The 922,746-nt window shown below is 46.5% G+C and carries 862 protein-coding genes, 17 tRNA genes, 6 rRNA genes, 1 other RNA gene, 41 pseudogenes, 5 riboswitches and 1 other annotated feature (2 of these 933 running past the window's edge); of the genes and pseudogenes, 711 read left to right on the top strand and 216 right to left on the bottom strand.

The annotated features are described in order from the left end of the window. The 3 genes in view from LBPC_RS13575 to LBPC_RS13565 are tightly spaced (each overlapping or abutting the next) and all read left to right on the top strand, a layout consistent with a single transcriptional unit that may run on beyond the window. A protein-coding gene (locus tag LBPC_RS13575; RefSeq protein WP_003567901.1) for a PTS galactitol transporter subunit IIC crosses the window boundary here: on the top strand, positions 1-899 show its 3' portion. 694 nt of this gene lie to the left of the window's left edge; the window shows 899 of its 1,593 coding nt (coding positions 695-1,593); its start codon lies off the left edge, out of view; it ends in the stop codon at positions 897-899. Then, positions 892-1,128: a hypothetical protein gene (locus tag LBPC_RS13570; protein WP_003567899.1), complete on the top strand. Its 237-nt coding sequence runs from the start codon at positions 892-894 to the stop codon at positions 1,126-1,128. Before LBPC_RS13575 ends, LBPC_RS13570 begins: the two co-directional genes overlap by 8 nt. Then, a complete protein-coding gene (locus tag LBPC_RS13565; RefSeq protein ID WP_003662576.1) occupies positions 1,125-1,853 on the top strand; it encodes a class II aldolase/adducin family protein in 729 nt (242 codons plus the stop codon). The genes LBPC_RS13570 and LBPC_RS13565 overlap by 4 nt, the downstream gene beginning before the upstream one ends. A gap of 257 nt (positions 1,854-2,110) precedes the next feature. Here LBPC_RS13565 and LBPC_RS13560 read toward each other — a convergent pair whose 3' ends face one another. After that, positions 2,111-2,836 carry a GntR family transcriptional regulator gene (locus LBPC_RS13560; RefSeq protein WP_003567895.1) on the bottom strand — a complete coding sequence of 242 codons (726 nt, stop codon included), beginning with the start codon at positions 2,834-2,836 and terminating at the stop codon, positions 2,111-2,113. Positions 2,837-3,061: 225 nt separating this feature from the next. On the opposite strand from LBPC_RS13560, the gene LBPC_RS13555 reads away from it, so the two are divergent. The 16 genes and pseudogenes from LBPC_RS13555 to LBPC_RS13480 all read left to right on the top strand — a co-directional run bounded on the left by LBPC_RS13555 (position 3,062) and on the right by LBPC_RS13480 (position 19,741). After that, positions 3,062-4,387 carry a PTS sugar transporter subunit IIC gene (locus tag LBPC_RS13555; RefSeq protein WP_016365850.1) on the top strand — a complete coding sequence of 442 codons (1,326 nt, stop codon included), beginning with the start codon at positions 3,062-3,064 and terminating at the stop codon, positions 4,385-4,387. A gap of 48 nt (positions 4,388-4,435) precedes the next feature. Beyond that, the gene (locus LBPC_RS13550) at positions 4,436-7,075 is read left to right on the top strand and encodes a glycoside hydrolase family 38 N-terminal domain-containing protein (protein ID WP_003662581.1); all 2,640 of its coding nucleotides are present in this window, start codon (positions 4,436-4,438) and stop codon (positions 7,073-7,075) included. Further along, a pseudogene (locus LBPC_RS13545) lies at positions 7,072-7,779 on the top strand (glycoside hydrolase family 125 protein); the annotation flags it as partial. The gene LBPC_RS13550 and the pseudogene LBPC_RS13545, both read left to right, overlap by 4 nt. Before the next feature lie 100 nt (positions 7,780-7,879). Then, complete coding sequence (locus LBPC_RS13540; protein ID WP_041091378.1) at positions 7,880-8,896, top strand: IS30 family transposase; 1,017 nt, start codon at positions 7,880-7,882, stop codon at positions 8,894-8,896. A 60-nt stretch (positions 8,897-8,956) separates the two neighbouring features. Beyond that, positions 8,957-9,559 (top strand): annotated as a pseudogene (locus LBPC_RS13535) (glycoside hydrolase family 125 protein); the annotation flags it as partial. Beyond that, positions 9,556-10,431, top strand: coding sequence for an ROK family protein (locus LBPC_RS13530; RefSeq protein WP_003662587.1), 876 nt, complete (start codon positions 9,556-9,558; stop codon positions 10,429-10,431). The pseudogene LBPC_RS13535 and the gene LBPC_RS13530, both read left to right, overlap by 4 nt. Positions 10,432-10,505: 74 nt before the next feature. Next, positions 10,506-11,936 (top strand): glycoside hydrolase family 1 protein, encoded by a 1,431-nt coding sequence (locus LBPC_RS13525; RefSeq protein ID WP_003662588.1) that lies wholly within the window; start codon positions 10,506-10,508, stop codon positions 11,934-11,936. After that, positions 11,929-12,243: a PTS sugar transporter subunit IIB gene (locus tag LBPC_RS13520; RefSeq protein ID WP_003567884.1), complete on the top strand. Its 315-nt coding sequence runs from the start codon at positions 11,929-11,931 to the stop codon at positions 12,241-12,243. The genes LBPC_RS13525 and LBPC_RS13520 overlap by 8 nt, the downstream gene beginning before the upstream one ends. Before the next feature lie 83 nt (positions 12,244-12,326). Next, entirely contained in the window at positions 12,327-12,641 is a 315-nt protein-coding gene (locus LBPC_RS13515; RefSeq protein ID WP_003662589.1) for a PTS lactose/cellobiose transporter subunit IIA, read from the top strand. Positions 12,642-12,860: 219 nt separating this feature from the next. After that, positions 12,861-14,900 (top strand): BglG family transcription antiterminator, encoded by a 2,040-nt coding sequence (locus LBPC_RS13510; RefSeq protein WP_003662590.1) that lies wholly within the window; start codon positions 12,861-12,863, stop codon positions 14,898-14,900. A 123-nt stretch (positions 14,901-15,023) separates the two neighbouring features. Continuing rightward, the gene (locus LBPC_RS13505) at positions 15,024-15,650 is read left to right on the top strand and encodes a bifunctional 4-hydroxy-2-oxoglutarate aldolase/2-dehydro-3-deoxy-phosphogluconate aldolase (RefSeq protein WP_025376308.1); all 627 of its coding nucleotides are present in this window, start codon (positions 15,024-15,026) and stop codon (positions 15,648-15,650) included. 15 nt (positions 15,651-15,665) lie between these two features. Further along, positions 15,666-16,133, top strand: coding sequence for a PTS sugar transporter subunit IIA (locus LBPC_RS13500; RefSeq protein ID WP_003662592.1), 468 nt, complete (start codon positions 15,666-15,668; stop codon positions 16,131-16,133). Between the two features lie 50 nt (positions 16,134-16,183). Beyond that, a complete protein-coding gene (locus LBPC_RS13495; RefSeq protein ID WP_003662593.1) occupies positions 16,184-16,471 on the top strand; it encodes a PTS sugar transporter subunit IIB in 288 nt (95 codons plus the stop codon). A 56-nt stretch (positions 16,472-16,527) separates the two neighbouring features. Further along, entirely contained in the window at positions 16,528-17,904 is a 1,377-nt protein-coding gene (locus LBPC_RS13490; protein ID WP_003603524.1) for a PTS galactitol transporter subunit IIC, read from the top strand. A 37-nt stretch (positions 17,905-17,941) separates the two neighbouring features. Further along, positions 17,942-19,087, top strand: a complete 1,146-nt coding sequence (dgoD, locus tag LBPC_RS13485) for a galactonate dehydratase (RefSeq protein ID WP_004271180.1) — start codon at positions 17,942-17,944, stop codon at positions 19,085-19,087. A gap of 51 nt (positions 19,088-19,138) precedes the next feature. Next, positions 19,139-19,741, top strand: coding sequence for a hypothetical protein (locus LBPC_RS13480; RefSeq protein WP_003567866.1), 603 nt, complete (start codon positions 19,139-19,141; stop codon positions 19,739-19,741). A gap of 88 nt (positions 19,742-19,829) precedes the next feature. Here LBPC_RS13480 and LBPC_RS17115 read toward each other — a convergent pair whose 3' ends face one another. Together LBPC_RS17115 and mazE are read right to left on the bottom strand one after the other, a co-directional pair. Further along, entirely contained in the window at positions 19,830-20,000 is a 171-nt protein-coding gene (locus tag LBPC_RS17115) for a hypothetical protein (protein WP_003603520.1), read from the bottom strand. A 24-nt stretch (positions 20,001-20,024) separates the two neighbouring features. Continuing rightward, positions 20,025-20,267 carry a type II toxin-antitoxin system PemI/MazE family antitoxin gene (gene mazE / locus LBPC_RS13475; protein ID WP_003567861.1) on the bottom strand — a complete coding sequence of 81 codons (243 nt, stop codon included), beginning with the start codon at positions 20,265-20,267 and terminating at the stop codon, positions 20,025-20,027. Positions 20,268-20,640: 373 nt separating this feature from the next. Between mazE and LBPC_RS13470 the strand changes: the two genes are divergently transcribed. The 3 genes from LBPC_RS13470 (at position 20,641) to glpK (ending at position 24,309) form a co-directional block, all read left to right on the top strand. Next, positions 20,641-20,754 (top strand): putative holin-like toxin, encoded by a 114-nt coding sequence (locus LBPC_RS13470; protein ID WP_025376307.1) that lies wholly within the window; start codon positions 20,641-20,643, stop codon positions 20,752-20,754. Positions 20,755-20,991: 237 nt separating this feature from the next. Beyond that, a complete protein-coding gene (locus tag LBPC_RS13465; protein WP_003577790.1) occupies positions 20,992-22,194 on the top strand; it encodes an IS110 family RNA-guided transposase in 1,203 nt (400 codons plus the stop codon). A 600-nt stretch (positions 22,195-22,794) separates the two neighbouring features. After that, complete coding sequence (glpK, locus tag LBPC_RS13455) at positions 22,795-24,309, top strand: glycerol kinase GlpK (protein WP_003662599.1); 1,515 nt, start codon at positions 22,795-22,797, stop codon at positions 24,307-24,309. A 104-nt stretch (positions 24,310-24,413) separates the two neighbouring features. Here glpK and LBPC_RS13450 read toward each other — a convergent pair whose 3' ends face one another. Further along, positions 24,414-25,166 carry a MurR/RpiR family transcriptional regulator gene (locus tag LBPC_RS13450; protein WP_003567854.1) on the bottom strand — a complete coding sequence of 251 codons (753 nt, stop codon included), beginning with the start codon at positions 25,164-25,166 and terminating at the stop codon, positions 24,414-24,416. Between the two features lie 125 nt (positions 25,167-25,291). On the opposite strand from LBPC_RS13450, the gene pfkB reads away from it, so the two are divergent. From pfkB to LBPC_RS13435, 4 genes are all read left to right on the top strand, one after another. Next, positions 25,292-26,221 carry a 1-phosphofructokinase gene (pfkB, locus tag LBPC_RS13445; protein WP_003662604.1) on the top strand — a complete coding sequence of 310 codons (930 nt, stop codon included), beginning with the start codon at positions 25,292-25,294 and terminating at the stop codon, positions 26,219-26,221. 3 nt (positions 26,222-26,224) lie between these two features. Next, positions 26,225-28,207, top strand: coding sequence for a fructose-specific PTS transporter subunit EIIC (locus LBPC_RS13440; RefSeq protein ID WP_003662605.1), 1,983 nt, complete (start codon positions 26,225-26,227; stop codon positions 28,205-28,207). 48 nt (positions 28,208-28,255) lie between these two features. Next, on the top strand, positions 28,256-28,594 hold the full coding sequence (locus LBPC_RS17315) for a hypothetical protein (protein WP_080543873.1): 339 nt from the start codon (positions 28,256-28,258) through the stop codon (positions 28,592-28,594). A 319-nt stretch (positions 28,595-28,913) separates the two neighbouring features. Continuing rightward, positions 28,914-29,387 (top strand): DUF7679 family protein, encoded by a 474-nt coding sequence (locus LBPC_RS13435; protein WP_003567848.1) that lies wholly within the window; start codon positions 28,914-28,916, stop codon positions 29,385-29,387. Between the two features lie 156 nt (positions 29,388-29,543). Here the strand turns inward: LBPC_RS13435 and LBPC_RS13430 are convergent, their stop codons facing one another. Beyond that, entirely contained in the window at positions 29,544-30,242 is a 699-nt protein-coding gene (locus LBPC_RS13430; protein ID WP_003662610.1) for a DUF554 domain-containing protein, read from the bottom strand. Positions 30,243-30,641: 399 nt separating this feature from the next. On the opposite strand from LBPC_RS13430, the gene recA reads away from it, so the two are divergent. Further along, a complete protein-coding gene (recA, locus tag LBPC_RS13425; protein WP_016365408.1) occupies positions 30,642-31,835 on the top strand; it encodes a recombinase RecA in 1,194 nt (397 codons plus the stop codon). 304 nt (positions 31,836-32,139) lie between these two features. Here recA and LBPC_RS13420 read toward each other — a convergent pair whose 3' ends face one another. Continuing rightward, on the bottom strand, positions 32,140-33,342 hold the full coding sequence (locus LBPC_RS13420; RefSeq protein ID WP_016383391.1) for an aminotransferase-like domain-containing protein: 1,203 nt from the start codon (positions 33,340-33,342) through the stop codon (positions 32,140-32,142). A gap of 249 nt (positions 33,343-33,591) precedes the next feature. On the opposite strand from LBPC_RS13420, the gene LBPC_RS13415 reads away from it, so the two are divergent. Continuing rightward, the gene (locus LBPC_RS13415) at positions 33,592-34,494 is read left to right on the top strand and encodes a LysR family transcriptional regulator (RefSeq protein ID WP_003567840.1); all 903 of its coding nucleotides are present in this window, start codon (positions 33,592-33,594) and stop codon (positions 34,492-34,494) included. Between the two features lie 5 nt (positions 34,495-34,499). Here the strand turns inward: LBPC_RS13415 and LBPC_RS13410 are convergent, their stop codons facing one another. Then, a complete protein-coding gene (locus LBPC_RS13410) occupies positions 34,500-34,982 on the bottom strand; it encodes a ribonuclease H family protein (protein ID WP_003567838.1) in 483 nt (160 codons plus the stop codon). Positions 34,983-35,078: 96 nt separating this feature from the next. On the opposite strand from LBPC_RS13410, the gene LBPC_RS13405 reads away from it, so the two are divergent. Both LBPC_RS13405 and LBPC_RS13400 read left to right on the top strand, forming a co-directional pair. Then, positions 35,079-35,891 (top strand): Cof-type HAD-IIB family hydrolase, encoded by an 813-nt coding sequence (locus LBPC_RS13405; RefSeq protein WP_003662615.1) that lies wholly within the window; start codon positions 35,079-35,081, stop codon positions 35,889-35,891. Positions 35,892-35,935: 44 nt separating this feature from the next. Continuing rightward, complete coding sequence (locus LBPC_RS13400) at positions 35,936-36,622, top strand: histidine phosphatase family protein (RefSeq protein ID WP_003662616.1); 687 nt, start codon at positions 35,936-35,938, stop codon at positions 36,620-36,622. A gap of 5 nt (positions 36,623-36,627) precedes the next feature. On the opposite strand, the gene LBPC_RS13395 is transcribed toward LBPC_RS13400, so the two are convergent. Further along, positions 36,628-37,305 carry a YoaK family protein gene (locus LBPC_RS13395; RefSeq protein WP_003567831.1) on the bottom strand — a complete coding sequence of 226 codons (678 nt, stop codon included), beginning with the start codon at positions 37,303-37,305 and terminating at the stop codon, positions 36,628-36,630. Between LBPC_RS13395 and LBPC_RS17310 the strand changes: the two genes are divergently transcribed. Then, positions 37,304-37,510 carry a hypothetical protein gene (locus LBPC_RS17310; protein WP_003662619.1) on the top strand — a complete coding sequence of 69 codons (207 nt, stop codon included), beginning with the start codon at positions 37,304-37,306 and terminating at the stop codon, positions 37,508-37,510. The two genes, LBPC_RS13395 and LBPC_RS17310, sit on opposite strands and share 2 nt — an antisense overlap. 83 nt (positions 37,511-37,593) lie before the next feature. Here the strand turns inward: LBPC_RS17310 and LBPC_RS13385 are convergent, their stop codons facing one another. Beyond that, a complete protein-coding gene (locus LBPC_RS13385; RefSeq protein WP_003567829.1) occupies positions 37,594-37,857 on the bottom strand; it encodes a hypothetical protein in 264 nt (87 codons plus the stop codon). Between the two features lie 307 nt (positions 37,858-38,164). On the opposite strand from LBPC_RS13385, the gene LBPC_RS13380 reads away from it, so the two are divergent. The 3 genes from LBPC_RS13380 to LBPC_RS13370 all read left to right on the top strand — a co-directional run bounded on the left by LBPC_RS13380 (position 38,165) and on the right by LBPC_RS13370 (position 40,690). After that, entirely contained in the window at positions 38,165-38,509 is a 345-nt protein-coding gene (locus LBPC_RS13380) for a hypothetical protein (protein ID WP_003567827.1), read from the top strand. A gap of 62 nt (positions 38,510-38,571) precedes the next feature. Further along, complete coding sequence (locus LBPC_RS13375; RefSeq protein ID WP_003662620.1) at positions 38,572-39,384, top strand: Cof-type HAD-IIB family hydrolase; 813 nt, start codon at positions 38,572-38,574, stop codon at positions 39,382-39,384. 301 nt (positions 39,385-39,685) lie between these two features. Continuing rightward, a complete protein-coding gene (locus tag LBPC_RS13370; RefSeq protein ID WP_003662622.1) occupies positions 39,686-40,690 on the top strand; it encodes an aldo/keto reductase in 1,005 nt (334 codons plus the stop codon). A gap of 64 nt (positions 40,691-40,754) precedes the next feature. On the opposite strand, the gene LBPC_RS13365 is transcribed toward LBPC_RS13370, so the two are convergent. Both LBPC_RS13365 and LBPC_RS13360 read right to left on the bottom strand, forming a co-directional pair. Then, positions 40,755-43,283, bottom strand: coding sequence for an excinuclease ABC subunit UvrA (locus LBPC_RS13365; RefSeq protein ID WP_003662623.1), 2,529 nt, complete (start codon positions 43,281-43,283; stop codon positions 40,755-40,757). A gap of 212 nt (positions 43,284-43,495) precedes the next feature. Further along, entirely contained in the window at positions 43,496-43,912 is a 417-nt protein-coding gene (locus LBPC_RS13360) for a MarR family transcriptional regulator (protein WP_032781163.1), read from the bottom strand. Between the two features lie 127 nt (positions 43,913-44,039). Between LBPC_RS13360 and LBPC_RS13355 the strand changes: the two genes are divergently transcribed. The 4 genes from LBPC_RS13355 (at position 44,040) to LBPC_RS13340 (ending at position 47,289) form a co-directional block, all read left to right on the top strand. Beyond that, positions 44,040-44,714 (top strand): HD domain-containing protein, encoded by a 675-nt coding sequence (locus LBPC_RS13355; RefSeq protein ID WP_003662625.1) that lies wholly within the window; start codon positions 44,040-44,042, stop codon positions 44,712-44,714. A 164-nt stretch (positions 44,715-44,878) separates the two neighbouring features. After that, a tRNA-Thr gene (locus LBPC_RS13350) sits at positions 44,879-44,951 on the top strand. Between the two features lie 286 nt (positions 44,952-45,237). Beyond that, the gene (locus LBPC_RS13345; protein ID WP_003662626.1) at positions 45,238-45,882 is read left to right on the top strand and encodes a CPBP family intramembrane glutamic endopeptidase; all 645 of its coding nucleotides are present in this window, start codon (positions 45,238-45,240) and stop codon (positions 45,880-45,882) included. Positions 45,883-46,317: 435 nt separating this feature from the next. Next, positions 46,318-47,289 (top strand): TDT family transporter, encoded by a 972-nt coding sequence (locus tag LBPC_RS13340; RefSeq protein ID WP_016376196.1) that lies wholly within the window; start codon positions 46,318-46,320, stop codon positions 47,287-47,289. 24 nt (positions 47,290-47,313) lie between these two features. Here LBPC_RS13340 and LBPC_RS13335 read toward each other — a convergent pair whose 3' ends face one another. Then, positions 47,314-48,147 carry a LysR family transcriptional regulator gene (locus LBPC_RS13335; RefSeq protein ID WP_003662629.1) on the bottom strand — a complete coding sequence of 278 codons (834 nt, stop codon included), beginning with the start codon at positions 48,145-48,147 and terminating at the stop codon, positions 47,314-47,316. 139 nt (positions 48,148-48,286) lie between these two features. Then, the gene (helD, locus tag LBPC_RS13330) at positions 48,287-50,575 is read right to left on the bottom strand and encodes an RNA polymerase recycling motor HelD (protein WP_003662631.1); all 2,289 of its coding nucleotides are present in this window, start codon (positions 50,573-50,575) and stop codon (positions 48,287-48,289) included. Positions 50,576-51,108: 533 nt separating this feature from the next. Here helD (LBPC_RS13330) and LBPC_RS13325 point away from each other — a divergent pair. The 7 genes from LBPC_RS13325 to LBPC_RS13295 all read left to right on the top strand — a co-directional run bounded on the left by LBPC_RS13325 (position 51,109) and on the right by LBPC_RS13295 (position 59,721). Then, positions 51,109-52,641 carry an ABC transporter permease/substrate-binding protein gene (locus LBPC_RS13325; protein ID WP_003662634.1) on the top strand — a complete coding sequence of 511 codons (1,533 nt, stop codon included), beginning with the start codon at positions 51,109-51,111 and terminating at the stop codon, positions 52,639-52,641. Beyond that, positions 52,641-53,600, top strand: a complete 960-nt coding sequence (locus tag LBPC_RS13320) for an ABC transporter ATP-binding protein (RefSeq protein ID WP_003662635.1) — start codon at positions 52,641-52,643, stop codon at positions 53,598-53,600. The genes LBPC_RS13325 and LBPC_RS13320 overlap by 1 nt, the downstream gene beginning before the upstream one ends. Before the next feature lie 5 nt (positions 53,601-53,605). Next, a complete protein-coding gene (locus tag LBPC_RS13315; RefSeq protein WP_016383395.1) occupies positions 53,606-54,931 on the top strand; it encodes a dihydrolipoyl dehydrogenase family protein in 1,326 nt (441 codons plus the stop codon). Positions 54,932-55,471: 540 nt separating this feature from the next. Continuing rightward, positions 55,472-56,488, top strand: coding sequence for a tryptophan--tRNA ligase (trpS, locus tag LBPC_RS13310; RefSeq protein WP_003567794.1), 1,017 nt, complete (start codon positions 55,472-55,474; stop codon positions 56,486-56,488). Between the two features lie 185 nt (positions 56,489-56,673). Then, entirely contained in the window at positions 56,674-57,282 is a 609-nt protein-coding gene (locus LBPC_RS13305) for a LemA family protein (RefSeq protein WP_003567793.1), read from the top strand. 8 nt (positions 57,283-57,290) lie between these two features. Further along, entirely contained in the window at positions 57,291-58,151 is an 861-nt protein-coding gene (locus LBPC_RS13300) for a TPM domain-containing protein (RefSeq protein ID WP_003571520.1), read from the top strand. 214 nt (positions 58,152-58,365) lie between these two features. Beyond that, positions 58,366-59,721: an MATE family efflux transporter gene (locus LBPC_RS13295; protein ID WP_003662637.1), complete on the top strand. Its 1,356-nt coding sequence runs from the start codon at positions 58,366-58,368 to the stop codon at positions 59,719-59,721. Positions 59,722-60,028: 307 nt separating this feature from the next. Here the strand turns inward: LBPC_RS13295 and LBPC_RS13290 are convergent, their stop codons facing one another. The 3 genes from LBPC_RS13290 to LBPC_RS13280 form a co-directional block, all read right to left on the bottom strand. Continuing rightward, the gene (locus LBPC_RS13290; protein WP_003662638.1) at positions 60,029-60,529 is read right to left on the bottom strand and encodes a GNAT family N-acetyltransferase; all 501 of its coding nucleotides are present in this window, start codon (positions 60,527-60,529) and stop codon (positions 60,029-60,031) included. Positions 60,530-60,551: 22 nt separating this feature from the next. Next, a complete protein-coding gene (locus LBPC_RS13285) occupies positions 60,552-61,376 on the bottom strand; it encodes a class I SAM-dependent methyltransferase (protein WP_003662639.1) in 825 nt (274 codons plus the stop codon). Between the two features lie 289 nt (positions 61,377-61,665). Next, positions 61,666-62,598, bottom strand: coding sequence for an aldo/keto reductase (locus LBPC_RS13280; protein ID WP_016365437.1), 933 nt, complete (start codon positions 62,596-62,598; stop codon positions 61,666-61,668). Positions 62,599-62,984: 386 nt separating this feature from the next. Between LBPC_RS13280 and LBPC_RS13270 the strand changes: the two genes are divergently transcribed. The 5 genes from LBPC_RS13270 (at position 62,985) to LBPC_RS13250 (ending at position 69,125) form a co-directional block, all read left to right on the top strand. Next, positions 62,985-64,514, top strand: coding sequence for a Ppx/GppA phosphatase family protein (locus tag LBPC_RS13270; protein WP_016365436.1), 1,530 nt, complete (start codon positions 62,985-62,987; stop codon positions 64,512-64,514). Next, positions 64,511-66,673, top strand: coding sequence for an RNA degradosome polyphosphate kinase (locus LBPC_RS13265; RefSeq protein ID WP_003585697.1), 2,163 nt, complete (start codon positions 64,511-64,513; stop codon positions 66,671-66,673). Before LBPC_RS13270 ends, LBPC_RS13265 begins: the two co-directional genes overlap by 4 nt. Next, positions 66,670-67,611: an exopolyphosphatase gene (gene ppx, locus LBPC_RS13260; RefSeq protein WP_003567778.1), complete on the top strand. Its 942-nt coding sequence runs from the start codon at positions 66,670-66,672 to the stop codon at positions 67,609-67,611. The genes LBPC_RS13265 and ppx overlap by 4 nt, the downstream gene beginning before the upstream one ends. Before the next feature lie 217 nt (positions 67,612-67,828). Beyond that, a complete protein-coding gene (locus LBPC_RS13255) occupies positions 67,829-68,812 on the top strand; it encodes a DUF1002 domain-containing protein (protein WP_003567776.1) in 984 nt (327 codons plus the stop codon). A 34-nt stretch (positions 68,813-68,846) separates the two neighbouring features. Then, positions 68,847-69,125, top strand: coding sequence for a hypothetical protein (locus LBPC_RS13250; protein WP_003581148.1), 279 nt, complete (start codon positions 68,847-68,849; stop codon positions 69,123-69,125). Between the two features lie 75 nt (positions 69,126-69,200). Here the strand turns inward: LBPC_RS13250 and LBPC_RS13245 are convergent, their stop codons facing one another. Beyond that, entirely contained in the window at positions 69,201-69,710 is a 510-nt protein-coding gene (locus tag LBPC_RS13245; protein WP_003662644.1) for a YbhB/YbcL family Raf kinase inhibitor-like protein, read from the bottom strand. A 251-nt stretch (positions 69,711-69,961) separates the two neighbouring features. On the opposite strand from LBPC_RS13245, the gene LBPC_RS13240 reads away from it, so the two are divergent. After that, positions 69,962-70,888 carry a hypothetical protein gene (locus LBPC_RS13240; RefSeq protein WP_016365433.1) on the top strand — a complete coding sequence of 309 codons (927 nt, stop codon included), beginning with the start codon at positions 69,962-69,964 and terminating at the stop codon, positions 70,886-70,888. Here the strand turns inward: LBPC_RS13240 and LBPC_RS17100 are convergent. Beyond that, entirely contained in the window at positions 70,885-71,031 is a 147-nt protein-coding gene (locus tag LBPC_RS17100; protein WP_003567770.1) for a hypothetical protein, read from the bottom strand. The genes LBPC_RS13240 and LBPC_RS17100 overlap by 4 nt on opposite strands. A gap of 283 nt (positions 71,032-71,314) precedes the next feature. On the opposite strand from LBPC_RS17100, the gene LBPC_RS13230 reads away from it, so the two are divergent. The 7 genes from LBPC_RS13230 to metG all read left to right on the top strand — a co-directional run bounded on the left by LBPC_RS13230 (position 71,315) and on the right by metG (position 78,217). Next, on the top strand, positions 71,315-72,007 hold the full coding sequence (locus LBPC_RS13230) for an NAD-dependent protein deacylase (RefSeq protein ID WP_032781164.1): 693 nt from the start codon (positions 71,315-71,317) through the stop codon (positions 72,005-72,007). Between the two features lie 91 nt (positions 72,008-72,098). Continuing rightward, complete coding sequence (locus LBPC_RS13225) at positions 72,099-72,707, top strand: TMEM175 family protein (protein ID WP_003662651.1); 609 nt, start codon at positions 72,099-72,101, stop codon at positions 72,705-72,707. 27 nt (positions 72,708-72,734) lie between these two features. Next, positions 72,735-73,640, top strand: a complete 906-nt coding sequence (locus LBPC_RS13220) for a lactate/malate family dehydrogenase (RefSeq protein WP_003567764.1) — start codon at positions 72,735-72,737, stop codon at positions 73,638-73,640. Between the two features lie 144 nt (positions 73,641-73,784). Then, positions 73,785-74,264, top strand: coding sequence for an NUDIX hydrolase (locus tag LBPC_RS13215; protein ID WP_003662653.1), 480 nt, complete (start codon positions 73,785-73,787; stop codon positions 74,262-74,264). Then, complete coding sequence (locus LBPC_RS13210; protein WP_032781173.1) at positions 74,257-75,069, top strand: DUF72 domain-containing protein; 813 nt, start codon at positions 74,257-74,259, stop codon at positions 75,067-75,069. Before LBPC_RS13215 ends, LBPC_RS13210 begins: the two co-directional genes overlap by 8 nt. A 208-nt stretch (positions 75,070-75,277) precedes the next feature. Further along, positions 75,278-76,156 carry a proline iminopeptidase gene (gene pepI / locus LBPC_RS13205; RefSeq protein ID WP_003567758.1) on the top strand — a complete coding sequence of 293 codons (879 nt, stop codon included), beginning with the start codon at positions 75,278-75,280 and terminating at the stop codon, positions 76,154-76,156. Positions 76,157-76,234: 78 nt separating this feature from the next. Then, positions 76,235-78,217 (top strand): methionine--tRNA ligase, encoded by a 1,983-nt coding sequence (metG, locus tag LBPC_RS13200; RefSeq protein ID WP_003662657.1) that lies wholly within the window; start codon positions 76,235-76,237, stop codon positions 78,215-78,217. 117 nt (positions 78,218-78,334) lie between these two features. On the opposite strand, the gene LBPC_RS13195 is transcribed toward metG, so the two are convergent. The 6 genes from LBPC_RS13195 to LBPC_RS13170 form a co-directional block, all read right to left on the bottom strand. Further along, positions 78,335-80,251, bottom strand: coding sequence for an ABC transporter ATP-binding protein (locus tag LBPC_RS13195; protein ID WP_003662658.1), 1,917 nt, complete (start codon positions 80,249-80,251; stop codon positions 78,335-78,337). Further along, entirely contained in the window at positions 80,238-82,064 is a 1,827-nt protein-coding gene (locus tag LBPC_RS13190; protein WP_003662659.1) for an ABC transporter ATP-binding protein, read from the bottom strand. Before LBPC_RS13190 ends, LBPC_RS13195 begins: the two co-directional genes overlap by 14 nt. Before the next feature lie 53 nt (positions 82,065-82,117). Further along, positions 82,118-83,029, bottom strand: a complete 912-nt coding sequence (locus tag LBPC_RS13185; RefSeq protein WP_003662661.1) for a sensor histidine kinase — start codon at positions 83,027-83,029, stop codon at positions 82,118-82,120. Beyond that, positions 83,016-83,720, bottom strand: a complete 705-nt coding sequence (locus tag LBPC_RS13180) for a LytR/AlgR family response regulator transcription factor (protein WP_003662662.1) — start codon at positions 83,718-83,720, stop codon at positions 83,016-83,018. Before LBPC_RS13180 ends, LBPC_RS13185 begins: the two co-directional genes overlap by 14 nt. A gap of 192 nt (positions 83,721-83,912) precedes the next feature. Further along, positions 83,913-84,794 (bottom strand): aldose 1-epimerase family protein, encoded by an 882-nt coding sequence (locus tag LBPC_RS13175; protein WP_003589002.1) that lies wholly within the window; start codon positions 84,792-84,794, stop codon positions 83,913-83,915. Between the two features lie 191 nt (positions 84,795-84,985). After that, positions 84,986-85,984, bottom strand: a complete 999-nt coding sequence (locus tag LBPC_RS13170) for a tagatose 1,6-diphosphate aldolase (protein ID WP_003662664.1) — start codon at positions 85,982-85,984, stop codon at positions 84,986-84,988. Between the two features lie 218 nt (positions 85,985-86,202). Here LBPC_RS13170 and LBPC_RS13165 point away from each other — a divergent pair, with 218 nt between their 5' ends. From LBPC_RS13165 to LBPC_RS13135, 7 genes are all read left to right on the top strand, one after another. Further along, positions 86,203-86,685, top strand: a complete 483-nt coding sequence (locus LBPC_RS13165) for a PTS sugar transporter subunit IIA (RefSeq protein ID WP_003662666.1) — start codon at positions 86,203-86,205, stop codon at positions 86,683-86,685. A gap of 17 nt (positions 86,686-86,702) precedes the next feature. Beyond that, positions 86,703-87,482, top strand: coding sequence for a TatD family hydrolase (locus LBPC_RS13160; RefSeq protein WP_003662667.1), 780 nt, complete (start codon positions 86,703-86,705; stop codon positions 87,480-87,482). After that, the gene (rnmV, locus tag LBPC_RS13155) at positions 87,479-88,048 is read left to right on the top strand and encodes a ribonuclease M5 (RefSeq protein WP_003567738.1); all 570 of its coding nucleotides are present in this window, start codon (positions 87,479-87,481) and stop codon (positions 88,046-88,048) included. The genes LBPC_RS13160 and rnmV overlap by 4 nt, the downstream gene beginning before the upstream one ends. Next, entirely contained in the window at positions 88,035-88,931 is an 897-nt protein-coding gene (gene rsmA / locus LBPC_RS13150) for a 16S rRNA (adenine(1518)-N(6)/adenine(1519)-N(6))-dimethyltransferase RsmA (protein ID WP_003599962.1), read from the top strand. The genes rnmV and rsmA overlap by 14 nt, the downstream gene beginning before the upstream one ends. Positions 88,932-89,048: 117 nt before the next feature. Further along, complete coding sequence (locus tag LBPC_RS13145; RefSeq protein ID WP_003567734.1) at positions 89,049-89,300, top strand: Veg family protein; 252 nt, start codon at positions 89,049-89,051, stop codon at positions 89,298-89,300. A gap of 255 nt (positions 89,301-89,555) precedes the next feature. Continuing rightward, on the top strand, positions 89,556-90,434 hold the full coding sequence (gene ispE / locus LBPC_RS13140) for a 4-(cytidine 5'-diphospho)-2-C-methyl-D-erythritol kinase (protein WP_016377366.1): 879 nt from the start codon (positions 89,556-89,558) through the stop codon (positions 90,432-90,434). A gap of 54 nt (positions 90,435-90,488) precedes the next feature. After that, a complete protein-coding gene (locus LBPC_RS13135; protein WP_003567730.1) occupies positions 90,489-91,367 on the top strand; it encodes a cation diffusion facilitator family transporter in 879 nt (292 codons plus the stop codon). 89 nt (positions 91,368-91,456) lie between these two features. Here LBPC_RS13135 and LBPC_RS13130 read toward each other — a convergent pair whose 3' ends face one another. Together LBPC_RS13130 and LBPC_RS13125 are read right to left on the bottom strand one after the other, a co-directional pair. Further along, positions 91,457-92,218, bottom strand: coding sequence for an ABC transporter permease (locus tag LBPC_RS13130; protein ID WP_003567728.1), 762 nt, complete (start codon positions 92,216-92,218; stop codon positions 91,457-91,459). Next, positions 92,211-92,861 (bottom strand): ABC transporter ATP-binding protein, encoded by a 651-nt coding sequence (locus LBPC_RS13125; protein ID WP_003662676.1) that lies wholly within the window; start codon positions 92,859-92,861, stop codon positions 92,211-92,213. The genes LBPC_RS13130 and LBPC_RS13125 overlap by 8 nt, the downstream gene beginning before the upstream one ends. Positions 92,862-93,094: 233 nt before the next feature. Here LBPC_RS13125 and purR point away from each other — a divergent pair, with 233 nt between their 5' ends. From purR to LBPC_RS13100, 5 genes and pseudogenes are all read left to right on the top strand, one after another. Further along, complete coding sequence (gene purR / locus LBPC_RS13120) at positions 93,095-93,943, top strand: pur operon repressor (protein WP_003567724.1); 849 nt, start codon at positions 93,095-93,097, stop codon at positions 93,941-93,943. Continuing rightward, a pseudogene (locus tag LBPC_RS13115) lies at positions 93,940-95,133 on the top strand (VanZ family protein). The gene purR and the pseudogene LBPC_RS13115 overlap by 4 nt, the downstream one beginning before the upstream one ends. A 139-nt stretch (positions 95,134-95,272) precedes the next feature. Further along, positions 95,273-96,661 carry a bifunctional UDP-N-acetylglucosamine diphosphorylase/glucosamine-1-phosphate N-acetyltransferase GlmU gene (gene glmU, locus LBPC_RS13110; protein ID WP_003581112.1) on the top strand — a complete coding sequence of 463 codons (1,389 nt, stop codon included), beginning with the start codon at positions 95,273-95,275 and terminating at the stop codon, positions 96,659-96,661. Positions 96,662-96,758: 97 nt separating this feature from the next. Further along, positions 96,759-97,733, top strand: coding sequence for a ribose-phosphate diphosphokinase (locus LBPC_RS13105; RefSeq protein ID WP_003567718.1), 975 nt, complete (start codon positions 96,759-96,761; stop codon positions 97,731-97,733). Positions 97,734-98,028: 295 nt separating this feature from the next. Then, complete coding sequence (locus LBPC_RS13100; RefSeq protein ID WP_016365539.1) at positions 98,029-98,367, top strand: ASCH domain-containing protein; 339 nt, start codon at positions 98,029-98,031, stop codon at positions 98,365-98,367. Between the two features lie 161 nt (positions 98,368-98,528). On the opposite strand, the pseudogene LBPC_RS13095 reads toward LBPC_RS13100, so the two are convergent. The 3 genes and pseudogenes from LBPC_RS13095 to LBPC_RS13085 all read right to left on the bottom strand — a co-directional run. Next, a pseudogene (locus tag LBPC_RS13095) lies at positions 98,529-99,029 on the bottom strand (hypothetical protein); the annotation flags it as partial. A 181-nt stretch (positions 99,030-99,210) separates the two neighbouring features. Further along, on the bottom strand, positions 99,211-99,582 hold the full coding sequence (mscL, locus tag LBPC_RS13090; protein WP_003571482.1) for a large-conductance mechanosensitive channel protein MscL: 372 nt from the start codon (positions 99,580-99,582) through the stop codon (positions 99,211-99,213). Positions 99,583-99,644: 62 nt separating this feature from the next. Further along, positions 99,645-100,703, bottom strand: a complete 1,059-nt coding sequence (locus LBPC_RS13085; RefSeq protein ID WP_003662685.1) for a YdcF family protein — start codon at positions 100,701-100,703, stop codon at positions 99,645-99,647. A gap of 71 nt (positions 100,704-100,774) precedes the next feature. On the opposite strand from LBPC_RS13085, the gene LBPC_RS13080 reads away from it, so the two are divergent. Continuing rightward, a complete protein-coding gene (locus LBPC_RS13080; protein ID WP_003567704.1) occupies positions 100,775-101,227 on the top strand; it encodes an NUDIX hydrolase in 453 nt (150 codons plus the stop codon). A gap of 8 nt (positions 101,228-101,235) precedes the next feature. Here the strand turns inward: LBPC_RS13080 and LBPC_RS13075 are convergent, their stop codons facing one another. After that, positions 101,236-102,588 carry an HD domain-containing protein gene (locus tag LBPC_RS13075; protein ID WP_003576490.1) on the bottom strand — a complete coding sequence of 451 codons (1,353 nt, stop codon included), beginning with the start codon at positions 102,586-102,588 and terminating at the stop codon, positions 101,236-101,238. Next, positions 102,578-103,426, bottom strand: coding sequence for a lipoate--protein ligase family protein (locus tag LBPC_RS13070; RefSeq protein ID WP_003662687.1), 849 nt, complete (start codon positions 103,424-103,426; stop codon positions 102,578-102,580). The genes LBPC_RS13075 and LBPC_RS13070 overlap by 11 nt, the downstream gene beginning before the upstream one ends. A gap of 180 nt (positions 103,427-103,606) precedes the next feature. Between LBPC_RS13070 and LBPC_RS13065 the strand changes: the two genes are divergently transcribed. From LBPC_RS13065 to LBPC_RS13040, 6 genes are all read left to right on the top strand, one after another. Further along, complete coding sequence (locus LBPC_RS13065) at positions 103,607-104,053, top strand: YwiB family protein (protein WP_003567697.1); 447 nt, start codon at positions 103,607-103,609, stop codon at positions 104,051-104,053. A gap of 52 nt (positions 104,054-104,105) precedes the next feature. Beyond that, positions 104,106-104,777, top strand: a complete 672-nt coding sequence (gene rpoE, locus LBPC_RS13060; protein WP_003658743.1) for a DNA-directed RNA polymerase subunit delta — start codon at positions 104,106-104,108, stop codon at positions 104,775-104,777. 417 nt (positions 104,778-105,194) lie between these two features. Continuing rightward, on the top strand, positions 105,195-106,076 hold the full coding sequence (locus LBPC_RS13055; protein ID WP_016365606.1) for a TMEM175 family protein: 882 nt from the start codon (positions 105,195-105,197) through the stop codon (positions 106,074-106,076). Between the two features lie 239 nt (positions 106,077-106,315). Continuing rightward, positions 106,316-107,920, top strand: coding sequence for a CTP synthase (locus tag LBPC_RS13050; RefSeq protein WP_003662689.1), 1,605 nt, complete (start codon positions 106,316-106,318; stop codon positions 107,918-107,920). Positions 107,921-108,308: 388 nt separating this feature from the next. Further along, entirely contained in the window at positions 108,309-109,568 is a 1,260-nt protein-coding gene (locus tag LBPC_RS13045) for a UDP-N-acetylglucosamine 1-carboxyvinyltransferase (RefSeq protein ID WP_003567689.1), read from the top strand. A gap of 95 nt (positions 109,569-109,663) precedes the next feature. Further along, a complete protein-coding gene (locus LBPC_RS13040) occupies positions 109,664-109,915 on the top strand; it encodes a type B 50S ribosomal protein L31 (RefSeq protein ID WP_003567687.1) in 252 nt (83 codons plus the stop codon). Positions 109,916-110,296: 381 nt separating this feature from the next. Here LBPC_RS13040 and LBPC_RS13035 read toward each other — a convergent pair whose 3' ends face one another. Beyond that, entirely contained in the window at positions 110,297-110,725 is a 429-nt protein-coding gene (locus LBPC_RS13035) for a hypothetical protein (RefSeq protein ID WP_003567685.1), read from the bottom strand. A gap of 99 nt (positions 110,726-110,824) precedes the next feature. Between LBPC_RS13035 and LBPC_RS13030 the strand changes: the two genes are divergently transcribed. Beyond that, positions 110,825-111,502, top strand: coding sequence for a DUF2238 domain-containing protein (locus tag LBPC_RS13030; RefSeq protein WP_003567683.1), 678 nt, complete (start codon positions 110,825-110,827; stop codon positions 111,500-111,502). On the opposite strand, the gene LBPC_RS13025 is transcribed toward LBPC_RS13030, so the two are convergent. Continuing rightward, a complete protein-coding gene (locus LBPC_RS13025) occupies positions 111,499-112,146 on the bottom strand; it encodes a hypothetical protein (RefSeq protein WP_003662690.1) in 648 nt (215 codons plus the stop codon). The two genes, LBPC_RS13030 and LBPC_RS13025, sit on opposite strands and share 4 nt — an antisense overlap. 503 nt (positions 112,147-112,649) lie before the next feature. Between LBPC_RS13025 and LBPC_RS13020 the strand changes: the two genes are divergently transcribed. From LBPC_RS13020 to LBPC_RS12970, 11 genes are all read left to right on the top strand, one after another. After that, positions 112,650-113,414 (top strand): hypothetical protein, encoded by a 765-nt coding sequence (locus LBPC_RS13020; protein WP_032781166.1) that lies wholly within the window; start codon positions 112,650-112,652, stop codon positions 113,412-113,414. Positions 113,415-113,474: 60 nt separating this feature from the next. Beyond that, positions 113,475-114,863, top strand: a complete 1,389-nt coding sequence (locus LBPC_RS13015; protein ID WP_003662693.1) for a UDP-N-acetylmuramoyl-tripeptide--D-alanyl-D-alanine ligase — start codon at positions 113,475-113,477, stop codon at positions 114,861-114,863. A 30-nt stretch (positions 114,864-114,893) separates the two neighbouring features. Further along, positions 114,894-115,037 (top strand): hypothetical protein, encoded by a 144-nt coding sequence (locus LBPC_RS17090; RefSeq protein WP_003567673.1) that lies wholly within the window; start codon positions 114,894-114,896, stop codon positions 115,035-115,037. Between the two features lie 125 nt (positions 115,038-115,162). Next, complete coding sequence (gene cshA, locus LBPC_RS13005; protein ID WP_003567670.1) at positions 115,163-116,671, top strand: degradosome RNA helicase CshA; 1,509 nt, start codon at positions 115,163-115,165, stop codon at positions 116,669-116,671. A 169-nt stretch (positions 116,672-116,840) separates the two neighbouring features. Then, positions 116,841-117,215, top strand: a complete 375-nt coding sequence (acpS, locus tag LBPC_RS13000) for a holo-ACP synthase (RefSeq protein WP_003567669.1) — start codon at positions 116,841-116,843, stop codon at positions 117,213-117,215. Beyond that, the gene (alr, locus tag LBPC_RS12995) at positions 117,202-118,338 is read left to right on the top strand and encodes an alanine racemase (protein WP_003662696.1); all 1,137 of its coding nucleotides are present in this window, start codon (positions 117,202-117,204) and stop codon (positions 118,336-118,338) included. Before acpS ends, alr begins: the two co-directional genes overlap by 14 nt. Positions 118,339-118,405: 67 nt before the next feature. Beyond that, positions 118,406-118,654, top strand: a complete 249-nt coding sequence (locus LBPC_RS12990; protein ID WP_003567665.1) for an antitoxin — start codon at positions 118,406-118,408, stop codon at positions 118,652-118,654. A gap of 19 nt (positions 118,655-118,673) precedes the next feature. After that, the gene (locus tag LBPC_RS12985; protein ID WP_003567661.1) at positions 118,674-119,057 is read left to right on the top strand and encodes a type II toxin-antitoxin system PemK/MazF family toxin; all 384 of its coding nucleotides are present in this window, start codon (positions 118,674-118,676) and stop codon (positions 119,055-119,057) included. Between the two features lie 183 nt (positions 119,058-119,240). Further along, entirely contained in the window at positions 119,241-119,762 is a 522-nt protein-coding gene (locus LBPC_RS12980) for a QueT transporter family protein (protein ID WP_003662697.1), read from the top strand. A 273-nt stretch (positions 119,763-120,035) separates the two neighbouring features. After that, positions 120,036-124,493, top strand: coding sequence for a glutamate synthase large subunit (gene gltB / locus LBPC_RS12975; protein WP_003662699.1), 4,458 nt, complete (start codon positions 120,036-120,038; stop codon positions 124,491-124,493). Positions 124,494-124,628: 135 nt separating this feature from the next. Next, the gene (locus LBPC_RS12970) at positions 124,629-126,062 is read left to right on the top strand and encodes a glutamate synthase subunit beta (protein WP_003662700.1); all 1,434 of its coding nucleotides are present in this window, start codon (positions 124,629-124,631) and stop codon (positions 126,060-126,062) included. Between the two features lie 128 nt (positions 126,063-126,190). Here the strand turns inward: LBPC_RS12970 and LBPC_RS12965 are convergent, their stop codons facing one another. The 5 genes and pseudogenes from LBPC_RS12965 to LBPC_RS12950 all read right to left on the bottom strand — a co-directional run bounded on the left by LBPC_RS12965 (position 126,191) and on the right by LBPC_RS12950 (position 131,121). Then, on the bottom strand, positions 126,191-126,895 hold the full coding sequence (locus LBPC_RS12965) for a L,D-transpeptidase (RefSeq protein WP_003567652.1): 705 nt from the start codon (positions 126,893-126,895) through the stop codon (positions 126,191-126,193). 275 nt (positions 126,896-127,170) lie between these two features. Continuing rightward, positions 127,171-127,836: pseudogene (gene cbpA, locus LBPC_RS12960) on the bottom strand (cyclic di-AMP binding protein CbpA). A gap of 168 nt (positions 127,837-128,004) precedes the next feature. Next, a pseudogene (locus LBPC_RS17305) lies at positions 128,005-128,163 on the bottom strand (NAD(P)H-dependent oxidoreductase); the annotation flags it as partial. Positions 128,164-128,337: 174 nt separating this feature from the next. Then, a complete protein-coding gene (locus LBPC_RS12955; protein WP_003571470.1) occupies positions 128,338-129,708 on the bottom strand; it encodes a L,D-transpeptidase family protein in 1,371 nt (456 codons plus the stop codon). Positions 129,709-130,113: 405 nt separating this feature from the next. Then, on the bottom strand, positions 130,114-131,121 hold the full coding sequence (locus tag LBPC_RS12950) for an L-lactate dehydrogenase (RefSeq protein WP_003662706.1): 1,008 nt from the start codon (positions 131,119-131,121) through the stop codon (positions 130,114-130,116). A gap of 754 nt (positions 131,122-131,875) precedes the next feature. On the opposite strand from LBPC_RS12950, the gene pth reads away from it, so the two are divergent. The 35 genes and pseudogenes from pth (at position 131,876) to rpoC (ending at position 170,868) form a co-directional block, all read left to right on the top strand. Beyond that, positions 131,876-132,433, top strand: coding sequence for an aminoacyl-tRNA hydrolase (gene pth / locus LBPC_RS12945; protein ID WP_003567642.1), 558 nt, complete (start codon positions 131,876-131,878; stop codon positions 132,431-132,433). Positions 132,434-132,505: 72 nt separating this feature from the next. Further along, positions 132,506-136,030: a transcription-repair coupling factor gene (gene mfd / locus LBPC_RS12940; RefSeq protein WP_003662708.1), complete on the top strand. Its 3,525-nt coding sequence runs from the start codon at positions 132,506-132,508 to the stop codon at positions 136,028-136,030. A gap of 120 nt (positions 136,031-136,150) precedes the next feature. Beyond that, positions 136,151-137,728 carry a putative polysaccharide biosynthesis protein gene (locus LBPC_RS12935; RefSeq protein WP_003662709.1) on the top strand — a complete coding sequence of 526 codons (1,578 nt, stop codon included), beginning with the start codon at positions 136,151-136,153 and terminating at the stop codon, positions 137,726-137,728. Between the two features lie 3 nt (positions 137,729-137,731). Beyond that, positions 137,732-137,995 carry an RNA-binding S4 domain-containing protein gene (locus LBPC_RS12930; RefSeq protein WP_003567635.1) on the top strand — a complete coding sequence of 88 codons (264 nt, stop codon included), beginning with the start codon at positions 137,732-137,734 and terminating at the stop codon, positions 137,993-137,995. A 99-nt stretch (positions 137,996-138,094) separates the two neighbouring features. After that, positions 138,095-138,496 (top strand): FtsB family cell division protein, encoded by a 402-nt coding sequence (locus LBPC_RS12925; RefSeq protein WP_003567632.1) that lies wholly within the window; start codon positions 138,095-138,097, stop codon positions 138,494-138,496. A gap of 231 nt (positions 138,497-138,727) precedes the next feature. Continuing rightward, on the top strand, positions 138,728-139,213 hold the full coding sequence (locus LBPC_RS12920) for a S1 domain-containing RNA-binding protein (RefSeq protein ID WP_003567630.1): 486 nt from the start codon (positions 138,728-138,730) through the stop codon (positions 139,211-139,213). A gap of 77 nt (positions 139,214-139,290) precedes the next feature. Next, positions 139,291-140,601 (top strand): tRNA lysidine(34) synthetase TilS, encoded by a 1,311-nt coding sequence (tilS, locus tag LBPC_RS12915; protein WP_003606035.1) that lies wholly within the window; start codon positions 139,291-139,293, stop codon positions 140,599-140,601. Then, positions 140,598-141,143 carry a hypoxanthine phosphoribosyltransferase gene (gene hpt, locus LBPC_RS12910; protein WP_003567626.1) on the top strand — a complete coding sequence of 182 codons (546 nt, stop codon included), beginning with the start codon at positions 140,598-140,600 and terminating at the stop codon, positions 141,141-141,143. Before tilS ends, hpt begins: the two co-directional genes overlap by 4 nt. A 61-nt stretch (positions 141,144-141,204) precedes the next feature. Further along, entirely contained in the window at positions 141,205-143,352 is a 2,148-nt protein-coding gene (ftsH, locus tag LBPC_RS12905) for an ATP-dependent zinc metalloprotease FtsH (protein ID WP_003662715.1), read from the top strand. Positions 143,353-143,780: 428 nt separating this feature from the next. Beyond that, positions 143,781-144,416: pseudogene (locus LBPC_RS12900) on the top strand (L-type lectin family protein); the annotation flags it as partial. 111 nt (positions 144,417-144,527) lie between these two features. After that, positions 144,528-145,448 (top strand): IS30 family transposase, encoded by a 921-nt coding sequence (locus tag LBPC_RS12895; RefSeq protein WP_003574021.1) that lies wholly within the window; start codon positions 144,528-144,530, stop codon positions 145,446-145,448. Positions 145,449-145,470: 22 nt separating this feature from the next. Beyond that, positions 145,471-146,634: pseudogene (locus LBPC_RS12890) on the top strand (WxL domain-containing protein); the annotation flags it as partial. 12 nt (positions 146,635-146,646) lie between these two features. Beyond that, positions 146,647-147,679, top strand: a pseudogene (locus tag LBPC_RS16610) (WxLIP family cell surface protein). Next, complete coding sequence (locus LBPC_RS12880) at positions 147,652-148,734, top strand: WxL protein peptidoglycan domain-containing protein (RefSeq protein ID WP_016376448.1); 1,083 nt, start codon at positions 147,652-147,654, stop codon at positions 148,732-148,734. Before LBPC_RS16610 ends, LBPC_RS12880 begins: the two are co-directional and overlap by 28 nt. A gap of 219 nt (positions 148,735-148,953) precedes the next feature. Then, positions 148,954-149,853 (top strand): WxL domain-containing protein, encoded by a 900-nt coding sequence (locus LBPC_RS12875; protein WP_003662725.1) that lies wholly within the window; start codon positions 148,954-148,956, stop codon positions 149,851-149,853. A gap of 256 nt (positions 149,854-150,109) precedes the next feature. Further along, positions 150,110-150,994 (top strand): Hsp33 family molecular chaperone HslO, encoded by an 885-nt coding sequence (hslO, locus tag LBPC_RS12870; protein WP_003576457.1) that lies wholly within the window; start codon positions 150,110-150,112, stop codon positions 150,992-150,994. Positions 150,995-151,056: 62 nt separating this feature from the next. Continuing rightward, positions 151,057-152,058, top strand: coding sequence for a tRNA dihydrouridine synthase DusB (gene dusB, locus LBPC_RS12865; protein WP_003576455.1), 1,002 nt, complete (start codon positions 151,057-151,059; stop codon positions 152,056-152,058). A 139-nt stretch (positions 152,059-152,197) separates the two neighbouring features. Further along, entirely contained in the window at positions 152,198-153,694 is a 1,497-nt protein-coding gene (gene lysS, locus LBPC_RS12860; RefSeq protein WP_003658719.1) for a lysine--tRNA ligase, read from the top strand. A 416-nt stretch (positions 153,695-154,110) separates the two neighbouring features. Continuing rightward, positions 154,111-155,680: ribosomal RNA gene (locus tag LBPC_RS12855) — 16S ribosomal RNA — on the top strand. A gap of 86 nt (positions 155,681-155,766) precedes the next feature. Beyond that, positions 155,767-155,840, top strand: a tRNA-Ile gene (locus LBPC_RS12850). A gap of 34 nt (positions 155,841-155,874) precedes the next feature. After that, positions 155,875-155,947, top strand: a tRNA-Ala gene (locus tag LBPC_RS12845). Between the two features lie 160 nt (positions 155,948-156,107). Beyond that, a 23S ribosomal RNA gene (locus LBPC_RS12840) occupies positions 156,108-159,025 on the top strand. Positions 159,026-159,223: 198 nt separating this feature from the next. Continuing rightward, positions 159,224-159,340: ribosomal RNA gene (gene rrf, locus LBPC_RS12835) — 5S ribosomal RNA — on the top strand. Together the 16S, 23S and 5S rRNA genes with 10 tRNA genes alongside form the textbook arrangement of a ribosomal RNA operon. Positions 159,341-159,348: 8 nt before the next feature. Further along, positions 159,349-159,421: transfer RNA gene (locus tag LBPC_RS12830), tRNA-Val, on the top strand. Between the two features lie 2 nt (positions 159,422-159,423). Continuing rightward, positions 159,424-159,496, top strand: a tRNA-Lys gene (locus LBPC_RS12825). 17 nt (positions 159,497-159,513) lie between these two features. Next, positions 159,514-159,596, top strand: a tRNA-Leu gene (locus tag LBPC_RS12820). A 75-nt stretch (positions 159,597-159,671) separates the two neighbouring features. Then, a tRNA-Gly gene (locus LBPC_RS12815) sits at positions 159,672-159,743 on the top strand. Between the two features lie 11 nt (positions 159,744-159,754). Further along, a tRNA-Leu gene (locus LBPC_RS12810) sits at positions 159,755-159,840 on the top strand. Between the two features lie 11 nt (positions 159,841-159,851). Next, a tRNA-Arg gene (locus LBPC_RS12805) sits at positions 159,852-159,925 on the top strand. A gap of 49 nt (positions 159,926-159,974) precedes the next feature. Then, positions 159,975-160,046, top strand: a tRNA-Gly gene (locus LBPC_RS12800). A gap of 4 nt (positions 160,047-160,050) precedes the next feature. Next, positions 160,051-160,124: transfer RNA gene (locus tag LBPC_RS12795), tRNA-Pro, on the top strand. Between the two features lie 125 nt (positions 160,125-160,249). Continuing rightward, positions 160,250-160,717, top strand: coding sequence for a CtsR family transcriptional regulator (locus LBPC_RS12790; protein WP_003567591.1), 468 nt, complete (start codon positions 160,250-160,252; stop codon positions 160,715-160,717). A gap of 39 nt (positions 160,718-160,756) precedes the next feature. After that, complete coding sequence (locus tag LBPC_RS12785) at positions 160,757-163,264, top strand: ATP-dependent Clp protease ATP-binding subunit (RefSeq protein ID WP_003662979.1); 2,508 nt, start codon at positions 160,757-160,759, stop codon at positions 163,262-163,264. Positions 163,265-163,593: 329 nt separating this feature from the next. Further along, positions 163,594-167,193 carry a DNA-directed RNA polymerase subunit beta gene (gene rpoB, locus LBPC_RS12780; protein ID WP_003567588.1) on the top strand — a complete coding sequence of 1,200 codons (3,600 nt, stop codon included), beginning with the start codon at positions 163,594-163,596 and terminating at the stop codon, positions 167,191-167,193. 12 nt (positions 167,194-167,205) lie between these two features. Next, complete coding sequence (rpoC, locus tag LBPC_RS12775; RefSeq protein WP_013246086.1) at positions 167,206-170,868, top strand: DNA-directed RNA polymerase subunit beta'; 3,663 nt, start codon at positions 167,206-167,208, stop codon at positions 170,866-170,868. A gap of 190 nt (positions 170,869-171,058) precedes the next feature. Here rpoC and LBPC_RS12770 read toward each other — a convergent pair. From LBPC_RS12770 to LBPC_RS16600, 3 genes and pseudogenes are all read right to left on the bottom strand, one after another. Then, positions 171,059-171,436, bottom strand: a pseudogene (locus tag LBPC_RS12770) (peptidase); the annotation flags it as partial. Positions 171,437-171,494: 58 nt separating this feature from the next. Next, complete coding sequence (locus LBPC_RS12765) at positions 171,495-172,511, bottom strand: IS30 family transposase (protein WP_011674639.1); 1,017 nt, start codon at positions 172,509-172,511, stop codon at positions 171,495-171,497. Positions 172,512-172,613: 102 nt separating this feature from the next. Next, positions 172,614-172,778: pseudogene (locus LBPC_RS16600) on the bottom strand (peptidase); the annotation flags it as partial. 354 nt (positions 172,779-173,132) lie between these two features. Here LBPC_RS16600 and LBPC_RS16850 point away from each other — a divergent pair. The 6 genes and pseudogenes from LBPC_RS16850 (at position 173,133) to ahpC (ending at position 187,376) form a co-directional block, all read left to right on the top strand. After that, positions 173,133-181,308 (top strand): annotated as a pseudogene (locus tag LBPC_RS16850) (SpaA isopeptide-forming pilin-related protein). A 731-nt stretch (positions 181,309-182,039) separates the two neighbouring features. Next, the gene (gene rpsL / locus LBPC_RS12755) at positions 182,040-182,456 is read left to right on the top strand and encodes a 30S ribosomal protein S12 (RefSeq protein ID WP_003567580.1); all 417 of its coding nucleotides are present in this window, start codon (positions 182,040-182,042) and stop codon (positions 182,454-182,456) included. Between the two features lie 197 nt (positions 182,457-182,653). Continuing rightward, positions 182,654-183,124 carry a 30S ribosomal protein S7 gene (rpsG, locus tag LBPC_RS12750; protein ID WP_003567577.1) on the top strand — a complete coding sequence of 157 codons (471 nt, stop codon included), beginning with the start codon at positions 182,654-182,656 and terminating at the stop codon, positions 183,122-183,124. Positions 183,125-183,213: 89 nt separating this feature from the next. Then, on the top strand, positions 183,214-185,316 hold the full coding sequence (fusA, locus tag LBPC_RS12745) for an elongation factor G (RefSeq protein ID WP_003585667.1): 2,103 nt from the start codon (positions 183,214-183,216) through the stop codon (positions 185,314-185,316). A gap of 182 nt (positions 185,317-185,498) precedes the next feature. Next, positions 185,499-186,533 (top strand): helix-turn-helix transcriptional regulator, encoded by a 1,035-nt coding sequence (locus tag LBPC_RS12740; RefSeq protein ID WP_003591912.1) that lies wholly within the window; start codon positions 185,499-185,501, stop codon positions 186,531-186,533. A gap of 279 nt (positions 186,534-186,812) precedes the next feature. Continuing rightward, positions 186,813-187,376 (top strand): alkyl hydroperoxide reductase subunit C, encoded by a 564-nt coding sequence (gene ahpC / locus LBPC_RS12735; RefSeq protein WP_003567571.1) that lies wholly within the window; start codon positions 186,813-186,815, stop codon positions 187,374-187,376. A 142-nt stretch (positions 187,377-187,518) separates the two neighbouring features. Here the strand turns inward: ahpC and psiE are convergent, their stop codons facing one another. Further along, positions 187,519-187,956 (bottom strand): phosphate-starvation-inducible protein PsiE, encoded by a 438-nt coding sequence (gene psiE / locus LBPC_RS12730; RefSeq protein WP_003567569.1) that lies wholly within the window; start codon positions 187,954-187,956, stop codon positions 187,519-187,521. Positions 187,957-188,280: 324 nt separating this feature from the next. Here psiE and rpsJ point away from each other — a divergent pair, with 324 nt between their 5' ends. The 34 genes and pseudogenes from rpsJ to truA all read left to right on the top strand — a co-directional run bounded on the left by rpsJ (position 188,281) and on the right by truA (position 206,736). Continuing rightward, complete coding sequence (gene rpsJ / locus LBPC_RS12725) at positions 188,281-188,589, top strand: 30S ribosomal protein S10 (RefSeq protein ID WP_003567567.1); 309 nt, start codon at positions 188,281-188,283, stop codon at positions 188,587-188,589. 25 nt (positions 188,590-188,614) lie between these two features. Beyond that, positions 188,615-189,247 (top strand): 50S ribosomal protein L3, encoded by a 633-nt coding sequence (gene rplC / locus LBPC_RS12720; RefSeq protein WP_003567566.1) that lies wholly within the window; start codon positions 188,615-188,617, stop codon positions 189,245-189,247. Between the two features lie 22 nt (positions 189,248-189,269). Beyond that, positions 189,270-189,893, top strand: a complete 624-nt coding sequence (gene rplD / locus LBPC_RS12715; protein WP_003567564.1) for a 50S ribosomal protein L4 — start codon at positions 189,270-189,272, stop codon at positions 189,891-189,893. Beyond that, complete coding sequence (gene rplW, locus LBPC_RS12710) at positions 189,893-190,195, top strand: 50S ribosomal protein L23 (protein WP_003567562.1); 303 nt, start codon at positions 189,893-189,895, stop codon at positions 190,193-190,195. Before rplD ends, rplW begins: the two co-directional genes overlap by 1 nt. A gap of 28 nt (positions 190,196-190,223) precedes the next feature. After that, positions 190,224-191,060, top strand: a complete 837-nt coding sequence (gene rplB / locus LBPC_RS12705) for a 50S ribosomal protein L2 (protein WP_003576419.1) — start codon at positions 190,224-190,226, stop codon at positions 191,058-191,060. A 39-nt stretch (positions 191,061-191,099) separates the two neighbouring features. Next, positions 191,100-191,381, top strand: coding sequence for a 30S ribosomal protein S19 (gene rpsS, locus LBPC_RS12700; RefSeq protein ID WP_003567557.1), 282 nt, complete (start codon positions 191,100-191,102; stop codon positions 191,379-191,381). A 17-nt stretch (positions 191,382-191,398) separates the two neighbouring features. Continuing rightward, positions 191,399-191,752, top strand: coding sequence for a 50S ribosomal protein L22 (gene rplV / locus LBPC_RS12695; protein ID WP_003567555.1), 354 nt, complete (start codon positions 191,399-191,401; stop codon positions 191,750-191,752). A gap of 13 nt (positions 191,753-191,765) precedes the next feature. Then, a complete protein-coding gene (gene rpsC, locus LBPC_RS12690; RefSeq protein WP_003663000.1) occupies positions 191,766-192,428 on the top strand; it encodes a 30S ribosomal protein S3 in 663 nt (220 codons plus the stop codon). Positions 192,429-192,431: 3 nt separating this feature from the next. Further along, positions 192,432-192,866 carry a 50S ribosomal protein L16 gene (gene rplP, locus LBPC_RS12685; protein WP_003567551.1) on the top strand — a complete coding sequence of 145 codons (435 nt, stop codon included), beginning with the start codon at positions 192,432-192,434 and terminating at the stop codon, positions 192,864-192,866. Beyond that, positions 192,856-193,050 (top strand): 50S ribosomal protein L29, encoded by a 195-nt coding sequence (gene rpmC, locus LBPC_RS12680; protein ID WP_003567550.1) that lies wholly within the window; start codon positions 192,856-192,858, stop codon positions 193,048-193,050. The genes rplP and rpmC overlap by 11 nt, the downstream gene beginning before the upstream one ends. A 20-nt stretch (positions 193,051-193,070) precedes the next feature. After that, complete coding sequence (gene rpsQ, locus LBPC_RS12675; protein WP_003567548.1) at positions 193,071-193,334, top strand: 30S ribosomal protein S17; 264 nt, start codon at positions 193,071-193,073, stop codon at positions 193,332-193,334. A 31-nt stretch (positions 193,335-193,365) separates the two neighbouring features. Continuing rightward, positions 193,366-193,734, top strand: a complete 369-nt coding sequence (rplN, locus tag LBPC_RS12670) for a 50S ribosomal protein L14 (RefSeq protein WP_003567546.1) — start codon at positions 193,366-193,368, stop codon at positions 193,732-193,734. Between the two features lie 29 nt (positions 193,735-193,763). Further along, complete coding sequence (gene rplX, locus LBPC_RS12665) at positions 193,764-194,075, top strand: 50S ribosomal protein L24 (protein ID WP_003567544.1); 312 nt, start codon at positions 193,764-193,766, stop codon at positions 194,073-194,075. A gap of 24 nt (positions 194,076-194,099) precedes the next feature. Beyond that, on the top strand, positions 194,100-194,642 hold the full coding sequence (gene rplE, locus LBPC_RS12660; RefSeq protein WP_003567542.1) for a 50S ribosomal protein L5: 543 nt from the start codon (positions 194,100-194,102) through the stop codon (positions 194,640-194,642). A 14-nt stretch (positions 194,643-194,656) separates the two neighbouring features. After that, positions 194,657-194,842: a type Z 30S ribosomal protein S14 gene (locus LBPC_RS15965; RefSeq protein ID WP_003567540.1), complete on the top strand. Its 186-nt coding sequence runs from the start codon at positions 194,657-194,659 to the stop codon at positions 194,840-194,842. A gap of 25 nt (positions 194,843-194,867) precedes the next feature. Further along, entirely contained in the window at positions 194,868-195,266 is a 399-nt protein-coding gene (gene rpsH / locus LBPC_RS12655; RefSeq protein ID WP_003567538.1) for a 30S ribosomal protein S8, read from the top strand. 30 nt (positions 195,267-195,296) lie between these two features. Beyond that, positions 195,297-195,827 (top strand): 50S ribosomal protein L6, encoded by a 531-nt coding sequence (rplF, locus tag LBPC_RS12650; protein WP_003567536.1) that lies wholly within the window; start codon positions 195,297-195,299, stop codon positions 195,825-195,827. Positions 195,828-195,864: 37 nt separating this feature from the next. Beyond that, positions 195,865-196,224, top strand: a complete 360-nt coding sequence (rplR, locus tag LBPC_RS12645) for a 50S ribosomal protein L18 (RefSeq protein ID WP_003567533.1) — start codon at positions 195,865-195,867, stop codon at positions 196,222-196,224. A gap of 22 nt (positions 196,225-196,246) precedes the next feature. Continuing rightward, positions 196,247-196,750 carry a 30S ribosomal protein S5 gene (gene rpsE, locus LBPC_RS12640; protein WP_003567531.1) on the top strand — a complete coding sequence of 168 codons (504 nt, stop codon included), beginning with the start codon at positions 196,247-196,249 and terminating at the stop codon, positions 196,748-196,750. Positions 196,751-196,761: 11 nt separating this feature from the next. Further along, the gene (gene rpmD, locus LBPC_RS12635; RefSeq protein WP_003567529.1) at positions 196,762-196,947 is read left to right on the top strand and encodes a 50S ribosomal protein L30; all 186 of its coding nucleotides are present in this window, start codon (positions 196,762-196,764) and stop codon (positions 196,945-196,947) included. 33 nt (positions 196,948-196,980) lie between these two features. Next, entirely contained in the window at positions 196,981-197,421 is a 441-nt protein-coding gene (gene rplO, locus LBPC_RS12630; RefSeq protein WP_003567527.1) for a 50S ribosomal protein L15, read from the top strand. Further along, positions 197,421-198,746, top strand: a complete 1,326-nt coding sequence (secY, locus tag LBPC_RS12625) for a preprotein translocase subunit SecY (RefSeq protein ID WP_003567525.1) — start codon at positions 197,421-197,423, stop codon at positions 198,744-198,746. Before rplO ends, secY begins: the two co-directional genes overlap by 1 nt. Positions 198,747-198,893: 147 nt before the next feature. After that, complete coding sequence (locus LBPC_RS12620; protein ID WP_003567523.1) at positions 198,894-199,550, top strand: adenylate kinase; 657 nt, start codon at positions 198,894-198,896, stop codon at positions 199,548-199,550. 143 nt (positions 199,551-199,693) lie between these two features. Further along, on the top strand, positions 199,694-199,912 hold the full coding sequence (gene infA, locus LBPC_RS12615; RefSeq protein ID WP_003567521.1) for a translation initiation factor IF-1: 219 nt from the start codon (positions 199,694-199,696) through the stop codon (positions 199,910-199,912). 27 nt (positions 199,913-199,939) lie between these two features. Continuing rightward, on the top strand, positions 199,940-200,056 hold the full coding sequence (rpmJ, locus tag LBPC_RS15960; protein WP_003567518.1) for a 50S ribosomal protein L36: 117 nt from the start codon (positions 199,940-199,942) through the stop codon (positions 200,054-200,056). A 33-nt stretch (positions 200,057-200,089) separates the two neighbouring features. Next, a complete protein-coding gene (gene rpsM, locus LBPC_RS12610; protein ID WP_003567516.1) occupies positions 200,090-200,455 on the top strand; it encodes a 30S ribosomal protein S13 in 366 nt (121 codons plus the stop codon). A 20-nt stretch (positions 200,456-200,475) separates the two neighbouring features. Continuing rightward, positions 200,476-200,865, top strand: coding sequence for a 30S ribosomal protein S11 (rpsK, locus tag LBPC_RS12605; RefSeq protein WP_003567514.1), 390 nt, complete (start codon positions 200,476-200,478; stop codon positions 200,863-200,865). Positions 200,866-200,939: 74 nt separating this feature from the next. After that, positions 200,940-201,878, top strand: coding sequence for a DNA-directed RNA polymerase subunit alpha (locus LBPC_RS12600; protein WP_003567511.1), 939 nt, complete (start codon positions 200,940-200,942; stop codon positions 201,876-201,878). A gap of 21 nt (positions 201,879-201,899) precedes the next feature. After that, entirely contained in the window at positions 201,900-202,283 is a 384-nt protein-coding gene (gene rplQ / locus LBPC_RS12595; protein ID WP_003567509.1) for a 50S ribosomal protein L17, read from the top strand. A gap of 415 nt (positions 202,284-202,698) precedes the next feature. Next, a pseudogene (locus LBPC_RS12590) lies at positions 202,699-203,370 on the top strand (hypothetical protein). Positions 203,371-203,513: 143 nt separating this feature from the next. Beyond that, positions 203,514-204,350: an energy-coupling factor ABC transporter ATP-binding protein gene (locus LBPC_RS12585; RefSeq protein WP_016383468.1), complete on the top strand. Its 837-nt coding sequence runs from the start codon at positions 203,514-203,516 to the stop codon at positions 204,348-204,350. Next, the gene (locus tag LBPC_RS12580; RefSeq protein WP_032781264.1) at positions 204,326-205,192 is read left to right on the top strand and encodes an energy-coupling factor ABC transporter ATP-binding protein; all 867 of its coding nucleotides are present in this window, start codon (positions 204,326-204,328) and stop codon (positions 205,190-205,192) included. The genes LBPC_RS12585 and LBPC_RS12580 overlap by 25 nt, the downstream gene beginning before the upstream one ends. Continuing rightward, positions 205,185-205,979 (top strand): energy-coupling factor transporter transmembrane component T family protein, encoded by a 795-nt coding sequence (locus LBPC_RS12575; protein ID WP_003567501.1) that lies wholly within the window; start codon positions 205,185-205,187, stop codon positions 205,977-205,979. Before LBPC_RS12580 ends, LBPC_RS12575 begins: the two co-directional genes overlap by 8 nt. Before the next feature lie 13 nt (positions 205,980-205,992). Further along, the gene (gene truA, locus LBPC_RS12570) at positions 205,993-206,736 is read left to right on the top strand and encodes a tRNA pseudouridine(38-40) synthase TruA (RefSeq protein WP_003567500.1); all 744 of its coding nucleotides are present in this window, start codon (positions 205,993-205,995) and stop codon (positions 206,734-206,736) included. A 94-nt stretch (positions 206,737-206,830) separates the two neighbouring features. On the opposite strand, the gene LBPC_RS12565 is transcribed toward truA, so the two are convergent. The 4 genes from LBPC_RS12565 to LBPC_RS12550 all read right to left on the bottom strand — a co-directional run bounded on the left by LBPC_RS12565 (position 206,831) and on the right by LBPC_RS12550 (position 210,036). Next, positions 206,831-207,592 carry a MerR family transcriptional regulator gene (locus tag LBPC_RS12565; RefSeq protein ID WP_003663015.1) on the bottom strand — a complete coding sequence of 254 codons (762 nt, stop codon included), beginning with the start codon at positions 207,590-207,592 and terminating at the stop codon, positions 206,831-206,833. A gap of 279 nt (positions 207,593-207,871) precedes the next feature. Then, on the bottom strand, positions 207,872-208,093 hold the full coding sequence (locus LBPC_RS12560; RefSeq protein WP_003567496.1) for a P8 family protein: 222 nt from the start codon (positions 208,091-208,093) through the stop codon (positions 207,872-207,874). Between the two features lie 172 nt (positions 208,094-208,265). Beyond that, positions 208,266-208,976, bottom strand: a complete 711-nt coding sequence (locus LBPC_RS12555; RefSeq protein WP_016377405.1) for an ABC transporter ATP-binding protein — start codon at positions 208,974-208,976, stop codon at positions 208,266-208,268. A 1-nt stretch (position 208,977) separates the two neighbouring features. Further along, on the bottom strand, positions 208,978-210,036 hold the full coding sequence (locus LBPC_RS12550) for an FtsX-like permease family protein (protein ID WP_003663018.1): 1,059 nt from the start codon (positions 210,034-210,036) through the stop codon (positions 208,978-208,980). Positions 210,037-210,116: 80 nt separating this feature from the next. On the opposite strand from LBPC_RS12550, the gene LBPC_RS12545 reads away from it, so the two are divergent. The 3 genes from LBPC_RS12545 to rpsI all read left to right on the top strand — a co-directional run bounded on the left by LBPC_RS12545 (position 210,117) and on the right by rpsI (position 211,824). After that, positions 210,117-210,728 carry a TetR/AcrR family transcriptional regulator gene (locus LBPC_RS12545; RefSeq protein WP_003663019.1) on the top strand — a complete coding sequence of 204 codons (612 nt, stop codon included), beginning with the start codon at positions 210,117-210,119 and terminating at the stop codon, positions 210,726-210,728. Between the two features lie 243 nt (positions 210,729-210,971). Further along, positions 210,972-211,418: a 50S ribosomal protein L13 gene (rplM, locus tag LBPC_RS12540; protein WP_003567485.1), complete on the top strand. Its 447-nt coding sequence runs from the start codon at positions 210,972-210,974 to the stop codon at positions 211,416-211,418. A 13-nt stretch (positions 211,419-211,431) separates the two neighbouring features. Continuing rightward, positions 211,432-211,824 (top strand): 30S ribosomal protein S9, encoded by a 393-nt coding sequence (rpsI, locus tag LBPC_RS12535; protein ID WP_003567483.1) that lies wholly within the window; start codon positions 211,432-211,434, stop codon positions 211,822-211,824. Positions 211,825-212,017: 193 nt separating this feature from the next. Here rpsI and LBPC_RS12530 read toward each other — a convergent pair whose 3' ends face one another. Together LBPC_RS12530 and LBPC_RS12525 are read right to left on the bottom strand one after the other, a co-directional pair. Further along, on the bottom strand, positions 212,018-213,286 hold the full coding sequence (locus LBPC_RS12530) for a site-specific integrase (RefSeq protein WP_003663021.1): 1,269 nt from the start codon (positions 213,284-213,286) through the stop codon (positions 212,018-212,020). A 128-nt stretch (positions 213,287-213,414) separates the two neighbouring features. Then, a complete protein-coding gene (locus LBPC_RS12525; RefSeq protein ID WP_003663023.1) occupies positions 213,415-213,720 on the bottom strand; it encodes a MerR family transcriptional regulator in 306 nt (101 codons plus the stop codon). A 254-nt stretch (positions 213,721-213,974) separates the two neighbouring features. Here LBPC_RS12525 and LBPC_RS12520 point away from each other — a divergent pair, with 254 nt between their 5' ends. The 33 genes from LBPC_RS12520 to LBPC_RS12365 all read left to right on the top strand — a co-directional run bounded on the left by LBPC_RS12520 (position 213,975) and on the right by LBPC_RS12365 (position 245,113). After that, complete coding sequence (locus LBPC_RS12520; protein ID WP_003663025.1) at positions 213,975-214,400, top strand: sigma-70 family RNA polymerase sigma factor; 426 nt, start codon at positions 213,975-213,977, stop codon at positions 214,398-214,400. Beyond that, positions 214,400-214,624 carry a helix-turn-helix domain-containing protein gene (locus LBPC_RS12515; RefSeq protein WP_003663026.1) on the top strand — a complete coding sequence of 75 codons (225 nt, stop codon included), beginning with the start codon at positions 214,400-214,402 and terminating at the stop codon, positions 214,622-214,624. The genes LBPC_RS12520 and LBPC_RS12515 overlap by 1 nt, the downstream gene beginning before the upstream one ends. Positions 214,625-214,747: 123 nt before the next feature. Next, complete coding sequence (locus LBPC_RS12510; RefSeq protein ID WP_003663027.1) at positions 214,748-215,050, top strand: hypothetical protein; 303 nt, start codon at positions 214,748-214,750, stop codon at positions 215,048-215,050. Between the two features lie 10 nt (positions 215,051-215,060). Next, positions 215,061-215,228, top strand: a complete 168-nt coding sequence (locus LBPC_RS17080) for a hypothetical protein (protein ID WP_167595909.1) — start codon at positions 215,061-215,063, stop codon at positions 215,226-215,228. Between the two features lie 762 nt (positions 215,229-215,990). Further along, positions 215,991-216,221: a hypothetical protein gene (locus LBPC_RS12500; protein WP_003663028.1), complete on the top strand. Its 231-nt coding sequence runs from the start codon at positions 215,991-215,993 to the stop codon at positions 216,219-216,221. Between the two features lie 2 nt (positions 216,222-216,223). Continuing rightward, positions 216,224-216,562: a hypothetical protein gene (locus LBPC_RS12495; protein WP_003663029.1), complete on the top strand. Its 339-nt coding sequence runs from the start codon at positions 216,224-216,226 to the stop codon at positions 216,560-216,562. A 507-nt stretch (positions 216,563-217,069) separates the two neighbouring features. Beyond that, a complete protein-coding gene (locus tag LBPC_RS12490) occupies positions 217,070-217,849 on the top strand; it encodes a hypothetical protein (protein ID WP_032781267.1) in 780 nt (259 codons plus the stop codon). A 133-nt stretch (positions 217,850-217,982) separates the two neighbouring features. Continuing rightward, entirely contained in the window at positions 217,983-218,645 is a 663-nt protein-coding gene (locus LBPC_RS12485; protein ID WP_158000688.1) for a sortase, read from the top strand. Positions 218,646-218,731: 86 nt separating this feature from the next. After that, a complete protein-coding gene (locus LBPC_RS12480; RefSeq protein ID WP_003663032.1) occupies positions 218,732-220,699 on the top strand; it encodes a thioester domain-containing protein in 1,968 nt (655 codons plus the stop codon). After that, entirely contained in the window at positions 220,700-222,751 is a 2,052-nt protein-coding gene (locus tag LBPC_RS12475) for a SpaA isopeptide-forming pilin-related protein (protein WP_003663033.1), read from the top strand. 3 nt (positions 222,752-222,754) lie between these two features. After that, positions 222,755-223,591, top strand: a complete 837-nt coding sequence (locus tag LBPC_RS12470; RefSeq protein WP_003663034.1) for a class C sortase — start codon at positions 222,755-222,757, stop codon at positions 223,589-223,591. Then, a complete protein-coding gene (locus LBPC_RS12465; protein ID WP_003663035.1) occupies positions 223,578-224,441 on the top strand; it encodes a pilin N-terminal domain-containing protein in 864 nt (287 codons plus the stop codon). The genes LBPC_RS12470 and LBPC_RS12465 overlap by 14 nt, the downstream gene beginning before the upstream one ends. 215 nt (positions 224,442-224,656) lie before the next feature. Beyond that, positions 224,657-224,884 carry a hypothetical protein gene (locus tag LBPC_RS12460; RefSeq protein WP_003663036.1) on the top strand — a complete coding sequence of 76 codons (228 nt, stop codon included), beginning with the start codon at positions 224,657-224,659 and terminating at the stop codon, positions 224,882-224,884. Then, positions 224,877-225,095, top strand: a complete 219-nt coding sequence (locus LBPC_RS12455; protein WP_003663037.1) for a hypothetical protein — start codon at positions 224,877-224,879, stop codon at positions 225,093-225,095. The genes LBPC_RS12460 and LBPC_RS12455 overlap by 8 nt, the downstream gene beginning before the upstream one ends. A gap of 16 nt (positions 225,096-225,111) precedes the next feature. Continuing rightward, complete coding sequence (locus tag LBPC_RS12450) at positions 225,112-226,401, top strand: hypothetical protein (RefSeq protein WP_016363131.1); 1,290 nt, start codon at positions 225,112-225,114, stop codon at positions 226,399-226,401. A 5-nt stretch (positions 226,402-226,406) separates the two neighbouring features. Then, on the top strand, positions 226,407-227,855 hold the full coding sequence (locus LBPC_RS12445) for an immunoglobulin-like domain-containing protein (RefSeq protein ID WP_003663040.1): 1,449 nt from the start codon (positions 226,407-226,409) through the stop codon (positions 227,853-227,855). A gap of 65 nt (positions 227,856-227,920) precedes the next feature. Next, entirely contained in the window at positions 227,921-228,391 is a 471-nt protein-coding gene (locus LBPC_RS12440; protein WP_003663042.1) for a single-stranded DNA-binding protein, read from the top strand. 9 nt (positions 228,392-228,400) lie between these two features. Then, the gene (locus LBPC_RS12435) at positions 228,401-228,631 is read left to right on the top strand and encodes a hypothetical protein (RefSeq protein ID WP_003663044.1); all 231 of its coding nucleotides are present in this window, start codon (positions 228,401-228,403) and stop codon (positions 228,629-228,631) included. Positions 228,632-228,633: 2 nt separating this feature from the next. Continuing rightward, positions 228,634-229,782, top strand: a complete 1,149-nt coding sequence (locus tag LBPC_RS12430) for an ArdC-like ssDNA-binding domain-containing protein (RefSeq protein WP_003663046.1) — start codon at positions 228,634-228,636, stop codon at positions 229,780-229,782. 5 nt (positions 229,783-229,787) lie between these two features. Beyond that, positions 229,788-230,378, top strand: a complete 591-nt coding sequence (locus LBPC_RS12425; protein ID WP_016363420.1) for a hypothetical protein — start codon at positions 229,788-229,790, stop codon at positions 230,376-230,378. Positions 230,379-230,524: 146 nt separating this feature from the next. Continuing rightward, positions 230,525-230,608 (top strand): putative holin-like toxin, encoded by an 84-nt coding sequence (locus tag LBPC_RS17300; RefSeq protein WP_225420736.1) that lies wholly within the window; start codon positions 230,525-230,527, stop codon positions 230,606-230,608. Positions 230,609-230,867: 259 nt separating this feature from the next. After that, positions 230,868-233,417, top strand: a complete 2,550-nt coding sequence (locus tag LBPC_RS12420; RefSeq protein ID WP_003663049.1) for a VirD4-like conjugal transfer protein, CD1115 family — start codon at positions 230,868-230,870, stop codon at positions 233,415-233,417. 10 nt (positions 233,418-233,427) lie between these two features. Next, the gene (locus LBPC_RS12415; protein WP_225441061.1) at positions 233,428-235,827 is read left to right on the top strand and encodes a pLS20_p028 family conjugation system transmembrane protein; all 2,400 of its coding nucleotides are present in this window, start codon (positions 233,428-233,430) and stop codon (positions 235,825-235,827) included. Between the two features lie 11 nt (positions 235,828-235,838). Then, positions 235,839-236,174: a hypothetical protein gene (locus LBPC_RS12410; protein WP_003663052.1), complete on the top strand. Its 336-nt coding sequence runs from the start codon at positions 235,839-235,841 to the stop codon at positions 236,172-236,174. After that, complete coding sequence (locus LBPC_RS12405; RefSeq protein WP_003663053.1) at positions 236,161-236,757, top strand: hypothetical protein; 597 nt, start codon at positions 236,161-236,163, stop codon at positions 236,755-236,757. The genes LBPC_RS12410 and LBPC_RS12405 overlap by 14 nt, the downstream gene beginning before the upstream one ends. Continuing rightward, the gene (locus LBPC_RS12400) at positions 236,741-238,654 is read left to right on the top strand and encodes an ATP-binding protein (protein ID WP_003663054.1); all 1,914 of its coding nucleotides are present in this window, start codon (positions 236,741-236,743) and stop codon (positions 238,652-238,654) included. The genes LBPC_RS12405 and LBPC_RS12400 overlap by 17 nt, the downstream gene beginning before the upstream one ends. Next, positions 238,654-239,631, top strand: coding sequence for a CHAP domain-containing protein (locus LBPC_RS12395; RefSeq protein ID WP_003663056.1), 978 nt, complete (start codon positions 238,654-238,656; stop codon positions 239,629-239,631). The genes LBPC_RS12400 and LBPC_RS12395 overlap by 1 nt, the downstream gene beginning before the upstream one ends. Positions 239,632-239,640: 9 nt before the next feature. Then, positions 239,641-240,267 carry a hypothetical protein gene (locus LBPC_RS12390; RefSeq protein WP_003663058.1) on the top strand — a complete coding sequence of 209 codons (627 nt, stop codon included), beginning with the start codon at positions 239,641-239,643 and terminating at the stop codon, positions 240,265-240,267. A gap of 17 nt (positions 240,268-240,284) precedes the next feature. Continuing rightward, the gene (locus LBPC_RS12385) at positions 240,285-241,097 is read left to right on the top strand and encodes a hypothetical protein (protein ID WP_003663060.1); all 813 of its coding nucleotides are present in this window, start codon (positions 240,285-240,287) and stop codon (positions 241,095-241,097) included. A gap of 407 nt (positions 241,098-241,504) precedes the next feature. After that, positions 241,505-241,756 (top strand): hypothetical protein, encoded by a 252-nt coding sequence (locus tag LBPC_RS12380; protein WP_016363418.1) that lies wholly within the window; start codon positions 241,505-241,507, stop codon positions 241,754-241,756. Between the two features lie 2 nt (positions 241,757-241,758). Next, positions 241,759-242,196, top strand: coding sequence for a hypothetical protein (locus LBPC_RS12375; RefSeq protein ID WP_225441058.1), 438 nt, complete (start codon positions 241,759-241,761; stop codon positions 242,194-242,196). A gap of 2 nt (positions 242,197-242,198) precedes the next feature. Beyond that, positions 242,199-243,458, top strand: a complete 1,260-nt coding sequence (gene mobP2, locus LBPC_RS12370) for a MobP2 family relaxase (protein ID WP_003663069.1) — start codon at positions 242,199-242,201, stop codon at positions 243,456-243,458. Positions 243,459-243,499: 41 nt separating this feature from the next. After that, entirely contained in the window at positions 243,500-245,113 is a 1,614-nt protein-coding gene (locus LBPC_RS12365; protein ID WP_003663070.1) for a DUF3991 domain-containing protein, read from the top strand. A 236-nt stretch (positions 245,114-245,349) separates the two neighbouring features. On the opposite strand, the gene LBPC_RS12360 is transcribed toward LBPC_RS12365, so the two are convergent. The 8 genes from LBPC_RS12360 to LBPC_RS12320 form a co-directional block, all read right to left on the bottom strand. Continuing rightward, entirely contained in the window at positions 245,350-245,721 is a 372-nt protein-coding gene (locus LBPC_RS12360) for a hypothetical protein (protein WP_003663072.1), read from the bottom strand. Positions 245,722-245,738: 17 nt separating this feature from the next. Then, positions 245,739-246,005, bottom strand: coding sequence for a hypothetical protein (locus LBPC_RS12355; RefSeq protein ID WP_003663073.1), 267 nt, complete (start codon positions 246,003-246,005; stop codon positions 245,739-245,741). Between the two features lies 1 nt (position 246,006). Beyond that, on the bottom strand, positions 246,007-246,423 hold the full coding sequence (locus LBPC_RS12350) for a hypothetical protein (protein ID WP_003663075.1): 417 nt from the start codon (positions 246,421-246,423) through the stop codon (positions 246,007-246,009). 71 nt (positions 246,424-246,494) lie between these two features. Continuing rightward, positions 246,495-246,734: a hypothetical protein gene (locus LBPC_RS12345; RefSeq protein WP_003663077.1), complete on the bottom strand. Its 240-nt coding sequence runs from the start codon at positions 246,732-246,734 to the stop codon at positions 246,495-246,497. A gap of 87 nt (positions 246,735-246,821) precedes the next feature. Next, positions 246,822-247,067: a hypothetical protein gene (locus LBPC_RS12340; protein ID WP_003663079.1), complete on the bottom strand. Its 246-nt coding sequence runs from the start codon at positions 247,065-247,067 to the stop codon at positions 246,822-246,824. An 826-nt stretch (positions 247,068-247,893) separates the two neighbouring features. After that, positions 247,894-248,283 carry a hypothetical protein gene (locus LBPC_RS12330; protein WP_003663083.1) on the bottom strand — a complete coding sequence of 130 codons (390 nt, stop codon included), beginning with the start codon at positions 248,281-248,283 and terminating at the stop codon, positions 247,894-247,896. A gap of 602 nt (positions 248,284-248,885) precedes the next feature. After that, complete coding sequence (locus tag LBPC_RS12325; RefSeq protein ID WP_041091597.1) at positions 248,886-250,292, bottom strand: IS5 family transposase; 1,407 nt, start codon at positions 250,290-250,292, stop codon at positions 248,886-248,888. A 139-nt stretch (positions 250,293-250,431) separates the two neighbouring features. Then, entirely contained in the window at positions 250,432-251,847 is a 1,416-nt protein-coding gene (locus tag LBPC_RS12320) for an IS5 family transposase (protein ID WP_003663085.1), read from the bottom strand. A 271-nt stretch (positions 251,848-252,118) separates the two neighbouring features. Here LBPC_RS12320 and pssD point away from each other — a divergent pair, with 271 nt between their 5' ends. From pssD to LBPC_RS12250, 14 genes are all read left to right on the top strand, one after another. Further along, positions 252,119-252,568: a PssD/Cps14F family polysaccharide biosynthesis glycosyltransferase gene (pssD, locus tag LBPC_RS12315; protein ID WP_032781270.1), complete on the top strand. Its 450-nt coding sequence runs from the start codon at positions 252,119-252,121 to the stop codon at positions 252,566-252,568. 13 nt (positions 252,569-252,581) lie between these two features. Beyond that, entirely contained in the window at positions 252,582-253,082 is a 501-nt protein-coding gene (locus LBPC_RS12310; protein WP_003663089.1) for a glycosyltransferase, read from the top strand. 227 nt (positions 253,083-253,309) lie between these two features. After that, positions 253,310-254,203 (top strand): glycosyltransferase, encoded by an 894-nt coding sequence (locus LBPC_RS12305; protein WP_016363483.1) that lies wholly within the window; start codon positions 253,310-253,312, stop codon positions 254,201-254,203. A gap of 17 nt (positions 254,204-254,220) precedes the next feature. Further along, positions 254,221-255,204, top strand: a complete 984-nt coding sequence (locus LBPC_RS12300; protein WP_003663093.1) for a glycosyltransferase family 2 protein — start codon at positions 254,221-254,223, stop codon at positions 255,202-255,204. 5 nt (positions 255,205-255,209) lie between these two features. Beyond that, the gene (locus tag LBPC_RS12295) at positions 255,210-256,370 is read left to right on the top strand and encodes a hypothetical protein (RefSeq protein ID WP_016363482.1); all 1,161 of its coding nucleotides are present in this window, start codon (positions 255,210-255,212) and stop codon (positions 256,368-256,370) included. After that, on the top strand, positions 256,367-257,182 hold the full coding sequence (locus tag LBPC_RS12290; RefSeq protein ID WP_003663097.1) for a glycosyltransferase family 32 protein: 816 nt from the start codon (positions 256,367-256,369) through the stop codon (positions 257,180-257,182). The genes LBPC_RS12295 and LBPC_RS12290 overlap by 4 nt, the downstream gene beginning before the upstream one ends. Before the next feature lie 49 nt (positions 257,183-257,231). Then, positions 257,232-258,362, top strand: coding sequence for a polysaccharide pyruvyl transferase family protein (locus tag LBPC_RS12285; protein WP_003663099.1), 1,131 nt, complete (start codon positions 257,232-257,234; stop codon positions 258,360-258,362). Further along, complete coding sequence (locus tag LBPC_RS12280) at positions 258,355-260,091, top strand: thiamine pyrophosphate-binding protein (protein WP_003663100.1); 1,737 nt, start codon at positions 258,355-258,357, stop codon at positions 260,089-260,091. The genes LBPC_RS12285 and LBPC_RS12280 overlap by 8 nt, the downstream gene beginning before the upstream one ends. A 63-nt stretch (positions 260,092-260,154) precedes the next feature. Next, positions 260,155-261,582, top strand: a complete 1,428-nt coding sequence (locus tag LBPC_RS12275) for a lipopolysaccharide biosynthesis protein (RefSeq protein WP_003663102.1) — start codon at positions 260,155-260,157, stop codon at positions 261,580-261,582. A 10-nt stretch (positions 261,583-261,592) separates the two neighbouring features. Further along, positions 261,593-262,468 carry a glucose-1-phosphate thymidylyltransferase RfbA gene (rfbA, locus tag LBPC_RS12270; RefSeq protein ID WP_003663104.1) on the top strand — a complete coding sequence of 292 codons (876 nt, stop codon included), beginning with the start codon at positions 261,593-261,595 and terminating at the stop codon, positions 262,466-262,468. Positions 262,469-262,507: 39 nt separating this feature from the next. Further along, complete coding sequence (rfbC, locus tag LBPC_RS12265) at positions 262,508-263,080, top strand: dTDP-4-dehydrorhamnose 3,5-epimerase (protein WP_016363480.1); 573 nt, start codon at positions 262,508-262,510, stop codon at positions 263,078-263,080. Positions 263,081-263,082: 2 nt separating this feature from the next. Beyond that, entirely contained in the window at positions 263,083-264,108 is a 1,026-nt protein-coding gene (rfbB, locus tag LBPC_RS12260) for a dTDP-glucose 4,6-dehydratase (RefSeq protein ID WP_003663107.1), read from the top strand. A 75-nt stretch (positions 264,109-264,183) separates the two neighbouring features. Beyond that, entirely contained in the window at positions 264,184-265,026 is an 843-nt protein-coding gene (gene rfbD, locus LBPC_RS12255) for a dTDP-4-dehydrorhamnose reductase (RefSeq protein ID WP_003663109.1), read from the top strand. A 25-nt stretch (positions 265,027-265,051) separates the two neighbouring features. Then, positions 265,052-266,167, top strand: coding sequence for an NAD-dependent epimerase/dehydratase family protein (locus LBPC_RS12250; protein WP_003663110.1), 1,116 nt, complete (start codon positions 265,052-265,054; stop codon positions 266,165-266,167). A gap of 123 nt (positions 266,168-266,290) precedes the next feature. Here LBPC_RS12250 and LBPC_RS12245 read toward each other — a convergent pair whose 3' ends face one another. Beyond that, positions 266,291-267,709: an IS5-like element ISLrh3 family transposase gene (locus tag LBPC_RS12245; protein WP_041091594.1), complete on the bottom strand. Its 1,419-nt coding sequence runs from the start codon at positions 267,707-267,709 to the stop codon at positions 266,291-266,293. Positions 267,710-268,099: 390 nt separating this feature from the next. On the opposite strand from LBPC_RS12245, the pseudogene LBPC_RS12240 reads away from it, so the two are divergent. The 9 genes and pseudogenes from LBPC_RS12240 to LBPC_RS12205 all read left to right on the top strand — a co-directional run. Further along, positions 268,100-268,600 (top strand): annotated as a pseudogene (locus tag LBPC_RS12240) (transposase); the annotation flags it as partial. A gap of 131 nt (positions 268,601-268,731) precedes the next feature. Beyond that, on the top strand, positions 268,732-270,150 hold the full coding sequence (locus LBPC_RS12235; RefSeq protein WP_003662893.1) for an IS5 family transposase: 1,419 nt from the start codon (positions 268,732-268,734) through the stop codon (positions 270,148-270,150). 11 nt (positions 270,151-270,161) lie between these two features. Continuing rightward, positions 270,162-271,076 (top strand): annotated as a pseudogene (locus LBPC_RS12230) (transposase); the annotation flags it as partial. Between the two features lie 16 nt (positions 271,077-271,092). After that, positions 271,093-271,314 (top strand): annotated as a pseudogene (locus LBPC_RS16585) (UDP-glucose 4-epimerase GalE); the annotation flags it as partial. A 20-nt stretch (positions 271,315-271,334) separates the two neighbouring features. Further along, positions 271,335-271,586 carry a hypothetical protein gene (locus LBPC_RS12225; RefSeq protein WP_003663150.1) on the top strand — a complete coding sequence of 84 codons (252 nt, stop codon included), beginning with the start codon at positions 271,335-271,337 and terminating at the stop codon, positions 271,584-271,586. Between the two features lie 277 nt (positions 271,587-271,863). Further along, positions 271,864-273,399 (top strand): IS21 family transposase, encoded by a 1,536-nt coding sequence (istA, locus tag LBPC_RS12220; RefSeq protein ID WP_003663190.1) that lies wholly within the window; start codon positions 271,864-271,866, stop codon positions 273,397-273,399. Further along, the gene (istB, locus tag LBPC_RS12215; RefSeq protein ID WP_003663191.1) at positions 273,399-274,157 is read left to right on the top strand and encodes an IS21-like element helper ATPase IstB; all 759 of its coding nucleotides are present in this window, start codon (positions 273,399-273,401) and stop codon (positions 274,155-274,157) included. Before istA (LBPC_RS12220) ends, istB (LBPC_RS12215) begins: the two co-directional genes overlap by 1 nt. Further along, on the top strand, positions 274,154-274,360 hold the full coding sequence (locus LBPC_RS12210; RefSeq protein WP_003663192.1) for a hypothetical protein: 207 nt from the start codon (positions 274,154-274,156) through the stop codon (positions 274,358-274,360). Before istB (LBPC_RS12215) ends, LBPC_RS12210 begins: the two co-directional genes overlap by 4 nt. A 143-nt stretch (positions 274,361-274,503) precedes the next feature. Continuing rightward, a pseudogene (locus tag LBPC_RS12205) lies at positions 274,504-275,943 on the top strand (IS3 family transposase); the annotation flags it as partial. Positions 275,944-276,201: 258 nt separating this feature from the next. Here LBPC_RS12205 and LBPC_RS12200 read toward each other — a convergent pair. Beyond that, complete coding sequence (locus LBPC_RS12200; RefSeq protein ID WP_003663152.1) at positions 276,202-277,725, bottom strand: primase C-terminal domain-containing protein; 1,524 nt, start codon at positions 277,723-277,725, stop codon at positions 276,202-276,204. A gap of 637 nt (positions 277,726-278,362) precedes the next feature. Here LBPC_RS12200 and LBPC_RS12195 point away from each other — a divergent pair. Then, positions 278,363-279,361 carry an IS30 family transposase gene (locus LBPC_RS12195; protein ID WP_016377049.1) on the top strand — a complete coding sequence of 333 codons (999 nt, stop codon included), beginning with the start codon at positions 278,363-278,365 and terminating at the stop codon, positions 279,359-279,361. 111 nt (positions 279,362-279,472) lie between these two features. On the opposite strand, the gene LBPC_RS12190 is transcribed toward LBPC_RS12195, so the two are convergent. After that, positions 279,473-279,796 carry a hypothetical protein gene (locus LBPC_RS12190; protein ID WP_003567474.1) on the bottom strand — a complete coding sequence of 108 codons (324 nt, stop codon included), beginning with the start codon at positions 279,794-279,796 and terminating at the stop codon, positions 279,473-279,475. Between the two features lie 153 nt (positions 279,797-279,949). Next, a complete protein-coding gene (locus LBPC_RS12185) occupies positions 279,950-280,870 on the bottom strand; it encodes an IS30 family transposase (RefSeq protein ID WP_144340480.1) in 921 nt (306 codons plus the stop codon). A gap of 209 nt (positions 280,871-281,079) precedes the next feature. On the opposite strand from LBPC_RS12185, the gene LBPC_RS17465 reads away from it, so the two are divergent. Further along, positions 281,080-281,328, top strand: a complete 249-nt coding sequence (locus tag LBPC_RS17465) for a hypothetical protein (protein ID WP_016383783.1) — start codon at positions 281,080-281,082, stop codon at positions 281,326-281,328. Between the two features lie 589 nt (positions 281,329-281,917). Here the strand turns inward: LBPC_RS17465 and LBPC_RS12175 are convergent. Further along, on the bottom strand, positions 281,918-282,934 hold the full coding sequence (locus LBPC_RS12175; RefSeq protein WP_019728331.1) for an IS30 family transposase: 1,017 nt from the start codon (positions 282,932-282,934) through the stop codon (positions 281,918-281,920). 113 nt (positions 282,935-283,047) lie between these two features. Between LBPC_RS12175 and LBPC_RS12170 the strand changes: the two genes are divergently transcribed. The 8 genes from LBPC_RS12170 to LBPC_RS12135 all read left to right on the top strand — a co-directional run bounded on the left by LBPC_RS12170 (position 283,048) and on the right by LBPC_RS12135 (position 290,984). Next, complete coding sequence (locus LBPC_RS12170; RefSeq protein WP_060473860.1) at positions 283,048-283,944, top strand: ABC transporter ATP-binding protein; 897 nt, start codon at positions 283,048-283,050, stop codon at positions 283,942-283,944. Beyond that, on the top strand, positions 283,941-284,711 hold the full coding sequence (locus LBPC_RS12165) for an ABC transporter permease (protein ID WP_003661686.1): 771 nt from the start codon (positions 283,941-283,943) through the stop codon (positions 284,709-284,711). Before LBPC_RS12170 ends, LBPC_RS12165 begins: the two co-directional genes overlap by 4 nt. A gap of 3 nt (positions 284,712-284,714) precedes the next feature. Beyond that, positions 284,715-285,494 (top strand): ABC transporter permease, encoded by a 780-nt coding sequence (locus LBPC_RS12160; RefSeq protein ID WP_003661688.1) that lies wholly within the window; start codon positions 284,715-284,717, stop codon positions 285,492-285,494. 294 nt (positions 285,495-285,788) lie between these two features. After that, positions 285,789-286,604, top strand: coding sequence for an ABC transporter permease subunit (locus LBPC_RS12155; RefSeq protein ID WP_016383785.1), 816 nt, complete (start codon positions 285,789-285,791; stop codon positions 286,602-286,604). Next, entirely contained in the window at positions 286,601-287,302 is a 702-nt protein-coding gene (locus LBPC_RS12150) for an ABC transporter ATP-binding protein (protein ID WP_003661692.1), read from the top strand. The genes LBPC_RS12155 and LBPC_RS12150 overlap by 4 nt, the downstream gene beginning before the upstream one ends. Then, complete coding sequence (locus LBPC_RS12145; protein WP_003661693.1) at positions 287,299-288,531, top strand: acyltransferase; 1,233 nt, start codon at positions 287,299-287,301, stop codon at positions 288,529-288,531. The genes LBPC_RS12150 and LBPC_RS12145 overlap by 4 nt, the downstream gene beginning before the upstream one ends. Next, positions 288,488-290,020, top strand: a complete 1,533-nt coding sequence (locus LBPC_RS12140) for an AMP-binding protein (protein WP_003661694.1) — start codon at positions 288,488-288,490, stop codon at positions 290,018-290,020. Before LBPC_RS12145 ends, LBPC_RS12140 begins: the two co-directional genes overlap by 44 nt. Further along, positions 290,010-290,984: an aliphatic sulfonate ABC transporter substrate-binding protein gene (locus tag LBPC_RS12135; protein WP_003567455.1), complete on the top strand. Its 975-nt coding sequence runs from the start codon at positions 290,010-290,012 to the stop codon at positions 290,982-290,984. Before LBPC_RS12140 ends, LBPC_RS12135 begins: the two co-directional genes overlap by 11 nt. A gap of 378 nt (positions 290,985-291,362) precedes the next feature. On the opposite strand, the gene phnE (LBPC_RS12125) is transcribed toward LBPC_RS12135, so the two are convergent. The 5 genes and pseudogenes from phnE (LBPC_RS12125) to LBPC_RS12105 form a co-directional block, all read right to left on the bottom strand. Beyond that, the gene (phnE, locus tag LBPC_RS12125; protein ID WP_003567453.1) at positions 291,363-292,166 is read right to left on the bottom strand and encodes a phosphonate ABC transporter, permease protein PhnE; all 804 of its coding nucleotides are present in this window, start codon (positions 292,164-292,166) and stop codon (positions 291,363-291,365) included. Next, on the bottom strand, positions 292,163-292,945 hold the full coding sequence (phnE, locus tag LBPC_RS12120; RefSeq protein WP_003661698.1) for a phosphonate ABC transporter, permease protein PhnE: 783 nt from the start codon (positions 292,943-292,945) through the stop codon (positions 292,163-292,165). Before phnE (LBPC_RS12120) ends, phnE (LBPC_RS12125) begins: the two co-directional genes overlap by 4 nt. Beyond that, complete coding sequence (gene phnC, locus LBPC_RS12115) at positions 292,945-293,718, bottom strand: phosphonate ABC transporter ATP-binding protein (protein WP_003567449.1); 774 nt, start codon at positions 293,716-293,718, stop codon at positions 292,945-292,947. Before phnC ends, phnE (LBPC_RS12120) begins: the two co-directional genes overlap by 1 nt. Before the next feature lie 59 nt (positions 293,719-293,777). Continuing rightward, a complete protein-coding gene (locus LBPC_RS12110) occupies positions 293,778-294,725 on the bottom strand; it encodes a phosphate/phosphite/phosphonate ABC transporter substrate-binding protein (RefSeq protein WP_003567447.1) in 948 nt (315 codons plus the stop codon). A gap of 465 nt (positions 294,726-295,190) precedes the next feature. Further along, positions 295,191-295,367: pseudogene (locus tag LBPC_RS12105) on the bottom strand (phosphopyruvate hydratase); the annotation flags it as partial. 58 nt (positions 295,368-295,425) lie between these two features. Next, a riboswitch (Fluoride riboswitch) is annotated at positions 295,426-295,490 on the bottom strand. 721 nt (positions 295,491-296,211) lie between these two features. Further along, positions 296,212-296,266: riboswitch (Fluoride riboswitch) on the top strand. Between the two features lie 154 nt (positions 296,267-296,420). On the opposite strand from LBPC_RS12105, the gene LBPC_RS12100 reads away from it, so the two are divergent. The 3 genes from LBPC_RS12100 to LBPC_RS12090 all read left to right on the top strand — a co-directional run bounded on the left by LBPC_RS12100 (position 296,421) and on the right by LBPC_RS12090 (position 298,543). Continuing rightward, positions 296,421-296,831, top strand: coding sequence for a fluoride efflux transporter FluC (locus LBPC_RS12100; protein WP_003567441.1), 411 nt, complete (start codon positions 296,421-296,423; stop codon positions 296,829-296,831). Beyond that, on the top strand, positions 296,825-297,181 hold the full coding sequence (locus tag LBPC_RS12095) for a fluoride efflux transporter FluC (protein ID WP_003661703.1): 357 nt from the start codon (positions 296,825-296,827) through the stop codon (positions 297,179-297,181). The genes LBPC_RS12100 and LBPC_RS12095 overlap by 7 nt, the downstream gene beginning before the upstream one ends. A 441-nt stretch (positions 297,182-297,622) precedes the next feature. Continuing rightward, entirely contained in the window at positions 297,623-298,543 is a 921-nt protein-coding gene (locus LBPC_RS12090) for an IS30 family transposase (protein ID WP_003574021.1), read from the top strand. A gap of 77 nt (positions 298,544-298,620) precedes the next feature. Here the strand turns inward: LBPC_RS12090 and LBPC_RS17070 are convergent, their stop codons facing one another. Beyond that, positions 298,621-298,785, bottom strand: coding sequence for a hypothetical protein (locus tag LBPC_RS17070; RefSeq protein WP_003576369.1), 165 nt, complete (start codon positions 298,783-298,785; stop codon positions 298,621-298,623). Between the two features lie 1,187 nt (positions 298,786-299,972). Here LBPC_RS17070 and LBPC_RS12080 point away from each other — a divergent pair. The 3 genes from LBPC_RS12080 to LBPC_RS17460 all read left to right on the top strand — a co-directional run bounded on the left by LBPC_RS12080 (position 299,973) and on the right by LBPC_RS17460 (position 303,809). After that, positions 299,973-301,160 carry a hypothetical protein gene (locus LBPC_RS12080; protein ID WP_016383967.1) on the top strand — a complete coding sequence of 396 codons (1,188 nt, stop codon included), beginning with the start codon at positions 299,973-299,975 and terminating at the stop codon, positions 301,158-301,160. Between the two features lie 174 nt (positions 301,161-301,334). Then, positions 301,335-303,467 carry an SEC10/PgrA surface exclusion domain-containing protein gene (locus LBPC_RS12075; protein ID WP_032781088.1) on the top strand — a complete coding sequence of 711 codons (2,133 nt, stop codon included), beginning with the start codon at positions 301,335-301,337 and terminating at the stop codon, positions 303,465-303,467. Between the two features lie 159 nt (positions 303,468-303,626). After that, positions 303,627-303,809 carry a hypothetical protein gene (locus LBPC_RS17460; RefSeq protein ID WP_003661708.1) on the top strand — a complete coding sequence of 61 codons (183 nt, stop codon included), beginning with the start codon at positions 303,627-303,629 and terminating at the stop codon, positions 303,807-303,809. Positions 303,810-304,072: 263 nt separating this feature from the next. On the opposite strand, the gene LBPC_RS17065 is transcribed toward LBPC_RS17460, so the two are convergent. The 3 genes from LBPC_RS17065 to LBPC_RS12055 all read right to left on the bottom strand — a co-directional run bounded on the left by LBPC_RS17065 (position 304,073) and on the right by LBPC_RS12055 (position 307,350). Continuing rightward, the gene (locus tag LBPC_RS17065; protein WP_003567431.1) at positions 304,073-304,222 is read right to left on the bottom strand and encodes a hypothetical protein; all 150 of its coding nucleotides are present in this window, start codon (positions 304,220-304,222) and stop codon (positions 304,073-304,075) included. A gap of 242 nt (positions 304,223-304,464) precedes the next feature. Continuing rightward, positions 304,465-305,367, bottom strand: coding sequence for a metal ABC transporter solute-binding protein (locus LBPC_RS12060; RefSeq protein WP_003661709.1), 903 nt, complete (start codon positions 305,365-305,367; stop codon positions 304,465-304,467). A 147-nt stretch (positions 305,368-305,514) separates the two neighbouring features. Beyond that, the gene (locus tag LBPC_RS12055; RefSeq protein WP_003661711.1) at positions 305,515-307,350 is read right to left on the bottom strand and encodes a SpaA isopeptide-forming pilin-related protein; all 1,836 of its coding nucleotides are present in this window, start codon (positions 307,348-307,350) and stop codon (positions 305,515-305,517) included. A gap of 262 nt (positions 307,351-307,612) precedes the next feature. Between LBPC_RS12055 and LBPC_RS12050 the strand changes: the two genes are divergently transcribed. Both LBPC_RS12050 and LBPC_RS12045 read left to right on the top strand, forming a co-directional pair. After that, a complete protein-coding gene (locus LBPC_RS12050) occupies positions 307,613-308,137 on the top strand; it encodes a hypothetical protein (RefSeq protein WP_003599857.1) in 525 nt (174 codons plus the stop codon). A 156-nt stretch (positions 308,138-308,293) separates the two neighbouring features. Next, entirely contained in the window at positions 308,294-308,926 is a 633-nt protein-coding gene (locus tag LBPC_RS12045; protein WP_003661717.1) for an NUDIX hydrolase N-terminal domain-containing protein, read from the top strand. Between the two features lie 117 nt (positions 308,927-309,043). Here the strand turns inward: LBPC_RS12045 and LBPC_RS12040 are convergent, their stop codons facing one another. Together LBPC_RS12040 and LBPC_RS12035 are read right to left on the bottom strand one after the other, a co-directional pair. Next, positions 309,044-309,685: an SDR family oxidoreductase gene (locus LBPC_RS12040; protein ID WP_032781090.1), complete on the bottom strand. Its 642-nt coding sequence runs from the start codon at positions 309,683-309,685 to the stop codon at positions 309,044-309,046. Positions 309,686-309,923: 238 nt separating this feature from the next. Then, positions 309,924-310,841 carry a metal ABC transporter solute-binding protein gene (locus LBPC_RS12035; RefSeq protein ID WP_003576335.1) on the bottom strand — a complete coding sequence of 306 codons (918 nt, stop codon included), beginning with the start codon at positions 310,839-310,841 and terminating at the stop codon, positions 309,924-309,926. 200 nt (positions 310,842-311,041) lie between these two features. On the opposite strand from LBPC_RS12035, the gene LBPC_RS12030 reads away from it, so the two are divergent. From LBPC_RS12030 to LBPC_RS12005, 6 genes are all read left to right on the top strand, one after another. After that, entirely contained in the window at positions 311,042-311,161 is a 120-nt protein-coding gene (locus tag LBPC_RS12030) for a putative metal homeostasis protein (protein ID WP_003567418.1), read from the top strand. Positions 311,162-311,249: 88 nt separating this feature from the next. Continuing rightward, entirely contained in the window at positions 311,250-311,519 is a 270-nt protein-coding gene (rpsN, locus tag LBPC_RS12025) for a 30S ribosomal protein S14 (RefSeq protein WP_003567416.1), read from the top strand. 200 nt (positions 311,520-311,719) lie between these two features. Then, positions 311,720-313,186 (top strand): aldehyde dehydrogenase, encoded by a 1,467-nt coding sequence (gene aldA, locus LBPC_RS12020; protein WP_003661721.1) that lies wholly within the window; start codon positions 311,720-311,722, stop codon positions 313,184-313,186. 275 nt (positions 313,187-313,461) lie between these two features. After that, on the top strand, positions 313,462-314,205 hold the full coding sequence (locus LBPC_RS12015; RefSeq protein WP_003567413.1) for a metal ABC transporter ATP-binding protein: 744 nt from the start codon (positions 313,462-313,464) through the stop codon (positions 314,203-314,205). Then, entirely contained in the window at positions 314,202-315,098 is an 897-nt protein-coding gene (locus tag LBPC_RS12010; protein ID WP_003567411.1) for a metal ABC transporter permease, read from the top strand. The genes LBPC_RS12015 and LBPC_RS12010 overlap by 4 nt, the downstream gene beginning before the upstream one ends. Next, positions 315,095-316,036 (top strand): metal ABC transporter solute-binding protein, Zn/Mn family, encoded by a 942-nt coding sequence (locus LBPC_RS12005; protein ID WP_003567408.1) that lies wholly within the window; start codon positions 315,095-315,097, stop codon positions 316,034-316,036. Before LBPC_RS12010 ends, LBPC_RS12005 begins: the two co-directional genes overlap by 4 nt. A 119-nt stretch (positions 316,037-316,155) precedes the next feature. On the opposite strand, the gene LBPC_RS12000 is transcribed toward LBPC_RS12005, so the two are convergent. The 3 genes from LBPC_RS12000 to LBPC_RS11990 form a co-directional block, all read right to left on the bottom strand. Then, positions 316,156-316,488 carry an ArsR/SmtB family transcription factor gene (locus tag LBPC_RS12000; RefSeq protein ID WP_003599840.1) on the bottom strand — a complete coding sequence of 111 codons (333 nt, stop codon included), beginning with the start codon at positions 316,486-316,488 and terminating at the stop codon, positions 316,156-316,158. A 20-nt stretch (positions 316,489-316,508) separates the two neighbouring features. Then, on the bottom strand, positions 316,509-317,147 hold the full coding sequence (locus tag LBPC_RS11995) for a cation efflux transmembrane domain-containing protein (protein ID WP_003599837.1): 639 nt from the start codon (positions 317,145-317,147) through the stop codon (positions 316,509-316,511). Between the two features lie 128 nt (positions 317,148-317,275). Then, entirely contained in the window at positions 317,276-317,467 is a 192-nt protein-coding gene (locus LBPC_RS11990) for a hypothetical protein (RefSeq protein ID WP_003567401.1), read from the bottom strand. A gap of 126 nt (positions 317,468-317,593) precedes the next feature. On the opposite strand from LBPC_RS11990, the gene LBPC_RS11985 reads away from it, so the two are divergent. Both LBPC_RS11985 and LBPC_RS11980 read left to right on the top strand, forming a co-directional pair. Continuing rightward, positions 317,594-319,123: a multicopper oxidase family protein gene (locus LBPC_RS11985; protein ID WP_003599835.1), complete on the top strand. Its 1,530-nt coding sequence runs from the start codon at positions 317,594-317,596 to the stop codon at positions 319,121-319,123. A gap of 39 nt (positions 319,124-319,162) precedes the next feature. Beyond that, positions 319,163-320,536, top strand: coding sequence for an MFS transporter (locus LBPC_RS11980; protein ID WP_003599833.1), 1,374 nt, complete (start codon positions 319,163-319,165; stop codon positions 320,534-320,536). A gap of 153 nt (positions 320,537-320,689) precedes the next feature. On the opposite strand, the gene LBPC_RS17060 is transcribed toward LBPC_RS11980, so the two are convergent. Both LBPC_RS17060 and LBPC_RS11970 read right to left on the bottom strand, forming a co-directional pair. Next, positions 320,690-321,055, bottom strand: a complete 366-nt coding sequence (locus tag LBPC_RS17060; protein WP_003580900.1) for a hypothetical protein — start codon at positions 321,053-321,055, stop codon at positions 320,690-320,692. 299 nt (positions 321,056-321,354) lie between these two features. After that, positions 321,355-324,072, bottom strand: coding sequence for an HAD-IC family P-type ATPase (locus LBPC_RS11970; protein WP_003603333.1), 2,718 nt, complete (start codon positions 324,070-324,072; stop codon positions 321,355-321,357). A 387-nt stretch (positions 324,073-324,459) separates the two neighbouring features. Here LBPC_RS11970 and LBPC_RS11965 point away from each other — a divergent pair, with 387 nt between their 5' ends. The 3 genes from LBPC_RS11965 to LBPC_RS11950 all read left to right on the top strand — a co-directional run bounded on the left by LBPC_RS11965 (position 324,460) and on the right by LBPC_RS11950 (position 328,626). Continuing rightward, positions 324,460-326,067, top strand: a complete 1,608-nt coding sequence (locus LBPC_RS11965; protein ID WP_003599829.1) for an Nramp family divalent metal transporter — start codon at positions 324,460-324,462, stop codon at positions 326,065-326,067. A 291-nt stretch (positions 326,068-326,358) separates the two neighbouring features. Then, a complete protein-coding gene (locus LBPC_RS11955) occupies positions 326,359-327,117 on the top strand; it encodes a hypothetical protein (protein ID WP_003599827.1) in 759 nt (252 codons plus the stop codon). A 132-nt stretch (positions 327,118-327,249) separates the two neighbouring features. Continuing rightward, positions 327,250-328,626 (top strand): class II fumarate hydratase, encoded by a 1,377-nt coding sequence (locus LBPC_RS11950; protein ID WP_016365497.1) that lies wholly within the window; start codon positions 327,250-327,252, stop codon positions 328,624-328,626. A gap of 175 nt (positions 328,627-328,801) precedes the next feature. Here LBPC_RS11950 and LBPC_RS11945 read toward each other — a convergent pair whose 3' ends face one another. Together LBPC_RS11945 and LBPC_RS11940 are read right to left on the bottom strand one after the other, a co-directional pair. Beyond that, on the bottom strand, positions 328,802-329,965 hold the full coding sequence (locus LBPC_RS11945) for an NADH-dependent flavin oxidoreductase (protein ID WP_003661736.1): 1,164 nt from the start codon (positions 329,963-329,965) through the stop codon (positions 328,802-328,804). Positions 329,966-329,990: 25 nt separating this feature from the next. Continuing rightward, a complete protein-coding gene (locus LBPC_RS11940) occupies positions 329,991-330,725 on the bottom strand; it encodes an SDR family oxidoreductase (RefSeq protein WP_016365947.1) in 735 nt (244 codons plus the stop codon). Positions 330,726-330,929: 204 nt separating this feature from the next. Here LBPC_RS11940 and LBPC_RS11935 point away from each other — a divergent pair, with 204 nt between their 5' ends. Continuing rightward, on the top strand, positions 330,930-331,883 hold the full coding sequence (locus LBPC_RS11935) for an aldo/keto reductase (protein ID WP_003599822.1): 954 nt from the start codon (positions 330,930-330,932) through the stop codon (positions 331,881-331,883). Between the two features lie 151 nt (positions 331,884-332,034). Here LBPC_RS11935 and LBPC_RS11930 read toward each other — a convergent pair whose 3' ends face one another. After that, a complete protein-coding gene (locus tag LBPC_RS11930) occupies positions 332,035-332,442 on the bottom strand; it encodes a type II toxin-antitoxin system death-on-curing family toxin (RefSeq protein ID WP_003603324.1) in 408 nt (135 codons plus the stop codon). A 1-nt stretch (position 332,443) separates the two neighbouring features. Next, the gene (locus LBPC_RS11925) at positions 332,444-332,698 is read right to left on the bottom strand and encodes an AbrB/MazE/SpoVT family DNA-binding domain-containing protein (RefSeq protein WP_003661740.1); all 255 of its coding nucleotides are present in this window, start codon (positions 332,696-332,698) and stop codon (positions 332,444-332,446) included. Between the two features lie 151 nt (positions 332,699-332,849). Between LBPC_RS11925 and LBPC_RS17415 the strand changes: the two are divergent. From LBPC_RS17415 to LBPC_RS11895, 8 genes and pseudogenes are all read left to right on the top strand, one after another. Next, a pseudogene (locus LBPC_RS17415) lies at positions 332,850-332,969 on the top strand (maltose acetyltransferase domain-containing protein); the annotation flags it as partial. 111 nt (positions 332,970-333,080) lie between these two features. Further along, entirely contained in the window at positions 333,081-334,001 is a 921-nt protein-coding gene (locus LBPC_RS11920; protein ID WP_003574021.1) for an IS30 family transposase, read from the top strand. Positions 334,002-334,015: 14 nt separating this feature from the next. Further along, positions 334,016-334,501, top strand: a pseudogene (locus LBPC_RS11915) (sugar O-acetyltransferase); the annotation flags it as partial. 118 nt (positions 334,502-334,619) lie between these two features. Continuing rightward, positions 334,620-334,955: a bacteriocin immunity family protein gene (locus tag LBPC_RS11910; protein WP_003599812.1), complete on the top strand. Its 336-nt coding sequence runs from the start codon at positions 334,620-334,622 to the stop codon at positions 334,953-334,955. Between the two features lie 313 nt (positions 334,956-335,268). Next, the gene (locus tag LBPC_RS11905) at positions 335,269-335,460 is read left to right on the top strand and encodes a hypothetical protein (RefSeq protein WP_016365872.1); all 192 of its coding nucleotides are present in this window, start codon (positions 335,269-335,271) and stop codon (positions 335,458-335,460) included. Between the two features lie 251 nt (positions 335,461-335,711). Further along, positions 335,712-336,044 carry a hypothetical protein gene (locus LBPC_RS11900; protein ID WP_003599808.1) on the top strand — a complete coding sequence of 111 codons (333 nt, stop codon included), beginning with the start codon at positions 335,712-335,714 and terminating at the stop codon, positions 336,042-336,044. 115 nt (positions 336,045-336,159) lie between these two features. Next, positions 336,160-336,318: a hypothetical protein gene (locus LBPC_RS17055; protein ID WP_167595908.1), complete on the top strand. Its 159-nt coding sequence runs from the start codon at positions 336,160-336,162 to the stop codon at positions 336,316-336,318. A gap of 283 nt (positions 336,319-336,601) precedes the next feature. Continuing rightward, positions 336,602-337,414, top strand: coding sequence for a CPBP family intramembrane glutamic endopeptidase (locus LBPC_RS11895; RefSeq protein ID WP_032781092.1), 813 nt, complete (start codon positions 336,602-336,604; stop codon positions 337,412-337,414). An 801-nt stretch (positions 337,415-338,215) separates the two neighbouring features. Here LBPC_RS11895 and LBPC_RS11885 read toward each other — a convergent pair. Next, positions 338,216-338,440 carry a hypothetical protein gene (locus LBPC_RS11885; protein ID WP_003567359.1) on the bottom strand — a complete coding sequence of 75 codons (225 nt, stop codon included), beginning with the start codon at positions 338,438-338,440 and terminating at the stop codon, positions 338,216-338,218. A 321-nt stretch (positions 338,441-338,761) separates the two neighbouring features. Between LBPC_RS11885 and LBPC_RS16840 the strand changes: the two genes are divergently transcribed. The 3 genes from LBPC_RS16840 (at position 338,762) to LBPC_RS11870 (ending at position 340,429) form a co-directional block, all read left to right on the top strand. Next, complete coding sequence (locus tag LBPC_RS16840; protein WP_016365869.1) at positions 338,762-338,935, top strand: ComC/BlpC family leader-containing pheromone/bacteriocin; 174 nt, start codon at positions 338,762-338,764, stop codon at positions 338,933-338,935. A 38-nt stretch (positions 338,936-338,973) separates the two neighbouring features. Continuing rightward, positions 338,974-339,147, top strand: coding sequence for a bacteriocin (locus tag LBPC_RS11875; protein ID WP_003599800.1), 174 nt, complete (start codon positions 338,974-338,976; stop codon positions 339,145-339,147). A 361-nt stretch (positions 339,148-339,508) separates the two neighbouring features. Further along, the gene (locus LBPC_RS11870; RefSeq protein ID WP_003574021.1) at positions 339,509-340,429 is read left to right on the top strand and encodes an IS30 family transposase; all 921 of its coding nucleotides are present in this window, start codon (positions 339,509-339,511) and stop codon (positions 340,427-340,429) included. A gap of 46 nt (positions 340,430-340,475) precedes the next feature. On the opposite strand, the gene LBPC_RS11865 is transcribed toward LBPC_RS11870, so the two are convergent. Then, positions 340,476-340,715, bottom strand: coding sequence for a hypothetical protein (locus tag LBPC_RS11865; RefSeq protein WP_003603311.1), 240 nt, complete (start codon positions 340,713-340,715; stop codon positions 340,476-340,478). Between the two features lie 546 nt (positions 340,716-341,261). Here LBPC_RS11865 and LBPC_RS11860 point away from each other — a divergent pair. Beyond that, on the top strand, positions 341,262-341,459 hold the full coding sequence (locus LBPC_RS11860) for a hypothetical protein (protein ID WP_003661762.1): 198 nt from the start codon (positions 341,262-341,264) through the stop codon (positions 341,457-341,459). A 361-nt stretch (positions 341,460-341,820) separates the two neighbouring features. Here the strand turns inward: LBPC_RS11860 and LBPC_RS11855 are convergent, their stop codons facing one another. Together LBPC_RS11855 and LBPC_RS11850 are read right to left on the bottom strand one after the other, a co-directional pair. Further along, the gene (locus tag LBPC_RS11855; protein WP_003567351.1) at positions 341,821-342,627 is read right to left on the bottom strand and encodes a LytR/AlgR family response regulator transcription factor; all 807 of its coding nucleotides are present in this window, start codon (positions 342,625-342,627) and stop codon (positions 341,821-341,823) included. A 4-nt stretch (positions 342,628-342,631) separates the two neighbouring features. Further along, positions 342,632-343,750 (bottom strand): GHKL domain-containing protein, encoded by a 1,119-nt coding sequence (locus LBPC_RS11850; protein WP_032775417.1) that lies wholly within the window; start codon positions 343,748-343,750, stop codon positions 342,632-342,634. A 368-nt stretch (positions 343,751-344,118) separates the two neighbouring features. Here LBPC_RS11850 and LBPC_RS11845 point away from each other — a divergent pair, with 368 nt between their 5' ends. The 3 genes from LBPC_RS11845 (at position 344,119) to LBPC_RS11835 (ending at position 348,304) form a co-directional block, all read left to right on the top strand. Next, positions 344,119-344,256 (top strand): bacteriocin-like peptide, LSEI_2386 family, encoded by a 138-nt coding sequence (locus LBPC_RS11845; RefSeq protein WP_003571414.1) that lies wholly within the window; start codon positions 344,119-344,121, stop codon positions 344,254-344,256. 465 nt (positions 344,257-344,721) lie between these two features. After that, the gene (locus LBPC_RS11840; RefSeq protein WP_016383809.1) at positions 344,722-346,914 is read left to right on the top strand and encodes a peptide cleavage/export ABC transporter; all 2,193 of its coding nucleotides are present in this window, start codon (positions 344,722-344,724) and stop codon (positions 346,912-346,914) included. Between the two features lie 10 nt (positions 346,915-346,924). After that, positions 346,925-348,304, top strand: a complete 1,380-nt coding sequence (locus LBPC_RS11835) for a bacteriocin secretion accessory protein (RefSeq protein WP_016366046.1) — start codon at positions 346,925-346,927, stop codon at positions 348,302-348,304. 213 nt (positions 348,305-348,517) lie between these two features. On the opposite strand, the gene LBPC_RS11830 is transcribed toward LBPC_RS11835, so the two are convergent. Next, positions 348,518-349,534, bottom strand: coding sequence for an IS30 family transposase (locus LBPC_RS11830; RefSeq protein ID WP_003596308.1), 1,017 nt, complete (start codon positions 349,532-349,534; stop codon positions 348,518-348,520). 135 nt (positions 349,535-349,669) lie between these two features. Between LBPC_RS11830 and LBPC_RS15895 the strand changes: the two are divergent. From LBPC_RS15895 to LBPC_RS11800, 6 genes and pseudogenes are all read left to right on the top strand, one after another. Further along, positions 349,670-350,019: pseudogene (locus LBPC_RS15895) on the top strand (hypothetical protein). Between the two features lie 72 nt (positions 350,020-350,091). Next, the gene (locus LBPC_RS11820) at positions 350,092-350,403 is read left to right on the top strand and encodes a hypothetical protein (protein WP_003580849.1); all 312 of its coding nucleotides are present in this window, start codon (positions 350,092-350,094) and stop codon (positions 350,401-350,403) included. A gap of 305 nt (positions 350,404-350,708) precedes the next feature. Then, a complete protein-coding gene (locus tag LBPC_RS11815; protein ID WP_003567335.1) occupies positions 350,709-352,064 on the top strand; it encodes a threonine/serine exporter family protein in 1,356 nt (451 codons plus the stop codon). A gap of 100 nt (positions 352,065-352,164) precedes the next feature. Then, positions 352,165-352,459 (top strand): annotated as a pseudogene (locus LBPC_RS11810) (bacteriocin immunity family protein). A gap of 192 nt (positions 352,460-352,651) precedes the next feature. After that, positions 352,652-352,936, top strand: a complete 285-nt coding sequence (locus tag LBPC_RS11805) for a bacteriocin immunity protein (RefSeq protein ID WP_003599758.1) — start codon at positions 352,652-352,654, stop codon at positions 352,934-352,936. 23 nt (positions 352,937-352,959) lie between these two features. Beyond that, the gene (locus LBPC_RS11800; RefSeq protein WP_003567328.1) at positions 352,960-353,238 is read left to right on the top strand and encodes a bacteriocin immunity protein; all 279 of its coding nucleotides are present in this window, start codon (positions 352,960-352,962) and stop codon (positions 353,236-353,238) included. Between the two features lie 44 nt (positions 353,239-353,282). On the opposite strand, the gene LBPC_RS11795 is transcribed toward LBPC_RS11800, so the two are convergent. The 5 genes from LBPC_RS11795 to LBPC_RS11775 all read right to left on the bottom strand — a co-directional run bounded on the left by LBPC_RS11795 (position 353,283) and on the right by LBPC_RS11775 (position 357,329). Continuing rightward, on the bottom strand, positions 353,283-354,071 hold the full coding sequence (locus tag LBPC_RS11795) for a hypothetical protein (RefSeq protein WP_003661773.1): 789 nt from the start codon (positions 354,069-354,071) through the stop codon (positions 353,283-353,285). Between the two features lie 52 nt (positions 354,072-354,123). After that, positions 354,124-354,912 (bottom strand): hypothetical protein, encoded by a 789-nt coding sequence (locus LBPC_RS11790; RefSeq protein ID WP_003599757.1) that lies wholly within the window; start codon positions 354,910-354,912, stop codon positions 354,124-354,126. Further along, on the bottom strand, positions 354,909-355,238 hold the full coding sequence (locus tag LBPC_RS11785) for a PadR family transcriptional regulator (protein WP_003567322.1): 330 nt from the start codon (positions 355,236-355,238) through the stop codon (positions 354,909-354,911). The genes LBPC_RS11790 and LBPC_RS11785 overlap by 4 nt, the downstream gene beginning before the upstream one ends. A 135-nt stretch (positions 355,239-355,373) precedes the next feature. Next, positions 355,374-356,003: a helix-turn-helix domain-containing protein gene (locus LBPC_RS11780; protein WP_003599756.1), complete on the bottom strand. Its 630-nt coding sequence runs from the start codon at positions 356,001-356,003 to the stop codon at positions 355,374-355,376. Positions 356,004-356,273: 270 nt separating this feature from the next. Continuing rightward, positions 356,274-357,329 carry an Mbeg1-like protein gene (locus LBPC_RS11775; protein ID WP_003661774.1) on the bottom strand — a complete coding sequence of 352 codons (1,056 nt, stop codon included), beginning with the start codon at positions 357,327-357,329 and terminating at the stop codon, positions 356,274-356,276. 208 nt (positions 357,330-357,537) lie between these two features. Here LBPC_RS11775 and LBPC_RS11770 point away from each other — a divergent pair, with 208 nt between their 5' ends. The 11 genes and pseudogenes from LBPC_RS11770 to LBPC_RS11725 all read left to right on the top strand — a co-directional run bounded on the left by LBPC_RS11770 (position 357,538) and on the right by LBPC_RS11725 (position 371,510). Then, complete coding sequence (locus LBPC_RS11770; RefSeq protein WP_016365506.1) at positions 357,538-358,734, top strand: DUF2075 domain-containing protein; 1,197 nt, start codon at positions 357,538-357,540, stop codon at positions 358,732-358,734. A 94-nt stretch (positions 358,735-358,828) separates the two neighbouring features. Next, positions 358,829-359,386, top strand: coding sequence for a hypothetical protein (locus LBPC_RS11765; RefSeq protein WP_003580832.1), 558 nt, complete (start codon positions 358,829-358,831; stop codon positions 359,384-359,386). A gap of 277 nt (positions 359,387-359,663) precedes the next feature. Further along, positions 359,664-362,669 (top strand): SpaA isopeptide-forming pilin-related protein, encoded by a 3,006-nt coding sequence (locus tag LBPC_RS11760; RefSeq protein ID WP_041091585.1) that lies wholly within the window; start codon positions 359,664-359,666, stop codon positions 362,667-362,669. A 1-nt stretch (position 362,670) separates the two neighbouring features. Then, complete coding sequence (locus LBPC_RS11755; RefSeq protein WP_003661777.1) at positions 362,671-363,993, top strand: pilin N-terminal domain-containing protein; 1,323 nt, start codon at positions 362,671-362,673, stop codon at positions 363,991-363,993. Next, the gene (locus LBPC_RS11750) at positions 363,990-365,549 is read left to right on the top strand and encodes a SpaH/EbpB family LPXTG-anchored major pilin (RefSeq protein WP_003661779.1); all 1,560 of its coding nucleotides are present in this window, start codon (positions 363,990-363,992) and stop codon (positions 365,547-365,549) included. The genes LBPC_RS11755 and LBPC_RS11750 overlap by 4 nt, the downstream gene beginning before the upstream one ends. Positions 365,550-365,555: 6 nt before the next feature. Next, a pseudogene (locus LBPC_RS11745) lies at positions 365,556-366,383 on the top strand (class C sortase). Positions 366,384-366,618: 235 nt separating this feature from the next. After that, positions 366,619-367,842 carry a hypothetical protein gene (locus LBPC_RS11740; protein WP_003661784.1) on the top strand — a complete coding sequence of 408 codons (1,224 nt, stop codon included), beginning with the start codon at positions 366,619-366,621 and terminating at the stop codon, positions 367,840-367,842. A gap of 188 nt (positions 367,843-368,030) precedes the next feature. Further along, on the top strand, positions 368,031-368,567 hold the full coding sequence (locus LBPC_RS11735; protein WP_003571396.1) for a hypothetical protein: 537 nt from the start codon (positions 368,031-368,033) through the stop codon (positions 368,565-368,567). Between the two features lie 253 nt (positions 368,568-368,820). After that, positions 368,821-369,015, top strand: a pseudogene (locus tag LBPC_RS15880) (hypothetical protein). A 316-nt stretch (positions 369,016-369,331) separates the two neighbouring features. After that, entirely contained in the window at positions 369,332-370,165 is an 834-nt protein-coding gene (gene proB / locus LBPC_RS11730) for a glutamate 5-kinase (protein WP_003599730.1), read from the top strand. Positions 370,166-370,253: 88 nt separating this feature from the next. Beyond that, complete coding sequence (locus LBPC_RS11725) at positions 370,254-371,510, top strand: glutamate-5-semialdehyde dehydrogenase (protein ID WP_003599729.1); 1,257 nt, start codon at positions 370,254-370,256, stop codon at positions 371,508-371,510. A gap of 78 nt (positions 371,511-371,588) precedes the next feature. Here LBPC_RS11725 and LBPC_RS11720 read toward each other — a convergent pair whose 3' ends face one another. Further along, positions 371,589-372,821, bottom strand: coding sequence for an MFS transporter (locus tag LBPC_RS11720; RefSeq protein WP_003567292.1), 1,233 nt, complete (start codon positions 372,819-372,821; stop codon positions 371,589-371,591). Positions 372,822-373,148: 327 nt separating this feature from the next. Between LBPC_RS11720 and LBPC_RS11715 the strand changes: the two genes are divergently transcribed. From LBPC_RS11715 to LBPC_RS11695, 5 genes are all read left to right on the top strand, one after another. Further along, complete coding sequence (locus tag LBPC_RS11715; RefSeq protein WP_003567290.1) at positions 373,149-373,400, top strand: hypothetical protein; 252 nt, start codon at positions 373,149-373,151, stop codon at positions 373,398-373,400. A 224-nt stretch (positions 373,401-373,624) separates the two neighbouring features. Continuing rightward, positions 373,625-373,831, top strand: coding sequence for a hypothetical protein (locus LBPC_RS11710; RefSeq protein WP_003567288.1), 207 nt, complete (start codon positions 373,625-373,627; stop codon positions 373,829-373,831). 70 nt (positions 373,832-373,901) lie between these two features. Next, complete coding sequence (locus LBPC_RS11705; RefSeq protein ID WP_003567286.1) at positions 373,902-374,159, top strand: hypothetical protein; 258 nt, start codon at positions 373,902-373,904, stop codon at positions 374,157-374,159. Positions 374,160-374,291: 132 nt separating this feature from the next. Continuing rightward, the gene (locus LBPC_RS11700) at positions 374,292-374,498 is read left to right on the top strand and encodes a CsbD family protein (protein ID WP_003567284.1); all 207 of its coding nucleotides are present in this window, start codon (positions 374,292-374,294) and stop codon (positions 374,496-374,498) included. Positions 374,499-374,685: 187 nt separating this feature from the next. Beyond that, positions 374,686-375,801: a lactate oxidase gene (locus LBPC_RS11695; protein ID WP_003588738.1), complete on the top strand. Its 1,116-nt coding sequence runs from the start codon at positions 374,686-374,688 to the stop codon at positions 375,799-375,801. Between the two features lie 190 nt (positions 375,802-375,991). Here the strand turns inward: LBPC_RS11695 and LBPC_RS11690 are convergent, their stop codons facing one another. Next, positions 375,992-376,276 (bottom strand): chromosome partitioning protein ParB, encoded by a 285-nt coding sequence (locus tag LBPC_RS11690; protein WP_003567280.1) that lies wholly within the window; start codon positions 376,274-376,276, stop codon positions 375,992-375,994. 13 nt (positions 376,277-376,289) lie between these two features. Continuing rightward, positions 376,290-377,411 carry a low temperature requirement protein A gene (locus LBPC_RS11685; RefSeq protein WP_003599717.1) on the bottom strand — a complete coding sequence of 374 codons (1,122 nt, stop codon included), beginning with the start codon at positions 377,409-377,411 and terminating at the stop codon, positions 376,290-376,292. A 509-nt stretch (positions 377,412-377,920) separates the two neighbouring features. Here LBPC_RS11685 and LBPC_RS11680 point away from each other — a divergent pair. Then, positions 377,921-378,592 (top strand): 2,3-bisphosphoglycerate-dependent phosphoglycerate mutase, encoded by a 672-nt coding sequence (locus tag LBPC_RS11680; protein WP_003661795.1) that lies wholly within the window; start codon positions 377,921-377,923, stop codon positions 378,590-378,592. A 79-nt stretch (positions 378,593-378,671) separates the two neighbouring features. On the opposite strand, the pseudogene LBPC_RS17295 reads toward LBPC_RS11680, so the two are convergent. Next, positions 378,672-378,870, bottom strand: a pseudogene (locus tag LBPC_RS17295) (hypothetical protein). Between the two features lie 221 nt (positions 378,871-379,091). Here LBPC_RS17295 and LBPC_RS11675 point away from each other — a divergent pair. Further along, positions 379,092-379,715 carry a CBS domain-containing protein gene (locus tag LBPC_RS11675; protein ID WP_003576237.1) on the top strand — a complete coding sequence of 208 codons (624 nt, stop codon included), beginning with the start codon at positions 379,092-379,094 and terminating at the stop codon, positions 379,713-379,715. 161 nt (positions 379,716-379,876) lie between these two features. Beyond that, entirely contained in the window at positions 379,877-382,507 is a 2,631-nt protein-coding gene (gene ppdK, locus LBPC_RS11670; RefSeq protein WP_032781094.1) for a pyruvate, phosphate dikinase, read from the top strand. A gap of 156 nt (positions 382,508-382,663) precedes the next feature. On the opposite strand, the gene LBPC_RS11665 is transcribed toward ppdK, so the two are convergent. The 6 genes from LBPC_RS11665 to LBPC_RS11640 form a co-directional block, all read right to left on the bottom strand. Further along, entirely contained in the window at positions 382,664-384,718 is a 2,055-nt protein-coding gene (locus LBPC_RS11665; RefSeq protein WP_003599714.1) for a KUP/HAK/KT family potassium transporter, read from the bottom strand. 161 nt (positions 384,719-384,879) lie between these two features. Continuing rightward, positions 384,880-385,758 (bottom strand): ATP-binding cassette domain-containing protein, encoded by an 879-nt coding sequence (locus LBPC_RS11660; RefSeq protein ID WP_003567269.1) that lies wholly within the window; start codon positions 385,756-385,758, stop codon positions 384,880-384,882. A 62-nt stretch (positions 385,759-385,820) separates the two neighbouring features. After that, positions 385,821-387,017, bottom strand: coding sequence for a hypothetical protein (locus tag LBPC_RS11655; protein WP_003661801.1), 1,197 nt, complete (start codon positions 387,015-387,017; stop codon positions 385,821-385,823). Beyond that, positions 387,014-388,114, bottom strand: a complete 1,101-nt coding sequence (locus LBPC_RS11650; RefSeq protein ID WP_003599703.1) for a hypothetical protein — start codon at positions 388,112-388,114, stop codon at positions 387,014-387,016. The genes LBPC_RS11655 and LBPC_RS11650 overlap by 4 nt, the downstream gene beginning before the upstream one ends. 227 nt (positions 388,115-388,341) lie before the next feature. Further along, a complete protein-coding gene (locus LBPC_RS11645) occupies positions 388,342-389,688 on the bottom strand; it encodes a C1 family peptidase (protein ID WP_003603257.1) in 1,347 nt (448 codons plus the stop codon). Between the two features lie 358 nt (positions 389,689-390,046). Next, positions 390,047-391,366 carry a C1 family peptidase gene (locus LBPC_RS11640; RefSeq protein ID WP_003603256.1) on the bottom strand — a complete coding sequence of 440 codons (1,320 nt, stop codon included), beginning with the start codon at positions 391,364-391,366 and terminating at the stop codon, positions 390,047-390,049. Positions 391,367-391,610: 244 nt separating this feature from the next. Here LBPC_RS11640 and LBPC_RS11635 point away from each other — a divergent pair, with 244 nt between their 5' ends. Next, positions 391,611-391,988: a DUF805 domain-containing protein gene (locus LBPC_RS11635; RefSeq protein ID WP_003661802.1), complete on the top strand. Its 378-nt coding sequence runs from the start codon at positions 391,611-391,613 to the stop codon at positions 391,986-391,988. Positions 391,989-392,104: 116 nt separating this feature from the next. On the opposite strand, the gene LBPC_RS11630 is transcribed toward LBPC_RS11635, so the two are convergent. Beyond that, the gene (locus LBPC_RS11630) at positions 392,105-392,395 is read right to left on the bottom strand and encodes a GNAT family N-acetyltransferase (RefSeq protein WP_003567258.1); all 291 of its coding nucleotides are present in this window, start codon (positions 392,393-392,395) and stop codon (positions 392,105-392,107) included. A 220-nt stretch (positions 392,396-392,615) separates the two neighbouring features. Between LBPC_RS11630 and LBPC_RS11625 the strand changes: the two genes are divergently transcribed. From LBPC_RS11625 to LBPC_RS11585, 9 genes are all read left to right on the top strand, one after another. Further along, a complete protein-coding gene (locus tag LBPC_RS11625) occupies positions 392,616-393,158 on the top strand; it encodes a dCTP deaminase/dUTPase family protein (RefSeq protein ID WP_003567256.1) in 543 nt (180 codons plus the stop codon). A 16-nt stretch (positions 393,159-393,174) separates the two neighbouring features. After that, positions 393,175-394,539 (top strand): DNA repair protein RadA, encoded by a 1,365-nt coding sequence (gene radA, locus LBPC_RS11620; protein ID WP_003599699.1) that lies wholly within the window; start codon positions 393,175-393,177, stop codon positions 394,537-394,539. Between the two features lie 22 nt (positions 394,540-394,561). Continuing rightward, the gene (locus LBPC_RS11615) at positions 394,562-395,677 is read left to right on the top strand and encodes a PIN/TRAM domain-containing protein (RefSeq protein ID WP_003661805.1); all 1,116 of its coding nucleotides are present in this window, start codon (positions 394,562-394,564) and stop codon (positions 395,675-395,677) included. A 302-nt stretch (positions 395,678-395,979) separates the two neighbouring features. Continuing rightward, entirely contained in the window at positions 395,980-396,867 is an 888-nt protein-coding gene (locus tag LBPC_RS11610; protein ID WP_003603253.1) for an ABC transporter ATP-binding protein, read from the top strand. Positions 396,868-396,884: 17 nt separating this feature from the next. Further along, positions 396,885-397,661 carry an ABC transporter permease gene (locus LBPC_RS11605; protein WP_025376282.1) on the top strand — a complete coding sequence of 259 codons (777 nt, stop codon included), beginning with the start codon at positions 396,885-396,887 and terminating at the stop codon, positions 397,659-397,661. Positions 397,662-397,978: 317 nt separating this feature from the next. Further along, the gene (locus LBPC_RS11600; protein WP_016371648.1) at positions 397,979-399,250 is read left to right on the top strand and encodes a MucBP domain-containing protein; all 1,272 of its coding nucleotides are present in this window, start codon (positions 397,979-397,981) and stop codon (positions 399,248-399,250) included. Between the two features lie 164 nt (positions 399,251-399,414). Further along, a complete protein-coding gene (locus tag LBPC_RS11595) occupies positions 399,415-399,789 on the top strand; it encodes a GntR family transcriptional regulator (protein ID WP_003567242.1) in 375 nt (124 codons plus the stop codon). Between the two features lie 6 nt (positions 399,790-399,795). After that, complete coding sequence (locus LBPC_RS11590; protein ID WP_003661808.1) at positions 399,796-400,812, top strand: DUF5808 domain-containing protein; 1,017 nt, start codon at positions 399,796-399,798, stop codon at positions 400,810-400,812. A 12-nt stretch (positions 400,813-400,824) separates the two neighbouring features. Next, positions 400,825-401,664 (top strand): YhfC family intramembrane metalloprotease, encoded by an 840-nt coding sequence (locus LBPC_RS11585; protein WP_003603238.1) that lies wholly within the window; start codon positions 400,825-400,827, stop codon positions 401,662-401,664. A gap of 146 nt (positions 401,665-401,810) precedes the next feature. On the opposite strand, the gene LBPC_RS11580 is transcribed toward LBPC_RS11585, so the two are convergent. After that, the gene (locus tag LBPC_RS11580; protein WP_003603237.1) at positions 401,811-402,641 is read right to left on the bottom strand and encodes a MurR/RpiR family transcriptional regulator; all 831 of its coding nucleotides are present in this window, start codon (positions 402,639-402,641) and stop codon (positions 401,811-401,813) included. 183 nt (positions 402,642-402,824) lie between these two features. Here LBPC_RS11580 and LBPC_RS11575 point away from each other — a divergent pair, with 183 nt between their 5' ends. The 10 genes from LBPC_RS11575 (at position 402,825) to LBPC_RS11535 (ending at position 412,370) form a co-directional block, all read left to right on the top strand. Further along, complete coding sequence (locus LBPC_RS11575) at positions 402,825-403,496, top strand: ribose-5-phosphate isomerase A (protein WP_003603236.1); 672 nt, start codon at positions 402,825-402,827, stop codon at positions 403,494-403,496. Between the two features lie 115 nt (positions 403,497-403,611). Next, positions 403,612-404,592: a Gfo/Idh/MocA family protein gene (locus LBPC_RS11570; RefSeq protein WP_003588680.1), complete on the top strand. Its 981-nt coding sequence runs from the start codon at positions 403,612-403,614 to the stop codon at positions 404,590-404,592. A 147-nt stretch (positions 404,593-404,739) separates the two neighbouring features. Then, a complete protein-coding gene (gene gltX, locus LBPC_RS11565; RefSeq protein ID WP_003576207.1) occupies positions 404,740-406,233 on the top strand; it encodes a glutamate--tRNA ligase in 1,494 nt (497 codons plus the stop codon). A gap of 475 nt (positions 406,234-406,708) precedes the next feature. Next, on the top strand, positions 406,709-406,900 hold the full coding sequence (locus LBPC_RS15860; protein WP_003576205.1) for a hypothetical protein: 192 nt from the start codon (positions 406,709-406,711) through the stop codon (positions 406,898-406,900). Then, on the top strand, positions 406,900-407,487 hold the full coding sequence (locus LBPC_RS11560) for a hypothetical protein (protein WP_003661815.1): 588 nt from the start codon (positions 406,900-406,902) through the stop codon (positions 407,485-407,487). Before LBPC_RS15860 ends, LBPC_RS11560 begins: the two co-directional genes overlap by 1 nt. Positions 407,488-407,612: 125 nt before the next feature. Next, a complete protein-coding gene (locus LBPC_RS11555) occupies positions 407,613-409,007 on the top strand; it encodes an FAD-binding oxidoreductase (protein ID WP_003661818.1) in 1,395 nt (464 codons plus the stop codon). 240 nt (positions 409,008-409,247) lie between these two features. Continuing rightward, positions 409,248-410,654, top strand: coding sequence for a cysteine--tRNA ligase (gene cysS / locus LBPC_RS11550; RefSeq protein ID WP_016383619.1), 1,407 nt, complete (start codon positions 409,248-409,250; stop codon positions 410,652-410,654). Next, positions 410,651-411,079 (top strand): Mini-ribonuclease 3, encoded by a 429-nt coding sequence (locus tag LBPC_RS11545; protein WP_003567219.1) that lies wholly within the window; start codon positions 410,651-410,653, stop codon positions 411,077-411,079. The genes cysS and LBPC_RS11545 overlap by 4 nt, the downstream gene beginning before the upstream one ends. Then, complete coding sequence (gene rlmB, locus LBPC_RS11540; protein ID WP_003576198.1) at positions 411,051-411,830, top strand: 23S rRNA (guanosine(2251)-2'-O)-methyltransferase RlmB; 780 nt, start codon at positions 411,051-411,053, stop codon at positions 411,828-411,830. The genes LBPC_RS11545 and rlmB overlap by 29 nt, the downstream gene beginning before the upstream one ends. Continuing rightward, a complete protein-coding gene (locus LBPC_RS11535) occupies positions 411,831-412,370 on the top strand; it encodes an NYN domain-containing protein (protein ID WP_003661820.1) in 540 nt (179 codons plus the stop codon). Positions 412,371-412,573: 203 nt separating this feature from the next. On the opposite strand, the gene LBPC_RS11530 is transcribed toward LBPC_RS11535, so the two are convergent. Then, positions 412,574-412,915 (bottom strand): hypothetical protein, encoded by a 342-nt coding sequence (locus LBPC_RS11530; protein ID WP_016365345.1) that lies wholly within the window; start codon positions 412,913-412,915, stop codon positions 412,574-412,576. 495 nt (positions 412,916-413,410) lie between these two features. Between LBPC_RS11530 and LBPC_RS11525 the strand changes: the two are divergent. From LBPC_RS11525 to LBPC_RS11515, 3 genes and pseudogenes are all read left to right on the top strand, one after another. Next, positions 413,411-414,466, top strand: a pseudogene (locus tag LBPC_RS11525) (LLM class flavin-dependent oxidoreductase). Beyond that, positions 414,463-415,146, top strand: coding sequence for an NADPH-dependent F420 reductase (locus LBPC_RS11520; protein WP_003603228.1), 684 nt, complete (start codon positions 414,463-414,465; stop codon positions 415,144-415,146). Before LBPC_RS11525 ends, LBPC_RS11520 begins: the two are co-directional and overlap by 4 nt. A 174-nt stretch (positions 415,147-415,320) precedes the next feature. After that, entirely contained in the window at positions 415,321-415,563 is a 243-nt protein-coding gene (locus LBPC_RS11515; protein ID WP_003603225.1) for a hypothetical protein, read from the top strand. 679 nt (positions 415,564-416,242) lie between these two features. Here LBPC_RS11515 and LBPC_RS11510 read toward each other — a convergent pair. The 4 genes from LBPC_RS11510 to LBPC_RS11495 form a co-directional block, all read right to left on the bottom strand. Next, positions 416,243-417,220, bottom strand: coding sequence for a polyprenyl synthetase family protein (locus LBPC_RS11510; RefSeq protein ID WP_003571366.1), 978 nt, complete (start codon positions 417,218-417,220; stop codon positions 416,243-416,245). Further along, positions 417,195-417,782 (bottom strand): Gx transporter family protein, encoded by a 588-nt coding sequence (locus tag LBPC_RS11505; protein ID WP_003603219.1) that lies wholly within the window; start codon positions 417,780-417,782, stop codon positions 417,195-417,197. The genes LBPC_RS11510 and LBPC_RS11505 overlap by 26 nt, the downstream gene beginning before the upstream one ends. Next, positions 417,779-418,222: a NusG domain II-containing protein gene (locus LBPC_RS11500; RefSeq protein WP_003576171.1), complete on the bottom strand. Its 444-nt coding sequence runs from the start codon at positions 418,220-418,222 to the stop codon at positions 417,779-417,781. Before LBPC_RS11500 ends, LBPC_RS11505 begins: the two co-directional genes overlap by 4 nt. A gap of 174 nt (positions 418,223-418,396) precedes the next feature. Beyond that, positions 418,397-420,295: an NAD(P)/FAD-dependent oxidoreductase gene (locus LBPC_RS11495; RefSeq protein ID WP_003603217.1), complete on the bottom strand. Its 1,899-nt coding sequence runs from the start codon at positions 420,293-420,295 to the stop codon at positions 418,397-418,399. Positions 420,296-420,581: 286 nt separating this feature from the next. On the opposite strand from LBPC_RS11495, the gene pplA reads away from it, so the two are divergent. The 13 genes from pplA to LBPC_RS11435 all read left to right on the top strand — a co-directional run bounded on the left by pplA (position 420,582) and on the right by LBPC_RS11435 (position 431,090). Next, entirely contained in the window at positions 420,582-421,496 is a 915-nt protein-coding gene (gene pplA / locus LBPC_RS11490; RefSeq protein WP_003567187.1) for an extracellular electron transfer flavoprotein PplA, read from the top strand. 176 nt (positions 421,497-421,672) lie between these two features. Continuing rightward, positions 421,673-422,740 (top strand): FAD:protein FMN transferase, encoded by a 1,068-nt coding sequence (locus LBPC_RS11485; RefSeq protein ID WP_016365341.1) that lies wholly within the window; start codon positions 421,673-421,675, stop codon positions 422,738-422,740. Between the two features lie 13 nt (positions 422,741-422,753). After that, on the top strand, positions 422,754-423,692 hold the full coding sequence (locus LBPC_RS11480; RefSeq protein ID WP_003603213.1) for a 1,4-dihydroxy-2-naphthoate polyprenyltransferase: 939 nt from the start codon (positions 422,754-422,756) through the stop codon (positions 423,690-423,692). Next, positions 423,689-424,648, top strand: coding sequence for a UbiA family prenyltransferase (locus LBPC_RS11475; RefSeq protein ID WP_003580741.1), 960 nt, complete (start codon positions 423,689-423,691; stop codon positions 424,646-424,648). The genes LBPC_RS11480 and LBPC_RS11475 overlap by 4 nt, the downstream gene beginning before the upstream one ends. A gap of 183 nt (positions 424,649-424,831) precedes the next feature. Further along, a complete protein-coding gene (rpmG, locus tag LBPC_RS15855) occupies positions 424,832-424,981 on the top strand; it encodes a 50S ribosomal protein L33 (protein ID WP_003571356.1) in 150 nt (49 codons plus the stop codon). Positions 424,982-425,000: 19 nt separating this feature from the next. Further along, the gene (gene secE / locus LBPC_RS11470) at positions 425,001-425,171 is read left to right on the top strand and encodes a preprotein translocase subunit SecE (protein ID WP_003567177.1); all 171 of its coding nucleotides are present in this window, start codon (positions 425,001-425,003) and stop codon (positions 425,169-425,171) included. 103 nt (positions 425,172-425,274) lie between these two features. Further along, a complete protein-coding gene (nusG, locus tag LBPC_RS11465) occupies positions 425,275-425,829 on the top strand; it encodes a transcription termination/antitermination protein NusG (protein ID WP_003567176.1) in 555 nt (184 codons plus the stop codon). Positions 425,830-425,838: 9 nt separating this feature from the next. Next, entirely contained in the window at positions 425,839-426,684 is an 846-nt protein-coding gene (locus tag LBPC_RS11460) for an alpha/beta fold hydrolase (protein WP_003580738.1), read from the top strand. Between the two features lie 37 nt (positions 426,685-426,721). Continuing rightward, a complete protein-coding gene (locus LBPC_RS11455; RefSeq protein WP_003580735.1) occupies positions 426,722-427,165 on the top strand; it encodes a nucleoside 2-deoxyribosyltransferase in 444 nt (147 codons plus the stop codon). 190 nt (positions 427,166-427,355) lie between these two features. After that, complete coding sequence (nrdJ, locus tag LBPC_RS11450; protein ID WP_016383615.1) at positions 427,356-429,602, top strand: ribonucleoside-triphosphate reductase, adenosylcobalamin-dependent; 2,247 nt, start codon at positions 427,356-427,358, stop codon at positions 429,600-429,602. A 21-nt stretch (positions 429,603-429,623) separates the two neighbouring features. Beyond that, a complete protein-coding gene (locus LBPC_RS11445; RefSeq protein WP_003567167.1) occupies positions 429,624-430,010 on the top strand; it encodes a DUF4430 domain-containing protein in 387 nt (128 codons plus the stop codon). After that, entirely contained in the window at positions 430,007-430,579 is a 573-nt protein-coding gene (locus LBPC_RS11440) for an ECF transporter S component (protein WP_003567165.1), read from the top strand. The genes LBPC_RS11445 and LBPC_RS11440 overlap by 4 nt, the downstream gene beginning before the upstream one ends. Beyond that, positions 430,554-431,090 carry a cob(I)yrinic acid a,c-diamide adenosyltransferase gene (locus LBPC_RS11435; RefSeq protein ID WP_003603205.1) on the top strand — a complete coding sequence of 179 codons (537 nt, stop codon included), beginning with the start codon at positions 430,554-430,556 and terminating at the stop codon, positions 431,088-431,090. The genes LBPC_RS11440 and LBPC_RS11435 overlap by 26 nt, the downstream gene beginning before the upstream one ends. 88 nt (positions 431,091-431,178) lie before the next feature. Here the strand turns inward: LBPC_RS11435 and LBPC_RS11430 are convergent, their stop codons facing one another. Beyond that, a complete protein-coding gene (locus LBPC_RS11430) occupies positions 431,179-431,415 on the bottom strand; it encodes a hypothetical protein (protein ID WP_003661834.1) in 237 nt (78 codons plus the stop codon). Continuing rightward, on the bottom strand, positions 431,415-432,878 hold the full coding sequence (locus tag LBPC_RS11425) for an amidase (RefSeq protein WP_016383614.1): 1,464 nt from the start codon (positions 432,876-432,878) through the stop codon (positions 431,415-431,417). The genes LBPC_RS11430 and LBPC_RS11425 overlap by 1 nt, the downstream gene beginning before the upstream one ends. A 262-nt stretch (positions 432,879-433,140) precedes the next feature. Here LBPC_RS11425 and mgtA point away from each other — a divergent pair, with 262 nt between their 5' ends. The 4 genes from mgtA to LBPC_RS11405 all read left to right on the top strand — a co-directional run bounded on the left by mgtA (position 433,141) and on the right by LBPC_RS11405 (position 438,839). Further along, the gene (gene mgtA / locus LBPC_RS11420) at positions 433,141-435,771 is read left to right on the top strand and encodes a magnesium-translocating P-type ATPase (RefSeq protein ID WP_003603201.1); all 2,631 of its coding nucleotides are present in this window, start codon (positions 433,141-433,143) and stop codon (positions 435,769-435,771) included. Between the two features lie 292 nt (positions 435,772-436,063). Beyond that, positions 436,064-436,489 (top strand): 50S ribosomal protein L11, encoded by a 426-nt coding sequence (gene rplK / locus LBPC_RS11415; RefSeq protein ID WP_003567155.1) that lies wholly within the window; start codon positions 436,064-436,066, stop codon positions 436,487-436,489. A gap of 99 nt (positions 436,490-436,588) precedes the next feature. Next, positions 436,589-437,278 (top strand): 50S ribosomal protein L1, encoded by a 690-nt coding sequence (gene rplA, locus LBPC_RS11410; RefSeq protein ID WP_003567153.1) that lies wholly within the window; start codon positions 436,589-436,591, stop codon positions 437,276-437,278. Between the two features lie 187 nt (positions 437,279-437,465). Further along, complete coding sequence (locus LBPC_RS11405) at positions 437,466-438,839, top strand: NAD-dependent succinate-semialdehyde dehydrogenase (protein WP_003591597.1); 1,374 nt, start codon at positions 437,466-437,468, stop codon at positions 438,837-438,839. 70 nt (positions 438,840-438,909) lie between these two features. Here the strand turns inward: LBPC_RS11405 and LBPC_RS11400 are convergent, their stop codons facing one another. Beyond that, positions 438,910-440,115 carry an MFS transporter gene (locus LBPC_RS11400; RefSeq protein WP_003661841.1) on the bottom strand — a complete coding sequence of 402 codons (1,206 nt, stop codon included), beginning with the start codon at positions 440,113-440,115 and terminating at the stop codon, positions 438,910-438,912. Positions 440,116-440,371: 256 nt separating this feature from the next. On the opposite strand from LBPC_RS11400, the gene LBPC_RS11395 reads away from it, so the two are divergent. Both LBPC_RS11395 and LBPC_RS11390 read left to right on the top strand, forming a co-directional pair. Next, positions 440,372-440,890: a DUF3278 domain-containing protein gene (locus LBPC_RS11395; RefSeq protein WP_003661843.1), complete on the top strand. Its 519-nt coding sequence runs from the start codon at positions 440,372-440,374 to the stop codon at positions 440,888-440,890. Next, positions 440,883-441,716 (top strand): hypothetical protein, encoded by an 834-nt coding sequence (locus LBPC_RS11390; RefSeq protein WP_003661845.1) that lies wholly within the window; start codon positions 440,883-440,885, stop codon positions 441,714-441,716. Before LBPC_RS11395 ends, LBPC_RS11390 begins: the two co-directional genes overlap by 8 nt. A gap of 57 nt (positions 441,717-441,773) precedes the next feature. Here the strand turns inward: LBPC_RS11390 and LBPC_RS11385 are convergent, their stop codons facing one another. Further along, complete coding sequence (locus tag LBPC_RS11385) at positions 441,774-443,006, bottom strand: MFS transporter (protein ID WP_003567142.1); 1,233 nt, start codon at positions 443,004-443,006, stop codon at positions 441,774-441,776. Between the two features lie 269 nt (positions 443,007-443,275). Further along, positions 443,276-443,396, top strand: a sequence feature (ribosomal protein L10 leader region). 34 nt (positions 443,397-443,430) lie between these two features. On the opposite strand from LBPC_RS11385, the gene rplJ reads away from it, so the two are divergent. Further along, positions 443,431-443,937, top strand: coding sequence for a 50S ribosomal protein L10 (rplJ, locus tag LBPC_RS11380; RefSeq protein ID WP_003603186.1), 507 nt, complete (start codon positions 443,431-443,433; stop codon positions 443,935-443,937). Between the two features lie 40 nt (positions 443,938-443,977). Next, positions 443,978-444,346, top strand: a complete 369-nt coding sequence (rplL, locus tag LBPC_RS11375; RefSeq protein ID WP_003567138.1) for a 50S ribosomal protein L7/L12 — start codon at positions 443,978-443,980, stop codon at positions 444,344-444,346. Positions 444,347-444,516: 170 nt separating this feature from the next. On the opposite strand, the gene LBPC_RS11370 is transcribed toward rplL, so the two are convergent. Continuing rightward, positions 444,517-445,416, bottom strand: coding sequence for a peptidylprolyl isomerase PrsA (locus LBPC_RS11370; RefSeq protein ID WP_003661851.1), 900 nt, complete (start codon positions 445,414-445,416; stop codon positions 444,517-444,519). A 289-nt stretch (positions 445,417-445,705) separates the two neighbouring features. On the opposite strand from LBPC_RS11370, the gene prtP reads away from it, so the two are divergent. After that, on the top strand, positions 445,706-451,414 hold the full coding sequence (gene prtP / locus LBPC_RS11365; protein ID WP_003661853.1) for a PII-type proteinase: 5,709 nt from the start codon (positions 445,706-445,708) through the stop codon (positions 451,412-451,414). Positions 451,415-451,523: 109 nt separating this feature from the next. Here prtP and LBPC_RS11360 read toward each other — a convergent pair whose 3' ends face one another. Continuing rightward, positions 451,524-452,456 (bottom strand): LacI family DNA-binding transcriptional regulator, encoded by a 933-nt coding sequence (locus tag LBPC_RS11360; protein ID WP_003661854.1) that lies wholly within the window; start codon positions 452,454-452,456, stop codon positions 451,524-451,526. 149 nt (positions 452,457-452,605) lie between these two features. Then, complete coding sequence (locus LBPC_RS11355) at positions 452,606-453,019, bottom strand: hypothetical protein (RefSeq protein WP_003571317.1); 414 nt, start codon at positions 453,017-453,019, stop codon at positions 452,606-452,608. Between the two features lie 402 nt (positions 453,020-453,421). Here LBPC_RS11355 and mprF point away from each other — a divergent pair, with 402 nt between their 5' ends. The 15 genes from mprF to LBPC_RS11285 all read left to right on the top strand — a co-directional run bounded on the left by mprF (position 453,422) and on the right by LBPC_RS11285 (position 465,975). Beyond that, a complete protein-coding gene (gene mprF / locus LBPC_RS11350) occupies positions 453,422-456,031 on the top strand; it encodes a bifunctional lysylphosphatidylglycerol flippase/synthetase MprF (protein ID WP_003603175.1) in 2,610 nt (869 codons plus the stop codon). A 104-nt stretch (positions 456,032-456,135) separates the two neighbouring features. Continuing rightward, positions 456,136-456,732, top strand: coding sequence for a class I SAM-dependent methyltransferase (locus tag LBPC_RS11345; RefSeq protein WP_003661857.1), 597 nt, complete (start codon positions 456,136-456,138; stop codon positions 456,730-456,732). Positions 456,733-456,788: 56 nt separating this feature from the next. After that, entirely contained in the window at positions 456,789-457,118 is a 330-nt protein-coding gene (locus LBPC_RS11340) for a hypothetical protein (protein ID WP_003567111.1), read from the top strand. 141 nt (positions 457,119-457,259) lie between these two features. Beyond that, positions 457,260-457,766, top strand: a complete 507-nt coding sequence (tadA, locus tag LBPC_RS11335) for a tRNA adenosine(34) deaminase TadA (RefSeq protein ID WP_003567109.1) — start codon at positions 457,260-457,262, stop codon at positions 457,764-457,766. A gap of 16 nt (positions 457,767-457,782) precedes the next feature. Continuing rightward, an RNA gene (gene ffs / locus LBPC_RS14845) (signal recognition particle sRNA small type) lies at positions 457,783-457,869 on the top strand. A 369-nt stretch (positions 457,870-458,238) separates the two neighbouring features. Then, positions 458,239-459,936: a DNA polymerase III subunit gamma/tau gene (gene dnaX / locus LBPC_RS11330; RefSeq protein ID WP_003567107.1), complete on the top strand. Its 1,698-nt coding sequence runs from the start codon at positions 458,239-458,241 to the stop codon at positions 459,934-459,936. A 16-nt stretch (positions 459,937-459,952) separates the two neighbouring features. Then, entirely contained in the window at positions 459,953-460,261 is a 309-nt protein-coding gene (locus tag LBPC_RS11325) for a YbaB/EbfC family nucleoid-associated protein (protein ID WP_003567105.1), read from the top strand. 315 nt (positions 460,262-460,576) lie between these two features. After that, on the top strand, positions 460,577-461,176 hold the full coding sequence (gene recR, locus LBPC_RS11320; protein WP_003567101.1) for a recombination mediator RecR: 600 nt from the start codon (positions 460,577-460,579) through the stop codon (positions 461,174-461,176). Continuing rightward, on the top strand, positions 461,176-461,439 hold the full coding sequence (locus LBPC_RS11315) for a YaaL family protein (protein ID WP_003567100.1): 264 nt from the start codon (positions 461,176-461,178) through the stop codon (positions 461,437-461,439). Before recR ends, LBPC_RS11315 begins: the two co-directional genes overlap by 1 nt. 510 nt (positions 461,440-461,949) lie before the next feature. Further along, positions 461,950-462,594 carry a dTMP kinase gene (tmk, locus tag LBPC_RS11310; RefSeq protein WP_016365525.1) on the top strand — a complete coding sequence of 215 codons (645 nt, stop codon included), beginning with the start codon at positions 461,950-461,952 and terminating at the stop codon, positions 462,592-462,594. Positions 462,595-462,628: 34 nt separating this feature from the next. Beyond that, on the top strand, positions 462,629-462,958 hold the full coding sequence (locus LBPC_RS11305) for a cyclic-di-AMP receptor (protein ID WP_003567098.1): 330 nt from the start codon (positions 462,629-462,631) through the stop codon (positions 462,956-462,958). Then, positions 462,958-463,935, top strand: a complete 978-nt coding sequence (gene holB / locus LBPC_RS11300; protein ID WP_003588621.1) for a DNA polymerase III subunit delta' — start codon at positions 462,958-462,960, stop codon at positions 463,933-463,935. Before LBPC_RS11305 ends, holB begins: the two co-directional genes overlap by 1 nt. Positions 463,936-463,939: 4 nt before the next feature. Then, the gene (locus tag LBPC_RS11295; protein WP_003567092.1) at positions 463,940-464,278 is read left to right on the top strand and encodes a DNA replication initiation control protein YabA; all 339 of its coding nucleotides are present in this window, start codon (positions 463,940-463,942) and stop codon (positions 464,276-464,278) included. 1 nt (position 464,279) lies between these two features. Then, positions 464,280-465,137, top strand: a complete 858-nt coding sequence (gene rsmI, locus LBPC_RS11290; protein WP_003603168.1) for a 16S rRNA (cytidine(1402)-2'-O)-methyltransferase — start codon at positions 464,280-464,282, stop codon at positions 465,135-465,137. Positions 465,138-465,231: 94 nt separating this feature from the next. After that, positions 465,232-465,975 carry an acyl-[acyl-carrier-protein] thioesterase gene (locus LBPC_RS11285; protein ID WP_003567089.1) on the top strand — a complete coding sequence of 248 codons (744 nt, stop codon included), beginning with the start codon at positions 465,232-465,234 and terminating at the stop codon, positions 465,973-465,975. Positions 465,976-466,070: 95 nt separating this feature from the next. Here the strand turns inward: LBPC_RS11285 and LBPC_RS11280 are convergent, their stop codons facing one another. Next, the gene (locus LBPC_RS11280; RefSeq protein ID WP_003603167.1) at positions 466,071-467,051 is read right to left on the bottom strand and encodes an asparaginase; all 981 of its coding nucleotides are present in this window, start codon (positions 467,049-467,051) and stop codon (positions 466,071-466,073) included. A gap of 352 nt (positions 467,052-467,403) precedes the next feature. Then, positions 467,404-467,498: riboswitch (THF riboswitch) on the top strand. 36 nt (positions 467,499-467,534) lie between these two features. Between LBPC_RS11280 and LBPC_RS11275 the strand changes: the two genes are divergently transcribed. The 6 genes from LBPC_RS11275 to LBPC_RS11250 all read left to right on the top strand — a co-directional run bounded on the left by LBPC_RS11275 (position 467,535) and on the right by LBPC_RS11250 (position 472,103). Beyond that, a complete protein-coding gene (locus LBPC_RS11275) occupies positions 467,535-468,053 on the top strand; it encodes a folate family ECF transporter S component (RefSeq protein WP_003567081.1) in 519 nt (172 codons plus the stop codon). Between the two features lie 231 nt (positions 468,054-468,284). Further along, entirely contained in the window at positions 468,285-468,890 is a 606-nt protein-coding gene (locus LBPC_RS11270; RefSeq protein ID WP_003661866.1) for a hypothetical protein, read from the top strand. A gap of 483 nt (positions 468,891-469,373) precedes the next feature. After that, complete coding sequence (gene tsaB, locus LBPC_RS11265) at positions 469,374-470,096, top strand: tRNA (adenosine(37)-N6)-threonylcarbamoyltransferase complex dimerization subunit type 1 TsaB (protein WP_003567077.1); 723 nt, start codon at positions 469,374-469,376, stop codon at positions 470,094-470,096. Next, a complete protein-coding gene (gene rimI, locus LBPC_RS11260) occupies positions 470,080-470,613 on the top strand; it encodes a ribosomal protein S18-alanine N-acetyltransferase (RefSeq protein ID WP_003567075.1) in 534 nt (177 codons plus the stop codon). The genes tsaB and rimI overlap by 17 nt, the downstream gene beginning before the upstream one ends. A gap of 33 nt (positions 470,614-470,646) precedes the next feature. Beyond that, positions 470,647-471,672 (top strand): tRNA (adenosine(37)-N6)-threonylcarbamoyltransferase complex transferase subunit TsaD, encoded by a 1,026-nt coding sequence (gene tsaD / locus LBPC_RS11255; RefSeq protein WP_003567073.1) that lies wholly within the window; start codon positions 470,647-470,649, stop codon positions 471,670-471,672. A 95-nt stretch (positions 471,673-471,767) separates the two neighbouring features. Next, positions 471,768-472,103, top strand: coding sequence for a PTS sugar transporter subunit IIB (locus LBPC_RS11250; protein WP_003567071.1), 336 nt, complete (start codon positions 471,768-471,770; stop codon positions 472,101-472,103). A gap of 276 nt (positions 472,104-472,379) precedes the next feature. Here the strand turns inward: LBPC_RS11250 and LBPC_RS11245 are convergent, their stop codons facing one another. After that, the gene (locus LBPC_RS11245) at positions 472,380-474,332 is read right to left on the bottom strand and encodes an ABC-F family ATP-binding cassette domain-containing protein (RefSeq protein WP_003580616.1); all 1,953 of its coding nucleotides are present in this window, start codon (positions 474,330-474,332) and stop codon (positions 472,380-472,382) included. 217 nt (positions 474,333-474,549) lie between these two features. Here LBPC_RS11245 and LBPC_RS11240 point away from each other — a divergent pair, with 217 nt between their 5' ends. The 4 genes from LBPC_RS11240 (at position 474,550) to LBPC_RS11225 (ending at position 477,623) form a co-directional block, all read left to right on the top strand. Then, positions 474,550-475,203 (top strand): redox-sensing transcriptional repressor Rex, encoded by a 654-nt coding sequence (locus tag LBPC_RS11240; protein ID WP_003567066.1) that lies wholly within the window; start codon positions 474,550-474,552, stop codon positions 475,201-475,203. Positions 475,204-475,344: 141 nt separating this feature from the next. Then, entirely contained in the window at positions 475,345-475,710 is a 366-nt protein-coding gene (locus LBPC_RS11235) for a GntR family transcriptional regulator (protein ID WP_003567064.1), read from the top strand. Then, positions 475,707-476,594, top strand: coding sequence for an ATP-binding cassette domain-containing protein (locus tag LBPC_RS11230; RefSeq protein WP_003603162.1), 888 nt, complete (start codon positions 475,707-475,709; stop codon positions 476,592-476,594). The genes LBPC_RS11235 and LBPC_RS11230 overlap by 4 nt, the downstream gene beginning before the upstream one ends. Next, on the top strand, positions 476,595-477,623 hold the full coding sequence (locus LBPC_RS11225) for a hypothetical protein (protein WP_003580611.1): 1,029 nt from the start codon (positions 476,595-476,597) through the stop codon (positions 477,621-477,623). A gap of 61 nt (positions 477,624-477,684) precedes the next feature. On the opposite strand, the gene LBPC_RS11220 is transcribed toward LBPC_RS11225, so the two are convergent. Both LBPC_RS11220 and LBPC_RS11215 read right to left on the bottom strand, forming a co-directional pair. After that, positions 477,685-478,743: an LCP family glycopolymer transferase gene (locus LBPC_RS11220; protein ID WP_003576133.1), complete on the bottom strand. Its 1,059-nt coding sequence runs from the start codon at positions 478,741-478,743 to the stop codon at positions 477,685-477,687. Between the two features lie 80 nt (positions 478,744-478,823). Continuing rightward, positions 478,824-479,468: a CPBP family intramembrane glutamic endopeptidase gene (locus LBPC_RS11215; RefSeq protein WP_003567053.1), complete on the bottom strand. Its 645-nt coding sequence runs from the start codon at positions 479,466-479,468 to the stop codon at positions 478,824-478,826. A gap of 151 nt (positions 479,469-479,619) precedes the next feature. Between LBPC_RS11215 and groES the strand changes: the two genes are divergently transcribed. From groES to LBPC_RS11180, 7 genes are all read left to right on the top strand, one after another. Beyond that, positions 479,620-479,901, top strand: coding sequence for a co-chaperone GroES (gene groES / locus LBPC_RS11210; protein ID WP_003567052.1), 282 nt, complete (start codon positions 479,620-479,622; stop codon positions 479,899-479,901). Between the two features lie 36 nt (positions 479,902-479,937). Then, positions 479,938-481,572, top strand: coding sequence for a chaperonin GroEL (gene groL, locus LBPC_RS11205; RefSeq protein ID WP_003567042.1), 1,635 nt, complete (start codon positions 479,938-479,940; stop codon positions 481,570-481,572). 616 nt (positions 481,573-482,188) lie between these two features. Then, positions 482,189-482,533, top strand: a complete 345-nt coding sequence (locus LBPC_RS11200) for a DUF1827 family protein (RefSeq protein ID WP_003567020.1) — start codon at positions 482,189-482,191, stop codon at positions 482,531-482,533. A gap of 229 nt (positions 482,534-482,762) precedes the next feature. After that, complete coding sequence (locus LBPC_RS11195; RefSeq protein ID WP_003584851.1) at positions 482,763-484,592, top strand: APC family permease; 1,830 nt, start codon at positions 482,763-482,765, stop codon at positions 484,590-484,592. A 266-nt stretch (positions 484,593-484,858) separates the two neighbouring features. After that, complete coding sequence (gene mutS, locus LBPC_RS11190) at positions 484,859-487,432, top strand: DNA mismatch repair protein MutS (RefSeq protein WP_012491883.1); 2,574 nt, start codon at positions 484,859-484,861, stop codon at positions 487,430-487,432. A 4-nt stretch (positions 487,433-487,436) separates the two neighbouring features. Beyond that, the gene (gene mutL / locus LBPC_RS11185) at positions 487,437-489,392 is read left to right on the top strand and encodes a DNA mismatch repair endonuclease MutL (protein WP_003661881.1); all 1,956 of its coding nucleotides are present in this window, start codon (positions 487,437-487,439) and stop codon (positions 489,390-489,392) included. Next, entirely contained in the window at positions 489,389-489,946 is a 558-nt protein-coding gene (locus tag LBPC_RS11180; RefSeq protein ID WP_003661882.1) for a Maf family protein, read from the top strand. Before mutL ends, LBPC_RS11180 begins: the two co-directional genes overlap by 4 nt. A 441-nt stretch (positions 489,947-490,387) precedes the next feature. On the opposite strand, the gene LBPC_RS11170 is transcribed toward LBPC_RS11180, so the two are convergent. The 3 genes from LBPC_RS11170 to LBPC_RS11160 all read right to left on the bottom strand — a co-directional run bounded on the left by LBPC_RS11170 (position 490,388) and on the right by LBPC_RS11160 (position 493,933). Beyond that, positions 490,388-490,882 (bottom strand): DUF4811 domain-containing protein, encoded by a 495-nt coding sequence (locus LBPC_RS11170; RefSeq protein WP_003571266.1) that lies wholly within the window; start codon positions 490,880-490,882, stop codon positions 490,388-490,390. After that, the gene (locus LBPC_RS11165) at positions 490,879-492,336 is read right to left on the bottom strand and encodes an MDR family MFS transporter (RefSeq protein ID WP_003567005.1); all 1,458 of its coding nucleotides are present in this window, start codon (positions 492,334-492,336) and stop codon (positions 490,879-490,881) included. Before LBPC_RS11165 ends, LBPC_RS11170 begins: the two co-directional genes overlap by 4 nt. Positions 492,337-492,541: 205 nt before the next feature. After that, positions 492,542-493,933 carry a hemolysin family protein gene (locus tag LBPC_RS11160; RefSeq protein ID WP_003567003.1) on the bottom strand — a complete coding sequence of 464 codons (1,392 nt, stop codon included), beginning with the start codon at positions 493,931-493,933 and terminating at the stop codon, positions 492,542-492,544. Between the two features lie 135 nt (positions 493,934-494,068). Between LBPC_RS11160 and LBPC_RS11155 the strand changes: the two genes are divergently transcribed. The 3 genes from LBPC_RS11155 to LBPC_RS11145 all read left to right on the top strand — a co-directional run bounded on the left by LBPC_RS11155 (position 494,069) and on the right by LBPC_RS11145 (position 496,688). Further along, entirely contained in the window at positions 494,069-494,812 is a 744-nt protein-coding gene (locus LBPC_RS11155; RefSeq protein WP_003571262.1) for a TIGR02452 family protein, read from the top strand. Between the two features lie 25 nt (positions 494,813-494,837). Beyond that, positions 494,838-495,458 carry a type 1 glutamine amidotransferase gene (locus LBPC_RS11150; protein ID WP_003661885.1) on the top strand — a complete coding sequence of 207 codons (621 nt, stop codon included), beginning with the start codon at positions 494,838-494,840 and terminating at the stop codon, positions 495,456-495,458. Positions 495,459-495,668: 210 nt separating this feature from the next. Further along, entirely contained in the window at positions 495,669-496,688 is a 1,020-nt protein-coding gene (locus LBPC_RS11145) for an RlpA-like double-psi beta-barrel domain-containing protein (protein WP_016365449.1), read from the top strand. Positions 496,689-496,785: 97 nt separating this feature from the next. Here the strand turns inward: LBPC_RS11145 and LBPC_RS11140 are convergent, their stop codons facing one another. Next, positions 496,786-497,346, bottom strand: a complete 561-nt coding sequence (locus LBPC_RS11140) for a class I SAM-dependent methyltransferase (RefSeq protein ID WP_003661888.1) — start codon at positions 497,344-497,346, stop codon at positions 496,786-496,788. Positions 497,347-497,576: 230 nt separating this feature from the next. Between LBPC_RS11140 and LBPC_RS11135 the strand changes: the two genes are divergently transcribed. Beyond that, positions 497,577-497,648: transfer RNA gene (locus LBPC_RS11135), tRNA-Asn, on the top strand. Between the two features lie 69 nt (positions 497,649-497,717). Here the strand turns inward: LBPC_RS11135 and LBPC_RS11130 are convergent. After that, the gene (locus tag LBPC_RS11130; RefSeq protein WP_016366270.1) at positions 497,718-497,969 is read right to left on the bottom strand and encodes a hypothetical protein; all 252 of its coding nucleotides are present in this window, start codon (positions 497,967-497,969) and stop codon (positions 497,718-497,720) included. A gap of 225 nt (positions 497,970-498,194) precedes the next feature. Here LBPC_RS11130 and LBPC_RS11125 point away from each other — a divergent pair, with 225 nt between their 5' ends. The 5 genes from LBPC_RS11125 (at position 498,195) to LBPC_RS11105 (ending at position 501,827) form a co-directional block, all read left to right on the top strand. After that, positions 498,195-498,848, top strand: coding sequence for an SDR family oxidoreductase (locus LBPC_RS11125; protein WP_016376630.1), 654 nt, complete (start codon positions 498,195-498,197; stop codon positions 498,846-498,848). Positions 498,849-499,006: 158 nt separating this feature from the next. Continuing rightward, positions 499,007-500,047, top strand: a complete 1,041-nt coding sequence (locus LBPC_RS11120; protein WP_003661892.1) for a zinc-binding dehydrogenase — start codon at positions 499,007-499,009, stop codon at positions 500,045-500,047. Positions 500,048-500,058: 11 nt separating this feature from the next. After that, positions 500,059-500,532, top strand: coding sequence for a flavodoxin (locus LBPC_RS11115; RefSeq protein ID WP_003661893.1), 474 nt, complete (start codon positions 500,059-500,061; stop codon positions 500,530-500,532). A gap of 215 nt (positions 500,533-500,747) precedes the next feature. Beyond that, the gene (locus LBPC_RS11110) at positions 500,748-501,152 is read left to right on the top strand and encodes a MerR family transcriptional regulator (RefSeq protein ID WP_003566985.1); all 405 of its coding nucleotides are present in this window, start codon (positions 500,748-500,750) and stop codon (positions 501,150-501,152) included. Between the two features lie 138 nt (positions 501,153-501,290). Next, the gene (locus LBPC_RS11105; RefSeq protein ID WP_003661894.1) at positions 501,291-501,827 is read left to right on the top strand and encodes a biotin transporter BioY; all 537 of its coding nucleotides are present in this window, start codon (positions 501,291-501,293) and stop codon (positions 501,825-501,827) included. Positions 501,828-501,908: 81 nt separating this feature from the next. Here LBPC_RS11105 and LBPC_RS11100 read toward each other — a convergent pair whose 3' ends face one another. The 4 genes from LBPC_RS11100 to LBPC_RS11085 all read right to left on the bottom strand — a co-directional run bounded on the left by LBPC_RS11100 (position 501,909) and on the right by LBPC_RS11085 (position 505,147). Then, positions 501,909-502,274: a hypothetical protein gene (locus LBPC_RS11100; protein WP_003566980.1), complete on the bottom strand. Its 366-nt coding sequence runs from the start codon at positions 502,272-502,274 to the stop codon at positions 501,909-501,911. 39 nt (positions 502,275-502,313) lie between these two features. Continuing rightward, positions 502,314-503,456, bottom strand: a complete 1,143-nt coding sequence (gene queG, locus LBPC_RS11095; RefSeq protein WP_003661896.1) for a tRNA epoxyqueuosine(34) reductase QueG — start codon at positions 503,454-503,456, stop codon at positions 502,314-502,316. Positions 503,457-503,741: 285 nt separating this feature from the next. Next, positions 503,742-504,530: a tyrosine-protein phosphatase gene (locus LBPC_RS11090; RefSeq protein ID WP_016365924.1), complete on the bottom strand. Its 789-nt coding sequence runs from the start codon at positions 504,528-504,530 to the stop codon at positions 503,742-503,744. A 227-nt stretch (positions 504,531-504,757) separates the two neighbouring features. Continuing rightward, on the bottom strand, positions 504,758-505,147 hold the full coding sequence (locus tag LBPC_RS11085; RefSeq protein ID WP_003566973.1) for a helix-turn-helix domain-containing protein: 390 nt from the start codon (positions 505,145-505,147) through the stop codon (positions 504,758-504,760). A gap of 309 nt (positions 505,148-505,456) precedes the next feature. Between LBPC_RS11085 and LBPC_RS11080 the strand changes: the two genes are divergently transcribed. The 4 genes from LBPC_RS11080 (at position 505,457) to LBPC_RS11065 (ending at position 508,810) form a co-directional block, all read left to right on the top strand. Beyond that, the gene (locus LBPC_RS11080) at positions 505,457-505,903 is read left to right on the top strand and encodes a universal stress protein (RefSeq protein WP_003566971.1); all 447 of its coding nucleotides are present in this window, start codon (positions 505,457-505,459) and stop codon (positions 505,901-505,903) included. A 213-nt stretch (positions 505,904-506,116) separates the two neighbouring features. Further along, the gene (locus LBPC_RS11075; RefSeq protein ID WP_003574021.1) at positions 506,117-507,037 is read left to right on the top strand and encodes an IS30 family transposase; all 921 of its coding nucleotides are present in this window, start codon (positions 506,117-506,119) and stop codon (positions 507,035-507,037) included. 207 nt (positions 507,038-507,244) lie between these two features. Beyond that, positions 507,245-507,859 (top strand): DNA-3-methyladenine glycosylase I, encoded by a 615-nt coding sequence (locus LBPC_RS11070; protein ID WP_003661898.1) that lies wholly within the window; start codon positions 507,245-507,247, stop codon positions 507,857-507,859. Positions 507,860-507,889: 30 nt separating this feature from the next. Further along, positions 507,890-508,810 (top strand): DMT family transporter, encoded by a 921-nt coding sequence (locus LBPC_RS11065; protein WP_003661899.1) that lies wholly within the window; start codon positions 507,890-507,892, stop codon positions 508,808-508,810. 102 nt (positions 508,811-508,912) lie between these two features. Here LBPC_RS11065 and LBPC_RS11060 read toward each other — a convergent pair whose 3' ends face one another. Then, positions 508,913-509,086 (bottom strand): hypothetical protein, encoded by a 174-nt coding sequence (locus LBPC_RS11060; protein ID WP_003571239.1) that lies wholly within the window; start codon positions 509,084-509,086, stop codon positions 508,913-508,915. A gap of 122 nt (positions 509,087-509,208) precedes the next feature. Here LBPC_RS11060 and LBPC_RS11055 point away from each other — a divergent pair, with 122 nt between their 5' ends. Next, a complete protein-coding gene (locus LBPC_RS11055) occupies positions 509,209-509,697 on the top strand; it encodes a hypothetical protein (protein ID WP_003584834.1) in 489 nt (162 codons plus the stop codon). Here the strand turns inward: LBPC_RS11055 and LBPC_RS11050 are convergent, their stop codons facing one another. Together LBPC_RS11050 and add are read right to left on the bottom strand one after the other, a co-directional pair. Then, positions 509,698-509,940, bottom strand: coding sequence for a hypothetical protein (locus LBPC_RS11050; RefSeq protein WP_016376628.1), 243 nt, complete (start codon positions 509,938-509,940; stop codon positions 509,698-509,700). 218 nt (positions 509,941-510,158) lie between these two features. Further along, complete coding sequence (gene add / locus LBPC_RS11045; protein ID WP_003661901.1) at positions 510,159-511,178, bottom strand: adenosine deaminase; 1,020 nt, start codon at positions 511,176-511,178, stop codon at positions 510,159-510,161. A 523-nt stretch (positions 511,179-511,701) separates the two neighbouring features. Here add and LBPC_RS11040 point away from each other — a divergent pair. The 5 genes from LBPC_RS11040 to cydC all read left to right on the top strand — a co-directional run bounded on the left by LBPC_RS11040 (position 511,702) and on the right by cydC (position 519,126). Further along, positions 511,702-513,006: a pyrimidine-nucleoside phosphorylase gene (locus LBPC_RS11040; RefSeq protein ID WP_003661902.1), complete on the top strand. Its 1,305-nt coding sequence runs from the start codon at positions 511,702-511,704 to the stop codon at positions 513,004-513,006. 238 nt (positions 513,007-513,244) lie between these two features. Then, positions 513,245-514,669 carry a cytochrome ubiquinol oxidase subunit I gene (locus tag LBPC_RS11035; RefSeq protein ID WP_003571231.1) on the top strand — a complete coding sequence of 475 codons (1,425 nt, stop codon included), beginning with the start codon at positions 513,245-513,247 and terminating at the stop codon, positions 514,667-514,669. Next, positions 514,666-515,679 (top strand): cytochrome d ubiquinol oxidase subunit II, encoded by a 1,014-nt coding sequence (cydB, locus tag LBPC_RS11030; RefSeq protein ID WP_003571229.1) that lies wholly within the window; start codon positions 514,666-514,668, stop codon positions 515,677-515,679. Before LBPC_RS11035 ends, cydB begins: the two co-directional genes overlap by 4 nt. Further along, on the top strand, positions 515,676-517,418 hold the full coding sequence (cydD, locus tag LBPC_RS11025) for a thiol reductant ABC exporter subunit CydD (protein WP_003571227.1): 1,743 nt from the start codon (positions 515,676-515,678) through the stop codon (positions 517,416-517,418). Before cydB ends, cydD begins: the two co-directional genes overlap by 4 nt. After that, positions 517,399-519,126, top strand: coding sequence for a thiol reductant ABC exporter subunit CydC (cydC, locus tag LBPC_RS11020; protein WP_003661903.1), 1,728 nt, complete (start codon positions 517,399-517,401; stop codon positions 519,124-519,126). Before cydD ends, cydC begins: the two co-directional genes overlap by 20 nt. 71 nt (positions 519,127-519,197) lie before the next feature. On the opposite strand, the gene LBPC_RS11015 is transcribed toward cydC, so the two are convergent. Both LBPC_RS11015 and LBPC_RS11010 read right to left on the bottom strand, forming a co-directional pair. Beyond that, positions 519,198-519,521, bottom strand: a complete 324-nt coding sequence (locus LBPC_RS11015) for a magnetosome magnetite crystal formation protein family (RefSeq protein WP_003566944.1) — start codon at positions 519,519-519,521, stop codon at positions 519,198-519,200. Between the two features lie 68 nt (positions 519,522-519,589). Further along, complete coding sequence (locus tag LBPC_RS11010) at positions 519,590-519,964, bottom strand: YxeA family protein (RefSeq protein WP_003661905.1); 375 nt, start codon at positions 519,962-519,964, stop codon at positions 519,590-519,592. A gap of 223 nt (positions 519,965-520,187) precedes the next feature. On the opposite strand from LBPC_RS11010, the gene LBPC_RS11005 reads away from it, so the two are divergent. The 12 genes from LBPC_RS11005 to LBPC_RS10950 all read left to right on the top strand — a co-directional run bounded on the left by LBPC_RS11005 (position 520,188) and on the right by LBPC_RS10950 (position 536,442). Then, positions 520,188-521,354 (top strand): YncE family protein, encoded by a 1,167-nt coding sequence (locus LBPC_RS11005; RefSeq protein ID WP_003607271.1) that lies wholly within the window; start codon positions 520,188-520,190, stop codon positions 521,352-521,354. After that, complete coding sequence (locus LBPC_RS11000) at positions 521,355-522,149, top strand: hypothetical protein (RefSeq protein WP_003580491.1); 795 nt, start codon at positions 521,355-521,357, stop codon at positions 522,147-522,149. It begins immediately after the preceding gene. Between the two features lie 380 nt (positions 522,150-522,529). Next, entirely contained in the window at positions 522,530-523,630 is a 1,101-nt protein-coding gene (locus tag LBPC_RS10995) for a hypothetical protein (RefSeq protein WP_016365588.1), read from the top strand. A 150-nt stretch (positions 523,631-523,780) separates the two neighbouring features. Next, a complete protein-coding gene (locus LBPC_RS10990; protein ID WP_003661909.1) occupies positions 523,781-524,206 on the top strand; it encodes a NusG domain II-containing protein in 426 nt (141 codons plus the stop codon). A 196-nt stretch (positions 524,207-524,402) separates the two neighbouring features. Continuing rightward, positions 524,403-526,094: an ABC transporter ATP-binding protein/permease gene (locus tag LBPC_RS10985; protein ID WP_011674813.1), complete on the top strand. Its 1,692-nt coding sequence runs from the start codon at positions 524,403-524,405 to the stop codon at positions 526,092-526,094. After that, positions 526,091-527,722, top strand: a complete 1,632-nt coding sequence (locus tag LBPC_RS10980; protein ID WP_003661912.1) for an amino acid ABC transporter ATP-binding/permease protein — start codon at positions 526,091-526,093, stop codon at positions 527,720-527,722. The genes LBPC_RS10985 and LBPC_RS10980 overlap by 4 nt, the downstream gene beginning before the upstream one ends. Positions 527,723-527,859: 137 nt before the next feature. Continuing rightward, positions 527,860-528,717, top strand: a complete 858-nt coding sequence (locus tag LBPC_RS10975; protein ID WP_003661913.1) for a PRD domain-containing protein — start codon at positions 527,860-527,862, stop codon at positions 528,715-528,717. A 452-nt stretch (positions 528,718-529,169) separates the two neighbouring features. Continuing rightward, on the top strand, positions 529,170-531,008 hold the full coding sequence (locus tag LBPC_RS10970; protein WP_003661914.1) for a beta-glucoside-specific PTS transporter subunit IIABC: 1,839 nt from the start codon (positions 529,170-529,172) through the stop codon (positions 531,006-531,008). A 170-nt stretch (positions 531,009-531,178) separates the two neighbouring features. Then, a complete protein-coding gene (locus LBPC_RS10965) occupies positions 531,179-532,627 on the top strand; it encodes a glycoside hydrolase family 1 protein (RefSeq protein WP_003661916.1) in 1,449 nt (482 codons plus the stop codon). 126 nt (positions 532,628-532,753) lie between these two features. Further along, on the top strand, positions 532,754-533,320 hold the full coding sequence (locus tag LBPC_RS10960; RefSeq protein WP_003661922.1) for a TetR/AcrR family transcriptional regulator: 567 nt from the start codon (positions 532,754-532,756) through the stop codon (positions 533,318-533,320). 166 nt (positions 533,321-533,486) lie between these two features. Then, positions 533,487-534,905 (top strand): DHA2 family efflux MFS transporter permease subunit, encoded by a 1,419-nt coding sequence (locus LBPC_RS10955; RefSeq protein ID WP_003661923.1) that lies wholly within the window; start codon positions 533,487-533,489, stop codon positions 534,903-534,905. 205 nt (positions 534,906-535,110) lie between these two features. Further along, on the top strand, positions 535,111-536,442 hold the full coding sequence (locus LBPC_RS10950) for a dihydrolipoyl dehydrogenase family protein (protein WP_003661925.1): 1,332 nt from the start codon (positions 535,111-535,113) through the stop codon (positions 536,440-536,442). A 101-nt stretch (positions 536,443-536,543) separates the two neighbouring features. Here LBPC_RS10950 and LBPC_RS10945 read toward each other — a convergent pair whose 3' ends face one another. From LBPC_RS10945 to ald, 5 genes are all read right to left on the bottom strand, one after another. After that, positions 536,544-537,971, bottom strand: a complete 1,428-nt coding sequence (locus LBPC_RS10945; protein WP_016365657.1) for a C69 family dipeptidase — start codon at positions 537,969-537,971, stop codon at positions 536,544-536,546. Positions 537,972-538,107: 136 nt separating this feature from the next. Continuing rightward, positions 538,108-538,464, bottom strand: a complete 357-nt coding sequence (locus LBPC_RS10940; RefSeq protein WP_003566913.1) for a hypothetical protein — start codon at positions 538,462-538,464, stop codon at positions 538,108-538,110. Between the two features lie 13 nt (positions 538,465-538,477). Then, positions 538,478-540,403, bottom strand: a complete 1,926-nt coding sequence (locus LBPC_RS10935) for an OPT/YSL family transporter (protein ID WP_003661928.1) — start codon at positions 540,401-540,403, stop codon at positions 538,478-538,480. 116 nt (positions 540,404-540,519) lie between these two features. Beyond that, positions 540,520-541,539, bottom strand: coding sequence for a bifunctional threonine ammonia-lyase/L-serine ammonia-lyase TdcB (tdcB, locus tag LBPC_RS10930; RefSeq protein ID WP_003661931.1), 1,020 nt, complete (start codon positions 541,537-541,539; stop codon positions 540,520-540,522). 12 nt (positions 541,540-541,551) lie between these two features. Continuing rightward, positions 541,552-542,673 (bottom strand): alanine dehydrogenase, encoded by a 1,122-nt coding sequence (gene ald, locus LBPC_RS10925; RefSeq protein ID WP_003661932.1) that lies wholly within the window; start codon positions 542,671-542,673, stop codon positions 541,552-541,554. Positions 542,674-543,301: 628 nt separating this feature from the next. Between ald and LBPC_RS10920 the strand changes: the two genes are divergently transcribed. After that, positions 543,302-544,087 (top strand): glucose 1-dehydrogenase, encoded by a 786-nt coding sequence (locus LBPC_RS10920; RefSeq protein WP_003605773.1) that lies wholly within the window; start codon positions 543,302-543,304, stop codon positions 544,085-544,087. A 107-nt stretch (positions 544,088-544,194) separates the two neighbouring features. On the opposite strand, the gene LBPC_RS10915 is transcribed toward LBPC_RS10920, so the two are convergent. The 5 genes and pseudogenes from LBPC_RS10915 to LBPC_RS10895 all read right to left on the bottom strand — a co-directional run bounded on the left by LBPC_RS10915 (position 544,195) and on the right by LBPC_RS10895 (position 548,257). Further along, a complete protein-coding gene (locus LBPC_RS10915) occupies positions 544,195-544,839 on the bottom strand; it encodes an ABC-2 transporter permease (protein WP_003603109.1) in 645 nt (214 codons plus the stop codon). Then, positions 544,832-545,697, bottom strand: a pseudogene (locus LBPC_RS10910) (ABC transporter ATP-binding protein). Before LBPC_RS10910 ends, LBPC_RS10915 begins: the two are co-directional and overlap by 8 nt. Beyond that, positions 545,687-546,082, bottom strand: coding sequence for a GntR family transcriptional regulator (locus LBPC_RS10905; protein WP_003566897.1), 396 nt, complete (start codon positions 546,080-546,082; stop codon positions 545,687-545,689). The pseudogene LBPC_RS10910 and the gene LBPC_RS10905 overlap by 11 nt, the downstream one beginning before the upstream one ends. Positions 546,083-546,095: 13 nt before the next feature. Next, positions 546,096-547,367, bottom strand: a complete 1,272-nt coding sequence (locus tag LBPC_RS10900) for an ABC transporter permease (protein WP_003661940.1) — start codon at positions 547,365-547,367, stop codon at positions 546,096-546,098. A gap of 2 nt (positions 547,368-547,369) precedes the next feature. Continuing rightward, on the bottom strand, positions 547,370-548,257 hold the full coding sequence (locus LBPC_RS10895) for an ABC transporter ATP-binding protein (RefSeq protein WP_032781096.1): 888 nt from the start codon (positions 548,255-548,257) through the stop codon (positions 547,370-547,372). A 313-nt stretch (positions 548,258-548,570) separates the two neighbouring features. On the opposite strand from LBPC_RS10895, the gene LBPC_RS10890 reads away from it, so the two are divergent. Beyond that, on the top strand, positions 548,571-549,815 hold the full coding sequence (locus tag LBPC_RS10890; RefSeq protein ID WP_041091572.1) for an ISL3 family transposase: 1,245 nt from the start codon (positions 548,571-548,573) through the stop codon (positions 549,813-549,815). A gap of 160 nt (positions 549,816-549,975) precedes the next feature. On the opposite strand, the gene LBPC_RS10885 is transcribed toward LBPC_RS10890, so the two are convergent. Both LBPC_RS10885 and LBPC_RS10880 read right to left on the bottom strand, forming a co-directional pair. Further along, the gene (locus LBPC_RS10885) at positions 549,976-551,181 is read right to left on the bottom strand and encodes an acetate kinase (protein WP_003661944.1); all 1,206 of its coding nucleotides are present in this window, start codon (positions 551,179-551,181) and stop codon (positions 549,976-549,978) included. A gap of 290 nt (positions 551,182-551,471) precedes the next feature. Continuing rightward, positions 551,472-552,440, bottom strand: a complete 969-nt coding sequence (locus LBPC_RS10880; protein WP_003571154.1) for a polyprenyl synthetase family protein — start codon at positions 552,438-552,440, stop codon at positions 551,472-551,474. A 75-nt stretch (positions 552,441-552,515) separates the two neighbouring features. On the opposite strand from LBPC_RS10880, the gene LBPC_RS10875 reads away from it, so the two are divergent. The 10 genes and pseudogenes from LBPC_RS10875 (at position 552,516) to LBPC_RS10835 (ending at position 564,161) form a co-directional block, all read left to right on the top strand. Continuing rightward, positions 552,516-553,430: a 1,4-dihydroxy-2-naphthoate polyprenyltransferase gene (locus tag LBPC_RS10875; protein WP_016365951.1), complete on the top strand. Its 915-nt coding sequence runs from the start codon at positions 552,516-552,518 to the stop codon at positions 553,428-553,430. 25 nt (positions 553,431-553,455) lie between these two features. Then, the gene (locus tag LBPC_RS10870) at positions 553,456-554,526 is read left to right on the top strand and encodes a metallophosphoesterase family protein (RefSeq protein WP_016365950.1); all 1,071 of its coding nucleotides are present in this window, start codon (positions 553,456-553,458) and stop codon (positions 554,524-554,526) included. Positions 554,527-555,808: 1,282 nt separating this feature from the next. Beyond that, a pseudogene (locus LBPC_RS10860) lies at positions 555,809-556,786 on the top strand (ISL3 family transposase); the annotation flags it as partial. 133 nt (positions 556,787-556,919) lie between these two features. Next, positions 556,920-558,338 carry an IS5-like element ISLrh3 family transposase gene (locus LBPC_RS10855; RefSeq protein WP_041091311.1) on the top strand — a complete coding sequence of 473 codons (1,419 nt, stop codon included), beginning with the start codon at positions 556,920-556,922 and terminating at the stop codon, positions 558,336-558,338. 12 nt (positions 558,339-558,350) lie between these two features. After that, positions 558,351-558,623: pseudogene (locus LBPC_RS10850) on the top strand (transposase); the annotation flags it as partial. Between the two features lie 84 nt (positions 558,624-558,707). Then, positions 558,708-558,821 (top strand): annotated as a pseudogene (locus LBPC_RS15810) (transposase); the annotation flags it as partial. 297 nt (positions 558,822-559,118) lie between these two features. Beyond that, positions 559,119-560,033 carry a putative bifunctional lysylphosphatidylglycerol flippase/synthetase gene (locus LBPC_RS10845; protein WP_016366363.1) on the top strand — a complete coding sequence of 305 codons (915 nt, stop codon included), beginning with the start codon at positions 559,119-559,121 and terminating at the stop codon, positions 560,031-560,033. A gap of 600 nt (positions 560,034-560,633) precedes the next feature. Beyond that, positions 560,634-560,753, top strand: coding sequence for a bacteriocin (locus LBPC_RS14840; protein ID WP_003603074.1), 120 nt, complete (start codon positions 560,634-560,636; stop codon positions 560,751-560,753). Between the two features lie 1,019 nt (positions 560,754-561,772). Continuing rightward, a complete protein-coding gene (gene asnB, locus LBPC_RS10840) occupies positions 561,773-563,677 on the top strand; it encodes an asparagine synthase (glutamine-hydrolyzing) (RefSeq protein WP_003661952.1) in 1,905 nt (634 codons plus the stop codon). A 103-nt stretch (positions 563,678-563,780) separates the two neighbouring features. Further along, positions 563,781-564,161, top strand: coding sequence for an HIT family protein (locus LBPC_RS10835; protein WP_003566880.1), 381 nt, complete (start codon positions 563,781-563,783; stop codon positions 564,159-564,161). Between the two features lie 152 nt (positions 564,162-564,313). Here LBPC_RS10835 and LBPC_RS10830 read toward each other — a convergent pair whose 3' ends face one another. Then, the gene (locus LBPC_RS10830) at positions 564,314-565,018 is read right to left on the bottom strand and encodes a TIGR00266 family protein (protein ID WP_003566878.1); all 705 of its coding nucleotides are present in this window, start codon (positions 565,016-565,018) and stop codon (positions 564,314-564,316) included. 330 nt (positions 565,019-565,348) lie between these two features. On the opposite strand from LBPC_RS10830, the gene LBPC_RS10825 reads away from it, so the two are divergent. From LBPC_RS10825 to LBPC_RS10795, 6 genes are all read left to right on the top strand, one after another. Continuing rightward, complete coding sequence (locus LBPC_RS10825; protein ID WP_003661955.1) at positions 565,349-565,669, top strand: hypothetical protein; 321 nt, start codon at positions 565,349-565,351, stop codon at positions 565,667-565,669. A gap of 780 nt (positions 565,670-566,449) precedes the next feature. After that, positions 566,450-567,613: an aminotransferase class I/II-fold pyridoxal phosphate-dependent enzyme gene (locus tag LBPC_RS10815; protein ID WP_003661959.1), complete on the top strand. Its 1,164-nt coding sequence runs from the start codon at positions 566,450-566,452 to the stop codon at positions 567,611-567,613. Between the two features lie 43 nt (positions 567,614-567,656). Beyond that, positions 567,657-568,649 (top strand): D-2-hydroxyacid dehydrogenase, encoded by a 993-nt coding sequence (locus LBPC_RS10810; protein WP_003566872.1) that lies wholly within the window; start codon positions 567,657-567,659, stop codon positions 568,647-568,649. Positions 568,650-568,665: 16 nt separating this feature from the next. Continuing rightward, positions 568,666-569,709, top strand: coding sequence for a PTS sugar transporter subunit IIC (locus LBPC_RS10805; protein WP_003661961.1), 1,044 nt, complete (start codon positions 568,666-568,668; stop codon positions 569,707-569,709). Between the two features lie 287 nt (positions 569,710-569,996). Next, the gene (locus tag LBPC_RS10800) at positions 569,997-570,377 is read left to right on the top strand and encodes a hypothetical protein (RefSeq protein ID WP_003591475.1); all 381 of its coding nucleotides are present in this window, start codon (positions 569,997-569,999) and stop codon (positions 570,375-570,377) included. A gap of 39 nt (positions 570,378-570,416) precedes the next feature. Next, complete coding sequence (locus LBPC_RS10795; protein ID WP_003661964.1) at positions 570,417-571,934, top strand: flotillin family protein; 1,518 nt, start codon at positions 570,417-570,419, stop codon at positions 571,932-571,934. A 119-nt stretch (positions 571,935-572,053) separates the two neighbouring features. Here LBPC_RS10795 and LBPC_RS10790 read toward each other — a convergent pair whose 3' ends face one another. Next, entirely contained in the window at positions 572,054-573,400 is a 1,347-nt protein-coding gene (locus LBPC_RS10790) for an aspartate kinase (protein ID WP_003661966.1), read from the bottom strand. Beyond that, positions 573,397-574,596 carry a homoserine dehydrogenase gene (locus LBPC_RS10785; protein WP_003661967.1) on the bottom strand — a complete coding sequence of 400 codons (1,200 nt, stop codon included), beginning with the start codon at positions 574,594-574,596 and terminating at the stop codon, positions 573,397-573,399. The genes LBPC_RS10790 and LBPC_RS10785 overlap by 4 nt, the downstream gene beginning before the upstream one ends. 108 nt (positions 574,597-574,704) lie before the next feature. Between LBPC_RS10785 and thrC the strand changes: the two genes are divergently transcribed. From thrC to LBPC_RS10735, 10 genes are all read left to right on the top strand, one after another. Then, positions 574,705-576,219, top strand: a complete 1,515-nt coding sequence (gene thrC / locus LBPC_RS10780; RefSeq protein ID WP_003661969.1) for a threonine synthase — start codon at positions 574,705-574,707, stop codon at positions 576,217-576,219. Then, complete coding sequence (thrB, locus tag LBPC_RS10775; protein WP_003603058.1) at positions 576,185-577,066, top strand: homoserine kinase; 882 nt, start codon at positions 576,185-576,187, stop codon at positions 577,064-577,066. The genes thrC and thrB overlap by 35 nt, the downstream gene beginning before the upstream one ends. 284 nt (positions 577,067-577,350) lie before the next feature. Next, on the top strand, positions 577,351-578,610 hold the full coding sequence (locus LBPC_RS10770; protein ID WP_003580413.1) for a carboxylate--amine ligase: 1,260 nt from the start codon (positions 577,351-577,353) through the stop codon (positions 578,608-578,610). A gap of 48 nt (positions 578,611-578,658) precedes the next feature. After that, on the top strand, positions 578,659-579,120 hold the full coding sequence (locus LBPC_RS10765; RefSeq protein ID WP_003566853.1) for a universal stress protein: 462 nt from the start codon (positions 578,659-578,661) through the stop codon (positions 579,118-579,120). A gap of 106 nt (positions 579,121-579,226) precedes the next feature. Then, positions 579,227-579,958, top strand: a complete 732-nt coding sequence (gene sfsA, locus LBPC_RS10760) for a DNA/RNA nuclease SfsA (protein ID WP_003661974.1) — start codon at positions 579,227-579,229, stop codon at positions 579,956-579,958. Between the two features lie 268 nt (positions 579,959-580,226). Continuing rightward, entirely contained in the window at positions 580,227-581,450 is a 1,224-nt protein-coding gene (locus LBPC_RS10755; RefSeq protein ID WP_003571116.1) for a quaternary amine ABC transporter ATP-binding protein, read from the top strand. After that, positions 581,443-582,294 (top strand): ABC transporter permease, encoded by an 852-nt coding sequence (locus LBPC_RS10750; protein ID WP_003566845.1) that lies wholly within the window; start codon positions 581,443-581,445, stop codon positions 582,292-582,294. Before LBPC_RS10755 ends, LBPC_RS10750 begins: the two co-directional genes overlap by 8 nt. An 11-nt stretch (positions 582,295-582,305) precedes the next feature. Next, positions 582,306-583,208 (top strand): glycine betaine ABC transporter substrate-binding protein, encoded by a 903-nt coding sequence (locus tag LBPC_RS10745; protein ID WP_003566843.1) that lies wholly within the window; start codon positions 582,306-582,308, stop codon positions 583,206-583,208. A gap of 563 nt (positions 583,209-583,771) precedes the next feature. Then, positions 583,772-585,532 (top strand): pyruvate oxidase, encoded by a 1,761-nt coding sequence (gene spxB / locus LBPC_RS10740; protein WP_003661976.1) that lies wholly within the window; start codon positions 583,772-583,774, stop codon positions 585,530-585,532. A gap of 211 nt (positions 585,533-585,743) precedes the next feature. Further along, on the top strand, positions 585,744-586,676 hold the full coding sequence (locus tag LBPC_RS10735; protein WP_003661977.1) for a diacylglycerol/lipid kinase family protein: 933 nt from the start codon (positions 585,744-585,746) through the stop codon (positions 586,674-586,676). A 53-nt stretch (positions 586,677-586,729) separates the two neighbouring features. Here the strand turns inward: LBPC_RS10735 and LBPC_RS10730 are convergent, their stop codons facing one another. Continuing rightward, positions 586,730-587,140: a GtrA family protein gene (locus LBPC_RS10730; protein ID WP_003661979.1), complete on the bottom strand. Its 411-nt coding sequence runs from the start codon at positions 587,138-587,140 to the stop codon at positions 586,730-586,732. Between the two features lie 442 nt (positions 587,141-587,582). Between LBPC_RS10730 and LBPC_RS10725 the strand changes: the two genes are divergently transcribed. The 3 genes from LBPC_RS10725 (at position 587,583) to LBPC_RS10715 (ending at position 590,529) form a co-directional block, all read left to right on the top strand. Then, positions 587,583-588,284, top strand: a complete 702-nt coding sequence (locus LBPC_RS10725) for a class A sortase (RefSeq protein WP_003566834.1) — start codon at positions 587,583-587,585, stop codon at positions 588,282-588,284. Between the two features lie 84 nt (positions 588,285-588,368). Beyond that, positions 588,369-589,442 carry an AI-2E family transporter gene (locus tag LBPC_RS10720; protein WP_003571106.1) on the top strand — a complete coding sequence of 358 codons (1,074 nt, stop codon included), beginning with the start codon at positions 588,369-588,371 and terminating at the stop codon, positions 589,440-589,442. Then, entirely contained in the window at positions 589,435-590,529 is a 1,095-nt protein-coding gene (locus LBPC_RS10715; protein ID WP_003603050.1) for a serine hydrolase domain-containing protein, read from the top strand. Before LBPC_RS10720 ends, LBPC_RS10715 begins: the two co-directional genes overlap by 8 nt. Positions 590,530-590,635: 106 nt before the next feature. Here the strand turns inward: LBPC_RS10715 and LBPC_RS10710 are convergent, their stop codons facing one another. Together LBPC_RS10710 and LBPC_RS10705 are read right to left on the bottom strand one after the other, a co-directional pair. Further along, positions 590,636-591,706, bottom strand: coding sequence for a zinc ribbon domain-containing protein (locus LBPC_RS10710; protein ID WP_003661987.1), 1,071 nt, complete (start codon positions 591,704-591,706; stop codon positions 590,636-590,638). A gap of 92 nt (positions 591,707-591,798) precedes the next feature. Next, positions 591,799-592,005 carry a hypothetical protein gene (locus tag LBPC_RS10705; protein ID WP_003566793.1) on the bottom strand — a complete coding sequence of 69 codons (207 nt, stop codon included), beginning with the start codon at positions 592,003-592,005 and terminating at the stop codon, positions 591,799-591,801. Between the two features lie 233 nt (positions 592,006-592,238). Between LBPC_RS10705 and LBPC_RS10700 the strand changes: the two genes are divergently transcribed. From LBPC_RS10700 to LBPC_RS10570, 28 genes and pseudogenes are all read left to right on the top strand, one after another. Further along, positions 592,239-592,928, top strand: a complete 690-nt coding sequence (locus LBPC_RS10700) for a 2,3-diphosphoglycerate-dependent phosphoglycerate mutase (RefSeq protein WP_003566791.1) — start codon at positions 592,239-592,241, stop codon at positions 592,926-592,928. A 248-nt stretch (positions 592,929-593,176) separates the two neighbouring features. Then, positions 593,177-593,635 carry an NUDIX hydrolase gene (locus LBPC_RS10695; protein ID WP_003591452.1) on the top strand — a complete coding sequence of 153 codons (459 nt, stop codon included), beginning with the start codon at positions 593,177-593,179 and terminating at the stop codon, positions 593,633-593,635. 169 nt (positions 593,636-593,804) lie between these two features. Beyond that, on the top strand, positions 593,805-595,580 hold the full coding sequence (locus tag LBPC_RS10690) for an ABC transporter ATP-binding protein (protein WP_032781099.1): 1,776 nt from the start codon (positions 593,805-593,807) through the stop codon (positions 595,578-595,580). Between the two features lie 101 nt (positions 595,581-595,681). Next, complete coding sequence (locus tag LBPC_RS10685; protein WP_003566788.1) at positions 595,682-596,269, top strand: MarR family winged helix-turn-helix transcriptional regulator; 588 nt, start codon at positions 595,682-595,684, stop codon at positions 596,267-596,269. A gap of 425 nt (positions 596,270-596,694) precedes the next feature. After that, complete coding sequence (locus LBPC_RS10680; RefSeq protein WP_016376394.1) at positions 596,695-597,792, top strand: zinc ribbon domain-containing protein; 1,098 nt, start codon at positions 596,695-596,697, stop codon at positions 597,790-597,792. 166 nt (positions 597,793-597,958) lie between these two features. Next, entirely contained in the window at positions 597,959-598,966 is a 1,008-nt protein-coding gene (locus tag LBPC_RS10675) for an alpha/beta hydrolase (RefSeq protein WP_032781100.1), read from the top strand. Between the two features lie 55 nt (positions 598,967-599,021). Beyond that, positions 599,022-599,809, top strand: a pseudogene (locus tag LBPC_RS10670) (zinc-ribbon domain-containing protein). A 290-nt stretch (positions 599,810-600,099) separates the two neighbouring features. Further along, positions 600,100-600,513 carry a MarR family winged helix-turn-helix transcriptional regulator gene (locus LBPC_RS10665; protein ID WP_003603033.1) on the top strand — a complete coding sequence of 138 codons (414 nt, stop codon included), beginning with the start codon at positions 600,100-600,102 and terminating at the stop codon, positions 600,511-600,513. Between the two features lie 39 nt (positions 600,514-600,552). Continuing rightward, positions 600,553-600,852 (top strand): DUF2316 family protein, encoded by a 300-nt coding sequence (locus tag LBPC_RS10660; RefSeq protein ID WP_003585389.1) that lies wholly within the window; start codon positions 600,553-600,555, stop codon positions 600,850-600,852. Between the two features lie 106 nt (positions 600,853-600,958). Continuing rightward, a complete protein-coding gene (locus LBPC_RS17290; RefSeq protein ID WP_003566781.1) occupies positions 600,959-601,150 on the top strand; it encodes a hypothetical protein in 192 nt (63 codons plus the stop codon). Between the two features lie 254 nt (positions 601,151-601,404). Further along, entirely contained in the window at positions 601,405-602,598 is a 1,194-nt protein-coding gene (locus tag LBPC_RS10655) for an iron-containing alcohol dehydrogenase (RefSeq protein ID WP_003662004.1), read from the top strand. A gap of 63 nt (positions 602,599-602,661) precedes the next feature. Next, on the top strand, positions 602,662-603,645 hold the full coding sequence (locus LBPC_RS10650; RefSeq protein ID WP_003603031.1) for an alpha/beta fold hydrolase: 984 nt from the start codon (positions 602,662-602,664) through the stop codon (positions 603,643-603,645). Positions 603,646-604,141: 496 nt separating this feature from the next. Further along, positions 604,142-604,579 (top strand): 3-hydroxyacyl-ACP dehydratase FabZ family protein, encoded by a 438-nt coding sequence (locus LBPC_RS10645; RefSeq protein ID WP_003566778.1) that lies wholly within the window; start codon positions 604,142-604,144, stop codon positions 604,577-604,579. Positions 604,580-604,649: 70 nt separating this feature from the next. Next, positions 604,650-605,099, top strand: a complete 450-nt coding sequence (locus LBPC_RS10640) for a MarR family winged helix-turn-helix transcriptional regulator (RefSeq protein WP_003566777.1) — start codon at positions 604,650-604,652, stop codon at positions 605,097-605,099. A gap of 15 nt (positions 605,100-605,114) precedes the next feature. Beyond that, positions 605,115-606,077, top strand: a complete 963-nt coding sequence (locus LBPC_RS10635) for a beta-ketoacyl-ACP synthase III (protein WP_003580349.1) — start codon at positions 605,115-605,117, stop codon at positions 606,075-606,077. A 103-nt stretch (positions 606,078-606,180) separates the two neighbouring features. Next, positions 606,181-606,420 carry an acyl carrier protein gene (locus LBPC_RS10630; RefSeq protein WP_003566774.1) on the top strand — a complete coding sequence of 80 codons (240 nt, stop codon included), beginning with the start codon at positions 606,181-606,183 and terminating at the stop codon, positions 606,418-606,420. 23 nt (positions 606,421-606,443) lie between these two features. Beyond that, the gene (locus LBPC_RS10625) at positions 606,444-607,430 is read left to right on the top strand and encodes a nitronate monooxygenase (RefSeq protein ID WP_003566773.1); all 987 of its coding nucleotides are present in this window, start codon (positions 606,444-606,446) and stop codon (positions 607,428-607,430) included. Positions 607,431-607,466: 36 nt separating this feature from the next. After that, positions 607,467-608,390 (top strand): ACP S-malonyltransferase, encoded by a 924-nt coding sequence (locus LBPC_RS10620; protein ID WP_016377077.1) that lies wholly within the window; start codon positions 607,467-607,469, stop codon positions 608,388-608,390. Further along, a complete protein-coding gene (fabG, locus tag LBPC_RS10615; protein ID WP_003662010.1) occupies positions 608,387-609,115 on the top strand; it encodes a 3-oxoacyl-ACP reductase FabG in 729 nt (242 codons plus the stop codon). Before LBPC_RS10620 ends, fabG begins: the two co-directional genes overlap by 4 nt. A 22-nt stretch (positions 609,116-609,137) precedes the next feature. Further along, positions 609,138-610,358: a beta-ketoacyl-ACP synthase II gene (gene fabF / locus LBPC_RS10610; protein ID WP_003566770.1), complete on the top strand. Its 1,221-nt coding sequence runs from the start codon at positions 609,138-609,140 to the stop codon at positions 610,356-610,358. Positions 610,359-610,363: 5 nt separating this feature from the next. Continuing rightward, on the top strand, positions 610,364-610,813 hold the full coding sequence (gene accB / locus LBPC_RS10605) for an acetyl-CoA carboxylase biotin carboxyl carrier protein (RefSeq protein ID WP_003566769.1): 450 nt from the start codon (positions 610,364-610,366) through the stop codon (positions 610,811-610,813). A 112-nt stretch (positions 610,814-610,925) separates the two neighbouring features. Further along, on the top strand, positions 610,926-611,366 hold the full coding sequence (fabZ, locus tag LBPC_RS10600) for a 3-hydroxyacyl-ACP dehydratase FabZ (RefSeq protein ID WP_003571030.1): 441 nt from the start codon (positions 610,926-610,928) through the stop codon (positions 611,364-611,366). A gap of 40 nt (positions 611,367-611,406) precedes the next feature. Next, positions 611,407-612,771 carry an acetyl-CoA carboxylase biotin carboxylase subunit gene (locus LBPC_RS10595; protein WP_003662012.1) on the top strand — a complete coding sequence of 455 codons (1,365 nt, stop codon included), beginning with the start codon at positions 611,407-611,409 and terminating at the stop codon, positions 612,769-612,771. Between the two features lie 114 nt (positions 612,772-612,885). Further along, the gene (accD, locus tag LBPC_RS10590) at positions 612,886-613,701 is read left to right on the top strand and encodes an acetyl-CoA carboxylase, carboxyltransferase subunit beta (protein ID WP_003662013.1); all 816 of its coding nucleotides are present in this window, start codon (positions 612,886-612,888) and stop codon (positions 613,699-613,701) included. Between the two features lie 152 nt (positions 613,702-613,853). Next, the gene (gene accA / locus LBPC_RS10585; protein ID WP_003662014.1) at positions 613,854-614,627 is read left to right on the top strand and encodes an acetyl-CoA carboxylase carboxyltransferase subunit alpha; all 774 of its coding nucleotides are present in this window, start codon (positions 613,854-613,856) and stop codon (positions 614,625-614,627) included. Between the two features lie 99 nt (positions 614,628-614,726). Then, positions 614,727-615,908 carry an SAM-dependent methyltransferase gene (locus tag LBPC_RS10580; RefSeq protein ID WP_003662015.1) on the top strand — a complete coding sequence of 394 codons (1,182 nt, stop codon included), beginning with the start codon at positions 614,727-614,729 and terminating at the stop codon, positions 615,906-615,908. Between the two features lie 80 nt (positions 615,909-615,988). After that, positions 615,989-616,864: an SDR family oxidoreductase gene (locus LBPC_RS10575; RefSeq protein ID WP_003595636.1), complete on the top strand. Its 876-nt coding sequence runs from the start codon at positions 615,989-615,991 to the stop codon at positions 616,862-616,864. Positions 616,865-617,448: 584 nt separating this feature from the next. Then, on the top strand, positions 617,449-618,927 hold the full coding sequence (locus LBPC_RS10570) for a sucrose-6-phosphate hydrolase (RefSeq protein WP_003662018.1): 1,479 nt from the start codon (positions 617,449-617,451) through the stop codon (positions 618,925-618,927). A 131-nt stretch (positions 618,928-619,058) separates the two neighbouring features. Here LBPC_RS10570 and LBPC_RS10565 read toward each other — a convergent pair whose 3' ends face one another. After that, entirely contained in the window at positions 619,059-620,303 is a 1,245-nt protein-coding gene (locus LBPC_RS10565) for an ISL3 family transposase (RefSeq protein WP_003577841.1), read from the bottom strand. Positions 620,304-620,793: 490 nt separating this feature from the next. Between LBPC_RS10565 and LBPC_RS10560 the strand changes: the two genes are divergently transcribed. The 3 genes from LBPC_RS10560 (at position 620,794) to LBPC_RS10550 (ending at position 625,501) form a co-directional block, all read left to right on the top strand. Beyond that, positions 620,794-621,795, top strand: coding sequence for a LacI family DNA-binding transcriptional regulator (locus LBPC_RS10560; RefSeq protein WP_016377504.1), 1,002 nt, complete (start codon positions 620,794-620,796; stop codon positions 621,793-621,795). Between the two features lie 74 nt (positions 621,796-621,869). Beyond that, the gene (locus tag LBPC_RS10555; protein ID WP_003662021.1) at positions 621,870-623,537 is read left to right on the top strand and encodes a glycoside hydrolase family 13 protein; all 1,668 of its coding nucleotides are present in this window, start codon (positions 621,870-621,872) and stop codon (positions 623,535-623,537) included. Positions 623,538-623,539: 2 nt separating this feature from the next. Further along, entirely contained in the window at positions 623,540-625,501 is a 1,962-nt protein-coding gene (locus LBPC_RS10550; RefSeq protein WP_016383936.1) for a PTS sucrose transporter subunit IIABC, read from the top strand. A 556-nt stretch (positions 625,502-626,057) separates the two neighbouring features. Here LBPC_RS10550 and LBPC_RS10545 read toward each other — a convergent pair. Continuing rightward, on the bottom strand, positions 626,058-627,242 hold the full coding sequence (locus LBPC_RS10545) for an AbrB/MazE/SpoVT family DNA-binding domain-containing protein (protein ID WP_003571014.1): 1,185 nt from the start codon (positions 627,240-627,242) through the stop codon (positions 626,058-626,060). 249 nt (positions 627,243-627,491) lie between these two features. Between LBPC_RS10545 and LBPC_RS10540 the strand changes: the two genes are divergently transcribed. From LBPC_RS10540 to LBPC_RS10510, 8 genes and pseudogenes are all read left to right on the top strand, one after another. Next, on the top strand, positions 627,492-628,058 hold the full coding sequence (locus LBPC_RS10540; protein WP_003662025.1) for an SAV1803-related protein: 567 nt from the start codon (positions 627,492-627,494) through the stop codon (positions 628,056-628,058). A 470-nt stretch (positions 628,059-628,528) separates the two neighbouring features. Next, a complete protein-coding gene (locus LBPC_RS10535) occupies positions 628,529-631,579 on the top strand; it encodes a type I restriction endonuclease subunit R (RefSeq protein ID WP_003662027.1) in 3,051 nt (1,016 codons plus the stop codon). A gap of 17 nt (positions 631,580-631,596) precedes the next feature. Then, the gene (locus tag LBPC_RS10530) at positions 631,597-633,195 is read left to right on the top strand and encodes a type I restriction-modification system subunit M (protein ID WP_003662028.1); all 1,599 of its coding nucleotides are present in this window, start codon (positions 631,597-631,599) and stop codon (positions 633,193-633,195) included. Beyond that, positions 633,188-633,256 (top strand): annotated as a pseudogene (locus LBPC_RS17285) (type I restriction endonuclease subunit S); the annotation flags it as partial. The gene LBPC_RS10530 and the pseudogene LBPC_RS17285, both read left to right, overlap by 8 nt. Positions 633,257-633,354: 98 nt before the next feature. Continuing rightward, positions 633,355-635,490 (top strand): DUF262 domain-containing protein, encoded by a 2,136-nt coding sequence (locus LBPC_RS10525; protein WP_003662030.1) that lies wholly within the window; start codon positions 633,355-633,357, stop codon positions 635,488-635,490. A gap of 46 nt (positions 635,491-635,536) precedes the next feature. Beyond that, entirely contained in the window at positions 635,537-636,343 is an 807-nt protein-coding gene (locus LBPC_RS10520; RefSeq protein ID WP_003662031.1) for a hypothetical protein, read from the top strand. Positions 636,344-636,367: 24 nt separating this feature from the next. Then, a pseudogene (locus tag LBPC_RS10515) lies at positions 636,368-637,024 on the top strand (hydantoinase/oxoprolinase family protein); the annotation flags it as partial. A gap of 321 nt (positions 637,025-637,345) precedes the next feature. Next, entirely contained in the window at positions 637,346-638,158 is an 813-nt protein-coding gene (locus LBPC_RS10510; protein ID WP_003607260.1) for a PfkB family carbohydrate kinase, read from the top strand. Positions 638,159-638,966: 808 nt separating this feature from the next. On the opposite strand, the gene LBPC_RS10500 is transcribed toward LBPC_RS10510, so the two are convergent. Continuing rightward, entirely contained in the window at positions 638,967-639,572 is a 606-nt protein-coding gene (locus tag LBPC_RS10500) for a WxL domain-containing protein (protein WP_003662037.1), read from the bottom strand. Between the two features lie 425 nt (positions 639,573-639,997). On the opposite strand from LBPC_RS10500, the gene LBPC_RS10495 reads away from it, so the two are divergent. Beyond that, positions 639,998-640,588, top strand: a complete 591-nt coding sequence (locus tag LBPC_RS10495) for a hypothetical protein (RefSeq protein WP_003662038.1) — start codon at positions 639,998-640,000, stop codon at positions 640,586-640,588. A 40-nt stretch (positions 640,589-640,628) separates the two neighbouring features. Beyond that, a complete protein-coding gene (locus LBPC_RS10490) occupies positions 640,629-643,211 on the top strand; it encodes an ATP-dependent DNA helicase (protein WP_003662039.1) in 2,583 nt (860 codons plus the stop codon). A 466-nt stretch (positions 643,212-643,677) separates the two neighbouring features. Here LBPC_RS10490 and LBPC_RS10485 read toward each other — a convergent pair whose 3' ends face one another. From LBPC_RS10485 to LBPC_RS10475, 3 genes are all read right to left on the bottom strand, one after another. Beyond that, the gene (locus LBPC_RS10485; protein WP_003662040.1) at positions 643,678-644,424 is read right to left on the bottom strand and encodes a DUF2087 domain-containing protein; all 747 of its coding nucleotides are present in this window, start codon (positions 644,422-644,424) and stop codon (positions 643,678-643,680) included. A 276-nt stretch (positions 644,425-644,700) separates the two neighbouring features. Further along, entirely contained in the window at positions 644,701-645,444 is a 744-nt protein-coding gene (yaaA, locus tag LBPC_RS10480) for a peroxide stress protein YaaA (RefSeq protein WP_003662041.1), read from the bottom strand. Positions 645,445-645,506: 62 nt separating this feature from the next. Beyond that, the gene (locus LBPC_RS10475; protein ID WP_016377497.1) at positions 645,507-647,729 is read right to left on the bottom strand and encodes an alpha-galactosidase; all 2,223 of its coding nucleotides are present in this window, start codon (positions 647,727-647,729) and stop codon (positions 645,507-645,509) included. Between the two features lie 815 nt (positions 647,730-648,544). Here LBPC_RS10475 and LBPC_RS10470 point away from each other — a divergent pair. From LBPC_RS10470 to LBPC_RS10450, 5 genes are all read left to right on the top strand, one after another. Continuing rightward, positions 648,545-649,969 carry a PTS sugar transporter subunit IIC gene (locus LBPC_RS10470; protein WP_003566732.1) on the top strand — a complete coding sequence of 475 codons (1,425 nt, stop codon included), beginning with the start codon at positions 648,545-648,547 and terminating at the stop codon, positions 649,967-649,969. Next, positions 649,966-650,172, top strand: coding sequence for a hypothetical protein (locus LBPC_RS10465; protein ID WP_003566730.1), 207 nt, complete (start codon positions 649,966-649,968; stop codon positions 650,170-650,172). The genes LBPC_RS10470 and LBPC_RS10465 overlap by 4 nt, the downstream gene beginning before the upstream one ends. Next, complete coding sequence (locus tag LBPC_RS10460) at positions 650,144-650,554, top strand: DUF3284 domain-containing protein (protein ID WP_016363973.1); 411 nt, start codon at positions 650,144-650,146, stop codon at positions 650,552-650,554. The genes LBPC_RS10465 and LBPC_RS10460 overlap by 29 nt, the downstream gene beginning before the upstream one ends. Positions 650,555-650,663: 109 nt before the next feature. After that, a complete protein-coding gene (locus LBPC_RS10455) occupies positions 650,664-651,764 on the top strand; it encodes a DUF871 domain-containing protein (protein ID WP_003662045.1) in 1,101 nt (366 codons plus the stop codon). 56 nt (positions 651,765-651,820) lie between these two features. Continuing rightward, positions 651,821-652,156 carry a PTS lactose/cellobiose transporter subunit IIA gene (locus tag LBPC_RS10450; RefSeq protein ID WP_003588351.1) on the top strand — a complete coding sequence of 112 codons (336 nt, stop codon included), beginning with the start codon at positions 651,821-651,823 and terminating at the stop codon, positions 652,154-652,156. Between the two features lie 250 nt (positions 652,157-652,406). On the opposite strand, the gene LBPC_RS10445 is transcribed toward LBPC_RS10450, so the two are convergent. Beyond that, positions 652,407-652,973, bottom strand: a complete 567-nt coding sequence (locus LBPC_RS10445) for a hypothetical protein (RefSeq protein ID WP_003566723.1) — start codon at positions 652,971-652,973, stop codon at positions 652,407-652,409. A 470-nt stretch (positions 652,974-653,443) separates the two neighbouring features. On the opposite strand from LBPC_RS10445, the gene LBPC_RS10440 reads away from it, so the two are divergent. From LBPC_RS10440 to efp, 4 genes are all read left to right on the top strand, one after another. Then, on the top strand, positions 653,444-654,226 hold the full coding sequence (locus tag LBPC_RS10440; RefSeq protein ID WP_003662046.1) for a (Fe-S)-binding protein: 783 nt from the start codon (positions 653,444-653,446) through the stop codon (positions 654,224-654,226). Beyond that, positions 654,223-655,707, top strand: a complete 1,485-nt coding sequence (locus tag LBPC_RS10435) for a LutB/LldF family L-lactate oxidation iron-sulfur protein (protein ID WP_003570969.1) — start codon at positions 654,223-654,225, stop codon at positions 655,705-655,707. The genes LBPC_RS10440 and LBPC_RS10435 overlap by 4 nt, the downstream gene beginning before the upstream one ends. Then, positions 655,700-656,407, top strand: coding sequence for a LutC/YkgG family protein (locus LBPC_RS10430; RefSeq protein ID WP_003662047.1), 708 nt, complete (start codon positions 655,700-655,702; stop codon positions 656,405-656,407). Before LBPC_RS10435 ends, LBPC_RS10430 begins: the two co-directional genes overlap by 8 nt. Positions 656,408-657,218: 811 nt before the next feature. Beyond that, on the top strand, positions 657,219-657,782 hold the full coding sequence (gene efp / locus LBPC_RS10425; RefSeq protein ID WP_003566713.1) for an elongation factor P: 564 nt from the start codon (positions 657,219-657,221) through the stop codon (positions 657,780-657,782). A gap of 62 nt (positions 657,783-657,844) precedes the next feature. On the opposite strand, the pseudogene LBPC_RS10420 reads toward efp, so the two are convergent. Continuing rightward, positions 657,845-658,832 (bottom strand): annotated as a pseudogene (locus tag LBPC_RS10420) (IS30 family transposase). Between the two features lie 596 nt (positions 658,833-659,428). Here LBPC_RS10420 and LBPC_RS10415 point away from each other — a divergent pair. The 11 genes from LBPC_RS10415 to LBPC_RS10365 all read left to right on the top strand — a co-directional run bounded on the left by LBPC_RS10415 (position 659,429) and on the right by LBPC_RS10365 (position 670,395). Continuing rightward, complete coding sequence (locus LBPC_RS10415) at positions 659,429-660,853, top strand: MFS transporter (protein ID WP_016377316.1); 1,425 nt, start codon at positions 659,429-659,431, stop codon at positions 660,851-660,853. A 431-nt stretch (positions 660,854-661,284) separates the two neighbouring features. Then, positions 661,285-662,907 carry a peptide ABC transporter substrate-binding protein gene (locus LBPC_RS10410; RefSeq protein ID WP_003566710.1) on the top strand — a complete coding sequence of 541 codons (1,623 nt, stop codon included), beginning with the start codon at positions 661,285-661,287 and terminating at the stop codon, positions 662,905-662,907. A 174-nt stretch (positions 662,908-663,081) separates the two neighbouring features. Beyond that, positions 663,082-664,005 (top strand): oligopeptide ABC transporter permease, encoded by a 924-nt coding sequence (opp3b, locus tag LBPC_RS10405; protein WP_003566708.1) that lies wholly within the window; start codon positions 663,082-663,084, stop codon positions 664,003-664,005. Further along, positions 664,005-665,003 carry an ABC transporter permease gene (locus tag LBPC_RS10400; RefSeq protein WP_003566706.1) on the top strand — a complete coding sequence of 333 codons (999 nt, stop codon included), beginning with the start codon at positions 664,005-664,007 and terminating at the stop codon, positions 665,001-665,003. The genes opp3b and LBPC_RS10400 overlap by 1 nt, the downstream gene beginning before the upstream one ends. An 11-nt stretch (positions 665,004-665,014) precedes the next feature. Then, entirely contained in the window at positions 665,015-666,067 is a 1,053-nt protein-coding gene (locus LBPC_RS10395; protein ID WP_003566704.1) for an ABC transporter ATP-binding protein, read from the top strand. 1 nt (position 666,068) lies between these two features. Continuing rightward, positions 666,069-667,046, top strand: a complete 978-nt coding sequence (locus tag LBPC_RS10390; protein ID WP_003566702.1) for an ABC transporter ATP-binding protein — start codon at positions 666,069-666,071, stop codon at positions 667,044-667,046. A 308-nt stretch (positions 667,047-667,354) separates the two neighbouring features. Next, a complete protein-coding gene (locus LBPC_RS10385) occupies positions 667,355-667,993 on the top strand; it encodes a histidine phosphatase family protein (protein ID WP_003570958.1) in 639 nt (212 codons plus the stop codon). Between the two features lie 259 nt (positions 667,994-668,252). Next, positions 668,253-668,564, top strand: a complete 312-nt coding sequence (locus tag LBPC_RS10380; RefSeq protein WP_003566698.1) for a helix-turn-helix domain-containing protein — start codon at positions 668,253-668,255, stop codon at positions 668,562-668,564. Positions 668,565-668,848: 284 nt separating this feature from the next. After that, on the top strand, positions 668,849-669,073 hold the full coding sequence (locus tag LBPC_RS10375; RefSeq protein WP_003566696.1) for a DUF2829 domain-containing protein: 225 nt from the start codon (positions 668,849-668,851) through the stop codon (positions 669,071-669,073). Beyond that, positions 669,070-669,783 carry a 3-oxoacyl-ACP reductase gene (locus LBPC_RS10370; protein ID WP_003662055.1) on the top strand — a complete coding sequence of 238 codons (714 nt, stop codon included), beginning with the start codon at positions 669,070-669,072 and terminating at the stop codon, positions 669,781-669,783. Before LBPC_RS10375 ends, LBPC_RS10370 begins: the two co-directional genes overlap by 4 nt. A gap of 15 nt (positions 669,784-669,798) precedes the next feature. Further along, positions 669,799-669,897, top strand: a riboswitch (PreQ1 riboswitch). Next, a complete protein-coding gene (locus tag LBPC_RS10365) occupies positions 669,895-670,395 on the top strand; it encodes a QueT transporter family protein (RefSeq protein WP_016383829.1) in 501 nt (166 codons plus the stop codon). It overlaps the preceding riboswitch by 3 nt. Before the next feature lie 283 nt (positions 670,396-670,678). Here LBPC_RS10365 and LBPC_RS10360 read toward each other — a convergent pair whose 3' ends face one another. After that, positions 670,679-671,398, bottom strand: coding sequence for an SGNH/GDSL hydrolase family protein (locus tag LBPC_RS10360; RefSeq protein WP_003580147.1), 720 nt, complete (start codon positions 671,396-671,398; stop codon positions 670,679-670,681). A gap of 518 nt (positions 671,399-671,916) precedes the next feature. On the opposite strand from LBPC_RS10360, the gene LBPC_RS10355 reads away from it, so the two are divergent. From LBPC_RS10355 to LBPC_RS10320, 8 genes are all read left to right on the top strand, one after another. Next, positions 671,917-672,837, top strand: a complete 921-nt coding sequence (locus tag LBPC_RS10355; protein ID WP_003574021.1) for an IS30 family transposase — start codon at positions 671,917-671,919, stop codon at positions 672,835-672,837. A 115-nt stretch (positions 672,838-672,952) separates the two neighbouring features. After that, the gene (locus LBPC_RS10350) at positions 672,953-674,128 is read left to right on the top strand and encodes an IS256 family transposase (RefSeq protein WP_001748085.1); all 1,176 of its coding nucleotides are present in this window, start codon (positions 672,953-672,955) and stop codon (positions 674,126-674,128) included. A 564-nt stretch (positions 674,129-674,692) separates the two neighbouring features. Beyond that, positions 674,693-675,610 carry a YveK family protein gene (locus LBPC_RS10345; RefSeq protein WP_003588334.1) on the top strand — a complete coding sequence of 306 codons (918 nt, stop codon included), beginning with the start codon at positions 674,693-674,695 and terminating at the stop codon, positions 675,608-675,610. A gap of 15 nt (positions 675,611-675,625) precedes the next feature. Further along, positions 675,626-676,369: a CpsD/CapB family tyrosine-protein kinase gene (locus LBPC_RS10340; RefSeq protein WP_003662059.1), complete on the top strand. Its 744-nt coding sequence runs from the start codon at positions 675,626-675,628 to the stop codon at positions 676,367-676,369. Between the two features lie 231 nt (positions 676,370-676,600). After that, a complete protein-coding gene (locus tag LBPC_RS10335) occupies positions 676,601-677,092 on the top strand; it encodes a glycosyltransferase (RefSeq protein ID WP_025376021.1) in 492 nt (163 codons plus the stop codon). A 72-nt stretch (positions 677,093-677,164) separates the two neighbouring features. Next, complete coding sequence (locus LBPC_RS17280; protein WP_002816285.1) at positions 677,165-677,416, top strand: IS3 family transposase; 252 nt, start codon at positions 677,165-677,167, stop codon at positions 677,414-677,416. A gap of 140 nt (positions 677,417-677,556) precedes the next feature. Next, positions 677,557-678,312, top strand: a complete 756-nt coding sequence (locus tag LBPC_RS10325; protein ID WP_041091566.1) for an IS3 family transposase — start codon at positions 677,557-677,559, stop codon at positions 678,310-678,312. A 151-nt stretch (positions 678,313-678,463) separates the two neighbouring features. Next, complete coding sequence (locus LBPC_RS10320; protein ID WP_225441145.1) at positions 678,464-679,060, top strand: glycosyltransferase family protein; 597 nt, start codon at positions 678,464-678,466, stop codon at positions 679,058-679,060. Here the strand turns inward: LBPC_RS10320 and LBPC_RS10315 are convergent. After that, positions 679,050-679,970, bottom strand: coding sequence for an IS30 family transposase (locus LBPC_RS10315; RefSeq protein ID WP_025375985.1), 921 nt, complete (start codon positions 679,968-679,970; stop codon positions 679,050-679,052). The two genes, LBPC_RS10320 and LBPC_RS10315, sit on opposite strands and share 11 nt — an antisense overlap. A 993-nt stretch (positions 679,971-680,963) precedes the next feature. On the opposite strand from LBPC_RS10315, the gene LBPC_RS10310 reads away from it, so the two are divergent. Next, positions 680,964-681,623, top strand: a complete 660-nt coding sequence (locus LBPC_RS10310) for a sugar transferase (RefSeq protein ID WP_032781188.1) — start codon at positions 680,964-680,966, stop codon at positions 681,621-681,623. A 96-nt stretch (positions 681,624-681,719) separates the two neighbouring features. On the opposite strand, the pseudogene LBPC_RS14820 reads toward LBPC_RS10310, so the two are convergent. Then, a pseudogene (locus LBPC_RS14820) lies at positions 681,720-682,921 on the bottom strand (ISL3 family transposase). Positions 682,922-683,213: 292 nt separating this feature from the next. Next, positions 683,214-684,107 (bottom strand): LCP family protein, encoded by an 894-nt coding sequence (locus tag LBPC_RS10300; RefSeq protein ID WP_003588306.1) that lies wholly within the window; start codon positions 684,105-684,107, stop codon positions 683,214-683,216. A gap of 177 nt (positions 684,108-684,284) precedes the next feature. Between LBPC_RS10300 and LBPC_RS10295 the strand changes: the two genes are divergently transcribed. The 4 genes from LBPC_RS10295 (at position 684,285) to LBPC_RS10280 (ending at position 690,809) form a co-directional block, all read left to right on the top strand. Further along, positions 684,285-685,049, top strand: coding sequence for a tyrosine-protein phosphatase (locus LBPC_RS10295; protein WP_003570845.1), 765 nt, complete (start codon positions 684,285-684,287; stop codon positions 685,047-685,049). 213 nt (positions 685,050-685,262) lie between these two features. Then, positions 685,263-687,413 (top strand): AAA family ATPase, encoded by a 2,151-nt coding sequence (locus LBPC_RS10290; protein ID WP_003662742.1) that lies wholly within the window; start codon positions 685,263-685,265, stop codon positions 687,411-687,413. A 632-nt stretch (positions 687,414-688,045) separates the two neighbouring features. After that, positions 688,046-688,447, top strand: coding sequence for a Spx/MgsR family RNA polymerase-binding regulatory protein (locus LBPC_RS10285; protein ID WP_003570841.1), 402 nt, complete (start codon positions 688,046-688,048; stop codon positions 688,445-688,447). Between the two features lie 430 nt (positions 688,448-688,877). After that, positions 688,878-690,809: a fructose-bisphosphatase class III gene (locus LBPC_RS10280; RefSeq protein ID WP_003662744.1), complete on the top strand. Its 1,932-nt coding sequence runs from the start codon at positions 688,878-688,880 to the stop codon at positions 690,807-690,809. A gap of 131 nt (positions 690,810-690,940) precedes the next feature. On the opposite strand, the gene LBPC_RS17455 is transcribed toward LBPC_RS10280, so the two are convergent. Next, positions 690,941-691,201, bottom strand: a complete 261-nt coding sequence (locus tag LBPC_RS17455) for a hypothetical protein (RefSeq protein ID WP_016376066.1) — start codon at positions 691,199-691,201, stop codon at positions 690,941-690,943. Between the two features lie 74 nt (positions 691,202-691,275). Between LBPC_RS17455 and LBPC_RS10270 the strand changes: the two genes are divergently transcribed. Together LBPC_RS10270 and LBPC_RS10265 are read left to right on the top strand one after the other, a co-directional pair. Further along, on the top strand, positions 691,276-692,106 hold the full coding sequence (locus LBPC_RS10270; protein ID WP_003662746.1) for a YitT family protein: 831 nt from the start codon (positions 691,276-691,278) through the stop codon (positions 692,104-692,106). A 357-nt stretch (positions 692,107-692,463) separates the two neighbouring features. After that, positions 692,464-693,378, top strand: a complete 915-nt coding sequence (locus tag LBPC_RS10265; RefSeq protein WP_003662748.1) for a sortase domain-containing protein — start codon at positions 692,464-692,466, stop codon at positions 693,376-693,378. A 266-nt stretch (positions 693,379-693,644) separates the two neighbouring features. Here LBPC_RS10265 and LBPC_RS10260 read toward each other — a convergent pair. Continuing rightward, positions 693,645-694,691: pseudogene (locus tag LBPC_RS10260) on the bottom strand (branched-chain amino acid aminotransferase); the annotation flags it as partial. A 360-nt stretch (positions 694,692-695,051) separates the two neighbouring features. Between LBPC_RS10260 and glgB the strand changes: the two are divergent. From glgB to LBPC_RS10230, 6 genes are all read left to right on the top strand, one after another. Then, a complete protein-coding gene (gene glgB / locus LBPC_RS10255; protein ID WP_003662750.1) occupies positions 695,052-697,151 on the top strand; it encodes a 1,4-alpha-glucan branching protein GlgB in 2,100 nt (699 codons plus the stop codon). Next, positions 697,148-698,290, top strand: coding sequence for a glucose-1-phosphate adenylyltransferase (locus LBPC_RS10250; protein ID WP_003662751.1), 1,143 nt, complete (start codon positions 697,148-697,150; stop codon positions 698,288-698,290). The genes glgB and LBPC_RS10250 overlap by 4 nt, the downstream gene beginning before the upstream one ends. Next, entirely contained in the window at positions 698,287-699,456 is a 1,170-nt protein-coding gene (glgD, locus tag LBPC_RS10245) for a glucose-1-phosphate adenylyltransferase subunit GlgD (protein ID WP_003662752.1), read from the top strand. Before LBPC_RS10250 ends, glgD begins: the two co-directional genes overlap by 4 nt. Further along, positions 699,449-700,894: a glycogen synthase GlgA gene (gene glgA, locus LBPC_RS10240; protein WP_003662753.1), complete on the top strand. Its 1,446-nt coding sequence runs from the start codon at positions 699,449-699,451 to the stop codon at positions 700,892-700,894. Before glgD ends, glgA begins: the two co-directional genes overlap by 8 nt. Positions 700,895-701,109: 215 nt before the next feature. Continuing rightward, the gene (locus LBPC_RS10235; protein WP_003662754.1) at positions 701,110-703,518 is read left to right on the top strand and encodes a glycogen/starch/alpha-glucan phosphorylase; all 2,409 of its coding nucleotides are present in this window, start codon (positions 701,110-701,112) and stop codon (positions 703,516-703,518) included. Between the two features lie 249 nt (positions 703,519-703,767). Further along, entirely contained in the window at positions 703,768-705,546 is a 1,779-nt protein-coding gene (locus LBPC_RS10230) for a glycoside hydrolase family 13 protein (protein WP_003585259.1), read from the top strand. A 447-nt stretch (positions 705,547-705,993) separates the two neighbouring features. Here the strand turns inward: LBPC_RS10230 and LBPC_RS10225 are convergent, their stop codons facing one another. Continuing rightward, the gene (locus LBPC_RS10225) at positions 705,994-706,923 is read right to left on the bottom strand and encodes an FAD:protein FMN transferase (RefSeq protein WP_003580097.1); all 930 of its coding nucleotides are present in this window, start codon (positions 706,921-706,923) and stop codon (positions 705,994-705,996) included. A 174-nt stretch (positions 706,924-707,097) separates the two neighbouring features. Here LBPC_RS10225 and LBPC_RS10220 point away from each other — a divergent pair, with 174 nt between their 5' ends. From LBPC_RS10220 to LBPC_RS10195, 6 genes are all read left to right on the top strand, one after another. After that, complete coding sequence (locus LBPC_RS10220) at positions 707,098-707,433, top strand: ArsR/SmtB family transcription factor (RefSeq protein ID WP_003662756.1); 336 nt, start codon at positions 707,098-707,100, stop codon at positions 707,431-707,433. Between the two features lie 175 nt (positions 707,434-707,608). Beyond that, positions 707,609-708,553, top strand: coding sequence for a cation diffusion facilitator family transporter (locus tag LBPC_RS10215; protein WP_003662757.1), 945 nt, complete (start codon positions 707,609-707,611; stop codon positions 708,551-708,553). Between the two features lie 533 nt (positions 708,554-709,086). Further along, positions 709,087-710,361 (top strand): tyrosine--tRNA ligase, encoded by a 1,275-nt coding sequence (gene tyrS / locus LBPC_RS10210; RefSeq protein WP_003662758.1) that lies wholly within the window; start codon positions 709,087-709,089, stop codon positions 710,359-710,361. 306 nt (positions 710,362-710,667) lie between these two features. Beyond that, positions 710,668-711,882 carry a C40 family peptidase gene (locus LBPC_RS10205; protein WP_003575783.1) on the top strand — a complete coding sequence of 405 codons (1,215 nt, stop codon included), beginning with the start codon at positions 710,668-710,670 and terminating at the stop codon, positions 711,880-711,882. Between the two features lie 106 nt (positions 711,883-711,988). Further along, positions 711,989-712,396 carry a GNAT family N-acetyltransferase gene (locus LBPC_RS10200; RefSeq protein WP_003566583.1) on the top strand — a complete coding sequence of 136 codons (408 nt, stop codon included), beginning with the start codon at positions 711,989-711,991 and terminating at the stop codon, positions 712,394-712,396. A 116-nt stretch (positions 712,397-712,512) separates the two neighbouring features. After that, positions 712,513-713,115 (top strand): guanylate kinase, encoded by a 603-nt coding sequence (locus LBPC_RS10195; protein WP_003662762.1) that lies wholly within the window; start codon positions 712,513-712,515, stop codon positions 713,113-713,115. A gap of 69 nt (positions 713,116-713,184) precedes the next feature. On the opposite strand, the gene LBPC_RS10190 is transcribed toward LBPC_RS10195, so the two are convergent. After that, entirely contained in the window at positions 713,185-713,298 is a 114-nt protein-coding gene (locus tag LBPC_RS10190; protein ID WP_003662763.1) for a putative metal homeostasis protein, read from the bottom strand. Positions 713,299-713,406: 108 nt separating this feature from the next. Here LBPC_RS10190 and LBPC_RS10185 point away from each other — a divergent pair, with 108 nt between their 5' ends. From LBPC_RS10185 to LBPC_RS10175, 3 genes are all read left to right on the top strand, one after another. Further along, positions 713,407-713,853 carry a Fur family transcriptional regulator gene (locus tag LBPC_RS10185; protein ID WP_003566577.1) on the top strand — a complete coding sequence of 149 codons (447 nt, stop codon included), beginning with the start codon at positions 713,407-713,409 and terminating at the stop codon, positions 713,851-713,853. 291 nt (positions 713,854-714,144) lie between these two features. Then, positions 714,145-714,585 (top strand): hypothetical protein, encoded by a 441-nt coding sequence (locus tag LBPC_RS10180; RefSeq protein ID WP_003566574.1) that lies wholly within the window; start codon positions 714,145-714,147, stop codon positions 714,583-714,585. A gap of 20 nt (positions 714,586-714,605) precedes the next feature. Further along, positions 714,606-715,592, top strand: a complete 987-nt coding sequence (locus tag LBPC_RS10175) for a DUF6681 family protein (RefSeq protein WP_003599329.1) — start codon at positions 714,606-714,608, stop codon at positions 715,590-715,592. A 140-nt stretch (positions 715,593-715,732) separates the two neighbouring features. Here the strand turns inward: LBPC_RS10175 and LBPC_RS10170 are convergent, their stop codons facing one another. Further along, positions 715,733-716,977: an ISL3 family transposase gene (locus tag LBPC_RS10170; RefSeq protein ID WP_041091558.1), complete on the bottom strand. Its 1,245-nt coding sequence runs from the start codon at positions 716,975-716,977 to the stop codon at positions 715,733-715,735. 501 nt (positions 716,978-717,478) lie between these two features. Here LBPC_RS10170 and LBPC_RS10165 point away from each other — a divergent pair. From LBPC_RS10165 to LBPC_RS10115, 11 genes are all read left to right on the top strand, one after another. Beyond that, the gene (locus LBPC_RS10165) at positions 717,479-718,216 is read left to right on the top strand and encodes an amino acid ABC transporter ATP-binding protein (protein WP_003566570.1); all 738 of its coding nucleotides are present in this window, start codon (positions 717,479-717,481) and stop codon (positions 718,214-718,216) included. A 127-nt stretch (positions 718,217-718,343) separates the two neighbouring features. After that, positions 718,344-719,168, top strand: a complete 825-nt coding sequence (locus tag LBPC_RS10160; protein WP_003566568.1) for a glutamate ABC transporter substrate-binding protein — start codon at positions 718,344-718,346, stop codon at positions 719,166-719,168. A gap of 1 nt (position 719,169) precedes the next feature. Then, the gene (locus LBPC_RS10155; RefSeq protein WP_003566566.1) at positions 719,170-719,814 is read left to right on the top strand and encodes an amino acid ABC transporter permease; all 645 of its coding nucleotides are present in this window, start codon (positions 719,170-719,172) and stop codon (positions 719,812-719,814) included. Between the two features lie 15 nt (positions 719,815-719,829). Then, the gene (locus tag LBPC_RS10150; protein ID WP_003575766.1) at positions 719,830-720,492 is read left to right on the top strand and encodes an amino acid ABC transporter permease; all 663 of its coding nucleotides are present in this window, start codon (positions 719,830-719,832) and stop codon (positions 720,490-720,492) included. Positions 720,493-720,635: 143 nt separating this feature from the next. Then, positions 720,636-721,586 (top strand): NAD-dependent epimerase/dehydratase family protein, encoded by a 951-nt coding sequence (locus LBPC_RS10145; protein ID WP_004561980.1) that lies wholly within the window; start codon positions 720,636-720,638, stop codon positions 721,584-721,586. Positions 721,587-721,670: 84 nt separating this feature from the next. Continuing rightward, a complete protein-coding gene (locus tag LBPC_RS10140) occupies positions 721,671-722,426 on the top strand; it encodes a glycosyltransferase family 2 protein (protein WP_003599326.1) in 756 nt (251 codons plus the stop codon). 21 nt (positions 722,427-722,447) lie between these two features. Continuing rightward, a complete protein-coding gene (locus tag LBPC_RS10135; RefSeq protein WP_003599324.1) occupies positions 722,448-723,188 on the top strand; it encodes a glycosyltransferase family 32 protein in 741 nt (246 codons plus the stop codon). A 130-nt stretch (positions 723,189-723,318) separates the two neighbouring features. After that, positions 723,319-724,719, top strand: a complete 1,401-nt coding sequence (locus tag LBPC_RS10130) for a sugar transferase (RefSeq protein WP_003566555.1) — start codon at positions 723,319-723,321, stop codon at positions 724,717-724,719. Positions 724,720-724,861: 142 nt separating this feature from the next. Then, a complete protein-coding gene (locus LBPC_RS10125; protein WP_003566356.1) occupies positions 724,862-725,728 on the top strand; it encodes a hypothetical protein in 867 nt (288 codons plus the stop codon). 261 nt (positions 725,729-725,989) lie between these two features. After that, on the top strand, positions 725,990-727,132 hold the full coding sequence (gene wecB / locus LBPC_RS10120; RefSeq protein ID WP_003599322.1) for a non-hydrolyzing UDP-N-acetylglucosamine 2-epimerase: 1,143 nt from the start codon (positions 725,990-725,992) through the stop codon (positions 727,130-727,132). Between the two features lie 71 nt (positions 727,133-727,203). Continuing rightward, positions 727,204-728,196: a glycosyltransferase family 2 protein gene (locus LBPC_RS10115; protein WP_003599319.1), complete on the top strand. Its 993-nt coding sequence runs from the start codon at positions 727,204-727,206 to the stop codon at positions 728,194-728,196. A gap of 202 nt (positions 728,197-728,398) precedes the next feature. Here LBPC_RS10115 and LBPC_RS10105 read toward each other — a convergent pair whose 3' ends face one another. The 4 genes from LBPC_RS10105 to LBPC_RS10090 all read right to left on the bottom strand — a co-directional run bounded on the left by LBPC_RS10105 (position 728,399) and on the right by LBPC_RS10090 (position 732,177). After that, positions 728,399-728,605, bottom strand: a complete 207-nt coding sequence (locus LBPC_RS10105; RefSeq protein WP_003663192.1) for a hypothetical protein — start codon at positions 728,603-728,605, stop codon at positions 728,399-728,401. After that, positions 728,602-729,360, bottom strand: coding sequence for an IS21-like element helper ATPase IstB (gene istB, locus LBPC_RS10100; RefSeq protein ID WP_003663191.1), 759 nt, complete (start codon positions 729,358-729,360; stop codon positions 728,602-728,604). Before istB (LBPC_RS10100) ends, LBPC_RS10105 begins: the two co-directional genes overlap by 4 nt. After that, positions 729,360-730,895: an IS21 family transposase gene (gene istA / locus LBPC_RS10095; RefSeq protein WP_003663190.1), complete on the bottom strand. Its 1,536-nt coding sequence runs from the start codon at positions 730,893-730,895 to the stop codon at positions 729,360-729,362. The genes istB (LBPC_RS10100) and istA (LBPC_RS10095) overlap by 1 nt, the downstream gene beginning before the upstream one ends. A 241-nt stretch (positions 730,896-731,136) precedes the next feature. After that, positions 731,137-732,177, bottom strand: coding sequence for an acyltransferase family protein (locus LBPC_RS10090; RefSeq protein WP_004561983.1), 1,041 nt, complete (start codon positions 732,175-732,177; stop codon positions 731,137-731,139). 250 nt (positions 732,178-732,427) lie between these two features. On the opposite strand from LBPC_RS10090, the gene LBPC_RS10085 reads away from it, so the two are divergent. From LBPC_RS10085 to LBPC_RS10075, 3 genes are all read left to right on the top strand, one after another. Then, a complete protein-coding gene (locus LBPC_RS10085; protein WP_004561984.1) occupies positions 732,428-733,915 on the top strand; it encodes a glycosyltransferase family 39 protein in 1,488 nt (495 codons plus the stop codon). A gap of 138 nt (positions 733,916-734,053) precedes the next feature. Further along, positions 734,054-736,135 (top strand): GW dipeptide domain-containing protein, encoded by a 2,082-nt coding sequence (locus tag LBPC_RS10080; protein WP_004559522.1) that lies wholly within the window; start codon positions 734,054-734,056, stop codon positions 736,133-736,135. A 195-nt stretch (positions 736,136-736,330) separates the two neighbouring features. After that, a complete protein-coding gene (locus LBPC_RS10075) occupies positions 736,331-738,070 on the top strand; it encodes a hypothetical protein (protein WP_003591285.1) in 1,740 nt (579 codons plus the stop codon). 154 nt (positions 738,071-738,224) lie between these two features. Here the strand turns inward: LBPC_RS10075 and LBPC_RS10070 are convergent, their stop codons facing one another. Together LBPC_RS10070 and LBPC_RS10065 are read right to left on the bottom strand one after the other, a co-directional pair. Then, positions 738,225-739,898, bottom strand: a complete 1,674-nt coding sequence (locus LBPC_RS10070; protein WP_004559524.1) for a glycosyltransferase family protein — start codon at positions 739,896-739,898, stop codon at positions 738,225-738,227. Between the two features lie 280 nt (positions 739,899-740,178). Further along, positions 740,179-741,168, bottom strand: coding sequence for an IS30 family transposase (locus tag LBPC_RS10065; RefSeq protein ID WP_004561985.1), 990 nt, complete (start codon positions 741,166-741,168; stop codon positions 740,179-740,181). 246 nt (positions 741,169-741,414) lie between these two features. On the opposite strand from LBPC_RS10065, the gene LBPC_RS10060 reads away from it, so the two are divergent. The 8 genes from LBPC_RS10060 to LBPC_RS10025 all read left to right on the top strand — a co-directional run bounded on the left by LBPC_RS10060 (position 741,415) and on the right by LBPC_RS10025 (position 751,701). After that, positions 741,415-742,380, top strand: a complete 966-nt coding sequence (locus LBPC_RS10060; RefSeq protein WP_004561986.1) for a glycosyltransferase family 2 protein — start codon at positions 741,415-741,417, stop codon at positions 742,378-742,380. A gap of 54 nt (positions 742,381-742,434) precedes the next feature. After that, positions 742,435-743,571 (top strand): glycosyltransferase, encoded by a 1,137-nt coding sequence (locus LBPC_RS10055; RefSeq protein ID WP_003592233.1) that lies wholly within the window; start codon positions 742,435-742,437, stop codon positions 743,569-743,571. A gap of 14 nt (positions 743,572-743,585) precedes the next feature. Beyond that, positions 743,586-745,025, top strand: a complete 1,440-nt coding sequence (gene wzx / locus LBPC_RS10050; protein WP_016365444.1) for an O-unit flippase-like protein — start codon at positions 743,586-743,588, stop codon at positions 745,023-745,025. Between the two features lie 243 nt (positions 745,026-745,268). Further along, complete coding sequence (locus tag LBPC_RS10045) at positions 745,269-745,961, top strand: YveK family protein (protein ID WP_004561989.1); 693 nt, start codon at positions 745,269-745,271, stop codon at positions 745,959-745,961. Between the two features lie 57 nt (positions 745,962-746,018). Further along, positions 746,019-746,654: a CpsD/CapB family tyrosine-protein kinase gene (locus LBPC_RS10040; protein WP_003602839.1), complete on the top strand. Its 636-nt coding sequence runs from the start codon at positions 746,019-746,021 to the stop codon at positions 746,652-746,654. A 77-nt stretch (positions 746,655-746,731) separates the two neighbouring features. Further along, positions 746,732-747,781 carry an EpsG family protein gene (locus LBPC_RS10035; protein ID WP_016365443.1) on the top strand — a complete coding sequence of 350 codons (1,050 nt, stop codon included), beginning with the start codon at positions 746,732-746,734 and terminating at the stop codon, positions 747,779-747,781. A gap of 287 nt (positions 747,782-748,068) precedes the next feature. Further along, complete coding sequence (locus LBPC_RS10030; RefSeq protein WP_004561991.1) at positions 748,069-750,393, top strand: sulfatase-like hydrolase/transferase; 2,325 nt, start codon at positions 748,069-748,071, stop codon at positions 750,391-750,393. Positions 750,394-750,702: 309 nt separating this feature from the next. After that, a complete protein-coding gene (locus tag LBPC_RS10025) occupies positions 750,703-751,701 on the top strand; it encodes a polysaccharide deacetylase family protein (RefSeq protein WP_003602834.1) in 999 nt (332 codons plus the stop codon). 137 nt (positions 751,702-751,838) lie between these two features. Here the strand turns inward: LBPC_RS10025 and hflX are convergent, their stop codons facing one another. From hflX to LBPC_RS10010, 3 genes are all read right to left on the bottom strand, one after another. Then, positions 751,839-753,134, bottom strand: a complete 1,296-nt coding sequence (gene hflX, locus LBPC_RS10020; RefSeq protein ID WP_003595494.1) for a GTPase HflX — start codon at positions 753,132-753,134, stop codon at positions 751,839-751,841. A 137-nt stretch (positions 753,135-753,271) separates the two neighbouring features. Next, positions 753,272-754,153 carry a diacylglycerol/lipid kinase family protein gene (locus tag LBPC_RS10015; protein ID WP_003566327.1) on the bottom strand — a complete coding sequence of 294 codons (882 nt, stop codon included), beginning with the start codon at positions 754,151-754,153 and terminating at the stop codon, positions 753,272-753,274. A gap of 135 nt (positions 754,154-754,288) precedes the next feature. Continuing rightward, entirely contained in the window at positions 754,289-755,944 is a 1,656-nt protein-coding gene (locus tag LBPC_RS10010; protein WP_004561992.1) for an APC family permease, read from the bottom strand. Between the two features lie 300 nt (positions 755,945-756,244). Between LBPC_RS10010 and LBPC_RS10005 the strand changes: the two genes are divergently transcribed. Then, positions 756,245-757,003 carry an ABC transporter ATP-binding protein gene (locus tag LBPC_RS10005; RefSeq protein ID WP_003566323.1) on the top strand — a complete coding sequence of 253 codons (759 nt, stop codon included), beginning with the start codon at positions 756,245-756,247 and terminating at the stop codon, positions 757,001-757,003. Positions 757,004-757,015: 12 nt separating this feature from the next. Continuing rightward, on the top strand, positions 757,016-758,824 hold the full coding sequence (locus LBPC_RS10000) for an FtsX-like permease family protein (RefSeq protein WP_003585113.1): 1,809 nt from the start codon (positions 757,016-757,018) through the stop codon (positions 758,822-758,824). A gap of 350 nt (positions 758,825-759,174) precedes the next feature. Here LBPC_RS10000 and LBPC_RS09995 read toward each other — a convergent pair whose 3' ends face one another. Then, a complete protein-coding gene (locus LBPC_RS09995) occupies positions 759,175-759,834 on the bottom strand; it encodes a histidine phosphatase family protein (RefSeq protein WP_003566320.1) in 660 nt (219 codons plus the stop codon). 157 nt (positions 759,835-759,991) lie between these two features. Between LBPC_RS09995 and hemH the strand changes: the two genes are divergently transcribed. Further along, positions 759,992-760,957: a ferrochelatase gene (gene hemH, locus LBPC_RS09990; RefSeq protein WP_004561994.1), complete on the top strand. Its 966-nt coding sequence runs from the start codon at positions 759,992-759,994 to the stop codon at positions 760,955-760,957. Continuing rightward, a complete protein-coding gene (locus tag LBPC_RS09985; protein WP_003575726.1) occupies positions 760,944-762,296 on the top strand; it encodes an Nramp family divalent metal transporter in 1,353 nt (450 codons plus the stop codon). Before hemH ends, LBPC_RS09985 begins: the two co-directional genes overlap by 14 nt. A gap of 111 nt (positions 762,297-762,407) precedes the next feature. Here the strand turns inward: LBPC_RS09985 and LBPC_RS09980 are convergent, their stop codons facing one another. The 3 genes and pseudogenes from LBPC_RS09980 to LBPC_RS09970 all read right to left on the bottom strand — a co-directional run bounded on the left by LBPC_RS09980 (position 762,408) and on the right by LBPC_RS09970 (position 765,717). Further along, positions 762,408-762,869, bottom strand: a complete 462-nt coding sequence (locus tag LBPC_RS09980) for a hypothetical protein (RefSeq protein ID WP_003566313.1) — start codon at positions 762,867-762,869, stop codon at positions 762,408-762,410. A 57-nt stretch (positions 762,870-762,926) separates the two neighbouring features. After that, entirely contained in the window at positions 762,927-763,832 is a 906-nt protein-coding gene (locus LBPC_RS09975) for a proline-specific peptidase family protein (protein ID WP_004561995.1), read from the bottom strand. 55 nt (positions 763,833-763,887) lie between these two features. Then, a pseudogene (locus LBPC_RS09970) lies at positions 763,888-765,717 on the bottom strand (monovalent cation:proton antiporter family protein). A 71-nt stretch (positions 765,718-765,788) separates the two neighbouring features. Here LBPC_RS09970 and LBPC_RS09965 point away from each other — a divergent pair. The 4 genes from LBPC_RS09965 (at position 765,789) to LBPC_RS09950 (ending at position 770,866) form a co-directional block, all read left to right on the top strand. Further along, positions 765,789-765,983: a hypothetical protein gene (locus LBPC_RS09965; RefSeq protein ID WP_003591253.1), complete on the top strand. Its 195-nt coding sequence runs from the start codon at positions 765,789-765,791 to the stop codon at positions 765,981-765,983. 368 nt (positions 765,984-766,351) lie between these two features. Continuing rightward, positions 766,352-768,643 carry an RNA polymerase recycling motor HelD gene (gene helD / locus LBPC_RS09960; protein ID WP_003566303.1) on the top strand — a complete coding sequence of 764 codons (2,292 nt, stop codon included), beginning with the start codon at positions 766,352-766,354 and terminating at the stop codon, positions 768,641-768,643. Between the two features lie 4 nt (positions 768,644-768,647). Further along, positions 768,648-769,124 (top strand): acyl-CoA thioesterase, encoded by a 477-nt coding sequence (locus LBPC_RS09955; RefSeq protein WP_004562001.1) that lies wholly within the window; start codon positions 768,648-768,650, stop codon positions 769,122-769,124. 332 nt (positions 769,125-769,456) lie between these two features. Further along, positions 769,457-770,866: a C69 family dipeptidase gene (locus LBPC_RS09950; RefSeq protein WP_003570749.1), complete on the top strand. Its 1,410-nt coding sequence runs from the start codon at positions 769,457-769,459 to the stop codon at positions 770,864-770,866. Positions 770,867-770,929: 63 nt separating this feature from the next. Here the strand turns inward: LBPC_RS09950 and LBPC_RS09945 are convergent, their stop codons facing one another. Beyond that, positions 770,930-771,220, bottom strand: a complete 291-nt coding sequence (locus LBPC_RS09945) for a hypothetical protein (RefSeq protein WP_003575717.1) — start codon at positions 771,218-771,220, stop codon at positions 770,930-770,932. 46 nt (positions 771,221-771,266) lie between these two features. Then, positions 771,267-771,629 (bottom strand): hypothetical protein, encoded by a 363-nt coding sequence (locus LBPC_RS09940; protein ID WP_016376525.1) that lies wholly within the window; start codon positions 771,627-771,629, stop codon positions 771,267-771,269. 155 nt (positions 771,630-771,784) lie between these two features. Here LBPC_RS09940 and coaA point away from each other — a divergent pair, with 155 nt between their 5' ends. Next, positions 771,785-772,711 carry a type I pantothenate kinase gene (coaA, locus tag LBPC_RS09935; protein ID WP_003566294.1) on the top strand — a complete coding sequence of 309 codons (927 nt, stop codon included), beginning with the start codon at positions 771,785-771,787 and terminating at the stop codon, positions 772,709-772,711. A 172-nt stretch (positions 772,712-772,883) separates the two neighbouring features. Beyond that, complete coding sequence (gene guaA / locus LBPC_RS09930; protein ID WP_004562007.1) at positions 772,884-774,437, top strand: glutamine-hydrolyzing GMP synthase; 1,554 nt, start codon at positions 772,884-772,886, stop codon at positions 774,435-774,437. Positions 774,438-774,601: 164 nt separating this feature from the next. On the opposite strand, the gene LBPC_RS09925 is transcribed toward guaA, so the two are convergent. The 4 genes from LBPC_RS09925 to LBPC_RS09910 all read right to left on the bottom strand — a co-directional run bounded on the left by LBPC_RS09925 (position 774,602) and on the right by LBPC_RS09910 (position 778,015). Further along, positions 774,602-775,765 carry a tyrosine-type recombinase/integrase gene (locus tag LBPC_RS09925; RefSeq protein ID WP_004562008.1) on the bottom strand — a complete coding sequence of 388 codons (1,164 nt, stop codon included), beginning with the start codon at positions 775,763-775,765 and terminating at the stop codon, positions 774,602-774,604. A gap of 109 nt (positions 775,766-775,874) precedes the next feature. Then, entirely contained in the window at positions 775,875-776,453 is a 579-nt protein-coding gene (locus tag LBPC_RS09920) for a hypothetical protein (protein WP_004562009.1), read from the bottom strand. A gap of 68 nt (positions 776,454-776,521) precedes the next feature. After that, positions 776,522-777,316, bottom strand: coding sequence for a restriction endonuclease (locus LBPC_RS09915; protein WP_004562010.1), 795 nt, complete (start codon positions 777,314-777,316; stop codon positions 776,522-776,524). Positions 777,317-777,331: 15 nt separating this feature from the next. Next, entirely contained in the window at positions 777,332-778,015 is a 684-nt protein-coding gene (locus LBPC_RS09910) for a helix-turn-helix domain-containing protein (protein ID WP_004562011.1), read from the bottom strand. 129 nt (positions 778,016-778,144) lie between these two features. On the opposite strand from LBPC_RS09910, the gene LBPC_RS09905 reads away from it, so the two are divergent. The 9 genes from LBPC_RS09905 (at position 778,145) to LBPC_RS09875 (ending at position 782,610) form a co-directional block, all read left to right on the top strand. Continuing rightward, the gene (locus tag LBPC_RS09905) at positions 778,145-778,390 is read left to right on the top strand and encodes a helix-turn-helix transcriptional regulator (RefSeq protein ID WP_011674686.1); all 246 of its coding nucleotides are present in this window, start codon (positions 778,145-778,147) and stop codon (positions 778,388-778,390) included. Continuing rightward, positions 778,387-778,545, top strand: coding sequence for a hypothetical protein (locus LBPC_RS17035; protein WP_004562013.1), 159 nt, complete (start codon positions 778,387-778,389; stop codon positions 778,543-778,545). The genes LBPC_RS09905 and LBPC_RS17035 overlap by 4 nt, the downstream gene beginning before the upstream one ends. A 57-nt stretch (positions 778,546-778,602) precedes the next feature. After that, positions 778,603-779,109 (top strand): hypothetical protein, encoded by a 507-nt coding sequence (locus LBPC_RS09900; protein WP_004562014.1) that lies wholly within the window; start codon positions 778,603-778,605, stop codon positions 779,107-779,109. A 5-nt stretch (positions 779,110-779,114) separates the two neighbouring features. After that, a complete protein-coding gene (locus tag LBPC_RS09895) occupies positions 779,115-779,324 on the top strand; it encodes a hypothetical protein (RefSeq protein WP_004562015.1) in 210 nt (69 codons plus the stop codon). Between the two features lie 12 nt (positions 779,325-779,336). Beyond that, positions 779,337-779,465 (top strand): hypothetical protein, encoded by a 129-nt coding sequence (locus LBPC_RS17410; protein ID WP_004562016.1) that lies wholly within the window; start codon positions 779,337-779,339, stop codon positions 779,463-779,465. A 99-nt stretch (positions 779,466-779,564) separates the two neighbouring features. Next, positions 779,565-779,972 carry a host nuclease inhibitor gene (locus LBPC_RS09890; RefSeq protein WP_032781208.1) on the top strand — a complete coding sequence of 136 codons (408 nt, stop codon included), beginning with the start codon at positions 779,565-779,567 and terminating at the stop codon, positions 779,970-779,972. A gap of 12 nt (positions 779,973-779,984) precedes the next feature. Further along, complete coding sequence (locus tag LBPC_RS09885) at positions 779,985-780,848, top strand: recombinase RecT (protein WP_004562018.1); 864 nt, start codon at positions 779,985-779,987, stop codon at positions 780,846-780,848. Then, complete coding sequence (locus LBPC_RS09880; protein WP_080543878.1) at positions 780,829-781,629, top strand: 5'-3' exonuclease; 801 nt, start codon at positions 780,829-780,831, stop codon at positions 781,627-781,629. The genes LBPC_RS09885 and LBPC_RS09880 overlap by 20 nt, the downstream gene beginning before the upstream one ends. A gap of 15 nt (positions 781,630-781,644) precedes the next feature. Next, positions 781,645-782,610: a DnaD domain protein gene (locus LBPC_RS09875; RefSeq protein ID WP_004562020.1), complete on the top strand. Its 966-nt coding sequence runs from the start codon at positions 781,645-781,647 to the stop codon at positions 782,608-782,610. A 126-nt stretch (positions 782,611-782,736) separates the two neighbouring features. Here LBPC_RS09875 and LBPC_RS09870 read toward each other — a convergent pair whose 3' ends face one another. Then, entirely contained in the window at positions 782,737-783,117 is a 381-nt protein-coding gene (locus LBPC_RS09870) for a DUF2513 domain-containing protein (protein WP_003574538.1), read from the bottom strand. Positions 783,118-783,207: 90 nt separating this feature from the next. Further along, entirely contained in the window at positions 783,208-783,336 is a 129-nt protein-coding gene (locus LBPC_RS17405) for a hypothetical protein (protein WP_004562021.1), read from the bottom strand. Positions 783,337-783,451: 115 nt separating this feature from the next. Between LBPC_RS17405 and LBPC_RS09865 the strand changes: the two genes are divergently transcribed. From LBPC_RS09865 to LBPC_RS09645, 47 genes are all read left to right on the top strand, one after another. Further along, positions 783,452-783,667: a helix-turn-helix domain-containing protein gene (locus tag LBPC_RS09865; RefSeq protein ID WP_004562022.1), complete on the top strand. Its 216-nt coding sequence runs from the start codon at positions 783,452-783,454 to the stop codon at positions 783,665-783,667. Beyond that, on the top strand, positions 783,664-784,113 hold the full coding sequence (locus LBPC_RS09860) for a hypothetical protein (RefSeq protein WP_004562023.1): 450 nt from the start codon (positions 783,664-783,666) through the stop codon (positions 784,111-784,113). The genes LBPC_RS09865 and LBPC_RS09860 overlap by 4 nt, the downstream gene beginning before the upstream one ends. A 2-nt stretch (positions 784,114-784,115) precedes the next feature. Beyond that, the gene (locus tag LBPC_RS09855) at positions 784,116-784,499 is read left to right on the top strand and encodes a DUF1064 domain-containing protein (protein WP_004562024.1); all 384 of its coding nucleotides are present in this window, start codon (positions 784,116-784,118) and stop codon (positions 784,497-784,499) included. A gap of 11 nt (positions 784,500-784,510) precedes the next feature. Beyond that, positions 784,511-784,636 carry a hypothetical protein gene (locus LBPC_RS17400; RefSeq protein WP_004562025.1) on the top strand — a complete coding sequence of 42 codons (126 nt, stop codon included), beginning with the start codon at positions 784,511-784,513 and terminating at the stop codon, positions 784,634-784,636. Next, on the top strand, positions 784,633-785,175 hold the full coding sequence (locus tag LBPC_RS09845; RefSeq protein WP_004562026.1) for a DUF1642 domain-containing protein: 543 nt from the start codon (positions 784,633-784,635) through the stop codon (positions 785,173-785,175). The genes LBPC_RS17400 and LBPC_RS09845 overlap by 4 nt, the downstream gene beginning before the upstream one ends. Further along, the gene (locus tag LBPC_RS09840; RefSeq protein ID WP_004562027.1) at positions 785,165-785,380 is read left to right on the top strand and encodes a hypothetical protein; all 216 of its coding nucleotides are present in this window, start codon (positions 785,165-785,167) and stop codon (positions 785,378-785,380) included. The genes LBPC_RS09845 and LBPC_RS09840 overlap by 11 nt, the downstream gene beginning before the upstream one ends. Before the next feature lie 43 nt (positions 785,381-785,423). Then, entirely contained in the window at positions 785,424-785,726 is a 303-nt protein-coding gene (locus LBPC_RS09835; RefSeq protein WP_191998876.1) for a hypothetical protein, read from the top strand. Continuing rightward, entirely contained in the window at positions 785,723-786,139 is a 417-nt protein-coding gene (locus tag LBPC_RS09830; protein WP_004562029.1) for a hypothetical protein, read from the top strand. Before LBPC_RS09835 ends, LBPC_RS09830 begins: the two co-directional genes overlap by 4 nt. 517 nt (positions 786,140-786,656) lie before the next feature. After that, entirely contained in the window at positions 786,657-787,010 is a 354-nt protein-coding gene (locus LBPC_RS09825; protein WP_004562031.1) for a hypothetical protein, read from the top strand. A gap of 28 nt (positions 787,011-787,038) precedes the next feature. Continuing rightward, positions 787,039-787,191: a hypothetical protein gene (locus LBPC_RS17030; protein ID WP_003582423.1), complete on the top strand. Its 153-nt coding sequence runs from the start codon at positions 787,039-787,041 to the stop codon at positions 787,189-787,191. Between the two features lie 82 nt (positions 787,192-787,273). Next, positions 787,274-787,711 carry an ArpU family phage packaging/lysis transcriptional regulator gene (locus tag LBPC_RS09820; protein ID WP_032781195.1) on the top strand — a complete coding sequence of 146 codons (438 nt, stop codon included), beginning with the start codon at positions 787,274-787,276 and terminating at the stop codon, positions 787,709-787,711. Positions 787,712-788,371: 660 nt separating this feature from the next. Further along, complete coding sequence (locus LBPC_RS09815) at positions 788,372-789,130, top strand: hypothetical protein (protein WP_003663199.1); 759 nt, start codon at positions 788,372-788,374, stop codon at positions 789,128-789,130. Between the two features lie 18 nt (positions 789,131-789,148). Further along, positions 789,149-790,318, top strand: coding sequence for a spr1629 family repressor/antitoxin (locus LBPC_RS09810; RefSeq protein WP_003663197.1), 1,170 nt, complete (start codon positions 789,149-789,151; stop codon positions 790,316-790,318). 321 nt (positions 790,319-790,639) lie between these two features. After that, on the top strand, positions 790,640-791,788 hold the full coding sequence (locus LBPC_RS09805) for a GcrA family cell cycle regulator (RefSeq protein WP_004562034.1): 1,149 nt from the start codon (positions 790,640-790,642) through the stop codon (positions 791,786-791,788). Between the two features lie 182 nt (positions 791,789-791,970). Further along, entirely contained in the window at positions 791,971-792,105 is a 135-nt protein-coding gene (locus tag LBPC_RS17395) for a hypothetical protein (protein WP_003585017.1), read from the top strand. A 68-nt stretch (positions 792,106-792,173) separates the two neighbouring features. After that, complete coding sequence (locus tag LBPC_RS09800) at positions 792,174-792,842, top strand: helix-turn-helix domain-containing protein (RefSeq protein ID WP_004562036.1); 669 nt, start codon at positions 792,174-792,176, stop codon at positions 792,840-792,842. Further along, positions 792,826-794,124 carry a PBSX family phage terminase large subunit gene (locus LBPC_RS09795; RefSeq protein ID WP_004562037.1) on the top strand — a complete coding sequence of 433 codons (1,299 nt, stop codon included), beginning with the start codon at positions 792,826-792,828 and terminating at the stop codon, positions 794,122-794,124. The genes LBPC_RS09800 and LBPC_RS09795 overlap by 17 nt, the downstream gene beginning before the upstream one ends. 1 nt (position 794,125) lies before the next feature. Beyond that, entirely contained in the window at positions 794,126-795,220 is a 1,095-nt protein-coding gene (locus LBPC_RS09790; protein WP_235808605.1) for a phage portal protein, read from the top strand. Between the two features lie 49 nt (positions 795,221-795,269). Beyond that, on the top strand, positions 795,270-795,545 hold the full coding sequence (locus tag LBPC_RS09785; protein WP_003566536.1) for a transposase: 276 nt from the start codon (positions 795,270-795,272) through the stop codon (positions 795,543-795,545). Next, positions 795,542-796,405, top strand: coding sequence for an IS3 family transposase (locus LBPC_RS09780; RefSeq protein ID WP_003663214.1), 864 nt, complete (start codon positions 795,542-795,544; stop codon positions 796,403-796,405). The genes LBPC_RS09785 and LBPC_RS09780 overlap by 4 nt, the downstream gene beginning before the upstream one ends. Before the next feature lie 160 nt (positions 796,406-796,565). Then, positions 796,566-797,036 (top strand): phage portal protein, encoded by a 471-nt coding sequence (locus LBPC_RS09775; protein ID WP_041091545.1) that lies wholly within the window; start codon positions 796,566-796,568, stop codon positions 797,034-797,036. Then, positions 796,960-797,772 (top strand): structural protein, encoded by an 813-nt coding sequence (locus tag LBPC_RS09770; protein ID WP_225441129.1) that lies wholly within the window; start codon positions 796,960-796,962, stop codon positions 797,770-797,772. The genes LBPC_RS09775 and LBPC_RS09770 overlap by 77 nt, the downstream gene beginning before the upstream one ends. An 8-nt stretch (positions 797,773-797,780) precedes the next feature. Next, on the top strand, positions 797,781-798,119 hold the full coding sequence (locus LBPC_RS09765) for a hypothetical protein (protein WP_004562041.1): 339 nt from the start codon (positions 797,781-797,783) through the stop codon (positions 798,117-798,119). Continuing rightward, positions 798,119-798,466: a hypothetical protein gene (locus tag LBPC_RS09760; protein WP_004562042.1), complete on the top strand. Its 348-nt coding sequence runs from the start codon at positions 798,119-798,121 to the stop codon at positions 798,464-798,466. The genes LBPC_RS09765 and LBPC_RS09760 overlap by 1 nt, the downstream gene beginning before the upstream one ends. A gap of 16 nt (positions 798,467-798,482) precedes the next feature. Next, positions 798,483-798,749: a hypothetical protein gene (locus tag LBPC_RS09755; protein ID WP_004562043.1), complete on the top strand. Its 267-nt coding sequence runs from the start codon at positions 798,483-798,485 to the stop codon at positions 798,747-798,749. A 140-nt stretch (positions 798,750-798,889) separates the two neighbouring features. Then, positions 798,890-799,432: a DUF4355 domain-containing protein gene (locus LBPC_RS09750; RefSeq protein WP_004562044.1), complete on the top strand. Its 543-nt coding sequence runs from the start codon at positions 798,890-798,892 to the stop codon at positions 799,430-799,432. Positions 799,433-799,445: 13 nt separating this feature from the next. After that, on the top strand, positions 799,446-800,366 hold the full coding sequence (locus LBPC_RS09745) for a hypothetical protein (protein WP_004562045.1): 921 nt from the start codon (positions 799,446-799,448) through the stop codon (positions 800,364-800,366). Between the two features lie 68 nt (positions 800,367-800,434). Then, positions 800,435-801,313, top strand: coding sequence for a hypothetical protein (locus tag LBPC_RS09740; protein ID WP_004562046.1), 879 nt, complete (start codon positions 800,435-800,437; stop codon positions 801,311-801,313). Continuing rightward, entirely contained in the window at positions 801,313-801,651 is a 339-nt protein-coding gene (locus LBPC_RS09735; RefSeq protein ID WP_032781200.1) for a phage head-tail connector protein, read from the top strand. Before LBPC_RS09740 ends, LBPC_RS09735 begins: the two co-directional genes overlap by 1 nt. Beyond that, complete coding sequence (locus tag LBPC_RS09730) at positions 801,648-801,944, top strand: hypothetical protein (RefSeq protein WP_004562048.1); 297 nt, start codon at positions 801,648-801,650, stop codon at positions 801,942-801,944. The genes LBPC_RS09735 and LBPC_RS09730 overlap by 4 nt, the downstream gene beginning before the upstream one ends. Further along, positions 801,937-802,311 carry an HK97-gp10 family putative phage morphogenesis protein gene (locus LBPC_RS09725; protein WP_004562049.1) on the top strand — a complete coding sequence of 125 codons (375 nt, stop codon included), beginning with the start codon at positions 801,937-801,939 and terminating at the stop codon, positions 802,309-802,311. Before LBPC_RS09730 ends, LBPC_RS09725 begins: the two co-directional genes overlap by 8 nt. Next, complete coding sequence (locus LBPC_RS09720; protein ID WP_004562050.1) at positions 802,308-802,673, top strand: hypothetical protein; 366 nt, start codon at positions 802,308-802,310, stop codon at positions 802,671-802,673. Before LBPC_RS09725 ends, LBPC_RS09720 begins: the two co-directional genes overlap by 4 nt. A 1-nt stretch (position 802,674) precedes the next feature. Continuing rightward, complete coding sequence (locus LBPC_RS09715) at positions 802,675-803,301, top strand: phage major tail protein, TP901-1 family (protein ID WP_004562051.1); 627 nt, start codon at positions 802,675-802,677, stop codon at positions 803,299-803,301. A gap of 63 nt (positions 803,302-803,364) precedes the next feature. Beyond that, positions 803,365-803,805 (top strand): tail assembly chaperone, encoded by a 441-nt coding sequence (locus tag LBPC_RS09710; RefSeq protein WP_004562052.1) that lies wholly within the window; start codon positions 803,365-803,367, stop codon positions 803,803-803,805. Positions 803,806-803,876: 71 nt separating this feature from the next. Then, positions 803,877-804,110: a hypothetical protein gene (locus LBPC_RS09705; protein ID WP_032781203.1), complete on the top strand. Its 234-nt coding sequence runs from the start codon at positions 803,877-803,879 to the stop codon at positions 804,108-804,110. Next, positions 804,110-807,106, top strand: a complete 2,997-nt coding sequence (locus LBPC_RS09700) for a phage tail tape measure protein (RefSeq protein ID WP_004562054.1) — start codon at positions 804,110-804,112, stop codon at positions 807,104-807,106. The genes LBPC_RS09705 and LBPC_RS09700 overlap by 1 nt, the downstream gene beginning before the upstream one ends. A 3-nt stretch (positions 807,107-807,109) precedes the next feature. Further along, positions 807,110-807,928 (top strand): phage tail domain-containing protein, encoded by an 819-nt coding sequence (locus LBPC_RS09695; RefSeq protein ID WP_004562055.1) that lies wholly within the window; start codon positions 807,110-807,112, stop codon positions 807,926-807,928. A 12-nt stretch (positions 807,929-807,940) separates the two neighbouring features. Continuing rightward, a complete protein-coding gene (locus LBPC_RS09690; RefSeq protein ID WP_004562056.1) occupies positions 807,941-810,025 on the top strand; it encodes a phage tail protein in 2,085 nt (694 codons plus the stop codon). Continuing rightward, the gene (locus LBPC_RS17180; RefSeq protein ID WP_004562057.1) at positions 810,006-812,066 is read left to right on the top strand and encodes a BppU family phage baseplate upper protein; all 2,061 of its coding nucleotides are present in this window, start codon (positions 810,006-810,008) and stop codon (positions 812,064-812,066) included. Before LBPC_RS09690 ends, LBPC_RS17180 begins: the two co-directional genes overlap by 20 nt. A 34-nt stretch (positions 812,067-812,100) precedes the next feature. Further along, positions 812,101-812,487 (top strand): hypothetical protein, encoded by a 387-nt coding sequence (locus tag LBPC_RS09680; protein WP_032781205.1) that lies wholly within the window; start codon positions 812,101-812,103, stop codon positions 812,485-812,487. Further along, positions 812,468-812,674, top strand: a complete 207-nt coding sequence (locus tag LBPC_RS09675; protein ID WP_004562059.1) for a hypothetical protein — start codon at positions 812,468-812,470, stop codon at positions 812,672-812,674. Before LBPC_RS09680 ends, LBPC_RS09675 begins: the two co-directional genes overlap by 20 nt. Continuing rightward, positions 812,671-813,117 carry a phage holin gene (locus tag LBPC_RS09670; protein ID WP_004562060.1) on the top strand — a complete coding sequence of 149 codons (447 nt, stop codon included), beginning with the start codon at positions 812,671-812,673 and terminating at the stop codon, positions 813,115-813,117. Before LBPC_RS09675 ends, LBPC_RS09670 begins: the two co-directional genes overlap by 4 nt. Before the next feature lie 10 nt (positions 813,118-813,127). Beyond that, positions 813,128-814,276, top strand: coding sequence for a GH25 family lysozyme (locus LBPC_RS09665; RefSeq protein ID WP_004562061.1), 1,149 nt, complete (start codon positions 813,128-813,130; stop codon positions 814,274-814,276). Between the two features lie 580 nt (positions 814,277-814,856). Continuing rightward, positions 814,857-815,072 carry a hypothetical protein gene (locus tag LBPC_RS09660; protein WP_040167375.1) on the top strand — a complete coding sequence of 72 codons (216 nt, stop codon included), beginning with the start codon at positions 814,857-814,859 and terminating at the stop codon, positions 815,070-815,072. Between the two features lie 29 nt (positions 815,073-815,101). Further along, on the top strand, positions 815,102-815,353 hold the full coding sequence (locus tag LBPC_RS09655) for an IS3 family transposase (RefSeq protein WP_002816285.1): 252 nt from the start codon (positions 815,102-815,104) through the stop codon (positions 815,351-815,353). A gap of 140 nt (positions 815,354-815,493) precedes the next feature. Next, positions 815,494-816,249 (top strand): IS3 family transposase, encoded by a 756-nt coding sequence (locus tag LBPC_RS09650; RefSeq protein WP_016364649.1) that lies wholly within the window; start codon positions 815,494-815,496, stop codon positions 816,247-816,249. Between the two features lie 451 nt (positions 816,250-816,700). Continuing rightward, the gene (locus LBPC_RS09645; protein ID WP_025376091.1) at positions 816,701-817,468 is read left to right on the top strand and encodes a DeoR/GlpR family DNA-binding transcription regulator; all 768 of its coding nucleotides are present in this window, start codon (positions 816,701-816,703) and stop codon (positions 817,466-817,468) included. Between the two features lie 174 nt (positions 817,469-817,642). Here LBPC_RS09645 and LBPC_RS09640 read toward each other — a convergent pair whose 3' ends face one another. Then, positions 817,643-818,404, bottom strand: a complete 762-nt coding sequence (locus tag LBPC_RS09640) for a matrixin family metalloprotease (protein ID WP_004562064.1) — start codon at positions 818,402-818,404, stop codon at positions 817,643-817,645. Positions 818,405-818,757: 353 nt separating this feature from the next. Between LBPC_RS09640 and LBPC_RS09635 the strand changes: the two are divergent. Next, positions 818,758-821,972: pseudogene (locus LBPC_RS09635) on the top strand (LysM peptidoglycan-binding domain-containing protein). Positions 821,973-822,311: 339 nt separating this feature from the next. Here the strand turns inward: LBPC_RS09635 and LBPC_RS09630 are convergent. Beyond that, positions 822,312-822,836, bottom strand: a complete 525-nt coding sequence (locus LBPC_RS09630) for a DUF3278 domain-containing protein (protein ID WP_004562067.1) — start codon at positions 822,834-822,836, stop codon at positions 822,312-822,314. Next, positions 822,823-823,026: a helix-turn-helix transcriptional regulator gene (locus LBPC_RS09625; protein ID WP_016365960.1), complete on the bottom strand. Its 204-nt coding sequence runs from the start codon at positions 823,024-823,026 to the stop codon at positions 822,823-822,825. The genes LBPC_RS09630 and LBPC_RS09625 overlap by 14 nt, the downstream gene beginning before the upstream one ends. 217 nt (positions 823,027-823,243) lie before the next feature. Between LBPC_RS09625 and LBPC_RS09620 the strand changes: the two genes are divergently transcribed. The 14 genes and pseudogenes from LBPC_RS09620 to LBPC_RS09550 all read left to right on the top strand — a co-directional run bounded on the left by LBPC_RS09620 (position 823,244) and on the right by LBPC_RS09550 (position 837,216). Continuing rightward, the gene (locus LBPC_RS09620) at positions 823,244-824,119 is read left to right on the top strand and encodes a phosphotransferase enzyme family protein (protein ID WP_004562069.1); all 876 of its coding nucleotides are present in this window, start codon (positions 823,244-823,246) and stop codon (positions 824,117-824,119) included. Between the two features lie 91 nt (positions 824,120-824,210). Further along, positions 824,211-824,609 carry an iron-sulfur cluster biosynthesis family protein gene (locus LBPC_RS09610; protein ID WP_016383585.1) on the top strand — a complete coding sequence of 133 codons (399 nt, stop codon included), beginning with the start codon at positions 824,211-824,213 and terminating at the stop codon, positions 824,607-824,609. Between the two features lie 422 nt (positions 824,610-825,031). After that, complete coding sequence (locus LBPC_RS09605) at positions 825,032-826,633, top strand: ATP-binding cassette domain-containing protein (RefSeq protein WP_025376093.1); 1,602 nt, start codon at positions 825,032-825,034, stop codon at positions 826,631-826,633. Continuing rightward, positions 826,623-828,279: pseudogene (locus LBPC_RS09600) on the top strand (ATP-binding cassette domain-containing protein). Before LBPC_RS09605 ends, LBPC_RS09600 begins: the two are co-directional and overlap by 11 nt. A gap of 106 nt (positions 828,280-828,385) precedes the next feature. Beyond that, on the top strand, positions 828,386-828,649 hold the full coding sequence (locus LBPC_RS09595; RefSeq protein ID WP_004562075.1) for a hypothetical protein: 264 nt from the start codon (positions 828,386-828,388) through the stop codon (positions 828,647-828,649). A 211-nt stretch (positions 828,650-828,860) separates the two neighbouring features. Then, positions 828,861-829,193, top strand: coding sequence for an ArsR/SmtB family transcription factor (locus LBPC_RS09590; RefSeq protein WP_003566249.1), 333 nt, complete (start codon positions 828,861-828,863; stop codon positions 829,191-829,193). After that, a complete protein-coding gene (locus LBPC_RS09585) occupies positions 829,190-829,870 on the top strand; it encodes a type 1 glutamine amidotransferase domain-containing protein (RefSeq protein ID WP_003573210.1) in 681 nt (226 codons plus the stop codon). The genes LBPC_RS09590 and LBPC_RS09585 overlap by 4 nt, the downstream gene beginning before the upstream one ends. Before the next feature lie 362 nt (positions 829,871-830,232). Continuing rightward, positions 830,233-831,903, top strand: coding sequence for a peptide ABC transporter substrate-binding protein (locus LBPC_RS09580; protein WP_016377171.1), 1,671 nt, complete (start codon positions 830,233-830,235; stop codon positions 831,901-831,903). A gap of 104 nt (positions 831,904-832,007) precedes the next feature. Next, positions 832,008-832,961 carry an ABC transporter permease gene (locus tag LBPC_RS09575; protein ID WP_004562079.1) on the top strand — a complete coding sequence of 318 codons (954 nt, stop codon included), beginning with the start codon at positions 832,008-832,010 and terminating at the stop codon, positions 832,959-832,961. A gap of 268 nt (positions 832,962-833,229) precedes the next feature. Next, positions 833,230-834,213: an ABC transporter permease gene (locus LBPC_RS09570; RefSeq protein WP_003591198.1), complete on the top strand. Its 984-nt coding sequence runs from the start codon at positions 833,230-833,232 to the stop codon at positions 834,211-834,213. A 103-nt stretch (positions 834,214-834,316) separates the two neighbouring features. Beyond that, on the top strand, positions 834,317-834,628 hold the full coding sequence (locus tag LBPC_RS09565; RefSeq protein WP_004562084.1) for a hypothetical protein: 312 nt from the start codon (positions 834,317-834,319) through the stop codon (positions 834,626-834,628). A 50-nt stretch (positions 834,629-834,678) separates the two neighbouring features. Further along, a complete protein-coding gene (locus tag LBPC_RS09560) occupies positions 834,679-835,767 on the top strand; it encodes an ABC transporter ATP-binding protein (protein ID WP_004562085.1) in 1,089 nt (362 codons plus the stop codon). After that, a complete protein-coding gene (locus tag LBPC_RS09555) occupies positions 835,764-836,642 on the top strand; it encodes an ATP-binding cassette domain-containing protein (RefSeq protein WP_016365827.1) in 879 nt (292 codons plus the stop codon). The genes LBPC_RS09560 and LBPC_RS09555 overlap by 4 nt, the downstream gene beginning before the upstream one ends. Before the next feature lie 22 nt (positions 836,643-836,664). Continuing rightward, a complete protein-coding gene (locus tag LBPC_RS09550) occupies positions 836,665-837,216 on the top strand; it encodes a GNAT family N-acetyltransferase (protein ID WP_016377170.1) in 552 nt (183 codons plus the stop codon). 67 nt (positions 837,217-837,283) lie between these two features. On the opposite strand, the gene LBPC_RS09545 is transcribed toward LBPC_RS09550, so the two are convergent. The 3 genes from LBPC_RS09545 to LBPC_RS09535 are packed head-to-tail and all read right to left on the bottom strand — an operon-like array spanning position 837,284 to position 839,100. After that, positions 837,284-838,024 (bottom strand): hypothetical protein, encoded by a 741-nt coding sequence (locus tag LBPC_RS09545; protein ID WP_016383581.1) that lies wholly within the window; start codon positions 838,022-838,024, stop codon positions 837,284-837,286. Next, positions 838,017-838,733 (bottom strand): ATP-binding cassette domain-containing protein, encoded by a 717-nt coding sequence (locus tag LBPC_RS09540; protein WP_004562089.1) that lies wholly within the window; start codon positions 838,731-838,733, stop codon positions 838,017-838,019. The genes LBPC_RS09545 and LBPC_RS09540 overlap by 8 nt, the downstream gene beginning before the upstream one ends. After that, positions 838,723-839,100 carry a GntR family transcriptional regulator gene (locus tag LBPC_RS09535; protein ID WP_003566227.1) on the bottom strand — a complete coding sequence of 126 codons (378 nt, stop codon included), beginning with the start codon at positions 839,098-839,100 and terminating at the stop codon, positions 838,723-838,725. The genes LBPC_RS09540 and LBPC_RS09535 overlap by 11 nt, the downstream gene beginning before the upstream one ends. Positions 839,101-839,275: 175 nt before the next feature. Between LBPC_RS09535 and LBPC_RS09530 the strand changes: the two genes are divergently transcribed. Next, a complete protein-coding gene (locus tag LBPC_RS09530; RefSeq protein WP_003573233.1) occupies positions 839,276-840,133 on the top strand; it encodes an alpha/beta hydrolase in 858 nt (285 codons plus the stop codon). 84 nt (positions 840,134-840,217) lie between these two features. Here the strand turns inward: LBPC_RS09530 and LBPC_RS09525 are convergent, their stop codons facing one another. Continuing rightward, entirely contained in the window at positions 840,218-841,252 is a 1,035-nt protein-coding gene (locus LBPC_RS09525) for a helix-turn-helix domain-containing protein (protein WP_004562090.1), read from the bottom strand. 119 nt (positions 841,253-841,371) lie between these two features. Next, positions 841,372-842,109, bottom strand: a complete 738-nt coding sequence (locus LBPC_RS09520; protein ID WP_004562091.1) for a sulfite exporter TauE/SafE family protein — start codon at positions 842,107-842,109, stop codon at positions 841,372-841,374. A 162-nt stretch (positions 842,110-842,271) separates the two neighbouring features. On the opposite strand from LBPC_RS09520, the gene LBPC_RS09515 reads away from it, so the two are divergent. Beyond that, a complete protein-coding gene (locus LBPC_RS09515; protein ID WP_004562092.1) occupies positions 842,272-843,684 on the top strand; it encodes an MFS transporter in 1,413 nt (470 codons plus the stop codon). Between the two features lie 91 nt (positions 843,685-843,775). Here LBPC_RS09515 and LBPC_RS09510 read toward each other — a convergent pair whose 3' ends face one another. The 6 genes and pseudogenes from LBPC_RS09510 to LBPC_RS09485 all read right to left on the bottom strand — a co-directional run bounded on the left by LBPC_RS09510 (position 843,776) and on the right by LBPC_RS09485 (position 849,245). Continuing rightward, positions 843,776-844,414, bottom strand: a complete 639-nt coding sequence (locus LBPC_RS09510) for a TetR/AcrR family transcriptional regulator (protein WP_004562093.1) — start codon at positions 844,412-844,414, stop codon at positions 843,776-843,778. Beyond that, complete coding sequence (locus tag LBPC_RS09505; protein WP_004562094.1) at positions 844,411-846,027, bottom strand: ABC transporter permease; 1,617 nt, start codon at positions 846,025-846,027, stop codon at positions 844,411-844,413. Before LBPC_RS09505 ends, LBPC_RS09510 begins: the two co-directional genes overlap by 4 nt. Then, positions 846,014-846,931 (bottom strand): ABC transporter ATP-binding protein, encoded by a 918-nt coding sequence (locus tag LBPC_RS09500; RefSeq protein WP_004562095.1) that lies wholly within the window; start codon positions 846,929-846,931, stop codon positions 846,014-846,016. Before LBPC_RS09500 ends, LBPC_RS09505 begins: the two co-directional genes overlap by 14 nt. 272 nt (positions 846,932-847,203) lie before the next feature. Beyond that, positions 847,204-847,959, bottom strand: coding sequence for an NADPH-dependent oxidoreductase (locus tag LBPC_RS09495; RefSeq protein WP_003599183.1), 756 nt, complete (start codon positions 847,957-847,959; stop codon positions 847,204-847,206). 93 nt (positions 847,960-848,052) lie between these two features. Continuing rightward, a pseudogene (locus LBPC_RS09490) lies at positions 848,053-848,910 on the bottom strand (hypothetical protein). Then, positions 848,907-849,245: a PadR family transcriptional regulator gene (locus tag LBPC_RS09485; protein WP_003566205.1), complete on the bottom strand. Its 339-nt coding sequence runs from the start codon at positions 849,243-849,245 to the stop codon at positions 848,907-848,909. Before LBPC_RS09485 ends, LBPC_RS09490 begins: the two are co-directional and overlap by 4 nt. Positions 849,246-849,502: 257 nt before the next feature. Between LBPC_RS09485 and LBPC_RS09480 the strand changes: the two genes are divergently transcribed. Further along, positions 849,503-850,423 (top strand): IS30 family transposase, encoded by a 921-nt coding sequence (locus LBPC_RS09480; RefSeq protein WP_003574021.1) that lies wholly within the window; start codon positions 849,503-849,505, stop codon positions 850,421-850,423. 138 nt (positions 850,424-850,561) lie between these two features. Continuing rightward, entirely contained in the window at positions 850,562-851,179 is a 618-nt protein-coding gene (locus tag LBPC_RS09475) for an NADPH-dependent F420 reductase (RefSeq protein ID WP_004562099.1), read from the top strand. Positions 851,180-851,193: 14 nt separating this feature from the next. Here the strand turns inward: LBPC_RS09475 and LBPC_RS09470 are convergent, their stop codons facing one another. Then, positions 851,194-851,688 carry a GNAT family N-acetyltransferase gene (locus LBPC_RS09470; RefSeq protein WP_004562100.1) on the bottom strand — a complete coding sequence of 165 codons (495 nt, stop codon included), beginning with the start codon at positions 851,686-851,688 and terminating at the stop codon, positions 851,194-851,196. Positions 851,689-851,734: 46 nt separating this feature from the next. Here LBPC_RS09470 and LBPC_RS09465 point away from each other — a divergent pair, with 46 nt between their 5' ends. The 15 genes from LBPC_RS09465 to citG all read left to right on the top strand — a co-directional run bounded on the left by LBPC_RS09465 (position 851,735) and on the right by citG (position 863,969). Continuing rightward, on the top strand, positions 851,735-852,301 hold the full coding sequence (locus LBPC_RS09465; protein WP_004562101.1) for an RNA 2'-phosphotransferase: 567 nt from the start codon (positions 851,735-851,737) through the stop codon (positions 852,299-852,301). Positions 852,302-852,374: 73 nt separating this feature from the next. Continuing rightward, the gene (locus LBPC_RS09460; RefSeq protein ID WP_003566197.1) at positions 852,375-852,632 is read left to right on the top strand and encodes a hypothetical protein; all 258 of its coding nucleotides are present in this window, start codon (positions 852,375-852,377) and stop codon (positions 852,630-852,632) included. Between the two features lie 284 nt (positions 852,633-852,916). Beyond that, positions 852,917-854,266, top strand: a complete 1,350-nt coding sequence (locus LBPC_RS09455; RefSeq protein ID WP_003579853.1) for a CitMHS family transporter — start codon at positions 852,917-852,919, stop codon at positions 854,264-854,266. A gap of 98 nt (positions 854,267-854,364) precedes the next feature. Next, on the top strand, positions 854,365-854,691 hold the full coding sequence (locus LBPC_RS09450; RefSeq protein ID WP_003579851.1) for a hypothetical protein: 327 nt from the start codon (positions 854,365-854,367) through the stop codon (positions 854,689-854,691). A 5-nt stretch (positions 854,692-854,696) separates the two neighbouring features. Continuing rightward, complete coding sequence (locus tag LBPC_RS09445) at positions 854,697-855,089, top strand: acetyl-CoA carboxylase biotin carboxyl carrier protein subunit (RefSeq protein ID WP_003579849.1); 393 nt, start codon at positions 854,697-854,699, stop codon at positions 855,087-855,089. 14 nt (positions 855,090-855,103) lie between these two features. Continuing rightward, entirely contained in the window at positions 855,104-856,228 is a 1,125-nt protein-coding gene (locus LBPC_RS09440; protein WP_003566189.1) for a sodium ion-translocating decarboxylase subunit beta, read from the top strand. 173 nt (positions 856,229-856,401) lie between these two features. After that, positions 856,402-856,545 carry an OadG-related small transporter subunit gene (locus tag LBPC_RS09435; protein ID WP_003566186.1) on the top strand — a complete coding sequence of 48 codons (144 nt, stop codon included), beginning with the start codon at positions 856,402-856,404 and terminating at the stop codon, positions 856,543-856,545. Between the two features lies 1 nt (position 856,546). Next, positions 856,547-857,551 (top strand): [citrate (pro-3S)-lyase] ligase, encoded by a 1,005-nt coding sequence (gene citC, locus LBPC_RS09430; protein ID WP_004562103.1) that lies wholly within the window; start codon positions 856,547-856,549, stop codon positions 857,549-857,551. Continuing rightward, positions 857,541-857,846, top strand: coding sequence for a citrate lyase acyl carrier protein (citD, locus tag LBPC_RS09425; protein ID WP_003566181.1), 306 nt, complete (start codon positions 857,541-857,543; stop codon positions 857,844-857,846). The genes citC and citD overlap by 11 nt, the downstream gene beginning before the upstream one ends. Next, positions 857,834-858,712: an aldolase/citrate lyase family protein gene (locus tag LBPC_RS09420; RefSeq protein WP_016365693.1), complete on the top strand. Its 879-nt coding sequence runs from the start codon at positions 857,834-857,836 to the stop codon at positions 858,710-858,712. Before citD ends, LBPC_RS09420 begins: the two co-directional genes overlap by 13 nt. After that, a complete protein-coding gene (gene citF / locus LBPC_RS09415; protein WP_003591165.1) occupies positions 858,712-860,244 on the top strand; it encodes a citrate lyase subunit alpha in 1,533 nt (510 codons plus the stop codon). The genes LBPC_RS09420 and citF overlap by 1 nt, the downstream gene beginning before the upstream one ends. Beyond that, the gene (citX, locus tag LBPC_RS09410) at positions 860,237-860,785 is read left to right on the top strand and encodes a citrate lyase holo-[acyl-carrier protein] synthase (RefSeq protein ID WP_004562105.1); all 549 of its coding nucleotides are present in this window, start codon (positions 860,237-860,239) and stop codon (positions 860,783-860,785) included. The genes citF and citX overlap by 8 nt, the downstream gene beginning before the upstream one ends. 113 nt (positions 860,786-860,898) lie before the next feature. Next, positions 860,899-862,302, top strand: coding sequence for an oxaloacetate decarboxylase subunit alpha (locus tag LBPC_RS09405; RefSeq protein ID WP_004562106.1), 1,404 nt, complete (start codon positions 860,899-860,901; stop codon positions 862,300-862,302). 136 nt (positions 862,303-862,438) lie between these two features. Beyond that, complete coding sequence (locus LBPC_RS09400) at positions 862,439-863,134, top strand: GntR family transcriptional regulator (protein ID WP_003566168.1); 696 nt, start codon at positions 862,439-862,441, stop codon at positions 863,132-863,134. Beyond that, the gene (citG, locus tag LBPC_RS09395) at positions 863,127-863,969 is read left to right on the top strand and encodes a triphosphoribosyl-dephospho-CoA synthase CitG (RefSeq protein ID WP_003566166.1); all 843 of its coding nucleotides are present in this window, start codon (positions 863,127-863,129) and stop codon (positions 863,967-863,969) included. The genes LBPC_RS09400 and citG overlap by 8 nt, the downstream gene beginning before the upstream one ends. Here the strand turns inward: citG and LBPC_RS09390 are convergent. Continuing rightward, complete coding sequence (locus LBPC_RS09390) at positions 863,923-864,348, bottom strand: hypothetical protein (RefSeq protein WP_003566163.1); 426 nt, start codon at positions 864,346-864,348, stop codon at positions 863,923-863,925. The two genes, citG and LBPC_RS09390, sit on opposite strands and share 47 nt — an antisense overlap. Positions 864,349-864,571: 223 nt before the next feature. Between LBPC_RS09390 and LBPC_RS09385 the strand changes: the two genes are divergently transcribed. Continuing rightward, complete coding sequence (locus LBPC_RS09385) at positions 864,572-865,153, top strand: hypothetical protein (protein WP_003566161.1); 582 nt, start codon at positions 864,572-864,574, stop codon at positions 865,151-865,153. A gap of 151 nt (positions 865,154-865,304) precedes the next feature. Here the strand turns inward: LBPC_RS09385 and LBPC_RS09380 are convergent, their stop codons facing one another. Next, positions 865,305-866,114, bottom strand: a complete 810-nt coding sequence (locus LBPC_RS09380; protein WP_003566159.1) for an alpha/beta hydrolase — start codon at positions 866,112-866,114, stop codon at positions 865,305-865,307. 133 nt (positions 866,115-866,247) lie between these two features. Between LBPC_RS09380 and LBPC_RS09375 the strand changes: the two genes are divergently transcribed. Further along, positions 866,248-867,129 (top strand): RluA family pseudouridine synthase, encoded by an 882-nt coding sequence (locus LBPC_RS09375; protein WP_003566157.1) that lies wholly within the window; start codon positions 866,248-866,250, stop codon positions 867,127-867,129. A 103-nt stretch (positions 867,130-867,232) separates the two neighbouring features. Here LBPC_RS09375 and LBPC_RS09370 read toward each other — a convergent pair whose 3' ends face one another. From LBPC_RS09370 to LBPC_RS09355, 4 genes are all read right to left on the bottom strand, one after another. Next, positions 867,233-867,850: a superoxide dismutase gene (locus LBPC_RS09370; RefSeq protein WP_003595009.1), complete on the bottom strand. Its 618-nt coding sequence runs from the start codon at positions 867,848-867,850 to the stop codon at positions 867,233-867,235. A 216-nt stretch (positions 867,851-868,066) separates the two neighbouring features. Beyond that, positions 868,067-868,216, bottom strand: a complete 150-nt coding sequence (gene rpmG, locus LBPC_RS09365) for a 50S ribosomal protein L33 (RefSeq protein WP_004562109.1) — start codon at positions 868,214-868,216, stop codon at positions 868,067-868,069. A gap of 62 nt (positions 868,217-868,278) precedes the next feature. Continuing rightward, entirely contained in the window at positions 868,279-868,854 is a 576-nt protein-coding gene (locus LBPC_RS09360) for a hypothetical protein (RefSeq protein WP_003566145.1), read from the bottom strand. A gap of 300 nt (positions 868,855-869,154) precedes the next feature. Further along, on the bottom strand, positions 869,155-870,189 hold the full coding sequence (locus LBPC_RS09355; RefSeq protein ID WP_004562110.1) for a DUF916 domain-containing protein: 1,035 nt from the start codon (positions 870,187-870,189) through the stop codon (positions 869,155-869,157). A 200-nt stretch (positions 870,190-870,389) separates the two neighbouring features. On the opposite strand from LBPC_RS09355, the gene LBPC_RS09350 reads away from it, so the two are divergent. The 6 genes from LBPC_RS09350 to LBPC_RS09325 all read left to right on the top strand — a co-directional run bounded on the left by LBPC_RS09350 (position 870,390) and on the right by LBPC_RS09325 (position 878,109). Continuing rightward, positions 870,390-871,310, top strand: coding sequence for an IS30 family transposase (locus LBPC_RS09350; RefSeq protein WP_003574021.1), 921 nt, complete (start codon positions 870,390-870,392; stop codon positions 871,308-871,310). 521 nt (positions 871,311-871,831) lie between these two features. Continuing rightward, positions 871,832-872,356 carry a GNAT family N-acetyltransferase gene (locus LBPC_RS09345; RefSeq protein ID WP_003566141.1) on the top strand — a complete coding sequence of 175 codons (525 nt, stop codon included), beginning with the start codon at positions 871,832-871,834 and terminating at the stop codon, positions 872,354-872,356. Positions 872,357-872,475: 119 nt separating this feature from the next. Beyond that, complete coding sequence (locus LBPC_RS09340; RefSeq protein WP_003566139.1) at positions 872,476-873,027, top strand: hypothetical protein; 552 nt, start codon at positions 872,476-872,478, stop codon at positions 873,025-873,027. A gap of 310 nt (positions 873,028-873,337) precedes the next feature. Then, positions 873,338-875,014 (top strand): acetolactate synthase AlsS, encoded by a 1,677-nt coding sequence (gene alsS / locus LBPC_RS09335; protein WP_003570709.1) that lies wholly within the window; start codon positions 873,338-873,340, stop codon positions 875,012-875,014. Positions 875,015-875,072: 58 nt separating this feature from the next. Beyond that, on the top strand, positions 875,073-875,783 hold the full coding sequence (budA, locus tag LBPC_RS09330; protein ID WP_003566135.1) for an acetolactate decarboxylase: 711 nt from the start codon (positions 875,073-875,075) through the stop codon (positions 875,781-875,783). Between the two features lie 59 nt (positions 875,784-875,842). After that, a riboswitch (Lysine riboswitch) is annotated at positions 875,843-876,018 on the top strand. A gap of 636 nt (positions 876,019-876,654) precedes the next feature. Then, positions 876,655-878,109 (top strand): amino acid permease, encoded by a 1,455-nt coding sequence (locus LBPC_RS09325; RefSeq protein WP_003573317.1) that lies wholly within the window; start codon positions 876,655-876,657, stop codon positions 878,107-878,109. A gap of 63 nt (positions 878,110-878,172) precedes the next feature. Here LBPC_RS09325 and LBPC_RS09320 read toward each other — a convergent pair whose 3' ends face one another. After that, on the bottom strand, positions 878,173-879,702 hold the full coding sequence (locus LBPC_RS09320; RefSeq protein WP_003566131.1) for a helix-turn-helix domain-containing protein: 1,530 nt from the start codon (positions 879,700-879,702) through the stop codon (positions 878,173-878,175). A 260-nt stretch (positions 879,703-879,962) separates the two neighbouring features. On the opposite strand from LBPC_RS09320, the gene LBPC_RS09315 reads away from it, so the two are divergent. The 9 genes from LBPC_RS09315 (at position 879,963) to LBPC_RS09275 (ending at position 889,509) form a co-directional block, all read left to right on the top strand. After that, positions 879,963-881,540 (top strand): helix-turn-helix domain-containing protein, encoded by a 1,578-nt coding sequence (locus tag LBPC_RS09315; RefSeq protein WP_003591137.1) that lies wholly within the window; start codon positions 879,963-879,965, stop codon positions 881,538-881,540. 371 nt (positions 881,541-881,911) lie between these two features. Beyond that, positions 881,912-883,195, top strand: a complete 1,284-nt coding sequence (gene serS / locus LBPC_RS09310) for a serine--tRNA ligase (RefSeq protein ID WP_004562115.1) — start codon at positions 881,912-881,914, stop codon at positions 883,193-883,195. Positions 883,196-883,580: 385 nt separating this feature from the next. After that, positions 883,581-885,150 (top strand): 16S ribosomal RNA (locus tag LBPC_RS09305). A gap of 86 nt (positions 885,151-885,236) precedes the next feature. After that, a tRNA-Ile gene (locus LBPC_RS09300) sits at positions 885,237-885,310 on the top strand. Between the two features lie 34 nt (positions 885,311-885,344). Further along, positions 885,345-885,417, top strand: a tRNA-Ala gene (locus LBPC_RS09295). 160 nt (positions 885,418-885,577) lie between these two features. After that, positions 885,578-888,495 (top strand): 23S ribosomal RNA (locus LBPC_RS09290). 122 nt (positions 888,496-888,617) lie between these two features. Then, positions 888,618-888,734, top strand: a 5S ribosomal RNA gene (gene rrf / locus LBPC_RS09285). A 9-nt stretch (positions 888,735-888,743) separates the two neighbouring features. Continuing rightward, positions 888,744-888,816, top strand: a tRNA-Asn gene (locus tag LBPC_RS09280). A gap of 168 nt (positions 888,817-888,984) precedes the next feature. Continuing rightward, a complete protein-coding gene (locus LBPC_RS09275) occupies positions 888,985-889,509 on the top strand; it encodes a hypothetical protein (RefSeq protein WP_003566817.1) in 525 nt (174 codons plus the stop codon). A gap of 152 nt (positions 889,510-889,661) precedes the next feature. On the opposite strand, the gene LBPC_RS09270 is transcribed toward LBPC_RS09275, so the two are convergent. Then, positions 889,662-890,174, bottom strand: coding sequence for a MucBP domain-containing protein (locus tag LBPC_RS09270; protein ID WP_003575678.1), 513 nt, complete (start codon positions 890,172-890,174; stop codon positions 889,662-889,664). A gap of 38 nt (positions 890,175-890,212) precedes the next feature. Next, entirely contained in the window at positions 890,213-890,851 is a 639-nt protein-coding gene (locus LBPC_RS09265) for an NAD(P)-dependent oxidoreductase (protein WP_003566819.1), read from the bottom strand. Positions 890,852-891,025: 174 nt separating this feature from the next. On the opposite strand from LBPC_RS09265, the gene LBPC_RS09260 reads away from it, so the two are divergent. Further along, positions 891,026-891,097 (top strand) — tRNA-Glu (locus LBPC_RS09260). Between the two features lie 4 nt (positions 891,098-891,101). Next, positions 891,102-891,174 (top strand) — tRNA-Thr (locus tag LBPC_RS09255). Positions 891,175-891,301: 127 nt separating this feature from the next. Here the strand turns inward: LBPC_RS09255 and LBPC_RS09250 are convergent. From LBPC_RS09250 to LBPC_RS09240, 3 genes are all read right to left on the bottom strand, one after another. Beyond that, positions 891,302-892,471 (bottom strand): site-specific integrase, encoded by a 1,170-nt coding sequence (locus LBPC_RS09250; protein WP_003660441.1) that lies wholly within the window; start codon positions 892,469-892,471, stop codon positions 891,302-891,304. A 170-nt stretch (positions 892,472-892,641) separates the two neighbouring features. Continuing rightward, positions 892,642-893,232 carry an SHOCT domain-containing protein gene (locus tag LBPC_RS09245; protein WP_003660443.1) on the bottom strand — a complete coding sequence of 197 codons (591 nt, stop codon included), beginning with the start codon at positions 893,230-893,232 and terminating at the stop codon, positions 892,642-892,644. 65 nt (positions 893,233-893,297) lie between these two features. Beyond that, complete coding sequence (locus tag LBPC_RS09240; protein WP_050396397.1) at positions 893,298-894,068, bottom strand: LexA family transcriptional regulator; 771 nt, start codon at positions 894,066-894,068, stop codon at positions 893,298-893,300. Between the two features lie 200 nt (positions 894,069-894,268). Between LBPC_RS09240 and LBPC_RS09235 the strand changes: the two genes are divergently transcribed. From LBPC_RS09235 to LBPC_RS09025, 47 genes and pseudogenes are all read left to right on the top strand, one after another. Further along, positions 894,269-894,508, top strand: a complete 240-nt coding sequence (locus LBPC_RS09235) for a helix-turn-helix transcriptional regulator (RefSeq protein ID WP_003660445.1) — start codon at positions 894,269-894,271, stop codon at positions 894,506-894,508. A gap of 34 nt (positions 894,509-894,542) precedes the next feature. After that, entirely contained in the window at positions 894,543-895,286 is a 744-nt protein-coding gene (locus LBPC_RS09230) for a phage antirepressor Ant (RefSeq protein WP_003660447.1), read from the top strand. 13 nt (positions 895,287-895,299) lie between these two features. After that, entirely contained in the window at positions 895,300-895,572 is a 273-nt protein-coding gene (locus tag LBPC_RS09225; RefSeq protein WP_003575664.1) for a hypothetical protein, read from the top strand. Beyond that, on the top strand, positions 895,569-896,096 hold the full coding sequence (locus LBPC_RS09220) for a hypothetical protein (RefSeq protein WP_003660449.1): 528 nt from the start codon (positions 895,569-895,571) through the stop codon (positions 896,094-896,096). The genes LBPC_RS09225 and LBPC_RS09220 overlap by 4 nt, the downstream gene beginning before the upstream one ends. 70 nt (positions 896,097-896,166) lie before the next feature. Then, positions 896,167-896,490 carry a DUF771 domain-containing protein gene (locus LBPC_RS09215; RefSeq protein ID WP_003660451.1) on the top strand — a complete coding sequence of 108 codons (324 nt, stop codon included), beginning with the start codon at positions 896,167-896,169 and terminating at the stop codon, positions 896,488-896,490. A gap of 81 nt (positions 896,491-896,571) precedes the next feature. Continuing rightward, positions 896,572-896,724 (top strand): hypothetical protein, encoded by a 153-nt coding sequence (locus LBPC_RS17020; RefSeq protein ID WP_003660452.1) that lies wholly within the window; start codon positions 896,572-896,574, stop codon positions 896,722-896,724. Between the two features lie 4 nt (positions 896,725-896,728). Beyond that, positions 896,729-896,932, top strand: a complete 204-nt coding sequence (locus LBPC_RS09210; protein ID WP_003660454.1) for a hypothetical protein — start codon at positions 896,729-896,731, stop codon at positions 896,930-896,932. Positions 896,933-896,949: 17 nt separating this feature from the next. Beyond that, entirely contained in the window at positions 896,950-897,441 is a 492-nt protein-coding gene (locus tag LBPC_RS09205) for a siphovirus Gp157 family protein (RefSeq protein WP_003660456.1), read from the top strand. Between the two features lie 9 nt (positions 897,442-897,450). Next, the gene (locus tag LBPC_RS09200; RefSeq protein ID WP_003660458.1) at positions 897,451-898,173 is read left to right on the top strand and encodes an AAA family ATPase; all 723 of its coding nucleotides are present in this window, start codon (positions 897,451-897,453) and stop codon (positions 898,171-898,173) included. After that, complete coding sequence (locus tag LBPC_RS09195) at positions 898,136-899,512, top strand: DEAD/DEAH box helicase (RefSeq protein ID WP_003660460.1); 1,377 nt, start codon at positions 898,136-898,138, stop codon at positions 899,510-899,512. The genes LBPC_RS09200 and LBPC_RS09195 overlap by 38 nt, the downstream gene beginning before the upstream one ends. Then, positions 899,513-900,082 carry an AP2 domain-containing protein gene (locus LBPC_RS14815; RefSeq protein ID WP_003660462.1) on the top strand — a complete coding sequence of 190 codons (570 nt, stop codon included), beginning with the start codon at positions 899,513-899,515 and terminating at the stop codon, positions 900,080-900,082. Between the two features lies 1 nt (position 900,083). Beyond that, positions 900,084-900,602 carry a DUF669 domain-containing protein gene (locus LBPC_RS09185; protein WP_003660463.1) on the top strand — a complete coding sequence of 173 codons (519 nt, stop codon included), beginning with the start codon at positions 900,084-900,086 and terminating at the stop codon, positions 900,600-900,602. 11 nt (positions 900,603-900,613) lie between these two features. Further along, the gene (locus LBPC_RS09180) at positions 900,614-902,911 is read left to right on the top strand and encodes a phage/plasmid primase, P4 family (RefSeq protein WP_003660465.1); all 2,298 of its coding nucleotides are present in this window, start codon (positions 900,614-900,616) and stop codon (positions 902,909-902,911) included. A gap of 245 nt (positions 902,912-903,156) precedes the next feature. Further along, positions 903,157-903,483, top strand: a complete 327-nt coding sequence (locus LBPC_RS09175; protein WP_003660466.1) for a VRR-NUC domain-containing protein — start codon at positions 903,157-903,159, stop codon at positions 903,481-903,483. After that, positions 903,474-903,659 (top strand): hypothetical protein, encoded by a 186-nt coding sequence (locus tag LBPC_RS09170; RefSeq protein ID WP_003660468.1) that lies wholly within the window; start codon positions 903,474-903,476, stop codon positions 903,657-903,659. The genes LBPC_RS09175 and LBPC_RS09170 overlap by 10 nt, the downstream gene beginning before the upstream one ends. Then, entirely contained in the window at positions 903,656-904,192 is a 537-nt protein-coding gene (locus tag LBPC_RS09165; protein ID WP_003660469.1) for a DUF1642 domain-containing protein, read from the top strand. Before LBPC_RS09170 ends, LBPC_RS09165 begins: the two co-directional genes overlap by 4 nt. Before the next feature lie 10 nt (positions 904,193-904,202). Beyond that, positions 904,203-904,343, top strand: a complete 141-nt coding sequence (locus tag LBPC_RS16830; RefSeq protein WP_162259789.1) for a hypothetical protein — start codon at positions 904,203-904,205, stop codon at positions 904,341-904,343. Further along, positions 904,330-904,530, top strand: coding sequence for a hypothetical protein (locus LBPC_RS09160; protein ID WP_003660474.1), 201 nt, complete (start codon positions 904,330-904,332; stop codon positions 904,528-904,530). The genes LBPC_RS16830 and LBPC_RS09160 overlap by 14 nt, the downstream gene beginning before the upstream one ends. Continuing rightward, positions 904,523-904,717: a hypothetical protein gene (locus LBPC_RS09155; protein ID WP_003660476.1), complete on the top strand. Its 195-nt coding sequence runs from the start codon at positions 904,523-904,525 to the stop codon at positions 904,715-904,717. The genes LBPC_RS09160 and LBPC_RS09155 overlap by 8 nt, the downstream gene beginning before the upstream one ends. Beyond that, positions 904,707-905,081 carry a hypothetical protein gene (locus LBPC_RS09150; protein ID WP_003660479.1) on the top strand — a complete coding sequence of 125 codons (375 nt, stop codon included), beginning with the start codon at positions 904,707-904,709 and terminating at the stop codon, positions 905,079-905,081. Before LBPC_RS09155 ends, LBPC_RS09150 begins: the two co-directional genes overlap by 11 nt. Beyond that, the gene (locus LBPC_RS09145; RefSeq protein ID WP_003660480.1) at positions 905,078-905,308 is read left to right on the top strand and encodes a hypothetical protein; all 231 of its coding nucleotides are present in this window, start codon (positions 905,078-905,080) and stop codon (positions 905,306-905,308) included. The genes LBPC_RS09150 and LBPC_RS09145 overlap by 4 nt, the downstream gene beginning before the upstream one ends. A gap of 10 nt (positions 905,309-905,318) precedes the next feature. Then, the gene (locus LBPC_RS09140; protein WP_003660482.1) at positions 905,319-905,768 is read left to right on the top strand and encodes a YopX family protein; all 450 of its coding nucleotides are present in this window, start codon (positions 905,319-905,321) and stop codon (positions 905,766-905,768) included. Next, complete coding sequence (locus LBPC_RS09135; protein ID WP_003660483.1) at positions 905,765-905,947, top strand: hypothetical protein; 183 nt, start codon at positions 905,765-905,767, stop codon at positions 905,945-905,947. Before LBPC_RS09140 ends, LBPC_RS09135 begins: the two co-directional genes overlap by 4 nt. A gap of 77 nt (positions 905,948-906,024) precedes the next feature. Beyond that, positions 906,025-906,243, top strand: coding sequence for a helix-turn-helix domain-containing protein (locus LBPC_RS09130; protein ID WP_032780896.1), 219 nt, complete (start codon positions 906,025-906,027; stop codon positions 906,241-906,243). A 73-nt stretch (positions 906,244-906,316) separates the two neighbouring features. Further along, positions 906,317-906,745, top strand: a complete 429-nt coding sequence (locus tag LBPC_RS09125; protein ID WP_032780899.1) for an ArpU family phage packaging/lysis transcriptional regulator — start codon at positions 906,317-906,319, stop codon at positions 906,743-906,745. 513 nt (positions 906,746-907,258) lie between these two features. Further along, complete coding sequence (locus LBPC_RS09120) at positions 907,259-908,017, top strand: hypothetical protein (protein ID WP_003663199.1); 759 nt, start codon at positions 907,259-907,261, stop codon at positions 908,015-908,017. A gap of 18 nt (positions 908,018-908,035) precedes the next feature. After that, a complete protein-coding gene (locus LBPC_RS09115) occupies positions 908,036-909,205 on the top strand; it encodes a spr1629 family repressor/antitoxin (RefSeq protein ID WP_003663197.1) in 1,170 nt (389 codons plus the stop codon). A gap of 78 nt (positions 909,206-909,283) precedes the next feature. Beyond that, positions 909,284-910,195 carry a DNA adenine methylase gene (locus LBPC_RS09110; protein ID WP_032780904.1) on the top strand — a complete coding sequence of 304 codons (912 nt, stop codon included), beginning with the start codon at positions 909,284-909,286 and terminating at the stop codon, positions 910,193-910,195. A gap of 18 nt (positions 910,196-910,213) precedes the next feature. Further along, positions 910,214-911,431 carry a GcrA family cell cycle regulator gene (locus LBPC_RS09105; protein ID WP_003660493.1) on the top strand — a complete coding sequence of 406 codons (1,218 nt, stop codon included), beginning with the start codon at positions 910,214-910,216 and terminating at the stop codon, positions 911,429-911,431. Further along, positions 911,418-911,948, top strand: a complete 531-nt coding sequence (locus tag LBPC_RS09100; protein ID WP_041091535.1) for an NUMOD4 domain-containing protein — start codon at positions 911,418-911,420, stop codon at positions 911,946-911,948. The genes LBPC_RS09105 and LBPC_RS09100 overlap by 14 nt, the downstream gene beginning before the upstream one ends. A gap of 3 nt (positions 911,949-911,951) precedes the next feature. Beyond that, positions 911,952-912,038: pseudogene (locus tag LBPC_RS17275) on the top strand (ribonucleoside-diphosphate reductase); the annotation flags it as partial. Between the two features lie 12 nt (positions 912,039-912,050). Beyond that, the gene (locus LBPC_RS09095; RefSeq protein WP_041091533.1) at positions 912,051-912,374 is read left to right on the top strand and encodes a hypothetical protein; all 324 of its coding nucleotides are present in this window, start codon (positions 912,051-912,053) and stop codon (positions 912,372-912,374) included. A gap of 19 nt (positions 912,375-912,393) precedes the next feature. Beyond that, on the top strand, positions 912,394-912,540 hold the full coding sequence (locus LBPC_RS16825) for a hypothetical protein (protein ID WP_162259788.1): 147 nt from the start codon (positions 912,394-912,396) through the stop codon (positions 912,538-912,540). Between the two features lie 19 nt (positions 912,541-912,559). Then, positions 912,560-913,054 (top strand): HNH endonuclease, encoded by a 495-nt coding sequence (locus LBPC_RS09090; RefSeq protein WP_003660499.1) that lies wholly within the window; start codon positions 912,560-912,562, stop codon positions 913,052-913,054. A gap of 139 nt (positions 913,055-913,193) precedes the next feature. Further along, entirely contained in the window at positions 913,194-913,661 is a 468-nt protein-coding gene (locus tag LBPC_RS09085) for a phage terminase small subunit P27 family (RefSeq protein ID WP_032780906.1), read from the top strand. Further along, positions 913,648-915,537 carry a terminase TerL endonuclease subunit gene (locus tag LBPC_RS09080; RefSeq protein WP_003660503.1) on the top strand — a complete coding sequence of 630 codons (1,890 nt, stop codon included), beginning with the start codon at positions 913,648-913,650 and terminating at the stop codon, positions 915,535-915,537. Before LBPC_RS09085 ends, LBPC_RS09080 begins: the two co-directional genes overlap by 14 nt. Then, positions 915,537-915,710 carry a hypothetical protein gene (locus LBPC_RS17015; RefSeq protein ID WP_003660505.1) on the top strand — a complete coding sequence of 58 codons (174 nt, stop codon included), beginning with the start codon at positions 915,537-915,539 and terminating at the stop codon, positions 915,708-915,710. Before LBPC_RS09080 ends, LBPC_RS17015 begins: the two co-directional genes overlap by 1 nt. A gap of 6 nt (positions 915,711-915,716) precedes the next feature. Next, entirely contained in the window at positions 915,717-916,868 is a 1,152-nt protein-coding gene (locus tag LBPC_RS09075) for a phage portal protein (RefSeq protein WP_003660506.1), read from the top strand. Next, entirely contained in the window at positions 916,865-917,551 is a 687-nt protein-coding gene (locus LBPC_RS09070; RefSeq protein ID WP_003660508.1) for a head maturation protease, ClpP-related, read from the top strand. Before LBPC_RS09075 ends, LBPC_RS09070 begins: the two co-directional genes overlap by 4 nt. Further along, on the top strand, positions 917,551-918,720 hold the full coding sequence (locus LBPC_RS09065; RefSeq protein WP_003660510.1) for a phage major capsid protein: 1,170 nt from the start codon (positions 917,551-917,553) through the stop codon (positions 918,718-918,720). Before LBPC_RS09070 ends, LBPC_RS09065 begins: the two co-directional genes overlap by 1 nt. A gap of 72 nt (positions 918,721-918,792) precedes the next feature. Then, entirely contained in the window at positions 918,793-919,137 is a 345-nt protein-coding gene (locus tag LBPC_RS09060) for a head-tail connector protein (RefSeq protein WP_003660512.1), read from the top strand. After that, the gene (locus LBPC_RS09055) at positions 919,130-919,471 is read left to right on the top strand and encodes a phage head closure protein (protein WP_003660513.1); all 342 of its coding nucleotides are present in this window, start codon (positions 919,130-919,132) and stop codon (positions 919,469-919,471) included. The genes LBPC_RS09060 and LBPC_RS09055 overlap by 8 nt, the downstream gene beginning before the upstream one ends. A gap of 2 nt (positions 919,472-919,473) precedes the next feature. Next, on the top strand, positions 919,474-919,893 hold the full coding sequence (locus tag LBPC_RS09050) for an HK97-gp10 family putative phage morphogenesis protein (RefSeq protein ID WP_050396399.1): 420 nt from the start codon (positions 919,474-919,476) through the stop codon (positions 919,891-919,893). Beyond that, on the top strand, positions 919,890-920,261 hold the full coding sequence (locus LBPC_RS09045) for a DUF806 family protein (protein WP_003660517.1): 372 nt from the start codon (positions 919,890-919,892) through the stop codon (positions 920,259-920,261). The genes LBPC_RS09050 and LBPC_RS09045 overlap by 4 nt, the downstream gene beginning before the upstream one ends. 11 nt (positions 920,262-920,272) lie before the next feature. Beyond that, positions 920,273-920,881, top strand: coding sequence for a phage tail protein (locus tag LBPC_RS09040; protein ID WP_003660519.1), 609 nt, complete (start codon positions 920,273-920,275; stop codon positions 920,879-920,881). Positions 920,882-921,040: 159 nt separating this feature from the next. After that, positions 921,041-921,400, top strand: coding sequence for a phage tail tube assembly chaperone (locus tag LBPC_RS09035; RefSeq protein ID WP_032780909.1), 360 nt, complete (start codon positions 921,041-921,043; stop codon positions 921,398-921,400). A 204-nt stretch (positions 921,401-921,604) separates the two neighbouring features. Continuing rightward, positions 921,605-922,746, top strand: the 5' end (the start) of a protein-coding gene (locus tag LBPC_RS09025) for a tape measure protein (protein ID WP_003660525.1). It continues 3,544 nt past the right edge of the window; only the first 1,142 of its 4,686 coding nucleotides appear in the window; it begins with the start codon at positions 921,605-921,607; the stop codon falls past the right edge of the window.

The raw sequence follows: 922,746 nt of genomic DNA, 5'->3' as shown, positions 1-922,746 counted from the left end.
GGGTGCTATTAGGCTTTGGTGCCGGGTATTCCGTTTCTGGCTCCTTGAACTTAGCGATTAAAGCGGCAACTGCGATGACTTTATTCCCAATGATCTCCAAACTTTTCATGACCGCCTTATCACCAATTGCTGATGCGATGAGCGGCTTCATGCAGAAACACTTTAAAGGTCGTGAGGTTTATATCGGCCTTGATTGGCCAATCCTTGCCGGACGTAACGAATTGTGGGTTACGGTGATCATTCTGGTGCCGATCATGTTGGTCTTCGCCATGATCTTGCCGCACAACACCGTCTTGCCATTCGCTGGCATCATCAACTTGTCCTTTGTTAACGCTGCGTTGTTACTGACTGGGGCAAACCTGTTGCGGATGATCACATTGGGCATCATTACTACGCCGATCTTCTTATATGGTGCCACGTACTTTGCGCCAGTTATCACGAACTTGGCCAAATCAACCGGCACTGTTAAAGTTCAGGCTGGTCAGCAGCTTTCATGGTCCACATTTGAAGGGCCGGACTTCCGCTTGTTCTTCGCGCAAGCTTTCAATGGTCAGTGGTGGGCAATCGCGTTGGCGGTTCTTTGGACACTCGGGTTCATCTGGTTGTACCGCGATCAAATCAAGATCAAGTTACCGAGTCAACGTTACGGTGCACTAGCGCCGGTCACGGCCGCAGCTGCGCCAACAGCACCGGCTTCAACCAGCAGTGATGCTACCGATGTTGATCTGAGCGATCTCAGCGGTTTGGACTTCAGCGATGCGAAAGCGTCGAACGAATCAAAGAAGGCTGCCAAAGATAAGCAAAATGATACAGCTGATGATGTTGATTTGAATGACATTAGCGGACTGGATTTCAGTCAGACCAGTCATGATAAGAAACGCGGTGATAAAGGTGAGTAAAACCTTAGCATCATTCTTGGTTTTCCTAGATACGATTGGGATATCAATTGCTTTGCTAGGCGGTAACACATGGTTATGTCTCTTGATGGGAATTGCCACCGTGATCCTTTACGTCAAAGTCAATCCAATTTTGTTTGGCGATTATGATCGCAAACGCAAGGAAAAGATTGAAAAAAGACGGGAAGAGTTATTGGCGCGTCGGACAAATAAGGAAGGAATTTCAAAATGACCGAACAATATGTCTTTGACAATGAGCGGAAAGATTTAGCCGAAGTGGCCCGCGAAATGTTCATGCGGAAGAATACCAATGTTGCAGGTGGCAACATTAGCGTTCGGATCACCCCTGACAAGGATTTTGATTACGGGGATATTCATATTAAAGCTGGCAAAGATTATCTGATTATGACGCCAACCATGATGTCTGAAGCCTGGTATGCCAAGTTGCAACCAACCCAAATTTTGGTGGTTGATCTTGAAACCGGCAAACTGATTGACGGCGTTGGTCGTCTGACCCGTGAAATCAACATGCATGAAGAAGCTTATCGGGCCAACGACAAGATCCGTTGTGTCTATCATTCCCATGCTGAAGAATCCATGTTCTGGGCAACAGCCGGATTGGATATGCCAAATGTCACCGAAGTTACTGAAGAAGTTGGTCCGATTCGGGTACTGCCATACGCACCAGCCTGCTCCAAGGAACTTGCAGACACGGTCTACAATGGCCTGAAGGAAGTCGGAGATGCGGCAAAAGAGCACATCTTCCTCTTAAACAGCCATGGTGTTTTGATCACTTCCGAAGACTTGCATCATGCCACAGAAATTCTGGAAACCGTTGAATGGAATGCGAAGATTGCTTATCAACAGACGGTCTTCATGAAACTGGGATTGTTAGAAAGCTATCAGTCCTGCGGTAAAACAACTGATGGCATGTTGAAGGAACCTTTGAAAGCCTAGCGGTGGTTAAAAACTGAATTTAAACAATGTAGCAAGACAAGATTAGAACAAGTTAAAACTGGTAAAGAAAGCCGGACAAATTTTTCCATGCGAGGAAAATTTGTCCGGCTTTTGTTGTCTCATAGATTACCTGTCGAGGATTGCGGAGTTTGGCACGGCAAAAGAAACGTTAGTCTGGCCCTTTGCGTACAGAGGGACCGTTTTCCTCATCTTGGCTGTCAGTAATCACAGCTTCAATGAATTCGCACAGCCCCAAACTAATGCGGTAAATCCGGCAAGCGGCGATGGATATTCAAAACGAATCGCGAGTGGTCGCGGATGAAGCTTGAAACCGAGTATTCAAATGCGTGACCTTCTTGATCATAGGCGGTCTGCTCGATAACCAGCACTGGACTGCCTTGTTTGATTTGGAGTGCCTCGGCTGTTTCTTCATCAGCTTCGGTGGCATACAAGATGCGTCGGGCATCAGTTAACTGAACGCCCTTACTGCCAAGGTAATCATAAATCGAGCCCTTCAAGATTTTCTTGTCGAGCGGCGCGATGTTGGTCGGCATGGTGGTGTGTTCTAGACTGTAAAAATGCCCGTTCACGAGGCGAACTCGTTTGATATCGTAGACAGGTTCATTACTTTTAATGCCAAGATTTTTTTGCTCAGTTGCGCTTGGTAAACGGGCGTCAAAATAAAGCAGCTTGCTGGTGATTTTTTGATCACGATGCGAATAAGTCACGCCAATTGGCGCATCAAGCGGCAACAATTCCTTGTCGTCGTCTGGTGCTTGAGCGCGCACAAAGCTGCCTGATCCTTGTTTGGTATAGATTAGCCCTTCATCTTGCAACATACGAAGGGCTTTTTTGATGGTCAAACGACTTGTGTGGTAGGTTCTGGCGAGAACTTCCTGAGTTGGCAGCGGTTTGCCTGCGCGATAATGATTTGTCAGGATGTCTTTTTTGATGTCGGAATAGATTTCCCAATATAGATACAACGATGTCACCTCAGCTGGATTATTTGTTCACTAATTGTAACACAAGTCAGATATTTGGCATGTCATTCTGTTAATTATTTGAATATTTGTATATTAACATTTTTCTATTTCTCAAAATTTGTATACACAAGATAAAAATAAGTCTTTACAAAAAATGAAAGCGCCTTTAAACTGACAATATCACAGCGCGTTGTCCCAACAAAATCTACTTAGGGGTGGTTAATGATGAAGTTCAATGTTGATAAGCTTCAAGAACCGTTGCTTAAAGCATCAATGTGGGTTCAAAACAACACGATTTTACAGGCGGTCAAGAACGCCTTTGTTCGAACGATTCCGTTTACAGTGATTGGGTCTTTTTCTAACTTAATCAAGATGCAGTTGGATGCCTTGATTAAGTCTCAAATTCTTCACTGGGGTTGGTTGACAAGTATTAGCAATTTATTCGGTTATTTAGGCGTCGCAACTCTTGGCATCGTTGGGTTGATTGTCGTGATCTCAAGCGCCTATTCCTACGCGGTTGAATTAAAACAGCGTGACGAAAACAAGAGTATGAACATTATTATCGCCACGTTGTTAGCCTTCTCTGCATATTTTGTGATGGTACCCAACAATGTGAACTTTGCCGATCCTAAGGCGAAGGTGATTGAAGGCTTCGCGTCATCACTTTTTAGTTATGAAGGGATGTTTACCGGCTTGATTGTCGGAATGTTGGCTGTTGCCCTTTTCGCGGCATTTAGCCGTTCCAAATTCACGATCAAAATGCCCGGCAGCGTCCCACAAAATGTTTTTGATTCATTTTTTGCCTTAATTCCAATGGCAGAAGTGTTGTTGCTCTTTGGGCTTGCTCGAATTGGATTGCAGGCGATGGGGTATGCAAGCTTAATTCAATTGATCGCGACGGTCGTGATTAAGCCGCTGTTGACCGTGGGCACAGGATTACCAGCTATCATTGTTGTCATCTTACTAGAACAAATTCTGTGGTTCCTTGGCTTGCACGGCTTCAACATTGTTTGGGGGATCGTATCGGCCTTCTGGTTACCGCTATTCTTACAAAATGTTGCTAAGTTTGCTGAAACCAAAAGTTTTGCCGATATTTCGATCGCGCCTAACACCATGACGAATGTGTACGCCATGATTGGCGGTTCCGGTGCTACCTTTGGCCTCATCATTGCCATGTTGATTTTTGCTAAAAAAGGCGAAAAGGAGCGCGAAGTTGCAAAATTGGCGCTGGTGCCAGGTTGCTTCGGTATTAATGAACCGGTGATCTTCGGACTGCCAATTGTTTTGAATCCGATCATGTTCATTCCTTGGATTGTCGTACCGCTGTTTAATGCCCTTGTGGCTTATGTAGTGACGTCAATCGGTTGGGTTGTGCCGCTGGTGGTACTTAACTCGGGTAATGAACCGATCTTCTTTAGTACCTGGATTCTTGGCGGCTTGCATATGAGTCCCGTCATTCTCGCCTTGGTATTAGTGATCTTTGATGTTTTCCTTTACGCACCGTTTGTCATTATGAATCAACGCAACGAGCGACAAATGGCAGCAGCTTAATGAGTTGCAAACTTAACGAGCGATAAAGAATAGAAAGAAGTTTATTTGATGCAGAAAGTTCATGTTATTGCCCATACACATTGGGATTTCGAATGGTATTTCACGCGCCAGCAAGCACGGGTTCAATTTGCCTATCACATGGCAGAAGTCTTACAGGCACTCGCCGATAATCAGCTGGATAGTTACCTTTTAGATGGGCAATTGGCGATTGTCGACGATTATCTGCAGACAAACCCGGATAAACGAGCAGCCATGATGCGCTTTGTCAAAGCACGGCGGCTTTTCATTGGCCCTTGGTACACTCAAATTGACGAGATGGTAACGAGTGGTGAAGCCATCGTTCGTAATTTGCAGCTTGGCCACAAATTAGCGGCTGACTTGGGCGGCGTCATGAAAGTTGGCTATCTGCCTGACTCATTTGGTCAAGGACAGGATATGCCGAAGATTTATCAAGGTTTTGACATTACCGCCACTGTCTTTTGGCGCGGGATGCCGCATGAAAAGAATGCCCGTTACTTCTACTGGACGGCTAATGATGGCTCAAAAGTTCTAGCGGCTAATATCAAGAATGGTTACTATGCAGGCGTTGACCTAATTGAAAACGATGATACGGCGGCTTTGCTACACCGTATTGCCACAGATACGCAAGCACATGACTTAGCGCTGCCAGTGGGTGGTGATCAACGAGCAGTCGACTTTAACTTGAAGGATCGACTTCAGTACGCCAATCAGCAGACGTCCGACTTTGGATTGGTAGAAGACAACTATCCGGATTTTTTCAAAGCTTTAGCAACAAGTTCTGATTTGCCAACCTATCAAGGCGAGTTCATTGATCCGTCAGCATCGAAAATTCATCGCGGCATTTATTCATCGCGAGCAGATTTAAAGCATTTGTACGATCGGCTTGAGCATTTGATGGTCGATGTGGTTGAACCGATGATGGTGATTGCGGCTCATCAAGGCATCGAAGCGCAAGATGGGATGGTGGCTCATATCTGGCGTGCCATCGCCCGTGGCCAAGCACATGATTCATCAGGCGGCTGCAATTCAGATGCGACGAATCAAGATATTTACCAACGCGGTGTTGAGGCGCTACAACTGGCAGAATCAGTCCGCGATTATCTTTTACGCAAACTGGCTAGCGGAGCACCGGCATCGCTAAATGTCTTTTTCTGGAATCCAACGGTGCGGCCCGTTCATCAAAATGGTGAGATCACGCTGGCAACGCGTGGCAAGCATTTTTCACTTAAAGATGAAAATGGTGAAGTTGTCACGTATGAAATCTTAAAACAGGTGAAAGTTGATAACGCCGTTTTGCGGCGCGATCCAGCACAGGAAAAACCTGATGTTTATTATCGGACAACGATTGTCGTGCCATTGACAATGAAGGCGATGGATTGGGTGGGCTTCACGCTTGAGGAAGCGAGCCAGTGCGTAACGGATCGTCAGCCGAGCACAACGATTAGCAACGCCTATTACACGCTGACATTCGACAAGGGCCAGCTGGTGTTGGTTGATCGACGCACGAAGCAATCGTTTGTGAACCCGATTCATTTTGACGATGGCGGTGATGAAGGTGATACCTATGACTACTCGCCGGCTTTTCAAGACTGGCTGCTGGACTTGACGCTGGCTGAAGCCGAGGTCACGGGTCAGCAAGGGAAACTGGTAAGCGAACTTGTCTTTCGTGGTCAATGGCAGTTGCCAAGTGATCTAGCTCAACGTGCAGCCAAAAAGGCCAGTGTCGAGATGCCGTATGTTTTGGTCTTGAAGTTGGCCGCTGATGATCCGGTGATTCATTTTGAATTTACCGTTGAAAACACCGTTTGTGATCATCGACTCCGTTTAATTCTGAATACACCGGTGCAAGCACAGACGAGTTTTGCCGATACGCCATTCGGAATTGCCGCTCGTCCGGTGATTGATCCACATCTCAAAGATTGGCGCGCCATTGGTTATCATGAAGAACCGACGGCATTGCGGCCGCTCATTCATTTTGCCAATACGCACGATGACAAAACGAGCTGGACCTTCTTAGGATTAGGCGAAAAAGAATTTCAGTTGATTGGTGATCAATTTGACCAGTTAGCCGTTACTATGTTCCGCGGTGTCGGGTACCTTGGCCGACCTGACTTAAAACGGCGGCCTGGTGATGCCTCTGGCCTGCAGACCAAGTATGTGCCGACGCCTGATAGTCAACTTTTAGGGACCCGGCAAATGCAAGGCGGGATTTGCCTTGATGCTGATTTTGTCCCGGCGGAATTGCAACGACGGGTTCAGTCGTTGGCAATTGGCAGCCTTGGCTATCAAACACAGACGTTGGATCGTTTCACCACGCCTTTGCAATACTTCCCGATCAACACTAATCAGACAAACCTAGTGCATCAGTCACCTGTGCAACTGGTGAGTCGCGATCTGGTTGTGTCGAGTGTCAGTGAAACGCCTGACCATGCCGGCTACCTAGTTCGCGTTTATAACCCGACCGATGTCACTGTGGCAACAGCAGGAGACTTTATCCTTGAAGTTGCGGCAAGTATTCGTCAATTGAATCTCAATCATGAAACGAAGCAAACGCTTGCCACCGATGTCACCACATTTAAGCTGCCAGCCTTTAAGCCGGGAGAGATTCGGACGTACGGTATCTATCCGCGACACATCAGCTTAGCATCGAAAAAGGAGTCGTTATGACTGAAGACAGCCGACCGTTAGCAGCGGCACTTACTGCTTTTGCTGATGAGCATCCATTACCATATGCCCCGGCTCAGCAAATGTTTCGCACTTTACTGCCGGATGCGCTGATGAAGGCCACAAGTCGGCAGGCGGATAGGACCTACTTTGTTGCGACCGGCGATATTCCGGCGATGTGGCTACGAGACGCAACCTTTCAAGTGTTGCCTTATGTACAGCTCATCAAAGACGTGCCCGATTTAAAGCCGATTCTTGAAGGTGTCCTACGACGAGAATTGGCGTTCGTGCAGCTTGATCCGTATGCCAATGCCTTTAATCAGACGGCCAATGCGGCTCATTGGCGCGATGACGATGAAACCAATATTTCGGTTTCACCACAAGTCTGGGAGCGCAAGTTCGAAATTGATACGCTATGTGCACCGTTGCCGTTGGCGTTGCGGTTGCATACTGAAACAGGCGATGCAGCGCTGTTTGATGCGACTTTTTGGGAAACATTCGCGGTCATTTTAGATATTTTTGAACAGGAACAGCATCATGAACAGTCACCCTATTTTTTCCGCCGGCGTGACACTGCAGCTAACGATACTTTGCCAAATAACGGTTATGGCACCCCTGTTGCTTATACTGGGCTCATCTGGGATGGCTTCCGGCCGAGTGATAACCGGTGTGAATATGGGTACCATATTCCAGCCAATTTGTTTGCCCCAGTTTACAATTCAAGTGCAACACCCTGACGACTAGACCATAAAGGCCATGAAGACCTATTCTTGTTAGTGCTAGCTAAACAAGAAAGCAGGAATCTTCATGACCCACTCTCAGACTAACACTCACAAGCATTACCAACAACTCAGTTTTAGCGACCGTGCTACAATTCAGGCCCTTCAGGCTGCTGGTGACACCGCGACCGTGATTGCACAGAAGCTTCATCGCAGTAAAGCGACAATCTCACGAGAAATCACGCGTGGATCTGTAACTCAGCTCGACTCGAAGCGTCACTCGCGTCAAGTCTATCTTGCGGAAACTGCCCAAGCCATGCACGACCGTAAACGCGATAGAACCGGTCACTACGCCTTTCTTAAGACCGGCCGTGCGTTCTTCAAGGCTCTCTCCAGGGAGCTTACTCGTAAGCCGCGCGTACACAGCGTTGATAGCTTCGTACACTTCTATCGCGACCAGGGCAAGGCTTGCCCTTCAACGACAACTGTGTATCGCTACATCGACGCCGGGCTGCTTGAGCTAGACAACATGACACTTCCCAAGAAGCTCCGACGCCGCATCAAAGGCTATAAGAACGCCCACAAGCGCAAGAATAAGAAGATATACGGCGACTCAATCGAGTTGCGTCCTGCGGCCGTGAATGACCGCACAGGCGTGGGACATTGGGAAGGCGACTTGGTCAAGGGTATTCGCTTAGCTGATGAGCCAGCATTAATGACGCTCACAGAACGGTACAGCCGGACTGAGATCATCGTCAAGATTCCTGACTATCATGCGGGCACCTGCCTTAAAGCCTTGCAGGACACGATCGACGACTACGGGGCCAAGGAATTTGAGAGTATCACTTTTGACAATGGTTCCGAGTTTGCCAAGTTATCAGAGATTGTTGGAACCCAGATTTACTTCGCACATCCGTACTCGCCTTGGGAGCGTGGCACAAACGAGAACGCCAATGGACTGCTTAGGGAATTCTTCCCGAAAGGGAAGTCTCTCAGAGCAGTTACCCTGGTTGAAATTCAAGCAGTCCAATCCGCACTGAACCATCGTCCCAGACGTATTCTGAACTATCTTCGCCCATGCGATTACTACCGATGCATGGCGTAACAGCCTAGACCACTATCAAGAATTCGTTATCATCGTTGCACTTGCCTTGAAAATTGAGGAGCCAATTTGTTTGCAAAAACGGTTTTGAAAGGCTTGTTGCCGCTGATTCCGGCCAATCACCAGTCCTTGGCTGCACGAGCACAAACTTTGGTGACAGCAATTGAGCGAGGCATTGCTAAGTATGCGATTCAAACGTTGCCGAGCGGGGATCAAGGTTTGGCGTATGAAGTGGATGGCCTTGGCAGGACACGTTTCATGGATGATGCGAATGTTCCAAGTTTGTTGAGCTTACCTTTTCTGGGGGCCATTGCAGCTGACGATCCGATTTACTTGGCAACCAAAACCTTTATTTTGAGTAGACAAAATCCGTACTACTACCAAGGAGAAGCTTTGGCAGGTATTGGTAGCGAGCACACCCCGCCGGAATATGTTTGGCCGATTGCAGTGGCGATGGAAGGGCTGGTGGCTAAAAGTGAACCTGTTAAGTCAGCAAAACTTGCCACGATTGCTGCCACAACAGCCGGTACTGGCCAATGTCATGAAGGCGTGCACAAAGACGATCCTACACAGTTCACGCGAACGTGGTTTTCGTGGGCAAACATGACTTATTGTCAATTGGCGTTGGACTACGTGCGTGATCAAGAAAAGGAAGTGGCGCTGTGAGTTTAGCAGTTATTGATATTGGCGGCACAACCCTTAAATTCGGTTGTTACGATGAGGTGCCTGGCATCTCCCACCAAATCAGTGTCAAAACGCCGCAGACCTTGGGCTTGTTTTACCAAACACTTCAAACTCAGGTTCGTGAATTGCAGCGTAAAGCAACCATTACCGGTGTGGCTATCAGCAGTCCCGGTTCAGTGGATCAAACTGCCGGCATCATCCGCGGTGCCAGTGCGGTTCCGTATATTCACCATTTTCCAATTGTGGCTGAATTGACCAAACGTTTCCAGCTGCCTGTCACCATCGAAAATGATGCGAATTGCGCCGCACTGGCAGAAGTTCAGGCCGGTTCAGCAACAGATGTTCGTGACGTCATTTTTCTGGTGTTAGGCACTGGGGTTGGCGGTGCGGTCGTTTTGGATGGCCGGATTCATCGTGGTCGGCATCTGTTAGGCGGCGAGTTTGGCTATATGTTGTACGGCAATGACGACACGGTCAGTCATCTTGGTACCATTGTGAACGCGGCTGATCGCTACAACCGGGCAAATGGCACTGATTTGGACGGGAAAGCCCTTTACGAACTGGCCAAAACCGGACAGCCATTAGCCCAGAAAGCCGTTCGTGACATACTACAGGTGCTGGCAACAACCATTTTCAATTTGCAGTACAGTCTTGATCCAGATTGTTTTGTCATTGGCGGTGGCATTTCCCAAAATTCTGACTTGCTTGCAGATTTGAATCAGGCGCTCGATGTTGTGATGGCAAAAGTCGAAATTGCCCCCATTCGGCCAATCGTTCGCATTGCCAAGTTTCAGGCTGAAGCCAATTTATACGGCGCCGCAGTTAATTTTCAACAGCGCCAACGCAGCCGCTGACATCAGAAATCGAGTATAGAAAGGAGCGCAAGTCAGACTAGCTTCTCGTCTGGCAAGCGCATTTAGGCTAAGACATGACCATTCAATTTGATGCTGATTTTGTCTGGGGAGCGGCAACCAGCGGTCCGCAGGCAGAAGGCACTTTTCATAAAAATCACGAAAACATTTTTGATTATCATTACCATACTCGGCCACAAGACTTCTACCACAACGTTGGTCCGGATGTTGCCTCGAACTTCTACAACGATTATGAAAACGATCTTGCTTTGTTGAAGCAAGCAGGCGTGCAGGCATTACGAATCTCGATTCAGTGGACGCGCCTGATTGACGATCTTGAAGCAGGCACGGTGGATCCAGTAGGGGCCGATTATTATCGCCGAGTTTTTAAGACTATGCATCAACTTGGTATCACGCCGTATGTGAATCTGCATCATTTTGACTTGCCAGTGACGTTACAACATCAATATGGCGGCTGGCAGTCAAAACATGTGGTGGATCTCTATGTGAAATTTGCCACGCGTTGTTTTGAACTGTATAGCGATCAGGTGACGCATTGGTTTACCTTTAATGAACCTAAAGTCATCGTTGACGGCCAATACTTATATCAGTTTCACTATCCTAATATTGTCGATGGGCGGATGGCTGTGCAAGCTGCGTACAACCTGAACTTAGCTAGTGCCCAAGCTGTGGCGGCGTTTCGGCAGATCAATCGGCAGCCGCAAGGAACGATTGGCACAATTGTTAATCTGACACCGGTTTATCCGGCCTCGCAAGCACCTGAGGACTTAGCTGCGGCGCGATTTGCGGAACAGTGGGCGAATGATCTTTATTTAGAGCCAGCTATTCATGGCCGTTTTCCAGAAGAGCTGGTAGCAAGACTCAAACGAGATGGCGTTTTATGGGAGGCAACTCCTGATGAACTCGCAGTGATTGCTGCCAACCGAATTGATGTCCTTGGGGTTAACTATTACCACCCGTTCCGGGTGCAAGCCCCGGCTGTTTCACCAGATAGCTTACAAGTGTGGTTGCCTGACATCTATTTTGACAATTACGACATGCCAGGCCGAAAAATGAATTTGGATAAAGGCTGGGAAATATACCCAGACGCATTATATGACATTGCAATGACCATTAAGCGTCGCTACGACAATCTGCCTTGGTTTGTGGCTGAAAATGGTATAGGGGTAGCAAACGAAGAACGGTTTTTGAAAGACGGTATGGTCCAAGACGATTATCGCATTCAGTTTATGACCGATCACCTGCGATTCTTAAGCCAGGCTATCGCAGAAGGGGCTAATTGTCATGGCTACTTCGTGTGGACCGGCATTGACTGCTGGTCATGGCTGAATGCTTACAAGAATCGGTACGGTTTGATTCGTAATGACCTACGCAATCAAACAAAGTCACTCAAAAAATCAGGTCACTGGTTTAGTCAGGTGGCGGCGACTGGACTGGTGGCGCCAACGTTGCGTCCATTTGAAAGTGAGGAAAAGAATCATGGCTGAAAATGAGAAGACGATCATGCTGGTTTGTGCAGCAGGTATGTCGACCAGTATGTTGGTTAGAAAAATGCTGGATGCTGCTGAGCAGACAGATGTTCATGTCAAAATATTTGCCGCATCAGCTTCCGATGCTCAGGATCAATTAGCAGCTGAGCACCCAGATGTGTTGCTGCTTGGGCCGCAAGTGCGTTACTTAGAAAGTGACTTTAAAAAGACGCTGACGATTCCAGTAGCGGTCATTAATATGCAAGATTACGGCCTGATGAAAGGCGATCATGTTCTACAAACAGCGCTTGATTTGATGGCATAAACAGGCCGAAAAGGCGTCAACAATTTGCTTGCAGGACATAAAGACAGTGCTGGCGCTCAAGGCTATTAAGGGGGGACGCTTTTATGGATGAACAACAACAACTTGTCGTCATGCAGTTAATCATGGCAGGCGGCAATGCAAAAGGGGCAGCAGTTGAAGCAATTAGAGCTGCCAAAGCTGGTGATTTTACTCAAGCTGAAACCAAACTCAAAGAAGCCGATCAATTTCTGGCGGAGGCACACCAAGCACAAACCGGCATGCTAACCGCTGAGGCAAGCGGCGAACATCAACCGGTATCGTTACTGATGGTGCATGGGCAGGACCATGTGATGACGGCGATTACTTTTCGCGATTTGGCAGGGGAACTTGTCGATTTGTACCAGAAAGTCTCCGAATGATTCGAATAAGTACCAACGGCTCACAAACTTCGTGTTTGTGGGTTCTTTTTTTGCCCATTTTTGTTTTGACAGAAGCCTTTGTTGCCAACGTCTGTGAACTGGGGAGTACACCTTGTACATTGCAAACCAAGAGAGGGTGCACAAAAGCTGGAATGAAAGCGCCGTCACAACGGCCATTTGTCTCGTACAATTGAAATTGAACCTGGAGGTGAGAGTTGTTTGAAGAAACGCAACTTACAGATCCTTTCAGAAATTATTCGTCATCCAAATTTGAAAAGTGGTGATTTAGAAAAGAAGTTTGGCATTACTCGTCGTCAGTTAGCGTATGCATTGTCTCAGATTAATGAAGAGTTGGTCGATCATCAACTCCCAAAGATCACGCGGACACCGCGAGGCGAGTTTGTCACATCGAGTGAGATTGCTGAGTTTTTCAATTTGCAAGCGACTGAAGAACCGCAACCGTATGTTTATCGCGAAGAAGAGGAGCGCATCCTGCTCATTTGCCTGTACCTGCTTGTGAGCGATGAGTTGTTATCGCTGGTTCATATCTATGATTTTAGCGGTGTCAGTCGAACCACAGCTTCAGCGGATCTGAAAGCAGCGGCGCGTTTTCTGAGTACGCGGCAATTAAAACTGAAGTATACGCGCCAAGCAGGTTATTTTATCGAAGGCTCGGAGTTGGCCATTCGCAATTTATTGAATTATCTCGTGACGCAGTTGTTGAAATACGACGATGGTCGCAGTTCGATGGAACAACTTGGCAAACTACCAACCGAACAGGTCATTCATTTTGTTCGCGAGGTTGAAAATGCCCGAAATGTGGCTTATTCAGACGAATCGTTCAGCTTCCTGATGTTGGCGGTTTTGATGAATGTCACACGCAACCTGTCTCATCGAGTAAGCGATCATCATTACTTCGAGCATCAGATCAGTGATACCGAGGAGTTTTCGGCACTAAGGCCGTTAATGCCTAAAGCATGGCTGACAAATGACTCGGATGCCGAGTGGTTGGTCATTCTCCTGCTTTCGGCGAATACGATTCGCGGGGATGTTGGCGTTGCTGATGCGGATTTGGTCAAGGCTATTCAAACCATGGTCGCAAAATTTGAACAGCAAACCTTCATCAAAATTACCGACCAAGACGATTTCGTTAAACGATTGCTTGCTCATCTACGTCCTGCTATTTTTCGCGTTCGTTATGGCTTGCATCTGCATGATATTGGCATTGGTCAGGTGATGGCTGCTGATTCCCGACATCGGTTCTTAGTCGATACGATCAACGCCATTATTGAACCACTTGAAAAACTGACGGGGAAAACGATTCCGGAAGATGAGCGCAATCTGATCGCTTTTTACTTTGACGGGGAACTGGAAAAGTCCGCTGATTTACATGTTAGTAAGGAACGAGCGGCTGTTGTTTGCACAAATGGCTTGATTGTTTCCAAACTCATGATTCAGAATCTGCGGCGCTTATTTCCGGAAATTAGTTTTCTTTCAGCAACATCAGCGCGGGAGTTTGAACATTTTTCAGGGGATTACGATCTTGTATTTACAACCGTGCCCCTCAAGACGTCAGCACGACAGTATATTATTCATCCCCTGCTCAGCGGCGATGAACAAGTGCAATTGCGCTACCGGGTGTTGAACGACATCGGGGTCAAAAATATTCAAACCGGTATTTCCGCTTTGACGGCTATTGTCCGCAAGCATGCAAAAGTGACGGATGCCGTTGGACTTGATCACGCACTGCGCCGCTTTCTAGCGGATCAGACGGTTGAAGAGCTCCCCGTGGTTGACCAACCACGCCTGACCGACTTTACTGAGCCTGATTTGATTCAGGTTGGTAGCAGTCGCAACTGGGAACAAGCGCTTCAACAGGCAATTCGGCCACTCGAACGGTTGGACTATGTAACCGACCCTTTTCGCCAGACACTCATGGCAGAGACAGCAGCCGCGGACAACTACAGTTTTATTGGAACGCAGGTGGCAATCCCACATACCGTGCCGGAAAATGGCGTGTTGCGCAATGGGTTTGGTTTCTACATCTTGAAACAGCCAGTTGTTTATCCAAATGGTTTTCGTATTCGCATGATCGTGCCGATCGCGGTGAAAGATACCGATCAACATTTGCGGGCCATTCAAGAACTTTCCGAAATCATTGCTGACGAAGCAACTCTGAAAGCTTTGTTCAAGGCCGAAAACGGGCAACAAGCTTATGACATTTTAAGAAGATATGAAAGCGCTTATAAAAGAGTGTGAACTGGCGCGGTTAGTGACTGAAACATGAATGGGATAAGGCACGATGGGTGGCACTTTGACCATTGTGAACGAGGTCCTTTTGCAGCAGTTGCTGCACCAGAGAACGCATTTGGGAGGAAAAACATGGAATTATCTGAATATCCAACTTTTACGGTCATTATGCGCGGTTATACGCCAGACCAAGCTGATGCAATCATGCAAGCCATGGCAGGTTTCGAGGATCAGTTTGGGGTTGAAGTGACTATGAACACACCACACGCATTGGACATTATTGAAAATGGCAATGCGCAATATGGCGACAAGCTCAAAATTGGCGCTGGGACCGTGCTCACATTGGATGAAGCAAAAGATGCGATTGGGAAAGGTGCTAAGTTCATACTCAGCCCCATCGAATTTACGGATGACATTTTCGCTTATGCCAAGGCACACAAGGTCATCACAGTGCCGGCTGCCATGTCGCCAACCGAAGTGCATACCATGTTCGATAAAGGTGCCGATATTGTCAAAATATTCCCAGCTACAACAGTTGGATCAGGCTTTTTCAAGGCCATTCAAGCACCACTGGGAAAACTGCCGCTTATGGCGGTCGGCGGCGTCTCGCTTAAAAACGTGAAGGATTTGTTAACGCATGGAACAAGCTATTTAGGCATTGGATCCAACATGTTCAATCAAGAAGACCTGATTAACCGTGATGTTGCCGGGTTAGCTGCATCGCTGCAGGCATTTGTTGATATCAAGAACACACTTTGAAAGGGGCATTGATCAGTGGCTGTTGATTTAGTAATTGATAAAAAGTTATTACTGCCTCATTTGAAAGCAAAAGACAATCTCGATGCATTGGGTCAAATTGCTGACAATCTGCAAAGGCAAGGCTACGTTAAGGCCGGCTATAAGCAGGCAATTCTTGACAGGGAGGCCGAGTATCCAACAGGCTTACCGTCTCCAAGGCCAACCGTTGCCATTCCCCATGCGAATTATCAACTAGTCAAAAAAACGAGCATTTCAGTCGCGACATTGGCGCACCCCGTGAAGTTTCATGATATGGGGGATGTGGAAAATGAGTTGGATGTAGATGTCATTATCATGATGGCCATCGGTGAACCACATGGTCAAGTTGAAATGCTGCAAAAGATTGTTGAGGTCATTCAAGACGATCACTTGCGTCATGAAATTGCCAATGCAAAAGATGCTGAGACGCTTTATCGACTGCTCAGCAAAACTTTTGAGGCGTAGGTTGTTAGGAAAACATTGATAAAAGCACTTCAATTTAGGAGGAAATTATAATGGCGGCTCATATTTTAGTTGCATGTGGTAACGGAATCGCAACCTCAACAGTGGTTGCATCTAAGATTAAGATATTTCTTGCTGAAAAAGGGGTTGATGTTGAAACAACCCAAACCAAGTTAATGGAAGTCCCGGGTAAGGTTGAAAATTATGACTTGCTCGTCACAACCGGACAATTTGAAGGCCAGACTCATGGCGTACCGTATATTCACGGGTTGCCACTTCTGACTGGTATTGGTGCTGATGATACCCTCAATAAGATCTATGACGCTGTTAAGGACAAATAAGAACACGCATCAACAAAACTGGCATCTACCAACAAAATTGGAGGGATCACCACACTATGAATATCGTAATGAACGTATTTAACTGGCTAATTGCAGCTGGACCAACAGTGCTATTACCAGTCATTATCACAATTATCGGTATGATCTTTGGCCTACGGATTGATAAGGCCTTTAAGTCCGGATTAACGTTAGGCATTGGGTTTGCGGGAATCAAATTGATCTTGGACTTTATGACAACCAATGTCGGTCCCGCTGCCAAGGCAATGGTTGAACGCACTGGCGCGCATTTGACCGCTTTAGATGTTGGCTGGGGTTCAATTGCTGCCGTGACTTGGGCTTCGCCAATTATCGCTATTTTAATTTTTGCTATTTTAGCCGTCAATATCGTGTTACTGATTATCAAGCGCACGCACACACTGGATGTTGATATTTGGAACTATCATCACATGGCCATTGTCGGTGTCATGGTTTACTTCGTCACTAAAAATATCGCTTTGGGAGTTGGCTCTTCAATTGTGATGGCATTAGTCACCTTTAAACTTGCCGACTGGTCACAGCCAATGACCGAAGAATTCTTCGGCATGCCTGGGGTTTCGCTGCCAACAGTTTCTGCATTGTCCTCATTGGTCATTGCGTGGCCGTTGAATTGGCTGCTTGACAGGATTCCATTCATGCGAAAGAACAAATTTTCGATTCGTGATGCACAAAAATATTTAGGCTTCTTTGGAGATTCCATGATTATGGGACTCTTGATTGGGATGGCAATCGGCTTCTTTGCTGGTTACGATCTGATGAAGGTCATGCAATTAGGCGTCTCTATGGCGGCTGTGCTGGTCTTGATTCCGAAAATGACCTCGCTGTTCATGGAAGGTCTGATGCCGATTTCCGACTCAGCACAAAAATGGTCACAGAAACGTTTCAAGGGCCGGAAGTTGTTTATCGGGTTGGATGCGGCAGTCGTTGTCGGGAATGCCGATGTTATCACGACCGCTTTGATCATCATCCCACTGACCATTTTAATGGCTTTAGTTTTACCAGGTAACCAAGTGCTGCCATTTGCTGACTTGGCGGTTGTACCTTTCCGGGTTGCTCTTGTTGTGGCACTGACAAATGGGAATCTTTTAAAGAACATCATTATCGGTTTAGTTGTGACCGCCTCACTGCTTTGGTGCGGAACCACGACGGCTCCTGTTCTGACAGAAATTGCGAAGTCAGTGGGCATCAAGCTCGGCGCAAACTCGCTCTACATTTCGTCATTTGCGGCAACTTCAATGATTCAAAGCTTTGCGGTTTACTTCGCCTTTACTTGGCACCCGCTGATTTCGATTCCGGTATTGCTCGTGATCTTTGCTGGTGTTTGGTACTTCTTTGATGGTATTAAGCATGTGAACGCAGCCATGGATGCTCAGAATGAAAAGAGTGCCCAAGCGTAACTTGTTGTTGCTGCAGTTTGAAAGGAGAACAATAAAATTGAAGATTTCTGATATTAAAGTTTATAAGGTCAAGCCGCGTTGGATTTTTGTCAAAGTACTGACGGATGAAGGTATCGCTGGCTGGGGTGAGATGATTTCCGGCACAAAAACAGAAACGGTGGTTGCAGGTGCCAATGAGATGGGGAAAAAACTCATTGGCCGGAATCCATTTGAAATCGAACGCCTGTGGCAGGAGATGCATCGTTCCTTCTTCCGTGGCGGTCCGATCAATGGCACCATTATCTCTGGTTTGGAAATGGCATTGTGGGACATCAAAGGGAAAGCCTTGAATCTGCCAGTTTATGAATTACTTGGCGGTGCCGCGCGCGATCGGATCCGAGTTTATTCGTGGATCGGTGGCGATCGGCCATCTGATGTTGCAGAACAAGCGCAAGAACGCGTTGACAAAGGGTTCACAGCTATTAAAATGAACGCGACTTCGGAGTTGCACTATATTGACTCTTATAACAAGGTGCAAGCTGTCGTTGATCGTGTTGCGTCAATTCGTGATCAGGTTGGTGATCAACTTGAAATTGGAATTGATTTCCACGGTCGGGTTCATCGGCCAATGGCGAAAGTTCTGGCGCATGCTTTGGAACCTTACCATCCGATGTTCCTAGAAGAAGTCGTTTTGCCTGAAAACTGGGAGTCATTTGATGATATTGCTCGCGAAGTTTCGGTACCACTGGCGACAGGCGAACGGTTATACACGCGCTGGGACTTCAAGAATTTATTCCGCCAAGGAGCCGTTGATATTGTTCAACCAGATGTTGCACTTTGCGGCGGTATTTTGGAAACCCGCAAGATTGCTGCAATGGCCGAAGCCTTCGATATGGGGGTTGCCCCGCATGCGCCATACGGTCCAGTTTCCTTAGCCGCTACCTTGCAAGTCGATGCCTGCACGCCGAATGTTTTCATTCAGGAACAAAGTTTAGGCATTCATTACAACCAAGGCTTTGACCTGTTGGACTTTGTTAAAAATAAAGAAATCTTTCAATACAAAGACAGTTATGTTCAATTGCCAAAAGGCCCAGGTCTTGGCATTGATATGGACGAAGACAAGATCAAAGAAGTTGCACAAGAAGGTCTTGTTTGGAGCAACCCGGCATGGAAGAACTATGACGGGACCATCGCCGAATGGTAAGCATTTAAGTGAATTGGCAGATGTTGGTTAACTGAAGGAGGAGGCATTTAAATGATTGACGTGACAGCAACCGCTGTTTTGCTTGGTGGATTACTCTATCTGGAATTGCAGCAGCAGTGGCAGCTAAAAATCAAAACGAAGTCGTCCAAATTCAAAATAGCTTTGTCCATTGCTGCAGCTATTTTAATTGTTGCTTTGTTTTGGACGACCAATACGATCAGTAACCTGCGATTGGTCTTTGTGGCTGTTCTAGTGGCTAGTGTCGGACTTTATCGGCAAGGACTTGGAGAAGAAAAGGTCATCACTTATGGTTCCATCGCACATGCCAGTGATTATGCGCGCTATGATCGGGTCATTACTGAGCAAATCAAGCAAGGAACAATGGTCACGTTCTGGTCCAAAAAAGGTGGCAGTTATTCGTTGACCTTTGATCAGCCGGAAACGGTGATCCGCGACTTCTTAAAGCAACATTTACCACAGCATGTTAAGTTGCTAACCGCTGAGTCATTTGCTCACTTGGAGAAAATCGAGGCGCATGATGACCGCGATCGCCAAGCCAAATTGTTACACGCGATTCGTAATCGACCACAACGAAATCAATTACCATGGCAAAAACGCCGGTCATCTTCGACTGCTGATCATGAAAGTCGGTAATCGTGTGTCGAGGCTCCATTAAAACAGACTGCAACCATCAGCTTCTGGTGATTGCAGTCTGTTTGATTCGTTTCTGTGAGAATAAGATCTATTTTCCGATAATGCCAAATGTTCCCAGCACAATCCCAAAAATCAGCACTAGCACAATCAGTCGTGTGCTTTGATTGTACGCAGAGTCCTTGATTACCAACACTCGCAGAAACGTATTGCCAACTGACGAAATATGGCCAACCATATTCATGCCTAGCGCGCGACTCAATGTAGATCTCCTTGGAACATTGTTTTAATCATTCCAAACGTTCTCATATCCGTCAGGGGTGCCATTATCGCCAATATTTTCTTTCCTGATGGCCTTACGAAGATCATATGTCATATCTGCTTTAAAAATATTCTGATTAACAGGTGTTAAACGAATGACACCATTTTTATCTATACTTGGTTGATATTCAACATTTTCACCAATGTTGAACGAGACAGGAATAGGGATCACAATTGAATTCCCCTGTCGACTAGTCTTAACCGTCATGTGCATCACCCTTTCTGATGTCATTATATTTGGAGTGAGGTAAACTGCCAACATCATTGCTTGTGTAACAAAAGTGTCCGTCAATGTGCGAAGTTACAGGACTGACTATACACGCTATATTTGCTGAACAAGCTATAAAATGACGCTGGTACTACTTATAGAGAGCTCTGTTGCATGCTTTCAAAAGCAGTCGCTGCCACGGTGACACGAGCAATTAAAAAATGCCTAGAATCTTTGCGACTCTAAGCGTTTTGCTATTTGGTATGGCATAATGGATGAGACAAGAAAGTGAATGATGATTGGCAAATCCAACGTATTGTGAGGTGATCGCCTATGCGCGATGATCAAAATCTATACGAAGGGAGGTGCCTAGTTGTCCGTTGCTGACGCCTTGATGCTGATGCTGGTCTTTGGCGGTTTCATACTATCATTGATTGCGCTCATCATCACGATTGTGGTAGCAATCCTAGACAATCAAACAGACTAACATGAGTGACGAACCAAGACTCGACGGAATCTTGGTTCGTCACTTTTCTTTTTTGATAAAGTGGTGTTGAAGTTGACATGCCGTAGGTCTTTTTGGCGCTTTGACGTCGTAAATCAAACTGGCAACTTCGCTTGATCCACCAAGAAACTCGTTCGCAGTCTGTTGGCGCAAGACGCCGTGTATTGAAAATTGGGATGAGTGAATCGGTGAAACAACTTCAAAGGTGGTGTTTGTTGTATGGAATGTGTATTTGGTATTGATGTCAGTAAAGAGAACGCCAATGTAGCGGTACTTGTTGATAACGTCGTTATCAAGCAATTTAAAATTGGGTTAGATCGGTTAGGATTTTCGCTATTAAGTGATGAACTCAATAGCTTCAACGCACCCCTAATCATATACGAGGCGACCGCGATGTACTCTCGTCGTTTGCGTGCCTTTCTACAGCGAGACGGCTGGAAATATACAGAACTCAATCCATTAGCCGCAAAGAAAGTGATGGAAGAATTCAGGCATACAAAAACTGATGCGCTGGATGCGGTGGGTTTAGCCAGAGCGATGATCAAAAATCACTTCAGGCCAACCTATCAGGAAAGCCCAGTTTATACAGAGTTACACGATCTAGAGCGGACGTATCAGCAGTTTAATAAAGACATTGTAACCAACAAGAATCGTCTGCATAGAGCGCTCCAGCTAACCTTTCCGGAAATCGAGCATTTTATGAGCTCGACTGACGGTGTTCTCTACTGGCACATCGTTCAAAGATTTCCGCACCCAGCGATCGTACTGTCTCACGAAGAGAATGAACTGACAGAAATCATCTTAACCGAGACCTCTAAAAAGATAGGCCTCAAGCGAGCTATGAAACTGGCCAACCGTTTATTGGCCTTAGCTCAAAACTCAGCGCCGGCAAAAGAGCCACAGTCACACGCTGTCAGAGCTGTTATAGCCTTGGCTAAAGAAGTTGAACGCATCAATCAGTTAAAGGCCCAGATAATCGTAGAAATGACAACTTTGGGAGAAAACCTCAGCGAAGTGCCGCTCCTTGTTTCGATCCCAGGAATCGGTATAAAAACAGCACTATGCTTGATCGCAGAACTGGGAGACGTGCGACGTTTTCACAGTGCCAATGCGATTAATGCTTATATTGGAATTGACTTGATTCGCTATGAGTCAGGACAATACGAAGCAAAAATGCACATTAGAAAACGTGGGAACCCGTATGCCCGAAAGATTTTGTACAGGGCAATCCTAAACATTATCAGCGTCTCGCAATATCAACCGACGCTGATCAGCGCAAACTACAAACGAAAAAAGCAATCCGCTCAGTCCCACGGGACTAAGAAAATTGCCATCGCCGCAATGAGTCAGTTTAACCGGCTCATGCACCACCTGATTTTAAACAACGAGTTGTATGATTCAACAACATTCATGCCCGAATAGTAAATCACCACTCGCTTAGACGAATTGTACCGCCTCAGAAAGTCAATATCTGTGAGGCCTAGTTTAGTGTACGCCAAAACTTAGGTAGAACCGACCCAAGTAGAGCGTGCAATTCAAAATCAAAGTGCAAAGAAAAGAGAATTGTGATCAAATCAGCTTTTTCTTGACTAATGGTAGAAAAAAGACCGTCACTAAAACTTTTGGCAGAGTTTGACGGTCTTAATTGATTGCTTAAACGAATGTCGACCGTCTTCAACGGTCTTGTCAAGGGAGTACCGGTTATGGCCGGTGCTCCCCTTTGTGTCTTCATTATAGCATGCAGTATCAAGGCGTCGCAACGATGTCAATTTCAAATCTTAGACAACAACAAGACCGTCACCAAACCTTTTGACGAAGTTTTGGTGACGGTCTTGTTAGGGAGTGCTGTTTGAGGCCAGCGCCCCTCTTTGTATCTTCATTATAGCATGTCGGATCTAATCGTTGCAATAAGGCTAAACTTGAGGCGGTGGGATTTTTAAACCATCTGAACCTTAACCTCCTCCGCTACATCCGGTATACTGAATTGAAAGCGGAAACAGTCATTAGCAGGGGGATACAAAAATGGCAGACAAGTATATGATGGCAATCGACGAAGGAACCACCAGCACGCGGGCGGTTATCGTTGATCACGCCGGCAACATGGTGGGTGAGGCGCAAAAAGAATTTACCCAATATTTTCCTGAACCTGGTTGGGTTGAGCATGATGCTAATGAAATTTGGGAAGCCGTGTTGTCAACGATCGCAGACACCTTCATTTCGACCGGGATTCAGCCTAGTCAAATTGCCGGACTTGGGATCACGAATCAACGCGAAACGACGGTGGTTTGGGATAAAAAGACTGGTTTGCCGATTTATCACGCGATTGTCTGGCAGTCACGGCAAACGAATGGCATTGCTGAACAGTTGCGCAAAGCAGGGCATGGGGATGCTATTCATGAGAAAACCGGTCTCTTGATTGATGCCTATTTTTCTGCGACTAAAATTCGTTGGATTTTGGATCATGTTCCCGGTGCCCAGCAGCGCGCAGAAAATGGCGAATTATTGTTTGGCACGATCGATACGTGGATAAGCTGGAAGTTGTCTGGTGGCGCTATTCACGTGACTGATTATACGAACGCAAGTCGAACCATGTTGTTTAACATTCATACGTTGGATTGGGATGACGACATCCTGCAACTGCTGAATATTCCGCGCGCGGTCCTGCCTGAAGTGCACAGTAACTCCGAAATATACGGCGAAGGGGCGGCTTATCACTTCTTTGGCAGTGCTGTGCCGATTGCAGGGATGGCCGGCGATCAGCAGAGTGCACTTTTCGGTCAGTTGGCGCTGGCACCCGGTATGGTTAAGAATACTTATGGCACCGGCTCGTTCATTGTCATGAACACCGGTGAAAAACCAACCATGTCCGCGAACAATTTGTTGACAACGATTGCGTATGGCATTGACGGCAAAATTAATTACGCACTTGAAGGCTCGGTGTTTGTCGCCGGTTCAGCGATTCAGTGGCTGCGTGATCAAATGGGGTTGGTTGCAAAGTCACCAGATACGGAGGCGGCCGCCAATGCGTCAACCAGTAATGATGAAGTCTATGTGGTGCCCGCCTTCACAGGTTTGGGGGCGCCATATTGGGATGCTGAAGCCCGCGGTGCGGTTTTCGGGCTGACACGCGGCACGACGAAAACCGATTTCATCAAGGCGACTTTGCAGGCACTAGCCTATCAAACGCGCGACGTGGTCGATACCATGTACAAGGATACCCAAATCGCTGTTCCCGCCTTGCGTGTTGACGGTGGTGCTGCTAAAAATGATTACTTGATGCAATTCCAAGCCGATATTTTAGGTAAGCCGTTGGAACGAGCGGCAAATTTGGAAACGACGGCAATGGGCGCCGCTTTTCTGGCTGGATTAGCGGTTGGCTTCTGGCAAGATACGGATGAACTCAAAAAGATTTTCAAGATCGGCAAGCGGTTTGAACCGCAGATGTCAGAAGCCCGGCGCGAGAATTTATACGCTGGCTGGCAACAAGCGGTCGCCGCTACACAACTATTTAAACATCGGCCGCTACCAAAAGCATAGTTGATGGTTGGATGAAGTGAAAAAGGCAATGATCACTGTTTTCTCAAGTGATCATTGCCTTTTTATGTGGTTACGAGCAAGTTATCAGAGCCTGCTAGTGACCGTTAACTTTTCTGCCCACGTTTCCGCACAACATAACTATCCAGCAAAATACGGCTCATAACTTGCAGCGGCAGGCGTGATGCCACCTCATATTTGTCGAAGTAAGCGGCTTTAGATTTGTACCCGACGAATAACTCATCGGCATATTGGACAATTGGCGCTTCTGCGTTGGTTGTCAAAATGATTTGCGGAATGTCGCGCGCCGCCAAAGTCTTTGCTGCAGCAACAAGCTCTGGGGTTTCGCCATTCAACGTGATAGTAATGGCGACTGCCTTCGGGCTGACCTGACCGGCAATCGTTTGAATGATATTTGGATCACTGAAAAACTCGGCGTATTTACCTAAGAGCTGCAATTTTAAAGTGACTTCCGACGCAATTGATTCAGATAAGCCGCGCGCAAGAATCAGGACGATTTCGGCCTTAGCTAGCAATTGAACCGAGTCTTCAATGACAGAAACCTTCAAATTTTCCAGCGTATTATAGACTTCCACTTGGTTTTGCATAATGACTTTTTTGATTTGGTCGTCAACTTGGTCAAGAATGCTGAACGGTGCGGCATCGCCTGTGCGTTTTAGCAAATCGTGACGGAAATCGGTATAGCCATTAAACCCCTTTTTCTTCATGGTGCGAACAACGGTGGCAGGAGAGACATTGGCCGCAGTACTGAGTTGGGTGATGGATGCGTTAACGACGGCTTGCTGATGATTTTCGATGTAATCCCAAAGGTACGCTTCGGTGGGACTGAGTGTAGCCATGAATTTAACCTCCTGAAAAGCATTTTCAGTACTGGCGTAGATTCGCCTGAAACTGAAAACCATTTTCGGCTGAAAGCGGTTAACATAAGGGTAAGCAAAACAAACGACACAAAGGAGCGCTTAACTTGATTTATACCCTGACTTTAAATCCCGCAATTGATCTATTTATTAAAACCCAACAGATGGCGCCAAATACGGTTAATCGAACCGACAGTTATGATGTGCAAGCCAATGGTAAAGGGGTGAATGTCAGTTGCATTTTGAAACGGCGTGGCGTGGACAATACGGCGCTTGGCGTTGGTGCTGGGTTTACGCTTGATTACATCGCCGACTTTTTAACGCAACAAGGTGTGCCAAATCATTTTTATAAGGATGCTGGCTTTACCCGGATTAATGTCTTTGCGCGGGTTGTGACAACCGATACGGAGTATAAGTTGGTCAATCCGGGGCCGCAGATTAGTGCGGACACATTAAATCAATTATACCAACAATTAACCACGCTGGGGTCAGACGATTGGTTATGCGTGTCTGGTAGTTTTGCGCAAGGCATCGCGCCAGCCTTTTTATTAAAGCTGGGTGCATTGAGCCAAAAAAATGGATTCCAGTTGATCATTGACAGTGCATATCCTGAAGCAGTTGAGGCATTGGCTTACAAGCCGCTGTTGGTCAAACCGAACGATGTTGAGTTGATGAATTGGTTCCACCAGACCGGGGAGGCTGATTTAACGACCATGATTACGCTAGGTCATCGGGCATTGGAAGCTGGGGCACAGAACATTTTAGTGTCACTTGGTGCGGCAGGTGCCTTGTTCATGAATCACGATGTAACGCTGGTTGGCAATGCTCCTAAAATTGCCGTTCTAAACACGGCTGGTGCAGGCGATACGATGCTTGGGACCTTTTTAGCCGGGTTGTATCAGCATCATGATCTGGCAGAGACGCTGAAACTGGCGATTGCGGCTGGCAGTGACACGGCACGACAGGCATGGATCACTGATTTTTCAAATACCGATGAGTTGTTAGGACAAATCAAAATTCGCAAGATGGAGGGTTAAGTAATGGCAAAGTATGATTTAATCGCCGCGACAGGCTGTGCAACTGGTATCGCTCATACGTACATGGCGCAGGAAGCCTTGGAACAAGCGGCTAAGAAAATGGGATTGACAATTAAAGTCGAAACCCACGGACAAACCGGGGTGGACGATCCGTTGACACAAGAAGAAATCAGCGGCGCTAAAGGGGTTGTCATCGCATCAGATATTGATGTCGACGCCGATCGCTTTGCTGGCAAGCCACTGGTCAATGTCCCAGTTGCTGCTGGCATTCGCGAACCGGCTAAACTGATTCAAGAAGCGTTAAGCAGCGATACGGCGGTGTTCATGCCTAAAGGTGGCAAAGCCACGGCTGAAGCCGGTGAAAAGACCGAAACTAGTTCAGCGGGTATCGGGAACAAAATTTATACGAGTTTGATGAATGGTGTTTCACACATGTTGCCACTAGTGGTCGCCGGTGGTGTCCTGATTGCGATTTCCTTCTTCTGGGGCATTTATTCTGCCGATCCCAAGAACGCTCAATACAATCAGTTTGCAGCCATGCTGAATGCAGTCGGCGGTGCAGCAATGGGACTCATGGTGCCAGTGCTGGCTGCTTATATTGGTGAAGCTGTTGCCAAGCGTTCCGGCTTGATCGTTGGGATGGCAGTCGGCATGATTGCTTATAATGGCGGCAACGGGTCGGGGTTCTTAGGCGCTATTGTTGGTGGCTACATGGCCGGATTGGTCATCCTATTATTGCAAAAGGCATTTGCTTTCATGCCTGACAGAGAGTTCCGTGGGTTAAAAGCTATTTTTCTGTATCCGGTATTAGGCGTTTTCATTGCCGGATCCATTATGTTTTTGATTAATACGCCAATGAAGGCGATGAACTTAGGCTTAATGGCTTGGTTAAAAGGACTTGAAAGCTCCAGCCCGATCATTCTAGGTATTGTCGTTGGTGTGATGTGTGCCGCTGATTTTGGCGGACCGATTAACAAAGCGGCTTATCTGACCGGGACGGCACTACTGGCACAAGGCAATTACTTCTTCATGGCTGGTGTATCAGCGGCCTGCATTGCCCCGCCGTTGGCAACCACGATTTCGGTTCTGCTCAACCCGAAAGCTTATAACCGCGATGAACGCAGTGCTGGCTATGTCAATGCACTTCTTGGCTCGACGCATATCACAGAAGGCGCGATTCCATTCGCCGCGAAGAATCCGTTAATGAATATTCCAGCATTCATGGTTGGTTCGGCAATTGCGGCTGTTTTGACTTACATGTCACGCATTCAGGTGCCTGCACCACATGGCGGCTTCATCGTATTGCCGTTGGTCAATAAGCCATTTCTCTGGGTTGCATGGATTCTGGTAGGCGCCGCAGCATCAGGTGTTCTGCTTGCCATGATCGCGGGTCGGTCGGCTAGAAAACGTGGTGTAAAAACCGGTGTTGTTGAAGCGGCGTTAGCAACCGAAGCTGCCGATGACGATGTCGTTGCTGCCCCAATAGCTGTCGACGATGCTCGCAATCAACCTGCACCAACCACCGATGATGATCAAAGTTTTGATCCTGGCGAAATTCTCAACAAAGAATTTATTGAGGTCAACGTACCAGCTAAGACGCGAGATGATGTTTTGCATTATCTAGCTGACATGGCGGTCAAGGATGGACTTGCCACCGACGCAGACGCCATTTTCAAAAAGTACGTAGCGCGTGAAGAGGAAGGATCAACAGGGATGGAAAAAGGGATCGCCATTCCGCATGCTCAAGATGAAACCATCAAACGATCGGCTATGTTGATCTTGCACTTGGCGCAACCTGTTGAGTGGAAAACCTTTGACGGCAAGCCTGTCAATGCCGTGATCTCCTTCTTGATCCCGGAACATGACAGTGGCAGTCATCTGAAGTACTTGTCCAATACAGCAAAGTTGCTGACACACGAAGACTTTGTCAAGAGTTTCCAAGCAGCACAGACACCGGATGCATTGTATGATCTATTTAATCGTTAATTAACCAAAATGGCTTTCTGACACGTTCGGTCAGGAGGCCATTTTTGATTGGAAATTTTTCACGTTGCTTGTGATCGGGTGCAGCAAAAAGGACCGCTGGGTGGGCGGCCCTTTTGTTGCGATCGTTTGGGGGACGATCGACGATTGCTACTTTGGAGGAGTAAAAATGAAAAAGTTGGGTTGGGGTTTGTAGGAATGAGTGGGTGGCTCATTTCTATGTTTCCTATAGTACCGGCAGGGTGTGAACGAAATGTGAAGACAAATCCAACAATTGGTTATCGTTTTGTGGCGACATTGTTCACATTTAAAAAAGAGCGTAGAACAATGCTTTACAGACAGAACTGTTTAAAAAAACTTTGTCGAAACAAGCGTTTTCAATGCAGATGAGGTCATTTAGTGTTAAACTTTTGCCATTAGTACAAGTCGCCTATAGGCCAAGTTATAACGCGCTTGCAGTCGCAGAAACCTATACATAAGGATCTTGAACCCAAATGGCCAAGATCGGGCCATTTGGGTTCAAGCCCACTTATATTCCGGTTTCTAAGCGCTCCTGCTCGCGCTCACCATAACGCGCTCTTCAGCGCAGCAGCCAGCGTGTAAGGACCTTGGCCGCAATGGTCAAAGAGCGACCATCACGGCCAAGGACGCTTACACGCTGGCTGCTAACCGCGCTGAAGACCGCTCACTTGTTTTGGGGGAACTTTATATGAAAAAACGACACATCGTTGCTCGGGTTCGACGCCCGGATGGTTTAGTATTGGATTTTCGGTTACCCAAGGATGTCACACGTGCCATTAACGTCAGTCAGCAAACAGACTGGTTTGAACGTTTACGCGGTGGTTTGATTGTTGTGCCCATGGCGCCATATGTGGGTAAAGGCGAGACGGCATTGTTTGTCGGTCGCATTGAGCGGGTTTATTATTCAGATCGGTTTTTAAAACGGTTTACCCGTAGCCAATTCTTATTACCTGATGTTTGGCGAGAGCAGGACATGCTTGAAAGTTATACTTTCTTGCGGCACGATCATGCATGGTTGAATCAGCAGTACCTAAAAGATGATCTGCGCTACTGGTATTATGATGCCAATTCGCACTTGCTGGGTGTCGTGCGTGATTGGCATTGCAAACTGGTTTACTATCGTTTCCATCGCCAAAAGCAGCGGCTCATTCCGAATTTCTGAATCATAATCGGCACTTTTACCAAAAAAAACGACCCATGCCAGTGAAGCAGGGGTCGTTTTTTTGGTAAAAATCTGCTCTGATTTATCACCACAACCGTTCAAACCGGTCAGTTTATGATCTGCCAATAGCCTCCTCCTAAATGGTTCAATCATTAATCATAGAAAATACTGACCAGTTAGGATCGCAACAAGGACTAGCAAGCCAGGCAGCAGATTAGAAATACGAATTTTAGTAATGCCCATCAAGTTTAACCCAATCCCCAAGATCATTAAGCCGCCGACTGCACCAATTTCGCGGAGTGCGTTCGTCATCAATGCCTTGGGCACGAATTGGACTAAAAAACTGGCGAAGAGTGTGATGGTGCCTTGATAAATGATCACTGGCAACGCGGAAAAGATCACGCCAACCCCGAGTGACGCGGTCAGCATAATCGCCATGAACCCGTCCATGACGGATTTAGTATATAGCGTGGTATTGTCTCCAGAAACGCCCGCCTGAATCGCGCCTAAAATACCCATGGCACCGATGACAGCAATCAGGGTGGCGGTCACGAACCCTTCCGCAAAATGCTGATTGCCGCGGGCAAAGCGCTGTTCCAACATCAAACCGAGGTGGTTCATGCCATCTTCAATATGCAACCACTCACCGATCAAGCCGCCAAGGCAAAGGCTGATGACCATAACAATAAAACTTTTTGTCTGCAAGGCCATTTGAATGCCCAATGCGAAGGTACCAAGCCCAAGACTTTTGGTGACAGTATCTTTAGCATGATCGCTAATACTGTGGAGAATCAAGCCTAAGACCCCGCCACCGATAATCGTCAACCCATTGACAATAGAACCCATGAACATCATTTCATTTTCCTCGTTTACCTATTTTTGTAGTATCAAGCCAATCGCCTCATCATACCATGCTTGTGTGCCACAATAACGCGTCATTTTTACCAAAAAGGTGTCAGTATCAGGTAAAATAAAGCAGTCACCTGCAAACAATTTTTGGGGATGACTTTTTTAACGTAAAAGCTTGCAAAAAACAAACGCATGTTCGATAATGGAGACAGCGTAAATTGATACTCGGATGTATATGTTTAAAATAGCGTACACAGGTTTTTGGAACTGCTGGCGCATTTTTATAAGACAAAGCGTGAACTGGCATGGTTAAAGACTGGGATATAAGTGGTCTGGTTGAGCTATTGTGACCAAGGTGCTTACACACAGACTTTTGCGCCAGTGAGCGCATTTAAGGAGACAAGTATGGCTAAGAAAACGACAGCAAAGAATGATAATGCTAAATCCGATGCTACAGATCGCGATACCGAACTAGAAAAAGCCCTTCAGAAGATCAAGAAAGCCTTTGGTGAAGGTGCCGTCATGAAGATGGGCGATCGACCGGAACTGAAGGTTGATGTCGTCTCAACAGGCATTTTATCCTTGGATCTTGCACTCGGTGTCGGCGGGTTACCGCGTGGCCGAATCGTTGAAGTCTATGGTCCTGAAAGTACCGGAAAAACAACGATTGCGTTGCAGACTATTGCCGAATTGCAGAAATCAGGCGGCAAGGCGGCTTACATTGACGCCGAAAATGCGATGGACCCGAAGTATGCGGCGGAACTTGGCGTAAATATTGACGACTTACTGTTGTCTCAGCCAAACTCTGGGGAACAGGGGCTTGAAATTGCTGAAATGCTGATTGAATCAGCGGCTGTTGATATTGTTGTCATTGACTCTGTCGCAGCCTTGGTTCCCAAGGCTGAAATTGAAGGTGCCATCGGGGATAGCCATGTGGGCTTGCAAGCCCGGCTGATGTCGCAGGCACTGCGGAAGATGGCCGGTTCGATCAACAATACCAATACGCTGGTTATTTTCATTAACCAATTGCGTGAAAAAGTTGGCGTGATGTTTGGCAACCCAGAAGTGACACCGGGCGGCCGTGCCTTGAAATTCTATGCGTCTGTGCGGATTGAAGTCAAGCGTGGGCAGCAGGTGAAAGACGGCAAAGATGTTGTCGGCTTCGCTAGCAAACTGAAAGTCACTAAGAATAAGGTCGCACCGCCGTTTAAATCGGTTGAAACCACGATGTCATTTGGTCACGGGATTGAACACAATACCGATATGATTAACTTGGCAACCGATAAAGACAATGACATTGATGTCATCACCAAGTCTGGCTCTTGGTATAACTATGGCAAGGAACGTTTGGGCCAAGGACTTGTCAACGCATCTCACTACTTGGATGAACATCCGGAAATTTCTAAGGAAATCGAAGAAAAGATTCGTGAACAAGTTGCGCCAAAGAAGCCTGAAGAAGCCGATGAGAAGCAGGATGATAAGAAAGACGGTCAGGCATCTGCTGATAAAAAGACCGAAAAGACAACGACCACTGATACTGAAAAGAAAGCCGGCAAGAAAGATGACCCTGCCAGCTTCGGGGTTGATCGGTTAGTTTAAGCAACTGATGGATGTTTGATTAATCGCCGTTTACACTTTGAAAAAGTGTGCGGCGATTTTTTGTCTTCAAAACAAAAAAATGCCCGCTACCATCGCAGCGGGCGTTTTTGTTATTGGGTGATCGGATGGGGGCCAATCACCGATTTTTCTTTGGAGGAGAAAAATGAAAATTAGGTTGGGGTTTAGGAATGAGTGGGTGGCTCACTTCTATGCTGTCAATACTACCGGCAAAGTGTGACGAAAATGTGATCGTTACGTTGTCATTTTGTTAAGGTTAACCGAGTTTTTTTGAACGCGTTATAGCCTAGGCTTGTTCGGCAACCAGATTGTGTTGCAGAGCAACCTTTAATGCTGGACCCAAAGCTTTCATGCCGGTATCAATTTGCGCCAGACTAGGACCAGTGAAGTTCAACCGGGCACCGTTGGACAAAGCCGCTGTCGCATATAGATTGGTTGATGGCACATAGGAGATATTGGCTTCCGGTAATAGGTGTTCTTTCATGAACGCGCCCATATCGAAGCCGGCTGGCATGGTGAGCCAGATAAAGAAGCCGCCGTCAGGATTAGTGAAGTGCGCTTCTTCTGGCAGATAGCGCTTCATCGCCGCCACCATGGCATTCTTTTTCTCACGATAGCAATCCTGAATTTCCCTGATATGTGCATCAAGATCGTTATTTTCCATATAGGTATTGATCCCGTGCATTACCAGATTGCTGGATTCCAGATCACTGCCGCCTTTTAAGGCCAGCAACTCTTTTAAAAGATTGGGCGCAGCGACCAACCAGCCCATGCGCAGACTTGGAGAAAGAATTTTACTAAAACTGCCAAGATAGATAACGCGTCCTTCTGTGTCGAGTGACTTGATCGTCGGCAAGGCTTTGCCAGTATAACGAAGGTCGCGATACGGATTATCTTCCAAAATCATGACATCATACTGGTTGGCGAGGCGAATGATTGCCTGCCGCTTGGCCAAGGACATCACAACCCCAGTAGGATTTTGAAAATCAGGAACGGTGTAGATGAACTTGACTTTGCGACTCATTAGAATGCGTTGTAAAGCATTGATGTCCATGCCATCAGCTTGCATCGGTACTTCGTAATAGGTGGGTTGATAGGCGTTAAAAGCAGCAAGTGCACCTAAGTAAGTTGGGGCTTCAACAACCAAACCGTCGCCTGGATCCAACATTAACCGCGCCACTAGATCGATGCCTTGTTGAGCGCCTTGGGTCATCATGATGTCATCGGCGTCGACCTGCATCCCAGTCGTCTGCAGACGAGCTGCAATCTTGGCACGTAATGGTTCGTAACCTTCTGTGCTGGCATATTGAAGCAATTCCCTATCGCCACTTGTAAAGTTTTGACTAAATGCCTGATTAAGTTGTTTTGTCGGGAATAAATCGCGATCTGGATAACCACCGGCAAATGAAATGACATTTGGACCAGAAGCAGCAAATAGATCTTCTAAACCTGAATGACCAGTTTTTTGAGTACGTGTTGCGAATTTCATGATGAATCCCCCTTTGACGTTTGCGATTAAAACGGGTGCCGACGTCTTTATGACGTTGATGCTTTGGTGAAGTACCAACGTTTTCTTATTGACACTAGTGTAAAACGGCTTGTATGATTGAGTAAAGCTCAACTATTTCAGTTTATGATGAATTTTATTCACCTTAAAAGGAACGAACAGCTGTTATTCCTAGTCTAAAAGGATTTATCACAACGAAGTGACAGTTGGTGTCACATCAAGGAGGGGCAAATGGCTAACTTTTCTTATGAAGTTTTTAGCAAGGTTGTGGAGCGCGGCACATTAGCGAAAGCGGCGGCGGAGCTGAATGTAACGCCGAGTGCCGTGAGTCATAGTGTCAGTCAGCTGGAAACAGAACTGGGTTTCCCACTCTTGATTCGTAATCGAACGGGAGTGGCACTAACTGAAGACGGGGCGCAGGTGCTGCCGATTATTCAAAGCATCCAGAATCTCGAGGAGCAGCTGACGCAGGTTGCGGACAACATTAATGGGGTTAATACCGGCCGTATCCGCATTGGTGCGTTCTCGTCGGTTTCGACGAATTGGCTGCCAACAATTATCCGTCGCTTCAAAAAGCGCTATCCGCACATTGAAATTAGCGTGGTGCAAGGCACTTTTAACCGGATTGTTGAGGCGGTCCGACTGGGAACTGCCGACATTGGCTTTTCCTCCTTACCAGTTGGCCCTGGCGTCGTGGTAGAGCCGTTATTAAAGGATCCCATCTACTGCATCACGCCCAAGCAATTCAAGCCTAAAAACGGCCGCACAGTGACACAGGCCGATGTCGATAAGCAGAACTTCATTTTGCAGCAGATTGACTATGATCGAGATACCAAAAATGCGTTGGACCGCTACCATGTGTCAAGCAATGCAATTAATTATTCTATTGATGACCAAAGTATTCTGTCGATGGTGGAATCAGGTTTGGGGATGGGCATTTTGCCGAAACTAGCGGTGCAGAAGTTAGTTGGCGATGTCAACATGTATCCATTTTCTGAGCCCTTTGAGCGGACGCTGTGTCTCGTGATCAATCCGACCATAAAAAAATCACCTTCTGTGCAGCGCATGCAGCAGGTGATTCATAGTTTCTTAGCTGAGACTTATGGTGAAGCATTTCTCGGCCATCAGGGGTAAAATAGTTAAACATGATCGTCAAGCTGGTCCATGGTTTGATTCAAGGCCGCATCGACGCGATTGTTGTTGCGATTGGTGGCATGGCCTTTGACCTTGTGAAAGGTAATCGTTTCAAAGCGATTGACTTGGTGCAACAAGGCCTGCCAAAGCTCGGCATTTTTAACTGGTTTGCCATGGTTGCGCCAATTGTTTTGTTGCCATTTTACCCACCAACGTTGCTGCATGGTGTTGATGACGTAAGCAGAGTCGGAATAAACATCGACGGGAATATCTGTGCGTTTGAGGGCTTTTAAGCCTTGAATAACGGCCATAATTTCCATATAATTATTCGTTCGGCCATAGTCGCCGTCAGATAGCATTTTTTCGTGATCTCCGTAGATCAGCAACGCGGCCCATGCGCTTTTATCCGTGGGGCGAACCGATCCACCCGCCTGATTTCCTGTATTGCGATTACCGCCATCTGTATAAAGTACAATTGATTCAGCCATGATTTCCTCGCTTTCTAACTGCTATCTATTGTAGGGGAACGCGTTTTAGATGGCTAGACACATCACTAAGAAAAAATTTTGAAAAGAGGCTGCTGCATGGAACGCTATCTTATTGCACTGGATCTAGACGGCACGACTTTGAATGCGGATGGACAATTAAGCGCTAGCACGATTGCCGTCCTCCGCGAGGCACAAGCCGCGGGACATCTCGTTGTCATTACAACCGGCCGTCCGGATTCGATTTCGGAACATTTCTACGACGACTTGCAGCTTCATGGCCCGATGATCAATTTCAACGGTGCGCTGATTCACATCCCGCACCAACACTGGCGTTATGAGCAAGAGGTCACCATTCCCATTCCGGTGGCACTGTCGTTACGGCAGCTAAAACGCGACTTCTCCTTTAAAGTTATGGTGGCAGAAGGGAAACAGTTGCTGGTGGCTGATCGACCATACGCGAACATTCCGTTTTTGCCAGATCGTCCGCATCCTAAGGCGCTGTTAGATGAGCAAGGTTTGCGGCAGCCGCCTATTTCGGTCACGATGTTTATGACGGCTAAAACTTTTGATCCAGTTTCAAAACAAGTCAACGCATTGTATCCGCATTTGGCGGCCAAAACGTGGGGTGCTTGGAGTGGTGAATACACTGCGCTTGAAGTGACAAGTAAGAATACCAGCAAGTCACGGGCACTTGCCTACGTGGCGGGCCAATACGGAATCGATCAAAAGCATATCATTGCGTTTGGCGATGACATGAATGATCTTGATATGTTGCAGTTTGCGGGTCATGGTGTTGCGATGAAAAATGCCCGTCCTGCGATTCTTGCAATCGCCGATGCGCAGACCCCTAACGATAATCAGCATGATGGGGTGGCAAACTATTTGGCAGATTATTTGAAACTGGCTTAAACCATTGTCGCAGGAAAAATGAAAATTATGGGAGTCAACTAGACATGACAACGCTTTATCTTGTCCGTCATGGGCAAACAGAATTCAATGTACAAAAACGAGTGCAAGGCATGGCCGATTCGACACTGACGCCAAAAGGCATTGCGGACGCTAAAGCTTTGGGTCAAGGCTTTAAGACTAAAAACATTCACTTTGACGCGGCTTTTGCCAGCGATTTAACCCGCGCGGTAGATACTGCCCATTTTGTTTTGAGCGGTTTGGATGAACCGATACCGGTGACGACCTTGATGGGGTTGCGTGAAGAAAATTACGGCAAGTTCGAAGGTCAACTGGCAAATGATTTTTCCTTAGCGACCATGGGGATTGCTAACTTTCACGATGCATTGGCCAATCAAGAAATAACGTTGGCCCAGACGGCAGATGCAGCTTTTACGGCGAATATGGATCAGCACCCGAACAAGGCGGAAACGAACCGCATGGTGCAGGAACGCTTGAATCGAACTTTGCGTGCGATTGCTGTAGAGGCAGTCGCCAAAGACTGGGAGCGAGTATTGGTCGTCTCACACGGGACAGCGGCGCTCATGTGGTTGAATTATGTTCACTACAACATTGATGGTCGCGAAATGCTAGACAATGCTAGCGTGACGAAACTGATGTGGGAAAATGATCGATTTACTGTGACGGATTTCAATGACCTTAGTTTCTTGCATGCAGGTCAAGCCGCTAATTAAGTGGCTTAGTGAAGCTCAACCTGATCACGCCAAAAAATGATATCAATCCAGACGAGACACAAAGCGGCGCCTACTAAAGCATAAGTTCCGATCAGGGTCGTTAAAATACCTGTCACGGCAGCACCGGTAGCAAATGATAAAATAATCGTCCCAATTGTGGCCGCGTCTTTGCGGCCTTTTTGCTGCCCGCGGATGAAGCCATCATAAAGGCTTTGCGCCGCGGTGCGGAGGTTGCCGGTCATCATCAGTGAAGTAAAAGGGCCGCCTTTTAAACGGCGAAATTCCTGTAGCTGCGCGGCGGCGATGAGTGAAACCAAAGCACTGGCGGCTAGATCAGGCAGCCAGTGGCCAAACAATGTCACGATAAGAATCAAAGTGATTTCGTATTGAATGAGCCACCGTTGTTCGGTTAAAGGTCGTGATTTTTTGCCAGCCTGCAGTTGCAGTGCGCGGGCGGCCATGGTGCCGAACATGAAAGCGAAGATCGGTACCATGTAACGGACAGCGGTAGTCCATTGCGCCTGACCGAGATGAATACCCAACAAGATGACGTTCCCGGTTTGCAGGCCAGCGAATACCTCACCGTGTAAGAGATAGGTGAAAGCATCAAAACTGCCAGCAGCTGCTGTGAGCAGTGTGCCGATCAAAAGACTTTCGTGGACTGGATAGGGTTTCTCGTTCATGTTGGTCGCTCCCTTAAACGCGTTTACAGGCCAGAAACCTGCATATAAGACTTCGAGCTTAACTGGCTTGCGCTCTTGCGATAGATTGTTTGCGACTCATTTTTCGCTGATTTTCATGAATGACCATGAAAGTTGTCTTGGGTATCAACTAAAAAAAGCCGATCAGCAGGCTGTCCTGTCGACCGGTTTGACTTTGTTTGTTTGAGTTGAAGATCCCTAAGTAAATAATAACAACCACTCACTGGCACGAGATGCCAGTGATATTGTGAGACAATGTGATTGGAACGTTTATTTTTTTGGCTCTTCGGCTGGTTCTGGCGGGAACGCCAAGACAGTGCCGCCGCCGAGGTTCTGAGTCATCGCGTGGAAATTTGCGACAATCTTAAAGTTGAGCTCTGCGGCATTCTGCCGGTCTTTATCAGCATAATCGGTAATACTCAACAGCGCCGAGTTCTCATAAACCTTTTCTATTTTTCCGGTAAAAGGTGCTTCCATATCTTCTTTGACATGACAAACAACCGCGTCACCGAGATGTAATTTTTCTTTTTCCATAAAATCTCCAGCCTTTCACGGATCCCCAACATATTTGGCATACTATAACAACCGTTCCATAATAGCAAGAGACCAAAGTCGTAAAATTTCAAAAAAGACGAATATTTTATGGCATTTTTGATTTCCTATAAAAATGTCATCAAACACTATCTTTTCATTAATGAATATGACCAGGAGCACTCATAAAATGGTGGTCGAAGGCAACGTGTAAGTTTATGTGAAACTTGTGATCGTTGTGGGACGATGTTTTCCAAAACGCAACCAAAAGTGGTTATAATGGAATAAAGCAGAAAGGACGAAAATAGTTATGGCAGCAAGCAACACAACGATTGATCAATTAAATGAAACAGCACAACATACAGCATTGGAAACTTTTGCAAAGTTCTACTTGGATCGCTTCTTCGGCGCCGGTCTCGATGTTTTTTCCCAAATTGATACGCAGGGGAATCTAGCAGATATTAATCATTACTTGCTTGATAATCAACCACTGACTCGCGAGGAATTGACAGCCGGTCTTCTGACTAACCGATCCGGTAACTTGTTGGACCTTTTGAAGCAAGTTAAGGTAACTTTTAATGCGCAAGGCGCACCTGAAACACCATGGAACGATTGGTACGCTGATCAAATTGACGGATTACCGCAAGGACTTTAACAAATAAGGCGGCCGATGGTGATCGGTCGCCATTTGTGTCCTTAGGGTAGAAAGGAACGGTTATGCCGCGATACTTAATTATTAGTGATATTGACGGCACACTAACCGCCAATCATCATGACGTTACGCCCAAAACGGCAGCGGCCATCGCAGCTGCCGTTGCTAGCGGCGCTTCTTTTTATGTTGCCACCGGGCGCATGCACGCTTTAGCGCAGGTTGTGGCCAAACAATTCGAACCAGAAGCTTCGATTATTGCATCGAATGGTGCTGTCTACGATTTTTCCGGCGAGCGGGTGCATCATGTTTTGGGGCAAGCGGCACTTACGGCGGTTGAAACTGTGACCGATCAGTTGGGCCTGAACGCCTTGTATTTCAGCGATGATACCGTTTATTACACAGGTAAAGTGCCGCCTGCCATTGAAGCAGCTGCACGCAAGTTTACCCCCAGCTCGGTGAGCATTGACGTTGTAGCCTTACCATCAGTTGATGATTTGTTAGCACATGCACCTGCAATTACGAATGGGATCATTTTTGGCCCGCATGATTCGGAAGCATTGGCTAAGGGGAAGGCAGCGTTAGAAACACAGGATGTTTTACATGTTTCAGCCTCTGAACATACTAACCTTGAACTCATTCCTAAACATATTGATAAGGCCACGGCCGTCAAGGAGTTGCAGACGCTCACAGGAATCGGTCCGGAGCAAACGATTGCCTTTGGCGATGGTCTCAACGATCTTGGCATGCTGAAGGCTGCTGGTATTAGTGTGGCAATGGAAAATGCTGTGCCACAGGTTAAGCAGACTGCCCGCTATATGACAGACGCCAATGTGGATGATGGTGTAGCTAACTTTTTGAACGATTTTTTTGAAAAATAAGTAGTTTTATATTAAAAAATTGACTTTTTAAGTTGCTTGTTGGGCCAACGTTTGCCACCATAGAAGATGGTAAACGTTTTTATGAGCGTGAGACAGCCCGGTTAGAAATCCGTATGCAAATTGGCTTGAATACGAGGGTTGAATTTTGACCATAGCGTTCAGGGCCTGTATACATGATTCCTGGGTCGGTGAGCGCGTTTAAGTCAAAGCGTGAGCTGGTGCGGTCGAAACTGGCGTATAAGCGTTCAAGGCGCTTGTATGCAGGTTTCTGCACTCGTGAACGTGTAGAGGGGGAAAAGTCATGTATTATGCAGCAACTGATCGTTATGACAAGATGCCTGTTCGTCATGCCGGGAAAACCGGTTTGATGCTACCGGCAATTTCACTTGGCTTGTGGCAGCATTATGGCAATCTTGATCCATTTGGCCCACGCCGTTCGGTTATTTTAGACGCTTTTGATCATGGTGTCTTTCATTTTGACGTGGCGAATCACTATGGTAATGGTGATCATGAACCTGGTTTTGGCAGCAGCGAGAGTTTGCTTGGTCAAATTTTAGCAACGGATCTGAAGGCTTATCGAGATGAATTGGTGATCAGCACCAAAGTGGGGTATGAGATTCATCCGGGCCCATATGGTGTTGGGACTTCGCGCAAAGCGGTCATTCAAGGCTTGAATGATTCACTCAAACGCCTGCAGCTTGACTATGTCGACATTTATTATGCGCATCGCTTTGATGATACGGTTGATTTAGAAGAAACTGTCAATGCGCTTGATCAGACGGTGCGTGATGGTAAGGCACTTTACATCGGGATCTCGAATTTTGATACCCAGCAAACCAAAGATGCGATTGCGATGTTTAAAGATCTGCATACGCCATTTGTGCTGAATCAGTTCAGTTACAACATGTTTAATCGTGAGGCTGAAACTTCTGGCCTAACGAAGGCTCTTCAAGCCGATGGCACCGGCTTAATTGCTTATGGGCCGCTTTCAGAAGGCTTGTTGTCGGATCGGTATCTGAATGGTATTCCGGATACGTTCAAAATTCATCCGACCAACCAAGCCACTTTTGCCCATGGGAAAGACGCGGTTGTGAAGAAGCTGAACGAGTTAAACGAAGTAGCACATGACCGTGGCCAGACGTTAACGCAAATGGCATTGGCATGGCTGTTACGTGATCCAGTTGTCACCAGTGTCATCATCGGGACCACCTCGGTTGATCATTTGGAAGACAACCTGAAGGCAACTGAAAATCTGACCTTCAGTGCGGAAGAAATCAGCCACATTGATTCGATCTTGAACGTTTAAAGTTGATGTATGAAAAAGAGATGTCTCGGTTATCACTTTCCGAGGCATCTCTTTTTTGTCAAGCCTACTTAACGTGAAAGGCCGCCAGATGGGCCGCCAAGTAAGGGGCAGTTTCACCTTTCCCTTGTTTGGCGATTGCTTGCGGTGTGTCAGCAGCCATGATGCGGCCACCTTCTGCACCGCCTTTTGGTCCGAGATCCAAGACATAATCAGCGTTAGCGATGACGTCTAAATCGTGTTCGATGGCAATAACCGTTGCACCGGTTTTGAGCAACCGTTGAAAAACAGCGATCAAGGTTTGAACATCCAAGGGGTGTAGACCTACCGATGGTTCATCGAAGACAAAAAGCGTGTCCTTTTGGGAGCGTCCCATGTGGGCAACTAGCTTCAGGCGCTGCGCTTCACCGCCAGACAGCGTCGGGGTACTTTCACCTAAATGCAAATAACCGAGGCCCATGTCATGCAGGGTTTGCAATGTGTGAGAAATAGCGGGCTCGTCTTTCAGAACGGTCAAGGCGGAGTCCACGTCCAGATCTAGCAAGTCGGCGATGCTGTGCTGCTGCCATTTGATTTTCAGAACCTCGGGGTTGTAGCGACGGCCGTGACAAGTCGGGCAAGTTTGCTGCATGTCAGGCAGATACTGGATATCTAAGTTAATGACGCCGGTACCGCCGCATGTCGGGCACGCGCCGGCTTTGACGTTGTAAGAGAAATGGCTACTCGTATAGTGCTTGGCTTTGGCATCAGGCAAACTGGCGAAAAGGTGTCGCAGATGGTCGAGAATGTCTGTGTAGGTGGCGACGGTTGAGCGGACATTTTTACCGACCGGCGTGGCATCAATCGCAACTACATGGCGCAGGCCGCCGCGGTCAAGATCACGAACAAATGCTGGAGCTGGTTGGTCAGCAGTTGCTGACAGCGCTGGTACTAGGGCGTCAAAAATCAAAGTTGACTTGCCAGCACCAGAAAAGCCGGATACCACTGAGAAGCAGTTAACTGGAAAATGGACATGCAGGTCATGAAGGTTAAATCGATCAGTTACGGTTAATTGCAGTTGTTTGGTTTGCTTAATTTCTTGTTCACCAGCTTGCGGGCGAACAATCAAGGAAGCCGCTCCGGTTAAAAAAGGTGCAATCAACGAATGGGTATCATGGCTGATCGCTTCAGGGCTGCCTTGATCAATGAGTCGGCCGCCAGCAACGCCTGCACCGGGACCAATCTCAATCACTTGATCGGCTGCCTCAATGATGGCGGTGTTGTGATCCACAACGACCAGCGAGTTGCCTTGATTGACCAAACCGTGCATGACTTCTAGCAATCCAGAAACGTTTGCAGCATGCAGGCCGATGGACGGTTCATCAAGGACGTAAAGGACGCCGGTCGTTTCAGTCCGAAGCGTGCGACTGAGCTGAATGCGTTGCAATTCACCAGTCGATAAGGAAGCCGCGGCTCGACTCAGGGTCAGGTAACTGAGGCCAAGGTCCATGATGGGCTTAAGCAATTGCGTCAGTTCTTGGATAATATCGTGCGCCAGTGACTGCATATCTGCTGGCAACCAGTGATAGATTTCGGGAATGAACGCGGCTAATTGCGTTAAAGTCATATCACTAACCTGAGCAATGTTTTGATCCACTAGGTGCTGGCTCAATAATTTCGGGGCAAATCGGCTGCCATGGCAGGTCGGGCAGATGCCAAACTCATAGAAGCGATTCAGCCGCTGAATGGCGCGTTCATTTTTGGTCGTCGCTAAAGAATCTTCGACCGCATTGAAGGCATTCTCGTACTGTGCATGGTCCATATGAAAAATTTTGCCGGTTTTGCTGGGGATATTGATGGCGTATTTTTTACGTTCACCGTGCCAAACCTGTTCTTGCTGATCTTTTGGCAGGTCCTGGAAAGGCGTATCAATATCAATGCCGATTGCTTGTGCGACAAAAGGCATAAAATTGCGACCGGGCAAGCGCCACGAGGCCACGGCACCTTGACGGATTGTCAGTGTTTGATCAGGGATGAGCCGGTTGGCGGCCAGTGTGCGCGCTTGACCAGTACCGCCGCATGTCGGGCAGGCGCCAGTTGAATTGAAGGCGAAATCTTCAGCAGCAAAAGCCATGAAACGGACGCCACAGGTCGGACAAGTGATCATGCCCATACCACTTTCACCGTCATTGGGCAGATCCATTGCCTTGGCAATATCGAGAGTTGGCGACACGCGGTGACCATTAGGACAAACCGGCGAGCCGAGACGGGAAAACATGAGGCGAATGACGTTGAGCGCTTCTGTGGCCGTACCGACAGTTGAGCGGATGCCTGGAACGGTTGGCCGCTGCCGCAAAGCGATGGCACTAGGAATGTGGCGTACTGAGTCAGCAGCAGCAGGACTTGTTTGGCCAAGGCGCCGGCGGGTGTAGGTGGACAAAGCACTCATGTAGCGGCGCATACCTTCAGCGTATAACACGCCCATGGCTAATGAACTTTTACCGGAACCAGACCGACCAGTGATCGCCACCAGTTTGTTAAGCGGAATATCAACATTGAGATGCTTCAAGTTGTTAACGTAAGCGCCGCGAACACTGATATGATCGGGAATTGCCATCAAACCACTCCTTTAAAAAGATAGACATAGCCGGCTACTGACAAAATCGGGCTAGCTACGTCCTGATATTGTCATTGTAACGCTCCTAGAAAAACGGCAACAGTCGGCGACAAAATTGTGTCGCCCAGTCAAATGAAAAAGCCTCACGCAACTGAGCGTCAGGCTTGATTGTGGTGATCTCCATGAGGTGTTTGTGCCACGAGATGACCGGTTTATTCGGTCACTAAGGTGCCAGTTGCTTGGCTGAGAAGTTTGATCAACTTCAGATACTTTTTCTCGCCAAGTTCATGATAGAGACGTTCTAAGTTGCCCAAGTATTCAGGCCCGAGATCCTCAATTGCTTGCTCACCTTCTTCGCTAAGCACGAGCTTGAAGCTGCGACAATCTTCAGGATCGGGTTGTTTTTCAAGCAAACCCCGGTCAATCAGCGGGCTGCTGGCTTTGGTGATCGCAGCCTTGGTGACATGCATCTCTTTGGCCAAGCTTGTTGGTGTTCTTGGCGTGGCATCGGTCGCCATCCAGAAAAGCAGGTTTTGTTGATTCAATGGAATCTCCGATGTTGAAACCGGTGAAAAGAGTCGGTTGAATTGATTCATCGACTGACTGGCTGCCAAATATTGCTTTTTCATAAAAGTGCTCCCCCTTTTTTTCATAACCTCTGTATACTTTTAGTATGAAGGATTGAGGCTGATTGACGCAATAAATACGGCAGAAAAAAGCTCAATTTGTTAACAAAATCACATAGCAGGTGACTGAATGGTGGACAACGAAAAGGAGCAACGATTCATGATCGAATGGCAAGAGGTGACAGCCTTTGCAAAAAAGGTATCTGAACAAGATCACAGTGGCCACGGGTTTGACCATATTCAGCGGGTTGTGGCGACAGCAAAACAACTAGCTGCGCAAACACCAGAGGCTGATACAGCCGTTGTGTTGGCGGCGGCCACGATGCATGATACCTATGACGATAAATTGGTTCCGGATGTGCCAATAGCCAAAGCCGCCGCCCAGCAGGCAATGGTCGACGCTGGCATGCGCGCTGACCAAGTCCAAATGGTATTGACGATTATCGATCACATGTCGTTTAAAGCAAACTTACAACACCATCAATCGTTGCCGGTCGAAGGACAACTGGTTCAGGATGCCGATCGTCTTGATGCCATTGGTGCCATTGGCATTGGTCGTGCTTTTATGTATGGCGGTGCACATGGTGGGCGGATGTATGATCCAGATTTACCACCACGAGCTGACTTAACCGCGGCTCAGTATCGTACAACAGAAGGCACCGTCATCAATCACTTTTATGAAAAACTGTTGAAACTCAAGGATCAATTGAACTCCGATGCGGCCAAAAAAATGGCGATGCATCGCCAACAGGTTATGGAAGATTTTCTAACCGAGTTCAAGGCCGAGTGGCACGGTAGACGGTAAGGCAAGGCGGCTCTTTTATGAAAGGACAGCATGGCCAGTTAAAACAGCTGTGGCAATGCGCATTTTTTTGCTTTCTACGCTACATTTTTATAAAAAGGACTTGCGAGCTATGGGGATTTAGTGTACATTAATTAGGCAGTTGTTTTTAAACAACACAGCCATTTGCCGTCTTAGCTCAGTCGGTAGAGCGCATCCATGGTAAGGATGAGGTCGTCGGTTCGAATCCGATAGACGGCTGATAGTACCGCGCCTGACAGATATTAAATCTGTCAGGTTTTTTTGTGAGCACGAACCAACCCGGTTAGAAACCGGAAAGTATGTGGTCTTGGACGTGAGGTCGGGCTTTGATCATTACGACTAAGCTCCTTATGCGTAGGTTTTTGGGATGATTCGCGCGTTATGGTGGGACCTTATGCTTCACTTTCTAAGCATGACACGCCTCTTCACGGCTATGTTTCACCATGCACCCTGGCTTCTAAAATGTTACCCTTAAAGACAAACATGCCAAGAAAGGATTGTCTTCATGAAAATTCTTCGCTCATTTGTCCAACTTGTTGGCGTTGCTGCAGGTTTTATCGCCTATTCGTCTGCCGAACTTGCGTTGATCCGCAGTGAGGCCACGTGGGGTGCCTATGGGGCCATTGGTGCCTTGGTCTTTGTATTCGGTGCACTGATTGCTGCATTGATGGTCTGCTATCGACATTTTTACCGCCAACAACCTGCGCTGGCGGTGGCTCATCCTTCTAGCGTGATCTGGCAAGGTATCGGATTGCTATTTTTGATTCAGCTCATCACCGTGACGCTCACGCAAGTCATGCACGCGCCTCAAGCTGCCAACCAAAGTAACCTGCTTGATTTAGTTAAAAACTATCCGTGGTCAATCAAGTTATTAGCAGTTGTTGGTGGCCCAATCGTTGAGGAGTATCTATTTCGGGGTTTCTTGATGAACAGTTTTGGCTCTTTGAAGCGGCGATCCTGGCAATGGGTGAGTGTGCTAATCAGTGCTGCAGTCTTCGGTTTTGCACATGTGGCCGGAAAAGTGGATTATAACTTCTTCATCTATGCCGCGCTTGGCGGCGTCCTTGCTTGGACTTACTTGCGAACAAGAGACATGCGTTATTCGATTGGGTTGCATATGCTCAACAATGCAACAATTTTGCTCGTGTAGAATTTTCCAAACTAAGGTTAGGACATCATTCATAAGCGTCAAATAAGAATGAACAATTTTCGCAATTGGAAGTTGTTCATTTTTTATTTTCTCATAAATGATTTATTGGGGTTTTAAAGATCCCAGTGCCAAGGCGAAGCAATCGTAGGCCGGATGGGGATCAGCTGTGCAAACAACACAGCGACCGGGCTTTGTCGCTGATGTTGTTAGGCGACTTCGAGACCGCTTTTTGGGCTCGAAGCGCCGTCACGCGTTCCATCCTCATCTGGCCGGAGATTGCGGAGTTTGGCATGGCAAGAAACTTTTAGCCTAGATTGGTCGCATGATCGTCACCATGATTGATTCAATAAGTGAATGTTAATCATGCAAAAGATCAATTTAGCCGATGACGATGATTCTTGCTACACTTAATAGCAAGAATATAAGGAGGCAGTTATGAGATCATTTTTGAAACGAGTGCCGTTACCGATGGCGGGACTGACACTGGGATTGGCATCGTTGGGTAATCTATACAAACTGGCAGGTTGGCAATTAGTAGGGAACCTAACAGGAGGCTTAGCTGCTTTGCTGTTTGGACTGATTTTACTGAAAATTTGTCTGACTCCCTTACACGCAGCTAAAAGTTTACAGGATCCGATCATCGCGTCGGTGTCGCCGACATTTTCGATGACCTTGATGATCTTGTGCACTTATTTAACTGCTTGGGGAATGCCGGTGGGGATCGCTACTGTCATCTGGGTATTAGCAGTGATTATCCATTTTGGCTTAATGATTTTTTTCGTTTCACGGCATTTGCTCCCGCAACAAAAAGAATGGCAAATGATTTATCCGAGCTGGTTTGTCACCTTTGTCGGTATCGGCGTCATTCCCGTGACCAGTGGAAAATTCGTGCCAGCACTTGGGCAGCCCCTTTTCTGGCTTGCATTTGTGATCTACGTGGCAGTTTTTCCGTTTGTGCTGCATCGTGTCAGGACAATACCGCTGCCTGAGGCAACACAGCCCTTACTGACGATCATCGCCGCACCGGCTTCGCTTTGCCTGATCGGTTATCTGGCCAGCTTCACGCATCCTAATTTGGCATTTGCAACCGGCATGTTGATTTTTGCACAGTGCCTGTATTTTCTGACCCTTTTCAGCATTCGACAGTATACGCGGCTGTCGTTTTATCCGAGTTTTGCCGCCTTCACCTTTCCACTCGTCATTTCCGCAACTGCTTTGACCCGCTTTATTGCTATCTTTGCCAGCAAGGGGTTGGTGCATAACTTGTTGAGCGTGTTGCAGTGGGGTGAGTGGCTTGTAGCGAGTTTGATGCTGATATTTGTGACCGGCCATTATCTAAACTTTTTGCGGCTTACAGCTAAAACAGTCAAGCAAACAGCAACTGCTACTCAAGAACTGTCTGATTAATAGTCATCCAAAGCAGCTTGGCCATCAGCGGGTTACTTCCGAAGCGCGAGCTGCTTCAACAATTTTATCTAGCATGGCCTGTTTGTGGGGCCAATTGGCGGTTGGGTTTTGCAGCAAGTAAAAATGCCGTTGAAATTGCGGCCCAATTGCTTGTGCCGGAGCATTGCCGAGTGCGACTTGATCCGACAAAAGTGCCTGCCCGACACCTTGTTGTACCAATGCCAGCAGCATGGCATTGTTATTGACGGTCATCATGTGTTGCGGCGAAATACCGGCTGCTTGTAGGTAAGCGGTGGTGTAATAGCGCATCCCAGAGCCTTCTTCGCGGGTAATCCAAGTGCCGGTAGACCAACCTGCAGCGATCAGTTGATCCGTACAAAGGGTTGTTCGGACAGCGCCCTTTAAGGTTAAAGGTTGTTCAATAAAGCCTAAATCTAAATGTTGGCCTTCCAGCTGTTTGACAACTTGCAAGGAATTGAGTACGGCGACATCATATTGCAAGTAGGGAAAAGTCTTTTTTAAAGCCGCTGCGATTCGGGAAAATAGAACAGCGGCGACACTTTGCGATACGCCAATATGCAGGTCAACAATGGCATCCTTTTGACTATTTTGAATCGCTTCCTGCGTTTTTTCCCACTCAGCCAGCATGTTGCCACTAAAGGTATACAAAATATCAGCAGCTGCTGTGGGAATCGTCGCACTGCGTTTGTTTCGTTCAAATAAGGTTGTTTTTAGTTGATGTTCCAGCTGATGAATATGGTGTGACACAGTTGGCTGGCTGGTGAATAAGTGCGTGGCTGCCAAGGAAAAGCTGCGTGTTTCGTAAACGGCCATGAAGGTACGGAGTAGATTAAACAAAAACAAACCCTCCAAATTTTTAATAAACAGAATTGATTAAATCGTCCCATTGATAATTTATCATGATTCTAGAAGCCAAACAAACGCCCGTGTCAGCGAAGACACGGGCGTTTGTTGATGTGATGATGCATGGGTGGCATTAGACACGCGCCTCAGAGGCATCCCCTGCATGTGTGTAGAGATCAGCGGGCAGTGCCGTGATCAATGGACTTGGGGCGTCCAAAGCAACGAGTGTGAGATGGTGCAAGGCTCGGGAGCAAAGTGTGTAGAGAATATCACGGTCGGCTTCATTTTGATACGTGGTTGCAGAAATATCCCAACCGATGACTGCGTCAAACTCTAAACCTTTCGCGAGATAGACTGGCAAAATGACACAACCGTTTTTAAGGCTATGGTCATTAGCCGATAGCAAGGTGACTGGTGCATCAAGTTTGAGAGTGGCGTAAAGTTGATCAGCCGTTTGGGCATCTTTGGTTAGAATCGCCACGGTGGTATCGGTTGCCAGCAGTTGCGTCACCAGTTTTGACAAAGCATCAGGCGCTTCCGTGCGCGCTACCGTCAAGACTTCTGGTTTATCACCAGCACGGTTAAACGCCTGAATATGGTCGTGTTCTGGTAATAAAGCTTTGGCAAAGTTAGTAATCGGTTGCGTGGATCGGTAGCTTTTGTTTAACGTAATGAGTCGAATTTTATAGCCGGAAAAAACGTCCTCGATTTCATGAATGAAATCACTAGGCTGGTAATTACTGGTAAACACGTTTTGCTTGGCATCGCCCAATAAGGTCAACTTGGCTTTAGGAAAGGCGTGTTTCAAGTACAACAACTGCGCCATACTGAAGTCTTGCATCTCATCAACGAAAACATACTGAATCAGGCTATTTTGACCGCTGCCGGTGCTGAGATCACGAAGATAAAGCAACGGGATGGCATCTTCTAAGCGTAATTGATGCGCTTCGATTCCGTCTGAAAAGGCGTTGACCATTGTGTGCCAGATAGCCGGAGCAACGGGTGGTTTCACCTGTGCCATGAATTGCTGATAGTCTTGGAACACATCGTAAAAATGATCGTTGTACAGTGCGTCGTAGATTGGTGAAAATGCTTTTGAGACAATAGCTTCCGAGACAAATCGCTGTTCATCTTCACCGGTTTCGAATTCGTGATCGGCGGTCAAGGTTTCCAATTCAGTTTGTGACAGATCGGAAACGCGCAACTGCGCCCAGTCTCGTTTGGCCTCCATATGAATCCGGGTATTCAGACGTTTGATCAAAGCATTCTTAGTGGCAGTAAACTTATCAACTGGCTGCATCAATGCTGGCTGGGCTTGATAAATTTTTGCGATGGTTGCGGCTGAGAAGAAAGTCTCACCGTTGAACTCAACGTCAATAAAATGCGGTGTCCGCTTCGGTTGCTTAGCATAGTCGTAGATAGCTTCAAGATAGCGCGGCGCTTCTTTAAAGCGACGGATATGCTCAGCAGCTGGCGGCAATCCAGCTGCATCATGTTCATAACGTTCGAATAATGTTTCAACATGTAAGCCGGTGAAACGGTTTGCCAAGAATTCAAACAAGGTTGCCTGCCGCATATTCTTTTCGCCTAAGCTCGGCAAAACTTGTGAGATGTAATTGGCAAACAAGCGGTTAGGTGAGAAAAGTACCATTTGGTCAGCATCCAGATCGCTACGGCTGTGATATAGCAAGTAAGCAATGCGTTGCAGGACCGCACTGGTTTTCCCGGAGCCGGCGACCCCTTGAACCACAAGCAAGTCGCTGGTGGTATCACGAATAATGTCGTTTTGTTCGCGCTGAATGGTCGCGACAATGTTTTTCATGTATTCGTCTGATTGATCGCCTAAAACGGATTGAAGGATTTCGTCGCCAACGGTTTCATTGGTGTCGAACATGGTTTTGATGTGGCCGTGTTCGATTTGGAACTGACGCTTGTTTTTCAAAGTGGCGTGTTGTTCGCCTGCTGGTGTATCGTAGCTGACATCGCCAAGGGTACCGTTGTAATAAATAGAACTTACCGGCGCGCGCCAATCATAAACCAAGAATTCGCCATCTTGGTCAATGAAGGTGGCAGTGCCGATATAAAGCGTGTCGGGATCGCCATCTTCGTCAATATCGATACGGCCAAAATAAGGATTGTCCGCTAGCAGGGTGAGACGATTACCTTCGTGTTTGAGAATGGTTTCATTTTCGACGGCGCGGGCAACCATGACTTTCTGCTGTTGAACCGCAGCGTTGGTTTCCATTTGGTCATCGACTTCGGTAACGTTGACCTTGGTATTTTCACCGTAAGATCGTTCAATCCGGCTGGTTTCTTTGTGCGCCGCTTCGATCTGGTCATGAATGGCCGCTAGCCTTGCCTTGAGCTTCTCAATGACCGCCGTGACCCGAGCCTGTTCTTCTGCCTTCGTTGCATTTTCCATAGAAACGGCGCTCCTTTCGGTGTTTAAAATGGTGTCGATAATTGTACGCTGGGCACTTGGAAAAGTAAAGAGCGTGAGCAGGCCCGTATGTGTCAAGCTTTTCTCGGCTCTACTCTAATTAAGCTTGATCCTATTGTCCGAGTTGGCTCCGCGGCGATTCGGGGTGGCGACCGCGAAGCTAGAGTGGTGGGCACGACTTCGAGCCAACGCGCAAGCCCGGCGCGCTGTCTCGAAGCTCGGCCTTGGTCTAAGCGGAGAAAACCACTCTGCTAAGACCAATCTCACCACTGAGCCCATCGCCGCTCCGCCAACTCTCTGCTTTCTATCCTAGTATTCGAGCTTGATTGCCCATGGCACTGCCTCTTGAAGCGTTTAAGACAGTGGCAGGCGCCTGCGAAGTTAACGCGAACTACCGTTATTTCACCAGCTCCCAGAAGAAAGATGAACTTGCCAGAATATAACACACCTTATCTTGTTGCACGTGAAAACTAGGTGTTACACTTACTCATATCACATTCAATTGGAGGCATAACATGGCTGATTTGTGGCGGACAATTTCTGAACGGCACGGCGAGTTGCTTAGTGCCTTGGGGCAACATATCGAAATATCTTTAATTGCCTTGATGATCGCCGTTGTGATTGCGATTCCATTGGCCGTTTGGGTCCAGACGCATCACAAAACCGCGGCAGTGCTGCTGCAAGTGACTGGTGTTTTGCAAACCATTCCTTCGTTGGCCTTGTTAGGGTTGTTGATTCCGTTTGTGGGTATCGGGACACTGCCAGCGATTATTGCTTTAGTGGTGTATGCTTTATTGCCGATTTTTCAAAATACATATATCGGTTTACGCGATATTGATCCTTCCTATGAAGAAGCAGCCGATGCGTTTGGCATGAGTCGATTGCGGAAGTTGTTCAAAGTTGAATTGCCCATCGCCTTACCGGTTATCTTGTCGGGCGTCCGGACTGCAATGGTCATGATCATTGGTACCGCGACGCTGGCAGCTTTGATCGGCGCCGGTGGCTTAGGCACGTTCATTTTGCTAGGTATTGATCGAAATGATGCGGCGTTAACTTTAATGGGTGCTTTGGCAGCAGCGCTATTGGCGATTGTCTTTTCGTGGCTCTTAAATGTCATGCAAAAAGTCAGTTGGAAGGTCAGTGTCGGGGTTGTGGCGGTTGCCGTCCTTGGTATGGTTGGCAGCCAAGTATACACTTATGCGACCGCACCAAAGGAAACTATCACGATTGCGGGAAAACTAGGCAGTGAACCGGATATTTTGATCAATATGTACAAAGAACTCATTCAAAAAGCTGATCCTGATGTCGGGGTCACGTTGAAATCGAACTTTGGACAGACGAGCTTCTTGTACAATGCGTTGAGAACCGATAAGATCGGCATATACCCTGAGTTTTCCGGGACGGTTCTGGCAAGTTTGACGAAACCATCTGCCGCTCAGCAACAACAGGTGACGGCTGGTAAAGATAATTATCCACTTGCAAAGAAACTGCTTGCTAAACAAGGCCTGAGTTATCTCAAACCGATGGCGTATAACAACACCTATGCTTTAGTCGTTAAGGAAAGTTTTGCCAAGCGTTATGATCTGCATACCATTAGCGATCTTGGCAAAATTGCACCATCCATTCGCGCCGGATTTGATTTAGAGTTCATTGACCGGCAAGACGGGTATAAGGGCATCCAATCAAAATACGGCTTGCAGTTTAAGGTGGATTCAATGGATGCTTCCTTGCGTTACCAAGCTTTAGACCGCGGGCAGATCAATTTGACCGATGGGTATACGACTGATGCGCAACTGCGGCAATATCATCTGGTGGCGTTGCAAGATGATAAGGGGTTGTTTCCGATTTATCGCGGTGCACCATTGATGCGAACGGCCTTTGCCGAAAAACACCCGCAACTTGTAGCTGCATTGAACAAGTTGGCTGGTCAAATTACGGAAAAACAGATGCAGACCATGAATTATGCCGTGAGTGTGAAGAACAAAAAGGCCGCAACTGTGGCTCACCGCTATTTGGTTCAGCATGGCTTGCTGAAGGAGGTGCGCTGATGGCATTGATCAGTCTTGAACACGTCACAAAGGAATATGACAGCAAGCCCGTGGTCAACGATCTTAGTCTGAAGGTCGATCAAGGGGAGTTGTTTGTGCTAGTCGGCACCTCCGGCAGCGGTAAAACCACGACGCTGAAAATGATCAATCGTTTGGTTGATCCAACGAGCGGCGTCATCGAATTTGCCGACAAACCGCTCACCAGTTACAAAATGCGCGACTTGCGGTGGGATCTGGGGTATGTCCTGCAGCAGATCGCCTTGTTTCCAACCATGACAGTGGCGCAAAACATTGCCGTGATCCCCGAAATGAAGGGCTGGTCGCGCCAAAAAATTAGGACGGCAACAGACGAGTTACTCACAACAGTTGATTTGCCGCCAGCCGAGTATCGCAATCGCATGCCAAGCGAATTATCCGGCGGGCAGCAGCAACGCATCGGTATTTTGCGGGCCTTAGCATCACGGCCTAAGGTGGTCTTGATGGACGAACCGTTCTCAGCATTAGATCCGATTTCCCGCACTCAGCTTCAGGATATGCTGCTGCATTTGCATCGTGCCTTGAAGACCACTGTCATTTTTGTGACCCACGATATGGCTGAAGCGATGAAACTTGGTGATCGGATCGGCGTGATGCGCGGTGGCAAACTCTTGCAGGTTGATACGCCGGAAGAAATTGCGACCAATCCGGCTAACGATTTCGTGGCGGATTTGTTCAAGGGAGCGCAAGCCAATCAGGGCCTGCAGGTCACGCTCAGTCAGTTAGCACCATTTGCAGCGGATGTGTCGGCCCGGCATGCGGTTGGCGGCAACTTGACGCTGGCCGAGGCGTTGCCGCTTTTAGATGCGCATGAGGCGTTGCGCGTGAATAGTGAACATGGTGCGTTTGTGGTCAATACCCATAGTGTTGTCGCTTATCTCGCAAGTGCATTTGTCGATCAGAACACAGAGACGAAGGAGTGATCGTGATGGCTTATGATTATGGAACGATTGTGATTGGTGGCGGCCCAGGCGGCTTAGCAGCAGCTTACGGTTTAGCAGCAAAGCAAAAAGTATTAGTCGTTGAAAACGATTTGTGGGGCGGCACCTGTCCCAACTATGGCTGCGATCCGAAAAAAATGCTGTATCGCGGTGTCGAAGTTAAAAATGCTGCCTTGCGGATGAATGGTTTTGGGATCAGCGGGGCGGCGAAGATTGACTGGCCATCCTTAATGGCCTTCAAGCGCAGTTACACAACCGGCGTACCTGCTGGCACATTGAATGGCCTGACTCATGCTGGAATCACGACGTTGTATGGTCATGCTCAGCTTTTAGGTGAACATGCTGTCAAAGTTGGCTCCCAAAACGTGACCGGTGAACATATTGTGATCGCGACTGGGCACACGCCTCGTTATCCGGACATTCCAGGGGCCAATCTGCTTAAAACGAGTCGGGATTTTCTGGACCTTGATCAGTTACCAACCAGCATTGCCTTCATCGGAGCCGGTTATGTCAGTGTCGAACTGGCCAACATTGCTGCAGCGGCTGGCGCAGATGTGCATATCATCGGTCATTCTGATCGGTTGTTACGGGCATTCCCCAAAGTCGCTACCGAAGCTTTAAAACCATTGCTTGCCAAGACCGGGATTCATTTTCATCCTAACGTCGAACTGACTAAAATCACGCCCTTAGGTACCATGACCCATCTACATGCTGATAACTTCGATTTGAATGTTGACATGGCAATCACTGCCATGGGTCGTATCGCCAATGTTGCCGACCTCGGGCTAGCCAATGCTGGTATTAAGGCTGATACGCGTGGTATTCCGGTTGACGACCATCTTCGCACCGCAGTTGAGACGATTTATGCAATCGGCGATGTCAATTTGAAGCCACAGCCTAAATTAACACCGGTAGCCGGCTTCGAAGGCCGTTATGTTGCCAACCAAATTTTAGGCGACCAAGCACCCATTAGCTATTCGGCCATTCCGACTATCGTCTTTGGCCCAACGGAGTTAGCCAAAGTCGGGGTTTCATTAGAGGCCGCTGAAGCAGCGCCTGATCAGTACACCGTCAAACACAACGAGATGACCCACTGGTACACTTACAATCGGGTCCAGGATCCTGACGCGCAAGTTTGGACCATTGTCGACAAAAAGACCGGCCGACTTGCCGGTGCTGTCGTCTTAGCCAGCTTGGCTGAGGACTTGATCAATACCTTCGCATCGGCCATTGATGCTGGTGAAAAGCCGAGTGATTTAAACAAGATCTATGCTTATCCAAGTGCGCAGAGTGATTTGCAGTATCTGCTGTAAAACCAATGATAAGTCACAGATGTAACCTTGCATTGACATCACTAGCGAATTTAGCTAACCTAAACCCATATTCACACAAACGATGAGTAGCTTATCTAAGTGGTCTCCAGAGAGTCGGCAATGCTGTGACGTCGATGACCATGGTAGGCAAAGTTGGGTCGTTTGCGTTATGTTCGGTGGGTGCGCCTTAAGCCAAGAGAGGTCCGCAAGACGGACAAGTTAGGTGGTACCGCGCGCTTGCGTCCTATGTTGTTATGACATAGGGCGCTTTTTTTACGATAACGCGCTCACAGTCGCAGAAACCTGCGCATAAGGACCTTGATCGCAATGACCAAAAATCGGGCATCACGCCCAAAGCCGCTTATGTTCCGGTTTCTAAGCGCTCCTGTTCGCGCTCACTATAACGCGCTCGCCAGCGCTGCAACCTGCGCATAAGGACCTTGGTCGCAATGGTCAAAGTGCGACCATCACGCCCAAGGCCGCTTACACTCCGGTTTCACCCACGCTGGCTCGCGCTCACAATATAAGGAGGAAACAAGTATGGCAAAGAAAATCATTTTAACAGGTGATCGACCAACAGGACGGTTACATATTGGTCACTATATTGGTTCACTGAAAAATCGTGTGGAACTGCAGAACTCTGGAGAATACGAACCGTTTGTTATGATTGCCGATACGCAGGCATTGACGGACAACGCCAACGATCCAGAAAAAATTCGCCACTCTTTGCTGGAAGTGGCCTTGGATTATCTGGCGGTTGGGATTGACCCAGACAAGACGACGATTCTGGTACAAAGCCAGATTCCGGCTTTGTTTGAATTAACGGCTTACTACTTGGATCTGGTGACGGTGAACCGGCTGGAACGTAATCCAACCGTGAAAGCTGAAATTAAACAAAAAGCCTTTGGTGATAGCGTTCCAGCAGGTTTCTTCATTTATCCCGTTAGTCAGGCGGCTGACATTACGGCGTTTAAGGCGACAACGGTGCCCGTGGGTGACGATCAGGAGCCAATGCTGGAGCAGACTCGTGAGATTGTGCGTACGTTCAATCGGACTTATCACAAAGATGTGTTGGTTGAACCCGAAGGCTATTTTCCACCAAAGGGTCTTGGCCGGCTGCCAGGGATTGATGGCAATGCCAAAATGAGCAAGAGCTTAAATAACGGGATCTATTTGGCGGACGACGCTGATACCGTTAAGCAGAAGATTATGTCAATGTATACCGATCCGGGCCATATTCACGTTGAAGACCCCGGTAAGGTGGAAGGTAATGTTGTCTTTACCTATCTTGATATTTTCGATCCTGATAAGCAGCAAGTTGCTGAGTTGAAAGCCCAGTACCAACATGGCGGCTTAGGGGACGTGAAGATCAAGCGCTACCTGATTGATGTCATGGAGGCAGTGCTTGAACCTATCCGCACTCGGCGGGAGCACTATGCCAAGGATATGGGGGCGGTTGCTGATATGCTCAAGCAAGGTTCGGCTAAAGCCAATGTGGTGGCTAATCAAACGCTTCAGGAAGTTCGGGATGCGATCGGATTCAACTACTTTAAATAGTCAAGTTCCGTCTTAAGCCGGATGTCGAAAACCGTCGTCATGGTAGAATGATGGTATAAGCAGGAAATTGATGATAAGCGTGAGCAGTTGTAGCCTGCCTTTTCACGGAAGTACCGTTGTTTTCTGACGGCTTTTTCCGTGAAAAGGTAGGTAATTGTGAACGCATTAGAGGGGAATTCATATCAATGAAAACGAAACGATTAAGTCCAGTTGCGGTCACAAGTATTGTCCTTGGTGTGATTGTTGCTATCTGCCTGATCTTCGGAATCGGCACCTACAACTCATTAGCTAAGCAGAATCAAGCCGTTGAAGCGCAATGGGGCCAGGTTGAAAACGTCATGCAGCGACGGGCTGACTTGGTGCCTAACTTAGTTAATGCGGTTAAGGGCAACATGGGCCAAGAGCAGAAGGTTTTTGGTGACATTGCTGAAGCCCGCAAGTCGTATGCTAATGCAAGTTCGACAACTGACAAAGCTAAGGCCGATGATCAGTTGAACAAGAGTGTGGGTACTTTGATCAACGTGATTAAAGAGAATTACCCGACACTGCAAAGCAGCAATCAGGTGAACACCTTGATGACACAGCTTGAAGGTAGTGAAAATCGAATCTCGGTTGAACGTAAGCGATACATTGATCAGGTTCGTGATTATAACCAGAGTGTTGTGACCTTTCCGAAGAATATTTTTGCTAGCATGATGGGCTTAGGGAAGAAGGACACCTTCAAAGCAACACCGGCTGCCCAAACGGTTCCAAGCGTTGATTTTTCAACGAACAGCTCTAGTTCTGGGAAGTAGGTGGCACCATGCGCAGGCATTTAGCGTGGTTTGTTGCCGCGCTGACGGGTTTGTTGTTGTTCACTGGCGCCGCGCAGCCAGTGGCGGCAGCCGAAGATCTGCCGGCACGGCCCACCGAGCATTACTATCTAGATCAAGACAGTGTGCTTGATGAAAGTACCAAGCAACTGATCGACAGTAAGAATCAGTATTACCAAGGCACCAAACAACAGCCGCAAATTGCCGTAGCAGCTTTAAAGTCGACCCATGGCGACCCCTTGTCAGACTATGCACCGGATCTTTTCCAGAAATGGGGAATTGGCAAGAAAGGTACCGATAACGGAGTGCTTTTGCTTTATGCGAATAACGGCGGCAAGCAGAACATGCGCATTGAAGTTGGTTATGGTTTGGAAGGCGATTTGCCTGATGCGCTGGCTGGGCGAATCTTGAATGACAATCTGAAGGACATCAAGTCACATGATCCTAAAGAACTGAATCAGGCCATTCGCAAGGTTTTCAATGCGGTTGCGACAGTCATCGATAAGAAATACAAGTTCCCTAAAGATCAAAACACGGTTTCTGATGAGACGATGAATCAATATCGCAACTCAAGTCAAGACAGCGGCGGCAACTTTTTGACGAAAATTGTTTTCATCTTTATCGCTGTCGTCGTTGTGGCCATCATCTTTGGTAGTCGCGGCGGCGGTGGCCGTGGTGGTCGCCGTGGTCGAGGTGACAGCAGCTTTTGGCTCTGGGTTATTCTGGACGCGCTGCTATCTTCTGGCCGCCGTGGCGGCGGAGGCGGCTTCGGCGGTGGTTTCGGAGGCGGCTCCGGTGGCGGTTCCAGCTGGGGCGGCGGCAGTTCCGGCGGCGGTGGTGCCGATGTTTGATTGCAAATATATTTCAATTACCAGACAGCGAGTCGCTGCCTGGTTTTTTGTGCTATGGTTGTTGAATTAGTCTTTTGTGAACGGGAACGAGCGCATGTCATATCGCTTATCAGTGATATCCGATGACGGACAGGTAGTTTACGTGTGCAATCCCGTTGTTGAAAAGTGCGATCCTGATTGGGTGAGCACACGATCATTTTTGGAGGATTTGTTAATGCGGAATTTGACCATCGGTAAGCCATTGAAATTAATCGTGCTGTTCACGATTCCATTACTGATTGGCAATCTTTTTCAACAGCTTTATAGTTTTATGGATGCGTTGATTGTTGGGCGGACGATCGGTAAGGATGCGTTGGCGGCAGTTGGGGCAACATCCAGCATTGTTTTTTTGATTATTGGATTTGCGCAAGGGACCACGGCTGGACTTTCTATTTTGACAGCACAGGCCTATGGTGCTCATGATTATCGCCGTGTGCGACGCAGTTTCGGTACGAGCATTTGGATCACGGGTGGGATTTCACTGATTCTCACCGTAGCAGCCGTCACGATGACACGACCATTATTGACCGTGATGCAGACACCACCGGATATCATGGATGGTTCGATTGCCTTTGTGCGGGTTATCTATTTCGGCATTATTGCATCAATGAGTTTTAACTTGTTAAGCAATATGCTGCGCGCACTGGGCGATTCAAGAACACCGCTGTTCTTCTTGATCATTGCGACCATTATTAATATCGTACTGGACTTTTGGTTCATTCTCGGGTTTCATTCCGGGGTGGCTGGTGCCGGCTATGCGACGGTTAGCGCGCAAGTAATCGCGGCGTTGCTCTGTTGGATTTACATTCGCATGCGGATACCGCTTCTGATGATTCGGCGTCGTGATTTGCGCTTTGATTGGCACGATATTGTTCAGCATTTAAAAGTTGGGCTTCCGATGGGGTTTCAGATGTCGATTATCGCAATTGGCGCTGTCATTTTGCAGGTGATGTTGAATACATTAGGCACCAATGCGGTTGCTGCGTATACGGCGGCTGGACGAATTGACCAGTTAGCGACCCTGCCGTCAGCCTCTTTTGGGGTGGCAATGGCGACGTTTGCTGCGCAGAATCTGGGTGCGAAGGAATATGGGCGAATCCGTCGCGGAGTTTATCAAACCTTGATGGTGAACGTCGGCTTATCGGCAGTGCTGGGTGTGGTCATTATTCTTTTCAGCAAACCATTAGTGAATTTGTTTCTTGGGCCGAATCAACCAGCTGTGACGGCCTTAGCCCAGACTTATTTTCACTTCAATGCCAGCATGTACTGGTTGTTGGCGATTCTTTTCACGATTCGTAATTTGTTGCAAGGTCTTGGCCAGACGTTGGTGCCAACGGTTGCGGGATTCTTCGAATTGGGGATGCGGGCGTTTGCTGCGATTTTCCTCGTTGTGCCATTCGGCTTTGCTGGTGCATCGGCGGCCAACCCGCTGGCGTGGTTCGGCAGTGTGCTGGTACTAGTCAGCTCGTATGTTCGGACGATGCGGCGTATTAGACAGCAGGAAGATGAATTAGCTGGGCACCAAGATTAAAAAAGCGTTTGATTGATCGCCAACGGGCCCGCCCGTTAGCATCAGTCAAACGCTTTTTACGCGTTCACGCTCTTTTAAACGCGTTCACTGGCGCAGAAACCTGCACATAAGGACCACAAGCACACTGGCAAAACCCGGTCAATGCACTTGCGGCCACTTATGCTCCGGTTTCTAAGCGCGCCAGTTCAGGCTCTTTTAAACGCGTTCACTGGCGCAGAAACCTACACATAAGGACCACAAGCACACTGGCCAAAACCCGGCCAATGCACTTGTGGTCGCTTATGCTCCGGTTTCTAAGCGCGCCAGTTCACGCTCTGCTTTTAAAGTGTTTGCCATAGACTTCTAAATCCGCTTCTCCTTCTGGCAGGATAGCGATGGCTGGCAAATGGCCCCAGTGGTCATAACCGAATTTGGTGAACAAGTTGCGACTGGCTTGGTTATGCCCAAAAATTCGGGCGAGAACGGTGGTTAAGTCGTGCTTGGGTGCTTCGCGGTCAACAAAGGCCAATGCCGCGCTGCCAACGTGGTGACCGCGGGCGGCCACATCAAGGTATAAACTGATTTCGGCAGTTTGGTCATAAGCTGAGCGGTCACTATAAGCCGACAGTGTCAGCCAGCCAACGATTTTGTGGTCAACTTGAATCATCCAAGCGGGAAAGTGGTTATTGTGAGCCGCAAACCAAGTTTGTTTCTCAGCGACTGTTTGCGGCTGCAAGTCAGCGGTTGCTTGATGGGTCGGGATAGTTTCATTGTAAATGGCGACAATTTTTGGTAAATCACTGGCTGTGGCAGGGGTAAATTCAATCAACGTCTGATGACCTCCATTTTGGTTAAAATGTGATGCGGCCCGTAAAAGTTGCTAAACTTGCCGTACCGTTATGGCTCATAGCCTCGAGCAATGGTTTCACACGATCACGCAAATCGGTGCTGAGCTTGAGTTCGGTCAAAAGCGCATTGGTTGTTGCAATCTCCCAGTGGGCATCATCTAAAGTAGGGTCTTCGACGATGGTGCCAGCGGTGTAGGTCCATGTGTTATCATGTGTGATTTGTGCCAAAGTGTCCGGCGTGATCAACGTGCGAATGTTGGCGACATCACTTGGAGCAATGGCATACAGCAAGCCTTGAATCATAGCCGCCTGCAGATGCCCAATTTGATCCAGCGCAGTTGGCTGCATTGACCACTCGGCGACATCAACGTGATCACAGACAGCTGCCATGTTTTTGAATAATAAGGCGAGGGCGTTGGCGGAAGCAAAGTACCAAAGACTATGTGCCAGGACAACCCGGTCAAAATGCTGATCGGCGATGGGCCCAAGATCATCCGAAAGATTAGTGTTGAAATGAACCGTTAAGCGATCACCAAGCGGTCCCGCAAGCAAGTGGTTCCATGCTTGGCCAAGCGTCAGCGGGGCACCGTAGTCAGGTGAGGCGATGTCAATGCCAGTCACATGCCCGGCTGAGCCGACTTGATCAGCCAAAACGGCGCTTAGGTCGCCTTGCCCACAGCCGACTTCCAGAATTTTTTCGCCGGGTTTTACCTGCCATGCCTCAGCAATTGCGAGTCGATGGGCAGTTTGGCGACGCTGAATGGTCCTTGCATTGGCGGTTGGACCAAGTGCCATGAGATCTGTAATGTAGTCGAGTCGTTTTTCCATAGGATTTTCCTTTTAAAAATGTGTTGGTTCATGCTTTGTCTAAACGCGTTTGCAGTCGCAGAAACCTGCGTGTGAGGACCTCGGGCACAATGGTCAAAGGCCGACCATCGCACCCGAGGCCACTTACACTTCGGTTTCTAAGCGCGACTCCTCACGCTCTGTCTAAACGCGTTCGCAGTCGCAGAAACCTGCGTGTAAGGACCTCAAGCAGACTGACCAAAGCCCGGTCAATGCACTTGAGGCCGCTTATGCGTCGGTTTCTAACCGTGCCAGTTCACGCTCTGTCTGATTATGGCAGGTCGTTTCCGGCGGCGAAGTAGAGGTCATACCATTCTTGCCGAGTCAAAGCAATGTCGCCGGCTTCGGCGATGGCGCGAATGCGAGCGGGTTTGGTGGTTCCGGCGATGACTTGCACATCAGCTGGTACACGCAAGAGCCAGGCAGCAGCAATTGCGTTGGGATTGGTGGTATATTGATCGGCCAGCTTTTGAAGTAAGGCATTTAATTCAGAAAATTTATCGTTGTCGATGAAGACACCTTCAAAGAAGCCATATTGGAAAGGACTCCACGCCTGAATTGCCATATGATGCTGCTGACTGTATGGGAGAAGACCGCCATCATGATCAATGGAACGGGCATCTGCCATGTTTGTATGCATGCCGGCATCAATCATGCCTGTGTGCATCAGGGAAAACTGCAATTGATTGATGATCAATCGTTGCGGCACCGCCTGTTGGAGCAGTTCAATCTGAGCAGGATTGAAGTTGGAAACCCCGAACTGCCGAACTTTACCTTCATTTTGCAATTGCAGAAAGGCTTCAGCAACGTCCTCTGGTTCCATGAGCGGGTCAGGTCGATGCAATAGCAAGCTGTCAACATGATCGGTACCAAGGCGTTTAAGACTGCCATTGACAACATCCACGATATGCTCTTTGGAGAAATCATAGCGATGGGTCGCTTTTCGATCATTGACGATACCGACCTTAGTCTGAATCAGGACTTGATCACGTGTAAAGCTGGCCTTCTTCAACGCATCGCCAAAAAGCTGTTCAGCTTTACCATTGCTGTAAACATCAGCATTGTCAAAAAAGTTAATGCCAACGTCATAAGCAGCATCAAGTAGTTCGGTTGCTCGCGGCCGATCGAGATTCGGCAAACGCATAACACCTAACGCAATGGCAGAAGCGTGCAGACCAGAACGGCCTAGATCAATCATTTTCATAATGAGCATCCTTTCAGAATTGTTCCATGATGCTTTAAGATTATCACAAAAGCAGTGATGATTGCGTGAGAAAGCACCCTCAAGGACGAGCTAATTTGAGGCTATCGCATGCTTTTGTGATGGTTATTAAGTCTGTGGTATTGGCCAATGACTGACTAGCCAGCAGTCGAGTCTGCCATTGGTCGGACCAAATGCTGAAGAAAGCGCTACTTATAGCACATTCAGTAAAGATTGATGCCGATTTTTGGTAAACTAAAGGTAGATAGACCGATTGTCAGTAATAAGGCTTGTCTAAAAAGCCATGCAGGCGGTGTTTACCGTGCTATCATGGCATTAGAGCATGATGACAGTCAGGTAGCAAACGAAAAGAAATGGGTGGAACGAGAATGGCAAATAATATACAAGGGTTTGTGATGATCGGTGCACAAGCAATCGTTTTTAGCATCACAAATCTGCGGACGCTGAAAACAATTGAACGCGGTAGATATCCAGTTGCCATTGGGGATGATTTTTATGCAGAACATGAAATCTTGCCCGATACTGTTGATGCGATCGTACAAGCGTTTGATGCCATCAATCAAATTTTTAAAGACTATGGCGTACCGACTGTTAATGTATTTGCAAGTACCAGTTGGGCCGAAGCTGATAATGCCGAGTTTGTGCGTGATCAGCTTTATACGCGAACTGGCTGGCTCATTAAAACTACCTCACTATCAGAAGAAGCCTTTTTTCGTACCCAAGCGATCATGGTGAAGTTTCCGCAGTTTAAATCGATTACGCAAAAAGGCACGGTGCTGATTGATATCAGTTCAGGGTCAGTTGAGTTGACTACCTTCAGCAATGGCGTGTTTGGCTTCTCGCGTAATCTGTCACTTGGCCCTTTGCGAGTGTATGAAATCATGAGTGATGTCCAACGCTCGGTGACAAATTATGTTGAAGTGATGCGCGACTATATCGACAGTCGCTTGCTCGACTTTATGCGGCTGTTGCCACAAGGTGTTGAGTACACCAATATGATTTTAATGGGTAGTAATCTGTCGATTTTTCAAAATATCATTCCGGAAGGCAAGCATCAGGTAGAAACTGATCGGCCAGGGTTTGATTTATTATACGATGAAGTGACAAAGGCTTCTGACCAGTACCTTGCAGATACCTATGATTTGACTTCTGACCAAACATCACTGGTTTTGCCGACAGTTTTGCTGGTGTATCGGTTGGTTGAAACACTCAACAGTCAATCTATTTGGATCTCAGATCTTAAAGCCATTGATGGAATTGAAGTCAATGCAGCACATGAAGGCGGCTTTAAAAAGCTGGGCTTTGATCCAAATGAAGAAATTGTCATCAGTGCGAATAATTTGGCAGAACGCTACCAAGTTGATGAAGCCCATATGCAAGCCACACGGATGGTTGCCTTACAGCTGTTTGATCGATTGAGAAAGTTGCACGGCATGGGCAAACGCGAGCGTCTTTTGCTTGAAGTCGCCGCAACGGTTAGTGATATTGGTAGTTACATTGAAACACACAAACATTACGCACATTCTAATTACATCATCAAAGCATCTGAAATTATGGGGCTCAATGATCTTGAAGTAACCATGGTGGCAACGATTACACGGTTTCACAGCTCCATTACACCGCAATCGGACTTAAAGAACTTTCCAACAATGTCGACCGAAAATCGCTTAGTTGTGGCTAAGTTATCCGCCTTGCTACGCGTTGCAGATAGTCTAGACGCATCTCGCCAACAGAAGATTCAGCAATTACGGGTTTCTGTCAAACCAAATGAAGTGCTGTTAACAGCCAGAGCCGATGATGATATTGAACTTGAACGCTGGACATTAGCACGCAAAGGAAAGTTTTTCTCTGAGGTATTCGGGCTAGGGCTTGAGCTGAAAGGAAGAAACATTTTATGAAGAAACTAGATTTTTCAAAGCCGCGTTATTTTAATAACCGTGAACTCAGTTGGCTGGCATTCAACGATCGGGTACTGGAAGAAGCCCGGGATAAGAATAACCCGTTGCTTGAACGGGTACGTTTCCTGGGTATTACGCAAAGCAATCTTGATGAGTTTTTCAATATTCGCGTTGCGTCGCTGAAAAAAATGGTCACAGTTAATTATGATCAGCCGGATGCAGCAGGATTGAAACCGCAAGAGCAGTTAGACGCAATTTCCGAAACCGCCCACGCAATGGTGGAGAAACAATACACAACATTGGTTCGTTCGCTGTTGCCAAAAATGAGTGCTGTCGATATTCAACTGCTACATGCATCAGAATTGACGGAGAAACAGCACGATTTTGTCTCAGATTATTTCCATTATGAACTGTATCCCGTTTTAACCCCGATGGGAGTTGATCCGACGCGGCCGTTCCCATTTCTTGGCAATAATAGTCTGAATTTGGCCATTCGGCTGGTTCGGCCTGATGATAAAGGCGATAAGTCACGGTCGTTTGCGATGGTACAGGTGCCTGATGTTTTTCCGCGGGTTTTGCGGCTGCCAGGCGGCGACAATGTCTTTATTTTGCTTGAAGAAGTCGTGCGGATGTTTGTCAGTGAGCTGTTTGTTGGTGCTGACATCAAAGAAACGGCTACATTTCGGGTTACCCGTGACATGGACATGGATGTGGCCGAAGAGGATGCATCTGATTTGATGAAGGAGATTCAATCCCAGTTGAAAAAGCGTCAACGCGGGAAAGTGATGCGGCTTGAGATTGAAGCTGGTATGAGCAAGCATTTGCGCAAACGTCTCATCAAGGCTATGAATGTGAAGGATGAAGACGTTTATGAAATTCATGGTCCGATTGATCTCAATTTTCTCAGCAAATTGGTCAAACAAGTGCACGATCATAAAGATTTGCTATTCAAGCCATTCACACCGTACATGGATCCGGATTTCAAGAAAGAGTCGATTTTTGATGTCATTAAGGATCGCGATGTCTTCATGCAGCACCCATATGACAGCTTTCAGCCAGTTGTTGACTTTATTCGCGAAGCGGCATTAGATCCACAAGTGCTTGCGGTAAAAATGACGCTGTATCGGGTTTCAAGCAAATCGCCGATCATCCGTTACCTGAAAAAAGCTGCAGAAAATGGCAAGCAGGTCACGGTATTGGTGGAGTTGAAGGCGCGGTTTGATGAAGAGAATAATGTTCATTGGGCGCAAGAATTGGAACATGCCGGTTGCCACGTGATTTATGGTTTGGTCGGTTTGAAGACACATTGTAAGTTGGCGTTGGTGGTTCGTCGCGAAGAGGAAGGCATCAAGCGCTATATGCACATGGCGACCGGAAATTACAACGATGTGACGGCGCGGCTTTATACCGACATGGGCTTGTTCACTTGCAACAACGAAATTGGCGAAGATGCGTCTAATATTTTCAACATGCTTTCTGGCTTTTCGGAACCACCGTATTTTCACAAGCTGGTCATTGCACCACTGGGCATCAGAGACTATCTAATGGATCGAATTGATGAAGAAATTACTGCTGCTAAGGCGGGGCGCAAGGCCTTGATCCAGATGAAGATGAACTCGCTATCTGATACGGCCATGATCGAGAAACTCTATGAAGCTTCTAATGCCGGTGTCGAGATACATCTCCTTATTCGTGGGATCTGCAACTTGAAGGTTGGTATTCCCGGAGTTTCAGACAATATCACAGTACATTCGATTGTCGGACAGTTGCTGGAACACAGCCGAATTTACTACTTTTATGCGGATGGGCAGGAAAATGTTTACCTTTCATCTGCTGACTTGATGAACCGCAATCTGAGCCGCCGAGTTGAGCTGCTGTTCCCGATTTTGCAGGACGATATTCGCGAACGCATCATCAAAATTTTCAGTATCATGTGGGCAGATAACGTTAAAACGCGAATTTTACAACCGGATAGTACGTGGGTTCGTGCTCAATTACGCGGGGTTACAAAACTCAATGCACAGGCATACTTCATTGAACATGCTGAAGCCATGGGTGAAGCATTGCGACGTGAGGAAGTTGATGATGCTCCTGAAGACTTGCATGCAACGCATACTTTTATTCCGATAACCGCACCCAAGGAGGACGATGACGCATGACGCATCATTTTGCAGTAATTGATCTTGGCAGTAACTCAGCTCGGATGACGATCTGGGAAATCGAGCAAGAGGTTGTCAAGCCGATCAAACGGCTCAAAGAAATGGTGCGATTGTCTGAGGACATGGGGCCAGATCGCGTTTTGCAGCCCGCAGCAATGGATCGCACTCTGAAAGCCTTGCAGGGGTTTAAGACGGAGCTGAATAAGTATGCTGATATTGATTTAAAGGCGGTTGCAACAGCTGCTGTCCGCCAAGCCAAGAATCAAAAAGAATTCCTCAAACGGGTGAAGAACGAGGCGGGGTTGATCATCAATGTGATTCCGGGAACGCGTGAAGCCGAGTATGACTTTTTAGGCGTCATCAACACCTTGCCGATTCAAAACGCCTTAATTATGGACACAGGCGGTGCCTCAACCGAATTGATTCTGGTTCAAAATCGGAAGTTGCAACATCTGGTATCGATTCCTTTTGGTTCGGTCAACCTGTCCGAACGGTTTTTGAATCCGGATGTGATTTCGGCGCCGGAGTATTTTGCCTTAAGTACGTTTATTCATGAGACTTTTAACAGCATCTGGTGGCTGCGGCGAGCACAGAATTTGCCGATTATCGCGCTTGGCGGAAGCAATCGGACGTTGGCGAAAATCGAACGACGTAAGGAAAAAATGGCTGATTTTGAGGCGATTCACGGCTATCGGATGCCGACAAAGCAGGCCAATGCGATTTTTAAGGAAATTCTTGGTGCAGATTTGGCCACGCGGGAGTCAATTCCGGGGCTGTCAAAGTTTCGCGCTGATATTATCGTGGGCGGTTTGATGCCGGTTATCTCGATGATTCGTTATCTAGACTCGGATCGTCTCACCTTCTCACAGTTTGGCTTGCGAGAAGGCGCGCTGTACGATCATTTGAACACGCGTGCAGTGACACAGCGTGAGCATTAGTTAATCATTGCTTAAAAGTCTGGTAAACATGCTGACGGGGTGCACTGAAGCAGCGATAATGAAGGTACCAATCTAAAGGAGAGCGTGAGCCAGCCCGGTTAGAAGCCGGAGCATAAGTGCGCTCAAGTGCGATGACTGGGTCATAGTCATTGTGCTTGAAGTCCCTATGCGAAGGTTTCTGGGCTGGAGAACGCATTTAAAAGGATGGATTTTACTCATGAAAAAATTTATGAAATGGCTAGGTCTGGCCGTTGCAGGCTTGGCCTTGCTAACCGCAGCACCGCATGTGGTGCGAGCCGATACTTGGTCACAACCAGTGGCAACAATTGGTTCCTCACTGACTGCTGATCAAAAAAGCGGCACCTTGAGCACTTTACAAAATGCTGCCGGGGTCAACAATGCCAGTCAACTGACCGTGAATGGGGCCACACTGGTGAAGTACCTCAATCCTTCAGGTAGTACTTTTACTGAAAGCTCAGGCGTCTGGTCTAGCGCGTTGGTTCAAAAGACTGATAATGGGGGCATTAATGTCAAAATCGTCCCTTATAATGGCACCAATAACATCACCACCATCACCGCTGATCAATATCGTAATGCGGCATTAACCGCTGGGGTTAGCAATGCCAACCTCTACATTACCAGCGCGGTTAGAATTGATGGTTCAGGTGCCTTGGCAGGGGTTTATGCGGCTTTTGCTCAAAATGGCGAAAATTTGAATAACCAGCAAATCAATGCTGCTCAGCAGGAAGTCAACACCTTGAGTTCGATCACCCAAGCGAATAAGGACAAAGATGGCTATTCTGACAAGCAGCTCAATAATGCCGTGGCGGGTGCGAAACAGCAAATGGCCAGTCAAAGTAACAATGGTCAGCAGACTTTGTCCCAAAATCAGATCGGTAACATCGTAGACAGTCAGCTTAAACAGAATAATTTAACAACGATTATTAACAACAATCAGCGGCAATTGATCATTAACTTACTAGTGAACGTTCAAAAAGCCGGTTCACTAAAGAACAATGACTTTAAAGCACAGGCAGGGAAGCTGGCCGATTCCATTCAGAATTCTGCTAAAGGCTTGTTTGATAAACTCAATAAGAGCCTGAACACTGAAGAAAATCGGAATTTCCTGCAAAAAATCTGGGATGGCATCGTGAGTTTCTTTAATGGTATCGCTCAATGGATTCAGAGCCTGATCAAATAATTTTAGCGGTTTAAGCAAGGGGTGACAGTTTGTGATGATTCCGGCGATTTTAACAACGACAGAGGGTAGTGGCAATGGTCATACCTTAACTGGCGCAATTTTGATTGGTGCAGTGGTGGCGGTGATCATCATTTTGTTTTTGGTGATTAAGTTACTGGGTGCGATCCTCCGTCATCCCTTTATCAGTCTGATACTGTTTGCACTTGGCGGCTTTGCCATTTTTAAGTTTGCGTTAGTCGGTATTATTGGTGTCGGCGTTTTAGCTGCAGCCGGCGCTGGTGCCTTATGGCTGAATACAGGCGATGGTAGCTGACAGTTTAAGAAGCTGGTGTCAAAATGAAAAAACCCCTGCTGACCAGCGTCAGCAGGGGTTTTTTATTTTTATCGGTTAAACGCGCGAAGGCAGATCAATTTCTGCTTGTGCTAATATGTGACCCTTCATCGCGTGCCGAGCTTCATTTAGCCAAAAGCCAGCTTGCAGTGGCAATTCCGTATCCAATGCAAAGACGATTAAGGTATAATCGTGATCTTTATCTGGTGGTTGCGGGCCGACATAACCAGCCTGTGTGAACGGGTCGGTGTTGCCGACGAGGTGGCCAGCGGTGGCGTTCTTGCCTTCGACCATTGTCACCTTATTGGTATGACTGGCGCCTGCTGGGAATGTTGTGCTGTCGGCGGGAATATTGGCCGCATTCCAATGAATCCATGGTAGGCCGCCAACCGGTACAGCATCGTAGTCAAGGAACCAAAGTGCAAAACTGACAGTTTCGGCAGGGGCACCCTCAATCGTAAAAGGAAAACTCGTAATGGGATAGCCATTTTTAACGTCACTGCCGCTTGCATGCTTGCCATAGCGATCGGCAAGTTGACCATTGATAAGTGGTACGGATAGTTTCATTTGAATTTCCTCCCTTTTATCGCTACCTTAATGATAGAGGATAAAAATAATTAAAGCCAATTTATCACAGAGCGTGAGCTGGCCCGGTTTCTGGGTCAGCAACCGTGTTTAAGACAGAGCGTGAGCGGCCGCGGTTAGAAATCGGAGCATAAGCGGCCTCAGGCGTAAACGGCTGGGTTTGGGCCATTTACGCCTGAGGCCCTTATGTGCAGGTTTCTGCGGCTGTGATCGCGTTTAAGGAGTGCAATACGATGCAGGAAGACGTTGAAACATTACTAAATGAAGTCAAGGAACACTATGATCATCCCCTAGAAGTCGACATTAGTGGGGAGGCGAGCGGCGTCTTAACGCACGATCAAAGCCATCAGCAATTGAAAAAAGATGGTACGCTAGTGGTAGCAGTGACGGACACGACCAATGTCGATTACACCTTAAGTCATGAGTTACTACACCTGTTGTTCCAGATGAAAGGTTATCCGCAACTTCAATTCCATTTATTGAGCGGTGATCCGCAGGTAGACGATCAACTTTATGCCACGAGCACCTCGCTATACAATGCTGCGGTGCATATGCTCGTGGTGGCCTGGCAACGCGATCACAACCTTTTGACAGACGCAGCGGTGGCGCAAGTGCTCGCCGGCTTCAAACAAAATGTGCCAGCAGAAGCCGATGACCAGTTGGTTATTTATCGAGTGCTATCGTTGCTTGATTTGTTGGGGTTTTCAAATGGTGAGTTGCCAGCAGAATTAGCAAATGCCTATCCACAAGCTTTGCCGCTTGCACGCGAACTTTACGACTTGCTGGATGCGCAGAAGCTTGATTCCCCATTTGGATTACGACGCGCCGTTGTTCACCTGCTGGCGCGATTTGATACCGTGATTGAACGGCTAGGCTATCAACCGACCAACGATGCTGAATTTGCAACGTTGACGCCTGTTCTGTCGCATCGGCAATTACGCCTTACCTTGGATCAGGTTTTCATGATCAAACACAGTGGCTACCGTGATCGCGAGACCAAGGAACTCGCATATGTTGCCATGGGACGCAGCGATGAGCAAAATGCGTTTGTACTGCCCTTGCCAGAAAAAGAAACAACGCCAGAAGCCTTTCAGCAGTTGTATCAACAATCGCTGAATGACATTCTGACGCAGTATCGGCTCGACTACACGATTCGTTAATGCCGGCCAAAGTTGATGAAGAAACTATTGGAAACGGAATGAACACCGAGCATGATGACCTGATAAAGGACGAAGGCAAAGAAAACAAGGACGATGACCATGATCAGATAACTAATAACGTGTGACCACCGAAATGACTTCATGATCAAGACTCCTTTCTGAAAGTATTTCTACTGTTATGTTACACCTTTTTTGATTTAAATTAATAGCGCATGTGAACCATTCAAACGCAACTTGAAATATTAAAGATGCGTCATGCTAAGGATTGACGGTTTGATTGCGTATTTTCATCATTGAAAAATATCTGCTAAGAGATAAGCGCGTGAACGAACCCGTTTAGAAACCGGAGCATAAGCGGCCTTTTAGGCTTGAGGTCTTTATGTGCAGGTTTCTGAGCCGGTGATCGCGTTTAAGGAGGGACCATATATGTTTGATCTGCAAACTGCAATTCAGCAGGCGAAGCATGTGACATTCATGACTGGGGCAGGGGTCTCAACGGCATCAGGGATTCCGGATTATCGTTCCAAGGGCGGGCTATACGCCGATCAAGTCGATCTGGAATATGCACTGTCTATTGATAATTTACAAGCACATCATGAAGATTTTCATAAGTTTGTTGTCAATAATATGTACTTTCCAGCGGCTAAACCGAACGTTATTCACGAGAAAATGGCAACCATCACCAATCAAAAAGGTACGATTGTTACGCAGAATGTTGACGGCCTCGATCGTAAGGCCGGTGCAGAGCATGTTGTTGAATTTCATGGCAATCTTTATCGCATTTATTGCCAAACTTGTCACAAGCATTTTGACTACGAGACCTATCTGAAAAGTGATGTTCATGCAGCTGACGGTGGTATTTTGCGACCAGATATTGTGTTGTATGGTGAACCAATCAATCCCGATACCGTCAGTGCGGCGATCGAAGCCATTTCAACTGCAGATTTGCTGATCGTGGTGGGAACAAGCTTCGTGGTTTATCCATTTGCGGGGTTGATTGGCTATGCGCAACCAGAGGCGACCATTGTCGCTGTGAACCGTGAAAAGATCGCTTTGCCAGAAGGAGCGCATATGGTGCAGGGGGATGCGGTGGACGTATTTGCGAAGCTGGTAGTCTGAAGCAATCACAACTTAGCTTTTGCTCATCATCTGGGAAATTCTGTAAGTGAAGGCGAAGCTTCCAAAAATAACTTTGTGAGGGGATATTGCCATGAATAAAGGACGGCTTGAGGCGTTTACAGATGCGGTTATCGCCATTATCCTGACGATTCTGGTGTTAGAATTGCAACCGCCGCACAGCGGATCATTGGCTTCGTTATGGCAACTACGCGGTGTTTTTGCCATTTATCTAGTGTCGTTTTTGACACTCATTGTTTACTGGAATAATCATCATCACTTGTTTCAACTGGTCGAACTAATCGATTGGCGGGTGATGTGGGCGAACTCTTTCTTCATGCTGGTTGTGTCAATGTTTCCATTCGCCACTAGCTGGGTAGGCGAAGGACACGTAGGGACATTTGGCCCTGAATTGGCCTATGGGTTTGTGATCTTGATGGCCAATATCAGCTATGTGCTATTAGTGCAAACCCTGATTCGCGTCAATGGACCAACATCGGCATTAGCAGACTTATATCGGCAGCGGCACAACTGGAAAGCAGCGGCCTCAGTCGCGATTGCACTTGTTGCGATGTTATTGGCTTTGCTTTGGCCGCCGTTGACGATCATACTAGACTTATTGATGTTGCTGCTATGGGCGATTCCGGATCAGCGCATTGAACGTCACTTGATGGCTGATTCAAAAAAGAAATCACGCCAATGAACGCATTTTGAAAAGGAGATTTTTTATATGGCAAGAACAATTGGTATTATTGGTATTGGACACGTAGGTGTGACCACGGCTTTTAATCTTGTCAGCAAAGGGGTTGCTGACAAGTTAGTCTTGATTGATAAAAAGGCTGAACTTGCTGAAGGCGAAAGCTTTGACTTGAAGGATGCGCTTGGCGGCTTGCCCACTTATACTGACATTGTTGTCAACGATTATGATGCTTTGAAAGATGCTGATGTGGTTATTTCCGCGGTCGGCAATATTGGCGCCATTTCAAATGGTGATCGAATTGGAGAAACCAAGACTTCAAAAGTAGCACTAGATGACGTCGCTCCAAAACTGAAGGCGTCTGGCTTCCATGGTGTTTTGCTAGATATCACCAATCCATGTGATGCTGTCACGAGTTACTGGCAATATCTCCTAGATTTACCGAAGTCTCAAATTATTGGGACTGGGACTTCGCTGGATACTTATCGGATGCGACGGGCGGTTGCCGATACCTTGCATGTGAATGTTGCTGACGTGCGTGGTTACAATATGGGCGAACATGGCGAATCGCAATTTACCGCTTGGTCAACAGTACGGGTCAATAATGAACCGATTGCTGAATATGCGAAGGTGGATTACGACCAGCTTGCCGATGATGCGCGGGCAGGCGGTTGGAAGATTTATCAGGCTAAGCATTATACGAGCTACGGTATCGCCACCATCGCGACTGAAATGACACAGGCGATCATCAGCGATGCACATCGCATCTTCCCATGCGCTAATTACGATCCAGAATTCGGTATTGCTATCGGTCATCCAGCCATGATCGGTAAACAAGGTGTTATCAAGACGCCAACGTTGAAGTTGACAGATGAAGAGCGTGCTAAGTATGTTCACTCTGCCGGTATCATTAAGGATACCTTTGAAAAAATGAAGTAGGTCCTTTTACGAGCGCTCTTTCACGGTCAGCTAATCTGGGCGGTTTGACGCATCCTCGCAAAAAAGGCCTGTCAGCAAAGATTCAAAAGAGACGCCATTTCGGCGCCTTTTTGCTAGTGATGATCCCAAAGCAAAGGAGCAAACATGGTCAAAAAATATACCTTAGTCACTGTCGAAACCCCAAGCGGCTGGTTGCTAATTAATCGGACGAATCCACCATATCGTGGCATGTGGAATACATTGGGCGGGAAATTCCTGCCTAATGAAACCCCAGCTACTTGCGCCTCACGTGAATTGCAGGAAGAAAGTCACATTATTATTCCCCCGTATGATCTGATCAATGGCGGGCGTGTGTTCTGGCATGTTGATGGTGAGTTGCGGGCCGAACTTTTTGCCTTCTTTGGCCACACGGAAGACGAGCTGGTGATGCCGCGAGCCACTCGGGAGGGCATTTTAGCGACTTTTTCAAAAGATTGGTTGTTAGCGGATAATCCCGGCTTGGTACCAGATTTACAGCCGCTGTTGCACTATGCGCTGAATGGCGAACGCCATGATTATGCATCTTATTTTACCGGCGATCGGTTAGAAGATTTTCGCATCGCGGATGGTGAAATTGATGATTAATGTTGGTTTGACGAGTGTAGCCGATCATCCAGAATTAGCGACGCGCGGCAATCGGAGTACGTTTTCGGATTACGCTCAGCATTTTCCTGTACTGGAGTTGGACACGACGTTTTATGGATTGAAGCCTGTGGAACAGGTTCGCCACTGGCAGGCTCAAGTGCCATCTGGGTTTCAGTTCATAATTAAAGCGACGCGAACCATGACGAAACACGAAGAAAGTGCAGACACAGTCGCTGACTTTTCCAAATTTAATGATATGGTGGCACCGCTGGTTGCAAGCCATCAGTTGCAGGCGGTGCTGTGCCAATTTCCGCCATATTTTGGCGTGACCGCAGAAAATGTACGCTACTTGCAGCAACTAAATCGTTTACTGCCGGATTTACCTGTTGCCATTGAATTTCGTCATCCTAGCTGGTATTTGCCGGCCTATCGTGCCAACACGATGGCGCTGTTGCAAGCAGCCGGCGACATTCACGTGATCGTTGATGAAGCGCAGACGACCAGCGGCTCAGTGCCGCTTGTGCCAATTGCAACGAATGCCGATTTAACCATGATGCGCTTGCATGGCCGAAATCCGGCATGGGGTCGAACCGGCGCCAAAACGACTGAAAGAACCAATTATCGTTACAGCAAAGAAGAACTGCAGCAGTTTGGTATCATCGCGCAGCATTTGAAAAGTAAAAATGTTACTGTCATCTTCAACAATAATGGTGGTCACGATGCTGCAGCCAATGCGCAAAGTTTGATCGATTTGTTGGGTCTGGACTTTCCGGGTCTTGCCCCACGACAATTAGATCTGTTTTGATGCTGATTAAGTTGGGATCAAAGAGGCCGGCTCGGATAACAGCACAGCGCTAAGTTAGCATTGAGAGCAAACATATCATCTTCGAAGCGCGACCACCGATCCAGAAACCGGGTTGGCGATCGCGCTTCGATTCTTTCTGACACCATGATCAATGCGTAGTACAATCGCGGTAAGGATCATCATTTTTAAGAAGGAGACCGGTGCATCTATGAAAATCCAAGAAGGCTACATGCCGTTTCATGAATATAAAACTTATTACCGAATCGTTGGCGAACCTAGTGCTGATAAGGCGCCGTTGTTACTGATTCACGGCGGACCGGGGTCGTCGCATAATTATTTTGAACTCATGGACGACTATGCCGAAACCGGCCGGCAACTGATTATGTACGACCAAGTCGGCTGCGGGAAGTCGTCACTACCAGAAGATCCGGCGGTTTATGTTAAAGAAACTTGGGCAGAAGAGTTGATCGCCTTACGAAAGTACCTGCACCTCGATGAGCTTCACATGCTTGGTCAATCATGGGGCGGTATGCTGGAAATGTATTATCTAACCAGCTTCGATCCTCAAGGTATCAAGAGTGTGATGATTGACGGCTCGCCGTCATCTATTAAGTTGTGGATTCAGGAACAACATCGCCTGATCAAATACCTGAGTTATGAAGATCGCGAAGCCATCGCAGAAGCAGAACGAACCGGCGACTTTACGAATGTGAAATATCTGGCGGCCAATGATCGCTACATGGAAAAGTACTGCTGGGATGATCCGGATGAAAACTCACCTGAACCGCTACGCCGGCCAACTAACGGCAAACGCGCCAGTTTAATTGCTGAAGGCCCCAATGAATTTACTGAAAATGGGACGATTAGCGACTTCGATGTAACCGATCAGCTCAAAAACATTCACGTTCCGGTTTTGGTGACCAATGGGACTGATGACCTCTGCACGCCGCTTATTGCGAAAACAGTTGTCGATCATATTCCTAACGCCAAATGGCATCTCTTCGCCAACAGTCGGCATTTGGCGCTGCTTGACCAACATGATGAATTTATCAGTGTTTTGGATCACTGGTTAGCAGCAAATGATTAGCTGTGGGCAACTATACAGCCCCGCTGTTTCCTATGCTATACTAGACTCATTCTGAACTAATGTACGGGAGGCCCTTGCATGGCAAGCAAACCAACTTTTTACGTAACAACACCAATTTATTACCCATCTGGCAAACTACATATCGGCAACGCCTACACCACCATTGCAGCAGACGTGCTCGCACGGTATAAGCGGCTCATGGGCTACGACGTTTTCTTCCTAACTGGGACCGACGAACATGGCCTGAAAATCGAGCAAAAGGCTGATAAGTTAGGGGTGACGCCACAAGCTTATGTTGATGGCATGGCGACCCAAATCAAGCAGCTTTGGAAAATGCTTGAAATCACCAATGACAAGTTTATCCGGACCACTGACAAGGAACATGTCGAAGCCGTTCAAACGATTGTGGAACGTCTCATCAAACAAGGGGACGTCTATTTAGGCGAATACACTGGCTGGTACTCCGTTGAAGACGAGGAATACTTCACGGAATCTCAACTGTCGGAAGTTTATCGCGATCAAGACGGCAACGTGACCGGCGGGAAAGCGCCGTCTGGTCATGAAGTGCAGCTGGTTCACGAACCAAGCTACTTCTTCAAGATGAGCAAGTACACCGATCGCTTGTTGAAGTATTATGACGAGCATCTGGATTTTGTTCAACCGGCTTCACGCAAAACTGAAATGATCAATAACTTTATCAAACCGGGTCTGGAAGATCTGGCGATGAGCCGGACGAGCTTCAATTGGGGTGTCCAGATTCCATCCGATCCGAAGCACGTTGTTTACGTGTGGGTTGATGCGTTGCTGAACTATATTACCGCCCTAGGCTATGGCAGTAATGATCACGCTTTGTTTGACAAATACTGGCCAGCCAACGTCCAATTGATTGGTAAGGAGATTGTTCGTTTCCACATTATCTATTGGCCAATTATTTTAATGGCACTCGGCTTGCCGTTGCCAAAGAAAATTTATGCCCATGGCTGGCTAGTCATGAAAGATGGCAAAATGAGTAAGTCGAAAGGCAATGCCATTTATCCGGACATGATTGTTGAACGGTATGGCTTGGATGCCTTGCGGTATTACTTGATGCGCGCCATTCCGTTTGGTAATGATGGTATTTTCACACCAGAAGACTTTATTGACCGAATCAATTACGACTTGGCCAATGACCTCGGCAATCTGTTGAATCGGACCATTGCCATGATTAACAAGTATGAAGACGGTATTTTGCCAGCCTTTAAACCGGATGTAACGCCGTTTGATCAAGATCTTGGCGATGTGGCGCAGGCGGCTTTGGCGCAATATCACAAATTGATGGACGAGTTGCGTTTCTCCGATGCTTTGTATCAAGTCTGGAAAATTGTTTCCCGGGCGAACAAGTATATCGACGAAACGGAACCGTGGAATCTGGCCAAAGATCCTGCCAAAAAAGATCAGCTTGATGCTGTGATGGCTCACTTAGCCGAAAGCCTGCGTCTGATTGCTCTACTGATTCAACCAGTGATGACCCACGCACCATTGCAAATCTTCGGCCAACTTGGCTTGGATCATGAAAATGACGATCACAAGCTTGTCCAATGGGGCGCTTTGCCAGCTGGTGTCAAAGTAGTTGAACAAGGCACGCCAATCTTCCCGCGTCTTGATACGGAAGAAGAAGTGGCATATATCAAGAGCAAGATGACCCCCGGCACCGCAAAAGCAACCGTCGACGAAAAAACTCGGAAGTCAGAAATCGAGTTCAAACAATTCGATAAGAGCGAAATTCGGGTCGCAGAAATTTTGAATGTCGAACCGGTTAAAGGTGCTGACAAACTGTTGAAGTTCACGCTCGATGCTGGCGATGAAGGCACGCGGCAAATTCTTTCCGGCATTCGGGAATTTTACCCAGATTACGAGAAGCTAAAAGGTAAAAAGGTCATGGCTGTGGTCAACTTGAAGCCGCGCAAGCTAAAAGGCGAAATGTCTGAAGGCATGTTGTTGTCGGCTGAAAGTTTAGACGGCAAGAAAATCACTTTGCTGGAAGTCTCTGAGAACTTAGAGAATGGCAGCTTGGTTGGTTAATTGAAAGGCAATGAAAAACACTCGACTAGTTGTGGTCGAGTGTTTTTTGATGGTCAGAGATAATGTCGCAACAGTTGGTAAAGTTTATTCGTGGTAAGTCAACCCAAAACGTTTTTGTTAATTTGCCACGGGTGCAACAGATGTGGCCACTTTTTTACGTGCAGCTTTTATTCTGTCCTCTGTATAGTATTGCGCTTGCGCATTGAATAAATCGCGATAAATGCCGGATTTAGCCATGAGACTGGCATGCGTACCATCTTGGACGAGTTGCCCATGGTCAAGCACCACAATCCGTTGGGAAAAACGGGTTGAGCTCATGCGATGTGACACATAGATGGCAGTTTTCCCTTCAATGAGCTCGTCAAACCGTTGATAAATTTCATACTCGGAGATGGGATCAAGAGCGGCGGTCGGTTCATCCAGAATCATGATCGGCGCGTTTTTGTGCCACGCGCGGGCGATGGCGATTTTTTGGGCTTCGCCGCCAGAGACATCCACACCATCGTCACTTAACGCAGTTGTAATTGGGGTATCGATTGTCTCAGGCATTCGCTTAACCCGATCGGCCACATCCGCGACAGTTAGTGCTTGCCAAACGCGGTCACGGTCAGGCTGGGTCGTTGCCGCGACATTTTCCGCGATGCTATAAGCAAAAAGCCGAAAATCCTGAAAAACAACCCCCAGTAGGCTGCGATATTCGTCTTCATCGTATTTTTGAATGTCGATATCGTTAAGGGTGATCGTGCCTTCAGTTGGTTTGAACAGGCGCACAAGCAGTTTGATGAGGGTCGTTTTACCACTGCCGTTTCGGCCGACCAAGGCAAGGCGTTCGCCAATATTCAGCGTGAGATTGACGTGCCGCAGCGCCCACTCATCGCTGCCTGGGTATTTAAAGCTCACATCATGAAACTGGATGGCAAATTCGTTGTCGTTGCGCTTCTCGACAGGCAGCGAGCCGGACTTTTCGTGATCAGGCAGGGCCAGAAAATCGACATAGAATTGGAGGTAGTCAACCATATTCACATACATGCCAACTTGCTGAAGAAATTGGTAGGCCGCGGTCATAAGTTGTTGAAAATACCCAACCGCGATCATGACGCTGCCGATTGCAAGGCTACCGAGGAGGGCTTTGGCACCGACTAAGATATAGAGACCGATGACTGCAACGGCGATAGCGAGATTTGGCCAGTGACCGTATTTGGCCATTTGCCAGTCGCCATCCCAAATTTGTTGAAGTGATGCCATGGTGCTGTTTGTTTCTCGATGCATAATGAGGTCACTTGCACGGTAAAGGCGGACAACCTGATGATTGTCCATATTTTCAGTGAAATTGAAAAAATAGGTGAACCTTCGATTACTTGGAATGATTTTTTGAATAACCCCTTGTTGAATGCGATTACTGTGTTTAATGCTCCAACTGCCAACGACAATTGGTAAGATCAACAAAGCCAAAATCATCAAGGGATAACGATCATCATTGAGCCACGCACTGGAGGCTGCCATTGGTTTCATGAGGCTAACAAGTGTCGCAATCCCAAAACCAACAGCGATTATAAGCGAAAAGAAGTCCTGTAACCCTTCTTTCATAAGTGTCGATAAGCCACCACTGAAGGATTGCCCAGCCTGAGCTCCAGCATATGCCTTGCGCATGTCTGGATCTTGGAGCGTGCTGTAGCTAACAGTTAATAGCTTTTCGGTCACAGCGCGATCGAGTCGCCGTTTAACTGCAGTTTCATGATCCTCGGCGCGCTTGTTAAACCAGCCGCCGCACAATTGTAGCAAAAAACGAACGGCCAAAAAGATACCGATTAATAGCATGACTTGTTGTAATGATGCCCGTTGCTGTAGCTGATTCAACACGAGCCCAAGAAAGGCAATGTTGAGATAAGGGATTCCCACGGTTGTGAGGGCTCGCATAAATTCAACTGGCAGAGCGGCTGAGTCGAGTTCATAAATGACCCGAACCACACGTAAAGCTCGGACTACCGTATTACTTGCTGGCTTCTTTTTTTCGGCGTCTTTAAAGGTTGTCATTGGCTGGAACCTCCTTTGCTTCAGGTTGATAGTATTTACTTTGAATATGATACATTTGCGCATAACGACCATTGTTTGCGATCAATTGGTCATGCGTCCCTGATTCAAGCACTTGACCGTGATCCATGAAGAGAATGGCGTCACAGAAACGTGTTGAGGCGAGTCGATGCGAGATGAACAGAGAAGTTTTCCCCGAGGCTAATTGAGCATACTCTTGGTAAACCTCGTTTTCGGCGATGGCATCTAAAGCCGCTGTTGGTTCGTCTAACACCAAGACAGGAGCATCTTTATACAGTGCGCGTGCTAACATAAGTTTCTGGGACTGACCGCCTGAAAGTTCGATGCCATCATCGCGAGTGTATCGGGTCATAGGTTTATGAGCTTTTTGTGGCAACGTCGCAACAAAATCAGCTAGACCCGCGTCTTTTAATGCTGACTCGACTCGTTGAAGTTGCGGCGGGTTCGTCAATGCCACGTTGTCAGCGAGGCTCAATGCTAGAACGATGGTTTCCTGAAAGACGGGGGCGAACAATGAAAAACGAGTTGCTAGTGGTAATAGATCGGCGTTTAAGCCGTTGATCAGAATGGTGCCGCTTGTTGGGTGTAACAAGCCCATCATCAAACGAGCGAGAGTTGATTTACCTACGCCATTGACGCCGACGATGGCAAGCTTTTGGCCGGCTTCTAACGTAAAGCTGACATCCTTGAGACTCGCGGTTTTAGCTTCGGGATAGCGGAAGGTTACATGGTCAAAATGAATGGTGACCGGTCGCTGCGCTAGTTGTGTTTGTTCGGAAGTGGTGAGCGGGCGAGCCGGTGTTCGCGGCTTAAGCGTCATGAATTCGCGAAGTTCTTGTAGATCGATACTAGCAGTTTGCAAACCACTGAAATCTTTCAGTAATTGGTCAAGTAAGGTGATGAAGCCACTTGTCATGCCAAACATCAAAGTAAATTGAGCAATGGATAGGCTGCCTTGGGTGACGGCAATAACTAAACTCCCGTAGACCAAGGCATCGCGACATAATCCGGCAAGTTCACCAACCTGTGCCCCTAAGAAATGCCGCAATGAGTTGCGGCGTTGCCAAGCATCTTGAAGTGAAAGGAGTCGATCAAGATGGGTGTGATACCAACCGGCCATCCCAAACATCCGAATATCCTTACCGTTTTCAAGCGCATAGGCATTGCGGGAGATATAAGCTTGCTGGCGGCTGAGCTTATTCCAATTGACGTTGTTTGTTTGATACCACTTGCGGTACCAGCTCAGCCCGGCATAACTGATAGCGGCACTGAGTAGAACTAATACAAAGACCCATGGCATGACTGTCGATAACGTTGCCAGGAAAACGAACAAGGTCGCGATATCAATCAAAGTGCCACGACCATAAATATAGATTGCCTCTGCCCCAGCATATGTCCAACTCAACCCTTTACTGAAAGCGGTGTGCGCCAACCCTTGAACTTTGCCGCTGCTGATTTGGTCATAATCCAGATCCCATTGTTTCTGATGAAATTCCATCTCAATGACGGTACGTAATTTGGTGCTTTTAACGTTATCGTGGGTCATTAAAAGATAATCAACTTCACTGGTAATGGCTAATCCCAAGCCGGTTAAACCAGCTAACCAAGCAAATTCCCCCAATGTCGCATGCTGCACGATGGCACCGACCAACAATGCTGGAGTGAAAACTCCCAGCAAGGCTGCGGCCGCTTTATCAATGGCGAGACCGGTTGCGGTCCAAGCAAGTGACGGTTCATCTTTTCGCAAGTAAGTTAAGTACCACCTTAAGTTGTTGAACAACCCGTATTTTTTCATGTCGATCACCTCGTTGATCTTAATCTAGCAAAAAATCGGCCACTCGCGGCAGATTATGCGTGAGTGGTCGATTTAACGGCGTGAATGGGAATCGCAATCTCGGTGACAAAGACGGAAGCTTCATATTGGCGATTGATCATGCCATTATACTTGGCCACGAGTTTGTTGACGCGCCGGATACCGAGGCCGCGTTTGTCGCTTTTGGTTGAGGCGTACTGATAGTCGATTTCTTGTTCGGCAGGCCGGGTATTGGTGACAGAGAGGTAAAACTGTTGCTTGACGATGCCGATATACAGCCGCAGTTGGCGCGGCTCACCGGCCGGTTGCTCACTGATTGCTTCAATGGCGTTGTCTAACAGGTTTCCCAAGATGACAACCAGATCAACATCTTTAATTAACGGTGTGCTGCCGACAATCACTTTTTCATTGACGGGGATGTGCAACCGTTCGGCCAATGTCAGCTTAGCATTGACGATAGCGTCCAACATGGCATTGCCAGAGTGAACGAGCGGATCAACTTTGTCCAACTTGTCTTCTAGTTCGTCGAGATAGGCTCGGGCTGCCTGCGTATCCTGATTATCTAAGTAAGCTTTGAGCGCCTGCAAATGATCATGGTAATCATGGCGCCATCCGCGCATATTGGCATAAAGTTCCTGCACTTCTTGCGAATATTGGGCCATCATTTTATCGAGGCTGCGGGCGAATACGGCGTCCTGATCGTTGAGGAATTGACGCATTAAGACAAACTCCAAGGTGCCGGTCAAAACGGTGCTGCAGAAAAGCACAAACCGCACACTTGGCAGCGGCCAAAGCCACCAACCACCTAAGGCCAGCAATGTGACAGCCAGATTCAAACCGCGCACAGGCCAATTTTGTTGTCGGCGGAAGGTCCACCATAGAAGCAGGCAACAGCCAACTGTCAACAGGCCGAATGCGGCTAACCACCACCATTCATTCACTGTCATGAGCCAACCCCCGAAAATGTTTAAAGAAGGCTTGTTTGACGAGCGGTGCTTGTTGCCGAAAAACCGGGTAACTGGTGCCATCAGCCATGACGACGGTGTTTTTCTCAAGCTGCGACAAAAAGTTGAGGTTGATCACAATTGATCGATAGATTTGAATAAAATTATCATCGAGCTGAGGCAGGAAGTCTTTTAACTGACCGGCAACTGTGTACGTCATTTTCTGGGTGTGCACCTGCAAGCGATGATCGGTTACTTCGATGGCACTGATATCATACATGGCGACACGCTGAATGCCGTTGGCGGTGGTGAAGGCCAACAGCTTTGGTTGCGTTTGCACGGCGACTTTGGTGATGAGATGCTGCAGCTTGTCACTTGTGAGCGGTTTGATGACATAATCAATCGCGTTGACATCATAGCCGTCAAAAACGAATTCATCATAGTTACTGACAAACGCAATCGCCGTGTCCGCGTCATGTTCCCGAATCTGCTTTGCAAGCGTCATCCCATCCATGCCCGAGCCTAACTTGATATCGAGCAACAACAGATCGGCAGGCTGATCAGCAAAAAGAAAGGCCTCTGCAGTTGGATAAGCCGTCACTTGTAAAGGTTGCGTGGGCGTGGTCAGTTGGCTAAGCAGCTGGGTTGTTGCTTGCCGCGTGGCTGTCTGATCGTCAATGATGGCAATGTGCATGGATAGAGGCCTCCTTTTCTGAATTTAGTTCATTGTACTGCAACTGTACCAATTATTTGGTCGCTTTTCCAGAAAGCTAGCTAGGGTGAGGCAGCTTTTTTTGACTGCTGACACTTCGGTTGCTACCGAGCTGCCCCGCGCTCACAAAAAAATCGCCCGAATTGTGTCGGACGATTGGGTGGTAAACTTCGATTAGTGAAGCTCAACCTTCAAGGCCAATTGCTTGTTGGCACCAGCAGATAGCGTGGTGTTGCCGAGCTTGGTGTACCAGTCGGTTGGTTCGCCAGCTTGATCTGGCAGACCATCGAATGGCTCAACGGCGATGAAAGGCGCCTTTTTATGTTCTGGGCTCCAGATGGTGAGATATGGGAAGTCGCTGATATCGAGGGTGATGCTGTGGTCATGGTGCGGTGATGCGAGGGTTGCCTTGGCAATTTCGCTGTTAGCGAGAATCACGAGACCACCATCAAGAAGATCATGTGTCAGGGGCAAACGATTGCCTTCTGCGCCGGGGATGTCCTCAACATCGCCATTGCGGAATGGCACAGGGCCGATGCCGAATCGTTGTAGTGGGCTGTTTAATGGTTCAACAGTGAGGTCGTAATCGTCGAAACTGCCATCAGCTTTCAAGCCAACATTAAAGGCAGGGTGGAACCCTAAAGCAAATGGCATTGATTTAGTATCGTCATTCGTGACCGTGTAATGTACGCTGAGGCCGCCGTCCGTCAACATGTAAGTAACAGCCAAGGTATACTCAAACGGGAACTTCTTCAATGTCTCAGCATTTTGATGTTGCGTGAAGGTGACCGCTGAGTCGCTCTTATCGCTGACATCAAAGTCATAGTCACGAGCAAATCCATGCTGACTCATTGGATAGGTTTTTGCCCCTAACCGATATTGATCCTGATTAGACTTCCCGATAGATGGGAATAGAATAGGCGCATGCCGATTCCAAAAAGTCTTGTCACCTGTCCAGACATACTCATAGTTGTCGGCTTTATTTACCAGCGACTGCAATTCAGCACCGCGCTCGGCAATGCCTGCTTTAAATTTGCTGTTTTCAATTGTGATCAAGTTGAATTACCTCCTAATATACGAAAACGCATTCAATACCAGTCTACCACTGGATCACTGACCTGCAATGATTGTTAGCAAGTTTTTTGAACTTCATTTTGATGTTTGCAGTGGTCACAAAAACATGTCCGCAGTCATAAAAAAAGAACCGATCATCATGATCGGTCCTTTCTTGCAACTATGGTTAAAGATTAACCTTCAACTTTGTCAGTCCAAGGGGTTGCAGTTTCTGCAAGCACCTTGTTCAAACGATCGATGTTAGCCTTGCCTTCGGTCTGCAGCCACTTCTTACCAGCAGCTTCGCCTTCAGCAGCATATGGCTTAACACCCGGCTTCCAAGTTGCACGGCCACAGAGAACACCATTAAAGGCTGAACCTGCTTGCTTAGCAAACTTGAGTTCTTCAAGGAACAATTCGTTGGTAACACCAGCGGACAGGAAGATGAATGGGAGATCCGTTGCATCTGACTGTTCCTTGTAATACTTAGCGGCTTCTTCCTTGCTGTAAACAGGGGTAACGCCGTCATCGGTGTAGCCTTCAACAAACTTTTGATCAACTGGAACTTCAAGTTTCAAAACAGAAACATTGTATTGCGGCTTGCTGAATTCCTTGGTGATCTTGATGACCTTTTCAGGCTTAGCTTTAGCCCATGCAGCTGTACCAGTTTCGTTGGTCTTACCGTCGTAAGAAACCAATTCAAGGAACAGTGGCAGGTCATTAGCTTTTGCCTCAGCACCAACACGTTCAACGAAAGCATACTTGCGATCATTGATAGCGTCTGGTTCATCCGGATCGATGTAGAGCAAGAACTTAACAGCGTCGCCGCCTTCGTTCTTAATGCGCAAAGCACTTTGGCTGTCGATCAGATCTGGGAAACGGCCAGGTTCGGTAGCATCGTAACCAGTCTTTTCATATGAAAGGAGTAGGCCAGACTTAGGATCGCGAACCTTAGCAGCCGGCAAGCCATATTCTGGGTCAAGCAGAATAGCGCTGGCGTATTTGGTTAATTCTTCAGAGACTGCCTTCTTGAAATCAACAATCGTGGTTTCATCAGCCGGCTTGTTAGCTGCAGCTGCAAGCATCTTCTTCAGGGAACCGCGTTGGTCAATGGCCAAAGCTGAGATCACATTGTCATCGTTTGACAATTGCTTCAAGTGCTTCAACTGACCAGCAGTAAGTTTAACAGACATGTAAAAATACCTCCTAGGTAATCCTTAAATGTTCAGTACCTCCATAGTATAGAACAAAATAGAAGTAATAGACATTTTTCGCGGAGCATTTTCATGAAAATCAAAGAAAAAGCGCGGATAATAAATGGTTTCTTGAAATGATCACCCGACGATGAGCCTAGGCAAACTGCGTGCTATACTCTAAACATATTGAGAATTTGTAAAGATAGGTGAAATGCATGACTGATTTGATCACGCCAGAGCTGGTCTATTTTCTGAATACACCCACGCAAGCAGCTTTTTTTAAAACGATTAGCACAACACTTATTGAACAGCAGGTTATGGCGCCGGCTGGGAAAGAAGCGTTGATCACACGCGAGCAGACATTTCCTTCTGGCATGCAACTAAATGAAGTGGCAGATGGCTTGCCGAATATTGCCATTCCGCATTTGGAAGGCGAATTAGTGAAACAAACGCGGTTGGTGGTTGTTCATTTTGCTATTCCGGTCGCCTTCAAAGATTTAGCCGATGCTAGTCGGATTTTACCAGTGAACTGGGTGTTCATGCTCATGAATGCTGAGCCGCAGAAACAACCGGAACGCATGGCACAGTTGATTCGCGCTTTAACGCAATCGCCAGCTGCGCAATTGAAGCGACTATTTGCTGCCAAAAAAGCCGCTCAAGTTGCACGGTTGCTGACACCGCTTATGACAGAAGCATAAAAGAAAGTCGAGATCGCATGGATATTTTTGATTCACACACCCATTTGAATGACACGCCCTATCAAGGCAAAGAAGCCGAGTATATCGAAAACGCTCGGCAACTTGGTGTCAAGAAGATGGCGATTGTCGGCTCTGACACAGCTTTGAATGCCGGCGCATTGGCGTTGGCCCACCAGTATGACAATTTATATGCCATTGTTGGTTGGCATCCCGAGTCTAGCAAGGATTATGACGCGGCTAAAGAGGCGTTGTTAATCAAGCAACTGGCGGATTCTAAAGTTGTAGCCTTAGGCGAAATCGGCTTAGATTATCACTGGGATACCTCGCCACGGGAAATTCAGCGACGGGTTTTTCGTCGGCAACTTGAGATTGCACGTTCGTTGAAAATACCGGTGTCAATTCACAGTCGCGATGCCTTTGACGATACCTATGACATCTTAAAAAAGGCTCATGTTGAAGACTTCGGCGCGATCATGCATAGCTTCACCGGCGATGCAACTTGGGGCCAACGTTTTCTGGACCTGGGCTTATACATTTCATACTCTGGCATTGTCAGCTTTAAAAATGCACCGGAAGAACATGCCAGTGCCAAAATTGTGCCCAATGATCGACTGTTAGTGGAAACGGATGCGCCTTATCTCACGCCGACACCCTATCGTGGCCGGCAGAATCAACCGGGCTACACGCGGTATGTGGTGGAGGCCTTGGCGAAATTACGTGAAACGACGCCGGAAGTGATTGCCAAGCAAACATGGAACAATGCCCATCGCATCTTTGGATTAAAGGAAAAAGCATGACAACTATCAAACAAGTCGTGGTCGTTGAAGGCCGCGATGATACGAAAAGATTGAAAGAAACTTTTGGTGCCATTGACACCATTGAAACCCGCGGCAGTGCAATTGACGAGGCAACGCTCGAACGCATTCGGCAAGCACAGGCTAAACGCGGTGTGATTGTGCTGACCGACCCTGATTTCCCAGGTGAGAAAATCCGCAAAACTATTTCCCGCGCGGTTCCAGGGGTGACGCATGCTTTCTTGCCGCGTCGTGAAGGTGTGCCGGATCATAAAGGCTCGTTGGGCATCGAACATGCCAAGCCTGCTGCGTTGCGCGCAGCTTTGCAGCATCTTTTTACAGAAATGCCAGATGCACCGCAAGTGATTAGTCAGCAAGATTTGCTCGCTGCTGATTTAGTCGGTGGTGTCGGTGCCCGCCAACGTCGGGAACAGTTAGGCGAGTTGTTGCATATTGGCTACACAAACGGCAAACAGTTGCTTCGACGACTCGCAGAGTTTCAAATTAGCCGCGCAGCTTTTTTGGCTGCCATGGCCCAAGTAGATGGAGGACAGCATGACAAAACCTGAAAAAGTTGCGCAGCCAGCGGTCACCAACGCTATTTTAAAGCGCCATGGTTTCCATATGCGCAAAGGCTTAGGTCAGAATTTTTTGACCGACTCCAAGATTTTGCAAAAAATTGTGACAGCCGCCGATTTGACCCCTGAGGATGATGTGATCGAAATCGGCCCAGGGATTGGTGCTTTGACCCAATTCTTAGCGGACAGCGCGCATCAGGTGGTGGCACTTGAAATTGATGATCGGTTGCTGCCGATTCTGGATGAAACATTGGCCGATTATCCTAATGCGATGGTCGTGAATGAGGATGTTTTAAAAACCGACCTAGGCGCATTGGTTGCCGAGCATTTTGATGGCAAGCACACCTTAAAGGTTGTTGCCAATCTGCCGTATTACATCACCACACCCATTTTGCTCCATCTTTTACGCGCACAGCTACCACTTCATAGCATGACGGTTATGATGCAAAAAGAAGTGGCAGAACGATTAAGCGCAACGCCGGGGTCAAAAGAATATGGTAGCCTGAGCATTGCAGTTCAACTCGTTGCAAGCGTGGCAACTGCTTTCACGGTAAGCCGCCATGCCTTCGTACCGGCACCCAATGTCGATTCAGCCATTGTCACCTTGACGCAGCGCACCGAACCGCTTGCAGCTTTAACCGATCCAGCCAGTTTTGATCGGCTAGTTCGCGGCGCTTTTGCTTCACGGCGAAAAACACTCTGGAATAATCTTGTAGTCTTATTTGGCAAAACTAACAAGGCTGCCATTCGATCTGCTTTAACAACCGCCGCCATTGACCCTGGTACCCGCGCAGAGCGGCTTTCAATTGCTGATTTTGCTCGGTTAGATCGTGCTTTGCGAGCGGCGGATTTAATCAGTCAGGCCCACGCTTAAGCACGATAAATTTTTACTAAAAACACCAGCATAAATCGCTTGCCGAAATAAGAAACGCGTGGTATAATTGCAAATTTCTTGCTTTCGTGCTATGATAGACTGCAAGAGGTGAAGTGCATGCCAATCACACTAGCAAGCATCAAACGGAAGCTCGATGGAAAAATCGGTGAGAACTTAACGGTCGTTGCACAAGCTGGACGCAAGAAAGTGACGCGGCGACGGGGGACTTTGAAAGAAACCTATCCGGCTATTTTTGTGGTCGATCTCGACCAAGATGAAAATGCGTTCGAGCGCGTCTCCTACAGTTACGCGGATCTCTTGACTAAGTCAATTCAGATCACCTTCGAAGGCGAAGAAAAAGCCTCATAACATTGAATTGTTTTAACAATTAAATCTGTTATAAGAAGACCTCGATGTGAGTTGCATCGAGGTCTTTTGCTGTTTTTCATTTCGGGTACGGAAACAGCAAGTCACGCATCGTTACGCGATTTTTACCGTGTATCGGTGAAAATCAGCGCATAAAACAGTATACTAAAAATAACTATACGGTCGATGCATACAACGGGGCTTGCGGTGATAGTGATTGACCGGCAAGCGTATGGGTCGCCAGAGACTGGTGGTTGGATGGAACTGATCGAAAAAGCACCGGCCAAGATTAATCTCAGCTTGGATGCCTTGTATCGCCATGACGACGGCGAACATGAGTGGCAGATGGTCATGACATCGGTCGATTTAGCTGACTATGTGATGATTAGCCCGCATCGCAGCATTCAGGTTTCGACAGATAGCGGCTTCCTACCTGAAGATCCGCGCAATCTGGCCTACAAAGCAGCGTTGGCGCTGCAGCGTCACGCCAATATCCGTCAAGGTGCGCGGATTCATATTGAAAAACATATTCCGGTCGCCGCGGGGCTTGGCGGCGGCTCAAGTGATGCAGCTGCCGTTTTGCGAGGGTTGAATTCGCTTTGGCAACTCGGCTATAGTCGGTCGCAATTAGCACGGATCGGCTTAAGTGTTGATAGTGATGTCCCTTACTGTGTTTATTCAGAGACGGCGCTCGTAACTGGTCGCGGTGATGTGGTCACCCCACTTGGCAGCTTGCCGAATTTTTGGGTCGTGTTGGCAAAGCCTCGCGTTTCAGTATCGACGCCGACCATTTTGAATGCCATTGATTATGACGCCGGTCTGCGCCATCCTGATACGCAAACGGTGGTGGCAGGCATTCAAAATCATGACTTTGCACAAATGACGAGTGGCATGGCGAATAGCCTTGAAGCCATCACTGCTAGTCGGTATCCGGAAATGACCGCCCTCAAGCAGCGGCTACAAAAGTATGGTGCCGAATTCGCGCAAATGTCAGGCAGCGGCCCAACTGTTTTTGGCCTGTGCCAAAAGCACTCCAGAGCCATGCGGGTTTATAACAGTATGAAGGGCTTTTGCCGCGAAGTTTACCTATTACGGCCATTTTGTTTATCCGCCACGGGTTCACGGTTTAGGGGTTGATTTTTAGGTAACGCTAAACCATGATGGGGATAGGAAAATGGAGGGGCGGTTGTCATGGAACAAGTTCAACCAAACAAGGCATTCTTCTGGGGCATTTTACTGAATACAATTTATATTATTGCTGAAGTAGCCTTTGGCATCGGCATTGGATCGGTGGCCTTGGTCGCAGATGCGGTTCACAACTTAGGCGATGTGTTGGGACTCGGATTAGCGTGGTTCGCAGATTGGCTGTCAGGACGGCATCCTACTGTCGAACGGACTTATGGTTATAAGAGTTCTTCGATTTTGGCAGCTTTGGCTAATGCCGCGTTCCTATTAGTGGCTATGGGTGCCATCATTGTTGAGGCGGTCACCCGACTCTCACAAAATGCACCTGTTGAAGGCGGATGGATGATGCTGGTGGCGGGCGTTGGGATTATTGTCAACGGCGCCACCGCCTTGCTATTCCATGGCGGTTCGCAACATGACTTGAATATTCGCGGCGCTTTCATGCATATGGCCGCCGATGCTGGCGTTTCGCTTGGCGTTGTTCTTGCCGGCGGACTGATTTTGCTGACTGGCTGGGAATGGCTTGACCCCGTGATGTCGATCTTAGTTGCCATTGTCGTTTTGGTTGGCACCTGGAATTTGCTGCGCGATGCGGTCAACCTTGCCATGGCAGCAGTGCCAAAAGATATTGACCCAGTGGCGGTTAAAAAGCTCGTGAATGCTTACCCAACCGTTGCTTCTTGCCACGACCTGCATATTTGGGCATTGAGCACGACCGATGTGGCGCTGACCGTCCATGTCGTGCGCACGACCACAGTTGGCAATGACGACTTCCTCGATGCGCTCAGCCTCTCTTTGCGCGAAAGCTTTGATATTGCGCACACGACGATTCAGGTTGAGTATGGTCCATACGAGCCGCAAAATAAAATGGAGAACCCTTATTAATCAAGTAATTTAAAAAACGTTGTGTCCGCATGGCCAATGCGAGCACAACGTTTTTTATGTGGTTGTCAAATGATTCGTTGGACGATTTTTTAGCGCAGTTGTTTACGGGCATTGTAAAAGCGTGGATAGCTGCGGTAAACGGCAATAAAGCTACCGATACTGGTGGCGCCCAGTAACATAAAGGTGACCATGATCTGATACATGATGGCTTTGGTGGGATCAATACCCGCGAAAATCAACCCCGACATCATCCCCGGCAAGCTGACCAACCCTACCGTTTTTGCTGAATCAATCGTCGGCGCCATCCCAGTTTTAATTGCATTGACAATGAGCGATTGACTGGCTTGCTTGAGATCAGCGCCGAGTGCCAAACGTTCAAGGACCTGTTGCCGTAAATCATTGAATTCTGTATTCAAACTGCGATAAGCCAAGCCAATTGCCACCATAACGTTGCTGGCGATCATGCCGCAAATTGGGACGATTTGTGACGGGACAAAACGGATGGCTTTGACCGCGACCAGCATCACCAGCGTTAACCCAGTCGCGGTGGTGATCGCCAACAAACTCGTCACGAGCGCATTTGGAATTGTCCCGGCGCGTTTTTTAGCGTTCCAAGCGGCGTTAAAAATGATGACCGCAATCATGGCCAACGTCAGCCAGACAGTATCGGCTTTGATGATGTAGGTCAGGACGAAACCAACAACAGTCAACTGGATGACAGCCCGCACAACACCGATAATCAAATCTTTGGTCATGCCGAGATCTTCTTTTAGGTTGATCGCTAGTGCAATCAAGACCAAGATAAGTGCTAGCAATAAGGTGATGGGTGACACAATGAGCTGATTACTCATGAGCGGCCTCCTCGAATTGTCCAGCAACTAGCCGCAGCAATTGTTTCGCGGCTTGAATCTCGCCTTCATCATGGGTGACGCGGATCAAGGTGATACCTTGGTCATTTTGTTTTTGTAATAAGGCATGAATGACCGTTTTGGTGTCAGGATCTAACCCAGCAGTCACTTCGTCAAGTAACAGCACTTTTGGTGGAAAGAAAAGATGCCGCAACAACGCCACTCGCTGACGTTCGCCGCCGGAAAGGTTTTTGACCGGATCGTCGAGCATGGTTTTGGCTAAATCAACGCTTTCTAAAGCACGCTCGGCTTCTTCACGGGGCATTTTTTGATGACGAATGGTGAATGGAAACTGCAGATCATCAGCAACGGTGCCATGAAACAAAGCGGGCTGCTGCGCACAATAAGAAACTTCGCGGCGATAACTGATCGGATCATAATCGTCCTGCGGTTTGCCATTATAGCGAATGGTTCCGCTCGTTGGTGTTAGCAGCGTCGCCAGCAGACGAAGCAAGGTGCTTTTTCCTGAACCCGAATGACCGGCAATGGTAAGATCTGCACCCCACGGAATCGTCACATTGATGTCATGCAGGATCGCATTTTTTTCCGGCGCAAACGTCACATGACTCAGTTCAAAACAATTCATGGTTTGCCCTCCTCATTTTTACTCTTTATAATCATTCTAATATAGAATGGCGTAAGAAGCCAATCAGATGTAGCAATTTTTCAGTTAAAAAGAAACACAAGATGAGCAAATGCGAACGTTCGTTGAAAAAACAACGCAAAAGGGTCGAAATTTTCGGTTAAAACGTTTATACTTGTTGAGATTATCACGCAATGTTAGTGTGGTGCTAAATATTCGGTGTTAGGAGCGAAATGATGAAAGTAAGACGAAGTGACCGGTTAATTGATATGACCCGGTATTTATTAGAACGACCGCATACCTTGATTCCACTGACTTTTTTCTCAAAACGGTATGAGAGTGCGAAGTCTTCTATCAGTGAAGATCTGGCTATTGTCCGGCGAACATTTGCCCAGCGACAGACGGGCATTCTTGAAACGGTGCCAGGCGCGGCAGGCGGTGTGCGCTATATTCCGATCATGGGAGAAGATGAGGCGGAAAACTTTATTGCCGCTATGTCCAAACGTTTATCCGAGACAGATCGCTTATTGCCAGGCGGCTACGTTTATCTTTCCGATCTGTTAGGAACACCTAGTGTGCTACGGCAAATTGGGCGATTAATTGCCACCCAATATCGCGAGGCCCATGTCGATGCTGTCATGACGGTTGCAACCAAAGGTATTCCAATTGCGCAAAGTGTTAGTCAGTATCTGAATGTGCCGTTTGTGATTGTGCGCCGCGACTCCAAGATTACGGAAGGTTCCACAGTGTCCGTGAACTATGTGTCCGGTTCATCTGCGCGAATTGAAAAGATGGAACTGAGTAAACGCAGCTTGCCAGCTAACTCAAGAGTTCTGATTGTGGACGACTTCATGAAAGGCGGCGGCACCGTCAATGGCATGAAGGCTCTGATTGATGAATTCAATGCCAAAATGGTCGGTATCACGGTTTTCGCTGAAGGTAAGTTCGACGGTGATCGGATGGTCAGTGAATATACATCATTGATTCGGGTTGACAAGGTGGACACTAAAGCCAATACGCTTCATGCCACAGCTGGCAATTTTCTAGATCAGAATCGTCAACTACTCGAGGTGGCTGGTCAATGAGTGCTTATCTCGGACCGGTCAGAACTGCGATCATCACGTTTCCGTTTTTAGCGCTGGTGTTGGCATTACCATTTCTGGTCGTCGTTTATCGACGGTACGGTGCCTTTAGCTGGTGGCGTGCAGTCGTGATCTACTCGTTCGTCTTTTATCTGCTATCAGCCTACTTTTTGATTATTTTGCCGTTGCCTTCGCGAGCAGCAGTTGCGCAGTTCACCGGGCCTAAATATAATCTGGAACCCTTCATGGCGTTGCGTTATTTCGTGCATACAACCGTGTTCGTGCCAACCAATCCGCATACTTGGTTGGCAGCGTTAAAGCAATCCGCTTTCATTCAGCCGTTCTTTAACGTCATTTTGACGATTCCGTTTGGCTTTTACTTGCGCTATTACTTCAAACGCAGCGTGCCGCAGATTATTTTGATGAGTTTTGGCTTAAGTTTATTCTTCGAACTGACGCAATTGTCAGGACTCTACGGTTATTATCCGCGTCCGTATCGACTCTTTGACGTTGATGACCTGATTTTGAATACGACAGGCGGCTTTTTGGGCGGTGTGTTTGCACCAATTCTGATGCGCGCGTTGCCGTCACGGGACATCATTGATGCGAAAAGTCAGGCGCGCGGTGCTCGGGTGACTTTGGCTCGCCGATTTGCTGCGTTTATCATTGATTTCTTTCTCTTCAGTGGGATTATTGGCGTGTTAATTCAAATCCTGCTGCATTTGCTGGGACTGGATCAGCTACCAGGTTTTCTCGGCAATTATGTCCTGCCGCTATTCTTTGTCTTTGTTCTTTGGCCAGCATTTAATCAAGGGCAGACACTGGGAAAAAGTCTTGTACGAATCAAAATAGTTCGGACAAATGGCCAGCCGATTGGGTTCTGGCGTCTCTTTTTACGTGAGAGTCTGCTTTACGGGCTGGCTTTGCCGAGCTTTATGGGATTGAATTAATTTTTTGGCGAGTATTTCGGCGCCTTCCATCGAACCGAAATCAATTTAGCGGCGCTGGGATTCTTTGGCCTCTTGTCGCTACTCTTTCTCATCAATTTTGCATGGGAAATCATTTCGCGTCATCACCGTTTCTTTTACGATGCATGGACCGATACCACCCAAATTAGCACCTTCCAGTCACAACCAAAAGATCCTGTTGCTAGGCAGGATTCAGCCAATGACGATGACATACAAAAGTCATAAGCCAATCATAGTCAACAACAGACCCGTGGCAACATGGGTCTGTTGTTGTGGACAGCCACAGACACAAGCCACCCACTTGTTGTCAGCTTCCCGTGGCTGGGCTATCATGAAGACAGAATATTAGGATTGGAGCATAAACATGTCAAAGAAATTCACCATTATTCTTGCGGCCGGTAAAGGGACGCGGATGAAATCAAAGTATTACAAGGTTTTACAGCCGGTCTGTGGCAAAAGTATGGTCGAGCATGTGGTGAGTCAGGTGGAAGCCATCCATCCCGATGCCATTGTAACAATTGTTGGCCATGGCGCAGAAGCAGTTGAAGAAACGCTAGGCAAGCGCACGAAGTTTGTTTTGCAATCTGAACAGTTGGGAACTGGACATGCCGTTTTACAAGCTGAACCGTTACTTGGTCAAAAAGAAGGCGCAACCCTCATTATCAGTGGTGATACGCCATTGTTTACCGCCAAAACGTTGAATGATTTATTTGCTTATCACGAAGCCAAAGGCGCAAAGGCGACTATTTTGACTGCCAGTGCTCCTGATCCAACCGGTTACGGCCGCATTATTCGCGACTCAGACGGCAATGTCGTGAAGAATGTAGAACAAAAAGATGCAACGCCGGAAGAAGCATTGATTTCTGAAATCAATACCGGCGTCTATGTCTTTGACAACCAGGCTCTGTTCAAGGCGTTGCATCAAGTGAATAATAATAATGCCCAAGGCGAGTATTATTTGCCAGATGTACTAGGCATTTTGCGCGACGCTGGCGAAAAAGTGGCTGCCTATCAGATGCCAGATTATACCGAATCATTGGGCGTCAATGATCGGGTCGCATTGGCGCGGGCAACCCGCCTGATGCAGCAGCGCATTAATGAACAGCATATGCGCAATGGTGTGACCTTAATTGACCCAGCAACGACTTATATCGATACCGAGGTCAAAATCGGTGCCGATACCGTGATTGAACCCGGTGTTTACTTGAAGGGGAAAACAGTCATTGGCGAAGATTGCCATATTGGTACCCACTCTGAACTAGTCGATGCCACACTGGAAAATGATGTCACAGTAACTAGTTCAACCATCGAGCATGCCGTGATGCACGCTCATAGTGACATTGGTCCAAATTCGCATCTGCGGCCTGATGCTGACATCGGCGAATACGTCCATCTAGGCAATTTTGTCGAAATTAAAAAAGCCAAGATCGGTGCCCGCACCAAAGTTGGTCATTTAACGTATGTTGGCAATGCGACCTTGGGAACGGATATTAATGTTGGTTGCGGCGTTGTTTTCGTCAACTATGATGGCGTTCAGAAGTGGGAAAGCAAGATTGGCGATCATGCCTTTATCGGTTCAAATTCCAATATTGTGGCGCCAGTGGATGTTGCTGACCATAGCTTTATTGCTGCTGGTTCAACGATCACAAAAGATGTCCCGTTTCACGCGATGGCCATCGCCCGCGCACGACAAACCAACAAAGATGATTTTTGGAAACGCCTGCCGCTGGCAAAAGATCCAGATTGGAATTAGGTTATAATTCTATTCATGTGCTTGCTTTTTTTCGTCAGTCCGCTAAGATTTCTGTGGAACAATTTTTCGCAGCCCATAACAATTCGTGGAGGAACATATGTCTGAGCAATACGGTGACCCGAGATTAAAGATTTTTGCTTTGAATTCGAACAAGCCGTTGGCAGAGAAAATCGCTGCCGAGGTCGGTGTGAAACTAGGAAAGTCGTCGGTTAAGCGGTTCAGCGATGGTGAAATTCAAATCAACATCGAAGAAAGTATTCGTGGGGATGATGTTTATCTCATCCAATCCACTTCCAGCCCGGTTAACGACAACTTGATGGAACTGTTGATTATGATCGATGCTTTGCGCCGCGCTTCTGCGCATACGATCAACGTGGTTATGCCTTATTACGGTTATGCCCGTCAGGATCGGAAAGCCCGTTCACGGGAACCGATCACAGCCAAGCTTGTTGCCAACATGTTAGAACGTGCCGGCGCCACACGTGTTTTGGCGCTGGACCTGCATGCCGCGCAGATTCAAGGATTTTTCGATATTCCGGTTGACCATCTTGTCGGCGCCCCATTGCTGGCAGATTACTTCTTACGGAATCACTACGATGGTGCCGACACCGTTGTCGTGTCACCTGACCATGGCGGTGTTACCCGTGCCCGAAAACTAGCAGAATTCTTGAAGGCACCGATTGCGATCATTGACAAGCGCCGTCCGCGTCCGAATGTTGCGGAAGTGATGAATATTGTTGGTAATGTTACTGGCAAACAATGTATCATCATTGATGACATGATCGACACTGCGGGCACCATTACGCTCGCTGCTCAAGCATTGAAGGATGCCGGTGCGACCGAAGTGCTCGTGGCCGCGACCCATGCCATCTTCTCTGGTCCGGCTGTTGAACGCTTGACCCACTCAGCTATTGAAAAGGTTGTTGTGACTGACTCCATTAATCTTCCAGCTGACAAGCATATGGATAAACTGGATGTGGTTTCAGTTGGTCCGCTGATGGGTCGCGCCATCATGCGGATTCAGGAAAATCGTTCCGTGACACCGTTGTTTGAAAATCGGTTTACGAAATAGTACTAAAAAAGCTGCACCTATATTCAGGTACGGCTTTTTTATTTACCTGCATCATTGGTGTTGAAGCAAATAAACGACATATAGTCGCAAGAAAGTCATATAATGTGAAAAGTTGCATAGCGACTATCGTGTAAATGCTTGAGTGGTGATGTTGGTGACCTTTTTCTATTCCGTTCTACTGCTGGATCCACCGTTGGTTTTGTTTGCCGAGACAGTAACCAACTACTTGCATCAGACAAAGCGTCATTAGATTAACAGCCACTGAGATTAGCTGAAAAGGGGGCACAACCGGCAGATGCGAATGGGATTAGCTCACGATCAGTTTTTGTTAGTCAAACAAGGCAGCAAAACGATTGAGATCAGACTCAATGATGAAAAACGGCAACAATTAAAAGTTGGCGATACGATTGTGTTTGAAGACACCACAACGGCACAAACACAGCGCAGGACAGTAGGTGCCCTGGAAAAATTCACCAGTTTTGCTGAGTTGTATCACAAATATCGCGGTCCGCAGGTAGGCAGTGCAGCAACGGATTCCGAAACGAAAATGGTTGCAGATACGTATCAGCTATACACAGCATGGCAGGAAGCAAGCTTTGGTGTTTTGGCCATTCATTTACAACCAACATTTTAATGACAACGACAAAAGCGACAGTCATCATCTGAAATAGATTAGATGACTGTCGCTTTTTATGTGCGTTGATGATCAATAAACCAGACTTTTGAATGCTTTCTTAGAAGTCACCAATGACTGTCATTTTTTCAAGCTACCGGTGTAAATACTGTGCCAATTTATCAGAGCAGTTTTAAGAAGATGGTGGCGATGATGACTGAGGCGACGGAAACTGTGGCAAATCCGCCAACCAGCATCTTCGGCATCATTTGTTGGGTTAAGTATTCCTCTTCATCTTCGGTTGTTGCCATCGCTCGCGCCACTTCCGAAGTCAGGATGTAGTCCGCTGGGAAGCCAAAAAGAGCTGTCAGCGAGCAAGAAAATGCCATTTGCCAAGACATACCGAATGGTTTAGCAAGTAGCCGCGATGCTAAGAACATGCCCAGAACGCCCAAGGCAATTAGGACAATGATTTGGAGGACAATACCACCAAGCACAGCTGGCGTGGTGGCACTCAGTTGACCAAAGACATAGGCGAGCAAGCCGTACATCAACCAGTTAAAGACGCCAGCCTTGTTCAAAGCATTGTCCTCAAGAAAACCGATTTGATGCGCGATAACCCCGAAGATTAAACAAACCACATTAGAATTGATGACATTGTTTGTCAATGTCCCAAACCCCATTTGTTGAATTTAAATTAATGTACAGCTATGAAACCCCAAGCTTTTGGTAAAGAATCAAGTTGTCAAACAAGCGTTAATATTCAATTATTCATATAAAAAGTGGCCTCGCGCAAATACTGCAACGAGGCCACTTTTTATATTTATGGGATAAAGCGTTGTACAAGATGATTGTTTTAGGTTATTAGACCTGTTGATCTTGCTTTAACAGATCGCGAATTTCTGTTAGCAATTCTTCTTGTGTCGGACCAGCTGGTTTGGCCGGTTTTGACGGTAAAATGCGGTTAATACCTTTGACTAGCAGAAAGACTACAAAAGCAATAATCAAGAAGTTGAGCACGTCATTGATAAAATTCCCATATGTAAACTTGGCGCCCAATATCGTGAAATAAAGCCCGCTGAGGTCAGCTTTGCCCGCAAACATGGATAAAATCGGGTTGATAAGGTTTTTAGTTAAAGAGGTGACTAAACCAGTGAAGGCACTGCCGATGATGACCCCAACGGCTAAGTCTAGCACGTTACCTCGCATGATAAATTTCTGAAATTCTTTTAACATAAACAGTAACTCCCTTCAAAATTAGTATACTGAAATCAACACTTATGCTGCATCTCTGCGGCTTATCCCAGATGCCAAACCCGTAAGAATTCAGCAATCGCAATCAAGACAATGAGGCCAAATGCGACAGCATGCCGTCGCTTACATAGAACCACTAAGGCGAGGTATTCGCGAATCACCGCATTGGGTAGGAAGTAGAACGAAGTCGCGCCGCCGACACCATTGGCGGCAATGCCAGCCATGCGGGCAAAGATGCCTGCGCGAAACAAATGGTAATTATTTGTGAAAAAGCTAGCCTTATAAGGTGATTCACCAATTTCTTGAGTAATGAGACGTTTGGAAAATTGCATATTTTCCAATGTGGTGGTTGACTGATCCTCAAGAAGCGTGTCACCTTCAGCGATGCCTTTTCCTAAAGCGTATCGTTGCATGGCCATCGCTTCTGAGATGGCCTCATCGCTCCCCTTACCGCCAGAAAAAATAATTCGCGGCGCTGGTCGGCCCTTTTTGATTTGTTTGCGATAGAACTTGATCGCAGCATCGATTCGGCTCGCTAGCAACGGTGAAACTTGGTCGCCATGTAACAAACCGGCGCCCAGCACAATGAGAAATGTACGATTGTGCGGTTGCGGACGAAAGTTATACAGAATCAAAACTGTAAGAAAATTATACAACGTTAAGAGCACATAAAAGCCGCCGAGACCAAAAAAGATTGCAAGAGAGAAGTACAACGGATCAGGAATGAACCGGCGACCAAAAGAAGCAGCAATTTCGATCAGCAACAAACCAATTGCAATATATAAAGTCAGCATATTGCTCAATGAATGACCTTCACGCCGCCAAACCAGAATGGCATTCCACAACAACCAGAATAAATGCAACGCAAAGAGCAAGGCAACGATCAAAATAATGATCAGGAACAATACGCCGGTGACCGATATTAGCAACAAATTGCCTGACCTTAAAATGGCAATCGCTAACGCCACAAGAAACGTGACCGCGAAAAAATTAAACAAGACACCATTAATCAACCGTCGCGGCTCCACGGTGAAACTAAAAGCGAAGATGACACCTAATACGATCGGTATCGCAAAAATAATAAAAAGTTCCTGAGCTGACATTGGAAAGTCTCCTTGTGTAGAGGTTAAAAAATGATTAGGGTATAATGTGATTAAAAGCGGAGGTAATCAACATGATCGATCCTGTGTTTGGCCGAAAAGATCCAAAGTTAGATTATCATACCCGGATTGGCGCATATGGCGTCATACCGGATCATAGTGGCGCTCGGTTGCTGATTCTGCAGGCGCCCAACCACGCCTTATTCTTGCCGGGCGGCGGCGTCGAGGAAGGCGAAACGCCAGAAGTCACGTTGGCACGCGAACTGTTAGAAGAATTTGGCGCAACCGTTCATGTCACCCAAAAGTTGGGCAAGTCATCTGAATATTTTTACTCTCATCACCGTCAAACAGCTTACTATCATCCGGCAACTTTTTTTGCTTGTGATCAATTGGCGTTTGTACAAGATCCGCTGGAAACTTTTAATACCTTGATGTTAATGCCGATTGACCTAGCCCTCGCTGAGCTGAAACGACCGACCCACCGTTGGGCAGTTGCCAAATGGCTAGCCAATCAACCTAAGCGATAAGGCAGTCATCAATCGTTAAAGTGTGGATCAATGAGACCGCCATTCAGCAGATAATGCTGGAACTTTTCATAAATTGGCGAAAACAGGTTACTGTCTTGCGTGGCTAGCATTTCTTTTGGAAAGTAGAACCGTTTGTCACCGGTTGCCCGACCGCTAAGTGCCGCGACTAACGGTGATAGGGTGGAGAGCTCCTCAAGCGTCCCATCTTTTTGCATGATCTCGATTTGCGTTTTTGGATTTGCGGAAGCTGGGTCGTATTGGTCATATGGTAAGTCAAAACTATCATTTTCCGCTGTGTAGTAGTGCGGGTCAAAGCCGGCTGATGCTACCAAATCCCTTAAGCGTGGCAAGAGATAGGCTGTTTGGTCAGTAAAGGTCACAGACTTCAGTGGTCGGCGGTTCAAGAAGCGATCAGCAAAATCGCTTAAGATACTGTCTGGATAATCTAGCCAGTAAGTGAAGTAAGTGTTTAACACGCCATCGTCGAGTTTCAAATAGTCGGTGAGGTTAAAAGTTTGTTCAAAAAATGGCACGAGTAGCCGCGGCGAAAAGCCAGATTCAAACTGACCGGACTCATACAGGAATTTGGCACGTTTTAGCAGATGGAAAAGAATGACTTCCATGCCACGAGACACAGGGTGGAAATAAACCTGCTGGTACATCTGAAACCGACTGACAACATAATCCTCGACCGCATGCATGCCGTTGGCTTCATAAGCGATGCCATCCGAGTATGGTCGCATGACTCGCAGAATTCGCGAAAGGTCGAAGAGACCATACTTCGTGCCGGTGTAATAAGCATCGTGCAACAAATAATCCATCCGATCAGCATCAATCTGACTGGAGATCATTTGCACGACTTGCGGATTCGGATAGGTGTGGTTGATAACCGATGCGACCATCTCAGGAAATTCCGGACCGACACCACGCAGAATTTTGTTCACGTTCGTATGCGGATCCGTGAGAATTGCTCGCGTAATCGCCTCGTGATCGGTGTCGAAAATGTGCTCAAATGTATGCGAATAGGCACCATGGCCGATATCGTGCAGCAAGGCGGCACATAACACGACTGGCCGTTCGGCGTCATCCCATAGGCCATCGCCAGGTGTTTGTGTCGGATAGTTGTTGACAAAGTTGTCACACATTTCACGGGCAATTTCATAAACACCAAGTGAATGGGCAAACCTAGTATGTTCGGCGCCTTGAAAAACATAATCAGAAACGCCGAGCTGTTTAATGCGGCGTAATCGCTGAAATTCTGGGGTATTAATCAGGTCCAGAATGACGCGATGTTGCACATGGACATAATTATGAACTGGATCGCGAAAGACTTTTTCGCGAGGTAACTTTTCAAATAGCATCATGTTCTCCCATCTTTTTTAGGCTGCGATTGCGCGTGTGCAAATCGGCAGTCGCTTCTGCCAGCGCCTTATGGTAAGCTGGATCGCGCAAAAGGGTTGGCATTGAATTCATATCAGCGGCGATGCCAGTGTCAGCCAAGGCATTTAGCAAGGCGACCGTTGCTTGCTCAAGCGTTAACGGTCGTCCCAGTAAGTCGCTAAGAGTCGTCATGGTTTCGGATCGAATCACGGGGAAGGTAAAATGTGAGCTGGCAGCAGCCTTGCCTTCATGATAGAATCGCCGAAGCAAGGCACAACGAGCGTCTTGATTACCGAAAATACTGCAATAAAGCATCACAACGATGCCGGCGCGATTACGACGTTGGGCCATGCCCGCAAACTTTTGTCCGCGAACACTTAAGTCGTATTTACCGGGACAATAAGAGTGGACGATTTCAGTGGTCGCAATTGGCAGACTCGGAAACGCGGTGCGGAAAAGCTGGGTCATCAACTCGTATGCGCCGTTAATTGAAAGCTCGTCTTCATTTGGCAAAAATAGCGATACATTCAAAACCCCACGGTCTGCAATGACCGCTAAACCGCCAGAATTACGAACGAAGAAACCATAGCCATCACTTGCCAATACCCGCAATCCACGACCGAGTTGCGGCAATTTTAGATCTTGCATGCCTAGAATGACGGTTTGGTCTGCCGTCCAGAAATGCAGCATCAAAGGCGGGTGCAATTCAGGATGTGCCAATAACGCGTTAGTATGGGCAAAACTGAGCGGCGCCTCGTCTTTTGTAAAATTTTGCTGAAAAATTGCTGCCTGCTGGCCGGCCAGTGTTGTCAAGTCCATCACGCGCCTTCTTTCTATATGATAGATTACTTATATTATAACTAAGGTAACAAGCCACGTCAGTTGGAACTGCATTTTCATTGCATATCTTGCAGTAAGTGATTTGAAACATGGATAATTGTTACGACTCGACCAGTTTGACCAGTGGGCGTACAATAGCTGTTAGAAAGGATTGACATTATGGATCTTTCACAAGGAGTGCCGATTCAAATTCACCTTGAGACGTTTGTGACGCAGGGTGAGGACAATGAGACACATGTTTTTGACGAACCTGGAACGTTGGTGCAGATGGGAAACGCTTTATACATTCGTTACCAAGAAGTTGACGAAGATGCTGGGACCAGTATGCCGGTGACGATGAAGCTGCGTGAAGATGGCGATGTTCAGTTGTCGCGTGGCAGCAGCAACGGCGACACTCAGCTGAAACTGTTCTTTGCCAATGAAAAGCGCGTGCTGACGCGCTATCGCACACCGTACGGTATCATTCCGGTTGAAACGGTCACGCCACGGATTGACGTGCGCATGACAACTGAACCTGTGGCAGGTGAAGTTTACATTGAATATCAACTTTTTGCTAATAACCAGCACTTGGGTGATTATCGATTGAGATTGCAATTCAACGCCTGAGCGTGTATGATGAAAAACAGACTGTATAAACTGTGGAAAGGGCGTGTATCGGTTGAAACTCAAAGCATTTGCCAATGCCGATAAATCAGAATTATCAATGATCGAAGTAGCCCATGAGATCCTCAAAGAAAAAGGGGATACCATGGCGTTCGTTGATCTGGCCAACGAGATCCAGAATTATCTTGGTAAGCGTGACGAAGAAATTCGTGAACGTTTACCGCAATTCTACACGGATCTGAACGTGGATGGCAGTTTCATTTCTTTAGGCGATAACGTTTGGGGCCTGCGCGCTTGGTATCCATACGATTCCGTTGATGAAGAAGTTAACCATCCGGAAGATGAAGAAGAGGCACCACGTCGTAAGAAGCGTAAGAAGGTCAATGCCTTCTTAGCAGACGTTGCCGACGATGATGACGTGATCGACTATAACGATGATGATCCTGAAGATGAGGATCTCGACGCAGATAGCGATGACGACGATGATTTTGATGACGATGACTCAGGCTTCCACGACAAGGTCGGGAAGACGACTGACACAGACGATGACAGTGATGACGACCCAGATGATGGGCTGCCAGATGGTATCGAAGGTCAGCTAGCCGAATTCGGCGATGACGACAGCGACGATGATGATGATAACGATGACATCACCGCTGACTTCTCTGATGACGATGATGACGACAGCGATTCAGATGATGATGACGATAGCGACACCAAAAAGTAATGTTTGGCGAGCCGTGCCCATGTCTTGTGGGGACGGCTTTTTTTGTGTGCGCGAGCAGGCGCAATTAGCACCCGAAGTACTAGCCGATACAGGTCAACATGGATTGGTTTTGATGTTTTAGTTTTGGAGGCTCGTATATAGTTTGCTGCGTCTGTGGATCCACTTTCTGAATTGGGGCTGAATAGGTTTTTGCGACTGCGAGCCTGTTATGAAGCTCATTTTAGGTCCACTAGTAGGCAAATCCTAGAAGTGGCATACTGACCAAGATGATCGTGTTTTACCGCTATTTGTGGTATCCTAAAAACCTTAAAAGTGCGAGTGTTACAAGTTGACTGCTCCTAAATGTTCTTTTACGCTTTAAGACCGTTGACAATTTTTGACAAAGCACGATACTTTCTAACAAGAGGGGGATCTACGATGATTTCAAAAGAACTTAAAACCCGGTTAGATACGTTCATTGACGCTATTCTTGCGATTATTATTACCATTATGGTCTTGGAGTTGCCTGCGCAAAGTTGGGAACATCATGCCAACATTACTAATTTCTTTTTGGCAGTTGGGGTGTATGCTGTCAGTTTCTGTTTCGTGGCGAATATTTGGTACCAGCAAGCAACTTTGTTCAGCACCGTTGATCAGATTCCACGACGAATCGTGCTTTGGGAATTCATCTTGGTTTTCCTACTGTCACTGGTGCCAGCATTGACGCGACTGATGTCAGGAGATGTTGAATCCATCTCTGTGATTATCTATGGTGCGATCTACTTTTTGGTAATTGTCGTATTTCGACTCATATCAAGGACAATCGTGCATCAACAAGCCAATGATAAAGACGAAATGCGGAAAATTTATACCAGTATTTATGGGGAGCACAACTTAGAAAATGTTATCATGATCGCTGCGATTATGATTTTAGCTATTTTTGTGCCCAAGGCAGCGTATATTTTGTACATTGCGATTCCCATCCGTTCCTTCTTTACGATCGATAATGATGCCCGTGAATTAACCGGCATCCAGCAAATGGAAACAACTGGGCAACAAGATTATTTGCGCATGAGCCATGACCAGCAAGTGAAGTTCCGCCGTTTGGTTGGCGAGTTCATTCGCGAGTCGCGCAATGCTCGAGGTAATACTGAAATTAGTCGAACAGCATGGGAAAACTTCGCGAAAGCAGCTGAATCAGAGCTTAACATTAATCCAACAACACTCGGACATTGGTTTGCGGCTTTTCAGCAGGCAAAAAACACACATCAAAATGGTGCACCCTATCGTCAGGGACGACCGAGAAAAGTCCATGATTAAAGGATTTATAGCGGAAGCTGAAAGCTGACTTTAAGGCTGTCTTTGAGACGTGATGTTATTTATGATTATTTGGGACATTTCATACTTAAGTTTTAGGTCTTGACGTCTTTGCCACAATTAGTTAATATACAGCTTGGGCGCTTTACAAAATGTAAAGCCAATACGGTTCAAGCTCCCTGTTCGTATGAATAGGGAGCTTGTTTTTGTTTTTTCCCGATTATTAAAAAAGGAGACTGGCTATGACCAAGTATATTTTTGTTACCGGTGGGGTCGTATCGTCATTGGGTAAAGGGATTGTTGCGGCATCCTTAGGTCGTTTGTTAAAGAATCGCGGTTTGAAGATCACCATTCAAAAATTCGACCCTTATATCAATGTCGATCCTGGGACGATGAACCCTTATCAACATGGTGAAGTGTTCGTTACCGACGATGGCGCGGAGACCGACCTCGACCTTGGCCATTATGAACGGTTTATTGACATCAACCTGAATAAGTACAGCAACGTCACAACCGGGAAAATTTATTCTGAAGTTCTGCAACGTGAACGCCGCGGTGAATACCTCGGTGCGACCGTTCAAGTGATCCCCCACATTACCAACATGATCAAAGAGAAGATCATGCGGGCCGCAAAGCATAGCGACTCCGGTGTGATTATCACGGAAATCGGCGGTACGGTTGGCGATATCGAATCATTGCCATTCCTTGAAGCCATTCGCCAAATGAAGCGTGATGTTGGTTCGGAAAATGTTTTCTATATTCATGCTAGCCTTGTACCATACTTGCGCGCGGCCGATGAAATGAAGACGAAACCAACTCAGCACAGTGTTAAGGAATTGCGTAGTATTGGGATTCAGCCGAATATGCTCGTTGTCCGGACTGAAAAACCGATCACGGAAGATATGAAGAAGAAAATTGCGCTTTTCACTGATGTTCCGGAAAATGCGGTCATCGAATCACGCGATGCAAAGACGCTTTATTCAATTCCGCTGGCATTACAAGCGCAAGGCATGGATCAGATTGTGGTCGATCATTTCGGCTTTGATGTGCCTGATGCCGACATGCGTGCTTGGACGCAGCTTGAGCATAAAGTTCAGCATTTGACCCATACCACTAAGATTGCCTTGGTTGGTAAATACGTTGCTTTGAAAGATGCTTATATTTCTGTTGCCGAGGCGTTGAAGCATGCGGGCTACTATTGGGACTCTGATATTGATCTGCAAATGTTCCAAGCTGAAGATGTCAATGACGATAACGTTGAAAGCTTGTTGCAAGGCTTTGATGGGATTCTTGTTCCGGGCGGATTCGGTGATCGTGGTTTGGAAGGCAAAATTGCCGCGATTCGCTATGCTCGGGAAAACGATATTCCATTCCTTGGCATTTGCTTAGGTATGCAGATGGCCTCAGTCGAATTTGCGCGTGATGTGCTGGGCCTGAAAGATGCTGGTACAACTGAGACGCAACCTGATATCAAGGACCCGATCATTGACCTGATGCGTGATCAAGTGGGTGTCAAAAATCTTGGCGGTACCTTGCGACTTGGCCTTTATCCATGTGTTCTGAAGCCAGGTTCCGTTGCAGCGAAGGCTTATGACAATGCCCATGAAATTCAAAAGCGTCATCGTCATCGTTACGAATTCAACACCAAGTATCGTCAGGCAATGGAAGACCACGGCTTGGTATTTTCCGGTGTCAGCCCAGACAACCGCTTGATGGAAATTATTGAATATCCGAAGAACAAGTTCTTCGTTGCCCCACAATATCACCCAGAATTCCAATCGCGGCCAAACAAGCCGGAGGGATTATTCAAAGCCTTCATTCAGGCAGCAGGCGATTTTAAAGCTTAATAGCAGGTTTCATTGATTTATAAAGGCCGTCCTGAGGTATCATTACTTTGGGACGGCTTTTTTGGCAGATGAAGCACTCGGGGGGCAGCTCAGGTTCTTAAACGCGCTCGCTGGCGCAGAAACCTGCATGTAAGGACCATGGCCGCAATGGTCAAAGAGCGACCATTACGGCCAAGGCCACGTACATTCCGGTTTCTAATCGCGCCAGTTCGCGCTCTGTTCTTTTAGTCCTTGTTTTTTCCCATAGAATTCATTAAACTTGTATGTTGAGTGCATGATGAGTTTGTTGTGCCTCGCCTACCAGAAATCGCAGTTTATTTTGAAGCATAGATGCAGGCCAGCTTCAGCCTATTTGAAATGAACGACCTTTAAGTGAGGATTTAACTCAATGGAAAAAATGCTGATCCACGGCGGGAAGAAATTATCCGGTGAAGTTGTGATCGGCGGCGCGAAGAACAGTACCGTTGCCTTGATTCCGGCGGCGATTTTGTCACGCACCCCGGTCACACTTGATTCAGTTCCACATATTCAGGATGTCTATAATTTGATGGCGATTCTGGATGACATGAATGTCAAATCGGATTTTACTGAGAACGTCCTAACGATTGATCCAACTGAAATTAACGATGTTCCCCTGCCAAATGGCAAAATAAAAAGTTTGCGCGCTTCCTATTACTTCATGGGAGCGTTATTAGGGCGGTTTGGTAAAGCAATTGTCGGCTTGCCCGGCGGTGATGATATTGGACCACGACCGATTGATCAGCACATAAAAGGGTTCGAGGCACTGGGGGCTTCCGTCAGCAATGAACACGGCGCGATGGCCATCAAGGCACCAGCTGAAGGCTTGCACGGTGCACGCATCTTTTTGGATATGGTGTCCGTCGGTGCTACGATCAATGTCATTTTGGCTGCGGTAACAGCAAGAGGCCGGACCGTGATCGAAAATGCTGCCAAGGAACCAGAAATTATCGACTTAGCCACGTATCTGAATAATATGGGGGCTAAGGTTCGTGGCGCTGGTACCGATGTGATTCGGATTGACGGCGTGCCAACCCTTGAAGCACACAACTCACATACCATCATCCCTGATCGAATTGAAGCGGGGACTTATTTGGCGATGGCAGCTGCCATCGGCGAAGGTGTGAAAGTCAAAAATATTATTTCCGAACATTTAGATGCCTTTTTAGCTAAATTAGAGGAAATGGGTGTCGTCATGGATGTCGGTGAGGACAGTATCTTCGTTTACCCGTCTGGTGATTTGAAAATGGTTCAGATTAAAACCATGCCTTATCCAGGATTTGCAACTGATTTGCAGCAACCCATCACCCCGCTAATGCTGAAAGCTCATGGCGAGGGCTTGATCATTGATACCATTTATCCTAAACGAGTTCGGCATATTCCTGAGTTGTTGCGAATGGGCGCGGATATTACTATTGAAAATGACGTCATTATTTTGCATCATTGCGATCATTTGCAAGGCACTGAAGTTGCAGCTGAAGAAATTCGCGCAGGTGCTTGCTTAATGATTGCCGGTTTAATGGCGGAAGGCACGACAACGATTACCAAAGTTGATAATATCTTGCGTGGTTATGATCGTGTCGTCATGAAATTACGTGGCCTCGGCGCAGATGTTGAGTTGATTGATTGAGATTGCGTTTGAACCATGACCGTGATAGACTATTAGAGTTGTTGTAAGAGTATCTCTAGATCAGGCAATGATTTAGGGCAAAAGGAGTAATCATTATGAAGCAAGGCATCCATCCAGATTATCATCCAGTTGTCTTTATGGATTCAGCAACTGGTTTCAAATTTATCTCAGGTTCCACCAAAACTTCAAAAGAAACCGTTAAGTGGGAAGACGGCAAGGAATACCCATTAGTCCGGGTTGAAATTTCATCCGACTCCCATCCCTTCTACACCGGTAAGCAGAAATTCACTCAGGCCGATGGTCGGGTTGATCGTTTCAACAAGAAGTATGGTTTGGACAAGAAATAAACCAAAAACAGCCAATAGGGCTGTTTTTTTGTAGTTAAAACTTATGAATATATAAGTGGATTTATAAAATGAACAGAATTGTTGTTGAAAATGGAACCACCTAAGAGTTAGTGAATTGCTATACTTAGGTCAATAAGGCAGATGTATTTCAGCCTTAAGCTTACACATTAACTTACACTCCCAAAAAAGTTCCCCCAAACTTTTCCACCCTCGTGGTGGTTTTTTTGTTGAGCAAGAAAAGGTATCTTTAGTTGCGTTGTGCCTTTTCTCACGTTTCAGAGGCTATCAGCGCTTTGTCATTATCTGCACGATCATCAGTTTGACGCATCACAAGCGACCAAAAAGGCAGCCGCAATCCGGCTGCCTTTTGACACCAAAAAATTATTTTGCTTTTGGCATCACATTATCAATCAAATCTTCTACCTCTGGGCCGGACAGAATTTGTTGTTCAAGCTTAAGGTTTTGGACCACTTTACCATCACGAATGATAATGAGGTAGGAATCCTTGTAACCATCATTCAAATAAACGAAGGTAATCCCTGACTCAACGATGACCTGCGCTGATGCAGCACCACCCATAATCGGGTCAGCGCTGGCATCACTGTAAAAACTGATGGTCCGTTCTGGATCAGGATCATTCAACAAGGTGAGCTCAAATTCTAACTTGGTTGCTGTGTGCTCAGTGTCAAAATTTGCGTCATGTGTGAGATCATTGACATAATAGGGAAAGTCAAAAGCTTTAGCGACATCTTTCACGACAAATTGACTCATGGTGACGAGTTGATCTTCAGGTAATGTTTTGATCGGCATAGATAACACCTCCTATCTTTGAGTCTACACCAAGCGCTTACAAAGAGGTAGTAAATGACTTGCCGTGTCATGTTACATTAAAGAAAAGGGGCAAAAACAATGACAAAACGATCTAACTTTTTATACTGGCTGAATGTCGGTGGCGACCTGCTTTACTTATTGATTGTTGGTGGCCTTTATATCAGCGGCCGCTCGTTATTTCATGGTCAGATGATGTTATTGGCGCAGGTTGCGTCCGGCATATTGATTGTCAGCTTACCGCGATTGATGGAGCGGTGGTGGCATTTTAGATTTCCACCGGTTTTAATTTACTTATTCGAGATCTTTATACTTTTAAGCGTTTTACTGGGGACAGGATTGCAATGCTACAGTGTGCCTTATTGGGATAAGTTTGAACATTTATTCAGTGCCGCGATGCTCGCCGGTTTAGGATTTGCTATTTTTGCGGCATTGACCCCGCAAAAACGGTTGACATCAACAAGCCCGTTGTTGATGGCCTTGTTTGCACTAGCTTTTGGCACCACCATCGGCGTGCTCTGGGAATTTTATGAGTTCACCTTTGATGGATTATTAGGATTGAATATGCAGCGGTACATGGCGACTGGCGGCGAGCTACTGCGTGGCCGGGCGGCATTAATGGACACGATGGGTGATTTGTTTATGGACTTCTTTGGTTCGTTGGGACTTGCTTTGTTTGGTTATTTTGGAATCAAACGGGATCTACGTTGGTTGGACACCTTCGCATTCCAACCTGACCATAAGTCGGTTAACCATTAGCCGAATACATGCTGCAGTGTCAGCGTGTCGTTGGGTGTGAGGAAGTTGGGCTGGTAACGGGTGAGAAAATGAAATTCTTCCATCCCGACTTGCCGCTTAGCTTCCTCTTTTGATTGGGCGAGCCATCGCAGCCATGGGCCAATTGCTTGGCCGGCCATGAATTCGCGCGCGTAATCAAACAGCGCTGGCCATTCAGTCGCTGTCGCGATGACGGCCATATGTCCAAAAATCTGCGGATCGACTGAAATTTCTGGCAACTTTACTTCATGAGGCTGCAATTGCTTCATGAAAGCTGGCAAATCCATCGCCACTGTCAGCCACTGGTCGACTTCGGTATCAATATATCGAATCTGGCGTGGTTCCTGCTGGAGATCGAAGCCAAAATATTGGTGCCCGGTTTTGGCAAATGGCAAAAAATGTGCTGGCAAATCGTTTGAAGTCATGGCTGGACCAACAGTTGCAAAGGCGTGGATACCCACGCCGTCAATGGCATCACTCGTCGGCTCCTTAGTCGGAAGCCACCAATTCATCGGTAAAATACCTGTTTGAATGAGCTTAAAATAAGCAGGCGGAATGGCTGCTGTTTTTGGAATCGTTGGCAAATCAGGACGAGGGATAAGATTAGGCCATGGTTGTAACATCATAGGTCACCCTTTCTTAGATAGAATGAGGAGAGCTAGCGCAGAAACCGGGTTGACTTACGCTCTGATTGAAACGCGTTCGCTGGCGCAGAAACCTGCGTGTAAGGACCTTGGTCGCAATGGCTAAAGCCCGGCCATCGCGACCAAGGCCACTTGCACTCCGGTTTCTAACCGCGCCAACTCACGCTCTGACTGAAACGCGTTCGCTGACGCAGAAACCTGCGTGTAAGGACCTTGGTCGCAATGGCTAAAGCCCGGCCATCACGACCAAGGCCACTTCCACTCCGGTTTCTAACCGCGCCAACTCACGCTCTGACTGAAACGCGTTCGCCAACCCAGAAACCTGCACATAAGGACCTTGAACGCAATGGCCAAGGCTCGGCCATCACGTTCAAGGCCGCTTATGCTCCGGTTTCTAAGCGGGTTGGCTCACGCTCTTAATCTTAACGCATGTCATGCCGTGAAAGTCGTATAATTAAGTCGGGAGTATTGAAGGGGTTTTAAACGTGCGAAATGCGATGATTTATGTGCGCCATGAACCGTTGGCGCATTTGTTTTTGACATATGGCATTTCAGCAAGTGATTTGCTGAGCGACCATCTAAAAGTACCGAAGCATCTGTTATTGCTGCCCCCTGTGGATGAGCAGGAACAGATAGATCCGCATACTTGGTTCAATATTATCGACGGCGCGGATCAGGTTCAGGACTTTTTGCGGAGTAAAGCGGGGCAGACGCGTTGCTGGCTAGATTATTCAAGCCCGCGATTTTTGCAGGAACTCACGCCTAACGAGATTGCGGAACTGCTATACTTAGGACATGCCAAAACGCATTTAAGTTCGCCATTTTACTACAAATTGCAAAACGAGTTGGTTTACCTGCCATTGCGAAACGGTATGGTGAATATGTATCTGCGTAACGAATCTTTATTTGCGACCTTCTTAGCAAACGCCATTAACAAGTATATGCGGCGAATTGCTAATGAGGAACCATTCTGGTTACGCTTACGGCAACAGCACTTTTCTCGCGTGTCACATGCCGTCTATACACAGTTTTTACCATTATTGGAAGATGGCGTGGTATTTGATTTCCAGAACGTCCGTTTTTCTCGTGAAAAAATCAGTGTGCCACTTTTGGCACCGAAAGCTCGGTTCGTTCCTGATGGTATCTTGACGGATACAGATGTCCGGCGATTGGGAATGCTTGTTTTGATGCGGCAAAAGAATCAGTGGATGATGATTGATGATGCTGCATCTGCCGATCATCGCCAATAATGGACTGTTTTAACCTGTTCTTAAACAGGATGAAGTTGAAGAATTGGAGTCGAATTAATTATGAAGATGACATTGGCAGAGATTGCGCGAGTTGTGAAAGCTCAACCGCTCTCTGAAGCAGACGGGTCGCATGTGGTGACCGGACTGGCTTTTGATTCACGCAAATTGAAGCCGGGTATGCTGTTTGTGCCGTTACGCGGTGAACGTGATGGTCACGAATTTATTCCGGTAGCTGCTACGGCTGGCGCAGTGGCAACATTTGTTGCAGCTGATCATTTACCTGTCACCACCAAGCTGATTACGCTGGTGGTGCCGGATCCGTTGAAAGCGATGCAACAATTGGCACAATATTATCTGTTGATGAAAGTGAATCCCAAAGTGGTGGCGATCACCGGCAGCAATGGCAAAACGACAACGAAGGACATGACCGCTGCGATCTTGGCCACACAATATCACGTCGTTAAAACCCCTGATAACTATAATAATGAAATTGGCGTGCCAATGACTATTCTCAGCATGGAACCCAATACCGAAGTCTTGGTTCTTGAGATGGGGATGGATCGGCCAGGGCAATTACATGCACTGTCAACCTTAGCTGAACCGGATGTGGCCGTGATTACGATGATCGGGGAAGCACATATTGAATTTTTCAAGACCCGGGATAAAATTGCCGATGCCAAAATGGAAATCACTGATGGCCTAAAGGATGATGGTACGTTTATTTTTAATGGTGACGAACCATTGTTGCAGGAACGGGCGAAGAAGATCACGCAGGAGCGCGAAACTTTTGGCTTGCATCCTGAAAATACGATATTTGCCCATTCAATCAGCGGGCATCGTAACCACACTGAGTTCACAGTTGAAGCTTGGCCTGATCTGACGTTCTCGATTCCGATTATGGGTGAATATAATGTTGTCAATGCGTTAGCAGCCCTGTTAGTTGGCCGCAAATTCCATGTCAAACCCGAAATCATGCAAAAGGCATTGGCTCATTTTCAGGTGACGGCTAACCGGACACAGTGGTTGATCGGGGATGTGGGTGAACAGATTCTAAGCGATGTGTATAACGCCAACCCGACCGCGATGAAAGCCGTCATTCATGATTTTAGCGAATTTACGGCAACTGGCCGTCACATTGCAGTGCTGGGGGATATGCTGGAGCTTGGTGAACAAAGTCCCGCGTTGCATGCAAGTCTGGCAGAGGCACTCGATCCTAAGGAAGTGCAGGTTGTTTATCTATACGGTAGCGATATGAAAGCACTTGCCGATGCATTGGCAGCAAAATATCCAGCCGATCAGTTGCACTATTATCCGCTTGATGACAAGGAACAGATGACGCGCGACTTACAAAACGATGTTAACCATGACGATATGGTTTTGTTGAAAGCGAGTCACGGATTGCATCTGGAAACCGTTTTGTCAGCTTTGGTCGCTGGTGGTCGTGCTTAATACTAGCGTTGTAAGCATAAAGGCCGTTCCATGAAAATGAAACGGCTTTTAGCATGTTTTGACGGTTTTTATTCTTTTAAAAATGTCAGTTTAGGCTTAAATAAGTATGTGTTGACTGAAGCTTTTGGTGATTATGCAAGACTTGGCCGAATCTCGGCACTTGTTTTTTTATAGTGAGCATGATACTATTGTTCGGATATGTTTTTTTGTCATTTACTGAAAATGCACGTGATGCCCGCGGATTCCTTTGAAAACACGCTTGGGTAAACGCGTGCAGGAATTCTCAAGGAGGAACTCATTTGAAGTTTAAAGAACTAGGTTTGGATCATGATCTCTTAAAGGCAATCGCCCAGTCAGGTTTTGAGGAAGCGACGCCGATTCAAGCGGAGACGATCCCACTGGTTCTGGCAGGCAAAGATGTGATCGGTCAAGCACAGACCGGTACCGGGAAAACGGCAGCGTTTGGCTTGCCGATCCTGCAAAACATCGATAAGGCTGACCGGAGTATCCAAGCATTGGTCATTTCCCCAACTCGGGAATTGGCGATTCAGACCCAAGAAGAACTTTATCGTTTAGGCCAAGATAAGAAAATCAAGGTCCAGGCAGTTTACGGCGGTGCCGACATTCGCCGGCAAATTCGCCAATTATCAGAACACCCGCAAATTGTGGTGGGGACACCAGGTCGAATCCTTGACCATATTGGCCGTCACACCCTGAAGTTGCAAAATCTTAAAGTCTTGGTATTAGACGAAGCAGATGAAATGCTCGACATGGGCTTCATCGATGACATTGAAAAGATTGTTGAACAAATGCCAACCGCGCGTCAGACTTTGCTGTTTTCTGCAACGATTCCTGCTTCCATCATGCGTTTGACCAATAAGTTCATGCATGAACCGGTCACCGTTAAGATTAAGGCGAAGGAACTCACAGCTGATACCGTTGAACAGTATTATGTCCGTGCAAAAGACTACGAAAAGTTCGATGTCATGACTCGTCTGTTTGATGTTCAAGACCCAGACTTGGCTTTGATCTTTGGTCGGACCAAGCGTCGTGTTGATGAACTAACCCGTGGTCTAAAGGCGCGTGGTTATCGGGCAGAAGGCATTCATGGTGACTTGACACAGCAAAAACGGATGAGCGTTTTGCGCCAGTTCAAGAGTGGCCAATTGGACTTCCTAGTGGCTACTGATGTCGCCGCTCGTGGTCTGGATATTTCCGGTGTCACCCATGTTTACAACTATGACATTCCGCAAGATCCTGATTCCTATGTTCATCGTATCGGCCGGACTGGTCGTGCAGGTCACAAGGGTGTTTCCGTCACCTTCGTCACCCCAAACGAAATCGAATATTTGCACACGATCGAAGACTTGACCAAGAAGCGGATGCTGCCGATGAAACCACCAACAGCAGAAGAAGCATTGATGGGCCAGATCTCCAGCGGTTTAGAAACGATCAAGGCACAAGTCGAAGCTAACGATACTGAAAAGTACGAAGCTATGGCTGAATCCTTGTTGGAAAACTACACCCCGTTACAGTTGGTTTCCGCTTATCTTAAGGCAGTCAGCCCGGATGATGCCAGTGCCGTTCCGGTTAAAATCACGCCAGAACGTCCGCTGCCACATCGTGGTCGCAGCAATCACGGTCACGGCAATAATCGTGGTGGTTATAAAGGCGGTTACAAGGGTAAGCGTCGCGAAGGCGGCTATCAAGGCAACCGTGATAATAAGCGCAGTTACGACAAAAAACGCAACTTCAGCGATAAACGCAAGAATGTTAAGCGTAGTTTCAAAATCCGTAATGGCGAATGATTTTTAATTAAAGCGTTCAAAAGGCCTCAGGTTAAACGTCCTGGGGTCTTTTTTTGCTTCAACCAAACACCCGTTTTCTGTAAAAGCATGCTAGAATAACTTTATGACAAAGCGTGAGCAGGAACGGTGGTTAGTTCCGGCGATGTCAACGTGGTTAAGGAGGCAACCCATGATTTACGGTATTGGGGTGGACGTCACAGATTTGGCGCGAATTCAGGCGGCACAGGAAAAAAACAGCGGCTTCGCGGTTAAAATTTTGACGCCGACTGAATTAGCAAATTATCAGCAACTTGATGGCCGCCGCGCCGTTGAATATCTTTCCGGCCGTTTCTCTGCCAAAGAATCGTACTCAAAGGCATTTGGTACTGGGTTAGGAAAAGTCGCCTTACAGGATGTCGAAATTCTCAATAATGAGTTGGGCAAACCTATTCTGACGAAGCATCCTTTTTCCGGTCAGGCTTTTGTCTCCATTTCGCACAGTGAAACCTTGGTCTTCACCGAGGTAATTTTAGAAAAAGAAGGTCCTGAACGTGACGATCGGTAACTTTCGACCAGCAACGGTATTAATAGATGAAACAGCCATTTTGCATAATATCCAGCATGAAGTCGCACGATTAAAAAAGCAGACGCAGCTTTTCGCTGTGGTCAAGGCTGATGCTTATGGTCACGGTATGTTGCGGGTGGCGCGGGTTGCCAAAGCAGCTGGTGCAACCGGCTTTTGTGTGGCGATCTTGGATGAAGCATTGGGATTGCGCAAGGCCGATTATAGTGAACCAGTATTGGTGTTGGGCATCGTACCGAGTCAGTATGCGGCCATTGCTGCTGCCCAAACAATATCATTGCCTGTCAGCAGCACCGAATGGCTTGAACAGGCTTTGCCAGTGTTAGAAGCACAGCCAGAGCTGCCGCCGTTGCGTATTCATCTGGCTTTAGATACCGGCATGGGTCGTATCGGGTTTACCGAAGATCAAGCACTCAAGACGGCAGTTGCGTTTGTTGAAGCGCATCCCAAGCAATTTGTCATTGAGGGGGTCTTCACTCACTTTGCAACGGCAGATGCTCCTGATGATACTTATTTCAAACAGCAAGTTGACAAGTTCAATCATCTGGTCGATCTTTTACCAAGTCGGCCGCGTTATGTGCATGTTTCTAATTCGGCTACCAGCTTGTGGCATGCGGCTTGCAATGGCAATATGATTCGGTATGGGGTGGCTATTTACGGCTTAAATCCGTCTGGGGACGCGATTCCAACCACACCGTTTCCACTGGAACCAGCGTTGTCATTGGAAAGTGAGTTGACCTATTGCAAGCAGGTGCATGCTGGTGACGGTATTTCGTACGGTGTGACCTATCGTGCCAAAGGAGATGAATCCATCGGGACTGTCCCGATTGGCTATGCAGACGGCTGGCTGCGGCGCCTACAGGGCTTTCATGTCCTTGTTGATGGTCAGTATTGTGAAATTGTTGGCCGTATCTGCATGGATCAGTTTATGATTCGTTTGCCCAAAGCATATCCAGCTGGCACAAAGGTAGTTTTGGTTGGGCAAAGTGGCGATCAGGAGATTACGTTGTTGGACGTTGCTAAATATAGCAAGACAATTCATTACGAAATCGCCTGCAATTTAACGCCGCGCCTGAAGCGACAGAGCGTGAATCCGGTCGATTGATGGTGGCTCGTATGCCCATTTTGTGCTAAAGTAACAACATGAACTTGGGAAGTTGGAGGAAGTTGTCATGAAAAAGCAAACGTCAGTAGCGGTAACGTTTGATGATGCCATTAAGGCGCGGTTGGATGCCTATTGTGAATTGAATGACATTGACGCTCAGGCTGTGATTACGGAGGCAGTGGCGACATTTTTGAAGTCACAGGCTCCCGAAATCAACCAATTGATTTCTGGCTATGTAGCAATGGGCCAGATCAATACAGAGATCAGTCATGCTTTCTCTGCCTGCGAGAGCGAGGCATACGCCCATATTCGATGAGCGATAAGGGGGCAAAAGCATGGATGTGTCCGTAAAACGCGGCGATGTTTTTTTCGCCGATCTGTCTCCGGTTGTCGGCTCCGAACAAGGCGGCAACCGGCCAGTACTTATTATTCAAAACAACGTTGGCAACCATTACAGTCCCACAGTGATTGTGGCAGCCATTACCTCCAAGATTCAAAAACCCAAGATGCCGACGCATGTCGGGTTACGGGCCAAGCAAGATGGCGTTGAACGCAACTCGGTCATTTTACTTGAGCAAATTCGCACGATTGACAAGCAACGGCTACAAGCCCGCGTGACAGCTCTGTCAAGCACCAAAATGGCAGCAGTCGACCGCGCGTTGGCGATTTCAGTGGGTCTGGTCAGTTTGCCCAAGCCCAAAACATATAATAAGAATTAACAGCAACGCGCTTAACAGCGCGTTTTTTGTTGAACGTTCGCCAGAGCGGTTAGAAACCGGGAATAAGCGGCCTCAAACGTGATGACGGGGCTTGGGTTACTACATTCGCTGTCCTTTTACGCAGGTTTCTGCTCCGGCAAACGCGCTATGACGAAATAATGTGACTTTTAATGGAGGACTTTCATGACAAATCTAAAAACACGCGGTTGGGTACTTAATGCTTTGGTTGCTGCTATCTATATTGTGCTATCAATTGGTCCCGCGAGCCTTAATTTGGCCAGTGGCGCGATTCAATTCCGCTTGTCTGAAAGTTTGAATCACTTGGTCGTGTTTGATCGTAAATATATTGTGGGTGTTGTGACAGGAGTCGTGATTTTCAATGCTATCTTCTCACCGCTTGGTTGGCTTGACGTGGTCTTTGGCGGCGGTCAAAGTTTGCTCGGCTTGCTGTTGGTCGGGTGGGTGGCGCCGAAATTGCGTCATCTCTGGGCCCGGTTTGCCTTAAATATCGCTGTCATGACGATCACGATGGCCTTGATTGCCGTTGAGATTGTGTGGACGGGGCATTTAAGTTTCGCCACAATGTTTTTACCAACCTATGTTTCGTTGATGCTTTCCGAATTCATTATCATGACGATTTCTGCGCCGATCATGTACGGACTTGATAAAATCGTCCACTTTCACGCCGCCATCGTGAGAAAATGATGGCAGTTATCTTAAGCAACTAAAAAATAAAAAAAGATCTTGCAACCGACCATGACTAACAGTGCACCAGACTGATTTCCTATTAAATCAGTCTGATGCACTGTTTTTGATTGTGACCAGATGGCGGATTCTGCAAGCTTTGATAGACTTCGGAGCCAAATGTGAAACGGCAGACAAAGAAAAAAGCATTGTAATCTCGTCATTATTAGAATACTATGAGACCAATATCTTTAGGCTCAAGACATTGATGTTAACTAATAAGGTGGGGATTTCATGGATCACTTAGCACATGACAAAAAATTAATGTACCTGCCGGAATTTGAGCATGCGGCCTGTGGTATGGGATTTATTGCGCAAGTGGATGGTCACGCTAGCCACGAAATTGTGGAAAAAGCGTTGACCATGCTACAACGCATGAATCATCGCGGCGGCACCGGTGCTGAACCTGATACAGGTGATGGCGCCGGTATCTTAATGGCAATGCCGGATGCTTTTTTCCGTGACGAAATGCACCGCTATGAATTAACGTTACCGGCGCAAGGTGACTATGCAGTGGCTCAGCTTTTTTTGCCGCATGATGCAGAAGAAAAGGCCGCCATGTTAAAGGCGGTCGTGAGTCAAATCGATGAAGCCGGCTTTCCGGTTCTTTGGACGCGCAATGTTCCGTTTGTTTACGAAAACTGTGGTCCCGCGGCTCAACAAGCTATGCCGGGCTTTGTTCAGGTTGTGGTCCAACGGCCGACAGACACACAGGCAGGGCAGGACTTTGAGGATCATCTTTATGCATTGCGACGGCAGTTAGAGAAAACCTTTGATCGGCAAGCCATGTATATCTGTTCTTTCTCAAGCCGCACCATCGTTTATAAAGGCATGCTTCATGCTTACCAAGTAAGTCTTTTTTACCCGGATTTACATAACCCGCAAATGAAAAGTGCCATTTGCTTGATTCACTCCCGTTTTTCCACGAATACGTTTCCGAGTTGGGATCGGGCTCAACCGTTCCGGTTTTTAGCGCATAACGGGGAAATCAACACGTTAAAGGGCGCCGAAAATTGGATGACCAGTCATGGTATTGAAATTTATGATGAAACTGACTCTGATTCCGCCAAGTTAGAGAACTGTATGGAATATCTCTATCGGCATGGCCGATCCATTCCGCAAGCGTTGATGATGATGGTGCCGGAAGCTTGGGGCGAAGGTACCGAAATATCTGATGAACAACGGGCGTTTGACGAATACAATGCTACTTTCATGGCCCCTTGGGATGGCCCAGCTGCCTTGTGCTTTACAGACGGCATTCAAGTTGGTGCCTTTTTGGATCGTAATGGGTTGCGCCCATCGCGCTACACATTAATGAAAAATAATCAGTTGGTTGTTGCCTCAGAATCAGGGGTGGTGGATGTCGACCCCGGCGATATTGTCGAGAAAGGCATTTTGGCGCCTGCTGAGATGTTATTAGTTGACACCAGTACCGGCCGCATTTCGAAGACTCGTGATTTGAAACGGGCTTGTGCCGAAGCGCATCCTTATCAGCAATGGCTCAATGCTAACCGATTAACGTTGGGGGAATTACCTGACGCTAAATCAGATGAAAGTATGCCGATCGACAGTTTGAAAAAACTTTGGCTACGCAACGGCTATACCCACGAAGTCATTCAAACAGCGTTGTTGCCAATGGCGCAAAATGGTGGCGAACCGGTCATTGCCATGGGCTTTGATTCGCCTTTAGCAGTTTTGAGTAAAAAATCGCAATCTTTGTTCACGTATTTTAAGCAGTCGTTTGCCCAAGTGACGAATCCGCCAATTGATCCATTACGGGAAAAAGTAGTCATTGGGACTTTTGGCTTTTTAGGTCGCGATGGCGATTGTACGCGCGATACTGCTGAAAATTGTCACAAGCTTAAAATTGACAGCCCGATTTTAAGCGATCAAGAATATGCTAAAATTCTCAACTTGGATTTGCCAATGTTACAAGTCGCTAAATTGTCGTTGGCTTATGATTTGACGGATACGCCCGATCGTTTGGCGCACGTGCTAAAGGATCTTTTCACGCAGGCGGAAAACGCGATTGATGGCGGTGCAACGATTTTAGTGTTGAGTGATCGACCAGTTGCTGACAATCAGATGACGATTCCGGTTTTGTTGGCCGTATCAGGCTTGCATAATTATTTGGTACGGCAAAGTAAAGGCACTGCTGCGTCTATCGTCGTTGACACGGCAGAGGCATGCGAAATTCATCATTTTGCCTGTCTGGTCGGTTACGGTGCCGCTGCCATTCATCCGTATGGCGCTTTCTTGACGCTAAAGGAACGTGGCCTTGAAGCGCAATTGCCAGATTACTGCCAAGCGGCGACCAAAGGGATCATCAAAATCATGAGCCGTATGGGGATTTCGACAACCGCCGGCTACCAAGGGGCGCAATTGTTTGAAGCAGTTGGTTTGGCTGATAGTTTGATTGACCAATACTTCACCGGAACGCCAACTCGGATTGGTGGCATCAATCTTAACCAGCTTGAGGACGAGTATTACCAAAAGTATCAGCGAGCCTTCAGCAATCACGCGATTGACGATTTGCCTTCTGGCGGGAGTTTTCAATATAAGGCCGATGGTGAAGAGCATCTGTACAATCCCAAGAGCATTTATCAATTCCAAAAAGCAGTCAGGAACGGCGACTATCAGGCCTATCAACAGTACACGGCAGAGCTGGATGCCGAAGAACAGGAAAATCCAGTGACCTTAAGATCAATGTGGACGATTGATCAAAACGGCCGTAAACCGGTGCCGTTGAGTGAAGTTGAGCCGGTGAGTTCCATTGTGAAACGGTTCAAATCCGGCGCGATGAGTTTTGGGGCACTCTCTGAAGAAGCGCATGAAACCATTGCCATTGCCATGAACAAGTTGGGTGCACGTAGTAATTCCGGGGAAGGCGGAGAAAACAGAAATCGATTTCATATCGGTGCAGATGGTCTGAACCGCAACAGCAAAATCAAGCAGGTGTCAACGGCGCGCTTTGGCGTGAACACAGAGTATCTGATGAGTGCTGAAGAAATCCAAATTAAAATGGCACAAGGAGCCAAACCGGGTGAAGGTGGGCAGTTGCCAGCAGGGAAAGCTTACCCTTGGGTGGCCAGCATTCGCGGCTCGATTGCCGGTGTGCAGCTAATCTCGCCGCCACCGCATCATGATATTTATTCCATCGAGGATCTCGCGCAATTGATTTATGATTTAAAACAGGTCAATCCGTATGCCAAAATCAATGTAAAATTAGTTTCTTCAACCGGGGTTGGTACGATTGCGGCCGGTGTGGTGAAAGCTGGTGCTAACACGGTCGTGATCTCTGGCTATGACGGCGGCACTGGAGCGGCACCAAGAAACTCCACCCGAGATTGTGGGTTGCCATGGGAAATGGGGCTAGCAGATGCCCATCAAACGCTTGCGCTCAACAAGTTGCGCCAACGCACGACATTGGAAGTTGACGGCAAGTTATTAACAGGGCGCGACATTGCTGTTGCGATTATGTTAGGCGCAGAGGAATTCAGTTTTGGTACCTTAACCATGGTTGCTATTGGGTGTGTCATGATGCGCAAATGTAACCTCAACACATGCCCGGTCGGTATCGCTACCCAAAATCCAGAGCTGCGCAAGTTATATGCAGGACGCCCCGAAAATGTGATTCACATGATGCAATTTTTGGCCGAAGATTTGCGTGAACAGATGGCGGCATTAGGTTATCGCACAGTCGATCAAATGGTGGGTCACGGCGAGCATCTGAAGCCGCGGTATGTACCTTTTGGGAAAGCCAAAACCCTTAACTATGATCGGATGCTGGGCAAAACGATTCCAATTGAACGTAAAAAGGCCAATCCTTTCAAGCCAAAGTATGACTGGCCGGATTTAGACCGATTTGCTGAAACTAGTCTCAAAAATCAAAATACCACAACCATTGACCTACCAATCAATAATGTGGACCGCGCGGTTGGCACGCGTTTAGGCGGCTGGATTGCGGCGCATTTTGGTAATGACGGATTAAAACCAGGACAACTGGCTTTCAACTATCACGGTACGGCGGGTCAAAGTTTTGGAGCGTTCATTACCCAAGGACTATCCATTAAGTTGGTCGGTGAAGCCAATGACTATGTTGGCAAGGGCCTGTCAGGCGGTCGCTTGATCGTTGCTGCACCGCCACAAGCTCGAGAACTGTACACCCATTCACCGATTGTCGGCAATGTTGCGTGTTTTGGCGCAACTGGTGGCGAAGCTTATTTCAATGGCCGTGCTGGCGAACGGTTCTGTGTCCGTAATTCTGGCGCCAATGTTGTTGTTGAAGGTGTTGGTAATAATGGGTGCGAATACATGACCGGAGGTGTCGCCGTCATCCTTGGCCGAACCGGCCGTAATTTTGCAGCAGGGATGACCGGTGGCATTGCATATGTCTATGACTGGACACACGATTTTGCGAAGCATTGTAGTCAAGACCTAGTTGATCTTTATCATTTGGATGAAGCTGGAGACGACAGTATTCTGATTGAACTACTTAAAAAGCATGTCCAGTATACTCACTCGGAAACGGCCCAGATGATTCTGGATCACTGGGAAAAGGAAAAAGGTACGTTTGTAAAAGTCTATCCCCGCGATTATCACCGAATGCGCGACTTGATTGATGCTTACACCAAACCGGGACTTTCAGAAGAACAAGTGATTGAAAAAGCCTTTGATGAAGCAATGAAATAGAGAGCGTGAACCAGCCCGGTTAGAAACCGGAGTATAAGCGGCCTCAAGTGCATTGGCCGGGCTTTGGCCAGTGTGCTTGAGGTCCTTATACGCAGGTTTCTGGGCTGGTGAACGCGTTTACGAGGAGGGAACAGCATGGCAGATCCAAAAGGGTTTTTAAAATACCCTAGACAAGACGATCCAATGCGGCCAATCATGCAGCGTATCAAAGATTTTAACGTGATGGAACTTGATTTAGACATGGCTGAACGTCGTAAGCAAGCAGCGCGCTGTATGAACTGTGGTATTCCGTTCTGCCATCATGGCGTCTTTTTTGGCGGCGGACGAGCCGTGAGTGGTTGCCCCAACGATAATCTGATTCCTGAATGGAACGATCTGGTTTACCGTGATCAGGATAAGCGTGCGTTTGAACGATTGAGCCGCTCAAATATGTTGCCGGATATGACCGGACGCGTTTGCCCAGCACCTTGTGAAGTTTCCTGTGTGCAGGCACTCAACGGCGCTGGCATTACCATTCGTAACAACGAAAAATTTATTATCGAGCAAGCATTCAAACATGGCTGGGTGGTTGACTCTGGTAAGCCCCTGCATCGCACCGGTAAAAAAATTGCAGTCGTCGGCAGCGGTCCGGCAGGTATTGCTGCAGCTTGGCGATTGAACCAGCTCGGGCACGCCGTCACTTTATTTGAGCGCGATGATCGCTTTGGCGGTTTTCTCATGTATGGCATTCCTAATATGAAGTTACCAAAAGATGTCGTTCAGCGCCGCATCGATACGTTGACTAAAGTGGGGATTGAACTGGTTGCAAACACGGAGGTTGGTAAGGACATCACGGCTGATGAGCTGAAGAAAACGTTTGACCGGGTTGTTATTTGCACCGGTGCGCGCGAAGCCCGAGATCTCAAGGTGCCAGGCAGAGAACTTTCAGGCATTATGCAAGCGACAGATTTTCTCAAAGCAGCCACCCAAACAGTTTTAAAAGATGGGCCAGCCGCAAATGATCAGTTGAAGGGAAAACATGTTCTGGTTCTTGGCGGTGGTGATACTGGTAATGACTGTATTGGCACAGCGATTCGTCAGGGATGCGCTGATATCACCCAGTTAGAAATCACCCCAGCGTTGCCAGCAGAACTAACACCGCAAAATCAATGGCCTGAGTGGCCGATGGTTTTGAAAACCGGCTACGGGCAAAAAGAGGCTAAAGCATTGTTTGGCGACATTACCGCCTATGCCTCGACGGTGACGGCTTTCTTCGGCAAAGATGGCCAAGTCAAAGAAGCAGAAATTAGTCAGGTTGATCACTTTAAACCAGTGGCAGGCACCGAAAAGAAAATTAAGGCCGATCTTGTGGTTTTGGCAATGGGCTTTACTGGCGCTGAACAATGGCTTTTTGATCAATTTGGCATCACTGCCAAAAATGATAACTTCACGACCAATGACACGCAAATCTATGTGGCCGGTGATTGCCGTCGCGGCCCAAGTTTAGTTATCTGGGGGATTCATGAAGGCAGGATGTGTGCGGAGAAAATTGATGCATCATTGCAAACGTTGGCCAGTGAGAAAATTTAACTAGTTGGCGGATTGGCGAAAAGTAATGCTCACCATTCTGACGATTGATACGTACTTACACAAAAACCAGAGGAATCCGTTAGTCAGTCGATTGATTAACAGGTTTCTCTGGTTTTTGAGGCACTAAACTAATGAATTTTAACTGGCGTCCCTGTTGGCACATGCTCGAATATCCACTTAGCATCCGCAATACTCAACCGAACGCAACCATGAGAGCCAGGCTCTTTGCCAAGCTTAGCCGCCTCGTTTTTGATGTATTGTCCGCCGACATCTGTCGGGACGGTATGAAAAAGATAAGTTCCATGCAGATAAAAGCTTGTATAATAATGGGCGCCCATTTGTTCGTTTGGATTGAAGAATTCATAACCCCGTTCGTCTTGAATCGCAAAATCACCTCGTGGGGTTGAGTCATCAATACCAGTAGACGCATACATCGTGTATAGCGTTTTGTCGCCTTCCTTGATAAAAACCCGTTGCTTTTTTAGATTGACATCTAAAGTAATGTTCGGATGCTGGGTGAGGTCGGGATAAGCCTGTTTCTCGGAAGGTGCTGTCCAGTCAATGTTCTTCGGGGCTGTATGTACCTTGGTTTTATGACTGGTGGCCTTGTGACGTTGTTGTTTCTTTTTTGTGGTTGATAGAGCGATAGCGGCTTTCGAACTTGACGGTGTCGGCTGATGTAACCGTTGACCTGCTATAATTGCGACAACACAAACTGGCAACAATATCGCGAAGAATAAAAGTGCTCGTCGATAATTGCGCTTGAGACGATGTGTCTTAAAAAAGTGGATGCTGGCCGCGATCTGATCGAAAAAACGAGTGATACGTTTCACGTTATTCCTCCCGTTTAGTATGCAGCGCGATAACAACAAGCAATGCATTATCCCATATTATAGTGGATTTTTGATGAGGTGGACAGCAAAGACCTTTCGCGCAAAGCGCAAGGTTCTTAAGGCAGGTTCTTCATGTTCACGATCATGCACCAACACACGCACCACCATAGGGCACTTGCAGGCTTGCAAGCGCTTCTGCACGTGCTTACAAAAAAAGCCCGATTCGTTTATTAAACGATCGACCTTCTTTTGTTTATGTGAGCGTTACATGGAGATTAGAGATCTTCATCGATGCGGATTGGTTGGCCTGATTGCAAGTCATCGATTTCAACAACGCGGAAGCTTTTTTTCTCAAGCCGGGAAACGATTTCGTTCAATGTGTTTTCATCAGTTCAGGCCGGCAATGTAAAGAGGGTGCGGCGTACGAACTCGTCGCGTTTGGCATCCAAGGTGATACACCCGGAAATGGACACATACTTGGCCAAAATCTTGCTCATTTTGGCCAGATCGCCACGCTCGCCAGTCGACATAACTGTCAGCACGTAGGAACCAACATCAACGTTCCAAGCTTCTGACAGCATGCCAAGCAGTTTAGCGTGAGTCAAGATACCGTAAAAGTTGGCATTTTCATCAAGGACAGCAATATACGGTAAATCCTTAATGTTGAAGAAGACTTTAAAGAATGGCGCATTGACTGGAATCGTCTTGGTGGCATTTTTCAGCAAATAGGTCACTGGCAAACTCATGTCACCGCCTTGAGACTTGTGCCGATAAATGTGCATCTTGTAGATGTTGCCACGGAAGATCGTGCCGCTTTCATCCAGAATCGGCACACAACGAAAGCCGGAGTCTTCAAGGATCTTCAGCGCGTCTTCAAGGGTGACCGTTTCCTTGACAGTGGTCAGGAACTCCTTTTTTAATACTAACGACTTAATTAACATTCGTTTTCCTCCATCAAACAGGTATCACTTTATTAAAATATTCTAATCTTGCTTTATGATACCATAGATCACTGGCGGTGTAACGTTTTTCTGGACTGTTCATGCTGAAGATCACTTTCAGAGGTAATGTTATATCTGTTGCACAATGCTATTCGGAAACGATTGTTTTTAAAAGTGCAGTGACCGTTCCTGACATGTCATTAAATAATGGGTTCTTTTTTTTTTTGTTGCATGACTGATATTACCGAAGTTGTACCAATTAGCCTTACGAATGCCTAATTGTTCCAGCGTTTTGTTGATAAAGATCTTTTGAATTCCGTTTCCGGAGGCAATGAAGATAAACGACTCAAAGAAACATTAGCGCCAAGTGGCGTAAGGTCGCGTCCGATCAGCTAATGTTTACAATTTAGAATAAACAAAAAAGACTTGATCCTTTGATATCGGGGATCAAGTCTTTTTGTGACGCTAAAAAGAATAGTTATGGGTCGAGCGAATCTATTTTTAATACACGATCACAGGTGTGCCTTCGTCAACAGCTGCATATAACTTCGCCATGAAGTCTGGTGGGTTGTTGACGCACCCATGAGAGCCATGTTCTTTGTACCAATCACCACCGTATTTTGGTTGCCATGGACTGTCATGAAGACCAACACCGGTGTAATCAATCGGCATCCAGTAAGAAACCGGACTGGCATAAGAACTGCCATCGTCGTTCTTCCCGCGTAAGGTAGCGTTACGTTGCTTAGACCAAACATAGAACACACCAGACGGCGTATCTTGGCCTGGTTTACCAGTCACGATGTCAGAATCCATGACGACCTTGCCATCCTTAATATACCATTCGTGTTGTTTTTCTTTGGAGACTTCCACGTAGGTATTGCCGATGTCGCCAGTGGTTGTATAACCAGATCCGCTGTGGCTGACTTCTTTATTCAAGTCTTGGCCAGCTTTTACGCTAGCAAGAATCATAGCAGAGGTGGCGCTAATGTTGATGCTCCAACCATAAGTGCCAGCGGGAACGGAAACGGTACCTTGTTGTTGGGAATTAAATTGACGAGTCTTGTGAATGGTGCTGTATTGTTGCGACAAGGCCGTGACATAATTTGTAATGGCTTGGGAAGAAACCGTTGCCTTACCATTATCATTAGTGACCCAACTCAAAACAGTTGCTTGCGGAACCGTGACGGTAGTGCTTTGAATCTGCAAGCTGACTTTGGTGCTTGCAAGTTTGTTCATATCACGTTCAGTTGTCTGCAAGTCGCGATCAGATGCTTTAACCGTTGGCTTTTTATAAGCATCTGTTAGTTCAATCACTTGACGATGGTTATCAAGTGCGCTTGTGACAGTTGTCGCCAGCTTGTCGGCATCAATTTGATCACCATTAACTTCCTTTTGAATCTTGAACTGATCACCGCTTGTCACAAGCTTCGCATTGACCGGTTCCTGACGATTTTGATTTAACTTATCAGCCGTCGAAGTTGCGAATTGCTTTAGAGCAGCAGTGTTAATAGTAGGGTCTTCCTGAGCATTGGTTTTTTGACCAGCAAAGACTGATGTCGTCCATTGCCAAGGATTTTGCTTGTTAAGGATTTGTGTCAAGCCTTTTTTAAAATCTTGGCTAAGTCCTAAAGCATCACCTTTAACTTTCAAAATCTTTTTATTCTTTTCAACAAATGTGTACTGACGTTGATCGAATTGATCGGTCAATTTCTTGTTAGCCGCGTTGACGGTCTGACCGGAGACATCGACGCCGAGAATTTCTGTGTTTGGCAGAAAATGGTCGCGATAATGCATACTTTGAATGATGTAAAATCCGCCCATGAGTACGACGAGGACGCCAACAACGAGGAGCCATCGCTTGTTTTTCTTCACTGATCGCTGCCTCCTGTTCTTCGTTTGTTCTTGTTTCGTGGCAAGCACTTCCTCAAATAAGATGACATTGTACTTCGCCATTATAAGGTATTGAAGGTCGAATTAAAAGCAACATCACCTGTTTCAAACGCGGCATGAGTGACAATATCAAGTGTTACCGTGGTGTTACAGAATTATTAAAAAACATTTAGATATTTGCGGTTTGCTAGGCGCTCCTGCTCGCGCTCACCATAACGCGCTCGCAGTCGCAGAAACCTCCGCATAAGGACCATGGCTGCAATGGTCAAAAACCGACCATCACGGCCATGGTCGCTTATGCTCCGGTTTCTAGACGCTCCTGCTCGCGCTCACAAAAAAAGCAACCAGCGACTGGGCTGGTTGCTTACTTATCAGTGATCGTGATGATTACTGACGAGTTTCGATGTCATTCTTAGCGAAAGCATCGGTCAGAACCTTCTTCAATTGAGAAGCAGATTTCTGCATGGATTCTTCTTCGTGATCGGTCAATGGGATTTCCAGGATGTTCTGGATACCATTACGGTTGATCACAGCTGGGGTACCGATGTAGATGTCGTTCAAGCCATATTGACCATCCATGTAAACGGAAAGTGGCAGAACCGCATTTTCGTCGTTAAGGATTGCCTTTGAAATCCGGGCAAGGGCAGTTGCGATACCATAGAAGGTCGCACCCTTGAGTTTGATGATTTCATAAGCGGCGTCACGAACGTCTTCAAACATCTTAACAAGCTTGTCTTCCTTGATTTCTGGATGAGCCTTAACCCATTCAGCGATGGTAACGCCACCAATGTTAGCGTGGGACCATACAGGGAATTCAGTGTCACCATGTTCGCCCATGATGTAAGCGTGGACCGAACGAGCGTCAACATTAACCATTTCAGCAATGGACTGACGGAAGCGGGCGGTGTCCAGTGAAGTACCGGAACCAACAACCCGGTTCTTCGGGAAGCCAGAAAGTTTCCAAGTTGCATAGGTCAAAATGTCAACTGGGTTGGCAGCAACTAAGAAAATACCGTTAAAGCCGGAATCAACGATTGGGTCAACAATGGACTTCAAGATCTTCAAGTTCTTGTTAACCAAGTCCAAACGAGTTTCGCCAGGCTTCTGAGGAGCGCCAGCTGTGATAACAACCAGATCAGCATCCTTAGCATCGCTGTATTCAGCTGAATAAATCTTCTTAGGACTTGTGAATGGGAGCGCGTTGCTCAAGTCAATCGCGTCACCCTTTGTCTTGTCCTTGAAAATGTCAACGATTCCGATTTCCTGAGCGATACCTTGCAAAACCATTGCGTAGGCATAACTTGAACCAACGGCGCCGTCACCAACGAGAATAACTTTTTGGTGATCCTTATCCGTAATACTTGCCACGGTGATATCATCCTTTCTTATGTGCATGCAAACTGCATTTCACGTTGAGTATAACACATTATCAATTCCCTGAAACAAATTTGATAGACTTTTTCATGATTTTGCCATTGTCAAAAAATGGCGTCGAGCCTTACTACAGCAAGACTTGTGAATCCTGTTTCAAGCAAGCTTCCAATAACGTAAGCGTTTCCAGCATCTGTTTTCACGAATGTGGGAAATTCAACAGTTCCCACGGTCAACTCGCACAGACGCAAGGCGTCAGTATGGTATACTGCTCTGGACGGAAAAGGCAAAATCCGTCTATTCGCGTTAGAGCGCGAACAGGAGCGCTTAGAAACCGGAGCATAAGCGGTCTTCGACATAAATGGCCGGTCTTTGGCCATTTATGTCGAAGACCCTTATGTGGAGGTTTCTGGGCCTGTGAGCGCGTTTCCGAGCGAAGCGTGGCTAGCCGCTACTAGAAAGGCACGATGCTTATCGAATCTCAAAGCAATCGCACAGATCCGGTCCCTATGTGGAGGTTTCTGGGCCTGTGAGCGCGTTTCCGAGCGAAGCGTGACAGGCCGCTACCACAAAGGCACGATGCTTATCGAAGCAGTCTTACAGATCCCCGGTCCTTATGTGGAGGTTTCTGGGCCTGTGAGCGCGTTTCCGAGCAAAACGTGACCGGCCGCTACCAGAAGATAAGCGAGTTAGCTCGTCCGGCCAGAATATAGAAACACTCACAAAAAAAGTCCTTACAACTATAAATGCGTTTTCCCCAAGGAGGATAAAAGTTCCAATGAAAATGATTGTTGGCCTAGGAAATCCCGGCCAGAAATATGCAGGATCCAAACACAATATGGGGTTCATGGTCGTTGATGGCTTGGCCAAACGACTGAACCTGACGATTGACAAGCTGGAGTTTGATGCAGCTACCGCGACAACCCGTCTAAATGGCGAAAAGATCTTCCTTGTTAAACCCCAGACATTTATGAATGCTTCAGGTCGCGCCGTCCGCGAGCTGATGATGTTTTATCAGATACAATTAGATGAAATTTTTGTCGTGCAAGACGATATGGATTTAACCTTAGGCAAATTGCGCTTACGCAAGCGCGGCTCAGCAGGCGGCCATAACGGCATCAAGGATATTATCAGTGCCACTGGCAGCGATGAGTTTTGTCGACTAAAAATCGGTATTCAGCATCCGCAGCGGCAACGGGTCGTTGATTGGGTACTAACGCCGTTTTCCAAAACTGACCAGCCGTTAATCGATGATGCGATTGAGAAGGCTGATGATGCCTTGGAAGATTGGTTAAATGGGATGCCGTTTGATCAGCTGATGAATAAGTTTAATTAAAAGATAGGTGACTTCATGGCGAAAAGGTGAAGCACATGTGTACATTAGTAGAAGAAAGAAGCAGGTGACGCGATGAATTTGATCGACATGGTGCAGGCAGATCCAGCATTGTCGGCATTATGGCCGAAGCTGAAAACGGGTCGCCATTTGGTGACAGGACTGTCGGGCTCAGCCAAGACGGTCTTTTTTGGCGCGCTATTGCAACAGCGACCGCAGCAGATTCTAATTGTTGAAAACAATCGCTTTCATGCCGATGAATTAGCTGCTGATTTAAGCAGTTTGCTCGGAGATGCAGTGGTTTACGATTTTCCAGTTGAGGATGTGTTGGCAGCTGAAGTCGCGGTTAGTTCGCCAGAGACGCGTAACGATCGTATTAATGCTTTGACGTTTATTCAAAGCGGCAAACCTGGAATCATCGTAACCAGTCTGGCCGGTTATAAGCGGCTTTTGCCGTCACCAGCCGATTGGGCAGCTAGTGAATTGGCCATTGATATGACTTCCGAGCTTGATCCGCAAACCGTTGCCAAACAGCTGGTCGCCATGGGCTATCGACGTGATTCGTTAGTCAGCGCGCCGGGACAGTTTGCCATTCGCGGCGGCATCATTGACGTCTATCCGTTGAATCAAGACGATCCGATTCGAATTGAATTGTTCGATACTGAAATCGATTCCATCCGCAGCTTTGACATTGCCACCCAACGTAGTCTGCAAAAACTTCAGCAGATCACGATTGCGCCGGCAACCGATATGGTGGCGACTGATCAGGTTTTGGCCGCTGCTGGCGAGCGCATTACCAAGCAAGCTAATGCCTACAAGGCAAAAGTGAAAAATGCCGCCGCTAAGCAGGCCGTTACAGATGGTTTATTGACGACTGGCCAGCAGCTATCGGCACACGAGCGTCCTGAAAATCTAGCTTTATATGCGGCCGAACTATACCCAGAGCAGCAACGCATCAGTGACTATTTGCAACCAGATGCACTGGTAGCATTCGATGATTACAGTCGTTTGCTAGATAGCGATACAACCTTGGTGCAGGATACGGCAGAATGGTACTCACAGTTGCAAGAAGAAGGCCGGCTGCTACCTAACACGCCGAACCTGACGATTCAGGAACTTGCACAGCAAGATAAGCGCCCGCGGCTTTACCTTAGCCTTTTTCAAAAAGGCATGGGGCAGTTGCGACTTGACAGCTTGACCAATATTCCCAGCCGTAACGTGCAGCAATTTTTCAGTCAGATGCCGTTACTCAAAACAGAAACCGATCGCTGGGTAAAGCAGCAGCAAACCGTGGTGTTCTTGATCACAGATAAAAATCGGCTGGAAAAGCTGAGCGAAACGTTGTCAGATTTTGAGATTAGCAATGTCATGACAGCCCCGACTAAGCTGTTGCCAAGCCAGGTGCAATTGACAGAAGGCAGCCTGAAAAATGGCTTCGAGCTGCCTGACTTGAAATTAGTCGTTGTGACCGAGCACGAGTTATTCAATGCTCGCCAACGTCGTCACGCACGGCACCAAACACTGGCGAATACAGAGCGATTGCGAAGCTATAACGAGCTCAAGCCTGGTGACTACGTGGTGCATGTTAATCACGGGATCGGTCAATACACCGGGATGGAGACATTAGAAGTTGACGGTGTGCATCGTGATTACATTACGATTGTTTACCGAAACAACGATAAGCTGTTTATTCCAGTTGACCAACTGAATCTAGTCCAAAAATACGTTTCAGCAGATGGCAAAACGCCAAGCGTCAATAAACTTGGTGGTGCTGAGTGGCAGAAAACCAAACGCAAAGTAGCTGCCCGAATTGAAGATATCGCTGACGAATTAATTGATTTATATGCCAAGCGTGAAGCGGAAAAAGGGTTTGCATTTGGGCCGGATGATGACCTGCAGCACAAGTTCGAAGCGGAATTTCCTTATCCTGAGACACCGGACCAGTTGCGGTCAGCCAAAGAAATTAAGCATGATATGGAAAAGCCGAAGCCAATGGATCGCTTATTGGTTGGCGATGTTGGTTTTGGCAAAACCGAAGTCGCGTTGCGTGCAGCTTTCAAGGCAATCGATTATGGCAAACAGGCAGCCATTTTGGTGCCGACAACGATTTTAGCCCAGCAACACTTTGACACGATGAAAGAACGGTTTGCGGACTTTCCAATCAAAGTCGGGTTGTTGTCACGATTCCAGACACCGCATCAGAACAAGGAAACGATCAAAGGACTTAAGAACGGCACCATTGATATTGTCGTTGGCACCCATCGGCTGTTGTCTAAAGATGTCGCTTTTCGGGATTTGGGATTGCTGGTCATTGATGAGGAACAGCGCTTTGGCGTTAAGCATAAGGAACGGATCAAACAACTCAAGAGTAATGTCGATGTGCTCACGCTGACGGCGACTCCGATTCCAAGAACGTTGAACATGTCCATGCTAGGCGTGCGTGATTTGAGTGTCATTGAAACGCCGCCAACGAATCGCTATCCGATTCAAACCTTTGTCATGGAACAAAATCCAGGCGTGATTCGCGAAGCCATTGAACGGGAAATGGAACGCGGCGGTCAAGTCTTTTACCTGCATAACCGGGTGGAAGATATGGAACGTACCGTGAGTCAACTGGAGGAACTGGTGCCAGATGCAAGTGTCGGATATGCGCATGGTCAGATGACTGAGACGCAGTTGGAGAACGTCATTTATGACTTTTTGCACGGTGCTTACGATGTGCTGGTGACCACAACCATTATTGAAACTGGCGTGGACATGCCCAATGCCAATACTTTAATCATCGAGAATGCCGATCATTACGGCCTGTCACAACTTTATCAATTGCGCGGCCGAATTGGGCGGTCAAGTCGAGTCGCTTATGCGTACTTTATGTATCAGCCGATGAAGGTGCTCAATGAAGTTGCTGAAAAGCGGCTTCAGGCGATTAAAGACTTTACGGAATTGGGTAGCGGCTTCAAAATTGCGATGCGTGATCTATCGATTCGCGGAGCTGGCAACCTACTTGGCAAGCAGCAACATGGCTTCATCGATTCGGTGGGCTATGATCTTTACACCCAGATGCTGCAAGAAGCTGTTAACAAACGGCGCGGTATTAAATCGGCTGAGAAAACGGATGCTGAAATTGATCTGGGTCTGGAAGCATACCTGCCAACTGATTATGTGGCCGATTCCCGTCAGAAGATCGAGTTGTATAAACGCATTCGAGAAGCAGATAGCGATGAAGCCGAAACTGAGATCAGCGAAGATCTGATTGATCGTTTTGGTGACTATCCGCAACCGGTGACCAATTTATTGGCGATTGCGCATCTCAAGCGGTTTGCTGACTTGGCTTGGGTCAATCACGTAACGAAGGCGGGGCAAAAGTTGACGGTTGTGTTGTCACCGCAAGCAACTGCTAAAGCACAAGGCGAGCCGATTTTCAAAGCGTTAAGTGCGACAACATTGAAAGCGCAGGTCGCGATCACGGATGGCAAGCTGACAGTTACGTTAGCATTGCCAAAAGATATGAAGACTGCGACTTGGCTTGATCAATTGACCGGCTTTTTGCAGGGATTACTGACTGTTGTCAATCCGCAACCGGAAAAGAAATCGGCATAGTTGCTGTGAAAAGTAGGGGCATTCATTGTTTTTGACCCAACTTGGCTGTGATGACATGCCAATGATCAATCAGCTCAAGCAGACTTCGGTGTCAGTGGATATAGTGATAGGAGGGCTCCCATGCACAACCAAGAAATGAAGCACTTGATGCGCGGCGCGTGGATTTTGAGCCTGAGCTCACTAATCGCCAAAATACTCAGTGCCGTTTATCGGGTACCGTTCCAAAACATGGTAGGTGACACCGGCTTCTATGCCTATCAACAGATTTACCCGATTTACGGATTAGGCATGACATTCGCTTTGTCCGGGTTCCCGGTTTATATTTCTAAACTAGTTGCTGAAGCGGATAGCGATGAGGCCAAGCTAACAGTCGCGCACCAAAGCCGCGTGATTTTAACATGGATCTCGTGGGCATTGTTTTTAGGCCTGCAAATCTTTGGTGGCGTGATCGCGCAATCCATGGCAGATCCGGAATTGCTGCCGTTGATTCAAACGGTGGCTTTCATGTTCTTGACGATGCCGTTGCTGGCCACAGGCCGCGGTTATTTTCAAGGCACTTTTGATATGGCTAAAACAGCCACTAGTCAGGTTGTTGAGCAAGTCGTGCGTGTTGCCGTGATTCTGCTAGCAGCTTGGTGGTTTTTGCAATATCATTGGAGCGTTTATCAGATGGGTGCTGTGGCAATGACCGGTGCATTCTTCGGCGGCGCGGTGGCTGCATTGACGTTATGGCGGCCATATCGGCAAGTGTTTGGTCAGCAGCACTTTCGTTTTCCGGGGATGCAGGCTTATGTACGTCTCATTAGCCGGTTTGTCCGTGAAGGCGGGGCGATCACACTTTACGCAGCTTTGTTGATTTTGTTGCAGCTGATTGATAGCTTTACGGTTACAAAAGGGCTCACAGCTTCAGGTATCGCCATGGTGACTGCGAAAAGTCTTAAAGGGGTTTATGACCGGGCACAGCCTTTAGTGCAATTGGGCCTTGTAGTAGCGGCATCCTTGTCGACAACGCTTTTACCGAGTCTGACTCAGGCGCGCCAAGCCCGCCAGCGCCGTCAGTTTATTCGCAGCGGTGCCGAATTGGTGCATTTTAATTTAGCATTCGCATTGGCGGCGACAGCTGGCTTGATTGTTTTGATGCCGGCTATTGATTTGCTGCTGTTTGGAGACACAGCCGGGACATTTGCGCTGCAACTATATGCGGTTGCTATTGTTGTTGTCGCCATGATCAATGCCTATAATGCTATTTTGCAAAGTCTTGATCAGTATGCCGGCATTAGCGTCGCGCTGTTGCTAGGCATATTGCTTAAAGCCGTCATCAACCAGCCGCTTGTCGTGAAGTTCGGTACTGCCGGGGCAAGTGGTGCAACGATTCTCTCACTGGGCTTGATCCTTTGCTTGATTTATTATGCAGTTCCTGAGACGATCAAAGGTGCTAGTGCCATCCGTCTGTTCGTCCCTAAGTTAATCATCGTGACCGGTATCATGGCCGCGGCAGTCTACGCTGCTGTCGGTTGGATTCCGTTAAGCTCCCGGATGGTGGCAGCGGGTGTGACAGTCGTTGGGGTATTACTTGGGGTCATCATTTTCTTAGCCGCAGGGACTTGGCTTAAAATGCTAACGCTGCGAGAAATGCTCGATTTGCCAGGCGGTAAACTATATATGAAGTTCTTACAACGGATAAAGCGAGGTAATTAAGTTATGCGATTAGATAAGTTTTTAAAAGTCTCTCGAATTATTAAGCGGCGCACAGTTGCCAAAGAAATTGCCGATAAAGGGCGAATTATGATCAATGATAAACCAGCTAAGTCAAGCTCTGATGTTCGTGTGGGGGATACGTTAGTGATTAACTTTGGCAACAAGACGCTTACTGTCCGAGCGGATGATTTGGTTGAAACCACCAAGAAAAATGACGCAGCGGGGATGTACACGGTTTTGAAAGAGGATTATAAAGAAACATTTTAATACGTATTTATTGGCTCGCAGCCCTCGGGATTTGTTATACTTGATTTATTGATTTACGGATGTAAGTAAATGGCTGGTGAAAAACGAAGGTGCGGTCAAATGGCAAAGAACAATATCAGTCAATTGAATAATGCGTATACGCGCGAGCACGAACAAAAGCACAAGCGTACGCCCAATCCACGGGCGCACGCCGTACATATGAAGCGGATTCGGAATCTGTTGATCGTGATTGTCGCCATTTTGGGGTTCGGCGGGCTTAGTTTAGTTCGAACTCAAATGGCGTTAGGAGAGACAAACCACGCCGTCCAAAAAGCGAAGGGCAGTTTGACAAAATTAAAAGCCAACAAGTCAGCCCTCAAGGTTCAGGTCGACCAACTGCACAATGATGACTACACGGCTAAGCTGATTCGCGAAAAATATCTCTATTCAAAGCAAGGCGAGATTATTTTTAACTTGCCTGATAAGGTCAACAAGGTTCCGGATTTGAATGTGAATCAGTGATTTGGACAGCTAAATAGAAAGGCTAGGCTCTGGACGCTGTTGTATCTAAAACGCGCTCACAGACCCAAAAACCTGCACATAAGGACCTCAAGCCTAAATGGCTAAAGCCCAACTATTTAGGCTTGAGGCCACTTATGTTCCGGTTTCTAACCGGGCCTGTTCGCGCTCTTGCGTCGGTTTTCTGCCGTGCTATACTAATAGGTACATTTAACTAGGAGGACTTCTTTTTTTATGGCAGTTGAAGTTGGTACGAAAGTGACTGGTAAGGTCACCGGGATCACAAAATTCGGTGCTTTTGTCGAATTAGGCGATGGCAAGACCGGATTGGTACATATCAGCGAGGTCTCTGATGCTTATGTCAAAGATATTCATGATGTGCTGCATGTTGGCGAACCGGTGACGGTGAAAGTACTTTCGATCCAAGATGGTAAGATTGGCCTGTCTATCCGGAAAGCGGTCGATAAACCGCAGCAAAGTGAACACGAAAATAGTCATCGGGAGAGTCATCATACACCATCTGCGCGGCCAAGCGGCAATCGCTATCAAGGCGGTGCGCGTAGTGGCGGCGGCAATCATTTTGGACACAAAGCACAACCATCCAAAGATGATTTTGATGCGATGATGTCAGGATATTTGAAGGAAAGCGAAGATCGATTAAGCGTTCTTCGCCGCAATACCGAGGGTAAACGCGGCGGCCGTGGTGGTCGCCGCAGTTAAAAATCGGGTCTGGAACAAAGCACATTTTGTTCTAGGCCCATTTTCTTGGTTTCTGCAGGATTGCGTGGAGGATGCCCATGAGCCCGAAACTTTTTCAACGATTTGGCTTTGCACCGCATACTCGTGTGCTCGTGGCGGTTTCTGGCGGCGTGGATTCGATGGTGTTGTTGAACCTGGCTGTCAAAGCAGCTGACTTAGATGTGGTGGTGGCAACCTTCGATCATCGCCTGCGACCAGAGAGTCAGCAGGAACAAGCCTTTGTTGTCGCCGCTGCCCAACAATTGCAGGTGCCAGTGGTGACTGGACAATGGCGGCGATCTGATGGGCAGCCAACCAGTGAAGCGGCCGCTCGGCAAGCACGCTATGCCTTCTTAGCCGCGACTGCCGCTGAGCAGCATGCTGAGGTTGTCATGACAGCTCATCATGCGGATGATCAACTTGAAACAATTTTGTTTCGGCTGGCGCGCTCTGGCGATCCGGCCGCGTTAATCGGTATTCGCGCTGATCGAACTTGGCATGGACGCCGGTTAGTGCGGCCATTATTGCCTTACAGCAAGGCGATGATTCGCTCCTATGCTGATCAGCACAACGTTAGGTTTTGCGAAGATTCCAGCAATGCTGATCCGCATTACGCAAGAAATCAGTTGCGTCATCAGGTCATTCCTGCATTCAAAAAACAAAACACGCAATTACTGGCGCATATTCAAACATTCACGATGGAGCAGACTGGCCTATTAGCGTTGGCTGAAGCACAACTGGCTGAGTGGCTTCAACGCCTGCAGGTTGATGACGCAACGGTTAATTGGCGTGTCGCATCACCGCAGCCGGAAGCTGTTCAGCGTCTGCTATTAAAAAAAATACTGCAGCAATGGCAACCCAACGTTGATCGCCAGCTACTTTCGCCAGTTCTAGCGAGTCTAAGCGGGACAAAAGAGCGGCGGTTTGATCTGGGCGGCGGGATTTCAATTGCTGTCCAGAGTGAACAAATTGTTCGCTTAACGCGGCAGGCGCCAGTTAAACCGGTCACATTCACTAAGCTTGATCAGCAACATCGTACCACTCGTGGCATTTTCAGCCTGCAGACAAGCGTTGCTGCTGACAAAGGCACGCCGGTCAGAGTGAAACTGCCAATTACTTTGCGCACAAGGCAAGCTGGCGATGTTGTGCAATTACCCAATGGCGTGATTCAGAAACTGCGGCGTTTTTTGATTAACACAAAAATTCCAGCCTATCAGCGCGATCAATTATTGGTTTTAGCTCGGGGTCATCAAGTGTTTTGGGTTGAAGGTCAGCCTTTAGAACGATTGTCGGCCATAGATCAAACTGATATACTCCATGTTGTACTGGTGCAATCACCAGATGTTGACAAAAGTGAGGATAAATCATGAGTTCCGATATTTTGAAGGTGTTGTATTCTCAAGACGACATCCATGCCATCACGGCACGACTTGGCGCTGAGCTCAAGCACGATTATGCAGGGAAAAACCCCTTAGTGGTGTGCATTTTAAAAGGTGCCATCATGTTTATGACAGATCTTGTTCGTGAGATCGATGATTACATGGAACTCGACTTTATGGACGTTTCCAGCTACGGGGATGCGACCGAGTCTAGCGGTGAAGTCAAGATTATCAAGGACCTTGACGCCAGCGTGAAGGATCGGGACATCTTGATTGTAGAGGATATTGTTGATACCGGCCGGACTTTAAAATATCTGACCGACATTTTCAAAACGCGTCATGCGAAGTCGGTTCGTATTTGTGCGTTGATGGATAAGCCAGAAGGTCGCGTCGTTGATGTGCACGCCGATTACGTTGGGACAACTGTTCCTAACGAATTTGTGGTCGGTTATGGCTTAGATTATGCTGAACGTTATCGAAACCTGCCTTATATCGGTGTATTAAAACCGGAAATCTACGCAGCAAAATCCTGATCTGAATGTTGTGTTTGTGGTAGTATATAAGGTACTAATCGAATGTTGCCGGAGGTTCTAAATGAAGAAAAAACAAAACGGCCTGTTCAGTAGCACATTAACGTATATCATTATTTTTGTGCTATTGGTCACCGGTTTTGCGTATTATATGCGCGATAATGGGACAACATCGTCCCAAGAGATTGAAACCAGCACGTTCTTGTCGGAGTTGAAAAAAGACAACGTCAAGAGTTATTCACTCCAGCCATCTGGCGGAGTCTATAAGGTCAGTGGGGAATACAAGAAGGCACAGAAGTCTTCTAGTTCAAATAACTCGCTGAGTCTGTTTGGTAGTCAGAGCACCAAAGTCACGAAGTTCTCGACATATATTCCGACGAACGATGCGACTTTGAGCCAGATCCAAAAGGCAACCAGCGCTAACAATGTTAAAACCGACACGCAGGAAGAATCACAATCCGGCGTCTGGTTTAGCTTGCTGATTACGGTTGTGCCGATTGTGATCATGATGGTCTTCTTCTACATGATGATGAATCAGGCTGGCCAAGGCGGTGGTTCCGGTCGGGTGATGAGCTTTGGCAAATCACGGGCGAAGCAGGCAGATAAAAATGCCAACAAAGTTCGCTTCTCCGATGTGGCTGGTGCTGAAGAAGAGAAACAGGAACTGGTTGAAGTGGTTGAATTCCTGAAGGATCCGCGGAAATTCTCGGCATTAGGTGCTCGAATTCCAGCCGGGGTGCTTTTGGAAGGCCCTCCTGGTACTGGTAAAACCTTGCTTGCCAAAGCGGTTGCTGGTGAAGCTGGTGTGCCGTTCTTCTCAATTTCAGGTTCAGATTTCGTTGAAATGTTCGTTGGTGTCGGGGCTTCTCGTGTGCGTGATCTGTTTGATCAGGCTAAAAAGGCTGCTCCTTCCATCATCTTCATTGATGAAATTGATGCTGTCGGCCGCCAGCGTGGTGCCGGTATGGGCGGCGGTCACGATGAACGTGAGCAGACTTTGAACCAGTTACTGGTTGAAATGGACGGGTTTACCGGTAATGAAGGGGTTATCGTCATTGCCGCTACTAACCGTTCTGATGTGCTTGATCCTGCTTTGCTGCGTCCAGGTCGTTTTGATCGGAAGATTTTAGTTGGCCGACCGGATGTTAAGGGTCGTGAAGCCATCTTGAAAGTGCATGCGAAGAACAAGCCGCTTGCACCAAGTGTTGATCTTAAGGAAGTCGCTCGTCAGACGCCTGGTTTTGTCGGGGCTGATTTGGAAAACTTACTGAATGAAGCTGCCTTAGTCGCGGCCCGACGAAGTAAGAAGGCAATTGACGCCTCAGACGTGGACGAAGCCGAAGATCGGGTCATTGCTGGCCCAGCGAAGCGCGACCGCGTCATTAATCCGAAAGAACGGAATATGGTGGCGTTCCACGAAGCCGGACATGCCATTGTTGGTTTGGTCCTGAGCGATTCGCGGACAGTTCGAAAAGTCACGATCATTCCTCGTGGACGCGCTGGCGGTTATGCGATCATGCTGCCAAAGGATGATCAATTCCTGCTTACCAAGAAGGAATTGACAGAACAAATCGTTGGCCTCTTAGGTGGACGAACAGCTGAGGAAATTATCTTTGGCGTTGAGTCTACTGGGGCATCCAATGACTTTGAACAGGCAACTCAAATTGCCCGCAGTATGGTGACGCAGTATGGGATGTCCGATCGTCTCGGCACGGTTCAGCTTGAAACTGAAGGCCAACCGTTCCTGGGTGCACAATATGGTCAGACACCACCTTATTCTGAAACGACGGCTACAGCCATTGATGATGAAATTCGTCGCATTATCGACGATGCCCATAAACAGGCTCACGAAATCATTGAGGCCCACCGTGAACAGCATAAGTTGATTGCGGAAGCACTGCTTAAATACGAAACCTTGAATGAAAAGGAAATCCTCAGCTTGTTCAACGATGGCAAAATGCCTGCTCGTGACCAAGATGAATTTCCAAGTGAAAAGGCCGCTACTTTCGAGCAATCCAAAGCAGCCCTTGAACACAAAGATAAAGAAAAGCAAGCAGATGAAGAAGCCAGTGGTAAAACTGATTCACCACAATCTGGTGATCAACAAGCCAGTGGCGACGATACTGATTCTGATGAGGTTGAAAAGCCAGACGATACTTCGACTGACAATTCATCTTCAAACAACGATGATCAGCAGGGTCCGCAAGCTTAGATTTGCATGAATAGCCAAAGTCCTCCTTAGCAGAAATGCTGAGGAGGACTTTTTTGCGTTTTGCACAGGATGAATATTCTGGTGCTGCGTTTGCTACCGACTTGTCAGTTAATGATGCTGTCATGAGAATGTAAGTCGACGCACAGCATTAATTTTAAAAAGATGCTTTTTTAAATTGATATAGACCATTATATAACGCTGTATCATATTTTAGAAAGAAAAAATATCATATTTTAATAAATGTTTGCCTAATACTTGGTTCTTGACAAGTGAATGTAAACGTGATAAAGCGCTGTCGTGCCAACTTTACACTAATTTTATATTAAAATATTTGTTGTTTTTTAAACGTCCTGCTGTTATGGTTAATTATAAGGTGTTATTCAATTAGAAATAAAATAATTAGTTAGGCTGGTTAGGGGGTTACTCGGGTGAAACGCCTTTCAAAGTTACTTTTTGTATTAATGATCTCTATTTTGACATTAAGTCTTTTTCCAGTGCAAACAATATATAGTGCTGCTGATGGGTTTCCAGTAGCACCACCGGCGTCAACGTTGAAGGCCAGTGACTATTTTGTTAAAAGTAAGGCGGATCCTAGCAATTTTCCGAATGTCTCCACCTTTAGTACGGCTTATCCGCAGGCACTCATTGTTACAGGTAGTCGAGAGACGAAGAGTTGGCAAATTGGCGGTATGTGGTCTAAGTCAAAGATTGATTTGAATAGTGCATTTACATACGAAACAGCTCATTATTTTGGGCCTGCTGGTGATGACGCTGCTGACGGAATGGCTTTTGTACTTCAAAATGATCCATTGGGAGCTGGCGCATACGGTTCTCCAGCCGGCGGTCTTGGTGCGTATCCTTGGTCGACAGATGGTAAAGGGAACTTGATCAGCCATTATATTCGTAACGCTCTCGCTGTTGAAATGGATAGTTGGTGGAATGGGAGTAATGTCTATGATGATCAGTTTGATCTTGATTATCCCAAGACCGAGAATGTAGGTCATCTTGGCGTCGTCCGTCCTGGGAATACGCCGCTAACCACCAAAACTTCCAGACAGGTTGGACCCTAGATTGCATAATTAAAGTTACCACCCAGAAAATGTGAAAAAAGACCTGTCCGTTCTTGCTAAAATGGTGTTTGCATAACATACCATCTAGAGAGAAGGACAGGTCCCATGGCCATTATAACCTTAATTGAACGATCTCAGATAGAACTGATGCAACACCACACGATTCAATACATCGCCGCGACCTTAGGCCGCTCTCGTATTTCTATTAGGCATGAGCTTCACCGTTGCCCTGAAGGTGATTACTGCGCCATTATAGCTCAGGATCATGCCGATACTTGTCGGCATCGTTGTGGTCGGCACTCGATTTTAACGCCTAAGTTGAAGCGGATGGTAACTGAGAAGCTAAACCTAGGTTGGTCCCCTGAAATGGTCGGTTATGCCGTTCACTGTGCGCCACACACGATTTACCACTGGATTTATCAAAGACAAGTCGATTTTCAGCCAAGCCAACTCTTTGATCACGGTAAACGTCATAAAAGAAGACAAGACCTTCGGTCGCGCTATAACCAAGCAGTAGGCACCTCAATTGAGATTCGCAGTGAGTCAGCTAATCGGCGAACCGAAAAAGGACATTTAGAGATGGATACAGTTCGCGGTGGTCGCGGGTCAAAGGCTGCTGTTTTGACCATTGTCGATCGGGTGACACGTTTAATGGCGACAACTAAGCTTGAAAACTTATCACAAAATGCTGTTCTCAAGGGATTTGCAAGACTGATGGTGGACTTTCCGGGTCCGGTTCGATCAGTGACGGTTGATCACGGTAAAGAGTTTTCCTGCGATCAGGCGCTTACAAAGCGCTATCGGATACCGGTTTACTTTTGCCACGCCTATCACCCGAATGAACGGGGCACAAATGAACGGTTCAATCGAGAACTTCGCTACTATTTCCCGAAGGGAACACAGTTTGATCAGGTTTCAGAGACCGATATTCAACAAGCCACAGCGCTTATCAATAACAAACCTAGAAAATGTCTCCGTTGGCAAACCCCAGTTCAAGCAGTGAGCAAGCCTCTTTCTAGGTGGTAACTTTATTATTGCAATCTAGGCTGGCAGTATCAAGGATCAGCTTGATCCGAATACCACTTATACAGATGGCTCTTTACAGATTGCAGATGCTGACACGAATAACGAGTTTGTGACCGTTGATGACACGAGTTTCAAGGCGAATGGCACCATTGACTTTCCTTATACAATCCCGAATGGTCAAGGCTTCAGAGTTCGTTTTAAAGCCAAAATTGATCGAAAAGATACTGCCGAAACGATTCCCAACAAAGCTAGTGTGGGAACCTTATTCTCGAATCAGACGACCATACATTTACCGGCGACGACAGGCAAGGTTATTTTCCGCTATGTTGATCGGGCGAGTGACATGGCAAAGCCAACTGAGATCGCACCCGAAGTGACAGTGAGTGGTGATGTCGGCAAACACGTATCGGAAATTAACGCAGATCCGATTCGGCCAAAAGCCATTGATGGTTATACAGTGGTCGATCAGGCAACCTCCAGTGACCTCACGAGTGCGACTTTTGATCAAGCCAGCGTGGTCGATCCAGTGATCAGTAAAGACGATTTGGTGGTGACTTATCGCTATGAAAAACAAATGCTGAAGCTAACCGTGGATCCAACGCTTGATTTTGGTCAATTTGACAATAAGTCGGTTGACCGAACCTATTACATTGGGGAAAACCAAAGCACGACTAAGCAACCATTGCCTTTTGGCGTCACAGTTGAAGATTACTATGGCACAAAAGGTTGGCAACTCAGTGTGCAACAGGACGGTCAATTTAAGTCAACTCCGAAACCAAACAGTCAAGATCCCAACTTACAGGTTGCTCAAACTTTGACCGATGCGACGCTGCATCTGATGAATCCTAAACTGAAACGAACAGATGCAACTTCAAATCCAACTTGGGCGCAGGAAGACACGATGGATTATCAAGCACCTGATGATTTTTCCTTGAATCCGACAGCCACCAGTCCAACTGTTTTAGCACAAGTTAAAAAGAGCGGTCACTATCGCAATGATGCCAGCACTGATAAAGATCCGACCGGGACGTTGTATGACAATAGCGGATATGGCACATGGCGGATTAACTTTGGTGACAACGATAGCGGCGCGACAAGTGTTGGGTTACATGTGCCAGCAAGCACACCACGGTATCAGACCCGCTATCATACGACGCTCACTTGGAATTTGTCGCTTTTACCATAGGAGGAATGACTTTTGCAATGGAAACGAGGGCGGTGGCTGATTGCTGCCGCGGCATGCATACTGGTCGGTCTCGCACCGCAAAGCGTGGTCGCCGCCAGTAAAACCGAAACAACTGACTTTGAAGTGCAGCCGGTTTTGCCTGATGCGCAAGCAAATATGAAACTGAATTATTTTGATTTGGTGTATTCAAAAGATACAACGCACACCATCCAGATGCGAGTTCAAAATATTTCTGATAAGAACATCACAGTCAAGAGCGACTTACGAAACGCCTATACCCAAGATGGCGGCGGTATCGACTTTACACCGAGCACGAAGAATCTTGACCGAAGTCTGAAAAACGCCATTTACAACCGTTGCAACCTTAGACAAAGGTGGCGCCACGATTCAATTAGCACCGAAACAGATGAAGGTCATCAGTGCAACCATCAAAATGCCAAAACAGCGATATGATGGCATGATTTATGGTGATTGGCATTTTATCGAACATGTTGATAAAGGCGAATCTGGCGGCAACGCGGTTGGCTCGAACTATGCTTACTCAGTTGGGGTGGTTTTACGTGGGCAGAATTATGAAGTTTTTCCGAACGTCAAGTATGACGAAACAAACCCAATCTTATTTCAAAAACATCCCGCACTTGGCGTAACGTTGCGTAATGTTGAACCGATGGCAATCTCAAAAGCAAATGTCAGTGTTGCAGTGGGGATGGATAGCGGCGATGTTAAAACGTACAAAGCTGATAATTTCATGATTGCCCCTAACTCGAAAATGGTCTTTCCGGTCTCATGGAGTTATGAATCAATGAAGCCCGGCACCTATCACATTAAGGTCACACTCAAAGGCTTGAACACGCAAAATCGTTTTCCAATGAGCTGGACGTTTAAGAAGACGATGAAGGTTAGTAACGTTCAGGCTAAGAGTATCAACGAACGTGCTATCAAGAAACCAGTCAATCACTGGCTTTATGCAACGATCGGGACAGGCGTCTTGCTATTAGCCAGTCTGGGGGGACTGCTATGGACTTTCAAGCTTCGTCCACGATGAAGAACGACTGGCAAGCCTTGCGATTAGTCCTCATCGGTGTTCTTGGTATTGCTTTGATGAACATGTTTACTTTTACAAATCTTGTAAGCGCTACCGTCTCTAACAGCCAGCAAGCACTGATGGTCGCGCCAGTTTTACCTAGTGACAATCATGTTGGTAAAAACGCTGGCTACTTCGATCTCGATCTTCCTAAAAGTGAGCGACGAACCATTACAGTACAGGCATACAACGCTAGCGCAAAAATCTTAAAAGTGAATGCCGAAATTCTTGATGCGCAAACAGGAGCTAATGGCGTTGTTAGTTATGTAAAAGCCACTCAGGTGAATCGTAAATATCTACCGATCGCCGGGAGTGACTTAGTGAAGATTGATCGTCAATTTGAGCTCAAGCCGGGAGAAACGCGACAACTGCCAATTGTTTTGAAGCCGGGGAAAGGGCAGCCACGAGGAACTTATTTGTCAGCAATTCGCTTGTCAGCCTTAGCACCATCAACAACAGATACAAGTGTCCAAAACCGAATTGCTTATACGCTTGGCCTCGTCCTGCACAACGGTCATGTTGCTGGCAGCGTTAGCAACTTAAGGATGGGGCAGACATCTTTGGTACAAAAACGATCAGGATTTCAGTTGCGATCTCAAGTACAAAATCCTAAACGAATTTTTTTAAAGGATGTTTCAGCCAAGATTAATCTGACAAGCGCAACGAGTCGCTTTTTCTCATTAACTGTCACCCGGGAGTTGCCACGAATCGCGCCACAAACAGTCTTTGATGTAACACGACTGATAACCGGACAAAAATCAGTGGCAGGTGAATATAAACTGACGAGTCGACTGAAACAAGGCAAACAGGTAAGAGAAGACACACGGTACGTCAAAATCACTGGTTCAGGAGAACTGGTTACAAGTTCGGCAACTGCTTACCAAATTGCCCAACGAAAATGGCTTTGGGTCAAACTTGTAATTGTGTTGGTTGTTTTACTACTGATTAGTTTCTTTATTTATCGGCACGTTCGCCGCAGCAAAGGAGGTGATGCTGTTGAAAGCACTGATCGCTAAATTTTCCTACCGACGCGTCAAGTGGTTTTGGATTGGTCTGTCCATCCTGCTGCTCATCGCCTTTGTGACGTGTCTTGTCTTTACGATCAAGACATACAACGATTTTAATACCTGGAAGACGGTCAATCTGTTCTGATCGTCAAGCTATCGCTTATTGAAACTGTTTTATACCGTGGATAAATCCATGATGTAAAAAATTTTAAGAGGAGGAATTTCAAAATGAAATTCACTAAAATGACAAGTGCGTTGGTCGCGGGTGCAACTTTACTTGCCGGTTTGGCAATCGCTGCCCCAGCGGCAACGCAAGCAGCTACTGTTCAAGGTAATGCAGGCGTTAACGGTGGTCAGGCACTACCGCAAGACGCCAAGACAACCGCGGGGATTTCCTTTGGTCAACTGCCGCCAACTGGTAACACCGGTTATCTGCGACTGCAAATGGTTCCTAAGATTTTGGACTTTGGTAACCACGAACAGTTCTTCTCAGATTACCCGGTTTTCACTGCTGACGGACAAAACGCAGGGCGGGCTGACAATACTCGCTATCCAAGTTATAAGAGCGGTAATACAAACTTGACCGCTGTCCTTAATACTGATGACACCGCTTTGGCTAATGTTAAGGGCAAGGCTTGGACAACGGTTGTTGATAAGCAAACCACGCGTACCGATGCTGAAAGTGCTGAAGATAAAACTGGCCAAACCAACAGTAAAGCTGGGGATTGGACCCTGAGCGTCAAGGCAGACGGCCCGCTTTCATTGAAGGACGACAATGGTGCCGATACTGGTAAGACGATTGACAATGCGACATTGACCATGCTGAACACCGCTTATGGCCAGACTGGCAATGTCTACGGTTTGACCAACGAATCGCAAGATGATGGCTTCACGCCGGTTGGTGCATTGGTACCATTGACTGACATCAGCAAAACAACAACGATGACCTTGAGTGGCACTGACACCAATCATCAGGTTGCACATGCGGCTACAGGTGAAGGTGAAGGCTCTAACGTCTTTGGTTGGGACAAGACTAATATCAAACTGGTGCTGCCTAAGACATCAGTCGTTAATAACGGTACGTACGAAACCACGTTAACTTGGACTTTGGCAACAGGCCTGAACTAAATTCAATTGACATCTTAAGCTTTTCACTTGGCCGGAACATAGGCCGAACGTGACCAAAGCTTTGATTAGTAACAATCAATACCTCGCTGATAGAAAGGCGGGGTATTTTTTATGGAAAGAAATGGACAGAGCTTTGCGACAAATATAAAAGGTGTTTATCCACGCTTGTTCAGACGACTACGATAGCCGCATCTTTTCAATAACATCCATCTCTGGTAAAATAGCCACGTTTACCTTTCAGAAAAGAGGACCCTACATGAGTGACTATATCGCGAGCGCATTGTCGCGTGATGAACATTTTCGAATTTTCGCTGCTGATGCGACTCAAACAGTGCGTGAAGCGCAGCGGCGCCATGATACTTGGAGCGCTTCATCGGCTGCACTTGGTCGGACGCTTGTTGCCACAGCATTGTTAGCGGCTTCCGGGCTGAAAAACGCAGACGATATGCTGACGGTTCGCATTAAGGGCGACGGTCCCGTTGGCGCACTTGTCACGGATGGTACCAATGTTGGAACAGTACGCGGCTATGTTGAAGAACCGCACGTTAACTTGCCGCTGAATCTGGTCGGTAAAATCGACGTTGCGCGGGCTGTTGGCAAACGTGGCTTACTAGCAGTGACGAAAGACATTGGCGTCGGCGATCCTTTCACTGGGCAAGTTCCTTTGGTTTCTGGTGAGTTGGCAGAAGATTTTACCTATTATTTAGCCAAGTCAGAGCAAATTCCGGCTGCAGTTGGCCTGTCAGTCTTCGTCAATGCCGACAACACGATTCAGGTGGCCGGCGGTTTCATGTTGCAAGCCTTGCCTGGTGCCAACGATGCGGAGCTCTCTGAACTTGAAGCCAACGTCAAAACTTTACCGTTGGTTTCTGAATTATTAAAAAGCGGCCTGACACCAGAGCAAATTATTCAGCGAATTGCCGGTGACGAACCAGTCCAATTTCTTGATGCGCAGCCGTTAAAATTTGCCTGCAATTGTTCAAAAGAACATTTTGGCGATATTATGGCAACTTTACCGCATGCTCAATTACAGGAAATGATTGATCAGGACGGTGGTGCAGAAACCACGTGCAAGTTCTGTGGCAATCAATATCATTATAGTGTGGCGGACTTGGAAGCCTTGATGGCCCGACACGAATAGTTGCAGTTGACACTTATTTTAAGTAAAGTTAGCAAGGCGCAAGCAAGAAAGAGGTGGCCTGTATGTGGCATATTGCCGATGTTGAAATTCCGAATCGCTTAGTTGTTGCACCAATGGCGGGTGTGACTAACGCGGCCTTTCGGGTAACGGCTAAAGAATTCGGTGCCGGGTTAGTGGTCTGTGAAATGATCAGCGACCGTGGGATCATGTATAAAAACGAAAAAACTCTGAATATGTTATTTGTAGATCCGCGTGAACATCCGATTTCTATTCAGATTTTTGGCGGTACCAAAGAGACTTTAGTGAATGCGGCTAAGTTTGTGGACCAAAACACGGCAGCCGACATCATTGACATCAACATGGGGTGCCCGGTACCTAAAGTGACGAAGACAGATGCCGGGGCGCACTGGCTGCTGGATCCTGAAAAAGTTTATGAAATGGTTGCAGCTGTAACAGATGCCGTCTCTAAACCAGTGACAGTCAAAATGCGGACTGGCTGGGACGAGAACCATGTCTATGCTGTTCAGAATGCCCTAGCTGCAGAACGGGGCGGTGCCGCGGCGCTTGCCATGCATGGTCGTACCCGTAAACAGCTTTATGCTGGTCATGCGGACTGGAACATTTTGAAAGAAGTGAAGCAGCACCTCACGATTCCGTTCATGGGCAACGGTGACGTTCGTACCCCGCAAGATGCTAAGCGGATGTTAGACGAGGTTGGTGCTGATGCTGTTATGGTTGGCCGTGCGGCATTAGGTAATCCGTGGGTATTGAAACAGATGTCGGCTTATCTGGAAGACGGCGAATTGATCCCGGAACCAACACCGCGCGAGAAAATTGCGACAGCAAAGCTGCAATTACAACGGCTGGTTGACCTTCATGGCGAACATCAGGCCGTTCGGGAATTTCGGATGCAGGCAGCTTACTACTTGAAGGGAATTCCGCGCTCGGCTAAAACCAAAGCCGCGGTGAACATGGTTGATACGCAGGCAGAGGTTGATCACATCTTTGATGATTTTGTTGAACAAACCGAAGAGCGCGCCCGCGAACGGCAAGCTAAAGCATAAATTAGCATTGTTTCATTGACACACGCCTGTCCACTTTTGCTGGTCAGTGACGAGTGTCTTTTTCTTAGAGTAGGTTGCTTTTTGGATGTAAAATTGTCATCATCAAAGAGTGGTAAAAATTGAAACGGAGGAACATGTGTTGGCTAAGGATAACGGACAGCAACCAGAAATGAATGACCAAATGATTGCGCGGCGAGAAAAGATGGAAGCCTTGCGTGAAGCGGGCATCGATCCATTCGGGCACCGATTTGACCGGACCCATACCGCAGCGAAAGTGCGCGAAGAATTCGGTGAAGATGATAAAGAGACACTGTTGGATGAAAAACCAGAAGTGACAATTGCCGGCCGGATGATGTCTAAACGTGGCAAAGGCAAGGTTGGATTTGCGGATATTCGTGATCGTAGCGGGAAGATGCAGATCTATGTACGTAAAGATGTCGTTGGCGATGACAACTACATGATCTTCAAAAAGGCCGATCTTGGCGATATTCTTGGTATCAGCGGTGAAGTCATGAAAACTGATTCTGGCGAGCTGACGGTTAAAGCCAACCATGTGACCCATCTTGCTAAGGCACTCCGCCCATTACCTGATAAGTGGCATGGTCTGACCGATGTCGAGCAAAAGTATCGGAAGCGTTACCTTGATCTTATTTCTAATGAGGACAGCTTTGATCGTTTTGTTAAGCGAACCAAGATTGTCAGTGCTGTCCGTGAATACTTGGACAACAATGGTTTCTTGGAAGTCGAGACACCAGTCTTACACAATCAGGCTGGCGGGGCGAATGCTCGTCCATTCGTGACTCATCACAATGCACTTGATATTGATTTATATTTGCGGATTGCTCTTGAACTGCACTTAAAGCGTCTAATTGTTGGCGGCATGGAACGTGTTTATGAAATTGGCCGAGTTTTTCGGAATGAGGGGATTGATACCAAGCATAATCCCGAGTTCACTGAACTTGAAACTTATGCCGCCTACTGGGATTTGACAGATGTTATGACCGAAACTGAAGGGATTTTCCGGTTTGCTGCGCATAAGGTGCTAGATACCGGGAAGCTCACCTATCAGGGGATGGCGATTGATCTGGACGCACCGTTTGCCCGAATTAATATGTTGGACGCCATTAAAGACAAGACTGGCGTGGACTTCTGGCCTGAAATGAGTGTCGATGATGCGCGTAAACTTGCCGATGAACATGATGTTCACTATGAACCTTATTGGAAGGTGGGCCATATTATCAGTGCCTTCTTCGATCAGTTTGTCGAAGAGACGCTCATTCAGCCGACCTTCATCACGGGCCATCCAATCGAGGTTTCACCACTGGCAAAGAAGAATCCAAAAGATCCGCGGTTTGTTGAACGTTTTGAACTATTTGTTGGTGGCGGTGAATACGCCAATGCCTTTACAGAATTAAACGATCCAATTGATCAACGCCAGCGTTTTGAAGCGCAGGCAGCTGAAAAGAGTGCTGGTAATGACGAAGCACAAGGTATCGATGACGATTACGTTGAAGCTTTGGAATACGGCATGCCGCCAACTGGTGGTCTCGGAATCGGGATTGATCGCTTAGTCATGTTGCTGACTGATGCACCATCCATTCGCGATGTCCTTTTGTTCCCAACATTGCGGCCATAACCAATCATGATATGTCGCCCTTGTGGCGGCATTTTTTATTTTCCGAAAGATATGACGGCCACCAGGATATAAGTAGCACAAATCACGGATAATATTGTGCTATTATTCGCTAACATTCGGAGAGTGATTTTTAATTGAAAAAGTTGTTGACGATGGCGCAAACCGTTGGTATGATAAAAAGCGTCGTAAATGAGCAACAACGATTACCGATCAGGTATGAAAAAAAGTTATTGACAAGCATTGATTGCTTGTGATAATATATCAAAGTTGTCTTTTGACAAGGTCGTCCTTTGAAAACTGAACAAAGTTTCGTTTAAATGTGCAGGGTCCTTGGTACTTTGGTACCGAGGCAAAAAGTAACATTTGCGAAGTCAATTCGCTAGAACAACAAATCGAGCTATTCGAACAGCTCATATTTATATGAGAGTTTGATCCTGGCTCAGGATGAACGCTGGCGGCGTGCCTAATACATGCAAGTCGAACGAGTTCTCGTTGATGATCGGTGCTTGCACCGAGATTCAACATAGAACGAGTGGCGGACGGGTGAGTAACACGTGGGTAACCTGCCCTTAAGTGGGGGATAACATTTGGAAACAGATGCTAATACCGCATAGATCCAAGAACCGCATGGTTCTTGGCTGAAAGATGGCGTAAGCTATCGCTTTTGGATGGACCCGCGGCGTATTAGCTAGTTGGTGAGGTAATGGCTCACCAAGGCGATGATACGTAGCCGAACTGAGAGGTTGATCGGCCACATTGGGACTGAGACACGGCCCAAACTCCTACGGGAGGCAGCAGTAGGGAATCTTCCACAATGGACGCAAGTCTGATGGAGCAACGCCGCGTGAGTGAAGAAGGCTTTCGGGTCGTAAAACTCTGTTGTTGGAGAAGAATGGTCGGCAGAGTAACTGTTGTCGGCGTGACGGTATCCAACCAGAAAGCCACGGCTAACTACGTGCCAGCAGCCGCGGTAATACGTAGGTGGCAAGCGTTATCCGGATTTATTGGGCGTAAAGCGAGCGCAGGCGGTTTTTTAAGTCTGATGTGAAAGCCCTCGGCTTAACCGAGGAAGCGCATCGGAAACTGGGAAACTTGAGTGCAGAAGAGGACAGTGGAACTCCATGTGTAGCGGTGAAATGCGTAGATATATGGAAGAACACCAGTGGCGAAGGCGGCTGTCTGGTCTGTAACTGACGCTGAGGCTCGAAAGCATGGGTAGCGAACAGGATTAGATACCCTGGTAGTCCATGCCGTAAACGATGAATGCTAGGTGTTGGAGGGTTTCCGCCCTTCAGTGCCGCAGCTAACGCATTAAGCATTCCGCCTGGGGAGTACGACCGCAAGGTTGAAACTCAAAGGAATTGACGGGGGCCCGCACAAGCGGTGGAGCATGTGGTTTAATTCGAAGCAACGCGAAGAACCTTACCAGGTCTTGACATCTTTTGATCACCTGAGAGATCAGGTTTCCCCTTCGGGGGCAAAATGACAGGTGGTGCATGGTTGTCGTCAGCTCGTGTCGTGAGATGTTGGGTTAAGTCCCGCAACGAGCGCAACCCTTATGACTAGTTGCCAGCATTTAGTTGGGCACTCTAGTAAGACTGCCGGTGACAAACCGGAGGAAGGTGGGGATGACGTCAAATCATCATGCCCCTTATGACCTGGGCTACACACGTGCTACAATGGATGGTACAACGAGTTGCGAGACCGCGAGGTCAAGCTAATCTCTTAAAGCCATTCTCAGTTCGGACTGTAGGCTGCAACTCGCCTACACGAAGTCGGAATCGCTAGTAATCGCGGATCAGCACGCCGCGGTGAATACGTTCCCGGGCCTTGTACACACCGCCCGTCACACCATGAGAGTTTGTAACACCCGAAGCCGGTGGCGTAACCCTTTTAGGGAGCGAGCCGTCTAAGGTGGGACAAATGATTAGGGTGAAGTCGTAACAAGGTAGCCGTAGGAGAACCTGCGGCTGGATCACCTCCTTTCTAAGGAAACAGACTGAAAGTCTGACGGAAACCTGCACACACGAAACTTTGTTTAGTTTTGAGAGGATAACCTCTTCACGCCTATCGGGCCTATAGCTCAGTTGGTTAGAGCGCACGCTTGATAAGCGTGAGGTCGATGGTTCAAGTCCATCTAGGCCCATCAAGCGTACGCTTGTTAATTGAACAACCCTTATGGGGGATTAGCTCAGCTGGGAGAGCGCCTGCTTTGCAAGCAGGAGGTCATCGGTTCGATCCCGTTATCCTCCATTGGCCGAAAGGCCAATGACCGACGAAAGTCGGCTACTTTGTTCTTTGAAAACTGGATATCATTGTATTAATTGTTTTAAATTGCCGAGAACACAGCGTATTTGTATGAGTTTCTGAAAAAGAAATTCGCATCGCATAACCGCTGACGCAAGTCAGTACAGGTTAAGTTACAAAGGGCGCACGGTGGATGCCTTGGCACTAGGAGCCGATGAAGGACGGAACTAATACCGATATGCTTCGGGGAGCTATAAGTAAGCTTTGATCCGGAGATTTCCGAATGGGGGAACCCAGTACACATCAGTGTATTGCTTGTCAGTGAATACATAGCTGGCCGGCGGCAGACGCGGGGAACTGAAACATCTCAGTACCCGCAGGAAGAGAAAGAAAACTCGATTCCCATAGTAGCGGCGAGCGAAGTGGGAAGAGCCCAAACCGAGAAGCTTGCTTCTCGGGGTTGTAGGACTGGACATTGGAGTTACCAAAGTCCGACGTAGTCGAAGTCAGCTGGAAAGCTGCGCCACAGAAGGTGAAAGCCCTGTAAGCGAAACGTCGAACCCTCCGTCCAGGATCCTGAGTACGGCGGAACACGTGAAATTCCGTCGGAATCCGGGAGGACCATCTCCCAAGGCTAAATACTCCCTAGTGACCGATAGTGAACCAGTACCGTGAGGGAAAGGTGAAAAGCACCCCGGAAGGGGAGTGAAACAGTTCCTGAAACCGTGTGCCTACAATTAGTCAAAGCCCGTTAATGGGTAATGGCGTGCCTTTTGTAGAATGAACCGGCGAGTTACGTTTGCTTGCGAGGTTAAGATGAAAAGTCGGAGCCGTAGCGAAAGCGAGTCTGAACAGGGCGAATGAGTAAGCAGATGTAGACCCGAAACCAAGTGACCTACCCATGACCAGGTTGAAGGTGTGGTGAAACACACTGGAGGACCGAACCCATGTATGTTGAAAAATGCTGGGATGAGTTGTGGGTAGCGGTGAAATTCCAAACGAACTTGGAGATAGCTGGTTCTCTCCGAAATAGCTTTAGGGTTAGCCTCGGAGGATGGATCATGGAGGTAGAGCACTGTTTGAACTAGGGGCCCATCAAGGGTTACTGAATTCAGATAAACTCCGAATACCATCGATCTTACTCCGGGAGTCAGACAGTGAGCGATAAGGTCCATTGTCGAAAGGGGAACAGCCCAGATCACCAGTTAAGGTCCCTAAATTTATGCTAAGTGGAAAAGGATGTGGCGTTGCACAGACAACTAGGATGTTGGCTCAGAAGCAGCCACCATTTAAAGAGTGCGTAATAGCTCACTAGTCGAGTGGCACTGCGCCGAAAATATACCGGGGCTAAGCATAATACCGAAACTGTGGGTGCACCCGTAAGGGTGCGCGGTAGGAGAGCGTTCTAAGGGCGTTGAAGGTCGATCGTGAGGACGGCTGGAGCGCTTAGAAGTGAGAATGCCGGCATGAGTAGCGAAAGATCAGTGAGAATCTGATCCACCGTATGACTAAGGTTTCCTGGGGAAGGCTCGTCCTCCCAGGGTTAGTCGGGATCTAAGGCGAGGCCGAGAGGCGTAGTCGATGACAAGCAGGTTGAGATTCCTGCACTAGTTTATTTTGTTTAAGCGATGGAGGGACGCAGGAGGCTAAGGAAAGCGCACGGCTGGAAATGTGCGCCCAAGCAGCAAGTCTGACAGCGAGTGAAATGCTTGCAGTCTTAAGGACAAGCTGTGATGGGGAGCGAAATTATAGTAGCGAAGTTCCTGATGTCACACTGCCAAGAAAAGCTTCTAGTGAGAAATAAACTACCCGTACCGCAAACCGACACAGGTAGTCGAGGAGAGTATCCTCAGGTGAGCGAGCGAACTCTCGTTAAGGAACTCGGCAAAATGACCCCGTAACTTCGGAAGAAGGGGTGCTGACCGCAAGGTCAGCCGCAGTGAATAGGCCCAAACAACTGTTTATCAAAAACACAGGTCTCTGCTAAATCGTAAGATGATGTATAGGGGCTGACGCCTGCCCGGTGCTGGAAGGTTAAGAGGATGAGTTAGCGCAAGCGAAGCCCAGAATTGAAGCCCCAGTAAACGGCGGCCGTAACTATAACGGTCCTAAGGTAGCGAAATTCCTTGTCGGGTAAGTTCCGACCCGCACGAAAGGCGTAATGATTTGGGCACTGTCTCAACGAGAGACTCGGTGAAATTATAGTACCCGTGAAGATGCGGGTTACCCGCGACAGGACGGAAAGACCCCATGGAGCTTTACTGTAGCTTGATATTGAGTGTTTGTACCGCTTGTACAGGATAGGTAGGAGCCGTAGAGATCGGAACGCTAGTTTCGATGGAGGCGTTGGTGGGATACTACCCTAGCTGTATGAACACTCTAACCCGCGCCACTAATCGTGGCGGGAGACAGTGTCAGGTAGGCAGTTTGACTGGGGCGGTCGCCTCCTAAAATGTAACGGAGGCGCCCAAAGGTTCCCTCAGAATGGTTGGAAATCATTCGCAGAGTGTAAAGGTATAAGGGAGCTTGACTGCGAGACTGACAAGTCGAGCAGGGACGAAAGTCGGGCTTAGTGATCCGGTGGTTCCGTATGGAAGGGCCATCGCTCAACGGATAAAAGCTACCCTGGGGATAACAGGCTTATCTCCCCCAAGAGTCCACATCGACGGGGAGGTTTGGCACCTCGATGTCGGCTCATCGCATCCTGGGGCTGTAGTCGGTCCCAAGGGTTGGGCTGTTCGCCCATTAAAGCGGTACGCGAGCTGGGTTCAGAACGTCGTGAGACAGTTCGGTCCCTATCCGTCGCGGGCGCAGGAAATTTGAGAGGAGCTGTCCTTAGTACGAGAGGACCGGGATGGACGTTCCGCTGGTGTACCAGTTGTGCCGCCAGGCGCATCGCTGGGTAGCTATGAACGGCAGGGATAAACGCTGAAAGCATCTAAGTGTGAAGCCCCCCTCGAGATGAGATTTCCCATTCCTATATGGAAGTAAGACCCCTGAGAGATGATCAGGTAGATAGGCTGGAAGTGGAAGTGCAGCGATGCATGGAGCGGACCAGTACTAATCGGTCGAGGACTTAACCAAGTAAGAGTGTGAGCAGGAGCGGTTAGAAACCGGAGCATAAGCGGGCCTGAGCGTGATGGCCGGGCTTTGGCCATTGCGGTCAGGGTCCTTATGTGCAGGTTTCTGCGACTGCGAACACGTTTCGATGACAAGTACGTTAAGTTCAAGGCAGCAATTAAACAATGATAGCCAGTTTTGAGAGCGCAAAGTTCTCATAAGTGTGGTGGCGATAGCAAGAAGGATACACCTGTTCCCATGCCGAACACAGAAGTTAAGCTTCTTCACGCCGAGAGTAGTTGGTGGGAAACTGCCTGCGAGGGTAGGAAGCTGCCGCGCTTACATATGGAGGATTAGCTCAGTTGGGAGAGCGTCTGCCTTACAAGCAGAGGGTCACAGGTTCGAGCCCTGTATCCTCCATTGAGCCGTTAGCTCAGTTGGTAGAGCAACTGACTTTTAATCAGTGGGTCGACAGTTCGAGCCTGTCACGGCTCATTTTTAACCCACCTTTTGCGGGTGTGGCGGAACTGGCAGACGCGCTAGATTTAGGTTCTAGTGGTTTTTGACCGTGGGGGTTCGAGTCCCTTCACCCGCATTGTACTGTGAAGTAAAAGCTCGGTTCCAATAGGTGGTTTTTTCTCCCCGGTCTCAATAATTGAATATGCGGTATGCGGAAGTAGTTCAGTGGTAGAACATCACCTTGCCATGGTGGGGGTCGCGGGTTCGAATCCCGTCTTCCGCTTTTCACTTTATGCCGGGGTGGCGGAATTGGCAGACGCACAGGACTTAAAATCCTGCGGTCAGTGATGACCGTACCGGTTCGATCCCGGTCCTCGGCATTTTGTTGAATGCACCCATAGCGCAATTGGATAGAGTGTCTGACTACGAATCAGAAGGTTGTAGGTTCGACTCCTACTGGGTGCATCATCGACCGCTACTAAGCTGGCGCCGATTAGAACTAAATACTCGGAATGCGGAAGTAGTTCAGTGGTAGAACATCACCTTGCCATGGTGGGGGTCGCGGGTTCGAATCCCGTCTTCCGCTTCCTCGGGAAGTAGCTCAGCTTGGTAGAGCACTACGTTCGGGACGTAGGGGTCGCAAGTTCGAATCTTGTCTTCCCGATTCTTGGATCACGAATAGTCGTGGTCTTTTTTTTGCGTTCAAAGTCATAAATTTGTATAAACGGACAGATGTCAGTATAATGTGTAATAGTCAAGATTGGTCAAAGTCAAAAAGGATTGAATGACATGCAGCGTGAGAACATTTCGGACATCATTGAAACCTATCTAAAAACGATATTGGCGCAAGAAGCGGCTGTTGAAATCAGACGCGCTGAAATTGCTCGTCGTTTCAATTGCGTACCTTCACAGATCAATTATGTGATCAAAACCAGATTCACACCTGCTCGCGGTTATATCGTAGAGAGCAAACGTGGTGGCGGTGGCTATATTCGAATCGTGAAGGTCAAATTGACAGATGATCAGGATCTCATTCAGATCATGCGACAGCATATTCCAAGTCGTTTGCGGATGCGGGATGCCCGAGATTTGATTCAGGAATTATTTGATAACGGGTTGATCGCCCGCCAGTCTGGCAACCTGATGCTCGCGGTGATGGATCATGAGACGTTGGGCATCTTCGACCAAGGGGCAGAAGAGCATCTACGATCGCGTTTGTTCCTTGCATTTTTGGATCGTTTGCGGTATGAAAGATGAAACAGTTTATCATCAGTTTTTAAAAAAGGGAGCGTGCTTATGGACAACTTATTTACCCCTAGTGCTAAAAATGTATTGCTTTTAGCCCAGGAACAAGCGAAGTACTTCCATCATCATGCTGTTGGGACAGAACATTTGCTCATGGCACTGGTCATGGAAAAAGATGGTATCGCTGGTAAGACGCTGCGTCAGTTAGGGGTCACTGAAAATGATGTCCATGACGAGATCGAGCGCTTCACAGGGTATGGGACTGTTGATGCCGCTGGTCAAGCTAGTGATAGTTATTTGCCTTACTCACCAAAAGGTAAAGAGATTTTGGCGTTTGCAGGTGACGAAGCAAAACGGTTAGGTGCTTTAAAGATCGGTACCGAGCACGTTTTGCTTGGCTTGCTACGTGAAGATGACATCTTGGCAGCACGGATTTTGCAAAACCTTGGTCTCAGTCTTTCGAAGACGCGTCAGATGGTTTTCAAGAAGATGGGGATTGCGGACACTGCAGCAAAGCGTCGCCCAATGGCACGTGGCGGTGCTCGTCAAGATGGACAAGGTACGCCAACGCTAGATGGTTTGGCGCGGGATTTGACTCAAATGGCGCGCGAGAATCGGATGGATCCGGTTGTTGGGCGTGACAAAGAAGTACGCCGGCTGATCCAGATTCTGGCACGGCGGACAAAGAACAACCCTGTACTGATTGGCGAACCTGGTGTTGGTAAAACTGCAATTGCAGAAGGCTTTGCTGAGAAAATTGTGTCTGGTAAAGTGCCGGATGACATGGTCAACAAGCGTTTGATGATGCTTGACATGGGTTCACTTGTCGCTGGCACCAAGTATCGTGGTGAGTTTGAAGATCGGCTGAAGAAGATCATTGATGAAATTTATAAAGATGGCAATGTCATTTTGTTCATTGATGAATTGCATACTTTGATCGGTGCTGGCGGCGCAGAAGGCGCTATTGATGCTTCCAATATTTTGAAACCGGCATTAGCTCGTGGTGAATTACAATTGATCGGTGCCACGACCTTAGATGAATATCAAAAGTATATTGAAAAAGATGCTGCTTTGGAGCGGCGGTTTGCGACGATTCAAGTCGACGAACCAACTGAAGAAGAAGCTGAACAAATTTTGAAGGGCTTGCGTCCTCGTTATGAGGCGCATCACGGTGTCACGATTACTGACGAAGCGCTGCATCAGGCGGTGGTTTTGTCATCACGGTACATCACGACACGGTTTTTGCCTGACAAGGCAATTGATCTAGTTGACGAAAGTGCGGCGAAGGTTCGCTTGGACAAGGCCAATGTTGAGACGAAGGCCGACAAGCTTCAGGATGAACTGGCCAAGCTGGTAGCTGATAAAGAAGTCGCTATTGACCATCAAGATTTCGAAACGGCTGCGAACATCCGGACTCAGGAAGCTGATTTAAAAACGAAGTTGGCCGACACGCCTGAACCAGTTAATGAAAGTGGCGTTCGAACTGACATTAAAGTGACGGGCGACGATGTGGCAGAAGTGGTTTCTCAATGGACCGGTGTGCCAGTCACCCAGTTGCAGAAAAAAGAATCCGATCGCTTGGTTAACTTGGAGAAGATCCTGCATGAGCGGGTTGTTGGCCAAGACGAAGCAGTTTCCGCTGTTGCGCGTGCTATCCGGCGTGCTCGTTCTGGTTTGAAAGATCCGACGCGGCCAATTGGTTCCTTCATGTTCCTCGGGCCGACAGGTGTTGGGAAAACGGAGCTGGCTAAGGCGTTAGCCGAGGCAATGTTTGGTTCTGAGGATGCCATGATCCGGGTTGATATGTCTGAGTACATGGAGAAATTTAGTACCAGTCGGTTGATCGGCGCGGCCCCTGGTTACGTTGGTTACGACGAAGGCGGTCAACTAACCGAAAAAGTCCGCAACAAGCCTTACTCGGTTGTGTTGTTGGACGAAGTTGAAAAGGCGCATCCAGATGTCTTTAACATTTTGTTGCAGGTGCTGGATGATGGCTATTTAACCGATTCGAAGGGTCGGCGGGTTGATTTCCGTAACACGATTTTGATCATGACCAGTAATATCGGCGCAACCGCTATTCGTGACGATAAGACTGTTGGCTTTGGTGCCAAGGATCCACAAGCTGACTTTAACGCCATGAAGAGCCGGATGCTGGACGAACTTAAAAAAGCGTTCCGACCAGAATTCCTTAACCGAATTGATGAAACCGTGGTCTTCCACAGTCTCAACAAGGCTGAGCTGCATGAAATCGTTAAGATCATGACGAAGACAGTGCTTAGTCGCATTAAGGATCAAGGGATTGACGTTAAAATTACCCCAGCCGGTATTGACGCTGTCGCCGCTGCCGGCTTCGATCCAGAGTACGGTGCACGTCCAATTCGGCGGGCACTGCAAACCGGTGTCGAAGATCAGTTAAGTGAACTCTTATTGACAGGCCAAGCTAAAACCGGTGACTTGATCCAAATCGGTGCTAAAAAAGGCAAGCTGACATTTACTGTTAAAGAGAACAAAGGCAAGCAAAAAGAAAACGGTGCTTCAAAAGAACCCGTTAAAGCCTAGTGTTAATAATGAAGAAATCGCGGCTGATAGGTTGCGATTTCTTTTTGGCTTTGCTTGCGCAGCACGGATCAACCTCCGCTTGACATCGTTGATTGATACGCGTATTATGAATCTAATCGCATTTCGGTTTGGACAGGCTGTCAGGACGATCTATTGTCCGTTCTGACTAATGAAAAAGCAAAAACAGCAGGCTGGTTGAAGGTCGATCTGTTTTTGGTTTTTTTTTGCTCAAAATGTCTGCGGGATGGTCGTTGTCATGTAAATTTAACAATGTTTACATTACTTTTACAATCAACCTAAGCCGGAAAATCTTACAAGGGGTGAATAATTTGGCAGGACACTTAGTGAATTATGGTAAGCACCGGACACGCCGGTCCTATGCCCGGATCAAGGAAGTTTTGGATCTTCCTAATCTGATCGAGATCCAAACGAATTCTTACCAATGGTTCCTCGATGAAGGTCTCAAAGAAATGTTCGACGATATTATGCCGATCGATGACTTTCAAGGGAAACTGTCACTGGAATTTGTCGGCTATCAACTGCTGGAACCAAAATATACTGTTGAGGAAGCACGCCAACACGATGCAAACTACTCTGCACCGTTGCATGTGACCTTGCGTTTAACCAACCATGAAACAGGCGAGATTAAGAGCCAAGATGTGTTCTTTGGCGACTTCCCGCTGATGACCAAACAAGGGACGTTTATTATTAATGGTGCCGAACGGGTCATCGTTTCTCAGTTGGTCCGTTCACCTGGCGTTTATTTCCATAGCGAAACAGACAAGAACTCACGTGTCACTTATGGCACAACCGTGATTCCTAACCGGGGCGCCTGGCTTGAATATGAAACTGACGCCAAAGATATCGCGTATGTCCGAATCGATCGGACACGGAAGATTCCGCTGACCGAATTGGTTCGGGCGTTGGGCTTCGGTTCCGATCAAGACATTATCAACATGTTTGGTGACAATGATTCCTTGATGCTTACGCTTGAAAAAGATGTGCATAAGAACACGGATGATTCCCGTACGGACGAAGCGTTGAAGGATATCTACGAACGTCTACGTCCTGGCGAACCAAAAACAGCCGATTCATCGCGGTCTCTTTTGTATGCCCGCTTCTTCGACCCGAAGCGTTATGATCTTGCTTCGGTTGGTCGTTACAAAGTGAATAAGAAGCTGAGCCTTAAGACCCGGCTTTTGAATCAGGTTTTGGCAGAAACACTGGCCGATCCTGATACTGGTGAAGTCATTGCGCAAAAGGGCACCAAGGTTGATCGTCAAGTGATGGACAAGTTGGCACCATATCTTGACCGCGACGATTTCAAGACCATCACCTACCAACCTTCCGATCAAGGCGTTGTCACTGATCCGATCGAATTACAGAGTATCAAAGTATACTCACAAGTGACCCCTGATAAAGAAATCAATTTGATTGGTAACGGTCATATTGGTAAAAAAGTGAAGCACATCGTCCCAGCTGATGTTTTGGCATCAATGAACTACTTCCTGAATCTTCAGGAAGGCTTGGGTTCAATTGATGACATTGATCACTTGGGTAACCGGCGGATTCGTTCCGTTGGTGAACTGTTGCAAAACCAATTCCGGATCGGGCTTTCTCGGATGGAACGTGTTGTCCGTGAGCGGATGTCCATTCAAGATACCGCTACGGTAACACCGCAACAATTGATCAACATTCGGCCAGTTGTAGCTTCTATCAAGGAATTCTTCGGCAGTTCCCAACTGTCGCAGTTTATGGATCAGACGAATCCGCTTGGTGAGTTAACGCATAAGCGTCGTCTGTCTGCTCTTGGACCTGGTGGGTTGACGCGTGACCGTGCCGGTTATGAAGTCCGGGACGTTCACTACACCCATTATGGCCGTATGTGTCCGATTGAAACGCCTGAAGGCCCGAACATCGGGTTGATTAACAGTCTTGCTTCTTATGCGGTTGTTAATCCTTATGGTTTTATTGAAACGCCATATCGCCGTGTTTCTTGGGATACGCATAAAGTTACCGACAAAATCGACTATTTGACTGCCGATGAAGAAGATAACTACATCGTTGCGCAGGCGAACTCGCCTTTGAACGACGATGGTTCCTTTGTTGACGAAACCGTTCTGGCTCGTCACAAGGATAACAACATTGAAATTTCTCCAGACAAAGTTGACTACATGGACGTTTCGCCTAAACAGGTTGTTGCGGTCGCAACGGCTTGCATTCCTTTCTTGGAAAACGATGACTCCAACCGTGCTTTGATGGGTGCGAACATGCAACGTCAGGCTGTGCCGTTGGTTAATCCGCATGCCCCACTTGTTGGGACTGGGATGGAATACAAGGCAGCCCATGACTCCGGGACAGCGGTTTTGGCTAATAACGCTGGTACCGTTGAATATGTTGATGCTAAGCAAATTCGGGTTCGTCGTGAAGATGGCGCCTTGGATGCCTACAACTTGATGAAATTCAAGCGTAGTAACGCCGGTAAAAACTACAACCAGCGGCCAATCGTGACCATCGGCGATCATGTTGATGTTGACGAAATCATCGCTGATGGGCCAGCCATGCAAAATGGTGAATTAGCATTGGGACAAAACCCGATCATCGCCTTCATGACTTGGAACATGTACAACTACGAAGATGCGATTGTACTCTCCGAACGACTCGTTAAAGATGATGTTTACACCTCAATCCATATTGAAGAATATGAATCTGAAGCACGTGACACCAAGCTTGGACCTGAAGAAGTAACGCGTGAAATTCCAAACGTCGGTGAAGAAGCCCTTAAGGATCTGGATGAATTTGGTGTCGTTCGTGTCGGCGCTGAAGTGCGTGACGGTGATATTTTGGTCGGCAAGGTTACACCTAAGGGCGTTACTGAATTGTCAGCTGAAGAACGGTTACTGCATGCGATCTTTGGTGAGAAAGCACGTGAAGTACGTGACACCTCGCTGCGGGTTCCCCATGGCGGCGGCGGGATCATTCAAGACGTTAAGATCTTTACTCGTGAAGCCGGCGATGAGCTGTCTCCTGGTGTGAATATGATGGTCCGCGTTTATATTACGCAGAAGCGGAAGATTCAGGTCGGTGATAAGATGGCCGGTCGTCACGGGAACAAAGGGACGGTTTCCGTCGTTGTGCCTGAAGAGGACATGCCATACTTGCCAGACGGTACCCCAGTTGACATCTGCTTGTCACCAATGGGTGTGCCAAGTCGTATGAACATCGGACAGGTGCTGGAATTGCATCTGGGGATGGCTGCACGTAACTTGGGCATTCATGTTGCAACGCCTGTTTTCGATGGCGCCAACGATAAAGATCTGTGGGCAACCGTTAAGGAAGCCGGTATGGCATCTGATGGTAAGTCTGTCTTGTATGACGGTCGAACTGGTGAACCATTCGAAAACCGTGTTTCTGTCGGAATCATGTACTACATGAAACTGTCTCACATGGTTGACGATAAGATTCATGCTCGTTCCATTGGACCTTACAGTTTAGTTACCCAACAGCCACTTGGTGGTAAAGCTCAGTTTGGTGGTCAGCGTTTTGGTGAAATGGAAGTTTGGGCCCTTGAAGCTTATGGCGCGGCTTATACTTTGCAGGAAATCCTGACTTACAAGTCCGATGACGTGGTTGGCCGGGTTAAGACCTATGAAGCCATCGTTAAGGGCGAACCGATTCCTAAGCCGGGTGTACCAGAATCCTTCCGTGTGCTTGTCAAAGAATTGCAAGCACTGGGTCTGGATATGAAGGTCCTTGGCGCGGATAAAAAAGAAATTGAACTGCGGGACATGGACGACGACGAGGATGACATTGTTTCTGTCGATGCCTTGGCGAAGTTTGCTGCTCAGCAGGAAGAAAAGAAGGCTCACGAAGCCGCAGCACAAGCAACTGACGGTAAGTCTGCCAACAGTACCGACGATAAGAAATAGGAGGTTAGCCCTTTGATTGATGTCAATAAGTTTGAAAGTATGCAAATCGGCTTAGCCTCGCCAGATAAAATCCGTAGCTGGTCCTATGGGGAAGTTAAAAAACCTGAGACCATCAACTACCGGACGTTAAAACCTGAGCGGGACGGCTTGTTCGATGAACGCATCTTCGGACCGACCAAGGACTGGGAATGTGCCTGTGGCAAGTACAAGCGGATTCGTTATAAGGGAATCGTTTGTGATCGCTGCGGTGTTGAAGTTACTCGTTCCAAGGTTCGCCGTGAGCGGATGGGTCATATCGAACTAGCCGCACCGGTTACCCACATCTGGTACTTCAAGGGCATCCCAAGTCGGATGGGTCTGGTACTGGACATGTCACCGCGGTCACTCGAAGAGATCATTTATTTTGCATCCTACGTTGTGATCGATCCTGGCGATACGCCGATGGAGAAAAAGCAGCTCCTGACCGAACGTGAATATCGTGAAAAACGCGAAGAATACGGTCAAACCTTCAATGCCAAGATGGGTGCTGAAGCCATCAAGGAATTGTTGCAGGATGTTGAGCTTGATAAAGAAGTTGCCGAATTAAAGGAAGACTTGAAGTCAGCCCAAGGCCAAAAGCGGACTCGTGCGATTCGCCGGTTGGATATTCTGGATGCCTTCAAGGAATCCGGTAATGATCCAGCTTGGATGGTCATGGACACGATCCCAGTTATCCCACCGGATCTGCGGCCAATGGTTCAACTTGAAGGTGGCCGTTTTGCCACTTCCGATCTGAACGACTTGTATCGACGGGTTATCAACCGAAATAATCGGTTGAAGCGCCTGCTTGATCTCAATGCGCCAAGTATCATTGTTCAAAACGAAAAGCGGATGCTGCAGGAAGCGGTTGATGCTTTGATTGATAATGGTCGTCGTGGCCGTCCGGTTACGGGGCCAGGTAATCGCCCGCTCAAGTCCCTATCACACATGCTGAAAGGGAAGCAAGGCCGGTTCCGTCAGAACTTGCTTGGTAAGCGTGTCGATTACTCCGGCCGTTCCGTTATTGATGTCGGCCCATGGCTGAAGTTCTATCAATGCGGTGTACCACGTGAAATGGCATTGGAACTGTTCAAGCCATTTGTGATGCGCGAATTGGTTAAGCGCGACATGGCTAGCAACATCAAGAATGCTCGTCGCAAGATTGATCGCCAAGATGATGATGTTTGGGACGTGCTTGAAGATGTCATCAAGGAACGTCCAGTGCTGTTGAACCGTGCACCTACCTTGCATCGACTTGGGATTCAGGCATTTGAACCTGTCCTTGTTGATGGGAAGTCCATCCGGTTGCACCCGCTGGTCTGCGAAGCTTATAACGCTGACTTTGATGGTGACCAGATGGCGATCCATGTACCGCTATCTGACGAAGCGATGGCTGAAGCACGGATGCTGATGTTGGCTGCACACCATATTTTGGCACCAAAAGATGGCAAGCCAATCGTTACGCCATCACAGGACGTTGTGCTGGGTAACTACTACCTGACCATGGAACAAAAAGGCCGCGAAGGTGAAGGCATGATCTTTAAGGACACCAACGAAGTGTTGATGGCCTTGCAAAACGGTTATGTCCACTTGCACAGCCGCATCGGGATTGCGACTAATTCCTTTACGGACAAGCCGTTTACCGATGATCAGAAACAAAAGATCATGGTCACCAGTGTTGGTAAGGCGATCTTTAACGAGATTATGCCGAAAGACTTCCCATATTTGAATGAACCGACGCAGGATAACATCGTCAATGGTGTGCCGGATAAGTATTTCATCGATAAGGGTGAAGACATCAGCGACTACCTTGAAGATGCACCGTTAATCGATCCATTCAAGAAAGGCTTCCTGTCTGACATCATTGCGCAAGTCTTCAAGGTCTATAAAGTTCAACGGACCAGTGACTTGCTGGATGATATGAAGACTTTGGGCTATACGCAGTCCACTAACTCTGGCTTGACTGTCGGGATCGCGGACATTACTAACTTGAAGGAAAAGCCTGAAATTGTCGAAGCTGCCCATAAGAAGGTTGCCACTGTTTCCAAGCAGTTCCGTCGTGGGTTGATTACCGACGAGGAACGGCATGATCGGGTTATCCAGATCTGGAATGATGCCAAAGATGATATTCAGCAGAAGCTGGTTGATTCGTTTGACCCGAACAACCCAATTTCGATGATGTCCGATTCAGGTGCTCGTGGTAACATTTCTAACTTTACACAGCTTGCCGGCATGCGTGGTCTGATGGCTGCGCCAAACGGTGGGATGATGGAAGTGCCTGTTATCTCGAACTTCCGTGAGGGCCTGTCCGTCATGGAAATGTTCATGTCAACTCACGGTGCTCGTAAAGGGATGACCGATACGGCGCTGAAGACGGCTGATTCAGGTTATCTGACTCGGCGGCTGGTTGATGTTGCACAGGATGTCATTGTTCGTGAAGAGGACTGCGGTACCGACCGTGGCTTAGTTGTCAGTGCTATCCGTGAAGGTAATGAAATGATCGAACCGTTGTATGATCGACTGGTTGGTCGTTTCACCATGAAGGATGTGCTGGATCCGAAGAGTGGCGAAGTGCTCGTCAAGCGCAATACCTTGATGGACGAAGATACTGCTCAGATGATCGTGGATGCCGGGGTTGAATCCGTCACGATCCGTTCGGTCTTCACTTGCAACACCAAACATGGGGTCTGCCAGAAGTGCTACGGTCGTAACATGGCCACTGGCGAACAAGTTGAAGTCGGCGAAGCTGTCGGGACTGTTGCTGCGCAATCTATCGGTGAACCTGGTACCCAGCTGACCATGCGGAACTTCCATACTGGCGGTGTTGCCGGTGGCGAAGATATTACGCAAGGGCTGCCTCGTGTTCAGGAAATCTTTGAAGCTCGTAACCCTAAAGGTGAAGCTGTGATTACGGAAGTGACCGGTGAAATTACGGCGATTGACGAAAATCCAGCTGAGCACACACGGGAAATCACGGTCAAAGGTGAAACCGACACCCGGACTTACAGCGTGCCATATGCTTCCAGTGTGGCAGTTGCTGAAGGCGACCACATTAATCGTGGCGAACGCCTGACTGGTGGTTCGATTGATCCTAAGCAATTGATTAAAGTGCGCGATGTCATGGCCACCGAAAATTACCTGCTTTCTGAAGTTCAGAAAGTTTACCGTATGCAAGGTGTTGATATCGGCGATAAGCACGTTGAAGTGATGGTCCGCCAGATGCTGCGCAAGATCCGGGTCATGGATCCAGGCGACACCAACATCTTGCCAGGAACCTTACTCGATATTGCTGACTTTAAGGAAAAGAATACGCAGGCAATTATCAGTGGCGGTATCCCTGCTACTGGTCGGCCAGTTCTACTGGGGATCACCAAGGCTTCCTTGGAGACCAACAGTTTCCTGTCTGCCGCTTCCTTCCAGGAAACGACACGGGTATTGACCGATGCCTCGATTCGCGGCAAGAACGATCCGCTGATCGGTTTGAAGGAAAATGTCATCATTGGGAAGATCATTCCGGCTGGTACCGGGATGGCAACGTATCGACACGAAGAACCAAAGAGTGTCGGCACGGTTTCCGACAGTGTCTATTCGATTTCAGACATCGAAAAGCAAATGAAAGCAAAAGACGGCCAGCAAGGCGATACGGACAAAAAGTAATCGCGTGAACTGACAGTTAAACCAAAAAGAAGCGGCGTAAACATCTGAAAAGATGCTTGCGCTGCTTTTTTGGTGAGCGCGAGTAGGAGCGTTTAGAAACTGGAACGTAAGTGGCCTTGAAGCTCAATGACATGGGGTGGTCACTGAGCTTCAAGGTCCTTACGTGTAGGTTTCTGCGACTGCGAGCGCGTTATAGTCCGCCATTGACCAAAGCAAAGCACGCATAACCAGCCGCTAAATGACTGATCATTGGCAAACTCGGCGGGCGGGCAACTATCCAATGCAGGCAGGCGGTTCCGCAAGCAATCAGTGTCACGATTAACGCTGCCTCGAGTCGTAAAACGCAGGCCAGCAAGGCAATTAACATCACATCCGCACTCCCAAGCCCTTGCGACACAACGGCTAAACCGCCAATCATGACAGCAAGTAGCATCATGCCGAAAAGGTCATGGGGAAAACAAACCAGCAAAGTCAAACACCAACCAGTAAAGCTGAAGAAAGGAACCGTTCGCTCATGCCAGTCAGCCACGCTAAAGATGATTAAGCCTGAGGCAAGCAAAAAAGTTACCTCAATTTTCAAGTCAAGTGCAACGATGATAACGAATTCTTGATAGTGGTCTAGGCTGTTACGCCATGCATCGGTAGTAATCGCATGGGCGAAGATAGTTCAGAATACGTCTGGGACGATGGTTCAGTGCGGATTGGACTGCTTGAATTTCAACCAGGGTAATTGCTCTGAGAGACTTCCCTTTCGGGAAGAATTCCCTAAGCAGTCCATTGGCGTTCTCGTTTGTGCCACGCTCCCAAGGCGAGTACGGATGTGCGAAGTAAATCTGGGTTCCAACAATCTCTGATAACTTGGCAAACTCGGAACCATTGTCAAAAGTGATACTCTCAAATTCCTTGGCCCCGTAGTCGTCGATCGTGTCCTGCAAGGCTTTAAGGCAGGTGCCCGCATGATAGTCAGGAATCTTGACGATGATCTCAGTCCGGCTGTACCGTTCTGTGAGCGTCATTAATGCTGGCTCATCAGCTAAGCGAATACCCTTGACCAAGTCGCCTTCCCAATGTCCCACGCCTGTGCGGTCATTCACGGCCGCAGGACGCAACTCGATTGAGTCGCCGTATATCTTCTTATTCTTGCGCTTGTGGGCGTTCTTATAGCCTTTGATGCGGCGTCGGAGCTTCTTGGGAAGTGTCATGTTGTCTAGCTCAAGCAGCCCGGCGTCGATGTAGCGATACACAGTTGTCGTTGAAGGGCAAGCCTTGCCCTGGTCGCGATAGAAGTGTACGAAGCTATCAACGCTGTGTACGCGCGGCTTACGAGTAAGCTCCCTGGAGAGAGCCTTGAAGAACGCACGGCCGGTCTTAAGAAAGGCGTAGTGACCGGTTCTATCGCGTTTACGGTCGTGCATGGCTTGGGCAGTTTCCGCAAGATAGACTTGATGCGAGTGACGCTTCGAGTCGAGCTGAGTTACAGATCCACGCGTGATTTCTCGTGAGATTGTCGCTTTACTGCGATGAAGCTTCTGTGCAATCACGGTCGCGGTGTCACCAGCAGCCTGAAGGGCCTGAATTGTAGCACGGTCGCTAAAACTGAGTTGTTGGTAATGCTTGTGGGTGTTAGTCTGAGAGTGGGTCATGAAGATTCCTGCTTTCTTGTTTAGCTAGCACTAACAAGAATAGGTCTTCATGGCCTTTATGGTCTAGTCGTCAGGGTGTTGCACTTGAATTGTAAACTGGGGAAGCAAAAAAGTTAACCAAGTATGGATGCTTAATCCAAAGAGGAAGGCTAACAGACAGTGAAAACAACGGGTTGCCAAGCTGTGCTGGCGAACTAAGTACAGAACAATGAGCAAAAGTACGGTTATTAGCATAGCATTCACCTCTTCATGAAGCAGATTTCGCATTTGTTTTTCTTCTTGCACAAGTAAAAAGCAGATGATAATGGGCTAAAAAAGCTCTATTGTTAACGCTGTCAACTTCTGAAAAAATCGATATTTAATAAACCTGTCTAACAGTACATTTTTTAATTGGCTGCAACACCTGATGTGTAAGGATTTAAAAGCAAATCACCACTAGGCGAAAAGAATAAACATAAGCATATATATTTAATGAATATTCTTTATAATCCCTTCAATATTTATAGAAATGTTATACAATGATATTGAGCGGAGCGTAAATTAATGTATCCATAAATTATAGGTTAATGGTCTCAGGGGGAGATACCAAGTAGGTTTGTAAAGAGGAGGAAGAGGAGAAAAATGAGGGAGTTAGGTGTCAAGAAAACCGGGCACTTCATGCTTAAAGTAGGGATTTACTTAACGGTGATCCTTGGCATGATTGTGCAACTGATTTCGCCAGCACTAGCCCTTGCAGCCGAAAATCCGACACAGGCAGTGACTGGTACGCTCACGATCAAGAACCAAGATGAACAAGGATCACCGCTAAACGGCGCTAAGTATGAGATTCAAAATGAATCGCATCAGGTAGTGGCGAATAGCGAGATTAGTAAGGACGGCCAGGCGACGGTACCAAACTTGCCGGTCGGAAATTACACGGCAACCGAAAAACAGTCTGTTTCCGGTTACACAGCTCTTGAGCAGACGAAAAATTTCAGTGTCACGGCATCGGGCAATGTGACACTACTGTTTAAGAGCCGCGCATCAGCCACACTTGATAGCGGCAGCAGCAGTAGCACAGCCGCCAAACCAGCGGAAGCGAAGACGCCAGAAGCTGAAAAAAGCGCGACACCGGACGCAAAGGCCGATACTGAGCTGCCCAATATTTTCACGAAGGTGGCGCTGAAGGACGGCAATGATCAGCCTTTGGGAACGGAAGTCGATCAGCAAAGTGCTGTGAAGATGGAGATGACCTTTACATTACCGGCAACGAGCACCCCGTTTCCGGCAGGGGCATCCTTTACAACGACCTTGCCAAAGGATCAGATTGCTTTTCCTGAAAGCGGCGGCGGCAACTTTTCCGGTGATGTCGCCTCGTACTATTTTGACGCAACCACAGGACAGCTGACGATCAAACTTTTGAAAGCCACGAGTAATGGTTCTTGGTTAGTGCATATTGCAGCAAGCTTTAAGGCTTTAACTGCTAATGATTCACTCAATCAGACACTGGTTTTCCATACAAAAGATCAGGACACAAAGTTTCCAATCACGTTTAGGTCGAATGCCAAGCCGGTGGTGGTGTATGCGCCTACGACGACACCACAAAGCTTGAATCCGACTGGCATTGCTGGGACCGCGAAGTTTAATTTAAACGGGAACGAAACCAGCAAAACCGATCCGACAAAGTGGGACAGTGATCCGGCTAAACGGTCAAAGAACGCTGACATGGCATTGACACTGACGGCACGAGGCAGCGGAACAGATTATCTCAAAATCGCTGACCTTTAGCGACAGCGATCTGGCGAAGATCAAGGTCTCGTCGGCACCAGTCAATATTCTCGGCGGCTTTTCTGAAGAACTTAAGCCGTTAGTCGCCGGCCAAGATTTTCATGCTGTTTTATCGGATGACAAACGAACGGTTAAAATTTATCTGACAGGCGGCTTTAAAAAAACAACTGGGTATCAGGTAGATTATACGGCCACGATTGACCGATCTTTAGACGATACCGGGAAAGTGGGCAGTGCCTTAGTTGAAGGCTATCGTTACTTAACTGGTTCACAGTCGTCTGACGGTTATGACTATGATAGTGTCACCATGCGCAACTCCGGTGTAGCGATCACCAAATCTGGCGATATTACCAATAACTTCCGAGCACTTAACTGGAAAATTAATTGGAATTACAGCATGGACACCATGAAGGCGGGCGCCACGCTAACGGATCGCTTTGGTAAGCAAACCAGCGGGAAAGATGAGCATGATCAACCCAACATCGAGACAGATGGCAATCAAACCTTAGACACGAAGTCCTTGAAGGTCTTTCAAGTCACGTTTGATGAGTGGGCAACGCCGATTGTTTCCAAAGTCGACATCGCGAAGTACTTTAAGGTCACTGAAAAAGGCGACGGCGAGTTCACACTAACTTATCTTGGCGACGGCGATCTCCCGGAAAATGCTTCATTCCAGATTCAATATCAGACGAAACTGAAGAACACACCGAAAAATGGCGACAACTTAACCAATATTGTGAATGATCAGAAGAATCATTACGATCATGCGACCTATCCAGTTAGGCTGCCAAGCAGGATTACAAAAGTAGGCGGCAAGATTGATGCCTACAATGGTCAAATGACGTGGCGGATCAATGCCAACCGCGTTTTCCGGAACATGAAGAATGGTAAAATCTTCGACCTTTTCCCGGATGGGGTCGATAAGCTGGACAACGATCCAACGGCCGATAACATCAACACCATCTCCGGTGAAAATGTCTCAGCAAATGTTGACGACGGCGCTAGTGACGGTATTCTTGTCTACGCCCAGAATCCGGACGGCGCAAGAACGTTGCTGAAGCCGGGGACTGATTACGATATGAGTACCCAAGACGCTGACGTTCAATCTGCAGTTAAGCAATATAACGACAAGGATAAGACAAATCCGATTAATGCGAATGGTCAGGAAAAAGGCATTCGCGGCTTTGTCGTCACGCTCAAAGGGGCGTATGCAGAAACAGATTCGCAAATTGTGATTTATACGCATACTAAGCTGGACATGTTGAAACTAGGCCAAGTCGGTCACGACCCAGACGCTTTGAAAAAGGCTTTAAATAATCGCGCATTTTTCTTCTTTGACTTGCCACCAGGTGATGATGACGTTGCCAGCGGTGATAGTAGTAGTACACCAACACCAGAAGAAGGGGCCTTTAGCGGAGCCTTGAAGAATTCTTGGAGTGATGCGCCCGATACCCAGTATTGGGGTGTCTTGGTTAACCAATTGGGGCTTCCATATGGCCACATGCACCTGACCGATATTTTGCCGCGGTTTGATGGCGTTAATTACGAGTTGATTCCTGATTCGATTAAATTCTATGAAGTCACGGGACCAGACGGAGTTGATCCATCGAACACAGGTGATCCAGCTTCTTCTAACGATGTGAAAGAAATCAAGACGAGTCCATATTATGGAACCGGTGGCTGGTCATCAACAGCACTTAAAGCTGAGGATGCAGCACAGCAACATCTGTTACCAACCAACACGCCAAATACGTGGCTCAAGAACAATTCAAACTTAGCACAACAATTGGATTTTGATTTTCCAAATATCGGTACGGGGCGTGTTTGGGTTGTTTTCAAGACGATGCGCGCTAACCAGTGGAACTATAACGATCCTAACTTCGCCAACAATGCGACTGTGACAGATACCGAACCGACCACGGCAATTCCGACGTTCAATCCGTCAGCCTCAAAGTCGGCACAAAGTTATTGGACGCCGATCAGCAAAACTGTTAGTGCTGATACTAAACTAAAAAATGTCTTGAATTGGAAAGTGAATTTGATCAATATCCAAGACAAGTATCGACCAATGGTGAATCCAGTCATTGAGGATACTTTGGATCCAAGAGGTACTGGAGCAGAAATCAATGCTACCAGTTTTGTGGTGACACTAAAGGTTGGTATAGCTGACCCGGATACGCTTGAAGAAGGGAAGGATTACAGCCTTTCTCTAGATGGCAAGAAGTTTACAATTACTTTTAATCGAACTTTTGGCAATCTCGTCCAAACGGCCAATAGTCCGCTCAATAATTACGAAGTGAGCGTTGCATACTCAACAAGTAGCAAGAACTCAGGATGGGCATACAATTCGAGTAGCGTTGAATGGGATGGCAGCCAAACGACTCAAAAGCCAAGTGATGGTGTCCCTCCTGATGCGCGAATTGCAAACGCAAATGGGTACTTGCCTTATTGGGGTTCCGGTATCAGCGGCGAGACCCTCACGCAATTAGCCAACTTAGTGGTTGAAAAGAAGGATAGCGTCAGTGGCACGCCAATTCCGGGCGTTAAGTTCCGCTTAAGTGACGGCACCCATACATTTGAAGCCACCACAAAACTTGATTCGGCCACGAATAAGGCACTGGCAACCTTCCAAGGACTGCCAATTGGGATTGACTATACGTTGACGGAACTCGATACCCCAGCAGGGTATAAGCCATTGGCACCACAGACCATTCATCTGAACGCAACTTCCGACACAGGCACGGCGATTCAAACGGAGGCGGTTGAAAACGAGCCTTATCAGATCACGCTGTCGAAGTATGACAACCGCGCTAAGGGCCAATCAGAAACAGATAACAAACACTATCTGCTTCCCGGCGCCACGTATGACTTAGTGGATACCGATACGCAGAAAACATTGAAGTCGGGCATGAAGACCAACGCTGACGGCAAAATCACTATCGGAACGGCTAGCAGCTTTTCAGGTCAGTATGCTGGCGACAAGTTCACCCCTGACTTGAAAGATGGCGAATACGTCCTTGAAGACTTGAAGCCAGGCAATTACAAGCTGGTTGAAACGCAAGCCCCAGATCATTATCGCGGGGATGCGCATGATCAGGCAACGATTACCAGCGGGCCTGACAAGCAGGTTTGGGAAGATAGTCTGAAAGCCGGCAGTGTGGCGGCGATCATTTCTAACAAGGCGCCGTCCGCTACAGTGACGGCGTATAACCAGAAGAAACCTGGTCAACTGGATATCAAGAAGCAGGCAGAAACGCTCACTGATGACAAATTCCCTGATCGCCAGCCAATGATCGGCGCCGAATTTAAGCTTTATCGTTACGGCGATGACGGCAAGGTTGACCAAAGCAAGTCTTGGGACGCAACAATCATTAGCCAAGATGGGACCTTCATCTTTGATTCATCTGATCTGTATGAAGGCAAGTACCAGTTGGTCGAAACCAAAGCGCCCGAAGGTTATGTCATCCCCGATGATCTGGCCAAAGGCGTCGATGTTAATATCACTGGTGACGAAACGCTGAAGTTCCCGACCATCACGGAACCATTGTATCGCCGTGCACTGCAGGTCACTAAAACCGATGGCAACTTTGGCAATCCAATTGCAGGTATCACGTACGCACTGTATCAAAATGATGGTACTGAGATCGCCAAGGATTTAGTCACGGATGACAATGGTCAGATCAACTTGCCATTTAATTTACCAGCAGGCAAGTACTATATTCAGGAAACCAAGAGCTTACCGCCATATCGGCCAAACAGCGACAAGCATCCGTTTGAAGTGAAACAGACAGATCAAACTCAGACGGCAGGCGATTTGGCAACCGAGAATAAAGAGCATCCGATTAAAGTCAACGTGACTAATTATCAAGTCAAAACCCTGAATGTCAAAAAGGTTGATCGCACGTACGCAACTCATGTGTTGCCAGGTGCCGTCTTCCGGCTGACGAATAGTGCTGGTTACAGCCGCGACGTGACGACAGATGAAAACGGGATTGCTTCATTTGGCGATTTGTTGCTGGGCAGTTACTCGCTGACTGAAATCAAGGCACCGGCTGGGTATCGGCTGGACAACACGGTGTATCCAATTGCGTTGTCATCTGCCGAAACGCCGACAGCGATTACGGTTAATAAGGAGATTGCTGACGATCCTTATCAGGTTAATCTGACGAAATACGATAATCGCGTCAAGAAGGATGATCCGGCGAGTCAAAAGAAGTATCTGTTACCAAACGCAGTATACAAACTTGTCGACGTGGCGGCCAACAAGACCTTAAAGGCCGACATGAAGACCAATGCTGATGGCCAACTGACCTTTGGCGCGGCAAGCAGTTTTGATTCACCGCTCAAGGATGGCGAATACGCAATCGAAGGGTTGAAGCCGGATACCTCATATCGACTGGTCGAAACGGAAGCTCCTGAACATTATGAAGGGGATGCTGCTGACCAAGCCAACGCGACAAGCGGCACCCAGAAACAGGCGTGGGAAGACAGCTTAGCAGCTGGCAGTGTTGATTTCACCATCAAGGCTGACCAAACTCAGCTGAAGTTGACCGCAACGAACCAAAAGAAACCGGGTCAGCTGGATCTTAAGAAACAAGCTGAAACCATCAAGGATGATCACTTCCCTGATCGTCAACCAATGACTGGCGCTGAATTTAAGCTTTATCGTTATGACGAAGCTGGCAAAGTTGATCGCAGCCGGTCATGGGACGCTACTATCACTAACAATGACGGCACCGTCTCCTTTAAGGATTCAGATTTATATGAAGGCAAGTACCAGTTGGTTGAAACCAAAGCACCTGATGGCTATGTCATTCCAGATGAACTGGCCAAGGGCGTTGACGTTGATATCACTGGCGATCAAACCTTAACCCTGCCAACCATCACCGAACCGGTTTACCGTCGGACGGCAAGTGTGGCGAAGACCGATGGTAACTTTGGTAATCCAATTGCTGGCGTTACGTACGCGTTGTATCGCGAAGACGGCACTGAGTTAGCCAAGGATTTGGTGACAGACAAAAATGGCCTAGTCAATGTCCCGTTTAGTCTGCCAGTTGGTCATTATTATATTCAGGAAACGAAGACCTTGCCGCCATATCGGCCAAATACGGACAAACATGCTTTTGAAGTCAAGCAGACTGATCAAACGCAAACGGCCAGCAGTTTAGCAACTGAAAATCAGCAACAACCGATTCGAGTCAACGTCACCAACTATCAAGTCAAAACGCTGAATGTTCAAAAGGTTGACCACAATTACGCAGCTCATGTGCTGCCAGGGGCGATTTTCCGATTGACCAACAGTGCTGGCTACAGTCGTGACATTACCACTGACGAAAATGGGATGGCCTCTTTTGGCGATCTGTTGCTAGGCAGCTATTCGTTGACAGAAGTGAAGGCACCGGCTGGGTATCGGTTGGACAAGACGGTTCATGCGATCACGCTATCCTCAGCGATCACGCCGACCCCAATCACCATCGACAAGCAAATTGCCGACGATCCTTATCAAGTCACCTTAACTAAGTACGATAACCGGGTTAAGAAGACCGATGATCCGGCGAGTCAAAAGAAGTATCTGTTACCGGGAGCGACGTATAAGCTTGTGGATGCCGTAACCAACAAAACGTTGAAGGCCGACATGAAGACCAACACTGATGGGCAATTGACCTTTGGCGCAGCAAGCAGCTTTGACACCTCACTCAAGGATGGCGAATACGCGATCGAAGGGTTGAAACCGGACAATTCATATCGCCTAGTCGAAACCCAAGCCCCTGAGCATTATGAAGGGGATGCCGCTGATCAAGCTAACGCGACAAGCGGCGTCCAGAAGCAACGATGGGAAGCTAGTTTGGCCGCTGGTAGTGTCGATTTCACCATCAAGACTGATCAAACACAGCTGAAGCTGACCGCAACTAACCAGAAGAAGGCTGGCCAAATCATTGTGACGAAGAAGGCGGACACCACAACCGATGATCGCTTCCCGGGCAAAATGACCATGATTGGCGCCCAATTTGCGATGTATCGTTATCGCGAAGACGGCACGGTTGATCACAGTCACGCATGGACAACAACGATCACCAACCAGAATGGCATTGTGACCTTCAATGATCATGATCTTTATGAAGGTAAGTATCTGCTGGTTGAAACGCAGGCACCACGCGGCTACGTTATCCCAGATGAACTGGCCAAGGGGATTGATGTGAACGTCAAGGGCGACCAAAAAGTTGCTCTTGATCCGATTATCGAACCCGAATTTAGACGCGCCATTCAGCTGCAAAAGACGGATGGTAATTTTGGCAATCATTTGGCCGGCATTACCTTTGACTTATATGGTAGCAATGGCAATGTTCTTGCCAAGGATCTTGTCACGGATGAAGTCGGGCAGATCAACCTGCCGTTTAACTTGCCAATCGGCGACTACTACTTTGAAGAAACCAAGACCTTGCCGAAATATGAACTGAATACCGATAAGATCGACTTTAAAGTAGAACAAACCGACCTGACGCAAACCGTGAGCGCGCTAGCAAGCCAGAATAAGCAGCAGCCGGTTACTGCACAGGTTGCCAACTATCAGATCAATTCACTGGTCATCAAGAAGGTGGATGCTGCTGATAGCAATCAAGTCTTAGCAGGTGCCGTTTTCCGACTGACAAATGACAAAGGCTATAGCAAGGAGCTTATGACTGACGCCAATGGGCTGATCACCTTTGATAACCTGAAACTGGGTCGTTACTGGCTGACCGAGATCAAAGCACCGGCTGGATACACGATTAATCCAGATTACGCAAAGCCGGTTGCAATTGATATTAAGAGCGGTGACACAATCCGCATGACAATTACCGACCAACGTCACGTTCTGCCAAGCACAGAAGGCGGCAATAATGGTAACGATGTGCGCCATGACCAACCGTCACGCCGCTTACTCTTCGGCAGCTTTGGTGATCGAGATGCGATTACCCTTGTCCTTTTAGGCATCGTGATTCTCGTCATCGCCGGCAGCACCGTGATCCTGCGGCGGCGCAGGCGATCATAATCAATTGACACGAGTTGTTCGAGACTGAGCGGCATCACGTTACAATAGTTCCGCGAGGTGAGTCTTCTAGCCGGAGACTTGCTTTGCGGAGCTATTTTGTTATGGTTAGGGGTATGGCGCGTTCGGGGCCGATTAAAGCGGTTGATAAACTGTGTTTATTGAAAAAGTAATAACTTAGTTACAACCGGTGAATCTGCTATTTGAGAACGGCTCACCACTTCTTTGATTGGAACTAAAGTCGGGGGATGCTGATCTTAAAAGGTATGAATTCAAGAATAGAGCCATGAGAGCTGGCGGAGCGGCGAGGGGGCTCAGCCGTGATATTGTTCTTAAACGGGTGGTTTTCCCGTTTTAGAACAAGGCCAGACTTTGAAATCGTGCGGGCTTTGCGCGAGTTCAAAGCTGTGCCCACAGCTCTAGCTTCGCGGTCGCCAGACCCCCTCGCCGCGTAGCCAACTCGGACAATCGAGAACACGCGACTCAAATAGAACTAATACAAATCTTTGAGTTTGTCGCGCGAGTCACCCCGCTCTTTCTTTTTCTCTTGACACTCAGCCGCAAAGGATAGTACACTATCAAAGGTGCTTTTTTCCAGTTTATTCGGGTTGCCCGGACGTGCTGACTGGGTTAAGAGCCGTTGCCGTTCGGTTGGCCATTTTTTTATCAGGAAAAATGAACCGCCTGGATGTGTGGACTTATAAAATGATGTAAATTAAGGAAGGAGAAGCTTAATGCCTACTATTAATCAATTAGTTCGCCAAGGTCGTAAATCAATTTCAACCAAGTCAGACTCTCCTGCGTTGAACTTCGGTTACAACAGCAAGAAGAAGAGCCTTACCAATAACCCAGCACCGCAAAAACGTGGGGTGGCAACTCGTGTCGGTACCATGACACCGAAGAAGCCAAACTCCGCATTGCGGAAATATGCCCGTGTTCGTCTGTCTAACTTAATTGAAGTGACAGCTTACATTCCGGGTATTGGCCATAACTTGCAAGAACATAGTGTTGTCTTGATCCGTGGCGGCCGTGTTAAGGACTTGCCAGGGGTTCGTTATCACATTGTTCGTGGTGCGCTTGATACGGCTGGTGTTGACGGCCGGATGCAGGGTCGCTCCAAGTACGGTGCAAAGCGCCCTAAGAAGAAGTAATTCACGATCAACATTAAAGATCGCTATTAAAAATTTTTAGATCCGCTATGTGCGGTATAGACAGAGCGTGAGCTGGCGCGGTAGAAACCGGAGCATAAGTGGGCTTAGGCGTGACGGTCGGTTTTTGACCATTGCGACCAAGGTCCTTATGTGCAGGTTTTTGCGTCAGCGAGCGCGTTTAAGAGGAGGCAAAGTGCATGCCACGTAAAGGCAGTGTCGCAAAACGTGATGTTTTACCTGATCCAGTTTACAATTCAAAGCTGGTAACTCGCTTGATCAACCACTTAATGATTGATGGTAAGCGCGGGAAGGCATCAACTATTTTATATGATGCATTTGATATGATTAAGAAACAAACCGGGAACGAACCATTGGACGTTTTTGAAGAAGCAATGAAAAACGTTATGCCGGTCTTGGAAGTTAAAGCTCGCCGTATCGGTGGTTCTAACTACCAAGTGCCGATCGAAGTTCGTCCGGATCGTCGGACCACCTTGGGCCTACGGTGGATCGTTCAGTATTCCCGTCAACGCGGTGAACATACGATGGACGAACGCTTGGCTAAAGAAATCATGGACGCCGCTAACAACACCGGTGCCGCAGTGAAGAAGCGTGAAGATACCCACAAGATGGCAGATGCCAACCGGGCATTTGCACATTATCGTTGGTAAGATGATTTGGCTATTATATCCGCGGCTTGGTATATAGTAGCCATTCTTTGTATAAAGCCAGTTGAAACAAGAGAGGAGCAATACGCCACATGGCCAACAAACGTGAATTTCCGTTAGACCGTACCCGTAATATCGGGATCATGGCTCACATCGATGCCGGTAAAACGACCACGACTGAACGGATTTTGTATTATACCGGTAAAATTCATAAAATCGGTGAAACTCATGAAGGGGCTTCACAGATGGACTGGATGCCACAGGAACAGGAACGTGGGATCACCATCACCAGTGCTGCTACTACGGCTTTCTGGAAGGATCACCGGGTCAATATCATTGACACCCCAGGACACGTGGACTTCACGATTGAAGTTGAACGTTCCCTGCGTGTGCTGGATGGTGCGATCACCGTTTTGGATGCCCAATCCGGTGTTGAGCCGCAGACCGAAAACGTTTGGCGTCAAGCAACGACATACGGCGTTCCGCGGTTGGTTTTCGTCAACAAAATGGATAAGATCGGTGCCGACTTCGATTATTCGATGACGACATTGCATGATCGGCTTCAGGCTAACGCTCACGCCGTTCAGATGCCGATCGGTGCCGAAGATAAGTTCGAAGGGGTCATTGACCTGATCGAAATGAAGGCCGATTTGTATGACGAAGATGAATTGGGTACCAAGTGGGACACTGTAGATGTTCCGGATGACTACAAGGAAGCTGCTCAAAAAGCGCATAACGACTTGATCGAAGCCGTTGCTGACGTTGACGACGGCATCATGGACAAGTACCTTGAAGGTGAAGAGATTTCCAATGCTGAATTGAAGGCTGCGATCCGTAAAGCAACCATCAACTTGGAATTCTACCCAGTTTTGGCTGGTTCTGCCTTCAAGAACAAGGGTGTTCAGATGTTGTTGGATGCTGTGATCGATTACTTGCCATCACCACTTGATGTTCGGCCATATCATGCGACCGATCCTGACACTGGCGATGCAGTTGAATTGACCGCTGGCGACGACAAGCCGTTTGCTGCCTTGGCCTTCAAGGTTGCGACTGACCCGTTCGTTGGCCGTCTAACCTACATCCGGGTTTATAGTGGGACGCTTGAAGCCGGTTCTTACGTGCTGAACGCAACTAAAGATAACCGCGAACGTGTTGGTCGTCTGTTGCAAATGCACAGTAATCACCGTGAAGAAATCCCTGAAGTTTTCTCTGGTGATATCGCGGCTGCTATCGGTCTCAAGAACACCACTACTGGTGATTCCTTGACTGATGTTGACCACCCGCTGATTCTTGAATCTCTGGATGTGCCTGATCCGGTTATTCAAGTTTCCATCGAACCCGACTCTAAAGAAGACCAAGATAAGCTGGATGTCGGCTTACAAAAGCTTTCTGAAGAAGATCCAACATTCAAAGCTGAAACCAACCCTGAAACTGGCGAAACATTAATCGCTGGCATGGGCGAATTACATTTGGACATCATGGTTGATCGTCTGAAGCGTGAATTCAAGGTTGCTGCTAAGGTTGGTGAACCACAAGTTGCTTATCGCGAAACCTTCACTAAAGAAACTTCCGCGCAAGGTAAGTTCGTTCGTCAGTCTGGTGGTAAAGGTCAGTATGGTGATGTTTGGATTGAATTCAGTCCAAACGAAGAAGGCAAAGGCTTTGAATTTGAAAATGCCATTGTCGGTGGTGTTGTTCCTCGTGAATACATCCCAGCTGTTGAGCAAGGTCTGAAGGAAGCCATGGCAAATGGTGTCCTCGCCGGTTATCCATTAATCGACGTTAAGGCTAAGCTTTATGATGGTTCTTACCATGAAGTCGATTCTTCTGAAGCTGCCTTCAAAGTGGCTGCTTCTATGGCATTGAAGAATGCCTCGAAGAGTGCCGGCGCGGTTATCCTTGAACCGATCATGCACGTTGAAGTGGTTGCCCCTGAAGAATATCTTGGCGATGTTATGGGACAAATCACGGCTCGTCGTGGTCGCGTTGAAGGGATGGAAGCCCGCGGGAATGCCCAATTGGTTAACTCCATGGTGCCGCTTGCCGAAATGTTCGGTTATGCAACCACCTTGCGTAGTGCTACCCAAGGCCGTGGTACGTTTACCATGACCTTTGACCACTACGAAGCTGTTCCAAAGAGCATTCAAGCAGAAATCATCAAGAAAAATGGCGGCGGCGTCGCAACCAAAGACTAGTCTTTGATTGTTGCCAGCTGCATGAACGACGATGCCTAAAAGGCATCGTCGTTTTTTTTCTAAAAGTGCGCTAGAAGTCAAAATCCGGAAATAAGCATGAAAATCGTGAACCTGATTGCTGGGCTTGGGAAAAGATTATAGTATACTGATGTTATTCTATAAGCGTTAGGGGGCGAAGCAGCGTGTCGAGTCAGGAGCGTATTACGACCATTTTATTGCGCTTGCTGCGAGGCGATCAACTCAATAAGCAAGCGCTCATGACGGAATTCAATAAGGATGAATCATCGATTCGCCGCGATATTAGCGTCATCAAACGTGCCTTTGACGATGTGTTCAGTGAACCGGCGCCATTTATTGCTGCAAGTTCTGGGGATTATCGACTCAAGCCAGACCTGCACGCCGCTGGCCGCAGTCTGGACGACGGGCAACTGTTGGCGATTGCCTTGATACTGACGGCTAGCCGCGGCTTGTCGTCCGTAGAAATGAAGCAACTAATGGCACAATTATTACCAGCCGGACCCGAGCACAAAGGATTGGATCGGCTTACCAAAAATCCAGTTTTTGAGTATCGTGGTGTCCCCAAAATATCGTTGACTAATCGGTTGGCCCGATTGAGCCAAGCTATCGTTAATCACGAACTGATCAGCTTTGATCACGTGTATCACGGCGAAATGCGGCACTTTGACCGGCGACTGCCAACCGGCTTGTTTTTTGGCGATCTCTTCTTCTATCTTATTGTTGATGGCAGCGATGAACAGGCGGATGATGATCCGGACGAGGGCAAATTCGTCCGATTTCGGCTCGACTATATGCGCAATATTACCTATCATCGTCAGCAGCCGACCCATGATCATGATGAGCGATTCCGCGGCGGACGCTTACAGAATCACACGTGGTATCCGTATTTAGGCAAACCGATCAATTTGGAAATTCTCTACAGTTATGATCCGCAGTTTGTCCTTGATCGTTTTCCTGAGGCCATTGTTGATTGGAAAAATGTCCGTGATCGTCCGTTTATTAAGAATCCATACGCAAGAAAGGTTTATCACATTACGATTCCAGTTAACGATGGTTTTGGCGTCCGGATGTGGCTCCAAGGACAAGGGGATCTCGTAAAAGTCCTGGCTCCCAAACATATTCGTGATTATGTGGTTTGGGTCTTGCGTAAAAGTCTGAAGAATTATCAAAACGAAGATGATACTGGCAAGTATTTATAGCAGTTGTGCAGCCGGGTTTGCGAATGAATGCAGACTCGGTTTTTTGCTGAGGGCGAACCAACCCGATTTCTGGGAAGGCAAGCGCATGATGACGGCGTGATGTGAACACATATTCTCATATGCCTTATTATAGGAGATCGGCATCATTAAACGGGTAAAGGTGGCCAAAGTTGACTGCCGACAAAAAGGCAGAATTTTTTGCCAATGCTTGATAATTGCATAAGGAAAAGGTACGGTGAATATGTAAATAATAATCATTCTAAAAATGGAGGCAATATCATGAGCTATATTGGCCAACATTTACCGGCGTTTAAGTTGAACGCCTATCAACATGGCGATTTCCATGAAGTCAGTGATACTGATCTTAAGGGCAAGTGGGCAGTGATTTGTTTCTATCCTGCCGATTTTTCTTTCGTTTGCCCGACAGAACTTGGCGACTTGCAAGATCACTATGAGCGGTTCCAAGCTGTTGGAGCTGAAGTCTATTCTGCTTCTGAGGATACCGAGTTTGTACATATGGCATGGGCCGAGGCGAGTCCCACCATTAAGAAGATTCAATACCCAATGCTTGCCGATCCTGCAGGTAAACTGGCAACGGCGTTGGATGTCCGTGACGAAGCTAGCGGTCAAGCCTTCCGTGGGACTTTTATCATTGATCCCGATGGTGTGATTCAAGCCTATGCCGTCAATAACTTTGGTATTGGCCGTAATGCCGATGAGATTCTACGGACTTTGCAAGCGGCGCAATTCGTTGCTGCTCACGGCGATCAGGTTTGCCCAGCTAACTGGCAACCGGGCGCTAAGACACTGACACCAGGGGCAGACTTGGTTGGCAAGATTTAAAACGGTGCTTTGATCAGCTAACAGTCAATATATCAGCGCTTGGCTAATCAGCGACGCACGCAAAAAAGGAACCGCAATGATTTTCGCTGCGGTGCCTTTTTGCGTGTATAAATTAATATAGAAGAAACGAGAAAAAACAAAGTTAAAAGTGTTGGTCAATATCAACGTTTTTACCATCCTGCGACTGTTTGAAATCGCCACTGACAAACGAAAACACCGTGAGTACACCGGCTAATACCAAAATGGCCAAGGTTAAAAGCAAGGTTTCAGTCCCGCGGTCATGCAGCACGAGCAGTTGGCGTAAGATGGCGGTCATTGAAATTAAAATAAGGTAGCGGATAGGAATGTGATGACCTTCCTCAATGTAGCGAACCAGCATGATCACAAATTCAAAGAGCATGAAGAAGCTGGTAACTTCCTGAATGACTTTGCCAAACAAAGCAGTCGAAAGTGGTTGAAGGATCAGACTACCGATATCGAGAATGTAGCGTAGCATAAAAATTACCACGACAATGGCTAAAAAACCGAGTAGAATATCTAAAGTTGAGTTGACGAGCTTTTTGTAATGGTCAAATTTCATCAACTGCCTCCCTTCTTTCTATGGTTATTCAAAAGTTAAGGCTTTAATTTGAATTTAGCACAAGCAGCTGTTCAAAGGAATAAGTTTGCTTCTAACATATTTTTTGTAAACCGAAAGAAAACCTTGTAATGGCGGGGGAGATTTTGTATACTATCAAGAGTGCTGTTTCTCAAAGGGGACAACTATGCACTTGGTTCCAAAGGTGAACCAGAGTAGCGCGGATGTGAGAGGTTGCGACACGCCCGGCCGCTTTGCCACGGCAGCGTGTTGGTAATTTTCACGGAGCTAGTCTACTAACTGATAATAGACGAAGGAGGTCACACAATGGCAAAACAAAAGATTCGGATCCGGCTTAAGGCTTATGAACACCGGATTCTCGATCAATCCGCAGACAAGATCGTGGAGACTGCAAAGCGCACAGGCGCAACAATTTCAGGCCCGATCCCTCTGCCAACGGAACGTACACTTTACACGGTTCTACGTTCCCCGCATAAGTACAAGGATTCACGTGAACAATTCGAAATGCGGACGCATAAACGTCTGATCGATATTGTTAACCCAACACCGAAGACAGTTGATGCTTTGATGAAGCTCGACTTGCCAAGCGGCGTCGATATCGAAATTAAATTATAATTCTTAGAAAATAGGAGGTGTACCCATGGCACGTAAAGGAATCTTAGGCAAAAAAGTTGGCATGACGCAGGTCTTCACCGATAACGGCGAACTCGTACCCGTTACTGTTGTCGACGTAACTCCAAACGTTGTAATGCAGGTCAAGACCGTTGAATCTGACGGCTACGAAGCAGTACAGCTGGGCTACGGCGATATGCGTGAAGTCTTGACGAATAAGCCAAGCGTCGGTCACGCCAAAAAGGCAGACACGACCCCTAAGCGCTTCGTTCGCGAAATCCGCGATGTAGCGCTTAGTGATTATGAAATCGGCAGTGAAGTTAAGGCTGACGAATTCGCAGCAGGCGACATTGTGGACGTCACTGGTACTTCCAAGGGTCACGGTTATCAAGGCAACATTAAGAAGGATGGCCAATCCCGCGGTCCTATGGCGCACGGTTCTCGTTACCATCGTCGTCCAGGTTCACTTGGGGCCATCATTAACAAGGTCTTCAAGGGCAAGAAATTACCTGGTCGGATGGGTAACCACACCCGCACCATGCAAAACCTGCAAGTCGTTGCCGCTGACACAGAGCACAATGTTCTGTTGATCAAAGGTAATGTCCCAGGGGCAAACAAGTCCTTTGTTACGATCCGTTCTGCTGTTAAAGCAGCTAAATAATACGAAGGGAGGACAATAACTAATGGCTAACGTTACTTTATATAAGCAAGATGGCTCAGAAAACGGCAAAGTTGAACTCAACGATGCCATCTGGGCAGTCGAACCAAATGAAAACGTCGTGTTTGACGCAGTCGTGATGCAGCGCGCTTCCCTTCGTCAAGGTACTCACGCCGTTAAAAACCGTTCTGCTGTTTCTGGCGGCGGTCGCAAGCCTTGGCGCCAAAAGGGTACTGGTCGTGCCCGCCAAGGTTCAATCCGCAGCCCGCAATGGCGTGGCGGTGGGATCGTCTTCGGACCGACCCCACGCAGCTATGCATACAAGCTGCCAAAGAAGGTTCGTCGTTTGGCAATCAAATCCGTACTTTCACAGAAGGTTCTCGATAGCGACTTGGTCGTTGTTGACGGTTTGAACTTCGATGCACCTAAGACAAAAGCTTTTGCAACTGTCTTGGATGGCTTGAAGGTTAGCGACAAGGCACTGGTTGTGTTGGAAGACGGCAATGAAGTTGCTGCCAAAGCCGCACGTAACCTGCCGAACGTGAAAGTTGTTCCTGCAGAGGGTATCAACGTTTTGGACGTTGTTGACTACAAGAAATTAATCTTGACCCAATCTGCGCTCCAAAAGATTGAGGAGGTGCTTGCATAATGGAAGCACGCGATATCATTTTACGTCCGATCGTCACCGAGCAATCGATGGCTGAAATGGATAACCGTAAATACACATTCGAAGTTGCACTGCATGCAACCAAGCCGCAAGTTCGCAAGGCTGTTGAAGAAATCTTCGGTGTGAAGGTTGTCAACGTCAACATCGCGAACGTTCGCGGTAAGAAGAAGCGTCAAGGCCGTTACGAAGGCATGACGCGTCGTCGTCGCAAGGCATTGATTGCCTTGAGCGCCGATTCCAAAGAAATCAAGATCTTCGCTGACGAAGATAACGATAAAAAGTAACAAAAATCCGTTATAGGAGGTAAAACACGTGGCGATTATTAAGTACAAACCAACAAGCAACGGCCGGCGCAACATGTCCGGGTCTGATTTTGCTGAAATCACCAAGACAAAGCCTGAAAAGACTTTGCTGGTCAGCCAAAGTCATACTGCAGGACGTAATGCCCATGGTCACATCACCGTGCGTCATCGTGGCGGCGGTCACAAGCAATTCTACCGTGTGATCGACTTCAAACGTAATAAGGATGGCATGGCTGCAACAGTTAAAGCAATCGAATACGATCCAAATCGGACCGCAAACATTGCACTGCTGCATTATGAAGATGGGGTTAAGTCTTACATCTTGGCACCTAAGGGTCTCAAGGTTGGCGACAAGGTTTATTCTGGTGAAGATGTCGATATCAAAGTCGGCAACTCATTGCAATTGAAGAATATTCCAGCCGGGACAACTATCCATAACATCGAACTGAAGCCAGGTAAGGGCGCGCAATTAGCACGTTCAGCTGGTGTTTCGGCCCAATTGTTGGGTAAAGACAATGATAAGTACGTTACCGTTAAGTTAGCTTCAGGCGAAGTTCGTCTGATTTTGGCTGAAAACCGTGCCACAATTGGTGCCGTTGGTAACGAGCAACATGAGCTGATCAGTATTGGTAAAGCTGGCCGCAAGCGCTGGTTGGGCTTCCGTCCGACAGTTCGTGGATCAGTTATGAACCCTAACGATCACCCGCATGGTGGTGGTGAAGGTAAAGCACCAATTGGCCATCCATCTCCAATGTCACCATGGGGCAAGAAGACCTTGGGTAAGAAGACCCGGGATCACAAGGCTAAGTCTGAGAAATTCATCGTTCGTCACCGCAGAGCGAAGTAAACACATTGAAGTGTTACATCGATTAAAGGAGGTCACAAAATGGGTCGCAGTCTTAAAAAAGGACCTTTTGCCGACGCTCATCTCCTGAAGAAGATTGAAGCGCAGGCAGATAACGACAAGAAGACCGTTATTCGTACATGGTCCCGTCGTTCCACCATTTTTCCAAGTTTCATTGGCTACACCATCGCCGTATATGATGGTCGTAAGCATGTCCCAGTTTTCGTGAGTGAAGACATGGTTGGTCACAAGTTGGGCGAATTCGTTCCTACGCGTACCTTCCGCGGTCATAACACCGACGACAAGAAGACAACAGCACGCTAGAAAGGAGCACAACATTCATGGCTGATCAAATTACGTCTGCAACGGCAACGGCCAAGACAGTTCGGATTGCTGCTCGCAAAGCGCGCCTGGTAATCGACTTGATTCGCGGTCGCGATGTTGCTGAAGCATTGGCAATCTTAGAATTCACCCCTCGATCCGGTTCACCGATCATCGAGAAGGTACTCAAGTCTGCCATCGCTAATGCAGAACATAACTATGACTTAGATGCACAAAACCTTTATGTAAGCAAGGCTTACGTCAACGAAGGCCCGACCCTCAAGCGGTTCCGTCCTCGTGCCAAGGGGAGCGCATCACCAATCAACAAACGGACAAGCCACGTTACCGTGGTTGTATCCGAAAAAGAAGCATAAGGAGGGATAACGCGTGGGTCAAAAGATTAATCCAACCGGTTTCCGTGTCGGTGTCATCCGTGACTGGGATGCCAAATGGTATGCAGACAAAGACTTTGCAGCCTTTCTGCATGAAGACATTGAAATCCGAAACTTCATTAACAAGAAGCTGCAAGATGCTTCCGTATCACGTATCGAAATCGAACGTGCCGCAAAGCGCGTCAACATTTCCATTCATACTGCTAAGCCGGGTATGGTTATCGGTAAAGGCGGTTCTGAAGTTGAAAACTTGCGTAAGCAGCTGAACAAGCTGACTGGCCGCCAAGTTCACATCAACATCGTGGAAATTAAGAAACCTGATCTGGATTCCAAGCTTGTTGGCGAAAACATCGCCCGTCAGCTTGAACAACGGATCGCTTTCCGTCGTGCAATGCGTCAAGCAATGCAACGGACCATGCGAGCAGGTGCCAAGGGGATCAAAACCCAAGCTTCCGGTCGTTTGAATGGTGCGGATATTGCACGTCGCGAACATTACAATGAAGGCTTAGTACCATTGCATACCTTGCGTGCCGATATCGACTACGCATGGGAAGAAGCCGCAACAACTTATGGCCGTATCGGGATCAAAACCTGGATCAATCGTGGTGAGATTTTACCTGAAAAGCCAAAGCAAAATAGTGTGAAAGGAGGGAAATAATCAATGTTAGTACCTAAGCGTGTAAAGCATCGTCGCGAATTCCGTGGGAAGATGCGCGGTGCAGCTAAAGGCGGCCGTAACGTCGATTTCGGTGAATATGGTTTGGAAGCATTGGAATCCCACTGGATCACCAACCGTCAGATCGAAGCTGCTCGTGTCGCAATGACCCGTTATATGAAGCGTGGTGGGAAAGTATGGATCCGCATTTTCCCTCATAAGTCCTACACCAGTAAAGGTGTTGGCGTCCGGATGGGTAATGGTAAAGGTGCACCAACTGGATGGGTTGCTGTCGTTAAACGTGAAAAGATCATGTTTGAAGTCGGTGGCGTTTCCGAAGCAGTCGCAAAGGAAGCTTTGCGTTTGGCATCCAACAAACTCCCGATCCGTACCAAGATCGTTTCACGCGAGGAAGTAGGTGGGCAATCAAATGAAGGCTAAAGAAATTACTGCATTAACCACTGCTGAGATGCTCGACAAAGAGAAGCAATATAAAGAAGAGCTGTTCAACTTGCGCTTCCAACAGGCGACTGGCCAATTGGAAAACACCGCTCGCTTGAGTCAGGTTCGGAAAAACATTGCACGGATCAAAACGGTCCTTCGGCAACAGGCACTCAATAAATAATCGGAAAGGAGACATTTACCTTGGCAGAACGTAATTCTCGTAAGGTTTATCAAGGCCGCGTGGTCTCAGATAAAATGGACAAGACGATCACCGTGGAAGTCAGCACGGTCAAGATGCACCCTGTTTACGGCAAGCGTATGAAGTACTCCAAGAAGTATTACGTGCATGATGAAGACAATACCGCTAAAACTGGCGATATCGTGCGGATCGCAGAAACACGTCCTTTATCACGCAATAAGCGTTTCCGTTTATTGAACATTGTCGAAAAGGCAGTTATCATCTAATCAATTTTTCGGATGAAAGGAGGACCATTCCGTGATACAACAAGAAAGTCGCCTTAAAGTGGCGGATAATTCCGGCGCGCGCGAAATCCTGGTGATTAAAGTACTTGGCGGTTCATACCGTAAGACTGGTAACATCGGTGATGTCGTTGTCGCAACTGTAAAACAAGCAACACCAGGTGGCGTTGTCAAGAAGGCTGACGTTGTCAAGGCTGTCATTGTACGGACCAAGTCTGGCGCCCGTCGCGCTGACGGTTCTTACATCAAGTTCGATGAGAACGCAGCAGTTATCATTAACGCCGACAAGAGCCCTCGTGGGACTCGTATCTTTGGACCTGTGGCACGTGAACTGCGTGACGGCGATTTCATGAAGATCGTCTCCTTAGCGCCCGAAGTACTTTAATCATTCTGACCAAATAGGAGGTGCGATACATGAAGTTCAAAACTGGTGACAAAGTGCGGGTCATGCGCGGCAAAGATGCCGGCAAAGAAGGCCAGATCACTAAAGTCTTGAAGGACGCTGATAAAGTTGTCGTTGAAGGCATTAACATGATCAAGAAGCACCAAAAGCCTAACAATGCTAATCCGCAAGGCGGTATTATCGATAAGGAAGCACCTATTCACGTGTCCAATGTGATGCTTCTTGATCCAGATACCAATAAGCCGACACGGATCGGTTCTGAAGTTAAAGATGGCAACAAAGTGCGGATTGCTAAGAAGTCTGGCACCGCAATCGATAAATAATAGGGAAGGAGGACAAACTTTTTCATGGAGAATCGTCTTGAAGAACGTTATAGCAAAGAAATCGCTCCTGCATTGGTAAGCAAGTTTAACTACAAGAGCACCATGCAGGCACCGAAGATCGAAAAGATCGTTTTGAACATGGGTGTTGGTGATGCGACTCAGAACGCCAAATTGCTGGATGAAGCAGTTGACGAACTGACCCTGATCTCTGGTCAACATCCACTGATCACCAAGGCTAAGAAGAGTATCGCTGGCTTCCGTCTGCGTGAAGGCATGCCAATCGGCGCAAAGGTTACCCTTCGCGGCGAACGCATGTATGATTTCTTGGATAAGCTGATCAATGTCTCCCTGCCGCGTGTGCGTGACTTCCATGGTATTTCCCCCAAGTCCTTCGATGGTCGCGGGAACTATACCTTGGGTGTTAAAGAACAACTGATCTTCCCAGAAATCGATTACGATAAGGTTAATCGTGTTCGTGGGTTGGATGTTGTCATCGTTACAACGGCAAATACTGATGAAGAAGCTCTCGAATTGCTGACGCAAGTCGGGATGCCATTCGCCAAATAAGGGAGGTCCGCTACTTGGCTAAGAAGTCAATGATCGCTAAGAACAATCGGCCTGCAAAATTTGCAGTCCAGGAATATACGCGGTGCCAACGTTGTGGCCGTCCACATTCCGTTTATCGTAAATTCAAACTCTGCCGGATTTGCCTTCGTGAGTTAGCACATGCCGGCCAAATTCCAGGCATGCGCAAAGCTAGCTGGTAATCACTAGACAAAGGAGGTTAAATCAATGGTCTTGACCGATCCAATCGCAGATTACTTGACCCGGATCCGTAACGCCAACATGGTGCGTCACGAATCCTTGGTCGTACCTGCATCTAAGATGAAAAAAGACATTTCTGAGATTCTGAAACGTGAAGGGTTCATCCGTGACTATGAAGTTATTGATGATGACAAGCAAGGCGTTATCCGCATTTTCTTGAAGTATGGTAAGAATAATGAACGGGTTATCTCTGGCTTGAAGCGGATCTCCAAACCGGGTCTGCGCTCATACGTTAAAAGTGATGCTGTTCCTAAGGTCTTAAACGGCTTAGGGATTGCTATCATCTCAACTTCCGAAGGTGTTATCACCGACAAGGAAGCTCGTGCCAAGAACGTCGGCGGCGAAGTACTCGCCTACGTTTGGTAATTCAATATATCAAAAAGGAGGTGCCGATAAGTGAGTCGTATTGGTTATAAAGTCATTAAAGTCCCAGCCGGTGTCACCATCACAAAAGATGGCGACAACATTACGGTTAAGGGCCCGAAAGGCGAATTGACCCGTCATTTTGCCCCGGAAATCGAAATGCACCAGGAAGGCGACGAGATCAACTTCACGCGTCCTGATGATTCCTACAAGGCTGTCCACGGAACAATGCGGGCCAACTTGAACAACATGGTCGTCGGGGTTACCGAAGGCTACAAGAAAGAAATGAAGTTGGTCGGTGTCGGCTATCGTGCACAAAAACAAGGCGAAAAGCTTGTTTTGAACGTTGGCTATTCCCATCCAGTTGAAATGACCGCGCCTAAGGGTGTCACTGTTGAAGTTCCAAGCACCACTCAGATCATCATCAGCGGGATCTCGAAACAGGTTGTTGGCCAGTTTGCAGCCGTTGTTCGTTCCGTCCGTGCACCTGAACCTTATAAGGGTAAGGGGATTCGTTACGTTGACGAACATGTCCGTCGTAAGGAAGGTAAGACTGGTAAGTAGTCTTAACCTTCAACAAATTTAACAAGAGGTGAACATTGTGATTTCTAAGCCAGATAAGAACAAGACTCGGCAACGGCGTCACGCCCGCGTACGAGGCAAGATTTCTGGTACGAGCGAGCGCCCACGCTTGAACATTTTCCGTTCGAATAAAAACATCTACGCACAATTAATTGATGACGTAGCGGGTGTGACGCTAGCAAGTGCCTCCACTCTTGATAAGGACATTAAAGATCCTGAAAACAAGACTGCTGCTTCTGCACAAGTTGGCGCGTTGATCGCCAAGCGTGCTGTTGCTGATGGTCATAAAGTTGTGGTCTTTGACCGTGGTGGTTATCTGTACCATGGTCGCGTTGCTGCGTTAGCTGAAGCAGCACGTGAAAATGGCCTCGAATTCTAGAAAAAAGGAGGATAACCAACACATGGCATCATTTATCGATCCAAACCAATTGGACTTAGAAGACCAAGTCGTTTCCATCAACCGTGTCACGAAAGTTGTTAAAGGTGGACGTCGTCTGCGTTTTGCTGCGATCGCGATCGTCGGTGATAAGAATGGTCACGTCGGCTTTGCAACTGGTAAGGCCCAAGAAGTTCCTGAAGCGATCCGTAAAGCTGTTGACGCGGCCAAGAAGAGCTTGATCGAAGTACCGATTGTCGGCACAACGATTCCTCATGAAGTTATCGGCCATTTTGGCGCCGGCGAAGTTTTGCTGAAGCCTGCTGAAGAAGGTTCTGGGGTTGCTGCTGGTGGCGCTATCCGTTCCGTCATGGAACTTGCCGGCATTGCTGATATTACCAGCAAGTCACTCGGCCGTAACACCCCGATCAACATGATCCGGGCAACGATGGACGGGTTGACACAACTGCGTACCCGTGAACAAGTTGCTGAATTGCGTGGCGTTTCTGCGTCATCATTAGAAGACTAGGAGGTAAACACATGGCTCAATTGAAGATTACTTTGACCCGTAGTGCTGCCCACCGTCTTCCTAAGCAACGTAAAATTGTGAAGGAATTAGGCTTAGCTCGAGTTAATAGCTCAGTGATCAAGCCTGACAACGCAGCCACTCGTGGTGCGATTTTCCAGATTTCACACTTGGTTTCCGTTGAAGAAATCAAGGATTAATAACATTATTTCGACAAGGAGGTGCCCAAGAGTATGCAATTGCACGAATTAAAGCCGAGTGTCGGCTCCCGTCATTCCCGCAAGCGTCTGGGCCGTGGTACTTCTAGCGGTCAAGGTAAGACAGCTGGTAAAGGGACAAAGGGTCAATTGGCACGTCAGGGCGGCAAAACGCGTCTTGGCTTCGAAGGTGGCCAGATGCCATTGTTCCGGCGTATGCCAAAACGCGGTTTCAACAACATTAACCGCAAAGAATATGCTGTTGTTAACCTTTCCGATCTTAACCGCTTCGACGATGGCGCCGAAGTAACCCCAGCAGCCTTGATCGATGCTGGTATCGTTAAGAACGAAAAGAACGGCGTCAAGCTGCTGGCAGACGGCAAGCTTGAGAAAAAACTGACCATTAAGGTAGCAAAGGCTTCTGCTGCAGCGAAGGCTGCTGTTGAAGCAGCTGGCGGTTCGATTGAGGTGATCTAATGCTGAGGACCCTGAAAAACGCGCTCAAGGTTAAAGACATCCGTAACAAGATCCTCTTCACTTTAGCGGTTTTATTGGTCTATCGATTAGGTACACTGATCGCAGTGCCCGGGGTCAATGCAAAGGCGCTGCAATCAATCGGTTCGACAGGCCTGATCTCACTGCTGGATACTGTCAGTGGTGGCGGACTGGCCCAGTACTCCATCTTCTCGATGGGGGTCTCACCGTACATTACGGCACAGATTGTGGTTCAGCTGCTGCAGATGGATATCGTTCCGAAGTTTGTTGAATGGAGCAAGCAAGGGGAAGTTGGTCGGCGTAAGCTGAATCAGGTGACTCGTTACTTAACCATTATCTTCGGGTTCTTTCAGGCAATTGGGATTACGGCCGGCTTTCAAACGTTAAGTTCGATGGGCTTGGTCAAAAATCCGTCTGTTAGCACCTATATCACGATCGGGATCATCTTAACCGGCGGCACCATGTTGCTGACTTGGATGGGTGAACAGATCACTGATAAAGGTCTTGGTAATGGGGTTTCCTTGCTGATCTTTTCCGGGATCATTGCTCGCTTGCCTTCTGGCCTTCAAGAGCTATACCGCGATAACGTTCAGGTATACTCTGGTGCCGAAATCTGGAAAGGGATTGCCTTCATGGCAGCCTTAGCCATTATCGTGATCCTAGTGATCACGTTTGTCACATGGGTACAGCAAGCAAATTACAAGATTCCGATTCAATATACCCGGCGTGTCACCAGCGCAGGCAGCAACAGCTACTTGCCTTTAAAGGTCAACGTGGCCGGCGTTATTCCAGTTATCTTTGCGAGTTCCTTCATCGTAACTCCGCAAACAATTCTGATGGCTTTTCAAAAGAATCATAGCGGTGATGGCTGGTATCAAGTCATGACCAACATCTTCAATATGCAAAAACCTGCCGGGACTGCGATCTACACGCTTCTAATCATTCTTTTCACGTTCTTCTATGCGTTTGTTCAGGTCAATCCCGAAAAGGTCTCTGAGAACTTAACCAAACAAGGCAGTTACATTCCAGGCGTTTGGCCAGGAAAAGAAACCGAGAATTATATCTCGCGTTTACTGATGCGGTTATCAACCGTCGGGGCATTGTTCCTTGGCCTGGTTGCATTGCTGCCACAGTTAGCTGCCAACATTTGGGGCTTGCCACAGTCAATCGGACTGGGCGGCACAAGTCTCTTGATTGTCGTCATGACAGCGATTGAATTGGTTCGTCAGTTAGACGGCTTACTCATGAAACGCGAGTATATCGGTTTCATTCGCGGAGACTTGATTAAAGGCGACAGTAAAAAATAAACGTCATTTAAACAGAACGTGAGTCAGCTTGATTAGAGTCCAATGTGTAAGCGAATCTGAGTATGATGACCGGGTTCGGTTATTGTGTTTAAGAGCGTTTATACGTCAGGTTCTAGTCTGGCGAGCGCGTTTAGAGGAGGATGCAACGTGAATCTCATTTTAATGGGACTTCCCGGTGCAGGGAAAGGTACTCAAGCAGAACGGATCGAAGACACTTATCCGATTGCACATATTTCAACCGGTGACATGTTCCGAGCTGCGATGGCTGCTGGTACCGCATTAGGTAAAGAAGCGAAAGGTTTCATTGATAAGGGGCAACTCGTACCGGACTCGGTCACGAATGGCATTGTCAAGGAACGACTCGCTGAATCTGATACCGATGCTGGTTATATGCTTGATGGCTTCCCGCGCACCATCCAACAAGCAGAGGCACTCGAAACGATTACAGCCGATCTGAAGAAACCGTTAGATGCTGTCATCAATATCGATGTTGCACCTGCAAAACTAGTCGATCGTTTGTCTGGCCGTTTTATTTGCAAGACATGCGGCGCGACTTATCACAAAATCTACAACCCGCCAAAGGTTGCCGGCACTTGTGATCGTTGCGGCGGTCATGAATTCTTCCAGCGTGAAGATGACAAACCGGCAACGGTTAAAAATCGCCTCAAGGTAAACATCGAAATGAACACACCGCTGTTGGACTTCTATGAAAAGAAGGGCCTGCTTCACACGGTTAATGGCGACCAGGACATTGATAAGGTGTTTGCCGAGATCAAAGCGATTTTGGCTGCTGTGGCAAAGTAAGTGCTTGGACGATTGCACGCCCCTCATGACTGTTTTCAAAGTCGAAGAATTATGGTACAATATCGCGGTATGCGGTGAGTGCCAATCGGCCTCACCCTTTTCGCGCGTTAATAGAACCAATAATTTTTAGGAGGAAACACTTCGTGGCAAAAGACGATGTAATTGAGATCCAAGGCACCGTGACGGATACCTTACCCAACGCGATGTTCAAAGTCAAACTTGAAAACGGCGCAGAGATCCTCGCCCATGTTTCCGGTAAAATTCGCATGCACTATATCCGGATTTTACCAGGAGATAAGGTAACGGTGGAGCTCTCCCCATATGATCTGACCAAAGGCCGAATCACTTACCGTTTCAAGTAGTTGCCAACTCAAGGAGGCTAAATTCTCATGAAAGTACGTCCATCTGTTAAAAAGATGTGCGAGCACTGCAAAGTGGTCCGTCGTAAAGGCCGGGTCATGATTATCTGCTCTGCAAACCCAAAGCATAAGCAACGTCAGGGATAATACAAACTAATTCAATAGGAGGTGTCATTGTACATGGCTCGTATCGCAGGTGTCGACTTACCACGTGGTAAGCAAATCGTCATTGCCTTAACCTATATTTATGGTGTTGGCAAGACAACCGCTCAAAAGGTCCTCAAGAATGCCGGTGTTCCGGAAAACGTTCGTCAAGATGACCTGACCCCAGAACAAGAAGACAAGATTCGTGCAGCCTTAGACTCCGTTAAGGTTGAAGGTGACCTTCGTCGTGAAGTAAACCTGAACATCAAGCGATTGATGGAAATCGGTTCATATCGCGGCATCCGTCATCGTCGTGGCTTGCCAGTTCGTGGGCAAAACACCAAAAACAATGCTCGCACCCGCAAAGGGAAGAAAGCAAGCATGGCAGGTAAGAAAAAATAATTAAAGGAGGTCATTGATCGATGGCAGGTAGAAAAACTACGCGGAAGCGCCGTGTCCGCAAGAACGTTGAATCTGGCGTGGCTCATATCCACTCAACATTCAACAACACCTTAGTAATGATCACGGACCCTCGCGGCAATGCGATCGCTTGGTCCTCTGCTGGTGCACTCGGCTTTAAAGGCAGTCGTAAGTCGACGCCTTTTGCTGCGCAGATGGCTGCTGAAGCTGCTGCAAAGGAATCAATGGAACATGGCATGAAGTCGGTTGAAGTTGCGGTTAAGGGCCCAGGTTCTGGCCGTGAAGCTGCGATCCGTTCACTTCAGGCAACTGGTCTTGAAGTTACTGCGATCCGTGATGTTACACCGGTTCCGCATAACGGTTCTCGTCCTCCAAAGCGTCGTCGTGTTTAATTGTTACCCTTCGGCCGCTTTAACGGTCAGGCAGACAAATCTTCACTTCTCGTTTTGAAAGGGGTACAAACTAGATGATCGAATTCGAAAAGCCGAACATTACCAAAGTTGACGAAAGCACCAACTATGGCAAGTTTGTGGTTGAACCGTTGGAACGCGGCTACGGTACTACTTTAGGTAACTCGTTGCGGCGGATCCTTCTTTCTTCATTGCCTGGGGCAGCTATCAGCAGCATCCAAATCGACGGGGTACTACATGAGTTCTCCACGATTGACGGTGTGCTGGAAGATGTGACCCAGATCATTTTGAATATCAAAAAATTGGCACTCAAAATGAACACTGATGAAGACAAGAACATCGAAATTGATGTCAACGGTCCGGCTAAGGTAACTGCTGCTGATATCGTCGCTGATCCTGATGTTGAGGTCTTAAATCCTGAACAGTATATCTGTACTGTTGCAGATGGCGGGCACTTCCATGTACGTATGACCGTTAAAAAGGGTCGCGGGTATGTGGCAGCTGACCAAAACAAGTCTGATGACATGCCAATCGGTGTTTTGCCGATCGACTCGATTTTCACCCCGATCAGCCGGGTTAACTATCAAGTTGAAAGCACCCGTGTTGGCCGTCGGAATGATTTCGACAAGTTAACGCTGGATGTATGGACTAATGGCTCAATCTCACCACGAGAAGCCATCAGCTTAGCAGCGAAGATCCTGACAGAACACTTGGACATCTTCGTCAATTTGACGGATGAAGCCAAGAACGCTGAAATCATGGTTGAAAAAGAAGAGACTCACAAGGAAAAGATGCTTGAGATGACTATCGAAGAGCTTGACTTGTCCGTTCGTTCTTACAACTGCTTGAAGCGTGCTGGGATCAACACAGTTCAGGAGTTAACCAACAAAACAGAAGCCGATATGATGAAAGTACGTAATTTAGGTCGTAAGTCACTTGAAGAAGTTAAAAACAAGTTGGCAGATCTCGGCTTAGGATTGCGTAAAGAAGACTAATTTCGAAAAGGAGGCCAATCCATGAGTTACCGTAAATTAGGGCGGACCAGCTCACAACGTAAGGCATTGTTGCGTGACCTGACCACTGATCTTTTGATCAATGAACGGATCGTCACGACTGAAGCCCGCGCTAAAGAAGTTCGTTCAACTGCTGAAAAGATGATTACTTTGGGCAAACGCGGCGATTTGCACGCCCGTCGCCAAGCAGCAGCTTACGTTCGCAATGAAATCGCGAGTGTCGAGGAACAAGATGACAACAGTGTTGTTGTGAAGTCCGCTTTGCAAAAGCTGTTCAGTGACTTGGCACCAAAATACGCAGATCGCAAGGGCGGTTACACCCGCATCTTGAAGACTGCGCCACGTCGCGGTGACGGTGCACCAATGGTTATCATTGAGCTCGTCTAAACACAGTTAAAAATGGATGGCCCACGCGGTCAACCAACTTTGATCATTTGATCGATGGAGCGTTACGATGATGGCAGGCCCAGTTCCTGCTTAGTCTAGCTTGAGAGCACCGGGCAACCGGTTGTCTCCATCATTAAATGATTTTTTTGTGGAAGCACGAGCCAGCCCGGGTAGAAACCGGAGTGTAAGTGGCCTCGAACCTAATGACTGTACTTTGGTCATTAGGTTCGAGGTCCTTACACGTAGGTTTCTGCGACTGCGAGCGCGTTATAGAACGCGCAGAAGCTCAATGGTATTGCCAAGAATAGAACATTCCCACAATAGCATGAACCACAGAAAACCTGAAAAACCTCGCAGAAAACCGCCAAAATTGGCGGTTTTTCCTGTATACTGCAAAATAACGGAGGTTAACAACATGCACAATTGGCTTAAACAAAGAGCACCATGGCAGATTGGATTATATGTCATCGGCATTTGGTCACTGATTGCCATTGTTTGGGTTCTCCTGTTGGTCTTGTTAACACCACCAAATGGCAGCACAGGTGGTTTATTGATGCCGGAAGTGGATCACCTTGCTAACGGCAGCGTTACTGTACAATGGCTGTCATATGCTTGGCTCATATCGATGTTAAGTGGTTATCTGACGGGACGACAATATCGCAAGCAAAAACTACCCCCTGCGTTGCCCAAAACACTTATACCACTAACGACTTTCTGGGTCATCATTTTGCTTCTTGCTCAATGGTATCCACTGTCTTGGTTGACGAAACCACACTCACTTGACGGCTTTCTGCTGCTGGCAATGCTTAGTTTTGTTGTCATTATGCCAGTCGGGATCGGCGCCGCATATGCAGGACTGTTTGTGAACGGTTCTCGCTATTTAACAGTCATTTTCCTTGTGCTTTTGCTGATGACAATGCACACTAATCAATTGATCGTGAATGGTAACAGTCAATTTGGCATGGTGATGTTGAATGCGACTCCGATGTGAGTACAGGCTTGGATGTTGTTGGTTGGCAGTTTGATATTTAGTGCGGTTTTTGCATTCCTTAGTACTAATCCCGATATCGTTAAAAATAATTTCTAGCAAACCTGTTTTTCATGGATGCATGATTTTCACCCATGTCGTCATGGCTTGGAAACTGCAAGACAAGGGGAGCCTAACTCCCATCGGCTAAGTAAAATATGGTATCATTATCCGGTATACAAAGCGTAGGAAGAAGGGGCATCGTGGGCAACGTCATTCGTGTTCAACATTTGAATTACACTTATCCTGAAGCCAAACAGCAAGCGCTGACGGATGTTTCATTTGATGTGTCCAAGGGTGAGTGGCTGGCGATCATCGGGCACAACGGCAGTGGGAAGAGTACCCTTGCCAAAAATCTAAATGGTTTGCTGGCACCGGAATCCGGTACTGTGCAGGTAGCAGGCATGACGTTGAGTGAAGAAACCGTTTGGGATATTCGCGCCAAAGTCGGCATTGTTTTTCAGAATCCTGATAATCAGTTTGTCGGTGCGACAGTCGCAGATGATGTCGTTTTTGGCTTAGAGAATCGTGGCGTCCCGCGACCGGAGATGATTAAGCGAGTTGACGAGGCCTTGGATCGTGTTGGCATGACGGCTTTTGCCGATCGGGAACCGGCACGGTTGTCTGGCGGTCAAAAACAGCGGGTTGCCATCGCTGGCATCGTGGCTCAGCGACCGGAAATTATTATTTTAGATGAATCCACATCAATGCTGGACCCAGCTGGTCGACAAGAAGTGTTGGGTGTTATTCGGGAATTGAAAGACGAACTTGGGTTGACGGTTCTTTCAATTACACATGATATTGATGAAGCGGCCGAAGCGCACCGGATTATTCTCTTGAATGATGGCAAAATTAATGAGATTGGTACCCCAAGCGAGATCTTTTCGCATGGGATGGAATTATTACGACTGGGATTGGATGTCCCATACTCGGAGAAGCTGAAAGATGCTTTGGCCCAGCGCGGCATTGCGATGCCGAAAGACTATATGGACAATGAAAGGTTGGTAGACTACCTGTGGACATTACATTCGACCATGTGAGCTTTACCTATCAGGCAGGTACGCCTTTCGCTGGTGATGGCATTAAAGATGTGAGCGGGGTTATTCGAGACGGCAGCTATACGGCAATTATCGGTCACACCGGTTCTGGCAAATCAACCATTCTGCAACATCTGAACGCGTTGTTGAAACCAACTTCCGGCACGGTGACGATTGGCGACAAGGTCATTACCAATGAAACTAACAATAAGAACCTCAAGCCGCTACGGCAAAAAGTCGGGATGGTTTTCCAATTTGCGGAAAATCAGTTGTTTGAACAAACAGTCGCTAAGGATATCGCTTTTGGCCCCCAAAATTTTGGGGTTAGCGGAAAAGATGCCTTAGCTTTGGCCGATAAAATGGTCAAAATGGTTGGCTTACCGCATGATGTGTTGGAAAAGTCGCCGTTTGATCTGTCTGGTGGTCAGATGCGTCGTGTTGCGATTGCAGGCGTGTTGGCGATGCAGCCGGAGGTATTAGTACTGGACGAGCCAACGGCGGGCCTGGACCCCTCAGGACGCCATGAGATGATGCAAATGTTTGAACAGTTGCATCGCGAGCAAGGACAAACGATCGTGTTGGTGACACATCAAATGGATGATGTGGCAGACTATGCGGATACAGTTTGGGTCATGGCAGAAGGCAAGTTAATCAAAACCGGAACACCGCGAGAGATTTTTGCTGACCCAGCTTGGTTAAAAGCGAATCAGCTAGGGCTGCCAAAGACGGCGCAACTGGCGCAACAATTAGCAGCTAAGGGGTTCCACTTTGATCCGCAACCGCTAACTGAAAGCGAGTTGGCAGATCAATTGGTGCCGCAAATTGGAGGTGGCCAGCGTGGATAAATTACTGCTAGGCCGCTATATTCCCGGCGACTCGTGGGTTCATCGATTAGATCCGCGAACCAAACTTATCGCCAGCTTCTACTATATTGGGATTGTCTTTTTAGCCAATAATTGGCAGACATACCTAATGATGTTTGTAGCGACACTGTTCATGATTTGGCTATCAGGTATCAAAATCGGCTTCTTCCTTAAGGGGGTTCGCCCACTGATTTGGCTGATTTTGTTTACGGTTGTGCTGCAGGTGCTATTCGTTCGTGGTGGTACAGTTTACTGGCATTGGGGCTGGTTATGGATTACTGAATTTGGTCTGATAAACGGAGCCTTTATCTTTGTCCGGTTTGTGTTGATCATTTTCATGTCCACTTTGCTCACCTTGAGTACCCAGCCGCTGTCGCTAGCTGATGCGGTGGAAAGCCTGTTGAAGCCACTGCGGGTCATTCGCGTACCAGTAACCGAGCTGGCTTTGGTTTTGCAGATTGCCTTGCGTTTCGTACCCACGCTGATGGATCAAACGACCAAAATCATGAATGCGCAGCGTGCCCGTGGTGTCGATTTCGGTGAAGGTAACATTTTCCAGCAGATGAAGGCTGTTGTACCGTTGCTAATTCCACTATTTGTCTCAAGCTTTACGACTGCCGATGAATTGGCTACTGCTATGGAAGCGCGTGGCTACCAAGGCGGCGATGACCGAACGAAGTACCGTATCCTACGCTATCATCGGCGCGACTGGGTTGCAGCAGGCGGGATGCTTGTTTTAACCGGTCTGTTGCTGTTGTTGCGTGCTTAATAGAAGGGACATCATGACGCATTACAAGGTAACACTGGCCTATGATGGCACCAACTTTGCTGGCTATCAGGTTCAACCAAAACAGCGCACAGTCCAAGGTGTGCTGCAAAAAGCTTTAACCAAAATGACGAAGGGGCAGCCAGTGCATGTCGATGGTTCAGGCCGAACTGATTCTGGTGTTCACGCTTTAGGTCAGGTGATCAGTTTTGATTACCCGGGAAATATTCCGGCTGAGTCGATGCTGAAAGCGATGAATTCGTTGATGCCATTAGACATCGAAATTCTTAAAGCTGAAATCGTTGATGCCGATTTTCATGCCCGCTATTCCGCTAAAGGCAAACGGTATTTGTACCGAGTGGCTCGTGGTTACTATACAAATCCGTTTAACCGCCTATATACTGGTCATTATCCTTACAAACTTGATGTGCAACGAATTGAAGTGGCATTGAAGGACCTAGTCGGCACACACGACTTTACAAGCTTTGCGGCCAGTGGCGGCGTGATTGTCGATAAAGTTCGGACGATTTATGAGGCAACTGTTCGAGAAGATCCAGTGACAAACGAAATTATTTTTGAATTCTATGGCAATGGCTTTCTTTACAACATGGTTCGGATTCTCGTTGCGACAGCGCTTGAAATTGGTAATGGGCGGCGTGATGTTCACGACTTTCAGCGTTTGTTTGCAGTCAAAGATCGTCAACAAGCACGCGGCACCGCACCAGCATCAGGGCTGTACTTGAAGGAAGTTTATTATTAGAGGCTGACGCTGCGGCGTTGGCTTTTTTTATGAAAAAAGAGCAGATTGATGCTGCGTATTGCATCAATCTGCTCTTAGGAAAAATTCGATTAAATTACCGCGTATAGTGCCGCACAATCGCATTTAACGTTTCAGCCGCTCCGGCTTTGCGGGTGCCGTCTTCGTAATACTTGCTAAAACGTGGATCGGAAACATACATCGCAGCTAAACCGCGATGAGCTTTTTGTGAATATTGTTCAGAAGGCCAGGTCATTTGTAGAAATTGCTTGTGCAATTTGAAGACGCGTTTTGCCTCCGGGGTGTTGAAATCGGTGGTGCCAACTAACGGCTTTAAGGCATCCAAAATTTCCTGTTGTAGGGCAGTTAGTTGCGCAACCTGCGCCTGTGACATATCGCGGAACTTTTTGTTGCTGGCTTCGACAATATCATCTCCATATTGTTGCCGGATTTCTTCACCATATTGTTGTTCGTTTGCTTTGATGGATTGATCTTTAAAAGCGGCAAATTTTTCGTCATCAGTCATTGTATCGACTCCTTTTTCTAAAGTTTGATCAAGGGTAGTGAGCAGTAAGCTTAGTTGATCGCGTTTGGCAGTGATGCGTTTGCGTTGTTGTTTGAGAGCGACGGTTAAGTTTTCAGCAGGACCGTCTAGCAGCACCTTCACTTGGGCAAGTGGCATCTCAAATAATTGTAAGAAGCGGATGGTTTGCAGACGATCGACCTCAGTCTGGGTATAAACGCGATACTGATTATCAGGATTGCGTTGCGCTTTCAGCAAGCCAATCTTGTCATAGTAGCGCAATGTTCGTGGTGTCACACCAGCCAAATCGGCTAGTTGCTTTGTAGAATAGGTCATCACTTGCCTCCTAAGCGCGCTTAACCAGACACTTCCAAGGACAATGGCCAAGACCCGGCCGATGCCGATGTCCTTGAAGTCGCTTATACGCTGGTTTCAAACCGAGTTGGTTCGCGCGCTCCCTTAATCAACTATAACAATAAGCCGTGACGTAAGGTCAGGGTCAAGCGCAAAAGAAATTAATTATTTGGCGGGGAGGACTCCCTAAAATTTGCAAAAAAAGAACCGCGACCCGATAGTGCGATCCGCGGTTCATGATATTCAGTTGTTTGACGATGGTTACTTCTTGAGGACCTTTTCGGCCAAAGCTTTGACTTCGTCGTCGGACATATCTAAGACTGGCTTCATTTCTTCTTCAGTCTTAATGGTGTCGCGGCTGTTCTTTTCCATGTAATAATCCCACAGCGCATCACGTACAGGTGCTTCGCTGTCGCTCCAGTCAAATACCTTGTTCATTGGTTCATCGAGAAACAATGTCTTTTCAGGATCTACTGATGCCATAATGATTACCTCCATGATTTATACTCATTTTTGATACAAGTTCATTATAATCCTTTTACTAGGAGATGGTGCAAATTTTTAGCACTGTTTTTAATTGAGTGCTAACTTTTGGGGTGTTTCTTCGTTGCTAGCCGATAGCTGGTAACAGTCAGCGCGTTTACGACATCACCTTTTAGATGGCACTTGCCTTTATTTTCCGCATCCCTTCGTCAGTTAACGTCTTTAAATGGCCGTCGCGCATTTCATAAACGGTATCGACAGCATCAAGTAAGCGTGTATCATGGGTAATCATCATAACGCCGCGTTGAGAATGGTGTGCGATATCTGCTAACAACTGAACGACCTGCAAGGCGCGCTTAGTGTCGAGACTGGCAGTTGGCTCGTCGGCGAGGATGATCGACGGATCGTTGTACAATGCTCGCGCGATGGCAACGCGTTGCCGTTCGCCACCAGATAAAGCTGCAGGGTAATTAGTAACCAAGTCGCTAATGCCAAGCATGTCAAAAAGTGCCGACATGGTTGTTTCATGCTTATGATGATGATTGAACCGATCAACTAAGGTGAGCTGATCTTTGACGGTTAAAAAAGGAATCAAATTGCTAGCTTGTAAAATAAAACCAAACGTATTGAAGCGTAAATCGGTTCGTTGGCCTTCATTCAAATGGGTGGTGTCTTGATGATTGACGATAATCTGACCGTTGCTTGGGCGTTGCAGGTTGCCGATAATCGTCAGCAAAGTTGTTTTGCCTGAACCTGAAGGGCCAATGATGGCCGCAAATTCACCGGCCTTTAAAGTGAAATCGGTCGGGTACAGAGCTGTGACCGCGGTATGGCCAGTACCGTAAGTTTTACTAACTTGTTTCAACTGAGTAAGAATTGCCATCTCATTCGCCTCCAATCGCTGCTAATGGATCAATTCGTAAAATGCGTCGAAGTGAAAATAGTCCACCAATAAGCGACATGACGATTAACGCCGTCGCAATGCTGAAAAAGAGGATACTATTGGCATAAAATGGCATTGTTTTGGGAAGTATCAGCTCAGTCAGCATCAACAGGCCTGCCCCCACCGCAACGCCCACCACGGCGATCATTGGGATTTGCCAGAATAATGCGGCGATGATGGCACGCGTTCGGATACCTTGCGCCCGCATGACGCCATACATCGAGATTTTTTGGATTGTTAAGATGTACATGAAAATACCGATAATGAGCAACATAATGCCAATCATGGCACCAATCATTAAAGCAAACGTCGAAGTTTCGGCGGTATAACCGGGGATGTTGTTAATCAATGTCGCTCGGGTGACTTGCTCCATTTTGGCGGGCACCTTTTTGAAGGCGTGCGGGCTAATCAAAACCGAAACGTTCTGGACACGACTTTGGCCGTATTTTAATTGCCGAAAAGTCGTTAAAGTTGTGTAGAATACAGGTACAGTGTAAAAAAGGCGATCATGGGTGAGCCCGACAATGTGATACTTTTGATCGCTGCCATTGAGCGTGATATGGTCACCTTGATGGAGGCCGTAATGAAGAACACTGTCGTCAGCCAGTACCTCATTGCTGTTCTCGGGCATTCGGCCGCTGGTGACAGGTGGCTTCAACTTGCCACTAAGATTGACACCAAAAATATTACTGTTCACCTTTTGATTCGTCTTGGTGTTTTCGGCGACAACGGACACTTGACCAAGCAGCGCTGCCTGATCAGTGTCTGCTTGGTCGACTTGTTGCTTAGTGACAGTCGAGCTTAACAGATTTTTATTTGCGTATTTTGACATGAGCACATAGTTACCTGGTAAGGCATCAATCGCGGTTCGGTTGTTCCGCGCTAAACCGGTTGCCAGGCCAGTCAGAAAGAAAACTAGGTAGGAAATTAGCACAAAAGTCACCACCACTAAAAGGTAACGGGCCTTGTTGTGCGTAATCTCTTTATAGGCAAGAAACATCTTGATCACCTCTACATTTGATTTTGCACAATTATAATATCACTCATTTATCAAATGATAAACGAAAAGAGCTTAAAAAAATGAATCAACGTGAACAGCAGAAAAAAGCAACCATGCAACGCATTTTGACGACAGCACAAACTTTATTCATGACGCACGGTTATGCTGCGGTCACAACACGGATGATTGCCGACGCCGCTGATGTCCAGCAGCCGTTGCTTTACCACTATTTCAAGACTAAAGAGGCCTTGTACCTTGCTGTTGTCATGCATGTAAGTGAAGCAATGGCCGCAAAAATCGTGCATGAACAAACAGATAGTCAACATTTTGTCGCCAACGTCAATCGGCTGGGCCATTTGTTAACCGACGACAATGATATGAACTTGCAGTTGGTGCTCCATGATATTGGCAACTTAAATGAAGCAGCGCGATTCAAAGTGTTTCAAGCGTGGCAAAAAGGCCTGTTGAATCCCTTAGACAGTTTCTTTACCGTTATTAAACAACGACTCGCGCCGGATTACCAAATTCGGGAAGTGACGTTGTATTTTTTGACAGTCCTATCAGTTTATCTCCAACCAAATGAGCGTCCGACTGGCAACCGGATAACATTCAAACGCCAATTATCGCTTGATCGCGCGTTGCAAATGTTTTGTACAGGGGTCCAACAGAAAGGAACTATCCAGCAAGACTGATAAGTATGCTGGATGATGGTGCGTCCTTTCAAAAACATAGCATGAGAAAGCTGCTCTAGATAAGGCGGTTCGGCACTACTGGTTTACTGAGCAGTCGACAGTTTCGCGGTGATCGTTTTTCGATTTTTACATTGACTTAGACGCCAATCGTTGGTATTCTAGTAGCTGGTATTGTTTGCCCCACGATAAGCCCCGGAAACTTAACGTGTTCAAACAAGCACAGAATTATGGAGGAAACAAATCGTGCGTACAACATTTTTGGCTAAGCCAGGTGAAATCGAACGTAAGTGGTATGTGGTCGACGCAACGGATATTCCGCTGGGCCGTCTCTCATCTGTCGTTGCTTCGATCTTGCGTGGCAAGAATAAGCCGCAATTCACCCCAAACGTTGATACTGGTGACAATGTCATCATTATCAATGCTTCCAAACTGAAGTTGACTGGCAAAAAAGCCTCAGACAAGATTTACTATCACCACAGCCAGCATCCAGGTGGTTTGAAACATGAAATCGCTGGGGATCTCTTGCGGGATAACCCAGCTCGTCTCGTTGAATACTCTGTTAAGAAGATGCTCCCGACCAAGAATACACTTGGCCATCAGCAATTCTTGAAGCTTCATGTCTATGCTGGGGAGGAACACCCGCATTTGGCACAGAAGCCAGAAGTACTCGACATTTCAAACTTAATCTAAGGAGGCAATTACTGTGGCACAAGTACAATACGCAGGTACAGGTCGTCGCAAGAACTCCGTTGCGCGGGTCCGTTTGGTTCCCGGCACCGGCAAGATCACGATGAACGGTAAAGACGTTCGCGACTACCTTCCATATGAAAACCTGATCACTGATTTATCCCAGCCGTTCGGTATCACCGAAACAACTGGCAGCTATGACGTGCTCGTTAACGTCAATGGCGGCGGTTTTTCTGGTCAGGCCGGCGCCACTCGTCACGGCATTGCCCGTGCCCTGTTGACCGTCGATCCAGACTTCCGCGGCCCATTGAAGAAGGCCGGCATGCTTACCCGTGACCCTCGTATGAAGGAACGGAAGAAGTACGGTCTCAAAAAGGCTCGTAAGGCTAGTCAATTCTCAAAGCGTTAATCCATTTGATTATCGCCCAGGAAATGCCGGTGCAACGGCGTTTCTGCGAATTTCTTTTACAAAAGTGGTTGGGTGGATTTCCGCTCAATCACTTTTTTTCTCCTACAAATTGGTCCGATTTTGGGCCGATTTTTTTTTGCTCGTAATTGTTAATCAAATTGGTCGGTGAGTTTTTACGTTGCGTTGGGCGTGTTCATGACAAATGTGATGTCTTTTCTTTGGCTTCTGCCTTGGCACGCGCTTCCGCAATTCGTTTAGCAAACATGTTGTTGGTCGTGAGGTTGACGATATCCGGCGTGTTAACGTAGATGCGAGTCGTCGCCACGTCGGAATGCGTTAGAGCCGCAGAAATTGCTTCCATAGTAGCACCTCCTTCTAATGCCAAAGTTGAATATGTGTGGCGCAATTTATGGGGATAGGCATGTTTTAGCGATGGATGTCGCTTCCCTATGGAGTTTAGACGGTAATTCAAAAAATCGGCATGTAGCGGCTGATTCATGTGCCCTCGGTTGTCTGTATAGGTGAAGACAAACTGTTCGCCGTCTAACTTCGTGATGCCTACTGAGGCTAATTGATCAGCTTGATGCTCCTTCCATTTTTTTAGTAATGCGATGATGAAATCCGGCAACTGAATTTTGGTTTGCTTGTGTCCTTTTGTGGGACCAAGTTCCTTATGCTTGTTGAGGGCATTCATGACATAGATATATCCATTCTCTAGGTCAACATAGCGCCAACGCAACCCATAAGATTCGCTTTTACGATCGCCAAGATTCAATGTTAGCACGAAAAGTAGATATTCTTCTTCTGAAAGTTTTCCAGATTCGAGGTCGGTTCTTGCAGCATCAATCCAAGCAATCAATTCATCGGCAGTCAGAGCTTCACCTTCAGCAACACGCTTATCATGAAGCCGCTTTTTCTTTGGTGAATTGACAAAACGCAAAATTTTAGCAATCCGGTTAACTTCGATGAAGTCTGCTGCTTCAGCTACATCAAAAAGTTGACCGACGTAACTTTTGATGGTTCTGATATTAGCGTATTGCTCTCCTAAGATTGCCAATTCTTCCATGACAATCTGGTTATGCTCATTGAGATAGGTCAGTGAGTACTTTCCGAATAGAGGGAGCAAGTGAAGCCGGAAAATGTTCTTGGTTTGGTCAACTGTTGCTTTAGTTGGAATTGTTCGAATACGCCCGCTACCACCAGCTTCATAGAGTGGAAGCCAAAGTGTTTCATAAAAATCCTTGAATGAGATCTCTCCTTTGAGTGACATAACGCGATCAGTTCCGGTTTGTGTCACGGTTTCAATTTTTGTTTGTATCTCCCTTTCTAGGCGTTGCGCCTCTGCCTTGGTTGGAACGGTCTTGCGAAAGCGTGATTCTCCGTTCGCGAGAATTTCGCGTACGTTTTTTGGGAAAAACACTTCAACGCGGTAGTTACCAGCCTTTGTTTCGTGAATAGTCATATCATTTACCTCCTACAGTCAGTTGTACGACGGTAGAACGTAAGAAAACTACGAGGTCATCATACCATCTACCGATTGAAGTTGCATAGTTGTCGATTTTTGCCTGTGGATAAGTTGTGCATAAGTTCTTAGGATTTGTTGAGATGCTCTGACATCTTGTGCATCCACTTGTCAATTTCGACTCGATCTAGACGGATAGTTCCACCTATGACAATCTGCGGTAGTCCGAGCTCGATCCAAATAGTTAGCGTGTTGAATGCAATCCCTAAATATTCGCAAGCTTCTTTTTTTGAAAGGTAGCGAACATTTACCAGCATGTCAGCGCGCACCCGCTTGGTCTCCATTAGAATCATTTGGTAGATTTCTTCGCGAAGCTTAGTGAGCTGCTCATCCGCTAATACCACTGATAGTATGTTTTGATTTGATACTTCCATGAATTAGTACCTCCTGGTATACGGTCTATTTCTGCGCTTGTAGACCCTCTCATAGGTACAGTCGAAATTTTTGGTGAAAATGGGACAGCCCTGCTGATTTTTTTCAGTAGGGCTTTTTTTTCGTGGCTGATGAGACCGTGTTATTCGGTATGAGGTAGCAAATAATAAATATTTTTGAATTCGATGTCCCATATTCATGTTTTTTTTCGACTGTAATTGGTGAAGGGGGAAAGCACAATTACAGGAGGCAAGATATGAGAACCGAACTAGAGGTTTCAAGGATATTCGTTCAGTTTATTACGAGCGGTGTGCGCCACGCTCGAATCGATTCCTACCGTAAGCGAAATATGCAAGCCAAAGCGATACCGATTTACCCGATGGAACTCCAATTGATGGATCGATTACAACTTCGTCAACCAGCACGGCTGCTTGAGACGATTCCAATCAATCAGATTCCGCATCTCGAAGATTATATTGTGAACGATCGGTTATCAGATGCTATCGCACGATTAAATGACGAGGAAAAATTCGTTATTTATTGTAAGACTGTTGAGACCATGACGGATGCCGAAATTGGAAGCTTATTAGGCCGTAGTCGGTCGGCAATTAGTAAACTGCGGCACCGGTTATATCAAAAACTGCTGAAAGTTTATCAAGACGATGCTAATGGGGGTAACTAATGAAGCAAGCACGTAATCTTGTTCCTACCATTCGGAAGGCTCAGTCAGGTGATCCAATAGCAATGAAAAAGCTGATGAAGGATTTTAAGCCGTTGATTGAGTACAATGCCCGGTATGGGCGAGCTCATATTGATGAAGACGAATCCCAAAGCTTGTACTTATTGGTTTTCATAATGATTCAAGCGTTTGATTTGGACCTTTATTTAAACGGTGGAGGTCATTAGCCGTTAAATATGCAAACTGCCAATACATATATATCTACGATAGTGGCGTGAACTCTTCCCCCGTATTAAACGCCAGCTGGTCCGGTGCCGGGCGAGTAGATATTGTGTAGAGAGGAGGTAGCGATGAGTGACAGCCGGCGTTTTGATCGGCGAAAATTTCATGAGCGTCGAGTATCCCGATTCTCGATGACGGACATGATGCAGCAAGGAATATTTGTTGAAGATAGTCTAGGTCGAGAGTGGATCAACAACGATAACGGTTATTTCACGTTACAGGCATTCCCTGAAGCAAACAAAGTGGTGATCCTGTCACTGAGTGAAATATATCGCAAAGCAAGGATCGTTCTTGATGGAAATCGGCGGATCATTGCAAGACGACGCAAGTCAGATGATCGCCTTGATCGTATTGCATTTGTCCCTAAGTGAGGTGCTGAAGATGTCAGTTAACCTTAATCCCCATCGAAAAATTCCAGAGTGGGAAGCAAAGCTTTGGGTGTTAGAGGCTCGTTACGGCTCAATAGTCAAGGCGCCGGATGATGACGCCGATTACCTCGCTATGCGCAAAGCGGTGGCTAAGATGTTTTCGGCTAATCGTAGTCGTTGATTTCGGCCAACATAGGCTGAAGTTCGCAAGGTGATACCGTATCAAACCTGAGTATTAACACACGTCACGGGTGCCACCAACTTTACGGAGTTGGTGGTAGTCGTGAGTGCACGACAAATCGTCGTGTACAGCCATGTTCTTTGAAATCTGAATAGCACAAGAACCTAGCCCGCCACGCGCCATACCGTTGCGGTTGCTGCCAAAGGAATAAACCAACGCATAGGCAGTGCTAGAAGCCCAAACGGGAAGCAGTATGGCACATTGCTCGGGGAACTATTGCCTTAGTTGGCTAACACGTTGAAGCGTGTTGGTGCAAGACGTGATGGAACTGCCCCAGGTCGTCGGCTAACCTGATGCCGTCTACCTTCCTGTGATAGAGGTGAACAGGACGTGTGCGTTGGAAAATAATGGTGTGGTCGTAGGACCGCCGAGAAGATTGGGAGAGCAGGGTTCGATTCCTTGCTACCACATATTGGAGTAAGGTGACGTCACCAATGGTGAATAACAAGGCTGAGTGACGTCACCTTGATTGGATGTCGTGAAGCGATTGCATGATTAGCTGATGGAGGGACATAATGGTCGTTAGTAAGGACAAATTTCGGCGTCAGTTTACGCTAACGCCAACGACTGCCAACGAGATCCAAATGATTTGTCATTCGACCGGTGAGAGTTCATCAGAAATGGTGCGCCGCTTGATCGAGTGTGAAGCGATGTTGATCCAGCGTGGTTTTGTAACTCATGTAGCTGGCCGGAGGCGAAAACATGCGTGAAGCAATGATTCAGCGAATGACAAGATGGACTGTGTTTGGTGTAATTCTTGATGATGCACTGTTTTTCGAGAATATTGTATTGTTTGTTTTTGGGCACACGTCATGGCTGCTGGGAATGCTGGTCGTTGGGATCCTCTTTGTGGGAACCGTAGTATTGGCGACAATTACGATCCTGTTGGACTCGTCAACCAAGGCAGAGAGGATAGACAAGGAGAATCAGTAAAGATGCAGGATGAAAATTTAACAACAGTAGATAGTGCCTTTGAGTTCGACGCGTTAGCTCAAGCGATGATTGGCTCACTTTCCGCAGATAAGACGCGGAATTTTAGTGATCCATATTGGCTGAATGCAGCACACCAGGCTTACACCGCAGTGCTCGCTACTCTGCAAAAGAATCAAGAGGAAGTCTCGCTTGAAGATGTAAACCATGACTTGATTTACTTGCTGCGAGATGATCGACGAGATACGCGTCAACGGATGCTTGCACCGCTAGGTGACGAGACTGCTAAGCAAGCATGTATTCTTGCATCGGGGATTGTCGCATGGCACTTAGCCAAATTGTAATCGTCTAAACAACTTGGTGGAGCGGATTTTTTCATGCGCAATGAAACAGACTCCAGATTGATCGGCGGAAAACGATCGCGCAGAGTCTCACTCCTCAGGATTGTTATCGTCCTAACTATGGCGGTGACGTGTTGTCCATGGTGCGTGGAAGGGTTCGATTCCCTTCGGCAGCATACCAGCAGTGATGCTGGTAGTTTTGTTCTCTGTCAGAGCTTGCCTTAGTTCTGTCTTGGCAATTTCAGTTCCCCTGTTGTTGTCGCTGATCTTGACCGCAAATCAAGGTCAGTCATGTTGCTTCCGGTGACGCTGAGGTTCTCAGCAAGGAGAGGTTCGACTCCTTTTGGCGACGTTTATCACTGAAACTTAGGGTGGTAAAGGTGAAAAAGTTATCCACAAGTCAGCTAATTCATTGTTGCACAAGGGATTGCACGTTCGTGACAAGCTGGTGGGCGTGGCGTATTCTTTAATTGTTAAAGCGGGAGCGAGAAGTGGACGGAGAGGATGACAATGAAGAAAATTGCGGCTACATTCACCATAGTGTTCACAAGTGTTTCGATATTGTCACTTGCCGGTTGTGGATCAAAAGGGGCTAAATCCAGTCAAACTCAGACTCAAGTGACAGCACTCTCAAAGAGTCAAAGGGCAAGCTCTCGTACAACTGACAAAGATAAGGCTAGTTCAAACAAGAAGCACGTTCATGGATCAGATGAATCTAAGACGAGTACTGAGAACGGCAAGCAGGCAAAATCTAAGACTGATGTCAAACATGGATGGGTGATTGGCAGTGGGTCAAACGCTTCGAGTAAGTCTAGGACTAGTAGCGCTACTGGAAAGGCGACTACAACCAAGCGTTCTTCCAGTGCTAAAGGGTCTTCTAACACAGAAACTGCTAGGGCGACCAAGTCGAGTGCTTCTGCAAGCACAGCAGGCAGGGCTAATTCGTATGGCCAGACGACAACGTCAGCACAGAAGCAGGTCATAAGTTCACCGGCGAAGTCCGGGCCTGTTGCTTCGAGTGCGAGTTACACCACCGCGCCGGTTACGAAACCAACGACTAGTTCATCGCCGACGACGACAAACACTAAGCCCGTAACCCCACCGACGGCCGTCCACGCTACGGAGCGGGTTGGCTCTGGTGGCCTGTTTAAGACGTTTGAAGCGGCACGATCCGCAGAGGTTGCGGCGGTAATGGCGAGTGACACGTATGACGCGGGACACGTCTTCTCCGTGTATATGAGCGACGGTTCAATGGAATGGTCATGGGAACCCACCACGCTCGGTGATTAATAAGAAACTTATTTAGTGTACAGATTGCACGACTGTTGGCGACTGGGAATTCTTCTGGTCGTCCTTTTTTGTCTTGGAGGTGAAAGTTATCGCTCAACATAGCAAGATGAAGCAACATCGCCGGAAAGTATGGTTGACTCTAGTCATATGTGTGGCTGGCGTTGTGGCTGGCCTTTGGTTGGCCGCAGGATCAACCGTACAAGAGATAATCGATTCGCATCAAGCGGAGACTACCGCCAAAACGTTTAAGAAAACGATGCATACATCGAATTCAAAGGGTCACAGGTTACCTGAAAATGTCGTCAGTGTGCCTTCAGTCGGTATCTACCAGCCGGTCTATGCAACACCGAGTGGCCTGAACTATGGGGTCTATGGTAGTGGCAATGTAAACAACAATTTCATTATTGCCGGCCATTCCAGCTACGTCTCCGGAGTCTGGTTCAGTAATCTCTTCAAGCTCAGGACATCATCTGGCTATGTTGTTCATGATGGTGCACCATACCGTCCCAGTGACTACAAAGGCGACAAGGGTGCTGGCGGTTTGGTGTATCTCTACACACATGAGGCAAAGTACACCTATCGAGCGGATAAAGCGTATACCGTGAAAGCAACTGACACAACGGTGACCGCTCAAGGAGAGGTTGGAGAACCAAGGCAATTACACCTATATACCTGCCCCTATACGAAAGATAAACATCCGACGATTCGTTATGTCGTCCAAGCACAGTTGATCAAAGTTCAGTTAACCAAGTCTGGGGTTCGTGATCACGTTCAGACACAGTTGACAGTCAAGTAAGTTAGGAGGAAATGAATGCGAAGGATTCGAGCTGAACCCCAGGGTTGCTGACTCTCGAAATCGACAACTCACGAGGAGGAATTTTTATGCACAATGTTTTGTGCAAGCGCCCACGTCTAAAAACGTTGGCGCTTATTTTTATGGGTTTGATTGCTTTTGTTGCGACCCTTGGGTTCTCCAACGTGCACACCACACACGCTGCCTCAGTTTGGATCAATTCAGGAGCTGCGGATCTGGCGACATCGTCTAAATGGAAGACTGCTAGTGGGACATCTATTACTGAGGACGGTTGGTGGCGTAAGCGTGATGGGTCGGCGAATGGCACGGTATTATTTTGTGTCCAACTCGGCGCGCCTTTAAACAACAACCTGAACACAGGCTTTGCGGCCACGACAGTAACTGATGCGCAGCATAAGCATATTTCAGAGATCGCATATTACGGATACTATGCGCAAGCGCATACGTATACCAACGAAATGTTTACGCAGTGGGCAATTTGGCAGTATCTGGGCGACACTTACGTTAGCTCTCCACTGACCTCACAGTACAACGCTTGGAAGGCGAACGTGAATGCTAAGGTTGCGGCATACGACAAAGCACCATCGTTTAATAACACGACGGTCAATATTGATGCTGGGACTACCAAGGCATTGAACGACACCAATGGTACGTTGGGCACATACGCTTCAACGGCAACGGCCACACCCGCAGGACTCAAAGCGTCTATCTCTGGAAATACGCTTAATATCACCGCTGCCAATAATGCGGTGGTGTCTGGCGGTGCCATCAAGTTCGCTGATAACATTGCAGCCACATATGAAGGGGCTGCTTTGCTGTATTCACGTCCTGGTTTTCAATCGGTGATCCTGCCAAAGATTGATCCAACGTTTAAGAAGTTCACGGTCAATGTGAACGTGATCCATTACGGGACCGTTAAGTTGACAAAACAAGATGCTGAAACAGGCACAGCACAAAACGGCGCAACCTTTGCCGGTGCCACGTTCAAACTGACAGATACCAAAACTGGTGCCACAGAAACCTTGACCACAGATGCGTCGGGGACTGCGGTGAGTGGCAAGCATGCGATTGGTGACGGCTATAGCATCGTTGAAACCAAAGCACCAGCTGGCTACAAGTTGAATACCACGCCAGTAACCGGAACATTCACGCATGCTAGTGGCGATACGACTTACAGCGCTGCATCGGTGCAGACTGCCGTAACCATTAAGGACAACTATATTTACCATGCTCGCATCAAAGTCAACAAGCAAGACAGTCTCACCGGTACCAAGCCGGAGAACGGTAATACGTTTGCTGGGGCAGTCTTCAAATTGACGGATACCACAACGGGAATCTCTGAAACATTGACGACTGACAGTAACGGTATCGCAGTATCCAGTGCCAACTTTGCGGTTGGTGATGCGTATACCTTAGTTGAGACGACTGCACCAAAGGGTTATCAGCTCAATAGTGCTGTCGTTTCTGGAACATTCACTCGGACCAAAGAAGACGGCTATGCCAATACCAATGCACTCACGGTTAAGGATGAGGTGATCCCAGATCAGATCTCGATTCATAAGACTGATGAAACGGGAAAAGATCTTGCTGGGATCAAATTCAAGATTTCAGACACCAGGGCTGACTTGATGGCAGGGAAGTTTTTGAAGTTGGCTGCGGATGGAAAGACCGTCGTTTTTCCTAATCAAGCAGGCTATTCGGATAGCTTACAAGATTACGTGGCGACGACGAATGCCAAGGGGATCGCGACTTGGTCTAACATTGTGAAGCCTGCTTCCAAGACTGATCGAACTTACTACTTCGATGAAATCTCGACTGACAAGGATCATCAACTGCTGACTAAGGGGAGCGCAATCTCAGCGGGCGACACTGGCGTGAATAACACCTATGCAGTTGTCAATCAATCCAAAATCAAGCTGCCGAACACAGGTTCACAAGATGCTGGAAAACTAGCAGTCGTTTTGATCATTGCAATGCTTGGTGCTTCTACTGTTGGGGTCTCACTCGTGATCAACAAGAAAAAGGGGAACAACTAAATGAATCAAGTGAAGAAAGTAAAGCATCTACGTTTAGCCTTTACGGTTTGTGGTATGGCTTTGGCCTTGGGAGCTGGGAGTACTTTTGTGATCAATGCCACGAACAGCTTAACGGTACATGCTGCGGAAGTGCAACTCGATGCAAACAGTGATTTCGCTCGCTTGGCACCGACTACCGTTAACTACACCGTTCATAAGGGTATGACGCTGCTTGGGAAGACACAAGCCTCAGTGGTTGACGACGGCAACGCTCAGTCATGGAATAACGATACGACCGACTTTGATCCAGCTAAATACGGGAAGGTTGGCTACACGGCTTACGATATCACCAACACGATTGAATCCGGCGACATGACCAATGCGGGACTAAAGACGATTGGCGATGACATTGCTAAGGATCCAACCGGAAATTATTACATTAAGAATGCTCAGACGAAGACCGCTGAACAGTTCATCACAAGTGGCTCTACGACGACTTTTAAGAATCTTGCTGCGAGTGATGCCAACAGTGAGCATCATGTGTGGGCAATCATTGAAACCACTCACCCCAAAGGCCTCGTCACTCAAATCTCACAGCCAATCATCGTGGCCTTGCCGCTAACGAATACGGCGGGGACAGCATGGCAAACCGAATCCAATGGGTTTCCTAAGAACATCGTGCAACAATTGAAGTTTACGTTGACCAAGCATGGTGATAGTCCTTCCGGGGACGGCAAGACCAGTTACTTGCCGGGGATCCCATTCCAGTTGTACACGGGGAAGCCGGGTTCTGGCAAAGCGACCGGCACAGTCGTTAAGACAGATGCCAATGGTTCGCTGACCGTCAGTGGTTTGGTTCGAGGCGACTACTACTTCGTGGAAGAATCGTCGTCAGACGTTGCGGATATTGATAGTGATAGCGACGCAACCTATTTGTTAGGCGCAGACGTGCGCAACGACAGTGCCAACAAGCTGACTTTTAGTATCAGTGAGGACGGCGTGGATCCAAGTACGCTACACGCAGACGTGATGAACTACCATGCCCCAGACATGCAAAAAACATTGGAGGATGACCACAATTCCTTTACCGAAGGGACGCTAGCGGACTTCAAGACCGCGATCCATATTCCCAATGATATTAATGGCGGCACTGGTAGCGAGATTGCTGGTCAATCCTATATCACCGAGCCTTATGGAGTCTTTGAAGGCACTGATACCGCCGATGCAGGGTTGACCTGGAATCGTGCGGAAGCGAACTTCAAGGCGACTATTGATATTAATAGCAACGGCAAAGTCGATGATGGCGACGTGACCTTAAAAGAAGGCACCGATTATACCCTGACTGACCTTGCCGATGGTCGAGGCTACAAGATCCAATTCATTGTCAATCACGGTAAGGTCTCCAATACTGTGGCTAAGTATCAAGGTGGCGATATCAATCTCACCTACTCGGAAGTAATCAACAACGACGCGGTGATCGACTCTGCTTTGTACAACACCTTCGATCTTGGCTATCAGAATCACCCACTCAATGTCGGAAAGCAGCATACCCGTCACATCAAGCACAAGGTTCCAGTCTACACGTATGGCGCGCGGTTCACGAAGCAGTCTTCGGGCCTCTTCGGAACTGGGATCGCACGCATGCCGCTTGAAGGCGCACAGTTTGTTGTCCAAAATGCGGATGGTAAGTTCTTCAATGGCTTTAAAGACGGTGCTGACGATGATGCGATTGCAGAAGCCCAATGGGTCGATAAGGCCACGGATGTCACAGCAGGGATTTTGACTTCTGACAAAGATGGGAACTTTGCCATCAAGGGCTTGATTGCCGGTAATTACGTGCTCCAAGAAGTAAAGGCGCCAACTGGTTATGAGCTCAATAATCATAGCCAGAAATTCGTCGTTGGCCCGAACACCTACACAAATACGGTCTATGTTGCCAGCGATGATGCCAAGCCGACCTTGCCTAATACGGGGTCAAATGAATTCAAGGCCATGGTTGCCATTAGCATTGTCGTTATCGCGGGTGTTGTAGCGATTAGTGTTTACGAGGTGAAGAAGCGCAAGGTGGCCTAGCATATGCCAAATAGACAACCAAAGACAATATTGGAAACGACGGCGAAGTCACATCCGAACCACAATCGCAGACGGCGTCGTGGCGCGCTGATCTTGTTTGTGGCTTGTCTAGCCGTCGTGGTGAGCGCAGTTGGGTACTACGGATACATGCAGTTTGAAATTTATCGTCAACAACAAATTGATATCAATAGCTTAGACCATCAAGGCGCGGTGATCGAGCGACAAGCACAAAAGCAAACTCGCGGGACGACCAGTGCCATCAACCTGCAGGATCAGGGATTGAAGACCATTGGTGCGGTCATGATTCCTAAAATTGCCCTGCGTTTGCCGATTTTTTCCAAATCTTCTGATGCGGCATTGGAGATTGGGGCAGGCTGGTTGCCGGCTTCATCGCCTTTAGGTGGCGGCGCCGGAACGCATGCGGTTATTGATGGCCATTCGGGTAAGGCCAAGCCCCTGTTCACTTGGATCTCTGATCTGAGAAATGGGGACAAGATTTATCTCAAAGCTGGTAAGAAAATGCTGGAGTATCAAGTCATCAATCGCGTCAAGCAAGGTGATGGTGTGTACGCGCCGACTTATGTCAAAGATTTGACGCCAAAGCCTGGGCAAGACTTATTGACGTTGATCACCTGTTATCCGTTACTTCAAAACAAGCAACGGCTGCACGTCACGGCCAAGCGAGTCCCTTATGATGGTCAGCAAAAGCAGGTCTCATTTTGGGCTTACTTGATGAATTATCGCCTTGAGTTGATCGTGGGGATTATCTTATTGGTGATTCCGTTGGTAGCGTTCATCATCACGAAATGGAGAAAGAAGGGAAACAATGCAACTAAGTAAGCAAAGCGTCGTCTCGGCGCTATTGATTTGTGGTGTCGCACTGAGTATGGGTTCGAGTGCGACCGTGTTTGCATCGACTGATACTGGTGTCGCAGCGGCTAGTAGCTCAAGCGTTGTAAACAGCGATGCTTCTGAAACGGGCAGCGATGAAGCAAATGTGATCACTCAAGATTCTGAATCAAACGCAGATAGTTCTAAAGCTGAAGCGGTGACGACGACCAAAGTGCCATTGACACCGGCTAAGGCAGAACAAGCCGTGAAACAAGTGATCGAGATCCATCAAGTAACCCCAATCGAAGGCGCGGCAGACAAAGGCCTTGCCAGCACGCTTAACGCGGGCGTTAACGGATCGACGTGGAAAGTTTATGATGTGACGCCTCGGTTTGATGAACTGGTGAAGGCTCAAAAGGCAGATACAATAGATACAGATGCCATGGCTCAGATCCAGTTGACGTTAAGTGCCGAAGCTGGGAAAGCTGATGGCTATCAAATTGTAACTAGTGGTGTAACGAAAACTGTTAATGGTGAGCCTGGGGTCTTGGACGTTCAAGTTACCGTTCCGGCTCACAGCTACAAGGCGTACACGTTCGTTAATACGTCTGCGCCGAGTCGTGTTGATCAAGCTGCTAGCTTTACCTTAATCTTGCCAGTGGCTGACGATGATGGGAATTTCCCAACAAAACAAGTGATCGAGCCTAAGTCCGGAGTTACGCCCAAGCCGGTGACGACTACTAAGTTACAACAAACTGGCCACACGTTGAACGAAGGGACGACTGCGGCAGGCATGAGCCTAGCAGCGTTAGGCGCTATTGGCGCCGGAGTTGTGGTCAAGAAACGTAAAGCTGAATAAGGATTAGTTGCTGAGCTTTTCGCTTAGCCTGATTCAGTGAAGAGAAAGCCGCAATTTTGGACTTTCTCTTTTTTGTTGCCGTCGAGACCATCGGGTAACTGATGCGGGGGTTTGACTCCTTCGGACAACGTTGGCCAAGAGGTCAAAAAATGGAAGACGAGTCGCCGATGAACAATCAGTGGCACGTCAATTAATAGCCAAAATAGGAGGTAGCTATGGCAGTTAACAAAAGTGATCTGAGTCGGACGCGGAAGCTTGCGACGACGGTCTTAAAACTCAATGGCGTTGATCCGGATCAGTGGTTATATGACCAGTATCAAGCAGTCATTGATGAAAACACGGAAACCATCGTGAAAGCATTAGGACAAGTAGCAAAGAACCCACTTGCTGCCAACTCTTTGAATGGGAGTAGCAACGCAGGGGAAGGGGGCAACCATGAGTAAAGTTACTATGATTCTGCAATACATTATTACTGCGATTGGGACAATCTCTGGGCTTTATGCAACCGTCAAGTTGGGTATCTATGGCATGGCGCACATGGAGAAGAATCCGCAAAAAGTTGAACAAGCCCGCGATGGTTTGAAAAACGTTGCGATTGGCTTGCTGATCACGATCGCAGCTGCGGCCATCGTATCCTGGCTGAAAGCGGCTTAAAAGGAAGGTGAGTACCGTGCTTTCTGTTAGTTTCCAAGGCGCACGTAAGCTACGCCGAGTGCTGAAGTCTAAGTCGCATCGGTACTCGCTTAACGTTGCCCAGCGCTTGCTCAATGAGGCTGAACAGTATGCGGTCGATCATCAACTCAGTGAGTCGATTGTGATGGTGATTCATGGTGATGATGGCGAAAGTGTCTTTGTTGATCAGCTTGAATTTGGGAAGCATCTTTCCTATATCAACAACTTGATTGCTGTGGTTCAACACACACTTTCGTCAGATCTTTTTGCTGATTATCCGGTTGCTGAAAAGAAAACGTTCTTAGATCGACTTGGTCAACAGCTACAAACCGAAAATAAGGCTCAGCTGGCAACCGATATCACATCAGCGGATCAAGAAATGCATCCTGAGGAGCCTACGAGTGCACCAACACGGTCTGACAATCACTCAACCCAAAAACAAGACTCTCAGGAGTATTTTGTGGAACCTGATCCGGAAACGGTTGAGCCGGAAGCTCCGAGTGTACGAAAGATAGTCGAGGATTTCATAGACCCAGCTCCTACAAAAGCACCAGCCGTCATCAAACCGGACCCAAGCGATGCAAAGCCACAACATGTACCCAGTGAGCGCAACTGGCGACCAAGCGCAATGGTCATCCGACGGTGTTTCATGGTTTTGGGTGTACTGGCAGCTTGTTTCACCCTTTTTTTGGTGGGTCATAGTGCGCTGAATAGCGCAAATCAACCGCCGACCTACTCAGAGTTAATTGCCAAGAAGCAATACTTGGCCGCTGCCAAAGCATATCCGAAGAAGCGAGCTGAGGTTGAGAGCAAACTGGCGTCTGTTGGTAGTGAAAAGACCTTGAAGCAGTTCGTTGCGGTCTATCCATCAGATGAGGGCAAGTTCGATCTGGCCTTCAAACGGGCCAAGTATTCTCAAGTCGTTGGTCTGTCCACTCAAGCGGAGATGACGACTTTGCGAAAGACGATGCTAGCCATCGCTTACGTGAAAACGAATCAGTTGGATCAAGCCGCTGTTTTGAATGCGGATTTGAATAGTTCCAAGCTTACATTGGCGATTGCACTGGCATATGTCCACGCAGCGCGTTTCGATGAGGCCACGGCACTCAACAAGACGCTGAATAATCAGACTTTGGAGAAAGCCATCGACACCGGCCGTATTTATCAGCAAGCAATCGAAAAGTATCAACGTGACGCCAACGACAAGAAGAAATCTACCGCTGAACGCAAGAGCGCAGCCGCAAATGTCCAGGCGTTTACACATCAGTTACAAACATTAGGAGAGTGATATGAATGGAACCTGAACAACAGGAGAATAAAAAGAAGCGGCGTAAGTGGCCGCTAATCTTATTGTTCTCGGCGATCGTGCTAGGTGGTGGCGGGGTGTTTGCGTACAATATTGCCAGCAATCAAAGCAGTTCGACCTCGGATAAGATCCAAGTGCCGATCAAGAAGCACACGAAAAAGAAAAGTTCACCTGACTCATTGATCGACTCGGCGACCAGGTCTTCCAAGCAAGAAAAGCAGTCGAAGCCTGCGGACGACCTAGTGGACTCTCTGTTGGGTGGCGACAGTGAGACGAGTGTTGCCGATGAAATTTTAAAAGCTATCATCAACCCAGTTGGCGCGGTGGCCAACGCGGTTACCTCAGATACTACTAAGGAGTTTGTCGCCTTGGCGGCGAAGGCTTTAGCCGAAGATGATGACGATAAGGGAGAAAAGAGTGCCGATAAGACGACGGTTGCTGATGCTAAAACTAATGACGCTATTTTGACACCGCTTGATAATGTCACCAGAAATACCGCTGACGATCAGTCAAACTTAGACAATACAACTGTATTACCAGGTGATGGGGGAACGACCACCGGCTCAGAAACTACCGGCACAAATACTGGTGGCTCAGATACCGGTGGCAACTCCGTCCAAACGACACCGGTTAAAGTAGATTATGCTCCCGTGATCTTGGCTTTGGGATCAATGAAGTTCCATGCCCATCAAGGTAGTATCAATTATCTTAGTGGTGTGTTTGCGCGTGACGTTGAAGATGGAAATTTGATCAATGATGTTCACGTCGATACTTCAGGCGTTGACTCGAACACCCCTGGGACCTATTGGGTCAACTACTCAGTTACTGATAGTGCAGGCCACACGACTACCGTCAAGCGCGAAGCGGTGATCTATAATGACGCACCAGTGCTTGACGTGACTCATGCTAAGACGTCGGTCGAAGTTGGCACCACGTTTAATGCGATGAGCGGCGTTTTGGCACGGGACTTTCAAGATGGCGACCTTTCAGATCGAGTGGCCGTCAGTGGCAGCGTCGATACGTCAAAGCCCGGCATCCATGACTTGGCCTACCAAATTGCAGACAGCAACGGCGCGACTGCAATAGTCAAGCGGGAGGTCACCGTGTATGCCGATAAGCCAACGTTAGATGTTAGTAAGATCCCGTCTACAGTCAAGTTGGGTGAACCTGTACAGGTTCATGACGTTTCGGCAAGTAGCAAGTATGGCGACGTCAGCATTACGCTTGTCGGTGGTGTTGACTCCAATACTCCAGGCCCGTACAGGCTTACCTACACTGTTACCGACAAATTCGGGCAACAGACGACCGCAAGCACCACCGTTACCGTGCAAACCTCAGATACCCCAACGCCCCGTGATCCCGCCAAAGGGTCTGAGTCTTCCGCTTCGGCGGTTGACTCAGGCTCTACGGCGATTTCTTCAGCCGCTATGAAGTGATATGAATTTACGATTAAGCAGCGTCCCTAATGAGGCGCTGTTTTCATTAGGAGGAAAAGTACATTATGCAGATGCAAAATACGATTTCGTTCATGGGCACCGTCGTCTCACAAGCGAAAGTCAGCGAAAGCAAAAATCGTAAGTATGTGCAGATTTATATGCAGAATACGCGTCACTACAATGACGGCAACATCCATACGGACTCAGCGCCAGTGCAAATTTCAGGAGGTTTAGCCGAACAGTTCCTTGAAGAAATCAACAATGGTCATTTAGGCCAAGGCACCGTTGTTTTGATCAACGGCTGCTGGTCGTCCAATTCTTACCAAACGGATGATGGCAACGCACGCACCAGCTATCGGATTCAAGCGTTTGATTACTACATCTTGGCGGATGGTGCAGATGAAGAGCCTGTTCCTCGTCAGGCGCAACAACGTAGTGCCCAATCACGCCAAGAAACACAAGCTCAGCAGCCACCAGTGCCAGATCCAAGCTTCGGACGGTCTCCCTACGATGATCCGTATCAGTCACGGGGCTAGGAGGTAGTTATGGAAGACTTGATTATTTTGGAGTCGGTGATTGGACCGCAAATCACCGGCATGGACTGTGCGACCGGAGATCGTGTGATTGCCGTAGTAACTCGTGAACGCGCGGGTGAGCTACAAGCCATGCTTGATGACGCTGATGATCGGTTGCAACAAACTGTCGCTGATGATGAGTCGGATGAAGACTTTACGCCAGTGCTGACGAAGTCAGAATTTTTCCGGAAGGAGGTCTAGCTATGGCTCAAAAGAAATATCCCAAGAAAAGTCCAGAGGAATTGCAAAAAGAGATCAAGGATTTGATGACCAATGCCATTCCGCAGATTCGGATGGATTCGATGTCGCCCAAGGATCGCTTAGAGTTTCTGAACTTTATGGCCACCCAATACAACTACTCGGTCCGCAATACTGCTTTGATCCGCTCACAGTATGAAGATGCCTTATACGTCGCGCCATACAAGACATGGTCGGATAAAGGGCTACACGTCAAACGTGGTGAGCATGGTCTCAAGATTTTGGTGCCAGTGTCGTACAAACGGTATTTGGATGATGAAGCTAAAGCCTTTATGTCATACTCCAAGCTTAGTGCGGGTACGAAAGCAAAGGTGGCCGCCAAGGATCCCAGTGTGCCGACGCAATCAGGGACGTACTTCAGCTTGGGTAGCGTTTTTGACATTACTCAGACCAACGCCAAAGCAGCGGACTACCCCAAGATTTTTCCCAATCGGCCTTTCGAGTTTCCCGACGAACATCCAGAAGCCATTAATCGACTGATTGCGGCATTGCGTGACGAAGCCAGTCAACTTGGCGCGCCAGTAACAAACTCGACGACGACCCGCTTTCCAACGGTCACTGGCAAGCTTGGTGCAGCCAAAGGTGCCGCAATCAGCACACCAGATGGCCAACCTGTCGAGATTTTTATAAAGCAGGGGCTGGGCAAGGAGGAGTACGCGGCAACACTGGTTCACGAGATTGCTCATGTTCGGCTGCATAACTCTGAGAGTAAAGACGTGTCAAAATTCTGGGATACTCACGATGTACTGGGCGAAACCTATCGCGGGATCAAAGAGTTGCAAGCGGAGATGACCAGCTATGTTGTCTGCAAGTCCATGGGGATCAACACCTTTGAAAGAGCAAAACCGTATATTGCTGGTTGGACCGAGCAGTTCACGGCGGTTGATGGCGCGTCCGAACAACAGCAGGCCGCTATCATGAATGATATTCAGCGTGGCGCTCACGCCATCATCAATGACGTTTCGGCATCTATGGAAAAGTCTCAGGATCAACACCAAGAACAAAGCCAAGGGCCAGAGCAGGCACAGCCAATCCAGCGGGAAAGCAAACCTGTAAAGGTTAAACAATCCGTTCAAGCGACGATGGGACGGTGATTCTGATGAAAGCCATAAAGACTGTTACTGCGCTTTCTGCGGGCACCTTGAGTGATCGGGTCAGTGATACATTATATGAACTTGAGTCCGCAGGTATGGACGTCTTAGGACTGGTCTCAGCGGGGAATCTGGTGCACACGGTCGTTATTACTTACGATGACAATCAATCGTGTGACGCACGCGTGGCAGCATACAATCGGCGCCACAATAAGATCCATAAGGTGACTCAGTTAGTATGTGTCTTTATTCTCCTGGTCGCAGCCATCTGGATCGCATCGAATCAGATGGGAGAATTGCCAGTTGGCCAGCCATATCAAGTGATTGCGACGATCGCACTGCTGGCCGCCGGCACGGCCTTCGTCGATCTAATCAGCGTCATGCTGAAGCTCAGCGTTACGAATCTCGCATTGTACCTGATTGGCAGTTACGTTGGTGGCGGTCTTCTACAGCGAATCATGCCGGGGCTGAATGGCTGGCTAAGCTTGATTATTGCCGTTGCAACAGTCACAATGCTGGTGTTTGGTATCCAAGAAGGGATTGCGGACGCGCAGGACGCCTGGCATCGCATTCGTCTTAAGAAGACTCAACGCCGGTAGAAGTTATCAATGCAGTATATGTGCGCTAGAAATTCTGGTAGAATGTATTTTGGTGAGGAAAGGCCGGACGGTGGCTAGCTGCTTTCGAAAGAAGGGAGTGATGCCTATGAGCCTTTGTTGTAGTCATTGCTCTGAAAGGAGCAAGCATGAGTGTCTATCAGACGCTTTCCTTGATGATCGCCTTTGCGGTGTTAATCGTGGAAATCATGAAAAACGACAACAAAAAATAACCGTCCTGCTTCCCGGCGATGACGGTTATTGAAAAGTAACTTGATTTAGCTGGCCACCGGAGAGATCCGGCCTTGCCTACACCGGCGGCGCTGAATAAGTGTCGTCGGTGTTTTACTACAGCTACATTATAGCGCACTCACGATCAGTGCGGCAATATCTATCCACGGTTTTGAGTTAGAACTTTTCTTGAGCAGTCAGACAGTCCCTTTGTCTGGCTGCTTTTTTCGTGAAATTAATTAAAAAGAGGTGATTGGTTCGATGAATACGCCATTTAAACAATGGAAGAAAATTCTTGCCGATCCTAAGATGATTGCGACTGTTGGTGTACTCAGCTTCTTAGCCATATACATGTTCGCCAACCTGGTGACTCACGTCATCTATTATTTCGGAACGATGGCACATAACCTGATTAAGGCAGGGCCTAAGAATATCGACAACGCGCAGTTGATGCACTTTCCTTGGCGGCAAGTATTCAGCCTGAAATGTCTATTTGTGCCACTGACGACGCCGACGCTTTTGTTGATCCCTTTGGCGATAGCGTTGTTGTTTTGGCTGTGGAAAGTGCCGATGAAACTTTATCAGATGCGGATCGCCTACCGTGACATCAACACTGGATCAATGGGGACCGCACGCTTTGCAGAACCGGAAGAACTAGCGACAGAAAGTGTGGCGATTCCGCTTGACGATAATTTGTATGAAGGGTATCCGGGGACACCGCAACTGCATATCCCTCTGGATCAGGCCGATGCGTTGTCTTTGACGATTCCAAAGACGTACACCATGAATCCTGCGCAAGCAGCAATCGGGTTTGATGCGATTGCCGCACGTAAGCAGCGCGAAGGTGTTGAACTCGTTGAAAATAACCGAGATTCCCAACCTGAGCATGGGTATGACCTGGTTGATCGTAACAAGACCAACACCGCGGCAGTCGCGGGGACGCAATCAGGGAAGACTCAAGCTTTCACTTATCCTAAGTTGGATTTGATCATGCGCGCAATGATCAAAGAATCGGTGATCGTAACCGATCTGAAGGCGGATATGGTCAAGAACACGAAAGCTGAGTTTGAGCGTCATGGCTGGGACGTGAAGATCCTAAATCTGATCACGCCAGAGTATTCGATGGGTTACAACCCACTAGAATTGGTCAAAATCGCTTACTGGAAACAAGATTATGATGAGGCTCAGCGCCTGTGCAACACCTTGAGTTATTCGATTTTTCATAACGACCAGAATCATTCAGATCCGATGTGGGAGGAGGCATCGATTGCACTGTGTAATGCCTTGATCCTTGCAGTGTGTCGAGTCTGTTATCAAGCTGATACGCCGCAGCGTGTCACGATGTATACAGTCTCCGTCATGCTCAATGAACTGGGAACGAATCCGGATGAGAATGGGACGACAGCGCTAGATGAATTCTTCAGTAGCCTGGCGATCAATGATCCCGCCAAGTTGCAATATGGCACGATTACCTTCTCTCAAGGGATTACTCGTTCTGGGATTTATACTGGCGCCATGGCGAAGTTGAAGAACTTCACTCTGAACTCGATCGCTAGATTGACGTCGCACAGTGATATGGATATTGCCCAACTGGCGACCGGCGAGAAGCCGATTGCTTTGTTTATCTGCTATCCAGACTATGATGACTCCAATTATATGATCGTCTCTACATTCCTGTCGCAGATTTCTTATGTCCTGTCGAAGTTGGCCACAATGTCTAAAGATTCGGCTTTGCCGCGGCGAGTGCTGAACCTTTATGAAGAAGTGTCCAATATTCCAGCGATTTATGGCCTATCGCGATCAATGAACGTCGGGTTGCAACGGGGCATCTTGTATGACCTGGTCTTTCAATCGATTCCGCAACTGCAAGACAAGTACGGCGAACGTGGTGCCGAAGCAATCCTTGATGCCTGTGGAAATAAGCTATGTATCCTTCCTGAAGGTAAGCATGATCCTGAGTATTTTGCGTCTCTACTAGGCAAGAAGACTATCATCGCGCCGTCGCGGCATGGCGATCCGTTGAGCCTGGATAAATCATACGGCGAAAGCGAGCAGGCGCGAGACTTAATGACTGCTGAAGAACTGCGCCAGATGCGCAAGGGTGAATGGGTCTTGATCCGTGCCAAACAGCGTCAGGATCTTAAAGGCCAAGACGTCACGGCGTGGCCCGTATTTGCGGACTCTACCAAAGGCTATGGCATGCCGTTTGCCTATGAGTACCTTGGTGATCGTTTCAACCATCCGCAGACGTTTGAACAGTTGAATGACAATAAGCGCTCAATTCATGCGGATCTTGATTTAAGTGAGCTTGTCATCAATCGTGAGGAATTCGGCTTGGCGCCAGAAGTCGAAGGGGCGAAGAATCCAAAGAAACCAACAAAAAAAGAAGCAGAACCTAAGGAGTTTTATGTCCATACATCCGAAAATTTGGAACTTAAAGTCACACAGCAGTCTGATGGCACTCGCAACATCGATGCTGTGAAGGCTGCACCGCATAAAAAGACAATTATAGACCCGTTTGCAGGCTTTAAATCTGCATCAAAAGGAAAGGAGCGTAGTACTGTGAACCCCAATGTCACGAGTGAAATTAACGAGGATCTCCGATCAATCGAAGCAGCCTTCACGAAGGGCCAGCTTGAGATGCTACACAGCATTGTGGAGCACCACATGCCGATTGATCGGCAAATGGTTTTTATGTCATATGAGACAGTTGGCGAGATGAAGGTCTTTTTGATCAAGAACCGGGAGCTATTGCCGGAAGCGTATCGACAACTGAAGCCTCTGTTTCAGATCAAGGAAGAAGAACTGTAGGTGAAATTAATTGAGTGATTCACAAATTATCGCAGTCCTAAGAGCCTATGCAGACTACCTGCACGTCACTAACTTTGTCTCTGACGGGTTGAGATGGATCGGATACATGATCATCTATGGCCTCACCACAGTCGTCAATGGACTTTCTAGTATCTTTGCATACATGTACAAGTTACTAGACTTCTGGGGCTATGCACCATTTCAAAGATTCCTCAAGACGTATGATCCTGTTATCTGGGCTTTAGCCACGATTGGACTGCTCTGGGCAGGCCTGATGATGATGCACAATAAGCGCGTGGATTATCACGAGAAAGGCAATAACTTTTTGGTGGCGGTGCTATTGTTCTTTGGACTGACGTTTCTCATGGCCCAAGGGACGAAGCTGATTACTGCCGGCGCGGAACAGGCCATGGTGAATACGCCATCGGCAGTTTCAATCTATCAAGGTAATATCACTGACGTTTATATGCTGGATAAGGCCGGTTGGAAGACGAGTGGCGGTAAGGCTAAGCTCCCCAGAACCACTAATCAGATCAAAAATATGGAAGACATCAAACTGCTGAGCATTAACGAAAAAGTCGATACGGGTGGCTGGTTTGGCGGCTCTAAGGCTAGCGATGATGGGACTAAGATTCTGTCTAAGCAGTTGTCGATGAACGCGGACGGTAAGTGGGAGTTGCATAACATGCAAGGGGCTTTCAAGATCGATGATAACTACTATCGGTACTCCTGGCATCCGTGGATCCTAGCCGCGAACCTTCTATTATATTTGATCACGGTAGCGATCGTTATTTTCAAACTGGTCAAGATCATTATGGAAATCAACTTCATTGGGTTATTAGCTCAGGGCGCTGCGCTCACCGACTTTGACTCGGGAAAACGTAACCGCCAGATAATTGCAAAGCTCCGCGATTCGTTTGTGGTCGCATTTCTACTGTGTGTGATTCTACAGTTCTATGCACAGTTTTTGAGCTTTATCACACAGGCTGGCGTTGGCGGTGTCGCGCGCGTCTTTGCGATGATCGGCGCCTTCTTATTCGTGCTCGATGGTCCGAATATCATCCAATCAGTCTTCGGTATCGATGCCGGGTTGTCTTCGATGGCACAAACCATGACCAACGTTATGTTGCTAGCGCGCGGTGCTGGTAATACGACCAAGTCTGCTTTGGATGCAACCAAGAAGCTCGGTGGTGTTGCTAAGGGGCTAGCCGGTAAGGGAATCGTTGGTGCGTCAGCACTGGCTGGCTTTGGCAATGGCCTAACTAAAAAACCTGAACTGCCAGGTGACAAGCTTGGTGGCGTGGCACCGACTGCTGCATCGAATAAAAAGCCAGAACTTAATCCAACAAAAGCTGAAGGATCAGACCAAAAGCAGGCTACTAACGGTCCGACTACAGCTACTCAGACCAGCGGCGCCCCAACGAGCACTGCTTCAACAGCCACGGCGCAGCCAAATGTTAGCGACAAGGATCAGGCAGCACCAATTTTGGCTACTGCTGACAACGGTAATAATCCCGCTAACGCCGGTTTAGAAGCTAGTGAGGGTGCGCTTGGTGTTGGGGCAACCAACGGTAACGGTACTGAAGAACCAGCCGTAGCTGCACCTGATTTGCCAGCACAAGCGGACATCGGGACAGGTAGCGCTAGCTCCTTGGGTGGATTGGGTACTACGGCCAATCCGACTAGCGGTGATGTTACAGCACCCCAGCTGCAACAAGACGATGCCAATACCGATGTTGGACTTGGTAACGGACAAGATTACTCTGCGCCTGATGTTGCGGCGCCAGAAATGCCGCAGGCTGCTAAGAATTTAGTTGGTAGCAAGCTTCAACCGGCCCAAGTTGGCCAAGTGTCCCAGCTTGGCACGAACGCTGGATCAGCGCCATCGTTAGGTACATCAGCCGCACGACAAGCGCTCGGCTATGGAACAAGTCTTACACACGCTGTGCCAGATATGAGCAGTGGTGAAGCTGTTTCCGTCGGTCCCGCTGGTACACCTCAAGGGAGTCAACCCGCGATGTCAGGTACAGCAACGCAACCAAGCCTGGGTGGCGCTCAATCGCAACCGACTCAACAGCGGTCACAGGCGCTTGGTGGAGGGCACACCGCTACTAGTTACGAGGTCCCACATGTTTCCACACAATCCATGCCGCGTGCAACAGCTAGTGCAGTTCAGGCCGGAAAAACGGCGATTTTGAATGATCAACATGCTGCGTTAGACGCACAACATCAATTCAATACGACGGCTAACCAAATAATTGGCAGGATGATTACTAATAAACTGACTGACGTCAATATCGGGGCGCATCAGTCCTTAGCCAAGTCACCGACCGTTACGGCAGTGCGGCGGGCCTATCGCGTTGGCCAAACAACTGGTCAGAGCTTACGTCAAGGCAAAAATCTGAAATAGGAGGCAATTAAATGTATCACAATATCCAATTTTCCAAAAAGATGATGATGAAGGCACAGTATTCGAAGAATCTCACGATCGCAGACTTTATCGTGATCTTGGTAGCAGCGGGGATCTCTTGGCTGCTATTCACTCGCTTTGTTTCACCGTTTCTTCAAGCACTCGCGCCGATTGAAACAGCGGCAATCACTTATCTGATGCTGTCGCCATCTAGTGTTTATGACAAGAAAAATTACCAGGTATTGATGCAGATTGTCCGTAAATCGCGTCGGACTTATCACGCGATCCAACGGCCAATCTACCAATTCCATGAGGAGAAAGAAGGTGCTCGCCATGGCCGGATTTAATGCGCTTGATCGACGCAAGGAACGTGATCAGCGGACGAAGACTGAAGAACGCAAGCAGCGTGGCAAGATTACTGCAATCTTGCCGATCATTGGCATCAGCAAGCAGGGTTACATCATTCTCAAGAGTGGACTATCCACTTACTACGCAGACGTCATGAAGCCTGAAAAGCATGACTTGGATCGAATGACTCTGCAGGAAGCTGATGCAATCGAGAACGGCTCATGGCGGTTTATGCGGCAGTACACGCATTCGGTCAAAGAGATTTTCTTGAACTTCCCAGAAAACAACGACGTGCAGCAACAATATTTCCGCCACTTGATCAAGACAACTACCGATCCATTTCGGGTTGAGCAATTAGAAAAGGAGCTTTACAACCTGCAATATCTTGAACAGCACTATCGCAAGTTATCCAGTTGGATTATGTTGTTTGGCACGACGCCAAAACAGCTTGAGGCCAATATTGAAGACGCTAAGGCGAAGGGCGCGGTCTATGGCTTTCAACCGACGACGATTTCCGAAAAGCAGTTGATGTATCGGTTGATGAATAATCCGGGGGTGGAAACCAGTGAAGAAGAACAATAGCAAGGTGATTGACGACGGGTTTATTTATCAGATCCAACCAGCGGGCGGACTGGATACCAAGAGCGAGTACCTCGTGCGGTTGGGTAGCGTCTTTATGGCCTGTGTGCATGTCTATGAGATCCCCGATACCTTCAGTGATTTTTGGCTCAAAAAGCTGACGGCAGTTCACGGCGCAACAGCGGTGGTGGACTATTACACAAATCCCAAGATCAACTATGCCAAGCAAATCTCAAGCTCAATTTCCGAACTTGAGATCCAACGACACCGCGCCTATTCGACAACGGAAAGTGACCTGATCGACCAAGAATTGTTACCACTGCGGCAGTTATCCGTTGAACTCAATAAACAGGGTGAAGTAATCAAGCAGGTCAGCATGCGCATCTACCTCTACGCGGATTCTGTGGATCACCTGAACCGAAAAGTCAACGATGTGATCTCGGATTTAGCGACTGATGGCTATGGCGCGACGGTCTTTTTGGACGAGAACGCGGACGAATACAAGTCGATGTTCTTGCCGATTGTCGAACAGTCGCGCTTACCTAGCGGACGCACAGGTTTACCGTTAAGCGGGCAGGTCATGGGACTGGGCTACGCGCATAATCAAACCTCCTTGAGTGATCCGTATGGCTCGTACTTCGGTTATACGCCAACTGGCGGGACGGTCTATTGGGACATGTTTCGCGTTACCAATACGCGGACGTACTACAACACATTTCTCTCAGGAGACTTGGGAAGTGGCAAGTCCACTAGCCTCAAAAAGATCCTATGGGAGCGCGCCATTCGCGGCGACCTGGTGCGGGTATTTGATCGAACGGGTGAGTTTGCGACGCTGGTGCGGAAGTTCAAAGGCACGGTGATCAACCTTGATGGATCTGACGGCATCATCAATATGTTTCAGGTCTACCCAACCCAATATGACGAAAAGACCTCTGATCCGGATGTCATTGCATCGTATCGGGCCCACATTGGGGGCTTGGCGATTAAGTATCGGTTGTTAGATCGAGACGCCGATGAACGCACAGCCAATGCCTTTTCACAGTTGTGCGATCGATACTACAAGCAGCATCACTATCTTGATCCAGACCGGCCACCGGTGACGGCATTGGCAGCCACGGAGTACCCGACACTTTCAGACATTGTGCCGTTCATTCAGGATGCCTCCACCAAGGGTCTCTATCCAGAAATGACACGTTATTATGAGTCGATTTTGTTGTCTCTAGGCCAACTGAAGTCAACCTTTGGTGATCTCTTTGACGGATATTCAAGCTTCCCAGACTTGAGCGATTTACAAGTGGTTTCGTATCAACTGAGCACAATCGACGCGATGCAAGATTCCATCCAAGACTTACAGATTTATAACGCAATCATCGACTCGTATAACAATTGTATGCGCCTGGGCCGCGCTCAAAAGAAAGCCTACGACGCGCGTGAAAAAGGCCTGATCGATGTGCAGCACTGGTTGATGATCATTGACGAATGCCACACTATCTTGAATACGGACAAGTCTTTTGTCGCTGATTTCTTTGTCAAATTAATGTCTGAAGACCGCAAGATGTTTGGGTCGATTGTCTTGGCCACGCAGCGCTTGGAGCGGATGTTTCCAAGCGGTGCCAATGTGTCCGATAAGGGTATGGTTAAGGCGGTCAACGCACTGAATCAGTTGTACTCGCTCTGCCAGTATAAGGTGCTAATGAAGCACGATGTTTCGACGATCAAGACCAAAGAAGATCCGGGGATCCTCCGGTCACTGTTCGGTAATATGATGACGGAACAGGACTTCGCTAGCTTGCCTGACTTCGGAAAAGGCGAGGCGTACTTGTTGATCGGCACCGATAAGCTGCACATGAATTTCCAAGTCACAGACGAAGAATTGAGGACGTTTGAAGGTGGTGCTTGATGGATTCACATCATGAAAAGCAGACTATGAAGAACGCCCTTTTAGTTCGCCGTTTTGTCGCATGGACTGGTCTGCCGGCAATCATGACGGCAGTGGGGCTATTGCTGGTGACGGTCTTTACGGTTGGCATTTTGTCGATGTTTCTTAGTCAATCGAGTACCGATAGCAGCGATGTTGCCACCAACGGTGAATACGATCCACAGCTGATAAAAATTGCCGCAACTGCGATGAATGCGGATCCCAGCGATGAGTTTATCAAGAACCTAGAAGCTGTTATCCAAAATGAATCAGGTGGTAACGCTGCCGTTATTCAGCAAGTTCAAGACATGAATTCCGGAGGGAATGAGGCCGCGGGCGTGTTGCAATATACGGCAGGAACGTTTGCATACTACGCCCTGGAAGGGCACACCAACCGGCTTAATGCCCTGGATCAGCTGCTTGCCTTTTTCAACAACTCTGATTGGAAATCGTCGATCGGCTGGACAACAATCTTGGGCGTCAGAAAAATGGAGTGGCTGCACTCAGGACCTCAAGGATCGCCACGATTTAAGTCGGTGCCTGGCAAAATTGATTTGTCTGGCATCGACCAATCGGAGCTAACCGGTCAATATAAACTCAACACTGCTGGTAACACTTACCCCAAGGGTCAATGCACTTGGTTCGCCAAAGCGCGTAGTGGATGGGCCGGCAACGGCTGGGGCAATGGTTGTCAATGGGGCACGTCGGCCGCGGCCGCGGGCTTCACCGTGAACCGAACTCCGGCGGCTGGCACGATCGTCGTTTTTGCGGCTGGGCAGATGGTTGGCACATGGCGAGCTGATCCACAGTATGGGCACGTCGCCTACGTGGAAGCATACAACCGTAGCGCTGGCACCATCAAAATTTCTCAAGGTGGTACAGGTTTTCCGTCATCAACTGGGCCGAACTATCAGACTCTCAGCAATGTTTCTTCATACGTTTATATCCACAAAAAATGAGGTGATCAAGTGAATTTTAGAATCGATAATTTAGGCCGGATCGCGTTAGTTAGCTACGCCATTCTCGTAACCGTTTTGGCGGTTGTGATGGGTGGTTGCTGGTATCGTGTCGCACAGCAAACACCACGAGTCGTGATGAAAACGCGTGTGGTGAAGCAGAAAGAGCGGGCCGTACCGAGTAACAACTTGGCCGCAGAATCAGCGGCCAAGGCAGCTCAAAAGTCTGCCGAAGCCGAGCTCTCCTCTTACAAGTCAAGTGAACAGAAGCTCAAGAATACTGCCATCCAGTACGCCAAAATTCTCCAGAACTATTCGCCAAGCGTATCCGCAAAACGGGCTGCATTGAAGAAGGTGGCGACCCCAGAACAAGTCGATCAACTGGCACCGACTACCGCGACTGCGGGGACTCAGACGAAGGCGACGGCCTATGAGATCGAGTGGAATACCATTACTGCGATGATCCAACCCGGAGCCGGCAAGGATGCGTTGGTAAGTGTCCACATGACGTACTCTTACTCATACGATAGCAGTCACACTCAATACTCAAGTGTGCTACTGGCACGCTTTGATCGAGGGCTGGTGAGCCATAGTCAAATGTTCACCGTAGTTACCGATCAGGCCGGTAACGATCAGTAAAGGAAGGAGGAATACTGGTGGATGTCGAAGAAAAACATGTCCAGATTTTAGATCGTAATAAAGCAGAAAGACGCTTCAAGAAACTGTTTGGTTGGATCTTGGCGGCAATCGGCGTGACGCTAATTTTGTTCGCTGTCTTCCCTAAAAACATCAACGAGTCGGGGCTTGCCATGGGCAAGTCGTTCGTGATGGGACAGAACACTTTCGTCTATGCCAATGCTAAACGTTACAGTAATCAAACGTACCGTCTAGGTTTTTATGTTAGCGACAATCAGCTTGATCCGCTGGCTACGGTTCGTTCAAAGGTTCGCACCAGGGGTCACGAAAATGGCGAGATCCTGTCGTCAGCTTTGACTCAAGTGAGTCCAGACTATTATGTCGTGACGGTCAAACAAGTTCCCAAAAAGCAAGCTCTTCTCTACGTTGTGATCGGTGATAAGAAGACAACGGGTAGCGGCTTGGAGGCGGCCAATAGCCAAGCCTTGTTAGTTCAAAAGGCAAAGGACGCTGGTTCTTACAAGCGGCCAACAACGCATCAGCTTCAACAAGAGTATCTTGCCTACATGGTGAGATATTACTCGAAAAAGATCCAGACACTGAAGCACAAGGTGGCCAAGAACAAGGCCAACATTGCCACGCTCAAGAAGACCTTAGCGAAGCAAAATCAGTCGTTGAATCTTCAAACTGGGTCTCAGAAATCTGACACTAAGAGTAAGATCGCGCAAACAGAATCTACCATTAAGCAGCATCAAACTACGGCGGCAAAAACTCGCAAAGCAATCGCTAGTGCTCGTCAGGCACGAACAAATTATACCGAAAAGCTGGATTGAACCCCCGAAATCGTTGGTGCCAAAAATGCCGATTTTAGGGCACAAACCAAGAAAGTGGGTGCACAACTCAATGAATACTGGGCACAAAGGAAATTTTTCCTTGCGCCCTAAAGCTTGAATCTTAGGCACTTGGGTCACGAATGTGACCCCTTTGGAAAACCCACCGCACTGCGGTGTAACCCATATTTGGGTTCGGTTTTCCCTTATGCTCATCCTCTAAAAGTCCAAAATTCGGCCCCTGCCGATATTTTGGACTTGAAGGGTGAGTGTTGTGATCCGGCCTTTTGGATCATAGCGCTCACCCTGCACTTAGTTTTGAACTTAGTTTTCGGCCTCGAAGTTAGCAACTTCAAGGCCGTTTTTTGTTATCGCGAACTTCTCGATTTGAACAAAGGAGGTTGATTCGGTTGGTAGTCGATATTCATATCAAGGGTGTGACGGATGCGGATGCTGCCATCATTAAACAGTTGGCAGATGCAAAAGGTATGACGCGAAACAAGTACCTAGCTCGGCTGATTCATCAGCATGCGCGTGACTATTATGTGGAAGGCGAGCTGAACGACTTGAGTGAACTTGCGCAGCAGTCCAAGGTCGTGATCCAGTGCAATACAGATGTACTCAACGCACTGTTAGAGTCATTGGGAATTGAAAGGGAGTGATGATGTTGCATGAACGCCGAGTCTTATATCTAGATTCACCTGAGTCTGGTGAGTATGGCTGGAAGTATATCGATCAGTACATGGTAAGCCATCAGTGCAAGAACCGAGGTGAGGCCGTCGAAGGATTACTTCGCGAGCATCAAGAGATGCAAACCAAGCTGTTGGGAAACCAAGCTTTAGCCCAGCAGGTCGCGGCGGAGATCAAGCAGCTGATTGATCCAATCCGCTTGCGGACTGGATCAACTGAACGCACCGTTGCGATGTTCCGCGAGTTGTTGAATGGCTTTCTCGTCTTGCACGGCATGGAAGAACAGTTTCCAGTGACTGACGTACAGAGCAATGCGATTATACGCGCCGACGAGAAGATTGCCGACCAGATCAAGGCACAACAAGTCTACCGTAACAGCGACAAGTACAAGCATATGAAGGGCGATGAGTGATCATGGGTAGTAGTCCAGGAATTGTTTCAGTCATGCGCTTTGAACGACCCGGCGACGAGCACTTTTCCGGTTATATCAACTACATTAATCGCTCCGATGCGATGCGTTCCAAACACTTCAAGGATTGGAACGCCGTCAACTATGATGGCTATAACCACTACATGGAAAATCCAGAGAAGAGTACCGGAATCTTCACCGCTGGCAAAGACCAACTTGGTCTTGATGCGCGGAAACAGTTGCGGCAATTGTTTGAAAAGGCTGAGCAAAATGGGTCAGTCATGTGGCAAACGGTTGTGAGCTTCGATAACACATTTTTAGCCGAGCATGGCATCTATGATCTGCAAACACAAGCGGTGGATCAACAGAAACTTCGGACGGCAATTCGTACCGGCATGGGCAGACTGCTTGCCGATGAGGGACTCACGGCGTCGGCGCTTTGGTCGGCATCAATCCATCTCAATACGGATAACATTCATGTTCATATCGCAACGGTCGAACCTGATCCGCAGCGAGAGTTTATGGAATTTGAACGCGGTGGAAAGGTGATTCAGGAACGTAAAGGCTATCTGAAGGCAGGGACGCTCAGTAAATTTAAGTCCGCTGTCGCAAACGAATTGTTGAATCGTGATCCATCGCTTGCGCAAATTTCTAGCCTGATTCGAGACCGTTTGCCAGCTCATCAGCAGCCATGGCGTAATCTCCCAGATCGGCAATTGATGAACTACTACAAGCAGATTTACAGCAAGCTCCCAGACGATCGTCGGCAGTGGCGCTATAACATGAATGGCATAAAAAGCTTGCGCCCATTACTTGATGGTTTTGCAAGTCGCTACATGCAGCTCTATCACAATAATGAGTTAAAAGAGTTCGACTCGCAATTAATGATTGAAGTGAATTTCCGTGAATTTCTCTACGGCAAAGGTCAGCCTGGCAAAGAAGAACATCGGTCGCAAGATTACTACGATCACAAATATGATGAGCTCTTTGCGCGGATGGGGAACTCGGTGCTTAAGGAGATGCTGGCCCAGGATCGGCGAAATCAATACAAGCAGGAGGATCCTAAGGCGGATGCTTCTGATCCACCAAAACGTTCGATAGCAAGAAGCGTGCCGATCCATGGCATCTTGTCTTCGCTGAAGGTAATTAAGAATCTCTTTCGTGGCGATGTACAACAACACTTGCTGAATAAGCAAGCGCATGATCGCAGCGCTGCTGAAGAAGAAGCCAAGAAAAATAATCAGAATCAAGATCTTTATCGCTGACGCAACCAAAATGGTTGCGTCTTTTTTGGGAGGTGATCCATATGACATGGAAGGAAGACTTTAAGCGTGCTAAGCAAGCATCAATCGTAGATGTCGTGCAGCGCAATGGCTTTAACCTGGAGCAGGAAAGCTCAGTCAGTTGGCGCGGTGTGGAGCATGATTCATTTGTCATTGATGCCAGGAAGAATACATTTTATTGGAACTCACGGCAAATGCACGGAGATCCGATTGATTTTATGATGAGCGTCGTTGGTGTTGAGTCAATGCAGGATGCGGTGAAACTGTTGAACGATCCGAGCTTGTCGCGTGCAGATGTCGTGCAGCGTAAGACCGAGCCTTTCCAATACAATACTCGTAATAGTAAGGACTTCACACGTGCCTACGATTACCTGACAATTGCGCGGGGCTTGAACCCGCAGTTAGTCTCGACGCTGCACCAAAAAGGGTTCTTGCAACAGGATCAAAATGGTGATGTGGTGTTTGTCTGGGCCAAGAGCGGCCGGCGTGTTGGTGCAGCTACGCAAGGGACGACAATTGACTATGATGAAAATGGTCATCGTGGAACGACTAAGCGTATCATGAAGAATTCAGAGGCGGACTTTGGCTTCAATTTTTCGATTGGCAAGCCAGATAAGTTGCTAGTCTTTGAAGCACCAATCGACGCGTTATCTTACCTCACAACACACCCCGAAACTGACAATGCCATGTTTTTATCTATGGATGGGTTGAAACCGGTGACGGTCACTAAGGGAATCCAATACATGTATGAACTTACCGGCAACGTGCCGAGTAGCGTTGGCTTTGGTGTTGACAATGATCCGGCAGGTCATACTTTTTTCGATCGGATGATGAAGGATCATCAATTCGTGGTTCAAGAGACTGGCGAAGTCCTGCCGTACTTCAATCTGATGCCGCATGATCGGCAGATTCCGCAAAATCGGGTCACGGTATTGCGCAACGTTGCCAACTCAGTGGGCGTTGATTGGCGTGATCTGGCAGCCGTTGAAAAAGCGGAGACCAACTTTAACAGCAAGCGTGAGCTTGGTAATGGTTTTGGATTTCAGGAGGGTTTCATCGGTGGTGCGGATAACATTGATAAGCCCTATACAGGCACTCAGTACGCCGATCGAGCGACCGAGATCGCGACGCAGATGAAGTTAGTTACAAAGGAAGATACACCGGATGTTGAGCTTCTGATCCGTCGGCTGCAACCTGGCATGGCTGAAGACGTTCGAGAGCAACTTGCGGGAAAAATTGGAAGCTATGCCAAGCAATTCAAGAAGGGATATGAACCCGCAGCACACCCGATTAAGGACTGGAACGATGATTTGAAAGCCATGCGCTCCGATTCGTTATCGGCGACGTTAGACCGTCACGCGTACGCTAAAGATGATCAACAGATTGTTGTTGATCGCACGCCGAACAGAGATGGCACCACACGCTATCAGGCCGTCAACCGGCTCGATCAGACGATTGGCTTTTTCGAGGCTGATTCTCCTCAAGAAATGGCTTACCTCATCAAGACCTATGGATACAACGCGGTGGATAAGCAAGACGAACGTGTCATGGGAGCCGAGGCTGAGCAGACTTCACTCAAGAGCAAGGCGCAGCCGCGCCAGCAAAGTTCTCCAGCGCAACGAGCACTGGCTAGATGATCGAAGTGGCCTAGGCGGCGGAGTAGACACGATCAGCGACGTGTGCGGGTGGTTTTCCCCGTGCCGTCGCAATAACGTTGTCTTTACCGAAACCTTGCAACGACGAACAACGTTGCCGTGCCGCGTGGGCGGGCCAGGCGCCCCACGGCACCCGGCCGGGACGGCCGGCCACGCTGAGCCGCCCCGCGCAAAAAAAGGCCATCGGGCATTGTGCTCCGATGGTCTTTTTGCTTGGTCTAGTTATTGATAATGTGTTTCATCTCCACTTGATTTTCACAAATCCTTATCAGGTCAAGTATCGCGTTGCGCTTAGCATTGACTGTTTTGAAGGATAAGGCGCGATGCAGTTCAGAAGTGACGAGATGATAGTTTGAGTGTATCAATTCAGCCCAAGATACTGGGTGCAGGACATAGTATCGGTTGCCATCTAGTGTTTCTTGATACATGAGGGCGATAGGCTCAACGACTACGACATTCACAGGTGGATTATCCCACTGAATCGGGTGACAAAATACTGGGGTAAACGATTGTAGTTCGTGGTTATCAAAAATATTCTGTTCAATCCAAGCAAACGGATATTCTTTATCGAAGCGTTCATAGCATGCCATACTGTGTTTTTCCTTTCTTAGTCCGTGACCCGTTTTACCGTAAGTGCATTACCTTGCAACCGCATTTCCAGTCCGGCAAAAACGTGCGTGTCATAGTCGTTGTTGCGATTCAGTGCCCATAATCCAGCTTTCACTTCGTCACTTCTTTTGAGTGCTAGCCAAGTGGGTGCGATGTACAAACCGAAGTCTTCCATGATTTGATTGGCTGTATCATCCAATCGCTCGCGTTGATCGAAAAATCGATATTGCCAGTCGTAGGTGCGTTTCACTAATGTTGTTTTCATGCTAAGCCTCCTGAACAGCTAGTGCTAAGCAGTCTTTAGGCTTTGTGAGCCGGTTTTCTAGGCTTGAAAGTATGGCCTGATCGTGAGCAGTCTTGAGCGGACCACAGCTTTCAATGATTAACTTCACGGCTTCCAGCGCTCGTTCACGATTGTAATGTGGGAGCATGTGCGCTAAGTCAAGCATCACGGAGCGGGTAGGGCTGTAACGGTAGCCTTCCAATGCCAGCCAATTTTCCGGCTCGTTGTGATGAAAAGCGAAGTTTGCGGCATAGTTAATGTGTGCTAAGTGGCTAATAGTTTGTTCTAAGATGCTGACGTTTGTTGTACCAAGCAGTTTGTATTGGTGGCATTGAACGTAGACGCCTAATGCATCGAACACTTCACGGGTCACTGGGAAAATTTCTTCGGTTTCAGTCATAATGTTTTCTCCTTTAAGCGATTCATTGAGTTATCCACGGTCGGTGGACAGTAAGTTGTAAAATTCGCCGATTACTTGTAAGCTGAACCTTGTAAGATGATGAAGTTAGCTAAAGCGATAAATGCTAGGAAAATTGCTAGCACGACGCTGACGCCAATCAGGAGTTCCGCAAAACTCATTCGTTCATCGTCTTCCAGTTCGCATAAGTCGTAGAAGCTATCCAGCACTCCTTGAAAAAGTTCAGTGATAGCTGATACCGTCAGCATTGCCGTTCCAGCGGCAATGCTGATTTTTTTTGATTTGATTTCCATAGTGTTCCTCCTGCTGAGATTGATGTTTCGATGTGAAGTAAAACGCACGCTATCTCATAAGCATCACCTCCTTTAAGTGGCCTGAAACTAGGCGAGAATTATCATGCGTTGCTGTGGCGCGGTAATGATACGCTTGGCGATAAGCTCTAGCGTGAGACAATATTCACCGCCGTATTGCTGGTAGAGGCGAGTATCGTAGACCGGTTGCCAGTCGTAAGTGATGTAAGCGTCTAGGATAGCTTGAAATTCTGACTTGGTAAGATGGCAAACCCGTTTACGTTCTTTGAGTTCTCTCTTGATGACTGGGAAATCTTTCATAGTTACTTCTTTCATGATGCAATCCTCCTATTACTGATGGCGTGCCCTTCTAAGGAAGGTTTTTGTCGAGCCGTCTTGATGACACATTCGCACCGGCAGCGGGTGAGGTGACAAGGGTAAGCGCAGCGCAAGTCAAAAAGTTTTGTGTAACTGGGCTTGTGGAACAAAAGTTTTTGCGGCCCTTTTCTCCGAACCTAGGGGCGCTTACCGACTTGTCAGTTAGCGCCCCTGGTGCTGGTCTAATGTACGAATCAAGGCCACGAGAACCTTCCTTAGAAGGGGTATCGGCGCTTGCGCCCGCGGCGTGCCGCGTGGGTTATGCTGTTGCCTAGCTTGAATACTGAATATCTGGATACGTGGATCTAGGGTCAATTGAATCGTCGCCCAGCCACTGTCTAAGAAGCGTGCACAAAGTAACCGCGATGAGCGAGTCGGCTTGGCGAGCCATCGCTTCTCAAAGCAGCTTTTAGATCGGGCTTTGATCTGGAAGCTGTTGTCTAGGCCGGACCCGGCAGCGAAAGAATGGGCAGAACTTGAGTTGTATGAATATGCACGGATCTTGCAATAATTTGGTTTGGAGATCGCGACAAAACGTCGACGAGAAGCGCCTCGGACGGGTGGTTGTTTGCTTAAATCGTCTAAGTTGCCTCAGAACTCGCTGCAAGAGATAGCGAAACCGGCATGGATCAGCGTGGGTCTCGCTGATTCATGCCGGTTCGCGCGGCCGGCACGGCCGCCTACCACTGCCAACTGCACTGGGCCGCCGGCTACTTTTTGCCAAAAAAAACGCCAAATTCCTTGATGCTGTAGGAATTCGGCGTTTCAATTGTAACCAGCAGGACTAGCGTGTTGGCGTTGGCGCCACGGCGTCAAGGATTTTTGGGTCAATCATCGATGCCTTTTGAGCTATAATCGCATCAGCCATGCGACTAACTTTGCCATTGACCTCTACGCCTGCTTTATCAGGTGCGGTGCCAAGCTCGATATAAAGCATAGCCTCGACAAACCACTGGCGGTTGCCTTTGTTTAGGGACAACAGCATCTTATAGTAATTGTTAGTCATTTCGAGGCTGACGGAATCAGCATAGACTTCCTCAATCGACTTGGACAGAAGCTTCTTGTAGTGCTTTTTAGGGACGTTTGTTTCTTCGTAACAGTAAGTCATATCGCTCATGGTCTGGGCGAGTTTGTCACATGACTGTTTGATAATCTCATCGTAAGTAGTTTTCATGGTAATTCCTCCTAAATTTTGACGCTCTCAAGAGCTGATCTACGTCTTTCGACGTCGTAGCCGTAGCACTGGCCGGCTGGCACACACAAGGGAGTGCCGTAGGGATTTATTTGCGCCTTTTGCAAAAAAATACCGCCCCTTGTGTGGGACGGGCGGCTAGTGTAGCCGCAAAGCGGCGTTAGGCGGAGCGCGAAAGACGTAGATTAGCTCTTGAATTTGAAACTAGCTTGCTAGTTTCCACCGCTTTGAGGTTTGGCGGTACGCCCCGGAGCTTGATCCGGAAGGTCTTGAACTTGATATGCAAGGTCGCTAGCTAAGCTAAGGGATACAGCGTGACCGTGACGAGCGCGAAAGGGCCCTTGGGCCGCGCCGTCACATATTGATGAGCTGCCTACTGCGGGCTGTGTTGCAGGTATCGGGCGGTGTTCTGTGGTGTTTGAAGTTATATCTTGAATAAGTGTCATCAAACTTTTCCCAGTATTGTTGTTAACAGAAGCGGCAAAATTAAATGGCCACCTTAAATTTTAAATGTTGCTTGTGTGAAGTAATGCGAGTTAATCCTTAAAGATGTCACTTGCTATCTAGTGGCTGGTGAATTAGCCCTAACTTTCAGGCAAATCCACGATAACTTTGTAATCAATCTTCACCGCAGTCTTATTCTTTTTGGCAGTAATCGAAATTGGTCTACTTAAAACTGCGAGAAGATTTTCCAAATTCGCCATGACCACACCAGTGTCTACGGCAACCGCAATTGTCTCTGCGGTCTTCTCTTTGACAAGATCCAATCCGAGATTCCCCTTTACGAACGAGAATCGGCGTTCAATTTCGCCGCGGCGGTTCTCTGCGTCTTGATCCTGATGGCGCTGTGCTGGATCCACATGCTTTGGTTTACGTCCAAGCCGCGGTCCACTCACGCGGATACCAAGGTTGGCACACATCCCAATGTTTTCGCGAGTTCGATACAGTGTGTCCAACAGTACCTCGTCTGGATATTCGCCGTGCACGTCGTAGTAGTGATCAAGTGTCGATCCAAGGTCACCACTTTCATTGAAGGCATTGAAAGAGAAACGCTCAATGTCAATCACGCCATCCATGATCGAAACATCGATCTTTGGTCCAAACTCAACCGGGGACTTTGATTTACCTCGCATGATTGGACGAATCTCCGGCTGACTTAAGCTTACGATCCGGTTTTCGACACGATGCGTGTGGTTGCGATACATGTAATCTTGTTGGTCAAAGACTAAGCGAATGACGCCAAGTCGCTTAGCCCGCGCCGCGGTCAAGGTCGCACCTTGGTCGATCATCTCATCGACATAGCGCAAGTCGCGACGAATGTATTGAAGTTGGGCTTTGATTTGCTTTTGTGTGAGCTTCCCCCAACGTCGTGGTTTGCGTGAAAAGGCAGTCCACTTTGCGTGAGCTTCACGCTTGTAAGTCCGTGGTGGTGCAATTTGAAGCTGTTTAGCCATGACTTTAATGTCATCTTCTAGGTTTGTTCTCGCCTGATTAAGTAGATGCGTATCTTGGGGAAACTTGATATTCACCGGAGTACAAGTTGCGTCGGTGATCATCACCGACTTGGTTGGTAAGTGGCGTTGAAGTCGTTCCCGAACCGTATCGGTCATGATATTGCGGATCAATTCAGAAATCGGCGCGATCCGCCGGCGAAAGTACGCCAGCGCCGTGTGATCGAATGGGACTTTAAGTTGATACTGAGGGATACCAATGAAGTATTGATAAGCCGGGGTGTCACGAATCGCTTCGACAACGTCTCGATCAGACAAACCAGTTCGTTGCTTGATCAACTGAGCACCATACAACAGGCGAAATGGTTTACCAGCACGGCCAAGCTTCGAAGGAAAAGCCAATTGGTATGCCTCGCTTAACTTCTGCCATGGCATTTGATCCGCAAGCTGAACCCACTCGTTGTCTGCACTGAGCGGTGTGCTCAGTGCAGTACCAAAGGATTCAATTGAGAGTTGCGTGACTGTTTGACGATAAACCATGGATAACGCCTCCGATAGGGTTGTGTAAAGTGCATGGGGATTGACGGAATACCGGGAATTCCTATGCATCTATTATACAACGATAACGGGTTAAGGAGCTGTTACAGATAACTTGGACAAATTATTCACCAGCCACTAATTAGGCCACCATATTTTCAACTTTCGTAGTAAATTTATAGCGAATTTGATAGGTTACTCCTTCTGATTCTGCCAAAACAAAAATTGGTATAGCAAAAACCCGCATCAGGGCCAACACATTGCTCAGGACGATTGCCTCATCGATCTTTACGGCCAACGATTCAGCGGTTCGAGTGTTCACCAAATCAAGCCCCAGTGAACCCTTCATAAAGGCAAACCGGCGCTCTATGGCACCTCGTCGATTCTCGGCGTCAGTATCTTTTCGGCGTTGTTCAGTGTTAACGTGTTTCGGATGACGCCCCAATTTGGGACCACAGATGCGGATACCTAAGTCTTTGCATAGCTTCAGGTTCTCTCGATTACGATATAATGTGTCCGCTAGTACTTCATCAGGATAATGTCCGTGCAAGTCAAAGTAGTGGTCCAAGGTCTCCTTAAAGTCTTTGCCTTCAGAGAAGGCATTAAAGTCTAAGCGTTCGATATCGATTACGCCTTCGCTTAGAGAACAATCAATCTTCGCGCCGAATTCTACTTTGGCATTTGCTTTGCCACGCTGAATCGGGCGGATGTATGGCTGTTGGAGACTGACAATACGATTTTCGACGCGATGCGTCTTATGGGTATACATGTACCACTGTTGGTCAAACAAGATCCGAATGACTCCCAGGCGGATTGCCTGCTTTTCTGGCAAAGTTGCCCCAAGGTCTAAGAACTCGTTGATGTAGCGCAGATCGCGACGAACGTATTGCAATTGTGCTTTGACCTGCTTATGAAAGCCGCCGCGTTGTTGCTTTGGATGGCGCGAAAACGCCGTCCAACAGTGTTTGGCTTCACGTTTATACATGCGTGGGTTCGGCACACCCAATTGGTGTGCCATATCGATTGCCATCGCTTCAAGATTGAGCCGAGCCTGATTGAGCAACACAGTATCTTGCGGATACTTGATTTTAACGGGTACCGCTGTTGCATCAGTGATGACTGTGTCTACCTTGAACGGGACCAACGCTTCAATCTTAGCCCGGACAGTGTCGTTGACGATATTGGTAATCAGCTCAGAAATGTCGGCAATCCGCTTGCGAAAGTGAGCCAAGCTGGAGTAGCTGAATGGCGCCACTGCTTTGTACTCAGACAAACCAATGAAGTATTGAAGCGCCGGTGTATCCCGAATCGCCGCAACTACACCACGATCTGTTAGCCCCATTCGTTGTTGAATCAAACCAGCACCATAAAGCATGCGAAAAGGCTTCGCAGCGCGGCCAAGATTCTTGGTAAACTCCAATTGGTATGCGTCATCGAGCGCCTTCCATGGCATAACCTCCGCCAATTGAACCCATTCGTTATCTGGGCTAAGAGGTGTGCTTAGACCAGCGCCAAAAGATTCAAATGATAGTTGAAGCGGGCTGTGACGATATGCCATGAGATAACCTCCAAGGATATTCTGGAAAAATGCACGAGAAATGTGCGAAATCGGTAATTTTCTATGGATTTATTATAACGCAATAATGAGCTTATGGGTTGAAATGCTTGAACGTTATAGTTTTTAAACGGCCACTACAATATTGTTACAAAAAAACGAAACCGATTTCGAAAGTTGTGATTGTGAATTCTTGCGGTATACTGAAAAATAAGGCTAAATGAGAGAGTCTCATGGAGGCTTCTGATGCCGATTATTTTAGGGGGAATGTAGTATGAAAGTATGTTTAGTAGGATCTTCTGGGGGACATTTGACACACTTATATATGTTACAACCATTTTGGAAAAAAAATGATAGGTTTTGGGTGACTTTCGATAAGGAAGATGCACGAAGTCTATTGAACGGTGAACGCCAATATCATTGTTACTATCCTACTAATCGTAGCTTAAAAGCCTTGATTATTAATACTGCATTAGCATTTAAAGTATTGTTTAAAGAACGCCCGGACGTAATAATTTCATCAGGTGCGGCGGTTGCGGTCCCTTTTTTCTATATTGGAAAGTTATTGGGCGCCAAATTGATTTATGTTGAGGTTTTTGACCGAATTGATAAACCAACGGTAACTGGCAAGATGGTCTATCCTATTGCTGACAAGTTTATCGTGCAGTGGGAAGAAATGCGCAAGGTTTATCCTAAAGCTGTTAATCTAGGAAGCATTTTTTAACGGGAGGAATCAAATGATATTTGTAACTGTGGGGACACACGAGCAGCCTTTTAATCGATTATTAGAGAAATTAGATGAATTGGTCTCAGAAAGTGTGATCGACGAGAAGGTTGTCATTCAGACAGGCTATAGTACATATCATCCTCAAAATTGTGAGACCTTTCGATTTTTATCCTATCAAGAGATGTGGAAGTATGTTAAAGACGCTCGAATTGTTATCACACATGGGGGACCGTCAAGTTTTATTATGCCTCTTCAATTAGGAAAAATTCCAATTGTTGTGCCACGTCAAGCTCAATTTGATGAACATGTTAACAATCATCAGTTGAATTTTGCAAATGAGGTTGCGGCGCGCAAGAAAAATATACTTGTGGTTGAACATATTGACGATCTAGGGAAAGATATTCAGCAGTATGACTCGCTTATTGCAAATCTTACAGGTGATTTGGTCAATAACAATGAAAAATTTAATAGTGAGTTTGCTCGGATTGTGGAGAACTTACTAAAAAAATAAAGAATCATTAGTCCTTTTCAATGGACTGGGTAAGAACCTCACATAGTAGATTGCAAGTCTTTTTCGTAGCTGGATGGATTTGATGGAAAACCAATCCGATGAGTAAGGAAAAGCATAGGGACTGGTGACCATTAATTGGATTTGATGGTTACGATGTCAAAGAAGCTCGAGCGAGAGCCGTTAGTTGGAAAGTATGCTTCTAGTGAAACGTGTGGATAGGGGATAAGATGAAAGTACAAGTGTTGATGGCGACATACAACGGTGAGAAATATATACGAGCACAATTGGACAGTATCCTGAATCAAGATGGTGTGGAAGTTCAAATTCTGGTTCGTGACGATGGTTCTCAGGATAATACGTTAAATATTCTTCGAGAATATGCTACTAAGGGAGCTCTCGAGTGGTATAAAGGTGAGCACCTCAACGTTGCACAGGGTTATCTTGAACTAATTCAAAGGGCAAACTCTTCGGCGGATTATTATGCTTTCAGTGATCAGGATGATGTTTGGGATAACGACAAACTTGCCATTGCTTGTCATCAATTGAATTATCAAAGCCAAACTGTTCCTTCGTTATATTTTTGTGGACAAACTTTGGTTGATAGTAACTTGGCGGAGCTAAGTATTCATCGATTGAATGACAAAAGAAACTTAACGAGTCGATTTATTTATTCTGGTAATGCTGGTTGCACAACCGTATTTAATAGGCGCCTTGCGAAGCTGGTAAATGAGTATAGTCCTAGCTACTCAATGATGCATGACTCATGGCTACTAAAAGTTTGCTTATGCACGGGGGGAACTGTAATTGCTGATCCAGATACTCATATGAAGTATCGTCAACACGGTAATAACACTGTTGGACTTGGAGTAGGTTTAAAGGCACAAATTCAACAACTAAAGCAATACCTTTTCACATTTAACGTAGAGCAACAAATGAGTTGTTTATGGGAAGGATATTCAAATCAGATGTTGCCAGAATTTGCAGAGATTACTAATCGAATTCGCGGTTATCGTCGCAATTTATCAGATCGATTATGGCTCTTAAGTTTACGGAATATAAGCTTTGGAGACTGGAAGTTTAATCTTGTGTACTTGTTGGCAGTGTTGACAAATAATCTTTAGTTGTCTAGGAGGACTCGATGAGATTCAGTATTCTAATTCCGGTCTATAATGTTCAAAAATATCTCCGAAAATGTTTACACAGCATTGTGAGCCAAAGTTTTACAAACTTTGAAGTTATACTTGTCAATGATGGCTCGACAGATGACAGTGTCAAAATATGCAACGAATTTGCTCAAAAGTATTCATTTGTAAAACTCATTAACAAGGCGAATGAAGGATTGATTTCCGCACGACGAGTTGCCCTTCTGAATGCCCAAGGGGAATATTTTTTGTTTTGCGATTCAGATGATTTTTTTGAGCCAGATGCTCTTTCGTCGCTAAACTCGACAATCATTGCTAGCCAGGCAGATTTAGTCTTGTTTAATGCAAATGTTGTCCGAGATGGGCAAAAAAAGATTTTTTTTCAGCATGTGTTACCGACGGGAATGCAAACGGATAAAAAAGAAGTTTATGATTTATTACTAACCACGTACAAGATAAATGCGCTTTGGTTAAAAGCGTTCAAGCGAGAAATTGTCGATGTGCATCGGGATTATTCCAAGTTTTATCCATACAACTTTGGTGAGGATTTGCTACAGACAATTCCGCTTGTGAAAGCAGCGGCATCAATCTATTATCTCGATAAACCCCTGTATAATTATCGAGTTGATTCAGGCATGATGCGTCATTATAGTCCGAAATTTTATGAATCTTATCACGTAGTTAATCGGGCAGTTTCCACAGAAATGGACGACTGTAAAATAATGGATATTGATCAGAAATTATCGGTGCATTTATTGAGAGCAGCTTATGGTGCAACTACGCAAGTTAAATATTTGATTACTGGTCAAAAAGACGCCCTAATCGAGATATCACAAGATGCAGACTTTAGGATGGATTTTAAGAACCTTGGCTTTTTAAGTGTTTTGAGGTATTTCAACTTGAAACAAACTCTGATTCTTAGTCTTTTGTATTGGCGTCAATATTCGATTATTGTTACTGTTCTGAACTTGAAGGGGTAATTGATGTGAGAACCAGAGAAACTATATCGCGATGGGCGTATTATATTTTCATCGTCTTTGCGATGTTGAATGCCAGCTTAGAAAACGTTGCATTAACTAATTTCGAAAATAGTTCCGCCCACGTGCTCTTTCAGACGGTTGCAATCGTTGCAGCAATAGTGTGTGCATTGTGCAATGGTTATACTGTCTCGTCTTTTACTAGAACGTTCGTTCTCCTTTTGATTGGACTTGCCTCCTACGTTTCAGGTGGGAATTCAAATTTATTTTTGCTGTTCTGTGCGGCAATCCTGATTAACAAAAATCAAGTTGAAAAAGTATTGCGAGTAGTTTTTCTAGAACGATTGTTGGTTTTTTTATGTGTTGTTAGTGCCTCGATCATAGGAATATTACCCAACACTGCTATGAGTATCTCGAAGTATGGTTATGATGCAGTTGGATATTCAATGGGCTATGCTCACGCAAATATCTTTGCGGCGCAAGTGGGCGTTTTAGTGTTGATGAATTTGGCAATACATCGAAGAAAACTTTCATTTACTCGGATTAGTTTTTTAACTTTCGTTGCATTCGGGACATACGTACTTGCAAGATCTAGAACTACGCTGGGCTTGACGTTAATGGCTTTATTCTTTAGCTGGATACTTCGACAACCGAACGTTCAAACAATTTGGAGAAAGATGATTAATTGGATAGCTCCGATAATTGGATTATTGGTCGTCTTAATGATGCGGCTATATGTGGTCAAGGGTCTTGGAAGTCCTTTAGTGAGCTTCATCAATGATAAGATGTTCAATGGTAGAATTGGACTCAGCATGATGTACTTGAAAACATATTCAGTTACTCTGTTTGGACAGCACTTAGATCTGAGTCTAATTTCTAATAATACATATTATGCTTTAGATAACGGTTATGTTATATTGCTAATGTATTATGGGTGTATTGGATTGATGGCTTACCTGTTCATAGTGCAAAGGTTGTTGATTTCGTTGAAGCAACAAAATGAATTGATTCTTGCTCTTCTCACCGTAATAACTGTTGTGTGGAGCCTTTATGAAGGGATGATGGTTTCCCTGACAGGAAATTTTGTTTTCCTTTTTGTATGTTACTCCGCTCGCAGAGAAACGTTCACATCGATACAAAAGAAGCAGGAGGGACAATTGAGCGTATGATTCCAAAGACAATTCACTATTGTTGGTTTGGAGGCAATCCCAAAGGTAATCAGGTTATTGAATGCATTCAATCCTGGAAAAAATATTGCCCAGAATACAAGATCAAGGAATGGAATGAATCAAATTTTCCAATAGAAACCACGGCTTATACCAAGGATGCATACTCCGCAAAAAAATGGGCTTTCGTAAGTGATTTTGCCCGATTTAAAATTCTCGAAGAATTCGGCGGAATTTATATGGACACCGATGTTGAGCTGATCCGACCGATTGATGACATTATCGAAAGTGGCCCGTTTATGGCCTGTGAACGTGATAAGGGGCATGAGGTTATCAATCCCGGACTAATACTTGGTGCAATTCCACATATGCGGGCTTATCAGGACATTCTTTCTATTTATGAGCATAGTTCATTTACCAATTCAGATGGCACAAATAATTACAAGACAGTCGTTGATTTTACCACGCAGTATTTTGAGGAACGCGGGTTTATTGGTGCTGGTTCGATAGAAAAAATTTCCGGTATTGAGATTTATCCGCACGCATTTTTCTCTCCGATTAATTTTAAGACCGGCCTTCAGGAGATTACCGAGGATACACGTGGAATTCATCACTATGCGATGTCGTGGCTCAGTGAAGATTTTCAGAAATGGGTTAAACTTGAACAATTTTTTACTAGACATCTTGGTGAAAGGGTGGCGCACATTGTTGTTTCATTTCTGCAGTTTCCAGAGCGGGTTTGGAATGCGTGTCAACGATATGGCTTAAGCGGTGTGATCATGAGGCTCTTCAAAGGAGGAAATAAAAATCAATAAGGAAGCGATTCAAAGCAATACTGGCAATTACCAAAAGTCAATAGCAGTTATGACCTGGTTTAGTTATTACAACTACGGCACCGTCCTACAGGCGAAGGCGACAACCCAGCTATTGACAAACATGGGATTTCACACTGAATTAGTCCAGTATTATCCCGCTACAAACGCAGGTGAAAAACACCAAAATATTGTGTCAAAATTTATGAAACGTATTTTCAGCAAAATGAAAAATTGGAGTGGATCCAATCGAGTAGAGCAATTTAATGGAAAGTTGTTTGATAATTTTAAAAATACACGGCTTCCGTTAACAGATCTTTGTGAAGACACTGAGACACTAAAACAATTGAATAAAACTTTTGATTTGTTCATCTGTGGTAGTGATCAAATATGGTCGCCTATGAATTTTGATAGTCATTACTTCTTAGATTTTGTATCAAATCCTCATGCAATGATTGCGTATGCACCAAGTCTGGGTGTTACCCATATTTCCGAGGAATCGATAGAGAAAGAGATGAAAACACTCGTCTCAAGATTCGATCATTTGTCGGTAAGAGAAGCGGTTGCCGCCAAGTTATTATCACAGTTAACTGGCAAAGATGTCGAAACAGTTTTAGATCCAACACTGTTGCTTGGACGTAAAGATTGGACTGAAACATTGGCTTTGGGTGAATCAGCTGAAGAGCCGTATCTTCTGATTTATTTCCTCGGATCAAATATGAATTATTGGCGTACAAGTGACCGACTAGCTCGTCAACTTGGATTAAGAGTCAAGATAATACCGGTGTATAAGAACGACATCAAGAAGAATGGTGCAATCAAAGGTGGGGTTGGTCCAGCTGAGTTCGTGAAGCTAATTCGGGATGCTTCTTTTGTTTGCACGGATTCTTTCCACGGAATAGCGTTTTCAATAAACTTTAATAAAGATTTCTGTGCATTTAGAAGGTTTAAGGATACCGATGAGAATAGTCAAAATAGTCGAATTGATAATTTTTTAAATCTGTTAAATCTTCAAGAACGCCTCTGGAATAATAACTTTAATCAACATTCTATCGAGATGATGCTAACTAGTATCGATTACGTCGCAGTCAATCAAAAATTAAATAGTTTACGATCCGAATCGTTGATGTTTCTGGAAGATTCGTTATCAGTAGCTTTTTCAAGGAGTAGTGAATATGCCTAAATACACAAATGAGAAGAATACTTTGATGCTTATAAGTCTGTTAAAAGCTCACAATATTAAGAAAATTATCGCCAGTCCGGGCACTACAAATGTTGCGTTCGTTGAAGGAGTTCAGCTTGATCCTTGGTTCGAAGTATACTCAGCTGCGGATGAGCGTTCGGCTGGATATATTGCTTGTGGGCTTGCAGAAGAATCATCAGAACCAGTTGTTCTGAGCTGCACTCAGGCTACAGCTTCAAGAAATTATCTTCCCGCTCTTACAGAAGCATATTACAGAAAGCTTCCAATATTGGCTGTGACTTCAACACAACATCTTGGCAGAATCGGACAAAATATTCAGCAGGCTATTGATCGTACCCAACAACCAGCTGATGCAGTTGAACTTAGCGTTCATATTCCTGTAATACATACAGAAGAGGATGAGTGGGCATGCAATGTTAGTATTAACACTGCACTACTAGCGCTTCGACGAGATGGCAATGGACCTGTTCATATGAATCTAACGACCTCTTATAGTCGCGAATTTGATGTTGAAAAATTGCCTCGGGAGCGTGTGATTAAGAGAATTACTCACGACGAAATTTTCCCAGATATTCCTCAGACTTCAAAAGTGGCCATTTTTGTTGGGGCTCATAGCAAGTGGACAACGAATTTGACGACACAGGTTGACGAATTTTGTCGCCAATATGGAGCAGTGGTGCTTTGTGACCCAATTGCTAATTATAAGGGTAAGTATGCCGTAAATCCTTCACTGTTGCTATCTCAAAAGAATTATTCAGATTCTGTCAGTCACGTTGATATTTTAATTCACCTTGGCAATGTGACGGGAGCCCCTGTTCAGATTGATGCAAGTGAGGTCTGGAGAGTTAATCCTGATGGTGAGGTTCGTGATACATTTCATACACTCTCATATGTTTTCGAAATGTCAGAGACTCATTTCTTTGAGAGCATCAATAATCTCAAAACTGGTCATGTTGCCATACCAACCTTAGAAAGTTGGCGGAAGGCGACCCATAGCCTGACAGAATCTTTTCCGGAATTACCTTTTTCCAATGCTTGGCTAGCGCACGAGACGATTTCAAAATTGCCAGAAGACTCCATCCTTCATCTTGGAATTTATAATTCATTACGAAACTGGAGTTTTTATAATGTTCCTGACGGTGTCTTTGCCTATTCTAATACTGGAGGCTTTGGGATTGATGGTGGAGTGTCTTCTCTTGTTGGGGCGTCTTTATCGAATGATAAATTGCATTTTGGCGTTTTTGGCGATCTTGCATTTTTCTATGACATGAATGTCTTGGGAAATCGGCACGTTGGCAGTAATGTTCGTATTCTACTAATTAATAACGGTATTGGGACAGAATTTAAGAATCCAGATAATCGTGCATATAAATTAGATGGGCTAGCAAATGGATATATTGCAGCCCAGGGACATTACGGGAATAAATCTCATTTGCTTGTTAAGCATTATGCTGAAGATCTTGGATTCCAATATATTTCTGCGTCGAGTAAGGAGGAGTATCTGAAAAACGTAGACTATTTCACAAATCCTGATCATTTAAATAAATCACTAATCTTTGAAGTATTTACCGATACTGTTCTTGAAACAGAAGCGTTGGATATTTTATATCACCTGAAAGTATCTAAAAAACTCTATGCAAAAGAAAAAGTTAAGTCGATTCTTGGCAGTTCTAATATTCAGAAGATTAAAAAGGTGTTACATCAATGATTTTCTCAAATATATGCTAATTTGCCGGAATGTATGAAGCACAATGTATTTAGGAGTTGCACAATGAAAAATGCTGGCAAACAAAAAGTAGCAGATTTATCCAAAAATATGTTACTTTTCACGATTAGCAGTTTTGGCTCAAAAATTATCTCATTTTTATTAGTTCCCTTGTATACCGCAGTATTAACTACATCAGAGTTTGGTACTGTTGATTTGATTACTGCAACAGCTACATTATTGATTCCTATTTTTACCATTGATGTGCAAGATGCAGTGATGAGATTTGCACTTGATTCCAAGTATAAAAATGATGATGTCATTAGTACTGGAGTGCGTATTATGGGGATTGGTAGTGCTGCGCTTAGTGTGATCGTGATACTGTTAAAATGTATCGGTGTCCTTCGATTATCAGTCCCGTTGTTACTTTTTCTGGTTCTCAGTTTTGTCTTAGGTTCATTGAACAACACGTTTACTTTGTATTTAAAAGGCACTGACCGAATCTCAGTTCTTGTGATAAGTGGCCTCTTAAATACAATACTTACCTGTGTCCTGAACATATATCTTCTTTTGTTTTTGAAACAAGGTTTGAATGGATACTTGATTGCTAATGTGGTCGGAATTGGAGTTGCAATTGTTTATCAACTCATATTTGGTCGGTTAATTCAAGATATCCATTTGTTCAAGTTCAAATCACATTTCAAGCCAATGTCTGAATATAGCGTACCCTTAATTATTAATTCGGTTGCCTGGTGGATAAACAGCGCAAGTGATCGCTATATTCTCACTTTTATTCGGGGAGTATCCGCAAATGGCTTGTATTCTGTTTCATATAAAATTCCAACAATTCTCTCAACTGTACAGACTGTTTTCTATAATGCATGGTCCATCGCTGCGGTGACTGAATTTGATGCTGATGATCATGATGGGTTTATTGGAAAAACCTATACAATGTATAGTGTGGTGTCAATTCTGGCATGTTCACTCATTATGTTGCTCAACATTCCATTGGCAAAGATGCTTTATTCTAAAGATTTTTTCCTGGCATGGAAATATGTTCCGTTCATCTTGGTTGGAACGGTTTTTAATGGAATTGCCGTCTTTCAGGGATGCTTGTTTGCAGCGGTCAAGAAAACAAAGGCCGTTTCTAGGAGCACGACTGTTGGTGCAGTTGTAAACATTGGGTGTACAGTTATTTTTGTATATTATTTTGGTGCTATGGGTGCGGCTTTCGCCACATTGGTTGGATATTTGGTTACGTGGATTTTTCGCTCAATCCAACTCAACGAAATAATCCATATGAAAGTTGATTGGACGAGACACTACCTAAGTTGCTTAATCTTAGTCGTGCAGTCGTTTGTCGCAATTCGGCGAGGGACCTTCTTTGTGCAATTGATAATGATACTCGTTCTAGCATTCATATCTGGGAAATACATGGTCAGCATATTACAAAAAGTTTTAAATGCTTTTATCGAACGCATTCGAAAGAATTGAGGATTGAATTATGAAAGGTATTATCCTAGCAGGTGGGTCCGGGACCCGATTGTATCCAATCACTCGGGCGATTTCAAAGCAACTGATCCCGATTTACGACAAGCCGATGATTTACTACCCAATGTCAACTTTAATGTTGGCAGGGATCAAAGACATCATGTTGATCTCAACAACCAAAGACTTGCCACGGTTTGAAGAACTGTTTGGCGATGGGCATGACCTTGGCTTGAATTTAGCATATAAGGTTCAAGAACATCCCAATGGCTTGGCTGAGGCTTTCATCTTGGCCGCCGACTTTATCGGGGATGATTCGGTTTGCTTGATCTTAGGTGATAACGTCTTTTATGGCGGCGGGTTGTCCAAGATGTTGCAACGGGCTGCTTCTAAGCCGGTTGGTGCGACGGTATTCGGTTATCACGTCAACGATCCAGAACGCTTCGGTGTTGTGGACTTTGATGAGAACATGCACGCCAAGTCCATTATCGAAAAACCTGAACACCCTGCGTCTAACTACGCCGTGACTGGGTTGTATTTCTACGATAACGATGTCGTTGAAATTGCCAAGAACATCAAACCTTCTGCGCGTGGGGAGCTGGAAATCACCGATATCAACCAAGAATATTTGCGTCGCGGCCAACTTGATGTTGAATTAATGGGTCGCGGGTTTGCTTGGCTTGATACTGGGACGCATGAATCCTTACAAACCGCGTCTGCATTTATCGCGTCGATTCAACACCGGCAGAACTTACAGATCTCAAATCTGGAAGAAATTGCCTACCGCATGGGCTACATCGACATCAAACAAGTTGAAAAGCTGGCCCAACCGTTGAAGAAGACGGAATACGGCCAATACTTATTACAACTTGTCCAAAACGAAACCAAATAAATCACTGCAACAAATCAGCTCAATATGGAGGCAAATAGCATGGCATTAAAGATCATTCCCACCAAGTTAAAAGACGTTAAATTAGTTGAAACCGATGTGTTCGGCGACAACCGTGGCTTCTTCACGGAAACCTACACGCGCGAAAAGTTCATCGAAGCTGGCATTACCAACGACTTCAACCAAGATAACCAATCCTTGTCCGCTGAAGCTGGCGTATTGCGTGGTTTGCACTACCAATATGGTAAAGATGCCCAAACCAAGCTGGTTCGCGTTGTGACTGGTGTGGTTGAAGATGTCTTAGTCGATATCCGTAAGGGTTCTCCAACATACGGCCAATGGGAAGGCTACATTTTATCTGAATTCAACCATCGTCAATTGCTGGTCCCAAAGGGCTTCGCGCATGGTTTCATCACGTTGACTAATAACGTCAACTTCTGCTACAAGGTTGAAGGCTACTATGCGCCAGACGCTGACCGTGGGATCGCTTTTGATGATCCAGATCTTGGCATTGACTGGCCAATGAGCACGGATCATTTGATCATGTCTGAAAAAGATTTGCACCACCCACAACTCAAAGACGCTGATAACAACTTTGTTTACGGGGAGATCTAATCATGAAAATTATGGTAACTGGCGGTGCCGGTTTTATCGGCTCCAACTTCGTCCATTATGTGTATAACAATCATCCAGACGTTCAAATCGTCGTGCTCGACAAGCTGACATATGCCGGCAACCGCGCCAACCTCGAAAGCATCTTAGGCGACCGCGTGCAACTGGTCGTCGGCGATATCTGCGATGCGCCATTGGTTGATAAGTTGATGAGCCAAGTGGATGCTTGTGTCCACTATGCCGCAGAATCTCACAACGACAATGCCTTGATCGACCCATCACCATTCTTACATTCCAACGTGATCGGCACTTATACCTTGCTTGAAGCGGCCCGTAAATACGACGTGCGCTTCCATCATGTCTCCACTGATGAAGTGTATGGTGATCTGCCACTGCGCGAAGACTTACCAGGACACGGCGAAGGCGTTGGCGAGAAGTTTACGACTGAATCTCGCTACAACCCATCTTCACCATATTCTTCAACCAAGGCCGCTTCAGACATGTTAGTGCATGGGTGGACGCGATCATTTGGTGTGCGTGCCACGATTTCCAATTGCTCCAACAACTATGGTCCTTACCAATACATCGAAAAGTTCATCCCCCGTCAAATCACCAACATTTTAGCCGGCATCAAGCCGAAGTTGTATGGCACTGGTAAGAACGTCCGCGACTGGATCCACACTGAAGACCACTCTTCTGCCGTTTGGACGATCCTGACTAAAGGCAAGATCGGCGAAACTTACTTGATCGGCGCAGACGGCGAACAAGACAACAAGACTGTCTTGGAAATGATCTTAAAAGACATGGGCAAAGACCCGTCTGACTATGAACAAGTTAAAGACCGTCCAGGGCATGACTTACGCTACGCCATCGACTCTACCAAGTTACGCACCGAACTCGGCTGGGCCCCTAAGTACACCGATTTTGATTCTGGCTTGAAGCACACCATTCAATGGTATACCGAAAACCAAGATTGGTGGCAAGCTGAAAAGGCCGAAGTCGAAGCGAAATACGCCAAGAACGGCCAATAATTCTTGCAGTCATGGTCGTGATTACAGAAAGCGAAGCGCTCGGCTTCGCTTTTTCGTTGAAGGAGAAGAGAACACATGAAAATTTTGATTACTGGTGCCAACGGGCAACTCGGCACGGAATTACGTCACTTATTGGATCATCGCGGCCTTGAATACCGCGCCACTGATGCCAAAGAACTGGATATCACTGATGCCGACGCGGTGAATGCTTACGTCAAAGACTTCCAACCAGACGTGATCTATCATTGTGCCGCCTACACTGCCGTGGATAAAGCGGAAGACGAAGGCAAAGCCATCAACCAAAAAGTTAACGTTGACGGTACCAAGAACTTGGCTGTCGCTGCCGGCGAAAATGACGCAACTCTGGTTTATATTTCCACGGATTACGTCTTTGATGGCGATTCTGACGAATTGTACACCGTTGACCACAAGCCAGCCCCACGCAACGAATATGGCCGGACCAAGTATGAAGGCGAACTCGCCGTACAAAAGTATGCCAAGAAATTCTACATCATCCGCACTAGCTGGGTCTTTGGTGAATATGGGCATAACTTTGTTTACACCATGTTGGACCTCGCCAAGACGCATGACACTTTGACTGTGGTGAACGATCAATACGGTCGTCCTTCATGGACGAAGACCTTGGCTGAATTCATGACTTTTGCCATTGATCAAAAGCTCGAATATGGCATCTATCACTTGTCTGAAGACAACTCATGTAACTGGTATGAATTCGCTACTGAGATCTTAAAAGACACTGATACTAAGGTCTTGCCTGTTACGTCTGCCGAATACCCACAAAAGGCATGGCGTCCTCGTCATTCGATCTTAGATCTGTCTAAGACTAAAGCGACCGGCTTTGAATTGCCAACATGGCAAGAGGCATTAAGTGAATTTATGACTGAGATAACTATGTAGTTCTTATGATGGGGGATAGGATTAAATGCGAATATTAATATTAGGTGGGACAGGTGCCATGGGTGTGGCATTGGTGAAACTACTAAGCGAGTCAAATAATCAGGTTTATGTAACATCACGAAGCCATCATACATCAAGCAATGACAACATACACTATTTACAAGGTAATGCACTTCAGCTTGATTTTTTAAACCGTTGTCTCAAATCTCGTTTTGACGTAATCGTTGATTTTATGGTATATGAGACTGAGCAGTTTAAAGAACGTTATGAGCAACTGTTGAATTCAACGAATCAGTATATTTTTTTAAGCTCAGCAAAAGTTTTTTCAGAATCAAAAAAGAAACTTAATGAAAAATCACCAAGACTACTTGACACCACACAAGATCAAGATTTTTTAAAGGACGAAGATTATGCCCTTTACAAAGCTATTGAAGAGAATTTATTAATTGAACAACCGAATCATAATTGGACGATTATTCGGCCATATATAACTTATAGCAATCAGAGATTACAACTCGGAACTTTTGAAAAAGAGCGATGGTTATATAGAGCGCTTCAAGGTAGAACTGTTATTTTTTCCGAAGACATTGCGGATAAATATACGACTTTAACATATGGAGCAGACGTTGCAAATAGTATTTTTGACTTGATGGGCAAACAAGAATTCCTTGGTGAGTCCTTCAATCTGACCTCTGCCTCAAGTATGACTTGGCGTGAGGTGATTGGAATATATCAATCTGCTTTTGAAGAGGTTACTGGGCAGAAAATGAAAGTCAAATATTTACCAGAAGGTGTTACACCCTCATACTTGTTGGGATATTTTTACCAATATGTGTACGATCGACGTTTTGATCGAATTTTTGACAATAGTAAAATTCAAAGCGTATCTTCTATTGAATACGAAAAAATGGATATTGGATTACAAAGATGTCTGCGTGAGTTTATCCTTCAACATCGGCAGTTCACAAAGATTGATTGGAAGTTCGAAGCGTATGCTGATCTCAGGACCGGTCAAATTACCTCTTTGACAGAAATAAAATCATTTAGAGAAAAAATGAGGTATCTTTACTATCGTTTTACACCAATATTCGCATATCGCGCCCATAAGGTGAGAAATCTGCTTAGAAAATTCATAAATTGATCCACCTATTTCATACGTATGTTTTAGTGTGGTATTCAAAACATTAAAGATGAAAAATATATTTTTAGCTATAGTATAATGATTTTTGATATATTATTAGACGTATAATTAGTGGCTGGTGAATTAGGCAACATTCCGGCTACCTGAAACGTGAATTTGATAGTGAATTAAGATGGATTCCTGCTTATATTTTACAAAAATCAAAATTGGTCCATTAAAAAGCCTTAGTAGCATCTTTAGATTGGCTAGATTGATCGCAATATCAATCGTCACTGCGATGCTGGCTACCGTTTTAGTCCGCACCAATGAAAGGCCCAAAGGGCCTTTCATGAAGGCAAAACCGCGTTCAATTTTCCCGCGCCGCTTCTCTGCGTCACGATCAACTTGCCGCTGCTTAGCATCCATCTTTTTAGGCTTACGTCCTAAACGTGGTCCCGACAACCTAATGCCTAGTCGTTGACAGAGCTGACGATTCTCGCGGGTACGATAAAGTGTGTCAGCTAAGATTTCATCGGGATAATAACCATGCACGTCGAAATAATGATCGATGGTTGTTGCTAAATCTTGGCTTTCATTGAACGCCTTAAAATCAAATCGTTCGATATCGATCATGCCATCGGCAATTGAAGCATCAATCTTGGGACCAAATTCGGTTCGTTGTTTGGCTTTACCACGGTTAATCGGGCGAATCCACGGTTGTGCCAAGCTAACAATCCGTCCTGGGACCCGATGGGTCCGATTTTCATACATGAACATTTGCTGGTCAAAAAGTTCACGAATCACAGCCAATCGTTTGGTTTGCCTTTCGTTAAGAGAGGCACCGTGGGCCAACAGCACATCGATATAACGTAGATCACGTCGGACATACTGGAGCTGTACTTTGATCTGCTTGCGTGTTTCCTTAGCCCAACGCCGCGGTTTTCTAGCAAAAGCGGTCCACTTAGCTTTTGCTTCACGTTTGTAGGTTCGTGGAGGCTTGATTTGCAACTGATGAGCCATGTCTAATAACATTTCTTCTAGATTGAGCCGAGCTTGATTTAGCAGCGAAGTATCTTGTGGAAAACGAATTTCAATTGGCACCGCAGTAGCGTCTGTGATCAAGACACGGAGCTCATCATCTGGCAATAAGCTTTGGATTTTTTCGCGCAAGGTATCACTGATGATATTTCGCACTAGTTCCGTTATTTGACCCATGCGTCGTCTAAAATAAACCAAGGTTGAGTGGTTGAACGGCAGGTCGGTTGTGTAGGTGTCTAGCCCGATAAAGTACTGGTAAGCCGGGGTATCACGAATAGCGGTAACGACCGAACGGTCGGTTAGATGTTCTGCTTGCTTGATCAAACTGGCACCGTAAAGCAGACGAAAGGGTTTAGCAGCGCGCCCACCCATCTCAGTAAAAAGAAGTTGATAGGCTTCATCGAGCTGTTGCCACGGGAGCATGTCGGCTAATTGAACCCACTCATTGTCGGAAGAAAGTGGCACACCAAGGCCGTTGTTAAAGGATTGAAATGACAATTGGGTAGCACGATGTCGATAAGCCATGATGGTTTCCTCCAGGAAAAATAAAAAGTGCAAAGAAAACAGGCGTTAGCCCATGTTTACTTTGCACTAATTATAATCTTTACTATTCTTTGATGCCAATAAAGCTTGCAGTTATGCTGCTTTCACCAGCCACTAATTATGAGAGTATTTTTTGGACAGCTTAGGGGGAGAAACAATGGGAAAAGTTCGTAAAGCAATTATTCCAGCAGCGGGTTTAGGGACCCGCTTCTTACCAGCAACTAAAGCTCTAGCTAGTGGCTGGTGAATAATTTGTCCAAGTTATCTGTAACAGCTCCTTAACCCGTTATCGTTGTATAATAGATGCATAGGAATTCCCGGTATTCCGTCAATCCCCATGCACTTTACACAACCCTATCGGAGGCGTTATCCATGGTTTATCGTCAAACAGTCACGCAACTCTCAATTGAATCCTTTGGTACTGCACTGAGCACACCGCTCAGTGCAGACAACGAGTGGGTTCAGCTTGCGGATCAAATGCCATGGCAGAAGTTAAGCGAGGCATACCAATTGGCTTTTCCTTCGAAGCTTGGCCGTGCTGGTAAACCATTTCGCCTGTTGTATGGTGCTCAGTTGATCAAGCAACGAACTGGTTTGTCTGATCGAGACGTTGTCGAAGCGATTCGTGACACCCCGGCTTATCAATACTTCATTGGTATCCCTCAGTATCAACTTAAAGTCCCATTCGATCACACGGCGCTGGCGTACTTTCGCCGGCGGATCGCGCCGATTTCTGAATTGATCCGCAATATCATGACCGATACGGTTCGGGAACGACTTCAACGCCACTTACCAACCAAGTCGGTGATGATCACCGACGCAACTTGTACTCCGGTGAATATCAAGTTTCCCCAAGATACGCATCTACTTAGTGGCTGTTCAAAAACGCGTAGTGACTGATACTAGTGATTTTAAGACGTTACTGTCTTATAATAAATACATACAAAATGTCGGTTTTCGGACATTTCCCATGCATTTATGAAATTCACTCGGAGGTTTTATCCATGGTTTATCGTCAAAGTCCCCACCAACTCTCTTTTGAATCCTTTGGTTGCGGTCTGAGTACACCGCTCAGTCCAAATAATGAGTGGGTGCGCTTAGCCGATATTTTTCCGTGGAAAGAACTCGATGAGGCATACCAATTGGAGTTTTCCAAGAAAAGTACTGGGCGCGCGGCTAAACCATTTCGGATGCTTTATGGCGCTGGACTGATTCAGAATCGAATGAAACTAACCGATCGCGGTGTGGTCGACGCAATTCGAGATACGCCGGCTTATCAGTATTTCATCGGGCTCTCGGAATATCGTGCAGAGAAGCCCTTCGCATACACCAGCTTGTGTACCTTCCGTAAACGGATTGCGGATATCTCTGAACTGGTCAGAAACATTATCAATGATTGGCTTCGTGCCAAGATCGAAGCCTTGGTGCCATTCAAGGTTGACGTGATGATCACGGATGCCACAGCGATTCCGGTGAAGATCCGCTATCCCCAAGATACCTCGCTGCTCAATCAAGCCCGCAAGAATCTTGAAGACATGGCCATTGACATGGCGCATCAACTGAATGTCCCTAATCCACGCATGTATAAGCGTGAAGCCAAACAAGTTTGGACGGCTTTCTCACGCCATCCAAAGAGCCAAAAGCAATCCGTTCACAAGCAAGTTAAAGCGCAACTTCAATACGTCCGTCGCGACTTGCGCTACATCAATGAATTCATTGATGCAGGGGCAATCTTAACCGCCAAACAAGCAGTACGCTTGGGTGTCATCCGAATCTTGTTTGACCAACAATGGTATATGTTTGAACACAAGATTCACCATGTCGCAGACCGGATTGTTAGTCTCCAACAGCCTTATATTCGACCGATCCAGCGTGGTAAGGCGAAAGCCAAAGTTGAGTTTGGGGCCAAGATTGACGCATCGTTAAGTGAGGGCATCGTTGATATTGAGCGTTTCGAATTCAGGGCTTTCAATGAGAGTAAAGACTTTGAAGCGACCTTGGATCATTACTTCGACTTGCATGGCCATTACCCAGATGAGGTGTTGGCAGACACGCTTTATCGCAACCGCGACAATCGAAAGTTGTGTAAGGACCTAGGCATCACCCTGTGCGGACCTAAACTTGGCGCAAAGCCCAAACACATTGATGCCAAGAAACGCCGCCAGGATACGGACGCAGAGAATCGACGCGGGGCCATTGAACGCCGATTCGCCTTTCTCAAAGGGTCAGTAGGCTTGGACTTAGTCAATACCCGAACAGCTGAGTCATTGGCCGTTAAAATCGATCAGGCAATGGTATTAAGCAATGCGCTGACATTCTTGAGAGTGTTTGCTATACCAATTTTAATTTTAACCACGAACGAAGGGCAAACCTATCGTTTCCGGTACAAATTTACTACTAGCATTGAGAATATGGTGGCCTAGTTGAACAGCCACTACTTAATCAGGCGAGAACAAACCTAGAAGATGACATTAAAGTCATGGCTAAACAGCTTCAAATTGCACCACCACGGACTTACAAGCGTGAAGCTCACGCAAAGTGGACTGCCTTTTCACGCAAACCACGACGTTGGGGGAAGCTCACACAAAAGCAAATCAAAGCCCAACTTCAATACATTCGTCGCGACTTGCGCTATGTCGATGAGATGATCGACCAAGGTGCGACCTTGACCGCGGCGCGGGCTAAGCGACTTGGCGTCATTCGCTTAGTCTTTGACCAACAAGATTACATGTATCGCAACCACACGCATCGTGTCGAAAACCGGATCGTAAGCTTAAGTCAGCCGGAGATTCGTCCAATCATGCGAGGTAAATCAAAGTCCCCGGTTGAGTTTGGACCAAAGATCGATGTTTCGATCATGGATGGCGTGATTGACATTGAGCGTTTCTCTTTCAATGCCTTCAATGAAAGTGGTGACCTTGGATCGACACTTGATCACTACTACGACGTGCACGGCGAATATCCAGACGAGGTACTGTTGGACACACTGTATCGAACTCGCGAAAACATTGGGATGTGTGCCAACCTTGGTATCCGCGTGAGTGGACCGCGGCTTGGACGTAAACCAAAGCATGTGGATCCAGCACAGCGCCATCAGGATCAAGACGCAGAGAACCGCCGCGGCGAAATTGAACGCCGATTCTCGTTCGTAAAGGGGAATCTCGGATTGGATCTTGTCAAAGAGAAGACCGCAGAGACAATTGCGGTTGCCGTAGACACTGGTGTGGTCATGGCGAATTTGGAAAATCTTCTCGCAGTTTTAAGTAGACCAATTTCGATTACTGCCAAAAAGAATAAGACTGCGGTGAAGATTGATTACAAAGTTATCGTGGATTTGCCTGAAAGTTAGGGCTAATTCACCAGCCACTAACTTAGAGATCTTAAACGCGGCCCGCAAAGTCACTGGCCAACCCATTCCTGCCAAAATAGGCCCACGTCGCCCAGGTGATCCTTCTACCTTGATTGCCGCAAGTGATAAAGCCCGCACGATTTTAGGCTGGAAGCCGAAGTTTGATGATGTCGAACAAGTCATTGCCACGGCTTGGAACTGGCATCAAACCCATCCAGAAGGCTTTGGAGATAAATAGATCAACGTTGAGGTAAACTCATGGATTATTTCTTGACACATAAGTTGTATTCTCCAATTTCTGCCATTGAGAAAATGATGATTGCACGTCTGCAATTATTCAAGCAACATGGTCAGCCAGCAACATTTGTGACGCGGGATTACAATCGTAACGTGATTAACGACATCAAGAAATTTGGACTTGATCAGACAACTTATCTCAATATGTTTGATTACTTTCAAGGCGTTGATCAAGCTGGGGCGTGCGGACAAAATCCTGGACTTCGGGTATGATGTCATTATGTATTCAAAAGCAGACAAGAAAAGAGCTATCGAGCTCTACTACCAATATCATCATTCATGGAGTGCAGTAACCCGAGAATTAGGTTATCCGTCTTTGGGTGAAGACGGCATATAGCTTTACCAGGTAATGCGAAGTTTTTGACACCACTCGGCGAAAAAATTGTCCAAGGTCGGCGAAGAAATTGACCAACAATACAGAAACCTCCTGTATACTACGGGTAGCATACGTGTAAGCGCGTGCAATTCTTAAATACAGGAGGTCTTTGTAATGGCTATTCATTACCGTCAAATTCTTGAGCTTCACGCTCAAGAGCTGGTGCAGCGAGACATTGCGGCAATCACTGGGAATTCACGTCCCAAGATTTCTGAAGTTATCAAGCAAGCTGAGCTACATCAGATTAGTCCACCATTTACTGATGATGTGGATGATATTTGGTTGGAAAGCTTGTTGTTTCCTCAGAAGCAACCGATGGCAAAAGGTCGGCAGATACCCGACTTCGAAAAGATACACGAGGAATTGGCTAAGCCTAACGTCACCTTATCCCTGGTTCATTATGAATATGAGCAAGAGTGCCGACAAAATGGCACAATTCCGTATGCGTATCGAACCTTTTGCCAGTATTATCGTGCTTATGCGCAGAAATATAAGGCAACTATGCGGATCCGGCGTAAACCAGGTGAAGTGATGGAGGTCGATTGGGCGGGCTCACCTTTGCATATCGTCGATCGCGAAACTGGAGAAATCATCAAGGCATATCTGTTCATCGCTTCTTTGCCGTGTAGTGCGTACAGCTACTGTGAGGCATTTATGACTGAACAACAGGAGGCGTGGCTTACTGGACACATTCATGCGTATGAATTCTTTGGTGGTGTGACGCAATATCTGATTTCCGACAATCTCAAAACGGGTGTGACTTCGCACAAGCATAGCGAAATCATCTTGAATGAAATGTATCGAGATCTAGCCTTGCACTACGGCACAATTGTGATGCCAGCACGAGTCCGGAAGCCAAAGGATAAGCCGACTGTCGAAGGTGTTGTGGGGACAGTATCAACATGGATTATAGCAGCGCTACGAAATGAAACATTCTTTGGCCTCGAGGAATTAAATAAGGCCGTTCGCATCAAACTCAAGGAGTTCAACGAACGGCCATTCACAAAGAAATATAAACAAGGTAGTCGCCTTTCGGCGTTTCATGACGAAGAAAGCTTTGCCTTGCGACCATTACCTGTTCAAGCTTATACGATGGCCAGTTGGCGGACTGCCATCGTGCAATTAGACTACCACATCAACGTGGAAAGTCAGTTTTACTCTGTTCCTTACGAGTATATCTCATCTAAAGTGGATATCAAGGTGACGAAAGATATCGTAGAAGTTTTCTACAAAGGTAATCGAATTGCCTCCCATAAACGACTAACCGGTAAATTCGGGCAATTTTCAACCAATCACGATCATTTGCCAGCAGAACATAAACTGTTCGTCGATCATACACCTGAGAACGCATTAGCTTGGGCGGAAGAGGTTGGCATCAATACGCTTGCCGTAATGCGATATCTACTTAAATCGGCGGCAAGTGAAAAACAAGGTCTAAGTGCAGCTTTTCGATTCAAAGGCTTAGCTAGAAAATACGCAGCTATTGAAATCGAAGCCGCGTGTACGACCGTGATGAAAATTGCGACCGCACCGACGGTGTCCGTAGTTGAACGGGTTATGAAAAGTCAAAAGATTCCAGCACCAAAGACGATTAACGAACCCGACTACGGTTTTACTCGTGGTGCAGCATACTTTGGAGGAAATGACTAATGGTAAATGACGAAACTCAACGGAAGTTACGGCAGATGAAGCTTACCTCTATGGCAAATGCCTTGGAAGCACAGGAAAGCAACACAGAATATCGATCAATGAACTTTGATGATCGGTTCAAGTTACTCGTTGATGCGGCTTACGCAAGCCTTCAGTCAAATAGGCTGAATCGACTGATCAAGAGTGCAAATTTTCGGACGAATGAGCCATGTATAGCTGATATCAATTACTTGCCGGATCGTAAGTTGGATCGGAACTTGATTCAACGCCTTGCGACTGGCACGTATATTCAAGAGCACCATAACGTCATCTTAATGGGTGCTTCAGGTAACGGGAAAACATGGTTGGCGACAGCTTTGGGGATTGAGGCTTGCCATCAGTTTCATAAAGTAAAATATGTGCGTCTTCCCGAACTGATTGATGATTTGATTGTAGCGAAGCATGAGGCAAACGGTGACTTTCATAAGATTATTGAACGGTACAAGAAAGTTGAACTCTTGATCATCGATGAGTGGCTTTTGACGCCGATCAACGATGAACAAGCTCAGACTATTCTTGAGTTGATCGAATATCGAAGTCAGCGTGGTTCAACAATCTTTTGTACTCAATTCGCGCCGGAAGGCTGGCATAGTAAGCTGGGAAATCCACAGATTGCGGATGCGATCCTTGACCGAATCGTCCACGATTCTTACAAGCTCCTTATCCAAGGCGACAAATCGATGCGCGAGCGGTATGGAATCGGAGGCGAATTTGCATGATTTCAGTAGAACTGGAACAACGATTGGCGCTGTTCTATGCACATACAGACGCAATGGAAGACTGGGAAAACGTGCTTGGCGACGCACTGGTGGACATTATCTGGGAAAATAACGATAAATTGACGGATGACGAGCTTTTCGAATATGGAAAAGAAGTCATCGTGAAATACCTGGGTAAGTGCCGAGGAGACAAGCTCCCGTAAAACTGAAAGTGGCATCGCTGAAAACGCTCAGCGATGCCACTTTTGAAATTCTTGGTCAATTCTTTCGCCGAGTGGTGTCAATTTTAGCACCGAATGGGGTAAAAAAGATCGCCGAGTTGGGCAATTCGCTTCGCCGCCTTCATTTGGGCGCCTTGAAACGGTGGATCAAAGACTATGAAGAAGATGCCAAAGCGACGCTTACCGATATTCCTCGAAAACGAAAATCCAAGTACTCTGATACTCAGCGCCAGGCCGCAGTGGATCACTTTTTTGAGCACGGTCAGTTCATCACTAAGACAGTCAAGGCACTTGGATATCCCTCACGCCAACTTCTTCGCGAGTGGCTTCTTGAAGACCCGCGTTTCGATGATACGTTGCGGAGTCGTACAGTTGTGAATAAGCCCGCCGCAACTGAAGAAGTTAAGGCCAAGGCTGTTGAGGCGCTTTATAAGCGAGAGGTTCCAGCCAGAGAAATCGCAGAGGACTTCGGGGTCAGTCGTGAAACGCTTTATGGTTGGAAACGAGACGTACTTGGAGAAACCTTTCCGGCAAAGCAGGCGCCTAGTTTATCAGATGAAAGAAGTGCCGAGAAAATAGTTAACCCAGAAGTCTCAAGCCTCCAAGCTCGAATCAAAGAACTTGAGCTTCAAAATGATATCCTCCTCCAAGTGAACGCCCTTCTAAAAAAAGATCTGGGCATCGATCATCTAAATCTGACCAATCGAGAAAAGGTTCAGGTGATTGATGCCCTGCGTGACAAATACTCGCTCAATACGTTACTCAAGGCGCTTCAGCTGTCGAAGAGTAGCTACTTCTATCAACGTGACGCCATCGCTAAAGGCGATAAGTATGAGGCCATCCGTCCTCGTTTAAAAGTTATCTTTAAACAGAACTACGAGAGCTATGGATATCGCCGGATCAAGATGGAATTAGATGATGAGGGCATCCATCTTTCCGAAAAAGTGATCCGACGATTGATGAGTGAGGAAGGTCTGGAAGTCACCGTTACCCGGTGTCGCAAATACAGCTCGTATGCAGGAGAAATCACGCCGGCAGTCCCCAATATTCTTGATCGAGACTTTCAAGCTGAGGCTCCCAACCAGAAGCTCGTTACGGACATTACGGAGTTTTCTATCCAGGCGGGGAAGGTATACTTGTCTCCGCTAATTGATTGCTTTGACGGCCAAATCACGAGTTGGACAATTGGCACCAGTCCTAACGCCGAACTGGTTAACACAATGCTTAGCGCTGCGGCAGAGACTTTTGCGTCCGACGAAAAACCTATTGTGCACTCAGATCGAGGTGCCCATTACCGGTGGCCAGGTTGGATTGAGTTAATGGATGGATTCGGCTTCACACGTTCTATGTCGAAGAAAGCAAGTACCCCAGATAATGCTCAAGCAGAGAGCTTCTTTGGTCATCTAAAGACTGAGTTCTTTTACAACAGAAGTTGGCTAGGAAAATCTATTGATGATTTCACCAAAGAACTCGACCTGTATATCGAGTGGTATAACACCAAGCGAAGAAAAAAAGTTTTAGGAGGAAAGAGCCCGCAAGAATACCGTCAGAGCAAGGCTGCCTGAGGTTGAAAGTCCAGAAAAACGTCCGCACGCCCTTGCTATCAATATTAATAGTAGGTGTACGAAATTGCTTGCTAGTGCTATTGATAGCAATTGTTTAGAAACGTTGTACTGTCGGTGTCGGATAGGCAATAGGTTGTGAGGAATCGATGCTATTAATAGCATCGTAGCTATCAATGATTTGTCGAAGTTGTGGTGTTGACGGGCATGTGTTGGGACGGGTGTATTCGCCGGTAGCCCGCGTCTTCCCCAATCATCAACCTAGTGTCGGTTGCCAGCCACTGTCGGCGCCCTCCCAAGAGCCGACGAAGTGTGACCACGAAGGTGAGTACTCCTAGACGCGTGTCTGAAAGGCGATGGTGCGTAGCGACGAGGTCTGTACACGGGCGCTTCTGCCAAGATGGCGACAACACGGTAGAAAAAGTCTTTTGCCGTAGCTTGCTTGTCTTGGATAACAGATAATGCGAGAACAGAACGATGCGCGATTGACAGCCCACCGTTGCGGCCACGGCGAGTGTGCAAGACAATTTCTCCTGCCGCTTGCATTAGCCTGAGGAGTTTGGCTAATGATCGAGAGGGGATACTAAGCGCATCAGAGATGCATGCTTGCGTCGTTTGAAGGAACGGCGTTTTTGTAGAAGTCTTACGCATCAAGAAGGCTGTAAAATCAGCCTTCCACTCGGACAGAAAACTATTTTTGCGCGACGCGCGCGGTTGCTTGGTTTTTACCCAATTAGGGTTTCCAAATAGCTCTTTTGCCGTCAGGGTTGAAGAGACCCATTGTTGGAGTAAGGGAATAACAAAAGCACGACTTGCAGCCTGATACGTTCCGGAGTAAGCACTGCGAATCGTCTTTTTGAGTTCGTTAGTCGAGATCGGGAGATGGAGGCGAAGGTTGAAGCGGTTGAGGATATCGAAACAGCTATCATGACTCAATTCCGAGGCGTAGCAGGCCAAGGCTAGTGTGAAGATGGCGTTATTTCGCCCATATAGGCCCTTAGCGCCAAGGATATCTGATTGATTGAGAAGCAAGGAAAACCAAGGCTCGTCTACTTGGCGGTGTGGATGCCTGCGACGAACAGTGTTTGTCTTAAAATGGCAGGGTTCGTCCGTTTGCTTGAGGGACCAAGCTAGCCACTTGCTGAATGGATATTGATAGTTTGAATCGAAGAATTCAACGTTATCGGTACGTGGAATGCGTGTGATACCAAAGTGATTGCAGGTCATATCTACGGGAAAATTCTGGGCGAAGTATTGGCGAAGTGATTGTGATATCTTCTTCGCAACAGCAACAACCCGGAAATTAGAGTGAGACGTGACGTATGCTGGTTCACTGAGGATGAAGAACATCTGGTATCCACGCGTAGTCTTTAAGATCAAGGTGGGCATTAGCCCTAACGTCAGGGATTCTAGAAGGAGATCGTTGGAATTGAACGGCTCTGTCCCTGGTGCAATATCGATATCTACGGTGAAGGCATTGATTTGCTTGAGGTTTGACTCCGTGTGGCCTTGAGTAATGTGATGAACCTTATCCGTGTAAGTACCATAGCAATAAACGTTTGGTGTCCAGTGAGTGTATTCGTCAGGAGACTGAATCAACGCTTCCAGAGAAGTGATCACGACACCTTGACCGAGCGTCATTTTAGGCTTACTGCGCCATGTAAAGATTGCACCTTTGGTTGCTTCGATTGGTGGTTGCGGGTGAGTGTGGCTGTTTTTGAATTTATTGTTGCGAAGGCCACTATGCAATATGGTGGCCTCGATGGTTTCAAGTGTCGGCTTCATGACGTGACCTCCTCCTCAAGTGATAGACGACAAGGCGTCGTGGAGGTGGCCTCTCCCAAATGAAGACTTGTATGTGGATTGTAAAGCTGGATACAAATATTAGTAATGCTGTGTTTTGCAGACTTGATCTCTCTCTCGTTCTCAAGACATTCCCTCCGTATTATATGGAAGCTTTTGGTGAGGAGAATGTTATTTGAACCAATATCTGAGTTGGGCGAATTGGGCACGCACCATTCAAAAGACGTGAGTTTCTTCGTTGTAGTTTTCTTACGTTCTCTGAAATTGGTCCGATTTTGGGCCGATGATGCGTGATTCATTGATATTGATTCAAACTCATTGAAATTCGCTTGGGAGTAAATGCTGAGAGGACAATACTTTGAGGTTGATTGAAACCAATCGATGTTATGGAATTCAAAGTACGGTCTGAAGAAGGCTCGTAAAGCTTCACAATTCTCCAAGCGTTAATCATTCGATCAACATTTGGCGTTTCAACACTTTCCTGGTTTTCGGGAAGGTGTTTTTTGTTGCGACGGATTTACAATTCAAGTGCAACAAATTAGTCAAATAGAAAAGACTCATAGCCTGAGTCCTTGTAAAATGGAATCACCACAAGACCAACTACAAGGAGAACTCGACTATGAGTCCGTACACCCATCTTACCTTAAAAGACCGTGAATCGATACTGCTTGGTATCTCTACAGGCAAAACTCTTGATACCATCGCCAAAGAGATAGGTCGTTCCAAGAGTACAGTCAGCCGTGAAATTGCACGTAACGGCGGCTGGCGGAACTATTCGGCAGCCACCGCTCAGGACCGCTACCGGCGGGTTCGCTTGGCTAGCAGGCGTCCTCGGATCCTCGATCGACCGGGGACTCGTGACGCTGTCATTCGATATATCACGGTGCTACATTGGTCGCCTGAGCAGATTGCCGGTCGCTTGTCACTAGAAGGCAGTCCTATTCGCATCAGCTATTCGACTATCTACAGAGGTATCTACCTAGATAATCTCGGTGTTCCATTGAAGAGCCATGGTGCTCGCGGGCTACCAAGGCTGCTTCGACACCGAGGCAAGACGCGCAAAATCAAAGGCACCATAAATGAACGCCGGGGGCGCTTCAATGACGTGCCATCAATTCACGACCGACCCCGGTCGGCAGAAAATCGCAGCTGGTTTGGTCACTGGGAAGGCGATACAGTACGCGGTAAAACAGGACACTCTGCATTAGTAACATTAGTTGACCGTAAATCACGCTATCTGCTTTCGAAGCGAACGGCCAACGCAAAAGCTGACACTGTTAGAGACGTCATGATTGAGCTGCTTGGTGCCTTACCAGCTAACCGAGTAAGAACAGTGACTCCTGACCGTGGAAGGGAGTTTGCCCGGTACAGGGAGCTGGCAGAACGTCTGAATACAAAGGTCTTCTTTCCTGACCCACACGCGCCTCAACAACGAGGAACTAACGAAAACACCAACGGACTGATTAGAGAATACTTTCCCAAGAACACAGACCTAGACCTTCAGAGCGACCAGGAAATTGAGACTTACATTGAACAACTGAATAATCGACCACGCAAGGTCTTAGGCTGGAAGACGCCATCAGAAGTCTTCATGGGTAAAAAGTTGCACTTGAGTTGACAATTCGTCGCGCTGAAAATAGTCAGCTGATTTTGAAATTAAAAAACGCATGTGATCATCTAGTCTGAACTAGTCTGTTCACATGCGTTTTTATTTAATGTGGGATTAAAATTAGTTACCTGTTTTTTCAATTCGATACTGCCTAGCAAACTGCTGCTTAGAGACGACGCGGTGATTTGTGACGTCCAAATAGTCACCTAGATAGCCAATTGTCACGACCCCAAACTGAACGCCTTGAACGCGAAAAACACTGGCTTTCTCATGCTGTAAGCTTTCGATCATTGGCGGGAACAAACCGGCCATTAAAATACGAAGTCGGTCATCCAACCAAACAAGGTAGTTCTTTTCAAAAGCTTCTTTGACCCAGTCAGGGAATTCGTTGTTTTTACTAATTTCCCAAACTTCTGCGGATTGATCTTTATAAGTCGCTTTCATCAGTATTCTCACATTCGGATTGTCGGATTTATTTGTTTAAATAGTTGTGCGATTTTGAGGTTCCATTTGTGGAAGGAAGAATGACTGTGCTGTTTGTTAAATGAAAAAGCTCATGCTAGGCTAGTACTCATCACCTAGATTGCAATAATAAAGTTACCACCTAGAAAGAGGCTTGCTCACTGCTTGAACTGGGGTTTGCCAACGGAGACATTTTCTAGGTTTGTTATTGATAAGCGCTGTGGCTTGTTGAATATCGGTCTCTGAAACCTGATCAAACTGTGTTCCCTTCGGGAAATAGTAGCGAAGTTCTCGATTGAACCGTTCATTTGTGCCCCGTTCATTCGGGTGATAGGCGTGGCAAAAGTAAACCGGTATCCGATAGCGCTTTGTAAGCGCCTGATCGCAGGAAAACTCTTTACCGTGATCAACCGTCACTGATCGAACCGGACCCGGAAAGTCCACCATCAGTCTTGCAAATCCCTTGAGAACAGCATTTTGTGATAAGTTTTCAAGCTTAGTTGTCGCCATTAAACGTGTCACCCGATCGACAATGGTCAAAACAGCAGCCTTTGACCCGCGACCACCGCGAACTGTATCCATCTCTAAATGTCCTTTTTCGGTTCGCCGATTAGCTGACTCACTGCGAATCTCAATTGAGGTGCCTACTGCTTGGTTATAGCGCGACCGAAGGTCTTGTCTTCTTTTATGACGTTTACCGTGATCAAAGAGTTGGCTTGGCTGAAAATCGACTTGTCTTTGATAAATCCAGTGGTAAATCGTGTGTGGCGCACAGTGAACGGCATAACCGACCATTTCAGGGGACCAACCTAGGTTTAGCTTCTCAGTTACCATCCGCTTCAACTTAGGCGTTAAAATCGAGTGCCGACCACAACGATGCCGACAAGTATCGGCATGATCCTGAGCTATAATGACGCAGTAATCACCTTCAGGGCAACGGTGAAGCTCATGCCTAATAGAAATACGAGAGCGGCCTAAGGTCGCGGCGATGTATTGAATCGTGTGGTGTTGCATCAGTTCTATCTGAGATCGTTCAATTAAGGTTATAATGGCCATGGGACCTGTCCTTCTCTCTAGACGGTATGTTATGCAAACACCATTTTAGCAAGAACGGACAGGTCTTTTTTCACATTTTCTGGGTGGTAACTTTAATTATGCAATCTAGGAAAATACTTCCATCATGGTATTTTTTGTTCTGATATACTGAACGCAACACAGAAAAGGATAATGAACGGTGGTACCAGATCAGAGAGGTGGTGGTGCGTATGGGGAAACCTATCAGCCACACATTGATGAGAAAGGTACATTCACTTGTCTGTGGTCGCTGCATTAACGACGATCACGGCCTGCGTGGTTTCGTGCATGATACTGGTGGTCGCCCTAACAAGGTTGATCAGGGCCAGTACCAAACTGCTACTAGCAGTGGACGAATTCCGCAAGGCGCTCGGACAACTCCGAGAAAAATAGGCAAACTAAAAGCCGCGTTTCCTTTGAGCGGATCTCGCGGCTTTTAGTTGCCTGTTCCAACAGCCATCGTTCATTAGATGGTTCTGTGAGGGCATTTCTGCCCGACCGCCGCGCTGGTACGCGGCGGTTTTTTCTGCTTCAAGTATAGCATGGCTTGCGAACGTTTTTCCAGTAGTTAGTTTTTTACTCGAAAATTTGGAAGTAACATTTAAACCAAATAGCATTTATCATCAAAAAATTAAAGCGAGAGTTATAAAATGTAAGAGCTTTGATATTAATAATGCAATTAATTTATGCCAAGAAATATTTTAGGCATAATAAGCCGATAATATTCACTTTCTATCGAGTGATTTTATTTGACGGCGCAAACAACGTTCTGTAATCTACTAAAGTACACATGTCAGGAGTTATTCTTTTAAAGACTAAGGAGGAAGCACGATGAAGCTGAGCAAAAACGGACAAATGTCTTTATTGACACTAACATTGAGGACACATGGATTTGAACGAAAGAAGGAGCTTCATGGCGCTTATCGAGGTAGACCATGTTACGAAACAATACGTTAAAGTAGCAAAAATTCCTCAATTTTCAAGTCAAGTGCAACGATGATAACGAATTCTTGATAGTGGTCTAGGCTGTTACGCCATGCATCGGTAGTAATCGCATGGGCGAAGATAGTTCAGAATACGTCTGGGACGATGGTTCAGTGCGGATTGGACTGCTTGAATTTCAACCAGGGTAACTGCTCTGAGAGACTTCCCTTTCGGGAAGAATTCCCTAAGCAGTCCATTGGCGTTCTCGTTTGTGCCACGCTCCCAAGGCGAGTACGGATGTGCGAAGTAAATCTGGGTTCCAACAATCTCTGATAACTTGGCAAACTCGGAACCATTGTCAAAAGTGATACTCTCAAATTCCTTGGCCCCGTAGTCGTCGATCGTGTCCTGCAAGGCTTTAAGGCAGGTGCCCGCATGATAGTCAGGAATCTTGACGATGATCTCAGTCCGGCTGTACCGTTCTGTGAGCGTCATTAATGCTGGCTCATCAGCTAAGCGAATACCTTTGACCAAGTCGCCTTCCCAATGTCCCACGCCTGTGCGGTCATTCACGGCCGCAGGACGCAACTCGATTGAGTCGCCGTATATCTTCTTATTCTTGCGCTTGTGGGCGTTCTTATAGCCTTTGATGCGGCGTCGGAGCTTCTTGGGAAGTGTCATGTTGTCTAGCTCAAGCAGCCCGGCGTCGATGTAGCGATACACAGTTGTCGTTGAAGGGCAAGCCTTGCCCTGGTCGCGATAGAAGTGTACGAAGCTATCAACGCTGTGTACGCGCGGCTTACGAGTAAGCTCCCTGGCGAGAGCCTTGAAGAACGCACGGCCGGTCTTAAGAAAGGCGTAGTGACCGGTTCTATCGCGTTTACGGTCGTGCATGGCTTGGGCAGTTTCCGCAAGATAGACTTGATGCGAGTGACGCTTCGAGTCGAGCTGAGTTACAGATCCACGCGTGATTTCTCGTGAGATTGTCGCTTTACTGCGATGAAGCTTCTGTGCAATCACGGTCGCGGTGTCACCAGCAGCCTGAAGGGCCTGAATTGTAGCACGGTCGCTAAAACTGAGTTGTTGGTAATGCTTGTGGGTGTTAGTCTGAGAGTGGGTCATGAAGATTCCTGCTTTCTTGTTTAGCTAGCACTAACAAGAATAGGTCTTCATGGCCTTTATGGTCTAGTCGTCAGGGTGTTGCACTTGAATTGTAAACTGGGGAAGTAGCAAAAATTGGCGTTGTTAGAAAGAAACGTACACTTTTTACGGCAGTTGATGATATTAGCTTTGCCATTGAGGCAGGTGAAAAAGTTGGCATTGTCGGCTTAAATGGTTCGGGAAAGTCAACACTCATCAAGATGATGTTGGGGATTTTGCGGGCAGATGATGGGACACTTGCTACATTTTCGGGAGATCCGACAAAATATCGGCAGCGAAATGCACAACGCATTGGCAGCGTGTTCGGGCAGCGCAGTCAGCTTAGGTGGGATCTCCCGGTTTATGATACGTTTTTATTAAACAAAGAGATTTTTCGCATTTCAAAAGAAGATTTTTTAGCGCGGGTTGAGCATTTAACATCATTATTGGACGCAAAAGACTTTTTGCAGCAACCGGTTAGAACGTTAAGCTTAGGTCAGCGGATGAAAGCGGAGGTGATGGCATCGCTGCTTCATGATCCGGAGCTGATCATTTTGGATGAGCCAACTATTGGCCTTGATGTGGTCACTAAGAATAAAATCGTTAAGTTCCTACAACAAGTCGAAGGCAAGACCTTGTTGTACACCTCGCACGATCTTGAGGATGTTGAAAAAATTTGCTCACGTATTTTAATTCTTGATCACGGAAAACTGTTGACAGACATTTCCGCACAAGCTTTAGCAAAAATCGCGACGCCATCACAGATCGAATTTTCACTCGTTGATTCAGCTAATCTGCCAGCGGCTCTTGCTGACGTTGGGGTGCAGACACTACCCAATGGCAATTTTAGAGTTGCGGGACTATCTTCTAAAGAGGTTCAAGATTTTATGAGGCGACTCATCGCGACAACCGAGCTGGCTTCTGTGACGATTGCGAATAAACGCTTAGAATATGTCATTTCATCAGGACTGACAACAGGTGGCGGCCAATGACGTTAAGACTGATGATGATTCGAATTGGTTTGAAAAGGAGTGTCGCCAATCGCTATGCGTTTGGCTTCTACTTATTTGGCAATTTAATTTCGATTGCCGTGATGTTTTTTCTGTGGCAAAGTGTTTTACGGCATCGACCAAGTGCCGTTTTTGCCGAAACGATCACTTATTTGATTTTCATGCAACTATTGACGGCTGTCTTTCCGAAAACTAGCTTTGCTATCCACGACGATATCCGTACAGGTAATATCGCCCGCCTGTTATTGCGGCCAGTGCCGTTACTGACCCATTATTTTTGGGAAAGTGTTGGTTATTCATTTGGCAAGTTGATTTTTATCGGTATCCCTGATGTCATCCTATTGGTCGCGGTGAGGCAGTCAGCGCTTGCGTGGCAGACGTTACCGTTGTTGGTGATGGCGGTCATGCTTGGATATGTCCTGTATTTTGAACTCGAGGCGATCATAGGGTTATTTTCTTTCTACACCTATAGCATTTGGGGTATCAATACGTTTAAAGCTGCTGTTTTGCTGGCCGTGTCAGGAAATGTTTTTCCAGTGAATTTTTACCCAGCAGCGGTGAAAACAATCGCACAGTTTTTGCCATTTCAATACGCGTTCGGTGCGATTGGTAAGCTGTTATCACAGCAGCGGGCTGCCGACTTTTGGCCGACATTGTTCATGCAGAGCCTCTATATTGCCACGTTATTTGGTGTCTATCACTTGCAGCTGAAAATAGCGATCCAACGTGTTGTGGTTCAGGGAGGTTAGCTGATGACGAGATATGCGCGCTTACTGTTAACCTATTTCAAAATTAATTTCAAATCATTAGCCATTTACGATTTTTATTTTTATTTTTCAATTGCTGGCATGATGATTCAAAATTTGATCAATGTTGCGGCACTTCGCTTTTTATATCTGTTAGTCCCGACGATTCAAGGCTATACGTTTATGGAACTGTTGACGACGTATGCCATTGCCAGCACCTCATTTGCAATTTTTCGCTGTTTTTTCATTAATACGCTGAATATTGCGGATTATGTGCGAAAAGGAAAGTTTGACGGCTTGTTGGTTAAACCTGTCAATCCGCTTTTTCAGTTGTTGAATGAAAGTTTTGATGAAGATGCTTGGGGTGACTTGGCGATATCCGTACTGATTTTGACCACGATTGCATTCAGCTCGCACATGCCTTTACTTATTTTCTTGCTGGTCCTGCTGATGTGCTGTGCCACTTCTTTAATCTTCTTATCCTTAACCTTACTAGGCGGGATGGTGTCGTTGTTGTCACAAGGGTTAGCAGATTTATCGGAGACAGTTTATGACTTTTTTGAATTTTCAAAATATCCGCTCTCCATTTACAATACACCGTTAAAAATGATCCTCACTTGGTTTTTGCCATTAGGTTGGGTTGCCGCTATTCCGCAATCAACGGTCATTGACGACGGCCGCTGGTATTTTGCTATTCTGGTTGTTGGCATCTCGGTTGCTTTCTTCACCCTCGTTTATCAACTATGGCGTCTTTTTCTGGTGAAATATCAAAGTACAGGCACGTAAAATGAGGCGAAAATCATTTGCGACATCCAACACCTGATGCCCTTTTTTAAATTTTGAAGTAACAGAATTGAGCTAAATGATTTAAAACTCAAATGTGCTCGCCATGTTATTGATTATGAATTCCTTTTGGTCAAGAACCATTTTAGACAAACTTCCGGTCCTTTCAGCTGATGATTCGTGCTGAAAGGGCATTTTTTTATGCTGATTAGGTCATAAACTCTTCAAATGGAGTTAAGTCAGCTTTAAGTTGCTCTCGTTAGTATGAACACCATCAACTTAAAGGAGATGGCCCTGATGCAAGAAGTCACAACACTCACGCAACGGCCAAAGCCGCGGACCAAAAGACATATCAATTGGTTCAAGGTACTGCCTTGGATCGTGCCGTTGGGATTACTGGCTGGATGGCAAGCTGCGGTCAGTTTTAACTGGCTCACGAGTTCCTTACTTCCGGCACCCTTAACGGTGATTCAAGATGGCATCACCTTGTGGCAAAGTGGCGAATTGCCCAAAAATATTGCGATTAGCCTGTATCGTGCAACAGCTGGGTTTGCGATCGGTGGCAGTATCGGATTTGTACTTGGCCTGATGAACGGTTTGGTCAGACCAATCCGAGCCTTATTAGATAGTCCGATTCAAATGCTTCGCAACATTCCGCATCTATCCTTGATTCCCTTGCTGATTATTCTGATCGGCATTGGCGAATCGACCAAAATATCGTTGGTGGCAATCGGGGTCATGTTCCCGATCTACATCAATACTTATCAAGGTATAACAACGGCCGATCCAGAATTGCTTGAAATGGGGCATGCCTATGGTCTTTCAAAGCGCGACTTGTTCACGCGAATTATTTTTCCAGGGGCTTTACCCAACATTTTGATGGGTGTGCGGTACGCGCTGGGCGTGATGTGGACCACATTGATTGTCGCAGAAACCATTTCTTCGAGTTACGGCTTAGGCTACATGGCAACGAATGCACAAGAATTTATGAGGATGGACACTGTCCTGCTTTGTATTTTGATCTACGCATTGCTCGGCAAGTTGTCCGACCTCATTGCGAAAAGTTTAGAAAAAGTCTTCCTTAGTTGGCGTCAAGGAGGTGTCGAGGCATGACTGATCCAATTATTGGTTTACGTCAGATTAAAAAAACCTATAACGATAAAACTGTCTTGCATGACATTCATCTTAATTTGTACCCAGGTGAATTCTTGGCACTGGTCGGCATGAGTGGCGGCGGCAAAAGCACCATTCTTCGCCTAATCGCAGGACTCGAGCCGCCGACTGCCGGTGACATCCAACGTCAAAATGGACTGGTCATGCGGATGATGTTTCAAAATGATCGCTTGCTGCCGTGGTTAACCAATTTGGACAACGTTTCTTTTCGATCACACGATCCCGCTATCGTGCAACAAGCTAAATCACTGTTAACAGCAGTTGGCCTTGCTGACAAAAGCGATGGTTATCCCGTGCAACTTTCAGGTGGTCAAAAGCAGCGGCTGGCGTTGGCGCGAGCGTTGTTAGCTAAGCCGCAGTTACTGTTGCTCGATGAACCACTTGGCGCATTAGATGCCTTGACGCGGCAACATATGCAGGATCTGATCCTTGATATTTTCACAAAACAGCATTTAAGCAGTTTGCTCATCACGCATGATGTTAATGAAGCTGCACGCATGGCCGATCGCATTGTGGTTGTCAAAGATGGCAAGCTGGCATACGAAACAAGCGGTGCTCGTGGTCAATCACCAGAGAAAATTGCAAACACAGCGGCGCGACTTTTGAACGCGATTGTGTCTGAGCCGGTGACAACATGAAGCAGGCGAATGACGGCGAGCGGCGCGAGCCGAAAAAAGTTAAGCATCCTTATCTATATGAAATTGATCTTATGCGTTTGATTTTTATTGCAGGGGTGCTGTTGAATCACACGACAACGGCATTTCAGCATCAAACATCCAGCGGTTTAATCAGTACTGGATTCTTAGCCACACATTTAATGATTCATTTTACGCGAATGGGTTTCATGTTTATGACCGGTTTGGTATTGACGATGGTGTATTACCGGCGTCAGCGCAATTGGCCGCTGTTTTATAAAAAACGCTTCACAACGGTCGGCGTACCTTACGTCTTGTGGAACACTTTATTGTTGGCAGGTTCAGTACTGCTTGGTGTTGGCGGCTTTACCATCGCCAACTTCTGGCCAGACTATCTCAGTGCCTTGCTACATGGCGATCAATTTTACCTCTACTACGTTTTGGTCACCTTACAATTGTATCTATTGTTTCCAGCCATGCTGTGGCTATTTAAACGGACGGCTGGTCATCATATCAGGTTAGTCGTCGCTAGCTTCGGCGTCCAAATGCTGCTAGTCATCGGCATTAAGTATGGGTTGCCACACGTCAACACAAGCGACTGGTTATGGTGGTTTAAGGCCTATGGGGTCAATGTTTTCACCTATCAGTTCTTCTTCATTAGCGGTGGACTCGTCAGCCTGCACTATGAAAAGGTCAAGCAATGGCTTCTTACCCATCAGGTGTTAATCGGCTGGGGTGCTTTGAGTCTCAGTATCGGCACCATTGGTCTCTATGTTTTTAACAAACAAGTTCTGAACTTTGGTCACAACGCTGCTGTTTCGCCGCACCAACCTTATATGTTGATTTACGATGTCGTGATGATCGCTTTTGTATTCGTATTAGGCCAGCGATACGCGGTCTGGCATACGAAGCGACCTGAACATTGGTTGGCACGACTGATCGGTCATGGTGCCCAAGTTTCTTTCGGCGTTTATCTTTGTCAAACCATTGCTATTAGCTTGTTAGGCGGCTTGTTGAGTCTCGGTGGTTTTAGCAATGGCATGTTGATCTTACTACTACCAATCGGCTATATCTTTATTCTAGCTGTTTCATTTACCATTGCTTGGCTATGCCACCGGATTGCGCCGTTTGGGTGGCTGATTGGCCGTCCGCAGTCCTTGTCAGTTTCATCGAAAGGAGTCTTGAATCATGAGCAAACTCACCGATCTGTTGTCTCAGAATCTAATAAATGAGCGTGATTACCCAATTGTGAAATCAGTCGCTGCCGATACTTGGTATACCGGGCGCGATCTTGAAGAGGACGTCGCAGCCTTGCGTGACCAGTTGAATAAACTGAAAATCGGTGCAGGGGATCAGATTCTTGTCGCTTTGCCAAACGCTCCCGTCCATCTGGCGTTAAATCAGGCGCTTTGGGAGATTGGTGCGGTTGTTCATCCGATTGCTGCCGCGACCCCGTTGCCAGAACTGAAGGCGGAATGGTCATTGTATCACTATCAGGCAGTTATTACCTTGCCTGATGTTGGCGAAAAGCTGGCAGAACCATTGGTGCCGTGCAGTCGTCTTCGTCTGCATACTATCGCAGCGCTAGCGATTTTAACTGATGCCAGTCAGCTTGCGTATCGCATAAACGCGCCGCAGAAACGGGCAAAAGAAGAGGATCTGGCTTTGATCCTCAACACTTCGGGCACAACTGGCAAGCCGAAACGCGTGGGCTTAACCCATCGCATGTTGTTGAATGCGGCCCAACACGATGCCAAAAGTCATGCTTTATCAGCTGATGATATCGCCATGGTCGTGATGCCGATGTTTCACATCAATGCGCAGGTGATTTCGGTTTTGGCTACCCGACTTTCGGGTGGCAAACTTGTCATCGCACCGAAGTTCTCCGCTAGCAAATTCTGGCCGCTCATCGCAGACAACCATGTCACGTGGGTTTCAGTTGTGCCGACAATCATATCGATTTTGCTCATGCACGAAAACGCCTTGAAAGCTTATCACCCTGACATTCATTTGCGATTCGTCCGCAGTTCCTCGTTTGCATTGCCAGAAGATAAGTTGATAGCCTTTCAGACGTATTTTCATACGCAGATTCTCGAAGGTTATGGCATGACTGAGACGGCGAGTCAGAGTACCTTAAATCCAATTAATGCACCGAAAATTGGGTCTGCCGGCAAGCCGGTGGGTACAGAACTGCGACTGATGCTGGCGGACGGTTCTTTGAGCCAGCAACCGTATGTTGAAGGTGAAATTGCTCTTCGCGGCGATCACGTCATTCACGATTACCTCGAACCGCATCCTGAATCTTTTAAAGACGATTGGTTCCTCACTGGCGATCTTGGCTATTTAGACGAAGATGGCTATCTGTTTGTCAAAGGCCGTCGTAAGGAAATGATCAATCGCGGTGGTGAAAAGGTTGCCCCGGCAAAAGTCGAAAATATCCTTAATGAGTTAGACTGGGTTGCTCAAGTAGCGGTGATTGGTTTGCCGGATGCACTTTATGGCGAAGCAGTCACGGCGGTTGTCATTCGCCAAAACGTGACCGGCGACCCAATGAAAGCCAAAGCCGCCTTGATCGATTACGCTCGCCAGCATTTGGCAGCGTATGAATGTCCAACCGATGTCGTTTTTGTCAAAGCCTTTCCGGTCAATGCAACTGGGAAAGTAATCCGACCGAAACTGCGCAAACAGCTGATGCAAGGCGGACAAGCCTATGAAGCATAAAAAACACCTTTGGTTCTTGGTGATCGGCTTAATCATGTGGCTTAGTGTTGCCGTCTATGGCTATACGCAGACCACGACGGCGGCCAGTGATCTGGAAACAGTCACGATCGGCTACCAAAAGGCCGATCCTGTCGACATTGCTCGCCAGCATGGTGAGTTAATCAAAAAAATGAAAGCAAAAGGCTATCAAGTCGTCTTCAAGGAGTTTTCTGATGGTGCTGCGCTCATGACTGCCTTGAAAAGTGGGGCGATCGACTACGCTCGCGTTGGCGATACGCCGCCAGTGACAGCAAAAGCTGCTGGCACGGATATTGCGCTGATTGCTGCTGGTGCCACCAAGGAATATGGCAGCGGTATTCTTGTTGGTAAGAACAGCCAGATCACCAATCTCAAGCAATTGAAAGGCAAGACGATCGCCTATCAAAAAGGCACTGCCGCCCAATACTTGATTATTCAGGCCTTAAAAAAGGCAGGTTTGTCCACCAATGATGTTAAATTAGTGAATATGGATCAAAGTTCAGCATCGGTCGCTTTTGCAAAAGGCAGTGTGGATGCTTGGGTCACTTGGGATCCGTATACGGCAACAGCACAAGTCAATCAAGGGGCCAAGTTGCTGACAAACGGCACCGGATTGGCAAAGAATCGTGACTTCCTGATCTCAACCCAAAATTATGCCAAAACTCACACCGCGCTGAGCAAATTGCTGACAACCTATATCAACGATGATATGACGTGGGCCAATAATCACCACACACAACTCATTGCCATGCTCAGCAAAACCTTGAAACTATCAGACGCTGTGATTCAAAAAATGGTTGAACGCCGAACTTATGCCATGGCGCTCGTTAAAGCAGATAGCAGCATTGTCGATGAAGAAAATCAAATCGCGAATACCTTTTATCAAGAAGGTGTTGTGACCGAGAAGGTGGATATGAAGACAACATTAGTCAGTGGCAGCGACTGATCAGTTGCAGCCCGGGACTTGCTGGATAAAAAGACTCCTTGAGATGAAATATCTCAGGGAGTCTTTTTTGATGGGACCATGGCATCATACAGCAATCACAATTATTTTTTTAACGGGACATTTTTCAATGCTGAGTGCTTCTGGCATTTTTCCAGCATCAATCTGTGGTCATGCATGAAAACGGTCTTGATGTACCTTTTCATTGTCTCTGAAATCAAAAACAGAATTAAGCGAACCTCGGCCTTGAAAATTCTTTTCCATCAAATCAATTTGATCGTTGAACGACTGCCACTGAACTAAATCGACCTCTCACTTTTGGTCGAAGAAGAGCGGACCTTCATCTGCAAATGATCCGACATGTTAGGATTTCACCGAACTTTATACTAACCGTTTCCGCAGAAAACCAGAAAGCCAGTCGGTGAGGGTTACTAAAATGATAATGCCATACAGAATGATGCCCACTCTAGACCAAGAACGGGTTTGAATAGCGAAAATCAAAGGTGTTCCGACACCGCCAGCACCCACCATACCAAGAATCGATGCTGAACGAATGGCCAACTCAAAACGGTAGAGAGTATTAGAAACAAACTCTGGTATCAATTGTGGCAAACTGGCGATCACAGTGACATCCAATCGATTGCCACCAGCAGCAATCACGGCCTCTCCGGCACGATTGTTCATGTTTTCAATCGCTTCGGAAAAAAGTTTTGCGAGCATGCCAACACTATGAAAGCCAACTGCTAGTACGCCAGCAAAAGAGCCTGGACCAACGGCTTTGATAAACATTAACGCCAGGACAATTTCAGGAAAAGTTCGAATGGCAGTCAAGACAAATTTGCCAGAACGAGTCGTCAGCCAAAACTTGTGTTGTGTGTTCGCAGCCCAAAAAGCAAATGGCAGACTAATAATAGCTGAAATGAACGTCCCTAAAAAGGCGATCCCCAAGGTTTGCAGCAGCGTAGAAGTCAGATCCTCGCCATCACCTGTCCAAACATAGCTAAAATCGGGATGTGCCAACCCCGCAGCGATTGACTTGGTAACGACCCACGCATTGGGTTTGATTTCAAGACTTGGCATACCTGTGAATGACCAAACGATAATCGCTAAGGTGATTATTGTCAGTAACCAATTGCGCCAACGATGTTGCAGGGGGGCCTTTGGCAATGAAGCTGAGCGATTCATAGAAGCACCTCCCTAGCCTTACCGCTAATGTAGTCAATGACAAGTACAACAGCAAAGATAACTAGCACAATCAAACCGACCCGATCATACCGAAACATGGATAATGCCTGTTGCAAGTAAATACCGATCCCGCCAGCTCCCATATAGCCGAGCACCGTACTAGCCCGAACGTTAATTTCGAAAGCATACAAGACGAAGCTAACAAAATAATTTGCGATCTGCGGCAACACTGCAAAACGAATCATTTCAATTCGGCCTGCACCTGCTGCCTTAAGTGCTTCAAGCGGCCCAGGATCAATCGTTTCAACTGCTTCATAAAACAGCTTGCCAACCATCCCAAAAGTAAAGATCGCTAACGCAAAAATACCGGCCACTGGTCCGATTCCGACAATGGCGACAAAAAGTGCCGCTAACATGAGATCGGGGATGGTACGGACAATATTGAGCACAAAGCGAAAAATGCCTACCACAATTTTATTAGTCACAATGTTGCGCGAAACTAAAAGGGCATATGGAAAAGCAACGGCAGAGCCAATCAAGGTGCCAATGATTGCCATTTTCAATGTCTGAATCATCGGATCGATTGTGTAATAAGCATAACTCCAGTCAACATGCGCCATTTCGGTAAAAATGACAGTGAATTGACTGAAATTCTTAAAAAACAACCCGAGATTTGCATTGGTGATCCCAATCGACCAAATTAAACCAAGTACCATGATGCCAGTAAGCAGCCACTTGCGCCATTTCAGCTGACGTTTCGGTAACGTAGGAGCTGTCATTATGACACCTCCTGCTCATTACCGCTGTAAATACTAGCTATGATTTCATCAGTGGCTTCGGCAACCGGACCGTCAAACACTTTTTGACCCGCCCGAATACCGATAATGCGAGTAGCATAAGCTTGAGCAACCTCAACGCTATGTAGATTAGCCACGACAGTAATGCCCATTTCTTGGTTAATTCGCCGCAAGTCATCCATCACCCGTTTTGTGGTTTGAGGATCAAGACTGGCGATCGGTTCGTCTGCGAGAATAATCGTTGGGGTTTGCGTAAGGGCACGTGCAATCGCCACGCGTTGTTGTTGACCACCGGAAAGTTGGTCGGCACGGGTATAAACTTTATCTTCCAATTCTACTGTCCGCAAGGCATCGTAAGCACGTTGCTTGTCTTCAGCGGAAAATAAACCTAGTACCATTTTCCAAGTTGGATAATAGCCGACTCGTCCAGTTAAAACATTCTTCAAGACTGACGAGCGGTTGACTAGGTTAAAACTTTGAAAAATCATCCCGATTTTTCGACGAATATTCAATAGTTTCTTGCCTTTTGCTTTGGTAATGGAAACACCATCAATACGTACATCGCCTTCAGAGATGTCGTGAAGCCGATTGATGGCCCGCATCAGCGTACTTTTCCCGGCTCCTGACAAGCCAACGACAACCACAAATTCGCCTTGATTAATGGTTAAATCGATGTCTTTAAGGCCTACGACACCGTTAGGATAGATTTTTGAGACGTGGTCAAACTCGATAACTGGGTGGTTACTTTCTGACATGCAAACTTCCTCCATGTATAGCAAAAGCGCTAGGTGGCTAGCGCTTTTGCAACGTTGCTTTACTTGCTTTTTGATTCACCAGTGGCAATTTTGTCATACTTACGCACAATGTTGAAGGCACTATCTGTGGTTTTGACATAGCCCTCATGTGTATAAATACTTGAGATAATCGCATGACCTTCTTTTGTCTTAGCAATGTCGATGAAAGCCTTGCTAAGCTTTTTGCGGAAGGCGGCACTCATGTCCTGACGTACGGAAATCGTGTCATTAGGAATTGGCTTTGTGAAGTAGATGGGTTCAACCTTGTCCATAATGTCAGGGACATCTTTTTTGACAATATTGCGGGCATCCTCAAAAACAAAGGCGGCATCGGTATCACCGTTTAGCACTGACATGACACCTTGATCGTGACCTTTGACAGTAACCAAGGTATCTTGTTTAACAATGTCGAGACCCTTTTGGGACAGTTCGGCAATCGGCCAAATATAGCCAGCGGAACTGGTAACATCTTGAACGGCAATTTTTTTATTCTTGAGATCTTTCCAAGATTTGATGCTACTGCCTTTTTTAACAACAATCATCGAACGATATGAATCAACCAGTTTGTCGGTGCTTTTCCCACCTGGCTGTTTGATCCCAAATCGTTGCGCCATCAACAAAACGTCGGCTGCCTTTTGCGCGTGTGCCTGAACGTAACCATCAGGTGGTAAGAACCCAACATCGACTTGTTTACTCTTCATAGCTTCGACAATTGAGTTGTAGTCTGTCGAAACGGTGACTTTGACAGGGATGCCAAGCTCTTTCTTCAGCAAACTAGCCAGAGGTTTTGCTTTTGCTTCGATTGTATTGGCGTTGCTTGATGGTACAAACTGAATATTTAATGACTTGGGGGTGTAACTATTGCTTGTACTTGTGCTGCTAGAACTACTCTTACTACCACAAGCAGCCAGCGATAACGCAGCAATGGTTGCCATCCCAGCCACTGCAATTCTTTTCCAGAACTTCATCAGTTTTCCTCCATAAAAGTAGAATCAATCATTTGTAAGCAGAACCTTGCTTGTCTCGGCGACGCAAAAGAGTGAACTGAGACGAACAAGTCACTTGAACATTCAAATCATACTTTTTTATAATATCTGAATCAATAACTTTACAATAATTTTACATTTTATACATTTCGTTCGGCTTTTACACAAACGGCCTGCTTTTTGATGACCGTTATACTTGGATTTAGTCTGGTGCAGAACGATAATGAGGATAACCCGATACAACATTTCTGATTTTTTGAAAATTCCGGTGCCCGGATCGTGACAAAAAATAACTTAAATTATATAAAATTCATTAGACCAACTGCACCGTTATTACTTTTTTATTCTGTTTGGAAAACAATATTAGAAAAGTCGCCGCATCCTAGTTAATAGCACACCTGTTACCAGCGTGATGGCTAGAACATCCAAAATTGTTGTTGCCCGAACCAGTCGATCACCGCCATCGCGCAACTCAATCGCTTCTTTTTCACCAGTAGAAGCTCCTGAAGGAACCTCGGCTCGACCAAGGGTGCCATCAGATAAGACGACATCAGCTTCCACTGTTGGGTTACCGCGTGAGTCGAAAATTTCGCGAGCCTTTACCGTATCAATAAAAATTGCCATGTCTATTTTCTCTTTCGGTAACAACGAAAAAAATGCCTACCGAAGCGACATAAAAGTCGTTTCAGTAGACGTCATCAGATTGCTACACAATCATTTGCGGCGAACATCATCGCCTGTTCTTCTATACGAATAGAGCGGACGCTTTTTTCTTTTTGGCGCAAGAGGACGATTAATTTGAGTACGCAAGATCAACTTTTCTTATTGATCGCATTCGGGGAAATCTATAGACTAAAAGCAAGCTTAGAGAGAGGAGTAATTACCCTTTTTCTTTGGCCAGCAGATTGGGTGGCGCACACCCCCTCAACATTTTTTGAAGTGCGGAGGTGATAGCCATGCCAAAATCAGGAGACGAAAGCGGTTCGCCGCGTTGGATGTGGCGTCGATTATCGTCGCGCTTAGCATACTGATTACCAGTAAGGCCAAAGCGTACGCGATCATCAAAAAAGCTAACCTCAAGGATTAGCTTTTACCACTTAGTCATCTGAACTGCGTCGAGGTCATCGGGAAGCCGCCCGGTGGCCTCTTTTCAACTCCTTAATTATACTTTAGAGGTCGTGAGGCGGTCAATATACTTGTGCAGTGCAACTAATTGAACTTGATCCAGCAGTAGCGCGGCTGTTGATGTGAAAAAGCGATCATCAGTTGGCTTGTAAGTGCGACTAGGATGAACCCATTACCATTGAGAGACCAATTAGATTTCAGGGGAATGTTCTTATCTACGCATTGTTTTAATATATCACGTATATACGAACGAAATAACAACTCGTTTTTTGTGTGTCAAGATATGCACAAGCCACGTTCATTGTTGTTGATGTTCGGACCAAACATTTGCTATACTCTTATTAAATTAAATGGCGATGGTGTTCGCCTATACGCAAGTTGATGACACCTACCTTGAGCAAATCGGGGTAGGTGTCTTTTTTTTGAGTATGAGCTGGTGCGTTTAAAAATTGCAGCATAAATGGCCTCAGGACAAAGTGACAGATCTTAGCCTGATATGTTTATGCGGAGGTTTCTGCGTCAGCGAGTGCGTTCCCACGAAAGGAGATCATGATGCATCATCGTGAAAAAATACATGTTAGTTGGTTGTTGGCCGTCTTTGCTGGCGGTTTTATTGGTGGCATTTTGCGATATGTCATCAGTGGCGTGACCCACGATGGCACAACCATGATGGGGACAACCATTGTGAACTTAATCGGCAGCTTTTTACTGGCCTTCACCACTTATGGATTGGATATGAAATTCGATCTGCCCGAATGGCTGTTGCTTGCCCTCGGGACAGGTGTCATCGGTGGTTTCACGACATTCTCCACGCTCATGCTGGACTTTGCGACCTTGGCACCAAGGCATGCGATTTATGCCACACTACTGTTGATGCTCAATCTGCTGGGTGGGCTGCTAGCAGCAACAGCCGGATTCTTGGCCTCGAAACTCGTTGGAAGAAGGGACAAAAAACAATGGTGATCTTAATTGGTATCGGAGCCGGCCTCGGTGCTGTTTGCCGGTACGGTATAACCGTATTAGGGAAAATGTTCTGGCCCGGCAAGCCGTTGGCGACGCTACTCATCAATGTGCTGGGTTCATTGCTGGCCGGACTTTTAGTTGGCTTACCAACGCTCTCAGGGTTTCGCCTGTTCCTACTGCCCGGCTTTTGCGGCGGCTTTACGACCTTTTCGACATTCATGGCAGACGCGTTTATCCTGATTAAAAATCGGCAGTGGTCAATGGCGATCTTTTATTATGTTGGCACGGTGGTAGCGGGGATGGTAGCGGTGGTTGTGGGGATGATGACTTCAGGGATACTTTTTGCCTAACTGGCAAGTGTGCCAGCCGATCACCGCTATAGTGCAGTTTAACAGCTTCTTTTTTTCCAGTAGAAGCCCCTAAAGGTATCACGTCTTGGTCAACGGTGTCGCTAGACAAAATGATATCAACCTCACTGTTGGGTTGTCGCGTGAGCCGAAAATTTTGCGAGACTTCACCTTATCAATAAAAAGTGCCATCGCACATCTTTTCTTTCGTTAACAACAGAAAACCAAAGCATGACCATACATGTGTTTGAGACAGAAGGCACACTTTTCCTGCAAAATAACAGCCTCTGCTTTGCTTGCGAATTGCTGCAAAGTAGAGGCTGTTGTTAGTGGCCCTAGATTGCATAATTAAAGTTACCACCCAGAAAATGTGAAAAAAGACCTGTCCGTTCTTGCTAAAATTGTGTTTGCATAACATACCATCTAGAGAGAAGGACAGGTCCCATGGCCATTATAACCTTAATTGAACGATCTCAGATAGAACTGATGCAACACCACACGATTCAATACATCGCCGCGACCTTAGGCCGCTCTCGTATTTCTATTAGGCATGAGCTTCACCGTTGCCCTGAAGGTGATTACTGCGCCATTATAGCTCAGGATCATGCCGATACTTGTCGGCATCGTTGTGGTCGGCACTCGATTTTAACGCCTAAGTTGAAGCGGATGGTAACTGAGAAGCTAAACCTAGGTTGGTCCCCTGAAATGGTCGGTTATGCCGTTCACTGTGCGCCACACACGATTTACCACTGGATTTATCAAAGACAAGTCGATTTTCAGCCAAGCCAACTCTTTGATCACGGTAAACGTCATAAAAGAAGACAAGACCTTCGGTCGCGCTATAACCAAGCAGTAGGCACCTCAATTGAGATTCGCAGTGAGTCAGCTAATCGGCGAACCGAAAAAGGACATTTAGAGATGGATACAGTTCGCGGTGGTCGCGGGTCAAAGGCTGCTGTTTTGACCATTGTCGATCGGGTGACACGTTTAATGGCGACAACTAAGCTTGAAAACTTATCACAAAATGCTGTTCTCAAGGGATTTGCAAGACTGATGGTGGACTTTCCGGGTCCGGTTCGATCAGTGACGGTTGATCACGGTAAAGAGTTTTCCTGCGATCAGGCGCTTACAAAGCGCTATCGGATACCGGTTTACTTTTGCCACGCCTATCACCCGAATGAACGGGGCACAAATGAACGGTTCAATCGAGAACTTCGCTACTATTTCCCGAAGGGAACACAGTTTGATCAGGTTTCAGAGACCGATATTCAACAAGCCACAGCGCTTATCAATAACAAACCTAGAAAATGTCTCCGTTGGCAAACCCCAGTTCAAGCAGTGAGCAAGCCTCTTTCTAGGTGGTAACTTTATTATTGCAATCTAGGGGCAAGGTATTTAATTTGTGAAATTCTGAGAGAATGGAACTTTATTAAAAAGTTGTCTTAGCATTCTCGACTATAGTTATCAATAATCATTGTTGCTGAGACTGTCAGAATAAACACATTCAGTGCCATACTGTCGTATTTTGGAATGGAAATGATGGTGATGACTAAAATAACGCCTGACAAGGCACTGACGATATGAGCAATCTTGGAAAGAGTTTTCAAAAAATCAGTCTCCTACGTGGGCTAGCACCGACTCCTGCAGCACAGTCAAGAGCGTTACTACCACCGTTTACCTTGCAGAGTTCAGTATTCGTTAATAATTGAATGTTAGACAAATCACCTCGTGTTTGTTTTCGACATAATGCTCACAACACAGGGGGCTAGCTTCCTACAAACAATGTACACGAAAATGTCGAGCTTATTGTTATTATTTTTTAAACGCCGTACAATTACCGATAAGCGTTGAAATTTTTCAAGATTTATCTAAAAAGCAGCGTTAAACCTGCATTTCATGGCGGTTATTTTTAAGGATGTCATAGTGCTAATTGTTAGTCGCATCAATTTATTGATTGACAGCCACTGAACTGAAACGAGCTGCCACTCTTATGTCAAAATGCGATGGGCAGTTTCTGGAAAGCTTAGTTAATCAAAATAGAAAAAATGTTGTGAGGGTTGAAGAAATGACCGGTAACATCGCCTCGTCTGGGGAAAAATCTGAAACTTGCCAAGCGTGATCACTTTCAGTTATATTCATTGCTCTATCTCATCATCTCAACGGATCAAGGACTCCAGTCCAGACTTGGAACTTCAACAAAGATGCCGGTATGTTTGTTTGTCCTGCAGATTTTATGGACTCGCGAGTCACGAGAAAAGGTAAAAGCTGCGATCAAGGCCGGACTTATTACTTTGACACGCATCATTGTCATGAATGTCCACGGCAGCAAGGGTGTTATCAACCAGACGCAAAGACAAAAACTTATAACGTCACGATTAAGTCTTAAACACATTAAGACCAGAGGACCTTACAGGCAACTCAAGCATTTCAAGACATCATCAAGTTACGGTATCGAATTGACGCGAAGAATGCAGAAGTCAAAACCAAACATAGCCATCAATAAGCTGGTCTAATAGCATTGAGGCCATGACGCTCTTTTATGCCAATATGGAGCGAATTATGAAAATAATGAGCGAAAAGTAAGAGGGTGGAAAACCCTGATACGACAAAAGTCCGGGAAAATCTGACGTCAAATCAGATTCTGCCGGACTTTTTATCATAAACCGCAAGAAAATCGTTACCTATTCAGCAGTCTCCTTTTTGACGGTGAAATTTTTTAGTTGGGTTTAGATAGGCGCAATATGCCCATTTAAAATACTATAGTTATTTTACCTAGATGAATGGAGGGGATTCTATGACAAAACAAGACGAGCAGAGCTGGGGAGACCTGCTAGCAAATTTGAATCCATATCGAGAACCGAATACCGAAAATAAAGGCCAATGGCGGCCTGAGCTTGAAAAGAAGATTGCTGAATACGAGCAATTGAAAGAAGAAGAAGCAATGGCAGAGGAACTATCCTTCAACTGGCTATTTGAAGCAGATGCGCAATATATCCACAAGCCACAAGCAAGGGCTAATTTTAATGAAACCGAAACAACGATTTATGATGGTGTCCCTGCTGGACCGATTGAACATGATCCGCAAAAAGCACAGATTTATATTGCGAACATTAATCCAGCGGTAGCATCTGGACAAGTTGAGGAATTGATTCGTGCAGAAAGAGAGGGTGGCCTCGTCAACATTCAAAAATATGTGCATGAGGAGGATGCAGAATGGATAGATGGTAAGCCAGCCAACAATATTATTTATCAACAGCTCTTCCGAACAAACGAGACAGATACTGGCGACATGACGCTAACGGACTATCTGAGACAGAACACAAAGCGAGATAAACAGCATTGGTATGCGCAGCATACTTCGATGTTGCTTCGGGCCTTGTTTGATGCAGATGAAAAATCTAACACAACGATGCCCGTTAGCGAAGCAAAGCAAATTTTAAGTCACTATCCAATTCAATTTATCGATTTAGTCCCTTATCGAACGCAAAATGCAGATGACTTTATCAAGTTTATACAAATTAAAAGCACTTCGAGTTATCAAGCAAAGAGTGTGGAAGCTTATCAACTGGCGACAAATAAGCAAAAGTCATTCAAAGCACTACCAAGTGGCGCGCAGGTTGCGTTATTACCGTCCACACAATTTATTTTAGCAAGTGTCATCGAGCGGATTCGTCAATATCTTGACGAGCCAAATCGTATTCCGGCACCAACGTTTGTTCTCCGAAGCTATAAGAATTGGTGGCAACCAGCACTGCAAGTGTTTCTGACACAAAGATGGGACATTCTGCCAGCAAGCTTGAAGGAGAAAGGACCAACTGTTGCGTCATTGTTACAAGCATTTGAACAAGATTTCTTTTGGCAGTATGTAAGTGCACAAAGCGCGTCAATCAGTGACCGTAATCTTGAAAAGATCCAAGGGACAGGTGACTTTAAAGACACTTTTGTGACACCATTTCGACATGCAACGATTACTAGAGAATAACCAATGGATCAAGGCCATTTTGGTGCAGATACCCGTTTTGGCACAATATCGGTCACGCCAGCAACGAAAGGCTAGTAACAGGTTGCCTAGGCATAATATACCTAATAAATATATATAATGAAATTTGTGCCCCGAATCAAAAGACATAATTTTAATGGTATTGGAGGAAGTAACATGTTATATAACCGGGTTAAAGAACATGTTGTTAATGATAGAAAAAAGATGTACAAACGCGGCAGCCAGTGGGTCGTAGTTTCCGCATTTGCCTTAGCGTTAGGTGGTGTCGCCTTGACGCAACTTCAACCTGTCAATGCTGCAGAAACAGACACGCACCTTGTCGTTCAGCCAGTGACACTCACCCAAGATGGACAAGTGAGTCAACCGGCGGCAGCACAAACTGAACCTGCAAGTGCTGTTAAAAACACCCAACCTGTAGCAACAGCCAACGCCGCTAAAGCCAACGGTGAGGCCAGTCCGGCAGCTGCACAACAACAAGCAACTGCGGCCTATCAAGCAGCAAGTCAAGCCGCCAATGCCAACACCAGCATGCCAGCTTCATCAGGCATGACCGAAGCAGAATGGCAGGCACAACAAGCAAAATATGATCAAGCCAAATCAGACGCAGCTGTCTCTGAAGCTGCTGAAAAGCAAAAGACCAGTGAAGCAGAAGCTTCTTATGCCAACAGCTTAGCAAGCCAAGCTGCAGCGCAAAAACAGCAAGATCAAGCTTCTTTGGCAGCTGCTAGCTCAAGTGCAGCAAGTAGCCTAGCAGCATTACAATCACAGCAAGCGTCATCTTATGCAGCTGCCAGTCAGTCCGCAAATGCGCAAATTGATTCATTGAATGCTCAACGGACTTCTGGTCAGCCCACAGAGACAGTAAGTGACGGTGGTACTTTTGATTATGTTGCAAAGCACGGCCTTTGGACAAACGTTGTTACTCATAAAGATAATAACAGTAATTGGAATGGTAATTATCTAGTACAGAATCTTCCAGTATTCAAAGATCCAAGTCAAGCTGGTATGATGGATAATATTTATGTTAATTCAGACGATGGAGAAGGAAATGATATTAATAAAATTCCTTCTTGGTCTTTAGGTGATGTTGTTCAGAATAATCAATTAACAGATGCTCAAAAGAATGAATTAAACCAATATGCTATGATGCTAGTTAATAATTATCGTAAATCAATGGGACTTGCTCCCATCTCAACTACTCAAGATTTTCTTAATAAAGTGCAACAACGAGGTAATAGTCTTAAAAATGGTCATATGATTCATAATCCTAACTTAACTTCGCAAATTTTTGGTCACAGTATGGATGAAACTTTAACATCAATTGATTTTTCATCTTTTATGGGAAATCGTAATGGTCAAAATCCTACCATGCTTGGAGTGATGGAAGCAGTTTCGACATCTATTAATAGATTATTTAATTTTGACGATGATAGTAATAATGGTCATCGCAACATTCTTCTTGGCGATGATACAACAACAGGTTTTTCTTTACAATATAATACTACTGATAATGTATGGGTAATGAATTCTAATGGTGATGGTTATATTTATAAAGGCGCAAACATTGCAACGGTTCCGGCACAAATCTCATCACCTTCTACCGGCCAAGACAATAACAAAGAAATTGATCAAAAAATTCAAACCGTAAAAGATAATCTTCAGAATCTCAAGAACAGTCAAGATCAAACTTATCAAGCTCAAAAGACCGCTTTGAACAACGCAGTTCAGCAACTTGCTGATCAGTTCGCCAGTCAAGAAGCACAAGCGGAAAAAGACAATAACAGTAAGGTTCAAGCTTTCAATGCGCAACAAAAAAGTGCCTTGGCTTCATTTATTGCTGCATTAACTAAACAGGTTGAAGCGTTGAATCCCGGTCCTAAGCCGTCAACGCCTTCTAGTGGTGCCTCATCATCGGGTGCATCCAGTGCGGGGAGTTCAGCAGCATCAAGTGCTGCTAGCTCGTCTGCCTCAAGTGCAGGCAGTTCAGCAGCGTCAAGTGCTGCCAGTTCGTCTGCATCCAGCGCAGGCAGTTCAGCAGCATCGAGTGCTGCCAGTTCGTCTGCATCCAGTGCGGCTAACCCGAAGACTTCCAGTGCTGCTGTTATCCCAGTTGTTGCCGCACAGCCTTCAAGTAGTCAGCCGATGAGTCGGGTTGCTCAGAAGAATGGCAAACATGCCTATCCTGCAACTGGTGAAAGCCAAGCGGGCGCAATTTTGGCTGAGGCCGGTGCTGTCGTGATTGCGGTTCTTGGCTTGGCCGGAGTTCGCAAGTATCGTCACGCAAAGTAATGAGCTGTTTACACTAGCGGCTGGACTATCACATGGGATGATGGCTCAGATGTCACTGCAGCTAGTATTTGGTTTGATTAGAGAGCATTCTTCATTGAAATGTAAGTTGCTCTTTGATCATCACACGTGTTTTCGCTTTGGGAGCGAGAGCGGCTTGTTATGTGCAACCCTTGGATTGAGTTGCCTGCTATTAATTTAGTATGGCTTGAGGTACAGAAGTGGGTAAACACCATCGGATGGTTTAAAAGCGTTTTGAAGGCCTTAGTGGCGGTCATGATTGTGATGTCTCGAAAAGAGAACATACAAGTCTTCATGGTTGAGTTGATGTTGGGATTGCACTAACCATGAGAAGGCAGCACAAAGGTCTGTATCAACAGGGAGGTGGTTTAAACTGCCAAAAAAACCGTATGAAAACAATTTAGGAAAGCTAAAACAGTTGGCATAGCCGTCATAGGCTCAACAACATAACCTGAAAGTTTTTTTGACCACCTTGAGGAGCATTTGCTCCTCAAGGTGGTCATTTTGATTCTTAAAGCCAAATGGACGGCATTAAAAAACCGTCTCAACATGCCGTTGAGGCGGTCATTCACTTCATATCTATTCAATCAAAACTTAGCGTTCGTTTTTGGTTGCAGACTACTGAGGTTCGTATAGAACAGGTTTTCTTGAAGACGGGCTTGTTCTTCTTCGTGGGGATCGCGTGGTGCTGCGATCATGTGCTCAACGCGTTTAAAAGTATGCTTGATCAGTGACATTTAAAACATCTCCCCTATTAGTTGTTCCTGTTTACAACTACATTGTAAGAGTCGCCAAGCAAAACTTCAATTGGTATAGGGCCCTTGAAAACGAATTCATTGCAAAAATTTTACGAAAAGATGTCAGTTGTCACAAAATGAACAGCAGGCCATGCATTTTTTACCTTCCTTTAGAGAGGTATCCGTTGATGCAAGTTGCGATATTTGAAGACGAAGTGGTTTTTTGTGGTAGGACAGAGAGACTAGTTTGTTTTGTCGGCCTTTGCTTGGATTTTTTCTAACTGTTGGTATTGACTGGTCATCCAAGTGCGATAATTTTTGCCCTTTGGCAGGGTTTCGGAGACGTTGAGCACAGGAACATCGTGTTGCTTGGCTAATTTGACGAGACCGTCGACGATTTTCGAGCTGGCTTGGCTGTTGTTTACGAAAAAGGCGATTTTCTTTTCTTTAATATCGTCTTGAACACCGTTGATGTCTTTGGCACTGTAATCGGTGCCTTCTTCGGTAGCTTGGGCGAAGTGGGTGTTGTTAACCTTGTAGCCTAGATAGTCCAGCGCGTAGCCGAAGACAGGTTCGGAGACGTCGACTTTTTGATCGTGAACGTTTTGCTTGAGTTTCTGAATCAAAGCATTGAGGTTATCGAGTGAGGCGATGTACTTCTTGGCGTTGGCTTTGAAGATGGCCTTTTTGGATGGGTCCTGTTTGGCAAACTTATCTGCCAAGGCATTGGCAAGTTTAGGCATGGTGCGTGGGTCATACCAAATATGTTCGTTATCGCCTTCGTGTTTGTCCATGAGGTCATCGGCCACCCGTAAGTATTGTTTGGACTTGCTTTCGGATTTCACGAGCTTGTCCATCCAGCCATCATAGCCGATACCACTGGCAACGATGAGGTTGGCGGTGGCCACTTGTTTACCGACTTTAGTGGTGGGTTCGTAGTCATGGGGATCAATGGCGGGATTGTCGATGATCGATTGGACACTCACCTGATCGCCGCCGACTGCTTTAGCTACTTCACCGTAAAAATCGACGGTAGCCACAACTTGAATCTTTTGGTTGCTGCCAGATTTGGCGCTGGTGCTGCAAGCGACAGCAAGGATTGCCAACAACATGACGCTGAAGGCGGTCAATAATCGTTTGAACATGGGCAAAAGCTCCTTTGTTGGAAAGCGTAATGGTTACGGTTGTAAGCGTAGCGTATTCATGGCGTACACGCAAGCAAAATTTAAAGCAGCAAACTGCAGCAGGCGATGGCTTCATTTCATCGTCATGCTGCAGTTTTTGAAACGCGCTTATTGATAATCTTTAATCAATAGAAGGATACCAGTAATTGATAAAAGACTTCCTATTGCAATGGCTAGCCAGCCTAAAACACGCTCACCTGTGTCAGGTAGATGATGGGTGTTGTTGTGGCTTGGCGTGATAACCTCCACGCTTGCGGAAGAATCGCTTTCTGAAGAGAATGAAGGGATCACATCACTGCTAGATATGGAAGATGAGCTTTCCTGATGGCTAGGGGTTGATGAAGCAGCCGGCTTGGAAGGCTCGCTAGATGAAGAAGACGGTTTAGACGGCGGCGTTACTGAGCTAGAAGGTGACGACGGTTTAGACGGCGGTGTCACCGAGCTAGAAGGTGTTGATGGTTTAGACGGCGGTGTCACCGAGCTAGAAGGTGTTGATGGTTTAGACGGCGGTGTCACTGAACTAGAAGGTGTTGATGGTTTAGACGGCGGTGTCACCGAGCTAGAAGGTACAGACGGTTTGGAACTGGAAGCTGATGATGGCTTCGACGGTGGTGTCATTGAACTGGAAGATTCAGAAGATGGCGTCGACGGCGTTACCGGTGGCGGCGTCAGGTTCTCGTCATAGGCCTTGACCGTCACTTGCGGTTTATCAAGGGTAATGGTAAACGGCAAGTGAGTCGCATTCAGCTTGTATCCTTTAGGCGCCTTTGTTTCGACAAAATAGTATTGGCCGACTAAGAGTTGGGTAAAGGTTAACTTGCCCTTCGTATCAGTGATGAGGTCGTCGTGCACCAAGGTTCCATCGGCACGATAGAGTGAGAAAACAGCGCCGGCGAGAGCCTGCTGATGTGTTTTTTGGTCTTGTTTAATTAGCGTGACCTGTCCAACTTGGCCGGTGCCACTACCGCCGTTACGCCAAGTGATTGTGCCGTTTGCTTGCGCTGGAGCACCGCTACCGCCTTGCTTGCCTGAAGCAACGACTGAATTCGTCCAAGAATCTGTGGTTTCGAAACTTGCAGAGGTGGGATTAGTCCACAAATCAATTTGGATGGCGGTTGTGATCGTTCCCAGCGATATTTTGACTTGGTTACCATTCACTTGATAGCTTGGGGTGATGGTACCGGTAGCATGGAACCAGTTGTCATCGTAAGTACCAGTGTGGACGACCAGCCCACGACTTGTATCAAAATGCTGCCCGGGACCAAGTGTATCAGTGAGCACCACATTGTCGACATGCTCCATATTTGGATTAATCGTAATCTCCCACTGGAAAATTTTGGGTCGACCAAGGTCATCAACATACTGCGCTTTTTCTTCTGGAGTTGCACCTGTTGGCGGATTGACAACCCACCCGGCTTTGTAGATATACCATCCTGGACGTTGATGACCACTATCATCATAGCGGCCACTTACCATGAATTGAAGCTCACCTTGGCGGCCGACTGTTGAATGGCTGAAGAAGTCCGTGAAGGTCAAAATACCGGTTGAACTACCTGCTTTGGAAAAGAAATGGCCAATCGTGGCGCCAGTTGTGGGATCAACCACTGCAAAGTCCACATCGGCTCGCGATACAACCGTTGCTGGCAGGGAAACTGTCGCGGTATCACCGGCTTTGACGACCACTTCGTCAGGAATTCGCCAGTGATAGGTTAATGTGTACACGCTATACATCGAAAGATTGGGTGCGTGGGTGAAATCTTTCCCAGTGGTGTCAGTAATCGTAGCATCTTGACTACCAAAACCGGTGACCGCGATATTCTGGCCAGCACCGACACTGATCGGCTTGCTTATGAGCGGTGGGATTAAGGCAACCAGAACTGACAACAACAAGGTGATAAGTAAAAGGACTGAAGCACGCTTTTGTGAGTGGCGGCGCTTTTGCATCTCGGCACTTCCTTAGTCATAATTTAACAAAATAATTATAACATAAGGATATTTATTCGGATTAACAAATATAATGAATATTCCCTTGTTTAGCAAGGCAATTTTTGTGAGATAATACACACAAAAATAACGAAACAATGACGCTTGGCTTATTTGGTTAAAGGGATCAAATAACTGGTGAAATGTTTGACGTCTCGAACGGCTTATGTTTGAATTAATTTAATGATGCGGTTATTCGTCATCATGTTGGGGAGGGATCAAGTTGCGAAGGTGGCTTGTTATTGCAGTATCAGTGATGGCTATGATCGGTGTAACTGGTTGTCAGTCAAAAAGTTCAAAGTCGTCTAGCTCGACTGGGTCGACGATGATTAAGGTGAACCATTTTACCAAGCAGACTTTGCAGAAACAGTATACGACCATTTCTGACTTGGTGATGAAAACGATGACAGAGGTCTCACTGCAAAGTGATAACAAAACCCTCAGTCAGTCGGCTAAAGCTAGTCTCTCTAAACTTGATAAGATCCGGCTGGAATTGGATAATAACAAGTCACAGGATTCAGGGGATGATGCCTTGGCAAAGACATTGGTTGATTATGCCAAGCAATCAAGTGACGTGTTGACAGCCGTTATTAACAATGATGGAAAAGGCTATCAGTCAAGCGCTCAAGCTTTCTTTAAGCAGGCCGTCAGTATTGGTCAACAGTCTTTCGGCGGTCAAGTTCCGGAATCCGTGCGCAACTATGCGAACAATCAGCAAGCGGTGACAAATAGCGGAAGCTCGAAGTAACAATCAAGTTACATAGGATCGCAAAAGGCAGTTGATGACTGCTTTTTTTGTTACACAGCGTCAGGCGACCTGAAACGTAAGACTTTTTCAAATCGACAGTGTTGTGATAGGTGATGGCGCGCTGATTTGTTAGGTTGGACGTGAGGAGGCGATCGTTTGGCACCCTATCAAGATGATTTGAATACTTTGCTGGCCAAGTTGCAGGCAATTGCACAGACGGGTAACTATTACGCAAAGGATGTTTTTGATCAGCAGCGTTATACAGAACTGGCTGACGTGACGACTAAGCTGGCAATAAAGCTTGGTGCCAGTGACCAGCAAGCAAAGTTATTTGTCGATGCGGATTTTGGCTATGTGACGCCCAAAGTTGATGTTCGTGCGGTTACCTTTATTGAGGATCAACTATTGCTGGTTCAGGAACGAGCGGGCGGTACATGGTCCATCCCCGGTGGTTGGGCGGATTTGGGTTATAGTGCGGGTGAAATTGCTGTAAAAGAAACCCGTGAAGAGGCCGGCTTAACCGTGAAACCGCAACAATTACTGGCAGTTCGGGCACTACGTAAGCACGCCTATGCCAAGCAAAGTTCGCAAGATGTGTACAAAATGTTCATTGCTTGTCTACCGGAGAATCGTGCGTTAAAAAGCGGGATCGAAACTGCAAAGGTTCAACTTTTTACGCGAGAACAAGCGCTTCAGGTGCCCTTATCGCTACAACGCAATTTGCCGGCCGACATTGAGATGGCATTTGACGCACATACGGCTAGTCACTGGATGGCAAAGTTTGATTGAGTTTAAAAAGATACTACTTTGATAGCCAAGTAAAGGGCATGGCAACAGAAAAGAGTTTATTTCCCAGTGATGAACACGGAAATAAACTCTTTTTGATTTGGCCGATGACTGGTTACTTTAATAGAAGGAAGGTTTATCGCCTTGGGTGTTAGGTTGGTCAATGCCAAGTGAAGCACCGATGTGTTTGCTTGGATCGTTAATCAGCTTGACGACGAAGTCAGCGATGCTGCGCCGGGAGACTTCTGTGCCCTTAAATGGCTCGCCTTTTTCCGTTAATTCATAACTGACAATGTTTTTATTGGAAAGCCAAGCTGGCCGAATGATCGTATATTTTAAGTCAGAATTTTCAATGACTTTGGCGGCTGCGGCGTAGGTTTCAAGATAACCACCATCAAGCATTTGATGATTCCACTTGCCAAAAGCGCCCGGGACTTCATCGTAAATTCCCAACGTCGAAATCCAAATCAATCGACTCACACCTGCAGCATCCATCGCTTTCACGACGGATTTTGCCTGATCTTCAATTCCCTTGTTGCCAAGGTTGGCATAGACAACGTCAATGCCAGCAAGCGCCTTGGTCAACTTGGCAGTGTCGGTGACATCCCCGTCAATCACCGTCTCCCGTTGCGGATTGACGTCTTGCAGCCGCCCGGCATTGCGTAGAAACAAACTCAGGTGATGATCGGTTTCTTTCAGCAACTGATGCCGCGCCAACGTTGCAATTTGCCCGTGTGCGCCTAAGATCATGACATTTGCCATTTGAATCTTCCTTTCTTGTTCCCAATACAGTTTTATTGTAACACCGGTATTTGTGGCGGAACGATCAAAAAAGCCCGCGAATTTCTTCGCGGGCTTCCTTCTGGTCAAGTGCTGTCCGGTGTTGTTGGCCCGGGCATATGGTTTATCTTGTCATCAAAGCAATTAACGAAACTTCGACAGAGGGTGAGCTTTGCCGAAACATTGGGGGAATGATAAACCCCTGTGACCAGAAGTGATGCTATTTTGCGCTGTTCGTTGCTTGATCCTGAATTTTTTCAAGTTGCTGGTATTGGCTGGTCATCCAAGTCCGATAGTTTTTGCCTTTAGGTAATGTCTCGGTCACTTTCAAAACCGGCACATTATTTTGTTCAGCTAATTTGACGAGTTGATTGACAGTCTTTGAGCTTGCTTGGATGTTATTGACAAAGAAGGCAATTTTCTTTTCCTTAATATCGGTTTCGATACCATGGATATCTTTTGCGCTGTAGTCTGTGCCGTCTTCGGTTGACTTCGAGAAGTGATCGTCATTGACTTTGTAGCCCAGATAATCGAGCGCGTAGCCAAAGACAGGTTCGGAGACATCAACGAGTTGGCCATTTACTTTCGACTTCAACTTGTTGATCAAAGTATTGAGATCGTCCAGTGAAGCGATGTATTTTTTTGCATTCGCCTTGAAGGTAGCTTTGTCAGCTGGATCTTTCTTGGCAAACTTATCAGCTAACGTATTGGCCAGTTTTGGCATGGTTCGCGGATCGTACCAGATATGTTCGTTGTCGCCTTCCTTTTTATTCATCAAATCGTCAGCGACACGTAAGTAATTTTTGGATTTGTCCGCCGATTTCACGACCTTATCCATCCAGCCGTCGTAACCAATGCCACTAGCGACAACAAGATCGGCAGACGCAACTGATTTCCCAACTTTGGTAGTAGGCTCATAGTCATGGGGATCAACCGCCGGATTGTTGATAATCGACTGCACCGACACCTTGTTACCACCCACAGCTTTGGCAACCTCACCATAAAAATCAAGACTGGCAACAACTTGAATCTTGCTGCCATTCGAGCTGGATTGCTTTGCGGCACCGTTACTACCGCATGCGACTGCAAAAATTGCCAGCAATGCGACACTGATACCTGCAAGTAATCGCTTCATCATAAATTCCCGCTTCCTTCCAAAACGTAATAATTACGATTTAAACCATAAAGCAAAGTGAGCGGTCTGGCAAGGAAAATTTTCAAAAAAATTGAGAAAAGTGACGTTCTTAAATTCTAATTGACAGATAAATCGCAGTCGTGATACGGTTACTGCCGTTGCTTAAATAGTAATGATTACGAATTAAAAAGAGGTGATCATTTTTGGAAAAGACAGATCTTGCCAGTGCACGGCGGCGTATGAAGAGTCCCAACATTAAGACCCGAAAACGGGCGTTAAAAGTTTTGCACGATGCTAAGCGTAAGCAACAGAAAAATCGGTAATGTATCAATAATTGGTGGTCATTTGAATACTTTGAGTGACTCGTTCGCGGGAGATTAAAGACCATCAGTGAAGGAAAGAGGCATTCTTTTGGCAAAAAAATCTAAAATTGCAAAAGCAAAACGACAAGAAAAACTTGTTCAACAATACGCGGCAAAACGCGCTGCATTAAAAGCGAAAGGTGACTATATCGGCCTAAGCAAACTACCGCGTGATTCAAGCCCAGTTCGTTTACATCATCGTGATGTTTTGGATGGGCGACCGCATGCTTATATGCGGAAGTTTGGCATGTCCCGGCTTAATTTCCGTGAACTCGCCCATAAAGGCCAAATTCCTGGGGTGCGGAAAGCCAGTTGGTGAAACCTGAAGCCACCGGCGATGAATTCGTTTTGTGTTTTTTATTTCCTCATGTTTGCTAACTCACAAGCAATTATCATGTCTTTTGCCTGAATATGACGTTATACTTAAGATGTATGAAGTTAGCGCTTACATAACATGAGCAAAGTGGCTTTGCTTATGTTCGTCGGACAGAAAAGACGTTTGCAAGGAGGAAAAACACAATGGCTGAATTGCAGTCAACGCACTATCAGATGTATATCAATGGCAAGTTCATGGATTCGGCATCAGGCGATGTTGAAACCGTGATCGATCCTTCCACAGGCAAGAAATTGTGGACGGCACCGGCAGCGACAATTGAGGAAGCCCGCGCAGCCGTGGATGCTGCTTGGGCGGCTAAGAATGCTTGGCGGCGCGTGCCTGCTCCAACGCGTGGTGCGTACTTGCGCAAGCTTGCTACTTTAGTGCGTGAGCATGAAGATGAACTGGTGAAGATTTTGATGTTGGAGCAAGGAAAAATTCATGCCTTAGCGAAAACCGAAATTGAGTTTTCGGCGGATTATTTTGACTATATGGCCAACGCCGCACGCGTTTATTCCGGCGATGTGATGCAATCTGACAATGAAAACGAAAATATTATCATTGCCCGTCAGCCAATCGGTGTTGCGGTTGGTATTATTGCTTGGAACTTCCCGTTCTTCCTGATTGCTCGGAAAATGGGGCCAGCTTTGGTAACCGGCAATACCATCGTGATCAAACCAAGTTCGGACACCCCAGGACTGGCGTTGGCATTTGCAAAACTGGTTGATGAAGTCGGTTTGCCGGCAGGGGTAGTCAACTTTGTGAGTGGTCGCGGGTCCATCATTGGGGATGATTTGGCGAAGAACCCCAAAGTCGGCATTATCAGCCTGACTGGGTCCACCGCGTCCGGTAAGAAGGTCATGGCAGCTGCGGCGAATCATGTGGCAAAGATGTCATTGGAACTTGGTGGGAAGGCACCGGCAATTGTTGCTAAGGATGCTGATATCGATTTAGCTGTGCAGGCCATTTTTGACTCGCGAATTGATAACAATGGGCAAATTTGTAACAACGCTGAACGGATTTATGTGCAAGAAGATGTTGCGGATGAGTTTATTAAGAAAATGACAACAAAGATGGCGGCGGTGAAAGTCGGTAATCCGAACACTGATCCAGATGCCGAAATGGGTCCGTTGATCAATCAAGGCGCCCTTGATAAAGTGGACGGTTTGGTTCAGCGGGCGGTTGAAGCAGGCGGCAAGATTCAAACAGGTGGTCACCCAGCTGACATTGACGGTGGTTTCTTCTACGAACCAACTGTGATTACCAATGTCGCGCAGGATTCAGAGATTGTGCAAAATGAGATCTTCGGACCGGTGTTGCCGATTTTGACATTCAAGACCATTCCAGAAGCAATCGAAATGGCGAATGACACGGTATATGGCCTGACCAGCTCCGTTTATACGCGTGATCTGGAAACCGCTTCGTATGTTGCTAACGAGATTGAGTTTGGCGAGACCTACATTAACCGATTCAACTTTGAAGGCATCCAAGGCTTCCATGCTGGTTGGAAACAATCTGGTGTCGGAGGCGCCGATGGTATTCACGGTGTTGAAGAATTTACCAACACACATGTCATTTATTTACAGCGTCACCCAGAAAACTTAAAATAACTAGGCGATAACCAGAGGACCATGAGCGAGCATTTATCTCGATCATGGTTCTCTTTTTTGATGATGTTCAGCGCTTATGAATGAATGCGATTACATGCCTTTATCTACGGCAGTTGTCGAGAAGTAAGCCATTTAAGCATTAGATTCGTGATAGTCACTGGTTCATATTCTTTAGCTTTTTTAAGTTCGCCTTAAAAAACACTTGATAGCATTTGAAATTTTCTGTAAGCTTAAGATGAAAGCGAATTAGGTCACCCTAAAAATTGGAGGCTCTTATGTTAACAGTTAAGGACCTGACCGTTGCCTACGCTGACACACCGGTGTTTGCTGATGTTGCCGTTCATTTTAACGCAGGTAAGATCACCGGAATCATTGGGCCTAACGGAGCAGGTAAATCGACCTTGATCAAAGCTATTTTGGGATTGATCAAGGTACAATCAGGAACGGTCGACTTTTCCGGACGGACACTCAAAGAGGTACAGCAGTCAATCGCTTATGTCGAGCAACGTAAAGATCTTGATCTGACGTTTCCGATCAATGTTCAAGATCTTGTGCTGACTGGGACATATGGCCGATTGGGCTTACTGAAAAGTCCTGGCAAAAAGGAACGACAGGCGGCGCTTGACGCCCTGACCCAAGTCGGTCTTGAGGATTTTAAGAAACGTCAGATCAGCCAGTTATCAGGTGGTCAATTGCAACGCGTTTTCGTTGCGCGGGCGATTGTGCAACATGCGGAAATTATCATCATGGACGAACCGTTTGTGGGGATCGACATGAAAAGTGAACAAGAGATCATGACGATTTTGAATCAGTGGCGCGATGCCGGTAAAACGCTGATTGTGGTCCATCATGATCTGAATAAAGTTTCAAAATATTTTGACGAACTTGTGGTCATGAACCACGGCATTGTTGCGGAAGGACCGGTCAAAGAAGTTTACACCGCCCAAAATATCGAACGGGCATTTTCAGCCGACCTGTCGTCCGTCTTGTTTACGGCAAAGGAGGGTGCGCGCGTATGACATCAATAATGGAATTCTTTACCGCTTTGGGAAAATATGATTTCCTGCAAAGCGCGTTGATCACCGCCATCATGGTTGGTATCATGTCAGGCTTGATCGGAAGTTTCATCATTTTACGCGGCATGTCGCTGATGGGGGATGCGATTTCCCATGCGGTCCTGCCCGGGGTAGCCGTTGCTTATATGCTCGGTATTAACGTCATGATCGGGGCATCGGTTTTCGGAATTATTGCGGCTTTGCTGATCGGGTTTGTGGCAGCCAACAGTAAAATCAAAACCGACACATCTATCGGGGTCGTGTTCAGTGCGTTCTATGCCTTGGGTTTCATTCTGATTTCAATGGCTGAAAGTGCGACCAACTTGCACCATATTCTGTTCGGTAACATTTTAGCCGTCAGCGACAGCGACATTGTCACCACCGCTGTCGTGTTGGGAATTGTGATCCTGTTCGTGGTTCTGTTCTATAAGGAACTGCTGATCACCTCGTTTGATAATACGTTTGCGAAAACGTATGGCTTGAATACCACCATGATTCACTATGCTTTGATGCTGGTGTTGACGCTTGTCACCGTTTCAGCCCTGCAGACAGTTGGGATCATTCTAGTTGTGGCGATGCTGATTACGCCAGCAGCAACTGCCTTCTTGTGGACTGATCGGTTAGAAACGATGCTGATCACGTCCGCTAGCGTAGGCGTTTTCTCGGCCATCACCGGACTTTACTTCAGTTTCACCTTTAACTGGGCATCCGGGCCGGCCATTGTGCTCGTAGCTGCGGTCCTGTTCGCCATTTCCTTCGTCTTCTCACCGAAGCAGGCGTTCTTCAGTTTTAGTAAAAAACAGCGAGAAAAGAAAACCGCTGCTGCTACCCACACTGCCGAGGAGGCTGTTCGATGAAAAAGATTCTAATCAGTGTTGTTGCTGTTTTAACCATGGTTGCAGGGGTTTTCTGGTTTGTAAACAACCGCAGTACGACTCAGAAAGATTCAGCAAGTACTAACCAACAATTACGTGTCGTCACCACCAACTCGATTCTTGAAGACATGGTGCACAATGTCGGCGGTGATCGCATTGAACTCTATAGTATCGTCAAGCGCGGCACCGACCCGCACGAATATGAACCGCGACCGACCGACGTTGCTGCCACTAGTGAAGCCGATGTTGTCTTCCACAATGGCCTCAACCTTGAAACTGGCGGAAATGGTTGGTTCAAAAAGTTAGTTCAAACATCGCATAAAGCTTTTAACAAAGACGTTTTTGCTGCCAGTGACGGGGTTAATCCGATGTACCTGACGACCAATACGAAGGAACAAGACCCGCACGCTTGGCTTGATCTGGCCAACGGGATTCAATACGTGAAAACCATCACTAAGGTGTTGAAGCAAAAAGATGCCAAGAATGCCAATTATTACCAGATGAATGCAGATCAATACGTTGCTAAGCTGCAAAAACTGCATCAAACCGCCCAATCTCAGTTCCTTGATATTCCGGAACGCCAGCGGTTGCTCGTTACATCAGAAGGCGCCTTCAAGTATTTCTCTAAGGCTTATCACGTCACCCCAGCCTATATCTGGGAAATTAACACCGAAGCCCAAGGTACGCCTGAGCAGATGCAGACGGTTTTAGCGAAAATTCGCGCCTCCGATGTTAAGCATTTGTTTGTCGAAAGTTCTGTTTCACCGAAGTCCATGAACAAAGTTGCTAAAGAAACCGGCCTATCGATTCACGCCAAAATCTTTACCGACTCCTTGGCAGCAAAAGGCACCAAAGGCGATACGTACTACAGCATGATGAAATGGAACCTAGATAAGATTCACGACGGTTTGGCGGAATAATCGCGACCAAGACGCTCGGTTGAACCATTAAAAAAACGTTACCTTTGCCGAAAATGGTAAAGGTAACGTTTTTTTATGGCTGACTCGTAGCCTTCTCTGACTGCAAACCCATTGTTGCATTATTCGCCGTGTCGCTTGCCGCGAGCCACGTGGTCGGCATGGGCGAGCATAGCATCGATGACGGTGATGATATGCGGATCATCGAGGCGGTAGAAATTGGCTTTACCCACCCGTTTGGCGCTCACCAGCTGGTGCTTTCGCAACAAGGCAAGCTGGTGGGAAACAACCGGCTGTTCCAAACCTAACAAGTCACCAATGGTACCGACATTCAGTTCCCGTTGTTCGAGCAGTTTTAACATCTGTAGGCGAATCGGATTGCTCAATAACTTAAAAATGCGTTCCGCCTCAGTCAATTTAGCTGTCGTGACCAGTTCTAAAGTGTCTGTGTCCATGTGACCGAAACCTCCATTAGTTAAGCGTCATCACCGTGTCCCAATCCCGTTTGCAACGCTTCCCAGCCCTCACTAGCCACAAAATAAACCAAGACTAAAGCAGCGACAGAATCCGCCCACCACCAGTTAAACAACCAAGTCAGCAAACTGCCAAGCAGAACAGTTGCGGCCATATAAGCACAGGTGATGTTGCACATGCCATCTTCAATCAGCGCGGGAGAGGTTAACTTTTCTCCCAAGTGCCGCTTTTTAATGGTCAAAACAGGCATCAGGAACACGGAAGCAATTGCGATTGCCATGCCGCTGTAACTTGTATCAGCTGCGGCATGTGTAACCCAATTATAGCCGGAAACGCCAATGACATAAAGACTGAGTAATAATAAAACACTGCCGACAATGAGACTGGAACGTTGCTCTGCTTGAGCAACCTCCGCAGATGGCGCACCATTGGCTTCTTTTTTAAGACGCCAAATGAGGGCACTGCCAGAAATAATTTCAAGAAAACTATCGAGGCCAAACGCAATTAAGAGAATGGAACCTGCTTGCATACCGGACCAAAAACCGACTATGAACTCAAATGCCATCCATGCCGTTGAAAAATATTCAACCCGTAAGGCTGACGTCATGGTTTGTTTCTGCGTCATTGACAGTTGCTGCATTAAACGACCCTCTTTCATGTGACTGTTCATCTAAGCACAGACACATGATATATTCAACATATGTACATGTCAACATATAACGCCGATCAATGACTCCATGAAAGGTCTTGCAGCAACTTCTTAACAAACTAGTGCTGGTGGGCGTGTTGTTGACTTGACTGGGGCCGATAAGCGGTAACTAACCCGGTCACAGCGTCCAAAGTCATAATCAGACCCATTAACCACATCGCTGCCATATTGTGCATGGTACCAATTAGAATCAGCAACACCACATTTAACGCCAGCATGAGCCAGCCCATTGTTTTCGACATTTGTTGCATGAAAATCCTCCTCAAGTGTATGGATAAGACCTATACCATTTTTCGCTACTACTTTAGATTAATTCTAAATTATGTTTATGGCAACCCTAAAAAGTGTTAAAATTCTTGTCAGAGGGGGAAATCACGATGAAAACCTATACGGACTATTTCTTTGATGAGCCAGCGTTTGATCTCCACGATGGCGGGTACGTGCCGCTTGAGGTCAGTGATGCGCCTGAGAAGCCCTTAAATGCGCCGCCGTTGTTGAAACCGGATAAAGAGACAGCGACCGACGTTTATTACACGGTGACAGCAAAGGCTGGGGAAACGCAACTGTTACCAGGGGCGAAGACCAAGACGTGGGGCTATAATACCAGTCTGTTAGGTCAGACGATTGTGTATCGCCGTGGTCAGCATACGCATGTGACACTGAAAAACACCTTGCCTGAGTTGACCACTTTTCATTGGCATGGGGCTAATGTCAGTGGCCCTTATGTTGATGGCGGATGCCATGCGCCGGTTTATCCGGGTGAAAGTAAGCATATCGACTTCACATTGGAACAACCGGCGACGACTTTGTGGCTGCACGCGCATCCGTGCCCATCCACAGCCGAGCAGGTTTGGCATGGTTTGGCTGCCATGGTGATTGTCAAAGACGACCATGAAGCCAGCCTGCCATTGCCAAGGAACTATGGCGTTGACGATATTCCGGTCATTTTGCAAGACCGGCGTTTTCACGAGAACAACCAGTGGGACTACCGGGCTGATTATGATCCTGACGGTGTTGCTGGGCCAACCGCAATGATTAACGGTACGATCAATCCTTATTTTGACGTCACCACGCAAAAGATCCGGTTGCGTTTTCTGGATGGTGCTAATCGCCGTGAATGGCGGTTGCATTTTTCCGATGACCTGCCATTTACGCAAATTGGCGGGGATGGCTCATTGTTACCGGAGCCGGTCAAATTCACCCATCTGATGCTGACTTGTGCTGAGCGTGCCGAAGTGATTGTTGATTTTGGTCAATACCATGAAGGCGACGAGGTTACCTTATATACGGATGATGTGCCATTGCTAAAGTTCCGCATTCATGCGTTCAAACCGGATCAGACGACCTTGCCTGATAAGTTGTTCGATGTGAAGGCACCAGTGGTTGACCCGGCTTTGCCAGTTCGCCATGTTGTGATGCAGGGGATGGACGAAGGTGTTGCGATTGACGGTAAAAAGTTCGCCATGCAGCGGATTGATGCCACGCAGCCAATTGGCAAAGCCCAGTACTGGGATGTTACCAATAGCAATGATGCGCCTGGAATGGTTCATCCATTCCATGTGCATGGAACCCAATTCTTAGTCTTGTCGCGGAATGGGCATGCGCCGTATCCAAATGAACATGGTTTCAAAGATACCGTTGGCGTGAATCCTGGTGAAACGGTTCGGCTGCTAGTTCGCTTTGATTTGCCAGGGGTTTATATGTATCACTGCCATATCATTGAGCACGAAGATGGCGGCATGATGGCACAGATTGAAACTTTCGATCCAGCCAAGCCAAAGCAAGAATATAAATTGATGGATATGGATACGTTAATGATGGCCTTGGCTAAAGAACGTGGCGTCAAACCATCTGAGATTTGGATGGGCGGTATGCAGTCTTATGAAAAAATGGGAATGAAAATGTAAACGTCCCACAATACTAATATAGAAAAAGATGATTTTAATATGCACTCTCCAACGATCAAACATCGCGGGGCTTTTGTCGCCACGTTACTGACAGGTACCTTTTCGATGTCAATTTCGCAGTCTTCTTTAAGCACCGCTTATCCTGCTTTTATGAAAGCTTTTGGTTTAGGAGCGGATACAGTTGCTTGGCTGACGACCGGCTTTATGTTGGTGATGACCTTGATGATTCCGGTTAGTCCATGGCTGTTGCATAATGTACCTTTCCAACGGCTTTTCCAAGCGATTGAACTCATTTTTGCCATTGGGACAGGCTTATGTATCTGGGCACCGAGTTTTACCGTGCTCATGATTGGCCGGTTGCTTGAAGCGATTGCGGTCGGGATTATTTTCCCGAGTTTCCAGACCGTGTTGCTGACAATTACGCCGCATAGTGAGCGTGGTCGGATGATGGGCACGGCGGGATTGGTCATGGGCTCAGCCTTGGCAGTCGGTCCGATTATTTCCGGTGTTTTGCTGACATGGTTCCCTTGGCAGGCTTTATTCTTGTTCTTCTTGGTCGTTTCGCTGCTTGTGCTAGCCGTTTCAACGGTGACCATTGCGTCTGTCATGCCATTGCAACCGACGCAACTGGACTGGGTCTCCTTCCTTTTATCCGCAAGTTTTCCAATTCTACTTTATGCCTTGGGTGCTTTGTCGAAAAAAGGCTTAACTGTTGGCGTGGTTGGTTTGTTGATTTTAGGCGTTCTGGCAGCTGGTATTTTCGTTGTTCGGCAATTGAATCGCCAACCACCAATGTTGCAAATGCGAGTTTTTGCCACTGGTATGTTTACTAAAGCGGTGTTTCTGACCGGAATTTCATACGTCGGTTTGATTGTCACCACTATCCTGATGCCGCTTTACTTTCAAACGCTGCTTGGTTTGTCACCGTTGATTTCTGGCTTGTCCTTAGTGCCAGCTGCGGTGTTGCTGAGTATTTTGAATCCAATTAGCGGGCGCCTACTGGATCGCTTTGGACCGCGTGTCGTGGCCATGATTGGCATGTTGTTGATTACTGGTGGCTTTGGTCTGTTAGCAGTCTTTGCCCATCATTTACCGCTGATTGGGGCAATTATGTTGGCGATGGCGACTGAAGCCGGCAATGCCTTTGTGATGATGCCTTCAGTGACGGCTGGCGCGAATGCTTTGCCGAATGAGCTCGTGGCAGACGGCACTGCGGTTACAACGACGGCTCGGCAGTTGTTTGGGTCTGCCGGTGTCATGTTCGCCACAGTGTTGTTGGATGGCGTGCAAACCACGCTGCGAAGTCATGCTGGCGGTTTTGCGGTTACCTTCGCTGTATTTGCTGGCGTGGGCCTGATTGGCTTGCTGTTGGCGTTAACGTTACCAAAGGAAGTCGCGAAGAAAGCGGTATAGCTGCGAATTCGTGCTTTGCATCTAAAAAAATGACCGCCTACTAAAAAGTAGACGGTCATTTTTGTTGCAACTAAGCATGCTTGACTGGGTACTTAGCCGCAAATGATCAGGAGAGAAGCATCGCGACTAGGAAAGGAGGGTAACACGGTTGCTTTAGTCAACAAAGACCAGTTCGATAGTTTCATCTTCTGGTTTGATGTTGACAGATAAATGACGATTAAGGTCGGCCACCAGTTTGCGTGCGAAGGCCATCTTCTCGTCGAATTCGGTCATGTGCGAAGTAAACGGGACGCTTTGGTAATTAAAGTTTTCGCCGATATAGCCCGGATCAGTCACGTAGCGCAAGTTGTTTTCGTCGTGGCGACTGCCCGGTTTCAGGACGGTATCCAAATACTGATAGAGAATCGTTGGATCGTAGTTCAGCGGCTTATCAAGGGTCGTGGAAAGCTTGTAGCCGGTTGCTTGACCAGCGAATTGTTCGTTGATTTGGACTTGGGTAAGGCTTTGATACAATTTCAAAACGATCACTCCTCTTCTTTTCACTTTTAGTATAGCAGTTATGATGATATTTAAAAGAGAAATATTAGGTAAGCCTGAAATAATTTTTAGTGATGTGACTAAGCAGAATTCGGGACTGCTCAACTGATAATGCCTTTATTTAAAAGAAAAAAGGTATTCAAAAAGCCTGACAGCTTGAGCGATGGTCGATCTGGCTATCAGGCCTTCTAAATACGCATAAGGTTTGTTAGGGAAACCTTACTTATAGTATTACCATGATTAATCCAAAATTGGAAGAAAAAATTTAGGGAGGCCAAACATTATCCTTGTGTTTTGGTTACTGACCGAAAGGCACCATGGCCGCGCATACGCTGACGGCGGATCCGAATGATTTTGTCAATTTCGGTCACAATGAGAATGATTGAGCCGGCAAGTATCGCCAGTCCCCATTCACGCCAAGACATCGGTGCGGTTTGGAAAATGTCTTGCATAAACGGCACATAGGTCAGGAAGCATTGCAATGCTAGCATGATCCCAATGATGACAAAGGCCATGGGATTACTGAACAGGTTCTTTGAGAGTGCCAATGTATTGGTGCGAATGTTAAACAGATAGAAAATTTTACCTAAAACAATCATGTTAACCATCATGGTACTTGCCGTTGTGCGATCGGTTAGATGATTTGCGGTCAACCAGTCAAACGCCCACAAGCCGATGCCTGCAATTAACATGGCAACATAAGCAATTTGGAAAACATCGTGTTTATGCATCATCGCGGCGTTCTTCTTACGTGGTGGTCGATCCATGGTGCCGGCTTCCGCAGGTTCGAAAATGAAGGCAAATTGGATCGTAATAGCACTGACCATGTTGATCCACAGGAGTTGACTGGCACGCAATGGCATTTCTTGTTGCGTCAGAATGGTGAACACGATGACCAAGCCTTCAGCAAATGAAGTCGGCAGCAGGAACAGAATACTCTTTTTGATATTCTGGTAAATCCGCCGCCCTTGCGCGATGGCAGTTTCCATGCGAGCAAAGCGATCATCGGTCAGTACCATATCCGCTGCATCCTTGGCAACATCAGTACCAGACTGGCCCATAGCAACGCCGACATCGGCTTTTTTAAGGGCTGGCGCATCATTGACACCATCACCGACCATTGCCGTGACATTGCCTGCTTCTTGCAGCACAGAGACGATAGTCAGCTTGTCTTTAGGGGTCGTTCGGGCAAAAACATCAGCATTAAGAATCAATTGTCGACGTTTTTCATCTGATAGGCCCGCCAATTGCGCACCGGTGACCGCTTCTGGGGAATCAGCCAGTCCGAGTTTTTTGGCAATCGCGATGGCAGTTTCTGGATGATCACCAGTAATCATTTTCACCTTCACGCCAGCGCGGCGCATTTGCTTGATGGCCGTGATGACAGACTCACGCGGCGGGTCGATAATCGCGGTGATGCCGAGAAAATCAAGTCCTTCGCTGAGCAGTTCAGGGGTAATTTCGGTTGTGGCGTTTGGCACTACCTTTTCGGCAACTGCAATGACCCGTTGGCCTTGGACACTGAACTGGCTGGTGAGCTTCAAGTAGCGACCCTGATCAAAGTCAGCATGTGCTGCAGCAACTAACGGAAGAATTTTATCCGGCGATCCTTTAACAAACAGTCTCGTACGACCATCGGCACATTTAGCTAACTTCGCCATGTACCGGTTGTTGGAATCAAATGGCATCAGATCGCGCTCGGTGTTCGCCGGTTCCTGTTTGAAAGCCTTGTAGTAGGCAGTCAGAAACGAGCCATCTGTGGGTTCGCCGTTAATGACATAACGACCATCTTCTTGGTGCAATTCCGTGTCGTTGGCTTCAAATCCAGCAGTCAGTAATGCTGTTAAATCGGCATGTGCAGCTGGATCAATCACTTTTCCAGCCATTGAAAAGTCACCAGTCGGCGCATAACCGGTACCGCTGACATCGTAGGTTGCTTGCGGTGTCACGATGGTGGTAATCGTCATCTCGTTTTTGGTGAGTGTGCCAGTTTTGTCGGTACAGATGACATCAACTGAGCCAAGCGTTTCAGCAGCTGGCAAGGTTTTCACAATGACATGCTGCTTTTTGACCATGTTGGACACGCCCATGGCCAATATGACCGAGGTGGTGGCTGGCAAGCCTTCTGGCATAGAGCCGACGACCATCGTGACAATGGCCAAGGCGAGGACGGGCAAACTGTATTTGCCAATGACGAGGCCGAAAATGAACAGCAGCACGGCAGCGGCAATGATCGCATAGGAGATGCCTTTGCCAATGCCGTCAATTTCACGCATCATCGGTGAACGGCCTTTGCGGACATCCGATACCGCTTGGGAAATTTTACCGAATTCGGTTTGATGACCAGTGGCAACCACGATGCCGATGCCACTGCCACCAGCAACGGCAGTGGAGGCGAACGCAATATTGCTTTGGTCAGCTAATGGCGTGTCAGCTGGCAATGTTGCGGTGGTTTTGATGACGGAATTGGCTTCTCCAGTGAGGACAGCTTCCTGAATGGTGAGATTATCAATATCAACTAAGCGCAAATCAGCCGGGACATTATCGCCTGCTTCAAGGAAGACGACATCACCGACCACAAGATTGGCACTAGGGATATCAAGCCGTTCACCGTCACGGTAAACCGTGGCTTCAGGAGCCAGCATTTTCTTGATTTTTTCCAAGGAATCGCTGGCGTTACTTTCCTGATAGTAGCCGATGATGGCATTGATGATAATGACCAAAACGATAACTGAGGTATCGGTCACATCACCTATCACGGTTGTCAAAATCGCGGCAATGATCAGGATATAGATGATCAGATTGTTAAACTGACGCAGAAAAATTAGCCATTTTGGCGTTGGATGCGACTCGATTGAGTTCGGTCCATTTGCCTTCAGGCGTTTAGCGGCTTCTTCTTTAGAAAGGCCGTGGTCAAGGGACGGGACCTGCAACGATTGCTGCAGGTCCTTGATACTGTGTGCAGACGCAGGTGGTTGCGAGTCAGGAACTTCTTCCATGCATGATTCCTCATTTCATAATATAAATTTTTTGTTGCTAACTATATAATATGGTATGCCTAAACCGGTTGCAAACAATTTGTTAATGGCGGTTATGGGGACACTAGTATTTGCAGAAAAGTTGAAAAACCTGATGGGTCGATAAATTTTCCGAAAAGACGTTTGAACATCCTCACACTAGTGACTTTTTAACAATAACGGCAATTCTGAGTAATAACTTGTATGGCTATATTCACAATTTTTCCTTTAAAAACACAAATTATTTTCATAAAACGGTTGACGATATATCAGTACAGGCATATCCTAAGAAAGGATTAAGTTAGGGAGACCTAAAAGGCCTTGTTCCCCAGGGACTTAACTTTTTTCAAACGAAAGGGGAGAGTTATTGTGAGTGATGATCACAAGAAGCGCCATCCAATTAAGCTCATTCAATACGCGAATGGGCCGTCATTGGAAGAAATTAACGGTACTGTTGAGGTGCCGCACGGGAAAGGGTTTTGGCGCACGCTTTTTGCTTATTCCGGGCCAGGGGCGTTGGTTGCCGTTGGTTACATGGATCCCGGGAATTGGTCAACGTCCATCACAGGTGGGCAAAACTTTCAGTACTTACTGATTTCCGTTATCCTGATGTCAAGTTTGATTGCGATGCTATTGCAATACATGGCAGCTAAACTTGGCATTGTTAGCCAAATGGACCTTGCACAGGCTATCCGCGCACGGACGTCGAAGAAGTTAGGGATTGTGCTGTGGATCCTGACTGAGTTGGCCATTATGGCGACTGATATCGCTGAAGTTATCGGTGCTGCCATTGCGCTTTATCTGTTGTTCCACATTCCACTAGTCATCGCCGTTCTGGTAACGGTGCTTGATGTGCTGGTGCTGCTGCTGTTGACCAAGATCGGGTTCCGAAAGATCGAAGCCATTGTTGTTGCTCTTATTCTTGTCATTTTACTGGTCTTCGTTTATCAGGTTGCTTTGTCCGATCCGAACATGGGTGCTTTGCTGAAGGGATTCATTCCAACCGGTGAAACATTCGCTAGTTCACCTTCGATTAACGGCATGAGTCCTATCCAAGGTGCACTTGGCATTATTGGTGCGACGGTTATGCCGCATAACCTTTATCTGCACAGTGCCATTTCGCAAACGCGGAAAATTGATCACAAGAACCCGGATGATGTGGCACTGGCTGTTAAGTTCTCAGCATGGGATTCTAACATTCAGCTGTCATTCGCCTTTGTTGTTAACTGCTTGCTGTTGGTTATGGGGGTCGCAGTCTTCAAGAGTGGTGCCGTTAAAGATCCATCATTCTTCGGCTTGTTCCAAGCTTTGTCAGATTCTTCAACTTTAAGTAATGGTGTTTTAATTGCCGTTGCTAAATCTGGTATTCTGTCAATTCTGTTCGCGGTTGCGTTATTGGCATCAGGTCAAAACTCCACCATCACCGGTACCTTAACAGGTCAGGTCATCATGGAAGGCTTTGTCCATATGAAAATGCCTCTGTGGGCACGACGGTTGGTTACCCGGATTATTTCCGTCATTCCAGTTATCGTCTGTGTTATGTTGACGGCTAGAGAAACGCCAATTCAGCAACATGAGGCGTTAAATACCTTGATGAACAATTCACAGGTCTTTCTAGCGTTTGCGTTACCATTCTCAATGTTGCCACTGTTGATGTTCACAAACAGTAAAGTCGAAATGGGCGATCGGTTCAAGAACACTGGTTGGGTCAAAGTGCTCGGTTGGATTTCCGTTCTCGGCTTGACTGGACTGAACCTTAAAGGCCTGCCAGATTCAATCGCCGGATTCTTCGGCGATCATCCAACGGCTACACAAACCAACATGGCCAACATCATTGCCATTGTTCTGATCGTAGCCATCCTCGCGCTACTCGCTTGGACGATCTGGGATCTGTATAAGGGCAATCAACGTTATGAAGCACATCTTGCAGCTGTAGCCGATGAAAAAGAGGCGAAGGCAGATGTTGACGAACAATGATTTGTTTGAATCTTTGGCCATGAGTTGCGATGGGATCGAGGAATCTGTGGGGTACGATCCTTGGCTATTCGCTATTCTTGGGTTAGATCATATGCAATCTAAGACGGCCACGCATTCAACCAAATAATCATTATCGTTGTCAGTTTTCCTAGTAAAGCCGCTTTGATCATCTGTTTGTTGATCAAAGCGGCTTTTTTAAGTATAAGCCGGTGCACGTTATGACAGAAAGCATAGGAGCTAAAGTTTCATAGTCTCATGAATAGGTAAACAATATAGAAAGCGAGTGATGGGATGGCACAGGGAGAAGAAACAAGCATGTCAACACAGTTATTAGAAACGCCAGCCATGTTGTCGCAACATGCAACGGATTTGCTGATCAGTCTTATGTATGCTGATCGTGTGGGTTCTCAGGCAAGCGGCAGCAAGAAGCGTCTGTCGTTTCGCGGCGGGCGGCAGTTTTTTGAAGATTTTGGCCAATTAGCAGGTATTGGCAGTCGAACAATCATGAAGCGCGCTAGATTGGAACTACAGGTTTCTGGCGCTTTATTGGCCGATCGCCATCGAACTCATAAGCATTATCAACTGGCAAATGATCCATGGACGCTTTTCAAGCAATATAACGGTCTAATGACATCGCCAATTCTAGCAACCCGCACATACACTACTGATGAGTTTGAGCAGTTGCTGAAAATCAGCGGTGACTTCAGTGAAAACTTTCCTTTGGAGGCGGCTGGCACCGTTCTAATTAAGGCAGCGATATTTGGCAGTAACCAACCGTTGATTTATGCTGTCTCACAGGCTGCATATGATCGTTTACTGAAGGCGGAATTAACCCTAAAAATTGCCAATAGCAAGCATCGTGTCGATGATAGTCGCGCAGTCATCATTCAAACATGGTCAGTTGATCCGGCTACGGTGAGTCGTCGGCTACATGGTGGTATATCGACACCACAGGCAGATCCGATCCATCTCTACTTGTCATTACTGACCACTGGTTCTATCAAAGCTCAAACCGAAGCGGCACAACTTGTCGAAACAATATTGCACTAAACGGCGATTAACCGTGCTGGGTGGCTTTTTGTTTTACTTGAGTTGTTTAACCGTCGGAGAATTCGTGTAAAATAGGTCTATGCAAATAGGCATGTTGGTTGAATTTTTCTGATGGTGATGACGGAGGTAAACATGAGCAAATATCGAACAGAAACGGACACATTAGGACCAGTTGAAATTCCGGCAAACGCTTTGTGGGGACCGCAAACAGAGCGCAGCCGGCATAATTTTCAGGCTGGTCCATTGATGCCGATGCCAGTGATTAGGGCCTTGCTGCAACTCAAAAAAGCGGCAGCGCGAGCAAATGTGGCCGCTGATGTTTTACCGGCACCAAAAGGCCAATTAATCACGCGAGCAGTCGATGCCTTGTTGGCCTTGCCAGACGAAAAACTGCAAAAAGATTTTCCACTGCATGTCTATCAAACCGGGTCTGGCACACAAACAAATATGAATGTGAACGAAGTCATTAGCCACCAAGCTGCAAAACTCAACCCCGACTTGCCGATCCTACCGAATGATGATGTGAATCACAGTCAAAGCTCCAATGATACTTTTCCAACTGTGATGAATATTACGGCGGCTATTGCAGTGAATCAGTTGCTGCAGGCTGTCAACCAACTGTGCAGTGTTTTATATTCAAAAGCCGTCACTTACGCTCGTGTTGTTAAAATCGGTCGAACTCATTTACAGGATGCAACGCCGCTAACGTTTGGCCAAGAAATCAGCGGATGGGTGGCCATGATGGAGCATGATCAGATTGCTTTAAAGCAGCTTCAGCCCAATCTTTTTTACTTAGCCATTGGCGGAACAGCAGTCGGAACGGGGCTTAACGCTGACCCTAATTTTGGCAAGATTGTGGCAGGCCGATTGAGCGATGTTTATCAATTACCACTTTCGGCGAAAACCAATAAGTTTGCTGCTTTAGCGGCACACTCAGAAATTAGCGTTGTTCATGGTGCCATTAAAACGCTAGCGGCTGATCTGCTTAAAATCGCCAATGACATTCGCTTCCTTGCCAGTGGTCCACGTGCTGGATACGGCGAGTTGCGCATTCCGGCCAATGAGCCTGGTAGTTCCATCATGCCGGGCAAAGTGAATCCCACACAGGCCGAAGCGCTAACCATGGCCGCTGTTCGAGTCATGGGCAACGATACGACGATCACGGTGGCCGCGTCACAAGGCAATTTTGAATTGAACGTCTACAAGCCGGTTATCATCAGTACCTTTTTAGAGTCGGCTGATCTACTAACAAAAACAGTCACGAGTTTCACTGAAAAATTAGCTGCCGGCTTGACCATCCACGCACCGCATATGAGAGCACTCGTTGATCATTCACTCATGCTGGTCACCGCCCTCGCACCCCACATCGGCTACGAAAAAAGTGCCGCCATCGCGCAATTGGCTGAGCAAGAAAACTTCGATCTAAAAGCAGCCGCAATAAAAAGCGGCGACGTCACAGCAGCGCAGTTTGATAAATGGGTCGACCCGTTAAAAATGACAAGAGCGTGAGCTGGCGCGGTTAGCTCGGCGTAGCGAAGTGGCAGTGACACAGATGGTCTGGGCTTTGGACCATCTGTGTCACTGTCCTTCGCATAGCTTCAGGCACCATCGCGTAAGTTGAAGACGGCAAGAAAAAAGCCGAGCTTTTTACAGCTCGACTCGCACGATGATTTGAAATGCTAGATTAATCTTGAGTCACGTTGCTTGATGTCACAGACTGCGCAGTTGTTAGCGGAACACCTTTTGCCCCACCGGAAATACTTTCGATGAAATCGAGGAAGGTCGGCGCAATGCCAAGTTCTTCAAGATCAGCAGGGGCGATCTGGTAACGGATCGCCTTTTCGTCATGGTCTAAGACCTTCTGAACCCAGTGCGGCTCGCAAATCATTTCGTGACCAATGGCGACCAAGTCAAAGGAATCTGCCGCTTTCTCAGCATCGGCTGGCGTTTTCAGACCACCAACCACAATCACTGGAAAAGCACCGGCGACATGGTCACGAATTTGTTCATTCATGATGGCTGTGTCCTCAGGGTTGCGCAATGAGGTTCGCCAAACGTCACTTTGGGAGACGTGCAGGTAATCAATCTTGGTTTGTTTCAAAGCGTCGATTAAGGCCAAGGTATCATCCAAGGTAATGCCAGGCTGTTCCAACTCTTCCGGCGAAATGCGGTAGCCTAACAAAAATGGCCGGTCAGCAATTGTGGCAATCACTTTTTCTGCTTCATGAACGACTGCCAACGGAAAACGCATCCGCTTATCGCGGTCACCGCCCCATTCATCGGTTCGGCGATTAGAGTTTGGCGAATAGAATTGCTGTATCAGATAGGTGTTGGCACCATGCAGTTCGATGCCATCAAAACCAGCAAGGATGGCGCGGCGCACAGCTTGACCAAAATCGTGAATAGTGGCCTCGATTTCTGCCGATGTCAATGCGCGCGGTGTTTCGTAACCCGCCCGTGGCGAAGCAACCGCACTGGCACTGACTGGCTGCTCACCGCGCAGAATCTTGCTATTGCTCATGCGGCCAGCGCTGAAGATTTGCAAAATAGCCTTGGTGCCGCCTGTTTTCATCGCAGCGGCGAGTTTGCTCAAACCGGGGATGAATCGATCATCAGCGACACTTAGCTCACCTTCGAATCCTTTGCCAAGCGCATTGACATTGGCGGTACCGGTAATAAACATGCCGACGCCACCGGCCCGTTGCTGGTAATACCTGATTTCGTCCCGCGTCACAGTGCCGTCTTCAAACGACAGGCGCGTTGTCATCGGCGGAATGACAATGCGATTTTTCAACGTGATGGTTTGGTGCTTGAAGGTGAACGGTTTTAAAAAATGATAACCCGACATGCAATCACACTCCTTTAGACGAAAATTAACGTTCTTGCGTGACTGGCCGTAAGAGCACTTCATTGATGGCAACATTGGCCGGTTGATCAATGGCATACAAAACTGCCTTGGCAACATCCGAGGCGCTGAGGCCATTGTTTTTTTCATCGGCTTCAACAGCTTCACGGCGCTTAGGATCGGTAATTGTGCTGAAAAGCTCAGTATTCACGGCACCGGGCGAGATCATGGTCGTTTTAATATGATTAGCCGCTTGTTCTTGTCGCAGGCCGTCCATGATCGCCTGGATAGCCCACTTGGTACCGGAGTAAACGGCGGTTCCAGGGTGAACAATGTGACCGGCAACTGAGTCTGTTGTGATAATTTGGCCACTGTGTTGGGCAATCATAGGCGGTAAAACCGAGGCGATCCCATACAAGACGCCTTTAATGTTGACGTCAATCATACGTTCCCATTCGTTGACTTTGAGTTCGGCCATTTCAGAAAGTGGCATCAGGCCAGCGTTGTTATACAAAACATCCACATGACCAAACTTATCCAACGCCAAATCAATCAGCGCTTTCACTTGCTGCTGGTCGGTCACATCGGTTTGCTGATAAAGCACCTGGCCGTCCGTAAAGCTGGCCGCCAATTCGGCCAACCGTTCTGTGCGCCGCGCACCGATGACTAGCTTTGCACCAGCCTGAGCCAGCACTTGTACCGTTGCCGCGCCAATCCCGCTCGATGCACCTGTGATTACAACCACTTTATCTTTAACTGTCAAAATCACGGCCTCCTTTATGGGCTTATCCTGCTAAGAAAAAATAAGTAACAGAAACAGCTTAACCTACCGCGCAGCTCAGCACCATGCAAGCTGTTTTATTGAAATTCTAATATTGGCTTGACCTCAAGTAGACTTTAGGGGCTACACTTGACTTGTCGTCAGTAACATAATTTGAAAAGACGTATCGAAGGGAGTTTTGTGTTTATGAAACAAGTTCGATTAGGCGGATCCAATTGGCAGGCGTCAAGTGTGGCCTTGGGCATCATGCGGATGAATGTGCTGGCCCCCGACAAAGCGGCCAATGTGCTGGATAGTGCATACAATGACGGCATCAACTTTATCGACTCAGCCGACATTTATGGTCAAGGTAAATCCGAGGAAGTCTTTGGCGAAGCTTTGAAGCAGGCTAACGTTTCCCGCGATCAGTTATTCATTCAGTCGAAAATCGGGATTGTCGTTGATCCAAAACGCTCTCATGGCAGTTTGGTATTTGGCAAACGGTACGACTTTTCAAAAGATCACTTACTGTCAGCGGTTGATCACATTTTGAAACGGTTGCAGGTTGATTACCTTGATTCGGTCTTGCTGCACCGGCCAGATCCGTTAATGGAAGTCGATGACGTTGCGGCGGCCTTTGATGCATTGGAACAAAGCGGCAAGGTTCGGCATTTTGGTGTCTCCAACTTTAACCCTGAACAAATTGCGTTGCTTGAAAGCGGCATTCGGCAGCCTTTGCTGATCGACCAAGTTCAGTTCTCCGTTGCGCACACTGGTATGGTCAATGCGGGGATGCACACCAACATGGCCGACGAGGCTTCTGTCGATCATGACGGCAGCCTGCTACCATACTTGCAACGCAAACACATGACCTTACAAGCCTGGTCGCCATTCCAATACGGCATGTTTGAAGGTACCTTCATCGATAGCCCGAAGTTTAAGGCGTTGAATGATGAACTGCAGAAAGTCGCTGACCACTACCATACCAATAAAAATGCAATCGCAGTCGCTTGGCTATTACGCCATCCAGTCGGTGTGCAAGTGATTCTCGGCTCTATGAATCCTGAACATATCAAGGAAAGTGCGGAAGGCGCGGACATCACGTTGACCCGACAGGAATGGTATGATATTTACTTTGCGGCGGGGAATGACTTGCCGTAAGTTGTGACAAAAAGTCGTCTCGAATTGTTGAGGCGATTTTTTATATTGGCTGGTAAAGCTAGCCTTGCATGTTGTATAAATGAGCCTGAGGTCGATTAGCGACAACAATTTTTTGTATCTGGCCGGCTGTCTAAAAACACCGATTTTGACGTTATAGATTCAGCTTAATATTTTGATCGAAAAAAGATTGCACCTGATGTCTTAATTTTTCTGGTTCGCCGTCAGTTTTAGCGACTTCAATCGCTAAATTGCCAAGATCAAGTTGAAATTGATCATCGGTTGGAAGTGCTGCGTTGTTTCTTTTTAAGAAGAGAATTGTCGCCATGAATGCCGTCCGCTTATTAGCATCGTTAAAAACGTGCTTTTTGATAAGCTTTAAAAAATAGAACGTAGCCAAACTGGCTAAATCTTGATACAACGCAATTCCAAAAACTTCTTGTTGCGCAGATTGCACGATATCATTAAGCGCGTTCGCATCTTTTAACTGTGGCGTCCGTTCTTGTTGTTTTTGGACGACAACGTTAATAGCGATGATTTGATCTTCGGACAAATATTTCATCCTATCTATCCTTCAAATAAGCCATGACTGTGCGATATTGTCCGATTAAGCCTTGAATCGTATGAAGCAATTCTTTTTCGTCTTCCGAATTGTGACCATTCACCACGCGCATTTCGATATCACCGTCCTGTTTCAATTCAAACCGAACCTTCGTATTCTTTTTGGTGCCGCTACGCCGTCTGATTTCGACAGGGATGGTGACCTGACCTTTACTCGTCACAGTGGCTTCCATAAAGTCCCTATCAATGATTGACATGGTTTTATCTCCTTACTTTATTCTTACATTGACGCTAACATAGAAGTAAGGAAAAAGTAAGACTCATATGATACTCGCACTGAATTGGTTGATTTCTCATTGATGAAAACGAAAATCTGGTAAAATTGAGCCATGAAAGAAAGGTGGCGCAATGAATCTAGAAGAAAAGTTTGCTTTCATGGCAACCGGTAAGCCATACGACGATATGGATCCTTTGTTACTGGCTGTGCGGGATGAAGCAACTGCCAAAACTGATGCACTTAACAATGAACCCTAGATTGCATAATTAAAGTTACCACCCAGAAAATGTGAAAAAAGACCTGTCCGTTCTTGCTAAAATGGTGTTTGCATAACATACCATCTAGAGAGAAGGACAGGTCCCATGGCCATTATAACCTTAATTGAACGATCTCAGATAGAACTGATGCAACACCACACGATTCAATACATCGCCGCGACCTTAGGCCGCTCTCGTATTTCTATTAGGCATGAGCTTCACCGTTGCCCTGAAGGTGATTACTGCGCCATTATAGCTCAGGATCATGCCGATACTTGTCGGCATCGTTGTGGTCGGCACTCGATTTTAACGCCTAAGTTGAAGCGGATGGTAACTGAGAAGCTAAACCTAGGTTGGTCCCCTGAAATGGTCGGTTATGCCGTTCACTGTGCGCCACACACGATTTACCACTGGATTTATCAAAGACAAGTCGATTTTCAGCCAAGCCAACTCTTTGATCACGGTAAACGTCATAAAAGAAGACAAGACCTTCGGTCGCGCTATAACCAAGCAGTAGGCACCTCAATTGAGATTCGCAGTGAGTCAGCTAATCGGCGAACCGAAAAAGGACATTTAGAGATGGATACAGTTCGCGGTGGTCGCGGGTCAAAGGCTGCTGTTTTGACCATTGTCGATCGGGTGACACGTTTAATGGCGACAACTAAGCTTGAAAACTTATCACAAAATGCTGTTCTCAAGGGATTTGCAAGACTGATGGTGGACTTTCCGGGTCCGGTTCGATCAGTGACGGTTGATCACGGTAAAGAGTTTTCCTGCGATCAGGCGCTTACAAAGCGCTATCGGATACCGGTTTACTTTTGCCACGCCTATCACCCGAATGAACGGGGCACAAATGAACGGTTCAATCGAGAACTTCGCTACTATTTCCCGAAGGGAACACAGTTTGATCAGGTTTCAGAGACCGATATTCAACAAGCCACAGCGCTTATCAATAACAAACCTAGAAAATGTCTCCGTTGGCAAACCCCAGTTCAAGCAGTGAGCAAGCCTCTTTCTAGGTGGTAACTTTATTATTGCAATCTAGGGAACACGATCCAGCCAAACGCAATGCCTTGTTTAGGAAATTGGTAGGCCAAACTGGCGTCAAACCGTTTGTGAATCCAAATTTTCACTGTGAGTTTGGTCGGAATATCCGCGTAGGCAATCATTTTTATGCCAATTATGACTGTACCATTTTGGACGGGGCGCCGGTGACCATTGGCGATCACGTTTTATTTGGCCCGAAAGTCGGTTTGTACACCAGCAACCATCTTTTTGATCCACTTGAACGACAACTTGGTGGCTGCATTGCTAAACCGATTGTAGTCGGGGATGGCTGTTGGCTCGCTGCCAATGTGACGGTGCTACCAGGCGTCACGATTGGTGCGGGGACGATTATCGGAGCAGGTAGTGTTGTCACCCACGACATCCCAGCTCGCGTGATTGCGGCGGGTAATCCTTGCGAAGTGCTGCGCGAGATCACGGCTGCTGATAAAACAGGGTTTGCAGGGCATGACATGATCTAAACGCCAAATCGATACTTGAAAATGGCAATTGACAAGCGCATTCTAACAATATTCACAATGACTAAAGTGCTCTGAGTGAGCATGAATTGCCAAGTTAATCATCGAAAGGAAGTGCAGGATGACAGATAAACGTGAAACTTTAATGTCGATGCTAAGCAAGGCATACGCTAACCCAACGATCAAAGCAGAGCCGGCATTACGGGCGCTTATCGAAACCAACGCCAAAAAGGTTGATGAAGGTGATGACGATAAGGCTTATGTGACGGCTGTCACTCAGTTGTCCCACGACATTTCCAAATACTATCTGATTCATCACGCCGTACCAGAAGAGCTGGTGGCCGTCTTCAATTACATCAAAAAAGATGTACCTGCTGCCGATATTGATGCAGCACGTTATCGCGCGCAAGCCTTGGCCGCTGGCTTAGTTGCCATTCCCATTGTTTGGGGGCACTAGCCGATGTAGGGCTGTGAATTTTAAACGGTGAGGCTAAAGTTGATGATCAATCAGTTATGATTTGCCAAAAACGTCGCAGACTAAGATCTGCGGCTATTTTTTTGCCATGAAACTTGTTGACACCAGTTAAGAAAAACCGAGTAGCAGATCGATAAAGAGAAAATTTGGTCGATATTTGACAAAAAAGCGACGTTAATCGGGCAAAAGCCTACGTTTAAAAAAAGTTTGCGTTGTCGTGTGAACTATCCAGTACAGTGTGTGTGAAAGCATCCGCGAGAAAAAGTCGATGTTCATCTGGACGGGGGGATACAAGTTGGCGATGACGTTGAATAAAGCAATTCATTATCTTTTACTGATAGGCATCAGTGGTGTCTTTCTTTTTACGCTGGCTGCCGCCATGGGCTGGGTCAACCAAGGTGACTTTGCGCTGCCACTACTGCTTTTGGCGGTAGGACTCACGTTGTTGCGGGAAACTGATGCCGGATATGAAAAAGCGAGGCATTGAATTGGGTCTGCTTAGAAGGCAGAAAAACGTGAAGCCGAATTTCTGTACACAAGGACAAACTGATTTTAAAATGTAATCGGTTACGATGACTCATATCTAAAAGAGTTCAAATACAAGACGGTATCAAGATCCATCAGTCGGGCTACAAAGCCATTGTTTTCCGATACTTTGCCTAAAAGCTATAGCATCGATACTTTTCAAACATTTCTATAGAAAAATTGTCACGACATCAAAGGAAATGGTGACATATCATGAACATGATTCAGCGAAATAAAGTCTATTTTATTATGACAGGGCTCAACGAAAGCTTTCAAAAAACTGCAACCGTCAGTGTCATGAATACCGATGCACAAGAGGTCATTGATGATGCGCTACACATTTTGGAAAAAGAAAATGTGCTTCAAAATAGAGCCATTGATTACGCATTAGCGCGCCTGTATTCTCGGTTCGTTCGCTTAATTGGGTTGCAGGGGATGAAATTATCGCCGGAAGCTGATCAATGGTGGCAACAACTGAAAGATTTCATGGAGAATGATATTCATGAAGAGCTGAGTCAGGTTGGCGGACCGCACTTTATTACTTGATCGGTTTGTTGCCAATATTGGCACACGCAAATGCGAAGTCGGAAGTCGAGTGTTACGCTGTTTATCCTGTGACTTACCACTTTATTTAGACTGGTTGGGGAAGGAGCACGATGAGATGCATCGAATAAAGAATGATGGTTTGCAACAAATGATTGAAGGGATGACCTGGCGTAAATTCCTGACAATGCTGATTTTAGGATTTATTGCGATAGATGCTTGGTCACACACTGACCAAATTATTGCGGGGTTTTTAAAGGGATGGCAGGGCATGTAGGTGTTTGTGACCGGTGGAAAATTGCGCCAATCACAAACTCCGCGACTTTTTCAACACTGCAGCGTCACTTCTCCTTGGCTTAGCGTAGCGTCGTTTGCCGAGTGAAGTGGCTTTTTTTGTCAATAAATGACCGCTAGCGAATTTTTGACGGATGATCGTCAACGTTAAATGGCGAAAACACGACGTTTAAAATTAGTTGACTAAAAGCCATTCATTAATCGGTATATTGTTCATAGCAATGTCGGAAAAAGCCGGCTTTGTCAACTTGGATGAAGGTGACGGAATGAAAAAGAAACGGCAACGGTTGTTCACGCCTGGATTACGTGTTTTATACATTTTTATCTTGGATGAACTTATAGAAGCATTTGTGTTCACCCCATTTTTGAATTTTCTACAGCTGGATTTTTGGGCAGACATTGTGCTCTATAAAGTACTTAGTTTAGTTATCATTCTGGGGCTCAATCTGTTGCTGTTAAGACAAAAGATTATCTTTAGGACGTCATTTGGCTGGCCAAGCTGGCAGAAATTTGTGTTCTGGGATATTGTGGGCTGCCTTGTGGCCTGGCAAATTTTTACCAACCGAAACTTCTTAGATATTTTACAAGCAAGTGTCATTGGTACCATCGCCGCTGTTCCTGAAGAGTACCTATATCGCGGGGTTATTTTCGGTGGATTGCTCCGCGCCTTTTACCTTGCTAACCGTGGTGGTACCAAACGTAACTTTCTCTATTGCATGTTACTAAGCAGTCTGGCGTTTTCGCTTGCACACTGGAGTAATCTGCCAAGCCAAGGTGCTGTTGCAACTGTGGGTCAGATGATTCAAGTCAGCGGGATGGGCATGCTGCTGGCTGCTCTCTACGTTCGTTATGGCACATTGCTGATGCCGATTTTTGTTCATTTCATGATCGACATCTTGGTAACGCTGATTCACGGCCCTTATCCCAGCAAATTAAATGGGGTAAGTGACGAAACGACGCTCATAATCGTTTCGGTGATCTGGGCAGGCATTTACGTGGCCATTTCTATGTGGCTCTTATGGCACTGTCATGACAAAGAAGGGTTCATGGCAAGGTTAGCAGGCCAAGCAATCAAATAAATTTATAGTATCTTGGACGCCTGTACTCGCAATTGCAGAAGACTTTATTACTGGATATGCTTAATCGCTTATTTAATTATAGAAATATCGACAAAAGAGGAGCTGAATCAAGTGACCAAATCTAAAAAAAGTCAAAGAATGATTATGATCCTTGCTTTGTCAGCAATACAGGTAATGATACTCAGTATTCTGTACAGGATTATAAATCCAAAAGAATTCGTTTCTATGATTTATCAAGTTAGCACTAACAATACAATGAGATTCGTTATCATATTCGTGATATTGTTTACCTTCATAGCGAGCATGATAAGCTCGTCTCTTTTGGTGTCTGTATTCGATTTTTTGAGGAGTGATTTATTCAAAAAAGGAAGCTCTAAATGATTTTCATCTGTGAATATGACTTTCGTTTTCTCGTGCACACTTAAACACTTTGCCAGACTAAGGTGTTATTGCAACTGTTGAACAGATAATTCAAGTCAGCGGATCATGATGTCTATATGCATTTAATCTCCTCAATTGGCAAATGAACCGTTTGTATTATTGCAAAAATAAACATTGAAGAATGATAGAGAGTGGGTCTGTTTATGAGTTTTAGAAAAGTGAGCAGCTTTATTGTTGGTGGCGGCTTTTTATTTGCTATAGTTTGGCTGATTTTAAGTGATCTAGATTTGTTACCTCACATTTCATTTATTGATCGCTACTATTTGATCTTTCTCGTTATTTTTATTGTGGTGTGTGAAAAAAGTCAAAAAAACAAGCCTACAAATTAAGCGATGACGAGGCGACGCTTAGTTTGTAGGCTTATTTTGATTCATCACGATTCCAAGTGTTGTGGTGCCAGTCCGCATGCTTTGACAGACCAAATAGTTTCTTTAATAAATCAAAACCGTTAGCAACGATTGCGAGGTCAATCACGATATAGACAAAGATACTTGAATCATCGGGAACAAGAAAGAGCAACGCCACTAAGCAACAATTAATGATCCACATTGACAGTGGTTGTTTCAACTGCTTGTATGCATTCATGAAAGTCATCTCCATTGGGTTATGCTCAGCATCTTTAAACTTTCAGTATCATTACATCATTTCATACTCATAATAACTAGTGTTCAAGAAAAATGGGTCATCAAAAAATAAACGTCGTAAAATCCCCTTTTTTCGTCGTATTTTCAATTTTTTGACGATAGAACTGACAAAAAAATTGAAAATATCAACGTTAAAATTTAAGTCACCACAAAAGCAATTGCTAGCCGTATATTGTGTGTAGGGTAGCTAGCACCCCCGACCGTTTTACCTAAGAACCAAATGTTTAGCAATGAATCACTCAAAGAAAATGGAGGGATAACAATGCAACAATTCATGACTTTAGATAACAGCAGCTTGGAAAAGATTTCTGGTGGCGAAAACGGTGGTTTATGGTCAATCCTTGGTCTCGGTCTTGGATTCTCCGCACGGCGCGCTAATAGTTTGTTTGGGCCTACTCCAGAAATGGCCTTAGATCTTATCAGCCTATTCAAATAATACATTCCTAGCTAAACAGCAAAAGGAGGATGTGCACAATGACTAACTTAGAAGATAAAGAACTTAGCCAGATCACTGGTGGCTTTGCATTTGTGATCCCAGTGGCCGCCATTCTAGGATTCCTAGCATCAGATGCGTGGAGTCACGCAGATGAAATTGCTAGTGGTGCCAAAACTGGCTGGGAAATCGCTAACAAGTACAAAATTTATTGATTTGCCAATCGATTCGTAGAACTGCCCAGCAATCTCGTCTCATTCGAAAGCTGATCGCAAGAACTGATCCTTAAGAATAGTTGCTTGATATACTCAAGGATGACGACATCGACCAACTTAGATGAGATTTTTTCAACTTTGTATACTATTTTGGTTTATCAATATGATGACCTAGCTTGCACATGGCGATAGCGTACGAAGAAATTTACTGATAGTAAGCATCGTACCTATGCTTACTACTGCCTATCCATCCTAGATTGCATAATTAAAGTTACCACCCAGAAAATGTGAAAAAAGACCTGTCCGTTCTTGCTAAAATGGTGTTTGCATAACATACCATCTAGAGAGAAGGACAGGTCCCATGGCCATTATAACCTTAATTGAACGATCTCAGATAGAACTGATGCAACACCACACGATTCAATACATCGCCGCGACCTTAGGCCGCTCTCGTATTTCTATTAGGCATGAGCTTCACCGTTGCCCTGAAGGTGATTACTGCGCCATTATAGCTCAGGATCATGCCGATACTTGTCGGCATCGTTGTGGTCGGCACTCGATTTTAACGCCTAAGTTGAAGCGGATGGTAACTGAGAAGCTAAACCTAGGTTGGTCCCCTGAAATGGTCGGTTATGCCGTTCACTGTGCGCCACACACGATTTACCACTGGATTTATCAAAGACAAGTCGATTTTCAGCCAAGCCAACTCTTTGATCACGGTAAACGTCATAAAAGAAGACAAGACCTTCGGTCGCGCTATAACCAAGCAGTAGGCACCTCAATTGAGATTCGCAGTGAGTCAGCTAATCGGCGAACCGAAAAAGGACATTTAGAGATGGATACAGTTCGCGGTGGTCGCGGGTCAAAGGCTGCTGTTTTGACCATTGTCGATCGGGTGACACGTTTAATGGCGACAACTAAGCTTGAAAACTTATCACAAAATGCTGTTCTCAAGGGATTTGCAAGACTGATGGTGGACTTTCCGGGTCCGGTTCGATCAGTGACGGTTGATCACGGTAAAGAGTTTTCCTGCGATCAGGCGCTTACAAAGCGCTATCGGATACCGGTTTACTTTTGCCACGCCTATCACCCGAATGAACGGGGCACAAATGAACGGTTCAATCGAGAACTTCGCTACTATTTCCCGAAGGGAACACAGTTTGATCAGGTTTCAGAGACCGATATTCAACAAGCCACAGCGCTTATCAATAACAAACCTAGAAAATGTCTCCGTTGGCAAACCCCAGTTCAAGCAGTGAGCAAGCCTCTTTCTAGGTGGTAACTTTATTATTGCAATCTAGGCCATACCATATATCTCTTAAAAGTTGTCACAAGATTGTCGGTATCTGCGCCATTGCTTTAGTTACTTCAATCATTTTAACTTCGATTAGCAGTGACCAGAGATAGCTCGGCGTCTCAAATAGATGCTTCAATTTAAGTTTATTCTTTGTCACATGTTTGGTTGATCGACAAACGTGAAAGACAATTTTGGATCTTTTATTGAAGTGCCTGCTCATGGGATGTTTACCGAAGTTCATTTTTGAGGCAGCAATTAGTTCCATTTTCAAAATCCAGACAACCTCCAACTTTCTTGATTTATCAAGAAAGTTGGAGGTATTTTTGTGGTAGTCATTTTATAGGCACTTATTAACTGGATGCGATGTGGTTATAGCAAGCCTAATTCTTTTATTGATTGATCCTTATCACGCCCATTCGAAGAAAGAGTGTAACAGATAACAAGATATTAGGTTGTGATAATGCGGATTTATTTCTAGTGCAACGTAGACAAAATCAGGAATTTTGTCGATGCCTTGTCTATCATAAACTAGTGTAAAAGCCGAAGAAGTAAACGTCGCAAAATTGTCTATTCCGCAGTACTTTTGCACTTTTTTTAAAAGAATTAACGAAAAACTTTAAATTACCAACGTTAAAAATTTTAGGACCACAGAACCATTTGTCGGACGTATACTGTGTGTAAGGTAGCTAAGCAGGTACTGAAAATTAGTGGACTTGTTACTTGGCATGGTGTTAAAAGGCATTGAAGCATGATATTGAGCTTTGGCTACCAGCTGGGAAAGTGGGCAGTCGCTTAAATAGTTAATCAGGAGGTCAACATGATCATAACTGGAGATAAAATGGCAAGATTTATTGGATGGCTCGGTATTGTTTTTTTACCCGTGTACATGCTTGCCTTTGCATTAAAGGTGATTCCTAAAGTTGACGTTATCGTCCCGTTGTTAATATTAACAACTTCTTCTTTGACTTTTGCTTCTTCAAAATCGGGCAAGAGACAGGGCAAGTTAAAGAAATAGGTTTGAGAATCTGTCGCTTCTTAAAAGTTATTCTAAAGGTGTCATCAAATAGACAGGCGCTGCAATCAAGGACTGAAACAGTTTTTGATTGCAGCGCCTGTTTCTCATGAACTAATCAGCTGGACTAAGGTGTATTTATATCTCAAAATTAAACAGCATTAATGAGTAAGCACTGCTGTAACAGATTCACAGGAAACAACACTGAATCTGTTGTCGTATTCAGCAGTTAAATGAAACAGTTACTAGAAACTTTGATATTTCTGCCAGGTTATGGGAATATCGGAGTTTTTTCAAGTTACCTTTATTTTCATCACCGTTTAGATTCGCTTCTAGTAGAGACACGAAAAAAGAGATATACCATTCAAGCATCATTTGACAGATCATTGGTAGCAGACTGTGGTTTATTCGCGGTCATCATGACCTGACGCAGGGCCGACACTCTACGAATGCTGACCTCAAGTTTGTCTTGATTATCCATGTAAACAAAACGGCCATGCGTGTCCAATTTAGAAATATGCGTTGGGTTGAGCAAAATGCTTCGATGACAGCGAAACAATGTTGGGTATTGGAGCGATACCTCCTTCAGGTTTCCCGGAAAGGTTGCGATTTCGCGTTCTGCATGTAGTTCCAACGTGCCAGAGATACCAGGGGTTGTTTGAATGTAAAGTAGCTCATCTAATATAACTGTAAAGAGATTTGAATCTATGCTGTAATTAAAAAGTCGTGGCGATTGCAATTGACGCGCCTTCAATCGCTTGATGGCGTAAACAATATTTGATCGCAGTCGAGCTTCAACTTCAAAAAGCACACTTTTATCAATTAAGTCTAAAGGTGCAATTTTGTGGGCCAGAATCGACAAGGCTTCTTCAGTGTGACTGGTGATGAACATGATGTCAGCGTATAAAGACTTTTTTCGAAGGATGGTGGCGATATCAATACCACTTACAGAAGATCCAGGGATGTCAATGTCCAGCAGAAAAAGGCAGTCATTAATCTCTTCTAGATCAACAGCATCTAACAAATCTGTCGCTGACTGAGTGGTGAATTTGATTTCGGCATGCAATGCCTCAATCATAATATAATTGCGAAGTGTACTTTCTAGGAAATTCAAGAAGTCAGCATTGTCTTCCAGAATGAAAATCTTCAGCATCGTTTGGTGGTTGGTCATGAAGTCATCTCCCTATAAACAAAGTGATCTTTAGTTGCTTGTTAATAACGGTCTTTTTAATGATGATATTTTTATTCTGCTGGATTAACTCATTTATGATGGTCAAGCCATTGCCATGCCCGCGGCCTTTGGTTGTGAAACCGGGTTCTGCAAATTTTGCTAGATTGAAATCATCATTGATATCGTTGACGACGCTTGCTTCTAGCCCCCGATCTGAAGCCACTAGCAGGACGCTGAAATGAGTCTTGTTAATCCTGATAGATTCTTCTAAGGCGTTATCGATTAAGATACCAAGTGCGCTGATGACGGCAAAACCGGCATTATTACTCAGCGGTTGGATTGTTCCTTCGGTGTGGATGTGTAATCTAATACCACTATTCGTCGCTTCTGACCACTTCAAATAGAGGAGATTTCGAAGCGGATCACTTTCGATTGCTGCTAATGAGTCTTTTCCACTTTCAGCTTGTTGTATTGACCTTTGAGCTTGCGCGATGATATTGCTCGTGTCAGAAGATTGACTTGCTGAAGTTTGTTGCAATGAAAGTTGGAGCGTTGCTAGTAGGTTCTTATAATCATGAAGAAGCTTGCTAGTATTTTCCCTTTGTTGGTTAAGTGATGCATAGTAAGCTCGTCGTGATTCATTGGTGTGTTTAACGACCAGTAGCTCAAGATAGTATCGGTAAGATCTCAAAATAAAAAATAGAGAGCATAAATTGACAACCATGAAAAAAATGAAGGCAGATAGTATGAGTAGAGCAAGAACATTATCAAGCTTTAGGAGTATAAAGGTAAACTCTAGAAAGTACATGACAGTGCAAGAGGCACCTAGGTAAAAGATAGCCGACATCCAAATACCATCTTTTTCTTGAACCAAATGACGCATATTATTGACAATTTTTTTCCTCGTACCAAACAACCAAATAGCCAATATGAGCAGTACGATATTGGTGATTAATTTAGACGTTATGCTTATAAAGAAAAAGTTATTGGTCATTGATAACGTGAAGAACTTTTCCAGTAGTGTTTGAAAATTGACAATAATCAAGTTGATTTCCAAAAATAGGAAAACCCAGAATACATCAGATCGGTTATGAGTTTTTGACATGTAGTAGGCATAGATCAATCCAAAGAAGATTTCACCAAGTAGCGATAGTGTTGTAGACAACACTATCGCTAAGATGGACCAAAAAAAATGTGAATGAGATTAATTCGGTTGAAAAAAATATATGACGGAAACGTTATGCCTAGGATGAACACGGGTGATGTTAAAAGAATATAGGCTAGATCAGAATAAGTTTCCATGGAGTTGACCTCTGAATGCTGAGTAGGGTTAAAAAATCATTGTAACAAACTAAGAAGAGACGTAGAAGCGACGTTAATCGGCGAAAACCCTACGTTTATTTTTGGAAAACAAGAACAAGCCAAAAGTCTGTTACATTGAATTCATGTAAAGCAAAAGAACACTTCAACTTGAATGAGGAGGAAAAAGAAATGAAACAGTTTGATGAGCAGAAGATGGTCAATATGAGTGACGAAGAACTTTTGGGATTCATTGGAGGTGACAGCATCCGTGATGTTTCGCCAACATTCAACAAAATAAGAAGATGGTTTGATGGTTTGTTTAAATAAATCAGGGAAATCGTGTTTACGAGGTTTCGCTCCCATCTAAATCATTAAGGTAGATGACATAAAGGTAAGGCCGGTAACCAACTTGTTCTGGCAGCTCTTTAAAACAAAGGAATTAGATTATTGATCATTTGTTTAATTAAAAGATTATATTACTACGATAATAATATATAAAAATAACTTTATATATTATTAAAGCGGTTACCGCGTTATCGGTGACAGTATATCATATCTTTTCTAAACAATTTCATGCTTTGCACAATTTTCTTGGATTTTAAGTTTTATGTTAAACGCTTTTACAGAGAAAGTGGTGTTCCACAAGCCTTCGCAGAATTTGACTGATTAGTGGCTTCTGGGACAGTCTTCTCCTCTGTAAGGTTAAGGGTTGTCATAACGACAACCCATTTTTTAAACAGTTCAAGGTATCACTTATTTAGAAAAATCCAGCACCAACCAGGAGGCATGCCCATGATCAAATACAACATAAAGCTCGGCCAAGCACAGTATTACAAGCGTTACTACACGCCTCAGGTGGATGAGCGCGATTGCGGGGTTGCGGCGCTTAATATGCTGCTGCAATTTAATGGCTCGGATTATTCGCTAGCGCATCTGCGACAATTGGCGAAGACGGATCAGGAAGGAACAACAGCGCTAGGGATTGTCCGCGCTGCTCAGGCGCTTCATTTTGAAACCAAGGCTGTCAAGGCGGATATGACGCTGTTTGATCTTGATGATGTTCCTTATCCGTTTCTTGTCCATGTTTTGAAGCGTGGCGAGTTGCTTCATTATTATGTCGTGTTTAAGGCGACAAAGGATCATATCTTGATTGGCGATCCTGATCCATCAGTAGCGATGACCTGGCTTCCCAAAGAGCGCTTTGCGAAGGAGTGGTCGGGGGTCGCTATTTTTATTGCACCAGAACCGCAATATCAACTACGCAAAGAGGATAAAGGCAGTCTTTTTGCGTTTGTGCCGATGCTGGCGCGGCAAAAAGGGATCATTGCCAATATTATTGTCGCCGCTGTGTTGATCACGTTGATTAGTATTGTCGGGTCTTATTTTCTTCAGTCGATTATTGATACTTATATTCCAAACGGGATGCGCACAACTTTGGGAATGATTGCCAGTGGCCTCATCCTCGCTTATGTCCTGCAGTCGGTTTTAACCTATGGGCAAAATTTTTTGATGGCTGTTTTAGGACAGCGTTTGTCGATTGATGTCATTTTGGGTTACGTTAGGCATCTTTATGAATTACCGATGTCCTTCTTTTCCACGCGTCGGACTGGGGAAATTGTGTCGCGGTTTTCCGATGCTAATAAGATTATTGATGCGCTGGCAAACACAATTATGACCTTGTTTCTTGATATTTGGATTGTCTTAATTTTAGGGATCGTGTTAGGCATTCAAAACACCACCTTATTCTTGGTGTCTTTAATTGCTGTGCCTTGTTATTTGGTGATTGTGTTCGCTTTTCAGCGGCCATTTAATCGACTGAATCAAGAGACGATGGAAAGCAATGCCATTTTGAGTTCATCTATTATCGAAGACTTGAACGGGATTGAGACGATTAAATCACTGACCGGTGAGAAAGTCAGTTATGAACGGGTTGACCGTGAATTCGTCACGTATTTGAAAAAGTCGTTCAATTATACAAAAGCTGATCAACTGCAGCAGGCGATCAAGGGACTGCTGAAGTTGGTTTTGAATGTGGTCGTGCTGTGGATTGGTGCGAGTTTGGTGATGGCTAACAAGATGAGTCTAGGACAGATGCTGACGTTCAATGCGTTGTTGGCATATTTCACTAATCCGTTAGAAAGCATCATTAATTTGCAACCAAAATTGCAAATGGCCAAAGTCGCGAATAACCGGCTGAATGAAGTGTATTTGGTTGAATCGGAGTTTAAAGAACAGCGAAGTTTGAATGATCGGCATTTAATTGATGGCGCCATCAATGTGACCGATGTGTCCTTTAAGTATGGTTTTGGGCAAGATGTTTTGAAACAAATCAACCTTGAAATCCCGGAGAATGCCAAATACACCATTGTCGGCATGAGTGGATCTGGGAAATCGACCTTAGCCAAGTTGCTAGTAGGTTTCTATCCAGTGGACACTGGCAAAGGGAAAATCACATTTAATGGGGTTCCCATCAGTGATGTTGATCTAACAACGTTACGACAATATATCGAGTATGTACCACAAGATCCGTTTATTTTTTCTGGCTCAGTCATTGAAAACTTAACGTTGGGTAGCCGTTCGAATATCACTGAAGCTGATATTGAAGCTGCCTGTTCAGTGGCGGAAATTGCTGGAGATATTTCGAATTTGCCGCAGATATGGCAGACCAAACTTTCTGAAAGCGGCAGTATTTTATCGGGTGGACAAAAGCAGCGCCTAGCAATTGCCCGCGCGTTATTATCACCGGCAAAAGTGTTGATTTTTGATGAATCGACCAGCAGTTTAGATACGATCACCGAGCGGAAAATTGTTGATCGGTTGTTAGCGATGACTGATCGAACCATTATTTTTGTGGCTCATCGGCTAACCATTGCTGCTAAAACGGAACAGATTGTGGTCATGGATCATGGTGCGATTGTTGAACAAGGAAATCATGCTGAGTTATTGGCCAAACAAGGCTATTATGCTCGGTTGGTAAGTGAGTGAGGAGGCCGCGATGATTGATCTAAAGAAGTTAGAGACAACCGAGTTTTATAACCATCGCTACCGTAATTTTTCAACAGTCATTATTGTGCCGACCGCGATCCTCTTTGTTCTGTTGTTGCTTTTTCTGATCTTCGCCAAGCGCGAGGTGACCGTTTTAACAGCGGCGGAAATTGCGCCGGTCAAAACGGCGGTCACGGTTCAAGGGACGGCGGCGAATCGAATTGTGACGAATCATATGAAGGAAGGCAAGCATGTCAAACGCGGCGACACGCTGCTGGTGTATCACGATGTAGCTCATCCTGCACAATTGAAAGTGCTTGAACAGCAACTGGCGACGTTGAAAGATCAAAAAGCGCAGCTCGAAGTTCTCAACCAGAGTATTGCTGCCAATAAAAACCTTTTTGCGAGTCCTGATAAATTCGGTTATCAGCAACAAGTTCGCGATTATCTCAGCCAACGTCGGGTTTACGAACTGGAATCGGAAGCCTTGCATGCGACCCAAGGTGTGGCCGATGGTAAGAGCAAAGAAATCGATCAATTGTTGCAAACCAGTATGCAGGCAAGCGAGGCTAAAATGACGGCGATTCGTGAGGCCCAAACGGCCATACGAACCGATCGCCCATTAAGTGACAATCACGCATACAACTATCTTTATTTGCAATATAAAGCCGAGGCTAAGAATGCCGATGCTGCTAATTTGAACAACTTGAAAGGCCAGTACCAGTCACAGTTGCAAAACTTATTGACAACCGAAAAGGAAACTCTCGCTTCCTTGCGCACCCAACGTATCAACCAGAAGCAGGCCGATCTTTCAGCGCAGCAGACGGGGCAGAATGAGGCAAAACTGGCCTCGTTGCAAAGCCATATGCAGCAAACCATGACTGCAGAACAGGTGAAAGTCCAACAAGGTACCCAAGAAGGCGAGGCGAAACTGGCGGCACTAAAGGACGAAAGTAAGAATTACCAAGTCAAAGCATCTGCCAGCGGCGTTTTGCATCTTGAAGCATCCTTAAGTGGCAACAAGTACATTCCGGCTGGCACCGTTTTGGCGCAAATTTTGCCAGACTTAGCCACGCAAAAAGAAGTTGAGTTGAAGCTGGCAGTTTCGCCAGCGGAAATCATGAGTTTGAAACGTGGTCAAAGCGTTCGGCTGCGAATTGCGGAGAATGTCCCATCACCGATGACGCTGACCGGCCGGATTGATGCCATTGATGTCGCACCAACTGTGAATGCTAAAGTTGGCAATTACTTTAAAGTACAGGCCCGAGTGCCACTGAGTGAACTACAGCGGCAGACCTTGCACTACGGTATCGCAGGACAGGCCGCCGTTATCACGGGAACGAAAACTTACTGGCAATATTTTGTCGATAAAATGTTTAATCACCAGTAAAATTAAGGCTCATTTTTAGGTGAAATATGAAAAATACGACGTTAATCGGCCAAAACACGACGTTAATCGGCAGATTGCGTCACACAACGCGGGAGATGGTAATCTTACAATAAGCAAGTGCTTGTTAAAGTTGGGATGGGAATTATCTTTTGTTCCTCAATTTTCAAGTCAAGTGCAACGATGATAACGAATTCTTGATAGTGGTCTAGGCTGTTACGCCATGCATCGGTAGTAATCGCATGGGCGAAGATAGTTCAGAATACGTCTGGGACGATGGTTCAGTGCGGATTGGACTGCTTGAATTTCAACCAGGGTAATTGCTCTGAGAGACTTCCCTTTCGGGAAGAATTCCCTAAGCAGTCCATTGGCGTTCTCGTTTGTGCCACGCTCCCAAGGCGAGTACGGATGTGCGAAGTAAATCTGGGTTCCAACAATCTCTGATAACTTGGCAAACTCGGAACCATTGTCAAAAGTGATACTCTCAAATTCCTTGGCCCCGTAGTCGTCGATCGTGTCCTGCAAGGCTTTAAGGCAGGTGCCCGCATGATAGTCAGGAATCTTGACGATGATCTCAGTCCGGCTGTACCGTTCTGTGAGCGTCATTAATGCTGGCTCATCAGCTAAGCGAATACCTTTGACCAAGTCGCCTTCCCAATGTCCCACGCCTGTGCGGTCATTCACGGCCGCAGGACGCAACTCGATTGAGTCGCCGTATATCTTCTTATTCTTGCGCTTGTGGGCGTTCTTATAGCCTTTGATGCGGCGTCGGAGCTTCTTGGGAAGTGTCATGTTGTCTAGCTCAAGCAGCCCGGCGTCGATGTAGCGATACACAGTTGTCGTTGAAGGGCAAGCCTTGCCCTGGTCGCGATAGAAGTGTACGAAGCTATCAACGCTGTGTACGCGCGGCTTACGAGTAAGCTCCCTGGCGAGAGCCTTGAAGAACGCACGGCCGGTCTTAAGAAAGGCGTAGTGACCGGTTCTATCGCGTTTACGGTCGTGCATGGCTTGGGCAGTTTCCGCAAGATAGACTTGATGCGAGTGACGCTTCGAGTCGAGCTGAGTTACAGATCCACGCGTGATTTCTCGTGAGATTGTCGCTTTACTGCGATGAAGCTTCTGTGCAATCACGGTCGCGGTGTCACCAGCAGCCTGAAGGGCCTGAATTGTAGCACGGTCGCTAAAACTGAGTTGTTGGTAATGCTTGTGGGTGTTAGTCTGAGAGTGGGTCATGAAGATTCCTGCTTTCTTGTTTAGCTAGCACTAACAAGAATAGGTCTTCATGGCCTTTATGGTCTAGTCGTCAGGGTGTTGCACTTGAATTGTAAACTGGGGAATTATCTTTTGTTAAGGGAAAGGTAAAGGGGTATGGAATATCAACTTGAAATGGAAGCTAGGAAATTGATTATGATTCTCCGTCATGAAATTCATCAGTTGCATCCGCTTAATCGGTCGCCGGAGATGGCGTATGTCGTTGATAGAGTCGCCGGTGATATGGACAATGAACTGCCGCATGGACCGGAGTTTGATCGCAATTGTTTAGATTTGCCCAAAAAATTGATTTCATTTTGTCAACCCAAAGTATCCAGTTGAGTCAATTGGGGCGGGATGCGATTGATGACATTCGACGGTTGGCGAACGGAGAACCACTTGGCAAGCCAGAACCGGAAAGGCGTGGCATACAACGCTTTTTTGCCCATTTGTTTGGCTGTAACTAAAAACATTGGAAACACACTGGTTGTCGCTTAGCGTGTCGATAGTTTGATCGGCAGCAGGATCACAAGTTTGGGGTGTTGAAGATAGACGCTTTGGTTGATGCAGGTATGGTGAGCTTGATGGTGATGGGCGGTGTCATTTGTTACGCGGTGCCGGTCTTTTGGAAAAGAATACTTCGCAGACACCTGATTCACGAGATTAAGACCCTGAATCAAGGATTGCAGTTATCAAGCAAAGCCATGAGCCAATTAATTGATCCGGAAAATCCTTATATGGTATTTGCTGATGAAAATGGTGAACTGGATTTTTCATTTTTGTGGCTAGGCAACTTGCGTCAATTGAGGCGTGAACTGCGTCTAATTAAAGAACAGAAAGCTAGGGTTTGACGACGCGTTGGTGATTTAATCAAAACTAGCCTAGAGGCACCCGATCCATTTTTGCGGCTAGTGGCATAGACGAAGGAGGTTAAGTTTTGAATGATGGGCATATCATTTGTTATTTCGTAGCTGCTGTGTTAGCTGCTTTAAAAAGTGTCATTTGAGTGCCGTATTTCAGCGTAAACTGTCGGGGTAAGAGACGAGGCCTGGTTTGATCGCCAACGCGTGTACGTCAGATGTGCTAAAATAGTGAATGTTTATTTTCATTTTTTCAAGATAACACATTCCTATAAGAAGAAGGATCGGCACAAGTTATGACGGCAAAAAGTAATCAGACAGCGCGAGGAACGCGGCCACTTTCAGAAAAACATCACATGCAGATTCCATGGTATGACGTGATTGTCAGCGAAGAACGGCAGGCAGATCATGCCACGCTTGAGGAACGTGCTTCACTCGTTGGTCGGGTGGGGATTATGTTGCTGGCGTGTGGAACTGGGGCATGGCGCGTGCGTGAAGCTATGAACACGGTTGCGCGTGCTTTGCGAATGTCGTGTTCTGCTGATATTGGCCTCATTTCGTTATCCTACACTTGTTTTAGTAACAACCACGCCTACTCCGAAGTTCTCTCATTATCGCAAAGCGGCGTGAACACCGACAAACTTGATGCACTTGAACGGTTTGTGCGCAATTTTGAAAAGCAATATACCACGGAAACGGTGCGCGAGATTCATCATCGGCTCGATCAGATCCAGAAAATGTCGGGTAATTATGATCCGCTGCGAGCAGGATTGGCTGCGGCGCTGGCGTGTTGCGCTTTCGTTTTTCTGCTTGGCGGTGGTCCAGTTGAGATGGTTTGCTGTTTTGTTGGCGCGGGTATCGGCAATTGGTTGCGTGGTATTATGATTCGCCGCAGCTGGACCTTGTTGGCCTGCATTGGCGTCAGTGTTGCTGTTGCTTGCTTAGCGTACTTCCTTGTTTTTCGTGGATTAGAAATGAGTCTGGGCATCGCTGCGCGGCATGAGGCCGGTTATATTGGTGCCATGCTGTTCGTGATTCCCGGTTTTCCGTTCATCACGAGTATGTTAGATATTTCGAAGCAAGATATGCGGTCAGGGATGGAGCGCCTGCTGTATGCCTTGATGATTACGATTGTCGCATCACTGGTCGGTTGGTTAGTCGCGATGATTGTGCACTTGCGCCCTGAAAACTTTGTTGATCTGGGATTGAATCCGATGCTTTTGCTGCTTTTTCGGTTGATTGCCAGTTTCAGCGGCGTCTTTGGTTTCTCGGTTATGTTTAACAGTCCAAAGCGCATGGCGGTACAAGCTGGTTTGATTGGGGCAGTGGCGAATACGCTGCGACTTGAACTGGTCGACTTGAGCACGATTCCACCGGCGGCTGCCGCTTTTATTGGCGCATTGGTCGCGGGGTTACTTGCTTCGGCGATCAATCGAATTGACGGCTACCCACGGATCTCGCTCACAGTGCCATCCATTGTGATCATGGTGCCTGGCTTGTATATTTATCGAGCGATTTATAACATCGGCTTAAATAATATCGGCGTTGGCGCTGAATGGATGACCCGCGCCGCTTTGATTATCATGTTTTTACCATTGGGACTGTTTACGGCCCGCTTGATCATGGATTCGCGATGGCGGAAAAGTGATTGAGAGCATCATTTGGTTGGACACAAAAGGCCCATTTCCGTGGTACCATGGCGCGAAATGGGCCTTTTTGTGTTCCGAAAGACTTTTAAGAGGTGAAGGAAGAATGAGTATTTTAAAATGGTATGCTGGCGGTCAAGACCGAGCAGAACAAGCGATTAGTATTTTAACTGAACTGGTGGCAGACCTAAATCATAGCCAGCAGAAAATGCCGTTACAACAAGTGTTAAGTGATTATATAGAGGCGTTTAGAAAGAAGGATTCAGCTGTTCCGTTCATTCTGAGCCGCATGAATCTCGACATTTCCAGCGCTCTGAAAAAACCAGATTGTGTTAACTGTTTCAGAGTCGGATAAGCTTGATGCATTGATGGCCCTGGCGAATATTCGGTATGGTTACTAACAATAGCTATCCAGTGTTTTGGGGGCGGTAACAGCAGTCAAGCATGGTTCAGTTCACATGACAATTTAAAAAATTAAAACCATCCGTTATGTTTGGCATGTCGGTGGTTGGTGGCTGATCGGTCATCCGTATCAACATTGCGCCGCATTTTTTGAAGTGTTAAACTGCCGTTATCATTAGGAGCTGATCGTATTGGGTGGAAAGGAAACGCGGTTATTTCAGGCCATTGATGGCGCCTATAATGATGCCGCAGTTCAGTCGGATGATGAGATTAAACGTTTTTTATTTGAATCAGCCCAGCGATTGGCAAGTGGTGATCGGTTCGGTTACGTCGCTGCCCGCCTTGACAGCTTCATCGCGTCTTATTCGCAGGTTCGTCACTTTCAGTATCCGTCTGCACTTGAGCCAGTTTATAAATTGGTAGCAGGCGCTAGTATGCGAGCGCGCGGAGGCGGCGGGTTGAGCGTTTGGCTTTGAATATTTGTAAGGAGGACACGTTCATGAAAAAACAAGAAACACAATTGTTTGAAGCAATCGATGTTGCTTATGCAGACCCTGAGATTGCCAAACAGGATGATCTTCGAAAGTTGTTGTTCACATCAGCGCAACATCTGCAAAATGGTGATCCCTATCAGATGGTTGCTGTGAAGTTGAAGAACAGCATTTCACGCTACGTGGCCTTGCATCAGTTGGATGCACCTGACGCACTGAACAAACTTTATATGAAGATTGGGCCAATGGACGATCGAGACTGGGGATTGACTCAGATTTTTAGATGAACTTGACGACCTACAGAAGGGCTTTTGCACAAGCAAGGGCTTTTTTAATTTGCCGCAATCACGGATTTTGGCTCAGGATGATAGAAAAGCAGTAGTGTTGCGCACAGGACACCAGCGATTGCTAGGCCGACCGTTAAACTGGATGCTGGTAAGAGGAGACCGAGCAAGGCGAGCAGCCAGATGCCAGTCCAACTAATTAGGAGTAAAGCAATGGTGCGAAAGTAGCCAGCCAGACATAAGTTGACCAGCCCGATGCCAACACAAAGGCTAATGAGGAGTGGGCGGGAAAACGAAAAGGCATTTGTTTTAGCCGAAAAATAGCCGATTAGCAAAGGGACGATGATAAAAAGAGCAAAGGCGATTAGAAGGCCGAAAATGGTTTTAGAAGAGACTTTGTTGAATGAAATGCCGCGGGCAAAGGGAACGCCAATGAAAGCAAACACGACAGCAACAGGTGCCGCGATACTGCTTAATGAAAGTCGATGCTCTTGGCCAACTAGCATCGTGAAAATGATGGATGCAAATAGAAACATGACAATCGGCCAGTATTGATCAAAGAGATACCAGGCAGGCACACGCGACAATTCCTTCAAAATATTGTCCGCCGCGGTCTGCGGATCGTCACTAAAGAATGCAGCCACGCGATGGCCGGCTGTTTGTGCATCGGTCAATGTCGTTAGTAGGTCATTGATAGCTTGTTCAATAGCGTACGGATCTTTGCGTAAATCAGTCCGCAAATAGCCGATGACGGTTTCGGTGTAGGTATAGTCAGTGCCGTGAATGGCTTTTAGTTGTTGATCGTTTGCAGTTCGGAGTTGTTTTAACTTTTTCATGAGTAGCCTCCATAAAGCATTTGGCACCGTTGTCGTGATAAGTATCGTCAGGTCAGGATACTTCCAGATGTGACTGTGACTCAGGACGGTAGAAAAGTAGCAGCAAACAGGCGCCTAGGCCAACAAAGGCTAAGCCAACGGATAATTCCGAAATTGGCAAGAAAAGCGTCGCCGCCGTGAAAGCCCAGATTGCTGACCACCCAAGGAATAATAAAGCGCTTTTTCGAAAGCAGGCTGCAAGCCCTAAATTCAGAAAGACAAAGCCGCCACAGATGGGAATCAGTGTGGTGCTAGAAAACGATAGGTTGAAAACATGATTTGACACATAGCCAATTAGTAGAGGCAAGCCAACGATGAGGAATAGGCTGATCAAGACACGACGGATTGTTTTACGAGAAAGCCGATTAAACGAGATACCTCGACCAAATGAAATGCCAAAGAGGCCTAACGAAACGATCAACATGGGGAAAAAGTCGGTTAGTAAGAGGCGGGTTTCGTGATCGACCACCATCATCAAGATGCCGTCAATCAGCGGAAACATGGCAAAAGGCCAGAATAGGCTGACAAAATAATCAAGCGGGGCAGGCGGCAATTCTTTTAAAATATTATCTGCTGCTGTTTCAGGATCATCGCCAAAGAAGGTTGAGACTTTGCGTCCTGCTGTTTGAGCATCAATCAAAGTTGTCAACAAATCGCTAATCGCATGCTCAACCGCATATGGATTCTTGCGAAGCGCACCACGCAGATAGATAACCACCGTTTCGGTATAAGCGTAATCTGTGCCGTGAATTTGTTTGAGCTGTTGATCGTTGGCCATACGCATTTGGTTCAACTTTTTCATGTTGTGCCTCCTTGGTTGAGCTTAGCCATCGCTTGACTCAGTTGGTGCCATTGTTGCTGAAAATCAGCCAGTGTTTGTTGGCCAGCCTCGGTTAAGTGATAGTATTTTCGATCCGGTCCGCTTTCAGATGCTCGCCGAACGCCCACAATTGATTTATTTTTTTGCAGTTTCAGTAGCAACGGGTAAATGGTACCTTCAGGAATATCGCCAAAGCCCAGCGCACCTAACTGTTCGTGTAATCCGTAGCCATAAATATCGCCTTGTTGGATGATCTGTAAAATGGCGCCTTCGAGAATGCCTTTTAACATTTGCGATGAAGGTTGCATGGCTTAACCTCCTTTTGGTACCTTGTTAAGCATAGTATAATCGTGAGTGAGTACCTTGTAAAACAAGATACACATTTAAGAAAAAAGTCAGCAACATATGCTGACTAATTGGGCGTATCAGCCTGAGCTGGTGGGTTACTTAGTTTCTTTTAGCTCACCATAGCCAAAAATCATGAAGATGACCCCGGCTGTTTCCATGAGTGGCTTCGCAACGCTGCCAATGTAAAAACCGGTTAAATAAGCGGCATTAGTTTGCTGGGGATTAGCGATCTTTCCGTTAATGAGAAAGAAAATGGTGCTCCCTCCTATAATGAGAAGTAAAAGCAATATGCGATGAGGCAAACCGTTAATCCATGCATGATAGTCTGGGTAGTGAGTCGCAAGTACGATCAAGTTAATCACAAATGCGAGTGTGAGCCAACCGACAACAGACCTGAAGTTGTTTGAAACAGCTTGCAGTCCCCAGAGGACTAAGAAAAGGGTAACATTCAAATAATAGGTAACTTGAAAATACTTATTATCCCGTTGTGCATGTTTGTCAATCGCGTCGTAATGATCTGTCATCGTCTGATCCTCCTGTAATAGTTGATCCAAAGAAATATCATAAAAATCGCTAATCCTGACGAGTGTGCCGATGTCAGGAAAACTGCGCGCATTTTCCCAGCTGGAAATTGTTTTTGGGGAAACGTGTAATTGCTCGGCAATTTGTGTTTGTGTGAGTTGTTGCTGTTGGCGAGCCAGTTTGAGTTTGTCGCTGAATTGCATGTCCTTCACCACCTGCTATTATTGTTGAGGCAGGAATAAAATTACACAAGCTTTTTTCAATTGATAGAGGTCTGAGAATCATAGAGTCATTGATATGACGCGATTTTGATGCACATTGCTGATGGATGATTGTTGACACTAGTGCGCAGGATAAGTTGAATGCTTGCTAAAATGTGGGGTAGCTTTTGGCCAGAATGCAGATGATTTGGCCAGCTTTCACGACCATGGGTGTAATAGAAAAGCCCGGCATCTGCCGAGCTTGTGACCCTCTTAATGCGTTTGAACCAGCGAGCCAGCCATGGCACCGAGGAGGCAGCGGAATGAGCGGCCAAGTTGTTGCCGATGATGTTTATCGAGGCGCCGGAACGCCCCAAGATAGTGGCGCCAATGATTTTTTGTTTTAGCTAGATCATCTAAGGTGATGGCATTGCCGCTGCGCAAAATGCGGTAAAGTGCGTCCACGGTAACCGCAGTGGCTTTGGCATCAAGGCCAGCTAACCAAAGGGCAAAAGTTTTTTGGAAATAGCGCGATACCCATGTTGTGGTTGGCAAATGAGCGAAGGTCGTGTCGGCAATGTTCCAAGTAAGAACATCGTGTTGGCCGAACAACTTCACGCGACTTTTGACCACCTCAAAATTCATCGCTGGATCGAGACTGACGCCAATTAAGGAGCTTTGTGGAACGAGCTTGGTGACACGGTCACGATGGCTTGGATCAAGCGGGACACCGCTCGGCCCATCGAAGCTATAAACATGAGCAACTTGACTGGCTAATGGTTGTGGCAAGTGGTCAAACGCATAGGTGGCGATACTGCCGCCTTTGGAATGGCCAGTCAGGTAATAAGTGCCGGGATGCTGACTGATTTGTTTAATCAAGTAACTTAATGCCCGACGCTGCGCTGGAATCGTTGGCATGAAGCTCATATTGAGATCTTCTTTCCAACCAACCAGTTTATTGGTTGTCCCCCGAAAACTGACACAATAAACCCCGGGGGCTAATGTGAATGTGATGGCCGCGAAGTCTTCTTCGTTGCGATGGCTGCAAGTTTCCAGCCAATTTTCCCAAGTAACCCGGGCAAAACGTTCACCGTGACGCATGGCGTCTAACATGATCTGATGAGTTGGAATCGCCCAAGTTGTCAAGGTAGCCCTGTTTAGGCGGGTACTGTCATTTAAATCGGCAAAACGCGCATAGGGCTGGCCGATCAGGTAATTGAAGTTCAAATAACCAAGTTGCGCAAATAAACCCGCATCAAGTTCAGTGAGCGGTGTTTGTTGAAATGACGCCAAGCTATGGCGTTGAGGGTAATCAGCAATTGAAGGCATTTCAATACTCCTAGTTCTTGAATAACTTTTTCGAGAAATTGACTATCTCTAGTGTAACCGGTTTACTGGGGTAAAGTATGTAATATGCTGTCAATTGTTGTGTATATTTAATGTTCTTTTTTAAAATGTTTTAAAAGTACCGACAAAATCAAGTCACAGCAGCGTTTGCACGCCAGAATGCTGTATTGTTGTTAACGGAGGTGTTCATATGCCAGATTTAGCACAGTCAACGTTTATTTTGCCGCAAGATGCGACACTGACCTCAGAACAGTCAGCATTGGAACAGCGAATTTGGACCTTTATCAACGACAATCACAACACAACGTCAACACATCTATTGATCATTTCGGGTGATGCCGGTGCTGGTAAAAGTGTGGTGTTGGATGCTGCTTTTGCGCAGTTGCAAAAAGCTGCCCGTGCGACAAGCGGCGAGTTGGCGGGCACAGACAACAAGTTGTTGGTAAATCACAATGAAATGCTGAAGATTTACAAAGAAATTGCTGGTACAAAGTCTTATTTTCGAAAGAAAGACTTTATGAAACCAACACCATTTATTAACGCGTACCGCAAAGCCGGTAAGCGAGCAGATGTCGTGCTGATCGATGAGGGCCATTTACTACTGACGACGCCTGATCCGTATAATAAATTTCGTGGCCATAATCAGCTTGCTGATATTCTTCAGTTGGCTCGAGTGGTGGTGCTCGTGTTCGATTTCCATCAGCTAGTCAAGCTAAAGAGTTTTTGGACACCTGCTTTATTGAAAAGAGTGACGCGCGAATACGCAGTGACACATTATCATCTGACCGAACAGATGCGGGTAGGCGATGCGGCGGTGAATGACTGGATTGATCATTTTGTTCGTGGAAAAGTGTTGCCTTTGCCACATCCGCAACATTTTGATTTTCAAGTCTTTTCTGATGGTCAGCCGATGTATGACCTCATTCAGCGGCGCAATGCCGAAACCGGCCTTTCGCGCATGATCGCGACAGCTGACTATCCATTCACAGTGCTCGATGGTAAAACCTGGTATGTCCAAGCTGGTTCTTTGCGGTTACCTTGGGACAAGATCAACTTCACCGATCGCCCGTGGGCACAACGTCCTGAGACATTGCATGAAGTTGGTTCCATTTATACTATTCAAGGCTTTGACTTGAATTACGCAGGTGTGATTCTAGGGCCGAGTCTAGGCTATGATCCCTCAAAAGACCGGCTTACGGTTGATCTGGCGCAGTACCAAGACAAGGAAGCCTTCAAAAAGCGCCCGGATTTGGCCGACACCACCGACGCTAAAGCCGCGATTATCATGAATGCCATTAATATTCTGCTGAAAAGGGCGAAGCATGGGCTTTATCTTTACGCAGCTGATCCTGCTTTGCGCCAACGGCTATTGCAATTGGCCAAATAATCTTGCAACCTCACTTTTGAAATGCAATAGATTGTGAGTCGTTCCAGTTAGCACTATGCTGAAACTGAGTCTAAATCTAAAAGGAGTGGTTTGCATGGCTGAAAAGTATACAGCAGAAATTGTGCCATTGAACGCTGAGAAGATTGGCAGCGCAGCGCACGGTGCCGCGACGTTCACGATTGATGGTGCGCAAATGAAGATTCATATCGATATGTTTGATACACCTGCTAATGTGCAGCATTGGGAACATTTCCACGGATTCCCGGATGGTAAGCCAGCAGAAATCGCCACAGCGGCACAAGATGCTAATGGTGACGGTTTCGTTGATCTGCCAGAAACAGAACCGGTTTCCGGTACAACGATGGTGCCATTTGACGCTGAACCGGCCAAGATGCATGTGCCAAATGACAGTTACCCAGTGGCTGATGCAGAAGGTCACTATGCTTATGACAAACTCGTTGATCTGAAGGAATTGCAGACAGCGTTTAAAGCCGCTTTTGGCAGTGACGATTTGCAGCTCGATAAAAGGGTCATTTATATTCATGGTGTGCCGGATACCTTGAAGCTACCGGCTACTGTTCAAGGAACTGTCATGAACTACGATGCCCACGTTACTTTACCAATTGCAGTTGGGAAAATCATCAAAGCTTAAACTAATTAGTTGAATAAATAACCTATAAGTAGTCTTGGAACTTACTGGCAATACGCCGGCTGTTTCAAGGCTACTTTTGGGTTTGAGGACCTTATTTACCTATAAATAGAGCTTTTTACATTATATGTACAGATTAATACCTATAATGTCAATAAGTATGCACTGTTAAAAATATCTTGTTAAATAACGAACATTATCATTCCTTTGCGCGGGGTCAACTTGTTAAGCTGGTGTTGGAAGAAGAGAGACGCCGGAAACAATGGAAGGAGGCGCACAGATGCCTAAGAAGTTGATCCATATCGTCATGTTGGCGATGTTGATGCTGACCCAGGTCGGCAGCGCCGTTGTCCCTGTAGCCGACAACGGTGAGACAAACATCACCGAACATGACCGTGCGGCGCCAAAATCCGATCCATCCTCACACCAGAACGATGCGAGCGGACAAGCGGCAATTAGCCAAGACACAATTGAGTCTGACAAGAAACACACAAGTGCAGCAATGAGCATTTCTGAGAACCAAACCGTCAAAACGGAGATGCCGGAGTTGACCAACCGCCTTGATCGACAAGATGTTGTTTTGGACGATGGCGGGCAATGGACAGCGGCGGTCGGCCAGCATGTCGTGACTTACACATACGACATGCAGCAGGCTGAAATCAAGGTGAAACTAAAGCTCGTCAAGCCGTGGAGTGAGAATAGGACACAAAAAGTCGTTGTGACGCCATTTACAGATATGGTGTCACAACCCGCTCATACGAATGGTGAAATCAATCATGTGTTTGACAGTAATAATTGGGCTGCACATGAGTATGAGATGACGAAGAAGCTATCAAGTGAGGAACAAAAGCAAAAAAGCTTCAAGCTCAGTCTAGACGGGTTCAATGGCACTGATCACGTGTTATCGCTGAATCTAGATCTGAAGTTGCCAGGTCCGATCGTGAACGATCATGTGAGCGAACCCGGCACAGACAGCTTGGATGCACACAGTCTCATCCTGCCGCGTGCAGCGTTGGGTGAAACCAAAATTCAGGTCACGAAGGCAGATGGTTCTGACTTTCCGATTGGGTCGGCTCAGATTTACCGAAAGCCAAACGGTAGCAGCCGCAGTAAATACGGTAGCCAAACTGCCATGAAAGAAAATGTCTCGACAGATTATGTGCCGAGTTCTTCAGCAACAGCGGTCATTTTTAAAGACGTGATTACCCAAGAAGATGGCTTGTCTAATGTTTTGGATGCCAAGCTTAAAGTCGATATCAATCATGTAGGTTCGGCCAGCGATTTGAATGGTCGACACTTTGAGATCGGGGCCTATGTGGAAATGACCAATATCCATGTGCGCCGCGTTGAACGGGCACCAACGCCAACAGATGTCGGCATCGACTTCTCGAACAATTTCTTTTCTGGTATGTCCTTCGCTAACGTCCTCCACTATGACTGGCGGGTGGTCTTTTATGAAAAAGAAACCGGCAAGCGGCTGAATTTTATTCCGCAAAGTGATCTGAATCAGAATTCGACTTTAACCTTTACATCATTGAACCCAGGCGAGTTCGTTTGGACTGAGCAGTCAGATATCAACGCGACTTACAATGCTGATTATGTCACTGACTGGCAGTTTCAAGAAGGTAACTGGATTACCGCGAACAAGGACGTTTTTGATCAAGAGAATCTTGGCGAACGGGGCACTGGTCAGAAAGGCTATACCTCGAAAACATGGGGGAACTGGGTTGATCCGATTGATCATGACAATCTAAGTGAGTGGGAGGACCGCCTCGGCGCGCCAACATTTGGCCGCGGGGCTGTGGCTTATACGCTGAATGGTACGAGTCACACGTTTAAGCGAGGAACCTTTTCGAGCGGTGGAAGTACATGGGTCGCCAATGGCAGCGGACAGATTGAGTTAATTGACCCGAATGTTACCAACAACAAGAGTGTCAGCGCACAAGCGATTGCTGGCGGTGGCGCCAAGGCGGATAAAAACAAGCCAATTTGGACGTCAAACGATCTCCACAATCAGGTGGTCAATGAGCATTACCAAGGCGCCCCTTTTTACTACTACATCAACCAAGAAGTGTACAGCATGGGCGATTATGTGGTAAAGCCGACGACCATCACGGTGACGGATTTATTGCCGGAAAATATTGAATTGATTCCGGATCAGAACAATGGGCCACCGACTTATGAACAAGCCTTTCAACTTTTTAACGCGACTGATCCTGATGCACCCAACAAAGATCGGGCCATGACACTGACGCCTGGCGTTTCATCGTTTGAGGTGACTGAGGAAAAGGGCCGCCAACGTATCACGCTGACGATTGGCCGAGCAGATGTGCAGAAAATCTACTTCCACAGCGGCTATTTCTCACTGCGACTCAAGGTTCGGCCGACCCTCGATCCTGACACCATCGATCAACGCGTGACAATGACCAACAGCGCGGTGGTGAAATTCTTCGATACGAAAGAGCGCTATAGCAAGGAAACTAACGAGGTGGATGTGCATTTAGACCCTCTGAATCGTTTTCCCGCCAGCATCACTAAAAAGAATCAGCATGGCGCTTTACTTGAAGGAACTAAGTTTACGTTGAAACAAGCTGGCCAGCCATTGCAGGAAGCGGTCACCAATGCCCAAGGACAGGCGACCTTCACCGGTTTACGCCCCGGAAAGTACACCGTTGCCGAAGTGATGTCACCAGGACACTTGCTCCAACCAGAGTTTGACTTAATTGTCGCTGAAAATGGTGACGTGACGATTGGACGGCAAGGGGAGATTTGGGACGACAACACGGTGGTTAATCAGTTGAAACCAACTGAACTTGAGTTACTCAAGGTCAATAAAAGTAACAAACCATTAGCCAAGGCTACGTTTGCACTGTATCGCGATGGTCAGACTGAGCCGGTTGCTTCGGACAACACAAATGATGAAGGGCGGTTGCTTTTTGATCATCAGCTAACCCCTGGCAGCTACCGGTTAGTTGAAACCAAAGCACCTGAGGGTTTCGATAAATTGGCGGGGGCATTCACATTTACGATCAATCAAACCGGCACCATGGTTGATTTAAAATACAGCGGCAGTGATCTTACGACTGATGATTATGAATTTAAATTCCAGCCGGACGCCACCGACAAGGTTAATCGCATTAGCTTTACAGTCGTCAATCACAGCCTTGAAAGTTTGTTACCGAAAACAGGCGGCAATGGCATTGTGCTATTTCTGCTAATGGCATTAGTGGCCGGCGCTAGCGGATTACTGCTAGTCATTGTGCTCAAGCGAAAGGAGGCGCGTTAAGATGCGACTACGATTGCTATGGTGGGTTATCCCGCTCCTCCTATTAGTTGGCACGCTGCTTGGTCTTCAGCCAGTCAGCGCGGCTGAAAACACTGCCGAAATTGTCTTGCATAAACGCATTTACCGGGATGTGCGGCAACCTGAAGACGTTTGGTACGACAATGACGGTCAGATAATTGATCCGGAAAACCCTGATAAGGCTGGATATAAACTGTTGAGCAAAACTAGTGGTCTGAATGGCGCTAATTTTGAAGTTTACGATGCTAGTTCCTTGTTGAAGTCAGATATGACACCGGATGACGTTCAGGCACTGATCGAAAAGTATCAAAATATGACTCGCAAGCAGGCACTTAAGTTTGCGCGGGCAAACCTGCAACTTGCAGGTCAAGGGAATAAAGGACTTGGCTTGATTAACACCGCCACCGATAAAAATCTTGGTGAAGACGGGATTGGACGCGTCACAGTTGACACTGGTCAAGGCAGCTTCGAGAAAGCGTATCTGCTGATTGAAACCGCGTTGGATTTCTCCACCAATCTGAACGTTGACATGGAAAGAAAAAGCTCACCGATGCTGATTGTTTTTCCGGTAAAAGATCCGACTTCAGGTGACCCAATGTCGACCGTGCATCTTTATCCCAAGAACGTCGGTTATGTCCGGGACCCGTACTTCTTTAAATTCGGCGTTCATCCTGACGGGACGAGTCGGCGATTAGCCGGGGCCATTTTCGCGATCTACCGAATCGTGGACGGTCAGAAACTATATCTCGACTTGTCACCAGCTACTGACTTGAAGAACAAATGGGTTGCATCAACCGATGCTCTTCATGATGATCGTGTGAATAAATTTGTTTCGGACAAAGACGGTTTAGTGAACACAGGTGAACGATTCTTGTCGGCGGGCACGTATTATTTTGAAGAATTACAGTCAGTACCAGGTTATGAATTGGACGAAAAAAGTCGGGCGATTAAAATCGAAATTCCCGACTCTTGGTTAGATGATGATGACAATTACCGTTATGTACTGATTGATGGCCAGCCGATGAAAGAAAACATCGGCGGGATCGTGACACCGGAAATGATCAGTATCGGTAATCCCCGAGTTTATAACTATACAGATCGCAGCAGCACTTCAAGCGAATCCGACCCGACACCGCCGACAGGCCAGTCTGATCAGTTAGACAAACCGACTGGCGCAGGCGCAACTGGATATTTGCCGGCAATGTCTGACTGGCAAAACCTAAGTCTCGTTCTCATCGGTATAGGACTCCTGACATTGGCAACTTACTTCCTGATCAAGCATAAGAAAGCGAGGAACCACCCATGAATGCCACGATAAAAAAGATCGGACACGGCCTATTAGCCGCCTTGATGCTCATGAGCGTGTTACTACCGCTATTGGGCGCTGGCAGAACCGTTCACGCTGCCGAAAGCCAGGTTGCATTTACCCTTCACAAAATTGAACAAACTGCAGATGAACAGATTCAAAACACTGGCCATGATTTAGGTCTCACTGGCAGAACCCCAGTTGTCGGTGCAAAATTCAAAGTGTTTAATGTTACAGATGCTTTTTATCAGCTATTAGAGACACACGATAAAGAGACTGCGGCGGCGATGATGTCGCAGAATCTGGGAAACTATGCAAATCTTCAAGATCCAAATGCGCCAGAAATCACGACTGGTCAAGATGGGTTGGCAGTTTTTAATCAACTGCCAGCTAAAACCGGTGGTCGGCACAGCGTTTATGCTTTTAGTGAAACATGGACGCCTCAGCCCTATCAAAAAGCAGCTGATATGATCGTGAGTCTGCCGGTGCGTGACAAGAATGGCAATGACTTAACCAATATCCATCTTTACCCTAAGGATAGTGTGGTTACCAAACACTTAGATGCTATCAGTGGCGGAGCAATTGCCGCTAAAGACTTACATGACGTTGCTGTCGGTGATGTGTTGACTTACAATATCCAATTTCAGATTCCCCATGACATTGGCTCAATGGCGGATAATCAATCCGGCGTGTTCAAGTACAATCAATTTGAAGTGCTGGATTACATGACCAAAGCCGGCTTGACGTTTAAAGAACTAACCGCAGTGACTGTGGACGGTCAAAATATTTTGAACGACTTAACAGGCAAAATCGCGCTGATGACCTCAAATGACGCGGCATGGCAAACCGCGCATGGCAACTATCCATTCGGCTTCAAATTAGATTTCTTAGGCGGATCAGACGCCAATGCCGTTCGTAATTTGTTGACGAAGTATGCCGGTAAACGGGTGACCGTTGGCTATACGGGGATCGTGAACGAGAAGATGGTACCTGATCAAAAAATCGGGAACACAGCAGTTGTTTCTTTTGATCCTGATACCAAAATCACCGTTAACGGCCCGGAAATTCAGACTGGCGGGATGAAGTTCTTCAAATATGAAACTGGTTCCGATGACAAGTCGTTGGCTGGTGCAAAGTTCATCATTCAGCGACAAACTGGCAATGCAACAGAATATGCTGTGCTTGAAGGTGTCACCGGTATGACAGGCGCTTATGCCCCAAGCAAGATCACTTGGACGACAACGAAAGCTGATGCAACCGAACTGACCACTAACGCAGGAAAGCCATTTAACCTGTCGATTCAAGGGATGCTGCCAGGGACTTATACCTTGATTGAAACAGATGCCCCTGATGGCTATGAAATCACGGATCCAACCACGGACTTTGAGATTGTTGCAGGTACGTGGGGCGAGAAAATCGTTCGCATCACAAACACCCCCGTACGCACATTGCTGCCGATGACCGGCGGGATGGGACTGCTCGCATTTCTGCTGATCGGCATCGTCTTGATGAGCGGTGGTTACTATGTGAAGAAGCAAACTGGCAAGAAAGCCTGATCGCCTATGGCTAAGCAGGCGAAAGGGTCGAACCGGCTGTTGCGCTGGCTCGTGATCATCCTCTTCACCGCGGGGGCTGCCTGCTTCTGCTACCCTTTTGCGGCGACGGCGATCAATGAAGTCATCATGACCAGTCGTCGTGCTGAAGCCGATCGCGAAGCAGCCAAAAATGCCGCAGCCCAAGATGCACAACGCGCTTCTGAGAATCGCGCGCTCGCCGAAACCGGCCTGCGACCCGGCCAAGACCCCTTTAACAGTGAGCAAAAAGTCAAGCAGGCTTATGTTAAAAAGCATTTAATTGGGCGAATTGCGATTCCGAAAATAGAAGTCGACTTGCCACTATTTGATACCACCAACAACACCTTACTTGATCAAGGCGCCGTTGTTTTACTGGGTACTAGTTATCCGCGCGGTGGTAAAAATACGCACACAGTGATTTCGGCCCATGGCGGCTTGCCAACCAAGCGCTACTTTACGGGGTTGAAGAAGCTCAAGAAAGGTCAGCAGTTTCTGATTGAAGTTAACGGCAAGAAACTAGCATACAAGGTCTTTCGCATTCAAACTGTGAAACCAGATTAGACTGAAAGCTTGCAGATTGAATCAGGTCAGGATTTAGCAACGCTCATGACGTGCACGCCATACATGATCAACTCGCATCGCTTGTTGGTCACTGGTAAACGCGTACCCTATACGGAATCGTTGGGACAAGCAGCAAAAGCCGCTGACCAATGGCGCTTTTGGAAAAGCTCTGCAATTATCGGCGGTGTGCTGTTGCTAGCTGTGCTGATCGTCTGGTTAGCCCGCCGTTACTTGCGCCGACAGCGTAGGTCATAAAAGGTCAGGAAGACAGTTCGATTGACCAATTTTGTCAAAAAACCTCCTAGATTGGTCAGCAATCTCGGAGGTTTTTACTTGGCCGTGATAAAAAAGCCAGTCAGTAAGACAGGACAAGGTCGGGGATATACAGGTTAATAAGATGTTCATTGCTGCTTTTTATGGTTGTTAGCGGGTTATATAATCGCATGGTTAATTCTGATATATTATAATTCTGATATGAAGGAGTGTGTGCATGTTGAAAAAATGGGTTTGGGTGACGGTATTGTCAGCCATCGGTATCGTTGCACTTGGCTTTGGCGGCTGGGCGTTGATTGATCATTATCAGTACAGCCAGTTAGTTGATCAGCCAAGTGATGTTAAAAAATGGGAAGCTGATCCGCGGCCGTTGCAGTCCAAAAGCGCGGCAATTAAGCAAATTAAAGCTATCGGGCAATCAGATCCGCTTGAAAAACGCGCGGCCACCGATGCCAAATTAGTGGTGATTCCTGGACTTCGCGGTGCTTGGTCGATCAATGCTAAAACCAAAAAAGCGGGTTTTGGCAATAACTGGGTGCCTCAAGGGGTCACCCAGTCCAAAGATGCGATCTATATGAGCTTGTATGATGGTAATCACAAACTGAATTCAATCATTGTTCAGGTGAACAAGCATAATGTTAAGTACAATAAAACCTTAATTTTAAGGAGCAAATCGCACGTTGGTGGTATCACTTATGACATCGACCATCAACGACTGCTTTGGTCTGATGATGCCGCGCAGACAACAGGTGCTGGTATCAGTTATGTGTCACAGCGCGAAATCGATGCCTATTCGGCTAAAGCAACGCAACAACCGATAAAGTCAACCCGGATTGAACTTCATTTGGCAAGACGGACCTCAGCGATTGCCCTGTATAACAATCAATTGGTTTTTGTTAAATATGGTCAGAACAAAAAGAACCGTTCGATCCTTGCCTTACCGCTCAATGCAAATGGGCTGCCAGCACCCATCACGATGAAGCAAATGAAAGCATGGGCTTTGGAACTTGCACCAAAGTTTGCCGGCAAAACACTCGATCAAGAAGTTAACATGGTCTTTAAATCGCTGATTCAAAAGAAAGTCATTAATTCGTATAACAATGGCTGGGATCGGCTTCAAGGCATTGCCATTGCCAAAAGTGGGCTGACGTTGCTCAGTCAGTCAAATGGCAGCGCACCAGGCAAAATCTGGATTCGGGTTCCGGGCAATAAAAGCTGGACTAAACTAGACTTCACTGCACCAAAGTCAGGATCTAAAATTATTAACGTGCCAAACTCGGTTGAAGAAATCAGCCTTGATCCTTCTGAGAAGCACATTTCGATGATCTTTGAAAGTGGTGCCAAAGCTTATCGTGAAGCAGGCTCCTTCATGCATCGTCCGAGTTACATGGATCGGGTCATTATTTTGCCAGTGTTGGTTAAAAAAGGCCAAGTCCAGTAATTGCGTGGCTTGACAGTAAGAGAGAAGCCAAAAGCAGATTTTGCAATCAGAAGGTGATTGCGGAAACTGCTTTTTGTTTGCCTCAGAAACTAGCATTTTTAATAACACCTGTTTTGTTCGCACATCGTTTGGCCAAAATGATAAAGTTATTATTACAATATTAATTGACTTATTTTGGGGGTGTGGGGATGCGTCAATATGGGATAAAAGGACTGGCGGCGCTTGGCATGCTGCTGGTGATGTTGGGCATGCCAAGCGGCTCAGCGGAAAGTGAGCCGACGCCATTAAAAGCCAATCATGTTGCCGCAGTTTATGAGGCCAAGAAGGTTAGACCACTCTTTCAACAACTAGCCGTCTTTCCGGATGGCACGCAGCAACCACTTGCTGGCGGCATCTTTGCTTTTTATCGATTCGACAGTTCAGGCCGCCGCCGCTATCGAACAACGGATGGTCATTGGCGGTCAGTTGGGAATCCATTAACTTCTAAAGAAGCCTATAAGGTAAAAGCAGATCGGCACGGTATTGTTGCCATCGCCAAGAACCTACCAGTTGGGACTTTTTACAGTGAGCGCCTACTTTTGCCGCGACCATATGCGACCAAAATGCCGCTGCCTGTCAAGATTCACGTGAAGCGCACTGGCATCACGGCCAATGGTCAGGCCATTCATACAGGAGAGGAACTGCCTAGAATTTACGCTTTTCGGGTGGCGGTGACGCGGCAGTGAGCGATTTTTGACACTGCCTATGCCTAGTTTATATTTTTCGCCCTTATTTCAGTAAATGGTTGGCTGGCTTGATGCGGAAAAGAGTTTTTAATCCCCGCTGAATTTCGGTTGTCGAGATAGCAGTGACACACGATTATCGGCGCAAATACAACGTTTATTTTTGAACCCGCTTAGATGCTTTCTTGTACGATACAATGTTTTTGAAAGCATTGTGTCGTTTTAAAATCTTTTGCAGTTCTTGGAGGTATGATTGATGCGCGCGAAAAAGAAACAAAACAAAATGACAAATGCGTTGCTTTTAACCGTGAGTTTTATCGTGGTGGCTTGATACCTGCTTTTCTTTAAAGGGGTTAGCCAACCTTTTCAGTTTATCTTAGTTTGTGGCAGTCTCAGTGGGTTCTTGGTTCTTCTAGGGGCACACCTTAGACAATTATTTGCTCGGAGTTGAGTAACGATGAGGCGTGCGTATAAGCGGTAATCAACGCTTCGGAATACCTGCGCTTGACTTTTCGTCATTGCCCGCATACAATTCACTTCATCAAGTCATAGTAGCGCCTCACAGAGATCAGGACAATCGCTGAAAGTCCTGAAATGTGCGCGAATCCAAGCTTGTATGATGAGTCTCACAAAACTTAAATAACGATAAAAGCGCAAAGCATTGCTTTGAACGAGAATGGTACCGCCTTAACGGGTGTCTCGATCAAGGCGGTGCTTTTTTTGATAGATTAGATTTCTCGACAAGTATGCATTCAGCGGAGGTAGCAATGGCAAAACGGGCGATGCAATGTAAACGATTAGTAGTGAAGATTGGCACGAGTAGCCTGATTCATCCAAATGGTAAAGTCAATTTGCAAACCATTGATCGACTGGCCTACGCTTTGACGGCGCTGAATAATCAAGGCTATGAGCTGGTGTTAGTCACCTCTGGCGCAATTGGCGTGGGAATGGCGGAACTAGGCATGTCGAAACGACCAGCTGTCATTGCCGAGCAACAAGCGCTTGCCGCGATTGGCCAGTCGGAATTGATGACCTTGTACACGCAGCGGTTTAGTGATTATGGTGCGAAAATTGGCCAATTGCTGCTAACACATGATGTATTTGATTATCCGATGAATCGTCAGCATGTGCTGGACACGATTGATGCGTTATTGGCTCAGCAAGTGATTCCGGTGATCAACGAAAATGACAGTGTAGCGGTTGACGAGTTGGATCATCGCACGACATTTGGTGATAATGACCAATTGTCGGCGTTAGTGGCTAAGCAAATTGGCGCTGATTTGTTGGTCGTCCTTTCAGATATTGACGGGTTGTATGACCGTGACCCGAATCGCCATCCGGATGCTGCGCTCATGCCGACGATTACGCAGCTATCTGCCAAAGTGCTGGCAGCTGCAGGCGGCAGTTCGACGCGCTTCGGGACCGGCGGCATGGTGACAAAACTGAAGGCCGCCAAGACGATGATGCGTGCTGGCAAACAAATGGTGCTTGCTAGTGGTCGTGATCCGCGGATTATTTTACAAATCTTGGCTGGCGACCCAGTCGGTACCTGGTTCGGTCAGCCCAAACAAGCAGCAAGTGTCAGTCAAAGTTTTCAATAGTAGGTTTTAGTAGCATTTTTAAACGGCTCATATCACGTTGGCAGACGCAGAAGCTTGCTCGCGTGCACTAAAAAAGGAGACCGATGATATGGACGCAACGACAATTGATCTTGAACAGATGGGGCGGGCAGCCAAAACGGCGGCGATGACGCTTGGCCAATTGACGACACTACAGAAAAATACCGGCTTGTTAGCGATGGCGGCTGCGCTGGAGACGCATGCCGATACCATCTTGGCGGCAAATAAGGCTGATCTTGCAGCTGCGAGCGCCTTGCCGGAAAAGTTTGTTGATCGGCTCGCGTTAACGAAGGCACGCATTGCCGACATGGCAGCTGGGGTACGACAGGTTGCCACACTGGATGATCCGACTGCGCAAACGGACAGGGCGTGGGTGAACGAAGCCGGCTTGACGATTGCTCAAAAACGCGTGCCATTGGGTGTTGTTGGCATGATTTACGAAGCGCGGCCAAATGTGACGGTGGATGCAGCTGCCCTGACCTTTAAAAGCGGCAATGCGGTCATTTTACGCGGTGGCAAGGAAGCATTACACAGCAATCTTGCGTTGGCGACAGTTTTACAAGATGCGCTGGCAGCAAAAGGGTTACCGCGTGATGCCGTGCAATTGATCACCGATCCTAGCCGTGCCGTTGCCACCCAGATGATGCACTTAAACGGCTACATTGATGTGCTGATTCCGCGAGGCGGCAAAGGGTTGATTAAAGCGGTGGTTGAACAGGCAACGGTTCCGGTGATCGAAACCGGAGCTGGCAATTGTCACATTTATGTTGATGCCCATGCCCAATTGCAAATGGCGGTGGCGATTGTTGTCAATGCCAAGGTGCAACGGCCATCTGTCTGCAATGCAGCCGAGAAGCTTTTGATTCACGCTGATGTGGCAAATGAACAGTTGCCAGTCATTGCTAAAGCCTTGCAAGATCATGGCGTTGAATTACGCGGCGATGAACGTGCCCGCGCCATCGTGCCGAGTATGCACGCTGCTACCGCTGAAGACTGGGATACGGAATACAATGACCTGATTATGGCCGTTAAGGTCGTTGACTCAGAAGAAGAAGCCATTCAACACATCAATGCGCATAATACAAAGCACAGTGAGGCGATTATCACAGACAATTACCAAAATAGTCAGCAGTTCTTACAGCAGGTGGATGCCGCCGTGGTTTACGTGAATGCCTCGACCCGCTTCACGGATGGCTATGAATTTGGTTTTGGCGCCGAAATCGGCATCAGCACACAAAAATTGCATGCTCGTGGGCCAATGGGATTAGCCGCACTGACCACGATTAAGTATCAGGTTTTGGGCAATGGGGAGATCCGGAAAAATTGAAAGTTTATTTTGAATAGCAATGGCGTTGGCACAATCTATCGATCACAGATAGTTTGTGTCAACGCCATTTTTTACGGTCTAAGCATGGAGCCAATGCTTAACTGTTGTTTGATGGCTAAGCAGGATCGGTATGGTTAACAGCAACGCCAACAAACCACAGGAAGGAAACCCCCACAGGCCGCCAGCCATGTCCATTAAACCACCGACGTATAAACTGCCAATGGGCGTAGAGCCTTGGTTGAGCAGAACGTAGACGCTCATGATCCGGCCACGCAACTCATTGGGGATAGAGAACTGAAAAGCAGCATTGGATTGATTCAAGAAAACCATGTTGCAAAATCCAATGACAACCATAAAAATCATCGCCAACCAATAAACGTGAACAAAAATCATCAGCGATTGAACCAAGGCCGTCCCTAATGCCACTAGAAGGTATAAATCGCGGCGTAGGCCAAACCGAGCCAGATAACTCATGAGGAACGCTGCAATCAGTGAACCAATCCCTGTTGCCGATAGCAGATTGGCATAGCCTTGTGCACCACGGCCTAAAACTTCCTGCGCATAGATGGGGATGATGACATTATTGTTAAAGTTCAGTGTGCAAATAATCATCATTAATTCGGCACTTAATTTAACGTTGTCATGGTGGACGATGTAAGCAAGCCCTTCTTTGACATCAGCAATGATGTGGCGCGGTGTGTGACTGGCAACAGGATGCTGCTGATGAATCATCAATAAACCAATAATAATGGCAATGTAACTCAAGGTGTCAACTAGAAAACACGGCGCCACTCCTATGGTGACCATGAGCACCCCGGCTAGGGAAGGACCCGCAATTTTTGCCAAATTGAAAATGGAAGAGTTCAATGAAATCCCGTTCATGAGGTCTTTTTTGCCAACAAGTTCAATAACATAGGATTGTCGAGTTGGCGTATCAAAACTTTGAAGAATGCCATAGCCTAAGGCAATTACCAGAATTTGCCAGTATTGAACAATTTTTAGAAAAGTGATGATCGTCATGGCAGCACCCAAGACTAGAAAACCAAATTGGGTCATCAAAAGAATCCGTCGTTTGGGGTAGCGATCAATGAGCGTACCGGCGATTAAGGTGAGTGCCATGATAGGAACAAATTGAGCCGCTGCGAGCAAGCCAACCAGAAATGCAGATTTGGTCATTTGATAGACCAACCATGTTTGCGTTGTTCGTTGGATCCAAGTGCCCATGACAGAGATACATTGGCCAATCCAGAAGCGGCGGAAATTGGTTGACCGCAGTGAAGAGAAAGTTGCACCAAAAATGTGCCTATCCACGAAAATCATCGCCTTGTTTGGAGTCTATTGTTTCTTATCGTTGGCTTTTTCAGTGAAGATGTCAATACTGAAGCAGGGCGTCTTTTGCAAGTGGTGTCGTCTTTTCAATCTATGAAAGCAACACTTTTCAGTAAAAAGAGGCGGCTGACTTGTCAATATTTTGAGAATTTTTTTAATTAAAGTCAAAAAATAAAAGCGCATTCAACTGCCTTTTGGCGGGATTGTGACGAAATTATGAAAATTTATATATAATTGATCATTTATGTTGACGATAAAACTTTCGGCCTGTTAACCTTAGCTCAACACATAACAAGGGGGAACTTAATCATGAAGCAGGCAAAAGAAGGCATGGTCGTTTTATGTCGTGCGAATGGCAATATGGAACATGATTTTGTTGGTCGCATTCAGAAATGCTATGAAAATTCTGCATTGGTCGAAATTCTTGATTATGCGCCGCAGGATCAAGTAAACGTACAGGATTTAATTGGTCGCACAGTCATTGCATTCAATCGCATGAAACGCAGTCAGACGACGCAGTTAGCAACAACACAAAATCAAGTTAAAGAAAGTGTCGGGTAGCTAACGACGATGTTAGTTGCATGGCCTCTAAAATGAGGATTACAGCATCGAGTGCTGCCGTAAAAAGCCGCAAGATCAAGGCCACCAGCGTTGTCAATAGCAGTTTATAAACTTTTTTCTTAGAATAGTTGAAACTGATGCCTCTAGGGTGTATAAATGCTTCTTGTGATACAAAAACGTGTGCCGACTCATGGTACAATTAATAAAGGTGGTCAAGAGGAATCATGTTATTTGCAGCACATCTTCGTGATTATGAAGTCGTTGGTCAGTATACGGATAAATGGGGGCATCGGCACGATTCTTCCCGGGTCTGTCATCAGATGACTAAGCGAGAAGCGCGCGACGCTATGCAGCGCTATTTGTTGCAACATTTCAGTGATTCGGTTGACTTGGATGCACCGATCAAAGTGAAAGTGCAGGCCACCAAGTAAGCACTTACCCGCCAGCAAGTTAAGCCCGCACGGCGAATTTGCTGGCGAATGCCTTTAAGGAGGTTTTTCTGTGTCACAAGAAATCGTTATTGGTGATAAAGTATCAGTTCGTAAAGCAAAAGATGTGCCATTGAGTTTCAAAGGCACGGTTGAAAAGCTCTATGCCAACGCGGCAATGCTGACAATCGACAGTTTTTCGCCTGATGATGCCTCACTGGTTGAAGATATGAAGAATAAGACGGTCGTGAACTACAAGCATATTAAAAAAGGCGGCAAAGCGGTTATCCCGCCAGCGCCTGAAGAAAAACGACCGGGTGCACGTCACTAGCGTGTAATGAAAAGGACTGTACGCCGATTGTACAGACTTTTTTATTTTCCTTAGAGGTTGCGTGAGCCCCAAAGTGGCATGGCATAATGTCAACTTGGTATCCTTAAATTAAGCAAAGAAGGAGGAAATCATATGACAGATTATGATGCAGCAAAAGACAAGGTTAGCGGCAAGGTTAAAGAAACCGCTGGTAAATTAACTGGTGATGAATCAACCGAAGCTAAGGGTAAGGCCCAACAGATTGCTGGCGACGTGAAAGAAAAACTTGGCGAAGCAAAAGATAAAGTAGCCGAGAAGTTCAATGACGTTGTAGATAAGACTAAGAAAAAAGAGGACTAAATCGGGGGATGTAGCTCCGATTGGTCAAACCAGAGAGAACGCCGACAGATGGCGTTCTTTTTTTGTAGGAACAAAGCCGCACTATAACCACTTACAAAAAATTAGCAAAATCCCTTTACTTACTAATTATAAGTGATACATTTATCTGTGTTCTGATAAGTAAGCAATTTTGGGAGGCTTTTTACACATGACAGTTGTTAATGGTTACGAACAAAGCGATGCAGAAAAGAAATTGAACATTTTGAACTTGCCGTCATTGGCAGATGAAGCAAAGAAGATTATTCCTACTGGCGGTTATGGTTATATCGTCGGGGGTTCTGAAGATGAGTGGACCTTGGCCGAAAACACAAAGGCGTTTAATCACGCTCAGATTGTTCCTAAGGCATTGTCCAACATTGATTCTCCAGATCTGTCCACCAACTTCTTGGGCATTGATCTCAAGACGCCAATTATGATGGCACCGACTGCTGCGCAAGGTTTGGCTCATAGCCAAGGCGAAAAAGATACTGCGCGGGGCGTTGCAGCTGTTGGCGGGTTGATGGCTCAGAGTACCTACAGCTCAACATCCATCGCTGATACAGCCGCGGCCGGCAATGGCGCACCGCAGTTGTTCCAACTGTACATGAGTAAGGATTGGGACTTCAACAAGAGCTTGCTCGATGAGGCTAAGAAGGCCGGTGTGAAGGGCATCATTTTGACGGTTGATGCCACTGTTGATGGTTATCGTGAAGAAGATATCATTAACAACTTCCAGTTCCCAATTCCAATGCCGAACTTGGAAAAGTATTCAGCCGGTGACGGTAAAGGCAAAGGAATTGGCGAGATTTATGCCTCTGCTGCTCAAAAGATCAGTGAAGACGATGTTCGTCGAATTGCCGAATACACCGATCTGCCAGTCATCGTCAAAGGGGTTCAGTCTCCTGAAGATGCTTTGCGCGCAATTGGTGCCGGTGCAGCCGCGATTTATGTTTCCAACCATGGCGGCCGTCAGTTGAACGGTGGTCCGGCATCCTTCGACGTTTTGCCAGCGATCGCAAAGGCAGTTAACAAGCGCGTTCCAATCATCTTTGATTCTGGTGTTCGGCGCGGCAGTCACGCCTTCAAAGCGTTAGCAGCCGGTGCTGATCTAGTTGCCTTTGGCCGGCCAGTGATCTATGGCTTGGCTTTGGGTGGTGCAGAAGGTGTTCAAAGCGTGTTCGAGCAGATTGATCACGAACTTGAAATCATCATGCAACTTGCTGGCACTAAGACGATTGCTGATGTGAAGCACGCACCATTAACACACTTCAACTATGCTGACTAATTCAGCCAGAAGCGTGCTTTAAAAATATAAAATCATGACCTCCGCGACTTTGCTGTTGCGGAGGATTTTTTGTCTTTGTGCCATTTCAATTGCTTTTAAAGGCAATCACAGTCAGCTTTATCTGCTAACGATCCCATCAAAAAAGCCCCGCTGCCATTTGAAATGGCAACAAGGCTTAGCGGCAATCAGGTCACAGCCCGATTTGACTTAATGTGTACATAGCATTACGAAATTCATCTCGGCGATTAGCCTTTTTTTCGACATCACTAGGTAATTCAGTCATGTCGATACGAACAACGGCGCGCCGCAAAAGGCTGACCATTGTCTTGTCGTTCATTTTGATGTAGAGGTGATCGGCGTCAAATCGCTCAACCGCGTCCTCCCAGACCCGGGCGTTTTCGTGGTCGCTTTCCACGTTGCGCTTAATCAGCGACTTGCCATCGACGGTGTTGAATGTGACATCATATGTTGTCATATGAATTCTCCCTTCATTGATCACTTTCATTATACAACGGGTCGTTGGGATGGAGAATGAATTGCCAAAGATATAAGGTATTGGCCAGCAAATACGCAGTTAAGCCTAGCATAAACGGCAATGGCATAGCCGCCGTCATGAAGCTGTATACCCCAAAAATCATGAGTGAAAATCCTAAATAAAACCAACGCTTGAAGCCGATGTCGATCTTGTTGGTTGGATAGGCGCGCAAGTAGCCAATCAGGCTAAAATAGTAAACAGCTAAAGCCAAGGTAATCGCCGCGGCAAACCAACGCGGATCTAATTCCTGAGTCAACCACAGGTGGATAAACGTGCTGATGCTAAGGATGGCCGCTAATAACGGGTAATGAAGATGAATAGCTGCCAAACCGCCTGTTTTTATCTGGCGGTTAAGGCCGTTATCATAAACTAGCTGATAAGCCACAAAAAGCAATATAACCACAAAGAAAAACAAACCGGCCTGCAGTGATAAGCCGCTATAAACCGTATCGGCCACGCCAATAACCGCTTCTCCGAAAATCAGCAGGACCAGTAGCGAGTAACGCTCACTCAAATGACTAAAATCCACCGGGGCAGCATTGATCGTTCGCCAGAAAAGCAGCGGGACAAAACTGGCCCCCACAACGCCCAAAAAGAAGACCGTGAATGACAGCGAGTATGGGGTTAGGAAAGGCGATACAAGTGCCAGCGCGCCAGCAATTGTTAAGGTCAGGCCAAAAATTTTGGGTAAAGCAGCATGTTTTTGCCGCCAGATCAGGCCATATTGAATCGCAACACTCAAAAACAAAATGGCGGTGCTCAATTGAAAGGACCATTTTGTTTTAACGAAATCAACGTTGATGGCGGTACTTAAGACGATGACCCAGAACATATTAAAAAGAGTAAAGAGACTTTGGGCTAGTTGGTTGTTAAAGTACCGGTTGGCTAAGACAGTTTGGTAAGTCCAAATCACCCAGAAAACAAGTAGCATCATCAAAAACTCACCAAGCATACGCGGAGCAATGAAACCATGTGTCGGCAGTGCAAGCGCTTGCGCCATACGGCCAACGGCATAGGCAAAAATTAAATCATAGAACAGCTCGACCATCGTAACCGATTTATGCGACTGGGTCATGAGCATCCTTCTTTCTAAAGGCAAAGAGACAAGCCTTCGCCGATCTCGTATATATAGTAGCCTATCATTTTCCAGCTTTTCCGGCAAAAATGCAGAGCGGGAAAAGGCCCAGTTAGAAGCTGGAACGTAAGCGACCTCAAGCCTAAATGGCTGGGCTTTGGGAGGCCCTTATGTGGAGGCTTCTGGGCCTGTTCGCGTGGTTCAGTGAGAAAATGTGGATGGTTCGGGTTTTAGTTCTCTTCTAATGAGTTTGTTCCGGAAGCCCGAGCTGGTTAGAGTGGTGGGGCACGACTTCGAGCTAATGCGCAAGGCCAACGCCGTCTCGCCACTAGGACTTGGTCTAAGCGAAGAAAACTGCTTCGCTTTGACCATTGAGTCCATTGCTATTCCGCTGGTTTCATCAATGAAGTAGAATGACAAACATGAAACTAAGCAAAGCAGCACTATTTGATGCGTTTACCACTCGCCCGCGCAGTCTGGTATACTAGTTGGGTTAAGGAGGCCGTTTTGTGGTTAAATTAGTCCTGTTAAGGCATGGCGAGAGCATCGCCAATCAGAAGAATACTTATACCGGCTGGTCGGATGTGGGTTTAACCGCAGAGGGTAAGGCACAGGCTGAGACAGCTGGGGAAAAAATCGCGTCCACGGGGATCTTGTTTGATCATGTTCATACGAGCGTGCTATCGCGGGCAATCATGACGGCATACATCGTGCAAGATAAGATCGGCCAGAACTACCTGCCGATCACGAAAAGTTGGCGGCTTAATGAGCGGCATTACGGTGCCTTACGTGGTATTAACAAGGACTTGACGCGCAAGCTGTTTGGCCCGGATCAGGTTGAAAGTTGGCGGCGGAGTTTTTCCGCACATCCGCCATTACTTGCTAATCCTAGTCGAACCCGGCGGTACCACTGTTATCCAGCCACGATCATCCCGCGCGGCGAGAGCCTCGCCGATGCGAGTCAACGGTTGTTACCGTATTGGACAGCTGAACTGGCACCGCGCCTTTTGTCCGGGAAAAATCAGCTCATTGTCGCTCACGGCTCTACTTTGCGCGCCTTGGTGAAGTTTATGGAAGACATCAGCGATGCTGGCATCAACAAGGTCGAAATTGGAAATGCGCAACCAATTGTTTACACCTTGGATGACAAGATAACCATTCTGGATAAGCAAACTTTATAAAATTATGGAGGCTGAGCCATAATTCCCTTGCAAGACTTGTGATTCATTAAATTCCGAATAATCGTAGAAAGTCGCTAGGCTAAAACTTTTTTGCCGTGCCAAACTCCGCAATCTCCGGCCAGCTGGGGTGGCGACGCGTAGCTAGAGCGGAGACGGCGCTTCGAGCCCGCAAAGCCCACGGTCTCGAAGTCGCCTAACAACATCAGCGACAAAGCCCGGTCGCTGTGTTGTTTGCACGGCTGAGCCCCATCTGGCCTACGATTGCTCCGCCTTGGCACTACGGTCTTTAAAATCGCAATAAATAATCCATGAGAAGTCAAAAACGAACGGTTTTCCAATAACGGAAAACCGTTCGTTTTTAATAGCTGACTAAGAATTATGACCCAGCCACTTTATTTTGCTAGTATTCAGCCTCTCCAAATAAGTTGCCAAACTTTTCGCGACGAAATATCACGTCATATATCGCAAAAATGTTATAATTAACATTAATGAATAGGAGGTGGCCGTCACGCAACTGACCCAGCGCCAAAATAAAATCATTCAGCTACTGAAAGCGGAAAGTCCGATGACAGGGGAAACGTTGGCGACTAAGCTCAACATTAGTTTGGCGACAATTCGCGCTGATTTACGGCTGTTGACAACAATTGGAATCTTAGATGCGCGACCTAAAGTCGGCTATGCGTATCAAGGCGAGAATCTGTTGCAAATGGATAGCCAAAAGTTCTTTCAGACCACTATTGCTGCTATCTTACTGCCGCCGACGGAGATTAAATTGACGACATCAATGGAAGAAGCCGTCACCAAACTGTTTTTAGCCGACGTTGGTTCATTGTACGTATTAGATGATGATGGTGCTTTAGTTGGCCTCATCTCGCGTAAAGATTTATTACGAGCAAGCTTTACTAATCGCGATACAACGTTACCAGCGAGCATCGTCATGACCCGCATGCCGAATGTGATTACCGTCACCGCTGATACATCGATCATCGCGGCCAGCAAACTGCTCCTTAAACACAATGTTGATTCGCTGCCGGTAGTCCAAAATGCTGGCGATACCCATGTGATTGGAAAAATTACAAAAAACCGAATTTTTAAATATCTCATTGAAACCCTTGTCCCATAAGCTGTTCGTACATTGTTGCGAGCGGCTTTTTTGTTGTCATTAATGATTCAAAAAATAATTAGGCCAATTTTATGTGTAAACGCTTGCATTTTGTCTTCAAAAATAATACATTATAAATCGAACATATATCACGTCACATTAAACGAAAGGAAGACTTTATGATGAAACAGATTTATGCATTTGCTGAAGGCAACATGGAGATGCGCGCACTTTTAGGTGGCAAAGGTGCTAATTTGGCCGAAATGACGAATCTTGGCCTGCCGGTGCCGCCGGGATTCACGATTACCACTGCTGCATGCCACAGCTATCAAACCAATCACGGTCTCTCAGATGATTTGTTGCGAGAATTAGATACACACTTGACGGCCTTGGAGCAGGCAACTGGCAAGCAGTTCGATGATCAGACATCCCCGTTGCTCGTGTCGGTTCGTTCCGGCGCGCCGATTTCAATGCCGGGGATGATGGATACAATCTTAAACATCGGCTTGAATGATCAAACCGCTGTGGCTTTGGCAAAACTCACGAATGATCCGCGATTTGCGTATGACAGTTATCGCCGCTTGCTTGCGATGTTCGGCAATGTGGTCTACGGCCTTTCGGAAAAAGCGTTTGATGACGTTCTAACGACCATGAAACGTGATAAGGGCTATGCTTCAGATTTGGATCTGACAACGACTGATTTGCAGGCAATCATTGCATCATTTAAGCAACTGTATGAGCAGGCAGGCAAAACGTTCCCACAGGCGCCTAAGGATCAGATGTTAGCGGCGATTGCAGCCGTCTTTGAGTCATGGAATAACCACAGAGCCGTGATTTATCGTCGGGAAAATCAAATCCCTGAAGATCTTGGAACTGCGGTGAACATTCAGACCATGGTTTTCGGGAATGCTGGTGAAGATTCTGGGACCGGGGTTGCCTTTACACGTGATCCGGCAACTGGCGAACGCGCCTTGTTCGGCGAATATCTATTGAACGCACAAGGTGAGGATGTGGTTTCCGGTGTGCGGACGCCGCAGCCGGTCGCCGTTTTGCAGGCACAAATGCCAGCAGTTTATGATCAGCTGGCAACCATCGCTACGAAACTGGAGCAACATTATCGTGATATGCAGGATTTGGAGTTCACGATTGAACACGGCCATTTTTATCTGTTGCAGGCGCGTAATGGGAAAAGAACGCCAGCCGCGGCGGTGAAAATCGCGGTTGATTTAGTTAATGAAGGACTGATCAATCAGCATGAGGCTATTCTGCGGGTGGCACCTAAATCGATCAGTGACATGCTGCATCCGGAATTTGATCCTGAAGTGCTGGCCGCGCATACTGTTTTGGCAACTGGTTTGCCAGCTTCACCGGGAGCGGCTTCTGGTGAAGTTTACTTCACTGCCGCTGATGCCAAAACGGCGCACGATGCCGGCCATCAAGTTATTTTGATGCGGCAAGATACCTCGCCTGAAGATATTGAAGGTATGATTGTCAGTCAGGCAATTGTGACGGCGCGTGGCGGGATGACGTCACATGCAGCGGTTGTAGCTCGCGGCATGGGTGCGACTGGGGTTGTCGGCATGCACGCACTAAGCGTTGATGAACATGCGAAAACTGCCACGGTTGGGTCAACCGTTCTCCACGAAGGCGATTGGGTATCGGTTGACGGTACCACTGGCAATTTGTATCGTGGTCAAATCACCACAACGGCGGCGATGGTCAAGGAAAGCTTAGCCACTTTATTGACATGGGCAAAAGATGCAAGTAGCATGGCCGTGTTTACCAATGCAGATACTCCTAAGGATTTGGAGCAAGCACTGGCATTTGGTGCTGATGGCATCGGCTTAACCCGGACTGAACACATGTTTTTCCAACCAGAACGACTGTTGCAGATGCGCCGATTGATTTTGGCCAAAGATGCGGCTGGTCGCAAGACGCCGCTACAAGCGCTAGAAAAAATGCAGGAGCAGGATTTTTACGAGCTATACCGGCTTGCGAATGGTAAAGCAGTGACGATTCGCCTCTTGGATCCGCCGCTGCATGAGTTCTTGCCACATGATAGCCGAGAAATCAGTGAAGTTGCGCAAGATCTTGGCCTGGAGCAAAATCAGCTACGCGAACGGATGGCTGCCCTCAAGGAAGTCAATCCAATGTTGGGGCATCGTGGTGATCGATTAGCTATGACTTTCCCAAATATTTATGAGATGCAGGTTCGGGCCATGATGCATGCGGTATTCCGGCTTGCCGACGAAGGCATGAAGGTCACCCCGCACATCATGATTCCACTGACCAACTCCGAGACTGAATTGATCTGGGTTCGGAAATTGGTAACAGATCAAATCAAGCAACTAGTCGCAACAAAAGGGATCAAAGTCGATTACGAAGTCGGCACCATGATCGAAACCCCACGTGCTTGCATCACGGCCGATAAGATTGCGAATGCTGCCGATTTCTTCAGTTTTGGGACTAATGACCTGACGCAGTTGACCTTTGGCTATTCCCGTGATGATGTTGGCTCGTTCTTGCCGGACTATTTGAGTAAAGGCATTTTACCAGCAGATCCATTCCAAACCGTTGATACGGAAGGTGTTGGGGCCTTCATGCAGATGGCTGTCGAGAAAGGCCGGGCGACAAAGCCGCAACTGACCATTGGCGTCTGTGGTGAAGTCGGTGGCGATCCTGACTCTGTGACCTTCTTTAACCAAATTGGCGTCAGCTACGTTTCGTGCTCGCCATATCGGGTGCCGGTTGCTCGTCTCGCTGCTGCTCAGGCAACGTTGCGTGCAGAAAAACAGACGAAGCAGCCTTCATAAAGCCGCTTGCAGTAAAAAGTTTCGAAAAAGTTCGATTTTCTGGTCCACATGACAAGTTTACAAAAAACGAAAACCGACTTGATGGATAAAAAAGAAGCTATATCGCGCCCAGCAGAATGCTGTGCATCAGATATAGCTTCTTTTTAGTAACGCGACTTAATCGTCTTCGTCTTCGGGTTGAGCTTCTGCTTGGGAACGCGTTAGCCGATTGAGTTTGGTAATCGGAATTTTACCAAGAACCAGTGGCACGGTTTCATCGATGGTATCCGCATATTCCAAGCCGAACCATTGCGCGGGTGAAACTGCGATGTGCTGGAGTCGTAGCCGCGCCTGAATGATGGCCTTCTGGAAACCTTTGATCTGGGTCTGCGGTGAAAGCTCTTCGTGCAGCAAGACAAAAGTCCAGTCGCCAACTTGTCGATCCGGAATGGTTGTGTATTTTTGCGGTTGCGTTGGTAATTCACCTTCACGCATCATGTCATTGACAATTTGCCGTAAGAACACGTTGACCTGTTGTTGCATCCGGAAGCCGAGATAGAGTTGGACGTTGACCATATAATCGGTCCCATACGTATCCGTTGTATATTCGGCAGTATACGGTTCATCCGTAACATTGACAGTAACAAACCAGTAAACCCGTGCGCGTTTTGGCCGTTTATCCAAAATTGAGTAGAGAATTTCCTTTTTGATGTAATGGTCATTCGCAATTTGGGTCATGTAAACCAAGTTGGTGGTGTATGTTGGATAATCTGGATCGTTGCGAAGCTCGGACAGTTGATTTTTATAGGCAAAAAGCGAAGCCATTTCGGCTCGATAAGTGTTGTCGTCGCGAATTCTGCCACCGTATTGCCAAACATACATCACGGCCAAAATGATAAACGCGATCATGGCGGTGACATAACCACCGTGCAAGAACTTAACCGCGCTGGAGATGAAGAAGACTGTTTCAATGGCACTAAAGAAGATCAATGTCCCGATCGCAATCACAGCAGGCGCATGACGCGAACGCAGGTATTGGTACAGCAGTAGGGTGGTCATCAGCATAGTAATGGTGATGGCCAAGCCATAAGCACCTTCCATTTCAGCACTGGTTTTGAAGTAGCCAATGATCGCTAAGCAAGCCAACCATAAAATGGTGTTGACGACTGGAATATAAAGCTGCCCCTTTAACCTTGTTGGGTAAATGATGTGCAGTCGTGGCAAGAAGCGCAGTTTAATAGCTTCGGAAACCAGTGTATAAGAGCCGGAAATCAATGCTTGTGACGCGATGATCGCCGCCAAGGTTGCTAAAATAATTGCGCCTAACCGGATGCTTTCTGGCAACATCTGAAAGAACGGGTTGAAGTCAGTAATCTTGTTGAACACCGTTACTTTTGAATTTTGATCCAGCCAGACAGCTTGGCCAAAATAGTTGAGCACCAAACAGATATTGACATATGGCCAGCTGAGATAGATGTTACCGCGACCAACATGGCCCATGTCAGAATACAATGCCTCAGCACCGGTGGTTGCCAGGAAAATACTGCCAAGAATGAAGAGCCCCATTTTATTGTCTGGACTGACCAGTAAATGGAGTGCGTAATAAGGGTTCAAGGCGCGCAACATGGACCAGTCCTTTGACAAGGCAATAAAGCCAGCAACGCCTAAGAATGTAAACCAGACAAACATGATCGGACCAAACGCCTTACCAATCAGATCGGTACCAAATCGCTGAATGAAGAACAGGAAGGTAATGATCAAAATGGTGACCCAAATCACCTGTTGCTGATTGTCGATTAAGATGTTGCCGTTAATATGGACACCCTTCAAACCTTCAATCGCGGTTGTGACGGTCACAGCCGGTGTCAGCATCCCATCTGCCAGCAGAGCAGCACCGCCAACCATGGCGGGCAGTACCAACCAACGAGCGCGCTGGCGAACAAGCGTATACAGCGCAAAGATCCCGCCTTCACCATTGTTATCAGCCCGTAATGCAATCAAGACATATTTAACCGTGGTGATAATGAGCAGGGTCCAGAAAATCAAGGACACTGAGCCGACCAAAAAGTCAGTATCAAAATGTCCCATGCCGCCGTTGCCAGCAACGATTGATTTCATTACGTATAGTGGTGACGTCCCGATATCGCCATAGACGACACCGAGGGTTACCAGTAAAGCCGCGGCAGTAATTTTATGTCGCAGTTTCTTATTAGCAGTCAAGCCTGACGCCATTTTTGAGCCTCCTGAAAAGTAATACCGTCATTGTAGCAGAATCACGACATATTGTAAGGCGAACTTGCGGCATTCGTTCGCCTGAATAATAAATTTAGTTATATTGTCGGCCACTAATGAATAAGAAACAGCGGCATGAGTTACGTTATGTTGTTTTTATTTCATTGATCAGTTTCGTAAAATTCGTTGAAATAAGTATCAAGATCGAGTGGCCCAAGTTTGAAGGGAATATGGTGGGCTGCTAAACCCAACAGTAGTTGATTGAAATGCTCACCTGGCAATTTTTGGATTGGCAGCACCAACATACCGTTGGGATAATGTTCCCACGGCATACGTGGTAAACGGCTGGCATTTTCTTCAGCAACCTGCACATATAAAGGCTGCTGTTCGTGTTGGTCGATGGTTTTGATGATCTTCCCGTCACGCATGAAGTAGATGAGGTCGGCGTACCCTTGCAGATTGTTCAGCAAGTGGGAGACCGTGATAATCAGCTTGCCTTCTGCGCGTAAGCCGCGCAAAATGCGAGACATTCGCGCAACATTGATCGTGTCAAGTCCGTTCATAAATTCATCCAGTAGCATGATCGGGGTGTTAGCCGCCATGACCATACCAAAACATAACCGCTGTTTCATGCCCATTGAATAGGTACGCACCGGTTGATTGATGTAGTCCCGCATGTCAAGCACATTGATAATCTGTTTCACGCTCTTCGAACGATTGTGCCAAAGCTTGGCATAATACTCGAGGTGCGCTTTGCCGGATAAATCTGGATAAAGATCATCTTGAACTGGGAAAAGGCACATCTGCCGGTGCAGCGCAAGGCTTTGTTTCTGACTACCATAACTTTTACCATCTACCAGCACTTTGCCTGCTTGTGGTTTTAGATCATTGAGAATCAAGCGCAGCAAGGTAGTTTTGCCGGTACCATTGGGGGCGACAATTCCGACGATTGATCCGCCATTCATGGTGAGGCTGATGTCGTGAATGACGTTGGGTTTGTTTTTAAAACTTAATGCAAGATTTTGCAGTTGCAATTCCATGATGTACCCTCCTGTAAAATGCGTACGCATCACGCTGGTTTCTAACCGCGCCAGCTCACGCTCTATTTAACCGTCGCAGCATGTCGGCGATGTGTCACGATGAACAGCATGATTTCTAGCAGGACAATGACACTGCCAATCACGATGACCCCAGATAGCGGTGTCATTTGGCCGGTATCGTATCTGAAATTTTGTAGGCCGTTGACGATGGCTGCTGGATTCATGTAACTAGGCAGATAGTAGGCTGTTTGGGGTACGGAGAAGGCTAAACCTTGCATGAAATAGAGCGGTTCGCCAAAGAGCAGTAGGACGCTGAGAACCAGTCCGATCAATTCGTTGTGAAAGAGCAATTGGCAAAGCAAGTTAAGTCGAATGAACAGCCACATGAGCAGTACAGTCAAACCAAGCATCATGAGTAAAGCAGAACCAAGTGCCAGTGGCTGGACATAAGCGTAAGACCCGTTTTTGGCAAAGTTACTGATGGCTGTGGTTAGTGAACCAAGACCATGGAAGGGGATGACACATACAGCAGTCACACCAATTAGCAGGGTGACTGCCCCGGCGAGGGTACCAAGTACCGTCAGCGTTTTGGTATTGATGGCATGCCACGGACTAAGTGGCAAAGAACGCGCAATACTGCGATGACGTTGCTCGCTGGTCAGCAGATCATTCGCAAGCAGAATGGTGATGAGCAACAACGCTGTCAGCCAGCCACCCAATGCGCCGCGGAAAAGTGTCTGCCAGAATGTTTGCTGATGAATTGTCGATACATCTGGATGTGCTTGTTTTGCCAAAGGTATTAGTGATTGCGTTAAAACAACATTAGCGTAAGCAGCATCAGCATCGGGATATTGACGATTTTCGTAATAATAGGTGAGCGGGTAATGGAACGGACTGCTTTGGGCATCGGGATTAGCAGCATATCTTCGCAAAAAACCGAGATAGTTGATAGTTGCGCGAACGTAAGCTTTATTTTTTCCTTGCTTTTGCGCTGTTAACATCTGGGTTTCAAGCTTAGCAAATTCGCGTGTTGATGGCACCCACACAGCGGTATTAGGCCCGTGCGATTCGTTGACAAAGGCAATATTTTTATCGCGATCACGGGTTAAAACAGTTGCTGTCGGTAACTCGACCGGTGTGGTGTTCGGTGGGAAAAAGACAAATTGGCAGATCAGGGCAACTAAGGCGATACCAATTACCGCTAGATTTTTCCGGTTAGTCAGCAGCTGGTGGAACTGAAAACGAAAATAAGCCATCATGCTGCCTCCTTTTTGACACGTAGGCCAAAGATAAAGAGATTAACAAAGGTCCAGAGAAACAGCAAACCAGTGCCAATGACGACGCTAGCAAGTGGCTGGTTCAAGCGATCCACTAAGGTACCGCTTAATGTCGCGTAACTGTCTAGATATGGCATTGGCAGGAACCACAGGAAATGGAAGAGCTGTGGTAGCATGACTGGCAATAATCCGGCTGCCATGACGATAAAGGCGGTCAGATAAACGTTGGTGATCCAAGTATTGACTAGCATACTAAAACTGATGAGCCAAATACCGGCTAAGATTGTCAGGCCGCCAAACAAAAGTATGTATTGCCACAATGGCAGTATGGCTGTACCCATGACGGCGATCGGATAATTGAAGTCACCTAGGCCAGCTATCAGGGCTGGTGTCGCAACCATCAAAGCAAAACCGGCAAGCAGCGTTAAGATGTAAAAACCGGTAAGCATTAGTAGGCGGCTGCTCCCCGCAAGGCCAGCTGTCAAAGGACGAGCAGTGATGAGTGTCCGGTGTCGCCGCCGCTCGATCCAACTGTCGCAACTGAGCAATATCGCAGCAGCGCCAGTGATCCAGCCGAGATAAGGTAACACCAAAACAATATAAGAAGCACTTGTGCTAACGCTTGTTGCAGCAGGCCGGCCTTCAGATTTTAAAACGTTCAGGCTCAGCACATCGCCAGTAAGCTGATGCAACGGTGGCAGCGGCATCGTGTTGAGCGCTTTGTAATGATGTTGGCGCATGGCTAGCTGCGCCGTACGTAAACTAAGCAGCCCATTACGGGTAGTGTCAGGCTCATCAAGCTGCAGGCCCAAGCCAATGACGCCGGTTGCTGAATTTTGGGCGTCAAGATTAGCCAATAATGGTTTTTGTGCTTGACTCAACGTATCCAGATTATATTCAGCATAGTTGGCCAACGCGGCGTTGGCTGTTGCTTGTGATGTTTGAGTGACATCGAGCTGTTTGGTCCAACTTAAAGCGAAAAACGCCACGATAAAAGCGGCCATGAACAACCCGAGTACGGCCATGTTTTTTCGTGAATGAATGATTTGGCGCCAGTCAAAGGCGAATTGTGTCCCCATACATTGCCCTCCAAAGTGAGCGTTTTCTGAGATGACTCCGGTATCAAAAAACGCGTGGTTACGATGTGTCACCAGAATACCACATTTTTCTTTAATCAAAAAAGTTCGATACGTCAACTAGCAAAACATTTTTTGATGGTTTCGCAAGGGGGTTGCGAACAGCAAAAAGCCTCACGATCATTGACCGTGAGGCTTTGCAATATGACAGCTTACCAATTCGTATGGACTTATTTGGAAGCTAAAGCACCCATTGGATCCCATGGGGCCAGAACGGTTGGTTTGTCGTATTCGTTCTTGATGACGTCTTGCAAGTCAGCTGACAGGTACTTTTTGGAGATGACAACTTGGTAAACGAATTCGTCAAACCAAGAATCACTGGCCACAAAATAGCCTTTGTCACCGACCTTGTCGCCCCAAGAGTTTTCAACCTTCCACTTGGTTGGCTTGCCGTCGACAATGTCAACGCCGGTGAGGACCATTGCGTGAGTCATGAGGCTTTCGCCGTAATCGAGGCGTTCCGCCTTGGTCATGGTGAAGTCGGTGTTGAAAAGATCATCCTTCTTATAGATGTTGGTATCCATGATGCCCAATTGCCGATCAGAACTCTGACCAACATCAGAACCGAACCAAACCGATTCGCCTGCCTTGAGCTGCTTAACGGCCAAGGCTTTGAAAGTATCGATATCGAGGTTCAAGTGCCGAACTTCGCGGCCGCCGACAACGTTGCCGAGCATTTCAACCGTGTATAAATGGTTGTATGGCTTGTCGTCGGTTGGCGCATTGATGATACTTTGGTAATCATCAAGGTTCCACGCAACGTACTTCTTGAAGAAGGTCTGCGGGGTGAGTTCGCGGTCAATATGATACTGCTTATCATCATCGCGATATTCGAAGTCGAACTTCGTCGGCGGGTTGCCTAAGGTGTAAGCCAAAATCCGATAATCTTCAGCTAACATTTTCTGTTTAGCTGCTTCAATATCAGCATCGCTTGCTTTATCAGCAACCAGTTTGCGAAGCGCAACGGCGTCCTTGCGTAACTTCAAGTTCAACAAACCGTTCAACTCGCTACTTTTACTTGAGCTGTATGTTTCCGGCATCACGGACTTAGGAACGATCCCGTATTTTTCGATCAAAGCAGACAACATATCCCACTGACCACCATCCTGTTGTGGTGTGGCCATCAAAAAAGCAACTTTACGGCTGTCGAGTGGTTGATCGGCGGTTTTCAGAACATTTTCATAAAAATAATTGGATTTTTCAAATTTGTCCCAGAAGAAGGTGTAATTCTGAGAAAGTTCGAAGTCTTTGATTTTAAATTGTGCTTGAATGCCGTGACGCATCGTGTTGAGGGCGGCAAACATCCAGCAACGGCCACTTTGCTTTTGGTTGGCAACGCTGCCGGTATCAAGTTCAATAGAAAAAGTCGGGGTCATGGCAACTTTGCTGTCCGTGTTCTCAGCAGTTGCGTTGATACCGTTGTTCATGACCGCTTTTTGAAGAGCGGATGCACCGGGTGTGGCTTGGAGATCTTGTTTGAATTGAGCCAGATCGCCAGTGGTAATTTCTGCAGACATTAAAAGACACTCCTTTTTTGTGAGCGCGAGCCAGCCCGGTTAGAAACCGGAGTGTAAGCGGCGCCAGATGTGATGGCCCGGTTTTGGCCATTGCATCTGGGGCCCTTACACGCAGGTTTCTGGGCTGGCGAGCGCGTTAAAGTTAAGCGCGAGCAGAAGCGCTTAGAAGCCGGAGCATAAGGGGGCTTGAACTCAAATGAACCGAACTTGGCCATTTGAACTCAAGGTCCTGATGTGCAGGCTTCTGCGACTGCAAGCGCGTTATGAAGACGAAGACAAGAGCCTTCATGAAAGCATGAGCTAGCATGTAGGTGCACTGCCTTTGTCGAACATCATTAGTCTAGCATACAAGTCTAATTTAATTCAGGAAATCCCAGACTGGTACGTTAATTGGTGTTGCTTTAAGTGCTGCTTGATCAGCTGGATCGAGCAGATCTTTTCGAACGACCACTTCATAAACATATTGGTAGAACCAAGATGCATCAGCAACAAAATAGCCATCGTGACCGTTGTCTTTGCCCCAAGAATTTTCGACTTTCCATTTGGTGACCTCGCCGTCAACAACATCAGCGCCAGTCAGCGTCATAGCATGCGACATTTCTGCTTCGGTGGTCACAATTCGATCAGTTTTGTCGAAATGAAGATCCAGATCGAATAAGTCACTGTAGTTATACAGCCCGCCTTTAAGCGTGCCAGATTTGCGATCCATATCAGCGAGCACATCATTGCCGAACCAAACGGCTTCACCGGCCTGTAGCTGGGTTAAAGCCAGTTTTTTCAACTGGTCAGGTGGTAGATTCAGAATGGTCAGGGGATGACCGCCGACAACGGTGTTCGCTGAAGCGATGGTATACAGCTGATGATATTTTTTGTTCGGCTCCGGATCACTCGCAACCACAACGTAATCGTCAAAATGCCACTTCACATATTTTTTGAAGAAAGACTGCGGGGTCAGGTTGGTGTCGCGGTGGTACTGCTTCTTATCATCGCGATATTCAAAGTCAAATTGGGTTGGCGGGTTGCCAAAAGTATAAGCGAGAATGCGGTAAACAACGCTGAGAAATTCGCGTTTTTTAGCGGCAATGGCGTCATCGCCAGCGTTGGCCTGTTTCAACTCACGCAAGACTTTGGCATCTTTGCGCAGCTTCTCATTCAAAACGCTGTTGAGTTCAACCGTTTTTTCGCTGTTGTAGGTTTCTGGCATGATTGACTTAGGGACTAGACCGTATTTTTCGATCAGTGCTTCAGCCTGATCATAGTGACCGCCATCCTGATCCGGGCCACTCAGATAATCGGCAACTTCGCGGTCATCAAGCGGTTTATCGGCCGTTGCTAAAATGTTTTCATAAAATAAATTAGCTTTTTCCAAACGATCAAAGAAGGCGTTGTAGTTTTGTGAAAACTCGAAGTCCTTAATGCCGAATTCATCAGCAATGCCGTGGCGAACGGTGTTGAGGGTGGCAAAGAGCCAACAGCGGCCACTTTTCTTTTGGTTAGCAACGGTACCGGTATCAAGATCAAGAGAAAAGACCGGTTTCATATCTTCGCCGTCAATGGGTTCGCGACTTGCAGCTTGTGGGCCAACGTTTTGCACCGCACGAGCTGTGGCGCCGGCAGCCGGCTGTTTGGCTAGTTGGGCTTGAAAGTCTTTAATTTGATCAAATGTAATTTCTGACATAGGCGATCTCCTTTTTATTGCATTAAAGAAACCTTACCTCATTTTAATTTGAATTTAAAGATGGAAAACCAATGGATCATTGAGTGGCACAAGCTCGTTAATCTATTCAACAAAATGCTGCAGATTCTCAGAAGAAGAAGTTTCGGGGTATTTTACTTTTAATAAGCACTTACTAAAAGTATAATTTAGACTATGTCCAGTATTATTTGGACATACAATTATCTAGTTAGGTGGGTTTAAGCTTATGGTTAAGGCATATCAGAACTATTTTAAGCATTTAGGCAACTTTTCTGGCACGGCGTCGCGGCGTGAATTTTGGTGGCCGTGGTTGCTTAATGTTATCGTTGGCTATGTCATCATGACGATTTTATTTAATATTTTTGGCATGAACGTCACGCGTGTTTTGAATTTTCAGCCTGGAAAAGAAACCTTTCTTGCATCACTGATTAATTTCATTATTTTTATTGCCAATTGGTCGCTGTCAGTTCGGCGTTTGCATGACACGGGTCGCCGTGGTTGGTGGGTTTTGCTTTGGTATGTGCCAATCATCGGTCAAATCTGGTTATTGATTTACTTCCTGTTACCAACTAAGAAGAATCGCTGGAATGATCGGCTAGCATAGACGATTGTCGCCTATTACCCGGTTGCAGGTTTCTAAGGGAGTCTGCTTGCGCTCATAAAAAAAGCCGCTCATAGCGGCTTTTTTTGTTGCTGTGATGATGTCGGTACGGCGGACGATTAAGCTTCTTTTGTTGGCCGCAAGACATCGGCATATTCGGGGTGATTGTGGAAAGCATGGACGGCGTATGAACAAAGCGGTTCAATCGTTTTGTCTTCCTTGCGAGCTGCAGCCACGACTGTTTCAATCAGCTGGCCGGCAATCCCTTGACCGCGCAAGCTTTCGTCAACAAACGTATGGTCAACCGCCCACGCGTGACCGTCATCAATGTCTTGAAAAGTGACTTCGGCCATTAAGCGGCCGTCCCAGTCCGTGTTAAAAAAACGACCTGGTTCTCGTTGGAATTCCATGGGGCACCTCCTTGGGTCAATTCGTGATGGTACAGGTAAACTTTTAGAGGATTCTTAAGCAGCTTCAGACGCTTACATGTTTGCCTGTTTAATAACCTGTCTACTACCCCAAATCTATCAGGAACGCGGTATAATTACAAGGAGGGAAGCCCTTTCACCATGGCCGTGCCATGTGTCCGCATGGTATGATACTTTGGACACTATTTAAATGGAGGCAGCTATGAAGACCCGAGGTTTTGAGATTGTTTCAAAGTATCAAGATGAAGATTTAACTTTGCCGACCCGGCAGACGAAGCAGGCCGCTGGTTACGACTTTTATGCACGTGAGGACTTCGTCTTAAGAAGTATTTGGCGGTACGACTTTATCCGGCTTTTCCGCTTGATTAAAAATGAGCACCCACTGACCAATAAAGACTTTGAGCGCGCTAAGAAGGTGTTGAAACCTTACTTGGTGCCGACTGGGATCAAAGCCTATATGCAGCCCAATGAAGTTTTAGTGCTAGCGAATCGTTCGAGCAGTCCATTGAAGCATGGCTTGGTGTTGCCGAACGGGATTGGCGTGATTGATGCGGATTACTATAACAATCCAGCCAATGAAGGCGAAATCTTTATTCAGCTACTTAATTTTTTCCCGCGCGATGTCGTGATTAAAAAAGGCGATCGCATCGGTCAAGGTATTTTCATGCCATTCTTATTGGCAGACGGCGATGAAGGCGGCCTAGCCAAGCGACAAAGCGGGTTCGGTTCAACCGATAAAGCGTAACTATTGAAGGGATAATATGGCGAAAGCAAAAACACAATATGTTTGCCAAAACTGTGGCTATATTTCAGCCACTTATCTAGGCCGGTGCCCAAATTGCGGCGGCTGGAACACCTTAGTGGAAGAAACCGTCAGTTCAAGCAAGTCTGTGCCGCGACAAACAGCAACCGGCAGTAAGGTAAAGCCGACGCGGATGAACGATGTGACGATCACCAAAGAAACGCGCGTCAAGACTGGCTTAGATGAACTGAACCGGGTGCTTGGCGGCGGAGTGGTGCCAGGGTCACTGGTGCTGATCGGCGGGGATCCGGGGATTGGTAAATCAACCTTGCTATTACAAGTGTCAGGGCAGTTGGCTAATACCGGCGGAACCGTTTTGTATGTCTCTGGCGAAGAAAGTGCCAGTCAGATCAAAATGCGGGCTGGCCGGCTTGGCGTGGCAAATTCGGGGATGTACTTGTATCCCGAAACCGACATGCCGAGTATTGAAGACGTCATCAACCAAATGCAGCCGGATTACGTTGTGATCGACTCCGTTCAAACTATGAATGTGCCAGAAATGAATTCAGCGGTCGGTTCTGTGGCACAGATTCGTGAAGTGACGGCAGAACTGATGCGCATTGCCAAGTCCAAAGGGGTGACCATTTTCATCGTTGGCCATGTCACTAAGGAAGGGGCGATTGCCGGGCCGAAGATTCTTGAGCATATGGTCGACACGGTGCTCTATTTTGAAGGCGACATGCACCACACGTATCGAATCTTAAGATCCGTCAAAAATCGATTTGGATCGACCAATGAAATCGGCATTTTCGAAATGCATCAAGACGGGTTACAGGAAGTCGCCAATCCCTCGGAAATCTTCTTGGAAGAACGCTTGGCGGGGGCAACCGGTTCTGCGGTGGTTGTTTCGATGGAAGGCACCCGACCAATCTTAGTCGAGATTCAAGCCTTGATCAGTCCAACGATGTATGGCAATGCTAAACGGACGAGCAGTGGGTTGGATCACAATCGAGTGAGCTTGATCATGGCCGTTCTTGAGAAGCGGGCTAACTTGATGTTGCAAAATCAGGACGCCTATCTCAAGGCAACAGGCGGTGTGAAACTCGATGAGCCGGCGATTGACCTCGCCATGGCTGTGGCAATTGCGTCATCTTATCGAGATAAGGAGATTTCACCGACAGATTGTTTTGTCGGTGAAATCGGATTGACGGGGGAAGTGCGCCGCGTCAATCGGATCGAAGAACGTGTCAAAGAGGCGGCCAAATTGGGTTTCAAACGGATTTTTGTACCCCGTAACAACTTGCAAGGCTGGCATGCGCCAAAAGATATTCAAGTCATTGGTGTTACAAGCATTGCCGAAGCGCTGCATAAGGTCTTTAATTAAACTAAGAAAGGGGGGTCATTTTATGAAGAAACGAATTATCTATATCATCTTCGGCCTGATTGGCATTGGGGTCGGGATGGGCACCTTGCCGCCGCTTTGGGATTTGATCGGCTGGGCAGACAACCATTTTCTGAACAATCTGTTAATTGACGGCTTGATTGGCGGCGTTGTTTTCCTGCTGTTGGCAAGCCTCAGCGTTGGTTGGATTCTAGGTCGGTTGAAAGTGTTGGAGAAGACACTGAACACAAAGTCGCCAAGCTACTTGTTGTTCGGCAGCTTATCCACGATAATCGGCTTGATCTTGGCGGCAATTATTTCAATTCCGTTCTATGGCTTCGTTGCACCGCTGAATATCTTCCTACCACTCATCATCATGCTATTATTCGGTTACTTGGGTTTTCGGGTGGGTACGACACGCAGCGAAGAATGGCGGCGGCTTTTGAGCTTCCGTAACCGCCGAACTGCAGATACGGAAAATGATCAGGTGTTAGAACGTAAGGTCGGCGATCATTTCCGCAAGTACAAGTTGCTGGATACCAGTGTGATCATTGATGGTCGTGTTCAGGCCATCGCCAAAACCGGCTTTATCGAAGGCACCATGCTCGTGCCCAATTTTGTTTTGCATGAGCTTCAGCTAATCTCCGACTCCGCAGATTCCATGAAAAGAATGCGTGGTCGCCGAGGATTGGATATTCTCAATGCCATGCAAAAGGATAAAGACATTCATATTGAGATGTATGAAGGCGATTTCGAAGATATGACCGAAGTCGACAGCAAGCTGCTTAAGCTCGCTAAATTGCTAGATGGCATCGTCATGACGAATGATTTTAACCTTAACAAAGTAGCCCAGTTCCAAAATGTGCCAGTGCTCAACATCAACGCTTTAGCCAATGCGCTGAAACCAGATGTCATTCCCGGTGAAGGCATGACGGTCACCGTCATCAAATCCGGCTCTGAGCGCCAGCAAGGGGTCGCCTATCTGGAAGACGGCACCATGGTTGTTGTTGAAGACGGCAAGTTCTACATGAACAAACCGTTAGAAGTGATTGTCACCAATGCCTTACAAACGGCTGCAGGGCGCATGATCTTCGCAAAGCCAGCGCATCAGCAAAAGGCAATTCGGGATAAAGAGAGATAATCTGTTAAGTCATGAAAGAAGGCGGCTTCAGATCCCTTATCGGGAACTGAAGCTGCCTTCTTTTTTTGCTTTTCGGGAACTGATTCAATCTCTGATTCATTTGAATTTCCTCAAAGTCAATCAATGATTGGTTCTCGGAGATGAAATGTTTCTTTTAATTTACTTAAGTTGAGTTCCTTCTTTACCAAAAACAACAGTTGTGCAATTTTAGTATGCTAAATTTAGGATAATAAAGATGCCAAATAGAGCATGTTTAAAGTCTAAAATGGCTGAGCGCATTGGAAGGGCAGTGACAGCAAGGTATGTTGAAAATAAATCAGCTCGATAAGTTCTTTGGAAAGAAGCAAGTATTACATCAGATTTCCTTTGAGATAAAACGCGGTCATATTGTTGGTTTAATTGGTGCGAACGGTGCCGGAAAAACCACGATCATGAAGGCCATTTTGGGAATCACGGCGTTTGATGGGGATATTCAATTGGATGATCAAAACATCACCGTGGATAATCATAGTGCTTTAGAGCATGTGGGCGCACTTATTGAATATCCAGGTTTGTATCCTTATCTGACAGGCCGAGAACAATTGCTTCTTTTTGCCAATGGTCCTCAGCGGCATGAACGCGTCAACCAAACGATTGAGGAGTTGCATCTTGCAGCGTATGCGGATGTTAAAACCAAAAAATATTCGCTGGGTATGCGCCAAAAGCTTGGAATCGCACTTGCATTCGTCAATCGTCCAGAACTGGTGATTTTAGATGAGCCGATGAATGGGCTGGATCCTAAAGCGACCATGGCGCTTCGTCAGTTGATTATCCGTAAACGTGATGAGGGGACCACCTTTCTCATTTCAAGCCATATTTTGAGTGAACTGCAAAAAGTTGCTGATGATGTCATTATTATTGATCAAGGTCGTTTAATTATTGATGCGACTATGAGTGAGTTATTGAAGAAAAGTCAAACATACTTTTGGATAGCGACTGATCAAGATGAGCTGGCTCAGAAATTGTTAGCGGAACAGGGCTACGTGGTTAGTAATGAAGAGCAAGGTTTAAAAATTAGCCGATCGTCGATTTCTAGCATTAATGACCTGTTAAAACTATTATGGCGCAAAGATATTGTCATTAAAGATATAAAAGAAACGCAAGGAGACTTAGAAAAATCTCTACTGGATGTTTTGGCATCAACAAAATAAAAAGGAGGCGTCATTTTTTGGTCACCTTAGTTAAGCAAGAAAGTTACAAACTAGTCAAAAGGCCTTCATTATTCGTTTTCTGGTTCGGTCTGACCCTTTTCCAAGTTGCAATTGCCGTGTACTTATTAACCCACCCCAATGCTTCTAACCCTAGTTCATTATTCATCAACAGTTTTTATGCGCCGGTTTTGATTGTTTTCTATATGCTTGCGTTAACAAGTACGCAGTTATCGTCAGAACTCCAATACGGCACTTTAAAATCCTTACTTTATCGTCGATATTCGTCAAGCAAAATCTTGGCAAGCAAGTGGGTGACGCTATTGCTATGCACGCTCGTTTTATATGCCAGTAGCTTAATAATGAGCTTATGTCTCGCAATAACAGTTTTTAATGGCAAGATTGATTTAGTCGCAAAGGGCATAAAAGGACAGCAAGTTTGGCAAATATGGTTAATGAACAACATTTCCTCATTCTTAACGCTGATATTCATATTGAGTTTTGTTTGTCTACTCGCAACGCTGTTTGAAAACTCAACGCCCGCTATCATCATTGGCCTCAGTACATACTTCATTGTTTCAATTTTTAATCAGTTGATGTTTATGATGATCAAACAACATGAATGGATAAAATGGAATCCGGTTAACATGATGAATTTAGGCAATCAATTGCAGAACGCTGAACTAAGTAAGTTGACGCGGCTGCCCCTTAGTCAAATTAGTCTTGGTTATCTGATTTATGCAGCTGCCTTTTTTGCTTTAAGTCTAGTGGTTTTCAAGTATCGTAATGAACGCTAAATAAAAGAAGCATTTGGATTGCGGATGCGTACTTGTCATGACTTCAGGTTTGGGTTTTAAACAATCTAAAGAACATTGCTTTGTGGCACGTAGACGGTTTTTAAACACTCGAAATATTAGTTAATTGATAAAGACTTTTAGACTCGGTTCTATGAAGTCTTTTTTTGAATTGCAATACGGCAATTGAAAGAGGCTTTTTGTGCTGGAGCTACATAGAAAAATGTCAAGTGTTATACTTGTCACCAATATGTAATATTTACTTTGTTTTTTTCGGTTGAGCGCGTCTCGGCTTGGGTCATGAGAAGGGGGCAAAATCATTGCAGGCATTTAGTAACGAAAAGTCTCAGCATAAGATGTATAAAGCGGGTACGCTATGGGTGGCAGCGTTGATTGGCGTGGGGATTTGTGTGGGTGGTAGTCAAATCCAGTCAGTTGCAGCATCGACATCGCATATTCATTCAGTGGTCACCAACGCGACTGGAACAACGCCGACTAATCAAGCAACGGTATTGAAACAGCAAGAAACTGGCGTGAATGCCCAGATCATTGCCGGTCATCAAACCGATCAATATTCGACTAAGGGTGTCACAGACGCTGGCGATGACACAACGAGCGCTGTGCCAGACACCGATGTTTATCAGAATCGTAGTTTACCCATAACTGGCAATGCCGTCGTGGTCAGGTGTGTTGATTTAGAGGGTAATATGTTGGCACCTGATAAGGTGATCACTGGCAAAGTCGGCGATCCTTATACGATGACAGCACCTGCCTTTGACTATTATGAAAATCCCCAATTAGCCACAGACAGCGCACCAGCAAACGGGACTTTCACCAATGACGTACAGACGGTCACCTTTGTTTATACGAAGACACCAATTCCGCGTGGCAGTGTCAACGTGAAGTTTGTTGACGTAGACGGCAAACGGTTGGCATCTGATAAAATACTCACTGGTCAAGCCGGTGATCCTTACGAAGCAAGACCAATTGATATGACGAATTACCAATTTGCTCGTTTGGCGACAGGCAGTGCGCCGGAAGATGGTTCATTTACGGACGGTACGCAAACCGTCACCTTCATCTACACTAAGAATCCAGTTGCTCAAGGAACAGTTGACGTGAAATATGTCGATGACAATGGCAAGCAGATTGCGCCTGATAAGATTCTGACCGGTCATGTCGGCGATCCGTATGCTGTTACACCAACGATGATCGCGAATTATCACTACTTACGATTAGCATCTGGCAGCATCGCGGAAAATGGTGCTTTTGCAACAGGCAGTCTAACCGTGACGTTCGTTTACGCAAAGCAAGCGACACCTGTGACCCCATCAACGCCAGTCACGCCATCAACACCAACAACACCGTCAACTCAAGTTTTGCCAAGTATGTCGGATACGCCGACAGAATCGGCACCGCTATCCGATAATGACACCGCGCCAATCGAAGTTATTATCCCAACCAAGCAAATAAGCCGTTACTTGCCGAATACCGGTGATAACCAACGGACCGGCTTAATTGCGATCGGGGTGGCTTTGCTGCTTGCCTTGATCAGTTTTGGATCATTTGGACTGCGTCGTCGGGAAAAGTAGTTATTGATCTGTAAAAAAGAGTTTGTAAAGAATCTCACGATGACATTTCTTGCGTGGGACTTTTTTTGTGCGCTTATCGCCTTTTGAGTTGTGAATTGTTGACTAAGTGAGCGTTCAGCGTTATATACTAACTATAACAACTAGAACAGTTAGAAGGTGAAGACGTGCAACTGACAATCGATTTCGATTCTAAGATTCCGCTGTATACGCAGATTCGCGATGCTATCGTGAGTGGCATTGCCACTGGGGACTTGACGAATGGCACTATTTTGCCGTCTATCCGCGCGCTGGGCAATGAACTTGGGGTTAATCTGCATACGGTGAATAAAGCCTATAAGGAACTACAAAGGGAAGGTTTTGTTGAGATCCAGCGAGGTCGTGGTGTCGTTGTTCACGCGCATGGCTCCCCGAATCAAGCAGTGGCAGAGGTGCTGCGACCTGCCTTAGAAAAGGTTGTCGCGGAGGCAGTGGCCCGACATTTAGATCGGGATGCACTGCACACCATGATTGATGAACTTTATGATGATCTGAAGGAGTGATTAAAGATGCAAGCAGAAATGGTGATTTTAGTTGTTACGTGGTTGATATTGGTTGCGATTCAGGTTGTCACACCATGGCTGTCACGGCGAAATGTTTTATTCGGCGTTGTATATGCCCGTAACAGCATTTGGACAACGCCAGCAGCTAAAAAATTACGCCGTCGTTATCTCGCCTTTTCATTAACAGGGGCGGCAATCCTTTCAGTGATTGGCATTGGGATTGCGGCCGCCATGCACTTTGCGGCGACTGCGCTTGCTTGGATTCAAATTGCTGCCTTTTTGCTTTCGATCAGTCTGAATTATGCCTTGATTGTGGCGGCACATCGGAAAAGTTTGCAACTCCTTAAAGAGATGGGGAATCAGCAGGAGCTTACCCAAAGCAAGGTGACTGTTGACCTGAATAAGCTCAAGCCCCAAACGCTGGTTCCGGCAGCCTATGGGCTCGTCTTGGTGCCGCAGTTCTTTTTAGCCCTTGTACTTGGTTTTCAGCAAACATCAGCAGATTCATGGGTCATAATTTTGGCGCTGGCGGTTGAAACGCTAACTGTGCTGGGTGCTTTTTATCTTTCCCGCAGAGCGCGCGGGGCAGTTCGCGGCAATCCGGATGCTGAACCGCGAGCTGGTAAGGTGCGCAATTCCGTTTTGTATTATCTGCTGTTCACAGGTTTTCTGAGTCAAAGCTTACTGGTTCTCCAACTCATGCTGCCGAATATGTCAGCTGAAGGTCAATGGTGGTTTGTGATCATCACACTAACCCTGACACTGCTCTCCGTCAGCTTTTTGCCGTTGGTGTATATTCTGGGGACTCGCCGACTTACGGCCAAAGGATCTGTGTTGAATGATAATCAGCATTGGGTCTGGGGGATGTTTTACTATAATCCAACTGATCCGGCGCTCTTTGTTGAAAAACGGTTGGGGATTGGGTTCACGCTCAATATGGCCAAAACGATGAGTTGGGTGATCCTTGTCGGTTTTCTATTGATCGTCGCGGGTATTGTCATCATTTCTTTTATACTTGATTGAGGGGTGTTCAGAATGGATAAAGTTGTGAATAACAGCCCTGTCAGCCAATTCACGGTTAACATGATGGGCGTTGAGATGCTACTTTGTTTTGCCTTACCGATTATTTTGTTAATCTGGGTGATTCTGCGTTACAGCAAGCCCCAAAAAGGTGCTGTTAAGGTTTTCTTTATTGGCATGGGCGTTTTTTTCCTGTTCGCTGGTGTATTGGAAGGACCCTTCCGCGGCATCGCTAAAGATTTCCAACATGTGCCGTTTCTATATGCGTTGTATGGCGCGCTGTTAGCTGGTGTTTTTGAAGAGGTTGGCCGTTATCTAGGACTTAAGTTTATTAATAAACGCATACCAACCAAGGCGGCGACACCCGAAACACCATTCCTATACGGATTAGGTCATGGCGGGCTTGAAATGATTCTGATTGGCAGCCTGACCATGTTCAGCAACTTTATGTTTGCAATGCTGATTAATGGCGGCAAAGTAAACGAAATGCTTGAAAAGGTACCCGCTAGCTCGCGTTCGGTGCTCAATACGCAAGTGAAACAATTGATGGCAACGACGGGCTGGACGATTTCGTTATCCTTGATGGAACGACTACTCGCCTTGGCGGTTCAGATCGCATTATCCGTGGTTGTGTGGATCATCATTATGAAACGCATGCGCTGGTTCTGGCTATTGTTGCCAATCGGCTTACATGCCTTTATCGACTTTCCGGCGGCACTGACGCAGGTTGGTGCGCTGAACGGTGCGGTTGAAGAAGTCCTACTAGTTGTTCAGACAATTTTAGTCTTGGCCTTTACGTATTGGTTCTGGCGTCAAAATCGTCAGGTGATGACGAGAACGGCGAAGACGGCATAGTTGCAGACTTTTCCTAGTTAAGGTTGAAACATACTTAATACTTGCAAATAAAGAGGGATGATTTTTCTGTGCTGCGGAAAAATCACCCCTCTTTTCTTAGGAGAAATGGCATTTTTGAATGATAAGAGTCGGCCTAAGACGAATACTTAAATCTTAGTCTCCGCAATCAATGCTTCATGAGCCTTAATATGTGCCATGAAAGTTTTATCCTCAGCTAGAAGCAACAAGAATAAGGCTTCCACCGCCGTCATGGCGGCTACGCGTGAGAAGAAATATTCGGACTCGAAAATTTGCTGCCGAACCGCGGTCAAAAGCTGATAATCGGCGGCTAGGCCAATCGGTGAATCCTTGCGATTGGTAATCGCGACCACAGCAATACCACGTTGGTGAGCGGCTTTGATTTGGGTGATGAGATTGCGCGTTTCGCCAGAATTTGAGATAACCAGCAACAAAGCATCTGCTGGTGCATTCATGGTTTGGGCGAGCGCCGTTTCCCAAGAACTGTCTGTGATGGCTAGTAGACCGAGTTGATTGAATTTATAGACGGCATCATCGGCAACCGGCTGCGTATCGCCAGCAGCGGCTACTAAAATTACACTAGCTTGTTTTAACAAATCCAAAATTTTTCGAATGTCATGTGAGCTGGCGTTTTTTAGTGTGCCTTCGATTTCGGCGACTTTGTTGGCACTGATATTGCTTAAGGCTTGCTGAAGATTGTCGGCGTTAATTTCCTGATAATACGCACTACGGTTTTCAGCAACCTTAGCAAGCTCAATCTTGAGTTGATGAAAGCCTTCAACACCAATTGTCCGGCAAAAACGAGAAATTGAGGCTTCGCTAACGTTACTTTCTTTTGCGAGGGCGGCGATGGTGGTATTCACGACAGCACCGGGATTCGTCAGAATAACCTGCGCAATCTTACGGTCAGTCGCGGTCAGTGTTGGCAGCATGCTATAAAGACGGTCAATAATACTCATAACACAGCTCCTTTTCAACTAAATTTCTGAATAATCTGTTTTATGAAACTCTCCGGCCTTTATTCTACGCGATTAATTTCAAAAGACAATCCTCACAACTAGCTGTTGACAAAACTAAATTTCAGTCTTACATTATATGTGAAATATAATTTCATCAAAAATAAAAGAGAGGAAGCAACTTTCATGACAGAACAAATCGCCGCTGCTCTAGCACTTATTCAGCCGCATCAGGTAGTGAGTCTTGGCGGTGGTCGGCACATGCAGGCTCTTGCTGATGGCATTGTCGCGCGGGCATTGCCGGGTATTCAGATTTGCAGTCCCTCTGAAGTAACGCTGGCTTATTGTCAGATACTGGGGTTACCAACAACAACACAGATAGCTAGTGATATTGCCTTTGATGGCTGTGACAGTGCCGATAAGGACTTAAATTTACTTAAAAGTAATGGCGGCATTCATTTTTATGAAAAGTTGCACGCGCAGGCGAGCCATGCTTATGTGATTCTCACTGCTCAGAAAAATGTCAACGCTCAACTGAATGCCGCGGTACCGCTGACATTGGAAGTTGTTAGCGCGGCAAGTGAACAGGTGATGGCATCTGCCAAGCTGCTAGGCTTGCAGGCAAAACGACGGGTGGCTACCACTTACATGGGCTACACGCGAACGCGCGACGGCAATGAATTAATTGATTGTAAGATGGCGGAATGGACGGATATCGCAAAAGTTGATCATTTGCTAGCCTCATTACCGGGAGTTGTTGCGACGTCATACTTTGCTCACTTAGCGACATTACTCTTAATAGAAACACCAGATGGTCAGGTACATGAAATTAAGCAGAGCGTGAACCAGCCCGGTTAGAAACCGGAGTGTAAGTGACCTTAGGCGTGATGGTCGGACTCTGACTATTGCGACCAAGGTTCTTACACGCAGGTTTCTGGGCTGGAGAATGCGTTTAAAAGAAAGGATGAGTCATATGACAAACTATAACTGGGGTATGATCGGAACTGGTTGGATCGCACATGAAATGGCCGACGCTTTAAACCGGGAAAACGGTAGCATCTACGCCGTCGCTGATGTCAATGCCGACATGCTTAAGAAGTTCGCTATTGAAAAACATATTGCCAAAACATATACAGATCCAGATGCCTTGATTGCCGACCCAAACGTTGATGTGATTTATATTGCAACGCCGCATACCTATCATTATCCATACATCAAAAAAGCTTTGAATGCCGGCAAACACGTTCTTGCCGAAAAAGCGATTACGGTCAATGCTAAGCAATTTGATGATGTCCAGCAGTTGGCCAAGCACAAGGGCCTGATTCTATCTGAAGGGTTAACCTTGTACCATATGCCGGTTTATCAACAAGTCAAGCAGCTGATTGCAAGTGGCAAGTTAGGCGACATTCATCTTGTTCAAGTTAACTTCGGTAGCTTGAAAGACTTTGATCCAAAGAATCGTTTCTTCAATAAGGATCTGGCTGGTGGCGCGTTGCTTGATATCGGCGGATACGCAACTGCCTTTGCTCGTACGTTCTTAGATGCTCAGCCCAATGTAACGCTCACCACCGTCAAGTACTTTGAAACCGGTGTTGATGAACAATCAGGGATCATTTTAAAAAATGCTGATCAGCAGTTGGCCGTCATGGCACTGTCATTACGCGCTAAGCAGCCAAAACGCGGCGTGATCTCGGGTACAAAAGGCTACGTTGAAATTGATGACTATCCGCGTGCCACAACCGCCAAAGTAACCTACACTCCTGATGCCCATACCACGACCAGCGAGGTATTAAGCGCAGGTGATCAGGCCGATGCCTTAGTTTATGAAGTCCGTGATTTTCAGCGCTACATTGATGAAGGTCACGATGACGGTCAGTTGCTACTATCTCACGATGTCAGCCATATCATGGACAGTGTGCGAAATGCATGGGGCATGAGATTCCCGTTTGATTAAGGCAATGATAGATTGCAAAGGTTGCGCCGTTTAGTAGAACGATCAGAAGCCAACTGACATAGATTCAATCTCCCACATCAGCCCAATGAACGTCCCTTCTGTGGTACACTATCAGTGCATGTTTACAGAAAAATGGAGGCTAAGACATTGGCAGATCGACCAATTCGGGTGCGTTATGCACCAAGTCCGACCGGGCATTTGCATATCGGCAATGCGCGGACGGCGTTGTTCAATTATTTGTTCGCACGGCACAACAACGGAACGTTGGTGCTGCGGATCGAAGACACCGATACAAAGCGGAATGTTGCAGACGGCGAAAAGAGTCAGATGGAGAACCTTCACTGGCTCGGGATTGACTGGGATGAAGGCCCCGACAAAGGCGGCGACTTTGGCCCATACCGGCAGTCTGAACGTAAGGACATCTATGACAAGCTGATCAAGCAACTTGTTGATAAAGGCTTTGCCTACGAGTCTTATCGGACCGAAGAGGAACTGAAAGCCGATCGTGAAGCCCAAAAGGCTCGTCACGAGATGCCGCATTACGAATATGAATATGAGGGCATGACGGACGCTGAAAAAGCTGACGCGATTGCCGCAGCCAAAGCGAAGGGCTTGGAGCCTGTGATTCGGTTCCACATTCCAATGGACAAGACCTACGAGTGGGACGACATCGTTAAGGGGAAAATCTCGATTGATGCCAACACACTGGGCGGCGATTTTGTCATTCAAAAGCGTGATGGCATGCCAACGTACAATTTTGCGGTGGTAGTAGACGATCATATGATGCAAATCAGCCACGTGTTGCGTGGGGACGATCATATTGCCAACACACCGAAGCAATTGGCCATTTACGATGCATTTGGCTGGGAACCACCAATTTTTGGCCATATGACCTTGATCATCAATGGCGCCACCGGTAAGAAGTTGTCGAAGCGTGATGAAACCGTGTTACAGTTCATTGAACAATATCGTGAACTCGGCTATTTGCCAGACGCGATGTTCAACTTCATTACGCTCCTTGGCTGGTCCCCAGTTGGTGAAGATGAAATTTTCACCAAAAAGGAATTCATCAAGCAATTCGATCCAAAGCGGCTATCTAAGAGCCCAGCCCGTTTTGACCAGAAGAAATTGGAATGGGTGAACAACCAATACATCAAGGCCAAGCAAAAGACGAACCCGAATGAATTGATGAGTTTGTCCTTAGCTAACTTGATTGAAGATGGCAAAATTCATAGTGATCCAGATCCGAAGACCATCGAGTGGGCGCGCCAGCTTATTAGTCTTTACACCGATCAAATGAGTTACACTGCTCAGATCAGCAAGCTTGCCGATATTTTCTTCGACAAAGCCACTGACCTAACCGATGACGAACGCAAAGAACTGGCAGATGACAATGCTAAGCCAGTCATCGAAGCCTTCGCCAAAAAGATTCGGGCACTCGACACGTTTGACGCTTATTCCATTGGCGGTATTGTCAATGAAGTCAAGCAGGAAACCAAGGTCAAGGGCCGCAAGCTTTACATGCCAATTCGAATCGCTGCAACATTGCGGATGCATGGTCCGCAACTTGCTGAAACCATTGAACTGATGGGTCGCGATCAAGTCCTTAAAAACGTTGATCTTGTCACCGGCCAACTTTAATTGATGCAGGAAGCCCGCGCAGATGTGCGGGTTTTTGCATGCAAACAATAGGTTTTGGTGGAACGCGAAGGGCAACGTTTGTTGTTAATAATTGAGTGATTGTGCCTAAAGGACGACGTTAATCGGTGATTTCCTAACGTTTATATTTATTTTCCCCAGAACTTGTCGACATCGGTTACCCTAAATGACAGGGAGAATAGCTCCTTGCAACGTAGGAAGGGTAGGAATGAAAAATGAAAGGTAAGCGGCAGCACTTACTTTTATATTTTGTTCTGGGTATGATGACAGGACTGGTGACGGCAGCGATTTTTCATATCATTTATGCCTGGCTTTTTCATTGACCTGATATGCCAATCCCCGGCATGATTAATGGACAGCGCATGTTTTTCTGGTTTTCGTCGTTGTCTTCCTAATGTTGAGTTCATGTTGTGATTTTTCACAACTGCAGGTGTTTGTTCAGGACCGACGATGGTCCGTGAACAAACACCTGTTTTTTGATAACCGCAACACAGACGCGCTTTTTCAGGCTTACTTGGAGAATCTGGCCCAATGGCTCGGATTGAATCGTCAGCAAAAATTCGGTAAATCTTATAACGTGCGTTTTTATGGATCAAGCGAGTATCATTTTAATTATATCAAGCATAATTTTGACAGGAGTGACCACTGATGCGTGACAATCGCAATAACGACAAGGAACCGTTAGACACATTGACCACAAAACCAACTTTTGCCTTGCAATATTTGCCGGGATCAGCTGCAGCCGGCTGTTTTGGCGGGAAAGTCGGCCTGCATTTACTAAGCAAGGAACCTGTGGCCCTGGCGTCACCGATCTTCTATTACATATTGCCGCGTTTCGCCAGCTTTGACGGTTTTGATCCGCGAACTCAAGTCCTTGGTCGTCCAAAGGTGGCCGTTTTATCTGGTTTTGACACACATGGCCGGCATGTCGTTCGACTCGATTATCGCGGCAACTGCGAACCACTGGTGGTACCACAAGAACAGACCATTAATTTGGTCCGCTTTCGCCATTTAGCAGACGCTGGTGTGGACACAGATGTCTTGACGATTTGTGTTGCCACACCAACGCCAATAACAGGCAGCGGCCAACCACGTCAACCTTATCGCTTGGCAGCCATGGCACCAGAAACGACTTGGCTAGGAGAGGCTGTTATTACCGTTCATCCCAAGGAAACCATTGCTGTTGAGACAAAGGCAAGACAGTCAATCTCATCGCAGGGTCAATCGGCGTCTTAATAGGCACACCACCGAGCGTCTTACTAAGCCATCTTTACCAAAATAGTCCATAATAAAGTCGACGCTTCAGAGGCGAATGGCCAACGCTGCCACCTGCCTTTAGAGGTGTTGAGGAGGTTTTTGTGATGGCAATTTTTACAGCTTATGATAACTCGGAAATTCTGGCAGCCTTGCAAGACGCGGCCCCGCATGCCGAAATCCACATTGATGATAAAATTGCGCGCGAACATAGCGCCAATGGCAATGCCCAGCGTGAGATTGCCGGGAAAATTCTGGCATATGTTGCAGTCAGTGATGTTGCAGATATTCAAGGTGTGTTAAGAATCGCGCGTCAATATCATATGCCAGTGGTTCCCCAAAGCGCAGATACGAGCACCGTGATCGGTTCTGACGGCATAAACGGCAGTCTTATTTTGTCGACAGCGCGAATGAATCGGATTAAAGAGATTAGCAAAGGCGATCTGTTGGCAGTGGTTGAGCCTGGTGTGATCAACGGGGACCTGGATAAGGCAGCGCGTGCGCAAGGTCTTTTTTACGCACCTGATCCTGGATCTAAGCCAATTTCAAGCATTGGTGGCAATGCGGCAACCAATGCTGGTGGGATGAGTACCGTGAAGTATGGGGCGACAACCGACAATGTACTTGGCCTTAAAGTTGTTTTGGCAGACGGCCGTGAAATCAAACTTGGCGGCCGAACTTACAAGCATGCGTTTAATTACGATTTGACGCACTTATTCGTCGGCTCGGAAGGCACATTGGGCATCATCACTGAAGTCACTGTCAAACTGAACCCGATTCCAATTGGCACGCCGGTTGTTGGAATTGCTTATTTTGACAACATGACAGCATTGGCTAAAGGGGTGGAGGATTTGCGGCTTTCCGGTATCTATCCGGTCATGCTTGAAGCACTTGATGGTCTGACAGTTGCTGCGTTGGATCGTTATGAAGGCACTCACTATGCTGAAGGCGCCGAGGCAATGCTCCTGTTCCGGTTAGATGCTGGTGGTGAAGCTAGTCTGAAAATGGCGGAGCAGATTTTAAATGACGATCATGCCAAAAACATCAAGGTCACCAGTGATCCCAAAGAAGCAGCGGCGATTATCAAGTTACGCCAGGACATGTTGCCGGCGGTTTTCGCTAACGGCCAACATATTATGGAAGACATGGCGGTGCCGTTGTCTAAACTGCCCGAAATGATGGACTATATTGCGTCAGTCGCACAGGACTTAAATGTCGAAATTTACACGGCAGGTCATGCGGGCGATGGTAATGTGCATCCAACCGTCATCTGGCCGGCTGATGAGGAAGAACCGCCCAAAGAAGCGCTCCAAGCCATTCGTCTGATGTTCCGCAAAGCATTGGCACTCGGCGGCACCATTTCCGGTGAACATGCGGTGGGGATGAGCAAGAACCAATGGAACAATGAAGAATTAGGCTTTGATGTTGATGAGATTCAGCATCAAATTAAAGGATTGTTTGATCCGTTGGGGATTCTGAATCCGAAGCGGAAAATTGATTAAGGCTGCTGAAAAACAGGAACGTCATGCGCAGCTCCAAAAGGAATGATTGCCGTATTTAGGAAAATCATTCCTTTTTATTTTTTGATAGATAGTCTGCTAAGCATTAAGGTCGTAGTGCCAAGGCGGAGATTGCGGCGTTTGGCACGGCACAGAATGTTGCAATCGCCCGCCCCGTTCCTTTATAATCACGGTCGTTTCCTGTAAAATGCAGTTAAGACGCTACAGGAAGGAAATGAGCCGATGTTAACGTTATACAATACAATGTCCCGGAAAAAAGAGACATTCACGCCGTTGCACCCGGGAGAAATCCGGATGTATGTCTGCGGCCCGACTGTTTACAATTACATCCACATCGGTAACGCGCGCAGTGCTATCGCGTTTGATACCATCCGCCGGTATTTTGAATATCGCGGATATAAAGTAACCTATGTTTCGAACTTCACCGATGTTGATGACAAGATTATCAATGCTGCTCATAAAACCGGTGAAGCTCCGCTGGACTTGGCGCAACGGTTTATTGATGCGTTCATGGAAGACACGACGGCGCTGGGGATCGAACCGGCAACGGCTCATCCTCGCGCCAGTCAAATGATCCCGGATATTATTGATTTTGTGCAGGATTTGATCGACAAAGAATACGCTTATGCTGTTGACGGCGATGTTTATTACCGGGCCCGCAAGTTTAAACATTATGGGGAGTTATCTCATCAGAATGTGGATGAACTTGAAGAAGGTGCCAGTCAACATATTACCCAAGACGAATTAGCTAAAAAAGAAGATCCGATTGATTTTGCTTTGTGGAAAGCCGCCAAACCCGGTGAGATCAGTTGGGAGTCACCATGGGGCAAAGGACGGCCAGGATGGCACATTGAATGCTCAGTCATGAGCACCAAGCTGTTAGGCGATACTTTTGACATTCACGGTGGCGGCCAGGATCTGGAATTTCCGCATCATGAGAATGAAATCGCCCAAAGCGAAGCTAAAACCGACAAGCAGTTCGTTCGGTATTGGATGCATAACGGCTTCGTGACGATTGGTGAAGACGACGAGAAAATGAGCAAATCGCTTGGCAACTTCATCACTGTGCACGATATTCGCAAAACAGTTGATCCGCAAGTTCTACGTTTTTTCATGGCGGGTACCCAATATCGGATGCCGATTCGCTATTCTGAAACTAACCTCAAAAATGCGGCCAACAGTCTCAATCGGCTAAAAATTGCTCGTGAGAATTTGACCTATCGTCGTCGTGGGGCCGAAACCGGCGTTGATCCACAAATTACCAAGCAGCTGCAAACCTTGAAGGATCGCTTCGTGACTGCTATGGATGATGATATCAACGTTCAAAATGGCCTCACCGTTTTATTCGATCTGGCAAAGTTGCTTAATGAATATGCTAATGAAGAGACGGTCAAAAGTGAAAGTATCAATGACCTTTTGAATGAATACGATGCTTGGCTGCAAATCTTCGGTGTGGTGTTTGCTGATCAGAAGAACCTGGATGCAGACATTGATGCCTTGGTGAAGGCTCGAGATGCGGCACGGGCAGCGAAAGACTTTGCTAAGAGCGACCAAATTCGTGATCAGTTGGCCGCACAAGGCATTATTTTGGAAGACACTCCTCAAGGAACACGGTGGCGCAGACAATGACATTTGATCCAAAACAATTGAACGGTATCGCGTTAGCCTACATGGGCGACGCGGTTTATGAAGTTTATATTCGGGAACACTTACTCAAGCGCGGTTTAGTTCGGCCGGCATCACTGCAACGGGCAGCCAAGGATTTTGTGTCCGCAAAGGCACAAGCGGCGCTGATTGCCGGGATGGAGGAAGCCAACCTGCTGGATAGCGACGAAACCGACATTTTCAAGCATGGGCGCAATGCCAAAAGCTACACGCACGCGAAAAATACCGATGTGGTGACTTATCGAGTTTCAACAGGATTCGAGGCACTGTTCGGCTACTTACATTTGATCGGCCGCGATGACCGTGTTGCTGAATTAGCAGCATGGTGTATCCAATACGTTGAAGAAGGGAAGACGGGACATGGCAAAAAAGCCGCAAGCAACAACTGAACATGATCCAGATGAGTTTATCTTTGGCCGCCATGCCGTTGAGGCGGCGCTGAAAGCTGGCACCGCTGCCACCATCAACAAATTGTTCGTCCAAACCGACCTGAAAAGTGAACCGATTCAGCATTTGGTCGGCATGGCGCAAAAGAAGAAGATTTTAGTGAGCACGGCACCTAAGCAAAAATTAGATCTGATGAGTGACCAAGGCAATCACCAAGGGGTCTTATTGGCAATGACGCCTTACGCTTATGCAACCTTAGATGATCTTTTCAAAAATGCCGCTGATAAAGGCGAAGATCCGTTTTTCCTATTGCTGGATAATTTGGAAGATCCGCACAACTTGGGCTCCATTTTACGGACAGCAGATGCAAGCGGGGTGCACGGGGTGATCATTCCGAAGCATCGCGCTGTGGGCCTGACAAGTGCCGTTGCCAAAGTCAGCACAGGGGCGATTGAGTATGTACCGGTGGCACGGGTGACGAATCTCGCCCAGACCATTAAGACGCTGAAAGAACGCGGCATGTGGGTCTTTGGCACTGCCATGGACGGTCAGGATTATCGAAAATGGGATGCAAAAGGCAGTACTGCGTTGGTGATCGGCAATGAAGGCAAGGGCATCTCGCCTGGCATTGCGAAGTTAATGGATGCGACGATTGCGATTCCGATGGTCGGCCACGTTCAAAGTCTAAATGCAAGTGTGGCCGCGGGCATCCTGATGTATCAGGCATTCGCCAGTCGGCATGAGGGAAAATAAATGCGCGAACACATCATGATCGTCGACGGTTATAACGTCATCGGCAACTGGCCGGAACTTGCAAAACTCAAAGCTGAGGATCATTTTGATGTGGCCCGTGAGCGCTTGTTGGACATTCTGGCAGAATATCGCAGCCACGAAAACGCTAAAATGATCGTGGTCTTTGATGCGATGTACGTGCCCGGTATTGGTAAAAGTTATGCAAAATGGGATCTGCAAGTCGTCTTCACCAAAGAAGATGAAACCGCTGATAGTTACATTGAACGCCTCGCACAGGACATGAACTCGCCGCTAGTGCAGCTTGTCGTCGTTACTAGCGATCAAGCTGAACAATGGACCGTCTTCTCTCGTGGCGCCTTGCGGATCAGCTCGCGCGATTTTCTCAAAGAAGTCCAGCGCTCTGATCGAGAATTCAACCACGACACAGCAAATTACGCCGCCCATCTCGCCCGACGCAACAGTCCGTGGAATAACGACCAGCTATTCTTGCTAGACAAAATGCGCCGGCATTTGGAGCGGCGGCCGAAGCCGAAAGAGTAGTTATGGGGATGACCCAGCCTTCTCAAATTTGATGACATTAAAAAAAGGCACAGTGGACTTCAGTTTTGTCCTGCCAGGATGAGCAGAACAAGAGAAGTTACTGGGTCTTTTTTTTGCAATCAAACATTAGTAGTCAACAAACTTTCGGGATCAAGGTCCAGCAATTTCAGCCATTCAATATTGATCTTGTACAAGGGGATGCTTCATTGGCTAGTTAAAAATTTTATGAAGAGAAATGAAGCAGCTTCTACAAGGGCTCCTAGTAATTGGATTAACCATCGCCGTTTTGTTTTAAAGAGGCTTGGCAAAGTCTCTTTTTTGGCGTTTGAAATGACTGTAATAATGCTGGCAAAGAAGATCATGAGACATATGACGACAACTGAAAGAACTGCCCAAAGTCTTTTGTAGGAGATGAGCATATTCATGAAGGCACTAAAGGGAAGTACGAATAGAAGTGTACTTAAAAGACAGTATGTTAAGGGACGCATGTGCAGATTAGCATTGGGGGTCAACAAAAATCCATGTTGCCGTTGAGGTAGATTCATGAATTTGCTCCTTCGTTGTGATCAATGGAAGACTGCTTGGTTAATCAATAAGCTATCACGAAATGAACGACTTGTGAAGATAGAGTCAAACTCGATATCTGAAGCATTCGAAACGCATACCGCAGAGAGACGGTAAGTGTGTCTTGTGAGCGCGCTCTCAATATCATTTGGGGAGCCAGAAACGTAACCAGTAGGCCGGTATATTCGTGTTTAGGGTTGTTGCCTTCTTGTTGATGACAAGACGCTAACAGTAGTATCGCAGGTGAGATCTATCAAACGAGAAAATGCCGGTATTAATGGGATGTATTGGTTCGCATTGCTTTGGTGACTGCAGGCTTCTCCTCAACTTGGAAGTCACTTTTCTATAGCCGGCTTAATCCTATATTTGATCGTGTGACTGGTTACCCTCTAAAAGGTTGCCATGCACCTTAAAAAAGCCTATGATAATATCATCAACTTACAAAAAGTAAGCATTATCGGTTGGGAGGCTTTTCGATGGTAGACATTGAGCATTTACAATTTGGACTGGAAACTTTTGGTGACATCGTGGCAAATGAAGACGGCAGCTTGCAAACTGCAGCAGCGTCTATTCGGCAAATTGTGCGCGAGGGGAAGCTGGCCGACGACTTGGGCATTGATGTTTTTGGTGTTGGTGAGCATCATCGACCAGATTATAGTGTGTCAAGCCCGGAAACGGTTTTGGCGGCTATTTCGGCGGTCACCAAACAGGTTAAACTTGCAACAGCAGTGACTGTGCTGAGTTCAGATGATCCTGTACGAGTTTATGAGCGATTTGCGACCTTGGATGCACTGTCCAATGGGCGAGCACAAGTCATGTTGGGCCGGGGTTCATTTACTGAATCCTTCCCGTTATTTGGCTATGATTTAACCGATTATGACGACTTGTTCAACGAGAAACTGGGGTTGTATGATGCTTTGCGCAATGAAAAGGCGGTTACTTGGTCGGGCAAATTCCGAGCTGCTTTGAAAAATCAGGAAGTCTAGCCTAAAACCGAAAACGGCAAACTCGAAACTTACATTGGCATCGGCGGTTCGCCGGAATCGGTGATTCGTGCCGTCAATTTTGGCTACAAAGTGATCATCGCAATCATCGGTGGTCAGGCGAGCCAGTTCAAGCCGTATATCGAGTTATATCACGCGGCGGCCAAGGAACTCAGCAAACCGGAATTTCCGATTGCCGTCCATTCCCACGGCTTCATTGCCGATGACGAAGACGAAGCCGTTGAAGTTGCGTTTAAAAATATCAAAGCCAATTTTGATCGTATTGGCTTAACGCGTGGGTGGGCGCTGATGAGTCGTGAACAGTTTGAAGGCGAAACCAAAGTCGGCTCTTTCTACGTGGGCGATCCAGAGACCGTGGCCCGACGCATGGCGGCGACCATTGACTTGCTTGATCTCGGCCGGTTTGATCTTGTTTACGGGGCTGGTAATCAAACGGCGGCACAACGCGAACGAATGATTGAGCTATATGGCACGAAAGTCATTCCGCGGGTCAAGGAAATTCTGGCAGAAAAGGCGGCGGTGAAATGATGGCTATTCAACGCGTCGGTATCATCGGTGCCGGAAAAGTCGGCATTGTCCTTGCCGGTCTAGCTTTAGATGCCGGCTATACAGTACGTATTTCCGGTTCGGGATCAGTCAAAAAAATTGCCTTAACCATTAAAACACTCGTTCCTGGCGCAATTGCGTCCGAAAATGCTGATGTTGTCGCTAACAGTGACATTATCTTGTTAGCAATTCCACTCAGTCGTTACAAGAACATTGATGCCGACTTGTTGAAGGGCAAGTTGGTAATTGATGCGATGAACTACTGGTGGGAAACAGATGGCATTCGCGAAGAAGTCTTAGACCCAAGTACGACTTCCAGTGAACAAGTTCAGACCTATTTCAAAGATGCCAAGATCGTCAAGGCATTCAATCATATGGGCTATCACAATTTGCAAGAAGAGGCGCGGCCCAAAGGCGATCCTAAACGCAAAGCATTATTTGTGACCGGCAACGATCCAGAGGCAGTCGCCACTGTGGCAGCTTTTGTCGATCATATGGGATTTGATACCGTTGTGCACAATAACTTAGCAGACGGCATCATGACCGAACCAGGCAGCCCACTGTTCGGCGCGAGTCTGCGATACGCTGAGCTTAAGGACATCATCGATCATTTTGATCAAACCGAGTTTGGTAAGCAAGTTGCAGCGCAGACCCATAAGTGATGGAATTGTTATAAAGGCAAGGCATACGGCCTATTGAAGGCTGAGGCGTCTTGTCTTTTTGCTACTAGTGTAAATCAAAAGTTGTCTGTAAAAATCAATCATGCTATGCTGAGAGCAAATTTTAGCAAAAGCTCTTATTTGTAACCGATCTTTTCAGCGAGAGGGGGTTCACTAGTGGAAAATAAAAATAAGGATCGAGGCTTCAATTACTGGGCGATGAGTTATAGTGGCAAGCTTCGTCGGACCTTGTGGATGTTTCCTTTTGGGGTGCTGGCCATTGCATTGATTGCATGGACATCAGGCAGTGTTTTCATAACGGTGATCTTGGCTGTATTTCTAACCATTATCTGGGCGTTACAGGTTGCTTACACCTATTTTATGGCACAACGAGAAAAGCACGACGGCGACAATCAATAATGTCAAACGGTGATGGTTATCGGTTTCATAGATAACCAGAGCGAGTCAGACAGTCAAAATGAGGTTCACTCATGAAGAAAACCCTTCGATGGTTTTGGCAGCACAAACTAATATTACTTGGGGTAACAAGCGTTTATCTTTTTACGTTCTATGACACGCACTTTACCTCATTTGATTTGGTCGTGTATGTGATCGCGCTGCCAGCCACTGTTTGGATAAGTGATCAATGGCGAAGAGCTTTATCTTAAGTATGGGGAAAATGGCTGACGGCGAGCCATTCATCCAACAAAATTAAAAAGGCACAGTCAAAAGTATGCTGCTAGCAAAGAGCAACTACTTTTGGCTGTGCCTTTTTTGTTTCTGCATGGATAAATTTAAATTACTAAGACAGCTTTAAAGACGTCAGTGCCAAGGCGGAGCAATCGTAGGCCAGATGGGGCTCAGCCGTGCAAACAACACAGCGACCGGGCTTGGAGCTGATGTTGTTAGGCGACTTCGAGACCGGGCTTTGGGCTCGAAGCGCCGTCACAGCGTTCCAGCACCATCTGGCCGGAGATTGCGGAGTTTGGCACGGCAAAGGATTCTATAGTTTAGACCTTTACTAGATTACGCGGATTCTAATGAGTCACGAGTCCAGTACAGGAATTACGATCCATCAGCTACGATCACGCCAGTTCAATTAAGCTTTCCGATTCAACAAGCTCTGCGTCAAGCGAATCAAATCATCCTGCGCAGCGCCTGCTGGTAGTTTTTGCAAACCGGCGATGGCCTGTTCAGTTCGTTTCTGGGCCATGGCGTAAGCTTGCTCAACGCCTTGATGGTGGATGACGAGCTGGCGCAGTTCATTCATTTCCGCATCGGTGATCTGATCTTTTTTTGCTAGCAGTGGCAAGAAAGCTTGCCGATTGCGTTGCATGGCCAGGATCAATGGTGCAGAGTAGACGCCACTGCGAACATCTTCGCACACTGGTTTACCGAGAGTGTCGTCATCACTGGTGTAGTCGAGGATGTCATCTAGTAGTTGGAAAGCAATCCCAATGTTCATGCCGATTTTTTCAGCGTTTTTAGCAAAGGTGGGACTGCTGCCGCTTTCGTAGGCACCGATGAAGCAACTGAGGGCGAAAAGTTGGCCAGTCTTACCGGAAACCTGTTTAAGATAGTCGTCGATGGTAATCTTGGTTTGGTAGCGAGTGGCCATTTGATCCAGTTCACCTTTAAGAATCTTTTCCATGCTGCCGCTGTCTTGCTGAATGCTGCGTAAGCTTGACGCATAATGCGACAGTAACTTGAAGCAGACAACGAAAAGGTAGTCGCCGGCATAGACCGCTGTGTCTGGTCCGAATTGCTTCTGGATGGTGACCTGATTGCGGCGGGTGGGCGATTTGTCAATGATGTCATCGTGAATCAAGGTCGCTGTGTGCAGGGTTTCAATGGCCGCTGCCAAGGCGATCATCTTCTCGCGATCAACGTCTTGAAACCGTGAAAAAAGCAGACAGTAAGCGGGACGCAACAGTTTGCCGCCGCCATTGATCATCTCCATGATTGCCTTGGCGACCGGTGTGTTGTTGGTCGTGATCTGTTTTTCGATCATGGCTAGCGCTGAAGCCAGCTCCGGCGCTAACGTTGGGTATTCATGCCACATGGGATGAATTTTCATGTGTAGCTCCTTTTTTGCGGCGCTTGGTTCGGTCGTAGCGCAGTCGCCGCAAGATATCGATGTGTTCAAAAAGAAAGTTGGCTGCGATGCCGACTGCGATGCCAGCAAGGATGCCCATAAAAGCAAGTACCGGCAGATAAAGCATGACAGTCCAGCTTTGGGCGATCAACGATGCCACTAAAAGCTGGCCAACATTGTGCAAAATGCCGCCGGCTGCCGAGATGCCGATCATGCTGACGCGTTTTTCACCTAATTGTTTGATGAACAGCATGCCAAACCAAGACAAGACGGCACCAGCGCCGCTGTAAAGGAATGTTGAAAGCGTGCCGCCAAGTAGGGTGGTGAGCAAGAGACGTAGACACATTAGGATAAAACTGTCGGGGATCGACATCGTAAACAGAGAAATGATGGTAATCAGGTTTGCTAAGCCTAGTTTGGCCCCAGGTGCAAAGGCGAACGGGAACGGAATCATGCGTTCAAGGAGGCCAATAATGACCCCTTGGGCGCAGAGTAGGGCAATATAAATATATTGTCGGGTACGGTCAGCTTTATACGTGCTCATTCAGTCACCATACCCCCTGTACTTCCGCCGCCTTTGTTTGCTTTAATTTCGATGAGCAGTTTATGCGGCAAGCAGACGATGGTTTGCCCAGGCTTGGTGATGCGTCCGCGCCGGACACAGACCTGATCTTGACAGTTAGCTTCTGTGATTGCGACACCTGCATCTTTAACTTCGATTTTGTTCCAATCGCCGTCTTTAGCGCGGTAGGTGAAACGACTGGTGCCGGTATGGCCAGTCAGTCGTTTGCGGTAAACCTCATGGCCGTCATGCGTGACGACAGCTGTGAGCACACGTTGTGGTTCAGCTTGTTGCTGCTGATTCTCGTGTACCGCAAAGATGACATAAGGAATGAAGGCCGCAAGGAACAGACCGCCAACGATGATCCAATCGAAAGGCCGAATCATTTTGAGATAACGTTTGAATGTGCTGGGCTGTTTCATGCTGGTGCTCCAATCTAAACCGCTGGATAAGTTCATGTTCATGGCATGCAGTTTATGCTACGCCTGAACACGAAGGACGGGGAGCAGCTATGGCCGGAAAAGATGGTCACAACAGCTTCCCGCTCTTGAAAAAAGACTCTAGGTAAGTCCACCCAGAGCCTTTTGTGTAGACAGTTATTTAAGCGTGTCGGTACCGTACAAGGATCGCGGTGTGCCGTAACGCCATTTACCGAAGACTTTCTGGAGATAAGGGACAACCCACTTATCAAGCCCAAATGCCCGGCCAGAACCATTCATGCAGGCGAACGCCATTGGAATCATCCAGATGTTAACCCAGTAGAACATACCGCTTAAGCAGAAGACACCGACAAAGGCGATAGTCGCTGCAGAGGTCAACCATGTGAACAGGCCGGCAACCAATGCAAGGCCAATCAAGATTTCCATGATGGTCATGGCTTTTTGCATAAAGAAGGCGACTTGCTGATTTGGAATCAATGCCTTGGTGATACTGTAGTACCAGTTTGGCATCTTTTCAAAGACCATCATTGGATCGTTTCCATACTGATAGGACAGTGAGAAGACAGTCTTCGTTGCCTTTGCTGCACCGGCAGCAGCGCCGGTTGCTGCACTGGTTGCGTCGGCGCCAGCAGCAGAAGCACCACTGGTTGCGGCTGGCTGCAGCCACGTGAACGGCAGACGCAGTTTATCAATGAACCATGATTCCTTGCCTTGAATCTTTGGCCAGCAATCAATCAACCACATGGCACCCAACGTGAGGCGGGCAGGAAGTGTCCACAAAACGTTACCTTGCCGAGACAGATGGCCGCGGAACATGTTACGGCCGTTACGTGTCCGGAAGAATTCGTGCATGAAGTACTGGAATAAATAATAACCGGAATAAACTTGGATGAAGTAGAGCATGTTGACCAAATGCTTCATCAACATCGCAAAGAAGCCGGAAAGATGGAGCCACCCCATGATGTTAGCAACACCATACATAGAACCGAGACTGACCATGAAGCCAGAATAGTTCGCTTTGTATTCAACTTGTTCTTTGTTTTCAAGCTTAGCTTCAATATTGGTCAAAGCAGTCAGCGCAGTGGCTTCAGCACCTTGAACAATTTGCGGTTGGCCTTTGCCAGTACCGTCTTGATCAACTAAGGAAACATCCCCAACAACATAAATGCTTGGATCGTCTTGGGATTCCATGTTGTTCTTTACTAAGATCCGGCCAGCCCGGCCTTGCTTCAAACCGAAGTCCTTCGCTTGGTCAGTTGCCTTAACCCCAGCCGTCCATACCAAGGTGCAGGTTGGGAAAGTTGAGCCGTCTTTCAAATCAACATGGTCTTCATGAACACCGACAACGCCAGTGTTCTTCATGACCTTGATGCCACGCTTTTCCATATAACGTTCAGCTTTATCGGCATCTGAACGATCCAGCATGTTCATAATGGTCGGAGCCATTTCCATCAAGCTGAATTGGATTTCATTTGGATCAAGTTTGTACTGTTTTGCCAGTGTGTCGCGCCAGTCACGCAGTTCACCGATTGTTTCTGTCCCAGTAAAACCGGAACCAACAATCACAATGGACAACAATGCCTTGCGTTTTGCTGGATCGTGTTCCTCAGAACCGCGGCGAACGACATCTTCAATGTGCCGCTTCAGCCGAATCGCGTCTTCCCACTTACCCAAAGTGAAACCGTGTTCGGCAACGCCCGGTGTGCCAAAGTCATTTGGCTGCGAACCGATGCCTAAGATCACGTAATCATAAGGGAAGCTGCCATTTTCCGTGACAACTTCTTTCTTATCACGATCAATGCCTGTCACGTTGTCTGTCACAACCTTGACGTTCTTACGCCGGTTGAACAGGCGCTGCAAATCATATTGAATCGCATCTTCCGGAACACGATCCGCTGCGATTTCATGCAGCTCAGTGACATAGGTGAAGTACGAGTGGCGATCGATCAGCGTGATCGTCACGTCTTTATTGCGTTTGTAGTGCTTGGCCAGGTGCTTTGTCGCATATACCCCGGCAAACCCCGCGCCAACCACGACGATATTGGTTTTCGCCATGCATAACACTCCTTACCATTTGCTTTACCATACTATTCACAAGTATGTGTCTAAGCCATTATAGCCTTTAATTTTACTTAATGTCTAACGTTCCGGACGTCTTTTTCTAAATCCGAACATTTTTGTGTAAAAAAACACAGAAATCCGGTCTACGTCGCGATATTAGAAAATGAGAAAGCGCTTATAATACCCGTAATAAGTTGATTTTTTCTAAGTGACTAGCTAAACTAATTATGTGATTGAAAACACAATATCGCAGTAACTAACTGCAAAAGGGGTAAATGTCATGAAGTTAAGTAAAGTTGTGACGGGGACAGCCGTTGTTGCACTGTCTGCTTTAGTTTTAAGTGCATGTGGCAGCAGTAGTTCCAGCAGTAAAAATTCAACAAGCAGTAAAGCATCTAGCAGCAAAGTGGTTAAGAAATCATCATCACAGAAACAGGTTGCTGGCGGTGCACTGAAAGATGGCACCTATAAGTTGGATGAAACCGGCTATGATCATGGCTATAAAGTACAAATGGCGATGACCGTTAAAGATGGCAAGATTACTTCTACTAAATATGATTACGTCGACAAAGACGGCAAGTCCAAGACAAAGGATGCCGCTTATGAAAAGGCAATGAAGGCTAAGGTTAAAGTTGGCCCGAAGGAATACATCCCAGAATTGAACAAGTCCTTCCAAAAGAATGGAACCAACGTTGGCGCTATTGATGTTATCTCTGGTGCGACTGATTCCAGTATGACCTTTAAGAACTATGCACAGCAATTGATCCAAGCTGCACAAGCTGGCGATACAAAGACAATCGAAGTTAACAACACCGGCAAGATGCAGGACGGGACCTACACACTTGAAGAAAAGAACTACTTCAACGGTTATCGTGTCACCTTCTCCATCACAGTTAAGGATGGCAAGATCACAGAGAGCAACTACGACAACATCAACAAAGATGGCAAGTCCAAGACGCTTGATACGAAGTACGAAGCAAATATGAAGAAGGTCAACAAAGTCGGCCCTAAGGAATACATTCCTGAACTGAATAAGTCACTGGTTGCTAAACAGTCACCAGCCAAGGTTGATGTTGTTTCCGGTGCGACCCACAGTTCCGATACCTTCATCTTGTATGCTGACCAACTTGTCAATGCTGCTCAAAATGGCAACACTAACAAGATTGAAGTCGACAATATTGTTTATAACAACTAATGTGATGTCACACTTTTGTGACGTTCGGTGATGCAATCGGTCTAGTACGATTGCTCAACCAAGTAAGAACTTGTTCAGAACTTTTTTGAACAGGTTCTTTTCTTATGCCGCAAAGCCCCTATATAATGACAGAGCGCGAGCAGGTTTCAAAGTCTGCGGACGTTTGGAGGAAAATGATGAAGAAACGATTTGTAGTCGTTCTGCTGATGTTACTGGCATTAGTCGCAACGGCCTGTGCCGGCAAAACGGCAGCAAAGCGCACGTTAGTCGAAGGCGATCCGTATTCGGATACCCAGTTTCTGATGGGAACCGTGGTGACGGTGAAAATCTATGACAAGGACAAGCAAGGTGCTTTGGATGCGGCGTTTGCCCGCGTCCAACAATTGGCTGATGAGTTGACGGTCAATCAAAAAGGGTCAGAGGTGGATGCGGTTAACAAAAATGCTGGCATCAAACCTGTGCACGTGACCCCCAGTGTTTATCGTGTCATCGCTGCTGCCAAACATTACAGCGAAAATTCCGAGGGTGCTTTTGATTTGGCAATCGGTCCGATTACCAGTCTCTGGCACATAGGCTTTGCGGATGCTCGAAAGCCAGCACAAAGTGAAATTGATGAGCGTCTGCCTTTGGTGCATTATCCGGATGTGGTTTTGAATGCCAAGAAGCAAACCGTTTATCTCAAGAAAAAGGGCATGGCGATTGACCTCGGCGGGATTGCAAAAGGGTTTATTACGGATGAAGTTGTTAAAACCCTCAAGGCCAAGAACGTGACCACTGCGATCATCGACTTGGGCGGTAATATTTATGTGATGGGCAAGAGCCCAAAGAACGTGAAAAAAGATTGGAACGTCGGCATTCAAGATCCGAAGAAGCCACGCGGGACCGCTATCGGCACACTGCCAGCTAGCAACATGACGGTCGTGACCTCTGGTATTTATGAACGGTATCTCAAGGTCGATGGGAAAATCTATATGCATTTGATGAATCCTAAAACCGGCTATCCGTTCGACAATAACTTAATGGGCGTTTCCATTGTGACCAAAAAGAGTGTCGATGGCGATGCCTTGTCAACCGCAACATTTGACAAGGGCTTAGCTGGTGGGATGGCCTATATTGAAAAGCTGAAGTATGCCGATGCTATTTTTATTACGAAAGATAAAAAGGTTTATGTCAGCTCAGGGTTGAAGGACAAGTTTAAGCTTTTGAAGGATTCAGGCTATACACTTGCGACGTTAAAAAAATAAGGGGGGGTAGTTTATGCCGTTGTCGGTATTTTTTGAGCTCGTTGAAATTCGCACGAAACTTGCGAGTATCTTGCCGTTTGCGATTGGCACTTTATTTGCGGTGACGTATTTTCACACTTTTAATGCCGTGAATACGATCCTGTTTTTTATGGCGATGCTGCTTTTTGACATGATGACCACTGCACTTAACAATTTGATGGATTATCGTAAGGCTAAAGATGCACATTATCAAACAACCACCAATGTCATTGGCCGGGCAAATTTAGCGCCCAAGCTGGTAGAAAAAATGATTATCGGTATGCTGATTGTCGCCTCATTGATCGGCTTGGTGCTGGTTTGGCGGACAGATTGGCTACTATTATTGATGGGCATGGCCTGTTTTGCCATTGGCATTTTGTATACATGGGGACCGTTACCGTTGTCACGGCTGCCGCTTGGTGAAATCTTCTCTGGTATCGTTATGGGACTGGGCATTCCAGTGATTGCCACGTATGTCAATATTGCACCGGGTCGATTGCTGGCACTGGATCTTGGGTGGCCGAATGTTGTCTTGCGCGGTGACTTTATTGCCATCATTGCATTAGGGCTGGCTTGCGTGACGCCTATGGCAACCATTGCTAATATTATGTTAGCCAATAACATGTCGGATCTTGATGAGGACCAGCGTAATCACCGGCACACTTTGCCGATGTATTTGGGTAGCTGGTGGTCGCCACGCGTGTATGCGCTGCTGGCGTATGTTGGATTTTTAGCCATTATTTTTGGCGTCATTTTTGGTGCATTGCCAGCTTGGACGTTGGTGATAGAACTTGCTTGGCCGCTTGTGATCAAAAATGTCCACCGATTCATTCGTGACCCCAGCAAACAGCGTACTTTTCATACTGCGGTCATCAATCTCGTTATTGAAAATGGTTTACTGGTCTTGGGCTTGGGAATGGGGGCGATCCTATGAGCGAACCATATCATCGGTTAACTTGGCCACTTTTTCTGGAATTTATTCGATTACCCGCTAAGGCGGCTAGCATGTTGCCATTTGTGCTGGGCATTAGCTATGCAGGCTGGGCATTTCAGCAATTTTCATGGGTCAATAGCCTGATCTATGGGCTTGCGCAGTTAGCGATTGCCTTGTTTGTGACTGGTTTTAACAATGTTCAGGATTATTTTAAAGCCAAAGATCAAAGCTATCAGCAACGGCAAAATATTATTGGCCGTGAGCACCTGTCACCGTGGGGGATGCTCGCCTTGACCATCGTGATTTTGCTGGTGAGTGTCATATTAGGCATCATTTTGGTCATGCGCACCAACCTTAGTCTGCTCGTGATCGGCGCGATTGGTGTTGGTGTGGCTATTCTGTATACATTTGGCCCGGTCCCTTTGTCCCGTCTGCCCCTAGGTGAGTTGTTAGCCGGTTTTGTGGAAGGTTATGGTACTTTCATCATTGCTGTGCTGATCAACATGCCCGCCCCAAGTCCGCTTAATTTGATGTTGGGACGGCGCACCTTCACCTTTTCATTTGATCTAGGCTGGCTCCTGCAACTTTTACTCGCGGCTTTGCCAGTTATCATTCTAAATGCCGCCGTGATGTTTGCTGACAACATTGCCGACATGGATCAAGATATCAAAAATCAGCGCTTCACCTTGCCATACTTCCTAGGCCGCAAACGCGCCTTGCAATGGTACCGCCTCATCCCGTTCATCACTTTCGCTGCGCTGATTCTAGGTGTCCTAACCCGCGCGTTACCATTTTGGAGCCTGTTAGTGCTAGCAACTTGGCCGCTAGTACGAAATAATACTCGCCGTTACACAAGCAAGCCAAGTAAAGATAAAACCTTTATTTTCACGATTCAATCATTATTAACTGTTGGTGGTACGTTGTTGCTGACGCTGTGGTTGGGTATTCTTTTTTGACTTCTCATGGATTATTGATTGCTTTGCCTTGGCACGGCAAGAAAACTTTTCGCCTAGGATCTTCCTACGATTATTCGGGATTGAATGAAGCCCAAGTCCTACGAAGAAATTATGGCTCACCCTCACTGCTTGCCATCTCCCCATAATCTTGGTAAGATATTGGACGTGACTGGAGGGAACATGATGACAGCTAAGAAAGTAGCACTTGCTTGCTCGGTTTGTGGGCAACGGAATTATTTTGTTCCCGAAAACCCAAAACGAACAGAACGATTAACCTTAAAAAAATTTTGTAAACACTGTGGCCGGGTAACGGTCCATCAAGAGACAAAGTAAACATGGAAGGAGCAGAATGATGAAATTTATCAAAAGTGTTTTCGCAGAAATGAAAGCCGTCACTTGGCCGACTGCTCGGCAAACGCGGCGTGATACCTTCACCGTCATCATGACTTCCATTATCTTTGCCATTTATTTTGCGGCAGTTGATTGGGTCATTAACATGATCTTTCAGGCTTTCCTATACTGATGCCTGACAAACCGCCAATTTTTTGGTATACTCTTGTCAGTGCAAAAACCGCCTTCGATGACGGTTTTTTATTTTGACTCAAAACACTTAAAGGAGACGCATTATGGCTGAAACAGTTACATCGGCAGAAAAACGCTGGTACGTGTTGCATACTTATTCCGGTTACGAGAATAAGGTGAAGACCAACCTTGAACAGCGGACGAGCAGTATGAACATGGACGATTATATTTTCCGTGTGGTTGTGCCTGAAGAAGAAGAACATGAACAAAAGAATGGTAAAGAGAAGATCGAAATGAAAAAGACCTTCCCTGGTTACGTGTTGGTTGAAATGGTGATGACTGATCAATCATGGTTCGTTGTTCGTAACACACCGGGTGTGACCGGCTTTGTCGGTTCTCACGGCGCTGGCTCTAAGCCTGCACCACTATTGCCTGAAGAAGTTGCCAATGTTTTGCATTCTATGGGTATGAGTACCCGCCACAATGACGTTGAATTCGATGTTGGCGAACCAGTGACGATTATTGATGGTGCCTTCACCGGTATGCACGGTAAAGTCACGGCAGTTGATAAGGAAAAGATGAAGTTGAAAGTTGTCACCGAAATGTTCGACCGCGAAGTTACCGCGGAACTGGATTTCGATCAAGTCGACAAGCTGTAGGCTTAGCTCATGAGCGGCTGGTTCTGGATCGTTGCGGCCATTGGTCTTGTCGTGGTTGTAGGCGGTCTGGCAGATTATTTGTTGCTGGCACGGCCGGGGTATCAACCGGTTCCGCTGGTGATGGATCCGGTACCTACTTTGTTTATTCCTGGGCACCTTGGCACACGCTATTCGTTTGGGCATATGCTCTGGCGGCTCCAGCGCCGTTATGGACTCAGCAAAGATGTTGTAGCGATTGTTGCGCCAGATGGCAAGGTGCATTTGCGTGGGCAGCTGAACCTAAATCATCATGCAGCAGTCCAAGTGTTGTTCACAGATAAGGCGGTGCGTCCAGCAGCTCAGTTGCATGGCTTGGAAAAGGTGATCACAGCGTTGCAAACGCAACAGGCGTTTGCAGAGGTGAACATTGTCGGCCATTCGATGGGTGGTGTCACAGCTGTCCTATATCTTTTGAGCAAGCCGACAGTGCCTGTCGCCAATCTAGTCACGATTGCTGCGCCGATGAATGATTTAGAGGTGGCGCAACGATCACCAATCTTAAATTGGCGGTTGACCCGCACCGGGCCGGAACATGCTGCACCGATTTATCAACAGTTTCAAAAGACAATTGGTAATTTACCGGCAAATCTGCGGTGGCTGAATATCGCTGGTGATTTACTAATTGGCGGCCGCCATGATGGTGAAGTGGCGATCAATAGCAGTTTTGCAATTCGCTATTTGGTCAAAGACCGCATCAAAGATTATACCGAGGTCGTGATCCGCGGCCCGCGGGCTGCACACAGCCTGTTGCATGAAAATCGGCTTGTCGATCACGACATTGTTGAATATTTATGGCAGCGGCAGCGTGATTTTTAGTGCTGCTGGTCACGTCACAAAAGTGGGAGGAAACTAAATGGCACAAATCTATGTCGCCGCACCATTCTTTGATGCGGCTCAAACAAAGCGACTTGATCAAGTCTTGGCAGCATTGCAGGTCAACAAGTCGGTGACCGGTGTTTTCTCACCCCGCGATGATACTAATAAAGCTAAATTGGAAGAAAACTCACCAGGCTGGCAGCGTCAGGTCTTTGGTGAAGACATTCAAGGCTTGCATCAGGCGACAACCATGGTGGCTATTCTAGATTATGTTGGCGATACACCTGATCCTGGCACGGCTTTTGAAATCGGGTACGCCTATGCGCATCATATGCCGATCGTCGCCGTTCAAGTTGGCAAGATGCCAATGAACCTGATGTTAGCTGGCTCGATCACTTGTTTCGTTCAAGAAATTGCCGAGCTCAAGACACTAGATTTAGCACATGTGCTGGTTCGACCATATGTTGGTCCGGTTTTCTAACTTGAACACATAGGAATCGTCGGAGACGTTTTTGCTCTGACGATTTTTTAATTTGCTCAGGATTTTTGGAAAAGGCGAACGCACTGGCGGCCACCAGTTACCGTCATCTAACTAGTTGTTATTGTTAAATCTATATCTTGATATAAGATCCATGAGGATATACCATATCTTGTATACGGGAGGTACGGATATGCAAGTTATGACGAAACCAATCACCTTGGCACCAGCTTTTATTGCCGAGGTTAAAAAAGAAATAAAACCACATTGGGGTGAACTTGGCTGGGTCACTTATAAACGTACTTATGCTCGGTGGCTGCCAGATGCTCAACGCACTGAAAACTGGGACGAAACCGTCAAGCGCGTGGTTGAAGGTAACATTAACCTTGATCCGCGCCTACATACAGCGAATCCTGATCCCAAGGTCGTTGAAACATTGCAAAAAGAAGCACGGAATCTTTTTAAACTGATTTATGGTTTGGCGGGCACACCTTCAGGCCGTAATTTATGGATTTCCGGAACAGATTATCAAAAGCGCAATGGCGATGCCTTGAACAATTGCTGGTTCATCGCCATTCGCCCGCAACCTTATGGCCAATCACACATTGTGCCTGAAGATTATCCCGTCTCGCAGCCGGCTGTGTCGATGCCATACTCCTTTATGTTTGATGAACTGATGAAGGGCGGCGGCGTTGGGTTTTCGGTGACAAAGGATAATATTGCAAAGCTGCCACCTGTTGCGACCAAGCTTGAGTTGACGGTTGTGATTGGCCGCAATAGCGCGAGTTATGCTGATTCTTTGAAAATGGGTGCGGTTGACCGTGACGAGTGGGAAAAAGCACATGCCGGTGAACAGGCTGATCATTGTGCCTTGCCAGATACGCGAGAAGGTTGGGTGTTGGCCAACGCGAAAGTGATCGACCATCATTTTGCCGCGACTAATCCAAGCGGTCAGACAAAACTGGTTTTAGATATCACCAACATTCGGCCAAAGGGTGCACGAATTCACGGTTTTGGCGGTACTGCCTCTGGACCGATGCCATTGATTGAGATGTTATTGGATATCAACAAGTTGCTCAATGCTCGCGTTGGCCAACACTTGACGGCGGTGGATGCGACTGATATTGGTAATTTGATCGGTAAAACAGTCGTTGCTGGCAATGTTCGGCGCTCCGCTGAAATGTCACTCGGCTCAGCAGACGATGACGATTTTATCACGATGAAGCAGGATCAAAAGCAGCTTTATCATCATCGTTGGGCGTCGAACAATAGTGTTGCGATCAATACACAATTCGATGCTTACTCGCCGATTGCCCACGCCATTGCCAAAAATGGCGAACCCGGGATTGTGAATCTTGAACTGTCACGGCGGTTTGGTCGGATTGCTGATGGCGAAAATGCGGAAAATGATCCTGATGTTGAGGGTACCAACCCTTGCGGTGAAATTTCCTTGGCCAATGGAGAACCTTGCAATCTGTTTGAAGTCTTTCCAGTTGTTGCAGTTGAGCAAGGATGGAAGCTGAAACAGGCCTTCACATTGGCAGCACGATTCGCCAAGCGGGTGACCTTTAGTCATTATGACTGGCAGGTTTCGCGTGATATCATCAAGAAGAATCGGCGTATCGGTGTTTCCATGTCTGGTATTCAAGACTGGTTCCTGAATGACTTTGGCCGGCGGGTTGTGAGCGGGTTTGAGTCAGTCGTTGATCCGCAAACTGGCAAAATGGTCCAGAAACCGATTTACGATCCGGAAATTAAACAAGCCGTTGATGGTTTGTATCACACTGTGGTCGATGCCGATCAGGCTTACTCAGATGCTTTGGGCTGCGAACCGTCGCGAAAACATACAACGGTTAAACCTTCAGGGACTGTGGCGAAACTTGCTGGCGTTTCAGAAGGGATGCATTTCCATTATGCTGGTTATCTGATTCAGCGCATTCGGTTCCAAGGCAACGACCCATTGTTACCAGCTCTGCAGGCATGCGGTTATCACATTGAACCAGATGTTTACACGAAAGGCACGATGGTGGTTGAATTCCCAATTCGCGCCGCCCACGCTGATGATCCTGCCTTTGCCTCAGCCGGAACGGTGTCAATTGCTGAACAGATTGCCACGCAAGCATTTTTGCAGACGTACTGGTCTGACAACGCGGTCAGTTGCACGGTCACCTTCCAACCAAAAGAAGCCGATCAAATTGCTGGTTTGCTTTCCCAGTATCGCCATGTCATTAAGTCGACGTCGATGTTGCCCTACGTAGGTGCTGGTTTCAAACAGGCACCTAAGGAACCCATTGATGTCAAAACTTACAAGCAAAAGTGTGCCGCAATTCATGGTTCCGTTGCAGCTGTCTTTGCGGTTCAAAACGCGGATCATGATCAAAAGGACCTTGAGCTCGTTGATCAAACCGATTGTGCCGGTGGCGCTTGCCCAATTAAATAAAAAAGTGTGGAGGAGTTTATTTTGAAAAAAGTTTTACGTTCATTAGTGGTCTTTTTCGTTGCGATGTTTGTGCTGGCTGGGTGCAGCAGTTCTGGAAATGCGGCCAAAAGCAGCAGCAAGTCTAACCAGATTGTAGTGACTTATCAGTTGAAACAAAATGGCAAGGCTTTTGCCAAGAAAACGATTGATCAGCCTAAAAAGTCGGTTGTCATGACTGGCTTGAAAAAAGGCTGGACAGTGAAGGCTTCTAAAGGTTTTATTACCGAAATTGCTGGCAAAAAGCAGAATGTTGCCAAAAAGACATACTGGCTCTACACGATTAATGGCAAGATGGCCCAAAAAGGAGCGACAGAACAACCGGTCAAGAATCACGATAAAGTGGTGTTTGACCTGAGTGTCACCAAATGAAGCCGCAGCCATCAGCAACAAAGCCATCGCCTGTTCGGGCGGTGGCTTTGCTTGGTCTATTGACCGCTTTATGTACGGTTTTGCGGATTGTTAAAGTCCCTATTCCGAATGTGCAGCCTGTCACTGATATTTTAATGATTGTCACGCTGTTGCTCGGCTTTCGCTGGGGCTTCAGTTTGACCATGAGCACCTTGATCGTGTCCAATTTATTTCTCGGTTTCGGACTCTGGACACTCCCGCAGATTGTTGCGTATGCGTGCTGCATGGTGATTGTGATTGTTATGGTAACCATTTTGCCAGTTATTCGTCGCCGAATTTGGCTGCAAATCGGTCTTGCCGGCTTGCTAGGGTATCTATACGGCTTCATTGTCAGTTTAGGCATGGCGGTGATTGGCAGTTTGAATGGTCTCGGCTTTTGGGCGTACTATGTGAGTGGGTTACCGTTTGACACGTATCATGCCATCGGTAATCTAGTTTTTTACCCGATCGTACTCGCCATTTTACGGCAGGGCTTGCAACGTTTTGATCGAGGAGGCGCACATTTTGAAACTTTACACAAAAGTCGGTGACCATGGTGCCACTAAACAGATTAACGGGAAAAAGGTGCCAAAGTTTTCTCCCCAGATTGTCGCATTAGGTGATTTAGACGAGCTTGATTCATGGCTGGGCTATGTTGCCTCGCAGGCTAAAGCCACGCCAGACTTTGATTGGTTGGCTGAGGACCTCGAAGCTCGGCAGCGCGAGTTGTACGAATTATTGGCAGATGTTGCGGTGCCGCAGCATCAGACGATTACCGTAGATCACGTACAGGGATTGGAATTAGCGATTGATAACATGATGGCGGCGGTTCCGAAAATCACGGCCTTTGTGCTACCTGGCGGCCATCCGCTGGCGGCAGCCTTACAATATGGCCGAGCAGTAGCCCGCCGCGCCGAGCGATCATTGGATCAGTTGGATGCTGAGAGTCAACCGCTTGATTCCGTGATCTTACAATACAGCAATCGCTTGTCCGACTATCTGTTCGCACTGGCGCGGTACGTGAACTATAGGGCCGGAGTGGATGAGGTAAAAAGCAAGTGAGGTGCAAAATAAAAAGCCTTGATTCGAGGATAGCAAACGTTAGATACTATCGGATTCAAGGCTTTTTGTTTTCCGAAAAATGCCACGTCTATCGCTGCCAGAAAGTAGTCGCATCTTTCTTTTGGTCAATCGTGTAGGCGATGAGGTCGTGGATCAACTGCTCGTCTAGTGGCTTGTGCCATGGGAAGCGAATGATTTGGCTATGGTCGTAACCGGCTTTGTCGATTTGCGGGAATTGCGCCTGAATGTTAGCAAAAAGTGATTCGACTCGGGTTAAATCATCAGGCGTGGGAATGCGTTGGTACCATTCAGCAAGTGAGCCCATTAGATCTTCTCCTTTAGCGATGCAGGTAACATTTTCAACAAGCCTTGTTGTTCAAACCAGTAGCCGATGCGCAGGAGCTGATCTTCGCGGCCTTTGGCGGCGGTGAATTGGATGCCCAGTGGTAAGCCTTCAGGTGAGATGGCGGTCGGCAAGCTGATTGCGGGCGCACCGGTTAGATTGGCTTGTTGCGTGAATGGCGAATATTCAAGACTGGGTTCAAAAAGATCCCAAATCAGCTCTTGTTGTTCCTGCGGTGCCAGCTCAGCGGCGTGTTGCATTTTAGCAACGATGGCCGGCGATTGTAAAACGGCATCGATGCGGGGCGCTGTTTTGGCTGTTGTTGGACTCAGCAGCAAGTCGTAGCTCTCATGAAAATGGCTGTATGCTTCTGCTGCGCGATCCCAAGCACCAAGTGAGAGACTGTAGTCTGCTGCAGAGGTGTGCAAGCCGGCCTGATAGATCACCCAAGTTATCAACTCCATGTCGGCGGCGGTGGCCTGCTTGCCAGTTTGGGCGGCAAATGCCTGAAACATGGCCGCAGTTTCGCCGCCGTTCATCATGTAGTACGCCTTCATTAAAGCAGTACCGTCAACATCAGGGGCAGCCGCAACGACTTGGTGTCCTGCTGCTCGCAACGCATCCGCCGCGGTTTCGACGGCTTTAACAGCGGTGTCACTGACAGGGGTGCCAACAGGCGATGTTGTGGTGTAAGCAATCTTCAGTGGTCGTGCATCGCCAACAAGATCTAAGCGTAATGGGGGCGCGATGAAGGGAGCAGCTAGCTGGGTTGTGGCAAGCCCACGAAGTAGCGCCGCTGTATCGGCCATGGTTTTCGTCAAGGCGAAGTTGATGGATGCTCCTTGCCAGCCACGCCACTCACCAGGTCCGGTTGGCACGCGGCCACGGGTTGGCTTCAAACCGATCAAGCCGGAAAAAGAAGCGGGAATGCGAATCGAACCGCCACCATCAGAACCGGTTGCCAGCGGACTAATACCTGAAGCCACAACCGCTGCTGCGCCACCGGAAGAGCCACCTGGCGAATAGTCGTGGTTCCACGGGTTGCGGGCGGGACCATAAAGTTCTGCATCTGTGATGTTTTTAAAACCAAATTCCGGTACATTACTTTGACCAACGATGATGAAGCCTAGCCGTTGCAAGGCCTTAACAAAGTTATTGGTGTGTTCGGACTTGGCCTTGGCGAAGAAGCGACTGCCAAAAGTTGCTGGAGCGCCAGCAAAGTCTTGACCCAAGCCTTTAAGGATCAACGGCATGCCGAAAAACGGTTGACCGTGATCTTCCAGTTGATTGGCGTCCTGCTTGGCTGCTTCAAAACGGGTCCAGGTAATGGCATTGAGCGCTGGGTTTAATGCCGTCATTTTCTCACGAGTACTATCAATCAATTCTGCTGGAGACAGCACCCCGGCGCGAATAGCAGCGGCTTGATCAAGTGCAGATTTTTGCATCATGAACCTCCCCTTTAAAAATTTTTAGGCTTTCCTTACTATGGTTATCTTTGACAACTATCTTACATTCACGGTAACCTTTTGTTAAAGTTAATTGCCCGCACGCTTACACGTTTGGGGGATACTTAAGCGCATATGCTAGCACGTTCAACAACCTCATCATACATGATCACGGAAAGAATGGGTGTATCAAGCTCATTTTTCTATTGTCCTCATGGTGACGGTTTCTTGGCCTGCCAGCGTATCTTATAGGAGAATAAGCATGCTAAAGAAGACGATGTCGGGGCATGGCGCCTCGACCCAAGAAAAAACGGCAGCATTGACGCGCTACAGTCAAATGAGCGATCAAGCAGTCTACCAAGCATTGAAAACCAATCCAGATGGTTTGAGCAGTACCGAAGCTGCGGATCGCTTAGAAGCAGTCGGCGCGAATACTGTTGTGACCCAACATCCGCGCCCATGGTATTTGATTTTACTTTCGGCTTTTAATGAACCGTTTGTCTGGGTGTTGGCCTTTTTGGTGGCAGTATCGACTGCGACAGCTGACTATGATGGCGCGATGATGATGAGTCTGATGATTGTGCTGTCGGTGACGATTCATTTTTGGCAAGAATACCGCTCTCAAAAAGCTAGCCATGCCTTGGCTGCCTTGATTGCGAACACAACAGCGGTGACGCGTGATGGTCAGACGCAGGAACGGTCGATGGATGACGTCGTGCCAGGGGATGTCGTCCAGCTTGCCACTGGGGATATGATCCCGGCCGATGCCTATTTAGTGGCCACCCACGATCTATTTATTAACCAGTCTTCGTTCACCGGCGAAGCGATGCCAGTGGAAAAGCGCGCTGAAGTCTACGAACAGGATGCTGATATTAGTGTCTTTGACTATCCTAATTTAGTTTTTATGGGCACAGACGTTATTTCCGGTTCTGGGACTGCGGTTATTTTGAAGACTGGGGATGCGACGTACTTTGGCGATATGGCTAGTCAGATTAGCGGCAAAACGGATCCGACCAGTTTTGAGCGCGGTATGCGAGCCATCAGTCGGTTGTTGATCGGGATGATGCTCGTGCTCGTACCAGTCGTATTTGTCATCAATGGCGTGACGAAGCAGGATTGGTCACAAGCTTTCTACTTCGCAATAGCAGTGGCCGTTGGACTCACGCCGGAAATGTTGCCAATGATTGTCAACAGCAACTTAGCAAAAGGCGCCTTGGCGATGTCGAAGCGGAAAGTAATCGTTAAACGACTACATGCCATTCAAAATTTGGGCGCCATTGATACGCTTTTTACCGATAAAACTGGCACGATCACTGAGGACCGGGTTGTGGTGATGCGGTATGTGGATGCCACCGGCAAAACCGATCCAGCAGTGCTGCGGTTGGCTTATATGAATGCTAATTATCAAACCGGTTGGCACAATCTCATGGATACAGCCGTGGTTGATTATGTGAAAGAACATCACGACGAAATTGTGGACTTGCCAGCGGGATTAGAAAAAATTGATGAAATTCCGTTTGATTTTGAACGCCGGCGACTGACAGTGGTGGTAGCCAATCACGACCACCAATGGATGATCACAAAAGGTGCCTTTGAAGAAATGTTGGCGGTCTGTGATCAGGTTCAGCTTCATGGTGAGATCCTACCGTTGACTGACGAACGCAAACGTCAGCTTGAGCAAACCAATGCCATGATGAGTGGGCAAGGCATGCGCATGATTGTGGTTGCCTATCGCACGGATGTCCATGAACAACGCATTTACACGACTGATGATGAGCAACATATGGTCATGGCAGGCTTTTTGGGCTTTCTCGATCCCGCCAAGCCAGACGCCAAAGAAGCGGTCAGCTTGCTGCATGCTCATGGCGTTCGTGTGAAAGTGCTGACAGGTGACAATGCGATCATCACCCAACACGTAGCCGAAGAAGTCGGGATTCCTGAGCAAGCAGTGATCAGCGGCAATGAAGTGGACGCCATGACCGATAATGATTTGCTCGAAGCTGTTGAAACCACTGATCTTTTCGTGAAACTGAGTCCGATGCAGAAAGCCCGCATCATCAAGACAACTCAAGGGGCTGGGCATACGGTAGGGTATATGGTTGACGGCATCAATGACACCGCCGCTTTGCGTGAAGCCGATGTCGGTATCAGCGTCGATACCGCGGCGGATATTACCAAGGATGTCAGTGGCATTATTTTGCTTGAAAAGAGTCTGCTGGTGTTGGAAGACGGTATTGTTGAGGGTCGTCGCGTTTATGCTAATGCCATGAAGTACATTAAAATGACGATCGCCTCTAACTTTGGGAACGCGTTTTCCGTACTTATTGCCAGCATTTTCTTGCCATTTTTGCCTATGCTGTCCATCCAACTGTTGCTTCAAAACCTGATTTATGACACCTCGCAAATGACCATTCCTTGGGACAATGTCGATGATGACACGCTCGCGAAGCCGACACCATGGCGGGCCGATGGTCTACTGCGCTATGCCCTGACGTTTGGACCACTAAGCTCGATTTTCGATATTACCACCTTCCTGTTCTTATGGTTCGGACTGGGCGTTGGCGCACATGCCGCGAGTTTACCTGCAGAACACATGTTTCAGGCAGGTTGGTTTGTGGTTGGACTCTGCACACAATCATTGGTCATTCATGTCCTGCGTACCCGTAAAGTACCATTCTGGCGCGTCCCAGCTTCAGCTATCGTGATTCTCTCCACTATGATGGCGCTATTAGTCGGCCTCTTCCTGATTCTTTCCCCGCTCCACAAAGCCTTCGACTTCGGCATCCTCCCAGCAGCTTACTGGCCAGGCGCCGTCATCATTGTCTTAGTCTATCTGGGGATGGTCGAATGGGCAAAAGCGGGTTACCTCAAACGTGGACGGCCATGGCTGTGAACGTACGCGAGTTCAAAACTGTGCCTACAGCTCTAGCTTCGCGGTCGCCAGCCCCCGACGCTATGTGACCGCTCGGAATGTCGGAAACAAACCGCACAAAATAGAATCATTAACAAGAATGTGTTTGTTATCGTTGGAATGTGAGTCCTACTGGTTCACGTGCTTTTACGAGTTTAACTTGTGTTTTACCCCGTAAAATGATAATCTATTCAAGTATGTTTTCAGCATACGCGTGGGAGGCCAAAACTTCTGGCCATCATAACCACATCACGGACTTAAGGAGGTATGTCTCGTGGCTAAAAAAGTAGCAAACATTGTCAAACTCCAAATTCCTGCTGGGAAAGCAACCCCAGCTCCTCCGGTTGGCCCTGCTCTTGGGCAAGCCGGTATCAATATTATGGGGTTCACTAAGGATTTCAATGCACGTACGGCTGACCAGGCCGGCATGATTATCCCAGTTGTGATCACTGTGTACGAAGATCGTTCATTCGATTTCGTCACCAAGACCCCACCGGCTGCTGTTCTTTTGAAGAAGGCTGCTGGTGTTGAACACGGTTCCGGCGAACCAAACACCAAAAAGGTTGCTAAGGTAACCAAGGATCAGGTCAAGGAAATCGCCGAAACAAAGATGCAAGACCTTAACGCTGCCGATGTTGAAGCGGCTATGCGCATGGTTGAAGGAACAGCTCGTTCCATGGGCTTCGAAGTCGAAGGCTAAGACGCACTGTTCGGATTCTCAGTGAAAGCTGAGCGAATCAGGTGGAAGGGAGAAAAACTTATCTCCCAGTGACCACATTTGCAAGGAGGAAAACCCAGAATGGCTAAAAAAGGTAAAAAGTATTTAGAGGCTGCTAAGGCCGTTGACCCGACCAAGCAGTACACCCCTGAAGAAGCGGTGGACTTGCTTAAGAAAATCGACTTTGCTAAGTTCGATGAAACCGTTGAAGTTGCTTATCGCTTGAACGTTGATCCAAAGCAGGCTGATCAGCAGATTCGTGGCGCCGTTGTGCTGCCAAACGGAACTGGTAAAACTGCTAAGGTGATCGTTTTTGCACAAGGCGACCAAGCCAAGGCTGCTGAAGACGCAGGCGCTGACATCGTTGGTGCTGAAGACTTAGTTCAGAAGATCCAAGACGGCTGGTTGGACTTTGACGTTGCCGTTGCAACACCGCCAATGATGGCTCAAGTTGGTCGTTTAGGCCGTGTCCTTGGACCAAAAGGCTTAATGCCAAACCCTAAGACTGGCACAGTTACGATGGACACTGCTAAAGCAGTTAAGGACATCAAGGCTGGGCAGGTTGCTTACCGTGTTGACAAGGCTGGTATCATCCATGCCCCAATCGGTAAGAAGAGCTTCGATGCTGACAAGCTGCTTGAGAACTTCAAAGCAATGAATGATATTGTCTTGAAAGCTCGTCCAGCAAGCACGAAGGGGATTTACATCAAGAGCTTGGCGCTGACTGCTACCATGGCACCCGGCATCAAGGTTAACCCTTCAGACTTCTAATCTGAATCTAGCACGACATGAAGATCCGCACTCGCTGCGGGTCTTTTTTTGATCCGATGTATCAAAAGATATAGACCAATTGCTGCGTGGACGTTATTAAAAGCCAGTAAATTAATTTGCTAAAGTTGGCATATGAGGCGTGAATAAGCTATGATTAAGTAAGTATATGAAGGGAGCGCTTTCAATTATGGCTTATCAGACCATTGATCCGAACACGAATACCTTAGAAAAAACATACTCAAATACCACACCGACGCAAATTAGCGAGATGTTGGCAACTGGGCACGCTTTTTACAAGCAGGAGCGGAACGTCAATCCAGCAACGCGTGCAGCAACATTACATGCAGTTGCTGCCTATTTCCGCAATAACGCTGACGAAATGGCAGCGATTATTACGCGAGAAATGGGTAAGCGCACGGAAGAAGCACTTTTTGAAGTGGAACTCTGTGCTGAGATTGCGGACATGTATGCTGATCGGGCGCCGGCTTTGTTGCAGCCGCAACCGATCAATAGTACTGCTGGTGCTGTTGTGATTAACCATCTTGCAAGCGGGATTGTTTTTGGGGTTGAACCATGGAATTTCCCTTATTATCAATTGATGCGCGTGTTTGCACCGAACTTTATGGTTGGTAATGCAGTCATCATCAAACCATCGAGCAATGTGCCAGCTAGTGGGCTTGAATTTGAAAAGGCTGTACTGGGTGGCGGTGCTGATAAGGGCGCCTTCCAAATTGCCTTGATTGGCCATGCGGATAGTGAAACATTCATTAAAGATCCGCGGGTTGCTGGGGTCTGCCTGACTGGTTCAGAGCGAGCAGGTTCGCAAGTGGCAGCACTTGCTGGCAAATATCTGAAGAAGTCGTTGCTGGAACTTGGCGGAATGGATGCCTTCTTGGTACTTGACGGGGCCGATCTTGATACTGTGATTCCTGAAGCTATCAAGACGCGGTTAATGAATTGCGGCCAAGTCTGCACCAGTTCGAAACGGTTCATTGTTTTAGATAAATATTACGATGATTTTGTGGCCGGTTTGAAGAAAGGCTTTGAGAATCTTAAAATTGGCGATCCGAGTGATCCCACAGTTAATGTTGGCCCGATGACCAGCCAAAAGGCGAAGGACAAGTTGCAGAAGCAAGTTGACGAAGCTATTGCTCACGGTGCTAAAGTGGTTTATGGCAATACCCCGGTTGATTTGCCAGGCGCTTTCTTCCAGCCGACTATTTTGACTGACATTGATCAGGACAATCCGGCTTATCGTACCGAATTGTTTGGACCAGTTGCCTGCGTTTACAAGGTTCACAGTGAAGATGAAGCGGTTGAACTGGCCAATGATGTGCCTTATGGCTTGGGGGGCGCAGTCTTTGCGGGTGACACTAATCACGCAGCAGAAGTCGCAGCTCGGATTGAAACCGGCATGGTTGGTGCCAATCAAAGCCAAAACTATAATGCTGAATTGCCATTCGGCGGTGTGAAGAACTCCGGCTATGGACGTGAACTTGGCGATCTCGGGTTATTCACGTTTGTTAATGAACAAACGGTTACTCGCGCATTACGGCGTTAACTTCAGTAAAAAGCCTTGCAGTCTGCGGGAATTCCCGCAAATTACAAGGCTTTTTTGTTGGCTGTTGAGACTATTCAAGCGTGTCGGCAAGTTTCACGCCCATGGTTTCTTGGCCGAGGAAGACAATTGCTAGGACTGCTATGAGGATGGCGGCGGTGAAAATGCTAAAGATGCCGCCAACTGACCAGTGTGATCCCAAAAGATGACCGACTAACAACGGTCCAACCACACCACCGATGCGGCCGATACCGGCGGCCATACCGGAACCACTGCTGCGGACAACAGTTGGGTATTGTTCAGGAGAATACGCGTATAACGCGCCCCAAGCTCCGAGATTGAAGAAGGAGAGCAACATACCGGCAGTCAGTAGCATTGGCAAACCGGTGGCTAGGCCAAAGCCTAATGCGCTGGCGGCTGTGCCTAGCAGAAACAGACTCAGCACCATTTTACGTCCCCATTTTTCAATTAACCAAGCAGCGACGAAATAGCCAGGCAACTGCGCAAGCGTCATGATTAAGACGTAACCAAAACTATTAATCAGACTAAATCCTTTGAGTACCATGACACTTGGCAGCCAAAGAAACATGCCATAGTAAGAGAAGACTACCATGAACCAGACGATCCACAGCATCAAGGTTGCGCGAACATAAGGCGGGCGCCAAAGGGTGCTGAGGGTTTTGAGCAAGCCGGGCCGCGCCACTTTTTTAAAGACATGCGATTCGTTGATGCCTTCACGAAAATAAAACGCATAGAGTCCGGCTAAACCAGTGGCAAAGACGGCAACGCGCCAGCCCCAGATTGGCATAATGAAGTAAGAAATAATGGCTGCTAACAGCCAACCGGCAGCCCAGAAACTTTCCAACAGGACAACACTACGACCACGTTTTTCAACTGGCACACTTTCTGAAACCAAGGTTGATGCCACTGGTAGCTCGCCACCGAGGCCTGCACCGATGATGAATCGCAAACCAAGAAAAATGCCGTAACTTGTGGCGAAGGCAGAAATGCCGCTGCCAATTGAAAAAACTAGCAAAGTAAGAATCAAGATCGCTTTACGGCCAAAACGGTCCGCCATCATCCCGAACAAAATGGCACCAACGGCCATCCCGATTGAACTGACACTGCCAATCCAGCCCATTTGCACCGTACTTAATTGCCATTCGCTATGTAAGGCTGCAATGACGAAACTTAACATGCCAACATCCATGGCATCAAACAGCCATGCAACGCCGATGCCAACGATCAGCCGCGTATGGCCGGACGGTTTTTTTGACATTTTCGCGCCTCCTTTAATGGAGCCTAGGGTGTCTTGACACCCTAGGCTTGTTTACTATTTCACCAAAAACAAACCGTGATGTCAATGAAAATTTCAATATTTTGACAACTGGAACAGACACAGAGATTTTTCCTTGATGAATCGTAGTTTATTGTCACGGAAAAATTTTTTAAATGCGCGTGATTCATGAAAAAGGCGTTGGCGATCCGTGTTAAGATTGGAACATTGTTTAATTAAAAAATAGAAGAGGGTTCCTATGAAGAAAATCACAGAATGGTATTATGGCATTTCACTCAAAGATCGATTTAAACAACGCACCTATGACGCTATCATGGGGCGCAATATGCTGACCGCTGAATTGATGTTGCTGATTGCAACGATAATCGCTATTTTTATTGACGCTAATAGTCTTAAAATGATTAGTGCCGGGACATGGATTTTGTTAATTGTGACGATCATGATTAACCTGATGAATGAAATCACGCTGCGGCATTATCGACTGCATGTGATTGAAGCAGATACGCCGGAGGAATATCGCCGGTATGAATGGCTGGCGGTGGTGCGTGGTGTGCTCTCAGCGGTGTTAATGGGCGTGTTTATTTTTGCTTTTGAGATGGCTTACGAAGCGGCCATGGATATGAATCCATTACCGCAATATTATTTTGCCAATCATTTGTGGATCGGATTCATTTTCCCAATCGTCTACGGTGCCAGTCGTTATGCTTATTCGTTAACCCGACTGCATGGCACATGGCAAGCCAAGAAGGATGCGTGAGGACAGGACGCTTACTGGTCGCAAGGTGACACTGACGATGCTTCAACCTTTCTTGGCATCAGCTGATGCGTTCACACAGCAACATTTTGCTAATCGTCATGCGATTTTACTAAGATATCCGCAAAGCAGTGCTGTGACGTTTGCTGCAGCAGTATGGGAGAATTCATTTCATGCCAATGCGCTGTATTTTGATGTGGTGGGTGATGTTGCGTGGTTGCCGCAATTACTTGAAGATTTGCGGCAATTGGCCGATCATCATGATCGGCTGCAGTACAGCAGTTATGCTGCCCAATCAGCAGTTATCACGCAATTGCAGGCCAAGCATTTCAGGGCCTTTCGTCGTACGGCAATGAGTGACTATCGGAAAGTTGTCGCTACCCCAGAGGCCGATGTTCGGTCACGGTCCCAGTTGACGTCGGCACAGTGGCATGACGTAGTGCAAATGAGTTTTGCAAACTATGTTGCTGCTCATGCAGATAATCCGGTGACCTTTAACCATGCAACCTTTGAACAACAATTGGCTGAAGCTGAGGACACTCAACCAAGTTTCTTAGTCGAAAACCAGCAAGTGCAGGCATATGTCTTTTGGTTTGAAGATGAACCGGGAGCATTAACCAGTGCATGGATAGGCGGCCAACAGTTTGCTGACATTCGTCGCTTATTGCAAACGGCATTGCTTCAAGTTCGGGCGCGCTATTCAGTGGTGAATGGTGAATTTGATGATACAGATATTCATGCGTGGACTGTGTATCAGCAGTTAGCTCTCCCAGACCCAAAACCATTGATCAGTTGGCAGCTATTGCTTGATGCCACGCTAATGCAGTGATTTAATTTAGCCAATAAAAAAACCGATCTGCCCACGCAGGTCGGTTTTTTTGATGCGTTATGCTTGTTGTTTTGGTCGGCTTGACCAGATGTGTGGAATAAAGACGAGCACCATCACTAGGTTAAGCGCTAAACAGAGGGCTGTGAAAATAAAAACACCATTATAATTAAAAATATTTGAGATGAAGCCGCCAGCTAGCGAGCCAGCCATGGAACCAAAGGCTTGGGCACTTTGATTCCAACTGAAGACGGTGCCGGTATAGCTCACCGGTGTCAACTTAGACAGAAGCGTTTGAATTGTTGGAAACAGCGCGCCATCCGAAACGCCGATCATGAGACGCAGGAAACCGAGCGCCCAAATGCTGCCGACAATGCCTTGAGGAATATACATAATAACCGCGAAAATCAAGCCACTGACCAGAATCTTGCCTGAGCCGATGCGATCACCAAGCTGACCTAGGCGCGGTGCCGCGATGAGGTTGGAAATCCCTGGCAAAGCTGCAATGACGCCTGCAACAACGGTGATTGGACCAACATTGTGCATCAACTCTTTGACATAAAGACTGATAATTGGATAAATGGACATATTACCTAGCTGAATCACCGCGGTGGAGACTAATAGCACCATGATAGCTTTTGGATTATTGACTTGAGACAATAAACTCGGGCGTTTTTCCTTGTTGAGCAAGCGTGGATCCGGTGTGTAATGCTCATGGACCATCGTTAGGCTCAAGACAAACACAATCAGCAGCAAAACGCCGGTGATGATGAAAGTCAGCCGGATTGAAAAGGTCTGGGCAAGAAAGCCGCCGAGAATTGGGCCGATCAAGTTACCGGAAACGTAGCCGGTTGTGAGAATCCCAATCGCAGTGCCGCTTTTTGCCTTTGGTGTTTCGGTTGCAATCAAGGCGCTGGCGTTTGGAATGTAACCTGCTGCCAGCCCTTGCAGAAAACGTAAGGCAATTAAGGCGTAGACATTGTGGACAAAGCCACACGCTCCGATGATGATGGCCATTCCGAAACTGGAACGCAGCAACATCAATTTTCGACCGCGGCGATCAGCGAGTCGGCCCCAGAGCGGACTCACGATCGCAACGACCATGAAGGTGACCCCAAACGTGATCCCTGAGTAAATACTCAGTTGCCCCTTGGTAAAATCGCCAAGTTGATCAACATATAATGAAATAAATGGCGAAACTTCACTGAAGCCCATGCCGGCAATGAAGGTTCCGAGCCATAACACAGCCAGATTTTGCTGCCATGGCTCGAGGCTTTTAAGTTTACTTGGCAAGAGCGCCAACTTCCTTTCAGAAAATAGTTACCTAATTAATATACCTCAATCAGAGGGGGCTTACAATTCGATAGCAAGGAGCCTATTAGTCAGAAATGGATAACAAATTTGGACGAATAACAAAGTGCAATCTACAATGGCGTCTGTTATCTAAAAAAACACGCTCTGTTTTGCGAGCGTTTAAGACCTTGCATGGGATTGGCCGGCCTGCAAAGTTTCTTTTTCTCAAAACATTTTGACACAGGTCGGTGACCATGGTATTCTACTCCTTGTGATCATTCACTCTGCCTAAGACTCAGGGGGCGTAAGCCTTAATTATCCTGCCGAGGTGGTATCGGAAACACTAGATACCTCTATGTCTTGGTAGACATGGAGTTTTTTTATATTTAAAAACTTCAACCAAACTAATGGAGGTGAAAAAAACATGAGTGAACAAGCTATCGCAAAAAAAGCTGAAATCGTTAAAAGCATTTCTGAACAATTCAAGAGTGCTACCAGTGCTGTCGTTGTCGACTATCTGGGCTTAACGGTTGAACAAGTAACCGCACTGCGTAAGGAATTGCGTGAGGCCGGTGTTAAGATGGAAGTCCTGAAGAACACTTACCTGCGTCGTGCCGCTGACGCTAACGGTTATGAAGCATTGGACGATGTTTTCAAGGGTCCTACAGCCGTTGCCTTCTCCAATAACGATCCTGTTGCCCCAGCTCGCATCATGGCCAAGTATGCTGACCAATTTGATGCTTTGAAGATTAAGGGCGGCATCATCGAAAACAAGGTTGCTTCTTTGGATACCATTATGGAAATGTCCAAAATGCCAGATCGCGAAGGTCTGTTGTCGCAACTTGCTTCTGTTCTGCAGGCACCTGTCCGCGATTTTGCATTGGTTGTCAAGGCCGTTGCAGAAGCCAAAGACGAAGAACCTGCTGCATAATGATACGTTACAAACTACCTAATAAACGGAGGAAACAAACATGGCTTTAGATGTAGATGGCATCATTGCACAACTTAAAGATGCTTCCATTTTGGAACTGAACGACTTAGTTAAGTCGATCGAAGATGAATTCGGTGTTAAGGCAGCTGCCCCTGTTGCTGCTGGCGCCGCTGCTGGTGCAGACGCTGCAGCTGCTAAGGATACCTACGACGTTGAATTGACCGAAGCTGGCCAAGAAAAAGTTAAGGTTATCAAGGCTGTTCGTGAAATCACTGGTCTTGGCTTGAAGGATGCTAAGGGTATGGTTGACGCCGCACCTAAGGTTATCAAGGAAGGCCTTTCCGAAGACGACGCTAACAAGCTTAAGGAACAACTTGAAGGCGTTGGCGCAACGGTTACCCTCAAATAACCTAGCTCCATCTTCAAATAAAAGCATCTCGCTCAATCGTGGTGATACCGCGAAAGGCGAGATGCTTTTTTTAACATAAAACGCCCGAAGTCATGTTGCTATGACTTTCGGGGCGTTGATGTCCAATTTCTAAAAGAACTGGCTGTTATTTCATCATACTCGGTTAAGCCTTAATTCGTTGTCGCAGGCTTCTTATAACTATCTAGCGCATCCGCAAGATCTTTGTCTTTAATCGTCACATGCTGGTTCTTCAATACCTGACTGATAACGCGTTGCATGATGCTTGAATCGCGAGACCATTTAGCGTAAACGCTGGCAGTTAGCGCCTTTTTACTGCTAGTAAAGGTGCCTTTGGCGGGATGGTTAATCATTTTAATAACTTCATACCCGTTTGTCACTTTGACTGGTGTCTGCGTGTAGTCACCATTTTTTAATTTGTAGGCAGCATCCTTAAATGTGGCGTCGAGCGTTTTATTGTTTGATTCAAAACTAATCTTCCCGCCGTTATCTTTAGTCGCAGTATCAATGGAATCAGTTTTCGCAAGCGTGGCAAAATCCTTGCCAGCTGCTAAATCACTGATAACTTGCTTAGCAGTGTCCTCGTCGCTAGTTAGAATATGTTGGACAGTCACTTTGGGCTGATAGGTCTTCCAAACGGCCTTGAGCTGGCTTTCAGAAACCTTTTTTAACTTTTTCAGTGCAACTTCACTTAAAAAGTTGGTTCGTAGGCTTTCCTTGAAGCTACTGCGACTGAAACCGTTTTGACTTAAGAAAGCATCGAAATTTTCGCCGTATTGTTGTTTGTAGCTATCATAGGCGTCATTAACTGTTTTAGTGCTAACCGATTTTCCATAGGCATGATTCAATGCACGATAAATGAGCATGTTAGCAAGCATGGTCTTTGTCGTTGGTGACTGTTTGAGTTCCTTGTAGAAGTTACTTTCAGTCACCTTGCCGCCTGAATAGGTCGCAACTTTTTGGTCGGCCTGATTTGACTGACAACCGCTTAGCAGCAGTAAAGCAGTTGCGGTACTTGCCAATAATACTTTAAGGCGCATTTTTTTCTTCATCGACTCGGTCTCCTCTGAAATGCTTACAGTAAACGTTGTGTATTTATTCTAGCGTTGGCAATTGAGAATTTCAATGCAAATACTCATTTTCTAATAATGCTAAAACTTTAAAAACATCTATAGTCTGTAAATGGCTAAATAATAACGCTAAAGGCTAATTTACAGATAGGAAAATTAATAAAAGATTAAAATTTTCGTTGAATCTGTTCTTCGAGAGTATATAATCTTAACTACATCAAGCGTAGGGTTTGATTTGGTTCTGAAACTTTTGGGAAGTGGAGGGTATTGGATGCAAAGGAAAAAGAAAGGGCTATCGATCTTGTTAGCCGGTACAGTCGCTTTAGGGGCGCTGGCTGTCTTGCCAGTCGGCGAAATCCAAGCAAAGGCGGCTATCTCGCAGCAAACTAAGGTATCATCACTCGCAAATACGGTTAAGGCCGCGACTGCTAAGCAAGCGGCCACTGACACAACCGCAGCGACAACGAATCAAGCGATTGCCACACAGTTGGCGGCTAAAGGTATTGATTACAATAAGCTGAATAAAGTTCAGCAGCAAGATACTTATGTTGACGTCATTGTTCAAATGAGCGCAGCGCCTGCCTCTGAAAACGGCACTTTAAGAACTGATTACTCCAGCACGGCGGAGATTCAGCAGGAGACCAATAAAGTGATCGCGGCTCAGGCAAGCGTTAAGGCAGCTGTTGAACAAGTCACCCAACAAACTGCCGGTGAAAGTTATGGCTATGTCGTTAACGGCTTTTCAACTAAAGTTAGGGTTGTTGATATCCCTAAACTGAAACAAATTGCCGGAGTTAAAACAGTCACATTGGCGAAAGTTTACTATCCGACTGATGCTAAGGCTAACTCGATGGCGAATGTGCAGGCCGTATGGTCCAATTACAAATATAAAGGTGAAGGCACAGTTGTCTCGGTTATTGACACTGGCATTGATCCAACACATAAAGACATGCGGCTAAGCGATGATAAAGACGTCAAACTAACCAAATATGATGTTGAAAAATTCACTGATACCGCCAAGCATGGCCGCTATTTTACTTCAAAAGTGCCATATGGGTTTAATTACGCTGATAATAACGACACGATTACAGATGATACGGTTGACGAACAACACGGCATGCATGTTGCTGGGATCATCGGTGCTAACGGGACAGGTGACGATCCAACCAAGTCTGTTGTCGGAGTTGCGCCAGAAGCACAGCTACTGGCAATGAAAGTTTTCACCAACTCTGACACTTCTGCAACAACCGGGTCAGCTACCTTGGTTTCTGCCATTGAAGACTCGGCAAAAATCGGTGCCGATGTCCTCAACATGTCCTTAGGATCTGATTCAGGCAACCAAACCTTGGAGGATCCAGAAATTGCTGCGGTGCAAAATGCTAACGAATCAGGAACAGCCGCCGTCATTTCTGCTGGGAACTCAGGAACATCCGGTTCAGCAACTCAAGGCGTCAACAAAGATTATTACGGTTTGCAAGACAATGAAATGGTGGGAACGCCAGGGACATCACGAGGAGCGACCACAGTTGCTTCCGCTGAGAACACGGATGTCATCAGTCAGGCAGTGACCATTACAGATGGTAAAGACTTACAGCTTGGACCGGAAACCATTCAGCTTTCAAGCAACGATTTCACTGGTAGCTTTGACCAAAAGAAGTTTTATGTTGTCAAAGATGCTAGTGGCGACCTCAGCAAAGGGGCAGCAGCCGACTATACTGCTGACGCTAAAGGCAAAATTGCCATCGTTAAACGTGGTGAACTTAATTTTGCTGACAAACAAAAATACGCCCAAGCCGCTGGTGCTGCTGGCTTGATCATTGTCAACAACGATGGCACAGCAACACCGTTGACTTCTATTAGGTTAACCACCACCTTCCCAACATTTGGGCTCTCCAGTAAAACCGGTCAAAAGCTGGTTGACTGGGTCACAGCACACCCGGATGATAGTCTCGGTGTCAAGATTGCCCTGACGCTGTTACCAAATCAGAAATATACTGAAGACAAGATGTCTGACTTCACATCCTATGGGCCAGTTTCCAATCTTTCCTTCAAACCAGATATTACCGCACCAGGCGGCAACATCTGGTCAACGCAAAACAACAATGGCTACACAAATATGTCTGGTACGTCAATGGCCTCGCCATTTATTGCCGGTTCACAAGCATTGTTGAAACAAGCGTTGAATAACAAAAACAACCCATTTTATGCTGACTACAAACAACTTAAAGGGACAGCGCTCACCGATTTTCTTAAGACAGTTGAGATGAATACTGCCCAGCCAATCAACGATATTAACTACAACAATGTTATCGTATCGCCGCGGCGGCAAGGTGCCGGTCTGGTTGATGTGAAGGCAGCCATTGATGCATTAGAAAAGAATCCGTCAACGGTTGTCGCCGAAAACGGCTACCCGGCAGTTGAATTGAAAGACTTCACGAGTACGGACAAGACCTTTAAACTGACCTTCACGAACCGCACGACCCATGAACTAACCTATCAAATGGACAGTAATACGGATACTAATGCCGTTTATACATCAGCGACTGACCCTAATTCTGGGGTTTTGTATGACAAGAAGATTGATGGGGCAGCCATTAAAGCCGGCAGTGACATAACTGTGCCTGCTGGGAAAACGGCGCAGATTGAATTCACACTATCTTTGCCGAAGTCTTTTGACCAACAGCAATTTGTTGAAGGTTTTCTGAACTTTAAGGGTAGCGATGGTTCGCGCTTGAACTTGCCATACATGGGCTTTTTTGGTGACTGGAATGACGGTAAGATTGTCGATAGTCTCAATGGGATCACTTATAGTCCTGCTGGTGGTAATTATGGCACCGTGCCACTATTGACGAACAAAAATACAGGCCATCAATATTATGGCGGCATGGTCACAGACGCTGATGGCAAACAGACAGTTGACGATCAGGCGATTGCTTTTTCGAGTGACAAGAATGCCTTATATAATGACATCAGCATGCAGTATTATCTATTGCGCAATATCAGCAACGTCCAAGTTGATATTCTTGATGGTCAGGGCAATAAAGTTACGACTCTCAGCAGTTCCACCAATCAGACGAAGACCTATTATGATGCTCATTCGCAGAAGTACATCTACTACAATGCTCCAGCGTGGGATGGCACCTATTATGATCAACGTGATGGCAACATCAAGACGGCTGATGATGGCAGTTATACTTATCGTATTTCCGGTGTACCGGAAGGCGGCGACAAACGTCAAGTGTTTGATGTGCCTTTCAAGCTCGACTCTAAGGCGCCGACAGTTCGTCATGTCGCTTTGTCAGCCAAAACGGAAAATGGGAAAACCCAGTATTATTTGACAGCTGAAGCCAAGGATGATTTGAGTGGTCTTGATGCCACCAAGAGCGTTAAAACTGCAATTAATGAAGTGACGAATCTTGATGCTACCTTTACCGATGCTGGGACAACGGCTGATGGGTACACCAAAATTGAAACGCCATTATCTGATGAACAGGCCCAAGCACTTGGCAATGGCGACAATTCGGCTGAGCTGTACTTGACTGATAATGCATCCAATGCCACTAATCAAGATGCCAGCGTTCAGAAGCCGGGGTCTACATCGTTTGATTTAATTGTGAACGGCGGCGGTATCCCAGACAAGATCTCAAGTACCACAACTGGCTACGAAGCCAATACTCAAGGTGGCGGGACGTATACGTTTAGTGGAACGTATCCAGCAGCGGTTGACGGTACTTACACTGATGCACAAGGAAAGAAACATGATTTGAACACAACCTATGATGCTGCGACTAACAGTTTCACTGCCTCAATGGCGGTCACGAATGCTGATTACGCCGCGCAAGTGGATCTATATGCCGATAAGGCGCACACCCAGTTGCTTAAACATTTTGACACCAAAGTTCGGCTGACGGCGCCAACCTTTACTGATTTGAAATTCAACAATGGCTCGGATCAGACCTCCGAAGCGACCATCAAGGTTACAGGGACGGTTAGTTCTGACACCAAGACAGTTAATGTTGGCGACACCGTAGCAGCACTTGATGCACAACATCACTTTAGTGTTGATGTACCGGTTAATTATGGTGACAATACCATCAAGGTGACCGCCACCGACGAAGACGGCAACACCACGACGGAGCAAAAGACGATTACCTCGTCTTATGATCCTGATGTGTTGAAGAATGCTGTGACGTTCGATCAAGGTGTGAAATTTGGTGCCAATGAATTCAATGCCACCTCGGCTAAGTTCTATGACCCTAAGACCGGGATTGCGACGATTACTGGTAAGGTCAAGCACCCAACGACAACGTTGCAGGTTGATGGTAAGCAAATTTCAATCAAGAATGATCTGACTTTCAGTTTCACTTTAGATTTAGGTACTCTTGGACAAAAACCGTTTGGGGTTGTTGTGGGTGACACCACTCAAAACAAGACCTTCCAAGAAGCGTTGACCTTCATTTTGGATGCAGTGGCGCCAACATTGTCATTGGACAGCTCGACAGATGCACCGGTTTATACCAACGATCCGAACTTCCAGATTACCGGAACGGCCACTGACAATGCACAATATCTGAGTCTGGCAATTAACGGCAGTCATGTCGCCAGCCAATACGCAGACATCAACATCAATAGCGGCAAACCGGGTCATATGGCTATTGATCAGCCCGTTAAATTGCTCGAAGGCAAAAACGTGCTGACTGTTGCTGTTACAGATAGCGAAAACAACACCACGACCAAGAAGATCACAGTTTACTACGAACCAAAGAAAACACTGGCAGCACCAACTGTGACGCCAAGCACTACTGAACCAGCCAAAACGGTGACTCTGACGGCAAACGCTGCCGCAACGGGTGAAACTGTTCAGTATAGTGCTGATGGTGGCAAGACATATCAGGATGTTCCGGCAGCCGGTGTCACGGTCACGGCAAATGGCACCTTCAAGTTTAAGTCGACTGATTTATACGGTAATGAATCACCGGCCGTCGACTATGTTGTGACCAATATCAAGGCTGATGATCCTGCACAATTGCAGACAGCTAAGCAGGCACTGACTAATCTGATTGCTTCCGCCAAAACGCTAAGTGCCAGCGGTAAGTATGATGATGCCACAACGACTGCTTTAGCAGCGGCAACGCAGAAGGCACAAACGGCGCTTGATCAGACGGACGCCTCAGTTGATTCACTTACTGGTGCCAATCGAGATCTGCAAACTGCGATCAATCAATTAGCTGCCAAATTACCTGCAGATAAGAAGACTTCGCTGCTTAACCAGTTGCAATCTGTGAAGGCTGCGCTGGGAACGGACTTGGGCAATCAAACTGATCCAAGCACTGGCAAAACATTTACGGCAGCGTTAGACGACCTAGTGGCACAAGCTCAAGCAGGTACGCAAACGGCCGACCAGCTTCAAGCGAGTCTTGCCAAGGTACTTGATGCAGTATTAGCAAAACTTGCGGAGGGTATTAAAGCGGCAACACCGGCTGAGGTTGGCAATGCTAAAGATGCTGCAACTGGCAAAACTTGGTATGCCGACATTGCTGACACATTGACGTCTGGTCAAGCCAGTGCTGATGCGTCTGACAAGCTTGCACATTTACAAGCTTTGCAAAGTCTGAAAACGAAGGTGGCAGCTGCCGTTGAAGCGGCCAAGACAGCTGGTAAAGGCGACGATACAACCGGTACTAGCGACAAAGGCGGCGGTCAAGGTACCCCGGCGCCCGCTCCAGGCGACACAGGTAAGGACAAAGGCGATGAGGGCAGCCAGCCTAGTTCTGGCGGTAATATCCCAACAAAGCCAGCCACAACGACGTCAACGAGCACGGATGATACGACTGATCGTAATGGTCAACATACATCCGGTAAGGGGGCATTACCCAAGACAGCAGAGACAACTGAGCGGCCAGCGTTTGGCTTCTTGGGTGTCATTGTGGTCAGTCTGATGGGGGTATTAGGATTGAAACGGAAACAACGTGAAGAATAGCCTGTCCATGCGTTACGTTTAGGGCAGCAGCGTATCGGCAAAAAGTAAAGCAACAACCTATCATGGCTTTGAAGCCATGGCAGGTTGCTGCTTTTTTATTGTCATATACTTACCGTAAAATCAAATCGGATTGAATCACCGTCTGAGCAATGTCATCGCGCAAGGCCAGTTTTAACGCTGCTGCACCGATGGCTGTAACATGATGATCGATCGTACTCATTTGCAGTAATCGACTGGAGAGCTGATTCTCTTGACCCATTAAAGAAGGGATGGGCAGGTGATGGTCGACGAAGTACTGGCGAAGACCGGCCGTGATATCGTCCCCATTGCCGAGGATAAATTCTGGATGCTCATTGACTAACCGCGCACCAGCTTGATAGCCATCTTCGAAGGTTCGCATGTGATAGACAATCATTTCGTTAGCAGGACGTTTACCGAACACATCCACATAGCTGTTAATGGTAAGTTTACTAGTCGCACTTTGGGCATAGGGCCGACTTAGCAGCAAGGCGATTTTGCTGTAGCCTTGGTTACCCATCCACTGGAATGCCTCTTGATAAGCAGGTGTTCGGTCGGCGTAAGCGGCGGCGAGTTTGATTTTTCCCGGATTTTCGCAAACCACAATAGGGCCATATTTTTGATACTTAGCAATTGTGCGCAGGCCAAGACCATGAGACGTGAAGATCAAGCCATCATATGCATGACGGCGTAAGTCTTCTAAATAGTCTTGTTCGAGTGACTGATCATAGCGAGATGGCAGGATCACCGCATGATAATTGCCGGCCATTGCTGCATTCAAAATGCCGGTCACAAGCTGTTCAAAATAGGGATGATCGGTGTGCGGCAAGATGACCCCGATTGTCCGCGTTTTGCCTGCGCTAAGGTTTTGTGCCATTGTGCTTGGTACGTAATCAAGTTGATCGATCACTGCTTGAATCGCTGCGCGGGTTGAAGGCGCTACATAATGTTGCTGATTGATGACGCGCGAAACCGTTGCCGTTGAGAAACCGGATAGTCGAGCAATGTCATGAATATTCGCCATAAAAGCACCTCCAGTTCCAGTATAACAAGCAGTTAAAGCCAAGCGTACAAAAAGCCGACGTGTCAGTGGTCATTTTGTTTTAGACCCTGATATGCCGACTTTTGTGACATAAACGTTGATCTTAATGCAGTAGCTCATTGTGAGCATGACTAAGCGATTGCAGCTGTTGCCGTTTGGGTCATTGTTTTCAAATCCTGATCTTGTGCAATTGCCGCGGAGATTGTCTGAAGCCGATCCTGAATGGTTGCCTCAGCTGTGTCGACAGGGACTAACAAGACAATCGCCTGACTGATTTGGTGACCAGCGGCCCAAGGTAAAGCCTTGCCAAAATCAAAGCCAATAACAACAGGTTCTGTCAAACTGGTGACATGACCATACGTTAAGATTGCCTGATCGTTGATGGTTTGCGTTTGCTCACCCGCGCTGGCTAACAAGGAACTTAGAACCTCTTGATAGTCAAAATTGAAATCATTGGTCAACTTTAGAGCGATGGCCTTCAAGGCGCCAATTTGCGTATCCTGATAAACAGGAAGTTCCTGATAAAGATGTGTTTGCATTAACATGATGTTTACCTCCTATGAGTTGATTGAAAATAACTGCTGACTTGATTGAGATCATTGCCTAAATGTGGTTTCTAAGCGCGTCGGAGCACGCTTTGGCGGAAACGCGTTCACAGTCGCAGAAACCTGCACATAAGAACCTCAAGCCTAAATGGACAAGACCCAGCCATTTAGGCTTGAGGCCACTTACACTCCGGTTTCTAAACGGTCTTGCTCACGCTCTTGACTCTAGACTGAGTGTAATTTCTGTAACGCGTTTCAGGTCAAGCGTTTTCAACTAAAAAAGTTAAAAAATTTTTCAATCATCTTGCAAACTTACATCACCTTACAAAAAGGTCAGAAAGGGTGCGAGGGGCTTGTAGATTTCCTATAATGAATAGGAATATAGAAACGGAGGACGCAGCAATGAAAAAACTATTCCGAGAAACCGGATCGTTTTTAAAGAAACATCTCACCACACTTAAAGTACTGTTTGTGCTAGCAGTCCTAGTGTTTGTGATTTTTGAGGTTGGCCGGATCAGCCAAGACTTGAATGGAGAACAAATGCGGGCGAGCCTCGCCACGCAAAGCCCTGTTTCGCTCTTGATTTTGTTAGTTGTGGGGCTGATCGCCGTTACACCGATGCTAACTTATGATTTTGTGATTACTGAATTGTTACCAGGGCACTACAAACCGGCTTATGTCATTAAATCAGGCTGGATTGTCAACACCTTCACCAATATTGCCGGCTTTGGGGGGTTACTGGGTGCTAGTTTGCGGGCAAACTTTTACCATGAAAAAGCGTCTCAAAAGCAGGTGCTATTTGCGATTTCAAAAATCGCGATGTTTTTGTTGGCTGGGTTGTCGCTTTGGTCCATGATCGGGATTGTCGTCATTTTTGTTTTTGGTATTGGGGCGGAGTTTGCTAACTATTGGGTCTGGCTTGTGGGCGGTGCGGCTTATTTCCCATTGCTCATGATCATCTCCCATGTGCGTGATAGTGAATTCTTTGCCGATATGCCACTCAAGCGCCAGTTGCGCCTGACGCTGGGATCATTTCTTGAATGGGGCGGTTGTGCTGCATTCTTTCTTTTGATTGGTTATTTTCTTGAGGCGCCCATTCCACTATTGTCTGTCTTGCCGTTGTTCATGGTGGCGAATGTCATCGGGGTTATTTCAATGGTGCCCGGCGGCTTGGGTTCTTTTGATGTGTTAATGATTGTTGAACTCGGCCAGTTGGGTCTGGACAGCAGTGCCGCCGTTGTTTGGCTGCTTTTCTATCGGCTTTTCTACTATGTCATTCCGTTCCTGATTGGTGCCGGTTTGTTTGCGCAAGATGCTGGCAAGCGATTGAATGCTTACCTTGAAGGCTTACCAGTGCAGTTGATTCGCAAAGCAGCATTCGGCTTTCTAGTGGTTTTCCTGTATTTTTCTGGGATTATGTTACTCTTGCGCGGTGTTGCGCCTGATCTTGCTTTTCAAAACACCTTGTATCAGCGCCTTTATCCCTACACCTTCCTATTCCTTGATCGGGTCACAAATGTCATTGTGGCTTTCTTAATTCTTGGCTTTGGCCGTGGCATTGCCAGCCGCGTGAAGCGCGCTTACTGGCCGACTGTGATTGTGTTGATTGTGGCGATGGTGGCGTCATTGCGCGAGGATAATCATCTGCGCTTTATCGTGTTCCTTATTTTGGTGGTCATTGCGCTTATCTTGACGCGTCGTGAATTGACCAGAGACCGGTTGGCGCTGTCGTGGGGCAACAAGCTGATTGATGGTGCCGTCTTTGGCTTGACATTTATCTTTTATGCATTTGCTGTGTTCTATAATGCGCCTGCCATTCATCACCGGCATGTGCCAGATGTTTTCCTTTTCCCGTCTGAGCGGATGTTCTTCACTACCTTAATCGGGGTCATGCTGGCCGCGTTGACGGTGTATCTCATCTTCCGATATTTGTCGGCGTCGACAAAATCGTTGGCCGATCCTTACGATGAGGCGCGCTTGAAGGCGGTTGTGGCTAAATTTGGCGGGAACGAAGTGAGCCATCTGGGACTGATGCGCGATAAATCGCTGCATTTTTATCAAGTGGACGGTGAAGATCGCGTGTTCTTCCTGTTTAAAAAGAAGGCTGATAAACTCATTGTCATGGGTGAACCGGTTGGAGATGAGACCCAAATTCCAGCCGCGATTGCTGACTTTATGAAGCAGGCAGATGATCAGGACATGTCGTTAGTCTTTTATGAGATTAACGAAAACCTGACGATGAAATTGCATGAATTTGGCTTTGACTTCATGAAGTTTGGTGAAGAAGGTTATGTGGATGTGACAACCTTTACATTGGCTGGCACGAAGCGAAAAGGTGAGCGGGCGCTCATGCACAAGTTTGAGCGTGAAGGCTACAGTGTCGAGCTGCTCAAGCCGCCGTTTGATGATGCTTTGCTAGACGACCTTCAAACCGTGTCTGATTCATGGTTGGACGGGCGCAGTGAGAAAGGTTTCAGCTTGGGGTTCTTTGATCGCCATTATCTGAATCAGGCGCCGATTGCGGTTGTGCGAGCGCCGGATGGCAAGATTGTGGCGTTTGCGACCGACATGCCGACGGGTAATAATGAGGTCACTAGCATTGATTTGATGCGTTCTAGTGCCGATGCGCCTTCTGGTATTATGGATGAAGTGTTTATTCATCTGTTTGAATTGGCCAAGGATCGCGGCTTTAAGTATTTCAATATGGGGATGGCCCCGCTGGCGAATGTCGGTACGTCTAGTTATTCTTTTATTGAAGAAAAGATTGCTCACCTTGTGTATGAATACGGCTATCGGTTTTATGGATTCCAAGGATTGCGCTCGTATAAAAATAAATATGTAACTGAGTGGGTACCGAAGTACGTTGCTTATCGTAAACGGACGTCATTGCTATTCACGTTGCTGCAGATCATGATGGTCGTGAATCAGAAGGTCACTTTTGCAACGCCGAACAAGTGGTGGCCAAAGCGGTTAGCCTGGGTGAGCCGACTCGGTCAAGGCATTGACAAATAACCGGATGTTAGGTGTTATTAGAGTATGGTCTTTGACAGTCCTTTTTCATGGCTGAGGGCTAGCAGATAATTTTTAGCGCTGCGCAAAACAAGGAGGCACCAATATTGAATCACTATTATACGAATGATCCTGATTTGGCCCATGATGAGCACAGCTTTGACTTTGAGCTAGGTGGGCATTCGCTCCGCTTTACCAGCGATAATGGCGTGTTTTCGAAACACACGGTGGATTTTGGCAGTCGGGTTTTGATCGCAACCATACTGGCAGACGAATTGCCAGCGGGACCGATACTTGATGTTGGAACGGGTTACGGGCCGATTGGGCTTGCTTTGGCGAAGCGCTTTCCTGATCGCCAAGTAACGATGAGTGATGTGAATGAACGTGCACTTGCTTTGGCACAGCGCAATGCAACGGATAACGATATCAGCAATGTCACGATTGTCGAAAGTTCCATGTATGATCAGATAGATGGCCAATTTGGCGTGATTGTGACGAATCCGCCGATTCGTGCTGGTAAAACCATCGTTTCCGGTATTCTTGCCGGCGCTGCCGAGCATTTGTTGCCGCATGGTCAGTTATATGCGGTGATTCAAAAGAAACAAGGTGCGCCATCTGCATTGAAACTGATGAAAACAATTTATCAAGATGCCAGCATTGTAAAAAAGGAACACGGGTACTATATTCTTAAAGCGACAAAATAAGTGTTTTTATACTAGGCGTGGTACACTCAGGTCAGGACAGAAAGGAGCAATATGACATGACAAAATCGAAATATCTCGCATTAGGTGGTGCAGTGGCCGCTGCCGCAATCGCAGCAGGGGCATTTGTGTGTGCCAAAAGCTTGACTGAATATTTTGAACGGCAGCACCAACGGCGTCAGGTTGAAGGCTTCGTGAAGAAGATTTTTGGCGACAGTGATCGGGTTCAAACCGTTTTAGATAAATTGAGCGATGATGATGTTGCCAGTCTGCTCCGGGTTAGCGACAAGCTGCGCAGTCTAAAAGACAGTGCTAGCGAATATGCCGGATCGGCTCGCGACCAAGGCATGGCAGCCATTGATCGCTTAAAGGCAGCACTGAGTCACTAGCCGTTAGTTTAGCGACATGTGGCTATCACACGTCAGGTAAATAAACTGGCTGCGTGATCAAAATAGCCGTCCATGAGGATTTTCCTGATGGACGGCTATTTATTGGCATCAGAATGATAAAACAAGGAGTGCTTGGCAATCATGGACGAACACGACATCAATCAATTTATGGATGCGGCTCTAACCGAGGCCAAAAAAGCCGCTGCAATCGGCGAAGTGCCGATTGGCGCAGTGATCGTTCATCAAGGCGAGATTATCGGCCGTGGTTATAATTTGCGTGAAACAACTCAAGACGCGACGCATCATGCCGAGATGCTGGCGATTCAGGCCGCATGCAAAACGCTTGGTACATGGCGCCTGGAAGATTGCAGCTTATTTGTCACGTTAGAACCATGTCCAATGTGTGCCGGCGCTATGATCAATGCACGCGTGGCGACGTGTTACTTTGGTGCCACTGATCCTAAAGCAGGCGTTGCTGGCACTTTTTATAATTTATTGGCGGACACCCGCTTTAATCATCAAGTTGCTGTGGTCAGCGGCATCAAAGCCGATGAAAGCGCCACGTTGCTACAAACGTTTTTCCGAACGATCCGGGCCAAAAGAAAAGCCGCCAAGCGGGCTGGTCAAACCAGTGAGAATCAGTTATAATGAAAACTGCCGAAAGGCCTTAAGGCAATGGTGGCTTTCCGAATCGTGTCAGGTCCGGAAGGAAGCAGCACTAAGGTAGGTTCGTCATGTGCCTTTTGTTATTGAGAAATTGACCGGTCGCTTGTAATTGGAGCGGCCGTTTTTGTTGTCGCAGATTCTGTCTACTCATGAGGCAGCTATGGTAAACTAGAACACAGCGAATATTTCACTAAGAAGAGCGTGAACGGGCGCGTTTAGTCACCGGAGCATAAGCGGGTTCAGGGGTGATGGCTGGTTTTGGGCCATTGCACCTGAGGTCCTTATGAGCAGGTGACGGCGCCGGTAAGCGCGTTTAAAGAAGAGCGTGAACGGGCGCGTTTAGTCACCGGAGCATAAGCGGGTTCAGGGGTGATGGCTGGTTTTGGGCCATTGCACCTGAGGTCCTTATGAGCAGGTGACGGCGCCAGCAAACGTGTTTAAAGGAGGCGGCACGGTGAGTTATCAAGCGTTATATCGGGTGTGGCGCCCGCAGCAATTTAAAGATGTGATTGGCCAAGAAGCCATCACCAAGACGCTGAAAAATGCGCTGATTACTGGCCAGACAAGCCACGCCTATCTTTTTACCGGCCCCCGCGGTACCGGTAAAACATCGGTCGCCAAGATTCTGGCAAAGGCATTGAACTGTCTACACTTGGAGGATGGTGAGCCAGATAATACTTGTGAAATTTGTCAGGCTATTAATAATGGCAGTTTGACCGATGTTATCGAAATTGATGCTGCTTCTAACAACGGCGTGGATGAGATTCGTGACATTCGGGACAAGGCAAAATATGCGCCAACACAAGCTCGCGTCAAAGTGTATATCATCGATGAAGTGCATATGTTATCGAGCGGAGCCTTCAATGCTCTGCTGAAAACGCTGGAAGAACCGCCGGCGCATGTGGTGTTTATTTTAGCCACGACGGAGCCACATAAAATCCCAGCAACGATTATTTCGCGAACACAACGATTTGATTTTCGCCGGATCACGCCGGAAGATATCGTTAAGCGAATGCGTTTTATTTTGGATGATAAGCAAATCACATACGACGATGCTGCGTTGAAAGTGATTGCCAAAGCAGCTGAAGGCGGCATGCGGGATGCCTTATCGATTCTTGATCAAGTGTTGAGTTTTGGCGATAATCACGTCACAACGGAAGATGCACTTGATGTCACAGGCGGTGTGACTACTGCTGTTTTGGGCAAGTATTTAGCCGCGGTCCTCGCCAAGGATCATGCGCAGGCATTGAAAATGATCGAGGATTTGTTAGCGTCAGGTAAAGATGCTGGGCGGTTAATCGAAGATCTGATTGAATACTTGCGGGATCTGTTGGTTAATCAACAAGCACCGACACTCTTGGGTGATTTAGAAAAAAGCTTACTTGATGATCAATTCAAAATTCTGAGCGAGAACTTCAAGCCAGAGCAGATCTACCACATGATTGACGTGTTGAATAGCACGCAGCAACAACTGCGGATGACCAATCATCCGGAAATTTATCTAGAAGTGGCAACGGTTCGATTAAGCGAAACGACAACGCCACAGGTTACGGCAGCACCAGCACAGGCAGAAAATCCGCAATTTGAAAAATTGACGGCAAAAGTCAAACAGCTGAGTGATCAACTGAAACGGGTCGAGGCGAACGGCGGCACCATTCCGCCACCAACCAGAACCCGGAAACATGTGAAGGCCAAAGCCAACCATGTCAATCGTAAAGCTATTTATCCGATTTTAGGTGCCGCAACCAAACAGGACCTGACCAATTTAAAGGATGTTTGGCCGAATCTGCTGGGTCTGCTTAGTATCACGAAACGCGCCATGATGAAAGTCAGTGAACCGGTTGCTGCCAGTCCTAACGGTGTGATCGTGAGTTTCGATTATGATATCTACGTTGAACGCGCCATGAATGATGCCGCACTGATGACGGAATTGGAAAGTGGTCTACAAAAATTAACCGGCAAGCAGCCAAAAATTGTTTTGGTTCAAAGTGATGTCTGGCCAACCATTCGACAAGATTATATTCAAGAATTGAAGGCCCCTGAAAACAAGGAACAGAAAGCTGACACTAAACCGCAGATACCGCCAGTTGTTAGCAAATTAACAGAACTATTTGGTAAAGATGCACCTAACGTAACAATCAAAAATGACTAGAAAAGGATGATGAAACATGCGTGGAATGGGTAATATGCAAGGCATGATGAAGCAGATGCAGAAAATGCAAAAGGAAATGCAGGCAGCACAAAAGGAACTGTATGCAACGGAGTTTGAAGGCAAGTCAGCTTCCGATATGGTCACCGTTAAGTTTACCGGTGAAAAGATCATGAAAGACATTCAAATCAAACCAGAAGCCATCGATCCAGACGATCCGGACATGCTCCAAGACCTGATTATCGAAGCGGTTAATCAAGCCATGGGAACCATTGATAAGGAAACTCAAGATAAGATGGGTAAGTATACACGCGGATTGCCAATGTAACAACAGAGCGCAAAAAGGCGCGGTTAGAAACCGGAGTGTAAGCGGCCTTGAACCAAAAGGGCTGGGCTTTGGCCCTTTTGGTTCAAGGCCGCTTACATGGAGGTTTCTGCGCCTTTTTGCGCGTTTCGGAGAACAACAATGGACCACAAGTATCATCAAGAAGTCTTCACCGCATAAACCGAACTTTTACAACAACCCAAGTTCGCACCCAAAGTTTCAGCAACATAAGCAAATAAGCATCATTTTGAAACCAAAGCTGTTCTCATGACAGCAAAGATCATCACTCAGTACGTTTTCACAACAAGAGGGGACACTATGCAATATCCAGAACCGATCAGTAAATTGATCGACAGTTATATGCGCCTCCCGGGTATCGGGGCAAAAACCGCAACACGGCTGGCTTTTTACACCATTGATATGAATAAGGACGATGTGACGGCGTTCGCTAAAAGTCTTGTCGCGGCAAAAGAGGATCTGCATTATTGTTCCATTTGTGGCAACATTACCGATGAGGATCCGTGTGCTATTTGTCGCGATAAAAGTCGCGACCAAAGCACGATATTGGTTGTTGAACAACCTAAAGACGTCATGAGCATTGATCGGGCTCAGGATTATCATGGCTTGTATCATGTATTACATGGCGTTTTATCACCAATCGAAGGCCGCGGTCCTGAAGATCTGAATATTGAGAGTTTGTTAAAACGGCTTAAGGCAAATAAGGCAGTCAAAGAAGTCATTATCGCCACTAATGCCACGCCTGAAGGTGAAGCCACCGCCCAATACCTAGCTCGGCTGATTAAACCAGCTGGTATTAAGGTCACTCGCTTAGCCCATGGGCTGTCGGTCGGCAGTGATATTGAGTATGCTGATGAAATGACCTTGATGAAGGCGGTTGAAGGAAGGACTGAGCTGTAATGTTTGGACGCAAACAGGTAAAGGTCAAGGAAGAAAAAGACGAAGAACTAATGATGCTCGTCTATCGTGTCCGCGACCAGATGGCGGCACAACGCAAGCTCGTTGCTACTTTTCGCGAAGTCGACGAACAAACCAAAGCGCAAGTAGCCTTACAGACAGGCCTGTTCGACTTTCTCTACCGCGAAGCGCGCACCCGCCAAATCAAGGGCGAACTTGTGGCCCGAGTGGCTGCGGAGCAAATTGCGGAGTATAGAGATTTATAGAGCGCAAAAAAGCGCGGTTAGAAACCGGAATGTAAGTGGCCTTGAACCAAAAGGGCTGGGTTTTGGCTCTTTTGGTTCAAAGTCCTTACACGGAGGTTTCTGCGCTTTTTTGCGCGGTTCAGAGAGTCGTGAAGGGGTAACAGAGCTTTTCCACGTACCAACAAGAGAACGTTCAACGCGCCAATCATTTGCTACGCCGAGTGGCATCTTTTTTCGCCTTCCTAGGAGGCATGCAAAAACCTCAATGCCAAGCATAACTCATTCACCATTAGGGCATCGTGCAGCTACCCGATACCAATCAACATTCACTAAAGCGGCAAATGCCCATGACTGCTATTTCAGGATCATGGCATTTGCCGCTTTTTTGCCTATGTATAACGACTTATTAGTCTCGTGAATTTGCAGATAAGTTTTTAATTGTGAAACATATCAAGTAAAATGGACTTAATTCCAAAAAAGTATGAACATTTTTGCACTAGTGAACGCGTTTTAGATAAGGAGAGACACATGGTGAAAGGCACATTTATCACATTCGAAGGTCCAGACGGTGCAGGCAAGACCAGCGTTTTGAAGACGTTGATCCCGCAACTCGAACAGCACGTGCGGGTGCCATTGCATTTGACCAGAGAACCAGGCGGCGCAAAGATTTCCGAGACCATTCGCGAGGTCATTCTCGACCCTGCCAACACTGCTATGGATGCGCGGACTGAAGCACTTTTATACGCGGCGTCGCGTCGACAGCACTTGGTTGAAGTGATTCAACCAGCGTTAGCACAAGGCGACATTGTTGTCTGTGATCGATTTGTCGACAGTTCAGTTGCCTATCAAGGTGGTGGTCGAGAAATTGGGCCGGATGCCGTTTTGAAAATGAACCAATTTGCCACTGCAGGACTGGAGCCGGCTTTGACATTGTATCTAGATGTGCCAGTTCAGGTGGGACTTGACCGTATCAAGTCCCATCAAAACGAGCGTCAATATGATCGACTTGATCAGGAAAGTCTGGCTTTTCATGAACGCGTTCATGATGCATACATGACACTGATAGTGGATAATCCTCAGCGAATCGTGTCGATTGATGCAACTGAGCCACTGGAAAAGGTTGTTGCCGCTTGTTTTCAGACCATTACTCGTCGTTTTCCGGAACTATTTAACTAAGTGATAACCGTCATCGCGGTCAAGGAGGGCACGCATGAAATTAATTCTCGCAATTGTTCAAGATAAAGATAGCAACTTGCTTAGCAGTCAATTTATTGATGCTAATATCCAGGCAACTAAATTATCAACGACTGGTGGCTTTTTAAAAGCCGGTAATACAACCTTCATTATCGGGATTGCTGACGATCGGGTCGATGAAGTTCTGAAGATTATCAAAGAGACTTCCCAAACCCGCCAACAATTCATGACACCGCCAGTCAATCTTGACGCCACGTCTGACAGTTCGATGGCCTATCCGGTTGAGGTTCAAGTCGGCGGTGCCACCGTCTTTGTCCTACCGATCGAAGCCTTTCATCGCTTCTGATGACCAAGTTTTTAATTGATTCGCTTCAGCCTAAACTCGTGGCTCAGTTTGCGCGAATCATTGACCGCAAGCAATTGGCACAGTCGTATTTGTTTGTGGGGCCAAAAGGGGCTGGCAAGCTGGCCTTGGCTGAGTGGATCGCCTTGCGCCTATTTTGTCAAAATGTGCAGGATGGTGCGCCATGTGGCCAGTGTCCTGAGTGCGAGCGAATTTTGAATCATAACCACCCAGATGTGATGGTGGTCAAAACAGAAACGCAAAGCATCAAGGTTGACGATATTCGCGGGTTGAAGCAAGAAATGAGCAAAACCGGGGTCGAAGGCAATCAACGTGTGTTTGTTGTTGAAGATGCTGATAAAATGACAGCAGGTGCGGCAAACTCCTTATTGAAATTTTTTGAGGAACCAGTGCCTGGGATGACCGTGATTTTGACTGCAACCTCGAAAAACCAACTTTTACCGACCATTTTGTCGCGGGCACAGGTTATTACATTCCAAAGCCCTGATCGCTCAGCCGTGATTGCAAAGCTAGAAGAAGGCGGGGCAACCTCGCAAATGGCACGAGTCGCAGGCCGATTGACTGGCAATGTGGCTGATGCGCAGGCCTTGTTGGCGTCTGCAACATTTCAAGACCGGGTGACGAAGGTTTTCCAGTTACTGGAGCGTTTGGCGGATCACGATCCGGAAAGTTTTGTTCGGGTGCAGACGCAACTGCTGCCGATTGCTAAAGATGCTGATAGTCAGCGTCAAGTGTTGGCGCTGATCGGCTTGGCCTATGCTGATGCATTGAATCAACATTTTCAGGTAACATCAATGCAACAACTGGACTTGCCGGCGATCGGCGTCTTGGCTCAGCGATCAAGTGAGCAACTAACCACGGCGCTGCAGGCTATTTTAACGGCGCAGGTGCGATTGAGCCAGAATGTTACGTTTCAATCCGCAACAGAACAGTTAATGCTTAAACTATTAGAAGGGTGATCTTGTGGAAAAGAAAGAATTATATGATGGCTTCTTGACCCTTGAAAAACATGCCCAGCAGATGCTCAGAGAAATCGCCGCTATGAAGGACGATATGGCAGAAACGCTTGAACGCAATGCTGAACTTGAGATCGAAAACAAGCATTTGCGTCAACATTTGGCAGAATTAGAAAAAGATGACAATAAAACCAGTGATGGTGGGGTTGAATTGTCTAAGTCGAAGCAAAATCTTGAAAGTCTGTATAATGAAGGCTTCCATGTTTGCCCGATGTTCTATGGCCAGCGCCGGGTCAATGATGAGCCATGCGCTTTTTGTACTGAGATTATTTACGGGGAGAATTGACTTGGAGCAACAACGAAGCTTCGGTTCACATACAACAGGCACACTTTATCTGGTGCCAACGCCGATTGGCAACTTGGGCGATATGACAATTCGTGCGATTGAAATTCTGAAAACAGTCGATTTGATTGCAGCAGAAGACACGCGGCACACGCAAATGTTACTAAATCATTTTGAGATTAAAACTAAAACGATTTCGTTTCATGAACATAACACACAGATGCGCATTCCTGAGCTGTTGGCTAAGTTGGCAAACGGCGAGACAATTGCTCAAGTCAGCGATGCCGGTATGCCGTCGATTTCTGATCCAGGCAAGGAATTGGTACGCGCAGCCATTGATGCCGGTGTGCCAGTGGTGCCATTGCCAGGAGCCAACGCCGCGACAACTGCGCTGATTGCTTCCGGCTTGCCGCCGCAGCCGTTTTTGTTCTACGGCTTTTTACCGCGTAAAGTTGGGGAGAAAAATCGCGAATTGGAGAAGTTAGCCCATGAATCAGCCACCTTGCTTTTTTATGAAAGCCCACATCGGGTTGGCAAAACGCTGGCAGCAATGCAGACTGCTTTTGGTGATCGACAGGCGGCTTTGGCCCGTGAGTTGACGAAAAAATTCGAAACCTTCATTCGCGGTTCATTGTCGGCATTACAAACTTATGCCGCTGGTGACCTAAAAGGCGAGTTTGTGATTATGGTAGAAGGTGCGGCTGATAAGCCAGCAGTTGATGTGACGGTGCCTTTAAAAATGCAAGTTGAGGCAATTGTGGCCACTGGTGCCAAACCAAATGCAGCGATTAAATTAGTCGCCAAACAAAATGGCTTAGCGAAGCAAGTGGTGTATGATGCTTATCATGAGTTGGAAAAATAAGCAAAGCGTGAGATCTGGTGTGTTTAGAAACAGGCTTATGCGAAGCCAACCGGATTCTGTGCCAGCAAGTGTGATTTAAGGAGGAGTCATCCTAATGGGAAAGGTCTACGAAGATGATTACCGGATTCCCGGTTTTGCGGGTGATCGGTATGGTCGCGCCGGATTGGCAAATATGATGAATGTCATGTTAGAAATTTCGGAGCGCCAGTTAGAGACGTTGCATGCCGGGATGGATGCAATTAATGAATTTCAGGCTGGTTGGGTGATCACGCAGTATCATATGGATATTCAGCGGATGCCGCGAATTGAGGAACCATTGCGCGTGGGGACCGAGGCGACGACTTACAATAAATTCTTTACTTACCGGGATTATTGGATTGACGATGCGCAAGGGCAGCGCTTGGTAACAGTGAATAGCAACTGGGTCATCATGGATCTGCGCACCCGCAAAATTGTGGACGTGATTCCGGAACTGGTGGAGCGTGTCGGCGCGGTCAGTGATCGCAAAATCAAGCGATTTCCGCGGCTTAAAAAGATCACCACCCCAGATGGTCAAGAAGATTTTCATGTCCGCTATTTTGATATTGACAGTAACGGACACGTCAACAATGCTCATTACTTGGAATGGATGGAAAATAGTCTTGGCTATGATTTTTTGAGTACCCATACGTTACGCGGGGCGGATATTCGGTATGAACGTGAAGTCGCGTATGGCACGACGCCTGTTGCCCAATATCAGCATGATCCGGATGATCCCACCAAAACTTTGCACCGCGTCGTAACCGGCGAACAGGTCAACGCAGAAGCGCAGATGATTTGGCAGGATTTTAAAGCATAGTAAAACGGCACTAAGCAAAAGTCTCTTTTTTGCTTAGTGCCGTTTTTGCGTTGCGGTCTTCGAAATCGAGGATAGTCCCAGCTATTTGTTAATTGTCAGCTAACAGCATTATCCACGAAGTCGGCTAGATCCTGCCCCTGTTTGCCGTCACTGAGGCCGACTTGCAACTTGATTCGTGCCTTTTGGCCATTCAAGCCTTGACAGAAAATGATGCCCATTTTCTTAAGTTGCACACCACCGCCTTCGTAATTGTAAACGGCTTGCGCAACACCATTAAAACAGCGGGAAACGAGAACAATCGGGATGTTGCGATCCAGCAGCCGTTGAATGGCAGGTAAGGTGCTCGGCGGTAGATTGCCGGCACCGAGCGCTTCAATCGTCAAGCCGTGGGTATCTTCAGGCAGTGCATCGAACAAGGTACCATCCATGCCAGCATATGCTTTGATGAGGAAGACCTTGTCGACGAGGTGATCAATCGCACAGATTTCTTGATTAATCAGTTCTTGAAAGAATCGGACGCCATCTTTGGTGACCAAACCGACTGGACCGAATGTTGGTGTTCGGAAAGTAGCCACATTGGTCGTGTGCGTCTTGGTCACGAACCGAGCGGTATGAATTTCGTCATTCATGACAACGAGCGTTCCCTTATTGCGTGAGTCGTCGCTGGCAGCCGTTTTAATGGCGCTTTGAAGGTTCTCCAGACCATCGCTGCCGATTTCGTTACTAGAGCGCATAGCGCCTGTCACGACCACTGGCATCGCCGAATCAAGGGTCAGATCAAGAAAATAGGCGGTTTCTTCCAGCGTATCCGTCCCGTGAGTGATCACGACGCCATCGCTGCCTTCTTTTTCCGCTTGGCGGATGCGTTTAACTAGTTCTAGCATCCGTTCTGGGGTCATGTGCGGGGATGGGAGGTTGAAAATTTCTTCAGTGGTGAGTTCGACGTCAGCAGGGACAAAACTGTCAGCACCAAGTAACGGGTTATGTTGGCTGGGCATAATGTCACCTTCGCTATTTTCAGTCATCGAAATGGTACCACCCGTATGCAAAACGAGAATATGTTTAGTCACGGTCATATCTTCCTTTCAAACGTTGTCGCATTTCATTATACGGCTCTTTATGCAGCCGCGAACAGCTAAAGTCAATGGCGCGAACACCCATAATTAGGTGTAAAAAAACACTTCTAAAATGAAGTGTTGAGGGAATCCCTTTTCAGGGAGTATGAGCAACCAGAAAGATATGATTACGAGAATCTATTTTAGCGAATCAATCTGGCAGCTAACTTGGTAAAAACCAAGAAAATACCGAGAAAATCGTGAGATATTTTTCACGTCAATTTTCACCTGTGATCACAAAAAATGTGAATGCGAACATTTCGGGGGTTCCCTTTCCACAACTTTCGGTGTACGATATGTCTCGTGACAAAATCTAGGAGTAGGAACCTGCGCGTTAAGTGCTGCCGGAACGGAATGTGAACGGCAGACGAAGACAAGTGTCGCGGTGCAGGTGCCGCATTCGCCTGATATTTAGGCGTCTCCGAAAAAAGGAGATTGCAGCTTATGCAAGTATTATCGTTTAGTAGTCCCAAGCTTTCCACCCGGAACATGGTGTATATGGCCATGTTGATGGCGATGCAAATCGTTCTGGGCCGTTTCTCGTTCGGAACCCCTTGGCTCAAGATTAGCCCAGCGTTCTTTGCCACGATCCTCATGGGATATTATTTTGGCCCATGGTTGGCGGCCGGCGCTGCTGCGCTGAACGATCAGTTGTCAATTATGATCTTCAGTCCGGGAGCCAACTTCCCGGGTTTTACCATCAGTGCAGCCATTGCGGCAATGCTTTACGGTATGTTTTTCCACGGTAAGAAGGTAACGGTTCTTCGGACATTGCTCGCTGTCGGCATGGTTTTGTTGATTAGCAATATCATTTTGACAACACTATGGTTAAACATCATGGGTACGCCATGGCAAGGTATTATCTGGCCGCGAACGATCAAGAACGTGGTCATGTTGCCAATCCAAACGGCACTGTCTTATGGAACGTTAAAAGCCATTGAGCGAATTCGTCCCCACCTTTGATTGATTTGCTATAAAAGCAAGCGCTTTGAACAAGCCAGTCATAGATCGTATTTTTACATTAAAAATAGCCCCAGACAGATTGACCTTCTGAATGTTTTTACGATGGTCGGCTTGTCTGGGGTTTTTAATTGTTGGCAATCTGCCATATCGAGTATGTGCCCCAAAGTGGTCAACATGAAACCTAACTGATAGAATAAGAAAACTCAAAAAAAAACAGAAGGGCTGGCTGCTATGTTTGCTGGATTAATCATTGTGGTTGTGTTGGCGTTGGTAGGGACAGGAATTTGGGCACTGCAGTTGGAACGGAAAATCGTGACGATGCAATTAGCAACACACAAGATGATGTTTCCGAACCAGGTGCGCAGCGGACGCAAGACTTACATTCGTAATTTGTACCGTGAGAATACAATTGCAAAATGGGTGCGGCGATTGGGACTGATAAGCAGTATTGTTGGTGGCTTGGCGCTTGCATATGCCATTGGCAATCAGTTTTATAGCGAATTTGGTCAATTACCCATCATCGGCAACTTCTACGTCTTTCCGACTGACTATTTAACTGAACGTGATCATGCACTATGGGTGCTGGCCGTGGCTGCCATGATTGCAGGTGTTGCTTGGTCATGGCTAGCCAAGTGGCTCCGTGATGCCTTGCTGGCGGCAAATAAAACAACTGGTGTTCAAAGCGCCACCGATCTCTACTGGACACCAGATGAGATCATTCATCAACGGTTATGGTTAAAAATCGCACTGCAAGGTTTACACGTTGTTGGCAGTGTGCTCCTGCTCATTGCAGCAATGACAGGCATGCTACCGAATCCGGGAGAGGCTTGGTTTTAGGATTTGAGCATAAAAAGGTTTGAAGCTGTTTGTACGGGAATTCCCGAATAATGTAGGTTTAAATAATTGAATCATAAATGATAATGGTCTTTCTGCTTTTTGCTTTCCGGTAGAAAACAGAGAGTTGGCGGAGCGGTGATGGGCTCAGTGGTGAGATTGGTCTTAGCGGAGTGGTTTTCTCCGCTTAGACCAAGGCCAGACTTTGAAACCGCGCATTTTGCGGGTTCAAAGCTGTGCCCACCACTCTAGCTTCGCGGTCGCCACCCCGAATCGCCGCGGAGCCAACTCGGAGTACCGGAAACCCCAAAGCGTAGAATAGAATTGGTACCAGAGGCTCAGAGGCTTGTGTGTAAGTAACTCAGGGAGTGAAGGAAAAACAGTTATCGTTCAGCTCGGAGGTTTCTAAACGCGCCAGCTCACGCTCTGCTCTTATTTGTGATAGAATATTGCCATGATTATGCCATGAGAAGGGAGGGTCTATTGATGCGATTATTAGCGCTTGATACTTCAAACGAAGCGATGTCAGTTGCTGTGTTAGATAATGATAAGTTGTTGGCGCAGACGACGATTAATCGAAAACGGACGCATAGTGAGCAACTACTGCCAGCGATTGATGATTTAGTGGCTGCTAGTGGCCTGCAGCCGGAGGACTTGGATAAGATTATTGTCGCAGATGGACCGGGATCCTATACTGGCATTCGAATTGCCGTGACGACAGGGAAAACATTAGCTTACACATTAAACATTGCCCTAGCTGGCGTTTCCAGTCTGGCGGTGCTTGCCGCCAACATCACAGATACAAAAGCGATGATTGTGCCAATTATGAATGCGCGCCGCAACAATGTGTTTACAGGTGTCTACCAATGGAACAAGGGCCGGCTGATCAATGTGGTTACAGATCGGCACGTGCCATTAAAACTACTGCTCACTGAATTAGCCACTTTGCACCAGCCGGTGATCTTTGTCGGCAGTGATGCGGCTATGTTTCGGGCTCAGATTATTGAGACCTTGGGCGGATTAGCGCAATTTGCACCGAGTTGGCTAAACTTGCCACAAGCATTACGTTTAGGACAATTAGGGAAAGATCTGCCGCCTGTGTCTGTTTATGATTTTGTGCCGCGTTATCTGCGGCTGACCGAGGCGGAACACAACTGGTTGGAAGCACACCCCGGCAGAGGACATGATGTTTATGTTGAGAAAGTTTAAATCGTGGTTCGATCGCACGACACCTGATGAATTGAGCTTTAAGCCACAAACGATCACGGTTCGCAATAAAGAGTATTTACTGCGGCGTATGACAGAAGACGATGTCGATGCAGCATTAGCGATTGAGCGACGGATTTATCATGATACACCATGGGATCGTTACGCTTTTTTCTCTGAGTTGCGTAAAGTTCGGCATTCGTTGTATTTGGCTGTTGAAGATGCCGGTCAGTTAGTCGCATTAATTGGCACCTGGTTTACCTTAAGTGAGGCCCATGTGACCAACATCGCGGTGGACCCAGCATACCAGCACATGGGTCTGGGACGTTTTTTGATGCAGTTCATGATTGGCCGGGCGATTGATTATGGCAGTCAAAAAATGACGCTTGAAGTGCGGACGAATAACGACATTGCTAAGCATCTGTATCGGTCGCTCGGTTTTCAGGACGGGAAAATTAAAAAAGGTTATTATGTCAGCAATCACGATGATGCACTTGATATGTATCGGCCATTGCCGTAATCGATCATTATCGTCGTTGTAGAGGAGAACAATGTGGCGGCAAGGGAATTAATTTTAGCGTTTGAAAGCAGCTGCGACGAAACCAGTGTGGCTGTCGTTGAAAATGGTGACACAATCTTATCGAACATCATCGCCACACAAATTAAAAGTCATCAACGATTTGGCGGTGTTGTTCCGGAGGTAGCCAGTCGTCATCATGTGGAACAAATTACGTTGGTTACAGATGCAGCGTTGAAAGAAGCGGGCGTCACTTATGATGATTTGACCGCGGTGGCAGTCACATACGGCCCAGGGCTGGTAGGCGCATTGTTAATTGGGGTGACGGCTGCCAAAACCATTGCCTACGCTCATCATTTACCATTAATTCCGGTTAATCACATGGCAGGCCACATTTATGCCGCCCGTTTTGTGAAGCCGCTTGCGTATCCATTACTGGCACTGGCGGTTTCAGGCGGTCATACTGAGTTGGTTTATATGCGATCAGCTGGGGAATTCGAAATCATCGGCGATACACGTGATGATGCCGCCGGTGAGGCTTACGATAAAGTTGGTCGGATTCTGGGCATTCCATATCCGGCTGGTAAAGAAGTTGATCGGTTGGCACATCTTGGTCAAGACACTTTCCATTTTCCACGGGCGATGGATAAAGAAGACAATCTTGACTTTAGCTTCAGTGGCTTGAAATCGGCTGTTATCAACACGGTTCATCACGCCCATCAGTTAGGCCAAGAGCTCAGTCGAGAAGATCTAGCCGCGAGTTTTCAAGCGGCGGTTGTCGATGTTTTGGTTCACAAAACGCAAAAGGCACTGCATCAGTATCCGGTTAAACAACTCATTGTGGCCGGTGGTGTTGCAGCCAATCAAGGGCTTAAAGAAGCCATGAACGAAACCTTGGCTGTGAATTTTCCAGATGTCGATGTGATTGTGCCGCCACTTCGCTTGACGGGTGATAATGGCGCAATGATTGGCGCGGCTGCTCATATTGAATGGGCGAAGCAGCATCTTGCTTCAGAAAGCTTGAATGCTGATCCAGGATTGAGCTTTACCCACGCTTCATAATAAATGCAAGGCCGACAGCGATTTCGTTGACGCCGCCTAACTGTTTTGGTTAGACTTATCTTATAGATAAGTTTGTTAACGAAAGGATGATTCCCATGGCTGAAAAAACGATTATGTTGGTCTGTTCCGCCGGTATGTCAACCTCAATGCTGGTACAACGGATGAAAAAAGCAGCAGAGGCAGATGGCCTTGATGTTGATGTTTTCGCAACGGCAGCAGCAGATGCTGATAATAAACTTGCATCTGAACCCGTATCTGTCCTGATGCTCGGCCCGCAAGTACGCTTTATGGAAAGTCAGTTTGCCGCTAAAGTTGCTGGTACTAATATTCCTATGGCCGTTATCGACATGCGAGCCTATGGGATGATGGACGGTGAAAAGGTTTTGCGGCAAGCCTTGGCGTTGATTGATGAGAAGGCTTCGAGTAAGTAGACAACAAAAATGGTGTTGGAACATCATTGACAGTTAACAATAGGCGAATGATTTTTCCGTAAAAGGAAAATCATTCGCCTATTATTTTCTCGGAGATATTTTTTAAGGCTCAAAGATACCAGTGCCAAGGCGGAGCAATCGTAGGCCAGATGGGCTCGAAGCGCCGTCACAGCACTAGCTATGCGTCGCCACCCCATCTGGCCGGAGATTGCGGAGTTTGGCACGACCAAGGACCATCTTTGGCCGTGCCTATTTTGAATTTAAAGAACAGCAGTTTTAATTGTTATCAGCATGCATATCTTCCAGTTGAATGCCCTTTTCTTCCCAAGCGTCTTCAACTTTAGCTGTTTGTTTTTGAACTGTTTCGAGTTCTGTCTGCAGTGTTTGCATTTTGACATAATCACTGAGGACGTCTGGTGCAGTCATCGCTTTTTGAATTTTGGCCTCTTGTTGGCTAAGATCTTGAAGTTGCTGCTCTAAATCATCCACTTCCCGCTGAAGTTTGCGTTCAGCGCGGGCGTCTTCTTTGGACTGCTGGTAAGAGGTCGCACCAGCAGTTTCAGTTTTTGCCGTTGGCTGAGCAGCGGCTGCGGCGGCTGCTTCTGCCTGAGTTTCGGTGAGTTTTTCTTGATAGTAATCCCAGTTGCCCAGATAAGTAGTGCTGCCGGTCGGGGCAATAGCGACCACATTTGTTGCCAACTCGTTGATGAAGTACCGGTCATGCGAAACAAATAAGACAGTCCCGCTGAAGTCTTTTAAGGCCTGTTCTAGGACTTCTTTGCTGTTGATGTCCAAATGGTTGGTCGGTTCATCAAGCACTAAGAAATTATCGTGTTTCAACGCTAATTTAGTGAGTTCCAGCCGCGCTTTTTGGCCGCCAGATAAGGCACTGACCGGTTTTTGAATGTCGTCCGCCAAAAAAAGGAAGGCCGCGAGCACGGACCGGACATCCTTCTCAGGCATCATCGGGTGATCGTCCCAGATTTCGTCAATGACAGTGTTTTTAGGGTTAAGCTGTTGAATTTCCTGATCGTAATAGCCTACGTCGACATTGGCGCCAAACTTGGCATCTCCTTTAAGAAAAGGAATTTTTCCCAAAACACTTTTCAGTAAAGTAGATTTACCGACACCATTTGGTCCGATGATCGCAATTCGGTCAAACTTATTCACTTGAAAGTCAATCGGGCCAGCCATGGGTTTGTCCGGCTCATAACCAACTGTCGCCTGCTCGACTTTTAAAACTTCATTACCGCTTGGTCGCGTTGGGGTAAAGTTAAAATGCACCGTCTTATTATCGCCAGCAGGTTTTTCAAGCACATCCATTTTTTCTAATTGTTTACGTCGAGCTTGAGCCTGTTTGGTGGTGCTAGCGCGGACAATATTCTTGTCGACAAAATCCTGCAGCTTGGCAATTTCTTCCTGCTGCTTATTGTAAGCCTTCCAAGCTTGAGCTTGACGATCAGCTTTTTGCTTGAGATAGCCGCTATAGTTAGTTTTGTAATGTGTCGCGTGGTGATGATCTAATTCATAGATCTCAGTGACCACGTGATCGAGGAAATATTGGTCATGACTGACAGTTAAAATAGCGCCCGGATAGGTTTTTAAGTACCCTTCAAGCCAACTCAAGGTTTCAATGTCAAGATGGTTGGTGGGTTCGTCAAGGATGATCAAGTCGTGTTTTTCGAGTAGCAGCTTCGCCAGCGCCAATCGAGACCGCTCACCGCCAGATAAAGTGCCAACCGGCTTGTCATAAGTCGTTTCGCCGAACTGAAAACCATGTAAAACGGAACGAATTTCGGCTTCATAGCCATAACCATTTTGTTCGTTAAAGTCATGTTGCAATTGATCGTATTGTTTCATCGTTGCCGCAAAAGCTTCTTTGTCGGCGATGAGTTGCGGATCACCGAGTTTAACTTCTAAGTCATGTATTTGCCGAGCCATCGCTTGTAATGGTGCAAAGACCGTCAGCATTTCTTTAAAAATCGTTTTGTCAGAATCAAGTCCTGAATTCTGTGCTAAATAACCAATTGACAGGTTCTTCATGGTTGTGACCTGACCAGCATCGGGTGGGGCAATACCAGTCAGGATCTCCAGCAGGGTCGTCTTGCCAATGCCGTTGGGCCCGACTAAGCCAATGCGCGCGCCGTTTTGAATTTCTAAGTTGACGTTAGCAAATAATTCATTGCCGTTAAAACTGCGGCCAACTTGTTGCGCCTGCAAAATGATCACAGGGATACCTTCTTTCACAATAATCGTTAGAACCTAATATACCATAGTTTCGTTCATCGGCGCGCGTTCCCCGATGGTCCCTGGATAATAAAAAATTTGCTTGTGAAGATGTATCCGCTTGCCTTCACACTATAAACCAGCTAATATAAGCAAGAGATACTATGTTGGACAGCTCACATGTTCTGCGTGGGAATACTTCTACAGGAGGCTTGCTTATATGGCGGAAACAATCATCCCCAAAGCAACGGCAAAACGCCTGCCCGTGTACTACCGTTATCTGAATTTTCTAGCCAATTCCGGAACAACCAAGATCAGTTCGACTGAATTGTCGGACGCAGTGAAGGTTGATTCGGCAACTATTCGGCGTGATTTTTCATACTTTGGTGCATTGGGTAAACGCGGTTACGGCTATGATGTCGTCGATCTACTTAATTTCTTTAAAAAGATTCTGAATCAGGATCGGTTAACCAATGTCGGGTTAGTCGGTGTTGGCAATCTTGGTCACGCGCTGTTGAATTACAACTTTCGGCAGGCAAACAACATTCGGATTAGTGCTGGCTTTGATATTAATCCCGAATTAGCTGGTACCATCCAAAGCGGTGTCCCAATCTATCCCATGGATGAAATGATCAAACAGATCAAGGATCAGCAAATCGAAATTGTGATTTTGACGGTGCCGATTGATGCTGCGCAACACATTACGGATGATTTGGTTAAAGCAGGGATCAAGGGCATCATGAACTTCACCCCGATTCGCATCTCTGTACCAAGTTATGTTCGCGTGCAAAACGTTGACCTAGCAACAGAATTACAGACGCTCATTTATTTCTTGGAGCATTACGGGCCGACTCTAAAAGAACCAGAAGCATAATTTGTCGAAAACGCCGCTAGTCGGCGTTTTTTGTTTGGAAAAAACGTGAGAGCAAGTCGTTCGATAAGACTTGCTCTTTTCGCTTGCCTTTTTAAGTGTACTACGTATAATAGTACACATAATACGAAAGGGGGCGTGGTCATGGCGACTGATCCGTATGCCCATTTGGCTTACTACGAGCGCCTTGTGTTGCAAATTAAAGCACAAGTGGTGCAAGGCGTGCTGCTGCCAGGTGACAAATTGCCATCGGTGCGAGAGATGGCAAAACAAGAGCAGCTCAATCCCAACACGATTGCAAAGGCCTATAAGCAGCTTGAAGCAGATGGCGTGATCTATGTTGAGCCAGGACGCGGCTCGTTCATTGCCGAACCGTTAAGGCAGGCCAATACAAAAGATATTGCGGCATTTCGGCCTAAATTTGATGCCTTAGTGGTTGAAGCGCAGAGTTTGGGGATCAGCATTCCCATTCTGCAGGCATGGCTCAATGAGAAGGAGGGACAAGCATGAGTTTAACGATCACAAAATTGCAAAAAAAGATTGCCGATCAGGCTGTACTGAATAACATCACATTTTCCTTATCACTAGGGCAGGTGGTCGGGCTTGTCGGGCCTAACGGTATTGGGAAAACGACCATCTTCCGAACAGTGACGCATCAATATCGTGCGGACGGGGGCACCATTGAGTTGGATGAACAGGACTTGACCGACCATCCGGAACAACGCGAAAATCTTTTTTACCTTGATAATCAACATCTCTTCTTCCGTAAATACCGGCTGGATAAAATCGCCGGCGATTATCAATTGCTCTATGCGACGTTTGATCAAGCGCGGTTTATGGCGCTAATCAAAAAGTTCGGCCTGCAAGGATCACAACGTTTTCAGAGTCTTTCAAAAGGTTACCAGGCATTGGTGATGGTGGCGTTGGCGCTGGCGAGCGGGGCACCGTATGTTTTTCTGGATGAACCATTTGATGGGTTGGATTTGCTGATTCGCGAGCGGATTGTCAATTTGGTGGTAGATGCTGTTGCTGATGGTAAACGAACCTTTCTCATCGCCTCACATAATCTAGTCGAATTAGACGGCTTGTCAGATCGCGTTTTGTTCGTTAAAGCCGGTCGGATCAGTCAGGACTTGACGCTAGAGGACGTCAGACAGCAGGCGATCAAGCTGCAGTTAGTTTTCAAAACCAAGGCGATTCCTGATGTGATCAGGGAACAAGGTCGGATTCTGACCATTCGTGGACGCGTGATCGAAGCGGTTTTCCCGCATTTCACACCTGAAGTCAAGGCCGCGATTGCCGCCGAAGAACCCGTGCTGAATGAGAGTTTGCCGTTATCGCTATCTGATTTATTTAAAGTTGAGTTTCGCGCCAAAAACGCGGAGGTGAAATAAATGGGTGAAGATCGTTTATTGAAACTGGTAAGATCGCGACATAAAGTTTTGTTGCGGGTGATGGTAGTCTTTGCACTGTTGCTGTCAGCGGTGAATTTGGGTCAAAGCATACAAAATTATCATAACGAGCAAAAATACGTCATGGACTTAGCGCAGTTTGAAGAAAGTAAACAAGAGGCCAAGAAAAATCACCTTACTTTTTATAACAATAAAAGTTATGAAGAGTATCGGGAAGACCAGCGTCATCTTTTTATTCCAAATCAAAAAGGGCAACTTTTGTCTGACCTTATTAGTGGTCGCTTTTTCACGGTTGTCTCGTATTTGATTCCGCTAATAGTCGGTTTAGCAATAGCCAGTATTGACCAAGCGAGTGGTTTTAATGCAGCCATTTTCAGTAGTGGGTTTCGCCGAAGAAGGGTATTTGCAACACGTTATTGGTATGGTTTTCTGAGTCTTCTTGGTGTGATGATGCTTGGCTCAGGGATCACCATCATAGGTTATTATGTTGCCATTCCTGCTATGTATGTCGGATTGAGTGGGATGAATCTTTTAGGTGTTTTGCTCATGAATATAGCGGTTGTTAGTTTCATGTATACAATCGGCACCGCCATTGGTACGATTTTCGCGTCACCGTTTTGGATGGGGGTCTTCGGGCTGTTCGGTACGTGGTTTGGGGCAACTGCAGCAGATCGACTGATCTATTCAACGATGCGGTCGAATCCAGTCCGGTTATCAGGCAACAACTTATTTTTTGCCTACTTTATTGCCGCGATGGTTATCAGTATTATCGGCTATTTTGCGACGCGGTGGTTATTTGACCACATTTCGCTGGAAAATGCGGGCAATGTTCTCTTACTGCCAAAATTACGCTGGGTGGTCATGATATATGCATTGGCTGTCATACCATACGGGCTTGGTCAGTGGCTGTTAAACAATGAGCTGCTTTCTTATACCGTTTCAATCATAGCCATTCTTGCTCTTGGTTTCTGGTGGTGGTATCGGGAACGACCCCAGAAGAAACTTGCTTGAATCTTGAATTTAAGCGCAAAAACACCCGCGGACAGTGAAATCTGCGGGTGTTTTTGAATGATCAATCATACGGGGTAAAGATAATGTAGTTTTGGTCCGTGGTTGCCTTAAAGTCAAACTGCGTGTTCTTCGCATTTTGTTTTGTCTCTTCATTGCTGATGGTTTCGGTTTGCAGCCCCAGAGCTGTCCGAAGTTTGTTGGAGATTCGTTGCATCTCAGCGTCGGAAGCAATCTGGTAAGCACCATCACCGACCCATGCGTTGACACCTTGCAAATGATCAGTCGAAACTGTTTTGGCGGCGTCACGGTAATTCAAGAAAATACTTTGCATATCATCAAAACTCATATTCGTGGCAATATTTTTTGAGATAGTGTCCATGAGCTTGGTAAAATTGCCAAGTGATCCAACAGAAATTGCTTTTTTGAGAATGGCCTTGATGACTTGTTGCTGCCGCTTCTGTCGGCCATAATCGCCCTCTGGGTCAGAGTGACGCATCCGTGAATATGCCAGCGCCATATTGCCATTGAGATGCATGGGGCCTTTCGTGAACTTCTGGTTGCCAGTGTATGGATCCTGAAAGGAAAACGGTACGACGACATCAATACCGCCGACAGCATTGACGACTTTTTCAAGCGCACCCATGTTGATTGTTAGGTAGTAAGAAATCGGGACATTGACCAGCTTGGAAACAGTGTTGATCGCCATGTCCGAACCGCCAACGTTGTACGCGGCATTGATCTTCTGCATGTTGAATTCCTTTGTGCCAATTAACTCTGCAGCGGTGTCACGCGGGATACTGACCATGGTTGTTTTCTTGGTTTTAGGATTAACGACAGCAACAATCATGGTATCAGAGTTGCCCTTTTCAATCCGACCATCAGCACCAGTATCGACGCCTAGTAGCAAAACGGCGAACGGCTTCTTGTTAGCAATGTCGGTACTGACATGTTTGGTCGCATGATATGTATTATTGATGGCATATTTTGCCTGACTGTATAACCGCAAGGCATACGCACCTGTTGTGAACAGACCAACCACAACGATTAGGCCGATCAATTTGCCCCAGCGAAAACGCCTCGGCTTCTGTTGTTGTTGGCGGCGATTAGAACGTGTCTCCATGTTTGAACTGCTCCTTCACAAAATCATTATTTCTATTATAAGGGATGAAAGCAGGGGTCAAGGTTAATATTCGATTACGATTATAGGGTGTGGGCGAGATAGTAAAGCCAAACCACCCACAAAGATCCAAGGCGGGCGATAATAGCCGTGCTGACTGCGCCAGTGTGTCGATAATCATATGCAAGAACAAGTCCAACCAATGTGGCGCTTAACCAGTGTCCACCCGGTTGCGTTAAAGCAAACAGGAGACTAGTGATCAAGGCACCGCCAAAGATACCGGTGACATTCACAAGATTACCGAATAGAACTTTGCGATAGGTTAGCTCTTCCAACACAGGAATAGCCAATCCGATCACTAGGAAATACCACGGATTAGTTGCCATACTGGACAGCTGCTGGTGAATCAGGCTGCTAGTTTGCGGTATTTTGAATAAAAATGTTTCTAGCCATGAACCCACAAGCTGAGCGACCAAAACGCCAACGATACCGATTAGTCCCCAGAAAACCCGTTGTTGTGGGGCGGCAACCCCAGGTTCTTCGATGGCGTTGGCAATGACTAACTGCCGCTCACTGAATCCAGCGGCAATCATCGCCAGCACACTGATCACAGTAGCAAGACCTAAGCTGAGTCGGCCAACGGGTAAGATTTGGAAAATCAGCAAGTTACCAATCAGCGCCACTAAATAGGCACCAATAATGGAAAGTCCATGTTTTTGTAGTGACATAAAGAGCTCCTTTAAAAAAATGTCTGGAATAAGTATAACATTCCACGGTTTGGGGTTGCATTCAACCGTAAAACTCGTTATAGTTACTTCTGTAGTTAGCACTTAGACATAACGAGTGCTAAATCAAAAAATGTAATGTGGAGGGATTGCCTTGTTAAAACCATTAGGAGATCGCGTGATTGTCGAGGTCGTTGAAGAAGAGGAGCAGACAGTTGGCGGCATCGTTTTAGCCAACAACGCAAAACAAAAGCCGCAAACCGGCAAAGTTGTTGCAGTAGGTGAAGGCGCTTTGACACCAGAAGGCAAGCGTTTGCCAATGGCCGTCAAAGTTGGCGATACTGTATTATACGACAAATACGCCGGCTCTGAAGTGAAGTATGAAGGTCAAGACTACCTTGTATTGCATGAAAAAGACATCATGGCAATTGCGTAACTAAATAATCGATCAATTTTGAGGTGAATAAAAACAATGGCAAAAGAAATTAAATTCTCTGAAGACGCACGTGCTGCAATGCTGCGCGGCGTTGATCAGTTGGCAAACACAGTTAAGACAACCTTAGGACCAAAAGGCCGCAACGTTGTTTTGGACAAGAGCTATGGCTCACCGGAAATTACCAATGACGGTGTCACAATTGCGAAGTCCATTGACTTGGAAGATCACTACGAAAACATGGGCGCCAAGTTGGTTGCCGAAGTTGCTTCCAAGACAAATGACATTGCTGGTGATGGTACCACAACCGCAACGGTTTTGGCACAAAGTATTATCCGCGAAGGCATGAAGAACGTTACAGCCGGTGCTAATCCTGTTGGCATTCGCACAGGGATTGAAAAAGCAACTAAGGCTGCCGTTGACGAATTGCACAAGATTAGCCACAAAGTTAATGGTAAGAAAGAAATCGCGCAGGTTGCGTCCGTTTCTTCCTCAAATACAGAAGTTGGTAGTCTGATTGCCGACGCCATGGAAAAAGTTGGCCACGATGGTGTGATTACCATTGAAGAAAGCAAAGGGATTGACACTGAACTCTCTGTTGTTGAAGGGATGCAGTTTGATCGCGGCTATCTGAGCCAGTACATGGTCACTGATAATGATAAGATGGAAGCTGACCTTGACGATCCTTATATCTTGATCACCGACAAAAAGATTTCCAATATTCAGGACATTTTGCCGCTGTTACAAGAAATCGTTCAACAAGGTAAGGCACTGTTGATCATTGCTGACGACGTTGCTGGTGAAGCATTGCCAACCTTAGTTCTGAACAAGATTCGTGGTACCTTCAATGTTGTTGCGGTTAAGGCCCCTGGCTTTGGTGATCGGCGTAAGGCTCAACTTGAAGATATCGCTACCTTGACTGGTGGTACCGTGATCAGTTCTGACCTTGGCTTGGATCTTAAAGACACCAAGCTTGAACAATTGGGTCGTGCCGGCAAGGTAACGGTTACCAAGGACAACACCACGATTGTTGATGGCGCTGGCTCTAAGGATGCCATTGCTGAACGGGTTAATATCATCAAGAAGCAAATTGATGACACGACCAGTGACTTCGACCGTGAAAAGTTGCAAGAGCGTTTGGCTAAGTTAGCTGGCGGTGTTGCGGTTGTCAAGGTTGGTGCCGCTACTGAAACTGAATTGAAGGAACGCAAGTATCGGATCGAAGATGCTTTGAATGCGACCCGTGCCGCGGTTGAAGAAGGTTACGTTGCTGGCGGCGGTACAGCTCTGGTAGATGTTTTGCCTGCAGTTGCTGCTTTGAAAGAAGAAGGCGACGTTCAAACCGGGATCAACATCGTGCTACGTGCGCTTGAGGAACCTGTTCGCCAGATTGCTGAGAACGCCGGCAAAGAAGGTTCTGTCATCGTTGAACAGCTGAAGAAGGAAAAGCAAGGCGTTGGTTACAATGCCGCTACTGATGAATGGGAAGATATGGCTAAGTCAGGTATTATTGACCCAACCAAAGTGACCCGTTCTGCATTGCAAAACGCCGCTTCCGTTGCTGCTTTGATGCTGACGACTGAAGCCGTTGTTGCTGACAAGCCAGATCCAAATGCAAATAATAATGCTGCCGCTGGTGCTAACCCAGCAGCAGGCATGGGCGGTATGATGTAATTTCTGCCTATGCGTTCAACAAAAGCACTGGCTTATGCGCCGGTGCTTTTGTTGTTTACATAGTGTGCTTTTCAAGTTTTCAAGGTCACTTTATGAAGTTAATTAACATTTCTGTGCCTAATCATTAGTCACTAAGGGGCATTCATTGGTAAAATAAAGATGGTTTCATGTTGTATGATGGTTAATTAATAAGATCATCAGCCGTGGACATCAAAGCGATGTCGCGGTCATAACGCGTTCGCCAGCGCAGCAACCTGCGTGTAAGGACCTTGAACGCAATGGTCACAACCCGACCATCACGTTCAAGGCCGCTTACACTCCGGTTTCTACCGCGCTGGCTCACGCTCAGTCATAACGCGTTCGCTTGCCCAGAAACCTGCGTATAAGGACCTCAAGCACACTGGCCAAAGCCCGGCCAATGCACTTGAGGCCACTTATACTCCGGTTTCTAACCGGGCAAGCTCACGCTCAGTCATAACGCGTTCGCCAGCGCAGCAACCTGCGTGTAAGGATCTTGAACGCAATGGTCACAACCCGACCATCACGTTCAAGGCCGCTTACACTCCGGTTTCTACCGCGCTGGTTCACGCTCACACACAAAAAAAGGGGCGATTTGATGAAGCTGATTCAAAATCCCATTCGGCTTAACGCCAGCTTGCACAAAATGTTACCGAACACAATGCGGTATCTTTATAATCGAAAGCCGGTTAAGTTTTTTGAATTATATACGTTAGGATCTGTTCATGTTTATTACGTTGAAGGATTTGACCAAGTCGATGTCGTCTTGACCCACGACAAACGCACCATTAAAGATGCTGAGATTGATTTTGTCTTGGAAAAACTGTTGCCTGATACGCCTAAAGCTGACCTTAAAATTGACCACGCTGCTAAAAGCGAGATCGAGCACGAGGTTCATCGCAAGTTGAAGGTCCATGATGTTGTGATTATCGAAAAGGCGTAACGAAAACGACCACTTTCCCGGGCATCACCGAGAAGGTGGCCGTTTTTGCTTTTTTGCACATCATGCTAGTTAGGACGATATTGTTGGGGCTTTTCGTCAGGGAATCTCACCAAGTTGTCCTGTTGCGTTAGATAAGGTAGGCTTGAGCGTCTATTTAGGTTACACTGATGATTGTTTGTGTTTTGGTTAAATTTTCCCGATACATTCGGGTCATATAGGAGTAATGAAAATGATGCATTTAAAGCGCCTGTTTATTGGGCGACCACTGAAATCTTCTGAGGAAGGCGGTCAAAAGCTTAACATTTTCAAGGCACTGGCGATGTTATCGTCAGATGCGCTTTCAAGTGTGGCTTACGGGACTGAACAAATTGTCTTAGTTCTGACGACATTGTCAGCGGCTGCGATTTGGTACTCATTGCCGATCGCTGCCTTTGTTTTAGTGCTCTTGATTTCATTGACACTATCCTATCGCCAGATTATTCACGCCTATCCTAGTGGCGGCGGCGCGTATGTTGTCGCTAGCGAAAATCTAGGTAAAAATGCCGGCCTAACCGCAGGCGCTTCATTACTGATTGATTATATGCTAACGGTTTCAGTCTCAGTTTCCGCGGGTGCTGAAGCGATTACCAGTGCAATTCCTGCGCTTTATGGCAAGCAGGTGATCATTTCACTGATCATCATTTTCATCCTGATGAGCATGAATTTACGTGGCATGAGTGAATCGGCCAATTTTTTGATGGTCCCGGTTTACTTATTCGTTGTCGTCATGACGGGCATGATCATCTGGGGACTTTACCAAGTGGCAACAGGCGCTATTCCGTACAAGGCAACTTCCTTTGTCGGTGCAGCGATTCCGGGAGTCTCGATGGCCTTGATCTTCCGGGCATTTTCCAGTGGGTCCAGTTCACTGACTGGGGTTGAAGCAATTAGTAATGCGGTGCCGTTTTTTAAAATGCCTAAAGAAAAGAATGCGGCTAAAACGTTGGCCATCATGGCTGCCATCCTTGGCTTCTTCTTTGCTGGTATTACATTTTTGAACTATTGGTACGGTATTGTGCCGGTGGCCAAAGTGACGGTGCTTTCGCAAGTGGCCAAAGAAACCTTTGGCGGAGCAGGTATCATGTACTACGTTGTTCAATTTGCGACCGCCTTGATCTTGGCTGTGGCAGCCAATACCGGATTTTCAGCTTTTCCAGTTTTGGCTTTTAATTTGGCCAAAGATAAGTTTATGCCGCATATGTATCTGGATCGTGGCGATCGCTTGGGTTACTCTAACGGGATTTTGACACTGGCGTTAGGAGCCGCGGCGCTGATTACGATTTTCCAAGGATCAACTGAACGGCTGATTCCGTTGTACGCGGTTGGTGTGTTCATTCCATTTACCTTGTCGCAAAGTGGGATGATTATCCATTGGTTCCGTCATCGCGGAAAAGGTTGGATTGGCAAAACGATTGCTAACTTCTCTGGCGCGTTGATTTCCTTTGCAATTCTCGTCATCCTGTTTGCTTACCGATTGCTTGATATCTGGCCATTCTTTATTGTGATGCCACTCGCCATTTTCATGTTTTATAAAATTCGCGATCATTATGACAAAGTTGCTGAGCAATTACGCTTGCCGGTCGAAGTGGCACAACATGATTACGATGGCAGCACCGTCATTGTTTTGGTCGGTAATGTCACTCGGGTTACGCGCGCGGCCTTAAATTATGCTCAGTCAATTGGCGACTATGTCATTGCTATGCACGTTTCGATGGACGAGAATCCCAATAAGGAAAAAGAAACCCAAAGCGAATTCCGCGCGGATTTTCCAGAGGTGCGATTTGTTGATATCCACTCATCATACCGTTCCATCGAAGCCCCAACTATTCGCTTCGTTGACATCGTCGCGCGCAACGCCGCCAAACGGAACTTTACAACCACGGTACTCATTCCGCAGTTCGTACCACGTAAAAAATGGCAGAATATTCTTCACAACCAAACCAACTTCCGCCTGCGCGCCGCCTTTGCAAGTCGCGAGAATGTCATCATTGCCACTTACAGTTATCATTTGAAGAAGTAGGGAGACTACTTGCAAAACGGTTAGATCATGATGATCTGATCGTTTTTTGGTTTGAACGTATACGTAGCCGCGGAAATCTGTACATAAGAAACTTGAAGCTAAATGGCTCAAAACCAGCCATTTAACTTCAAGTTTACCGATGCTTCGATTTCTAACCGCGACAACTCACTCTTTGCACTTGCCAGGGGGTCGCTCAAAGTTGACGCACCTGTTAAAATGGTTCATATAGAACGTCAAAGAAAGTCAAAGGACGAAGGGTGAATTTCGTGCCGCAAAAAACCAGTGAAACGCCTATGATGCAGCAGTACAACGAAATCAAGGCGCAATATCCGGATGCGTTTTTGTTTTACCGCATCGGAGATTTTTATGAATTGTTCAATGATGATGCCATCAAAGGTGCTCAGTTGCTCGAACTAACATTAACTGCACGAAACAAGAGTGCTGACGATCCTATCCCAATGGCTGGTGTCCCGCACCATGCTGTCCAAAGTTACGTTGATATTTTAATTGACCACGGTTACAAAGTTGCGATCTGTGAACAGATGGAGGACCCTAAAAAAGCTGTCGGGATGGTTAAACGAGCCGTCATTCAGTTGGTAACGCCAGGGACAAATGTTGACATCAAAGCCGGTGCAGCCAAGTCGAATAACTATATTACCGCTGTGATGCCGCATGCAGCAGGTTATGCGTTTGCGTATGCCGATGTATCGACCGGTGAGCTCAAAGTGACGGATCTAAAAAGCAAATTTGCTCTGCAAAACGAACTGAGTGCGCTGGCCACCAAAGAAATCGTTGTGCCTGAGGAATTGACCGATGACGACGCGGGAATGCTCAAGCAAGGGGAACGGCTTCTGTCAGTCCAACCGGATGCCGAACCGACGAGTGAAGGCAGTTATGTGTCACAGGAGCTAACTGATCCTGCAGAGGCTGCCGTTGTGCAGATGCTAATGGCCTATTTATTGAACACGCAGAAACGCAGCTTGGCCCATATTCAAAAAGCGGTTGCTTATCAACCTTCCGCCTATCTGGAAATGGATCAGGACGCCCGTAGTAACCTCGACATTTTGCAAAACAGCAGAACGGGACGCAAAGGTGACACCTTGTTGTCGTTGCTTGATTCGACCAAAACAGCGATGGGTGGCCGCTTATTGAAACAATGGCTGGATCGACCATTACTGGATATTGATGCGATCAGTGTGCGGCAAAATCAGGTTCAGGATTTGTTGGATCACTTTTTTGAACGCAGTGAGTTGCAGGAACGACTAACTAAAGTCTATGATCTTGAGCGGTTAGCTGGCCGAGTTGCTTTTGGTACCGTTAATGGTCGTGACTTAATTCAGTTGCAAACCTCTTTGGATCAGATCCCGGCTATTCAGGATGTGCTGGGTAAGCTTGATGATGGCAGTTTTAAGGCACTTCGCAGTAAAATGGACCCAGTCAGCGATGTCGCTGGATTGATTCGCCGTGCGATTGAACCCGAACCGCCGATTTCAGTGACAGACGGTGGCTTGATTCTCCGAGGATACAATCAAAAACTGGATAGCTATCGTGATGCCATGAAGAATTCTAAACAATGGATCGCTGAACTGGAAGCATCGGAACGCAAAGCAACTGGCATTCACACACTTAAAATTCGTTACAACAAGGTTTTTGGTTACTTTATCGAAGTGACTAAGTCCAATTTGGACAAAATACCGGAAGGGCGCTATGAACGCAAACAGACACTGACAAACGCTGAACGGTTTATCACCCCAGAGCTGAAAGAAAAGGAGACCTTGATTCTTGAAGCGCAGGAAAGCTCAACGGCGCTCGAGTATGATCTTTTCCAAGACATTCGCGACAAGGTCAAAGCCCAGATCAAACGACTACAAGCTTTAGCGGCCCAGATTTCATCTTTGGACGTGTTGCAAAGCTTTGCAACAGTGGCTGAAAACAGTCATTATGTCCGACCAACGATGCATGCCGGAACCCATGATATCAATGTTAAGGGTGGTCGCCACCCAGTCGTGGAACATGTACTTGGCCGAGACAGTTATATTCCTAACGATGTCATCATGAATCACGACACCGATATGTTGCTGATCACCGGGCCTAACATGTCAGGGAAAAGTACCTACATGCGCCAATTAGCCTTGATTGTTATCATGGCGCAAGCGGGTTCGTTTGTCCCGGCAGATGTAGCTGACTTACCGATTTTTGATCAGATCTTTACCCGAATCGGAGCGGCTGATGATCTTGCCAATGGCGAAAGTACTTTTATGGTTGAAATGCTGGAAGCCAATGCTGCATTAAGCCACGCGACGGCTTCCAGCCTGATTCTTTTTGATGAGATCGGCCGCGGCACGGCAACGTATGATGGGATGGCGCTGGCACAGGCAATTATTGAGTTCTTGCATGATCATGTCCACGCCAAAACGCTGTTCTCAACGCATTATCATGAGCTAACTAGTTTGTCAGACTCCTTGGCGAAGTTAAAGAATGTCCATGTTGGTGCCGTTGAGGAGCATGGCAATCTGGTTTTCTTGCACAAAATGATGCCTGGCCCTGCCGACAAGAGTTATGGGATTCATGTCGCCAAGCTCGCCGGTTTACCGGCAGATTTGTTAGCGCGTGCTGATACGATTTTGAAACAGCTTGAAGCCGATGCACCCAATAAAACGGCGCCAGCACCAGCGCCGCAAGTTGAAGAGCAACAATTGTCGTTGTTTGAAGAACCAAAACCGACGCCAAAGAATAGTCCGATTCTGACGAAACTTGCGAAATTTGACTTGATGGCGGCCACACCGATGGACGCGATGAATTTCATATTTGACCTGCAGAAGCATTTAAAGAAGAAGTGATTTTATGCCAAAGATTCACCAACTATCGGCAACATTAAGCAACCAGATCGCTGCTGGGGAGGTCATTGAACGCCCTGCCAGTGTTGTCAAAGAACTGGTTGAAAATAGTATCGATGCACAAGCAACGCAAATTGACGTCCTGATTTCCGCGGCTGGTTTGCAGGAGATTCGGGTTAGCGATAACGGCATCGGGATTGCCCCGGATGACGTTGCAACAGCGTTTTTGCGGCACGCCACCAGTAAAATTCTGACGACGCGTGATTTATTTAATGTGCATTCATTGGGCTTCCGTGGCGAAGCGTTGGCAAGTATTGCCGCGGTTGCCGACGTAAAGTTGACAACGGCAACGGATTCAGGGATTGGCACCCAGATTCACGTCAAAGGCGGTGAGGTTGAAGCGCAGTCGACAGCGGCTCACCGACGCGGTACGGATGTTGAAGTGAATGATTTGTTCTTCAACACACCGGCGCGGCTGAAGTATATGAAGTCGCAGCAAACTGAACTGGGAAAAATTGTGGATATCGTCAGCCGATTGGCGATCGCAAATCCTGATATTGCCTTCACGGTTTCACATGATGGCAATATGGTGGTGCGCACAGCTGGTCAAGGTGATTTGCGCCAGACGCTGGCCGGAATTTATGGCTTGTCTGTGGCGCGCTCAATGGTTGATTTCAAAGCACAAGATCTTGATTTTCGGGTTAGCGGGTTAACAAGTTTGCCTGAAACGACCCGAGCTTCGCGTAATTACTTGAGTTTAGTTGTCAATGGCCGTTATATTAAGAACTTCCAACTGACGAAGGCGGTTATTGCCGGTTACGGCTCGAAGTTAATGGTGGGGCGTTATCCAATGGGCGTCATCAACATTGAGATGGATGCTGCGTTAGTCGATGTCAACGTTCACCCGACAAAAGCCGAGGTGCGTCTGAGCAAGGAAGATCAGCTTAGTCATTTGCTCAGCGAGGCGATTCGAACACGATTGGCGAAGGAAAACCTGATTCCCGATGCGCTCGATAATCTGCCAAAAAGAGAACGGTATGATCTGGATGAACTAGAACTGACATTGAATAAGATCAGTCCCAAGACGATGCCCTCAGTTCAGCCGCAGCAAGGGCAGCACTTGCGCGAAAACACAACTACTAACTTGGCAGACGCGGCTGCTGAGGAGCCGACACCGGCACCAACTTCACCAGATCTTGAGATTGGCGATTTGGATGATCAGCCGATTTTTAACGAACCGCAACGTCTGGCTGCATGGGATCAGCGGTATCAGCGGCTAGCTTCGAATGTGGTCCCAACCTTGGTGGCAGATGAACCGGAACCTGATATTTCGCATGTCGAATCAGCTGAGCGTTTTCCAAATCTCACGTACTTGGCGCAAGTCCACGGCACTTATTTGCTAGCGGAATCAGGCGATGGGTTATATATTTTGGACCAGCATGCTGCGCAAGAACGGGTGAACTATGAGTATTATCGGCAAGCTATTGGCGAAGTCAGCAACGACCAACAACATTTACTCGTACCGATTGTGTTAGACTATTCCGCGGCTGATGCCATTAGCATTCGTGATCATCGGGACGTGCTTGAGTCGGTTGGACTATATCTGGAAGATTTTGGCCAAAACAGCTTTGTTGTTGAACATCATCCGACTTGGTTTAAAGCTGGGCAGGAAGAAGATACCATTAAAGAAATGGTGGATTGGGTTTTGCGTGATGGTCGCATGACAGTCGCAGCGTTTCGGGAGAAAACTGCTATCATGATGAGCTGTAAGCGTGCCATTAAGGCCAATCACCATTTGGACGACAGACAGGCGCGAGCATTATTGCAGAAGTTGCCGGAATGTGAGAATCCCTTCAATTGCCCGCATGGTCGGCCGGTCTTGGTTCACTTTTCAAACACCGATCTTGAGAAAATGTTCAAACGGATTCAAGACAGTCACGAAAGCGGGGAAATGCAAGCATGATCATTTTGGCCAGTCATTCACCACGGCGACAGGAATTGTTAAAGCGGATTGTGTCTGACTTTGAAAGCCATCCTGCCAGTATCAATGAACGCGCTTTGCCAGTGTTGGATCCGCCAGCATATGTTCAGAGCTTGGCGACAGCTAAGGGACAATCACTTGTACCAAGTTACCCCGGGGCAACGATTATCGCCGCCGATACCATGGTGGTGTTTCAAGGCAAGTTATTAGGCAAACCACATGACCGCGCCGAAGCCAAACAGATGATCACGGCATTGGGTGGTCAGACACATCAGGTTTATACCGGTTTGTGGGTGCGCTTGGACAATGGTAGCGTACGGCAGCAGGTCGTGACGACTGATGTTACCTTCTGGCCGCTAAGTGAAGCGGATGTTGAATCGTATCTGGCGGAAGACGCCTACCAAGACAAAGCAGGCGCCTATGGCATTCAGGATGCCGGAGCACTACTGGTCAAGTCAATTCAGGGTGATTTCTACAATGTCATGGGCCTGCCCATCAGCACCTTGTACCGCATGCTGTTGGCCGAACCGCAATAAATACGGGCAATCAAAAAAGTTTGACGATCCTCAGCGAGATGAAGCGTTTCGCTGAACGTCAGACTTTTTTTAGCGCTAAGTAGTTTGATAGAAAGCGCAGGGTGGGCTTTAAAGATTTCAGTGCCAAAGCGTAGCAATCGTAGGCCAGATGGGGCTCAGCCGTGCAAACAACACAGCGACGGGCTTTGGCGCTGATGTGGTTAGGCGACTTCGAGACCGGTCTTTGGGCTCGAAGCGCCGTCTCCGCTCTAGCTTCGCGTTGCCACCCCAGCTGGCCGGAGATTGCGGAGTTTGGCACGACAAGAAACTTTTTGCCAGACCCATTACTCAGATCAATTGAGATCTAATAAATCATAAGTGTATGGCTCAGCTTCAAATTTTTGTGCTGGCGAGTGCGTGATGACGGAACGTGAATCGGTTTCTGCGAGTGCAAGATGGCGTTTACTGATCAACAATCTGCCAATTTGCTGGCAGTGTGAAGGTGTAAATTTTGCCAATTGCTTTACCTTGTTCGCCTGATCCAGCAAACAAAATAGCGGTTAGCGCATTGCTATAAGTCAGCTTCTGAGTTGTCACTGCAACTTGCGGAATGGTGCCGTGTTCGATGCGAGTTGAGACCGTGGTACTAGGTGTAGCGGTATGAACGGTTGCATCGGAAATGATAAGGTAACGATAGCTGAAATGCTTTTTTGCTGTGCCAATGGGCCGCCGCGAAATTTGCAACTGGTCGTCCATCGGTGCTAATGGCTGCAGTTCAGTGGTTTCGTCAATGTTGAAGCCAACGTGATAAAGGTCATTCACGCTTAACAATAGGATGGGGGCCAAGACAAGTCCCGCGCTTACCCAGATCGTTAATTGACGGCGCCGACTTGGTTGCATTAACACAACAGCCCAGAAAAAGGCAAGCGCACCGACGATCAATAACAAGATAATCATGAGGCGTCCCTCCGATCAATGACGTCTGTTTTCAAAAATAAGCTGAGGACGAGACCAAGCGCTGCCATGACTAGTGAGACGGCAAAAGCCGCGCGATAACCGGCAATGACTGCATTGTTCATAGCGTTGGTGTAATGGATCGGGTCAAGCAGTCGACCACTAGCGGCTGGCGTTGCATCTTTAGTGACTACTGATAATACTGACACCAGTATTGCGGTCCCAATTGAGGCGGCGACTTGCCGAACCGTGTTATTGACCGCCGTCCCGTGATTGATCAGGTGTGTTGGCAAGGCGTTCATACCAGCAGTGGTGACCGGCATCGTGACCATGGTAATGCCGAACATGCGCACTGTGTAAATGGTCGTGATATAGATAATCGGCGTGTTAGCAGTTAGGGTGACCAGCGGCAGCGATCCGGCAACTAGCAGGAACAGACCGGCAACAGCCAGCCGCTTTGCCCCAATTTTGTCGAAAATCCGGCCGGTAATTGGACTCATAATCCCCATCATGATGGCTCCGGGAAAAAGGATCATCCCAGAGTGAAAGGCAGATTCACCACGGATCGTTTGGATGTACATTGGCAAGACCATTTCTACACCAACCATCGACATAAACGCCACCGCTGTTAAAATGACGCTCAATGTATACGTGCGCGATTTGAAAACCCGCAATTCTAGCAGAGGCGTTTCGAGGCGTAACTGGCGCACGCAGAATAAGGCAACGAAAATAATGCCGATGGCTAAGCTAATCAGTACTTGGGAATCGGTCCAACCAGCATCACCAACTGTGGAGAAGCCATAAAGCAAGCCCCCAAAACCCAAAGTAGAAGCAATAATGGAAGGAATATCAATTTTTGGATTCGAGGTCGGCAAAACTTTTCGCATGCTATAGATGGCCAGGAGCACGACCCCAGCAGCAATTGGCATAATAACGGCAAATAAAGCCCGCCAAGTATGATTAAGCAGAATCCAACCAGAAAGCGTCGGGCCGATAGCAGGAGCTAGGCCAATAACAATCCCAGCTAGGCCCATGGCACTACCACGTTTGCCAGGTGGGAAAATCGTGAACATGACTGTTTGGAAAGTCGGCATTGACATACCAACGCCAATTGCCTGCGTGAGCCGACCAGCCAGCAGAACTTGAAAATCTGGTGCTAACCAACAAATCAAGGAACCAAGGAAAAAGATTGTCATAGCTGTTAAGTAGAGATACTTAACATTGAATTTATCCAGCAGCCATGCGGAAACCGGGATCATAATACCCATAATCAGCATGAAGCCAGTGGTCAGCCATTGGACTGCACTCGCGCTGATGTGAAAATCCGCCATCAGCGTCGGGTAAGCCGTGGTCAAAATCGTTTGCGTCAAGAATGTTGTAAAAGTACCGATCAACAAGGTAATCACAAGCAGCAAGCGATTATATGGATGACCATTAACGTCTGTTGTTGTCAACAATATCGTGTCCTTTCTTAAAATCGTTATAATCCAGTCTAGCACGTCCTCAACGGCTTTGGGTAAATAATGAAATCGTTGCTGTCATTAGGGTTTAGTTTATCGGCTGGTAGTTGCGCCTAGCGGTATTGCACAAAAATAGATTACGATAAAAAAACGTGATCCCCTCAACGAGTACCACGTTTTTGAAAGTTTAGCTGGATCCTGATTAATGCTTGTTATCGTCGTTTTTAGCTTCTTTAACCTCTTCAGCAACCGTTTGTTTAACTGGTTTTGGATCTTGTGTGACATCAAACCAGTTAGCAAAGCCACGGGAAAAATCTGCAACGGTGAAGTTGAAATGATCAATCTTGACCTTATCGTGCAGTTTCAAATCGGGATGATCTTCCATGATAAAGCCAGCAATGGTGATGATTTCTGAATCAGTGAAGGCTTTAATATTGGTGTGGAAGTAACGTTCAAAATCCCACAAGGTTGTTTTGCCACTGACTCGGAAGACCTTTGGATCATCCGTTTGCCGAATGTATTCATCAGAGACATCATCAATTTCATCCTTGACGGTACCAAATAGTTCTTCGTAAATATCCTTGTCGGTGACAATCCCACTAGTACCACCATATTCGTCAACGACCACAACAATTGGCGTCTGTTTTTTGATCATTTGTGCCAGAATGCTATGAATCGGTGTTACTTCAGGCACATTAATGATGGAACGTAACAGCTTAGAGACTTTCACAGACGGGTCGACTTGACCTTGCTTGACCAAGTCATAGATGTAAACATACCCGAGAATCTTATCCTTATCGCCATTCGCAACAACCGGAAATCGGCTGTAACCTTGCGTTAAGTAATCCCGCAAAGCTTCTTTGACGGTGGTAGTGATATCAATGACAAACAAGCTGGTTCGATCCACCATGATGTCTTTGGCAGTCTTGTCATTCAGTTCAAATGCCCGCTGCATGTAGATAACATCATTTTGCTCCATGTCACCAGTTGTGACGGCATTTTTACTCAGGCTCAGAATCTCAGCTTGCGAAAAGGCCTCGTTGCCTTCGTCTGCGGGCTTCATCCCCATCATTTTGACAATCCCGGTGGCACTGACATTCAGCAGCCAAACAAAAGGATAGAACAAAATATGGAAATAATGTAGCGGTGTTACAACCAGCATTAAGGTTTTGATCGGATAATCAATCGAGATGTTCTTTGGAACAATTTCGGTTAACACGACTTCTAAATAGGTTAAAATAATCACGCCTAAAATCGCGCCAACCGCGTGCAGACTACCATTAGGCAAGCTCAGGTGGGTCAAGCCAAAAAGATCAACCAACAAAAACTCAACGGTTGTTTCCCCGATCCAACCAAGGATAATGCCAGCCAGCGAAACACCAACCTGTGTCGTTGAGAGATACTCGTTTAGATTATGCACCATTCGTAAAGCCCGCTCGACTTTAGCTTTACGGCCAGTACCATTATCAATCATTTCTTCCAAAGCACTTGGACGACTTTGCACCAGAGCAAATTCACACGCGACAAAAAATGCCGCGAATAAAAAGGTGACGAGCATCACCAATAAATTGGGGACGATTTGGCCACTTTCCATGTATTCCATTCCTCATTTCATGTATCGTACAAAGTTAATTTTAACATTGAATGACAAAGATGACCGATAATTCCATCACTTTGCTTCTATGTTATGCTTGGGTCAATCGAAAATATTTAATTGAAGGTGGCAGGAATGGAACAAGTCAAGATGTACCAAGAGACAATGGCAGCATTTAAGGCACGACCAGAAATGCCCAAAACACAGGTCATTAGCGAACCATTGCCGCAAACGCCAGCGAAAGGGACAGAACCGCCGCAAATTGCCTTGCGTAATGTTGATGTTTTCCAATTGATGAGTGAACTGACGGGCAAAATCGGCGTCATGAATTTTGCAAGTCCGGTCGATCCAGGCGGCGGGGTTGCAGTTGGCGCACGTGCGCAGGAAGAAGCCATTGCCAAGGGGACTTATTTGGTTCCAGCCCTTGAGCAGCACATGGCAGATTATTATGAGCTTAATCGTCGCAAGCCAAATCGCGGGCTTTTTAGTCAGAAGTTGATCTATGCAGAACATGTTCGCCAGCTTTTCGATGATCAAGGGCGGCGATTAACAGACAAATATGTCGACATTGTCACCGTCGCAGCACCTAATCGCCGAATTGATGCAACGCTAGATGATGCAACTGCCATGAACGATATCGCGTTTAAAATTCTGCAGACGCTTCGGGCGTTTAAGGCGCATGATGTCGATCAGGTCATTTTAGGTGCGTTTGGAACCGGCGTATTTGGCAATCCAGTTGCACCAGTCGCCAAGTTGTTTCGAAAAGCGTTATTATTGCCCGAATTTGAAGGGGCGTTTAAGCGGGTTTACTTTGCGATTTATGATCCCGCAATGACCACAATCAAGCCATTTGCAGCAGCGTTGAAAGGCCAAGATTAAGCGGCCACGAAAGGAGCACGACAGCATGAAGCTGACAGTCATGCAGCATACTGATACAGAGGATCTTGGCACAATTAAAGACTGGGCCGCAGACAAGCAAGTTGACATGGTCACTTACCGCCCTGATCAAGGGGATCCAATTGCACAACTGAACCCAGCAGAGATGGATGGGTTGATTTTGCTAGGTGGACCCATGAGCGTCAATGATGACTTTGATTGGCTCGCCGCAGAACGAATTTTGATCCGCAGCCTCAATAAATTGGGCCGCCCGGTGTTGGGGATTTGTCTAGGTGCCCAGCAGATTACCAAAGCATTTGGTGCCAATGTTTATCGAATGCCGCAACCAGAAGAAGGCATCGGCACCGTGCGCGGTACCGATGGCACGTTACTCAATGTTTTCCACTGGCATGGGGAAGCGATGAGCCGCTTACCAGGAAGTACATTACTTTACGAAAATGAGCATGCGCTGCAAGGCTTCGCTTATCATGACCATATCGTTGGCTTCCAGTTCCATCTGGAAGTGACCCCAGACATGATTGCTGAAATTGGTGCGGCAGCAGGCAAACCGCAAGGCCCTGTCAATCTGGGGATACTGGATCACGGACATCAGGTTTTGGCAGCAACATTGGATCGACTCTTCCTATAGAAGTGAAACGGCATCTGTTTGACAGAGATGCCGTTTTAGTTTGGTTTAACAAAAAGGCAGTGTCAGTTTGTTAAGGATGTCATCTAATGTAATCTTTTGTCATAGAACTTAACCCAATCGCAACACACAGAATACATGTTCGTAACACTGGATAGCTATACTAAGTCTCAGTTAGTTAAATCACCACACAAACCCAGGAGGAATACGAACATGAAAAAGCTTTTAAGTACAGTATTATTCTCAGCAGTTGCACTGTCTGCCGTGGCATTGTCCAAGCCAAGTCACGTCAGCGCTGCTACGAAGAATACTGAAACCGCGACCGTCAGTGCACCAGCTAGCGACAAAACCGAAGCTGATGTTACCTACAACGGTGGTGCTACGACTGTTTGGAACTCACCGACAGCGGGTCAACAAGTTAAGCGTTATGTGACAACTGGTGAACACGTTAAATTTGTGAATAGTAAAAAAGTCTTCGCAGAAATTTGGTATGAAACTGAAGACCACGGCTGGATTCCAGAACGCTATCTGAGTATTAATACTTTGCAGCAGTTGGCACCATTGACGAAAAAGGCTGATGCGGCTGCCGCACCGACTCAAACAACGTCACCAGCCGAACAAGCTGCTCAGGCCGCAACTGCGTCAGCTAATGCGCAAGCAGCATCAAGCGCTGCTGCTCAGAGTGCCGCTGCGTCCGCAGCAGCGCAAAGCGCCGCTGAAAGTGCTGCCGCTGAATCAGCTGCGTCAGTTCAAGCTGCTGCTGAATCGGCCGCTAACCAGCAAGCACAACAACAGGCTGCTGAACAGGCGCAACAAGCTCAGCAAGCACAACAGCAACAAGTTCAGCAGCAACAGGCTCAGCAGGCAGCTGCGCAACAAAAGCAGCAACAACAAGTACAACAGCAGGCGGTTAGCCAACCAGTTGCTCAGACAACTCAGACGTCACAACCAACCCAAAGTGCAACTAACAAAGGCACCTTCAAGATCAGCTTCTATGATCCGGCTGTTCTAGGTAGCAACATGGGCTACAGTGGCGTTGCTGCTAACTTGAGCGTCTTCCCTAAAGGCACCGTATTACGTATCACCATGTCCAATGGTCAAACATTGACTCGGACAGTTAATGATACTGGTAGTTTTGCTGCAGGCAATCCTAATCAGTTAGATGTTGCAATGCCGAGTGGCCAGATTCCTGCAGCAGGGATCTTGTCCGCAACCGTTGAAGTACTTCAGTAATTAAATGAATGCATCAAAAAAGTCGGAGCAAGTGCTTCGGCTTTTTTTGTGCTCATTTTAATTGTAGTGGTCAATGACCGTTGCTCACCTTGAGATGTCAGTGCGAAACCCGCGAGCTAAGCAACAGATATAATTGTTCCGTTTGGGTGAGCCGCTTATCCGTCACTTGGTACCAACGATTGATCACAAGTTGTGAGCTGATCAGTTCATCAACTGCGAGATCATCGCCAATGGGCTGCTTTGATGGTGCAACAGCGGCGATAAGTTGGCCTTTAGGACTAAGCAGCGCACTTAAAACATGAGTCATGGCACGTAGCTCCTCTGGTGATTGATCAAATGAGCCGACGATGAGATCATATGGTCCAGTTAACAGTTTTAGCCATTTATCCGGCATGATGCGATAACGTAAGCGATCGGAGCTGGCAACAGCGCGGGCATCTTGAATGGCAACCGCATCGGTGTCAATACCGAGAACCGCGGTGGCACCGCCGTTGAGGGCATGACGACAAAACCAACCATCGCCGCAATGAATGACGAGAACACGACGATCAGCAACTGAGGGTATTTTTTTGGCAAGTGCTTTCCATATTGGTTGATCGTTGCCGGATTCAGACGGCAAATCAGGCAGATCTTGCATATTCGGGTAAGGAGCATCCATAGGTTCACGACCTTTCACCTTTATTATAGATGAAACTGCTTGTCAGCGTGCGGCCATTTCACGGGCACTATGCAGGTTCATCGAGCGATAACCAAAGACCGTCAGCGTTTTTGTGGTCATACTGCGCACGTCAAAACTATTTTTAAATTTTTAAAGGGAAATGGCAAAAAAGAAAGACGAAAAATATTGCATTTTTCTAAGAAACATGAGAATATACTATACATACTCATTGCCCAGTAGTTCAGTGGTAGAATGCTTGACTGTTAATCAAAGGGTCGCTGGTTCGAATCCAGCCTGGGCAGTCGAAAGCTGTGAACGAAATTTCGTTCACAGCTATTTTTTTGCAAATTTTCATAAATTGCCATGTTGTTTCATGCTGATTTTGGAAAGAAAATCAATAGAAGGCTGGCCAATAAGATTGACAGCACCATTGCGGCTGGGAAAATGGTCACAGAAACAAGGAGACCGACTAGCTTGAGCAATAAATCAAGGGCGACGATTACGGTAGGTGTGGCATACAACAGGCCAAAGTTAGCCTCTGGATTGAGTTTGCGTAAATTGAGCGACAACAACACATTCATTAGCGAAATAATGATGATGATTGTGGTTGCATTGGAGTGCACACAAAGGTTTAATATAGCCTTTGGTCGTAAGAAGTAAGGTTTAGATAACGCAACTTGTCCACGATAATGGCATCTTTATTGATTCAGCCATAAACGAATTAGATACAGATAACGTTTTTCTTGACTGGGGTGATCCCCCTATAGCTGAATCGGCAGTGATGACTGCGATATCAGTTTACGGGGAAAACTCAAGCAAGCGATGCACATCTACATGGAGGCGATGTTTTGATAAAGAATATTTTGATAATGGCTGCAAACGGCCAGATCTCACGACTGATTGAAAATCAAATTCTCAACGATGATCAATTCGCCAATGTACATTTAACCTTGTTCTTACGCCATCAATCACGCTTGGCCCAGTTGGCGAAAAATCCGCGGGTCACACTGGTTGAGGGCAGTCTTGATCGGTTGGATGATGTCAAAAAAGCAATGGTTGACCAGGATCTTGTATTTGTCGGCGTGGTTGATCATAGCAAAGGCAGCCAACAAACACAAAATGTCATTGCGGGGATGAAGGCTGGTCACGTGCAGCGGGTGATTTATACGAATGTTCTCGGGATCTATAACGAAGTTCCAGGCGCCTTTGGCAAGTGGAACAAGGCGACTATCGGCAATGGGTTACCATCAGCTCTGAAGTCAGATCAACTTCTTGAACAGTCGGGTCTCGACTACACAACCTTACGCCTACCTTGGCTAAATGATCGTGACGTTAAGTATCAACTGACGCATAAAGATGAAACTTATGTCGGAGTTTCGGGTTCACGCAAGAGTGTGGCCGACGTGGTGCTTAAGATCATTGCGGATCCTGATTATTTGAAAAAAGACAGTGTCGGGATTGCCGATCCTGATACGGCCGGATCAGATCGACCGGTTTATTAACTGGGGAAAAGCGCTCACGATAACGCGCTCGCCAGCGCAGCAATCTGTGTGTAAGGACCTTGGTTGTAATGGTCAAAGTGCGATTATCGCGCCCAAGGTCACTTACACGCCGGTTGGTAATCGTGCTGGCTCGTGCTCACATTTAGGAGGTATTTCAAATGAAAGCAGCTTTTTTTTTAGGACCAGGTAAAGTCGAAACACAAGATGTACCAAGACCGCAGCTTCAAAAGCCAACTGATGCAATCATCAAGATTGTTCGAGCCAGTGTGTGCGGATCAGACTTATGGTGGTTCCGCGGCATCTCACATCGAGACGCTAATAGTCTTGTTGGTCATGAGGCGATTGGCATTGTGGAAGAAGTCGGTGCTGAAGTTCATGATATTCATGTCGGTGATTTTGTCATTGCGCCGTTTACACATGGTTGCGGTCACTGTGCGGCTTGTCTTGCCGGTTTTGATGGTGATTGCATGAATCAGGAAGCAGGCGGCAATGGTGGCTATCAGGGGCAGTATTTACGTTTCACGAATGCAAACTGGGCCTTGGTTAAAATTCCGGGTCAGCCGAGCGATTATTCAGATGAGATGTTGAATTCATTTGTCACACTGGCTGATGTCATGGCGACAGGTTATCATGCTGCTGCAAGCGCCGAGGTTAAACAAGGCGATACAGTTGTTGTCATGGGCGACGGGGCAGTTGGCCTTTGCGGCGTCATTGCTGCCAAGTTACGCGGTGCTAAGCGCATCATTGCGATGAGTCGGCATGAAGACCGGCAAAAAATGGCGATTGCTTTTGGCGCAACTGATATTGTACCCGAACGTGGGGATGAAGCGGTTCAGAAAGTCTTAGCAATGACGAACGGCGCAGGTGCTGATGCTGTGCTTGAATGTGTTGGCACTGAACAGTCAGTGGAAACTGCCACTAAAGTAGGTCGTCCAGGCGCAGTTGTGGGTCGTGTCGGCGTACCTCAAAAGCCAGAGATGAACACGAATAATCTGTTCTGGCGAAATATTGGTCTGCGTGGGGGGATCGCTTCGGTCACGACAGATGACAAACAATTGCTACTCAAAGCCGTCTTGAATGTCGAGATTCACCCAGGCAAAGTCTTCACGCAACGCTTTGATCTTGAACATATTCAAGACGCTTATGATGCGATGGATCAGCGGAAGGCCATTAAGTCACTAATCGTGGTTGAAGGTTAAAGGAGACTGTCATGGCAAGTAAAGTACTGATTGTGTATTATTCATGGTCAGGGCATACTGCTACATTGGCGAAATATTTACAACAGGCGACAGATGCAGACCTGTTAGCTCTACGTGTTCCTGAGCAAACTTTTTCGTCAGATATGTATGACACCTCTGGTCGGGCAAAACACCAAGTAGCGTCCGGAAATTTACCGCATCTGACAACGGTTATTCCTGATCTGACCGGTTATGAAACGATCTTGGTTGGTGGTCCGGTTTGGTCGGCAGCGCCATCAACACCAGTTTTGAGTTTTCTAAAACAGGTGCAAGGCAGTCGAGCTGTATTCAGGCCTTTTTATACCGATGCTGGCACACCCGGCGCCTATGAACAGGCGTTTAAACAGGCAGCTGGGCAACTGCAAGTCAAACAAGGATTTGGTATGGCGGGTGATAATGTCGCCCAAAAGAAGGCCGAAATCTCTGCATGGCTGACAACGTTGTAGAAACGTCTTGGTGTGCTAAAAATTTTGAGATGCTTGGACAAAGGTTTATCAGGTATTAATTGGAGCTCATGGTGAGTCACATCATGCAAAGGATCATTTGACTATCTGAGTCAAAAATCCGTTGTGATCGGTATTAGACCACTGAACTTAGTTTGCGGGTGAATGCCAGATAATCATGTCGTTGATCTGCTGAGACTGTTGAAGGAGCGATAAGCGTGACAATTGATGAAGTTAGTAAAAAGTTTAATCTGACAAAGGATACATTGCGTTACTGGGAAAGAATTGGGTTATTGCCTGAAATTCAACGGAATCAGAGTGGTTATCGTGACTACGATGAACATGCGGTCAACTGGGTTTATTACATCATGGTTCTGCGTAAGGCTGGGATGTCGATTGAATCGCTTTCCGAGTTTGTTAAGCTTTTACGGGAAGGCGATCAAACAATTGCAGCCCGAAAGTCTTTGTTTATTGAACAACGCGATGCTTTGATTGAACGGCGCGATAATATTAACAAGACCCTTCGCTACCTAGACTATAAAATTGATCATTTTGAAGATCACATGCTGGGCTACGAAAACGAGAAACTGGCTTATGAAGGTAAATTGACCGAAGAAAAGTAACAATCGGGTATTTTAGCCACAAAAAGGCGATTTTTCGGCAAAAGAACACAAAAGAGACATGCCCTGAACGATTTTTGGTACTGCATGGCGTCACGATATGGTATCCTAAGTGAAACATAAGATGGGAATGGTGACTTCATGCAAACAAAAACTTTGACACGGATGGGACTATTGTTGGCAGTTTTGATTGGCTTGGCCTTTGCGCCACCGATCACTGTTGGCTTTCTTGGTGTGCCGATTGTCTTGCAGAACATGGGTGTTATGTTGGTTGCAATGTTGTTACCAACGCGGCCAGCAACGATCACAATTGGTATGTTATTGGCATTGGCAGCATTAGGCTTGCCAGTATTGACAGGCGGTCGAGGCGGTATTGCTATTTTCTTAGGACCGACTGCTGGTTTCATGTACGGCTGGTTGTTGACACCGATAGCATATGCGGCCATAACGCACTATCTGAAACCTGATTTTTGGTTAACCAAAGTACTGGGTATGACATTTGGTGCGGTTCTTTTGACGGAATTTCTGGGTGCCGCGTGGTTAGCTGCGACTACCAGTTTGGGCTTTGTCCCAGCGCTTGCGAGTGTTTTGATTTATATTCCTGGTGACTTGCTCAAGATGGCGCTCAGTGTGTTGGTTGTTCAACAATTGACAGCTGTGATCCCGGCCTTGCGCTAGATAGCAGATTCCTGCTTAAATTGAAAGTACAAAAAAACCGTTGTCGGGGAAAACTTCCCGAACAACGGTTTTTATTTTTTCTTAATCAACGAATAAAAGTTCAAACGTATGATTTTTTGTATTCAGATTGACGCTGACGTGACGATTGAGATCACTGACAAGGTTGCGAGCAAATGCCATTTTTTCTTCAAAATCCTTTAGCTTAGCAGTGTAAGGGATTGAGTTGAAATCAAAATTTTCGCCGATGAAGGCGGCATCCGTGACATACTTCAGATTATTCTGATCGTGCCGGCTACCGGGTTTTAAGACCGCATCCAAGTAGTGGTAAAGTTCCGATGGTGAGTAGTGCAACGGTTTGGTTAGATCGGTGGTAATGGTGAAGTCAGGTGTATCATCGGCCATTTCTTCATTGACCTGCACCTGAGTGAGTCCTTGATATAGTTTCAATATAGGCACCTCGTATTCTTAAGAGTCATTATAACATGCTCAATGTTGGGTTAGGTGATCAAGTGCATCCTGAAAGGCGACTTGGGCTTCTGGCGTCGTTTCTTTTGCCAAGGCCGTTTTAAGAAAAGTCTCGATTTCAGGATTAGACGATGACTGTAATTCACCAACGGCCCAAGCTGCAGTTGCTCGAATCATTGGTCGCGGATCATGCTCAATGACCTCGAGCAAGTGAGGAATGGCGCTGCGGTCATGCAGGTTGACCAGTGCGATAATGGCATTACGTTGCAGTGGTTTTTTGCCGCGCCAAGCACCAGCCAGTTTGCCAAAGCGCGTTTTAAAGTCCTTGTTGGTCAGCGTTAACATTGGAATCAGTTCCGGTAATACCGTTTCCGGGTCGGGTTCCATTTCTGGATGGATATGAAAATCTTTGCCTTTATTAAACGGACAAACCTGCTGGCAGATATCGCAGCCGTATAGGACGTTGCGAATCATGGGCCGAAATTCTGGATCCATGTAGCCTTTCGTCTGGGTTTGATAGGAAAGACAGCGTTGACCATTCATGCGACCGTCACCAAGCAAGGCTTTTGGCGGGCAAAAATCAATACAGCGAGTACAATCACCGCACTGTGAGGTCATCGGTTCGTCAGGGGCAAACTTAATATTGGTAATGATCTCACCGAGGTACACATACGAACCAAATTCAGGTGTGATGAGTAGACCGTTTTTGCCGATAAAGCCGAGGCCGGCGCGTTGCGCAACGACAACATCGATTAATTCACCTGTATCGACCATGGGTTTGAAACGCAAGTTAGGATCATTTTCTGCCGTTCGTTTAATAAACTTGATAAGTGACGCCATTTTTCGATCAAGCACAGTGTGATAATCAATGCCCCAGCTGGCCCGCGCAAATCGGCCACGTTTGGGTCCTGTTCGCGGCGGTCGTTCATGGATTTTAGCCGGATACGCTAACGCAATTGCGATTATACTTTGTGGCTGGTCAAAAATTTTATCAGGATATAGGCGTTCATCGATATTTTGATGTTCAAAGCCAGTCGTGTGACCGGCCGCTTTTTGTGCGAGCAAGCTAGGTTTGAGCGCGGCAAAATTATCAGCGGTCGTAAAGCCAATTTTGTCGATTCCCAACTCTTTAGCATGGGCTTTAATCATCATTTTTAAATCCATCCCGGTCACCTCTTAACGTCATTGATGTCATTATTCTAGCCAAGTTAGAGTAGGAACGCAAAGATGCCGATTAAATTTAGCTATTTTTTGTTGTTATCAGTATCGTTAAGAACGCAGAAAGTGATCACGCATAATTAAAAAAGAAACCGGGACTGAAACATCGCCTGTCAAAGAACACCGCGCTTGCGGGACTCAACAGAGGTGTTTTCCCAGTTTCTTGATAGATGTGCTCAAAGATATTGTCTGATTGAACCATCAACTGTTGTAACTCATTCATGTAGCTTTTTACTGTAGATAAAGTTCGCGGAGATCCCGTTTTTCAGAGGGGGTCAGCTTTAATTCATCTTGCAAATAGTCGCGCATGCTGCCATATTCAGCATCGATTGTGGCTAAGGCACTGTCAAGAAAGGCACCCGAAACCGTGCCGAGATCTTGAATGTTGGCAAGAAGAGCATCAGTTGCGCCATGCTTACGAGCAGCTGCCAAATTCTTTTCGACCATCGGCTGAATGAGATCGTTTGTCGCGAGGTAGTCTTGGCGAATGGTATGACCATCAACACCGAGGGCTGAAAGTAGATATACCGCGCCCATCCCGGTTCGATCTTTACCGGCTGTGCAATGGAAAAGAACAGCACCATTTTCGTCATCGTTACTTAAGAGGATGTCGAAGAATTGACGATAAGCCTTTTGTGCAGAAGGCATTTTGACGATGTCGGCGTAGGTTTTAACCATGTTTTCAAAACCTGCGTGCGGATCACGTGAGAAGCTCTTTTGCAAGGCATCCGCCTGTTCACTACTCTTGGTTTCGTCTGTTGGGAAAACCGGCACAAAATGGTAGGTCGCGTGTTCTGGGTATCGATCGGGCTCAGCTGCTTGTTCTTCGGGTGAGCGAAAGTCGACATCGGCGATGAGCCCGTAATCGGAAAGGTATTGCAAATCCTGGTCAGATAACTCGCTCAACTTAGCAGAGCGAATGACTTTCTTAGGTTTGACTAATTGACCGGATTTTGTCTTATAGCCGCCGAGGTCGCGAAAGTTAAGTCCATTTTTAATGTCAAGAACATTGGGTTCCAAATTTAATTCCTCCATCATGAAAACGCTTGACTCCAGTATACGCGAAAGTTGTTGGTACCGGCAATGCATCCTTAAGTTTTCCAGCTAGTTGGGCATTAGGCTGTGCTTTTATGAGTGAGCGAGAATGCATTGTTTTCAAGGGTTATACGTGTATAAGGCATGTCGACTGAGCGTATCAGAAGGGACAAAAAAAGCCGTCAAATGACGGCTTTCCTTGAAGAATAACTTTACTCAGGCTGAGCGATAATTAATCCGGCAATGAAAGCCGCTACCAGCGACTTGGTGCCCGCCGCAAGTGGAACACCATTGTATGTCAGAACTGAGTTGTTGCCTAACAAGTCCTCAACACGGATTGATGGACCATCACCGACCGGTTGTTCGTTTTCTTGCTTCTGAGCATATTTATCCGGATAAGCCACACTCAATAATTCGAGCGGATCTGTATTATAGTATTCTGCAAGTTTGCGAATACTCCGTTCACTCGGAATTGTTTGATCGTTTTCCCACTTAGTAAAACTAGCTGGGGAAGTATGGGTTGCTTTTGCAACTTCGACGATTGATTCGCCGCGACCCTTTCGGATCTGTCGCAGCACGCTGCCAACACCATTTGTAATCATATTTCCACCACATTTCTTTCAATTTTTTTTGGCGCCGAATCCTTAAATTCAAGAATGCAAGCTCACTAACTTTAATATAGCATTAATGCGTATTAAATCAATCATAAACCCACGGAAATAAAACATATTTTAATAAATAATAACCGGGTTCGATCAGATTCAGTACGCGCATCAGTAAAGCCTGCCGTTGAGTCTTATTTTACAGGGTCTTGGGATAGATTACTATGTTAAGTGTTCAAATTTATTTCTTGTATTCGTTTCCTCGGCGTTCTATGCTTAAGTTAATCAGAAAGTAAGGATGTGAGCGGAATGGATCAAGAATATGATCGCTTGCTCGTACCGGTGGATGGCTCGAAGGAAGCAGAATTAGCTTTTAACAAGGCCATTAAGGTTGCACTGGCCAACCGAGCCCACTTGGATGTTTTGAATGTGCTTGATACCAAACAGTTTATTGGCAGTTACGGCGGCATGATTTCCGGCGATGCGGTTTATCAGTTGACGCAAGATGCACAGGAATACTTAGATAATTTGAAAGATCAAGCCAAAAGTGCAGGTCTGGATGATCTTGATATTCACATTCGGTTTGGCAATCCCAAGACGGTAATTGCAACTGATTTTCCGCACGACCATCACAATGATCTCATTGTGATCGGTGCAACTGGCTTGAACGCTGTAGAACGCGTCCTTGTCGGATCTGTCACGGAATATGTCAATCGCACGGCACCTTGCGATGTCCTGATCGTTAAAACTAAATAGGTAAGTGATTGTTTGTGAGCCGATGACAAAACTTGTTATCGGTTTTTTTGTTAAGCGCGAACAGGAGCGGCTAGAAAACAGAGTGTAAGTGGCCAGTTCGGTTCCTAGATTGCATAATTAAAGTTACCACCCAGAAAATGTGAAAAAAGACCTGTCCGTTCTTGCTAAAATGGTGTTTGCATAACATACCATCTAGAGAGAAGGACAGGTCCCATGGCCATTATAACCTTAATTGAACGATCTCAGATAGAACTGATGCAACACCACACGATTCAATACATCGCCGCGACCTTAGGCCGCTCTCGTATTTCTATTAGGCATGAGCTTCACCGTTGCCCTGAAGGTGATTACTGCGCCATTATAGCTCAGGATCATGCCGATACTTGTCGGCATCGTTGTGGTCGGCACTCGATTTTAACGCCTAAGTTGAAGCGGATGGTAACTGAGAAGCTAAACCTAGGTTGGTCCCCTGAAATGGTCGGTTATGCCGTTCACTGTGCGCCACACACGATTTACCACTGGATTTATCAAAGACAAGTCGATTTTCAGCCAAGCCAACTCTTTGATCACGGTAAACGTCATAAAAGAAGACAAGACCTTCGGTCGCGCTATAACCAAGCAGTAGGCACCTCAATTGAGATTCGCAGTGAGTCAGCTAATCGGCGAACCGAAAAAGGACATTTAGAGATGGATACAGTTCGCGGTGGTCGCGGGTCAAAGGCTGCTGTTTTGACCATTGTCGATCGGGTGACACGTTTAATGGCGACAACTAAGCTTGAAAACTTATCACAAAATGCTGTTCTCAAGGGATTTGCAAGACTGATGGTGGACTTTCCGGGTCCGGTTCGATCAGTGACGGTTGATCACGGTAAAGAGTTTTCCTGCGATCAGGCGCTTACAAAGCGCTATCGGATACCGGTTTACTTTTGCCACGCCTATCACCCGAATGAACGGGGCACAAATGAACGGTTCAATCGAGAACTTCGCTACTATTTCCCGAAGGGAACACAGTTTGATCAGGTTTCAGAGACCGATATTCAACAAGCCACAGCGCTTATCAATAACAAACCTAGAAAATGTCTCCGTTGGCAAACCCCAGTTCAAGCAGTGAGCAAGCCTCTTTCTAGGTGGTAACTTTATTATTGCAATCTAGGGGTTCAAGGCCCTTATATGTAGGCATCTGTGGCTGCGAACGCGTTAAAATGAATGGAATCCTGTCCAGCGTTGCACAGGTGAACGCATGATCTTGCCTTGCAAGCATCTTCACTGGCAATCCCTGCCAGCGCGGCGTAATGTATCCGTAAAAGAGAAGCCTATGCAAGTCTATGGAGGTGCTGGACAATGGTAAAACCAAATGATCACGCTGAAGAAGCCAAGACAGAAGCAGCATTGCAGCGGTATCAGGAACGTAAGCGTTATACGGATTGGGTTGCCAAAATGTCACCAGCTATGCGCGCGTACCACGATCATGAATGGGGCGTGCCGGTTCATGATGATCAAAAGTTATTTGAGTTGTTATCCCTTGAGATTTTCCAAGCTGGGTTGAATTGGGAACTAGTCATTGGCAAGCGCGCTGCTTTTAACGATGCTTTTCATAATTTTGCGATTAAACAAGTAGCTGCTATGGATGAAGAAGACGTCGAGCAGTTATTGCAGCGGCAAGACATCATTCGCAATCGTAAGAAACTTGAGGCAACAATTACCAATGCCAGAGCTGTGTTAAAAATTCAGGCAAAGTATGGCAGCCTTGATCACTATTTATGGCATTTTGTGAACGGCAAGCCGTTGGTCAATCGACCTAAGTCGCGTGCGGAAATTCCGACCAAAGGTGCCTTATCGGTCAAAATCGCCAAGGATTTGAAAAATAACGGCTTTGCGTTCGTAGGGCCGGTAATCGTGTATAATTATTTGCAAGGCGCCGGATTAATTGATGATCATGTTGTGATGCAGGACTGATCCGAATCGGCCCAAGAGGGAGCAAGACTGGTGAAGCGCGTCCGACTGTGGGGGATTTTTCTAGCAATTTTAGGGTCAAGCTTTTGGGGAATCTCTGGCCCAATTAGCGAGGCCTTATTTGATCAAGGCATTAAAGTTTCATGGCTGATTAGTTCGAAGATGATTATCGCCGGAATTGTTTTGATGCTCGTGGCTTTTTGGAAAGAGCGTAAAGCGATTCTAGCACCTTGGCGGAATACTCGTGATGCCTTGCAGCTAATTCTATTTATTCTGTTTGGCATGATCGGGATGCAGTATATTTACTTTAAGGCAGTTGCAGTAGCCAATGCTGCAACTGCCACGATTTTGCAATATTTGTCACCGGTGGCTGTGTTGATATTCTTAGCGCTGCGTTTGCGCGAAAAGCCGCGACGAATTGATATTGTGACGATTTGCTTTGCCATGATGGGGACGGCTTTGGTTGTTACCAAAGGGCATTTTACTCATCTGGCCATTTCGCCGAATGCTTTTTTCTGGGGTATCATGGCAGCATTGGCGGCAGCGGCGTATACCTTGTTGCCTGCAGGCTTGTTGCACCGCCACTCGCCGATTGTCGTCACGGCATGGGCGCAACTGATTGGTGGTTTGTTGATTGATGTATTTGATCCTTTTTGGAAGGAAATACCGCATTTAGATCACGCAGGTTGGGCTGGTTACTGGTTCATTGTGATTTTTGGCACCATCATTGCTTATTCGGTTTACCTTGCGAGCTTGCAGTTCATTTCTCCGACGGCAGCCACGTTGCTAGACGCCTTTGAGCCGTTGGGTGCAACGGTTGTTTCAGTCGTTTTCTTACACATGCATATGGGATTTGCGGAAATCTTGGGTGGCGTTATTATTATTTTGACAGTCGCCATGATGGCAATGGCGACGCCGCATGGACCGAAGCTGGAAGATCGCTCCTCGGACTGAGTGATCGTGCCGCATCTGGCGCCATCAAAAAGGATGGTGCATTGATACACACCATCCTAGCCAATTAGTAACCGTTCATCAGTGGCTGTTGCAGCAACCGAATCAGCTCGCATTCTTGGCCATGAGGTTCGGGATCACTTGCTGATGTTGATTTCGGCGCAGTGCAAGGATATAGCCGTTTTTAATGCGTAATCGATAGGTCACAAACAGTGACAGCTTGATAGGTCGGCCTAAATAATCGATAATTGGATATGGCTCGCGATTGCTCAGCATCATCCTCATCTCCCACTACTATTATATAACAGTATGTGTAACAAGTTTATGACAATCCCGCTTCGCCAGACTTGAAGACCATGCTATACTGGCGTAAGAATTAGCAACGAATATGGAGGCACAACATGGATCAATTTAGTATCAGTAATTTAGCAGACTGGCTTGAGGCGCATAATGATGACCTGATGGCCAAGAAAACCCAGCTTGACCCCAACAAAGTATACGCAATTGTGGATTATTTGAAAGTGCTCAAGAAGCCAGCTGAGAAATACTTGCATATGAAGCAGGCCGATTATTATACAATTGAATCTGATCACAAGTTAAACTTGCCAGATGACAATGCGCCATTGACCGCCACCCATGACCGTATCATGGTCAACCATGTGGATGGCTCAATCAAAAATGATCAGTTGAATTTTACATACAATCATGAACCCGTTTTTGACGGTGGGTATACCCCGCAGCGTGACTTGAATATTGTTAAGTACGGGCTTGAAGTGATTGGCGCAGTCGCAACCAGCGGCCATATTGAGACAGTCAGTGCGGCACTTTCACCAGATGCTGTGTTGACCTTGGTGCTTGCTGCGACGGCCTTTTCAAGTTATCAAGCTTAGTTAGGGCATTTCTGGTGTCGCCAGCCAGTCATGGTCGGTTAATTCATGGTACTTCTTTGAAACGGGTACCCATAAACGAGCTTTCAGGATAGCGCTGATGCTCTGCCAAAAGGCGGGGTCATCGCGCTGTTTTTGATTGGTTGTAATTGTGATCGGGACGCCGGTTTCAGTAATGGCGTTAATATACGGGTAAGCAATTTGTTGTAATTGGGTTGCGATGACATTAGTTTGATTAATCAACATATGCATCATCCTTCTTTCGTTTGTTGATAAAATCAGCATAACAAGGGGCTGTGGCTTTGGCGGGATGAATGTGCGGTGAATTTGGGCTTTATTCGTGACGAAGTTGTGGCGCTTTCATTAAGCAATGATTAAGCGCCTGATCAGCAAGGCCTTGGTTAACTGCATTAAAAAAGACAAGCAATAGGCGTGATCATGGCTTGTCTTTTAATTGGGGAAAATTAACAATAAGTTGCGTAATCTTGATGTAACTGGTCGCGTAATGATTTCTTATCGGCATCAGGAATGAAAGCTGCATCAATGGCGTTTAAATTGAATGCTAAAAAGTCAGCTGCTGTTGTACCAAAAGCTTGCTGATAACGCTGATATTCCTGGGTTAACGTGGTATTCGAGACTGTTCGATTATCAGTGTTAATGGTGATTTTGGCACCAGCTTTTTTAAGCGCCTGATATGGAAACTCAGCAAGTGTACGAGCGGCTTTCGTTTGGAGGTTGCTCGTGAGGCAAAGTTCAACTGTGGTGCCAGTTTCAACAATTTTCTCAATGAGTGCCGGTTGATCAAAACAAGCGGTGGCATGGCCAATCCGCGGAATGCCGAGTCGTACCGCTTCAGCAATGTTTTGCGGGCAATGACATTCGCCGGCATGAAACGTAAGCGGCACGCCAAGGGATTGAGCAGTTTTAATGGCCGGCGCGCACACGTTCGTTGGAAAATCAGCTTCGTTGCCGGCAAAGTCACCGCCGACGAGTGTTGAACCAAGTAGTGGGGCGGTGGTTTTAAACATTGTTTGGTTATCGGTGTTGGGCAACTGTCGCATGCCACAGACTAAGGCCTTCGCCATGATGTCATATGTTGCCATGCCTTGGTGTAAGCCTTCGATGACGGCTTGCGTTGCTTCGACCAGCGATAATCCGCCTGCTAGGGAAAATACGGGCGCAAAGCGAATTTCGATATAGCGGACGTTTTCTTCAGCCGCTTGTTCAACGACATCGTAGGCCGCGAGTTGCAAGGCCTTTTTGGTTTGCAGCAAGGGGGCCACGAAGTCGAAGGCTTTGAGATAATCACCTAAATTCTCGGAATCTGCTGGTGCCTGAACCAGTCGCCGCAGTTCGTCGTCAGTCGCCGGTAATTTTCGGTCGATCATTTTCGCGAGCTGACGAATGCAACTTAACGACAATGAGCCGTCTAAATGACAATGTAGTTCGGTTTTGCTTAGTTGATGTAATGTTTGAAAGTCCATCAAGTTTTCCTCCTAAACAAGTTCGCAGGCAATAAAGAGTGGTCGGCATGACCGAGGGGTGATTGGTTCGCGTCTGTTTAAACGCGTTCACCAGCCCAGAAACCTGCATGTAAGGACCTTGGATGCAATGGTCAAAGCCCGACCATCACATCCAAGCCCACTTACACTCCGGTTTCTGACCGGGCTGGTTCACGCTCTTGGCTGAAACGCGTTCACTGGTGCAGAAACCTGCACATAAGGACCTCAAGCCTAAATAGCCAAAGCCCAGCTATTTAGGCTTGAGGCCACTTATGCTTCGGTTTCTAAACGCGCCAGTTCACGCTCTTTTAAACGCGTTCACCAGCCCAGAAACCTGCGTGTAAGGACCTTGGATGCAATGGTCAAAGCCCGACCATCACATCCAAGGCCACTTACACTCCGGTTTCTGACCGGGCTGGTTCACGCTCTGATTGTTTAGAGTTTAACATAGGCGGCGCGTGACGCGGTACAATGGAATGAATAACTGGGAAAAGGGTGATGAGAGATGCGCATGGTCGATTTAATCACGAAAAAACGTGATCACAAAGCTTTAACCAATGAAGAGCTCACTTGGATGATTGAACAGTATACGGCAAAAGCAATTCCGGATTATCAGATGAGTGCTTTTCTGATGGCGGTTTATTTTAATGGTATGACGCCAGAGGAACGCAGCCATTTTGCTTTTGCAATGCTGCATTCCGGTGACGTACTTGATTTGAGCGATATTCCGGGTATTAAAGTCGATAAACACAGTACTGGCGGTGTCGGTGACAAAATTAGTATTCCTTTGGCGCCGCTGGTTGCGTGTCTAGGTGTGCCGGTGCCGATGATTTCCGGACGCGGTCTTGGTCACACGGGCGGTACATTGGACAAACTTGAGAGCATTCCTGGCTTCAATGTTGTGGAAAGCGAAACCCAATTCAAGCAGCAGGTACAGCAAATCAATGAAGCCATTATCAGTGCGAGCGGCGAGGTTGCGCCAGCAGATCGACGGATTTACGCTTTGCGCGATGTCACAGGTACGGTTGAATCGATTCCGTTGATTGCGGGGTCGATCATGAGTAAAAAGTTAGCCAGTGGTACGAATGCCTTGGTCTTTGATGTGAAAGTCGGCAATGGCGCATTTATGAAGACCACCGAAGATGCGCGGGCGTTGGCCAAAGCCTTGGTGGGTATCAGCAAAACCGCTGGGGTTAAAAGTGTGGCTTTGTTGACAGACATGAGCCAGCCGCTGGGCATTACGATTGGTAATAGTCTGGAAATTGCGGAATCTATTGCCATTCTTAAAAATCGTGGTCCGAAAGATGTCCATGATCTTACCGTTGCGTTGGCAGCACAGATGCTGGTGCTTGGCGGCAAGGCGGCAAGTCTAGAGATTGCCAGCGGCTTAGCCGAAGATGCGCTGCGTGACGGGCGTGCGTTGAATGCCTTCAAGCAATTGATCACAGCACAAGGCGGGGATGCTTCAGTAGTGGATGATCCACGCAAACTGCCACAAGCTAAGTATCGAATTGCTGTCAAAGCTGCCGAATCTGGCATTGTTGACCAAATTGACACAAATGCTCTGGGTTTGGCAGCGATGCAACTTGGTGGCGGTCGAGCGAAAAAAGATGATATTTTAGACTTGGCAGTAGGGCTTGTTCTGCATAAAAAATTGGGGACACCTGTGACCAAAGGCGATACGTTGGTTACGCTGCATGCCGACACCGAGAACGTTGACGCTATCAGCAACATGGTCAGAAACGCTTATCATATTGGCGATAAAGCGCCGAAAAAAACGCCGCTGATTCAAGAAGTGATTCGCCCCTAAATACGTTTTCATTCTTCCATCGTTTTCAAAGGTGTTTTCAAAATGGTTTTAGTTAATATTTGTTTGGTGGCCGAAACGCCGTCAATTAAGCGTGCAGCTGTATATCATAACAGTTTTGACTTGATGTGAATGATGAAAAGCATTATTTCAATGCTATTTTTTGGGTTTTTGGTTTTTAAAAAATAAAACTCAGGGGTATACTTAGATTGGAATCAATCTAGTAAGGGAGGAAAAACATATGCTATTGGCAATGGACGTATTATCGCTAGCTCGTTTTCAGTTCGCGATGACGACCGTTTTCCATTTCTTCTTTGTGCCGTTTTCAATTGGTATGGGGCTTGTTACCGCCATTATGGAAACGATGTATGTGCGCAAAAAGAATGAAACATATAAGAAGATGGCCAAGTTCTGGGGCAAGATCTTCTTACTCAGCTTTGCGGTTGGGGTCGTTACAGGTATTATTCAAGAATTTCAGTTTGGCATGAACTGGTCTAATTATTCACGGTTTATGGGTGACATCTTTGGGGTGCCACTGGCGATTGAAGCGTTACTGGCATTCTTCATGGAATCGACTTTCATCGGTTTGTGGATGTTCACGTGGGATCGTTTCAAACCGGCTGTTCACGCTATCTTTATTTGGATGACATGGCTAGGCACCACGCTGTCAGCCATTTGGATTCTGTCGGCGAATGCCTTCATGCAGCATCCAACCGGTTTTGCGATTAATCAAGCAACGGGTCGGGTTAAACTAGTCGACTTTGGTGCCGTGATCACGAATCCGCAACTGTGGGTTGAATTTCCGCATGTTATTTTCGGTGCCTTTACGACGGCTGGCTTTGCTGTAGCCGGCATGGCCGCATGGCGTTTGCTTAAAAAAGATCAAGTTGACTTTTACAAGAAGTCTCTTAGAGTTGGCTTGATTGTTGGCACCATCGCTTCTGCATGCGCAATCGGTTTTGGTGATTTGCAGACACAATTCATCATTAAAGATCAGCCGATGAAGTTTGCGGCAACTGAAGGAATTTATAAAGATACCAGTGATCCAGCACCATGGACGCTTGTCGAATTAATCAATACTAAAGATCATACGACCAGTGGCAATATTGAAGTGCCATATCTATTAAGTTTGCTGTCGTATCATAAAATGAACGGCGCAGTCAAAGGCATGGAGACAGCTAATAAGGAGCTTCAAGCTAAATATGGCAAAGACAGGGACTATTATGTGCCGGTTAAAACCTTGTTCTGGAGCTTCCGGGTCATGGCTGGCGGTGGCGTTCTTCTGTTCCTGCTCGGCGTTCTAGGTCTCTGGTTTAGCCGGAAGAAGAAAGATACCTTGCTTAATCAGCGTTGGCTATTGTATATTCTCGGCTTTGCGCTGTGGCTCCCATTCATCATTAATACGGCTGGTTGGTTTATCACTGAACTTGGTCGGTATCCATGGGTTGTCTACGGCCTGTATTCAATTGCCGATGCGGTTTCGCCGACAACGACAGCTGGACAGTTACTGTTCACTAACATTTGCTACTTCTTGATCTTCACCTTGCTCGGCGGTGTCATGATTTATTACTCACATCGCGTGCTTAAGAAGGGTCCTGAAGGCGATCTGAACACTGACTACGGGGTCAACAGTGATCCGTTTGCTAAGGAGGCGTTCGCAAAATGAGCTGGTTACAGATTTTGTGGTTCTTCTTATTGTTTGTCCTTTTCAGCGGCTTCTTCGTCCTTGAAGGCTTTGACTTCGGGGTTGGTATGTCAACCAAGCTATTGGCGCGTAACTCTGACGAAGAAGATCAACTCGTTGCCACAATCGGCCCACATTGGGATGGGAACGAAGTTTGGCTGATCACAGCTGGTGGCGCGATGTTTGCCTCTTATCCAATGTGGTATGCCAGCCTCTTCTCGGGGTTTTACATCATGTTCTTCCTTGTGTTGTTCGGTTTGATTGTTCGCGGCGTGTCGTTTGAATTTGCTGCACATGCCGAGACCAAAAGAGGTCGAAATATCTGGCGTTGGGCTTTGGCTTGCGGCAGTTTAATCCCACCGTTCATCTTAGGGATGATTTTTACCGCGATCATTCAACCGTTACCAATTACCAAGGCTGGTGATGTTTATCCTACTTTAGGTAATCAAATCAACCTTTTGACAATTGTCGGCGGAGTTGCGGTCACTTTGATGATGCTCATGCACGGTTTAAACTTTATTCGTCTGAAAACGACTGGCGACTTGCGCAAGCGTGCGCGTGACTGGAACAGCAAGTTGTACTACTTGTTGTATGCTGGTGAAGTTGTCTTCGCTGTCCTTCTATTCTTTATGACCGACTTCTTCAAAGAACGCCCAATCAGCACTTTGTTGATTTTGGTTGTGATTGTTGGCTCGACAGTTGCCGCTCATGTTGGCGTGCTTAAAGATAATGAAGTGTTGTCATTTGTTGGCAGTGCCCTAGGGCTTGTCGGGGTTGTCGGTGTGATTTTCAACGGCTTGTTCCCACGCGTTATGATTGGTCAAGATGCGGCTATGTCCATTTTGGCAAAAGACGCCAGTGCTAGCCCGTTGACGCTGACCATTATGACGATTGTCGCTGTGATTCTGCTGCCAATTGCCTTGGCATACTTCATCTGGAGCTATGTGGTCTTCCACAAGCGGATTCAAGCAAAAGGAGCGGTTAGTGAATGATCGATAAGACGCTCATGCGCCTTTCGGGAATGAAACGAATTATGACAATGCTTGCCGGGTTTGCGCTCGTGCAAGCTTTTGTTATTTTATTACAAGGAAAATTTCTTGCTGAAGGGATCGTTCATTCTTGGAACCGGCAAAGTTTAGCAGGCTTATGGCTTCCGTTAGGACTTTTTGCGACTGCCTTTGTGATTCGTCAGCTCATTGTTTGGGTGCGCAATCGCATCGGGGCACGATTTGCCATGACTAGTTCGGCCTGGCTACAAGCCCAATTGCTCAAGCACTTGTATGCGTTGGGGCCGGCTGCCGTTGCCAAGGAAGGAACCGGTAATTTGGTCACGATGGCGCTGGATGGCATTCCCGAAGCCGAAAATTATATTGAACTGATTTTGAACAAAATACTGAACATGAGTATTATTCCGTGGGTTTTAGTTGCCTATATTTGGTACGAAAACTGGCTAACTGGCTTCACCTTGCTGATCATGTTTCCAATTATCATTTTGTTCATGGTGATTCTTGGCTTGGCAGCACAGGATAAATCTGAAAGCCAATATGCTGGGTTTCAAAAGATGAGCAATCATTTCATTGACTCCTTGCGTGGTTTAAAAACTTTGCAGTTGATGGGGATTAGTCGGCAATACGCGAATAATGTGTACGATGTGTCGGAAGACTATCGAAAACAAACCATGGGCGTCTTGCGCATCGCGATGCTCTCAACGTTTGCGCTAGACTTCTTCACCACCTTGTCGATTGCAGTTGTTGCGGTTTTCCTCGGGATCAAATTGATGGATGGCGCGATCCCACTCTATCCAGCAATGGTTGCGCTGATCTTGGCACCGGAATATTTCATGCCGATTCGTGATTTTGGGACTGACTACCATGCCACCTTGAATGGCAAAAATGCGATGAAGGCGATTTGGCAAGTGATTGATCAGCCATTACCTACTGATACCAATGTGTTACCGGCTTTTTCAAGGTGGCAGGCTCAGGATACGGTAACCATTAACCACCTCGATTTCACCTATCCAAATGAACGCGCGGGCATTCAAGATGCTAATCTGCAGTTTACCGGCACGGAAAAAGTGGCGATTATCGGTGCTAGCGGGTCAGGTAAATCAACATTACTCAATTTGATTGGCGGTTTCTTGCAGCCGCAAAAAGCTGCCATGACGGTTCGAGGAACGAAGGTACCGCATATGACCCAAGCAGCTTGGCAAGATCATTTGAGTTATATCCCACAAGATCCGTATCTATTTGCGGATACGATCGCTGCCAATATCCGGTTTTATCGGCCGGATGCGTCAGATGAAGATGTGAAACAGGCAGCTGAGGCGGCGGGGTTGAGTCATTGGATCGAAACTTTGGCAGACGGCTATGCAACGAGAATCGGGGAAGGCGGTCGTGGTATTTCCGGCGGTCAGGCCCAGCGAATTGCGTTGGCGCGGACTTTGATTGATACGAATCGCTCGATTTGGTTGTTTGACGAACCAACTGCCCATTTGGATATTGAAACTGAAGCCGAGTTAAAAGAAACGCTTGTGCCGCTGTTCAAAAATCGGCTCGTGATTTTTGCGACCCATCGGCTACACTGGCTCAATCAAATGGATCGCGTGATTGTGGTTGATGGTGGCAAGATCATTGCTGAAGGGACCCCAAGTGAGCTGGCGGCACATTCTAAGCCGTATCAGGCCCTTGTGCACGAAATGCGAGGTGAATTCAATGCATTGGTTGAAAAATGAGCACTGGGTTCGCCCAGACTTGAAACGCTATCGCGGCTTACTCTTCTGGTCGTTAATTCTGGGGGTTATGACCTTTGTCTTTGCTGGTGCCTTGATGTTCACGTCAGGTTTTCTGATTGACAAAAGTGCCACGAAGCCATTGTTTGCAGCTATTTATGTCACGGTTGTCTTGACCCGCGCTTTTGGGATTGGGCGACCGGTGTTTCAATACATTGAACGGTTGACCAGTCACAACTGGGTGTTGCGCATTACTAGCCACATGCGGCGAAAATTGTACAAAGTGTTGGAAACTGATGCTGCCTTTGTGTCCGAACATCATCAAACCGGCGATATTCTAGGCTTGCTCGCCGATGACATTGGTCACATTCAGAATCTATACTTGCGGATGATTTTCCCAACTGTGGTCGGCGCTGGTCTAACGGTTATTGCCACTTTGTTGCTAGGTTGGTTCAACTGGGGCTTTGCACTATGGATTATGTTGTTGCTGTTGTTTCAAGTATTGATTCTGCCTTGGTGGGGACTGGTAGTTGAGCGTTTTCGAAAGGCAGAACAAAAGCAATTGAATCATGATGCCTATGTCTCATTGACGGATTCAGTGCTCGGTTTGTCCGATTGGGTCATTACTCATCGCGAAAAGGATTTTATGTCTCAAAGTCTGGCGGCGCCTAAAAAGTTGGCCGCATCGACGGTGAAGTCCAAGCGGTTTCAATGGCGCCGAGACTTTGTCGGCCAACTGCTGTTTGTCTTAATTGTCATTAGTATGTTGATCTGGACAAACCTTGAGTGGACCGGTAATCAAGCGAGTGCTAACTGGGTTGGGGCGTTTGTACTGGTTGTTTTCCCACTCGATCAAGCGTTTTCCGGCATCGCACAAGGGGTTGGCGAATGGCCGACATACCGCGATGCGATTCGTCATCTCAACGATTTGCAGCCGGTCACGCGACAATTACCGCAACAACAAGCAGTACCGACTCAGTTCAAAGAGATGACATTGCAGCATCTCAGTTTTCAATACACGCCAAAAGATCCTGAATTAATTACCGATATTGATCTAACCGTTCACAGCGGCGAGAAAATTGCGATTCTCGGACCCAGTGGCATGGGCAAAACCACGTTGTTGCAACTGGTACTTGGTGACCTAACGCCGACAACTGGCAACGTGTTGGTCGACGGTCAAGATGTCCTGACTTATCAGCAGCATCGCACCAATCTTTTTGCAGTGTTGGATCAAAGTCCGTTTTTATTCAACACGTCGATTGTCAACAATGTCCGCTTAGGCAATGAGCAGGCCAGCGATGCTGATGTTGCCGCTGCTCTTAAGGCAGTCAAGTTAGACCAGCTCGTAGCCCAATTGCCGAATGGTATTAACAGCAGTGTCGAGGAAGCAGGTTTCGGTTTTTCAGGTGGTGAACGGCAACGTTTGTCGCTAGCTCGAATTCTTTTACAGGATGCGCCGATTGTGCTGTTGGACGAACCGACAGTCGGCCTTGATCCAATTACGGAACAGGCTTTGCTGGAGACGATGTTCACAGTATTGCAAGGCAAAACCATTCTTTGGGTGACGCATCATTTGCAAGGCGTCAATCAAACTGATCGCGTCATTTTTCTTGAAGATGGCCGTTTGACGATGAATGATACCCCTAGTCACTTGGCTAAGCACGACGAGCGGTATCAGAACTTGTATGCTTTGGATGCGGGGCTACGGTGAAATTTTGATAAACCAAAAAGGGTGCTTCTCATGACGAGAGGCGCCCCCTTTTTGCGATGTTGAGTGGTTAATCAGGAGGTGATAATTTTAATGCCTGTGTAGATGTTGTAGACTACCATCCCAATGTCAACGACCATGGCAACAAGTAGCAAGATAAGTGAAACGGCGGATGTTGCGTTGATGCTGTTTGTGAAGAAACCGACACCGCCAATGATCATAAAGATAAAAATGCTCAATAGGGTGGGAATAATATGCAGCCAAAGTGCGTGTTTAGCTGTGTCCCGTGTGACGGAACCTTGTGGGGTGAAAATCCAAACGAGAATTGGAAAGAGAATGGGGGCAAAAATGACCGAGATATAAGACAACCCGCGTAAAACTTTGTGTTCATTCGTCATAATAGACATCTCCTTGTAAATGTGTTCGCTGGCGCAGGTTTCAAACTGCGCCAGCGCACCTTTTTTAATTAGCGATTTAATTTTGCTAAAGCTGCTTTAGGAACCTTTTCCTTTGGTACGGCTTCCCAACTAATCACTTGGTTTCGACGCGTGCTGTAATCGAGGCGGAGATAAGCTTGCATTTTCAAAGGCCGAGATTTGTGACCGTTGAAATCAACCTCTGTATCGTGGCCTTTTTCATCATAGGCCATCTGAGTATAGGCATAATCAATATCCCGCGCAGCACCGGTCTCATCATCGATAACATCAAACTTCTTGCCTGTCGTCGTAATCTGGGTGTAATAAGGGGTGCTTTGAGTATACCAAGCGTAAAACCCTGCACCACCAAGAAAGACGAGGCCAATGAAGATGCCAATACCAATCAAGATTTTTTTCATATTCATATCCCCTCCCAAACGGTGTATATGCAACTTATTGTATAAATTATAACAATAACATCATTCATTCGAACATTAAAATGACTCGATTACCTTATAAGGAAACCTTGTTAAACAAAAGGTCATGTGATGCGGATCAGAAGCAAGGTTTGCTATAATGATGACATTGATATAACGATTATAGAACGTGAAGGGTGAACGTATTTTGAATAGGGATGGGAAGAAAAAATTGAATCGCCAAAATCTCATGATTTTGATTGTCGATTTGGTACTCATTATCATTTTTATTGGTGGTTTTGGCTGGGGAATTGGGACGGTTAAACGTTACCAAGTTGAGCCGAACACGTCACGGACAGAGACCAACACTGACAGCTTATATTCAGAAAGTCGCTTCGAAAAAACGCTGAAAAAGTTCAAACGCTTGGATTTAATGGTTCGATTAGGCCCGGTTAAAGATGCTAAGACATTTAACTATACGCCAGACGAATTCAATGTTAAATATAGCAGTCAGCCGATAGTACCTGGTCTAAAGGCAACGAAAACACTCAATGCTGAAACCGGCGAAGTTGAAGTTTGTACAACCATGACCCCACAAGGCGTTACGGTGGCCGGTGATTACTTATTAACCACAGCATATGATCATGACGGTTTTCATAACTCAGTGATGTATATTCAGGATTTGAAAACCGGTAAGTTGCTTAACACAGTGGTATTGAATGGCCGTCCCCATGTTGGTGGGTTAACTTATGATGCCAAAAACGATAACATTTGGATCTGCGGACGCCGGAACAATGCGGCTGAAGTTTTTGCAATCAAGCTAAAAACAGCCTTGACTTACAATGTTGATAAGAAAGCCAAGGCTGTGGCTTATTCTCAACGCGCCCAACTTGGCAATATTAGCCGAGCTTCTTTTGTCACCTATTACGAAAATGCGTTGTTCGTCGGCTTCTTTAATCCAACCGGAAAAGGGAACATTCAACGTTATCCTTTAAATGATAAGGGGCAGGTTGTTGGGAAAAGCCTCACTTCCAGCATCTCGAATCAATTTGACGTGTTAACACAATCCGTTTTGCATCAAGACATTTTATCGAAAATCCAAGGGATGGCCTTTTATGGGGATTATACGATTCTGTCGCAATCTTATGGTGGTGGTAACTCGACGTTATATATCTTTAAAACCGATCCTAAGAAGACCATCTTCCGCGCTAGTGATGCGATTGACACGTTTGATATGCCTTCGCACTTAGAACAGATCAGCACGCATGATGGGCGGATGTACATGATGTTTGAATCGGCGGCGTATGCTTATCGGCATCGCAGTACCAATCAATTAGACCGGGTCCTGTCAATGAACTTGGAAGGCTTCGTTCAACTTGTGTTAAAGGAGGAGAAATAATTGGAAGCAACAAAATTAGCTAAACGCAAACAATGGCCAGTTCCTTTTAGTCAAACTGAACCGCATTTTACGTTCAATAACTGGCTGAAGTTCTTCTCGGTTGTTTTGTTTACCTATCTGCTCTTTTATACACGCAATCCGATTGGCGGATTTTTCAACATGTCCGGCACCACTTTTCTGAATGTTGCTAATGGCTGGACTCGAGCCGTTGTCGTGTTCGGCGGCGTTCTTTACTGTGCCATCATTTTTGCTGGCGCTGTATGGGCAGCCGGCTGGGATGGCTTGAGTCAGCTTTTTGCAAGTTTTCGTTGGCGGGACATCTGGTATGTTTTCGCTTATGGTATTTTGTACCTGATTGCGACCACACTTGGCGGGATTCTTGGCGACTTGGTGCCAATTCGGTTTGGCGTTGATTTTGTCAATACGCTGGAGGCCGCCCAGTTTGGTAACTTAGGTGCTTTTAGCCTCATTAGTTTCCGCGCCTTTTTCATGACGCTTGCAACGCAATTAACGGCGGTGATGATTTTCCTAGCTAGTCAACAGTTATTTAGTCGATTGGCGATTAAACATCGGCGTTGGGCATTGTTTTTAACTTATCTCTTGGCGCTGGCCGTAACGGCTGTTGTGACAACTACACCGCTTGCACCGCATGTCTTTGTCAATATTGCCAGCGGGTTGGTCGCACAGCTGCCACTATACTGGGTCTATCGACGTTCGCGTAACATTTTGGTGGTGACGCTGAGTGCATTTATTTTGATGCACGTCATGATAGGGCTGGCAGTGATGTTAGGGTAGTGATGTTATCGGCTGGTGATGACGGTTTTTTATATGGACAGGAAAATTGATGGTTTAGATTTGTCAAAAATATGAGAAGCCCAAATAAATGTTGAAATAACTAACAAACTGCAAAGAGGGTGGCAATCAATAAATGTCTTTTAAAGAAAGACGGTTCAAAAACATCAAAAATATAACTTTTATTGTGAAAGAAAGGACAAACTTTCCATGAATTTTCCATATAAAAAGTAGCTTGATTTAAGACATTCTGTATCAATAATATTCAAACAATCATTGAAGTGAAAAGTGATATATCAATTAAAAACCAGTGATGTCTACCTTCATTTGTGATAGAATTCATTATATATGAAATCGCTTACACAACGAGGAGGAAGAACGACATGAAAAAACTAATAGTGCTCAGTGCCACACTTTTGGTCAGCATGGGGTTGGCCGCATGTAGTAGTGGATCGAGCTCTAGTTCGAGCAAGAGCAGCAGCACGACTAGCCAGACGAGCAATGCTAAGGTGAAGATTAATACCGGCGCCGATGCGAGTGCCAAGGTGCCGGCAGCCGGCACCTTAATGATGCGTCAGCTTTATGCTGCACCGCACGGCAAGCAATCCTTTGCCGCTGTAAATGTGACGCTGAATGGCGACACGATTGTTTCTGCTAAGATTGATGAGTTCCAGTATGTCAAAAAGAGTTCCGATTGGACTGGTGTCCCGAATTCAAACAAGGACTTTAGCAAGAGTTATCCTAAAGGCCAGTTTTTGATTGCCAAGGCGGAAAATAGCAAGCCGTACTCTGCATTGATGAAGAAAGAGGCCAAGGCGACCCATACTTGGGAGGAAAACGAAACAGCCATCACGAATTTTGTAAAAGGTAAAAAGATTGAAGATTTGAAGGCGGATGTTGCCAAGGTTAAAGATACTAAGAAGGTTAGCGATGTAGTTTCTGGTGCAACTTTTGCTGACACGGCTGGTTACTTACAGGCTATCTATGACGCCGCAACAACCGGGATGGTAGCTGAAGGAATTCAGACAACAGACAACACGATCACGGAAGGGCAAGTGCTTGCTGCGCCGCATGGTACCCAATCATTTGGAATCGTGACGGTCGCCATGCAAGGGGATAAGATCGCGAATGTCTTCTTGGATGAATTCCAGTATATGCCAAGTAAAGATTTTGGCGGTGTGCCTAATTCCAATGCCGATTTTGGCAAGGGAATCAAATCTGGCACCGTGTTAGCTTCCAAGCGGGCCAATTCCGAGGCTTATTCAGCAATTATGAAGTCAAAAGGCAAGGCGACCCAGACTTGGCAAGAAAACTCAAATGCGATTGACGAATTTGCTAAAGGAAAGACGATTGCTGAACTGGAAACAGCTGTTAGTGACTTGAAGGGCAAAAAGAAAGTCAGCGATGTCGTTTCTGGTGCAACGTTTACTGATACGTCGGGTTATTTGACCGCGATTATCAGTGCCGCAAAAGCCGCTAAGTAAGTTAGGTTGATGAAGATAACATCAAAAAGGCTACGAGTCCTATGAGATTCGTAGCTTTTTTGCTTTTCATTTGCCGGAAAAATAGCAACACCTGTGCATACGATGCATGTTGATGACGTGTAAAATAGACGGCGACAAGGGGGGATTCGAGTGCGCTGGTTGAAAAAGTATGTTCGACCGTTTGATTATGTGATTGTCATCGTCTTATTTGTGGCATGCTTTCTTCCGGTTGGCATTTTTTCGTTGACGGAAGCGAACGTGAATACAAATCAAAAAGTGGCTGTGATTTCGATCAATGGTCATGTTAAACGGCGTATTCAACTCACTACTCATACGCGTCATCAGCAGTTCACGTTGTATCCGGCAAAGGGCCAATACAACATCATTGAAGTGCAAGGGGCGCGCATTCGGGATAAGGAAGACAATTCACCTGATCAAATCGCTGTTCATACAGGATGGATCAGTCAGGTCGGTCAGCAAAGTACTTGTCTGCCGCATAAACTGCTGATTGAGATCAAGCCAGCACAAGCAGGTACGGGAACGAGCGGTGACACTGGTGGCTTGGTTCACCCATAATGAGAGTCCCGGGCCGTCACTAGCCTGTTGTCAGCTGGTGACGGTCTTTTATGTGATGAAGGTTGTCGAAAAATGTTTGCAAGACGATTGAGTTCTCGTGGTAAACTAAAAAAACAATTTAAATTTTTAAAGATTATTGCCGTATTTGCGGATGAAAGTCGACATGTGTCGAGGCAAGGAAGAAAGAGGCAGATCATTGTTAGGATTACTAAAGTATGGCCGTGACCAGCGTTGGGCCGGGGTGATTGAAACTGTTTTTGACTGGTTGCCAACACTGTTGCCAATCATGATAGCGTTGAACTTTGCGGCAAAGCGACCGGGGAATGCCCTGGTCATCACAGTTATCTTGGTGTTGATTTGGCTGGGTTATGTGATTGGCTATGAGCGTCATCATCGTCATGCATGGGCTATGAGTGCTAAGCGTGAGTTGCGAGATCACTATTTCGAGGCGCTGTATCAGCGTAACAATGCAGGGGATGCAACGGCTGCAGATAATGCGGTGATTCAGCGCGATCTTGGCGGCTTGAATAATTTAGATATGTTTTATAGCACCTTATTTCCAACCTTAATCCAAGCAGGTCTTACCTTTTTGCTGTTGATTGGCTTGTCGGTTTGGTATGGTTCATGGCTGGCTTTTTTGCCACTTGCCTGCGTTTTTTTAATCGGCTTTGCGATGATGTTTTTGGGGAAAAAGATGTCAGCGCAAAACAAGGCGCATCTTGCCGGTTTTCTGCGGATGGGTGGTCGCTTTATGAATGATTTGAGCGGTATGAACACACTGGTGATGTACAATGCAGCGGATCGGTATGCTAAAAAGTTCGCCGATGATAGTGAGTATTTTCGGCAGGCAACCATGAATTTGCTGCGCACGCAATTGCAAGTATTGTTTGTTATCAATGGTTTTGTTTATTTGACAGTGTTTGCTGGCGGATTTGTGACGGCTCTGCAACTTGCTGCGGGTCAACTGCCTGCTGCCGGGGCATTTGCCACTTGGTTTGCATTGGCCATGATGATGGTGAATGCCCGTCAACTTGGCTACTTTTTCCATGTGGTTAAGTCGAACGGTCCGGCACTAGCCGGTATTTTGGCAACCATTGCGAAGTCTAAGACGACACCTGCAACAGTCAAAATCACGGATAATCGACCGCTGAAGCAGTTGGTTTTGCAAGATGTTGCTATCGGTTACGAAGCGGACGCACCGCTTGTATCCGACATTAATGCGACCCTTGTTCCGGGTAAGTTATATGGGTTAGCAGGCGAAAATGGTACAGGAAAAAGTACGTTGACACAGGCATTGTTGGGGCAACTGACACCATTATCCGGGACGATTATGGCTGACAACACGCCCGTCACTGCGTTGAGCAACGCACAACGCGCGGCGGTGTTTGGGTATGTGGCTGCCAATGACTATATTTTTTCCGGCACTATCAAGGAAAATCTGCTTTTAGGCAATCAATTTGGTGATCAGTGGCAGCAACATCTTGACGAATTGGGATTGATGCACTTTGTGACTGATTTGCAAGATGGCTATGCCACTGAAGTTGGAGAAGGTGGGCGGTTGCTGTCGCCGGGACAACGGCAGCAGTTGGCCTTTGCGCGCATGTTACTGGCAGACAAAACGGTGTATTTGCTCGATGAAATGACATCAAGTATTGATGCTGCGAATGCTGCCATTATTTTAGCGGCGATCAAGCGACTGAGCCGTCAGAAAATTGTGCTGTTTATTTCCCATGATCTGTCAGCGATGGCCGAAGCTGACGTTGTTTGGTTTATTCACGATCATCAGTTAATCAGCGCGGATCATGCACAGCTTTACCGCGATCAGCCAGCGTATCGTCACTTAGTTGATAATCCCGAGGCAATGTTGAAAGAAGGTCAGCCATCATGATCAGAAGTTTACTGCGTTACACCCACCACTTAACGGGGGCTATTATCATCAGTTTTCTGATTGGCTTGGTGGCCGAATTAACAAAAGTCGTCGTTTTAGTTTTGGCTGCGATGATGTTGTTCGATCCCCAGAATGCCTCACACCTTTTAATCCCCGGCATCATCTCGGTGGTGATTGTTGGTCTGGGTAGTTTTGGTGAACAATATGCTGGCCATTTTGTGGCGTTTCACGTCTTGGCCGAATTGCGCGGTGCGGTTTATCGAAAATTGGTGCAGTTGGCGCCTGCTAAACTTGATAGCCAAGGCAGCGGCAAGTTGCTTAAACTGATTGGCAGTGACATTGAGGCAATGGAAATTTTCTACGCACATACGATTGTTCCGGTTGCGATTGGCCTTATTTATGGTGTCTTGATGGTTGCCGTTTATAGCAGCTTAAATGATCCGGCGGCGGCCGTTGTGTTGGTGAGCTATGCGGCTGTCGGGCTGTTAATTCCGTATTATCGGCACGAGCAGATGACGGCGAAGGCTCAGGCTGCGGATCGTCAAAAAGCGGTTAATCAGCAGTACCTGCTTGAATCCGTTCGCGGCATGGCGGTTTTGCGTCAGTTAGAGGTTGCTGATGCGCGCATGAAAACAGGCAATGAGGGATTTGATCATGAGGCGACCGCCTTTCAACAATCCCAGTTTGGTCAATTATTGAAAAATATGAGTGCTACGTTGGTGATGCTGGTAGCGTGGCTATTCATTGTGTGGTTGAGCGGTTGGACTCAGCCGCAGCCATTGCAACAAGCTTTATTGGCCGTGTTTCCGCTCACGTTCGGACCGTTATTAGCTTTAACCAATTTGCCAGCCTCGCTATTGAATGGTTTTGCGGCTGCTCGCAATTTATTGAATCTTTTGCAAGAGGCGCCAGCAACATCAGCGGCGATTGACGCTACCCAAACACTGAATCAAATCGCGACCATTCAAGTTGATCACGTCACCTTTAAGTATCCTAGCCGTGACGAGACCGTTTTGCGGCAAGTGTCGTTGTCCTTGCATGCCGGCGAAATTGTCGGTTTTGTCGGCGCCAGTGGGTCTGGAAAAAGTACATTGGCCAAATTGATCATGGGTTGGTATCCGCTCACCCAAGGCCGAATTTTAATTGATGGCATTGACCTGACCAAAATTGATCCAGCATCACTGCGCGCGCAGGTGAATTATCTGCCACAAACGCCAGTCTTTTTCTCTGAGTCGGTCCGTGACAATCTCACGTTGCACGATTCGACGATCACAGATGCGCAAATCTGGACCGTGCTTGATCAAGTCAAGCTGACGTCGCGGTTGCGTCAGGCCGAAAAGGGGCTTGATGAAAATGTCGTATCAGGACAATTACAATTTTCTAGTGGGGAACAACAACGGCTGGAATTGGCCAGAGCCTTGTTACATCCAAGCAGCGTTTTGGTGCTGGATGAACCAACGAGCAATCTTGATACTGAAAACGAACGATTAATTTTGGACGCTATCAAGGCTTACTATCACGGCATCGTGATCATGATTTCGCATCGTGCAGAGTCGGCGGCTTATGCTGATCGGCTGTACCGATTTGCGGATCATCGGGTTTCAGCTGCCAGCACCGAGCCTAAATAACAGGCATAAAGATCCCACCTGAATGTCGATATTTTCGGCGGCTGAGTCGTTCACGTTGTCAATTTTTAAAATCATTGTTACGCTATTTTGAGAATACGACAAAGTGAAGATTCGAATACCTTTGGGGGAGGGTCGCCATGATTATTCAAAACGTGCTGAACAACAATGCTGTCGTGGCCAGACATCAACAACGCGAGGTGATCGTGGTCGAGCGTGGGATCGGTTTCCGCGCTAAAAAAGACGCCAAGATGGCCTTGCGCGACAGTATGAAAGTCTATGTGCCAGAGGATCAAGCAAAGCTGAAAATCGCGACGGCGACGATTGCCAGTCTGCCCAGTGTTTATTTGGATTTGGCCGCTGGGATCATTCAGGAGGCAGAAAAGCGATTGCAAACCACGTTCAACAGTTATCTGTTGATTGAGCTAGCCGATCATGTTCATTTTGCGGTGCAACGGCTGCATGAGAAGATCGTATTGCACAACAAATTGCTATGGGAGATTCAGGTTGCCTACACCCAAGAATACGAGATGGGCGAATGGGCATTGCATCAAATCGCCGTGCAATTGCATGAACAATTGCCGGAAGATGAGGCGGGATTCATCGCGTTAAAGTTTGTGAGCAACGATCTGAACCATCAGCAAACCTTCAACTCACTCGCCTTTACCCAAACCCTGGCGAGTCTCACGAAAATAATCTTTTACAATCTAGGGCTGGACATGAACGTCAAAACACCTGATTATCAACGACTAGTTATTCACCTCAAATTTTTCCTACAACGCATGTATGCTGCTGCGCCGTCGCCTTTGTCGTTAAAGATGGAACACTACGACTATGTCTTGTTGAAACATCTTCAACAAGATTATGCCCGTGCTTCTCACTGTATGGAAGACGTTGACCGATTCATGCAACAGAAGTTAGCGATTGCGATTCCTAAAAACGAGCAAATCTATCTCACCATGCATATTGCGCGCTTAGCAAAAAGTTTGACGGAGTGAAAAAAGTTGTTGACGCGTGCTAATGCGTACGATAAGATGGTGTCGTTGAAAGCGAATACAGAACCATCTGGCTTGTAACTATTGGATTAGGCAAAACCAGAAAGACACGACTTGTACACCACAAGTCCGGTCTTTCTGGCTTTTTTTGTGAGAGCGTGAGCTGGCGCGGTTAGAAATCGGAGCATAAGCGGCCTGAAGCCTAAATGGTTGGGCTTGGACCATTTAGGCTTCAGGTCCTTATGTGCAGGTTTCTGCGCCAGCGAACGCGTTTTGAGAAAGAACGTGAGCTAGCACGGATAGAAACCGGAGTGTAAGTAGGCTAGCGATCGCGTTTAAGAAAGAATGCAACACCAGACAGCGAAGTGCAGTCATCGTGATGCAAGATACTGAACCATATCACTCGCTGTGGGAATCGCAAGTGTAGCTATGTGTAGCTAAAGGGGGAAGGCCGAATGAATGAATCAGGATTAGCTCAGCAATTATTAAATCTGATTGGTGGCAAACAAAACATCAATCAGGTCTGGCACTGTGCCACTCGTCTGCGTTTTACATTGAAGGATCGTGCAAAAGTACCCAAAGATAAAATCGAGGCGTTGGATGGTGTGATCACCGTGGTTGAAGCCAGTGGTCAGTTTCAAGTCGTGATTGGTAACAATGTCGGGGATGTTTACCATGAAGTCGTGAAACTGGAACCATCTTTAAGCGAAGGCGAAACTAGCGGTGAAACAGCCGCACAAGGGAAAATGACGTTCAAAAGCGCTTTCAACAGCCTGCTAACGTTCATTTCCGGTGTATTTACGCCATTCTTGGGCGCGATGGCCGGCGCAGGGATTTTGAAAGGCTTGCTATCACTGGCCGTGGTCATGGGCTGGTTAACAGCGAAAAGCGGCGCGTATCAAATTTGGTGGGCCGCAGCAGATGGTATTTTCTATTTCCTGCCAATTGCCTTAGCATTTACCGCTGCTAAACAACTCAAGGTTAATCAGTTTGTGTCCATGGCGATTGCGGCGGCGATGGTGTCGCCGGGCATTGTCGCGTTGGGCGCAAAGGCAACAACTATTGACTTTTTCGGTATTCCAGTCGTGCCGGCGAATTATACCGCGACAGTCTTGCCAATTCTGTTGGTTGTTGTTGTTCAAAAATTCTTAGAACCAGTTTTCAACAAGTTGTGGCACGAATCCGTTCGTAACATTTTGGCGCCAGTTTGTCTTTTGGTTGTCATTGTGCCATTGACGCTGATTGTGGTTGGGCCCATCAGTGCGACGGTCAGCAGTTGGTTGGCAACAGCGATTGTGTCGTTGAACAAGAGTGTGCCAATTTTGGCTGGTTTAGTGCTCGGCGGTTTCTGGCAAGTGATCGTGATTTTCGGCGTTCACTGGGCACTGGTACCGGTGATGATGAACAATATTGCTCAGAATGGAACCGATTTGATGATGCCGATTCTGCTGCCAGCAGTGCTGTCTCAAGCTGGTGCAGCATTGGCGGTATTTCTTAGAACGCGTGATGCCAAAATGAAAAGTCTTGCCGGTTCCAGTACCATTACCGCACTATTCGGGATCACAGAACCGACAATTTATGGGATTACATTGAAGTTGAAAAAGCCATTTTATCTTGCTTGTGTGGCAGGAGCAGTCGGCGGTATGATCGTGGCGATTTCCGGTGCTGGGGCAAATGCCGCTGCTTTGGCCAGTGTGCTTTCACTGCCAACTTTTATTGGCAAAGGCTTTGGACTTTCTGTGGTTGGCGATGTGGTCGCGTTCGCGCTCGGGACGGTGCTCACTTACTTCTTTGGCGGTATCAACGCAGGCGCAAAAACCAAAATAGCGCCTTCTGCCAACAGCGAACTAGGCGAAGCGTTAGCAGCACCAGTCAAAGGGGTGCTTGTGCCGTTAACCGGCTTGGCAGATGAGGTCTTTGCATCTGAGACCATGGGCAAAGGTGTGGCAATCGTTCCTGAAAACGGCATGGTGAAGGCGCCTGTTGCTGGCGTGATTAGACTGCTTTATCCAACCGGTCATGCGATTGGGATTCAGTCGGACAAAGGCTCGGAAATTTTGATTCATATCGGTATCGATACGGTTAATCTAAAAGGCAAACATTTTCAACCACTTGTGGCACAAGGACAACACGTTGAAATTGGGACGCCGTTGGTGCAATTCGATCACGAAGCCATTGAAAAAGAAGGGTATGAAAGTACCGTGATGATGATTGTGACCAATTCCGACCAGTATCAAATCGCGACGCTTGGACAGGGAGCCACCGATGATCGGCCGGTCATGACATTAGCGTAAAGAGCGTGAACTGGCGCGGTAAGCGCGGCGTAGCGAAGCGGCATTAAGGGTGACCGGCTGTTGCCTTTAATGTTCTTCGCATAGCCGCGCTGCGCCAGTGAAGGCGTTTTAAAAGAGCGTGAGCAGACGCGGTTTCTGCGGCTGGGAGCGCGTTTAAGGAGAGCAGACCAATGACATACCTAAATTTTCCAAAGAATTTTTTATGGGGCGGTGCTACGGCAGCCAATCAACTTGAAGGGGCTTATCAAGAAGATGGCAAGGGTCTTTCAATCGCCGATGTGCTACCACAAGGCAAGGATCGTTTTGCGATTGTGAATCGGCCAGATTTCAACTGGACCATCGACAAAAGCAAGTATCGCTACCCAAACCATCAAGGCATTGATCATTATCATCGGTTTAAAGAAGACATTAAACTTTTCAGCGAGATGGGATTTAAATGCTATCGTTTTTCGATTGCGTGGTCACGGATTTTCCCAGAAGGTGATGAGAAAACACCAAATGCCTCGGGCTTGAAATTTTATGATGAGGTTATTGCGACATGCTTGAAATACGATATCGAACCAGTTGTCACGATTTCACATTACGAGATGCCGTTGCATCTGGTGACCAAATATGGCGGCTGGAAAAATAAACGTCTTATCGAGTTTTATAAGCATTTTGCGGAAACAGTTTTGACTCGCTACTTTAAGCAAGTAAAGTATTGGATGACGTTTAACGAAATTAACAGTGCATGGGCATTTCCGGTGATGAGCCAAGGATTGGTTGCCAATAATGGCGGCAATGACAGGCAAACAATTTTTCAAGCATGGCACAATCAGTTTGTTGCCAGTGCTTGGGCCGTGAAAATCGGGCATGCGCTTGATCCTAAGCTTCAAGTTGGCTGCATGTTGCTTTATGCCACCACTTACGGCTATGATGCCAACCCAGTGAATCAATTGGCGACCTTGCAGCAAAATCAGACATTTAATTTCTTTTGCGGCGATGTGCAGGTTCGCGGCGAGTACCCAGCCTATACCGACGCGTTGATGGCGGACAACGGGTTTAAATTCACAGATCTTGATTTTTCAGCCGAGGAATTAACACTGCTGAAAAATCATCCGGTTGACTACATTGGTTTTAGCTACTATATGTCCGCCGTAGTCGAAACAGTTGAAAAAGAACATGCTGAAGTCGGGGGCAACCTGCTTAGTGGCATCAAAAATCCATTTTTGAAGGCGAGTGAATGGGGCTGGCAGATTGATCCGATTGGCCTGCGCATCGCGTTAAATCAATTATATGAACGTTACCGTAAACCACTTTTCATTGTTGAAAATGGACTTGGCGCCGTTGACAAACTGGATGCTGATGGCAAAATCAAGGATGATTATCGGATTGATTACTTGAAGCAGCATATTGAACAAATGGGTGCGGCCATTCATGATGGCGTGGATCTGATGGGCTATACGCCATGGGGCTGCATTGATCTGGTCAGTGCTTCTTCAGGCCAAATGTCGAAACGTTACGGCTTCATCTGTGTCGATCTGGACGATGCTGGGAAAGGCAGTTTAAACCGTTACAAAAAGCAATCGTTTAACTGGTATCAGCGGGTGATTGCTTCCAATGGAACGGATTTAGGTTAATAATCGTTTTGCAAAGTGACCTTCTGATGAGAGGGTCATTTTTTCATGCATAAAAAAATAAAATTGACATTTTCAGAAAATAAGCAGTATTATATAGACCGGTTGTTATAATAGTGGAGGTAGCAAATGGATACACGCGAAAAACTGGTGGCAACGGCTGCCAGTCTCTTTCAAAAAGAAGGGGTCAGAGCTACTGGTTTGGCGCAGATTTTAACGGTCAGTGGTACACCAAAGGGCTCACTTTATTATTATTTTCCAAACGGTAAAGCGCAATTGATTGAAGCCGCGATTACTTATGCTGGCCAGCACATTCTTGAGCATGTGCAACGGGACCTTGATCGGTACAAGGCGCCTGACGCTGCGCTGGCTGGACAACTAGAAAGTATGGCGACCGAAATGCAGGAAAAGGGGCATCTTGGTGGCAATTCAATTAGCTTGATAGCCTTAGAAACAGGCGATGATCGTGAGTTGCAGGCCGCTTGCAGCGCTGTTTTTACCCAGTTAGAAACGCTGTACATCAAAAAGCTCACGTCAGCCGGTATTCCACCTGACCGTGCCCAGCCACTTGGCCAATTTATTCAAGCCAGCATTGAGGGCGCCATTATTCTTGCCGCAACCAAAGACAATCCTGACTTGTTGCGACAGACCGCGGATCAACTGACCCGCTTGATCAAGCTGGCATTAGCCGCATAAAGCCAATGCCAGTTGTTTGTTTTTATCATTTAACGCGTTCGCCAGCGCAGCAACCTGCGTGTAAGGACCTTGGTCGCAATGGTCAAAGTGCGACCATCACGCCCGAGGCCACTTACACTGCGGCTCCTAACCGCGCTGGCTCGCGCTCACTAAAAAGGAAGTTATCATGCAATTATCACAAACAAAAGAAATGCCGCAAGCTCGCTTTCACGTTGCCCATCCAGCAATGGCCATGATCGGCTTGATGATTGGGGCGTTTGTCGGTATGTTTTCAGAGACGTCGCTTAATATTGCGTTGCCTAGTTTAATGACGGCGTTGAATGTGTCACAGGGCACTATTCAGTGGCTAGTCACAGGTTATATGTTGGTTATCGGGATCTGCATGCCGTTATCCAGCCTTTTATCAAAATGGTTTAACACTAAAAAGATCATTCTTTTTGCACTTAGCGCCTTTATTCTGGGCTCGGTTGTGTCTGCGATGGGCGCTGTTTTTCCGGTTGTGCTTATTGGGCGATTGATTCAAGGCATTGGCACGGGGCTGATTTTGCCGCTGATGTTTTCAGTCGCCATGCAGATTTTCCCGCCATATAAATTAGGGACAGTCATGGGGATGGCTGCTTTGGTGATTATGTTTGCGCCTGCTATTGGCCCAACGATTACCGGGCTGGTGCTTGCCAAATTCACTTGGCACTACATTTTTTGGCTATTCGTGCCATTCTTGGTTTTGGCTTTCATTTTCACATTAACTTCGATGGAAAATGTTTATCATCAAACGCAAACACCAGTCGACTGGTTGTCAATTGTTGAATCGTCGATTGGCTTTGCTGGGATTGTGGTTGGGACAACGATGGCGAGTGATGCTGGCTGGCTTTCGCTGGAAGTCGGACTTGCTTTGCTCGTTGGGGTTATTGGTTTAGTCCTTTATGCCCAGCGGCAATTATCGTTAGCAAACCCGATGCTGAATTTACGCGTTTTTGCTAATAAGCAGTTTACTGTCGGAACGTTACTCGTCATGCTTGATTTTGGGGTGATTCTGGCCTCGATGTATTTACTGCCGATGTATCTGCAACGGGTGATGGGCCTGCCAGTTGCCATGACCGGACTTGTCATGTTACCAGGCGGGATTGTGAACGCTGCTGTTTCTGCGATTGCAGGTCGGATGTATGACAGCCACGGTGCTAAATGGTTATCCCGCGGTGGTTTTGTCATTGCTATCCTAGGCGTGTTGATATTGCTTAATAGTGGTGCACAAAGTCCGTTATGGTGGATTATTTTAGGGCATGTTGTCTTAATGATCGGCGCGCCGTTAGCGATGTCACCTGCCCAGACATATGGGCTGAATAGTTTGAGCGGTGCCGAAAGCGCAGACGGCAGTGCCTTGCTGAACACACTGCAGCAAATTGTCGGTGCGGTTTCAACTGCTGTTGCCACAAGTATGCTCGCACTCGGTTCGGCCAAAGCCGCTGGACAAACTGGCCTGACAATTGGTTCGCATTTTGGCTTTGTGTTCGTCTTAATCCTTGCCATTATCGGACTCATCGTTGCCTTCCAAGTCAAAAAACCACAGGCAAGTCGCGACCTTTAATTAGTATCAGAAACAGGACAGGACTTCATTAATAGCCATCAACCAAGCCAACAATTTCCCTGTACAGCGGGAAATTGTTGGTCTTTTTGGCTTATGAGCTAGGAGCAGTTTATCAGAAAATAAAGTTCATTGTCCGTGACCGAGTCGTCGTCAATCTGTTATGCTTAAGCCGTTGTCACAGACGCACTGCACAAGGAGGATCAATATGAGTGAATACGATTTTGATGTCTTGTACTTAGGTAGTGGTCACGGCGCGTTCGATGGTGCTGGACCGTTAGCGGCTTCAGGAAAGAAAGTTGGCGTGATCGAAAGCGACATGATTGGCGGCACTTGCCCTAATTATGGGTGTAACGCAAAAATCACGCTGGACACACCAGTCGTGTTGCAACGTATGGCCGAACGCATGCAAGGCATCGTGTCCGGCAGCATCACGATCAACTGGTCGGAGCTAGTGGCACATAAACAAGCAGTGATCAAACCGCTGCCGACAAATATCGGCAGTAACCTCAAACAAACCGGCGTGACGATCATTCACGGGCATGGAAAATTCATTGATCCGCATAGCATCACAGTTGCTGGCAAAACTTATACGGCCGAAAATATTGTCATCGCTACTGGGCGCCGTCCGCATCACCTCGACATCCCCGGAACTGAATTAGCACATGATAGCCGCGCGTTCATGGACTTGAAAACATTGCCAAAACGAATCGGCATTTTGGGATCAGGTTACATCAGTATGGAATTTGCGACGATTGCCAATGCTGCCGGAGCTGAAGTCAGCGTCTTCATGCATGCAGACAAAGCGTTGCGCGAATTTCACCAGCCATTTGTCAAAGCGGTGATGGCAGACATGACCAAAAGAGGCGTCAAGTTTATCCCAAGTGCAGATGTGCAGGCATTGAAACAGACGGCACAAGGCATTGCGATCCAATATGGCGATCATCAGGAACAACAAGTTGACTGGGTGTTAGATGCAACTGGTCGAATTCCTAATGATGATCAAATTGGGTTAGAAGCTGCAGGTGTCACCTTTAGTCAACGCGGCATCCCGGTTGACGATCATTTGCGGACGAATGTGCCGAACATTTTCGCGTCCGGGGATGTGCTCGACAAGCCACAACCCAAGTTGACCCCAACGGCCACTTTTGAATCCTATTACCTGTATCAGTTGCTCAGCGGCCAGACAACCGACCCCATTGACTATCCAGCGATACCATCGACTGTGTACACAACTCCGCGAATTGCAAAAGTAGGTGTGACGCCAGAAGAAGCTGCTGATGGCGATTACCAAGTTGTTCGCAATCATATTCCGGATGACTGGTACCATCAAACCGATCAGGAAACGATGGGGGATAGCATCCTCATCTTTGATCGGGATCATCATTTGGTTGGCGCAACTGAATTCAGCGCCCAAGCGGAAGATGCGATCAACACCTTATTACCAGCAATTGTCTTCCACTTCAGTAAGCAACAAATGTGGCAAATGGCCCATATTTTCCCTTCTGAAAGTGCTGCGGCTTGGCATAAAATTCGGTGAGGCTGTAGCGGCAATTTTTTAACAAATAAGCGGCATTCAAAAAGACATCGCTTTTGCAGGAACTGCTGCGGCGATGTCTTTTTGAATGTTGGTAAATTTGACTATAGATTTGGATCCATCTTGAAGGTGAGCTTCGATAAGTTAGTGCCCATTGTGATGAGCTTGAACAGGAAATCACGGGTTGTGTCATTGTAGTGCTTGGCAATGGCATGATTTTGTTCAGTCAGATACGTGGTTAAGTCCTCGCCACTCATCCCGGCGGCAGCTTGATCAACTTCAGCAATTTTACGACGTGCCCATTCATTGAGATCTTTTTGATAAGCTAAGTCGTCTTCGATGAACTCAGCATAATGCGATTCGACAACCATCGCGAGCGCTTCATAGAGCCAATAAGCTGAGCTCAGATCCATCTTCTTTGGGAACTCGCTATAACTCTTATCCGTATCGGTTGCATTGGTGAAAAACGGTACGTGCGGGCAAAAGGCCGGGATACCGAAGCCGACCCATTGGACGCCGGCTGCGCCATTTTGATTGGCATCACGCATTTGCAGAATATGCGAGTTGGCCGTGCGCGAAAGTGAGATAGCGCGATAAGTCTTGCGGTCGTGTTCATTGCCGTGACCCAACGGATCAAATTTGGTTTCATTGAAGTGGGATTTCATAATGTACTGAATATCTTCAACGGAAATTTTGCGGTTGGCCTTGCGAATGAATGGCAATTCAGCTGATTCCGGATCCTGCTCAATTTCTGGATTAAGGTAGCGTTGGGCGAACCAAACCCGTGGTGTATTGTAGTGGTGATCCTTTTCAGTGTCGGTGCCAAAAATGTGCCGGAAGTTCCAGTGATCGGCGTCAGGATTCAAGTTGTGATCTTTGACGAAATCTTGAATGCCATCTGCCCACATATAGTTGTCCGGATCATTGAAATCAATGTCCTGAATCGCGATTTGGTTGGCAGCAACTGCGTAACAATCGTCAGGAATGCGAACCGCAACCCATTGATGACCGGTGACAATTTCCATATACCAAACTTCGTCTTGATCGTTAAATTGGACACCATTGCCTTCAGCTGAACCGTACTTTTTGACCAGTTCGCCGAGATACCGGACGCCATCGCGGGCACTGTTGATAAACGGTAACACTAAAGTTGTCATGGAGTCTTCCGCGAGTCCATTTTTGATGAAGGGATCATAAGCAAGTACCCGTTCGTTGGCATAAACACTTTCGGTAGCACTTTCGCCGACATTCTTTTCATTAAAACCGTCTTCTTCATTTGGCCCGGCGCTTTGGTCAGCATCGGGCGTGGATGTGTAACGATACCCGGATTCGGGGAGTGGCACAGTCAGGTTGTTATATGGCGATACATAAGTTTCCTTGCGGCCAGTTACAGCTGGTTGAACCACAAAACGTTTTGGATAGATTGCGACTAAGCGATCCTCGTTGCGGGAGATGTAGGTCGCGCCATCAAGGGATGCTTTTTTACCGACCATCATGGATGTGCAAGCTGAAATTTCAATACGATCAATCATGTTGATTTCCTCCAATAGTTGAGCGCGAGCAGGAGCGTTTAGAAACCGGAGCATAAGCGGGCTTGAATCCAAATGGCCCAAACTTGGTTATTGGATTCAAGTTCCTTATGCATAGGTTTCTGCGACTGCGAGCGCGTTATCGTGTATTTGCGTTGAGACGCTGAATAAGGTGGTCATTTTTGGCAATTTGGTTCAAATAGATCATCAGGCGGTCATCGCGGTGATCGTCTGCTTCGGGGAATTTCTTGGCTAGTTCTTTGCCAATAACGGCGGCGCTGCGATGACCATTGATCTTGCTGAACACAAAACTACCGTATGCATCTAAGTGTAGGTAACTGACGGCAGGAATCTTCATGTGTAGATAATGCCGACAGAATTTTTGGATTGGGTGATTCTGTGGACGGATAATCGTGATTTTTCCGCCTTTTTTAGTGTACTGAATTGCTGGATTTTTTTCATAAATCAAATGTTGTAATGTGTCAGTCGCAGTCATGTGTCACACCTCTTTATTGCTTTTGAGCTTTGCGCGCTGGTTGTTTGATTCGCATCAGTGGGATGACGATGGTAGCCGCCATGATGATGAGCAAGATGACAGCCATGCCATTACTGCCAGCAAAGCCTGCAGGAACACGATTGGATAACACACCAGTGACATGCAGGATAATCCCGATCAGACCAATGATGGAACCGCCCGCGATTAAACCGCTGGAAAGCGAGACACCGGAGGATAACCGGGTTTCGCGTAAGGCCTTGTCTTTCGTCAGTTTTTCGATCAATAATTTGAGCAAGGCTCCCACGAGGATAATGGATGTCGTGGAGATTGGCAGGTAGAAACCTAAGGCAACGGTCATGATGGAGAGACCAAGCATCCAGCAGACAATCGCAATGATGATACCGACGATGATCATGATCCACGGTAGATTACCGGAGAGAATCCCAGTGGTTAGGGTCGCAATCAGGTTAGCTTGTGGTAGACCGAATGGTGGGTTGGCACTCTTAATGGCCAGTTGCGGGGCGAGGATGACGGTTGTACCAACGACAACAACAACACCGATCAAGGCAGCAATCATGAAATACTTCATCATCTCGGAGCGGCGGCCACCGACCAAATAATTAACTTTTTGCGTTTGGGTATAGGCCCCGCCGACTGAAATGGCGGTGACAATGAAGACACCAAAGAGCAAAAGGATTTCATTATGCGCGTTGGCGGTCCAGCCCATTAAGGCAAACACGAGGGTCATGACCACGAGACTTGCAATGGTCATCCCCGATACAGGTGCATTGGAACAACCAATTGTGCCAGCTAGTCGCGCCGAAACGATGACAAACAGCAAAGCTAAAACGAGTGACAAAATACCGGCGATGATAGCGATCACGATGTTGCCAGCTAAGAAAGCACCGACGATGAAGATCGCGATGGCAGCAACAAGTAGGGAAACCACACCGAGCGAATTCTTTTCTTCGCCGACATCATTGCGTGCATTCAATGTTTTTTTAATGGAAGTGACAATGACAGGAATCAATTTAATGGCGCCAATGATCCCACCGCAGAGCATCATTCCGGCGCCGATGTACTTGGTATAGGAGCCAGCGACCATGTCGATGTTCATTTGAGACATCAACATATGGGTGTCATTCCAAACATGGGCACCGCCACCAGCCATTTGAGTGAAATAAGCGATGAGCGGGGTGATCCCGAAGTTCGCTAAAATGGAGCCGGCGAACATGGTGAGCGAAACATCCAAGCCAACGACAAAGCCGATGCCGGCTAGCATGGGATTGACCTCTGTTGAAATTTTCCAGCGATATGACGAGTTGCCGACGAAGGTCATCACACTGTTCACCCAGCCGAAAACCTGAGTGGTCAACAAAGTGATGATACCGCCGATGCCAAAGCCGATGCCCATATGTTTAAGCGAATCGCCGCCTGCTTCACTGGCATCTAAGGCTTCGGAGATAGCCGTCGATTCTGGGTACATCAGCTTGCCGTTTTCTTCGACAAGTAAGTAGTTTTCAACTAAACTCGCAACACCGACAGCAAACAATACGGCCAAAGCGCCAACTGCGATGCCTGCGAAGAAGTTGACTTTTCCGCCAATAATGATAATGGCTGGCAAGACATAGATCATGCCGCTGGCGATGGATTCACCACCTGAGCTCATGCCTTGCAAAAGATTTTTGCCAAAAATATCTTTCTTTTTGGCAAAGACACCGACCATGCCGGAACCGATAATCGAACCGGGAATCCCAGCAGCAACAGTTAGGCCGGCTTTCATGCCTGAATAGGCGGTAGATGCTGCGAAGATCGTTGCCAAAATGGCGCCCATGATCATGATCGCTGTGCTGCCACCGCTATTTTCTTTAGCACCTTCCGCTGCGTATGGCACGTAATGTGTCTTGGCAACGGCGTGCTTCGAAAACGTCTTTTCCATGGTACTTTACCCCCCTTTTGAAAGTGAGTGCGAGCCAGCGCGGGTTTCAGCGCTGGCGAGCGCGTTATGGTGAGAGCATGAGCTAGCTCAGAAACCGCGCTAGCTCACGCTCTCTTTTATCCGATGAAGTGCCCAGTCGGATCACTTTTAAACAAATGATCAATGTTATCTGCTACCCGTTCCAAATCGACGTTGCCACCAGAGACAAGTGCAACAACTTTCTTGCCTGCTAGCCATTGCGGTGCGATTTTGTGGGCCTCGAGGGCCGCTGTTGGTAATGCACCGGCGCCTTCTGCCACAGTTTTGGTGCGTTGGAGAAGGTCTTTCATCGCTTCAGCAATTTCTTCTTCTGAGACGAGTACCATCTCATCGACTAATTCCTCAGCTAGGCCAAAGGTGATATCGCCGGGCATGGCGACCGCTGTGCCGTCAGCTAGGGTTGGGCCAGTACATTGTCGGGTCAACTTGCCTGCTTGCAACGAGGCCGTCATACCGTGGACATTTTCTGATTGGACACCAACGATGTGAATATAGGGATTAAAATGTTTCAGAACGGTGGCAATCCCCGTAATCAGGCCACCACCGCCAACCGGTACGATGACGGTATCAACATCCCACAGCTGATCTAAAATCTCTAAGCCGATGGAGCCTTGTCCGGCAATGACCAATGGATCATTGTAGGGGTCAACGATGGTTAAGCCATCTTCCTTGGCCTTTTGTTCCATGAAGGCACGAGATTCGTCAAAAGTATCACCGGCAAGGACAACTTTTGCACCATAGCCGCTCGTGGCTTGTTGTTTGGCTAATGGCGCTGTTTTAGGCATCACAACTGTCGCATCAATGTCGAGTAAGTGAGCCGTCAATGCAACGCCTTGGGCATGATTGCCAGCACTGGCCGTGATGACACCACGAGCTTTTTCGGCGTCACTGAGATGGCGGATTTTGTTATAAGCACCGCGAAACTTAAATGAACCTGTGAGCTGCATGTTTTCCAGTTTGAGATACACATCACCATGGGTAACGGTGCGACTAAGAAACATGGATTGAATGAGCGGTGTGACTCGGCCAACCTCATGAATGAGATGGCTAGCCTCTTGAACATCTTTTATACTCACGGTTTGCGTTGCGGTCATCATCTTATCCACCTCCTAATGTTGCGTTTTGAGCGCTGTTTCTAATGAAACAACCGGTAAGTTTAATGATTCGGCAAGGCCTTTGTTGGTAACTTGGCCGTGATAAAGATTGACGCCTGAAGCCAGCGCAGGATCATTTTTAACGGCGCCATCAATCCCAGATTTTGCGATTGCCAAAAGATATTTGATGTTGCCAACTGCCAGTGCCATCGTTGCTGTGCGCGGTACCGCGCCTGGTTGATTTGGCACGGCATAATGAATGACGTCGTATTTGGTGAAAACCGGATCATCAATAGAGGTTGGTGCATCAATAGTTTCAACCGTGCCGCCTTGATCAATGGCTACATCTACAAGGACACTGCCCGGTTTCATCGACTGTACCATCGCTGTTGTGACTAACTTCGGCGGCTTTGCGCCCGGAATCAGAATGGTTGAGATGAAGACATCGGCGGTCTTGATAGCCGCGGCGAGATTCTCTGGCGTCGATGGCAGGAGCGTCAGGGCTTCACCTGTAAACTGCTTCGCTAACCAGTCACGGCGGTCTTTTTTAAGTTCGATGATTGTGACACGACAGCCCATGGCTAATGCCAAGCTGGCGGCGTTAAAAGCAGCGTTCCCACCACCGAAAATAACAACCGTGCCTGAAGCAACTTCCGGTGTGCCTGGCAATAAAATGCCTTCACCGCCATGCTGTGCTTCAAGATAATAAGCGCCCATGATGACGGACCGGCGACCTGCGATAGCGCTCATCGGTTTTAGCAATGCCAACTCGCCATTTTCAACGATGGTTTCTCCGCCGATCGCTGTCGTGCCGGCAGCTTGCATGGCTTTCACAGTGGCAGGTGAGGAGGCCAAATGTTGGAATCCCCAGACGACCTGACCTGGTTTGAAATACTGATATTCTTCCTCGTCAGGTTCTTTGACTTTGACAACGAGATCACTATCCCAACTCTGAGCGTGACTGACGATAGTGCCGCCAGCCGCAGCGTAATCTGCATCAGGAAAACCTGCACCGACTCCGGCTGATTTTTCAACCAAAACAGTCGCTCCTGCATCAACCAGCTTTTTAACATTTTCTGGTGTGACAGCCACACGACCTTCGCCAGCTTTTTGCTCTTTCACAACGCCAACTTTCACAACAATCAGTCCTTTCTTTCCACCAGCAATGTTAAGGCCTTCACAACAAGTAGCACAACAACTGTGTGATATTTCTCACATATAAAATGTACCCGCTTACAGTTTTACCGATTATTTCTCACCGGATACTTAATTCATCCTCTATACGCCGGTAGTTAAAAAACATGTATAAAGAAGAATATTGGTCTTAAATATCAAACATTGTTGACGCAAAAGAGGCATAAAAGACTTGTGATTAAGTGAACTTTGGATAATGATTTTAGAACTCTTTAATTCTAAGTACTAAAATCTCAATAATTCGGGGGAACTTTAATCGGTCTTGATAAGGTTTTTTTGAGAAGAGAAAGATACAGAGCCTTTTTTATTGTTTCTAAATAATATTTGCGCGTATTTAATCCCAAATGCCTAAAAGACACGTGTTTACAAATGATGGATGATTCTCATAAATCGTTTTTGATTTATTTTGGCTTTTTTTTGGCTTTTTTAGATGGAATTTGAGATTTCTTTTGAAAAGGCATCCTAGTGCAGCACAATGTTTTACAATCTAATACCATACCTCTACACTGAATTTAGGGCCTACCTTCTAGGTGACCGCTGCGTGACCACACGCATGAGAGGAAGAGCGAGCATGTATCAAGACTTGAACGGAAAGATTGCAATTGTGACGGGTGGTTCAAAAGGCATCGGCGCTGCCATTGCAGAACGATTTGGCAAAGAGCACATGTCAGTCGTGATCAATTATTTAGGTGATCATGAAGGTGCAAAGCAAGTCGCCGACACCGTGATCAAAAACGGCGGGCAGGCGGTGAGCATCCATGCTGATGTTGCCACAGAAGATGGCATTGCTAGCTTAGTTGAGACAGCAACGGCGCATTTTGGCGGACTTGATGTCTGGGTGAATAACGCTGGCATGGAAATCAAGGAACCAACGCATCAAGTCTCTTTGGAGGACTGGAACAAAGTCATTGCCATTAATCAAACCGGCGTCTTTTTGGGAGCGCGGGCTGCACTGAACTATTTTCTTGAACACCATCAGGCAGGCAACATTATTAATATCACCTCGGTGCATGAACAAATTCCGTGGCCAACCTTCGCGAGTTATGCGGCGGCCAAAGGTGCAGTCAAACTTTTTACCCAGACGATTGCGATGGAATATGCTAAGCAAGGGATCCGGGTCAATGCGATTGGCCCTGGTGCGATTGAAACGCCGATTAACGCCGAGAAATTTGCTGATAAGGCGCAGTATGACCAGACAGTTTCAATGGTACCGATGAATCGAATTGGCAAACCTGAAGATGTGTCAGCTGGTGCAGCATGGCTGGCATCCAGCGAATCCAGTTATGTGACTGGCATTACTTTATTCATTGATGGCGGGATGACTTTATATCCGGCATTTAAAGATGGTCAAGGTTGAGGCGTGATTCATGCACGAGCCTTGCTTGTTTGCCAACTGAATAAAGCAACCAAAAAGCCGTCATCTTGCTCTAAGCAGCAAGGTGACGGCTTTTTGGTTTTTAAAGGTCAAAATTCTCGCCTTTTATATAGATAGGTACTCAGCCACCAAGAAAACGCAAAGGCGACGATCAAAAGTATGGAGAACGCCGTGAGCCAGGGCCGCAAGACTGCTAAGTCAAGGTCTAAGCCGGCTTCAATAAAAACGGCGAGTAACACAATGCCAATCGGTAAATAAGCAGCTAACGGGGCACGTTGGAAGCCAAGCCCAATCATTAGAGGAAACGACAATGTCATTTGTAATAAGACAAGGCCGGTTGCGAAAAATAGCATCCAGATAATGGCATGGTAGTCATGTATCGGGTTGAAACGAGCGATCATGCCGACTGCAACGATGAATGCGGCATAAAGATCAATCATCAGCATGACGAGCAAGCCAAATAGGTAGTGACTGGCGACAATCTCTCGGCGGCGGATAGGCAGCATCGTGTACAACTGTTCCAAGCCATGTCGATCAACACTGGCAAACGGCATCATCAAGATACCAACGCTAGTACCGGTGATAGCGCCAGCAAGTGGTGTGGCGGCATCACCATTCAAGAAGGCAATGAGCACGATCAGAAAAGCAACCAGATATGACCACCAGCGGTATTTATGCGTGCCGGAGTAAAGCGCACCCATGTCTAAGGCGACAAGTTTGGCAACATTATGCATGGGGATGCCCTCCTTCACCAAACGCGATCATCAACGTTTCCAAATCGACAGGTTCCTGAATCATGTTGTCGGGCAACATTGCCGCTTGGTCGGCTGGCCACACACCGGAGAAACCGACCGGACTTTCCTGCAACCCAATTAAGGTGGCTTTGATTGCAGTAGTCAAATCGTTCGGTCCGCCTTTAATCAAAAGATAGCGGTCAAGGAGATCGCTGAGTGGACCAGTGAACGTGATTTTACCAGCCAACAGATAAGTGACATAATCCGCACTTTAGCGAGCTCCATGATGCTGTGTGTCGAAATAAGAACGCTGTGTTGCTCATCGCGAATAAAATCTTGCAGAATGGCAATCAATTCATCACGCGCAATCGGATCTAAGCCAGAAGTGGGCTCATCTAGGATCAAGAGCTTAGGATGATGTGCCAAAGCGGCCGCTAACTGTAACTTGATTTTGGTGCCCATCGACAAATCGTGATACTTAGGCTTGGTTGGAATATCAAAGTCACGCAGCAGTTGCTGGAAATAAGCCGTGTCCCAATTAGGGAAAAACGGTCCAACATAACGATTGACAGCTTCTGCTGGCCATGAGTCAGGATAAACCGCGCCATCTAAAACAATCCCAAGTTGATCGCGAATCGTTTCGCGGGCTTGTGGCGTGGTTTGACCAAGTACCGAAATGTTGCCTGAGTCTGGTTTGATCATATCCAAAATGGCTTTGATCGTGGTCGTTTTGCCTGCACCGTTGGGACCAATGAAGCCCATGATGTAGCCAGCGGGTAAACTAAAACTGACATTAGCAAGTTGATAATCGGCATAGCGTTTGGTCAAGTTCGTAACGGTTAGCAGATCAGTTGTCATTGTCAGTGTCTCCCTCCGTGTGCATCAATGTATCCAACATCGTGTGTAGTTCTTCAGGTGCAATGCGCGCCATTTTGGCAGTATCGATGGCTTGATTCAGATAGGTCTCAATTTCACGCAAAGCGTTTTCCTTCACAAGTGCACTGTCTTGACCCAAAACATAGGCGCCTTTGCCTTGCACATTCGTAATGAATCCGGCTGCTTCGAGTTCGTGATAAGCGCGGGTGGTGGTGATCACACTGATCCGTAAATCTTTTGCCAGACTGCGAATTGATGGCAGTTGTTCATTCACCTTTAATTGACCAGAAAGAATCGCAGTCTTGATCTGATCTTCAATTTGCTCATAAATCGGTTTGCCGGATTGATTCGAAATAACGATCCGCATGGTTAACCTCGTTTCATGATTTAACAGGTTTAGGTTTGCGGGCGGCGCGTTGTAGTTGCCATGAGCGGTTGAAAGCTTTCAACATGCCGCCATCTGAATAGCTTAACACATTGGTCTGGTAAAATTTGACGGTGAGCCAAGTGAATAAGATTAGGAAAACGAGATTGATGCCTAATGCTGACCACCCGGCAACAGCAGTGACCTGTCCTGCGCCTAGGCGAACCGGCATCATCATGGTCGATAGGAAGGGGATGTAGCTGGCGATGTTAAGGATCGGTGAGGTTCCGCCAGCAACAATCAAAGCGCCGAAATAGCCTAGCATTCCCAGCATAACGATTGGGGTCGTGGCTTGGCCGATTTGTTCTTGATTAGCAACCAATGAGCCAGTTAAAGCAGCTAAAACGGTGTAAGTGAGCGTGCCGACAAAAAAGAAAGCGAGACTGAAAATCAGCATATTTAAGCTGATACCGCTGAGATCAATGTTCGTCATCAAACTGGATAGCGGATTCTTCGGTAAACGTTGCAGTAAGAGACCACCGGCAAGCGTCACAACGCCGTAGATCGCCATTTGGACGGCCATCAAGGCTAAAATACCCAGCAGTTTACCAAAAAACTGTGCTTGCGGCGTGATGGCAGTGAGGATGGATTCCTCAATGCGGGAGCCTTTTTCAGTGCCGATTTCCTGTGCCATCATGGAAGCGTAGCGAATGACAAAGGTATATATCAGCATGCCGAGAATAAACCCGACCATAGCGCCTGATTTTTGAGTTTTGGCAGACCGGCTGACAAGTTTTCCTTTATCAACGGAGACACTGCTGGTGGCCAGCTGGGGTGTCGCGAAAAGACTTTGCAGTTGCGTGGTCGATAATTTCAACTGAGTCGCAACTTCTTTAGTATGTGCCTGTGCTAAGACGCTTTGCAGTTGGGTTTGGTTGACACCATTGCCATCAGTTCGTTCAATGAGGCTGGCATGGGTGGTTGGTTGCGTACTGATGGTCAAGACCCCATCAAGATCTTCATCAGCCATCGCGCGCTTGGCCGCTGCCGTTGACGAATAGCTGATGTAGCGTTGATCAGCATCACTGCTTGCTTTCAGCGTGCTGGTCAATGCCGGGCTGGACGTCACGACACCGATTTTGCTAGTTTGATTAGTTTGATTCATCAGCCAAAAAACCCCGCCGAAAACAGCGGCCAGCACCAACGGACCGAGCACGATCCACAACCAGGTTTTACTTTTAAGATTCTTGAAGAAGACTTGGCGGAAAATCACATCCATTTTTTTCATGATTAGGCCTCAACTTTCATTCGGAAGATTTCATCTAAGGAAGGTGCTTGCTGACTGAATTCAGGAATATAACCTTGTTGGGTGGCCGCTGTGAAAATGTCATGACCGGCTTGAGGATCAGCCAATTTAACGAGAAACCCTCGGGAGCGTTGGGCGACACCGACCACGCCGGGGAAGGATAGCAATTGTTCTTGGGTGAGAGGAGATTGAATGTAGAGGCGAGTTTGGCCGAATTGATCGCGAATATCATTGAGGGCACCTGATAAAACGACTTCGCCATTTTTCAACATCACCACTTTATCGGAAATAGCCTCAACATTGCCCATGTCGTGGCTAGAATAAATAATGGCACTTCCAGCATCCCGCAATCGCCGAATACCAGCTTCAAGCAAGCCAGCATTCACCGGATCTAAGCCTGAAAAGGGCTCATCTAAAATGATGAACTGCGGGTTGTGAATCATGGCCGCAATGAGTTGCACTTTTTGCTGATTACCTTTAGAGAGATCCTTGACCAAATCGGTTGGCTTACCTTTGACCTGAAATTGATCCAGCCATTGATCCAGAACAGCCATCACCGCAGCGCGTTTCATGCCATGTAATTCTCCGAAAAAACAAATCTGATCAACAACGGTCATTTTGGGATAAAGACCGCGTTCTTCGGGGAGATAACCAATCGTCTCACGGCTGAGCAAAGATAGCGGTTGATCGTTCCAAGTCATATTACCGTGATCAGCTTGAAGCAAATTGAGTAGCATGCGAAAAGTGGTCGTTTTACCAGCGCCGTTTTGACCGATCAAGCCAAGAATTTCACCGGGTTGGATCGTGAAGGAAACGTCGTGAACAGCAGTTGCTGAACCAAATCGTTTCGTTAAGCCTGTGACAGTGAGCATGGCGAACATCTCCTTTGATGTGACTATACTGTATATGTAATATATACACAGTATAGACAGCAGATGAAGAAAAGGCAAGTAGTTGAACATGGTTATTTTTGGACAAAAAAAACGATCGACAACATTGCCGATCCTTTGCTGCTGGTGCCAGCAGAACTGACTATAAAATTTTATGGGTCTACACTTTCTGGTGTTGAGAAATAATCAACACTGAACGTGTAGGCCCTTTTTGGATAACGCAAAAAGACACCTACTCAGTGTCCATGCTATGCTTGTTAGCGTCGAAACCAAAAGCAAGCGAGGTTATGAGTAAATGTCCCAATACGATCCTACACTGTCCGTCCTTGGAATACCAGACCATAATATCAAAGTTGCCTTTGTTCGTCATGAATATCGCGGCAACGGGGTACGTCGCCGCCAGTATCATGTGATTGATGCCGAGCTGACTTACCGGTTAACCCGGTGCCCACTGTGTGGCTTTGAGGCCTTGCACCCTAACGGGTTTTATACGGCCCACGTGCGCGTCCTCAATGGGGTTGAAATGCCGACAGTCATTGACTTGCACAAGCAACGATGGCGCTGTCATAACTGTTACCACACAGTCAGTGCCAAGACGCCACTCGTGCAACCCAACCACACGATCGCCACTCACATGACAGAGCGAATCATGAAGTTAGCGCATGAACGGTTGCCAGTCAAAACCATCGCCCGTATTATCGGAATCTCAGCTTCCTCGGTTCAACGGATCATTGACCAAAATCTCAAACTCCGACCGGCTCGCCGGCTGCCCACGCGACTCTGCTTTGATGAGTTCCGTTCTACTCATGGCATGATGTCGTTTATCTGTCTTGATGCCGATTCACATCGTCTGATTGCCTTGCTTGGTGATCGATTCAACCGCACGATTAAAAACTTCTTCATCGCTCATTATTCACTCGCTGAACGCACTCGGGTCCAGACGGTCACCATGGACATGAATGCAGCTTATCAGACGATTATTCATGAGGTTTTCCCCAAGGCCCAAGTCGTCATTGATCGGTTCCATATCATTCAACTTGCGGCTCGTGCCCTTGATCAGGTACGCGTCCAAGCGCTCAAACAGCTTGATGACAAACACAGCCGTCCTTATAAGATCATGAAGACAAACTGGCGGCTTTTTCATCAAACTGCGCCTGACGCTAAACACAAACAGTTCCTGTTTGGTTTGAATGAATACGTCACGCAACAGGAGACCATCGATATCGCACTTGATACTGAGCCCAAGCTCAAGCAAACCTACGAGACCTACTTAGCGCTTCATGATGCCTTGATGGTGAAGAAACATCCCACGGAACTGGCAAACCTGTTAGCTACTTACGAGCCAAACGGTACGGCAATGGACATGACGATCGCGACGCTTAAGCGACACAAAGTCGCTGTTCTCGCCGCTGTCACCAGCCCTTATTCCAACGGTCCGATCGAAGGGGTTAACCGCCTCATCAAGTCACTCAAACGATCCTGTTTTGGCTTCAAGAATCAGCTGAACTTCTTCAAACGAATCTACCAAATCACGGCATAACATGACAAAGACGGCTCCCCAAATGGAGAACCGCCTCAAATGATAAATTTATTCTTCAACACCAGTTGACGTAGAGCCAATTTTATTTTCGACGGGTCTGGCTCAGGCTCGATCATAAGGTGTTCGCCAGCCCAGAAACCGGGCTAGCGAACGCCTACCACTATTCCGCTTGCGCCACTGCTTGGCTTAAGGACATAACGTCGCGGACGATCATCAATTCTTCATTTGTGGGGATGACCAGTGTTTTGACCTTTGAATCAGCTGCAGTAATGTCACCTGCGTTATCGTGGATTTGAGTGTTTAAGCTCGCATCAATCCGCGCGCCGAGATAATCTAAAGATTGCATGACGCGTGCCCGAATGTCACTGCTGTGTTCGCCGATGCCAGCTGTGAAGACTAGGACATCGACACCGTCCATCAAGGCGGCATAAGCACCGACATATTTAACAATGCGGTTCACAAAGATATCAAGCGCCAGTTTGGCTCGCGGGTTAGTCGGCGCAGCGGCTTCAAGGTCGCGAACATCATGACTAATGCCGGAGATCCCGCGTAAGCCTGACTCTGTGTTTAAGATATCAATCATTTGATCGACATCGGTGATGGCAAGTTTCTTCATCAGATAGCCGATGAGTGACACATCAACATCGCCTGAACGCGTGCCCATCGTGACACCGGACAAAGGGGTAAAGCCCATCGATGTGTCAACCGATTGCCCGTTTTGGATGGCCGTGATGCTTGAACCCGCCCCAAGATGCATCACAATCATTCGCATTTGTGCCAATGGTTTGCGAAGCATTTTGGCGGCGTGAGCACTCACATAGCGAACGCTGGTTCCATGCGCACCGTATTTACGGACACCATACTTTTGATAATACTCATACGGAATACTGTAAAGATAATTGACTGGTTTCATGGTTTGATGAAATGCGGTATCAAATACTGCGACTTCAAGTGCCCAAGGCATCATTTTGCGAAAGATGGCGATACAGTCGGCTTCAACCGGATTGTGGAGCGGAGCATAATCACGCAGAGCACGAATCTGCGCCAGAACACGATCATCAATGACAATTGGGGCGGAAAATAATTCCCCGCCAGCTACCACGCGATGGCCAATGCCGGTAATTTCATCCAAATTTTGAACGAGTCCGAGTGTTTGCAGGTTAGAGAGCAGGTTGGCAACAGCGTCACGATAATTGCAAATTGGGGTAGCGCTTTCGTAAACTTGATCAGTACCATACTTGATCTTGACGGTTGATTGTTTCAGGATGTCAGTCGCGCCTTCTGCAAGCTGGTGCTCACTTGGCATCTCGAACAGCTTCCATTTGAGTGAGGAGCTGCCAGCGTTGATGGAGAGAACTTTTGCCATGTTTGATCACTCTTTCACTTTTGCTTTACATACATCATACCACTGAAAAAGCCCAATGTTTGTGAAAACGTCGGGCTGAAATATTACAATTTCAATTTTTAAAAAGTTGGTATGATGCAGAATCCGGATGTAACAAGTGTGGCGGGCTAATTAATACTTAATTTTTCGTTAGGAAGATCACAAATAAAGCCGACTGAGTCTAGATTTGCTGGTTCTATTGTTGGCTGAACTTTATCCGCCGGTACTTACTTTTCTATCAAAAAGGATAGGCATATATGAAGTCCAGACGATCAATGATCTCGTCGCAATAATTGCTGAGTGAGCTTGCGTAGTTCTTGCTTAATGCGCGCATCAGGCAATGGCGCGAGGGCGTTGATAGCCTTATCAGTGTAGCGAGTGGCGAGTTGACGGGCTTGGGGCAAGCCGTGTTCACTGACAATTGCCGCAATTCGGTCGCTGTTGGCAGCGATTTTTGCTGCGGTCCCGACCAGTGGGGCGAGTTGTTCGGGGACGTTTTGATAGGCATAAATTAACGGAAGTGTGACAATGCCGTTATGTAAATCTTCGAGCACCGGTTTATTCAGCGTAGCAGTTGTTTGGGTGTAATCCAACAAGTCATCAATCATCTGAAAGGCCATGCCTAGTTGGCGGCCAAAACGATATGCGGCTTTTTTTTCAGTAAAGTCTAGTTGGCCGATCGTCGCACCAGTGTAAGTTGCCAAAGCAAAAAGTGCTGCCGTTTTGCCGGCGATGGCTTTCAAGTATTCGGAAACACTTGGAATGAGTGGCGCGCTGGGACCATTTTGGTCAACTTCTCCCATAAAGATGTGCTTCATGACGCGCGCATTGGTCGCTAAATCGGTTGTTGCTGGATTTTGTTCGCTTAATAATTGAAAATAGATGGCAAAGAGGAAATCGCCAGCATAGATTGCCTCACGATTGCCTGATTTGGCTGAGACGGTATCGGAACCGCGGCGCAGGTCGGCGTGGTCAAGTACATCATCGTGAACCAAGGTCGCGAGATGTAAGGCCTCAATCGCAGCGCCAGCGGTTATGAGATCGTCGTTGTCAGGGTTGCCTAAACGCGCTAGCATAAGCATTAGCCCGCTGCGTAGCATTTTGCCGCCAGCGTTGATCTGTTGCTGGATCAATGCGTGGACTTGCGGCTCACGCAAAACAGCGACGTGTTCAAGCCGTTGCTGAATCTGTTCGAGTTGTTGATAGACCATGGGGAATCGGTGCCACAGTGGATGAATCATGCATTTTCTCTCTTTCCTATAGACATATTCACTCTACTGTATGTGATTCTTAAAAGTCAATTGTTGGAGGTTGTCATGTCTTTATCTGTTTTTCTTGAGTTGGTTGAGATCAAGGCCAAAACGGCTTCAGTTTTTCCGTTTTTATTAGGCACATTGTTTGCCTGGTATCATTATCATACGTTACATATCGCTGAATTACTGGTTTTCTTCGTGGCCATGTTGCTGTTTAACATGGCGGTTGACGCGAACGATAATTATCAAGATTACAAACGATCAGAGCGCACAGCAGCGTTGCGTTTTCGCGAGAAGACTAACATTATTGGGGTTCATCATCTCAACTCGAGCATGATTGGGTGGATGGTTGTCGGTATGATGGTAACCAGCGGTGTGTTGGGCCTCTGGATGGTGAGCCGGACGGGGTGGCCCTTGCTGGTGATGGGATTGTTTAGCTTTGCAGTCGGCTATGGTTATGCTGGCGGTCCGCGACCAATTTCGGCCACGCCGTATGGGGAATTTTTCTCAGGATTTACGATGGGTTTCGTGATTTTCCTAATTGCCGTTTATGTCAACGTCTTTAATGTTGCCGCCTTCTCATGGCCGTTGATCGGATCGGTTTATCTTGCCAGTGGATTGGCACAGTGTACGATTGCGGCCTTGTTGCTGGCCAATAATATTGCCGATCAAGAAGAGGACGAAACGCTCAAGCGCCGAACGATTGTGCATTATCTTGGCCGTTCTCGCAGCATCATCTTCTTCTATGGATTATATACGGTTGGCTTTTTGATGCTGATTGCCGCGGTTGTGCTGGGGTTACTGCCAAAATTAACCTTGCTAACGCTGATTACCGTGCCCATTGTGGTGAAGAACGCGCGCGGTTTTGCCGTCAATCCGGTTAAAAAACTGACTTTTCCGAATGCCATCAAGAATCTTTTTATCACGACGTTGGCCCAGGTTATCTTTCTCGCATTAGGCGTCTTCTTGAATATCTGACCCGAATATCACGATGGAGGTTTTCATGAGCATTGCAATCCGACCATTTGTCAAAAAAGATCTGACCAGATTTGTTTCCGCAATCTCGCCATTGCTGTCGCCTTCAGCCGTAAACTTTGCGTTGATCACGGATACCCACGATAAGGCAAAATTTGCCACCACTTATTATGGACCTACTGGATACTGGCATGTACGCGAACAGCAATGGTTAAGTGACCAATTACCACTGGCACTCCGGGTCCATCTTGGCGACTTGGTGGATGGGTCCGAGGCACCATGGCTGACTCGACTGCGATTACGGAACATCATGGCTGATTATCAAAGCGGTTCTGTCCCGTTTCTGGTGACAAAAGGCAATCATGACGATAATGACAAGTTTGCCGAAAAGCGGGCAGGGCATCGCGGCAGCTTTTTGCCAGAAGTGAACCAGACGATGATTTTTAGACCAAATGCTGAGCAGATACGGGTGGCTGTTTCGCAAGAAGGGCTAATGGTTCAAGACTTTCCTAACTTGCGGATCATTGTTTTGAATACGGCAGATGTCCCTTTGATTGATGGTCACAAGGCTTTTGATGTCAAGAAAACACTTGCGGTCTCATTCGCTCAGCTCCGGAATTTTGCATTGGCATTAAAAGGTGCTGGTAAGCGAGATGTCTTGTTGTTGAGCCATGCCCCAGCCCTGAAGGAAAATGGCCAGCCGGCACTGAAATTTAATGGCCGCGCTGTCCATGAGTTATTGCGAGCCTTTAACTTCCACGCGAGCGGGGTGTTGCATACTGGCGAGGCACCAGCGTTTGGCGGTCGTCTGCGGTTTGACTTTAGGCAGTCAAGCGGCCGAGTGGTTGGTTATTTAGCTGGTCATTATCATTTAGAAGCAGATTACATTGTTAATGGCATTCATTACAGCCTGCAGAATACAAGCGCGTTGATGGGCCGTCATCACGGTCTAACAACCAAGTTTAATCGCCGGTATGATCGACGTTTTGGTTTGCCGAGCGAATATGCCGGTTATGTGGTGAGTGTGGATACGCAACAGCGGCTGCTTAGCTTGTATGGCTATGGTGCTGCGAGCCGTGTTCGGCGTTTTCAGTATTGAGCGCGGATGGTACGATTTTTTTAAATAAATGACGTGATTAGCTTGCAAAGTTAGCGCTTACATGATACACTTTAATTGAAGTTAAGGAAGAACCAAAAGGTCGATGCAGGAACCGAGCATTACGATCCTTGTCTAGCATTACCAAGACGAACCAGCTCGAAAGTGATGTGTGTGTGTCGCAAAGCACGAATAGACAAATAGAGCGTTGGTGCAGTAAGTATCTGCGCCACCAGTCGTACGATTCATGTTCCAACTGACCAAAGATGAACACACATGGAGGTACGAGGCTAATAAAAAGACTCAGTAATCCAAGCGGGGCAATGAGCTTCCCATAGATGTTCAATAGGGTGTGTCAATAGGACCACCAAACAACGCCTAGTTATAGGGCAACATCATTTCAACACTCGTCGTTCCGTACAAGTGAATAAGTATTTTTTAGAAGGTGTCGCAGTATTAAGGTTATCGAAGAAGGTTTTACAATTAGCACCAAGAAAAGTTTTGAGATTATTGCATCGGTCAAATCCTTAACTTAGGAGATCCAAGTTCACCTGTAGGAACTTGGATCTCTGTTTTTTTTGCGTTTTTTGGGATGTAAAGTGCCTCAAAAATCGTACACTTACTTTGCAAGAAAATCCTGAAGTCATTCATTTCTGGTCCCGTCAACCTACCCAAACGCAATCGGCTCAAATGAAGGTGACTGAAACAACCAAGGTGCTGCTAATCAAAGTCAACAATAATAAGACCGGTTTGGCTTACAATCATATTCAAAAAAATCTTAGATGCCTTGTTAAAGGCGGTGTTCTTCAGGTGCTAATTGATCTTAAGCGCCTTATCCAGTGACTAAGTATCTTGCCCAGATCTAATCCATATGATAAGCTATGCAAAGCATTGTTAATAGGATTAACCTTCGGGGCTAAAGCAATGACTCATCTGCCATACATTCTGGGGTTAAAATACGAACCAGTTTGTCTAAAATGACAGTAGGTAACAATTTACCGACTTGCTAAGAGTTAGAAAAGATAGCGTCAAAATGAAGATTCATACAACGTATTTTGGGGCTGTGTTGGTAGTAACGCCCCCGAATGAATTCAAAGTCTCGTAAACAAAAATTGTTGCGTTATTTTTTTCTTGTAAAAAAAAGATGGGTCTACACTTTCTGGTGTTGAGAAATAATCAACACTGAACGTGTAGGCCCTTTTTGGATAACGCAAAAAGACACCTACTCAGTGTCCATGCTATGCTTGTTAGCGTCGAAACCAAAAGCAAGCGAGGTTATGAGTAAATGTCCCAATACGATCCTACACTGTCCGTCCTTGGAATACCAGACCATAATATCAAAGTTGCCTTTGTTCGTCATGAATATCGCGGCAACGGGGTACGTCGCCGCCAGTATCATGTGATTGATGCCGAGCTGACTTACCGGTTAACCCGGTGCCCACTGTGTGGCTTTGAGGCCTTGCACCCTAACGGGTTTTATACGGCCCACGTGCGCGTCCTCAATGGGGTTGAAATGCCGACAGTCATTGACTTGCACAAGCAACGATGGCGCTGTCATAACTGTTACCACACAGTCAGTGCCAAGACGCCACTCGTGCAACCCAACCACACGATCGCCACTCACATGACAGAGCGAATCATGAAGTTAGCGCATGAACGGTTGCCAGTCAAAACCATCGCCCGTATTATCGGAATCTCAGCTTCCTCGGTTCAACGGATCATTGACCAAAATCTCAAACTCCGACCGGCTCGCCGGCTGCCCACGCGACTCTGCTTTGATGAGTTCCGTTCTACTCATGGCATGATGTCGTTTATCTGTCTTGATGCCGATTCACATCGTCTGATTGCCTTGCTTGGTGATCGATTCAACCGCACGATTAAAAACTTCTTCATCGCTCATTATTCACTCGCTGAACGCACTCGGGTCCAGACGGTCACCATGGACATGAATGCAGCTTATCAGACGATTATTCATGAGGTTTTCCCCAAGGCCCAAGTCGTCATTGATCGGTTCCATATCATTCAACTTGCGGCTCGTGCCCTTGATCAGGTACGCGTCCAAGCGCTCAAACAGCTTGATGACAAACACAGCCGTCCTTATAAGATCATGAAGACAAACTGGCGGCTTTTTCATCAAACTGCGCCTGACGCTAAACACAAACAGTTCCTGTTTGGTTTGAATGAATACGTCACGCAACAGGAGACCATCGATATCGCACTTGATACTGAGCCCAAGCTCAAGCAAACCTACGAGACCTACTTAGTGGCTGGTGAAAGCAGCATAACTGCAAGCTTTATTGGCATCAAAGAATAGTAAAGATTATAATTAGTGCAAAGTAAACATGGGCTAACCCCTGTTTTCCTTGCACTTTTTATTTTTCCTGGAGGAAACCATCATGGCTTATCGACATCGTGCTACCCAATTGTCATTTCAATCCTTTAACAACGGCCTTGGTGTGCCACTTTCTTCCGACAATGAGTGGGTTCAATTAGCCGACATGCTCCCGTGGCAACAGCTCGATGAAGCCTATCAACTTCTTTTTACTGAGATGGGTGGGCGCGCTGCTAAACCCTTTCGTCTGCTTTACGGTGCCAGTTTGATCAAGCAAGCAGAACATCTAACCGACCGTTCGGTCGTTACCGCTATTCGTGATACCCCGGCTTACCAGTACTTTATCGGGCTAGACACCTACACAACCGACCTGCCGTTCAACCACTCAACCTTGGTTTATTTTAGACGACGCATGGGTCAAATAACGGAACTAGTGCGAAATATCATCAGTGATACCTTGCGCGAACAAATCCAAAGTTTATTGCCAGATGATGAGCTCCGTGTCTTGATCACAGACGCTACTGCGGTGCCAATTGAAATTCGTTTTCCACAAGATACTTCGCTGCTAAATCAAGCTCGGCTCAATCTAGAAGAAATGTTATTAGACATGGCTCATCAGTTGCAAATCAAGCCTCCACGAACCTACAAACGTGAAGCAAAAGCTAAGTGGACCGCTTTTGCTAGAAAACCGCGGCGTTGGGCTAAGGAAACACGCAAGCAGATCAAAGTACAGCTCCAGTATGTCCGACGTGATCTACGTTATATCGATGTGCTGTTGGCCCACGGTGCCTCTCTTAACGAAAGGCAAACCAAACGATTGGCTGTGATTCGTGAACTTCTTGACCAGCAAATGTTCATGTATGAAAATCGGACCCATCGGGTCCCAGGACGGATTGTTAGCTTGGCACAACCGTGGATTCGCCCGATTAACCGTGGTAAAGCCAAACAACGAACCGAATTTGGTCCCAAGATTGATGCTTCAATTGCCGATGGCATGATCGATATCGAACGATTTGATTTTAAGGCGTTCAATGAAAGCCAAGATTTAGCAACAACCATCGATCATTATTTCGACGTGCATGGTTATTATCCCGATGAAATCTTAGCTGACACACTTTATCGTACCCGCGAGAATCGTCAGCTCTGTCAACGACTAGGCATTAGGTTGTCGGGACCACGTTTAGGACGTAAGCCTAAAAAGATGGATGCTAAGCAGCGGCAAGTTGATCGTGACGCAGAGAAGCGGCGCGGGAAAATTGAACGCGGTTTTGCCTTCATGAAAGGCCCTTTGGGCCTTTCATTGGTGCGGACTAAAACGGTAGCCAGCATCGCAGTGACGATTGATATTGCGATCAATCTAGCCAATCTAAAGATGCTATTAAGGCTTTTTAATGGACCAATTTTGATTTTTGTAAAATATAAGCAGGAATCCATCTTAATTCACTATCAAATTCACGTTTCAGGTAGCCGGAATGTTACCTAATTCACCAGCCACTACTTAGCGCTTCATGATGCCTTGATGGTGAAGAAACATCCCACGGAACTGGCAAACCTGTTAGCTACTTACGAGCCAAACGGTACGGCAATGGACATGACGATCGCGACGCTTAAGCGACACAAAGTCGCTGTTCTCGCCGCTGTCACCAGCCCTTATTCCAACGGTCCGATCGAAGGGGTTAACCGCCTCATCAAGTCACTCAAACGATCCTGTTTTGGCTTCAAGAATCAGCTGAACTTCTTCAAACGAATCTACCAAATCACGGCATAACATGACAAAGACGGCTCCCCAAATGGAGAACCGCCTCAAATGATAAATTTATTCTTCAACACCAGTTGACGTAGAGCCCCTTATTCCAACGGTCCGATCGAAGGGGTTAACCGCCTCATCAAGTCACTCAAACGATCCTGTTTTGGCTTCAAGAATCAGCTGAACTTCTTCAAACGAATCTACCAAATCACGGCATAACATGACAAAGACGGCTCCCCAAATGGAGAACCGCCTCAAATGATAAATTTATTCTTCAACACCAGTTGACGTAGAGCCAAAAAGATTGATTGCAATGAACATGTCCTTCTGAGGGAAAAATGCAAGAGATGCTATTACTAATATCAATAATAGCATTGCTCTCATGGATGAGCTAATTGCAAACAAAGCATTGACTAGTAATGTAATTGTTGGTACTAAGATGATTATCACCATTATAGAATCCGCTTTTATTTTTCTCGTTTGTGCTCCTCATTTCGAACTTTAAGGGGAATTTGTTTGAAAATCAATTTTTTTAAATGGATCAGAGATGTCCGCCATTGGAAAACAATATACTTGTTTATGATGATATCGATAGTGACGTATAGTATGATTGGCTTGTGCCGACAGTTATCAGTATCTAGTATTCAGAAAGTATTACAATTGCTAACAGGCCAGAAAATTTTTGCTTTATTGTTCTTAGGTTGCTTAGCAGTCACACCAATGATTGTGTATGACAAAGTTTACGCGGACAAACTTTCCGTACCTTCTCGGGGCGGTTTCTTCAACATGACTAGCTGGTCATTAAATGTCGTAAATAATGTTGCCGGTGCAGGAGGTATGGTAGGGGCTTCTCTCAGATATGCGCTTTTGGGGCAACATGTCAATGCTCGTACTGCAACTAAAATGTCATTTCACATCTCACTTTTTTCGTTATCAGGCCTTTCGATTAATTACAGCATATCCGCATTACTAATTAAGAATAACAATGTATCAATTTTAGCAGGTTCGCTTTCATATATTTCTTTTTTGATTATAGTCTATCCACTCATACCATTAATGCTGAAAACACCATCCTTAAAATTTCCCACAAAATTGATCTTGCTAATGACATCGGTCATCGAATGGTTTGCATGCTTTGGTATAGTGCTATTATCAAATACTATTTTAAATTTAAATATTGATTTATTTGTTTTATATCAGAGCTATTTCTTCTCTGCTGCACTCGGTGTGGCATCGTTGATTCCTGGAAGTGCCGGTTCTTTTGACCTAAGCCTGACTGAAACGTTAAAACATGCAGGCGTACTGCCTAACACCTCTGCAAGCCTGTTAATTTTGTACCGGTTATTCTATTATGTAATTCCTACCATTCTTGCTGTTGTTTGGTTTATTTTATTAAAAACCAATATCTTGCAATCTAAAGCCAACAAATGATAACGGTTTCTAGTCAGCATAGTAGCTGTTAGAACGCGTTTAGAATATTATTAAAAGTATCCGAATAACGGCTGAAATTAGCTGTATAGCAGTGGCTTGTGACTAGCTTTCGCAAATACATCACAGATCACAGCCTTTACTTATCCATCTATAAATTCGTTCAACTTTCCGATGCTGAAGTGTGAAAATACCGCTTTTTAAAGAATTTGTTTTGCAATAATGATAGCTGCACTAATGGGATAAGTATACATTTGTTCACTAGAAGCATTGCTACTGTATTGGCAGGTGAGTGTCTTCAACCGCAAGGAATTCCTTTATTTTGAATTCAATTTACCTGAAAATAATCTCCAAGTCAAAGAAACCCAACACGCTGTTCTAGATTCGACTTTTGGGTAATGGCCATACGTGTAGATGGTTCAAGATTTATCTTAGTTGATGATTAAGCACTGACTGTACAACCTGACCATCCTCAAATAAAAATTTTCAAATACAAGATTAGACAAATGTTAATAAAACGATTAGATATTGCATGATGCGAGGACGAGGGACATAATGAGTTGTCGGGAGACTTAAAAATTAACTATACGAGGAGGAATACCCATGGAACTCTTAAACGAAAAAGAGCTAGCTCACGTTATTGGTGGTAAACGAAAGTGCCCCAAAACGCCCTTTGATAATACGCCTGGCGCATGGTTTGCACATTTGATTTTGGGCTGCTAATGACTAGGATCATTTGCTTTATCCGAATCCTACACGGCCATAAGTCGATCGCGAAGATACGCCAAAGCCATGTTTAGAATGTTCAAGAGATCGTCGCGTTTTGAGCTGATTTCTAGAAAGCTTCATCCTAGCTTGACTTGTATTGATATTTCACCGTCAATTTATCCGGCTAACGTGTCTAATTGCCGCACTTTTTAGAGAACTCGAACATGTTCTAAGTAAATTTATGGTTGCGATAGTATTCGGCCCCGCTCTCACAAGCTTCAGGCTTTAGTCGGAGGTGTTGACAAAATTCGCTTGTTTATTTTCCGACAGATTAAACACGAAATCGTCCTTTGCATCGTCCACTTCAGTTTGGCCGCCTACACGTGCGTTTATTGTTAGCTTATCGAGAGTGGTCGCTGAACAATTAGTCTACCTAATTGTTCGAAATCTTATTTTCCCATTAAACGTTCAGCCAAACAGCAACCATGGTAACTGTGTCGTCGGATGGCTGTTTGGGTCTGTCAAATAACCGTGACTAAATTGTCAAAGAACTTGTTAGTAGATGCAAAAATTGCTGTTTTCTCAGAGCTTCAAGGGGACCTCGAACCAGCAGATTATTTTAAGCATCATGCGTTCGCCTGAAGCTAACAGGCTTGATTGCTATAAGTAGCGTTACTGAATTAACCGATCTTTCCGTTCTGGTTGATGCGGAAGCATTGTAGAATTATTTACCATGAGCGTTTCAGGCTTCAAGCAAACTGCTCAAAATCAAACTGACTTAAAAGACAGCGACTTCGGTACTCCTTATAGCATAAGGAATATCGAAGTCGTTTTAAGTGGAACTCAAATTCGTTCGCTTACCTTTAAAAAACTTCTGTGTTGCTAGTTATCGTGCCTCGTATTCCGACTGTTCTCCCGAAGAGAGCGAACTGGCGCAGAAACATTCTGCTCACGCTCTTGAATTGACTTGCGACGCTAAATCTTTATACTGAAACAAGTAATGATCGTCATTCACGCGAAAAGGGGTTAACTGTATGTGCGGAATCATCGCGTTTGCGGACAAGACAATTTTAAATAAAAAGCCAGTTATTAATAACATGATGGACATGATCAAACACCGGGGTCCCAATTCCAGCGGCGAATATATCAATGATAACGTTGCCCTCGGATTCCGCCGGTTGTCGATCATTGACTTAAAAGGTGGTTCGCAGCCGATCCTGAATGAGGATGGCACAGTTGCGATCATCTTTAATGGGGAAATTTATAACTTCCAGAGCATTCGCAAGGATTTGATTGCTGCTGGTCATGTGTTCAAGACCCATTCCGATACCGAGGTTCTACTTCACGGTTATGAGGAATATGGGATGGACGAACTTCTCAAGAAGATTCGCGGGATGTTCGTCTTCCTTATCTGGGATGACAATAAGAAGGAAATGTTTGGCGCGCGTGATTTCTTTGGAATCAAGCCAATGTATTACTATCACGATGGCGATACCTTTATTGTGGGTAGTGAAATCAAAGCATTTTTGAAGCATCCTAAGTTTAAGAAACAATTGAACAAGGAAGCACTGAAGCCTTATTTGACTTTCCAATATTCGGCTTTGGATGAGACTTTCTTTAAAGGGGTTTACCGGATTCCTGAAGGGCACTATTTTACCTTGAAGGATAACAAGTTAACCATTAAGAAGTATTGGGACATGGATTTCAAGGCGAACAATTTGAGCTTTGAAGATACTGTTGCAGCTATTGACAAGAGTGTTTCTGAGTCAGTTGATGCTCACCGGATTTCCGATGTCGAAGTCGGGTCTTTACTTTCATCAGGGGTCGATTCCTCTTATATCACCGCCTTGTTGCGGCCAGAGCATACCTTCTCAATTGGTTTTGACAACAAAAAGTATCACGAAGGCGTTGCCGCTAAGGAACTCAGTGACAAACTCGGTTTGGATAACACTAGTGATATTGTTACTGAAAAAGAAGCGTTAGATAACTTCCCGTTGATTCAATATCATTTGGATGAACCGGATTCCAATCCTTCCTGTGTACCGCTATACTTCCTAACGAAACTGGCACACAAAGACGTGACCGTTATTTTGTCTGGGGAAGGTGCTGATGAACTCTTTGCTGGTTATGCGAACTATGGCTTCCATACGCGCAGCCACGCCATTCGAGTCTTTGCGGACGGTTTACGCAAGTTGCCAAAAGGTGTTAAGTATACGATCGCCCATGGCCTGAAAAAGATGCCGAATTTCCATGGCCGCTTGCATCTTTATGAATCAACAGCCCCTGCCGAAGAATTCTTCATCGGCGAAGCACTGGTTTTTCATGAGGGCCAGGCTGACAAGATCTTACAACCGGAATTTCGGCAAAGTGAGAGTGTTCGTGACATCGTGACCGCTTCGTACAAAAAGGTACGTCATTACGATGATGAAGTTAAGAAGATGCAGTATCTCGACATCCACCAGTTCATGCCAAAAGATATTCTTTTGAAAGCTGACAAGTTGTCGATGGCCAACTCGATGGAATTGCGGGTACCGTTCCTTGATAAGGAAGTGGCTAAGGTCGCGGCTGGTATCCCAACCAAGTATCTGATCAATTCGCACAACTCGAAGTATGCATTGCGTGAAGCTGCTAACCGTCACTTACCGGAAGAATGGGCGAGTCGTGAAAAGCTCGGTTTCCCAGTGCCGGTCAAGCAGTGGTTGGAAGACGAACCGTTCTACAAGACGGTCCGCAAAATGTTTGAACAAGACTGGGTCAAGGAATTCTTCGATCAGGATGCCATTCTCGATATCTTGGATCGTACGTATCGGCAGGAAAGCGATGATCGTCGGAAAGTTTGGACGATTTACACCTTCCTTGTTTGGTACAAGGTCTATTTCATCGATGATGAAGTGCCGCATTATATTGCAGATTCAAGTAAAGAGAAACTTGAAGCATAATCCATCGTATTGAATAATAAGCACAAGGCAAATGCAGCAGTTCAGATCTGCAAGCGCCTTGTGCTTATTTTTGATTTAAGACTTAATTAGAAAGGAAATCATGATGCCACAAGCCGACTGTATCTTTTGCCATCTTCCCCAAACCAGTATCGTTCTTGAAAATGATCTCGCAGTGGCCTTTTGGGATATTCATCCTGTGAGCCAGGGTCACTTGCTTGTGATTCCGCGGACGCATCGAAGCAACTTCTTCGACCTAAGCGAGGAGGAGCTGTTAGCCATCAATCGTCTCATTCATGCAGGCAAAACGTTGATTGACCAGCAATATCATCCTGATGGTTATAATGTTGGCGCTAATGTCGGCCTGTATGGCGGTCAAACAGTGATGCATTGCCACCTGCATTTGATCCCGCGATACCGTGGGGATGATCCTAACCCTGCTGGCGGTATTCGGAAAATGCTACCGAATGGCCAAGAATTTGCCTAATTTAGATGTAGACAGTCAAATCATGTATTTTCGGCAAACAAGACACGAGTGTCGTCAATTTTTGCTTGATATTCCTTGCATACATCAAAAACCCGCCAAAAATTGACGGGTTTTTGATGTGCATTGGCTTTCCTTAAATCAGGGCAATTCAATCAGTCTTTGCTACTTGGCAAAAATGGCTGAACCAGATTTGCCAAAGCTTCAATGTTCCGCGTTTGAATATACACAGTACCAGAGCCACTAAAGCGGTTGACCAACCCTTCACCAGTTGTGAAGCCAATGATACCGCTGGCAGGTTGAATGTTGTAATTTAGCTTGCTGTCCCATGCAACGACATGACTGTTATCAATCACATATTCATGACTGCCATCTAAGGTGATCGGAATGATGTCTCCATAAGCAGAGACGAGCATTGTCCCAGTTCCGGCAGTTTCCATAATGAAGAACCCGCCAGTCCCACCAAACAAAGCACCGCTGACTTTTTGACTCACCATGTGATAGCTGGCGCTGGTGTCCATGGCCAGAAAAGCACCCGTGTTCAAACGATATTGATGGGTGTCATCAAGGGTTAACTCTTTAATAACGCCGGGATTACCGGGGGCGATGGCCAATTCAGCATCTGGGGCAGTGCCAGTGGCGGTTGTGATGAAAAAACGTTCGCCGCTAGTGACTGAGCGGCCGATAGCACTCATAATACCGCCAAGCCCTTTCTTACCATTACTATTCATATGACCGCTGAGTTCGACCAAGCCATTGTGATAAATCATGGACCCGGATTCAATTTGAATCGTTTCATCTTGGCCCATTGTGATGTTGACAACCGGGAAGGTGCTGTTAGGTGTGATTGAATAATTCATGACTAAATGCTCCTCTCTTAATTAAGGTCATTGTAGCCTATTCTGAAGGGTCAGTGTTGGTTGTTGTCGTTTGGCAAAACTGCATTTTCCGTGGTGTCCTTATACGAATTAAAGGAAAGAACGACGAAAAACCTGAAAATACCGACGTTTAAATTTAAATGAATCCCGAACTGTTCCTCAGGCGTATATTTTGGATAAGATAACCAAAATTGGCAGTTGGCAGATGTTGGAAGGGATACTGCGATAATAAGACGGCAAGCAATTAAAAGGCAAATTTTGTATATCGTTAAGATTTAACAACTCGTTGCCCGAATGAAGGAGCGATTCTGAATGGATGAAAAGCAAGCAATCATGGTTAAGATGTTAGAACTACAACATCTTTTCGGAAAACAAACAGATGTCACCGCCCAAACGATTGTCTTAAAAATAAAACAGGCAATTGATAAACTAGCAAGTAAACGAACACAAGGGATGAACATTGGTCTGCAAGTGCGATCGATCGGCTACTTTATTAGAGATGAGATGCGTGAACATCACTATCAACTCACATTAGAGCAACAGACTGTTCTTCTTGATATGGAAAGTAAGGCACTAGATATTGAAAGAAGGTTCCAGCCCGGCCTAGCATTGTCTAGAATCATTCCTTTTTAAAGGAAGCTCCCATCGTCGCGTTAAGCACTTAACACCTTGGATTGGTAAAAGAAGCCGCAGCAACGCATGCTATTTAAACTTTATGATTTTGTGGGGGTGACTATGATTGAGTATTTAGTATTCTTTGTACTCCTAGGGATTTTAATCGCTAGTAATCTTGTCATTGCTGTACTTGATTATCGAAAACAAACACGGCGGGACATCCCCCCCAAAACAGAAACGCCGAAACTTCATTAAAAACATTTTTTTAGGTAGTTTTGACCTCTTTATAAGCTTCTGGCCATAGCTGTTATTTGGTGGCTGTTTTTAACAAAAAAGCGGGGAAAAGTTTATTCAAATAACTTGTAGCATCAGTTTCTAAAGTAAGCAGATTTATAAATCATTTGACAAATGCTTCACAACCCAGTAACCTGTAACTAATCTAATTCTTAGGAGGTTCTCATAATGATCAACAAGCTGACTCAAAGCGAACAATCCTTTTATTTCTGGTTTTTCAGACACGATCTGTGAGACCAGTTACCTTTGAGTGAGCGGTCACACAGATCAAGCAATTGACTGTGTGGCTGAGATCAGGAGAATCATTCCCATTATCTTACCCCACAGTCGGCTTGTGACTGTGGGGTTTTGTTTGATTTCAAGCAGCAGAACGAGTGACTCGCTAATCAAAATGGTCTCGAGAAGGGGGACAATTGACCGTGGCGGCAAAGTTCGGACGCCTAGGTCTTCCCCATGAAACACGTTATGATAGAACTATAAGGAAAAATATTGGAGGAAAATAATATGGCATTAGTTGATCGGATGAATCAGGAAGTTAAGCAGCTCAAGCCCAGCGATATTTTGCAATTTAATGCTGCGATCAGCGGGATTGAAGGTATTGTCAAGCTGACACTTGGCGAGCCGGATTTTCCGACACCTGAACATGTGAAGGCGGCCGGTATTGCATCGATTGAAAACAATGAGAGTCATTACACGCAAAGCAAAGGACTTCCAGGATTGCGGGCTGCTGCCACCCATTATCTGGCGACGAAATACAACACCAAATATGACCCGGAAAGGCAAATTTTGATCACTGCCGGCGCGACAGGCGGCATCTATTCGAGTTTGACGGCAATGCTGAATAAAGGCGATACCGTCATTATCCCGACGCCAATTTTTCCGTTGTATATTCCAATTGTGTTGTTGAATGGTGCCAAGCCGATTTTTATTGATACGTCAGAAGATGGTTTCATTTTGAAACCGGAGAAGTTGCAGAAGGCAATTGAGGCAAACAAAGACACGGTAAAAGCCATTGTTTTGAACTATCCGACGAATCCGACAGGTGTGACATACGATCGCGCGGATTTGGAAGCCTTGGCAGCGGTGATCAAGCAATATGAAATCTTCGTATTGAGCGATGAAATATACTCCGAGCTGACGTATACAGGCAAACATGTTTCGATGGGTGAAATTTTACCTGATCAAGCGGTTGTATTGAATGGGGTCTCAAAGTCCCATGCCATGACCGGTTGGCGGGTCGGAATCACCGCAGGACCAGCTGATGTGATTCAGCAGATTGGCAAAGTAAGTGAATTCACGATCACGAGTGTCACCACCAATGCGCAGCGCGCCGCTGAAGAAGCCTTGAAAAACGGCATGGATGACACGCAGCCAATGAAGGAAGCTTATATGAAACGCCGTGACTTCTTGATCAAAGCCTTAACTGCCGCAGGGTTGACTGTGCCGAATCCAGATGGGGCTTTCTACATTTTTGCTAAGCTGCCGGAGCGAATGCATGATAGTTGGAAGTTCGTCTACGCTTTGGCGCGCGAGGCGAAGGTTGCGGTAATTCCTGGCGCTAGTTTTGGCCCCGGCGGTGAAGGGTACGTGCGGATTTCTTATGCAGCTTCAATGGCGGATCTCAAGTTGGCGGCCGAGCGCATCGCCAAGTATATGGCAACGCATTAATGAGCCGATTGAAAAATGCTGGGCTAACAATCTGGAGGCAAATATGACAAAAATTCTAATGTATACCGTCCGACCTGATGAGCGGGCTGCGATTGATGCTTGGGTCGCTGCTAATGATATTCAAGTTGATACCAACACGGTTGAATTTGGACCGGACACCGTTGATTTAGCCAAGGGGTATGACGGTGTCGTGATTCAACAGCATGGTGCGATTCCTGACGAAATGGTTTACCAAAAACTGAAGGCATTTGGCATCAAACAGTTGACATTGCGCATTACCGGTTACGATATTGTGAACCTTGATGCCGCCACTGCAAACGGATTAGTTGTGACCAATGTACCGGCCTATTCGCCACGATCGGTTTCCGAACTGGTTTTAGCCCAAGTCATGCGGTTGATTCGGCATTTAGGGGAAGCAAGCGCCCGCGAAGCGAAGGATGATTATAGTTGGGCCGGCCTTGAAGCACCTGAAATTCATAACTTGACGGTCGGTATTATTGGTGCTGGTAAAATCGGCAGTGCTGTGGCCCGTATTTTTCGGGCATTGGGAGCGACTGTGATCGTCAGTGATCCAGTGAAGCGGCCTGAATTGGCGGATACGGTCAGTTATGTGGATCTAAACACCTTACTCACCACATCTGATGTCGTGACGGTCCATACACCGTTGGACGGCTTGACCACCCACCTCATTGATGCGGATGCGTTACGTAAAATGAAACCGACCGCTTATCTGATCAATGCAGCACGCGGTCCGATTGTCGACACGGAGGCGCTGATAAAAGCACTTAATGATCACACGATTGCCGGAGCAGCCTTGGATACGATTGAAGGCGAAGCCGGTATTTTCGGAGAAGACCGCAGTCAAACGCTCGTTGATAATCAGGCACTTGAAACTTTGAAGGCTATGCCGAATGTTGAAATTTCACCACATATCGGTTTTTATACGGATGCGGCGGTCAAAAATATGATTGATATTTCACTGGACGATGTTAAAACCATTCTTGAAGGCGGCAAGTCAGCGCATCAAGTCAACTAACTTGGAGGACAAGTCAATGAAACAAGATGCTAAAACCATTACTATGAACATTTTGAACGGATTATCCGTGGGAATTATTGTCGCCTTGGTACCCGGCGCTATTTTGAACGCAATTGTCAAACTGTTGCTGCCAAGGTTTCCGCAATTGGCGATGGTTACCTACATGACAGGGGCTGCAATGACTTTGTTGCCGGCACTGTCGGCTGTCTGTGTCGGCATGTTGGCCAAATTTACGCCGATTCAAACCAGTTCGTTAGCTTTGGCTGCGATCGTCGGGGCGGGCAACTACCATCTGACTAAAACAGGATTGACGGTTGCTGGTACTGGCGATGTCATTAACCTTGCGATCACCTTAGCCATTGGTTATTTGTTGATAGTGCTGCTTGGTGACGCCTTGAAAGCTTATACGATTTTGCTCATTCCATCACTGGTGCTGGTCATTGCCGGCGGGATTGGCATGTTAACGCTTGGGCCGGTTTCAAGCATCACGAAGTATATTGGTGTCGTTGTCCATGATGTGACGGCCTTGCAGCCAATCGTGATGGGTGTGCTCATGGGGATCATTTTCGCCGTGTTGATTGTGAGCCCGATCAGTACGGTCGGTATTGCCACGGCAATCTCGTTGACCGGTATCGGTGCGGGTTCTGCTAACCTCGGGATTGTGGGGGCAGGTTTTGCCTTGGCGACCTATGGCTGGAAGGCAAACTCTTTTGGCACGTCGCTGGCTCACTTCCTCGGTTCGCCAAAAATGCAGATGGCTAACATTCTTTCTCGGCCAAAGCTCTTTTTGCCGATGGCGATTAATGCTGGCATTCTAGGCGGTTTTGGGGCGGCGTTGAACATTCAAGGCACCCCGGCCAGTGGCGGTTTTGGTTTTTCTGGCTTAGTCGGTCCCTTGGCAGCGCTTGATGCTATGGGCAGTGTCACAGTTGGCAATGTCCTTGAATTGACCTTGTTATTCTTTATCTTGCCGATTGCGTTGGCCTATGCGAGTCATGTCTTGTTCACCAAGACGCTGCATTATCAAGACCCTGAAGACTATGCTTTGAATTACAACTGATAGGTTTCTATCAATCCCGCCTAAAGCCTGGTTGTGAATGGACATAATCTTGGATCAACAAAAGAAGTTCTGTAGGTTTAACGCTCAATGCTATCAGTAAAATTTGTAACGTCTAAAAGCACATTTTTTGCGAAAATTTATTTTTTGATAACTAAATTGGTTCGGGATGAAGAATTCGCTAAGCTAAAATAAAAAACGCACGTTTTGTCGATAATGGTATAGGTTATGGACGGCTTGCATGATAAAATGAAAGGGATTTAATGCACTTAAAAAGTGAGGTGATGACGATGGTGGCATGGCTGACCCAACAAGTTTTTTGGTTACAAATTCTTGTGATCATTGGTGCCATGCTTTTGGCGATTGGCTTATTGTGGATGCTTTTTTCTTTAGTCTTACTGCCGCTGATCGCGTTCTTGCAACGATTACTGGCACCCGTTGAGAACACGACATCCGTCAGTGATCGCGATTATTTGTTGGGGACTGTTACATTAGCTGTTTCTGATGGTCACACTGGTGAAGTGATGGTGACTGGCGGTGGTTTGGCGCGGCAAACCTATCCCGCCAAATTGTGGTCCGGCACGCATCAAACACTGGCTCAAGGCACCAAGGTCGTCATCATTGAACTCAAGCAAGGCATCGCATATGTTGATGCATTTAGGAGAGCGTGAACTGGCGCGGTTAGCCATCGCATTTAGAGGAGGGGACTTATGGAAATTCTAACTGATTATATGCCGTGGATCATTGCGGCCATCGTCTTGATTTTGATTTTTATTTTCTTGGCGACCCATCGCAAAACCGCACTGCCCAACGAAGTGTTAATTATCTCTGGAGCCATGATTTCGGGCAAGCACAGTTTTAGAGATGTTAACGGCAATCGAGTTAAGCTGATTACGAATGGCGGTTCGTTCATTCTGCCAATCTTGCAGCGCTGGGATGTTTTGAGTCTGAATACACGCACGATTGAAGTCGCAACCCCAGAAGTGTACACACAACAAGGGGTGCCAATTATCGTCAACGGAACTGTTATCTTAAAAATTGGTTCCAGTCAAGAAGAGGTCGCGACGGCGGCAGAACAATTTCTGGGCAAGAATGACGAACAAATCAATTCGGAAGCAACCGAAATCCTTGAAGGCCATCTGCGCGCTATTTTAGGTACCTTAACCGTGGAAGACACGTACCAGAATCGTGATGCCTTTGCGGAGAAGGTTCAGGATGTAGCTAGTTCAGACTTGGCAAAAATGGGCTTGCAGATCATTTCATTCACGATCAAGGATATTGCCGATAAAAACGGTTATCTGGATTCGCTGGGTAAAAAGCAAATCGCTGAAGTTAAGAAAAATGCAGCAGTGGCTGAAGCGGCGGCCAGTCGTGACACCCGGATTCAGCAAGCGCAAGCGGATCAAGAAGCTAAGCAACAAGAAATTGAGCGGCAGACACAGGTGGCTGATGCCGAACGCGAACAGCAAGTCAAAATGGCTGATTTCAAGAAACAGCAAGAAATCGCCCAAGCGCAGGCAGATCAGGCTGCTATTGTTGAGCAAATGAAGGCCAAGCAAGTTCAAAAAGAAAAAGATATTGAACTTGCCCAAAAAGACGCTGAATTACAAGAGCAAGAATTGAATGCCAGCGTGCGTAAACAAGCCGACGCCGATCTGTATAAGGCGCAGCGCGCAGCTGAAGCGCAAAAAGCTACGCAGATTGCGGCAGCTGAGGCATCAGCCAAGCAGGTAGAATTAGCCGCCGAAGCCAACGCTAATGCCACTAAGGCCATCGGGGAAGCAGAAGCTGGCAAAACGCGGGCAATTGGGCTGGCGCAAGCGGAAGCCATTGCCAAGCAAGCAGAAGCAGCCCGTCAGTTAGACGAATCCGGTCGGTTTAAGATGACCATTGAGGCAATGCCAAAGATTATCGAAGCCGCGATGAGTCCATATGCCAATGTCGATTCGATCAAATTGTATGGTGACGGTGATCTGACCGGTCAAACCAGCGGCAGTCTGGTCAAACAATTGGACATGTTGCAAGAAGTTGCCGGAATTGATATTCGCGGGATGCTGAACGGCGCCTTGATGCATCAAGCTGGGAATCAACCCGTTGTCGATGCCATCAAGGATCAACATGCAGCTGCAACGAAGCCGCCAGCAGAAGCAACAATGGCTCCTAAAAAGGAAACCACTGATGATGATCCAAAACCGACACCATCGCGGATGGCAGAAAAGAATAAGTAACCTATAAGTTGTTAACTTGCTAGTGACAAAAGGTTGGATTAACAAAAAAGCATCCTTTCCGTTAAATTTTTGCGGAAAGGATGCTTTTTTATTAAATGCGATTCAAGGCTTGTAACGTGCTAGGCAATCCCCTCAATATAAGGCGCCGGACGCTGAAAGTTTTGATGAATACTGCTATAAATGACCCGAACAGCTTTGTCGTAATCAAGATCATGTACACCGATTAGCAAATTGATATCGTCATTGGTCTGACTAACGAGTTGTACGTTGAGCAGGTTATCATCCAGATAGGCGAGGACTTTTCCGGCAATGGCTGGTCGTTGTCGAAGTTTACGAGAAACCATGGCGATTAACGCAACATTTTCGGTGACTTCCATTTTGTCTGGCTGACAGGCGGCGGCGATTTCAGCGGTCAGCTCCTGTACCGAGGCTTGACGACGCGGTTCACGAATGAGCAGACTGAAACTGTCAATGCCCGTGGGCAGATAATCGACAACGAGATGGTGCGCTGCAACTACCCCGAGCGCATGTTGGATGACTTCTAAGTGCAAGGCCAACTGGTACTTGCGGACCGTGATGACCAAATAATGTTTACGGCCAGCAATACCAGTGATTGTTTTGAGATCATTGGCGGGGTCATCATCATGAATGATCAGCGTGCCTGGGTCTTCTGGCGCATTGGTGTTCAAAATACGCGTCGGGATGCCACATTCACGGACCGGTTGCACCGCTTCTTCTTGGAAAACACTAAATCCCATGTAGGTGAGTTCGCGTAATTCGTCGTAACTCATCACATCAATACTGTCGGCATCTTTAATGATACGCGGATCGGCCATTTTAATGCCTGAAACATCGGTCCAATTTTCATAGAGATCAGCGTGGGCCAAGCGTGCTAGCCATGCACCAGAAATGTCAGAACCGCCGCGCGGCATCAGCTTGACATGTCCATCTGCGTCGCGACCATAAAAACCGGGAACGACGATACCATGATGGCTGGCTAGTTGTTGATAAGCAGTCTGAGTTTTGGCTTCATCAATGGCGCCTGCTTTATTGAAAAACAAAAGATTGGCGGCGTCCACAAAAGTATAGCCTAAGTAGGCTGCCATTAAGTGGGCTGTCAAGAACTCACCGCGAGAGACCAGATAGTCTCGAGAATAGCGAATGGCCAGATGATGGCGAATTGTATGCAACAGTTTGATGAGCGGCACATTGAGCTGCAGCGCAATGTTGATGGCCTCTAGCCGAGCCAAGACCTGATTAAACAGCGGTTCGACATCTCGACCGGCTTCCATGCCGTCAGCAATTAAATAGAGCGTATCAGTTAATTTTCGGGTAGCATTACCATATTTTCCAGCTGCGCTAATCACGACGATTTGCCGATTCACATCCTGATCGATTATGGCTTTAACTTTCTGGAATTGACCGGCATCGGCCACGGAACTACCGCCAAATTTAACGACCTTCATCCGATCACCTCCTGATCTTGCTGGTGAAGGACGTCTTTAGCAGCCAACTCACTGTCTCCGATTGCTGCCATAAAAGCATCGGCATCAATGGCCAAAACGCCGCGCATGAGTTTGTGCATGTCGCCAGTTGGTATTTGCTTGATCACCAGCCGGTCATTGACGATCTCGGTTTCGCGATCATTGAACATCGCGAAGGTCATGGGATCGGCGCGCAAAACGTAATCGGTGACATTCAGGTTGGCGTCAAAATGTAGCGGCTGATCGAAGCTACGGTCCAGATGCGGGGCATTTTCAAGGATATCGTACAGATCTTGCACGATAGCGTTGGCTGTCGGGTATTTTCCGGCGCCTTGGCCATAAAAATGCAGGTCGCCAATCGTTTGTCCATGCAGGCGAATTAGATTGAAGTTTTCAAATGTATTGGCCGCCAAGGCGGTTTCTGAATACAAGCGCGGTTCCACGACCATACTATAGTGGTCACCGTCACGTTTACTTTTACCAATCAACCGTAAAACCTGATGTTGACTTGCAAAAAAGTCAATGTCGGCTTTGCTAACGTTGCGAATACCAAAAGTTGGGACATCACGTGGCGGGGCCATGTTGTAGGCAAGTGCTGCCGAAATTTTCAGCTTGTTGACCACATCCTCGCCATCAATATCAGCACTGGGATCGGCTTCGGCATAGCCCATATCTTTAGCGGCTAGGAGAACGGGGTCAAAATCGAGGTGGGCGCGTTGCATCTGATCGAGAATATAATTGCTAGTGCCATTGAAAATGCCTTCGATGGTATCGATCTGATCAATGCGTGCGGCGCGTTCAAGGTTGCGAATCCACGGGATGCCGCCGCCAGTAGTGGCTTCGAAGTAAAATTGCACGTGATGCTGGGCAGCAACAGCGGTAAACTCCGGCAAATATTTAGCGACAACGCCTTTATTAGCGGTAACCACGTGCTTACCGTGCTGCAAAGCCTGTAAAATATAATCATGTGCTGGATGAAGACCGCCCATTGTTTCAACGATCACATCAATAGTAGGATCGTTTAAAATGGCGTCAAGGTCTGTTGTCATCTCAGGCATGGTCGCAGGGTGCGTTGGCCGAATGAAAATAGCGGTGACGCGCATTCGGGTATCACCATTTGCAATAATATCGTAAACGCCGCTGCCGACAGTCCCAAAACCTAAGATGGCAATTTTCATAAATTCTCAGCTCCTTGTTTATAAAATATAGACACTTGTTTTTCTAATGCGAACAGATTATCATATCCATATCGTTAATTCAAGCCGAATGAGATAGGAGTTCTTCAAATGCGATATACGAGCACACGGGATCATCAGGTTAGCAAAACCAGCAAAGAGGCAATCAAACAAGGTATTTCTGAAGAAGGCGGTTTGTTTGTCCTGCCGCATTTGGCCGATCAGGCGCTGAACATTCATGAACTGTTAGATTTAGATTATGAAACGATTGCTCAGCGAGTTCTCATGATCCTGTTGCCTGATTTTAACACCGACCCACTAAAAAAAGCGATTCATTTTGCCTATCATCAGCATTTTTCCGATGATCGCATCACGCCAGTTCGTTCTGTCGGGGATTTTCATGTCTTAGAGTTATTTCATGGACCAACCAGTGCCTTTAAGGATGTCGGCTTGCAGTTGCTTCCGCGCTTGATGCAGTTGGCACTTGATCCTGATGATCGGGTCATGATTTTAGCGGCAACCAGCGGTGATACGGGAACGGCGGCTCTGCAAGGGTTTAAAGATGTCGCGCAGACTGGGATCACGGTTTTCTATCCTAATCATGGTGTCAGTCCAATTCAGGAGCGCCAAATGTTGACCGTGGGCAGTGACAATACGCGAGTTTTCCCAATCGCTGGCAATTTTGATCAGGCCCAAAGCGCAGTGAAAACCCTGTTCACTGACACTAGCTTTGCTGCTCGGTTGCAAGCAGAGCAAGTAACCCTGTCAGCAGCCAATTCCATCAACATTGGCCGACTGATTCCGCAAGTTGTGTATTATTTTGCAGCGTACAGCCAACTGGTTAAAACACAGGCCATTTCAATGGGAGATGAGGTTAATTTCACTGTTCCAACCGGGAATTTTGGCGATGTGTTGGCGGGCTACTATGCTAAGAGTCTAGGCTTGCCTGTTCATAAACTAATCGCGGCCGCCAATGCCAACAGCGAATTGGCTGATTTTCTGGCAACCGGTGTGTATGATCGCAACCGACCGTTTTTGAAAACAGTGGCACCTAGCATGGATATTCAAATTTCCAGTAATCTGGAACGCCTGTTGTATTATAAGAGTGGCGAAGATAGCGCGTATGTTGCGCATTTAATGCAGGAACTTGAGACGACTGGTCGCTATCAAGTTCGGCCGGATGTGTTGACCGCGATTCAAGCGGACTTTGCTGGCGGTTTTGCTGTTGATGAAGAGGTGGCAGATGGCATTCGCGAGGTTTGGCATCGGGATGGGTATTTGCTGGATCCGCACACTGCTGTTGGTTATGCGGTTCAACAGCAGTACCGGGCAGCGTCTGGGGATAACACCCCGAATGTGCTTTTAGCCACCGCAAGCCCTTATAAATTTCCACGCGTGGTGGCCAAAGCACTACAATCGCACGTACCGGATGATGACTTTGCTGCAATGCAAATGTTGCAACAGGTTAGCGGTGTGCCGATTCCGCCGAATCTTGCTCGCCTTCAACAGCTAAGACCGCAGGAAAAGGTTGTTGTGGCACCAACCGATATGGGCCAAGCTATTATTGGGGCGGCGAAGGAGGTATTCAACGATGATCAGCGTGTCCGTTCCGGCAACGAGCGCTAACTTAGCGGTTGGCTTTGATGTGTTGGGACTTGCCTTAGATCTCAAAGCTCATTTTACGTTTGAAATGAGCACCCAAAAGCTTGAGATCATTGGCGATGACCCAGCTTTCGCCAATAGTGAGAACTTGATTTATCAGGCGTTTAGCAAATTTGCCGAGGCGATTGATCAGCCTGTTCCTAATCTGCGGATTGTGGTTGATTCAGCGGTGCCGAGTGCCCGCGGTTTGGGCAGTTCAGCAATATGTGTGGTTGGTGGTATCGCCGCTGCTAATGCGTGGTATCAAGCCGGTTGGGATGATACGGCGCTGTTGCGATTTGCTACTGAAATGGAAGGCCATCCAGATAATGCGGCACCAGCGATTTACGGGCAGCTATGTGCCACGATAATGGCGCAAAATGAACCAGTCGTTCGGCAGTATACCGTCAGCTCAAAGTTGCATTTTGTGACCTTGATCCCTGACTATGCTGTCAGTACCGCTGATGCCCGCCGAATTTTACCGCGAACCATGACTTATGCAGATGCTACCTATCAAATGGGCCGTTGTACCTTGATGACCCGGGCACTGGCTGATGGCGACATGTCGTTATTACGCCAAGTTGCGACTGATCGGATGCAGGAGCCTTACCGCGCGGAATTAATACCAGACTATTCAGCGGCTCATCAAGTGGTGCAGACGGCCGGCGGTGTTCTTTTGATTTCTGGTTCTGGTTCGACCATGCTGGCGATCACAGACTCATTTGCGGCTGCCGCGCAGGTACAGGCGCAAGCTCAAGAAAGTTGGAAAAAGTGGCAAGTACAGGTGGTGGCGCCAAGTCAACAAGGCGTACAAGTTGAACAGTTTGAGTGAGTTTCAGAAAATACTAGGTAGCCATGACCTAGTATTTTTTGATTCATGATTATTGAAAAAGTGTTATGGTATCCGGACGCAAGTGAACGCGGTGGGGCATTATGGTATAATTCGGGGGCAACGGACGGAAGCTGATTGATAAAATCAACTTCGCGTCTTACAAAACGAGTCTAACGATGCCTGCTGTCAATAATTGAATCGGCAGACAAGGTTTTAAAATGAAAATTTCAAGACGCACAGTTGACCGAATTCGCGTCTTATTGAACGAGGAGATTATCATTCAGATGAAAGATGCACCCAGTTTTACCCCCATCCTGCTTGGCAGTGACATGAATGTGTATGGTATGGCGCGTTCGTTCCACGAGATGATCGGTGGGGCGATTGATGTTTATGCGCGCGAACAACTTGCTCCAACGCGTTTTTCGCGGATCGTGAATGTCCATCTGATCGAGCATTTTGATTCCGATCCGACTTTTATTGAAAATATGCGGCAGGTAGCCAAGGTACATGCAGATGCTCCAGGCAAACTGTTGTTAATCGCTTGCGGGGACACCTATGCCCAACTTGTTTCCAAACATAAGGATGAGTTGAGCCAGTGGTTCATCTGCCCATATGTTGATTATGAATTGTTGAAGCGTCTGAATAGTAAGGAGAGCTTCTATCAAGTTTGCGAAGAGTATCATTTGCCATATCCGGCAACCAAAATCGTCACCAAGTCGATGTATGAAAGCAACGCAACCATCACGGCACCGTTTGAATTTCCAGTAGCACTCAAGCCGACTGATTCCGTTGAATGGTTGAACATTCGCTTTGAAGGCCGCAAAAAGGCGTTTACGATTCACTCGCAAGTTGAACTGACGAATACGATTGCCAAAATCTATGATAACGGCTATACGTCTGATCTCATCTTGCAGGACTTTGTACCAGGTGATGACAGTAACATGCGGACTTTGAACTGTTATGTTGATCAATATCATCACGTTAAAATGATGTGCTTAGGTCATCCGCTACTTGAGGATCCTACGCCTTCTTCAATCGGTAACTATGTCGCGATCATGCCAGCTTTCGATCAGGATTTGTACGATCAGATCAAAACATTCCTCGAAGCAATTAAGTTCACCGGTTTTGCTAACTTTGATATGAAGTATGATCATCGTGACAAGACGTTCAAGCTGTTTGAAATTAATATTCGTCAAGGCCGGAGTAGCTTTTTCGTCACTTTAAATGGGTATAATCTTGCCAGCTGGCCTGTTCGCGATTACATCGTGGGAGATTTGAAGGACGCGCCAACGGTTTATGGTAATGATGACCACAGCAAGTATAAATTGTGGCTAGGGGTTCCAGAGCGTGTTTTCAAGCAGTATTCTGCAGATAACGAAGCTAAAAAGGAAGCCTTGCAGTTACTTAAAGAGAAACGCTATGGTACGACGGTCTTTTATAAACCGGACATGACATTCAAGCGCTGGTTATTGATGAAATATATGTTCCATAATTATGTTGGTCGGTTTAAGCAGTATTTTGCGGAAAATAAGGGCGACATGTGATAAAATGACATTGTTAGGGATACCTAAACTTGCAAGGGGGCATTTCTTTTGGTTACTGAAGATGATTTGACGATTGAATCCATGCATTATAACCGGTTGTTATTGGCGGTTGATGATGATGATGACGACTCCTCGCGCAAGGCATTGAACTACGCCTGCACGGTTGCCAAGATTTATGACATTCCGTTGGGGATCGTGTCGGTACTTGAAACCGGCGACCTCAATATTTTCCAATCATTGACACCTGATGATGTTGATGCGGCCCGGGAAACACTGGCTAAGGATCTGAACACCTACGTCGAAAAAGCAACGGCATTTGGCGTTCAAAACGCACAACCGATCGTTGCAGAAGGGCGGCCAGCAGCTGCCATTCTTGACGAAGTGATCCCAGCCTTCAAACCGGATTTGGTGATCATGGGTTCCCATGTTCGCCGCGGTCGGTTACGTCTTGGTCATGTTGCGAGCGAAGTTGCTCGCGATGCATCGGTCTCGGTGATTATCGTTCGCTGATTTCGGTCAAGTGCAGCAAAAATGAGCAGTCGTACCGATTCTTCATGGATCGTTGCGACTGCTATTTTCATGGCGGCCAACACCCAACAAGGGGAGGAAGTAACGCATGTACTACCAAAATGTCAGCGTCGGGCAGCTCATCAAACGGGTGAGTCGCTTTACCGTTGAAATTGACCTGAATGGCACCGTCGAACCTGTCCACATGAATAATACCGGACGCAATAAAGAAATTTTGATTCCGGGATCATTAGCCAGTGTCCGCTATGTTGATAACCCAAATCGCAAAACGCACTATGACTTGCTGGCTGTTCAACGGCAAGGTCGCTGGATCAACATCGACAGTCTGGCACCCAATCATGTTGCCAAGGAATGTTTAGAAGCTGGCACCTTAAAATTGCCGGGACTCGCCTTGCCATACGCCGTTCATCCAGAATCGACTTGGCGCGATTCGCGACTGGACTTTGCTGGAAAAGCCGCTGATGGCCAGTCGTGGTTTGTTGAAACGAAGGGGGTCACGTTGGCTAATTGCACCCTAGCAGCTTTCCCAGATGCGCCAACAACTCGCGCCGTCAAGCATGTCCATACGCTGACGATGGCGCAGGCAGAAGGGTATCAGGCATTTTTATTGTTCATCGTGCAATTACCGGATATTCGCCAAATGACCATTTATCGGGACCGTTTTCCTGAACTAGTGACTGCCATCACGACTGCTAAACAAAATGGCGTTCGCGTGCTGGCTTATGACACCATGACTGGCCCAGATCAAATCACATTAGGCAACGAAATACCATTCGACGAACACTTGCCTTTTTCAGAGATTAATCTTAACAGCTTGTGAATAATGAAAAAGATCCCATCTAAATTTCATCTATCCTTGACTTTCAGAGAAGCTCTCAAAATTCGAATCGCTGATTGTCCCTAGCCCATAACCTCATGCGGATACGGGCTTTTTTTGTGCGCATTAATTACAGAACGTCATGTGGCGCTTAATGGCGGCGAAAATGAAAATGAGATTCCGTGATTTGAATCACACACAAACTATCTCTAGAATGGATAGCATTGTTTCAATTCGATGACAAACGTTTTTCAAAACAAGGAGTGAGTAGATGCAACACAAAGTTGAAAGTAATGCCGAGACAAAAATTGAGGTTCGCGGGCTAACCAAGATTTTCGGTAAGCGCGTGAATCGCGCGAAAGAAATGTTGAAGGCCGGCAAGACCAAGCCTGAAATTTTAAAAGCAACCGGCGCAACGGTTGGTGTTGATCGTGCTGATTTTTCGATTAAAACCGGTGAGATTTTTGTGATTATGGGACTTTCCGGTTCTGGTAAATCAACGACCTTACGGATGCTGAACCGGTTGATTGAACCGACAGACGGGCAAGTACTGATTGACGGTGATGACATTGCCAAACTTGATAAGCAAGCATTGCGTGAAGTTAGACGGCAAAAGCTCAGCATGGTTTTCCAAGGCTTTGCCTTACTGCCGAATCGGACCGTTCTGCAAAATGCTGCCTTTGGACTTGAGATTCAAGGGATGGAGAAAGATGAACGCGAGATGAAAGCCAACAAAGCACTCGATTTGGTTGGCTTAAATGGTTTTGCCGATCAATATCCAGATCAGTTGTCTGGTGGGATGCAGCAACGTGTTGGTTTAGCCCGCGCGCTGGCTAGCGATGCCGAAATTCTGCTGATGGACGAAGCTTTTTCAGCACTTGATCCGCTGAATCGTCGCGATATGCAAGATGAATTATTGGACTTGCAAGAAGATATGCAAAAAACCATTGTCTTCATTTCGCATGACCTCAACGAAGCGCTCCGAATTGGCGATCACATTATGATTATGAAAGATGGCGAAATCGTTCAGATTGGCACGCCTGAAGAAATTTTGAGCCAGCCTGCTGACGATTATGTTGAGAAATTCATTGAAGGTGTTGATCGCAGCCAGGTTTATACGGCTGCCAATGTGATGATTCGGGCCAACACAGTCAATATTGATAGAGATGGTCCTCGTTTGGCTGCCCGGCGGATGCGGGACAATGAAATTTCAAGTTTGTATGTTGTGGATACTAAACGTAAACTCGTCGGCATTTTGGATGCTGACGACGTGCGGTCAGCTATTGATGCTGGTCAAAAGGATCTGCGCTCAATTGTTAAGTCCGATGTGCCAACGACTAAAATGGATACGCCGTTGGCAGACTTACTAGACGCTGTTTCCACCACACCGGTACCATTTGCAGTGGTAGACGATCATGATCGCTTACGCGGGATCATCATTCGCGGTGCCGTCTTAGGTGCATTATCTGGACAGGAGGTCAATGTCAATGTCTAACATTTTAATCAGCATTCCCACATTACCATTGGCCCACTGGGTCGATTCATTTGTTGCGTGGTTAACCCAGTTTTCCGGCTTCTTCGGGGTTTTAACGAACTTCATCGGCGGCATTGTGAATGCTTTCCAAGCTGTCTTTGATTTTATTCCCATCTGGTTATTCATCATCCTGGTACTCGCGTTAACTTGGTATCTAAAACGCGACCAGAAATATCGCAGCTTACTGATTTTTGAATTGCTTGGTTTACTGTTGATTTGGAACCTTGGTTTCTGGCGTGACATGACCCAAACGTTAACCTTAGTGTTGACCGCAAGTTTGTTAGCGATTGTCATCGGGGTACCGCTGGGAATTTGGGCGGCCGAAAGCAAGTCAGTTTCCGCAGTGGTGAAACCATTGATGGACTTCATGCAGACGATGCCGGCCTTTGTTTACCTGATTCCAGCCGTTGCTTTCTTTGGTATCGGGATGGTACCCGGGGTTGTAGCCTCGGTTATCTTCGCGATGCCACCGACAGTTCGTATGACGCAGCTTGGCATTACGCAAGTACCAGCGGATTTAAATGAAGCAGCGGTCGCATTTGGGGCAACTGGTTGGCAACAATTGTTGAAGGTGCAGTTGCCGTTTGCCCGCGGAACCATTATGGCCGGGATCAACCAAAGTATGATGTTGGCCCTGTCAATGGTTGTTATTGCTTCGATGATTGGTGCGATGGGCTTAGGTACGAAGGTTTACTTTGCAGTCGGCCGTAATGATGCTGGCGGCGGTTTTGTCGCCGGGCTTGCCATCGTGATTTTGGCCATCATTCTTGACCGGATCACGCAAAGTCTCAATCGTAGTCGTTAGGAGGTGGCCGTTTGACTTTTTTGAAAAAGATTGCCGCGGCGCTAGCGGTGTTGATCACAGTCGGTGCACTTGCCGCCTGCAGCAGCACACAGCCTAAGTATGACGCTAAAGAGCCGCTGGGACCGCAAATCAATTACACCATTACTGGGATTGATGCTGGCGCTGGGGTCATGACCAGTACAGACAAAGCGCTGAAAGCTTATGGTCTTGTGGATAAAAAGTGGCAGTTGCAACCAAGTTCCACCGCCGCTATGACCAGTACGTTGCAAAAGGCGATTGCCGACAAACGTCCGATTGTGGTCACTGGCTGGACGCCGCACTGGATGTTCACCAAGTTTCCACTAAAGTTTCTCAAGGATCCTAAAAATGTTTACGGCAAAACCGAACAGATTCATACAATCGTGCGGAAGGGCCTTAAGCAGGATGCACCGCAAGCTTATCAGGTATTAGATCAGTTCCACTGGACGCCTGAAGAAATGTCCAGTGTGATGCTGGCGGTCAACGGCGGCAAAGATCCTGCCGAGGCAGCCAAAGCTTTCGTTAAGAAGCACCCAGAACAAATCGCACAGTGGACCAAGGGTGTGACGCATGTTAGCGGCAAGCCTAAACTGACGATGACCTATATTGCGTGGGATTCGGAAATCGCATCCACCAATGTTGTTGCAACTGTTTTGCGGCAAATAGGGTATAACGTGACGATTCGGGCAATGGAACCACAACCAGTTTGGGCTTCAGTTGCAACTAAAGCTGCCGATGCTCAGGTTTCTGCTTGGTTACCGAATACGTCAGCAAAACTTTATTCTGATTATAAGAATCAAGTTGTTGATCTTGGCGTGAACTTAGATGGTGCAAAGGTCGGCTTGGCAGTGCCGAAGTATATGAAGAATATTAATAGTATTGAAGATTTGAAATAAGTTTGATGACGGCGAATGCTTTCCTTGATATGGGGGGTTCGCCGTTTTTTTGTTGTGCGATTGGGCGGTTTAGATGATGACGGCTAATCGAGCGGAAACTTAGGGCTAACATTCTTTGCCGTGTCAAACTCCGCAATCTCCGGCCAGATGTGGCTTGCGACGCGGAGCTAGAGCGTGGCGGCGCTTCGAGCCCAAAAACCGGTCTCGAAGTCGCCTAACAACATCAGCGACAAAGCCCGGTCGCTGTGTTGTTTGCACGGCTGAGCCCCATCTGGCCTACGATTGCTCCGCCTTGGCACTGGTATCTTTAAATCTCAATAAAAATGATCCATGAGAATAAGGCCAACTATTTCAGCTTTGTATGGAAATTGTCGCCTTGTTGTTGGCTGTGAATGATGTCCCAACCTCACCTCGTGCTCTGAACAAAATAATTGCTTTATGCCTAAAACAAATCTAGTATAACCGCGAGAGATATTGAATAACGCGCTCGTCGTCGCAGAAGCCCACATATGTGCCGACTTCTAAGCGTGCCTGTTCGCGCTCACTTTTTGGGAGGGATTCTTATGGTAAAGACCATTAAGGCTGGTGTCGCCGCGTTGAAGACACTTGAGAGCTGGGGTGTGACACATGTTTACGGAATCCCCGGCGGTACTTTTAACAATATGATGTATGCGCTGGATGAAGAGAAAGACAATTTAAAGTATATTCACGTCCGACATGAAGAGGTCGGTGCGCTAGCTGCAGTGGCGGATGGTAAATTGACTGGGCATATTGGCGTGGCATTTGGATCAGCGGGACCCGGCGCAACCCATCTATTTCAAGGGGCGTATGACGCTAAAATGGATAAGGTGCCGACGTTATTTCTTGTGGGTCAAGTTGAACAACGCTTCATGAATTACGATTTCTTCCAAGAGCTGGATGAAGATCCGATGTTTCAAGATGCCGCTTTGTATGCGCGGACGGTTACCACGGCGGCTAGTCTGCCGCATATTATTGATGAGGCTATTCGCCGTGCTTATGCCGGACGTGGAGCTGCGATTGTTGTGATTCCCAATGATTTGGCGGCCGAAGAAATTCCAGCCGATGGCTACTACAGTGCGGCAGCTACCCACGCCACCCCAGTTTTACCAGCTGGCAGCGACGAGCAAGTAGATGCGGCGTTGCGCTTAATTGGTGCAGCGCAACGGCCCGTGATGTACGTTGGCCAAGGCGTCCGTGGGGCTGCTGATACGGTGATGACGCTGGCAAGAAAGCTACAGATGCCAGTCATTACGACAGCAGTTGGCAAGCCGATTATCCCTTACGAATTTGAATCACTGCTTGGTTCTGCAGCTCGGGTGGCTTCAAAACCAGCGAATGAAGCGTTGCGAGTTGCTGACTTGATCATGTTTGTCGGTTCGAATTACCCGTTTGCTGAAGTCATGTTCTCACCGAACGCCAAGTTTATTCAGATCGAGGCAGATCCGAAGACATTGGGCAAGCGCCATCACACAGATGTTGCCATTTTGGCGGATGCTCCGGCAACCTTGAAGAAAATGATTGATCGTAGTGACGATGCACCACGCAGCGGCTGGTATCAAGCCAATGTCGACAACGTGAAAAATTGGCATCAGTATAATGACGATATGATGACCCGGACAACCGGGAAAATGCGCTTCGAACCAGTTTTCGGCCAAATTAACCGCATTGCTACTGATGATGCCATTTTTGCGATTGATGTCGGGGATGTTACCCAAAATGCTGTCCGGTTACTGAAAGTCAATGGGCGCCAAGCGTGGACCACCAGTGGGTTGTTTGCCACGATGGGCGCTGGATTGCCGGCCGCATTAGCCGGTCAATTGAGCTTCCCAAAGCGACAGGTCTTTAACCTGGCTGGGGATGGTGCCGCGGCGATGGTGATGCAGGACTTGGATACCGAAGTCCGTTATCATTTGCCAATCATCAATGTGGTCTTTTCAAATAATGCACTAGGGTACATTGAAGATGAGCAGGAGGACGATGGTCACGCGTGGTTCGGGATCGACATGCCGGCGATTGACTTTGCGACGGTGGCGAAAGGCATGGGTATGACCGGCATCACGGTCACCCAAGTTGACGAATTGCCAGCGGCTTTTGAAACAGCTGAAGCCAACCGAGCTGCCGGCAAACCAACCTTGATCGATGCCAAAATTACCAACGAGCGGCCAATTCCAGTTGAGCATCTGCAACTGGATCCTGACCAGTTTGACGCAGACACGATTGCTGCGTTCAAGAAGCGTTACTATGCGGAAAAATTGGTACCGCTGAGTGAATTCTTGAAGACACACAAGGTGCCTGTGGCGTAACTGGTGATAGAAGAAAGATCAGTATTAAGCAGTACGGCGATGGCCGTGCTGTTTTTAGTCACTGTGTTGCCGGCGATTGAGAAAGGTGATTTTTCAAGCGCAATACGTGTTTAGCCGCCTTGAAAAAGGTATCATATGATAAAAGTGGTCATCGCCGATAAAGAATATCATCGCTTTTTGACCAATTATCTAATGAGACGGAGTAAGAAAAATGCCTTTTGCTGAAGTTATTATGAATCCCAGTGCGGGGAATGCCCGCTGGAAAAAGCAATTGCCTGAGTTAGTTGCGATCATTGAGTCCCACTTTGCGCCACTGCATATTAGTCAGACGCGCAAAGCCGGCGATGCCAGATTGGTGACTGAACGACTCATCAAGGCTTATCAACACAAGATGGACGATCTTCAACTGATAGTGATTGGTGGTGATGGGACGCTACACGATGTTGTGAATGGGTTGCAGCGACAAGGTCATCCAGAAGTCGCCATTGGCTATGTGCCAACCGGGACCGGCGATGATTTTGCCCGCGCCAACCATATTCCTCTGGACCCGAAAAAAGCTGCGGCGGCTTTGACAACGGCAATGCCGCATGCCTTGAAAATCGGGGTGGCCGACTCGGCCAAGTACGGGACTCAGTATTTTATTAATAACTTTGGCATTGGAATGGATGCCCAAATCGTTTACCAAACGAACCATTCTGATCACAAGGCAGCATTGAATGCCCTAAAACTCGGTCATTTTTCGTATGCTGCCAGTATTCTAAAAGCACTGCGACAACAAAAAAAGTTTCGTGCGACTTGGCAAGTAGACGGTAAAACCACGGCAATCGACAATGCTTATCTCAATGTCTTTACTAATCATCCATTCTTAGACGGCGGTTTGCGACTGTTTCCTGATAAGGGAGATAATCGCAACACCTTGTCTTTTGTCCAGGTGCATCGCGAAAAATTGGGCATTTTGCTTCAGGTCCTATTTGCCATTCTCAGTGGCCGTTCAGTTCACCGCGCCATGCACCATTCACAAGGGCAAACATTTGAATTTGCCACATCAGCGACTGTACCAATTCAAATTGACGGCGAAGAATATTCAACCCCGATTCAGGTGACACTGCACCAAACCAAGCAACTATTTTTGCTGCCAACTTAAAAAAGCGTGCTAGCCGCCTGCAACAAAGACAGGGGTCAGCACACTTCATGAAGTTATTTTTTGCGTAAGAAAATCAATTTTGAGAAGAGATAATTGGCGATCACGATGATGACCTGATCTAAAATTTTGACGAGAATCTCATTACCATGCATCCAATCGACCCCGATGATCATGATCAAGTTATCCAGCAACAAGGAGAGCCCACGCAACACAAGAAAGCTGATTAACTCGAACCAGAACTTTTTCTTGCTTGAGTAGTCACTGTGGAAAACGACACTTTTGTTGGCAAAAAAAGCAAAAATGACACTGACGATATTCGCCGTTGTATTGGTCAAAACTAAGCCAATACCAAAATACCGCATGGCGAAGAACGTGACAAAGTTAATCAACGTGGTCAAACCGCCGATAAACAGGTAATTGATGATCATTTCATAACGCTTATAGAGTTGAAAAAGCTTCTTCAAAACAGGCGCCTCCTATGCAAACTTTCAATAGTATACCATGGCAGGTGGGGCATGTAGAACTTCAATTGTGAGTCGTTCTTGCATGAGTAGATCAGAATACCGTCTTAAAATTAAAATAGAATCTGGAGAGCTGGCGGAGCGGCGATGGGCTCAGTGGTGAAATCCTTGTTGGCGGTTTACCGCCTACAAGGAGGCCGAGCTTCGAGACTGCGCGCGGGTTTTGCGCGTGGGCTCGAAGTCGTGCACACCACTCTAGCTTCGCGGTCGCCACCCCGAATCGCCGCGTAGCCAGCTCGGACACTAAGGATAACCTCCCAACGACAGCAGAACAGAAAAACAACTTATTTATCAAAACAACAAACCGCAATTGATCCGTTCACCCAAGCACCCTTGCTTGAATCTCACAACGTTTCAAGGTATGATTTCCCCGAGGAGGATGACGATGACACAATCTAATAAAAAACAGCCACCGCGTAAACATCGTTGGCTTTGGCGAACCATTTTTACGCTCGGTATCCTTCTGGGATTAGCGCTGATCTTCAATGAACCCATTAAATTATTTGTGGTCGATCATCTTAGCCAGTGGACGATGGCACAAGTTGACCGTGACAATGTCAACAAAAATGAAAAACGCAAAGCAACCTTTGATTTCAAAGGGGTCAAAGCGCTTGATATCAATACAGTTGGCAATGCCGCGCTTAACCGTGACCTGCATCCTATTGGCAAAGTTGCCATTCGCAGTGTCGGTTTGAAATTGCCTATTTTTAAAGGGTTATCAAACGAGAATCTCAGTGCAGGGGCAGGCACGATGAAAGCCGATCAAAAAATGGGCGAAGGTAATTACGCTTTAGCTGGTCACTACATGACCAATCAAGGTATTTTGTTTTCACCGCTCAAAAATGTGAAGCAAGACGACATCATTTATATCACCGATATGAAGAAAGTTTACTCGTATAAAGTGACCAGTAAACAGGTTGTTAATGAAACCCAAGTTCAGTGGATTGATGATGTTGCCGGTAAGAAACTGATTACAATGGTAACGTGTGCATCGCCAACTGAAGGCGAAGTGGATCGCATTATTATTCAAGGCCAGCTTCAGTCAGTTAAAAAGGCAACGAAGCAACACTTGAAGGTTTTCTTATAATTTCGGCAAGCGCGAGCGAATGCTTGCGCTTTTTTTGATTTTGCGGCAGGCTTAGTGTATCTCGTTAAGAATGTGGGGAAAAGTATGTCAGGTTACGAAAAGTTCATCAATAATCTTCCGGTTAGGCGCACAGTGGTGTTGTTTTCAGTCTTTCTCTTATTGTGGTTTGCTCGCAGCATTATGAGCGATATTTTGTTGACCTTCATTTTCGCGTTCCTAGTCAGCCGCTTAGTCCACGCTGTTCAGCGGCATGTTCATATTCGCCCATTTGTGATTGTGGTGCCAGTTTACATACTTGTGATCCTAGGCCTAGTCTACGCTGCAGTGCATTACGTGCCAGCGATTATTCATCAGACGATTGGCTTGTTTAATTCTGTGCAAAACTTTTATAACAGTGAGGCGTTCGCCAACAATCAGGTCATGCAATGGGTGCTGCAAAGCACGAAGAGTCTCAACTTGACAGAACAACTTAAGACTGGCGTGACCACGGTGCTACAATACGCCGGCAATATCGGCGCCATGGGATTGACGCTGTTTGTCTCTTTCATTCTTAGTTTCTTTTTCACGATTGAGCTTGACAGCTTGCCTGCGTTTGGCCAACTGTTTCTGGATTCACCGTTCGGCTGGTATTTCAAAGATCTGCAATATTTCGCGATGAAGTTTATCAATACTTTTGGCGTTGTGATGGAAGCACAAATCTTTATTGCAGTTGTGAATACCGTGATCACAACGATTACGCTACTATTCTTAAAAATGCCGAACACCCCTAGTCTCGCGATTATGGTCTTTTTACTTTCCTTGATCCCAGTTGCCGGAGCGATTATTTCCTTGATTCCGCTCACGATTATTGGTTATACCGTCGGCGGTTGGCAAGATGTTCTCACCATTTTGATCATGATTGCAGCTATTCATGTGCTAGAAGCTTATGTCTTGAATCCGAAGTTCATGAGCAGCCGAACACAGCTGCCAGTTTTCTTTACCTTTGTCGTTTTGTTAGTGGCAGAGCGGTTATTTGGCACTTGGGGATTGATTGTCGGCATTCCGATCTTTACCTTTTTCCTAGATGTATTGGGCGTTAAGAAAATTGCTGGTACGGCGCACAAGCAATCAACCTACGCGAGTGTGCCGCAGCCCAAGGAGCACGATGACGATGCATAAACACCGTTGGCTGATTGTGATTGTATTGGCGGTAGCGTTGGTGGCTGCAACGGGCTTAACGATGGCGTGGGTGTATCATCAACGCCAAGCTAGTAAAATTGTGGCGCGTCCGGTGCCGCAAGCGCAAGTCGGCAAACATGCCCAAGCCTTGATTAAGAAAACGGCGTTCACGGGTAGTGTGGCTTTGATTAAAAACGGTCAGATTGTTTATACTGGCGGCGTCGGTGACGCGGATCATGGTAAACATGAAGCCAATAACGGCGAGACAATGTTTCCTTTGGCGTCGGTTGAAAAATACTTAACGGCACTGGTGATCGGTCATTTGATTGCCGAGCACAAACTGTCATTTAATACCAAACTGGCCAAGTTTTTCCCGAAAATTGATCATAGTAAGGACATCTCGATTCGGCAGTTATTGGATCACCGTTCTGGTATTCAAATGGACGAACTAACGCCTGATCAAACCTTAACCTCGGAGCAGGCTATTTTGGACTGGACATTCGAGCAGATGGGATCGACTGGCGACCACAGCTTCATTTATGCTAATGCTAACTATGCAGTGCTAGCGGGGATTGTGCGTCAAGTTACGGGTAAAAGTTTTGCAAATGTCTTACAGCAAACGATCATCACCCCGCTACAACTGACGCACACCCATAACTTTACGGCGCTGACGGCGCAGATGCCTGTTGCGCAGGGCTACTTAACAGCCGGTGATAACGATTATCAACCAGATGAGCTGAGCAACGCCCTGTTGTCGACTTTGTTGGGCAGCGGCAGTGTGTATATGAGCGCAACGGACTTGGCTAAAGTCATCATTGCGGCAGAGACTGGGAAAATCATGCCGTTAAAAGTCTATCATCAGCTGATTAACGCCAATTATGGGGATGGTAATCCATATGCCAGTGGCGTGATGTGGTTAGACGACCAGCGGTTATTACAGGGAATGTACAACGACAATCCGGAAAGTTTCAGTACCTTAGCCTATTTTCGAGCCGATGCGAAAAGCGGTGTGGTCTTGTTTGGCAATCATACAATGTCAACTGATACCGTGAGTCTTGCGCAGAACCTAGAGGCATTGGTCAATTGAGTGACGACCAAAAAAATAGGCCTTAAGATCACGACACTACCCATGTGTCAGGTCTTAAGGCCTATTTTTGTCTAAAAAGCCGTTGGATTAAGCAGTAGATACTTGTCTAAAAGTTAAAGCTGCGGCCAAAATCATTGATACCTTGACCAATGCCGCCGAGAATACTTGAAAGGCCGAACGTCATGATGATCAAGAACACGATGACTAGTAAAATACCAACGATTAGATAGGCGTAGATTTTATCAAAACGGTTGGTTGACTGAGCGGTGAACAACATATACGTGCCAGAGATGACGAATAACCCGCTGCCCAGCGATAGCAGCAACCAAATCAGGAAGATTGAACCGATGTTAATCATACCAAGCATTTGCATGAGCAGCGTGAACACTGAGAAAAAGACCATCCAGTTGCAGTGAAAGGCATACTCGGTGGTAAATGTCAGAAAAGATCGGCGCCGATCGCCAAGCATGCCGTTGACGACTAAGTAATAGACGGCGACCACTGCAATCATCAGGACCGCCACTAGAAAGACTAATTTTAGGAAGGTCATCAACACATTACTAGCAATTGCGCCTGGCAATGACGACACTGCGGAACCAGTCATCAAGGCAATGGTTAATGCCAAACTAACAATCGTGATGGCTAAACTGGTTAGCCCAAAATACTGGTGATATGGTCGCGTCACAGTCGCAGGATGTTTAATGCTGTCGACCAGATAGCGCCAGTAACTGCCAGCATACTTTTTGGTAGCCTCCACCGTGGGATTTGGCTCCTCTGGCGGTGTTTGTGCTTGTTGCTGCGTTTGATCAGCCTGCTGGTAAGGCTGCGCTGTCGGTGCTGGTCCTTGAGCCGTTTGCTGACTTTGTGTCTGTGTGCCAGCTGGTTGTGGTGGCACTTGCTGCTGACTGTTGTCAGGCGGTGTGACCTGACTTTGCGCTTGTTGCGGCGTTACAGGTTGATTCTGAGCTGACGATGAAGTTAGACTGCTTGGCACTGAAGATTGTTCGCTAACAGCTGCTGTGTTGGCGGTTGAGGCTTCATTCTCAGAAGTCGGTTGTGCACTTTGAACCGCCGTTTCGGCTGTTGCAACGACACCGGCTAAACTGGTGCCACATCTGGTACAAAATTTAGCGGTGGCAGTATTATGCGCACCACAATTTGGACAAATCTTAAACATAGTGTTCCCTCCAAAGATATGTATGAGTGCTGAATATAAAGAATGAAATTAAAGTTGTACAAAAAGAGTATAACAAAAAACTGTCTTTATCATTAACGACGATGAAATATTCGATATAACGCGCCTGCGATTAAGGCAAACGCACCGCCAAGTAAGATTAGATCCATGACACCATGAACCAATGACAACAGGCCGCTTGCATTAACCGCAACCTGCATGGCGGGAACTGTCAGATAGACGATAAAGTAAATGACGCTGATGAGCCAAACGCCAGCAATTGATAGCCAAATTTTTTTCACATGAACCTCCAGAAATATTTTCAGTAAAAGGTGACAATTATGATTGTGATGCGTGCTAAAAGTTGCCAAAAGCAAATCAAGCCGCAGTTAATTTGCGTCGTATGTTCTTTTGGCAACAATCCCTTTCCAATATACCAGAGAAAGCGGGTGCGAACTTACTGAAAATGGTGTAACATGAGATTCTGTAAACAGGCAGAAGACTGTCAAATCATAAAAGCGAGGTATTCTCTGATATGGCGAAATTAGTATTGATCCGTCACGGGCAAAGTGAATGGAATTTGTCCAACCAATTTACCGGCTGGGTGGATGTTGATCTGAGTGAAAAGGGTGTCGAAGAAGCAAAGCATGCTGGCCAATTGGTTAAGCAAGCTGGTCTTGAATTCGATCAGGCTTACACCTCAGTTTTGACCCGCGCGATCAAGACCCTGCATTACGTCTTGGAAGAATCCGATCAACTTTGGATTCCAGAAATGAAGACATGGCGCCTGAACGAACGTCACTATGGCGCTTTGCAAGGCTTGAACAAGAAGGAAACCGCTGATAAATACGGTGCCGATCAAGTTCACATCTGGCGTCGTTCGTATGACGTTTTGCCACCATTGTTGAAAGCAACTGACGAAGGTTCAGCTGCTAAGGATCGTCGTTACGCTGATCTTGACCCACGGATCATTCCTGGCGGCGAAAACCTGAAAGTGACCCTCGAACGGGTTATCCCATTCTGGGAAGATCATATTGCACCAGATCTGTTGGCTGGCAAGAATGTTATCATCGCTGCCCACGGTAACTCACTGCGCGCCTTGACCAAGTACATCGAAAACATTTCCGATGCAGACATCATGAACTTGGAAATGGCGACTGGCGAACCTGTTGTTTATGACTTCGACGAAAAGTTGAACGTCAACAGCAAGAATAAGCTGGACTAATCCAAAAATCAATTGCTTAAGTGATTGAAAAGACGGCTGTCATTGCGACTTTTAGTTGCGAGGATGGCCGTCTATTTGTTTGCGGTCAAATTTGGTTGGGGTTGTTTGATTGGACCATTTACCGTGAGTTTATTGTTTTAAGCATACCAGCGTCTAGACAAAGTGTTCGAATTGTCTTGCAGCTAGTTGCGCCAATTGGCTGACTGCTTGATAATCAGATTAACCGATTCGAGAAAAGAGGCAGTTAAGTGGCAAATTATATTCGAGAGATTCGCAGCAAAGTCGGACACATGCCGATTTTTTTAAACGCTGTTGCCGGTGCGGTGGTGAACGAGCAGGGACAATTGTTACTGCAAAAACGGACAGATGCCGGTAACTGGAGCTTGCCAGGTGGGATGATGGAGTACGGTGAGACCTTTGTCGAAACCTTGCAACGAGAGATGAAAGAGGATGCCGGTTTACTGGTGGAACCAGTCAAGGCACTGCATACTTTCGACCAAGGATTTACAACTTATCCCAATGGTGATCAGGCCCAAATCATCTGCCGTTTTTATCTCGTCAAACCAGTCGGCGGCAGTTTGGCTGAAGCGGATCCCAAAGAAACGTTGGCCTTGCAATACTTTGACTTTGATCAACTGCCGCCATTGTTTAATCAACAGTCGCGCGACATGATTAGTTTCGTTCAGGCATATTTGCAAACGCACTAACCGAGGACATGGAAATTCAAGGTGATTTAAGAACTGGACAAAATTTGTTCAGTTCTTTTTGTTAGTTGTTGTTGACATAGACTAACAAAGGGATTAGACTAGCACAATGTTAGTTAGACATATAAGTAACTAACTATTTTAAATAGCTGATAACTGGAGGCACATGCATATGCAACGTTCAACCACGATGCTGGCAGCCGAAAAAAGGCAGTCAACACCAAAAAAGTTCGATTTCCGTAGTTTCATGAAACTAATCAGTACCATTCACCCACATTACTGGCAGCTTGGTCTTGGACTGCTTTTGGGATTAGTGGCAACGGCCGGCCAATTAATTGTGCCAACCATTGCCAAGTCGCTGATTAATGCGTTGGGGCATGCGGTCAACATGAATTTGGTGATTGGCGTTGTCGGGCTGTTTATTGGTTCAGCGTTGATCAGTGCTGGTTCAGGTGCCGTGTTAGGCTTTTTTGGCGAAGATGTCGTTGCCAAATTACGCAATAAGCTGTGGGCCAAGCTTTTGGTATTACCAGTCAGTTATTTCGACACCACCAAGTCTGGCGAAATCACGTCGCGACTGGTGAATGATTCTACTCAAGTCAAGGATTTACTCGCCAACTCGGTACCGCGCATGGTCACAGCCTTGATGCAACTGATCGGTGCGCTGATTTTGATGTTGATGATGGATTGGAAAATGACGGCGATTATGTTTGCCGTTGTGCCGCTTGTTATTCTGATCTTCCTGCCAGTTGCCACTCAGTCGCGTAAGATTGCTTTTTCGCGACAAGAGAATCTGGCAGCTTTTAGTGGCGAGGCTGGGGATGTGTTGGGCGCTGTGCGCTTGGTCAAAAGTTCCAATGCTGAAGCAGTCGAAAAGAAAACCGGTGATGCCCGCATTGATCGTTTGTATCGCTTGGGCTTGAAGGAAGCAGTTTATGACGCGGTTGCCCAGCCAGTAATGACGACATTAATGATGGGTATGATTGTGGGCGTGCTCGCATATGGTGCCAGTCGGGTTGCAAGTGGGTCAATGAATATGGGAACCTTGTTTGCTTTCTTAATGTATCTCACCCAGTTGATTGGGCCTTTTTCAACGCTTGGACAGTTTTTTGCGGAGACAGCAAAAGCGAGCGGGTCAACGGCGCGGATTGATGAGTTACTGCAACAACCTGAGGAAAGTCGTACAGGTCGCCCGCTAAAAGATGCCAGTGGTCAAGCTTTGACAATGTCGCATGTCAGCTTTAGTTATGATCAGGAAACGCCGGTGCTAAAAGATGTCACGGTGACAGCGGCACCTAATCAGGTCATTGCCTTTGCCGGTCCGTCTGGTGGTGGCAAGTCAACGATTATCAGTCTTTTAGAACGCTTCTACTCGCCTGATAGCGGCCACATTTTGATCGGGGATCAGGACATCGCAAATCTGAATGTTGAAGATTGGCGTGAACAGATTGGGCTGGTTGGGCAAGATGCAACAATTATGGCAGGTACCATTCGTTATAACTTGACGTATGGGGCGACGCGCAACTATACAGATGAAGAATTATGGCATGTGCTTGATATGGCGTACGCAAAAACTTTTGTTGAGGCCATGCCGCAGGGACTCGATACTGAAGTCGGCGAACGTGGCGTCAAGGTTTACGGCGGTCAGCGACAGCGACTCGCCATTGCCCGCGCCTTTCTTCGCGATCCCAAGATTTTAATGCTCGATGAAGCAACTGCTAGTCTTGATGCCGAATCGGAAATGATGGTTCAAAAAGCATTAACTAAATTAATGCATGGTCGTACAACGATTGTGATTGCCCATCGACTAAGCACGAGCATGAATGCTAATCGGATCTACTTCATTGAAAATGGCACGGTGAGCGGCAGCGGCACACATGAGGACCTGATCAAGTCGCATCCAATTTATCGCGAGTATGTTAAAGATCAGTTCGGAAAGGCCGCGTAAACGCTAAAAGTAGGTAGTCTTGATAAAAACTAACTAACGGATTATACTCGTTCTATTAGTTCGTTGGATAGTAGACTAACTAAAAGACAAGGAGAATAGCGATGACAAAAACATCAGAAGATTTATTGAAGGCCTTTGGCGGCTTAATTCAAAAGCGTCCATTCATGGGTGCCGTGGCTAGCAGCTTGCGTTTTGGTGATCGACAGCGCCAGCCAAATCAATTAAGACTCTTGCGGCTGCTTGATAATAAAGGCGAACTGACGAATTCAGATTTGGTTGAAGCGTTGGACATTCGGCCAAGTTCGGTTTCCGCTTTAGTTCAGAAACTAGAGGATTTAGGGTTGATCAGCCGCCGCGAGTCCGAAACCGATAAGCGCGTTCAGCTAATTGCGCTCACTGATGACGGTAAAAAATTTATTGAAACGACGGGTAAACTGAAGACGGATTTACCTGATCAAATTTTCAGTGGTTTGTCCGAAGAAGAGCAGGCGCAATTACTGACGTTGATTGAAAAATTGTCTGCCGATTTGGCAACTAGGGATGACCTTAGCTGGCCAGAAGGCAAACAGTTCGATGACATGCGCGAATGGGCCGCACGGTTCCATCACGGTCATCATGAGCATGGCCCACGTCGCGGCTACCCAGGTGGCTTCGGCGGCGGCCCACGAGGCTTTGACCATCGATTCTAAATAGTGACTTGAATGGACAGGCTGCGATTTAATTGACAGCTGTCAATATAGACGGCTGGTTTTCCGCAATTCATAGGGAAATCAGTCGTCTTTTGTTTTCTCGTGGATATTTTGGAGATAAAGATCACAGTGCCAAGGCAGAGTAGTCGCCGGCTAGATGAGGTGGCTCGAAGTACCGTCGCTGCGCTAGCTCCGCGTCGCTAGCCCTCTCTGACCAGAGGTTGTGGCATTTGGGACGACAAAGAATTTTTAGTCTGCGGCTTTTTCCATGATCCAATCGCGCGTCTTTGCTACACAGTTGGCGAATAAAGTTGGCCAATACTGACAACTAAGTGAGTTTTCGTTAAAAAACTTCGCCGAAACTTTACTATTAGCCGCGAACCATGCAAGATGAATCTAATAGCGTGAAAATGGAGGAAACTAGCTTGGCAGAGACGATGCGTTATTGTCCAAATTGTGGTTTCAAAATACCGGCTGGAACCAAATTCTGTCCGAATTGCGGCGCAGATTTAACAATCTTCAATGCTCGGGTTGCTGACGAGACAGACTTTGGTCGTGAGCAGTCACAACAACCAGCTGCATCTGAACCGGTTCGTGAACAGGTACGAGGAGAACGCTCACGCCGACAGCGGCAAAGTGGTTCAACCAGCATCAAAAAGAGTCTGGTCCTAACTGACGATAGTTTCGATCATTTTATCGATTGGTTGGCAACTCACATGGTGTATACCTTGATCGGAGTCATGGTACTTTTTTGTGTCTTTAGTTTTTCAACGATCGCTGGATGGGTGTTGGCAGTTGGCTGTGCTGTCGCCATTTATGTTGTTGCAAATCGCCGACCAGTGGCGTCTTATACTAGTCGCTTTAACGATGACGATTCAGGCGACTCAGATGATGATATTTGGACAGCGCCGCGGCCAGCAGCGGGGCAATCGGTGCCACCGTATCCTAATCCGTATATGACGCAGCCGGACAATGGCCCGATGGCGCAGCAAGCACAGAAAATGAGCAATCGTTCGCCGCATTGGTGGTCGCACCTTGGAACCACAGCAGGCCAACCGAGACGAAGAGGCGGCATCATTTGGCTGGTTTACTTAATCGCGTCGCTAGTGGCATTTACAGCGGCTTATGCCTGGCCATTTGGTGCTGGCAGTGTCGCCACGGCCAATGTTGGCGGCAGTTTGTATGATCTTGTCCGCAGTGCTGTCACCTTGGCGGAAACTGCTGCAACCAATACTGGCGTCGCTTCGCCTCAAACCAATCTGCCATACTTAGCACTTGTTTTAGCGGGGATAGGCCCAGTGTTAGGCCTTTTGTTCGGACTTTTTCGGTCACGCGGAATGATGCGGTTTGCTGGCATGTTAGGTTTGTTAGGCTACGGGGCCTTATATTTTGCCTATGCGCCGTTGATGAGCAGTGCCAACAACCAAATTCAAGGTTTGCTGAATCCCGGCATCGGGTTTTCTGTCGGTATTGGCGCGGCGTTGGTTATGTTCGTCACCGCCCGGTTGTTGCCCAGAGACTGATGGTGTTTTCGATCAAAAAATAAAAGATGTTCTGTAAATGCCGTCAGTGTTGTAGGATTAAGAAGTAGGTCACAACTGTCGTCAGTTCCTGGGGGTAGGCACTTGAAAAAAGATAAAGGAAGGTTAAGGCGAGCTTGGTTGCTGGTATATCGTGGGGGCTTAACCTGTGCATCGCGGTAAGCCGTGGGTCTTAGCTGGTTTCGGTGTGTTGATGTTTTTGCTAATAGGAGCATTTATTCGACATTCTCAATCGACGGAGCCGCACGCGCCTGCGACTGTTAGTCGTCAGCGGCAGTCAGCCATAACTAAGCAGTCTAGCAGGAAGACACAAGCAGCATCGACACCGTCACAGACCGCTCCTCCTATTGCGGGTTCAACGGTAGCGCAAACAAGTAGCAGCTTGGCGGCGTTCACCTTTTCCGCGCCAACCCTACAGCGATCTTGGTCATATATGGCCTATGTGCCAGCTGGCTACGATCCGCACAAACGTTATCCATTAGTGCTCATGCTGCACGGCATGGATGGCGATGACACCAATCTGGTCCAGTTAGTGGATTCGAAAAGCTTACTTGATGAAGCTGTTAATTCGACTGGTCATCCAGCAGTGGTGGTGTTTGTGGATGGTGGCAATAGTTTTTACGTTGATTCGCCAGCAGAAAAAATGCAGACGGCAATCATGCAAGATTTACTACCACATTTAAAGCAACAATTTGCGCTTTTATCGCAGGCGGATGCCCATGCGGTTGGCGGCGTGTCGATGGGCGGCTACGGTGCCCTAAGACTGGTGCTAGCCGAACCTCAACAGTTTCGGATCGCCGCGGCTTTGTCGCCTGCAGTTTGGCAGCAGGTACCTGAAGCGGCCCAATCACGAATGCCAGCCTTTTTAACTCATGGCCAATGGGATCAGGCCCGTTGGGATGCCGATCAACCTGCCAACATGCTGACGGCAGACCGACTTGCTGGTTTGAAAGTTTATTTGGCGTCAGGACAAGCTGATACAACTGTGCCATTTACTGATGTCACTCATTTTGCCTCACAGCTTCAGGCAGTGGGGGTGACACCGACTACCAGCTGGTCAGCGACTGGCACACATGGATTTAACTATTGGCAGCAGGCGTTGCCAGCAGCGTATCAGTGGTTGCTGCAACAGCTACCAAGAGCAACAACCAACTAATATTTAAAAAAAGCTGCGCTGGCTTGCAGCAAAGAAATTGAGGGGGCGTTTTTTTATGGAATATTGTCCAAATTGTGGCGTACAAGTTAGCGCTGACGAAGCCTTTTGCCATAATTGCGGGTTTAATCTTGCCCAATATCGTGATGAAAAGGGTGGCCTGGCACAAGAACAACCGGCGCAAGGACAAGGTAGTGAAGTGAATGGTCAGATGCAAACAAGTCAGCCATCAGGACAACAGCCACTGGCTTCAGGGGCTGTGCCGCCGAATGCGACGCGTCGGCGATCAAATGGTGGCGGTGGGCAAAAGCAACCGCATGGCCGTCCTTGGGTCATTGTTAGTATTGTGTTGATGGCAGCTGTTGTTTTGCTAGCAGCTTTCTTATTCTTTCAAAACCGCCAGCAGCAAGCTCGAACTGAGGCACTGGATTCATCCAGCTCAGCGGCGGCAGTGCCTCTGCTTCGTCAATTGCGGCTGCATCCGCCTCGGATTCACGAGTGGCTGAATCAAGTTCGGCTTCGGCCTCTCAAGAAGCAGCCAGCGAATCACTCGCCAATGCCCGTGAATCGGCCGAAGATAGTCGCGATGACGATGAGAGTCGCAGTGACAGTGATTTAAGCAATCGTGAAGTTGCGCAAATGGCGGCCGATTATGACGATTTTGATTTGGATGACTATCGCGTCGAGGTGACATCTCCGGCAACTAACATGAAGGAAGTCGATGTTTACGATAAAGATAGCGGCGCCTTGCACGGTAAATACCGCTATGATGAAATCCATGATCAGATGAGCAAGTTTAACGATGATTCCGGTAAGTGGACGTTAATTCATGGGGATGATGACTAGTCGTCAGGCTTGAAATATACGATGGTGACTGAGATTCTCCGAATTAAATATTGAAAAATAGTCGGTTCTAACGATGGGATTCTTTTCGTTGGGACCGACTTTTGTTTGGACAAAACTGACGGATAATGATCCAGATCCGTCGCAGGGTATGCATTTTCTGAGTTGGCAGGCGGCGGTGCTAATGACCTGACGCATTTTTACAAAATAAAACAATGCAGCATTAAGGTGTCCATGAAACTGTTGCATATGAAACAAAAAGACGTATACTGGTTATCATGGAGGTTTTGATAATGCAAAGTGAATCGAACATTTCCGGGCTGATTTATCAGCTCGCAAAACTACAGAAGTATTTTTTGAATCAACATTTAAGCAATTTGGATCTCAATAGCGATCAAGCCAAGGTGCTTACTTTTATTGCCGCTAATCCAGGCGCTAATCAACGACAGGTCAGTGTCGAATTAAGTCGGGGACCGGCTAGCGTGTCTAATTTGATTAAAAGTTTGATCCAACGCGGGCTTTTGGAAAAACGAATGGCACCGCACAGCGAACGTGAGCGGCAACTGTTTTTGACTGATGAGGGCGAGACAACCGCCGAGCAAGTTCGTGATTTGTTTCAAGTACTGGAAAAGGCCTTTGCGGCAAACGTGCCTGATCCAGAAGCACTGACGGTGACTCTGAAGCAAGTGTTGAAAGCCTTGCAATAACCTTGCCGGCGTTTATGACCCTTTGAAGGGAGCAAAATCATGTCTTTAACCATCATTGAACGACGCAACACGAAGAAAGAACTGGCAGCTAACTTTAACTTGGCTGGCGTCACACTTGAGCAAGCTGCCCAAGATCTTGCGACCACGCCGGAGCATGTCGAAGCGGTTTTGCAATTGCAGGTTGATCAAATTGAAGAGCCTTGGATTCTTCGGAATTACCTCAACAAGCAACTTGCTGCACAAGGGAAAACGCCACTACCTTACAGCCGCCTACAAGGCGATCCAGCCGTACACTGGTTTTTAAATACTGATTTGATTGCCAAAGGCCGATTAAATTAAGTCTCGGTAAGTAAAATAACAAAAACATCAATTACCCCTTGGCGCCTGCTGAGAAACATGCTACACTATGCACAAATTACAGCAAGCAGAAAGGTGTCCCTTATCATTGATTGGCGCGACAAATGAGGAGTTATTCGCTTTACTTTTCCCTAAAAACTTCCCCACATTGCTAGTGGCAAAGCAGGCACGGCGGATGCTATGCATCCGCGCGGCCCATGGCAATGTGGAGGCCGCACGGTTATTACGCGTGCGAGCCACTCCAATCCGGGTTGTTTACGCGGTTAAAGCGAGTCACTAAGAAAAAAAGTGGGTTGGTAGTCCGGCTGTTTAAGTCGGGCTTTTTTTGTGTGCTGAGGAACATGCCAGCGTCCATTCCTTACCAGTTTGGGAGAAAGTAGCAAGTCACCACGCTACCAGCTGGATTCATCGATACCCGTCAACTGAACGAGATCCGAGAAATTGCCACTATTCGCGTTTCTTTTACCCTTAAAACCGTTACAATTAAAGTAATAAGAAACGATCAGGTTCACACTCAAAAAAGGAGCGATAACTTTGAAGAATTTTCGATTTCAGAATAAAACCGATATTTGTTTTGGTACAGGCCGATTAGATGTTGAGCTGCACGACGCGGTGAGTCAATTTGGTTCGCGTGTTTTGTTCGTTTATGGTGGCCATTCCATCAAAAAGTCAGGCTTATACGATACCGTGACTGGACTGCTCGCTGATTTGCAGTTAACCGAATTGCCGGGCATTGAGCCGAACCCGAAGATCGATTCTATCCGTGCTGGCCAAAAGCTGGCAAAGGATCAGGATATTGATGTTGTTTTGGCAGTTGGTGGCGGTTCCGTCATTGATGCTGCAAAAGTCATTGCCAGCGCCAAGTTTTACGAAGGCGACCCATGGGATCTTGTCAAAGATCGTGGTGTAACTCGCCGGAAATTGCAGCAATTGCCAGTCGTCGATATTCTGACATTAGCAGCGACAGGCAGTGAGATGAACAGCGGCTCCGTGATTTCAAATCCTGTCACTCATGAAAAGCTCGGCACAGTCGGGCCAAACACACCAGCGGTTTCATTTTTGGATCCGTCACTGACCTTTACTGTGCCAGCCAGACAAACGGCGGCGGGATCAATGGATATTCTTAGTCATTTGCTTGAACAATATTTTGATCGTTCAAAAAATAATGACGCCAGCAAAGGCATGATTGAAGGCTTGATGCGTACAGTTATTAAGTGGGCGCCCATTGCGTTGAAACAACCGGATAACTATGATGCCCGCGCCAACTTAATGTGGAGCGCAACGATGGCGCTAAACGGTATCGTGAGTGTTGCTAACGAAAATGGCTGGACAGTGCATAGCCTTGAACATGAACTATCAGCCTATTATGACATTACCCATGGTGTCGGCCTTGGCATTTTAACACCGCGTTGGATGTCGTTTATTCTGACCAAGGACGCAACGACAGCAGAAATGTTGGCACAATTTGGTCGCCATGTCTGGGATCTTGAAGGTGATGAATCTTATGCCGTGGCGCAAGCGGCTATTGACGCGACCTTTGATTGGATTAGTCGCTTAGGGTTCCCGATGACCTTGCCTGAAGTTGGGATCAAGGATACTCAGCATTTTGATGCCATGGCGACTGCTGCTGTTGCCAATGCTAGTCTTGAAACGCGCGCCTATGTGCCGTTGTCGGTAGAAGATGTCGAAACGATTTATCAAGCATCCATGACAGATGGGCTGGCATAAAAGTGTTAGCGGTAACGAGTCTATACCTGACATTGTTGTGCCACTTTTAAAGGGGGTTCTTTTTTGACGCAACCAATTCTTGAACATGATTCTGTTGCTTTTCAGGCGGCACGAAACGCTGAAAATCAACTCTGGGCTGACTTTCACTTAAAGCCTAAGACGCGCTGGTTTAAAATTGCGCCTGATGATTTGCGGGTTCGGGTCTTAGAGTTTGGTCATGGCGACCCCGTGCTGGTTGTGCCCGGCAATACTGGTGATCCATATGCGCTAGCGCCGTTGTTGCCGCAACTAGTCGGCTATCATGTTTTTGTCATGGCGCGCCCAGGTGGCGGTTTGAGCGATGGATTTGATCATGAGCAAGTAGATGTTCACAATTTTGCCGTGGATTTGTTCAGCCAGGTCATGGATAAGCTTGATCTCAAATCAGCACCGATCATTGCTCATTCGATCGGTGCGCATTGGGCGACTTGGTTTGCGCTGGCTTATCCAGATCGGGTTCAGCAGCTCATTTTACTGGGTAATCCCGGCCGAATGCTTATAACCAAAACACCGACATTGCTCAAAATGGCGATGATGCCAGGTCTTGGTAAATGGTTCATGAAACGTCAAATCCCTAAATCAGCCAAACGCGCTTGGGGACCGCTGCATCGCATGGGGACTGATCCGGCTGCCGTCAGTGCTTTGCCGCAAAGCTTTGCGGACTGTGTTTATGCATTTGATCATTTGCCAAACTATCAGCTGGCAACCTTGTCCTTATTACGGACGATGAATCAAGAAAAGTACCACAATGCATTGAAAGAGTCGCAATTGCGCGAGCTGTCTGTTCCAATGACGTTAATCTGGGGAACGAATGATACCTTTGCGAATCCTGAACTCGGTCAAGAAATCGCCGCTGTCGTGCAACATGGTGAACTGTTAACCGTGAATGGGGCAGGACATGAACCGTGGATTGACGATCCCAAAAAAGTTGGCACCATTGTCCGACTTCGGCTAAAAGAAAACCATTTGCGTGCTACCGTGTCCCAAACATCGGCTAATGAGTGGTAAGTTCAACCGAATTTTGTAAAAAAGCTATTGTGTATTCTCAACTTTAGCTTTTTTATTTTGCCATTTTTGACAACGAAAACCAGAAAAAAGTCGAGATTTTTTTTTGCATAGTTAGGCTTTTTTCGGTAACCCTTAAACCCCTTAACCATATTATCTGAGACCGTATTCATTCTGACACATCAATATTCTCAAAAGATAATAAACGCAAAAAAGGTTTGACAATCAAAGCAGTTCTGCATATGCTTTGAACATTCAACTAGTTTAGTTGAGAGCGTGAGCTGGCCCGGTTAGAAATCGGAGTGTAAGTGGGCCTGAACGTGATGGCCGCACTTTGGCCAGTGCGTGCAGGGTCCTTACACGTAGATTTCTGGGTCAGCGAACGCGTTTTGAAAAAAGCTGGCCCGGTTTTTTCCGGGCTGGCGACCGTGTTTAAAAAGAAAGCGTGAGCAGGCAACGTTTAGGCCGGCAATCGCGTTTGAAAAGAGGAGGCGAAGCTATGACAACTTTAAATACCTCAACCATTCAGGCATTAATTCCGAATCGATATCCATTGTTTTATATCGATCATGTGAGTGAGTTAGTGCCTGATGAATCGCTGGTGGCTGAGAAGTATGTCAGTGTTGCGGAGGATCATTTGGTCGGCTATCTACCAGATGAACTAACGATGCCGCCAACACTGATTATTGAAACACTAGCGCAAGCGGCATCCATTTTGATTTTAAAATCGCCAAAGTTTGCTGGCAAAACAGCTTATCTAGGCAGTATCAGTAAAGCTGATTTTTCAGCACAAGTTCCAACTGGCAGTGTACTAACACTGGCGATCAAAATGGTTAAGGTTCGAGAGAATATGGGGGTCGTTGCGACGACTGCCAGTATCGGAGATGAATTGGTTTGCCACGCAGAATTGCATTTCGTGGTAGAAGCCAATGCTTAGCTCACTTGACAGGCTATTTTTTTCAACTGATACTTTGAATATCAAATCAGTTGTCAATGGAGGCACACCTATGTCCCAAAAGCCAAGCGTCAAGCGGATCAATGATAAATTGATCAGAGTTTATACCGATATTTTACGAATGGAAGAAGAAGAACTGCGTAAAAGTCAGTTCCGCGATTTAGGCATCAAGGAAATGCATACGATCGATGCGATCGGCATTCATGCGACACCGAGTTCAAGCGATGTTGCTAAACGACTGCATGTCACCCAAGGCACTTTGAGCGTTGCCATCAATAATTTAGCGCGTAAAGGTTATGTCGAGCGGTTGCATCTTGAGTCGGATAAACGCGTTGTGAATTTACGGCTCAGTCGCAAAGGTCGCCTGATGTATCGTGCCCATCTTGCCTTTCATCAAAAAATGGTTGCGAGTTTCGTCAAAGGATTTACCGAGCCACAGATCGAATTGATCGAGCGGGCACTGGATAATCTGAATGAATTTATTGACGAATATCGTCATTAGAAAGAAGGACCCGCTTTGGAGATTCTGGCCAGTGCCTATTCGGTACCTGCCACGCGGATTGAGAATGATCAATTGCGCCAGTACATGGATACGTCCGATGATTGGATCAAGGAACGCACCGGGATTAAAGCGCGCCATGTCGTCACCAATCAAAAAAATTTTGATTTAGCTTACGATGTTGCTCAGCAGTTATTGGCCAAAGCGCAGGTCGCGGCTGACCAACTTGATTTTATTATTGTGGCAACCATGAGTCCGGATTATGCGACGCCAGCTGAGGCGAATCGTTTGCAGGCGGCCTTGCAGGCAGACCATGCCTTTGCTTTTAACATCAATGTTGCCTGTGCCGGCTTTGAATATGCATTACATGTTGCGGATCGCCTGATGACGAGTCCAACGGTTCATCAAGGAATTGTGATCGGCAGCGAGGTACTTTCTCGGCTTGTCGATTGGCATGATCGGCGAACGGCCGTATTGTTTGCTGATGGTGCTGGCGGGGTTTTGATCAATGATCAAGGTTTCCCGGTTCAGGCCGTGGATCTTAAAAGTTTCGGCGATACTGAGATGGCTTTGGTTGCTGGTGAACAGACGAATCACAGTCCGTTTGCCGAAGCACCTTCAGCTAAGCCGTCCCCATTTTTCAAAATGAATGGGCGAGCGGTTTATCAATTCGCCATTTCCGAAGTGCCACGCTCAATCAATCGGGCACTGACACAGGCAGCCGTTGCGGTTGATGACGTTGATTGGTATCTCTTACACCAAGCCAATGCCAGAATTGTGCAATCAGTCACCAAAAAGCTGAAAGCAGATCCTGCCAAGTTCCCAATCAATATTGATGAGCATGGCAACACCAGTGCAGCCAGTGTGCCGATCTTGTTGGCACAATTAGCTGAAGACGGTCGCTTACAACGCGGTCAGCGGCTGGTACTCAGCGGTTTTGGCGGCGGTTTATCCGTTGGCTCGTTGATCGTCACTTATTAACAGTATGTTTGAGTCTGATGCGCTCGCAGTCGCAGAAGCCCGCTTATGGGTCCGCTTCTGCTGGCGCTTACAAAATAGTTAACTTTAAAGGAGAACATTAAACATGACAAACGAAGAAGTATTGCCTAAGGTACAAAACATTATCGCTGACCAATTGGATAAGAAGCCGGAAGAAGTTCAACTGACAACCAACTTCAAGAATGATTTGGATGCTGACAGTTTGGATATTTTCGAAATCATCAACGAAATCGAAGACGAATTCGACGTTAAGATTGATACCGATGAAAGCATTGAAACGGTGGCTGATCTTGTTAACTTCATCACCGAAAAGGCTGAAGCTTAAGACAACTTGAAGGGAGTGGGCCAATGAGTCCATTAATGGAACGCTTGGGCGTTAAATATCCGCTTTTTCAAGGCGGCATGGCGTGGGTCGCTGACGGCAAGCTCGCCGCATCAGTTTCTGAAGCTGGCGGCTTGGGCATCATTGGTTCTGGTCATGCCCCAGCTTCTTGGGTCAAAGAGCAAATTGATATTGCCAAGTCACTGACTGACAAGGCATTTGGTGTGAATGTCATGCTACTTTCACCATTTGTCGAACAAGTCATTGACGTGATCGTTGACGCTAAGGTTGCGCTTGTGACGACTGGTGCCGGTGATCCAAGCCGCTACTTAGAACGGTTGCAGCAAAATGGCACGATTGTGATGCCGGTTGTACCGTCTGTCGCCATGGCAAAACGGATGGCAAAAGACGGTGTCGACGGCGTTATCGCTGAAGGCATGGAATCTGGCGGTCATATTGGTAGCATTACCACGATGGCCTTAGTGCCACAAGTTGTCGATGCGGTTGATATTCCCGTCGTTGCAGCTGGCGGTATTGCTGACGGTCGTGGTGTGGCGGCTGCCTTGAGTTTAGGAGCCATCGGTGTTCAGATGGGGACGCGTTTTCTGACGTCAACGTCTAGCCGAATCCACCAGAACTACAAGGACGCCGTCATTAAAGCCAAGGACGTTGATACACTGGTAACCGGCCTGTATGTCGGTCATGCTGCCCGCGTTTTGAAGAACCCAATGAGCCGGAATTTCCTGAAACTTGAAAAGAAAATTGCCCTTTCTGACACGACCGATTTTTCGGCAGTTGAAGAACTTGGTAATGGTAGTTTGCGTAAAGCCGTCCTTGAAGGCGATCGTGAACACGGTTCCTTCATGGCTGGTGAGATTGCTGGCTTAGTTAAGCGTGAAGAAAGCAGCGAAGACATTGTTGAGGACGTGATGCGTCAGGCCAAAGAAATTTTGGCTGGCTCAAAAATGGCGGCCTTATTGACAGGTCAAGTCGATGTGCAGGCACAGGCTTAACGGCAAACGTCCGCATTGAAACGAGGAGGTACTTGCTTGCGTTTTGCATATGTGTTTAATGGCCAAGGTGCCGAGGTCCCCGGAATGGGGATTGATTTTTACCAGAATACTTTGATATTCAAAGAGATTATTGACCGCGCTGATGCAGTTTTGGACTTCGATCTGCCGCAGTTTTTGGCGACTGGGGATTTTGCTGCTCATCCGGATGCTTTGCAACCGGCTTTAGTTGCGTACAGCGTGGCCATGCATGAAGTAGCAGCCGCGGCATTGCCCGATGAAACCGCACTTGCTGGCTTAAGTCTAGGGGAATACAGTGCCTTGATTGCTGGCGGCGGGATCAGTTTGGAAGATGGGTTGAAGCTGGTTGCTGCCCGCGGCAAGGCGATGGCCGCTGCTTGTCAGGCCCATCCAGGCAGCATGTTAGCCGTCATGACTGGCGATACTGCTGTGATTGCGGCTGCCTGTCAACAAGTGCCTGATGTTTGGCCAGCCAATTACAATGGCCCTAAACAGACCGTACTGGCTGGCAGCAAGGCTGGCTTGGCGCAGGTTGAAGCGTGGTTGTCAGATCAAGGCGTTCGCACTGTGCCACTGAAAGTTGCTGGCGGATTTCATAGTCCGTTAATGGCTGATGCGCAGCCACCATTGCGTGCTGCCCTTGACCAAGTACATGTCTTTGATCCAGCTACACCGGTCATCAGTACCACGACCCTTGAGCCCTTCTCGGCTGAAAACATGCGGTCAATTTTGGCGGCTCAGGTGGCTGAACCGACTAAGTTTGCTGATGTGGTGCGGCAACTGAAGGCAACTGGTATTGACACGGTCATTGAACTGGGACCAAAACCAGTGCTTAGCAAAATGATTAAGCGCATTGATCGCAGTATGACCACACACTTGATCAGTAACGCAGCGAGCCTCAATGCAGTCATTGACTTGAATAACGGAGTGAAGGCAGATTGAAATTAACTGATAAAACCGCGATCATCACTGGTGCTTCACGAGGCATCGGCGAAGCGATCGCCCGAAACTTTGCTGAAGCGGGCGCAAATCTTGTTTTAAACGCTCGCCACGAATTTCCCACTGAGTTGATCAAAGAGCTTGAAGCCTTTGGTCATGGCGTCGTCACTGTCCTTGGCAATGTTGACGATCCAGCAACCGGTCAGCAGCTGGTGGCAACCGCTCTGGACAAGTTTGGCAGTGCCGATATTTTAGTCAACAATGCTGGGATCACCAGTGACATGTTGGCCATGCGGATGAAACCGGAAGATTTTGCCCGGGTTGTCAGCGTCAACTTAGATGGGACTTTCTATGTGAGTCAGCCAGTATTCAAAAAAATGCTGAAGGCACGCACTGGTGTCATTATCAATCTTGCCAGTGTAGTGGGGTTGACCGGGAACATCGGTCAAGCCAATTATGCAGCTAGTAAAGCGGGCATCATTGGTCTGACCAAAACATTAGCACGAGAAGGTGCCATGCGTGGCGTGCGAGTCAATGCGATCGCACCTGGCATGGTTGCTACCGATATGACCGCAGCGCTGAGTCAGGCTAGTCAGGATCAGATTTTGGCGGAGATTCCGTTAAAGCGATTCGGTCAACCTGAGGAAATTGCGCATGCGGCCCGTTTTCTGGTCGAAAATGCCTACATAACCGGGCAAACATTAACTGTTGCTGGTGGATTAGGCTAAGTACATGAACGGAGGAATGACATTGCAACGAGTAGTCGTAACCGGAATGGGTACTGTGAATCCGCTGGGTCATTCAGTTGCCGAAACAGTGGCAACGATGGATGCTGGCAAGATTGGTATTCGGCCAATCACTAAGTTTGATGCCGAGAAGACCGGGATCACAGTCGCTGGTGAGGTCGAAGGTTTTAAACCTGAAGTGCGAATGGAAAAACGGCTGAGCAAACGGCTGGATCTTTTCACGCAATATGGCCTTTACAGTGCAATCGAGGCATATGAACAGTCAGGTTTAACTAAAGATGATGTTGATTCTGAACGAATGGCTGTCATTTTTGGCTCAGGTATTGGTGGCTTGACAACCATTCAGGAACAAGTCACAAAAATGAATGCCAAAGGTCCTGATCGGGTAAGTCCACTGTTTGTGCCTGAAGCGATTAGCAACATGGTCGCCGGGACAATTTCTCAGTACTTTGGCGCGCACGGACCGAGCTATGTTGTTGTGACTGCGTGTGCTTCAGCCACGAATGCCATTGGCGAAGCAGCCATGCGGATTCAAAGTGGTAAAGCCGATGTTGTGATTACAGGTGGTGCCGAGGCTTCTGTTAACGAAATCGGTATTGCTGGTTTTGCAGCCCTGTCTGCCTTATCCAAGGCTGCCGATCCGGCCAAAGCAAGTTTGCCATTTGCGGCTGATCGCAGCGGTTTTGTCCTCGGCGAAGGTGGCGGTGCGATTATCTTGGAAAGCCTCGAACATGCGCAGCAACGGGGTGCCAACATTTTAGGCGAAGTTGTTGGTTATGGTGCTACGAGCGACGCTTATCATATGACGGCGCCTGATCCAAGCGGCCATCAAGCGGCACGGGCAATGGAACTGGCGATTGAAGAAGCTGGGATTGCGCCAAGTGATGTCGGCTATATCAATGCACATGGCACGGCGACCAAGGCTAATGATGCCATGGAAAGCAAGGCGATCCACGATCTTTTCGGCGACGATGTTTTGGTGAGTTCCACCAAGGCTTTGACTGGTCATTTACTGGGTGCGGCTGGTGCGATTGAAGCGATCATGACGATTAGTGCGTTGCACGAAGGTAAATTGCCGATCAATGTCGGTGATGCTGAGCAAGATCCTGAATGCCCAGTCACCTTGGTGGATGCCGCTAATCGCGATGTCGAAGTTGACTATGCACTTAGCAATTCCTTTGGTTTCGGCGGGCATAATGCGGTCTTGGCCTTCAAAAGGTGGTGAGCATCATGGACACCGAAATGATTGAAGTCCTGATCAAACAGTTGGAGCAAAGTTCTTTGCATGAATTAGAGCTGACGCTTGGCAACGATTCTTTGCATCTGGTCAAAGCAAGTGCGGCTCCGGCGCCAATTGTTAATACTCAGGCAACAGTGCCTAGTCAACCGGTAACCCCGGAAACGGCGGTGCCAGCTGAACCAGAAGCTCCGACAGGCACCGCGATTAAGGCGCCATTGGTCGGTATTGTCTATCTTTCCCCTAAACCTGACGCTGATCCGTACTTTGAAGTCGGCGCGCACGTTAACAAAGGCGATGTGGTCTGTATCATTGAATCGATGAAAATGATGAACGAAATCAAAAGCACCGTCAGCGGCACACTCAAGGCGATTAACGTCGACAATGAAAGCCTCGTTGAATATGATCAGGCATTAGTCACAATTGAAGAAGACAGAGCGTGAGTAGGAGCGCTTAGAAATCGGTGTGTACGCGGGTCTGAACCTGATGGCATTGCGTTCAGGGCTCTTATACGTAGGTTTCTAGGCTGGAGAACGCGTTTAAAAGGAGGGCATTATGCTCGAAACCAAGAAAACACTTGAAGCACAAGAAATTCAGGCCATTTTGCCGCATCGCTATCCGATGTTAATGGTCGACCGGGTCTTGGATCTTAAGCCCGGTGAATCCGTAGTGGCACAAAAGAATGTTTCAATTAACGAACAGATTTTTCAGGGACACTTTCCTGGTAATCCAATTTTCCCTGGTGTGTTGCAGATTGAAGCCATGGCGCAGGCTGGCGCGATTGCATTGCTTTCGATGCCGGACTTCAAAGGAAAGACAGCCTACCTTGGCGGCATTAAGAAGGCCAAGTTCCGCCACATGGTGCGTCCAGGCGACGTGCTGCGGATTGAAGTGACCTTGGAGAAACTGATTGACAATGCAGGTTTGGGCAAAGGCAAAATTTATGTTGGCGAAAACATGGCCAGCAGTGCGGATTTAGTTTTTGCTATTGGCTGAAACTGCCATTGAAACCAGATTTGTGTGAGGAAGTGGAACTTTGTTCAAAAAAGTACTCGTTGCCAACCGTGGCGAAATTGCGGTCCGGATTATCCAGACCTTGCGCGAAATGGGCATCACCTCTGTGGCGGTGTTCTCAAACGCTGATCGTCACAGCCTGCATGTCACCCTTGCAGATGAAGCCATCTGTATTGGCGGACCGCGGGCGGCCGACTCTTATCTGAATATGCGCAATGTTGTCAGTGCCGCTATTTTGAGCGGTGCCGAGGCAGTGCACCCCGGGTTCGGCTTCTTATCGGAAAATGCCGAGTTTGCGAAACTCGTAACCGATGCCGGATTGGCCTTTATCGGGCCAAAACCGACTGCCATTGATCAAATGGGCGACAAAGCCGTTGCTCGACAAACGATGATTGACTTAGGCGTACCCGTGATTCCAGGCAGTCATCCTTTACAGGACGTTGAAACCGCGCTGGCAGCAGGGGAGGCCATTGGTTATCCATTGATGCTCAAAGCCAGCGCAGGCGGAGGCGGCAAAGGTATTCGCAAATTAACGGATGCTGCTGCATTGAAGGCTGAATTCGCGGGGGCCCAAGCGGAGGCTCAAGCGGCGTTTGGCGATCCGACGATGTATCTTGAAAAAGTCATTGTCCCTGCCAAACACGTCGAAGTTCAGGTTTTACGCGACATGCACGGGCATACCAGTGTTTTCCCAGAACGAGATTGCAGCTTGCAACGTCACAGTCAAAAGATGGTCGAAGAAAGTCCATGTCCAGTCTTGACGTCACCTGAACGCAGAAAGTTACTTCACCTCGCTGCGACCATTGCTGAAGGAGTCGATTATCTCAATGCTGGTACCATTGAGTTCTTGATGGATCAGCAGCATCATTTTTATTTCATGGAAATGAATACGCGTATTCAGGTCGAGCATCCAATTACAGAAATGGTGACCGGTGTTGATTTGGTCCAAGCTCAACTACGAGTTGCAGCTGGCGATGAAGTGGCATTAACGACACCTGAACCATCAGGAGTTGCGATTGAATGCCGGTTAAACGCGGAAGATCCTTATCATGATTTTCGACCAGACGTTGGCACCCTTGAACAACTGCGCTTTCCAACGGGCGGCATGGGGTTGCGGGTTGACACCGGCGTTGCGCCTGGCGATAAGATCAGCCCCTATTATGATGCCATGATTGCTAAACTCATTGTCCATGGGCGAACCCGTGACGAGGCCTTAGCGAAAATCCATCGTGCACTGATTGAATTGCATGTGGAAGGTGTCAAAACCAACCGGGATTTTGCGCTGGCGTTATTCCAAGCACCGACTGTTCTGGCCGGCAAAGCCGATACGGCCTATCTCAATCGCGACTTTTTACCAAAATGGCAGAGCGCGAACCAGCCCGTTTAGAAACCGGAGTGTAAGCGGCCTTGGGCGTGATGGCCGGTTTTGGGCCATTGCGACCAAGGTCCCTACATGCAGGTTTCTGGGGTGGCAAACGCGTTTTGAAAGGAAGGATACTGCATGTCACAACCACAACTGACCCAAGAAGCACTTGCTCGTGAGGCAGCCTTACCCGAAAACTTGTGGATTCAATGTCCGTATTGTAAGCAAGGCAGCTATCGTGAGAGTTTGGGCAATGCTCAAGTTTGCCCGCACTGCCACTACGGCTTTCGAATCACTGCTAAAAAACGACTGTCACTTATCGCGACAGCAACAGAAGAATGGGATGCCGATCTGGTGACGTCGGACCCGCTGGATTTCCCGGGATATACCGAGAAATTGGCAGCAGGCCAGGCTGCTACTGGTTTGAAGGACAGTGTGTGGACAGGTCAGGCGACGATTGGTGGTCAAAGCTGTGCGCTTGGTATCATGGATCCAAAGTTCATGATGGGTTCACTTGGAACTGTGACTGGCGAACGGTTGACTCGGTTATTTGAAAAAGCAACCAGCGCTAATTTAGCAGTTGTTCTTTTCTGCGCTAGCGGTGGTGCGCGGATGCAGGAAGGTATTCATTCGCTGATGCAAATGGCCAAAGTAAGTGCCGCAGTTAAAGCGCACAGCAATGCAGGCTTGTTATTCATCAGTGTCTTGACCGATCCAACAATGGGCGGCGTAACCGCGAGTTTTGCGATGCAAGGTGATATCACGTTGGCAGAACCGCACAGTTTGATTGGTTTTGCAGGTCGGCGGGTGATTGAACAAACGATTAACCAAAAGCTGCCGCAAAACTTTCAGCGAGCAGAAACCCTTTTGCAAAGCGGTTTTATTGATGCAGTGATACAGCGGCAGGATCAGCCTAGTTATTTAGGGGATTTGTTGGCGTTGCACACAGCCTGAGCAGTGACATTTGATGAGGCATGGTGACGCGACGCTAGACGGATTGATTGCCATCTTGGATCAATTTGCCTAGCGTTCTTCATATCACGCGTAGCCGTCTGACAAACACATTGACAGGCATACAGTTGCAGCAATAAGGGAGGCTTTCAAGCATGACGGATAAAGAAACGCTAGCGTATGGGACAGTTCAAGCAGCCAGAGCACCACGACCATATCGCACGCGGGAACTGATTAACGGGTTGGTGACAAACTTCCATGAATTTCACGGTGATCGCTCAAGTCATGATGATCCGGCTGTCATTGGCGGCATTGGCTGGCTTGATCAGCAAGCCGTGACCGTGATTGCAACGGATAAAGGGCAAGACTTAACGGAGCGATTGCAGACGCATTTTGGCAGTCCTGAGCCTTGGGGTTATCGTAAGGCGCTACGGTTAATGAAGCAGGCAGCCAAGTTTCATCGACCGATTGTCACGCTCATTAACACCCCCGGCGCATATCCCGGCAAAGAGGCGGAGGCCAATGGCCAAGGCGCCGCTATTGCTGATTTGTTATCCACCTGTGCTGATCTCCCAACGCCGATTCTTGCGATTTTGATCGGTGAAGGCGGGTCAGGCGGTGCCTTGGCTTTGGCGTTTGGGGATGAGGTCTGGATGACGGACAAGAGCATGTATAGCATTCTATCCCCAGAAGGTTTTGCGGCTATTTTGTGGAAGGATGCCAGCCGTGCTAAAGAGGCGGCCGCGGTCATGCAACTGACCCCGCAAGATTTATTGGCTAAAGCGGTCTGTGATCGCATTATTCCGGATACCGGTACGACTTTCGCGACGACGTTGAAGGCAGCGATCAAGCCCAAGCTCGCAGAATTAGTTGCTACTGATCCGCAGGCACTGATTGCCAAGCGACAGCAGCGTTTTCGAAAATTTTAAATGAAAACGGCTACACACCGTCCATTTTCACGGCGGTGTTTTTTCTTTGGTTAAAAAGCCGTATAATTCTTCTTGTAACTTCTCAAAACGGAGGCCATCATGCTTGAAAAAAAGTTTTATCATACCATGTTCAGTCACTCTTTCAATATTCCGGTTCGCGTGGACTACTGGGATCATACGGAAGAAACGTATGGTACAGGTGAGCCAACGATCACGATTAAAATGAAAAAGGCCATTCCGGTCCGTGATTTGCTGAAAAATGCATCGTTGGCACTGGGTGAGGCTTATATGCGTGGCGACATTGAAGTGCTTGGCGGCACACGGCCATTGCAACAATTAATCGCGGCGGCTTATGCGAATGCGGGCAGTTTTATGCGCAACAAGAAACTCATGCGCTTTCTCCCGAAGCAAAGTCATACTGAACATAAGTCAAAAGAAGACATTCATTCTCACTACGATCTTGGCAATGATTTTTATAAACTGTGGTTGGATCCGACTTTAACTTATTCCTGTGCCTACTTTGAGGACTGGAGTGACGATCTAGAAACCGCCCAATTAAATAAAATTGATCATATTTTGCGGAAACTTAATCCACAGCCGGGGCGGACATTGCTAGATATTGGCTGCGGCTGGGGTACGTTGATGTTACGCGCAGCTAAGACCTATCACTTGAAGGTCGTCGGCATCACCTTGAGCAAGGAACAGTTTAAACTGGTTTCGGATCGGATTGAATCAGAACATCTATCCGATGTTGCTGAGGTGCTGTATATGGATTATCGCGAACTGAATCGCGAGCCATTTGATTACATCACATCAGTTGGCATGTTTGAACATGTCGGCAAGGAAAATCTAGAAGGCTACTTTAAAGATGTCGCTAAGTTGCTAAAAGATGACGGTGTGGCACTGATTCACGGCATCACGCGACAACAAGGCGGCGCGGTAAACGCATGGATCAACAAATACATTTTCCCGGATGGTTATGTGCCCGGGATGTCGGAAAACCTTAATCACATTGTCGATGCTGGCATGCAAGTTGCAGATCTTGAACCACTGCGGCGTCATTATCAACACACACTTGAGATTTGGGATACCAATTTCAATAATCATCGCAATCCGATTCAGCAAAAATTCGGTTACGAATTTACGCGGATGTGGGATGTTTATCTGCAGGCGGCCGCTGCCAGCTTTGAATCTGGCAACATTGACGTGATGCAGTATTTGATCAGCAAGGGGCCGTCTGGAAAAGATCTGCCGGCAACCCGTGCTTATATGTATGAATAGGGTCAACCGCGATAATTAAGCGGTGATCGAGATTAAAAAAGTGCCTGTTCAGGCACTTTTTCTTTATAAGGAGAAAGTTATTGACAAATCTATTAGTGATTGGTGCTACTGGCAATATCGGTCAACCGCTGATCCGCGACTTGCAAGATGATCCAGATGTTCACCTATTTGCTGGTGTGCACAATTCGGAACATGCCAAACAGGCGTTAAGCGGGCTGAAGGTTCAAGTACGCCGGTTTGACTTTCTCGATCCTGCCACTTTCGAGCAAGCCTTAGCTGACATCGACAAGGTCTTCTTCGTTCGGCCGCCACAATTGGCTAAGCCCAAAGAGGATATGTATCCTTTTCTCGATGCCTTGGTGGCTCGACATGTGAAGCAAGTTGTTTTTGTGTCACTACTTGGGGTGGCGCATAATCCAATGACGCCGCATCATCAAATCGAAAAACGGATTGTTGAACTCGGTTTGCCTTATACTTTCATTCGCCCAAGTTTCTTTATGCAAAATTTGAATACCACCCACCAAGCTGATATCGTCGGCCATCGCGATCTGTTTGTGCCTGCTGGGCATGCTCGCACTAGTTTCATTGATACCCGTGATATCGGCGCGACTGCTGCGGTTGTCCTGCGCGATCCGGCATATATTGGCCAAAAGCTCGACATTACCGGCGCCCAAGCGCTCACCTACGCCGATGCTGCTCAGATCATGACGATGGAACTCGGTGTGCCGATCACCTATAGCAAGCCGAGTTTGTGGCGTTTTCGCAAGGTCATGCTGCAACGCGGGCTACCGAAGAACTATGTCAATGTCATGGTGATGCTTTACTTGATCACCCAGTTAGGTAACGCCAAAACGGTTACGACAACATTGCCAAATGTTCTCGGGCGCCCAGCAATCAGCTTTGAGCAATACGTTCATGATTATCGGGCAGAATTTCTGCCTAAACCGCTGTCGTGAGCAGATGATTTTAATCAACAGACTTAACATAAAGACCCATTTACCATCACAAAAATTTCACACATCGCTTGTAGTATTAACAACATAGAAATGAGCCACCCACTCATTCCTTCCCCAACCCAACTTTTTCATTTTTACTCCTCCAAAGTAAAAAATCGCTGATCGGCCACCCTCCGATCGGCCAATCAAAAATCCGCGGCCTAAGCTGCGGATTTTTTGCATCAAGTTTGTTTGTTGCGGATCGCTTTTCAGGATCTATCTTGGGCAGCGATTTATCCGCTAGCCTGAGCTGATTCCGCGGCGATGGGCTCAGTGGTGAGATTTTCCTAAAGCAGATGGGCTGCCTGCTTTAGGAGAAGGCCGAGTTTTGAGCCAGCGTGCCGGATTTGCCCGTTGGCTCAAAGTCCGTGCCCACCACGCTAGCTTCGCGGATCACCGCGGCGCCACCTCGTCTTTTCGGTGGTCAACCAGCCCTCCCAAAAATGATTGCATCAAGATTTCAGAAACCTGTTTATCTGTCTTCATTGACATTGCCCCTAACTCATATATGATGGGGGTAACATTTCAAACGAGGTGGTAAGTTCATGAAAGAAGCAACTTGGAGTACGGCGGCGCGGTATCAGCCGTATTCGTCCTGGGCGCCTGATTATATTATGAAGTTGAAGGCTCAGGTTGCTGCGAGTAAATGGCGGACAAAGACGCATGTTCAACCAGATACTGGTTTAATCAATGACCCGTGCAGCTTGAACTTTTTCAACAACAAATGGCACCTTTATTATCAACAATTTCCGTTTGGCCCGGTCCATGGCCTGAAGTCGTGGGCGCATGCGGTGTCGAAGGATTTGTTTAACTGGCGCCGGGTGCCAGGCGATCTATTGCCAGATAACGAGTATGACTCGCATGGGGCTTACACAGGATCAGCGTTGGTGACACACGGCACGTTGCGCTTGATGTATACCGGCAATGCGCGGGATGATCAGTGGCATCGGCATAGCACCCAGCTAGGGGCCGTTCTCGGCGCTGATGGCCGGTTGTTCAAGGATCCGAAGCCATTAATCCTAACACCGCCTACTGGCTACACCCAGGAGTTCCGCGACCCATTCTTGTTTAACTATGAAGGCCAGACCTATGTCCTGATTGGCGGCCAGCGTCCAGATCACACCGGCGCCATTCTGCTTTATGCCAAGCAGACCGACAAGAGCTGGCGGTTTGTGGCACCGCTAAGTATTCCTGATGAATTTTGCGGTTACATGGTTGAGTGCCCGAACATCACGTTCATCAATGGCAAAGTGGTCCTAGTATACTGCCCACAAGGCCTCGATCAGGACTTTTTCGAATATGAAAATGTCTATCCTAACATTGCCCTTGTGGCCGATAACTTTGATCCGGCAACTGGTAACTTAACCCACCAGCGGCTGCAAAACATTGACAAGGGTTTTGACTTTTATGCGACTCGTCTGGCGAATACAAATGATGATGGCACCTTGGCGATTTCATGGCTCGGCTTGCCAGATACCACCTACCCAACAGATGATGATGGTTGGGCCGGGGTCTTGAGTTATGTGCGCCAATTGACGCTGCGTGATGATCACGTTTGCCTCTATCCGCACCCGGCTATCAAAAGTCTGCGGGAGACGGCGGTGGAAGATCTACCGGTCATTCAGCAGCATGATGATGAGTGGACCGTTACCAACTTGGAAGGCGCCTTTGAACTAGCCTTCACGCTTGCGGCAGGTCAAAAGACAACGATTCATCTGCCTGATGGGGACCATGATCAGTTGCTGATTCATCTCGACTCTGATAGCGGGCAGGGGATGATTCAGCGCGAAAATCGCAATAATGGCGGCAGTTTGCGCCAGTTCGGCTTTCCAGCTGGGAAAACAGTTGAAGTCCGCTTGTTCATTGATGTATCCGTGTTCGAATTATTCATTGACCAAGGCTACCGCGTTGTCTCCGGTCGCTTCTTTGGCAATGAAGCACCCACCGCGGCACGCATCACCCCACCGTCAGCGGCCAGTGATGTTGTGTCATGGAATCTTAAAAAGGATAATGGCGGTCTTTGATCGTAACATGGTGGCACATAGGTTACAGATATCAAATAAGGGCAAACAATTTCGGCTCTACGTCAACTGGTGTTGAAGAATAAATTTATCATTTGAGGCGGTTCTCCATTTGGGGAGCCGTCTTTGTCATGTTATGCCGTGATTTGGTAGATTCGTTTGAAGAAGTTCAGCTGATTCTTGAAGCCAAAACAGGATCGTTTGAGTGACTTGATGAGGCGGTTAACCCCTTCGATCGGACCGTTGGAATAAGGGCTGGTGACAGCGGCGAGAACAGCGACTTTGTGTCGCTTAAGCGTCGCGATCGTCATGTCCATTGCCGTACCGTTTGGCTCGTAAGTAGCTAACAGGTTTGCCAGTTCCGTGGGATGTTTCTTCACCATCAAGGCATCATGAAGCGCTAAGTAGGTCTCGTAGGTTTGCTTGAGCTTGGGCTCAGTATCAAGTGCGATATCGATGGCCTCCTGTTGCGTGACGTATTCATTCAAACCAAACAGGAACTGTTTGTGTTTAGCGTCAGGCGCAGTTTGATGAAAAAGCCGCCAGTTTGTCTTCATGATCTTATAAGGACGGCTGTGTTTGTCATCAAGCTGTTTGAGCGCTTGGACGCGTACCTGATCAAGGGCACGAGCCGCAAGTTGAATGATATGGAACCGATCAATGACGACTTGGGCCTTGGGGAAAACCTCATGAATAATCGTCTGATAAGCTGCATTCATGTCCATGGTGACCGTCTGGACCCGAGTGCGTTCAGCGAGTGAATAATGAGCGATGAAGAAGTTTTTAATCGTGCGGTTGAATCGATCACCAAGCAAGGCAATCAGACGATGTGAATCGGCATCAAGACAGATAAACGACATCATGCCATGAGTAGAACGGAACTCATCAAAGCAGAGTCGCGTGGGCAGCCGGCGAGCCGGTCGGAGTTTGAGATTTTGGTCAATGATCCGTTGAACCGAGGAGGCTGAGATTCCGATAATACGGGCGATGGTTTTGACTGGCAACCGTTCATGCGCTAACTTCATGATTCGCTCTGTCATGTGAGTGGCGATCGTGTGGTTGGGTTGCACGAGTGGCGTCTTGGCACTGACTGTGTGGTAACAGTTATGACAGCGCCATCGTTGCTTGTGCAAGTCAATGACTGTCGGCATTTCAACCCCATTGAGGACGCGCACGTGGGCCGTATAAAACCCGTTAGGGTGCAAGGCCTCAAAGCCACACAGTGGGCACCGGGTTAACCGGTAAGTCAGCTCGGCATCAATCACATGATACTGGCGGCGACGTACCCCGTTGCCGCGATATTCATGACGAACAAAGGCAACTTTGATATTATGGTCTGGTATTCCAAGGACGGACAGTGTAGGATCGTATTGGGACATTTACTCATAACCTCGCTTGCTTTTGGTTTCGACGCTAACAAGCATAGCATGGACACTGAGTAGGTGTCTTTTTGCGTTATCCAAAAAGGGCCTACACGTTCAGTGTTGATTATTTCTCAACACCAGAAAGTGTAGACCCACAATTTCCTATACAGCGGGCAATTGTTTGCTTTTTTTCATGGATAATTTACTGAGAGTTTCAAGATATCAGTGTCAAGACGGAGCAATCGTAGGCCAGATGGGGCTCAGCCGTGCAAACAACACAGCGACGATCTCTGGAGCTGATGTTGTTAGGCGACTTCGAGACCGGTCTTTGGGCTCGAAGCGCCGTCACCGCTCTAGCTACGCGTCGCCACCCCATCTGGCCGGAGATTGCGGAGTTTGGCACGGCATGGGACCGTAGCCGAAAGCTTTAATCAATGCTTGACATTTCTTGAAAGCGCTGTATACTCGTCTATGAAATCGATTCCATATAAAGGAGATGCAAGGAATGGCGACGATTAGTGAAATTGCTAAAGCAGCAGGGGTTGGCGTGACCACGGTTTCGCGCTATCTGAATCATCATCCCTACATCTCCGCTGAAAAGCGTACGCGGATCGAAAAAGCAATTCATCAGTTGGGCTATACGCCGAGTGCGGCCGCCACATCATTGCGCGCTCAAGCCACTGGCAACATCGGGGTTCTGGTATCCCGCGTGACCAATCCGTTTTTTGCTGGCTTGTTCGATGCGATTGAACGGGAACTACATGCCCACGGCTACCAAGTGATGATTACCCAGACATATGATGATCCCGAGGCCGAAGAACGGTTTCTCAAGCAGCTGAAAAGTCGCGAATTGGACGGCGTCATTTTAGCTTCAGTTGAAGCCCCTGATCGAGTTGCAGCAGTTGCGAAGGCCTTTCCGGGGCGAGTTGTGGTTGTGAATGCCGATGTCAAGATCCCCGGGGCTACTTCGCTGGTATTGCCACATTATCAGGCGACCCGTGATGCACTCGACTATTTATTCAATCAAGGCCATCGCCGGTTTGCGTATGTCAGCGGTGGCACCATCAGCGGCGCTCACCATGGACAAAGTCGCACACAAGCGTTTTTAGACTTTATGCAGGCACATCAGCTTTTAGTGGCGCAAGATTTACTATTTGGTCAAATTCACACAGCCAAAGAAGGGCAGGCAGTTGGCAAGCAGCTCGCAAGCTTGGCGCCGAATGTGCGGCCGGATGCCGTGTTTACTAACTCGGATGAGGTCGCAGTCGGCGTGATTGACAGTCTGTTGGCTGCCGACGTGAAGGTACCTAATGACATCGCAGTTATGGGATATGACGATCAGCCGTTTGCGCCTTTTGCCAAAATCCCGCTGACGACGGTGCATCAGCCTGTTGCTTCGATGGCAGCGGCGGCGACGCACGAGTTGTTAAAAGGGTTGGGCCGACAAGTCGCCCAAGATACGCAACCAACCTTGCACTTATCGTTGAAAATCAGGCAAAGCGCCTGAGTTTTCTTTTTGCCTCATATGGAATCGATACCATATTTTCATACAACAGCATTAGCTAACTGGAGGATATAGTCATGACGAACGAAACTAGCCGTACTTGGTGGCAACAAGAAATTTTCTACCAAATCTATCCGGCCTCATTCAAAGATAGCAATAATGACGGCATAGGCGATCTGCCTGGCATCACTGCCGAATTACCGAAGTTAAAAGAATTAGGCATTACCACGATTTGGTTGTCGCCGGTTTATAAGAGCCCCATGGTTGACAATGGTTATGACATTGCCGACTATCAGGCGATTGATCCGCGCTTTGGGACCATGGCTGACTTTGATCAGCTCATGGCAACTGCCAAAGATCTCGGTATCAAAGTGGTAATGGATTTGGTGGTCAACCATACGTCCGATCAGCACCGGTGGTTTCAAGCGGCGCTCAAGGATCCGGACTCACCATATCGAGACTTCTATATTTTCCGCCAAGGTCATGATGGTCAGCCGCCGAACAACTGGCGCTCAAACTTCGGCGCTGGCTCGTCATGGACAGCGGTTCCCGGTGAGCCCAACACCTATTATCACCACGTCTTTTCCCCACAACAACCGGACCTGAATTGGGAAAGTCCGAAGTTGCGGCAAGCCATTTATAGCATGATCAACTGGTGGCTAGCCAAAGGTCTCGCCGGATTCCGGGTCGACGCCATTACGTTTATCAAAAAGGATCAGGATTTTGCTTCCATCACGCCAGATGGCAGCGATGGGTTAGGCAAAGTTAAGCGCAAAACGGAAAATCGACCGGGTCTGGATCAGTTCCTCAAAGAGCTGAACGCCGCCACTTTTAAGCCGGCCAATGCCGTCACGATCGGCGAAGCGTCCGGCGTTGCATACGATCAACTCGGTGACTTCATTGGCGAAAACGGCTACTTCTCAATGATTTTTGATTTTCATTACGCCGATATTGACGTCGCTTCTGGGTCTGAGTGGTTCAAGCAAACCAACTGGACGCCGAAAATGCTTGGCGAGGCGATTGCCAAAAGCCAGCTGGCAATTCAAAAAGTTGGCTGGGGGGCTAATTTCCTTGAAAATCATGATCAACCGCGAAGCCTAAGCAAGTATATCCGTGAGCCGCAATATCGCAATGCGATCGGGGCAAAAGCCTTAGCACTGTTATACTTCGGTTTACGTGGCTGTCCGTTTATCTATCAAGGCCAAGAACTCGGCATGGTCAATGCGGTGCGAACCAACATTGATCAATTCAACGATCTTTCCGCGCACGACAACTATCGTCGTGCACTGGCAGAAGGCTACTCCGAAGACGTTGCGCTTACCTGTGTCAACCGGCGCTCACGTGACAATGCTCGTACGCCGTATCCATGGGACGACAGCCAAAATGACGGCTTCAACGCTGGTCATGAACCTTGGTTGCCGCTGGCCAAGCAAGCTGCTGGCGTGAACTGGCAGGCAGAACACGATGATCCCAATTCGGTCTGGACGTTTTATCAAACGCTCTGCCGTCTGCGGAATGCATCACCATTGCGCGCCGATTTGATCGAAGGCGACTTTGCCCCGCTGAATGCACACAACGACAACGTGATTGCCTATGCCCGCGGGCAACATGTCCAAATTTTTGTGAATCTTAGCTCGAAGTCAGCCGTAGTTGACTTACCAGCCGGTCACGTTTGGCTGAACAATTACCCGGACGTTGGAACGAGCTTACAACCCTATCAAGCGATTCTTATTGAGGTGAAATGATCATGGCTAAAAACTATGAAGAAGAAGCAAAAGCAATTTTAAAGCTGGTTGGTGAAAATAACGTCGATTCCGTGACCCATTGCCAGACGCGACTGCGTTTTGTGGTGAAAGATCGGAAGGCAATTGATGACAAAGCCCTTGAGAAGTTGCCGGAAGTCAAAGGTGTTTTCTATGGCTCTGGCCAATATCAGGTCATTATCGGCACCGGCGTTGTCAACGATGTCTACGCGGCTATTGCTAAGCTTGGCACCGTGAATGCGATTTATGGTAAAGACGACGCCGACACTGCCGGTAAAACCAGCAACGAGCACAAGACAGTCGTACAGCGATTAATGGCGATGCTATCAGGCATTTTCATTCCAATTATTCCTGTGATTGCTGCGACCGGTCTGTTCTTAGGGCTGAAAAGTGCAGCAACCAATGCGCAAGTATTAAAACTTTTCGGAGCGGTCCCAAGCGATATACCGGCTAGCCTGACATCGGTAATCTCGGTGCTCACCGATACCGTTTTTGCTTTCTTGCCCGCCTTGATCGTCTGGTCGACCTTCCGCTACTTCAAAGGCACACCGATCATTGGGATCGTCATTGGTTTAATGCTGGTTTCGCCAATTTTGCCAAATGCGTATTCGGTTGCTGATGGCAGCGCCAAGGCCATTATGCTGTTTGGCTGGTTGCCAGTTGTTGGTAGTCAAGGCTCTGTGTTAACCGCCTTGGTCGCTGGGTTTATCGGGGCCAAACTTGAACTATTCTTCCGGCGTCACATGCCCAACGTTTTGGAACAGATTCTCACGCCATTCTTGACGATGCTCGTCACGTTCGCCATCATGATCATGGGTGTCGGTCCAATTGTCCACGCTATTGAAAGTGGCATGCTTGTCGGTGTTGAGGCCGTGATCCATCTGCCATTTGGAATCGGTGGGTTCCTGATCGGGGCCGCTTATCCACTGATGGTTCTCATCGGGATTCATCAGACCATGATCGCCATCGAAACTTCGCTGCTTGCTTCAACCGGTTTGAATCCGTTGATCACACTTGAAGCGATGTATGGCTTTGCCAACCTCGGCGTTGCCCTTGCCATTTTCTTACGGGCACGTTCCAACAAGGCTAAAGCAACTTCAATGGGTGCCTTTACCTCACAACTATTCGGAGTTTCCGAACCAACATTGTTTGGGGTCTTAATCCGCTACAACTTTCGGCCATTGATCGTCACCGTTTTGACATCCGGGATTGGCGCTGCGATTTTAAGCATGCTCAACGTCGCTGCTAACTCGTATGGCCTTGCAGTGGTGCCATCTTATCTGATGTACATTTATAACGGCCACGCGCTGTTATGGTATACCATCGTGTCACTTGGTACCGTTGTCGCGGCCTTTGTTGCGACCAACGCGTTTGCGATCCCGAAGGAAGTGCTAACGCCAGACGGGGATGTCGAAACCGCCAATGCTGTGATCTCCTCAACCGTCAGTGACAACAAAGGCTATGCACCGGTTGGCGGTGAAACCGTTGCGTTGGATCAAGTCAGCGATCCTGTTTTCGCTTCAGGGATGATGGGTGAAGGCATGGCTATCAAGCCTGCCGAACCCGGCATCAACAAAGTTTACGCACCACAAGCCGGCACCTTATCCGTCGTCGCCGACACCGGCCACGCATACGGCCTAACGACAGATGATGGCATGGAAATCCTCGTTCACCTAGGTATCGATACCGTCAATCTCAAAGGTGCACCGTTTACAGTCGCCGTCAAAGCCGGTCAGCATGTCAACCAAGGCGACTTGCTCGGCACCTTTGATCAAGCAGCTATTAAAAAAGCTGGCCTAGATGCAACGACCATTGTGCTGATTACCAACAGCAAGTCTTATGCACGGATCGAGCCAGTCGCGGCTGATACCACGGTTCAGGCAGGTGCGGATTTGCTCGCGGTGCAGCGGGAAGATGTGAAGGTTGAATCGGTTGAACCGGCTTGATGTTAATAAAGAGCCGAGTTAGGTACGTTTTTGATTTAAAACATCTCAGATTGCTCCACGATTCTGAATTATCTGAGGAAAATCTCTAGGCAAAAAGTTCTATGTCGTGCCAAACTCCGCAATCTCCGGCCAGATGGGTGGCGACGCGAAGCTAGAGCGGAGCCGGCGCTTCGAGCCCGCAAGGCCCGCGGTCTCGAAGTCGCCTAACAACATCAGCTCCACAGACCGTCGCTGTGTTGTTTGCACGGCTGAGCCCCATCTGGCCTACGATTGCTCCGCTTTGGCACTGGGATCTTTAAAAATCGTCATATATCTTCTATGAGGATTAAGAAAAAAGTTTCTTCTAATAGGGAAATCGTTGGTCATTATTTCGATGATAGAAAATTATTTCCCAGCTTTTTAACACAAAAATGCCCCTAGTACTAGCAGATGTCTCAATCATCTGTTGGTACTAGGGGCATTTTTGTGGAACGGTTAGCAGTCGGTATCGTGATAATCTCCTTGAGTTATCACGACGCTAAATGGGAGTGTGACAGGAAGCAACAGTTGATCAAAGCTAGTCAGTGTTTACCTTGTCTGTCGTCACCGTCACAACAAACGTAGACTCGTCTTTCTGGTAAAGCCGGTGAATGTTTTGCAGTAGCAACATGATCCATGACATCGCGAGGGCGAAGGCGATCATCTCAAACGCTGTCAGTGACAAGTAGTGGACGAACTGGAAGAGGATCGCGGCGAAAATGATGATGCCGCCGATGATGTAACTGGTGCTTAGAAATTCGCGCGAAACGCCTGGCAACAGCCAACGAACTGCAATGATCATGCCGATGATGAAATAATTCAGGAACCAAGCACTTTGCGTATGCAAGATATGCATGAGGCCGCGATTGTTCGGGAAAAGGCCAACACCCAGCAAAGCAATTGCCGCAACCGTCAACATGATCCGCATCGTGATCAACCGCCAATCATTTTTGCGATGCGCCATCAGTGGTACGAAGAGATAATCCACCAGCGCGATCCACAGCAAGGCCGACACAGCGATGGTGAGATTAAATTGCCACGCATTCAAAGCCTTGTTCGTGCCAAGAAAACTGACGTTATGTTGCCACCACTGGCGCGAACTGTTCGTCACAATCGCGCCAATGACACCGCCAACGAAGGTCGATAGAAACAGGGTCGTGATGAAGGAGGTCGAAATCGACAAGGCCGAATAAATCATCAGGTAGTTCACAATACTGATAAACAACAGGAATAACCCAGTCGCCGTATAAATATCAAAACTGACGCCTTCAAACATATAGCCAATCACCCAGAAAAACACTGATGTCACAAACGCGAGAATAATTGCAAAGGACAACAGCATCGTTGGAAAAATTCGCCAATACCGGCGCCGATGATCCCGCCCATGAATCTGGCGATGATTCTGAATGTAAGCAACCGCAAACGTAGCAATCCCACTCAATTCGCCCAGCACAATGACCATCTGAGCGATCGAGTTCTTCCCCGTCATTGGCACCTGCAAAATCTGGAAATAGATAAAGTAGGCCAAAAACGCGATCCCAGCCAAAACCGTGGGAATCAGGAAGAACCGCAGCGAAATCGTCTGCGTCCCTGTATCCGTCCGTTTAGGCCGAATCACGGCTTCCTTATCTTTTAAAGTAACTTCAACTTGCTCGCCATCTTTAATATCAAGATCTTCCATGATGGCGTCTGGGATGACGACGTGATGTGTTTCTTTAGCCAATGTTTTAACACGCTCCAAAGTTGGTTTGATGTGATGTGTTCAGGAACTTACTGTAGCACATTTTGGAAAAAGGGTGTTGCCAACTTAAAGTACGGTCTAACTTTCGATTGTTAGGCAATGCCTATGATACAATCAATCTGAAGTTATGCGGTAAGGGAGACTCGCAGTCCGCCTATGGGCTGGCACAAAAGGGAGCTTTTATTTTCAAGATTGATTGAGCCTTTTTCTAAACGATAGGAGCTACGCGTCATGACAGAAGCAGACCACGAAATAAGATATGCAGAGTACATGAATATGATCAACATGACCTATTCTGAAGCAGTTGCCTATTTACTCAATAAATATGGACCGGTGAAAGACAACTATTTTAATGAAAAATCTTATCAGCGTTTTCTAAACGGTGAAATCAAGTCTATTAGCAAAGGCAAGTATGCCAGAACTTCAGAAGGACTCTATACGCACCATGTTGACGAGAATCGTGCAGAAAACCTGAGTGATCTAAGATTTATTCGATATTATCAATATCCGTTTAGTATGCATCGTAAAGACAGACTGGTATATGCGGATCTAATCGAACATCTTATTTTGCACGCCATTATTGCTAAAGAGACAAATGGACGCTTTGGTGAAAAAGGATATAGCGTTTTCTTAGCCCCAAATGTCGATCAATGGTTTATAAGTAAGAAGATGCCGGACCCTGAGTGGATGAAGGCAGTGTATCGGCGTTCGTTTCTGACTAAAGAAGAGGCAAAGAGACTTTTAGAGCAAATTGATAGTGGCCCGCGAGCAAAAGTTGCTCGATATTACAGAATCTGAATGATTCTTACGCAGTGAAAAAGCAGTGTTACTTCATGATTAGCGTGAAGTGGCACTGCTTTTTGTTTACGTTTCTAAATGTAGTCAGATTTCGCTACAGAATTGTCCCGAAAACAAATGCAAACTCTAACACAATATTTGCTCTATTCGTTACTCAACTTCAATTTAGTCCGAATCGGTGACGAACGTATCCTGATTTTCTGTCAGAAGTATATATTAAATCAGTCAGTCAGTTGAGTCCCTCTGTATGGACGTTGCCCGTAATATGCTTCATAATGAAGAAAGTTATCTATACGCTGGAACGCAGCGTTAAGGTTCAAAAAGCATCTCGGTCTTGCGGGCTGCTTTGGATGAATATTAATACAGTTTTGAAGATGCGAATCGAGGAGTATGAATGGTTCGTCAGTGGCTTGCAGGATCTGAAGAAATACGACTAACGGGTTTTGCAATGACAACAGGAGGAGTCAAGAATGGGTGCAACACTTGAATCTACGTTTGAAAAACGATTAATCGAACAGTTAACGAGGGGCATTTCACAATGGACGTATCGTCCGGAGCTAAAGACAGAGGAGGATTTGTGGCGTAACTTTCGGCAGAAAATCGAACAAAATAATGTTGCTGTGTTGGACGGACATCCGCTAACAGAACAAGAGTTTCGTCAAATTCAGAATCAGCTTCAATTTGGTACGTTTTATGATGCCGCTAAGTGGTTGGCTGGCGAAAATGGTGTGGCCAAAGTTCAAGTGCAACGTGAAGATGCCACGCTAGGAACGGTTCGACTAGAAGTTGTTCGTCGGGAAGATGTAGCTGGTGGTACTTCTTCCTACGAGGTTGTTAATCAGATCGAAATGCCCAAAGTGTTTGCTGACTACCAGAATCGTCGGTTTGATGTCTCACTTTTGATCAATGGGTTACCGTTAATTCATATCGAACTCAAGAATGCTGATCACTCTTACATGGATGCTTTTCGTCAAATTAAAAAATATCTGAGTGACGGTATGTTTAATGGCATCTATTCAGTTGTTCAAATGTTCGTTGTCAGTGACCCGTACCACACACGTTATATTGCGCCAGCTTCAGGCACCAAGATGAACGAGCGCTTCTTAACCAACTGGGTCGATGAGCATAATCAACCTGTAGAGACGCTGACTGATTTTACGGATCAGGTACTCTCGATTCCACAAGCACATAAGATGGTTACCCAATATACCGTGATTGATTCGATTCGTAAGTCCTTAATTTTGCTGCGGCCTTATCAGATTCATGCGATCGAGCGAGTTCGTGAAGCGACAAAACATCAGGTCTCCGGATACGTCTGGCATACCACAGGATCGGGAAAAACGCTGACGGCGTACAAAGTTGCGCGCAATTTATTGCAGATTCCAAGTATTGATAAGACGATCTTTATTGTTGATCGAGTCGACCTAGACCAGCAAACTACAAGCTCTTTCATGGCTTACGCTGAAAACGATACTATTGATATTGATGAGACTGAACACGTTCGCGATCTTATTAAGAAGCTAAAAAGTACAGACCGCACTGTCATTGTCACGACGATTCAAAAACTTAACTTTGTCATGCGTCGGTTTGCGGATAAGCAAGGCACACGAGACTATGAGCGATTGACAAAGTTAAAGATTGCTTTTGTTGTTGACGAGTGTCATCGCGCTGTTACTTCGCGAAAACAGTGGGAAATTAACGGCTTTTTCCATCACGCGTTGTGGTATGGCTTTACGGGTACTCCCATATTTGAGCAGAATGCACGTAAAGAAGAGGGAAACTTGCCCCGAACGACTGCGGAACAATATGGCGAACGACTGCATGAGTATACAGTCAAAGAAGCAATTCATGATGGTGCCGTCTTGGGCTTTCAAGTGGAGTATATAAATACGATTCGTGATGATCAACTAACTGAGTTAATTGCGAAGCGCACAGGAGAGTCCCTTGCAGATGTAGCAAAGATGGATCCTGTTGAGATGGAAAAGAACCTGCCCTCTTCTGATTATTTGAACAAAAATCATATGTGGAAAGTGATAGAGGGGATCGTCAACCATTCACAAAAGAAGCTGGGCTTGTACAATGGCCGAGGCAATTCTTACACGGCTTTGTTGACAACTAGCTCCATTTCGCAAGCACAAAAATACTATGAATTGTTCAAAGAGTTACGTGCTGGTAAAGCGCCATTTACAATGAACAAGCGTACCTCAGAATTATTACCTGACTTTCCGAAAGTTGCTATCACTTATTCAGTCACTGAAAATGATCTCGATTCAACCCTGAATCAAGACGCGATGCGAAAGTCCATTCGTGACTACAACGAAATGTTTGGTACGAGTTACAGTCTTGAGAATATTAACTTATATAACGCTAATATCAATGATCGGTTAGCTCGTAAACAGGCCCGTTATCTGTCTCGTGAAGAGCAATTAGACCTCGTTATTGTGGTTGATCGATTATTGACTGGTTTTGATGCGCCTTGCTTGTCTACCTTGTTTATTGATCGCAAGCCGATGCAGCTGCAAAATATCATTCAAGCCTTTTCTCGAACCAATCGTATCTTTGACAAAAATAAACAGTATGGACAGATTGTTGTCTATCAACTGCCGAATACCTTTGCAAAAGCAGTCGAAGATGCGTTAATCCTCTATTCAAATGGCGGTGAAAATGAAGTCCTTGCCCCTGAGTGGAAGGTAGCGCACAACCGATTAAAGAAGGCAGCTTCAAGCTTGAAAAAGTTCAAGATTGATCCTTCTGGTCCACCTATCAGTGAATTGCCAGATGCAACCTTGAAGCAATTTGCCAAGGCATTTCAAGGCTTTGATAAGGGACTGGCTGCTGCGCAGGTTCATAGCGAATATGACTCAGACGAAATTCAAGATGAGATTGCTATCGATTCTCAAGACATCGAGGAATACACAAGTGCCTATAACAATGTTATTGACGAATTAAAGCGGCGTCGACAAACTGAAGGGCCTGAGGAAGACGATTTAGATATTGAGTATGAGTTGGAAACCGTACGTCAGGACACGATCAACTACGAGTATATTGTTAACCTCATCCAAGCCTATGTCAGCGACTCTCGCGATGACAAGCCTGCCGTTAGCCAAAAACGGGTGGAAGAAATTTCGAATTACGTCGATAGATTAAAAAACAACAACGAAAAACTAGGCTCCTTGATGGAAAGCCTATGGCGTAAGATTCAAGCTAATCCTAAAGAATTTCAAAATCAGAATGTCCAAACTTTGCTCCAGACAATGAAAAACGAAACAATCGAACATTTGGTCAAGGATGTCGCGACGACATGGGGTGCCGATCCTGCAGAGGCGCTTTTCTACGCTGAAAATTTTGATCCTAAGAAGGAATCCAATCCCGGCGAAGAGAGCTTAAAACGTCATATGGATTATGAAACGTATAAGGAAAAAACGGAAAATCCGGTTAAGAAGATCTCGTACTGGCGCGAATTTAAAGATGCATACTCGAACCTTATCCGCGAAGAGATCTTGCCACTTAATCAGGACTAATTTGGAGGAACTTAACGATGGCTCAAATGACGTCACAGACACTGTACCAAGCACTTTGGAATTCTGCCGATATTTTACGATCAAAGATGGATGCCAGCGAATATAAGAATTACTTGCTAGGCTTAATTTTTTACAAGTATCTTTCTGATCGCATGGTGGTTTATGCTTCTGATCAATTGGAGGAGAAGACAACAGATCTGGATAAAGCCCAGCAAATTTACACGGATGCATACGATGATAAAGATTTACATGATGATCTGATAAGTAATGTTTCCGATGAGTTTGGTTATCACATTCAGCCCGATCTGACTTTTACAGCTCTCATAGACAAAATCGATCACGGTACCTTTCAGCTTGAAGACCTTAGTCAGAGCTTTCGCGATATTGAACAATCCAGTGAATTCTTTTCTGGGTTGTTCGAGGATGTTGACCTGTATTCGCGAAAGCTGGGTGCAACCCCGCAAAAGCAAAATCAAGTTATCTCGGATGTCATGAAGCAAATCTCGACGCTTGATCTGGTGGGTCAGAACACGAATGACATACTCGGTGATGCGTACGAATATTTGATTGGTCAGTTTGCTTCTGATTCCGGCAAAAACGCAGGTGAGTTCTATACGCCGCAATCGGTATCACGTCTTATTACGCAAATTGCGATGCACGGTAAGGAAGATGTCCGTGGTTTCACGATTTATGATCCAACAATGGGGTCGGGTTCACTTTTGCTGAATGCCCGCCGTTATTCGAATGAACGTCTTTCCATTAACTACTTTGGTCAGGAACTGAATACGTCAACGTACAATTTAGCGCGTATGAACATGATTCTTCATGGTGTGCCAATTAACAACCAGCATTTACACAATGCTGATACCTTGGATCAAGACTGGCCAATTGAAGAACCAACAAACTTTGATGCTGTTGTGATGAACCCACCTTACTCGGCGCATTGGCGGCCGTCGAAGGGGACGGAAAACGATCCCCGATTTGTCAGCTATGGTCTTGCACCAAAATCTAAGGCTGACTTTGCCTTCTTGCTCCATGGCTATTATCACTTAAAGGACACTGGGGTAATGTGTATCGTTTTGCCCCACGGTGTTCTTTTCCGAGGTGGTGCAGAGGGGCGTATTCGTAAAGCGTTACTTGAAAACGGTGCGATCGACACAGTGATTGGGTTGCCTGCAAACATCTTCTTTAACACAAGCATTCCAACCACAGTCACGGTCTTGAAAAAATCTAGAACGACTCGCGATGTTCTCTTTATTGATGCATCAAAAGAGTTCGAGAAGGCTAAGAACCAAAATCATCTGACCGGCGACAACATCCAAAAGATTCTTGAAACGTATATCAATCGCAAGGATGTTGATAAGTATGCCCATCTCGCATCATTCGATGAGATCAAGGAAAATGATTTCAACCTAAATATTCCACGTTATGTTGATACGACAGAACCAGAAAAGCCAGTTGATGTCGTCAAAGTAGTTGCTGATATCAAGAAAAACGATGAAGAAATTGCCAGATTAAGTTCGGAGTTAGCCAAAAATTTTGACGATTTAGTGGCCAATAATGACGAAGCTGCCAAGCAACTCGCTGCCTTGAAGGAGTTGTTTAAAAATGAGTAAGGATGCTAAAAACGTTCCTGCATTGCGGTTTAAGGGGTACTCTGACGCTTTTCCCAAGCGTTCCGAGCAAGCAAAATTCCAAAAACATCGATAACCAAACCCCGCCACAACCCCACATCTCTGGTATGCTAATACCCAGAGAATGCTAGCGATCAATTAGTGTCAATCAACTTAAACCAGCCAGCAAAATACTACTTTGGGGTGACAATTGTGAAGGGTAATGCAGAACTTATCGTCAGTCAGGTGATTGCGAATAATAGGACCATCAATATTCCAGTTTATCAACGACGCTATAGTTGGCGGCGGGAACAGTTGGAACGGTTTGTCGCGGATTTGAAGACGGCTTATGCGAATCAACGCGAGCGATATTTCTTTGGAAGTTTAATTTTGAACGCCACCGGTGACACTAGTACGGTAGATGTCATTGATGGGCAGCAACGACTGACCACTGTTTCGTTATTCTTGATTGCTATCCGTGATTTTTTAGGATCAAGTGATGTGGATTATCAACGAGTTAACGAAATGTTTTTAATAGACAGGTTTGATCGGGATTCAGTCGCGAAGAATCGGTTGCATCCGGTACCTGGTGATGAGGAACAGTATGTCGATGTACTAGTTAATGGTATATCAGCTGCGGATACGATTTTCAAAAGCACCTACGCTTATTTTTGGAATGTTTTGCAGCAGGGAGACTTAACAGTTCGTGAGTGGCTTTCCTTGTTGGAACAACGGTTGCAAGTTATGAACATCGTTGTTGATCAGTACGATGATGCTCAATTGATCTTTGAAAGTTTAAATTCGACCGGTATGAATTTAACGGAATCAGACAAGATCCGGAACTTTTTGCTGATGGGCTTGAAGGGCGATCAACAAGCAGCGGCTTTTCAACTGTGGCAACAGAACGAGCGCTTGGTTGGCAGTGAGGAGCTCTCGCGGTTCTATCGGCAATACTTGACTTCATTGGCTCGGAGCTCAAAGCCGGTTAAAGAAAATGAAATTTACAGCGATTATCGCCGTTATGTGGGCTTGACCAAAGACTTTGATCAAATTGCCCAATTGAAAAAGGAGCAGGCCGCAGCCAAATTATTTGCGGAAATCACAGCGCCAGCGACTGTTGCCATCAAAGATCAACGAGTCAAATCGCTTTTGATTAGACTCGGTCATTTGAATAACGATATTTTGGTGCCGTACTTATTGCAGGTTTTTGCAAAAACGCGTGATGGCGTGCTATCCGCTGATCAATTAGTTGAAGTGTTGCGGGTTTTGCTGGCCTATCTGGCTCGGCGGCTTTTTATCGGTGTTCCCACTACTGGACTGAATTTGCTGTTTGCTGCGCTAGATCGCCAAGTGGAGCATTATGTTGACCAGGCTAAGGTTGATTATGTTGAAGGCTTGAAGTTAGTGTTGACGCAGGTCGTTAAAGAAAATAAACGTTTTCCAACAGATCAATCTTTAAAAGACGCGTTGGTTGAGAAAGATTACTACCACATGAGTTCTATGTCACTGTGGTTCATTCTAGATGAACTGAATAATGCGAGTGGTGAGGAGCAGGACTTATTCGATGCGGCGCAATCTGGTAAGTACTCGATTGAACATATTATGCCGCGAGTTGTGAATAGTAGTTGGCAGAAGGCTTTGGGGACCGATTGGCGACTGGTCCACAATGTTTGGTTGAACCGACTAGCTAACCTGACTTTAACTGGGTTTAATGGTCAGATGAGCAATCGCCCTTATATTGAGAAGCGGGATATGGCAGACGGTTATCGTAAGTCAGGTATTAAACTTAATCAATGGGTAGCGCAATTCGATAAGTGGGATGAAGCAACTTTACAGGAACGGCAGGCTGATTTGTTAACAAGAGCGTTAACAGTTTGGCCACGTCCCAATGTGTCAACTCAGCTTGCGACAGACGATCCAAATTCATGGGATACGTTGGATATGATTCTAGAAACTAACCCAACCGGCACTAAGCCAGTCGCTTTCAGTTTTGTTGATGATCAGGTGGTTCAAATTAAAAGTTGGACTGATTTATACAATCAACTGATTGACCTCCTGTGGGATGCTGACCCATCTAACTTTTTTGCCATGGCCAATAGTGATGAAAGCCTTGTTAAACATGTTAATGAAGTCGAGGCAGATCAACGTTACCGACAACTAGGTGATTCTGACGTTGCCGTCTACGCAGGTGGAGACAGTGCTTGGAGTCGGGTGCAACACATCAAACGATTGTTAGCTGGAAGTGATCATGATTTGTCGGAAGTAAATGTTAAAACGCGTAAAGTTAACCACTCATGAAATTAAGTGGTGTGTGACACGTCAATAAACTGAAAGGGAGTCCTCTATGTCCCCAATCGACACCATCAACCGCGTCATCAACATGGTTTCACTAGTCATCCTGCTCTTTTACATCGTTAAGACTTACCGACAAGTCCGCTCGTTGGACTTTTTGGACTACTTTGTCCTTTATTTGAAGCATCGCCAGACGATTTATGCCGAGATGCAGCGGAATCCGCAGATGCGGCAGAAACAGTTGTTGTCGTTGTTTGTTAGTCTCATGATCCTGACCTTTTGGGTGATTGGTAGTCTTGAGAAACTGATGACGGCTTGGAATTTGGGAAACTTGATCAATGCTTTGATCGTGTTGTGGTTGTTTGGCTACTTTCTTTACCAGACTTGGCAAACTAAATATCTGAATGAACAGAATCGTTATCTGACGTTTGCTAATCATTTTCAACAGCAACATTTTAACGATGTGATGGCGATCTTTCAGCGGAAATTAACGGCGTGGTCAGCGGAGGATGATGAAGATGCGCAGGCGCGGGAACGGTTTCAGCGGTTGTTCGATCAGGTCAGTGAGCAGGCGAGGCGGCAACGTAAGGCCGCGATGTTGAGTGATGATATGTATGCCTTATTTGATGATCAACTGTTGCTTCGGGCTGACAGTAAGCCGTTGACTGGTCGTGAGAAGAAGTTGCTGAGTTATTATGTCGGGTATTGGGATGCTGGGCCTTACAACGACTATAGTTTGAGCATGATAGAGGAGATGGATGACCAAGAGCGGCGAATTGTGACGAAGGTGCTTAACGTCACGATGGCGATGATGGGATTGGGTTTGGTGTTACTGGCAATTCGACAAATATTGGGCTGAAAAGCGCGTGCATGGTCTGAATGTGGCGGCGTGGCGACTAACTTTCGGATGCCGGATATCATGTCAATTGGATTAGGTGGCGACTCGATCGTTCGCCAGCAGCAAGATGGCAGTGTCACGGTGGGTCCCGATTCCGTTGGCTACAAGATTACGGATGAAGCATTGACGTTTGGTGGTAACATTATCACCGCCACTGACATTGCGGTTCGTTTGGGTTTGTCGGATGTCGGCGATCCCCAACTGACCAAGCAAATTTCGCTGAAGTTCGCTCAGGCGGCTTTGCAAACGATCAGCGACATGATCGCCGTGGCGATTGATAAAATGAAGACGAGTGCTGAGCCGGCAACAGTGATCCTTGTCGGTGGCGGTGTCATCATTGCACCGCATCGGTTGGAAGGGGTCGGCAAACTAGTTCGTGACCCATTGGGCGGTGTGGCAAACGAGATTGGTGCGTCCATCAGTCAGGTTTCGGGTGAATACGGCCGAATTTATCCATACAACCAGATTCCGCGCGACAAGGCGATGGCTGATGCAAAGGAGAAAGCTACTGCCGCAGCAATTGAATCTGGCGCGGATGAAACGACGATTGAAGTCGTTGAAGTTGATGAGGTACCGCTGGCTTATCATCCTGAGAATGCGAATCGGGTGAAGATTAAGGTGGTTGGGAATTTGGCGAAATGAAAAAGCAAACCTGATGATGATAATACCCATCATCGAAATTTGTAGACTGTTATTGGTGACCGGAATAAGTTTTCAGACATTAGCTTGGAATAACATATAAAACGAAAAAACGACGGCCAGTTTTGGACGCCGTTTTGTTCATTTCCTCAGGCTGATAGGCTTGGTGATGATCATGCGTTCTGGAAAACATGACAATCTTGATGCCACACCCAATTCCTGCTGTGGTAAACTTGACCTTGTTAACAGGAAGCAGGAGTTTGCATGGCAGCAGTTTGATCGAAGACTGCAGTTGCCGCGTTTGATGGAAAGAGGGAGAGATCGGTGAAAGTCATTGCGATTGGAGACAATGTCGTTGATCTTTATCCGGCTGATAAGCAGATGTATCTTGGCGGTCATGCAGCGAATACGGCGGTTTTTGCCGCCGAACTCGGCTTGCAGGCAGCCTATATCGGGACGTTCGGGAATGATGCGCGTGGCGATTTTGCGCGGCGCATGTTGGTCGAACGCGGCGTAGATGTGCAGCATTCGCTACAATATGCCGGTCGAAATGCTTTTACAACGATCACAGGCAAAGACGGGGCACGGCGTAAAGTGGTCGGCGAGCCGCCACAAGAGCTGCGACTTGACCCAGAGGACATTGCCTATATCAATAGTTTCGATCTGGTCTATCTGAATAGTGAAAGTCATGCGGATGCTTTTCTGCAGGCTATCACAGCGCGCAAGGTTTATGACTTTTCGATCCTTGACGATGACAAACTGTTTAAAAAGATTGCGCCACAGATTGATCTCGCCTATCTTTCTGGCAAAGCACGGTCTGATGATGATGTGGAGGCATTGATGCGCCGGGTTGCGGCGGCTGGTTGCGATCGGATTGTTTGTTCACGCGGATTGCGTGGTTCGGCGGCGCTGGTCGACGGCATGATGTCTTGGCAGCAGGCGCTTGGCGTGAAGGCGGTGGATTCGTTGGGAGCAGGGGATGCTTATATTACGTCCTTTGCTGCGACCTTGTATTCTTCTAGCAAGCCAACATTGGATGCCAAAGTTTCGGAATCATTAAGTCATGCGGCTAAATTCGCTTCGGCGCAGGTTTTGTTGCCCGGTTCATTTGGGCATGGCGCACCACTGATTTCGTGAAAATTGCGCTGTGTTTCGCCATAAACGCGCTTGCCAGCCCAGAAACCTGCGCATAAGGGCCGTGGTCGCAATGGTCAAAAACCAACCATCACGCCAAGGCCGCTTATGCTCCGGTTTCTATCCGGGCTGGTTCGGGCTTCGTCATAACGCGCTTGCCAGCCCAGAAACCTGTGCATAAGGACCGTGGTCGCAATGGTCAAAAACCAACCATCACGCCCAAGGCCGCATATGCTCCGGTTTCTACCCGGGCTGGTTCGCGCTCACGAAAAAACCGTCGATCATAAAATCGACGGTTTCTTTGATGCTTTTTGATAGACCAAGTCGGCAACCCATTTCGGGAACTTTGAAAAGATCGGTACTGTGGGTTTTGGATCGCTGACCGTGCGCGTGAACGATCAGCAATGCCGGTAACATCAAATTGGGATTTGAACATGTTCCGATTTTTTAGCGCTTCTGTTTGTGCTCTGATGTTGCTGGTTGCCGTGTCGCGACTTGGTTATCAAAGCTGACAGTTGCAAGTCAACCTTGAGCAAGACATTAACTTTGGTTCTTTTTCATGCGGCATCACCGTCTCCCCCAAGACAATGGTGATGCCGCATGTGTAGAGATGAAAATTCATAAGAGAGATGAAAGACTTGTAGATTCAATACGATATGGTGCGTGAATGATTGCCGATCCAAACGACGTGGGTACCCGCGCTGATTTTTAATTGTGACCGAACAGTCTTCTGGTGATGTCCTGACATGAATCAACTCCCTTCCGGCAAGTACAACCAGAAAAGTCGAAAACCATCAACCTCGCGCCACCGTTACTGTGCAGTAGCTGGTGCAGCTGGCTGACCAGGTGTCAATGTAAAGGTGATGATACCGGAATAGCTTTCAGCCTTAACAGCGTTGTCCTCAGGAATTGCCAACGTTGTTTTGTTCAGATCATAACTGCTAATGCCGGCACCGTTTAGCGATTTGGTCGTAGCGAATAATGGTTGATCTGAATCCGTCAACGTTACCGCTTTACTCCAAGTCGGGGCATCAGCATTCGTCACTGCTGGGGCATCCGGCGTTAGTTCGATGGCCGCGCCTGGCAGAACATCGCCATTAGCGGCTGTGATCGCAGACGCTTTGGCCGACACCGTATACCCGGCGTCCGTACCGCGGAAGTCATTGATCGTTAATAATGAGTTGTCAGCGGAATTAACCGTCTCGTTGACATTGGCTCTAACAATCCCTTCGACAGGCTCACTTGGAAAAGTCAGTGTGTCAGGCACTGCAAGGTCGATTGTGCCACCTGTCACTGCGACTGTCGTATTTGTCGTGCCAACGGTATTGTCCGCAGCTACAAGCGATGAACCGGTTGCAATACTCCCCACAACGAGACCGGCAAACGCGACACCGCTCAACCACAATTTCTTTGACATAAAAGTTCCCCCCAATTGATGTCAAATCGTTCCATTCGCTGGAACAACTTTAATTGTACGCGAATGGTTGCGAGAGCCAACAAAAACGAATTGAGTGAGCAAGCAAAATTTATTTAATCGCTTATTAATAGGCTTTACATGGAAACCCGCTTTCAAATTCACGAGATCACAAAGCTAAAAATAACTTTTTGTCTCGTTTTAAGGTAAATAAATGCCGATTTGTGAGACTTAAATTGCCGGTCTAAGCTTCAACCCCAAAAATATCAAAAGAATGATAGTAGTAAAAGTCGATGCTAATGGGACGCTCGAGATCACTCAAAAGTCAATGTTAGCAGCAAGTCAGCCACCTTTTTGAGGGTTAGCTAATCAATATTTGCAACCAACCACCATACCGGTTAAGCTTATTTGAAGAAAAGAGGCCGATCATGGCAGATACACACGCAACATCAAGCGAGGCACAACGCATCATTAAACTTCCTAATGGCGGCACAGCTGAGGGGATCTTGCTGCATCGCGGCATGGCCAATCTGCAGCACGAGGTTGATAGTGCAGATTTTGCGCCGCAGACAAAGGTTTATTTAGCATGGCTGAATGATCTGAATGGCAATCGATTTGGCTTGAAAATCACGGATGCGGCAGATAAAACATTGTTGCGCCACACCCAGTTTTTGGACGATGCAGTCAAAGAGTTGGCATACGCTGATGCGCCAGCAAATGCTGAGCTGACACCGGACGATTTCAACCCGGCGCGAAAATTTTATCTACCATCTGCCGGCTTGGTCGCACTGCTGGCGGCCATTCAGTGGTCAGTGAAGCACGGGCGAGAAGATGTCGTTGTTTACAGTACGCATCGCCCAGAATTGCAGTTTTATCAGATCCGGCAGCAACCGACCTTTATCCAACAGTGGGCTCAGCATGAGTTGCAAGCCGTACCGGAGGATTTTCGATTTCGGATTGCACCGAAGCTCGACAAGGCTGCGACACACGAGACAACGAAACTAAGAATGCAACTATAAAGTTTTTGTCGGTGATTGTTTTTTGAGAGGAGGGGCGCACATGGCTAATCAGGAACAAGTTTATGAAAATGTTGATCTGCAAGTGATCAAGTTGCTGTTTAATAGCGATAACGGTGATTATAAAGTTTACGCCGTGCGGATTCTGAATCCGAATCCGGCGCTTAAAATGACGCTCACCCAAGAGGCAACCATTACCGGTGATATGGGCTACTACAATCGCCGAGCGATCATCACCGCTGATTTGGTTTACGATGATGCTGGCTCATTGCGTTATAACAAGCCGTCTTACAAATTGGCGCGGTTGCATTTTGGCTTGCCCAAAGAACCGCGCCGGCAGTGGCAGCTGATTGACACGTTACTGGTGCATCAGCCGACAGTTCGGCGCCGATTGCATGAACATTTTGCGGATGATACCCCGATCTTGACAATTTTTTCAACCGATCAGGTAAAACCGAATAGTGTCCCGGGCATTGGTCCCGCCACAATTAAGAAAATCGCTACCGCCATCCGCGGCAAACTGGAAATTGCCGTGTTGGCCAATCACTGGGGCAAGGCACTAAGCTCAATGACTTATGAAAAAATTTGGTTGGCTTATAAAGATGCCAATTTGGCCATGCAAAGTATTGATGCCAATCCGTACCTGTTGATGTCAGTTGCCCAGCTTGATTTCAAGAAAGTCGACACCTTTGCTAAAATGCGTGGCATTGCAGCGAATGATCCGCATCGGCTTACGGCAGGATTGCAATATATTTTTCGCACCGCTGTACTCACGCAAGGATTGACCTATATCACCATTACGTGGTTCCGGCAGCAAGCCGCTACTTTATTGGCTGTACGCGAAGCCGATTTGAAAATGTTTGCTGATCCGCAAGAAGCCTTGCAATACGGCTTTTTACTTAACGAGCAGTATGGACTTGTGACGAGTTGCGATATGTTTGCCACAGAAGGATCGGTGGCGCGGATTATTAAAGTCGCTCAAAAAACAGCCGAGCCGTTGATGGCTCCGGATGAGCTAGATGATGCTCTCGATCAGTTTCTCGATCGGTTTCATTTAACCATTAATGATCAACAGCGCGCCGCTTTTCAAAATGTGAACCGTCATGGCTTGAGCGTTTTGAATGGCAGTGCTGGCACCGGTAAAACTTGGTTGACCGATTTGCTGGTTCGGTTTTTTAACGCCCAAGCAAAAGAGAAAAGTGTCTTGCTTGCACCAACTGGCCGCGCCGCCAAAGTTTTGGCAAAGTATACGCACGAGCCAGCTGCTACGATTCATGCTTATCTGCATCTACTGCCAGGTGAAGAAACCGGCCAGTTTGACGCGGATGCCGACTGGGAAACCTTTGGCGATGCGCGACTCATTGTGGTGGATGAAAGCTCAATGCTGACAACGCCGCTAGCCTACACGGTTTTGAAGAACGTTAATTTCAAAAAGGCGCATGTGCTGTTTGTCGGTGATGTTTTCCAACTGCCGCCCATCGGTCCCGGCAACTTTTTAAAAGATTGTCTAGACGATGAACAGGTGGCGGCGACAACACTGACGCGCGTTTATCGGCAAGATAGCCAGTCCGGCGTGTTAGCACTAGCTAATCGCATTCGTGAGCGGTTAGCGCTGCCTTTTGGACCAGACGATGATCGCTATGTCAGCGGCAACGTGGCGCTGTATAACCAACGCAATGCTGGCCGGGTGTTTGATGCTGGGGTGAAGGCGTATCAGGATGCGCTGGTCAAAAGTGGTCAGCAGATTGATGCGCAATTGTTGATCGTGAATAAAAACATCGGCGCAACTGGCCGCTTGCGATTTAATGCTGAGTTGCAAGCGTTGGTCAACCCGGCTAAAAATGGCGAACCGGAGTATATCAGCAGTTACGTGGACCCGGTCACTAATCAAAAACATCACTTGCGCCTCAATGATCGGGTCATGATTTTGAAAAACGACAAACATGTCCCGCTTGTTGATCCGAAAACATGGCAACGGCGTGCAGTGCTGGGCGAAAATGGCTTGCAACAGACCGATGATTTTGGCACTAAACGTTGGCGTGAGACAATTGTGGCAAACGGCGACACAGGGGTGGTAGCCCATATTGATACCAAACGCCATTTTGTTGTGGTCCAAATCGGCCAGCAATATTGTTACTACAGTTTTGGCAGCGTGCCGCGCGATTTGACGTTGGCTTATGCGATTACGGTGCATAAGGCCCAAGGTGGGCAGGCAGATACCGTTATTGCCATTGTCAACGGCGCCGACATGATGCTCAACGCCCAAAGCTTTTATACGGCGTTGACGCGCACCCAGCAGCAATTCATCTTTTTTGGTGACTTTCGGGTGCTCTTAGCCCGCACCAAAATCTATCCCATCGACGCTCGCCATGATTTGCTTGGTAGTTTTCTATCCGGCCAACTGACAGTCGATACGTTCAGCCGCTATACCTTTGATCAGGTCTTGGCTTGGCTGGATAAGCGGCACGCTGAACGCTTATCCACGCGACCCGCGCTGGAAGCAGAGGAAGTCAAACCAAGCGAGCAACCATTTGCCGTTCGTTATGCGGAACAACTGGACATCTTGGATCAGATTGTCGATGAGGTTGCTCAATTGCCGGCTAGAAAACCTGCTCGGGATGTTTGATAGATAAAAAAGACAATCTAAAACTGAGTCCTGAATTTCAGATAAAGTCCCTGATTTGTCAAATTTCGAATGATTCGGAATGACAATTGGGCAAAGAATCTTCTGCCGTGCCAAACTCCGCAATCTCCGGCCAGCTGGGGCTTGCGACGCGGAGCTAGAGCGGAGACGGCGCTTCGAGCCCGCAAACCCCGCGGCCTCGAAGTCGCCTAACAACATCAGCGACAAATCCCAGTCGCTGTGTTGTTTGCACGGCTGATCCCCATCTGGCCTGCGATTGCTCCGCCTTGGCACTAAGATCTTTAAAATCTCAATAAATCATCAGTAAGAAAAAAACAGGCGAGTAATCTTTTCGTATTTCGAAAAAGTTACTCGCCTGTTTGCAGGTTGTGAATGATGGTCAATCTGGTTCTTACGATTAGTCGAAGGGTTGGAACTTGAGGGGAAACTTAGGATTTGTCGTGCCATTTTAAATTTGCGGACCACTAGCCTTGACCCAATACGTGCGGCCATCTGCGGTTCGATCGAGAAAGCCGTATTCAATCAAATTACGCCGGACAGTGACATAATCCTCAACGTGCTGCTTAAGGATTTCATTGACCGCGGTTTCCGAGTAGTTCTTTTGAGGATCGAAGCCTTTGAAAATTTCCGACAAAATAATGAGCTTGCGTTTCTCTTTTGATGGCCAATTCGTCACGCGACCATCAGCGTCCATGAAACTTTTGAGTGTCTTGGTTCGTTCCTCAGGCGTGATCGCATATCGATCATCGATCATTTTTGCACCGTCGTGAGGGATGATCATCGCGTCTGGCATCGCTAGCAGCGTCATGGCGGCGAGAAATTGTTGTGCCTGTTGCGCCTTTTCACGGAACTTAAAGCGGTAGTTGCGGATGGTGGAAGGCGAGACTTTGAGACGTTGCGCGATGACAGTATCACTGAGTCCTTGGGCGAACAATTGTAAAACTGTCTGTTGACTGGATGACACCCCAAGTTGACCAGCGGGTTGTGCCACTAACGCTGCAAGCGCGCCATGATGGACTTGGGCGACATGCTGACGGATCATGGCTTCAGCTGTGAAAAAATGGCCATCTTGCGGATAGACTTCATCCGCAGCAAATGTGACCGGACAGTAGCGGCATTGGTAATGATGATCTTTGAGCCGATAACCGTGCGTTAGCTCTGAATTTTCGCAAACAAAATTGTTTGAAGTTTCCATATAAACAAACCTTTCTAATATTCGTTTATATATTAACTTGGATTTTGCGAAACTGCAAGTTTTGAGCTCGCTGATGAGTTTTTACCTGCACAGAAGCGTTTTTTGACACATGCGATGAGTTTAATGGTGGGGCTTGAGCGCGAGGCCGCGTACGCAAAAAAACTGACTCAAACTGTCAATGATGGCTGATTCTTCACATCATTACCGGCCAAAGGAGACTGGGTCGGTCATGGTGATACTCATCAAAGGCAATTTGGGCCAGCTTTTTATAAAGACTCACTTCGCGATGAACACCAGTTGTGTTGCTGTTGAAAGGTGAGCATTGAAACGATAAGTCGGGAAATCAAAATTTTTCAAATCAGCCGCCTTGGTTAACCGATGGCTGGCGGCAAAACGAATCATTTCACCACGGGCCATTTTGGCATAAGTGGCACGGGTTTTTAGTTGACCGTTAACGCGATGGGCGAAACGAACATCTATGAATTGATCTTTTGCTTGCAAGTAGGGGCGAATGGCTTTGGCATATTCGTCAGAGGCGAGGTTGATGATGGGGCCGGGCATTCTGGCTAAAGCCTGATAAAGGCGGTTGCCCCAAAAGTCATATAGATTGCGATGATGAGGCAGAGGTAAGTGATTTTGCATTTCTAAGCGATAAGGCACAACGCCATCGAATGGGCGCAAAATGCCATACAGTCCTGACAAAATCCGAAGATGTTGCTGGATATACACCAGACCGGCGTCGTCTAGCAAGTCCGGGGCCATGTATTGGTATTGAATGCCAGAATAGCTGAAGATGGCCGGCGACTGTTGGCGAGTCAGGTCACTTTGCTGCAGTTGATTGTAGGCGGTTTGCGTGAGTTTGTCACTGGTATGCCACAGCGCCTGCGCTTCAGAAAAGGTCAATTGTTGCATCAGCAGTAACAGTTTGCCAGCTTGGGCACGGAATTTGGGCTGGCTTTGGACCGGGAAATCGTCTTGAGTGCGGATCATTTTCTTTGCGGGAGCGATGATAAATTTCATGCGAGCGAAACTCACTTTCTAATGGCTGAGATTAAACGGTCATGCTTGAACAACAAGATGGTCTAACTTTGCGTGGTTATTTGATCAAGCGTTGGTGCTGCGGTGGGTTGCGGAAGGTTGGTTACTGCCGTTAACTCCATGAGCGTTGCCGAAAAATCACCATGGGCAAGTGGCAAGGTAACACCGGCGTGGTTCAGTTCTAACCCGGTGGCATTTTTTGTGTTGTCGATTTGATAAGACAATCTTGGGTCCAAGTAATGCAGCAGTACATGTTGATAATGGGGAATCGGCGAAGTGACACCGACTGAAGTCAAGACCAGTGCCTTGGTTTTGGAGGCGTTGGTGATCAGCCAACAAACCTCGTCTTGATTAACATGGCTAGGTCGTAACCGAAAAAGCAAACCATTCTGCAATTCTTTGCGATTCGCTTTGTAAAAGGCAAAACTGGCCTTGACCGCCGCGGCTTCAGCGGGACTGAGCTGACTCGGCGGGCATTCGATGCCAGTGATGCCAACCAGACTTAACAGTGCGCGGGTATGCAAGGGCGTTAACCGCGCATCTTGTAGATTCGGGGAGGCGGTGAAATGCGAGACAAAAATTTTGAGCGGGAAAAACAGCGAGAAGCCGTTCATAATTTTCATGCGGTAAACCGGGTCAGTAAAATCGCTGGTCCATGTTTGGTCGGTGTAGGAGATCATCCCGCCATCTAAACGACCACCGCCGGACGAACAATTTTCGATGAGTAGCTTTGGAAAAGTGTCGCGTAACGTTTTCAAAACCCGGTATAAGCCGCGGGTATAGCGATAGCCGACTTCACCTTGTTGATCAGGTGGTAGCACCGGACTGCCAGGTTGACTGAAGTGGCGGTTATAGTCCCACTTGAGGTAGTCAATGTGATTATCGCGCACGAGGTTAGTTAGAACTGTGATCAAGTGATCCTGCACAATCCGCTGACTGAGATCGAGAATAAGCTGATTGCGAGAACGCAAAGGCTTTTGGCCGACATATTGCATGGCCCAGTCAGGGTGGGTGGCATAGAGCTCACTATTTTCGCTGATCATTTCGGGTTCGACCCAAAGTCCAAAAGCAAGGCCGCGAGCGTGAATTGCGTCAGCCACCGGGCGCAAACCATGTGGAAATTTAACGGGATCGGGTACCCAGTCGCCAAGTTGGCCAGCATCGTTAGGCCGATTTTTGAACCAGCCATCATCAATGACCAGTAACTCAACTCCTAACTCTTCCGCTTTGGGAATCTCGGCAAGAATTTTGGCTTCGCTAACGTCAAAATAAGTGGTTTCCCACGTGTTGTATTCAATTAAGTTTTTGCGCGGCAATGGCATGACATGATCGGCGAAAAAGCGATGGAAAATTCGACTGAGATCATTTAAGCCATCGTTGGTGTAAGCGACGGCTGCTTCCGGCGTGACAAATGGCTTGCCGGGCTTGAGTTGCCAAGCAAAGAGCTCCGGATTCAGTCCCATCACGAGCCGGCTGTTGTCAAACTGATCGACTTGCGCCGTATAGTTAAAATTGCCGCTCCACAAAATCGTGACGCCTAAAGCTTCCCCAGCAAATTCATTGGTCGCTGGCGCTGCAAGAATCGTCGCCGGGACACCTTGCGGCCCACTGGCGCCATAATTACTGCCGATTGACTTTTTGCCGGGGGTCAGCGGCTGGCGGGTCACTTTGGCCTCATTGAGATGAGCACCGGTCAGCGTAATGAGGTCATAAGCGTGGTCGTCAAAATCCAGTTGAAGGCTGGCGGCATGAGTAATCGTCAGTGTCGTGTCTGTCAGATTACGATACTCAACTTGTTTGAGCAAGACAGGCAAATCGCCGACAATCGTGTATTTGAGCCTGACAGCAAGCGTCTGGGTTTCATCGTGCATCGTTATGATCAGCGTTTGCCCGTGCGGTGTCCGCGCTGTCGGCAAGGTACCGTTAAAGCTTTCATTGCCAGCAAGGATTTGATAGTGGTCAAACTTGAGATTACCAATCAGCTGACCGTGACCGTTACGCACGGCGTAAGCTGGCGTACGGTAATCGCCACCCATCAATGTGCTATATTCCAGCGGCAAGGTCGTCAGTGAGTAAGGTGCGGCATCATTTTGAATGTTAAAAGCATGACTGAAGTCTTCAAGTTTGGCGGTACCGGAAAAATGATCCAGCGCCGGTCCGCAGTATCGTTTAACAAGATAACCGCGAATAACCTGAATGACATAGCTAAAGGTGTCGTTGTGCAAATGAAACAATTGACGTTCCGGATCATATTCAATATTTGCCATAAAGTTTACCCCCATGATGGAAAGCGCGAGCGGGTTTCTGAGACTGCGAGCGCGTTATGGTGACTGGTTTCAATCTATTATAAGCGAATGGTTGTCGAACTGCTTGCGATATTGAGGTAGGTTTTCTTTTCTTACGGCGGCTGTTTGAACACCCTTAGTCCGAGCTGGCTCCGCGGCGATTCGGGGTGGCGACCGCGAAGCTAGAGTGGTGGGCACGACTTCAAGCCCGCAAAGCCCGCGGTCTTGAAGCTCGGCCTTGGTCTAAGCGGAGAAAACCACTCCGCTAAGACCAACGTCACCACTGAGCCCATCGCCGCTCCGCCGGCTCTCTGCATTCTGTCCCAGAACTTGAACCCGATTGCTTATAATTTTCCAGGTACAAGGACTACTTTTTCCACATCGAAAGTCGAATTCAAGAGCGGCTTCTTATTAATATATGGACACGAAAAAAATACTTCTCACGGCAGAAAGAAAGAGCTGGCGGAGCGGCGGCGGGCTCAGCACTGAAATTTTCCTTAAGCGGGTGGTTTTCCCGCTTTAGGAAAAGGCCGAGCTTTGAGACAGCGCGCCGGGTTTGGGCGTTGGCTCAAAGTCGTGCCCAGTGCGTTCCAGCCCAGCCGCCGCGGAGCCAGCTCGTACTACCGGTGTTCCACCAGCCGCTGCAAGAAAAAACCGACCTCCTGTTTTGCTTATAAAAATTATAAATAATAACTACTATTATCTTTGACCCGCGAACCAGCACTTCCGTAAAATTTTAATTGTAATAAAGAATGACTGCGACATTATCAAAAAATATTTGAGGGGAGTGCATCTTTATGAATGCATTTATTGGATGGCTGAATCGGCATGTGGTGCCGATCGCGGCTAAGATTGGATCAATTCGGTGGTTAGTTGCTTTGCGTGACGCGTTTATTGCGATCATGCCAGCGATGATGGCCGGCGCAGTTTCGACAGTCTTGAACGTTTTAATTCGCGATATTCCGACCCAGTTCAAGTGGATGGGCATTGTTGATTCAATGCAATGGCTGATCGGCATTAATGCGATGGTTTGGACCGGCACACTGGCGATTCTAGGCTTGCTGTTTGCCTTCACGTTCGGCTATCAATTAGCAGTCCAGTACCAAGTTGAGCCGGTGACTGGCGGGATTGTGGTACTAGGCGCATTCATCATGAGTTTACCGCAGAATTTCACAGTCGCTTTAAGCAGTGCACTTGGTAAAGGCGCTACAAAGTTGATTACCGATGCTGGTGGGGTCGTTGATGGCAAGAACATCAGCATGTGGGGCTACTTCAACTTTGGCAAGTTCTTTGGTTCCTATGGCTTCTTCACTGTCATGATCATGGGCGGCATCGCCATGACCTTATACATCTGGCTCATGAAAAAGAATGTCACGATTAAGATGCCAGAGGCGGTGCCGCCTGCTATTGCGAAGGCGTTTACCGGGATCATTCCAGCAACGGCTGCGTTGTATTTAGCCGGTGTGATCAACTATCTGATTAGCTTAAACAAAACAACGGTGATCGAATTTATTGCTACCTTAATTCAGGAACCATTGCTGAATATGTCGCAAGGTTTCTGGGCAGTCTTACTGATGACACTGTTGGTGCAAATCTTCTGGTTCTTCGGTCTGCACGGGACCAATGTGCTCGGACCGGTGTTGGATTCCATTTGGTTGACCGCGCAAATTGCTAACATGAATGCGTTCATGAAAGGTGAAGCGTTACCGTTTGTCTGGACGCGAAACGCATTTGATCTGTATGCATGGATTGGCGGCGCCGGCAGTACCTTGCTGCTGCTGATTGCCATCCTCCTGTTTTCAAAACGAGACGATCAACGTACCGTGGCAAAATTATCAATTGCCCCAGGCTGCTTCAATGTGAATGAACCTGTGATGTTCGGGTTGCCGATCGTGCTGGATCCGATTTACTTCATCCCATTCATTTTGGCGCCAGTGGTCATGGTCTCAATCGCTTATGGCGCCCACATCCTCGGCTGGGTATCGCCAGTTAAGAATCAAATCGTCTGGTCAATGCCACCGTTTGTCAACTCGCTGATTGCAACCATGGACTGGCGCGCACCGATTCTACAGGCAGTCAATATGGTCATCGGGTTCTTGATCTATGTGCCATTCGTCAAAGCGGCCAACAAACTGGACCCTGAGTTGACCGTTGACGAACCGGTGATGAAAAAAGAAAAACGCGTGAAGGAGACAGGCAAGCTGGAAGGTGATGCTGTTTGAAAAATGTGACAGCAAACTTGATCTTGCTCAATCTCAGTATGGCCATCGTGATGTTCAGTCCGTTATTGCCAGCACCATGGCAGATCGTTGGCTGCGGCATCGGCATTGGTTTAACGATTGTGTTCGTCCGTCGCTATGTTCAGTTGATCAAGGCACAAAAGCAGGAGGGGCGCGATGAAGATCACCATGAATCTGCCGGTTGAGCCGGCGGTCTTTTTCAAACAGTTACAGCTCTCGGCATTGGCAGACATTCGCACGCATACCGGCCGGGAACCTTTACCGGGAAGTTTGCGCGGGTTTAGCTATGCTAAAAAATGGCCGAATGGTCGGCAGGCGCGGCTGCAGATTACCGACATGGAGCCGAACAAAGTCTATGCTTATACATTGGCAACGCCGCAAGACGACTTTCGCGTTAGCTATCGCATAGTGCCACTTGCATCGGGAAAAAGTCGGTTGGAATATGAAGAATCCTTAGTCGCAAAAACGGCGCGCGGCACGGCCAACAATCGGGTGAGCGGCCTACTGATGGGCTGGTTTCGGAAACGCCGATTCAAGAAAATGGCCTTGAAGATGTGTCAATCTTAAAAAAGTTGCCTTTAGAGGTGACACCCCATGTGTATCGGCACGGAGCACGAAGCAAGCAATACAAGACAGTGAAACAAAAAACAATGACTCGCCAGAAGGAGGCGAAAAAATGGGACAGATTGGGATCAGTCTCTACCCAGAACAAACCACGGTAGCGAAGGCGACTGCTTATCTAGAAATGGCTCATCAGCTTGGGTATCGGCGGCTGTTTACATCGCTATTGCAGTTGTCCGGCGAAAAAGGCCGCGATCAGTTGGCCATTTTTAAGGCTGTTGTCGCCAAAGCAACTCAACTTGGATTTAAAACGATTGTCGATATTGCGCCACCGTTATTTTCCGAGTTAGAAATTGATTATCATGATCTGAGTTTCTTTCACGAACTGGGCGTCTGGGGCTTGCGGCTTGACGAGGGATTTACTGGGCAAGAAGAGGCGTTGATGACGCATAACCAGTATGGCTTGAAAATTGAGATCAATATGAGTGCTGGCACGAATTATGTTGATGCCATCATGCCGTTTGGACCACGTCTAGATAACTTGTTAGGCTGCCACAATTTTTACCCGCAGCAATATACTGGTTTGGGTGATGAGCGGTTTGTGGCCTACTCGCAGAAGTTTCGACATTATGGCATTCGCACTGCGGCATTTGTGACTGCGCCAAGTGCTGATCATGGGCCGTGGCCGATCAGCGAAGGCTTGCCGACACTGGAAAGTGATCGCGATCGGGCCATTGCCAGTCAGGTGCACCATTTGCGACTGACCGAGGTGATTGACGATGTGTTAATCGGCAATGCGATGGCGAGCGAGGCTGATTTGCACGCCGCGGCACTGGCCTTCTTCTGTCCGTATCCGGCATTGCGCGTGCATCCAACGGCGGCCATTTCTGAATTGGAAACCAAGATTGCATTCAGTGAGGCGCATTTATATCGTGGTGACGCCTCAGATTATCTGGTTCGCGACACCCAACCGCGCGTTCGCTATGCAGGACAGGCGATTCCGGCGCATGATGCAACTGGCACGTTACACCGTGGCGATGTTGTCGTGGTGAATGAGACGTATGCCCGCTATGCCGGAGAACTGCAAATTGTCCTGCGTGAACTGGCAAATGATGGCCGACGCAATAAAATTGGTCAATTAACCGACTCAGATCTCGACTTATTGCCGTTGCTGAAACCATGGCGGACGTTCATGTTAAAGCATGTTAAAAGTTAGAGCCACAAACCGCCGATGAGTTAACAGAAACTGATCATGACAAAGGAGAAAACGCGATGACGCAAGTGAATGAACAAACGATCATGGGCTTGATTATAGCAGGCGGCAATGCCAAGAGTGCGGCCTTCACCGCGATTCAAGCTGCCAAAGCCGGTGACTTTCCTGAAGCAACTGTGCAATTAAAAGAAGCTGATGATGCATTAGTGTCAGCGCATAATGCGCAAACAGAGCTGCTGACCGCCGAAGCCAGTGGCAATCACGCCGAGGTGTCACTGCTGATGGTCCACGCGCAGGATCATCTCATGAATGCCATCACTTTCCGCGATTTGGCCGGTGAGGTTGTCGCTGTTTATCAGCGGATGGCAGAAATGACAACCGCGCCAACTGTTTAATCATGGGCGCAACACAAAAATGACAAACGAAAAGCCGGTCAGATGATGATCGGCTTTTTTGAATGGTGTAACGCTAACAAGAAACAGTGAACAGGTCAGGACAAAATTTGCAATTACCGAAACAAAGAATTTTTGCCCACGTCACAGTGCCTTTTAGACTTGAAAGATCAAAGTCTACGACTACAGAGCTTGGCACGACAGAGAATTGTTTAGCCCAATCTTTTCACGAATCCATATTGGGGAACAATGATCAACCCATCACCTTACGCAACTTACCAACGGCAATCGGCAAGGTGAGATAAGGTTTCTCTTTGTCCAAATCGCTCATCACTGTTTTCGGCAACAGGACATCGCTTTGGACGCCGTCAACATACATGACCGCATTATCAAGATTGAAGACATCCGTGCCGTAACGTTTGAGCAACTGTTCCCGCAAGTCTGACATGACAACTCGCTGCTGGTAAATGTAAAAGCCATTGTCGTCGGCTTCTGGATATTTACCACCGATGAGATTCAGCTTTTCAGGAGCATTATCGAGTGGCACAAACACTTTACCGGAAACCTTCTCTGCTTCTTCCTCGTCAACGACACCATCATGGTTCACGTCTTGCGCGGCTGTCGCAACCGCGACTGGCGCTTTCGTAACGGAACCTTCCAAAACGGCCATATGCGTCATATCTGCTGGCGTATTAAACATCTCAATGCGAATTTGCAGGGCATCATCATCCGTGACTTCAAGATTCGCAAACCCGTGTGCTTTCCGACCGATACAATCATCATTAAGCGCCTGTAACGTTGCCCTATATCGCTTACGCATAAACACGCCTCCATTATTATTTAGGGTTTCCTAACTCCACCTTTACCATAGTCTTTTTAGCCTAAAAATCAAGGCTGTGAAACCGCGCGAAACAGCGTTAAGTCAAGGGAGAGAGGGGGTATAGACCGCTTTGAAAAGTTGATTTTTTTAGTTAATAAAGCAGCAAAAGAGCCACAAGATGTCGTTGGTTTTGGTGACAGCCTAATTGTGGATGCTAGTGGCAGTTATGCCAAGTTGTCAGCGTGATTCAGGCGGGCAGCATCGCGCTTACGAAACAATATGCTTAACACTAGTATCAAAAGCTAGCATAAACAGTGCTTTTTCAAAGTGAACTCATTGGCTGGTCGCTGCTGGTTAGTATAACGATTTCAAAAAGAAGTAAATTATTTTTTTATAAACGCTTTCAGTACCGTAATCATGTTTGGAGGTGTATATTTAAATTGGAATCGTTTTAATATAGGAGGTGCGCCATGAAAGTTGTCATTTTCTCCACCTGTATCGTAGATCTTTTCTTCCCGAACGTTGGGGCAGCAATGGTCGAAGTATTGGAACGCTTTGGCTGTGAAACCTTCATGCCGGTTAAGCAGATTTGTTGCGGCCAACCGACATATAATTCAGGTTACGTGAAAGCTACGCAGAAGGTCTTTCGTAATGAGATCGATGCGTTGCTGTCAGTTGACGCCGATTACATCGTCGGGCCAGCTGGTTCTTGCGTAAATATGCTGCGCGAATACCGCGTTTTACTTAAAGATGATCCGGAATATGCTGAAAAGGCGAAGGAAGTCGCCGACAAAACATTTGAATTCTCCCAGTTTCTGTATCGGGTTTTGAATGTGATTGATGCAGGCGCTGAACTCGATGCCAAAGCTACCTATCATCGCTCTTGCCACATGACCCGGTTGTTGGGTGAGCGGACAGCACCATTCGCTTTGCTTGATCATGTGAAGGATCTGCAAATGGAACCACTCCCACATATCGAAAACTGCTGCGGCTTCGGCGGCATGTTTTCCGCTAAAGAGCCGGAGATTTCCAAGCAGATGGTGGATGAAAAAGTCGACGATGTGCTGAGTACTGGGGCCAAAGTCCTGATTTCGGCTGATCCAGCCTGCTTGATGAATATTTCCGGTCGCTTCTCTCGCCGTCAGGAAAAAATTAAGATCATGCACATTGCTGAAGTGCTCAACCACAATGTTGACCCGAAACGGATCAAATTCCATGATCCACTGCCGGTAGAACAGGAGGTGCGCCTATGAGTATCGTCACCAGTGATAAACCATTCTTGGAGCGGGTGAAAGAATCCGAACAGGACAAGTTCATGCAGGCAAGTGTTGCCAAAGCACAAGACGCCCAGTGGGATAAACGCGAGGCGTCACGTCACGAACTTGGCAACTGGCCGCAATGGCGCGATCTTGGCGAACAGATCCGCCAGCATGTGATCAAATACTTACCGGATTATTTAGAAGAATTTAGCGATAACGTTGAAAAACGCGGCGGGCACGTTTACTTTGCCAAAACGGACAAAGAAGCCGCGGCTTACATCACGAACCTTGCCAAGAAGAAGCAGGCCAAGAAGATTGTGAAGTCCAAGTCGATGGTCACCACCGAAATCAATTTGGACAAAGATTTGTTGAAGATTCCTGGCACCCAGCTGATGGAAACTGATTTGGCTGAGTTTATTTTGCAAGAAGACGATTGGGCAGAACCAACCCACATCGTTTTCCCGGCATTGGCGAAAAACCGCGATCAGGTCAAAACCATTTTCGATAAACTGGGTTACAAAGGTGACAACGATCCAGAACATTTAGCCAGATTCGCGCGTGAATACTTGCGGCGCTATTTCTTACAAGCTGATTTCGGTATTACGGGGTGCAATTTTGCGATTGCCGACTCTGGATTGATCAATTTGGTCACCAATGAAGGCAATGCCGATCTGACCATGGCGATTCCTAAGACACAGGTGGTCGTGATGGGGATGGAACGGATTGTCCCAAGTTTGAAGGAAGCAGAAACACTGGATAACATGTTGTCTCGGTCAGCTGTGGGACAGAAACTGACCAGCTATTGTTCTTTCTCTGGCAAGCAAGTTGACGGCGAAGCAGACGGACCAGAAGATTTTCATGTGGTCATTGTCGATAATGGCCGCAGTAACGCCCTTGGCACGCCATTCGAGCCAGTCTTGCAATGCATTCGCTGTGGCGCATGTCTCAATGTCTGCCCAGTTTATCGACATATCGGTGGTCATGGCTACGGCTCAATCTACCCAGGACCAATCGGCGCGGTGCTTTCACCAGTTTTAGACGGTTATGAAAAGTTCGGCGATTTGCCATTTGCTTCAAGTCTCTGCGCTGCATGTACCGAAACCTGTCCCGTTCGCATTCCGCTTCACGAATTGTTGATCAAGCATCGTGAAGTCATGATGGATAAGCTCAAGATGGATCACAGCTTCAACGACAAGATCATGAAAATGGTTGGCGTTGGCACCAGCGCTCCGGTTTTATTCAACATGGCGCTTGATATGGATCATGCCATGATGGGCGTTTTGGCTACGAAGGATCAAGGCAGCGTGGAAAATGAGTACAATAGTGGTCGCATCAAACAAACTAAGATGTTGCCGAAACTCGCACGCGGCTGGACCGATGTGCGTGACCTGCCACGGCCACCGAAGAAGAACGAGAACTTCCGTCACTGGTTCAAGGAGCACAAGGCAGCATTGGAGGCGCAAAAACATGAGTGATCACACGAATCGGGAAGATTTTTTGAACGCCATCGCTGAAAAAGCCGGCCGACCGCGGCACCAGCTCAAAGATCATCCATTTGAGCCGCTCAATGATCTGCCAGAAACAACCTTGTCTGGCCACTCTCAAGATGAGCTAGAAACCATCGCTAAGAAAAATAGCGAAGGGGTGCATGTCACGTTTAAAACCACCACCAAAGCTGATTTGGCGGCTGCCTTGAATGCTTACATTGAGCAAGATGCGCCTAAAACAATGATTTTGCCAACCACTGACAAGTACGCAGATTTTGGCTTGACCGAATGGACCAACACCGTCAGTCCTAAGCCGATGTACTGGACGCCAGGCAAAGGCCGCGACTTCAATTTGAAGCAAGCGGCGGCTGCGGACGTCGCCATCGGCTTTGCGGATTATTTGCTGGCTGAATCAGGCACGATTACCGTTGCCACCACCCCTGGCCAAGGCCGTGGCTTCCACTTCCTGCCAACCCATTACTTGGCTATTATCAAAAAGAGCAACACCCTGCCACGTTCTCGCCAAGCCATGGATCATTACGATGCTGACATTAAAGCCGGTAAGCTCCAAACCAGCAACATCAACTTCATCACCGGTCCATCCAACTCTGGCGACATCGAAATGACCCTCGTTGTCGGCGTCCACGGCCCGTTGGACATGACTTACTTGGTTGTAGAGGATATGTAGTTTGATATCTTTAGTTGTTTAGTTCTATTCTGGGCTAAGTTTTAATTGATGATCTGAGCTGGCTACTCGGGGATGGGGGATGGCGACCGCGAAGCTAGAGCTGTGGGCACGACTTCAAGCCCGCCAAAACCGCGGTCTTGAAGATCGGCCTTGGTCTAGGCGGAGAAAACCACGCACCAAGACCAATTTCACGGCTGAGCCCCATCCCCGCTCCGCCAGCTCTCTGCATTCTGTCGTAGGATTGGAGCCAAGATAGGCACATCTTCTGTCAATGTGATGACAAAATGAGATGTTTCAGAAATCTGTGATCTGACTTTGACAAGTGATTGCCGAAGTTTCTCAGGTCTAGCTTATTAGTGAGCAGTTGTTCTTGGTGAGTTGTCAATATCATGTCAAGTGTTTCGGAAGTCCGTTTTTCTCTATTCTGTTGTGGTGACTCGATGGAGAAGAAACGGGCTTTTTAATTTGGCACTATGTCTACCAAACAAGCGTTTTGTGATACACCCCCTTCTGATATTTGAAGACCCTATTGCTAAGGCGGAGCAATCGTAGGCCAGATGGGGCTCAGCCGTGCAAACAACATCAGCTCCAGCTGGCCGGAGATTGCGGAGTTTGGCACGGCAAGCCCTTTTTTAGTCCAGATTGTTTTTCCAATTTATTCGATATCTGACAGATCACAAGGTCTAGATGAAATTATGGCTCGGCTTGTGCTTTTGTCTTTGATTAAAAAGATAGCGCTATCGTTCACTATGGTATACTAAACACGAAACGCGCCGTTGCGGCGTAATGCGAATGAAGGAGAACACAAAATATGACTGAAGCAATTGATTTGAAATCTGGGATGGTCTTTGTTAAGGATGGCAAGCTTATCAAGGTACTGGAGTCCAACCACCACAAGCCTGGCAAGGGCAACACCGTCATGCAAATGAAGCTCTACGACATTCGTTCCGGCGCTAACGTTACCACCACCATGCGGCCAAGCGAAAAAGTCGAAATTGCGATTATGGATCGTAAAAAGGCGACTTATCTCTACACGCAAGATGACACTGCCTACTTCATGGACAGCGACAGCTACGAGCAATATGAATTGCCAACTTCAAGCATTGAGCATGAATTGAAGTTCATGCTGCCCAACGTTCCGGTTGAAATTGAATTCTACGGCGATGAAGTCATCGGCTTGGAACTGCCAGGTAGCGTTGAACTTAAAGTCACCGAAACCCAGCCGGCTGTCAAAGGCGGCACTGTGGCGGGCGGCGGCAAGCCAGCAACATTGGAAACTGGCTTAGTTGTTACCGTGCCTGATTTCGTCAAAGATGGCGAAACTATTATCGTCACGACCGACACAGGAACTTACAAAGGCCGTGCTCAAAAATAATTTCGAAAGCAAGCTGACCACACAGTGAATAATCTGTGTGGTTTTTTTGTTATGACGAATTGTCAACTCAAGTGCAACTTTTTACCCATGAAGACTTCTGATGGCGTCTTCCAGCCTAAGACCTTGCGTGGTCGATTATTCAGTTGTTCAATGTAAGTCTCAATTTCCTGGTCGCTCTGAAGGTCTAGGTCTGTGTTCTTGGGAAAGTATTCTCTAATCAGTCCGTTGGTGTTTTCGTTAGTTCCTCGTTGTTGAGGCGCGTGTGGGTCAGGAAAGAAGACCTTTGTATTCAGACGTTCTGCCAGCTCCCTGTACCGGGCAAACTCCCTTCCACGGTGTTCTTACTCGGTTAGCTGGTAAGGCACCAAGCAGCTCAATCATGACGTCTCTAACAGTGTCAGCTTTTGCGTTGGCCGTTCGCTTCGAAAGCAGATAGCGTGATTTACGGTCAACTAATGTTACTAATGCAGAGTGTCCTGTTTTACCGCGTACTGTATCGCCTTCCTAGTGACCAAACCAGCTGCGATTTTCTGCCGACCGGGGTCGGTCGTGAATTGATGGCACGTCATTGAAGCGCCCCCGGCGTTCATTTATGGTGCCTTTGATTTTGCGCGTCTTGCCTCGGTGTCGAAGCAGCCTTGGTAGCCCGCGAGCACCATGGCTCTTCAATGGAACACCGAGATTATCTAGGTAGATACCTCTGTAGATAGTCGAATAGCTGATGCGAATAGGACTGCCTTCTAGTGACAAGCGACCGGCAATCTGCTCAGGCGACCAATGTAGCACCGTGATATATCGAATGACAGCGTCACGAGTCCCCGGTCGATCGAGGATCCGAGGACGCCTGCTAGCCAAGCGAACCCGCCGGTAGCGGTCCTGAGCGGTGGCTGCCGAATAGTTCCGCCAGCCGCCGTTACGTGCAATTTCACGGCTGACTGTACTCTTGGAACGACCTATCTCTTTGGCGATGGTATCAAGAGTTTTGCCTGTAGAGATACCAAGCAGTATCGATTCACGGTCTTTTAAGGTAAGATGGGTGTACGGACTCATAGTCGAGTTCTCCTTGTAGTTGGTCTTGTGGTGATTCCATTTTACAAGGACTCAGGCTATGAGTCTTTTCTATTTGACTAATTTGTTGCACTTGAATTGTAAATCCGTCATCCAAAAACGTGTCTTTTTGCCGCATCATTACGTAACATGCAGGTTGGGACATCATTCACAGTTTGTCATAGATAACCCGTTGGCATTTAGAGACACCAGTGCCAAGGCGGAGCAATCGTAGGCCAGATGGGGCTCAGCCGTGCAAACAACACAGCGACCGGGTTTTGGAGCTGATGTTGTTAGGCGACTTCGAGACCGCGGGTTTTGCGGGCTCGAAGCGCCGTCTCCGCTCTAGCTCCGCGTCGCAAGCCCCTTCTGGCCGTAGATTGCGGAGTTTGGCACGGCATAGAACTTTAGCCTAATGTCTTTTCCCAGATTAGTTGGAATCCAACAAATCATAAATCCTAGGAGAAAATTATCGATCAACCTCACCAGCAGGTAACAAGTCACTTAACCACTTCAATCAAACCCCGTCACACCAAGGTAGAATAATTGTGACTCCTGACCAATTAGCCTAAAATACAGTCCGAAAGGGTGTGATGGTGATGACCATGCCACGCGCGCAACGAATTAAAATTTTAATTGTTTTGGGGATGATGTCGTTATTAACGGCTCTGTCTGGGTCGAGTACGAACTTGGCCATGCCGAAAATTTCGGCGGATCTCATGATTTCCAGCAGTGCCGCGACTTGGATTGTGTCCATCGGCCTCATTACGACCTCTGTTTTACTGGTCATGTTTGGCCATATCGGTGATTTGGTCTCAAAAAATCTCGTCTTTTTGATCGGCGAAATGGTATTCATTGTTGGTTCATTGTTAACTGGGATCGCGCCGACTTATCTAACCATCCTTGCCGGTCGCGTCATTCAAGCCGTTGGGTCGGCGATGATCATGGCGAATTCGATGGGCATCGTTAGCCAATACTTTCCTGATGCTAATCGGGCAGAGGCGTTAGCGGTGATCTCAATGTTTGTTTCCGTCGGGTCGATTTCCGGCCCGGCATTTGGTGGCATTTTGATTACTTGGGCAAGCTGGCGATGGATTTACCTTTTCAATGTCCCAGTTGGTCTGCTGATCGTGTTTGCGGGGATGCGATTTTTGCCACTGCGCCGGCCAGCAACTGGGGAGATTAAGCAAGTCTGGGGTAACGCCAATTGGACAGGGCAAAATCTGTTTACTGGCGGGATGATCTTGACCTTTGCCAGTGGCTATTGGCTTCAGCAGCCGACGCAGCATCTGTTGGGATTTCTCATCCTTGCTGGTGGGGCGATTTTGACGTTGTTGGCTTTCATCCAAGATCAACGTGCCAAGTCACCGTGGATTGCGCCAGCATTGATGCATAATCCCGATTATTTAATATCCGTCAGCGTGCTGCTGATCGTCATGTTGGTTAACTCCGTTTCCAACATTTTGTTGCCATTCTATTTGCAAAGTTACGGCGGCATTTCTGCCTTTGAAAGCGGCCTGTTGATGATGCTGCAAAGTGTTGTCATGTTGATGATTACACCGTTTGCCGGCTGGCTTGCCGATCATTGGAATCGTTACTATCTCACGATTCTGGGCTTGTTAGTCCTGATTGTGTCACAAGTCGGCTACGCCTTTTATCCAGCAAAATTGTCGATGGCACCCATCATCTGGCCGATTGTGCTCAATGGAGCGGGCATGGCGTTGTTCCTTTCGCCAAACAATGCCTTAACGATGGGAGCGGTTGATGCTAGCGTCTCTGGTGTGGCCGGATCGCTGAACTCGTTGGCGCGAACCATCGGAATGACCATCGGCATCAGCTTTGGTGCTACGTTACTTTTTGCCCAGCTGCCAGGCGTCACGCGAATTTCGCCGCAGTCGGGGGCACCATTCCTGCATGCATTGGCCTTTGTTTTCTGGTTAGCAACCATTGTTTCCGTGGTTGGATTAATAATTGTCATTTTTCGAACAATTCGCAGTCGGCGAACGAAGGCTTCAGTTCAATAAATCCAAGTGAAACATATGAAAGCGGTTAAATAAAACTGAGCATTTGCTCAGCTTTATTTGTATAAGATGGCAGCTTGTCTGACAAAAGCGAAAATTCTATGAGCAAAAGCCGAATATTAGTCCACTATTTGACGATTTTCCGATTCTTGCCAGTGTTATTTAATATAAGCTATTCTTAGCATCATCACTCAAAATGAAAACAAAAACGCGTGTCGATTATTAGGTTAGGTGGGCTTCTTACTGCCCATAAATAAGGAATCCATCTAGAGAATATTTACGGGATATACAATTTTTAATTTGAGATCGGTAGCATAAATGTGACAAAAGTAAGATCAAAGAATTAGTTTTTTTAGGCGAAATTGAGGATTCGCTTATTTACATTAATGGATTTCTAATGTAAGGTAAGTTCAATCATTTTAGGAGGGAACAGGATGAAATTTAGAAAGACAATGGTTGCGGGCTCTGCGCTCGCGCTTGCAGGGGTGTTAGCAGCCTGTGGTTCTAATTCTTCTAGCAGCAGTAAAGGTACTTCGATTACACGGATGGAGAGTGATGTGATCTCCACGATGGATCCATCAACGACCACCGATGCTATTTCTGGTCAGGCATTGATTGATACCATGGATGGCTTGTATCGGTACAATGGCAGCAAATTGGAAAATGCCATGGCCAAGAGTCAACCAACTGTTACTGATGGCGGGAAGACCTATACCTTCAAGTTACGTAATGCTAAATGGAGTAACGGTGATCCAGTCACAGCCCAAGATTTTGTGTTTGCTTGGCGGCGGACGGTTGAACCGAAGACCAAGTCACAATACGCCTACCTATATTCAGGCGTTAAAAACGCTGATGACATCACAGCCGGTAAAAAAGCGGCCAGCACGCTTGGGGTTACCGCCGTCAACAAGACGACTTTGAAAGTCACCTTGGACCACGCGATTCCTTATTTCAAGACCATGTTGGTTAACCCAGCATTCTTCCCACAAAATGAGAAATTCGTTGAAAAATCTGGTAAGAAATTCGGAACTACTTCCAAGTACATCTTGTCCAATGGTCCTTACCAGTTGAAGAACTGGAACGGCACTGGCAACACTTGGAAAGAAACTAAGAACACTACTTACTGGAATGCTAAGAACGTTCACATCGATACCCTTAATGGTCAAGTGGTTAAGGATTCGCAAACCGCGATGAACCTGTATCAGTCGAAGAAACTTGATATCGCAGCTTTGCAAGGTGAACAAGCGGCTCAAGCAAAATCCATGTCTGATTTCAAAGGCCTCAAGCAAAGTGCGACCTTCTATCTTGAATTGAACGAGAAGAAGGATCCAATCTTTAAGAACACCAAGATTCGTCAGGCAATTTCCATGTCGATTGATCGCGAGGCATACATTAAGAAGGTTCTGAATGATGCTTCCATCGCGGCCAACAATGTGACCCCTGAAGGATTGTTCGAAAAGAACGGTCAAGACTTCTCCAAGACGGCATCTAAAGCTGAATCCTCCGCTGTTAAGTACGATCCAGCCAAGGCTAAAGAGTTGTGGACAGAAGGTTTGAAAGAAGTCGGTCAGTCCGCACCAACTTTGGAACTGCTGACAGACGATACGACCAATGCTAAGCGTTCTGCCGAATACTTCCAAAGCACCTTGCAACAGAACCTGCCAGGTCTGAAAGTTACCATCGCTACAGTACCATTCAAGACGCGTCTATCTCGTTCCCAAAATGGTCAGTTCGATATGGTTATCTCCGCTTGGAGTGCTGATTTCCCAGATGCTATTTCCTTCTTGGATCTGTTCACCTCCGATAACAGTTACAACGATGGCAAGTGGTCAAATGCTGAATACGATGCTTTGATCAAGCAGTCCAAGACGACCGATGCGACCAACGCAACCGCTCGTTGGAACACCTTACTCAAGGCCCAAGAACTGTTGACGAAGGAACAAGGCGTTGTACCGCTGTATCAACGGGTACAAACAACCTTGCAGCGTAAGACCATTACCGGTTTGAATTACAACCCAACCAATTCCTACAACTTTGTGAATGCGAAAGTTAAGTAGAACTTAGTCGGATTATGGTCTAACAACCGCGTTTTTAAACCAAAACGTGAGCAGTTACGAATAACTGCCCGCTAGTTTCAAATAAGTAGTTCTCACAAACGGCGTTGTCTCGTGTTCTGCGGCGGACAACGCTGTTTGCTTATCAGGGCGTGTGCCCATAAACAGGAGTGAATCATGGTCAAATATATTTTAAAACGGATCGGCTTCCTGCTCCTGACACTGTTTATTGTTGCCAGCGCTACCTTCTTCCTGATGAAGTTGTTGCCGGGGACGCCGTTTAACAACCCCAAAATTCCAGCAGATCAACTGCTGATTTTGAAGAAACAGTATGGATTGGATAAGCCGGTTTGGATGCAATACCTAACTTATATAGTCGGAATCTCACATGGCGATTTTGGAATGTCCTATCAATTTCCTGGCCAAACCGTGTCAAACTTAATCGCTTCTCGGATTGGACCATCTCTACAAATTGGCGCACAGGCGATGGTCGTCGGCACACTTGCCGGGATCTTGCTTGGTGCCATTGCCGCGATCCGCAAGAACACATGGGTTGACGCGACTGCTACCATTTTTGCGATTCTCGGTCGCTCAATTCCTAACTTCGTGTTCGCCGCACTGCTGCAGCTTTTTGCTTTCAAAACTGGCGCCTTTCCAGTAGCACTTTGGGGCGGCTTCTCTTATAGCATTTTGCCGACAGTTGCCTTGGCGATCGCACCGCTTGCCCAAACGGCCCGATTCATGCGAACTGAAATGGTCGATGTGCTTAGTTCTGATTACATTGAACTGGCACGTTCCAAAGGTGAATCACGCTGGCAAGTTGTTGCCAAGCATGCGCTGCGTAACTCAATGATTCCGATTGTGACCATCATCGGACCAATGGCTGTTGACTTAATGGTCGGCTCACTGGTTGTCGAGAACATCTTTGCGATCCCCGGGATTGGGGAACAATTCGTTAAGTCAATTACGACCAACGATTACCCAGTTATCATGGGACTGACCATTCTCTACAGTGCCATGCTGACGGTTGTGATCCTTGTCGTCGATATTCTTTACGGCTTCATTGATCCACGAATCCGATTGAGCGGGGAGGCAAACTAATGGCAACAAGTAAATTAAGTCCAGATGCATTCAAGCATGTTAAAGTGGATGCGGCTGAACAGGAACGTATTGCCACGCCTGCGCTGACGTTCACGCAAGATGCGATTCGGCGATTGAAGAAAAACAAGGCCGCAGTGATTTCCCTGTGGGTGCTCGTTTTCATCGCGTTCATTTCTATCATTTCTATCTGGTTATCACCTTCTAATCCAAACAAGCAAAGCCTGAACTATGCGAACCTGCCGCCCAAATGGCCAGGTATCGATTTGCCAGGTTTGAACGGCTACATGAACGGTCAAAACAAATACGCCGGCATGGGTAAAAATGTTTACTTCTTGCTGGGTACCGATTATCTCGGCCGTGACCTGTTGTCTCGAATCATGGTCGGCACCCGAGTTTCACTGTTCATCGGGATTGTCGCAACTTTCTTCGATTTGACCATCGGGGTTTTCTACGGCATCATCTCCGGCTGGCGCGGGGGCATGACCGATACGTTGATGCAACGTGTTATTGAAATCATCTCCAGTATTCCTAACTTGGTTGTTGTTATTCTGATGCTGCTGGTCTTCCGTCCTGGCTTGACCTCCATTATCTTGGCGATTGCCTTCACTGGGTGGGTGACCATGGCTCGACTCATTCGTGCGCAGACGTTGCAGTTAAAAGATCAGGAATTCGTCTTAGCTGCTAGAACGTTAGGCGAGTCGAGCATCAAAATTGCCTTTAAACATCTGATCCCTAATCTGAGTTCAACGATTATCATTCAAACGATGTTCACCATTCCGACAGCGATCTTCTTTGAAGCCTTCCTGAGTTATATCGGGATCGGGCTGCCAGCACCGACTGCTAGTCTTGGGACCTTGCTGTCAGATGGTCAAAAGAATCTGCAAGTGCTGCCATATCAGCTGTTATATCCGGCGATCGTGATTGTCATTCTGATGCTGGCCTTCAACTTGCTGGCTGATGGTTTGCGCGATGCCTTTGATCCGCGCAGTGAACATTAGGAGGTGGCAAAATGAGTAAAATTCTAGAAGTAAAAGATTTACAGATTGACTTTGCCACCTATGCCGGCCCTGTCCACGCCATCCGCAATGTCAATTTTGACCTTAACAAAGGTGAGACGCTGGCCATTGTTGGTGAGTCTGGTTCTGGTAAATCCGTTACCGTACGAACAGTGATGGGCTTGTTAGCCCCGAATGCGAAAATTACGCATGGCGAAGTGCTGTTTAACGGCGAGGACATTCTCAAAAAATCCGAGAAACAGCTCAATGCAATGCGTGGCAATGATGTCGCCATGATTTTTCAAGACCCGATGACCTCACTGGATCCAACTATGACCATTGGGAAACAAGTGGCAGAGCCGTTACTGTTGCATAGTAAAATCAGTAAAGCAGATGCGCTCAAGGAAGCGGAACGCGTGTTGGATTTGGTTGGCATCAAGGATGCCGGCGGTCGCTTAAAGGACTATCCACATCAGTTCTCTGGTGGGCAGCGTCAGCGGATTGTCATTGCCATTGCGATCATCAATCACCCGCAGATTCTGCTGGCTGATGAACCAACAACCGCTTTGGACGTGACGATTCAGGCACAAATTATTCATCTCTTGAAAGAAATTCAGTCGAAGATCGACACCTCAATCATTTTCATCACCCATGACCTTGGCGTAGTTGCTGGGATTGCCGATCGTGTTGCGGTTATGTATGCTGGCAAGATTGTTGAGTATGGTACGGTTGACGAAATCTTTTACAATGCCCAGCATCCGTATACGTGGGGGTTGCTTGAAGCTATGCCAACACTTGAAACCAAGAGTGATCGACTGTACGCCATTCCTGGGACACCACCGGACTTGCTTGATCCGCCAAAAGGTGACGCGTTCGCACCGCGAAATCCATACGCGATGGCGATTGACCTCGAACAGGAACCGCCATTCTTCAAGATCTCACCGACCCATTCGGCGGCAACTTGGCTATTAGCACCAGGCGCACCGAAAGTGGAATTACCGCCAGAAATTGCGCGGCGACATGCCTTATGGGCAAGTAAACATCAAGATGAAAAGGTGGTGAACTAACGTGGTCGACAAAAAAGACAAAAAGGTTCTTGTGTCCGTCAAACACTTGGTTCAAACCTTCAATGCCGGGAAAAAAGACCAAGTGAAAGCCATTCAGGATATCTCGTTTGATATTTATGAAGGCGAAACTTTGGGCTTGGTTGGTGAATCTGGTTCTGGTAAAACCACCACTGGCCGGGCGATCATTCGCTTGTACGACCCAACCAGCGGCGAGATTTTGTACAATGGCAACGACATTGCCAAACTGAAAAATGGCTCCAAACAGATGCTGGCTTTCCGCCGGGCCACCCAGATGATTTTTCAGGATCCTTATGCGTCCTTAAATCCGCGAATGAAAGTCAAAGACATCATCGCGGAAGGCATTGATATTCATCATTTGGCCAAAAACAACGCTGATCGCGATCATCAAGTTGAGCAGTTGTTGGAAGAAGTCGGTTTAAACGCCGATCACGCGACTCGCTATCCCCATGAGTTCTCCGGTGGTCAGCGCCAGCGGATCGGGATTGCCCGTGCATTGGCCGTACAGCCTAAGTTCATTATCGCCGATGAACCGATCAGCGCGCTGGACGTTTCCATTCAGGCGCAGGTCGTCAACCTGCTGAAGGACATTCAGGATCGCCAAGGGTTGACGTACCTGTTCATTGCACATGATTTATCGATGGTCAAGTATATCTCAGATCGTATCGCTGTTATGCATTATGGACGGTTGGTTGAATTGGCAACGGCGGATGAAGTTTATAGTCATCCGTTACACCCTTACACCAAGAGTTTACTCTCAGCGATTCCGGTACCTGATCCAGATGTTGAGCGCAGACGCGTGCCGCTGCCGTATGACGCCAGCAAGGTCGAAGGCGACAACAAGAAACGTAAAATGGTTGAGGTTTATCCTGAACATTACATTTTTGCCGCTGATGACGAAGTGGCGGCTTATAAAGCTGAAGCCGAAGCGGATCATCAAGGGGTTAAAGCTGCCCAGTAAACGCCTACTGAGCGCTGTGCTTCAATGATCGCGTAAGAATGCCGAACATGTGAAACTTGCATGTTCGGCTTTTTGCGTACAAATGTCTTACCCACACATTTCTAGACGAGTAAGCACATTCTTGTCGTTGATGTCGTCAAAATGCTGACGTAATAGGCATAATCGTTACAGTTTTGGTTAAGTCGGGCTGAACTTTTCTGTTTATTGCCGCTAATTTGGTGCGCTTCTGCTACACTATGGTCAAAGACAGAACGTTCGTCGGACCGGTTGCTGGCCTGATGAACGTGTTTATAAGGAGCGTGCAGGAGATGACCAAGTTTTACTTTGTGCGGCATGGACAGACGGAAACGAATTTGGCGCGGCGATTTAACGGTGGACGAACCGATACGCCGTTGACAGCGAGTGGCCGCGATGGTGCAATCGCAGTTGGACGCTTTTTGGCGACGACTGGTTTTGCGGGCATCTATGCCAGTCCGATGCCGCGGGCGCAAACAACGGCTGAATTAATTGTGGCCCAAAGCCGAGTCGTTCAACCGCCGATTGTGACGGATCGTGATTTGCGCGAGGTAGATTTAGGCAAATGGGATGGTCAGCCGCTCACTTCTGTCCAGGATGATCCTGAGATTGATCATTATTATCATCATTTGACGGCGTTTGATAACCAGCGTATCGGTGCAGAATCATTTGCCCATGCGTTAAAACGTGGACGGCGGGCAATCAATCGGATTTATGATGCCCATCCAGACGGCAAAGTGCTCGTTGTGGCACACGGTTTAATCGGCATGCTGTTATTAAGCACATACCTCGGTGCCGATCTCGATTCTGCGCGTGATGCGATGCGCATTCCGCCGAATAATAGTATCAGTGAATTGGACACCTCAGATGGCGAAGAGTTCACACGTGGCAGCTTATGGGCCTTTGTGCCAGCAACCGCGGAAAGTAAATAACAATGCTGAATAAATTGGCATTGTTTTTTTATTGTGTATTTTTTAATTAATTAAGCTGATTTTTGGCAGTTCCTCATTGCGAGCGTTTACAATAGTTATAGAGCAAGAATTGGTGAGTTGATGTGGGGGATCAGTGCGGTTATGTTCTGTGAGAATAGGCCATCTTTAGATTATTAAATAATATTATAAAATCTTTTGATAGCCCGGAGTTTCATCTAATGTTAAAGCATAACGCCGCACATTAAAGGTGGGGGAAACCATGTTAGACAACATCGGGAAATTGGTGCACCAACAGCGCCGCAGTTTGAACTTGACGATTGAGAAGTTGGCGGAGCGATCCGGCGTCTCGATCAGTCTGATTTCGCGAATGGAGCGTGGAGACGTCAACAATATCAGCATAAAAAAATTGACCGACATTGCGCGGGCTTTAAATATGCAGGTAGGCGACTTCTTCATTGCTCCGGAAATGAGCGATATTAGCACATTAGCGGTGGTGAAATACTTAACCCACTTACCAGAGAAAGAACGGGCGCGTGTTTCCGAGGTACTCATGCAGGTGATTAACCTGTAAGTACCACCTTTTTAGAACAGTCTGTCACTTGAGGCTGTTCTTTTTTGATATCAAAAATGTCAGAATGACCTTAAAAGGATGGCGCAACCCGTTGTCAGTCAGCTGGTAAAACGCGTATACTAAATGCACTGATTTTAGACAATGAGCGCGACCTGGCACGGTTAGCTTGGTTTGACAAAGTGGCACTGGATAGTTGATCAAGTATTGGTTCGGCTAACAGGCTTTCTTCACAATAACCGACCGCCATCTGGAGAACGCATTTCAAAAGAAGGAGAATGATCGACATGACATTTGAAGCAATTTTACCGTCCCTTAAAGCCGGCAAGAAGGCCGTTCGCACCGGCTGGGAAGGTACTGAGTTGTATGTGCAACTAGTTCCGGAAGGCAAATTCGAAGGCGACACTTTGAATCCGTATTTTTTGATCAAAACTGCCGACGAAGCTTTCAGTCTCTGGTCACCGACTGACTGTGACATTTTGGCTGAAGATTGGCAGCTTGTGAACGCATGACGCATTTCGACTTCACCGACAAGACCGTCATCATCACCGGCGCGGCTTCTGGCATCGGTGCGGCGCAGGCGGCGGCTTTTCAGGCGGCTGGTGCCACTGTGGTAGGAATTGACCTCCAACCAATTAGCAACCTCACAGACGCCATTCAGGCCGATGTGAGCGATCCTGCCACGGCAGCAGCGATTGCGGCTCAATACCAGCCAGATATTGTCTGCAATACGGCGGGCGTGTTGGATGGTTATCAAACTGTGACCGATACGGCGCTCTCGGCATGGCAGCACATTCTCGATGTCGATCTCACCAGTCCGTTCTTAATGATCAAGGCGCTGCTGCCGGGGATGCTGGCTCGCGGACACGGCGTTTTCATCAATATGAGTTCCATCGCTGGTTTAGTCGGTGGTGGTGGCGGCGTGGCGTATACCGCCGCTAAGCACGCCGTCATCGGCCTCACCAAGCAATTAGACCTCGATTACGCCGCCAAAGGCATTCGCGCCAACGCGCTCGCACCAGGCGCTATCAACACGCCCATGAACGCCGCTGATTTTGCCGGCGACGGGAAAATGGCTGCGTGGGTTGCTCAAGAAACCCCAGCCAAACGCTGGGCCAAGCCCGAGGAAGTCGCGCAATTATCCTTATTTCTGGCCAGCGATGCTGCTGATTATATTCACGGAACCGTGATTCCCATTGACGGCGGCTGGCTCGAAAAGTAAACTTAATGCATTGCAACACCAAAACTGAAAACGGAAGGCAATCCTTCCACGACGATACTTACTTTCCTTTGATCGTCGTTACTACTGGCATAGCCACAAAGGAGAACAAACATGCAAACAACTTCAACCACCCATCGTTCAATCGTCAGTCTCGCCAAAACCGCCATGATCACGTCCATTTACGTCGTGATGACCCTCATGCTCAGTCCACTCAGCTTCGGGGTCGTACAAGTTCGGTTCTCCGAGATGCTCAACTACACGGCACTCTTCAACCGCCGTTATGTCTGGGCCGTCACGCTGGGTGTTTTTTTGGCCAATTTAACCTCGCCAACCGCACTCCTCGATGTCCCAATCGGCACCCTCGGCACGCTCGTCTTCATCATCATCAGCCGCTGGTTAGCCAAACACGCCCAGCCAAAATGGGCTAAATTCACCATCATGGGCATCCTTTTCGCCTTATCCATGTTCACCATTGCCGGCGAACTGACCATCCTCACAAAAGTCCCATTCTGGCCAACCTACGCTACCATCGCGCTTGGCGAAGCCATTTCGATGGCCGTCGGTGGCGTTGTGATGATGATTTTGACACGGTTTGTGGATTTGGATAAGTAAGCGATAAGGCTATTGAAAGAGGCTTCTATAGAAAAAAAGCTTACTGGCAGGAAAGGTTTCGCTGAAGCTTTTCGATCTGGCAGAAGGGCACGCAGGCCTGATTGCTGTGGTCAAAAGTTGTCGCAGGGGTTAGGCTTCCGATGCACCTGATTTTGGCCAAATATTGGTTAAATACAAAAAGACACCGAGGCAATGGTCTCGATGTCTTTTTAAATGGAAGGGATACACCCTAAATCTTTTTTAAGCAAGATGCTAATCCTAGGTAATGATGGTCTTTTCACTGTTACTTTTTTAATGTCTGCATGACATCCTTAGCAATCAACGTGTAGTAATGGGGCCGGCCAGCGTCGTTCGGATGGACACCGTCATCAGCAAACCAGTCGTCATTGCCACCAGCCAGATAATACCAATCCACCACATGCAAATTGGCATGGGTTTTCGCTGCTGCATGAATCAACTTGTTAACTGGATCAATCCACGCCTTCCCGGGAGCATACGCAGTCACCCAGAAGACCTGGCGCTCAGTCCCAAGCTGATCCAGAATCCCGTTAATGTCGGCCTCTGTCATCGGTCCGTTCGTACCCAAACTGATCACAACCGTGTTAGCCAACTTACCGCTAGACTTCAGCTGACTAATAATCGCTGGGGCTGCCTGCACCTGCCGGCCAACCTCAGCATCAATCGACATCTCCGGAAAAAGCACCTTCAAATATGCCGAACTCCCCAGCATAATCGAATCGCCAATCGCCGACACCGGCAACGTTTTGGCCGCATTAATCTCGCTGTCAGTTAAGCCATAAAGCCGATACTGATTCAGCACCTTTTCCTTCTTCACCTTCGCCTTAGAATCCTTCTGAATGCGCTGACGCGTCGATTGGTTAACCGCAATCGCCTGCTCAGACTGATAATGCTTGACGTAGAAGAACCCCGCGACACCAGCAATTGCCAATCCCAACGCGATGCTTAATAGCCAGTCACGTAGACGTAGCTTGTTTTTTTTCATGATTTAGTGAACCCCCAAAAGTTGCATTGCTTATATTTTAAACTAAAAATCAGGTTAGTCTGATTACAAGTTAGGGTCATTCTGACGGGTTTTTGTGGAATTGTAAAGAGACTGTCATATTGAAGTGGCATAGGCCTAAAATAGGCTTTTATTTTTGTTAAAATAGGTTTTCTAGGTACTATATGCCTAAGCATCGTATATTATGATTGATATTGACCATTGGCTTCCAATGGTAAATCTCTGTGATCAACAGTCGATAGACGAGAAAAGCTATTTATATTTTTGAGATTCTGTGAAGAAGATTCAGTGCCGATGAACTTGAAATACATCTCGCAATAAGGGAGGTAGATTAAACTTTGAACTTGTTAATCACGGGTGGAGCTGGGTTTATTGGCAGCAACTTCGTTCCCTAGATTGCATAATTAAAGTTACCACCCAGAAAATGTGAAAAAAGACCTGTCCGTTCTTGCTAAAATGGTGTTTGCATAACATACCATCTAGAGAGAAGGACAGGTCCCATGGCCATTATAACCTTAATTGAACGATCTCAGATAGAACTGATGCAACACCACACGATTCAATACATCGCCGCGACCTTAGGCCGCTCTCGTATTTCTATTAGGCATGAGCTTCACCGTTGCCCTGAAGGTGATTACTGCGCCATTATAGCTCAGGATCATGCCGATACTTGTCGGCATCGTTGTGGTCGGCACTCGATTTTAACGCCTAAGTTGAAGCGGATGGTAACTGAGAAGCTAAACCTAGGTTGGTCCCCTGAAATGGTCGGTTATGCCGTTCACTGTGCGCCACACACGATTTACCACTGGATTTATCAAAGACAAGTCGATTTTCAGCCAAGCCAACTCTTTGATCACGGTAAACGTCATAAAAGAAGACAAGACCTTCGGTCGCGCTATAACCAAGCAGTAGGCACCTCAATTGAGATTCGCAGTGAGTCAGCTAATCGGCGAACCGAAAAAGGACATTTAGAGATGGATACAGTTCGCGGTGGTCGCGGGTCAAAGGCTGCTGTTTTGACCATTGTCGATCGGGTGACACGTTTAATGGCGACAACTAAGCTTGAAAACTTATCACAAAATGCTGTTCTCAAGGGATTTGCAAGACTGATGGTGGACTTTCCGGGTCCGGTTCGATCAGTGACGGTTGATCACGGTAAAGAGTTTTCCTGCGATCAGGCGCTTACAAAGCGCTATCGGATACCGGTTTACTTTTGCCACGCCTATCACCCGAATGAACGGGGCACAAATGAACGGTTCAATCGAGAACTTCGCTACTATTTCCCGAAGGGAACACAGTTTGATCAGGTTTCAGAGACCGATATTCAACAAGCCACAGCGCTTATCAATAACAAACCTAGAAAATGTCTCCGTTGGCAAACCCCAGTTCAAGCAGTGAGCAAGCCTCTTTCTAGGTGGTAACTTTATTATTGCAATCTAGGAAATGCATAAAAGATTTCTGAATTGTATAGAAATAGGGAATGCCTTCCCTTATGATATTTAGTAACCACAGAAAACATCACAGGAGGCATTCCCCATGAATGAACTTACCACAGAAATTATCGCTGCACTAGCCCAAAAGCAAGATTTGGACGAAGTTTTTCGTCACCACCTCGAAATTGCGATTAACCAGCTACTTCAAACCGAATTGGCAGAGTTTTTGGGTTACGAACGCTACTCATACGCTGGGATTAACACTGGTAATAACCGCAACGGCAGTTATGAGCGCTCGTTTGATACGAAGTACGGCCAACTTAACTTAACCATTCCTCGAGATCGCAATGGCCGGTTTGAAAATCATACCTTGCCAGCCTACGGTCGGCACAGTGATAATTTAGAAACAACGGTCATTCAGTTGTATACCAAGGGAATTACCACTGCTGAAATTGCCGAACTCATTGAGAAAATGTACGGTGCTCACTACTCCAAAGCCACGGTTTCCAACATGACTAAAGCCGTCAATGAACAGGTTCAAGCTTTCCAGCAACGTCGACTGGCTTCACAATATGCGGCCATCTTCTTAGATGCCACTTACTTGCCGTTAAAGCGGGATACCGTTCAAAAAGAAGCCGTTCATATTGCAATTGGCATTCGTCCAGATGGTACGAAAGAAGTGCTGAACTACCAAGTGGCGCCAACGGAATCGACTGGAATCTGGACTGAACTGCTGGGAACCTTGATCAAGCAGGGCGTTAAAGATGTGCTGTTGTTTGTGGCCGATGGGTTAGTTGGTTTGGATGAAGGCTTGAATCGGCATTTCCCTAAAGCCAAACGACAACGTTGCCTGGTTCATGTTGGGCGGAATCTGATGAACAAAGTTCGCGTAAAAGACCGCAAGGCCGTGATCAGTGACTTTAAACAAGTTCATCGGGCCGCCAACCGTGAAGCAGCCGAACTGAAACTGAATGAGTTCGCCAACAACTGGCATCAGACCTATCCCAAATTAATCAAAGATCTGCTTAAAATGCCGAATTTACTCACTTTCATGGACTTTCCACCAGCTATCCGGCAATCACTATACTCCACTAACCTGATTGAGAACTTTAATAAGCATCTCAAGCGCACCACCCACCACAAAGAACAATTTCCAACGGAAGATTCACTGGATCGCTTCCTGGTTTCTCAGTTTAATGTTTATAACGAGAAGTCTCTGAAGCGGATCCACCGAGGGTTCCAAGGACTCCAGGACACCTTGGAAGCATCATTTATTTAAGTTAGATACATATTATATGTACGAAGGCATTTCATTTACACAAACTTCTTGACACTCCCCAGAGAATGGTGGGAACCCTTGCTGAAAGATAGAGTGAAGATAACTCAAATCAACCAAATTCCACATTTTCCTAACAATGTCTGGTACAAGAACTATTAGATTGGAACTATTGACTTCACTGAAATTATTTATAGGAGATGTCGGACCCGGAAGCGTTACTCTAAATAGATTCGGAACCTATTATGTGAGCGCGAAGTCTTAATTGACGAATAAAGCCATTTTTAAACTACTCATTAAAAATTGTAATGAGACTGTAACAAATTATAAATTGCTACTTGAAAACAACGTAAGAAGGCGGCCTATTTGAATACAAACTGATTTAATTTGAAATGGACATGTCTATTTCTTAATTAGAGATGGGTAGACTCGATACTTGCGCTAGGGTATCATGCTTTGGAGTGGAGTTTTCAGAACTTCCGTTTTTAATTTTGCGGGCTGTGCTGCTTGCAGTCCGTATTTTGAGTGTTGCTTATCAATTTTTGGGATTAGGTGGGGAAAGAGTTTATGAACAAGCAGATCGACCTTTCACAGTTGTGGAATGTTTTTAAACGTAGCTTCGTTGCAATGATTGTACTTGGAATCATTGGAATGGCAGTTGCATATTTTGGTGCTAAAACTTTGATTGCGCCGAAATACGAGTCGGACACATCATTGTTAGTTAATCGCAAGCAAGATGACAATCCAAATATGCAGCTGAATGCGCAACAGGCTGATATTCAAATTATTAATACATACAAAGACATTATTACACGGCCCGTAGTTTTACAGGCGGTTGCAGAAGAGCTAACAAGTCCGAGACGCATCGTAACTAAGAAAGCGAAGAAGGCCGTCTATGGCACTCGTTACAATGCAACAACTGGCCTTCGCGAACAATATGTCTCCCAACCGGCGCAACCGGCAAAATATAAGTTGGAACCAGCGAAGTATTCAAATTTGACGTCCGGAGATTTGGCGAAGATGGTATCCGTGTCAACACAACAAAACTCTCAAGTATTTACTGTCAGTGTCAAAGATACCGATCCAGTGCGCGCTCGTGACGTTGCCAACGGTGTTGCAAAGGTTTTTGATAGTAAGATTGCAAAAATTATGAGTGTATCTAATGTGTCCATAGTTTCGAAGGCAACTGCGAATTCAACGCCTGTGTCACCACGTTTAAGGATTTTGGCGTTAGTTGGCTTAGCACTTGGGGTCTTTATTGCGTTTGTTTGGGGTCTTATCCGTGAAATGACAGACCAGACGATAAAGGATGTTGATTTCATTACCGATGATCTAGGATTGGTTAACTTGGGCATTGTAAACTATGTTCAGCACATGCGCGACATGGACGAAGTTATTGCAGCTGACAGGATGACAACTGACAAAGATGAAACGGGATTTGATAGTCAAATGAAGTTTCCACAGCGAAGTCGCCGCCGGATATAAGAAGGGGAAATCAAAATGAAATGGTCACTTAAAGCACTTTTACATCGACAAAAAGTTGATCAGGAAACTCAAAAAAACGGCGTTATGCTAGTTACTTATGCTGAACCAAAGCATGTCGTTTCCGAGCAGTTTCGAACTGTCCGAACAAACATTGAATTTGCTGGTGCAGCTTTAGATCATTGCCAGGTCGTCATGTTTACTTCTTCTGCAATGGCTGAAGGAAAATCTACTGTTTCCGCAAATGTTGCGGTTACTTGGGCTCAAGCGGGGAAGAAGGTTTTACTCATTGATGCCAACTTGCGCCGACCAACAGTACACGCAACATTTCGGAAGCTTAATCTTGATGGGGTGACAACTGTCTTGACGGGGAAAAACAAAATTGATGAGGTTGTAGAGGGCACGTTTGTAAATAATTTGAGCATTATTTCTTCTGGCCCAGTACCACCAAATCCTTCTGAATTATTAAATTCAAAACGAATGGCTGATTTATTGAAATGGGCAAGAGATAAGTTTGATATTGTTGTTCTTGATGCCCCTCCTGTCTTAGCAGTATCAGATGTGCAGGTCCTAGTCCCACAGACAGACGGTGTGGTCGTTGTAGTCAATATCGGAAAGACCTTAAAAGGTGACTTAAGAAGGACTGTTGAGGTTTTGAAACTGGCAAAAGCAACTATCCTTGGGTCAGTCGAACGCGTTAAAGCTAAGCACGGTGATCGAGGTTATGGTTATGGTTATGGGTACGGAAATGAAAAATCGTAGAAGATTGCACGCACTAGAGTTTCATTAGTGATACAAGTGCCATGATGTAACGTAGTTGAGTTTTATTATTTGGGGTAATAATGTTTTGTGTCTACGGGCTTTCTAACAACTCTTAAGTTTTTTTACAACTTATGCAGCTATGAATTAACCAAAGATCTTTGAATATAATTTATTATAGATTAAGTGATAGTAATGTCAGCTCCAGTTGTAAAGCATGGGGGAAAGTAGACTGTGAAGGTTAAAAAAGATGGGGTAAGACCAAACGTGGCTAAACGAATTCTATTTGTTACAGAAGCTTTTGGAGGAGGGGTCTTTACTTATCTAACAGAGTTGAGTAATCAATTGGTTAATGATTTTGATATTTGTATAGCATATAATCTTCGAGATCAAACTCCTAGGGACTTCGAAAGCTTCTTTGATCCCCGTGTTCATTTCATTCGTGTCAATTCCTTGACTAGGTCTATCAGTCCTTCTAAGGATTTGCGAGCATTTAAAGATTTGAAACGAATTGCTGAAGATTACAAACCTGATATTATTCATGTCCATTCTTCAAAGGCTGGCGTACTTGGCAGATTAGCGTTCACAGGACATTATAAAAAACTTTACTACACACCGCATGGATATAGTTTTTTAATGCAGGATTCGTTTGCTTTAAAGAGAGCTCTTTACTGGATAATTGAAAAGGCTGTGGCGCTGACGCACAGCACGACAATTTGGATGTAAGCTGATTCCTGAGACAACTTTTAAGAGAGGGTATAATGAATAAATCGTCTCTCAAAAGGAAGGAATTTTTACATGCCAACTCGTTACGACAAAGAATTCAAACAAAACATTATCAACCTATATAAGCAAGGCGAATCAGCTGCTCAACTGGCCAGAGAATATGGCATTGGCTATTCAACAGTTCATAAGTGGATCCAGGGCCAGGCCAAAACTCAATCCGGTAAATCGCCAGACGAAATCAAAGCGATGGAAAAGCGACTGGCTTCGCTGTCTGAGGAGAACGAAATCCTAAAAAAAGCCCTGGGCTTCCTTGCGCAGAAGTAACCAATATCTTTGATTACATTCACCAAGAAAGCCATCACCACCAGGTAACCAAGATGTGCCGAATCCTCGGTGTTTCCAGAGCTCAGTATTATCGTTATCGATCCCCCAAACCTTCAAAACGCCGGGCCTAAGATGCGGACTTGAAACAACGGATTCTGCGGATCTTTGCGGAATTTAAGCAGCGATACGGTGTTATGAAGATCCACCATGAATTGAATCTGGAACTTCAACCACTGCAGCTTCGGTGCAGTCCACGACGGATTTCCCGGCTCATGAAGGAACTGGATATCCACTCCGTTACCGTCAATAAGTGGAAAGCGGCTTCGGCTTCCAAAACCAAGGTTGAACAGCGTCCCAACTTGCTTAAGCAGGATTTCTCGACCACTGGTTTAAATCAAAAATGGACCGCTGATATGACCTATATTCAAACGAAGCGTAATGGCTGGTGTTACTTATCAACCATCATGGACCTGCACTCACGACGGATTATCGGCTATTCGTTCTCAAAAAAGATGGATACTGATTTAGTCTTAAAGACCCTTGAAAGCGCGGTTAAAAATCGAACCATTACTGGGGACCTGATTATCCATACGGATTTAGGATCACAGTATACCAGCGATAATTACAATCAACGTTTAACTGAACTACATATCCGCCACTCATACAGCCGTAAGGGTTGTCCGTATGATAATGCGCCAATGGGATCCTTTCACGCTTCCCTCAAAAAGGAATGTGTTTATCCAGTGCCGGTCTTTGAAGATTATGAAACTGCCGCTGCCGTCCTTTTTGAATATGTGCATGCTTTCTACAATAGGAAGAGAATTCATAGTTCACTGGGCTACCAGACCCCCTTACAAGTTGAAATTGCAACACTTACGAGCCAAATGGCCGCCTGATTTAATGCTTTCCAGGGTTCAAATAAGTTATTAATCGCGATTAATGATTTATTTGAGCTGTGGAAGGTAAACGCGGTTCTGAATGTCTCTTAAAATCTGTCTCAAATATTGACTTCAATCCAAAACGTACATACTAAACTTTGTGTCAGTATTGGAAAAAAAGTATCATTTTGTTCTTATCAATACGGATCCGTCAAACGCTATTGCTTATGAAGATGAACTAAAGAATTTACACGCAAAGATTTTCCTTGCTTCTGGAGCATTTTCGCTTGAAAGTTATTTTCAACGTAAAAAGAAAGCAAAAATGATTCTCCAATCGGTGGATGCTGACATTGTCTATGTGAATGCCTTAACACCTAATAATGCATACTGGGTTCGTGCGGCGAAGCAACTTAAAATTAATGCAGTATATCATTCGCACAACGATTCGGGACTTTATTCAAATCCTCTTAAAGCAGTCGCTGCAGCAATAATGAAACCCTTCAATCAATATACGCTCAGCTACGCAGTTAAACTAGCTGCTTCTTTGGATTCGGGGCAATATATGTTTGGGAAAAAAGCAAGGTTTGAAGTTGTCTATAATTCTATTTATACTTCTAAGTGGAAATTTAATCCTTTAGAGAGAATTAAAATCAGAAACAAACTTAACATTAAAAATGACAAAAAGGTTATAGTTTCAGTTGCCAGACTAGATACACAAAAGAACAGTATTAGATTCCTAGATTGCAATAATAAAGTTACCACCTAGAAAGAGGCTTGCTCACTGCTTGAACTGGGGTTTGCCAACGGAGACATTTTCTAGGTTTGTTATTGATAAGCGCTGTGGCTTGTTGAATATCGGTCTCTGAAACCTGATCAAACTGTGTTCCCTTCGGGAAATAGTAGCGAAGTTCTCGATTGAACCGTTCATTTGTGCCCCGTTCATTCGGGTGATAGGCGTGGCAAAAGTAAACCGGTATCCGATAGCGCTTTGTAAGCGCCTGATCGCAGGAAAACTCTTTACCGTGATCAACCGTCACTGATCGAACCGGACCCGGAAAGTCCACCATCAGTCTTGCAAATCCCTTGAGAACAGCATTTTGTGATAAGTTTTCAAGCTTAGTTGTCGCCATTAAACGTGTCACCCGATCGACAATGGTCAAAACAGCAGCCTTTGACCCGCGACCACCGCGAACTGTATCCATCTCTAAATGTCCTTTTTCGGTTCGCCGATTAGCTGACTCACTGCGAATCTCAATTGAGGTGCCTACTGCTTGGTTATAGCGCGACCGAAGGTCTTGTCTTCTTTTATGACGTTTACCGTGATCAAAGAGTTGGCTTGGCTGAAAATCGACTTGTCTTTGATAAATCCAGTGGTAAATCGTGTGTGGCGCACAGTGAACGGCATAACCGACCATTTCAGGGGACCAACCTAGGTTTAGCTTCTCAGTTACCATCCGCTTCAACTTAGGCGTTAAAATCGAGTGCCGACCACAACGATGCCGACAAGTATCGGCATGATCCTGAGCTATAATGGCGCAGTAATCACCTTCAGGGCAACGGTGAAGCTCATGCCTAATAGAAATACGAGAGCGGCCTAAGGTCGCGGCGATGTATTGAATCGTGTTGTGTTGCATCAGTTCTATCTGAGATCGTTCAATTAAGGTTATAATGGCCATGGGACCTGTCCTTCTCTCTAGATGGTATGTTATGCAAACACCATTTTAGCAAGAACGGACAGGTCTTTTTTCACATTTTCTGGGTGGTAACTTTAATTATGCAATCTAGGGAACTAGCATTCTTGTCATTTGTTAAGTTACCATATCAAAAGAATTTAACTTACTATTTCAACAGATGCAGAGCGAATTGACCATTTAGAGGATTGATGTGCTAACAAGTTTTAATTATGCGCAAGCTAGACCTACGGGAATTATTTAAATTGGCAATGTCATACTCTTATTTTGTGCGCGAAGTCCAATAAGTTTTCGTCAGCGTCCGTTGCTGACTTTTCAAGTTTTTTGGTTGATAGTTAGGTCTAACTTTATCTGTGAGTTCCTTGTCCTTCAATTGCGTTCAGTCATTAGATCTTTCAAGTGATGATCCCCAATGTCGACGGTAGCGCGCCCTCAGTAGTAGAGACAGCGCGACAAAGAATCCATGAATGTTGCAGTATGTGGAAACCGATTTGCGCGTCGGTATGAAACTAGCAGCCAAAAAAGTAAACCAAGTGATTGGTATGTCAAACTGAGATTTGCGATACAAGTAGCTTTTTGCTTATATTTTTATCTTTAATACAAGAATAATCTGGTTAAGAGGCAACTTGGCAAACTCCAATGCTTTATCGGACTTTACTAAATTGACGGAAATGCTTTATCCTTTAGAGCTAAAAAACCAGATGTTCATAGGTTAAAAAAGAATCAAGGAATCAAATTGACGGTTGAAACATATAAAAAAGACGATTTTTAAAATGAATGAAGTATTTTTATGAATCCAATTTTTAAAAATATACGCATTATGCAGCAATGTGAAATTTCGTTCATTTACAAATTCAACAAAATTGGCGCTTTTATGCCAAATGCTCTTGCTCAGTTGTTAGGAATGTTATAAGATTAGGTGCATCAGACGATTTGGGGAAATTGATAGTCTTCTGTGAAAGCATTGGAGGGGTGAGTTTGGAAACAGCTTCTAGTCATGATCAGGGTCAAGTTGATCTCGAGAACATAACGCGAACGTACATATTTACGAAACGTTGTTTTGATTTTACGGCGAGTTTAGTTGGTTTAGTTTTGTTGAGTGGGGTCTTTTTTGTTATTGCGGTATTGATAAAGTTGGATGATCCGCATGGAAAGGTTTTTTATTCTCAGACTAGGCTTGGGCAAAATGGGCGAGATTTTCAAATGTGGAAATTCAGATCTATGGTTGCAGGTGCTGATAAAATGGTAGATAACCTTCTTCAAAAGAATGAAGTTGAAGGCGCCATGTTTAAAATAAAGGATGATCCGAGAATTACTCGAGTAGGGCGGGTTTTACGGAAATACAGTCTTGACGAATTGCCACAACTCTATAATGTTTTACGTGGGGATATGAGTTTGGTGGGGCCAAGACCGCCATTGCCTCGTGAGGTTGTGGATTACACCGATTACGATCGTCAACGACTAGCAGTGGTCCCTGGTGTTACAGGTTTGTGGCAAGTTTCGGGACGTGATGAACTAAACTTTTCAGAGATGGTTGCACTAGACATTCAATACATTAACAAGGCATGTTTAAGCGAGGATGTTAGAATTTTACTAAAAACGGTAATGGTTGTCGTTCATCCTAAAGGCGCCTACTAGGAAAATAGAAATTGAAAAGGCTCTACGTCAACTGGTGTTGAAGAATAAATTTATCATTTGAGGCGGTTCTCCATTTGGGGAGCCGTCTTTGTCATGTTATGCCGTGATTTGGTAGATTCGTTTGAAGAAGTTCAGCTGATTCTTGAAGCCAAAACAGGATCGTTTGAGTGACTTGATGAGGCGGTTAACCCCTTCGATCGGACCGTTGGAATAAGGGCTGGTGACAGCGGCGAGAACAGCGACTTTGTGTCGCTTAAGCGTCGCGATCGTCATGTCCATTGCCGTACCGTTTGGCTCGTAAGTAGCTAACAGGTTTGCCAGTTCCGTGGGATGTTTCTTCACCATCAAGGCATCATGAAGCGCTAAGTAGGTCTCGTAGGTTTGCTTGAGCTTGGGCTCAGTATCAAGTGCGATATCGATGGCCTCCTGTTGCGTGACGTATTCATTCAAACCAAACAGGAACTGTTTGTGTTTAGCGTCAGGCGCAGTTTGATGAAAAAGCCGCCAGTTTGTCTTCATGATCTTATAAGGACGGCTGTGTTTGTCATCAAGCTGTTTGAGCGCTTGGACGCGTACCTGATCAAGGGCACGAGCCGCAAGTTGAATGATATGGAACCGATCAATGACGACTTGGGCCTTGGGGAAAACCTCATGAATAATCGTCTGATAAGCTGCATTCATGTCCATGGTGACCGTCTGGACCCGAGTGCGTTCAGCGAGTGAATAATGAGCGATGAAGAAGTTTTTAATCGTGCGGTTGAATCGGTCACCAAGCAAGGCAATCAGACGATGTGAATCGGCATCAAGACAGATAAACGACATCATGCCATGAGTGGAAAGGAACTCATCAAAGCAGAGTCGCGTGGGTAGCCGGCGAGCCGGTCGGAGTTTGAGATTTTGGTCAATGATCCGTTGAACCGAGGAAGCTGAGATTCCGATAATATGGGCGATGGTTTTGACTGGCAACCGTTCCTGCGCTAACTTCATGATTCGCTCTGTCATGTGAGCGGCGATGGTGTGGTAACAGTTATGACAGCGCCATCGTTGCTTGTGGTCAATGACTGTCGGCATTTCAACCCCGTTGAGGACGCGCATGTGGGCCGTGTAAAACCCGTTAGGGTGCAAGGCCTCAAAGCCACACAGTGCGCACCGGGTTAACCGGTAAGTCAGCTCGGCATCAATCACATGATACTGGCGGCGACGTACCCCGTTGCCGCGATATTCATGACGAACAAGGCAACTTTGATATTATGGTCTGGTATTCCAAGGACGGACAGTGTAGGATCGTATTGGGACATTTACTCATAACCTCGCTTGCTTTTGGTTTCGACGCTAACAAGCATAGCATGGACACTGAGTAGGTGTCTTTTTGCGTTATCCAAAAAGGGCCTACACGTTCAGTGTTGATTATTTCTCAACACCAGAAAGTGTAGACCCACATTTACTCATAACCTCGCTTGCTTTTGGTGTTGACGCTAACAAGTATGGCATGGACATTGAGTAGCGTCTTTTTGCGTTATCCAAAAAAGGCCTACACGTTCAGTGTTGATTGTTTCTCAACATCAGAAAGTGTAGGCCCCCCTTTTGTAGCTATTTTGCATTAATTGCGTTTTGAATGACGTTATGCACTCGTGTGATTTCTGTATCAGACATTACTTCATAGTCCTGACCATCAATATTTTGTCCTGTACCATGCAATTGATCGCTCTTGATTGTATTGCCTGCGTCTCGATATTCTGTTGCGAGATTTTTAACAGAACCAAGTGAAACATCGGTACGTACATTTTCCCCAACTGCATCAAGAAATTTCTGACTAATCACTGTTGTAGGGTTGTTTTTAACTTTTCCGATCACAGCTGTCAGAATCTGTTGTTGTCGCATTTGTCTGCCATAGTCCCCTTGTGGGTCATCGTAACGCATCCGTGAAAACTTCAGTGCATCGCTCCCATTGAGGTCGTATGATTGTCCCTTGACAAAGGTCTTACCTAAATAGTTGAAACTTAGTGGAGAAGTAACTGTAACTCCCCCAACAGCATCAACAAGTTGCTCAAGGCCCTTCATATTCACAAGGAGATAACCGTCTAACTTGACGTTTAATAACTTTTCAACGGCGGACATTGCAGTGTCAGAGGAACCGTAGGAATAGGCTGCATTGATTTTGATGGTGACATCGTCGAAATCAACTTTGGTGTCCCGCGGAACAGAGACCATGGTGGTTGTTTTAGACTTAGGATTGATAACCATGACGATCATCGTATCTGTGCGGCCTTTATAAGAGCGACCAAGCGCTCCTGTGTCGGTACCAAGAAGTAGGTAAGCAACAGGTTTTTTGCTAGCTGTTTTATCATCCGACGACTTATTCGTCTTCTTATTATAAGAATAAATCTGGGACGTGGAATTATGTACCATATAATACACGAAACCGCCAAACCCAAGAGCGGCAACGAGTAGCACGAGTAAAACGCGTACTAGAATCTTTTTCATTTCTAAACCTCATTTCCTCCATAATGTCTGAATATTCAAGTATTATACCGCAAAGTTTGAAATCTCGCGCGGCTGATGGGGCTTTATTGCAAATCGTTAACAAACTGTTACAAAAAACGATTTGACCTTGTCAGCGCTTCATTAGATACTAGTACATATTGGAAGGGGAACTGAAAGATGATTGATGTACACTGTCATATGCTACCGGGCATTGACGATGGGTCGAAAGACTTGATGACTTCATTAGATTTAGCACAAGCGGCGGTTGCGGACGGGATCACGCATGCGTTGATGACGCCGCACCACATGAATGGACGGTATACGAATCACGCTGCGGATGTGATTCGTATGACAGACGAGTTTCAAGGAGAGTTGGATCGCAACAACATTCCGTTGACGATTTATCCATGCCAAGAGGTTCGGATTAATGGCCAGTTGTTGGACGCGATTGATCATGGGGATATTTTGACTTGCGACGCGTCGGGTCATTATGTGTTGATCGAATTTCCGTCTGATGATGTGCCGCTGTATACCCAGAACATGTTGTTTGAGGTGATGCAGCGTGGGATGATTCCTGTGATTGTCCATCCTGAGCGCAATACCCGTTTGATGAAGCATCCGGGGTTGCTTTACCAAATGATTGAACGTGGTGCGTTTGCTCAAGTGACAGCCAGCAGTTATGTTGGCACGTTTGGCAAAAAGGTGCAGCAATTTTCTGAAGATATCATTGATGCAGGGTTGGCACATGTTTTTGCGTCCGACGCCCATCATTTGCCAGGCCGGAGCTACGAAATGAGTGATGCCTTCAAGCGGTTAACTCGCAAGCGTGGTGAGAAGAAAGCACACATTTTTGAAGAGAATGCCCGAGCACTTGTTAACGGGGATCCGTTGGTGCGCTTTAATGAGCATAAAGTTGAAAAGCGGCTTTTGTCACGGTATTAGACAGCCTTGCTGTTTGTCTATGAAAATAGTTTTGGAAAATTTTAGCACTCTCGTTGCGCGAGTGCTAAAACCGTGCTATACTACTTTATGTAAACAAGGAAAAGGCGCAACGGCAAACGTGCCAACATGTGAGCGCGTTTTAGAAAGTTGCACAGCACTTTCTCAGCATCCACGCCTTTTCCGAGCACTTTCCCAACAAGGAGGAATGAAGTTATGGCAAACTTTAACGATCCGTTTTTCAATCATGATATGGATGATGTTTTTAATCAAATGTTACAAGGTATGGGCAAAGGTGAATCTGCCCGTTATGTGGTAAATGGTCACGAAATGACGCCAGATGAATTCGCACAGTATCGGGCAACTGGGCAGTTGCCGAAGCAAGGTGACGAAATTCCAGTTGAAACGACTGGTGAACAGGCGGTTAAAAAAGGTGGCATTCTTGAAAAGCTTGGGCGTAATTTAACGCAGGAAGCTAAAGATGGTTTGCTTGATCCTGTGATCGGTCGTGAGCATGAAATTCAAGAAACAGCAGAAATTTTGAGTCGTCGGACGAAGAATAACCCGATTTTGGTCGGAGATGCCGGTGTCGGCAAGACGGCGGTTGTTGAAGGTTTGGCGCAGGCGATTGTCAAAGGCAATGTGCCCGAGTCGATCAAGGACAAGCAGATTTGGTCGATTGATTTGTCGAACCTTGAAGCTGGCACGCAGTATCGTGGCAGTTTTGAAGAGAAGATTCAGAATCTGATCAAAGAAGTCAAAGCGGCAGGCAACGTGATTCTGTTCTTTGATGAAATCCATCAAATTCTTGGTGCCGGTGCGACTGGCGGCGAAGAGTCTGGCGGCAAAGGGTTGGCCGATATCATCAAGCCGGCGCTATCTCGCGGTGAGATTACTGTGATTGGCGCAACGACGCAAGATGAGTATCGCAACACGATCATGAAGGACAGCGCGTTGGCACGGCGGTTCAACGATGTCACCATTAATGAACCGACCGCGGCTGATACCGTTAAGATTTTGGAAGGCATCAAGAAGCTTTATGAACAGCATCATCACGTTCAATTGCCAGAAAATGTTTTGAAGGCTGCGGTTGATTACAGTATCCAATATATACCACAGCGGTCATTGCCGGATAAAGCCATCGATTTGATTGACATGACGGCGGCGCATTTGGCAAGCAAGCATCCGATTGTTGATAAGGTTGAACTCGAGAAAGAGATTAAGGATCTGAACGCTCAAAAGGATGCTGCAGCCAAGGCGGAGGACTTCGAAAAAGCCGCTAACCTTAAGAAGACGATTGCCGACAAGCAACATCAGCTTGATGGTACGAAAGACGAGAAGCCTGTCGCTGCAACGCCTAATGATGTAGCGGCTGCGGTTGAACGCTTGACTGGTGTGCCAGTTTCCAAACTTGGCGCTTCCGATATTGAACGTTTGAAGAGCATTGGTAAGCGTCTGAAGGGCAAGGTCATTGGTCAGGACGAAGCCGTTGAGATGGTCGCTCGCGCCATTCGCCGCAATCGAGCCGGTTTTGATGAAGGCAATCGGCCAATTGGCAGTTTCCTATTTGTCGGGCCTACCGGTGTCGGCAAGACTGAATTGGCTAAGCAATTAGCGTTAGATCTTTTTGGCAGCAAGGATGCGATCATTCGCTTGGATATGTCTGAATACAGTGATCGTACGGCAGTGTCCAAGTTGATCGGTACCAGTGCTGGGTATGTTGGCTATAACGACAACAACAACACCTTGACCGAACAAGTACGTCGCAATCCATATTCGATTGTTTTACTTGATGAAATCGAAAAGGCTGATCCGCAAGTTTTGACTCTGTTACTTCAGGTGCTGGACGATGGTCGGTTGACGGATGGTCAAGGTAACGTGGTTGACTTTAAGAACACAGTGATCATCGCGACTTCCAATGCTGGCTTTGGCAACGAGACGCTGACTGGCAAGAAGGAGCAAGACGAAGATCTGATGAAGCGGTTGGCACCTTACTTCCGTCCTGAATTCCTGAACCGGTTTAACGGGATCGTTGAGTTCAGTCATCTAACCAAGAAAGATTTGGGTAAGATTGTTGACTTAATGCTTGATGACGTTAACGCCACCTTGACCAAGAAGGGGATTACGTTAACTGTCACCGCAGCAGCTAAAGATTGGCTGATTGAACAAGGTTATGATGAAGCAATGGGCGCACGGCCATTACGGCGTGTGATCGAACGCAACATCCGTGATAAGGTGACTGATTTCTATTTGGATCATTTAAAGGCTAAGAAGTTGCAAGCTGATCTGGTTGATGATGCAATTGTGATTAGTGAGAAGCATCCGACAACTGGTAAATCAAAGAAAGTAGCCGATGGTGCGAAGTAATGTTCGCGTCTGCCGCCAAGTGCACATGCACTTGGCGGTTTTTTTGGTCTACAATAAGCCGTATAATAAAATTTAAAATAAATTGTGCACAGCTTTTTTTGTGAATTTTGACAGGCGATGATTTTGAATCAATTCGAAATGCCATGAGCCTCTAAGGAATTTGCTGTTTTCCTGTCATCGATTTTATTTAATTGTTAGTATTTGAAATTAAATTTTCGAAAAAATGTTATTGAAAGCGATATAAGCTTGTGCTAAGTTTGTTGTGTACTAACCGCTGATGCAAAAATAATGTATCAAGAATTGTGCTAGTAATTCACAAGAAATCATGACGATTTTTATGTTCGTGCAATTGTTATTTATGGGCTTTACTACTTTTATTCAGGAGGGACTTCTCATTTTGAAAGATGATTTAGATGGCTTTTCAATGATTGGCTGTCACAGATGGCTATGAGCGAAATTATGAGTACCATTATTGTGAAAATCATCTGACTATGGTAAGTTATTATAAAGAGAATAAAAACGTGTCGTGAGTAAATCTTTTTGACTTGTGAATGTGATTGGCATCTAATGTGTGGGTTGTATTGGCAAAGAAACAATAATAAATAATTGTTGTTTCGTTGAGAGGTGATTGGATGATCAAGTTGTATACATCGGGCTCGTCAAAATCGAGTCGTGAAGCTAGAGCTTGGCTTGAAGCAAATGGATTACCGTTTCAAGAGATTTCGCTTTCAAAGCAAGGTATTAGCAAGCCGCAGATTTTGGAATTGCTCGCTCGTTCGGAAGATGGCATTGATAGTTTAGTTTCCCGTCGTTCAAAGGCGTTTCAGGCCCTTGATATTGACTTTGATGCGTTGTCGTTGAAGGAAGCGGTCGCCCTTTTGTCCGAGCATCCAGCGATTTTGCGCCGGCCGATCATTGTGGACGATCGTCGTCTGTTATTTGGGTTTAATCAGGACTCGGTGCGGGTATTTTTACCACGCGAAGTTCGGCGCCAGAAGTTGTGGGCGGCGTTGCTCAGTACCTCAAGTGTTTAAAAACGCGCACAGTTAAGTTAGTTTTGCTAGTTGTTTCAATGAAAGCCGTCTATGGTTAGACGGTTTTTTTGTGCTTTTTGATGCGATTGGTGATTAGCGTATGGTGGCCCCAGTTATGGGTGAGGAGACCTTGGTGCGTATGCTTTAGGTGTTACCGAATTGGTTTTGATGAGCAATTGACAATCGCAGGATGATGGTGGAGCGAGAACTGGTCGCTGTTTACTGTTGGACATTCATCATTGACTATTAGCTAACGATCATTTGGACGTTTTTTGTATGAATGTTAGGACATGATAGTGACGACAGAGCTGAATCAGAGGTCATTTTTCAAGCGGAAATGGTGAAATTGGCTGAAACCGTATACAATCTAGAGGATTATGCTATGATATTGCCATAGCCAAAATTGGTATATGTGAAAGGAAGCTGTTTCATGGACTTGTACAGTGAACTGACGGCGAAGTATCAAACGGTGCCAGCGATTGCGACTGAAATCATTAATCTGGAAGCCATTTTGAATTTGCCTAAGCCGACGGAAGCGTTTATGAGCGATATCCACGGGGAGTATAACGCTTTTCAGCATGTTTTGCGGAACGGCAGCGGGAATGTGAAAAGCAAAATTCGTTCCTGTTTTCGCGATGAAATGACGGAGGCGACCCTGCAGCGCTTCGCTTTTTTGGTGTACTATCCGTCTGAGCGAATGGCGGCGATTCATCGAGAGATGGCAGGGGATGACTTGCAACAGTGGTATTTGACGACTTTTCGCCGGTTGATTCGCTTGCTGGCGTTCACCGCGACCAAATACACGCGTTCGAAAGTTCGCAAGGCGATGGCACCCGAGTTTGTCTATATCACCGAAGAGTTGCTGTACAATGATGCCGATACGCCTGACAAGCTGGCTTATTATTGGCAAATTATTCGTAATTTAATCGTTCTTGAACAGGCCGATCAGTGGATTGCGGCAACGTGTCAAACGATTCAACGTTTAACGGTAGATCACTTTCACGTTGTAGGCGATATCTATGATCGAGGACCGGCGCCGGATCAGGTGGTTGAAAGCTTGATTAGACGTGATCGGCGTCATTCAGTGGATATTCAATGGGGCAACCATGATATTCTTTGGATCGGCGGCGCCGCGGGCTCGGCTTTGTGCATTGCCAATTTGGTGCGGATTTCCGCGCGGTATAACAATTTAAGTATTCTCGAAGATGTTTATGGGATTAATTTGCGGCATTTGGCCCGATTAGCGGAACAATACTATCAAGATAATCCCGCCTTTTCACCAAAAATGGAGCGATCAGATCGACCAATTACTGAGGCGGAGCGACTTCAAATTACCCAGATTCATCAGGCGATTGCGATGATTCAATTTAAGTTGGAAGGACCAGTGATTAAACGCCGGCCTGAATTTGACATGGATCATCGGCTAGTGCTGGAGAAACTGGCACCTGATTTTTCAACCATCAAGTTGAATGGTGATACTTATACGATTGAAAACGGCTGTTTTGCGACGGTTGATCCGGCTGATCCTTACAAGTTGTTGCCAGAGGAGCAAGAGGTCATTGACTCGCTGGTTGAGTCCTTTACGCACTCTGAAAAGTTGCATCGCCACATGGATTTTTTACTTGATCACGGCAGCATGTATTTGCGGTACAACCGGAATTTGTTGCTGCACGGGTGTGTGCCGGTGGACGAGGATGGCAATTTTATTGGCTTGACCATTAAAGGGACGACTTATACTGGCCGTCAACTATTTGACATGCTGGAAGCAAATCTTCGGTTGGCATACAGTCAACCAACGGAGAATGCTGACTTAGCAACCGATCTGATGTGGTATCTCTGGACCGGTCCAAATTCACCGCTTTTTGGCAAGTACGACATGACGACCTTTGAACGCTATTTCATTAGCGATCCGAAAGCCCATGTCGAAGGCCGTAATCCATATTATCACCTGCGTAAGGACCCGGAATTTATCAAAAAGATCTTGGCGGAATTTGTCCTCGATCCTGAAGTCGGCCATGTCATTAATGGCCATACGCCAGTCAAAAAGGGCACCGACCCCATTATGGCAAACAACAAAATGATCGTCATCGACGGCGGCTTTTCTAAACCGTATCAAAAAACCACCGGAATCGGCGGTTACACGCTTTTGGATAATTCCTATGGCATGCAGCTAGTAACACACCAACCATTCACCACAAAAGCCGATGCCATCGCCAACCTCACCGATATCATTTCAACCCGCCGCGTCGTCGAAACCGAAGCCCGGCGCCGAACGGTAGCAGAAACTGACATTGGTACTGAGCTACAGGATGAGGTTGAGGTGTTGAAGCGGCGATTGGGTGAGTTGCGGGAAGAAGAATAGAAAGCGTGGGTACTGTCTAGGTGTGGTTCCCTATTTTTTAAATTGGCGGTTATATCTTGGGTTGGCTGTCTTAAGCAGGTGTTATTTCGCATCATTTCATTAACAGTGTGAGCGTCAACTTCTCTCGAATTCTAGAATAGAATGATGAGGGCTGGCGGAGCGGCGATGGGCTCAGCACTGAAATTGGTCTCGGTGGAATGGTTTTCTCCGCCTAGACCAAGGCCGAGATTCAAGACCGTGGGGGCTTTGCGGGCTTGAAGTCGTGCCCAGTGCGCTAGCTTCGTGGTCGCCACCCCGAATCGCCGCGTAGCCAGCCCGGGCTTTCGGAAATTTCCTAACAGAAATAGAACATAAAAAACCAAACCACACGCCAGATAACGCCTGTTTGTCACACCACCACTTTTCCAGTATAGTTATTAGTACGATAAGAATCGGTTTAAACATAATTAACAGAAAGGGTGGCTTGATGCAGAAAACGATGCGACATCCGATATTCAAATGGTTTTGGATCGTGGCAGCGCTGGAGCTGATCGCGATCAGTATTAACATGTTCTACGCACCTCACGCTGTCGCAGCTGGCGGCGCAACCGGAATTGCCATTTTGTTTCAAGAAGTTGCCGGCATTCAAGTCGGCATCACCACCATGGGCGTCAACTTGCTCATGCTGCTTTTAGCTTGGTTCTTCTTGGATCGCAGCACCTTAAAACGCATTTTATTCGGCAGCTTCATGTTGCCGTTGCTGCTATGGCTGACGCCAGAAATCAACCTGGTCACAGATCGGTTGCTGGCGATCATCGTCGGCAGTGTTGTGTTTGCCTTTGGTGTTGGGTTCCTGTACCAAATGGATGCCTCAAGCGGTGGGACCACGGTTCCGCCGCTCATTTTCAAAAAATACTTTGGCTTGAAACCATCAGTCATGCTACTAGCCACTGATGTGATCGTGTCACTTTTTAACATCCCCGTATCCGGCGTCGAGGCCTTCATCTTGGCCGTGTTCGCTTTGGCGATTACCGGACTGGTCATGAATTATGTCGAAACCGGTTTTGACCGGAAAAAGGCAGTTTACATCATGAGTCCGCAATTGGCGACGATTAAACAGCAAGTCCGCGACGAAACGCCGCATGGCTTAACGGTGCAACGCGTCGTTGGCGGTTTCTCGGATGAGTCAAAGGAGATGTTGATGGTCGTGGTCGAACAAGCCAACTTCCGCCATCTGATTGACTTAGTCCACGCAATTGATCCCAATGCTTTCATCTTGACCATGGCAGCAACTGAGGTTCATGGCGGCAGTATTTAAGCTTCATCATGGTATTAAACTGCGACAGCGTTCCCGAAAAAATTCGGACGTTGTCGCAGTTTTTTGACAAGCGTGAGTCGCTTGGTTAGAAATCAGACGGTTAAATCTCAAAAGTCGGTTTGAATGCTAACGGTTTTAACCAACTTTTGAAAAGAATGTTTAGCAAATATGGCGTTAAACACTGATAAATGCATGAAATAAGGATTATTTAACTTAAAAATAACGTTAAGCACTTACAATCGGTAAGCATATATGTTTACCTACAAAACTAATGCGCCATAATGAAAAGCATGAGATGGCCATCTCGAAAAGAATATGTGGTAAGTCATTTTGCCGATATGGACTGGGGGAGTCTATATGTTACGCAGAAGTCTCATCACTTTCGCTCTTGTCGTGAGTGGGCTGCTTATCACCACTGCAGCAGGCACCACCATTCAGCGTCAAGACTTGGCCGGATCGCGCACAAGCACGAGGGAGAAAGTTAATACTGTAAGTAGTTCTAACGATTTGCTCGATGCCACTGCTGCCAAGGCACCTGCATCACAGGCTGCAGCACATCCGCAATGGAGCGTTCGCACTGTTTCAGTGACTAAACCAACGTCTGCTGCATCATCATCACAGACGGCGGCAAGTACATCCGTTGCTTCAAGCGCACCGGCTAGTCAACAAGCTGTTGCCACTTCTGATTCATCTGATTCAAATACAGGGGCTTCGACTTCTACTGCCGAAGTGACTGTATCGGCAGCACCGTCTGCAGCACAAACCGCGACTGCTGCCCAACCGGCGCAACAACAACCGACGCAACAACCGGCGCAACAACCGGCAACTCAACCTGCTCAACAAACAGCACAACCGCAAGCACAGCAAGCACCTGCTTACGCGAGCCGCGTCCTAATGTTTGCAGGTGTGACAGTGCCTTATATCATTGGAAATGAAAGTATGACTGCAGCACCGGGCACTGGAGCTGCAACGTGGGGCGGTCAAGCAAATTATAGTAACAATAGTGGTCAAAACACGCATTTCATTGGCCACAATCCTGGTTCTTTTGCCGCGATGCTATCACTTGGCATTGGTTCGCCGATCACAGTGACCGACGCTGCTGGTAACCCGCGCACGTACCATGTTTATCAATTGGCGACAGTGAATCCAAATGCCGTCACTGCCAGTGGACAATATTTATGGAACGCAATCACGGGTACTGGCGGCGGTCAGCGCATTACCTTACAAACTTGCGTAGGTAACTACTGGCGCTTGATTGCCTTTGCACGTTAAGGCTGTTGAGTGATCATCATTGTTTTTTGGCTTTCAATTTCAGGTTGTCAGGTTCTAGGCTTTTTCGTAAAGTTGCTTAGTAAGTTTTGAATTTATTGACTGTTATATTGTTGAATTAGGCAAAATGACTTTCCTCACAAAAAAGCAGCCGCCGGTAAAACGGGCAGCTGCTTTTTTTGTGGAAGCGTGAGCGGGCGTACGCGATTGCAGATGCGTTATAGCGCGTGCAAGAACTCACAGTTTCCGAGTGATAAATGATTTTTAAATTAATTAAACGGGACGTCAACGACCCAGCCTTCAGGTGCCGGTACATCGCCAAACTGGATACCCGTCAGTTCATCATACAGTTTCTGTGTATATGGACCGACTTTGGTTTCCGAATAAAAGACATGTTCGTGGTCTTCGTAGGTGATGCTGGCAATCGGGGTGATGACCGCCGCAGTGCCACAGGCCCCGGCTTCACCAAATTGATCCAAATCGGTAATCGCAATCTTAGTTTCTTCAGTGGTCATGCCAAACCGATCATGCGCCAGTGCCAAAATCGAATACTTGGTGATACTTGGCAGGATGGATGGTGACTTCGGTGTTTTCAAAGTTTTACCATCTTTGCTAATGCCGAAGAAGTTAGCTGACCCAACTTCTTCAATATATTTATGTTCAATTGGGTCCAGATAGATTGCATCGCCATAACCGTGCTCGTGGGCGAATTTGCCGGCTTGCAAGGATGCTGCGTAGTTTCCGCCGACTTTCGATTGGCCAGTGCCGTAATGCGCCGCTCGGTCGAATTGATCGGCAACGATGAACTTGGTTGGCACCATGCCGCCTTTGAAGTAGGGGCCGACTGGCATGGCGAAGACATCGAAAATGTATTCCTTAGCCGGAGCAACCCCGATATTGGGACCGACACCAATCAAAATCGGGCGTAAGTATAAGGTAGCACCGGTGCCATATGGCGGTACGTATTCATGGTTAGCGGCAACCACTTGCTTGACCGCATCAATAAAGCGATCTTCAGGAAATGGCGGCATCAGTAGTTTGTCAGCAGAATTGTGCAGTCGATGGGCATTTTGGTCAGGCCGGAAAAGTTGGATTTTTCCTGATTTGGTCCGGTAAGCCTTCATACCTTCAAAAGCGCCTTGACCATAATGCAAAATCGGGGAGCCTTCATTCATCGTCAGGTTGGGATCGGTGGACAGCTTACCTTCATCCCATGCCCCGTCTTTCCAGTGGGCAACATAACGGTATGGCAGTTGCATATAATCGAAGCCTAGATTGTTCCAATCAATATTGACACTCATGGCAGTACCTCCAGTATTTGTGTGCGTCTGACTGAAAACAGCCGGCTGAGGTTGATTTCAGAGTAACGTTGCGTGAACATTGCGGTTTCATTAAATAATATACCTATCATGTTAGAGTATTCTCACAAAGAACTCAACAGAAAAGATTGTAATCGCTGTTAATATTAACAGTAAGCGGTTACAATTGAGACGAGGACTGGGAGTAAATGCCTTATCAAAAATTTATGTTGGCGTGCGTGAAGGTTTTTGGTGAGCGTTTCTTGAGCCTTTTGATAGTCTTACTGTTACACTGGAATTGGTAGGTAAAAGTCCGGCCGTACAGTGAATGAGAAGCCTTCACATGTACGACGGTATCGTTTGATTGGGGGAGTGATCATGATTCAGGGATTAAAAGATTGGTTATACCTCTTCAACTCCGGGCAAGATTTTCAAAGTTACAATCGGTTTGGCGCCCATGAAGTCGAACCAGGCAAGTGGTCCTTCCTCGTTTGGGCACCGCATGCCCAACAAGTCAACGTCGAAGGCGACTTCAACGACTGGCAAGGCAGTCCGTTGAAACTGCAAGGCACCACCGGTTGTTGGTACGGTGAGCTTGCCGCCGAAAAGAATCAGTTATACAAGTATCGGATTATCGGTCCTGATGGGATAGCCCATGAAAAGATTGATCCATACGGGTTTGGGTTTGAACGCAAGCCAGGCAGTGCGGCTAAGTTGGTCGATGTGCCGCGCATTACTTGGCATGATGAAGATTGGCTAGCCAAGCGGGCAAAATGGCGTCCTTATGATGAACCGCTTAACATTTACGAAGTCCATTTAGGCTCCTTCATTCGCGACACCAATGCCGGTCCAGATGGTGGTTATATGACGTATCAAGACGCCATCGACAAGCTGATCCCTTATGTGCAGGAGTTGGGCTACACCCACATTGAGTTTTTACCGTTGATGGAGCATCCGCTTGACGCTTCATGGGGCTATCAGTTAATGGGTTACTTCGCGCCGACGAGCCGGTTCGGCGATCCGCAAGACTTCTTGCGGTTGGTCGATGCGGCTCACACAGCAGGATTAGGCGTCATCATGGACTGGGTACCGGGGCATTTCATCAAAAACACCGATATGTTGGCCCAATTTGATGGCACGCCAACCTTCGAATACACCGATCCGCACCGCGCAGAAAATGTCCGCTGGGGGACTTGGAACTTCGATCTTGGCAAGGCACAAGTGCAGAGTTTCTTAATTTCCAGTGCGATGTATTGGTTGGATCACTGCCACCTTGATGGCCTGCGGGTCGATGCTGTCTCGAACATGTTGTACATGGATTATGACGCTGGCAAGGAAAACGATCGCAACAAGGATGGTGGGCGTGACAACCTTGAAGGCATTGCCTTTATCAAGCAACTGAATACAAAGATTTTTGCCAAACATCCAGATGTGCTCATGATGGCTGAAGAAAGCTCCGCCTATCCGCAAGTTTCAGCACCGATTGATACTGGCGGCTTAGGGTTTAACTACAAGTGGAACATGGGCTGGATGAATGACACGCTGAAGTTCTTCGAGCAGGATCCGGTTTATCGCCACAGTGATATGAATTTATTGACGTTTTCATTCATGTATATGTATAACGAGCAATTCGTCTTACCGTTTTCACACGATGAAGTTGTCCATGGCAAAAAGAGCCTGATGCACAAAATGCCGGGAGATCGGTATAACCAGTTTGCTAATCTTCGGACGATGTATGTGTGGCAGGCAACATTCCCTGGTAAACAGCTATTATTCATGGGCAGCGAGTGGGGGCAGTTTCTTGAATGGCGCGACTGGAGCGAGCTGGAGTGGACCGATCTTAAAGACCCAATGAATAAGAAGATGCAGCATTTCACCATCACACTGAATCATCTTTATAAAGCTCGGCCAAGTTTGTGGCAACAAGATCATGAACCCGACGGCATCAAAATCACGATTGCCGATGAGCCGGATGTGCTGAGTTACATCCGTTATGGCAAACAAAAAGATGACTTTACGGTAGTGGCCATGAATCTGGTGCCAGTTCAAAAAGATCATTTCCGCGTGCCAGTTCCTAGTCCGGGAACGTACGAGATTATTTTAAATACTGAGGATGCGGCTTTTGGCGGTACATGGACCAAGTGGCAGCAGACCTTGACTGCTGAGATTGGCGAAAACCATGACGTTCCTGCATGGCTTGACGTCATTTTACCAGCAATGGGCGCTTTGTTGATTAAACCAAAACAGCTGAAGCCGTTGCCGAAAAAACCGTTGGCACTTAAAGGCAAGCAGCCAACCAAGGCATTACCGAAACACGAAACACCGTTGTCACTCGCCGGTCATCAACGGCAACCGATTAGTCATCAAGACGACTGGGGCACATCGCCAGCGCGGTCGCAACCACGTGACATTAGCAAAGTTAACCATCAGCAATCGAAGAAGTTAGGGGGGAAGGCGCACAATGCGCCGCAATCATGAGTACTGAAATGTTGGGAATGATTTTAGCCGGAGGGCAGGGAACCCGTTTAGGGAAACTGACCAAAACGACGGCTAAGCCTTCGGTGCCATTCGGAGGTAGATATCGGATTATTGATTTTACTCTGAGTAATTTAGCTAATTCAGGGGTCAACACCGCGGGGGTCATTACCCAGTATCAACCGCTTGAGCTGAATCGCCATATTCAAAATGGTGCCAGCTGGGGGCTTAATGAACGCGGTGCCGGTGTGACCATCCTGCAGCCTTACGCTTCAAGTGAAGGCGAAAAGTTCTTTGAAGGCACGGCGCATGCGATTTATCAAAATATCGCTTATATTGACTCGTACAATCCGCAATATTTGTTAATCCTTTCAGGGGATCATATTTATAAAATGGATTATCAAGCGATGCTGGATTATCACAAGGCCAAGAAGGCTTCATTGACTGTTGCTGTCATGCCGGTTGAAAAAGAAGAAGCCAAACGCTTCGGCATCATGAACACCGATGACACGGACCGGATTATTGAATTTGAAGAGAAACCAGCCAAGCCAAAGAGTAACTTAGCCTCGATGGGGATTTACATTTTCAACTGGCCAACGTTGAAACAATATTTGACCGAAAGTTATGCAACAGATGGTGCCATGGAAGACTTTGGCCATGACGTGATTCCAGCTTACGTGACGCATAATGAAGCCAGCTATGCTTATGCCTTCCGCGGTTACTGGAAGGATGTCGGGACGATTCAGAGTCTGTGGGAAGCTAACATGGAATTCTTGAATCCTAACAATCCATTGAACATTGGCAATCGCAACTGGCGGATCTTCAGTCAAAACGAGGCGCTGCCGCCAATGTTCCTGACCAAGACCGCCAAAGTTGCTGGCTCCATGATTGTTGACGGCTGCTATGTCGCAGGTTCAATTCAGCACAGTATTTTGAGTCAAAACGTCAAAATCGGTGAAGGCTCCGTGATCAAGGACAGCATGATCATGCCAAACGCCGTTATTGGTAAGAACGTGACTGTCGATCATGCCATTGTCGGTGAAAATGCGATTATTGGGGACAATGGTAAAGTTGTCGGCAAACCGAATGAAATTAGCGTTGTTGGTTATGGGGAAGTTTTAGGAAGGACTGAAAAAGAATGAGAAAAGGCGATTTAGCAGCAATTATTGATCTGAATGAACCAGACGACCAAATTCAGCCGCTGACAGCAGCCCGCCCGATCGGTACCTTGCCGTTTGCTGGCCGCTACCGTCTCATCGATTTTCCACTGTCATCATTGGATCATGCCAATGTGCGCAGCGTGGCGATTTTCCTGCCAAAGTCCGGTCGTAGTTTCACGGACCACATTCGTAGCGGGTCGACTTGGAACGTGGATCAGATTACTGGTGGTATTTTCACGTATCCGTATATGGCTGGCCGCGACTATGAAGATCCAAAATTACGCGCGCGGTATTTTGACGACTATCTCCAATTTCTGCGCAAAAGCAGCGCGCAGTACACGATTATCATGGGTACGCAAATTGTGGCCAATGTTGATGTCGATGCCATCGTTGCCTATCACCAAGCTGGCGAGAGTCCGGTGACGGCGGTTTACAAGAATCTGCCGGAAGAAGCGATGAAGCCGGAAGACTTAACGTTGGATATGACGGAGCTTGGCACGGCTAGCTCAGTTGTCCCAGCATCGGAAAATCGTGGGCATCTCAAGGAAGGTAAGATCCCGGCGTTCATGGATATTTATCTGATCGGGACGATTGACTTGATTGATCTTCTGACGGATGCCTCCGAAGCGCCAACATTCAAACGGTTGCCGCAAATTCTACGTGAAGCCGTACTGGAAAATAATGCTAACGCGTTTGAATATACTGGTTTTCTGGCAAAGTTGAATACGACTCAGCGGTATTTTGACGCGAACATGAGCATGTTGGAAGACCAAAACTATCAAGCGTTGCTTTATAGTGCTAATTCGATTGAAACGAAGAATAAGAATGAAATTCCGACCTTCTATTCAACCGAATCCAAGGTGACCAACAGCTTGTTAGGTACTGGTGACTTCATTGAAGGTACGGTCGATAATTCGATTCTCTTCAGAAATGTGCATATTCATCGTGATGCAGTGGTTGATCACAGTATTGTGATGCAAGGCAGTAAGATTGGCACAGGCTCCAGTGTGAAGTATGCGATCCTAGACAAAGGTGTGGTCATTGGGCCAAACCTTGCGTTGGAAGGGACCCCTGAGGAGCCATTGGTCTTTTCGAAGAATCAGAAAGTCTTTCAGCCAGATGGCCAGGGGGTGACGGCCCGTGCTTAAAGTACTCTTTACAGCTGCGGAAAGTGCGCCGTTTTATAAAACAGGCGGTTTAGGGGATGTAACCTATGCCTTGCCTAAAGCAATTAAGAAGCAAGGTGTGGACATTCGGGTTGCCATTCCATTTTATGAAAAGAAGTTCCCGGCGAAGTATCTGCCTAAAGTGAAGGATTTGACCCATTTCACCTTGGAGATGGATGGCCGTCCAGTTTACGTTGGCCTTAAAACAATTAAACTCGGGGATGTCACGTACTATCTCATTGATAATCGGCAGTATTTTGATCGGGATGGCTTGTACGGTTACTGGGATGACGGCGGCCGGTTTGGTTATTTCCAAATGGCCGTGATTGAAATGCTTCAGGTGATTGAATGGATTCCAGATGTCATTCATGCCAACGATTGGCACACAGCTTTCATTCCGGTGCTATTAAAAGAAAAGTATGGTTGGATCAAGCCGTATCAACAGATTAAGACACAACTGACGATTCACAATCTGCAATTCCAAGGCTGGTTCCCGCCGTCAACGTTAGCGACCGTTTTTGGTATTGGCCGTGAAGGTTTCAACGACGATGGCTTTGGTCAAGACGGGTCAATCAATTGGCTCAAGGGCGGGATTAATTACGCCGATCTTGTGTCGACGGTTAGTCCGAGTTACGCCAAAGAAATTCAAACACCAGCCTTTGGCGAGCATTTGGATGGCACGTTACGAAAACAAAGTGGTAAACTGGTCGGGATTCTGAATGGGGTTGATTCTGAAGTCTATAATCCAGCCACTGATCAGAGTCTGGCTTATAAGTACGACGCCAAGAATTTGGCTGGCAAGGCCAAAGATAAAAAGGCTTTGCAAGACGAGATGCATTTACCAAAGAGGACTGATCCGCTGTTTGCGATGGTCAGTCGGTTGACCCGGCAAAAAGGGGCCGATCTCTTAGTTGATGCTTTGGAGAATTTCTTAGTTCAAAATAATGTGCAGGTCGTGGTTCTTGGCACTGGCGATCAAGATCTGGAAGAAGATTTGTCATCATTGCAGGATCGGTTCCCTGGCCAATTGGCGGTGCGGATTGATTTTGATGAAGGCTTAGCGCAGCGGATTTATGCCGGCGCCGATTACTTCATGATGCCAAGTGCCTTTGAACCAAGCGGCTTGGCACAAATGATGGCGATGCGCTATGGCACGCTGCCAATTGTGCATGAAACTGGTGGTTTGCGTGACTCGGTTCTAGCCTATAACGCTGAAACTGGCGCTGGTGATGGGTTTAGTTTCTGGGATTACAACGCTGGCGTGCTCACAAACATTCTGCGCATGGCGAAGAGTGTTTATGCGGATCAGCCAAAAGTCTATGCTAAGTTGCAACAACATGCGATGGTGAAGGACTTTGACTGGCACCATTCCGCAGCTGAGTATTTGAAAGGTTATCAACGCATTCTGGGCAAAGCATGAGGTGACAACAGCGAGGTCGTGTCGGGATCAGTCGGAAGGCAGGCGAGGCGTAGATGCGTCAAACCGGCTGGCAAGGTGACCCGATCCGACCTCGTTTTGTTTATCAAAATGAGTTTCGGCTCGTTTTGGAGTCGCCGTGGGTACGACGACATGGTGTCACTCCCGGGGTGCGGTGTGTTTAAAAGTTGCTGTATTTAATTTGGTGAGGTGTGTTTATGTCATTAACAAAGGAACAATTCATTACAGAATTCAAAGATATTGCTTTGAAGCTGTATGCAGCACCGCTCGATGACCTGTCCACCCAACAGCTTTATCAGGCGTTGGCACTATTAACGCGGTCATATATTGGCCAACCTTGGGCCGAGACCAAGAAACGTTACGATCAGGAGGAGACAAAACAGGTCTTCTACTTTTCAATTGAGTTTTTGCCAGGCCGACTGCTGCAGTCGAATTTGCTAAATCTTGGCATCCTGAGTGAAGTTGAAGCAGGGTTGAATGAGTTGGGACTGCGACCACAGAAAATTTTTGATGCTGAAGCAGATCCAGGTTTAGGCAATGGTGGTTTAGGTCGGTTGGCATCAGCGTTTATGGATGCCATGGCTAGTGTCGGCATGGCTGGTAACGGCAATGGTATTCGCTACCAGTACGGGCTGTTTAAGCAGGCCTTTGTCAACGGGTATCAAGTGGAGCTGCCAGATGATTGGATGCGGAATGGCTTTGCATGGGAGACTCGTAAAGAAAATCGCGCAGTCACGGTTAAATTCGGCGGCTGGGTTGAGTTACGCCCAAGTCGTAGCGGCAATCTGCGGGTGATCTATCACAATACTGACGATGTATTGGCTGTACCATACGATGTGGCCATGGTGGGGTACCACAATCAGGTGGTGAATAACCTGCGTCTGTGGTCTGCTGAAGCACCGATCAATGCCGGCACCGATTTTACGTTGGAACAAAAAGAACGGATCAATCAGATTACACAGATTCTTTATCCTGACGATTCCGATGCATCCGGCAAGCAGCTGCGATTGCGGCAGGAGTACTTCTTTACCAGTGCTGGGATTCAAAGCATCGTCCGCCATTATCGCCGTACCCATAACAGCATGGCCGGGTTTGCAGATCGCGTTGCCATTCATATCAATGATACCCATCCGGCAATGGCAATTCCGGAGCTGATGCGGGTGTTAATGGATGATGAGCATGTTAGCTGGGACGAAGCTTGGCGCATTACGCTCAAGGTGATGAGCTACACGAACCATACGTTGTTGTCAGAGGCGCTGGAAGTTTGGCCAATTGATATGTTCAGCGGCATGGTACCGCGAATCTATCAAATCATTCAGGAAATCGATCGCCGCTTCCGGCTGGTTTTCGTGCCGCAATTTGGTCAAGCAATGATTGATCGGATTGCGCCGCTTGGTAACGGACAGGTGCGGATGGCCTATCTCGCATCAATTGGTTCCCATGCGATCAATGGCGTGGCCCCAATTCATAGTGAGTTGCTTAAAAAAGACGTCCTGCATGACTTGTATCAAATCTTTCCAGAACGGTTCAATAACAAGACAAACGGCATCACGCCGCGGCGTTGGATTCAAATTGGCGATCGACCGCTTTCCCACCTTTTGGATAAAAAAATTGGGACAACTTGGCGGAAAAACCCGTTGGCATTGCGGCAGTTGCATAATTTCGCCGATGATACCCGTTTTCTCGACGACCTGAATGCTGCTAAGGCCGAAAATAAACGAGCATTGGCGAAGTATATTGATCAAGTTGTGCACGTCAAAGTTGATCCTGATGCCATTTTTGATGTGCAGATCAAACGCCTGCACGCGTATAAACGGCAATTATTGCATGTCTTAGGGATTCTTGATGCTTACTTGGCGATCAAACGTGGCGAAAAACGACCAAAGCGTTTGCACATTTTTGGCGCTAAAGCTGCGCCAAGTTACGTTTATGCCAAGGAAATCATTAAGGTTATGAATGCAGTTGCCGATTTGGTCAACGGTGATCCAGAAGTAAGCAAGTACTTGCAAGTTGTTTTCTTGCCGAATTATGGTGTCACCATGGCTGAAAAGATTATTCCTGCGGCCGATATTTCTGAACAAATTTCCACAGCCGGTAAGGAAGCCAGCGGCACCAGTAACATGAAGCTGATGAGTGCCGGTGCCTTGACCTTGGCGACACTTGATGGCGCAAATATCGAGATCAAGGATGCCGTGGGTGATGACAACGTTGAGATTTTTGGGTTGACAGAGGAAGAAATTGCCGGTTATTACCAGCGTGGCGATTATCATGCTCGCGACTTTTACGATCAAGATCCACGCTTGCACGCCGCACTGGATATGCTGGTCAATGGGCAGATCCCGGGGATTGAAACAGAAGGTCGTGACATTTTCAATTCGTTGTTGACTTACAACGATGAATACTTCGTGTTGGCCGATTTTGAAAGTTATCTGGCTGCGAACGAAAGACTGGATAAGCTTTATCAACAACCGCGCATTTGGGCCAAAAAGGCGTTGGCTAATATTGCCGAAAGTGGCCGATTCTCGGCTGACTTTACGGTTCAACGCTATGGTCGCGAGATTTGGCATGTGGTGGCAAAGACACCAGAAGATGATCACGAGGCTTAAAGAGGTCATACCGAGGCTACTTTTGATGATTGTTTTTTAGATAACATGCAGAAAGTTGGCCGCGCAGTCATCAGCCTGAATCGCCGCGACGCCAGCTCGGACTTATCGGAAACACTCGATTTAGAATGGCATCTGATCAGCATGCCTTGGCGCTCATTGTTATCAATCCAGCTATCGGTTGCGTGATTAATGAAGGTTCATTTATCGGTTTTGAGAACGTTTCGTGTACATGACACATGGAGGAACACAATGTTTCAATTTGATTCATTTACCGATCGCCGACCTTTTGGCGCGGTGCAAAAAGGCACGGCTGTGACATTGACGGCACAGGCTGATGGTGCGGTGACACAAGCCACACTTGTCATCATGCCAGACGAACATTGCGATCAAACGCAATCCTTGCCGATGACGAAAAGCCCTAACGGCTACACAGTGACGTTTACGCCTCCTAATGCCGGTCTTTGGTTTTATCATTTTGAGTTGCAAAGCGACAATGGCCGAGAACGCTTTGGGGCAGTCGGCGGTGGCTTTGGCGGGCTTGGTCAGCTTTACCCGGAAAATGTGGATGTGGTTAATTATCAGATGACCGTTGTGACCGCATTTGATCCCGTTCCGGCGTGGTATCAAAATGCCCGTTTTTATCATATCTTCGTAGATCGCTTCAATAATGGGAATGCTGACGGTCACGTGAATGCTCCGAAGGAAAACTCTTTTCTGTATGGGCGAAAAACCGATCGGCCCATGTATATTCGCGGGAACGATGGCGAGATCATTCGCTGGGATTTTTACGGCGGTAATCTGACTGGCATTCAACAAAAGCTGCCATTATTGGCAGCCCGTGGCATCAACGCCTTATATTTAAGTCCAATTTTTCAGGCGCGGAGCAATCATCGGTATGACACCGGCGATTATTTCGCAATTGATGAAGTTTTAGGTTCGCTGCATGACTTTAAGCAGTTTTTGGCGGCAGCGCATCAGTTGGGGATGCATGTCATTCTGGATGGCGTGTTTAACCACGTTGGCGCTGATAGCCGCTACTTCAATGCCGTCAATGAATATTCAGACGTGGGTGCGGCCAATAGCTTGGATTCCCCATATGCCTCGTGGTTTTCATTCAAGCGATTTCCTGATGACTACAATAGCTGGTGGGGCGTGAAGGATCTGCCAGCCATTAATAAGGATAATCAAGACTTTCATGACTTCATTGCGGCTAAAAAAGGTTCGGTGATCAGTTATTGGACTGACTTAGGCGTTGATGGGTGGCGCTTGGATGTTGCCGATGAATTGATGGACGATTTTATCCGGCAGATTCGCAGCACGCTTGATCAATTTCCGGAGCGGGTGCTGATCGGCGAAGTCTGGGAGGATGCCTCCAATAAACAGGCTTATGGCAAGCGGCGGCAATATTTTGAAGGCGGCGAATTGAATGCAGTCATGAATTATCCGCTGCGATCCATGTTGATTGACCTGACAAATGGGCAGTTAAACGCGGCAGGATTTGTGCGTCAATTGATGACGTTGAAAGAGAATTATCCAACAAATGCGTTTGCGTTCAATTTCAACAACATTGGCAGTCATGATACACCACGGATTTTAACGATGTTGGATGGTGATCGGCGTAAGTTGCAGTTTATCGTCTCGCTATTTTACTGGCTGCCTGGGGTGCCGTGCCTTTACTACGGGGATGAGGCCGGGTTAACTGGCGGTAAAGACCCGGATAACCGCGCCTTTTATCCGTGGGGCCATGAAGATCAGGCTGTTTTGGATATTTATCAAATCGCGCTTCAGACCCGCATTGATCAGCCAGCCTTGGCTGCAGGTGCCGCTTTTTTCCCATTTACGTTTGAAGACAGTTTTGGCTTCGTCCGCCAAAATGATACCCAAACGCTGGTAGTTCTGGCCAATCCAACTGGATCACCGCAAGTGTTACAGGATCCGCATGCTGAATTAGTGCCAAAAAGTTTGCGCGCTTTATTGCCAGTAGGCACGATGGTACCGGCAGGCGGTGTGATTTGGCAGCAGATTTAACGCTTATGTTATTGTTATGAATGCTGTGATTTGTTATAGCATTTTGGCATAAAATAATGGGGCATAATTGTCGTATTGGGTTTGTGATTTATTAGATTCTGAATAATCGGGGGGTAAGGTCTAGGCCAAAGAGTCTCATGCCGTGCCAAACTCCGCAATCTCCGGCCAGACGGGGCTGGAACGCTGTGACGGCGCTTCGAGCCCAAAAACCGGTCTCGAAGTCGCCTAACAACATCAGTGACAAAGCCCGGTCGCTGTGTTGTTTGCACGGCTGAGCCCCATCTGGCCTACGATTGCTCCGCCTTGGCACTAATATCTTTAAAATTCCAATAGATTACAATAAGAAAAGGCAAACAGTTTCCGCTTTACAGTGGAATTTGTTTGCCTTTTTGATGATTATGAGTGATGTCCCAAACTATTATGTCTGAAGACAACGGTGGCTAAGGTTTACATGGTGACGGCCAAGGTTTCGCGCAGGCCGCTGGTTTGGTAAACGCGGGTATCTTTAGTAACGAAGATGGCTTCCTCACCCTCGGCTTCAACGGCATCGTAACCGGCAGGGATGCCAGCATAAAAACCGATGGAAGATAACACGTCTCCGATCAGGCCACTATCGGCCACGACGGTAATGCTGGCCATGTCTGATTCGACGGGATAGCCTGTGTTAGGATCAAGCAAATGGTGATATTCTTTGCCGTTGATCTCTGAGTGCCGCTCATAAATACCAGTCGTCACGACGGCTTTAGGGGTGGTTGTCAAGGTGGCGATACTGCGTTTTCCCGGTGTCCGCGGGTCAGTGATTGGCCACTGCCATAACGGTACGCCGCTGGCTGCATTACCGACGAGCCGCTGATTACCACCTAAGTCAATCAACCCACCTTCAACGCCGGTTTTGTCCCAAAGATCATAGACTTGATCGACAATGAAACCTTTGGCGATACCGCCAAGATCAAGGGCCATGCCGGGTTTGGTCAGAAAAACAGTTTGATTTTCTGAATCAAGCTCGACAAGATCGGGATCTGTCAAAGCAAGCGCGGCAGTGACTTCTTCGGCAGTCGGAACATGGGCATCATCGAAACCGATGCGCCAAAGTTTGACGATCGGGCCGATTAAGGCGTTGTAACCTAATCCGCGTTTGCTCCAGGCGATCGCTTGAGCAATCAGATTGAACACAGGGCGAACCGGAATGTGAACCGGTTCTTTGCCGGCCTGCTTGTTGATCAAAGTCAGCAGGGATGCTTCATCATACAGCGATAATAAATGGGCATAAGCATTAATCATGCTGATGCTTTGATTCAATAGTTCATTAGCACCATCTGCATAAACGGTAAGCGTGTTATCCGCACCCAAACCATGAAAAGTGGTCGTCGTGGTCATATTGGCACCTCCAAAAATAATCGATTGACATGCATTCAGTATGAACGGTTTGCATATTGGTTGCAATCGTTACGATTTCAGGTAATATTCGTTATGAGTGAAATTTGATGCATACCGTGTTCTAAAGACGCAAGTTTCTGCAATCGTAAACGCGTTTATAAGGAGGCCATCATAATGGCGGCATATAGCTCTGCGCAACAAGAGGCTTTAAAAGAGTTTAAGCAAGATATTGGACATCTCAATGCGTTATCGAATTCAAGTCGACAAAAATTGATTATGATTTTGGGAACGGCAGACAATGATACAGGCTTAAAAGTCAACGACTTGGCTGATGCTATCGGTTTGTCACAGCCAGCGACCTCGCACCATCTGAAGCATCTCAAAGACATTGGCATGGTTGGCTCACGCCGCGAAGGCAATATGGTTTATTATTATCTGACCTTACATGACACCATTGCTCGATTGGAACGATTGACAAGCGCTTTGAAGCGGCAAAACGAAAACGGCTGATATGAACGATGCTTGATAAAACCCGGCTATTGCTGGGCTTTTTTTTATTGTTATGAAAAATTTTGTAAGAAAGCGCTCTCGCTATCATTTTGTAAAGTTATAACCAGTCACCGGTGCGTTATTTGAATTATAATAGTCTTTAATAAACAAATTAATTTAGTCAGGAGGATGTCGCATGGATGCTGGTCGAAATATTTTAAAAGATGAACAACGCCGGTTTGCCCGCCTGAAAAGTGCCCAGCATGCTGCTGCACTGAATCTGATTGTATATGGCGGGTTGACCGTGGTAGAATTGTGGATCGCGCAGTTAGCGCATTCTCGGGCATTGGCTGCGGATGGGTTGAATAACCTGACTGGTGTGGCCTCTGCGCTGATTTTACTTTGGGGTTTGCAGATTTCCCAACAACGGCCTGACAGTGAACACCGATTTGGCCACTGGCGCTTTCAAACCATCGCAACACTCTTTTCTGGCTTAATCATGCTCGTCGTCGGTCTAGATGTTGTCATTGACGGTTATCACGGTCTGCAAGCTTGGTATCAAGGTAAGCTGCAGGTTCCCGGAGAACTTGCGGTTTATGTTAGCTTAGCGGCAGGATTGGCAATGGGCACCGTTTCACTGATTAACCATATTAGGGCGAAGCAATTGGACAGCAGTGTTTTGCGAGCGGCGGCCAAGGATAGCTTTGCCGACGCTGTGACCAGCGGTGGCACGTTACTCGCCATCTTAGGTGCCAAAGCTGGCTGGCTTTGGCTGGATGGTGGCGCAGCTGTGGCCGTTGGTTGTTTGATTTTATATGCGGCTTGGACTATCCTGCGAGAATCCATTTTTGAATTAACAGATGGATTCGACACCAAAAAAATTGCTGCCTACCGCCAAACAATCAGTGCAGTCCCAGGTGTCAAAGGCGTTCAAAGTATTGAAGCACGATATGCAGGCGATGCTGTCTTGCTAACCATCGGTATTCGTGTCAATCCCAATATGACCGTAGCCGATTCCTATGATCTAGGAGAGCGCGTCGAACGCAGGCTCATGGATGAATACGATATTCTAGACGCTGACGTCAAAGCCTATCCAGCCGATCGAGATCCAAAAGAAGCACCACAGGACCCGCAAAAGTGAAAAGTTAGGCGCACTTCAGAAGTACTGCGTCGTTAGCGCGAACTCCGGAAGAATGTCCAAAAAGAATAGAACCGTTCGCCTACATGTGTTAAGATCTAAACCATAAAGTCACCAGATGAGCCGCAGTAGTGGTCCTAGGCAGGTCTAAGAAAAACGGTGGTTGCTGCAAACCGTTCCGCCTTTGATCACGAATTACACCTCAATGAAAGCCTGGTTAACGGGTCATGCCGATATCCATTAGAGTGATGCAAAGCATAATGTGGGTGGTACCGCGGTGAAAATCGTCCCTGATCGTTGAAGATCAGGGGCTTTTTTTATGCCATTGTGAATGACCTTGACCAACGATCTAGACGTTGCCATCCTGCATCTCAGCTCACAGGTAGCGGTAAATTCTGGCAAAGACAAATTTTAGTCAAGAGCGTGAACTGGCGTGCTTAAAAGTTAAATGTAAGCGCCTTTTGGCCATAATAGCCCCAAGGCGCTTATACAGCGGTTGCTGTGCCAGCAAATGTGTTTAGGGAGGAACAAGTAACATGACAGACAGAGGCAAAATTTTAGACGAATTAAAGTGGCGTGGGGCGTTGAATCAATTAACCGATGAAGATGGTCTGCGGAAACTGACTGAGGAAAAAGCAGTCAGTGTATACTGTGGCACCGATCCGACTGGCGATTCACTACATGTTGGCCATTTGATTCCGTTCATGATTCTCAAACGGTTTCAACTTCTGGGCCATCGTCCCGTGATTGTCATTGGTGGGGGCACTGGCTCGATTGGCGATCCATCCGGGCGTAATTCCGAGCGGGTCTTGCAAACCATGGACACGATTGCTGCAAATAAAAAGAAATTGACCGCCCAAATGGAGAACCTATTCGGAACCGATGATTTTCGGATTGTCGATAATTATGATTGGTTATCGAAATTATCCATGCTTGATTTTCTGCGGGATTATGGCAAGCTTTTTTCCGTTAACAGTATGCTAAATAAAGAAGTCGTCGCCAGTCGTTTGGAAAACGGCATCTCGTACACGGAATTCACGTATCAGATTCTGCAGTCGGTCGATTTCCTGCACTTGTTCAAACACGAAGATGTTCAATTGCAAATTGGCGGGGCCGATCAGTGGGGCAATATTACGGCTGGGATCGATTTGATTCATCGCATCGAGGGACCAGAAGCCCGTGCTTACGGTCTAACCAATCCATTGATGTTGAAGGCTGACGGTACCAAGTTCGGTAAGTCTGCTGGCGGCGCCGTTTGGCTTGATCCGGAGAAGACGTCACCTTACGAGTTCTATCAGTTCTGGTTCAATCAGGATGATGCCGACGTCGAGAAGTTCCTCAAGTTCTTCACGTTCTTGTCGCGCGATGCTATTGCCGAATTGGTTGAAGCAACTAAGACACATCCGGAAAAACGTGAAGCACAGCGTGAATTGGCGCGTGCGGTGACAAAGTTTGTCCACGGTCAAAAAGCGGTTGATCAGGCCGAAAATATCAGTGCTGCCCTTTTTTCCGGTGATGTCGCTGAGCTGAGCGCTGATGATATCAAGCAGGGTTTCAAGCAGTTTCCAACAGTTGAGGCACCGGAGACCGCAGAAAACATTGTGACTTGGTTAGTCGACACTACCAAAATCGAACCAAGCCGCCGTCGAGCCCGCGAAGACATTCAAAATGGTGCGATCACGATCAACGGTACACGTCAGCGGGAGCTCGATTTCGAGGTTGATCCGAGCACTCATTTTGATGGCCAATATGTCATCGTTCGGCGTGGTAAAAAGCGGTACTTTTTAGTCGATATCAAGGCGGCAAAGTAACCCTTTAAGTCGCATGATTGGTATAGCCAATTTACTATTAAACAATAACAGTTAATAAAAATGACGACTGGTGATTTAGGCCTGTGATAAAACAAACGTTTATCACAGGCCTTTTTTGGTACCTTCGACTCTCCTTTTCTTCTTGAAAATAACCGAAATAAAAAGTTCTTATGAACTTCCTTATATTTGACCATGACAATATGTTGAAGAAAGTATTCTGATAGTAAACATGCTGTAACGAGACTGTAACAGTCCAGTGTTAATGTAGCAGTTGTGAACAAAACGAAAGCAGGAGTGACGATAAAGATGAAATTAAAGCAATTAGTTACAGGCTTTATCACAGTTGCAACATTGGCTGGGGTTGGGGTTTCAGGGGTGGCTGCCACAACAGTTAAAGCTGATGACGATAAGTCTAGTTTGACTGCCAAGAATGATGCCTTGCTCAAGCAAATCCAAACGGCAAATGAAAAAACCGCGAAGTTGAGCAATGATGTTTCTAACAAAGCATTAGACATTAAGAATGCTGAAGAAAAAATTAGTGCTAGTCAGGCTAAAATTGCCTCTTACAACCAACAAATTGTTAAGGCGCAAGTCGAAGTCGGCAAGCGTAAAGACAATCTGAAGGAACAATTGATTTCATTGCAAAAGCAGGTTGGTAATTCAGTTACAGGCAATATCTATTTTGACTTTGTTTTGAATTCAAACAGCCTTACAGATCTTGTTGGTCGTTCACTGACGGTCAACAAACTTAGCCAAGCCAGTGCAGAAGCATTGCAGGCGGTTAAGGACTCACAGGCCAAAGTTAAGACCCTGCAAACGGAACAAGAAGCCAAGCAAGAAACACTTGTTGCGACAAAGAGCCAGTTGGAAAGCGACAAGGCTAAAATCGAAAGCTTAAAGAGTGATGCTGAAAAATCTGCATCCGATTTACAGCAAACGCTTGAAGCTAACAAAGATAAGTTGGCTCAGTTGGCTGCCAGCGAAGATGCTGCTAAAGCTGCCGCAGCAACCGCTGCTGTTGCCGCAACACCATCTGCTTCTTCAACCAGCACCGCCTCAAGCAGTGCAGCATCAAGTAGCGTTAACACCAGCACCAATACCAGCACCACCAGTGCTTCTTCAAGCGCCAGCGCTTCACAAGCACCTGCTTCAAACACCAGCTCGGTTTCAGTTTCCGGTGGCAGTATTGCCAGCAACGCCGCTAAGTATATCGGTGTTCCGTACGTTTATGGCGGCACTTCACCATCAGGCTTTGACTGCTCAGGTTTGATCTACTATGCAGCTAAAGAAGCTGGGATCAGCTTGCCACGGACTTCGCAAGCTCAAAGTACGCTTGGCTCATACGTTTCCGTTTCTGACTTAAAGGCCGGTGACTTGGTCTTCTGGGGCGGCGTTGGTAGTGCTTACCACGTTGGTATTTACATTGGCGGTGGCCAATATCTTCACGCACCAGCTCCTGGTCAAAACGTTACGATTCAGAGCATGGCATACTTCGCACCAAGCTTCGGTCGTCGTCTGTAAAAATATCGTTCACATCCTGCAATAGTATTTGAAAGGTCGATCAAGCGTGATCGATCTTTTTTTCTACTCTAAGCAAAACATTCTTTTATAAAGGGGGACACACGCCATGGTGACAATTACTGATCAAAAACCAACTATGCCCGAGGTTTTGGCACTTTATAAAAGTGTCGGTTGGAGCATGTATACCCGCGATCCTGCGCGACTTGAACGGGCACTGACCCATTCATTGATGGTGTTAGGTGCGTATGAGGGCAAACAGTTAGTTGGCTTAATCCGAGCAGTCGGTGACGGCGAAACCATTCTTTTTATTCAGGATCTGTTGGTTTTGCCAGAATATCAGCGTCGAGGTATCGGCAAACAATTAATAGAAGCTTTGCTGGCGCGGTTCCCTGAAGTGCGGCAACGGGTTTTATTGACGGACGATGATCCGAAAACGCGAAGCTTTTATAAAGCCGCTGGGTTTGTGGAGAGTCAACAAATGGGCGTGATTGCTTTTTATCATGATCAGCATTAGCCATTCTTAGTTGGTAACAGCGTTATTGATAAACCGAATCAATCAACCTGTTTTCAAGCTGACTAATCCGCGCTGATTTGGTACAATCGAGGCAATCATTTAAGAGGAGGCTGATCATGAAAGCTGCGCATAAGTTGATTGTGATCACTGGGGCAACAGGGACTGGCAAAACGACGGTGAGTGGTTATCTCCGCGATAATTATCGCATCCACCGCGTGATGACGCACACCACCCGTCCGGCGCGCACAGGGGAAAAGAATGGGGTCGATTACTATTTCGAAACACCGGCGAGTTTTGCGACCAAACATTTTATCGAAAAAGTCACTTATGCTGGTTATGAGTACGGTTCCTCCCATGAATCGCTTGAAAAAAACTGGACCAAGCATCCCTTCCTTAGTATTGTTCTAGACACAAAAGGTGCCATTACCTATGTGCGTGAGTTGCCAAAGGAGGTCGTGGTCTTATTTTTAACAATTGATAACCCAACGGTATTAAAAGATCGGTTGTTGAGCCGTGGCGATGATCCTGCCATGGTTGCTGCGCGGTTGAAAAGTCCGGAATATAAACGCGATTTAACCTTGCCAGACGAACTAAAGCCGTTTGCCACTGTGATCAAAAATGACAGTTGGGATGAGGCGCGCGAGCAAGTGGATCAATTTATGAAAACCTTGGCTTTGAAAAGTTGCGGCCTTGCCCGCATCGATTTAGAAGAAAAATAAGGCGCGAGCCACGGTGATGATCACCGGTGCTCGCGCCTTGCTACATGTTGTTTGAATAATGCGATAAAATTACTTGACTGGTTTCTTAACGGCTTTAATCACGCGTTTTGCCCGTGAACGGGTTTTCGGGTTTTTACTCTTCAACCGCCGTGCTGCGGATGCGTAGTCAGCTTTTTCTGCCATATTGCTTCCTCCTGTTTTGCGTGGTACACTAATGATTGATTAATCGTAATCAATACGATTTAATAGTCTACACGCCATTAATCAAAGTGTCAAGCTAAAGGAGTTCGCATGGATAACACAACGATTGCATTAGAAGAATTGAAACAGCACGGTTATCGCGTGACCAAGCAGCGTGAATCGATGGTTGATTATCTCGGCAGGAATCAGCATCGCTACACGGCGGTGACGATACTGGATCGTTATATGCGTACCCAATTTCCGGGAGTCTCTCACGATACTATTTATCGAAATGTCAAATCATTTATTGAGATGGGCATTGTTGAAAGCCGGATGCAAGATGATCAGATTGTTGTGAAATTACAGTGTGATTTCCAGCATCCGCATCACCACCACTTTATTTGTACAAATTGCGGGAAAGTGATCGAGTTGAAAATGTGTCCACTCAATTACTTCGAGAAACAAGTGCCGGGTGCAAAAATTCAAAGTCATAATTTTGAACTTTATGGGCTGTGTGCGGAATGCCAGCAACACGCAGACCGCCTTAAAAATGCCTAAGCGACAGGCGAGCATGTACATGTTGATGTATGTGCTTTTTTTATGAACGCAGGCGGCAGCGCTTTGAAGACAGGGCGTCAGCGGAATGCGCCCCGAATGAGTTGAGGTGGAAGACGTTTAGGTGTACGTTGTCGGCTTCTTCCATCTTTGAATGGGAGCGTGTTATCAGGGCAGACATGACCACCATTTAAAGACTCCGGAAATGGCAAACTTGTCATCTTAGCAAGAACTTAAATGGTATCATCTAGTTATTGAGGTACAATTAAACGATGGATGAAAGGAGCTGGCTTCATGGCTTATCGTACCCCGCCATTATTACCACCGACTGCGATTGTGTCACTCATTGTTTTGATTAGTGCATATAACATTGTGAACACGATCAATCCGGTGAACCAACCAAAATCGGCGACTGAGCAAAGTGAATTGGTATCAAAAATAAAATCAGAATCTGCCTCGCGCGCTGGTCAGTCCGCGTCGTCACATGTTGCACCGAGTCAAGCTTCGGCGTCGCGGCAACCAGAGGCTAGCCAATCGCAGGCTGAAACCAGCAATCAAGATCAAAATGATGATAACAGCACCGTGAGTTCGGCTGCTTCAACTCAGGAACCAAGCAGCTCAGACACAACGTCAACCCCGTCTGCTTCTGCCTCAACAAGCTCAACAACACCTAGTCAGCAGAATAATAATCAAAATGGACAAGAAACAGACACAACCGGCTCTGGCGGTCAGTAACTCGCGGAAAGGATGAGATCATGTTAACTGTTATTGATATTATCAACCGCGTGTTGGGCTATTTTAACGTTGCCGACAAACCCAAGGGGAAAGCCTTCACGTGGGTGGCACTCATTGCCAACTTCTATTTACTATATGTGGCGATTCAAAACCTGCGCTATCCGGACTTTCGCATTCGCGGCGCACTGTTTATGCTTGCATTTGTTGTCTTTTTGTATTTTATTGGCTTGAACTTCTTATATTATTTTACAAATAAGACAACGAAGTTTGACATTTCACCCAAGGTTGAAAAATGGCTTGGCAGTAACGCTGCCAAAAAAACCGCTGTCGAAAATGAATTGCGCACACAATTGGGTGCAGCACCGGCTCAAGGCGTTTTTTCACAAGATCAATTGCTGACGGCCGATGTCACCATGACGGAGGAACAGCAAGCCAATTTGGATACGCTTGTCGATAGCCTCGTTAAACAAGGTGTGCTGAGTTTGAATTATCAAGGACTAGATGACAAAGCCGTTGGTCGTGTGGCACAGGAGACGCAACAACCGGTTCTGGCGATTGGCGCACCGTTCCCGTTGCCATTCTTTGATCTACAGCACCTAGACAGTAAGCTTGTCATCACGGGCGGCTTGAATGCCTTAATGGCCAAGCCACTGGCCACCGTTGATCGGGTCGGTTTGTTGCCGGTCGAAGCGGCGCAGCGTGACTATCATCTTGTGGTTGCGAATGTCTTTTTGATCGGTGGTGAACAGAAGCTGCTGGGTCGAAGCGGCTTACGCAAGGAAGCGCAACCTTACAGTTTAACCGTGCAGTTGGCGTATCAGGACAAGGCAACTACTGGTGATCGGCAGCCTGAGCATGAGGCGGAGCCTTTGGACTCACGACACACAACGCGCGAAAGCCAACGCGAAACTGCTAAGATGACCAATGAGCCAGCCCCGTCAACCTCGCAGGCTGCATCCAAGCCCTTGCCGACTCGCGAAAGCAGACGGCATCGCCACGATGAATAAACTGTTATGAAATAGTTGTGCCATCAATTGAAAAAAGGCTACAGTCAGGACGACGTTACTTTGGCTCTACGTCAACTGGTGTTGAAGAATAAATTTATCATTTGAGGCGGTTCTCCATTTGGGGAGCCGTCTTTGTCATGTTATGCCGTGATTTGGTAGATTCGTTTGAAGAAGTTCAGCTGATTCTTGAAGCCAAAACAGGATCGTTTGAGTGACTTGATGAGGCGGTTAACCCCTTCGATCGGACCGTTGGAATAAGGGCTGGTGACAGCGGCGAGAACAGCGACTTTGTGTCGCTTAAGCGTCGCGATCGTCATGTCCATTGCCGTACCGTTTGGCTCGTAAGTAGCTAACAGGTTTGCCAGTTCCGTGGGATGTTTCTTCACCATCAAGGCATCATGAAGCGCTAAGTAGGTCTCGTAGGTTTGCTTGAGCTTGGGCTCAGTATCAAGTGCGATATCGATGGCCTCCTGTTGCGTGACGTATTCATTCAAACCAAACAGGAACTGTTTGTGTTTAGCGTCAGGCGCAGTTTGATGAAAAAGCCGCCAGTTTGTCTTCATGATCTTATAAGGACGGCTGTGTTTGTCATCAAGCTGTTTGAGCGCTTGGACGCGTACCTGATCAAGGGCACGAGCCGCAAGTTGAATGATATAGAACCGATCAATGACGACTTGGGCCTTGGGGAAAACCTCATGAATAATCGTCTGATAAGCTGCATTCATGTCCATGGTGACCGTCTGGACCCGAGTGCGTTCAGCGAGTGAATAATGAGCGATGAAGAAGTTTTTAATCGTGCGGTTGAATCGGTCACCAAGCAAGGCAATCAGACGATGTGAATCGGCATCAAGACAGATAAACGACATCATGCCATGAGTGGAAAGGAACTCATCAAAGCAGAGTCGCGTGGGCAGCCGGCGAGCCGGTCGGAGTTTGAGATTTTGGTCAATGATCCGTTGAACCGAGGAAGCTGAGATTCCGATAATACGGGCGATGGTTTTGACTGGCAACCGTTCATGCGCTAACTTCATGATTCGCTCTGTCATGTGAGTGGCGATCGTGTGGTTGGGTTGCACGAGTGGCGTCTTGGCACTGACTGTGTGGTAACAGTTATGACAGCGCCATCGTTGCTTGTGCAAGTCAATGACTGTCGGCATTTCAACCCCATTGAGGACGCGCACGTGGGCCGTATAAAACCCGTTAGGGTGCAAGGCCTCAAAGCCACACAGTGGGCACCGGGTTAACCGGTAAGTCAGCTCGGCATCAATCACATGATACTGGCGGCGACGTACCCCGTTGCCGCGATATTCATGACGAACAAAGGCAACTTTGATATTATGGTCTGGTATTCCAAGGACGGACAGTGTAGGATCGTATTGGGACATTTACTCATAACCTCGCTTGCTTTTGGTTTCGACGCTAACAAGCATAGCATGGACACTGAGTAGGTGTCTTTTTGCGTTATCCAAAAAGGGCCTACACGTTCAGTGTTGATTATTTCTCAACACCAGAAAGTGTAGACCCGTTACTTTTCTAGAAACGCAAAAGTGACGTTGGCCTGATTTTTTTGAGTGTGAGTTAGGTGATTAACCAGCGGCAGGCAATCAAGATAACTGTCCTTTTGAATGGTAGCAAGGCAATCATAACGTTTTAGGACTGATTCATTTGTCATAGAAGGGTAGCTACTGACGTCTGAGCGGTTTTAGATACCAGTGATCACAAGACCTTTTAAAACTTCATAGAACGCTCAGAAGTCCCAAATAAAGGCGATGAGAAGCTCTTCAAAGCAAAAAGGTTGTCATAATGAATAAGAAATATTTGCGCATTATTAAGTTTCTCTGTAAAATCCATGATAAGCATCAGTGAACCCAAGGAGGTCCTCGAACATGTCAATGATCGAATTTCATGACGTTAATAAGTACTTTGGTAAATTTCATGCTTTAAAGAATATCAATCTCACAGTTGATCGTGGTGAAGTTGTCACCATCATTGGGCCGTCTGGATCCGGCAAAAGTACCTTACTTCGTTGCATCAATGGGCTGGAGCGGATCACATCTGGACAACTAATCGTGAATGATTTTGACCTAGCTGACAAGAAAACCGATATGAACCGCATTCGCAAAAATGTGGGTATGGTTTTCCAGCATTTTAACCTGTATGCCAATAAGAATGTGTTGCAAAACGTGACCTTAGGACCAGATTTGGTTCTGAAACGAAATAAGCAAGAAGTTGAGCAGGAAGCGCATGATCTGTTGAAAATGGTTGGCCTCGAAAATAAAGCCGACAGTTTCCCAGGTGAGCTTTCTGGTGGACAGCAACAGCGGGTAGCTATCGCCCGCAGTTTGGCGATGAAACCTAAAGCTATTTTGTTTGACGAACCGACCAGTGCACTGGATCCGGAAATGATCGGCGATGTGCTGGATGTGATGCAGAAAATTGCCGAACAGGGCATGACCATGGTGGTTGTCACTCACGAAATGGGCTTTGCTCGTCACGTCGGTAATCGGATTGTCTTTATGGATGACGGCCAGATTCTGGTTGACTCGGCCAATGTCGATCAATTCTTTGATGATCCTCAAGAACCACGGGCCAAGGAATTTCTCAGTAAAATTATTAACCACTAAGGGCGTGAGCTGGGCGGTGAAAATGGCGCGTAAACGGCCTTGGAAGTGATGGCCTTGGCCACCATGATCAAGATCCTTATGCGCAGATTTCTACGCCAGCGATCGCGTTTAAAGAGGAGGAAGTTGAATGGCAAAATTGTGGAAACGCATGCTCCTGCCGTTGCTCTTAGTGTTGTTAATGATGCCACTAAGTAGTTGCGGCAAAAGTGTCGCCGATCGCGATATTTTAACAACTGCCAAGACGACAAATACGATTGTCTGGGGTGTTAAAGCTGACACCCGTTTGTTTGGACTGATGGATATCAAAACCGGTAAAATTGAAGGTTTTGATGTCGATATGGCTAAGGCAATCACGAAGCAGATCCTTGGTAGCAAAGGCAAGGCCCAACTGGTCCAGGTCACCAGTGATACTCGGGTGCCGATGATCAAAGGCGGCAACGTCGATGCGGTGATTGCAACGATGACAATTACGCCAGAACGTCAAAAGATTTTGGATTTTTCCGATGTTTACTTCAACGCTGGCCAAAGTATTTTGGTTAAAAAAGGCAGCCCGATTAAGTCCGTCAAAGACTTGAAGAAGGGGACAAAAGTCATCGGGGTGCAAGGCTCCAATTCCGTTGACAACGTTAAAAAAGCCGCGCCAGATACCACCGTTTTGCAGTTGTCTGATTATGCGCAGGCTTTTACTGCGCTGAAGTCAGGGCAGGGCGATGCACTCACGACTGACAACGGCATTCTTTATGGGATGTCCGAACAAGATCCAAATTATATCGTCACAGGCGGAACCTTTACGAAGGAGCCTTATGGGATTGCGATCAACAAGGGTCAAAAACCATTTGTGCAAGCTGTCAATAAGGCGATTAAGCAACTTAAGCAAAACGGCACCTATGCCAAGTTAATTAAGAAGTGGTTTGGTGATGTGCCAGGCTTCAGTCTCAAGGAGGTGGAATAGCATGTGGTCAATTCTTACCAATAACTGGGGAACCTTTATGTCCGGTGTCGGTTACACACTGGCTTCCAGCATTCTCGCCTTGATTGGCAGTTTAATCGTTGGCACCTTGTTCGCACTCCTAGAAATTTCGCCATTCAAGAGTTTGCGGGTGATCGGGCGCATTTACGTTGAAATAGTGCGGAATATCCCGCTGCTAGTTATTACATTGGCTTTTTACGTGATCGTACCGCAGTTCATCGTTAAAATTGACGGTTTTACGGCTGGGACGATTGGTTTGCTGATTTATACCAGTGCATTCATCGCGGAAACGGTGCGTGCCGGCATTGAAGCTGTGCCAGGCGGGCAAATGGAAGGCGCTCGTAGCATTGGTATGACGTACAATCAAGCGATGATCCAGATTATTTTCCCGCAAGCTTTTAAAATGGTTATTCCGCCATTGGGCAATCAATTCATCAACTTGGTCAAGAACAGTTCTGTCCTCGCTTTTGTTGCTGGGTTTGACCTGATGTACCAAGGCAAACTGATCGCCGCCACGACGTTTTCCACCTTTGATACGTATCTGATTGTTGGGGTTTTCTACCTCGTGTTGACGATGCCATTAAGTTATCTGATGCGATATCTTGAGAAAAAATGGGTCACCGCCTAGAAAGGAGCAGGGCTTATGCATAATTTTATTGACGCGTATTCATGGATTAACCTGCGTTACCTGCTTCAAGGACTAGGGGTGACACTGGAAGTTTCGATTGTCTCGATATTCTTTAGCTTTATTCTGGGCGTGATTCTTGGCCTAGCACGTTACGTGAAAATTAAATATTTTTCAGCAATTGTAGGTTTTGTGATTGATTTGATTCGAAATCTGCCATTACTGCTGATTTTGTTCTTCACTTATTTTGCCTTACCTGACATTGGCATTCGCTTGAATGTTGTCGCTGCGGCGATTATCGCCATGAGCATTTTCGAATCGGCCATGCTCGCCGAAATCGTCCGTTCTGGCATTAACGCGGTGCCGCGTGGCCAGATGGAAGCCGCTCGCAGCAATGGACTCACGTTCTATCAAGCCATGCGCTATATCATCATGCCACAAGCCTTGAAGAAAATGATTCCGCCAATCGTCAGCCAGTTTATCTCGCTGGTCAAGGACACCTCGCTGGCCACCATCATTCTCTTGCCAGAAGCAACCTACCACGCGCAAATTATTTATGGGCAGAATATCAACTATATGATCCCGATGTTTGTGGCGCTGGCAGTGATGTACTTCGTGGTCAACTATGCCTTGTCACTGGCAAGTCGTTGGTTGGATCGGCGGCTCGTGCAGTCGAATTAGGATCCATGTAGCTTAGAAAAATATCATAGTAAAGGAGCGGCGCTAGACAGCGGCGCTTTTTATCATTTTGCTAACATTTTCAGTAAGTGGCAGTGACATGACAGAAGCTGTGATACGATAATGAAGAAAATGAAGTCACCATAATGGAGGAAACTATTTTGAGCAACTACTTAGTGACTGGCGGAGCCGGCTTTATTGGGTCCAATTTAACCGAACTGCTATTAACCGACCCGAAGAACACCGTGACCATCGTCGACGATTTATCAATGGGTCTGCGGGAAAATATTCCAGACTCTGATCGGGTGACTTTTTATGAACACAGCATCACGGACCATGATTTCATGTCCCGTTTGCTGATTGACGGTAAATTTGACTACATCGTTTTGCTGGCGGCAATTGCCAGTGTGGCAGATTCCGTTGAGCGCCCGTATGCAACGCATTTGGTGAATCAAGAGGCCAATCTTAGCATGTTGGAAACTTTGCGTACGCATCAAATCAGGTTTAAAAAGCTGTATTTTTCGAGCTCTGCAGCCGTTTACGGCGATTCACCAGCATTGCCTAAAGCGGAAACCATGGCAGTTAAACCGTTGACACAATATGCGGTGGATAAATTTGCCACTGAACGGGAAGTTCTTAACTATGGGCGGCTGTACAACATGCCAGTTGTCTGCACCCGCTTCTTCAACGTATACGGTCCAAAGCAAAACCCGAAATCACCATACAGCGGCGTTTTGTCAATCATGATGGATGCGTTAAAAGCCGACAAGCCGTTCACCTTCTTCGGCGATGGTGAGCAGACACGTGACTTTATCTATGTAGGCGATGTTGTGCGGGCCATTCGCGGTTTGCTCGAAACACCGAGTGCCCGAGACGACGTGTTTAATGTTGCAAATGGCCAGCAAACCTCGTTAAATCAGGTCGCTAAAGAGCTTGAAAAGTTAACTGGCAAAACACTGCACGCGACTTATCAAGAACCCCGATTGGGCGATATCCGTGACTCGTATGCTCAGGTAGACAAGCTGGATCAGTTCGAGTTTATGCCGCATACGCCGCTGGCTGAGGGGTTGGCGAAGTATGTGGCGTCATTGCAGTGATAGATTGATTGGCCATATGGTACAATGGTGGCTGATAATTTTAGTGTCAGACGTTGTTTGCTTTGAATAAGGAGAAAACCCGTTTTGAAAAGTGCACCGCGCGTATCTGTCATTGTCCCAGCGTATAACGCTGCCGCTTATCTTCCGGCCACGATTCAATCTGTACGACAACAAACATTTCAGGACTTTGAAATCTGGGTGGTTGACGACCAATCAACTGATGACACGGTGGCTGTTGTTCAGAAGTTAATGACCCAGGATGCCAGAATTAAGCTCGTTCAACTTTCAGCGAATCAAGGAGTTGCCAATGCCCGCAATGTTGGTGTTGCGCATGCTCAAGGACAATATGTCGCCTTTTTAGATAGTGACGACATGTGGTTGCCAAAAAAGCTCGAGGTTCAGATTAGCTTTATGCAGGAGCATCAGGCTGATTTCTCGTACTGCAATTATGATGTTGTTGATGATCATGGTACTCAGGTTGGTCAGCGAAAAGTGTCGCAAACTCAGTTAACTTATCAAGAAATGCTAAAGGGTAATCGTATTGGACTGTTAACGGTGATGCTGACTCGAAAGACTGCCTTACAGTATCCATTTCCACAGATAAACCATGAAGATTACGCTTGCTGGTTATCCATTGCGCGCAGTGGTATAGTTGCCTATCTTGCTTCAGATCTGATTCTGGCTAAATACCGGAAACATCAGACTTCATTAAGCTCCAATAAACTTCAGGCTGCTCAGTGGACATGGACAATCTATCGGCAGCATGAGCATTTAGGATTTTTCAAGAGTTTGTATTATTTCATTCACTATTCGCTGATGGGCATTACTGACAAACGCTGATATGCAGAAAAGAGGAAGATGATGATTCCCAAGATTATTCATTATGCCTGGTTTGGGACAAAACCGCCTGCTTTCGTTGAGGCGCGTGTCCAAGAATGGCGAGAGAAATTGCCGGACTGGGAATTTAAATTCTGGAACGATCAAAACTTTGACTTGAGTCAATACGCGTTTTCGGAAAAAATGTTTCAAGCTGGTAAACTTGGCTATGCGGCAGATGAGTTGCGCTATGCGGTTTTGTATCAGTATGGTGGGTTTTATCTGGATACGGATATGATCGTTAAAAAAGATCTTGCGCCATTTTTAAAGCAGAGAATGGTATGGGGATTTCAATATGATAACAGCATTTTGACATCATTCATTGGTGCCGAGGCCAAGGAACCATTGTTGGCAAAAATTTTAGATGTCTATGCTGGGCGGCGATTTCCTGAACTGCAAAATGACATGCAAAATATGACGAGTAATCCAGTGGTGACTAAAATTTTGATGAAGCTCTATCCGGAGTTTCGGATGAATGGAAAACAACAGGAACTAGCGTCAGGGATTCTTGTCTATCCTCGAGATTACTTTACATATGCAAGCCGAAATCGGAGTGCGAATTACATGGAACATCTTTTCGATAATTCTTGGGGCAGTGCGAATCTAGGGTTTCGTGGGCGATTCAAGCATATCTTTAAGACATTCTTTCCATATTTGTGGGCAGACATTTCCGCTCGAAGAGGCATTAAGAGTGCGGAAAGAGATGGTATTCCTGACCAACGCTGATTTTTGATGGCTATTGATCATCCAGCACGTTGCAGGTTGACACCGGCCTTCAGTGCGGTCAAATTTTAGACGTATGCTATAATGAGTGAGCTTGTTTTCAAGTAAAGATAATTATTGAGAGGGTTGCTGTATGAAACAGAGTGCCGAGTGGAATGGCTTTAAACGGCTGTTAACGATGATTGGTGATGTCGGTCTTTTTAATTTAAGTATCCTACTCGCCTTCTATTGGCGTTTTGGTGTAGACATTCCGGAGTGGAACTTTAAAATGTATGAAGGATCAGCGATCTATATTTCATTGCTGTTCTTATTGGTTAATTTTTTCCTAGGCGTTTACGTTTATTATAATCGGCGGATCAGTGACATCATCTTCAACACTGTTTTGGCACAATTGATTACGATCTTGGGATTGACGATGATCACCTTCATGGGCCGATTTTTCGCGTTTCCACGATTGGTGCTGGGGTACTCATTCCTGCTCAGCATTTTGATTCTTGGTGTCTGGCGGGTGTTCATTTATTACATGTACATTCGCTTTACGAGTAACTACAAAGTCGCAGTTTTATCCTATGAACATGAACTGCCAGCAGTTTTGGAAAACTTCAATTCGGCCAAGAATAATAAGCATAAAGTCACCTACGTTATTTCTGATCATTTTGTTGAGAATGCCAAAGCCATTATCGATAAGGTAGACATTTTCTATCTGACCAAGAGCTTGCCTGATGAAACGCGTCGTGAGATTATTGATATCATCATTAAGCGCGAAAAGACGATCCTCCTGCCTTCAACGTTTGATAACCTGTTGATGTTGCGTCCCAACCTTATGAACTTTGAAGATGAAAGCGTCATGGGAATTACACAATTTCGAATTAAATTTGAAAGTGCCGTTCTCAAACGCATTTTTGATATTGTTGTTGGACTTCTCATGCTGATTTTGGCCTCGCCATTTATGTTGGTTACGGCTTTATTGGTTAAATTGACCTCACCAGGGCCAATTATTTATAAGCAAACTCGAATTACGCTAAACCAACGTGAGTTCAAAATTCTGAAGTTCCGAACGATGTCGGCTACAGCTGAGGCAAAATCGGGCCCTGTTTTGGCAACTGCACATGACTCACGAATTACGCCGGTTGGCAAGTATTTGCGTAAATTTCGGCTGGACGAATTACCCCAAATCTTTAATGTTTTAAAGGGTGACATGTCAATTGTGGGTCCTCGACCGGAGCGACCTTATTTTGTGAACCAGTTTAACGAGCAGGAACCCCATTATTACTTGCGGCATAACGTTCGTGCTGGTATTACTGGTTATGCTCAGGTTTATGGCAAGTATGCCTCTGATTATCATAGTAAACTGAAGTTCGATCTGCTGTATATTAAGACCTACAGTATTTTTCTGGATGCGCGTATCTTATTGCAAACAATTAAAATATTGTTTGACAAAGTTTCCTCACAAGGGTTAGATGAAGACCCAGAACCACCACGTCAGAAACTTCATGATATTGTGGTGGAACAGGACATTACGCATTTAAGTTAATTGAAGTGAATAAAAGTTCATTGACATGGCTGCCTTTTCCAAGGAACCATGTTTTTTATTTTCGGAAAGTTAATTGACCTGTCAGTGAATTATTAAGAGTAGTGGCATATAATATAAGTAGATAAGTAGGGAGGCAATAAAGATGAAGAAGACACTATTATTAATACCTGCCGTATTGCTTCTTTTTACAGCTGGGTGTGGCCAGAACAGTCAAAGCAGCAGTAAAAGTGGATCGGTGAGAACAACTCAATCGAGCAAAAAGACCGCGAAAGCCTCAACAAGTCAGAAGCAAAAAAAGACAGCCTCCAAGAGCAGCAGTTCGACTAGCTCAAGCACAACTGAGAGTGCAGATGCGGCTTCTTCCTCTACCACCAATACAAGTGGCACTGCAAACGTTGACCAGCGCTATGCCGCTTTGAAACAGGCGACTTTTAGGCAACTTGGCAATCCTAAGTGGCCAAGCGCTTATCAAGTTGATCAAACCCAATACTTAAATATTTTTACCACTGGCGATAGTCAAAATTACTCGATTTTCTTCAGTCCTGGAAGTCATGCATTAGCTTATAATGATGCAACCCTGCAAAATGTGAATGCAGAATTAGCGATTCAAAAGAAGACTTATGGTAATAATGCGCAAGCTCAGGCACAGATTGGCGCTGCTCAATCAACTCAAGGGTTGCCGCAAGTCGCGATCGGTGATGGCATTTACGCGGCAAGTCAGGGAGCAGCGGGTTCTTCTTATTTAACTTGGAATGAAGGACGATGGACTGTGACAGTTAAGGCCTCAGCGGTTAACGGTGAAGATCCTTTGCCTCTTGCCAAAGAAGCGGTTACCTGGTTTGCAAATAATGCGTTGCCGGCACCAGAAACACACGGAACAGTTGACTTAGCTGTGACCGCCGCGAATACCCGTCAGAATCAGATCACTTGGACTGAAGGCAATGCAGTCTATCAGATCTCTGGGCTTGACCCAATGAAAACGATTCAAGAAGGCACGGCGACACGTTAGCTTAGGTTGGTTTATCTCAATAACTGCTTCTCATTAATCTGATTAAAGTAATTCTCTTGGAGATTAACTCTGAGAGGATTTTTTTTTTGCTTGACGTAGTGGGCAGGAACGGAATGAAATGATAAAGTGATCGCCAGTGGTTTAACGAGTAATTTAGATTCCCACTCGATAATCTGCTATACTTTTTTCGTAAGTTCAAAAGGGTCTGAGCCTTTTGCTCAACAATGATTCTATAATAATTGAAAAGAATGAGGTGCCAAATTGGCAAAAATTAAAGTGATGACGGTCTTTGGAACCCGCCCTGAAGCGATTAAAATGGCTCCGGTCGTTTTAAGTCTAAAGAACCGCAGTGACGAATTTGAAGAAGTGACCGTTGTAACCGGTCAGCATCGGGAAATGCTGGATCAAGTATTATCGATTTTTCATATTGAACCCAGCTATGATTTGAATATCATGAAATCACGACAAACGTTAGCCGACATCACAAGCAATGTGATTTTGAAACTGGGTCAGATCATTGCTAAAGAAAAGCCGGACATTGTATTAGTGCATGGAGACACGACAACCACTTTTGCGGCAAGCATTTCGGCTTTTTACCAGCAGACAAAGCTTGGGCACGTTGAAGCGGGGTTACGGACTTGGAACAAATACAGCCCATATCCTGAAGAAATGAATCGTCAACTGACCGATGTTTTGAGTGATCTTTATTTTGCACCAACAAATCAAAGTCAGGCAAATCTTTTGAAGGAGAATCATCCAGAAAGCCAAATCTTTGTAACAGGCAATACAGCAATTGATGCCCTTGATCAAACAGTGCGAGATGACTACCACCACGAAGTGTTAGATATGATCGATCCCAATAAGAAGATGATTCTAGTGACCATGCATCGTCGCGAGAATCAAGGGGACCCGATGCGTCGAGTTTTCAAAGTGATGCGTGAAGTTGTTGAAAGCCATCCGGATATTGAAATTATTTATCCAGTACATCTCAACCCCGTTGTTCAAGAGGCGGCAGACGCCATTCTTGGTCACCACAAGCGAATTCATCTGATTGATCCTTTGGATGTCGTTGATTTTCATAATCTGGCGGCAAGGAGTTACTTCATCATGACAGATTCTGGTGGTGTTCAGGAAGAGGCACCATCTTTAGGAAAGCCAGTGCTGGTTCTTAGAGACACCACTGAGCGGCCTGAAGGGGTTGAAGCGGGCACGCTTAAACTAGTTGGGACTGATCCGAATACGGTTAAAACAGCTATGTTGCAATTATTGGATGATCCAACCGAATATCGGCGAATGGCAGAAGCTAAGAATCCATATGGCGACGGTCATGCATCTCGTCGAATTTTGGATGCTATCTTGTATGACTTTGGTAAGATTCAAAATCGTCCGGCGCCATTTAAGTAGAAAAATCATCAGTCATCCTCGCCACTACAGAATCTTGTAGTGGCGATAGTAGTTAAGGAGGAAGTTTGAGTATGGCACTGCCCACATTGTGGATTGTAATTCCTTGTTACAACGAAGAAAAAGTCTTGCCCATCACGGCACCGAAGTTTTTAGCCAAACTCAATGACTTTATTCGTGACAAAAAAATTAAGGAGAATAGTCGGGTTCTTTTCGTAGATGATGGATCAAACGATCGCACATGGGAATTGATTCAACAATTTGCACAAAAAGATGCTCACTATCTAGGCATCCAACAAAGTCGCAATCGCGGCCATCAAAATGCTGTCTTAGCTGGCTTGATGACAGCTAAGGATCATTGTGATATCACGATTTCCATTGATTCGGATGGTCAAGATGATATTAACGCTATGGATGCCATGATCGCGGCGTATACAGATGGTTGCGAGATTGTTTATGGCGTGCGATCCGATCGGCAGACTGATTCTTGGTTTAAACGCGCGACCGCGCAAGGCTTTTACAAATTCTTGCGATTGATGGGCGTGGATGTTGTTTATAATCATGCGGATTATCGACTCGCCAGCAGTAAAGTATTGCAACATCTTGCTGATTTTAAAGAAGTTAATCTATTTCTTCGAGGAATGTTTCCACTGGTGGGCTTTAAAAGCACTTCAGTTTATTATGAACGACATGAACGACTGGCAGGCAAGAGTCATTACCCCCTGTCAAATATGGTGTCATTAGCGATTAATGGCGTGACAAGTTTATCTATCAAGCCAATTGTCTTTATTGCCGAACTAGGAGCTGTAGTGAGTATATTGGGCTTTATTGGTACTATCTGGGCTGCTGTGATGGCATTCAAGGGGGCCACGGTTGCTGGCTGGGCATCCATTGTTTGCATTGTGTCATTTTTAGGCGGTATCCAATTACTTAGTCTTGGCGTCATTGGAGAATATGTTGGCAAAACGTATATGGAGACGAAACATCGACCACGTTTCATTATCAGTGACCAGACATGGGAGGAGACTCAAGAGAAAGAGCAAGAAAAGAAAAACCATTCTCAATAATAACTGAGGCAGGCCTTAAGACTCATTGGATTTTGGTTGTTAGTATTAAAATGACTCTCTTGAAGGCGGCGAAGCGAATTGCCCAACTCGGCGATCTTTTTTACCCCATTCGGTGCTAAAATTGACACCACTCGGCGAAAGAATTGACCAAGAATTTCAAAAGTGGCATCGCTGAGCGTTTTCAGCGATGCCACTTTCAGTTTTACGGGAGCTTGTCTCCTCGGCACTTACCCAGGTATTTCACGATGACTTCTTTTCCATATTCGAAAAGCTCGTCATCCGTCAATTTATCGTTATTTTCCCAGATAATGTCCACCAGTGCGTCGCCAAGCACGTTTTCCCAGTCTTCCATTGCGTCTGTATGTGCATAGAACAGCGCCAATCGTTGTTCCAGTTCTACTGAAATCATGCAAATTCGCCTCCGATTCCATACCGCTCGCGCATCGATTTGTCGCCTTGGATAAGGAGCTTGTAAGAATCGTGGACGATTCGGTCAAGGATCGCATCCGCAATCTGTGGATTTCCCAGCTTACTATGCCAGCCTTCCGGCGCGAATTGAGTACAAAAGATTGTTGAACCACGCTGACTTCGATATTCGATCAACTCAAGAATAGTCTGAGCTTGTTCATCGTTGATCGGCGTCAAAAGCCACTCATCGATGATCAAGAGTTCAACTTTCTTGTACCGTTCAATAATCTTATGAAAGTCACCGTTTGCCTCATGCTTCGCTACAATCAAATCATCAATCAGTTCGGGAAGACGCACATATTTTACTTTATGAAACTGATGGCAAGCCTCAATCCCCAAAGCTGTCGCCAACCATGTTTTCCCGTTACCTGAAGCACCCATTAAGATGACGTTATGGTGCTCTTGAATATACGTGCCAGTCGCAAGGCGTTGAATCAAGTTCCGATCCAACTTACGATCCGGCAAGTAATTGATATCAGCTATACATGGCTCATTCGTCCGAAAATTTGCACTCTTGATCAGTCGATTCAGCCTATTTGACTGAAGGCTTGCGTAAGCCGCATCAACGAGTAACTTGAACCGATCATCAAAGTTCATTGATCGATATTCTGTGTTGCTTTCCTGTGCTTCCAAGGCATTTGCCATAGAGGTAAGCTTCATCTGCCGTAACTTCCGTTGAGTTTCGTCATTTACCATTAGTCATTTCCTCCAAAGTATGCTGCACCACGAGTAAAACCGTAGTCGGGTTCGTTAATCGTCTTTGGTGCTGGAATCTTTTGACTTTTCATAACCCGTTCAACTACGGACACCGTCGGTGCGGTCGCAATTTTCATCACGGTCGTACACGCGGCTTCGATTTCAATAGCTGCGTATTTTCTAGCTAAGCCTTTGAATCGAAAAGCTGCACTTAGACCTTGTTTTTCACTTGCCGCCGATTTAAGTAGATATCGCATTACGGCAAGCGTATTGATGCCAACCTCTTCCGCCCAAGCTAATGCGTTCTCAGGTGTATGATCGACGAACAGTTTATGTTCTGCTGGCAAATGATCGTGATTGGTTGAAAATTGCCCGAATTTACCGGTTAGTCGTTTATGGGAGGCAATTCGATTACCTTTGTAGAAAACTTCTACGATATCTTTCGTCACCTTGATATCCACTTTAGATGAGATATACTCGTAAGGAACAGAGTAAAACTGACTTTCCACGTTGATGTGGTAGTCTAATTGCACGATGGCAGTCCGCCAACTGGCCATCGTATAAGCTTGAACAGGTAATGGTCGCAAGGCAAAGCTTTCTTCGTCATGAAACGCCGAAAGGCGACTACCTTGTTTATATTTCTTTGTGAATGGCCGTTCGTTGAACTCCTTGAGTTTGATGCGAACGGCCTTATTTAATTCCTCGAGGCCAAAGAATGTTTCATTTCGTAGCGCTGCTATAATCCATGTTGATACTGTCCCCACAACACCTTCGACAGTCGGCTTATCCTTTGGCTTCCGGACTCGTGCTGGCATCACAATTGTGCCGTAGTGCAAGGCTAGATCTCGATACATTTCATTCAAGATGATTTCGCTATGCTTGTGCGAAGTCACACCCGTTTTGAGATTGTCGGAAATCAGATATTGCGTCACACCACCAAAGAATTCATACGCATGAATGTGTCCAGTAAGCCACGCCTCCTGTTGTTCAGTCATAAATGCCTCACAGTAGCTGTACGCACTACACGGCAAAGAAGCGATGAACAGATATGCCTTGATGATTTCTCCAGTTTCGCGATCGACGATATGCAAAGGTGAGCCCGCCCAATCGACCTCCATCACTTCACCTGGTTTACGCCGGATCCGCATAGTTGCCTTATATTTCTGCGCATAAGCACGATAATACTGGCAAAAGGTTCGATACGCATACGGAATTGTGCCATTTTGTCGGCACTCTTGCTCATATTCATAATGAACCAGGGATAAGGTGACGTTAGGCTTAGCCAATTCCTCGTGTATCTTTTCGAAGTCGGGTATCTGCCGACCTTTTGCCATCGGTTGCTTCTGAGGAAACAACAAGCTTTCCAACCAAATATCATCCACATCATCAGTAAATGGTGGACTAATCTGATGTAGCTCAGCTTGCTTGATAACTTCAGAAATCTTGGGACGTGAATTCCCAGTGATTGCCGCAATGTCTCGCTGCACCAGCTCTTGAGCGTGAAGCTCAAGAATTTGACGGTAATGAATAGCCATTACAAAGACCTCCTGTATTTAAGAATTGCACGCGCTTACACGTATGCTACCCGTAGTATACAGGAGGTTTCTGTATTGTTGGTCAATTTCTTCGCCGACCTTGGACAATTTTTTCGCCGAGTGGTGTCAAAAACTTCGCATTACCTGGTAAAGCTATATGCCGTCTTCATCTCTAGTAAGTCAAGCTTTCCAGAGAGTCAACGTAAAGCGACAACTATTAAATCCCTTCATCAATTTGACGTTAGGATTTTACGGGAATTGTTTCTTTTGGTCGAATAGTTTTTATTTTCCTTTGGATGAAGGCAATGACGCCTGCAACAAGGTAACTTAGTATGATCACGAGTAGGCCATAGATGACACTGTGTGCAGCAATTGCAGCATTACCGTGTAGGAGACTGGCAATGAAGGGATGGTATAGGTATAGGTTCAGGGACCATGCGCTGCTGATCAAAAACAGTTTGTTGTCACATTCAACTTTATAGCTGATGATCATGAGGGCGAGTGCGAAGAAAATCTCACTGAGCATTCTGTATCGCATTAAACTGTGAACTTCGTCAAGTGTAAAACATATGGCGAATAAAGTTGATGTGCTGAGCATGATAGGCGAATAGTAACGTTGAATAAAGGGAATAAAACGATCTTCGTAGTAGGCAAATAAGACACCTGTGGGAAAGACAAAAGCAGCATTGATTAACCATTCACCCATGCCTTTTTTCCAAATGTAACCCGTGTAAATGGCTGTCAACAACAGCAAAATAGCAAACAGAGGTAGCGCATGTCCTTTTGACAATTTCATTGCCAGCCAAAATGCTAAGTAAAAGAAAATGATGGCTAATATAAACCAGCTATCATTGACAAATGGCGCGCCATTTGTCATCGAAATAGCAGCTTGTTTCAATGTCAAGCCCATTAGAAAATGTTTGATAGGGAAAATTAAAACTATGGCTAATATGTATAGCGTTACAATCGGCAGAAGCCGGTGTGGAAGGAAGCTCTTCAAATAAGAAGGGCCTTTGATCTGATATTGTCGCATGATGCCATAACCAGAGACGAAGAAAAAGATTGCAACCCCAAGCCGTCCCGCCAATGATAGCCGAGAAGCGAAGAAAGTACCCGCAACTGGTCCAAGTTCCTGATTAATATGGTGAAGAATGATGAAAATAATGCTGATGCCCTTTAAGTTGTTTGTGGTATTTTTTCCTAAGTGGCCCTTTTTGAGATTCTGACTCTGCTGCATGCTCGCAAGGATCAGTCCGATGAATGGTAACAAAATAATGTCCATACAGGTACTCCTCCATTTATGTTGCTTTCTTCACATTAATGCTCGCAAAATAGTATAACATGCAAAAAAAGATCAGAGGGTTTTTATTGTGTCATGCTAGTATGAGGGTTGAAGTTACTGAGGGTCCACCGAATGAGCTATCGCCGTTCGGCTGCTTGTTTGATAGACGGTTGCGGCGTCCTGCTGATGCAAGTGGGCACTAATGAAGTATTAACGATTTTGGCACCGCTCTGAAAGGAAGAAGTGAAGAATGGAAAATCGAATGAATAGGGTTATGCAAGAACTCAGCCAGATAATTGATAAATTTGGCAGATATCTGCTGGTAATTGCTTTTTCATTTTGCCTGTTGTGTTTATTTAAGCTCCAGATTATTCAAGGCGCTGCATGGGATACATCTGCCTTTGTTCTGGGCGGCATGGGCATTATTTGTGGGGTTTTCCTACTTTTTAAATTGAGTTTGATTCAATTATCAGATCGCCAGGCACTCGTCATTTTAGCCGCGATTTCTCTGATATTATTGGGAATTTGGAACTATATCTATCGTCCAGTTCCGGTCAGTGACTATAAGGTCTTGCTAGAAGGCGCGCAAGATATCGTGAATGGTACGTTTGGCAAGCATGCTGCTCAGCCTAGTGACTATTTTAGGTATTATAATTTTCAAATTGGCTATGCTTATTATTTATCGTTGCTAATGCGAGTATTTGGTTATCGGTTATTGTATTTCAAAATCGTCGAAATGATCGTCATCACCTTGACCGTTTTGATTCTGTTTAAAACTCTGAGATTGTATGTTGATGTACATACAGCCACTTTTGGCGCAGGAGTATTCGCCATCTTCCCATATATATTTATAGGTGCAGGCATTATCAATAACCAACATGAGGGACTTTTATTAGAAGCAGCGGCCATTTATTTTATTTTAAAACGACAATCTTGGCAGAATCTTTTACTGGCAGCGGCTTGTATCACTTTGGCACAAACTTTGCGGCCGACCGCTGTTGTCGTCGTGATGGCGATTGCTGCCACACTATTGATTCAGGCTGTCTACCACAGAAGCCGTCAAAGATTACTTGGTACTATCGCTTTTGTAGCCGCATTTTGGGGTCTAGGATGGATCATAAATGGACTATTTATCATTTCAGGTGTTGCGCCATACGGTATCAAAGGTGGGAATCCTTATTATAAGTTTCTGATTGGACTTACCGGAAAAGGCGTTAGTGGAAAATATACAACAAGTGCCCGTAAATCACAGTTATATTATGATTTAAAAGCTTATCACTTTGACTATGGCTTATATAAACAGGCAGCTGCTGATAAATTACGGCGTGTTTTTGTACATGGCGTTAACCTTCAAGATGTCATGGATCGATTTACTAGTTTTTTGGGTAATGTTGACAATCAATACAATCTCGGAGGCGATCAGGCCTTTCTTGAACGTCATTCATTGTTGATTTCATCACTAAACTTTTCTGGTATCATTATTTATGCCGGTACAGTTCTGGGAACATTTAAGCGTGTTGTGACTGAGAAGGTTCTCATCGATCGAGTCGCTTACCTGTTGCCAGCCTTGATTTATGGCATGTTTTTCTTTGCTTACATAGTTATGGAAACGCAGACGCGGTATCGCTTTGAGCAATATTATGCTTTGTTCCTTTTAGCAACGCCGGTTATTTATCGTTGGTTGAAGATCATTCAAAGAAAAATGTTTACCGATAATTTGACAGACCCGTTGTCATGAGCTGATTGATATGGCGGTGTTTAAGTGATCTTTGACACAAAAACGCAAAACGTGTCACCAGAATGTTTCTTTAAAAGGCACAGAAGTCCATGTATAATGATCGTGTTTTAAAGAACTTAATTAAGAAGGAGCTTAACAATGGGGAAAAAGGAGAAAAAGTTGAAGAATAAAGTATTTTGGACAACTGCTGCGATTGCCTCTTCACTTTTATTTTCACAAGTTGTTTTAGGCACGCCGGTATCTGCTGCTGAGAATGACAGTGCAAATACAGGAACAAGTGCGCAATCGAGTCAGGACCAAACCGCACCTTTTCACGAAATGAACCAGCATTCAAATGCTGCTGGTGCAACGACAACTGAACAGGCACCAGCTGCCCCAGCAAGTCGTGCGCGGTCATTTTCGAGTAATGGCACGCTTGCGACGTCAGGAGGCGCACAGGCAAATGCACAAACCTTTGCGGCTAATTCGTTGACGATGATGAGCTTTACCATTGGTGACAAGTCAGTACCAAGGACCGATGTCGTTGATGTCGCTTCTTATCAGTATTGGCTGACACAGGCTAATTTCAACACACTTCGCTCGCTTGGGGTAAGAGGCGCGGTAGTGAAGACGTCAGAAGGTAATTTCTATCAGAATCCATATGCCGGTAAGCAGATTCAGTATGCTAAGAATGCTGGCATGGCAATTTCGGTTTATCACTATGTGCATTTTAGTTCACAGGCAGCTGCGATCAATGAAGCTAATTATTTTGCCAATACACTTGATTCGTTAAATGTTGGTAAACAAACGAATGTTGTGGCAGATGTTGAAGATAATGATGTGAGCGGAGATGTTGGCGCAAATTTAACTGCATTTTGGCAAACTTTGAACAAACGCGGATACAATAACCACGTTTTATATACCGGCAAATATTATAGTTATTCGAATGCTGCAATTGCTACTGTTGGTAAGAACCGGACTTGGGTTGCGGATTACCCATACACACCCAGCGCTAGTTCATTATGGAATCAAGACTTTGGTGCATGGCAGTATTCCTCTTTAGCATACTTACCAGGCGCTTCAAGTCCAGTTGATGTTTCAATTGACTATACAGGGCTTTTTACGCAGGCAAATACCGTGGCACCTAAGCCTGAAACGCCTTCATACGATACGATCCTTTCTACAAAAGCAGTGAATTACGATACGACCATCGTCAATCAGGATAGCCGAAAAGACGGTATCTATGCTGATGCTCCTTATCACACGAGTGCGACGACGGCAATTTCTAACTTTGATGGCGTTGCGTATAATAATCAGACAGTTCATGTGTTAGCGGAAACAATTACTTCCCGTGGTACTTATTTGAAAGTTCGCGCTCAAAATGGCAAAGTTTTCTGGATTGATAAAAATGGAACGGCTCAACTTTCTTTTGATAAAATTGTTTCTAACAAATCAGTGAATTATGCGGCGACTATTCAACAAAAGGGACGCTCAGACGGCATTTATACATCAGGTCCATATCATACGTCTGCCCTTACTTCTGGTGGCAACAGCGATGCACCTAGATATAATGGTCAACGCGTTCAAGTCATTGCTGAAGCCGTTACGACGCGAGCGGGTGGAACGACTTACAATCAGATACGTTTAGCGAATGGTCAAACATTCTGGATTGATAAACGTGGTTTGAAAATGGCTGATGAGGCAGGCTTCGACAAAATTTTGCTCACGAAGACAGTCAGCTATTTGGCCATTGTTGATCAAAATCATCGAGCGGATGGGCTGTATCAAGAGGGGCCTTATCACACATCTTCTGCGACAGCGATCGGTAATACCAATACCAAGTCTCTAAATGGACGGTTGGTACAAGTTATTGCCGAGGCCACCACCTCGCGATCCACCAAATCAACTTATGTCCAGATTCGACTTGGCAATGGCACAACTTATTGGACAGACAAATTGGCTTTGACGAGTATGTCACCATTGAGTCCAATTCTTTCAACGTCAGATGTTAATTATAATGCCGTGGTGAATCAGAAGACACGGGTAGACGGCCTTTACGCTGATGGCCCTTATCATACAAGCATTACGACACTTGTTGGCAACGACAGTGCTAAGCAATATGATGGTCAGAACGTTCATGCCACAATTGAACAAAAGACTGATAGAGGCACTTACGTTAAGGTTCAATTCCCAGATGGCCATATTTATTGGATTGACAAAGGTGCCCTTACTATTAGGTAGCTTTAAACCAAGCCAGCAGTTTGTCAGTCGCAAATAGAAAGTAAAACGGGTCTTGCATTTACTAGATGATTGCTAGTGCTTGCAGGGCCCTTTTTAATGAATTCGTGTCTAAAAAAAGAGCGATTTAGTCTTGAAAACTTTTTTTCGGAAATGATACTTTGTTGAAAATAATCGTTGGAAGTTGGAGTGATTCACATGCACGAAAAAAATAAACTGAGTTGGGCGCATGAGCTTGCGTGGCTTTTAGGAATTGTTATCATGGCGTTGATTGTACTGTCACCGCAATTAAGCTATCATGCTTTGGCAGTTGGCGACGACTGGGAATTTCATTGGAATCGTTTTTATGAAGCGGCCATGCAACTCAAGACCGGCAAGTTCAACTTTTTTCAGTCACTCTATTCGTTTCGACAATCAGGACGCATTATTAACGCGGTTTATGGCAGTGCGTTTGCTTATTGCCACGGTTTTATCTTAATCATTGCCAAAACTTGGTTTAGAGCAGAGATCATTTCCAGTTTTTTATGTTTAGTAACAGCGGGAAGTGGTATGTATTTTTTGACTCGGTACTGCCAAGTGAAGCGTCAAATGGCTTTTGCTGCTGCGGTTTTATACATGGGAACACCTTTAGTGCTGTTTTATGTCACCGATTCGGCTTTGCGGGGATGGGGAGCGGCTCTACTTCCGCTGACAACGATTCCGCTGATCCGCATGGTGATCAATCATGAAAAGCCGATTAGTCCTGTTTTATTTGGTTTATCAGCAGCTACGTTAATGGCGGTTCAGAACTTTACAGTTATACTGTACGTTATTAGTGCCGCCATTTTCTTCATTCCGGGACTCTATTTGGCTAAGAATAAATGGCGAACAATACTTGATGCCGTTGCAGCCGTTGGGGTTGCTGTTGCCTTGAATGCTAGCACATTGGCAGCAATTTATGAGCTACATAACGAGCACCTTGTTATGCCATATAAAGTCACCGATTTACTTGGCAGTGCTTCGCGATTGTCGCTTGGCAACATGACTCGTCTGGACTTGGGTTTGATTTTGTCAGCGATGATTCTCTTTCAGCTAGTGTTTGCTGCGTTGAACTGGAAACGACTGAAAATCGTTGAAAAACTAATTAACCTTGATGGATTTTTGTTTTTGTGGCTATCTTCACCACTTTTTCCATGGAACTTTCTTGCTGATCATTTTAATGTTCTTCAAACGATTCAGTTTCCGCAACGCTTCAACCCAGTCGCCTTGACAATGATGATTCTGGGTACAACAATATCGATTCAAAAACTGAATATTAATGCCAAGACGGAACGCACTCGCTTGTTCTCAGCGCTTTTCATTAGTGTCGCTGGGTTAAATTTAGTCAATGGTTACACCTGGGTAAACGAGAAAGCAACAGCGTGGCAAGGCGATCAGGTTGCAGTTAGTGCTGATTCAACCATTCAAAATCAGGCAGAGATTCGCGACTTGTTTAATCATGCATATGATCAGGCAAACATTTTTGGTGTTATTACCAAAAACACGCCAGATTATTTACCTGTCCCGAATGTAAAAAACACGCTCTACGCTTATGATGCGTACAAACAGCAAATTCTGCACAATCACGTAAATGTCAGGAAACAAGTTGATGCAGATAGTCGGCTTGACTTCACTTGGCAAGCTAAAAAGCGAAAATCGACGCTTATGCCAGTGATTGTTTATAAGCATTCAACCGTTTTTTTAAATGGCAAAAAATTGGAGCCCTCACAGTACAAGCGAAGCAATATTGGCGCATTGATTGTGACACCAAGATTGGGTGAGAATCATTTGGTCGTTGGTTATGCTCCGTCGAAGCTTTTCTGGGCGGCTGCGATCATTAATGGTATCAGTTTACTTGGCATTTTTGGGTACGGACTTCTGAAATTAATTCAGTTTTTGCGATCTTGCGTAAAGCAATAAGGCTTTGCGCTGATTAAACAAAACAGCCCCGGTAAGATGCGTTGCTCAGCATACATCTTGTCGAGGCTGTTTTTAAGCTTAGTAATGTCATTTTTAGGATAAAATGCGCTCGCTAGCGCAGAAACCAGCTCACGCTTTGGACGTCATGAGAAGGTTAGTCAGTTTTTGTAACTTTTGCCGAGCCTGTGTTGCGAAAGATCAATGGCATAAAAATGGCTGCTAGTCCAAAGCAAGCTATCACAATAAAAACAACAACTGACTTGGGATATTGATATGAGACAGAGATCACTGAGCTGCCTTTGGGGATCGTAACAAGGGTTGCACCTGTTTTCGAGATTTTTGAATGAACCGGCTTTTGGTTAACCGTTACGACCTGACTCGCATACCAGAATACCGGGATTGTCAGTCTTGCGTGTGATTGCGTTGAGTTATCAACTTGTACAGTAAAGTCATTGTCAGTGAAGTGATAGACCGGGTTAATTTGCTGCGCGTTTAGGAAGAACTGCTTTTGTAAAATTTGTTGAAGATTTTTCTTGCTCTGGACTTGCTCTGGCGTATAGTCACCATAAAAAATATTTTTAACATTTTTGACAAGTGTTCCTTCTCGAGGGGTCTTTTCAGCTTTGGCAGCCGTAAAAGTGGCAAGCGCCGTTGTATTACCAATTGTCAATCCTGCGATAAGTGCTAATAAGAAAACGGATTTCAACAAAACATTTTTCCGAATCACGATCCCAAGAATGAGACTAAAACTTGCAAGCAAGAGAAGCGATATGTAGGCATTTAACCGCCACACAAATTGAATTCTGCCGAAGATGGTGTTGTTCGTTAGAAACCAAGGGAAAAGGGACGTTGAGATAAGCATGATTCCCAAACCACCCCATAGACAGAATGTGCTAAAAGCTGTTCGGGATCGTTTCACGATGATGAACAACATAAGGGCTAAGACACCAGCGATCACGACAGAAGCCCCTAAACTACTTCTGACGTTGAGATTTGGGTACATACGATTACCTAGCGAATTCATCAGCCAGTCGGTCAACGGCAGCCCATGCAAGGCGGGTTGCCAGTTTAAGTAAAGCTTATTGTTTAAGCTGGTATTAATTACCAAAAATAAGTAAGGGGAGCATAAAATCACGGTCCAAAAACCCGCTGTAAAAAGCGATTTAATACGGGCTTTTCGTTGATCTAAAAAACCCAAGCTAACCATGAAGCCAACAACAATCAAGATGCTGGTCATGAAAAGTGAGAGTGTATGCGAATAGGTAATCAAAGTCATACCTACACTGAGAGATCGCCATTTATTGTAGTCATCAAAAAGAATATAGTATAGTCCTAGCAGAACCAGCGGCAGAAAGGTCATGCTGACTGCTTCACCTAATGCAGAGCGTACAAAGAAATTGGTACTTCGGTAAAACGAGAAAACGTAAAGTGCCGCGAAGCAAAATGCACTGAAGGTATTATTCGAAATTTTGAACAAACACCAATAAGCCAAGATTGCTGTCAAGAATGTTATTAGAAAGTAGAAGAGCTTATAACTAAAAATAAAGTCACCGGTTGTGTGATAGATCAGGTAAAGCGGATAGACTGTTTCCCAAGGATAAAATATGTTTGCCATTGTGGCAGTATGTGCGAAAACATCAAAATTCACTGGGCTTTTAAAGATATTGTCCAGTGCCAAAACCCTTTGAACATGGAAAAAGAAATCATCACCCATATACGATGTTGCAAAGTTGAAATTTAGTAGTGGTAGGATATTTAAAAAACTGATCAGACCTAGTATTACGATGATGATGCTTGTTTTGAGTAATTTGGTTCTGTTAATGCTCATTAAGTATATGCCCCCAATTTAACTAGTCCTTATTCCCCATGTTGACTATTTTAAGCTATCTTGCGATTTTCTCACTGAAAAACAGCCACGAATCCACGCATTTCTCTTAAAAAAATATCGTCAAAACAGTTTAACATATAGACGAATATGCTTGTTTGTTAAAGTCAGAAGTTACTGCCATCATCACATATTTAGACCGACTAAGTTCTTGGTTGGTGCTATGGTATAATGCTTTCAATGTGAACAGACGGCAATGTTCTTTTTTAAGACGCTTGAATTGTCAAATTAAGTGCAACACTACATTAAAGAATATTTCATAAGGCGTTTTCCATCCGAGACATTTACGGGGACGATTATTCATTTGTTCTGCATATGCTTGTATCCGGCGGTCAGTAATTGAATCAAGGTCAGTTCCTTTTGGCAAATATTCGCGAAGCAAGCCGTTAGTATTTTCGTTAGTTCCTCGTTGCCAAGGAGAGTGAGGATCGGGAAAGTAGAAGGGCGTACCAAACTTATCAGTTAAACATTGAACTTTGGCAAACTCTTTACCCCTATCCGGGGTAATCGTTAACGATCTACCAGGCCATAGCTTCATTAAGTCGCTCAAAGTATCCGTGACTGCTTCTGAAGTTCTTTTAGCAGCTTTACCAATAAGCAGGTAACGAGATTTTCGATCAACCAATGTAACGACACAAGCCTTTCCGCTTTTGCCTAACACGGTATCACCTTCCCAGTGACCAATTTCTACACGGTTGTCAGCTTCTCGCGGACGATCATGAATCTTGTTGGGGATTGGAATCTTGCCTCGCTTTTCTTGATAAGCTTTATTGTGGCGAGACTTGCCGTGATGCCTTAGATGGCGCACGGCACTAGAGCTGCCAGATTTAAACAAATTATCAAATAAGCCATTGAAAATCCCACGGTAAATAGTCGTGGTACTGATCTGCACCGGATACTTTTCGACTGCCAAGCGATTCGATATTTCCTCCGGAGACCAAAGGTCTTCGCAGAAGTGTTCTCTCACCACTTCAAACACCTGAGGATTACTCAAAAGAGAGACTCTGCCACAGTTGCCTTTGCGCTGTTTGTACTTCTCCTGAGCCTTCGAAGGTGAATAGGATTTACCAGTAGAATTACGGCTTAATTCTCGAGAAATGGTTGAGTAACTTTTCTTGATATGGCTGGCAATCTCACGAAGTGAGTTTCCATGATTCCTCATTAAAAAGATAGTTTCCCGTTCATCTATGGTAATATGCTTGTAGTGATCCATGGCTAAATTCCTTTCATGATTGTTTTCGCAAACATCATTTTACAGAAATTTGGCCATGGGCCATTCTTTATTTAATTAGTGTTGCACTTAAAGTGTAAATTCAAGCGATTTAAAATCAGATTGGTTGTTGACGTTTGAAGTCTGGTCTTTAAAAATTCTGACGACCTTCATGTTTTGCGAAGGGCAATCATTGTGTTCATCTCAAAACGAATTCTTCAATCGATAGTATCTTCATCAGGAGGCAGTATGTATCAGCTGAGTATTATTATACCTATATATAACGGTGAAGCTTATTTAGAGAGACTGTTGAAAAGTATCGGCGTGATTCCGCCGAGCGTAGAGTTGATTCTAGTTGATAATGGGTCGACTGACGGTAGTGTTAAAATTATCCAGGCTTATCGGGCAGCTCAGCCACATACGAAAGTGGTCTTTGAGAAGCAAAGTGGTGTTGCAAGTGCCCGAAATGCTGGCCTTGCGCTGGCAAAAGGAAAATATATTTGGTTTATTGATGCCGATGATGCGGTTCGGAGTGATGCACTTTTAAGGATTCTCCAGATTGTGACGACAATTGACTTCGATCTTTTTATTTTTAACTACCAGCCTCTTGAGCAAGGAGCACCGCTGCCTCAGACCAATGCTCAAATTAACGTTAAAAGTCAAAAAGTAGAATTGCCAGAGATTCTTCATGAAATGTTAGGCAGTTCGCGGGATGTTGTTGGCGGCTTTCCTCATAATAAGGTTTTTGCACGCGACTTGATTGGGTCGGACATTTTTCCTGATTGTAGCTTTGCTGAAGACTTGGCTTTTTTTGTGCCGATTCTATTACGGTCAAAGCATATTTATAGATTGCACGAAGTCCTGTATTATTACTATCAGAATAATGACTCGACCGTTCATCAAGTTGATACTAAGAAGCTGACTGACTACGCCAAAGTTGTTGATCAGATTGAACGTCAATTAAGGCAGAGTGGGCTTGCTTCGAATCGTGATATCAATGAGTATGTGCTAAGGAGACGCTTGTCGATCTTCTTCCAAAATCTTGCTGGTCCGAAAGACCCTGAGATAAAAAAGCAGATTCGTCAAAGGATGCGGCAATATTCGTTTAAGCAACTCGTGGCGTATCGAAAAGATAAGAAGTTGATGGTCAAAATCATGCTCTACAAACTTCGAATTTTAGAAGTACTGCCGTTCTTGCTGAAGTATGTCTATTAGTTGGACTGGGATTGGCGTGTCTTAACGATCATGCTCAATAAACTGGGAGGAACCATGAAGATTCTATTTGTATCGACTGGTCATGTCGATGATGATTCAAGATTGTTAAAAGAGAGTGCAACTTTGCAGGCTGCTGGTCATGATGTCACAATTCTTGGCTGGCGTGAAGATCCGCATGGACGAATGACGACAGATACGTTTGACTTTGACGGCCAGACATTGAAGGCGATCTTTACCGGCATTAAGATTTCATATTCTTTTAAATATTTTAAAGTTTTTGCTTTTATGCGTTTTGAAGCTTTTCTCTATCGTTGGTTGAGCAAGCACTTGCATGAATACGATGCGGTTCAAGCATGTAATGTGCATACGGGTTATATCACGTCAAAGGTTGCCAAGAAGACCAAAACCAAACTGGTTTATGATATCTTTGATTACGCACCTGATACCCGAAATTATCCGGAATGGTATCGTAAAATGGTCGTTCATTGGGAGAATGTCACCATGGCCACTGCTGATTGGACGCTTATCTGTTCTGAAGATCGTCGTCGTCAAATAGAACCAGCTAAGCCGCAACATTTGGCAGTCATTTATAATTCGCCATTGGATAGTCCAGTTGCTACTAATGCAGAAGCCTTTGACCCGACGCAGAAAGATTTTAAGATTGTTTATATTGGTGGGTTAAGTCCATATCGTTGTTTGCCAGAGCTGTTAGGAGCCGTTGAAAAAAAATCGGCGTTGTCACTCACGGTTGCTGGTCAAGGCCAGTATCAGGATATGTTTGCTGATGCGGGTAAACGTGATCCGCGCATCCAATATCTTGGCGTTGTGCCTTATGATCAGGTAAATGGTATTGAAAAAACAGCTGATATTCTGGTGGCGTTATATGATCCTGTGCTAAAAAACCACTTATATGCTTCACCTAACAAGTTTTTTGAAGCTATGGAACTTGGCAAGCCATTGCTCATGATCGAAAAGTCTGGCATGTCTGATTGGCTGATTAAGTATGGTTTCGGTGCTGTCTGTGGCACTTCTGAAGCAGATATAGCTGATGGACTGCAACGTCTTATTGATAAGCGTCAAAACTGGGCTAAAGAGGCAACCTTGATGCGGCAAATTTATCAAAAGGAATTTTCATGGTCGTTAATGCAACAGCGGTTGCGCGATATTTATCAAAGCTTTGAAGTCAAGTGAAACGAGGAAATGAGTTGCGAAATCGGTTTGAAGTAACCAGAAAAAGCATTGTCTGGAGTTATGCAGGGACTATTTTTTCGATGGCGAGCAATTTTATCTTGCTACCAATTATTTTTCATTTCTTGAGTTCTCAAGAAATCGGATATTGGTATTTGATTTTAAGTATCAACGGCTTGATTGCGCTATTTGATTTTGGCTTTGATCCAGCTTTTGCTCGAAACATTGCTTACATCTGGTCAGGAGCAAAAACGTTGAAGTCGCGCGGAGTTGATCAAGAACATGATCATACCGCTGTGAACTACCATTTATTGGCATCAACGATTCACGCGGCGCGCGCCATTTACATGATTTTGGCGCTGGTGGCAGTTATCTTGGTCGGTATTTTCGGGACCATTTATATGAACGCCTTTGTTTTTAGCAAATTGCCCGCGGCTGAATATAAGTGGACCTGGCTTGTATTCTGTTTCTCGTTGTTTCTGAACCTCTATTTTGGCTATTTTTCAGCGTTGCTCCGTGGGTCAGGCAAGATTGATTCTGTCAATAAAGCACAAGTGTTTTCACGTTCATTACAAATTCTGCTAACTTTTGGCGGTTTTCTGCTCTATCCTTCAATTCTAGCTCCGGTTATTGGTTTGGTGATGTACGGCATCATTTTCCGGACAATTTGTAATCACTTTTATTGGCAAGACGAAGAAGTTCGTGCGCACCGCGACGCCTTGAAATCGCCAATGAATTGGAAAGAAATAAAAGATGTGTTTTTGTTTATCTGGCCTAATACTTGGCGTGATGGGCTGGTTAGTATGTCTAACTATGTGACGTCACAAGGCATGTCTCTGATGGCCGGTGCTTTCTTGCCATTATCAGTGACCGGCGTCTATTCAGTGGGTGTTCAGTTCGCTTCTGCTATTGGCACCGCGGCATCGGCTATCAATGGGGCTTATAATCCGATCTTGCAGTCAAACTTTGTCAAACAAGACTTTGATTCCATTAGGGACAAGACCTCTAAAGCGGTTGCCGCCTATGTTTGGTTGTTCGTCATTGCGGTTGTGGGGACATTGCTGGTCATTTTCCCACTGTTGAAGTTGATCAAGCCTGCATCTGTGCCGACATTTCAGGTCTTCTTGCCGCTGCTTTTGTACTATTTCCTCTATCAGCAGCATTCTGTGCACGCATCCTATATTGCGAATGCAAACATCATTCCATATACCAAAGCGTTCCTGATTTCTGCAGGCACCAATCTGTTGGGACTTTGGCTCGGGCTTGAACTGACAGACGGCAATATGTATTTTCTCTTGTTCTTTCCGATCTTGGTTCAAGGTGTGTATAACAATTGGCGTTGGCCATCTTATTATTACAAGATGATCCACAGTTCATTGTTCTCTTCCATCAAAAATGGCACCATTGCTTGGGGGAAAACTTTTGCAAATTTCTTTAAATCCGGCTCAAACGTATGACTTCCGCATTCTTTGCGGTATCATAAAAACGCGGATGGTCGCTAAGAAAATTCTAAGCGACCGATCAACCGAGAAGATAACTTGAGAAGGGTTTGTAAGGCAGATGTCTTTATTTCTTGAGCTGGCTGATCTCTGGAAATATTGTGGTACATTAGACACATTGCAATGTTGTTTTGACGATAGGGTCTGCTGAGTCGGACACTGTTTGTGAATTTAAGAAATCGTGTTAATGATGGAGGAATCATGGAAAACTTACTGAGCATGAAAGAATTGATGGTATCACTTCGTAGGAGCTGGTGGCTCGCTCTCTGCACATTATTGTTGGGTGCTGCTGTGGCAGCCGGTTTTGCATATGGAGTCATGAAACCAGCTTATTCTTCGACGGCACTCACTGTTGTTAATCAGCAGAAAAATAATACTGAATCAGTCAATCAGATGTTGAATCAAAATCAGTATGATTCTGAATTGTTGGCAACCAGCAAGTCCTTGTTTAAAACATCTGCTGTCTTTGATGAAGCCTCAGCCCAACTATTGAAAAAGGACAACCTGAACATCAGCAGTGGTGATTTGCAAAAGCAAGTTAAAGTTGACAATGAAGATAATTCCCGTGCTTTTTCGATTCATGCGACTGCTAAATACAGCAAGGATGCGGCACTGATTGCTAACGAAATGGCCGCTGCTTTTCAAAAGACTATCTCTGCTATTACCAATCACAATGACACAGTGACAATTCTGGCACAGGCAACACCCAGTTCGGCAGCAACAAGTACTAAACCGATGTTCATCATTGTTCTTGGTGCCGTTGTAGGATTCTTAATTGGTCTTGCTTGGATTGTCCTTAGAGAAATCAAAAAGGCTACAATTAAGACAAAAGAAACATTGGGGCAAATCGCTAATGCACCTGTTCTTGGGGTTATTACACTTAAGAAACTCTAATCTGCCCGCTAATGTGGTTTGATTTGGTTTTGTTGAACAAATTAAGAGGAGTTTTCCATGACAAACGCAAATACGCATCAATTTATTAGTGATGAATCGGTTTCGGGACAAGAGTTCCGCACTTTAAGAAATAATATTGCCTTGCAAGTGAGCCGCGATGACGTTCCTGTCTTGTTAATGACGTCGGCAACGTCGGGGGAGGGTAAGTCTTATGTTGCAGCTAATTTAGCAGCGAGCTTCGCAACTGAAGGTAAACGGACGCTTCTGGTTGAAGGTAATCTCCATCGCCCGATCTTGGCGTCGGTATTTGATCTAAAGGGCCAAGATGGGCTAGCATCGTTAGTTGACGTGGCTCCCGAGAGTGTTGATGTCGACAAGCTAGTCGTTGATACCAAAATCAACCGACTGGCCGTTGCCGTTGCTGGCGAATCTTTGGCGGATCCGGCACAGCTCTTAGCAAGTGCAGCATTCGAGGAATTTCTGCAACAAGTTAAGACCAAATTTGACATCATTGTGATTGATGGACCGGCCATGGCTGATGCGAGCGAAGCAGGATTGATTGCGGAACTGGCATCGGGTGTGATTGTCGTTGCCAAAGCAGATGGTCCTTCGAAACGGTTGGTTAAACAAACAATTGCGCAAGTTCGCGACTTGAATGCGGAACTTGTCGGTACGGTTTTAAATCAAGCGTAAGCATCAAATTAGATGAGATTTACTTTGATGACTATTTTTAGGAGTCGTCTCATGACGGGTAATAGGAGAATGATGTCGTGGTTTTTTATCTAGGGCTCTTTGCAATTATGATGATCTTCATGTTACTCGGGCGTGTGACCATGTCATCGATCTGGGCTTGGTTGGGTGTCATCATACTCGCGCTCGTAGCCGGGTTGCGGTATGAAACGGGTAATGATTTTCTCCCTTACAAGACAATATACGCGGGTGACTATTCGGCAGGACAGGTTGAGCCAGGGTTTCTATTTTTACGAAATTTGTTTAATTGGATTCACGCACCGTTTTGGATTTTTCTCTTGGCATGGGCGGTTGTCACGCTGACACTTTTTTATTTCTTTGCCAAGGAATATTTTCGTCCAGCTATCATTCCGATCGCGTATTACTTGAGTCGTTTTTTCTTTATGCGCGATATGGGGCAAATTCGCGCATCGCTTGTATGTGTGACATGCATGTTAGCGTTAAAATTTGTCTATGATGAGAAGCCGTTACCATTCTTGGTGATTGTTGGTCTATCGGCCACAATCCACGTTTCCGCGTTGTTCTTTTTGCTGATCTATCCATTTTGGCTGCTTTTTAGAAGAATTAATTTTAAATGGGTACTAGGCTTTTTAGTTTTTGGTGCAGCTGTCGGGTTTGTGGCTCCGAAGATTCTAAGCGTGATCATTGTCCATACCTTGCCTCGATATGCACCATATGTGACTAATGCTAGTTATTTGTCTTCAGGTTTGTTTGATCCGGTAACGTCGATGCAGGTTATCATTTGCATCACAGGCTTTTACATTTTAAACCGTGGTATGGTTTCGAATGCCTTGATTGGTGGATCGGAAAAGTTCAAGTTTTTGATGGTTGTATACTTATTTGCCACGTTGACATTATTGTCATTGTCGCAACTGTCGACGATTGGTGGCCGTCTGTCAACTATCGCGACAACAACAGAGACCATTGTCTTGCCAACAATCGTCTTCTCGATTATGCCAAAAAAGACACGGACGTTGTCGATGGTCGGGGTTTGTGCAGTGATCTTTGTCTTGATTTTCTTGATTAGTGGAGCATACAAAACCTTTGTTCCATATCAAATGGCTTTTTAAAGTTTGAGGACAGAGCATACTACCTGTGAAGCTTAACGCTCACGAAAATAACGGCCGGCCTCTCGATCTGGGAGACCGGCCGTTTTTACAGTGAAGCCAGGTAAGTAGCCCGTTTGTTTTAATTTTTTTAACTAATATGACAGTTAAGCAGTTAACGGTTTTGTTTGTCAAGGGATCATGATATGCTTAAAATTATTCAATATTTTGAGCATTAAATTAATAATTTTTGGCTGTACGAAAAATGTCCATTGGGGGATGGTCATGGCACCGTTTGGGAGGCAATGTAAGTGATTGATATTGATACTCGATTTAACCGGCAAAATTTTAATGCTACGCTTCTACTGTTTTATTTGCGGTATAGACCTTGGCAAATTTGGATCATCTTTCCAATGGGCTATGCTTGGCTGTTGTTTAGGTTCAAACGTATTGATATAACGACCTTTCAAGCTAGATACTGGCAATGGTTATTCAAACAACCAATCAATGAATCGAAATGGCGACGACTTGGCCAGCGACTCGTAAAAAAATCTCATCACAAGGTCAAGTCTGACACATGGATTGTGGCCCCGATACCCGACAAGCTTTTGGACTGGCTACTATCAGGGGGGAGGCATATTGGCTTAGATTTAGATGAGCAAGGTTATCCTTTACCAGCAGCGCGCCCACTTGCTGAAAAGATAACTTATTTGCGGACTGATTCCCTTGTTGTATCCCCGCATTTTTACCGACAAATTGTTCGAGGTACACAGTTACAACCTGTTACAAAAATCTATGCTAATCGTAAATTCTTTACTAGTTTTAGACAGTATCGTTGGCACCAGTGTGGGTTAGTCACAAGAAATATTGTTGTGCTGGCTGTGCTGGCCATTATTACTGGCGTTGCAACGATTTACATGTCATCAGCAGCGTATGATTTGAAACTGACCAAGATGGTTTTCACGAGTCCAACGTTACTTTTACTCAATTTCATGCCGATTTTTGTCATCATGCTGATCGCCTATGCACTTTTTAACCGAATGATGTTAGCCGTTTTTGTCGGCCAGATTCCGGCAATCATTGTCGCAATGGTGAATTATTTTATGTTGCAGTACCGTGATTACCCATTTGACTTTGCTGACATTTCCTTGGCATCTGAGGCAAGTAATATGGGTGCACGGTATAGTTATGTCCCGCCAGCCAAATATTTATTTGTAATTGGCAGTTTGTTGTTATTAACGGTCATTATCACCCTTTTTTTGAAACCGGTATCAGCGCGATTGAACGTTCGGTTAGTCATGGTCTTTCTTTTATTGCTTGGGTCAGCATATGGCCTTAGTCGTTACTATCTCGTTGACGATCACTATGTTTTAGCTAATGATGACCCTTGGGGACCTGATGCTGATCGTTACGTTGTGAATGGTTACATGTTTGCGTTTATTCATTCAGTCAAGAATGATTGGTTAGTGCCACCAGACAACTACAGTGCTGACAATGCTAAGGAAGCTTTAAATAAATATCAATATCAAAGTATTCCCGCTGACAAACGTATTAATATCATCACCGTTCAGCTTGAGGCTTTTCAGGACTTTTCAAAGTGGTCTGATTTAGATATTGATCCTTCTGTCTATGCAGGTTTGCATGAGGTTGCTTCTGAAGGGATGGCAGGACAATTAACAACTACGATTTTTGGTGGCGGTACAATTGACACCGAGCGTAAGGTTTTAACTGGCTTTTCCGATATGAGTCCGATTAATGGCATGACTAACTCTTTTGTCCATTATTTCAATGAGCAAAACTATGTCACGCGATTCATGCATCCAGGTGATGCATGGTTTTATAATCGGCAAAATATTGATCGGTACTTGGGTTTCCAGAAAACTCTGTTTAGAGACAACTACTATAATCAACATGTTAGTGATGCTGACGTCGTGCCTGATACCTTGGTTTTTAAAGACCTTGTTAAACAATTAAAACAGGTGAATGCTAGTGGTAAACAATTTTTTAATCAAACAGTCACGATGCAAAATCATGGACCTTACGACACAGCGTTTGATGGTGAGGCGCTACTTCCTTGGAAAAAGGGTTATAACAAGAAGGACTATGCGATTATTAACAACTATTTGACGGGCATTAAGGAAACCTCGGATGCTTTGCTAGAACTTAAAAATGAGTTGGATCAGCTTGATGAACCAGTGGTCTTAGCTTTTTGGGGTGACCATAACCCTTGGGGAGGCGACAAGAACTCAACGTACAAGATGTTGGGGATTAACTTGAAACAATCGACCCACGAAGGGTATGAGAACTACTACAACACGCCGTATGTCATTTGGTCTAATCAAGCTGCAAAAAAATTATTGACTACCGATTTCAGCGGCACAGGCCCGACAATGAGTCCTATGTATATGCTACCTGAGATTTTTACCCATGCGGGATGGCAAGGATCTCAGTTTATGCAAGTACTGCAGAAGCTTGAACAACAAGTACCCGTCTTTGGCACGAAGAACCATTATATGATTAATGGTGCCTTGACGACAAAACCGGCAAAGAAAACCGAAAAGGCCATTAAAACTTATGATGATATCGAGTATTATTTGAAGTCAAATTATTTGATGAATCAGAAGGACTTAAAGTGAAGTATCATTTTACCGGTTGATGAAGACGCGGCAATTGCCTGTGATGGCCGCGGCAAACAGTGATTACCGACCCTGTAGTGAATAATAGCAATCGATAGAAAGGTAAACCTCATTGGGTAACCTTTCTTTTTTTGCAAAAAATTGGCATAATCGATTGCGGGCTGTGGCGTTTGTCTGGCACTGGATAGCCGTACGCGCGGTATGTGTCTGATGAGCACAATTCACCGAGTTAAAAAGAATATCGTTTTGAGGTACATTTATGTTACTTTTAATACTGCATGTGTACGAAACAACGAATGAGGTTATTTGATGAAGAGCAAATTCAGGTGGCAATGGTGGGCTGTTACATTAGGCGTTTTCCTAATCGTAATCGCCATCTTTTCAGTTAAGCTATACGCAGACCGACACGCAGCGGCCATGGCAGCAAGCAAGACGCACGCGAAGTCGGTGAGTGAGCATGAGGCGGCTGTGGCTTCTTCGCGGCGGCACGCGGCGAGGAAGGCATCAAAACGGCATGTTGCGGCTGTGTCATCTCGGCGACGGGCAGCAGCGGAGGCTTCTAGGGAAGAGGCGCAGTCGAAAGCGGCACAGGTGGGCCAAAATCATATTGCTGAGGCCAATCAATATGCTTATCCAGTTGCCCAAGTCAAACAAGAGATGGATGCACCGTATACAAGTCCAATTAAAGAGAAGGTGGTATTTTTAACTTTCGATGATGGTCCGAATACGGTTAATTCGCCTAAGGTTTTGGATATTCTCAGTCAGGCTGGCGTTCATGGGACTTTTTTCGTCGTTGGCAAGCAGGTCAGTCCAGAGACAGCGCCGGTTCTTAAGGCGGAATATGATGCTGGGCATGCAATTGGATTACATAGCATGACGCACGATTATAGTTTGCTTTATCCTAGTCGGGTGGGAGCCACGGCAGTAATCGAGAATGAGGCGAAGAGTGCCCAAGCCGCTGTCCAACAGGTTTTGGGATCGGATTTTCGCAGTCATATTTGGCGATATCCGGGTGGTCATTTTAGCTGGAAGGGCTTGGCTGCCGCAGACGTCGCGCTTAGTCGGCTTGGTCTCGATTGGATTGATTGGGATGCGGCAGTCGGCGATGCACTTAGTCCGGCGCAGGAGCCGAAGACTGAGGATGCGATGCTGCAATACCATCTACGTTCCCTGAATGTCTATCCGGCCAGTAACGTGCGAGTTGTCTTAATGCATGATGCCCTTGGTAAGGATCTGACGGTTAAAACGTTGCCGCGGATCATTCAGTATTATCGTGACAATGGTTATAAATTTGGCGTTTTGGAATAAAGACCCTGACAGGCGTTTCTTTGCCGGACAGCTAGTGGTGCGTCTAACCAGAGCAACCTAGACAAAAAGAAAAGAGCACCAACGGCAAGCTGATTGCCGTTGGTGCTCTTCTTTTGTGCTTTCCCAGCGAAAAGGGGTTAAACTTCTTCTTTTACAGCGAATCGGGCCAACTTACCTTTTTGTGCTGGGTTGACGACAGCGGTAATAAGCGTGCCATCTTCGCGGTAGTCAGTGGCCTTGACGACAGTTTCCTGATTCAGATAACTGACGAGTTGACCTTGATCAAATGGGATCAGGTAGGTGTGTTCTTCGTCTTGGCCGAAGATGTCGGCTTTGATCAGACGGGTCAGGGCTTCCAACGAGTTTTTATCACGGGCGGAATACACGATGCGTTGGCCAGTGACTTCAGGATAGCGGGTGCCTTCACGCAAATCGGCTTTGTTGTAAGCTTCGATCATCGGAATATTTTCGATGCCGACTTCTTTCAACGTCTTTTCAGTGATAGCCATCATTTCCGGATAGTTTTCGTCGGAGTAGTCCACGACTTGAATCAAAAGATCGGCGTTGGCTGCTTCAGCGAGGGTGGCTTTGAAACTGTCAATCAAATTATGTGGCAGTTTTGAGACGAAGCCGACTGTGTCGCTGAGCAGGAACTTGCGATTGTCTGGCAAGGTGAGTTGCCGGACACTGGTGTCCAAGGTGGCAAAGAGCATGTCTTTTTCAAAAACTTGTTTGTCTTCCGGACGGTCGGCAAAAAGATTGAGTAAGCCATTCATCGTGGTGCTTTTGCCAGCGTTGGTGTAACCGACTAGTGCAACGACGGGGATGTCATTACCTTCGCGCCGGGCGCGGCGGACCTGATCACCAACACTCGCGTCTTTGAGTTCGCGACGCAGATGGCTGATCCGCTTGTTGAGAACCCGTCGATCAAGTTCAAGTTGCGTTTCCCCTGAACCACGTGTGGCAAAACCAGCACCACCACCAACCTGCTGATCAAGCCGGTTGGCGCTGGGATGCAGCCGTGGTAAGGCGTATTGCAGTTGGGCAATTTCAACTTGGGTTTTGGCTGCCTTGCTACGGGCACGATCAGCGAAGATATCTAGGATTAGCTGGGTTCGATCAATCACGTGCAGTTTGGTTTGCTTTTCGAGATTGCGGAGTTGTGATGGCGACAGTTCATCGTTGATGATGATAGTCGTTGCGTTTTTGACGTCAGCAAGTTCGCGAATCTCATCGACTTTGCCACTGCCAAAATAGGTGGCGGCTGCGGCGCGATCGAGACTTTGGCGGACCTCGCCGACGACGGTGTAGTTATCCGCTTTGGCAAGTTCGCCGAGTTCGGTCATGGTGTAATCAAAGTCGGGCTGCTGACGCGAGATACCGGTAATTAAAACATTTTCTGATTGAGGTTCATTGGATAATTGTTCAGTCATAAATTCCTTTCATTGATCCGGGCTTGGTCGCCGCGGATCGGTGCTAGCAGATCATCATTCATGGCGCGCCTGACGTAACCGCATGGCGATTCACCCCTTTCGATTCATTGGACCAAGTGTAACACGGTAGCCCAAATCTACCCAACATTCGGTGCCAGGACCTGAATATGATCGCTAATCACCTTCAGCGTCAATGGCGTTTTGGTACTAGGATCGCCGTCAATCCTGCTTTGTAAGGTTTTCGGTGTTTTGATGGTCAACTCTTTGGTTGCAAAGTAGGTCATACCGGGCAGTTTTTGGAAGTTGCCGGTGATGAAGTACGGGATTGCTAGTAGTGATCGCCACAAGGTCAGTTTGGGGGCGAGGAAAACGTGCAGCCGACCATCATCAGGGGCAGCGTCAGGGACGGCGTTGGTGAAGCCGCCGACTGAGTTTGTCATTGTGATTAATAGGAACTGCGTGTCTTTTTGCCACTTACCATCGGCGCTATCCAACTGCAGGATCCAATGTTGATGTTGAGCCAGAACTTTAAAGCCCTTCATGAGGTAGATGATCGGGCCGAAGTGCTGTTTTTCTTTCTGGGTCACGGATAAAGCCGCATTTGCTAAAACACCGAGGGTCAACGTGCTGACCATGTAGTGATTATTGACCTGAGCAACGTCGAGTGGCTGTGGGGCAGCTTCAAGAATGTTTTTGATGGCTAACGGCAACAGTAACGGAATATGCAAAACCTTGGCGAGATTATTAACGGTTCCTTCAGGCAAAATGGCCAACAGTGGCGGATTTTTGCGCGGTGCGAGACCAGCGACAACTTGATTGATGGTGCCGTCACCACCGACAGCCACCACAATGTCTGCTTGGGCGTGATAGGCGAACTCGCGCGCGTCATCGGCACTTTTGGTTGGCGCCATCGTGACCTGATGCTGGCGATCTTCCAGTTTCGTTTTGAGTTGTTCGGCAGCAGTTGGTCCTTTAGAATGCCCGGACGCCGGGTTGTAGATAATCGTATAGCTGAGCATGGCGGCACCTCCTATTAACTAGTTTATCACGGTGAACGATAGCACATGCTGGCCGGTGATAATTTTAAGGATAAAAAGACGACCGCTTGTATGATTTTGACGGTCGCAGCTAGTGACGATTCAATTTAAAAACGGTTAGTCAGTGTTAATTTGACGGCGGCCGTTGGCGGTGACTTTGGCGACGACACCAATGATGACGAGATCAACGACAAAAATGATGCTCCATTGCAAGATTGGATTGAGATGATTGAGCAGGTTGACATGCATGCCATATGTGGCGGCACTGACCAATCCGAGCAAAATGATCACGGTGAAGCCGAGCCAAGTTGTTCTGCCAAATGCTAGACCGTTTCTCGCTTTTCGTTGACGTTGGGCGATCCATGGCATCAAAACACCAAGGGCCACCATGCCAATCGGAACGACAATGTTTAAAACCAGCATTAAAGCGAACGTCTCCGCAGTCGCATCTGTCGGGAAGAAGCCAAGCGTGCCAAGCAGGAACGTAATCCCCAACATCCAGATCCCAACGAATAAGCCAACCTTCCGATTTTTTAGATAAGTATAGGCTGGCGTCGGGAAGCGATCCTGATGTAAGCGAACCATGGTGTAAGACCAGAAAAGGAAGCAGGTTGACAACGGGCTGACAATGCCATTGAGGTTCAACAACCAATTAAAGATGTCGTTGATTTTTGGTAGCAAAGCACCTAACGCCATGATCAAAGCACAAAGGATCGTGGTCATCCAATAGCCGTTGATTGGCAAGCCGTCTTCATTCATTTTCGTTAATTGCCGTGGCATAAAGCGTTTGGCGACGTCAGATAGAAAGACGCGGGTTGAAGCGTCAAGAATAACAGCTAGTTGGGCCAACATGTAGATGCCTTGGACAACAGCGAAAAGATACATCAGGCTGTTACCTAATCCAAACTGGCGACCGATTGCCTGAAAAGCATAATAGGAACCATTCATTTTCAAGTCATTCGGCAAGTGATGAGCGTTGAAATAAACGCCGAGCGAGAAAGTGCCGAATAATGTGAGAAACATGGTCATGATGGCAATCATTTTCAATGCCTTGGGGAAGTCGCGGGCTGGATGACGCATGTCTTTGGTGTATGGCGCTGCAAGCTCGGAGCCATTCATCGCAAAAACGAACAGGCCGAAAGTTGATAAGAAACTAAGTGAGAAGAAATCTTTGGGAATAAAAGCTTTGAAATCAAAGGGTCGCGTGGCAATTGGTGCACCTTTGGACAAACCGACAAAGGTCATCACCACGAAGAGAACGGTCATGATAAACATCGCGCCACCGCCGATCGTTGACATGATTTCCAGACTTTTGTTTTTGAAGAAATGCTGAAGCCAGATGAAGATGACGAAAATGACGGCGGTCAGAATTCCAAACCAAGCATTGCCAAGGTTGGCTTGAATGTTGCCATTGCCATTTGCGATCCAGCCAAATGAGATGACGACAGAGTTGGCGACATCGACGACGTAGGGCAGGCCGGTAATCCAGTAGAACCAAGCCGCATAGTAGCCGACAGTGTCGCCGTTGGTTTCACGCATCCAGCTGGTGATGCCACCGCCATGCTCGGAAAAAGTCGAGCCCATGTGCGCGACAATCAGGTTGTAAGGAATCACATAGAAGAAAGTCATGATGATCCAACTGGTGAAGGCGACCAGTCCTTGATTCTGGAAGTTATAAATGATGTCATCGAACCCAATGACTGTGACAAAGTCCATGAGGCCGACAACTACCCAAGGAATATATTGTTTCTGTGGTTTATCTAATTCATTCATATAAAAGGCTCCTTAAATATCTGAAGGTTTAAAAACGACTGGTTTTTAAACTCATCCCCGGCGCCTTATTACGGAGTTTTCCCACTGCGATCCAACTTTCATGTATATTTTCAAAAGCCATTAGTGATTATATCAGGGATTGCAGCGGTTTTGCGGCAAAAGGTAAAGAAAGACTAAAGCAGCTTACAAAGCCGTAAGTTACAAACAACCATCCGTTAGGCCATTATCAGGAAAAAGGCAGCCTAACCCGCTATCATAAAGTTTGTAAACAAAACACAAAGATACAAATGGAGGTCTATTATGGACAAGCAACCTGTCGTAACTGTTGACAACGTTACGAAAACCTATGGTAAAAAAGGGGAAAAACAAACACCCGCATTGAAAGGTGTCAGTTTCGAAGTACAACCCGGTGAATTCGTCGGCATCATGGGCGCATCAGGTTCAGGGAAAACGACCTTGCTTAATATCCTTAGTACGTTAGATACACCGACTTCTGGCTCCGTTTTGATCAAAGGTGCTGACGTCACAAAATTAAAAGGAGATGCCTTATCAGATTTTCGAGCTAAAAAAATCGGTTTCATTTTCCAAGATTTTAATTTGTTGGAGAACCTAACTGGCCGCGAAAATATTGCCCTACCGCTCGCGTTGCAAAATGTGAGTGCGAAGAAGCAGGCGGCGGCTGTTGATAGCATTGCCCAAACATTAGGAATCAATGAAGTGCTCGACCACTATCCAACGGAGTTATCTGGTGGTCAAAAACAACGAGTTGCCGCTGCCCGGGCATTGGTGCAGAAGCCAGATATCCTGTTCGGGGATGAGCCGACGGGTGCTTTGGATTCCAAGTCAGCCCGTGAGTTATTGGATACCATGGAACAGTTGAATAAGGAACAGGATGTCTCTATCTTGTTGGTCACCCACGATCCGTTTTCGGCTAGTTATGCCAGCCGTATTTTGTTCATTAAAGATGGGCAAATCGGTTCCGAGCTGGTCCATGGTGATAAGAGTCAGGAAGCCTTCTATCAGGAGATTCTTGACACACTCGGCACATTTCAAAAGTAAGGGGCGTCGTCTATGTTAACGAAACTTGCACTCGGCGGCCTGAAGAACCGCTTCCGCGACTATGCGGTTTTATTCTCCGGTCTGGTTATCGCCAGCGCCGTTTTCTACATGTTCATGTCACTTGCCACAAACACAAGCTTTTTAAAGAAAAATTCACCGATTGGCTTTACACCATTTATTTTTGGTTTCGGTGCGGTGCTACTGGCCATTATCACATTGGTTTATATCGTTTATGCCAATAGTTTTCTACTTAGCATGCGCCAACGCGACTATGCGATGTTTATGATGCTCGGTGCAAAAGGGCGAAAGATTGCGCAACTGATTTTCCTTGAAACCGTGGCAATTGGTCTTTTAGCAACAGTTGCCGGTATTTTGGTCGGGATGGTCGGCACAACCTTTGTGGGACAATGGCTCATTAACACCCTACATGCGCCGGCAACTGGCTTCTCAGCGTTTTGGCTACCAGCCGTATTGTGGACATTAGGTTTCTTCATTGTCTTATTCATTCTGTCGGCGTTCTATAATGCTGGAAAGCTATTGAAAACCCCAATGTTAAGGTTGTTGCATCAAGCGCAGACACCAAATCGAATCAAACAACGCAAAGGGATTTTCGTCTTACAGATTGTCTTGGGACTGATTTTGCTTGCGGTTGGCTATTACAGCATGTATGCCATCGCCAAAATCGGGATTATGGCGATTCCATTGGCCTTGGTTACCATTGTTCTAGGAACCTATTTCCTGTTTAACTCAGTCTTTGTCGCGCTGATTGGCTTATTGAAGCGAAACCACAAGTTTGCGGCCAAACAGTTGCACACGTTTACCTTGTCGCAGTTGAGTTTCCGGATTCGGGACTATACGCGGATTTTATCCGTGGTTGCCATGCTGTTTGCTTTAGCTTTAGGAGCGATTACTGTTGGCCTTGGCTTTACGCATGATATTCCGGATTTGGCGAGTCAGGCGACCGCCTACGATTTAACAGTTGCCTCGCCAAATGCTGCGACTCGTGCGCAAATCAGTCGGTTGCAGGATGTCACTGCTAAGCAAGACTATACGATTAAATCGGATGCCAAAACGGTTTACATCAGCCAGCAAGCTCTCGATGCCCATCCGCTTGAAATCAAAGCGAATGACGGAGGACTTGATACGCCGAATATTAAAGTCACGAGCCGCAACTTTGCGGAAATGACTGAACGTTACCCAAGTTCTTTTGGTATTTTTATCGGCAATAATCGAGGTAAACAAATGAAAGTCGCAGATGCCGCGACCTTCGCGAAGCTCGGGAATGCAGAAACTTTGACCACGTTTAAAGTTAAGGATTTCGGTCAAAACTACGACACGATTCAGAAAATTGTCGAGCTGCAAAGCAAGCAATATCCGCGATTATGGAGCAGTAACGGCGATCAGAAGTTTATGATTTATGCGCTAGTGAACAGCATGTTCTCTGGCCTCGCCTTTATGGGCTTCTTCCTCGGCATTGCTTTCCTCGGCATGTTAGCTTCGACGCTGATGTTCAAGATTCTATCTGGGGCCAATTATGACAAGAGTCGTTATCTGATGTTGCAGAAAATCGGGGCACGACCGCGTGCATTGCGACGCTCAATTCGGCAAGAAATCGGAGCCTTGTTCTTACTCCCAGGTTTCGTTGGCATTATCCACGTCTTGTTTGGCCTTCAGCTTTTTAAGACCATGTTGCGCGCACCATACGGGCATCTTGCGTTACCATTCGGTTTGTTCATCGTTCTGTATGCACTCTATTATCTGGCGACAGTTTGGATGTACCAGAGCATTGTGATCAATAAGAACTTAGCGGAAAAAGCCTAAAGAAAAGATCCTTTAGGTCGCACTATAGGCTGGAACATAATTCTCAGCTGACAATTAAAAGCGAACAATTTTCCTAATATCGGGAAGTTGTTCGCTTTTACCTGTTCATGGATTATTATTGTGATTTTAAAGACCGGAGTTTGGCACGGCAAGAAGGTTGAGCCTACCATCTTTGTTTTCTTGAAAAATAGCAGGTTTGAACGCATAAAGTTAACCGGCTAAAACGTCGTGTGCAGACATCTATTGACAGATGAACAACATAAAAATGCCCTTAGAGACTGGTTTTGTCTGAAAGGGCATTTTTATTTGCTCGACAATACAAAAGTGGCAAAAGGTTCGGTTTGGACAAACTATGCTTCAAACTCGTTATAACTCAATACTTTAATGCCTTCATCAGTTAAAAGAATTTTACTGATGGAGCCGTTGCGAGGCGAATCGGTGACCACATACCCATCATTTTTGCCGAACTTATCGACGATGCTGCGAATGGTCGTGCCGTGGCTGACCATCAGGACTTTATCACCTTCATGGTTTTCGGCCCGCAACTGGCGGAAGCCTTTCATCAGCCGAGTCCAGTAAGTGCGCGCATCTTCGGCTTCGTGGAAAGGATCAGCATCGTGCATGAAGTCTTTTGAGGCGTCAACCCCATATTTTTCCAAAATTTCTGGATAGGTCTTGGCACCATGCGGGAAGCCGACTTCATACCAAGTTTTGCTAGAATCTTCACCCTCAAAATAGCCATAAAATTGTTCGCGAAAGTATTGGGTGACGGTTAGCGGAATCTTGCCAGTGACGTTTTTGCTGAGAATCAGATCGGCCGTGCGAGTAGCTCGCATGGTGTCGCTGCAATAAGCGTGTGTGAAGGCCACGTTGCGTAGAATGACACCCGTTTTAGTACCATCTTTAATCCCATTATCGGTTAATGGCGAGTCACACCAACCCTGCATTTTATTAAAATGGTTGAACCATGTCTGACCATGGCGCACCAGATAGACTGTGATGCCTTTCATTGTATTCATCTGCCTCCTCGGAAGTTAATTGCTAAGACTAGTTTAGCATAGAAAAGCATGGTGGTTATGCTTAAAGAGCATCTTGAACAACGCCGCAATCAGTCCTAACGTGTGCTATTCTTTAATTATTCAGTGAATCACATGCGGAGGTAGCAGGATGGCAAAAGGGTTGTTGATTGTTAATTTGGGATCGCCGGTTTCGCCGGAGACAAAGGATGTACGGCGGTATTTACGGGAGTTTCTGAGTGATCAGAACGTCATCACAATGCCTAAAGCCCTGTGGCAACCGATTTTGCGCGGTTTTATTTTACCCTTTCGCAGCTGGCGGTCGGCAACTTTCTATAAGCATGAGTGGACCCAAGCTGGCTCGCCATTGATTGCCTATACGCAGGTGACCCGGGATCGGCTTCGCGAGCGGCTGCCTGACTGGGATGTGCAGATGGCGATGAACTATGGCGGCGAGTATCCGATTGGCGAAACGCTGCAGACGATGGCAACGCGTGGTGATGCGCCGATTGTGGTGATTCCGCTGTTTCCTGAATACACGCAAAGTACGACGAAGACTATTTTGGATAAGGTCGCGGCTTCAGGCGTGAAGACCGTGGTTATTGACCGTTTTTATGATCATTCAGACTATCAAAAGATTCTTGCACAACAGATCGACGATGCTTATGAAGCGGGGGCGTATGATACCGTTATTCTGAGCTATCATGGCATTCCGACAGCGATGGTGCGGCATGGTGATCCGTATCAACAGGAATGTGAAACGACCACAGCAGGTGTGAAGCAGTATCTTAAGAAAGTGCCCCAGACTAAGGTTGAGATGTGTTATCAGTCAAAGTTTGGCCCGGTTCCTTGGTTGAAACCATATTTACGCAATCGGTTAATGGAACTGGCTGCTTTGGGTAAGCGCAATGTGTTAGTGGCAACCCCAAGTTTTGTGGCTGATTGTTTGGAAACACTGGAAGAAAATAATGTCCAGAATTATCAAACATTTCGTGCTAATGGCGGCAAAAACTTTGCGACTGTCCGACCGATGAATGGTTGCGAGCCGTTTTGTGACTTTTTAGCTAAGTTGGCTGAGGATAAGATTGCGGCGGAGGCGAACCATGGCAAGGCCTGATGAACGCTTAACAGTGCAACGCGAAAAACGCAGTCTTGATGACATTAACCGCAGCGTGCAGGTGCCGAGTGTTTATGAATCTTCGTTTTTTCAGAAGTTTCTGGCATACAGCGGGCCGGGTGCCTTGGTTGCTGTTGGTTATATGGATCCGGGTAACTGGCTAACGGCACTTGAAGGTGGCAGTCGGTATCACTACGCCTTGCTATCGGTACTCTTGATGTCGATTTTGGTGGCCATGTTCATGCAAACGCTGGCGATTAAACTTGGCGTGGTCGCACGATTAGATCTGGCCCAAGCAATTGCCGCATTTATTCCGCACTGGAGCCGCATCTGCTTATGGTTGATCAATGAGGCAGCTATGATGGCCACGGATATGACTGGCGTTGTGGGGACGGCGATTGCGCTAAAACTGCTGTTTGGCCTGCCTCTGATGTGGGGAATGCTCCTAACCATCGCTGATGTGCTGGTTGTTTTATTATTCTTACGATTTGGCATTCGCCGAATTGAGTTGATTGTGCTGGTATCGATTCTCACAGTCGGCATCATTTTCGGCATTGAAGTTGCGCGAGCCGATCCGTCAATTGGCGGGATTGCTGGCGGTTTTGTGCCACATACGGACATCCTGACGAATCATGGCATGTTACTGCTCAGTCTCGGCATCATGGGCGCCACGATCATGCCACATAACATTTACCTGCACTCTTCACTAGCCCAGAGTCGCAAATACGACGAGCATATTCCGGCACAGGTGACCGAGGCACTGCGGTTTGGTAAGTGGGATTCCAATGTGCATCTAGTCGCCGCTTTTCTGATTAATGCCTTGCTATTGATTCTTGGGGCAGCGCTGTTTTATGGCGTGGGCGGCCATGTGACGGCTTTTCAAGGTGTCTATAATGGGTTGAAAAATCCGATGATTGTTGGCGGGCTGGCTAGTCCGTTAATGAGTACATTATTCGCATTTGCGTTGCTCATCACGGGCTTGATTAGCTCGATTGCAAGCACCTTAGCAGGGCAAATTGTGATGGAAGGTTATCTGAACATTCGCATGCCATTGTGGGAGCGGAGGTTGCTGACGCGGCTTGTGACGCTCATTCCCATCATGGTGATTGGCTTCATGATCGGTTTTAGCGAACACAACTTTGAGCAAGTTATTGTCTATGCACAGGTGTCATTGAGCATTGCCTTGCCATTTACGCTTTTCCCGTTGGTGGCCTTGACGAATCGGCGTGATTTGATGGGTATCCACGTTAATTCGCAACTCGTGCGGTGGGTCGGCTATTTTCTGACGGGTGTGATCACCGTTCTAAATATTCAGCTGGCCATTTCAGTCTTTGTTTAAACGATTATACGCAAAAATGGCCACGGTGATGTCATACCTCCATTATTGAGGAACATCACCGTGGCCGTCTTTTGTATGTGTAAGCTTATCAAGTTAAAAAGTTGTCTTTTTTCAATAGCTGCCCTTGATGACGAAAAAAGACCCCCGAATGGTGCCAGCAAGCTTCGACTTTTGCCGGGCAAATTTAAACTTGCCTTCAAGCTCAGTCGGCACCGCCATGCCATCGCTAAGTTTAAAGCCAACCGCGCGTTTTTTGGGGTCGGACAGGCTATACATCACGTTGATGGCTAATCCGTCTTGATAGTAAACCTCAACCCAGTGCAAATCCGGTAAGTTCAAATCGCTGACTTCCAAGGGCTTGGCGGAAATTTGCAAGTCGCGTTCGGCAAGAATTTCATTAACCCACGCGAGACTGTCAGGTTTTTCGGCAGCCGGATAAGTGATATAAGGTTCCTTATACTTATTCCAGATGTAACGCGCTTCATTTGCGCGCAATCCTGCCAATGCTGCAGCAACAGGCGAGCTTTCAAGACCAATGGTGCTGACCGTTTTAAAATCAACTGTATAAGCCATGCTTTCATACTCCTTCGTCAGAAAAACGCGTCGCTAACTGCTGCGCGTTCGGTGATATTAGTCGTTAAAAGTCCCATTTTCAACATCAGAAATAAATTGCTTCAAATGTTTGAAGTAAACTGGGGCGTTATCAATCATGTGATGGTGGCCGCCGTCTGGGGTGCTGACCAGTCGGGCATGTGGGATAACCTCAGCCATACGTTGGGCTGACTTCAGTGGCATGGTTTCATGTTCGCCGAATGTGAGCAAGGTTGGCACCTTGATATTGTGAATCTGATCACTGATATCCCAGTTCTTCAACTTACCGGTCACAACAAACTCATTGTCGCCTTGGAAAGCATTGTAGACAGGCGTGGCCATGGTGCTAATCAGGTGTGAAATTGCTGGTGGCTGTTTGCGATCAACATAACCGCGATTGAGGACATCCACATATTTCTGATACTGCGGGTCGTCCCAGTTACCAGCTTTTTCAATTTTCTTCATGTACTTAACCGCTGACGGCGGCAAAGCTTCTTCACGGACGAGGTTGATATGATCAACGTATTCGTTGATGTTGTCGACCATTGAAGAGATAATTGCGCCTTTAAGATGCTGACCATATTTCAGGGCATATAGCTGGGTTAAGGCACCGCCCCAGCTTTGGCCGATGAGGTAAAAATGATCCAGACCCAGCTTTTGGCGAACTTCTTCTACTTCGCCAAGAAAGTAGTCAGTGGTCAGGTATTTTTTAGCGATTTCCGGGTCGGTATAATCCGGCTGATCGGAATAAAACGAGCCAAGTTGGTCGTACATATGTACCTGAACGCCAAGATCGGCCAGCTCTTCGCCAAAGTTTTCCCAATACTCATGAGTGCCACCAGGGCCGCCATGCAAGCAAAGAAGATGGATATCGCCTTCACCTTGTGTGTTGGTCCACAAATGATACCCATTGTCTAAGGTCAGGATTGTTGTCCCTTGTTTCATTTGATCACCTTTTTTTCTTAGAATAATCTCATTGTACCACGCGATGCGGTGAGCTTTAATTCAATTTCTCGACTTGTTCGCGAATGTCGCGAATCACGTGTTTGTCACCGGAAAAGATTAAATGATCGCCGAGATGAATTTAAGTGTCGCCATGCGGTGCAACGAACTTTTTATTGCGATAGATTTGACTAACGGTAATGTCATCAATAAATGGCAGATTTTTCAATTCAAGGCCAGCAAATCGCGAGTTGCGCACGGTGATTTCGTAAATGCCAGCAACGGTGTCATCTAGAATTTGCAAGGTTGACGGCGTTTCAATGAGACTCCGCAACAAAGCAACATTTGCCTCTAAGGCGTTAAACACTTCGACACCTTGGGCTCGCAAGCGATCATAGCGATCACTGGTAGCATCTTTTGGAGCGAATCGCGCAATGATCCGTGGCACTTTTTCGGCTAATGCCATGGTCGCGAGATCGTAGTTGGTGTCCGCATCGAAATCGCCAAGAACCATGATGTCACAGTCATAAGCAGCAGCGGCTTTCAAAGCGGATTCGGTATAGGCTGCCAAGGCAATGTTGATTTCTGAATTATACGTGTGGTAATTTTCTGGCTTATCTGTCAACAGTTTTACTTCATAGCGATCAGGACTGAGATGTTGGGCAATCGGTACTGTCAGCAGATTGCCACCGATGAAGGTCACTTTTGTCTTTTTAAAATGTTCCGGTTCCGGCTGGAAAAAGGTGTTGAAGAGAATTGGGCCGGCGACACAGGCAATGACAGCGGCGAGGGTGAACGCGCCGGATTGCTGGTCTGATAAAATATCGAGATTGCGGCCAACTGTCAGGGTCGGGATGACCAGCGTGATGGTCGTGGTCAGCAAGAAACCGCCAGCCAAGGCATTTTGAGGCTTAAACCGCCGGCGCAGCACTGGGATCAAGCCAATCTTAGCAATAAAGAAGCCGATCAGAACTAGTGGAATTAATGAAAGACTTTTTGGGTCGGCAACCAGTGCTTTTAGATCAAGATTAGCGCCGGTGACAATGAAGAAAATAGGAATGAAGAACCCATAACCTAATGAGGTCAACTTATCCTGCGTTTCTTGCCGGGGACCGAGCAGTTTCATCACCATGCCAGCTAGGAAGGCACCGAGAATTGATTCGGCGCCGACCCGTGATGCCACAGTGACTAAGGCAAAAACCAGAAAGAAGGCCAGCCGAATGTCTAACTGCGTTGTACTTTTATCAATGGTGGCAAGGAAGCCGTAGATGCGCTTAAACCGGCTCAGGAGGAATAAGGCGGCAAGCAGCAACAATAATAATAGCCACAAATTACGATCCGATTTGCCTGCTAACGCTGAGTAAACCGTCAAACTTACCAACGGCACCACTTCACCAAGGGCGGCAATTAATAAAATAGTTTGGCCAATCGGCTGATGCAGCAACTCTTTTTCCTTCAGCGCGGCAATCACGACACCCAGCGCGATGGTGGTGAACAAAATCGTAGCAAAAATCGGATAGTTAAAGAAGTGAATGAGTTGCAGGAAGTAGCTAAACCCGAGACTAAGCACGATGACAGTCAAAAATCCCGTGATTGCTAGCATGACCGGGTTTGGCTGCTTGGGTCCATCAGTTGTTTTGGGCTGGGGCTTGAACAGCGAGAAGTCAATTTCCATGCCGGAAAGAAAAATCAGAATGGTGACACCCAACTCACTCAGCGAGCCCATCTCACCACCAGTCCTGACCCAGCCTAAGACACTTTTGCCTAGCACAATGCCAACCAAAATTTCCGCAACAGCAGTCGGGATACTATTAATATGAAAATGTGCCATCAGCAGCGGCGTCAAAAACGCCGCCGTGAGCACAATTAATAACGAAATGGATTCCATAATGTCCTCCAATCAGCGATAATAGATGGGTCAATGGTAACGAAAAGTGCGGATAAAAGAAAGGAAATATCATGTCACAAAATAATAAATCAAAAAAACAAGGGCAGGGGTTCTTCAATCGGCGCTCTGTCATCGTTGGTACATGCGTGTTGCTAGGTCTTTTGATTAGCTTACCATTCAAGCAAATATTATTAGGCGTCGCGATTGGCTTGGCGGTTGGGTACGTGCTTGAAGCATGGACGCCGTTGTTGCGGGGAAGGCTTTAGACCGCTTCCATTGATGGCTAGTTTGAGCAAGGCCGTGTGCAATTGTCTTTCTATCTCAGTCGGAGGATGCTCGATAGTCCGAGTTGGCGGAGCGGCGATGGACTCAGCCGTGAAATTGTTGTTGGCGGTTTACCGCCTACAACAAGGCCAGACTTTGAAATCGCGCGGGTTTTGCGCGAGTTCAAAGCTGTGCCCACGGCGTTCCAGCCCAATCGCCGCGTAGCCAGCTCGGACTTACGGTGTTCTGACGCCTAAAATAGAATCAGATTGCGCCACAGTCTCTTCTACTCAAGCTCTTTTGCTACCAAGACGCATAAGTGATAAGATGTTATAACGATTATTTAGTAACCGTTAAAGGGGATGACGTCGTGGCTGAGAACGAACAAGCAAAAGAGCAGACACATTTGACAGGCATCATGAAGGAGCTCTCCGGTGCCGAAAGCCGTCTTTCAAAAGAGATGGCTAAGACAAAGTCTGAAGAGAAGAACATCAGTGACAACTTCTTCAATGATTTTTCCTTGAACTTCACCGACTACGCTGAAACGATTGAAACTGCGGCCTCAATCCAGCAACAGCAACGCGTGCTTGATGAGCGAACCAATGCGTGGAAGCAAAGCGCGCAGCAACTCGCGACTGTTAAGCGGTTGATGGGCAATCCGTATTTTGCGCGGATTGATTTCCAAGAAGGCCGGGAAAAGCCGGAGACGATTTATATCGGCTTAGGTTCCTTCACCAATGAAGCTGGTAAGTTTCTCATCTACGACTGGCGCGCGCCGATCAGCTCAATTTACTATGATGGCGGTTTGGGCAAGGTTACCTATCAAACGCCTGATGGCCCGCAACAGGTCACGGTTTCTTTGAAGCGTCAATTTGTCATTAAAAACGGCAAAATTCAGACAATGTTCGATACTACCGAAACCATCGGCGATCAGATGCTGCTGGAAGTGTTAGGCGAAAAGTCAGACACCCAAATGAAGACGATTGTGACCACGATCCAGCGCGAACAGAACCAGATTATCCGTGACACCAAAGCGGACTTATTGTTTGTGCAAGGCGCAGCTGGCTCCGGGAAAACCAGTGCCGTGTTGCAGCGGGTCGCTTATCTGCTTTATCGGTACCGGGGCAACCTGAGTAGTAGTCAGGTGATTATGTTCAGTCCTAACCAACTTTTCTCTGACTACATCAGCAATGTTTTGCCAGAACTTGGCGAACAGAACATGGTGCAATTCACTTATTACCAATATGTCACGCGACGGTTACCACACATTGACGTCCAAAACCTTTTCTCTCAGTTCGAGCAACAGCTAACCCCAGTTCAAAAGAAAATTGCACGTGTCAAAGGTAGCTTAGACTTTTTTGAGACAGCCAAGAAATATGCGACAAGTCTTGAAAAATCAGGCTTGCGCTTCCGTGACATTCGCTTCCGTGGTGAGGTGTTCTTTTCACGCCGGCGGATTCATGAAATCTTTTATAGCTACAACGAAAATTATCACATGGGCAATCGCCTAACCGCCACCAAGGAACGGCTGATCAAAATGCTCAATCGGAAAATTGAATCCGAAATGAAATCCCAGTGGGTGCAAGAAGCCGTTGAAAATCTAAGCGGTGAAGAGATTCGCTCCATGCAACAAGACGGCCCGAAAGAGTTTAAGAATAGTGATGACGAATATCGGTTCTTCGCCCGCCAACTGGTGATGCGTGGCTTCAACGAAATTCAACAAGATATTGTCCGTAATCGCTTCCTTAATATTCGCGGACAGTATGTTAGTTTCTTGCGTGAAGTACCAGCTATTTATGACCTCGAAGCCGAGGGCATTAGTGCTGATGACTGGCAGGCAGAAGTCGATCATTTTATTACCTTATTTAAGGAACGCCAACTACCAATGGCAGACGCAACGCCATATCTGCACTTGTATGATTTGATCACTGGTCGCCATGGTGAACGCGAGATGCGGTATGTCTTCATTGATGAAATTCAAGATTACACACCATATCAGCTCGCCTACCTCAAGGACAGCTTCCCGCGGGCGAAGTTTACGTTGCTAGGCGATCTCAATCAGGCTATTTTCACAAAAGACGATTCGCGGACGCTGATTAACGAAACCAGCAAGCTGTTTGATCCAGAAAAAACCCGCGTCGTGCAGTTAACCCAAAGTTATCGGTCTACCAAACAGGTCACCGACTTTACGAAAGCGATTCTCACATCTGGTCAAAAAATCGTGGCGTTCAATCGCCAAGGACCATTGCCAAAGTTGGTCGTTCGTCCAGATGAAGCCGGGTTGATGGCGGCCTTGCAGGATCAATTGAAAATTAACAATGAAGCGAAGCAGACAACTGCGGTCATTGCGAAAACGCTGGAAGCCGCAGAAGCCATTTATGAACAAATGAAGGCGGCTGGCATCAAAGTAACTTTGATCAAGTCTGAAAATCAACGACTCGCGGCCGGCGTCATCGTTGTTCCAAGCTTTTTGGCTAAGGGGCTCGAATTCGATGCCGTTGTGCTTTGGCAAATCAATGCGGCCAATTACCATGAAGAGGATGAACGTGAGTTGTTATACACGGTGGCGTCCCGGGCCATGCATCGACTAACCATGCTGGCTAGTCCTGATGTGACGCCGTTGTTAGACAAAGTACCGGCTGACTTGTACGAGCGGGGGTAAACAGATGGTCAAAATGCATGACACCTTAGCTGTTTCTAGTTATCGTGTTTTTCCAGGTATGATGAATGCGCATCAGACATTGTTTGGCGGTCAGATCTTTACTTGGATCGATGACGTCAGCTCAATTGCCGCACAACGACTCGGCCGCCGTGGTTTAGCGACTGGCTCATTGGACATGGTGCATCTGGCAGCACCGGTTAAAATGGGTGATGCACTGGTCATTAAGTGCATGGTCAGCGGCGTGGGTCACCGTTCACTGGAAGTTTTCATTCAGTTAATTGGTGAACATCTAGCCACTGGCGAACGCTTCCAAGTCGGCACCGCCTTTGCAACCTTTGTAGCCCGCCACAAAGAAGACGGCCCACTGCCGCCGGTCGAAGCAGAATCCGAGTTTGAAAAGCGCTTGCTAGCCGGTTACGATGAACGACGCGCCGACTATCGGAAAATCAATGCTAGCTTCGGCGAGGTGCCGTTGGATTGAAAGCTTGGATTTTGAAAAGTTTAAAAAAGATCGTCAGTCCAGAGACCAGAACAGTTTGACTAGACGCGCCATTAAAATGCATGATAAATGAGTCTGTAAAAAGGCTACCGTTTTCCAGTCGCTAGCCTCTATGAACCAACAACGCCGTCAACAGCGGCTCGGAATTTACAAATAGCCATCCCAAGGCGGTTAAACTTTAGGGATGGCTATTTTTGTTACTTGTTTTCGGGCACGCTTGGCAAACCCGTTTTCGCGCGGTAAAGTAAACCATAAATCAACTCCCGCACAGTGCTGCACATATGCGGATTCATTTTGAAAGAAGGACGATTATTTTGGCAAAACGATATGTCGGTTCATGTACCACGGTGCTTGTTGGCAAGAAAGCTTCAATTGATGGCTCCACGATCATTGCCCGAAACGAAGACGGTGAGTCACCATTGCATCCGCAGAAATTCGTGTACGTGAAACCTGAAGATCAGCCGCGTCACTATCAATCCGTGCTCAGCAAGTTCGCGATTGATTTGCCGGCCGATCCCTTGGGCTACACGGCCACCCCGGAAGCAGAAGACGGCCACGGTATCTGGGCGGCAGCAGGGATTAATAGCGAAAATATTGCCATGACCTCAACCGAAACGATTACAACCAATAGCCGTGTCCTTGGTGTTGATCCGCTGGTGGCAGCGGGGATTGGCGAAGAAGACATGCCAACGATCGTTCTACCGTACATTCATAGCGCGCGGGACGGGGTTCAACGCTTGGGCAGTTTGCTTGAACAATATGGCACATACGAAAGCAACGGGATCGCTTTTGCTGACAAAGATGAGGTTTGGTACTTTGAAAGTATTGGCGGCCATCATTGGGCAGCCATCCGAATTCCCGACGATGCCTATGTGGTGGCGCCGAACCGTTTCAATATCACCGATTTCGATTTTGCTAGCGATGACACGATGAGTAGTGCCGATCTGCGCGATCTGATTGAAACCTATCACCTCAATCCAGATGCGGAAGGGTACAACTTGCGCCACATTTTCGGCTCCGCCACGATCAAGGATACCCGTTACAACAACCCACGTGCCTGGTACGGTCAGAAGTACTTCAACCCTGAATTCGATACGACACCGATCGATCAGGATCTGCCATTCATTTGCCGGACTAGCAAAAAAATCAGCATCGAAGACGTGAAGTTTGTGGAAAGTTCCCACTATGAAAATACGCCATACGATGTTTACGGCACGACAGGCACCCCAGCACAGAAGAAGCTTTATCGGCCAATCGGCATCAACCGTAATCAGGAACTGCACATTTTGCAGATTCGCAACAATGTGCCAGCTGCAGTTGCCGGCATTCACTGGTTGGCATTTGGCCCGAACACCTTTAATGCCGTTGTACCGTTTTACGCTAATGTCAATGACACACCAGCAGCATACCGCGAAACCGGCGACAAGTTCGATGTGACGAAAATGTACTGGCTAAGCAACCTGTTAGCAACGTTTGGTGACTACGACTTTTCGTTATTTAAAGATCAGGAAGATGTTTTTGAACAAAAAACAGTCGCCGCTTGCCGGCACTTGCAGCTCACAACTGATGAAGCTGTCAAAGATGCCAAGGATATTGCCGATCATCTGACAGCTGCCAATGAGCAGATGGCAACGATCGCCATGGCCAACAGCAATGAGTTGTTAGGTCAAATGGTGGCGGCAGCAGCGCCAAAAATGAAGTTACAGTTCACCTTGCACGACTAGGTGATGACTGGCACCAATTGAAGGCAAACAAAAAGCGCTTGATGAAGAGCGCTCTTTGTTTGCCTATTTTTGACTACGATGGCGATACCGATTAAATTGGGTGGTCGCGCGAATTAAGAAGAGTGGCATCAACACTATCAATAAGATGCCAACAAAGACGATAATGCCGGCCGTGGTGCGAAACCGTGCGAGGACAAGCAGCCAGATACCAAAGCCAGTGCCACTGACACAAAAAATGACCAGTAACACATACCATGCCCAGTACCAAAACGGCGATGGACTGCGGCGGAATGTTGGCACGAGGAAAAGGGCCAGCAAAATCGATAAAATAAATTTTCCAATTTGGTTAAGCATTCAGCGTGCCTCCTTGGATGTTAGGCAAATGCGTACTTCCTCAATGTTAAAGTTCCTGATAAGGCTTTTCGGCATTACGCTTGGCCGTCCGAATATGACGCAACTCGCGGATGTAAGCCCCATATTTGATGATAGCACGCACGATTAAGCCGAAGCCAAGCGAGAAAATGCTTAGTCCGACGATGATCGCCACCCCACAAACCGGTGAGGCCGTCGCGGATTCGAACAACAACCAGCCGCCACCGCCTGCAATCGCGCTAGTAAGGATGAGCGTGATGATCAGTCTGAGTGAATTGGATCGTAAGGCACGGTCTTGTTTAAAAGTGGGCGCTAAAAGTGGGGCAATTACGCCATCTAAAATCGGTTCAATGAAAAAGGAAAGGAGAAACTCGCCTACTAGTTCAAGCATTGCTGGCACCTCCGTCAGTGTTCGAGCTGGCATCGCGTCGTTTTGATAGGTTGATTGTGAAGATTTTTTTCTTTGTTGTCAAGAAAAGGATTGGCCGAACAACTGGGGCTTTCTATGCTAAAATGAGAACATTAAACGCAAGGAAACGGTAAGTTATGCAATCCGAAATGAATTACTATAAATTTGATCGTGCAGAATGGTCGCAATTCCATTCCCAGAACTTCACCAATGTCACTGATGAAGAGTTGGCGCAGTTGCGATCATTGAATGATGAAATCAGTCTTGATGATGTCAAAATGATCTACTCACCATTGCGACACCTGATTCACATCCGCTATGAGGATTATCAAGGCGATATGTTCACCTTGAGCCGCTTTTTAGGGATGCAACGAAATCCGCACACACCATTCATCATTGGTATTGCTGGATCGGTGGCAGTTGGTAAAAGCACCACCGCGCGCTTGCTACAACTGTTGCTGAGCCGGGCTTATCCGGAAAAACGCGTGCAACAGATGACGACAGACGGTTTTTTATATCCTAATGCTGAGTTAGAACGCCGGGGTATTCTCGATCGTAAAGGCTTCCCTGAAAGCTATGATATGGAACTTTTAATCCATTTCATGAACAACGTCAAAAATGCGAGCGGCGCTTTGCGTGCACCAAAGTATAGCCACCAGATTTACGACATTGTCCCAGGCGAATATGAGCTGATCGATCGACCAGATATCCTGATTGTCGAAGGAATCAACGTGCTCCAGCTGCCAAGCAAGCAGCCAATCTACGTCAGCGACTACTTTGATTTCTCGATTTACGTTGATGCCAATCCCGACCTCATTGAACAATGGTATCTGGAGCGTTTCGGCATCCTGCTCGACACGGCCTTCACGGATCCGAACAACTATTACTATCAATACGCGATTGGCGACCGAGCCGATGCCTTCGCAATGGCGCGGCAAGTTTGGCGCGATGTGAACCTCAAGAACCTGAATGAGTACATCCTGCCAACCAAAAATCGTGCTGATATTATTTTGCACAAAACAACGGGACATGAAATTGACCAAGTTTCGCTGCGAAAATGGTAAGATATGGCTGATAAGTCAGTTGAAAAACAGCTGGCTAGCAGTGTCGGACACGCCAGGTTTTTCTGAAGCTTATCGCTGGCAACGCTTAGATGAGAGGCTTCTCACCCATGATTGACCGACATGTGAAAACTCTGTAAAATTAGTTCATTCAAACAAGGGAGTGTGGCGGACTGTGGCAAATGACCAGAACAAGGATTACGACAAGATCATCGTCCTCGATTATGGCAGTCAGTATAATCAATTGATCACCCGGCGAATCCGGGAATTTGGGATTTACTCTGAATTAAAGCCTCATACGATCACGGCAGCGGAAGTCAAGAAGATTGCGCCTAAAGGCATTATCTTCTCAGGCGGCCCTAACAGTGTGTATGACGAAGGCGCGTTAGGTGTTGATGAGGATCTTTTCAAGCTCGGCATTCCGATTCTGGGTGTCTGTTATGGCATGCAGCTGATGGCACAACGGCTCGGTGGGAATGTTGAACCGGCTGATAACCGTGAATACGGCAAAGCGGACATTGAAGTCACCGATGACAGCGCCAAGCTTTTCCGCGATTTGCCAAAAGATCAAACCGTCTGGATGAGCCACGGCGACCTCGTGACCCGCGTACCAGAAGGCTTCCGGCGAACTGCAACCAGCATCAACTGCCCAATCAGTGCCATGGATGACGATGATCGTAAATTCTACGGTATCCAATTCCATGCTGAAGTTCAAAATACGCAATATGGCCATGAAATCCTCCACCATTTTGCCTTCGACATCTGCAAGGCTGAAGCCAACTGGAGCATGGACGACTTCATCACCAAACAAATTGACAAGATCCGGGCAGAAGTCGGCGACAAGCGCGTTCTCCTCGGCCTTTCCGGCGGGGTTGATTCATCCGTTGTCGGCGTGCTCCTGCACAAAGCCATCGGCACCCAGCTGACCAGTATTTTTGTTGATCACGGCTTACTGCGTAAAGGCGAAGCCGATCAAGTCATGGAAAGCCTCAAAGGCAAGTTCGGCCTGAACATCATCAAGGTCAACGCCAAAGATCGCTTCCTCGGCGACCTCAAAGGGGTTACTGATCCTGAAAAGAAACGTAAAATCATCGGTCGCGACTTCATCGAAGTTTTCAATGAAGAAGCAGCCAAGCTCAACGGCATCGATTTCTTAGCCCAAGGCACGCTCTACACCGATGTGGTTGAATCCGGTACCGACACCGCCCAGACCATTAAGTCTCACCACAACGTTGGCGGCCTGCCAGAAGACCTCAAGTTCAAGCTAATCGAACCGCTGAACAAGCTCTTTAAAGATGAAGTCCGCGAACTCGGCGAAAAACTCGGCATGCCCCACGCCCTCGTCTGGCGTCAACCATTCCCTGGCCCAGGCCTCGGCATCCGCGTCATCGGCGAAGTCACCGAAGATAAACTCGAAATCGTGCGCGATTCCGATTATATCCTCCGTGAAGAAATCGCTAAGCATGGCTTGGACAAGGACATTTGGCAATACTTTACCGTCTTGCCAGGCTTCCGATCCGTCGGTGTCATGGGCGATGGCCGAACCTACGATTACACCATCGGCATCCGCGCCATCACCTCAATTGACGGCATGACCGCCGACTTCGCCCGGATCAACTGGGATGTCCTACAGGAGATCTCAAGCCGGATTGTGAATGAAGTTAAGAACGTTAATCGGGTGGTTTATGATATTACTTCCAAGCCGCCGGCAACGATTGAGTGGGAATGACCGGTATCAAAAATTAGAAAAGCTAAGCTTGGGTAAAACGCGCTTAAACCGTGGTTCCCAAGCTTTTTTGTTTGTCGTTTTTGCTTTTTAATATCGTGTAAGTGTTCCTTATTTGTGGGAGATTATGTGGGATATTTTAAAAATCAAAAAATCCCATATAGGAATTAAAAAAACTTATCGATACTATTAAAAACATTTAGACTAGCGGCTTTTGTTGAACGGGTGTAGTCGGCTGTCATTTGAAGATTCTTGTGACCAAGATAGTGCATGACATCAATTTGCGGTTTGTTGGCAGCAATCGCTTGTGTTGCAAAATAATGTCTGAGCAAATGTGGGTACACTTCAATGCCGGACTCATTGCTTACCCTTCGCATCAATCGATTGAGATGGGTGGGGTGCAACGGGTTACCATCATTGTTAAGCCACAGCCAATGTTTCTCAGCTTGAATATGGTTCCTTTGCCTTAGGTTATTAGCCGTGACCATTGCATACTTCAAATAATCAACGGTTTTGCCAAATGCCCATATGGTTCTGTACGATGATTTGGTCTTGAGCGGGGCACCATTAAGCTCATTTGTGTTGCGCTGCATGTCAATCGAGATTTGCGCGACATCGGCATCGTTGATTTGATCGTGGGATATTTTGATGGACTCATTTCGAAGACCCATCACTTCTCCGCGGCGAAGTCCGAGCGTTGCAGTGATGATCAAGGCCATTTCGTACTTATCCATAGTTATCTTTGCCGCATTTAGCCACAGTTCAAATGAATGTGGTTCTAAGTCCTTATTTCGAGGGGCTTTCCCATTGATCTGCATACCTCGAAGCCGATTTTTGTCGATGACATCCTCAAATTCAGCAGCATTCATGATGCTCTTCATGACAGCATCAATAGTATGGACAGTTGTTAACGCTAGACCTGATTGTGATAACTCATCGAGAAAACGCTGATATTTGGCTCTTGATACATCTTGTAGAGGTGTTTTGCCAAATGCCGGCTTGAGATACTTTGAATAGAAGTTCTTGTTCGCTCTTGCTGTTGATTCACGCCAGATACCCATTTTCATTTTTCGCTTTGCCATTTGCTGGTAATATTGATCAACGGTCATTCTATGACTCAAAGACCCTGAAACTTCTCCGCGAGCAAGCTTTGCCTCAAATTGTTTGATTTCAATATCAGCATCTTGCCAATGGATGAAACCGGATTTGGAGAATTCTTTTCTTTCTCCCATAGCATCATCATAGGTTCGTCTGACACCAAACCTTTTTCCTTTTTTGGTCTGGTATTCATACACCCCGGGATGGCGTTTGTACGGTGTCCATTTTGGCATGATAATACCTCCAATTTGTCTATTAAGTTGATTGATTTGTACATAAATTCAAACGTATGTTCGTTTTACCATTAAAATAATAGCCCTAGGTAAGGGCGTTTTAATTGACCTATTTAACAGTCGGTAAGTCATTGCGTTGCCAATATTTCGTAGCAAAGGCAGGAACATTTCCATCCGAGAAGCCTTTCAAATTCAATTCGTTTAGTTTTGATCCTTCTAAGTCCGCTGTCATGGCTTTTAGCTGACGTGTGTTGCCTCCAGCGTTTTCGTATGGATAAGTAACCATAACAGCTATATTTGCAAAGCTGTTACCCTTGGATTTTTTAAATGCCTTCCAAACTGACGCGATGTCAGCATGCATCGTTTTGACTGCATATTTGTCGTCCACGCCACTGTCTTCTTTAACCGTTACAAGAACGGTTTTTGATTTGGGGTCATCATAAACACCGCCTACTTCAGTGACTTTCAAATCAGGCTCATAGTGCTTCAGCATCGCTTTTACCGATCTGTCACTGTTCAATTTATAAACTTTTTTAGAAGGAGCGGGGGGCTCAGAAAATAAGTAATTAGTACAGCTGATTGCACCCTTAGCTAGAATTATGATTGCTACTATAAGAAGCCAAAATTTCCAACTTTTCCAAAAAGGCTTTTTAATATCTCGATGAGATCTCCTAGTTTCGTGTTCCATTTTTAATCCTCCAAAGTATCAGCTTTTACATTTCTCCGTATCTGAACTGATTGATATAGTAGAGAAGATTAAAAATCCTCCCATTCATTTTTTGGTGGTTCAGTGGTACCAACTTGACTATCATTATTTGAAACAGGTGATTGAGATTCATGCTGCTCTTTGTTCGCAATTTCTGGAACAACTTGATCATGCACAAAATCGATTAATGTATCACGGTTCCAAGTGTCTATTCCGGCCTCTTGTGCCAATGCTATAGCGCTGGGAGTAAAGTAGTTATTTGTTATGACAACTGCCTTATCGACTTTGTAGAATTCTTTTCCTGATATTGCCTCTTGGAGAGCTTTATTACCAACGGGTGAAGAATAATGCTTGCACTGGAATCCGTATGACGTTTTCCCCATCTTGGCTAGAACGTCAATGCCTTGATCTCCCGAAGAAATAGTCACATTAACATCTTCAAATCCCAGCTTTTCTAGCATTCTTCCACAATAATTTTCAAATTCTCGGCCATTCAGCTTGTCGATTCTCTTTATTTCCTTATTAACAATTATACTAATAGCATCTTTATTTGTTCTTATCAGGTCTTGCTGCTCGTTTTTAAGTTTTTTGATCTTTTCCTCTAAATTCGATATCTCATCATTAAGATCATCTTTACTAGCCTTTGGCTTGACGGGCCGAAAAGCAGGCGATGGATTTGCGTATACAAAATCGTCTGACGTTTCTTTTTGTTTTGCTTTTCTGCGCTTAATTAACCAAATACTAATGATAACAAGTACCAGTGATATTGGAATTGCCACATACCAGTAATAGATAAACAGAAATAGAATCAGCACAATTCCCAAACAACCCAATAAATTATCCAAAATGCCACCGCCTCATCAAATACATTCACTTGTTGCGTATAAAAACTTCCCAATGATTTTGAAATCTTGAATCCCGTCTTTGGGGAATACATATGGTTTAAAAGATGGGTCCCATGATGATGGCTCAAACATCACCGCCAATGACGTTTCTCTAAATCGCTTTATGGTAGCACTTTCTGAGTCGATCATAACGGCAACTATATCACCGCTTTCTGGTTCTAAATCTTTCGAGAATACCGCTGTATATCCGTTGGGAATTTCTCGATTCATGGATTCGCCGTCAACTTTAAGCGCGAATAGGTTCTTTGCTCCGTATCTTTTAGCAAAGCTCTTAGGAACATTTATCTGACCGATAATATCTTGTTCAGCCCACTTGGCAACGCCGGCTTGAATTTCTCCATAAACCATAACCGGCTGGTCAGCTTCTTCGCTTGATACGGGAATAGCATTGCTAGGAAGATCGCTTGACTTTTCAATGTAACCAGCCATTTTCATCAATTTAGTAGTGCTGACATTGTAAAGTTTTGCGAACTCTTTTAATGTTTCAGCAGATGGCGTGAATGGCTTGCCATGACTATTAATACCTTTTTCGGCTTGAGCTATTGCCGCATGGCTGATTCTCCCGTGTGAACGTTGGGAGGCTTCACGAAGCGACATGGTACCGCGCAACTGGCGCAAATAATCGCCTAATTCTGACATGACTAAACCTCCTTGTGATTATTGTATATCTAACTATACAAAAAAACTTTTGGTTTTATGTATATATTGGTTGACAGCGTGTATACCTAGGTATATTATTAATTCATAAGCAAGAAGGGAGGAACAGACATGAGCAACAGCTTGCGTCATTATCGCCGAGAAAAAGAGATGTCTCAGTTAGAACTAGCAAAGCAAGTTGGCGTCACTCGCTTAACCATATCCAATATTGAAACAGGAAAAACAAAGGATCCGGCGACTTCAATTACGTTGAGAATTTCTGAAATTTTGGGTCATAGCGTTGATGCTATTTTTGGTAGCGAAAATGTAAACCTTGATAAACACATTCCCGCCCAGCGAGAGGAGGCAGTCAAATGAACCGACAGCAAATGATCGAAGCGCTGATGAGCTACCGAGATGATAAGCCCAAAGCTTTTTGGGAAACCATGGACGATGACATGCTCGAAATGGCAATCAGTGCTGAAAGGGAACGTGCAAGGAACGAAATGATTGATTACCTTGCTACAGCTTAATTATCAATCTAGGCGTTGTATAAGGCACCTAAAAAAATAGACGAAAGAAGGCGTCACATGGCAGATACAAAATACCCGCGACAATTATCGCTTGCAATTGAAACATCTGGGCTAAGCAAACGGTCCATCAGCAAGAAGTCGTTTTTATCCGAGAGCTCAATTGGCAAATATGCGTTAGGTCAGCGGAGCGTTGATCACGAGAAGAAAAAATCGCTGTGGTCACTTTTGAAAGGAGTTCGCTTAGGACTTTCTTCAGCCAGAGCAGACTTTGGAACCATTTCGTTCATGAACAATCCACGAATCAATGAAGATGTTTTCGCTGCTACGACTACGGCAGATCAAGAGGAGTCTGAAAGAAAAGCAATCTGGACTGACTTCAAGAATGCAATCAAGGTTCCAGAGGAAAAGCGAACGCGACAGCAACAAGAGACTGTCACAACGGGGTTTAAGGAATTGGTTGAAGAGATTGCTTCAGAACAAACCGAATTAATTGAACTTGCTGAATATGGCGGCATTGATCCACAGCCTTTCATTGACAAATTTAACCAAACGTTTGGAGGGTAACAAAAATGCAGAACATGAAGCAACGAGAGCACAAGCGTACTTTTATTACTCAGACAGAGGCCGCTCGCATGTTTGACGTCACGCCATTTAGTGCCAAGTGGAGAAAGATGAGACAACAGCCTGACTTCCCACAATTGCACTATATGACCAATGATCCGAGAGAACGAGGGACATTCAAGATTTCCGAGATTGAGGATTATCTAAACAACTTGTAGGAGGTCTAACAAATGCTAGAAGCAATCATGTCGGTGCTGTTCGACCCATCATCAGCCTTTTGGAAATATCTGCTTGTCGTTCTCGCTGGCATCATGATCGGCGCCACAGCAGTAGGAGGCTGGAAACAATGGACACGATAAAAAGAGCACAAAAAAATCCCATGGCTGCAACCACGGGAAGTCAACAATATTGCAGATATTATTATGTCTCAAGTTTATCACGGAAGGCGGTTGATGACCATGCTTGATTACAACACAGCGGTTCTGAACGAGTATCAACGACGAGAAGCGCTTGAAGATAAGGCTATCGCTGATTGGGAATCCTATCACGGGACCGTCTTGCCCAAAGATATGGATATCGAACAAGCGGAGGAGTTCTTGGCCACCGCCGATGAATATGAAGTTGATACAAAGAAGCCTTGGTTCTATCAAAGCTGTGCTACATCGCGTTATGAGGGCGCCTTTAACAAAGACAAGGCGAAGGAATACTTGAAAGATTGGATCAACATTCACGGCCCTGAGCGATTCTTAAAAGACGCTGCTAGTTCTACGTATCCAAAAGCAGAACTGGTTGAGATTTTCTTCGGCGGTGACAGCTTAGACATTATCGATTTCATGAAGAATCAAGGATTCCAGGAATGGAAATAGGAGGAGCAGCATATGACGACACAATATGACCTAACAAAAATGCCAGTTAAGAAACTGATTGAGACGCAAACGATTAAGAATAAGTTTGCAGCGCTTCTGGACAAACGGGCACCACAGTTTCTTTCATCGATTGCCAGCGCGGTAAGCCTTAATCCAAGCTTAGCCAGAGTTGATCAGTTAAGTGTTATCAACTCGGCCATGGTAGCAGCAACGCTCGATCTTCCGGTTAACCCGAGCTTGGGTTTTGTCTACATCGTTCCATACAAGAACCAGGCGCAGCCACAGATTGGTTATAAAGGCTACATCCAATTAGCTCAACGATCAGGACGGTATCAGCGCCTGACTGCTTTACCAATTTATGAAGATGAGTTCAAGAGCTGGAACCCACTAACGGAGGAACTTGAGTACACGCCGAACTTCCACGATCGCGAAGCAAGCGAAAAACCGGTTGGCTATGCCGCGTCGTTCAAACTGACTAACGGTTTTGAAAAGATGGTCTATTGGACATATCAGCAAGTCGATGATCATCGCAAGCGTTTCAGCAAATCTGGTGGTGGCACGGAGCCCAAGGGCGTTTGGAAAGACAACTACGAGGCTATGGCCCTGAAGACGGTAATCAAATCGCTGCTGACTAAGTGGGGTCCAATGACAACCGACATGCAAAGTGCGGTCAGTGCCGATGAAAAACCAGTCGAAGCTGATCCAGAACTGAAGGACGTTACCCCCGAAGATCCTAACTCTATCGAGGATGCACTTAACGCTCCTGCTGAACCAGTCACAAAATCGGAGGTGAAGCCAGATGCTCTTAAGCCAGACATTACCCACGACCCAAATGCAGGAAAACAACCAGAAATCTTTGACGGTCAACAAGGATAATTATTACTCGCTGGATACCAGTTTCAAATATCAGTCTGCTACCTGGTTTAAGAAGTTTCTGACATGCGAAGCAGAAGCGATGGCCGAGTTGCAAGGTAAATGGACACCAAAAGGCGATCCGACTGCCTTGCTGGTTGGAAACTATCTACACAGCTATTTTGAATCCAAGCAAGCTCATGAGTCTTTTATCAAAGGACACCCAGAGATGTTCTCAACTCGTGGATCATCAAAAGGACAACTGAAAGCTCCGTATAAACAAGCTGATGCCATGATTAAAACACTTGAAGCTGATGAGAATGTTCAGCGACTTTATCAGGGCGAAAAAGAAGAGATCCTGACCGGTGATCTGTTTGGGGTCGAGTGGATGGGCAAGCTGGACTGCTTCGACTCCACAAAGTCATTCTTTTTGGATCTAAAGACCACACAGTCGCTTCACAAGAAGTATTGGAAACCAGGAGAACGTCAACCAACCAGCTTCATTGATGCCTACAACTATCAGCTTCAGATGGCGGTTTATCAGGAGCTGATTTACCAAAATTACGGAACGCGACCACGAGCATTCATCATCGCCGTGACCAAGGAAGACGTACCCGACCATGCCGTCATCGAAGTGCCACAGTACCGTATGGACGAGGCGCTGGAAGAGATCCATGACAGCACCGAACACGTTGAGGCGGTTAAATCCGGTCAGGTGCGGCCACATCGATGTGAGGCCTGCGAATACTGCAAGGCAACTAAACGAGTCGCCACAATTATCAGCATGGACGAGCTAGTCGAGTAGGAGGTGACTCACCGCATGGATTTATTCAAGCTAATTCGAGAGTTCTACATTCAGCAAAGCGTTAATCCGCTAAGCACAGGACAGATAGCGTTATGGCATGGGCTGGTTTACCAATGTAACCAGCTAGGCTGGCCAAGCGAATTCAATATGCCGAATCGAACACTTGAAACGTTGACTGGTTTAAGCCGTCAGGGCATCATCAAAGCCCGCAACGCGCTAAAACAGTCAGGGCTGATAGATTTTCAAACTAACGGTGTTAAGGCAACGACCTACTCAGTCATCGATATTTCACGAAAGCTTAGTACGTCAGATAGTAGGCAACCTAGTAGTCAAGCTGATGACAGTGTGTCAGATAGTAGGCAACACAGTAGGCAACCTAGTAGGCAACACAGTTTACAAGGTAGTTTACAACCTAGTAGGCAACACAGTAGCACATACACTAAACAAGACGAGACTAAACTAGACAAAACTAAACGACAACAGACTACTGCTCCAGTAAAGGCAGCAGAGAGGCCTACTGAAGAACCGTCATCGTCGTCATCATCAATTCTTGATATTTGCAATTTCTGGGAAGGCAATGGGTTTGGACAACTATCACCGTTCACCAGAGAAAGCCTTGTTGAGTGGGTTGATGACATGCGAAAAGCAGGATCACCTGAACCTGAGAAGCTAGTTCTAAATGCGCTGCGGACTGCAGTTGAAAGCAATGTCAAAAACTACAAGTACGTCAACGGCATATTGAAAAACTGGGAAAGCAAGCGTCTTCTCACGGTTGCTGCTGTCGAAGCAAACGATAGTGAACGCAAAACGAATCAGCCTCAGCGCCGTTACGGCAAGCCAGTTCGGACTGAGGAACTACCAGTCTGGGCGCAGGACGGTTACAAGCCCAAGCATAAAAAAGTATCTGAGGAAGACAGAGCTAAACTAGCCGAGCAGATGGAGCAGTTAAAGGCACTTGGAAAGAAAGAGGACTCGAAATGAATAGCCTACGAATTCAAAACGGCAAAGTTTTTGTGAATGGCATTGAGGTTGGACAGGTTGAAAAGATCCACTTCAAAGCTGAGGCGAATGACCCTGTAGAGGTTGAAATGAAGTGGTTAGTTCCTGTCAGAGGCCTAGATGTTTCTGTATATCAGCCTGAACCACGCCAGCAGCAGCCTGAGTAATCGCAGAAATTGAAAACGAACCAACTTTTTTTAAAACAGACTTCACTTTATTCCAGTTGGTGTCTTCACGAATGTCCGCCAAGAACTGGTGCCCACTAGGCGTCAAGTCTTTGATTAGAAACCCTTCGTCCATAAACCAGTTAACTTCAGCTAAAAGTCCTGCCCAATTTGCTTGGCGTACATGGTAAGCGATCTCTTCGTAAGAATAAGAGCTCATTCTAGGATCAGCTAAAAGTGTTTTTGCTTCTACCCATTGGCTGGTAGAGGCATTGGTTTCCACAACTAAAAGCACATCACGTAAACAGTCTGGATTGAGTTTCATGATTTTCAATTTCCTTTCGTTGTTAGTAAATAAAATCTCCCTCAGGGAAACCTTAGACCCTAAAGGAGTAATTAAAGTATGACTGTGTGACTACTTTTTATTGGAACGTTGAGCTAATGCGCTGGCAGCGGCCGTTTTAGAAGTCTTGCTAGTGCGACGATCACGCAAGACAGCGGAAGCTGCAGAAGCGGCTTTTCTCGAGGTTGTTTTATTAGCCATATTATTTGCCTCCTAACATGATAGTTACGGGTGTACTAGCACTCGTACATGTTAAGCATACGATAGTGCACTGATAAAAACAACATATCGTACATTAGCCCGAAGGAGAATCAATATGTGGTACATCATCGAAAAAATTATGAACAAAAAAGGCTACAGTATCAGGAAACTTTCCAGAGTTGCTGGGTATAAAAATCCAACAACTATTTATTCAATCAAAACCGGTCAAAGCAAAGATCCGTCATTTTCAACGATGATCCGAATTGCGGATGCTCTAGGCGTTAGCCTTGACGAACTGAGGCCTGATAAGCAAGGAGAGAAGAAAGCATGACACAAGTAACAGTACGTCTTTACAAACAGGGCGACAAAGTGTGGCGCGACTTCAAAGCTGAATTGATTACGCGCTACGAAAATGCAGCAACGCTAGGCATTTCTGAAAGCGAAGCATTCTCAAAAATCGAGAAGCAAGAGTTAAACAACCGGATCGTTGTATCAAAGAAAACGATTGCCGAGAAACGTGCGGTAGCCGGTGTTGATGACAGCGATACTTTGAAGACGTCAGTAAACACTGGCCTTAAAAAGATTTCAAAAAAGCGAAAAGAATCCCGTGCCAAATACGCGCGTGGGATTGCAGAAGCGGCCTCACAATGTGACACGCTGATTGACGTTGCAAAACGGATCGGGAAGTCAACAACGTTCGTGAAGCGAGTTGCAAGCGAATTTGAGATCAAGTTACCGCGCCGCAACAACGGCCATGAAGAGATTGCGAGTCGTTAGCCATGGTTATCCGCAAGAGACGCAGAGGCAAGTACAATGCGCAGCCAGTCGTAATTGATGGCATTCGATTTGCAAGCAAAGCAGAGGGCGCCTACTACATGCTGATACGCAACAAGACACAGAAGATCACGATGCAGGAACATTTCGAGATTATTTCGGCTTTCGTGATAAACGGCAAGCGATATTCAGCACGAAGATACACTCCAGATTTCTGCTTTTACGAAAATGGCAAGCTAACGAAAGTGGTGGACGTCAAAGGTGGGAATGCCACACTGACTCGTGATTCTAAGCAGAAAATGCTGCTGTTCATGATCAGGTACAAGATACCAATCACGATTGCTAGATATGACTATCACACAGGACTATTCACGGAAGAACAGCTTTAGGAGGCCGACCAATGAAAACAGGAGACGACACGTTCGATGACATCTACGTCAGCAAAGAGACTGGCAAGGTTGTAGGCGTCATATACGAAGATGTGGACTACAAACTAGTGCCAATCAAACAGGAGGACGAAAAATGAACGAAGAAAAACTGTACATGGTTAAGAACGATGAAGGCAAATATCTTGACTGTGAATATGCAAAATTCCTGCCATTGTCCGAATCGTATTGTCCGACTATGGTCAGCGAAGATAATGCTAAGGCTATTGTTAATGATTATGGTGGTCACATTGTCACTTTGATTGAGGAGCCTAAAAAGGTAGTCCTCAACGAGGAACAAGCCGAAATTGTTGAAGGTGCTCGTGATAAAACATATCCGGCAACTTATATTTCTGACAACTCTGATTCAGAAGCTAGTGGTGAAGAAAAGCTGCTTATGAATGCTTACGTCAACGGCTACACCGTGGCAAAGGAGAAAAAGTATAGGGTCCTAGCCCCTAAGAGCTGGTGGTATGACATTGATGCCCCGCTATACCTATTATTTAGCTTCACAGAAGGTATGCGTTTCACTGTAAAAAAAGATAGTCCTTCAACTGTGTTCACAAAGGAGCAGCTTAGTGCATTTGGGCTTGACGGAGAATACTTTGTAAAAGAAGAGGTGACTGACGATGCTGATTAAGCTAGACAGCGGGAAGTTGCTAAATCTGTCGGCGGTATCGTATATATCAAATACCGAAATGGTGGCCTATTTCAAACAGCCGGTGATCACAAATGAAAATAGCTTTCAAACAGCAAAATGCTTTGGCGTTGGTGTAACAGAAGCAGACATTGAACGAATTGCAGGGAGTACAGCGAACAGTGAGGTGACTGACGATGAGCAATGAGACGAAGCGGTAAGTGTTAAAAAAGGCTCTTGATTTTTTCGTGATGTATGGAATTGAGCAAAGCATTAACTATGACTTGAAAAGGTATCAATATCTTTCAGAATATGACGCCGCCCTGCCAGATGATCTGCCGGTGATTCCTGAAGCGGTGGGAGAGATATTGCGGTCAGCACACGGGCAAAATAATTTGCTTTGCGTGTTGGACACGGCCAAAAACGGACACAAGGTTAGCGAGGCATTGGCATGGATACTTGCTAATCAAAACACCTTCGCTACTGCATGGGTGCTAGGTGTCTGGCGCGTTGAGGAAACCGGCGAAATCGTGAAATTGGAGGCGGAGAAATGAAGAAGACTAAAAGCATTGAGCTAGATAACGGTAGCTTTATTAAGATCATGAGCCGTCCACATAAAGTTACTATTAGCATCTATCCAATTTCTGAAGTCACGGCTGAACTATATGCCGATGCAACAGCTAAGATTGCTGGCAAAGCAGACGAATATCTTAAAGCAGTTCAAGAAGCCGCTGATAATGCTTGGCCTAACATCAAGCCTAAAGTTGCGGACTCTTGGGGGGCTGATTACGCCGAGATGTACGACACTAAGCGAGATGTTAATTACGAGATTGGTGGTCTTAGGACAATTGTTCAGATATGCGGCTATCCAGAAGATGATCAAGCAAATTATGATTTCAATAAACGTCGCATGCAAAGCTATTTATTCGATCTTATGGAAGCCCGAGATATGGTGGCGGATAAATGAAACAGATAATAAACGGAATATGGAATGCGTCTCCATCGGAGATATATATGAGTTTGCTCATCTTCTGCATTGTCCTTGCGGCAATACTGTTTGCATTCCTTCATTGGATAAATAAGTAAAGAGGCGGAGAAATGAAACGAGAGATTAAGTTCAGAGCACACAGTAACCGCGAACGTTCTGGAATTGGTTTCTGGGAGCTCATTCGGCCTCCTGAAAGCAAATAAAAAAGCGCGCCGGATGAAGGGCGCGCCGGAGGCCATAATGCATAGTGTAAGTATATGAAATCATTCTAAAAGGAGTTGGCCTCCGTATACAGTATATCAAAAAACGCGTTACCTAGGCAACGCGTGGGAGGTGCCCGAAGCAGATTTGTTCCCCCAACTTATAAGGTTAACACGCATAAGAAAGCATCTCCAAGGGTAGTATAGCAAAAGTCGCCCCGGATTAACAGGACGACTCAGTCTATCAAATCGAATTATTTGAAAGATAAGTATATCACAGAAAGAAGGAACTAAAAATGATCAAAGGCTTTAAAACAATCGATTTGAGCGCCAAGAAGGGATTTACAACTTTACCATACCCAGCACTGTCAGTTACTGAAAACAGGCTATCTCTTAATTCCAAAGCACGTGCTGCCTTGGGTGACTTCAAAGCCTTGCAATTTGGCATTGACGACAATCAATCGCAACTGGCGGTATTAGCAGCCCCAGCGGACGCAATAGGAGTTGTGATTGCCACAACTGGGTTGAAGAAAAGCGGAATTATCTGCCGCTCTGAGCTGAGTCAGTTGCTTGCTAAAATTTCCAACAGCAAGAAGCCAGTATTCAAAGGCCACGTTAAAGAGCCAGCAACCATTGTCTTTGATTTATAGGCTTAGTCGAAACCGCTGGGAGGGTCAAATGAAAAAGAAATCAGTCATTAAAAAGAAGCGTCGACGCATGAGGGCCGCACGGCTTGCCAATGAAAGAAAGATCACCCAGGCAAAGGAACGTGAACGCTGGGGCGGCAAATATACACTAGACGAATTAATCGAGCGGAGCATTAATCTTTAAGCATCAAAAAAGCGCACCATTACGGCACGCCTTCCCGATGAGTTTTAGGCAAATTCATTATACCATAAGGGGTGGCCTACCGATGACGTTAATTCCAGAAATAGACGAAAATGCGACACGTACAAAGGCAAGAGAGATATTGAAAGACTTCCGAACGCTATCACGTATCGGCGGCGTCTATTTGTCTGACATTAAATCACCCGTTATAGATGGTATGCCAAAGACACGTTCAGTAAACAATTCGGTAGATGGCAAATTGGCGAAAGTCGTCAGTGCCCGTATTAGCGTTGAACTGATTGAACATGCTTTGATGGCGCTCACAACCACAAGCTTCTGGACGCTGTTTTACTCATATTGTAACAAAGAGGTACTGACTTATGACCAGATTGCTTATCGCATGCAAGGTTACTCAAGAGAATCAATCAAGAAGCTTAAGAACCGAGCACTGTTAGAATTTGCAGAGGCCTATCAAGGAGAAAATCTATTGGTTTTCAAAAACCCCGAAAAAGCCCCGAATTAGCCCCTTTTGGGCCCCGAAAAAGCCCCCAAAAGATCGTTTATAGGCAGTATTATGGTATTGTGCCAAAGGTGAGAAACCTGAGACACCGCGTTTTTCCTCCGAGCCATGGTGATGATAAAGCTGTGGCAAGGCGTGGCAATGAGGACTGGCTGTGATAGTCAGGCGGGTTCGATTCCCGCATGCCACATTGTCCAGTTTAGCGACCGGACTCAGCTTGCGATGACCCCATCTGACACTGGGAGAGCGAGCAAATCGCTGTGGCGGAATAGGTAGACGCTTCGTTAGATGTACTGGCTCCGGTCAGCATCCGTATTGGCTGACTACCAATCGGGGATCATCATGTCGGGTGCAAATCCCGACCAGCGATATAAGAAGTTGACTCCACTGCAGGCGAAAGCCTCCGTTGCAGAAATGCCCCATATAGATACGGGATATGGGGAAAGCAGCAGACGTGCTCATGATGGCGCTAGTTTAGGTCTCGGCCATCAATCATGCGATCAGCAGACAAGTAAGACATTGTTACCGGTTACGCAATGCTGAAACAGGACGGTGCAACTCCGCCCGATCGCTTTTTTGGATCAAAAAAATAAGAAAAGAAAATAGCCGAAAAAATGAAAAGAGGTGCTATAATTAGACAATAAATAGAAAGCTGGCGAGAATATGGAACCATATATTTTTAATGATGATTTTTCGCAGAAATTAGTAGATGGATTGAGGCAAGGATACTTGGACTATTTGGAGGAGCGTTTTGAAAAGAAGCGTGAAATGATTGTTAGCTCCGGATATTCATGGACACGAGCCAACCACATAGATGACCAAATAAAAAGGCAATTTGATGGTGATGATACTGTAGACCCCAAAGTTTTTCAAACTTCATCGTGGAAGTTTGTCTGCTTCAAAATAAGAGAAGGCGGTCATTATATTTGGCTTGTTCAAAAACCGCAGCGAACTATTGACGGTGGTTATTTAGGAGGAAAAGAAAACGGAAAAAGAAATGTAATATCTCAGTGGGGAATGGAATTCAATAAAGATTTTAAAGACTTATTTACAAACAAAAAAGAGGCCGAACAGCTTTCTATACTTGATATGCCTGAGGAAGATGAGCAGGCTTTAAACGAGGTTCGGCAAGAGTCTTCTTCTGATGATGTTCCAGAAGCACTCTATTTGTTGACTTATAGAGTGAATGATAGCAAAGATATATCTGATGTTGGCTTAAACCTGTTTTTTGGATCGAAAGTGTTAGAAATAAAAGATTTGAAGGCACTTAATGCAGCAAGCCCAGTTAGAATGCCTAGTGAGATTTTAGAAGGCTTGGATTCGAGTGATCTTATAAATCCAAATACAGAAAACGAAGAACAAGTTGAATTTTATAAGGAAGCTAAAAAGAAAACAGACACGGACACAAACAATCAAAAATAGATATATGAGGGGATTTCAATGTTTTATGGAGAAAATCTCAAAAATTTAAGAATGCTATATGGCGTATCTCGTAAAGAACTAGCCAATAAGTTGAAATTGACTGAGCAATCAATAGGAAACTATGAAAATGAAAGTTTTTCGCCAGAAATTAACACTGTAATTGAAATGAGCAAAATTTTTGACGTTAAAAGCACTTTCTTTTTCAAAAAGTTTCCAAGGAACGGGATCGTTCCAACACAACACGTTGCATTTAGATCATCTGAAAGAAATATTAGAAAGAGCGTTGCTCAAAACGTCACTCAGATTAATTTTGCAGCAAATATTATTGAATACTGCGAAGCGGTCATAAATTTCAAAGCCAACAAATTAAAGAGTCTTGTTCATCAGCTTAATACAACAAAAAAGAAAGCTTTATTATCCGGAAAAGGGTGGACAATTGAAGATACTGCAAAATACACTAGGAATAGTTTAAAAATAGATAGCAATAAAAGGCTACTTTACATTGTTGAAAATGCTGGAGCATTTGTTATAGAGAAAGAAATTGATATTAATGCGGATGCCTACAGTGTTTGGACTAGAAATGAGGATGGTTCATTACGCTCTCCTTTTATTATTTTAGGAAGACGTAATAAGAGCGCTGTTAGAAGAATTTTTGATGTTGCTCATGAGCTTGGTCATCTATTAATGCACACAAATGTTGATTTTGAGAACTTGGAAAACTCAGAGTTTAGGGAGTACGAGCATGAGGCAAATGAGTTTGCATCCGCGTTGCTCTTACCACAAGAAAAAATCAAAGAAGCATTCAAGACTGTGCGCAATCCTGCAAGGCCAGATGATTATAAGCTTATTAAAAAAGACTTTCTTGTTTCGTTAGCGACCGCTGAGTATCGGGCTTATAAACTAGGGCTTGTATCTAAAGAACAAAACAATCGCTTTTTTGCTTCTATGTATAGAAAACACTATAAACAAATTGAGCCTTTGGATAACGATATTCCTATCAATCGTCCAGAGAAAATAAAGACGCTTTTGAAGTTACTTTATGAAAGAGGGGACCTAGGTTCAATCATATCGGACGTATTTCAAATAGAGCCGAAACTACTAATTGAAGTTTTAGGACTTTCTGATTCGTTTCTCGGAACAATTACTGATTCCAGTTCTTCGCAAAATAATATTTTCCGTTTTGCTTAGTAGTCTATATGGTGACTAAATAGCACTCCGCCAAACGGTGAGGTGCTATTTTTATGCGACAAAAAAGCCCTCAGAGACCAGTCCAAGGGCCAAAAGGATGAAAAAACGAAATACTTGTGTGAGTAGCAGCGATTGACTTGGAGGAGAAAGGCCACTGCTCATGGCTACATAATAGCACATCCTGTGTATAAGGATACTAAAAAAGCCCTCGGTTGGGGGACCGAGAGCCAAAGGAATGGAAAAAATGAAATTTAGCAGTAGCGATCGATTTGGGGAAGCAAAGCTACTGCTCACGGCTATTATATTTCGGGAGGCGAGTAGATGCAATGGACAGATGAACAGATCGGTGACATTAGGAAGCTCGCCTCTGAAGGCTTTACCAGACGCGAGACAGCCGACAAGCTCGGGATTAGCTATGATGCTCTTCAAGGTAAAGCAAGAAGGCTTGGTGTCGAGTTCCAAAAACCAGTCAAGAATGAATACGATTCAGACGGCACACAGTCTAGTGAGACTATCTTAAAGGTTGTCAGGGGTCACAAAATGACGCCTAGAGAGGTTCTTGAAGCTCACGGTTATGATTACACAAAGTGGGAACTTGTACGTGCCACAAGCAATTACTGGAAGCAGAAGCCTGAAGCAACGCTCTTCCAGAGCAAGATACAAATTAGGCCGCTAGTTGAAGCAGAACAATATGAATCATTGATGAATGACATCATCACACACAAGGAGCCGTACCAAGCTAAGGCTCCTATTTTTGTGGAATCAGATCGCTATCTGGTCATTCCTGCATTTGATACACATTTCAACGGTCACACATTCGACGTCTATGCTGAATCTCTGAAACGCCAGCTAGAAATCATTGAACGCGGCCACTACGCAAAGATATTGCTCATTCTGGGCGGTGATCTGGCTCATGTGGATAACATCAACTCGACCACAGCAAAGGGCACACAGCTCGAAACAACCAACTTAGGCGAGACCGTTAATGAAATGGAGCAATACTTCGAGACGCTGATTGAAGCAATCATTAAGAACGCCAATGAGTGTGAGGTCATGTATTGTGCTGGAAATCATGATCCGTCAGTTGGATATATGTTTGCGCGTCTATTGAAACGTGCCTACAGCAACCAGCCGAACATCACTTGGGATATATCACTGAAGCATTACAAAGGTGCAATGTTAGGCCGCAACTTCATTGGTGCCACTCACGGAGACAAGGGCAAGAACAACTACCTTGCAAAATATCTCGATGAGTTCGGCTTCATGTTAGGCACAGCGCAGAATCGTGAACTATTCACGGGGCATCTGCATTCAGAGATGAGCAAAGACCTAGGCGGATTCGTTCAGCGTCAAGTATCGACACGCAAGCCAACCGACAAATGGACTGATGATATTGGCGTGGTTGCTCACAAAACGTTTGAGCTGGTCGAATACAGCGATCATGATACCCGTGCCATTTACTATGTGTGAGGTGATTTCATGGCTCAAATGATTACAACAAAATACGGCGTTTACATGCCGAAAGTTGAAGCGTGGACCATCGGCAAGATTGACAGAGAAATTGTCCGTTCACGCTCTAATCAAGTTAAGACGCGAGGCGGATACGCACATCCTGAAAGTAAGGTATGCTTGTCAAAAAGGGGGTGGATACTGTGGCATTCCACTTGCCGTCACCAAAAGACGTCTATAAGAACCTCAAGGACAAGTTGAAAAAACAGCGGGACAAGACCAAGGCTGATAAGAAGAAACAGCCTAGTAAAGACAATCCAGGAGTAACAACAGCTTAATGAATTATAACCAGCGATAGCTAACTAGCTACCGCTTTTTTAATGGAAGGAAGGTGTGGTGATATGTGATGGCTAAAGGGAAATATCAAGAGTGGCAGACACCAGAAAAACTGGCTCTCATAGAAGGGTGGGCCCGAGACGGCCTCACTGATGAACAAATAGCCCATAACATCGGTATCAAGAGGCCAACACTTTATGACTGGAAGAAAAAGTATTCTGACATTTCTGACGCCCTAAAGAGAGGAAAAGAAGTTGTTGATCAAATGGTTGCTGGTTCACTAGTCAAAAGGGCTTTAGGCATGACCATCACTAATACGACTTATAAAATGGTTCCTATTCGAGATGACGTATTGGAGGCAAAAAGAGCTAGGTGGCGAAATGAACATCAGATTGATCATCCAGAGTTCACTAGGAAGGAACTTGTTCAAGCATCAATTGAGAACGTTCCTACTTACGAAAAGATACCAATAATGGTCAATGAGAACGAACTGGCACCGGATACCTCAGCCCAAATATTTTGGTTGAAGAATCGTAAGCCGGAGCTGTTCCGTGATCAAGCATTCAAGCGATTGAACGAAGCACAAGCCGAAAAAGTGGCCGAAGAGGTTCGCAAGTCTAAAGCTGAGGCTGACATCATGGAATCCAAGGCCAAACGTGAGACTAGCGAAGACACAAGCAACATCACAATCAACATCAAGCCAATTCATCAAGACGGAGGCGATGACAGTGCAGATTAATATCGATCTGGATTCAATCGTCCCCAAAGCTTATGCGCCACTTTACAATGACAGAACACGTTACCTGACATACAAAGGTAGTCGTGGATCGCGCAAGTCGTTCTCTGTTGCTGAAGACGTGATCATGCAGATAATCTTGCACCCTTACGTTAATTGGATCGTGCTTCGTCAATACGCATATACGAACAAGGATTCGACATATTCAACTATCCAGCAAGCAGCAAACCGGCTAGGCGTTTACGAACTATTCAAGTTCACGTTGTCACCATTAGAAATCACCTTTAAGCCAACCGGCCAGAAGGTGTTTTTTCGTGGTATGGATAAGCCTTTAGCGGTTACTTCATTGCAACCAACTACCGGCGTTCTTGCTCGAGCGTGGTGGGAAGAAGCGTATGAGCTTAAGTCACTAGACGCATTCAAGACCGTTGAAGAAACCATGCGTGGTGAGATCGACGATCCTGATGGCTATTATCAGTCGATAATCACATTCAACCCGTGGAGCGACCAGCATTGGCTAAAGCGCGAGTTTTTTGATCAAGACACAAAGAACCCACGTTCGAAGTCGTTCACGACCACATACGAGGACAACCCATACCTAGACGATGATTACATTGCAAGCCTCAAGGACATGGTTAAGCGTAATCCTAACCGCGCTCGCGTTGCCGTATACGGTGACTGGGGCATTGCAGAAGGGCTTGTGTTTGATGGACTGTTCGAGCAGCGTGACTTCAGCATGGAAGACATTGCAGCGTTGCCAAAAGCCGTTGGCCTTGACTTCGGGTTCAAACACGACCCGACAGCAGGCGAGTTCATGGCAATCGATCAGCAGAACCGTGTCGTGTATATCTACGATGAGTTTTACAAACAGGGACTTTTGACTGGACAGATAGCCAAGGAGCTTGCAAGCCATAAAGCTTACGGGCTTCCTATCATGGCCGATCAAGCTGCGGCAAACCTGATTGGCGAGCTTACTATGGCACATGGTGTCCCAAACATTAGAGCGGCTGGCAAAGGCAAAGACAGTGTTTCACAGGGTATTCAGTATATGCAGTCCTATCACTTTGTGGTTCATCCGCGAGTTAAAGGACTGCTTGAGGAGTTCAATACGTACGTTTACGCTAAAGATAAATTCGACAACTGGACAAACGAACCGGTGGACGCAAACAACCACGCGATCGATGCGCTCAGATACGCGATGAGTCTTTTTGTATTCACAACTGCCGGACATTACATGAGTAACCAAGAACGCATTCAGACAATCAAAAATCTAGGATTGAGGTGACATGATGGATCCATTTGAAGAATCAAACTTACTGTATCAAGAAGACATTACGAACCTCACTCCAGATCGGATCATGAAGTTCATTTTCCACCATCACGAATATCAACTCCCTCGGCTGAGAAAGCTTGACCGATATTACAAAGGACAAAACGAAGGCATTCTAACGCCAGATTCAAGGCGTATCGAAACTGGCAAGTCAGACCATCGAGCCGTTCATTCATTCGGTAAGTACATTGCCGATTTCCAGACGGCATATTCTGTTGGTAATCCAGTGAACGTTAAGCTTGATAAAGATGATAAGCGGCTTGATCAGATTACACGAGTGAACGACCTAGACGCGCTCAACTATGATCTGTTCCTTGACATGACGCGCTATGGGCGTGCTTACGAGTATGTTTACTATGGCAGTGACTCAATCGAGCACTGCGTTCGTCTTGATCCACTTGACACGTTCATCATCTACTCGCTTGATGTTGATCCGCAACCAATCATGGCTGTTCGCTATCACTCGGTGGAGTTGGTTGACGAGAACAACAAGACGATCATTGACATCATCCCCGAAACATGGACAGCAACGGAGCATGACGTTTACAAACCAGCCACTGTTGGTGGCGCAATGTACTTGGATCACAGTGAAATCATTCGTGTGTTTCCAGTAGTTGAGTATGACAACAACCGATTCCGAACCGGTGACTTCGAACACGTGATCTCACTGATTGACCTGTACGATTCAGCACAGTCTGATACTGCTAACTACATGACAGACTTGAATGATGCGCTTTTGGTCATTAGCGGCGACATTGACGCTCTTTTTAACGGCAGTACGCTTCTAAGCGGTGTTGACCCCAACGATCCCGAAGCAATGAAAAAGCTCGCACAGGATAAACTAGAGCTGATCAAGGAACAGAAAGATGCCAATATGCTGCTGCTTAAGTCTCGAATGACAGCAACCGGTCAGCAGACGAGCGTTGACGCAAAGTATATCAATAAGGCATATGACGTCAGTGGTACCGAAGCATACAAGAAGCGCGTTGCCGATGATATTCACAAGTTCAGCCACACACCAGACCTGACTGATAGGGCTCCTATGCTGTAATTACGGACAAAAATAGTTTGTGCGATAATTGACAGATGAGGAATATTTTATGACCAATACAGCTATTCGCTACACCCCCGAATTTAAGCAAACCTTGATTGATCTTCATGAAAAAGGACACTCATTCAAAGAACTACATGAAGAATACGGTCCTTCCTTAGACACTATTCGCAAATGGGTTCAGGCGGCCACTGTCATTGCCATTGATCATCAAGGTACTGCTGTGACCAACGAACAGTTCAAGCAACTTCAAAAAGAAAATCGCCGTTTGAGGGAAGAACTCGATATTTTAAAACGAGCGGCGGTGTTGCTGGCAAAGCGTTGATTCATAGCGGCCGAAAGGCCGCTCTTTTTATGATTCAAGATCAATTGAGCCGGGGGCACCGCATCACAGTTATTCTCCGAGCGTTACGGATCCCTTCGAGTACCTACTATGACTGGTTAAGGTGGCATCCTAAGTCACGAAATCGCCGCCGAATTAAGCTTAAAGAGCTGGTTCAGGTTCTTTGGCAACGTCGAAAGTTTTACGGATACGTGCGGATTGCTAAACGTATTCGTAAATTACTTAAATGCCGCTTAAGTGACCGCACGATTTGGAAAGTCATGCGTGAATTGGGGATTCAATCGACAATGTATCGTAAACGCTCTAAAAAGCCTACCACAACCACTGACATGCCCCAAAAACCTAATTTAATGCGACACCTAGCTGACTTGTCTGAGGTCGTGACCACCGATATCACCTATATTCAACTGATCAACCAAAACTGGGTTTACCTTGCAACAGCGTATGATCCAAAAGCGAGAAAAGTCTTAGCTTGGCAAGTGGGTCAACAGATGACACAAGACCTCGCGGTCGCACCGATTCAAGCGTTAATTCACCAAGGTTATACTTTTAAGATGGTTCATAGCGATATGGGTAGTCAATATACCAGTCGTTTGTTTGAGACAACATTGACAGATGCGCACCTGCGTCACTCATATTCGCGCAAAGGCAAACCGGCTGATAACGGGCGGATTGAGGCCTACCATTCGCTATTGAAACGAGAATGGGTCCGGTTGGAGCAGATCAACTATGAATCAATTTTAGACGTCACTGAATCCATTGCTCGTTACAACACCTTCTACAATCATGATCGCGAGACCAACGGTCGCGGTGCTTGCAAAAGAAAGTCAGCAGCTGCATAAGTAACCGTTCAATAGGCGCACAGCCCTGGGGAAAGCACCAGATGTCAGGGCTTGTTTGTCGTACCTATGGCACGTTAAACAAGATTAAACGCTGATAAAAGATCTGATAATGCGTGAATTTAAGTGACAACCATACGCATTCGGCAGAACCGTACAATTTTTGTCCGGACCATTGACATTCTTGCCTAGCAACTTTGCGGCCAATGTTTCCGGTGTTGCCATGAAGTACAAGCTGCTTGGCACTGTGGAACTGGCGGCAATCAAGCGGAGAATGTTTGAGAAATCGCTATATCAACGCTATTCGATTATTGCAGCTCTTGATAGTAGCGTTTCTGGTGGCATGAAGACGGATCCCAACACGATTCAATTCACGTTCCGCGACAATCTACCAACGGATGACATCACGCAAATTCAAGCGCTTGTTGCCGCTGGCGCGACATTGCCGCAAGAGTATCTGTACAGATTCGCACCCGGTATCACTGATCCGCAAGAGGTTACTGACATGATTGCCAAACAACGAGCAGACAGCGATTACAACGAGGACTTGACGAACAATGACGAAAACACCGAAGGAACGGATCAAAGCGTTCGCGGACAAACAAGACAAGCAGCACCGCCAGATAGCAAGTGATGTTGCCAAATACACAGCCGCGTTCATGGCCTTCTGGTATGCATTCAATGAGAAACACGAAGACTACACACACGCTGACGATTCGCGTTACTACGATCCCGAATTGAAAGAACAAGTTGATAGAGACGCACAAGAGGCCGGAGTTCAGCAGAAATCTGTTGCCAATAACGATGAGCTGCTGTCATACGCGGCCTGTGTTTACGCAACGGCAGTGGCCATTAAAGTTGCAGACTATATTGGCACCACTCTTGGCGATTTGGCAAAGCAGACTGCCAAGTTGGGGTCATCAATTTACGGAAAGCATATCAAAGCGGATTTATCAGCAGTCAATCAGATGTTCGATGGTGCGACATGGAGCGATCGCATATGGTCGAATCAAGACGCCTTGCGCAGTGATCTCAAAAAGATGATGAAGAATGCGTTACTGACGCACAGCAACCCAATCACACAAAGCCCAGCGCTTCGCAAGAAGTTTGGTGTCATGAAGTATCAGTCAGACCGTATCATTCGAACCGAGAGCGATCGTGTCATGGCACACCAAAGCATTGTGAACGCTCGTGAGGCCGGATACAAAAAGGTTGTTTGGGTTATCAACTCAGGAGCGTGTGACATTTGCCTACAGCACAGTGGCGAGGTCTACACACTGAAGCAAGCTGAGGGCATGATTCCAGCTCATCCCAACTGTCTTTGCTCATGGGCAGCATACGATACCGGCGATGAAGTAGACGATGATTAGGAGGAAAAATGGAAAACTTCAAAGTTGACGTTCTAGGCATTGAATATAAGGTGCTCGTTAATCAGAACAGAAAAGACTATCCGCTTCTTGAAGAAGCAGACGGATTCACAGACTTTACCACAAAGAAAATAATCATTGAGGAGCTCAAAAGGGGCCCGCGCAATTGGGAAGACATGGATACTTACTTTAGGCAGGTGCTTCGCCACGAGATTGTGCATGCTTTTCTACACGAATCAGGGCTTGACAGCAATACTGACTGGGCTCGAAATGAAGAGATTATTGATTGGATTGCAATTCAGTTTCCAAAGCTGAAGAAAGCCTTCAAAGAGGCCAAGGAGGAAATGTGATGAGTGATAAAGGCTTGAAAACGCGTGAAGGCATCAAGAAACGGCTACTTGAATTGTCAGCAGAAGCTAATGCCATCAAAGACCATGAGCTAGGTGCAGCTATCCTTGGCGCATACAACGTGAATAAAGGATTAGATAAACGCATCGTCGGTGTAGAATTGCCAAAAGGGCCTCGTGCTGCGTTAATCGAGTTCAAAGAAGACGGGCCTTATCTTAACGGGGCACGCATTGATGGGATTACCGGTATGAATATCGAATCAAAAGTTGGCGACTTTACAAAGGTTGATATTAAGCTAGTAGCAAAAGTGCATGGGCTAGACGACATCAAACAAGAATACAGTTTTTAATCTAGGAGGAAATGCTATGAAATATCGTAAGAAGCCGGTTGAAATTGAAGCTGTTCAGTTTGCTGACGATCCAGATACACTAATTAAGATCAATGATGGCCTTGGATTAGATCCGGTTAACGTGTCATATGAAGATCCGGATAACCCAGTTTTGAAGATTCCAACACTTGAAGGCGTTATGACCGCTCAAGTTGGCGATTACATCATCAAGGGCGTACATGGCGAATTCTATCCGTGCAAGCCTGACATCTTTGAAGAAACATACGAACCCGTAGAAAAGTAATCTCGTGACCTGAGCAAGTCCCTAAACTACCCAAAAATAATAGCGTGAAGTGAAAGACGTGTGACCGTGGCTGGGCCTTGTAGCGTGGCTGGGGTCATTTAGCACGTCTATTTGTTTTGGGCTAAACAGGAGGAACCATCATGGCAGAAGAAACACAAACTCAAGAAGAAGTCGATACAACCGAAGCCACCACTCAGGCACCAACCACATATACGCAGGCTCAGCTAGATAGTGAAGCCGATAAACGTGCAGCTAAGGCGCTGGAAACAGCTAAGGCTAAGTGGGAAGCAGAACAGGCTAAGGCGCTCGAAGATGCCAAGAGCGAAGGCGCACGGCTGGCTAAGATGTCGGCCGATGAGAAGGCACAAGAACTGGAAAAACAACGTCAAGCGGCCTTGGACAAGCGTGAGGCTGAACTCAATCAGCGTGAATTATCTGCAAGTACCAAGTCACTGTTGGTCGATAAGGGATTGCCCGGTGAACTGACCGATTCGCTGGTTGCTTTGGGTGATGCAGACAAGATCAAGTCGGCTGTTGAAACACTCGGCAAGTCTATACAAGAGACGGTCAACAAGCAGGTTGAATCTAAGCTGCAAACCGACCCACCTAAGAATGGCTCTTCTGCCCTTGATGGTGCTGACGATCCATTCAAGAAAATCATGGCACAATACAAACAGAAATAGGAGGTAGCTAATCATGGCTACAGAAAACAACGATTTACCAGTACGCGCTTATCAAAAGCAATTCATTGGTTTAATTCAGACCGTATTCGGCGTGCAAAGCACATTCGCCCCAACGTTTGGTGGTTTGCAAGCACTCGATGGCATTCAAAACAACGCGATTGCGTTCAGTGTTAAGGCAAATGACGTTCCGGTTGCTGTTGGCACATACAATACCGATCCAAACGTCGCGTTTGGCTCTGGCACCAGCAAATCTAACCGCTTCGGGCCAATGCAGGAAATTATCTATGGCGACATTGATGTACCATATTCATTTGGCTGGAGTTTCAACGAAGGTATCGACCAACTAACTGTCAACAACGATCTAAATGCTGCAGTGGCTGACCGCCTGAACTTGCAAGCACAAGCTAAGACGCGTCTATTCAACGGCAAGCTTGGTGCCTACTTGGTTGCTAGTGCTGCGGCTGATCTTGGTGCGGTTGATGATGTGAACAAGGTATTCGAAGCGGCTTCCGAACGCTACACCGACCTTGAAGTCGTTGTCCCAGTGCGTGCATACGTGACTGCCGAAGTTTACAACGCGATCATCGACCACGCGTTGGTAACCAGCGCCAAGGGCTCTGCTGTGAACATCGATGAAAACGGCATCGTTCGTTTCCGTGACATCGTTGTCACCAAGACGCCTACTCGTTACATGGCTGGCAAGTCTATCATCTTCGCACCTGATAACATTGGCCGCGCATTCACCGGTATCAACGTTGTTCGGACCATTCAATCTGAGAACTTTGCGGGCGTTGCTTTGCAAGGTGCCGGTAAGGCAGGTCAGTGGATCAGCGATGACAACCGTCAGGCAATCTTCACTGCCGGGACGTCAACAACTACCACGACTACCAAGGTAAAGCCAATTACTACCACTACCACCACTTCGCACGCTTAATTAATTGATGCAAGTCGCCTATCGAAATAGGACAGTACGGGAAACCGGGCGGCTGATTGGAGGACAGAATGAAGCTTATTTTGTGTCAACCCGCTATCAAGCGTTTTGAGTGGGAGCTGGAAGTCTGCCTAACCAATCTGCAAAGTGTCGGGTTTGACATGAAAGATGTCGTTTTGCTCTTCACTGTGCATGATTCTAAGGTGCCAGAAACGCTTGCCAGCAAATATGGCGTAGAAGTACACACGTATACCGACAAGCGCTCAGACAAGCAATATATCCCGTCTGTGAAGCCTTGGCTGTGGTGGCAATATCTTGCAGAAGATCAAGAACGTGAGAATGAAGACTATTTCTACTTCGACAGCGATGTGATCTTCCGCAAACGGCCAGACTTTCGCAAGCTGAAAGCAAAGCCTGATCGATGGCTGTGTAGCAACACGCTTGGCTATATCAGCGTTGACTATATCAAGCAGTGCGAACACGGAGAAGAGATTCTGAAACACATGGCTGATATTGTCGGGGTTACGGTAGCTTCACTTGAGACGATCAACCACAATTCCGGTGGTGCTCAGTGGCTCATCAGTCACCCGTCAGCTGAATACTGGCGGAAGGTGTATGCCGACAGCAACCGGCTATGGCAATACCTGCAAACGGTCGACAGCAATATCCAGAAATGGACCGCAGAAATGTGGTCGCAGTTATGGAATATGATGTACTTCAATATCGGTCCCGTCATCAGTGATGAACTCGATTTTTGCTGGGCTACTGACCCCTTGAAACGATGGAACGAAACCAAGATCATGCACAATGCTGGTGTCACAGTTGATGACAAACGTCTGTTCTTCAAAGGGCAGTATGTAAACCGAACGCCGTTTGATGATGATCTTAGTTTCGTAGACAAGACAAAGTGCTCATACAAGTACGTGCAAGCAGTAAAGGCGGTGAAATGATGGCAATTTTAGACAGTGTAAAGCTACGTATTGGTTTGGCCGATACAATGCAAGATAACTTGTTGAATGATCTGATTGATGACGCCACAGCACGTGTGCTGACTTATATCAACCAAGACGGTATTGTCAATCAGACTGTGCCAGATGCAGTTGCATGGGTAATCAAGGACATTGTGGTGAAGATGTATAACCGCATCGGTGATGAAGGCAAGCAAAGTGGCACCGAAGGCAACATATCAAACACGTGGGAAGCAATAGATTTGTCTAAGTACGCCGACGCGCTTGACGTCTACCGTGAGTCATCGCAAAGCCGCAGGCCGGGAATGAGGTTCGTATGAGATACAACAATCGAATCACCCTCATTAGGAAGGTACCGCCGGCTGATCCATTGCATGATAGGCCGAAAGAGACACGCGAGACGGTCACTTGCCTGACAATCCCAATTACCAGTGCACAAGAACTGTCTGTATACGGACTTGTGAACACGATGGCTTATGAAGTACACGTCAAGAACCCAGTAAATCCTGTAAATGAAATTGAGGTTGACGGTGTCAAATGGACCATCAACAAGACGTTCGTGAACCGCAAGTCAACTGTCTTCATCGTGTCTGGAGGTGCAAGCAATGACTAATACCAATGTCACATGGTCAGGCCTCGATAAATTGATGGAAGAACTAAGCGCAACAGCCGGAGCGACTATTGAAGCCGCATCATCAGCGATGAAGATCACTACTGGCCAGGTGCAAGCCACAGCTAAACAGGTGGCACCAAAAAGAACCGGATACATGGCAAACAACATTAGTGTTGAGCCAGTCAAGAAGACAGCTACATCTGTAACGGGAACTGTCGATGCCAAAGCTGACTATTCATCTTTTGTGGAATTTGGTACCTACAAAATGTCAGCCGAGCCATTCATTCGTCCAGCCGTTTCAGCAGCACAATCGTTTTTCATTAAAACGACAATGGACAAGTTGAAGGAGGTAGCCGCGTTCAAATGACACTCTCTCAATGGTACGAAGATGTGCAAACTCAATTGACCGCTGATGGCCTCAACCCTGTATTCGTTCAGCCGGACGCTAAGAACGTGTTACCACTGGTTTTCGTGAACGTTCACGTTGATGCGGATATGTCATCTAAGACGGGGACACTTTCGAGCGTAGGCCAGCAGATCGACATCTACGACAGCATCGACACACCACCGGCTGAATGGGAAGACTTCGTTCGCAAGGTGAAATGGTCGCTTAGTAAGGTGACACGGTGGCAGTCATTAACGGCATCTAATTCAATCGACACAAGCATGGGCGAGAGCACACCACTACGTCGTTGTATGCTACTCATTACTTTAGAAGGAGATTATTAAAATGGCAGTTCCAGTAAACAATGGCATTAAGTATGTAAAAGATACCCCTTATCGTGGTAAAGACGTTTGGTACTTTATCCAATCGACAGATCCTAAAGTAGCGCCTATTGGTAGTCCTGCAATCTTGCCGGCTCACCAAGAGTCCGGCGATACAAGTATCGAAGGCGATTCTCTTGATGAACAAACCAAGATGGGTCGCGTTGTAGCAGCGTCAACCAATGAAGATAGCATTGAGCTAACGAGCTACATGGTTCCCGGGGACACCGCAAACGACATCATTATTGATGCCAAGCACAATGGCCGGCAAGTTAAGGTATGGCGCGTCATTGTTGATGAACGACTTGCAGTTGTCGAAGGCGACCACAAGGCTTATCCAGCAATGTTTGGCTATGGTATTGTCGACAGTGCCGACATTTCCGATGAAGACAGTTTCTCCGAAATGGACTTCACTTTGAACATCATCGGTAAATTGGCAGACAAGAACGCTGACGGTACGCCCGGCACCTTCCCTCTGTCGGACGATCAGGTGGCAGCACTTAGTGAACTGTACGACTACGAACGCCCAGGCGAAAAAGCAGGCGAATTTGCTGACGGTGCAGTAACTACCACTACCACGTCACACGCTTAATCAATCACAAACAGAGACGAGTAGGCTACGGCCGATCTGAGACGACAATCTAGGAGGATATTCATGTTAGAAATTAAGGTAAAAGGTCAACCAGTAGAAGCCAAGTTCAATTTCCGTGCGCTGTTTCGGGCAAACAAGCTGTATAGCTCTGCGGAAGGTGCCAACGATGGTGCAAGCTCAATCTGGCTGGCATTCGTTACTGATGACGACATGGCACTATTCAAAGCATTACGTGTGCTGCTGCCAAAGTCATACACAGATGATGACATCATGGACGCACTCGACAAGGCCGAAGAAGACGGCAAGTCGCAAGAACTATTCAAAGAAGTTGAGCAGGAGCTTCATGAGTCTGGTTTTTTCAAACACGCAGCACAACGCTGGCTGAACTTGACCGAAAAATACGGGAAAGCATTGACGGACAAGAAGAACAAGACAGCCGAAGAGAAGATTCAAGAAGCAGCGACCAAGGATACCCTGGACGCAATGAAGAAGAGTCTCTCTTAACTGACTTTGCCCGTCACGGGATATATGATCCCAATATGCCATTCGGTTTGTATATGTGGGAAGCCCGTTCAATGTTGGAAGGGTCCTTTTTGCGTGATGTTGATATGCGCCGTGATCTGATGGAACTTGCCGTCAATATTGCCAATATCCAGAACGCGAAGAACCCTAAGCGATCAGTTAAAACTGGCTATAAGAATATTGACAAAGCCGAGCAAAAGATACTCAAACGTAATGGCAATCGAGAAAGAAAGCCTGATGTCGAAATGATTAAGAAACTCAACGCCATATTTGGAGGTGATAGCTAATGGCAAACGTAGTCGCAACATTCACAGCAAACATTGCACCATTCCAATCAGCAATGGGAAGCCTAGCGACCTCAGTCAAAGCTGGCACTGACGCTGCTTCTAATGCAGGCCAACGAGTCGGTGGAGCTATGGCAAGCATCGGTAAAGCGAGCACGATTGCGGGAGTTGCTGTAGGCGCTATGGCAGCCGGGGCTATCAAAAGCTATGGCACTTTCCAAGAGTCGATCAACAAGGCAGCCGTCATTGCTGGTTCCAGTAACAAGTCGCTTAAGGGCGATATGAAGGATCTCGAAACAGAAGCACTTTCATTAGGTAAAACTTTACCCATCAGTGCCCAAGATGCTGGTAATGCAATGATTGAAATGGCTCGTAACGGTGCATCAATCAAAGACCTAAAAACAGAGTTTCCAGCTATTGCCAAGGCTTCTGCGGTTGCCGGAGCTGATTTAGCGGGTACTGCTACAACTGTCCAGCAAGCAATGAATATCTGGGGTGGAGGCGCTAAGAACGCAGCTAAAGATTCAGCTATCTTGGCCTTAAATGCTAACATGTCCAATGCCGAAGTCGAAGACATGGGGCAAGCATTTGCTAACGTTGGTTCCACTGCTGCCACATTAGGCATTGGCATTAAAGACACCTCAACTGCCATTGGGCTGATGAGTAATGCTGGTCTTGGGGCTGCACAAGGTTCTCAAGACTTGGCTCACGCATTAACTCTGATGGCACGCCCGTCAAAGGTGGCTGCTGGCGAAATGCAAGAATTGGGTATCACTTACACAGATGCTCAAGGTAAATTTAAGCCGTTCCCACAAATTCTTAAAGAAGTTGCAAAAGCGACTGATGGCATGAGTAAGTCTCAAAAGGTAGCCGCTCTGACTAATCTGTATGGTGCCGCTGGCGCCAAAGCTATGCTGCCGCTTTTGATCCAGACAGAGAAAAAAACTAAGAGTGGGAAGTCTGGCTGGGACGCTTACTCTGATTCTTTAGGAAAAGTCAGCAGCTCATCCAAGGCCGCAAATAAATATCTGTCTGACAACTCTAGCAATATGACCAAAAACGTTGGTCAGTCAATTTCTCAGATGGAAGACGCATTCGATTCTGTTATCAAAACGAGCATTGGTACAATTGCGCCACAAATTCAATCTGTAGCTAACGCATTAGGTAATTTTGCAACGTGGCTTAACAAGTCCAAAAGCCCAATGGCCGGTTTTGTCAAAGGATTGATTGCTTGGTCGCCAGTAATTGCGATTGCATTGGTGGCTTTTGGCCTATTATCAAGTGGACTAGGAAAGCTGATAAAAACAATTAGTGCACCAGTAAGGCTAATTAAAGGATTAGGGAAGAGCGCATCGAGCCTGCCTAAACCGATGGCTGCTTCTGCTGGTCAGATTGCTGCCATGGGCGCAAAGGCAGCCGGTGCTGGTCTTGGCATTGGATTAGCAGCAGCCGGATTTGCCGCATTAGCGTTCGGTGTTGCCGCCTTAGCTAAGACTGGCACCGCTGGTCTTGTGGCATTAGCGGCAATGACAGCATCGATTGTTGTCATTCTCGCTGTTTTGAAACTGGTTGCACCTACATTGACTGCAAACGCAACAGGGCTTTTGGCCATGGGTGCAGCGGTTTTGATGGCATCAGTCGGTATTGCCTTGTTGGTTGTCGCATTAACTAACTTCCAAAAGGCTGGCGGCAATGCAACAACACTTGTGTTGGCAATTGGTGTTGCCATCGGTGGCCTTGCACTGATCTTCGCTGTTGTCGCACCTGCGTTGACTGCTGGGGCCGTCGGCATGCTGGCGTTTGGTGCAGCTGTCTTACTTGTCGGTGCAGGGATTGCATTAGCAACCGCTGGGCTTGCGCTATTGGCTACTCAACTGCCGACAATTGCAACCTATGGTACTTCTGCCGCTGTCGGCATTCTGGCATTAGGCGGAGCACTGATTGTGTTCGGTGCTGGCGCATTAGTTGCTGGTGCCGGTGCTATTGTACTTGGAGCGGGACTAGCAATTGCCGCTGCTGCCATTGTGCTTGCAGGAGTTGCAGTTGTTGTTCTGGCTGCTGGAGTGGCAGTATTAGCAGTTGGCATTGCACTTGCAGGGGCTGCTAGTCTTCTTCTTGGAGCGGGGTTAGCTTTGGTAGCTACTTCTGGAGCCGCTGCTGGTGGTGCATTACTAGCTGCTGCCGCTGCTGGTGCTGCCAACGCGGTTGCTGATGCGGCCGGTGCAGTTGCTGCTCTGGCATATGGAGTTGCTTTGGTTGCTCTGGCCGCTGGTGGCGCCTTGGCTGGTGCTGCTCTCGTTGTATTAGGCGCAGGCGGGGTTGTCGGAGGCGCAGGGCTTGTTGTCCTTGCTGCTGGCATTGCTCTTGTCGGAGGAGCAATAAAAATCCTTGCTTCTGGTTTGCGCAGCCTAGGATCAGTTGTAAGTAGCATCTTCCACGGCATCGTCAATACAATTAGCGGTGCAATGAGTAGTGCCAAGGGTGCTGTAAGTGGAGGCATTAGCGGTATCAAAGGGCTGTTCAGTGGTGCCGGTGGCATTCTTATTGGAGCCGGTCGAGCAATCATGGATGGACTTTTGAATGGCTTGAAAGCCGCATGGGGAGCCGTTAAGGGGTTCGTTGGTGGTATCGCTTCGTGGATTAAACAGCACAAAGGCCCAATCAGCTATGATGCCAAGCTCTTAATCCCCGCTGGTAATGCGATCATGGGCGGCTTAAATCAAGGACTACAAAAGTCGTTCGGAGCTGTTCAAAAGACAGTTTCCGGTATGGCAAGCGATATTTCTGACAACATGTCGGCAAATATCAGTAACTTGTCTATGGCTGGCACGCAATTCAGTTCGGGCGATGTCACTCAGTCAATTGATGCAAGCGAACGAATCACGCCTAACATCTACGTTCAAAATAACGTAGATAAGAACGGCATTAACAGCATGGTCAAAGAAGCGGACGCTAATGACGCAGCCGTCAGCAGCTACTTTCGACCGATTGGAGGGTAGTACATGGATCTATTAGTTGAAAAGCTTGATGGTAGCCGATACTACCTTAGCCAATATAAGGTGCTAATAACTGATTTCGAGGAGTCAGCACCATCGGTCACTCGAAACAGCAAGCAGCTCGATCAGCGAAACGGCAATATTGATTTTGGAGGCTGGCACACAGACAAGACAATCAATATCACCGGTTACTACCGTGCTGACGACATAGACGAGGAAGAAACACTTCGTGAGAAGCTGTATGCGCTGCTTTCCGACCCAGACGGGTATTACATCACTCAGCTCAAAACAACACCCAACACGGCCATGGAACGACCTGGTGAGACGTCTGGTGGGTACTACGACAAGCTGAGCAACTATCCATCTCACAAGCGGTTCCTCGTTTACACTGAGGCGCCTGAGATGGAGCTTGTTGGCAACGTCAATGGGACACTCTTGTATAAGCTAACTGCCGAATTCAAGACGATGAAGTTGCCTTACGGTGAAACACCACCGAATGATATTGATGTTGTCAGCAACGTTCCATACCAAGGCACCGTCCCATGCAATCAGCTCGAGCAAGGGTTCACTATCCAATTCACCGCAACTGGTTCGGCATCTTCATTGTCGTTCAAAATAGATGACACTGAGCTGACATACAGCGGTAGTGTAGCTTCAGGTGACGTGTTTTTGCTGAATGGATTTAGTTACACCCAGAATGGGCTGAGCATCGTCAGCAAGACGAACAAGGCCTATTTTATTTTGCAACCGGATAAGCCTAACCGAATTACTTGCAACGTGCCAGGCAAAGTCCGGATTCTCGGTTTTCAAAATCTATACGCATAGGAGGCGTGATTATTGATCACATTCACAGACGTTGAGAATAATGAATATCAAGCCCAGTGCGAGATTGATAAAACCGATGCGGTGAATGGTGAGAAGTCATTATCGGGGACAATCTATTTTGGCCAAGATGTTAAGGCAAACATCGCCAAAGGCTGGACGCTATCGTTTCTTGATGAAGAATACGTTGTTGTCACATACACGAAGAATGATAAAGAGAACACGGTGGCGTTCAGCGCGGTTCAGGCATTCTTCTACAAAATGAGCAAGACAGGCTTTTACGAAAAATGGAATGGCTCACACCCGCTCGCCAGCTATCTTGACGCTTTGTTTGCTGGCACCGGTTACACGTACGACAACACGGCCTCAGTTGCGGCTTTTGAAAAGCAAGATTGGGGTATGAGTGACCGTCTGTCACTGTTCAACGACATCATTGATCAAGCAAACGTTGAGTTCTCGGTTGAAGGCACAGTTGTTCATGTCGTGCCAGCCATGGGGTCTGATCTGTCTACCATCGTTCGTAAAAAGTTCAATTTGGACACAGCAGAGATTCAGACTGACAACACAAGCTTTGCCACCTATGGACGTGGATATGGTGCATACAGCAAACCAGATGACACCACAAGCAAGCGTTTAGAAGTTGAGTACAAGTCACCACTGTATGATTACTACTATCCCAAGTTTGGCGCCATTGAAGCTGTTCCTATTGCTGATGAGCGGTACACGATTGCCGACAATCTGCTTGCTGCTGTGAAAGAAAGAGTTGACAAGAGTTGGGCAATCTCACTCACCCTAAACCTTGTTGACTTGCAATCTGTTGGCTACAAATACGCGATGGCAAAACCCGGCGACTATATCACAGTGATTGATGAGAATCTTAACTTCAGTGACAAGGTTAGGATCATCAAAGTAACCAGTGATTACGATATTCGCGGCACACGAACCAAAACGGAAGTTGAATGCGGTAGCCTATCATTTGCCGAACAGCAGAAGACATCACAATCAACACTATCCAACGTAGCCGCTGGCAAGATTCCAGTGCCTAATGAATGGCTAACATCACAGGCGCAGCTGGCGACTAATAGTCTTCTAGCGGCACGAACGCAGCTCAACTTCACGGATCAAGGAATAATCGCTGTTGACAAGTCAGACTCAAATAAGGTTGTGATTCTTAACAGCGCCGGTCTAGGTGTATCTACTGACGGAGGCCAAGCATTCAAAAGCGCTATCACTGCTGATGGCGTTGTTGCTGAGCGAATTGTTGGTAACCTCATTTCTGGGGTGGCATTTGAAACGGTTACTGATGATAACCTTTTTAAGACTAGGCTTAGTTCTGGGTTCATTACGTTTAGTACGAAGGGAACTACTCTCGGCCAAGTGGGATCTTCACACGACATGGGTACAGGCGCGATTGGCGGAGTTTACTATGGTGCATATGCCGGACAGGTATTGGATATTGCTGCCGATGTTGGTAACTCTGCGGGATATGGGAGCGTTCTTAGCATCCCAAAAGACGCGACACGGAGCGACCCAAGATATTCTCTTCCCGGACATTTGCGGAGTGCCATTACAGGCACACAGGACAATGCGTTTTGGATAACTCATCCTAGTAGAATTGTTTTGAGTGCCAATGCTGGGGCAGGTAACCAACTCAATGTCTACCCCGACCATGTTGACATTCTTGGCAACTTCAACGTCTATAACGGTTCAAAAAATGCTGTGCAAGTCACGCGTGATGGTGTTCGTGCTACGCCTGCATATGAGTTGGCAGAAAACTATGTCGGGGATATTAGCGAAAGTAAAACGGACGATGACAAAACAGTGCGAGTAGACATTGATCCGCTCGTTTTTGATTTGATTAATACAGACAAGCCTTACCAAGTGTTCTTGACAGCTTACAGTGATGCGCATTTATGGGTTTCCGAACGTGGCAAGAACTACTTTATCGTTTCGTCAGACAGTCCTAATTCATCGTTTGGCTGGGAACTGAAAGGCAAGCGCCGAGGATTTGAGGATCAGCGCCTCGTTGATACAAAAGACACTTACAAAGATTTGGAAAAAATGGAGGGACTGATACCAAATGGCAATCAGAACATATGACATCTTACTTGATAGTTACAATTCAACAATCCCAGAGCCGATCATAGGACGCCAAGGCGATAAAAACGGTGCTGTTACACTGCACGTGACAATTACAGACCGCGGGACTGCGGTTGACTTGACTCATCAGACAGTTAATCTGATTGCTGAAACAGCAAATGGAACCGCTGTGGTATCCGACAACGCCGGCGTAACATTAACTGAACCTACAAACGGCAAGTTTGATTATGCAATTCCTAACGCATTGTGGTCGGAAGCTGGAAAAATCACAAAGGCATACTTCTCGCTTAATGATACTGATGGACAGCAAGCAACATATGATTTAACTTTCATCGTTAAAGAATCTATCGATATCAGTCAAGACAAAGCTGATGACTATATTACTATAATCGATGGCACGGTCAGAGACTTGAAAACAAAAGTTGATGCTATTTACGAATATTTTTCTGATGGAAATTTCTATAACAAAAATCTTATCAAGATAATTAATCAATCTCTGGATAAAAGCAATGCAGTAGAAAATGCCTATTGGTACTTTTCTGGAAACGTGGGTCAACCTGTTGGCCAAACAACAAATGCTACTGGCATGTGGGCATACAATAAAGTTCATGTTCATAAGGGAGAGACTTGGTCAATACTGCAAGCGCGTTTATTTTTCTCTGGGTTCACTGATATTCAGGGAAACAAATTATCTCAGTTTTCGACCACGGATATAACTGGCGATATTGAGTACACTGCAGATCAAGATGGATATATCTGTGTGTCTGCACAAAGTACTACGCCAAAAGTGTTTAATTTGCCTTTGGCTGATATAACCAACGATATGCGAACATTTCCAGCGGGCGTTTTTGGCATATGGATAACAGGGAAACATTTACTAGCCGATAATCACAAAAAAATCACAGTATCAACAGCGCCGGAACTACTAAAAGCAATTAATGATCTTTCAAATGATACGAACTATAGTGATGCGACTATATATCTTCAAGAAGGCGTTTATGATCTATATACGGCTATGGGGGGCGCTAGTTATATTACAAGTGTTGATGCGGCGGCATCAGGTGAGCTGTTTGGATTGAATTTGCCCGATCGAGTTAGCCTAATTGGTAACCCTCACGCGACAATAACTTTTGAGGTACCAGACAATGTTGCAACAAAGACTAGTTCTACACGCATATCCGTGATCAGCATTCTGCACACACACACGCTTGAGAATTTGGACATCATCGGCAAAAACGTTCGATATGCTGTGCATGACGAGACTGGCAATGGCGTATCAGGACTGACTCGCGTTGTCAAAAATTGTCACATCGAGCACCTTGGCAATGCATCAGGCTTGTGGTCAGCCACACAGGCCTACGCGATTGGCACTGGGTCTGGTGGCTCATATGATTTTGAAAATACTGTGTTTAAGTCGGTAAGTAGCGTTTGGTCTGCACATGACAACGCTAATCAAAAGGACAATACCTTCACATTCAATCAGTGCAAATTTGTCACGGGATCTGACTACTCTATTCGTTTTGGTACCTACGGATCGGGAGACGATATGAACTACGTTACCATCAATAATTGTGATATTGACAAGTATATATACGTCATGGAGGAGGTCCCTGATAGCAAAACCGGTATGCGCTTTGAATTGAAAGGCGGTGGCAATACTAAGGTACCATATTGGTCCGTTAATTCTGCCGGCGCAAGATTGCCAATTGAGTTCTGCGATGAAACTGCACGTATTACGAATATCGGCAAGGATATCATTAAAGATGGAACACCAATAAAACTAACCGACATTGGCAAAGGAATCGCAATGGGGCCAACAGATGCCGTCTATATGGCATATGGAATTGCGCTTGAAGACATTGCTCCCGGAGAACAGGGGGTCGTCAAATATGCTGGTTATCTCAGCCGCGATGATACGCCTCTATCCTCACTAACTGTTGGCAGTCGCATTGGTATTATTGATGGAAAACTAGCTCAAACTAATGATGATCATTATATTGGCGTTGTTACACAATGGAGAAATATCTTGCTCAGATTTTAAACGCTAACATTACGTATAAAAGGAAGTGATGACAATGCTAAACAAGATCAGAGATCACCCGACACACTCAGTACTCGCCATTGGTATGATCGCCATTGGCTTGTTTCTAATCATCAATGACCATTATTTCATCTGGCCCCCACATTACTCTGACTGGTTAAACGATGACATTGTGGGGTTTTTGTTTGTCATTGATGGGCTCGGGATTGGGGGTTGGGTGCTATGGGAAACACAGTTGGCAATAACCAATCGTCTGTTGCTTACGACTACTAGCTTTTTAATGTCGTTCTTGACAATACTGCAATTACTGACCTCAATCTCAACTGGAATCTACTCAAATTGGATCAGCAATGCGATCATAACAGCCTTCGTGCTGATTCTGGCACGAAGGAGTGACAGCCGTGACAGCAGCGATAACTAAAATTATTGTCAGTTCTGCTCCATACATTGCCGGTATTGCTTCGGCTCTCATCGCTTTTATGACCTACCGCGAGGGTAAACGGAAGAACAGGCATGATGAACTTGAGGACATGAACGACAGATTACGCGCAGACAATGACCGTTTGAGACGTGAGAATGAGCGCCTCAGAAAGGAAAACAAATCATGAATAATTGGACAGATCTTGTAGTATCACTTGCAGTAGCAGCAATCCCGATCATTGGGGCTTGGATCTCAAAAAAATTGCTGGCTAACAAGCAAGCGCTCACTTTGGTAAAGGTATTAGGCCCATTAGCAAACGCGGCCGTAACTGCGGCAGAACAGCTTGGTGTAACACAGGCGATTGACGGTGCGGTTAAGAAATCGACTGCCATTCAAGCTGTGAAAGATGGTTTGAAGTCGCTTGGTTTCACCAGCACAGACGAGCAGACAATTGCCAACGCAGTTGAGAAAGCTTTTGCGGACTTGAAAGACAGCCTAGCAGAAACCTATCCGCAAAAGACAGTTGATCAGGAAGCGTCTAATCAAGACAAGGTAGCTGCCGCAGCTCAGGCGGCCGCAGATGCAGTTAAGGCTCAGCTGGCACCATCGTCTGTTGCTCCACAGCAATAAGGAGGACACCATGAAATTTAAAACTAAACTAATCACTTTGGTAGTCGCCTTCTTGGCGGCTATTTCTTTTGCCTTGCCATTGCAGGTCAATGCAGCAAATACCGATATGGTGGATACTTCCAATCACAACGGATTGATGACGTATGACAATTACTATGACATGCTGGTTCATTATGGAGTCAAAGCAGTTGTTCAAAAGGTTAGTGAGGGGACCACTTATGTAGATCCAACAGCCAAGTATAATTTGGCTAGTGCGAAGCAAGCCGGACTTTATCTTAACGGTTATCACTATGCCCGTTACACCACGGTTGAGGGAGCACGTGCAGAAGCGCGATTTGCCGTAGCCGCAGCTCAGTCTGCAGGCCTTCCAATTGGAGCTGTTCTAGCAACCGATGTGGAGGGAAGCGAGCAAGCTAATAATAGTTATGCGGCGAATACCGCAAACAACAAGGCATTTATGGAAGTTGTTCAAGCAGCTGGGTATCGGTCAACTATCTATACAATGGGTAGTTGGGTTGGCACAAAAATGTCTGTTGATAAAGGCTGGATTGCTGATTATCCATATAACACGAGTCGTGATCGATACACGAGCCATCATGCTTGGCAATTTCGGAGTGATCAACAATTCGCTGGTAGCTATGGTAACTTTGATGTCAGTCAGCTATATGATGATTTCTTTACTGCGAATCAGACACCTAGCCCGTCAGCACCTGTAACACCGGCACCAAGCCAGCCAGCAAAATCAAACGTGGCCAGTGATACCGACTATGCGCAAACTGGTGTGTTCAAGCCGTCCGCGACTGTTAACATCCGCACTGGCGCCGGCACCGACTATGCAGCCATCGGTAGCTATGCGCCTGGTGAGAGCCTGATCTATGATCACGTGTATATCCGTGGCGCATATGTTTGGGCGCGTTATCTCAGCTACTCAGGCAGGTATCATTATGTTTCCTTGGGCGTAAATGGTGGTGAGAGCTATGGTTCGCGTTCGTCTGGATATACTTCGCCGGTAAGCCACACGTACTACACAGTCCGCTATGGTGATAGCTTCTGGAGTATTGCCTATAAGTACGGAATCAGCATGTACACACTGGCGGCTAACAATGGCAAGTCAATCTACAGTCTGATCTACCCGAGCGAAAGCCTGTATATCAGGTAACAAAAATGCCCTCTGCTCGCTAACGCGGGTGGGGGGCTTTTTTTGTTGCTTTTAAGCACGGGCATAATGCTGTAAAATAAGATACGTAAGCAACTAAATATTTTAGTCAGTCTATAAGGCCTTGCCATTCTGCCTCCTTTGCTCAGGGAGGCTTATTTTTGTGCATAAAATGCGAAATTTAACCAAAATATGGAAAGAAAATGGAACACACATATTTAAAAGCTATTAAGTCAAGAAATGCAACGATTGAGTGGGAATAGAAGGTACATGTAAATTGAACCCGAGATGTTGATTTAACGGTATTTTCGGGAGATATAAAGGATACGATTGGCAGGAAATGTGTACGCTCCTCGCCAAAATCCCCGCCAAGTCTGACCTGTTGAGGGTTAAATTGACGGGGATTTTTGTATGAAAATTTCAGTTTACTATAGGCAACGATGTTTAATCATATGAGTGAACGTTGTTGTGTGAATTTGGGACACTGTGTTGTATACTTTAAATACCTATATATCAGCACTTATTAGCTGGTCCGTCCCACAATGTATAACTTCACATTATATGGGACAGGAGAGGAGAAAACATGGCAACGTCTTTATTTACGCTTATAACCCAATTGGCAAATGCACACTTTACAGATGACAATGCAAGCTTTGAATCTGTATTACTTTCTATTATTCGAGTTGTTTCTGCTGATACGGCTAAAATTGCGCAAAAAAATGCACTTGAAATGGCTCGACTACTAAATGGATGTAAGCTGATTCCTGAGACAACTTTTAAGAGAGGGTATAATGAATAAATCGTCTCTCAAAAGGAAGGAATTTTTACATGCCAACTCGTTACGACAAAGAATTCAAACAAAACATTATCAACCTATATAAGCAAGGCGAATCAGCTGCTCAACTGGCCAGAGAATATGGCATTGGCTATTCAACAGTTCATAAGTGGATCCAGGGCCAGGCCAAAACTCAATCCGGTAAATCGCCAGACGAAATCAAAGCGATGGAAAAGCGACTGGCTTCGCTGTCTGAGGAGAACGAAATCCTAAAAAAAGCCCTGGGCTTCCTTGCGCAGAAGTAACCAATATCTTTGATTACATTCACCAAGAAAGCCATCACCACCAGGTAACCAAGATGTGCCGAATCCTCGGTGTTTCCAGAGCTCAGTATTATCGTTATCGATCCCCCAAACCTTCAAAACGCCGGGCCTAAGATGCGGACTTGAAACAACGGATTCTGCGGATCTTTGCGGAATTTAAGCAGCGATACGGTGTTATGAAGATCCACCATGAATTGAATCTGGAACTTCAACCACTGCAGCTTCGGTGCAGTCCACGACGGATTTCCCGGCTCATGAAGGAACTGGATATCCACTCCGTTACCGTCAATAAGTGGAAAGCGGCTTCGGCTTCCAAAACCAAGGTTGAACAGCGTCCCAACTTGCTTAAGCAGGATTTCTCGACCACTGGTTTAAATCAAAAATGGACCGCTGATATGACCTATATTCAAACGAAGCGTAATGGCTGGTGTTACTTATCAACCATCATGGACCTGCACTCACGACGGATTATCGGCTATTCGTTCTCAAAAAAGATGGATACTGATTTAGTCTTAAAGACCCTTGAAAGCGCGGTTAAAAATCGAACCATTACTGGGGACCTGATTATCCATACGGATTTAGGATCACAGTATACCAGCGATAATTACAATCAACGTTTAACTGAACTACATATCCGCCACTCATACAGCCGTAAGGGTTGTCCGTATGATAATGCGCCAATGGAATCCTTTCACGCTTCCCTCAAAAAGGAATGTGTTTATCCAGTGCCGGTCTTTGAAGATTATGAAACTGCCGCTGCCGTCCTTTTTGAATATGTGCATGCTTTCTACAATAGGAAGAGAATTCATAGTTCACTGGGCTACCAGACCCCCTTACAAGTTGAAATTGCAACACTTACGAGCCAAATGGCCGCCTGATTTAATGCTTTCCAGGGTTCAAATAAGTTATTAATCGCGATTAATGATTTATTTGAGCTGTGGAAGGTAAACGCGGTCCTGAATGTCTCTTAAAATCTGTCTCAAATATTGACTTCAATCCATGCGAGGAACTAGACATAAAAAGCACATCCTTTCGAAGTTGAAAATCGTAATCGTTACGATTAACATACAAAAGTGTACGCTGACCGTCCTAGTTAACACAATTGCGGTATAAGATCATTTGCAGGTTTTATGATTATTTTTCAGTTTTTTGAAAGTGAAAGGCTGGTTTTGATAGACAACGAGTCGGATGGCGTTGAAGCGATAAGTGACTTGAGTCTAAAGTGGGATTGCACATTTTTAGGGTATTTGGCAATCAAACATGCAAACAATTGTGGTGGGTTACCAATATGACAGGAACTTCAATAGTCACAACATAGGAGCAAGCTTAATGAAAAATTCACTGGCCAACGTTCAAGCGCGGCGAGCTGACATTGAACGACTGGTTGATCGGCACGGAATTGCAACTGTGAAAGGATTGGCGCTTCGGCTCGAGGTTTCCGAAATCACGATCAGGCGGGACCTGAAAATATTGCATGCCATGGGGCGGGTTAAATGGCACAACGGTCTTGTTGAAGCGATTGCCGGACATGGTGGGGGTGAGCAGAGAACTTTGGCGGTGATTGCCCAAAAGATTGCGGCGGCTGTTCCCCATTACATTGCGCGGTACAGCACCCTTTTCATGAACGCCAATTCATTGTGTCTGCAAGTCATCAATGAACTGGCTAAAATACCAGTGACCGTTATCACCAACAATCCATGTGCAACTGCTTGTGCGCGGCATGAGGGCACTAAGATTATGATTACGGGTGGTAGGGTCAGTACAAAGAAAAGTGTGCTGGCTGGCAGTGAAACGCTGAACTTTTTGTCGTCAGCGATAGCCGATGTCACCGTGATCGGCTGTGACGGCATCTCGGTTGACGGTGGCCTAACTTCAAGTAATGCAGAGGCGGCAGCGATCGATTCAATGATGGTTACAAAGGCGAAAAAGTGTGTCATCTGCCTAGCAGATTATCGAAAAATCGGTGCTACTCAGCAGTATCACATTGCTGATCTTGGCAAGGTGGATATTTTAATCACAGATAGTTTTGCAGATGAAGCGGTGTTGCAGCGAGCGCGCAGAAAAGGTATCAACGTCATTCAAGTGACCGTTTGGTAAGGGAAATTAGTTTGACAAATAATAAAAACCTCGGGCAAAATTTTCAAATTTTGCCCGAGGTTTTTGATAGTATTTAATGATTTCCCATTTAAAAATAATGATGCTGATTTGAGTAACGCAATTTTTACAAAAAATCAGATAGTACCAAGATTGACTGTTTTAAATAAAACAGTTTTATCGACTGCCATAAATCGCCTTCAGTCCCGCAATATCGCCTGCCGACAACTGACTAACACCTTGCGTAATTGGATACATAACGGATGCTTTTGATTGACTGTGATCGAGTCCCAACGCATGGCCGAGCTCGTGCATCGCGACTGCATCGTTGACCGATTGTAAAGGATAAGAAAGATTCAGGCTGGCGCGGGCGTGGTTGATGACGGTGACTTGGCTGCCATAGGTTTCGACAATAATTGTCGGGCCGCCAGCACCGAGTTCCGTTGAGCCAAAACTTTTTGCTGACATTTCTTTTTTATAACTGGAAAACGTGATCTGGTTATCGGATTTTTTACCTTGACCGGCAACCAGTTTGACGATGCCCGTTGCGTTATACGCTTTGACGGCTTTTAAAAAGACATCGTGTTCAGACTGTGGCAAGTCGTCATCAAAATGGTAGTAATAGACACTTCGAAGTTGGTGCCCTTGAACAATACTCAAGGCAGGTGTGGCATCGACCGCTTGACTCGGTGTGGCTGAAGGTACCTGACTCGGTTGACTTGGCGCGGTGCTGGCAATTGACGCACCATTTTTTGCGACAGATCGCGGACCGCCGTTTAGCCAAGTGCTGACGGTATCAGTTGTGGCGGTCCAGACATTGCTAATGCCTTGCTTGACGGTGTTGCGAGCAGCGATCGGCACCGGACTTTCAGTGCTATAGATTAAAAAGATCCCAGCCACAAGCATAATCAGCCAAAATAAACGGTTGCGATGTTTCATGAGTGGCCTCGTTTCCAAAATGAGTTTGCAAAAGCATACTGTTATTGTATGTTACCTTATCGCAGTTTGTCGTGCAGCTTTGGACTGAATTTTTAAGGATATCGCAGGAACTTGGTCGTGTGACGAAACGGTAGGTTAAGGTTATAAAGGACGGCTTTAGTTGCCTCGACAAATGGTTTTGGTCAAATTGGGAAGTACAATTCACGTTTACGTATCAATTCAAAAAGGTGATGCTTCAATAAAAAAAGAAAATTATGAGAATACGCTTTGATTTGGGGTAATAAATACAAGCTTTGTTAATAACGAAGTATAATAACATTTGTAATTTCATAAAAGAATGTGGAGGAGTAACGATGAGAGCAATGAGACGACAGCTTTGGTCAGTACTTACAGATAAGGAACACAAGGTCACCTTGGTTCACAGCAAACATCATGGTTGGTTAGCCATTGGTTTGACCGCTTTTGCATTGGGGACAGCAGGCATTAGTTTGGCGACTAGTGGCCAGGTTGTGCATGCAAGTGATCAACCAGCAACCTCGCAACAATCACAGACAAATAATGGACGAGTTTGGACCCTGCGCCCAGTCAGTCAGATTGAGGCGCAGATTAAGGCGTCGAATAGCACGGTTTATGATATTCAGTGGGGTGACACACTTTCGACGATCAGCGAGGCGCTGAATCATACAGGTTTCACAACCTCAGTTGATCGTTTGGCAGCCATTAACCGCATTGCTAACGTGAACTTGATTTATGCTGGCGCTAAGCTTTCTCTGCAAGGCAGTGGCGACAACGCAACAGTAACGACGCAAAATGCTGCTGGCACGAATCAGACGTTTAATCTGAATCCGACCAAGCCGGCAGTGGCGTCCCCGGCACAACAGGCTGAGGTGAAATACACAACCATTGGCGGCGCTGGCACAACTGGAAATTCCGGCGCTGGGCAGCAAGTAACCACCCCAGGAACGGGGATTGATCAGACCACCAAAGATAACGAAGCCGCCCTTAAGGCAGCCGCCGAAGCCAAGGCCAAAGCAGAAGCCGAAGCCAAATTGACGGCTTTGCTCAATACTGAGAATGCTCAAACATTGGCCGATCTTCAAGCCAAGCGGACAACTGCACAAGCTGCCGTTGATGCAGCCAAAACCAAGGTTGACGCGGCCCAGGCAAAATTGCCAGCGGCCCAAACTGCAGTGGCTCAAGCGCAAGCTGCTTTTGACACAGCAAATGCAGCTGTGAATGCTAAGCAGACTGCTGTTGATCAGGCATCGGCGCAGGTTAAAACGTTGTCTGCGCAGATGACAGATTTGCAAAATCAGCTGAATACACTTGCTGATAAGTCTAAAAATAACCCGGATTCACAAGCAACTATCGCAACTGTCAAAGCTCAGCTAGCCGTTGCACAAGGTAAATTGACCAGTTATGAAGGCCAACTGGCGGACGCAACTTCTGCCTTAGCACAAGCCAAACAGGCTGCCAACAAAGCCACTCAGAACCTCACTACTGCTAACCAGGCGCTAACAAGCGTTGACAATGAAGCTAAAGCGGCTCAAAACGACTTTGCTCAGGCACAAACGACCTTAAAGGCACTTCCGACCTCGGTTGCCAGTCAAAATAGCCAAGCCGCCCAAGCTGTCAAAGCACAACTGGCTGACTTGAATACAAAGATCGACCAACTTGATCAAAAGATCGAAGCTTTGAATACCCAGATGGCGACTTGGAATGATCAGTTGGCCACAGCTCAAACCAATGCGGAAGCTGCTCAAGCCAACACAACAACCGCAGCAACACAAGTAGCCAGGTTGATACGACGGACCACCAACAGACATTGCCCGCCGTTCAACAAACAGTTGCTGATGCAGAAAAGACAATTCCAACGATCCATGTACCACAGGATACTGAAAAACAGGTCACGATCAACAAAGATGAAAATGGGCAAGTTCTTATCGATCTTACCGGTTACAAGTTGATCACAGCTGGAACCCCAGTTAAAACTGTAGAAACACTGGCTAATGGTGATACCATTACGACTTACACCACAACCAATATCTATCACAAGATCGCGCACCAAGTTGTCAACAAGACGGTGAACGTGGATGAAGCTGGTAACGTTTTGACCAGCACGGATGGTTACACGAAGGTCTCCAGTTCGGATAAATCCGTTGACACCACCGATCCTAAGACCGGTGACGTCACAACCACAGTCACGACAACTGTTGTCTGGAAGAAGAACGAAACCCCGACGCATATAGTTGTCAACAAAACGGTTAACGTTGATGAAGATAAAAATGTTTTAACCAGTACGGATGGTTACACAGTTGTTTCTAGCTCTAAGCAATCTGTTGATACGACTGATCCTAAGACTGGTAACATCACGACAACGATTACGACGACTGTTGTATGGAAGCGAACCCCGCAACGTTTTATCATTAACAATACCGTTAATGTAGATGATGCTGGCAACACTTTGACAAATACGAACGGCTATACGCAGGTTTCTAGTTCTAGAAAATCCGCTGATGTTACCGATGCTCAGACTGGTAATATCACGACGACCTTCACGACCACCATTGTGTGGAAAAAGGATACGAAGCCAAATACCACGGTGATCAATAAGACTGTTAATGTTGATGACAAGGGAAATATGTTGACTTCAACAGATGGTTATTACTTCATTTCTCAATCTTCAACTTGGCAATCGTCAACGGATAGCACTGGTCATACCACGGAGACGACGATATTTACAAACAAGTATCACAAGCCAGAAGCTAAAACCGTTTATAAAGAAGTGGATGTAGATGAAGGTGGTTTTGCACTCGCCGATAAGACGGGCTACATCCAGATTTCGTCAACCCCAACGTCAGCGACAGTACTTGATCCTAACAACTGGGATATGGTCACGACAGTTACGACGACCAATGTTTGGCGCAATGTTGCTGCAGCAGGCACGATCATCGGTGCCATTAAGAGTGTGAATGATGCTGTGATTGTGCTCATTCAGGATCAAGTCACAAAGCAGGATCAAAAAGTTTCGATTGAGCAAGGCCAGCAGTATACCGATGCTGAGCTGACTCAAGCCGTTGCTAAAAAGTTCAATGTGCTTGTGAATGGCGAACAGGCAAGAACGAACAAGACGCAAACAGTTATCACCTCTGACACTAAAGCATTCGAGATGGAAGCACCGCGGGCTGTTGAAGTCATGTACAACTTTAGCCACACGCGGCCGATAAATCCGCCTGCTACTGGTCATGAAGAGGTCAGCTACCAAAAAGGCGAAACTTACATGAATCGGAGCACTGAAAACATTTCTAGTTCGCAGTTTTTCAAAAAGGATGTTGTTGGTAATGCCGATAAATTAAGCACTTTGATTGCAAATGCGATGTTCCAGCAATATATTGTTGGGGAACGTCCAGAAAATAACGGTGGCGTCACGGGTGGACACTATCAGAATATTATTAACTCAGGCTTCAAGAATATTGTGATCGGAGTCTACGTGGTTGATAATGGTGATATTTACACCGCAACGACGGCTGTTGCAACTGGCAATGACGGCACGTATAACGGCAATTAATGTTTGCCTAAAATGATCTTCAACCACGCTGGTGCTGCGGATAATCTTCTCTGCACGCGGGTTCGATTCCCGCGGTGGTTCTTGTATATCAGGGAATTATTGAATACTTGATGGGTAAAATGAAGGTATTATCTTTTTGTTTTACTGACTGGGACAAAAAAAGGTTGCTTTAAAGGCTGACAGCAAAAGGCGGAAACAATTTGTCCCTAGAAATGTATGACGTTTCTAGGGTCAAATTGTTTTATAAGAAATAGGACCTTGATAGATTTTCAGAGGGCAAGTGTGCCACTCCCAGCATAGACCAGCCCTGTTTATCAGCAGAGTGCGGAAAGTATAGCTTCAATCGTCAACATAAACAACTTTGAGATTTCGCTTTGCAATCCAGTATATAAGCGGGCAGAATATAGAACCAAAAACAATCGTCTGCAGAAGTTGCCGTGGACTAGTTAAGCTTGTCAGTAATGCCCGTTCTTTCAGTGATAATAGCGCTTCAATGACGTGAACATTAATTATTGTTAAAGTCCCACACCATATTGTTTTAAGCTGTATCCTTTTCAGTGCGGCTGAGTATTTTTCCGGTGTTACTTCTTGATGATTTAAGCCGGATCTCCCGATGGTTAAACAAATTGTGCCAATGATAATACTAATAACGCCCATGAACTGGATCATTAACAAGATTTCAAAAGCCGTTTCATCATGATAAATAGGCAACGCGATGCCAACAATGTCAACAATCACTTCAAAGATAAGAATTCCCAAAACTGCGTACATCGAGGCGCGGCCAATAATTGCGAGTGCCCGTTCGTCAACGGGACCCTGAATGCCAAAAATGTTTTTTATCAGCTTCTTTTCAATTCGATTCACTTTCTTCCCTCCAAAATAAGGTGTTCAAATCAGTTTTTAGCGTCCAGGCTAGTTTGAGACAAAGATCCAAAGAAGGATTGTATTTGCTGTTCTCAATGAGATTAATGGTTTGCCGAGCAACGCCGATTTTTTCCGCCAAAGCCAGTTGTGACATTTTCTGTGCCCGCCGATAGTCGCGTACGCGGTTCATGAGTTTACCTCCCACCATCTTTAAATGTCACATTTATATGACATCATCAATGTACGAAAATTCTCACTGTTTGTCAATTATAATTGACACTTTTTCTAGTACTCTTGTTGGATTGAAATTTTTAGCCGGGGTCAATCGAAAAACGGCGACACCAGCGAAGCAAGGTGAGAAAATTAGGTCGTGACAAGATTACTTTCGTCTTGGGCAGGAATCGTGAATGGATTTGTGTAAGTTTGGGAGAAGGTGCGAGTTGAAAATAATTGACAGTGTGGCGAAAGCTTACAGTTTAGGTAGCGTTCGGCATCTACAGGCCTTGCACAATGGCAAAACCAGCATGGCATGGCAAGTTGAAGCAACAACAGGGCGATACATCGTTAAGACTATTCAAAGCCAAAAGCAAGCAGTCTTTGAGTTTGCAGTGAGCAATGCTGTGCGTCAGAGAAGTCTTGAACTCACGCCTGAGATCTTATTAAGTATCGCTTGTCAGCCATTTGTTGTCATTGAAGGCCAGACGTATCAAGTACAGGCATTTTTATCAGGCACAGAACGGCCGCCATCCTTACGTGAAACGCTTAAAAGCTATCGGCAAATGCGGCAAGTGTTGGATCAATTTGACTATTCATTTTCGCCACCAGATTCAATGCCATTGGCCGTATTATGGCGTGCCCATCGAGAAGCATTATCTGAAAAGAAGCCAGTTCTGTTTCATCAGATAGCCGCCATGGTTCCTGAACTGAAGCGCATTGATCAGTCCCGCGATGCTTGGATTCACGGAGACTTAGGGAAGTGGAATTTACTGGTGACTAACTCAGGGCAAGTCGTTGTCATCGACTTTGGTGAAGCTCGGCTTGGCCCGAAGTTGTTGGACTTTGCGGCGTTGTTTCAAGGTTTTATGCCGAAAAATAAACAGGATCTGATGGCATATTTGAATGAATTCTTGGCTTTATCTGGGATTCAAATTACTGACCGCCATCTTTTTCTGATGACGGTTCAGCTTTGGTTGGTGAAGGGGTTGTTGATTGTCATCAATGAGCAAGCTAGTCTTGCAGGCGTTTTTCAAAATGCAATCGAACTTGTTTCATCACTGGTATGATCAAATGAATGGTTAATTCACTCGCGCACAATTGATTTTCCCGCCCGAAAGTGTCACACTAAAAGTAAGTAACAAGAAAGGTGACGATACAATGGCAACGATCAAATTATCGCAGGCTTTTGTTGATTTGATGAAGAAGAAGCATATTGATCAGAAGACGTTGTTGCTGATTACAGATGATGGTGGCGGGCGGTATTCGTTGCAAGGCGGCGCCTGCAGTATCGGGACGAAGTTTACGTTGATTGTGCTTGATCAGCCGGATTCGGACTATCAGGTGAAATTGGAAAATGATGCGGGTCTGGATCTATATACGTCTGACTATGACATGATTTTCTTTGCCAGCGGTTTAGCGATGGATTTTCAAAATGGGGCGATCAGCATTAAGGATGATGCTCACGCTTATTTGGATGGCAGTGTTCGAATCGCCAATGGTGCAGATGTATTGGCAGCCTTCAAAAAAGGAATCATGGTTAGCGGCGCAACTTGTTAGCAAAATTGGTGCTGTGATGATTTAGCGCATTAGTGAAAATGAAATGGGTACACTTTTTGTGTTGCTGATGAGGCAAATTAATTGACGATGGTTTTGTCGTCTGCTAAGCTACAGCTAATAAAATTTGAAACAGAACGGAGGCATTTTCCAATGCGGATCAATGGACGCTTTACCCTATCAAATTTGAACGCAGGGACTGCGTTGGCAATCAGTTTTTTGGTTGCGGTTCGCGGGGATGCTTCTGGTCGTTAGTCATGTGTATGTTTTATTTGCGTTGATTAAAGGCGGCTGCGAAGCCGTCTTTTTGTGTGGCCGCGAGCAAGTGTGTTTTGAAGCTGTTGCGTAGGTGCATGATGTTGCCAAAAGCGCAGTCCCAACAGTTAGCGATTGGCCAGACCAATCGCTTGAAGGGGACTTAAAGCATGCAAACTATTTTACGAATCACTTCTATCCGATATCGCTGGTTGCTTGGCTTACTGACACTACGAGTGCTGATTGATGGTTTTAACGTTTTAATTTCGATGCTGATACAGCTTGGTTTGACCGTTGCACTTTCAGGACAGGTCAACTTGCTTGTGGCCATTTTTGCTGGGATGTTAGCGGCAGCGGTTGTCTACACTGGGATTTATTTTTTGTCAGGCGTTGTCACAGAACGTCTCAAACGACGAGTCAGTGGTGACATTGCGACCGCTTTGATGGCTAACTTTTTGCAAGACGACGCGACACAGGTCCCCGATAATGGAACTGCCACTAATCTGATCGTAACGGACACGCAGCATATCATGCAATTTCTGGATGCAGGGGTTTTGCCACTAGTCGATTTTGGGATCACGGTTTTTCTTGGCGTCATTTATGTCGTGACGCAGTCTTGGCATTTGGCACTGATGTTTGTAGCATTCGGCGGTTTATTTGCCGGTGTTTCGCGGGGCTTGTTTCGTCAACAAAATCAAGCGCAAACGACTTTTATTCAAATTGATGACAAGCACAAAGCGTTTTTCAATGATTTTTTGGCAAATGTCGCTGTGGTTCGCAATCTGAATGTGTTTGCTTACAATCGTCAACGACACGCTGATTATTTTCAGCAAGCGGCGCCAAGCATGAAGCAAATGGCAACGGCCTCTGGCGCGCTTGCCGGTATTTTCAATGGTGGCGTCTATTTGGCTGAGGTCTTAACGTTGATGGTGGGTTTTGCCATGTTAACCGTCACTGGCAGCTCAGTTGCCGGTCTGTTAGGTGCCTGGAATGCTGGCGTGGGTTCAATCCTATGGCCATTTTTGGGATTAGCGCCGACGATTGGTTTCTTGGCTCAGCAACGAACCTCTATTGATCGCGTATTGCCACGACTGACACAGCAGGTAATGCCGGTATTTTCGCCTATGAAGGGGGACTATCAGCCGGATACGATCAAAATTCGCGGCACAAAGGTGAGTTTCCATTACCCGCAAACGAATCGGGAAATTTTACAACATCTGGATTTTCAGATTCATAATCAAGGCATCACCTTTTTGATCGGCGCAAATGGTGCTGGGAAAACCACCTTACTGAAGCTGATTCTCAACGAATTGCAGCCAACGACTGGCAAAATCGAGATTCAGGGTGTGCCTGCTAAAATCAAGTCAGCATCGTTGTTTGCGTTTGTGCCGCAGCGGAGTGTGATGTTTACGGCATCCGTGACGGCTAATTTGCTATTGGCTTCTCAGGCTGATCCAACAAAGTTGCCTGCATTATTACAGCAACTGCAACTTGATCGGTATGCTGCCGATCTTGACCAGACGTTACAACCTAATCAATTGTCTCCGGGTGAACAGCGCCGATTAGGAATTATTCGCGGTATTGCCGCAGATAGTCCATTTATTGTTTTGGATGAACCATTGTCGGACATTGATGCGGTTAATCAACAGGCAGTCATGCAACTGCTGCGGCAGGAAGCTAAGAAGCGCGGGGTTGTGATCATTACGCACACGTTTGATTTTGTGACTGCGGCCGATCAGGTGTTGAAGGTGGGTGATCGCCATGATAACTGATTTGAAAAAAGTTTGGCGGCTTGTTGATAGTCCACTTGTCTCGATTTTATGGTTGCTGGCCTTGGGGTGTGCTGGTCTTGAGTTATCACTGGCACAAGTGATTCAAAGTGTGATGCAACATGCTGCTTTTACAGTCAGCATGATCACGTTAGCTGCAGCTACAGCTTTGGCGATAGGGTTAGGTCGCTTTGTGATGGCAAAGCTGCAAACGCGCGGTCAGTATCAATTGATTCAAAGAATTCAAACGCAATTGATGGCAGCTTTGGATGAATGGGCCGATTGCAACTGACAATCAAGCTAGCGGGCGGCGGGTCAACGGGTTCACCACGGATGTGCAGACTGCTGCGCCGTTGTTGATGCGCTCCATGACGGCTTTGGTGGTTGGTGGTTTTTCCTTTTTAGCTGCTGGAACATTTGGTCTATTCAGCTCTTGGCAACTAACGCTATTGATCATCGGTCTGTGTGCAACGGCACTTTTGATTCCGAAGATGATGTCCGGTCGCTTGCAAACAGCGCAAAATCAGCGACAGATTGAGAATAGTCAGATGCAGGAAAGCCTCTTGCAAATTTTGAACGGCCGCGAATTGTTAAAAAGCTATCAAAAAGAACAGTTTGGTATGCAACTATTTAACGGCGCCTATCAGAAGTTTTCTCAGGCACAGTATCAGATGGGGATGCAACAAGTCAAAACAGTTGTGATGGGATTTTCGTTGGGGCTCGTTTTTGACATTGCGATTTTAGGCATTGAGCTGCTATTTGTTGGCTTCAAGGTCATCACCATTGGTCAATTTGCTGCATTTTCCATGTTGACACCGAGTTTTACTTGGTTGTTTTACAGTATGCCAAGTCAGTATGCTGAATTGACGCGCAACTTGGTGTCTGTCAAACGGTTGTTGCCGTTGATCCAATCGCTGCATAAAGAGGAGTTGGCAGGTGGACAGTCACGACAAAAACCAGCTAAATTTGTTCTTCATAATGTCACTTACACGTATCCTGATGCTACGCAACCGACTTTGAACCAGCTACAGTTAGAGCTCGACGTGACTGCACACGCGAAAATGTTAATAACTGGTCCAAGTGGTGGCGGCAAATCAACTTTGCTTCGCCTCATGCTAGGTTTATTGGTGCCACAAGCTGGAACGATTCAGTTTGAAGATACAGACAAGCGCGATCTGGCGGCATCAGCAAACAGCATGAGCTTTGTCCCGCAGGTTGTTGCATTATTTGAGGACACATTGGCCAATAATGTCACGCTTGGCCGGCAAGTATCGGATCAGCAACTGACGCTTGTCCTACACCAAGTTGGGCTAACCGATTTTATTGCGCGTCTCCCGCAAGGACTGGCCACGCTTGTGCATGGCCAAGATGGTGTCAATGTGTCGGCTGGGGAATTGCAAAAAATCGGGATTGCCCGCGCTTTGCTGGCTCAGCGGCCGATGTTACTTTTGGATGAACCGTTCGCAAATCTTGATGCGGCCTCGGCACAGACACTTGGCCTCCTCTTGCGGCAGCTGCCGGTGGCGATGATTGTCATTTCACATCGGCATGATATTGGCCGTTTTTGGGATCATGCAGTCGTGTTGAAGGACGGCCAACTCCATGTGGCGGGCGAAATGTTACCGGGTGATTATTCTCGAAAGATTTAGTTGGCAGGGGTGATAGTCTCACGTATAGTTAAGACGTCATACTTTTAAATGACACACGGGCTTTTGCAGTTGGCATTTGTCCGCAAACGATAAGGGGGAGACACATATGTTCAACTGGTTGATTTTAGGCCACATTATTTTTGGACTCGTTGCTTTTGCTGGTTCATTGTTGCTGGCGCTAGGTTTCCGCACCTCTTTCCATAGCTTGACAGCCGTTCAAAAATGGGGCATTGGTTTGTCGATCGGCGGCTTGTTCGCCACGATGGCCTTCGTGATGTTTACGGCCGCTAATTTGATACCGGCAATTTTGTTCACACTTGCAGGGATCGCCTTGTTAGCCGTTTTGATGCGCAAATCAGCGCACGCATAGGCGTCAAGTCAGATGGTATTTTTGGTTCAGTTTAGCTGGTTGCGGCAACACGCTGTGATCAGCTTTTTTGTTGCCGGTCAGGAGTAGACAAGCGCATTTCTGTGGAAGGAAAATCCCAGTAATCGTGGTCTCACCTCCAAGTGTCGATTTATTGACTTTAACAACATTACATGCTTTAATGGTTTAAATAATTAAACGAAAGGGTGAAGAAATGTCAAGCCTAAAACAGTTGCAAAAAGAACTATCTGATGTTGGTGATTTTCTTGTCGCGCTGGGCGATGAAAAGCGTCAAGCGATTATCATCGCTTTGTTAGCGGATCAACCTTGTCAGGGAAAACGCGTAAGTGAACTGACGACGGCGACTGCGTTATCGCGGCCTGCGGTTTCACATCACCTGAAAATCTTAAAGCAGGCGGGATTAGTGGCATACCGGCGCGAGGGAACGCGGAATTATTATTATTTATCCCATGATACAAGCTCAATTAATCAGCTGAAACAAGTTTTGGATGATGTGACATCCGTGATTCAGGAGGCAGCAAAATGACAAAAGTACTTGTTGTGTTAACGAATACAACACGTTATCAGCATACAGATGAACCAACCGGATTGTGGTTGGGAGAAGCAGCAGAATTTGTTGATGCGATGCAGCAAGCCAACATCGCGGTTGACTATGTGAGTCCGAAAGGCGGCTTTGTCCCCCTTGATCCACGAAGCATGAAATATACGAACCCAGCAATCATGAAAATATATGAAGATCACGATTTTCAAGAACGCGCTTTGACAGCATCATTACGGCCAGAGCAAGTCAATCCAGCTGAATATGACGCCATTTATTTCACTGGGGGCCATGGCGTTATGTGGGATTTTCCAGACAATCAGGCACTTCAAGCAATAGCGCTGGCAATTTATCAGCATCAAGGATACGTGACATCAGTTTGTCATGGCGTCGCTGGTTTGCTAAATATCAAAGACCAAGCTGGTCAGTATTTGATTGCTGGTAAGAAGATCACAGGTTTTACACATGCTGAAGAGATTTTAGCCGGTAAACAAAAAGTTGTTCCTTTTTTAAACAAAACGGTTGCAAATAAACACAATGCTCATTTTGTACAAAAAAGAGCATATAAGTCGTTTGCAGTTCAAGACGGTCAGCTAATTACCGGACAAAACCCATTTTCTGTCAAAGCACTGACTGATTTACTGGTACCGCAACTCAAACATTAGTTTTTTAATGCTGATTTTATGTTGCCTATAAGCACTGATACATCGAACTTTTGTTGCCAAATGATGACGATGATGCAATGCCAATGAGTCAATTTTTTAAATTTTCACATTGACGAACTATTTTTTTAAAAGTATGCTGTTGCTAATTTCTTCGGAAGGAGTCGCCGTGATGACAAAGTTTAACCAAGCCATGTCCATGTCAATGTGCTGCTGCTGTGAATCACACAGCAGTTCTATTTACATGGCTAGGGTTTGGTTTGGGTGACGGGATCACTTGACTTGAACGAAGGACAAAACTGGCGGTGTATCTAGAACTCTAGATGCATCGCCAGTTTTATTTTGTTTTGGGAGATGAATTTTTTATGCAGAAGAACCACTTGGTAACAGCACTTATCACCGGCTTGGCACTCGCCACCATTCTCGTCGCTTGCGGCAGTAAAAACACTTCGGCGTCGGGTTCAAGGCAGACTTTGAATTTGTCAGAAACAGATGATCCAACCACACTCGATGTGAATGATATGCGGAACTCGAACGAAAATGACATTTTGTCTGAGGTGCAAGAAGGGCTGACGACCATTGAATCGACGAATGGCAAGGATAAGGTGGTGCTGACCGGCGCCAAATCTTATACCAAGTCGGCCGATGGATTGACCTATACATTCAAGTTGCGCGATGCAAAATGGTCAGACGGAAAAGCCGTGACTGCCCAGCAGTATGTTGATTCGTTTCAGCGTCTGCTGAAGAAGGAAAATGCTTTTGCGCAGGCTTCGAGCGCGTACTTTATCAAAGGGGCCGAAGCCTATAACACCGGCAAAGGCAGTGTGGCCGATTTAGGGGTGAAAGCCTTGGATGCGAAAACACTGCAAATCAGGCTGGCCTATGCTTATTCATCACTTTTGTCAGACATGGCGACCGTGATTTATTACCCAGTGCGCTTGGACAAGATTAACAAAGTCGGCAACAAAAAGTGGAAAACCGACGTGCAAGATCAAGTTTTCAATGGCCCGTTTAAATTGACGTCTTGGAAAAAGGACGACAAGATCACGCTCAAGAAAAATAAAACATACTGGAACGCTAAGAAAGTGAAGCTCCAGACCGTGAATTACACAACGGTGAAAAAACCATCAACGGTTCTTTCGCTCATGCAAAGTGGTCAGTTGGACGCACTATCTGCCTCAGGCAAGCTGATCAGCGATTTTAATCAACTCGCCAAAAGCAGCAAACTTGTCTCTCGAAAACAGAACGGTTCGACAACGAAAGTGTTGATCATGAATCAACACAACGGTGGAACCCAAGGACTTTTCAAAAATGTGAAGGTTCGTGAAGCTTTTTCCTTGTCAATTGATCGAACGAGCTATAACAAGGCAGTGAATGATGGTCGGGACAAGCCAACATACACGATGGTGCCGCAGTCGTTGGATGTGAGCGGGACCAATTATGGCGAGTACGTCGGCAATCCGTTGAAAACGGCACAGGCACAGTACAACACGAAGGCGAAGCGACAAGCATTGTTGAAAGAAGGTTTACAAGAATTAGGGAAGTCGACTGATTTGACTAAACTGAACTTTGTTTATTTGACGCTTGGCAGTGATGATACGGCCACATGGTTGAAGCAAACGATTCAGGAAAATCTTGGTGTCAAAGTGACCGTCAAAACAGCACCTGATACTGCCAGCTTTATCCAAATGCGAAATGACAATCAGTACGATCTGCTGGCCAATGGCTGGTTAGCAACGGCTGATCCGAACGCCTACTTGAGCCTATGGAATTCTGGCAATGGATTCCAAAAATTCTTTGGTGGCTATAACAGCAAGACTTTTGATGATCTGGACGACCAATTAAACGGTAACCTCACGACGGCGCAACGATTAACGCTCTACAAGCAGCTTGAAAATCAGTTGGTTGCCAAGGACTTCGGTGTCGTACCATTGACCAACCCGCAATCGCGGATTTATATCAATAAGTCTGTCAAGAATCTCCAAACGACGGTCTTCGGCGGTACGTTTAATTACACTTACGCATCAAAAGAATGATGACTTTTTGATGCTGATTGATGTTGGCGGTTGGTGTCCATAGGGTTTTAAAGGAGATGTCAGTTTATGCGGCATGACGATGTCAAAAGGGGGCAATTAGCACCATGGTCAAATTGATTGTTCGACGATTTGTTGAATTGCTGATTGCTACTTTTTTAATCGCAACGGCTACATTCTTTATGGTCGCGGCAGTTCCGGGAGATGCGTTGAGTGCGCAAACCGACAAATTGCCAGCAGCTACCAGAGCACAGGTGTATCAAAATACGGGCTTAGATAAGCCAGTCTTGGAACGTTATGGTATCACGATGAACAACATGCTTCATGGTCAATTTGGTGAATCAATTTCTGATCCGTCAGTGACGATTAGCAGCTTGATTCGGGATTGCTTGCCCGCATCGGCTCGATTGGGCATTCAACAGATGCTGTTTGGCATTCCACTAGGGTTGTTACTAGGTATTTTAGCAGCCGTGTATAAAAATACATGGCTTGATCGAGCGGTCACCATTGTAGCGCTTTTTCTGATGTCAATTCCAAGCCTCGTGCTGGGTTTGTTGTTGCAAAGCTACTTTGGAGGCAAACTTGGCTGGTTTCCAATCATTGGTTGGCCCAGCGGCGATCAAACTTGGTGGGGCGGCTGGATTTATACGATTTTGCCAACCATTGCTGGCGGCGTGACTTACATTGCAATCTATACCCGCCTTTTAAAAAATTCGATGGTGGATGTTGCCTCTAGCGAATATGTCATGACGGCTCGGGCAAAAGGACTATCAGAATCGCAGATAGTGTTGCACCACATTGTCCGCAATGCTTCAATTCCCATCATCACTTCTTTGCCGGTGACCTTGGCATTCGGCATCACGGGTTCAATTTTCATCGAAAGCATTTTTGTGATCCCTGGTGTCGGCCAATACTTCGTCACCGCCTTAAATAACCGCGATGTGCCCATCATCATGGGCGAAACCGTCCTACTGGCCATCCTCTACATCGTCACGATGTTTATCACCGATATGCTATACACCTTGGCAGACCCACGCATTAAATTATATGACAGAGCGTGAGCCAGCCCGGTTAGAAACCGGAGTGTAAGAGGCCTCAAGCGTGATGGCCGTACTTTGGCCATTGCGCTTGAGGTCCTTACACGGAGGTTTCTGGGCTGGCGAACGCGTTTAAGGAAGAGCGTGAGCTGACCCGGTTAGAAACCGGAGTGTAAGAGGCCTTGGGCGTGATGGGCCGCACTTGGGCCATTGCGACCAAGGTCCTTACACGGAGGTTTCTGGGTCAGCGAACGCGTTTAAACAAAGTGCCATTAAGGAGGCTAATCAACACATGGCCGCAAGCAATCAGGATTTTCAATTTTTTAAAAAAGTACCGACAGTTGGTAGTGAAGCTGCACCGGTTGTCTCTGACGCAACTTTTGATCAGTCAGGGGCAACGCCAGAAATCAATGTCCACGATGGTGTGCCTAAAAGTGTTGGTTTCTGGGCCTCAGCGCGTCACAAGCTATTCAAAGATCGGTTAGCCATGTTCTGGACCGTGATTTTGATTTTAATTGTCATGGTTGCGCTTATTGGGCCAAAAATACAACACTATGATCCAAATCTAATCCGAGTTGACAGTCGGAATATTGGTCCGAGTGCTGCGCATTGGCTGGGGACCGATCGACTTGGACGAGATCTTTTTACCCGTCTATGCCTTGGGGTTCAAGTGTCCTTATTGGTCGCCATTTTAAGTACGATCTTGGCGATTGGATTCGGAACGATCTACGGCATGACTATGGCATTTTTTGGCGGCTGGGTGGATGAAGTGATGATGCGGATCATTGAAGTTTTCAATTCACTTCCGAGTTTATTGATTACGATGCTGCTGATGATCGTGTTAGGCGACGGCGTTTGGACGATGTTATTTGCGCTGGCAGTGACTAGTTGGTCGAGTTCAGCACGGCAGGCGCGCGGTTTGGTGATGCAATTGCGCGGATTGGATTACGTGACGGCCGCAGTGATGTTAGACACCCCGCTATGGCGGATTATGACACGACATCTCGTACCCAACATGATGAGCATTTTGATTTTGGACATCGGTCAAAGCATTCCGCAGAATATTTTTGGTGAAGCAAGTCTAAGTTTCTTGGGAATGGGCATTCAGGCACCCAATACCAGCTTAGGGATTTTGATTTCAAATGGTCAGGATCAGATGTTGCAGCACCCCATGCAGCTTTATGTGCCGATTCTAGTGTTGGTTGCAATTGTTTTTGCTTTCAACATTGTCGGGGACGGCTTGCGGGATGCGCTTGACCCTAAATTCCAAAGCTAGGCTAATTTTAGCGCACATGACAGTAAGAGACGACCTTTGTCTCACCCAAAAGCTACTGGTATGTGCCTGAAATCAATGCGAAGAAAAGGAGGTTTTTTGAGTGATGCAGAAACATCATTGGGAAATTGTCGCAGGTGCGTTTGCAGGCCTTTTGTTGGTGACAACAGGCCTTGCACTGCGCCAGAACCATTTCCTGCTAGCCTTGTTGTGGGGGCTTCATCAAACCTTTTGGCTTCTTGCAGGTGTGACGGTGTTCTTGCTGGCTATGAGATTGATTTGGCATACTGAACGACCGCATGGCCATCTGACCGCACAGTTTATCAAACACTTACCGACAAATATAGAGATGAGTGTGCTAACGGCGATCAATTTGTTTGGCGGCATTATCGTCGATCTATTTCTATATGAAAAGTAAGTGGTTAGCGGCATTGTTAAGTTCAAAATGCGATTGAAGGAAGTGAACATATGACGGACATCGTCACAGTTAAAAATTTAAAGGTCATTTTTAATGAAGGTAATGAACAAGTTTATGCTGTTAACGGCGTGGATTTAAATTTGCGTCAAGGCGAAACGTTAGCGCTGGTAGGCGAATCGGGATCAGGCAAGTCGGTGGCAACCCATGCTTTGCTGGGGTTGTTGGGCAAGGATGCTGTGGTGACTGCTGACGAGATGCTGTATGGCGAGACGGATTTATTGCAGACGAGTCGGCGTCAGTACACCCATCTGCGCGGGCAAGAGCTGGGGCTGATTTTTCAAGATCCACTTAGCGGTTTGAATCCGACGATGCGCATTGGCCGCCAGATTGGCGAAGGCTTGAAGGTGCATCGCCATGTTCACGGTCGGGCCTTGAGGCAGGCGGTGTTTGCGGCGATTGAAGATGTCGGATTAGCTGACCCAGCTTTGATTGCCCGCAAATATCCGCATGAACTTTCTGGCGGTCAGCGTCAACGCGCGATGATCGCCATGGCGCTGGTGATGCAGCCCAAAGTTCTGATTGCTGATGAACCGACCACTGCGTTGGACGTGACGTTGCAGGCACAAATTTTGGCGTTGATTAAAGCGCAAAAAGCCAAACATGATTTGAGTGTCATTTTCATCACTCATGACTTAGGCGTGGTCGCAAACATTGCGGATCGTGTGGCGATTATGTATGCGGGCAAAATTGTCGAAGTGGGGACAGCTAACGAGATTTTCTATCATCCCCAGCATCCCTATACTTGGGGATTGCTAGATGCCGTTCCTAGTTCAGATGATCAACGTGACCAATTGTTTACCTTGCCGGGAACGCCACCTGATTTGCATCAACCTATTAAGGGGGATGCTTTTGCTCCGCGCAATCCTTACGCAATGCCAATCGACTTTAAAAAAGAACCGCCGTTGTTTCAAGTATCGCCGACACATTTTGTACGTTCGTGGTTATTAGATCCGCGAACCCCACACTATCAGCCACCAGTCACTATTCAGAAACGTTGGGCGCGATTTGCTCAGTTGCATGCTGAACAGACAAACGATCCAGTAGTTGAAAGCCAGCAAGCGGGAGGTGTGCCAGTTTGACAGAACCGTTATTGACGATGAACGATCTAAGTGTCACTTTTTATAAAGGGCGGCAAGCAATCAAAGCCGTCGATCAAATTAACTTCACGATCAATGCCGGAACCACAGTCGGCTTGGTTGGCGAGTCTGGGTCAGGTAAGACAACAACTGGCCGCGCTATCGCTGGGATTGGTCCGATTTCCGGTGGTGATGTTCTTTTTGGCGGTCAGTCGATCCGTCATTTCTCACATGCGGCGCGCAAAGACTTTCGCCGTCAGGTCCAGATGGTGTTTCAAGATCCGTTCGAATCCTTGAATCCGCGGCAAAAAGTGGTCGATATCATTGCTGAAGGCATCGACAATTTTCATTTGGCCACCTCGAGGGAAGTAAGGCTGGCGCAAGTTTTACGGCTGTTGACGCAGGTTGGTTTACCTGCAGACGTGATTAATCGTTTTCCCCATGAATTTTCTGGCGGACAACGGCAACGAATAGGCATTGCTCGAGCTTTGGCGGTACAGCCTAAGTTTTTAGTGCTTGATGAGCCGATTTCAGCGTTGGACGTGTCGATTCAGGCACAGATTGTCAATTTGTTGCGGCAAATTCAGCATGAACAACACTTGACCTATCTTTTTATTGCTCATGATCTATCGATGGTTCACTACATTAGTGATAAAATTGTGGTCATGTATCAAGGTCGCATCGTTGAGGTAGGCGATACAGATGCGATTTATCACCATCCGCTGCATCCTTACACGCAGACGCTGCTGTCATCGGTTCCGCAGGCTGATCCAATGCTTGAGCAGCAAAAACCGGTGTTGCACTTTGACCGGCAGGCGCTTGATCCGACTGCCTCACTGGTCGAAGCAGCACCGGCGCATTGGGTGTTAGCGCAATAAACGCGAGATGAAGGTGTTTAGCATGTTAAGTTATGTGATTGATGACGATTTTAAGTTGGCATTACCGCGTCCGCGGCTGGATTCAGCACCGCTCTTTGCAATTATCGATCAAGAACGCGATGATATCGGTCGATTTTTACCTTGGGCGAATGGATTAAAAACGGAGGCCGAGGAAGCAGCATTTTTGCGGAGCGTCAATGATCATTTTGGCCGTGAGGAGTCAGTGAACTTGGTTTTATGGTATCGGGATGAGCCGGTTGGGATGATCAGCTTCAATCATTTTCGTCCGAGTGATGAAAGTGGTGATATCGGTTATTGGCTTAAACAAGCTGTGCGTGGTCACGGGCTGATGCATCGGGCGGTGAAAGCAATGTGCCAGATCGGTTTTGAAGAGTACGGGGTCAACAAAGTCATCATTCGCGCCGCTGTTGACAATGCACCAAGCAATGCCGTCGCTCAAAAGGCCGGCTTTCATCACGATGGCACCCATCGCGCCGGGGAAAAACTGGCAGATGGTTTCCATGATGAAAATGAGTATTCCTTACTACGCAGTGAGTGGATAAAACCACAATAAAACAGTGTCCCGCTATCGTTAAAACGCGGTGGGACGCTGTTTTTTTGTGGTTGCTAGGCAGAGCACATTATTTAGTTTCAACCCACTTTTCAAGCAGGTAAACATTCACTGCTGAGATCAGTAACGTTGCGATGATAAAGACGACAATGCCAACGCCGATGCTTGAGGCGCCAGTCAAGGCATCATTGTCATAACCGCCAAAAGGCATTAAGATCAGGCGCTGAACTTGATCGAATATGGTCGAGGCAACGATGATGACTACCAGATAGATGCCCCATTGAACAAGCCGAATTCGAGTTTCAGGCAAGAAGGCCATAATGGTCACTGATAAGAGGTGAACGAGACTGATAAATGCCCAGATAAAGATCCCCAAGGCAATCAGGAGTACCACCATTTCGGCCAAGGTGGTGACGGGGCCACCTGTTGGTACATGCATCCCCCAACGCATCACCGCGAGGGCGAAAAGAACAATGCCTTCGATGGCGGCGTAAAATAGAAATGATAGGCAGGTTGCCAGCAGGTTCGCTGTATAAAGTTTTAAGTTGGTGGTTGGCACTGATCGATAGTAGTTATTAACCCAAACTCGTTCCTGCATGGTTGCCAAGCTGACAAAAAGCACGAAGCCGCCAATAACAGCGTATCCGAAGAGAAAAGATGAGCCAAGATCAAGCGTGATTTTGGCTTCACCACTGAACATCCCTAATAAGAGAGACACAATGGTCGCAACCAAAGTCATGATAAATGTTTTAAAAGCGGACAGTGAACGTTGCCGTGTCAGTGTTCGCATGATCGTCCAAGTGTTAGTCACGTTGGTCACTCCCTTCATAGAAACTTTCATAATAGGCTTCAATACTCATACCGGTTTCTTCTCGCAGCTCTTCGGCATTTTTCTGTGCCACCACGTGCTTGTCTTTAATGATGACAACCTCATCCAACACATTGGCAACGTCGCTTACGTGATGATCCGAAATAATCACGGTTGCCGCTGCCGGTTTCCACGCAATCAAGTTACTGATGATCCGTTTGCGCGTCATGCTATCGATACCTTCAAAAGGTTCATCTAGCAGATAAAGTTGCGTTTGTCGGGCAAGGGTCAGTGCAGCGATCAATTTTTTGCGATTACCTTTTGACAGGGCCGCCAGCTTCTGGTGGGAATCAAGATCAAATGTCTTCAGGAAGTTAGCAAACTCGGCTTCAGAAAAATCAAGATACATGTCGGCATAATAAGTGGCAATTTGCTTGAGCGTTCGATTTGGGTTGACGCCATTTAACGACTCACTGAAGCTGCTTAGTTGTTTCCGTTCAACAATACTTTCTGATGAGCCAATTTGAATGGTGCCATGAAAAGTGGTCGCGACCCCGTTTAACAGTCGCATCAATGTGGTTTTGCCGGCACCGTTTGCACCTAATAAGCCGATGAAGTGACCTTGAACGAGGTCAAGATTCAAGTCGTCTAGAATCACTTTACGATTGCGTTTATAAGTCAATTGTTTGACTGTGATCATGTTAGTTGTCATGTTTTACCTCCTGCTCATCAACATAAGCGGCGAATGCGTCTTTCATTTCCTCATCACTTAAATTCAATTCTGATAGTTGGTGATAAAGGCGATCTAATTCTGTCGCAATGACGCGTTTTTTCATATCAATTAGCACTTTCATATCATTTGTGACGAAATTGCCGCGTCCCCGTTTTGTTTCAAGGACGCCTTCCTGAATGAGTTCAGTCAAGGCGCGCTGAACCGTGTTGACATTGACGGTTAGGTCTGCGGCAAGTTGCCGAACAGCCGGTAGTTGATCGCCTGATTTAAGTCGATCGGTGATGATTTCCTGATACAAGTATTGTTTGATCTGATAATAGATTGGGATCTTATCGTCAAATTCCACGGTGTGCCTCCTTACTAGTGTATTAGATTACTAATACACTATACCAAGGATCTTGTGTTTTGGCAAGTTAATTCACTTAAATAGTTGATAGACGAAGCAAGAGCGTTTGTGGTTTTAATTTAGTGAGATCGTGTTAGAATGCAAAGCATGAAGCTTCAAATGAAGGCGAGGGCTTATGCTCATGAAAAAATGGATCAAAGTCATACTGGCAGTGGTCATCGTACTCATCATTAGTGGCGGTGCGTGGTTTTGGATGAATCGCGGGTCGGCACCGTCCACTGCGCGAGCAGCAGGTACGTACCAAACGCCAACATTGTTTGTTCATGGTTTTGGTGGTGGCTATGGATCGGAAAAAGATATGATTGCTGATCTCAGCAAACATCCCGGGTATCAGCAAGTATTACGCTATACCGTCACCAACACTGGGCAGTTGTCCGTGAGCGGTTCTTGGTCTGCCAGTGTGAAACACCCACTGATTGCCGTTGTCTTCAGCAGCGGCCGACCAGATGCGCCAACCTTAGGTAAAATTCTCAAACAACTGAAGAAACGTTATGGTATCAAGAACTTCAACGCTGTCGGGCACTCGGCCGGTTCGGCTGCTTGGGCAAACTGGGCAGTGACGCCAGATAAGCAGGGGATGCCGCAATTGCGGCGACTAATCACGATTGCCGGGCCGTTTAACGGGTTTCCCGGTATGCCGGGAATGAACGGCGGACAGCATATTACCCTTGCTAAAGATGGGCGGCCTAACGTTATGTCGGATCGGTACAAACCGTTGTATGACAATCGCAGGTATTTTCCCAAAACTGCCGCCGTTTTGAATCTATTTGGCAACCTAGGCAAGGGCACAGATGGCCGAGTGCCAGTCAATTCAGCACGTTCCTTGCGGTATGTTGTTGCCGGGCGGGCGAAAAGTTATACTGAGCGCGAGATTACCAATAGCAAGGCGCAGCATAGCCAGCTACATGAGCACAACCCATTGGTGAATCGGTATCTGTATGAATTTCTGAATAATGGGAAAATTACGAACTGATTTAATTGAATGAGACATTAAAAGGCCTTCGACAACTTGCTACCTGTCGAAGGCCTTTCGTGTTTTAGTCATGATGTCATTTTGTTAGAGATTGTATTGATGGCGCAGTTGTTGAAGGCTGGGACTTTTTTGGAGAAAAGCCATTTCGGGATCAGCGGTGAAGATTTGCAACAGTTGCCGTTGAGCTTCCTTGAGCGAGACCTGTTCCTTGCTTTTGGCTGGGGTCAAATGCTGCAATACCAGTGGCTGCGGTTGATTGAGATTGGCCAACACCTCTTTAATGATCGTAACAGCTTGATTTGGGTCATTACTAGCTTCTGCAACTTTCAACTGAGCTTCGAGCGTATAAGGATTGGAGATAGGGATCAGGTTGTCTATTTTTTGGCTCATGTCAGCATAACGTTTGGCAACAGCAAGCTGGTGATCAGCAAGACCAACTTGAGTGAGTACATTCAGAATAAGCGAGACGGCCCCCAAGCCAGTACCAAGCAACTTTTCGCCGCTAATGTAAGCATCCTTGAGTTGACCGCGCTGTAATTGCAATTTTGGCTCCATGGCGTTATAGGCGACCACTTCAGGAGGTAACAGCGTCAATTGCTTCTCGGCAGCATCAAAATCTTTTTCCTTGAGGTACAGGTAAAAGAGACTTTGGGCCGCTACTTGTGCCTGTGGCAGATCAGTGCTCTTTTCCGCAGTTTGATAAATGGCAACAATTTGTTGATACACTGAAGGCCAGTCTGCTTCAGGTATTTGACTTTTCAGACTTTGTAAAAAAGCCGCAATCATCAACTGCAAACTTGGCACTGATGGGTAATGTGCAATCTGCGCTTCGGCCAGATCGACGGCTGCTTGCCATCCGGCATCTTTGGCAGTCGTCATCAGTTTTTCGTATAGGTGGCGACTCTCTTCTGGATCCATCGTGACACTGAAAGTAAGCAGCGTATTAACATCCGTGCCTAAAATGCGAGCCAACGCTGGCAGCAAGGTAATGTCAGGATATGACACCCTTTTTTCCCATTTACTAACAGCTGGGGCCGAAACGCCAATTTTGTCGGCGAGTTCCTCTTGCGTGAGTCCTAAAGCTAGGCGCCGTTCGCGAATCACTTGATCAATATGCATGATCGTTCACCCCTTCCTTATTCACCTTCATTATCGTTGCCAAGGTGAAGGAAAACAATCGCGCTGTTTTCAAGTTTGGCACAGAAAAATTAACTGTTGGTTAAGTTAGTTGAATTGCGTTACCAAACCTGGGCCACCGCCATTATCAGGAGCATGATCCCAAGAATTGGCCGCAAGATAGCTGTCAGCAGGCGCGGATCGAAGCGATTGAGAATACGCGGGGTAATCGCGGCACCAACCAGCGAGCCTAACATCAATAAGCCGCCGACCTGCCAAGCAATCGTGCCTTGGGTGGCGTGCAAAAGGCAGCCGATGACTGACAAAGAAACTAAAGCGTACGAAGAAGTCGCTGCCGCATGAGGCATGTCGAGTCCCATTAACATGAGACCGGCCATGATCGGGCCGCCACCGCTTAATCCGGCAACACCAACCATGAGGCCACTAATTGCGCCGAGGACATAGGCGAACCACGCAGGTTGCGTGGATTTTTTGACTTTGCGCGCGAACGATTGACGTAACATTTGGACACCGAGCACTACAAAAATGACCGCGATCGCCCATGAATAGACGACTTCGGGAATATGTGGCGCTGCAAGACTGCCAATAATCGTGGCAGGCACGGCGGTCATCAGGATTTCGTTACCCGCGTGAAAACGCATATTTCCTGTACGATAATGGCTGTAACACCCAACCGCCAAGGCCGGAATGGCGGTAAATAGCGATGTCGCCGCAGCGGTGCCGGGTGACAGATGCGCGACGCCGGTCATGATGCCAAGGTAAAAAGCACCGCCACCGCCGCCCATTGTCATAATAAATGCCCCGACCAAAAAGCCGAGGAAAAGCAAGATGATTGTCATGTGTGATTCCTCCGTTAACTAATGCTTCTATCGTATCGCATTTATGGATGGAAAGATTGTTAAAATGGCTGCTATTTCAGGCCGCTTTCATACGCCCTTTTAAAATTCGACGTTGTTACTGAAAATATTGCGTCTTATGATAGAAACCGAAGGGGATTGATCATGGCGAAGACAACGATTGAAGTAAAAGAAACTAATGCTCGGCACGCATTGCTTGTGATCAGCATTGTAGCGCTCATGTCATTTTTGGGGGTGTTAACCGAAACTTCAATGAATGTCACTTTTCCAACTTTGATGCATGATTTTAATGTGTCTTTGACGACCGTCCAGTGGGTGACTTCGGGCTATCTTTTGGCCGCGGCGCTAATCATGCTGAGTTCTGCTTACATGAAAAGAAGATTTACCAACCGACAGCTGTTTGTGACGGCAGCATTGCTGTTCATTATTGGCGACTTGATGTGCGCACTGGCACCAGTGTTCTGGGTGTTGCTTGCGGGCCGGCTGGTTCAAGCAGGTTGTGTCGGTTTGTGTAGTCCTCTGATGGTCAATATTATTTTGGATACGGTACCGACAAGTAAACTTGGTACCTACATGGGCGTCGCGAACCTCATTATTCTGATTGGACCGGCGCTTGGACCAACCTTTGGCGGTGCCGTGGCAAACTTCTTTGATTGGCGAATGATTTTCTGGAGCACCTTGCCGTTTGCAATTTTGTTACTTGTGCTGGGACAGGGAAGAATCAAACAATACACGCCAACTTCAGATTTTGCTTTTGATTGGCTGCGTTTTACGGCTCTCGGTGTGGCCTTGATCAGTTTGACCGTTGCACTGAATGGTGTCAGTGATCAGAAATGGTTAACTGCGTGTGTGGGTTTATTGATCGTGGTTGCAGCCATGACAGTTTTCGTTTGGTTGTCAAATCATCACGCCAAAACTTTGTTTAAGTTGGATGTTTTCCACGATCCAGGGTTCTTATACAGTTTTCTGCCATATATTCTCTTGCAGTTTTCGAATGTTGGAATTAATTTTTTGCTGCCAAACTATGTGCAAACTGTTGACGGGGCAACTGCTTTTATTGGCGGATTAATTCTCTTGCCTGGCAGTGTCTTCAATGGACTTGGTCAGCCGGTTTACGGTTGGATGTTAGACCATTTTGGTGGACGGTTGCCGTTATTTCTTGGCAACACGCTATTTACGCTCGGCGTGCTCGGCTTTACGATTTTTGGCCGCCACATCAGCGTACTTTGGGTCACGATCTTGTATCTGATTTTTGCCATCGGCCGTTCCATGGCTTTTGGCAACAGTACAGCATATGGCTTGAAAGTCATCCAACCTGATGATCAAAGCGACGCGAATGCCCTATATAGCACAGGGCAGCAAGTGACAGGTTCAATGGGGACTACCGTTTTAGCTGGCATGATGACGGCTGTTACTATGCCAGGCTTGTCTCACGCCCAAAATGTTGGGATTGGCAGTCAGCTGGCTTTTGGCCTGCTACTAGCAATTGGCATCTTAAACTTCTGGTTGTATGCTCGTCTGTTCAAGCTGACAAGTATAAAAAAAGTTGAATGTTGAATAAGGTAAGGCATTTCTGGTTTATGATCTAAAAAACCGCCTGTACTGAATCAGATCAGTGCAGGCGGTTTTTTTAATCGATCAGCTGACGTCAACTTTCATCTGGTAAAAAGCCGTGTTCGACAATCAATAACTGGCGTGCCATCGTCTCAACCACGGACTGCAGATCTTCAAACTTGCGATAATGGCCACTGGCAATGAGTCTGGTGGTGACCGCTGTTTGTTGCGCAATTAAGGCAGAAACGACACCGAAAACGTCATCGACTGACAGGCCTTCACGACGAGGCAACTGTTCAATTTTCTCGCGGAAAATGCGATCGGCTTCGGCAGAAATGGCAGTTGTTTCTTGCTGCACTTGTTGTTGCAACGGTTTTGGGAAATGCGGTAAATCAGCATAGGCTTGCATCATCAAGCGGTATTCAGCCGGGAATTTGAATTGCAGTTTCAACTCATACTTAACTGCAGTGGTCATCATGGCAGCCAAGCCAGGGGCATTCTGCCACTTTTTGGGGTCCATGTGATCATAAATCCGATGATAGGCATATTTGAAAGCGTCAAGATACAGCGCTTGTTTATTGCCAAAATAATGGAAGAGCAAGCCCTTAGATACTTGTGCTTGGTTGGCAATCTGATCGGTTTTGCTCTTGATGAAGCCTTGCTGGCCGAAAATTTCCGTCGCTGTTTTGAGTATACGGGTGACTTTTTCGGGATCTGTCACAACATTTTTCATAGGCTCAAATCCTGACGACGATAACCGGCAATACCAAGAACAAATAATACTATAGCGCTAACAATCATCACGATTAGCCATGTTTGATCAACGTTTTCAACCGGTACATTGGCAATCCAGCCAAAAGGTGTGAAGTTGCCTGCGTGTTTTGGCAAATCAAACAATCCCCGGAAAATTTGAACGATCAGACCGGCTCCCATATACAGCCAGAATAGACTGCTTAAGCGTGGCCACAGACCGACTAGTGCGATGCCAAGGGCGATAAACGATATCACAGCCGGAACGCTAGCCGCAAATAGGCGACCGAGGTACTTGAGCGGCAACGGGTGACTGAGAACAGTGTTCCCAGTGAAGAACAAGGCCAGCAGCCCGGCAGAAAGGACGAACACGCCTGCCAGCAGACCAAAGCAATAGTAGCTGACACTGATCGTGGTTCGCGTTGGCTTTTCGGCATGAATGACGCTCAAGTAACCAAGGTTGTCATCGCGTTTGAGTCGGAATGCCACTTGGACGCCAGCAGTCACGGCTAATGCGACGAAAATGCCGAGATACATGCCTAAGAATGACAGGACCATGGTCTGATTGGCAGCGTTGATTTGGCCAACATCTAGTATTTTACGATAAAGCGGATTCGTTTTAAGAATGTCGCCAACGCCGCCGAGCACACTACCCATGACGCCGCCAAACACCACGGCGCCGATTAACCACCCAGCAAATAATCCGCGCTCTGTTCGCCACAGTAAGGCAGGGATCGAGCGAAGCCAGCCGGCAGCTTTGGCTCGGCCGGTGCGTTCAGCAATAATCCCGGCGCCCAGATCGCGGTTGCGGGCAATCATGGTGGCGCTGGCCGCAAGCAGAATGCTGACCAGTAAGGCCAAACCTAAGGCCCAGACGTTGTTATCAGTATAGAAGTTTGCTTTTTCGAACCAACCAATTGGTGATAACCACGTCAGGTTTTGATGCTGGATATCGGTGACCAGCCGAACCAAATAAGCGGCAGTCAGCACCAAGTAGCTCAACATATTGGCTGTACGTGTGTTATTGGTTAGTTGCGCGAATAGCAACGCAATGGTTCCAAATAGCAAGTTGGCGATCACCATCCCCAGTGAAAACAGGAAGTCACCGTACAAGTCAGTACCACCCATGTTGACAGCGGCCAACGAGACAAAATAGAGGATACCCATTATGGCACTGTCGATGAGAAGCTCAAGCGAAGCGGCGGTGATGGCAGCCGTTCGCCCAACATTGCGAGCGCGAACCATTTCGAGCAAGCCACTTTCTTCTTGACCGCGGGTGTTGCGAATCATCAGCGGCATAACCCATAAGGCCTGCAAAATAATCATGAAGACGACCATCACACCAGCAAACACAATCGCTGTGTTATACGTGTCCACCTTTGGCATCGCACCAAACATTGCCGCCATGCCCGGCGCTCGCAGCATTTTGACAATCTCTTTAGAGCCCGAGGCCCCGCCTGCAAAGGCTGCTTCCAATTTGCCAGCACCACTGGCAATCATCATGATCAAAATGACAAGCCAGATGAGTGAAAATTTTAGATTTTGTTTGAGGTTTGCCCGAAGCAGATAACCTGCGTTCCGATTACTGTGCCGCATGAGTCTCACCTTGCTTTCCATAATAACGCAGGAATAAATCTTCAAGCGTAGGTGGCGTTGATTGCATGTCGACCACGGTGTTGGCGGCCAGTGTGGTCATGATGGTGCCAAGCGCGTCTCGATCAGCGGTGAAAACCGCCTTGGTGTGCTCGGAATCGCGATAAGTGAGGTCGTGAACGCCTGCTTGCTTTGCCAAATCAGTCATTCGGGTAGCGGTGCTGACTTCAATTTTAATCCGCGATAGATGCCGCAATTGATCAAGATTGCCGCTCTCAATCACACTACCATCACGGATGATAACAATTGAATCACACATTCGCTCGACTTCGGACAAAATGTGGCTTGATAGCAGCACACTTTTACCGGCTTTTTTCAGTTTTAAAACTTCTTGCTGGAAAGTCTGCTCATTCAATGGATCAAGCCCAGAAGTGGGTTCATCAAAAATATACAGATCGGCATCTTGCGACAACGCAGCAATTAACGCTACTTTTTGACGATTGCCTTTTGAATAGGTACGAGCTTTTTTCTTCGGATCAAATTCAAAGGCCTTGATTAGTTCATCGGTCTTTTGATTATGCTGGCGGCCATTTAAACGTAGCAATAGGTCGATAATTTCGCCGCCAGAAAGATTTGGCCATAAATAAACGTCCCCAGGAATATAGGCGATGCGTGGATGAATCGCCGCATCATCCCGCCAGGCATCTTTGCCGAAGATGGTCACTGAGCCGCCACTCTTTTTTAATAAGCCTAAAATAACTCGAATGGTTGTGGATTTGCCGGCCCCATTAGGTCCTAGAAAACCCAGAACCTGACCGGGTGCCAACGTGAAACTGACATCTTTTAATGCGGCAAACTTGCCAAAGTTTTTTTGAAGATGGTCAAGTTCGATAATAGCTGTTGTCATTTTTGTCGTCCTCCTTAAGGTCAAACTTGAAACACGTTTTAATATGTCGATGTCTGATCAACCTTTTCGCCTGCAGTATAGTCGCGATTGACTGGCTAGTCAACGAATCGTTGACTCGTCAGTCAATAATTCTTATACGATGATTGAGAAGAGGAGACGACTTGAGATATGGCCCAAGCTTAACGTTTGTTGACAGCAAAAAACCGAACCCTGTTTGACGTTAAACAGAACTCGGTGCGGCATGTTTTTATAGGTTGGGGGTGAGACTAACCTCAGCTTTCCGGGAAAAAGCCTTGGTGTTTTAAGACTTTGAAGAGATCGCCGCGTTTTGCCGGCGTGGTGCTGGCAGCGCCAATCGCAAGATCGGTATAGCTTTCTTCGCGCGGATCGCCGCGGCGAGTGGCGTAGTAGTGGCTAACAGTGCGGTCAAAGTCAGTCATGGCTGTTGGTGAAGGGACAGGTTCATCATAGTGGTCGGTGAAAGCAACCAATTGCTGTGGCATCCGTGGCTTTTCGTCTGGATCATCGTCGGGAAAACCAATCGCCAGACCAAGTAGTGGAAAGGTGTACTTAGGTAGATGCAAAAGCTCAATCATGGCCTGCGCATCATTTTGAATACTGCCAAGGGTTACCGTTCCGAGGCCAAGACTCTCGGAAGCGACAACCATATTTTGTAAGGCAAGTGTAGCATCGGCACTCGCCTGCAGAAACTTATCCATTCGGCCAAGACGATCCAGTGATTGACCAGCAGCTGCTGTCAGTTTCGCAACGCGATTGAGGTCTGCTATGAAAATGAACAGCTCACCATTGCCGTTCAAATAGGTCTGCGTGCTGATTTTAGCAATTTGTGCACGAATTTCAGGATTGATAATGTGAATAACCGAAAACAACTGCAAGTACATTGAGGTCGCTGTATGTTGCGCCACATCCAGCAATGTTCGAATAGTGGCGCTGCTTAAATGCTGCGGCTTGAACTGGCGGATGGAACGATGGTGCAGTTGGTGACGAAGGGTGTCATTGAGATCCAAGTGGGGGTCACTCCTTTGGGTTGATTGGGATTAAGGCTATTTTACATTAAAAAACGAGGCAACTTGCCTCGTCACGAAATTAATCACGGCATCTTATCTATTTGGATCATGCCTACGCTCTCGGCGAATGAACCACCAAGAAACTAGTCCTATCAAAATTGCAAAAATTGCCAGACCAACCCAGAGTAACCACTGGTAAGCCCCTAAATGAATTTTTGCCGTCATAATTTTGCGGGTGAATGGTAAATGGACGAGCAGACCAAGTAGTAAATAACCCATCGAATAAAAGTAAAGGAACAACTTGATTCCAGTGGGGCGAGAGAAGAACGGTAGCAACGCACCAACAATCAAGCCACTGACAATTAGAATGAACTAAATTTGCGGTGAAATTGTGAGTTGCCAACTTGTTTTAAAAAAGAAAAGCAATCCCACTGTGCCAGCAAAAATGGCACCGCCACCAATGAAAAAGCCTACTTTTTGAGCCCGCGATGGTGTGCCAAATGCGTTACTACCAACTATCCAGAGAATGCTCCATGTCGCTATCAGAATGGTGATGTTCACAAGTAGAAGATTACCACTATCAAGCTTTACCTCGGGAGTTGTCAGGTTTGGCAGCAGCGTGAGAAGGACTAACATCATCATTAACTTCAAATTAAACCATGCAAAGTCAACAATATTTCTCGGAATTACTTTCAGCATTTCGGCCCCCGTTTTCGCGGGATCTTTCCCAAAGTACGTTTCAGCATCCATTCCATTCTGTTGTGCATCAATCAAGTCTTGAAGAATGGCCATTAAGTTTTCTTCAACAATATGGTCATCGCGAAACAGCGTATGAGCGCGCATATAGACGATTAAGTCTTCATAATAATGGCGACTTTCCACATTAAGCTGTTTTCGCAATTGGTCATTTTCATCAATTAATCGCTGTGTTTCCTGTTTCCGTTGTTTCATGGCTTGTCCTCCTCGTTGATGAGCTGATCGACATGGTCTTTCAGTTGTGACCACTGCTGTTGAAAAGTTTGACGCGCAGCCATACCCTCTGCTGTGACGGCGTAGTACTTGCGGCTGGGGCCGTCAGGTGAGGGACGCAGATGACTGATTAACAACCCTTTTCTCTCCATTGTCATCAGGAGTGGGTAAATCGTGCCTTTGGGAATATCAACAAAGCCAAAATCGTTAAGCGCCTCACTGATGGCATAGCCGTAAAGCTCTTCTCGGGAAAGCAGAATTAACAGGCAGCCTTGAAGAATCCCCTTGAGCATTTGGCTATTGGTATCTGTTGCCATCACATGTACCTCCCAACTAATATGCATTGCCTACTAGTAGTATAAAGAGCGTTGACTAGTATGTAAAGCAAAATAGTTGAAGCCTGAAAACTATTTGTTAACTGATCTTAAGTGATTGGCTCAGCGTCACCAGCATGAGCATTGTTTCCTAGATTGCATAATTAAAGTTACCACCCAGAAAATGTGAAAAAAGACCTGTCCGTTCTTGCTAAAATGGTGTTTGCATAACATACCATCTAGAGAGAAGGACAGGTCCCATGGCCATTATAACCTTAATTGAACGATCTCAGATAGAACTGATGCAACACCACACGATTCAATACATCGCCGCGACCTTAGGCCGCTCTCGTATTTCTATTAGGCATGAGCTTCACCGTTGCCCTGAAGGTGATTACTGCGCCATTATAGCTCAGGATCATGCCGATACTTGTCGGCATCGTTGTGGTCGGCACTCGATTTTAACGCCTAAGTTGAAGCGGATGGTAACTGAGAAGCTAAACCTAGGTTGGTCCCCTGAAATGGTCGGTTATGCCGTTCACTGTGCGCCACACACGATTTACCACTGGATTTATCAAAGACAAGTCGATTTTCAGCCAAGCCAACTCTTTGATCACGGTAAACGTCATAAAAGAAGACAAGACCTTCGGTCGCGCTATAACCAAGCAGTAGGCACCTCAATTGAGATTCGCAGTGAGTCAGCTAATCGGCGAACCGAAAAAGGACATTTAGAGATGGATACAGTTCGCGGTGGTCGCGGGTCAAAGGCTGCTGTTTTGACCATTGTCGATCGGGTGACACGTTTAATGGCGACAACTAAGCTTGAAAACTTATCACAAAATGCTGTTCTCAAGGGATTTGCAAGACTGATGGTGGACTTTCCGGGTCCGGTTCGATCAGTGACGGTTGATCACGGTAAAGAGTTTTCCTGCGATCAGGCGCTTACAAAGCGCTATCGGATACCGGTTTACTTTTGCCACGCCTATCACCCGAATGAACGGGGCACAAATGAACGGTTCAATCGAGAACTTCGCTACTATTTCCCGAAGGGAACACAGTTTGATCAGGTTTCAGAGACCGATATTCAACAAGCCACAGCGCTTATCAATAACAAACCTAGAAAATGTCTCCGTTGGCAAACCCCAGTTCAAGCAGTGAGCAAGCCTCTTTCTAGGTGGTAACTTTATTATTGCAATCTAGGTTTGACATCCAGTCAAAGCCAAACCGGAAAAGCCGATACATAAAAAAACAAGGCTTATTTGCCCTGAAAAGAGGTGTCGCGATATAATGAAAATAATAACAGGGTGGAGTGATATCGGATGAAAATTGGTATGATCGGATCAGGCAATGTCGGACAGGTTCTGACGCAACTTTTCGTGCAAGCAGGCAATGAAGTTGTCATCGCACATCGGGGTTCAGTCGATGCGCTAGAGGATTTAGCGCGCGTTCTAGGAGCAGAAGCTGGCACAGTTGAACAAGCCGAAGCACAAGAAATTGTCGTCTTGGCAGTGCCTTTTTTGGCGATTAAGGCTTTACCGGCACCATTGGCTCAAGATCCGATCATCATTGATGCCACCAATTATTTTCCTGATCGCGATGCGTGGATTGCTGAGATTGAACGTCATAAAAAAACGACGTCTCAGGTCGTCGCCGAGCATTTTCAATCAAGTAAAGTGGTCAAAGCGTTTAATACGATTGGGATGACCGTTCTCGCTAGGCTGGCACAACCTGAACAACCAGTTGATCGGATTGCGGTACCGTACGCCGGTGACGATGAACAGGCAAAAAAAGTGGTGGCGTCGTTAATCTGGACGATTGGTTTTGAACCGTTTGATCTAGGCGGTTTGGCAACAAGTTTTCCGGCGCAGGCAGATGGCCCGCTTTTTCTGGTCAACGAAACCGCCCCAGTGTTGCGCCAACATCTGAATCCCGAATAAGCTGATGAAGGCTGTCAGTAGAGCATCTTTTTAACCATGTTGTACCAGACTTCGCCAGCATGAGTAGAGGCAGCACGACCTTCATTTTGAAAGCCTTGATGTTCGTAAAAAGGGATCAACCGTTGTAGACAGGTTAAGGTGATCGCTTGGCGGTTTTGTGTACGTGCGACCTGGGTTAGTTGCTCAAGTAATTGAGAGCCGACATTTTGATGACGATGGCGCGGGGATACAGCGAGGCTTAAGACAGCGATGTACGGATCATCGGGCCGATTGGGCTGACTAGTACTGAAAAGATCATCTGTAATCGTTGGTTGATCAGTTGCTGGCCCGACTACGTAACCAACAATCGTGCCACCAGCGCGGGCAACAATGAAGGTGTCCGGATAGTTGGTAATGCGTGATGCCATGCTGGTTCTAGTGGCGGCCTCTTGTGGCGTAAATCCTGCTGTTTCGATAGTCATGATCGTATCAAGGTCGTTCAATTGTGCTTTTGAAAAATGCAGTTTCATCGTTTTCTCTCCTATTAAGGTTAAAGGGTGTAAAAGGGAACGGACAATGATGGATAAGCGATTAGTCAAGATTAGCAAGACGTTAAGCATGCTCTTGCGCCACCATCCAGAAAAGTTGGGCTTGGTGTTAGATCAGTATGGTCGGACAGATTGGAAAACATTGGTGCGACGCTTCAATGCGCATTATCAAATGCATCTTGATCGCCAAGTCTTACAAGCTATTATGGCACAAAGCACTAAAAAGCGATTTGCATTGGAAGGAACAACGATTCGGGCGGTTTACGGTCATAGTGTGCCAGTCATGCCGCTCACACCAGCAACTGAACCACCGCAGTGGCTGTATCATGGCACCTCACATCAGGCGGCCACTGTGATTGCTAAGGAAGGCTTACTGCCGATGAATCGGGATTTTGTGCATCTGTCTGAAGATGTCGCCACTGCTCAGCAAGTCGGTGCCCGTCATGACACTCATCCAGTTATTTATCGCATTGCCGCCCGTGATGCAGCCAAAAACGGGATCCTCTTTTATCCCACGAGCAGTCGTGTGTGGCTTGTTTCTGAGCTGCCAGCAAGTTTTTTACATCATCTAACTTCATACTTTCGAAGACCGTAAAATGTTTTTCAATGACAGATTACGGTCGTTTTTTTATGTTAGTATTAGGCATACTTAAAAAGGAGGTATCACGATGAAAGCCGATGAACCCGATGACTTACGGTTAAATCCGAAACAGTTCGCGAACCTTGTTGTTGAATCGCACCAAGTGCCTGACGACAAAGATCCAGAGACGATCGTCAAGCGAAAACTGACGCTCTATCTGACTGCATATTACTTAGCAGAGCGATTTAATGAGCTGCAACAGACGACCTTGAGCCATGCACCATCGCGGAAAAATTACCAAGAGTTGTTAAAAAAGCTCGAAGAAGAACGTTTCCAAGACTGGTAGACTGATACAGAATTAAGCACCTGTATTAGTAGCATGTGAATATATGAACATTACGCCAGCGTTATCTTTTTCCAAAGATGATTCATAACTGATGGACGCCTCCATTGGCTTAAAAAGCTAATTTTAAGCCAATGGAGGCGTTTTCGTTTTTCCCTGACATTTTTCTTATCGAAAGATCAGTGATTGTTCTTTTAGTGTTCTAAACGGGCTAAAGAGGCGATTTCGTGACGATAATCACGTACTATGACGGTAGAGACAAAAACTTATGAAAAGAGGTTGGGACTATGTTACTCACCGTCATTGCTTACGCCATGATCGTGGTCTTTATGTATGTCATCATGACTAAGAAACTTTCACCATTTACTTCCTTGGTTATGATCCCCCTGCTGTTTGCGATTATTGCGATGGTGGCCGGGGTGGCTAATAAAGGTACGATCGGCGATTTCGTGTTGAAGGGACTCACAACAACTGCCAACACGGGGATCATGCTCTTATTCGCAATTCTGTACTTCTCAATTATGTTAGACGCTGGTTTGTTTGATCCAATCACTGCCCGGATGATCAAAATCGCGAAGGGCGATCCGATGAAAGTCTTGATGGCAACCGCGATTGTTGCGATGGCCGTGTCACTAAACGGGGACGGTACGACGACAACTTTGATCTGCTGTTCCGCATTTATTCCAATCTATAAAAAGCTCAACATGAACATGATGAACTTAGGTGTTTTGATTATTTTGCAGAACACCATCATGAACTTACTGCCTTGGGGCGGCCCAACTGCCCGAGCAATGGCCGTGTTGAAAGTTGACGCTGATATTCTGACCTATCTGTTGCCAGGTATGATTCTTGCCTTAGCGTATGTTGTTTTCTACGTTGCACCGCGCATGGGCCGAGCAGAACGGAAACGGTTGGGTGTCCGAGAGTTAACGGATGCTGAAATCGATGAAATGACTTCCGTTGTCGACCCAGAAGTTTCTGAAATTCGGCGCCCGAACTTATTCCTTTTCAATGGTATTTTGACAATCGTCTTGATTGCTTGGTTGGTTGCAAGTTCCTTCATTAAAGCCATTGCAATGCCACCATTGTTGTTGTTCTTAGTTGGAACCTGTATCGCTTTAATGGTCAACTATCCGAAACTGGGCGACCAAAGCAAGCGGATCGGTGCTAACGGTGGCGATGCTGTCCAAGTTGTTATTCTTGTTTTTGCTGCTGGTGTCTTCATGGGTCTGTTCCAAGGTACTGGGATGGCAGAAGCGCTGGCCAAGAGTTTCACTTCCATTATTCCTGATTCATTGGCTGGCTTCTGGGGCCTTGTCATTGCCTTGATCTCTGCACCAGGGACCTTCTTCCTGAGTAACGACGGCTTCTACTTCGGAGTGATGCCGGTTCTGGCTACAGCTGGTCGAGCATATGGGTTCACCAACATGCAGATGGCGCTGGCTTCCTTGATGGGTCAGGCGTTCCACTTACTGTCACCATTAGTTGCCTTCATCTATCTGTTACTCCGGTTGACCGGCTTGGACATGGGTAAATGGCAGCGCGAAGCTGGTAAATATGCGTTAGGTGTGTTCGCTATCTTCGTTGTCACGGTGATGTTATTCGGTCACGTGCCATTCTACCTGCCGCAAAAATAACGTCCTAACTGAAAAATACACCGAAAAGCCAATCATGATTGGCTTTTCCCCGTACTATATAACTTATCAACAAGAAAATATTGCGAGGAGGTGTCCAGATGTTTAATTGGCTGCGGCGACGAAAGCAAACACCGTCTACAAAAGAACAAGTGCCACCCCAAATGTCAGCACCGGCCGCGCCGGTTGATGATGATTGGATTGATGTCCCAAACTATTTAGCTGTTGATCCGGCATCAGAACTGACCGTCAGTCTGATTGCCGCAGCAGTCACAGCCGATACAGCTCCTGATGCGCAGTTAGTGCTGAAGCATCTGTATGTCGAAAATCCTGAAGCAAAACGCGTCGGCTTGATCGCCAGCGCCATTGCGGCTGGTGATGGCCATGCCAATTATGTGGTCAAGTCAATCAAGAAAAAGGTGGAATGAAGAAGATGTTGAGGAAATTCAAGATCACGATTGATGGGAAAACCTATTTGGTCGAAATGGAAGAAATTGGCGGTGCGCCAGCCGCCCAGCCTGCGCCGGCCGCACCAGCTACGCCAGCGGCAACGCCGACACCGGCCACACCAGCTGCGCCAGCACCTGCAGCTCCGGTTGCGCCGACTGGGGAAGGTGAAGTTGTCACTGCACCGATGCCAGGCACGGTCACCAAAATTTTGGTTAAAGACGGTGATACAGTCACGGAAAATCAGCCGCTGATGATTCTGGAAGCCATGAAGATGGAAAACGAAATTGTGGCTCCTAAGGCAGGTACCATCGGCCAGGTGTTTGCAACACTTAACCAGAATGTCAATTCCGGCGACAATCTCATCAGCATTATTTAAGGAGGAGGGATGGCATGGAAGCGCTCATTCACGGAATCACCACGATCACATTAGGTCAAATCGCCATGATGCTGATCGGCGCGCTCCTGATGTATCTGGGAATCAAAAAAGAATATGAACCAACCCTTTTAGTTCCCATGGGCTTGGGCGCCATTCTGGTCAACTTTCCAGGAACAGGCGTCTTGACCCAAGTTGTTGGCGGCACCAAAGCAGAAGGGGTGCTTGATGTTTTATTCAAAGCCGGTATCAATACGGAACTGTTCCCACTGCTAATTTTCATCGGGATCGGCGCCATGATCGACTTTGGACCGTTATTACAAAACCCATTCATGCTACTGTTCGGTGCAGCAGCACAGTTCGGGATCTTTGCCACCGTTTTTGTTGCTGTCTTCTTCGGTTTCAATATCAAAGAAGCGGCTTCAATTGGCATCATCGGTGCCGCAGACGGCCCGACTTCGATTTTCGTTTCGAACCAACTTGCGCCAAATCTGTTAGGGGCCATCACAGTCGCTGCGTATTCGTATATGGCATTGGTGCCAATCATCCAACCAATGGCCATCAAGGCAGTGACCACAAAACATGAACGCCGGATTCGGATGACTTATAAGGCAGAAGGCGTTTCAAAGACGACAAAAATTCTGTTTCCAATCATTATCACCATCATTGCCGGGTTTATTGCCCCAATTTCCTTACCGTTAGTTGGGTTCCTGATGTTTGGCAACCTGCTGCGAGAATGTGGGGTGCTCGATCGGCTGTCTAACACCGCGCAAAACGAATTGGTCAATATTGTGTCGATTCTGCTTGGGCTAACGATTTCCGTTAAATTACAAGCTGATCAATTCTTGAACATTCAAACATTGATGATCATTGCTTTTGGATTATTCGCCTTCATCATGGACTCTGTCGGGGGTGTATTGTTCGCCAAATTATTGAATCTTTTCCGTAAAGATAAGATTAACCCAATGATCGGGGCGGCCGGCATTTCCGCTTTCCCAATGTCGAGCCGAGTGATTCAAAAAATGGCAACCGATGAAGATCCACAGAACTTTGTTTTGATGTATGCCGTTGGCGCTAATGTTTCCGGTCAAATCGGCTCCGTCATTGCCGGCGGACTGTTACTATCATTCTTTGGCGCATAAGAGCGTGAGCCAGCCCGGTTAGAAACCGGAGCATAAGTGGCCTCAAGCCAAACTGGCTGGGTCTTGGCCAGTTTGGCTTGAGGTCCTTATGTGCAGGTTTCTGGGCTGGAGATCGCGTTTAGACCCACGCAGGTTACTGCGCTGGTGAGCACGTTAAAAAGGGAGGTACTTCCATGAAAATTGACCCAGTTGCCGTTGAACAAGCGGGTGAATTGATGCTGATCGGTATGGGCGGCGTCTTCATCGTTTTATTCATTATTTATATCGTGGCGAAGTTATTACTGAAATTTGCCCCAGCTAAAAAAGCGGCGAAGTAACATGGCAACTTTAAAACGAATCTGGCTGGCATTGAATCCGCAAGAAGCAGCAGCATGGCAAGCCTTGCTGACGACTGCCGGGTTAGCTGCGGATCGTCAGGTTGACTATACAGTTGGTATTTTTGAAGGAGAAACGTTACTGGCAACTGGTTCGCTTTCCGGTAACATCATCAAGGAAGTGGCAGTTACACCGGCAACCCAGCATGAAAACTTGTTGGCACAGGTAATTCAGGCATTACTGGATCGGCTTGACGATGATGGTGTGACCCACAGCTTTGTCTATACCAAACCGACCACCGTTAAATTTTTCCTGTCATTGGGCTTCAAGCAACTGGCAGCAACCGATGCTGTTGTGTTACTTGAACGCGGTTATCCCAACTTGACCGATTATGTTTCTTCGTTAGAAAAGCAGCGGCGGCCAGAAAAACCAGCGGCAGCGATTGTCATGAATGCCAATCCGATCACGCGTGGCCATGCCTATCTGATTGAGACGGCGGCCAAAGCCAACCCAGTTGTTTATGTTTTCGTCCTGTCAGCGGAACGGTCTTTGTTCGCAGCTGATGAGCGGTTGACGCTAGTTAGAAAAGTTGCCGCTCGCTGGCCAAACGTCGTGGTGTTGCCAACCAATGACTATATGGTCTCAAATACTACTTTTCCGAGTTATTTTCTCAAAGAACGGGCAGATGCCGATGTGGCTGCTGTCCAAGCTCGGCTGGATGCTGCGCTTTTTAAACAAGCACTTGCACCCGTATTGGGGATTACTCGTCGCTATGTCGGCGAGGAACCGCTGTCGCCGGTAACGGCCATTTACAATCGGGAACTAGCGGCAACATTTGGTTCGGAGATTGAACTGATCGTCGTGCCGCGGCTCATGATTGACGGCGATGTTGTTAGTGCTACCCGTGTTCGCGCGGCAATGGCACAACAAGATTGGAAAACCGTGCAGCAATTAGTTTATCCAGAAGTTTATCAAGAAATAAAGGAGCGATCGACACATGGAAATTAAGCATCCTGCGACTGCTGGTACGCTGGAATCAAGTGATATTCAAATCACCTTGTCACCGGCTACCAGTGGGGTCGCCATTCAACTGCAAAGCAGTGTAGAAAAACAGTTTGGTCATCAAATTCGATCAGTCATTGAGGCCACCTTGGCCAAGTTAGGAATCGAAAATGTTGCCGTTGACGCGAATGACAAAGGCGCCTTGGATTGTACCATCAAGGCGCGGACGATCGCCGCTGTTTATCGTGCGTCTGACAATAAGACGTTTGACTGGGAGGAGATCAACGCATGGATAAATTAAGAAGAACCATGATGTTTGTGCCTGGTGCCAATCCGGGCATGTTACGTGATGCTCCGATTTATGGTGCTGATGCGATCATGTTTGACCTTGAAGATGCTGTTTCTTTGAAGGAAAAAGACACGGCGCGAATGCTGGTTTATTCAGCCCTGAAGACCTTTGATTACAGTAGCGTGGAAACAGTTGTGCGGGTGAATGCGTTAGATGCAGGCGGGGATCAAGACATTGAAGCGATGGTTCTTGGCGGCATTAATGTGGTGCGCCTGCCAAAGACCGAAACTGCTCAAGACATTATTGATGTTGATGCTGTCATCACAGCAGTTGAAGAGAAGTACGGCATTCAAAATGGCACCACGCACATGATGGCTGCAATTGAGTCGGCTGAAGGGGTTTTGAATGCTCGCGAAATCGCACAAGCTTCATCACGTATGATTGGGATTGCGTTGGGTGCAGAAGATTATCTGACGAGTCAACATACCCACCGCTCGACGGATGGCGCTGAATTGTCTTTTGCCCGTAACTATATCCTGCATGCTGCGCGAGAAGCTGGCATCGCGGCGATTGATACGGTCTATACACAAGTGGACAACGAAGAAGGTTTGCGCCACGAAACCGCCTTAATCAAACAGCTTGGCTTTGATGGCAAGTCCGTCATCAATCCACGGCAAATTCCAGTCATTAATGGGGTTTTTACCCCTGCTTTGGCGGAAGTTCAAAAAGCACGTGAGATTGTTGCTGGCTTGAAAGAAGCCGAAGCTAAGGGCGCGGGGGTTGTTTCTGTGAACGGGCAGATGGTTGATAAGCCAGTTGTCGAACGGGCACAGTATACCATCGCGCTCGCAAAGGCATCAGGAATGGAGGTAGACTGATGGTCAAGAATACACTCAACCGTGAGATCCCAGAACCATATGCGGATCAATACGGTGTTTATGGCGGCGAGTTTGCCAACATTAAGCCTTATGATGAACATGCCCGCCACATCAACCCGGTTAAGCCGGATCACAGCAAACTCGTGGCGTCAATTCACGATGCCATTGTGGCAACTGGACTGAAGGACGGCATGACCATTTCTTTTCACCATCATTTTCGTGAAGGGGACTATGTGATGAACATGGTCCTAGCTGAGATTGCCAAAATGGGGATCAAGAACCTGTCAATTGCGCCAAGTTCGATTGCCAATGTACATGAGCCATTGATTGAGCACATCAAAAACGGTGTGGTGACCAACATCACCAGTTCCGGCTTGCGCGACAAAGTGGGGGCAGCAATTTCAAGCGGCATCATGAAGAATCCAGTTGTGATTCGCTCACATGGCGGCCGAGCCCGAGCCATTGCTCGTGGCGATATTCATATTGATGTTGCCTTTCTTGGTGCCCCTAGCAGTGATGAGTACGGCAATATTAACGGCACAAAAGGTAAAGCGACCTGTGGCTCGTTAGGTTATGCCATGATTGACGCGAAATATGCGGATCAAGTTGTTGCCATTACTGACAGTTTAATGCCATATCCGAATACGCCAATCAGCATTCCGCAAACCGACGTTGACTATGTCGTGCAAGTTGATGCGATTGGCGATCCAACTGGGATCGCCAAAGGTGCGACCCGTTTTACGAAGAACCCGAAGGAATTAAAAATTGCGGAGTATGCGGCAGAGGTCATTACCAAATCGGCCTACTTCAAAAATGGGTTCTCATTCCAGACCGGTACTGGCGGCTCTTCGCTGGCTGTTGCGCGTTTTCTGCGGCAAGCGATGTTGGATCAAGACATCAAAGCTAGTTTTGCTTTGGGTGGCATTACCAATTCAATGGTTGAATTGTTGAAGGAAGGCCTTGTCGAAAAGATTATCGATGTGCAGGACTTTGACCATCCCTCTGCGGTTTCATTAGGCGAGAACGCAGATCATTACGAGATTGATGCTAATATGTACGCGTCACCGTTAAGCAAAGGTGCAGTTATCAATCAGTTAGATATTGCGATTTTATCGGCACTGGAAATTGATACTAACTTTAACGTTAACGTGATCACGGGTTCTGACGGCATTATCCGTGGCGCTTCCGGTGGCCATAGTGACACAAGTGCTGCCTGCAAAATGAGCATGGTGATTGCGCCACTGGTTCGCGGTCGAATCCCAACGATTGTTGAAAATGTCAATACTGTTGTGACACCGGGTGCCAGTGTTGACGTTGTCGTGACCGAAGTCGGCGTCGCTATTAATCCCGCACGGACTGATTTGATTGAAATGTTTAAAAATCTGAAAGTGCCGCTGTTTTCAATTGAAGATCTGAAAAAGATGGCCTATCAAATTACTGGTACACCGGAAGCCATCGAATATGGCGATAAAGTGGTCGCTTTGATCGAATATCGCGATGGCACCTTGATCGATGTGGTTCACAATGTTTAAATTAACCATTTTAAATGGTCCGCAAGTTGATCTTGGTCAAATGCTGGCCGCCAAAGATGCTCGCGTGGTTAAAGAGCGAGCGTTGTTGGTGGCTGCCCCAACCAATACGCTCTTGCACGTGACTTTGCGCATTCCTGGACCGGTTAAAACCGGTACTCGAATTGAAGTCGTTTTTTCGGCGGTCATGCAGACCTTGGCACAGCAACTTGGCGAGGCCGTTCGATCTTCGGACATTGACTTATTGCCAACTGGACCGGAAGCTTATTTTTTGACCACGCTGTCACCTTTGTCACTCAAGCGGCTCATGGTCGCGTTTGAAAATCAGCAACGGTTCTGTGACCTGCTGGATCTTGATGTTGTCACGTTACGCGATGCGGAACTGTATCAAGTTTCTCGCACGGACCTTGCCTTGCCACCACGTGCCTGTCTGGTTTGCGGCGGCGACGCCAAGGCCTGTGCGCGATCACGGCGGCACGGTTTGCCAGAGGTACAACAAGTGGTGGAAACAATCGTAAAAGAGAGCGCGAGCCAGACCGCTTAGAAACCGGAGCATATGTGGGCACAAGTGTGATGGCCGGGCTTTGCCCATTGCACTTGTGGTCCTTATGTGCAGGTTTCTGGGTCAGTGAATGCGTTTTAAAAGGAGGACACCCCATGCCTAAACAGAAAGTCCAATTCATGGAAACCGTTTTGCGTGACGGGCAACAAAGCCTGATTGCCACGCGGATGCCGCTCAGTGATATTTTGCCGATTCTCGATAAAATGGATGCCGCCGGCTATGCATCTTTGGAAATGTGGGGCGGGGCAACTTTTGATGCCTGTCTCCGTTATCTGAATGAAGATCCGTGGGAACGGTTGCGCAAGATTCGTAAGACGGTCAAGCACACCAAATTGCAAATGCTCTTGCGCGGGCAAAACTTGCTAGGTTACAAGAACTATGCCGACGATGTGGTCACTGACTTTGTCACAAAGTCAGTTGAAAACGGGATTGATATCATTCGTATTTTCGATGCGTTGAATGATACACGCAACTTGCGAACGGCGCTTGAAGCGACGAAGCAAGCAGGCGGGCATGCTCAACTTGCTATTTGTTACACAACCAGTGATTTCCATACGATCGACTACTTCATCAAGTTAGCCAAAGACATGGCTGACATGGATGCGGATTCAATTGCAATCAAAGACATGGCAGGCATTTTAACCCCACAGAAGGCGTTTGATCTGGTTACCGGTATTAAGCAGGAAATCAGCGTGCCACTGGAAGTGCATACGCACGCCACCGCTGGTATGGCTGAGATGACGTATCTGGAAGCAGTTCGCGCCGGTGCTGATATCATTGATACCGCGGTTTCGCCATTTGCTGGCGGCACCAGTCAGCCAGCAACAGAATCCATGCTGGTTGCGTTGCAAGATCTTGGCTATCCGACTGATGTTGATTTAAGCACGGTCAGTGACATCGCCACTTACTTTGCGCCGATTCGCGATCGATTCCGCGAGTCCGGTCAACTGAATCCGCGCGTGAAAGATGTTGAACCTAAATCCTTGATCTATCAGGTGCCAGGCGGGATGTTGTCTAACCTGTTGGCGCAACTAAAAGATCAAGGACAAGAAGCACTTTATGGCGATGTTTTGAAGGAAGTGCCGCGTGTCCGAGCTGACTTAGGCTATCCGCCGTTGGTTACACCGCTGTCGCAGATGGTGGGCACACAAAGTTTGATGAATGTCATGAGCGGTGAGCGTTATAAGTTGATTCCAAATGAAATTAAGGATTACGTGCGCGGCCTTTATGGTCGGCCGCCAGTGGCAATTGCACCCGAAATGGTGAAAAAGATCATTGGTGATGCACCGGTTGTCACACAACGTCCCGCGGATTTAATCAAGCCGCAAATGCCTGATTTCCGTCAAGCGATTGCACAATATGCGCACGACGAAGAGGATGTCTTAAGCTATGCTTTGTTCCCAGATCAAGCTAAAGATTTTCTTGGCCGGCGCGAAGATCCGTTTTATGATGTGCCGGAGCAGAAGGTGTCGCTAAGTTTTGAGCCGACGCATGATTGATCTGATGTTGACCGTCGTTGCGTGAGCCTGCTACACTAGTTGCCAGTTGTTCCTAGCTTCATTTCCCTTAAGCCGTTAACACCCCCGTTAACGGCTTTTTTGCTATAATAGGCCACGAAGCGAGGGGGAACGACCGATGAATCAAGTGGTGCCAGCAGTCAAAAGGAATCTGGATCTTTCGGAGAATCGGCCGATTAAAGAGGCGGTGTACGAAGCGCTTCGCAAGACGATTTTGTTAGGGGAAATACCCAGCGGCGAGCGTATTAACGAAAAGAATTTGTCCGAAAATCTCAATATCAGTCGGACACCGATTCGGTATGCGCTTGAACGATTAGATGAAGAAGATCTGGTCGAACGTAAAACCGGTATCGGTGTCATTGTGAAGGGCATTTCGATCAACGATGCCTACGAGATTTTTGATATTCGCAAGGAATTAGATGTTTTAGCAACGCGTAAGGCAATGCGGCTAATGACGCCGGCTCAATTTAAACAGATGCGTGCGCTTCTGGAAGAAACGGATCGGTTGAATGATGCTGGCCGGGTGCCTGAAGTCATGGCCAAATTTACCGAGTTTAATAACTTTATTTACGATGCCAGCCATATGTTGCGCCTGAAAATGATTGTCAACCAATTACAAAATTACTTGATCTATTTTCGTGACATCAGTATTAACGGGGATGATCGGCGTAATCTTGCGATTCAGGAACATTGGCTGATTTATCGGGGGATGTTAAACCGCGATGATGATCAAATCAAACTGATCACGCGTGAACATTTGGGCCACTCATTGCAATATATTCTGAAAGTTATGAAGGCAAAGAACATTGAATGAACAAACAATCGCCCAAGCAGCGGTCACGAGTCTGCGGGCAGAGGTTTTGCTTGCGCCGAAGCCGGGCTTAGTTGATCCGGAGTCCAATGGAGCTCATCGCGATATGAACGTCACCACCTTTGAGGCCAGCATTCATGCGCTGGCCCCTTATTTTGGTCAGTATCTGCATGCTGGATTAACGGCGGCAACGGTACCACAGTTGTACCAGCAATTGCGGACGATCGGGGTAAAGGCTGAAAAAGCGATGATGACAGCTACAGTAGGTGTGAATACGCATCGCGGGGCTAATTTTTCTTTTGGGTTTTTACTGGGTGCTTTGGGATGGTTGTTGCAAAAGCAAAGTCTTAAGCAGTTAGTCATGCATGATTTTGCCCCGCTTTTTCCGGCAGTGGCGCAAATTGCGCAAGGCGTGAGCGGCGATTTTCGCGATCTCAGTGAAAAAAAACAGTTGAGTCATGGCGAGGCGTTGTATATGAAGCATGGTGTGACTGGCGTGCGTGGTGAGGCGTTAGCCGGCTACCCGACGATCCGGACGGTGATCCTGCCTTACTTACGGCAAACCACGACACGCGGCGATCTGCGCTATCTACAGCTGATGGTTCATCTGATGGCACAAGTTGAAGATGCTAATGTGTTGCACCGTGGGGGGCCAGCTGGGTTACGGTTTGTTCAGGATGCGGCCAAAGCGTTGTTACATGTCCCGGCGTCCCGGCTACCTAATGGGTTGCGCGCTTTAAACGCCGAAATGATTGCACGAAATTTGAGCCCCGGCGGCACGGCCGACTACCTTAGTCTGGCGTATTTTTTTGATGCGTTGATGCAGCAAACGGGATGAGTTCGATGTGCCGAATTGATCCGATTGCCATATTTTGATCCGCAATATTAACCACGTCACTGTCAGTTAAACCGCCAACCTTGCCGCGAATCGGTGGCAGCATCTGACCACTAGGTGTTTGCAGGTTAAGCTGGGCTGTTACTGTTTGGCCTTCTGCATAGGCTTGTAGCAAGATTGCGCGAATGACCGCTTGATCCTGAAGGGGCAGCGGGGGATAAACCAGCGCTTCGCTTTTAGATTGCTTCTTTAAAGCGGCTGTATGATCAGAAAGATAGTAGCCTTGCCATTTACGCATGCCGCGATCAAAGTAACGATTTGCGAAAAAATCCGCCACCATGGCATCGAATCTTTCGGTGCCGATTTTTTCTTCATAAGTCATGATGATCACCTCAAATCGATTATACGAACATACGTTTGCTTCGGCAAGAGGGAACCACCGCTTTTTAAATGTTACAAAAAGATGACAGTGAGAATGCCGCAATTATTAAGATTTGCTTGCGTTGACATCGTTTTGTAACATTTTATTAGGCAGCATGATAGGCTAGAGATAATAAGAAAAACGGACCTGTCGACGACAGTATGTCTAGTTGGGAGTGAATGACATGAAAAAGTGGTTTTTGTTGGCAACAGCGATTTTGACCTTCAGTGGGGTTTCCGGTGCTGCACTTTATCAGCATCAGGCAAATGCCGGGACTGATACAAAAACAGTCACTGTCACAACGCCTAAAAAGCAACCAGCTGCAACAGTAAAACCTAAAAAAGAGAATGCGACCGCCTCTTCGACAGTCGCTGTAACAAATTCCTCAGCGGCAACAACACAACCTTCTGAAGAGATCAGCAGTTCGAGCACGGTTGCGACTGTGCATACCGAGACAGCTTCGACAGCAAGTACGACTCAAGCAACGCCTTCGGTCAGTGCTGAGGATGTCAGCAACACTGCACCGGTTTATCTCGGCACATGGCAGAATGAGCACGTGACGCTGACAATTACGGCAGACCAGCTGACCGTTGTTCAGGCTGGCGTAACAACAAAAACCGGCTATAAGGTAACGCCAGAAGGCAATGGTTTTGTCTTGATCCCGACAGATGTCGGCGCTGATGCCATTTATTTGGTGCCAGTTAGTGGCGGCCTTGAATGGGTCGCGCCCGGTGTCGCATCGCCATTGATTCTGCATCACGCATGAAGTTCTTTACTTAAGATAACCGTGAACCGACCTTTGCAGCCGGTGACGGTTGATGTTTGTTAAAATTGACGCATAAAAATAGCGTTGCGATCACCATTCGGAATGAAGGTTGATCGCAACGCTATTTTACTGACCGAATTTGTTGTTAAGCTCAGTCTGTCGCTTTGTTCAACGTTTTGTCTTCAACCGTCGTAAACAAGTGATGATCAAAAAAGCGCTTGGTTTCTGGCAAGGCAAAACTTGTGTAGTCGCGGGCATGACCGGTTCCGGGTACAACATGCAGTCCGATATCGCGACCAAACATGGCAGCTTGTTGTAAAAAGTGCAAGGCACTTGGCAGTGGCATCAATTCATCAGCTGAATTGAACAACAATGCCGGACCTAATTGATCGGTTAAATGGTTGGTGGGATTGACCGCGGTCAACAAACGCGGGTCTAAGCCGCCAAGGTAAGTCTGCACGAAATACTTGTAAAATGAATCATGAATTTCGTGGATCTCGGTAAGACCAAGTTCTTTTTTCCCATCCACAGAAGCCTTTACCATTTGATTTTTTTGAACCCAGTTGGCAAAATCAACAACAGGGGACCATGCAACGAGCGGATAGCCGGAAGCTAAACTGTTTTGCAGAACCATGGTGCCGCCTGAACTTGCCCCCAAAAGTCCCAAACGCTCACGATCAAAATCGTAAGGGGAAGCAAGTAACCAATTAATGAAATGATCGAAATCGTTTTGTGCTGTTGGATATAAATATTTAGGGGCTAAGCGAAAGTTCGGAATCGCAAATAGATAGCCGGCATCGGCAAAATATTTACCTAAATCGCTTTCATTTTCCTTATCGCCGCGAAACCAGCCACCGCCGTGTGCATACACGATGGCACCGCCATTGGCTTCGTCAGGTACATAGAGATCGGCGGCTAAATTATAGGCGCTATCGTAGATCACGTCTTTTTCCACTTGCATATTTGCCTGTTCCTCCTTATTCTTGTACATTAACCATAGTCTAACCATAGTCCCAAAACCCGTTTAAATGCAAATCTGGATTCCGATTCGTTCGGTTTTAAGTGCGGAAGAGGGATGGCGAAAGGAAATAGGTATGCGATATTCATTTACGTCAAAGGTGACACGGTCGACAACGGTCAAACGTTGGCTAGCAGAGCAAGGTGTCAGTCATCGCTTGTTCAAAAAAATGCTGGCAGATCATTTGATCTGGGTTGATGGGCAAGCATCTGGCAATGGTCCGGTTGAAGCTGGCCAGATTATCCGCTTTGAAATTCCGACTAGCAAAACGCTGACGCCAGAGTTTGCGCCTTTAGAAGTCATTTATGAAGATGCTAATTGGCTAATTGTCTCAAAACCAGCTGGATTGACAAGCGTTCCCGGACCCCACACACCGAATTCGAGTTTATTGAATCGTATTGCGGGCTATTTGGTTGAGCAAAAAATTGACGCACCACAACCAGCCATCATGACTCGACTTGATCGCGATACTGTCGGACTGGTGCTGGCTGCAAAACATCCATACGCACAAGGCCGGTTTGATCAAGCACATCAACGCACACTGACGAAGCATTACTTGGCGGTTGTCAGCGGTAAATTGCCATCCCCAAAAGGTGAAATTGATGCACCTCTGAAATTAGCGGCGGATGGCATTCACCGAATTGTGGCAGCTGATGGCCAGACGGCGCTGACAAAATACCGGGTTTTAAAAGAAAAAACCAATACTTTGGTTGATGTCCAGTTGCTGACCGGTCGGACACATCAAATTCGCGTTCATTTTGCAAGTTTAGGTCATCCATTAATTGGCGATCACCTTTATGGTCAGCCAGATGCGCGAATACCGTATCAAGCCTTGCAGGCGACGCGGTTGAAATTTACGGATCCTTTTTCGGAAAAGCGGATTACGGCTGAATTGCCGGTGCCGGCTTTGTTTAACCAACTGCTGACAGAAGCACCCCAAATTGAGCCAACAATCTGACCTAGTATGACGTGCAGTAGATTCAGACGAAGACATGAAAAAAAGCCGAAGTGCAAAATGTGTTTGCACTTCGGCTTTTAGTAAAGTTAGTGACCAAACATCGTCAGGCGTTTGTATCGGGATGCATCAGGCGATTTTCAACCGTCTGCCAGTTGATGACCTTGAAGAAGGCGTCCACATATTCTGGTCGGCGATTTTGATAATGCAAGTAATACGCGTGCTCCCAGACATCCAAGCCTAGCAGCGGGTACTGATGATACGTGATTGGTGAATCTTGATTTGCTGTCGTCACAATTTTTAAGGTCGCGTTGTCTTTGACAAGCCAGGCCCAACCTGATCCAAAAACAGATAAAGCTGCTTGACTGAATTCGGCTTTGAACTTGTCAAATGAATCGAAGGTACTTTCAAGATCTGCTAATAATTGGCCGTCCGGTTTGATGGTGCTTTCAGGACTCAGCATCGTCCAAAACAATGAGTGATTATAGTGTCCGCCGCCATTGTTCCGGACGGAAACGCGCACGCTTTCTGGCAGCGCATCAAGCCCTGTCAATAGTTGCTCAATGGATTTGCCGGCCGCCTGAGGGACACCATCTAAACTGGCATTAAGTTTATCAATGTATGTCTGATGATGCTTGTCATGGTGAAGGTGCATCGTTGTTGCGTCAATGTAAGGTTCAAGAGCTGCGTAGTCAAAAGGTAAATCTGGCAAAACAAATGTCATAGGAATCAACCTTTCTTGTTTGAGGACAGCGTCACACACTTACTATAAGTAACTTTAGCATGTTGAAGAATGGCCAGCCTAATAACTTGCTCATGTTAATAATAATGTTGTGCCAGTGGTGGCTCATCAGCAGTCATAAAAAGACAAAAAATATCGCGTCCCACCAATGATAAACACTGATAGGAGGCGATATAGACTGATGAAGTCATTGAATAATTACTTAACTTCGGTGAAAACCACGCGCTTGTGCAGCTTCGGTGAATACTTCTTGAGTTGCAAACGATCAGGTGTATTCCGCTTGTTCTTGGAAGTCAAATAGATCCGTTCGCCGGTTTCATTGTTGCCTAAGATGATGTTATTCCGCATGTTTTAGCACCTCACTTTTTCATAATTTAACCTGTCAAGCATACAGGATTGACAGCCTAAAATCAAGGCTGGGCATTAAACGCTGCAAAAGGTGTAACACCGTGATTCTGCGCAATTTCAGCGACACCTTCAGGATCAGCATCTGCCAAACCGGCCAAATCAATTGAGTCGCTTTCGCCAGTGTCGGCCTGAACGACTTGGAATAGGGGTTCTGCTGGATAGACGAACAACTGCGATGTTGTTTTGACTTCTTGAGTTTCTTGGGTCAATAGAGGCACATTTTGCAATGAACTCAACAATGCTTGATTCGCTTCCAAAAAGTCATTTAATGTATCCCAACTATCAAGAATTGCGATAGGTGGTTCTAGTGGTGTGAGATAAGCAGCAAAGCGATGCAAATCGTCTTCCCATTGACGCACGGCACTTTCGGCGAAGGTTGTCTGATCCAATTGTTGAACTAATAACTGAGAGACAGACTCACTTTTAACCGAATCGGGCATACCAGTGATTCGTGCAGTTAAATCCGTAATGCACTGGAATGCCTGCTTGACATTCGCTAAAAATTTTAAAATATCCGTTCCGCCAGCACTTTCATATGCTGTTTGAAACTCATTTCCGAGCATGCGATTGTTTGACATGGGAAGTCCTCCTTTAAACGTGCTCACTGACGCCTAAACCGTCTCACAAGGACCTCGAGCACAATGACCATGGCGGCGCATCATTGCATTTGAGGCCACTTATATGCCGGTTTCTAACCGCGCCAATTCACGCTCTTTTTAAACGCGATCACTGGCGCAGGAACCTCCTCATAAGGACCTTGGCCACAATGACCAAAGTGCAGTCATCGCGTCCCAGCCCACTTATGTTCCGGTTTCTAACCGCATCAGTTCACGCTCTCCCTTTATCATAAGCCAATCGTGAGCAGGCAGCACGTTTTTCTACTGGTTATGCCGCCGATGCCAAGTGCTCCAGCCCCATGTACCGGTCAAGATGAGGAGAAGCGCAATGGCGATACCAGTAATGATCCAAGGCAGTTGTGGATTGTCAGGTGCTTTTGTCTTTGGTTTGTTGACAACAGGTTGTAGGGTGTTTTTTGGTAAATGACCGCTATAGTGAAAGGCAAGTGTTTTTGTCCAAGAAAAGTCGCCTGATTTAGCTGTCCATTTGAGGGAATAGTCACCAGCCATGAGTTTGCGGTCATTGAGCAGGATGCTTTGGGTGAAAAATGAGTGCGGAGCGACGGCTTGCCCCACAAAATGACCGGTTATCAAGGCCTTTTTTGTTCCTGTTTTGCTTAAGGCATAGTCACTCGTGATGTCACCGAACTGATTGCCAGAAGGATTGCTGATGGTTGCTTGGACGGCGGCATAGTGGTTAATCGTACCAATGCCTGCTTTTGTCATTGCCAGTAGTGGCGGATTAGGCGTCTTGAAATCTTGGCGCAAAATAGTGGTGATCCCGATAGCAAAACGATTTGTGAAGCGAACGCCGCTTACCGACTTGTTGGTGCTGGAGTCATTTTCAGGAGACACATAGAAACCGCCAGAAATAACGCCAATAAAATGCTGGCTCGGTGCTTTTAATATATAAGTGACCAATTTTTCTGTTTTGGCTGGTACACTGACTTTTTCCGGCCCGCTAATGAGCGTATTCAAACGGCGTGCATCTTGGTTCAAAGGCGGCATAGCGCGATCAAAGGCGATGGCACCGCTATCGGTGGTATAAGCAGGGTTCACGGCAATTGTATAAGTTTGCACCTGATCAGATAGGTTGCTGATGCGAAGTTGCAAATTTTCTTGTTGGCCAGGATCGACCTGCAAGTCAAAATAGCCTGCGTCTGCCTGTTTTTGATTACTTGGCAGCACAGGCGTAACAGCAAACTCTGGTGTTGTTGCGGTAGTCTTTTGCCCTGCTGCAATGAGAAATGGACTGATGACTAGCACCATTAGTGCAAACAAAGCGATTCTTTTCATGACAAACCCTCCACAGACCGCTAATACCGTCGTCGAAGCGGTATCGGTGGATGTTTTTATCCAACTTTATGTAGCAGATAGTTGTCAGTGCCTAGATTGCATAATTAAAGTTACCACCCAGAAAATGTGAAAAAAGACCTGTCCGTTCTTGCTAAAATGGTGTTTGCATAACATACCATCTAGAGAGAAGGACAGGTCCCATGGCCATTATAACCTTAATTGAACGATCTCAGATAGAACTGATGCAACACCACACGATTCAATACATCGCCGCGACCTTAGGCCGCTCTCGTATTTCTATTAGGCATGAGCTTCACCGTTGCCCTGAAGGTGATTACTGCGCCATTATAGCTCAGGATCATGCCGATACTTGTCGGCATCGTTGTGGTCGGCACTCGATTTTAACGCCTAAGTTGAAGCGGATGGTAACTGAGAAGCTAAACCTAGGTTGGTCCCCTGAAATGGTCGGTTATGCCGTTCACTGTGCGCCACACACGATTTACCACTGGATTTATCAAAGACAAGTCGATTTTCAGCCAAGCCAACTCTTTGATCACGGTAAACGTCATAAAAGAAGACAAGACCTTCGGTCGCGCTATAACCAAGCAGTAGGCACCTCAATTGAGATTCGCAGTGAGTCAGCTAATCGGCGAACCGAAAAAGGACATTTAGAGATGGATACAGTTCGCGGTGGTCGCGGGTCAAAGGCTGCTGTTTTGACCATTGTCGATCGGGTGACACGTTTAATGGCGACAACTAAGCTTGAAAACTTATCACAAAATGCTGTTCTCAAGGGATTTGCAAGACTGATGGTGGACTTTCCGGGTCCGGTTCGATCAGTGACGGTTGATCACGGTAAAGAGTTTTCCTGCGATCAGGCGCTTACAAAGCGCTATCGGATACCGGTTTACTTTTGCCACGCCTATCACCCGAATGAACGGGGCACAAATGAACGGTTCAATCGAGAACTTCGCTACTATTTCCCGAAGGGAACACAGTTTGATCAGGTTTCAGAGACCGATATTCAACAAGCCACAGCGCTTATCAATAACAAACCTAGAAAATGTCTCCGTTGGCAAACCCCAGTTCAAGCAGTGAGCAAGCCTCTTTCTAGGTGGTAACTTTATTATTGCAATCTAGGAGTGACTATCTGCAGGTTGATGGTGATGAACCGACACACCAGTGCAGCCATTTTAATGAAGATCACCACATCTGGCGAAAATATAAGCATGAATAAGGTCGCTAGTTTTCGGATTCGATTGTTTTAAGTCGTTTCATCAACTTGACATATGTGCGTTTCATTTCTGGTCGGTGCGTCCTCCTTTCTTATAAAAAATCCCAGTCCAAGTGTTGGTCACTAGCTTAAACTGCATTCAATATAGTCGGCGATAACGGACAGTCACAAGATAACAACTTTATTTTACCGATTATTTCAATAAACAAAGCGTTGGAAGCTTGTGATGGACGCATCATGAAAGGAGCTAGGGCTTGTTATCTGGTTGCGAATACTCGATAATATGAAAAGAAAAATAGTTTCGTCACTTTAAAATATGGCGAAGAAACCAAAAAAAAGCTGCGACGATCTCACAAAGTAGAAAAATCTTTCCAATTCATGAGACCGTTAGTCTGAAAGGAGCTGCTGATGCTGAAAGGATCGCGAGTCGCTGTCCGGCCATTTGAATTGACTGACGTTGAGGATTATTTCGCCTATGCACATTTAAAACAAGCCACATTACCAGCTGGCATGACCCCCTTAAAGTCACAAGCAGCCGCCTTAGAACACATTCGACGATTTGCCCGTGAAAAGCAGGATTTGGCATTGGTGTATCGGCAGCATGTTGTCGGCAACATCGGCGTCTATCCGCGTGATTTATCGCCTTTGACCGGGGATGATATGACGCGGGAAATCGGCTATATCCTGCATCCCCATTTTTGGCATCGTGGTTTCATGACCGAAGGCTTGCGACTGGTGATCGATGATCAATTTCATAACGGCATTCAAGCCGTCTGGGCAGGTGTCTTTCCAGAAAATATCGCTTCTATCAACTTGTTACAGCGTCTCGGCTTTGATTTTCAGTTCGAAGTGCCGCTCCCTCGTGGGTTGACACCTGATCAACCGCGCAATGAGCGATACTACCGATTACTCCCCAATCAGTTTGAAAAATGAGAAATTACTATAGCTATTTTATGAAAGCCGGGTGAATTCATCCCGGTTTTTCTCTTTTAGATAGGCATCGGTTTGAAAAATGTTATAATGAAAACGAGTAATAGTCTGGAGGTTTCAAGATGACTGTGCAAACAGAGTATCAGCAAGCGTATAACAAGCGGCTTGCAGCGATCGAGGCAGATCCACGGCTAACCGTGCTGTCTAGCATGAATCAACCGCAGGACGCAGCCCAAAAAAAGGTAAGCCAATATATTGTGTTTACTGATTTTAAATTCGATGAGCAAAAGCAAAAAACAAATTCAATTTACGTTTATACGCCTTTTGAAAATGTTGATAAATATGGCCATTCCAAAGCGGATTATCAGTCACAACTTTTGTTTGAAACCAATCGTTGGGATAACGGCATGCACATCACTGTCTTGGAGACCCTTGGGTCGGAGAGCCGGCTCGCTTTCTACGATTTTGAAAATATGGGCTTGGCCCAGCTTGCTTTGAAAGCTTTCATTAATTTGGCAACGAAAGCTGACATTGCCCAAGTCGACGGTACGATTAGTTCGTTTGACAAGGTTAATTTGACAAAGCTGCGGCATATTTTCACTAAATTTGGTTTTACAATTAAACTGACTGATCCGCAGACTGGTATTGGCAAAATCAGTCGTAAGATGCAATGATCTGTTTATCCAGCTTATGCAGTGTATTTAATGAACATCGTCTTTTAGAGGCGGTGTTTTTTTTAACTAATGTGTTGCGGCTCAGCGAAGACTAGGCAAACTATTGGGTCGTGATCAACTTTTGTGGCATGATGGCGTTAGCAAACCATTCGTAAGAAAAGTACGCCGCATTGTCAATGGAATGAAACAGATTTATGGAAATAATGTAACAGCAATTTGCTGTTTAATTGCTGTTTTTCAATAAAAATAGGGTTGAATCGAAACACAATAAGCGTAATATGAAACACATCAATCAGGAGGAAGTGGCAAAATGGCAGAAGAGAAGCGCTATGGTGCGGATTTGATCGTCGAAAGTTTAACGAATCACGGCATTGACTATGTTTTTGGGATTCCTGGAGCCAAAATTGATCGGGTTTTTGAAAGTCTGGAGCATCCTAAATCAGAAAAGAGTCCGCAGCTAATCGTTGCGCGACATGAACAAAATGCGGCGTTTATGGCCGCTGGCATCGGTCGTTTGACCGGCAAACCAGGGGTTGTTCTGACAACTTCAGGACCGGGAGCATCAAACTTGGCAACCGGCTTGGTAACCGCAACGGCTGAAGGTGATCCGGTTTTGGCTTTATCCGGTCAGGTCAAACGCGCTGATTTGCTGCGAAGTTCTCATCAAAGCATGCGTAACGCCGATCTTTTTGCCCCGATCACCAAATATGCGGCTGAAGTTCAGGACCCCGATAACGTGAGTGAAATAATTGCGAACGCGTATCAAGCGGCTGAATCTGGCAAGCAAGGCGCAAGTTTTGTTTCTATTCCGCAAGATGTCACAGATTCGCCAGTCAACTCGGAACCGATAAAACCACTGGTCGCACCAAAACTTGGACCGGCTAGTCCCAGTGATATGACGTATCTGGCGCACGCCATCAAGGAAGCGTCATTGCCAGTGTTGTTGTTAGGAATGCGGGCATCGTCAAGTGATGTAACAGCAGAGATTCGCGAATTACTTTCAGTAACGGAACTACCTGTTGTGGAAACTTTCCAAGGTGCTGGCATCATTTCTCACCGTCAGATTGACAACTTCTTCGGCCGGGTTGGCCTGTTCCGCAATCAACCAGGTGACATGTTGTTACAACATAGTGATTTGGTCATTGCTATTGGGTACGATCCCGTTGAATATGAACCACGTAACTGGAATGCGGATGGCAAGGCGCGCATCATTGTTATTGATGATGTTCCAGCTGAGATTGATCATAACTTCCAGCCGGAAACTGAACTCATTGGTGATATTTCGCAAACGTTAGATATTTTGGTGCCATTGTTACGTGGCTATCAAGTTGCACCTGGCAGCAAGCGCTATTTAGAAGACCTTCAGGCAAAACTGCAGGATAGCGATGTACCACCGGCAATTGCTGATCAAAAAGTGCTTCATCCGCTCAGCATTGTTGCCGCCTTACAGGAGCGGGTCACGGATGAAATGACCGTTGCTGTTGACGTTGGGAGTCATTATATATGGATGGCTCGGCACTTCAGAAGTTATGAACCGCGGCATTTGCTGTTTTCCAATGGGATGCAAACGCTCGGTGTCGCCTTACCATGGGCGATTGCTGCAACGTTGGTTCGCCCAGGAAAAAAGGCGGTCTCAGTTTCTGGTGATGGCGGCTTTCTCTTTTCCGGACAGGAATTAGAAACAGCAGTGCGCTTGCATGCAGACTTAGTGCATATTATTTGGAATGATGGCCATTATGATATGGTAAAATTTCAAGAGGAAATGAAGTACGGTCGTGCAGCTGGCGTTGACTTTGGTCCGGTTGACTTTGTGAAGTATGCAGAAGCATTTGGAGCAAAGGGACTGCGGGTCAATAAACCAAGTGAATTAGGGCAGGTTTTGGATGAGGCGTTTGCTACACCAGGCCCAGTTTTAGTTGATATTCCAGTTGATTATTCTGATAATGCGGAGCTTGGCGCGGCGATGCTTCCTGACCAAATTTACTAAGCTTTTGTTCATTCGTCAGCATTGCGCTTGGCGATCGCGTAATAGGAGGAGACCATCTGTGAATACTGATCGGTTATATCAACATGGCACATTGGCAATGCTTGTACCCGGATTGTTTGCTGGTACGCAAAAGATTGAAGAACTGCTGCAGCATGGCAATACTGGTATTGGCACTTTGACGGGGCTAGATGGCGAACTTGTGATCATTGATAGCAAAGTTTATCAAGTCAATGCACAAGGCGCTGTTCGCGAAGTCGGGTCAGAAGAAGAAGTACCGTTTGCAAACGTGCATTATCAAGCTGATAAATCTGTAGGCAAACTACAAGGACTTGATTTGTCAGGCTTTCAAAAAACGGTTTTGGAACGCCTTCAAACGGCCAATCTTTTTGCTGCAGTACGCGTTGAGGGGCGGTTTACGCAGATGCATACACGCGCGGTGTTGCCACAACAGCCACCGTATCCAACGCTTACTGAAACAGCTTCAGGTCAAAAAGAATTCAACGCTGAGAATATCAAGGGTACATTGATTGGGTATTATTCGCCTGATCTCTATGCGGGTGCGGTGTCACCGGGGTTCCACTTGCATTTTCTTGACGCTGATCATCACATGGGTGGCCATATTCTTGGCTTCGAACTCGACAGTGGCGAATTGTTTCTGCAAAAGTTTAGTGACTTCCAGCTACATCTGCCGACAACCAACGATGCTTTTTTAAAGCAAAAATTTGACACGGCAACACTGGTAGCCGATATTCGCAAGGCTGAGAATTGAGTTAAAGCCTTGTGAGAGGCAGTTGCTGTTGAAGGCCGAACATGTTAACGTGTAAACCAATAACGATTAGAGGTTGCATCTGTCATGAATCCTAACCGCAATGGCCTGAACGCCAGATGCGCGGTTGCAAAAGGGGTGGATGCCGAAATGCCGGATTTGTTCAGAAATCCGACATTGGGCCAGTTGGACAACATCCGCTGGACTGTCGCGAACATCGCGGGGCGCTAATGAATCGGATCACGTTTAGTCATTGCAAGAAAAATGATAAGCTGATGGGTTGATTCTCGCCCGTTGGCTTTTTTTGTGAGCGCGAGCAGGAGCGCTTAGAAACCGGAACATAAGTGGCCTTGAACCCAAATGGCCGGGCTTTGGCCATTTAGGCTCAAGGTCCTTATGTGTAGGTTTCTGCGACTGCGAGCGCGTTATAGAAAGCTAGCACAGTATCAGTTACGGCCGCCAGTCGAAAGATGCCTTAAATCTAAACGGGCGGCCGGGTTTTGACCATTGCGTCCAAGGTCCTTATGTGTAGGTTTCTGGGCTGGTTCGCGCGTTATAGAAAGCTACCCAAGAGCCGATTATGAGCCACTCAGTCGAAAAATGCTGTGAGAATCTAAACGGGCCAGCCGTTAGGGCCGACGTCCTTATGTGTAGGTTTCTGCGACTGCGAGCGCGTTATAGAAAGCTAGCACAGTATCAGTTACGGCCGCCAGTCGAAAGATGCCTTAAATCTAAACGGGCGGCCGGGTTTTGACCATTGCGTCCAAGGTCCTTATGCGCAGGTTTCTGGGCTGGTTCGTGCGTTATAGAAAGCTAACCTCACTCCCCGGGCCTCGCATTCTCAACCTATCAAAAACTTCAAAGGAGCAAACTATTGGCACAGTCAGAATCAAATCAAGTCAAACGTGAACTCAAAACTCGCCATCTCTCCATGATTGCCTTAGGCGGCAGCATTGGCACTGGTCTCTTTGTTGCCAGTGGGAGTGCGATTGCCACCGCTGGACCAGGCGGGGCCATTGCTGCGTATGTCGGCATCGGGTTGATGGTCTTTTTCCTAATGACCAGTCTTGGTGAAATGGCTACCTATGTTCCCGTTTCGGGGTCGTTCTCCGAGTATGCTAGCCGATTTGTTGATCCGGCATTTGGGTTCGCACTTGGTTGGAATTATTGGTTTAATTGGGCAATCACGGTGGCCGTTGATGTGTCCACCACCGCAATCGTGATGCATTTTTGGCTGCCAGATGTGCCTGGATGGCTGATTTCAATGGGGTTCTTAGCGTTGATTTTTGTCATCAACATTATTTCTGTTAAGTCCTTTGGTGAAACTGAGTATTGGCTTTCATTAGTCAAAATTGTCACAGTGCTGGTCTTTCTCGTTGTTGGTCTATTGACCATCGTTGGGATCATGGGCGGCAATGGCCCGATTGGTTTGAAAAATTACACAACCGGAGCGGCGCCATTTGTTGGTGGGTTGCCAGCTACCCTAGCCGTTTTCGTCGTTGCTGGTTTTTCTTTTCAAGGGACTGAACTGATTGGCATTACCGCGGGAGAAAGTGCCACGCCGGAAACGAGTATTCCTAAAGCGATTAAACAGGTGTTTTGGCGAATTTTGCTCTTTTATATTTTATCTATTGCGATCATTGCTGCCATCATTCCCTATACCAGCCCGAATTTATTAGGTGCGAGTGTCGATCAAGTTGCGATTTCGCCATTCACTTTGGTATTTGATCGCATTGGGTTAGCAGGAGCGGCCAGTGTCATGAACGCGGTCATCTTGACATCGGTTTTGTCCTCGGCTAACTCAGGGATGTATGCCTCGACCCGCATGTTGTGGGCAATGGGTGGTTCCGGTTTTGCGCCGCGCGTTTTCCAGAAAACGAATAACCGGGGGATTCCAGTTGCGGCACTGCTGTTAACAACCTTGGTTGGTGCTTTCACCTTTTTAACCAGCATTATGGGACCGCATGTCTATCAACTACTGGTTGCAGCTTCTGGTTTGACTGGATTTCTTGCATGGTTAGGCATTGCTGTCTCACATTTTCGCTTTCGGCGCGCTTTCGTGAAGCAAGGACACGATCTGAGTGAACTCAAGTATCATGCAAAATGGTTTCCGGTTGGCCCAATTCTGGCGATTATTATGAGTCTCATTGTCATCGTTGGTCAGGATTTGCAGGCAGTTCAAAATTTTGCCTGGGGTCGATTACTGGTTTCCTACATGTCAATCCCGCTTTTTATTGTCTTATTCGTCTGGTACAAAGTGAAGCATCGGACAAAAATGATTCCGTTAGACCAAGTTGATCTGTCCGCTCACCGAGATCACCGAAATTAACGATGCAAAAAGGCAGTTTCCACACATTGAACTGAGTGGGAACTGCCTTTTTAGGTGATGCTATCACCACTTGAAAGTACCAGTTTCTGATGAGCGTGCTGAAGCTGTTTTGCCGAGATAAAGGCGGCGAATCAACATATAAAGTTGGAAAATAGCACTGTCGTCATCATCAATAATCCAAGTGGCAACCTCGCCTTTGAAATCCGATGGTGCTGCTGCTCTAATGGCGGCTTCATTGTCGACACTGGTAATCACCAGGTCAGCTTCCTGACAAGGCGCATCATCTGGCAACAAATCAACGACACTAAGATCGTCCAGAAAGTTTACCAAACGGCGATTGAGGAGATCATGTCCTAGGTAAACCAGCTTCACTTGCACAACTGGTGTTTCTGAGAAGTATCGCAAATAAGGAGCCAAAAGATAATGAATAATGCGCAAAAATCCTGCATTTTTACCAAGAAAACGACGGTAGGCAGGGGTGTCTGGCAAACCAGCGATGAACGTTTGCAAGGTATGGTACAGCTTAGTCTCTGTGTATGGCAGCCCTTCAGGTTGATAGTAATCCACGATGTGCATGAAATCGCCGCCCAGAAACTCATTGTTCAACGCGATCCGAGCTAGATTCAGAACTAGCTCGTGTTCGTGATAAACATCGAAATCACTGTCAGGTCGAACATGAGCATTCAAAAAAGCCAAGAGTCGCTTAGTGAAATCTGTCGTCACGGTTTTTTTGTCACTTAGGTAGCGGATAAAAGCATCACTCGTGGCGTCAGTTGGTAAAAATGTAATGGTGCGATTTTGCTGAAAGTAGAAGAAGTCGTTTTCGCTTTTCATAAACCGTGTGTCGTAAGCAGGAAACATTTCTTTCGTGTAAACCGGATATTGAAAAGGTGAATACTCATCGAAAATTTTGTCAAATGGCGCCGCGCCGTCAACGAAATGGTTGCCACTTATGCGCACGCGGCTGATGGCCCAAAACAATACTTCTTCAAGAATATCGACCGGATTCTTTTTGGCACTGGGTAAGGCGGTGTATTCCTGAACAATTTTTTGTTCATCTAAAACTTTGAATGGCCAATCGACGCCGTGGTAGCCAATCCAATAGAAGGCGAACAAGAACAATCTGATGCGGCTTTCCTGACCGGCAAAGCCTAAGTCGCTAAAGGACAACTTAAGCTGATACCGTTTAAGAAGATTACGGAGAGCAGACGTCTTGCGAACCAACGTGGAACGGCTGATATAATGGGCACGACAGAACTTGTCTGTGGACGGGTGATTAGCTTGCACAATGTAATCGACAAATTGGAAGGCGATAGCGTGCTGCAACAAATACAGATGATAATCGTCCACTGTAATATCGATATCGACCAGAAGACTGATTTGTTTCCGTTTCATTTTTTCTGGATGTTTTGTTAAAACTGTCAAGTCGCGGAAAAGTTCCTGCAAGATGTTATACCCTTGCTGATAGGAAAGGTCTAGGTGCTGACTGAGGGTATTGATCGTGTATGTTTGCACATTGGTATCTTTGATCGCTGCGAACATTTGGAACTTCTGCAGATCAGCGCGATCTAAAAAAGTTTGTTCATACAGCATGGTACACCCCCTTATCTAAAAGCAATTCACCCCTACCTACGTCAATTATAACAAAAAAAGTAAAAATGATGACAGTTTGTTAGTGAAACATTGAACTTTAGGGAAACCCGCTATTTTCTAAAGCCGAGTAAATGAACAATAACAATTTGGTATAGTTTTTAGACCCGACTTGTACTTGTAACAGGGGTGAATGCCTGCGTCTTGACAAAGTATGACGTATAATAAAAGACACAAAATCGTATTTTAGGGGTGGGGAGTCCATGGAAGCCAATCACGACATCTTTTTGTCGATGTCCGATGCTGAAAAGCTCAATTTGTTTCACGCCATTATCTCGGCACGAATTGCGCAGACGCCGGTGAGAACGCAGTTGGCTGGTGATCACGCACATTATTCGGTTGTCGGCGATGTGAATTTAAAACAAATTGCGGCGATTACTAATCGTAACTATGGGAGTGTCTATAATACCTACACTGGGTTGGTTAACTCTCTGGAGGAGATACTGGGTCGCAAGCATGCGTCCACTAAAATGTTGTTTGCCATTCCAATTGATGAATTTCGCTATGATCTGGTGAAAAAGTCGAACCCATATCGTTTTTTGGACGCAGTTTTATATAAGCGCTATCAAAACTTTGATGACTTTTTAATGGCGTCCGATAGTTCCAAAGCCACCATTTTGCGACATCTGAAACCTATTCGTGGTTACGCCAAAACCAGTGGGGTTCAATTTTCATATGAGACATTGTCGTTTATTGGGTCAGAATTAAATATCCGAATTTTTTTGGGGTTAACATATTGGTTAGCAACGAACGGGGCGGATTGGCCATTTGAAAATATGACGCATGAGCGTGCCAGCGAAATTCTTGATGCCGTTCTTAAAGCCTTTAAAGGCGGCGATGTGAATGTCGTTACACGTGAATTGTTGCTCTATTACATTGCGGTGGCACATCAACGCATTTTGACAGGGCAGGTGTTGACGCATGATCCGGATTCACAGATTTTACGGTATCCAATGCCAAATCTGTTTTCACCAATTGCTGAAGCGCTGACTGACGGACATCCAGTTTTAGATGGCTTATCTGAGCAGCAGCAACAAGGGGAAAGCGATGCGCTCTATTTTCTGTTTAATTTTGCGCCGCTGTATATTGTCAGTGATGGCCCGCTTGAGCGACGTGTGATCGAACGGTACAACCGCTATAATCCCGAAATTTATCAGTTGATTCAAGCCTTCTTTGCGTGTTTTCCATATAACTTTAAGCTACATCTGCAGTTGCCAGAAGAGACGTATAATCTGTTGTTAGCCAATATGCTGAGTGTCACCGTCAGCGTGCTGGTGTTCAAAAAAGACTTCACAACAACTTTACTCGCTGAGTTCAGTTCCAACATGCAGCAGACCAAAGATGATCCGGCTTTCTATGCTCAGATCAAAGCCACGCTTGAAAAAGTAGTGGATGAAGAACATCTCGAATCGTTTGACGGGTACATTGATGTTTTGGCCGAAGCGCTGTATCGCAACTTGCACCAACTACTCATCCAATTTCAGCCGCCAAAGAAAATTGTGGTTGCGCCAGTTGTTGAACAAACGATTACCGGCTATATTGACTTGCTAGCGTTTTTGCACGCTATCCCATTTGTCGAATTAGCGTCGCCCAATGCTAATCTGAAAGATGCCGATTTGGTCATCACGACTTCGGTTGCGCCAGTCAAAAAAGTAGCCGGCAAGGCACAGATATTCCCATGGCATATCAATGTTAGCAATGACCACTACGGCCAACTGTATGCCTTACTCCGTGAACTTTGGGATAAAAAGGTTTTAGAAGATGCCCGGTTCATTTATTAAAAGACAAATAGCTGCTTGCATTTGGGCCAAGAGGACTGGCTCCCATTATTTTTGAATAAAAACACTATGGGCGCTTGTTAATCAGTGCTAAATGCGGTAATTTTAAGAACGAATAGCAAACACGTCTGAAGCGTCTATTGGATGATCAAGAGAGACAGCGGTTGGTGAAAGCTGTCAGCCATCCATATTCCAGCGCCTTAGTGGGTAGTGATGAACTGCACGGCCACTGACCGTTATCAGTTATTGAGGGTGGCGCATAGGCGTCAAACTTGGGTGGCACCGCGGAATGGCCTTTCGTCCCAACGAGATGGAAGGCTTTTTGTGTGCACTGAGATTTCAGACGCATCATGACCATATGAGGAGGACAAACCATGTTAGATTTAAAACTGATCCGGCAAAAACCGGAATGGGCCAAGGAAAAGTTAGCTGCACGTGCGATTAAAGGTGAAGAGATTGATGAATTATTAGCTTTGGATACGCGCCGGCGTCAGGTGACCGTTCAAACTGAAGAGCTTAAAGCCAAGCGCAATGATGTTTCAGGCCAAATTGCGGTTATGAAACGTAACAAGGAAAATGCTGACGATCAAATCAAGGCCATGCGGGAAGTAGGCCAAAAGATTGCGGCTTTAGACAAAGAACTCGCCCAGCTGAATGAAAAAGTAACCTACATTCTCGTCCGATTGCCAAACTTTCCGGCTGATGACGTGCCAATGTCGTTAAATGAAGACGATTCCCGTGAAGAATACAAATGGGGAAACATGCCAACGTTTGATTTTGAACCAAAGCATCACTGGGATATTGGTGAAAAATTAGGCATTCTGGATTTTGAACGCGCGGCGAAGGTTGCCGGTAGCAGATTTGTTTACTATAAGGGTGCTGGTGCACGTCTTGAACGCGCCGTCTATAACTTCTTCTTGGATGAGCACCAAAAAGAAGGGTATGAAGAAATCATTCCCCCATACCTCGTTAACAATGATTCTATGTTCGGTACTGGTCAATTTCCAAAGTTCACTGATGCGACCTATACGATCACGAATGATGGTGAACCACTGACTCTGATTCCAACAGCAGAAGTGCCTTTGGTCAACTATTATCGGAATGACATTATTGATGCTGAAAAACTTCCAGTTAATTTCACCGCACTTACACCGGCTTTTCGTTCTGAAGCTGGCAGTGCCGGTCGCGATACTCGCGGCTTGATCCGGATGCATCAATTTAATAAGGTCGAAATGGTCAAGTTCTGCAAGCCTGAAGACTCTTGGAAACAACTTCAAAACTTGATTCACGATGCCGAAGATCTTTTGCAAAAGCTCGGATTGCCTTATCATGTCATCACGCTGGCAAGTAATGACGCTAGCTTCACCAGTGCGAAGACGAATGATCTGGAAGTATGGATGCCAGCGCAAGATCGCTATCGTGAGATCTCAAGCTGCAGCAATTGCACTGATTTCCAAGCGCGTCGTGCACAAATTCGCTATCGTGATGACGATGGCAAATTGCAGTTTGTCCACACGCTCAATGGCTCAGGGCTTGCTGTAGGGCGAACAGTAGCTTCTATTTTGGAAAATTATCAGCAAGCTGATGGTTCTGTGAAAATTCCTGATGTGATTGTACCATACATGCAAGGACAAACCGCAATCACCAAGGAAGATTAATTGTTTCATGCATCTTTATGCAGTGAATCGCAAATGATTCACTGCTTTTTTAATGCAAACGTTCGGACTTTAAATTCTTAGCAAAACCTCATTTAAAAAGTGTTGACGCGGGTTCGTAAAGTTGATAATATATTCTCCGTTGTCAAATTCATAACCGATTCCGAAATTCATATCGGTTGCATGTTTATTCAAAAAGTTGTTGACATATTTCAACAGCTAGTGATAATATATGAAAGTTGTCTTTTGACAAGGTCGTCCTTTGAAAACTGAACAAAGTTTCGTTTAAATGTGCAGGGTCCTTGGTACTTCGGTACCGAGGCAAAAAGTAACATTTGCGAAGTCAATTCGCTAGAACAACAAATCGAGCTATTCGAACAGCTCATATTTATATGAGAGTTTGATCCTGGCTCAGGATGAACGCTGGCGGCGTGCCTAATACATGCAAGTCGAACGAGTTCTCGTTGATGATCGGTGCTTGCACCGAGATTCAACATGGAACGAGTGGCGGACGGGTGAGTAACACGTGGGTAACCTGCCCTTAAGTGGGGGATAACATTTGGAAACAGATGCTAATACCGCATAGATCCAAGAACCGCATGGTTCTTGGCTGAAAGATGGCGTAAGCTATCGCTTTTGGATGGACCCGCGGCGTATTAGCTAGTTGGTGAGGTAACGGCTCACCAAGGCGATGATACGTAGCCGAACTGAGAGGTTGATCGGCCACATTGGGACTGAGACACGGCCCAAACTCCTACGGGAGGCAGCAGTAGGGAATCTTCCACAATGGACGCAAGTCTGATGGAGCAACGCCGCGTGAGTGAAGAAGGCTTTCGGGTCGTAAAACTCTGTTGTTGGAGAAGAATGGTCGGCAGAGTAACTGTTGTCGGCGTGACGGTATCCAACCAGAAAGCCACGGCTAACTACGTGCCAGCAGCCGCGGTAATACGTAGGTGGCAAGCGTTATCCGGATTTATTGGGCGTAAAGCGAGCGCAGGCGGTTTTTTAAGTCTGATGTGAAAGCCCTCGGCTTAACCGAGGAAGCGCATCGGAAACTGGGAAACTTGAGTGCAGAAGAGGACAGTGGAACTCCATGTGTAGCGGTGAAATGCGTAGATATATGGAAGAACACCAGTGGCGAAGGCGGCTGTCTGGTCTGTAACTGACGCTGAGGCTCGAAAGCATGGGTAGCGAACAGGATTAGATACCCTGGTAGTCCATGCCGTAAACGATGAATGCTAGGTGTTGGAGGGTTTCCGCCCTTCAGTGCCGCAGCTAACGCATTAAGCATTCCGCCTGGGGAGTACGACCGCAAGGTTGAAACTCAAAGGAATTGACGGGGGCCCGCACAAGCGGTGGAGCATGTGGTTTAATTCGAAGCAACGCGAAGAACCTTACCAGGTCTTGACATCTTTTGATCACCTGAGAGATCAGGTTTCCCCTTCGGGGGCAAAATGACAGGTGGTGCATGGTTGTCGTCAGCTCGTGTCGTGAGATGTTGGGTTAAGTCCCGCAACGAGCGCAACCCTTATGACTAGTTGCCAGCATTTAGTTGGGCACTCTAGTAAGACTGCCGGTGACAAACCGGAGGAAGGTGGGGATGACGTCAAATCATCATGCCCCTTATGACCTGGGCTACACACGTGCTACAATGGATGGTACAACGAGTTGCGAGACCGCGAGGTCAAGCTAATCTCTTAAAGCCATTCTCAGTTCGGACTGTAGGCTGCAACTCGCCTACACGAAGTCGGAATCGCTAGTAATCGCGGATCAGCACGCCGCGGTGAATACGTTCCCGGGCCTTGTACACACCGCCCGTCACACCATGAGAGTTTGTAACACCCGAAGCCGGTGGCGTAACCCTTTTAGGGAGCGAGCCGTCTAAGGTGGGACAAATGATTAGGGTGAAGTCGTAACAAGGTAGCCGTAGGAGAACCTGCGGCTGGATCACCTCCTTTCTAAGGAAACAGACTGAAAGTCTGACGGAAACCTGCACACACGAAACTTTGTTTAGTTTTGAGAGGATAACCTCTTCACGCCTATCGGGCCTATAGCTCAGTTGGTTAGAGCGCACGCTTGATAAGCGTGAGGTCGATGGTTCAAGTCCATCTAGGCCCATCAAGCGTACGCTTGTTAATTGAACAACCCTTATGGGGGATTAGCTCAGCTGGGAGAGCGCCTGCTTTGCAAGCAGGAGGTCATCGGTTCGATCCCGTTATCCTCCATTGGCCGAAAGGCCAATGACCGACGAAAGTCGGCTACTTTGTTCTTTGAAAACTGGATATCATTGTATTAATTGTTTTAAATTGCCGAGAACACAGCGTATTTGTATGAGTTTCTGAAAAAGAAATTCGCATCGCATAACCGCTGACGCAAGTCAGTACAGGTTAAGTTACAAAGGGCGCACGGTGGATGCCTTGGCACTAGGAGCCGATGAAGGACGGAACTAATACCGATATGCTTCGGGGAGCTATAAGTAAGCTTTGATCCGGAGATTTACGAATGGGGGAACCCAGTACACATCAGTGTATTGCTTGTCAGTGAATACATAGCTGGCCGGCGGCAGACGCGGGGAACTGAAACATCTCAGTACCCGCAGGAAGAGAAAGAAAACTCGATTCCCATAGTAGCGGCGAGCGAAGTGGGAAGAGCCCAAACCGAGAAGCTTGCTTCTCGGGGTTGTAGGACTGGACATTGGAGTTACCAAAGTCCGACGTAGTCGAAGTCAGCTGGAAAGCTGCGCCACAGAAGGTGAAAGCCCTGTAAGCGAAACGTCGAACCCTCCGTCCAGGATCCTGAGTACGGCGGAACACGTGAAATTCCGTCGGAATCCGGGAGGACCATCTCCCAAGGCTAAATACTCCCTAGTGACCGATAGTGAACCAGTACCGTGAGGGAAAGGTGAAAAGCACCCCGGAAGGGGAGTGAAACAGTTCCTGAAACCGTGTGCCTACAATTAGTCAAAGCCCGTTAATGGGTAATGGCGTGCCTTTTGTAGAATGAACCGGCGAGTTACGTTTGCTTGCGAGGTTAAGATGAAAAGTCGGAGCCGTAGCGAAAGCGAGTCTGAACAGGGCGAATGAGTAAGCAGATGTAGACCCGAAACCAAGTGACCTACCCATGACCAGGTTGAAGGTGTGGTGAAACACACTGGAGGACCGAACCCATGTATGTTGAAAAATGCTGGGATGAGTTGTGGGTAGCGGTGAAATTCCAAACGAACTTGGAGATAGCTGGTTCTCTCCGAAATAGCTTTAGGGTTAGCCTCGGAGGATGGATCATGGAGGTAGAGCACTGTTTGAACTAGGGGCCCATCAAGGGTTACTGAATTCAGATAAACTCCGAATACCATCGATCTTACTCCGGGAGTCAGACAGTGAGCGATAAGGTCCATTGTCGAAAGGGGAACAGCCCAGATCACCAGTTAAGGTCCCTAAATTTATGCTAAGTGGAAAAGGATGTGGCGTTGCACAGACAACTAGGATGTTGGCTCAGAAGCAGCCACCATTTAAAGAGTGCGTAATAGCTCACTAGTCGAGTGGCACTGCGCCGAAAATATACCGGGGCTAAGCATAATACCGAAACTGTGGGTGCACCCGTAAGGGTGCGCGGTAGGAGAGCGTTCTAAGGGCGTTGAAGGTCGATCGTGAGGACGGCTGGAGCGCTTAGAAGTGAGAATGCCGGCATGAGTAGCGAAAGATCAGTGAGAATCTGATCCACCGTATGACTAAGGTTTCCTGGGGAAGGCTCGTCCTCCCAGGGTTAGTCGGGATCTAAGGCGAGGCCGAGAGGCGTAGTCGATGACAAGCAGGTTGAGATTCCTGCACTAGTTTATTTTGTTTAAGCGATGGAGGGACGCAGGAGGCTAAGGAAAGCGCACGACTGGAAATGTGCGCCCAAGCAGCAAGTCTGACAGCGAGTGAAATGCTTGCAGTCTTAAGGACAAGCTGTGATGGGGAGCGAAATTATAGTAGCGAAGTTCCTGATGTCACACTGCCAAGAAAAGCTTCTAGTGAGAAATAAACTACCCGTACCGCAAACCGACACAGGTAGTCGAGGAGAGTATCCTCAGGTGAGCGAGCGAACTCTCGTTAAGGAACTCGGCAAAATGACCCCGTAACTTCGGAAGAAGGGGTGCTGACCGCAAGGTCAGCCGCAGTGAATAGGCCCAAACAACTGTTTATCAAAAACACAGGTCTCTGCTAAATCGTAAGATGATGTATAGGGGCTGACGCCTGCCCGGTGCTGGAAGGTTAAGAGGATGAGTTAGCGCAAGCGAAGCCCAGAATTGAAGCCCCAGTAAACGGCGGCCGTAACTATAACGGTCCTAAGGTAGCGAAATTCCTTGTCGGGTAAGTTCCGACCCGCACGAAAGGCGTAATGATTTGGGCACTGTCTCAACGAGAGACTCGGTGAAATTATAGTACCCGTGAAGATGCGGGTTACCCGCGACAGGACGGAAAGACCCCATGGAGCTTTACTGTAGCTTGATATTGAGTGTTTGTACCGCTTGTACAGGATAGGTAGGAGCCGTAGAGATCGGAACGCTAGTTTCGATGGAGGCGTTGGTGGGATACTACCCTAGCTGTATGAACACTCTAACCCGCGCCACTAATCGTGGCGGGAGACAGTGTCAGGTAGGCAGTTTGACTGGGGCGGTCGCCTCCTAAAATGTAACGGAGGCGCCCAAAGGTTCCCTCAGAATGGTTGGAAATCATTCGCAGAGTGTAAAGGTATAAGGGAGCTTGACTGCGAGACTGACAAGTCGAGCAGGGACGAAAGTCGGGCTTAGTGATCCGGTGGTTCCGTATGGAAGGGCCATCGCTCAACGGATAAAAGCTACCCTGGGGATAACAGGCTTATCTCCCCCAAGAGTCCACATCGACGGGGAGGTTTGGCACCTCGATGTCGGCTCATCGCATCCTGGGGCTGTAGTCGGTCCCAAGGGTTGGGCTGTTCGCCCATTAAAGCGGTACGCGAGCTGGGTTCAGAACGTCGTGAGACAGTTCGGTCCCTATCCGTCGCGGGCGCAGGAAATTTGAGAGGAGCTGTCCTTAGTACGAGAGGACCGGGATGGACGTTCCGCTGGTGTACCAGTTGTGCCGCCAGGCGCATCGCTGGGTAGCTATGAACGGCAGGGATAAACGCTGAAAGCATCTAAGTGTGAAGCCCCCCTCGAGATGAGATTTCCCATTCCTATATGGAAGTAAGACCCCTGAGAGATGATCAGGTAGATAGGCTGGAAGTGGAAGTGCAGCGATGCATGGAGCGGACCAGTACTAATCGGTCGAGGACTTAACCAAGTAAGCGTGCAAGCAGGCGCAGGTTTCTGCGACTGCGAACACATTTCGATGACAAGTACGTTAGGTTCAAGGCAGCAATTAAACAATGATAGCCAGTTTTGAGAGCGCAAAGTTCTCATAAGTGTGGTGGCGATAGCAAGAAGGATACACCTGTTCCCATGCCGAACACAGAAGTTAAGCTTCTTCACGCCGAGAGTAGTTGGTGGGAAACTGCCTGCGAGGGTAGGAAGCTGCCACGCTTTTTTTATTCCGGTTTAGCTCAGTTGGTAGAGCACCTGACTGTTAATCAGGTTGTCGTCAGTTCGAGCCTGACAACCGGAGCTCATGAGACATCCTGCAAAGGGTGTCTTTTTTTAATATTATTTGCAGGTCTTTAAACAAGGATTAAGAACAGGCTGGACCAGTCATGAATAACTGGTTTAACTTGACCCGCTGTACGATCACTCTCATAATATGTACCAGCCATCACAAATGAAAGAAGTGACAGACATGGACAATCGATTACAATTACGCCAACAAAATAAAAAGCACGCCCATCGTGGACTTAAGATCTTTTCAATTATCATGGGTGTGTTGATCTTGCTCATTATCGCAGGGGTTTTCTTTTTCCCTCAACTGAATAACACGGTTCGTAATGTGACGGGTAATGACACGCCTGTTGATTCTGCAGTTAAAGCTCGTCTCGTTTCCGGCATTACAGCTCAAAAGACTGGTGATGCGACAACCGATGCAGCTATCCAACGGGCTGCCGATACGTTGAAAGCAACCAAAATGAGTACGATTATGGCTGCGGCTAAGGATCAAGATCAGGCTGCTTCACTTTTACAAAAGGCATCTGGTGTTAATCATAGTCAAGCAGAAATGGCTGCTGCGGCGCTTTTTCAGGAGAGTTCTGTAACGCCAATTCGCCAAGCGATTGCATCAGGCGATTACTATCAGGCTTATCAAGATGCTAAAACGCTGCAACAACAGGGTGGAACAAGTGCCTTAACTAGTTTCTTGTCAGGACAATGACTCAGAGCATCGATTAACCTGCAACACAATCATTCGAAAGCTGAATGTTGTGTTGCAGGTTTTTTTAATAAGAATGCGCCTCGAATGTGTGAAAAGGTAAGAGGCGCTTTTATGTAAAAGAAAAGCCACTCCCGAAGAAATGGCTTTTGATCTTAAATCTTGTTGGGGTGATTTTGTGAGTGAACGCGATACGAGAAAATGAGTTCGTTATGTGCGCGAATCAATCGGCCCGATACTGTCTGGTCTGACATCACCATGCCACCTGGCAGTAATGCATGGTGGTACTGATAACCAGGGAAAAAAGGTGCCGTTAGTTCGAACTGATGACCTGTCTTTGTGTGCAAGACCTGCACATCACGTAAGTCTTGTTGATGTTCATCCACATATTTAATCACCAATGTTGCTGGTGTCGGCTGTGACGTTAAAGAGGCTGTTGCGCTGTAAATAAAGATCAGTTGTTGTTCATCTTTGGTCATGACTCCGACCACTGTAGGATCGCCAACCTCACTGCCATCTGGTAGAACAGCCTTCTGAAAGTTATAGCCAATCAGAGTTGGTGCCGTTAGCCGAAAACGCTGACCCACCGCGTTCGTTAAATGGTTCTCAGGTCCAAGCGACTTGCCGGTCTCATCAACATAATGAATGGTTAATTTTACTTGTGCCAAAATGTCCCTTCCTCTGTGATGTCCAGAAAATGTTGCGGTTAAGCATTGCGAGCTGTGAAGCGTGCTTGTTTGATGGTCGGGTTTTCGAGCTCATCTAGCAAGGCAACGGCAAGTGTGTCGCTATTTAAGACAGATTTGCCGCTATCATCTTTCAACAGCTCGTCTTTACCACGTACGTAGGCTGTAGCTGGTCCAGGCTGAAAGTTAGCGCTTGGCGAAATACCAAGCCAGTTTACATTATCGGTCCACCGTAACAACTGCAGTTCCCGAAATTGATTCAATGGTGTATTAATAAAAGCAGCAGCGTGTGGATCTTTTTTTAGTGTATCATACAATGTCTGGTCGCCATTCTTTAGACTGCCTGCGCCGAGAATAAAAATCACACGTGGCTTATCAGTGTTGCGTAACTCATGAATTAAGTGGTCGGCCAGATCAATGTGGAGATAAGCTTGCTCAACAGTTGTCGCAAAAGCATCAATAACAGCGTCATAACCCGTCAACTGCTCGCGCGTCAACGTGAACGCATCTTGTTGAATCAGATCTGCATCCGGTGGCAAGATTCCAACACTTTTATCTGGATGGCGAACATAACCGGTCACTTCATGGCCTCGTTTGAGGGCCTCCTTAAAAATAGCCGAACCTGCATGTCCTGTGGCACCAATAATCGCAATCTTCATCTAAAACAACATCCTTTCATGACGATTCGTTTCTTTTTCATGATACACTTACAAAAAGTAGATGGACAATCATTTTAACTTAGAAAATGATTCTGCCAATGATCTCATTTACCATCAAAAAATGCTTTACAGTGCGATAGTGCTCCTGTATAATCTTATTTGTTGTTCAGCAATGGCCCGTTGGTCAAGTGGTTAAGACACCGCCCTTTCACGGCGGTAACATGGGTTCAAATCCCGTACGGGTCAGTATGCCGGCTTAGCTCAGTTGGTAGAGCATCGGTATCGTAAACCGAGGGTCACAGGTTCGACTCCTGCAGCCGGCATTCGTTTGCGTTCTTTAGCCTCTTTTAGCTTTATAGAATGCCTTTAAATCAACGTTTTAGCCCTTCTAGCTTTTGTTAGGAGGGCTTTGTTTTTGTATTGAGGGGGACAAAAAGGGGACAAAGATATTCAAAGCCGATCCATGGCAGCCGTGGCTTTCAAAGCTTCTTTCTTTTTCTGAGAGTCCAAAAGATGACCGTATACTCGCATGGTGATTGTGATGTCTGAATGGCCAAGACGTTTTGAGATGTAATAGATGTCAATGCCTTGACTAATTAGATAGCTAACGTGGCTGTGACGTAGGCCGTGGAAAGTAATTTGTTTTTCTTTTGGGATCCCTGCATCGCTTTGCAAAATCGCAAGTGCCTTATTGCAGGCTGTGTCAGTAATGACCGTGTGCCATTGATTCCGCATGATCATTTGATCGGCATCTCTATAACCAGTTCGCAAGTATGCTGCCATTTGCTCTTGATGAATGCGCTCGAGTAGCTTAATAACTGCTGGTGACACTTCAATATCTCGTATTGACGCTTCGGTTTTTGTCGGCTTGAATCCAGTCCCATACTGATGATCCCAAGAACGGGTAACATGTATCACATTGTTAATAGTATCTATATCAGCCCACGTGAGCGCTAGAGTCTCAGAAACCCGCATGCCTGTCATTGCCCCTAAATACACTGCTAGCGCCCCTATGCTTCGATATGAAGCCTTCTCGGCCGCCTGAGACTTAACCTGTGAAAAGTCTTCCTGATCAAGCACTTTAACTTTGCTTCCTGAACGGATTCCACCAACCTTGGCACCAAAAGTGAAGTCAGAAAAGAGCAGACGATCATTGATGGCTGCCTTAACCATTGAGCGGACATAGCTATTCATCTTGCTGACAATATCCTTTGAGCGTTCGCGAGGGCCTTTGCGTGTGGTCTCTTTCTTGCGGTCCTTACCGGCAGCAAAATCATTCAAGAAGCGTTGCCATTCGATTGGACGGATTGAGCCAAGCTCACGGCCGTCAAAACGTGACTTCAAATGTTTTCTTAGCAACGTGTATCTATATTCAGTATTGAGGGACTTATCGCCTGACTTATAAGCATCAATCCATTGATCCCAATAATCCAAAAACAGTGTCCCAGCTTTGGAAGGATCACCGCCACGTTTGAGGTCATCTTCTACAGCTTCTGCAGCATCTTGCGCAGATGATTTGAGACGATACCCACCGTGTGAAGCAACCAGCTGTTTACCAGCGGAATCCGTATACTTAACCCTGTATTCCCAATATTTGCCGCGTTTCCTAAATGTTGCCATGCAATCTTCCTCCTTTTCTGGTAAAATTTAGTATACAAAGAGCCTTATGACTCCGAGTAATTGTTTAGCGTCTACCCGTTCACTTTGGTCGGTGGGGTAGGCGCTTTTTATTTTGTATTCAGCCCCACTCTCCGGCTTGCACGGGGACGCCGCTTGCGTGGGGGAAGGGACTACAGTCCCAGAAGTTGCTTCTTTTTAGCATTGAACTCTTGCTCACTAATAATGCCATCATCTAAAAGCTTTTTCAGTTTTCGAAGATCAGCATCATCAATCATGTTCGTTTTGTCATTTTTATTAGAACCGGTTTCAGCCGGACCATGATCGGACACCACATCTGTAATGGATGAAGCTTTCTTTGAAGCAAAAGGCATATCCTTATATCCGTTTTTGAGCGGCAGGCCCACTACAATAAACAAAAATACCAGCCAACGAATAGCAGAAACAATGCCACCGGTAAGCAAGTCAACTGCCGTTTGCGAGAGAAGCAAGAATACAATTGCAACACCAGTAATTGTATATTCAAGCCACTTCACGGGACGGCGTTTGGAAGTTGAAACATAAACAATTCCAACGATTAGTCCTAAAATGCCGGACATAATTACCAGCCCTTCTTCAGACTGAACGACCATCTCCATATTTGTGCCTCTATAAAAGGCTAAAAGCCTGCCAAAAACGGTTGTATCATAGAACGCCCATAATGCCGTTACAATCAGCAGAACACCAGCAACCAAGCGGCGAACAATCAATTTGTTTTCCTTCATGTTTTTCCTCCAAATTAATATAATAAAATCCAGCTTTTAACGTCGATCAGGGTTTGGACGTAAGATTATTTAAATGCGTATGACCCGACAACTTTACCAATCACTTCAATATTGTCCGTGTCGTCAGCGTAGAAATCTGGGTAGATACGTTCGCCAGTTTCTTCATCTACGTCATCATTCAATGACCGAAGGCAGAGACGGTTCTCTTCAAAAATCAGTTTCTTGATAAATGTCATGTCATCAATGTCAACTACCGCGATCATGCCGTTAGTGACATCTTGTGTTTTCTGAACAAAGACGAGCTCACCATCATCATAGGTAGGGTGCATACTGTCGCCGACAACTTTAAAGCAGTAATCGTAGTGAGACGGAATGGCACTATCCGGGATCTTAACTGTGTCCATTGGTTCATTACGATCATCATTAAAGGCACCATATCCAGCGGCCACAATACCATCAACCTCAACATTGAACTCTGGTTCATCGAGATTACGTTCTACACGCGCTTCATCTAAGCTGACAACGTTGTCTGGACTTTGCTGTTCATTGAGCTGCTTTTCGGCATATGAAGCAACTTTTTGCACGCGAGGCGTTACTAGTTCTTTAACAACATCATTAATTTCGTCAATTGCGGTTTGCCGTACATCAATCACCATTGATTTAGTGTCAATTGACTTCTTAACAATAGCCGCATCGTACAGTGCTTGCGGAGTTACCCCAAGTGCTTTGGCGTATTTAATGATGGAATTTTCATCGAGTGCTCTATTCTGATTTTCATGATTTGAAATAGTGTTCTGGGCAATGCCGGTAATCCTGCTAAGGTCAGCCTGAGTCATTTTCTTTTGCTTCCTTAGTTCCTTAATTACAGGTCCCAGAATATTTGCAGATTTGTTTGGCATTTTGTCCACCTCTTATGGGTTAATAATATCACATATGTGGGCATAATCAAGAAAAATATCTCACAATGAGAAATTTGCTGTTGCAATCTATATCTCAACGTGAGATACTAATGATGTTGAAAGCGAGGTGACATCAAATGCTAGCTGGAGCAACTAAACAAGACTTACGTGTAGAATTTCTAAAACCTAAAGACAAACTGCGTGGAGAGCGCAATCGGCGCCGTTGGACAACATCATATGTTGGCGCAATGGTTGGCCTTAGCCGTAGGCAATATGAGCTAAAAGAAAAAGGAATGTATCCATTTAACGATTATGAAATGTTAATCATTGCCAGAGCGATGGAAATTCCTGTTGGAGCTCTTTTTTTTGAAGACTAATATCTCGTTATGAGATTTATAAGGAGGCATCGTGATGAACGAATTAATTAAGACCATCACCCGCGATGATGGCACGATCGCCGTGAGCGGTCGCGAGCTACATGATTTCTTGGAAGTAGATACTCCGTATACGCAATGGTTTGACCGCATGATTGACTATGGATTTACGGAAAACACTGACTTTAAAGGTTTATCACAAAAAAGTGAAAAACCTATTGGTGGTCGTCCACGGATTGAACACGTCATGACACTTGACATGGCCAAGGAAGTTGCAATGATTCAGCGAACCGATCGAGGCAAGCAAGCGCGTCAATATTTTATCGAAATTGATAAGCAGGCACATCACGATATGACCGGTCTAAGTCCAGCGACACGGGCAGCTGTTGCAGCTACGCAAGCGCTAGCCGCACAAGAGCGACGCTTGAATCGAGTTGATGCAAAAGTAAATGCCATCAGTGACATCGTAAGTATTTCCACAATGGACTGGCGCCGAGCAACTCGGGACATCATTACTAAGATCGCACATATGAGAGGAGACGATTATCAAGCCACACGGAAAGATATCTACAAAGATGTCGAACAACGAGGCGGATACAGCTTGAGTACACGGCTTACCAACCTACGCAACCGAATGGCTGGGGAAGGCCAATCTTTATCCAAGCGAAATAAGACTAACAAAGTTGATGTGATCGGCAATGACAAGCGGCTCATTGAGATCTACATGGCGGTTGTTAAGGACCACGCTATCAAGTATCGCGTCTGGGACAACGAGTATTAAAGGAGATGTCAGTATGAAAAATGTTTCAAATAGCACCAAAGCGCCCGATTTAGGCATGGCGTCTTTGAACCTCAGCACTGCAAAAGGACTTCTAGAAGCCCTTCGTGATCAGTTAGATAGTATTGAAGAACTGGTTTGTTACTATAGAAAAAATCATACACAAGCAGAGGCCTTGCGACTCGCGTATGAGGCTAATCGATCATTTTATACATGGATGGCACTCCTGAGACCAATTCAAGATTACGTTGATAGCAGTCTGGCAACGATTGATGAGGTAGACAAATGATTAAAACACCTGAAGCTAAGCTTTTTGATCTTCGGCTTGCTGCTTATGAGCGAATTTCATCGATGGTGATGATTGAGCTTTCAACTAACACAAGTCCACTGCACCGCATGCAGGTAGCACAATGGTCAGTTCCAAAGCTCGTGTACTACGGGATAAAAGCCTATGCATTTTATGACCGCACCGCTGAGTTTGATGATCAGCAAGACCGATTTTTACAAATGGAGGAAGTCCTAACCAGTGTTGGAGGATTAACGCCACGCGAGTTCATGGGCATTTTCCCAATAGAGAAAACTTATGACGGCAAGAAGTACGGATGCAAAGACTATTTCAGTACCATGTTGGATTCGATTAATGCTAACGGAATTGATAAGCCAATTGCTGAACCCTTCAAATTTTTGATGGAGTACTGGAACGATGACATCACCGATTTCATGGTCAATATGATGATGACCATGTCACAAATTAACCGTGAAAAAACAGGAAAAGGGCTTTTCGAAAAATTTGTGGACGAACACAACCTATAGAGCGGACTAAGAAGGCTGTCTAAATTGGAGCCCAAACGCCAAAAATATCCACAGGAAAGGAGGAAATACCATGGAAACAACATTGAAGATTAACCCCGAAATCACTATCACGCTACCTGAAGACAAGACAATCGTTGACCGTTCAGGATACGAGCAATTGAAGCGAGACGCTGATTATCGTCGCTGGTGGGATGTTACAGACCTCAAAAACCGGTATCACCGTGACAAGGAATGGTTTAAGCGGAACGTATTTGCTCCGTATGAACGCGAACTTCGAGATCGTATTGTGATGTACCCACATGGAGGAAAGTCGAGCTACTTATGCAAGCCAATTCCATTTGACGATTTTGTGCAGAGCCACTTTCCAGAAATCAGTAAGAGGGCGGAGAAATGATTGGTTATTTACTAATTGCTGGTGGCTTCGGCGTGATTGTTGGTCACTGCTTAGGCCACAGCGGAAATTGGAGGCAGTGGATTGAATGAAGCAGAACGAACCATTGGTGATTTGCTGAACGAATACAACAAATTGATGCTAGACATTATTCGCGGCAACCACACACCAATTGCAAAGATGCTACTTGCCGAGAACGAGAAGCTACGTGCACGACTAGCGAAACTAAGGGGATGACGTGATGACCAATGAGGGATACGAACGAATTATAGCCGAAGCGAACCGCCAGATCGCCAAATATCACAAGGTTGCTACCGACTATGGGCCAAGTAATACAGACCCTCATCAAACGTATGCGATGGGTCAGGAAGATGGCGCACACGCAATCCTATTTATTATCAAGCAAGCCATGAAAAAAGCCGTTGGCGTGCAGGCCAACGACTGATAGAAAGGAAACTTATTATGTCAACATTATACGACTTACAAGGAAAATATGCGAGTTTATTAGAACTAGCTGAAGACGGGACAACTGATCCCGAAGTATTGGCCGACACCATGGATTCAATCGTTGATGCAATCAATGACAAAGCCGAAGGATATGCACAGGTTATTCGCCAAATCAAGGCCGATATTGAAGCTAACAAAAAAGAACGTGACCGTTTCGAAGCACGGATTAAAGCTTATCAATCTAACCTCGTTACTATTTCACAGCGGTTGGTCGAAGCAATGAACGAAACTAATCAACGCAAAATTAAGACACAGTTATTCACGATCAGTGTTGCTAAAAATGGCGGAAAACAGCCAATTTCCATCGATCAAGGCAATTTGCAGGCTGATGTATTCAAGGTAAAACGCGAACCAGATACAGACAAGATTCGAGAACGATTAGAAGCCGGAGAAAAAGTGCTGGGTGCTGAGCTTAAGCCACGCGGTGAACATTTATTGATTAAGTAGGAGGGAATCATGCAGCCAATTAAACATGCATCTTCAATTGATCGAACAAAGAACTGGCGAGTTTTGATTTATGGAAAGCCCGGTGTTGGCAAGACGTCAGCCATTCGCAATCTTAATGGCAAAACCCTCGTGCTAGATCTGGATGACAGTTCAAAAGTGCTATCCGGTGCACCGAACATTGATGTGCAACCATTTGACCGAAGCAAGCCAAGCGAGGAATGGAAAGAATTTCTGAAAAATCTGGCTGAGCGTGTTTCTGGGTATGACAATCTGGTGATCGACAACGTATCAGCGTTCGAAAAAGACTGGTTTGTCGAGATGGGCAGGCACAGTAAAAACGGCATTGGCAACGAGCTTCAGGACTACTCACGATGGACGAATTACTTTGCTCGTATCATGACCATGATCTTCATGGACGCACCAGTAAACGTGCTAGTAACCGCTTGGGAAAACACGCGAGATGTTACAAGCGAAACTGGACAATCGTTCAGCCAGTATGCGCCAGCAATTCGTGACAGCGTGCGTGACGGGCTATTAGGCCTGACAGACGTTGTAGGACGCGTAGTCATCAGCACAAAGACAAGCCACCGAGGAGTTATCCTTGCAGGTTCAGATGCAATCTTTGCAAAAAATCGTTTGGATGATCGAACTGCGTGCGCCATTGAGGACCTCTTTAAGTTTGGAGGTGACAGTGATGTTTCAGCTTCATCCTTACCAGAAGGAGCTAGTTAATCAAGCAAGAGAAAAGCTGGCTGATGGTCACAAATCTGTACTGCTAGTCAGCCCAGCGGGATCTGGTAAATCAGTTATCATCGCTGAAATAGCTAGGTTGGCAGTCATGAAGGGCGGACATGTTATGTTCACCGTTCACAGAAAAGAACTTATTGATCAAATCACGAAGACTTTTATTGCAAACGGAGTTGATTTGAGCAAATGCACCATCATGACTGTTGGCAGAATTGCTAGACGCTTAGGGAAATTGCCAAAACCGAATCTAATCATCACTGATGAAACGCATCACAGCTTGGCAAAGACTTACCTAAAAATTTATGAATTTTATAAAGACATTCCACGCTTAGGTTTTTCAGCAAGCCCCTGGAGACTTTCAGGAAAGGGACTGGGGGATGTTTATGAAACCATGGTTGAGGGTCCAACAGTGAAATGGCTAATTGAACATCACTACTTAGCGCCTTTTGACTACTACGCGCCAACATTAATTGACGTTGAAAAGCTAAAGAAATCATCAACTGGTGATTACTCCACGAAGTCAATTGATGAGGCCAATACAAAGATGATTTTTGGTGATGTGGTTAGTCACTACCAGAAGTTGGCCAATGGACGCCAGGCTATTGTCTATGCCCACAGTATCGAAGAAAGCAAGCGCGTTGCAGCAACGTTCAATGCTGCCGGCATATCTGCCATTCATGTTGATAGCAAAACACCTGCTTTGAATCGTGATGAAGCAATGACGGCCTTTAAAGATGGAAAAATTAGAATCATATCAAACGTCGATCTCATCTCAGAAGGGTTTGATGTTCCCGAATGTGGCGTTGTCATCATGCTGAGGCCAACCGCTTCTCTTGTCCTTGACATTCAGCAATCGATGCGAGGAATGCGCTATAGACCGAACAAAAGAGCAATCATTATTGATCACGTTGCGAACGTTTATCGCTTTGGTCTTCCTGATACTGACCGTGAATGGTCGCTTGAAGATCGACCTAAGCAGGAAAAGCACAGGGGTAAATCAGACGGACCTGCGATCAAGAGCTGCCCAAAATGTTTCGGAATCGTTCCTGCACAGGTTAAGCAATGCCCACTTTGCGGATATTCATTCCGAGCAGACGGTGCTGATCTTGAAGTTGATCCTACAGCCAAATTAAAAAAGGTAGACAAGAAAGTATTCAAAATAGTTGCGGACTATTCAAAAACAAAATATGGACAAATGAAAGCCGAAGATGCCGATTCACCTGAAGATATGTACGCAATTGCAAAAGCACATGGCTATAAGCCTGGTTGGGCTTACCACCAGATTGTGGCTAGGGGATGGCTAAAGGAAAGGAAGCGAGCATAAATGAAAAGGCCGGGAGCGTATCGAGCAAAAAATCATGATGGAGAAGTTTACGATAATTTCACAATAATTGGCGATACCGGGAAAAGGGATAACAAAAGAGGGCAGATCGTGTTAATCCAATATAACGATGGTGTACTGGATGAGATCCCGTATTCGTGGATCAGGCAGGGTCACTTTACCGGGCTAGATAGTGCTGGTTTATCAGTAAATATCAGGCGCCAGCAAGGGAAAACACTCGGGAAAAAGTACAGACCAATGTTACAAAAATACAGCAGGGAGAACGGGAAAAAGCTAGCACGGTATTTTTATCAAAACTTTGTTAAAGATGGTGTCAACTTAGCACTTACAGCATCTCGAACAATCCGTTCTGATAGTTCTTCGGGTGTAAAAGGGGTCAGCTGGAATAACAAGCAAAAAAAGTGGTGTGCCACGCTTACCGTAGGTGGAAAACGTGTTCTGTACAAATATTTTGAGCATCTTTCTGATGCGGTTGAAGCAAGAAAAGCGGCAGAGGACGAGTACTTGAAACCGTATATCAAACAATATCAGCAAATTATAGGAGGAAACTAATATGTCATTCATTACCGCAGATTATAGCAAGAATCAGGAAAACGATTTTTCACCGCTTCCAGATGGTGAATATGAAATGGTCATTACGCAAGCCGGTGAAATTGCAACTAAGGGTGGATCAGAATCACTACAGCTACGTCTCACGGTTCGCAATGATCTTGATGCAGCAGAGCCAAAAACGAATGGAAAGTACCATAACCGAGTTGTCTTTTTCGATAACTGGAAGCGCAAAGCTACGAACCAATACGATATGGACGGTCTCCAGTATGTATTGGAAGCGACAAAGATCCCTGAAGGCACTCCGTTAAATAGCATCGATGATTTCTGCAAGGCTATTTATCACAAGCCTGTACGAGTTTATGTCAAAGTTGAGAAAAACCCTGAATATGGTGATCGGAACACAGTGGCCCCGTGGAGCGTTCATGCTAGCAAGTATCCACAAGTTGCTCACAAATTTAAGGATGATTCTCAACCAGGTCAGCCTCATGAACCGGTTGACGATTCCAACTTGCCATTCTAGGAGGAATACGAATGTATGAACACATTCCAGCAGAACTACGGTCCCTAAAACAATGGGGCTGCTTTCACCGAATCTGGCAACCAGAAAAAAATAAATATACTAAGATTCCTTATTCTGCCTTAACTGGCACAAAAACAAGCTCAACGGACTCGAAACAGTGGGTAACTTTTGAAGAAGCAATCACAGCATTGCAGGCTTATGACCTTGACGGACTTGGATTTTTCTTTGCAAACGGATATGTAGGAATTGACGTTGATCATATTGGCGATGATTTGGAGAGACTAGAAGAGGGACAAACCGACGACAATGTCGCATGGGAGTTCATGAATACTTTCAAGTCATATACCGAAAGGTCAATGTCTGGTACTGGTATTCACATCATTGTCAAAGGCGAAATACCCGGTACACGCCGAAGAAAAGCTAATGTTGAGATGTATCAAAGCGGGCGGTTCTTTGCAATGACTGGCGATGAAATTGGCAAGTTTCATTCAATCAATTCTCCCGCAGAAGAGGAATTCAAGCGGATATATACAAAGTATTTGGAGCCAAAAACCGTCATCGATTTGCCCAGCAGGTACAATTTAGTACCTAACAATCTTTCTGAAGATGAGATTATCATTAAAATGCTGAGATCTAAAAGTGGTGATCGAATTAAGAAACTGCTCAATGGAGGCTGGGAACCATTATATCCATCTCAATCGGAGGCTGATCTGGCATTCGCAAATGACTTGGCATTTTGGACAGGCAGAGATTTCACCCGGATGGATAGTATATTCCGCCATTCATCGTTAATGAGACCAAAGTGGGACGAGAAGCACGGCAAAACAACCTACGGCGTTTCAACACTCAACCGAGCCATTAATGATGTGAGTGATACTTATCAGCCGAAACATGAAAAGCCTAAATATAAGCTTGGATTTATTACTGACACTGGTAAGCCAAAAGCGTTTCCTCCTCGTTCGTGGGATGACACAGGCAATGCAGATAGGTTTGTTGATCGATATGGTGATGTCGCGAGGTACAGCTATATCGATAAGGCTTGGTATATCTACAATGGTAGCTTCTGGGAACTTGATAAGCGTGGCTTGTTGCGAACCATGATTGACGAAGTAGTTGCTGACTTGAAAAAGGAAAAGCCAAAAACTCCTCCTGATGTTGATCCGGAAAAAGCCGAGAAAGAATGGGCAAAGTTTTGCAAAACCAGTCGTGGAAATCGTGCTAAAAGAGCACTTGAAGATGAGATTCAACATCGTCTACCGGTGACAACTGATGAATTTGATGCTGATCAGACCTTAATGAATGTTGACAACGGATATATTGATCTATCTGATGGAACTCTTCACGAGCATGACATAAAGAAAATGTTCTCGAAGAAATCAAACGTTGAATATTCAGACACTGTTGAGTGTCCTGAATGGCAAGCATTTTTGAATCAGACTTTCAATGGAGACAACGAATTAATTGACTATATTCAAAAAGCGGTCGGGTACTCATTAACAGGATCAGTTGAAGAGCAGGTCATGTTTATCCTTTACGGATCAGGGCGAAATGGTAAATCTGTTTTCATGGATACTCTCAAGCACATAGCTGGAAGTTATTCACGCACGATGCAGGCTAAGTCAATTATGGTTCAGCAGTCTAGCGGGGGTGCCAACAGCGATATTGCAAGACTAAAGGGAGCTCGTCTGGTATCTGCAAGTGAACCAAATGAAGGCGTCCGACTAGATGAAGGACTTATCAAAGAACTAACCGGAGGAGAATCTGTTACCGCACGTTTTTTATACGGATCAGAGTTCGAATTCAAACCAGAATTCAAGCTTTGGCTGTCAACTAACCACAAGCCCATTATTCGAGGAACGGATGATGGTATCTGGCGGAGATTGATGCTGATTCCATTTACTCATCAAGTGCCAGTGGATCAGGTAGACAAAAGGCTGACATACAAGCTTGAACGTGAATCAATCGGGATTCTAAATTGGGCAGTTGATGGAGCACTCAAGTGGCAGCGCGAAGGATTAGAGCCGCCGCAGAGTGTGAAAGATGCAAGCAATGAGTATCGAACAGAAATGGATGTTCTTGAACTGTTTATCAATGATTGTTGTGAAAAAGGGCCCGGATATCAGGCCGCCGCTGGTCAGCTTTACCAAACATATGTTGACTGGTGCGACAAATCAGGTGAGTACAAGATGCGCAAACAAAAGTTCGGCGCAGAAATGCAAAAGAAGTTCGACAAGCATAAACGAGGAAGTTTCTTCTATCTTGGAATACGTATCAAATCTGACCCGAGGCTTAACTTTTTAAACAATTAGGGAGGATGACAGGGAGGATGAATTTTTTGCGAAACGCCTACGTGCCGTAGGTTACAGCCTATATTTTCTTCTTAGGGAGGATGAATAGTTAAAAAGTATATATAGATAAATATTAAAAAGTATAGTGTAAACTTTGTTTTTCTATTTATCCTCCCTAACCACAAAAAATAGTGCCTAACCCTTGTAGCATTAGGGATTGTGGCAATTATTCATCCTCCCTAAGATCCTCCCTCAATGGAGGATATATGAAATCAGAGCATGCCATTCAATCAGAAATCATGCTGGCACTATCGGAACACGGTTGCATTGTTGCTAGAACGAACGTGGGAACTGTAAGAACTGTGGACGGAAGAATTTTTAACGCAGGACCACCGCCTGGGTGGCCTGATATTACTGCGATAAGAAAAGCGGACGGACGTGCTGTACTGGTTGAATGCAAAAACGAAAAAGGAAGACTTCGTGAAGATCAAAAACGTTTTGCGGCCGCTATATCAGGAACAAAAGTAATTTACGGCGTATGCAGATCGGCAGACGATGCTGTGAAACTATTGGAGGCTAACAAATGTACGTAGTAGCAGGTTTAAACACAGGAACCGAGTATTACCGAGCCAAGTATCAATCTCAGTGTATCCGCTGGATTAACGAGAACATGTCCAAGCACAAAAAGGCGCGCAACACCCGTGGTGATGACATTAAAGTTGATATTCCTGAACCACTGATTATCAAGAAAGTAGAGGACGAAAAATGAGCGAAGAAAAACTGTATGTGGTAAAGAACGATGAAGGCAAATACTGGGACTTTGAAGGCCGAGACGATTTCTGGGCATTAGTCATATCAGATTGCCCTACAACGCCTAGCAAGGAGCAGGCTGAACTAGTGGCTGATGAGCATGGCGGCCACGTTGTCACTTTGATTGAGGAGCCTGAAAAGGTAGTGCTAAGCAAGGAACAAGCAAAAATCGTTAAAGATGCACATGACAATAAGATTCCAGCCTGCCATATTGCTAACAAATCTGATGATGAGGAATTGTTGATGAATGCTTACGTCAACGGCTACACCATGGCAAAAGAGAAGAAATACAACGTCAAGGTGCCACATGCAAATTATAAGTGGTATCTAAAAACTCCTGATGGAAAACTTGATACCATATTTGTAGAAGGATTATCCAAAGGATTTGGTGGATACCCAGATGGAATTGAACTAACTAATGATGATATTGAGAAATTTGGCTTGCAAGACTGCGAGAAAGAAGAGGTGACTGACGATGGCGATGAGGTATGAGTGCCAAGATATGTTTTCACACGAGGTCATCGCGACATTCAATACCTATGATGAAGCCGACAACTTCATGGACGCAGCGTATGACCAGCCCGATTGGTGGACGATACCAGCAATGACGATTATGGAGGTGACTGACGATGGCATTCGTTGAGCTTGAAGACGGTAGCTGGATAAACCCTGAACTGGTTGAGCTGATATACAAGAAGCAATTAAACACAGACTTTTGGGCGGCCTCTATGACTAATGGAGATCCTGCCTTAATCACTGACGCCGATCGTGTTCAAATTCTGAAAACCGCGGGGTTCGTGAAGATCAAAAAGGAGAAAGACGATGAGTGAAGAAAAGTTCGACAAGCTATGTGATGACAATTTTGACGAGTTGGTGGAGCTAGTATTTGACGACACAGACTTCATCGAAGACCTACTAAGAGACAATCAGCTATCTGACGTGGTTTATGGCTGGTTTCACGATCACCATGCCGAGGTTATGGAATATTTAGGTGAGGCGGCGCGCGATGAGCAATGAGACGAAGCGGGACGTGTTCGAGAAATTGGCAGAATGCTACGCCGAGGTTTATGACGCATACACCAATGAAACCGGAAGCCAATACTACTGTGACGATGAGCCAAACTATCTTTCAGAATATGACGCCGCCTTGCCAGATGATCTGCCGGTGATCCCCAAGGAAATCGGAGAGTACATCGAACGTCAGAAACAGGGATCAACATTAAGATCAGCGATCATTGATGCCACAGATTTTCACGCAGTCGATGATGACAAAGCTGATTGGATATTCTACCATTCTGAGACTTTTGCCCATGCATGGCTGCTAGGTGTCTGGCGCGTTGAGGAAACAGGCGAAATCGTGAAACTGGAGGCGGAGAAATGAAGAAAAAGATCAAGCACGGCATTGCCTATGTTCTTTTAGTGTCATGGGCGGGAATCGTCATTTACGGATTTGCCAGTTTCCTTTGGGATTGGGTTGTTAAGCCTTTTATCAAACTTGGAATAGTTAAATCATTGACTACCTTTATCTTCGTAATTGGCGCAGGGACAGTTGTATGGTTCGCTTTTTGGTCAGGTGAAAAGCTGGTCAAGTGGTTACTAAAAGAATAGAGGCGGAGAAATGAAACGAGAGATTAAGTTCAGAGCATGGGATAAAGATAAACACAGAATGCTTGGTGTTGACCAATTGGCGTTTGGCCCCGATGGAGAACTAGTAAGTATCTACAGCGATGGTCCAGATTTTTCAAACGATTCAGAGGTATTGATGGGCGAGAAACCAGATCTAAACGATGCTGTACTCATGGAGTACACCGGTTTACACGACAAGAACGGACGAGAGATCTACGATTCAGATATTCTGAAAGTCACAGGAGAAGACGGTGAATCATATGTAGCAACCGTAAAATGGTTTGGCGATGAAGACTACCCAGCGTTTGATTTGGAAGGCATACCGGCAGCATGGAATTATGATGCAAATGCACTTGCAACCATTTTTCAAAGTGGTGTTGAAACATGTGAGGTCATTGGCAACATTTTTGAGAATCCGGAGCTATTGGAGGGAAAACAATGACGAGAAAGATTGATGTATTCACGCTTCATTCTATTACAGACGTTAATACAGTAAACCAATTTTTAAAAATGCACCCACAGGCTAAATTAAGTTACGTTAAAGGAGAAAGCGATGGTGCCCTAGCAATTGCTGACTATGAAGATGATGAAGAGGACGATGAGGTAGAGGTAAAGCAATGATTGCCGTCATGCTGCTAATCTCAGGTGCTGCAATGTGGATGTGGGCTAACTGGAAAACTAAGTAGGAGATGAATGATTTGGACAGTAAACGAGCATTGGCCGAAAACCTTAGGAAGAATATATACGATCTGAACATGACACAAGCCAAATATGCAAAAGAGATCGGAATACCCATTAACACGCTTGAATATGCAATCTCTGGGAAGGGTAGTGTTTCACTTAACACCTTGGACAAAATCGCATATGGAGCTGGGATTGATCCGTGGGAGCTCATTCGGTCTCATGAAAGCAAATAAAAAAGCGCACCATTACGGCACGCCGTTTCCCCAAATTTTTACAAATTCAATTATACCATAAGGAGTGGACGCAGTGGTGCGAGCAACGAGATATTTTAGCCCAATTGATCATGAAAAAACAATTGAAAACGCCAAAGAGGTCTTGGGGAACTACTGGCATCATAAGCGGATCGCTCAACGCACCAAAATAGCGCTCAGAAGTCCCGTGATGGACGGCATGCCCAAGTCACCTAGCTATGGCAACAAAGCCGAGGACAAGGTAATATCGCACGCTGACGAGCTGTACTATATAGCGTGCTGTGAAGGTGCTATCGAATCTCTGGATTCAGCGAATCATCGGCTTATACTAACAAGTTCTTACTTAACCAAACGATATAGTGACCAGCAAATAATGGACAAGCTGTTTTTATCAAAAGCCCAGTATTATCGAACAAAACGAGAAGCGCTAATCGCATTCGCTGAGATTTGTCCATTGGTTGAAATCGAGATGAGACCTTTGTGAGACCTTTCAACTGTTTTTCCGTCATATGATGGTATTGTGCCAAAGGTGAGAAACCTGAGACACCGCGTTTTTCCTCCGTGCCATGGTGATGATAAAGCTGTGGCAAGGCGTGGCAATGAGGACTGACCGTGATAGTCAGGCGGGTTCGATTCCCGCATGCCACATTGTCCAGTTTAGCGACCGGACACAGCTTGCGATGACCCCATCTGACACTGGGGAGAGCGAGCGTGGCTGATGGAAGATACAGCGGGTGAAAGTCCTGCCAGCCAATCAAAGTTGGTCACTGGTTGACAAGGGTGAACAGCCAGAAGCCGTACGGTTAACGATCGAAGCCGTGCGCATTATGCGAGCAACAGATGAGGGAAGGCATTGATACCGGTTAAGCAATGCTGAAACAGGACGGTGCAACTCCGCCCGCTCGCTTTTTTGGATCAAAAAAATAAGAAAAGAAAATAGCCGAAAAAATGAAAAGAGGTGCTATAATTAGACAATAAATAGAAAGCTGGCGAGAATATGGAACCATATATTTTTAATGATGATTTTTCGCAGAAATTAGTAGATGGATTGAGGCAAGGATACTTGGACTATTTGGAGGAGCGTTTTGAAAAGAAGCGTGAAATGATTGTTAGCTCCGGATATTCATGGACACGAGCCAACCACATAGATGACCAAATAAAAAGGCAATTTGATGGTGATGATACTGTAGACCCCAAAGTTTTTCAAACTTCATCGTGGAAGTTTGTCTGCTTCAAAATAAGAGAAGGCGGTCATTATATTTGGCTTGTTCAAAAACCGCAGCGAACTATTGACGGTGGTTATTTAGGAGGAAAAGAAAACGGAAAAAGAAATGTAATATCTCAGTGGGGAATGGAATTCAATAAAGATTTTAAAGACTTATTTACAAACAAAAAAGAGGCCGAACAGCTTTCTATACTTGATATGCCTGAGGAAGATGAGCAGGCTTTAAACGAGGTTCGGCAAGAGTCTTCTTCTGATGATGTTCCAGAAGCACTCTATTTGTTGACTTATAGAGTGAATGATAGCAAAGATATATCTGATGTTGGCTTAAACCTGTTTTTTGGATCGAAAGTGTTAGAAATAAAAGATTTGAAGGCACTTAATGCAGCAAGCCCAGTTAGAATGCCTAGTGAGATTTTAGAAGGCTTGGATTCGAGTGATCTTATAAATCCAAATACAGAAAACGAAGAACAAGTTGAATTTTATAAGGAAGCTAAAAAGAAAACAGACACGGACACAAACAATCAAAAATAGATATATGAGGGGATTTCAATGTTTTATGGAGAAAATCTCAAAAATTTAAGAATGCTATATGGCGTATCTCGTAAAGAACTAGCCAATAAGTTGAAATTGACTGAGCAATCAATAGGAAACTATGAAAATGAAAGTTTTTCGCCAGAAATTAACACTGTAATTGAAATGAGCAAAATTTTTGACGTTAAAAGCACTTTCTTTTTCAAAAAGTTTCCAAGGAACGGGATCGTTCCAACACAACACGTTGCATTTAGATCATCTGAAAGAAATATTAGAAAGAGCGTTGCTCAAAACGTCACTCAGATTAATTTTGCAGCAAATATTATTGAATACTGCGAAGCGGTCATAAATTTCAAAGCCAACAAATTAAAGAGTCTTGTTCATCAGCTTAATACAACAAAAAAGAAAGCTTTATTATCCGGAAAAGGGTGGACAATTGAAGATACTGCAAAATACACTAGGAATAGTTTAAAAATAGATAGCAATAAAAGGCTACTTTACATTGTTGAAAATGCTGGAGCATTTGTTATAGAGAAAGAAATTGATATTAATGCGGATGCCTACAGTGTTTGGACTAGAAATGAGGATGGTTCATTACGCTCTCCTTTTATTATTTTAGGAAGACGTAATAAGAGCGCTGTTAGAAGAATTTTTGATGTTGCTCATGAGCTTGGTCATCTATTAATGCACACAAATGTTGATTTTGAGAACTTGGAAAACTCAGAGTTTAGGGAGTACGAGCATGAGGCAAATGAGTTTGCATCCGCGTTGCTCTTACCACAAGAAAAAATCAAAGAAGCATTCAAGACTGTGCGCAATCCTGCAAGGCCAGATGATTATAAGCTTATTAAAAAAGACTTTCTTGTTTCGTTAGCGACCGCTGAGTATCGGGCTTATAAACTAGGGCTTGTATCTAAAGAACAAAACAATCGCTTTTTTGCTTCTATGTATAGAAAACACTATAAACAAATTGAGCCTTTGGATAACGATATTCCTATCAATCGTCCAGAGAAAATAAAGACGCTTTTGAAGTTACTTTATGAAAGAGGGGACCTAGGTTCAATCATATCGGACGTATTTCAAATAGAGCCGAAACTACTAATTGAAGTTTTAGGACTTTCTGATTCGTTTCTCGGAACAATTACTGATTCCAGTTCTTCGCAAAATAATATTTTCCGTTTTGCTTAGTAGTCTATATGGTGACTAAATAGCACTCCGCCAAACGGTGAGGTGCTATTTTTATACATAATTTCGGAGGAAACCAATTTGAAACAGTCAGAAAAATGGAAACGCGGATTACCATACGTTGGCAACAAGGGCCAAAAGGCAGAAAAGATCATCGACATCTTGCCCGCTGGCAACCGTCTAGTTGACGTATTCGGAGGCGGTGGATCAATCAGCTTGACAGCAGCCTCGTCTGGTAAATGGAACGAAGTAGTTTACAATGACCGGCGAAGAACAGCCGTTGATCTGCTGAAAGCATTGATCGAAGACAGCCCTCATTTTGATCTAATGAAGTATGTATATATGGATCGCGAAACGTTTGACAACTGGCGAGATAACATGCCTGATTCGATTGAACGCACTCTTGTGCTGACCGTTTGGAGCTTTGGCAACAACCTACACGATTATTTGTGGGGAAAGAAAACCGAAAAAGAAAAATTGTTAGTAACAAGAGCATTATTCTCAGGAAATACTGGTACACAACTAGATGGGCTTTATTCATATGCAAAAAATGAAACCACTATTTCGGGGAAATATACCGTCTATCACAAATGGCGCCGAAACCAATTGGAGCAACTCGAGCAACTCGAGCGACTCCAGCGGATCCAGCAACTCGAGCAACTCGAGCGACTCCAGCAACTTCAGCAAATTGAGCAACTTGAACGACTGGAACCGCTAAAATATTCGGTGCTTGACTATCGCTCAATCGACGTCAAACCTAGCGACGTTGTATATTGTGATCCACCCTATATTGGCACATCTAAAGACTACGGTGGTTTTGACAATGATTCATTCCAGCAATGGCTCGCAAAATGCCCGGCAAAACAAATATATATAAGCGAATACACACAGCTGCCTCATACCGAGGTGGCTTTTGTTTTGGGCAAAAAGCAATCGTTTCAGTCAAAAGGCGAGAGACCGGAAGAACTACTGCTGAAATACGTAAAAGAATAAATTTCAGGAGGCGAGTAGATGCAATGGACAGATGAACAGATCGGTGACATTAGGAAGCTCGCCTCTGAAGGCTTTACCAGACGAGAGACAGCCGACAAGCTCGGGATTAGCTATGATGCGTTGCAGGGCAAAGCAAAACGGCTTGGAATCGAGTTCCAAAAGCCATTGAATAATGAATACGATTCAGCGAAAACAGATAGAAAGAGCCAACCCGTTGATAGAAAAGTCGCTCTTAATGCTGATGGTAGTCAAACAGTCACTGCCTTAATGAGACTCAAGCATGAGCCAAATAAAGACCCACGAACTTTGATGGAGTTGTGTGGATACGATCCTGACAAGTTCGAGATGGTCTTAGGCGACTACAAAGTGTATGAGCAGCATAGTACCGAAAATGGCACAGTTCCGCAGTACAGCATTCATATTCGCGTAAAGCCGAAACAAGGCTTATCGATAAGCGAAATGGCTGAAGCGTTCAACGACAAAATCATTCCGGTCAATTACGGCATGAAGAAATCGGGCGATCGCAACTTAGTCATCCCATTGCCTGACCTGCACTTTGGCTGGACAACATTCGCCGATCTAAAAGACATGGTGAGTCAACTTAGAGAGATCATCATGGACGGCTACAACGAGATTGTGATCGAGCAATTGGGAGATCTATTCCATAGTGATCAGATTCATGCAACACAAACGGTTAGAGGGACACAACTAGATCACGCAAACATGCGTCAGGCATTCCATGATGCAGTGAAGCTCTTTGATCAAATTGTTCCGCTGGCAATTGAATATAGCAATCGCGTCTCAATCAAGAGCGTGTTCGGTAACCATTCAGGTGATCTCGAATACGCTTTTCTTTATGCGCTGATAGATCGCTATCCACAAGTACACGTTGATCTCAATGACAGCAATTTGGCAACCGACTGGCGCTGTGCATACTTGCTAGGGCATGTTGGCATTATGCTCGCCCACGGAGATGTAGCCAAGGACAAGCTGACAGGGCTTTTCCCATTTGAGTACAAAAAGATATTCAATATGGCAAAAACATACGAACTTCACTCAGGCCACTATCATAGCGAGCGGTTTAAAGATGATCGTGGCATTATGTGGCGCCAGCTTGGAACAGCAAAGCCAAATGATCCCTATGAGATTAAGAATGGCTTCACCACGGGCAAACATCTGCTGTATGCGTTCGTTTATGACGACGAAAGATTGAGGTGTACTTATGAACTCAACTGAAATTTGGAAAGATATTGAAGGATTTGAAGGCCTCTACCAAGTTAGCAACATGGGAAGAGTAAGAAGCCTTGAACGTGTAGACGCACAAGGACGCCGCTTAAAAGGGAAGGTGATCGCCAGCTTTCCAAATAGAAACGGGTACCTCAAGGTCAATTTATATTGGGACAGAAGCATAAAGCAAGTGTTCATTCATCGCTTGGTAGCCGCAGCATTTTTAGACAATCCCGACAACTTGCCAGAAGTCAATCACATAGACGAGGACAAAGGCAACAACTTAGTTGAAAATCTTGAGTGGTGTACAGCGTTATATAATACCAATTACGGTACTCGCACCGAACGCGCGGCAAAGGCAAACGAGCGTCCAATCTATGCGGTAAGTGGATCGGGACATCGCTATTTCTTTGAAAGTGCCAGAAAAGCCGCGGAACTTCTTGGACTAGACCGAAGCGCTGTATCTAAGTGTCTTCGTGGCAAGCGCAAATATCACGGAGGTTTTTCATTCGAGTTGGCGGTGTAAGTCATGTCAGGTATGAAACGTGTTAGCTATGGCTACGTTAGCCGCACGGAGCAAAAAATCATTGAAGAGCTATCAAGGGAAACAATACACGGAGGGAAACATATGCTCTCAAATAATATTAAAGGCAAAAGTAGGCAGTTGTCTCACCGTCAGTTGCCTCCACCGGCACCAGTGCTACCAAAAATGGAAGAATCACTGCCAACTCGTGCCAATGCAACTAAGAAATACAAAGACAGTCTGATTGCTGATGTGAACGATGCCATTAATCAAGGAATTAATACTACATCCCCAATCTCAGTTGGCGTTGCCAAGTACAATCCAGCAGTCGTTAATGAAGTAATCAGTTTGCTAAATAAATCAGGATGGGATGTTACTAGTCTAAATATTGACGGTAACGGTTCCTATTCGACAATCATATTATCTTAATCGAGAGGAGATTTAGCATGTGCAATTTTTTATTACTGCTAACACTGATATTCGTGCTGGCCAAGCTATTCGGCTTGATCGCATGGAGTTGGCTGCTAGTATTCGCGCCACTAATAGTGATGATTGCTTTGCTGGTGTTGTTTATCGGATTGGGGATCGTCATTAGATTACATGAGGAATAGCGCATGCGTGTGAAGGTATGCCGCAAGGCTGGATGCAACAATGTAATCCCGTATGATCAAGCAAATCCATACTGCGCTGAGCACGCATCCCTGTATAAGCCTAACTATGCTGATGTCACAAAGCACGTTAAACGTGACACATCGTACTACGACAAGTACAAGCGCGACAAAGAGTCCGCCGCATTCTATAAGTCTAAGATATGGGAACACACCGCACGTGATGCTAAAGCTCATGCCTACTTCACTTGTGCATGTTGTGGCAAGACCTATGACAAGCCTGGCTATCTAGTCACTGATCACATCGTGCCTTTGAGGATTGACAGAAGCAAGTGCTTAGATCATGACAACCTATGGGTACTGTGCAAAGGCTGTCACTATTGGAAGACACAGCTAGAGGACAAGATATATAAATCACAATCACGAATAGAGAATCTTGACACTGCGACAAAATGGACACGAGAAAAAATATCAACATGGATTCTCGCTCACAAAAAATAACGGGGGCCCCTATGTAGGTCGCAGGGGACCTCACACACCAGTGTCCATTTGCCGAAAACTCATTTTTTGAAAAATTTCGGCTTTTTAGACTTGAATCCCAATAAATAGCGGTTTCTGATGCTGAAAGGAGGTGTGTTTTTTGCCTGAAAATCAACCAAAATTGACAGTATTGCACTCAAAAAGCTCAAATACCGTGACAGCTGATGAAGATGATCTTAAGGAGATCCAGAACACACCGCCAGCTCATCTTGATGATGAAGCATCGCGTCTTTGGAAGGCGATTGTTCCAGAAATAAAGAAAATTGGCTATCTTAAAAAGATAGATCAGCCAGCGCTTGAATTATATTGCCGCTACTACTCTATTTACATTAAGTCTGAGCAGCTAATCGAAAAACAAGGGCTGTGGATTTATGACAACGATGATGTTGCGGTGAAGCGCTCTCCGGGCGCTGTTCAGATGGACTCTTGTGTAAAAAACATGAAGTCGCTAGGACATGACTTGGGCCTTACATTTGACTCTGGACTACGCCAGATAACTGTCGAAGAGCCAGAAAAGCCTAAGCAAGATAGCCCATTGAAGGAGGTTAAGTTTGGTGCGGACGTTTGATTTCACTGGTGTGCAAGATATTCGCGGTTACGTAAAGCCGCACCAATCAGATTACCAAGTACTGTTTGATAAGTACCGCGACCCAGGGACAAGATACGCTTATGACGTGATGTTTACGGATAAATACATGACTGGTAGAGACGTGCAGTTGGCATGTATTCGGCACTTAAACGATTTGCTTAGAATTGGCAATGATGATTTTCCTTACCAATATAATTGCGACATGGTTAATGCCATTGAATACTTTTCACGACTGCTGCCCAATCCAGATGACACCTCAAAGAAAATTCAACCATTCAAATGGCAATCGTTTATCCTTGATAGCTTGATTGGATGGCGCACTCTGGACAATGGCACCAGATTCACAACTTCCAACATATCTATTGCTCGGCAGCAAGGCAAAACTTGGCTTGCTTCTATCCTAATCAACTTTTATTACTTCGTAGTGTGCTGGAATGCGACATCACAGGACTTGCTAGTGGCCAGTTACGATAGTGAACATGCAACCAAGCTGTTCAATGACGTATCTTTGCAGGCGAAGACAATTTTATCCCTGCCGGACTTTGCAGATGATGCTAGAGAGCGAGGCGTGGAAGCTCAGACCACGCAAGTTATTGCAAAAAATACTAAGAATACGATTCGAAAAGGCACATCACAAGGCGGTGGCTTTGATAGTTTCCACAACGCAATCGCTGTTTACGATGAAATTGGCAACTTGAGACCAGCACTGAATGAGACCTTAAAGCAGATTACATCCGGGCAAAATGGCATTAAGAACCGAATGTTTGTCAAGATTTCAACAGCTTACCCCGATATCAAGGTTAAGTTTAAGAATGATGAAGACGTAACTAGGGCTGCCATTGAGCATGACGCCGTTCGAGACGCTGACAATGTTTTTCAAGTAATTTATTCTCAGGACTCGGAGGATGAGGTGTTTGAACCCGAAACATGGGCAAAATCAAATCCTAATCTGCTTGAGCTGCCTAAAAGCAAACGCGATAACCTTCAAAATGCCCTTAATCAAGACCGCAACGATAACGAACGTGAGGGAACACTTGAAACCTTCGTAAATAAGTCACTAAATCTGTGGAGCCGGAGATTTCAAAACAGCTATTTGTCCCTAGACAACATTCAGCGCAGTATTATCGACCATTTTGATGTTAATGGACGTGATGTGTTCATCGGATTTGACGGATCGCAGACCAATGATAATACATCTTTTGGCTTCATTTATCCTTATACCGATCATGACAAACACATGTTTCATGTTCAGCAGCACAGCTTTATTCCCTTCGCACAGGCAAAAACCATTGAAGCCAAGTCGAAACAGGACGGATTAGATTACCTTAAATTGCAAGATGCAGGCTTTGTGGATATTACGAATCTTGCATCAGGCGTAATCAACACCGATCAGGTTTACCAGTGGTTGGTTGATTATGTTAATCAACATCGGCTAAAAGTAAAATTCATTATTGCAGATCCAAACCATGGTGAATGGCTAGAAAAGAAACTGGAGAATTATCAGCCGCAGTGGCAATGGTTCCCTTTGCCTCCTACCTCGTTCAAGCTGAATGAACCTACTAAGGACTTTCAGAATCTGTTTATTAATGGCAACATTTCGATGCTGAACGATCCGCTACTGATTGATGGGCTGAACAACGCTGTGTTGGTAGAAGATCGCGGCGGTTCGGTCAAGATTGACCGTCAAAATCGCACGAGTGATCATATTGATACGACTGATGCGCTTATTAATGCTCATGCGCAGGCAAAGTTCTATTTCGAAAACTATCATGATGAGGGATATAACCCACTGAATGATTTGGACGTGCAGGGAAAACGTGACTTTTTCAAGGCAATGTTTGGAGGTGGTAAATAATGGCAAAGATTATTGGCAATTTTTTCAGCAGTTGGGGCACGGTGATGATCTTTATCACCGGTTTGGCACTGATTGCGGTAGCAGCATTCACTTTTAACGTTGTTATTGGTTATCTAGTTGCAGGCTTTGAGCTGTGTTTAGTTGCTTACATTCTAGACAAAGAAAGGGGGTGAAGTTAAATGGGACTTCTAACCCCTAAAAATTTCAACAAACGCAAGGCCAAAAATATGGTCTATCCGAGCAATTCTGCTTTTTTCACGACCACGGTTGGCGGCATGCAGCTGTCTTATGTTTCGGCGCTGTCCGCTTTGCAAAACACTAATGTTTATAGTGTGATCAACCGTATTGCTAGCGATGTTGCCTCGGCACACTTCAAAACTGAAAATACTGCAACATTGAACCGACTTGAGAGCCCTAGCGGCTTGATAGGCCGGTTTTCTTTTTGGCAAGGTGCGTTGATGCAGCTGTGTTTGTCAGGCAATGATTACATTCCATTAGTTGGCCAAAATTTGGAACATATTCCTAACTCTGACGTCCAAATTAACTACTTGCCAGGCAATATGGGCATTGTTTATACGGTTTTGGAGGGCAATGATCGTCCTCAAATGGTTCTTAGGCAAGACCAAATGCTACATTTTAGGCTCATGCCAGACCCACAATATCGTTATTTGATTGGTCGATCGCCTTTAGAGAGCTTGCAAAACGCCCTTAATTTGGACGATAAAGCCTCAAAGAGCAACATGAGCGCCATGGAAAACCAGATTAATCCTGCCGGAAAGCTTACAATCAGCAACTATTTAAGCGATGGTAAAGACTTAGAATCGGCACGTGAAGAGTTTGAGAAGGCAAACACCGGTGATAACTCCGGTCGCTTGATGGTTTTACCCGATGGGTTCGATTACACCCAGCTTGAAATGAAGACGGATGTATTTAAGGCCTTGGCTGACAATTCAGCATACTCTGCTGATCAAATCTCCAAGGCCTTTGGCGTACCCAGCGACATTTTGGGTGGTGGCACATCGACTGAAAGCCAACATTCCAACATTGACCAGATCAAGGCAACATATCTGGCGAACTTAAACTCATATGTAAATCCAATCGTGGATGAGTTGCGTTTGAAGATGAACGCGCCTGATCTCGAATTAGATATCAAAGATATGTTGGATGTTGATGATTCGGCGCTTATCAACCAGGTATCAAATCTTGCTAAGTCTGGGGTGCTAGGTGCAGAACAGGCACAATTTATACTCACCCGATCTGGTTTTTTGCCAGATAACTTGCCGGAGTTCAAACCACTTACTAACCAAACGAAGGGAGGTGATGACAAGTGATTATTCCTGTTAAGGGCTACATTACAAGCGATGATTCTGCCCCTATTTATCGTGATTGGTTCGGAATGACTGTAACATCTCCATCCGATATTGTTGATAAGCTGCCTGACGATGGATCTGATGTCACACTTGAGATTGCCTCCGATGGTGGCGAGGTAGATCCAGCAACGGAAATTTGCAATGCTTTGCGTAGCTATCGAGGAAATGTGACAGCAAAGATCGTATCAAACGCATACTCTGCGGCTACCATTGTTGCCATGGGTGCCAATAAGGTTCAGATGGCGCCTGGTGCTAAGATGATGATTCATCGAGCATCAAGTGATGCTAGTGGTAATTCACGCGAGATGGATGCTGCTTCTGGGATGCTGAAAACTACCGATAGTGCAATTGCAAACATCTATGGTGCAAAGACTGGGAAACCTGCCGATGACTTTTTAGCATTGATGGATAAAGAAACATGGCTGGACGCTGATCAAGCTGTCGAACTAGGATTGGCTGATGAAAAGCTAGACTTCGACGCGCCGGTTGTAAATGCGGTGGGCCCGATTATTCCACATCAAGCAGTTCAACGAATTAAGAATCTGAAGGATGAAAATGAAAAGCTACGTAGTCAACTTCCAAAGCAAGACAATCTGCTAACCAAGAAGCTGGCTATTTTTTATGACAAAAAGGAGGTCCAATAATGGACAAATTACAAACGATTTTCAATGAAGTTAGCGCCAAGTGTGCCGACCTAAACGCGCAGCTCAACGCAAAATTACAAGATGAAAATGCATCTGTGGATGATTTCCAAAAGATCAAGGATGACTTAACCGCTGCCAAGGCACGTCGGGACGCTATTAACGATCAGATTAAGGATTTGGAAGCAGAAAAAGCATCAGAAACAAAGACTGAGACCAAAGATGACGGCAGCAAGAAAGGCACTGACCTGTCAAAAAAGCCAATTGATGACAAGAAGAAAGCTATCAACGACTTCATCCATAGCCATGGCAAGGTGATTGATGCAACCAGTCACGTTACTTCGACCGAAGCAGGCGTGTTAATTCCGGAAGAAATTATTTATGACCCTACCGCAGAAGTAAATTCGGTTGTTGATCTGTCTACCTTGGTTACCAAGACCCCAGTTACCACTCCTAAGGGCACGTACCCTATTTTGAAACGGGCAACTGATCGTTTTTCTAGCGTGGCAGAATTGGCCGAAAATCCCAAACTTGCTGAGCCTGAGTTCAATAAAGTTGATTGGTCTGTAGGAACATACCGTGGCGCAATTCCACTGTCCGAAGAAGCTATCGCTGATTCGCAAGTCGATTTGACCTCACTTGTTGGCCAGTCCATTAACGAGAAGTCTGTCAATACTTACAACGCGATGATTGCGCCTGTATTGCAGTCATTCACAGCCAAGGCAACAACCACTGATACTCTTGTAGATAGCCTTAAGCACATCCTGAACGTTGATCTTGATCCAGCTTACAGTCGTGCGCTGGTTGTCACTCAATCCCTGTTCAATACGTTGGATACTTTGAAGGACAAGAATGGGCGTTACTTGCTTCATGATGCGTCTGATTCAATCACCGATGGTACTGCAAAGGGCACGATTCTTGGTGTGCCTGTATATGTTGTTGGTGATACTCTTCTCGGCTCTCTTGCAGGTGATCAAAAAGCATTCGTTGGTGATCTGAAGCGTGGTGTCCTGTTTACGGATCGTCAGCAGGTCACTCTGGCATGGGAGGACAGCAAGATCTACGGTAAATATCTTGGTGCCGCGTTCCGATTTGGCGTCCAAAAGGCCGATAGCAATGCTGGATATTTTGTGACCAATACAGATGTACCTGGTTCCGGTCTTGGTAAGTAATACGATTATTAGTCGCCTAAGAAATAAACAATTCGCTGATAATGACGGGCGGCTATTAAGGGAGGGCTGAATATGACAGACAAGTCCCTTGCTGGCCTGGGAGTCACCCCGGAAGACATGCAGCAATACCTTAATCTTGATACCAATGGGGATGCTTCGGTGCTTGCCGATATGATCAGTACCGCAGAAGAAGCAATAATTGGGGCCATCGATGACACGATTGACGTTGGTATATACAGGAAATATCCATTGTTTAACCAAGCTGTACGTGTATTGGTGGACTTCATGTACTACAGTCGTGGCGCGTTGTCTGACCAAAGCAAGGCCTATCCACCCAGCTATGCTTACATGATCAACAGCATTCGTTGGAAGATTCAGCGTGATCAAGCAGCAAAGGCTGGTGGGACTGATGGCTAAATTTAAAGTAGCCGATTTCAGCCGCAAGGTTGATCTCGGATCTCCAAAATCACACACGACTGGTGCTGGCCTTAATATCACTAGCTTTGTTCCGAATTATAGTCTGCATTTCAAGCAGCAGACGCGGACACTCACCCAGCAGTACACGCTTGTGGGCACACGTTTGGACAATTCAATCACAGTTATTGTCAGGCACGATGTACGTAACGCAAGCCAACATCAGGCACGCCTTGATGGTATTGTGTATGACATTTCAGACATTAGCCCAGACGATTCAAACGATGCTATTCGCTATGACTATCTGACCCTAGTCAAAACAACTAAGGGGGCATAACCGTGGACATGGATGAGGCACTTGGCCAATGGCTTAAGCAAGTATCAAAGGCCGCCGAATTGTCTATTAGCGACCAAGAGAAGATTACCAAGGCTGGTGCTGACATATTTGCTGGCAAGCTACAAGAAGCAACCAAAGAAAAACACCCAGACACTAAGGGTACTGGTGGCAAGTATGGGCATCTGAGCGAGGACATTAGTGGTAAAAAAGGAGATATTGACGGTGACCATAATGGCAGCTCAACGGTCGCGTTTGGCAATAAAGCCTACATTGCTCGTTTCTTAAATGACGGGACAAAGAACATCCGCGGGGATCACTTTGTTGATAATGCCCGTGACGATGCCAAAGATGTTGTATTTGCCGCTGAAGCCGATAAATATCAGGCAATCATTGCCAAATCGAATGGTGGTGGGGATAAATGAGCGCTGTAAGTGATGCAGTAACGATGCTTACCCAAGCCAAAATTGCCAATATCAATGCAGTTAAAGGCAATAACTTGCCGCAAGAATTAGTCGATAATCTGAACACAACAGTCGTGCTGATTACTGATGCTGCTGATGATCCTACCGCCCATGGTGACAACGATTTCTGGGCGCTGAATCAGGAAGTAGAAGTACAGATTTGGTACTCGCAATTGCTCGATTCTGATCCCGAAATCATTGAGATCGCCATGATGAAGGCTTTTACTCATCAGCATTGGCAGGTAGCGGCCGTTAGGCAACGAACATTAGACCCAGACACACAGCAACTTTTTAACACATTTTATTTCAGTAGAACAAAGAATATTTAGGAGGCATTCAAATGGCAACAGTAGGTTTATATCAAATTCAGCTTGCTTTGGTTGATGCACAGCAAAAGTTAATTTCTGGCGCTGATACAGGACTAAGCACAGACGGTGTCTATACTGTCGATCACAAAGATTTAGGTACTAAAACGGCCAACATTACAGGCTTAGCAGGTACAATTGCTAAGATCTATGGCAACAACAACGTCCAAGACGTTACCGTTGGTACTTCAGAACCAACAGTGGCTTTGGATATTAACAACTTGGATTACAAAATCAAGCAGCAAATTAAAGGCTTTGTCAGTGATACCAAGGGCGGTTGGACCGATGAGAATTTGAAGGCTCATGTGGCCTTGCTTATTACCGCTCAAACCATTGATCGGGCGCACTTTGTCTATTATGGATTTGGTGATGGCGTCATGACCGAAACCGCAGCTAACATTCAGACTGATGCGGCAGCAGAACAACGTGTAGATGACACTTTGACTTACACAGCACTTTCTACTGTGGCCTTTGGAAACCAGCCATACAAGATTTACAGCGACCTTGATTCTAAGTTTGATAAAGCCAACATGTACAAAGAAGTGTTTGGCGGATATGTACTGTCACCCTCATTAGGCAAATAAGCCGGTGCTGACAGACGCAATCTGACACAATTTCATAGCAACAACTGAATGGCTCACGAATGTGCGCTATTTTTTATGCTCAAAAGTCGCTTTCTGGTGAACTTGGTGGTGTCCGATTCACCACAGCGACCTTATCAAATACAAAGGATGGTATTACCAATGAAAATCAAAGTTAGCCAGCTTAGCAATCGTGTACATGAAGTCAAAGTAACAAATCGTATTCTGCGAAATACACTAAAGTACCAGCTCAGCATGGCCGAGTCAGATGATGTGGAGAACAAATCGTTTACTGAGCAGCTTCATGCCAGCCTAAATGCGGTCAACAGCAATACAGATTTTATTGTCGATACGCTTAACTTAAACAAAGCAGAAAAAGAAAAGCTGGACGATTTGTCATTCGCTGAAACTGTAAAAATTGCTACTAGAGTTGCCCTTCGCGTTCAAGGACTTAGCGATGAAGACATCGATATGTCAGCAAAGAAGGCCGATGCCAGCAAAAGCGAAGACGAAGATAATTAGTGCTCCAGAACGAGTTTTTGAATTAAAGAATAAGCTTGAAGACTTTGATTATATGGGACAAAACGCAATGGTCAACATGCACTGGACTAGTGACCAATTCTGGGATGCGGAATATTTCGGATTTGTAACTTTGCTAAATGCAAAAAGTCCTAAAGATCGTCCAATTGATCCGGCAATCATGTGGAAGCAATACCAAGAGAAAGGGTGATTAAAGTGGCACAACAATATAACGCAACAATGAGCACCAAGATTGCCCTGGATCTGCTGAGTGCCAGCGAATCCGTCAAATCATTAACAGCGGTTGTTCGTTCCAGCCAAAACGCTTGGAAAGCTCAAGAAGCAGAGATGAAATCTGCTGGTGATGCAGTTGGAGCTGCTCAAGCTAAATATGATGGATTGGGTAAGTCTATTGAGTCACAACAGGCTAAGATTGATGCTTTAAAGTCTAAGCAAAGTGAACTCAAGGGCAATACTGCCGATGTTGCTCAACAGTTTTTAAAGTATCAGCAACAAATTGATGGTGCCACTAAGCAACTTGCTAGTATGCAGTCTCAACAAGACCGTGCCAAGCAAGCAATGGACTATCAAAAGTCTGGATTAGCTGGCTTACAGCAAGAGTACACAGCCGCTGCACGGGCAAATCAAGCTTATGTGACTCGCTTAGAGGCTGAAGGCAAACAGCAAGAAGCCAACAAGGCCAAAATGGATGGCTATAAGTCCTCCATTGGCAATCTGAATGAACAGTTGTCTAAACAGTCTGCTGAGTTGGATAAGATTGCCAGTGCTAGTGGCAAGGATTCAGACGCATGGCGTACACAGAAGACGCGTGTTGATGAAACGGCTACCAGTTTAGCAAAGGCTAAGTCTTCTATGACTGGTTTGCAAACTGAAATGGATAAGGCTAACCCCTCTGTTTTCAACAGAGTTAAAGAAGCTATATCGGGAACAAACAAACAAGCCGAAAAGACACCGGGCCTGCTTCGCAAAATTGTTGAAGGCGGCCTTATCACTAACGCCATCACAAGCGGCTGGCAACGTCTAAGCTCAAGCATTACCGACACGGTAAAGTCTGGGCTAGAACTTAACGAGGCCGGAGAAAAGCTGAAAATGACGTGGGAGAACATGGGCAAGTCGGCCAACGATGTCCAGATTCTTTCCGATCAAATGTCATATTTGCGCAGTGAAACTGGTGCAACCGGTGGCGAAGTTAACAAAATGCAAACCACCGTTGATACCATGACGCATGGTGTCACAAGTAAAACTCTCGTCATTAGTGCTGGTATTGCTAGCATTGCCACTGCTTCGCACAAAGGCGGAGACGGCATGGACGCTTTGTCTAAGGCGAT

It is taken from the genome of Lacticaseibacillus paracasei subsp. paracasei (assembly GCF_000829035.1).
Taxonomy (GTDB): Bacteria; Bacillota; Bacilli; order Lactobacillales; family Lactobacillaceae; genus Lacticaseibacillus; species Lacticaseibacillus paracasei.
This window is presented reverse-complemented; position numbering and strand designations above follow the sequence as displayed.

What these genes read in the sequence shown, in the direction of transcription:
- LBPC_RS13565 (WP_003662576.1), top strand. Translation starts at nt 1,125, where the DNA reads ATGACCGAACAATATGTCTTTGACAATGAGCGGAAAGATTTAGCCGAA.
- LBPC_RS13555 (WP_016365850.1), top strand. Translation starts at nt 3,062, where the DNA reads ATGAAGTTCAATGTTGATAAGCTTCAAGAACCGTTGCTTAAAGCATCA.
- LBPC_RS13550 (WP_003662581.1), top strand. Translation starts at nt 4,436, where the DNA reads ATGCAGAAAGTTCATGTTATTGCCCATACACATTGGGATTTCGAATGG.
- LBPC_RS13540 (WP_041091378.1), top strand. Translation starts at nt 7,880, where the DNA reads ATGACCCACTCTCAGACTAACACTCACAAGCATTACCAACAACTCAGT.
- LBPC_RS13525 (WP_003662588.1), top strand. Translation starts at nt 10,506, where the DNA reads ATGACCATTCAATTTGATGCTGATTTTGTCTGGGGAGCGGCAACCAGC.
- LBPC_RS13520 (WP_003567884.1), top strand. Translation starts at nt 11,929, where the DNA reads ATGGCTGAAAATGAGAAGACGATCATGCTGGTTTGTGCAGCAGGTATG.
- LBPC_RS13515 (WP_003662589.1), top strand. Translation starts at nt 12,327, where the DNA reads ATGGATGAACAACAACAACTTGTCGTCATGCAGTTAATCATGGCAGGC.
- LBPC_RS13505 (WP_025376308.1), top strand. Translation starts at nt 15,024, where the DNA reads ATGGAATTATCTGAATATCCAACTTTTACGGTCATTATGCGCGGTTAT.
- LBPC_RS13495 (WP_003662593.1), top strand. Translation starts at nt 16,184, where the DNA reads ATGGCGGCTCATATTTTAGTTGCATGTGGTAACGGAATCGCAACCTCA.
- LBPC_RS13490 (WP_003603524.1), top strand. Translation starts at nt 16,528, where the DNA reads ATGAATATCGTAATGAACGTATTTAACTGGCTAATTGCAGCTGGACCA.
- LBPC_RS13480 (WP_003567866.1), top strand. Translation starts at nt 19,139, where the DNA reads ATGATTGACGTGACAGCAACCGCTGTTTTGCTTGGTGGATTACTCTAT.
- mazE (WP_003567861.1), bottom strand. Translation starts at nt 20,267, where the DNA reads ATGACGGTTAAGACTAGTCGACAGGGGAATTCAATTGTGATCCCTATT.
- LBPC_RS13465 (WP_003577790.1), top strand. Translation starts at nt 20,992, where the DNA reads ATGGAATGTGTATTTGGTATTGATGTCAGTAAAGAGAACGCCAATGTA.
- glpK (WP_003662599.1), top strand. Translation starts at nt 22,795, where the DNA reads ATGGCAGACAAGTATATGATGGCAATCGACGAAGGAACCACCAGCACG.
- LBPC_RS13450 (WP_003567854.1), bottom strand. Translation starts at nt 25,166, where the DNA reads ATGGCTACACTCAGTCCCACCGAAGCGTACCTTTGGGATTACATCGAA.
- LBPC_RS13440 (WP_003662605.1), top strand. Translation starts at nt 26,225, where the DNA reads ATGGCAAAGTATGATTTAATCGCCGCGACAGGCTGTGCAACTGGTATC.
- LBPC_RS13435 (WP_003567848.1), top strand. Translation starts at nt 28,914, where the DNA reads ATGAAAAAACGACACATCGTTGCTCGGGTTCGACGCCCGGATGGTTTA.
- LBPC_RS13430 (WP_003662610.1), bottom strand. Translation starts at nt 30,242, where the DNA reads ATGATGTTCATGGGTTCTATTGTCAATGGGTTGACGATTATCGGTGGC.
- recA (WP_016365408.1), top strand. Translation starts at nt 30,642, where the DNA reads ATGGCTAAGAAAACGACAGCAAAGAATGATAATGCTAAATCCGATGCT.
- LBPC_RS13420 (WP_016383391.1), bottom strand. Translation starts at nt 33,342, where the DNA reads ATGAAATTCGCAACACGTACTCAAAAAACTGGTCATTCAGGTTTAGAA.
- LBPC_RS13415 (WP_003567840.1), top strand. Translation starts at nt 33,592, where the DNA reads ATGGCTAACTTTTCTTATGAAGTTTTTAGCAAGGTTGTGGAGCGCGGC.
- LBPC_RS13410 (WP_003567838.1), bottom strand. Translation starts at nt 34,982, where the DNA reads ATGGCTGAATCAATTGTACTTTATACAGATGGCGGTAATCGCAATACA.
- LBPC_RS13405 (WP_003662615.1), top strand. Translation starts at nt 35,079, where the DNA reads ATGGAACGCTATCTTATTGCACTGGATCTAGACGGCACGACTTTGAAT.
- LBPC_RS13400 (WP_003662616.1), top strand. Translation starts at nt 35,936, where the DNA reads ATGACAACGCTTTATCTTGTCCGTCATGGGCAAACAGAATTCAATGTA.
- LBPC_RS17310 (WP_003662619.1), top strand. Translation starts at nt 37,304, where the DNA reads ATGTTGGTCGCTCCCTTAAACGCGTTTACAGGCCAGAAACCTGCATAT.
- LBPC_RS13395 (WP_003567831.1), bottom strand. Translation starts at nt 37,305, where the DNA reads ATGAACGAGAAACCCTATCCAGTCCACGAAAGTCTTTTGATCGGCACA.
- LBPC_RS13385 (WP_003567829.1), bottom strand. Translation starts at nt 37,857, where the DNA reads ATGGAAAAAGAAAAATTACATCTCGGTGACGCGGTTGTTTGTCATGTC.
- LBPC_RS13380 (WP_003567827.1), top strand. Translation starts at nt 38,165, where the DNA reads ATGGCAGCAAGCAACACAACGATTGATCAATTAAATGAAACAGCACAA.
- LBPC_RS13375 (WP_003662620.1), top strand. Translation starts at nt 38,572, where the DNA reads ATGCCGCGATACTTAATTATTAGTGATATTGACGGCACACTAACCGCC.
- LBPC_RS13370 (WP_003662622.1), top strand. Translation starts at nt 39,686, where the DNA reads ATGTATTATGCAGCAACTGATCGTTATGACAAGATGCCTGTTCGTCAT.
- LBPC_RS13365 (WP_003662623.1), bottom strand. Translation starts at nt 43,283, where the DNA reads ATGGCAATTCCCGATCATATCAGTGTTCGCGGCGCTTACGTTAACAAC.
- LBPC_RS13360 (WP_032781163.1), bottom strand. Translation starts at nt 43,912, where the DNA reads ATGAAAAAGCAATATTTGGCAGCCAGTCAGTCGATGAATCAATTCAAC.
- LBPC_RS13355 (WP_003662625.1), top strand. Translation starts at nt 44,040, where the DNA reads ATGGTGGACAACGAAAAGGAGCAACGATTCATGATCGAATGGCAAGAG.
- LBPC_RS13345 (WP_003662626.1), top strand. Translation starts at nt 45,238, where the DNA reads ATGAAAATTCTTCGCTCATTTGTCCAACTTGTTGGCGTTGCTGCAGGT.
- LBPC_RS13340 (WP_016376196.1), top strand. Translation starts at nt 46,318, where the DNA reads ATGAGATCATTTTTGAAACGAGTGCCGTTACCGATGGCGGGACTGACA.
- helD (WP_003662631.1), bottom strand. Translation starts at nt 50,575, where the DNA reads ATGGAAAATGCAACGAAGGCAGAAGAACAGGCTCGGGTCACGGCGGTC.
- LBPC_RS13325 (WP_003662634.1), top strand. Translation starts at nt 51,109, where the DNA reads ATGGCTGATTTGTGGCGGACAATTTCTGAACGGCACGGCGAGTTGCTT.
- LBPC_RS13320 (WP_003662635.1), top strand. Translation starts at nt 52,641, where the DNA reads ATGGCATTGATCAGTCTTGAACACGTCACAAAGGAATATGACAGCAAG.
- LBPC_RS13315 (WP_016383395.1), top strand. Translation starts at nt 53,606, where the DNA reads ATGGCTTATGATTATGGAACGATTGTGATTGGTGGCGGCCCAGGCGGC.
- trpS (WP_003567794.1), top strand. Translation starts at nt 55,472, where the DNA reads ATGGCAAAGAAAATCATTTTAACAGGTGATCGACCAACAGGACGGTTA.
- LBPC_RS13305 (WP_003567793.1), top strand. Translation starts at nt 56,674, where the DNA reads ATGAAAACGAAACGATTAAGTCCAGTTGCGGTCACAAGTATTGTCCTT.
- LBPC_RS13300 (WP_003571520.1), top strand. Translation starts at nt 57,291, where the DNA reads ATGCGCAGGCATTTAGCGTGGTTTGTTGCCGCGCTGACGGGTTTGTTG.
- LBPC_RS13295 (WP_003662637.1), top strand. Translation starts at nt 58,366, where the DNA reads ATGCGGAATTTGACCATCGGTAAGCCATTGAAATTAATCGTGCTGTTC.
- LBPC_RS13285 (WP_003662639.1), bottom strand. Translation starts at nt 61,376, where the DNA reads ATGGAAAAACGACTCGACTACATTACAGATCTCATGGCACTTGGTCCA.
- LBPC_RS13280 (WP_016365437.1), bottom strand. Translation starts at nt 62,598, where the DNA reads ATGAAAATGATTGATCTAGGCCGTTCTGGTCTGCACGCTTCTGCCATT.
- LBPC_RS13270 (WP_016365436.1), top strand. Translation starts at nt 62,985, where the DNA reads ATGGCAAATAATATACAAGGGTTTGTGATGATCGGTGCACAAGCAATC.
- LBPC_RS13265 (WP_003585697.1), top strand. Translation starts at nt 64,511, where the DNA reads ATGAAGAAACTAGATTTTTCAAAGCCGCGTTATTTTAATAACCGTGAA.
- ppx (WP_003567778.1), top strand. Translation starts at nt 66,670, where the DNA reads ATGACGCATCATTTTGCAGTAATTGATCTTGGCAGTAACTCAGCTCGG.
- LBPC_RS13255 (WP_003567776.1), top strand. Translation starts at nt 67,829, where the DNA reads ATGAAAAAATTTATGAAATGGCTAGGTCTGGCCGTTGCAGGCTTGGCC.
- LBPC_RS13250 (WP_003581148.1), top strand. Translation starts at nt 68,847, where the DNA reads ATGATTCCGGCGATTTTAACAACGACAGAGGGTAGTGGCAATGGTCAT.
- LBPC_RS13245 (WP_003662644.1), bottom strand. Translation starts at nt 69,710, where the DNA reads ATGAAACTATCCGTACCACTTATCAATGGTCAACTTGCCGATCGCTAT.
- LBPC_RS13240 (WP_016365433.1), top strand. Translation starts at nt 69,962, where the DNA reads ATGCAGGAAGACGTTGAAACATTACTAAATGAAGTCAAGGAACACTAT.
- LBPC_RS17100 (WP_003567770.1), bottom strand. Translation starts at nt 71,031, where the DNA reads ATGAAGTCATTTCGGTGGTCACACGTTATTAGTTATCTGATCATGGTC.
- LBPC_RS13230 (WP_032781164.1), top strand. Translation starts at nt 71,315, where the DNA reads ATGTTTGATCTGCAAACTGCAATTCAGCAGGCGAAGCATGTGACATTC.
- LBPC_RS13225 (WP_003662651.1), top strand. Translation starts at nt 72,099, where the DNA reads ATGAATAAAGGACGGCTTGAGGCGTTTACAGATGCGGTTATCGCCATT.
- LBPC_RS13220 (WP_003567764.1), top strand. Translation starts at nt 72,735, where the DNA reads ATGGCAAGAACAATTGGTATTATTGGTATTGGACACGTAGGTGTGACC.
- LBPC_RS13215 (WP_003662653.1), top strand. Translation starts at nt 73,785, where the DNA reads ATGGTCAAAAAATATACCTTAGTCACTGTCGAAACCCCAAGCGGCTGG.
- LBPC_RS13210 (WP_032781173.1), top strand. Translation starts at nt 74,257, where the DNA reads ATGATTAATGTTGGTTTGACGAGTGTAGCCGATCATCCAGAATTAGCG.
- pepI (WP_003567758.1), top strand. Translation starts at nt 75,278, where the DNA reads ATGAAAATCCAAGAAGGCTACATGCCGTTTCATGAATATAAAACTTAT.
- metG (WP_003662657.1), top strand. Translation starts at nt 76,235, where the DNA reads ATGGCAAGCAAACCAACTTTTTACGTAACAACACCAATTTATTACCCA.
- LBPC_RS13195 (WP_003662658.1), bottom strand. Translation starts at nt 80,251, where the DNA reads ATGACAACCTTTAAAGACGCCGAAAAAAAGAAGCCAGCAAGTAATACG.
- LBPC_RS13190 (WP_003662659.1), bottom strand. Translation starts at nt 82,064, where the DNA reads ATGAAAAAATACGGGTTGTTCAACAACTTAAGGTGGTACTTAACTTAC.
- LBPC_RS13185 (WP_003662661.1), bottom strand. Translation starts at nt 83,029, where the DNA reads ATGACAGTGAATGAATGGTGGTGGTTAGCCGCATTCGGCCTGTTGACA.
- LBPC_RS13180 (WP_003662662.1), bottom strand. Translation starts at nt 83,720, where the DNA reads ATGCACATTGCCATCATTGACGATCAGACAGCCACGCGGCAAGCAACA.
- LBPC_RS13170 (WP_003662664.1), bottom strand. Translation starts at nt 85,984, where the DNA reads ATGTCTGTTAAACTTACTGCTGGTCAGTTGAAGCACTTGAAGCAATTG.
- LBPC_RS13165 (WP_003662666.1), top strand. Translation starts at nt 86,203, where the DNA reads ATGACTGATTTGATCACGCCAGAGCTGGTCTATTTTCTGAATACACCC.
- LBPC_RS13160 (WP_003662667.1), top strand. Translation starts at nt 86,703, where the DNA reads ATGGATATTTTTGATTCACACACCCATTTGAATGACACGCCCTATCAA.
- rnmV (WP_003567738.1), top strand. Translation starts at nt 87,479, where the DNA reads ATGACAACTATCAAACAAGTCGTGGTCGTTGAAGGCCGCGATGATACG.
- rsmA (WP_003599962.1), top strand. Translation starts at nt 88,035, where the DNA reads ATGACAAAACCTGAAAAAGTTGCGCAGCCAGCGGTCACCAACGCTATT.
- LBPC_RS13145 (WP_003567734.1), top strand. Translation starts at nt 89,049, where the DNA reads ATGCCAATCACACTAGCAAGCATCAAACGGAAGCTCGATGGAAAAATC.
- ispE (WP_016377366.1), top strand. Translation starts at nt 89,556, where the DNA reads ATGGAACTGATCGAAAAAGCACCGGCCAAGATTAATCTCAGCTTGGAT.
- LBPC_RS13135 (WP_003567730.1), top strand. Translation starts at nt 90,489, where the DNA reads ATGGAACAAGTTCAACCAAACAAGGCATTCTTCTGGGGCATTTTACTG.
- LBPC_RS13130 (WP_003567728.1), bottom strand. Translation starts at nt 92,218, where the DNA reads ATGAGTAATCAGCTCATTGTGTCACCCATCACCTTATTGCTAGCACTT.
- LBPC_RS13125 (WP_003662676.1), bottom strand. Translation starts at nt 92,861, where the DNA reads ATGAATTGTTTTGAACTGAGTCATGTGACGTTTGCGCCGGAAAAAAAT.
- purR (WP_003567724.1), top strand. Translation starts at nt 93,095, where the DNA reads ATGAAAGTAAGACGAAGTGACCGGTTAATTGATATGACCCGGTATTTA.
- glmU (WP_003581112.1), top strand. Translation starts at nt 95,273, where the DNA reads ATGTCAAAGAAATTCACCATTATTCTTGCGGCCGGTAAAGGGACGCGG.
- LBPC_RS13105 (WP_003567718.1), top strand. Translation starts at nt 96,759, where the DNA reads ATGTCTGAGCAATACGGTGACCCGAGATTAAAGATTTTTGCTTTGAAT.
- LBPC_RS13100 (WP_016365539.1), top strand. Translation starts at nt 98,029, where the DNA reads ATGCGAATGGGATTAGCTCACGATCAGTTTTTGTTAGTCAAACAAGGC.
- mscL (WP_003571482.1), bottom strand. Translation starts at nt 99,582, where the DNA reads ATGTTAAAAGAATTTCAGAAATTTATCATGCGAGGTAACGTGCTAGAC.
- LBPC_RS13085 (WP_003662685.1), bottom strand. Translation starts at nt 100,703, where the DNA reads ATGTCAGCTCAGGAACTTTTTATTATTTTTGCGATACCGATCGTATTA.
- LBPC_RS13080 (WP_003567704.1), top strand. Translation starts at nt 100,775, where the DNA reads ATGATCGATCCTGTGTTTGGCCGAAAAGATCCAAAGTTAGATTATCAT.
- LBPC_RS13075 (WP_003576490.1), bottom strand. Translation starts at nt 102,588, where the DNA reads ATGCTATTTGAAAAGTTACCTCGCGAAAAAGTCTTTCGCGATCCAGTT.
- LBPC_RS13070 (WP_003662687.1), bottom strand. Translation starts at nt 103,426, where the DNA reads ATGGACTTGACAACACTGGCCGGCCAGCAGGCAGCAATTTTTCAGCAA.
- LBPC_RS13065 (WP_003567697.1), top strand. Translation starts at nt 103,607, where the DNA reads ATGGATCTTTCACAAGGAGTGCCGATTCAAATTCACCTTGAGACGTTT.
- LBPC_RS13055 (WP_016365606.1), top strand. Translation starts at nt 105,195, where the DNA reads ATGATTTCAAAAGAACTTAAAACCCGGTTAGATACGTTCATTGACGCT.
- LBPC_RS13050 (WP_003662689.1), top strand. Translation starts at nt 106,316, where the DNA reads ATGACCAAGTATATTTTTGTTACCGGTGGGGTCGTATCGTCATTGGGT.
- LBPC_RS13045 (WP_003567689.1), top strand. Translation starts at nt 108,309, where the DNA reads ATGGAAAAAATGCTGATCCACGGCGGGAAGAAATTATCCGGTGAAGTT.
- LBPC_RS13040 (WP_003567687.1), top strand. Translation starts at nt 109,664, where the DNA reads ATGAAGCAAGGCATCCATCCAGATTATCATCCAGTTGTCTTTATGGAT.
- LBPC_RS13035 (WP_003567685.1), bottom strand. Translation starts at nt 110,725, where the DNA reads ATGCCGATCAAAACATTACCTGAAGATCAACTCGTCACCATGAGTCAA.
- LBPC_RS13030 (WP_003567683.1), top strand. Translation starts at nt 110,825, where the DNA reads ATGACAAAACGATCTAACTTTTTATACTGGCTGAATGTCGGTGGCGAC.
- LBPC_RS13025 (WP_003662690.1), bottom strand. Translation starts at nt 112,146, where the DNA reads ATGATGTTACAACCATGGCCTAATCTTATCCCTCGTCCTGATTTGCCA.
- LBPC_RS13015 (WP_003662693.1), top strand. Translation starts at nt 113,475, where the DNA reads ATGAAGATGACATTGGCAGAGATTGCGCGAGTTGTGAAAGCTCAACCG.
- LBPC_RS17090 (WP_003567673.1), top strand. Translation starts at nt 114,894, where the DNA reads ATGAAAATGAAACGGCTTTTAGCATGTTTTGACGGTTTTTATTCTTTT.
- acpS (WP_003567669.1), top strand. Translation starts at nt 116,841, where the DNA reads ATGATTTACGGTATTGGGGTGGACGTCACAGATTTGGCGCGAATTCAG.
- LBPC_RS12990 (WP_003567665.1), top strand. Translation starts at nt 118,406, where the DNA reads ATGAAAAAGCAAACGTCAGTAGCGGTAACGTTTGATGATGCCATTAAG.
- LBPC_RS12985 (WP_003567661.1), top strand. Translation starts at nt 118,674, where the DNA reads ATGGATGTGTCCGTAAAACGCGGCGATGTTTTTTTCGCCGATCTGTCT.
- LBPC_RS12980 (WP_003662697.1), top strand. Translation starts at nt 119,241, where the DNA reads ATGACAAATCTAAAAACACGCGGTTGGGTACTTAATGCTTTGGTTGCT.
- gltB (WP_003662699.1), top strand. Translation starts at nt 120,036, where the DNA reads ATGGATCACTTAGCACATGACAAAAAATTAATGTACCTGCCGGAATTT.
- LBPC_RS12970 (WP_003662700.1), top strand. Translation starts at nt 124,629, where the DNA reads ATGGCAGATCCAAAAGGGTTTTTAAAATACCCTAGACAAGACGATCCA.
- LBPC_RS12950 (WP_003662706.1), bottom strand. Translation starts at nt 131,121, where the DNA reads ATGCACATAAGAAAGGATGATATCACCGTGGCAAGTATTACGGATAAG.
- pth (WP_003567642.1), top strand. Translation starts at nt 131,876, where the DNA reads ATGAAAATGATTGTTGGCCTAGGAAATCCCGGCCAGAAATATGCAGGA.
- mfd (WP_003662708.1), top strand. Translation starts at nt 132,506, where the DNA reads ATGAATTTGATCGACATGGTGCAGGCAGATCCAGCATTGTCGGCATTA.
- LBPC_RS12935 (WP_003662709.1), top strand. Translation starts at nt 136,151, where the DNA reads ATGCACAACCAAGAAATGAAGCACTTGATGCGCGGCGCGTGGATTTTG.
- LBPC_RS12930 (WP_003567635.1), top strand. Translation starts at nt 137,732, where the DNA reads ATGCGATTAGATAAGTTTTTAAAAGTCTCTCGAATTATTAAGCGGCGC.
- LBPC_RS12925 (WP_003567632.1), top strand. Translation starts at nt 138,095, where the DNA reads ATGGCAAAGAACAATATCAGTCAATTGAATAATGCGTATACGCGCGAG.
- LBPC_RS12920 (WP_003567630.1), top strand. Translation starts at nt 138,728, where the DNA reads ATGGCAGTTGAAGTTGGTACGAAAGTGACTGGTAAGGTCACCGGGATC.
- tilS (WP_003606035.1), top strand. Translation starts at nt 139,291, where the DNA reads ATGAGCCCGAAACTTTTTCAACGATTTGGCTTTGCACCGCATACTCGT.
- hpt (WP_003567626.1), top strand. Translation starts at nt 140,598, where the DNA reads ATGAGTTCCGATATTTTGAAGGTGTTGTATTCTCAAGACGACATCCAT.
- ftsH (WP_003662715.1), top strand. Translation starts at nt 141,205, where the DNA reads ATGAAGAAAAAACAAAACGGCCTGTTCAGTAGCACATTAACGTATATC.
- LBPC_RS12895 (WP_003574021.1), top strand. Translation starts at nt 144,528, where the DNA reads ATGGCCATTATAACCTTAATTGAACGATCTCAGATAGAACTGATGCAA.
- LBPC_RS12880 (WP_016376448.1), top strand. Translation starts at nt 147,652, where the DNA reads ATGGACTTTCAAGCTTCGTCCACGATGAAGAACGACTGGCAAGCCTTG.
- LBPC_RS12875 (WP_003662725.1), top strand. Translation starts at nt 148,954, where the DNA reads ATGAAATTCACTAAAATGACAAGTGCGTTGGTCGCGGGTGCAACTTTA.
- hslO (WP_003576457.1), top strand. Translation starts at nt 150,110, where the DNA reads ATGAGTGACTATATCGCGAGCGCATTGTCGCGTGATGAACATTTTCGA.
- dusB (WP_003576455.1), top strand. Translation starts at nt 151,057, where the DNA reads ATGTGGCATATTGCCGATGTTGAAATTCCGAATCGCTTAGTTGTTGCA.
- LBPC_RS12790 (WP_003567591.1), top strand. Translation starts at nt 160,250, where the DNA reads ATGCAGCGTGAGAACATTTCGGACATCATTGAAACCTATCTAAAAACG.
- LBPC_RS12785 (WP_003662979.1), top strand. Translation starts at nt 160,757, where the DNA reads ATGGACAACTTATTTACCCCTAGTGCTAAAAATGTATTGCTTTTAGCC.
- LBPC_RS12765 (WP_011674639.1), bottom strand. Translation starts at nt 172,511, where the DNA reads ATGACCCACTCTCAGACTAACACCCACAAGCATTACCAACAACTCAGT.
- rpsL (WP_003567580.1), top strand. Translation starts at nt 182,040, where the DNA reads ATGCCTACTATTAATCAATTAGTTCGCCAAGGTCGTAAATCAATTTCA.
- rpsG (WP_003567577.1), top strand. Translation starts at nt 182,654, where the DNA reads ATGCCACGTAAAGGCAGTGTCGCAAAACGTGATGTTTTACCTGATCCA.
- fusA (WP_003585667.1), top strand. Translation starts at nt 183,214, where the DNA reads ATGGCCAACAAACGTGAATTTCCGTTAGACCGTACCCGTAATATCGGG.
- ahpC (WP_003567571.1), top strand. Translation starts at nt 186,813, where the DNA reads ATGAGCTATATTGGCCAACATTTACCGGCGTTTAAGTTGAACGCCTAT.
- psiE (WP_003567569.1), bottom strand. Translation starts at nt 187,956, where the DNA reads ATGAAATTTGACCATTACAAAAAGCTCGTCAACTCAACTTTAGATATT.
- rpsJ (WP_003567567.1), top strand. Translation starts at nt 188,281, where the DNA reads ATGGCAAAACAAAAGATTCGGATCCGGCTTAAGGCTTATGAACACCGG.
- rplC (WP_003567566.1), top strand. Translation starts at nt 188,615, where the DNA reads ATGGCACGTAAAGGAATCTTAGGCAAAAAAGTTGGCATGACGCAGGTC.
- rplD (WP_003567564.1), top strand. Translation starts at nt 189,270, where the DNA reads ATGGCTAACGTTACTTTATATAAGCAAGATGGCTCAGAAAACGGCAAA.
- rplW (WP_003567562.1), top strand. Translation starts at nt 189,893, where the DNA reads ATGGAAGCACGCGATATCATTTTACGTCCGATCGTCACCGAGCAATCG.
- rpsS (WP_003567557.1), top strand. Translation starts at nt 191,100, where the DNA reads ATGGGTCGCAGTCTTAAAAAAGGACCTTTTGCCGACGCTCATCTCCTG.
- rplV (WP_003567555.1), top strand. Translation starts at nt 191,399, where the DNA reads ATGGCTGATCAAATTACGTCTGCAACGGCAACGGCCAAGACAGTTCGG.
- rplP (WP_003567551.1), top strand. Translation starts at nt 192,432, where the DNA reads ATGTTAGTACCTAAGCGTGTAAAGCATCGTCGCGAATTCCGTGGGAAG.
- rpmC (WP_003567550.1), top strand. Translation starts at nt 192,856, where the DNA reads ATGAAGGCTAAAGAAATTACTGCATTAACCACTGCTGAGATGCTCGAC.
- rplX (WP_003567544.1), top strand. Translation starts at nt 193,764, where the DNA reads ATGAAGTTCAAAACTGGTGACAAAGTGCGGGTCATGCGCGGCAAAGAT.
- rplE (WP_003567542.1), top strand. Translation starts at nt 194,100, where the DNA reads ATGGAGAATCGTCTTGAAGAACGTTATAGCAAAGAAATCGCTCCTGCA.
- rpsH (WP_003567538.1), top strand. Translation starts at nt 194,868, where the DNA reads ATGGTCTTGACCGATCCAATCGCAGATTACTTGACCCGGATCCGTAAC.
- rpsE (WP_003567531.1), top strand. Translation starts at nt 196,247, where the DNA reads ATGGCATCATTTATCGATCCAAACCAATTGGACTTAGAAGACCAAGTC.
- rpmD (WP_003567529.1), top strand. Translation starts at nt 196,762, where the DNA reads ATGGCTCAATTGAAGATTACTTTGACCCGTAGTGCTGCCCACCGTCTT.
- rplO (WP_003567527.1), top strand. Translation starts at nt 196,981, where the DNA reads ATGCAATTGCACGAATTAAAGCCGAGTGTCGGCTCCCGTCATTCCCGC.
- secY (WP_003567525.1), top strand. Translation starts at nt 197,421, where the DNA reads ATGCTGAGGACCCTGAAAAACGCGCTCAAGGTTAAAGACATCCGTAAC.
- rpmJ (WP_003567518.1), top strand. Translation starts at nt 199,940, where the DNA reads ATGAAAGTACGTCCATCTGTTAAAAAGATGTGCGAGCACTGCAAAGTG.
- rpsM (WP_003567516.1), top strand. Translation starts at nt 200,090, where the DNA reads ATGGCTCGTATCGCAGGTGTCGACTTACCACGTGGTAAGCAAATCGTC.
- rpsK (WP_003567514.1), top strand. Translation starts at nt 200,476, where the DNA reads ATGGCAGGTAGAAAAACTACGCGGAAGCGCCGTGTCCGCAAGAACGTT.
- LBPC_RS12600 (WP_003567511.1), top strand. Translation starts at nt 200,940, where the DNA reads ATGATCGAATTCGAAAAGCCGAACATTACCAAAGTTGACGAAAGCACC.
- rplQ (WP_003567509.1), top strand. Translation starts at nt 201,900, where the DNA reads ATGAGTTACCGTAAATTAGGGCGGACCAGCTCACAACGTAAGGCATTG.
- truA (WP_003567500.1), top strand. Translation starts at nt 205,993, where the DNA reads ATGACGCATTACAAGGTAACACTGGCCTATGATGGCACCAACTTTGCT.
- LBPC_RS12565 (WP_003663015.1), bottom strand. Translation starts at nt 207,592, where the DNA reads ATGACCTATTCTACAAAGCAACTAGCCGATTTGGCTGGTGTGACACCA.
- LBPC_RS12560 (WP_003567496.1), bottom strand. Translation starts at nt 208,093, where the DNA reads ATGGCATCAGTAGATCCTGAAAAGACATTGTTTCTCGATGAACCAATG.
- LBPC_RS12555 (WP_016377405.1), bottom strand. Translation starts at nt 208,976, where the DNA reads ATGGCAATTCTTACTCAGTTGAAACAAGTTAGTAAAACTTACGGTACT.
- LBPC_RS12550 (WP_003663018.1), bottom strand. Translation starts at nt 210,036, where the DNA reads ATGTTTCTTGCCTATAAAGAGATTACGCACAACAAGGCCCGTTACCTT.
- LBPC_RS12545 (WP_003663019.1), top strand. Translation starts at nt 210,117, where the DNA reads ATGAATCAACGTGAACAGCAGAAAAAAGCAACCATGCAACGCATTTTG.
- LBPC_RS12530 (WP_003663021.1), bottom strand. Translation starts at nt 213,286, where the DNA reads ATGACTATTCACGAAACAAAGGCTGGTAACTACCGCGTTGAAGTGTTT.
- LBPC_RS12525 (WP_003663023.1), bottom strand. Translation starts at nt 213,720, where the DNA reads ATGGAAGTATCAAATCAAAACATACTATCAGTGGTATTAGCGGATGAG.
- LBPC_RS12520 (WP_003663025.1), top strand. Translation starts at nt 213,975, where the DNA reads ATGAGAACCGAACTAGAGGTTTCAAGGATATTCGTTCAGTTTATTACG.
- LBPC_RS12515 (WP_003663026.1), top strand. Translation starts at nt 214,400, where the DNA reads ATGAAGCAAGCACGTAATCTTGTTCCTACCATTCGGAAGGCTCAGTCA.
- LBPC_RS12510 (WP_003663027.1), top strand. Translation starts at nt 214,748, where the DNA reads ATGAGTGACAGCCGGCGTTTTGATCGGCGAAAATTTCATGAGCGTCGA.
- LBPC_RS17080 (WP_167595909.1), top strand. Translation starts at nt 215,061, where the DNA reads ATGTCAGTTAACCTTAATCCCCATCGAAAAATTCCAGAGTGGGAAGCA.
- LBPC_RS12500 (WP_003663028.1), top strand. Translation starts at nt 215,991, where the DNA reads ATGCGTGAAGCAATGATTCAGCGAATGACAAGATGGACTGTGTTTGGT.
- LBPC_RS12495 (WP_003663029.1), top strand. Translation starts at nt 216,224, where the DNA reads ATGCAGGATGAAAATTTAACAACAGTAGATAGTGCCTTTGAGTTCGAC.
- LBPC_RS12490 (WP_032781267.1), top strand. Translation starts at nt 217,070, where the DNA reads ATGAAGAAAATTGCGGCTACATTCACCATAGTGTTCACAAGTGTTTCG.
- LBPC_RS12480 (WP_003663032.1), top strand. Translation starts at nt 218,732, where the DNA reads ATGCACAATGTTTTGTGCAAGCGCCCACGTCTAAAAACGTTGGCGCTT.
- LBPC_RS12475 (WP_003663033.1), top strand. Translation starts at nt 220,700, where the DNA reads ATGAATCAAGTGAAGAAAGTAAAGCATCTACGTTTAGCCTTTACGGTT.
- LBPC_RS12470 (WP_003663034.1), top strand. Translation starts at nt 222,755, where the DNA reads ATGCCAAATAGACAACCAAAGACAATATTGGAAACGACGGCGAAGTCA.
- LBPC_RS12465 (WP_003663035.1), top strand. Translation starts at nt 223,578, where the DNA reads ATGCAACTAAGTAAGCAAAGCGTCGTCTCGGCGCTATTGATTTGTGGT.
- LBPC_RS12460 (WP_003663036.1), top strand. Translation starts at nt 224,657, where the DNA reads ATGGCAGTTAACAAAAGTGATCTGAGTCGGACGCGGAAGCTTGCGACG.
- LBPC_RS12455 (WP_003663037.1), top strand. Translation starts at nt 224,877, where the DNA reads ATGAGTAAAGTTACTATGATTCTGCAATACATTATTACTGCGATTGGG.
- LBPC_RS12445 (WP_003663040.1), top strand. Translation starts at nt 226,407, where the DNA reads ATGGAACCTGAACAACAGGAGAATAAAAAGAAGCGGCGTAAGTGGCCG.
- LBPC_RS12440 (WP_003663042.1), top strand. Translation starts at nt 227,921, where the DNA reads ATGCAGATGCAAAATACGATTTCGTTCATGGGCACCGTCGTCTCACAA.
- LBPC_RS12435 (WP_003663044.1), top strand. Translation starts at nt 228,401, where the DNA reads ATGGAAGACTTGATTATTTTGGAGTCGGTGATTGGACCGCAAATCACC.
- LBPC_RS12430 (WP_003663046.1), top strand. Translation starts at nt 228,634, where the DNA reads ATGGCTCAAAAGAAATATCCCAAGAAAAGTCCAGAGGAATTGCAAAAA.
- LBPC_RS12425 (WP_016363420.1), top strand. Translation starts at nt 229,788, where the DNA reads ATGAAAGCCATAAAGACTGTTACTGCGCTTTCTGCGGGCACCTTGAGT.
- LBPC_RS17300 (WP_225420736.1), top strand. Translation starts at nt 230,525, where the DNA reads ATGAGTGTCTATCAGACGCTTTCCTTGATGATCGCCTTTGCGGTGTTA.
- LBPC_RS12420 (WP_003663049.1), top strand. Translation starts at nt 230,868, where the DNA reads ATGAATACGCCATTTAAACAATGGAAGAAAATTCTTGCCGATCCTAAG.
- LBPC_RS12410 (WP_003663052.1), top strand. Translation starts at nt 235,839, where the DNA reads ATGTATCACAATATCCAATTTTCCAAAAAGATGATGATGAAGGCACAG.
- LBPC_RS12405 (WP_003663053.1), top strand. Translation starts at nt 236,161, where the DNA reads ATGGCCGGATTTAATGCGCTTGATCGACGCAAGGAACGTGATCAGCGG.
- LBPC_RS12395 (WP_003663056.1), top strand. Translation starts at nt 238,654, where the DNA reads ATGGATTCACATCATGAAAAGCAGACTATGAAGAACGCCCTTTTAGTT.
- LBPC_RS12375 (WP_225441058.1), top strand. Translation starts at nt 241,759, where the DNA reads ATGTTGCATGAACGCCGAGTCTTATATCTAGATTCACCTGAGTCTGGT.
- mobP2 (WP_003663069.1), top strand. Translation starts at nt 242,199, where the DNA reads ATGGGTAGTAGTCCAGGAATTGTTTCAGTCATGCGCTTTGAACGACCC.
- LBPC_RS12365 (WP_003663070.1), top strand. Translation starts at nt 243,500, where the DNA reads ATGACATGGAAGGAAGACTTTAAGCGTGCTAAGCAAGCATCAATCGTA.
- LBPC_RS12360 (WP_003663072.1), bottom strand. Translation starts at nt 245,721, where the DNA reads ATGGCATGCTATGAACGCTTCGATAAAGAATATCCGTTTGCTTGGATT.
- LBPC_RS12355 (WP_003663073.1), bottom strand. Translation starts at nt 246,005, where the DNA reads ATGAAAACAACATTAGTGAAACGCACCTACGACTGGCAATATCGATTT.
- LBPC_RS12350 (WP_003663075.1), bottom strand. Translation starts at nt 246,423, where the DNA reads ATGACTGAAACCGAAGAAATTTTCCCAGTGACCCGTGAAGTGTTCGAT.
- LBPC_RS12345 (WP_003663077.1), bottom strand. Translation starts at nt 246,734, where the DNA reads ATGGAAATCAAATCAAAAAAAATCAGCATTGCCGCTGGAACGGCAATG.
- LBPC_RS12340 (WP_003663079.1), bottom strand. Translation starts at nt 247,067, where the DNA reads ATGAAAGAAGTAACTATGAAAGATTTCCCAGTCATCAAGAGAGAACTC.
- LBPC_RS12330 (WP_003663083.1), bottom strand. Translation starts at nt 248,283, where the DNA reads ATGAAAACTACTTACGATGAGATTATCAAACAGTCATGTGACAAACTC.
- LBPC_RS12325 (WP_041091597.1), bottom strand. Translation starts at nt 250,292, where the DNA reads ATGGTTTATCGTCAAACAGTCACGCAACTCTCAATTGAATCCTTTGGT.
- LBPC_RS12320 (WP_003663085.1), bottom strand. Translation starts at nt 251,847, where the DNA reads ATGGCATATCGTCACAGCCCGCTTCAACTATCATTTGAATCTTTTGGC.
- pssD (WP_032781270.1), top strand. Translation starts at nt 252,119, where the DNA reads ATGAAAGTATGTTTAGTAGGATCTTCTGGGGGACATTTGACACACTTA.
- LBPC_RS12310 (WP_003663089.1), top strand. Translation starts at nt 252,582, where the DNA reads ATGATATTTGTAACTGTGGGGACACACGAGCAGCCTTTTAATCGATTA.
- LBPC_RS12305 (WP_016363483.1), top strand. Translation starts at nt 253,310, where the DNA reads ATGAAAGTACAAGTGTTGATGGCGACATACAACGGTGAGAAATATATA.
- LBPC_RS12300 (WP_003663093.1), top strand. Translation starts at nt 254,221, where the DNA reads ATGAGATTCAGTATTCTAATTCCGGTCTATAATGTTCAAAAATATCTC.
- LBPC_RS12290 (WP_003663097.1), top strand. Translation starts at nt 256,367, where the DNA reads ATGATTCCAAAGACAATTCACTATTGTTGGTTTGGAGGCAATCCCAAA.
- LBPC_RS12285 (WP_003663099.1), top strand. Translation starts at nt 257,232, where the DNA reads ATGACCTGGTTTAGTTATTACAACTACGGCACCGTCCTACAGGCGAAG.
- LBPC_RS12280 (WP_003663100.1), top strand. Translation starts at nt 258,355, where the DNA reads ATGCCTAAATACACAAATGAGAAGAATACTTTGATGCTTATAAGTCTG.
- LBPC_RS12275 (WP_003663102.1), top strand. Translation starts at nt 260,155, where the DNA reads ATGAAAAATGCTGGCAAACAAAAAGTAGCAGATTTATCCAAAAATATG.
- rfbA (WP_003663104.1), top strand. Translation starts at nt 261,593, where the DNA reads ATGAAAGGTATTATCCTAGCAGGTGGGTCCGGGACCCGATTGTATCCA.
- rfbC (WP_016363480.1), top strand. Translation starts at nt 262,508, where the DNA reads ATGGCATTAAAGATCATTCCCACCAAGTTAAAAGACGTTAAATTAGTT.
- rfbB (WP_003663107.1), top strand. Translation starts at nt 263,083, where the DNA reads ATGAAAATTATGGTAACTGGCGGTGCCGGTTTTATCGGCTCCAACTTC.
- rfbD (WP_003663109.1), top strand. Translation starts at nt 264,184, where the DNA reads ATGAAAATTTTGATTACTGGTGCCAACGGGCAACTCGGCACGGAATTA.
- LBPC_RS12250 (WP_003663110.1), top strand. Translation starts at nt 265,052, where the DNA reads ATGCGAATATTAATATTAGGTGGGACAGGTGCCATGGGTGTGGCATTG.
- LBPC_RS12245 (WP_041091594.1), bottom strand. Translation starts at nt 267,709, where the DNA reads ATGGCTTATCGACATCGTGCTACCCAATTGTCATTTCAATCCTTTAAC.
- LBPC_RS12235 (WP_003662893.1), top strand. Translation starts at nt 268,732, where the DNA reads ATGGTTTATCGTCAAAGTCCCCACCAACTCTCTTTTGAATCCTTTGGT.
- LBPC_RS12225 (WP_003663150.1), top strand. Translation starts at nt 271,335, where the DNA reads ATGGATTATTTCTTGACACATAAGTTGTATTCTCCAATTTCTGCCATT.
- istA (WP_003663190.1), top strand. Translation starts at nt 271,864, where the DNA reads ATGGCTATTCATTACCGTCAAATTCTTGAGCTTCACGCTCAAGAGCTG.
- istB (WP_003663191.1), top strand. Translation starts at nt 273,399, where the DNA reads ATGGTAAATGACGAAACTCAACGGAAGTTACGGCAGATGAAGCTTACC.
- LBPC_RS12210 (WP_003663192.1), top strand. Translation starts at nt 274,154, where the DNA reads ATGATTTCAGTAGAACTGGAACAACGATTGGCGCTGTTCTATGCACAT.
- LBPC_RS12200 (WP_003663152.1), bottom strand. Translation starts at nt 277,725, where the DNA reads ATGAAGCCGACACTTGAAACCATCGAGGCCACCATATTGCATAGTGGC.
- LBPC_RS12195 (WP_016377049.1), top strand. Translation starts at nt 278,363, where the DNA reads ATGAGTCCGTACACCCATCTTACCTTAAAAGACCGTGAATCGATACTG.
- LBPC_RS12190 (WP_003567474.1), bottom strand. Translation starts at nt 279,796, where the DNA reads ATGAAAGCGACTTATAAAGATCAATCCGCAGAAGTTTGGGAAATTAGT.
- LBPC_RS12185 (WP_144340480.1), bottom strand. Translation starts at nt 280,870, where the DNA reads ATGGCCATTATAACCTTAATTGAACGATCTCAGATAGAACTGATGCAA.
- LBPC_RS17465 (WP_016383783.1), top strand. Translation starts at nt 281,080, where the DNA reads ATGGGGAAACCTATCAGCCACACATTGATGAGAAAGGTACATTCACTT.
- LBPC_RS12175 (WP_019728331.1), bottom strand. Translation starts at nt 282,934, where the DNA reads ATGACCCACTCTCAGACTAACACCCACAAGCATTACCAACAACTCAGT.
- LBPC_RS12165 (WP_003661686.1), top strand. Translation starts at nt 283,941, where the DNA reads ATGACGTTAAGACTGATGATGATTCGAATTGGTTTGAAAAGGAGTGTC.
- LBPC_RS12160 (WP_003661688.1), top strand. Translation starts at nt 284,715, where the DNA reads ATGACGAGATATGCGCGCTTACTGTTAACCTATTTCAAAATTAATTTC.
- LBPC_RS12155 (WP_016383785.1), top strand. Translation starts at nt 285,789, where the DNA reads ATGCAAGAAGTCACAACACTCACGCAACGGCCAAAGCCGCGGACCAAA.
- LBPC_RS12150 (WP_003661692.1), top strand. Translation starts at nt 286,601, where the DNA reads ATGACTGATCCAATTATTGGTTTACGTCAGATTAAAAAAACCTATAAC.
- LBPC_RS12145 (WP_003661693.1), top strand. Translation starts at nt 287,299, where the DNA reads ATGAAGCAGGCGAATGACGGCGAGCGGCGCGAGCCGAAAAAAGTTAAG.
- LBPC_RS12140 (WP_003661694.1), top strand. Translation starts at nt 288,488, where the DNA reads ATGAGCAAACTCACCGATCTGTTGTCTCAGAATCTAATAAATGAGCGT.
- LBPC_RS12135 (WP_003567455.1), top strand. Translation starts at nt 290,010, where the DNA reads ATGAAGCATAAAAAACACCTTTGGTTCTTGGTGATCGGCTTAATCATG.
- phnE (WP_003567453.1), bottom strand. Translation starts at nt 292,166, where the DNA reads ATGAATCGCTCAGCTTCATTGCCAAAGGCCCCCCTGCAACATCGTTGG.
- phnE (WP_003661698.1), bottom strand. Translation starts at nt 292,945, where the DNA reads ATGACAGCTCCTACGTTACCGAAACGTCAGCTGAAATGGCGCAAGTGG.
- phnC (WP_003567449.1), bottom strand. Translation starts at nt 293,718, where the DNA reads ATGTCAGAAAGTAACCACCCAGTTATCGAGTTTGACCACGTCTCAAAA.
- LBPC_RS12110 (WP_003567447.1), bottom strand. Translation starts at nt 294,725, where the DNA reads ATGAAGTTCTGGAAAAGAATTGCAGTGGCTGGGATGGCAACCATTGCT.
- LBPC_RS12100 (WP_003567441.1), top strand. Translation starts at nt 296,421, where the DNA reads ATGCATCATCGTGAAAAAATACATGTTAGTTGGTTGTTGGCCGTCTTT.
- LBPC_RS12095 (WP_003661703.1), top strand. Translation starts at nt 296,825, where the DNA reads ATGGTGATCTTAATTGGTATCGGAGCCGGCCTCGGTGCTGTTTGCCGG.
- LBPC_RS12090 (WP_003574021.1), top strand. Translation starts at nt 297,623, where the DNA reads ATGGCCATTATAACCTTAATTGAACGATCTCAGATAGAACTGATGCAA.
- LBPC_RS12080 (WP_016383967.1), top strand. Translation starts at nt 299,973, where the DNA reads ATGACAAAACAAGACGAGCAGAGCTGGGGAGACCTGCTAGCAAATTTG.
- LBPC_RS12075 (WP_032781088.1), top strand. Translation starts at nt 301,335, where the DNA reads ATGTTATATAACCGGGTTAAAGAACATGTTGTTAATGATAGAAAAAAG.
- LBPC_RS17460 (WP_003661708.1), top strand. Translation starts at nt 303,627, where the DNA reads ATGTGCAACCCTTGGATTGAGTTGCCTGCTATTAATTTAGTATGGCTT.
- LBPC_RS17065 (WP_003567431.1), bottom strand. Translation starts at nt 304,222, where the DNA reads ATGTCACTGATCAAGCATACTTTTAAACGCGTTGAGCACATGATCGCA.
- LBPC_RS12060 (WP_003661709.1), bottom strand. Translation starts at nt 305,367, where the DNA reads ATGTTCAAACGATTATTGACCGCCTTCAGCGTCATGTTGTTGGCAATC.
- LBPC_RS12055 (WP_003661711.1), bottom strand. Translation starts at nt 307,350, where the DNA reads ATGCAAAAGCGCCGCCACTCACAAAAGCGTGCTTCAGTCCTTTTACTT.
- LBPC_RS12040 (WP_032781090.1), bottom strand. Translation starts at nt 309,685, where the DNA reads ATGGCAAATGTCATGATCTTAGGCGCACACGGGCAAATTGCAACGTTG.
- LBPC_RS12035 (WP_003576335.1), bottom strand. Translation starts at nt 310,841, where the DNA reads ATGATGAAGCGATTACTTGCAGGTATCAGTGTCGCATTGCTGGCAATT.
- aldA (WP_003661721.1), top strand. Translation starts at nt 311,720, where the DNA reads ATGGCTGAATTGCAGTCAACGCACTATCAGATGTATATCAATGGCAAG.
- LBPC_RS12015 (WP_003567413.1), top strand. Translation starts at nt 313,462, where the DNA reads ATGTTAACAGTTAAGGACCTGACCGTTGCCTACGCTGACACACCGGTG.
- LBPC_RS12010 (WP_003567411.1), top strand. Translation starts at nt 314,202, where the DNA reads ATGACATCAATAATGGAATTCTTTACCGCTTTGGGAAAATATGATTTC.
- LBPC_RS12005 (WP_003567408.1), top strand. Translation starts at nt 315,095, where the DNA reads ATGAAAAAGATTCTAATCAGTGTTGTTGCTGTTTTAACCATGGTTGCA.
- LBPC_RS12000 (WP_003599840.1), bottom strand. Translation starts at nt 316,488, where the DNA reads ATGGACACAGACACTTTAGAACTGGTCACGACAGCTAAATTGACTGAG.
- LBPC_RS11995 (WP_003599837.1), bottom strand. Translation starts at nt 317,147, where the DNA reads ATGCAGCAACTGTCAATGACGCAGAAACAAACCATGACGTCAGCCTTA.
- LBPC_RS11990 (WP_003567401.1), bottom strand. Translation starts at nt 317,467, where the DNA reads ATGCAACAAATGTCGAAAACAATGGGCTGGCTCATGCTGGCGTTAAAT.
- LBPC_RS11985 (WP_003599835.1), top strand. Translation starts at nt 317,594, where the DNA reads ATGAAAACCTATACGGACTATTTCTTTGATGAGCCAGCGTTTGATCTC.
- LBPC_RS11980 (WP_003599833.1), top strand. Translation starts at nt 319,163, where the DNA reads ATGCACTCTCCAACGATCAAACATCGCGGGGCTTTTGTCGCCACGTTA.
- LBPC_RS11970 (WP_003603333.1), bottom strand. Translation starts at nt 324,072, where the DNA reads ATGGAAGAAGTTCCTGACTCGCAACCACCTGCGTCTGCACACAGTATC.
- LBPC_RS11955 (WP_003599827.1), top strand. Translation starts at nt 326,359, where the DNA reads ATGGCACAGGGAGAAGAAACAAGCATGTCAACACAGTTATTAGAAACG.
- LBPC_RS11950 (WP_016365497.1), top strand. Translation starts at nt 327,250, where the DNA reads ATGAGCAAATATCGAACAGAAACGGACACATTAGGACCAGTTGAAATT.
- LBPC_RS11945 (WP_003661736.1), bottom strand. Translation starts at nt 329,965, where the DNA reads ATGTCGGGTTATCATTTTTTAAAACCGTTCACCTTCAAGCACCAAACC.
- LBPC_RS11935 (WP_003599822.1), top strand. Translation starts at nt 330,930, where the DNA reads ATGAAACAAGTTCGATTAGGCGGATCCAATTGGCAGGCGTCAAGTGTG.
- LBPC_RS11930 (WP_003603324.1), bottom strand. Translation starts at nt 332,442, where the DNA reads ATGAAATATTTGTCCGAAGATCAAATCATCGCTATTAACGTTGTCGTC.
- LBPC_RS11925 (WP_003661740.1), bottom strand. Translation starts at nt 332,698, where the DNA reads ATGTCAATCATTGATAGGGACTTTATGGAAGCCACTGTGACGAGTAAA.
- LBPC_RS11920 (WP_003574021.1), top strand. Translation starts at nt 333,081, where the DNA reads ATGGCCATTATAACCTTAATTGAACGATCTCAGATAGAACTGATGCAA.
- LBPC_RS11910 (WP_003599812.1), top strand. Translation starts at nt 334,620, where the DNA reads ATGACAGATAAACGTGAAACTTTAATGTCGATGCTAAGCAAGGCATAC.
- LBPC_RS11900 (WP_003599808.1), top strand. Translation starts at nt 335,712, where the DNA reads ATGAACATGATTCAGCGAAATAAAGTCTATTTTATTATGACAGGGCTC.
- LBPC_RS17055 (WP_167595908.1), top strand. Translation starts at nt 336,160, where the DNA reads ATGCATCGAATAAAGAATGATGGTTTGCAACAAATGATTGAAGGGATG.
- LBPC_RS11895 (WP_032781092.1), top strand. Translation starts at nt 336,602, where the DNA reads ATGAAAAAGAAACGGCAACGGTTGTTCACGCCTGGATTACGTGTTTTA.
- LBPC_RS11885 (WP_003567359.1), bottom strand. Translation starts at nt 338,440, where the DNA reads ATGAATGCATACAAGCAGTTGAAACAACCACTGTCAATGTGGATCATT.
- LBPC_RS16840 (WP_016365869.1), top strand. Translation starts at nt 338,762, where the DNA reads ATGCAACAATTCATGACTTTAGATAACAGCAGCTTGGAAAAGATTTCT.
- LBPC_RS11875 (WP_003599800.1), top strand. Translation starts at nt 338,974, where the DNA reads ATGACTAACTTAGAAGATAAAGAACTTAGCCAGATCACTGGTGGCTTT.
- LBPC_RS11870 (WP_003574021.1), top strand. Translation starts at nt 339,509, where the DNA reads ATGGCCATTATAACCTTAATTGAACGATCTCAGATAGAACTGATGCAA.
- LBPC_RS11860 (WP_003661762.1), top strand. Translation starts at nt 341,262, where the DNA reads ATGATCATAACTGGAGATAAAATGGCAAGATTTATTGGATGGCTCGGT.
- LBPC_RS11855 (WP_003567351.1), bottom strand. Translation starts at nt 342,627, where the DNA reads ATGACCAACCACCAAACGATGCTGAAGATTTTCATTCTGGAAGACAAT.
- LBPC_RS11845 (WP_003571414.1), top strand. Translation starts at nt 344,119, where the DNA reads ATGAAACAGTTTGATGAGCAGAAGATGGTCAATATGAGTGACGAAGAA.
- LBPC_RS11840 (WP_016383809.1), top strand. Translation starts at nt 344,722, where the DNA reads ATGATCAAATACAACATAAAGCTCGGCCAAGCACAGTATTACAAGCGT.
- LBPC_RS11835 (WP_016366046.1), top strand. Translation starts at nt 346,925, where the DNA reads ATGATTGATCTAAAGAAGTTAGAGACAACCGAGTTTTATAACCATCGC.
- LBPC_RS11830 (WP_003596308.1), bottom strand. Translation starts at nt 349,534, where the DNA reads ATGACCCACTCTCAGACTAACACCCACAAGCATTACCAACAACTCAGT.
- LBPC_RS11815 (WP_003567335.1), top strand. Translation starts at nt 350,709, where the DNA reads ATGACGGCAAAAAGTAATCAGACAGCGCGAGGAACGCGGCCACTTTCA.
- LBPC_RS11800 (WP_003567328.1), top strand. Translation starts at nt 352,960, where the DNA reads ATGAAAAAACAAGAAACACAATTGTTTGAAGCAATCGATGTTGCTTAT.
- LBPC_RS11795 (WP_003661773.1), bottom strand. Translation starts at nt 354,071, where the DNA reads ATGAAAAAGTTAAAACAACTCCGAACTGCAAACGATCAACAACTAAAA.
- LBPC_RS11790 (WP_003599757.1), bottom strand. Translation starts at nt 354,912, where the DNA reads ATGAAAAAGTTGAACCAAATGCGTATGGCCAACGATCAACAGCTCAAA.
- LBPC_RS11785 (WP_003567322.1), bottom strand. Translation starts at nt 355,238, where the DNA reads ATGCAACCTTCATCGCAAATGTTAAAAGGCATTCTCGAAGGCGCCATT.
- LBPC_RS11780 (WP_003599756.1), bottom strand. Translation starts at nt 356,003, where the DNA reads ATGCAATTCAGCGACAAACTCAAACTGGCTCGCCAACAGCAACAACTC.
- LBPC_RS11775 (WP_003661774.1), bottom strand. Translation starts at nt 357,329, where the DNA reads ATGCCTTCAATTGCTGATTACCCTCAACGCCATAGCTTGGCGTCATTT.
- LBPC_RS11770 (WP_016365506.1), top strand. Translation starts at nt 357,538, where the DNA reads ATGCCAGATTTAGCACAGTCAACGTTTATTTTGCCGCAAGATGCGACA.
- LBPC_RS11765 (WP_003580832.1), top strand. Translation starts at nt 358,829, where the DNA reads ATGGCTGAAAAGTATACAGCAGAAATTGTGCCATTGAACGCTGAGAAG.
- LBPC_RS11760 (WP_041091585.1), top strand. Translation starts at nt 359,664, where the DNA reads ATGCCTAAGAAGTTGATCCATATCGTCATGTTGGCGATGTTGATGCTG.
- LBPC_RS11755 (WP_003661777.1), top strand. Translation starts at nt 362,671, where the DNA reads ATGCGACTACGATTGCTATGGTGGGTTATCCCGCTCCTCCTATTAGTT.
- LBPC_RS11750 (WP_003661779.1), top strand. Translation starts at nt 363,990, where the DNA reads ATGAATGCCACGATAAAAAAGATCGGACACGGCCTATTAGCCGCCTTG.
- LBPC_RS11740 (WP_003661784.1), top strand. Translation starts at nt 366,619, where the DNA reads ATGTTGAAAAAATGGGTTTGGGTGACGGTATTGTCAGCCATCGGTATC.
- LBPC_RS11735 (WP_003571396.1), top strand. Translation starts at nt 368,031, where the DNA reads ATGCGTCAATATGGGATAAAAGGACTGGCGGCGCTTGGCATGCTGCTG.
- proB (WP_003599730.1), top strand. Translation starts at nt 369,332, where the DNA reads ATGGCAAAACGGGCGATGCAATGTAAACGATTAGTAGTGAAGATTGGC.
- LBPC_RS11725 (WP_003599729.1), top strand. Translation starts at nt 370,254, where the DNA reads ATGGACGCAACGACAATTGATCTTGAACAGATGGGGCGGGCAGCCAAA.
- LBPC_RS11715 (WP_003567290.1), top strand. Translation starts at nt 373,149, where the DNA reads ATGAAGCAGGCAAAAGAAGGCATGGTCGTTTTATGTCGTGCGAATGGC.
- LBPC_RS11710 (WP_003567288.1), top strand. Translation starts at nt 373,625, where the DNA reads ATGTTATTTGCAGCACATCTTCGTGATTATGAAGTCGTTGGTCAGTAT.
- LBPC_RS11700 (WP_003567284.1), top strand. Translation starts at nt 374,292, where the DNA reads ATGACAGATTATGATGCAGCAAAAGACAAGGTTAGCGGCAAGGTTAAA.
- LBPC_RS11695 (WP_003588738.1), top strand. Translation starts at nt 374,686, where the DNA reads ATGACAGTTGTTAATGGTTACGAACAAAGCGATGCAGAAAAGAAATTG.
- LBPC_RS11690 (WP_003567280.1), bottom strand. Translation starts at nt 376,276, where the DNA reads ATGACAACATATGATGTCACATTCAACACCGTCGATGGCAAGTCGCTG.
- LBPC_RS11685 (WP_003599717.1), bottom strand. Translation starts at nt 377,411, where the DNA reads ATGACCCAGTCGCATAAATCGGTTACGATGGTCGAGCTGTTCTATGAT.
- ppdK (WP_032781094.1), top strand. Translation starts at nt 379,877, where the DNA reads ATGAAACAGATTTATGCATTTGCTGAAGGCAACATGGAGATGCGCGCA.
- LBPC_RS11665 (WP_003599714.1), bottom strand. Translation starts at nt 384,718, where the DNA reads ATGGCGTCAGGCTTGACTGCTAATAAGAAACTGCGACATAAAATTACT.
- LBPC_RS11660 (WP_003567269.1), bottom strand. Translation starts at nt 385,758, where the DNA reads ATGGAATTGCAACTGCAAAATCTTGCATTAAGTTTTAAAAACAAACCC.
- LBPC_RS11655 (WP_003661801.1), bottom strand. Translation starts at nt 387,017, where the DNA reads ATGATGGCTTATTTTCGTTTTCAGTTCCACCAGCTGCTGACTAACCGG.
- LBPC_RS11650 (WP_003599703.1), bottom strand. Translation starts at nt 388,114, where the DNA reads ATGGGGACACAATTCGCCTTTGACTGGCGCCAAATCATTCATTCACGA.
- LBPC_RS11645 (WP_003603257.1), bottom strand. Translation starts at nt 389,688, where the DNA reads ATGTCTGCAGAAATTACCACTGGCGATCTGGCTCAATTCAAACAAGAT.
- LBPC_RS11640 (WP_003603256.1), bottom strand. Translation starts at nt 391,366, where the DNA reads ATGTCAGAAATTACATTTGATCAAATTAAAGACTTTCAAGCCCAACTA.
- LBPC_RS11635 (WP_003661802.1), top strand. Translation starts at nt 391,611, where the DNA reads ATGGTTAAGGCATATCAGAACTATTTTAAGCATTTAGGCAACTTTTCT.
- LBPC_RS11630 (WP_003567258.1), bottom strand. Translation starts at nt 392,395, where the DNA reads ATGGAATTCCAACGAGAACCAGGTCGTTTTTTTAACACGGACTGGGAC.
- LBPC_RS11625 (WP_003567256.1), top strand. Translation starts at nt 392,616, where the DNA reads ATGAAGACCCGAGGTTTTGAGATTGTTTCAAAGTATCAAGATGAAGAT.
- radA (WP_003599699.1), top strand. Translation starts at nt 393,175, where the DNA reads ATGGCGAAAGCAAAAACACAATATGTTTGCCAAAACTGTGGCTATATT.
- LBPC_RS11615 (WP_003661805.1), top strand. Translation starts at nt 394,562, where the DNA reads ATGAAGAAACGAATTATCTATATCATCTTCGGCCTGATTGGCATTGGG.
- LBPC_RS11610 (WP_003603253.1), top strand. Translation starts at nt 395,980, where the DNA reads ATGTTGAAAATAAATCAGCTCGATAAGTTCTTTGGAAAGAAGCAAGTA.
- LBPC_RS11590 (WP_003661808.1), top strand. Translation starts at nt 399,796, where the DNA reads ATGCAAGCAGAAATGGTGATTTTAGTTGTTACGTGGTTGATATTGGTT.
- LBPC_RS11585 (WP_003603238.1), top strand. Translation starts at nt 400,825, where the DNA reads ATGGATAAAGTTGTGAATAACAGCCCTGTCAGCCAATTCACGGTTAAC.
- LBPC_RS11580 (WP_003603237.1), bottom strand. Translation starts at nt 402,641, where the DNA reads ATGAGTATTATTGACCGTCTTTATAGCATGCTGCCAACACTGACCGCG.
- LBPC_RS11575 (WP_003603236.1), top strand. Translation starts at nt 402,825, where the DNA reads ATGACAGAACAAATCGCCGCTGCTCTAGCACTTATTCAGCCGCATCAG.
- LBPC_RS11570 (WP_003588680.1), top strand. Translation starts at nt 403,612, where the DNA reads ATGACAAACTATAACTGGGGTATGATCGGAACTGGTTGGATCGCACAT.
- LBPC_RS11560 (WP_003661815.1), top strand. Translation starts at nt 406,900, where the DNA reads ATGCGTGACAATCGCAATAACGACAAGGAACCGTTAGACACATTGACC.
- LBPC_RS11555 (WP_003661818.1), top strand. Translation starts at nt 407,613, where the DNA reads ATGGCAATTTTTACAGCTTATGATAACTCGGAAATTCTGGCAGCCTTG.
- cysS (WP_016383619.1), top strand. Translation starts at nt 409,248, where the DNA reads ATGTTAACGTTATACAATACAATGTCCCGGAAAAAAGAGACATTCACG.
- LBPC_RS11545 (WP_003567219.1), top strand. Translation starts at nt 410,651, where the DNA reads ATGACATTTGATCCAAAACAATTGAACGGTATCGCGTTAGCCTACATG.
- rlmB (WP_003576198.1), top strand. Translation starts at nt 411,051, where the DNA reads ATGGCAAAAAAGCCGCAAGCAACAACTGAACATGATCCAGATGAGTTT.
- LBPC_RS11535 (WP_003661820.1), top strand. Translation starts at nt 411,831, where the DNA reads ATGCGCGAACACATCATGATCGTCGACGGTTATAACGTCATCGGCAAC.
- LBPC_RS11530 (WP_016365345.1), bottom strand. Translation starts at nt 412,915, where the DNA reads ATGAATCTACCTCAACGGCAACATGGATTTTTGTTGACCCCCAATGCT.
- LBPC_RS11520 (WP_003603228.1), top strand. Translation starts at nt 414,463, where the DNA reads ATGATGGCTATTCAACGCGTCGGTATCATCGGTGCCGGAAAAGTCGGC.
- LBPC_RS11510 (WP_003571366.1), bottom strand. Translation starts at nt 417,220, where the DNA reads ATGAAAATTCATCCCATGTGGCATGAATACCCAACGTTAGCGCCGGAG.
- LBPC_RS11505 (WP_003603219.1), bottom strand. Translation starts at nt 417,782, where the DNA reads ATGAGCACGTATAAAGCTGACCGTACCCGACAATATATTTATATTGCC.
- LBPC_RS11500 (WP_003576171.1), bottom strand. Translation starts at nt 418,222, where the DNA reads ATGAAACAGCCCAGCACATTCAAACGTTATCTCAAAATGATTCGGCCT.
- LBPC_RS11495 (WP_003603217.1), bottom strand. Translation starts at nt 420,295, where the DNA reads ATGGCGAAAACCAATATCGTCGTGGTTGGCGCGGGGTTTGCCGGGGTA.
- pplA (WP_003567187.1), top strand. Translation starts at nt 420,582, where the DNA reads ATGAAGTTAAGTAAAGTTGTGACGGGGACAGCCGTTGTTGCACTGTCT.
- LBPC_RS11485 (WP_016365341.1), top strand. Translation starts at nt 421,673, where the DNA reads ATGAAGAAACGATTTGTAGTCGTTCTGCTGATGTTACTGGCATTAGTC.
- LBPC_RS11480 (WP_003603213.1), top strand. Translation starts at nt 422,754, where the DNA reads ATGCCGTTGTCGGTATTTTTTGAGCTCGTTGAAATTCGCACGAAACTT.
- LBPC_RS11475 (WP_003580741.1), top strand. Translation starts at nt 423,689, where the DNA reads ATGAGCGAACCATATCATCGGTTAACTTGGCCACTTTTTCTGGAATTT.
- rpmG (WP_003571356.1), top strand. Translation starts at nt 424,832, where the DNA reads ATGACAGCTAAGAAAGTAGCACTTGCTTGCTCGGTTTGTGGGCAACGG.
- secE (WP_003567177.1), top strand. Translation starts at nt 425,001, where the DNA reads ATGAAATTTATCAAAAGTGTTTTCGCAGAAATGAAAGCCGTCACTTGG.
- nusG (WP_003567176.1), top strand. Translation starts at nt 425,275, where the DNA reads ATGGCTGAAACAGTTACATCGGCAGAAAAACGCTGGTACGTGTTGCAT.
- LBPC_RS11460 (WP_003580738.1), top strand. Translation starts at nt 425,839, where the DNA reads ATGAGCGGCTGGTTCTGGATCGTTGCGGCCATTGGTCTTGTCGTGGTT.
- LBPC_RS11455 (WP_003580735.1), top strand. Translation starts at nt 426,722, where the DNA reads ATGGCACAAATCTATGTCGCCGCACCATTCTTTGATGCGGCTCAAACA.
- nrdJ (WP_016383615.1), top strand. Translation starts at nt 427,356, where the DNA reads ATGCAAGTTATGACGAAACCAATCACCTTGGCACCAGCTTTTATTGCC.
- LBPC_RS11440 (WP_003567165.1), top strand. Translation starts at nt 430,007, where the DNA reads ATGAAGCCGCAGCCATCAGCAACAAAGCCATCGCCTGTTCGGGCGGTG.
- LBPC_RS11430 (WP_003661834.1), bottom strand. Translation starts at nt 431,415, where the DNA reads ATGGGCTCACTTGCTGAATGGTACCAACGCATTCCCACGCCTGATGAT.
- LBPC_RS11425 (WP_016383614.1), bottom strand. Translation starts at nt 432,878, where the DNA reads ATGCAAAAATCTGCACTTGATCAAGCCGCTGCTATTCGCGCCGGGGTG.
- mgtA (WP_003603201.1), top strand. Translation starts at nt 433,141, where the DNA reads ATGCTAAAGAAGACGATGTCGGGGCATGGCGCCTCGACCCAAGAAAAA.
- rplA (WP_003567153.1), top strand. Translation starts at nt 436,589, where the DNA reads ATGGCTAAAAAAGGTAAAAAGTATTTAGAGGCTGCTAAGGCCGTTGAC.
- LBPC_RS11405 (WP_003591597.1), top strand. Translation starts at nt 437,466, where the DNA reads ATGGCTTATCAGACCATTGATCCGAACACGAATACCTTAGAAAAAACA.
- LBPC_RS11400 (WP_003661841.1), bottom strand. Translation starts at nt 440,115, where the DNA reads ATGTCAAAAAAACCGTCCGGCCATACGCGGCTGATCGTTGGCATCGGC.
- LBPC_RS11395 (WP_003661843.1), top strand. Translation starts at nt 440,372, where the DNA reads ATGAAGAAAATCACAGAATGGTATTATGGCATTTCACTCAAAGATCGA.
- LBPC_RS11390 (WP_003661845.1), top strand. Translation starts at nt 440,883, where the DNA reads ATGCGTGAGGACAGGACGCTTACTGGTCGCAAGGTGACACTGACGATG.
- rplJ (WP_003603186.1), top strand. Translation starts at nt 443,431, where the DNA reads ATGAGTGAACAAGCTATCGCAAAAAAAGCTGAAATCGTTAAAAGCATT.
- rplL (WP_003567138.1), top strand. Translation starts at nt 443,978, where the DNA reads ATGGCTTTAGATGTAGATGGCATCATTGCACAACTTAAAGATGCTTCC.
- LBPC_RS11370 (WP_003661851.1), bottom strand. Translation starts at nt 445,416, where the DNA reads ATGAAGAAAAAAATGCGCCTTAAAGTATTATTGGCAAGTACCGCAACT.
- prtP (WP_003661853.1), top strand. Translation starts at nt 445,706, where the DNA reads ATGCAAAGGAAAAAGAAAGGGCTATCGATCTTGTTAGCCGGTACAGTC.
- LBPC_RS11360 (WP_003661854.1), bottom strand. Translation starts at nt 452,456, where the DNA reads ATGGCGAATATTCATGACATTGCTCGACTATCCGGTTTCTCAACGGCA.
- LBPC_RS11355 (WP_003571317.1), bottom strand. Translation starts at nt 453,019, where the DNA reads ATGTTAATGCAAACACATCTTTATCAGGAACTTCCTGTTTATCAGGAT.
- mprF (WP_003603175.1), top strand. Translation starts at nt 453,422, where the DNA reads ATGAAAAAACTATTCCGAGAAACCGGATCGTTTTTAAAGAAACATCTC.
- LBPC_RS11340 (WP_003567111.1), top strand. Translation starts at nt 456,789, where the DNA reads ATGACAAAATCGAAATATCTCGCATTAGGTGGTGCAGTGGCCGCTGCC.
- tadA (WP_003567109.1), top strand. Translation starts at nt 457,260, where the DNA reads ATGGACGAACACGACATCAATCAATTTATGGATGCGGCTCTAACCGAG.
- LBPC_RS11325 (WP_003567105.1), top strand. Translation starts at nt 459,953, where the DNA reads ATGCGTGGAATGGGTAATATGCAAGGCATGATGAAGCAGATGCAGAAA.
- recR (WP_003567101.1), top strand. Translation starts at nt 460,577, where the DNA reads ATGCAATATCCAGAACCGATCAGTAAATTGATCGACAGTTATATGCGC.
- LBPC_RS11315 (WP_003567100.1), top strand. Translation starts at nt 461,176, where the DNA reads ATGTTTGGACGCAAACAGGTAAAGGTCAAGGAAGAAAAAGACGAAGAA.
- LBPC_RS11305 (WP_003567098.1), top strand. Translation starts at nt 462,629, where the DNA reads ATGAAATTAATTCTCGCAATTGTTCAAGATAAAGATAGCAACTTGCTT.
- holB (WP_003588621.1), top strand. Translation starts at nt 462,958, where the DNA reads ATGACCAAGTTTTTAATTGATTCGCTTCAGCCTAAACTCGTGGCTCAG.
- LBPC_RS11285 (WP_003567089.1), top strand. Translation starts at nt 465,232, where the DNA reads ATGGGAAAGGTCTACGAAGATGATTACCGGATTCCCGGTTTTGCGGGT.
- LBPC_RS11280 (WP_003603167.1), bottom strand. Translation starts at nt 467,051, where the DNA reads ATGACCGTGACTAAACATATTCTCGTTTTGCATACGGGTGGTACCATT.
- LBPC_RS11275 (WP_003567081.1), top strand. Translation starts at nt 467,535, where the DNA reads ATGCAAGTATTATCGTTTAGTAGTCCCAAGCTTTCCACCCGGAACATG.
- LBPC_RS11270 (WP_003661866.1), top strand. Translation starts at nt 468,285, where the DNA reads ATGTTTGCTGGATTAATCATTGTGGTTGTGTTGGCGTTGGTAGGGACA.
- tsaB (WP_003567077.1), top strand. Translation starts at nt 469,374, where the DNA reads ATGCGATTATTAGCGCTTGATACTTCAAACGAAGCGATGTCAGTTGCT.
- rimI (WP_003567075.1), top strand. Translation starts at nt 470,080, where the DNA reads ATGTTGAGAAAGTTTAAATCGTGGTTCGATCGCACGACACCTGATGAA.
- LBPC_RS11250 (WP_003567071.1), top strand. Translation starts at nt 471,768, where the DNA reads ATGGCTGAAAAAACGATTATGTTGGTCTGTTCCGCCGGTATGTCAACC.
- LBPC_RS11240 (WP_003567066.1), top strand. Translation starts at nt 474,550, where the DNA reads ATGGCGGAAACAATCATCCCCAAAGCAACGGCAAAACGCCTGCCCGTG.
- LBPC_RS11235 (WP_003567064.1), top strand. Translation starts at nt 475,345, where the DNA reads ATGGCGACTGATCCGTATGCCCATTTGGCTTACTACGAGCGCCTTGTG.
- LBPC_RS11230 (WP_003603162.1), top strand. Translation starts at nt 475,707, where the DNA reads ATGAGTTTAACGATCACAAAATTGCAAAAAAAGATTGCCGATCAGGCT.
- LBPC_RS11225 (WP_003580611.1), top strand. Translation starts at nt 476,595, where the DNA reads ATGGGTGAAGATCGTTTATTGAAACTGGTAAGATCGCGACATAAAGTT.
- LBPC_RS11220 (WP_003576133.1), bottom strand. Translation starts at nt 478,743, where the DNA reads ATGGAGACACGTTCTAATCGCCGCCAACAACAACAGAAGCCGAGGCGT.
- LBPC_RS11215 (WP_003567053.1), bottom strand. Translation starts at nt 479,468, where the DNA reads ATGTCACTACAAAAACATGGACTTTCCATTATTGGTGCCTATTTAGTG.
- groL (WP_003567042.1), top strand. Translation starts at nt 479,938, where the DNA reads ATGGCAAAAGAAATTAAATTCTCTGAAGACGCACGTGCTGCAATGCTG.
- LBPC_RS11200 (WP_003567020.1), top strand. Translation starts at nt 482,189, where the DNA reads ATGAAGCTGATTCAAAATCCCATTCGGCTTAACGCCAGCTTGCACAAA.
- LBPC_RS11195 (WP_003584851.1), top strand. Translation starts at nt 482,763, where the DNA reads ATGATGCATTTAAAGCGCCTGTTTATTGGGCGACCACTGAAATCTTCT.
- mutL (WP_003661881.1), top strand. Translation starts at nt 487,437, where the DNA reads ATGCCAAAGATTCACCAACTATCGGCAACATTAAGCAACCAGATCGCT.
- LBPC_RS11180 (WP_003661882.1), top strand. Translation starts at nt 489,389, where the DNA reads ATGATCATTTTGGCCAGTCATTCACCACGGCGACAGGAATTGTTAAAG.
- LBPC_RS11170 (WP_003571266.1), bottom strand. Translation starts at nt 490,882, where the DNA reads ATGATTATCTTGTTATTGATCGTCGGTGCGCTTGCCTTTTTCTGGGCT.
- LBPC_RS11160 (WP_003567003.1), bottom strand. Translation starts at nt 493,933, where the DNA reads ATGGAAAGTGGCCAAATCGTCCCCAATTTATTGGTGATGCTCGTCACC.
- LBPC_RS11155 (WP_003571262.1), top strand. Translation starts at nt 494,069, where the DNA reads ATGGAACAAGTCAAGATGTACCAAGAGACAATGGCAGCATTTAAGGCA.
- LBPC_RS11150 (WP_003661885.1), top strand. Translation starts at nt 494,838, where the DNA reads ATGAAGCTGACAGTCATGCAGCATACTGATACAGAGGATCTTGGCACA.
- LBPC_RS11145 (WP_016365449.1), top strand. Translation starts at nt 495,669, where the DNA reads ATGAAAAAGCTTTTAAGTACAGTATTATTCTCAGCAGTTGCACTGTCT.
- LBPC_RS11140 (WP_003661888.1), bottom strand. Translation starts at nt 497,346, where the DNA reads ATGGATGCTCCTTACCCGAATATGCAAGATCTGCCTGATTTGCCGTCT.
- LBPC_RS11120 (WP_003661892.1), top strand. Translation starts at nt 499,007, where the DNA reads ATGAAAGCAGCTTTTTTTTTAGGACCAGGTAAAGTCGAAACACAAGAT.
- LBPC_RS11115 (WP_003661893.1), top strand. Translation starts at nt 500,059, where the DNA reads ATGGCAAGTAAAGTACTGATTGTGTATTATTCATGGTCAGGGCATACT.
- LBPC_RS11105 (WP_003661894.1), top strand. Translation starts at nt 501,291, where the DNA reads ATGCAAACAAAAACTTTGACACGGATGGGACTATTGTTGGCAGTTTTG.
- queG (WP_003661896.1), bottom strand. Translation starts at nt 503,456, where the DNA reads ATGGATTTAAAAATGATGATTAAAGCCCATGCTAAAGAGTTGGGAATC.
- LBPC_RS11085 (WP_003566973.1), bottom strand. Translation starts at nt 505,147, where the DNA reads ATGATTACAAATGGTGTTGGCAGCGTGCTGCGACAGATCCGAAAGGGT.
- LBPC_RS11080 (WP_003566971.1), top strand. Translation starts at nt 505,457, where the DNA reads ATGGATCAAGAATATGATCGCTTGCTCGTACCGGTGGATGGCTCGAAG.
- LBPC_RS11075 (WP_003574021.1), top strand. Translation starts at nt 506,117, where the DNA reads ATGGCCATTATAACCTTAATTGAACGATCTCAGATAGAACTGATGCAA.
- LBPC_RS11070 (WP_003661898.1), top strand. Translation starts at nt 507,245, where the DNA reads ATGGTAAAACCAAATGATCACGCTGAAGAAGCCAAGACAGAAGCAGCA.
- LBPC_RS11060 (WP_003571239.1), bottom strand. Translation starts at nt 509,086, where the DNA reads ATGATGCTGAGCAATCGCGAGCCATATCCAATTATCGATTATTTAGGC.
- LBPC_RS11055 (WP_003584834.1), top strand. Translation starts at nt 509,209, where the DNA reads ATGGATCAATTTAGTATCAGTAATTTAGCAGACTGGCTTGAGGCGCAT.
- LBPC_RS11050 (WP_016376628.1), bottom strand. Translation starts at nt 509,940, where the DNA reads ATGTTGATTAATCAAACTAATGTCATCGCAACCCAATTACAACAAATT.
- add (WP_003661901.1), bottom strand. Translation starts at nt 511,178, where the DNA reads ATGGACTTTCAAACATTACATCAACTAAGCAAAACCGAACTACATTGT.
- LBPC_RS11040 (WP_003661902.1), top strand. Translation starts at nt 511,702, where the DNA reads ATGCGCATGGTCGATTTAATCACGAAAAAACGTGATCACAAAGCTTTA.
- LBPC_RS11035 (WP_003571231.1), top strand. Translation starts at nt 513,245, where the DNA reads ATGCTATTGGCAATGGACGTATTATCGCTAGCTCGTTTTCAGTTCGCG.
- cydB (WP_003571229.1), top strand. Translation starts at nt 514,666, where the DNA reads ATGAGCTGGTTACAGATTTTGTGGTTCTTCTTATTGTTTGTCCTTTTC.
- cydD (WP_003571227.1), top strand. Translation starts at nt 515,676, where the DNA reads ATGATCGATAAGACGCTCATGCGCCTTTCGGGAATGAAACGAATTATG.
- cydC (WP_003661903.1), top strand. Translation starts at nt 517,399, where the DNA reads ATGCATTGGTTGAAAAATGAGCACTGGGTTCGCCCAGACTTGAAACGC.
- LBPC_RS11015 (WP_003566944.1), bottom strand. Translation starts at nt 519,521, where the DNA reads ATGACGAATGAACACAAAGTTTTACGCGGGTTGTCTTATATCTCGGTC.
- LBPC_RS11010 (WP_003661905.1), bottom strand. Translation starts at nt 519,964, where the DNA reads ATGAATATGAAAAAAATCTTGATTGGTATTGGCATCTTCATTGGCCTC.
- LBPC_RS10995 (WP_016365588.1), top strand. Translation starts at nt 522,530, where the DNA reads ATGAAAAAACTAATAGTGCTCAGTGCCACACTTTTGGTCAGCATGGGG.
- LBPC_RS10980 (WP_003661912.1), top strand. Translation starts at nt 526,091, where the DNA reads ATGATCAGAAGTTTACTGCGTTACACCCACCACTTAACGGGGGCTATT.
- LBPC_RS10975 (WP_003661913.1), top strand. Translation starts at nt 527,860, where the DNA reads ATGATTATTCAAAACGTGCTGAACAACAATGCTGTCGTGGCCAGACAT.
- LBPC_RS10970 (WP_003661914.1), top strand. Translation starts at nt 529,170, where the DNA reads ATGAATGAATCAGGATTAGCTCAGCAATTATTAAATCTGATTGGTGGC.
- LBPC_RS10965 (WP_003661916.1), top strand. Translation starts at nt 531,179, where the DNA reads ATGACATACCTAAATTTTCCAAAGAATTTTTTATGGGGCGGTGCTACG.
- LBPC_RS10960 (WP_003661922.1), top strand. Translation starts at nt 532,754, where the DNA reads ATGGATACACGCGAAAAACTGGTGGCAACGGCTGCCAGTCTCTTTCAA.
- LBPC_RS10955 (WP_003661923.1), top strand. Translation starts at nt 533,487, where the DNA reads ATGCAATTATCACAAACAAAAGAAATGCCGCAAGCTCGCTTTCACGTT.
- LBPC_RS10950 (WP_003661925.1), top strand. Translation starts at nt 535,111, where the DNA reads ATGAGTGAATACGATTTTGATGTCTTGTACTTAGGTAGTGGTCACGGC.
- LBPC_RS10945 (WP_016365657.1), bottom strand. Translation starts at nt 537,971, where the DNA reads ATGATTGATCGTATTGAAATTTCAGCTTGCACATCCATGATGGTCGGT.
- LBPC_RS10940 (WP_003566913.1), bottom strand. Translation starts at nt 538,464, where the DNA reads ATGACTGCGACTGACACATTACAACATTTGATTTATGAAAAAAATCCA.
- LBPC_RS10935 (WP_003661928.1), bottom strand. Translation starts at nt 540,403, where the DNA reads ATGGAAAAGACGTTTTCGAAGCACGCCGTTGCCAAGACACATTACGTG.
- tdcB (WP_003661931.1), bottom strand. Translation starts at nt 541,539, where the DNA reads ATGATGACCGCAACGCAAACCGTGAGTATAAAAGATGTTCAAGAGGCT.
- LBPC_RS10920 (WP_003605773.1), top strand. Translation starts at nt 543,302, where the DNA reads ATGTATCAAGACTTGAACGGAAAGATTGCAATTGTGACGGGTGGTTCA.
- LBPC_RS10915 (WP_003603109.1), bottom strand. Translation starts at nt 544,839, where the DNA reads ATGCATAATGTTGCCAAACTTGTCGCCTTAGACATGGGTGCGCTTTAC.
- LBPC_RS10905 (WP_003566897.1), bottom strand. Translation starts at nt 546,082, where the DNA reads ATGCGGATCGTTATTTCGAATCAATCCGGCAAACCGATTTATGAGCAA.
- LBPC_RS10900 (WP_003661940.1), bottom strand. Translation starts at nt 547,367, where the DNA reads ATGAAAAAAATGGATGTGATTTTCCGCCAAGTCTTCTTCAAGAATCTT.
- LBPC_RS10895 (WP_032781096.1), bottom strand. Translation starts at nt 548,257, where the DNA reads ATGCTCACTGTCACAGGCTTAACGAAACGATTTGGTTCAGCAACTGCT.
- LBPC_RS10890 (WP_041091572.1), top strand. Translation starts at nt 548,571, where the DNA reads ATGTCCCAATACGATCCTACACTGTCCGTCCTTGGAATACCAGACCAT.
- LBPC_RS10885 (WP_003661944.1), bottom strand. Translation starts at nt 551,181, where the DNA reads ATGGCAAAAGTTCTCTCCATCAACGCTGGCAGCTCCTCACTCAAATGG.
- LBPC_RS10880 (WP_003571154.1), bottom strand. Translation starts at nt 552,440, where the DNA reads ATGATTCATCCACTGTGGCACCGATTCCCCATGGTCTATCAACAACTC.
- LBPC_RS10875 (WP_016365951.1), top strand. Translation starts at nt 552,516, where the DNA reads ATGTCTTTATCTGTTTTTCTTGAGTTGGTTGAGATCAAGGCCAAAACG.
- LBPC_RS10870 (WP_016365950.1), top strand. Translation starts at nt 553,456, where the DNA reads ATGAGCATTGCAATCCGACCATTTGTCAAAAAAGATCTGACCAGATTT.
- LBPC_RS10855 (WP_041091311.1), top strand. Translation starts at nt 556,920, where the DNA reads ATGGCTTATCGACATCGTGCTACCCAATTGTCATTTCAATCCTTTAAC.
- LBPC_RS14840 (WP_003603074.1), top strand. Translation starts at nt 560,634, where the DNA reads ATGGAACTCTTAAACGAAAAAGAGCTAGCTCACGTTATTGGTGGTAAA.
- asnB (WP_003661952.1), top strand. Translation starts at nt 561,773, where the DNA reads ATGTGCGGAATCATCGCGTTTGCGGACAAGACAATTTTAAATAAAAAG.
- LBPC_RS10835 (WP_003566880.1), top strand. Translation starts at nt 563,781, where the DNA reads ATGCCACAAGCCGACTGTATCTTTTGCCATCTTCCCCAAACCAGTATC.
- LBPC_RS10830 (WP_003566878.1), bottom strand. Translation starts at nt 565,018, where the DNA reads ATGAATTATTCAATCACACCTAACAGCACCTTCCCGGTTGTCAACATC.
- LBPC_RS10825 (WP_003661955.1), top strand. Translation starts at nt 565,349, where the DNA reads ATGGATGAAAAGCAAGCAATCATGGTTAAGATGTTAGAACTACAACAT.
- LBPC_RS10815 (WP_003661959.1), top strand. Translation starts at nt 566,450, where the DNA reads ATGGCATTAGTTGATCGGATGAATCAGGAAGTTAAGCAGCTCAAGCCC.
- LBPC_RS10810 (WP_003566872.1), top strand. Translation starts at nt 567,657, where the DNA reads ATGACAAAAATTCTAATGTATACCGTCCGACCTGATGAGCGGGCTGCG.
- LBPC_RS10805 (WP_003661961.1), top strand. Translation starts at nt 568,666, where the DNA reads ATGAAACAAGATGCTAAAACCATTACTATGAACATTTTGAACGGATTA.
- LBPC_RS10800 (WP_003591475.1), top strand. Translation starts at nt 569,997, where the DNA reads ATGGTGGCATGGCTGACCCAACAAGTTTTTTGGTTACAAATTCTTGTG.
- LBPC_RS10795 (WP_003661964.1), top strand. Translation starts at nt 570,417, where the DNA reads ATGGAAATTCTAACTGATTATATGCCGTGGATCATTGCGGCCATCGTC.
- LBPC_RS10790 (WP_003661966.1), bottom strand. Translation starts at nt 573,400, where the DNA reads ATGAAGGTCGTTAAATTTGGCGGTAGTTCCGTGGCCGATGCCGGTCAA.
- LBPC_RS10785 (WP_003661967.1), bottom strand. Translation starts at nt 574,596, where the DNA reads ATGAAAATTGCCATCTTAGGTTTTGGGACTGTCGGCAGCGGCGTTTAC.
- thrC (WP_003661969.1), top strand. Translation starts at nt 574,705, where the DNA reads ATGCGATATACGAGCACACGGGATCATCAGGTTAGCAAAACCAGCAAA.
- thrB (WP_003603058.1), top strand. Translation starts at nt 576,185, where the DNA reads ATGATCAGCGTGTCCGTTCCGGCAACGAGCGCTAACTTAGCGGTTGGC.
- LBPC_RS10770 (WP_003580413.1), top strand. Translation starts at nt 577,351, where the DNA reads ATGAAAGATGCACCCAGTTTTACCCCCATCCTGCTTGGCAGTGACATG.
- sfsA (WP_003661974.1), top strand. Translation starts at nt 579,227, where the DNA reads ATGTACTACCAAAATGTCAGCGTCGGGCAGCTCATCAAACGGGTGAGT.
- LBPC_RS10755 (WP_003571116.1), top strand. Translation starts at nt 580,227, where the DNA reads ATGCAACACAAAGTTGAAAGTAATGCCGAGACAAAAATTGAGGTTCGC.
- LBPC_RS10750 (WP_003566845.1), top strand. Translation starts at nt 581,443, where the DNA reads ATGTCTAACATTTTAATCAGCATTCCCACATTACCATTGGCCCACTGG.
- spxB (WP_003661976.1), top strand. Translation starts at nt 583,772, where the DNA reads ATGGTAAAGACCATTAAGGCTGGTGTCGCCGCGTTGAAGACACTTGAG.
- LBPC_RS10735 (WP_003661977.1), top strand. Translation starts at nt 585,744, where the DNA reads ATGCCTTTTGCTGAAGTTATTATGAATCCCAGTGCGGGGAATGCCCGC.
- LBPC_RS10725 (WP_003566834.1), top strand. Translation starts at nt 587,583, where the DNA reads ATGACACAATCTAATAAAAAACAGCCACCGCGTAAACATCGTTGGCTT.
- LBPC_RS10720 (WP_003571106.1), top strand. Translation starts at nt 588,369, where the DNA reads ATGTCAGGTTACGAAAAGTTCATCAATAATCTTCCGGTTAGGCGCACA.
- LBPC_RS10715 (WP_003603050.1), top strand. Translation starts at nt 589,435, where the DNA reads ATGCATAAACACCGTTGGCTGATTGTGATTGTATTGGCGGTAGCGTTG.
- LBPC_RS10710 (WP_003661987.1), bottom strand. Translation starts at nt 591,706, where the DNA reads ATGTTTAAGATTTGTCCAAATTGTGGTGCGCATAATACTGCCACCGCT.
- LBPC_RS10700 (WP_003566791.1), top strand. Translation starts at nt 592,239, where the DNA reads ATGGCGAAATTAGTATTGATCCGTCACGGGCAAAGTGAATGGAATTTG.
- LBPC_RS10690 (WP_032781099.1), top strand. Translation starts at nt 593,805, where the DNA reads ATGCAACGTTCAACCACGATGCTGGCAGCCGAAAAAAGGCAGTCAACA.
- LBPC_RS10685 (WP_003566788.1), top strand. Translation starts at nt 595,682, where the DNA reads ATGACAAAAACATCAGAAGATTTATTGAAGGCCTTTGGCGGCTTAATT.
- LBPC_RS10665 (WP_003603033.1), top strand. Translation starts at nt 600,100, where the DNA reads ATGCAAAGTGAATCGAACATTTCCGGGCTGATTTATCAGCTCGCAAAA.
- LBPC_RS10660 (WP_003585389.1), top strand. Translation starts at nt 600,553, where the DNA reads ATGTCTTTAACCATCATTGAACGACGCAACACGAAGAAAGAACTGGCA.
- LBPC_RS10645 (WP_003566778.1), top strand. Translation starts at nt 604,142, where the DNA reads ATGACAACTTTAAATACCTCAACCATTCAGGCATTAATTCCGAATCGA.
- LBPC_RS10640 (WP_003566777.1), top strand. Translation starts at nt 604,650, where the DNA reads ATGTCCCAAAAGCCAAGCGTCAAGCGGATCAATGATAAATTGATCAGA.
- LBPC_RS10630 (WP_003566774.1), top strand. Translation starts at nt 606,181, where the DNA reads ATGACAAACGAAGAAGTATTGCCTAAGGTACAAAACATTATCGCTGAC.
- LBPC_RS10625 (WP_003566773.1), top strand. Translation starts at nt 606,444, where the DNA reads ATGAGTCCATTAATGGAACGCTTGGGCGTTAAATATCCGCTTTTTCAA.
- accB (WP_003566769.1), top strand. Translation starts at nt 610,364, where the DNA reads ATGGACACCGAAATGATTGAAGTCCTGATCAAACAGTTGGAGCAAAGT.
- fabZ (WP_003571030.1), top strand. Translation starts at nt 610,926, where the DNA reads ATGCTCGAAACCAAGAAAACACTTGAAGCACAAGAAATTCAGGCCATT.
- accD (WP_003662013.1), top strand. Translation starts at nt 612,886, where the DNA reads ATGTCACAACCACAACTGACCCAAGAAGCACTTGCTCGTGAGGCAGCC.
- accA (WP_003662014.1), top strand. Translation starts at nt 613,854, where the DNA reads ATGACGGATAAAGAAACGCTAGCGTATGGGACAGTTCAAGCAGCCAGA.
- LBPC_RS10580 (WP_003662015.1), top strand. Translation starts at nt 614,727, where the DNA reads ATGCTTGAAAAAAAGTTTTATCATACCATGTTCAGTCACTCTTTCAAT.
- LBPC_RS10570 (WP_003662018.1), top strand. Translation starts at nt 617,449, where the DNA reads ATGAAAGAAGCAACTTGGAGTACGGCGGCGCGGTATCAGCCGTATTCG.
- LBPC_RS10565 (WP_003577841.1), bottom strand. Translation starts at nt 620,303, where the DNA reads ATGTCCCAATACGATCCTACACTGTCCGTCCTTGGAATACCAGACCAT.
- LBPC_RS10560 (WP_016377504.1), top strand. Translation starts at nt 620,794, where the DNA reads ATGGCGACGATTAGTGAAATTGCTAAAGCAGCAGGGGTTGGCGTGACC.
- LBPC_RS10555 (WP_003662021.1), top strand. Translation starts at nt 621,870, where the DNA reads ATGACGAACGAAACTAGCCGTACTTGGTGGCAACAAGAAATTTTCTAC.
- LBPC_RS10550 (WP_016383936.1), top strand. Translation starts at nt 623,540, where the DNA reads ATGGCTAAAAACTATGAAGAAGAAGCAAAAGCAATTTTAAAGCTGGTT.
- LBPC_RS10540 (WP_003662025.1), top strand. Translation starts at nt 627,492, where the DNA reads ATGACAGAAGCAGACCACGAAATAAGATATGCAGAGTACATGAATATG.
- LBPC_RS10535 (WP_003662027.1), top strand. Translation starts at nt 628,529, where the DNA reads ATGGGTGCAACACTTGAATCTACGTTTGAAAAACGATTAATCGAACAG.
- LBPC_RS10530 (WP_003662028.1), top strand. Translation starts at nt 631,597, where the DNA reads ATGGCTCAAATGACGTCACAGACACTGTACCAAGCACTTTGGAATTCT.
- LBPC_RS10520 (WP_003662031.1), top strand. Translation starts at nt 635,537, where the DNA reads ATGTCCCCAATCGACACCATCAACCGCGTCATCAACATGGTTTCACTA.
- LBPC_RS10500 (WP_003662037.1), bottom strand. Translation starts at nt 639,572, where the DNA reads ATGTCAAAGAAATTGTGGTTGAGCGGTGTCGCGTTTGCCGGTCTCGTT.
- LBPC_RS10495 (WP_003662038.1), top strand. Translation starts at nt 639,998, where the DNA reads ATGGCAGATACACACGCAACATCAAGCGAGGCACAACGCATCATTAAA.
- LBPC_RS10490 (WP_003662039.1), top strand. Translation starts at nt 640,629, where the DNA reads ATGGCTAATCAGGAACAAGTTTATGAAAATGTTGATCTGCAAGTGATC.
- LBPC_RS10485 (WP_003662040.1), bottom strand. Translation starts at nt 644,424, where the DNA reads ATGGAAACTTCAAACAATTTTGTTTGCGAAAATTCAGAGCTAACGCAC.
- yaaA (WP_003662041.1), bottom strand. Translation starts at nt 645,444, where the DNA reads ATGAAATTTATCATCGCTCCCGCAAAGAAAATGATCCGCACTCAAGAC.
- LBPC_RS10475 (WP_016377497.1), bottom strand. Translation starts at nt 647,729, where the DNA reads ATGGCAAATATTGAATATGATCCGGAACGTCAATTGTTTCATTTGCAC.
- LBPC_RS10470 (WP_003566732.1), top strand. Translation starts at nt 648,545, where the DNA reads ATGAATGCATTTATTGGATGGCTGAATCGGCATGTGGTGCCGATCGCG.
- LBPC_RS10460 (WP_016363973.1), top strand. Translation starts at nt 650,144, where the DNA reads ATGAAGATCACCATGAATCTGCCGGTTGAGCCGGCGGTCTTTTTCAAA.
- LBPC_RS10455 (WP_003662045.1), top strand. Translation starts at nt 650,664, where the DNA reads ATGGGACAGATTGGGATCAGTCTCTACCCAGAACAAACCACGGTAGCG.
- LBPC_RS10450 (WP_003588351.1), top strand. Translation starts at nt 651,821, where the DNA reads ATGACGCAAGTGAATGAACAAACGATCATGGGCTTGATTATAGCAGGC.
- LBPC_RS10445 (WP_003566723.1), bottom strand. Translation starts at nt 652,973, where the DNA reads ATGCGTAAGCGATATAGGGCAACGTTACAGGCGCTTAATGATGATTGT.
- LBPC_RS10440 (WP_003662046.1), top strand. Translation starts at nt 653,444, where the DNA reads ATGAAAGTTGTCATTTTCTCCACCTGTATCGTAGATCTTTTCTTCCCG.
- LBPC_RS10435 (WP_003570969.1), top strand. Translation starts at nt 654,223, where the DNA reads ATGAGTATCGTCACCAGTGATAAACCATTCTTGGAGCGGGTGAAAGAA.
- LBPC_RS10430 (WP_003662047.1), top strand. Translation starts at nt 655,700, where the DNA reads ATGAGTGATCACACGAATCGGGAAGATTTTTTGAACGCCATCGCTGAA.
- efp (WP_003566713.1), top strand. Translation starts at nt 657,219, where the DNA reads ATGACTGAAGCAATTGATTTGAAATCTGGGATGGTCTTTGTTAAGGAT.
- LBPC_RS10415 (WP_016377316.1), top strand. Translation starts at nt 659,429, where the DNA reads ATGACCATGCCACGCGCGCAACGAATTAAAATTTTAATTGTTTTGGGG.
- LBPC_RS10410 (WP_003566710.1), top strand. Translation starts at nt 661,285, where the DNA reads ATGAAATTTAGAAAGACAATGGTTGCGGGCTCTGCGCTCGCGCTTGCA.
- opp3b (WP_003566708.1), top strand. Translation starts at nt 663,082, where the DNA reads ATGGTCAAATATATTTTAAAACGGATCGGCTTCCTGCTCCTGACACTG.
- LBPC_RS10400 (WP_003566706.1), top strand. Translation starts at nt 664,005, where the DNA reads ATGGCAACAAGTAAATTAAGTCCAGATGCATTCAAGCATGTTAAAGTG.
- LBPC_RS10395 (WP_003566704.1), top strand. Translation starts at nt 665,015, where the DNA reads ATGAGTAAAATTCTAGAAGTAAAAGATTTACAGATTGACTTTGCCACC.
- LBPC_RS10385 (WP_003570958.1), top strand. Translation starts at nt 667,355, where the DNA reads ATGACCAAGTTTTACTTTGTGCGGCATGGACAGACGGAAACGAATTTG.
- LBPC_RS10380 (WP_003566698.1), top strand. Translation starts at nt 668,253, where the DNA reads ATGTTAGACAACATCGGGAAATTGGTGCACCAACAGCGCCGCAGTTTG.
- LBPC_RS10375 (WP_003566696.1), top strand. Translation starts at nt 668,849, where the DNA reads ATGACATTTGAAGCAATTTTACCGTCCCTTAAAGCCGGCAAGAAGGCC.
- LBPC_RS10370 (WP_003662055.1), top strand. Translation starts at nt 669,070, where the DNA reads ATGACGCATTTCGACTTCACCGACAAGACCGTCATCATCACCGGCGCG.
- LBPC_RS10365 (WP_016383829.1), top strand. Translation starts at nt 669,895, where the DNA reads ATGCAAACAACTTCAACCACCCATCGTTCAATCGTCAGTCTCGCCAAA.
- LBPC_RS10360 (WP_003580147.1), bottom strand. Translation starts at nt 671,398, where the DNA reads ATGAAAAAAAACAAGCTACGTCTACGTGACTGGCTATTAAGCATCGCG.
- LBPC_RS10355 (WP_003574021.1), top strand. Translation starts at nt 671,917, where the DNA reads ATGGCCATTATAACCTTAATTGAACGATCTCAGATAGAACTGATGCAA.
- LBPC_RS10350 (WP_001748085.1), top strand. Translation starts at nt 672,953, where the DNA reads ATGAATGAACTTACCACAGAAATTATCGCTGCACTAGCCCAAAAGCAA.
- LBPC_RS10345 (WP_003588334.1), top strand. Translation starts at nt 674,693, where the DNA reads ATGAACAAGCAGATCGACCTTTCACAGTTGTGGAATGTTTTTAAACGT.
- LBPC_RS10340 (WP_003662059.1), top strand. Translation starts at nt 675,626, where the DNA reads ATGAAATGGTCACTTAAAGCACTTTTACATCGACAAAAAGTTGATCAG.
- LBPC_RS17280 (WP_002816285.1), top strand. Translation starts at nt 677,165, where the DNA reads ATGCCAACTCGTTACGACAAAGAATTCAAACAAAACATTATCAACCTA.
- LBPC_RS10315 (WP_025375985.1), bottom strand. Translation starts at nt 679,970, where the DNA reads ATGGCCATTATAACCTTAATTGAACGATCTCAGATAGAACTGATGCAA.
- LBPC_RS10300 (WP_003588306.1), bottom strand. Translation starts at nt 684,107, where the DNA reads ATGAAAAAGATTCTAGTACGCGTTTTACTCGTGCTACTCGTTGCCGCT.
- LBPC_RS10295 (WP_003570845.1), top strand. Translation starts at nt 684,285, where the DNA reads ATGATTGATGTACACTGTCATATGCTACCGGGCATTGACGATGGGTCG.
- LBPC_RS10290 (WP_003662742.1), top strand. Translation starts at nt 685,263, where the DNA reads ATGGCAAACTTTAACGATCCGTTTTTCAATCATGATATGGATGATGTT.
- LBPC_RS10285 (WP_003570841.1), top strand. Translation starts at nt 688,046, where the DNA reads ATGATCAAGTTGTATACATCGGGCTCGTCAAAATCGAGTCGTGAAGCT.
- LBPC_RS10280 (WP_003662744.1), top strand. Translation starts at nt 688,878, where the DNA reads ATGGACTTGTACAGTGAACTGACGGCGAAGTATCAAACGGTGCCAGCG.
- LBPC_RS10270 (WP_003662746.1), top strand. Translation starts at nt 691,276, where the DNA reads ATGCAGAAAACGATGCGACATCCGATATTCAAATGGTTTTGGATCGTG.
- LBPC_RS10265 (WP_003662748.1), top strand. Translation starts at nt 692,464, where the DNA reads ATGTTACGCAGAAGTCTCATCACTTTCGCTCTTGTCGTGAGTGGGCTG.
- glgB (WP_003662750.1), top strand. Translation starts at nt 695,052, where the DNA reads ATGATTCAGGGATTAAAAGATTGGTTATACCTCTTCAACTCCGGGCAA.
- LBPC_RS10250 (WP_003662751.1), top strand. Translation starts at nt 697,148, where the DNA reads ATGAGTACTGAAATGTTGGGAATGATTTTAGCCGGAGGGCAGGGAACC.
- glgD (WP_003662752.1), top strand. Translation starts at nt 698,287, where the DNA reads ATGAGAAAAGGCGATTTAGCAGCAATTATTGATCTGAATGAACCAGAC.
- LBPC_RS10235 (WP_003662754.1), top strand. Translation starts at nt 701,110, where the DNA reads ATGTCATTAACAAAGGAACAATTCATTACAGAATTCAAAGATATTGCT.
- LBPC_RS10230 (WP_003585259.1), top strand. Translation starts at nt 703,768, where the DNA reads ATGTTTCAATTTGATTCATTTACCGATCGCCGACCTTTTGGCGCGGTG.
- LBPC_RS10225 (WP_003580097.1), bottom strand. Translation starts at nt 706,923, where the DNA reads ATGACCACGACGACCACTTTTCATGGTTTGGGTGCGGATAACACGCTT.
- LBPC_RS10220 (WP_003662756.1), top strand. Translation starts at nt 707,098, where the DNA reads ATGGCGGCATATAGCTCTGCGCAACAAGAGGCTTTAAAAGAGTTTAAG.
- LBPC_RS10215 (WP_003662757.1), top strand. Translation starts at nt 707,609, where the DNA reads ATGGATGCTGGTCGAAATATTTTAAAAGATGAACAACGCCGGTTTGCC.
- tyrS (WP_003662758.1), top strand. Translation starts at nt 709,087, where the DNA reads ATGACAGACAGAGGCAAAATTTTAGACGAATTAAAGTGGCGTGGGGCG.
- LBPC_RS10205 (WP_003575783.1), top strand. Translation starts at nt 710,668, where the DNA reads ATGAAATTAAAGCAATTAGTTACAGGCTTTATCACAGTTGCAACATTG.
- LBPC_RS10200 (WP_003566583.1), top strand. Translation starts at nt 711,989, where the DNA reads ATGGTGACAATTACTGATCAAAAACCAACTATGCCCGAGGTTTTGGCA.
- LBPC_RS10195 (WP_003662762.1), top strand. Translation starts at nt 712,513, where the DNA reads ATGAAAGCTGCGCATAAGTTGATTGTGATCACTGGGGCAACAGGGACT.
- LBPC_RS10190 (WP_003662763.1), bottom strand. Translation starts at nt 713,298, where the DNA reads ATGGCAGAAAAAGCTGACTACGCATCCGCAGCACGGCGGTTGAAGAGT.
- LBPC_RS10185 (WP_003566577.1), top strand. Translation starts at nt 713,407, where the DNA reads ATGGATAACACAACGATTGCATTAGAAGAATTGAAACAGCACGGTTAT.
- LBPC_RS10180 (WP_003566574.1), top strand. Translation starts at nt 714,145, where the DNA reads ATGGCTTATCGTACCCCGCCATTATTACCACCGACTGCGATTGTGTCA.
- LBPC_RS10175 (WP_003599329.1), top strand. Translation starts at nt 714,606, where the DNA reads ATGTTAACTGTTATTGATATTATCAACCGCGTGTTGGGCTATTTTAAC.
- LBPC_RS10170 (WP_041091558.1), bottom strand. Translation starts at nt 716,977, where the DNA reads ATGTCCCAATACGATCCTACACTGTCCGTCCTTGGAATACCAGACCAT.
- LBPC_RS10165 (WP_003566570.1), top strand. Translation starts at nt 717,479, where the DNA reads ATGTCAATGATCGAATTTCATGACGTTAATAAGTACTTTGGTAAATTT.
- LBPC_RS10160 (WP_003566568.1), top strand. Translation starts at nt 718,344, where the DNA reads ATGGCAAAATTGTGGAAACGCATGCTCCTGCCGTTGCTCTTAGTGTTG.
- LBPC_RS10155 (WP_003566566.1), top strand. Translation starts at nt 719,170, where the DNA reads ATGTGGTCAATTCTTACCAATAACTGGGGAACCTTTATGTCCGGTGTC.
- LBPC_RS10150 (WP_003575766.1), top strand. Translation starts at nt 719,830, where the DNA reads ATGCATAATTTTATTGACGCGTATTCATGGATTAACCTGCGTTACCTG.
- LBPC_RS10145 (WP_004561980.1), top strand. Translation starts at nt 720,636, where the DNA reads ATGGAGGAAACTATTTTGAGCAACTACTTAGTGACTGGCGGAGCCGGC.
- LBPC_RS10135 (WP_003599324.1), top strand. Translation starts at nt 722,448, where the DNA reads ATGATTCCCAAGATTATTCATTATGCCTGGTTTGGGACAAAACCGCCT.
- LBPC_RS10130 (WP_003566555.1), top strand. Translation starts at nt 723,319, where the DNA reads ATGAAACAGAGTGCCGAGTGGAATGGCTTTAAACGGCTGTTAACGATG.
- LBPC_RS10125 (WP_003566356.1), top strand. Translation starts at nt 724,862, where the DNA reads ATGAAGAAGACACTATTATTAATACCTGCCGTATTGCTTCTTTTTACA.
- LBPC_RS10115 (WP_003599319.1), top strand. Translation starts at nt 727,204, where the DNA reads ATGGCACTGCCCACATTGTGGATTGTAATTCCTTGTTACAACGAAGAA.
- LBPC_RS10105 (WP_003663192.1), bottom strand. Translation starts at nt 728,605, where the DNA reads ATGATTTCAGTAGAACTGGAACAACGATTGGCGCTGTTCTATGCACAT.
- istB (WP_003663191.1), bottom strand. Translation starts at nt 729,360, where the DNA reads ATGGTAAATGACGAAACTCAACGGAAGTTACGGCAGATGAAGCTTACC.
- istA (WP_003663190.1), bottom strand. Translation starts at nt 730,895, where the DNA reads ATGGCTATTCATTACCGTCAAATTCTTGAGCTTCACGCTCAAGAGCTG.
- LBPC_RS10090 (WP_004561983.1), bottom strand. Translation starts at nt 732,177, where the DNA reads ATGGACATTATTTTGTTACCATTCATCGGACTGATCCTTGCGAGCATG.
- LBPC_RS10085 (WP_004561984.1), top strand. Translation starts at nt 732,428, where the DNA reads ATGGAAAATCGAATGAATAGGGTTATGCAAGAACTCAGCCAGATAATT.
- LBPC_RS10080 (WP_004559522.1), top strand. Translation starts at nt 734,054, where the DNA reads ATGGGGAAAAAGGAGAAAAAGTTGAAGAATAAAGTATTTTGGACAACT.
- LBPC_RS10075 (WP_003591285.1), top strand. Translation starts at nt 736,331, where the DNA reads ATGCACGAAAAAAATAAACTGAGTTGGGCGCATGAGCTTGCGTGGCTT.
- LBPC_RS10070 (WP_004559524.1), bottom strand. Translation starts at nt 739,898, where the DNA reads ATGAGCATTAACAGAACCAAATTACTCAAAACAAGCATCATCATCGTA.
- LBPC_RS10065 (WP_004561985.1), bottom strand. Translation starts at nt 741,168, where the DNA reads ATGGATCACTACAAGCATATTACCATAGATGAACGGGAAACTATCTTT.
- LBPC_RS10060 (WP_004561986.1), top strand. Translation starts at nt 741,415, where the DNA reads ATGTATCAGCTGAGTATTATTATACCTATATATAACGGTGAAGCTTAT.
- LBPC_RS10055 (WP_003592233.1), top strand. Translation starts at nt 742,435, where the DNA reads ATGAAGATTCTATTTGTATCGACTGGTCATGTCGATGATGATTCAAGA.
- LBPC_RS10045 (WP_004561989.1), top strand. Translation starts at nt 745,269, where the DNA reads ATGGAAAACTTACTGAGCATGAAAGAATTGATGGTATCACTTCGTAGG.
- LBPC_RS10040 (WP_003602839.1), top strand. Translation starts at nt 746,019, where the DNA reads ATGACAAACGCAAATACGCATCAATTTATTAGTGATGAATCGGTTTCG.
- LBPC_RS10025 (WP_003602834.1), top strand. Translation starts at nt 750,703, where the DNA reads ATGAAGAGCAAATTCAGGTGGCAATGGTGGGCTGTTACATTAGGCGTT.
- hflX (WP_003595494.1), bottom strand. Translation starts at nt 753,134, where the DNA reads ATGACTGAACAATTATCCAATGAACCTCAATCAGAAAATGTTTTAATT.
- LBPC_RS10015 (WP_003566327.1), bottom strand. Translation starts at nt 754,153, where the DNA reads ATGCTCAGCTATACGATTATCTACAACCCGGCGTCCGGGCATTCTAAA.
- LBPC_RS10010 (WP_004561992.1), bottom strand. Translation starts at nt 755,944, where the DNA reads ATGAATGAATTAGATAAACCACAGAAACAATATATTCCTTGGGTAGTT.
- LBPC_RS10005 (WP_003566323.1), top strand. Translation starts at nt 756,245, where the DNA reads ATGGACAAGCAACCTGTCGTAACTGTTGACAACGTTACGAAAACCTAT.
- LBPC_RS10000 (WP_003585113.1), top strand. Translation starts at nt 757,016, where the DNA reads ATGTTAACGAAACTTGCACTCGGCGGCCTGAAGAACCGCTTCCGCGAC.
- LBPC_RS09995 (WP_003566320.1), bottom strand. Translation starts at nt 759,834, where the DNA reads ATGAAAGGCATCACAGTCTATCTGGTGCGCCATGGTCAGACATGGTTC.
- hemH (WP_004561994.1), top strand. Translation starts at nt 759,992, where the DNA reads ATGGCAAAAGGGTTGTTGATTGTTAATTTGGGATCGCCGGTTTCGCCG.
- LBPC_RS09985 (WP_003575726.1), top strand. Translation starts at nt 760,944, where the DNA reads ATGGCAAGGCCTGATGAACGCTTAACAGTGCAACGCGAAAAACGCAGT.
- LBPC_RS09980 (WP_003566313.1), bottom strand. Translation starts at nt 762,869, where the DNA reads ATGGCTTATACAGTTGATTTTAAAACGGTCAGCACCATTGGTCTTGAA.
- LBPC_RS09975 (WP_004561995.1), bottom strand. Translation starts at nt 763,832, where the DNA reads ATGAAACAAGGGACAACAATCCTGACCTTAGACAATGGGTATCATTTG.
- LBPC_RS09965 (WP_003591253.1), top strand. Translation starts at nt 765,789, where the DNA reads ATGTCACAAAATAATAAATCAAAAAAACAAGGGCAGGGGTTCTTCAAT.
- LBPC_RS09955 (WP_004562001.1), top strand. Translation starts at nt 768,648, where the DNA reads ATGGTCAAAATGCATGACACCTTAGCTGTTTCTAGTTATCGTGTTTTT.
- LBPC_RS09945 (WP_003575717.1), bottom strand. Translation starts at nt 771,220, where the DNA reads ATGCTTAACCAAATTGGAAAATTTATTTTATCGATTTTGCTGGCCCTT.
- LBPC_RS09940 (WP_016376525.1), bottom strand. Translation starts at nt 771,629, where the DNA reads ATGCTTGAACTAGTAGGCGAGTTTCTCCTTTCCTTTTTCATTGAACCG.
- coaA (WP_003566294.1), top strand. Translation starts at nt 771,785, where the DNA reads ATGCAATCCGAAATGAATTACTATAAATTTGATCGTGCAGAATGGTCG.
- LBPC_RS09925 (WP_004562008.1), bottom strand. Translation starts at nt 775,765, where the DNA reads ATGCCAAAATGGACACCGTACAAACGCCATCCCGGGGTGTATGAATAC.
- LBPC_RS09920 (WP_004562009.1), bottom strand. Translation starts at nt 776,453, where the DNA reads ATGGAACACGAAACTAGGAGATCTCATCGAGATATTAAAAAGCCTTTT.
- LBPC_RS09910 (WP_004562011.1), bottom strand. Translation starts at nt 778,015, where the DNA reads ATGTCAGAATTAGGCGATTATTTGCGCCAGTTGCGCGGTACCATGTCG.
- LBPC_RS09905 (WP_011674686.1), top strand. Translation starts at nt 778,145, where the DNA reads ATGAGCAACAGCTTGCGTCATTATCGCCGAGAAAAAGAGATGTCTCAG.
- LBPC_RS17035 (WP_004562013.1), top strand. Translation starts at nt 778,387, where the DNA reads ATGAACCGACAGCAAATGATCGAAGCGCTGATGAGCTACCGAGATGAT.
- LBPC_RS09900 (WP_004562014.1), top strand. Translation starts at nt 778,603, where the DNA reads ATGGCAGATACAAAATACCCGCGACAATTATCGCTTGCAATTGAAACA.
- LBPC_RS09895 (WP_004562015.1), top strand. Translation starts at nt 779,115, where the DNA reads ATGCAGAACATGAAGCAACGAGAGCACAAGCGTACTTTTATTACTCAG.
- LBPC_RS17410 (WP_004562016.1), top strand. Translation starts at nt 779,337, where the DNA reads ATGCTAGAAGCAATCATGTCGGTGCTGTTCGACCCATCATCAGCCTTT.
- LBPC_RS09890 (WP_032781208.1), top strand. Translation starts at nt 779,565, where the DNA reads ATGCTTGATTACAACACAGCGGTTCTGAACGAGTATCAACGACGAGAA.
- LBPC_RS09885 (WP_004562018.1), top strand. Translation starts at nt 779,985, where the DNA reads ATGACGACACAATATGACCTAACAAAAATGCCAGTTAAGAAACTGATT.
- LBPC_RS09875 (WP_004562020.1), top strand. Translation starts at nt 781,645, where the DNA reads ATGGATTTATTCAAGCTAATTCGAGAGTTCTACATTCAGCAAAGCGTT.
- LBPC_RS09870 (WP_003574538.1), bottom strand. Translation starts at nt 783,117, where the DNA reads ATGAAACTCAATCCAGACTGTTTACGTGATGTGCTTTTAGTTGTGGAA.
- LBPC_RS17405 (WP_004562021.1), bottom strand. Translation starts at nt 783,336, where the DNA reads ATGGCTAATAAAACAACCTCGAGAAAAGCCGCTTCTGCAGCTTCCGCT.
- LBPC_RS09865 (WP_004562022.1), top strand. Translation starts at nt 783,452, where the DNA reads ATGTGGTACATCATCGAAAAAATTATGAACAAAAAAGGCTACAGTATC.
- LBPC_RS09860 (WP_004562023.1), top strand. Translation starts at nt 783,664, where the DNA reads ATGACACAAGTAACAGTACGTCTTTACAAACAGGGCGACAAAGTGTGG.
- LBPC_RS09855 (WP_004562024.1), top strand. Translation starts at nt 784,116, where the DNA reads ATGGTTATCCGCAAGAGACGCAGAGGCAAGTACAATGCGCAGCCAGTC.
- LBPC_RS17400 (WP_004562025.1), top strand. Translation starts at nt 784,511, where the DNA reads ATGAAAACAGGAGACGACACGTTCGATGACATCTACGTCAGCAAAGAG.
- LBPC_RS09845 (WP_004562026.1), top strand. Translation starts at nt 784,633, where the DNA reads ATGAACGAAGAAAAACTGTACATGGTTAAGAACGATGAAGGCAAATAT.
- LBPC_RS09840 (WP_004562027.1), top strand. Translation starts at nt 785,165, where the DNA reads ATGCTGATTAAGCTAGACAGCGGGAAGTTGCTAAATCTGTCGGCGGTA.
- LBPC_RS09835 (WP_191998876.1), top strand. Translation starts at nt 785,424, where the DNA reads ATGTATGGAATTGAGCAAAGCATTAACTATGACTTGAAAAGGTATCAA.
- LBPC_RS09830 (WP_004562029.1), top strand. Translation starts at nt 785,723, where the DNA reads ATGAAGAAGACTAAAAGCATTGAGCTAGATAACGGTAGCTTTATTAAG.
- LBPC_RS09825 (WP_004562031.1), top strand. Translation starts at nt 786,657, where the DNA reads ATGATCAAAGGCTTTAAAACAATCGATTTGAGCGCCAAGAAGGGATTT.
- LBPC_RS17030 (WP_003582423.1), top strand. Translation starts at nt 787,039, where the DNA reads ATGAAAAAGAAATCAGTCATTAAAAAGAAGCGTCGACGCATGAGGGCC.
- LBPC_RS09820 (WP_032781195.1), top strand. Translation starts at nt 787,274, where the DNA reads ATGACGTTAATTCCAGAAATAGACGAAAATGCGACACGTACAAAGGCA.
- LBPC_RS09815 (WP_003663199.1), top strand. Translation starts at nt 788,372, where the DNA reads ATGGAACCATATATTTTTAATGATGATTTTTCGCAGAAATTAGTAGAT.
- LBPC_RS09810 (WP_003663197.1), top strand. Translation starts at nt 789,149, where the DNA reads ATGTTTTATGGAGAAAATCTCAAAAATTTAAGAATGCTATATGGCGTA.
- LBPC_RS09805 (WP_004562034.1), top strand. Translation starts at nt 790,640, where the DNA reads ATGCAATGGACAGATGAACAGATCGGTGACATTAGGAAGCTCGCCTCT.
- LBPC_RS09800 (WP_004562036.1), top strand. Translation starts at nt 792,174, where the DNA reads ATGGCTAAAGGGAAATATCAAGAGTGGCAGACACCAGAAAAACTGGCT.
- LBPC_RS09795 (WP_004562037.1), top strand. Translation starts at nt 792,826, where the DNA reads ATGACAGTGCAGATTAATATCGATCTGGATTCAATCGTCCCCAAAGCT.
- LBPC_RS09790 (WP_235808605.1), top strand. Translation starts at nt 794,126, where the DNA reads ATGATGGATCCATTTGAAGAATCAAACTTACTGTATCAAGAAGACATT.
- LBPC_RS09785 (WP_003566536.1), top strand. Translation starts at nt 795,270, where the DNA reads ATGACCAATACAGCTATTCGCTACACCCCCGAATTTAAGCAAACCTTG.
- LBPC_RS09770 (WP_225441129.1), top strand. Translation starts at nt 796,960, where the DNA reads ATGACGAAAACACCGAAGGAACGGATCAAAGCGTTCGCGGACAAACAA.
- LBPC_RS09765 (WP_004562041.1), top strand. Translation starts at nt 797,781, where the DNA reads ATGGAAAACTTCAAAGTTGACGTTCTAGGCATTGAATATAAGGTGCTC.
- LBPC_RS09760 (WP_004562042.1), top strand. Translation starts at nt 798,119, where the DNA reads ATGAGTGATAAAGGCTTGAAAACGCGTGAAGGCATCAAGAAACGGCTA.
- LBPC_RS09755 (WP_004562043.1), top strand. Translation starts at nt 798,483, where the DNA reads ATGAAATATCGTAAGAAGCCGGTTGAAATTGAAGCTGTTCAGTTTGCT.
- LBPC_RS09750 (WP_004562044.1), top strand. Translation starts at nt 798,890, where the DNA reads ATGGCAGAAGAAACACAAACTCAAGAAGAAGTCGATACAACCGAAGCC.
- LBPC_RS09745 (WP_004562045.1), top strand. Translation starts at nt 799,446, where the DNA reads ATGGCTACAGAAAACAACGATTTACCAGTACGCGCTTATCAAAAGCAA.
- LBPC_RS09740 (WP_004562046.1), top strand. Translation starts at nt 800,435, where the DNA reads ATGAAGCTTATTTTGTGTCAACCCGCTATCAAGCGTTTTGAGTGGGAG.
- LBPC_RS09735 (WP_032781200.1), top strand. Translation starts at nt 801,313, where the DNA reads ATGGCAATTTTAGACAGTGTAAAGCTACGTATTGGTTTGGCCGATACA.
- LBPC_RS09730 (WP_004562048.1), top strand. Translation starts at nt 801,648, where the DNA reads ATGAGATACAACAATCGAATCACCCTCATTAGGAAGGTACCGCCGGCT.
- LBPC_RS09725 (WP_004562049.1), top strand. Translation starts at nt 801,937, where the DNA reads ATGACTAATACCAATGTCACATGGTCAGGCCTCGATAAATTGATGGAA.
- LBPC_RS09720 (WP_004562050.1), top strand. Translation starts at nt 802,308, where the DNA reads ATGACACTCTCTCAATGGTACGAAGATGTGCAAACTCAATTGACCGCT.
- LBPC_RS09715 (WP_004562051.1), top strand. Translation starts at nt 802,675, where the DNA reads ATGGCAGTTCCAGTAAACAATGGCATTAAGTATGTAAAAGATACCCCT.
- LBPC_RS09710 (WP_004562052.1), top strand. Translation starts at nt 803,365, where the DNA reads ATGTTAGAAATTAAGGTAAAAGGTCAACCAGTAGAAGCCAAGTTCAAT.
- LBPC_RS09705 (WP_032781203.1), top strand. Translation starts at nt 803,877, where the DNA reads ATGTTGGAAGGGTCCTTTTTGCGTGATGTTGATATGCGCCGTGATCTG.
- LBPC_RS09700 (WP_004562054.1), top strand. Translation starts at nt 804,110, where the DNA reads ATGGCAAACGTAGTCGCAACATTCACAGCAAACATTGCACCATTCCAA.
- LBPC_RS09695 (WP_004562055.1), top strand. Translation starts at nt 807,110, where the DNA reads ATGGATCTATTAGTTGAAAAGCTTGATGGTAGCCGATACTACCTTAGC.
- LBPC_RS17180 (WP_004562057.1), top strand. Translation starts at nt 810,006, where the DNA reads ATGGCAATCAGAACATATGACATCTTACTTGATAGTTACAATTCAACA.
- LBPC_RS09680 (WP_032781205.1), top strand. Translation starts at nt 812,101, where the DNA reads ATGCTAAACAAGATCAGAGATCACCCGACACACTCAGTACTCGCCATT.
- LBPC_RS09670 (WP_004562060.1), top strand. Translation starts at nt 812,671, where the DNA reads ATGAATAATTGGACAGATCTTGTAGTATCACTTGCAGTAGCAGCAATC.
- LBPC_RS09665 (WP_004562061.1), top strand. Translation starts at nt 813,128, where the DNA reads ATGAAATTTAAAACTAAACTAATCACTTTGGTAGTCGCCTTCTTGGCG.
- LBPC_RS09660 (WP_040167375.1), top strand. Translation starts at nt 814,857, where the DNA reads ATGGCAACGTCTTTATTTACGCTTATAACCCAATTGGCAAATGCACAC.
- LBPC_RS09655 (WP_002816285.1), top strand. Translation starts at nt 815,102, where the DNA reads ATGCCAACTCGTTACGACAAAGAATTCAAACAAAACATTATCAACCTA.
- LBPC_RS09645 (WP_025376091.1), top strand. Translation starts at nt 816,701, where the DNA reads ATGAAAAATTCACTGGCCAACGTTCAAGCGCGGCGAGCTGACATTGAA.
- LBPC_RS09640 (WP_004562064.1), bottom strand. Translation starts at nt 818,404, where the DNA reads ATGAAACATCGCAACCGTTTATTTTGGCTGATTATGCTTGTGGCTGGG.
- LBPC_RS09625 (WP_016365960.1), bottom strand. Translation starts at nt 823,026, where the DNA reads ATGAACCGCGTACGCGACTATCGGCGGGCACAGAAAATGTCACAACTG.
- LBPC_RS09620 (WP_004562069.1), top strand. Translation starts at nt 823,244, where the DNA reads ATGGATTTGTGTAAGTTTGGGAGAAGGTGCGAGTTGAAAATAATTGAC.
- LBPC_RS09610 (WP_016383585.1), top strand. Translation starts at nt 824,211, where the DNA reads ATGGCAACGATCAAATTATCGCAGGCTTTTGTTGATTTGATGAAGAAG.
- LBPC_RS09605 (WP_025376093.1), top strand. Translation starts at nt 825,032, where the DNA reads ATGCAAACTATTTTACGAATCACTTCTATCCGATATCGCTGGTTGCTT.
- LBPC_RS09595 (WP_004562075.1), top strand. Translation starts at nt 828,386, where the DNA reads ATGTTCAACTGGTTGATTTTAGGCCACATTATTTTTGGACTCGTTGCT.
- LBPC_RS09590 (WP_003566249.1), top strand. Translation starts at nt 828,861, where the DNA reads ATGTCAAGCCTAAAACAGTTGCAAAAAGAACTATCTGATGTTGGTGAT.
- LBPC_RS09585 (WP_003573210.1), top strand. Translation starts at nt 829,190, where the DNA reads ATGACAAAAGTACTTGTTGTGTTAACGAATACAACACGTTATCAGCAT.
- LBPC_RS09580 (WP_016377171.1), top strand. Translation starts at nt 830,233, where the DNA reads ATGCAGAAGAACCACTTGGTAACAGCACTTATCACCGGCTTGGCACTC.
- LBPC_RS09575 (WP_004562079.1), top strand. Translation starts at nt 832,008, where the DNA reads ATGGTCAAATTGATTGTTCGACGATTTGTTGAATTGCTGATTGCTACT.
- LBPC_RS09570 (WP_003591198.1), top strand. Translation starts at nt 833,230, where the DNA reads ATGGCCGCAAGCAATCAGGATTTTCAATTTTTTAAAAAAGTACCGACA.
- LBPC_RS09565 (WP_004562084.1), top strand. Translation starts at nt 834,317, where the DNA reads ATGCAGAAACATCATTGGGAAATTGTCGCAGGTGCGTTTGCAGGCCTT.
- LBPC_RS09560 (WP_004562085.1), top strand. Translation starts at nt 834,679, where the DNA reads ATGACGGACATCGTCACAGTTAAAAATTTAAAGGTCATTTTTAATGAA.
- LBPC_RS09550 (WP_016377170.1), top strand. Translation starts at nt 836,665, where the DNA reads ATGTTAAGTTATGTGATTGATGACGATTTTAAGTTGGCATTACCGCGT.
- LBPC_RS09540 (WP_004562089.1), bottom strand. Translation starts at nt 838,733, where the DNA reads ATGACAACTAACATGATCACAGTCAAACAATTGACTTATAAACGCAAT.
- LBPC_RS09530 (WP_003573233.1), top strand. Translation starts at nt 839,276, where the DNA reads ATGCTCATGAAAAAATGGATCAAAGTCATACTGGCAGTGGTCATCGTA.
- LBPC_RS09525 (WP_004562090.1), bottom strand. Translation starts at nt 841,252, where the DNA reads ATGCATATTGATCAAGTGATTCGCGAACGGCGCCTAGCTTTAGGACTC.
- LBPC_RS09520 (WP_004562091.1), bottom strand. Translation starts at nt 842,109, where the DNA reads ATGACAATCATCTTGCTTTTCCTCGGCTTTTTGGTCGGGGCATTTATT.
- LBPC_RS09515 (WP_004562092.1), top strand. Translation starts at nt 842,272, where the DNA reads ATGGCGAAGACAACGATTGAAGTAAAAGAAACTAATGCTCGGCACGCA.
- LBPC_RS09510 (WP_004562093.1), bottom strand. Translation starts at nt 844,414, where the DNA reads ATGAAAAATGTTGTGACAGATCCCGAAAAAGTCACCCGTATACTCAAA.
- LBPC_RS09505 (WP_004562094.1), bottom strand. Translation starts at nt 846,027, where the DNA reads ATGCGGCACAGTAATCGGAACGCAGGTTATCTGCTTCGGGCAAACCTC.
- LBPC_RS09500 (WP_004562095.1), bottom strand. Translation starts at nt 846,931, where the DNA reads ATGACAACAGCTATTATCGAACTTGACCATCTTCAAAAAAACTTTGGC.
- LBPC_RS09485 (WP_003566205.1), bottom strand. Translation starts at nt 849,245, where the DNA reads ATGGCAACAGATACCAATAGCCAAATGCTCAAGGGGATTCTTCAAGGC.
- LBPC_RS09480 (WP_003574021.1), top strand. Translation starts at nt 849,503, where the DNA reads ATGGCCATTATAACCTTAATTGAACGATCTCAGATAGAACTGATGCAA.
- LBPC_RS09475 (WP_004562099.1), top strand. Translation starts at nt 850,562, where the DNA reads ATGAAAATTGGTATGATCGGATCAGGCAATGTCGGACAGGTTCTGACG.
- LBPC_RS09470 (WP_004562100.1), bottom strand. Translation starts at nt 851,688, where the DNA reads ATGAAACTGCATTTTTCAAAAGCACAATTGAACGACCTTGATACGATC.
- LBPC_RS09465 (WP_004562101.1), top strand. Translation starts at nt 851,735, where the DNA reads ATGATGGATAAGCGATTAGTCAAGATTAGCAAGACGTTAAGCATGCTC.
- LBPC_RS09460 (WP_003566197.1), top strand. Translation starts at nt 852,375, where the DNA reads ATGAAAGCCGATGAACCCGATGACTTACGGTTAAATCCGAAACAGTTC.
- LBPC_RS09455 (WP_003579853.1), top strand. Translation starts at nt 852,917, where the DNA reads ATGTTACTCACCGTCATTGCTTACGCCATGATCGTGGTCTTTATGTAT.
- LBPC_RS09450 (WP_003579851.1), top strand. Translation starts at nt 854,365, where the DNA reads ATGTTTAATTGGCTGCGGCGACGAAAGCAAACACCGTCTACAAAAGAA.
- LBPC_RS09445 (WP_003579849.1), top strand. Translation starts at nt 854,697, where the DNA reads ATGTTGAGGAAATTCAAGATCACGATTGATGGGAAAACCTATTTGGTC.
- LBPC_RS09440 (WP_003566189.1), top strand. Translation starts at nt 855,104, where the DNA reads ATGGAAGCGCTCATTCACGGAATCACCACGATCACATTAGGTCAAATC.
- LBPC_RS09435 (WP_003566186.1), top strand. Translation starts at nt 856,402, where the DNA reads ATGAAAATTGACCCAGTTGCCGTTGAACAAGCGGGTGAATTGATGCTG.
- citC (WP_004562103.1), top strand. Translation starts at nt 856,547, where the DNA reads ATGGCAACTTTAAAACGAATCTGGCTGGCATTGAATCCGCAAGAAGCA.
- citD (WP_003566181.1), top strand. Translation starts at nt 857,541, where the DNA reads ATGGAAATTAAGCATCCTGCGACTGCTGGTACGCTGGAATCAAGTGAT.
- LBPC_RS09420 (WP_016365693.1), top strand. Translation starts at nt 857,834, where the DNA reads ATGGATAAATTAAGAAGAACCATGATGTTTGTGCCTGGTGCCAATCCG.
- citF (WP_003591165.1), top strand. Translation starts at nt 858,712, where the DNA reads ATGGTCAAGAATACACTCAACCGTGAGATCCCAGAACCATATGCGGAT.
- citX (WP_004562105.1), top strand. Translation starts at nt 860,237, where the DNA reads ATGTTTAAATTAACCATTTTAAATGGTCCGCAAGTTGATCTTGGTCAA.
- LBPC_RS09405 (WP_004562106.1), top strand. Translation starts at nt 860,899, where the DNA reads ATGCCTAAACAGAAAGTCCAATTCATGGAAACCGTTTTGCGTGACGGG.
- LBPC_RS09400 (WP_003566168.1), top strand. Translation starts at nt 862,439, where the DNA reads ATGAATCAAGTGGTGCCAGCAGTCAAAAGGAATCTGGATCTTTCGGAG.
- LBPC_RS09390 (WP_003566163.1), bottom strand. Translation starts at nt 864,348, where the DNA reads ATGACTTATGAAGAAAAAATCGGCACCGAAAGATTCGATGCCATGGTG.
- LBPC_RS09385 (WP_003566161.1), top strand. Translation starts at nt 864,572, where the DNA reads ATGAAAAAGTGGTTTTTGTTGGCAACAGCGATTTTGACCTTCAGTGGG.
- LBPC_RS09380 (WP_003566159.1), bottom strand. Translation starts at nt 866,114, where the DNA reads ATGCAAGTGGAAAAAGACGTGATCTACGATAGCGCCTATAATTTAGCC.
- LBPC_RS09375 (WP_003566157.1), top strand. Translation starts at nt 866,248, where the DNA reads ATGCGATATTCATTTACGTCAAAGGTGACACGGTCGACAACGGTCAAA.
- LBPC_RS09370 (WP_003595009.1), bottom strand. Translation starts at nt 867,850, where the DNA reads ATGACATTTGTTTTGCCAGATTTACCTTTTGACTACGCAGCTCTTGAA.
- rpmG (WP_004562109.1), bottom strand. Translation starts at nt 868,216, where the DNA reads ATGCGGAATAACATCATCTTAGGCAACAATGAAACCGGCGAACGGATC.
- LBPC_RS09360 (WP_003566145.1), bottom strand. Translation starts at nt 868,854, where the DNA reads ATGTCAAACAATCGCATGCTCGGAAATGAGTTTCAAACAGCATATGAA.
- LBPC_RS09355 (WP_004562110.1), bottom strand. Translation starts at nt 870,189, where the DNA reads ATGAAAAGAATCGCTTTGTTTGCACTAATGGTGCTAGTCATCAGTCCA.
- LBPC_RS09350 (WP_003574021.1), top strand. Translation starts at nt 870,390, where the DNA reads ATGGCCATTATAACCTTAATTGAACGATCTCAGATAGAACTGATGCAA.
- LBPC_RS09345 (WP_003566141.1), top strand. Translation starts at nt 871,832, where the DNA reads ATGCTGAAAGGATCGCGAGTCGCTGTCCGGCCATTTGAATTGACTGAC.
- LBPC_RS09340 (WP_003566139.1), top strand. Translation starts at nt 872,476, where the DNA reads ATGACTGTGCAAACAGAGTATCAGCAAGCGTATAACAAGCGGCTTGCA.
- alsS (WP_003570709.1), top strand. Translation starts at nt 873,338, where the DNA reads ATGGCAGAAGAGAAGCGCTATGGTGCGGATTTGATCGTCGAAAGTTTA.
- LBPC_RS09320 (WP_003566131.1), bottom strand. Translation starts at nt 879,702, where the DNA reads ATGCTGTATGAACAAACTTTTTTAGATCGCGCTGATCTGCAGAAGTTC.
- LBPC_RS09315 (WP_003591137.1), top strand. Translation starts at nt 879,963, where the DNA reads ATGGAAGCCAATCACGACATCTTTTTGTCGATGTCCGATGCTGAAAAG.
- serS (WP_004562115.1), top strand. Translation starts at nt 881,912, where the DNA reads ATGTTAGATTTAAAACTGATCCGGCAAAAACCGGAATGGGCCAAGGAA.
- LBPC_RS09275 (WP_003566817.1), top strand. Translation starts at nt 888,985, where the DNA reads ATGGACAATCGATTACAATTACGCCAACAAAATAAAAAGCACGCCCAT.
- LBPC_RS09265 (WP_003566819.1), bottom strand. Translation starts at nt 890,851, where the DNA reads ATGAAGATTGCGATTATTGGTGCCACAGGACATGCAGGTTCGGCTATT.
- LBPC_RS09250 (WP_003660441.1), bottom strand. Translation starts at nt 892,471, where the DNA reads ATGGCAACATTTAGGAAACGCGGCAAATATTGGGAATACAGGGTTAAG.
- LBPC_RS09245 (WP_003660443.1), bottom strand. Translation starts at nt 893,232, where the DNA reads ATGAAGGAAAACAAATTGATTGTTCGCCGCTTGGTTGCTGGTGTTCTG.
- LBPC_RS09240 (WP_050396397.1), bottom strand. Translation starts at nt 894,068, where the DNA reads ATGACTCAGGCTGACCTTAGCAGGATTACCGGCATTGCCCAGAACACT.
- LBPC_RS09235 (WP_003660445.1), top strand. Translation starts at nt 894,269, where the DNA reads ATGCTAGCTGGAGCAACTAAACAAGACTTACGTGTAGAATTTCTAAAA.
- LBPC_RS09230 (WP_003660447.1), top strand. Translation starts at nt 894,543, where the DNA reads ATGAACGAATTAATTAAGACCATCACCCGCGATGATGGCACGATCGCC.
- LBPC_RS09225 (WP_003575664.1), top strand. Translation starts at nt 895,300, where the DNA reads ATGAAAAATGTTTCAAATAGCACCAAAGCGCCCGATTTAGGCATGGCG.
- LBPC_RS09220 (WP_003660449.1), top strand. Translation starts at nt 895,569, where the DNA reads ATGATTAAAACACCTGAAGCTAAGCTTTTTGATCTTCGGCTTGCTGCT.
- LBPC_RS09215 (WP_003660451.1), top strand. Translation starts at nt 896,167, where the DNA reads ATGGAAACAACATTGAAGATTAACCCCGAAATCACTATCACGCTACCT.
- LBPC_RS09210 (WP_003660454.1), top strand. Translation starts at nt 896,729, where the DNA reads ATGACCAATGAGGGATACGAACGAATTATAGCCGAAGCGAACCGCCAG.
- LBPC_RS09205 (WP_003660456.1), top strand. Translation starts at nt 896,950, where the DNA reads ATGTCAACATTATACGACTTACAAGGAAAATATGCGAGTTTATTAGAA.
- LBPC_RS09200 (WP_003660458.1), top strand. Translation starts at nt 897,451, where the DNA reads ATGCAGCCAATTAAACATGCATCTTCAATTGATCGAACAAAGAACTGG.
- LBPC_RS09195 (WP_003660460.1), top strand. Translation starts at nt 898,136, where the DNA reads ATGTTTCAGCTTCATCCTTACCAGAAGGAGCTAGTTAATCAAGCAAGA.
- LBPC_RS14815 (WP_003660462.1), top strand. Translation starts at nt 899,513, where the DNA reads ATGAAAAGGCCGGGAGCGTATCGAGCAAAAAATCATGATGGAGAAGTT.
- LBPC_RS09185 (WP_003660463.1), top strand. Translation starts at nt 900,084, where the DNA reads ATGTCATTCATTACCGCAGATTATAGCAAGAATCAGGAAAACGATTTT.
- LBPC_RS09180 (WP_003660465.1), top strand. Translation starts at nt 900,614, where the DNA reads ATGTATGAACACATTCCAGCAGAACTACGGTCCCTAAAACAATGGGGC.
- LBPC_RS09175 (WP_003660466.1), top strand. Translation starts at nt 903,157, where the DNA reads ATGAAATCAGAGCATGCCATTCAATCAGAAATCATGCTGGCACTATCG.
- LBPC_RS09170 (WP_003660468.1), top strand. Translation starts at nt 903,474, where the DNA reads ATGTACGTAGTAGCAGGTTTAAACACAGGAACCGAGTATTACCGAGCC.
- LBPC_RS09165 (WP_003660469.1), top strand. Translation starts at nt 903,656, where the DNA reads ATGAGCGAAGAAAAACTGTATGTGGTAAAGAACGATGAAGGCAAATAC.
- LBPC_RS16830 (WP_162259789.1), top strand. Translation starts at nt 904,203, where the DNA reads ATGTTTTCACACGAGGTCATCGCGACATTCAATACCTATGATGAAGCC.
- LBPC_RS09160 (WP_003660474.1), top strand. Translation starts at nt 904,330, where the DNA reads ATGGCATTCGTTGAGCTTGAAGACGGTAGCTGGATAAACCCTGAACTG.
- LBPC_RS09155 (WP_003660476.1), top strand. Translation starts at nt 904,523, where the DNA reads ATGAGTGAAGAAAAGTTCGACAAGCTATGTGATGACAATTTTGACGAG.
- LBPC_RS09150 (WP_003660479.1), top strand. Translation starts at nt 904,707, where the DNA reads ATGAGCAATGAGACGAAGCGGGACGTGTTCGAGAAATTGGCAGAATGC.
- LBPC_RS09145 (WP_003660480.1), top strand. Translation starts at nt 905,078, where the DNA reads ATGAAGAAAAAGATCAAGCACGGCATTGCCTATGTTCTTTTAGTGTCA.
- LBPC_RS09140 (WP_003660482.1), top strand. Translation starts at nt 905,319, where the DNA reads ATGAAACGAGAGATTAAGTTCAGAGCATGGGATAAAGATAAACACAGA.
- LBPC_RS09135 (WP_003660483.1), top strand. Translation starts at nt 905,765, where the DNA reads ATGACGAGAAAGATTGATGTATTCACGCTTCATTCTATTACAGACGTT.
- LBPC_RS09120 (WP_003663199.1), top strand. Translation starts at nt 907,259, where the DNA reads ATGGAACCATATATTTTTAATGATGATTTTTCGCAGAAATTAGTAGAT.
- LBPC_RS09115 (WP_003663197.1), top strand. Translation starts at nt 908,036, where the DNA reads ATGTTTTATGGAGAAAATCTCAAAAATTTAAGAATGCTATATGGCGTA.
- LBPC_RS09105 (WP_003660493.1), top strand. Translation starts at nt 910,214, where the DNA reads ATGCAATGGACAGATGAACAGATCGGTGACATTAGGAAGCTCGCCTCT.
- LBPC_RS09100 (WP_041091535.1), top strand. Translation starts at nt 911,418, where the DNA reads ATGAACTCAACTGAAATTTGGAAAGATATTGAAGGATTTGAAGGCCTC.
- LBPC_RS09095 (WP_041091533.1), top strand. Translation starts at nt 912,051, where the DNA reads ATGCTCTCAAATAATATTAAAGGCAAAAGTAGGCAGTTGTCTCACCGT.
- LBPC_RS09090 (WP_003660499.1), top strand. Translation starts at nt 912,560, where the DNA reads ATGCGTGTGAAGGTATGCCGCAAGGCTGGATGCAACAATGTAATCCCG.
- LBPC_RS17015 (WP_003660505.1), top strand. Translation starts at nt 915,537, where the DNA reads ATGGCAAAGATTATTGGCAATTTTTTCAGCAGTTGGGGCACGGTGATG.
- LBPC_RS09075 (WP_003660506.1), top strand. Translation starts at nt 915,717, where the DNA reads ATGGGACTTCTAACCCCTAAAAATTTCAACAAACGCAAGGCCAAAAAT.
- LBPC_RS09065 (WP_003660510.1), top strand. Translation starts at nt 917,551, where the DNA reads ATGGACAAATTACAAACGATTTTCAATGAAGTTAGCGCCAAGTGTGCC.
- LBPC_RS09060 (WP_003660512.1), top strand. Translation starts at nt 918,793, where the DNA reads ATGACAGACAAGTCCCTTGCTGGCCTGGGAGTCACCCCGGAAGACATG.
- LBPC_RS09055 (WP_003660513.1), top strand. Translation starts at nt 919,130, where the DNA reads ATGGCTAAATTTAAAGTAGCCGATTTCAGCCGCAAGGTTGATCTCGGA.
- LBPC_RS09045 (WP_003660517.1), top strand. Translation starts at nt 919,890, where the DNA reads ATGAGCGCTGTAAGTGATGCAGTAACGATGCTTACCCAAGCCAAAATT.
- LBPC_RS09040 (WP_003660519.1), top strand. Translation starts at nt 920,273, where the DNA reads ATGGCAACAGTAGGTTTATATCAAATTCAGCTTGCTTTGGTTGATGCA.
- LBPC_RS09035 (WP_032780909.1), top strand. Translation starts at nt 921,041, where the DNA reads ATGAAAATCAAAGTTAGCCAGCTTAGCAATCGTGTACATGAAGTCAAA.